920 protein-coding genes, 22 tRNA genes, 3 rRNA genes, 2 other RNA genes and 2 pseudogenes (1 of these 949 cut by a window edge) are annotated in these 886,139 nt (G+C 30.2%); 466 read left to right on the forward strand and 483 right to left on the reverse strand.

All coding sequences use genetic code 11. From position 1 onward, the window contains the following. Positions 1-160 carry the start of a hypothetical protein gene (locus CEE44_00675; GenBank protein ID TKJ17033.1) on the reverse strand. 200 nt of this gene lie to the left of the window's left edge, so only the first 160 of its 360 coding nucleotides appear in the window; the start codon lies at positions 158-160; the stop codon falls past the left edge of the window. A gap of 13 nt (positions 161-173) precedes the next feature. Then, on the reverse strand, positions 174-902 hold the full coding sequence (locus CEE44_00680; GenBank protein ID TKJ17034.1) for a hypothetical protein: 729 nt from the start codon (positions 900-902) through the stop codon (positions 174-176). Positions 903-1,044: 142 nt separating this feature from the next. Here CEE44_00680 and CEE44_00685 point away from each other — a divergent pair, with 142 nt between their 5' ends. Continuing rightward, complete coding sequence (locus CEE44_00685) at positions 1,045-1,995, forward strand: hypothetical protein (protein TKJ17035.1); 951 nt, start codon at positions 1,045-1,047, stop codon at positions 1,993-1,995. Positions 1,996-2,079: 84 nt separating this feature from the next. Here CEE44_00685 and CEE44_00690 read toward each other — a convergent pair whose 3' ends face one another. Continuing rightward, the gene (locus CEE44_00690; GenBank protein TKJ17036.1) at positions 2,080-2,862 is read right to left on the reverse strand and encodes a hypothetical protein; all 783 of its coding nucleotides are present in this window, start codon (positions 2,860-2,862) and stop codon (positions 2,080-2,082) included. Between the two features lie 7 nt (positions 2,863-2,869). After that, positions 2,870-3,583 carry a hypothetical protein gene (locus CEE44_00695; GenBank protein TKJ17037.1) on the reverse strand — a complete coding sequence of 238 codons (714 nt, stop codon included), beginning with the start codon at positions 3,581-3,583 and terminating at the stop codon, positions 2,870-2,872. Between the two features lie 121 nt (positions 3,584-3,704). Here CEE44_00695 and CEE44_00700 point away from each other — a divergent pair, with 121 nt between their 5' ends. Together CEE44_00700 and CEE44_00705 are read left to right on the forward strand one after the other, a co-directional pair. Further along, on the forward strand, positions 3,705-3,974 hold the full coding sequence (locus CEE44_00700; GenBank protein ID TKJ17038.1) for a hypothetical protein: 270 nt from the start codon (positions 3,705-3,707) through the stop codon (positions 3,972-3,974). Positions 3,975-3,976: 2 nt separating this feature from the next. Further along, positions 3,977-5,410, forward strand: a complete 1,434-nt coding sequence (locus CEE44_00705; GenBank protein TKJ17039.1) for a proline--tRNA ligase — start codon at positions 3,977-3,979, stop codon at positions 5,408-5,410. 13 nt (positions 5,411-5,423) lie between these two features. On the opposite strand, the gene CEE44_00710 is transcribed toward CEE44_00705, so the two are convergent. Then, a complete protein-coding gene (locus CEE44_00710) occupies positions 5,424-6,125 on the reverse strand; it encodes a hypothetical protein (GenBank protein TKJ17040.1) in 702 nt (233 codons plus the stop codon). 80 nt (positions 6,126-6,205) lie between these two features. Continuing rightward, positions 6,206-6,796 (reverse strand): hypothetical protein, encoded by a 591-nt coding sequence (locus CEE44_00715; GenBank protein ID TKJ17041.1) that lies wholly within the window; start codon positions 6,794-6,796, stop codon positions 6,206-6,208. Positions 6,797-7,591: 795 nt separating this feature from the next. On the opposite strand from CEE44_00715, the gene CEE44_00720 reads away from it, so the two are divergent. Together CEE44_00720 and CEE44_00725 are read left to right on the forward strand one after the other, a co-directional pair. Next, positions 7,592-8,494: a hypothetical protein gene (locus CEE44_00720; GenBank protein ID TKJ17042.1), complete on the forward strand. Its 903-nt coding sequence runs from the start codon at positions 7,592-7,594 to the stop codon at positions 8,492-8,494. Between the two features lie 194 nt (positions 8,495-8,688). Beyond that, positions 8,689-9,609: a hypothetical protein gene (locus tag CEE44_00725; GenBank protein ID TKJ17043.1), complete on the forward strand. Its 921-nt coding sequence runs from the start codon at positions 8,689-8,691 to the stop codon at positions 9,607-9,609. Positions 9,610-9,618: 9 nt separating this feature from the next. On the opposite strand, the gene CEE44_00730 is transcribed toward CEE44_00725, so the two are convergent. From CEE44_00730 to CEE44_00755, 6 genes are all read right to left on the reverse strand, one after another. Continuing rightward, on the reverse strand, positions 9,619-10,137 hold the full coding sequence (locus CEE44_00730; GenBank protein TKJ17044.1) for a hypothetical protein: 519 nt from the start codon (positions 10,135-10,137) through the stop codon (positions 9,619-9,621). Beyond that, positions 10,113-10,448 carry a cysteine methyltransferase gene (locus CEE44_00735; GenBank protein TKJ17045.1) on the reverse strand — a complete coding sequence of 112 codons (336 nt, stop codon included), beginning with the start codon at positions 10,446-10,448 and terminating at the stop codon, positions 10,113-10,115. Before CEE44_00735 ends, CEE44_00730 begins: the two co-directional genes overlap by 25 nt. 60 nt (positions 10,449-10,508) lie before the next feature. Then, positions 10,509-10,988, reverse strand: a complete 480-nt coding sequence (locus CEE44_00740; protein TKJ17046.1) for a hypothetical protein — start codon at positions 10,986-10,988, stop codon at positions 10,509-10,511. A gap of 86 nt (positions 10,989-11,074) precedes the next feature. Further along, positions 11,075-11,761, reverse strand: coding sequence for a hypothetical protein (locus CEE44_00745; GenBank protein TKJ17047.1), 687 nt, complete (start codon positions 11,759-11,761; stop codon positions 11,075-11,077). Continuing rightward, on the reverse strand, positions 11,755-12,378 hold the full coding sequence (locus CEE44_00750) for a hypothetical protein (protein ID TKJ17048.1): 624 nt from the start codon (positions 12,376-12,378) through the stop codon (positions 11,755-11,757). Before CEE44_00750 ends, CEE44_00745 begins: the two co-directional genes overlap by 7 nt. 32 nt (positions 12,379-12,410) lie before the next feature. Continuing rightward, positions 12,411-12,653 (reverse strand): hypothetical protein, encoded by a 243-nt coding sequence (locus tag CEE44_00755; GenBank protein TKJ17049.1) that lies wholly within the window; start codon positions 12,651-12,653, stop codon positions 12,411-12,413. 235 nt (positions 12,654-12,888) lie between these two features. Between CEE44_00755 and CEE44_00760 the strand changes: the two genes are divergently transcribed. After that, positions 12,889-13,512, forward strand: coding sequence for a hypothetical protein (locus CEE44_00760; GenBank protein TKJ17050.1), 624 nt, complete (start codon positions 12,889-12,891; stop codon positions 13,510-13,512). A gap of 72 nt (positions 13,513-13,584) precedes the next feature. On the opposite strand, the gene CEE44_00765 is transcribed toward CEE44_00760, so the two are convergent. After that, positions 13,585-14,154, reverse strand: coding sequence for a hypothetical protein (locus CEE44_00765; GenBank protein ID TKJ17051.1), 570 nt, complete (start codon positions 14,152-14,154; stop codon positions 13,585-13,587). 79 nt (positions 14,155-14,233) lie between these two features. On the opposite strand from CEE44_00765, the gene pth2 reads away from it, so the two are divergent. Together pth2 and CEE44_00775 are read left to right on the forward strand one after the other, a co-directional pair. Then, the gene (gene pth2 / locus CEE44_00770) at positions 14,234-14,572 is read left to right on the forward strand and encodes an aminoacyl-tRNA hydrolase (GenBank protein ID TKJ17052.1); all 339 of its coding nucleotides are present in this window, start codon (positions 14,234-14,236) and stop codon (positions 14,570-14,572) included. 87 nt (positions 14,573-14,659) lie between these two features. Beyond that, positions 14,660-14,968 carry a hypothetical protein gene (locus tag CEE44_00775; protein TKJ17053.1) on the forward strand — a complete coding sequence of 103 codons (309 nt, stop codon included), beginning with the start codon at positions 14,660-14,662 and terminating at the stop codon, positions 14,966-14,968. 1 nt (position 14,969) lies between these two features. Here CEE44_00775 and CEE44_00780 read toward each other — a convergent pair whose 3' ends face one another. Together CEE44_00780 and CEE44_00785 are read right to left on the reverse strand one after the other, a co-directional pair. After that, complete coding sequence (locus tag CEE44_00780; protein ID TKJ17054.1) at positions 14,970-15,998, reverse strand: hypothetical protein; 1,029 nt, start codon at positions 15,996-15,998, stop codon at positions 14,970-14,972. A 39-nt stretch (positions 15,999-16,037) separates the two neighbouring features. Further along, positions 16,038-16,781: a hypothetical protein gene (locus CEE44_00785; GenBank protein ID TKJ17055.1), complete on the reverse strand. Its 744-nt coding sequence runs from the start codon at positions 16,779-16,781 to the stop codon at positions 16,038-16,040. A 120-nt stretch (positions 16,782-16,901) separates the two neighbouring features. On the opposite strand from CEE44_00785, the gene CEE44_00790 reads away from it, so the two are divergent. Then, complete coding sequence (locus tag CEE44_00790; GenBank protein ID TKJ17056.1) at positions 16,902-17,984, forward strand: hypothetical protein; 1,083 nt, start codon at positions 16,902-16,904, stop codon at positions 17,982-17,984. Between the two features lie 19 nt (positions 17,985-18,003). Further along, positions 18,004-19,035 carry a hypothetical protein gene (locus CEE44_00795; protein ID TKJ17057.1) on the forward strand — a complete coding sequence of 344 codons (1,032 nt, stop codon included), beginning with the start codon at positions 18,004-18,006 and terminating at the stop codon, positions 19,033-19,035. Here the strand turns inward: CEE44_00795 and CEE44_00800 are convergent. Together CEE44_00800 and CEE44_00805 are read right to left on the reverse strand one after the other, a co-directional pair. Then, complete coding sequence (locus CEE44_00800; protein ID TKJ17058.1) at positions 19,032-19,505, reverse strand: hypothetical protein; 474 nt, start codon at positions 19,503-19,505, stop codon at positions 19,032-19,034. The two genes, CEE44_00795 and CEE44_00800, sit on opposite strands and share 4 nt — an antisense overlap. A gap of 45 nt (positions 19,506-19,550) precedes the next feature. Then, positions 19,551-24,326: a hypothetical protein gene (locus CEE44_00805; protein TKJ17059.1), complete on the reverse strand. Its 4,776-nt coding sequence runs from the start codon at positions 24,324-24,326 to the stop codon at positions 19,551-19,553. Between the two features lie 407 nt (positions 24,327-24,733). On the opposite strand from CEE44_00805, the gene CEE44_00810 reads away from it, so the two are divergent. Beyond that, complete coding sequence (locus CEE44_00810) at positions 24,734-25,057, forward strand: hypothetical protein (protein TKJ17060.1); 324 nt, start codon at positions 24,734-24,736, stop codon at positions 25,055-25,057. A 276-nt stretch (positions 25,058-25,333) separates the two neighbouring features. Continuing rightward, a pseudogene (locus CEE44_00815) lies at positions 25,334-25,846 on the forward strand (restriction endonuclease). A 55-nt stretch (positions 25,847-25,901) separates the two neighbouring features. Here CEE44_00815 and CEE44_00820 read toward each other — a convergent pair. From CEE44_00820 to CEE44_00835, 4 genes are read right to left on the reverse strand one after another with little or no spacing between them, the layout of a single operon-like run. Beyond that, positions 25,902-27,263 carry a hypothetical protein gene (locus CEE44_00820; protein ID TKJ17061.1) on the reverse strand — a complete coding sequence of 454 codons (1,362 nt, stop codon included), beginning with the start codon at positions 27,261-27,263 and terminating at the stop codon, positions 25,902-25,904. A 3-nt stretch (positions 27,264-27,266) separates the two neighbouring features. Continuing rightward, a complete protein-coding gene (locus CEE44_00825) occupies positions 27,267-27,518 on the reverse strand; it encodes a hypothetical protein (protein TKJ17062.1) in 252 nt (83 codons plus the stop codon). A gap of 42 nt (positions 27,519-27,560) precedes the next feature. Beyond that, positions 27,561-28,910 (reverse strand): hypothetical protein, encoded by a 1,350-nt coding sequence (locus CEE44_00830; GenBank protein TKJ17063.1) that lies wholly within the window; start codon positions 28,908-28,910, stop codon positions 27,561-27,563. A gap of 4 nt (positions 28,911-28,914) precedes the next feature. Continuing rightward, entirely contained in the window at positions 28,915-29,415 is a 501-nt protein-coding gene (locus CEE44_00835; GenBank protein TKJ17064.1) for a hypothetical protein, read from the reverse strand. A gap of 187 nt (positions 29,416-29,602) precedes the next feature. Between CEE44_00835 and CEE44_00840 the strand changes: the two genes are divergently transcribed. Then, positions 29,603-30,787 (forward strand): hypothetical protein, encoded by a 1,185-nt coding sequence (locus CEE44_00840; GenBank protein TKJ17065.1) that lies wholly within the window; start codon positions 29,603-29,605, stop codon positions 30,785-30,787. A gap of 33 nt (positions 30,788-30,820) precedes the next feature. Here CEE44_00840 and CEE44_00845 read toward each other — a convergent pair whose 3' ends face one another. Genes CEE44_00845 through CEE44_00855 form a run of 3 tightly spaced genes read right to left on the reverse strand, consistent with a single transcriptional unit; the run spans position 30,821 to position 35,426 of the window. After that, entirely contained in the window at positions 30,821-31,654 is an 834-nt protein-coding gene (locus tag CEE44_00845; GenBank protein ID TKJ17066.1) for a hypothetical protein, read from the reverse strand. Continuing rightward, complete coding sequence (locus CEE44_00850; protein ID TKJ17067.1) at positions 31,630-32,055, reverse strand: hypothetical protein; 426 nt, start codon at positions 32,053-32,055, stop codon at positions 31,630-31,632. Before CEE44_00850 ends, CEE44_00845 begins: the two co-directional genes overlap by 25 nt. 11 nt (positions 32,056-32,066) lie before the next feature. After that, positions 32,067-35,426, reverse strand: coding sequence for a hypothetical protein (locus tag CEE44_00855; protein TKJ17068.1), 3,360 nt, complete (start codon positions 35,424-35,426; stop codon positions 32,067-32,069). A gap of 286 nt (positions 35,427-35,712) precedes the next feature. On the opposite strand from CEE44_00855, the gene CEE44_00860 reads away from it, so the two are divergent. Beyond that, entirely contained in the window at positions 35,713-37,470 is a 1,758-nt protein-coding gene (locus CEE44_00860; protein ID TKJ17069.1) for a translation initiation factor IF-2, read from the forward strand. Here the strand turns inward: CEE44_00860 and CEE44_00865 are convergent, their stop codons facing one another. Next, complete coding sequence (locus CEE44_00865; GenBank protein ID TKJ17070.1) at positions 37,471-37,695, reverse strand: hypothetical protein; 225 nt, start codon at positions 37,693-37,695, stop codon at positions 37,471-37,473. 42 nt (positions 37,696-37,737) lie between these two features. Beyond that, positions 37,738-38,901 (reverse strand): GTP-binding protein, encoded by a 1,164-nt coding sequence (locus CEE44_00870; protein TKJ17071.1) that lies wholly within the window; start codon positions 38,899-38,901, stop codon positions 37,738-37,740. A 112-nt stretch (positions 38,902-39,013) separates the two neighbouring features. Between CEE44_00870 and CEE44_00875 the strand changes: the two genes are divergently transcribed. The 3 genes from CEE44_00875 to CEE44_00885 are packed head-to-tail and all read left to right on the forward strand — an operon-like array spanning position 39,014 to position 41,657. Further along, a complete protein-coding gene (locus CEE44_00875) occupies positions 39,014-40,306 on the forward strand; it encodes a hypothetical protein (protein ID TKJ17072.1) in 1,293 nt (430 codons plus the stop codon). Between the two features lie 41 nt (positions 40,307-40,347). Next, positions 40,348-40,905: a hypothetical protein gene (locus CEE44_00880; protein ID TKJ17073.1), complete on the forward strand. Its 558-nt coding sequence runs from the start codon at positions 40,348-40,350 to the stop codon at positions 40,903-40,905. Next, a complete protein-coding gene (locus CEE44_00885) occupies positions 40,902-41,657 on the forward strand; it encodes a hypothetical protein (protein TKJ17074.1) in 756 nt (251 codons plus the stop codon). The genes CEE44_00880 and CEE44_00885 overlap by 4 nt, the downstream gene beginning before the upstream one ends. 2 nt (positions 41,658-41,659) lie before the next feature. Here the strand turns inward: CEE44_00885 and CEE44_00890 are convergent, their stop codons facing one another. Genes CEE44_00890 through CEE44_00905 form a run of 4 tightly spaced genes read right to left on the reverse strand, consistent with a single transcriptional unit; the run spans position 41,660 to position 42,663 of the window. Next, on the reverse strand, positions 41,660-41,905 hold the full coding sequence (locus tag CEE44_00890) for a hypothetical protein (GenBank protein ID TKJ17075.1): 246 nt from the start codon (positions 41,903-41,905) through the stop codon (positions 41,660-41,662). Positions 41,906-41,907: 2 nt separating this feature from the next. Beyond that, positions 41,908-42,231 (reverse strand): prefoldin subunit beta, encoded by a 324-nt coding sequence (locus tag CEE44_00895; protein ID TKJ17076.1) that lies wholly within the window; start codon positions 42,229-42,231, stop codon positions 41,908-41,910. Between the two features lies 1 nt (position 42,232). Then, positions 42,233-42,364, reverse strand: a complete 132-nt coding sequence (locus CEE44_00900; GenBank protein TKJ17077.1) for a DNA-directed RNA polymerase subunit P — start codon at positions 42,362-42,364, stop codon at positions 42,233-42,235. Beyond that, positions 42,361-42,663, reverse strand: coding sequence for a 50S ribosomal protein L37ae (locus CEE44_00905; GenBank protein TKJ17078.1), 303 nt, complete (start codon positions 42,661-42,663; stop codon positions 42,361-42,363). Before CEE44_00905 ends, CEE44_00900 begins: the two co-directional genes overlap by 4 nt. Before the next feature lie 291 nt (positions 42,664-42,954). Here CEE44_00905 and prf1 point away from each other — a divergent pair, with 291 nt between their 5' ends. Both prf1 and CEE44_00915 read left to right on the forward strand, forming a co-directional pair. Continuing rightward, positions 42,955-44,055, forward strand: a complete 1,101-nt coding sequence (prf1, locus tag CEE44_00910; GenBank protein TKJ17079.1) for a peptide chain release factor 1 — start codon at positions 42,955-42,957, stop codon at positions 44,053-44,055. 30 nt (positions 44,056-44,085) lie between these two features. Further along, positions 44,086-44,559, forward strand: a complete 474-nt coding sequence (locus tag CEE44_00915) for a hypothetical protein (protein TKJ17080.1) — start codon at positions 44,086-44,088, stop codon at positions 44,557-44,559. Here the strand turns inward: CEE44_00915 and uppS (CEE44_00920) are convergent. Next, the gene (gene uppS / locus CEE44_00920) at positions 44,556-45,239 is read right to left on the reverse strand and encodes a di-trans,poly-cis-decaprenylcistransferase (GenBank protein ID TKJ17081.1); all 684 of its coding nucleotides are present in this window, start codon (positions 45,237-45,239) and stop codon (positions 44,556-44,558) included. The genes CEE44_00915 and uppS (CEE44_00920) overlap by 4 nt on opposite strands. A 91-nt stretch (positions 45,240-45,330) precedes the next feature. On the opposite strand from uppS (CEE44_00920), the gene CEE44_00925 reads away from it, so the two are divergent. Further along, the gene (locus CEE44_00925) at positions 45,331-45,963 is read left to right on the forward strand and encodes a hypothetical protein (GenBank protein TKJ17082.1); all 633 of its coding nucleotides are present in this window, start codon (positions 45,331-45,333) and stop codon (positions 45,961-45,963) included. On the opposite strand, the gene CEE44_00930 is transcribed toward CEE44_00925, so the two are convergent. After that, positions 45,955-47,472: a hypothetical protein gene (locus CEE44_00930; protein TKJ17083.1), complete on the reverse strand. Its 1,518-nt coding sequence runs from the start codon at positions 47,470-47,472 to the stop codon at positions 45,955-45,957. The two genes, CEE44_00925 and CEE44_00930, sit on opposite strands and share 9 nt — an antisense overlap. A 64-nt stretch (positions 47,473-47,536) precedes the next feature. Here CEE44_00930 and CEE44_00935 point away from each other — a divergent pair, with 64 nt between their 5' ends. From CEE44_00935 to CEE44_00955, 5 genes are read left to right on the forward strand one after another with little or no spacing between them, the layout of a single operon-like run. Next, a complete protein-coding gene (locus CEE44_00935; protein TKJ17084.1) occupies positions 47,537-48,298 on the forward strand; it encodes a 50S ribosomal protein L1 in 762 nt (253 codons plus the stop codon). Beyond that, a complete protein-coding gene (gene rplJ / locus CEE44_00940; protein TKJ17085.1) occupies positions 48,294-49,709 on the forward strand; it encodes a 50S ribosomal protein L10 in 1,416 nt (471 codons plus the stop codon). The genes CEE44_00935 and rplJ overlap by 5 nt, the downstream gene beginning before the upstream one ends. 18 nt (positions 49,710-49,727) lie before the next feature. Further along, complete coding sequence (locus CEE44_00945) at positions 49,728-50,045, forward strand: 50S ribosomal protein P1 (protein TKJ17086.1); 318 nt, start codon at positions 49,728-49,730, stop codon at positions 50,043-50,045. A gap of 46 nt (positions 50,046-50,091) precedes the next feature. After that, a complete protein-coding gene (locus tag CEE44_00950) occupies positions 50,092-50,979 on the forward strand; it encodes a hypothetical protein (GenBank protein ID TKJ17087.1) in 888 nt (295 codons plus the stop codon). A 55-nt stretch (positions 50,980-51,034) separates the two neighbouring features. Continuing rightward, complete coding sequence (locus tag CEE44_00955) at positions 51,035-53,422, forward strand: phosphoenolpyruvate synthase (GenBank protein ID TKJ17929.1); 2,388 nt, start codon at positions 51,035-51,037, stop codon at positions 53,420-53,422. Here CEE44_00955 and CEE44_00960 read toward each other — a convergent pair. From CEE44_00960 to CEE44_00970, 3 genes are read right to left on the reverse strand one after another with little or no spacing between them, the layout of a single operon-like run. Next, positions 53,412-54,110: an anaerobic ribonucleoside-triphosphate reductase activating protein gene (locus CEE44_00960; GenBank protein TKJ17088.1), complete on the reverse strand. Its 699-nt coding sequence runs from the start codon at positions 54,108-54,110 to the stop codon at positions 53,412-53,414. The two genes, CEE44_00955 and CEE44_00960, sit on opposite strands and share 11 nt — an antisense overlap. A gap of 1 nt (position 54,111) precedes the next feature. After that, positions 54,112-54,357 (reverse strand): hypothetical protein, encoded by a 246-nt coding sequence (locus tag CEE44_00965; protein TKJ17089.1) that lies wholly within the window; start codon positions 54,355-54,357, stop codon positions 54,112-54,114. A 1-nt stretch (position 54,358) separates the two neighbouring features. Next, entirely contained in the window at positions 54,359-56,626 is a 2,268-nt protein-coding gene (locus CEE44_00970; GenBank protein TKJ17090.1) for a ribonucleoside triphosphate reductase, read from the reverse strand. Between the two features lie 414 nt (positions 56,627-57,040). On the opposite strand from CEE44_00970, the gene CEE44_00975 reads away from it, so the two are divergent. Both CEE44_00975 and CEE44_00980 read left to right on the forward strand, forming a co-directional pair. Beyond that, on the forward strand, positions 57,041-58,396 hold the full coding sequence (locus CEE44_00975; GenBank protein TKJ17091.1) for a hypothetical protein: 1,356 nt from the start codon (positions 57,041-57,043) through the stop codon (positions 58,394-58,396). Between the two features lie 40 nt (positions 58,397-58,436). Continuing rightward, positions 58,437-58,757, forward strand: coding sequence for a hypothetical protein (locus tag CEE44_00980; protein TKJ17092.1), 321 nt, complete (start codon positions 58,437-58,439; stop codon positions 58,755-58,757). Here the strand turns inward: CEE44_00980 and CEE44_00985 are convergent. From CEE44_00985 to CEE44_01005, 5 genes are read right to left on the reverse strand one after another with little or no spacing between them, the layout of a single operon-like run. Then, positions 58,750-59,409 (reverse strand): RNA methyltransferase, encoded by a 660-nt coding sequence (locus CEE44_00985; protein TKJ17093.1) that lies wholly within the window; start codon positions 59,407-59,409, stop codon positions 58,750-58,752. The genes CEE44_00980 and CEE44_00985 overlap by 8 nt on opposite strands. 4 nt (positions 59,410-59,413) lie before the next feature. After that, positions 59,414-60,595, reverse strand: coding sequence for a hypothetical protein (locus CEE44_00990; protein ID TKJ17094.1), 1,182 nt, complete (start codon positions 60,593-60,595; stop codon positions 59,414-59,416). 5 nt (positions 60,596-60,600) lie between these two features. Next, the gene (locus CEE44_00995) at positions 60,601-60,831 is read right to left on the reverse strand and encodes a hypothetical protein (GenBank protein TKJ17095.1); all 231 of its coding nucleotides are present in this window, start codon (positions 60,829-60,831) and stop codon (positions 60,601-60,603) included. Then, positions 60,824-61,222: a translation initiation factor IF-5A gene (locus tag CEE44_01000; GenBank protein TKJ17096.1), complete on the reverse strand. Its 399-nt coding sequence runs from the start codon at positions 61,220-61,222 to the stop codon at positions 60,824-60,826. The genes CEE44_00995 and CEE44_01000 overlap by 8 nt, the downstream gene beginning before the upstream one ends. Next, entirely contained in the window at positions 61,219-61,431 is a 213-nt protein-coding gene (locus tag CEE44_01005) for a histone (GenBank protein ID TKJ17097.1), read from the reverse strand. The genes CEE44_01000 and CEE44_01005 overlap by 4 nt, the downstream gene beginning before the upstream one ends. 99 nt (positions 61,432-61,530) lie before the next feature. Here CEE44_01005 and cca point away from each other — a divergent pair, with 99 nt between their 5' ends. From cca to CEE44_01020, 3 genes are all read left to right on the forward strand, one after another. After that, positions 61,531-62,754 (forward strand): CCA tRNA nucleotidyltransferase, encoded by a 1,224-nt coding sequence (cca, locus tag CEE44_01010; protein TKJ17098.1) that lies wholly within the window; start codon positions 61,531-61,533, stop codon positions 62,752-62,754. Beyond that, positions 62,751-63,596 (forward strand): DUF368 domain-containing protein, encoded by an 846-nt coding sequence (locus CEE44_01015; protein TKJ17099.1) that lies wholly within the window; start codon positions 62,751-62,753, stop codon positions 63,594-63,596. Before cca ends, CEE44_01015 begins: the two co-directional genes overlap by 4 nt. Before the next feature lie 98 nt (positions 63,597-63,694). After that, positions 63,695-64,054, forward strand: a complete 360-nt coding sequence (locus CEE44_01020; GenBank protein TKJ17100.1) for a hypothetical protein — start codon at positions 63,695-63,697, stop codon at positions 64,052-64,054. 94 nt (positions 64,055-64,148) lie between these two features. On the opposite strand, the gene CEE44_01025 is transcribed toward CEE44_01020, so the two are convergent. Together CEE44_01025 and CEE44_01030 are read right to left on the reverse strand one after the other, a co-directional pair. Next, entirely contained in the window at positions 64,149-64,925 is a 777-nt protein-coding gene (locus CEE44_01025; protein TKJ17101.1) for a 50S ribosomal protein L11, read from the reverse strand. A gap of 287 nt (positions 64,926-65,212) precedes the next feature. Then, the gene (locus tag CEE44_01030) at positions 65,213-65,626 is read right to left on the reverse strand and encodes a hypothetical protein (protein ID TKJ17102.1); all 414 of its coding nucleotides are present in this window, start codon (positions 65,624-65,626) and stop codon (positions 65,213-65,215) included. A 130-nt stretch (positions 65,627-65,756) separates the two neighbouring features. On the opposite strand from CEE44_01030, the gene glpX reads away from it, so the two are divergent. Continuing rightward, on the forward strand, positions 65,757-66,710 hold the full coding sequence (gene glpX, locus CEE44_01035; protein TKJ17103.1) for a fructose-bisphosphatase class II: 954 nt from the start codon (positions 65,757-65,759) through the stop codon (positions 66,708-66,710). Between the two features lie 17 nt (positions 66,711-66,727). Continuing rightward, positions 66,728-67,720, forward strand: coding sequence for a fructose-1,6-bisphosphate aldolase, class II (fba, locus tag CEE44_01040; protein ID TKJ17104.1), 993 nt, complete (start codon positions 66,728-66,730; stop codon positions 67,718-67,720). On the opposite strand, the gene CEE44_01045 is transcribed toward fba, so the two are convergent. Continuing rightward, complete coding sequence (locus tag CEE44_01045; protein TKJ17105.1) at positions 67,717-69,603, reverse strand: hypothetical protein; 1,887 nt, start codon at positions 69,601-69,603, stop codon at positions 67,717-67,719. The two genes, fba and CEE44_01045, sit on opposite strands and share 4 nt — an antisense overlap. A 145-nt stretch (positions 69,604-69,748) precedes the next feature. Between CEE44_01045 and CEE44_01050 the strand changes: the two genes are divergently transcribed. Continuing rightward, positions 69,749-70,021 (forward strand): hypothetical protein, encoded by a 273-nt coding sequence (locus CEE44_01050; protein TKJ17106.1) that lies wholly within the window; start codon positions 69,749-69,751, stop codon positions 70,019-70,021. Positions 70,022-70,026: 5 nt separating this feature from the next. Here the strand turns inward: CEE44_01050 and CEE44_01055 are convergent, their stop codons facing one another. Next, the gene (locus CEE44_01055; GenBank protein ID TKJ17107.1) at positions 70,027-71,448 is read right to left on the reverse strand and encodes a hypothetical protein; all 1,422 of its coding nucleotides are present in this window, start codon (positions 71,446-71,448) and stop codon (positions 70,027-70,029) included. Between the two features lie 9 nt (positions 71,449-71,457). Then, positions 71,458-71,913 (reverse strand): 30S ribosomal protein S15, encoded by a 456-nt coding sequence (locus tag CEE44_01060; GenBank protein ID TKJ17108.1) that lies wholly within the window; start codon positions 71,911-71,913, stop codon positions 71,458-71,460. 274 nt (positions 71,914-72,187) lie between these two features. On the opposite strand from CEE44_01060, the gene CEE44_01065 reads away from it, so the two are divergent. Continuing rightward, on the forward strand, positions 72,188-72,883 hold the full coding sequence (locus CEE44_01065) for a hypothetical protein (protein ID TKJ17109.1): 696 nt from the start codon (positions 72,188-72,190) through the stop codon (positions 72,881-72,883). Between the two features lie 18 nt (positions 72,884-72,901). On the opposite strand, the gene CEE44_01070 is transcribed toward CEE44_01065, so the two are convergent. Both CEE44_01070 and CEE44_01075 read right to left on the reverse strand, forming a co-directional pair. Next, on the reverse strand, positions 72,902-73,882 hold the full coding sequence (locus CEE44_01070; protein ID TKJ17110.1) for a bifunctional phosphoglucose/phosphomannose isomerase: 981 nt from the start codon (positions 73,880-73,882) through the stop codon (positions 72,902-72,904). A 48-nt stretch (positions 73,883-73,930) separates the two neighbouring features. After that, complete coding sequence (locus CEE44_01075; GenBank protein ID TKJ17111.1) at positions 73,931-74,935, reverse strand: hypothetical protein; 1,005 nt, start codon at positions 74,933-74,935, stop codon at positions 73,931-73,933. Positions 74,936-75,090: 155 nt separating this feature from the next. Here CEE44_01075 and CEE44_01080 point away from each other — a divergent pair, with 155 nt between their 5' ends. Together CEE44_01080 and CEE44_01085 are read left to right on the forward strand one after the other, a co-directional pair. Further along, positions 75,091-75,612, forward strand: coding sequence for a 50S ribosomal protein L15e (locus CEE44_01080; protein ID TKJ17112.1), 522 nt, complete (start codon positions 75,091-75,093; stop codon positions 75,610-75,612). A gap of 79 nt (positions 75,613-75,691) precedes the next feature. After that, positions 75,692-75,892: a hypothetical protein gene (locus CEE44_01085; protein TKJ17113.1), complete on the forward strand. Its 201-nt coding sequence runs from the start codon at positions 75,692-75,694 to the stop codon at positions 75,890-75,892. Between the two features lie 20 nt (positions 75,893-75,912). Here the strand turns inward: CEE44_01085 and CEE44_01090 are convergent, their stop codons facing one another. From CEE44_01090 to CEE44_01110, 5 genes are all read right to left on the reverse strand, one after another. After that, the gene (locus tag CEE44_01090) at positions 75,913-76,752 is read right to left on the reverse strand and encodes a metal-dependent enzyme (GenBank protein ID TKJ17114.1); all 840 of its coding nucleotides are present in this window, start codon (positions 76,750-76,752) and stop codon (positions 75,913-75,915) included. A gap of 3 nt (positions 76,753-76,755) precedes the next feature. Next, positions 76,756-77,715, reverse strand: coding sequence for a hypothetical protein (locus CEE44_01095; protein ID TKJ17115.1), 960 nt, complete (start codon positions 77,713-77,715; stop codon positions 76,756-76,758). Between the two features lie 39 nt (positions 77,716-77,754). After that, a complete protein-coding gene (locus tag CEE44_01100; GenBank protein TKJ17116.1) occupies positions 77,755-78,534 on the reverse strand; it encodes a hypothetical protein in 780 nt (259 codons plus the stop codon). A gap of 135 nt (positions 78,535-78,669) precedes the next feature. After that, positions 78,670-78,742: transfer RNA gene (locus CEE44_01105), tRNA-Gln, on the reverse strand. 40 nt (positions 78,743-78,782) lie between these two features. Beyond that, the gene (locus tag CEE44_01110; protein ID TKJ17117.1) at positions 78,783-79,667 is read right to left on the reverse strand and encodes a hypothetical protein; all 885 of its coding nucleotides are present in this window, start codon (positions 79,665-79,667) and stop codon (positions 78,783-78,785) included. Between the two features lie 126 nt (positions 79,668-79,793). Between CEE44_01110 and CEE44_01115 the strand changes: the two genes are divergently transcribed. Continuing rightward, a complete protein-coding gene (locus CEE44_01115) occupies positions 79,794-82,436 on the forward strand; it encodes a leucine--tRNA ligase (GenBank protein TKJ17118.1) in 2,643 nt (880 codons plus the stop codon). Position 82,437: 1 nt separating this feature from the next. Here CEE44_01115 and CEE44_01120 read toward each other — a convergent pair whose 3' ends face one another. Beyond that, positions 82,438-82,773 (reverse strand): hypothetical protein, encoded by a 336-nt coding sequence (locus tag CEE44_01120; protein ID TKJ17119.1) that lies wholly within the window; start codon positions 82,771-82,773, stop codon positions 82,438-82,440. Between the two features lie 73 nt (positions 82,774-82,846). Here CEE44_01120 and CEE44_01125 point away from each other — a divergent pair, with 73 nt between their 5' ends. Continuing rightward, positions 82,847-83,326 carry a hypothetical protein gene (locus CEE44_01125; protein ID TKJ17120.1) on the forward strand — a complete coding sequence of 160 codons (480 nt, stop codon included), beginning with the start codon at positions 82,847-82,849 and terminating at the stop codon, positions 83,324-83,326. A 392-nt stretch (positions 83,327-83,718) separates the two neighbouring features. Here CEE44_01125 and CEE44_01130 read toward each other — a convergent pair whose 3' ends face one another. Continuing rightward, positions 83,719-84,738: an aspartate-semialdehyde dehydrogenase gene (locus tag CEE44_01130; protein ID TKJ17121.1), complete on the reverse strand. Its 1,020-nt coding sequence runs from the start codon at positions 84,736-84,738 to the stop codon at positions 83,719-83,721. A 274-nt stretch (positions 84,739-85,012) separates the two neighbouring features. Between CEE44_01130 and CEE44_01135 the strand changes: the two genes are divergently transcribed. Then, complete coding sequence (locus tag CEE44_01135) at positions 85,013-85,912, forward strand: hypothetical protein (GenBank protein TKJ17122.1); 900 nt, start codon at positions 85,013-85,015, stop codon at positions 85,910-85,912. 183 nt (positions 85,913-86,095) lie between these two features. Continuing rightward, positions 86,096-86,449 (forward strand): hypothetical protein, encoded by a 354-nt coding sequence (locus CEE44_01140; protein TKJ17123.1) that lies wholly within the window; start codon positions 86,096-86,098, stop codon positions 86,447-86,449. A gap of 4 nt (positions 86,450-86,453) precedes the next feature. On the opposite strand, the gene CEE44_01145 is transcribed toward CEE44_01140, so the two are convergent. From CEE44_01145 to CEE44_01160, 4 genes are all read right to left on the reverse strand, one after another. Continuing rightward, positions 86,454-86,885 carry a hypothetical protein gene (locus tag CEE44_01145; protein ID TKJ17124.1) on the reverse strand — a complete coding sequence of 144 codons (432 nt, stop codon included), beginning with the start codon at positions 86,883-86,885 and terminating at the stop codon, positions 86,454-86,456. A 15-nt stretch (positions 86,886-86,900) separates the two neighbouring features. Next, complete coding sequence (locus CEE44_01150; protein ID TKJ17125.1) at positions 86,901-87,275, reverse strand: hypothetical protein; 375 nt, start codon at positions 87,273-87,275, stop codon at positions 86,901-86,903. Positions 87,276-87,314: 39 nt separating this feature from the next. Next, positions 87,315-87,506, reverse strand: coding sequence for a DNA-binding protein (locus CEE44_01155; protein ID TKJ17126.1), 192 nt, complete (start codon positions 87,504-87,506; stop codon positions 87,315-87,317). Positions 87,507-87,975: 469 nt separating this feature from the next. After that, the gene (locus tag CEE44_01160) at positions 87,976-89,724 is read right to left on the reverse strand and encodes a DNA ligase (GenBank protein TKJ17127.1); all 1,749 of its coding nucleotides are present in this window, start codon (positions 89,722-89,724) and stop codon (positions 87,976-87,978) included. 89 nt (positions 89,725-89,813) lie between these two features. Here CEE44_01160 and CEE44_01165 point away from each other — a divergent pair, with 89 nt between their 5' ends. From CEE44_01165 to dph5, 3 genes are all read left to right on the forward strand, one after another. Continuing rightward, positions 89,814-90,452, forward strand: a complete 639-nt coding sequence (locus tag CEE44_01165; GenBank protein TKJ17128.1) for a hypothetical protein — start codon at positions 89,814-89,816, stop codon at positions 90,450-90,452. Between the two features lie 303 nt (positions 90,453-90,755). After that, positions 90,756-91,823 carry a cell division protein FtsZ gene (gene ftsZ, locus CEE44_01170; GenBank protein ID TKJ17129.1) on the forward strand — a complete coding sequence of 356 codons (1,068 nt, stop codon included), beginning with the start codon at positions 90,756-90,758 and terminating at the stop codon, positions 91,821-91,823. Between the two features lie 100 nt (positions 91,824-91,923). Further along, on the forward strand, positions 91,924-92,703 hold the full coding sequence (gene dph5, locus CEE44_01175; protein ID TKJ17130.1) for a diphthine synthase: 780 nt from the start codon (positions 91,924-91,926) through the stop codon (positions 92,701-92,703). Between the two features lie 40 nt (positions 92,704-92,743). On the opposite strand, the gene CEE44_01180 is transcribed toward dph5, so the two are convergent. The 3 genes from CEE44_01180 to CEE44_01190 form a co-directional block, all read right to left on the reverse strand. Beyond that, on the reverse strand, positions 92,744-93,619 hold the full coding sequence (locus CEE44_01180) for a hypothetical protein (GenBank protein ID TKJ17131.1): 876 nt from the start codon (positions 93,617-93,619) through the stop codon (positions 92,744-92,746). 100 nt (positions 93,620-93,719) lie between these two features. Beyond that, on the reverse strand, positions 93,720-94,166 hold the full coding sequence (locus CEE44_01185) for a hypothetical protein (GenBank protein TKJ17132.1): 447 nt from the start codon (positions 94,164-94,166) through the stop codon (positions 93,720-93,722). 76 nt (positions 94,167-94,242) lie between these two features. Continuing rightward, entirely contained in the window at positions 94,243-94,854 is a 612-nt protein-coding gene (locus CEE44_01190) for a phosphohydrolase (protein ID TKJ17133.1), read from the reverse strand. 213 nt (positions 94,855-95,067) lie between these two features. Here CEE44_01190 and CEE44_01195 point away from each other — a divergent pair, with 213 nt between their 5' ends. Further along, entirely contained in the window at positions 95,068-96,066 is a 999-nt protein-coding gene (locus CEE44_01195) for a hypothetical protein (GenBank protein TKJ17134.1), read from the forward strand. A gap of 204 nt (positions 96,067-96,270) precedes the next feature. Here the strand turns inward: CEE44_01195 and CEE44_01200 are convergent, their stop codons facing one another. Further along, complete coding sequence (locus tag CEE44_01200; GenBank protein TKJ17135.1) at positions 96,271-96,603, reverse strand: hypothetical protein; 333 nt, start codon at positions 96,601-96,603, stop codon at positions 96,271-96,273. Positions 96,604-97,022: 419 nt separating this feature from the next. Here CEE44_01200 and CEE44_01205 point away from each other — a divergent pair, with 419 nt between their 5' ends. Next, positions 97,023-97,382 (forward strand): hypothetical protein, encoded by a 360-nt coding sequence (locus CEE44_01205; protein ID TKJ17136.1) that lies wholly within the window; start codon positions 97,023-97,025, stop codon positions 97,380-97,382. Here the strand turns inward: CEE44_01205 and CEE44_01210 are convergent. Next, the gene (locus CEE44_01210; GenBank protein TKJ17137.1) at positions 97,345-97,995 is read right to left on the reverse strand and encodes a ribonuclease HII; all 651 of its coding nucleotides are present in this window, start codon (positions 97,993-97,995) and stop codon (positions 97,345-97,347) included. The two genes, CEE44_01205 and CEE44_01210, sit on opposite strands and share 38 nt — an antisense overlap. An 82-nt stretch (positions 97,996-98,077) precedes the next feature. On the opposite strand from CEE44_01210, the gene CEE44_01215 reads away from it, so the two are divergent. The 3 genes from CEE44_01215 (at position 98,078) to CEE44_01225 (ending at position 100,884) form a co-directional block, all read left to right on the forward strand. Beyond that, the gene (locus CEE44_01215; GenBank protein ID TKJ17138.1) at positions 98,078-98,386 is read left to right on the forward strand and encodes a hypothetical protein; all 309 of its coding nucleotides are present in this window, start codon (positions 98,078-98,080) and stop codon (positions 98,384-98,386) included. 436 nt (positions 98,387-98,822) lie between these two features. Further along, entirely contained in the window at positions 98,823-100,034 is a 1,212-nt protein-coding gene (locus CEE44_01220; protein ID TKJ17139.1) for a hypothetical protein, read from the forward strand. Positions 100,035-100,044: 10 nt separating this feature from the next. After that, the gene (locus CEE44_01225; protein TKJ17140.1) at positions 100,045-100,884 is read left to right on the forward strand and encodes a hypothetical protein; all 840 of its coding nucleotides are present in this window, start codon (positions 100,045-100,047) and stop codon (positions 100,882-100,884) included. Here CEE44_01225 and CEE44_01230 read toward each other — a convergent pair. Further along, entirely contained in the window at positions 100,881-101,948 is a 1,068-nt protein-coding gene (locus tag CEE44_01230; GenBank protein ID TKJ17141.1) for a glycosidase, read from the reverse strand. The genes CEE44_01225 and CEE44_01230 overlap by 4 nt on opposite strands. Before the next feature lie 92 nt (positions 101,949-102,040). Between CEE44_01230 and CEE44_01235 the strand changes: the two genes are divergently transcribed. After that, entirely contained in the window at positions 102,041-103,321 is a 1,281-nt protein-coding gene (locus CEE44_01235) for a serine--tRNA ligase (GenBank protein ID TKJ17142.1), read from the forward strand. Here CEE44_01235 and CEE44_01240 read toward each other — a convergent pair whose 3' ends face one another. Then, positions 103,322-104,089 (reverse strand): hypothetical protein, encoded by a 768-nt coding sequence (locus CEE44_01240; protein ID TKJ17143.1) that lies wholly within the window; start codon positions 104,087-104,089, stop codon positions 103,322-103,324. Positions 104,090-104,200: 111 nt separating this feature from the next. On the opposite strand from CEE44_01240, the gene CEE44_01245 reads away from it, so the two are divergent. From CEE44_01245 to CEE44_01265, 5 genes are all read left to right on the forward strand, one after another. Next, positions 104,201-104,557 carry a hypothetical protein gene (locus CEE44_01245; GenBank protein TKJ17144.1) on the forward strand — a complete coding sequence of 119 codons (357 nt, stop codon included), beginning with the start codon at positions 104,201-104,203 and terminating at the stop codon, positions 104,555-104,557. Continuing rightward, positions 104,544-104,948 (forward strand): hypothetical protein, encoded by a 405-nt coding sequence (locus CEE44_01250; protein TKJ17145.1) that lies wholly within the window; start codon positions 104,544-104,546, stop codon positions 104,946-104,948. The genes CEE44_01245 and CEE44_01250 overlap by 14 nt, the downstream gene beginning before the upstream one ends. A 71-nt stretch (positions 104,949-105,019) precedes the next feature. Continuing rightward, the gene (locus CEE44_01255) at positions 105,020-105,661 is read left to right on the forward strand and encodes a hypothetical protein (protein TKJ17146.1); all 642 of its coding nucleotides are present in this window, start codon (positions 105,020-105,022) and stop codon (positions 105,659-105,661) included. 62 nt (positions 105,662-105,723) lie between these two features. Continuing rightward, positions 105,724-106,797 carry a hypothetical protein gene (locus tag CEE44_01260; GenBank protein TKJ17147.1) on the forward strand — a complete coding sequence of 358 codons (1,074 nt, stop codon included), beginning with the start codon at positions 105,724-105,726 and terminating at the stop codon, positions 106,795-106,797. A 34-nt stretch (positions 106,798-106,831) separates the two neighbouring features. Beyond that, entirely contained in the window at positions 106,832-108,124 is a 1,293-nt protein-coding gene (locus CEE44_01265; protein TKJ17148.1) for a hypothetical protein, read from the forward strand. Positions 108,125-108,281: 157 nt separating this feature from the next. On the opposite strand, the gene CEE44_01270 is transcribed toward CEE44_01265, so the two are convergent. The 5 genes from CEE44_01270 to CEE44_01290 form a co-directional block, all read right to left on the reverse strand. Continuing rightward, positions 108,282-108,659: a hypothetical protein gene (locus CEE44_01270; GenBank protein ID TKJ17149.1), complete on the reverse strand. Its 378-nt coding sequence runs from the start codon at positions 108,657-108,659 to the stop codon at positions 108,282-108,284. Positions 108,660-108,720: 61 nt separating this feature from the next. Continuing rightward, positions 108,721-109,470, reverse strand: a complete 750-nt coding sequence (locus tag CEE44_01275) for a hypothetical protein (GenBank protein ID TKJ17930.1) — start codon at positions 109,468-109,470, stop codon at positions 108,721-108,723. 183 nt (positions 109,471-109,653) lie between these two features. Further along, positions 109,654-109,983 carry a hypothetical protein gene (locus tag CEE44_01280; GenBank protein TKJ17150.1) on the reverse strand — a complete coding sequence of 110 codons (330 nt, stop codon included), beginning with the start codon at positions 109,981-109,983 and terminating at the stop codon, positions 109,654-109,656. Then, the gene (locus CEE44_01285) at positions 109,980-111,077 is read right to left on the reverse strand and encodes a hypothetical protein (protein ID TKJ17151.1); all 1,098 of its coding nucleotides are present in this window, start codon (positions 111,075-111,077) and stop codon (positions 109,980-109,982) included. Before CEE44_01285 ends, CEE44_01280 begins: the two co-directional genes overlap by 4 nt. Beyond that, on the reverse strand, positions 111,061-111,699 hold the full coding sequence (locus CEE44_01290; protein TKJ17152.1) for a hypothetical protein: 639 nt from the start codon (positions 111,697-111,699) through the stop codon (positions 111,061-111,063). Before CEE44_01290 ends, CEE44_01285 begins: the two co-directional genes overlap by 17 nt. Positions 111,700-111,909: 210 nt before the next feature. On the opposite strand from CEE44_01290, the gene CEE44_01295 reads away from it, so the two are divergent. Then, positions 111,910-112,173, forward strand: a complete 264-nt coding sequence (locus CEE44_01295) for a hypothetical protein (GenBank protein TKJ17153.1) — start codon at positions 111,910-111,912, stop codon at positions 112,171-112,173. Positions 112,174-112,182: 9 nt separating this feature from the next. Here the strand turns inward: CEE44_01295 and CEE44_01300 are convergent, their stop codons facing one another. Further along, positions 112,183-112,875 carry a hypothetical protein gene (locus CEE44_01300; GenBank protein TKJ17154.1) on the reverse strand — a complete coding sequence of 231 codons (693 nt, stop codon included), beginning with the start codon at positions 112,873-112,875 and terminating at the stop codon, positions 112,183-112,185. Between the two features lie 88 nt (positions 112,876-112,963). Between CEE44_01300 and CEE44_01305 the strand changes: the two genes are divergently transcribed. Then, the gene (locus tag CEE44_01305) at positions 112,964-113,956 is read left to right on the forward strand and encodes a hypothetical protein (GenBank protein TKJ17155.1); all 993 of its coding nucleotides are present in this window, start codon (positions 112,964-112,966) and stop codon (positions 113,954-113,956) included. Positions 113,957-113,962: 6 nt separating this feature from the next. On the opposite strand, the gene CEE44_01310 is transcribed toward CEE44_01305, so the two are convergent. The 6 genes from CEE44_01310 to CEE44_01335 all read right to left on the reverse strand — a co-directional run bounded on the left by CEE44_01310 (position 113,963) and on the right by CEE44_01335 (position 117,236). Further along, positions 113,963-114,154, reverse strand: coding sequence for a hypothetical protein (locus CEE44_01310; protein TKJ17931.1), 192 nt, complete (start codon positions 114,152-114,154; stop codon positions 113,963-113,965). Positions 114,155-114,173: 19 nt separating this feature from the next. Continuing rightward, the gene (locus CEE44_01315) at positions 114,174-114,692 is read right to left on the reverse strand and encodes an ADP-ribose pyrophosphatase (protein ID TKJ17156.1); all 519 of its coding nucleotides are present in this window, start codon (positions 114,690-114,692) and stop codon (positions 114,174-114,176) included. A gap of 32 nt (positions 114,693-114,724) precedes the next feature. Beyond that, on the reverse strand, positions 114,725-115,009 hold the full coding sequence (locus CEE44_01320) for a hypothetical protein (protein ID TKJ17157.1): 285 nt from the start codon (positions 115,007-115,009) through the stop codon (positions 114,725-114,727). 8 nt (positions 115,010-115,017) lie between these two features. Then, complete coding sequence (locus CEE44_01325; protein ID TKJ17158.1) at positions 115,018-115,539, reverse strand: hypothetical protein; 522 nt, start codon at positions 115,537-115,539, stop codon at positions 115,018-115,020. A gap of 96 nt (positions 115,540-115,635) precedes the next feature. Continuing rightward, positions 115,636-116,433 (reverse strand): hypothetical protein, encoded by a 798-nt coding sequence (locus CEE44_01330; protein ID TKJ17159.1) that lies wholly within the window; start codon positions 116,431-116,433, stop codon positions 115,636-115,638. 125 nt (positions 116,434-116,558) lie between these two features. After that, complete coding sequence (locus CEE44_01335; GenBank protein ID TKJ17160.1) at positions 116,559-117,236, reverse strand: DNA (cytosine-5-)-methyltransferase; 678 nt, start codon at positions 117,234-117,236, stop codon at positions 116,559-116,561. Positions 117,237-117,470: 234 nt separating this feature from the next. On the opposite strand from CEE44_01335, the gene CEE44_01340 reads away from it, so the two are divergent. Further along, the gene (locus CEE44_01340) at positions 117,471-117,653 is read left to right on the forward strand and encodes a hypothetical protein (protein TKJ17161.1); all 183 of its coding nucleotides are present in this window, start codon (positions 117,471-117,473) and stop codon (positions 117,651-117,653) included. 95 nt (positions 117,654-117,748) lie between these two features. Continuing rightward, the gene (locus CEE44_01345) at positions 117,749-118,321 is read left to right on the forward strand and encodes a threonylcarbamoyl-AMP synthase (protein ID TKJ17162.1); all 573 of its coding nucleotides are present in this window, start codon (positions 117,749-117,751) and stop codon (positions 118,319-118,321) included. A 4-nt stretch (positions 118,322-118,325) separates the two neighbouring features. Here CEE44_01345 and CEE44_01350 read toward each other — a convergent pair whose 3' ends face one another. After that, a complete protein-coding gene (locus CEE44_01350) occupies positions 118,326-119,249 on the reverse strand; it encodes a hypothetical protein (protein ID TKJ17163.1) in 924 nt (307 codons plus the stop codon). A gap of 135 nt (positions 119,250-119,384) precedes the next feature. Here CEE44_01350 and CEE44_01355 point away from each other — a divergent pair, with 135 nt between their 5' ends. Next, positions 119,385-120,002, forward strand: coding sequence for a hypothetical protein (locus CEE44_01355; protein ID TKJ17164.1), 618 nt, complete (start codon positions 119,385-119,387; stop codon positions 120,000-120,002). Here CEE44_01355 and CEE44_01360 read toward each other — a convergent pair. The 5 genes from CEE44_01360 to CEE44_01380 all read right to left on the reverse strand — a co-directional run bounded on the left by CEE44_01360 (position 119,999) and on the right by CEE44_01380 (position 123,137). After that, entirely contained in the window at positions 119,999-121,399 is a 1,401-nt protein-coding gene (locus tag CEE44_01360; protein ID TKJ17165.1) for an RNA-splicing ligase RtcB, read from the reverse strand. The two genes, CEE44_01355 and CEE44_01360, sit on opposite strands and share 4 nt — an antisense overlap. 99 nt (positions 121,400-121,498) lie before the next feature. Next, positions 121,499-121,891, reverse strand: a complete 393-nt coding sequence (locus CEE44_01365) for a hypothetical protein (protein ID TKJ17166.1) — start codon at positions 121,889-121,891, stop codon at positions 121,499-121,501. 1 nt (position 121,892) lies between these two features. After that, entirely contained in the window at positions 121,893-122,336 is a 444-nt protein-coding gene (locus CEE44_01370; protein ID TKJ17932.1) for a kinase inhibitor, read from the reverse strand. 58 nt (positions 122,337-122,394) lie between these two features. Then, the gene (locus tag CEE44_01375; protein TKJ17167.1) at positions 122,395-122,808 is read right to left on the reverse strand and encodes an archease; all 414 of its coding nucleotides are present in this window, start codon (positions 122,806-122,808) and stop codon (positions 122,395-122,397) included. Between the two features lie 35 nt (positions 122,809-122,843). Then, positions 122,844-123,137: a hypothetical protein gene (locus CEE44_01380; protein ID TKJ17168.1), complete on the reverse strand. Its 294-nt coding sequence runs from the start codon at positions 123,135-123,137 to the stop codon at positions 122,844-122,846. A 129-nt stretch (positions 123,138-123,266) separates the two neighbouring features. Between CEE44_01380 and CEE44_01385 the strand changes: the two genes are divergently transcribed. Then, positions 123,267-124,250, forward strand: a complete 984-nt coding sequence (locus CEE44_01385; GenBank protein TKJ17169.1) for a hypothetical protein — start codon at positions 123,267-123,269, stop codon at positions 124,248-124,250. Here CEE44_01385 and CEE44_01390 read toward each other — a convergent pair. After that, a complete protein-coding gene (locus CEE44_01390; protein ID TKJ17170.1) occupies positions 124,232-124,993 on the reverse strand; it encodes a hypothetical protein in 762 nt (253 codons plus the stop codon). The two genes, CEE44_01385 and CEE44_01390, sit on opposite strands and share 19 nt — an antisense overlap. Before the next feature lie 116 nt (positions 124,994-125,109). Here CEE44_01390 and CEE44_01395 point away from each other — a divergent pair, with 116 nt between their 5' ends. The 5 genes from CEE44_01395 to CEE44_01415 are packed head-to-tail and all read left to right on the forward strand — an operon-like array spanning position 125,110 to position 130,912. Then, positions 125,110-126,111 carry a deoxyhypusine synthase gene (locus CEE44_01395; GenBank protein TKJ17171.1) on the forward strand — a complete coding sequence of 334 codons (1,002 nt, stop codon included), beginning with the start codon at positions 125,110-125,112 and terminating at the stop codon, positions 126,109-126,111. Next, entirely contained in the window at positions 126,098-127,123 is a 1,026-nt protein-coding gene (locus tag CEE44_01400; protein ID TKJ17172.1) for a decarboxylase, read from the forward strand. Before CEE44_01395 ends, CEE44_01400 begins: the two co-directional genes overlap by 14 nt. Continuing rightward, positions 127,120-127,677: a hypothetical protein gene (locus CEE44_01405; protein ID TKJ17173.1), complete on the forward strand. Its 558-nt coding sequence runs from the start codon at positions 127,120-127,122 to the stop codon at positions 127,675-127,677. Before CEE44_01400 ends, CEE44_01405 begins: the two co-directional genes overlap by 4 nt. Next, positions 127,674-128,471, forward strand: coding sequence for an agmatinase (locus CEE44_01410; GenBank protein ID TKJ17174.1), 798 nt, complete (start codon positions 127,674-127,676; stop codon positions 128,469-128,471). The genes CEE44_01405 and CEE44_01410 overlap by 4 nt, the downstream gene beginning before the upstream one ends. A gap of 17 nt (positions 128,472-128,488) precedes the next feature. Continuing rightward, a complete protein-coding gene (locus CEE44_01415) occupies positions 128,489-130,912 on the forward strand; it encodes a valine--tRNA ligase (GenBank protein TKJ17175.1) in 2,424 nt (807 codons plus the stop codon). Here CEE44_01415 and CEE44_01420 read toward each other — a convergent pair. Further along, entirely contained in the window at positions 130,909-131,967 is a 1,059-nt protein-coding gene (locus CEE44_01420) for an RNA 3'-phosphate cyclase (GenBank protein TKJ17176.1), read from the reverse strand. The two genes, CEE44_01415 and CEE44_01420, sit on opposite strands and share 4 nt — an antisense overlap. Positions 131,968-132,066: 99 nt before the next feature. Here CEE44_01420 and CEE44_01425 point away from each other — a divergent pair, with 99 nt between their 5' ends. Continuing rightward, entirely contained in the window at positions 132,067-132,273 is a 207-nt protein-coding gene (locus CEE44_01425) for a hypothetical protein (protein TKJ17177.1), read from the forward strand. 1 nt (position 132,274) lies between these two features. Here CEE44_01425 and CEE44_01430 read toward each other — a convergent pair whose 3' ends face one another. Beyond that, on the reverse strand, positions 132,275-134,449 hold the full coding sequence (locus tag CEE44_01430; protein TKJ17178.1) for a hypothetical protein: 2,175 nt from the start codon (positions 134,447-134,449) through the stop codon (positions 132,275-132,277). Positions 134,450-134,554: 105 nt separating this feature from the next. Here CEE44_01430 and CEE44_01435 point away from each other — a divergent pair, with 105 nt between their 5' ends. Beyond that, positions 134,555-134,731 carry an RNA-binding protein gene (locus tag CEE44_01435; protein ID TKJ17179.1) on the forward strand — a complete coding sequence of 59 codons (177 nt, stop codon included), beginning with the start codon at positions 134,555-134,557 and terminating at the stop codon, positions 134,729-134,731. Position 134,732: 1 nt separating this feature from the next. Continuing rightward, the gene (locus tag CEE44_01440; GenBank protein TKJ17180.1) at positions 134,733-135,011 is read left to right on the forward strand and encodes an elongation factor 1-beta; all 279 of its coding nucleotides are present in this window, start codon (positions 134,733-134,735) and stop codon (positions 135,009-135,011) included. A 43-nt stretch (positions 135,012-135,054) separates the two neighbouring features. Here the strand turns inward: CEE44_01440 and CEE44_01445 are convergent, their stop codons facing one another. Both CEE44_01445 and CEE44_01450 read right to left on the reverse strand, forming a co-directional pair. Further along, positions 135,055-135,513, reverse strand: coding sequence for a hypothetical protein (locus CEE44_01445; protein ID TKJ17181.1), 459 nt, complete (start codon positions 135,511-135,513; stop codon positions 135,055-135,057). A gap of 64 nt (positions 135,514-135,577) precedes the next feature. After that, entirely contained in the window at positions 135,578-137,035 is a 1,458-nt protein-coding gene (locus tag CEE44_01450; protein TKJ17182.1) for a histidine--tRNA ligase, read from the reverse strand. 151 nt (positions 137,036-137,186) lie between these two features. Here CEE44_01450 and CEE44_01455 point away from each other — a divergent pair, with 151 nt between their 5' ends. Beyond that, positions 137,187-137,468, forward strand: coding sequence for a hypothetical protein (locus CEE44_01455; protein ID TKJ17183.1), 282 nt, complete (start codon positions 137,187-137,189; stop codon positions 137,466-137,468). Between the two features lie 2 nt (positions 137,469-137,470). On the opposite strand, the gene CEE44_01460 is transcribed toward CEE44_01455, so the two are convergent. After that, positions 137,471-138,349, reverse strand: coding sequence for a type II methionyl aminopeptidase (locus CEE44_01460; GenBank protein TKJ17184.1), 879 nt, complete (start codon positions 138,347-138,349; stop codon positions 137,471-137,473). Between the two features lie 33 nt (positions 138,350-138,382). After that, positions 138,383-138,868 (reverse strand): hypothetical protein, encoded by a 486-nt coding sequence (locus CEE44_01465; protein ID TKJ17185.1) that lies wholly within the window; start codon positions 138,866-138,868, stop codon positions 138,383-138,385. A gap of 94 nt (positions 138,869-138,962) precedes the next feature. Between CEE44_01465 and CEE44_01470 the strand changes: the two genes are divergently transcribed. Beyond that, positions 138,963-140,372, forward strand: a complete 1,410-nt coding sequence (locus CEE44_01470; GenBank protein ID TKJ17186.1) for a hypothetical protein — start codon at positions 138,963-138,965, stop codon at positions 140,370-140,372. A gap of 20 nt (positions 140,373-140,392) precedes the next feature. Beyond that, the gene (locus tag CEE44_01475; protein ID TKJ17187.1) at positions 140,393-140,680 is read left to right on the forward strand and encodes a hypothetical protein; all 288 of its coding nucleotides are present in this window, start codon (positions 140,393-140,395) and stop codon (positions 140,678-140,680) included. 54 nt (positions 140,681-140,734) lie between these two features. Here CEE44_01475 and CEE44_01480 read toward each other — a convergent pair whose 3' ends face one another. The 6 genes from CEE44_01480 to CEE44_01505 form a co-directional block, all read right to left on the reverse strand. Then, the gene (locus CEE44_01480; protein ID TKJ17188.1) at positions 140,735-142,630 is read right to left on the reverse strand and encodes a hypothetical protein; all 1,896 of its coding nucleotides are present in this window, start codon (positions 142,628-142,630) and stop codon (positions 140,735-140,737) included. A gap of 40 nt (positions 142,631-142,670) precedes the next feature. Continuing rightward, a complete protein-coding gene (locus CEE44_01485; protein TKJ17189.1) occupies positions 142,671-143,321 on the reverse strand; it encodes a proteasome subunit beta in 651 nt (216 codons plus the stop codon). Between the two features lie 71 nt (positions 143,322-143,392). Further along, on the reverse strand, positions 143,393-144,145 hold the full coding sequence (locus CEE44_01490) for a hypothetical protein (GenBank protein ID TKJ17190.1): 753 nt from the start codon (positions 144,143-144,145) through the stop codon (positions 143,393-143,395). A 7-nt stretch (positions 144,146-144,152) separates the two neighbouring features. Beyond that, entirely contained in the window at positions 144,153-145,343 is a 1,191-nt protein-coding gene (locus CEE44_01495) for a hypothetical protein (protein TKJ17191.1), read from the reverse strand. Next, entirely contained in the window at positions 145,340-146,056 is a 717-nt protein-coding gene (locus CEE44_01500) for a hypothetical protein (protein TKJ17192.1), read from the reverse strand. Before CEE44_01500 ends, CEE44_01495 begins: the two co-directional genes overlap by 4 nt. Then, a complete protein-coding gene (locus tag CEE44_01505; GenBank protein ID TKJ17193.1) occupies positions 146,049-146,570 on the reverse strand; it encodes a hypothetical protein in 522 nt (173 codons plus the stop codon). Before CEE44_01505 ends, CEE44_01500 begins: the two co-directional genes overlap by 8 nt. A gap of 238 nt (positions 146,571-146,808) precedes the next feature. Between CEE44_01505 and CEE44_01510 the strand changes: the two genes are divergently transcribed. Further along, positions 146,809-147,429, forward strand: a complete 621-nt coding sequence (locus CEE44_01510) for a hypothetical protein (protein TKJ17194.1) — start codon at positions 146,809-146,811, stop codon at positions 147,427-147,429. Here the strand turns inward: CEE44_01510 and CEE44_01515 are convergent. The 3 genes from CEE44_01515 to CEE44_01525 are packed head-to-tail and all read right to left on the reverse strand — an operon-like array spanning position 147,419 to position 149,499. After that, entirely contained in the window at positions 147,419-147,928 is a 510-nt protein-coding gene (locus tag CEE44_01515; GenBank protein ID TKJ17195.1) for a hypothetical protein, read from the reverse strand. The two genes, CEE44_01510 and CEE44_01515, sit on opposite strands and share 11 nt — an antisense overlap. After that, positions 147,925-149,079, reverse strand: coding sequence for a hypothetical protein (locus CEE44_01520; protein ID TKJ17196.1), 1,155 nt, complete (start codon positions 149,077-149,079; stop codon positions 147,925-147,927). The genes CEE44_01515 and CEE44_01520 overlap by 4 nt, the downstream gene beginning before the upstream one ends. Positions 149,080-149,124: 45 nt before the next feature. Next, positions 149,125-149,499 (reverse strand): FAD synthase, encoded by a 375-nt coding sequence (locus tag CEE44_01525; GenBank protein ID TKJ17197.1) that lies wholly within the window; start codon positions 149,497-149,499, stop codon positions 149,125-149,127. 248 nt (positions 149,500-149,747) lie between these two features. Between CEE44_01525 and CEE44_01530 the strand changes: the two genes are divergently transcribed. After that, on the forward strand, positions 149,748-150,014 hold the full coding sequence (locus CEE44_01530) for a translation elongation factor-like protein (GenBank protein ID TKJ17198.1): 267 nt from the start codon (positions 149,748-149,750) through the stop codon (positions 150,012-150,014). Between the two features lie 118 nt (positions 150,015-150,132). Here the strand turns inward: CEE44_01530 and CEE44_01535 are convergent, their stop codons facing one another. The 3 genes from CEE44_01535 to CEE44_01545 are packed head-to-tail and all read right to left on the reverse strand — an operon-like array spanning position 150,133 to position 151,662. Further along, positions 150,133-150,762, reverse strand: a complete 630-nt coding sequence (locus CEE44_01535; GenBank protein TKJ17199.1) for a hypothetical protein — start codon at positions 150,760-150,762, stop codon at positions 150,133-150,135. 1 nt (position 150,763) lies between these two features. Then, a complete protein-coding gene (locus CEE44_01540; protein ID TKJ17200.1) occupies positions 150,764-151,180 on the reverse strand; it encodes a 6,7-dimethyl-8-ribityllumazine synthase in 417 nt (138 codons plus the stop codon). 14 nt (positions 151,181-151,194) lie between these two features. Further along, on the reverse strand, positions 151,195-151,662 hold the full coding sequence (locus tag CEE44_01545) for a riboflavin synthase (protein ID TKJ17201.1): 468 nt from the start codon (positions 151,660-151,662) through the stop codon (positions 151,195-151,197). Positions 151,663-151,753: 91 nt separating this feature from the next. On the opposite strand from CEE44_01545, the gene CEE44_01550 reads away from it, so the two are divergent. Continuing rightward, positions 151,754-152,524: a hypothetical protein gene (locus tag CEE44_01550; GenBank protein TKJ17202.1), complete on the forward strand. Its 771-nt coding sequence runs from the start codon at positions 151,754-151,756 to the stop codon at positions 152,522-152,524. Further along, positions 152,517-153,455 (forward strand): EamA family transporter, encoded by a 939-nt coding sequence (locus tag CEE44_01555; GenBank protein TKJ17933.1) that lies wholly within the window; start codon positions 152,517-152,519, stop codon positions 153,453-153,455. The genes CEE44_01550 and CEE44_01555 overlap by 8 nt, the downstream gene beginning before the upstream one ends. Positions 153,456-153,457: 2 nt before the next feature. On the opposite strand, the gene CEE44_01560 is transcribed toward CEE44_01555, so the two are convergent. The 4 genes from CEE44_01560 to CEE44_01575 all read right to left on the reverse strand — a co-directional run bounded on the left by CEE44_01560 (position 153,458) and on the right by CEE44_01575 (position 157,885). Then, a complete protein-coding gene (locus tag CEE44_01560) occupies positions 153,458-155,221 on the reverse strand; it encodes an alanine--tRNA ligase (GenBank protein ID TKJ17203.1) in 1,764 nt (587 codons plus the stop codon). Between the two features lie 46 nt (positions 155,222-155,267). Then, entirely contained in the window at positions 155,268-155,714 is a 447-nt protein-coding gene (locus CEE44_01565) for a hypothetical protein (protein ID TKJ17204.1), read from the reverse strand. A 121-nt stretch (positions 155,715-155,835) separates the two neighbouring features. Beyond that, positions 155,836-156,582, reverse strand: a complete 747-nt coding sequence (locus CEE44_01570; protein TKJ17205.1) for a hypothetical protein — start codon at positions 156,580-156,582, stop codon at positions 155,836-155,838. A gap of 112 nt (positions 156,583-156,694) precedes the next feature. Continuing rightward, positions 156,695-157,885, reverse strand: coding sequence for a hypothetical protein (locus CEE44_01575; protein ID TKJ17206.1), 1,191 nt, complete (start codon positions 157,883-157,885; stop codon positions 156,695-156,697). 106 nt (positions 157,886-157,991) lie between these two features. Between CEE44_01575 and CEE44_01580 the strand changes: the two genes are divergently transcribed. Together CEE44_01580 and CEE44_01585 are read left to right on the forward strand one after the other, a co-directional pair. Then, positions 157,992-159,020 (forward strand): hypothetical protein, encoded by a 1,029-nt coding sequence (locus tag CEE44_01580; protein ID TKJ17207.1) that lies wholly within the window; start codon positions 157,992-157,994, stop codon positions 159,018-159,020. Positions 159,021-159,054: 34 nt separating this feature from the next. Next, positions 159,055-159,126 (forward strand) — tRNA-Gly (locus CEE44_01585). Between the two features lie 12 nt (positions 159,127-159,138). Here CEE44_01585 and CEE44_01590 read toward each other — a convergent pair. Beyond that, entirely contained in the window at positions 159,139-160,281 is a 1,143-nt protein-coding gene (locus CEE44_01590; GenBank protein ID TKJ17208.1) for a hypothetical protein, read from the reverse strand. An 80-nt stretch (positions 160,282-160,361) separates the two neighbouring features. Between CEE44_01590 and CEE44_01595 the strand changes: the two genes are divergently transcribed. The 10 genes from CEE44_01595 (at position 160,362) to CEE44_01640 (ending at position 176,311) form a co-directional block, all read left to right on the forward strand. Then, positions 160,362-161,480: a hypothetical protein gene (locus tag CEE44_01595; protein ID TKJ17209.1), complete on the forward strand. Its 1,119-nt coding sequence runs from the start codon at positions 160,362-160,364 to the stop codon at positions 161,478-161,480. A 43-nt stretch (positions 161,481-161,523) separates the two neighbouring features. After that, the gene (locus tag CEE44_01600; GenBank protein ID TKJ17210.1) at positions 161,524-161,865 is read left to right on the forward strand and encodes a nascent polypeptide-associated complex protein; all 342 of its coding nucleotides are present in this window, start codon (positions 161,524-161,526) and stop codon (positions 161,863-161,865) included. Positions 161,866-161,912: 47 nt separating this feature from the next. Further along, positions 161,913-162,398, forward strand: a complete 486-nt coding sequence (locus CEE44_01605) for a hypothetical protein (protein ID TKJ17211.1) — start codon at positions 161,913-161,915, stop codon at positions 162,396-162,398. Next, positions 162,395-162,859: a hypothetical protein gene (locus CEE44_01610; protein ID TKJ17212.1), complete on the forward strand. Its 465-nt coding sequence runs from the start codon at positions 162,395-162,397 to the stop codon at positions 162,857-162,859. Before CEE44_01605 ends, CEE44_01610 begins: the two co-directional genes overlap by 4 nt. Beyond that, positions 162,852-163,355: a hypothetical protein gene (locus tag CEE44_01615; GenBank protein TKJ17213.1), complete on the forward strand. Its 504-nt coding sequence runs from the start codon at positions 162,852-162,854 to the stop codon at positions 163,353-163,355. Before CEE44_01610 ends, CEE44_01615 begins: the two co-directional genes overlap by 8 nt. Before the next feature lie 55 nt (positions 163,356-163,410). Further along, a tRNA-OTHER gene (locus CEE44_01620) sits at positions 163,411-163,540 on the forward strand. Positions 163,541-163,551: 11 nt separating this feature from the next. Continuing rightward, positions 163,552-163,622: transfer RNA gene (locus CEE44_01625), tRNA-Cys, on the forward strand. Between the two features lie 274 nt (positions 163,623-163,896). Further along, entirely contained in the window at positions 163,897-164,187 is a 291-nt protein-coding gene (locus CEE44_01630; GenBank protein TKJ17214.1) for a hypothetical protein, read from the forward strand. Next, positions 164,184-175,499 carry a hypothetical protein gene (locus CEE44_01635; GenBank protein ID TKJ17215.1) on the forward strand — a complete coding sequence of 3,772 codons (11,316 nt, stop codon included), beginning with the start codon at positions 164,184-164,186 and terminating at the stop codon, positions 175,497-175,499. Before CEE44_01630 ends, CEE44_01635 begins: the two co-directional genes overlap by 4 nt. Positions 175,500-175,534: 35 nt before the next feature. Beyond that, positions 175,535-176,311, forward strand: a complete 777-nt coding sequence (locus CEE44_01640) for an SAM-dependent methyltransferase (GenBank protein ID TKJ17216.1) — start codon at positions 175,535-175,537, stop codon at positions 176,309-176,311. Here the strand turns inward: CEE44_01640 and CEE44_01645 are convergent. From CEE44_01645 to CEE44_01710, 14 genes are read right to left on the reverse strand one after another with little or no spacing between them, the layout of a single operon-like run. Beyond that, positions 176,288-177,718, reverse strand: a complete 1,431-nt coding sequence (locus CEE44_01645; protein TKJ17217.1) for a hypothetical protein — start codon at positions 177,716-177,718, stop codon at positions 176,288-176,290. The two genes, CEE44_01640 and CEE44_01645, sit on opposite strands and share 24 nt — an antisense overlap. Next, on the reverse strand, positions 177,715-178,185 hold the full coding sequence (locus CEE44_01650; protein ID TKJ17218.1) for a hypothetical protein: 471 nt from the start codon (positions 178,183-178,185) through the stop codon (positions 177,715-177,717). The genes CEE44_01645 and CEE44_01650 overlap by 4 nt, the downstream gene beginning before the upstream one ends. Then, positions 178,182-179,999 (reverse strand): glutamine--fructose-6-phosphate transaminase (isomerizing), encoded by a 1,818-nt coding sequence (gene glmS / locus CEE44_01655; protein TKJ17219.1) that lies wholly within the window; start codon positions 179,997-179,999, stop codon positions 178,182-178,184. The genes CEE44_01650 and glmS overlap by 4 nt, the downstream gene beginning before the upstream one ends. A 41-nt stretch (positions 180,000-180,040) precedes the next feature. Further along, positions 180,041-181,792, reverse strand: a complete 1,752-nt coding sequence (locus CEE44_01660) for a ribosome biogenesis/translation initiation ATPase RLI (protein TKJ17220.1) — start codon at positions 181,790-181,792, stop codon at positions 180,041-180,043. A gap of 48 nt (positions 181,793-181,840) precedes the next feature. Further along, positions 181,841-183,697, reverse strand: coding sequence for a GMP synthase (glutamine-hydrolyzing) (locus CEE44_01665; protein ID TKJ17221.1), 1,857 nt, complete (start codon positions 183,695-183,697; stop codon positions 181,841-181,843). Beyond that, positions 183,698-185,527 (reverse strand): bifunctional phosphoribosylaminoimidazolecarboxamide formyltransferase/IMP cyclohydrolase, encoded by a 1,830-nt coding sequence (locus CEE44_01670; GenBank protein ID TKJ17222.1) that lies wholly within the window; start codon positions 185,525-185,527, stop codon positions 183,698-183,700. 22 nt (positions 185,528-185,549) lie between these two features. Next, positions 185,550-187,406 carry a hypothetical protein gene (locus tag CEE44_01675; protein ID TKJ17223.1) on the reverse strand — a complete coding sequence of 619 codons (1,857 nt, stop codon included), beginning with the start codon at positions 187,404-187,406 and terminating at the stop codon, positions 185,550-185,552. A 2-nt stretch (positions 187,407-187,408) separates the two neighbouring features. Beyond that, positions 187,409-188,512 (reverse strand): phosphoribosylaminoimidazolesuccinocarboxamide synthase, encoded by a 1,104-nt coding sequence (gene purC / locus CEE44_01680; protein ID TKJ17224.1) that lies wholly within the window; start codon positions 188,510-188,512, stop codon positions 187,409-187,411. Positions 188,513-188,551: 39 nt separating this feature from the next. After that, positions 188,552-189,922 carry a hypothetical protein gene (locus tag CEE44_01685; protein ID TKJ17225.1) on the reverse strand — a complete coding sequence of 457 codons (1,371 nt, stop codon included), beginning with the start codon at positions 189,920-189,922 and terminating at the stop codon, positions 188,552-188,554. Between the two features lie 10 nt (positions 189,923-189,932). Then, the gene (locus CEE44_01690) at positions 189,933-190,484 is read right to left on the reverse strand and encodes a hypothetical protein (protein ID TKJ17226.1); all 552 of its coding nucleotides are present in this window, start codon (positions 190,482-190,484) and stop codon (positions 189,933-189,935) included. Positions 190,485-190,496: 12 nt separating this feature from the next. Then, the gene (locus tag CEE44_01695) at positions 190,497-191,366 is read right to left on the reverse strand and encodes a hypothetical protein (GenBank protein TKJ17227.1); all 870 of its coding nucleotides are present in this window, start codon (positions 191,364-191,366) and stop codon (positions 190,497-190,499) included. Continuing rightward, positions 191,357-192,673 (reverse strand): phosphoribosylamine--glycine ligase, encoded by a 1,317-nt coding sequence (locus tag CEE44_01700; GenBank protein ID TKJ17228.1) that lies wholly within the window; start codon positions 192,671-192,673, stop codon positions 191,357-191,359. Before CEE44_01700 ends, CEE44_01695 begins: the two co-directional genes overlap by 10 nt. An 11-nt stretch (positions 192,674-192,684) precedes the next feature. Beyond that, complete coding sequence (purQ, locus tag CEE44_01705; GenBank protein TKJ17229.1) at positions 192,685-193,551, reverse strand: phosphoribosylformylglycinamidine synthase I; 867 nt, start codon at positions 193,549-193,551, stop codon at positions 192,685-192,687. A gap of 1 nt (position 193,552) precedes the next feature. After that, complete coding sequence (locus tag CEE44_01710; protein TKJ17230.1) at positions 193,553-196,732, reverse strand: hypothetical protein; 3,180 nt, start codon at positions 196,730-196,732, stop codon at positions 193,553-193,555. Positions 196,733-196,834: 102 nt separating this feature from the next. Between CEE44_01710 and hpt the strand changes: the two genes are divergently transcribed. Then, complete coding sequence (gene hpt / locus CEE44_01715) at positions 196,835-197,368, forward strand: hypoxanthine phosphoribosyltransferase (GenBank protein ID TKJ17231.1); 534 nt, start codon at positions 196,835-196,837, stop codon at positions 197,366-197,368. A gap of 2 nt (positions 197,369-197,370) precedes the next feature. Here hpt and CEE44_01720 read toward each other — a convergent pair whose 3' ends face one another. Beyond that, a complete protein-coding gene (locus CEE44_01720) occupies positions 197,371-198,069 on the reverse strand; it encodes a hypothetical protein (protein ID TKJ17232.1) in 699 nt (232 codons plus the stop codon). 259 nt (positions 198,070-198,328) lie between these two features. On the opposite strand from CEE44_01720, the gene CEE44_01725 reads away from it, so the two are divergent. Then, positions 198,329-198,428, forward strand: a tRNA-Thr gene (locus CEE44_01725). Here the strand turns inward: CEE44_01725 and CEE44_01730 are convergent. The 3 genes from CEE44_01730 to CEE44_01740 form a co-directional block, all read right to left on the reverse strand. After that, on the reverse strand, positions 198,429-199,178 hold the full coding sequence (locus CEE44_01730; GenBank protein TKJ17233.1) for a TIGR02391 family protein: 750 nt from the start codon (positions 199,176-199,178) through the stop codon (positions 198,429-198,431). 81 nt (positions 199,179-199,259) lie between these two features. Further along, entirely contained in the window at positions 199,260-199,910 is a 651-nt protein-coding gene (locus CEE44_01735) for a hypothetical protein (protein TKJ17234.1), read from the reverse strand. Between the two features lie 68 nt (positions 199,911-199,978). Then, on the reverse strand, positions 199,979-200,260 hold the full coding sequence (locus CEE44_01740; GenBank protein TKJ17235.1) for a hypothetical protein: 282 nt from the start codon (positions 200,258-200,260) through the stop codon (positions 199,979-199,981). A gap of 157 nt (positions 200,261-200,417) precedes the next feature. On the opposite strand from CEE44_01740, the gene CEE44_01745 reads away from it, so the two are divergent. Then, positions 200,418-200,978, forward strand: a complete 561-nt coding sequence (locus tag CEE44_01745; protein TKJ17236.1) for a hypothetical protein — start codon at positions 200,418-200,420, stop codon at positions 200,976-200,978. Positions 200,979-201,048: 70 nt separating this feature from the next. Here the strand turns inward: CEE44_01745 and CEE44_01750 are convergent, their stop codons facing one another. Further along, positions 201,049-201,573 carry a hypothetical protein gene (locus CEE44_01750; GenBank protein ID TKJ17237.1) on the reverse strand — a complete coding sequence of 175 codons (525 nt, stop codon included), beginning with the start codon at positions 201,571-201,573 and terminating at the stop codon, positions 201,049-201,051. 112 nt (positions 201,574-201,685) lie between these two features. On the opposite strand from CEE44_01750, the gene CEE44_01755 reads away from it, so the two are divergent. The 3 genes from CEE44_01755 to CEE44_01765 all read left to right on the forward strand — a co-directional run bounded on the left by CEE44_01755 (position 201,686) and on the right by CEE44_01765 (position 204,617). Then, positions 201,686-202,600 (forward strand): radical SAM protein, encoded by a 915-nt coding sequence (locus tag CEE44_01755; protein ID TKJ17238.1) that lies wholly within the window; start codon positions 201,686-201,688, stop codon positions 202,598-202,600. 76 nt (positions 202,601-202,676) lie between these two features. Then, the gene (locus tag CEE44_01760; GenBank protein ID TKJ17239.1) at positions 202,677-203,234 is read left to right on the forward strand and encodes a hypothetical protein; all 558 of its coding nucleotides are present in this window, start codon (positions 202,677-202,679) and stop codon (positions 203,232-203,234) included. A 57-nt stretch (positions 203,235-203,291) separates the two neighbouring features. Then, positions 203,292-204,617 carry a hypothetical protein gene (locus tag CEE44_01765; GenBank protein ID TKJ17240.1) on the forward strand — a complete coding sequence of 442 codons (1,326 nt, stop codon included), beginning with the start codon at positions 203,292-203,294 and terminating at the stop codon, positions 204,615-204,617. Here CEE44_01765 and CEE44_01770 read toward each other — a convergent pair. From CEE44_01770 to ffs, 3 genes are all read right to left on the reverse strand, one after another. Then, positions 204,606-205,352, reverse strand: coding sequence for a ZIP family metal transporter (locus CEE44_01770; GenBank protein ID TKJ17241.1), 747 nt, complete (start codon positions 205,350-205,352; stop codon positions 204,606-204,608). The two genes, CEE44_01765 and CEE44_01770, sit on opposite strands and share 12 nt — an antisense overlap. Then, entirely contained in the window at positions 205,349-206,134 is a 786-nt protein-coding gene (gene lgt, locus CEE44_01775) for a prolipoprotein diacylglyceryl transferase (protein TKJ17242.1), read from the reverse strand. The genes CEE44_01770 and lgt overlap by 4 nt, the downstream gene beginning before the upstream one ends. An 11-nt stretch (positions 206,135-206,145) precedes the next feature. Then, positions 206,146-206,418, reverse strand: an RNA gene (ffs, locus tag CEE44_01780) — signal recognition particle sRNA. A 101-nt stretch (positions 206,419-206,519) separates the two neighbouring features. Here ffs and CEE44_01785 point away from each other — a divergent pair. Then, the gene (locus CEE44_01785; protein ID TKJ17243.1) at positions 206,520-207,359 is read left to right on the forward strand and encodes a hypothetical protein; all 840 of its coding nucleotides are present in this window, start codon (positions 206,520-206,522) and stop codon (positions 207,357-207,359) included. After that, positions 207,356-207,772, forward strand: a complete 417-nt coding sequence (locus CEE44_01790; GenBank protein ID TKJ17244.1) for a hypothetical protein — start codon at positions 207,356-207,358, stop codon at positions 207,770-207,772. The genes CEE44_01785 and CEE44_01790 overlap by 4 nt, the downstream gene beginning before the upstream one ends. On the opposite strand, the gene CEE44_01795 is transcribed toward CEE44_01790, so the two are convergent. The 4 genes from CEE44_01795 to CEE44_01810 all read right to left on the reverse strand — a co-directional run bounded on the left by CEE44_01795 (position 207,761) and on the right by CEE44_01810 (position 212,120). Beyond that, a complete protein-coding gene (locus CEE44_01795) occupies positions 207,761-208,735 on the reverse strand; it encodes an adenosine kinase (protein ID TKJ17245.1) in 975 nt (324 codons plus the stop codon). The genes CEE44_01790 and CEE44_01795 overlap by 12 nt on opposite strands. 51 nt (positions 208,736-208,786) lie before the next feature. Continuing rightward, the gene (locus CEE44_01800; protein ID TKJ17246.1) at positions 208,787-209,752 is read right to left on the reverse strand and encodes a hypothetical protein; all 966 of its coding nucleotides are present in this window, start codon (positions 209,750-209,752) and stop codon (positions 208,787-208,789) included. Next, positions 209,749-210,195 carry a hypothetical protein gene (locus tag CEE44_01805; protein ID TKJ17247.1) on the reverse strand — a complete coding sequence of 149 codons (447 nt, stop codon included), beginning with the start codon at positions 210,193-210,195 and terminating at the stop codon, positions 209,749-209,751. Before CEE44_01805 ends, CEE44_01800 begins: the two co-directional genes overlap by 4 nt. 158 nt (positions 210,196-210,353) lie before the next feature. After that, positions 210,354-212,120, reverse strand: coding sequence for a hypothetical protein (locus CEE44_01810; protein TKJ17248.1), 1,767 nt, complete (start codon positions 212,118-212,120; stop codon positions 210,354-210,356). Positions 212,121-212,502: 382 nt separating this feature from the next. Between CEE44_01810 and CEE44_01815 the strand changes: the two genes are divergently transcribed. Beyond that, complete coding sequence (locus tag CEE44_01815) at positions 212,503-224,706, forward strand: hypothetical protein (protein ID TKJ17249.1); 12,204 nt, start codon at positions 212,503-212,505, stop codon at positions 224,704-224,706. Positions 224,707-224,848: 142 nt separating this feature from the next. Here CEE44_01815 and CEE44_01820 read toward each other — a convergent pair whose 3' ends face one another. Both CEE44_01820 and CEE44_01825 read right to left on the reverse strand, forming a co-directional pair. Continuing rightward, the gene (locus CEE44_01820; GenBank protein TKJ17250.1) at positions 224,849-225,070 is read right to left on the reverse strand and encodes a hypothetical protein; all 222 of its coding nucleotides are present in this window, start codon (positions 225,068-225,070) and stop codon (positions 224,849-224,851) included. Position 225,071: 1 nt separating this feature from the next. Further along, the gene (locus CEE44_01825; protein ID TKJ17251.1) at positions 225,072-225,362 is read right to left on the reverse strand and encodes a hypothetical protein; all 291 of its coding nucleotides are present in this window, start codon (positions 225,360-225,362) and stop codon (positions 225,072-225,074) included. Between the two features lie 130 nt (positions 225,363-225,492). Between CEE44_01825 and CEE44_01830 the strand changes: the two genes are divergently transcribed. Continuing rightward, entirely contained in the window at positions 225,493-225,876 is a 384-nt protein-coding gene (locus tag CEE44_01830) for a hypothetical protein (protein ID TKJ17252.1), read from the forward strand. A gap of 3 nt (positions 225,877-225,879) precedes the next feature. Here the strand turns inward: CEE44_01830 and topA are convergent, their stop codons facing one another. Continuing rightward, positions 225,880-228,111, reverse strand: a complete 2,232-nt coding sequence (gene topA, locus CEE44_01835) for a DNA topoisomerase I (protein TKJ17253.1) — start codon at positions 228,109-228,111, stop codon at positions 225,880-225,882. Between the two features lie 58 nt (positions 228,112-228,169). Here topA and CEE44_01840 point away from each other — a divergent pair, with 58 nt between their 5' ends. Then, on the forward strand, positions 228,170-228,766 hold the full coding sequence (locus CEE44_01840; GenBank protein TKJ17254.1) for a hypothetical protein: 597 nt from the start codon (positions 228,170-228,172) through the stop codon (positions 228,764-228,766). Here the strand turns inward: CEE44_01840 and CEE44_01845 are convergent. Further along, positions 228,756-229,673, reverse strand: coding sequence for a 4-demethylwyosine synthase TYW1 (locus CEE44_01845; GenBank protein TKJ17255.1), 918 nt, complete (start codon positions 229,671-229,673; stop codon positions 228,756-228,758). The two genes, CEE44_01840 and CEE44_01845, sit on opposite strands and share 11 nt — an antisense overlap. Before the next feature lie 49 nt (positions 229,674-229,722). Here CEE44_01845 and CEE44_01850 point away from each other — a divergent pair, with 49 nt between their 5' ends. Beyond that, positions 229,723-230,214, forward strand: coding sequence for a hypothetical protein (locus tag CEE44_01850; protein ID TKJ17256.1), 492 nt, complete (start codon positions 229,723-229,725; stop codon positions 230,212-230,214). 273 nt (positions 230,215-230,487) lie between these two features. Continuing rightward, the gene (locus CEE44_01855; protein TKJ17257.1) at positions 230,488-230,910 is read left to right on the forward strand and encodes a deoxyuridine 5'-triphosphate nucleotidohydrolase; all 423 of its coding nucleotides are present in this window, start codon (positions 230,488-230,490) and stop codon (positions 230,908-230,910) included. On the opposite strand, the gene CEE44_01860 is transcribed toward CEE44_01855, so the two are convergent. Next, a complete protein-coding gene (locus CEE44_01860; protein TKJ17258.1) occupies positions 230,902-231,576 on the reverse strand; it encodes a thymidylate kinase in 675 nt (224 codons plus the stop codon). The two genes, CEE44_01855 and CEE44_01860, sit on opposite strands and share 9 nt — an antisense overlap. A 118-nt stretch (positions 231,577-231,694) precedes the next feature. On the opposite strand from CEE44_01860, the gene CEE44_01865 reads away from it, so the two are divergent. Beyond that, a complete protein-coding gene (locus CEE44_01865) occupies positions 231,695-232,357 on the forward strand; it encodes a transporter (GenBank protein TKJ17259.1) in 663 nt (220 codons plus the stop codon). Here the strand turns inward: CEE44_01865 and CEE44_01870 are convergent. The 7 genes from CEE44_01870 to CEE44_01900 form a co-directional block, all read right to left on the reverse strand. After that, complete coding sequence (locus tag CEE44_01870; protein ID TKJ17260.1) at positions 232,265-233,482, reverse strand: bifunctional folylpolyglutamate synthase/dihydrofolate synthase; 1,218 nt, start codon at positions 233,480-233,482, stop codon at positions 232,265-232,267. The two genes, CEE44_01865 and CEE44_01870, sit on opposite strands and share 93 nt — an antisense overlap. A gap of 1 nt (position 233,483) precedes the next feature. Then, positions 233,484-234,785, reverse strand: a complete 1,302-nt coding sequence (locus CEE44_01875) for a serine hydroxymethyltransferase (GenBank protein TKJ17261.1) — start codon at positions 234,783-234,785, stop codon at positions 233,484-233,486. Position 234,786: 1 nt separating this feature from the next. Then, the gene (locus CEE44_01880) at positions 234,787-235,302 is read right to left on the reverse strand and encodes a diacylglycerol kinase (GenBank protein ID TKJ17262.1); all 516 of its coding nucleotides are present in this window, start codon (positions 235,300-235,302) and stop codon (positions 234,787-234,789) included. Beyond that, on the reverse strand, positions 235,299-236,165 hold the full coding sequence (gene thyA / locus CEE44_01885) for a thymidylate synthase (protein TKJ17263.1): 867 nt from the start codon (positions 236,163-236,165) through the stop codon (positions 235,299-235,301). The genes CEE44_01880 and thyA overlap by 4 nt, the downstream gene beginning before the upstream one ends. 255 nt (positions 236,166-236,420) lie before the next feature. Next, entirely contained in the window at positions 236,421-236,651 is a 231-nt protein-coding gene (locus CEE44_01890) for a hypothetical protein (GenBank protein TKJ17264.1), read from the reverse strand. Further along, positions 236,651-236,971, reverse strand: a complete 321-nt coding sequence (locus CEE44_01895) for a transcription factor S (GenBank protein ID TKJ17265.1) — start codon at positions 236,969-236,971, stop codon at positions 236,651-236,653. Before CEE44_01895 ends, CEE44_01890 begins: the two co-directional genes overlap by 1 nt. Next, complete coding sequence (locus CEE44_01900) at positions 236,971-237,657, reverse strand: signal peptidase I (GenBank protein ID TKJ17266.1); 687 nt, start codon at positions 237,655-237,657, stop codon at positions 236,971-236,973. The genes CEE44_01895 and CEE44_01900 overlap by 1 nt, the downstream gene beginning before the upstream one ends. 93 nt (positions 237,658-237,750) lie before the next feature. Here CEE44_01900 and CEE44_01905 point away from each other — a divergent pair, with 93 nt between their 5' ends. Next, complete coding sequence (locus CEE44_01905; GenBank protein ID TKJ17267.1) at positions 237,751-238,149, forward strand: hypothetical protein; 399 nt, start codon at positions 237,751-237,753, stop codon at positions 238,147-238,149. Positions 238,150-238,170: 21 nt separating this feature from the next. Beyond that, positions 238,171-238,479, forward strand: coding sequence for a hypothetical protein (locus CEE44_01910; GenBank protein ID TKJ17268.1), 309 nt, complete (start codon positions 238,171-238,173; stop codon positions 238,477-238,479). Here the strand turns inward: CEE44_01910 and CEE44_01915 are convergent. After that, positions 238,476-239,870: a cysteine--tRNA ligase gene (locus CEE44_01915; GenBank protein TKJ17269.1), complete on the reverse strand. Its 1,395-nt coding sequence runs from the start codon at positions 239,868-239,870 to the stop codon at positions 238,476-238,478. The two genes, CEE44_01910 and CEE44_01915, sit on opposite strands and share 4 nt — an antisense overlap. Positions 239,871-239,934: 64 nt before the next feature. Next, positions 239,935-241,191: a hypothetical protein gene (locus CEE44_01920; protein TKJ17270.1), complete on the reverse strand. Its 1,257-nt coding sequence runs from the start codon at positions 241,189-241,191 to the stop codon at positions 239,935-239,937. Between the two features lie 543 nt (positions 241,192-241,734). Between CEE44_01920 and CEE44_01925 the strand changes: the two genes are divergently transcribed. From CEE44_01925 to CEE44_01955, 7 genes are all read left to right on the forward strand, one after another. Then, entirely contained in the window at positions 241,735-242,439 is a 705-nt protein-coding gene (locus CEE44_01925; protein TKJ17271.1) for a serine/threonine protein kinase, read from the forward strand. Between the two features lie 45 nt (positions 242,440-242,484). Next, the gene (locus CEE44_01930; protein ID TKJ17272.1) at positions 242,485-243,021 is read left to right on the forward strand and encodes an RNA-processing protein; all 537 of its coding nucleotides are present in this window, start codon (positions 242,485-242,487) and stop codon (positions 243,019-243,021) included. 40 nt (positions 243,022-243,061) lie between these two features. Then, the gene (locus CEE44_01935) at positions 243,062-244,723 is read left to right on the forward strand and encodes a DNA topoisomerase VI subunit B (GenBank protein TKJ17273.1); all 1,662 of its coding nucleotides are present in this window, start codon (positions 243,062-243,064) and stop codon (positions 244,721-244,723) included. Between the two features lies 1 nt (position 244,724). Further along, complete coding sequence (locus tag CEE44_01940; protein ID TKJ17274.1) at positions 244,725-245,474, forward strand: hypothetical protein; 750 nt, start codon at positions 244,725-244,727, stop codon at positions 245,472-245,474. Positions 245,475-245,484: 10 nt separating this feature from the next. Further along, positions 245,485-246,564, forward strand: a complete 1,080-nt coding sequence (locus tag CEE44_01945) for a DNA topoisomerase VI (protein TKJ17275.1) — start codon at positions 245,485-245,487, stop codon at positions 246,562-246,564. A gap of 55 nt (positions 246,565-246,619) precedes the next feature. Next, the gene (trpS, locus tag CEE44_01950) at positions 246,620-247,705 is read left to right on the forward strand and encodes a tryptophan--tRNA ligase (GenBank protein TKJ17276.1); all 1,086 of its coding nucleotides are present in this window, start codon (positions 246,620-246,622) and stop codon (positions 247,703-247,705) included. Positions 247,706-247,813: 108 nt separating this feature from the next. Beyond that, the gene (locus CEE44_01955) at positions 247,814-248,041 is read left to right on the forward strand and encodes a hypothetical protein (protein TKJ17277.1); all 228 of its coding nucleotides are present in this window, start codon (positions 247,814-247,816) and stop codon (positions 248,039-248,041) included. Here CEE44_01955 and CEE44_01960 read toward each other — a convergent pair whose 3' ends face one another. Further along, positions 248,042-249,373 carry a nucleotidyltransferase gene (locus CEE44_01960; protein TKJ17278.1) on the reverse strand — a complete coding sequence of 444 codons (1,332 nt, stop codon included), beginning with the start codon at positions 249,371-249,373 and terminating at the stop codon, positions 248,042-248,044. It lies immediately after the preceding gene. Positions 249,374-249,514: 141 nt separating this feature from the next. Here CEE44_01960 and CEE44_01965 point away from each other — a divergent pair, with 141 nt between their 5' ends. After that, positions 249,515-250,843, forward strand: a complete 1,329-nt coding sequence (locus CEE44_01965) for a hypothetical protein (protein ID TKJ17279.1) — start codon at positions 249,515-249,517, stop codon at positions 250,841-250,843. Positions 250,844-250,847: 4 nt separating this feature from the next. On the opposite strand, the gene CEE44_01970 is transcribed toward CEE44_01965, so the two are convergent. From CEE44_01970 to CEE44_01985, 4 genes are read right to left on the reverse strand one after another with little or no spacing between them, the layout of a single operon-like run. After that, positions 250,848-251,438, reverse strand: a complete 591-nt coding sequence (locus tag CEE44_01970) for a hypothetical protein (GenBank protein ID TKJ17280.1) — start codon at positions 251,436-251,438, stop codon at positions 250,848-250,850. Next, entirely contained in the window at positions 251,398-252,075 is a 678-nt protein-coding gene (locus CEE44_01975; GenBank protein TKJ17281.1) for a fibrillin, read from the reverse strand. Before CEE44_01975 ends, CEE44_01970 begins: the two co-directional genes overlap by 41 nt. Further along, positions 252,075-252,692 carry a hypothetical protein gene (locus CEE44_01980; protein TKJ17282.1) on the reverse strand — a complete coding sequence of 206 codons (618 nt, stop codon included), beginning with the start codon at positions 252,690-252,692 and terminating at the stop codon, positions 252,075-252,077. Before CEE44_01980 ends, CEE44_01975 begins: the two co-directional genes overlap by 1 nt. Next, on the reverse strand, positions 252,689-253,405 hold the full coding sequence (locus CEE44_01985) for a hypothetical protein (protein TKJ17283.1): 717 nt from the start codon (positions 253,403-253,405) through the stop codon (positions 252,689-252,691). The genes CEE44_01980 and CEE44_01985 overlap by 4 nt, the downstream gene beginning before the upstream one ends. Positions 253,406-253,486: 81 nt before the next feature. Between CEE44_01985 and CEE44_01990 the strand changes: the two genes are divergently transcribed. Genes CEE44_01990 through CEE44_02010 form a run of 5 tightly spaced genes read left to right on the forward strand, consistent with a single transcriptional unit; the run spans position 253,487 to position 256,570 of the window. Then, positions 253,487-253,996: a pyruvate ferredoxin oxidoreductase gene (locus CEE44_01990; protein TKJ17284.1), complete on the forward strand. Its 510-nt coding sequence runs from the start codon at positions 253,487-253,489 to the stop codon at positions 253,994-253,996. Continuing rightward, complete coding sequence (locus CEE44_01995; GenBank protein ID TKJ17285.1) at positions 253,980-254,249, forward strand: pyruvate synthase; 270 nt, start codon at positions 253,980-253,982, stop codon at positions 254,247-254,249. The genes CEE44_01990 and CEE44_01995 overlap by 17 nt, the downstream gene beginning before the upstream one ends. Then, the gene (porA, locus tag CEE44_02000) at positions 254,246-255,373 is read left to right on the forward strand and encodes a pyruvate ferredoxin oxidoreductase (protein TKJ17286.1); all 1,128 of its coding nucleotides are present in this window, start codon (positions 254,246-254,248) and stop codon (positions 255,371-255,373) included. The genes CEE44_01995 and porA overlap by 4 nt, the downstream gene beginning before the upstream one ends. Beyond that, positions 255,361-256,260 carry a 2-ketoisovalerate ferredoxin oxidoreductase gene (locus tag CEE44_02005; protein ID TKJ17287.1) on the forward strand — a complete coding sequence of 300 codons (900 nt, stop codon included), beginning with the start codon at positions 255,361-255,363 and terminating at the stop codon, positions 256,258-256,260. The genes porA and CEE44_02005 overlap by 13 nt, the downstream gene beginning before the upstream one ends. 16 nt (positions 256,261-256,276) lie before the next feature. Further along, entirely contained in the window at positions 256,277-256,570 is a 294-nt protein-coding gene (locus CEE44_02010) for a hypothetical protein (GenBank protein ID TKJ17288.1), read from the forward strand. Here CEE44_02010 and CEE44_02015 read toward each other — a convergent pair. Continuing rightward, on the reverse strand, positions 256,554-256,865 hold the full coding sequence (locus tag CEE44_02015; GenBank protein ID TKJ17289.1) for a hypothetical protein: 312 nt from the start codon (positions 256,863-256,865) through the stop codon (positions 256,554-256,556). The genes CEE44_02010 and CEE44_02015 overlap by 17 nt on opposite strands. A 41-nt stretch (positions 256,866-256,906) precedes the next feature. Next, on the reverse strand, positions 256,907-258,565 hold the full coding sequence (locus CEE44_02020) for a hypothetical protein (GenBank protein ID TKJ17290.1): 1,659 nt from the start codon (positions 258,563-258,565) through the stop codon (positions 256,907-256,909). Between the two features lie 80 nt (positions 258,566-258,645). On the opposite strand from CEE44_02020, the gene CEE44_02025 reads away from it, so the two are divergent. Next, positions 258,646-259,590: a hypothetical protein gene (locus CEE44_02025; protein TKJ17291.1), complete on the forward strand. Its 945-nt coding sequence runs from the start codon at positions 258,646-258,648 to the stop codon at positions 259,588-259,590. 48 nt (positions 259,591-259,638) lie between these two features. Here CEE44_02025 and CEE44_02030 read toward each other — a convergent pair whose 3' ends face one another. Then, the gene (locus CEE44_02030) at positions 259,639-260,058 is read right to left on the reverse strand and encodes a hypothetical protein (GenBank protein ID TKJ17292.1); all 420 of its coding nucleotides are present in this window, start codon (positions 260,056-260,058) and stop codon (positions 259,639-259,641) included. Positions 260,059-260,271: 213 nt separating this feature from the next. On the opposite strand from CEE44_02030, the gene CEE44_02035 reads away from it, so the two are divergent. The 4 genes from CEE44_02035 to amrB all read left to right on the forward strand — a co-directional run bounded on the left by CEE44_02035 (position 260,272) and on the right by amrB (position 263,549). Then, entirely contained in the window at positions 260,272-261,693 is a 1,422-nt protein-coding gene (locus CEE44_02035; protein TKJ17293.1) for an adenosylhomocysteinase, read from the forward strand. A gap of 78 nt (positions 261,694-261,771) precedes the next feature. Next, entirely contained in the window at positions 261,772-262,101 is a 330-nt protein-coding gene (locus tag CEE44_02040; GenBank protein ID TKJ17294.1) for a hypothetical protein, read from the forward strand. Between the two features lie 57 nt (positions 262,102-262,158). Next, positions 262,159-262,692, forward strand: coding sequence for a hypothetical protein (locus tag CEE44_02045; protein ID TKJ17295.1), 534 nt, complete (start codon positions 262,159-262,161; stop codon positions 262,690-262,692). After that, entirely contained in the window at positions 262,689-263,549 is an 861-nt protein-coding gene (amrB, locus tag CEE44_02050; protein ID TKJ17296.1) for an AmmeMemoRadiSam system protein B, read from the forward strand. The genes CEE44_02045 and amrB overlap by 4 nt, the downstream gene beginning before the upstream one ends. Positions 263,550-263,552: 3 nt before the next feature. Here the strand turns inward: amrB and CEE44_02055 are convergent, their stop codons facing one another. Further along, entirely contained in the window at positions 263,553-265,031 is a 1,479-nt protein-coding gene (locus CEE44_02055) for a hypothetical protein (protein TKJ17297.1), read from the reverse strand. A 293-nt stretch (positions 265,032-265,324) separates the two neighbouring features. Here CEE44_02055 and CEE44_02060 point away from each other — a divergent pair, with 293 nt between their 5' ends. Beyond that, on the forward strand, positions 265,325-265,702 hold the full coding sequence (locus tag CEE44_02060; protein ID TKJ17298.1) for a hypothetical protein: 378 nt from the start codon (positions 265,325-265,327) through the stop codon (positions 265,700-265,702). Then, a complete protein-coding gene (locus tag CEE44_02065) occupies positions 265,702-266,043 on the forward strand; it encodes a hypothetical protein (protein TKJ17299.1) in 342 nt (113 codons plus the stop codon). Before CEE44_02060 ends, CEE44_02065 begins: the two co-directional genes overlap by 1 nt. 186 nt (positions 266,044-266,229) lie before the next feature. Here the strand turns inward: CEE44_02065 and CEE44_02070 are convergent, their stop codons facing one another. Next, the gene (locus tag CEE44_02070) at positions 266,230-266,967 is read right to left on the reverse strand and encodes a hypothetical protein (protein ID TKJ17300.1); all 738 of its coding nucleotides are present in this window, start codon (positions 266,965-266,967) and stop codon (positions 266,230-266,232) included. A gap of 180 nt (positions 266,968-267,147) precedes the next feature. Between CEE44_02070 and CEE44_02075 the strand changes: the two genes are divergently transcribed. Next, entirely contained in the window at positions 267,148-268,314 is a 1,167-nt protein-coding gene (locus CEE44_02075; protein TKJ17301.1) for a hypothetical protein, read from the forward strand. On the opposite strand, the gene CEE44_02080 is transcribed toward CEE44_02075, so the two are convergent. Both CEE44_02080 and CEE44_02085 read right to left on the reverse strand, forming a co-directional pair. Continuing rightward, positions 268,306-271,617 carry a hypothetical protein gene (locus CEE44_02080; GenBank protein ID TKJ17302.1) on the reverse strand — a complete coding sequence of 1,104 codons (3,312 nt, stop codon included), beginning with the start codon at positions 271,615-271,617 and terminating at the stop codon, positions 268,306-268,308. The genes CEE44_02075 and CEE44_02080 overlap by 9 nt on opposite strands. A 78-nt stretch (positions 271,618-271,695) precedes the next feature. Next, positions 271,696-272,949 (reverse strand): hypothetical protein, encoded by a 1,254-nt coding sequence (locus CEE44_02085; GenBank protein ID TKJ17303.1) that lies wholly within the window; start codon positions 272,947-272,949, stop codon positions 271,696-271,698. 220 nt (positions 272,950-273,169) lie between these two features. Here CEE44_02085 and CEE44_02090 point away from each other — a divergent pair, with 220 nt between their 5' ends. From CEE44_02090 to CEE44_02275, 38 genes are all read left to right on the forward strand, one after another. Further along, positions 273,170-274,240 (forward strand): hypothetical protein, encoded by a 1,071-nt coding sequence (locus CEE44_02090; protein TKJ17304.1) that lies wholly within the window; start codon positions 273,170-273,172, stop codon positions 274,238-274,240. A gap of 34 nt (positions 274,241-274,274) precedes the next feature. After that, entirely contained in the window at positions 274,275-277,277 is a 3,003-nt protein-coding gene (locus CEE44_02095) for a hypothetical protein (protein ID TKJ17305.1), read from the forward strand. Position 277,278: 1 nt separating this feature from the next. Beyond that, positions 277,279-277,941 (forward strand): dolichyl-phosphate mannose synthase, encoded by a 663-nt coding sequence (locus CEE44_02100; GenBank protein TKJ17306.1) that lies wholly within the window; start codon positions 277,279-277,281, stop codon positions 277,939-277,941. Next, entirely contained in the window at positions 277,923-278,276 is a 354-nt protein-coding gene (locus CEE44_02105; GenBank protein ID TKJ17307.1) for a hypothetical protein, read from the forward strand. The genes CEE44_02100 and CEE44_02105 overlap by 19 nt, the downstream gene beginning before the upstream one ends. Then, positions 278,273-279,400: a hypothetical protein gene (locus CEE44_02110; protein ID TKJ17308.1), complete on the forward strand. Its 1,128-nt coding sequence runs from the start codon at positions 278,273-278,275 to the stop codon at positions 279,398-279,400. The genes CEE44_02105 and CEE44_02110 overlap by 4 nt, the downstream gene beginning before the upstream one ends. Positions 279,401-279,495: 95 nt before the next feature. After that, the gene (gene gmd, locus CEE44_02115; protein TKJ17309.1) at positions 279,496-280,542 is read left to right on the forward strand and encodes a GDP-mannose 4,6-dehydratase; all 1,047 of its coding nucleotides are present in this window, start codon (positions 279,496-279,498) and stop codon (positions 280,540-280,542) included. Next, positions 280,529-281,611, forward strand: a complete 1,083-nt coding sequence (locus tag CEE44_02120; GenBank protein ID TKJ17310.1) for an aminotransferase DegT — start codon at positions 280,529-280,531, stop codon at positions 281,609-281,611. The genes gmd and CEE44_02120 overlap by 14 nt, the downstream gene beginning before the upstream one ends. Beyond that, positions 281,608-282,741 (forward strand): hypothetical protein, encoded by a 1,134-nt coding sequence (locus CEE44_02125; GenBank protein TKJ17311.1) that lies wholly within the window; start codon positions 281,608-281,610, stop codon positions 282,739-282,741. Before CEE44_02120 ends, CEE44_02125 begins: the two co-directional genes overlap by 4 nt. Before the next feature lies 1 nt (position 282,742). Beyond that, complete coding sequence (locus CEE44_02130; protein ID TKJ17312.1) at positions 282,743-284,170, forward strand: hypothetical protein; 1,428 nt, start codon at positions 282,743-282,745, stop codon at positions 284,168-284,170. Continuing rightward, a complete protein-coding gene (locus tag CEE44_02135; GenBank protein ID TKJ17313.1) occupies positions 284,148-286,112 on the forward strand; it encodes a hypothetical protein in 1,965 nt (654 codons plus the stop codon). The genes CEE44_02130 and CEE44_02135 overlap by 23 nt, the downstream gene beginning before the upstream one ends. 75 nt (positions 286,113-286,187) lie before the next feature. Continuing rightward, a complete protein-coding gene (locus tag CEE44_02140) occupies positions 286,188-286,664 on the forward strand; it encodes a hypothetical protein (protein TKJ17314.1) in 477 nt (158 codons plus the stop codon). A 23-nt stretch (positions 286,665-286,687) separates the two neighbouring features. After that, a complete protein-coding gene (locus tag CEE44_02145; protein ID TKJ17315.1) occupies positions 286,688-287,020 on the forward strand; it encodes a 4-phosphopantetheinyl transferase in 333 nt (110 codons plus the stop codon). Positions 287,021-287,031: 11 nt separating this feature from the next. Next, positions 287,032-287,658 carry a hypothetical protein gene (locus CEE44_02150; GenBank protein TKJ17316.1) on the forward strand — a complete coding sequence of 209 codons (627 nt, stop codon included), beginning with the start codon at positions 287,032-287,034 and terminating at the stop codon, positions 287,656-287,658. Beyond that, positions 287,651-287,950: a hypothetical protein gene (locus tag CEE44_02155; protein ID TKJ17317.1), complete on the forward strand. Its 300-nt coding sequence runs from the start codon at positions 287,651-287,653 to the stop codon at positions 287,948-287,950. The genes CEE44_02150 and CEE44_02155 overlap by 8 nt, the downstream gene beginning before the upstream one ends. Beyond that, a complete protein-coding gene (locus CEE44_02160; protein ID TKJ17318.1) occupies positions 287,943-289,619 on the forward strand; it encodes an FkbH-like protein in 1,677 nt (558 codons plus the stop codon). The genes CEE44_02155 and CEE44_02160 overlap by 8 nt, the downstream gene beginning before the upstream one ends. A gap of 9 nt (positions 289,620-289,628) precedes the next feature. Then, positions 289,629-291,320 carry a hypothetical protein gene (locus tag CEE44_02165; protein TKJ17319.1) on the forward strand — a complete coding sequence of 564 codons (1,692 nt, stop codon included), beginning with the start codon at positions 289,629-289,631 and terminating at the stop codon, positions 291,318-291,320. 19 nt (positions 291,321-291,339) lie between these two features. Continuing rightward, complete coding sequence (locus tag CEE44_02170; GenBank protein TKJ17320.1) at positions 291,340-292,164, forward strand: aminoglycoside phosphotransferase; 825 nt, start codon at positions 291,340-291,342, stop codon at positions 292,162-292,164. Beyond that, the gene (locus CEE44_02175; GenBank protein ID TKJ17321.1) at positions 292,161-292,895 is read left to right on the forward strand and encodes an acylneuraminate cytidylyltransferase; all 735 of its coding nucleotides are present in this window, start codon (positions 292,161-292,163) and stop codon (positions 292,893-292,895) included. The genes CEE44_02170 and CEE44_02175 overlap by 4 nt, the downstream gene beginning before the upstream one ends. A gap of 1 nt (position 292,896) precedes the next feature. Next, entirely contained in the window at positions 292,897-293,877 is a 981-nt protein-coding gene (rfbB, locus tag CEE44_02180; GenBank protein TKJ17934.1) for a dTDP-glucose 4,6-dehydratase, read from the forward strand. After that, positions 293,874-294,602 (forward strand): spore coat protein, encoded by a 729-nt coding sequence (locus CEE44_02185; protein ID TKJ17935.1) that lies wholly within the window; start codon positions 293,874-293,876, stop codon positions 294,600-294,602. Before rfbB ends, CEE44_02185 begins: the two co-directional genes overlap by 4 nt. Continuing rightward, a complete protein-coding gene (locus tag CEE44_02190; GenBank protein ID TKJ17322.1) occupies positions 294,583-295,356 on the forward strand; it encodes a short-chain dehydrogenase in 774 nt (257 codons plus the stop codon). The genes CEE44_02185 and CEE44_02190 overlap by 20 nt, the downstream gene beginning before the upstream one ends. Next, positions 295,350-296,192, forward strand: coding sequence for an acetylneuraminic acid synthetase (locus CEE44_02195; GenBank protein ID TKJ17323.1), 843 nt, complete (start codon positions 295,350-295,352; stop codon positions 296,190-296,192). The genes CEE44_02190 and CEE44_02195 overlap by 7 nt, the downstream gene beginning before the upstream one ends. Further along, complete coding sequence (locus tag CEE44_02200) at positions 296,152-296,961, forward strand: hypothetical protein (protein ID TKJ17324.1); 810 nt, start codon at positions 296,152-296,154, stop codon at positions 296,959-296,961. The genes CEE44_02195 and CEE44_02200 overlap by 41 nt, the downstream gene beginning before the upstream one ends. Before the next feature lie 21 nt (positions 296,962-296,982). Further along, positions 296,983-297,303 carry a hypothetical protein gene (locus tag CEE44_02205; GenBank protein ID TKJ17325.1) on the forward strand — a complete coding sequence of 107 codons (321 nt, stop codon included), beginning with the start codon at positions 296,983-296,985 and terminating at the stop codon, positions 297,301-297,303. Continuing rightward, complete coding sequence (locus tag CEE44_02210; protein TKJ17326.1) at positions 297,290-298,036, forward strand: hypothetical protein; 747 nt, start codon at positions 297,290-297,292, stop codon at positions 298,034-298,036. The genes CEE44_02205 and CEE44_02210 overlap by 14 nt, the downstream gene beginning before the upstream one ends. Continuing rightward, a complete protein-coding gene (locus CEE44_02215) occupies positions 298,026-298,316 on the forward strand; it encodes a hypothetical protein (GenBank protein TKJ17327.1) in 291 nt (96 codons plus the stop codon). The genes CEE44_02210 and CEE44_02215 overlap by 11 nt, the downstream gene beginning before the upstream one ends. 1 nt (position 298,317) lies before the next feature. Beyond that, entirely contained in the window at positions 298,318-299,193 is an 876-nt protein-coding gene (locus CEE44_02220; GenBank protein ID TKJ17328.1) for a hypothetical protein, read from the forward strand. Beyond that, on the forward strand, positions 299,190-300,383 hold the full coding sequence (locus tag CEE44_02225; GenBank protein ID TKJ17329.1) for a hypothetical protein: 1,194 nt from the start codon (positions 299,190-299,192) through the stop codon (positions 300,381-300,383). Before CEE44_02220 ends, CEE44_02225 begins: the two co-directional genes overlap by 4 nt. A gap of 10 nt (positions 300,384-300,393) precedes the next feature. Next, positions 300,394-301,704 (forward strand): aminotransferase class III, encoded by a 1,311-nt coding sequence (locus tag CEE44_02230; protein TKJ17330.1) that lies wholly within the window; start codon positions 300,394-300,396, stop codon positions 301,702-301,704. 88 nt (positions 301,705-301,792) lie between these two features. After that, the gene (locus tag CEE44_02235; GenBank protein TKJ17331.1) at positions 301,793-303,262 is read left to right on the forward strand and encodes a hypothetical protein; all 1,470 of its coding nucleotides are present in this window, start codon (positions 301,793-301,795) and stop codon (positions 303,260-303,262) included. Between the two features lie 6 nt (positions 303,263-303,268). Further along, on the forward strand, positions 303,269-304,828 hold the full coding sequence (locus CEE44_02240; GenBank protein ID TKJ17332.1) for a hypothetical protein: 1,560 nt from the start codon (positions 303,269-303,271) through the stop codon (positions 304,826-304,828). A 69-nt stretch (positions 304,829-304,897) separates the two neighbouring features. Then, positions 304,898-305,119 carry a CopG family transcriptional regulator gene (locus tag CEE44_02245; GenBank protein TKJ17936.1) on the forward strand — a complete coding sequence of 74 codons (222 nt, stop codon included), beginning with the start codon at positions 304,898-304,900 and terminating at the stop codon, positions 305,117-305,119. Then, positions 305,112-306,281, forward strand: coding sequence for a hypothetical protein (locus tag CEE44_02250; protein TKJ17333.1), 1,170 nt, complete (start codon positions 305,112-305,114; stop codon positions 306,279-306,281). The genes CEE44_02245 and CEE44_02250 overlap by 8 nt, the downstream gene beginning before the upstream one ends. A gap of 10 nt (positions 306,282-306,291) precedes the next feature. Beyond that, positions 306,292-306,762 (forward strand): ADP-heptose synthase, encoded by a 471-nt coding sequence (locus CEE44_02255; GenBank protein ID TKJ17334.1) that lies wholly within the window; start codon positions 306,292-306,294, stop codon positions 306,760-306,762. Between the two features lie 4 nt (positions 306,763-306,766). Beyond that, the gene (gene phnD, locus CEE44_02260) at positions 306,767-307,660 is read left to right on the forward strand and encodes a phosphonate ABC transporter substrate-binding protein (protein TKJ17335.1); all 894 of its coding nucleotides are present in this window, start codon (positions 306,767-306,769) and stop codon (positions 307,658-307,660) included. Between the two features lie 29 nt (positions 307,661-307,689). Beyond that, positions 307,690-308,463 (forward strand): phosphonate ABC transporter ATP-binding protein, encoded by a 774-nt coding sequence (phnC, locus tag CEE44_02265; protein ID TKJ17336.1) that lies wholly within the window; start codon positions 307,690-307,692, stop codon positions 308,461-308,463. 2 nt (positions 308,464-308,465) lie between these two features. Continuing rightward, on the forward strand, positions 308,466-309,257 hold the full coding sequence (gene phnE / locus CEE44_02270) for a phosphonate ABC transporter, permease protein PhnE (GenBank protein TKJ17337.1): 792 nt from the start codon (positions 308,466-308,468) through the stop codon (positions 309,255-309,257). Between the two features lie 34 nt (positions 309,258-309,291). After that, positions 309,292-309,984 (forward strand): hypothetical protein, encoded by a 693-nt coding sequence (locus CEE44_02275; GenBank protein TKJ17338.1) that lies wholly within the window; start codon positions 309,292-309,294, stop codon positions 309,982-309,984. A 3-nt stretch (positions 309,985-309,987) separates the two neighbouring features. Here the strand turns inward: CEE44_02275 and CEE44_02280 are convergent, their stop codons facing one another. Beyond that, positions 309,988-311,478: a hypothetical protein gene (locus CEE44_02280; GenBank protein TKJ17339.1), complete on the reverse strand. Its 1,491-nt coding sequence runs from the start codon at positions 311,476-311,478 to the stop codon at positions 309,988-309,990. 155 nt (positions 311,479-311,633) lie between these two features. Between CEE44_02280 and CEE44_02285 the strand changes: the two genes are divergently transcribed. Together CEE44_02285 and CEE44_02290 are read left to right on the forward strand one after the other, a co-directional pair. Further along, positions 311,634-312,803: a hypothetical protein gene (locus tag CEE44_02285; GenBank protein TKJ17340.1), complete on the forward strand. Its 1,170-nt coding sequence runs from the start codon at positions 311,634-311,636 to the stop codon at positions 312,801-312,803. After that, positions 312,778-313,566 (forward strand): hypothetical protein, encoded by a 789-nt coding sequence (locus CEE44_02290; protein TKJ17341.1) that lies wholly within the window; start codon positions 312,778-312,780, stop codon positions 313,564-313,566. The genes CEE44_02285 and CEE44_02290 overlap by 26 nt, the downstream gene beginning before the upstream one ends. Positions 313,567-313,572: 6 nt before the next feature. On the opposite strand, the gene CEE44_02295 is transcribed toward CEE44_02290, so the two are convergent. Next, positions 313,573-314,325 carry a hypothetical protein gene (locus CEE44_02295; protein ID TKJ17342.1) on the reverse strand — a complete coding sequence of 251 codons (753 nt, stop codon included), beginning with the start codon at positions 314,323-314,325 and terminating at the stop codon, positions 313,573-313,575. An 82-nt stretch (positions 314,326-314,407) separates the two neighbouring features. After that, positions 314,408-315,946 carry a hypothetical protein gene (locus CEE44_02300; GenBank protein TKJ17343.1) on the reverse strand — a complete coding sequence of 513 codons (1,539 nt, stop codon included), beginning with the start codon at positions 315,944-315,946 and terminating at the stop codon, positions 314,408-314,410. Positions 315,947-315,983: 37 nt separating this feature from the next. Here CEE44_02300 and CEE44_02305 point away from each other — a divergent pair, with 37 nt between their 5' ends. The 4 genes from CEE44_02305 to CEE44_02320 all read left to right on the forward strand — a co-directional run bounded on the left by CEE44_02305 (position 315,984) and on the right by CEE44_02320 (position 319,735). Beyond that, positions 315,984-316,223 carry a hypothetical protein gene (locus CEE44_02305; GenBank protein ID TKJ17344.1) on the forward strand — a complete coding sequence of 80 codons (240 nt, stop codon included), beginning with the start codon at positions 315,984-315,986 and terminating at the stop codon, positions 316,221-316,223. Positions 316,224-316,350: 127 nt separating this feature from the next. Further along, positions 316,351-317,232 carry a glycosyl transferase family 2 gene (locus CEE44_02310; GenBank protein TKJ17345.1) on the forward strand — a complete coding sequence of 294 codons (882 nt, stop codon included), beginning with the start codon at positions 316,351-316,353 and terminating at the stop codon, positions 317,230-317,232. Between the two features lie 24 nt (positions 317,233-317,256). Next, entirely contained in the window at positions 317,257-318,225 is a 969-nt protein-coding gene (locus tag CEE44_02315) for a hypothetical protein (GenBank protein TKJ17346.1), read from the forward strand. A gap of 22 nt (positions 318,226-318,247) precedes the next feature. Beyond that, entirely contained in the window at positions 318,248-319,735 is a 1,488-nt protein-coding gene (locus CEE44_02320) for a hypothetical protein (GenBank protein ID TKJ17347.1), read from the forward strand. On the opposite strand, the gene CEE44_02325 is transcribed toward CEE44_02320, so the two are convergent. Further along, complete coding sequence (locus tag CEE44_02325) at positions 319,727-320,722, reverse strand: hypothetical protein (protein ID TKJ17348.1); 996 nt, start codon at positions 320,720-320,722, stop codon at positions 319,727-319,729. The genes CEE44_02320 and CEE44_02325 overlap by 9 nt on opposite strands. Then, positions 320,719-321,858, reverse strand: coding sequence for a glycosyl transferase family 1 (locus CEE44_02330; GenBank protein TKJ17349.1), 1,140 nt, complete (start codon positions 321,856-321,858; stop codon positions 320,719-320,721). Before CEE44_02330 ends, CEE44_02325 begins: the two co-directional genes overlap by 4 nt. Before the next feature lie 139 nt (positions 321,859-321,997). Between CEE44_02330 and CEE44_02335 the strand changes: the two genes are divergently transcribed. Genes CEE44_02335 through CEE44_02345 form a run of 3 tightly spaced genes read left to right on the forward strand, consistent with a single transcriptional unit; the run spans position 321,998 to position 325,210 of the window. Beyond that, positions 321,998-323,131, forward strand: a complete 1,134-nt coding sequence (locus CEE44_02335) for a hypothetical protein (GenBank protein ID TKJ17350.1) — start codon at positions 321,998-322,000, stop codon at positions 323,129-323,131. Positions 323,132-323,179: 48 nt separating this feature from the next. Beyond that, on the forward strand, positions 323,180-324,202 hold the full coding sequence (locus tag CEE44_02340; protein ID TKJ17351.1) for a hypothetical protein: 1,023 nt from the start codon (positions 323,180-323,182) through the stop codon (positions 324,200-324,202). Positions 324,203-324,205: 3 nt separating this feature from the next. Next, entirely contained in the window at positions 324,206-325,210 is a 1,005-nt protein-coding gene (locus CEE44_02345) for a hypothetical protein (GenBank protein ID TKJ17352.1), read from the forward strand. A 4-nt stretch (positions 325,211-325,214) separates the two neighbouring features. Here CEE44_02345 and CEE44_02350 read toward each other — a convergent pair whose 3' ends face one another. Further along, complete coding sequence (locus tag CEE44_02350; GenBank protein TKJ17353.1) at positions 325,215-326,399, reverse strand: radical SAM protein; 1,185 nt, start codon at positions 326,397-326,399, stop codon at positions 325,215-325,217. A gap of 4 nt (positions 326,400-326,403) precedes the next feature. Beyond that, entirely contained in the window at positions 326,404-327,567 is a 1,164-nt protein-coding gene (locus CEE44_02355) for a hypothetical protein (GenBank protein ID TKJ17354.1), read from the reverse strand. Positions 327,568-327,799: 232 nt separating this feature from the next. Between CEE44_02355 and mtnP the strand changes: the two genes are divergently transcribed. Together mtnP and CEE44_02365 are read left to right on the forward strand one after the other, a co-directional pair. After that, a complete protein-coding gene (gene mtnP, locus CEE44_02360; protein ID TKJ17355.1) occupies positions 327,800-328,549 on the forward strand; it encodes an S-methyl-5'-thioadenosine phosphorylase in 750 nt (249 codons plus the stop codon). Then, the gene (locus CEE44_02365; protein ID TKJ17356.1) at positions 328,550-329,083 is read left to right on the forward strand and encodes an adenine phosphoribosyltransferase; all 534 of its coding nucleotides are present in this window, start codon (positions 328,550-328,552) and stop codon (positions 329,081-329,083) included. Between the two features lie 10 nt (positions 329,084-329,093). On the opposite strand, the gene CEE44_02370 is transcribed toward CEE44_02365, so the two are convergent. Further along, entirely contained in the window at positions 329,094-330,392 is a 1,299-nt protein-coding gene (locus CEE44_02370) for a UDP-glucose 6-dehydrogenase (protein TKJ17357.1), read from the reverse strand. Between the two features lie 89 nt (positions 330,393-330,481). Here CEE44_02370 and rrf point away from each other — a divergent pair. After that, positions 330,482-330,595, forward strand: a 5S ribosomal RNA gene (gene rrf / locus CEE44_02375). Between the two features lies 1 nt (position 330,596). Here the strand turns inward: rrf and CEE44_02380 are convergent. Together CEE44_02380 and CEE44_02385 are read right to left on the reverse strand one after the other, a co-directional pair. After that, positions 330,597-331,709 carry a hypothetical protein gene (locus CEE44_02380; protein ID TKJ17358.1) on the reverse strand — a complete coding sequence of 371 codons (1,113 nt, stop codon included), beginning with the start codon at positions 331,707-331,709 and terminating at the stop codon, positions 330,597-330,599. Beyond that, positions 331,706-332,173 (reverse strand): kinase, encoded by a 468-nt coding sequence (locus CEE44_02385; protein ID TKJ17359.1) that lies wholly within the window; start codon positions 332,171-332,173, stop codon positions 331,706-331,708. The genes CEE44_02380 and CEE44_02385 overlap by 4 nt, the downstream gene beginning before the upstream one ends. 73 nt (positions 332,174-332,246) lie before the next feature. Between CEE44_02385 and CEE44_02390 the strand changes: the two genes are divergently transcribed. Together CEE44_02390 and CEE44_02395 are read left to right on the forward strand one after the other, a co-directional pair. Then, positions 332,247-332,645, forward strand: coding sequence for a hypothetical protein (locus CEE44_02390; protein TKJ17360.1), 399 nt, complete (start codon positions 332,247-332,249; stop codon positions 332,643-332,645). Position 332,646: 1 nt separating this feature from the next. Next, positions 332,647-333,102, forward strand: a complete 456-nt coding sequence (locus tag CEE44_02395) for a TIGR00270 family protein (GenBank protein ID TKJ17361.1) — start codon at positions 332,647-332,649, stop codon at positions 333,100-333,102. A 2-nt stretch (positions 333,103-333,104) separates the two neighbouring features. Here CEE44_02395 and CEE44_02400 read toward each other — a convergent pair whose 3' ends face one another. The 4 genes from CEE44_02400 to CEE44_02415 are packed head-to-tail and all read right to left on the reverse strand — an operon-like array spanning position 333,105 to position 337,965. After that, positions 333,105-333,803, reverse strand: a complete 699-nt coding sequence (locus tag CEE44_02400) for a hypothetical protein (GenBank protein ID TKJ17362.1) — start codon at positions 333,801-333,803, stop codon at positions 333,105-333,107. Then, positions 333,797-335,038 (reverse strand): hypothetical protein, encoded by a 1,242-nt coding sequence (locus CEE44_02405; GenBank protein TKJ17363.1) that lies wholly within the window; start codon positions 335,036-335,038, stop codon positions 333,797-333,799. Before CEE44_02405 ends, CEE44_02400 begins: the two co-directional genes overlap by 7 nt. 3 nt (positions 335,039-335,041) lie before the next feature. Further along, positions 335,042-336,496, reverse strand: a complete 1,455-nt coding sequence (locus CEE44_02410; protein ID TKJ17364.1) for a hypothetical protein — start codon at positions 336,494-336,496, stop codon at positions 335,042-335,044. Next, on the reverse strand, positions 336,475-337,965 hold the full coding sequence (locus CEE44_02415; protein ID TKJ17365.1) for a hypothetical protein: 1,491 nt from the start codon (positions 337,963-337,965) through the stop codon (positions 336,475-336,477). The genes CEE44_02410 and CEE44_02415 overlap by 22 nt, the downstream gene beginning before the upstream one ends. An 81-nt stretch (positions 337,966-338,046) precedes the next feature. On the opposite strand from CEE44_02415, the gene radB reads away from it, so the two are divergent. Beyond that, positions 338,047-338,745 carry a DNA repair and recombination protein RadB gene (gene radB / locus CEE44_02420; protein ID TKJ17366.1) on the forward strand — a complete coding sequence of 233 codons (699 nt, stop codon included), beginning with the start codon at positions 338,047-338,049 and terminating at the stop codon, positions 338,743-338,745. Position 338,746: 1 nt separating this feature from the next. Here the strand turns inward: radB and CEE44_02425 are convergent, their stop codons facing one another. The 11 genes from CEE44_02425 to CEE44_02475 all read right to left on the reverse strand — a co-directional run bounded on the left by CEE44_02425 (position 338,747) and on the right by CEE44_02475 (position 346,766). Further along, positions 338,747-339,349, reverse strand: coding sequence for a 30S ribosomal protein S2 (locus CEE44_02425; GenBank protein ID TKJ17367.1), 603 nt, complete (start codon positions 339,347-339,349; stop codon positions 338,747-338,749). Between the two features lie 163 nt (positions 339,350-339,512). Beyond that, positions 339,513-340,460: a DNA repair and recombination protein RadA gene (locus CEE44_02430; protein TKJ17937.1), complete on the reverse strand. Its 948-nt coding sequence runs from the start codon at positions 340,458-340,460 to the stop codon at positions 339,513-339,515. 148 nt (positions 340,461-340,608) lie between these two features. Next, positions 340,609-340,914, reverse strand: coding sequence for a hypothetical protein (locus tag CEE44_02435; GenBank protein TKJ17368.1), 306 nt, complete (start codon positions 340,912-340,914; stop codon positions 340,609-340,611). Between the two features lie 168 nt (positions 340,915-341,082). Then, positions 341,083-341,538 (reverse strand): hypothetical protein, encoded by a 456-nt coding sequence (locus tag CEE44_02440; protein TKJ17369.1) that lies wholly within the window; start codon positions 341,536-341,538, stop codon positions 341,083-341,085. Further along, entirely contained in the window at positions 341,535-342,533 is a 999-nt protein-coding gene (locus CEE44_02445; GenBank protein ID TKJ17370.1) for a hypothetical protein, read from the reverse strand. The genes CEE44_02440 and CEE44_02445 overlap by 4 nt, the downstream gene beginning before the upstream one ends. Positions 342,534-342,602: 69 nt before the next feature. Beyond that, positions 342,603-344,105, reverse strand: a complete 1,503-nt coding sequence (locus CEE44_02450; protein ID TKJ17371.1) for a hypothetical protein — start codon at positions 344,103-344,105, stop codon at positions 342,603-342,605. Then, positions 344,080-344,532, reverse strand: a complete 453-nt coding sequence (locus CEE44_02455) for a hypothetical protein (protein ID TKJ17372.1) — start codon at positions 344,530-344,532, stop codon at positions 344,080-344,082. The genes CEE44_02450 and CEE44_02455 overlap by 26 nt, the downstream gene beginning before the upstream one ends. A gap of 2 nt (positions 344,533-344,534) precedes the next feature. Next, positions 344,535-345,038, reverse strand: coding sequence for a hypothetical protein (locus CEE44_02460; GenBank protein TKJ17373.1), 504 nt, complete (start codon positions 345,036-345,038; stop codon positions 344,535-344,537). Next, positions 345,031-345,864, reverse strand: a complete 834-nt coding sequence (locus tag CEE44_02465; GenBank protein TKJ17374.1) for a hypothetical protein — start codon at positions 345,862-345,864, stop codon at positions 345,031-345,033. Before CEE44_02465 ends, CEE44_02460 begins: the two co-directional genes overlap by 8 nt. 47 nt (positions 345,865-345,911) lie before the next feature. Continuing rightward, complete coding sequence (locus CEE44_02470; protein TKJ17375.1) at positions 345,912-346,430, reverse strand: hypothetical protein; 519 nt, start codon at positions 346,428-346,430, stop codon at positions 345,912-345,914. Positions 346,431-346,469: 39 nt separating this feature from the next. Further along, positions 346,470-346,766, reverse strand: coding sequence for a hypothetical protein (locus CEE44_02475; GenBank protein TKJ17376.1), 297 nt, complete (start codon positions 346,764-346,766; stop codon positions 346,470-346,472). 43 nt (positions 346,767-346,809) lie between these two features. Here CEE44_02475 and CEE44_02480 point away from each other — a divergent pair, with 43 nt between their 5' ends. Then, on the forward strand, positions 346,810-348,078 hold the full coding sequence (locus tag CEE44_02480) for a hypothetical protein (protein TKJ17377.1): 1,269 nt from the start codon (positions 346,810-346,812) through the stop codon (positions 348,076-348,078). 48 nt (positions 348,079-348,126) lie between these two features. Next, entirely contained in the window at positions 348,127-348,780 is a 654-nt protein-coding gene (locus CEE44_02485; protein TKJ17378.1) for a hypothetical protein, read from the forward strand. A gap of 9 nt (positions 348,781-348,789) precedes the next feature. On the opposite strand, the gene CEE44_02490 is transcribed toward CEE44_02485, so the two are convergent. From CEE44_02490 to CEE44_02570, 17 genes are all read right to left on the reverse strand, one after another. Further along, entirely contained in the window at positions 348,790-351,717 is a 2,928-nt protein-coding gene (locus CEE44_02490) for a hypothetical protein (protein ID TKJ17379.1), read from the reverse strand. A 156-nt stretch (positions 351,718-351,873) separates the two neighbouring features. Further along, positions 351,874-352,827 (reverse strand): hypothetical protein, encoded by a 954-nt coding sequence (locus tag CEE44_02495; GenBank protein TKJ17380.1) that lies wholly within the window; start codon positions 352,825-352,827, stop codon positions 351,874-351,876. Positions 352,828-352,987: 160 nt separating this feature from the next. Beyond that, the gene (locus CEE44_02500) at positions 352,988-353,224 is read right to left on the reverse strand and encodes a hypothetical protein (GenBank protein ID TKJ17381.1); all 237 of its coding nucleotides are present in this window, start codon (positions 353,222-353,224) and stop codon (positions 352,988-352,990) included. Further along, complete coding sequence (locus CEE44_02505; protein ID TKJ17382.1) at positions 353,221-353,478, reverse strand: hypothetical protein; 258 nt, start codon at positions 353,476-353,478, stop codon at positions 353,221-353,223. Before CEE44_02505 ends, CEE44_02500 begins: the two co-directional genes overlap by 4 nt. Before the next feature lie 15 nt (positions 353,479-353,493). Further along, the gene (locus CEE44_02510; protein TKJ17383.1) at positions 353,494-353,766 is read right to left on the reverse strand and encodes a hypothetical protein; all 273 of its coding nucleotides are present in this window, start codon (positions 353,764-353,766) and stop codon (positions 353,494-353,496) included. Between the two features lie 75 nt (positions 353,767-353,841). After that, positions 353,842-354,327, reverse strand: coding sequence for a hypothetical protein (locus CEE44_02515; protein ID TKJ17384.1), 486 nt, complete (start codon positions 354,325-354,327; stop codon positions 353,842-353,844). Between the two features lie 103 nt (positions 354,328-354,430). Continuing rightward, positions 354,431-354,901 carry a hypothetical protein gene (locus CEE44_02520; protein TKJ17385.1) on the reverse strand — a complete coding sequence of 157 codons (471 nt, stop codon included), beginning with the start codon at positions 354,899-354,901 and terminating at the stop codon, positions 354,431-354,433. A gap of 2 nt (positions 354,902-354,903) precedes the next feature. Then, positions 354,904-355,908, reverse strand: a complete 1,005-nt coding sequence (locus CEE44_02525; GenBank protein TKJ17386.1) for a hypothetical protein — start codon at positions 355,906-355,908, stop codon at positions 354,904-354,906. Between the two features lie 51 nt (positions 355,909-355,959). Beyond that, the gene (locus CEE44_02530) at positions 355,960-356,460 is read right to left on the reverse strand and encodes a hypothetical protein (GenBank protein ID TKJ17387.1); all 501 of its coding nucleotides are present in this window, start codon (positions 356,458-356,460) and stop codon (positions 355,960-355,962) included. After that, positions 356,457-362,393, reverse strand: a complete 5,937-nt coding sequence (locus CEE44_02535) for a hypothetical protein (protein ID TKJ17388.1) — start codon at positions 362,391-362,393, stop codon at positions 356,457-356,459. The genes CEE44_02530 and CEE44_02535 overlap by 4 nt, the downstream gene beginning before the upstream one ends. Position 362,394: 1 nt before the next feature. Beyond that, the gene (locus tag CEE44_02540; GenBank protein ID TKJ17389.1) at positions 362,395-363,759 is read right to left on the reverse strand and encodes a hypothetical protein; all 1,365 of its coding nucleotides are present in this window, start codon (positions 363,757-363,759) and stop codon (positions 362,395-362,397) included. Further along, positions 363,756-367,112 (reverse strand): hypothetical protein, encoded by a 3,357-nt coding sequence (locus tag CEE44_02545; protein TKJ17390.1) that lies wholly within the window; start codon positions 367,110-367,112, stop codon positions 363,756-363,758. Before CEE44_02545 ends, CEE44_02540 begins: the two co-directional genes overlap by 4 nt. Before the next feature lie 56 nt (positions 367,113-367,168). After that, a complete protein-coding gene (locus tag CEE44_02550; GenBank protein ID TKJ17391.1) occupies positions 367,169-367,702 on the reverse strand; it encodes a hypothetical protein in 534 nt (177 codons plus the stop codon). Between the two features lie 282 nt (positions 367,703-367,984). After that, the gene (locus CEE44_02555; GenBank protein TKJ17392.1) at positions 367,985-368,563 is read right to left on the reverse strand and encodes a hypothetical protein; all 579 of its coding nucleotides are present in this window, start codon (positions 368,561-368,563) and stop codon (positions 367,985-367,987) included. A gap of 41 nt (positions 368,564-368,604) precedes the next feature. After that, a complete protein-coding gene (locus tag CEE44_02560) occupies positions 368,605-369,180 on the reverse strand; it encodes a hypothetical protein (protein ID TKJ17393.1) in 576 nt (191 codons plus the stop codon). A gap of 76 nt (positions 369,181-369,256) precedes the next feature. After that, positions 369,257-370,099: a hypothetical protein gene (locus tag CEE44_02565; protein TKJ17394.1), complete on the reverse strand. Its 843-nt coding sequence runs from the start codon at positions 370,097-370,099 to the stop codon at positions 369,257-369,259. A 21-nt stretch (positions 370,100-370,120) separates the two neighbouring features. Beyond that, the gene (locus CEE44_02570; protein ID TKJ17395.1) at positions 370,121-370,630 is read right to left on the reverse strand and encodes a hypothetical protein; all 510 of its coding nucleotides are present in this window, start codon (positions 370,628-370,630) and stop codon (positions 370,121-370,123) included. 154 nt (positions 370,631-370,784) lie between these two features. Here CEE44_02570 and CEE44_02575 point away from each other — a divergent pair, with 154 nt between their 5' ends. Genes CEE44_02575 through CEE44_02585 form a run of 3 tightly spaced genes read left to right on the forward strand, consistent with a single transcriptional unit; the run spans position 370,785 to position 374,133 of the window. Next, complete coding sequence (locus tag CEE44_02575) at positions 370,785-371,411, forward strand: TATA-box-binding protein (GenBank protein ID TKJ17396.1); 627 nt, start codon at positions 370,785-370,787, stop codon at positions 371,409-371,411. Between the two features lie 32 nt (positions 371,412-371,443). After that, positions 371,444-373,465: an AAA family ATPase gene (locus CEE44_02580; protein TKJ17397.1), complete on the forward strand. Its 2,022-nt coding sequence runs from the start codon at positions 371,444-371,446 to the stop codon at positions 373,463-373,465. A 14-nt stretch (positions 373,466-373,479) separates the two neighbouring features. Further along, complete coding sequence (locus CEE44_02585) at positions 373,480-374,133, forward strand: hypothetical protein (protein TKJ17398.1); 654 nt, start codon at positions 373,480-373,482, stop codon at positions 374,131-374,133. Here the strand turns inward: CEE44_02585 and CEE44_02590 are convergent. Continuing rightward, positions 374,125-374,949 carry a hypothetical protein gene (locus CEE44_02590; protein TKJ17399.1) on the reverse strand — a complete coding sequence of 275 codons (825 nt, stop codon included), beginning with the start codon at positions 374,947-374,949 and terminating at the stop codon, positions 374,125-374,127. The genes CEE44_02585 and CEE44_02590 overlap by 9 nt on opposite strands. An 88-nt stretch (positions 374,950-375,037) precedes the next feature. Between CEE44_02590 and CEE44_02595 the strand changes: the two genes are divergently transcribed. Continuing rightward, positions 375,038-375,448 (forward strand): translation initiation factor IF-2 subunit beta, encoded by a 411-nt coding sequence (locus CEE44_02595; protein ID TKJ17400.1) that lies wholly within the window; start codon positions 375,038-375,040, stop codon positions 375,446-375,448. A 1-nt stretch (position 375,449) separates the two neighbouring features. Next, positions 375,450-375,749, forward strand: a complete 300-nt coding sequence (locus tag CEE44_02600) for a hypothetical protein (protein ID TKJ17401.1) — start codon at positions 375,450-375,452, stop codon at positions 375,747-375,749. On the opposite strand, the gene CEE44_02605 is transcribed toward CEE44_02600, so the two are convergent. Genes CEE44_02605 through CEE44_02615 form a run of 3 tightly spaced genes read right to left on the reverse strand, consistent with a single transcriptional unit; the run spans position 375,746 to position 382,071 of the window. After that, positions 375,746-379,261: a DNA polymerase II large subunit gene (locus tag CEE44_02605; protein ID TKJ17402.1), complete on the reverse strand. Its 3,516-nt coding sequence runs from the start codon at positions 379,259-379,261 to the stop codon at positions 375,746-375,748. The two genes, CEE44_02600 and CEE44_02605, sit on opposite strands and share 4 nt — an antisense overlap. A 4-nt stretch (positions 379,262-379,265) precedes the next feature. Next, positions 379,266-380,834: a hypothetical protein gene (locus CEE44_02610; GenBank protein ID TKJ17403.1), complete on the reverse strand. Its 1,569-nt coding sequence runs from the start codon at positions 380,832-380,834 to the stop codon at positions 379,266-379,268. A gap of 25 nt (positions 380,835-380,859) precedes the next feature. Then, positions 380,860-382,071: a cell division control protein Cdc6 gene (locus tag CEE44_02615; GenBank protein ID TKJ17404.1), complete on the reverse strand. Its 1,212-nt coding sequence runs from the start codon at positions 382,069-382,071 to the stop codon at positions 380,860-380,862. A 532-nt stretch (positions 382,072-382,603) separates the two neighbouring features. On the opposite strand from CEE44_02615, the gene CEE44_02620 reads away from it, so the two are divergent. The 3 genes from CEE44_02620 to CEE44_02630 all read left to right on the forward strand — a co-directional run bounded on the left by CEE44_02620 (position 382,604) and on the right by CEE44_02630 (position 384,699). Continuing rightward, entirely contained in the window at positions 382,604-383,416 is an 813-nt protein-coding gene (locus CEE44_02620) for a hypothetical protein (GenBank protein ID TKJ17405.1), read from the forward strand. A gap of 113 nt (positions 383,417-383,529) precedes the next feature. Beyond that, entirely contained in the window at positions 383,530-383,763 is a 234-nt protein-coding gene (locus CEE44_02625; protein TKJ17406.1) for a hypothetical protein, read from the forward strand. A gap of 30 nt (positions 383,764-383,793) precedes the next feature. Then, positions 383,794-384,699, forward strand: coding sequence for a hypothetical protein (locus CEE44_02630; GenBank protein TKJ17407.1), 906 nt, complete (start codon positions 383,794-383,796; stop codon positions 384,697-384,699). On the opposite strand, the gene CEE44_02635 is transcribed toward CEE44_02630, so the two are convergent. The 4 genes from CEE44_02635 to CEE44_02650 form a co-directional block, all read right to left on the reverse strand. Beyond that, entirely contained in the window at positions 384,692-385,201 is a 510-nt protein-coding gene (locus CEE44_02635; protein ID TKJ17408.1) for a hypothetical protein, read from the reverse strand. The two genes, CEE44_02630 and CEE44_02635, sit on opposite strands and share 8 nt — an antisense overlap. 188 nt (positions 385,202-385,389) lie before the next feature. Next, on the reverse strand, positions 385,390-385,773 hold the full coding sequence (locus CEE44_02640; protein ID TKJ17409.1) for a Holliday junction resolvase: 384 nt from the start codon (positions 385,771-385,773) through the stop codon (positions 385,390-385,392). Then, entirely contained in the window at positions 385,773-386,669 is an 897-nt protein-coding gene (gene rnz, locus CEE44_02645) for a ribonuclease Z (GenBank protein ID TKJ17410.1), read from the reverse strand. Before rnz ends, CEE44_02640 begins: the two co-directional genes overlap by 1 nt. A gap of 41 nt (positions 386,670-386,710) precedes the next feature. Beyond that, positions 386,711-387,823: a hypothetical protein gene (locus CEE44_02650; GenBank protein TKJ17411.1), complete on the reverse strand. Its 1,113-nt coding sequence runs from the start codon at positions 387,821-387,823 to the stop codon at positions 386,711-386,713. Positions 387,824-387,902: 79 nt separating this feature from the next. Here CEE44_02650 and endA point away from each other — a divergent pair, with 79 nt between their 5' ends. The 5 genes from endA to CEE44_02675 are packed head-to-tail and all read left to right on the forward strand — an operon-like array spanning position 387,903 to position 392,910. Further along, a complete protein-coding gene (gene endA / locus CEE44_02655; protein ID TKJ17412.1) occupies positions 387,903-388,487 on the forward strand; it encodes a tRNA-intron lyase in 585 nt (194 codons plus the stop codon). Between the two features lie 51 nt (positions 388,488-388,538). After that, positions 388,539-389,384, forward strand: a complete 846-nt coding sequence (locus CEE44_02660; protein TKJ17413.1) for a hypothetical protein — start codon at positions 388,539-388,541, stop codon at positions 389,382-389,384. Position 389,385: 1 nt separating this feature from the next. Beyond that, positions 389,386-390,411, forward strand: a complete 1,026-nt coding sequence (locus CEE44_02665; GenBank protein TKJ17414.1) for a flap endonuclease-1 — start codon at positions 389,386-389,388, stop codon at positions 390,409-390,411. 19 nt (positions 390,412-390,430) lie between these two features. Then, positions 390,431-391,297, forward strand: coding sequence for a hypothetical protein (locus CEE44_02670; protein TKJ17415.1), 867 nt, complete (start codon positions 390,431-390,433; stop codon positions 391,295-391,297). An 11-nt stretch (positions 391,298-391,308) separates the two neighbouring features. Next, on the forward strand, positions 391,309-392,910 hold the full coding sequence (locus tag CEE44_02675; GenBank protein TKJ17416.1) for a hypothetical protein: 1,602 nt from the start codon (positions 391,309-391,311) through the stop codon (positions 392,908-392,910). Positions 392,911-393,021: 111 nt separating this feature from the next. On the opposite strand, the gene CEE44_02680 is transcribed toward CEE44_02675, so the two are convergent. Further along, positions 393,022-394,806: a hypothetical protein gene (locus CEE44_02680; protein ID TKJ17417.1), complete on the reverse strand. Its 1,785-nt coding sequence runs from the start codon at positions 394,804-394,806 to the stop codon at positions 393,022-393,024. Beyond that, positions 394,803-395,477, reverse strand: coding sequence for a hypothetical protein (locus CEE44_02685; protein ID TKJ17418.1), 675 nt, complete (start codon positions 395,475-395,477; stop codon positions 394,803-394,805). The genes CEE44_02680 and CEE44_02685 overlap by 4 nt, the downstream gene beginning before the upstream one ends. Positions 395,478-395,523: 46 nt before the next feature. Here CEE44_02685 and CEE44_02690 point away from each other — a divergent pair, with 46 nt between their 5' ends. After that, on the forward strand, positions 395,524-396,723 hold the full coding sequence (locus tag CEE44_02690) for a hypothetical protein (protein ID TKJ17419.1): 1,200 nt from the start codon (positions 395,524-395,526) through the stop codon (positions 396,721-396,723). On the opposite strand, the gene CEE44_02695 is transcribed toward CEE44_02690, so the two are convergent. Further along, the gene (locus tag CEE44_02695) at positions 396,720-397,745 is read right to left on the reverse strand and encodes a tyrosine--tRNA ligase (GenBank protein ID TKJ17420.1); all 1,026 of its coding nucleotides are present in this window, start codon (positions 397,743-397,745) and stop codon (positions 396,720-396,722) included. The two genes, CEE44_02690 and CEE44_02695, sit on opposite strands and share 4 nt — an antisense overlap. Before the next feature lie 80 nt (positions 397,746-397,825). Here CEE44_02695 and CEE44_02700 point away from each other — a divergent pair, with 80 nt between their 5' ends. From CEE44_02700 to CEE44_02710, 3 genes are all read left to right on the forward strand, one after another. Continuing rightward, the gene (locus tag CEE44_02700; protein TKJ17421.1) at positions 397,826-398,788 is read left to right on the forward strand and encodes a tRNA dihydrouridine synthase DusB; all 963 of its coding nucleotides are present in this window, start codon (positions 397,826-397,828) and stop codon (positions 398,786-398,788) included. A 95-nt stretch (positions 398,789-398,883) separates the two neighbouring features. Continuing rightward, positions 398,884-399,147: a hypothetical protein gene (locus tag CEE44_02705; protein TKJ17422.1), complete on the forward strand. Its 264-nt coding sequence runs from the start codon at positions 398,884-398,886 to the stop codon at positions 399,145-399,147. 110 nt (positions 399,148-399,257) lie between these two features. Next, positions 399,258-400,220: a Replication factor C small subunit gene (locus CEE44_02710; GenBank protein ID TKJ17423.1), complete on the forward strand. Its 963-nt coding sequence runs from the start codon at positions 399,258-399,260 to the stop codon at positions 400,218-400,220. 16 nt (positions 400,221-400,236) lie between these two features. Here CEE44_02710 and CEE44_02715 read toward each other — a convergent pair whose 3' ends face one another. From CEE44_02715 to CEE44_02735, 5 genes are all read right to left on the reverse strand, one after another. Beyond that, on the reverse strand, positions 400,237-401,172 hold the full coding sequence (locus CEE44_02715; protein TKJ17424.1) for a hypothetical protein: 936 nt from the start codon (positions 401,170-401,172) through the stop codon (positions 400,237-400,239). Positions 401,173-401,234: 62 nt separating this feature from the next. Continuing rightward, on the reverse strand, positions 401,235-402,182 hold the full coding sequence (locus CEE44_02720) for a hypothetical protein (GenBank protein TKJ17425.1): 948 nt from the start codon (positions 402,180-402,182) through the stop codon (positions 401,235-401,237). Between the two features lie 53 nt (positions 402,183-402,235). Continuing rightward, complete coding sequence (locus CEE44_02725; protein TKJ17426.1) at positions 402,236-403,147, reverse strand: hypothetical protein; 912 nt, start codon at positions 403,145-403,147, stop codon at positions 402,236-402,238. Then, positions 403,144-405,435 (reverse strand): hypothetical protein, encoded by a 2,292-nt coding sequence (locus CEE44_02730; protein ID TKJ17427.1) that lies wholly within the window; start codon positions 405,433-405,435, stop codon positions 403,144-403,146. Before CEE44_02730 ends, CEE44_02725 begins: the two co-directional genes overlap by 4 nt. 26 nt (positions 405,436-405,461) lie before the next feature. Then, positions 405,462-406,664: a hypothetical protein gene (locus CEE44_02735; GenBank protein ID TKJ17428.1), complete on the reverse strand. Its 1,203-nt coding sequence runs from the start codon at positions 406,662-406,664 to the stop codon at positions 405,462-405,464. A 61-nt stretch (positions 406,665-406,725) separates the two neighbouring features. On the opposite strand from CEE44_02735, the gene CEE44_02740 reads away from it, so the two are divergent. The 7 genes from CEE44_02740 to CEE44_02770 all read left to right on the forward strand — a co-directional run bounded on the left by CEE44_02740 (position 406,726) and on the right by CEE44_02770 (position 416,476). Then, a complete protein-coding gene (locus tag CEE44_02740) occupies positions 406,726-407,781 on the forward strand; it encodes an mRNA surveillance protein pelota (GenBank protein TKJ17429.1) in 1,056 nt (351 codons plus the stop codon). Between the two features lie 110 nt (positions 407,782-407,891). Then, positions 407,892-409,898 carry a sodium-translocating pyrophosphatase gene (locus CEE44_02745; protein ID TKJ17430.1) on the forward strand — a complete coding sequence of 669 codons (2,007 nt, stop codon included), beginning with the start codon at positions 407,892-407,894 and terminating at the stop codon, positions 409,896-409,898. Between the two features lie 68 nt (positions 409,899-409,966). Continuing rightward, the gene (gene acs / locus CEE44_02750) at positions 409,967-411,922 is read left to right on the forward strand and encodes an acetate--CoA ligase (protein TKJ17431.1); all 1,956 of its coding nucleotides are present in this window, start codon (positions 409,967-409,969) and stop codon (positions 411,920-411,922) included. 198 nt (positions 411,923-412,120) lie between these two features. After that, entirely contained in the window at positions 412,121-412,936 is an 816-nt protein-coding gene (locus CEE44_02755) for a hypothetical protein (protein TKJ17432.1), read from the forward strand. A 106-nt stretch (positions 412,937-413,042) separates the two neighbouring features. Next, the gene (locus CEE44_02760; GenBank protein TKJ17433.1) at positions 413,043-414,569 is read left to right on the forward strand and encodes a phenylalanine--tRNA ligase subunit alpha; all 1,527 of its coding nucleotides are present in this window, start codon (positions 413,043-413,045) and stop codon (positions 414,567-414,569) included. Position 414,570: 1 nt separating this feature from the next. After that, positions 414,571-414,822, forward strand: a complete 252-nt coding sequence (locus CEE44_02765; GenBank protein ID TKJ17434.1) for a hypothetical protein — start codon at positions 414,571-414,573, stop codon at positions 414,820-414,822. Between the two features lies 1 nt (position 414,823). Continuing rightward, a complete protein-coding gene (locus CEE44_02770; GenBank protein ID TKJ17435.1) occupies positions 414,824-416,476 on the forward strand; it encodes a phenylalanine--tRNA ligase subunit beta in 1,653 nt (550 codons plus the stop codon). Positions 416,477-416,482: 6 nt separating this feature from the next. On the opposite strand, the gene CEE44_02775 is transcribed toward CEE44_02770, so the two are convergent. Both CEE44_02775 and CEE44_02780 read right to left on the reverse strand, forming a co-directional pair. Beyond that, positions 416,483-416,845 (reverse strand): 50S ribosomal protein L14e, encoded by a 363-nt coding sequence (locus CEE44_02775; GenBank protein ID TKJ17436.1) that lies wholly within the window; start codon positions 416,843-416,845, stop codon positions 416,483-416,485. Between the two features lie 55 nt (positions 416,846-416,900). Then, positions 416,901-417,167, reverse strand: a complete 267-nt coding sequence (locus tag CEE44_02780) for a 50S ribosomal protein L34e (GenBank protein TKJ17437.1) — start codon at positions 417,165-417,167, stop codon at positions 416,901-416,903. Between the two features lie 85 nt (positions 417,168-417,252). Here CEE44_02780 and CEE44_02785 point away from each other — a divergent pair, with 85 nt between their 5' ends. Continuing rightward, complete coding sequence (locus CEE44_02785) at positions 417,253-417,990, forward strand: hypothetical protein (protein TKJ17438.1); 738 nt, start codon at positions 417,253-417,255, stop codon at positions 417,988-417,990. On the opposite strand, the gene CEE44_02790 is transcribed toward CEE44_02785, so the two are convergent. Next, positions 417,982-418,233, reverse strand: coding sequence for a hypothetical protein (locus tag CEE44_02790; GenBank protein TKJ17439.1), 252 nt, complete (start codon positions 418,231-418,233; stop codon positions 417,982-417,984). The genes CEE44_02785 and CEE44_02790 overlap by 9 nt on opposite strands. A 90-nt stretch (positions 418,234-418,323) precedes the next feature. On the opposite strand from CEE44_02790, the gene CEE44_02795 reads away from it, so the two are divergent. Then, positions 418,324-418,647: a divalent-cation tolerance protein CutA gene (locus CEE44_02795; protein ID TKJ17440.1), complete on the forward strand. Its 324-nt coding sequence runs from the start codon at positions 418,324-418,326 to the stop codon at positions 418,645-418,647. Here CEE44_02795 and CEE44_02800 read toward each other — a convergent pair. The 27 genes from CEE44_02800 to CEE44_02930 form a co-directional block, all read right to left on the reverse strand. Then, positions 418,630-419,391, reverse strand: coding sequence for a hypothetical protein (locus tag CEE44_02800; GenBank protein TKJ17441.1), 762 nt, complete (start codon positions 419,389-419,391; stop codon positions 418,630-418,632). The two genes, CEE44_02795 and CEE44_02800, sit on opposite strands and share 18 nt — an antisense overlap. 17 nt (positions 419,392-419,408) lie before the next feature. Then, a complete protein-coding gene (locus CEE44_02805; GenBank protein ID TKJ17442.1) occupies positions 419,409-420,797 on the reverse strand; it encodes a preprotein translocase subunit SecY in 1,389 nt (462 codons plus the stop codon). Position 420,798: 1 nt separating this feature from the next. Next, on the reverse strand, positions 420,799-421,239 hold the full coding sequence (rpl15p, locus tag CEE44_02810) for a 50S ribosomal protein L15 (protein TKJ17443.1): 441 nt from the start codon (positions 421,237-421,239) through the stop codon (positions 420,799-420,801). Then, positions 421,236-421,637, reverse strand: a complete 402-nt coding sequence (gene rpl30p, locus CEE44_02815) for a 50S ribosomal protein L30 (protein ID TKJ17444.1) — start codon at positions 421,635-421,637, stop codon at positions 421,236-421,238. Before rpl30p ends, rpl15p begins: the two co-directional genes overlap by 4 nt. Continuing rightward, a complete protein-coding gene (locus tag CEE44_02820) occupies positions 421,630-422,424 on the reverse strand; it encodes a 30S ribosomal protein S5 (GenBank protein ID TKJ17938.1) in 795 nt (264 codons plus the stop codon). The genes rpl30p and CEE44_02820 overlap by 8 nt, the downstream gene beginning before the upstream one ends. Before the next feature lies 1 nt (position 422,425). Continuing rightward, positions 422,426-422,986: a 50S ribosomal protein L18 gene (locus tag CEE44_02825; protein ID TKJ17445.1), complete on the reverse strand. Its 561-nt coding sequence runs from the start codon at positions 422,984-422,986 to the stop codon at positions 422,426-422,428. Beyond that, on the reverse strand, positions 422,983-423,438 hold the full coding sequence (locus CEE44_02830) for a 50S ribosomal protein L19e (GenBank protein TKJ17446.1): 456 nt from the start codon (positions 423,436-423,438) through the stop codon (positions 422,983-422,985). Before CEE44_02830 ends, CEE44_02825 begins: the two co-directional genes overlap by 4 nt. After that, positions 423,435-424,010 (reverse strand): hypothetical protein, encoded by a 576-nt coding sequence (locus CEE44_02835; protein TKJ17447.1) that lies wholly within the window; start codon positions 424,008-424,010, stop codon positions 423,435-423,437. Before CEE44_02835 ends, CEE44_02830 begins: the two co-directional genes overlap by 4 nt. A gap of 5 nt (positions 424,011-424,015) precedes the next feature. Next, the gene (locus tag CEE44_02840; GenBank protein TKJ17448.1) at positions 424,016-424,561 is read right to left on the reverse strand and encodes a 50S ribosomal protein L6; all 546 of its coding nucleotides are present in this window, start codon (positions 424,559-424,561) and stop codon (positions 424,016-424,018) included. A gap of 6 nt (positions 424,562-424,567) precedes the next feature. Further along, complete coding sequence (locus CEE44_02845; protein ID TKJ17449.1) at positions 424,568-424,957, reverse strand: 30S ribosomal protein S8; 390 nt, start codon at positions 424,955-424,957, stop codon at positions 424,568-424,570. A 9-nt stretch (positions 424,958-424,966) separates the two neighbouring features. Beyond that, positions 424,967-425,197 (reverse strand): 30S ribosomal protein S14, encoded by a 231-nt coding sequence (locus CEE44_02850; GenBank protein ID TKJ17450.1) that lies wholly within the window; start codon positions 425,195-425,197, stop codon positions 424,967-424,969. Continuing rightward, positions 425,194-425,709 carry a 50S ribosomal protein L5 gene (locus tag CEE44_02855; protein ID TKJ17451.1) on the reverse strand — a complete coding sequence of 172 codons (516 nt, stop codon included), beginning with the start codon at positions 425,707-425,709 and terminating at the stop codon, positions 425,194-425,196. Before CEE44_02855 ends, CEE44_02850 begins: the two co-directional genes overlap by 4 nt. Next, the gene (locus CEE44_02860; protein ID TKJ17452.1) at positions 425,706-426,434 is read right to left on the reverse strand and encodes a 30S ribosomal protein S4e; all 729 of its coding nucleotides are present in this window, start codon (positions 426,432-426,434) and stop codon (positions 425,706-425,708) included. The genes CEE44_02855 and CEE44_02860 overlap by 4 nt, the downstream gene beginning before the upstream one ends. Next, positions 426,385-426,771, reverse strand: a complete 387-nt coding sequence (locus CEE44_02865; GenBank protein TKJ17453.1) for a 50S ribosomal protein L24 — start codon at positions 426,769-426,771, stop codon at positions 426,385-426,387. The genes CEE44_02860 and CEE44_02865 overlap by 50 nt, the downstream gene beginning before the upstream one ends. A gap of 10 nt (positions 426,772-426,781) precedes the next feature. Continuing rightward, positions 426,782-427,183, reverse strand: a complete 402-nt coding sequence (locus CEE44_02870) for a 50S ribosomal protein L14 (protein ID TKJ17454.1) — start codon at positions 427,181-427,183, stop codon at positions 426,782-426,784. Next, the gene (locus CEE44_02875; GenBank protein TKJ17455.1) at positions 427,170-427,625 is read right to left on the reverse strand and encodes a 30S ribosomal protein S17; all 456 of its coding nucleotides are present in this window, start codon (positions 427,623-427,625) and stop codon (positions 427,170-427,172) included. Before CEE44_02875 ends, CEE44_02870 begins: the two co-directional genes overlap by 14 nt. Positions 427,626-427,661: 36 nt before the next feature. Continuing rightward, a complete protein-coding gene (locus tag CEE44_02880; GenBank protein ID TKJ17456.1) occupies positions 427,662-427,979 on the reverse strand; it encodes a stress response translation initiation inhibitor YciH in 318 nt (105 codons plus the stop codon). After that, the gene (rpmC, locus tag CEE44_02885; GenBank protein TKJ17457.1) at positions 427,972-428,187 is read right to left on the reverse strand and encodes a 50S ribosomal protein L29; all 216 of its coding nucleotides are present in this window, start codon (positions 428,185-428,187) and stop codon (positions 427,972-427,974) included. The genes CEE44_02880 and rpmC overlap by 8 nt, the downstream gene beginning before the upstream one ends. A 2-nt stretch (positions 428,188-428,189) precedes the next feature. Next, complete coding sequence (locus CEE44_02890) at positions 428,190-428,897, reverse strand: HD family phosphohydrolase (GenBank protein ID TKJ17939.1); 708 nt, start codon at positions 428,895-428,897, stop codon at positions 428,190-428,192. Positions 428,898-429,438: 541 nt separating this feature from the next. After that, entirely contained in the window at positions 429,439-429,957 is a 519-nt protein-coding gene (rplV, locus tag CEE44_02895) for a 50S ribosomal protein L22 (GenBank protein TKJ17458.1), read from the reverse strand. Continuing rightward, positions 429,954-430,334, reverse strand: a complete 381-nt coding sequence (locus tag CEE44_02900; GenBank protein ID TKJ17459.1) for a 30S ribosomal protein S19 — start codon at positions 430,332-430,334, stop codon at positions 429,954-429,956. The genes rplV and CEE44_02900 overlap by 4 nt, the downstream gene beginning before the upstream one ends. Before the next feature lie 2 nt (positions 430,335-430,336). Next, complete coding sequence (locus CEE44_02905) at positions 430,337-431,050, reverse strand: 50S ribosomal protein L2 (GenBank protein ID TKJ17460.1); 714 nt, start codon at positions 431,048-431,050, stop codon at positions 430,337-430,339. A 112-nt stretch (positions 431,051-431,162) separates the two neighbouring features. After that, positions 431,163-431,465, reverse strand: a complete 303-nt coding sequence (locus tag CEE44_02910; protein TKJ17461.1) for a 50S ribosomal protein L23 — start codon at positions 431,463-431,465, stop codon at positions 431,163-431,165. Further along, on the reverse strand, positions 431,462-432,262 hold the full coding sequence (locus CEE44_02915; GenBank protein ID TKJ17462.1) for a 50S ribosomal protein L4: 801 nt from the start codon (positions 432,260-432,262) through the stop codon (positions 431,462-431,464). The genes CEE44_02910 and CEE44_02915 overlap by 4 nt, the downstream gene beginning before the upstream one ends. Before the next feature lie 43 nt (positions 432,263-432,305). Continuing rightward, entirely contained in the window at positions 432,306-433,253 is a 948-nt protein-coding gene (locus CEE44_02920) for a 50S ribosomal protein L3 (protein TKJ17463.1), read from the reverse strand. A gap of 223 nt (positions 433,254-433,476) precedes the next feature. Further along, a complete protein-coding gene (locus CEE44_02925) occupies positions 433,477-434,256 on the reverse strand; it encodes a hypothetical protein (GenBank protein ID TKJ17464.1) in 780 nt (259 codons plus the stop codon). Positions 434,257-434,291: 35 nt separating this feature from the next. Continuing rightward, positions 434,292-434,549, reverse strand: a complete 258-nt coding sequence (locus tag CEE44_02930) for a hypothetical protein (protein TKJ17465.1) — start codon at positions 434,547-434,549, stop codon at positions 434,292-434,294. Between the two features lie 94 nt (positions 434,550-434,643). Between CEE44_02930 and CEE44_02935 the strand changes: the two genes are divergently transcribed. After that, positions 434,644-435,012, forward strand: a complete 369-nt coding sequence (locus tag CEE44_02935) for a hypothetical protein (GenBank protein TKJ17466.1) — start codon at positions 434,644-434,646, stop codon at positions 435,010-435,012. A 6-nt stretch (positions 435,013-435,018) separates the two neighbouring features. Here the strand turns inward: CEE44_02935 and CEE44_02940 are convergent, their stop codons facing one another. Continuing rightward, positions 435,019-436,341: a hypothetical protein gene (locus tag CEE44_02940; protein ID TKJ17467.1), complete on the reverse strand. Its 1,323-nt coding sequence runs from the start codon at positions 436,339-436,341 to the stop codon at positions 435,019-435,021. Positions 436,342-436,438: 97 nt separating this feature from the next. Between CEE44_02940 and CEE44_02945 the strand changes: the two genes are divergently transcribed. After that, positions 436,439-437,281, forward strand: a complete 843-nt coding sequence (locus CEE44_02945; GenBank protein ID TKJ17940.1) for a protease HtpX — start codon at positions 436,439-436,441, stop codon at positions 437,279-437,281. A gap of 1 nt (position 437,282) precedes the next feature. Here the strand turns inward: CEE44_02945 and CEE44_02950 are convergent, their stop codons facing one another. From CEE44_02950 to pyrB, 9 genes are all read right to left on the reverse strand, one after another. Then, positions 437,283-437,486 (reverse strand): hypothetical protein, encoded by a 204-nt coding sequence (locus CEE44_02950; protein ID TKJ17468.1) that lies wholly within the window; start codon positions 437,484-437,486, stop codon positions 437,283-437,285. After that, on the reverse strand, positions 437,483-437,668 hold the full coding sequence (locus CEE44_02955; protein ID TKJ17941.1) for a hypothetical protein: 186 nt from the start codon (positions 437,666-437,668) through the stop codon (positions 437,483-437,485). The genes CEE44_02950 and CEE44_02955 overlap by 4 nt, the downstream gene beginning before the upstream one ends. A gap of 91 nt (positions 437,669-437,759) precedes the next feature. After that, positions 437,760-439,961, reverse strand: a complete 2,202-nt coding sequence (locus CEE44_02960) for a hypothetical protein (GenBank protein ID TKJ17469.1) — start codon at positions 439,959-439,961, stop codon at positions 437,760-437,762. Between the two features lie 63 nt (positions 439,962-440,024). Then, positions 440,025-440,351: a hypothetical protein gene (locus CEE44_02965; GenBank protein ID TKJ17470.1), complete on the reverse strand. Its 327-nt coding sequence runs from the start codon at positions 440,349-440,351 to the stop codon at positions 440,025-440,027. Then, on the reverse strand, positions 440,348-441,136 hold the full coding sequence (locus CEE44_02970; protein ID TKJ17471.1) for a hypothetical protein: 789 nt from the start codon (positions 441,134-441,136) through the stop codon (positions 440,348-440,350). Before CEE44_02970 ends, CEE44_02965 begins: the two co-directional genes overlap by 4 nt. Before the next feature lie 34 nt (positions 441,137-441,170). Then, positions 441,171-441,881: a hypothetical protein gene (locus tag CEE44_02975; protein TKJ17472.1), complete on the reverse strand. Its 711-nt coding sequence runs from the start codon at positions 441,879-441,881 to the stop codon at positions 441,171-441,173. Between the two features lie 24 nt (positions 441,882-441,905). Continuing rightward, complete coding sequence (locus tag CEE44_02980) at positions 441,906-443,783, reverse strand: hypothetical protein (protein TKJ17473.1); 1,878 nt, start codon at positions 443,781-443,783, stop codon at positions 441,906-441,908. Further along, the gene (amrS, locus tag CEE44_02985; protein ID TKJ17474.1) at positions 443,734-444,741 is read right to left on the reverse strand and encodes an AmmeMemoRadiSam system radical SAM enzyme; all 1,008 of its coding nucleotides are present in this window, start codon (positions 444,739-444,741) and stop codon (positions 443,734-443,736) included. The genes CEE44_02980 and amrS overlap by 50 nt, the downstream gene beginning before the upstream one ends. Positions 444,742-444,783: 42 nt before the next feature. Continuing rightward, complete coding sequence (gene pyrB / locus CEE44_02990) at positions 444,784-446,316, reverse strand: aspartate carbamoyltransferase (protein TKJ17475.1); 1,533 nt, start codon at positions 446,314-446,316, stop codon at positions 444,784-444,786. 308 nt (positions 446,317-446,624) lie between these two features. Here pyrB and CEE44_02995 point away from each other — a divergent pair, with 308 nt between their 5' ends. The 6 genes from CEE44_02995 (at position 446,625) to pcn (ending at position 451,763) form a co-directional block, all read left to right on the forward strand. After that, positions 446,625-448,052: a hypothetical protein gene (locus CEE44_02995; GenBank protein TKJ17476.1), complete on the forward strand. Its 1,428-nt coding sequence runs from the start codon at positions 446,625-446,627 to the stop codon at positions 448,050-448,052. Positions 448,053-448,158: 106 nt separating this feature from the next. Beyond that, positions 448,159-448,755, forward strand: a complete 597-nt coding sequence (locus tag CEE44_03000) for a hypothetical protein (GenBank protein TKJ17477.1) — start codon at positions 448,159-448,161, stop codon at positions 448,753-448,755. Then, positions 448,712-448,981, forward strand: coding sequence for a hypothetical protein (locus CEE44_03005; protein TKJ17478.1), 270 nt, complete (start codon positions 448,712-448,714; stop codon positions 448,979-448,981). The genes CEE44_03000 and CEE44_03005 overlap by 44 nt, the downstream gene beginning before the upstream one ends. A gap of 1 nt (position 448,982) precedes the next feature. Next, complete coding sequence (locus CEE44_03010) at positions 448,983-449,366, forward strand: hypothetical protein (GenBank protein TKJ17479.1); 384 nt, start codon at positions 448,983-448,985, stop codon at positions 449,364-449,366. A 140-nt stretch (positions 449,367-449,506) separates the two neighbouring features. Further along, positions 449,507-450,958, forward strand: a complete 1,452-nt coding sequence (locus CEE44_03015; protein TKJ17480.1) for a ribonuclease J — start codon at positions 449,507-449,509, stop codon at positions 450,956-450,958. A gap of 40 nt (positions 450,959-450,998) precedes the next feature. Next, complete coding sequence (gene pcn / locus CEE44_03020; protein ID TKJ17481.1) at positions 450,999-451,763, forward strand: proliferating cell nuclear antigen (pcna); 765 nt, start codon at positions 450,999-451,001, stop codon at positions 451,761-451,763. Positions 451,764-451,791: 28 nt separating this feature from the next. Here the strand turns inward: pcn and CEE44_03025 are convergent, their stop codons facing one another. Then, positions 451,792-453,195 carry a hypothetical protein gene (locus CEE44_03025; GenBank protein ID TKJ17482.1) on the reverse strand — a complete coding sequence of 468 codons (1,404 nt, stop codon included), beginning with the start codon at positions 453,193-453,195 and terminating at the stop codon, positions 451,792-451,794. Between the two features lie 264 nt (positions 453,196-453,459). Between CEE44_03025 and CEE44_03030 the strand changes: the two genes are divergently transcribed. Further along, the gene (locus CEE44_03030) at positions 453,460-454,011 is read left to right on the forward strand and encodes a hypothetical protein (GenBank protein ID TKJ17483.1); all 552 of its coding nucleotides are present in this window, start codon (positions 453,460-453,462) and stop codon (positions 454,009-454,011) included. Between the two features lie 38 nt (positions 454,012-454,049). Here CEE44_03030 and CEE44_03035 read toward each other — a convergent pair whose 3' ends face one another. Continuing rightward, positions 454,050-454,343: a photosystem reaction center subunit H gene (locus tag CEE44_03035; GenBank protein ID TKJ17484.1), complete on the reverse strand. Its 294-nt coding sequence runs from the start codon at positions 454,341-454,343 to the stop codon at positions 454,050-454,052. A 128-nt stretch (positions 454,344-454,471) separates the two neighbouring features. On the opposite strand from CEE44_03035, the gene CEE44_03040 reads away from it, so the two are divergent. The 20 genes from CEE44_03040 to CEE44_03135 all read left to right on the forward strand — a co-directional run bounded on the left by CEE44_03040 (position 454,472) and on the right by CEE44_03135 (position 473,497). Continuing rightward, positions 454,472-455,089, forward strand: coding sequence for a hypothetical protein (locus tag CEE44_03040; protein TKJ17485.1), 618 nt, complete (start codon positions 454,472-454,474; stop codon positions 455,087-455,089). Beyond that, positions 455,082-456,107 (forward strand): SMC-Scp complex subunit ScpB, encoded by a 1,026-nt coding sequence (gene scpB / locus CEE44_03045; protein TKJ17486.1) that lies wholly within the window; start codon positions 455,082-455,084, stop codon positions 456,105-456,107. The genes CEE44_03040 and scpB overlap by 8 nt, the downstream gene beginning before the upstream one ends. Before the next feature lie 279 nt (positions 456,108-456,386). Continuing rightward, positions 456,387-458,864: a DNA gyrase subunit A gene (locus tag CEE44_03050; protein ID TKJ17487.1), complete on the forward strand. Its 2,478-nt coding sequence runs from the start codon at positions 456,387-456,389 to the stop codon at positions 458,862-458,864. Continuing rightward, positions 458,839-459,936, forward strand: a complete 1,098-nt coding sequence (locus tag CEE44_03055) for a hypothetical protein (protein TKJ17488.1) — start codon at positions 458,839-458,841, stop codon at positions 459,934-459,936. The genes CEE44_03050 and CEE44_03055 overlap by 26 nt, the downstream gene beginning before the upstream one ends. A 1-nt stretch (position 459,937) precedes the next feature. Next, entirely contained in the window at positions 459,938-460,141 is a 204-nt protein-coding gene (locus tag CEE44_03060; GenBank protein TKJ17489.1) for a cytosolic protein, read from the forward strand. A 46-nt stretch (positions 460,142-460,187) separates the two neighbouring features. Further along, positions 460,188-461,936, forward strand: coding sequence for an aspartate--tRNA ligase (locus tag CEE44_03065; GenBank protein ID TKJ17490.1), 1,749 nt, complete (start codon positions 460,188-460,190; stop codon positions 461,934-461,936). A gap of 75 nt (positions 461,937-462,011) precedes the next feature. Next, positions 462,012-462,704: a hypothetical protein gene (locus CEE44_03070; GenBank protein ID TKJ17491.1), complete on the forward strand. Its 693-nt coding sequence runs from the start codon at positions 462,012-462,014 to the stop codon at positions 462,702-462,704. A 2-nt stretch (positions 462,705-462,706) separates the two neighbouring features. Beyond that, on the forward strand, positions 462,707-463,804 hold the full coding sequence (locus CEE44_03075; protein ID TKJ17492.1) for a hypothetical protein: 1,098 nt from the start codon (positions 462,707-462,709) through the stop codon (positions 463,802-463,804). A gap of 54 nt (positions 463,805-463,858) precedes the next feature. Continuing rightward, positions 463,859-464,401: a hypothetical protein gene (locus CEE44_03080; protein TKJ17493.1), complete on the forward strand. Its 543-nt coding sequence runs from the start codon at positions 463,859-463,861 to the stop codon at positions 464,399-464,401. After that, positions 464,401-464,814 (forward strand): hypothetical protein, encoded by a 414-nt coding sequence (locus CEE44_03085; GenBank protein ID TKJ17494.1) that lies wholly within the window; start codon positions 464,401-464,403, stop codon positions 464,812-464,814. Before CEE44_03080 ends, CEE44_03085 begins: the two co-directional genes overlap by 1 nt. A 421-nt stretch (positions 464,815-465,235) precedes the next feature. Further along, positions 465,236-469,339 carry a hypothetical protein gene (locus CEE44_03090; GenBank protein ID TKJ17495.1) on the forward strand — a complete coding sequence of 1,368 codons (4,104 nt, stop codon included), beginning with the start codon at positions 465,236-465,238 and terminating at the stop codon, positions 469,337-469,339. Positions 469,340-469,725: 386 nt separating this feature from the next. After that, positions 469,726-469,938, forward strand: coding sequence for a hypothetical protein (locus CEE44_03095; protein ID TKJ17496.1), 213 nt, complete (start codon positions 469,726-469,728; stop codon positions 469,936-469,938). Beyond that, positions 469,931-470,158 (forward strand): hypothetical protein, encoded by a 228-nt coding sequence (locus tag CEE44_03100; protein TKJ17497.1) that lies wholly within the window; start codon positions 469,931-469,933, stop codon positions 470,156-470,158. Before CEE44_03095 ends, CEE44_03100 begins: the two co-directional genes overlap by 8 nt. A gap of 267 nt (positions 470,159-470,425) precedes the next feature. Further along, positions 470,426-470,629 carry a hypothetical protein gene (locus CEE44_03105; protein ID TKJ17498.1) on the forward strand — a complete coding sequence of 68 codons (204 nt, stop codon included), beginning with the start codon at positions 470,426-470,428 and terminating at the stop codon, positions 470,627-470,629. Next, the gene (locus CEE44_03110) at positions 470,630-470,857 is read left to right on the forward strand and encodes a hypothetical protein (GenBank protein TKJ17499.1); all 228 of its coding nucleotides are present in this window, start codon (positions 470,630-470,632) and stop codon (positions 470,855-470,857) included. It abuts the gene before it with no gap. Positions 470,858-470,982: 125 nt separating this feature from the next. Next, the gene (locus CEE44_03115) at positions 470,983-471,234 is read left to right on the forward strand and encodes a hypothetical protein (protein TKJ17500.1); all 252 of its coding nucleotides are present in this window, start codon (positions 470,983-470,985) and stop codon (positions 471,232-471,234) included. Positions 471,235-471,238: 4 nt separating this feature from the next. After that, the gene (locus tag CEE44_03120) at positions 471,239-471,496 is read left to right on the forward strand and encodes a hypothetical protein (GenBank protein TKJ17501.1); all 258 of its coding nucleotides are present in this window, start codon (positions 471,239-471,241) and stop codon (positions 471,494-471,496) included. A gap of 317 nt (positions 471,497-471,813) precedes the next feature. Continuing rightward, positions 471,814-472,914: a hypothetical protein gene (locus tag CEE44_03125; protein TKJ17502.1), complete on the forward strand. Its 1,101-nt coding sequence runs from the start codon at positions 471,814-471,816 to the stop codon at positions 472,912-472,914. Between the two features lie 45 nt (positions 472,915-472,959). Next, the gene (locus CEE44_03130; protein TKJ17503.1) at positions 472,960-473,151 is read left to right on the forward strand and encodes a hypothetical protein; all 192 of its coding nucleotides are present in this window, start codon (positions 472,960-472,962) and stop codon (positions 473,149-473,151) included. 1 nt (position 473,152) lies between these two features. Continuing rightward, positions 473,153-473,497 (forward strand): hypothetical protein, encoded by a 345-nt coding sequence (locus CEE44_03135; GenBank protein ID TKJ17504.1) that lies wholly within the window; start codon positions 473,153-473,155, stop codon positions 473,495-473,497. Positions 473,498-473,550: 53 nt separating this feature from the next. Here CEE44_03135 and CEE44_03140 read toward each other — a convergent pair whose 3' ends face one another. Beyond that, the gene (locus CEE44_03140) at positions 473,551-473,817 is read right to left on the reverse strand and encodes a hypothetical protein (protein TKJ17505.1); all 267 of its coding nucleotides are present in this window, start codon (positions 473,815-473,817) and stop codon (positions 473,551-473,553) included. Between the two features lie 148 nt (positions 473,818-473,965). Between CEE44_03140 and CEE44_03145 the strand changes: the two genes are divergently transcribed. The 5 genes from CEE44_03145 to CEE44_03165 all read left to right on the forward strand — a co-directional run bounded on the left by CEE44_03145 (position 473,966) and on the right by CEE44_03165 (position 480,042). Further along, the gene (locus tag CEE44_03145) at positions 473,966-475,531 is read left to right on the forward strand and encodes a hypothetical protein (protein ID TKJ17506.1); all 1,566 of its coding nucleotides are present in this window, start codon (positions 473,966-473,968) and stop codon (positions 475,529-475,531) included. Positions 475,532-475,614: 83 nt separating this feature from the next. Next, positions 475,615-476,697, forward strand: coding sequence for a mannosyl transferase (locus tag CEE44_03150; protein TKJ17507.1), 1,083 nt, complete (start codon positions 475,615-475,617; stop codon positions 476,695-476,697). A 1-nt stretch (position 476,698) separates the two neighbouring features. Then, positions 476,699-477,931, forward strand: a complete 1,233-nt coding sequence (locus CEE44_03155) for a hypothetical protein (protein ID TKJ17508.1) — start codon at positions 476,699-476,701, stop codon at positions 477,929-477,931. Between the two features lie 21 nt (positions 477,932-477,952). Beyond that, a complete protein-coding gene (locus tag CEE44_03160) occupies positions 477,953-479,227 on the forward strand; it encodes a hypothetical protein (protein ID TKJ17509.1) in 1,275 nt (424 codons plus the stop codon). Between the two features lie 2 nt (positions 479,228-479,229). Next, the gene (locus CEE44_03165) at positions 479,230-480,042 is read left to right on the forward strand and encodes a hypothetical protein (protein TKJ17510.1); all 813 of its coding nucleotides are present in this window, start codon (positions 479,230-479,232) and stop codon (positions 480,040-480,042) included. Between the two features lie 14 nt (positions 480,043-480,056). On the opposite strand, the gene CEE44_03170 is transcribed toward CEE44_03165, so the two are convergent. The 6 genes from CEE44_03170 to cysC all read right to left on the reverse strand — a co-directional run bounded on the left by CEE44_03170 (position 480,057) and on the right by cysC (position 485,830). Further along, a complete protein-coding gene (locus CEE44_03170) occupies positions 480,057-481,043 on the reverse strand; it encodes a hypothetical protein (protein TKJ17511.1) in 987 nt (328 codons plus the stop codon). After that, positions 481,033-482,085, reverse strand: coding sequence for a hypothetical protein (locus CEE44_03175; protein TKJ17512.1), 1,053 nt, complete (start codon positions 482,083-482,085; stop codon positions 481,033-481,035). Before CEE44_03175 ends, CEE44_03170 begins: the two co-directional genes overlap by 11 nt. A 4-nt stretch (positions 482,086-482,089) precedes the next feature. Next, positions 482,090-482,848, reverse strand: coding sequence for a hypothetical protein (locus CEE44_03180; GenBank protein TKJ17513.1), 759 nt, complete (start codon positions 482,846-482,848; stop codon positions 482,090-482,092). Further along, entirely contained in the window at positions 482,845-483,618 is a 774-nt protein-coding gene (locus CEE44_03185; protein ID TKJ17514.1) for a hypothetical protein, read from the reverse strand. Before CEE44_03185 ends, CEE44_03180 begins: the two co-directional genes overlap by 4 nt. A gap of 140 nt (positions 483,619-483,758) precedes the next feature. After that, on the reverse strand, positions 483,759-484,886 hold the full coding sequence (locus CEE44_03190) for a dolichol-P-glucose synthetase (GenBank protein TKJ17515.1): 1,128 nt from the start codon (positions 484,884-484,886) through the stop codon (positions 483,759-483,761). 65 nt (positions 484,887-484,951) lie between these two features. Continuing rightward, positions 484,952-485,830: an adenylyl-sulfate kinase gene (gene cysC / locus CEE44_03195; protein TKJ17516.1), complete on the reverse strand. Its 879-nt coding sequence runs from the start codon at positions 485,828-485,830 to the stop codon at positions 484,952-484,954. A gap of 571 nt (positions 485,831-486,401) precedes the next feature. Between cysC and CEE44_03200 the strand changes: the two genes are divergently transcribed. From CEE44_03200 to CEE44_03215, 4 genes are all read left to right on the forward strand, one after another. Beyond that, a complete protein-coding gene (locus tag CEE44_03200; protein TKJ17517.1) occupies positions 486,402-486,680 on the forward strand; it encodes a hypothetical protein in 279 nt (92 codons plus the stop codon). A gap of 82 nt (positions 486,681-486,762) precedes the next feature. Continuing rightward, a complete protein-coding gene (locus tag CEE44_03205) occupies positions 486,763-486,996 on the forward strand; it encodes an antitoxin (protein TKJ17518.1) in 234 nt (77 codons plus the stop codon). A 9-nt stretch (positions 486,997-487,005) separates the two neighbouring features. Next, positions 487,006-487,257 (forward strand): hypothetical protein, encoded by a 252-nt coding sequence (locus tag CEE44_03210; GenBank protein ID TKJ17519.1) that lies wholly within the window; start codon positions 487,006-487,008, stop codon positions 487,255-487,257. 61 nt (positions 487,258-487,318) lie between these two features. Beyond that, positions 487,319-488,512 (forward strand): hypothetical protein, encoded by a 1,194-nt coding sequence (locus CEE44_03215; GenBank protein TKJ17520.1) that lies wholly within the window; start codon positions 487,319-487,321, stop codon positions 488,510-488,512. Here CEE44_03215 and CEE44_03220 read toward each other — a convergent pair. The 5 genes from CEE44_03220 to gatC all read right to left on the reverse strand — a co-directional run bounded on the left by CEE44_03220 (position 488,507) and on the right by gatC (position 493,138). After that, a complete protein-coding gene (locus CEE44_03220) occupies positions 488,507-489,436 on the reverse strand; it encodes an NAD-dependent dehydratase (protein TKJ17521.1) in 930 nt (309 codons plus the stop codon). The genes CEE44_03215 and CEE44_03220 overlap by 6 nt on opposite strands. A 75-nt stretch (positions 489,437-489,511) precedes the next feature. After that, complete coding sequence (locus CEE44_03225) at positions 489,512-490,921, reverse strand: Asp-tRNA(Asn)/Glu-tRNA(Gln) amidotransferase GatCAB subunit B (protein ID TKJ17522.1); 1,410 nt, start codon at positions 490,919-490,921, stop codon at positions 489,512-489,514. After that, positions 490,918-492,384, reverse strand: a complete 1,467-nt coding sequence (locus CEE44_03230; GenBank protein TKJ17523.1) for an Asp-tRNA(Asn)/Glu-tRNA(Gln) amidotransferase GatCAB subunit A — start codon at positions 492,382-492,384, stop codon at positions 490,918-490,920. The genes CEE44_03225 and CEE44_03230 overlap by 4 nt, the downstream gene beginning before the upstream one ends. Next, the gene (locus CEE44_03235) at positions 492,314-492,853 is read right to left on the reverse strand and encodes a hypothetical protein (protein TKJ17524.1); all 540 of its coding nucleotides are present in this window, start codon (positions 492,851-492,853) and stop codon (positions 492,314-492,316) included. Before CEE44_03235 ends, CEE44_03230 begins: the two co-directional genes overlap by 71 nt. Further along, entirely contained in the window at positions 492,854-493,138 is a 285-nt protein-coding gene (gatC, locus tag CEE44_03240) for an Asp-tRNA(Asn)/Glu-tRNA(Gln) amidotransferase GatCAB subunit C (protein TKJ17525.1), read from the reverse strand. Between the two features lie 96 nt (positions 493,139-493,234). Here gatC and CEE44_03245 point away from each other — a divergent pair, with 96 nt between their 5' ends. Genes CEE44_03245 through CEE44_03255 form a run of 3 tightly spaced genes read left to right on the forward strand, consistent with a single transcriptional unit; the run spans position 493,235 to position 494,656 of the window. Then, positions 493,235-493,864 carry a GTP-binding protein gene (locus CEE44_03245; GenBank protein ID TKJ17526.1) on the forward strand — a complete coding sequence of 210 codons (630 nt, stop codon included), beginning with the start codon at positions 493,235-493,237 and terminating at the stop codon, positions 493,862-493,864. Positions 493,865-493,867: 3 nt separating this feature from the next. Further along, the gene (locus CEE44_03250) at positions 493,868-494,266 is read left to right on the forward strand and encodes a hypothetical protein (GenBank protein ID TKJ17527.1); all 399 of its coding nucleotides are present in this window, start codon (positions 493,868-493,870) and stop codon (positions 494,264-494,266) included. A 3-nt stretch (positions 494,267-494,269) separates the two neighbouring features. Beyond that, positions 494,270-494,656: a hypothetical protein gene (locus CEE44_03255; protein TKJ17528.1), complete on the forward strand. Its 387-nt coding sequence runs from the start codon at positions 494,270-494,272 to the stop codon at positions 494,654-494,656. A gap of 87 nt (positions 494,657-494,743) precedes the next feature. Here the strand turns inward: CEE44_03255 and CEE44_03260 are convergent, their stop codons facing one another. The 3 genes from CEE44_03260 to CEE44_03270 all read right to left on the reverse strand — a co-directional run bounded on the left by CEE44_03260 (position 494,744) and on the right by CEE44_03270 (position 497,368). Then, a complete protein-coding gene (locus tag CEE44_03260; protein ID TKJ17529.1) occupies positions 494,744-495,403 on the reverse strand; it encodes a hypothetical protein in 660 nt (219 codons plus the stop codon). Between the two features lie 67 nt (positions 495,404-495,470). Further along, a complete protein-coding gene (locus CEE44_03265) occupies positions 495,471-496,121 on the reverse strand; it encodes a hypothetical protein (GenBank protein ID TKJ17530.1) in 651 nt (216 codons plus the stop codon). Positions 496,122-496,168: 47 nt separating this feature from the next. After that, on the reverse strand, positions 496,169-497,368 hold the full coding sequence (locus CEE44_03270; GenBank protein ID TKJ17531.1) for a translation-associated GTPase: 1,200 nt from the start codon (positions 497,366-497,368) through the stop codon (positions 496,169-496,171). 81 nt (positions 497,369-497,449) lie between these two features. Between CEE44_03270 and CEE44_03275 the strand changes: the two genes are divergently transcribed. The 6 genes from CEE44_03275 to CEE44_03300 all read left to right on the forward strand — a co-directional run bounded on the left by CEE44_03275 (position 497,450) and on the right by CEE44_03300 (position 500,742). Beyond that, on the forward strand, positions 497,450-498,058 hold the full coding sequence (locus tag CEE44_03275; protein TKJ17532.1) for a hypothetical protein: 609 nt from the start codon (positions 497,450-497,452) through the stop codon (positions 498,056-498,058). 84 nt (positions 498,059-498,142) lie between these two features. After that, positions 498,143-498,781, forward strand: a complete 639-nt coding sequence (locus CEE44_03280; protein TKJ17533.1) for a hypothetical protein — start codon at positions 498,143-498,145, stop codon at positions 498,779-498,781. A 66-nt stretch (positions 498,782-498,847) separates the two neighbouring features. Next, positions 498,848-499,387 carry a hypothetical protein gene (locus CEE44_03285; GenBank protein ID TKJ17534.1) on the forward strand — a complete coding sequence of 180 codons (540 nt, stop codon included), beginning with the start codon at positions 498,848-498,850 and terminating at the stop codon, positions 499,385-499,387. 13 nt (positions 499,388-499,400) lie between these two features. After that, complete coding sequence (locus tag CEE44_03290) at positions 499,401-499,946, forward strand: hypothetical protein (GenBank protein ID TKJ17535.1); 546 nt, start codon at positions 499,401-499,403, stop codon at positions 499,944-499,946. A 45-nt stretch (positions 499,947-499,991) separates the two neighbouring features. After that, positions 499,992-500,064: transfer RNA gene (locus CEE44_03295), tRNA-Thr, on the forward strand. Positions 500,065-500,088: 24 nt separating this feature from the next. Continuing rightward, the gene (locus tag CEE44_03300) at positions 500,089-500,742 is read left to right on the forward strand and encodes an adenylate kinase (GenBank protein ID TKJ17536.1); all 654 of its coding nucleotides are present in this window, start codon (positions 500,089-500,091) and stop codon (positions 500,740-500,742) included. On the opposite strand, the gene CEE44_03305 is transcribed toward CEE44_03300, so the two are convergent. Further along, complete coding sequence (locus tag CEE44_03305) at positions 500,717-501,604, reverse strand: hypothetical protein (GenBank protein TKJ17537.1); 888 nt, start codon at positions 501,602-501,604, stop codon at positions 500,717-500,719. The genes CEE44_03300 and CEE44_03305 overlap by 26 nt on opposite strands. Before the next feature lie 45 nt (positions 501,605-501,649). Between CEE44_03305 and CEE44_03310 the strand changes: the two genes are divergently transcribed. Continuing rightward, positions 501,650-501,739, forward strand: a tRNA-Arg gene (locus CEE44_03310). Between the two features lie 92 nt (positions 501,740-501,831). Here CEE44_03310 and gatE read toward each other — a convergent pair. Together gatE and CEE44_03320 are read right to left on the reverse strand one after the other, a co-directional pair. Next, positions 501,832-503,229 carry a Glu-tRNA(Gln) amidotransferase GatDE subunit E gene (gatE, locus tag CEE44_03315; GenBank protein ID TKJ17538.1) on the reverse strand — a complete coding sequence of 466 codons (1,398 nt, stop codon included), beginning with the start codon at positions 503,227-503,229 and terminating at the stop codon, positions 501,832-501,834. 3 nt (positions 503,230-503,232) lie between these two features. Then, on the reverse strand, positions 503,233-504,513 hold the full coding sequence (locus CEE44_03320) for a Glu-tRNA(Gln) amidotransferase GatDE subunit D (protein TKJ17539.1): 1,281 nt from the start codon (positions 504,511-504,513) through the stop codon (positions 503,233-503,235). 90 nt (positions 504,514-504,603) lie between these two features. On the opposite strand from CEE44_03320, the gene CEE44_03325 reads away from it, so the two are divergent. After that, entirely contained in the window at positions 504,604-505,113 is a 510-nt protein-coding gene (locus CEE44_03325) for a hypothetical protein (GenBank protein ID TKJ17540.1), read from the forward strand. Here the strand turns inward: CEE44_03325 and CEE44_03330 are convergent. Continuing rightward, a complete protein-coding gene (locus CEE44_03330) occupies positions 505,108-505,860 on the reverse strand; it encodes a Nif3-like dinuclear metal center hexameric protein (GenBank protein TKJ17541.1) in 753 nt (250 codons plus the stop codon). The genes CEE44_03325 and CEE44_03330 overlap by 6 nt on opposite strands. Before the next feature lie 6 nt (positions 505,861-505,866). Between CEE44_03330 and CEE44_03335 the strand changes: the two genes are divergently transcribed. Continuing rightward, on the forward strand, positions 505,867-506,331 hold the full coding sequence (locus CEE44_03335) for a hypothetical protein (GenBank protein ID TKJ17542.1): 465 nt from the start codon (positions 505,867-505,869) through the stop codon (positions 506,329-506,331). On the opposite strand, the gene CEE44_03340 is transcribed toward CEE44_03335, so the two are convergent. The 5 genes from CEE44_03340 to CEE44_03360 form a co-directional block, all read right to left on the reverse strand. Beyond that, entirely contained in the window at positions 506,315-509,143 is a 2,829-nt protein-coding gene (locus CEE44_03340; GenBank protein TKJ17543.1) for an AAA family ATPase, read from the reverse strand. The genes CEE44_03335 and CEE44_03340 overlap by 17 nt on opposite strands. Before the next feature lie 52 nt (positions 509,144-509,195). After that, on the reverse strand, positions 509,196-509,600 hold the full coding sequence (locus CEE44_03345) for a hypothetical protein (GenBank protein ID TKJ17544.1): 405 nt from the start codon (positions 509,598-509,600) through the stop codon (positions 509,196-509,198). Positions 509,601-509,671: 71 nt separating this feature from the next. Then, positions 509,672-510,670, reverse strand: a complete 999-nt coding sequence (locus tag CEE44_03350; GenBank protein ID TKJ17545.1) for a hydroxyacid dehydrogenase — start codon at positions 510,668-510,670, stop codon at positions 509,672-509,674. A 43-nt stretch (positions 510,671-510,713) separates the two neighbouring features. Then, on the reverse strand, positions 510,714-511,880 hold the full coding sequence (locus CEE44_03355; protein TKJ17546.1) for an ATPase: 1,167 nt from the start codon (positions 511,878-511,880) through the stop codon (positions 510,714-510,716). Then, positions 511,858-512,142: a transcriptional regulator gene (locus CEE44_03360; GenBank protein ID TKJ17547.1), complete on the reverse strand. Its 285-nt coding sequence runs from the start codon at positions 512,140-512,142 to the stop codon at positions 511,858-511,860. The genes CEE44_03355 and CEE44_03360 overlap by 23 nt, the downstream gene beginning before the upstream one ends. A gap of 85 nt (positions 512,143-512,227) precedes the next feature. Here CEE44_03360 and CEE44_03365 point away from each other — a divergent pair, with 85 nt between their 5' ends. The 3 genes from CEE44_03365 to thiI all read left to right on the forward strand — a co-directional run bounded on the left by CEE44_03365 (position 512,228) and on the right by thiI (position 514,368). Further along, positions 512,228-512,806 (forward strand): propanediol utilization protein, encoded by a 579-nt coding sequence (locus CEE44_03365; protein ID TKJ17548.1) that lies wholly within the window; start codon positions 512,228-512,230, stop codon positions 512,804-512,806. A gap of 60 nt (positions 512,807-512,866) precedes the next feature. Continuing rightward, on the forward strand, positions 512,867-513,130 hold the full coding sequence (locus CEE44_03370) for a hypothetical protein (protein ID TKJ17549.1): 264 nt from the start codon (positions 512,867-512,869) through the stop codon (positions 513,128-513,130). Between the two features lie 77 nt (positions 513,131-513,207). Further along, on the forward strand, positions 513,208-514,368 hold the full coding sequence (gene thiI / locus CEE44_03375; GenBank protein ID TKJ17550.1) for a tRNA 4-thiouridine(8) synthase ThiI: 1,161 nt from the start codon (positions 513,208-513,210) through the stop codon (positions 514,366-514,368). A 47-nt stretch (positions 514,369-514,415) separates the two neighbouring features. Here thiI and CEE44_03380 read toward each other — a convergent pair whose 3' ends face one another. The 14 genes from CEE44_03380 to CEE44_03445 form a co-directional block, all read right to left on the reverse strand. Next, positions 514,416-514,748 (reverse strand): hypothetical protein, encoded by a 333-nt coding sequence (locus CEE44_03380; GenBank protein ID TKJ17551.1) that lies wholly within the window; start codon positions 514,746-514,748, stop codon positions 514,416-514,418. Between the two features lie 63 nt (positions 514,749-514,811). Continuing rightward, entirely contained in the window at positions 514,812-516,014 is a 1,203-nt protein-coding gene (locus CEE44_03385; protein TKJ17552.1) for a selenocysteine lyase, read from the reverse strand. After that, on the reverse strand, positions 516,011-516,928 hold the full coding sequence (locus tag CEE44_03390) for a hypothetical protein (protein ID TKJ17553.1): 918 nt from the start codon (positions 516,926-516,928) through the stop codon (positions 516,011-516,013). Before CEE44_03390 ends, CEE44_03385 begins: the two co-directional genes overlap by 4 nt. Positions 516,929-516,985: 57 nt before the next feature. Then, positions 516,986-517,471, reverse strand: a complete 486-nt coding sequence (locus CEE44_03395; GenBank protein TKJ17554.1) for a hypothetical protein — start codon at positions 517,469-517,471, stop codon at positions 516,986-516,988. 54 nt (positions 517,472-517,525) lie between these two features. Next, a complete protein-coding gene (locus CEE44_03400) occupies positions 517,526-517,843 on the reverse strand; it encodes a cupin (GenBank protein TKJ17555.1) in 318 nt (105 codons plus the stop codon). A gap of 147 nt (positions 517,844-517,990) precedes the next feature. Then, complete coding sequence (locus CEE44_03405; GenBank protein ID TKJ17556.1) at positions 517,991-518,377, reverse strand: desulfoferrodoxin; 387 nt, start codon at positions 518,375-518,377, stop codon at positions 517,991-517,993. A 12-nt stretch (positions 518,378-518,389) separates the two neighbouring features. Then, positions 518,390-519,295: a thioredoxin-disulfide reductase gene (locus tag CEE44_03410; protein ID TKJ17557.1), complete on the reverse strand. Its 906-nt coding sequence runs from the start codon at positions 519,293-519,295 to the stop codon at positions 518,390-518,392. 1 nt (position 519,296) lies between these two features. Further along, a complete protein-coding gene (locus CEE44_03415) occupies positions 519,297-519,530 on the reverse strand; it encodes an NrdH-redoxin (GenBank protein TKJ17558.1) in 234 nt (77 codons plus the stop codon). A gap of 128 nt (positions 519,531-519,658) precedes the next feature. Next, entirely contained in the window at positions 519,659-520,204 is a 546-nt protein-coding gene (locus CEE44_03420; protein TKJ17559.1) for a rubrerythrin, read from the reverse strand. Positions 520,205-520,410: 206 nt separating this feature from the next. Then, positions 520,411-520,617 carry a hypothetical protein gene (locus tag CEE44_03425; protein TKJ17560.1) on the reverse strand — a complete coding sequence of 69 codons (207 nt, stop codon included), beginning with the start codon at positions 520,615-520,617 and terminating at the stop codon, positions 520,411-520,413. Beyond that, the gene (locus CEE44_03430) at positions 520,599-520,982 is read right to left on the reverse strand and encodes an iron-sulfur cluster assembly scaffold protein (protein ID TKJ17561.1); all 384 of its coding nucleotides are present in this window, start codon (positions 520,980-520,982) and stop codon (positions 520,599-520,601) included. The genes CEE44_03425 and CEE44_03430 overlap by 19 nt, the downstream gene beginning before the upstream one ends. Next, entirely contained in the window at positions 520,982-521,620 is a 639-nt protein-coding gene (locus CEE44_03435) for a phosphohydrolase (protein ID TKJ17562.1), read from the reverse strand. The genes CEE44_03430 and CEE44_03435 overlap by 1 nt, the downstream gene beginning before the upstream one ends. Before the next feature lies 1 nt (position 521,621). Further along, complete coding sequence (locus CEE44_03440) at positions 521,622-522,788, reverse strand: cysteine desulfurase NifS (GenBank protein ID TKJ17942.1); 1,167 nt, start codon at positions 522,786-522,788, stop codon at positions 521,622-521,624. Then, the gene (locus CEE44_03445) at positions 522,785-523,087 is read right to left on the reverse strand and encodes a hypothetical protein (protein ID TKJ17563.1); all 303 of its coding nucleotides are present in this window, start codon (positions 523,085-523,087) and stop codon (positions 522,785-522,787) included. The genes CEE44_03440 and CEE44_03445 overlap by 4 nt, the downstream gene beginning before the upstream one ends. A 16-nt stretch (positions 523,088-523,103) precedes the next feature. On the opposite strand from CEE44_03445, the gene CEE44_03450 reads away from it, so the two are divergent. The 4 genes from CEE44_03450 to CEE44_03465 all read left to right on the forward strand — a co-directional run bounded on the left by CEE44_03450 (position 523,104) and on the right by CEE44_03465 (position 526,409). Beyond that, positions 523,104-524,387, forward strand: a complete 1,284-nt coding sequence (locus tag CEE44_03450) for a hypothetical protein (GenBank protein ID TKJ17564.1) — start codon at positions 523,104-523,106, stop codon at positions 524,385-524,387. 33 nt (positions 524,388-524,420) lie between these two features. Then, complete coding sequence (locus CEE44_03455) at positions 524,421-525,851, forward strand: glycine--tRNA ligase (GenBank protein ID TKJ17565.1); 1,431 nt, start codon at positions 524,421-524,423, stop codon at positions 525,849-525,851. Positions 525,852-525,895: 44 nt separating this feature from the next. Then, positions 525,896-526,279, forward strand: coding sequence for a DNA-binding protein (locus tag CEE44_03460; protein ID TKJ17566.1), 384 nt, complete (start codon positions 525,896-525,898; stop codon positions 526,277-526,279). Positions 526,280-526,335: 56 nt separating this feature from the next. After that, positions 526,336-526,409 (forward strand) — tRNA-Phe (locus CEE44_03465). 3 nt (positions 526,410-526,412) lie between these two features. Here CEE44_03465 and CEE44_03470 read toward each other — a convergent pair. Further along, positions 526,413-528,680, reverse strand: a complete 2,268-nt coding sequence (locus tag CEE44_03470) for a hypothetical protein (protein TKJ17567.1) — start codon at positions 528,678-528,680, stop codon at positions 526,413-526,415. After that, on the reverse strand, positions 528,628-530,919 hold the full coding sequence (locus CEE44_03475; GenBank protein TKJ17568.1) for a hypothetical protein: 2,292 nt from the start codon (positions 530,917-530,919) through the stop codon (positions 528,628-528,630). The genes CEE44_03470 and CEE44_03475 overlap by 53 nt, the downstream gene beginning before the upstream one ends. 430 nt (positions 530,920-531,349) lie before the next feature. Between CEE44_03475 and CEE44_03480 the strand changes: the two genes are divergently transcribed. Both CEE44_03480 and CEE44_03485 read left to right on the forward strand, forming a co-directional pair. Continuing rightward, positions 531,350-531,790, forward strand: a complete 441-nt coding sequence (locus tag CEE44_03480) for a hypothetical protein (GenBank protein ID TKJ17569.1) — start codon at positions 531,350-531,352, stop codon at positions 531,788-531,790. A 55-nt stretch (positions 531,791-531,845) separates the two neighbouring features. After that, positions 531,846-532,559: a hypothetical protein gene (locus tag CEE44_03485; protein ID TKJ17570.1), complete on the forward strand. Its 714-nt coding sequence runs from the start codon at positions 531,846-531,848 to the stop codon at positions 532,557-532,559. A 9-nt stretch (positions 532,560-532,568) separates the two neighbouring features. Here CEE44_03485 and CEE44_03490 read toward each other — a convergent pair whose 3' ends face one another. The 6 genes from CEE44_03490 to CEE44_03515 all read right to left on the reverse strand — a co-directional run bounded on the left by CEE44_03490 (position 532,569) and on the right by CEE44_03515 (position 536,552). After that, positions 532,569-533,117 (reverse strand): hypothetical protein, encoded by a 549-nt coding sequence (locus CEE44_03490; protein TKJ17571.1) that lies wholly within the window; start codon positions 533,115-533,117, stop codon positions 532,569-532,571. 3 nt (positions 533,118-533,120) lie between these two features. Next, positions 533,121-533,699, reverse strand: a complete 579-nt coding sequence (locus tag CEE44_03495) for a hypothetical protein (GenBank protein TKJ17572.1) — start codon at positions 533,697-533,699, stop codon at positions 533,121-533,123. A gap of 15 nt (positions 533,700-533,714) precedes the next feature. Then, a complete protein-coding gene (locus CEE44_03500) occupies positions 533,715-534,308 on the reverse strand; it encodes a hypothetical protein (GenBank protein TKJ17573.1) in 594 nt (197 codons plus the stop codon). Between the two features lie 109 nt (positions 534,309-534,417). After that, positions 534,418-535,071, reverse strand: coding sequence for a hypothetical protein (locus CEE44_03505; GenBank protein TKJ17574.1), 654 nt, complete (start codon positions 535,069-535,071; stop codon positions 534,418-534,420). A 1-nt stretch (position 535,072) separates the two neighbouring features. After that, a complete protein-coding gene (locus CEE44_03510; protein TKJ17575.1) occupies positions 535,073-535,414 on the reverse strand; it encodes a hypothetical protein in 342 nt (113 codons plus the stop codon). A 1-nt stretch (position 535,415) separates the two neighbouring features. After that, on the reverse strand, positions 535,416-536,552 hold the full coding sequence (locus CEE44_03515; GenBank protein TKJ17576.1) for a hypothetical protein: 1,137 nt from the start codon (positions 536,550-536,552) through the stop codon (positions 535,416-535,418). Positions 536,553-536,643: 91 nt separating this feature from the next. On the opposite strand from CEE44_03515, the gene CEE44_03520 reads away from it, so the two are divergent. Next, entirely contained in the window at positions 536,644-537,372 is a 729-nt protein-coding gene (locus CEE44_03520; GenBank protein ID TKJ17577.1) for a hypothetical protein, read from the forward strand. Between the two features lie 49 nt (positions 537,373-537,421). Continuing rightward, on the forward strand, positions 537,422-540,901 hold the full coding sequence (smc, locus tag CEE44_03525; protein ID TKJ17578.1) for a chromosome segregation protein SMC: 3,480 nt from the start codon (positions 537,422-537,424) through the stop codon (positions 540,899-540,901). On the opposite strand, the gene CEE44_03530 is transcribed toward smc, so the two are convergent. Together CEE44_03530 and rnpB are read right to left on the reverse strand one after the other, a co-directional pair. Further along, positions 540,898-541,071, reverse strand: coding sequence for a hypothetical protein (locus CEE44_03530; GenBank protein ID TKJ17579.1), 174 nt, complete (start codon positions 541,069-541,071; stop codon positions 540,898-540,900). The two genes, smc and CEE44_03530, sit on opposite strands and share 4 nt — an antisense overlap. A gap of 14 nt (positions 541,072-541,085) precedes the next feature. Then, positions 541,086-541,428, reverse strand: an RNA gene (gene rnpB, locus CEE44_03535) — RNase P RNA component. Positions 541,429-541,828: 400 nt separating this feature from the next. Between rnpB and CEE44_03540 the strand changes: the two genes are divergently transcribed. The 7 genes from CEE44_03540 to CEE44_03570 all read left to right on the forward strand — a co-directional run bounded on the left by CEE44_03540 (position 541,829) and on the right by CEE44_03570 (position 544,141). Continuing rightward, complete coding sequence (locus CEE44_03540; protein TKJ17580.1) at positions 541,829-542,101, forward strand: hypothetical protein; 273 nt, start codon at positions 541,829-541,831, stop codon at positions 542,099-542,101. Positions 542,102-542,109: 8 nt separating this feature from the next. Continuing rightward, on the forward strand, positions 542,110-542,328 hold the full coding sequence (locus CEE44_03545) for a hypothetical protein (protein ID TKJ17581.1): 219 nt from the start codon (positions 542,110-542,112) through the stop codon (positions 542,326-542,328). Then, the gene (locus tag CEE44_03550; protein TKJ17582.1) at positions 542,325-542,543 is read left to right on the forward strand and encodes a hypothetical protein; all 219 of its coding nucleotides are present in this window, start codon (positions 542,325-542,327) and stop codon (positions 542,541-542,543) included. The genes CEE44_03545 and CEE44_03550 overlap by 4 nt, the downstream gene beginning before the upstream one ends. Next, positions 542,524-543,249: a hypothetical protein gene (locus CEE44_03555; protein TKJ17583.1), complete on the forward strand. Its 726-nt coding sequence runs from the start codon at positions 542,524-542,526 to the stop codon at positions 543,247-543,249. Before CEE44_03550 ends, CEE44_03555 begins: the two co-directional genes overlap by 20 nt. Then, positions 543,242-543,535 carry a hypothetical protein gene (locus CEE44_03560; protein TKJ17584.1) on the forward strand — a complete coding sequence of 98 codons (294 nt, stop codon included), beginning with the start codon at positions 543,242-543,244 and terminating at the stop codon, positions 543,533-543,535. The genes CEE44_03555 and CEE44_03560 overlap by 8 nt, the downstream gene beginning before the upstream one ends. A 64-nt stretch (positions 543,536-543,599) precedes the next feature. Then, entirely contained in the window at positions 543,600-543,818 is a 219-nt protein-coding gene (locus CEE44_03565) for a hypothetical protein (GenBank protein ID TKJ17585.1), read from the forward strand. 8 nt (positions 543,819-543,826) lie between these two features. Continuing rightward, positions 543,827-544,141 (forward strand): hypothetical protein, encoded by a 315-nt coding sequence (locus CEE44_03570; GenBank protein TKJ17586.1) that lies wholly within the window; start codon positions 543,827-543,829, stop codon positions 544,139-544,141. 143 nt (positions 544,142-544,284) lie between these two features. Here CEE44_03570 and CEE44_03575 read toward each other — a convergent pair whose 3' ends face one another. Genes CEE44_03575 through CEE44_03585 form a run of 3 tightly spaced genes read right to left on the reverse strand, consistent with a single transcriptional unit; the run spans position 544,285 to position 547,391 of the window. Further along, positions 544,285-545,781, reverse strand: coding sequence for a hypothetical protein (locus tag CEE44_03575; GenBank protein TKJ17587.1), 1,497 nt, complete (start codon positions 545,779-545,781; stop codon positions 544,285-544,287). A gap of 1 nt (position 545,782) precedes the next feature. Further along, on the reverse strand, positions 545,783-546,601 hold the full coding sequence (locus CEE44_03580) for a hypothetical protein (protein TKJ17588.1): 819 nt from the start codon (positions 546,599-546,601) through the stop codon (positions 545,783-545,785). 1 nt (position 546,602) lies between these two features. Further along, on the reverse strand, positions 546,603-547,391 hold the full coding sequence (locus CEE44_03585; protein TKJ17589.1) for a hypothetical protein: 789 nt from the start codon (positions 547,389-547,391) through the stop codon (positions 546,603-546,605). 478 nt (positions 547,392-547,869) lie between these two features. Here CEE44_03585 and CEE44_03590 point away from each other — a divergent pair, with 478 nt between their 5' ends. The 4 genes from CEE44_03590 (at position 547,870) to CEE44_03605 (ending at position 556,736) form a co-directional block, all read left to right on the forward strand. Then, positions 547,870-548,082, forward strand: a complete 213-nt coding sequence (locus CEE44_03590) for a hypothetical protein (GenBank protein TKJ17590.1) — start codon at positions 547,870-547,872, stop codon at positions 548,080-548,082. Then, entirely contained in the window at positions 548,079-550,031 is a 1,953-nt protein-coding gene (locus CEE44_03595) for a hypothetical protein (GenBank protein TKJ17591.1), read from the forward strand. The genes CEE44_03590 and CEE44_03595 overlap by 4 nt, the downstream gene beginning before the upstream one ends. Beyond that, on the forward strand, positions 550,028-555,802 hold the full coding sequence (locus CEE44_03600) for a hypothetical protein (GenBank protein ID TKJ17592.1): 5,775 nt from the start codon (positions 550,028-550,030) through the stop codon (positions 555,800-555,802). Before CEE44_03595 ends, CEE44_03600 begins: the two co-directional genes overlap by 4 nt. A gap of 139 nt (positions 555,803-555,941) precedes the next feature. Then, positions 555,942-556,736, forward strand: a complete 795-nt coding sequence (locus CEE44_03605; protein TKJ17593.1) for a hypothetical protein — start codon at positions 555,942-555,944, stop codon at positions 556,734-556,736. On the opposite strand, the gene CEE44_03610 is transcribed toward CEE44_03605, so the two are convergent. Continuing rightward, the gene (locus tag CEE44_03610) at positions 556,733-557,401 is read right to left on the reverse strand and encodes a hypothetical protein (protein TKJ17594.1); all 669 of its coding nucleotides are present in this window, start codon (positions 557,399-557,401) and stop codon (positions 556,733-556,735) included. The genes CEE44_03605 and CEE44_03610 overlap by 4 nt on opposite strands. A gap of 65 nt (positions 557,402-557,466) precedes the next feature. Further along, the gene (locus tag CEE44_03615) at positions 557,467-558,075 is read right to left on the reverse strand and encodes a hypothetical protein (protein ID TKJ17595.1); all 609 of its coding nucleotides are present in this window, start codon (positions 558,073-558,075) and stop codon (positions 557,467-557,469) included. A 134-nt stretch (positions 558,076-558,209) separates the two neighbouring features. Here CEE44_03615 and CEE44_03620 point away from each other — a divergent pair, with 134 nt between their 5' ends. Beyond that, complete coding sequence (locus CEE44_03620) at positions 558,210-558,467, forward strand: 50S ribosomal protein L35ae (protein ID TKJ17596.1); 258 nt, start codon at positions 558,210-558,212, stop codon at positions 558,465-558,467. 4 nt (positions 558,468-558,471) lie between these two features. Here CEE44_03620 and CEE44_03625 read toward each other — a convergent pair whose 3' ends face one another. Next, positions 558,472-558,732 (reverse strand): hypothetical protein, encoded by a 261-nt coding sequence (locus CEE44_03625; GenBank protein TKJ17597.1) that lies wholly within the window; start codon positions 558,730-558,732, stop codon positions 558,472-558,474. A gap of 297 nt (positions 558,733-559,029) precedes the next feature. Here CEE44_03625 and CEE44_03630 point away from each other — a divergent pair, with 297 nt between their 5' ends. Continuing rightward, the gene (locus CEE44_03630) at positions 559,030-560,142 is read left to right on the forward strand and encodes a hypothetical protein (GenBank protein ID TKJ17598.1); all 1,113 of its coding nucleotides are present in this window, start codon (positions 559,030-559,032) and stop codon (positions 560,140-560,142) included. 14 nt (positions 560,143-560,156) lie between these two features. Here the strand turns inward: CEE44_03630 and CEE44_03635 are convergent, their stop codons facing one another. Genes CEE44_03635 through CEE44_03650 form a run of 4 tightly spaced genes read right to left on the reverse strand, consistent with a single transcriptional unit; the run spans position 560,157 to position 564,645 of the window. Beyond that, on the reverse strand, positions 560,157-561,377 hold the full coding sequence (locus tag CEE44_03635; protein TKJ17599.1) for a hypothetical protein: 1,221 nt from the start codon (positions 561,375-561,377) through the stop codon (positions 560,157-560,159). After that, the gene (locus tag CEE44_03640) at positions 561,374-562,597 is read right to left on the reverse strand and encodes a hypothetical protein (GenBank protein TKJ17600.1); all 1,224 of its coding nucleotides are present in this window, start codon (positions 562,595-562,597) and stop codon (positions 561,374-561,376) included. Before CEE44_03640 ends, CEE44_03635 begins: the two co-directional genes overlap by 4 nt. Further along, complete coding sequence (locus tag CEE44_03645; protein TKJ17601.1) at positions 562,594-563,955, reverse strand: hypothetical protein; 1,362 nt, start codon at positions 563,953-563,955, stop codon at positions 562,594-562,596. Before CEE44_03645 ends, CEE44_03640 begins: the two co-directional genes overlap by 4 nt. A gap of 6 nt (positions 563,956-563,961) precedes the next feature. Further along, complete coding sequence (locus CEE44_03650; GenBank protein TKJ17602.1) at positions 563,962-564,645, reverse strand: hypothetical protein; 684 nt, start codon at positions 564,643-564,645, stop codon at positions 563,962-563,964. Between the two features lie 276 nt (positions 564,646-564,921). Between CEE44_03650 and CEE44_03655 the strand changes: the two genes are divergently transcribed. Continuing rightward, positions 564,922-565,509, forward strand: coding sequence for a hypothetical protein (locus tag CEE44_03655; GenBank protein TKJ17603.1), 588 nt, complete (start codon positions 564,922-564,924; stop codon positions 565,507-565,509). Further along, positions 565,487-566,179: a hypothetical protein gene (locus CEE44_03660; protein TKJ17604.1), complete on the forward strand. Its 693-nt coding sequence runs from the start codon at positions 565,487-565,489 to the stop codon at positions 566,177-566,179. The genes CEE44_03655 and CEE44_03660 overlap by 23 nt, the downstream gene beginning before the upstream one ends. A 2-nt stretch (positions 566,180-566,181) precedes the next feature. On the opposite strand, the gene CEE44_03665 is transcribed toward CEE44_03660, so the two are convergent. Further along, positions 566,182-566,535 carry a hypothetical protein gene (locus CEE44_03665; protein TKJ17605.1) on the reverse strand — a complete coding sequence of 118 codons (354 nt, stop codon included), beginning with the start codon at positions 566,533-566,535 and terminating at the stop codon, positions 566,182-566,184. Positions 566,536-566,540: 5 nt separating this feature from the next. After that, positions 566,541-567,377: a hypothetical protein gene (locus CEE44_03670; GenBank protein ID TKJ17606.1), complete on the reverse strand. Its 837-nt coding sequence runs from the start codon at positions 567,375-567,377 to the stop codon at positions 566,541-566,543. A gap of 92 nt (positions 567,378-567,469) precedes the next feature. On the opposite strand from CEE44_03670, the gene CEE44_03675 reads away from it, so the two are divergent. Beyond that, positions 567,470-568,459 carry a hypothetical protein gene (locus CEE44_03675; protein ID TKJ17607.1) on the forward strand — a complete coding sequence of 330 codons (990 nt, stop codon included), beginning with the start codon at positions 567,470-567,472 and terminating at the stop codon, positions 568,457-568,459. A gap of 169 nt (positions 568,460-568,628) precedes the next feature. Here CEE44_03675 and CEE44_03680 read toward each other — a convergent pair whose 3' ends face one another. Then, positions 568,629-569,360, reverse strand: a complete 732-nt coding sequence (locus tag CEE44_03680; protein TKJ17608.1) for a hypothetical protein — start codon at positions 569,358-569,360, stop codon at positions 568,629-568,631. Between the two features lie 107 nt (positions 569,361-569,467). Between CEE44_03680 and CEE44_03685 the strand changes: the two genes are divergently transcribed. The 10 genes from CEE44_03685 to CEE44_03730 all read left to right on the forward strand — a co-directional run bounded on the left by CEE44_03685 (position 569,468) and on the right by CEE44_03730 (position 580,894). Further along, positions 569,468-570,241 (forward strand): hypothetical protein, encoded by a 774-nt coding sequence (locus CEE44_03685; GenBank protein TKJ17609.1) that lies wholly within the window; start codon positions 569,468-569,470, stop codon positions 570,239-570,241. Between the two features lie 75 nt (positions 570,242-570,316). Beyond that, a complete protein-coding gene (locus tag CEE44_03690) occupies positions 570,317-570,781 on the forward strand; it encodes a hypothetical protein (protein TKJ17610.1) in 465 nt (154 codons plus the stop codon). A gap of 64 nt (positions 570,782-570,845) precedes the next feature. Next, positions 570,846-571,415, forward strand: a complete 570-nt coding sequence (locus CEE44_03695; GenBank protein ID TKJ17611.1) for a hypothetical protein — start codon at positions 570,846-570,848, stop codon at positions 571,413-571,415. A 91-nt stretch (positions 571,416-571,506) separates the two neighbouring features. Then, positions 571,507-573,123 carry a CTP synthetase gene (gene pyrG / locus CEE44_03700; GenBank protein ID TKJ17612.1) on the forward strand — a complete coding sequence of 539 codons (1,617 nt, stop codon included), beginning with the start codon at positions 571,507-571,509 and terminating at the stop codon, positions 573,121-573,123. Positions 573,124-573,387: 264 nt separating this feature from the next. Continuing rightward, positions 573,388-576,639, forward strand: a complete 3,252-nt coding sequence (locus CEE44_03705; protein ID TKJ17613.1) for a hypothetical protein — start codon at positions 573,388-573,390, stop codon at positions 576,637-576,639. Between the two features lie 256 nt (positions 576,640-576,895). Further along, entirely contained in the window at positions 576,896-578,230 is a 1,335-nt protein-coding gene (locus CEE44_03710; GenBank protein ID TKJ17614.1) for a hypothetical protein, read from the forward strand. Next, positions 578,214-579,938 (forward strand): hypothetical protein, encoded by a 1,725-nt coding sequence (locus CEE44_03715; GenBank protein ID TKJ17615.1) that lies wholly within the window; start codon positions 578,214-578,216, stop codon positions 579,936-579,938. The genes CEE44_03710 and CEE44_03715 overlap by 17 nt, the downstream gene beginning before the upstream one ends. Before the next feature lies 1 nt (position 579,939). Further along, positions 579,940-580,611: a UMP kinase gene (locus CEE44_03720; protein ID TKJ17616.1), complete on the forward strand. Its 672-nt coding sequence runs from the start codon at positions 579,940-579,942 to the stop codon at positions 580,609-580,611. Positions 580,612-580,660: 49 nt separating this feature from the next. Then, positions 580,661-580,734 (forward strand) — tRNA-His (locus CEE44_03725). Between the two features lie 62 nt (positions 580,735-580,796). Further along, a tRNA-Asn gene (locus CEE44_03730) sits at positions 580,797-580,894 on the forward strand. A 9-nt stretch (positions 580,895-580,903) separates the two neighbouring features. Here the strand turns inward: CEE44_03730 and CEE44_03735 are convergent. Continuing rightward, on the reverse strand, positions 580,904-581,686 hold the full coding sequence (locus tag CEE44_03735; protein TKJ17617.1) for a hypothetical protein: 783 nt from the start codon (positions 581,684-581,686) through the stop codon (positions 580,904-580,906). A 196-nt stretch (positions 581,687-581,882) separates the two neighbouring features. Between CEE44_03735 and CEE44_03740 the strand changes: the two genes are divergently transcribed. Next, positions 581,883-581,956: transfer RNA gene (locus tag CEE44_03740), tRNA-Ile, on the forward strand. Positions 581,957-582,067: 111 nt separating this feature from the next. After that, positions 582,068-583,618: a hypothetical protein gene (locus CEE44_03745; GenBank protein ID TKJ17618.1), complete on the forward strand. Its 1,551-nt coding sequence runs from the start codon at positions 582,068-582,070 to the stop codon at positions 583,616-583,618. Here CEE44_03745 and CEE44_03750 read toward each other — a convergent pair. Beyond that, a complete protein-coding gene (locus tag CEE44_03750) occupies positions 583,615-585,477 on the reverse strand; it encodes an ATP-dependent protease LonB (protein TKJ17619.1) in 1,863 nt (620 codons plus the stop codon). The genes CEE44_03745 and CEE44_03750 overlap by 4 nt on opposite strands. A gap of 52 nt (positions 585,478-585,529) precedes the next feature. Here CEE44_03750 and CEE44_03755 point away from each other — a divergent pair, with 52 nt between their 5' ends. The 4 genes from CEE44_03755 (at position 585,530) to CEE44_03770 (ending at position 588,468) form a co-directional block, all read left to right on the forward strand. Then, positions 585,530-585,871 carry a hypothetical protein gene (locus CEE44_03755; protein TKJ17620.1) on the forward strand — a complete coding sequence of 114 codons (342 nt, stop codon included), beginning with the start codon at positions 585,530-585,532 and terminating at the stop codon, positions 585,869-585,871. Positions 585,872-585,902: 31 nt separating this feature from the next. Then, a complete protein-coding gene (locus CEE44_03760) occupies positions 585,903-586,313 on the forward strand; it encodes a hypothetical protein (protein TKJ17621.1) in 411 nt (136 codons plus the stop codon). Continuing rightward, the gene (locus CEE44_03765; GenBank protein TKJ17622.1) at positions 586,314-587,528 is read left to right on the forward strand and encodes a hypothetical protein; all 1,215 of its coding nucleotides are present in this window, start codon (positions 586,314-586,316) and stop codon (positions 587,526-587,528) included. Between the two features lie 127 nt (positions 587,529-587,655). Beyond that, positions 587,656-588,468: a hypothetical protein gene (locus tag CEE44_03770; GenBank protein TKJ17623.1), complete on the forward strand. Its 813-nt coding sequence runs from the start codon at positions 587,656-587,658 to the stop codon at positions 588,466-588,468. 24 nt (positions 588,469-588,492) lie between these two features. Here CEE44_03770 and CEE44_03775 read toward each other — a convergent pair whose 3' ends face one another. Together CEE44_03775 and CEE44_03780 are read right to left on the reverse strand one after the other, a co-directional pair. After that, the gene (locus tag CEE44_03775; protein TKJ17624.1) at positions 588,493-589,869 is read right to left on the reverse strand and encodes an MBL fold hydrolase; all 1,377 of its coding nucleotides are present in this window, start codon (positions 589,867-589,869) and stop codon (positions 588,493-588,495) included. Between the two features lie 35 nt (positions 589,870-589,904). After that, positions 589,905-590,417, reverse strand: coding sequence for a hypothetical protein (locus CEE44_03780; GenBank protein ID TKJ17943.1), 513 nt, complete (start codon positions 590,415-590,417; stop codon positions 589,905-589,907). A gap of 633 nt (positions 590,418-591,050) precedes the next feature. Here CEE44_03780 and CEE44_03785 point away from each other — a divergent pair. The 17 genes from CEE44_03785 to CEE44_03865 all read left to right on the forward strand — a co-directional run bounded on the left by CEE44_03785 (position 591,051) and on the right by CEE44_03865 (position 601,437). Then, a complete protein-coding gene (locus CEE44_03785; GenBank protein TKJ17625.1) occupies positions 591,051-592,271 on the forward strand; it encodes a hypothetical protein in 1,221 nt (406 codons plus the stop codon). After that, complete coding sequence (locus tag CEE44_03790; GenBank protein TKJ17626.1) at positions 592,272-593,258, forward strand: hypothetical protein; 987 nt, start codon at positions 592,272-592,274, stop codon at positions 593,256-593,258. Positions 593,259-593,311: 53 nt separating this feature from the next. Beyond that, complete coding sequence (locus tag CEE44_03795) at positions 593,312-593,764, forward strand: hypothetical protein (protein ID TKJ17627.1); 453 nt, start codon at positions 593,312-593,314, stop codon at positions 593,762-593,764. Between the two features lie 128 nt (positions 593,765-593,892). Further along, the gene (gene rpl7ae, locus CEE44_03800) at positions 593,893-594,237 is read left to right on the forward strand and encodes a 50S ribosomal protein L7ae (protein ID TKJ17628.1); all 345 of its coding nucleotides are present in this window, start codon (positions 593,893-593,895) and stop codon (positions 594,235-594,237) included. A 1-nt stretch (position 594,238) separates the two neighbouring features. Further along, positions 594,239-594,529 carry a 30S ribosomal protein S28e gene (locus tag CEE44_03805; GenBank protein ID TKJ17629.1) on the forward strand — a complete coding sequence of 97 codons (291 nt, stop codon included), beginning with the start codon at positions 594,239-594,241 and terminating at the stop codon, positions 594,527-594,529. 1 nt (position 594,530) lies between these two features. Next, entirely contained in the window at positions 594,531-594,707 is a 177-nt protein-coding gene (locus tag CEE44_03810; protein TKJ17630.1) for a 50S ribosomal protein L24e, read from the forward strand. A 2-nt stretch (positions 594,708-594,709) separates the two neighbouring features. Beyond that, entirely contained in the window at positions 594,710-595,198 is a 489-nt protein-coding gene (locus CEE44_03815; GenBank protein TKJ17631.1) for a nucleoside-diphosphate kinase, read from the forward strand. A gap of 11 nt (positions 595,199-595,209) precedes the next feature. Continuing rightward, on the forward strand, positions 595,210-597,390 hold the full coding sequence (locus CEE44_03820) for an elongation factor EF-2 (protein TKJ17632.1): 2,181 nt from the start codon (positions 595,210-595,212) through the stop codon (positions 597,388-597,390). 100 nt (positions 597,391-597,490) lie between these two features. Further along, entirely contained in the window at positions 597,491-598,039 is a 549-nt protein-coding gene (locus CEE44_03825; protein ID TKJ17633.1) for a 30S ribosomal protein S13, read from the forward strand. A gap of 7 nt (positions 598,040-598,046) precedes the next feature. Next, on the forward strand, positions 598,047-598,763 hold the full coding sequence (locus CEE44_03830) for a 30S ribosomal protein S4 (protein TKJ17634.1): 717 nt from the start codon (positions 598,047-598,049) through the stop codon (positions 598,761-598,763). Continuing rightward, positions 598,750-599,148 carry a 30S ribosomal protein S11 gene (locus CEE44_03835; protein ID TKJ17635.1) on the forward strand — a complete coding sequence of 133 codons (399 nt, stop codon included), beginning with the start codon at positions 598,750-598,752 and terminating at the stop codon, positions 599,146-599,148. Before CEE44_03830 ends, CEE44_03835 begins: the two co-directional genes overlap by 14 nt. Further along, positions 599,084-599,947 carry a DNA-directed RNA polymerase subunit D gene (locus tag CEE44_03840; GenBank protein TKJ17636.1) on the forward strand — a complete coding sequence of 288 codons (864 nt, stop codon included), beginning with the start codon at positions 599,084-599,086 and terminating at the stop codon, positions 599,945-599,947. Before CEE44_03835 ends, CEE44_03840 begins: the two co-directional genes overlap by 65 nt. 13 nt (positions 599,948-599,960) lie before the next feature. After that, positions 599,961-600,044: transfer RNA gene (locus CEE44_03845), tRNA-Leu, on the forward strand. A 16-nt stretch (positions 600,045-600,060) separates the two neighbouring features. Continuing rightward, positions 600,061-600,423 carry a 50S ribosomal protein L18e gene (locus CEE44_03850; protein ID TKJ17637.1) on the forward strand — a complete coding sequence of 121 codons (363 nt, stop codon included), beginning with the start codon at positions 600,061-600,063 and terminating at the stop codon, positions 600,421-600,423. Position 600,424: 1 nt separating this feature from the next. Beyond that, positions 600,425-600,838 carry a 50S ribosomal protein L13 gene (gene rplM, locus CEE44_03855; protein ID TKJ17638.1) on the forward strand — a complete coding sequence of 138 codons (414 nt, stop codon included), beginning with the start codon at positions 600,425-600,427 and terminating at the stop codon, positions 600,836-600,838. Next, complete coding sequence (locus CEE44_03860; protein ID TKJ17639.1) at positions 600,826-601,224, forward strand: 30S ribosomal protein S9; 399 nt, start codon at positions 600,826-600,828, stop codon at positions 601,222-601,224. The genes rplM and CEE44_03860 overlap by 13 nt, the downstream gene beginning before the upstream one ends. Before the next feature lie 9 nt (positions 601,225-601,233). After that, positions 601,234-601,437: a DNA-directed RNA polymerase subunit N gene (locus tag CEE44_03865; GenBank protein TKJ17640.1), complete on the forward strand. Its 204-nt coding sequence runs from the start codon at positions 601,234-601,236 to the stop codon at positions 601,435-601,437. On the opposite strand, the gene CEE44_03870 is transcribed toward CEE44_03865, so the two are convergent. The 3 genes from CEE44_03870 to CEE44_03880 are packed head-to-tail and all read right to left on the reverse strand — an operon-like array spanning position 601,434 to position 604,614. Continuing rightward, positions 601,434-603,107: a ferredoxin gene (locus CEE44_03870; GenBank protein TKJ17641.1), complete on the reverse strand. Its 1,674-nt coding sequence runs from the start codon at positions 603,105-603,107 to the stop codon at positions 601,434-601,436. The genes CEE44_03865 and CEE44_03870 overlap by 4 nt on opposite strands. Further along, entirely contained in the window at positions 603,104-604,216 is a 1,113-nt protein-coding gene (locus tag CEE44_03875) for a hypothetical protein (GenBank protein TKJ17642.1), read from the reverse strand. Before CEE44_03875 ends, CEE44_03870 begins: the two co-directional genes overlap by 4 nt. Further along, the gene (locus CEE44_03880; protein ID TKJ17643.1) at positions 604,204-604,614 is read right to left on the reverse strand and encodes a hypothetical protein; all 411 of its coding nucleotides are present in this window, start codon (positions 604,612-604,614) and stop codon (positions 604,204-604,206) included. Before CEE44_03880 ends, CEE44_03875 begins: the two co-directional genes overlap by 13 nt. A 94-nt stretch (positions 604,615-604,708) precedes the next feature. On the opposite strand from CEE44_03880, the gene CEE44_03885 reads away from it, so the two are divergent. Continuing rightward, entirely contained in the window at positions 604,709-605,251 is a 543-nt protein-coding gene (locus CEE44_03885; GenBank protein ID TKJ17644.1) for a hypothetical protein, read from the forward strand. On the opposite strand, the gene CEE44_03890 is transcribed toward CEE44_03885, so the two are convergent. After that, positions 605,230-606,915 carry a tRNA uridine(34) 5-carboxymethylaminomethyl modification radical SAM/GNAT enzyme Elp3 gene (locus CEE44_03890; protein TKJ17645.1) on the reverse strand — a complete coding sequence of 562 codons (1,686 nt, stop codon included), beginning with the start codon at positions 606,913-606,915 and terminating at the stop codon, positions 605,230-605,232. The genes CEE44_03885 and CEE44_03890 overlap by 22 nt on opposite strands. Before the next feature lie 398 nt (positions 606,916-607,313). On the opposite strand from CEE44_03890, the gene CEE44_03895 reads away from it, so the two are divergent. Beyond that, complete coding sequence (locus CEE44_03895) at positions 607,314-608,285, forward strand: carbohydrate kinase family protein (protein ID TKJ17646.1); 972 nt, start codon at positions 607,314-607,316, stop codon at positions 608,283-608,285. On the opposite strand, the gene CEE44_03900 is transcribed toward CEE44_03895, so the two are convergent. The 9 genes from CEE44_03900 to CEE44_03940 all read right to left on the reverse strand — a co-directional run bounded on the left by CEE44_03900 (position 608,282) and on the right by CEE44_03940 (position 614,362). After that, entirely contained in the window at positions 608,282-609,952 is a 1,671-nt protein-coding gene (locus CEE44_03900) for a hypothetical protein (GenBank protein ID TKJ17647.1), read from the reverse strand. The two genes, CEE44_03895 and CEE44_03900, sit on opposite strands and share 4 nt — an antisense overlap. A 13-nt stretch (positions 609,953-609,965) precedes the next feature. Beyond that, complete coding sequence (pyrF, locus tag CEE44_03905; protein TKJ17648.1) at positions 609,966-610,880, reverse strand: orotidine-5'-phosphate decarboxylase; 915 nt, start codon at positions 610,878-610,880, stop codon at positions 609,966-609,968. Next, the gene (locus tag CEE44_03910; protein TKJ17649.1) at positions 610,877-611,713 is read right to left on the reverse strand and encodes a hypothetical protein; all 837 of its coding nucleotides are present in this window, start codon (positions 611,711-611,713) and stop codon (positions 610,877-610,879) included. Before CEE44_03910 ends, pyrF begins: the two co-directional genes overlap by 4 nt. A 90-nt stretch (positions 611,714-611,803) precedes the next feature. Then, complete coding sequence (locus CEE44_03915) at positions 611,804-612,013, reverse strand: 30S ribosomal protein S27ae (GenBank protein TKJ17650.1); 210 nt, start codon at positions 612,011-612,013, stop codon at positions 611,804-611,806. A gap of 2 nt (positions 612,014-612,015) precedes the next feature. Continuing rightward, positions 612,016-612,411: a hypothetical protein gene (locus tag CEE44_03920; GenBank protein ID TKJ17651.1), complete on the reverse strand. Its 396-nt coding sequence runs from the start codon at positions 612,409-612,411 to the stop codon at positions 612,016-612,018. Beyond that, entirely contained in the window at positions 612,408-612,593 is a 186-nt protein-coding gene (locus CEE44_03925; GenBank protein TKJ17652.1) for a DNA-directed RNA polymerase subunit E'', read from the reverse strand. The genes CEE44_03920 and CEE44_03925 overlap by 4 nt, the downstream gene beginning before the upstream one ends. Beyond that, entirely contained in the window at positions 612,594-613,172 is a 579-nt protein-coding gene (locus tag CEE44_03930) for a DNA-directed RNA polymerase (protein TKJ17653.1), read from the reverse strand. Between the two features lie 25 nt (positions 613,173-613,197). Then, positions 613,198-613,812 (reverse strand): hypothetical protein, encoded by a 615-nt coding sequence (locus CEE44_03935; GenBank protein TKJ17654.1) that lies wholly within the window; start codon positions 613,810-613,812, stop codon positions 613,198-613,200. A gap of 1 nt (position 613,813) precedes the next feature. Next, positions 613,814-614,362 carry a hypothetical protein gene (locus CEE44_03940; GenBank protein ID TKJ17655.1) on the reverse strand — a complete coding sequence of 183 codons (549 nt, stop codon included), beginning with the start codon at positions 614,360-614,362 and terminating at the stop codon, positions 613,814-613,816. Between the two features lie 69 nt (positions 614,363-614,431). Between CEE44_03940 and CEE44_03945 the strand changes: the two genes are divergently transcribed. After that, entirely contained in the window at positions 614,432-615,502 is a 1,071-nt protein-coding gene (locus CEE44_03945) for a hypothetical protein (GenBank protein TKJ17656.1), read from the forward strand. A gap of 21 nt (positions 615,503-615,523) precedes the next feature. Then, positions 615,524-616,237, forward strand: a complete 714-nt coding sequence (locus CEE44_03950; protein ID TKJ17657.1) for a methionine aminopeptidase — start codon at positions 615,524-615,526, stop codon at positions 616,235-616,237. A 406-nt stretch (positions 616,238-616,643) separates the two neighbouring features. Here the strand turns inward: CEE44_03950 and rdgB are convergent, their stop codons facing one another. Genes rdgB through CEE44_03965 form a run of 3 tightly spaced genes read right to left on the reverse strand, consistent with a single transcriptional unit; the run spans position 616,644 to position 618,597 of the window. After that, positions 616,644-617,198, reverse strand: coding sequence for a non-canonical purine NTP pyrophosphatase, RdgB/HAM1 family (gene rdgB / locus CEE44_03955; GenBank protein TKJ17658.1), 555 nt, complete (start codon positions 617,196-617,198; stop codon positions 616,644-616,646). Further along, positions 617,195-618,097 (reverse strand): hypothetical protein, encoded by a 903-nt coding sequence (locus CEE44_03960; protein TKJ17659.1) that lies wholly within the window; start codon positions 618,095-618,097, stop codon positions 617,195-617,197. The genes rdgB and CEE44_03960 overlap by 4 nt, the downstream gene beginning before the upstream one ends. Next, positions 618,094-618,597, reverse strand: a complete 504-nt coding sequence (locus CEE44_03965) for a hypothetical protein (GenBank protein ID TKJ17660.1) — start codon at positions 618,595-618,597, stop codon at positions 618,094-618,096. The genes CEE44_03960 and CEE44_03965 overlap by 4 nt, the downstream gene beginning before the upstream one ends. Positions 618,598-618,779: 182 nt before the next feature. Here CEE44_03965 and CEE44_03970 point away from each other — a divergent pair, with 182 nt between their 5' ends. Beyond that, complete coding sequence (locus CEE44_03970) at positions 618,780-620,030, forward strand: glutamate dehydrogenase (GenBank protein TKJ17661.1); 1,251 nt, start codon at positions 618,780-618,782, stop codon at positions 620,028-620,030. On the opposite strand, the gene CEE44_03975 is transcribed toward CEE44_03970, so the two are convergent. Further along, positions 620,020-620,235 (reverse strand): histone, encoded by a 216-nt coding sequence (locus tag CEE44_03975; GenBank protein TKJ17662.1) that lies wholly within the window; start codon positions 620,233-620,235, stop codon positions 620,020-620,022. The genes CEE44_03970 and CEE44_03975 overlap by 11 nt on opposite strands. 35 nt (positions 620,236-620,270) lie before the next feature. Continuing rightward, positions 620,271-621,011, reverse strand: a complete 741-nt coding sequence (gene uppS / locus CEE44_03980; protein ID TKJ17663.1) for a di-trans,poly-cis-decaprenylcistransferase — start codon at positions 621,009-621,011, stop codon at positions 620,271-620,273. 102 nt (positions 621,012-621,113) lie between these two features. Here uppS (CEE44_03980) and CEE44_03985 point away from each other — a divergent pair, with 102 nt between their 5' ends. Next, positions 621,114-621,992: a hypothetical protein gene (locus CEE44_03985; protein TKJ17664.1), complete on the forward strand. Its 879-nt coding sequence runs from the start codon at positions 621,114-621,116 to the stop codon at positions 621,990-621,992. Here the strand turns inward: CEE44_03985 and CEE44_03990 are convergent. Both CEE44_03990 and CEE44_03995 read right to left on the reverse strand, forming a co-directional pair. Next, positions 621,989-622,510 (reverse strand): hypothetical protein, encoded by a 522-nt coding sequence (locus tag CEE44_03990; GenBank protein ID TKJ17665.1) that lies wholly within the window; start codon positions 622,508-622,510, stop codon positions 621,989-621,991. The two genes, CEE44_03985 and CEE44_03990, sit on opposite strands and share 4 nt — an antisense overlap. Further along, positions 622,507-623,205, reverse strand: coding sequence for a hypothetical protein (locus tag CEE44_03995; GenBank protein TKJ17666.1), 699 nt, complete (start codon positions 623,203-623,205; stop codon positions 622,507-622,509). The genes CEE44_03990 and CEE44_03995 overlap by 4 nt, the downstream gene beginning before the upstream one ends. Positions 623,206-623,276: 71 nt before the next feature. On the opposite strand from CEE44_03995, the gene CEE44_04000 reads away from it, so the two are divergent. From CEE44_04000 to CEE44_04010, 3 genes are read left to right on the forward strand one after another with little or no spacing between them, the layout of a single operon-like run. Further along, complete coding sequence (locus CEE44_04000) at positions 623,277-623,417, forward strand: hypothetical protein (protein TKJ17667.1); 141 nt, start codon at positions 623,277-623,279, stop codon at positions 623,415-623,417. Continuing rightward, entirely contained in the window at positions 623,414-623,890 is a 477-nt protein-coding gene (locus CEE44_04005; protein ID TKJ17668.1) for a hypothetical protein, read from the forward strand. Before CEE44_04000 ends, CEE44_04005 begins: the two co-directional genes overlap by 4 nt. 2 nt (positions 623,891-623,892) lie before the next feature. Next, positions 623,893-624,102: a hypothetical protein gene (locus CEE44_04010; protein ID TKJ17669.1), complete on the forward strand. Its 210-nt coding sequence runs from the start codon at positions 623,893-623,895 to the stop codon at positions 624,100-624,102. Positions 624,103-624,378: 276 nt separating this feature from the next. Here the strand turns inward: CEE44_04010 and CEE44_04015 are convergent. The 4 genes and pseudogenes from CEE44_04015 to CEE44_04030 form a co-directional block, all read right to left on the reverse strand. Further along, positions 624,379-624,606: pseudogene (locus tag CEE44_04015) on the reverse strand (hypothetical protein). Positions 624,607-624,726: 120 nt separating this feature from the next. Continuing rightward, positions 624,727-625,971, reverse strand: coding sequence for a hypothetical protein (locus CEE44_04020; GenBank protein TKJ17670.1), 1,245 nt, complete (start codon positions 625,969-625,971; stop codon positions 624,727-624,729). After that, on the reverse strand, positions 625,956-626,684 hold the full coding sequence (locus CEE44_04025; protein ID TKJ17671.1) for a hypothetical protein: 729 nt from the start codon (positions 626,682-626,684) through the stop codon (positions 625,956-625,958). The genes CEE44_04020 and CEE44_04025 overlap by 16 nt, the downstream gene beginning before the upstream one ends. Next, positions 626,681-627,316, reverse strand: coding sequence for a hypothetical protein (locus CEE44_04030; GenBank protein ID TKJ17672.1), 636 nt, complete (start codon positions 627,314-627,316; stop codon positions 626,681-626,683). Before CEE44_04030 ends, CEE44_04025 begins: the two co-directional genes overlap by 4 nt. 93 nt (positions 627,317-627,409) lie before the next feature. Between CEE44_04030 and CEE44_04035 the strand changes: the two genes are divergently transcribed. From CEE44_04035 to CEE44_04045, 3 genes are read left to right on the forward strand one after another with little or no spacing between them, the layout of a single operon-like run. Continuing rightward, positions 627,410-629,122 carry a threonine--tRNA ligase gene (locus tag CEE44_04035; GenBank protein ID TKJ17673.1) on the forward strand — a complete coding sequence of 571 codons (1,713 nt, stop codon included), beginning with the start codon at positions 627,410-627,412 and terminating at the stop codon, positions 629,120-629,122. 6 nt (positions 629,123-629,128) lie between these two features. After that, a complete protein-coding gene (locus CEE44_04040) occupies positions 629,129-630,178 on the forward strand; it encodes a hypothetical protein (GenBank protein TKJ17674.1) in 1,050 nt (349 codons plus the stop codon). 35 nt (positions 630,179-630,213) lie between these two features. Further along, complete coding sequence (locus CEE44_04045; protein TKJ17675.1) at positions 630,214-630,780, forward strand: hypothetical protein; 567 nt, start codon at positions 630,214-630,216, stop codon at positions 630,778-630,780. Between the two features lie 84 nt (positions 630,781-630,864). On the opposite strand, the gene CEE44_04050 is transcribed toward CEE44_04045, so the two are convergent. From CEE44_04050 to CEE44_04060, 3 genes are read right to left on the reverse strand one after another with little or no spacing between them, the layout of a single operon-like run. Beyond that, a complete protein-coding gene (locus CEE44_04050) occupies positions 630,865-631,929 on the reverse strand; it encodes a hypothetical protein (GenBank protein ID TKJ17676.1) in 1,065 nt (354 codons plus the stop codon). Continuing rightward, on the reverse strand, positions 631,922-632,287 hold the full coding sequence (locus CEE44_04055) for a hypothetical protein (protein TKJ17677.1): 366 nt from the start codon (positions 632,285-632,287) through the stop codon (positions 631,922-631,924). Before CEE44_04055 ends, CEE44_04050 begins: the two co-directional genes overlap by 8 nt. After that, the gene (locus tag CEE44_04060) at positions 632,275-632,625 is read right to left on the reverse strand and encodes a hypothetical protein (protein TKJ17678.1); all 351 of its coding nucleotides are present in this window, start codon (positions 632,623-632,625) and stop codon (positions 632,275-632,277) included. Before CEE44_04060 ends, CEE44_04055 begins: the two co-directional genes overlap by 13 nt. 273 nt (positions 632,626-632,898) lie before the next feature. Here CEE44_04060 and CEE44_04065 point away from each other — a divergent pair, with 273 nt between their 5' ends. From CEE44_04065 to CEE44_04080, 4 genes are all read left to right on the forward strand, one after another. After that, entirely contained in the window at positions 632,899-633,489 is a 591-nt protein-coding gene (locus CEE44_04065; GenBank protein ID TKJ17679.1) for a hypothetical protein, read from the forward strand. After that, positions 633,467-633,934 (forward strand): hypothetical protein, encoded by a 468-nt coding sequence (locus tag CEE44_04070; protein ID TKJ17680.1) that lies wholly within the window; start codon positions 633,467-633,469, stop codon positions 633,932-633,934. Before CEE44_04065 ends, CEE44_04070 begins: the two co-directional genes overlap by 23 nt. A 222-nt stretch (positions 633,935-634,156) precedes the next feature. Then, positions 634,157-634,780, forward strand: coding sequence for a hypothetical protein (locus CEE44_04075; protein ID TKJ17681.1), 624 nt, complete (start codon positions 634,157-634,159; stop codon positions 634,778-634,780). Further along, on the forward strand, positions 634,777-635,439 hold the full coding sequence (locus CEE44_04080; GenBank protein TKJ17682.1) for a hypothetical protein: 663 nt from the start codon (positions 634,777-634,779) through the stop codon (positions 635,437-635,439). Before CEE44_04075 ends, CEE44_04080 begins: the two co-directional genes overlap by 4 nt. A gap of 390 nt (positions 635,440-635,829) precedes the next feature. Here the strand turns inward: CEE44_04080 and CEE44_04085 are convergent, their stop codons facing one another. The 3 genes from CEE44_04085 to CEE44_04095 are packed head-to-tail and all read right to left on the reverse strand — an operon-like array spanning position 635,830 to position 639,083. Further along, entirely contained in the window at positions 635,830-637,182 is a 1,353-nt protein-coding gene (locus tag CEE44_04085) for a hypothetical protein (protein ID TKJ17683.1), read from the reverse strand. Between the two features lie 4 nt (positions 637,183-637,186). Continuing rightward, entirely contained in the window at positions 637,187-638,440 is a 1,254-nt protein-coding gene (locus CEE44_04090; GenBank protein TKJ17684.1) for a hypothetical protein, read from the reverse strand. Next, complete coding sequence (locus CEE44_04095) at positions 638,424-639,083, reverse strand: hypothetical protein (GenBank protein TKJ17685.1); 660 nt, start codon at positions 639,081-639,083, stop codon at positions 638,424-638,426. The genes CEE44_04090 and CEE44_04095 overlap by 17 nt, the downstream gene beginning before the upstream one ends. A 111-nt stretch (positions 639,084-639,194) precedes the next feature. Between CEE44_04095 and CEE44_04100 the strand changes: the two genes are divergently transcribed. From CEE44_04100 to CEE44_04115, 4 genes are read left to right on the forward strand one after another with little or no spacing between them, the layout of a single operon-like run. Next, entirely contained in the window at positions 639,195-640,985 is a 1,791-nt protein-coding gene (locus CEE44_04100) for an alanine--tRNA ligase (protein ID TKJ17686.1), read from the forward strand. A 23-nt stretch (positions 640,986-641,008) separates the two neighbouring features. Then, positions 641,009-642,208, forward strand: coding sequence for a hypothetical protein (locus CEE44_04105; protein TKJ17687.1), 1,200 nt, complete (start codon positions 641,009-641,011; stop codon positions 642,206-642,208). Beyond that, entirely contained in the window at positions 642,201-645,542 is a 3,342-nt protein-coding gene (locus CEE44_04110) for a hypothetical protein (protein ID TKJ17688.1), read from the forward strand. Before CEE44_04105 ends, CEE44_04110 begins: the two co-directional genes overlap by 8 nt. Position 645,543: 1 nt before the next feature. Then, positions 645,544-646,266 carry a hypothetical protein gene (locus CEE44_04115; protein TKJ17689.1) on the forward strand — a complete coding sequence of 241 codons (723 nt, stop codon included), beginning with the start codon at positions 645,544-645,546 and terminating at the stop codon, positions 646,264-646,266. Between the two features lie 199 nt (positions 646,267-646,465). Here CEE44_04115 and CEE44_04120 read toward each other — a convergent pair whose 3' ends face one another. After that, a complete protein-coding gene (locus CEE44_04120) occupies positions 646,466-647,314 on the reverse strand; it encodes a hypothetical protein (GenBank protein ID TKJ17690.1) in 849 nt (282 codons plus the stop codon). A gap of 142 nt (positions 647,315-647,456) precedes the next feature. On the opposite strand from CEE44_04120, the gene CEE44_04125 reads away from it, so the two are divergent. The 9 genes from CEE44_04125 (at position 647,457) to CEE44_04165 (ending at position 666,631) form a co-directional block, all read left to right on the forward strand. Continuing rightward, on the forward strand, positions 647,457-647,735 hold the full coding sequence (locus tag CEE44_04125; GenBank protein ID TKJ17691.1) for a hypothetical protein: 279 nt from the start codon (positions 647,457-647,459) through the stop codon (positions 647,733-647,735). Beyond that, complete coding sequence (locus CEE44_04130; GenBank protein TKJ17692.1) at positions 647,722-650,823, forward strand: hypothetical protein; 3,102 nt, start codon at positions 647,722-647,724, stop codon at positions 650,821-650,823. Before CEE44_04125 ends, CEE44_04130 begins: the two co-directional genes overlap by 14 nt. Continuing rightward, positions 650,804-654,097, forward strand: a complete 3,294-nt coding sequence (locus CEE44_04135) for a hypothetical protein (GenBank protein ID TKJ17693.1) — start codon at positions 650,804-650,806, stop codon at positions 654,095-654,097. Before CEE44_04130 ends, CEE44_04135 begins: the two co-directional genes overlap by 20 nt. Positions 654,098-654,122: 25 nt before the next feature. Beyond that, positions 654,123-655,457 carry a transcriptional regulator gene (locus tag CEE44_04140; protein ID TKJ17694.1) on the forward strand — a complete coding sequence of 445 codons (1,335 nt, stop codon included), beginning with the start codon at positions 654,123-654,125 and terminating at the stop codon, positions 655,455-655,457. Between the two features lie 62 nt (positions 655,458-655,519). After that, a complete protein-coding gene (locus CEE44_04145; GenBank protein TKJ17695.1) occupies positions 655,520-656,695 on the forward strand; it encodes a hypothetical protein in 1,176 nt (391 codons plus the stop codon). A gap of 329 nt (positions 656,696-657,024) precedes the next feature. Further along, positions 657,025-659,367, forward strand: a complete 2,343-nt coding sequence (locus tag CEE44_04150; protein ID TKJ17696.1) for a hypothetical protein — start codon at positions 657,025-657,027, stop codon at positions 659,365-659,367. Next, a complete protein-coding gene (locus CEE44_04155; GenBank protein ID TKJ17697.1) occupies positions 659,360-663,256 on the forward strand; it encodes a hypothetical protein in 3,897 nt (1,298 codons plus the stop codon). Before CEE44_04150 ends, CEE44_04155 begins: the two co-directional genes overlap by 8 nt. Next, positions 663,256-665,862: a hypothetical protein gene (locus CEE44_04160; protein TKJ17698.1), complete on the forward strand. Its 2,607-nt coding sequence runs from the start codon at positions 663,256-663,258 to the stop codon at positions 665,860-665,862. Before CEE44_04155 ends, CEE44_04160 begins: the two co-directional genes overlap by 1 nt. Before the next feature lie 184 nt (positions 665,863-666,046). Then, the gene (locus CEE44_04165) at positions 666,047-666,631 is read left to right on the forward strand and encodes a hypothetical protein (GenBank protein TKJ17699.1); all 585 of its coding nucleotides are present in this window, start codon (positions 666,047-666,049) and stop codon (positions 666,629-666,631) included. Here CEE44_04165 and CEE44_04170 read toward each other — a convergent pair whose 3' ends face one another. The 5 genes from CEE44_04170 to CEE44_04190 all read right to left on the reverse strand — a co-directional run bounded on the left by CEE44_04170 (position 666,632) and on the right by CEE44_04190 (position 671,697). Then, entirely contained in the window at positions 666,632-667,162 is a 531-nt protein-coding gene (locus CEE44_04170; GenBank protein TKJ17700.1) for a hypothetical protein, read from the reverse strand. Then, positions 667,152-667,724, reverse strand: coding sequence for a hypothetical protein (locus tag CEE44_04175; GenBank protein TKJ17701.1), 573 nt, complete (start codon positions 667,722-667,724; stop codon positions 667,152-667,154). Before CEE44_04175 ends, CEE44_04170 begins: the two co-directional genes overlap by 11 nt. A gap of 393 nt (positions 667,725-668,117) precedes the next feature. Further along, on the reverse strand, positions 668,118-668,576 hold the full coding sequence (locus CEE44_04180) for a hypothetical protein (GenBank protein ID TKJ17702.1): 459 nt from the start codon (positions 668,574-668,576) through the stop codon (positions 668,118-668,120). Beyond that, positions 668,569-669,117 (reverse strand): hypothetical protein, encoded by a 549-nt coding sequence (locus tag CEE44_04185; protein ID TKJ17703.1) that lies wholly within the window; start codon positions 669,115-669,117, stop codon positions 668,569-668,571. The genes CEE44_04180 and CEE44_04185 overlap by 8 nt, the downstream gene beginning before the upstream one ends. A gap of 129 nt (positions 669,118-669,246) precedes the next feature. Then, positions 669,247-671,697: a DNA polymerase gene (locus tag CEE44_04190; protein TKJ17704.1), complete on the reverse strand. Its 2,451-nt coding sequence runs from the start codon at positions 671,695-671,697 to the stop codon at positions 669,247-669,249. Between the two features lie 84 nt (positions 671,698-671,781). On the opposite strand from CEE44_04190, the gene CEE44_04195 reads away from it, so the two are divergent. From CEE44_04195 to CEE44_04225, 7 genes are read left to right on the forward strand one after another with little or no spacing between them, the layout of a single operon-like run. After that, positions 671,782-672,681 (forward strand): hypothetical protein, encoded by a 900-nt coding sequence (locus tag CEE44_04195; protein TKJ17705.1) that lies wholly within the window; start codon positions 671,782-671,784, stop codon positions 672,679-672,681. Beyond that, a complete protein-coding gene (locus tag CEE44_04200) occupies positions 672,678-672,857 on the forward strand; it encodes a hypothetical protein (protein ID TKJ17706.1) in 180 nt (59 codons plus the stop codon). Before CEE44_04195 ends, CEE44_04200 begins: the two co-directional genes overlap by 4 nt. 6 nt (positions 672,858-672,863) lie before the next feature. Next, positions 672,864-673,394, forward strand: a complete 531-nt coding sequence (locus CEE44_04205) for a hypothetical protein (GenBank protein TKJ17707.1) — start codon at positions 672,864-672,866, stop codon at positions 673,392-673,394. Positions 673,395-673,434: 40 nt separating this feature from the next. Beyond that, complete coding sequence (locus CEE44_04210; GenBank protein ID TKJ17708.1) at positions 673,435-673,713, forward strand: hypothetical protein; 279 nt, start codon at positions 673,435-673,437, stop codon at positions 673,711-673,713. A gap of 8 nt (positions 673,714-673,721) precedes the next feature. Next, positions 673,722-676,859, forward strand: coding sequence for a hypothetical protein (locus CEE44_04215; protein TKJ17709.1), 3,138 nt, complete (start codon positions 673,722-673,724; stop codon positions 676,857-676,859). 42 nt (positions 676,860-676,901) lie between these two features. Continuing rightward, positions 676,902-677,561, forward strand: a complete 660-nt coding sequence (locus CEE44_04220) for a hypothetical protein (protein ID TKJ17710.1) — start codon at positions 676,902-676,904, stop codon at positions 677,559-677,561. A 33-nt stretch (positions 677,562-677,594) separates the two neighbouring features. After that, complete coding sequence (locus CEE44_04225; GenBank protein ID TKJ17711.1) at positions 677,595-677,981, forward strand: hypothetical protein; 387 nt, start codon at positions 677,595-677,597, stop codon at positions 677,979-677,981. A gap of 1 nt (position 677,982) precedes the next feature. On the opposite strand, the gene CEE44_04230 is transcribed toward CEE44_04225, so the two are convergent. Both CEE44_04230 and CEE44_04235 read right to left on the reverse strand, forming a co-directional pair. Continuing rightward, positions 677,983-678,258 (reverse strand): hypothetical protein, encoded by a 276-nt coding sequence (locus tag CEE44_04230; protein TKJ17712.1) that lies wholly within the window; start codon positions 678,256-678,258, stop codon positions 677,983-677,985. Then, positions 678,255-678,983: a hypothetical protein gene (locus CEE44_04235; protein TKJ17713.1), complete on the reverse strand. Its 729-nt coding sequence runs from the start codon at positions 678,981-678,983 to the stop codon at positions 678,255-678,257. Before CEE44_04235 ends, CEE44_04230 begins: the two co-directional genes overlap by 4 nt. Before the next feature lie 261 nt (positions 678,984-679,244). Here CEE44_04235 and CEE44_04240 point away from each other — a divergent pair, with 261 nt between their 5' ends. Then, positions 679,245-679,880: a hypothetical protein gene (locus CEE44_04240; protein ID TKJ17714.1), complete on the forward strand. Its 636-nt coding sequence runs from the start codon at positions 679,245-679,247 to the stop codon at positions 679,878-679,880. A gap of 15 nt (positions 679,881-679,895) precedes the next feature. Here CEE44_04240 and CEE44_04245 read toward each other — a convergent pair whose 3' ends face one another. Next, positions 679,896-681,977: a hypothetical protein gene (locus CEE44_04245; protein ID TKJ17715.1), complete on the reverse strand. Its 2,082-nt coding sequence runs from the start codon at positions 681,975-681,977 to the stop codon at positions 679,896-679,898. A 135-nt stretch (positions 681,978-682,112) separates the two neighbouring features. Between CEE44_04245 and CEE44_04250 the strand changes: the two genes are divergently transcribed. From CEE44_04250 to CEE44_04270, 5 genes are read left to right on the forward strand one after another with little or no spacing between them, the layout of a single operon-like run. Beyond that, a complete protein-coding gene (locus tag CEE44_04250; GenBank protein TKJ17716.1) occupies positions 682,113-683,621 on the forward strand; it encodes a hypothetical protein in 1,509 nt (502 codons plus the stop codon). 17 nt (positions 683,622-683,638) lie between these two features. After that, positions 683,639-685,402 carry a hypothetical protein gene (locus tag CEE44_04255; GenBank protein TKJ17717.1) on the forward strand — a complete coding sequence of 588 codons (1,764 nt, stop codon included), beginning with the start codon at positions 683,639-683,641 and terminating at the stop codon, positions 685,400-685,402. A gap of 52 nt (positions 685,403-685,454) precedes the next feature. After that, positions 685,455-686,747, forward strand: a complete 1,293-nt coding sequence (locus CEE44_04260; GenBank protein TKJ17718.1) for an aspartate aminotransferase — start codon at positions 685,455-685,457, stop codon at positions 686,745-686,747. Between the two features lies 1 nt (position 686,748). Then, positions 686,749-688,536 (forward strand): phosphoenolpyruvate carboxykinase, encoded by a 1,788-nt coding sequence (locus CEE44_04265; protein TKJ17719.1) that lies wholly within the window; start codon positions 686,749-686,751, stop codon positions 688,534-688,536. Beyond that, positions 688,533-688,868: a hypothetical protein gene (locus CEE44_04270; GenBank protein TKJ17720.1), complete on the forward strand. Its 336-nt coding sequence runs from the start codon at positions 688,533-688,535 to the stop codon at positions 688,866-688,868. Before CEE44_04265 ends, CEE44_04270 begins: the two co-directional genes overlap by 4 nt. Here the strand turns inward: CEE44_04270 and CEE44_04275 are convergent. From CEE44_04275 to CEE44_04290, 4 genes are all read right to left on the reverse strand, one after another. After that, positions 688,861-689,316 (reverse strand): hypothetical protein, encoded by a 456-nt coding sequence (locus CEE44_04275; protein TKJ17721.1) that lies wholly within the window; start codon positions 689,314-689,316, stop codon positions 688,861-688,863. The two genes, CEE44_04270 and CEE44_04275, sit on opposite strands and share 8 nt — an antisense overlap. Further along, positions 689,304-689,543 carry a hypothetical protein gene (locus CEE44_04280; protein ID TKJ17722.1) on the reverse strand — a complete coding sequence of 80 codons (240 nt, stop codon included), beginning with the start codon at positions 689,541-689,543 and terminating at the stop codon, positions 689,304-689,306. The genes CEE44_04275 and CEE44_04280 overlap by 13 nt, the downstream gene beginning before the upstream one ends. Before the next feature lie 46 nt (positions 689,544-689,589). Further along, positions 689,590-690,330 (reverse strand): hypothetical protein, encoded by a 741-nt coding sequence (locus CEE44_04285; GenBank protein TKJ17723.1) that lies wholly within the window; start codon positions 690,328-690,330, stop codon positions 689,590-689,592. A 231-nt stretch (positions 690,331-690,561) separates the two neighbouring features. Beyond that, positions 690,562-690,882 carry a ribonuclease P gene (locus CEE44_04290; protein ID TKJ17724.1) on the reverse strand — a complete coding sequence of 107 codons (321 nt, stop codon included), beginning with the start codon at positions 690,880-690,882 and terminating at the stop codon, positions 690,562-690,564. On the opposite strand from CEE44_04290, the gene CEE44_04295 reads away from it, so the two are divergent. Next, positions 690,866-692,176: a hypothetical protein gene (locus CEE44_04295; protein ID TKJ17725.1), complete on the forward strand. Its 1,311-nt coding sequence runs from the start codon at positions 690,866-690,868 to the stop codon at positions 692,174-692,176. The genes CEE44_04290 and CEE44_04295 overlap by 17 nt on opposite strands. On the opposite strand, the gene pgk is transcribed toward CEE44_04295, so the two are convergent. Together pgk and gap are read right to left on the reverse strand one after the other, a co-directional pair. Further along, a complete protein-coding gene (pgk, locus tag CEE44_04300) occupies positions 692,173-693,285 on the reverse strand; it encodes a phosphoglycerate kinase (protein TKJ17726.1) in 1,113 nt (370 codons plus the stop codon). The two genes, CEE44_04295 and pgk, sit on opposite strands and share 4 nt — an antisense overlap. Before the next feature lies 1 nt (position 693,286). Next, complete coding sequence (gap, locus tag CEE44_04305) at positions 693,287-694,276, reverse strand: type I glyceraldehyde-3-phosphate dehydrogenase (GenBank protein TKJ17727.1); 990 nt, start codon at positions 694,274-694,276, stop codon at positions 693,287-693,289. A gap of 62 nt (positions 694,277-694,338) precedes the next feature. On the opposite strand from gap, the gene CEE44_04310 reads away from it, so the two are divergent. Beyond that, on the forward strand, positions 694,339-694,995 hold the full coding sequence (locus CEE44_04310) for a hypothetical protein (protein ID TKJ17728.1): 657 nt from the start codon (positions 694,339-694,341) through the stop codon (positions 694,993-694,995). Positions 694,996-695,003: 8 nt separating this feature from the next. Here the strand turns inward: CEE44_04310 and CEE44_04315 are convergent, their stop codons facing one another. From CEE44_04315 to CEE44_04325, 3 genes are all read right to left on the reverse strand, one after another. Beyond that, positions 695,004-695,318: a hypothetical protein gene (locus tag CEE44_04315; GenBank protein ID TKJ17729.1), complete on the reverse strand. Its 315-nt coding sequence runs from the start codon at positions 695,316-695,318 to the stop codon at positions 695,004-695,006. A gap of 73 nt (positions 695,319-695,391) precedes the next feature. After that, the gene (locus tag CEE44_04320; protein TKJ17730.1) at positions 695,392-695,820 is read right to left on the reverse strand and encodes a peptidylprolyl isomerase; all 429 of its coding nucleotides are present in this window, start codon (positions 695,818-695,820) and stop codon (positions 695,392-695,394) included. 20 nt (positions 695,821-695,840) lie between these two features. After that, complete coding sequence (locus CEE44_04325; protein TKJ17731.1) at positions 695,841-697,214, reverse strand: signal recognition particle protein; 1,374 nt, start codon at positions 697,212-697,214, stop codon at positions 695,841-695,843. Positions 697,215-697,319: 105 nt separating this feature from the next. Here CEE44_04325 and CEE44_04330 point away from each other — a divergent pair, with 105 nt between their 5' ends. After that, positions 697,320-698,093, forward strand: coding sequence for a hypothetical protein (locus CEE44_04330; GenBank protein TKJ17732.1), 774 nt, complete (start codon positions 697,320-697,322; stop codon positions 698,091-698,093). 1 nt (position 698,094) lies between these two features. After that, positions 698,095-698,841 carry a triose-phosphate isomerase gene (locus tag CEE44_04335; GenBank protein TKJ17733.1) on the forward strand — a complete coding sequence of 249 codons (747 nt, stop codon included), beginning with the start codon at positions 698,095-698,097 and terminating at the stop codon, positions 698,839-698,841. Here the strand turns inward: CEE44_04335 and CEE44_04340 are convergent. From CEE44_04340 to CEE44_04360, 5 genes are read right to left on the reverse strand one after another with little or no spacing between them, the layout of a single operon-like run. Further along, a complete protein-coding gene (locus CEE44_04340; GenBank protein TKJ17734.1) occupies positions 698,834-699,358 on the reverse strand; it encodes a hypothetical protein in 525 nt (174 codons plus the stop codon). The genes CEE44_04335 and CEE44_04340 overlap by 8 nt on opposite strands. Further along, positions 699,355-699,870, reverse strand: coding sequence for a hypothetical protein (locus CEE44_04345; GenBank protein TKJ17735.1), 516 nt, complete (start codon positions 699,868-699,870; stop codon positions 699,355-699,357). Before CEE44_04345 ends, CEE44_04340 begins: the two co-directional genes overlap by 4 nt. A 24-nt stretch (positions 699,871-699,894) precedes the next feature. Beyond that, complete coding sequence (locus tag CEE44_04350) at positions 699,895-700,107, reverse strand: hypothetical protein (protein ID TKJ17736.1); 213 nt, start codon at positions 700,105-700,107, stop codon at positions 699,895-699,897. Positions 700,108-700,123: 16 nt separating this feature from the next. After that, entirely contained in the window at positions 700,124-700,777 is a 654-nt protein-coding gene (locus CEE44_04355; protein TKJ17737.1) for a hypothetical protein, read from the reverse strand. 14 nt (positions 700,778-700,791) lie between these two features. Beyond that, entirely contained in the window at positions 700,792-701,361 is a 570-nt protein-coding gene (locus tag CEE44_04360) for a hypothetical protein (protein TKJ17738.1), read from the reverse strand. Between the two features lie 131 nt (positions 701,362-701,492). Between CEE44_04360 and CEE44_04365 the strand changes: the two genes are divergently transcribed. After that, entirely contained in the window at positions 701,493-703,157 is a 1,665-nt protein-coding gene (locus CEE44_04365) for a glutamate--tRNA ligase (GenBank protein TKJ17739.1), read from the forward strand. 11 nt (positions 703,158-703,168) lie between these two features. Continuing rightward, entirely contained in the window at positions 703,169-703,348 is a 180-nt protein-coding gene (locus CEE44_04370; GenBank protein ID TKJ17740.1) for a DUF1931 domain-containing protein, read from the forward strand. On the opposite strand, the gene CEE44_04375 is transcribed toward CEE44_04370, so the two are convergent. The 3 genes from CEE44_04375 to CEE44_04385 form a co-directional block, all read right to left on the reverse strand. Further along, positions 703,345-703,899: a hypothetical protein gene (locus CEE44_04375; GenBank protein TKJ17741.1), complete on the reverse strand. Its 555-nt coding sequence runs from the start codon at positions 703,897-703,899 to the stop codon at positions 703,345-703,347. The genes CEE44_04370 and CEE44_04375 overlap by 4 nt on opposite strands. A 2-nt stretch (positions 703,900-703,901) precedes the next feature. Further along, complete coding sequence (locus CEE44_04380) at positions 703,902-704,441, reverse strand: hypothetical protein (GenBank protein TKJ17742.1); 540 nt, start codon at positions 704,439-704,441, stop codon at positions 703,902-703,904. A 69-nt stretch (positions 704,442-704,510) separates the two neighbouring features. After that, on the reverse strand, positions 704,511-706,157 hold the full coding sequence (locus tag CEE44_04385; protein TKJ17743.1) for a thermosome subunit: 1,647 nt from the start codon (positions 706,155-706,157) through the stop codon (positions 704,511-704,513). A gap of 107 nt (positions 706,158-706,264) precedes the next feature. Here CEE44_04385 and CEE44_04390 point away from each other — a divergent pair, with 107 nt between their 5' ends. The 9 genes from CEE44_04390 (at position 706,265) to CEE44_04430 (ending at position 711,739) form a co-directional block, all read left to right on the forward strand. Beyond that, positions 706,265-706,798 carry a cytidylate kinase gene (locus CEE44_04390; protein TKJ17744.1) on the forward strand — a complete coding sequence of 178 codons (534 nt, stop codon included), beginning with the start codon at positions 706,265-706,267 and terminating at the stop codon, positions 706,796-706,798. A gap of 53 nt (positions 706,799-706,851) precedes the next feature. Continuing rightward, a complete protein-coding gene (locus CEE44_04395; GenBank protein TKJ17745.1) occupies positions 706,852-707,505 on the forward strand; it encodes a peptidylprolyl isomerase in 654 nt (217 codons plus the stop codon). Positions 707,506-707,594: 89 nt separating this feature from the next. Next, the gene (gene ftsZ / locus CEE44_04400) at positions 707,595-708,722 is read left to right on the forward strand and encodes a cell division protein FtsZ (protein ID TKJ17944.1); all 1,128 of its coding nucleotides are present in this window, start codon (positions 707,595-707,597) and stop codon (positions 708,720-708,722) included. A gap of 78 nt (positions 708,723-708,800) precedes the next feature. Beyond that, a complete protein-coding gene (locus tag CEE44_04405) occupies positions 708,801-709,001 on the forward strand; it encodes a protein translocase SEC61 complex subunit gamma (protein TKJ17746.1) in 201 nt (66 codons plus the stop codon). A gap of 1 nt (position 709,002) precedes the next feature. Further along, on the forward strand, positions 709,003-709,473 hold the full coding sequence (locus CEE44_04410; protein TKJ17747.1) for a transcription elongation factor Spt5: 471 nt from the start codon (positions 709,003-709,005) through the stop codon (positions 709,471-709,473). A 22-nt stretch (positions 709,474-709,495) separates the two neighbouring features. Then, complete coding sequence (locus CEE44_04415) at positions 709,496-709,807, forward strand: hypothetical protein (protein TKJ17748.1); 312 nt, start codon at positions 709,496-709,498, stop codon at positions 709,805-709,807. A gap of 240 nt (positions 709,808-710,047) precedes the next feature. Next, the gene (locus CEE44_04420; protein ID TKJ17749.1) at positions 710,048-710,410 is read left to right on the forward strand and encodes a hypothetical protein; all 363 of its coding nucleotides are present in this window, start codon (positions 710,048-710,050) and stop codon (positions 710,408-710,410) included. Between the two features lie 40 nt (positions 710,411-710,450). Continuing rightward, a complete protein-coding gene (locus tag CEE44_04425) occupies positions 710,451-711,155 on the forward strand; it encodes a hypothetical protein (protein TKJ17750.1) in 705 nt (234 codons plus the stop codon). Further along, positions 711,152-711,739, forward strand: a complete 588-nt coding sequence (locus tag CEE44_04430) for a hypothetical protein (GenBank protein ID TKJ17751.1) — start codon at positions 711,152-711,154, stop codon at positions 711,737-711,739. The genes CEE44_04425 and CEE44_04430 overlap by 4 nt, the downstream gene beginning before the upstream one ends. 144 nt (positions 711,740-711,883) lie before the next feature. Here CEE44_04430 and CEE44_04435 read toward each other — a convergent pair whose 3' ends face one another. Then, a complete protein-coding gene (locus CEE44_04435; GenBank protein TKJ17752.1) occupies positions 711,884-713,611 on the reverse strand; it encodes a hypothetical protein in 1,728 nt (575 codons plus the stop codon). A gap of 96 nt (positions 713,612-713,707) precedes the next feature. Between CEE44_04435 and eif1A the strand changes: the two genes are divergently transcribed. Both eif1A and CEE44_04445 read left to right on the forward strand, forming a co-directional pair. Beyond that, complete coding sequence (gene eif1A, locus CEE44_04440) at positions 713,708-714,052, forward strand: translation initiation factor eIF-1A (protein ID TKJ17753.1); 345 nt, start codon at positions 713,708-713,710, stop codon at positions 714,050-714,052. Positions 714,053-714,106: 54 nt separating this feature from the next. After that, a complete protein-coding gene (locus tag CEE44_04445; GenBank protein TKJ17754.1) occupies positions 714,107-714,742 on the forward strand; it encodes a hypothetical protein in 636 nt (211 codons plus the stop codon). Here the strand turns inward: CEE44_04445 and lspA are convergent, their stop codons facing one another. The 3 genes from lspA to CEE44_04460 form a co-directional block, all read right to left on the reverse strand. Continuing rightward, positions 714,743-715,141 carry a signal peptidase II gene (gene lspA / locus CEE44_04450; GenBank protein ID TKJ17755.1) on the reverse strand — a complete coding sequence of 133 codons (399 nt, stop codon included), beginning with the start codon at positions 715,139-715,141 and terminating at the stop codon, positions 714,743-714,745. After that, positions 715,135-715,569 (reverse strand): hypothetical protein, encoded by a 435-nt coding sequence (locus CEE44_04455; protein TKJ17756.1) that lies wholly within the window; start codon positions 715,567-715,569, stop codon positions 715,135-715,137. Before CEE44_04455 ends, lspA begins: the two co-directional genes overlap by 7 nt. Before the next feature lie 67 nt (positions 715,570-715,636). Beyond that, positions 715,637-716,161 carry a hypothetical protein gene (locus CEE44_04460; GenBank protein ID TKJ17757.1) on the reverse strand — a complete coding sequence of 175 codons (525 nt, stop codon included), beginning with the start codon at positions 716,159-716,161 and terminating at the stop codon, positions 715,637-715,639. Positions 716,162-716,342: 181 nt separating this feature from the next. Between CEE44_04460 and CEE44_04465 the strand changes: the two genes are divergently transcribed. The 3 genes from CEE44_04465 (at position 716,343) to CEE44_04475 (ending at position 718,236) form a co-directional block, all read left to right on the forward strand. Next, the gene (locus CEE44_04465) at positions 716,343-716,675 is read left to right on the forward strand and encodes a hypothetical protein (protein ID TKJ17758.1); all 333 of its coding nucleotides are present in this window, start codon (positions 716,343-716,345) and stop codon (positions 716,673-716,675) included. 14 nt (positions 716,676-716,689) lie between these two features. Then, entirely contained in the window at positions 716,690-717,172 is a 483-nt protein-coding gene (locus CEE44_04470; GenBank protein TKJ17759.1) for a hypothetical protein, read from the forward strand. A 98-nt stretch (positions 717,173-717,270) separates the two neighbouring features. After that, positions 717,271-718,236, forward strand: coding sequence for a hypothetical protein (locus CEE44_04475; GenBank protein ID TKJ17760.1), 966 nt, complete (start codon positions 717,271-717,273; stop codon positions 718,234-718,236). 140 nt (positions 718,237-718,376) lie between these two features. On the opposite strand, the gene CEE44_04480 is transcribed toward CEE44_04475, so the two are convergent. The 3 genes from CEE44_04480 to CEE44_04490 form a co-directional block, all read right to left on the reverse strand. Continuing rightward, positions 718,377-718,787 carry a hypothetical protein gene (locus CEE44_04480; GenBank protein ID TKJ17761.1) on the reverse strand — a complete coding sequence of 137 codons (411 nt, stop codon included), beginning with the start codon at positions 718,785-718,787 and terminating at the stop codon, positions 718,377-718,379. A gap of 67 nt (positions 718,788-718,854) precedes the next feature. Further along, positions 718,855-719,949, reverse strand: coding sequence for a hypothetical protein (locus tag CEE44_04485; GenBank protein TKJ17762.1), 1,095 nt, complete (start codon positions 719,947-719,949; stop codon positions 718,855-718,857). Between the two features lie 39 nt (positions 719,950-719,988). After that, the gene (locus CEE44_04490; GenBank protein TKJ17763.1) at positions 719,989-720,351 is read right to left on the reverse strand and encodes a hypothetical protein; all 363 of its coding nucleotides are present in this window, start codon (positions 720,349-720,351) and stop codon (positions 719,989-719,991) included. A gap of 187 nt (positions 720,352-720,538) precedes the next feature. Between CEE44_04490 and CEE44_04495 the strand changes: the two genes are divergently transcribed. Next, positions 720,539-720,889 (forward strand): hypothetical protein, encoded by a 351-nt coding sequence (locus tag CEE44_04495; GenBank protein TKJ17764.1) that lies wholly within the window; start codon positions 720,539-720,541, stop codon positions 720,887-720,889. 52 nt (positions 720,890-720,941) lie between these two features. On the opposite strand, the gene CEE44_04500 is transcribed toward CEE44_04495, so the two are convergent. Continuing rightward, on the reverse strand, positions 720,942-721,199 hold the full coding sequence (locus CEE44_04500) for a hypothetical protein (protein TKJ17765.1): 258 nt from the start codon (positions 721,197-721,199) through the stop codon (positions 720,942-720,944). A gap of 107 nt (positions 721,200-721,306) precedes the next feature. Here CEE44_04500 and CEE44_04505 point away from each other — a divergent pair, with 107 nt between their 5' ends. Continuing rightward, a complete protein-coding gene (locus tag CEE44_04505) occupies positions 721,307-722,488 on the forward strand; it encodes a hypothetical protein (protein TKJ17766.1) in 1,182 nt (393 codons plus the stop codon). Here the strand turns inward: CEE44_04505 and manB are convergent, their stop codons facing one another. Genes manB through CEE44_04520 form a run of 3 tightly spaced genes read right to left on the reverse strand, consistent with a single transcriptional unit; the run spans position 722,489 to position 725,878 of the window. Then, positions 722,489-723,805: a phosphomannomutase/phosphoglucomutase gene (gene manB, locus CEE44_04510; GenBank protein TKJ17767.1), complete on the reverse strand. Its 1,317-nt coding sequence runs from the start codon at positions 723,803-723,805 to the stop codon at positions 722,489-722,491. Positions 723,806-723,814: 9 nt separating this feature from the next. After that, positions 723,815-724,504: a nucleotidyltransferase gene (locus tag CEE44_04515; protein TKJ17768.1), complete on the reverse strand. Its 690-nt coding sequence runs from the start codon at positions 724,502-724,504 to the stop codon at positions 723,815-723,817. Between the two features lie 45 nt (positions 724,505-724,549). Next, a complete protein-coding gene (locus CEE44_04520) occupies positions 724,550-725,878 on the reverse strand; it encodes a 2-methylthioadenine synthetase (GenBank protein TKJ17769.1) in 1,329 nt (442 codons plus the stop codon). A gap of 24 nt (positions 725,879-725,902) precedes the next feature. Here CEE44_04520 and CEE44_04525 point away from each other — a divergent pair, with 24 nt between their 5' ends. From CEE44_04525 to CEE44_04535, 3 genes are read left to right on the forward strand one after another with little or no spacing between them, the layout of a single operon-like run. Continuing rightward, complete coding sequence (locus CEE44_04525) at positions 725,903-726,367, forward strand: hypothetical protein (GenBank protein ID TKJ17770.1); 465 nt, start codon at positions 725,903-725,905, stop codon at positions 726,365-726,367. A 40-nt stretch (positions 726,368-726,407) separates the two neighbouring features. After that, positions 726,408-727,151, forward strand: a complete 744-nt coding sequence (locus CEE44_04530) for a GTPase (GenBank protein ID TKJ17771.1) — start codon at positions 726,408-726,410, stop codon at positions 727,149-727,151. After that, positions 727,148-727,837, forward strand: coding sequence for an endonuclease (locus CEE44_04535; GenBank protein ID TKJ17772.1), 690 nt, complete (start codon positions 727,148-727,150; stop codon positions 727,835-727,837). Before CEE44_04530 ends, CEE44_04535 begins: the two co-directional genes overlap by 4 nt. On the opposite strand, the gene lysS is transcribed toward CEE44_04535, so the two are convergent. From lysS to CEE44_04565, 6 genes are all read right to left on the reverse strand, one after another. After that, a complete protein-coding gene (lysS, locus tag CEE44_04540) occupies positions 727,834-729,408 on the reverse strand; it encodes a lysine--tRNA ligase (protein TKJ17773.1) in 1,575 nt (524 codons plus the stop codon). The genes CEE44_04535 and lysS overlap by 4 nt on opposite strands. Before the next feature lie 50 nt (positions 729,409-729,458). Further along, entirely contained in the window at positions 729,459-731,375 is a 1,917-nt protein-coding gene (locus tag CEE44_04545; GenBank protein TKJ17774.1) for a hypothetical protein, read from the reverse strand. Further along, entirely contained in the window at positions 731,360-732,703 is a 1,344-nt protein-coding gene (locus tag CEE44_04550) for a hypothetical protein (GenBank protein ID TKJ17775.1), read from the reverse strand. The genes CEE44_04545 and CEE44_04550 overlap by 16 nt, the downstream gene beginning before the upstream one ends. A 45-nt stretch (positions 732,704-732,748) precedes the next feature. Further along, a tRNA-Lys gene (locus CEE44_04555) sits at positions 732,749-732,836 on the reverse strand. Positions 732,837-733,201: 365 nt separating this feature from the next. Beyond that, positions 733,202-733,915 carry a phosphoesterase gene (locus CEE44_04560; GenBank protein ID TKJ17776.1) on the reverse strand — a complete coding sequence of 238 codons (714 nt, stop codon included), beginning with the start codon at positions 733,913-733,915 and terminating at the stop codon, positions 733,202-733,204. A 34-nt stretch (positions 733,916-733,949) separates the two neighbouring features. After that, positions 733,950-734,138, reverse strand: a complete 189-nt coding sequence (locus tag CEE44_04565) for a hypothetical protein (GenBank protein ID TKJ17777.1) — start codon at positions 734,136-734,138, stop codon at positions 733,950-733,952. Between the two features lie 82 nt (positions 734,139-734,220). Here CEE44_04565 and CEE44_04570 point away from each other — a divergent pair, with 82 nt between their 5' ends. Further along, positions 734,221-734,751: an adenylate cyclase gene (locus tag CEE44_04570; GenBank protein TKJ17778.1), complete on the forward strand. Its 531-nt coding sequence runs from the start codon at positions 734,221-734,223 to the stop codon at positions 734,749-734,751. Positions 734,752-734,754: 3 nt separating this feature from the next. Here the strand turns inward: CEE44_04570 and CEE44_04575 are convergent, their stop codons facing one another. The 3 genes from CEE44_04575 to CEE44_04585 all read right to left on the reverse strand — a co-directional run bounded on the left by CEE44_04575 (position 734,755) and on the right by CEE44_04585 (position 736,070). Continuing rightward, the gene (locus CEE44_04575; protein ID TKJ17779.1) at positions 734,755-735,189 is read right to left on the reverse strand and encodes a DNA mismatch repair protein MutT; all 435 of its coding nucleotides are present in this window, start codon (positions 735,187-735,189) and stop codon (positions 734,755-734,757) included. 92 nt (positions 735,190-735,281) lie between these two features. Continuing rightward, a tRNA-Leu gene (locus CEE44_04580) sits at positions 735,282-735,367 on the reverse strand. A gap of 52 nt (positions 735,368-735,419) precedes the next feature. Further along, positions 735,420-736,070, reverse strand: a complete 651-nt coding sequence (locus CEE44_04585) for a hypothetical protein (protein TKJ17780.1) — start codon at positions 736,068-736,070, stop codon at positions 735,420-735,422. Positions 736,071-736,157: 87 nt separating this feature from the next. On the opposite strand from CEE44_04585, the gene CEE44_04590 reads away from it, so the two are divergent. Both CEE44_04590 and CEE44_04595 read left to right on the forward strand, forming a co-directional pair. Continuing rightward, positions 736,158-736,242 (forward strand) — tRNA-Thr (locus CEE44_04590). 49 nt (positions 736,243-736,291) lie between these two features. Further along, positions 736,292-736,364: transfer RNA gene (locus CEE44_04595), tRNA-Val, on the forward strand. Between the two features lie 94 nt (positions 736,365-736,458). On the opposite strand, the gene CEE44_04600 is transcribed toward CEE44_04595, so the two are convergent. Both CEE44_04600 and CEE44_04605 read right to left on the reverse strand, forming a co-directional pair. Beyond that, positions 736,459-737,226, reverse strand: coding sequence for an endonuclease IV (locus CEE44_04600; protein ID TKJ17781.1), 768 nt, complete (start codon positions 737,224-737,226; stop codon positions 736,459-736,461). A gap of 262 nt (positions 737,227-737,488) precedes the next feature. Then, the gene (locus CEE44_04605) at positions 737,489-737,686 is read right to left on the reverse strand and encodes a hypothetical protein (GenBank protein TKJ17782.1); all 198 of its coding nucleotides are present in this window, start codon (positions 737,684-737,686) and stop codon (positions 737,489-737,491) included. A 119-nt stretch (positions 737,687-737,805) separates the two neighbouring features. Here CEE44_04605 and CEE44_04610 point away from each other — a divergent pair, with 119 nt between their 5' ends. Continuing rightward, complete coding sequence (locus tag CEE44_04610) at positions 737,806-738,174, forward strand: hypothetical protein (protein ID TKJ17783.1); 369 nt, start codon at positions 737,806-737,808, stop codon at positions 738,172-738,174. 135 nt (positions 738,175-738,309) lie between these two features. Here CEE44_04610 and CEE44_04615 read toward each other — a convergent pair whose 3' ends face one another. The 3 genes from CEE44_04615 to CEE44_04625 are packed head-to-tail and all read right to left on the reverse strand — an operon-like array spanning position 738,310 to position 739,817. Further along, positions 738,310-738,870 carry an AMMECR1 domain-containing protein gene (locus CEE44_04615; GenBank protein TKJ17784.1) on the reverse strand — a complete coding sequence of 187 codons (561 nt, stop codon included), beginning with the start codon at positions 738,868-738,870 and terminating at the stop codon, positions 738,310-738,312. A gap of 4 nt (positions 738,871-738,874) precedes the next feature. Continuing rightward, positions 738,875-739,150 carry a DNA-directed RNA polymerase subunit L gene (locus CEE44_04620; protein TKJ17785.1) on the reverse strand — a complete coding sequence of 92 codons (276 nt, stop codon included), beginning with the start codon at positions 739,148-739,150 and terminating at the stop codon, positions 738,875-738,877. A 37-nt stretch (positions 739,151-739,187) separates the two neighbouring features. Then, entirely contained in the window at positions 739,188-739,817 is a 630-nt protein-coding gene (locus tag CEE44_04625; GenBank protein TKJ17786.1) for a DNA methylase, read from the reverse strand. A gap of 392 nt (positions 739,818-740,209) precedes the next feature. On the opposite strand from CEE44_04625, the gene CEE44_04630 reads away from it, so the two are divergent. The 3 genes from CEE44_04630 to CEE44_04640 all read left to right on the forward strand — a co-directional run bounded on the left by CEE44_04630 (position 740,210) and on the right by CEE44_04640 (position 742,517). Beyond that, positions 740,210-740,965, forward strand: coding sequence for a hypothetical protein (locus CEE44_04630; GenBank protein TKJ17787.1), 756 nt, complete (start codon positions 740,210-740,212; stop codon positions 740,963-740,965). Positions 740,966-741,019: 54 nt separating this feature from the next. Further along, complete coding sequence (locus CEE44_04635) at positions 741,020-741,598, forward strand: hypothetical protein (protein ID TKJ17788.1); 579 nt, start codon at positions 741,020-741,022, stop codon at positions 741,596-741,598. Positions 741,599-741,863: 265 nt separating this feature from the next. Next, positions 741,864-742,517, forward strand: coding sequence for a hypothetical protein (locus CEE44_04640; protein TKJ17789.1), 654 nt, complete (start codon positions 741,864-741,866; stop codon positions 742,515-742,517). 442 nt (positions 742,518-742,959) lie between these two features. Here the strand turns inward: CEE44_04640 and CEE44_04645 are convergent, their stop codons facing one another. After that, positions 742,960-743,853, reverse strand: a complete 894-nt coding sequence (locus CEE44_04645) for a cell filamentation protein Fic (GenBank protein ID TKJ17790.1) — start codon at positions 743,851-743,853, stop codon at positions 742,960-742,962. Between the two features lie 128 nt (positions 743,854-743,981). Between CEE44_04645 and CEE44_04650 the strand changes: the two genes are divergently transcribed. Beyond that, a complete protein-coding gene (locus CEE44_04650; protein TKJ17791.1) occupies positions 743,982-744,659 on the forward strand; it encodes a hypothetical protein in 678 nt (225 codons plus the stop codon). On the opposite strand, the gene CEE44_04655 is transcribed toward CEE44_04650, so the two are convergent. Further along, positions 744,609-744,977, reverse strand: coding sequence for an ATP-dependent DNA ligase (locus tag CEE44_04655; GenBank protein TKJ17945.1), 369 nt, complete (start codon positions 744,975-744,977; stop codon positions 744,609-744,611). The genes CEE44_04650 and CEE44_04655 overlap by 51 nt on opposite strands. Before the next feature lies 1 nt (position 744,978). Then, positions 744,979-746,553 (reverse strand): hypothetical protein, encoded by a 1,575-nt coding sequence (locus CEE44_04660; protein TKJ17792.1) that lies wholly within the window; start codon positions 746,551-746,553, stop codon positions 744,979-744,981. Positions 746,554-746,681: 128 nt separating this feature from the next. Between CEE44_04660 and CEE44_04665 the strand changes: the two genes are divergently transcribed. Together CEE44_04665 and CEE44_04670 are read left to right on the forward strand one after the other, a co-directional pair. Continuing rightward, positions 746,682-747,311: a hypothetical protein gene (locus CEE44_04665; GenBank protein ID TKJ17793.1), complete on the forward strand. Its 630-nt coding sequence runs from the start codon at positions 746,682-746,684 to the stop codon at positions 747,309-747,311. Positions 747,312-747,313: 2 nt separating this feature from the next. After that, on the forward strand, positions 747,314-748,630 hold the full coding sequence (locus tag CEE44_04670; protein TKJ17794.1) for a hypothetical protein: 1,317 nt from the start codon (positions 747,314-747,316) through the stop codon (positions 748,628-748,630). A 4-nt stretch (positions 748,631-748,634) separates the two neighbouring features. Here the strand turns inward: CEE44_04670 and CEE44_04675 are convergent, their stop codons facing one another. From CEE44_04675 to CEE44_04730, 12 genes are all read right to left on the reverse strand, one after another. After that, positions 748,635-749,348 (reverse strand): hypothetical protein, encoded by a 714-nt coding sequence (locus tag CEE44_04675; protein TKJ17795.1) that lies wholly within the window; start codon positions 749,346-749,348, stop codon positions 748,635-748,637. Positions 749,349-749,413: 65 nt separating this feature from the next. After that, positions 749,414-749,543: transfer RNA gene (locus CEE44_04680), tRNA-Tyr, on the reverse strand. Positions 749,544-749,571: 28 nt separating this feature from the next. Further along, entirely contained in the window at positions 749,572-750,726 is a 1,155-nt protein-coding gene (locus CEE44_04685; GenBank protein ID TKJ17796.1) for an NAD-dependent malic enzyme, read from the reverse strand. Beyond that, entirely contained in the window at positions 750,723-751,667 is a 945-nt protein-coding gene (locus CEE44_04690; GenBank protein ID TKJ17797.1) for a hypothetical protein, read from the reverse strand. The genes CEE44_04685 and CEE44_04690 overlap by 4 nt, the downstream gene beginning before the upstream one ends. A 19-nt stretch (positions 751,668-751,686) precedes the next feature. After that, positions 751,687-752,973: a hypothetical protein gene (locus CEE44_04695; GenBank protein ID TKJ17798.1), complete on the reverse strand. Its 1,287-nt coding sequence runs from the start codon at positions 752,971-752,973 to the stop codon at positions 751,687-751,689. Next, on the reverse strand, positions 752,966-754,258 hold the full coding sequence (locus CEE44_04700) for a hypothetical protein (protein ID TKJ17946.1): 1,293 nt from the start codon (positions 754,256-754,258) through the stop codon (positions 752,966-752,968). Before CEE44_04700 ends, CEE44_04695 begins: the two co-directional genes overlap by 8 nt. A 220-nt stretch (positions 754,259-754,478) precedes the next feature. Beyond that, positions 754,479-755,096 carry a hypothetical protein gene (locus tag CEE44_04705; GenBank protein ID TKJ17799.1) on the reverse strand — a complete coding sequence of 206 codons (618 nt, stop codon included), beginning with the start codon at positions 755,094-755,096 and terminating at the stop codon, positions 754,479-754,481. Between the two features lie 10 nt (positions 755,097-755,106). After that, complete coding sequence (locus CEE44_04710; GenBank protein ID TKJ17800.1) at positions 755,107-755,907, reverse strand: hypothetical protein; 801 nt, start codon at positions 755,905-755,907, stop codon at positions 755,107-755,109. Positions 755,908-755,984: 77 nt separating this feature from the next. Beyond that, a complete protein-coding gene (locus CEE44_04715; protein ID TKJ17801.1) occupies positions 755,985-757,352 on the reverse strand; it encodes a hypothetical protein in 1,368 nt (455 codons plus the stop codon). Next, positions 757,349-758,836, reverse strand: coding sequence for a hypothetical protein (locus tag CEE44_04720; GenBank protein TKJ17802.1), 1,488 nt, complete (start codon positions 758,834-758,836; stop codon positions 757,349-757,351). The genes CEE44_04715 and CEE44_04720 overlap by 4 nt, the downstream gene beginning before the upstream one ends. A gap of 17 nt (positions 758,837-758,853) precedes the next feature. Next, complete coding sequence (eutD, locus tag CEE44_04725; protein ID TKJ17803.1) at positions 758,854-759,837, reverse strand: phosphate acetyltransferase; 984 nt, start codon at positions 759,835-759,837, stop codon at positions 758,854-758,856. Positions 759,838-759,849: 12 nt separating this feature from the next. Beyond that, entirely contained in the window at positions 759,850-761,172 is a 1,323-nt protein-coding gene (locus CEE44_04730; protein ID TKJ17947.1) for a hypothetical protein, read from the reverse strand. Between the two features lie 245 nt (positions 761,173-761,417). On the opposite strand from CEE44_04730, the gene CEE44_04735 reads away from it, so the two are divergent. Both CEE44_04735 and CEE44_04740 read left to right on the forward strand, forming a co-directional pair. Next, positions 761,418-761,951 (forward strand): hypothetical protein, encoded by a 534-nt coding sequence (locus CEE44_04735; protein TKJ17804.1) that lies wholly within the window; start codon positions 761,418-761,420, stop codon positions 761,949-761,951. A gap of 2 nt (positions 761,952-761,953) precedes the next feature. Continuing rightward, positions 761,954-763,510 (forward strand): hypothetical protein, encoded by a 1,557-nt coding sequence (locus tag CEE44_04740; GenBank protein ID TKJ17805.1) that lies wholly within the window; start codon positions 761,954-761,956, stop codon positions 763,508-763,510. A 7-nt stretch (positions 763,511-763,517) separates the two neighbouring features. Here the strand turns inward: CEE44_04740 and CEE44_04745 are convergent, their stop codons facing one another. From CEE44_04745 to CEE44_04765, 5 genes are read right to left on the reverse strand one after another with little or no spacing between them, the layout of a single operon-like run. Next, a complete protein-coding gene (locus tag CEE44_04745) occupies positions 763,518-764,306 on the reverse strand; it encodes a hypothetical protein (protein ID TKJ17806.1) in 789 nt (262 codons plus the stop codon). Continuing rightward, positions 764,303-765,358, reverse strand: coding sequence for a hypothetical protein (locus CEE44_04750; protein TKJ17807.1), 1,056 nt, complete (start codon positions 765,356-765,358; stop codon positions 764,303-764,305). The genes CEE44_04745 and CEE44_04750 overlap by 4 nt, the downstream gene beginning before the upstream one ends. Next, on the reverse strand, positions 765,309-766,406 hold the full coding sequence (locus CEE44_04755) for a hypothetical protein (GenBank protein ID TKJ17808.1): 1,098 nt from the start codon (positions 766,404-766,406) through the stop codon (positions 765,309-765,311). Before CEE44_04755 ends, CEE44_04750 begins: the two co-directional genes overlap by 50 nt. A gap of 36 nt (positions 766,407-766,442) precedes the next feature. Next, positions 766,443-767,885 (reverse strand): hypothetical protein, encoded by a 1,443-nt coding sequence (locus CEE44_04760; GenBank protein ID TKJ17809.1) that lies wholly within the window; start codon positions 767,883-767,885, stop codon positions 766,443-766,445. Beyond that, positions 767,882-768,763: a hypothetical protein gene (locus CEE44_04765; GenBank protein TKJ17810.1), complete on the reverse strand. Its 882-nt coding sequence runs from the start codon at positions 768,761-768,763 to the stop codon at positions 767,882-767,884. The genes CEE44_04760 and CEE44_04765 overlap by 4 nt, the downstream gene beginning before the upstream one ends. Before the next feature lie 92 nt (positions 768,764-768,855). Here CEE44_04765 and CEE44_04770 point away from each other — a divergent pair, with 92 nt between their 5' ends. Continuing rightward, the gene (locus CEE44_04770; GenBank protein TKJ17811.1) at positions 768,856-769,713 is read left to right on the forward strand and encodes a hypothetical protein; all 858 of its coding nucleotides are present in this window, start codon (positions 768,856-768,858) and stop codon (positions 769,711-769,713) included. A 5-nt stretch (positions 769,714-769,718) separates the two neighbouring features. Here the strand turns inward: CEE44_04770 and CEE44_04775 are convergent, their stop codons facing one another. From CEE44_04775 to CEE44_04835, 13 genes are all read right to left on the reverse strand, one after another. Beyond that, the gene (locus tag CEE44_04775) at positions 769,719-770,516 is read right to left on the reverse strand and encodes a hypothetical protein (GenBank protein ID TKJ17812.1); all 798 of its coding nucleotides are present in this window, start codon (positions 770,514-770,516) and stop codon (positions 769,719-769,721) included. Further along, positions 770,513-771,322, reverse strand: coding sequence for a hypothetical protein (locus tag CEE44_04780; protein ID TKJ17813.1), 810 nt, complete (start codon positions 771,320-771,322; stop codon positions 770,513-770,515). The genes CEE44_04775 and CEE44_04780 overlap by 4 nt, the downstream gene beginning before the upstream one ends. 47 nt (positions 771,323-771,369) lie before the next feature. After that, complete coding sequence (locus CEE44_04785; GenBank protein ID TKJ17814.1) at positions 771,370-772,656, reverse strand: hypothetical protein; 1,287 nt, start codon at positions 772,654-772,656, stop codon at positions 771,370-771,372. A 70-nt stretch (positions 772,657-772,726) separates the two neighbouring features. Next, entirely contained in the window at positions 772,727-773,575 is an 849-nt protein-coding gene (locus tag CEE44_04790; GenBank protein ID TKJ17815.1) for a hypothetical protein, read from the reverse strand. Then, a complete protein-coding gene (locus tag CEE44_04795; protein TKJ17948.1) occupies positions 773,572-774,864 on the reverse strand; it encodes a hypothetical protein in 1,293 nt (430 codons plus the stop codon). Before CEE44_04795 ends, CEE44_04790 begins: the two co-directional genes overlap by 4 nt. Positions 774,865-775,067: 203 nt before the next feature. After that, complete coding sequence (locus CEE44_04800) at positions 775,068-776,102, reverse strand: hypothetical protein (GenBank protein TKJ17816.1); 1,035 nt, start codon at positions 776,100-776,102, stop codon at positions 775,068-775,070. Further along, on the reverse strand, positions 776,099-777,274 hold the full coding sequence (locus CEE44_04805) for a hypothetical protein (GenBank protein ID TKJ17949.1): 1,176 nt from the start codon (positions 777,272-777,274) through the stop codon (positions 776,099-776,101). Before CEE44_04805 ends, CEE44_04800 begins: the two co-directional genes overlap by 4 nt. Positions 777,275-777,582: 308 nt before the next feature. After that, positions 777,583-778,890 (reverse strand): hypothetical protein, encoded by a 1,308-nt coding sequence (locus CEE44_04810; GenBank protein ID TKJ17950.1) that lies wholly within the window; start codon positions 778,888-778,890, stop codon positions 777,583-777,585. A gap of 116 nt (positions 778,891-779,006) precedes the next feature. Beyond that, a complete protein-coding gene (locus CEE44_04815) occupies positions 779,007-780,266 on the reverse strand; it encodes a hypothetical protein (protein TKJ17951.1) in 1,260 nt (419 codons plus the stop codon). Between the two features lie 218 nt (positions 780,267-780,484). Beyond that, the gene (locus CEE44_04820) at positions 780,485-781,654 is read right to left on the reverse strand and encodes a hypothetical protein (protein ID TKJ17952.1); all 1,170 of its coding nucleotides are present in this window, start codon (positions 781,652-781,654) and stop codon (positions 780,485-780,487) included. Between the two features lie 251 nt (positions 781,655-781,905). Further along, entirely contained in the window at positions 781,906-782,979 is a 1,074-nt protein-coding gene (locus tag CEE44_04825; protein ID TKJ17817.1) for a hypothetical protein, read from the reverse strand. A gap of 44 nt (positions 782,980-783,023) precedes the next feature. After that, positions 783,024-784,463, reverse strand: coding sequence for a hypothetical protein (locus CEE44_04830; GenBank protein ID TKJ17818.1), 1,440 nt, complete (start codon positions 784,461-784,463; stop codon positions 783,024-783,026). 76 nt (positions 784,464-784,539) lie between these two features. Then, positions 784,540-784,992, reverse strand: coding sequence for a hypothetical protein (locus tag CEE44_04835; protein TKJ17819.1), 453 nt, complete (start codon positions 784,990-784,992; stop codon positions 784,540-784,542). 283 nt (positions 784,993-785,275) lie between these two features. Here CEE44_04835 and CEE44_04840 point away from each other — a divergent pair, with 283 nt between their 5' ends. Further along, positions 785,276-786,112, forward strand: coding sequence for a hypothetical protein (locus CEE44_04840; GenBank protein ID TKJ17820.1), 837 nt, complete (start codon positions 785,276-785,278; stop codon positions 786,110-786,112). Positions 786,113-786,341: 229 nt separating this feature from the next. On the opposite strand, the gene CEE44_04845 is transcribed toward CEE44_04840, so the two are convergent. Next, the gene (locus tag CEE44_04845) at positions 786,342-787,454 is read right to left on the reverse strand and encodes a hypothetical protein (protein ID TKJ17821.1); all 1,113 of its coding nucleotides are present in this window, start codon (positions 787,452-787,454) and stop codon (positions 786,342-786,344) included. 208 nt (positions 787,455-787,662) lie between these two features. Here CEE44_04845 and CEE44_04850 point away from each other — a divergent pair, with 208 nt between their 5' ends. Continuing rightward, positions 787,663-787,923 carry a hypothetical protein gene (locus CEE44_04850; protein ID TKJ17822.1) on the forward strand — a complete coding sequence of 87 codons (261 nt, stop codon included), beginning with the start codon at positions 787,663-787,665 and terminating at the stop codon, positions 787,921-787,923. On the opposite strand, the gene CEE44_04855 is transcribed toward CEE44_04850, so the two are convergent. After that, positions 787,916-788,332, reverse strand: a complete 417-nt coding sequence (locus CEE44_04855) for a hypothetical protein (GenBank protein ID TKJ17823.1) — start codon at positions 788,330-788,332, stop codon at positions 787,916-787,918. The genes CEE44_04850 and CEE44_04855 overlap by 8 nt on opposite strands. Positions 788,333-788,517: 185 nt before the next feature. Here CEE44_04855 and CEE44_04860 point away from each other — a divergent pair, with 185 nt between their 5' ends. The 4 genes from CEE44_04860 (at position 788,518) to CEE44_04875 (ending at position 791,615) form a co-directional block, all read left to right on the forward strand. Next, positions 788,518-789,288: a hypothetical protein gene (locus CEE44_04860; protein ID TKJ17824.1), complete on the forward strand. Its 771-nt coding sequence runs from the start codon at positions 788,518-788,520 to the stop codon at positions 789,286-789,288. Positions 789,289-789,333: 45 nt separating this feature from the next. Beyond that, positions 789,334-789,762, forward strand: a complete 429-nt coding sequence (gene pfdA / locus CEE44_04865) for a prefoldin subunit alpha (GenBank protein ID TKJ17825.1) — start codon at positions 789,334-789,336, stop codon at positions 789,760-789,762. A gap of 124 nt (positions 789,763-789,886) precedes the next feature. Then, the gene (locus CEE44_04870; protein TKJ17953.1) at positions 789,887-790,990 is read left to right on the forward strand and encodes a signal recognition particle-docking protein FtsY; all 1,104 of its coding nucleotides are present in this window, start codon (positions 789,887-789,889) and stop codon (positions 790,988-790,990) included. Between the two features lie 118 nt (positions 790,991-791,108). Next, the gene (locus CEE44_04875) at positions 791,109-791,615 is read left to right on the forward strand and encodes a hypothetical protein (protein ID TKJ17826.1); all 507 of its coding nucleotides are present in this window, start codon (positions 791,109-791,111) and stop codon (positions 791,613-791,615) included. Between the two features lie 115 nt (positions 791,616-791,730). On the opposite strand, the gene CEE44_04880 is transcribed toward CEE44_04875, so the two are convergent. Then, entirely contained in the window at positions 791,731-792,297 is a 567-nt protein-coding gene (locus CEE44_04880) for a nitroreductase (protein TKJ17827.1), read from the reverse strand. A gap of 1 nt (position 792,298) precedes the next feature. Beyond that, entirely contained in the window at positions 792,299-793,561 is a 1,263-nt protein-coding gene (locus tag CEE44_04885) for a DNA helicase UvrD (protein TKJ17828.1), read from the reverse strand. 91 nt (positions 793,562-793,652) lie between these two features. Between CEE44_04885 and CEE44_04890 the strand changes: the two genes are divergently transcribed. Beyond that, positions 793,653-794,114, forward strand: coding sequence for a hypothetical protein (locus CEE44_04890; protein TKJ17829.1), 462 nt, complete (start codon positions 793,653-793,655; stop codon positions 794,112-794,114). Here CEE44_04890 and CEE44_04895 read toward each other — a convergent pair. Beyond that, complete coding sequence (locus CEE44_04895) at positions 794,109-794,498, reverse strand: hypothetical protein (GenBank protein ID TKJ17830.1); 390 nt, start codon at positions 794,496-794,498, stop codon at positions 794,109-794,111. The genes CEE44_04890 and CEE44_04895 overlap by 6 nt on opposite strands. A 75-nt stretch (positions 794,499-794,573) precedes the next feature. Here CEE44_04895 and CEE44_04900 point away from each other — a divergent pair, with 75 nt between their 5' ends. Further along, positions 794,574-795,206 carry a hypothetical protein gene (locus CEE44_04900; protein TKJ17831.1) on the forward strand — a complete coding sequence of 211 codons (633 nt, stop codon included), beginning with the start codon at positions 794,574-794,576 and terminating at the stop codon, positions 795,204-795,206. Between the two features lie 45 nt (positions 795,207-795,251). Next, positions 795,252-795,527, forward strand: coding sequence for a hypothetical protein (locus CEE44_04905; GenBank protein ID TKJ17832.1), 276 nt, complete (start codon positions 795,252-795,254; stop codon positions 795,525-795,527). Here the strand turns inward: CEE44_04905 and CEE44_04910 are convergent, their stop codons facing one another. After that, the gene (locus CEE44_04910; GenBank protein TKJ17833.1) at positions 795,528-795,800 is read right to left on the reverse strand and encodes a hypothetical protein; all 273 of its coding nucleotides are present in this window, start codon (positions 795,798-795,800) and stop codon (positions 795,528-795,530) included. It lies immediately after the preceding gene. A 94-nt stretch (positions 795,801-795,894) separates the two neighbouring features. Here CEE44_04910 and CEE44_04915 point away from each other — a divergent pair, with 94 nt between their 5' ends. The 3 genes from CEE44_04915 (at position 795,895) to CEE44_04925 (ending at position 796,610) form a co-directional block, all read left to right on the forward strand. Next, entirely contained in the window at positions 795,895-796,083 is a 189-nt protein-coding gene (locus tag CEE44_04915) for a 30S ribosomal protein S17e (protein TKJ17834.1), read from the forward strand. A gap of 21 nt (positions 796,084-796,104) precedes the next feature. Then, positions 796,105-796,386, forward strand: coding sequence for a DNA-binding protein Alba (gene albA / locus CEE44_04920; protein ID TKJ17835.1), 282 nt, complete (start codon positions 796,105-796,107; stop codon positions 796,384-796,386). A 149-nt stretch (positions 796,387-796,535) separates the two neighbouring features. Continuing rightward, positions 796,536-796,610: transfer RNA gene (locus CEE44_04925), tRNA-Arg, on the forward strand. A 70-nt stretch (positions 796,611-796,680) separates the two neighbouring features. On the opposite strand, the gene CEE44_04930 is transcribed toward CEE44_04925, so the two are convergent. Further along, complete coding sequence (locus tag CEE44_04930) at positions 796,681-797,376, reverse strand: hypothetical protein (GenBank protein TKJ17836.1); 696 nt, start codon at positions 797,374-797,376, stop codon at positions 796,681-796,683. A 106-nt stretch (positions 797,377-797,482) separates the two neighbouring features. Between CEE44_04930 and CEE44_04935 the strand changes: the two genes are divergently transcribed. Then, entirely contained in the window at positions 797,483-797,869 is a 387-nt protein-coding gene (locus CEE44_04935) for a hypothetical protein (GenBank protein TKJ17837.1), read from the forward strand. 12 nt (positions 797,870-797,881) lie between these two features. Here CEE44_04935 and CEE44_04940 read toward each other — a convergent pair whose 3' ends face one another. The 4 genes from CEE44_04940 to CEE44_04955 form a co-directional block, all read right to left on the reverse strand. Then, complete coding sequence (locus CEE44_04940) at positions 797,882-800,626, reverse strand: hypothetical protein (protein ID TKJ17838.1); 2,745 nt, start codon at positions 800,624-800,626, stop codon at positions 797,882-797,884. Positions 800,627-800,646: 20 nt separating this feature from the next. Beyond that, on the reverse strand, positions 800,647-801,711 hold the full coding sequence (locus CEE44_04945) for a hypothetical protein (GenBank protein TKJ17839.1): 1,065 nt from the start codon (positions 801,709-801,711) through the stop codon (positions 800,647-800,649). A gap of 59 nt (positions 801,712-801,770) precedes the next feature. After that, positions 801,771-802,142 (reverse strand): hypothetical protein, encoded by a 372-nt coding sequence (locus CEE44_04950; protein ID TKJ17840.1) that lies wholly within the window; start codon positions 802,140-802,142, stop codon positions 801,771-801,773. A gap of 75 nt (positions 802,143-802,217) precedes the next feature. After that, positions 802,218-802,778 carry a hypothetical protein gene (locus tag CEE44_04955; protein TKJ17841.1) on the reverse strand — a complete coding sequence of 187 codons (561 nt, stop codon included), beginning with the start codon at positions 802,776-802,778 and terminating at the stop codon, positions 802,218-802,220. 124 nt (positions 802,779-802,902) lie between these two features. Between CEE44_04955 and CEE44_04960 the strand changes: the two genes are divergently transcribed. Both CEE44_04960 and CEE44_04965 read left to right on the forward strand, forming a co-directional pair. Next, a complete protein-coding gene (locus CEE44_04960) occupies positions 802,903-803,292 on the forward strand; it encodes a hypothetical protein (protein TKJ17842.1) in 390 nt (129 codons plus the stop codon). Positions 803,293-803,329: 37 nt separating this feature from the next. Then, positions 803,330-805,249, forward strand: coding sequence for a hypothetical protein (locus CEE44_04965; protein TKJ17843.1), 1,920 nt, complete (start codon positions 803,330-803,332; stop codon positions 805,247-805,249). A 129-nt stretch (positions 805,250-805,378) separates the two neighbouring features. On the opposite strand, the gene CEE44_04970 is transcribed toward CEE44_04965, so the two are convergent. Then, positions 805,379-806,713, reverse strand: coding sequence for a hypothetical protein (locus CEE44_04970; GenBank protein ID TKJ17844.1), 1,335 nt, complete (start codon positions 806,711-806,713; stop codon positions 805,379-805,381). 23 nt (positions 806,714-806,736) lie between these two features. Continuing rightward, positions 806,737-807,969, reverse strand: a complete 1,233-nt coding sequence (locus tag CEE44_04975) for a hypothetical protein (GenBank protein TKJ17845.1) — start codon at positions 807,967-807,969, stop codon at positions 806,737-806,739. 131 nt (positions 807,970-808,100) lie between these two features. Here CEE44_04975 and CEE44_04980 point away from each other — a divergent pair, with 131 nt between their 5' ends. After that, entirely contained in the window at positions 808,101-809,060 is a 960-nt protein-coding gene (locus CEE44_04980; GenBank protein TKJ17846.1) for a hypothetical protein, read from the forward strand. A 121-nt stretch (positions 809,061-809,181) separates the two neighbouring features. Beyond that, positions 809,182-811,833, forward strand: coding sequence for an ATPase (locus CEE44_04985; protein TKJ17847.1), 2,652 nt, complete (start codon positions 809,182-809,184; stop codon positions 811,831-811,833). Position 811,834: 1 nt separating this feature from the next. Here CEE44_04985 and CEE44_04990 read toward each other — a convergent pair whose 3' ends face one another. Together CEE44_04990 and CEE44_04995 are read right to left on the reverse strand one after the other, a co-directional pair. After that, positions 811,835-812,989, reverse strand: a complete 1,155-nt coding sequence (locus CEE44_04990) for a methionine adenosyltransferase (GenBank protein ID TKJ17848.1) — start codon at positions 812,987-812,989, stop codon at positions 811,835-811,837. 28 nt (positions 812,990-813,017) lie between these two features. Then, a complete protein-coding gene (locus CEE44_04995) occupies positions 813,018-813,272 on the reverse strand; it encodes a hypothetical protein (GenBank protein TKJ17849.1) in 255 nt (84 codons plus the stop codon). A 136-nt stretch (positions 813,273-813,408) separates the two neighbouring features. Here CEE44_04995 and CEE44_05000 point away from each other — a divergent pair, with 136 nt between their 5' ends. The 5 genes from CEE44_05000 to CEE44_05020 all read left to right on the forward strand — a co-directional run bounded on the left by CEE44_05000 (position 813,409) and on the right by CEE44_05020 (position 816,436). Beyond that, positions 813,409-813,945, forward strand: coding sequence for a hypothetical protein (locus tag CEE44_05000; GenBank protein TKJ17850.1), 537 nt, complete (start codon positions 813,409-813,411; stop codon positions 813,943-813,945). 137 nt (positions 813,946-814,082) lie between these two features. Further along, complete coding sequence (locus tag CEE44_05005; GenBank protein ID TKJ17851.1) at positions 814,083-814,916, forward strand: hypothetical protein; 834 nt, start codon at positions 814,083-814,085, stop codon at positions 814,914-814,916. A gap of 635 nt (positions 814,917-815,551) precedes the next feature. Next, positions 815,552-815,672, forward strand: a tRNA-Glu gene (locus CEE44_05010). Between the two features lie 31 nt (positions 815,673-815,703). Beyond that, complete coding sequence (locus CEE44_05015; GenBank protein ID TKJ17852.1) at positions 815,704-815,988, forward strand: hypothetical protein; 285 nt, start codon at positions 815,704-815,706, stop codon at positions 815,986-815,988. Positions 815,989-816,073: 85 nt separating this feature from the next. Beyond that, entirely contained in the window at positions 816,074-816,436 is a 363-nt protein-coding gene (locus CEE44_05020) for a hypothetical protein (protein TKJ17853.1), read from the forward strand. A 28-nt stretch (positions 816,437-816,464) separates the two neighbouring features. Here the strand turns inward: CEE44_05020 and CEE44_05025 are convergent, their stop codons facing one another. Next, positions 816,465-817,091 carry a hypothetical protein gene (locus tag CEE44_05025; protein TKJ17854.1) on the reverse strand — a complete coding sequence of 209 codons (627 nt, stop codon included), beginning with the start codon at positions 817,089-817,091 and terminating at the stop codon, positions 816,465-816,467. A 74-nt stretch (positions 817,092-817,165) separates the two neighbouring features. Between CEE44_05025 and CEE44_05030 the strand changes: the two genes are divergently transcribed. The 16 genes from CEE44_05030 (at position 817,166) to CEE44_05105 (ending at position 834,830) form a co-directional block, all read left to right on the forward strand. Continuing rightward, positions 817,166-818,041: a hypothetical protein gene (locus tag CEE44_05030; GenBank protein TKJ17855.1), complete on the forward strand. Its 876-nt coding sequence runs from the start codon at positions 817,166-817,168 to the stop codon at positions 818,039-818,041. Further along, positions 818,041-818,268 carry a hypothetical protein gene (locus CEE44_05035; GenBank protein ID TKJ17856.1) on the forward strand — a complete coding sequence of 76 codons (228 nt, stop codon included), beginning with the start codon at positions 818,041-818,043 and terminating at the stop codon, positions 818,266-818,268. The genes CEE44_05030 and CEE44_05035 overlap by 1 nt, the downstream gene beginning before the upstream one ends. A 164-nt stretch (positions 818,269-818,432) precedes the next feature. Further along, on the forward strand, positions 818,433-818,633 hold the full coding sequence (locus CEE44_05040) for a hypothetical protein (protein ID TKJ17857.1): 201 nt from the start codon (positions 818,433-818,435) through the stop codon (positions 818,631-818,633). After that, complete coding sequence (locus tag CEE44_05045) at positions 818,633-820,390, forward strand: hypothetical protein (GenBank protein ID TKJ17858.1); 1,758 nt, start codon at positions 818,633-818,635, stop codon at positions 820,388-820,390. The genes CEE44_05040 and CEE44_05045 overlap by 1 nt, the downstream gene beginning before the upstream one ends. After that, on the forward strand, positions 820,387-822,780 hold the full coding sequence (locus CEE44_05050; protein TKJ17859.1) for a hypothetical protein: 2,394 nt from the start codon (positions 820,387-820,389) through the stop codon (positions 822,778-822,780). The genes CEE44_05045 and CEE44_05050 overlap by 4 nt, the downstream gene beginning before the upstream one ends. Continuing rightward, the gene (locus tag CEE44_05055; protein TKJ17860.1) at positions 822,777-823,241 is read left to right on the forward strand and encodes a hypothetical protein; all 465 of its coding nucleotides are present in this window, start codon (positions 822,777-822,779) and stop codon (positions 823,239-823,241) included. The genes CEE44_05050 and CEE44_05055 overlap by 4 nt, the downstream gene beginning before the upstream one ends. Before the next feature lie 55 nt (positions 823,242-823,296). After that, on the forward strand, positions 823,297-824,289 hold the full coding sequence (locus tag CEE44_05060; protein TKJ17861.1) for a hypothetical protein: 993 nt from the start codon (positions 823,297-823,299) through the stop codon (positions 824,287-824,289). Further along, on the forward strand, positions 824,290-826,185 hold the full coding sequence (locus tag CEE44_05065; protein TKJ17862.1) for a hypothetical protein: 1,896 nt from the start codon (positions 824,290-824,292) through the stop codon (positions 826,183-826,185). It begins immediately after the preceding gene. A 20-nt stretch (positions 826,186-826,205) separates the two neighbouring features. Beyond that, entirely contained in the window at positions 826,206-827,141 is a 936-nt protein-coding gene (locus tag CEE44_05070) for an AAA family ATPase (protein ID TKJ17863.1), read from the forward strand. A gap of 10 nt (positions 827,142-827,151) precedes the next feature. Then, entirely contained in the window at positions 827,152-828,708 is a 1,557-nt protein-coding gene (locus CEE44_05075) for a hypothetical protein (GenBank protein TKJ17864.1), read from the forward strand. Positions 828,709-828,796: 88 nt separating this feature from the next. Continuing rightward, positions 828,797-829,648, forward strand: coding sequence for a DUF58 domain-containing protein (locus CEE44_05080; protein ID TKJ17865.1), 852 nt, complete (start codon positions 828,797-828,799; stop codon positions 829,646-829,648). After that, positions 829,645-830,439, forward strand: a complete 795-nt coding sequence (locus CEE44_05085; protein ID TKJ17866.1) for an NAD(P)H-hydrate dehydratase — start codon at positions 829,645-829,647, stop codon at positions 830,437-830,439. Before CEE44_05080 ends, CEE44_05085 begins: the two co-directional genes overlap by 4 nt. Before the next feature lie 42 nt (positions 830,440-830,481). Next, complete coding sequence (locus CEE44_05090; protein TKJ17867.1) at positions 830,482-830,739, forward strand: RNA-binding protein; 258 nt, start codon at positions 830,482-830,484, stop codon at positions 830,737-830,739. Between the two features lies 1 nt (position 830,740). Next, the gene (locus CEE44_05095; protein ID TKJ17868.1) at positions 830,741-832,192 is read left to right on the forward strand and encodes a hypothetical protein; all 1,452 of its coding nucleotides are present in this window, start codon (positions 830,741-830,743) and stop codon (positions 832,190-832,192) included. Then, positions 832,186-832,713 (forward strand): hypothetical protein, encoded by a 528-nt coding sequence (locus CEE44_05100; GenBank protein TKJ17869.1) that lies wholly within the window; start codon positions 832,186-832,188, stop codon positions 832,711-832,713. The genes CEE44_05095 and CEE44_05100 overlap by 7 nt, the downstream gene beginning before the upstream one ends. Further along, positions 832,710-834,830, forward strand: a complete 2,121-nt coding sequence (locus CEE44_05105) for a hypothetical protein (GenBank protein ID TKJ17870.1) — start codon at positions 832,710-832,712, stop codon at positions 834,828-834,830. The genes CEE44_05100 and CEE44_05105 overlap by 4 nt, the downstream gene beginning before the upstream one ends. Before the next feature lie 4 nt (positions 834,831-834,834). Here the strand turns inward: CEE44_05105 and CEE44_05110 are convergent, their stop codons facing one another. Beyond that, a complete protein-coding gene (locus CEE44_05110) occupies positions 834,835-835,380 on the reverse strand; it encodes a hypothetical protein (GenBank protein TKJ17871.1) in 546 nt (181 codons plus the stop codon). A gap of 45 nt (positions 835,381-835,425) precedes the next feature. On the opposite strand from CEE44_05110, the gene CEE44_05115 reads away from it, so the two are divergent. Continuing rightward, positions 835,426-835,956: a hypothetical protein gene (locus CEE44_05115; protein TKJ17872.1), complete on the forward strand. Its 531-nt coding sequence runs from the start codon at positions 835,426-835,428 to the stop codon at positions 835,954-835,956. 64 nt (positions 835,957-836,020) lie between these two features. Continuing rightward, complete coding sequence (locus tag CEE44_05120) at positions 836,021-836,836, forward strand: hypothetical protein (protein TKJ17873.1); 816 nt, start codon at positions 836,021-836,023, stop codon at positions 836,834-836,836. A gap of 1 nt (position 836,837) precedes the next feature. On the opposite strand, the gene CEE44_05125 is transcribed toward CEE44_05120, so the two are convergent. Continuing rightward, a complete protein-coding gene (locus tag CEE44_05125; protein TKJ17874.1) occupies positions 836,838-837,866 on the reverse strand; it encodes a hypothetical protein in 1,029 nt (342 codons plus the stop codon). A gap of 84 nt (positions 837,867-837,950) precedes the next feature. Next, entirely contained in the window at positions 837,951-839,210 is a 1,260-nt protein-coding gene (gene rbcL, locus CEE44_05130; GenBank protein TKJ17875.1) for a type III ribulose-bisphosphate carboxylase, read from the reverse strand. A 203-nt stretch (positions 839,211-839,413) separates the two neighbouring features. Here rbcL and CEE44_05135 point away from each other — a divergent pair, with 203 nt between their 5' ends. After that, a complete protein-coding gene (locus CEE44_05135) occupies positions 839,414-839,890 on the forward strand; it encodes a hypothetical protein (protein ID TKJ17876.1) in 477 nt (158 codons plus the stop codon). A 70-nt stretch (positions 839,891-839,960) separates the two neighbouring features. Next, positions 839,961-840,638 (forward strand): pseudouridine synthase, encoded by a 678-nt coding sequence (locus CEE44_05140; protein ID TKJ17877.1) that lies wholly within the window; start codon positions 839,961-839,963, stop codon positions 840,636-840,638. Between the two features lie 28 nt (positions 840,639-840,666). Here the strand turns inward: CEE44_05140 and CEE44_05145 are convergent, their stop codons facing one another. Further along, positions 840,667-842,379: a sodium:proton exchanger gene (locus CEE44_05145; GenBank protein TKJ17878.1), complete on the reverse strand. Its 1,713-nt coding sequence runs from the start codon at positions 842,377-842,379 to the stop codon at positions 840,667-840,669. Positions 842,380-842,663: 284 nt separating this feature from the next. On the opposite strand from CEE44_05145, the gene gyrB reads away from it, so the two are divergent. The 7 genes from gyrB to CEE44_05180 all read left to right on the forward strand — a co-directional run bounded on the left by gyrB (position 842,664) and on the right by CEE44_05180 (position 848,548). Next, the gene (gene gyrB, locus CEE44_05150; protein ID TKJ17879.1) at positions 842,664-844,559 is read left to right on the forward strand and encodes a DNA topoisomerase (ATP-hydrolyzing) subunit B; all 1,896 of its coding nucleotides are present in this window, start codon (positions 842,664-842,666) and stop codon (positions 844,557-844,559) included. A gap of 56 nt (positions 844,560-844,615) precedes the next feature. Next, positions 844,616-845,356 (forward strand): hypothetical protein, encoded by a 741-nt coding sequence (locus tag CEE44_05155; protein ID TKJ17880.1) that lies wholly within the window; start codon positions 844,616-844,618, stop codon positions 845,354-845,356. Continuing rightward, positions 845,337-845,519: a 4Fe-4S ferredoxin gene (locus CEE44_05160; GenBank protein TKJ17881.1), complete on the forward strand. Its 183-nt coding sequence runs from the start codon at positions 845,337-845,339 to the stop codon at positions 845,517-845,519. Before CEE44_05155 ends, CEE44_05160 begins: the two co-directional genes overlap by 20 nt. A gap of 48 nt (positions 845,520-845,567) precedes the next feature. Continuing rightward, positions 845,568-845,640: transfer RNA gene (locus CEE44_05165), tRNA-Gln, on the forward strand. 32 nt (positions 845,641-845,672) lie between these two features. Further along, positions 845,673-846,248, forward strand: coding sequence for a Kae1-associated kinase Bud32 (locus tag CEE44_05170; protein ID TKJ17882.1), 576 nt, complete (start codon positions 845,673-845,675; stop codon positions 846,246-846,248). A 201-nt stretch (positions 846,249-846,449) separates the two neighbouring features. After that, positions 846,450-847,541: a hypothetical protein gene (locus CEE44_05175; protein ID TKJ17883.1), complete on the forward strand. Its 1,092-nt coding sequence runs from the start codon at positions 846,450-846,452 to the stop codon at positions 847,539-847,541. Between the two features lie 2 nt (positions 847,542-847,543). Beyond that, positions 847,544-848,548 (forward strand): hypothetical protein, encoded by a 1,005-nt coding sequence (locus CEE44_05180; protein ID TKJ17884.1) that lies wholly within the window; start codon positions 847,544-847,546, stop codon positions 848,546-848,548. 72 nt (positions 848,549-848,620) lie between these two features. Here CEE44_05180 and CEE44_05185 read toward each other — a convergent pair whose 3' ends face one another. The 7 genes from CEE44_05185 to grpE are packed head-to-tail and all read right to left on the reverse strand — an operon-like array spanning position 848,621 to position 853,898. After that, positions 848,621-849,184: a hypothetical protein gene (locus CEE44_05185; GenBank protein TKJ17885.1), complete on the reverse strand. Its 564-nt coding sequence runs from the start codon at positions 849,182-849,184 to the stop codon at positions 848,621-848,623. Next, positions 849,181-850,266, reverse strand: coding sequence for a molecular chaperone DnaJ (gene dnaJ / locus CEE44_05190; protein TKJ17886.1), 1,086 nt, complete (start codon positions 850,264-850,266; stop codon positions 849,181-849,183). Before dnaJ ends, CEE44_05185 begins: the two co-directional genes overlap by 4 nt. A 22-nt stretch (positions 850,267-850,288) precedes the next feature. After that, the gene (locus CEE44_05195) at positions 850,289-852,190 is read right to left on the reverse strand and encodes a molecular chaperone DnaK (GenBank protein TKJ17887.1); all 1,902 of its coding nucleotides are present in this window, start codon (positions 852,188-852,190) and stop codon (positions 850,289-850,291) included. Next, positions 852,180-852,503, reverse strand: a complete 324-nt coding sequence (locus tag CEE44_05200; GenBank protein ID TKJ17888.1) for a hypothetical protein — start codon at positions 852,501-852,503, stop codon at positions 852,180-852,182. Before CEE44_05200 ends, CEE44_05195 begins: the two co-directional genes overlap by 11 nt. Before the next feature lies 1 nt (position 852,504). Then, positions 852,505-852,858, reverse strand: coding sequence for a hypothetical protein (locus CEE44_05205; GenBank protein TKJ17889.1), 354 nt, complete (start codon positions 852,856-852,858; stop codon positions 852,505-852,507). Positions 852,859-852,871: 13 nt separating this feature from the next. After that, positions 852,872-853,417, reverse strand: a complete 546-nt coding sequence (locus tag CEE44_05210; protein TKJ17890.1) for a hypothetical protein — start codon at positions 853,415-853,417, stop codon at positions 852,872-852,874. Further along, positions 853,383-853,898, reverse strand: a complete 516-nt coding sequence (gene grpE / locus CEE44_05215) for a nucleotide exchange factor GrpE (protein ID TKJ17891.1) — start codon at positions 853,896-853,898, stop codon at positions 853,383-853,385. Before grpE ends, CEE44_05210 begins: the two co-directional genes overlap by 35 nt. Before the next feature lie 31 nt (positions 853,899-853,929). On the opposite strand from grpE, the gene CEE44_05220 reads away from it, so the two are divergent. From CEE44_05220 to CEE44_05230, 3 genes are all read left to right on the forward strand, one after another. After that, the gene (locus CEE44_05220; protein ID TKJ17892.1) at positions 853,930-854,382 is read left to right on the forward strand and encodes a hypothetical protein; all 453 of its coding nucleotides are present in this window, start codon (positions 853,930-853,932) and stop codon (positions 854,380-854,382) included. Between the two features lie 115 nt (positions 854,383-854,497). Continuing rightward, positions 854,498-855,349 carry a hypothetical protein gene (locus CEE44_05225; GenBank protein TKJ17893.1) on the forward strand — a complete coding sequence of 284 codons (852 nt, stop codon included), beginning with the start codon at positions 854,498-854,500 and terminating at the stop codon, positions 855,347-855,349. Positions 855,350-855,390: 41 nt separating this feature from the next. After that, positions 855,391-857,460, forward strand: coding sequence for a methionine--tRNA ligase (locus tag CEE44_05230; protein ID TKJ17894.1), 2,070 nt, complete (start codon positions 855,391-855,393; stop codon positions 857,458-857,460). Here CEE44_05230 and CEE44_05235 read toward each other — a convergent pair. The 5 genes from CEE44_05235 to CEE44_05255 form a co-directional block, all read right to left on the reverse strand. After that, positions 857,447-858,061: a hypothetical protein gene (locus CEE44_05235; GenBank protein TKJ17895.1), complete on the reverse strand. Its 615-nt coding sequence runs from the start codon at positions 858,059-858,061 to the stop codon at positions 857,447-857,449. The two genes, CEE44_05230 and CEE44_05235, sit on opposite strands and share 14 nt — an antisense overlap. 8 nt (positions 858,062-858,069) lie before the next feature. Next, positions 858,070-858,642, reverse strand: a complete 573-nt coding sequence (locus CEE44_05240; protein TKJ17896.1) for a DNA-binding protein — start codon at positions 858,640-858,642, stop codon at positions 858,070-858,072. A gap of 38 nt (positions 858,643-858,680) precedes the next feature. After that, positions 858,681-859,028, reverse strand: a complete 348-nt coding sequence (locus CEE44_05245; GenBank protein ID TKJ17897.1) for a hypothetical protein — start codon at positions 859,026-859,028, stop codon at positions 858,681-858,683. 9 nt (positions 859,029-859,037) lie between these two features. After that, positions 859,038-859,325, reverse strand: coding sequence for a 50S ribosomal protein L21e (locus CEE44_05250; GenBank protein TKJ17898.1), 288 nt, complete (start codon positions 859,323-859,325; stop codon positions 859,038-859,040). Positions 859,326-859,419: 94 nt separating this feature from the next. Continuing rightward, on the reverse strand, positions 859,420-860,838 hold the full coding sequence (locus CEE44_05255; GenBank protein TKJ17899.1) for a hypothetical protein: 1,419 nt from the start codon (positions 860,836-860,838) through the stop codon (positions 859,420-859,422). A 160-nt stretch (positions 860,839-860,998) separates the two neighbouring features. On the opposite strand from CEE44_05255, the gene CEE44_05260 reads away from it, so the two are divergent. Further along, the gene (locus CEE44_05260; GenBank protein TKJ17900.1) at positions 860,999-861,562 is read left to right on the forward strand and encodes a hypothetical protein; all 564 of its coding nucleotides are present in this window, start codon (positions 860,999-861,001) and stop codon (positions 861,560-861,562) included. Here CEE44_05260 and CEE44_05265 read toward each other — a convergent pair. Then, positions 861,559-861,918, reverse strand: a complete 360-nt coding sequence (locus tag CEE44_05265) for a hypothetical protein (GenBank protein TKJ17901.1) — start codon at positions 861,916-861,918, stop codon at positions 861,559-861,561. The genes CEE44_05260 and CEE44_05265 overlap by 4 nt on opposite strands. A 79-nt stretch (positions 861,919-861,997) precedes the next feature. On the opposite strand from CEE44_05265, the gene CEE44_05270 reads away from it, so the two are divergent. After that, positions 861,998-862,312: a hypothetical protein gene (locus tag CEE44_05270; protein ID TKJ17902.1), complete on the forward strand. Its 315-nt coding sequence runs from the start codon at positions 861,998-862,000 to the stop codon at positions 862,310-862,312. 53 nt (positions 862,313-862,365) lie between these two features. On the opposite strand, the gene CEE44_05275 is transcribed toward CEE44_05270, so the two are convergent. Further along, a complete protein-coding gene (locus CEE44_05275) occupies positions 862,366-863,295 on the reverse strand; it encodes a hypothetical protein (protein TKJ17903.1) in 930 nt (309 codons plus the stop codon). 70 nt (positions 863,296-863,365) lie between these two features. Between CEE44_05275 and CEE44_05280 the strand changes: the two genes are divergently transcribed. After that, a complete protein-coding gene (locus CEE44_05280) occupies positions 863,366-864,127 on the forward strand; it encodes a hypothetical protein (GenBank protein TKJ17904.1) in 762 nt (253 codons plus the stop codon). 13 nt (positions 864,128-864,140) lie between these two features. Here the strand turns inward: CEE44_05280 and CEE44_05285 are convergent, their stop codons facing one another. From CEE44_05285 to CEE44_05315, 7 genes are all read right to left on the reverse strand, one after another. After that, positions 864,141-864,455, reverse strand: coding sequence for a hypothetical protein (locus tag CEE44_05285; GenBank protein TKJ17905.1), 315 nt, complete (start codon positions 864,453-864,455; stop codon positions 864,141-864,143). A 19-nt stretch (positions 864,456-864,474) separates the two neighbouring features. Beyond that, positions 864,475-864,825 carry a hypothetical protein gene (locus tag CEE44_05290; protein ID TKJ17906.1) on the reverse strand — a complete coding sequence of 117 codons (351 nt, stop codon included), beginning with the start codon at positions 864,823-864,825 and terminating at the stop codon, positions 864,475-864,477. Positions 864,826-864,834: 9 nt separating this feature from the next. Further along, on the reverse strand, positions 864,835-866,064 hold the full coding sequence (locus CEE44_05295; protein ID TKJ17907.1) for a hypothetical protein: 1,230 nt from the start codon (positions 866,062-866,064) through the stop codon (positions 864,835-864,837). A 173-nt stretch (positions 866,065-866,237) separates the two neighbouring features. Then, positions 866,238-867,359, reverse strand: a complete 1,122-nt coding sequence (gene aroB, locus CEE44_05300; protein ID TKJ17908.1) for a 3-dehydroquinate synthase — start codon at positions 867,357-867,359, stop codon at positions 866,238-866,240. 42 nt (positions 867,360-867,401) lie between these two features. Beyond that, the gene (locus tag CEE44_05305; protein TKJ17909.1) at positions 867,402-868,091 is read right to left on the reverse strand and encodes a hypothetical protein; all 690 of its coding nucleotides are present in this window, start codon (positions 868,089-868,091) and stop codon (positions 867,402-867,404) included. Positions 868,092-868,127: 36 nt separating this feature from the next. Further along, on the reverse strand, positions 868,128-868,583 hold the full coding sequence (locus CEE44_05310) for a hypothetical protein (protein ID TKJ17910.1): 456 nt from the start codon (positions 868,581-868,583) through the stop codon (positions 868,128-868,130). Positions 868,584-868,658: 75 nt separating this feature from the next. Beyond that, positions 868,659-868,741, reverse strand: a tRNA-Ser gene (locus CEE44_05315). A gap of 136 nt (positions 868,742-868,877) precedes the next feature. Between CEE44_05315 and CEE44_05320 the strand changes: the two genes are divergently transcribed. Next, positions 868,878-869,621, forward strand: coding sequence for a hypothetical protein (locus CEE44_05320; protein TKJ17911.1), 744 nt, complete (start codon positions 868,878-868,880; stop codon positions 869,619-869,621). Between the two features lies 1 nt (position 869,622). Here CEE44_05320 and CEE44_05325 read toward each other — a convergent pair whose 3' ends face one another. Next, positions 869,623-869,931 carry a 30S ribosomal protein S10 gene (locus tag CEE44_05325; protein TKJ17912.1) on the reverse strand — a complete coding sequence of 103 codons (309 nt, stop codon included), beginning with the start codon at positions 869,929-869,931 and terminating at the stop codon, positions 869,623-869,625. Between the two features lie 69 nt (positions 869,932-870,000). After that, positions 870,001-871,284, reverse strand: coding sequence for a translation elongation factor EF-1 subunit alpha (tuf, locus tag CEE44_05330; protein ID TKJ17913.1), 1,284 nt, complete (start codon positions 871,282-871,284; stop codon positions 870,001-870,003). Between the two features lie 330 nt (positions 871,285-871,614). Here tuf and CEE44_05335 point away from each other — a divergent pair. From CEE44_05335 to CEE44_05400, 14 genes are all read left to right on the forward strand, one after another. Further along, positions 871,615-873,215 (forward strand): 16S ribosomal RNA (locus tag CEE44_05335). 49 nt (positions 873,216-873,264) lie between these two features. Beyond that, positions 873,265-873,386, forward strand: a tRNA-Ala gene (locus CEE44_05340). A 191-nt stretch (positions 873,387-873,577) separates the two neighbouring features. Continuing rightward, positions 873,578-876,433: ribosomal RNA gene (locus tag CEE44_05345) — 23S ribosomal RNA — on the forward strand. The 16S and 23S rRNA genes sit together here with 1 tRNA gene alongside, the layout of an rRNA operon. A 226-nt stretch (positions 876,434-876,659) precedes the next feature. After that, positions 876,660-878,081, forward strand: a complete 1,422-nt coding sequence (locus tag CEE44_05350) for a ketol-acid reductoisomerase (GenBank protein ID TKJ17914.1) — start codon at positions 876,660-876,662, stop codon at positions 878,079-878,081. A gap of 4 nt (positions 878,082-878,085) precedes the next feature. Next, complete coding sequence (locus CEE44_05355) at positions 878,086-878,532, forward strand: hypothetical protein (GenBank protein TKJ17915.1); 447 nt, start codon at positions 878,086-878,088, stop codon at positions 878,530-878,532. Further along, complete coding sequence (locus tag CEE44_05360) at positions 878,492-879,169, forward strand: hypothetical protein (protein ID TKJ17916.1); 678 nt, start codon at positions 878,492-878,494, stop codon at positions 879,167-879,169. Before CEE44_05355 ends, CEE44_05360 begins: the two co-directional genes overlap by 41 nt. A gap of 63 nt (positions 879,170-879,232) precedes the next feature. Further along, the gene (locus CEE44_05365) at positions 879,233-879,466 is read left to right on the forward strand and encodes an NrdH-redoxin (protein TKJ17917.1); all 234 of its coding nucleotides are present in this window, start codon (positions 879,233-879,235) and stop codon (positions 879,464-879,466) included. Positions 879,467-879,468: 2 nt separating this feature from the next. Then, positions 879,469-880,395 (forward strand): hypothetical protein, encoded by a 927-nt coding sequence (locus tag CEE44_05370; GenBank protein ID TKJ17918.1) that lies wholly within the window; start codon positions 879,469-879,471, stop codon positions 880,393-880,395. Between the two features lie 23 nt (positions 880,396-880,418). Beyond that, positions 880,419-880,691 (forward strand): hypothetical protein, encoded by a 273-nt coding sequence (locus tag CEE44_05375; GenBank protein ID TKJ17919.1) that lies wholly within the window; start codon positions 880,419-880,421, stop codon positions 880,689-880,691. A 103-nt stretch (positions 880,692-880,794) separates the two neighbouring features. Further along, positions 880,795-881,781, forward strand: a complete 987-nt coding sequence (dph2, locus tag CEE44_05380; protein ID TKJ17920.1) for a diphthamide biosynthesis enzyme Dph2 — start codon at positions 880,795-880,797, stop codon at positions 881,779-881,781. Positions 881,782-881,951: 170 nt separating this feature from the next. Further along, a complete protein-coding gene (locus CEE44_05385) occupies positions 881,952-882,158 on the forward strand; it encodes a hypothetical protein (GenBank protein TKJ17921.1) in 207 nt (68 codons plus the stop codon). Then, a complete protein-coding gene (locus CEE44_05390) occupies positions 882,155-882,484 on the forward strand; it encodes a hypothetical protein (protein TKJ17922.1) in 330 nt (109 codons plus the stop codon). The genes CEE44_05385 and CEE44_05390 overlap by 4 nt, the downstream gene beginning before the upstream one ends. Then, a complete protein-coding gene (locus CEE44_05395) occupies positions 882,484-882,924 on the forward strand; it encodes a sulfurtransferase (protein TKJ17923.1) in 441 nt (146 codons plus the stop codon). Before CEE44_05390 ends, CEE44_05395 begins: the two co-directional genes overlap by 1 nt. 19 nt (positions 882,925-882,943) lie before the next feature. Beyond that, complete coding sequence (locus CEE44_05400) at positions 882,944-883,954, forward strand: hypothetical protein (GenBank protein ID TKJ17924.1); 1,011 nt, start codon at positions 882,944-882,946, stop codon at positions 883,952-883,954. 38 nt (positions 883,955-883,992) lie between these two features. Here CEE44_05400 and CEE44_05405 read toward each other — a convergent pair whose 3' ends face one another. Continuing rightward, on the reverse strand, positions 883,993-884,685 hold the full coding sequence (locus tag CEE44_05405) for a hypothetical protein (GenBank protein ID TKJ17925.1): 693 nt from the start codon (positions 884,683-884,685) through the stop codon (positions 883,993-883,995). A 74-nt stretch (positions 884,686-884,759) separates the two neighbouring features. Here CEE44_05405 and CEE44_05410 point away from each other — a divergent pair, with 74 nt between their 5' ends. Next, positions 884,760-885,428, forward strand: coding sequence for a hypothetical protein (locus CEE44_05410; protein ID TKJ17926.1), 669 nt, complete (start codon positions 884,760-884,762; stop codon positions 885,426-885,428). Between the two features lie 110 nt (positions 885,429-885,538). Here CEE44_05410 and CEE44_05415 read toward each other — a convergent pair. Further along, positions 885,539-886,139: hypothetical protein (locus CEE44_05415; GenBank protein TKJ17927.1), on the reverse strand; the 601-nt coding region annotated here is incomplete at its 5' end.

Consider the following 886,139-nt stretch of genomic DNA (forward strand, 5'->3'; position numbering starts at 1 on the left):
CAATTATAATCCAAAAACAAACATATCTAACATAATTAACATCGATATTTTTAATATCTAAGAAGAGCGATAAAATAAAAACAATTCCACTCAAATAAAGGAGGTATTTATAATAATTATTGATTTTAAGATTTTTAAAAAGTTCAGGAAATTCCCCCATTTTAACTTATCTCTTAATTTAAATGTTTGATGTCTGGTTCAACTGGTTTTCCAAATCCATCTTTGAAACATTTACAATTACATAAATAATTTTTACACTCAAATTCTTTTCCTTCATCTGTTCTTAGAGGATAGTTTGTTTTTTCTTTACAAGTTTCTTCACACATAATTTTTAAGCCTTGTGGATTTCTATAACAATCGGATGTTGTTTTACAACCAGCAAAAATAATTATTCCAAAAGAATCAAGTTTCCATTCTCCATTTTCCTTATTAAAATAAATTGAACCAGATGTTTCTTGATAACCATTATAGAATGTCACATCATAATATGCAATAGCTATTTCATCACTTTCCATATCAATCTGTTTTAAAATTACTGACCTATAAGTATCTCTTCCTTTGAATTTAGGATATAAATATATAAATTCATCTCTTGTTTTATATTTTTGATGTCTAGAATGTAACATATCATATATATCACCAAATTTGTCTTGTTCTACAAATCTGCCAAAATCTTCTGCTGTTTCTCTAAATTTCTTTTCTTCGTTTTCATCTAAGGTTGTTTTTTCAGTTAGAATTTCTTCATTAACTTCATCTTCATCACAAATAGAATTATCATTATTATCTAAACAACAAGAAGCACCAACTAAGATATATGGTTTGTTACAAGTAACTTTAACAACTTGTCTTTGTTCACAAGCTATTAAAAATAAAAATAAAATTATAAATATTATTTTTTTCATAATATCGCCCCAATTATTAAAACAAGTCTAATAATATATAAATATTTACATTTTATATCTAAAGGAGGTATATCCTTATATAAAGGAATTCTACTTACAGTTATTATGTTGTAAAATGTTGATAAATTGAAGAGGAATTAAAATGATTAGTAAAAAAGAAAGATTAAATATCTTAAAATTTATTCAAAAAGAGGATACTCCTTCTATAGAAGATATTGTAAATAGTCTTAAATATAATTTAGAAGATGTTAAAGGTGCTTTAAAATATTTAGATGAAAAAAGACTAATCACATGTAAACTAAAATCAGTAGATGGTTTATGGAAAATGATTGATATCACGGCTGATGGAATAGATATGATAGAAGAGGAGCCCCCTGAACAAAAGAAAGAAACTTTCATAGGAAGAAACCTCCGGGTTTTTATTAGTTATTCTGAAGAAGATAAACTTATTGCTAAAGGTATTAAGGACGCTTTAAATCATTATGGTGTTCAAGGGTTTCTTGCTCATGAAGATATTCCAACTGGAGAAGACTGGGTTGAATCTATCAAAAGAGGTATAAAACAAAATGATATTTTTATTGCCATGTTATCAAAGAAGTATAAAGAATCAGACTGGACTGATCAAGAAGTAGGAATTGCAGTAGCAAACGAAAAGCTGATAATTCCTGTTTCAATTGATGGTTGTATGCCTTATGGATTTATGATGAAATATCAAGCTTTTAAAAAATTTAAATATGAAAAAGGCAAACACCATAATGGAAAAGAATTTATCTATTGTTATGGTGATGTTTTTAAAATTATAAAGATGATTGGACAGAAAGAAGAATTCAAAGAAAATTTAAAAGATTGTTTTATATCGAGTTTAAAGAATGCTGGTAGTTTTAGGGGTGCTGAAGAGATAATGGAAACCTTGGTTGGATTGGGTTCTTTTAATAGTGTCCAAATCAATCAAATAATAATTAATTGTTCACTTAATAATCAAGTTTATCAAGCTAATGGTTGTCAACCAATTATTAGAAATCTTATTAAAGAATATGATAAAAAGATTGATGAAGAAAACAAGGAAAAGATTAAAGAAGTAATGGCGTTATGAAGATTTATAGAAAAAAATTTTAATTTTTCAAACACCAGCTTCCAAAGACCTCCAAAGAAACATGGCCCAAAAATACATCAGAATTTAAACAACTACTTCCTGAACAGGCCCATCATAACCAACAGCCTTTTGTAAATTCTTTAATAGCTTTCCTGTCTTTCTTGTTCCTTCAGGCATGTTATCAATAAAATGAGATGCATAATCTCTAACTACTTGAGCTATTTCAGGATCAGGATTTTGCTGATCAATATACAACAATGCTCTAACTCCTTGGAATATATTATCCCTACTATGATTTTTTTGTATATGTTCAAAAATCTCTTGTGATAATTCCAATGGAGTCGAAGCCACAATCTCAGCAGAATCCATCTCAACAACCTTTTCCCAAAATTGGAAAAGATAATCTGAACTATCATAACATCGTTGTGCAATATTTCTCATACTATCATATTCTGTAGTTGAAGTAAATGCTCTATCTATTTGACTATATATAGAATTACCAATAGTTCTCAGTTCATGTAATACATTTTCATGATCAAAATGTTCAGTTGCCCATTTATAATTTGTATAACTTATATATTTTGTATCAGTTCCCATACTCATTAAAGATGTAATATCTGTTCCATTTAGTATATCCTCTAAAATCTGTTTAGTGGTTAGATTATGATGTGCTGTTCTTTGATTATTTCTTATAAATTCCTCAGATAAAGGTTGTGAATGTGTAGTTGGAAATAAGGCATCATAAGCTCCTAAAATACTAGCTGTTGTTTCAATCTCTTCAGCAGAATCAGCTTTTCTTTTTCTAATCTGAGATACAATCTGTGTTACAGCATCTTTATTAATTCCATGCATTATTTCATGAACCATTTTAATTTCAAAAACTATAACTCACACTAAATCCTAAACTATTATTGCTTTTAAAACTTTTTCCAATTGCTTCAAAATGATGAATATCTGAAACAAGAGACAAATTTTCAGTTAGTTTAATTGAATAATCTGCCCTGATTCTAATCCCTGCTATTTCAGTCCCTTCTATAAAGTATTGATTATTACCTAATAAAACCATAGAAACGTGAAAATCACTAATTGAAGTGTTAAATCCTCCTTCTACAACAACACCATCCCCGTCCTCAGTATAATCAACAGTGCATTCAAGTCTAGCATTAAGTGAATTATCTCCTTCTTTATGAATAGAATAGTCTAAAATTAATGAAACTTCTTCTAAGTTTAAATCATCTCTTTTAATATCATATCTTACCCAGGCAAAAGTTCCTTTAAAATCATCAGTTAAGTTTTTAGAAACACTCACTCCAAAATCTGTTTCTTTTTTAAACCCAGGATCTATCTCATAGCTTCCCCAAAACCAACTATTTAATTTATAACCATCTTTCCCAAATTGTATGTAAGCAATTGGTTGTACAGAAGGAGTTGGGCTTGGTACAAAACCACGAAGATTGGCATACTGGTCAGTAACTCTTGTTTCAATACCGCCATTTACTGCTAATTTGTCCTGAGCACTAACTTCTCTTGCTAAACCAAGAGCTAATAATAACGCAGATAAACTTAAGATTGATTTAGTTAGAGTCATTTTTATTAATATTTATCTAAGTAAAGAATTATTTATAAACTTTGCTATTATAACCACTTCAAAATAGTAATATAACCTTTTTCAGTTAAATTTATATACGAATGGTTTATTATATTTGATTATGAAATACGCAACTAAATCTGTGCTTGTGGCCAGACTACCAAGAAAAGGAAATAACGAGTTCAAAACAGCATCAATTAAATTATTTGAAATTAATAATCCGCATAAAACAGATCAATTGCCAACAGAAAACTTAGAATTTGAAAACATAGAAAAAATCAAAATCAAAAACCAGGAATCAGACTATTTCTTAGAAGGAAATGACATTATAATTAACAACCTGGAGTTCATACACATTGACAAAAAAGGCAGCACAATAGAGTTATCCTAAAGATGAAAGAGGAAAAAGGATTAACAGCCAAAAAAGAGGAAGATATAGCTGAGTGGTATGAACAGGTTTGCCTAAAAGCAGAGCTTGCTGAATTCTCAAAAGTTAAAGGTTGTATGATTATAAGGCCAAATGGATACTCAATCTGGGAAGAAATTCAAAACTATTTCAACAAAAACATCGTAGATAAAACAGGAACAAAAAATGCTTATTTTCCTTTATTTGTTCCAGAATCTTTTTTTAAAAAAGAAGCAAAACATGCAAAAGGATTCAGCCCAGAAGTTGCATGGCTGGACAAAGATATAACAAAAGATGGTGAAAGATTAGCAATAAGACCAACTTCTGAAACAATTATGTATGATAGCTATTCAAGATGGGTAAGATCATACAGAGATTTGCCATTAAAAATAAACCAATGGTGCAATGTTGTTAGATGGGAGACAGAAGCAACAAAACTATTCCTAAGATCAAGAGAATTTCTTTGGCAAGAAGGCCATTGCGTCTATGAAACAAAAGAAGAGTGTGACAAAGAAACAAAATTAATTATCAATTTATACAAAAAACTATGTGAAGATCTTCTAGCTCTACCAGTGTTAGTAGGAAACAAAACAGAAAAAGAAAAATTCGCAGGAGCAGAATACACACTATCAATTGAAGCTTTTATGCCCGATGGCAAAGCCTTACAATGTGGAACATCACATCAGTTAGGACAGGGATTTGCAAAATCATTTGGAATTAATTTCCTAGGAAGAGATGAAAAAAAGCATACTCCTTGGCAAAACTCATGGGGATTGTCAACAAGATTGATTGGAGGACTAGTAATGGCCCACTCAGATGACAATGGTTTAGTACTGCCACCAAAAGTTGCAAAAAACAAACTAGTTATCGTACCTATAATTTTCGAAAAAACAAAAGATAAAGTAAATAAAAAAGCAGAAGAAATAAAAAAATCACTAGCTAAATTCAACCCAATTCTAGATGACAGAGAAGATTATAGTCCAGGATGGAAATATAATGAGTGGGAACTAAAAGGGATCCCATTAAGGATTGAAATAGGACCAAAAGATTTAGAAAAAAACCAGGCAGTTGTAGTTAGAAGAGATACTCACGAAAAAGAAAACATAAAAATAACTAACCTAGCTAAAAAAATACCAGAATTATTAGATGATATTCAAGATAATCTATTCAAAAAAGCAAAAAAATTCTTAAATGATAATATTATAGAAATAAAAAACTGGGATGAATTTAAACAAGGAATAAAAAGCAAAAAAATAGTAAAAACAGTCTGGTGCAACAACATAGAATGTGAGGAAGATATTAAAGATAAAACAGGCGCTTCTACAAGATGCATTCCATTTGATGAAAAACAAGTAAAAGGAACCTGCCCGCACTGTAAAAAACAGGCAAAAGTATTGATTTACTTTAGTAAATCATATTAAAAAAAGAAGAAAATTAAATTATAGACACAAATGTTGGTGGTCTATTAACGTCTTCTACTGTTACTTTAACATCTTGATGTTTGTCATTAACACCATCAGAAACAGTAACTCTGACAATATAGTCACCAGCTGAGTTATAATCTAATTCTTTTGTATCTGAAGTCATCCATCCAGAATATGTTATTGTTATTGGTTTACCTTCTGGATCAAGTGCTTTTGGTGATAATGCTACTGTTTCACCTTCCTTAACCACTATATCCTTTATCTTTTCTAAAACTGGATCTTTGTTTACTTCTTCTACAATAATCATTACATCTTGTTTAATTTGTGAAGCTCCATCTGATACAGTTATTGTAACTGTATATTCTCCAGCATCTCCTTCTTCAGTCTGCCATTCTCCTTTAGGATTTAGTGGCTGAGAAAATGTATAAGTTATCTTGTCTCCATCTGGATCAGTTGCTTCAAGATTTGGGAAGCTAACAAGAACCCCTTCATCAACCTTTAAAGTAAGAACTTCTTTTACTTCTTCTACAACTCCTTCTTCAGATGGTTCTTCTTCAACAACATCTTCTGATGTATCTTCTACTAAATCTACTAAATCAATGTAAGTAACCCCTTCTTCTTCAAAAGATTCAGGTGGTACAGGTGAGATATAACTACACCCAACTACAAAAATCATTAATAACACTGCTCCTAAAGAAATTATCTTTTTCATTTATTAAACACCTCATTTAATTGTTATTACTTAGGAATATAAAACCAGTTTATAAACTTTTATGTAGTAAAGAATATAATTTAGTCACCACTCCTCCTCGACAAAAAAACACCAATCAATAAAAAAATAACTCCAAACATCATTGAATTAAGAATTATATTCAAAGTAGCATCATAAAAAAACTGCCTTGGAAACAAACTGATTATTGTTGAATCAATAGGAAATCTCCAATTGCCTTGAGGAAAAAATATTAGATGAAACTTAATAAACAAATTGTAAAAATTAAACATTATAAAAGGCACAGGCAAAACTAAACTAAGAACTCCTGAAGAAATTAATAATTTAGAAAGTTTTTCCTTAGAATAAAAAAGCAACAGCGATAACAAAGTTATATTAAACAACGACAAAAACACAAAAAATCTTTTAAAATTTCTAATAACTTCTTTGACATCTTCTAAATGTGATTTTTCCTTGGAGTTAAAAACACCAGGAACTTCATTTTCATCTCTAAAAAATCCTAATAAAGATTTATGGATATCATCTGCACCATCTACATTACTATAATTCTTATAAAATTCTAAATCAAAAATTAAATTATCAGTAGAAGCAAGATACAAACTTAAGACTAAACTAATAGTTAAGAAGAAAATCAAAAAATTACCTAATTTCATATAATTAAAATATAATCTTATTATATAAATTCTGTGAAATTTTTCCGAAAATTTTAAATACTCCCTAAAAACCCAAATTTAGAATGTCAGAAGAAGAAATATATGATGAAGAAGGAAGAGAAGAGATGGCAGATGACTCTGAAATAAGCCCTGAAGAAGAAGGATTTATGAAGGGTTATGAAGACGCTGATGAAGAAGAACCAAAAGAAGACGAAGAAGATAAAGAAGAATTATAGATCTTTAAGAATTTGGTTTAATAATAGCTTATTCTACTACGATATTTAAGAAAAAATAAAAAAAGTAGTTATCTTCTCTCTACTTTTTTTTCAATAAAATTCAACAATCTATTTGTTCTATCGCTCATATGTAGCACAAGACATTTTGAGTCTTTGCTATCATCATAAGCAACGCATTCTTTTATACAGTCTCTATCCACAAAAGGGCATCTTGCCATATTATTACAAAACTAAATACTGAAAAGGAAAATTAAGCCTTTCCCAGTATTCTACACACAGTTATTGCACAATTTGGGCATTTCCCTTTAGCCATCTTCATGCCTCTTTTATTAACAACTTCTTTTGGATCATTCATCTCTACTTTTTTCTTACACTTTACACAATATCCTTCTACCATTTCAATGCACCTCACGCGTTTAACTATAAATTGCCAATTTTGGTCAATTTATAACATAAAAGAAGCTATTTATATATAAATCTATTGAAAATACAATGCATAACTAAGCATAAAACAAAAGGTTTAAATAATGTATTTATTTAGTATTTTATAGTAGTAAAAATGTCAAAAAAAAGCTTAATTGATATACATACACACGTACTTCCAATTGATAATGAAAGAGTATTGCTTGACTTTCTTAGAATATGCTTTAAAGAAAGGTATGATAATATTAACCAATTTCACACACAAAACACATCTTTTACAGAGCAAGACTTAATAAATCAGCTTAGAAATGGGGAAATAGATAAAGCAGTTGTAATGTCAACTGATCATGAAGGTATGCGCCTAAATGATTTTGTGTTTGAACTAGCACAAAAGTATGATGGCTTGATAATTCCTTCAGTATCTGTAGATCCAACATCAGATAATGCAGTCAAAAAGTTAGAATACCAATTTAATAGATTATGTATGAATTTTGATGAATACAAACCAATCCTAAAATTTTATCCTCATCGTTGGACTACTTCTCCTTCAGATGTTAATCTTGATTATTATAGGGTTGTAAGAGATTTTGAAGGTATTATAATTGCTCATACAGGAGCACATCATACATTATCTACTAAAGACAACAGCAAAACAAATCCTTTGTTCTGGGAGACAGCACTAAATCAAGTGCAAGGTCTTGTGGTTGTAGCATCTCATTGTGGAACACCAAGCCAAGAATATACCAGTTACGAAGAAGAAGCAATAAGGATGGCTGAAGATCATGAAAATTTCTTTATTGATTTTAGCGGTCTTCAAAGTATATTGCCTAGTGGAAATTATTATGAATTAAGCAGAAGGGCTTTTGATCTAGCAATTCAATCTATACAAAGAGGAACAGGACTAGAAAAAAAGATAGTTGGTGGAAGTGATTACCCTATTTGTCCAGACATCAATAGGACAAGATATGAACAGATAGCACTATTAAACAGGATTTTTGATCCTTATGAAAATACAGAAAAACTTATTGCAAGGTCTTAAACAAAAGATTTATAAATCAAAAACTAATTTTTTACGGATTTTTAATGCTCGGACAAAGCCAATTAACCGAAAGATTTATATATAGGTTATATGCTTTGTTTATAAAGTTAATGTCACTATAACACATTATCAAGGGGGTTACAAATAACTAAATATCTATTTATATCCCTACTAAACTTAAGGTGGTTTAAAAAATGACCGATAAAATGATTAAAAAATGCCCTGAATGTGAGAGCATAAACTTATTCTGGAACAGAGAAAAGGGCGAGATTATATGTAAAGATTGTGGATTAGTTATAGAGGATAAAATGGTTGATTTTGGCCAGGAATGGCGTGAAGGAGAAGACTCTACTGAAAGAAAAGGTAGAACAGGAGCTCCTATGACTTATACTCAATATGATCAAGGGTTAGGTACTGAAATAGGTACAAGTTCTGATTTATATGGATTAGGTGGAAAAGACAGAAATAAATTCTTTAGATTAAGAAAATGGCAGTATAGAATATCAACTGCTATTGAAAGAAACCTTAAACTAGCTCTTGCAGAGCTAAAAAGGGTTGCTTCTTTTTTGAAATTACCAAAATCAGTTGAAGAAGAATCAGCTAGGATATATACATTAGCTGTTCAAAGAGGATTAGTAAGAGGAAGAAGCATGGAAAGCGTTGTAGCAGGAGCACTATATGCTGCTTGCAGACGTCATGAAGTTCCTAGAACACTGGATGAGTTATCAGAAGCATCTGGCATTGAGAAGAAGGAAATAGGTAGAACATATAGGTTTGTAACAAGAGAGCTTGGAATTAGTGTTATGCCTTCAAATCCTGCTGATTACATTGCTAGATTTGCTTCAAGCCTAAAATTAAGTCCTGAATCACAAAGCCATGCAGTAGAAATATTGCAAAAAGCTCAAAAAATGGAATTAACTTCTGGAAGAGGACCAACAGGAATAGCTGCAGCAGCTCTATATGTATCTGCATTAATACATGGAGAAAAAAGAACACAGAGAGAAGTAGCAGATGTTGCTGGTGTTACAGAAGTTACAATTAGAAACAGATACAAAGAGCTTTTAGAAGAGCTTGACTTGGAAAAGGACATAAAGAAAGTTAAGAAAAAGAAATAATTTTTATTTCTATTTCTTCTTTTTTAAGAAGTAAAATCTAATTATTGCATCTGATATTACTATAATATAAAAAAATCCTAAACCTAACATTAAACCATTAGGAACAACATTTATCTTTTTGAATAATGGAAACAACCAAATAATTGAAACAATACAAAGTATAATCCAAATTACTACAACTCCTAAAGATATTAATCCTTTATAATTAAATTTTTTTGTAGAATAATTCCAAAGTTCAATATTGAATTTTAATAAAATTAATCCTGTTGTAAATTCTAAAAGTGTTAATATTAGTGTTGAGATGAGAATCATAAGTATTAAATTTATATTTATTAAAAAAATTAAATAAACCAATACTGCTCCAAATCCAAAAATTGGTAGGTAAGGTCCTTTTAGAAATCCTGGATTGAGATTTTTATTTTTACTTATAAAGTTTCTATAAAATAATTCTCCAACCCAACCAGCAATTGAGAAAATTGCGAATAACAATAATAATTTACTTATTAAAAGCTCGCCAAACATAAGCATTTAAATAAGTTGAATCCTATAAAAAGTTTTTGATTAAATTTTTTTATTTTATTATTTTTTATTTCTATTCCTTCTTTCTTAAGCATTTGAACTTTTTTCTTAGTTCCAGAAGCAAAACCACCAACTTCACCATTTGATTTAACAACTCTGTGGCATGGAACTTTAGGAGAGTAAGGATTTTTATTCATTGCATTTCCAACAGCCCTATAAGCTTTTGTGCCTAATTTCTCAGCAACAGCTTTGTAAGTAGTAACTCTACCTCTAGGAACTTTTGATACTATTTTCCAAACCCTTTCATTAAATCCTCCCATATTCTATAATTACAAATAGAACTTTATATATTTTATCTTCTCGTAATGATTTAACTTCGTTTAATAGGTGTTATGTGCAATATTACTCGGTGCTCCAGAAATTATTTTTTCTTCTAAAGATTTTTTTGAACTGAATGGATTTATTTTAGCAACGAGATTTTTTACTTTTTCTGAAGAGGATAATCTTCCTAATAAAAATGCTGTCGCTGAACCTGCCCAAAAAGCTAATATATCTTTTGTATCATAAGTGCCAGGCCATAAATGAGCTTTTTGAAGTAATTCAAATGCAGTCCAAGCGCTTGCATAATATACTGCTCCCAATAATTGTCCTTTAATATCGTTAGGATCTTTATTACTATTGCCCCACGCAGTCATAGCTAAGGTGGCACCATAATCGCCAAGATTTCCTCCAATAAAACCATTATCCATTATACCTTTTCCAACTAGATACTGCGCTGTATAATGGACTGGAAAAGAAGCTACACCTATCACTGCTGTAATATTGTTTACTGTTCTATAAAGTGAGTTTTCTTGATCCATATATCTTAAGTAAAAAATCTCTTTTTATAAATATTTCGTTTTTGTTACCACTTATTAATTAATATAAAAATAATCCACAATTAAACTTATTTTTTATTAATTTCATCTAGTATTTTTTCAAAATGTTCTTTTGTTTGCTCTCTTTTATACAACTTTGCCAAAGCAATAAGCTTGTCCTGATCAATCTTTATATCATATTCTGCTAAAAATTCTCTCAAGCGCATTAAAAAAACAACAAACTGTGTTACATTCTTACCATAATCAACAATATGACATCTTTCAAAATCAAGCAAAGTTACTTTTTGCTTTTTATCAACAATAATGTGTTTTAATGGATGATGCATTTCCTCTTTATCAACATTCATCCCATCCATAACATAACACTGATCTAAAACATTTTGAATAATTTTAAGAATTATTTTTTTACTTTCTTTATTTTTCTTTAAACCCCTATAAAAATTATTTGAATTTTTCTGGGCACCAAAAAACCTTTTAGGTTTTTTTAGTGCTTTAGCATAATCAATAAAAAATTCTCCGTCAACAAAATAATAAAAAAAATAATCTTTTGTTGCTTTGATTAATTTAGGACCAACACCTTTTTTATTTAATCTTTTTATCCACTTTCCTTCATTCTCAATTCTTCCTTCTGCTTTGCTTTCAGGCAATTTTGCTTTAATTACAACCTTTTTACCTTTGTATTCACCAGTATAAAGAATTCCTCTATGACCTTTTGTAAAATACTTAATATTTTTTACATCTTTTACATCTAACATTTTGTAATATAGTAAACATATAAATCTTCAAAAAATATATGTTTTTTCTCTAATTCAATAAATCTTAATTTATTTTTATCAATTAAATCATTTATTTTCTTTTTGTTTGTAAAAGAGCTGAACAAAAGCAATACTCGACCCTCTTTTTTAAGATAATTTGAAACTTCATTAAGAAACCTTTCAATTATTTCATAACCTTTTTTTCCACCCTCTGTTCTAATATCTCTTTTTTTCAATTCTTGAGGTAAATAAGGTGGATTAAAAACAATCAAATCAAATTTTATTTGTTTTTTAACTAATGTTTGAAGTTTTTCTCTGTCCTTAACCTTTTTCTTATCATAAATTTCTAATTTTTTATCAACTTTATCATAAAAAAAGAAATTATCTTCAAATATCTGAAATAAATTGCTCTTAAAAAAATAAATTCCATTAATATTTTTTTTACAATACTTAACAACATTTTTGTTAATATCCAAGCCAATAACCAAATTAGCTTTTAAAGATGCTTCTTTTGCTAAAATTCCAGAACCAGTTCCAACATCTAATACTAATCCTTTAGAATATTTCTTAACAAACTTTTGCAGTAAAAAAGAATCCTCGCTAGGTTCATATATCATAAAGTATAAGAAATAATTTTAATTATATAAATTTAGTGCTTTAACTTCTTTTCTTTTAAAGCTACTAAGTGCATTAACTTTAACAATTTTATTTCCTGTTTTAGATCTTCTATTTCAGATCTTAAATCTGTTACTAACTCATAATTGTGCTGTATATTTCCTGTATTCTCAACAACAGTATCAGGAACATTAGTTAGTTGTTCTACTTTAGAATTCATCTCTCTTACCCAATCATCTGTGTTTTGTCTTAACTCTTCTAATGTAAGTCCTGTCATCAATACACCTCTTTTTATAGACTAGTATACATATATGTATACACTTATATATAAATGTTTTGTTTTAGAGAACCATTAAATTCCTGTTATGCTCTTTGACCACACAAAATATGGTCAAACTTCATCCGAAGAGCTTTTGAGAACGCTGTCTTCAAGGGCGAAGTAAAATCAAACATATGCATTAAGGGGCAAAACCAATAACTTTATATAATTGTTATTACTATTTAGTTACAATATGCCAGAAGTAATAGGAGTTTTGCACTTGGATAGAAATTTAGATAGATTAATTGAAACAATTGATTTAGATTTTGGTGTCCCTAAATCACTTATGCTTGAATTACCGACAGATTGGAGAGATTATAGGGATGGATTAATAACAGATGGATATTTTCATAGATTGGCATCTGAATATGAAAAGAGAGGGACAAGAATAATTGCTGGAGATAATAATCGATATATCATTGAACCCCACCTTTCGGAATGGTTTTTAGATTTTGAAGAAAGAGTGAGAAATGGAGAATGGAATCCAGACACTTTAAAAGATTGGTCAAAGGGAGTGATTGGGTTTATTGGTGAGATGTCAAGATATAACTCTTTATTAAATTGGAACCAATTGTTTCCTTCAAAACATAGAATCAGAAATCATGGATTTCTAGAAGTCTATGATGAATGCAAACCTGAATTGACTGTAGTTGGGTGTGTTCATGGAAAGCATTTGAAGAATCAGAGACCAGATGTTAATTATACCTTTTTTATGACTGATAGTTTAATTGAGCGTATGGCTTTTCCAGTTCACTATTATCTATTGGGTTCAGCAAAAGCAGATTCTTATAAGGTTTTGCCTAGTTCTAGTTCTTAGCATTCTCAAAAATTGAGCATAACATCTATTAAGCGAGATAGATATTTGTTTTTAACACTTTTTGGCTTTGTTTTAGAATCGGTCTGTAATTTTATCTAATCTATATGTTTCACTAAACTTGGCTTGTTTTAACTGCGCACTTTTATTAATTAATTTCTGTAAATAAGAAGCTATTTCATTTGGTTTATCAACGTAATTTAATTTAATTTCTTTTTCTTTTAAACCACTTAACTCAAATACAACACTGCCAAAATTTAGAATACTTTTAAATATTCCATTCTTATTTGGAGTAATTCTTTGAATATTCTGAAAAGGAATAACCATTGGACTAGATACAAAACCCTTCATAATTGTAATATTATCATTATAAACATTATATCTCACACCTCTAAATGAAAGATAATTTGATCCGCCCAATAAAAGAGCTAAGCCTAAAGTACCACCAAAAAAGTAATATACTAAACCAGAAGGTATAGAAACTTCAACATCAAAAGCTTCAAAAGGAATAAGAAACATTTCAAAACCAATAGTATATTTCAAAATAAGAAATAACCCTCCTAAAACAATAGCTATGGAAATAACTTTTAAGAAATTAAGGAAAAAAACCTTTGTAGCGTTTGGCTTTAGAACATTTTCAGACATATTAATTATGAAATTTTGTTATTTAAATACTTATTGAATTTAAGATAAATATAAAAACTAGTTATATTTCTATGATAATATGAAACAAGTTATACTAGTGCGTAAAGATTTAAAATTACCAAAAGGAAAATTAGCAGCTCAAGTTAGCCATGCCTCTGTTGGTGCTTTACTAAAAAGCCATAAAGATGACATCTCTAAATGGAGGAACCAAGGCATGAAAAAAGTTATTCTAAAAGTTGCTGATGAAAAAGAGTTATTTAAGTTTAAACAACTAGCAGAAGACAATGGATTAACAGCAGAATTAATAACTGATGCTGGAAAAACAGTTGTTGAACCAGGAACAATAACCTGTTTAGGAATCGGACCTGATAAAGAAGAAAAAATCGACAAAATAACAGGAAGCCTGAAAATGGTTTAAACATGTTAATTTTAGTAAAGTTTATATATAAAACTTGATATTATTAAAATAATAAGCTTATTGACTAGTTAATGAGGTGAAAAAAGTATGAAAATAGGATATGTAATAATGGCTTTAATAACCCTTCTTTTAATTGTTGGGTGTAAAACCAAAGTTGAAGAGGCACCAGTAGCACCAGTTGTTGAAGAAGTTGTTGAAGAGGCACCTGTAGAACCTGAAAAACCTTCAGACCAATATAATATAGACACAAGCGGTATGAGTGAAGAAAATTTAGCAGAACTTCAAAGATTAAAAGATGCTTGTGATAGGGGAAGTGCAAAACTCTGTACTGTATTAGCAAGAAGGGAAGCAGAACTTGGTGTTCAAGCTGCAGATGTTCTACCAGCTACAGAATAAATTATTTTTTAATTAATTTTATTATTTCTTTTTTATTTATATTTAATCTTAAAGAATTCTCCCTAAAGTGTGTTTCACTAACCTTAAATTTTTTCTTCTTAATCTTATTCATTAAATCATTTTTCTTTGGTAAAACCTTAATTTTATTTCTTTTAGCTAATTTAGTTATATCATAAAAACCAACTTCATCAATCTTTGATTCTTCTTTAATAATCTTTAAAATTTTCTTATTTTCCTCTATTTTATTATTTTTTCCCATCAAAACAACTAACTTTTTATCCCATAATGATCCTAGCCATATAGGTCCAGAATTCTCATAATAACCGTGCAGTTTAATAATCTCATCAACCTTTTTCTTTCCTTTTTCACATCTGAAAAAAATTCTAAAATAATGGTCTTTTGAATAAGAAAAAATTGGTGTTAAAGCCTTATCAAACTGTGTTCCAATCAATTGTATCTTTCTTATCAGAATTCTTAAACCAAACTCATGCATTAACTCATTTTTCAAAGGTTTTGCCCAATACTTTCTTTTACAGGCATTTGTATAAGTCCCAGTCAAAGCAGCAGTATCAGTAGCAGTCACAGCTAATATACCCTCCCTAGATAAGCGCATTATAGAATTATTCAAAAAATGATTAGGACTTCCAAAAGGATCTATATCAATATAATCGAAACCAGAAGAATTCAATAAAAATAAGTTAGCATCTTGATTAAAAACATTCGCTTTAGAAATTTTATTTAGTTTTAGATTTTTTTTAATCAATTTAAATGCATTTTCGCTGTTATCATTAAAGCTTATTGACTTTATTTTTCCCTTTTTTAACTCTTTAATCAATCTTATTCCTCTTATTCCTGTTCCAGATAATGGCAAAGCCATCTGCATATCTTTTTTATTAATACAATTTAACAATAAAACAGAAATATCCCTGTTAAATTTCATAATAGGATTATAAAATACAGGAAGTTTTTTAGAAATTTTTCCTTTTGAAACAATTGCTTTGGCTTTTCCTTCTGTTATTGTTGTATACATCTCTAAAATAAATAAGATTATAAGATATAAATGTTTGGGTCACAATTTAGAATCTTTCCATAAAACATCAAAAAACTGTTTATAGGAATTTGCAACTTCTTTACTTCTTATTAATGTGGCTATTGGTTGATCAGACCACACAATTATAGCAACTTTATCTCCATAAACCCAGGTTGTAGCGGGTGTTTCATACATATTAGAACTAAATTTTATTTTTGTTATTAGAAATTTGGCTTTAGATTTCTTAGATCTAATCTTTTCATTATAGATTATTTTCATAAGGATTTTTGATTTTCCTCTTCTCATATGCCATTGTTCAGCATAATGGGTAAATAATTCAACAAATTTTCCTTCAGCACCAAACACTAAAAGTTCCTTTTTTGTCTTTAGTACATCTTCTGCAACTGATTTCAATCCTTTTTTTCCTTTGTATATTGTTGCTTCTTGAGGTTCTTTACTTAATTGTCTTTTAAGTTCCAACTCAGGGAGTATAGAGTGTATCAATTTCTTTTTTCTTTTCAACTCATTCTCTTTTTCATCAAGATATTTGATTATTCTATCTGGAGTATCTGCTTCAAAATATTTTCTATTAGATTGTATTACATAACTCACTATACCTTTTTCAATTAATCTTTCCAAAGCATCATAAACATTAGTTCTGTTTACGCCTGACTTTTTTGTAATCTCTCCAGCCATTGCAGAACCCAATTCTAACAATGACAAATATACTTTTGCTTCATTTCCAGAAAGCCCTACTTGTTCAAGTGCTATTTTTTCATTCATAACGCATTAAAGAGTTATTAGTATATAAACTTTACTATTGTTGTAATGATATATAACAACACAAATTTAAATAATAACTATTATTACTATCTAGTAATAAAACATTGGAGGTTTATTAAAATGATAGAACAAACAATTAAACAAATTGAAACTGACAATATTTTTTTTGTAGCAGATATGCATGAATTAACTAAACCAAATGCAGATGCAAAAAGAATTTGGGAAAATATGCAAAAAAGAAGTCCCACAAATAGGGATCTAAAAGCCCTTTATGAAAATTCAGTTGACCCTTTAGTTAGTATTATTGAAGATTATGCGAATAATCCTTTCGAAAATTGGTCAATAGGAAACTCTGAAAGAATCTTTGCAGCTTCTGTTGTTTCTCTAGGGGATATGGTTGCAAATAGAATTAATTTTGGTGAAGGAACAGAAAAGTCAGTTATAGGAAAAATGGCAAAAAAAGCTAGAGAATTAGGTGTCCCACAACACGAATATATTGCTGACAATTTTCATGAACAATTGGCAGAAGTTGAGGATTGGGCATATAGAAATAGTTTCTGGACTGAGATGAGATTTGAAGCATTAAAACATTTACTTGGAGATAAATTAAGTTTATCAAGTTTTATACATATTAATGGTAATGCTGATGCCATTTCAAGTTTCGTTACAAGAGATTTGTTAAATGCAGATTTTAAAAGTCCAAATGAGATTTACATAGATCTGAAAAATCAAAATAATTTTCAAGGAGAGATTTACATTGATGAACCAGGGATAATTAGATTTGAAAAAGTAAGATGGTGTCGTGATGCTCCAGATCCAGATTTTGATGAAGATTTTGATTTTAAATTAGTAAAAGATATGGATAGTTATGGTGTAGATATAGCTTTAGCAATCCCTTATACTCTAAATTGGAATAAGCAACTTGGACATTTAGATAAAATTAAGTTAAGTTCTGAAGAAGATATAAGATCTTCAATGTTATTAATACATGAACCACTTGATTATTCTGTATTCAATAGAAAAGAAAATGTAGAAGGAATGGCTACTTATAAGAAAGCAATAAGTCTTATGCCAGAAGATACAAAGATAATTCATGGACATACACATGCACAAGACATAGTTGAATATGGTTTTAATGGAAATAAGGTTTACCAAATACCACCTAATTTAGGGGTTAAACATGAAATCCTAATTGGTATTTAAGACAGTTTAGGAGTACTCAATGAAATGGGAATTAATAGCTCAAAGAGAGAACGAATTACTTAAGAACTGCTTACATTATGAAAGCTTGATAGAAGATTTTGTTAAGGTTTTTAAGTTACCATACTCTGATTTTCTAACTGCAAGGCACGGGATGTCTTATTCAATTTATCATAATAAAGTTTCATCTACAAAAATTGCTTTATTTGTTTTGAAAAAAATAAGAAAAAATCCTGATTTTATGAAAAACATGCATAAAAAAGGTAAAAGATATTTTGATAATCTTATTAATTTTTGTAAAGATCTATCAAACTTAAAAGTTAAAACCAATAAAGAACTATTAAGATTAATAGAAACATATTTCAGACTCTATAAAAAACCCTACCCTTATTTTATGATCACTGTAGAGGCAAGAGCTCTTGAAAAAAACAAAGAAAAGAATGTTAAAGAAGCAGTAAACTTAATGGCCAAATTAAGATTATATGGAAGAACCAGCTTTAATAAAACTCATGAACTTGCACTTCCTTTATTTGAAGAAATTGCAAAGAGATTTAACACAACATCATATGAATTAAAATTTTTAACTCCTCATGAAATAAGAGGATTATTGTTAGGAAAAGAAATAGACATAAAAAATATAATTAAAAATAGGCAGAAATGTTTTTTTATTCATTTCAATGGTGAATTCAGGTTTTTGGAAAATGCTTCTTTAACAATTGAGGAAGAAGTTGAAGATGTTATTAAAGGACAAGGAGCCTTCCATGGAAATTACAAAGGAAAAGTAAAATTAATTAAAGATATTAGCGATGTGAACGCCCTTAAGAAAGGAGATGTTCTAGTTACACAGATGACTACAACAGACTTAATAACAGATAATATAAAAAAAGCAGGTGCTATAATAACAGATGAAGGAGGCATAACCTGTCACGCTGCCATATTAAGCAGAGAATTCAAGATTCCTGCTTTAATTGGAACTAAAATAGCTACTAAAATTCTTAAAGATGGTGATATTGTTCAAATAGATACAAAAAAAGGAATAGCAAATAAAATTTAAGTAAAGCTTCCTACAAACTTTCCTAAATAATTAGTTATTAAAATAACAACAATAGTAATAACTAAATGCTCCAAAACAACTCTAGATGGTTTTAAATTTTGTTCTTTAGCGATATAAATACTAAAAATAGTTATCAGAAAAAGACCCCAAATAACACTAATAATAACAGCAGTAGAAAGACTAAACAACAAAACAGGTATAATAAATGTCAATGCAAAAACAAGTTTAGACAAAAAAGTTGAAATTGTAGATTCCCAAATCTCTTTTTTAGAATGTTTCATTTCAAATTCTTCAGAAATATGTATTCCTAGGGCATCTGAAAGAGCATCTGCAACAGCTATCACAATAATACCACCAATAACTACAATAGCTGAATGAGTACTGGAATTTAAACCAACCATTAAGCCTAGAGTAGTGATAATTCCTGATGTTAATCCAAAACCAAAACCCTTTCTTATAGAGGTTTTCATAAATAATTAAAATGATTAAATCATTTAAATAACTTTAGAAAAAAATTATTTATTTCTTATAATTACTGCACCTACTGCAAATATTACTAATCCAAGGATTAAAACAATTAAAATACTAAGTAATATCATATATTCAAAAGTATCTGTGAATTTTGTTTTTGGGACTGTTGGTTCTGGTTCTGTAACAACTGGTTCTTCTGTTATTGTAACTTCTTCCTGTTCGGGTTCCACAACGCCAGGCATTTTACACTCGGCTTTTGTTAAGTATAATGTTTCAGTTATTTCTTCATCATCATACTCTGCTCTAACATTTATTATATAAGTTCCTTCAGCTAAATTACTTGGAGCAGTAAAAGCTTCACCAATTGTTGCTTTATACTCGTCTCTATCATATGCTTTTAACTCAACAACCTGAGTACTACTTATCTCTAATTCATTACTAGATATAGATAATTCAACATCTTCATCTTTTTTACCAATATCTTTTAAACCAACAACAATATCAAAACTATCATAACATGAGATTGTTGAAGGACTTACTACTGCTGAAGATATAATCACTTCATGACTCTTTCTTTCTATCTCTATTGTTTCTGATTGATGTAATGTGCACTGTTCTACTCCATCATCATCCTTTCCACAAGCCTCTACATAAACAGTATATTCATCTCCGTCTTTTGCATCTGTAGGCATCTTAAATGTGAATGTAAATTCTTCTTCATCTCCTTCATCTAAATCAAAATCTTCGTCATCTTTTAGTTTATCATTATCTTCATCCTTAACAACATCGCCATCTTCATCTAATAGTTTTATTTCAAGCTCAATATCTTCAATATCTAAATCACCATCATTTTCAACTTCAACTACAATTTCTACTATTTCATCTGGTTTTGGATTATCCTCATCTACATCAACATCCTTTATTTGTAAAACTCCTGTTCCAGCAGGTGGTGGAGTTTCTGGTTCACTATCTGTCCTTACCTTGTAAGAGCTAAATCCTGTTACATTAAATACAACTGTTCCTGAACCAGTTGGATAATCTGTAAAACTAATTAATGTGCATGATGTACACTCTGTTATAATCTCATCAGGGTTTGTTGTAAATTCATCACTGAAATAGATTACTGGTTCCTGGTTATATGTCAAACTAGATAATGTTATTGTTGTATTAGGTATATCAAACATATCTAACACACCAGAATCAATTGAAACAATAGTTTTTTCTATTTTAACAAAATCATCAATATTAACAATATCCTTAAGATTGATTACTGCATCTCCAAAATCAATTTTTCCATGACTGTTTTCTATTGTTAAACCTGTGAAGTTTGCAACGTTTTCTTCAGTAACATCTTGGATTGTACCACCAAAAGTTGTTATTGGAACTGTACTAACTTCAATACTCCATGAAGCACTATCAAATATATCTGTTGAATTTTGAACCTCAACTAAAACTTCATAAGTTCCAGCTGTTGTTTCAACAAATGTAAATGAATCTCCAGAGCCTTTTTCAATTGCATTAACAAACCATTTTATAGTTGGGGATATGTTGTCTGGATCAATAACATTAACACTTAAATCTTGGTCAACTCCATCTCCAATTAATAAGCTTCCTTCTGCAGGATTTGTATCATTTATATAAGGTATATCATCAAGTTTTTGATTTACATTTACTGTTATATTTTGTTCAGCATCTGCTTGTCCATCACTAACAACAAAAGTTATTTCTTCAGAACCAAACCAGTCTTGATCAAATGTTGAGATTGTAGCTACATTATCTCCTGAAATTTCTACTTTTATATTTTGGTTATTAGCAACACTCCATGTTAATTCGTCGCCATCAACATCAAATCCATAATTATCTAAGTCAATTGAGTCATCATCTTCACCTTCATCAAATTCTACACCAGGTATTGTAGCATTGATAACAGGTGGATCATTCTTTTCTAAAACTTCAACATTAAATTGTTCAAAAACATCCCCTACACTCATGTTTATAACTGAAATTCCAAATAAATCATCTAATGGAGTTCCACAACTAAATATACCGTTGCTTGTAACATTACAGTTAATTAAACTATCATTCTCTCCAACAATTTCATAAACCACTCCTGTTGTATTTCCAAAAGTATAATTCTTTAAATCAATCGGTGACCATGATGGAGATTCACTCTCATTAACCTTAAGAACACTGTTCAATGTACTAACATCAAGGCAAGCTTCAACATTAACCTCAATAGAATCTTCTATTGTGTATCTTGGAAGGCCTCCCCTATACTTTATTACTATATCATATGTAATATCGGAATCACCAAGAGCAAGTACATCAAAATCAAATTCTTTCTGTTCTGCCCTTATTAGCTCATAATCTGTTTCACCAATCAAAGTCTCTCCGTCATAGACTGAAATAGTTACTTCTTCATCCCAGTCACCAGTATTAGCTAATGTCAATAGTAAGGTTGTATCTCTATCACAAGTCAAATCATCTTTTGACCATTCCATACCAATTAATTCTACTCTATGGAAATCCCTATCAACATTGAAGTTAATTGTTTTCTCACTCCAATAGTCGTTTTCAATAAGGTCTTCTCCTATTACCTCTAAATCAAGAGTAAATGAAGGCTCTAATGTATCGTAAGGTATATCAAAACTAAGAATAATTGTCTCTGTCTCCTGACCCTCAAGGTTAAATTCCTCACTGTCTGATCCAAACCCAAAAGGACTTAATTCAGTAGAAGATATAATCTCAATAATCTCATTATCTACCTCTGCAGGAAATCTATTCAAAATAGTATACTCTACATCAAGAGTATGGCCTGGTTTAATCCCATCAATAGTATCTCCATCTTCAACTGATTGTCCATCAATTGTAATATCAACAATATCAAGAACAGGAAGTACTGTTAAATTAAACTCCCGTGTTGTGAAATTTGATCCTTGGTCTGTTACTTTTATTTCAACTAATTTTAAGCCAAAATGAGTAGCGTTTGGTGTCCATCTAAATTCTCCTGTAGATCTATTAATTGTAGCACCACCAGGGTTAGTAGTAATAAAAAATTCTAAAGCACTTACATTACTATCAATATCATGTGCATCTGCATCATAAACATATTCAATAGCTTCAATTGCTGTTAAGTTTGGTTTTGTGGTAAAATAAGGTGCGTCATTAACATTATTAACAATAACTGTAACATTTACAGTCGAAGAAGCATCTCCTTCATCAGTAGCTGTTAATGTAATATTCCTTTCACCATACCAATCTTCATCAGCTGATATATTTAATACATGAGTTTCGTCATCAATATCAATATTAAGATTTGCTGTATTTCCTCCAACACTCCATGAAATATTTTCATCTGCTGACTCTACATCACCAACAAAAAGGTCTAAATCATAATCATCAAAATATTCTTCTTCATCAAATTCAATATCCCCTATTGGATCAATAACAGGTATATCATTAACAGGATATACTATCAAAGTAAAATTCTGCATATCAAAATCTGTAGCATCTTCTACTTTTACAGATATATTCCAGTAGCCAACTTCAGCATCATCTGGTGTAAAGTTTATAAGCCCTGTAATAGGATCAATAACCATTCCAGGTGCATTTTCAAGTAAAGAATAAGTTAATGTATCATTCTCAACATCTGTTGCTTCAACATCATAAAGATATGTATCTTCTTCATCCACTTCAACAGGAGCAGGTGAAATAATAGTGGGTGCATCATTAACTGGAGTTACTTCAATACCAACCACTTCTTCAATTGACCCATAACCATCATCTATAAGTATAGTACAGTTTGTCATACCATTCCAATTATCTGTAGCATTCATCAAAAGGAATGTCTCATTTACTATCTCACAATCTACTTCATTTTCTTCAAGCACACTATAAGTAATATCATCTCCATCAGGATCAAAAACCTCCTCGCTAAGGTTTCTCTCAACAGAAGAGTCTTCATTTACTAAATAAAAGAACAAACTAAAATCAGCCTCAGGCAACCTATTATTAGTTGCATTGAATGTGCAAGGACCTTTATGGAAATCATCTGAATCTATATTTGTATCAATACCATCATGAATCCTAAATACACATTCATCACTAGGATCAGTTGAATAGCCATCGGGTGCGTTATCTGTTGTATTACCATCATCATAATTTCCATAAGTAACTTGATCAATGATTTCTCCTAAATTATCATAAAGAACTAGCATGCCGTTATTACTCTGTGAACCGCTTGGATTTAAAATAATAAGGTGGTCTCTTGAAGGGATTACTCCTTCTAATAACTCAGTTGCATTAGAGCCATCAATTAAAGATAAATTCCAATTAGTAATATTTATATTATGCATAGTTGGATTGTACAGTTCAAACCATTCATCAGCAACACCAATAGCACTATTATTATCCCAGTCTGTTCGAGGCTTAACAACAAATTCATTAATCACAACCGTAGTATAAGCAGTCAAGTTTAAATGAGTAATACTAGTATCATTATATATTGCTGTTTGATCCGCCTCAACTCCATTAATTTTAAATGTAACAGTATAACCCCCATAAGAAGAATTTCCATTAATAACCATGCCACTATTCCAACCTTCTTGAGTTAGGTTATGGGTGCCATCAGCTACGCTTGGATCATCATCATTTTGAATAAAAGCCTCAATTAATGTCCCAACAGAAGCATTTACACCATTATACATAACAGTCCCAGTTAAAATCATTGGTGGTAGCAGTTGTCCATAAACAACTGAAGCTAAAGAAATAGTGAATAATAATAAAATTAACACAATACTTTTTTTAAAGTTTTTAGTCATCTAATTACCCCCAATTAAACCTTGTCCCATCACCCCTTTTTCTTTTGTAACTACTTGAAAATAGCAATTAGTATTTAAACCTTTTGGTTATTTCGGCTTTGCACATAAATGAAATTTTGCATATTTATTATAGTCTTTTGCACAAAAATCAATTTCCAAAACATTTATATATTTAGTCGTATAATAATAATGCGTTGAAAAGATAGATAAAATAATGTTTAGTGATGAAGATGGTCGTGATTCAGGTTTCCAAGGCGGATAGTGAGAAGGTATTTACAATCCTATCCAATAATGGACGTTTTACAGAATTATCAGATAATAGATTCGGTATAATAGATAATGAAGAAGATGTTCTAAAGAAACTTGACGAGGCAAACGTAAAATATAAAAAAGTGGTATGATTCTATATGAAACTTTACAGCATCTTTCTACCAAAAACCTATAATAATAAAAAACCAATTCCGACCAAAAAAATTAGAAGAATAACTAAGGAAATAAGAGAGAAATTTGGTTCATATTCTGCAGACCCTTATGCCAAATTGCCTATAATTGAAGGCACATGGACATCAAAAACAAAAAAACTATTCAATGAAACTATGACGTGTGTCCAAGTTTTCACTGAAGACACTTATAAAACTCAAAGATGGTTTAAAGCAAAAAAAGAGACTTGGGCACAAGAGCTTGATCAAGAAGTATTATTTATAATCGAACAGCATGCAGAGATATTATAATATATTTCTTCACCTTTAATGAATTTATCTAAAATGAAACTCTCCTATTATTCTTACATAGGCTATGGCTTCCTTGTAGCCACTGTATTTGGTTTGGGTTGGTATGGAATAAAAGATTATAGAGTTCAAGGGTTGTTCATTCTAACTGTTTGTTTTTTATTGGTTGATGTTATAAAGTATTATAGAAATAAGTAATTCTTTATTTATGTGCAATTCATTACATAGTTTTGCACAAAAAAGAGAATCTTTTTAAATATATAAAGAATAAAGACTATTATGTCCACAGATGAAAACATTAATAAAAAATTAACCCCTGTATTAGAAAAATATAGGGAATCTTTCTCTAATAAAGTTATAGAAGAAGGAAAGACTGATTCTGATATATTGATGGAAGTATTTAATATTACTCATGAGGAAAAGATTCAAAATAAGCAATATTGGGGAAGAGAACTTGGTAAGTGTTGGGAACGTTTAGTTCAATCTGTATTTTCTGAACGAAAAGATTATAGTTCAGGTATAAAAGAAGGATCTGATGAAATTTGTGATTGTGTTATTGGTAACATGGCTATTGAAGCAAAATATAGGGTTGGTTCTGGAGATTCTGGTACTTTAAAAAAATTTAAACAATATGCACAAAGATTAAAAGATAAAGGGCTTGATCCGATAATGATTTTTTTGAGAGAAGATAATCTTCCGGCAGCTATAACAGCATGTAGAAATGGAGGTTGGACAATCATAATGGGGGATGAGTGTTTTAAGTTTATTGAAAAAGAATCTAATTTTGATTTAAAGGTAGCATTAAAATCTCTTAAAGGAAAATATGATATAAAAAAGAAAAAACAAATTACTCTTTTTTGAGAACAATCATTCTATCATAATCAATTTTATCGGCAAAAGACACATTTCTGTCAATATTCATACTCCTCTGTTTTAGAATTATTTGAAATTGTTTCTCTTTTTTGAATCCAACAGATTCAGCTATCTTTGATAGAAATAGTGATGTTGGAACAAAAACTTTTCTGATATTATTATCACCAATAACTATACAATATCTTCCACCATTTTTCAAAACTTTATACGCTTCTTCAAAATGTTTTTTCATATCTAAAAAATATTTATAAGTAACCCTCGACCTTAATTTACTTTGCGTATTAGAATCGTATGCATTATATATTTCTTCGATAATTTTATCTGTTTCATCGATTCCTATTTGACCTAGTATAGAATATTCTTTTTTTGGTATCCTCTCTGTACCAATCTCATAATTATATAAATTTAATCTATCTTGATCGCTTTTAACTAAATCTAACCAATGCACCCTTAACCTATTAGCCCAAATATAATCCATTGCATTAATGTATGGTGGAGATGTCACTATTAGATCAACCTTATCAATATCTTCTGGTAAATTTATTTCTCTAGCGTCATTTCCAATTATTTTTGCAAAATTAGATATGTTTTGTTCTTTAGAGAACTCAGAAATATATTCTATATATTTTTCTGAGAAAGACGAAAACAAATCAATAGTATCATTCTCTGAAAGTTGTTTTATATTTCTCCAATCTTTCCTCCTAGCCGTTAACATTTGTCCGGGTGCAATATAAGATGATTTTCTAACAGCCATAGAAAAAGATACTAAGAAAAAGTCTCTAATATCTTTATCTTCTATTTTATTTACATATTTTTTTATCTTAGCTAATCCTCTAATAACATTTTCATTAAACCAAAAATCAACTCCTCTAAAATTAGGTATTGGTAAATCAGAACTAGAATCGTTTTTGATATTATCCATCAATGAGTTATATTTAGATCGTAATTTGTTTTCTTCGATTGATGTTGATTTTACTTTGCTAACTAATCTAGCGTAAGGATTATAATCAATACCTAAACAATTTCTTTTTAACTTCTTTGCTTCTATAAAAGTTGTTCCTCCGCCTATAAAAGGGTCTAAAATAATATCGTTTTCTTTAGAAAAATTTTTAATTGCCCACCTTGGTAACTCAGGTATATATTTACAAGGATATAATGCTATATTATGTACGTCTCTTTTGCTTTCTCTAAAAATACTTAAATAAGCATCATCTTCAATATTCAAAGGAATATCTCCATATATTTTCTTGAGAGTTATTTCTCTTCCATTATCATTATGAACTTCTTGTTTTTGTTTTATATGTGAAGAAAATTCACCTAGATTTTTTTGTTGCATTTTTTAATTTTGTATTTTCATTCCTTTAAATCCTTCTTCAGGATTCTTTAACTTATATAACCTTTTTCTACTATCTTTATCATCAATATTAACTTCCAACCAACCAGCCTTTCTTAAATCTGAAAAGAAAACATTAATACCTGCATCGTCTTTCAAAGCTTTTTTAGCCTGTTCAAAAGTAAACTCTTTATCTTTAAATTTATTCCAGAGAATTGCGTATCGTATTTGGATCCATTTAGGGAGGGGTTTTGTCATAAGTAAATAGCTTATATATTAAGTATTTAAAAGTTTCTGTTTTTAATGATTTGGAATAATTTCCAAATAATGTTTACAGGAACTTTCTGCTAACTTATTAAACGCAGCCCTAACACTATCATTTTCTATTGCTTGTTGTGTTTCTAATACTAGATTATCCATTGTATTAAAATAGTGTGTTCTTGTTAATTTTGATTTTGTTTTCCCAATAAATGTTGAGAAGTCTCTCCCATTATATTCATTACAACAACCATAAGGACAAGGGAATTTTTTCCCATGAGAATCATATATTTTCTTCAATGCTCTCAGTGAAATCATAGAAAGAAAATAATAATAAAAATATTTTCCTTTCAAAAATGAGGGTAAGTCTGTATTTTTATAAGAAACAAACATGTTTTCTACAATCCCATTTGAAGGTGTAGAAAAACCATCAATTCCTGCTTGTAACATAAATAAACCCAAAGAATCAACATTTAATGCAAAAACTGGAATTTTAAACTTCTTACTTACTACCTTTAAACCTTTCAAAAATCTTTTAAGGTTGTCTCTTTGAATTCCAGCATTTCTACTATCTAAACCATAAGAATCAACTATCTTAAAGAAAAAGAATTGAGGTTGCTCTTCATTTATATATTTCAATATTTTATCTAAATAATCATATTCTTCAAGTGTAGACGTCTTTAAAACAAAGTTTGCAGCAGGTATCCATCCTTCGTGAGTTTTACAAATTTTTTCTGTTTCTTTATTTATTTTTATAGCCATATCTAAACTCTCAGATACTTCGGGAATAATCAGATTAGATGGAGCTAATAATATTTTAGAACCCAACCTTTTGCTTCTTTGTAAAAATTTCAAAGTGTGGTTAAATTCTTTTCCATGAAGTTTATGAATATACTCTCTAAATAATTTAATTTTATCAATTCTTTTTTTGTTTCTACTTTCATCACCTTTCTTTTTACCAATACCTATTTTTTTAATTTGTTCAACATATTCTAATGGTAAATTTTCAATATCTATTTGGTCAGGATCAACCAAACTTAAATATGAAGATTCTCCTAAGGGATCGATTATTATAACTTTGTTTTCTATAATTTCTAAAAAACCATTTTCTTTCTTGGTTCCGTCAAGATTTAATTGTACAGACCTTGTTTTTTTTGGTAAGAGTAATTTCTTAACATTATTAAAAGGGATAATAACCCCTTGAAAACAATTTTTTTTAAACTTGTTATTTTCAACCCAATCTGATAAAAAATCAACATCCCAACTTGATTTAGGTTCAACAAAAAAGCAAGGAGTACTGAATATTAAATCTTTTTTTGGTAAGTTTACATGAACTAATCTTCTTCTCACACCACTTGCTTCTTTAATTTCATTAATTTCGACGTTTTTCATTTTCTCACCTTATAATTCTTTTAGTATGTAATATTTTCATTATATCATCAAATCTTTCTTTAAATGTATCTAATTCATCTAATGGAATAATTATACCACCTTTAGATTCTATCTCATTATATATATCTTCTTTCTTTTCTTGGATATATAAAAATTTACCAAGACGATTTGAGATAACATAAATTTCAAAAAACTTATTTTGTAATATTATTTTATTTTTATATATAGGATCTAAAAGATTTCCATTAGAAAAAAGTAATCCATTTCTTGAATCTGGTGGATATTGGTAAATTTCCCCTTTTGTGATTAAGTTTTTGATATGTTTAGATATTGTGTTTCTATGAAAAAAAGTGTTTTCTTCAATCTGTTTCATGTTTATTCCAATATTAGTATTTAATTGGATTATCTCTTTGATTTTAGATTCGGCATACTTCTCTCTTTCTTGAGGAGGTTTTTTTGAATATAAATCATATTCTTCTAGTTCAGGTATCTTTATCGTGTGCATATATATTGTGAATAGAAAGGTATTTAAATACTTTATGGTTTTCTAATATACATATTGTGCATTTACGTTGTGCACACCAAAAAACGAAACATTTATATACTTAAGTGATATACTTATTTAATAAGTAAATAACTTATTAATATAAATAAGGCAAGAAGCCCGAAGGCTTCCTGTCGGAGGAACCAAAATGCACGACGAAGCACAAAATAGTTCTCCAATAGGAGAAAACAATTCAGAGGTTAAAAGCTTTTCTGAATTAAAAGAACAAAATGAAGAGTTGCATAACATTGCTAAAGAAATTATGTCAAGAATGGGAGAAGTCGAACAAGGCACTCATAAGAAATTTATACATGAGGTCATGGAAAAGTACAAAGATGTACAAAAGAAAAAAGATGGTAAATATAGTCAGGATTGGGCTTCATACAATAAAGTTCAGTCAAAAGAAAAACTCCTTTTAATGAACATTCTAGATGAACTTCTTAATTATGTTGAATTTCCTGAAGATAAGAAATGTGTTGGTAGAAAGCCTGTTGATTTAAAAGAGAAAATATTCTACACAATATTACAAGCCTACAATCTTAAAAGCGGTCGTAGGTGTATTTCTGACTTAGAGATAGCACGAAAACTAGGCTATGTAAACAAGACACCACATTTCAATACAGTATTGAATTGTCTTAAAGATCAATCTCTAACTATATATTTAAAACATTTAATTGAAGTTTCTGGTATTCCATTAAAACAAATAGAATCTGACTTTGCAGTTGATGCTTCTGGATTTTCCACATCAGAGTTTGGTAGATGGTTTGATGTTAGAACAGGCTCTAATTCCGATAAAAGAAAGTATAGGAAATGTCATATAACTTGTGGCGTCAGAACTAATATAATTACTGCTGTGAATATAACAAAAGGAACAAGGTCAGATAGTCCAGAGTTTCCTGATCTAATTAAAAAAACAAACAGAATTTATGATATAAAAGAAGTTTCCGCAGATAAAGGGTATACTTCCCGAGAAAACCTCCAAGCTGTTTCTAATATTGGGGCTATACCTTTTATACCTTTCAAAAAGAACATTAAGCCAAATACAAGGAGTAAGAATGTAGACATTTGGAGAAAGATGTATATGTTCTTTACTCATTATCCAGAAGAGTTTGATCATCATTATCATAAAAGAAGTAATGTTGAGACTTGCTTTCATATGATTAAGAGGAAGTTTAACAGCCATTTGAGAAGCAGAACAGAAACAGGACAAGATAATGAAGTATTAGCTAAATGTTTATGCCACAATCTTTGTGTCTTGGCTCAAGAAGCTATGGAACTAGGAATTGAACTTGATTTTAAAAAATGTGCAGACATAGAGGTTGCACATAATTAGGGATAGTTTATGTGCAAAGCTGGTTATTTCAACTTATTTTTTAGTCTTAATTTTTTTATTGAGAAAATACCCTGCAATACCCAGAACTATAACTACTACAAGTACAGACAATCCAAGTCTAAAATTCTCTTTAGCTTTAAACAAACCTATTACTGCTCCAGTTATAGCACTAAGTCCTGTTTTTTCTGGTGTTGTTTCCTCTGTTGTCTCAGCAGGAGCTGTTTCCAGCCCTAAACCTTCATCTGTTTCTTCTTCGGGCTCTTCATTACTTTGAATTTGTACTTGTGGTGGAAGAACATAAGTACAGCTTACCGTTTGTCTGTAAGAACCGTTATTACATTCTGTATCAGCACATAGTTCTGTTTGTTTACCATAAGAAGAACATGGAGAAATTGGCTCACACACATAATTAGGTTTACAGCTGGAGCCACCACCGCCTCCTCCGCCTCCTCCTCCTCCGCCTCCTCCGCCACCTCCAGAGCCATCTTCTGGACTTGAAGGTTGTTCTGGTTGTTCTTGTATTATTACATTTAAATCAAGATTATTTGTAGTGCCCCATCCTCTTGTTGCATTTCCTGCTTCTACATCTTCAATTTTAAAAATGATAATATCATCTATAAAACCAGACGTAACAAATAGTGTATATTTACCAGTTTCATTTAAATTATAAGTACTATCTAATGTTTCATTAACATAAACTTGTATTTCAGTTCCAATAGGAGCAGATTCATTATTAATTTTTACATTCCCATAATATTTATCTGGTAATGGTGGTGTGGATGGAACTGCACTTACTAAACTTAAAGAAAATATTACAATAAATAAAATTAAAATTTTTTTAGTCATTTTTTCTTCTTCTTTCCCCATAATAATATAAAAATTATTAATATTAACAATATAATTGGTATTATAAAAAATAACTTATTTTTATTTGGTGTTTCTTGTGTTATTAATAAATCTATCTGTTCTATTTTTCCAACCCCATATTTAACAGTTTTATCTGTGTTAATTTCATTTACATACAAATTAATAAGCTTTTCTGTTGGTTCTTGAATTAATAAAGTATAATGACCTTTCTTGGAAACTTCAACACTGGTTATTTTTTGTTCATCTATTTTTGCTGTTATTATAGTTCCAACTTTAGCTGGTTTTTCATTTATTAAAACTTCTCCACTAATAATCATAGGTAATTTTGGAGGTTCAGCAGAACTAACAAAATTTAATAAAAGAAAAAATATAAAAAATATAAAAAATATTTTTATTTTCATGGTCTAATATCTTAGTTTGTGTATGTTATCTCTTCAGATGTGTATAACCAATAACCTTCTCCTGGTGTCATTTCTGGGAATGCGTAAGTTCTTGTTTTCAAGTTGTTCACTTTAAAGTTAGTTCCATCATATCTCAACAAAAAGGCTTGGATTACCTTTGGGTTATCTTCAAAAACATAACCTATTGCATCTTCTACAAGTTGTGTCTCAGCATCCATACTCATGTGACCAATTAAGTTCCATCCTGTAAAGAATGTTCTTGTTTCTGATGGTAAACATCCTTCAGCTACTCCGCACTCTTCATAATCCAAAGGAACTTCTTCTCCGTTTGACTCAACCCAATAACCGGTTCCTGGATCTATTGCTGTTGGTTCAACCCAATTACTTCCTTGTGTATCATAAGTCCATACTAAGTTACCGAATGGTGTATTATCCACTAATGTTTTTGGAATTGAGATTAAATTCCAACCATCACTAAGGTGCATTATAAAGTTAACAGTTTTAATAGTATATCCTAAACTTGTTGTGTCTTTCCCTACCACATCTATTGTTGTTATATAATATGTTATTTCTCCAATCTCTCCTAGAGCATTAATATTTACACACCATTTGTCATCAATTACTTCATCTTCTGTCATTGATGATTCTCCTTCAAGATCATAGTATAAGACAGCACTTGCAACATCACTTCCAGCATCTGTTATTGTAGCACAAATTTCTATTGACTCTTCAACTACTGTAATGAGGTCACCAGTTACATCAGTTATTTCAGGAGCTGTTGTATCAAGCACAATTGTATCTGAAGCTTGTCCTGTATTTTCAGCTAAATCTGTTGCAATAACAGTCACAGGGTTTTCACCTTCTACTATTAACTCAATTGTAGCTGAATAAGTATTCTCAACAATATCTGCTCCAACACCATTTACAGTTATTGTGTCTATATTTAATTCTGTAAAAGTTCCTGTAATTTCCTGAGTATTCACATTAGTAGGAGTAATTACAGAATCAATATTTATAGTTGGACTTGTCCAGTCAATGCTAAATGTTCTTTCAACAGTATCTCCTTCATTACCTACCTTGTCAATAGCTAATGCTTCTATTTTACAAGTATCTATTCCTTCGTTTCTACAATCTGCTTCTGGACTAACACTTAATGTTATAGGCTCTGAACATGGTCTTGAACCTAAATTTTTTGTTACTGGCCAAGAATTTCCATCATAACTTCTGATTCTATATTTACATATTTCTAATCCTGAAACACCAGTATCAGGAGCTTGACCAAGTTCGTCAGAATCTATCAAACTAACTTCAAAAGCTTCGTCCTGCAAAGAGCTAGCATCTGGTGAAACGATTTCTGTTTCTGGACCTGTTGTGTCAACATTGAAATCCTCATCATAAGCCCAAGCCCATGGTTCATAAAGAACATTTTCACTTACAGAATCACAAGCATCATCTTCAGGTCCTTTTGAACAGCCCCAATAGTTGGTTTCTGCATTCAATATATATTCTGCATGAACATTGCTGACAGCACCTATGTATGTTTCTCCATCCCATGTCCATTCAGTACCATCGTTGCCGACGAAATTGTTATAGTGAGCTACATTACCCTCTCCCATATCACCACCACCACGTATTGCAAAATCATTGTTCATTATATCATTGTACTGGATGATGTTGTTGGTAGCTCCGGATTCAAGCTTGACACCGGTATGGCAGTCATGAACATCATTATATTTAACTGTTGTGCCAACAGTATTTTTGGCCAAAGCAAAAGCATTCTGGACTAATGAGATTTCATTATAGCTGAATACAATATCAGTTCCAGCATTATAAGTACCAATTCCTGTGCTCCTATATGTCTCTCCAGTATATGATAAGTCTGTTATAGTGTTGTAAGTTGCTGAACCCTTAGCACCTTCAAGGAAGAACATGCCATTAGGAACCCCTACTGAAGAGTTTCCTGGCCCGTTAATACTGTTATTGTTATAGTCAGCTGTCATTGTTCCACCAAGAGCGTATATACCTGCCCTATTATAGACTTCTACAGTGCACTCAGTTACCTCTAAGGTAACAGGATTAGTTATAGCAGCGGCAAATATGCCTGCAGTACGATCAGGTAGAGTTGGGTTTCCAATGACTGTCACAGAATCTATTGTACCACTAGTCTCAAGGTAAACTAGACCAGCAACCCATGTAGTTGATTTACTTGGAATTAGAGAACCATCAATCTTTAGGTCTTTCACTGTAACAATACCTCCTGTGGTTTCAACAGAGACTATTGCCGACATTGAACTGGGGCTACCACCAAGCCAAGGAATACTAGTTGTAGGAGTCAATTCCACTGCAGGAGGCTGAATTATTGTAGTATCTCCAGCACCTTGAAGTGTTAGACTCTTATCAATAATAACTTGTTCATCATATATTCCTTCAGCAACATTAATTGTTTCTCCACCTTCTGCAGCACTAATTGCATTTGTGATTGTATCAAAAATTATAAATTCTTGTGGACTTGAATAATCTATATTTCCAAGAGAATCTTTTGCAGCTGCACAAACCCACTTATGACCAATTACAGGATTTGTATCTGTATATGTATCAAAAGAGCCAGAACAACTTGTAGGATCTGTATCATGAAATTTGAATCTCATTTCAACACAATCTTCTGTAATACAATCAATTGTTGCAGTTGCACCACCCTGTTTTACTAACCAACCTTCAGGAGCTCCTGAAACACTTACAGTTGGTCCAGTTGTATCCAGAATTATTGTGTCTGAAGCTTCTCCTATATTTCCTGCCAAATCTGTTGCAATAACAGTTACAGTATTCTCTCCTTCTACTAATAAATCAATTGTAGCTGAATAAGTATTCCCATCAATATCTGCTACAACACTATTTACTTCAATTTTATCAAGATTTAACTCAGTAAAAGTTCCTGTAATTAATTGTGTATTAACCTTAGTGGGGGTAATTACAGGGTCAATAGTTACAATAGGATTAGTATTATCTAAAGTAAATGATCCAGAAAAACCATTCATTTCAAAATTACTAGAATCTCTAACTAAAATAGTATATTCACCATCATCTATAGAAGTAGTATTCCATTGAAATGGGGAATTACTATATCCTCTAAAAGGTTGAATAACTTCCCATCCTCCATTACCTAAAACTATATCTACAAAATCTCCTTCAAATCCTATCGCTGTCCATTCAATATCATAAACACCTTTTACATCTTCATCAGCGATAGGTGAAGTAACTTGAATTGAACTTATTGCACCCAAAACACTCCCACTCATCATTCCAATCATCAAAACCATCATAGAAATCAAAACTATACTTTTATTTAGAAAAAAACCTTTTTTATTATTCATTTTTAAACCACCCTCATAATTTTTAATAAAAATTAAGTTATTTTCTATTTAAAAGTAGTACTTATATAAAAGCATTTATGAAATCAAAACTATATGACAAAAAAGTAGAAATTTTTTCAGTACTGGGTTGTGACAAAAAAGAAATAATTAAAATCAACCAATTCGGGTATAAAAAAGTTCATTTTCAAAAAATTATAGTCATAAACTTTTCTATTTTGGAATAGCAAATAAATAAAAAACATAAGAATAACAACATTTAAAAGTTATATAAAAATCTATTATTATTATGAAATCAACAAGAAGCCCAATATGTACTGTCATGGGCCATGTCGACCATGGAAAATCAAGTATATTAGATAATATTAGAGGCAGCGCTATTGTTAAATCTGAAGCAGGAGCAATTACCCAGGCAATTGGAGCTTCTATAATACCATTAAATACAATAAAAAATATTTGTGGTGATTTGTTAAAACAGCTAAAGATGGATTTTACAATTCCTGGCTTACTATTTATAGATACTCCAGGCCACGCAGCATTCACAAATCTAAGAAAAAGGGGTGGAAACCTAGCAGACATAGCAATCTTAGTTATTGATGTAAATGAAGGTATAAAACCTCAAACAATGGAAAGTATTGAAATTCTAAAACAATATAAAACCCCTTTTGTTATTGCACTTAATAAAATTGATCTAATTTCTGGCTGGCAAACCAAAAAGATAAATATCCTATCATCAATAACGCAACAATCACAATCAATACAACAAATTTTAGACAAAAAATTATATGAGCTAGTTGGAAAACTATCAGAAATTAAAATCAATTCTGAAAGATTTGACAGAGTTGATGATTATACCAAACAAATAGCAATGATACCTTGCTCTGCAAAAACAGGAGAGGGAATTCCTGAATTATTAATGGTTTTAACAGGATTAGCTCAAAGATTTTTAGAGAAATGTCTTGAATGTGATGTAGATGGAAGTGCAAAAGGAACTATCTTAGAAGTAAAAGAAGAAAAAGGCTTAGGAAAAACAATTGATGTAATTATTTACGACGGGACATTAAAAACAGGTGATACAATTGTTATTGCGGGTCTTGAAAAATCAATAACAACCAAAGTAAAAGCTTTGTTTGAACCAGTACCATTAGCAGAAATCCGTGATAAAAAATCTAATTTTAAATCAGTAAAAAAAGTTAGTGCAGCAACTGGTGTAAAAATATCTGCCTTGGATATAGATGAAGTTGTTTCAGGAATGCCTTTAAGATCCTGCCAGAAAAAAGAGATAGAAAAAACCAAACAAGAGCTACAACAAGAAGTTAAAGAAGTTTTGATTGAAACAGACAAAGAAGGAATTGTCATAAAAGCAGATTCTTTAGGAAGCTTAGAAGCCTTAATAAAACTACTAAAAGAAAATGAGGTATCTATAAGAAGAGCTTCGATTGGCAATATAACAAAAAAAGATATTGCAGAAGCAGAATCCAATTTTGAAAAAGATCCTCTAAAATCAGTAATACTGGCATTTAATATTGAAGAAGGATCTGTAAATGAGAATGTAAAAATTATTTCAAGTGATATAATCTACAAAATAATTGAAGATTATGATAAATGGAAAAAAGACAAACTTCTTGAAATGCAGGAATGCCAGATAGATAAATTGATAAGACCTTGCAAAATAAAAATCATGGCTGGTTATATTTTCAGACAATCTAATCCAGCAATTGTTGGATCAGATATTTTAGCAGGAACTCTTAGAATAGGTATGCCCCTGATGAATTCACAGGGAAAAGAGATTACAGAAGTAAAAAGCATTCAGGCAGATAAAGATAAACTAGAAAAAGCAGAATCAGGAAAACAAGTTGCAGTCTCAATGCCAAATGTAACTGTAGGCAGGCAGATAAATGAAAATGATGAATTATATTCTTCTATTCCGGAGGAAGATTTTAAAAAATTAAAAAATCTAAAAGAATTCTTAACAAAAGAAGAGGTTGAAGTTATAAAAGAGATAGCAGAAATAAAAAGAAAAGAGAATGTAGTTTGGGGTGTATAATCACCTTATAATATCTTCAATTGGTTTTTTCTTTTGTGCTTTAGCACTTTTCGCAGCCTTTTCCAAATCAACACCAAGACCTTTTAAATCTTTAACATGAATCTGCATAAGCTGTTCTACAATTTGCAAAATCTTCAGCATTTCTTCTCTCTCTTTTGCTAAAGTTGTTAAAGCACCTTTATGAAAACCAATTTGTTCGTCTTTTGAAACTTTTTCTTTTGTCATGAGTATCACCAACAATAAAAAATTAGGAGTAGTTTATAAATCTTATCTTATATGCAACTCCAAAACATCCTTATCTTCCAAATTTTTATCCATTTTATTGTATTTTTGACCGTCAAACTTAGCAGATTTCCCCCAAACACGTGCAAATCTAAAATTACTAACAAAATCCTTGTGCAATTTTTCGCAAATATCTCTAATACTACAGGATTTAAACATAATCAAGGGTTCTTCCATATCTGGTTTTTTCCCAACCTCTTTTAAAAAAATTCTTATCAAATCAAGTTTTTGATAAATAGCTTCTCTTAAATCCCCAATACCTTTACCTGTTTCAGCAGAAACCACCACACAAGGTTTAATCTTTTCAGAAATTGATTTGAGAGTTAATTTATTGACCAAATCTATTTTTGTAATAACATTTAATGATTTTGTATATATTTTATTATTCTCCAAAACATCAATAAACTGATCTAAAGTTATATCTTCCCTAAATAAAATGTCAACATTAATCATCTTAAACATTTTCATAATATCTTCAATTGTTTTCTTATTAATTTTAGTTAATTTAACTAAAGAACTCACACTAATTCCTCCTCTTTCTTTTTTTGTGATAACAACGTCTGGTTTTTTTTGATCTAATCTAATATCTGCATCATAAACTTCTTTTAACAATGATTTATATTGGTGAAGATTCTGTGCTTCAACTAAAATCATTACCAAATCCGCATTACGAAGCATTGTTAAAACCTCTTTTCCACGCCCCTTACCAGAAGCAGCTCCACCAACAACACCAGGAACATCAATAATTTGGATCTGAGCATATTTATATTTCATCAAACCAGGAACAGCAGAAAGTGTTGTAAAAGCATACGCTCCAATATCTGATTTAGCATTTGTTAGTTTATTCAATAGAGTTGATTTTCCAACAGAAGGGAATCCTAATAATACAACAGTTCCATCTCCTGTTTTTCTAACACTAAATCTATCATCCCCTCCTTTTCCCTTAGCAGAACGTTTTAAATTTTTGCCTTTTAACAAAGCTAATTTCCCTTTCAAAAGTCCTACAGCACGCTCTGTACTCTTATTAACTTTAGTTTTACTAATCTCTTTTTCAAGCTCTTGGATCTGCTCTGGTAAATTGCTCTTTTTTCTTTCAACTACCTGAACTTCCTTTCTCTTTCCAACCTTAACCTTCTTCTTGCCTCCCATAACGTCTGAAAAGAAAAAGCATCTTTATAAAAATATCTATTCCCTTAAAACTACCACTGTAAAGAGATTACAGATTAGAAAGATTTATAAATCATTTAAAGATTGTTTTTTTATGGCAGTTAACATTCGTTTTGTAGGAACATATCACCCAAGAATTTGTGGTATTGGAACTTTTACACGTGATTCAGTTACTTCTCTATTAGATTATACAGGAGAAGTTTCATCTGTATCTGTTTCAGCAATTGATAAAAATGGAGAACAATATTTCTCTCCAGTAGATATAGTTTTTGATCAATTAAATGAAGAATCATGGATGTTAGGAGGATTAGATAGTGTAAAGAGAGCAAAAGAAAAACCAGATCCAACAGTTGTGATATTAGAACATGAGTTTGGATTAGATGAGGATGGGACAGGTAATAATTATGTTGAACTGGCAAAACTTTACAAAGAAAATGGAATTATGACATTAGTATGGTTACATACAATCCCCTCCCAACCAACTGAATATCAGGAAAGAACACTAAGAGAACTTTCAGAATATTGTGATATGATGATTGCTCCAACCAAAAGCGGAATTGATAGACTTAATGAAGTTTATGGAATCCATTATAAATTAGGGCAAATAGATCATGGAGTCAGAGAACAAGATAAAAGTAGATTAGAAGCTAAAAAAATTTTAGAACTAGAAGATATGATAGTTCTCCTCACACCCGGACTTCGTTCTCTTGACAAAGGATTACAATTTAGTATTCCTGCGTATGGTAAATATTTACGAGAGCATTGTTCAGAAAAAGATAGAGAGAATATTGTTTATTTAATTGTAGGTCAAGTACATCCTGAGTTTATTCTTGCTGATGGAGGGAGATATTACAAAGATTATCAGGAAATTATAAAAAAGGCTATTGAAATTGGAGAGGTTAGATACACTGAAATAAAGGATAAAAAGCATCTAAAAATTGCTGCAAGAGAAAACGATGTTGTTGTCGTTGACGCTTACCAAAGTGTAAAAGATTTGATGGGTTATTATGCTGGGTCAGATATGATACCTTTACCTTATCTTAATATGGAACAAATGCTAAGTGGAATATTAGCAGACGCAATTGGTTCAGGAAGAGTACCTCTCTCTACCCCTTTTGATTATGCAAAAGAGCTTCTTAATCCAGAAAATAAGAGGGGAGAAGGACCGATTATTGACACTCGTCACGGAAGAGGAATCTTAATTGACCCAGGGGAACCTTTTATAGATCAAATGCCAAAAGCAGTGAACTATCTAATTTCAAACCCAATAGAACATAGAGCAATGGAATGGCGTGCTCAAAAAAGAGGGCACAAGATGAAATGGAACAACACAGCTTGGCAAATACTAAAGATTATTAAAAATATAGAAAAAGAAAAGAATAATTAAAAATAATAAAATTTATAAACAACCTCATTCTAACAAATTCCATGAACATTTATGATATTGATTATAGAGAGTTATTGTATTCTCCTCTATTTTCAAAAATAATAGCAACAATAATGATAATTTTTATTGGACTTATTATTGGAAGAACCATTGGAAAAGTTATTTACAGAGTTCTTCATGAGTTGGAAATTAACAAATCTATTAGAAAAACAACAAAAATAAAAATTTCTTTAGAAAAAATTATCTCTAATTTTATCATGTATTTTATCTATTTTATCACACTAATAATGGCCATGACACAGATTGGTTTAACAACAACGGTTCTTAATATAATAATAGGTGCTATAGCTATTGTACTGATTATAGCTCTATTTTTTATTATAAAAGATTTTTTTCCAAATATAATCGCAGGAATATTTATACAACAGAAAAAATATATTAAAAAAGGGGAATTCATAGAAATAGATAATAAAAAAGGAAAAGTAACAAACATAAATCTAATTGAAACAACAATAAAAACAAACAAAGGGGATATTGTATATGTTCCTAATTCATTATTATTAAAAAAAGAAATTACAAAACTAGCGAGGTCGAAATGAAAAAAGTAAAAAAGAGTAGTAAAAAAAAGAAACAAAATTTTTTTAAATCTTATAAATATGTTTTTGCTGTAGGCATAGCAGTATTATTAATATTAGTGGTTCTAATAAATTATGATAAACTGCCAACAAATTGTGAAGGAATACAAGATATTAATCAAAAAGATGATTGTTATGTTGAACAAGCAAAGCAAAAAGGAAGAATATCAATTTGTGATAATATCATAAGTTCTCACTTTAAAGATGAGTGTATAAGGGTTGTAGCAGCAAAGCAAAAAGACCTTGAATTGTGTAATAATATAAAAGATCCAAAATCAGAAGCATATTGTTATGAATCAGTTGCAGAAACAAAAAAAGATGTAAGCATATGCCCAACAATAAATGATGAAACATGGTCACAAACTTGTTATCATAAACTTGCATTAATACTAGAGGATTATACTTTATGCCTAAATCTTGATGAAACAGAAAAAAGGGATAAATGTTATGAAGGTATTGCAGAAACTACACAAAATCCAACAGTTTGCCTAGCTTTATCAGATAAAGACAAAGCAAACAATTGTTTATGGGAGATTGCTAAAGTAACAGAAGACGAAACAATATGTGAAAGTTGGGTTATAAAAGGCGGAGTAGACAAAGTAAACAAAGATTTGTGTTATAAAAACCTAGCAAGACGTAAAGATGATATAAAATTATGTGGCAACATAAATTATGATCAAATAAAGGAAGAATGTATTAAATTATTTACAAATTAGAATTATAATTTTTCCAATAAACTTACAATATTCCAGATTTGTGTTCGCGTATACTGCTGCATATTGTTATCGCTGACTATTTCATCTAACTCATTTAAAGCTTTATTTTTTTTAATAGAATCATCAACATCTTCTTTTAAGATGTCTAGTATACCTGACATTTTTTCTCTTATATTTTTAGGAGTATCATCATCATTATTGATCTCTATGATGAAATCTACTGCATCTTTTAACTTAACATCTGCCATTTTTATTTCATTGCACCTAAAACTTCTTTCTGTAATTTCTGAGATTTATCTCTTATACTTGTCTCTTGTTTTTCTAGGTTTTTTAGTCTTATCTCTAGCATCTCTTTTTTTTGATTTAGATCTTTTTCTAAATCCTCTTTTTTTGCGTCAATCATCACATTAGCTACAATTTTATAAGTCTTATTAGAATCTTTTATATTTTCTAAAGCAGATGTTACTTCGCTTAATTGCATCTGAAATTGTTGCTTTTGTACAAGAAAGGATTGTAAATTTTGTTCTAGTAATTGTAACTGTTCAATTTTTTCTTCTTGTCCTTCTTCGGCCATTTTATCTTGCTTTAACCTTTGTTGTTGTTGTTCTTGGCTTAAACAACATTTTACTTCCACAATAAGGACACCTTATCCTTTTGCCTGTTAAAGATACTTTCTTATTACAATCAAAACATTTATACTTTATCATTTTTTATCCTCTTTACTATCTGATGGTTTTTCTTCTGATTTAATAACTTTTTCTTCTTCTTTAACTGTTCTCTTTTTTCCAATAGAATAAGCTCTTCCTGCAAATTTAACTTTACATGATTTGCAAAACCAGATTCCTGCTGCTTCTCTTCTGACATTTTTTTTGCTACAATAAGGACAGATGTGTCTTCCTCTATGTCCTGACTCTATCTCAGCAACCTTTTCTTTTAAACGTCTACCATACCTAGGACCAAATCTTTTAGTCGATGATTTTTTCCGTTTTTGTTTTTTTGCTGCCATTTTTCTTGATATGGGTGCTCTTAAAATGGGGCTACCCGGACTTTCACCAATGCGAAAGTAGTGATCCGATTTCGCGGTTGTTTTGAACCGGGATCATCTGGTTTTTTTGTGTATCACACCCAAACCAGAAAGGCTAACCAAGTTACCCCATAGCTTAATGTTATATAATTAAAATTATATAATCCCATTCTAGAGGTAACTTTAAATTGTAGATAATCTTTGGTTTTTAAATCTATCGGTAATACATTGTTTTCCGACATATTTATATATTGTTCACATATACAAAAAGATATGACACTAACAGAAAAACAAAAACACGATTTGAAGAAATTTGTAAAAGAACTAGAACAACATAGAGGTCGCCATACAGAACTGGTTAGTGTATATGTTCCTTCTGGTTATGATATAATCAAGATTATACAGCACCTTGAACAAGAAAGAGGTACTGCTTCTAATATAAAATCAGCAGCCACACGTAAAAACGTTATTACTGCTTTAGAAAAAATGATCCAGCATCTAAGATTGTTTAAAAAAACACCAGATAATGGTTTAGCAGTTTTTGCAGGAAATGTATCTGAAAGAGAAGGCCAGGAAGATTTTGAAGTATGGAGTGTAGAACCTCCAGAATTATTAAAAACAAGAATCTATAGATGTGATAAAGAATTTCAATTAGAATTACTAAGAGATATGATGGATGTAAAAGAAGTTTATGGCTTGGTAATACTTGATAGGAGAGATGCTAACATTGCTTATCTAAAAGGAAAAACAATTGTTCCATTAAAATCAACACATTCAGAAGTTCCTGGAAAAACAAAAGCAGGAGGGCAATCTGCTGCTCGTTTTGAAAGATTAAGGGATGGCGCTGCTAAAGAACATTTCAAAAAAGTAGCAGAATATGTTAAAGAACAATTTTTAGATAATAAAAACCTAAAAGGAATTATAGTTGGAGGACCAGGACCAACAAAACACGACTGGGTTGATGGTGGTTATCTAACAGATCAGCTAAAACAAAAGATTATTGCAGTTAAAGATTTAGGTTATACAGGAGATTTTGGTTTACAGGAATTAGTTGACAAAAGCCAGGATGTTTTAGCAAACGAAGAACTTGTTTCTGAGAAAAAAATTATGCAAAGATTTTTGGATTTATTAGCAAAAAAACCAAACATAATTTCTTATGGTGAAAAAGAAGTTATGGAATTTCTAAAAACAGGTGTTGTTGAAATTATATTACTATCAGAAAAACTGGATGATAAAAAAATAGAAGAGTTTGAAGAAGAAGCAAACAAAGTTGGAACAGAGGTAAATATTATTTCAACAGAAACAAGAGAAGGGGTTCAATTAAAAGAGCTCGGTAAAGTAGCAGCTATTCTAAGATACGAACAACACCAGTAAATTTATAAACAGTGGTGCCTAACTTCTTTCATGTTTGTAAGATTAAAAAAAATTAAAGATAAATACTATGCCTATCACGTCCAAAACAAAAGAGTTAGAGGAAAAGTAAAACAAAAAGTAAAGGGTTATATTGGACGAGCATATTTTCCAAAAAAAACTAATGAAAAAGATTTCTTTGAATTTGTAAACGAAAATATAAATAACTACAATAAACCATTTAAAGAAATTATTGAAGATCTAATCAAATGGGAATTTCTAAAACACAATCTAAAAGATATTGAACTAGATAAATTTTTAATAAAAAAAGACAATAATAAAATTATTCTAAAGCTTAATGAAGGTTATTTATACGATAAAACAATAAAAAACATGATAAAATTCCAGCCAGTTGGTGATGATGAATATATTATAGGAAAAGAATTTGCAGAAGTTTTTGTTAAAGCAGGAATAGACATTCCAAAAGAATTGTTTGTAAAATTATTTGAAAAGATTATCAAGAATTAATTACCAAATCTTCTCTGCCTTTTTTCCTTAAATTCTTTTACAATATCAAACAAATCTTGTTTTTCAAAATCAGGCCAATGTTTTTCAAGAAAGAAAAGTTCAGAATAAGTTGAATGCCATGTAAGAAAATTAGATAATCTTTGTTCTCCTGATGTTCTTATTATTAAATCAGGTGAATTTTGGATATAAAGATAATTTGCAAAACTCTCTTCATCTACTTTATCAACACCAGATTTCAAAACTTTATTTACAGCATCAACAATTTCCTCTCTTCCACCATAAGCTACACAAAAGTTTGCAATGTAATTATCATAATCTTTTGTAGCTTCCATAACTTCTTTTGCGGCTTTCTGAACTTTTTCAGGAAGCATATGAAGACGCCCTATAAATCTTATCTTAACCTTATTTTCATGAACCTTTTTGTCTTTTAATAAATCTTCTGCAGCCTTTACAAAAATATTCATAAGAAAATCTACTTCTTTTTTATCTCTTGAAAAATTTTGTGTTGAAAAACAATATAAACTTAATTCTTTAATTTCAGCTTCTTTTGCTGCTTCAAACAATTCTTTTAGTTTATCAAAACCAGCCTTATGACCATCCCAAGGCATTAATCCCTTATTTTTTGCCCATCTACGATTGCCATCTAAAATTATTCCTACGTGTAGTGGCTTTTCTTCCATTTCTCTAAAAGGATACTGATTATTTATAAAACTTATGGATTTTTTACTCTATACTAAAGTTTTATAAACAATATAACTAATAATCAGGGTGATGGAAGAAGAAATAATAGAAGAACCGTGGTACAAAGGCCCAATAAAATGGATTATAAGCCTTTTCTTAATATTATTAATTATTTTATGGTTTATACCTGCTTATGGAGTTAAAATTGATCCAAGGCCATCTTATATTCCAACAATAGATGAAGTTGTTGTTTCAAAAATAGAAGTTGATGAAACTCATCATAACTCAATTTCATTAGAGCTAGTTAAAGGAAGTGACCCTGTTATCAAAGAGATTGCAGATAAAATTGTTGTTAAGGCTTGTCAGAATGGTGGAAGAGTATGCCATTCAAAAGCCCTTTTTTATTTTGTAAGAGATAATTTTAATTATGTCTCTGATCCAACAGAATATGAATATATAAAAACAGCCAAAGAAAGCTTAGTTTCTGGTGGTGGAGACTGTGATGATGCATCAGTACTACTAGCAAATTTATTAGATGCAGTAGGAATTGAAACAAGATTTGTATTTATTCCAAGACATGTTTATTTAGAAGGGTATCTTCCAGAAGCTCTAAATAGATACAAAACACAAAGTTGGGTAGTTTTAGATGCAACATGCAAAAATTGTGGGTTTGGAGAAATGCCATATCAAAATCAGAATAAAAGAAAAACCTATTTAGGATAAAACAACTTCTTTAATAATAAAATCTGCATTATTTTTACTCTCTTCTTTTACTTCATATTTTTTTATATTAATTTTACTCTTAAACAAAGGACAATCTATAACTAAACTTTCAAACTCTCCTCCTTCGCCAGCAACATTTATTCCAATCTTTTTATTTATTTTAACTAATTCATCTATATCTTTATCAGAAATAATCTTGCCTAACCAACTTTTATCTAAACCATCAGCAGCTATTTTTGTAAAAATAATCTTAAACTTATTTGTAATTAATTTCCTCATATAATCTTCTTGATTGATATGCCACAAAGGATTAAAACACTCTAATTTTAATTTTTTACATAACTTCTCAATTCTTATTCGCTGATAATTAGAATACAAAGCACCAGTAATTATTCCTTTAATATTATATTTTTGCTTAGCTAACTTTAAAGCAACTTCCAAATCTTTAAGCTCTTTTTCTTTCTCACCTTTAGATTTAACATACACTAATGGCAAACTCATTGAATCTGCTTGTAATTTAACAGTTTGCTTATCTGGTTTGTGATACATATAAGAAAATTCGTTTTTGGGATCAATATTTATTAAACATTTTACAGGATATCCTTTTTGTTTTATTAAATACATAGCATAAGTCGAATCCTTTCCAGATGAAAATAAACAACCCAAACTTGGTTTTAAAAAACTAGCCAAATAATCCTTTTTAAATTTAAAATTATTTTTTCTTGCTAATCTCAAAATAGCTCTATCAACACGGCTTCCATATTGTGCTGCTCTTTTTTTTCTAAACGCTATCTCTTTATTTAAACCAATTTCATCAGCAATTTGCCTTAAGATTAACTTATTGTTCTGCTTATTTATTTTATTTTTAACAGGAACATTCATTGCTAATGTTATTATTTTCTCTTCTAAAAAAGGTGTTAATAATTTTATTTTAAAATAATTAGACAAAGTAAAATCTCTCTCTAAATCTCTATCATACATCAAACTTAGACCATTCCAACATTCTTTTTGAATGTCTTTAGCTAATTCATGTCTTTGATAACCAGCAAAGATTTCTTCAGATCCTAAACCAGAAAATAAATAATGAACATTATCTTTTTTTGCTTGCCCCATAGCAGCATAAACAACACTACCGACACCAACCTTAGTAACATCACTTGTATTCAACAATTTTGTTGTTTTTCCTATCACCTTTTCTGCTTCATTTAAACTTAAATGGATTACCTTAAGTTTTAACCTCAATTCTTTTGCAATTTTTTTAGCATACAAAACATCTTCAGAATTATCCAATCCAATAACATAACAAATAAAATCTTTTTTTAATTGTTTGCATACCAAAGCTATAAAACTGGAATCAACACCACCTGAAAACAATACTCCAAATTTTTTATTAGGAACAAGATTCTCAATTGTTTTAAACAATTCTTTTTTTAGTATTTCTTGATCTACTTTAACTCTAACATTCTTCACTTTCTTAATATAATTCTTCCATTCTTTTTTATTTATCATAATCAACGAGTAAAACAGTAACCTTTATAAATGCCTTCTTTTTCCTCTAAATTGAATATTTCCCGTGGACTATCTGTTTAGGGATGATAGGAGGGTACAAATGGAAAAGAATGATTTTATCAAAGCATTAAAAAAATCAAAAGACAATTCTCCTAAAAGAAAATTCAAACAAAGTTATGATTTAATTATAAACTTAAGAAATCTGGATCTTAAAAAAACAGAAAATCAAATAGATAATTTTATACAGTTACATTATGATAGGGGCAAAAAGGTAAAAATATGCGCTCTAATTGGATCAGAACTAAAAGCAACAGCCAAAGAAGAGTGTGATATGGCTATTGAGCTTATAGATTTCGATAAATATGCAAAAAACAAAAAATTAACTAAAAAACTAGCTCAAGATTATGATTTCTTTATTGCTCAGGCAAACATTATGCCAAAAGTAGCAGCAGCATTTGGTAAGATATTAGGTACAAAAGGAAAAATGCCTAATCCAAAAGCAGGGTGTATTGTGCCTCCAAATGCAAATCTAAAAGCAGTAGTTGCAAAGCTGCAAAATTCAGTCAGAGTACGTGTAAATATTTCTCCTTTATTCCAATGTAGAATTGGTAAAGAGGATACTCCAGAAGAACATCTTATAGATAATGCTTTTGTAATATACAATTCAATGATTCATTCCCTACCAGGAGAAAAAAATAACATTAGAAGTGTTTATTTAAAATTAACAATGGGCCCTTCTATTAAAATTGGTACAGAAACAGTAGAAGAAGCTCCTAAAGAAAAGAAAAAAGAAGCAAAGGTAGAAGACAAAAAACAAAAAGATTAAAATGGCTCACGTAGCAGACTATAAGAAAAAAGTTGTAGATGGTTTTGTTAAACTAATCAAAGAATATCCTATAGTCGGTGCTATAGATGTGGAAGGTATGCCAACTGCTCAGCTTCAAAAGATGAGGGAAACACTAAGAGAAAACGATGTTGTCTTATTAATGTCAAAAAGAAGGATTATGAAAATAGCTTTGGAAAAAGCCAAAGAAGAAAAAAAAGGTATTGAAGAGTTAGAAAAAAATTTACAAGGAATGCCTGCTTTAATATTTTCAAAAGTAGATTCTTTCAAACTATATAAATTATTAAAACAAAGCAAGAGCGAAGCTCCTGCAAAACCAGGCCAAATAGCTCCAAAAGATATTGTAGTTAATGCTGGCAAAACCAACTTCTTACCTGGTCCAATCATTAGTGAATTAAGTGGTGTTGGAATTAAATCAGGAGTTGAAGACGGAAAAGTGGCTATAAAAGAAGATTGTGTTGTATGTAAAGAAGGCGAAACAATAAACGCACAACTTGCAGGACTTTTAACAAGATTAAACATTAAACCAATGGAAATTGGGTTAAACTTAGTAGCATCTTTTGAAAAAGGGGTTATCTTCAAGAGAGATGTTTTAGATATTGATGAAGAAAAATTCTTATCAGATATAACAAAAGCAGCATCAGAATCATTTAACTTAAGTGTTGAAGCAGGTTATATAACAAAAGAGAATGTTGATGTAATCATAAACAATGTTTTCTATAGTTGTAAAGCGCTTGCAGAAGAAAGCAAGTTTATGGCAGATGTTGTTGTAGAAGATATGTTGGCACAAGCAGAGCAAGGTGCAAAATCACTACAAGCAGAAGCAAAAGTAGAAGTTACTCAAGCCAAAGAAGAACCAAAAGCAGAAGAGAAACCCTCTGCTGTTGAAAAACCTAAAGAGGAAAAACCTCCTGAAGAAGTAGAAACACCAGCAGAGAAAAAGGAAGAAGAGCTTTTAGAAAAAGAAAAAGAGATTATTGAAGAAGAGAAAAAGCTTGAAGAACCTAAAGATGAAGAAAAGCCTGCTGTTGAAAAAGAAGTTGAAGAAGCTGTAAAAGAGGAAGAGGAGAAAAAACTTGAAAAAGAAAGAATTGATACTGAAAAAGAAATCGAGAAAGTAGAGAAAGAAAAAGAACCAACAACAGACGAAAAAATAGCAAAGATGGTTCAATCACAACAAAAACATGCTTCTGGTGAAGATAAAAAAGAAAGTGCAGAAGCACTTATTGAAGAAGTAGAATCCAAAGTCGATAAAGAGAAAAAAGAAATAGAAGAAGTTGAAAATATTGTAGATCAATTAAAAAAAGGTAAGTCTATAAAACCACAAGAAGATGATAAAGTTCCTAGTGCTGCTGAACTAGCAGCTAAAAAACAAAAAGAATCTCAAGATTGAAAATAGGAGGAAAACAAAATGGAATATATATATGCAGCAATGTTGCTTCATAAAGCAGGTCAAAAAATCGAGGAAGCTTCTGTTAAAAAAGTATTAGAATCAGCAGGAGTTAAGCCTGATGAAGCTAGAGTAAAAGCTTTAGTAGCTGCTTTAGACGGAGTTAATATTGATGAAGCCATAAAAAAGGCTGCTGTACCTGTTGCTGCTGCATCTGCTCCTGCAGAAGGAGGAGACAAAAAAGCAGAACAAAGTGCAGAAAAGAAAGAAAAAGCTAAGAAAGAAGAAGAAGCATCATCTGAGCAGGCAGCTGCTGGTTTGGGTGCATTATTCGGATAAACGCTTTTTTTATTTTTTTTAAAAATGCCAGAGAACGTGAGCGGACATGCTATCGAAAGAAGAACAGAAAGAATTATTTAGAAAGAAATCTAAACTAAATGAAGAAATAAAAGGTTTAAGAAAAGAACTTAACCAAATAAATGATAAAAAAGAGTCTGCTTTTGATAAAAAAGAAAAAGTAACTGGTTCTATATCAAATCTGATTAATAGAGTTAAATCTTCTAAAAGTCAGAGGGATAAATTAACTAAGGAAGTTAAAGAAGTCAAGGTAAATAGGCAAAAGTATAATGATAAAATAAAAAAAGAAATATATCAGATAAAAGAATTGAACAAAGAGAAAAAGAGAATACAAAAAAAATACAACATAAAAGAGGATCCTTCTTCTATAAAAAGAGATATTGACGCTTTAGAAAGTAAAATTGAAACAGAAGTTATGAGTTTTGATAAAGAAAAGAAATTTATGAAAAATATAAAAGATTTAAAGAAAAAATATGAAAAAGTAAAAATTGTTTCTGATGTCTTTGATAAAATTCATGAAGTTGATAAAAAAATAAAAGAGTTAAGAAAAGAATCAAATGATAAACACAAAGAAATACAAAAAAAAGCTCAACAATCTCAATCTAAACATGAAGAACTTATTGAAACAAGCAAAGAAATAGATGATCTAAAAGGCAAAGAAGAAGAAACTTATAAGAAATTCTTTGATACAAAGAAAAGATTTACTGAGATAAATGATCAACTAAAAGAAAAACTAACAGAAATTAGCAAAATAAACGAACAGTTAAAAAAATATAATAATGAAGTAGTTAAAACAAAAAAAGATGCTGTAAATAAAAGCCTAAAAGAAAAAGCAGCAGTAGTTGAAGAAAAAATAAAAAACAAGAAAAAGTTAACAACAGAAGACTTACTAATTCTACAAGGCTCTGAAAAATAAATTCAAAAGATTTAAATACGTCCCTGATTGGTTACTAATCAAAAGAGGTGTGAATTTGGCTAAATCAAATAAGATTATTCTATGGTTTAAAGAACTAGGCATAAAAGACGTAAAGTATGTAGGAGGTAAAAACGCATCTCTTGGAGAGATGTATCAAAAACTAACCAAAAAAGGAGTTAATCTTCCAAACGGTTTTGCGGTTACTGCTTATTCTTATCAATACCTTATCAAATATAATAAACTAGACAAAGAAATCAGAAAAACACTAAGAGGTTTAGATACTTCAAATATTAGAGACTTAGCTGAAAGAGGTAAACAAGTTAGAAACTTAATTTTAAATGCAGAATTTCCAGAAAAATTAACAAAAGAAATAGAAAAAGCGTATGATAAATTGTGCAAAGAGTATGGCCAAAACACAGATGTGGCTGTGCGTTCATCAGCTACTGCAGAAGATTTACCAGATGCTTCTTTTGCAGGCCAGCAAGAGACCTATCTCAATATAAGAGGAAAAGAATCCCTGATAAAAGCATGTAAAAAATGTTTTGCTTCTCTATTCACTAACAGAGCCATTTCTTATAGGGTAGATAAAAAATTCAACCACTTTAAAGTCAGCCTAAGTATTGGCGTTCAAAAGATGATTAGAAGCGACAAAGCATCTAGCGGAGTAATGTTTTCAATAGATACTGATTCCGGATTTAAGGATGTAGTTTTAATAAACGCAGCATATGGCTTAGGTGAAAATGTTGTAAAAGGAACTGTTAATCCTGATTCTTATTATGTGTTTAAACCAACTTTGTTAAAAGGTTTTAAACCTATAATCGAGAAAAAAGTTGGTGAAAAAAAATTAAAAATGATTTATACAAATAATCAGAGGAATCCTACTAAAAATATAAAAACTTCTGAAAAAGAAAGAAAATCATTTGTTCTTAATCAAGACGAGTTGTTAAAATTAGCAAACTGGGGGTGTCTAATTGAACAACACTACAAAAAAGCAATGGATATAGAATGGGCAAAAGATGGAATAACAAAAAAATTATACATAGTACAGGCAAGACCTGAAACAGTTCAAAGTCAAAAAAATATTAATGTTTTAGAAGATTATGAAATGATTAAAAAAGGTCCAATTATTACAATAGGACAAAGCGTTGGTTCAAAAGTTGGTTCTGGTAAATCAAATATAATAACAAATGTAAGAGATATTAATAGATTCAAAAAGGGGGAAGTTTTAGTTACAGAAATGACAGATCCTGATTGGGAGCCAATAATGAAGATTGCTTCTGCTATTGTCACAGAAAAAGGGGGCAGAACCTGTCATGCGGCAATTATCTCCCGTGAATTGGGTGTTCCTTGTGTTGTTGGAACAAACAATGCTACTAAAAAAATAAAATCAAAAGAAAATATTACTGTAAGTTGTGCAGAAGGAGAAAAAGGATTTGTCTACAAAGGAATTATTCCTTTTAAAGTAAATAGAATAAATGTAAGAAAACATAAAAGACCTAAAACAAAAATAATGATGAATGTAGGAAACCCAGAACAAGCTTTTGAATTTTCTTTTATACCAAACGACGGTGTAGGATTAGCTAGAGAGGAGTTTATCATAAACGAATACATCAAAATCCATCCAAAAGCGCTTATTAATTTTTCAAAAATCAAAGATAAAAAAACAAAACAAAAAATAGAGAGCATGACTTATGGTTACAAAAACAAAACAGAGTTTTTTGTAAATAAACTAGCCCAAGGGGTTAGTATGATTGGAGCTGCATTCTATCCAAAAGATGTTATTGTTAGATTATCTGATTTTAAATCAAACGAATATGCTAATTTAATTGGCGGAAAAGAATATGAACCAATAGAAGATAATCCAATGCTTGGTTGGAGAGGAGCTTCAAGATATTATTCTGATTATAAAGATGCTTTTGCATTAGAATGTAAAGCAATGAAAAAGGTTCGTGAAGAATTTGGATTAAAAAATGTAAAACTAATGGTTCCTTTTTGCAGAACAGTGGAAGAAGGTAAAAAAGTTCTAGAAGAAATGAAAAAAAATGGATTAACAAGAGGAAAAGACAACCTAGAAATTTATGTAATGTGTGAAATTCCTTCAAATGTTATACTAGCAGATGAATTTTCTGAAATATTTGATGGATTTTCAATTGGTTCAAACGATCTAACACAATTAACCCTAGGTCTAGATAGAGATTCAGAACTAGTTAGCAGTATTTATGATGAAAGGAACATGGCTGTAAAAAAATTAATTGCTTTGGTAATATCTAAAGCAAAAAAGAATAATAAAAAGATAGGAATTTGCGGCCAGGCACCCTCTGATTTCCCTGAATTTGCTCAATTTCTAGTTCATTGTGGTATTGATTCTATAAGTCTAAACCCAGACACAGTTGTCAAAACAACATTAGCAATATTAAAAGAAGAAAAGAGAATTAATTCTTAATTAAAACTTCTTTAAAAAAACCATCAACACTTTTTTTCATATCATCAATTTCTTTTTGTTTGTATGAAGTTATATTCTTAAATCTATTTTCTATCATATCTCTATTTGATCTAAAATTCTGTAAAATATATTTTTTAGAACCCTTTAGCAATTTTCCTATCTTCAAAATATTCTCTTTTGTTATCAACCCAGGAACAACAGTAGTTCTAAACTCATAGTCAATCTCGGATTTTTGGATTAGTTTGATTGATTTTTTTATTTGATTAATATCAACATTAACACCAACAACATTTTCATAATCCTCTAAACTTGTCTTAACATCCATTGCAATATAATCTAATAATTTATTATCAATCAATCTCTTAATCATAGCAGGATTATAACCATCTGTATCTAGTTTAACTAAAAATTCTTTTTCTTTGATTTGAGAAATAAAAGAAGGCAAATCTGTATAAAGAGTAGGCTCCCCACCAGTTATACAAACACCATCAAGCCATTTTTTTCTTTTTTCTAGAAAAGATAATACTTCATCTTCTTTTATTGTTTTAAGATCTTTAGAATGAAGAACTAAATCTGGATTATGGCAAAATCCACATCTAAAATTGCACCCGCCTACAAAAATTGTAGCAACACCATAAGGCTCAAAATCTATCAAAGACATTTTTTGAAGCCCTTTTATGAGGACCATCTTAGACCAAACTCTTGTTTTCAATTACCCTTTTTATTTCGTCAATAGAGCGTGCTTCACTCTTAAACTCTTCGCCTTCAAAAAAAAGAACAGTAGGCACAGAATTTATATTAAATTTTTGTGCTTGTTCTAATCCTTCAGGTTGTGAAGCATCAATCTCTTCTCCTTCCATGTCAACGTTTTTCATAAATTCCTTTACAGTTGGGCAGTTTGGGCACATTGGTGTAAAAAACAATTTATATTTCATCTTAATCTGGATTTTTAATCTTTAAAACAGGTTCAATTTTACTCTTAAAATCTGAATCAAGGCTTTTTTGTTCACAATACTCTTCTCTAAATTTGAATTCTTCTGCTTTGCCTCTGTTCCATTGTTTTATTGGTCTGAAATAACCAACAATCCTGCTATAAACCTCATTTTCGCCTCCACACTCTTTACACTCGTAAACCTCTCCTTTAGTATAACCATGTTTAGAGCATATCGAAAAGGTAGGTGTTATTGTAAAGTAAGGTAGTTTTGTATTATATGCAATTTTTTTGACTAATCTTTTGCATGATTCTCCACTGTTCATCTTTTCTCCTAAAAATGTATGGAAAATTGTACCTCCAGTGTATAGTGACTGTATTTTGTCTTGATGTTCTACTGCTTCAATTGCATCATCTGTATGATCAACAGATAATTGTGTTGAATTAGTCAAGAAAGGTTCATCCTTTCCAGAAGTTATAATCTTATCACCATATAGTTCTTTGTCGAGCCTTGCAAATCTATAAGCTGTACTTTCAGCAGGTGTTGCTTCTAAATTATACAAATTTTTTGTTTCGTTCTGGAATTCTTTTAATTTACCCCTCATAAAGTTCATTACTTCAATTGTAAAGTTTACTCCTTCTTCACTTTCAATACCTTTACCTACGAAGTTTAAACAACATTCATGCATTCCACATATACCAATCGTGCTAAAATGATTGTCAAATGTTCCAAGGTATCTTTTTGTGAAAGGCATTAAACCATTTTCTAAGTTTTTATCAACAACCTTTCTTTTTGTTTCTAAGCTGATCTTTCCTAATTCCATATAATGACTTAATTTGTCAAAGAACTCTTCTTTGGTTTTGTTCTCATAACCAAGTCTGTTCATATTTATTGTTACAACGCCAATTGAACCTGTTGAATCTCCTGGACCCCACATTCCTCCTGGCCTATTCATTAGCTCATTTTGATCCAGATTTAATCTGCAGCACATTGCTCTTATAGACTTAGGATCTAGGTTGCTTCCAATATAGTTTTGGAAATATGGTGTACCATACTTTGCAGTTAAATCAAACAATAAATTTGATGTTTGATCATTCCAATCAAAATCTTTTGTTAGATTATATGTTGGTATTGGGAATGTAAATATTCTGCCGTTTGCATCTCCCTCTAACATTACCTCAATAAATGCCTTATTGATCATATCCATCTCTTTTTGACAGTCTCCATAAGTAAAGTCCTGTTCAACTCCTCCAACAATAGCTTTATCATTTTTCAGATCTTCAGGAGCCTTCCAATCAAAGGTTAGGTTTGAAAAAGGATATTGAGATCCCCATCTAGATGGTATATTCAAACTAAATACTAATTGTTGTATAGCTTGCTTTACCTGTTTATAGGTTAAATTATCAGTCTTAATAAAAGGAGCTAATAGAGTGTCAACAGATGAAAAAGCCTGAGCACCTGCAAACTCCATTTGTAGACATCCAATAAAATTAACCATTTGATGTACAACAGTACTCATGTGCTTTGCTGGTTTACAATCAACTTTATTTGCTACTCCTCCAAAACCTTTTAATAACAAGTTCTTTAAAGACCAACCAGCACAATAACCAATTACACCATGGCTTAAATCATGGATATGCATATCTCCTTTTTTATGTGCTTCTGATACCTGAAGAGAATATAATTCATTCAGATTATAATTTTTCATAACCTCTCCTGCAGTATACAATAATAATCCTGAAAAAGAATAAGATTCATTACTATTCTCTTTTGTATCCCACTTATTCTGATCAAGATATGTACTAATTACTTTTTGAACATTAACAAAAGTAGTTTTACCATCTCTTAGTTTTTTATGTTGATCTCTGTAAAGAATATATGATTTTGCTGTTTTTGAATGTCCTTCCTCAACCAGAACCTTCTCAACAATATCCTGAACTTCTTCTACACTAGGGATATCTTCATTGAATTTTTGTTTGACAGTTTCAATAACTTTCTTACTTAATTTTTTTGATTCATCTTTATCAGAACCACCAACACTTTTAGCAGCCTGAAAAATAGCATTAGTTATTTTATCAGTACTAAAATCAACAACCTTTCCATTTCTTTTTCTTATTTTAGCAATAAGGTGGTCTTCTACAATTTGTTCATATGTTGTAAATCTATTTCCGCAATCATTACACTCTCTTCTTCTTCTATTCTTTAAAGAATCTTCAGAAGATCTCTTATCAATCACTTTTAATTTCTCAGAAGAACATTTTGGACATTTCATTTTATACCTCCTTAAGTGATAAGATGAAACAAAGAAATTTTAATTTCGCATGTTTCATTTTTCATTTCACCTCGTTTTCAGTATCTTTTATCTTAACTAGAATATTTTAGTAGATGTAGCTTATATATAAAACTTTGTAACAACTGTCTGATAAACACAAGATATTGTAGTCTTTTTTATGAAAAACACAATATATTGTGGTACACAATTTATATTAAAAACTAGAAAAAGCCATATTTACTAAAATAAAGCCCATATTTAAAGATTTAGCAATTCAAAAATCGATTATAAAAAACATATAATTAACAATTATTTTCAATATTGTAAATATAAAAAGTTTAATATATTTTGTAACTACTTAATAGTTATTAAAAAATAGAAACATTTAAATATGATAATGACGATGCTGTTTCTATGAATGCTGTACTAAATCCAGTAGATTTGAATATTGCACTACATAGAGCACTAGGTAGTGTTTTTACTAGTAGCGATTACATCATTCGTACATTTGAAGATATCTTAAAAAGTTATCCATTAAAAAGAATTGAATCCATGAAACAAGGAGAACTAGAAAAGGTTCTTTATAGGCTTTCTCAAAGAAAAGGTGTGCAAGAAATGCAGGAAAGCATTAATACAGATATTCAACATGGACAGGAAAAAATTGATTCAGCTGTATATGGAATAATTCTACAAAACCTAGAAAACGCAGGAATTATATCCAAAGATGAATTAAGTAGTGTTAATGATTTTTGTGATCAGGAAATTGTAGCTTATTCATGTCCAACCAGCCAGGATCCTAACAAAGTATTGGCAAGAGGACAATTTCCTCTAGAAATGAGTTTAGATGAAGCAAGATTTACACCAAATAATGTTTTTTATAGTGGTGAAGGCCTAGAATGGAAAATAAGACCTGGAGAAAAACCAAATTTGATTCTTGAGGAAGGTGCTATGTTAAAAGAAGGTGGAAGATTTTTTGTTTTTGAAGAACAAGCAACTACTAAAAGATCTCATCAAATAGTTAGAGAAATTACTCAATACCTGGTAGATCATTACCCTGCAAAAGAAGGTTTAAAAAATAATTACCCAAGCATACAAAAAAAATTAGTTCGTGCATTAAGACCTATGTTTCCTTCTGTAGAGGATGAAGAAGGAAGAATAAACCATCAAAAACTAGTTAAAATATTTAGACAAGCGAAAAGAAGAAATATTGATTTAAATGATTATGTTAAACAAGGAGATAGAATACTTACAGAAACATTGATGAAGAGTATAGAAGAAATTGTTCCAGCACCATATTCTGCTGTAAAAACAAGGGTTAAATCAAGAGAAACAGCTTTTCATAAAATTATAGAATCTATTTATGATCTAAGAAGCGATGGACATAAAGGTGGCGCAAAAGAATTTAAAGATTTGTATGGTATTAGGATCATACTTCCAACAATAGATGATATCTTTGTATATGTTAATCAGCTTAAAAGATCAGCAGGCGTAGAAGTCGTTACAGATAGAGAAGGAAACTCACTAGAAAAAGATCATGTTACATTTCCTAAACCAAACAAATATCAATCTTACCATCTACCAATAAAGTTTGCAGGTACACTTTATGATATACAAATAAGAACTCATGAAATGGATGAAAAAGCAGAAAGAGATATTCAACAAGCGCACCATGTTTACAAAAACATTAAAAAAGATCCACTTGATTCTACTTCCCTAAACGTAAGAAAAGTAATTAGTACTTGTTTAGGATTGCCTCTTCCTTGTGAATAATAAGAAAACATTTATATAAAACTAAATTAGATTAAATTCTATGCCAAAAGGAAGGCCAGTCAAAAGCAAAGTAAGAGACAATATTATTGAGCTGCTCTATTTTCTCAAGCACGCCTATGGTTATGATATTTACAAACGCTACATAGAAATTTTTCCAAGAACAACTATGAGGAATATTTACTATCATCTTAAAAAAGGTCTAGCTCTAAAAGAATTTGCAATAGAAAAAATAGAAAAAGAAAAAGGAGAGTATAGCTGGGGAGGAGAAGCAGAAAAGATCTATTACAAACTAGGGCCTAACGCAAATCCAAGAATGGATAAAAGAATAAAAAACTCTCTTGAAAGGAGAAAAATTATTTGATTTTCTTAAAAAAACCAATCAGACTAAAAGCCTCTCTTTTTGTTAAAAAACTTTTGCCAATAATTCTTTTCCAGACAATCTTTTGGGTTTTTTTCTTATCAGAAGTAGAAAATTTTATCTTACCAAGGGCTTTATTAATATTCTCTAAAAGAATTTCTTTATCTTTCAAAGAAGCCAATTCATTTAATGTATTTTCCTTATTAAACAATTCATAAAACAAAACAGCACAAGAGTGAGAAATATTCAAAGTAGAATATTTCTTTGAAGTTGGAATTGTTACAACAAAATCAGCTGATAAAATTTCTTTATTACTTAAACCAGAACTCTCAGGACCAATCAACAAACCAATCTTCTTATTAACAGGAATAATAGATGATAATTGAGCAGGAGTTAGAGGAGACCTAGGATTATAAGAAGTGCCTCTAATAGCAGTTGTAGCAATTAAGTAATCCATTTTAGGGATTTTCTTAACAACTCTAGCTTTTTTAAGAATTGATTGTGAATGTTTCGCTCTATTCCTAGCTTCCTGACTTAAATGATTACATTTAGGATCAACTAAAATCAAATTTTTTAAATCAAAATTAGCCATTACTCTAGAAACTGCACCAATATTTCCAGGATTTTCAGGTTTAACTAAAATTACATTTAACATAGAATTAGAATAATCCAAATTGCTTTAAATAAGTTGTGACTATGCCAACTAAAATCAAAAATACAAATAAAGAGTTAATAGTTCCCCAAATTTTAATTGCTTTTTTCTTGTCTTTAATTGAATCTTGTAAAGCTATCAACAACATCTTTGCACCATCTGTTATATACACAGGAAGCAAATTAATAAGTCCAATAGATATATTTAACATCCAAAGCCAAATAAATAATCCTTTAAACCATGTAAAAATTTTAAAGATTGTTTCAAAACCTTGTTTAGGTTCTGTTTTATTTCTTATTCTATTAACTCCAATAAAACCTTTACTAGGGTTATCAGGATGAGCAACAGTAACAAGAGAATATGTCTTATTTCCACTTCCTAAATAGACTGTTTCATTAACACTAATACAAACACCCATCTTTTCAAAAAAACTGTTATAGTTTGTAACTTTTTCACCATCAAAAGAGTCTATTAAAGTTCCACTTTCAATAACAGATGCAGGATAACCTTCTTTTGTATCAAAAGTAAAACCAATTGGTTCTGTTATTCTATTTTCTATAGGCACAAAAACGAATATGAGTAACACTAAGAAAATAAAGGCAAACAAGACATTTGAAATAGGTCCTGCTGAAAGAATAGAATACTGAACATGAGATTTTCTTTTAGCCATCTCCTTTTCATTAGGTTCTACAAATGCTGCAGGGATTATTGGCAACAACATACATAAAAAAGCAAATCCGCTTGATTTAACTTTTATATTGTGAGCACGAATAACAACACCATGAGCAAATTCGTGAACAATAGCCAAAACAAGTATTGATATTATAAAATAAAAAAAGGACAAATATCCTACACCAGGAATTGTAGTTCCTGGTAAAACCAATGCCATTCCTGTTTCAGTAACCTTTGGAGCAAGAAAAAATTTAAGCATAGATATTAATATTACTAAAGATATAACAATTAAACCAACAAAACCAAATCCAATACAAACATAACCAAATAACTTCACTAAATTTCTATGTTTTGAAGAAATTCTGTCCATCCATTTTAATCCAAAATTAGTTCTATACAAAACAAAATAAAACAAAGGATAAAGTAATTTCTGAACAGTAATTTGTTTTCTCTTAAAAATCAAAAATATTGTAATAAGAACAACGAACACAATAAATGCAGTATAATCAAAATTCATATTAATTATTTCTTTCTTAAAGTTCTTAAGGCTTTGCTGCCACACCTTTTGCAGCTTACTTTACCCTCTATCACTTTCATCATAGTTGATTTGAGTACTTTTTTACATTTCTTACATGCAAACTTGTTTTTGAATAATCTTGCTTGTGCTTCTGGAAATCTTACCATTTTTATTACCTCAAGAAATAGGTAAGGCTCAAAAATTTTAATTTTTGTTGTCTCACCATACTTAATCACCACCCTTTATATCCTTCATTACTTTATCTCCAAGAACTGTCCAGTACATTACTTGTACGCCTTCAACAACTTTATCTTTTAACTCTTCTGGAATTTCCAAATCAAAGGTTTCATAACTTACATTGTCCATAACATTTGCCTTATTACCATTTACTGACAAAACCTGTGCTGTCATTTTTTCAATAATAGGAGTATCAATATTATCATGACCTGGCATTACAATAACTCTTTTTTTCTGGTCAATTAAACCAACTGCTTCTAATCTAACTTTTGCATGGCCATGTTTTCCAGGCCTAGAAGTCTGAATACTGCTTACTTTACAAGCAGCCCCATCTATTATAACACAATCTCCTTTTTTTACTGTTCCAACTGATTTTGGTTTAATACTCATCTTTGTTTTAATGCTAACTTAACATCTCCTTCCTTTACTGTTTTTCTTCCGGCATGTGAAGCCAGTCTAACAGAATTAACTGCGATTTTTTCAGTAATTTCTTCAACAACATTTTTTAAAGCAACTTTTGCTTTATCAGAAACACGATCTGCACCTGCTTCTTTTAAAACTTTACCCATTGCTGCCAAAGGCAATAATCTTTTTGACATAATATTTACCTCAATTTTCTATCTAGAGAGAAATTAGAACTGTTTATAAAGTTTTCTAAAACCAATAGATTTTTATACAATCAGAATTAAAATAGCCATATGGATGTCTTAAAAGAGGTCTTAAAGGACGTAAAACCCAAGGAAGAAGATGAGATTTTGATAGATAAAAAAATAAAAGATTTTATGTCACGAATAAAAGTAAAAGATGCTAAAATAATTTTAGGGGGAAGCGGTGCAAAATCCACATGGCTAAAAACAGCAAACGATGCTGACATATTTGTACAGTTTAATTACAATCAATACAAAGATAAAAGCGATAAACTTAGTGATATCTTAGAAAAACAACTAAAAAAATCTTTTAAAAAAATAAACAGACTTCATGGAAGCAGAGATTATTTCCAGATAATAGAAAAAGGCTTCACATTTGAAATAATTCCAATAATTGAAATAAAAAAAGCAAACAAAGCATTAAATATAACTGATGTAAGCCCCTTACATGCTATTTTTGTTAAGAAATGTATAAATAAAAAATTAGCAGATGAAATAAGACTAATGAAACAGTTCTGCAAAGCAAATAAAATATACGGCGCAGAATCATACATAAATGGCTTTTCAGGATACATGTGCGAACTATTAGTTATCAACTACAATGGTTTTCTAAAACTACTAAAAGCGGCATCAAAGTGGAAAGATAAAGAAGTTATTGACATAAAAAAATTTTATAAAGGAAAAAATATATTTTTAGAGATGAATAAAAGCAAAACATATTCTCCAATTATAATGGTTGATCCAGTACAAAAAGACAGGAACGCTGCAGCTGCTCTAAGTTTTGAGAAATTTGATATATTCAGAAAAAAAGCAAAAGAATTTCTTAAAAAACCTTCTACTAAATTTTTTCAAGAAAAAGAATTTGACCCAACTAAATTAAAGGATTATATAATTGTAGAGATAAAACCAATAAAAGGCAAACAAGATGTAGTAGGGGCCAAATTACTAAAAACATTTAATTTTCTAAAAAAAGAATTGTCAAAAGAAGGATTTAAAATTCAAAAACAAGGATGGGATTGGGATAAAGGCAAAAAAGCACATTTCTATTTTAAAATCATCAAAGATGTTGACAAACTTAAAATCATAGAAGGACCTTCAACAACTATAAAAGAGCATGTCTTGAATTTTAAAAAGAAACATAAAACTACATTTACCAAAAATAAACAAATTTTTGCTAAAGAAAAAAGAAAGATTACAAAACCAAAAGATTATGTTAAAGAACTACTAAAAAAAGATTATGTTAAAGAGAGGGTTAAAGAAACGAATTTAAAATGAGAAATATTTTAGAAACTTTTTTAGTTATGTTGCGTGGATTTTTTATGGGAATAGCTGACATAATCCCTGGAGTTTCTGGCGGAACAATAGCTCTAATAACAGGTATATATTCGAAACTTATTGACACAGTAAGTAAAATTTCTGATTTTGTTTTATCTTTAATAAAATTAGACAAAAAAAACATAAAGAAAAATTTTAAGAAAATAGATTTTTGGTTTATTCTGCCTCTAATTATTGGAATTGCATTAGCGTTTCTAATATTATCAGGAGTAATAACCTTTATGCTTAAGAGCTACACAGCATCAACCTATTCTTTTTTCTTTGGTTTGATATTAGCATCTTCATACTTTGTCTATAAAAAAATTAAAAAGATAAACACTAAAACAATAACATTTTTTGTAATAGGTCTAATCTTTGCTTTCTTTTTTGTTGATCTTGGTGTTACAGATAAAATAGGCCATTCCTATTCAACTCTATTTTTCTCAGGTGCTCTTGCAATATGCGCAATGATCCTTCCAGGAATTTCAGGAGCGTTTATCTTATTACTATTAGGCCAATATGAATATGTTCTAAACATAATACACAATCTAGAAATTTTAAAAATAATTATTTTTATAATTGGAGCAGGAACAGGATTACTTTTGTTTTCTAAGCTATTAAATTATTTGTTAAAAAAACATAAATCACCTACAATGGCATTCCTAACAGGATTAATGTTAGGTTCCTTAAGATTACCATATCAAAACATAACTCAAAATCTAACTTCACCACTTCCCTCAATAATTATAGTTTTGATCGGATTCTTCTTAGTTATAATTCTAGAAAGTTCTTTTAACAAATAGAGAAATTTGTATACTAAAAATCAAAAAATTTATATAGTCTTATTCTTAAAAGTGCTATAAGGGTGGAAATCCTTAATATTAAATAAGAGGTGTAAACCATGGATAAAAAAGTAGGTGCTTATTCCTTTACGGTTGGCGTGGTCCTAGCAGTAATCTTAGGATTGTTTTCAGCTTACCTTGGAGGGCAGGTCTCTGCAATATTGGTTTCATTACTAGTTCTTTTGGGACTCTTTGTTGGTTTCCTAAATGTAGCTGGAAAAGAAACTAAAGAATTTCTAATAGTAGCAACAGTATTAGTCATCGCTACTAGCCTAGGAGGAGCTACCGCAACTCTTGGAGGAGTTCAATATATTGGCGGATATTTAGTCGGCATCTTTACCCACATTATGGCATTTGTAGTACCAGCCGTAGTAGTTGTTGGATTAAAAGATGTAGTAAGATTAACAAAAACACCATAATTTTACGTATTTTTTTTATTTTTTTATTTTTTTAAAAACACAGAAACACTTAATGATAGATATATTCACAGAATAAATTTATAAAAAAATGGATTTACTTCTCTTCTTTTGGAGCTTCTTCTTTATCTTTAGTTTCTTCTTTTACAGGCACTTCTTCTCCTTCTTTAGGTTTAGCTTCTTCTGATGGCATTAATTCCTTAATAAGCATATCAGGAATCTTTGCTTCTTTTAATTTTGCTTTGATTGCAAAAGCTTCTTTACCAGACATAGAAGATATAATTTCTTTAGCTGTAGTTTCAAACTCTTCTTTTCTCTTTTCAAACTCAGCTGTTAATTTCTTTTTCTCTTCTTCTAATTTCTTTTTATCTTCATCAGATAATTCTGTCTTTTCTTCTTTTATTTTCTGATCAAATTTTCCTTCATTAACTAATTTAATAGCATCTACAGCAGGTTGTCCTTCAACCAATATACCCATAGAATTACATGTTCCTATAATTTCCTTAACCTTTTCCTTAAGTGATTTACCAAGTAAATTTGATTCTTTCATTTTAGAAACCTTAATTATTTGTTCAATAAGAACATCTGCAACTTTGTCTTCTTTAGGATTTCCTGAGCCTTTTTCAATTCCAGCTTCTTTTTTTAACAAAGCAGAAGCCGGTGGAGTACCTACACTTATCTCAAACTCTTTTGTTTCTTTATCTATGGTAACTTCTACAGGAACATTCATTCCTTTGAAATTTGCAGTCTTTTCATTAATAGCAGAAACAACCTGTCCAATATTAAGACCCATTGGTCCTAAAGCAGGTCCTAAAGGAGGTGCTGCTGTTGCTTTTCCCCCTTCTACTAATACTTTTATCGACTCAGTTGCCATAGTAAGAAAAAGGTTTTTGATGTGTTTATAAAAGTATCGGAAAAGAATAAGAATAATGGCTGGCCGCCAAAACCAGCCATAATCTTTAGGGTATATAGCAAATATCCTAAATAATCGAACATGAATTGATATTTGCTATATTTGAAAATCCTAACAATTTGTTCGATTTCTTAGGATTTTCATTATACCTCTTTTTCCCTTGACAACTAAAAAACATAATGGCTCCCTAAATTTGTAAAGTGTGGGGTGGTTTACAAAGAAATATATTATAGGGAGCCTATTAATCATCATTTCTTTGTCTTAAAAGCATGAGCGGGTTTTTGAAATTCTTGCTTCCACATAAGACCTATCTTCAAAATATCATTGTAAAATTTGTCACTTAATTTATAGGTCTTTTTGTACAAGTCATAATCAATTATCCCCATGCTTTTCATTGGAGTTAATATTCTATCGTAAAATTGTCGTTTGTTATAACTCAATTTTACACGCTTTCCTTTGTATGAAGGTTCATCAATCTCTGTTTTAAAATTACCTTCATGTAATTCTGTGGCAAATAAACTCATCTCAGTTTTTGTAATCTCTTTATCATTATCTTTGATATATTCTATAAGTGCTTTTGCTACAATAATCTGTTGCTTAGTAGCAAATATTACCTCAAATATGTCTTCAGGTAAATTAAACCGATCGAATAATATTACCATCAATAGTTATATAATGATACTAGTATATAAATGTTTCTATTTTGTACATTAGTATAGCTTTTCGTATACTCTTTATGTTCTTATAATTAATAAAGTTTAAATAACAATACAATTTTCTAAATAAAATAAGATGGACAAAAATCTGGCTTTAGAATTTGTTAGAATCACAGAAGCAGCAGCTATTTCTTGTGCTCGGTGCATGGGTCAAAATGATAAGATACAAGCAGATAAAATGGCAGTTGATGCTATGAGAAAACGTTTTAATTATGTTGATTTCAAAGGCAAGGTTGTTATTGGTGAAGGTGCAAAAGATGAAGCACCAATGTTATTCGACGGAGAAGAGCTTGGAACAGGTAATGGTCCTGAAATGGATATTGCGGTTGATCCACTAGAATGCACTTCAAATTTATCTAAAGGAAAACCAAACGCCATATCAGTTTTAGCAGCAGGTCCTAAAGGATCATTACTAGATGCTCCTGGAAGTTATATGGATCAATTAACTGTAGGCCCAAAAGCAAAAGGAGTAATTGATATTAAAGCTCCTATAAAAGAGAATCTTAAGAATATTGCTCAGGCACTTGGCAAAGATATTAAAGATCTTACTGTCGTAATTTTAGAAAGAGATCGTCATAAAGAAATGATAAAAGAGATAATTAAAACAGGTTCAAGAGTAAGACTAATAGAACACGGTACAATCTCTGCTGGTGTTGCTCCTGTTGTTCCAGATTCAGGAATAGATGTTATGATGGGAATAGGTGGTGCTCCAGAAGGAGTTATAACTGCAGCAGCTCTAAAATGTATGGGTGGAGACATGCAGGGAATTTTAAAACCCCATAAACCTGAATTTAAACAACAAGCAATTGACAGAGGATTGGATTTGGATAAAGTATATAGTATGGATGATCTAGCTAAAGGGGATAGACTTGTTTTTGCTGCAACAGGTGTGAGCGATGGTCCTTTACTTAAAGGAGTTGTTTTTACTAATTATGGTCAACTAACTCATTCACTTGTTATGAGATCTAAATCAGGTACAATAAGATATCTTGAAACTCATCATCATGAAACAATTCCAGAAAAAAAATAAAATTTAGAGGTATTAAAATGGTAAGCTACAAAGATCTTGGTTTGGTAAACACAAAAGAAATGTTTGATAAAGCTGTGAAAGGCGGTTATGCAGTTCCTGCTTATAATTTCAATAATATGGAACAGCTGCAAGCCATAATAAATGGCTGCGGTAAAAGTAATTCTCCTGTAATTATACAAGTTTCTAGTGGAGCAAGAAAGTATGCAAACCAAACTCTATTAAGATATATGGCAGAAGGTGCTGTCAAAATGGCAAAAGAATTAGGTTATAATATTCCTATTGCACTGCATCTGGACCATGGAGATACTTTTGAACTATGTAAATCATGCATTGACAGCGGTTTTTCATCTGTAATGATTGATGGAAGTGCACATTCATATGATGAAAATGTTAAGCTAACAAAACAAGTCGTTGATTATGCTCATCAACATGATGTAAGTGTTGAAGGTGAATTGGGTGTATTGGCTGGAATAGAAGATGATGTTAAAGCTGAAGAATCCACATACACAAAACCAGAAGATGTTGAAGATTTTGTAAAAAAAACAGGAGTAGATTCACTAGCAATCTCAATTGGAACATCACATGGAGCATATAAGTTTAGACCAGAACAATGTACTAAGAATAAAGAGGGTGTTTTTGTTCCTCCCCCTTTAAGATTTGATATTTTAGAGGAAATCGAAAAACGTATTCCTGGTTTTCCTATTGTTTTGCATGGCTCTAGTTCAGTTCTGCCAAAATATGTTGAAACCATCAATAGCAATGGAGGAAATCTAAAAGCAGCAGTAGGAATACCTGAAGATCAATTAAGGGAAGCTGCTAAATCTGCTGTCTGTAAAGTGAATATTGACTCAGATGGAAGATTGGTTGTTACTGGAATAATCAGAAAAGTTATGGCTGAAAAACCAGAGGTGTTTGATCCAAGAAAATATCTAGGACCAGCACGTGAAGAACTGATGAATATGATTATTGACAAAAATAAAAATGTTTTAGGAAGCGCTGATAAAGCCTAGCTTTTATTATTTTCAAAAAATTCTTTTATTTCTTTTTCATAATTAGTTGTTATTCTAATATCAGTGTCAGCAAAACATTTTTTATAATTAGGCCAGGCATATCTTTCATCTAAAAAAACAATAACTCCTTTATCTTTTTCAGATCTTATACACCTTCCTGCATTCTGCATTGACCTAAGGATAGCAGGATACAAGTAACCATAATCCCATCCATTGCCAAATTTTCCATCATAATATTTGATTAGTTCTTTTGTTTCTAGATCTGGTTTTTGTAATGGAATTCCAACAACAACAACACACTTTAACAAATCTCCTGGCAAATCAACACCCTCTCCAAAACTTCCAGAAGCTACCCCTAATAAAACAGCTCCTTTTTTACTTTCATTTTTAAATTCCTCTAACAAATCGTATTTTCCTTCTTTGCTCAATCTAGGAATCTCTCTTATAATTCTTTTTTTGGAAAATTCTGAAAAATATTTATTTACCTGATCCATCAAAAGATAACTAGGAAGGAATATAGCTGAGTTTCCTTCAACTAAATTTGTTATATTACTGCATATTTTTGCAATTTCCTTAAACTGGTCCTCATTTCTTTGGGTAAACTTTGTTGTTGTTTTAGGAACAATCAAAGTAAGTTTATTTTTTTTAGGAAAAGGATTTTCAAACTCTTTTTGAGAAGTTTTATTTTCAGGAAACCCTAACAAATTTTTATACATCTCTGTTGGGTTTAAAGTTCCTGACATCAAAATTGTTGAGAAAGAGTGTTCCATAACAACAGCAGAAAACAACGAAGGGTCCAAACACCTGTAACTTAATGTAATAATCTTTTTATCTTTATTTTTTATAATATCAATTATTCTCGAAAATCCTTTATCAGGGCCTTGCCAATGACTTAAGAAAGAAGAAATACTTCCAATATAACTTGATCTTTGTTTTTCTCTGATTTCATCTGCTGCAGATTCCATCTCAGATATTAATTCATCATAATCTTCAATTTCTTTAAAGAACTCTTCTTTCTCAACTAATGTTTCTGTTTCATTATTTTTTATTTTTTCTGACAATAGTTTTATTAAATGTTCAATCTCTTTTAGTTTAGGAACTAATTCATGAAACTTGAATTTTTTTGCTTCTTTGATTGCTCTATCTAAAATATATGTGCTTAATTTGTTTGTAAACAAATTTCTTATCCTGTCTGGCAAATTATGACCTTCATCAACAACAATTATAGAATCTTCTAATTTTTTTCCAATCTTATTAAAAAAGTTTTCGCTAATAGTTGGATTAAAAATATAATAGTAATCAGCAATAATCACATTTGCTTCTCTTGCCAAAATTGCTGACATTTCATAAGGACATAACTTTGATTTTCCACAAACATCAATAAGTTGTTCAGAATGTGCAGGTGAAAGTTTCTTTAATTCAGAAATTATCTGTTTAGCTTTAATAGTTGGCTTTCCATCTTTCTTTTTTGTATTTTCATAAAACTCACATTCGTGTTTTTCTTTGACAGATTTACAATATTCATGGAATTCATTTGGATATAAATCCTTAACATGATCCTGAACACACATTGATTGTTTTCCAACCAAATCAACGACATTGAAATTTAGATTATGTGTTTCTTTTATATGCTTTAAAGTGTCTACAGCAAGCTTGTGTTGTGTATGTCTTGATGTTAGAAAGAATATTGTCAAATCTTTTTTGCTTAAAGCAAAACTCAAAGCAGGAGATAATGTTGCTGCAGTTTTTCCTAAGCCAGTTGGAGCATGCACAATCAAATTTTTTTGATTCTTTATTGTATCATAAACTAAATTAACCAATTCAGTCTGGATTGGTCTTACTTTTTCATAAGGAAACAATAATTCCTTGTATTTTTCTTCCATAGACCACTAAAAAAAGGCAAGCTTTAAATAGCTATTTATATTTTGATTGATTAGACTAAAGAAATATATACAAGGTAAAATAACAAAAAGAAACCTTTATATATAACATATATTTTACAGACTATATGATCGGGGGGATACAATAATGGTTGAAAACAAGGCTATTTTCAATGTTTTTTTCAGAGAAAAACCAGCAATGATGTTGGTCAACTTGAAAAATGCCAAAGGATCAATCTATGCTTCATCTTTAGCCAAACAAATCGATTGCACATATTCTCATGTTGTTAAGATTCTTCAAGAAATGGAAAAAAACGAGTTAATAAATTTTGATAAACAAGGAAGATTAAAGCTATTAACTCTAACAAAAAAAGGATCTGATGTTGCAGATCATATTGCTAACATTAAAAACGTTTTATAAGAATTCTACTCAATTTTTTCTTCAATTGAATTAAGCTTTAAGACTCTTTTGGCCTCTTCTATAACATCTCTTTCTTTAGATGTCGGGATAATTGCACCAGCAGCAGCTGCATGGCCTCCAGACTCTGCATTCTCAATATTTTTTGTTATAGTTTCTATAACCTCTTTTAGATTAACATTATTATTATTTCCAGCAATTCTCAAAGAAACCTTTGACGTATCTTCAACTATATTTCTTGCCAAAGACATTATGAAAGTGCCTTTTTTAAGTTCATTTGATTTGGATAATATAGAAGCAACAGTTCCTGCCATAGAGACTAAGATATTTTCTTTTGCATTTATAATAATAAAGCCGTTTTCTGTAATTATATCTTTGCTCTCTCTATTATCATTATACCATCTCATGCCTTTAACAATCTCTCTTTTGTAATTCTCGGCATTTGCAAGTGCTTTTTTCTTGGCTGTTTTATCGTTTAAACAAACACCAATTCCAATAGAAGCCTTGTTTAATCTTCCGCATGAATTTAACAGTGTAGCAAATTCCTTTGCATCTCTTAGTGACGATTCTTCTTTTTCATTATTCAACACATAAATATTTCCAATTACATCTTCAGGATTATCCTCATCAACCCTTCTCATTATAACAGCTCCTATTAGTTTCTTTATCTCTTCATCATTTAGATGGATCATTTTTTTCCATCCTTTTTTATCTTTTGGGTTAATTCCTATCTGCTGCAAAAATTGTATTGCACCAGATTCTGAACCAGACACACCTGGAATAAAAGGATCTGAACAATACTCTAATGTTTTATGTAATGGTTTTGTCTGCATTCCAAAAACCCTTAATCCTTTTTTTACAGTAATATGCCCTTCATCAATTGCCATTTGTAGAATATCATTATTTAGTTTCTGAAATCCTTTATCTTCTTGGATATCTCCAATTGCTCCAATAACAGCGACATAAGCCATATCTTTTTTATTGTTTAATTTGTTTGTAAAAAGAAATGTAACTCCTGAACCAGATATTTCAGTTCCGCCATCAATACCGTGCAAATGAGGATTAACATGAACAATGTTATCATCCAACTCTGCTTCGTTGGGTGTATGATGATCCAACACAAAAACATTTTTTCCTTTTAGATGTTTATTGATTAAGTCTAATTGTCCAGCTCCTAAATCAGTAAAGAAATAATTTTTGTAATCTTCCTTGCTTATATTTTTTAGAACCTGTTCATTTAGTTGCTGAACAATTGAAATAGAATAATTTCTATTGTCATTATTTAATGCCTTAAGCAATATTGCACATGCACATATTCCATCTGCATCTAAGTGGGATATAACTCTTATCCTCTCTTTTTTGTTTAAGGCCTTAAATTTAGCAACAGCTTCTTCTATGTTCTTTTCAAATTGTTTATAATCCTTCTCCATTTACTACCTTTATTCTATGAACAATTTGATTTTATCAGGATCGTATTTCCAATCCATAGAAAGTTTCTTGTTCTGTTTGTAGTATTTTACTAATCTCTTTATCTTTGACTCTGTTAGATTTATACCGCGTTTGGCTGTTTCGTCTTTATGATTTTTTTCTAGATGTTTTCTTAACATTATTGTCCTTTTAATTAAAGCCATAAGGTCTTCTGGAATTTCTTTTGCTAATTTTTTCTCTTTTAATATTTCAGATATGCTTTTGTTTGTTATTTTTTTAACAGAAGGAATTCCATAATTGTCTCTTAAAAACAATCCAATCTCTGATGCTGTTTTTCCTTCTTTAGCAACTTTAGTTACTAATAATTCAACTTCTTTTTCTTTATATCTTAACCAACTTAGATTTGTTTTTCTAGTAGGTTTAACTGATTTACTTTTTCCTTTGTTTCTTGAATACATTCTTGCCATTTTAATTTTCCTCTTAAATTTTGTGAGAAATTAGTGATAATTTCTCCAGTATAGAGCAGCTGTGACATTAAATTGACAAGTCAATTTATGGCATCTTATACCATTCTACCTCTCGATATTAAATCACAAGTAATAGGTAGTTTAAAAAGATTTTGTTTTTCATTAAATCAATAACTTGGAAGCTAGACTAACTACAAAATTGATAATTATAACCACCATAAAGTAGTACTATACCAAAAGTTTTATATATAAGTTAATTCTAAGTGAATATAACATGAAAAGAGTCGACATTTTATATGAAGTCCAGAGAAAATTAATTGCAGACCTTGGATTAATTGTCCAAGAAGTGAGGAAAAATTATCAGGATAGACTTAATAACGCCTGGGTTTTTGATCATTTAGGTGGGTTAATAAAGAAGTTACAGCCCACAAGAGTTGAAACAATTAATTATTCAAGAAAGGATTTAGAGACAACATTAAGTGGTGCTATAGAAGAAAGGATAGGAACTATTCAAAAACACGTTCCTGAAATCAGAACAAGTGATGTTCATCAATTAATTCAAAGAGCAGGTAACTTATATGAGTTAATTTATTCAAGAGCAGAAGCAGAATTATCAAGTTTAGAATCAAAAAGCGATCAATATAACGATCCAAAAGAATTAGTGCAATCAGAATTCTACAATAATCAAGCATTTTCTAAAAAAGACGAACATCAAACATGGGTACAGGATGTTACAGAAAATTTAGGAGCAATTCTAAATTATGTCGAAGTACTAGGACAACAACTTGCAATGAAAAAGGGTTTTGGATGGAAAGCAAAATTAGCTGCAGCAAAGGTCGCTCTAAGTGGAAAACTTGGAATAAGTCTTGATCTCCCTAAATTAGCTCAAGATATTAGTATTGCAAAAGAAGCAATTTTAACAAATTATCAACAATATGAAACAAGACTAATTAAAGGAAGATATACATAATTATTTGTTATTAAAAAATTATAACTTCTTCTTCAAAGTTTCAACCAATTCAACAGGTGTTGGATCAACTTTATTTCTTAAAGCCAAAAAATATGATGTCCAGTCACCCAAATAAATTGTAGAGAAAATCTTTACTAAATCTGATGTGCTAGTTAATTCAAGTTCTAATGCAGGAACTCCGCAAGATTGCATAATCTTTTTAGTTACTTCCATTCTTTTCTTTATTCTCCTGTCATCATAATCATCTTTTATTATTATGATATAATAATCTCCATTGGGTTTTGTATATCCCATCATCTCATTATGATTTAACTCAGGAAAATAATTACAAAAAGCAGGAATCTTTGAATTTTCATTAAAATTAATCTTCCATTTATACGCTACCGCATACAATTTTTCAGAAGAATAAATAACAGGTATTTTGCCTTCTAATTTTTCAGATAGTTCTTCTGCTTTCTTCCTATAAATGTCTTTTCCCAAAACTTCAATTAGTTTTTTAACATCATCATCTTTGTTTTCAACCAAACCGGAATTTTGTAATATTTTTAAGATTGGAAAAAAAGAATAACCATAAGCTAACCTTGGTTGAATTCCAGACGGCATTTTTATCAAAGTTTTGTTTAGCTTCTTTGCTAATTCTGCTAATTTTCCACCAGATGTTATAACGAATATCTGACAACCCTTTCTATTTCCTCTTCTAAAAGATTCTATTGTCTCTTCTGTATTGCCAGAATAACTTGAAATCCACAATAGTGTTTTTGAATTAACATATTCAGGCAAATCATAATTTTTATTTACCTCAATAGGAACCTTAAAATTATTAAACAAATAAGATTTTAGAATTTCGCCAGATAAAGCACTCCCCCCCATACCGCATATGATTATCCTGTCAATATCTGTAAATTTAATATCTCCTGCTAATCTCCAGGCATCTCTTATCTGATTAGGAAACTTCTTCAAAACAGAATACATATCTTCTCTATCAAAGGATCTATCCATATCAAATAATAAATATGTTATTTATTTAAACCTTTCCATAAGAAATAATCATTTCAACAAAGCACTTATTGATTCTCTATTATTCATACTACGAATAACCTTTGCAAAATAACTCGCAACAGAAACTTCTCTAAACCACGGATTTTGTTGTTGAAAATCAGCTCCATGATAGACTGCATCAGTACTAATTACAGCTGTTAAAAACCCATCATCATAAGATTTTGCTATTTTTTCTAATGCATCTCCATTAAACAAAGGCAAACTACAAGAAGCATACACTCTCTGAGCTCCAGCATCTTTAGATGCTCTAACAGCTTCCATTATTGTTCCTGCTGTATCTATCATATCATCTACTATCAAAACATCTCTGTCCTTAACTTCTCCTATAATCTGTATCGATTTAACACTGTTATCTCCATCTCTTTTTTTATAAGAAAATACTGGTTCTACTCCTAGTTGGTTTGCATAAAGTCCTGCTCTTGTTGCTCCTCCTAAATCAGGAGCCATCACAACAATATTTCCAAAATCAAAATCATCTGGATGAGATTTAATATAATCAACAAGAGTTTTATACGCACGCAAATTTTCAAATTTTGCTCTTCTAAAATAACCTTCAATAGCAGGATTATGTATGTCCAAAGTTATAACATGATCAGCATTAGAATCTTCAATCTCTCTTGCAACAGCAGCAGCAGTTATACTTTCCCTCCTTATTTGTTTATCTTGTCTTGCATAAGGAAAAACAGGGACAACAGCAGTTATGTAACTTGCATCACACCTCCAAGCAGTTTCAACAGCTGTCTTCAATGCTCTTAAATTTTCATCAACAGATCCATTTGTAGAATTCTCAACATCCTGAAAAATATAAATATCTGTTCCTCTTATACTCTCCTCTATTATTGTTTTTATTTCACTATTTGCAAATTGTATTTGTTTAGAATCAATAAATCTAACTTCTTTTTCTTTTTCTTTAAAAACTTCTAGAACTTTATTAGCAAAAGGTTCACCAGATTCACATGCTAATATGCTTAAAGTGCCTCTTGTATTTGCCATATTCCCCCAATAAAAAGTAATAAGGTTTAGTTTAAATATTTTTTGTATTACCAAACACAACCTTTATAAATGACTCAGAAAATCACTTATTGAGCAATGTGGGTACTAGCTTACCTGAAGCTCAATAAATAAAAAATAAATGGAAGCGAATTAAGATGGGAATGTACAAACATATAAGAAATCTTTGGAAACAACCAAAGAAAAACATGCCTGAACTATGGCGTGAAAGATTAATAGCTTGGAGAAAAGATCCTGTAACACTAAGGATTGAAAAACCAACAAGAATTGACAGAGCTCGTTCTTTAGGATATAAAGCAAAACAAGGGTATATTGTTGTAAGGCAGAGAGTTATTAGAGGAGGTCATAAAAGACCAAAGATAAGAAAAGGTAGAAGATCAAAAAGATATCATCAAAAAAAGAATCTTGACCTATCATACCAGACAATAGCAGAAAGAAGGGCTAACTCAAAATTTCTTAATTGTGAGGTTCTTAACAGCTACTTTGTTGCACAAGATGGAAGATACTATTGGTATGAGGTAATCCTTATAGATACATCACATCCAGTTATTAAAGCTGATAAGAATATGAAGTGGATAACCAGCAACAAACAAAAAGGAAGAGTCCACAGAGGTTTAACATCCTCAGCTAAAAAATCACGTAGAAAACTAACTATGTGATATTATAACCAAAACTTTATAAAGGATTCAGAAATTATAACAAATATAGCGTTTATTATTAACGTTAGGAGGTATTAAAATGGAAGAAGAACAAACAGAAAAACCTGCTGAAGGTGAAGAAAAAGAAGAACCTCAAGAAGAAACTGCTCCTGAAGAACCATCAGAAGGTGGAGATGAAGGAGGAGATACAAGTGAGAAACCTGCAGAAGAACCTGAAGAACCAGCTGAAGAAGGTGGTGATGAAGAAAAACCTGCAGAAGAAAAACCAAAAGAAGAGTAAATCTTCTTTTTTTCTTTTTTTTATAAAACTTTTTTTAGAGAATCAATCGCAACTTCTATTTGTTTTTTGGTCGGCTCTTTTGTAGTTATTCTTTGTATCCACAAACCAGGCTTATTAATCATACTAAAAAACCAGTTCTCCTTAAACAAATCAGCTAATTTTAATATTTCATAAGATAATCCAACTATCACTGGTAAAAGGATTATTCTAAAGCCAAGTTTATAATACCACCTAGGACTTGTAATAAAAGAAAAAACAAATATTGAAATTATCAAAACAATTATTAAAAAACTTGTTCCACACCTTGGATGATGTGTTGAAAACTTTTTTACGTTTTCTACAGTTAATTTTTTTCCTGATTCATAACAATGGACTGTCTTATGCTCTGCTCCATGATACTGAAAAACTCTCTTTATGTCTTTCATACGTGATATTAAATAAACGTATAACAAAAAAACCAAAATTCTTATAATTCCATCTATAACATCAAACAAGATTCCATCTTGTGAGTAAATAAGTTTTGTTAAGTAAAGTGGAAGAGCAACAAATAATAATATAGCAAAGAAAATTGCCATTAACATAGAAAACATAACTTCTGCCTTGGATATTTTCTCGTTTTCTTCAGTCTGTTGTTCAGCACTCCATATTAAAGATTCAATACCAATCTTTAGCATTGTAAATAAATTTACAATACCTCTTATGAAAAAAAGTTTAGATGCTTTGCTTTTATTTTTAATTCTTCTTCTTTTAGAGATAATTTTGTTTTTCTTCCTCACAGAAGTATTAACTTTGTTCCCACGCATCATCATAACTCCTTCGATAACTGCCTGTCCTCCTGCTGGTTTAATTTTTTCTTTCATTTTTTAGATAACAAGTAGGTTTTTTATATATGATTGAACCATTATGAATAAAACATAAATAATAATTAATATTACCCCTTCTTTCCAATATATCTTTTTTCCTGCTTCAATAAAAATCATAAACAAGAAAGATGCTAATATCATAAAACTTATACTTGTAAAAAATATAACAAGATTTGTTGTTATTGGAAATATCAAAGCAGTTACACCCAAAACCAAAGTTGAGTTAGCTACAACACTTCCCATTATGTTTCCAAGGATAATATCCTCTTGATTTTTCTTCAATGCATGGAACCCTACAACTAATTCTGGTAATGAAGTTCCTAATGCAATTATAAACAATCCAACAAAAATTGGAGGCAATGCTAAATCAATAGAAATCAAAGAAGCATATTTTACAGTAAATTTTGCAGAATAATAAAGGAATAATGCTGAAACAATAAACAAAAAAACATTTCCTACAATTTCACTTCTCCCAATATGGTTATCAATTGGTTTTGTAAATTTTTTCTTTTGTTTTATTAATAATGCAGAATAAAACAAGAAGAATACTATCAAAATTATTCCGTCTAATTTGGACAGGCTTTCTCCTATTGCCATTAAAATTAAAGGTAATAAAGATATTCCAAACATATACAAACTATCCTTCCTCACTGTTTTACTTTTTATAGCAATTCCCCGAGCAAGCAATAAAGGAATTCCTAGAATAATAGTAAGATTAGCGATATTGCTTCCAATAACATTACCTAGTGATATTTCTGGTTGTCCTGCTAAAGCAGAACTTATTCCAACAAACAGTTCTGGCAGAGATGTTGCCATACCAACTATAATAAAACTAACAACAAATTTACTCATCCTAAGAAAAGCAGCAATCTTTGATAAAGATTTAATCAAAAAAGATCCACTTACCAGAAGAACTAAACAACTTAGTGCAAACAATAAAAAATTTATCATAAACGCCATCTCTATCACTCTCTTTTTTGTTATTTAAAAAAGTTGTTATTATTTTTTGATCTTAAATGTTCCTGCAGGCAAAGCCCGGATTATATCATCCAACTCTCCTTTTATTTTGTGTTGGATTATCTTAGCTACTTTGCCTGGTTTTTCTCTACCTTGTTCTAACTCTAAAAATTCTTTGCAATGTTTTTTAACTGCTTCCAATGGACCAGCCATAATATGTCCTTTTAAATTACCAATTGCCAAGTTTACATCATTATCAATATATTCTAATTTTCCTTTTGTAACAAATCCCCCTTTAGGAACATACTCTCCTGCTTTTGCTTCTTTTGTTAGTTGTTCTGGTCTGGCCATAAAAGTTGGTGTTGTAGTTATTCCTAATTTAAAAGCTCTTGAAAATGTTACAGTAGCGTCTGCTGCTTCTTCAATAGTTACTTTTGATGGTTTTTTTCCTTCAGTCTTAATAACAAAAAAAGGACTTCCAATCATATCTGTATGAAAAACAATATCATTTTTTTCAGTATGTTTTTTAATCACAATTTCATTAGAGGTGGCATCTCTTCCTCCAATCACCAAAAAATCTTCAGAACTTAAAAACCATCTAAACTTTTCATACCACTCTTTTTTTAACGGCTCTTTCTTTTTTTGTTTTTTTAATTCTTCTAAAACTTTGTCTTTATCTTTTTGCACTTTCTTTAATTTGATTTTACTCTCTTCTACTATATTTTTAGCTCCTTCTAACTTTTTCTTTAACTTCTTTATCTTATCGTAATAAGCAGAAGCATTTGCTTCAACTGATTTCTTTAAATCAATCTCAACTCTCATCTATTATTTTGATATAATTGATTATATAAAACTTTGGTTAAGAAATATAGCCCAAGGCAGATTCCCACATAAGGGTTTCACCCTTATCAACCTGTGGTCTATTACTCGTTCCACTCGTAATATCCCTGAGAAATATAGCCCCAGGCAGATTCGAACTGCCGTCCTCGGACCCAAAATCCGAGATGATTGACCACTACACCATGGGGCTGTATTATGAACAAACTAAAAATAATTTAAAAAACTATCGGTTATATATTAAGATTTATTCTTAAAGTAGTTGGGAATATTTTATGATTAATCTTTGCTTGAGCAGAAATGATTATATCCACCAATATCATCTTTGCATCTCCAAATATAATCTTTTCATCATCAGCTAAAGAATTCCATTCACCATCTTCATAATTTTGAGAATTAACTAAATCAAATACTAATTCTTCAACACCATGTTTTGTTCTACCATTAGTAAAAACTATTATATAATCAAGTCCTTCAATAAAAGCTCCTAAACTATCATAAGGTACATTTTCACCAGAATATTTTTTTATAATAAAATCAAGAGCAGGCACCCCATTAAGAGTGGAATCTACAAGCACTTCTTTTTCTGTACGAGGATGGTTTCCACCATCATAATTCACAAGAACCCATTTATCATTTATTAGATTGTAAGTAAAAGTTTCATCATCTACTTTTTCTACATAAGTACTATCATCTGGTTTAAAAAATAAGATATCTGTTTTATATCTTACTATTTCACTTAAACCAATATTCCATACATTTTGTAAAAAAGGACCTACCACAGGTAAAGGAATTGGTTTTTCTCTTCGAATCCCAACATCTATTTGCATTTCCAAAGATTTTTCTCCTTTTGTATTTATTACCAAATATCCTGCACTATCTTCATAAGCAGAGATATCATAGTCAAATCTCCCTGTTTCTGCTTGAGTTTGATATAAAGATCTTCCTAATAGAATATTATCAAGTTCTCTTCCTTCGCTTGTATGAGAAGCATAAGAACTAGAAGACAAGGATGGTTGAGTAGGAAGGATAGATTGAGCTTTTGCTTCACTAGGTAAAAAAGACAAAGCACCATATAGTAATGCAGAATATAGAGTTATTTTATTAGTAGCATTCATCATTATCCTTTGTTGTCGTGTTTGTATCACTAACTATATTAGAATAAGTGAATTAATTCTTTATTTAAAAAATATTCGGTTTAATAATCAAAAAACTTTATAAACATCTAAATAAAAACTTTACCTATGGTTGATTTTAATAAAATAGCCATAAAATGGCAAAAGAGATGGGAAGCTTCAAAAATATTTAATGTAAAAGAAGATCCTAAAAAGAAAAAATTTTACGTTCTAGAGATGTATCCATACCCTTCTGGGTCTGGACTACATATGGGCCATGCGAGAAACTACTGTATTGGAGATGCTTTTGCCAGATTCAAAAGAATGCAGGGATTTAATGTTCTATATCCAATGGGATATGACAGCTTTGGGTTGCCTGCAGAAAATGCAGCCATAAAAGAAAAAAGCCATCCAAAAATATTTACTGAAAATGCAATTAAAAATTTCATAAAACAGCAGAAAAGTTTAGGATTAAGTTATGACTGGAATCGAATGGTTGAGACTCATAAGCCGGATTACTACAAATGGGATCAATGGATTTTCTTAAAAATGTTTGAAAAAGGCATGGCCTATAAAAGAAAATCTGCTGTAAACTGGTGTCCTAAATGCCATACTGTTTTAGCTAATGAACAAGTACATAATGGAAAATGCTGGAGACATACTGAAACAGATGTAGAACCGAAAGAACTGGAACAATGGTTTTTCAAGACAACTAAGTACGCGGATGAATTATATGATGATATTAAAAAATTAACTGGCTGGGAAGAAGATGTAAAACTAATGCAGAAGAATTGGATAAACAAGAAAGAGTGGATTGATATAGAATATGATATTGATGGAACAGGTAAAAAGTTAACTGTTTCTACTACAAGACCAGATACAAATTTTGGAGCTACCTTTATTGTAATAGCACCAGAGCACCCATTGCTGTCAAAGGAAACCGGGATTGTTCCAGAGAAATATAAACGTGCTGTTGATGATTATATAGAGAAGGCCAAAAAGAAAACAGATGAAGAAAGAATTGAAGAAGGTGGGAAAAAGCAAGGTGTTTTTACAGGATTATATTGTATAAATCAATTGACAAATAAAAAGATGCCTGTGTGGGTTACTGATTTTGTTTTGATGACTGTCGGAACTGGAGTAGTTGTAGGTGTTCCTGGGCATGATATAAGGGATTTTGAATTTGCTAAAGAATATGATTTAGAAATTATAAGAGTTGTCGTTGGAAAAGACAGAGACAAAACAGAGATTACAAGAAAAGAACAGGTCCAGGAAGAAGAAGGAACAATGATTAACTCTGGATTCTTAAATGGAATGGACATTCATACTGCAACCAAGAAAATTATGGATTATATGGAAGAGAAAGGATATGGTAAAAGAACTATTAGATATAGATTAAGAGATTGGCTAATCTCCCGTCAAAGATTTTGGGGAACACCAATTCCAATAATCTATTGTGATAAATGCGGAGAAGTGCCTGTTCCTGAAAAAGATTTGCCAGTAAAACTTCCTGATAATATTAAATTCTCAAGTACTAAAAATCCTTTAATGGATTACAAACCTTTTACAGATGTTAAATGTCCAAAATGTAAAGGCCCTGCCAAAAGAGAAACAGATACAATGGATACCTTTGTAAATTCTTCATGGTATTTTTTAAGGTATTGTGATCCTAAAAATGATAAAAAAATCTTTGATCCTAAAAAAGCAAACTACTGGATGCCTATTGACCAATACATAGGTGGAAGAGAACATGCATGTATGCATCTCATCTATTTTAGATTCTATACAAAATTCTTAAGAGATTTAGGATTAATCAAATTTGATGAACCTGCTATTAATCTTTTCAACCAAGGAATGCTTCATAAAAATGGAGTTGTAATGTCAAAATCAAAAGGCAATGTTGTTCTGCCAGAAGAAGTTGCAGATAAGTATGGTATTGATACAGCAAGATTGTTCTTATTGTTTGTAGCAGGACCAGACAAAGACATGGAATGGTCTGATGAAAGTGTTGAGGGAAACTTTAGATTCTTAAATAAATTTTACAGTCTTGTTGATAAAAAAATAACTGATAAAAAAGATTCAAAACAAGAGAGCAAGATAAATAAAACAATAAAAGAATGTACATCTTATATTGAGGAGTTTAAATTTAACATGGCCATTATATCTTTAATGGAACTAACTAATTACTTGTATGTTAAAGATGAAATTAATAAAAGCGTTTTAGAAAAATTAGTATTATTAATGGGTATTTTTACTCCTCATATTTGTGAGGAGATGTGGGAAAAACTTGGGAATAAAGAATTTATTTCTACATCTAAATGGCCTAAATTTGATAAATCCAAGATAGATGAAAAATCAGAAGCAGAAGAAGAATCAATCTCTAAATTGATTTTAGATATAAATAAAGTTTTGGAATTAGCTAAAGTTGAAACCCCTAAAAAAATTACCTTGTTTGTATCAGAGAAATGGAAATATGATTTTTTCTCTAAAATAAAAAAATCTTTGGCAAAAACAAGGGATATTGGTACGATTATTAAATCCTGTATGGATTCAGAACATAAAAAAGAAATTTCTCAATTAGTCCCTAAACTAGTAAAAAACGAATCCAGAATTCCTAAGGTTATAATTGAACAATCTTCTGAACTAAAAAATCTTGAACAAAATAAAAAATTAGTTGAAGATAATTTCAAATGTAAAGTTGATATTGTAAAAGCAGATGATTCTCAAGGAGCTAAAGCAATACCTTCTAAACCAGCTATTTTTGTTGAATAATTTAACAAGTTGAATGAATTATAGCATTAACCTTTTTTCCTTCTTGTTTTAGTTTATTATATTTTTGGCATGCTTTTTCGCTATCTTCTATTACAAGATTAATATTTCTTTCTTTGGCCAATTCAATAACGTCTTTGTCTACATGAACATCTCTAGAAGTTCCAATCCCAATAACAACATATTCTGGATCATCTCCGAAAATTTCAACAATATCCTGCTGTGTTACTGTATGATGTATTATATAATGCCATGGTAATACTCTGTCTCCTATTATTTTTATATCTTCATAATTTTCTCCATCTATTACTATTTTCCCAAATGTAAAATTTTCTATCATATAATTTTATTAGTTTTCTGTATATTTATAACTTTTGAAAACTTATTTAAATTAAACAATCTTCTTGACTTTCATGGTTAATCTGTTATTCATGGCAGTAATGTATTCGTCTGAAGATGTTTTTACTACAGCAAAAAAGGATTTAATTGCAAAATATAGTGATATAAAAGCAGAAAGTTCTGCTTATTCTTTTAATTTTACAAAATATTATGAAAAAGAGATGGGTTCAAACCTAAAAAAGAAATTTTTAATATTTAACAAAGAGATTTCAAAAAAAGATTTAATTGAAATTAAACATTTTATAACAAAAATTGAAGAAAAATATTCTGATAACGGGAGAACAGTTAATATTGATCCTGGTTATTTATCTTCTAATGAATTTGTTCTAGCTACATTTAAAGGAAAAGACTTTAAAGAAAAAATAAGTGAAGATGTTTTTGTTCATAAAATCTTAGAGTTTAAAGAAAAGAAAATAATTGAATTTTTTCACACATTTGCTGATTACAAAGTTAAAGAAAATCAGGAATTTTTATTAGCAAATAAGCCCCTGTAGTAGAATGGCAAATGGTTACGCCCATTTGATATGCAATAAGCGACATTCAAAGCTAAAGCTTTGAAATCCCTTCAACTTGCCCCTGTAGTATAATGGATAATATACGACCTTGCGGAGTAATATCAATCTGCACAAAAAGGTTGAGATCGGAGTTCAATTCTCCGCTGGGGCATAAATTTATAAGTAAAGTTAGGAACATAATGTAAGATCAAAAATAAGAATTCTCGAGATATACAAAACTATTGTTTTTATCTATTATTAGTAGATTATCAATAATAAACTATTGATAATCTTATGTTATACGCAATAAATCTGAAGTCCTTTTTTCTTTTAAGGGGCAAACTTATTATCATAATATTTTTGATTGCTAACCAACAATTCTCAGAATAACTTTAATCAAACTTTTCTAAGCTACAAAGTTGCTGTGCGATTAGAGTAGCATTCAGTGCAGCACCTCTCAGGAGTTGGTCTCCACAGACAAACATTCTAACACCATTATCAAAAACTTCTGGCTGTCTGATTCTTCCTACTTCAACTTGATAATTCCCTGAAGTGTTAATAGGCATTGGATAAATATTATTCAATGGATCATCACAAACTTTGAGCATAGGCTCTTTATCTAAAGCAAATCTATATTCATCCAAATTTATAGGTGTATGTGTTTCAACCATAATATCTTCAGCATGAGATCTTTCAACAGGTACTCTCACACAACCACTAGAAATTCTCACAGAATCTTCTAACCCAAGAATTTTTCGAGATTCCCAATCAGTTTTCATCTCTTCTTTTGTATATCCATTCTCTTGAAATCTATCAATATGAGGGATCACATTAAAAGGCAGAGGATATTGAAATTTACTATGTTCAACAGATTCGCCATCAAGATAATTCCTAGATTGTTCTAGCAGTTCATTTCTACCCCCATTTCCTGCGCCACTTGCAGATTGGTAAGTAGAAAAAATTATTCTTTCGATTCCAGCCATCTGATTTAATATGTGTAAAGGTATTGCTGCAATTGCAGTAGTACAATTTGGATTTGCAATTAATCTTGATGGATGCTCTCTTAACAACTCTCCATTGATTTCTGGGATTATTAAAGGAACATTATCATCATATCTAAAAGCTGACGAATTGTCTACAACATAACAACCAGAACCCCTTGCTTTTTCCCAATTCGTTTTTGACCAATCTCCACTAATCGCCCAAAGCGCTAAATCTAAGCTAGAATAATCTGCAGTATCTGCTTTTTGAACAACAATTTTACCAAAGGGAGTTTTTAGACTTTTTCCAGCAGATTTGCCTGCATAAAGATACAGTTCATCTACTGGAAATTCCAATTTGTCAAGAACATTAATAATTTCTTGACCTACTTCTCCTGTTGCACCAAAGATGCCAACCTTTACTTTTCCCATATAATATTGAAATGGAGGTTAGTATTTAAATATTATTATTCTTTAAAGAATAAGTTTGCCCCGGATTTTCTGTCTTAATATATCACTTAGTTCTTTTGAAGGACGGACTTCAGATTTACTGTCGCTCCGTTTCACTCCGCGATTTTTTCTTGCAGAAAAAACGTATAACAGCAATCTCGATGTTATGCGAAATCGAAAGAAAGACCTAAATTAGTTAAATAGAGATGGGGCTTCAGCAATATTTATATACAATCCTTAGATATTTAATTATAGTATGGAAACTTGGATAATTTTTGCATTAATCGCACCTGCACTTTGGGCTATCACAAATTTATTTGATAGTAGGCTAAGAAACTTTCATATTAAAGATGAATTTGTGCTAACTACTTTTGCTGGTTTTGTTGGACTACTAGCATTTCTTTTTATTCCAATATATGGATTTTCATTCCCAGGAATTTGGATTTTCATTGTTTCAATGATTGCAGGAGTTCTATATATTTACACAATGATTCCATACTTCAAAGCATTGTCTTTAGAAGACACCTCTACCGTAATAATGCTTTGGTATATAACTCCAGTTCTTATTCCTTTCTTCGCAAGATTTTTTCTCAATGAAAATCTTTTACTTATTCAATATTTAGGATTCATCCTTATTTTATTAGGAGGTTTACTTATTTCAATAAAAAGAAATGCTCTTAAGAAGATTCATATTAGCAAGGCATTATTTATGATGTTAGCTTCAGGAATAATGCTTGATATTTATTACCTTCTTGAAAAATATATTTATCAAAACCAATCATTTTGGAATGGATTTTTGTGGATTAGATTTGGAAGTTTTGTTGGGGCATTAACTATTTTAGCAATTCCAAAATACAGAAATTCATTCATTCAAATGAAAAACACTTTGAATTTTAAATCTTTTAAATTGATTTTTGGAGGAGAATTGCTAAATCTAATAGCCCTTGTTTCCATTGGATTTGCATTGAGTTTAGGTTCAGTTAGCTTAGTAATATCATTAACAAACTTCCAACCATTATTCTTAATTGTATTTATCATCCTATTGTCAAAATTCTTTCCAAAATTATATAAAGAAAAATTATCCAAGAAAATTATATTTGTTAAAGTAATAGCTGTTGCATTATTGATATTAGGATTGTATCTTATTGTTATGTAAGCCCCAACTCCTTGATTCTTTGTTTTGATGTATCGCATTCGCTCTTTAGATGAACGGTCTTTCTTTCGACTCAAGGGGACGCTGCGCTTTCAGGCTAAAGCCCTTACCCCCATATAACACAAGCTAACGCAACAATGCATCATTTAACATAGCTTTATAAACCAACCAATATTTTAAGTTACTATGAGAGACTTCAAAAAAGGTAGATCTGATAGAAAACCTAGAAGATCTAGTAGAAGGGACGATTCTGACGAAGGAGGAGACTTTAAGAGCTTTAGAGCAAGAAAATCATCCGGAAGATCAGGTAGAAGGGATTCTTCTAGAAGAAGTTCAAGAATAGAAATGCATGAAGTCGTTTGTGACAAATGCGGCGAAAAATGCGAAGTTCCTTTCAAACCAACTTCAAGTAAACCTGTTTATTGTAGTGATTGTTTTACAAAAGAAGATGGAAGATCATCGAGAGGTAAATCTTCAAACGGACTTGATGAAGTAAACAAAAAGCTTGATAAAATTATGAAAGCATTGAAAATCGAATAAAATTCTAATCAAAATAATCCTCATAACAAAAATTTTTACTAAAAGAATTCCCTTCATAAGAACAAACTCCTTTCTCCTCGATAATATTATTATCTAAAAAATCTCTAAATTTGTTGATAAGACTATTACAATCAGAACATCTCTTAAAATGAGTTTCAATCTCAATCCTAAACTCTTTCTCACTCATTTTAATAATTTTAGAAGGAACAGAAGATTTTTCAAGAAAATCCTTATAAATATTATCAACAAATCTGTTATCTGAAATAGCGTCAGAAAGTTTTAAATTAAGCGCACATTTCTTAGGAGACGTAGAACTTACTATTTCACGATTAATAAGCATACAATTACCTTTCTTTAACTTAACTTCCTTCTCTTGTTTTTTCCTTAAAAGATTAGCAGGAAGTTTTAAACTACCATCTTTATTAAATTCAACCATAAAAGAATGATTTAGCTATTGTTTAAAAGAGTTTTTATATTTATTAATATCTTTAATCATTCCTTTAAAATCTTTTTTCTTAGAATTACAAAAAAAAGCCCTGCAAGCTTTAGGTCGAATTGAATGTATTGAACATTTGCCTTTCACAAGGGAATCGGAGATTCCATGTGCCCCAGAAATCTTTGATTTCTGTGGTTTCAAATAAATGCAGCTGCCATTTTCCTGCTGTTTAATTATGTTTGCACCGCACAATTCTGCTTCTTCAAAATCATCAACTAAACCAAACTCTTCAAACTGGGTTTTATAATTACCAGAATTATATTCTTCTTTATTTAAATTTATTAAGAATAATTTGCAACAAATTCCGCATTCAAAACAACTATCTACCATAATAAAAAAAATTTAATTAAAAAGATTATTTAAGCATGATTACTCTTTGTTAACATTTACTGCTTTTGGTCCTCTATCTCCTTCTTCAACGTCAAAAGTAACTTGATCATTTTCATTTAAGTTTAATCCTTCTTTTAATCCTGTTTGATGTACAAAATATTCTTTTCCATCTTCACCAGCAATAAATCCGAATCCTTTTGAATTATTGAAAAATTTTACTGTTCCATTCATATTTTCACCCCCTTTTATTTATTTCTTTATTATACTTTGCTTGACATTTTTTGCAGTAATTAATTTTTGATTCACCTTTATTTACTACAAATCTATCTCTACATAATCGACAAAATTTTATTATTTTATATTCTACCATCTTATTACCAAAGACATTCGTTTTTATTGTCTTTTATCATTTATATTTTTTACAGAAACAGTTTAATTGTTTTATTTTAACTAATATCAAATTGTTCTGAATAATACACTTTAAAACCCTTCTGTCTTTTTAAATGTTTCTATATTATTATAACTTAGAAATCACTCTTTTTTAGGCTTAATTCTAACTTTTTTTGTATGATGAAACTTATTACTAATACATTCAATTTCTTTTACCTGATACTTCTCAGGGTGTTTTATATTATACGCTGTCCATCTTTTGCTTTTTGACATCTTATACTGAGGAATTATAAAGCCTTTAAAAAGCTTACTAATTTCTTTTTTTCTGTTTAAAATAGAAATCCTCAACTTCCTCTAATGTTACTATATCTTCTGCAGATCTCTCCATATTCCTTAATCTTAAAACTCTTGGAAACCTTAGAGCATAACCTGAAGAATAAGTAGGAGACTTCTGAATTTCCTCATAAGCAACCTCAACAACAATCTTTGGTTTAAGTTTCACAACCTTCCCTTTCTGACTTATAACTAAAGGCTCTAATAATTTTGTTAATTGATCAAAGGTAACCCCTTCTGATTTTTCTTTTATTCCAGTACCAACCTTACCAATTCCAACAAAATTTCCATTCTCATCTAAACAAGCTAATCTAAAACTAGAAAACCATTTTGCGCGCTTTCCCTCTCCACACTCTGCCCCTGTTATAACCAAATCCATTGGCTCTTCTGCTTCCTTCATCTTTACCATATTACCAACTCTAGCACCAGGCTTATAGGGAGCATCTAATTTTTTCAGCATCAAACCTTCATTACCTTCTTTTAAAGATTGTTTGTAAAATTTATTAACATCATCTTCATTATTAACAATTTGACATTTAGACAAAACAATTTTTTTAGGAACAGGCTTTACTATCTTCTCAAGCAAGGCCCTTCTATTCTTAAAAGGCTCTTTAATCATATTCTTATCATTGTAATACATACAATCAAAAATATTAAGCTCAACTGGAAATTTTTTTGCTATGTGCTCAATATCATACTTTCTTCTAATTCTCTGAGAAATACTTTGAAAAGGAAGATACTCTCCAGTCTTAGAAGAAAACCCAACAGCTTCTGAATCAAGAATAAAACTATCTCCTTTTACATGCTCTTTAATATATTTAACAACCTCTGGAAACTGTTTTGTTACATTTTCAAGATTTCTTGTAAACAGTAAAATTTTGTCTTTATCTTTATGCACCTGTATTCTAAAACCATCATACTTATACTCTGCTTGTGCAGGAACATCAACCCTTTCCAAAGCAGATTTTGCATCTTTTTCTTTTGGACCAAGCATAACTTTTATTGGAATTCCGACATTTAATCCAATGCTTTTTATTTTTCCTTCCTTAACCATTTTAGCTACTAAGCTAAAATCATTTGACATATCGTATGCTTCCTGAACTAGATTACTATATTTATTATACTCCTCTCTATCCTCAACATCAATACTTTTTTCTTTCTCATTATACTTAACCTTTGCTTCTGGAAAATAAGCCCAGACAATAGAATCCCTTAAAGTTCCTGTAGCTGTTCCAACTCTTAGTTCTTCTAATAATGTCCTTATAATATACTTTGCTTCTAATGGTTTTGCAGAAGTCAATAATTCAGCTATAAGTCCTACTTTCTTATCAACAGTTCCAAGCCCATCTAATGTTGCTAACTTGCTAATATTATCAAAAACCTTTTTTACAGCCAAACTCTTAGAAAACAAAGCAACCTGCTTTTTTTGTTTTATCAGATTTTCAGCAACATTACCTAAATCTCCTATTCTTGCCCATTCTTTCTCAATTTTACTAGCATCTATTCCAGTTGCTTTATTAATAGCCTTTAAGACTAATCTTGAAGCAACACCAATTTTTCTCTCATCCCACTGAGGAAAAACTCGTCCTTGTAATAAAAGAATTGTTGTATGTAATTCTTCTTCATTAATTTTTTTTAAGAATTCTGAAATGATAAATGTCTTTTCTAATCTTTTTGTTGTTGATTCTAATTTTTGATAAACCTCAACTAGCTTAATATATTCCATGTTACTCTATAACATTAATTAATATATAAAGGTTTAGGCCAAAAAATTTATATACTTATCTACTTAAATTTAACATAAAAGAGGCAAATATGGAAACAGAGGACTGTATTATAACCAGAAGAAGTATTCGAAAATTTAAGAATGTCAAAATTGACATGGAAAAGATAGGAAAAATACTAGAAGCTGGAAGAGCAGCTCCTTCTTCAGGAAATCTCCAAAACTGGAGATTTATTATGGTTGATGATGAGGATAAAAAAAAGGCAATAGCAGAAGCCTGTTTTGGACAATATTGGATAGCTACTGCGCCAATCGTCATTGTTATTTGCAGCAAACCTTTGTCAGCTAAAAGGCACTATGGTATAAGGGGGGAAAGATTGTATTCAGTACAAAACTGTGCTGCAGTTGCAGAAAACATGCTTCTAATGGCTCATGATCAAGGGTTAGGTGGGTGTTGGATTGGTGCTTTTGAAGAAGATAAAATTAAACCTTTATTAAAAATAATAGATGAAGCAAGACCCCAAATCATTATCCCTATAGGATATCCTGATGAAGAACCCTTAATTCCATCAAAATTTAGATTGGATAATGTAGCTTACTGGAATGAATGGTGGGGAAGAGTAAAAGATGTTGATGTTTTCCTAGGATTTACCACAAGTGCTCAAATTAAGAGGGGAGTTAATAAAGGCAAGGAAATTCTCGAGAAGGCGAGGAAAAAAATACAAAAATAGTTAATTATATTCTATAAACTATATTTTCAAGTTTAGAAATGTTTAAATATTATAATAGTCAATAATAAGAAATATAATAATAACCTTGTTTTTTTGGCGAAAAACTCGGGTTATTAAGCGTGTATATTTTCTTGGCGAAAAGTTTTGTTAGTCCAAAGTGCGTATGCTTTTAGTACCTGTTGGCGCAGATATTAAAAAACACCTTTTTCTAGAGATAGTAATAAAAAACTCAAATATAAATATTTCGATACTGGAATATATAGGTTTGGGGATATATAAAAAAGAAAAAGGGGTTGATACCAAATGGATTTTATCGTTGAAAATGCAGTAAAGAACTCGGATGAGAAAAAATTTGAAAACTTAGTAGGCCAAGCAAATATAAGGGTTGTCGGAGTAGGAGGAGCAGGCAACAATATGGTAAGTTGGTTGTATAAAAAAGGTATAAAAGGAGCTGAAATAGTGGCTTGTAATACAGACCAACAACACCTAAATATTACTGAAGCTGATAAAAAGTTTGTAATAGGAAAGGAAATCACAAGAGGATTGGGATGTGGAGGTTATCCTGAAAAAGGAGCTGAAGCTGCACAGGAAAGCTTACAAGAGATAAAGGATGCTTTGAAAAGCACAGATATGGCTTTTGTATGTGCTGGTGAAGGTGGAGGAACAGGAACAGGGGGCGCTCCAATTGTAGCTCAAATTGCTAAAGATTCTGGTGCTATTGTCATTGGAACAGTCACAATGCCTTTTAAAATTGAAAGAGCAAGAGTAGATAAAGCAGAATTTGGATTACAGCAATTAAGACAAGCATGTGACACTGTAATTGTAATTGATAATAATAGATTAGTAAATATTGCAGGAAATCTACCTATACAACAAGCATTTGCTGTTGCTAATGAATTGATCTCAACAATGATCAAAGGAATAGTTGAAACAATAGCAGTTCCTTCATTAGTTAACCTTGATTATGCAGATGTTAAATCTATTATGACAAACGGAGGCGTAGCTGCTATAGGTGTAGGAGCATCCGATACCACAAATAAAGTAGAAGAAGCTGTAAAAGGGGCATTAAGCAATCCTTTACTTGATATAGATTATAAAGGTGCAACAGGAGCTTTAATCCATGTACACGGTGGAACAGATATGACTCTTGATGAAGTTAGCAAAGTAGGAGAAATGGTAACTGAAACATTAGATGATGAAGCAAATGTCATCTGGGGAGCAAGAGTTAGTGAAGACATGAAAGGAAAACTAACAGTAATGACAATAATAACTGGTGTAAAAAGTCCATGGATCCTGGGTAAAGTGGATTACTCTCAACCAACCCCTCAGGCTCAAGAAATTAGTGACGAGCTAGGAATAGAAATAATTTGAGTCTTAGGTATTTCTTGCCTATGCTTTACCACCCCCAAGAATTAAGCATAGGCAATTTTTTTACTAATATTTATAAATAGATTAGAGTTTAACTCGTTCTATGACACTAAACATAATAGGCATTGGTCTGGGTGATGAAAAAGATATTACCTTAAAGGGCCTTGAATTAGTTAAAAAATCTGACTTAATCTATTTAGAAAAATATACTTCTAAACTTAATTGTGATTTGTCTAAACTTGAAGAATTATATGGGAAAAAGATTATACTAGCTAATAGAGAGCTAGTTGAATGTCAGGAAACGAAGTTTCCTGAGCATGATCGGAAATCAGGATTTCCGACAAACAAAAATGAAATTATTGAAAACTCTAAAAACAAAGAGGTTGCTTTTTTAGTTATAGGTGATGTTTTTGGAGCAACAACCCATATTGATATTCTGCAAAGAGCTAAAAAAGAAGGGATTAAAGTAAATATTGTTCATAATACTTCTATTTTGAATGCTGTTAGTGAAACAGGATTATCCCTTTATAATTTTGGAAAAGTTACTTCAATCCCTTTTGAAAATAAAGATGTTGTCTCTCCAATAAAAGTTTTAGAAGACAACCAAAAATCAGGCCTTCATACACTGTTTTTGCTTGATCTTAAGCCTGATGAGGAAAAATTTATGTCTGTAAACACAGCAATTGAATATTTAATAAAAAATAAAATTGATGCAAATACTTTATCAATAGCTTGTTGTGGTTTAGGCTCTGAAAAACAAATTATTAAAGCTGGTAAATTAAAAGACTTAAAAGAAAAGAAATTCAATATCTATCCTCAATGCTTAATAATCCCAGGAAAACTACATTTCATTGAAGAAGAATACTTAAAACTATTCATCTAAATACAAAAAAAGAAAAATATTTTTAGTATTTTCAGTTTAATTAACTATAAAGTTCTTGTACTCCTGCAATATCTCCAGCTTCTAAAGTTCTTTTCTTGGTTTCGCCGTAACTTGCATAGCCATACATTGTTTGTTCTGAGCATTCGCTTGTGTATAAATCGCCTAATCCAACACTATGCCCTAGTTCATGTGTGGCTATATTCTCAAAGTCCATCTTGCCTGCTTCTCCTATACCCCAGTCAAAGTCTACATCATCAAATATCATGTCCCACTCAACAAGCTCTCTGAATGGTGGTGGTCCACCGAATATTCCCCAAACAATTGTTATTGCTATTGCATTTTCATAGCCAACATCTGCAAAATACACTTCGTTCTTGTTATCTGGACTTTCTAAATCTGCTCCGTCAACAATTCCTGTGGTTTCATCACCAAGAATTTCAACTCCGGCTGCTGTCTCCCATTTTCCAACATCACTAGCAAAGTTGCTTGTTACAAAAATTCCATCTAATCCTCTTGTATTCACTGGATTAACTATATAAGGTTCGATTGTTCTCCACTTTGTTCCTTTTGCCAGGAAACCATAACAAGAGCTTGTATCTGGTGTTGGTTCTTCTCCTCCGCCTGTGCAGTCAGCACAAGATGCATCTTCCCATCCTTGGCACACACCGTCATTATTACATCCAGTTTGTTTTCCAAATCCTTTTTTGTAATCTATGAAAGCATATCCTTCTACAACTCGTCCGTGGTCTATTGCTTTCCCTAGACTAAAAACTCCAGGAGCAACTTCTACAGCATGTGAAGGTATAGCTATTATTCCCTGTCTGTGTTGTGGTGCGAAATCTGGTTTTACTGCTAACACTAGGGCTACTGAAAACACTAATGCTATAAATCCCACTAATATTAAATGTTTTTTCATTATTACCTCCTATTAATCTTTAAGTAGTAATTGATATATGTATTTAAATATTTCTATATTTAAAGATATTAATAGAAGTAGCTAAATTTTTTGATGAAGATTAGGATTCTAGATTATGGGGAAAGTCCCTTGTTATTTCTTCTAATTTACTTTCATCAATATATATCATATCTGTTTGTTCATGATAAGTGGTAGAAGTTGGATGTTCTGTTTCTGACATAAGTCTTAGTACAGCGTTTATCCTTGACATATCATTATAAGCCTCAATAAGACCAGAAATTTCGCTTTCTAATCCATCAACTTTTTCCAATTTTGGTACTAATAATTGTAGTCTAAGCATAGACTGTGTTAAACAATTAATTATATAGTGATTTACAGCAACAATTGTTTGCTGATATGTAGAAACTACAGCATCTTCTCTTTCTTGTTTCACAGCTTTAGTTATTTCTTCCCTTATATCTTCTGGAAGATTCTCTAAAATTTCTAGAGTGTCATCTGAAATTGAATATAGGCTATCTTTATTTGCATCCTTTTTTGTTCCTGTCATTTTTTAAATAATTAATCATACAGAGATTAAAATCTCTCTTTGTTTTGCTTTTTTTCAAAATTAATAATTTTTGTTTTTATTTATATCCAAGAAGTTCTTTAATTTCCCTGATATGCCTTTTTTTTCCTTCTTGTCTCAATTCCCTTGCTGATTGTGTGAAATAATGATGTCGCTCTAAAAAAACAATAAGACCTTCATACCATTCTTTTGGTGTTTTTTGAATACCATGTTTTGCTAACTCCAGTCTTAATAATTCTGTTTTAATATAGAAATCTTCTCTTCCAAGGTTGTCTAAATCTGCATCGCACATTATTTCTTCTAATTTTGTTTTTGGATTTTGAAGTATTCCTGTTGCCATTATTTCTGTTGCCATTATAATACCAGAAATAACCTCTATGTCTTGCGGACTGTAACCAAAATTTGGCAATGACTTTCTTGCAATCTCTACTCCAATTGGTTCATTATTTTGATATTGTTCCAAAAATCCCATATCATGACATAATCCACCTGTTTTTAGTAAAATAAGTTTTTCCCCTGATACGCCTTCTAATCTAGCATACCTCTCAATTGCTGGCAATACATCATCTCTGGTATGGGGTAAACCATGAAAAAAGAGATCTGGTGAAAGTTCTCTTTCTAATCTTCCAAATACATATTTCTCTGCTGCAGCATAATCTGGTTTTATCATGATATTGTAATTTATAACTACTGATAAATAGTATACTGTATTTAAATCTTACGAAATTATAGAACTTTCTTTAAATGCTTCTCATTAACACTATAACTCTTATTACTTTCATCTTTACTTTAAGTTTAAATATTCTTAATAATTTTATTGCATCCCTATTTTAAAATAATAAAAAACGAAAGGTTTAAATAGAACTTGTTATAATATTTGTCATTGATTAATGGTAACAGTATAGAAAAGGAAAGTAAAATGGTTATGGAAAATACAGAATACAAATTGCACCAATTAGGGCAACTTGTAGCTCAACCAACACAAAGCGGTATAGAACTTTCAAGCCAAGATTTGGAAGACTTAAATACATTACTAGAGGATGGACTAAAACACCCCCTTCTTAGTGTAAATCAGCATGCTTTAGATTTAATAAGTAATGGCATAAAAAATGAAGTATTTGGAGATAGAAGTAATAGAGATCTATGGGGAAATTTAATAACTAGTCTTGAAGAAATAGCCCAGCATTCTCGTCATCTAAAATTAAGGGAAGATACATTAAGATGCCTAGCACTTTTCCCATTAGAAATGCAGCAATACTTAGGCATTGATTTTCCAACTGATTTAAATGGAATGAGTTCTGAAATAATTAATGAAGTTTACAGAAGTAGTTATGAGCCTAATATATTCTATACTGAAAGTGGTGAATTTAGGGAAAAAGCAAAAGAACATACTGAAAAAGAAGGAGGGAGTATTCATGACATTAATAGTAGAGGATGTTTTTATTCAGATGTTTTTAAACAGTGTTTAGTTCATCCTTATATTAACCAATTTTTTAAAGAACAAAGAGATAATACAATATATCCATTTATGAGATTAAGGTATTTTGAATATATATTACATGAAGTAACCCATGGATTAATTGATTCTGTTCAGAAAGATGAAAAAATTTTGTCCCCGGCTTTGGAAGAACATGTCACTTCATTATCTGCACACCAAATAACAGCAGATTATGCATATAAAATAACTAGGGGAAGAATAATCCCAAAATTATATGATGCTTTTGTTAGAAATAGTAGAGTAACTTCTTTACTGCCCAGCCAAGAAGCAAGAATGAGGCATATATTTAGTAGTGAAGACATGGGAACTAGTGAAAAAATAGCAAGATATTTTATATCTAAATTAAATTCAAGGGAAGGAATGAAAGAGCTAACCTTTTTATAATTCACTATTTAGCATGTATGTTAAGGTGAAGTTTCTGTTTCTACAGCCTTTACATATATGGGAGCGTTATAATTGCTAGCTCTTTGGGTTTGTGGAATGCTAATCCAATAATATATTTTTTTATTTATAGTTAATATTTTCAAATAAAAAATTATCTAGTTGACTTAACTACAGAACAATATAAAACATTATTTTAAGTTCATCTTATACCATAATATCGATTGTTTTGCCCTTATCTTCAATTTTGATTTCTTCACCAGTATTCTCACTTGTACTGCATACTACATCAATATTATTACCAAGATTGTTTACATAAGGCAGTGTGCTTTCTGCAAAAATCTGTTCTCTCGTATAAAAAGGCCTTTGTTCTTTTGTTATATCACTATTAAACTCTGACCAATCTGTTTTCATTACCGGCCGAATTTCTGGTGGTGGTGGAGGTGCTTCTTTTCTCAATTTTCCCAGTAGATGCTCAAATAAACCAAATGGATAGCCTGCTTCAAAGCATCTTCTTAATTCATCTGTTGAATATATCATTTTTCAGCTCATTAATGTCATAAAGAAGATTAATAAAATATTGTTTATAAATCTTTTGATAATGTTACTACTATAAAATTAATATTTGTCTCTAAAATCCTACTAATATTAAATATTTTTTCATTTTATATCTCCTTTTATGATTATCTTTCCATCTTTCATACTATGACCTAAGTTAATACAATGTGTTTAGTATTGGTGTTTGTCACTACAATTTTCTTCCATTATAATTGTACCACCACTCATTTCTTCGCCAACACCACGAGCATTTCCTTCTATCTTTACTTCACCACCACTCATATATAATTTTCTAATAAAGACAAAGTATTGCAAAGAGTATTAAAACTTTATTGTTTGATACTACTAATTAAGAGGAACAGAAAAGAAAAGTTTATATATTGGTTATGATTAACTAATTTATGGATATCCCTATAATTCATGGAAAAAAAGAAAAAATAGCTGAATTAACAGGTACTGTCCAACGTCTAATCAAAAGATATAATAGAAACAATGTAGAAACTACAATATTTTTTCTTGGTGGTGATTCTCCTTATACAATACCAGTAGATTTAGAAGATTCTCTGGTTAGGACGCAAATATCAATAACAGAAGAAAGCCAAAGAGAATTTTTATGGCATATAAAAGAATATAGCATCTTAGGAACCTATTGTGATCAGCATCATACTCAAAGAGAATGGAGAAGGGAATATAAACAACAGAGTATAGACAACCCTGCTCCATCTAAAACTCGCTCATCTTCTTCTGGTAACTTCCTTTAACAACATTCTTATAAGAAGCCCAAGTCTTTCTGAAAATATCAGGATATTTATTCCAGTTTTTCTTTAAAAATTCCTGAGTCCTTGGGTCAGAAGGATACCCAGAACCGAAATTAATGTTTATTTTCTTTTTAATCTTCTCAATTTCACTATCTCTTGTAACCTTTGCTAAAATAGAAGCAGCACCAACAATAACATAATTCAAATCAGCTTTATGCTCTACAATTAATTTAACGTCTTTCTTTAAAAGATCTTTAACATAATTTGAATAAGCATTAACATTAGTACTAGGACAATCTAGAATTGCTTTATCTGGCTTTAAATTATTCACAATTTCAGCTGATGTTTTGCCCTCTAATAAATTAAGATTCATGTCCTTTGAATTAAGAACATCATCTACATCTTTAGAACTTAAAACAACTATTTCATAGGATTTGACTATTTTCTTAACTTTATCAAAAAGGGAGTTTCTTTCATTAATTGTTAAAAGCTTTGAATCTTTTACACCAATAGACTCTAGTTTAGAAATATCTTTTTCTTCTATTACAACTCCTGCCATTACTAAAGGGCCTATAACAGGACCTCTTCCAGCTTCATCAATACCGCATAATAACATTATTCTTATTAAAAAACATCATTAACTTTTAAACTTTGTTAAATCACAAAGTATATAAGTTAGCTTTACTATAATTCCAAATGTGATAAAAAATATTCAATTCATCGGATTGAATAAATTAGAAGATTTGGAAAAAGACACATTTCAGACACTAACATCTAAATATTACAATAAGATTAAAAGAATACCAAAAGAGATAACTTCTTTAACAATACACATAAAACAGCACAAAAAAAGCCACCATGTTTCTAGATATTCTTTACATATTAAACTAGTTGTACCTTCAAAGGTTTTTGAAGTCAAAAAAACAGAATGGGGCGTAACAAAGCTTTTGCATAAATCATTTACAGCATTAGAAAACGAACTTCTAAAATATTATAATATAAAATAGCGGGAGGTGGACTTCCAAAAAAGATATATAAATATCCTTTTTTTGAACCACCGACCTTTGCCCAAAAAACATAAAATGTTTTTTTCCGGGTGCCTCAGGGAAATCCCTATGAGCCTTCCGCAGTCATGAGGTCCATGACTTCGACGGGCACTCCTGACTGCCCCATCCCGCTATAGGCCATGTTAATTACAAACTATTTATAAGCTTTTTTATTTAAATAAAAAAATTGGTAATATTTATAAACTACTTATAGATACTTCAAAATAAGCCGCGGTCGCTTAGTCTGGCCATAGCGTCGGATTGCTAGGAACAATATTACCTAGAATCTTAATAAAGTTCACAAAAATCCGATGTCCTTCGGGGCACGTGAGTTCAAATTGGTCAAAAGGTTTCAAAGCCTTTTGCTTTGAAAGTCTCACCCGCGGCGTTTATAAAAATGAGAAAAATAAAACTTGAATCGTTTTTTGACGAAAAAACAATGTCAGTTCACCTTAGAGAGGGCTCTTTTCCTTTTGCTAAAAAAGGTTCACCTGGAAACTGGGATTTTGTTAAAATAAAGAACAAGGAACTAACTCAGACAGAAATAGAGGAAATAAGCAAGGAAATAATTGAAATAGGAGAAGAAGGTGAGGAAGGATTTGTAGAAATAAATAGAACAGGTTCTACAATAGCTCAATTAGGGACGTTTAGAATTGTAATAACAAGACCTCCTTTTTCAGACGGATGGGAAATTACAGCTGTAAGACCTGTAAAACACCTAAAATTAGAAGAGTATAATCTATCATCAAAACTATTGGAAAGATTAGACAAGCAGGCAGAAGGAATTTTAATATCAGGAGCTCCTGGAATGGGAAAATCAACATTTGCTGCTGCTCTAATAGAGCACTATGCAGACAAAGGAAGAATTGTGAAGACAATTGAAGCTCCAAGGGATTTAGTATTGCCAGAGAGCATAACTCAATACGCCATTTCGCATGGTTCTCCTGAAGAAGTTCATGATATCTTATTATTATCAAGACCAGATTATACACTATTTGATGAAATGCGTAATAAAGATGATTTTCATCTATTCTCAGATCTAAGACTATCAGGTATAGGTTTAGCAGGAGTTGTTCATGCAACAAATCCAGTAGATGCTATACAAAGATTTGTAGGTAAAATAGAGCTAGGAGTAATCCCTCATGTAATAGATACTGTAATTTTCATAAAAGATGGAAAAATAGATAAGGTTCTGGGCCTACAAATTGAAGTCAAGGTTCCATCAGGAATGACAGAAGCTGATTTAGCAAGACCCATTGTTACTGTAAAAGATTTTGAAACAAACAAGCTTGAATATGAATTATATTCTTATGGTGAAGAAACTGTTGTAGTGCCTGTTGCAGAACAAACAATAAAAAAAACAGGTGCAAAAAGATTAGCAGCACAAGCAATAAAAGATTATTTCTTAAAATACTCAGACATGGTGGAAGTAGATGTTGTTTCTGAAAACAAAGCAGTTGTTAATGTTCCAGAATATGCTATTTCTGGAATAATTGGAAAAGCAGGAAAACATATTAATGAGATTGAGAAAAATTTAGGAATTAGCATTGATGTAGGAGAAATACAAGGACATTTTACTAATAAGAATAAAAAGAAAAAACGAAGATAAGTGATAATAAATGTTAAAATTGATTATTATAGTGATTATTTTTGCTCTTCTTCAAAAAAAAATAAGATTTTATTTTGTAACAAAAAAGCACAAAAAAACATATCCTATAATGAAAGGTGCTGAACCCTATTTTATTAAAAAAGGAAAAACAGGTGTTTTGCTTCTGCACGGTTTGACTAGTACACCGCAAGAATTAAGATTTCTTGCTAAATATCTTGCTTCAAAAAATTTTTCTGTTTACGCTCCTTTAATAAAAGGACACGGCACTAATGTAATAGACCTTGCAAGAACAAAAGAAAAAGATTGGGAAAATTCTGCTCTAAAAGGATTTGACAAACTATCTAAATCAACTAATAGAGTTTATGTTATAGGAAGCTCTATGGGCGGAAATTTATCTTTTAGAATAGCCACTAAAAGAAATGTTGAAGGAATTGTTGTTATGGGTACTGCAATGTTCTTCAAAAGACAACTTTTTAATAAAATTCTATTTAAATTTATTAAGTTATTCAAGAATTTTGTAAGAAAGGAGTATCCTGATGAAAAGATAAAAAAGTTGGTAAAGAAGAAAACCCAGTATATGGAATTTCCATTAAACTGCATTAGTGATTTAATTAAGCTTATCAGAATATCTGAGAAAGATTTGCCAAAAATAACAGCTCCTTCCTTAATTATGCAGTCTTCAACAGATCATATCCTACCAAAAGAAAATGCACAATGGATTTACAAACATATTGGTTCAGTTAAAAAAAGAATTTTTATGGTTCCAAATTCTTATCATGTTTTCTGTATTGATAAAAACAGAAACATAGCTTTCAAAGAAATATATAGGTTTATTAAAGAAACTAGTTAAGCAAAAGCGAGTGCTCTTTCTAATTTTTGGTTTAACCTATTTCTATTTACAACAGCTAAAGCAGTTACTGTATCTCCAGCACCATAAGAGATTTTTAGATTATAATTTTGAGGTATTGCTCCACAAGGATTTAGATTATCCTTTTGAGGTATTGCTCCACAAGGAAAAACAACATTATTAACAAGACCTATTTTTTCATAATGTGTTTCTGGTTGAAAAATCGGTCCAAGTCTAACTATTTCTTTAGAAGGGTCTTCTAAATTCAACAAAGCAACTCCTACCCTATATACATTATCCTTATCAACACCATGATAATACAGCTCCCATCCTTCTTCTGTTTTTATTGGAGAGAAGCATGCTCCAATCTTCAGTTTTTCCCACCACAATTTTGGTTTCATTATAATTCTATGACCATACCAATTTATTAAATCATCAGAATAAGCCATCCATATATTTACCCCATCTCTCCTATGAAGCATAATGTAACTTCCACCTATCTTTTCAGGAAAAAGAGCAGCATCTTTGTTAGAGACATCTTCATTATCTCTTAAAATTACACCATATCTTTTAAAGTTTCTAAAATCAGTTGTAGATGCTAAAGACACTCTCGCTTCAACACTCTTTTTTCCTTCTATCCTTTTAACAGCAGTATATGGTACATAGAACCTATCATCTATAAAAATAACTCTTGGATCTTCAACTCCGTGTTTTTCATCATCTCCTTCTGGCTTGAATACTGGTTCATCAGATGCTCTTTCAAAATGTAATTCATCTTGACTTGTTGCTAATCCAAAACTTGATGTTCCTTCTCTTCTCCATTTACAAGTCTCATCCTCTCCAAAAGCCCTGTAAAGTAAACCAATAGAATCTTCTAATCTAAAAATAGGGCCATTAATAACAGCTTTGCTTTCCCAAGGTCGTCCATTTGGAGCTAGAACTATACCGTGTCTTGAAACAAGTTCTGGTAAACCCAAACCCATACGTCTTTCTAAATCACCCACAGAATTCTCTTCCCCACTTCCTTCATTACCCATTGCTGGTTCTCCTACCAGCCCCCTTTTCATTATATAGTATTGAATAAATTACTTTATAAACTTTATGATTTTTTTATAAAAACTAGAAACCTTTTTATAATAAAGGGCCTTTAAATAATAAAATGCTTGACATCAAATTTATAAGGGAAAATCCTGAAAAAGTAAAAGAAAATATTAAAAAAAAGTTTCAGAATGAAAAACTGAAAAAAGTAGATGAGTTCTTAGAAAAAGAAAAAAAATACAGAGAACTTTTACAAAAATCTGAAAAACTAAGAGCATCCAGAAACAAAATAACTCATGAAATAAATGAATTGAAAAAACAAGGCAAGAATATATCTAAGGTAGTAAAAGAAGCAAAAGAATTACCAGACAAAATAAGAAAAGTAGAAGAAGGTCTTAATAAAGTAAAAAAAGAGATTGTAGAAATTCTATATGTTATTCCAAACATGGTTCATAAATCAGTTCCTGTTGGCAAAAATGACAAAGATAACGTTGTGAAAGAAGTTATAGGAAAGCCAAAAAAGTTTGATTTCAATGTAAAAAATCATGTGGAGATTGCTGAAAAACTTGGAATAGCTGATTTTGAGACATCTGCAAAAACCTCTGGTAATGGTTTTTATTATCTTAAAGGAGATTTGGCTTTGTTAAATATGGCTCTGATTAATTTTTCCCGTGATTATATGATTGGTAAAGGCTATGAATATGTAGAACCTCCTCTAATGATAAGGGGGGAAATACTAAAAGGTGTTTTTTCTAATGAAGAAATAGAACAAATGTCTTATAAAGTTGAAGATGAAGATTTGTTTTTGATAGCTACTTCAGAACATCCAATGATTGGCATGTTTATCAACAAAATAATAAATAAAGAGGATTTGCCAATAAAACTAACTGGTTTTTCTCAATGCTTTAGAAAAGAAATCGGAAGCCATGGAATTGATCAAAAAGGATTATTCAGAACACACCAATTCAACAAACAGGAAATGATTGTTATTTGTGAACCAGAAGATTCCTATAAATTCTATGATGAAATGCAAAACCATTCTAAAGCTATTTTTAAAAAATTAGGCTTGCCTATTCGTGAATTAGAGATATGTTCAGGAGATTTAGCTGATCTAAAATCAAAATCAGCTGATTTAGAAGTCTGGTCTCCAAGAAAAAAAGAGTATTTTGAAATTACTTCCTGCACAAATATGGAAGCTGCCCAAGCTAGAAGACTTAATATAAGAGTTACAGATGGAAAAGAAAAATGGTTTGCTCATACTCTAAATAATACTGTTATTGCTACCTCACGTGCAATTGTAGCTATCTTAGAAAACTATCAAAATAAAGATGGTTCTATAACAATTCCAAAGGCCTTAGTCCCTTATATGAACAACAAAACAAAGATCTCAGCAAAAGAATAATTATTCTGAACAATTATCCCACATAAATTGAAAGAATTTTCTATAACCATCTGCTAATTTTCTGCTTTTCATGACAAACTGGGTTGGTTCTTCATAAAGTTCTCCTGGTTTAACACCAACAAATGCAACAACATAATCTCCAAAAATATCAACTGCTGTTGGGCTTGAATAAGCCTTTGGCAAAAACTTATAAGGTTTTCCAACTAATTTTAAGATTTCTGGTTTTTGCTCTTTAACTTCATAGTCAAATATATGCATAAACTTAATTCCTAGTTCTTTTCTCTCTCTTTGAAATCTTGGTAAAAAATGTTGCAATCTTTCATCCAACCAAAAAGCCTTTGCACCAATAAAGTAAACTGTTTCTTTTGTTTCCAGAATATCTTGCAAATAATTTTTAAAACCTTCAATACCTTTGTAGAAATAAGCTTCTTCTTTTTGTTCAACTGCTCCGTATTTTGCCTGCATCTCTGGCAAAACTTTGTTTACTTTTTCTTCTTTTTCTTTTATTAAGTCCAATAATCTTCTTGGATTTATAGCTTTGAAATGTTTTTCACCTTTAATAAATACTTCAGAAGCAAGGCCTTTTTCTATTAGTTTGTTTATAGAATCATAAACATTTCTTCTATGTACTTTTGATTTTAGAGAAATTTCTTGAACAGAAGCCTCTCCTGTTTGCAATAATGCTTCATATACTCTTGCTTCATTAGGACTTAATCCAATTTCCCTTAATAACTCTTCATACATAATAACTAAATAACGTTTTTTCATATATAAATCTTTCTTATTTTGGTGGTAATTGCCACCACCAAAGTTTAAATAGTCTCTGTATCTATTAGTAATTACACAACAGTAGTTACAAAAAGAGGGGGGGAAATAAAAATGGAAAATCAAAGTTTATCGTTGAATGAAATGTTACAAATAGCAGAAAAAGTTCCAGAATGGGAAGGTAATGAGGCTAATCAGTTTGATACAAAATTTAAAGGAGTTATTGGTAGCGTAAACATTAGATTAAGTAGAGATTCATCAAAACGTGAAAATAGAGATATATATTACATTCAAGCCTACACAAATGAAAATGATTCAATATTAGGAAGAGAAGAAGGTGGTGAAGAATTAGTTCAATTATATACCAAAGTAAATTCTCACTATCATAATTTTAGTAATCAATTAGGATGGAAAGAAAGTATTCAGAGTGCAAGAAACTTAATAGATAATTTATATAATGGAGGGAAATAAAATGGAAACACAACAAAAAGAAATAATACCACTTGTACCAATAACAGAAAAAATGTATGAGGCAAGATTATGTGGGGCTTACGCAAGAGCTAATCCAACTGATAGCCTAATCTCCGATATAAAGATTAGACTTAAAGGAGAAGATCAAGAAGGAGGTTTAGCATTTCTCGCAAGACACCCTGATGGAGTTGTTAAGGTAGGGGACATCCCTGAATTTACTCAAATAGGTAGTAGATATGGACCAGAAGTTGAAGTAACTCTTTACAAAGTTAGATATGGTTCACCTGAAATATCCAAACCAGGTTTAGATGTTCCATACGATAAATTCGTAGAAGCGAATATGCCAACAAAAATTCAAGTAAAAGATACAAGATTAGTTGAATTAATTTAAACATTAAAAGATTCAGAATATACAAAAAGAGGTTTAATCTCTTTCCTTAAAAAAAGAGAGGGGGAAATAAAATGAAAAAAACAATGAAATATATCACAGGAATGTTTGTGGGATTGTCATTACCTGCTTTAGCCTTGGCTCAAGATTTTTATAATGGTTGCAGAGGTCCAAAAGCTGTTCAGATGGATACATATCTCAATCATTCAGGTGGGCAAACAAGTGGAATGGTTATACCTAAATTATTCACAAAAAATCTAGATACATCTTTAACAGACATTCTTATAGCTGCACCGTTCAGTGTGTCGGGAAATGGAGAGGTAGAGAATAAAGGAATTAACTTAGGTTATCTAACTGAAAGTAAATATGGAAATCTTATAGGGGCACTTGGTTTATTTAAAGGTAGTGAAGGAAAGTATAATGTGCTAAATCCTCAAATATATTTTACACACATGAATGGTCCTTTGACATTTGATTTAGAAGGCAATTTACCAATTAATCTTAGAAGTCTTGAAACAGAAGGATCAGCTTCAGCAACTTTAGGTTATGGGGTTAATGATAGACTAAGAGTTGGAGGATCTATTACAAAAGGAAAAGGAAAGGATTTAGACTACAGAGCAAATGCAAGAATAGAATTAACTAAAGATCACAAATATTGGCTTCAAGGTTATATTGGAAAGGCTCATGCTGGAGCTAGATTAGCTATTAATTTTTAATTTTTTTTTTATAACCCAAAACCTTTTTATATTCTAGTTTTTATCTTATTTTAGGGGTTTAAATGGCGCTATTCAAAGATATTTTACACTCAGACCAAACTTTATTCAAGAATGATTCTGCTCTAGATACAGAGTTTATTCCTAAGAGATTGCCTTTTAGAGAATCTCAACAAAATTATATTGTTTCCTGCATCAAACCTTTACTTCAAGGAAGAACAGGAAAAAATCTGCTTGTCTATGGCTCACCAGGAATAGGTAAAACAGCCACAATTAAGTATATGTTTAGAGAACTAGAAGAAGAATCAGATGATGTTGTTCCAATCTATATTAATTGCTGGCAGAAAAATACAACATTTAAGATAATTGTCGCAATATGCGAAGAACTAGGTTATAATTTAACACATAATAAAAACACAGAAGAATTATTTGGAATTGTTAAAAACATGGTCAATAAAAAATCTGCTGTTTTCTGTTTTGACGAAATAGACAAAATAGAGGATTTTGATTTTTTATATTTCTTAATTGAAAGCGTATACAAAAAAACAATTTTATTAGTTACAAATTACCAGGAATGGTTATCAAAAGTAGACGAAAGAATAAGATCAAGACTAGGTGCAGATAATATTGGTTTTGAGCCATATAATCTAAAAGAGACAAAAGAAATTCTAAAGCAAAGAGCAAATTATGCTTTTTTCCCTTCTGTTGTTGATTCTTCTGCATTAGATATTATTTCTAAAAGAACATTTGAAACACAAGATATTAGAACTGGGTTGCATTTATTAAGAGAAGCCGGTTTGGCAGCTGAAAATGAATCAAACAAAAAGATTTCAGTAGAGCATGCCAATAAAGCTCTTAAAAAAATAGATGATTTTAGCATTAAAAAAAGCACTGATTTAGAATCTCAAACAAAATTATTACTAGATGTTATTAAAGAGCATCCTGGAAAAAAGTCAGGTGAAATTTTTGAGTTGTATCATCAAAAAGGTGGTACAGATCCTTATAGAAGTTTTTATCGTAAACTAAAAACCTTAGAAACAGCCAGATTTATTACCATTAAAAAAATAGAAGGCGGAAAAGAAGGTAAAACATCAATAATTGAATATAATAAACCTTCTAAGAAATTAACTGACTTCTAAAAATTTATAAACCAATCTTCATTCTCATTAATTTATGGGGGATACTATTGATTATCAATATCAAGAAACTGTTTTTGTTTATGGTGACTTGGAAGCATATCTAAAAAGTTTAGAGATGTATTTTAGAGAAAGTATAGGTAATATAGATGAGAGTATTAGTAATATAAATAGAAATCTTGAAACTTTAACTAGAGATATTGAATTCCATGAAACAAAAGATTGGCCTTTTATGTGGCGTCCTGATATGTTTAGACTTCCTTTTGAGGTAGATGAAAACAATTATCATGAAGCTAAAGAGTGGTTTGAAAAATATATAGAATATACATTAGAATTAAGTACATCACAAAAAATCAATAGAGGACGAATTATAGAAATTCTTGATGGTAGAGAAGATATAAATTTGTTGAATCTAACTAATTATGGGTATCCTGATCATATAACAAGAATTCAGTTCTCTGATTCAGATAGAGAAATCATAAGAATGAGAATCTTCTTTGATGAAAACGCATGGGATTCTTATAATAAAGATCGTACTCATAGCTTTGCTCGAGGTGCTTGTTGTATTAAGGGAGTAGGAGCAGAAGTTGTTGATGAAGAGGGTATTAGTGAAAAAATACCTCCTCTAGATTTATTTATTGAAAACAACGAAATTAGAAGAAGCAGACTTAGGGTAAAATCTCCTGTTTTTACAGTAACTCAAGAAGGAGATCAAATAAAATATAGTGTTCAGCTTAGTGCTGCAGAAATAGAAATGTTAAGTCATTTTAGTATTGAGAGATATGATGATGGAAGGATATCTACATCTTTCGAACGTACAGAATGGTTACATTATGCAAGTCAGACTTGGTCTCCTGGTCAGGCAAAAAAAATTCTTAGAAATCTATTAGGAATAATAGGGGTTGAAGATAGAGCTCGTAGACATCAACATTGGTATTCTGGATTTCATATTGATAGTCAAAATTTTGATGCCTATCAAAATGCAATTAATAATGGTGGTGTTTTTGAAAAAACTGTTGATAGAGAAAGTATTCCAGTTCTACACTCAATTCATAACAGAACAACTGAACTAAAAGAAAGATATGGTAAGGGATTCTATCCTAGATTTAGTGTAGAAGAAGTTTCTAAAAGAACAGGTTTAAATAAGGAGGAAACAAGAGAGCATATGAATCATCTTACAGGAATTCTAGCTCCGGTTATTGAGCCATATATGCATGTAAGAGGAGATTATGATCATTTCTATAATGATTTAATACAAAAATGGATTATTCCAAAATCAAGAATAGGTCTAACATACCAAATTTTAGGTTTAAGTGGTATGATAAAATAAATTTCTAAGAAATTAACAGATTTTTGAAACTTTCTTTTTAGGTCTAGACCTAGGCCTTCTTCTTTTAGCTACTTTCTTTGCTTTATCTCTTTCCCTTTTTGAATATAATCTACTACTCATGATTATTAGTGTTTATAATCCCTTTATAAAATTTTGGTTATTGTGATTTTTTTAGTTTATAAACTCCAATAAATAAGAATACAAACCCCACTACAATATTTAGATAGGTTACAGGTGTTTTGCCAATCATAAATAATTGTAAAACATAAACGATCACCATTAAGCTTCCAAGTATGATAAAAACATAAGGTATTGTTTTAGATTTTTTTCTTATTTTAGGTTGATGTTTATACCCCATTATTCCACTTACAACCATTATTGGCACCATAATTGCCAAAGCTATTAACAAAGGTTTTACTGGAATTTTACCATATGCCAAAAACATAAAAATTACAGTAAAAGCAATAGCTCCTACAATCACTTTTAGAACTATCTTTGTAGCTTCTTCTTTTGTTACAGGTTGCTGATTATTCATAAGATATATTTGATTGTCTGTCTTTATAAAATTTTGGTTGTTGATAAAAATTTCATATGTTTTAGTGGGTTAACCATCCACCATCCACAACCAAGGTATGCCCTGTTACAAAATTTGAATCACCTGAAGCCAAAAAGACTGCTGCTTTGCCTATTTCTTCTGGTTGACCAACTCTGCCTAGAGGAGTATTTGCTAACAAACTCTCTTTTGTTTTTTTATCCTTTAACATATCCTCAGTCATCTTTGTAGCAATTATACCAGGAGCTATTGCATTAACATTAATATTGTAAGGAGATAGTTCAATTGCAAGCTCTCTTGTTAAATTTATGATTCCTGCCTTGGAAGCACAATAAGCAGATATATTCATAAATCCTACTTCTCCTGCTATAGAAGCTATTGAGATTATTTTACCACTTTTTTGTTTAATCATCTGTTTTGTGACAGAGTTTGTGCACAGAAATACCCCTTTTAAGTTTATATCCAAAGTAAAATCCCAATCTTTTTCTGTCATTTTGACAAAAGGTTTCATTGAAACAACACCAGCATTATTAACAAGAATATCTATTCTTTTAAATTTTTGTATAGTCTTTCTTATCATAGCGTCTACATCTCTTTTTTTAGAAACATCACATTTTACAGCAATTGCATCTGAACCAATCTTCCTTATTTCCTCACAAACATTTTGACATTCTTTTAAAGCAATATCAGAAATAACTACTTTGGCCCCTTCTTTTGCCAGCTCAAGTGCTATAGCTTTACCAATACCTCTTCTTGAACCTGTAACAATAGCAACCTTGTTTTTTAGTTTCATAATATCACCTCTTCCCATAATTATTTAAATAACTATTTAAATCTAATCCTTTTAGAGTAGGTTCATGAATTGAATTCAACATTTATAAAATTTGGTTGTTGATAAAAATTTCATATGTTCTGTTGGGTCAAGCATCAACAAACAAGATATGCCTTATTACAATATTTAAATATATTTATTATTTCAAGGTTGATTCATTCTTTCTTCAAGAGTTTTTGCAATCTCAAAAGATTCTTTAATGTCTTTTGTGAAAATCTTTCTTTCTTCTTCGTCAAATAAAGAGACTATCTCATACAAACCAGTAGTATTTCCCTTTCCTACATTAGTTTGAAGGATAACACATTTTCCATATGCATTAAGATCATCATCAACTAACAATATTGGTATTCTTAAAGGATAAATTCTCTCAATTGTTTTTGTAAATTCATAAACTACTCCTAATTGGGGATCTTTAGGAAGCCCCTGGCCTTCTCTTATCTTCAAAACATAATCCAGTTCTGTTGGATATCTCATTTTATTGCCTCCGCTATTTTATTCATATCTATTTTGGGAAAATTATTAAAATTTACCTGATTATTTTTAATTTTAGGTCTTTCCACAAAATCATTTTCTTTAGATACATTATTCCAATAAATAACTTCATTCAATTTAGATGTTACTGCTTCATGATTTGCTAAAAGACATGAATAGTATGAAGCTATTAAATAGCCAGCATGTGATCCTATCATCACAGGAAGATCAATTTTTTTGCAGTAATCTAAAATCTTTAATCCTTCGCTTATTCCTGTCCTTGGAACTTTTATATTTACCATTGATATAGTTGTTAAATCAACTTGTTTCTTAAGGTCTTCAAAAGTTTTACAACTATCATCTCCAACAATTTCTATATAAAGCTGATTTTCTTTAACATACTCCATTAATTTTTGCCTGCCTTTTATATTAGAAACATCAATTGGTTCTTCTAAATATAATATGTTTGGGATGGAAGATACATGGTCCACCAACTTGACTGCGTTGTCAAGAGAATACATCTCATTTCCATCTAAATAAAACATGCATCCAGTGAATTTATTCAGAATATCAAAAATATGAAAATCTCTTGAAATATCACCTGTAAGTTTTATTTTAAATCCAAAAATTCCTTGTGCAATTTTATCCTCTAATTGGTCAATATATTCGTTGTCGTTTTCAGGTTTAGGTAAAACATAGCAACTGTCTATTTTATTATTTGGTAAACCTATTAATTCATTTAAAGAAATTCCTTTAATTTTGGAAAGTAAATCGTAAAGTGCACAATTAACTGCTGCTTTTGCTGCTAAATTTTGATTTTTGGAAAATTCTAAATCAGAAAAATTATCAATGTTTTCTTCTGTCAAATCAAAAATTAATTTATTTGTTATTTGTTTGCAATAAGTAATTACACTTTCTTGTGTCTCATGTAATATGGAAGGTCTAGGAACCGCTTCAGCATAACCTACAAAACCCCCTGCTTTTACTTCTACTAACACATGGTCTAAGCTTTGTAATCCTTTTCCTATACCCCATGTTAGTTTATTCTGTATAGGAAGACTAAATGGATATGTGTTTAATTCATCTAGTTTCATCATTAACTCCTAACCTATGTAAAACAAAATCAAGAGTTATTCTTAGGCATTCCTCTGGGTATTTGTCTTTTGTATCTATGTAAATAGCTCTGGATTTTAAGAATCTTAGCATCTCAAAAGTTTCCGCTAAATTGTAATTTTTACTCTCTTTTTCAATAACTGCTTTTGCTTCTAGATATCTTTCTCTCTGGTTTCCTTTTAAACCATCGTAATCAGAATTTCTCCCAAGAAGTCTTTTGATTCTAACTTCATCCGGAGCATCAAGAGCAACAAACAAAGAATCAGGGATATTATCTATTGTATATTTTATTTCTAAAGGTCCTCTTAAGTTATCTACTAACAACAAATTTCCATTATTAATTGAAAGTTCTCTTTCCACTAACTTTGCCAATCCTGGATTTCCTTGGTTTTTATACCATGCAGTTGAATCAAAACGATGTTCCCTATCTCTCTTAAATTCAATACCATTATCCTTTAAATATTGCTCATAAGCAGGAAGAACATATTTATCAACTAAGGAGCGTCTATCAACTAAATAAAAATCAAAACTTTCTCTTAGTCCTTCAACTAAAGTAGACTTTCCTACACCTGTACCCCCTACAAGTATTATGCTTTGATCATTCATAACAGTAAATAACCCCTAAATTTTTTTAAAATAATTAGTGATTTGTTTTATTATCTGTAAATGCTGGTGGGTTGTGTTAAATATAAAAATCTTTTGATTTTGTAATAACTTAGCAAAGGTATGATTAACGAGATTTATGTTTCTTATATATAAAAGTTTGGTTGTTGATAACAGAAAGATTTAAAGATGAGTTATTATATTTATAGGTTTATGAAAAAACAATTTACAGAAGAAGAAGCAAAAGAAATTGGAGAAAAATTAAGAATTACTTGGGACAAATTTGATGTTGACCAGTTTAGAAGAGGCATGGACATAGAATTAGAGCACGGAAGTGTAGATCCAGAAACAAATGTTACAGATGATGATGCACTAATAACTGGAAAGATTGCCTTAGCTCATCTAAACGAATTTCCAGATTACTATGACAGACTGGAAAAAATGGAAAAAGAAGCAGAAGAGTTTTGGGAAAAATAGTTTAATATCTTAATCCAAATTTTTCCATAATAAATCAAACATTATTTTTTGTGTTTCATAGAAATTCTTTTCGTTGATTAAGATCCCTATTGGCTCTTTTTCTTCTAAAGAAACCATTGCTATTTTTCCATTATACAACCAAGTTGCAGTTTTAATTTTCTCTTTAATTAGTTTGTATGGTGCTTTTTTATCAACTGGTTGTGTTTCACTGATTATTCTTACTTTGATTCCTTTCTTTTTTCTTCTCTCTACAAAATGAGGCATGTAATATTGGAATAGTTTTAACAACTGATTCTTGGATGCTATGCAGGAAAAAGATTTTGCTTCAGCAAGAATGTTTTCAAATATTGATTTTAACCCATTTTTGCCAGTATACACTTCAACATTCGGTCTTTTGTCAACACTCTCTGTCAAAAAATTTAACTCAGGAAGTATCTTTTTCACCAACTCTTCTCTTTCTTTTAACATATCAAGGAGTTTGTTTGGTTTTGTTGCCTGATAGAATTTCTTTCCTGACTGTATAGTATAACTAACAAATCCTTTTTTTTCAAGAGATTTTAATAAATCATAAGCAGAAGTTCTGTTTAATTCTGCAAAGTTTGCTATTTCCTGAACTAGATTACTGCCTAACTGAAGATTTGCTAAATAAATTTTAATTTCTTTATCGCTTAATCCTAAGGACTTGAGTATTTCTTCTTTCATACACTATAAAAATATGATGGAATATTTAAATCTGTCGTTTATTTTCCACAACATAATTTCATATAACTAATAGTAACTACTCTATAGTATGGAAAAAGAACTTCAATTGTTTAAAGGATATGATTATTCTATGAGTGTTTATATGGATAATCACCAAAGAGGGGGTTTTACTCAGTTATCCTTAGATTTATCTTCACGATGTAACTATTCTTGTGATTGGTGTTTCAATAAAGACTTAATTGGAAAAGATAACCAAGACTTGCTTAGTCTAGTTGAAAAGAAAGACCTATTAGATGAATCTATAGAAATGGGTGCTAAAACTTTGGTTATACCTGGAACAGGCGAACCAACTTTAGATCCTGATTTTTATCCACTTATCGAACATGCACATAGGTTGGGTTTGACAACAGTTATATACTCAAATTTAACTGGAAATCTTGATAAAGAGAAAATTGACTATTTATTTTCAAGAGATGTTTCAATAGGTATTAAATTGGATGCATTATATTCAGGATATTTTACAAAAAGATATCATGCAAATGAAAATATGTTTAAAAAGTTCTCAGAGAATTTAGGATTAGTTATTTCAACATATAAAGGATCTGAAGAATCTACACATCAAGGAGTAGTTCATAGAATAATAGCAAACATGGTTTTAACACATGATAATAGAGATGAACTTCCAGATATTGCAAGACTCTGCAAAAATAGAGATATACCTTTATTTGTTCGCCCTGTTAAACCAGTAACCTGGGCAGGAAATAATCCAGAACTATGGAAACAAATTGGAAATAGAACAGGAGAATATGTTTTTGATAGTGAATTAGTTAAATTATCTCAGGGATATAATACTTTATTTTCCCCATCTAGTACTTTGGAAAATCACTGTGCACTTTATGCTTTTGGATTAACTATCAAAAATAATGGAGATATTCAATTCTGTCCTGATCACCATGCATCAAGAGGAAATTGGGGTAACATAAGGGATGTTAATTTAAGGGATGTTATGGAAAGATTAAATTCAATAAGAACAATAAAACCTGGTTTTTGTGTGATGTCACCAGAAGTTGAACATGATTAACTAAGTTTATTCAGTAATTTTATCTACAATTTTCTTAACAAATGGCATAAGTACTAAAGCTATTGGAAAACCTATTGGGAAGCTTATAATAAAAGCTCTCGCCCACATTTGAAAAAAATTATTTACAAATCCTAAATTAAGATATGTAACAACTAATGACATAAAAAAACTCATAAATAAACCTGTTATTGCTCCCATCAAAATCCCGCTATACTTTTTAGATATCTTTTTCATAATTACCTTTTCTTGTTTTTTCTAATTTTTTTAGAAATAATAAATCTCTTTTTTGAATAAAAGAACCCTCGTAATTTTCAGGTTTATCATTTTCAACTTTGGAAATTGCATCTTTAAGAGATAGCCATACAATTTTGAAACCTTGACTTAATTCCTTTTCTGTAAAATCAGGTTCTCCCTTGGAAATAATTTTTCCATAATAACAATAGGATATTTGTTTTAAATTCAATTTTGATCTAAATTCAATGATTTTACCAACTTCACCACCAACTTCAATTTCACTACCTACTTCCTCTAGGCATTCTCTAACTAAAGCTTTTTCTTTATCTTCTCCTTCATCAATACCACCACCAGGAAGTTTATGGTAATTAAATTTTGAAACAAATAGTAAAGGTATCAATTCATTTTCGTCAAAAAGAATAGCTCTTGATGCTTCTCTAATTCTCAAAGTTGATTCATCATCTGGAAATTCCTTGTCTTTTATTTCTTTTAATATTTCCATAGATTATAGATGTTTTTGGTTTTATATAAAGTTTACTCACTTTTTCTATCTTCAAGAATTTCAATATCTGAAAGAGCAACTAATTTATGATGAGTTTTTTCTGGAATTTCAATTTTAACTGGTGCTTCTACAGTTTTAGTTTCATCACCTATTGTTAATTCTGCTTCTCCTTTAACTAAATAAAGAATTTCAGGGACATTATGAGAATGATCAGCATTAGTAGTTCCTTTTTTTCTTGAAATAAAATTTAGTTTATCACAATCATACATAAAGCCTCTTTCATCAGATTTTATTATTCTAAGTTTTTCAATATTCATATTATCTATTACTCCATAAACAATTTTAAGTAATTAAATCTTTTTAAATTTTCTTCAATATCTTCATATGATTTTCCGCAAATCATTCCGCCTGCAATAAAAAGCTCTTGTGTTATTTCTTTTAGACAAAAATCAGGCATTTCAAAAGAATCTTTTTCCTCTTTTGAATCAAACTCAAAATCAGCTAGAATTAAACCTTTTAAAGGTCCTTGAAAAACATCAATTTCAGCTTGTCTTCCATTATGATTGTAGTAGTATCTTCTCTTATGTACTTTTTTTCCATCAAAATTCATAAAAGCATCAAATTCAGATTTGCTTAGGATAATTGTTTGTTCTTTTTGTATTGAAGAATCTCCTAAATCTACAGGCTCTTTTTTAGTCATCTCTAGTTTATCTCCGTTTTTTCTAACTCTTAGAGTTGGATGTTCACTAGTTTTAGGAATATAGATGTCTATAACCTCTTTAGATTTGCATTCTTTTAGGCCAGAAGGAATTTCCTTCAAAAGATATGTTTTTTCTAATTCTATCATAATAAGAAAAGAATTGTGGGAAGTTTATAAATTTTGTTGTGTAATAAATATAAGCAAAAAATATTTTAAGAACTAAAATTAATAGGACATATTTAGTTAAATTACATATTCTCCATTATGTAGTTTCTTAGATTCGCCTGAAGTAGCAGTGAATACGTTTGTACCTTTTCTTAATAAAACCTTACCAGAGAAATGATAAACGTCATTTTTATCCCAAGGAGGGACTACGATGAGTAAAATATCTTGACCCATAACTTTTTTTGGTATTAATTTTATTATAGGTGAAGGGTCAATATTATCTTTAACACAATTTTGAAGTGGTTGATCCATCTGTTGACTTGTTTTATCAGTCCCTGATATTGCTCCATCATCATCCACACCATATAATATAATCCCCCCCATTTTAGTATTAAGCATAGCAGCAATTTCTTTTGTAAGTTTTTTAACTTCAGTTCCAGCAGCCTTAAATTCATAGAGTTGGTTTTCTCCTGATTTACATATATCAAGAATACCAGTCTCAAAAGGAACACTTATTGTAGTTATTCTTTTATTTTCTTTTGTAATTTTTTTCTTGAGATGTTGTTTCAACTGTTTTTGTTTTTTAATAGGATTTTCAAAATATGAAATTGAAATTTGTTTAGCTAAAGGTATTTTTTCATAAATAATTGAATTATTCTTCTGCAACTGCTTACCTCCTACATCTTTCTTCGGTTTGATAAGCCCTATATCTTTTATCTTCTGTAAATCATTAAGTGTTGGAACCAAAGGCTTCCCTACTTTTTTTGCAATATCTTTTGCACTCTGTCGTCCATTAATTTGTTTGTATACTTCAAGTCTTTTGGGTGCATTATTGAAAATAAATCTTCCTCTTACAATAATCTCTTGGAGTTCCATTTTATTTAGTTTCTTTCTTTTTGGCCTTATGGTCCCAAGTTTTTAATGTACCTTTAGCAATTCCAGTTAATTCGCTTATTTCTCTATATGTAAAACCAAGAGATTTGAGAATTTTAGCTTGAACTTTATCTTCTTCTCCATTGATATGCTGTATTTCTTTTTTTAACATCTTGTTTTAATCTATCATAAAGAGGTTTACCCTTATAATAATACTTTTCATCAACCTTAATTTTTAAAAGATCTTTAATTTTTTTAGTTAATTTTATTTCTTTTGGAAATGAGAATTTATCAGCGACTTCTTCGTCTAAAAAACCAACAATCAAAATTCTTTCACGATTTTGTGGCAAATCACCATGAATCATGCTATTAACTATTTTTGACTTCACAAAATAACCTGCTTCTTTAAGGGTTTCTTTAATAATTTTGAAAGTTTTTCCATTATCATGGGTCTTAAGATTTTTAACATTTTCTAAAAAAATTACTTTGGGTCTTTTTTGTTCTATAATTTCTACAATACGAAAGAACAAATTACCTCTTCCTTTAGAATCTTTAAAACCTTGTCTATGACCTGCAATACTAAAAGGTTGGCATGGAAATCCCGCTAATAGAATATCAAAATCAGGAATAGAATCAATATCAACTTTGTTAATATCTTCAATTATTAAAGGTGAATTATCAAAGTTTAAATCAAATGTTTCTTTACAAGCAGGCTCAAAATCATTAGAAAATACAGTATTAAATCCAGCATTTTCAAATCCTAATCTTATTCCTCCAATTCCCGCAAATAAATCTATACACCTCATGATATTACTTAATATAATTAATTCATATATAAATCTTACGAGAGAGCATGTCTAATGGCAAGTGGCTAAAAATCTCCCTAAATAAATATCAAACAAAAAAGGAATAATAACTGTTGGCAAATGCCAAACCCGTTCTAACAACCCATTTCTAACATTTCAGGCATTCTAACTATCCCATTTGCCACTTGCCATCCTCGCGTGAGATATATAAACAACCTAGTCCATCTAATATTGTTGGTTATAAACCCCAACAAATTAAAGAAAGCAGTTTTTTTGCTTTCAATAAACGAGGTGATTAAAATCGACTTAAGCAATAAAACAATTAAAAATTTATTTTACAATCAAATTAAAGGATTAACTATAAGATCTATAGAAGATTCATTTGATTTACAGTTTTCTGGCACCAACCCTTTGTAAAACACCTCCCCCTTCTGAATAAGAAGGGGTGCTCTTTCTATATTATATTCTAAACAACATAAAGTTTTTTAAACAAAAAAAACATACATATAGGTATGGAGATAATAAATAGAGATGAATACAACCTAAAAAAGGACCAATTTTTAGAAAGAATAGAACAAGGCGCTGTATTTATCTATCCAACAGACACGATCTATGGTATAGGATCAAGTGCCCTAAACCAAGAAGCAGTAAGAACAATAAGAAAAGCAAAAAACAGAAGGAAAATGCCTTTCTCTATTATTGCGCCTTCTAAAAAATGGATAAGAAAAAACTGTGAAGTAAGTGAAGAAGCAGAAAAATGGATAAGAAAACTCCCAGGACAATTTACATTAATCCTAAAACTAAAAACACCAAATGCAGTTGATAAAGCAGTAAACAAAAGATTAAACACATTGGGTGTTAGAATACCAAAACACTGGACAAGTGAGATTGCAAAAGACTTAGACATACCAATTGTAACAACATCTGCAAATGTCGCAGGAAGAGAATTTATGACATCTATAGATGATTTAGATAATAGAATAAAATCTAAAACAGATTTTATGATTAATGTTGGAGAAATCAAAGGAAAACCTTCTAAACTAATAGACCTGACAAAAAAAGGTTTTGAAATAAAAGAAAGATAATTCTCTATCCATAAACACTTGAAGAGAATAAAGGTTCTCTTAACCTTCTAAATTCTGCACGGCTCATAATCATAAAATGACCTTCAATATCTGAAAAACGGCTATGTCTTGCAGGACCATCTTCTAAATGACCTTCTTTAAAAGGATGGAATTTCATCTTATGTTTAAGAGGAGGCATTTCTGTTGTTGCACATCTTAAACTTCCTCCCCTTCTATTATGTTCTTCTAATGGAACCGGTGTAGGAAGAATTTTATATCCAATTTGTTCTAATATTCCCATGGTTTGTTCTGCTCTGCAGTCAACAACCATATGATCTCCAAGTTCTATAAAACCAATAGCAGCATATTTTGCTTCATCCATAGGAAGAGTTATTAATTCATAACCAAATTCTTTAGCCAATTCTGTACCTATAGGAACTAGTAAAGAAGTATCCCATGTAAACAAAGTTCTTTTAAAATTACCAAGATTATAATAAGGATCTATATGATTAGAATATGAAGCATAATATTCACTATATCCACTTACAGGAATCTCTCCGAATTCCCTAATCCCTGCAAGTATATTTATATATATTGCTCTTTCAACACCCAACACCCGCTGGGTTTCTTTTCTTGCAGAAGGAATCCCATTGTCATCACCAATCATAAATCCATCTCCTATTAAATAAGCCCCTCCATGCCATGCATAATTAGTACAATCTCTCTCTTGTCTAGGGTCTCTACGATTAATTTCAGTAAATGTTTCATCATCATGAAAAAATAACCTGTCTCTTGCCCAAGGTACTTGAGTTAAGATTGTATTTACTCCATTTTCCTGTATCATCTTTGCAAGAGGATAACTTTCTCTTGCCAATCCTGGAGTTGTAAATCCATGAGAAAGGACTAATTCATGATTACAATATTGTATTTTTGATTCTATGTTATCCATTTTAATTTTCTCTCAGAATAAGATTCTGAGGTATCAACACCTCTAAAATTAAGATTTATTAAGAATATTTAAAGTTTTTTATATTATCTTTTAAAGAAAGATAATTTTTTAAACAAGAGCGTCTTTTTCTCTATTATGCCTGAAAAGAAACTAAGGATTTTAGCAGCAGGAGACATTCATGGAGATGTTGACCTAGCTGAAAAACTAGCAAAAAAAGCAAAAAAAGAACATGTTGATTTAGTTGTTTTATGTGGAGATATAACCTATGCAGATCAATCAACAGCTAATTTGATTAAACCTTTCAAAAAACTGCATGAAAAAGTTCTACTAATACCAGGAAATCACGAGCCTGTTGCAACAGCAGATTTCCTAGCTGAATTTTATGAAATAAAAAACATTCATGGCTATTCTGTTAAGTATAAAGACGTAGGAATATTTGGAGCAGGGGGAGCAAACATAGGTTTATTCCAACTAAAAGAAAAAGAAATTTACGATTTACTAAAAAAAGGATTTGACAAGATAAAATATCTAAAAAAGAATATAATGGTAACTCATGTCCATCCTTCTGGAACAAAGATGGAAAAATTTACAAAGATATTTCCAGGATCAGAAGGTGTAAAAAGAGCAGTAGAAAAACTAAAACCAGATATATTACTCTGCAGTCATGTGCATGAAGCAGAAGGCATAGAAGAAAAAATAGGCAAGACAAAAGTTATTAATGTTGGTAGAAGAGGAAAAATAATAGAAATCTAACCTTTACAAACACCCATAGGCTCTAATCTAACAACTTTAGGAGAAATTCCAGACTTATCAACACTTTCTATAACATCTGAAACATTTTTATAAGCTTCAGGGGCTTCTTCAGATAAAATTTTAGGATGAGTTGATTTTGCAATTATACCACGAGAAGCTAATCCTTTACGAATATCTTCTCCATCAAACTTTCTTATTGCGGCATGCCTTGACATAGAACGTCCAGCACCATGACAAGTACTTCCAAATGTCTTTTCCATAGCTTTAGAACTTCCTTTACAAATAAAAGAAGCAGTTCCCATTGAGCCTGCAACTAAAACAGGATTTCCAGGAAAAGCTCTTGTAGCGCCTTTTCTATGAACATAAACCTCTTTTTCAACACCATCAACTAAATGCTTCTCTAATTTAACAACATTATGACATAATCCATAGATAGTATGCATATCCATCTCCTGCCAAGTTCTACCAAATACCTTTTCAAAAGTTTCCCTTATCCATTGCGTCATAACAAGGCGATTTGTAAAAGAATAATTAACAGCGCACTTCATTGCTTTAAAATAATCCTGACCTTCTGAAGAATTTACAGGAGCACAAGCCAATTGTCTATCAGCTAATTTAATCTTATACTTTTGAACAGCTTTTTCCTGAATTCTCAAATAATCTGTAGCAACCTGGTGACCTAAACCTCTAGAACCGCAATGAAGCATAATAACTACTTGATTTTTATCTGTTATTCCTAACTTAGAAGCAAATTCTTTATCATAAATATCACTTACTTTTTGTATTTCCAAGAAATGATTACCAGCACCTAAAGTCCCAAGCTGTGGTTTTCCTCTTTTTTTTGCTAAATCACTGACTTTAGAAGGATCAGCACCAGACATACATCCATTTTCTTCTAATGATGCTAAATCTTCTTTAACACCATAACCATTCTCAACAGCCCATTTACATCCTTTAACCAAAACTTCATCTAATTCAGAATCACTAAGCCTAAGCTTTCCTTTAGAACCAACTCCACAAGGAATAGTTTTGAATAATTCAGTAATAAGTTCTTCCATCTTAGAATTAACTTCATCATAAGTTAAATTCGTACGAATAGAATTTATCCCGCAGTTAATATCAAAACCACATAAGCCAGCGCTTATAACACCGTCGACAGCATCAAAAGCAGCAACACTTCCCATAGGCAATCCATAACCAAAATGAGCATCAGAAAGTGCTACAACAGGATCAATCACACCAGGCATCTGAGTTACATTCATAATCTGTCCAACAGTTCCATCTTCTAATTCATCGATTATAGCTTTATTTCCTATAACTAGCCCATTTACATTCATAGAGCCTTCTCTAGGTAACTGCCATTCAAATTCATTTAATTTTTTTAATTTTTCTTTCATTATAATCTCCTCGTTGTATTATTGTACAAAAATATATTTATTTATATACTTTTCCACTTGCCTTTTTTTCATCTAGATCAAAATCTGTAGATAACAACTTTAACCAACAATTAAGAAAGGTGTTAGGTAATAGCCCATTGTCATACTTATAACTCCAAATAATACTCCTTTAACTATTTCCTTACTTTTAACTTTCAAATAGAATAAGGAGAATATCATAAAAAGCCATAGTAAAGATGCAAAAATCGTGAACAGTATATCTTTGTAAAACAATGAAGTAAAAAAAACCAAAATAAGACCTCGCGCAATATGCTGATTAGAATTTTTGAATATTAAAGATAAAATAACTAAAACAACCAAAGTAATCACTAACTGATAAACAAAAGGAGAATATTTGCCAATTATGGCTCTTATTAAAACAATAAAATAAAATGGAATTCCTCCTAAAGCTAAAAGATCTCTTGCAATTTCTTTTTTCCAGTTTTTAATCATTTCATTTAGTATACGATCCAACTAGGTTTGTTTCAGCAAGTATATGTCCTTTCATTGCAGTTTCTACATCTATTTTTTTAGCACTTGCATCTAAATTTAAAGTTATGCCAAGTGCATATAACTTAAACATATATCTGTGTGTCCCTTGTGGTGGACAAGGTCCTCCATATGAATTCCTTCCAAAATCATTTACACCTTGGACAGCTCCTTCTGGTACACTGTTCTCTTCAATCCTTGAAACGGGTTTTATATTAAAAACTATCCAATGATCCCAGTTTCCCATTGGTGCATCAGGGTCATCTATAATCAAAACCAAACTTCTTGTATACTCTGGAATACCTATAATATCAAAAGGAGGATTTATATCCTCTCCCATACAAGTGTACTTGTCAGGAATATCCCCTTCATTCTCAAAAGCATTACTTCTCAATTTTAATTCACTCATTGGTATCACCTCATCTTGTTTTTCAACACAACCAATAAAAAAAATAACAATAAACAAACTATATATCAAGACTAACTGTAACTTTATAATCATTTTTATTTTTTTCTATTTTATACTTGTGCATTGTAAGTGATTTTACAACTGTTTCACCAATTTCTGGTCTAATTGATTCACCAGAAAGCTTTGCTTTAACATGAGTTTCGTCAACTTCAATAATTTCAAACTTTGAAAAAAACATCTGTTCTGTATCAACAATCGCAATCAAGCCAGATAACCAATTCCATAATGTATCTTCTAACTCGGTTCCTTTTATCTCAAACTCTTCTGTTTTGGAAGCTTTAACCTTGTCAATTTGGCAAATAACTGAAAACAAAGCTTCAGCAGCATTACTAAATAGTTCTTTCAAATCTTTTCCATACGCTTCAAAAAGAACATCTGAAGTCAAAGCATCTATAAACTTATATTTTGCCATAAGGGGCAATAAAGAAAGAAAATATATAAAACTTCCTAATATGGTATAATCTCAGATTCCTGCATATCTTTAAAGCTCTTAGGCTTTTCCTCTTCTATTTCTTCATTAGAAGGAACATCAGGCAAAGGAGGACTATCATCACCAAACATTGCACTAAAAGCATTAGTTCCCTCATCACTACTATCACTTGAATCTAAACTAGGAGGATCATCATTAAATAGGCTTCCTTGATTAGAAAAAGCACTATCACCAACAAAATTCTGCAGCATTTTTATAATTTTTCGAATATCTTCGTGACTATCCTCTTTTGTATCAACAGATATCTTCATAAAAATATTATAAACGTAAGAGAATATAAATTTTACTATTTTTATATTGAAATATTGTTACTGAAAAATAGGAAATTTTTTAAAGAAAAACAACATTCCCTTTGTTTTTGGATATATAAATTATATAAAATGACAGAAGCTTTAATTGATACAGCAAAGAGTGTAGCAGAAGAGATAGCAGGGAAACAGGAAATTGGAGTATATCTAAGTATATTAGACAATGCGGGGGGAACACTGGAAGATTTTGTTTTAGGCACTTGTAAGTTTTGTGTTGAGAAGAGCCCTGTTAAGAACGGACATCAAAAAAAAGTTGATGATAGTGCAAGAGATAGATGTCGTGATTTAGTAGAAAGTGTAATTGATTACGGCACAAACTTGGTTTTTGGATATGATAATCATAATCGTTTTGAGTTATTCTCCACAACATTAAAAGCTTTAGAACCTTTAGATTGTAATGATAAACAAAAATATATTAACCAATTTAATGGATTTATTGAAATAGAAAAACAGATCAATACCCCGCCTATACTGCATCTTATTATTCAGAGAGTATTAGGAGGATTAGTAGGAAAATATCAACCAAAATTTGAAAATTTAGAAGGACACAATATTAAGAGGGATAATTCTTTATATCAGACATTAGTAGAACAATTAAAAACAGACCTGGGAATTTTTGTTCAATATACTTTAGATAAACTTCAACAAAATGCACAATTTAACAATAATGTAGATGGCATAGGATATTGTCATTGCTTCCCAACTCAGGAAGAGTGTGATAAATTAACTCCTGATTATGTTCATGCGTTAATAGAACAAGATGAAAAACCAGAACAATTAATTAGGCCATTAATAGGAGAGGTTGGAGTTCCTCTTGGAATGGGTATGAGAGGTAATAGAAAAACAGACCCAACAACAATAATTATTTACTATGGTCTTCCTGCTAGTCCTCAAAATGTAAGATTAGAGCACTCAAATGGATTAAGTAACACAGACGCAGAATTTTATCTAGCTTTATCATGTCAAATAACTAAGCCTCTTCTCCAATTTAATGAAGAAACAAAAAAAGTTAGAAATTCTTTATCACGTATGTTAGGTTATAGAAAAACCTGCTGATAGTTCATCCAGATGTTTTTCTCAACATCCTCTTTTGTCATATTTTTGATTTCAGCAATCTTTTTAATGGTTTCAACAACAAAAGCTGGTTCATTTTTCTTATCTTTATATGGACTCAAAAAAGGAGCATCTGTCTCAGTCAGTAAATGGTTTATATCAACTAAACTAACCATATCTTGAAATTGCTGTAATCTAACAATATTTGTAGGAACAGAAAAATAATAACCAAGATCATAAGCTCTTTTTACTAAATGTTTTCTTCCACAAAAACAATGCATAACAACCTTTTTCATTGAACAAGATTCAAGAACATCGAGTGCTTCTGATTCGGCTTTACGAGAATGTATTAAAACTGTTTTGTCTAGTTTTTTGGCCATTTCTAAAATCTTAACAAAAGCTTTTTTCTGTGCTTCTAAATCTTTACCACTATGCAAATCAAGACCAATTTCCCCGACACAAACAAATTTATCTTTATTCTGCTCTAAAAACTTAAGCTGTTCATCAATATCTATTTTCTCTTTAAGTAACCCTTCCCTTTCTAAAGCATCTATTGGGTAAATTCCAAAAGAAGGGTGTACAATATCATATTTAGAAGCAAATTCTAAAGCCAATTTGTTAGTCTTAGGATCAACACCAGATGTAATAATAGCCTTAACACCTGCTTTACGAGCATTCTCAATAACAGAATCTAATCTTTCAACTAATCCTGGAAAATCCAAATGACAATGTACATCTACTAACATTCTAGAAATAAAAACAATAATCTTTATAAAGCTTATTCTATTCTAAAACAATATGAACTCAGTTAGAAAATTTGGTTCTTAAGTATTCTTTCTAGTTAGATTGTTATTAAAGTAAAATGTATATTAAAGATTTTATATGGAAAAAAGGAATGCGTGTCAAAGAGTTGGTTAGTGAATACCAGCATCTAGGCTACCAAAGTATTGAACTAAAAAAAGCTTCTGATATTTTTGTAAAGATGAAAAAAAACAATGCAAAAATTTTCCTGACTTTCACATCAAATATGGTTACTTCTGGTTTAAGAGGATTTTTCGCCCAAATAATAAAAAATGGAATGGCAGATATAATAGTAACAACAGTAGGGGGATTAGAAGAAGATATTATGAAAGCATCTGGAGAAAAGTTTAGTATTGGAAATTTTGCAGCAGATGATGTAGAGCTTCATGAAAAAGGAATAAACAGGATAGGGAATATTCTGATAAATAATGAAAGTTATATGCATTTTGAAGATATGATATTAGAAATCCTGGATAAACTATACAAAAAACAAAAAAGATGGGCTGTTTCAGATTTATTAAGAGAGATTGGATTAATGATTAAGGATGAATCATCAATACTCTATCAAGCAGCAAAAAACAATGTGCCAATTTTCTGCCCAGCAATTACAGATGGTGCTTTTGGATTTCACTTATACCTTTTCCAGCAAAAACACAATGATTTTATCGTAGATGTTGTAAAAGATTTTGGAAATATTTTATTTTCAACAAGTCATGATGAAAAAAAAGGGATTATTGCATTAGGTGGAAGCATTTCAAAACACCACGCAATATTAAGCACACTACTAAACGGCGGAGCAGATTATGCTGTCTACATGACCACTGCACATAAAACCTCTGGTTCAATGAGTGGAGCAACAACAGAAGAAGCAAAATCATGGGGAAAAGTAAAAGATGAGTCAGATGTTGCAACGGTTATAGGAGATGTAACAATAACATTCCCATTAGCAATGATAAACGCAATGGAACAACTAGATGATGAAGGATTACTAAAACCAAAAGAACATGAAAAGAATGAAGAGAAAGAAATAACAAAACAAATGAAAAAAGATGCAAAAAGCTAGATTTATTCTATCCAAAAGCAAAGCACTAGAACAATACAATAAAGTAAACCAATTAGCAGATAAAGTTTCTTATAGTTCTAAAACAAATCAAGAAGTAACTAAAATTTTAGAAAAAGAAACAGATTGTTGGTTTAGTGTTCACCTGATCAACGAACTAAAACATATAAAAGACGTGTCAAGAGTTTTATTTCTTGCACAAGCATGGGATCAAAAATTTATAAAAGAACTTATTGACTTAAAAATAAACTCTTTTGTTGTTGATAACGAATCTGATTTAGATGAACTAATAAAATTTCTAAATAATAATGAAGTTAAAATAAACCTTTTCCTAAGGATTAAATTAAAAGAGAACACAATCAAAACAGAAAAGTTTTTTGTGTTTGGTATGAAATCAGACATAGTGAATAAAAGAATAAAAGAACTAAAAAACAATAAAAATATAAAATTAGGAATCCATTTTCACAGAAAAACACAAAATATGTCTGAATGGAATCTTAAATATGAAATATCAAGTATTCTTACTGAAGAAACACTAAACACAATTGAATATATCAATATAGGAGGAGGAATCCCTTCTGATTATGCCAACACAAACAAAGATGTTATTCAATCTATATTCGATAAAATAAAAGAATTCAAAGATTTCCTTAATAAAAGAAATATTAAAATGATTGTTGAGCCAGGAAGATTCTTAGCAGCTCCAGCAGTAAAATTAGAAACAAAGATCATAGGAATCTATGAAAATAATATAATTGTTAACGCTTCTATTTACAATTCAGACATGGACGCTTTGGTTGTGCCTGTAAAACTTTTAGTAGAAGGAGAACAAGAAAAAGGAAAGCCGTATGTAATCAAAGGAGTAACGCCATGTTCAATGGATCTATTTAGATACAGGGTTTATTTAGAAAACCCAAAAGTTGGAGACAAACTAACATTTCTAAACGCAGGAGCATACAACTTTACTTCAGATTTTTGTGATTTAGAAAAGCTTGAAACAGAGGTGATTAAATGAGATTTTTTATTATTCATGGTGCACATGGACACTCAAAAGAGAATTGGTTTCCATGGTTAAAAGAAAAATTAATTCAATTAGGACACGAAGTTATAATTCCAGATTTTCCTACACCAGAAAATCAAACATTAGGAAATTGGATAAATGTATTTAAAGAAAATTTTAATAAAATTGATTCAGATACAGTGTTAATAGGACATAGCCTTGGTGTTGCATTCATTCTTTCAGTACTTGAAAAAATTAATGTAAAAATAAAAGCTTGTTTTTTGGTTGCTGGATTCATTGGAAGTCTTGAAGAACGTTCAGAACTTAATGAAATAAACAAGACCTTCGCACAAAAAGAGTTTAATTTTAATAAAATAAAAGAAAACTGTGATAAATTTTTTCTATTCCATTCTTTGAACGACCCTTATGTTAAAATAGGAAAAGGAGAAGAGCTCAAAGAAAAACTACATAGTGAACTAATCATAATTGAAGATGCAGGCCATTTTGGCACAAAAGCAGGATATAGTGAATTTCCACAGCTATTTGAAAAAATAAAAGAATTAAAATGAATTTCATGAATCTACCAGAGAAATATAGAAAGAACGCATTTTTTCAAATATTGCCAATTGAATATGAAAATAACCCAACATATGGTAAGGGAGCTAAAAAAGGCCCAAAAGAAATAATAAAAGCTTCTAAACATCTAGAATACTATGATGAACAATTTGATAATGAACCATTTGCAAAAGGAATCAAAACTATAAAAAATAAAAAAGAAGTAAATAGTAAATTCACAATAAGTTTAGGTGGAGACCATTCAATAACAATTGGGGTTGTAAAAGATTTAGAAAAAAAATATAAAGATTTCTCTGTAATTATCCTAGACGCCCATCCTGATATGTTCCACTCATGGAACAATTCTCAATACAACCATAGATGTGTTTCACAAAGAATCTCTGAAAACCATAATATTTTACAAATTGGAATAAGATCTATGGATATTGATGAAAAAGAGATAATAGATTCTAAAAAAAACATAAACATAATAAAAGCTTATGATTTCAACAAAGAAAAACTAAAACAAGAACTAAAAAAACTAAAAAATAAAGTTTACATTTCAATTGATGTTGATGTTTTTGATATAAGTTTCATAAGAAACACAGGAACACCAGAACCAGGGGGATTTTCCTGGAATCAAGTTATAGAAATTCTAGAAGAAATATTCAAAAACAAAGAAGTTATCGGAGCAGACATAAATGAATTTGCACCAAGGTATAATTTCAAAGCAGAAGCATTCTCCCTAGCCAAACTAGCATATAAAATAATGGCTTTAAAGATATTAAACAAAAACCTTATAAAATAGCTAAATATTTATTTTCTATGGACATGCCAAAGCATTATGATTCAAAAAAATCAGAAGAAAAATGGAGAAAGTTTTGGGAAAAAAACAAAACATATCATTTTGACTCAAACTCATCTAAAAATATTTATTCTATAGATACTCCTCCGCCAACTGTTTCTGGAAAAATGCATATGGGACATGCGTTTGGCAATAGCCAGCAGGATTTTATTGCAAGATTCAAAAGAATGCAGGGATTCAATGTACTACAGCCATTTGGAACAGATGACAATGGCCTGCCAACTCAAACACTAATTCAAAAATTAAAAAATGTTAGAGCCAGTCAAATGGATAGAAAAGAGTTCAGAAAATTATGCCTAGAAACTCTAGAAAAAGAATTAAAACCAAGATATAGTCAGGATTGGAAAAATCTGGGAATAAGCTGTGATTTTGATGTTACATATTCTACAATTGATAAACACTGTCAAAAAATATCACAAAAATCATTTTTAGATTTATATAAACAAGGAAGAGAATACAGAAAAAAATCACCTGCAATGTTCTGTCCAAAATGTCAGACAGCCATCTCACAAGTTGAATGTGAAGATAAAGACATTCCTTCATTTTTCAATGATGTTGTTTTCAAAGTAAGGGATAAGGAATTAATAATAGCAACAACAAGACCAGAGCTATTACCTTCCTGTGTTGCTGTTTTCTACCATCCAGATGATAAACGCTATCAAAAGCTTAAAGGAAAAACAGCAAAAGTTCCTATATTTGATTTTGAAGTTCCAATTCTGGAAGATGATAGAGCAGACCCGGAAAAAGGAACAGGAATTGTAATGTGCTGCACCTTTGGTGATTCAACAGACGCAGAATGGCAAAAAGCACATAATCTGCCAATCAAAGAATCCATTGGAAAAGATGGTAAGATGACTAAAATTACAGGAAAGTATAAAGGGTTAAAAATAGAAGATGCAAGAAAACAGATAATTAAAGATATGCAAGAAAAGAAATTACTAAAATCCCAAAAACCAATAACTCATCCTATAAATGTTCATGAAAGATGTGGAACTCCTATTGAATTTATTAATTCTAAACAATGGTTTATAAAATATCTTGACCTAAAAGAAGACATGCTTAAATGGGGAAACGAACTAAATTGGTTTCCTAAACATATGAAAAACAGATACGACAATTGGGTTAAAGGTTTGCAATGGGATTGGTGTATCTCAAGACAAATCTATTTTGGAATCCCATTCCCGGTCTGGTATTGTGAAGATTGTGATGAGATTATCCTAGCAAATGAAAAAGATTTACCAGTTGACCCAGTTGAAGACAAACCACCAGTAAAAGAATGCCCAAAATGTAAAAGCAAGAAAATTATAGGAGAAAAAGATATTATAAACACATGGGCAACTTCTTCCTTAACCCCAACACTTGTAAAAGAATTGTTCAAAGGAAAACCCGTTTACAATACTCTAATCAAAAATCCTATAAGTTTAAGGCCTCAAGGCCACGACATAATTTCTTTCTGGTTATTCAATACAGTTGTAAAAAGCAAATTGCATTTCAATATGAAACCATGGAATGACTGTTTCATAAATGGCTGGATGCTTGACCCAAAAGGGAAAAAGATGTCCAAATCAAAAGGAAATATTATTGAACCAGGAGATATGATTGAAAAATATTCAGTAGACGCCCTAAGATTCATGGCTGGAAGCACAAAGCTTGGTGATGATTTATCTTTCCCTGAAAAAGAATTAGTAACAGGACAAAAATTCATAACAAAATTCTGGAATGCCTCTAAATTTGCAATAATGCACTTAGAAGATTATGATCTAAAAAAACCTAAACAACTAGAAGGATTTGACAGATGGATTCTAAGCAAATTAAACAATTTAATCAAAACTTCTACAGAAACCTTTGAAAAATATGAGTTTTCAAAAACAAAAGCAGAAACAGAAAAATTCTTTTGGCAGCTTTTATGCGACAATTACTTAGAAATCGCAAAAGACAGATTATACAACCCAGATACAAGAGGAAAAGAACAAAGAAAATCAGCACAATACTCATTATACACATCAGTACTAGCATGCCTGAAATTAATAGCACCAATAACACCTTTTTTCACAGAAGAAATACATCATCTATACTTTGCAGACAAAGAAAAAACAAAATCTATTCACATTTCTAAATGGCCTGAATACAATAAAAAACTAGAAGATAAAAAAGCAGAAAAAGCAGGAGATGTTGCAATTGAAATCATTGCTGCTGTACGCCAGCATAAAACACAAAAACAAAAATCACTAAAAGAACCTGTAAAAGTTTTAACAATCCAGACAAAAGAAAAACTAGATGATTTTGTAGATGACATAAGAGCAACAATAAAAGCAGAAAAAATAGAATTTGGCAAAGGTAATATAAAAATTGATGAAGATTTAAGTATAAAAATTGAATTTTAGATTGATTTAATGGTATTTCCTTCTACTTTAAATTTTTTCCCAAGAAATTGTTCTACAACATAGATATTTGTTAGAGTATGGTTAGTTATTTTAGAAGTTTTTATTTCACTTCCAGGAATTAAACCCATAAATGGAATTAGATTATCTGCTAAATGCTGATCAACTGGTGCTTTAGAATTTATTTCATCTATTAATTTTTGAGCAGCCTCTTTTCCAACATCTCCAGAAGGTTTTCCTTTTTCTCCAAGAGCATCAGAACCAATTTTAATTGGGTTCAAATAACCTAGTTCTTCTTCTTCCTTTGAAAAAACAGCCCACAAGGTTATTCCAGAGCCAGTTGATAATGTATCTGAATATTGTGCATCAATTGTTATAGGAACTTTTAATTGACTTAAATTTATTTTAGCTGATTTTAATTGTCTTTCTGCTACTTCTATCTCCTGTAAATCATGTGAAGCATGACTTATTCCTTTTATCTGAATTAGGCCTCCTTGTTCTGTTAAATCTATTTTAGGAGAATCTTCAAGATTTTCTAAGTTGTATTTTGGCCTTATTGTCAATATTATTTTTCCTCCTCCTTTTGGATAATAACCCCTTTTCTCTAATTTTAATTCTATTTTTTCTGCATATTTATTTAGCTGAGGTAGAATTATTTCCTTAAGATAATCTATTTGGGGACTATACTTAACATCTGTTCCGCCAACTATTTCTATTTTTTTTGCTTTTTGTGAGAATAAACAAGGCAAAAGCAAAGACTGCAATAATAAAGTTATAGAACCTGCTGTTTCTATATCCACTTTTATTTTTGTAGAACTAATTTTATTTGGAAAATATCTTAATTTTTCAGAACCAAGTTCATCTCCACCAACCTTAGCATTGCATAATTGCTGTAAAGCCTTAATACAATACAAATGCTGATTTTTCAAGCCTGGCTTAGGTCTTCCTTTTCTTATATTTATTATTTCAAATGGTTTTTGAAACAAAGTAGAATAAGCCAAAGCAGTACGTAATATCTGTCCTCCGCCTTCGTTGTAAGATCCATCTATTTGTAGCATAATTAATGAAAAAAACAGTAGTTTATATATTTAGCTCAAAATACCCGAAATCTTTATATACTAGTAATAAGTGTGTATAATATATACTAGTATAAAGGAATGGCAAAGCTAGAAAGAGTTATTGCGGAAACAAAAGAAATTCTTAGAAAAGATACTAGAGGATTGACTATTAGAGAGATTTCTGAAAAAACTAAAGTTTCTAGGATAACTGCTGCAATGGCTTTAATGAAACTAGAAGGAGCTGAATTAATTGATGTAAGAGTTATTGGAAATTGTAAATTACATTATTTGAAATATGGTAAATAAATTACAAAGAAGCTATTTTAAGATCTGTTTCTAATTCTATCAAATCATAATTTATTCCTTTCTTCTCTTTATCTCCAGCTCTAATTTTTCTCTGCATTGATTGTATTTGTTTTATCAAAGAAGTTGCTTCAGCTATCTGATTAGAATTTATTAATTTCCTAGCTTCCTCTATAGATGAATGGATATCTTCATATTTGGTTTTATCTTCTGCTTTTTTAGGAGTTTTAGGAACAGCATCTTTTAATTGTTCAACAAATTCTTTTTCTTCAATTTTAGCTAATTTCTCTTCAATAATTCCTTCTTTGTCCCATAATTTTCTTTCTCTTGATTCAACACCTTTTATTTTATCTTCAGTACGAATCATATCTAATTCTTTCATCACACTTTTTTCTTCTATTGCTTTTAACTCTTCTAAATCCTGTCTCTTTTGTTCACTCAAAAGATTCTCCTCATCATCTAACTCTCTTAAGAATCTGTTTTTATCTTCAATCTTTCTGTTTAATGAATTATAAACATCAGTTAAGATAGCTATCCTGCGGTTTAAATCTTCTGCTTTATCTACTAGCTCTTTAGATCTCCTTATTTTTGCTTCCCTCTCTGATACTATTTTTTCCCTTTTATCAAGATTAGAAACATGACTTTTAACATATTTTTCTTTTTTACTTATTGAATCTTTAGATTTCTCAATCTTTTCTAAAGTTTTATTATATTTATCAGCATTTTTCAAAGAATTATCTAATTCTTTTTTACTATCAATAAATACTTTCTTGCTGTCCTCTAATAAGCCTTCTATAGTATCCCATTCTTCTTTTAAACCGTCTACTTTATTTTCTTTTTCAGCTAATTTAAAATCTATTTCATCTTTTATTTTAAATATAATAGAAGCATTTGCTCTTAACACATCTTTCTTCTTTTTTAACTCTTTTAATCTGGCTGTTACTTGATCTTCTTCATTAAGCAGTAAAGCTCTGTTATCTTCAACTTCTTTTAATTTAGCATTAACATCTTTTTCTCTTTGTGATAAATCCTTTTGTTGATCTTCTAATCCTTTAGTTTTACTCATATTTTGATTTTGTAAAGAACTTATCTCTTTTTTTGCCATTTCTAATTCTTTATTTTTACTAAAATGCTCCTTGCCTAAAACATCAAGTTCCAATTTTTTCTTTTTTATTTCTTCTTCAATTGGTTTTTTACTATCTTTTAATTTTTTTACCTCTTTTTCCCATTTCACCCTGTCTTTAATAATGTTAGAAGCTTGTTTTTCGAGGTCTTTTTGTTTATTTTTCATTAAACTTTCCTGAACACTTACTAACCTCTCTCTTTCAGAAATCTTTTTCAAAACATCTTCACGTTTCTTCATAAGTTCAAGTTTTCTATTAATTTCATCTTCTTTTTTTACAAGGCGAAGTTTTTCAAGAGCTCCTTCTTTGCTTTTACGAACAAATTCATTTCTAATATTCTGAAGTTCTTTTTTCATTCCTAATAAATTTGATTCAATAGATTTTTTCTCGTTTGATAATATTGTTACCTCTTTTCCCAGTTGTAATTTTTTCTTCAAACTCTTGTTTAATGATTCCTCTATTTTCCTCTCTCTATTTTTCATTAAATCTTCTCTGGAATTAATCAATATCTCTCTATCAGAAACCTTTCTTTCTCTTAGATTAATTTCATTTGCCGCTTCTTTTAATTTTTCAAATTCTTTTAAACCAGCTAAAATCTCTTTTTCTTTCTCCAACAATATTTTTTTATCGTCGTTTGTTATTTTTTGTCTTTTTCTAAATTCTTGTTCAACTAATTTTAATTTTTTTCCCTTTTCGGTTAATTGATTGTCAAGTAATCTGTCTTTTTTAGTAAATTCTTTTTCTAAATAATCTTTCTTTCTATTAAGCAAGAATATCTTCCTTTCAAGATATGCTTTATCTTTTTTCCATTTGTGTTGATCACGGCTTAGTTGTTTATGCCCTGCCATAATTTCCATTTCTTGTTCATTAAGTTGTGTTGATTTAACACTAGCATATTTCTCAACTTCAAGCTTTTTTTGTTCAAGTTCTTTTTTTAACCTATTGATTTTGGTAACTTTCCTACTCTTCACTTTTTTCTTAGAAACAGGTTTTGGAGGAGAGGGAGCCTTATCTAACACTTTATTTTTATCCTTCTTGCCAAATCCCAACCCCATACCCAAAAAACGTCACTAGTCCTTTATTAATCTTTATTACCCTTTTGGAATGGTATAAAGAGCTGCAATCGTAATATTTATAAAGGCATCTTTAATCCATAGGTCATGGAAGACCAAAAATTAATATGTTCATCTTGTAAAAAAAGAATAACAAACAAACAAGGAGTAGTTAGATTTATGTGTCCTAACTGCGAAAAACAAGAGATAGTTAGATGTAAATCATGCAGACAAAACGCTGCAAAATACAAATGTCAATCCTGTGATTTTGCTGGTCCTAATTGAAATGACAAACGTAATTATTACACTAAAGATAATGCCTGAATCTCCTGAAGTAGATTTAACTAAACTTAAAGAAGAAACACTAAAACTAATAAAAGAGTTTGCAGGAGAAGGTGAAACAAAAACAGAGGAAAAACCAATTGCATTTGGTTTAAAATCACTGGATATAATCTTTATTATGGATGAATCACAAGGTTCAACAGATTCATTAGAAGAAAGCATAAAATCAATTTCTGGAGTTCAATCAGTAGAAGTTATTGATGTTAGAAGAGCTATTGGTTAATTATTATCTAAAAAATAATTAACACACAAAAAATTGTGAAGTTCTAAACTGGGTATTGCCTATCTTGAATTGGATTAGTATGTTGCGTTGAATGACCTAAATTTGATTCTAAACCTTGAGAATGCTGTAATGCATCTTCAACTACACTTAATAGTTGTGTTAATTCAAATGGTTTATCTAAAACAGCAACAGGATTTAATTCATTTATTCTATCCTTTTGACTATCATCCATTCCACCACTCATAAATATAATAGAAGAGCCATTTATTCCTTCTTCTTCAATTTGTTTATAAAATCCAGGACCGTCTAAATTAGGCATGCAAACATCACTAATATAAAGATCAAAAGGGGTTTCTTCTTCATATGCTTCTCTTACAGCATCCACTCCTTTTAACCCATCTTCTACGGTAACAACATTATAGCCTTTTCCTTGTAGTATCATTAAACAGAAATCTCTACATTGTTTAGTATCATCTAAAACTAAAATTTTTTCTCCAGCCATTTTTTATAATACCTATATTTATTTACTACTTAAAAATAATAACATATATTTAAAACTTTGCATTTTAAACATTAATATCTTCAATTGCTTTTTCTGCTTCTTTTCCTGATTTCATATTTTTGATTTTTATTTTTCCTTTTTTTAATTCATCAGGACCAATTACAATTACATTTTTTGCTTTAATTTTGTTTGCATAATCAAATTGATTGCCTAAATTTCTCTGCATTAGATCAATATCTACTCTATATTTTTTTCTTAGATTAAAAGCAATTTCAAAAGCTTTTTCTTTAACATCTTTATTTACAATTGCAATATAATAATCAACACCAATATCTTCTTTTGGTAATAGTCCCTTTTCTTTTAATAATAATCTTAAGGTAGAATATCCCATCCCAAAACCAGTAGAAGGTGTTTTATCCCCTTTAAATAATTCAATCATGTTGTCATATCTCCCACCACCAGCAATGCTTCTAAATTTTTCTTTTGTGTCGGATATTTCAAAAACAGTTCCTGTATAATATGCTAAACCCCTAACAACACTAAAATCAACTTTTATAAATTTTTTATCTACTAATTTTAAGATTTCTTTTAGTTCTTTTAGGCCTTGTTTTGCTAATTCGTTTTTTGGATTTAGATTATTTATTTTAGAATCAAGAAAAATTTTTATTTTTTTTATCTGATCAAGAGTTATATCTATTTTTTCAAGCTCAGAATTAAATTCATCTTCACTAATCTTTTTTCTTTTGTCAATAATCCTCATCACATCTTCTAATTGTTTTTCTTCAACAATTTCTGATAGCAACCCCTGTATAAGTTTACGATTATTTATTTTAACAAAAAAATCTTTTTCATTTAAACCAAGAGATTTTAATGATTCTATTGATAAATTAATTATTTCTGCATCTGCTTCAGGTTTAGAGCAGCCATAGATTTCAACATTAAACTGAAAAAATTCTCTTTGGCGTCCTGCTTGCGGTTTTTCATATCTAAAAACCCTGTTAATACAAAACCATTTAACTGGTTTTGGTATTGCTTTTTGTTTTGCAATAAACATTCTGGCCAAAGAAGGGGTAAATTCAGCTCTTAAAGCAAGTTCTTCGTCTCCTTTTTTTTCAGTAATAAATATTTGTTTTATGATTTCATCTCCTTGTTTCGCCTTTAATAAATCTAGATCTTCAATTACAGGACTATCTACCTCTAGAAAACCAAATTTTAAAGCATTTTTTCTTAGTACATCAAATACTTTATTTCTAATAGACATCTCTTCAGGGTAATAATCTTCAGTGCCTTTTGGATTTTGAAATTGTTCTTTTACTTCTTTTTGAATTTTTTCCTGTATTGTTTTTATTTCTTCTTCTCTTGCAGGAGGTATCCCCTTAGGGGTTTCTTTAGAAGTAACCAACATTCTGACAGAATCCCTAACAGCCTCAGAAACATTAGGATATATTCCTAAGTCTACTAAAATCTTTATTTCATTGATTAATCCATTAGTTAGCCTTATTTGCATAGTTTGCATTACCATAGTGATGTATTCGTAATGCTTTTTACTATATAAATCTTGCTATTTTGAGCTAAAATATCTTAAAAATAAAGAAAAGAGCAATTAAATACATTATAAACAGGAAATTATTTAAATCATTATTTTCCATAAATTAATATTAAGGAGGTAAAAGATGAAAACAATAAAAAAATTAGGGGTTTTGTCTGTTGCAAAGATACAAGGAGTCATAATGGCTTTTATAGGATTGTTATACGGAATAGTCTACACTATATTTGGTAACCTATCAGATGTCCTTGCAGAAGCAGGTGCAGTTGGTGTTGGTCTAGGTTATGCTGGGATTATCATTCTACCATTTTTTTACGGGATATTTGGATTTATAGGGGGAGCTTTTGTAGCTTTCTTATACAATAACGTTGCTGATAGAGTTGGAGGAATCCAGATAGAATTAAAATAAACTTATATTTTAGTTAAACAAACAACTTTATCATCAATTAAAAAAGAATTTTCAGCTTGACTAACTAATCCTCCTTGTTTCTCAACCAAAGGGGGATACTCATGTAATATTTTCAATAGCTTTAATTGATTTAAAGAATATCTTACTTGAGCTTCTGAAAATTTGTTTGTCAGCCATCTTGTTGTAAAAGGCAAACCATTTAATTTTTCAATCTCTTTTTGTATATTTCTGACAAATCCTACTCTAACAGATTTTTTTCCTGTTAAACCAAAAACAGATGGATCTCCTTTTTCTTCTATCAAACCAATTCCATTTGTTGCAAATGGTTCGATTGCAATTGTCATTCCTTTTGTTAATGTGGTTTCATCTTTATTATCAAAATTAGGAATTGTTGGAATATCATGTATATTCCATTGAGACAATCCATGTCCAGATAGATTTCTTACAGGCTTAAAACCAAAACTCTCAATAGTTTGTTGAATTGTTTTTCCAATATCCTTTAATTTTGTTCCAATCTGTAATATTTTTGTTGCTTCTTTTAGTGCTTCTTCGCTTGCCTTAACTAACTCAGAATTTTGACCAGACAAATCAACAGAACATGCACAATCTCCTATAAACCCATTAATATGAACTCCAATATCTAAACAAACTAATTGATTTTCTAAAACTATTTTATCATCTTTTTCAGGACAGAAATGTGCTGCAATATCATCACAACTTATTTGAGGCGGAAATGCAAAATCACCACCAGAACTTTTAATTTTTTCTTCTACTTTCTCAATAACATCCAATAGATATGAACCTTTTTTTATTAATGATTTTCCATATTCTCTGGCTTCTGCTGCTAATCTTCCTGCTTTAATATAATCTTCTCGTAACATAATACAAAATAAAAGAACTTGTTTATTTAAATCTTAGTATATTATAGCAACAACAACTCTTTTTATATTCTCAAACCTTATCTTATATGGGTCTGTTTTTTTTAAATTATCTCCTTTTGTTATCGCATACCATCCTTCTTCATCAAAACCAACTTCAACAACCCTATGTATAATTGTACCATCTACTTCATCAATTTCATAAGAAATAATATCGCCTGGGTTAATCATTCTATAATTTTTTGGTATGATTTCTATTGTATTAGTATCTTTATCTAATATAGGATCCATTGAATTAGTATCTGTAAATTTGGCCCATTCAGCTCCTTCAATTTCAATTATAACTTTATTCCCATAAACCTTAATTTGGCTTTCCTTTATCCAGTTTGAAGGAGATAATTTGTCTGTAACAGCATTATTCAATAAAGAAGGCTGTTCAATATTATAATCATAGCTATAGCTGGAAAAAACCATTACAAAAAAAACTAAGACTAATAATAATTTTTTAATTTTAACCCCCAAAATAAAAAAAGAATGAATCCTTTATAAATTTTAGTATTTTAAAGTAGTTACAAAAGAAAAGTTTATAAACAGATGGCACATCCATTAACACAAAATGTATAATGGTAAAGTGTGTAAATTCGGAGGCAGTTCACTTGCTGATGCAGATAAAATTAAGCAGGCAGCAGGTATTATTCTAGGAGATGATGACAGGCGAATTGTTGTTGTATCTGCATTTGGAGGGGTAACAAACCAATTAATAGAATTAGTAGAAACACAACATAGGAACCATAGGGTTGATTTCCAGCCCATGCAACATTTAGAGAAAAAATTACTCTCTATTTCTCAGGGATTAGGAATTGATGATAATACAAATAGATTTATGCATGATTTAGATACTAGATTAAGAGAAGAATATTCAAATCCAAAACAACATTCTGACAATGTAAAAGCATGGGGTGAATATGCAACTGGTCTTTTTATGACTGAATATCTTAATAAGATGGGGGCTAATGCAAAATTTATTGATTCTAAAGAAATGATAGTTGTATCTGATGATTTTGGCAATGCAATAATCTTGCCTGAATCTGATGAAAAAATAATAGCTGAATTAGGGAATTTAGAAGAAATCGCAGTTACTTCAGGGTTTTATGGATCTACAAAAAATGGAGTAATCGCAGCACTCCCTAGGGGTGGTTCAGACACAGTAGGTGGCAAAATAGCAGGAGTTTTAAGAGCTGAAATATATGAAAATTTTACAGATGTTGACAACATTAGGAGAGTAAGCTGTATAGAAGATGCTCTTCCAATAGATGTTATGACATATGATGAAGCAATGGGGCTTTCATATCTTGGATTTAGTGTTTTAAAAGTTGATGCAATTAAGCCCTGCCTGGAAGCAGATGTTCCAATCCATGTCAGAAACACATTTAATCCGGATAAAGAGGGCACATGGATTGTAAAGCACAGGAAAAGTGATGATCATGCGATTACTGGAATTGCATTCAAGCCAGGTTATTGCAGTTTGAACATAAGAAAGGTATTGTTTTCAAGAGATCCAAATCATATTTTGGCAACCTACCTCCTTCATACTGAAGTAGGAGTTACTAGTTTTGGTGAATTTCCAATAGAACATGCGCCAACAGATGTCTCAAATATTTCCTTTATAATTCCCCAAGAATATTTTACAAATATGACTGTTAACAGAGTAACCCGTCATCTTGCGGATTATTTTAAAATTCCGAGTGATGATATAACACCAGATTATAATCCAATTTCATTAATATCGGTAGTTGGTCAGGGCATGAAAGAAAAACCAGGTGTCTCAGCAAGAATTGCAGGAGCAATTGCATTAGAAGGAGTTAATATAAAGTTTATAACACAAGGAGCTTCAGAGCTAAGTATCATCTATGGGGTTAATGAAACAAATAATGAGCCAGTAAATGCCAGAAAAGCTGTTGAAGCAATTTATAATGAGTTTTTTGTTGAACCAAAAATAGGTAGGGCATTGAACTTGGTTAAATAAATTATATGGGTGAAGATTAAATGAACAAACAAGCAATGATACAAGAACTCACAGACAAAGTAAATATAGAGTTTGATGACACTAGGCAACCAATAGTAACTGAAGTAGTTCTTGACAGAGTTGCAGCCTTTCTCTTTGAACAGATTGAAAAAGTGCATAAGGCAAAACAAAGATTACCTAACTATTCATTTCTTTATGATGTTATATCTGCGGTTGTTGGCCGGGAACACTTCTCAGAATGCATCCACTACATGAGACAAACTTATCCAGATGAGCTGAAAGAAATGGGATTCCCTGATATGACCTAAAAGAAATGGGATGCAAAGCTTTCGATGATTAATGGGTTTTATTTCTTATGAATATTATTTCAGCCTTAAAGCATCAAGATTTCTGGGTGCAACAGTCTCTACCCTGTTTTGTTTATGTATAGAAGAAGCCAAATCCAAGCACTTTGAACTCTCGCCATGATTTATAATTACTTTTTTAGGTTTAGGGTCACATTTATGAACAAAATTCATTAATTGTTTCCTGCCAGAATGACCTGTCAATCCTTCTATTGTATGAACTTCCATCTTAATAGGGTTTAATTCTTGTTTTTGGCCAAAAATTGTAATAAATTCTGTTGCTCCTCTTTGTATTTTTCTACCTAAAGAACCCTCTCCCTGATAACATACAAACACCAAGCTGTTATTAGGATTATCAGATAAATGTTTCAAGTATTCAACAGAAGGTCCTCCAACTAACATACCAGATGTTGCCAAAATAACACAAGGACCTTTATCCTCAATAACCTCTTTTCTTTCTTTTTGGCTTCCTATCCTCTTAAAATAAGGAGCCAAGAAAGGATTATTATCCTTATGAAAAATTAATTTTTTTATAAAATTGTTGAGGAATTCTGGATATGCTGTGTGTATGGCTGTTATATCCCACACCATTCCATCAATATAAACAGGAACATCTTTTAATTTATTGTTTCTTATAGCATCCTCAATAATCAATAAAACCTCCTGAGCACGACCAGAACCAAGTACAGGAACTAAAACCTTTCCTTTTCTTTCGATTGTTTTCTTTATTAAATTTATTAACTCCTCATCACTATCTTTTTTAGGAGGCAGGATGTTTTCTCTTCCACCATATGTACCTTCCATCATTAAAGTTTCTAATCTTGGGAATGATGTTACAGCAGGCTCTAATAAAGCAGTTTTTCCATATTTCATATCTCCTGTATAAAGAATGTTATGCAGACCATTTCCTACATGTAAATGAACCATAGCGCTTCCAATGATATGACCAGCATTGTACAATGTAATCCTTACATCTGGAGTTATATCAGTAACCTCTTCAAAATCTAAACACACTGTATGCCTAACCATCTCTCTAACATCATCAGATCCAAAAATTGGTTCTTTATCACTATTTGCTTTCATTATTTTAATATAATCTAATAACAACAAAGACATAACATCTCTAGTTGGTTCAGTACAATAAACAGGACCCCTGTAACCATACTTAAATAAATAAGGTATAAACCCGCAATGATCAAGATGAGAATGTGAAACAATTACAGCATCTAACTGATTTATATCAAATTCAGGCGCTTCTAAGATAGGATATGCTTCATTATTGCTTGCAACATTAACACCACAATCAAGCAAAATTTTACTTTCAGGTGTTTGCAACAATATACAACTTCTTCCAACCTGCCTGCCGCTTCCTAAATAACTTATCCTTACCCATTCCTCTTTTTTCTCACGCACCCATGAATCATATATTCTATGGCCTATTTTATCTAAAAATTTTCTTCTATAATCAGAATGTTGATACAAAACAGATCTTACGTTTTCTATAAGCTTTGATCTTATTGCAGGAGTTCTCCTTATCAAAGGTACCCAGAATGTTTTTTCTCTTATTTCTTTTAGAATAGCCCCTTGTTTGCCGATAACCAGCCCTGGTTTTTCAGCTTCAACAACAACAATGCTTCTCTGAGGATCAAATAAGATATTTCCAACAAAAGCTTCTTTTGGCAATAATTTTTTTATTTCTTTTTCAGCCTTTTCCAAATCCATTGTAACACTTGGATCTGGTCTTAACTCTATTCTTTTCTTTATATTATTGACTATCTCTCTTATTAATCCATTATTATTAAGAAAAAAATCTTTATTCTTTGTATATAATACAATATTTGCTCCTTCAAAACAAGCATCAGATATTTTTTCTTTAGGTAATTGCTTCAAAACTTCTTCAATTATATTCGCCATTTTTAATAAAATATCTTAATAAAAAGAACCACCAACAAATTTAAGCACTTATTTGTGTATTAATTTCTTCTTCTAAAACCTTTTTAAACCCTTTTTCAGTTATTGTTATAACATCATAACCAGAACCAGATGCAGAATCCCTTTGCAATGCAGCATTCAAAGCTTTTACAGCTAATTTAATGCCTTCTTCAACAGTTATATCTTTTTTGTATAATGTTTCTAAAACACCATAAGCAGTTATTGAACCAGAACCGCTTGAAACATAATCCTGACATTTTGTTATAGAACCATCAACAAAGATATCATATAAATGAAAACCTTGTGGGTCTTTTCCACCCATTAAAAACTGAGTAATCCCAGGTATCATTGACATCTGTCTTATATTATTATATACAAATCTAGCTGAAAGATTAGCAACTTCTTTAACAAAAATTTCTTTCCTTGTTCTTATATGCTTAAGTCTAATCTCTGATTGAATTAATTTTATCAATAATTGTGCATCAGAAACAGTTCCTGCAATTGTCATAGCAAGAGTATCACTAATTTGGTGTATTTTTTGAGCTCTTTTATCAGCTATGATATTCCCCATAGTCGCTCTTCTATCTGCCGCTAACACAACACCATCTTTACACAACAAACCAATTGTTGTAGTACCTGTTTTCAATACATTGTCTTTAACTTCTGTTTTCATTTTAGAACTAATTCATCCATAAGAATTAATAATTAGAATATGTAGTTTTATATTTAAAGCTTTCGGTTTTACTACTTTAAAGAACTCTTTAGCTCAATTTCATCATAACTATCGCATAAATCTACTTTGTTATCCCATATATCATAAATATCTTCGTGTTCTAATTTTATTTTAGTAATGTTTTTACATTCTTTTCTTAATATAGATACAGTTCCTTTTACTTTTTGTACAAAAACATCATCAAAATACAGATTTCCGGGAATATAAAAAGACCCTGTACTATCTAAAAACTTAAAAACCAAGTAAATAGATGGTTGAACTTGTGTATGGTCTACATAAAAAATAACCTTTTTTGATTTACAATCTATAGGATAAGTCTGCCATTCAAAAGCATCTTTTTCGGATTCTAATCTAACAAAATGAGTCTCATTACAATATTCAATAGGAAAATCCTTAAATTCTATACCATCTGTATCTCCAACAAGATCTCCATCAAAATACACATAACCATATATATTCTTCCTGCTTAAGGTATCAATAAAACTTGCAGTAGGAGGAGGGGGTGAATAAATAAAAGCAACCAAATACCCTATAAGAATTAAAAAAATTAATATTACAATCACACCAATATAATGCTTAAATTTAGATAAAAATTCTTTTGTTTTTCGAGGAAATGCTAAATAAAAAGGTTTTTTTACACCTTTACGTTTAAGTTCAATAAGTTCTTCTTCTTTATATTTCCTAAAAACTCTGTGTACAAGGTGTTTTTTTGGATCTAATTGTTTTAATTCGTCGCTTTCCTCATTTTTCTTATCTTCTTCCATCTTTAAATTAACTTACTAAATCCACTATAACTGCTCTTGAATAAAGCTTTATAAAATTAGAAATACTTCCTTCAGATCTTAAGAAACTCTCTGGAATTAATTGATAACGTGTAGAATAATCTCTAACAAATTGGTAGATATTATCATCCAAAATTATAGAGCCATACGTAACTATAAAAATTTCTTTATCACGAATTAATTCTTCATAGTCTCCACCATTATTATCATCTATAAAAATCAAAGGGGTATTTACATAAGATGCTAACAAAGTACCAACTAAACCAGCATATTCATTATCATAATCAACTAATATTAAACTAGAGTAGTTTATCCAATAATCAAAATAATCAGAAGTTTTTGTTGATTTAGTTTCAATAGTATAACCAGAAGGAGAACCTCCACTATAAGTACTATTAAAAAGATAGGTTTTATTTGTTGAATAATTATCCATCAGAAAAACCATGTCACTAGAATTTATATCTCCATATATATCATTTTTATAAGCTACAGAATAGTTATAAATATAAATGGTTTGATTTTCCTTAAATAAGGTTAGAGAAACTATTTCTAGTATTTCTCTCCAATTTTTGACATCTCCACTCTCATTTTTTTCTTGTATTAAAAATAAAGGGTTATCACTATATAGACTAAAATCTCTATTATTGGTTGGAAACATGCTCCAATTAAAATATATTGTTGTACATCCTGCTCTTCCTTCAAACCAAACATCCAATACATTATTTGGTGTTGATAAACACGAATAAAAAGGATAATAATCAAAACATACATTTCCTACATATAATTCTTCTACAACATTAAAATCATCAATAAAAAATAAATTTTTATTATTTCCTGCACTTAAACTCTCATTTATCATAGGATAGTCTCTAACTAAAGTTGTATTGTATATTATAACACTAGACTTATTCAAATCAACAAAACAAGCAGTATCAACCACTTCTGGAAGATAAAATGTATATTTTTTTATATTTCCATATTTAGATGACAAAAAATCTATACCAGATCTTATATCTGCTTCTAAATCTGCTTTTATTAACTGCCTTGTCTTTTCCTGAATCATATTTCCTGCTTTAATAACAAACACAACTAATGCGAAAATAAAAATAATAAAGAGTATTGTAATTACAAGCTGTTGTGTTAATTCCACCCCTTTTTTGTTTTTTATTAAATTAGTCATATTTTTTTTAACTTATCAAAAACCTCTTTTTTATTTGAACTTTTTAATTTATTTTCAGAAGCGTTTCCAAAAACGCCATGTATCTTGTTTATATCCTCTTTCTTTGCTTTTTTACCATACAATTGAGTAGATTTTTTCAAAACAGATTGTAATTTTTCATCTTCAGTAATATATTTTCTTGAAGAAGTTGGTTTTATCTGTTGTTGATTTGATGGTTGTGGAATCGAAATTTTTTTGTTTTCTTTTGTCCTAGAAAATAATTTTTCAAATTTTTCTTTAAGTATTATATCTAATTTATATTTTTCAAATAAAAAGATAACAAACACCAAAAAAATAATTAGAACAGGTATGTAAATAAGGGGCCATATAATTCTATTTTTCTTTAAAGGGTCTGACCCAAGACTGTTTATCTCCTTAAAATCGTTTATGCCGTCTCCATCAGAATCAGCAGAACTAGGGTCTGTTCCTTGCATAAATTCCTCAAAGTTTGACAAACCATCTCTATCTTTATCATATTTATTATCTACAACATCAAATCTCAAACCATTTCTTATTTCCCAATCGTCTGGCATTCCATCATTATCAAAATCATATGGATAAGAATCTTCTTCATCAACTAGTCCATCTCCATCAGAATCCAAAGAAAAAACAATAGGCAACACTAGTGAAAAAACAACTAATAATATCACCTCTTTTTTTAAAATATTACTCATTTTTTTCTTTAATAATGTCTTTTAATTGTTTTACTCTACTCATCATTTGGTCTATCTCTTTTTTTTTCTTTAATTCTACATCTTTTTCTTCTAAAATAAGTTTTAAGTTAGGAATCAAACAATAATAAGCTTTAGCTTTTTTATTGTTAGTTTTTCTTTTTACAATAAATCCAGCATCTTTTAAATTCTCTAAAACTCTTGTTACAGTTCGGTTTGTTGGTACTTTAATTTTATTCTGTCTAGCAAAGCTTGCTTTTATTTCTAGTGGTTTTTTGTTCTTTGTATTAAGCAAAGATTTTAAATCATCAATTTTCTTTTTCAAAGAAGGGTCTTCATTTATTATTTTATCAATATAATAATCATAAACTTGCGTTGCTGTCAAAGCATCATCACTAAATTTTAGAAGATTAAACACCTTTTTTTCTTCTTTAGAAAGCATACTTAAAATAACGTCTATCTGTTTTTCTTTAAACTCCTCTTTCTTAAAATCAAAAACATCTAAAACATTTCCCAAAATTCCACCTCTTCTAATATTTAATAAAACTAATATTTAAATCTTTTTAATTGTTCTTGGAAATATGAGATTTCCAGAACACCAGAAAATTATTAATCTAGTTTTTTACACGACAAATCTAATTAAAGAACAGTGCATTAAAATCAAGAATTTTTTGAAGTGAAAACCAATGAAACCATATAACAAGAATTTTTTATAATCAGAAAGGTTTAAATAACGTGAAAACCAATAAAACTATATGGATCCGGATTTACATAAACCAATACATGATAAAAAAGAAAGAAAACAAATTCAACCGCATCATCGTCATATAAGCCTGCTTCTAATTATAGTTATTTTTCTTATAATTCTTTTATTAATTATGATTAAACCTGCTTTGTTAGGTTATAAAGTATCATCACAATTTGAAGAAATAGAACTAGAAGTAGCTGAATTTATCAAAGAACTGGAATTAACTAAATCGAATCTGATTATTACACAAACAAATTTAGATAGCTGCAAAAGCTTAAATCAAGAATATTTAGAAAACCTTGCTGAAGAAAAAAACACAGGTTTTCGATGTGGTCAGGAAAAAAACGAATTAGAATCAAAATATAGACAACTTCAAAGCGAATATATATTTAATATAAGTAAAATTAAATCTGAATTTGAACAAAAAAAGAATGAAATACAGATTAACCTAACACAATACCAAACTAAATATAATGAACTTGAAACAATTCATAATCAAATTGTGAGTAACGCAGCTAATAACCTTTGTTGTAAAGCAAAGGTGGATAATAAAGATATTGATTCGTATATCCTATTAAATGGTGTTATTATGTGTTTAGTAGGAGAAGAAAATAAAATTAATTGTTAAGTTTCCTTTTTCTTAGGATTAGTATAAGAACAAAAAGCAAAACTAATCCTATTACACTATAAAACCACAACCATTTATTATATTTCTCATAGCTCAGAGCTATATGAAGGGTCTGTTCATTTAATATTTCATATCCTCTTGGATTAGAGCATACAATATTACTTGATTCAAGAAAATAAGGAGTTATAAAACTAAAATCTGTTTCATTTAAAATTATAACAGCTCCAACTAATTTATGATTATCTATAACATCAGTATACAACTTCATTGGTAATTCAAATCTAAAAGAATAAATATTATTGTTATTTTTATCAACAAGTCTACAATTATAACCTTCCTTAACTTGGATATTTCTATCAGGATAATAACCTTCTTTGATTAATTGTTCTTTTAAAATTATTTCACCATTATTATAATTAAAATTAAAAATAGAAACCTTATCTGCATAAACAGAGCTAATTAAAACTAAAAACATTATAAGATAAATTCCTTTTCTCATTTATATTCCTCTAGTCTTTCTTTAATAATTCCTTCATTTAAAATACCATACTCCTCACTTTTATCATAATTTCTCATAATTGAAACATCTATTGATCTATAAAATTCATTTGTTGAACATCCCCTAATACAGTCAGTATTATCTACAGAAGACCAGGAAGAACATCCTTCATAATCACAATTAGGATAATCTTCTGCATCAAACCAACTTTCATAATAATCATCTGTATATTCATCAGCAAGATTTGCAAAAGAATGTCCAAACTCATGAACTAAAACTAAAGGATTATCTCTCGTATTTATTTTTACCATATTTGACAAAGCACTTGACCTAACATTTATATCTAAAAGTCCTCTATCAACTAAAACAAATATGTAATCATTTGGGCAATTAGAAACCAATTTATTTACACTCAAACTATCGCAAAAAATATAATCAGTTATAGAACAGTCTGGTTCTCCTTTATCTATCATCCATATATTAAATTTGTTTTTGTTGCCTAAAAAAGGTTCTATCTGTAAAAGAGAATCACTTACATACCATTCAATATCTTGTGTAAAAAAAGTTTTATTTTTATAACCAAACCCTAAAAAGACTATATCTATTTTTTCATCAGGATTCCCAACCCCACTTCCTGGAACAATAACGCAGTTTTGAATTATATCATTATCATTAATAGCCTCTACCAAAACTTCATTTGTTAATGTTGTTAATCTTAAATTTAATTTATTATTTGCAACATTCACACATAAAGGATTTTCTGATTCATTTAATTTAACATAATTAATTCTAGCAGGACTAAATTTACCAGATGGAAAAAAGAAAAGATTTTTGTCTTTGTAAATTTCTTTATCTTTTGTTAAATCTAAAAAACTATGTGGGCTAAATTGCTCATTAGAATCTATAAAACATATCTTATCAACATCAGAAGGCAAAGAGAAAGAAACAGTATCGATACCTCCCCTTCCTTTAGTATTTTGATGTTTCAAAGTATTTTCAAGTGTTACAACAAAACTTTGTATTTCTGCTTTTTTTTCACTTTGGCGAAAATCCCTCATTCCTCCAAAAGATAAAAGCAAGGTAAACACTATTATAATAACGATTAATATATAAATAAATACATTTGAAGTAAACTGTGATTTTTTAAACATATAAAATACAAATAGGAGATTTGTATATAAATTTTGTTGTTAAATCTAACTTAATTTAGAACTCTTATATTTATGAGGTTCATATGCTCTTAATCTTTTTATTGAAATCTCAAATTTTTTCAAATCTTTCAAAGAAGCTTCTTGATCATAACCCAGGCATATCAAATCTGGTTTGAATTTTCTAATAACATTATATCTATCCTTGATACAACCCAAAACAGTTTTATCAGCATATTTTCTAACGGTTTCCAGTCTTTTTTTCTCATTATTCATAGGAAGTCTTCCTTTAATTTTTTTAACTGTTTTATCTCTAGCAACAACTAAAATAAGATAATCTCCATACTTTTTGGCCTGTTCAAAAAAATTTAAATGCCCTTTATGTAAAATATCAAATGTTCCAAAAATCATTACTTTTTTCATTTGTTCTTAAACCAAAAAGTTTTTATCTTATTTAAATATATATTTTATATGCAGGAAGAATTTGAAGAAATTGAGTTTAAATGCTCTAATTGTGGTAAAAAAATCAAAATGTTAAAAAGAAAAAATTATTCTATAGAGGGATTACTATGTCAAAGATGTGGTTTAGGAGAAGAAAAGCCTGATCAAGACTAAAATTATAGTAAGATTATTATATAACAAAGATATTTGCAATATAAAGGGTATAAAATATGGTTGAAGAAGAAAAACCTGAAGGAAAAGAAATTGGTAAAGTAACACACTATTTTTCGCATATAAGTGTTGCTGTAATAAAACTAAACAAACCACTAAAAGTAGGAGATACAATACATATAAAAGGAGCGACAACTGACTTTACACAACCAATTGATTCAATGCAAGTAGAGCATAAAAACATTGAAGAAGCCAAAGCAAAGGACGACGTTGGATTAAAAGTCCAAGATAAAGTCAGAGAACATGATATTGTATACAGAGTTTGATTGTTATTATATCCATTGGAATAACTTTCAGAAATAAAAAAAGTATAACTTACCAATAATAAAATTTAAGTAAAGAAACTTATCTTCAAAAATTTTATTTGCATTGTAATTTAAAATTCTATAATTTATGATTAAATTTAATTTTCTTGGTTTTCAAATAATTATGGTTATTAATGTTTGATTTTATTTTAACTGGAATTTTTTGGCTAACTTCTATTCCGTATTTTTTTAGTTGAAATTCTTTATCTGGATTATTTGTTATTAATCTAACTTTGGTAATGCCTAAATCAAACAATATCTTAGAAGCTGGCCAGTAATCTCTCCCATCTGGATTATGCCCAAGTTTAACATTTGCATCATATGTATCAAAACCATCTTCCTGAAGTTTATATGCTTTAATTTTTTCTAATAATCCAATTCCTCTTCCTTCTTGAGGTAGATATATGATAATTCCTTCTTTTTCATCTCTAATCATAGACATTGCTTTGTCTAATTGATATCTACAATCACATTTTTTTGATAAGAAAGTCTCACCTGTAAAGCATTGAGAGTGAACTCTGACTAAAGATTCATTTTTTGGATTACCTTTAACCAATACACTTATCAAACTATTGTCAACAAGATTTGTATATAATAATAATTTAAATTCACCTTTTTGTGTAGGTAATTTTATTGACGTTTCTCTTTTTATCATATTTTTTTGATAAGGGACATTATATAATTTATTTTTTTCAATAATAGTTTCCATTTTATTTTAATCCTTCAATTTCTTTAATCATTTTAAATGCTGCTTCAACAGAACGTTTAGTATATCCAGAGATGCGTTTGACAGCATCTGCATGGGTCATTTTGGGTCCAGATATACCAAGTGATACTGGTTTATCATATTCAAGGCTCAAATCGGTAATCTTTCTGGCGGAATTTCCTGCAACAATTATATCATGATCAGTATTTCCTTCAATAACTGCTCCGAGTGTAACTATAGCATCTACATCTGATTTTAAAATTGTTTTGACTGCTAAAGGCATATCAAACGCACCTGGAACTTTTGCTATCTTTGTAACAGTCCCTCCTAAAAAACTAACATGCTCTTTTGCTATCTCAAACATTGGCAATGTTATGTCTGAATTAAATTCAGTATATACTATTCCTATTTTATAATTCATTTTTTATCCTCCTATTAAGTTAAAGGACCAGCATCATCAAAACCCTGCCTTATTCCTTTTCCTGCAAATTTCTGTAAACTATTTTTTCCTTTCAATAAAGAAAGAGCATTCAAAGAGTGTTTTATAGTTCTATTTTCAAAAACTTTGATTAGTTCTTTTTTATCTTTACATTCATCTTCATGAACAAAGACTTCAAGGATATGCTTATTTGTCAAAAGCTGTACATTTATTATTCCTTGACTTGCTTCATGTGCGCATTGCTTATCAATTGGTTGAGCACCTGGCATTCCCAATGCAATAGCTATGTCACATTTGTCTTCTTCTAATAATTTTTTGCATGCAACTGGTAAATCTTTTATTCCTGGAACTGTATATCTTATAATTTTAGTTTCGGTTGAATTTTCTTTGATTGTACCTATTGCAACATTACTCATGTTATATCTTGCAAACATTGTATCTGCTATCCCTATCACATAACTCATAGTAAACAAGAATAAAGTAGTTACTTATAAATGTTTTGATACTCAAAAAAGAGTAATATTTAAATATAAGTTGTTAATTTTAATATAATGTATGGATAAAAACACCTTATCAAAAAAACTATACAAGACTGACATTATTATGCTAATGTACATTGCTTCTAAATCGGAGTTTTATAATGAATTTAAAACATCTACAATGAATATTGCAGAAGATTTAGGGATATCACAGCAAAGCGCATCAAGGAAACTTTCTGAACTAAAAAGTCAGGATTTATTAGATGTAAAGCCAACTAACAAAGGCTCAATAATTAGGTTAACGCAGGAAGGGGTTTTAATGTTAAAGAATATTAAAAGTGAGTTTTTTGAAGAGCTCAAGCCTAATGTCATATTTAATGGTTCTTTAGTTAAAGGATTTGGTGAAGGAAAATATTATATGGAACAAAAAGGCTATAAACAACAGTTCAACAAAAAATTAAACTATATACCATGGCCAGGTACTTTCAACATTAAATTAAATTCAGGAAAATTAAAAGATATGCTAAGCAATATTAAACCAATAACAATTAAAGGATTTAATGAAAAAAACAGAAACTTTGGAAGCATATATTGTTATCCTTGTACAATAATTGACAATAAACTATTAAACAAAAACCTTTACAATAAGTTAAAACAAAATGGATTCATGGGTTTTGATAATATTCCACCGGATATTGAAAAAGATATTAAGACTAATCTTATAATTCCAAAACGTTCAGGACATTCAGATGATATAATTGAGATCATTGCTCCTGTTTATTTAAGAAAATCATTAAATGTAAAAGAAAATGATGAAATAATTGTTACATTACAACAAAATGATTAAAAAAACAAATAAATGGTGGCCAGCACTTTTAATTATTATTGCTGCAATGATGTGGGGTATAGATGGAAGTGTACTAAGACCAGCACTATACTCTCTTCAGGCAAAAGTTGTTGTATTTACAGAACACGCTATCGCATTCACTATAATGCTTATTTTAATCATAATAACATTAATCACTAATAAAAAATCTTCTTGGCTTCAAAAAGATATTAAAAGTATTAAAAAACTCTCTTTCAAAAGATGGCTTTCTGTCGGATGGGTTGCTTTTTTCGGAGGTATGATCGGAACAATAGCAATAACAAAGGCATTGTTTTATGTTGGATTTGTACCTTTATCAGTCCCTATACTACTACAAAAACTTCAGCCTATTTTCGCAATCTTACTTGCTAGAATTGTTTTAAAAGAAAAACCAAAAAAGAAATTTTACTTTTGGGCTTTCTTAGCTTTAATTGGAAGTTATTTTGTAACTTTTGGTTTGAATAAACCATTTATAAGTTTTGAAAACAAAACATTAATGGCAGCAATACTTGGATTAATAGCTGCATTTTCATGGGGTTCTTCAACAGTTTTTGGTAAGAATATCTTGAAAAGTCTAAGTTTTAGAGCAGCAACATTCTTAAGATTTGGAGTAACATCTATTTTGGTTTTTTTGCTGTTAATACTAACCTCTTCTTTGTCAGGACTAAGTAATATACAACCAACCCATATTATGATATTAATTATTATAGCACTAACAACAGGGGGATTAGCAATATTCATCTACTATAAAGGATTACAAAAAGTAAAAGCCTCTTCAGCAACAATCTATGAACTTGCATTTCCCATTACTGTATTAATTTTAGATTACCTACTTCACGGAAAAATATTATCAATACATCAATTTATAGGAGCAACACTAATCATAATATCATTTATTAAGATTACTAAATAGAATTATTCTAAAACAGCTTTAATTCTTCTAATACCTGCAGCAGAACTCTCTTCTTTTTTTATCTTAAAATGACCTAATTCAGAAATATTTTTTATATGGGGACCCATACAAATCTCTTTTGAATAATCTCCAATAGAATAAACAGTTACTTTCGAAGGATACTTTGCGCCAAACTCTGATTGTGCACCTGATTTCAATGCCTTGTCTAATTTCATTTCCTCACTTGTAACTTTTAATTTTTTCTGAATAACTTTATTCACTTCATCCTCAACAGCTTTCTTCTCTTCTGGTGTTAATTTTCTATCAAAATTAAAATCATATCTAAGTCTTTCAGGAGTTATGTTACTCCCTTTTTGTTTTATATTTGGATTTTTCAAAACTTTTCTTAATGCTTCTCCAAGCAAATGCGTTGCAGTATGAAGCTTAGCAGTTATTTCAGATGATTCACTTAAGCCGCCTTTAAATCTCTTCTCTGCTCCTACCCTCGACAATTCCTGATGTTTCTCAAACTCTTTATCAAAACATTTTACATCAACAGTTTGTTTTCTTTCTTTAGCAAGCTCTTCAGTCATTTCTATTGGAAACCCATAACTTTGGAATAAAAAGAATGCATCTTTTCCAGAAATCTTTCCTTTACTATTAATTTTTTCAAATTGTCTTAAACCTTTTTCTAAAGTATCTCTAAATTTCTCCTCTTCTTTTGATAATTCATCCAAAATAAATTTTTTATTTTTATTAAGCTCTGGATAATCAGTTTTATACATATCAATTACACTCTTTGCAAGAGGTTCGCATAATCCCTTTTCAATTCCTAAAAGTTTTCCATGTCTAATAGCTCTTCTAATAAACCTTCTAAGAATATAACCTTGATCAAGATTACTAGGCACAACTCCCCTCTCATCTCCAAGAATAAATGTTGATGCTTTCACATGATCTGATATAATCATAACACTATTCATTTGTTCTTTATTGAATTTTTTAATATTAGATAATTTTTTTATTTCATCAATAATAGGAATAAAGATTTCTGTTTCATAAACATTGTTTTTGCCTTGTAACATGGCAATTGTTCTTTCAACACCCATTCCAGTATCAACATTTTGTTGTTTTAACTTAACAAATTTATCTTCTCCTACTTTATCATACTCCATAAAAACATCGTTCCATATTTCAAAATATTTCCCGCAGTTACAACCAGGTTTACAATCTGAACCGCATGATTTTTTCCCAGTATCTATAAACATCTCTGTACAAGGACCACAGGGGCCTGTTTTTCCAGCAGGACCCCACCAATTATCTTTCTTAGGCAAAAAAAAGATTCTCTCCTTAGGTATTCCTAATGATTCCCATATTCCAGCAGATTCAATATCTTTAGGAGCATCTTTATCTCCTTTAAAACAAGTGATATATAATTTAGAAACATCAAACATTAAAACTTCTGTCAAAAATTCAAAACTCCATTCAATTGCATCTTTTTTAAAATAATCTCCAAAACTCCAGTTTCCAAGCATCTCAAAAAAAGTTAAATGAGTAGAATCGCCAACTTCATCTATATCCCCTGTTCTAATGCACTTCTGAACATCAACTATCCTTTTTCCTAAAGGATGGGGTTGTCCTGTTAAAAAAGGGACTAAAGGATGCATTCCAGCTGTTGTAAACAACACAGTCGGATCATGCTCTGGAATAAGAGAAGCAGAATCTATTAGAGCATGGTGTTTGCTCTTAAAAAATTCAATATATTTCTTTTTTAGTTCTAAAGCATTCATAGAAATAAGAATAAACTTAATTCTTTTAAAGGTTACTATATTATATTTATCCTTTTCTGATGATTATATTTGCTTGTTTATTTTTTATAGAGATGAGTTCTATATATAATTGTTCATCTCCAAGATATAATGTTTTTGATTTTTGAGGTTGAACACGAATTGGTAAAGGGTTTCCAAAGAAAGATATTGTTCTAACATCAAAGTCTAATGCAAAATATTGCTGAAAATAATCTGTATTAGAAGAAAAAGGGTTAGATTTTAGAGAAAACTTGGCTCTTTTTCTATCTTTGGTTAAATCATAAAGTGAAAGTATATATGATCCTCCATCTGTTATAATATCAACTTTACCATATTCATCAATAGTAATCTGTTCTGTGTTTAATGTTGCAAACGCAACTATTTGATTACTGCTATCAACACTAGGGAAAACTGCTATAAGAGCTATTAATAATACTAAAACAAATCCAAGACTTAATACTTCTTTATTATTCATAATTTCACCTCTAATACCTTATTTATTTTCAAAGTTTAAAAATATTACTATATTAACAAAGATTAGAATAATCTTTCTAGAACATAAGAAAAGCTTTTCGCTTTTCTGGGCTCTAGAAAAACTAGAACAGTTTTTCTAGAATATCTAAGGTATACAAAATCATTGCCTGAGTCTGTTGTTCAGAAGGGCTAAATGCTTCTTTCTTTTTATGCACAGAAAAAACTCTAACCTGATTAACAAGGTGAATCTGATTAGTCAAAGCTGGGTCCAAAGCAACATTTTTTTCTTTTAGTTTTGCAATTAAATTACCTAATCCAATACCAGGGCTTTTCTCTAAAATGTCTTGGCCAGTAACATCATAATACTTTCTATGTAAAGCAGCCTCTAAAACCCTTCCGCATAATATAACAGAACTTCTATAGCATTCATTTTTATAACATTTTTCTAATTCTTTCAAATCCAAAACAACATCCGATCTAATATCAGATGGAATATTCTTTGGAATCTTAATAAAAGATTCTTTCCTTTCAGAAGGAAAAGTTATATATTTTATCAACAAATCAATCTTTTTAATAAATTTCTGTAATTCCTCAATATTTGTTGTATCTAATTGAGGCAGAATTTCCATAAGGTGATTAAGTTTTTCCTGTCCAACAGCACTATCCTGTACAATAGTCTGTAATTGTAATGGGGCATTTTTTACCTTCTTTATGGCCTTTTGTAATGCTTGTTGATAGTATTTTCTTTGATTTAAATCATAATCCAACATTGCCTTATTAGGGTCTATATGTTTGTCTAACTGAACATTATGTTTAACAGCAGTTTCTAATGCGAATTTTAATTGTTGAAAATCTTTTTTGAAACTCATTTTAATACCTCAAGATTTCAACCTTGAAAACTTTAATTTTCATTGGTTGAAAATCTTTTTTAAATCCCATATTTATACCTTAAAATTCAAAACTTTTATAGTTTTCTATCAATTAAGCTAAAAAATACTTTAATTTTCTTTGTGTTTTCAATTTATTCAATATAACACTATTAGATAAAACCTTGTCTAAATCAAATCTAAAATTTTTTTGGACCATTGTCCGCGCATAATCAATCATCTCTTCTTTAGATGAAAATATTATAGGTTTATTTTGCATGGCCTTTCTCGTTGCTTCTCTAACAACCCATACACCTAAAGGAGCATAATACTCATTTGTTATAAATCTTAAACATAATACAGTTGATTTTCTTTTTATATTCTTTAATTTCTTTAAAATAGGCAACCTAGAAGCGTAATAACCACCAGCAGTTTCTCCAGCATAAGATTTTCTGCCATAAACATCTTCATAATCCGTTGCATAAAATTTCTTGTGTTTGCTCCAGGGATTTATTTGTAAAGGAACTCCCATCTCAAATAACTCAAAATTCCAAACATCTGGAAACATCAAAACCAGATAATAATTTCCTAAATACCCTCCAAAAAAAACCATATAATCTGTTTCAGAATAATACTTAATCTCATTAATAATTCTTTTACTTAACATATCATCAGTAGCTGTAATGCTCCACTTTGTTGGAACAAGCTTTCTATTATTCTTAATCCCTATATTTCCAATAGATAGTAATTTACTTAAAAAATTCTCATCAAATCCTTTATCATATAAATAATTTAAAGCTCCTTCTGCTTTCAAATCATAATCATCAACAACTTTTTCAACTTTAGAACTAACAAAAGAGTTAGATGTTATTTTTGCCTGTTTAAGCTGTGCTTTAGGACCAGTGGGTGTCATAATTCTATCAGTATAAAGGCCAAAAACAGGTTTATCCTTAAGATGAATTTCAACATCAACTGGTTTAGAAGCCATACCTACTTCCTGTGCAATTTCTAAAAATTTTGTAGAGTTTTTTACATGAGTTTTGAATCTAGAATTTATTAACGCGCTTCTATAATCTACAATATCAGGAATCTTAAATTGATTATCAGCCCAGTATCTCGGTGCATCATAAATCCACGCCTTTTCTTTAACTTCAACAGGGCTCAATAAGCCAACATTAAGATTAGGATATCCTACATGTCCAACAAAAGGAGCAGGAGAACTTCCCTCAAAATCTCTTTTAGTAAGCTTAGGCTTTACTCTAAACATAGCTTCCTGTGCAATATTACGAGAGAATTTTACATTCATGTTAAGAGTATGTTTTCCTCATATTTAAATCTGCTTCCTGTCCATGGCAAATGGATAATGAAAGCATAAACAAAGATTTAAATATATATTCTAACAATTGAAAAATATGCTGACAGAAGAACAAGTAAAGGACTTAAGAGGAGAATTAGATAATTGTAAAAAGCCCTTAATTTTCTTTCATGATGACCCAGATGGTTTTTGTTCATTTCTGTTATTCTATAAATATATAGGGGATGGACGTGGAATTACTCTAAAAACTTCAGCTGAAATGGGTCCTGGATTTGCAAGAAAAGTAGAGGAATACCAACCAGATAAAGTATTTATCCTAGATAAACCTTCTGTAAGCCAAGAGTTCCTTGATAAAGTTAAACAGCCAGTTATATGGGTTGATCATCATCCTGCAATAAAACGTCATAAAGTAAAATATTTTAATCCAAGAGTAAATAATCCTGATATAAATTTGCCTGCCTCTTATTTGTGTTATCAAGCCACACAACAAAATAAATGGATTTCAATGGTTGGTTGTACAGGAGACTGGGTTATTCCGCCTTTTATAGATGAAATAAAAAAAGAATATCCTGACTTAATAGATAAAAACATCAAAAAACCAGAAGACGCATTATTTAACTCAAAATTTGGAAAACTGGCAAGAATATTCTCATTCTGTCTAAAAGGAAAAATGGATGATGTTATAAAATGCATAAAAATAATGACAAGAATTAAAACACCATATGAGATTCTTAACCAAGAAACAGCTCAAGCAAAATTTATCTATAAAAGATACAGCTCTATTGAAAGAGAATATCAGGATACCTTAAAAAAAGCAATTAAACAAAAAACAGAAGATGAAATCTTATTTTATTTATATGAACAAAATAAGATGAGTTTAAATCAAGATTTAAGCAATGAATTATTATATAAATTCCCAGATAAAGTGATAATTGTAGGTAGAGAGAGGAATGGTGAAGCAAAATTGAGCTTAAGAGCGAATAATTACAATCTTCCACAAATACTCAAAAAGGCGCTTGAGGGTTGTGAAGGTTATGGAGGAGGTCATGAACACGCTTCAGGAGCGAACATAAAAGTAAAAGATTTTGACAAATTTATGCAGCAATTTAAACAACAGATTAAGTAAACTTTATAAAGAACTTTTTTCTCCTTTCTCATACGCGGTGATAGTCTAACGGCTAGGATAGAGGCCTTCCAAGCCTTTGATCCGGGTTCAAATCCCGGTCGCCGCATTCTAACAAGAACTAGCTATTTGAAACACATTCTTCTCTAATATTGGTATCACTTATATATTCACAATAATCATTATTAGAGTTGATTACAGCCATACATAAATTATAATAATCAGTTTTTAAACCACCACATACTGCACCACTATAACTTCTACCCCCTAATGAAACATAAACATCTTTAAAACAATCTACAGTTTTATATTTAACAAAACCAGATTTAGTACAAAGTTCATAATCTCCTTTAGTAACAGCAACATTTCGATAACAATCATCAGGTTCATCATCTGCTTGATCACTTATTTTCTCGCATATTTTCTCATTTTTTAGAGATATTGCAACTGTTTTAACACACCTATCTATCAAAGTGGTGGTATATGTCATAAGTCTTTCTTTTGTTTCATTAATCTCATCACAAACTTCATAATCTTCATATTTAATTGCAGCATCTGTTAAACAAATCTCTATTATATCAAGATGTTCTTCTTTACAATCTGCTACTGCTTCATCTTTTGTCATATCACAATCAACAGAACAAGCACTATAATTCTCTCCTTCTTCACAAACACCATTTCCACAACAAGGATTTATTGGTTTCTTACTACAATTTCCCAAAGAAAAATCATAATAATCTTCTGTACATTTATCATTATCATCACAAGTCGGACAATCTTTAGAAGGATATTCTCCTTTCTCACAAATACCATTGCCTAAACAATTAATTATTTTTATATTTTTACATAAAGAAGTGCTAAAATCATAAATATCTTCAGTACATGCATCATTATCATCACAGTTTGGACAATCTCCAGAAGGGTATTCTCCTTCTTCGCATCTTCCGTCACCTAGGCAAGTTACTCTTGTATATTTACAAGAAGGTATACTATAATCATAATCATCTCTAGTGCATGAATTATTATCATCACAGTTTGGACAGTCTTCGGAAGGATATTCTCCCTCTTCGCATTTTCCATCACCTATACAAGGCACTATTAGTAGATTTATGCACTTAAATTTTGTTTCATCTGCACAAAAATCATCAGTACATTCATCATTATCATCACACGATTTAGGACACTCACGTGAACAACCAATTAAAATAAGAAGTATTAAAATAAATATTACAAAAATTATTTTTTGTATACTAAAATATTTCATTAAATTCATTCTATAGTTTAAACTATAAAAATATTTGTTTTTTAGTAAATTTTATAATAGATAAAAATTTTAAAATTAATATGACAATCAAACAAAAATTATTAATTGTAACAGATTCTTTTTTACCAAGATGGGATGGAATATCTAGGTTTTTATCATATATAATCCCAGTTTTTGTAAATAAATTTGAAGTAACAATTTTATGTCCTAAATATCCTGGAGATTTAAAGTTTAGTGACAAATTAAGAGTAATAAGATTGCCTATTAAAAAACCAAAACAAGAAGAATACAGTAAAGTTGATCTAAAACCAATTACTAAGATAATAAATGATTCTGATATAATTTTTGTACATTCTTTAGGACCAATAGGTGAAACTTCTATAAATATAGCAAAAAAAATAAAAAAACCTTTAATCATGCATATCCACAATCTTTACTGGGAAACTCTCTCTAAAAATAGAACACTGGAACCTTTCATAAAAAGCCTAATTTTGTTAAAATCTAAAAATCTCTATAAAAAATGTTCTTTGCTTATTGTTCCTTCAATACATACAGCAAAAATTCTGGAAAAACAAGGAATAAAAGTGTCTAAAGTCGTTGTTAAGTATGGTGTTGATACAGAAAAATTTATTCCAACAAAAGACAAACAAAACTCAAAAGAAAAAGTTGGTATTGAAAAAAGTAAAAAAGTGATAGGGTTTGTTGGAAGATTAAGTAAAGAAAAAGATTTGATGACACTCTATGAAGCTTTTAAAAAATTAGAAACAAGACACAATAACTTGTTTTTATTAATTGTTGGAAAAGGAAACGAAAAATTGGAAAAATTGTTCAAAAAAGAAGAAAATATAAGATTAATAAAATCCACAAACAATATTGTTCCTTATTTACAAGCAATGGATATATTTGTAATGCCATCTCTAGCAGAAACATCATCTCTTGCAACAATAGAAGCAATGTCTTGTGCGTTGCCTGTTATAACAATAAAAACAGGGGACCTAAAAAAATACATAAAAGACAAAGAAAATGGTGTTTTTTTCTCAAAAAAGAATAGTCTATTGTTAAGTTTGAAAATAGAATGGCTTCTGAAAGAAGAATATGTTCGAAAAGTAATTGGTCTAAACGCTAGGGAAACAGTTCAAAGGATATTTAAACTTGATAAAACACAGAAAAAAATAAAAAGAATTCTAGAGAGTTTTTAAATTCAAAACATTTTTATATTAACAATTATTCTAGATAAACACAATGATACCTGGAATGAACCAGAGAAAAATGCAGCAGATGATGCGAAAGATGGGTATGCAGCAAACAGAAATAGAAGCAAAAGAAGTTGTTATAAGATGTCAGGATAAAGAAATTGTAATTGAAAATCCTCAGGTTTCTAAAGTTAATATGATGGGACAGGAAACATTTCAAATAGTAGGAACTCCTGTAGAAAAAGAATTAACTAAAGAACCAGAAATAAATCAAGACGATATAAAAACAGTAATGGACCAAGCAAACTGTGATGAAGAAACAGCAAAAAAAGCCATTCAAGAAAATAAAGGGGATTTGGCTGCTTCCATAATATCATTAAAAAAAGAATAATTTTTTTTAATGAAAAATTATTTAAACTTCTATATGATTCTTATCATATGGAAAAGTTTCAGGAACTAAGAGAGAATTCTAAAAAAAAGATATTACTAGCAGATCATATTCTAACCCAAACATACCCCCTATTAAAAGATCCAAAACTTCTTTTATCTGTAGTTGAAAACCTTTTTTTAGCATATACTAATTCAATAGGGGCATTATTACACTATGATAGATTGTTTAAAAGAATCCCTCAATTCCAGGATAATTTTGACAGTAAGTTTAAAATGTTCAAAGAAAAATGTGCTGTAAGACATAACATAAAACAAGAAGATATAAATACAATAAAAGAAATTAAACAGATTATTGTCCAACATAGAAAAAGTCCAATGGAATTTGCAAGAGAAGATAGGTTGGTTATATGTTCGGATAAATATAGTATGAAAACAATAAAAGTAGATGGATTAAAAAAAATGATGATAAATGCAAAAGAATTTGTAGATAAAATAAATAATATTACTAGCAAAAATGAGGAAATATTCAGATGAAAGAAGCAATAGAAAAGGCGAAAGAAGAATTAAAAAGAGTTGACCATTTGTTTTATGTTAGTCTAAAATATACAAAAACAGTTGATGTAATTAAAAGTGTTATTGTGCGTTTAATTAATGTCTTTGAATTTTCAATAGATTCTTTGCTTTTGTATATGCAAAACAAGAAAAAAATAAAAGAGATACCTACTAATCCAATAACCAAAAGCATAGAAGTAAGAAAATTGTTTGAAGATGATGCTCAACTTCTTGAAGATATTGATCTTTATCTTTTGTTAAGGAGAATAAACAGAGCAGAATATACAAGTGCAAGAGAATTCAGAAAGCACGTTACAATGACTGCTACAGTAGATGGTAAAAAGATGGATATAACCATAGAAACAATTCAAGAATATTTTGAAAGAGCTAAAAGTTTTGTTGAAAGAACAAACAAATTAATTCACAACATAAAAGATGAATGATTTAAAAAAGAGGCTCAAGAAAAAAGGTTGGACCAACAACGACATAAACAAAGCAGTTGCAATTATTAAACACGGGAAAAATAAAAGATCAAAAAAAATTCTTTTTCTTGATTCTATAACCTATTGGATGATATGGTTTGTTGCTTTAATAGGCAATTTTGTAATTTCAATAATATTCATACCTTTTCTTTTGATTATGCAAGGATTTAAACTCTATGTTATAATATTAGCTGTTGGTCTTGCGTTTGGTGCTTTTTTTAATCTTTTAATAAGGGAAATTGAGAATAAAGATATAATTATTGAAGGTATCTTTTTATTGGTATTAACAGTCATAAATATCATTCTAATAGTCAAATTTTCTAATTATTTGCAGCAAAACATAGGATTAAATAATGTTCAACATAATCCTTTGTTTGTTGGAATTGTCTATTTGTTTGCTTTTCTTCTACCATCTGCTATAAAAAGTTTAATGATATATAAAGAAGAAAATAAGTAATTCTACTCTAATATGTAAAAACATTTATAAATTACTAACTTTCTCTTTACGCTATGGCCCCGTAGCCTAGCCTGGATAAGGCGACAGAAAATAATTAAATTTATTTTTCGCTAGAGCCTTCTAAGCTTTTGCTAAGAAGAAGCCAGGAAAGCTGTAGACCGAGGGTTCAAATCCCTCCGGGGCCATTTTATTAATCGGGAGTATGGCCAAGTAGTAAGGCAAGCGGCTGCAACCCGCTGATCGAGGGTGCAAATCCCTCTACTCCCTTATTTTTCCTAAAGTGGACTTATTATTTAAATTTGAGAAAAATCAATAAAATTGCAATTTTATTAAAAAAATTTAAATTAATGAATTATAAATCTTATGAATTCTAAATATATATTTCTTACTATATTCTACAAAATACAAAGCTTTATATACTATTTTATCTGAATATCAGATAAAATAGTTGAAAGTTCAAATAAAGAGCTAAAATTCATACAAAAACAAGGATATTCCATATATTATACATTCAGATGTTTTATCTGAATATCAGAATAACATGAAAAAGTATCCAAAAATCGTACAATGTGATAAGAGGGGTCAGATAGTAATACCCAAAGATATAAGGAGGGACCTAAAAATTGATGAAGGTACAGGTTTTTGGATGTATTCTGTCACAAACGAAGGAATTCTTCTCAAAAAAATTGATATTCTGCCATTAGACGAAAATGAAGAGATGTTAGATGAAATCGAATCAAAATCAGACAAACTAAAAATCAAAAAATCAAATGTTTCAAACTCAGTTAAAAAATACAAAAAAACAAAAGATGGAAATTTAGAAGTAATATGAAGAAGTCAAACGCTAAAATAAGAATTGTACCGATTTTCCTAATAATTGCAGTTCTTCTATCACTAACTATCTCCTCTGAATTAAATAGAGAAATAACCATAAAACTTGAATTTAGTAATTCAACAAATTATGATTTAGATAATGATGGTATAGAAACAACAAGAGGGGTTGTAGATTTAACAGTTGAAAACACAGAATTTAATTGGAATGTCGATCAAACAAAACTTTTAACAAAATGGACAATTACTAATGAAGATACTTTAACTACCACTGATATTTGCTATGGAAACGAACAAGGATGTGCATTTATTGATTTAGTAAGTTCATCAAAAAAATGGAATGATTTATTCTATGTAAACTATGGTAAAGATGGTGCTGGTTACAATAATATAGTATCAACTAAAATCATTTATTATGATGTTGATATATCTACTAACCTAGTAGAAATCTATAATTCAAAAGAAGTTGAAAAAGATGTTAAATTTTATGAAGATGTTTCTACTTCATTATCTGACTTAAAAGTTATTGTTAAAGATAAACAAAAAAGAAGTATTGGACATCACAAAATCACAAAAAACAAAGGGGATTATGATTTAGTAATATCTAACAAAAAACCATCATTAGGACTAAGAACAGCTTCATCAACACAAGAAACATCTTTAAAACCAGAATCAAAAGTTAAAATAAACAAAATAAGAAAGATAGAAAATGTAGAAGCTATAATAGACGATCCATCTGAAAAAGAGATTACAACAGATATAATAGCAATTAATGCTTATACTTTAGAATTTGAAAATGCAGAAATAACCCTAGCAAAACAAAGTGATGTTAGTGTAATTATGCGTTGTGAAAACTTTGACTTTGAAAATTCTGTTTGTGAAGATTGGCAGCCAACAAACATTCAATTTACAGATGATGGAGATGTAATTAGATTTAATGTTACTGGATTTAGTGCTTATGGTGGAGGAAATATAACAATCTTAAATGTTCATAGCTACCCTCCGTTATATGGAAACTGGACTGTTAGGTTTAACACAACAGGTAAAGCAGACTTAACAATCAGAGCTGTAAACGGAACAACCTGGACCAACATATACGATGTTGGTTCTGGTTATGATCTTAAATTCCTAGAATTCAAATGCGGAGATGAAATATTAAATTATGACTGGGTAAATGATTCAATAGTTATTCAAAATTATTCTTGTCCTGAACTTAGTTATGAAACCCAAAAAGAATTAACAACAGGAGAACATATATTAGAATTTACATATGGCAACCAAAAAGCTTTTGCTTATAATAATGTTTCAGAAGTAAGTTTTACTCCTGCGTCTGATGTTTATATTGGTGAGGCTCTTCAAGTTGATTATCAAGGAGATGATGAGTGTGCAGATGTAACTCTAGATCCTGAAGGAGCGTGTGCTGCCGACCCTGTTAGTGCTTGTACTGTCGCTCTAGTTACAACTCCTGATCTCCTTCCTGGTGTGTGTACTGTTATATATTATGATACAGATGACTCGGGTAGCGAATCAATTAGTATTGGAAGAAGGGTGATGACGCTTACAGCAGGTTCTAATCCTCTTGAATTGGGTTCTTCTACTACTGTAACTACAGCAGATCCTGATGCTTATTGTGTATGGTCAGATTCAAATTGTACTACGCCCACTGTTCTTAGTAATTATCCAACAGATGGTACTTGTACTTGGACCATAACAGCAAACCAAGTTGAATTGGATACTTGCAGTATTAATGTTAGTGATTATTATGATTATGCTGCTAATGATTCTTTCATACTTCAAATTAGAGATACAACATCACCATTAAACGATATGTCAATAAATGCTTATGATACTCCAGGAGATCAATGGGAAGACGGAATAACTATAAATTGGAATTTATCATCTTCTTCTGATGTTTATAATTATATTCTTAGAATATCTAATGGTTCTGCATCAAATGGTATGGAGATTTTAAACACAACAGATACTTCTCAAACTAGTTTTACTAACCTTGTTAATCGTACTAATAGGACTGAAGTAAATTATTATTATAGTATCCAGGCTTGTGATATTTATAGTAATTGTAATACTGAATTATGGACAGGTCCAGTTAATATAAACGCACAACCAATTCAAAACTTAACAAAAATAACAAATATGGCTGGAAATAACACACAAGAAAAAGAAGATAGTATAACAACAGATATAGCAGGGAACACATCAGATACGTGTGATGAGGACGCTTTAACAAAAATAACACAACCTTTATACCAATGGTGCGCTCCAGATGAATATAAGATATGTATAGATGCTTTTAGTAATGTAACAGATAATTATTCAAGAACTATTACATGTAATATAGCTGAAGTTAATACTACAACATCAAATGATCTAAAATGTGTTGGAATAGCTTATGACAGAGATCTTGAAGAAGTAACAATGGATTATAATATTACTATTCTTGAAACTTATGCAAGAGGGAGTACTTCTTTTTTAAGTGGTACAGCTACGGATTGTATTTACCATTCTGAAGATGTGTTTGGATGGCAGAATAGGTATGATTTACCAGCTGGATCTACTTACTGTTTTGTAGATATTCCTTCTAGTGACACGAGTAAAGGAGATAAAATTATTTGTACTATGACCCCTTATGATACAAAAGAATATGGAGATAGTATGCACAGCAATACTACTTATGTAAGAAACACAGCACCATCTTCATATGCAGGAGATATAACACCTTCTGCTCCAAATGAATCTTCTACACTCACTTGTAATTATATCTTTACAGATATTGATACTGATGAAGAAAATGTTTCTGAAGCACAATACGAATGGTGGATACAAAATGAGGGAGATCCACTTAATGACTTTATAAAAATACCTGACCCATATAATGAATCAACTCTATCATCAATATTTGATAAAGATGATATTATAAAGTGTTCAGTAAAAGTAAAAGATATAGATGAGGGTTGGCTTAACAGACCATTATTTGATGACCATTATGTCAATTCATCATCAACAGTCACAATAATAGACAACGCAAAACCACAAATAATAGATTTTAATGATACTTCTAATATAACAATTCCAACAACATTAGGAGAAATTGTACAATTTGATGTAAAATGGGTTGATTATGAAGACCCAGGAGAAAGCGCACAGATGTATGTATGTGATAGTACAATAGATCAACAATCAATGGGTGTTATCGGAACAACTAATTATACAATGATAGGATGGAATAATCTAAATAACAGTATGGCGAATATGACTTATTACGCTAACTCATCAGGAGATTATGTTGAAACAATAGCAATAAGACCAGATAGTTTTACTAACGCTACTGATGGAGACAGGAATGCAAAGGGCTCTACATGGGGAGATACAACAGATTATGTATATGATTTATATGCTTTTGAAGTAGATGAAATAGGAGATAGAATTAATACTAGTGGTCAAGGTGCTTTACAACCAATTGCTGAAGATCATAATAACGCATTTGTAATGGGAAGTTATAATTATATTAAACTACAATATAATTCACAACCATTGCCAAATAAAATAATAGCTATTTTAATGTGTATTGATCCTGATGATACTAACAATTTATATTGTGAGGGGAGTAGTAGTAATTTGCAATCTTTACAGATTAATGCTACTTCAGCGACTACTAGTGATTATTATATAAATGTTAGTAATGGTACAGGTGGGACTGGAAATATAGGTAAGTTATACAAAGAGGCAGATATAAAAATAAATTATAAATCAGTTTCTAATGGAAGTACAAGTAACACTGGTTGTGTAGGTACTGAATATTGTCATACAGATCTTTCAACTGATAATACAGTCTCATGTAATTATACCACGTTAGAAACAGATTCTAATGGATCTAATACTTATTATACAAAAGCATGTGATGATGGGGATGCTTGTTCTGTTTATAGACAAGGAACCTTCTTTGTAAATGAAAAACCTGAAATGAATTGGACAAATTTAACAACAACAGATAACACAGAATACTTTAACTTCACAAATGATGCACATCTTAATTGTTCATATGACTGGGCATATGATGAATGGAAGAAGAATTCGAGGTTTAACTTTACATTTAAATGGTATTTAAATAGAGGAGGAGTCTTTACTCTCTATAATACTCTGTCTAATCAATCAAACTTAACTAGTGGAAACACACAAGAAGGAGATCAGTGGATTTGTGAAGTTACACCAAATGATGGGTTTGTTGATGGAATACCAAAGAATTCTAGTATTAGATCAATTGGAGGAAGTGGTTCTCAAGGAGATGGAACTCCAGAAATATTAAGTGTAATAGATAATTCAAATTTGACTAATCCTACTACTGCTGGAGAGAATATAACATTTGAAATAACATGGACTGATTCAAATTCATCACAGATTTATGTATATATTTGTAATTCAACAGGTGTAAGTGTAACAGGATGTACTGATGCTTTTTATTGGAAAGAGATACATACACTTACTTCAGATAATCCAGTTAATGTAACTTTTGTAGCAAACGAAAGTTGGAGTACAACACCACAACCAAATCAAACAGCAAATATCTATATTTATGATGAGACTTGGTTAGCTTCTCCAGTTTATAAGGAAAACTTTACAATAAATATTAAGCCTGAAATGAATTGGACAAATTTAACACCAGAAGCACGTAATGATTCTGAGTCTATAATTGATAGTGATTATCTCAATTGTACATATGAAAGAGCGTATGATATATGGAATGGGTCAGCATTCACATTTACATATAAATGGTATTATAATAGAACAGGTTCATTTGAATTATTTAATATACCATCAGAAACATCTATAATAGCATCTAACAACACTCAAAATGGTGATCAATGGATTTGTGAAGTTACACCAAATGATGGGTTTGTTGATGGAACATCAATGAATTCTTCAACTAGGTCTATTGGCACTAGTATTGGTAGAACAGATGGAATTCCAGAAATTATAAATATAATAGACAATTCAAATACAAGCTATCCTACTCAAAATGGGTCTAGTATAACATTTGAGATAAATTGGACAGATTCAAATTCATCAACACTTAATGGAGTTTATATATGTAACTCAACAGATGTTAACCCATCAGGATGTCTTGGTTATGAATTTGGAAGAGCAACAAATACTTCAGATAATCCATTATCTATTACATTCACATATAATCAAAGTGTTAATACAACTTATGTTTATATTTATGATAATACAAATATAAACTCCTCAGTTTATACAGAGAATTTTACAATAAACTATCCACCAGAATTAAATTGGGTAAATTTAACAACAACAAACAACACAGGCGGAGGATTCCTTAATTTCACAGATGATGCTAATCTTAATTGTACACATAATGCTTCAAGTGATTCATTGACAAATGGAAGTATTGACTATACTTATAAATGGTATAGAGATAGAACAGGAACTTTTACATTTTTTAGTACTCCATCTACTCAACAAGTGGTAAGTAATGGTGAAACAGAACCAGGAGACCAATGGATTTGTGAAGTTACACCAAATGATGGATTTATTGATGGAACACCAACAAACTCTAGCTCTAGAATTATAGAAGGTAGTACGTCAACAGATGGGATTCCAGATATTACAAATGTTATAGATAATTCAAACTATTCAGATCCAACTACTGAAGGAGCTAGTATAAACTTCCAGATATATTGGACAGATTCAAATTCATCAATCCTTAATAATGTATTTATTTGTAATACATCGGATGTTAATCCAACAGGGTGTCTTGGTTATAAATTTGGAGAAGCAACATCAACTTCATCTAATCCAGTATCTATTACATTTATTGCAAATGAAAGTTGGGAGACAAACCAATCAACTTATATATACCTTTATGATGATACAGGTATAAATTCTTCAGTTTATAAGGAAAACTTTTCAGTAAATCACAGACCTAATGCAACAATTTCAGTAGATTATATAAGTTCAAGTTCATTACAATGTAAAATATCCGCTTTTGTAGATGAGGATGGGGATGATATAAATAATAGTCTTAGTGAATTTAGATGGTGGCTAAATGATACTTTACAAGCTACAACAACTGAAAATCTAACATATGTAGAGATTCCAGAGAATACATTCAAATGTGCTGCTAGAATTTATGATAATCGTAGTTTATCATCATTAGATTATATTGAATCAATTGATTTCTATGGAACAGATATCATAATAGCCCCAATTGTACAAAGTCTTCCAGAAGCAGTTTCATCAATACCAATATACATAACAGGTTATATAAATAAAAGTAATAAAAATTTGAATACAACAGCAATTGCATTACAAGAGTATGGAGCACCTTTTGTTACTACAACAAATAGTTTAACAGGCAATTCAACACTTAATGGAAGTACTATATCTGCTGATAATTTTGCTGCTGGACTTAATTATACAGCTGTTTATGATGGAGAAGAATCTATTTTTAGTGCAAATCACTACATACGATTTGCAAATCATGATAGGCACTCTTTCCTTAGATACAATATAACAAGCAAGGTGGATTTATTTGGAAAATGGAAAATAAATTTAAATGAAAGCTTAACATCATCAGTATCAAAATTTGAAGAAATATATGTATATAATAGTTCAAAACCAACAGGGTGGTTCAATATATCATTAAATTTATTCCAAGGAGACAATGAAATAAAAGTAAAAGGGTATGAAAATGTTTCACAAAATGTTACACTAACAGGTATAGCAACAACATTTAATATATACTTTGATAATCAAACACCTCAAATAAATATATCTCTTATACAATTATCATCAAATGATAACATACATACAATAAATTTCAGAGTAACAGACGACTTTAAAATAAATCTTTCAACATTGCTTCTTAATATAACAAATGGAACATATAATGTGACTCATAGGTATGATTCATTAATATACTATAACGAATCATGGAATTGGGGTAATAATATAAATTGTAGTGGAAACAACACCCTCAAAGACTGTAATGTAACATTAAATCTAGAAGATGGAAATTACACTATGACTCTTTCAGTAAATGACTCAGTAAATAATCAAAATATTACTACAATAACAACATACTTAATTGATTCAACTAAACCAACAGCTCCATCTGTTTATGCAAAGGCAATACAAAATTCAACAAACCTTTCATTAGTTTGGAAAAGTCCATCTAGTAACATGGTATCTGCTCAATACTCTGTTGGAACAGACAAATATCCTAACAGTGGATGGTATTCAGTAATTAATTGGACAAACGTATCAGAAAACACATCTTATAAGATGATTGACTCAAATAATAATAATTATCATGATGATAATGAAACCATTATAATTTCAGCAGATTATAATTTAAGTAGTGATGATATTGTCAATAGAACCGGTTATGCTGCTTTAAATAATTTCTTAAATGGAACTGAAATGTTTAATGATTCAAATAATAATCATCTTTTTGAGAGTAATGATTGGATTGTTTATGACAGTGATAGTGATGGTATCTATAATAACGTAAGTGATACAATTCTTTATGGAAATAATTCTCTTCCAAATGGATCTACTCTTTTAAATTTCACAATTAATATTACATATTCTGATGAGAACCAAGATAGTAATTATAGTGTTGGTGAAGCAATTGTTATGGACAATAACACAAACTTAGAATTAGATGTTGGTCTATTAAATGGTTCAGGAAACGACACAGTTATTGTAAATGGTACAGCAGATATGTTTAATCCATTAAAAACAGTTAATTTGAGTTTAATAAATCATAATTTCTATTATGTAAATGTTCGTTATAAGAATGATGAAAATCTTTTCTATAGTTTAGTTGGATCTTCGCTTATAATTAAATATAAAACAACAACAAGTGGCACAACAGAACAACAAGACAACTACACTGGTCCTTCCGCTGTGATTGTATATGCTACTGCACAATCTGCTACAAGAAACCTAACTGCTAATTGGACAGAAAGCATAGATGATAGATATAATATTTCATACTATCAATATTCTATTGGTACAGCAAAATACCCTTCTTCTGGTTGGAATTCAATAGTTACATGGACAAATAATAGTGTAAACAGAACAGCAACTTACAATAGCAGCGAATATACAGACGGAACATATTATTACTGGAATATTAAAGCCATTAATGAGATTGGCAACGAAAGTAATGTAAATTCTAGTGAAGGTACTCTTTTCCACGATCAAATTCCACCAATTTTAACTTTACTACAGGTAGCAAATGACACAAATGGTTCAGATGGGTGGTTAGATAATTTAAATGATAATTCAACAGAAATAAGAGTACAAGGCGACGAAAATATGACTTGTTTTGTGTCACCATATGATAAATGGTATACTGATTATAACTCTGATGATGATGTGTGGTGTGCGCCAAATTCATCAATCAATATGACTTGTAATATAACAGACGTAAACGTTGCTGAAGTAGATAATTATACTTATCATATTGTATGTAAAGATAATTTAGACCTTCCAAATGGACATAATACATCACAAAACCTAGATGTAACATTTGAAGTAGATTGGCCTACTTCACCAGAAGTAAGAAATCTAACAGTATGGATGTACTATCCAAATATGACTCTAAGAGGAAATGCAAAAAATCTTTCAAATACCACATACACTAATGAGATTTTAAAATGTAATAGTACTTATTATGATCAAGACGGAGATAATTTAACTAATGAAACCTGGGCATGGGCAATCAATGGTACTGTCTATATAGATAATGCAAACACATCTCAATTAAATTTAAGTGTAAATGGTTCAAAAGGGGACAACATAACATGTTTCTATAATGTAACAGATTCTTCTAATATGACCTCAATAACATATAATTATACAGTTTACATAAATAATACTAAACCAACAGTGGATACTCCTTTAATAAACTCTAGTGCTTCAGAAAACAGAAGCAATGAAAGTTTAAATTGTTATGTACAATCAGCATCAGATGATGATAATGACACTCTAAATTACACATATAAATGGTATAAAAACAATATATTAAATACAACAACAGATAACACAAATATATCATATGGTGTTTTGGGTTCTGGAAACACCTCAAAAGGAGAAAATTGGACATGTAGTGTGATACCTTATGATGGAGAAGAAAATGGTACAGCCAAGAACAGCACACAATTAACAATTGTAAATACTGGACCAGAATTTAGCGCAACAATAAGTAATATTTCGTGGTCTAAAAATACAGATTATACAATGGACCTAGATAATTATTTCTCAGATATTGATAGTGAGAATTTAACATATAATTATACTAGTGTTACAAGTATAACTGTAACCATAAATCAAATCACAAACGTTGTTACACTTACACCAGATAATAACTTTGTAGGAATTAAATCTATAAGATTTAATGCTACTGATGGAGAATATTGGACTGGTTACAGTAATCTTGTTACTTTAAACGTAACAAATAGTACTATTAATATTACTCTAAATAGTCCAGTAAATTATTATAATTCATCAGCTGCTTCGATTAATTTCAACTGTTCAGCTAACATTATTAGTGGAGATAATAATTTAACAAATATAACATTAAATATATGGAATTCATCTGGATTATATTATACAGATACAAATACTTCAATTGGTGCAAATTCAGGAAATTCAACTAACAGTACATTTAATGCTACAATATCATCAGATGGAGATTACACATGGAACTGCCAAGCGTGTGACAATGGAAGCGAATGTACATCTGATGAAGAGAGTTATCAATTTACAATGGATACAACATATTCAATAATAACTTTCTCAAGTGGAACAGAAAACAACTTTACAAACGTTTCAAGAACATGGATTTATGCAGATGTAAATGTAACTGAATTAAATGAAAAGAATATAACATTTAGTTTGTATAATGATACATCTGGTTTAATATTGGATAACACAAGTTATACAACAGCGCAAAGATCTATAAATTGGACAGGATTATCAAATGGAAGTTATAGTTATAATGTTACTGTATGTGATTATGTTGATTATTGTAATACAACAGAAACCAGATTAATTATTTTAGATACGACTCCACCAGACGAAATTACAGGATTGGTAAATACAACACCAACTGAATCATCAATAAATTTAAGTTGGGCTGCTGCAACAGATAGTGGTTCTGGTGTTGCAAAATATCTTGTTTATAGGAATGATACAAACATTATTAATACAACTGTAACAACATATAATGATACAACTGTAAATAGTTCAAGTACTTATATATATAACGTATCTGCTATGGATTACGCAGGAAATGAAGGTTTACTAGATAATATAACCGCGAACACATCAGCAGATGTTACAGCACCAGTCATAAGTAATATTGCAAATAGCTCTATAACAACATCTGGAGCAACAATCACTTGGTCAACTGATGATTATGCTAATTCCACTGTTTATTATGGAACCAATAGTTCAAATTTAGATTCAACAAGTGGTAGTTCAACTCTAACAAAATCTCATTCAATAACGTTAGGATTAGACCCAGGTACAACATATTACTACCAAGTTAATTCATCTAATAGAGAAGGTTGGGCAACAAATTCTACAATATATAGCTTTACAACAGCATCTAGTGGAGGATCATCCACAGGAGGGGGAGGTGGGGGAGGAACCACCACTATAATTACTTCTTCAGTCGAAGAAGGAGTAGAAGAACCAAAACCATTAGAAGTAATATATTTACCAAAAACTCCCAAAGAAGAAGAGAAAAAATCTCCACCTAAAAAACCAACACCAAAGCCAAAAGTTAAAGAAGATATCCCTCCAGAAAAAGAAGGAGATTTACTTACATATGCTATATCAGCGTTCATAACAATTGCATTAATTGGTGGATTGTTTATGAAAGAGAGAATGAGAATTAACTACATGAACAACCAACCAGAACTAAAACTGCAAGGTTTCATAAAGAAAGCGAAAACAAAAGGATATAAAATAGATGACATAAGAAAAATCCTTGTTTCAAAAGGATGGCCTTCACACTTAGTTGACACAGCAGCATTACATGATCCAATATCTGGGCTATTGAAAAAAGGACACAACCACACAATGATAAGAGAAGTACTAAAAAGCAAAGGATTTAGTCAGAAAATAATCGATAATGCAATACTACATAACCACATAAACAAGGAACTTAGGAAGAGAAGAAGCGTAAAAAGCATAAGAAATGAATTACTCAAAGCAGGATGGACTAAAAAAATAATAGATAAAAAACTTCCTGCTAAATAGATAGATTTATATTATTTCTTTTTTTATTTTTCCTTATGGCAAAAATATTGTTCAAAAAAGAAAAAAAAGAGTTTGTCAAGGATTTAAACAAAGAGATAACCCTCTCCAGACAAAGATTCTTCTATGTTTTTGATACTGATAAGGAGTTTATAACAGAAGATGGCAAAATAGATAAAAAAGACCTAAAGAAAAAAGATGGAAGCACCATAAAAACTAATAAAGATAAAGAATTTATTATATTCTCAACAACTTTTATAGACGATTTCAAAAGGATTAAAAGAAAAGCTCAAATAATAACACCAAAAGACATTGGAATTATAATAGCTGAAACAGGCATTAACAATAAAAGTAAAGTTGTTGATGCTGGTACTGGCTCTGGGGCTTTAGCTTGTTATTTAGCTCATATATGTAAAGAAGTTACAAGTTATGATATAAGAGATGATTCAATAGAAACAGCTAAAGAGAATAAAAAATTCTTAGACTTAAAAAATTTAAAAATAAAGAAGAAAAGCATCTTTAAAGGAATTGATGAAAAAGAGTTAGACTTAATTGTTCTAGATATACCAGATCCATGGAATGCAATAAAATCTTGTGAAAAATCACTAAAAATTGCAGGATACCTTGTTGTATACCTTCCTTCAGTTTCTCAAATATCTGATTTTGTAAATGAAATAAAAAAATATAATGGTTTTGTCTATCTAAAAACAACTGAATTAATCGAAAGACACTGGAAGATTGATGGAAGAATTTCAAGACCAAAATCAGGAGCACTAGGCCATACAGGATTCTTAAGTTTTGTTAGAAGAATTTAGAAATATTTCTTCTCCTTTTAATAATAAATCTTCAGAAGATTTTTTTGAAGTAGAATCTGCGATTATTCTAAAAATTCCGGCTTCTGTTTTAGACGCCCTATACCAAACCCAGCTATTATCCTTCATTACAATCTTAAAACCGCCTGTTTCATCTCCTGTTTTTCTTATTTCCTTAACATAGGGTTGTTCGTTCCATAGTTCTTCTAATTTTTTCCTTAATTTAATAGATTTTTCAGGATTGCACTCTATTTTTTTTCTTAAAGTATAATAATCAGGAAATTCTGTTAATATATCTGTTATTTTCCCTCTTTTTGCTATTAAATCTAAAATGAGGACTAAAGACAAAGTTCCATCTCTGCATTTTGATGGAGGAAATATTCCACCCGAACTAGACCCCTCTCCTCCAACAATAGCATTTACTTCATCCATCTTTTCAACAACATTTATTTCTCCTACTTCAACTTCAAGAACATCTGCATTGTGTTTTTTTGCAATTTCTGTTACTAAATCAGAAGTTGCATCATTAATTACAACTGTTTTTTCCCCATTATTGTAATCTGTTAAAACTTCTTCTACTAACAAAGCTAAAACCTGTTGACCAGATAAAACTCTTCCGTGTTTTTCTGAAAAAACAGAATATTTTGGAATAACTAACTCAACCCTGTCTCCATCACAATCCCATCCTGCTCCTAAATCTGCATTATTTTCATCTATAGATTCTGCTAAAGAAGCCAATGATTCTTTATTTGGTTCTATCAATCTATTAAAAATCCCTAATTCCATATTTTTACAAACTACATCAACATTTAATTTTTCTAGAATTTGTTTTATTATTGTTGCAGCTGTTCCACCATTTGGATCAACAGCAATCTTCAAATTTGCTTCTTTTATCTTATTCATTCTTTCTTCACCAAGAATATCTAAAACAAAATCAATATAATTTTCCTGTAGTTCTTTTTCTTTATTCTCTTCTGTTCCTTTATTTTCAGATTTTTGAACATCTATACTTCCTCGTGTTTGAATTACCTCTTGAATTTCTTCTGGTTTTAATACAGAACCAGTGTTTCTTAAGAATTTCCATCCATTATATTCTGGTTCATTATGGGAAGCAGTTATAATAATTCCTCCATCTGCTTTAAAATATCTAACACCCTGTTGAATTGCAGGAGTTGTATTAAAACCAACATCAACAACATCTGCTCCTTGCTCTAATAATGTTTTTTTCATTAATTCATTTATAGAATTTGAAGATTCTCTTGTATCCATCCCTAAAACTATTTTTATTGATTGGTTTTTTTTCTTTAAAAAATTTACAAAGCTTTGAGTATAGTTTATTATAACTTCTTCAGTAATATCTTCTTCATACAATCCACGAATTCCTGAGAAAGATTCGATTAACATTTTCATTCAAAAATTATACTAAAAACAAATTCATTTTCATTTTTATAAAAATGTTCTTTTAGTACTGTTTCGTGTTTAAATCCTAATTTTTCATAAAAAGCATGAGATTCTTTATTTGTTGATCTTGTTAACAGAAATACTTTTCTTACATTTGCATCATGTTTTTTATATTCCTCCTCAATATCTTTCATCATTGATTCAAATAATTTTTTTCCTGTTCCTTTTCCTCTTGCTCCTTTTAAAGTTACAATATGGTATAACTCCACTAATCCGTGTTTTGGTCTTCCATGCATAATCCATGATACTAGTCCTATTATTTTTCCGTTTTCTTCTGCGACAATGTAATTATCTCCTTTATTTATTTCTTTTAAAAAAGATTGTTCTGCCTCTTCTATCTTATCAACATTCAATAGTTCTAATAATACTTCTGCAACCTTTTCTTTGTCCTCTGTTGTTGCTTTTCTTAATATCATTCTACTGTAACTGATTTTGCTAAGTTTTTTGGTTTATCTATATCACATTCTCTTAGTTTAGCAATATGATAAGCTAATAATTGTAAAGGAACTACTGTTAAAAAAGGATACAATAATCCAGATGTCTCTGGAACATATAAAACATGATCTGATATTTTCTTTATTTCTTCATCTCCTTCAGTAGCAATAGATATTATTATTCCTCCTCTTGATTTTATCTCTTCCATATTTCCTTTTATTTTAACATAAGATTCATCTTTAACACATATTACTACAACAGGCATTTGATTATCTACCAAAGCAATTGGACCATGTTTCATTTCAGCTGCAGGATACCCCTCTGCATGAAGATAAGAAACCTCTTTTAATTTTAAAGCACCTTCTAAAGCTATTGGAAAGTTTGTTCCTCTTCCAAGATAGATTGCGTTTGTTTTACGATAATAATCTTTAGCACAATCCATTATCTCTTTATCTTTTTTCAACATAGATTCTATTTGTTCTGGGATTCTCTTCAAATAATCTAATCTCTCAATAAGATGTTCTTCAGGCCATGTACCTCTTAATTGAGCAAGATAAACACCCAATAAATATAAAACAGATAATTGTGTTGTAAATGCTTTTGTCGAAGCAACACCAATTTCAATACCTGCTCTTGTATAGATGGTTTCGTCAGCTTCTCTTGGAATAGAACTTCCAATAACATTACAAATAGAAAGAACAGTTGCTCCTTTTGATTTTGCTTCTTTCATAGCTGCTAATGTATCTGCTGTTTCTCCTGATTGGCTTATGGCAATAACTAATGTCTTGTCATCTAAGATTGGATTTCTATACCTAAACTCAGATGCATAATCAACTTCTACTGGAATTTTTCCTAAAGATTCTAATATTAATTTGCCGACTAACCCTGCATGCCAAGATGTCCCACATGCAACAATCATAATTCTATTTATTGATTTTAAATAATCGTCAGTTAATTTAAAATCTTCAAAAAAAACTTTGTTGTCTTTAATCCTAGAAGTTATTGTATTTTCAATTGCAACTGGCTGTTCAAATATTTCCTTTAACATAAAATGTTCAAATTCTCCTTTTTGTGCCTGCTCTGCATCCCAATCTATTTCCACTTGATTCTTTTTAAATTCCTTTCCTGTTTCAATATTTTTTATTTTATATTCATCATTTATAACAACCATTTCGTTATCCTCTAAGAAAATAACTTTTTTTGTATATTCGAGAAAAGCAGGAACATCTGATGCAATAAAAAATTCTTTTTCTCCAATACCTAGAACCAAAGGGGAAGCTTTTCTTGCTGCAATAATCTTATCAGAATCATTATTAATAACAATTATTGCATATGTTCCTTCTAATTTTTTTAATACTAAAGTTACTGCTTCTTCAAACTCATTATTTTTAGCATATTCTTCTATTAAATGAGGAATTACTTCTGTATCTGTTTTAGAATTAAACTCATAACCTTTTTCTATTAGCTCATTTTTTAATTCTTCATAATTTTCAATAATACCATTATGAACAACAGCTATTTTCTTATTTGATGAAATATGTGGATGAGCATTTTTTTCAGTTACTGTTCCATGAGTAGCCCATCTTGTATGCCCCATTGCAATATTTGCGCTTTTTATTTCAGAAAAATCATTATACTCTCCTATCTTCCCAATTTTTTTTATTATTTCTAACCTATCTTTGTATTTGGATGCAATTCCCCATGAATCATAACCTCTGTATTCTAATTGTTTTAGGCCTTTTATGATTATCTTGTTTCCGTCGTTTGGTCCTTTATAACAGATTATCCCGCACATGATATTAAAGAACAAAATAAAGGTATATAAGCATTATGAAACTAGATATAGTAATATTTCTCTTTTGTTTTTTGTTCTCTGTCTTTTACAGAATCCTCTTTATTTGCTCTAGGCCTATTACTCTCTCCATCTCTTCTAAAAGTAATTTTCATATCTTTTAGGAAAATATTCATACCTTCTTCCATCTCAAAAGGTCCTTTTGCTTCTCCTTCAACAGCTGGTTTTCCGTCAAAAACCAATAATTTCTGGGAAAGATAATCTAAAAACAATAAATCATGATCAACTATCAAAGCTGTTTTTCCTTTTATCTCCATTAAATCTCTTATTATTTTTGAGATGATTAATCTTTGTTCTACATCTAAGTAAGCAGAAGGTTCATCTAATAAATACAAATCAGCATCTTTGCCCAAACAAAAAGCTATAGAAACTCTTTGAAGTTCCCCTCCTGATAACTCATTTAATTTTTTATTCAGCAAAGGTTTTATGTTTAATGGATTAATTATTTGATTTTCATACTTCTTAATTACATCTTTAAGCAAGTCCTTTACTATTTTGTTTGATTCAGATTCAAGATATTGTGGTTTATAACTTACTTTTATCTTTTTATCAATCTCTCCTTTATCTGGTTTTATTTCTTCTGCTAAAATTTTAGCAAAACTTGTCTTTCCAATACCATTCTCTCCTAAAATTCCAACAACATCCTTTCTATATACTTCTCCTTTTTGTGCTTTTAGATCAAATTTGCCTAATTTTTTTTCAATATCTTTCCATGATGTTAGCATATTATCTTCCTGGCTCTTTATTGGTGGTCTTTTTTCAAACTTAATCTTATGATCTCTAAATCTCATATTTTCTTCTCTTAAGAATCCCTCTAAGTAAGTATTAATTGCTGTTCTTGTTGCCCTAGGTTGTGCAACAACTCCATAACAATTCTCTTTTCCATACATTATATGAATCAAATCAGTCATATAATCTAGAATGATTAGATCGTGTTCAACTACAAGGATAGCTGTATCTTCATTTGCTAATGATTTTATGAATTTGCTTATATTTATTCTTTGTTTTATATCTAAATAAGATGTTGGTTCATCAAAAATGTATAAATCTGCTTTTTTTAAGACAGCTGCTGCAATAGCAACTCTTTGTAATTCTCCTCCTGAAATCTTTTTAATATCATTGCCTAATATATTTTCAATATCTAACTTTTTTGCTATTTTGTCTAATTGTTTTTTTTCATCAACTTTTTTTAATAAATCTTTTACCTTTCCTTTTTCTGCTTTTGGAATTAAATCAACTTGTTGAGGTTTATAACTAATCTTTATTTTTTTATCTTTAACCTTTTCAAAAAAAGATTGAGCTTCTGTTCCTTTAAAATATTCTATTAACTCTTCATATTTTGCTTCCTTATCTTTTCCTAGGTTTGGTTTAAGTATTCCTGCTAAAATTTTAATTGCAGTAGATTTTCCAATTCCATTTACTCCTAAAACCCCTACTACTTTTCCAAAAATTGGTGTTGGTAAACTGAATAACTCAAATTGATTTTTTCCATATCTGTGAATTGGTCTTTCTTTAAGTTCTTCTGGCAAATTTATTATATGAATTGCTCCAAAAGGGCATCTTTTTGGACAAATTCCACAACCAGTGCATAATTTTTCATCTATCTCTGCTTTATTGTCTACTTTTGTAATACATTCATCTCCTGCTCGGTTAACAGGGCAAAGCCTAATGCAAAGATAGTCTCCACATGCATGCGGATTACATTTTTCCTTTTCAACAATAGCTAATCTTGTCATATTACTTATTTCTCTATAGAGATTTAAATAAGTTTGTGTTTTTAGAATTTATTCCCAACAAGTTGTTGCTGGAGGTTTATCTGTAACATCAATTACAAAGGCACCAACATTATAATCTTGTTTCAATTTATGTCCTATCTCATCTAAACATTCCCAGGACATTCTTTCAGGATCAATTGGAGAAACTGGAGAAACTGTCATAAAATCATCTGTTGTTACAGCTCTTAATACTGCCATTCTCTTATTAGTGTCATATACATCTGCTCCAGATAAAACAAATATTGTTTGAGCAATATTTGGTGTAAATCCATGAGAATAGATTACTTCTCTTCCTACATAATCTATTTCTTTAAGTTGATCTATAGTTTCTCTTGTTACTTGTGTTTGTATAAAATTGTCTAAATATTTTTGATCTATTTGATCATTTCCTATATCATATACAATTCTATTTATTTTATGAATTTCTTTAGGTATTCTTTGTGCAGCTTCTCTTATCTTATTCCAATATCTTCCGCCTCTTAACAATGCTAAGTATGTATAAGTTCTATTATCACCTTGTACACCTACAGTTTTTACAGGCAATACATATCCTTCCAACCCAAACTCAGAAGCAATCTCCTTAACTCTATCATTTGTTCTATAAAATTCTTTATTAACCCAATTTGGGAGGCTATCTACAATTCTGATTCCCAATCCTGGACCAGGATAAGGTTGTCTTTCACTAATATTTAACGGAAGACCAATAGCTCTTGCAGCTTCTCTTATTTCATCTTTAAATATAAGTCTATTTGGTTCAACAATTCTTCCCTCTTCTCTTAAATCTTCAATAAATTTACAACCCACATTATGGTGAGATTTAATATTTGCGGCTTTTTTTCCAACACCTTTCCCACTTTCTATTAGATCTGTGTATAGTGTTCCTTGTGCTAAGAATGTTTTCTTTGAATCAATTCCTTGTTCTTCGCATACTTCCTGCATGAGGGTTCCAAATAAATTTCCAATAGCCTTACGTTTATCTTCAGGATCACTCATTCCCTTAACAGCATCAATAAATCTATCTTCTGCGTATTTAACAATTAAATTTTCAACACCTGCTTGTGTTAAAGCTTTTATCACTTCTTCTGATTCCCCTTTTCTCATTAAAGCATCTATATATACAAAATATTTTTTTCCAGGTATGTCTGTTTGTGCTAATAATGATGCAACATAGGTTGAATCAACTCCCCCAGAAACAAAACATAAAACATCATTATTTCCAACAGTTTCTCTTATGTATTCTTTACTTTGTTCAATATAATTTTCCATTGTCCATTCACTACTACAACCACAAATGTTATGTACAAAATTAGAAATAATTTGTAATCCTTTTTCTGTATGTGTTACTTCAGGATGAAATTGAACTCCATAAATTCTTTTTTCATCATTTGCAATCCCAGCAACATGATATGTTGTCATAGCTATTTGTCTAAAACCTTCTGCAAGGTTTTCTAAATCAACACTATCTCCATGGCTCATCCATCCTCTTATTTTGCTATCTAAATTAGAAAATAAAGGGTGATTAGAATCTAAAGAAACATCTGTTTCTCCATATTCCTTATCAACTGAATCTCCATATAGAGTTCCTCCTTCAAGTAAATGATTTGTTAGTTGCATCCCATAACATATTCCAAGAACAGGTATTCCTAAATTAAACAAATTTGGGTCAACAAGTGGTGCATTTTCTTCATAAACACTCTCAGGACCTCCTGATAAAATAATCCCCTTTGGACTCCTAGTAACAATATCATCTAAGTTAGTATCAAAAGGCAAAATCTCTGAAAAAACATGAGATTTTCTAACAGATTTAGCAATTAGTTGGGTATATTGTCCTCCAAAATCCAATACTAAGATTTCATCCTGCGTCATTTAATGTTTAAAATGTCTCATCCCTGTAAAGACCATTGCTATATCATATTCATTTGCTGCTTCTATAACGCTCGGATCTCCATTTGAACCACCTGGTTGAATAACATTTTTAATTCCAAAACCTGCAACTGCATCTAATCCATCTCTAAATGGAAAAAATGCATCAGAAGCTAAACAACAATCTTTTAATTGAGTTTTAATATACTGTTCTTTTGTTTGTCCAGCAATTACCTTACTAGCCGAATCCATTAATGTATCATATTCACTTGTTAACATTGCTTTTGCATGCTCTGTTGCTTCCTCTAAATTTGCTAGCACTTGATATTCCATTTCAAGATTCTCATGAGCTTTTGTTATTGCTAATTTTCCACCAGCATCTTTTCTGTTAGGTTGACCTGCCCCCATTCCTAAAACTTGGTATTGGCCAGGTGAATATTCTCTACAAATAACTATAGCATTTGATTTTGTATGTTTAGCTGCTTTCATTGCAAAATCATATAACCCTTCTGAATTTTCTTTTGGTTTTGTTTCTGTTACAATTCCAACAGTTAATTCTTTTTGGCTATTTTGACATGTCAATTGATATGGTTCTCTAAATAACTCTTCAACAGTATCTGTTAAATATAATCTACTGTCTCTTTCTTGTTTTAGAATTCCTCCAAGTAGTTCTCTATATTCAATATCTTCAACTACCCCTGCAGCCATATCCCCTACTTCTAATATTCTTAAATTTGATTTTGTTTTTTTGCCTTGAACATACTCTAAAGCTTGTGGACTAACACTAGGAGCAATCATTGCTTCAACAAACCACCCTTTTTTACCAGTTGTATTTGGTCTATCACAAATAACCTTCATAGTATCAAGATCAACTTCTCTATTAAACGCAATTACACTTCCAAATGCACTAACAGGGTCACCCTGCCATGCTCTCTCCAATGCATTTTCTAATGTGTCTGCAGTTGCAATACCACAAGGTTCACTATGTTTAATTACAACAACAGTTGGTTGATCTTTATATTCTTTAACTGTTCGAAGTGCAGCCTCTGCATCTAAAAAGTTATTATAACCTAATGGACCCCCATGAACTTGATTAGCTATAACAGCGTTTGGTTCACTAATGTTTGGGTCAACAAACAACCATGATTTTTGATGCCAATTTTCTCCATATCTTCCAAGTTCTTTTCCATCTACAAATTTTCTCCTTAAGGTTTCTTCTCCTGTAAATCTTCTTGTTAATTCTACTGCGTTAGCAGATCTATAATCAGCAATAGTGTTTATTGCAAATGCTGCTAAGTCTCTCCTAGTCTCTTTTGTTAATACTCCATTATTTAAATCCATTTCTGAAATAATAGTTTCATAAATTGCAGGGTCAGCTAATACTCCTACGTGTTTCCAATTCTTTACAGCAGAGATAGTAGCAGTTGGACCTCCAATATCCATATTTTCAATAATGTCATCTTCAGTTGCACCTGGTTTTGCTGCTGTACTTTCAAAAGGATATAAATTATTTACAACTAAATCAATTGAAACAATATTGTTGTCTTTTGCTTCTTGTACATGTTCAGGATTAGATCTATCAAATAAAATTCCACCTAAGATAGCAGGATGTAATGTTTTAACTCTTCCATCAAATAATTCTGGATAGCCTGTTACATCTGAGACATCAATAACATTAATATCATAACCGTTTTCTTCAATAATTTCTCTAAGTACCCTAGATGTTCCACCAGTTGAAATTATTTCATAATTGTGATGACTTAAACCTTCAGCTAATATATCCAAATTTGTTTTATCAGTTACTGTTATTAATGCTCTATTTTTTTGATCCATTTTCTATTTCCTCCATTAAATTTTAAGATTTATATCTTCTTAATAATTTCTGAGTTTGTCTTGCATTATCTATCATAACTCTTGTATCCTCAATAGCCGTTCCAAAAAGGGGTGTTCTAGCTTCATTTTTATTCGCAGCAGCAATTTCTTCTAATAATTGTTCTTGTTCTTCAGGGTCTGCCATATAAAATCGATCTATAAGTCCATTAGTGTCCATAACACTATGAAGCATATCTTCCACACGTGCTGCAGTTTTCTCATTAATTACTTTATCTTGCACCATCCTATTAACATAATCTGTAATCTCTTGTGGCTGAACTCTTGGTTTCATAACAAGATCTTTTATCCTATCATATGCATCAGGTACGTCTCTCTCTTTTAAGTAGGTATTTATTGCAGAGGAGATTACTTGTGGCCCAGATTGATAAATTTCGTTCTCTAATGTAACAAAATTTGGTTCATATTTTTTTAATTCACCAATCAATCTTTTCGTGCCTATAATTGATAACATAATTGGATGAAATAATTCACGTTTTGTGATAGATCTTCTTAAATCTCCTTGTCCCCTATAAGCCACAATCGCATCTTTTATTGGATTCATCATACTGGTATAAATAGAAACTAGTGCTTCACAACCTTCTGCAAAAAAAGGATTTGTTTTTTGAGGCATAGCAGAAGAACCAGATTCTCCTTTTTGAGTCAGTTTTGCTAAGATTCCTCTAGATGCATAAAGCCAAACATCTGTTGCGGTTTTTTTTACAACAGATCCAACATTAACTAATACATCTAGTGCTTGTGCCAATGAGGCATTGCTACAATCCTGATCATTTCCTTTATCAACATAATTAAGACCAAATATATTTTCTACAATTTTCTTATACATTGGAGTAAAATCTATATCTGGGAATGTTGCTTTCATATCAACATCAGTGCCAATAGCTCCTGAAATTGTACCATCAATTTTGAACATATCTTTTTGTAAAAATGGTTTTGCATGCAGTTTAAGTTGTTCTGCAAGATTAGCATATACATGACCAAAGTTTTTTAATTGTGCCTTCTGCCCATGGGTTTCTGCTGTAAATGATGCATCCATGTATTTTTCTGCTCTTTCTTCTAATTCAGATACAAAATCTGCTAAAACAGAAGTAACTTCTCCTATTGCAGCCATATAAAGTTGTCCTGTAACATTAGTATTAACATCTGCAGAAGTTCTTGCAAAATGAGTTATCTTTTTCATTAAATTATCATCTAATCCTAATTGTTGTGCCCTAATTGTTATCCAAGTATTTGCTGCAACAATATCGTGGTTTGTTCTTCTTTCAATAATTTTAATAGCAAGATAATCTTTTGTACGGAATTCCTTGTATATACTTCTTAATGTTTCTTTTTCTTCTTTAGTAAATGGTCTTTCTACTAAAGGAGTATCTACATCTCCCAATACGTCTACAAGCTCTATAACATATTCAATACCAAATTTCATTCTTCCTTGAACTAAAGCTTGTTCAGAACTTATATCCTTAAATGGACTAACAAATCTATTATATCTTCCTGTTGTAATCTCTTCAGAATCTCCTTTATCTAAAATAAGTTCTATTCTTGATTTTTGTTCTCTTCTTTCTGCAAAACCCTCATCAGGAATTCGCATTACTTCATCTAAAAATGTAAATTCTCCTAATCTAAGATTTTTATCTAAAAGAAAAGAAACACTACCATCTGAAAAATTATATTCTTTTATTAAGGTTCCTGTTGCTTGTTCTAATTCTTTATTATATCTTTGCTGTAATCTTCCTTGTTCAACTGTTTCTAATTCAGATTTAGGAGTATCCAAATGTTGACTCAATTGATTTACTAACTCTTCAAAGGGTAGTTCTTGGTTCATTTTTATGCTGCCATCTCTATTACCCCATAAGGTTTAAGTGCATCTACTATCTCTGCTCTAGCATCTCCTATTTCAGGAACAGGTTCTCCTGTTATTTTTTCTGCTAATCCTTTATATAATGCACTTGTTTCCATAAACACACTATCAGGAACTCTATAAGATTCTGCAAGTTGTGTTCTCTCATCCATTCTACTTTTATTTACTAAAACATCTCTATCAGGTACACTAGCCTGAAGAGCTTCCCTAAACATTTCTTTAGATTCTTCTACTGTTTGACCTCGTTGATATAACTCCTTATCCCAATATCTTGAAGAATCTGGTGTTCCAATTTCATCAATATAAATCAATTGTTGTTGACCATCAACTAAAACATAACCAAACTCAAATTTAGTATCAACAAAAACTTTTCCAACAGCATCAAGTTCTCTATCTATTAAACTAAATCCTTCTGTTAATAATCTCTCATATAATTCTACATCTGCTTGTGATTTAAATCCAAACGCAGTATAGTTATCTAAAATTTGTTGTCTTGTTACATTAACATCATCTACTTCTGGTACACCAGGTATTCCTCTAAGAAGCCCTTTGGTAGAAGGTGTAATTAATAATTGGTCTAATCTTTGATCTTTCTTTAAACCTTCCGGAACAGATATACCACAAATTTCTCTATCTCCTTTTTCATAACCTCTCCACATACTTCCTGTAATATATTGTCTTGCAATCGCTTCAACCATAACTGGTTCTGCTCTTTGAACAATCCAAACTAAAGGATGAGGTGTAGCTACAATATGATTTCCTGCTAATCCTTCTTGTTCAAATCTTTCGAACCAATGTTTTGATATTGCATTCAAAGATGCTCCTTTTCCAGGAATACCTTTTAACCCACTTTCAGTTTCCCATGTAAATTCATAAGCAGATATTCTGTCACTAATAACTAGGGCGCCCAATTCTGGATTAGATCCACTAAAACCAGTTTGTTCTGCTACTCTTTGACTATCTTCTTGACTAAACCAATAAGCAGATCTCACCTTTCCGTCATGTACATCTCCTTGGTGTCTTATTGGTAAATCATTTGTTTTAACAATTGCTAAATTTTCTACAGACATTTTTTACATCCTCCATTTATTTATTTTTTAATGATTAATTTAATTTTTGCTAATTCCACCTATAACTGCAGCTTGTCTATCAACACCTTCAACACTATGTCTAAAATTATCATTAACGTATTTTACTACTTCGTCTGCAATGTCTGGTGATACTGTTATAGTAAATCCAACACCCATATTAAACGCCTCATACATTGCTTCCATATCAGCTCCATGCTTTCTAAAATGTCTAACAATTGGAGGTAAAGGTAATATTTCTCTTTGAACATCTGCCAGTAATCCCTCTGGAATCATTCTTTTTATGTTATCGCTTTGTCCTCCTCCTGTTATATGTGCTGTTGCTTTAATTTGTCCTTGATATTTTGAAAGTATTCCTTCTGACTTCTCATTTCCAAACAATATATCTGTATATGGAATATGTGACTTTGAGAGCTCTCTTGTTATCGCTTCATGTGTAAGATCCCCTACTTCAGGCTCACCTATCATTTCTAAGTATTTTCTTGCAAGACTATATCCATTTGTCATTAAACAGTCGGTTGCAAATCCAATTATTACGTCGTTTGCTTTTACATCTTCTCCAGTAATCATATTTTTTTCATCAATAACCCCAATAACTGTTCCAGCAATATCAACCTGTCCAGAATTATATTCATCAGATTTTACCATAACATAAGGGTCTAATGCTTTTATTCCCAAAGTATCACAAATCTTTTGGGATTTTGCAACAATTTCTTCAAGTGCTCCTTTTTCAACATTTCCTGCAACATATAAAGAAAATGCAACAGGTTTAACACCTATCGCTCCTAAATCATTGCTTCCATGGTAAATTATATCTCTTGGATCTTTCACAATTCTTGTTTTTGTTCCAGTACCATCAGTACTTCCACAAAGAAGTGGCCTATCCATATTTTTTATTAATTTTGCAAGATCTACTGTTGTTCCTTGATTTCCATTAAATAATAAACTAACATAAGCATCTTGTTGTCCTGGTTTATATGTTCCTGGCATTTCAGCACTCTCTCCACCAATCGTAGGAACGTCATGTTCAAGCAGCCCTTCCTTTGCAATTGCTATTGCAAATGATGGAAACCACTCATTCATATCGGGACCAGCACAATAATCTAATAATGCAATTGGGGTAGTTCCTTCTTTTATTTGATTAAATGCAAGCTGTGTTACATTTTGTCCCATTTCTTCCGGAGTTTTTCCTCTAAGAAGAGAAGCACATATAATACCAATTGGAACACTATCTTCTCCTTTAAGGTGACTTATATCTACTGCACCACCAAAAGAACCTTCAGCATTTAATCCAAGATCATTAAGTCCTTGTTTTATTCTAGCATTGACTTTATTTTGAGCTATAAGTGAAACTCCTGCATCTGCATAATCTATATCTGAAATATCTTCCATTTTAATCCTCCTAATCTATTTTAAGCAATCTTCTTTGGTATTTTTGTCTAATAGTGATATCATCTCCTTGAAGTGATTCAACCTTTCTATAATTTCTATCATTTAATAAATCTCTAGCGCCAGGATGAACGCTAGAAAACATTTGCGAAAGAAATTTACCAACATTTTCTGGTCTTGCAATATAAGCATTACTGCTTCCTGGTGGGTTTGTTAAACAAGATTCATTAGGTACATCAGGAGGGCAACTTATAACTGGGTGAAGTGAATGATAAGATACAGTACCTGACAAAGCATCTGTTCCTCCTGCTACTGCAATAATCGCAAGAGGTTGATTAAATTGATTGTATTCTCCTATCATTTCCATTAATTTGTCTGGTTGTTTATGTGCTGAACACACTCTTACATCATAAGGAATAGCGTGAAATTCAAGAGAGTCTGCTATTTTCTCTATATGTGAAGGTTTACCTTCTTGTTTTGGTTTATCATCGCTTCCTGAACCAGCCATAATAACTGCAAAACCATGTCCTTGTTCAATTAATTCTCTTATTTGATCATCTATCATTTTATTTACCTCCTATGCAGCACGTTGAAAACCTTCATAAGGCATTACTTTGTCATCAACATAAACTCCTCTCCATTCATTGTGATGGATGTTTTCTGTACCTAAAGCAATTCTTCCATTTGCTATCATCTCTAAAGCTCCTGTTAAAGCAGGCCAATCACTCCTTACCTTTTGCATACTTTGATGAGCATCTGCATATTCTCTTAAACATTCTTCTCGCTCTGCATCTGTCCCTTGCAAAAATTCATGCCAAACTTCTACTTCTGGACCTTGTGTTAAAATTTCTCCATGATCTACACCTTTATCAACCATTATTACTGAAGATTTTGTTGATGTTTCTCCTGCCTTTACTACATCGTAAACAGCATTGTCCCCTACAAAAACCCTATAAAATTCTGGAATACCATCAACTACCTTTTCATGTTGTTTTACTATAGATAAATCAGCAGGATGAACATTAATTATTTTATCCTTGTATGCTTCTAGTAAAGGCTCCATAACTAGTCTCATATATCCTCCTAAAACAACTAAATCAAAAGGAGCTTCTTGTATTTCTTCATACTTATGTAATAAATCAACAATTGCTTGATTAAACTCTAGACTTCTCTCTTGATATTCTGATTTTAATTGAGAATTTCCTTGTGCTTTTTTCCAGCTTCCACAAGATTTATACCCATTAATAGATTCCTTCATAACTCCTCTTCCCAATGATAATTCTTCCAAATCAAATAAACTAGCACTAGGTCTATCAGAAAATATTAAAGAAGGTGTTATAACTTTAGCACACTCTCTTAGATTAGTTCCACTACCAGAACCAAAACCTGCCCAATGAAAATCTTCTGGTTTTCCTGAATAAATAGGTATTTTTTCTTCTATTTGCATAAAGCCTTTGCTCCAATATCTGTTCTAAAATAAAATGGATGATTATTATTAAGAGCTATTGTGGCAACATTAATCAAATCTACTGCTTCATAAACTCTTTCTTGAGCTTCTTTCAATCCTTTCGGAGAATATGCAGTAACATCTAAGACTCTTCCGCCTGTTGCTATTATGTCCCCTTCTCTATCTACTCTAGTTCCTGCATGGAATATTTTAACTCCTTTTAAATCAGAAGCTTCTTCTAATCCCTCTATTAAATATCCTGTTTTAGGACTTTCAGGATAACCATTAGAAGCCATAACAACACAGCATGAAGCTCCTGGTTTTAAACTAAGGTCTATTTCATCAAGTTTTCCATCCAATGCTAAAGATATAGAATCATATAAACTTCCATCGAGCATCATCATTGCAGGTTGAGCTTCAGGATCTCCAAACCTTGCATTAAACTCTAAAACCTTTGGTCCATCTTCTGTCATTATCATACCAGCATATAAAAATCCCTTATATTCAGATCCTAAACTCTTCATTTGTTGGACTACTGGTGTCATTACTCTATCTGCAACAAATCTTAAAACTTCATCTGAAGCAATAGGAGCAGGACCATAAGCACCCATTCCGCCAGTATTAGGACCTTTATCTCCATCTAATAAAGGTTTATGGTCTTGGAAAGCTGCAGGAATTGTATAAACTCCATTACCATCTGAAAATCCAAAAACAGAAAATTCCTGACCAAATAATCTTTGGGATATTAATACTTCTTCACCATATATTTTAGCATGTTTGGTTATTTGTTCTAGTGCTTGTATTCTTGAATCACAAACATAAACCCCTTTTCCGCCTGTAAGACCATCTGCTTTAATAACAATTCCTTCAGAAGTTGCCATTTTTATAATGGCTTTTTCAGCTTCCTCTACTGAAAAACACATTTCAAAATCTGCTTGTGGTATGTTTGCTCTCTTCATTACTTCTGCTGAAAAAAATTTACTAGATTCTAATTTAGTAGCATCTCCTGTAGGACCAAAAACTCTATCATAACCCTCTCCATTAAGATAATCAACTAATCCTTCTGCTAAAGGCCCTTCAGGTCCAACTATAGTTACACCTATATTTTCTTTTTCAATTATTTTTAATAAATCAGGAAAATTTTCTTTTTTTATACCTGATTCAATATGTCTTACTTTTTCTTCTTGTGCTATTCCTGCATTTTCAGCACCAATTTGAATAACTTCTGAAACATCTTTATCTTGAGCAAGTGTCCAAATTAATGCGTGCTCTCTTCCACCATTTCCTATAACTGCAACATTTTCCATTTTAATTCCTCCTATAATAAATTTTCAACAACATAATCAATTCCATTTCTAAAAATTTGTAATCCTAATCCTTCATGAGGTAAATCTCCTGATCTCTTTAACCTATCAGCCACACATGGATGAGATAAATCTATATAATCCCTACCAAGTATTTCTTGTAAAGAAGCTAAAGGATGATTACGAGGATGATTATATCTTTCTGGATGAGGCATTAAACCAAGTATTCTTCCAGTTTTATCACAGATTCCAGCAATAGAAGAATAAGAACCATTAGGATTATCAGGAAATTTCATTGTAGGATTTCCTTCTTGATCTGCATATTGATATACAACTTGTCCTTGTTCAAATAAATCTTTAATAGTTGATTCATCAGCTACAAACTTACCTTCACCATGTGCTACAGGCATCTCAATATCATTAACCCCTTTTGTCCATATGCATGTATCATTATAACTTTTTAGTCTAACCCATCTGTCTTCAAATCTTTGACTGTCATTATATGTTAATGTAACTGTTTGTTCTTCTGAATTTCCTGGCAAAAACCCAGCTTGTACAAGAACTTGAAATCCATTACAAATACCAATAACTAATTTACCATCATCAATAAATTGTTGAACTTCTTCTCCTAAATATTTTCTTAAATCCTGTGCAAAACTCTTTCCTGCTCTAATATAATCTCCCTTAGAAAATCCTCCAGGAATAGCAAGAATATGATAGTCATCCAAGCTAACCTCTCTTTGTGTGACAGAATCATACTTTTCTCTCAAAGAATTAATATGAACTATTTCACTATTTCCTCCTACTAAATCAAAAGCTCTCTTTGTTTCTCTATCACAATTTGTTCCATCTGTTCTTATTACACAAACTTTTGGTTTCATCTTAATTCTGTATTTCTCCTTTATTTGCTTCTCTTGCTACCTCAACAGTTGTAGAAAAAACTGTTTTACCATTATATTTCACATTCATCTGATTATCTAAACCAACAATTCCTATTTTTCTTATATAATTTCCTTCCATTTGTTTTTCAAATTCTGCTTGCTGTGTTGGATGAATTGTTACAACAGATCTTCCTGTTGTTTCAGAAAATAATATTTTATCTGCTCTACCTAAACCTTCATCAAGTGAACTCAAATCTGCATCAAATCCAATATCCCCAGACATTGCAGAATTTATAAGACCTTCTGCTAATCCTCCTTTAGTTAAATATCTTACAGAATGAACTAATTGAGATTCTGTTGCTTCACTTAAAGAAGAATATCTTGGTTTTATTTCTTCCAAATTAGACTTAGGAACATTTCTTCCTGTTTCTCTTTGCATTAAATAAAATTCACTTCCACCCAACTCATCTCTAGTGTCCCCTACAACATAAATAAGATCTCCAGGAAGTTTAAAATCACTAGTAGTCAATGTTGAATCATCAGGCATAACAGCCATCGCACTCATTAATAATTCTGGTTTTGCTTTTACAGTAACTTTTTTTCCTGTTTTAGTGCTTATATAATCTCTTTGTACTGAGGTGCTGTCTTTACCAGAAATTCTTGGAGTTCCAAATGCTAACTCAGCATCAGCAGAACCTTTTAGCATTCTAATAACTTGAGCAGCTATATGAGGATCTTCTTCAGGTTTAGGACAAGTAATATTTCCATTAAATGTCAGTTTATATGTATCTTTATCAGGAAGTTTTCCTCCTGCTGAAATTACCTTTCCAACAGCATCAACGACATTATTAACACCCATGTGATAAGCATCAATATCCCCCTGCCATGGATTAGACCCCCATGTTTCAATAACAATTTCGCTATGCTCTGGTTCTGGTCTACTAGCAACAACATCATTTTTGCCTTTTCCCAAACCAACCAAAGGTTTTATTCTGCTTCCTCCCTGAACTTCATGATCAAATCTTGTTACAATCCAATCATAAGTTTGTAAATTTGGTCTTCCTATCATTTCTAAAGCAACATCAGTTAAATCCTCTAAAACAGGTAGTTCTGGTTCTTTAAATTCACAAGGCTTCCAATGAGCTTCAATTGTCATTTGAGGTAATTCTGTTCCTATAAACTCAATTGGAAGATAAGCTATTGGAGTGTCTTGATCAAGAACATGGTAATCTCCACTATTATTGAAATCACCCATTACTGTTAAATCAACATTATTCTGTTCGCAAATTTCTATAACTCTATTCATATTTTCTGGTTTAATAACAAGAACCTCTCTTTCCTGAGCTTCTGAAACAAGCTTTTCCCATCCTGTCAATCCTTTATATTTTTCAGGAACATGGGTTAAATCCATTTTTATTCCGCCCTTTCCGTTTGTTTTCGTTGAAAAGATTTCTCCAGATTTGATTTCTGACTTTATTTGGTCAATAAAAAGGGAAGCGATTCTATTTACATCAATAACATCAGAAGCAGCTTTTAGTCTATCGTCATAAGAACTTTCTAAAGTAATTCCTTTTTCTTCAAAAACATTTTGTAATTCATACCTTTTTTGTTCTAAATCGTTTAATAATTCTGTAAGTTCGCCAACAGCAGAATTCCAACCACCTGCTCCACAATCTTGAGTAGCTTCAACTAAATCTAATTGTTGTAATAGATTCATAACCTCAAAAACGCCTTTTTCAACAATTGGATCTCCGATTTGTACTGCCTGACTAACATCCTTTCTTTCTTCTGCATCTGCTTTTATATCAGTTGAAGATGCTGTTGCTCCATGTATTCCATCTTTTCCAACCTTTCCTCCCAAAGACACAGCAACATATCCTGGTCTAATATCTTTTGTATGTGTCTTTCTTCCATTGATTTCAGCTTCAACAGTAGCTAAACCACCTACATAACAAACGCACTTAAGCCAACCTGGATCAACCATAACATTTCCACAACTTGTTGGAATTCCCATCTTATTTCCATAATCTTCAACACCATCAACCATCCCTTCTAATGTTCTTGTAGGAGTTTGTATATCAAGTGGGAGATCGTTATAATAATTAGGATGAGCAACTCTAAATCCATATTGACTTAAACGAACAATCATTCCCTTTCCTACACTTATAAGATCCCTAAGGATTCCTCCAACACCAGTATTTGACCCACCAAAAGCATCTAAAGCAGTAGGAAAATTGTGTGTTTCAACCTTATGAGAAATATTTATCCTATCGTTTAATTTTATAGCACCTGCATTATCTTCAAGTACAGAAACAAGCCAATCGATCCCTTTAGCTATCTTTTGTGTTGTTTCCTGTATCATTGTTTTAAAAACATTATCAACAACAGGGGGTAATTGGGATTCGTCATTTGAATCTTCAGAAGTGTATTTCCAAATTGCTTTTAATTTTTTATGAATGCAATGTTCAGACCAAGATTGTCCAAAAGCCTGTAATTCTGCATCTGTTGGTATTGCCTTTAATCCTGCTTTTTCTCTTCTTGCAATAAAATCAGGATCATAAGAACCATCATATAATCCTTTTATTTTGCTGAATTCTTCTGAATTCAATTCTAACATCATTGCATTGCTTAATTCCCTTAATTTTCCAGAACTTATATTAATATCAACATATTCAAACGCTGGAATTTCTGGTAAATCAACAACAGGGAAATGAAATCCAATACCATTTGAAGTCCATTCGCTACTATCTATTTTAAGAAAATCATTGATAAGAGGATTGCCTATTTGTTTTTGTAAAAGAATATAATCTGTTTCATTTAGTTCTCCTCCCCACAAGTATTGTTCTGAAAATGATACAGGTCCAATTTCTCTATCTAAAACTTTTTGTATTGCGTTTCTTGCTTCTTTTCCTTCAGGATCATTCACACCAGGTCGAGGGGATTTTTCTATAACTGCTTCGTTCCGAGCTGGTTTTAATAAAGGGCTATCAGTTGAAAATACATCAACAACAGGGTCTGCAAGAAGTTCTTCAATAGCTACTATTTCTTCATTTGTAAAGCTATCATCAATATTATATACTTTTATGGGTTGTTGTAGAATTAGGCCATCAGAATCACTAGTAAATTCTTCTCTAGACATCACTTCTATCCTTGTGCCCATATATTCCCCTTTAATAACCATTTTATAAGCTTATTTATATACTTTTTCATAATTTTGTCGTCCTAAACATGGGACAACTAACAAACCAAAAGATTAATAAGAAATAACCAATTTTATTACAAAATGGGTCAATTTGAAGTTCTAATAAGCCAAGAAGAAATAGCAGATTTAGTAAATGGATTGGCTCAGGAAATTGTTAAGAATCATCAAGAGCAATTCCCACTATACCTTGTAACTGTTCTTAATGGGGCAAGGACTTTTTCTGATGATCTCCAAAAAAGGATATTAGGTATTCAAAGTTTTGAAATTGTTGATTATGAAATTAAACTAAGTTCTTATGGCAACTCAACAGAATCAAGTAGAGATGTAGAGATTGTAAAATATATTGAAGAAAATGTTGAAGGATTGGATTTAATCATAGTTGAAGATATTGTTGATACAGGTTTAACATTAGATTTTCTAAAAAATTATTTGTTAAATGAAAAAGGAGCTCATTCTGTAAGAATATGTAGTTTGTTAAGCAAACCATCTAGAAGAGAGACAGATGTACAAATCGATTATCTTGGTAGAGAGATTCCTGATAAGTTTATATTTGGTTATGGGATAGATAAAGGAGAACAATATAGAGGATTGCCAGATATTGTTTTGCAGGAATAAATTTATTTTACATAATAAACTATGTTTATATTTGCTGTGACTGTCACATCTGATGGCATTACAGTTGCTGCTTCATCAACTGCTTTTGCACCAACAGATTCTGCCATTGCATAAATATAAGGTCTGGCATAATAATTACTTTCTGAAACACTCTTTATTTTGCCTAGTGTAACTCCTAAACTATCTGCAATAGTTTCTGCTTTTGACTTGGCATTCTTACTTGCCTCTGATAATGCTTGTTTTTTATACTCCTGTTCTTTTGCTTCGCTTAACTCAAACATTATATTATTGATTTGATTAGCTCCATTATTAACAGTGATATCAACAATAGTTCCAACTTTTCCTAAATCTTCTGTCTTTATATTTAATGTTTGAGTCGCTCTCCATCCAACTGATTCAGATTTGCCATCTCTCCATTCCTTTTGTTCATATAAATTTAATCTTTCTGTCTCAATATTTTCTTCTGAAATTCCTTCAGACTTTAAGCCATTTAAAATGGCATTTATTACTCTGTTTGCTTCTGTTTGTGCTTCATCTGCACTTGACTTTAAGATAGAAATTCCAGCTACAACTTTTGCTTGGTCAGGATCAAATGTAAGTTCAGAATCTCCCTGAACATTTATTGTATTTCCTTCTTGTTGTATACATCCTGTTAATATTGCTAAAGCAAAAACAATCATTAATATATTTTGTATCTTCATAATATCACCTTAATTCAAAATCAAATCAGAATTTATAAAGGTTTGCAAACATTTATTAATAATAAAAGATTTGGTAAAAACATGAAATGTGACATATGCAAAGGTAATGTTGAAGAAACTTTCTTAAAAAAACCTATTGGAACCTATATGAAAGATTCCAAAGGAAAAAAACATTTAGTCTGTAATCAATGTCAAAAGAAGAATAAAAAAGAAGAACTCCTCACGAAGTTTTAAATACTTCATTTTCTTATTAAAATGTGCCTCTGTAGCATAGTAGCTATTGCGGCTGACTCGTAAAAGCAATAATAACAGCATAACAAGAAATCAGCAGGTCGGGAGTGCAAATCTCCCCAGAGGCTTTACTTATTTTTTCTTTCAGCAGATTCAATCATATCTATCAGATAGTCAATATAATTAACTATTTGTAGGGCTCTCTCTTTCTCAATTTCTCCTTCTCTATGACCTTTAGCATTTCTATGAAACATTACAATTCCTCTTAATATATGAAAAAAACCTTCTTCTTCGGCTACTGTTTTACAAGAAGGAATTCTTAAACATCCATTATCTACATGAAATGATTTATTCATTAAAGTTGTACCAGTATCTGTTGCATCTAATCTAGCTTTTTCTCTGATTCTAACTTCTAAATGTCTTGTTGCATTAAATACAAAATTCCAGTAGTCTTCAGATTCAAATGTAGATTTGCATGATTCATATAATTTTTGGTCTTTTAATTTTAAAGATTCATTGTTTAAAGTATTTGAATCAATTTGTTTAATTTCTTCAGATTCTTTTTCTATATCATCTGGTTCTTTATCTTTTAGTACATCAATAATCTCGATTATTTCTTTAACAATTGGATCAGAATTAGAAGCTTGTTTTGGAGAGATATACAATACCCTAGAGTTCCCACTAGACCTATATCTTTGATAAAAAGATTCTACTTTTTTCATTAAAAATTCTAATCCACTTAAATCAATAGGGTTATTATTAACTTCATTATTCAAATTAGTTACAAATGGAACAATTGATTGAAAAAATTTCTTATCTGAATTAACTATATCTAATAAAGAACTGATGTTTATTTTTAATTTTTGGAGGTCATTCATCTTAGTTTTATTAAATTAGATAAAATATATAAACTTTTGTAATTTAAAAATATTGAAACTGAATCTATATTATTAAAAGCTTCAATAAAAAACGTCAATAACATTAAAATTTTCTTTCTTTAATAAATCAACTAAATCTTTATGCCAATTTCCCCTTACTATCATAAAAGAAGCCTTTGGATTTTGATTAGATAGTAATCTAATTTGTCGAACGATAAATCTATCCCTCATATCATTCATTGGTTTTTGAAATTTCTCATTGTCTAAATGGGGTTCTGAAAAATTCCCATTTCTTATATTTTCCATAATCATTTTTGGCATATTTATCCTTAAAAATTTATGACAATCCCTTACAAATTTTTTGTATTCATCAAAAGGAACGTTCTCTAAGACTAATTCTGCTCCCAAATCTAAAAGAAGATTTAGATTTAATTCATGGAATGGAGAAGTAGTGATATTAGGTTGGCTTTTTCTATTCTTGATAAAAAAAATAATATCTTCATTGATAAGCGTTCTTTGCTCATCAAAATATTCTTTAAATTTTTCATCAGAAGATACCACATCTTCAGAGATTGTCCAACTTGGAAGATATGGTGGGCCCCCATATTCAATTATAGATATCAATTTTTCTTTTTTTGATAATTCTTTAGATAATTGACCTACATTAGATTTTAATCTTTCAAAATCGGGTTTGTCTAAATGGGGCCCTAAAAATAAATAAATATCGGTCATAATTTTAATTAACACAACTAAGATATTAAAGTTTTCTATTATTCTTCATCCCAGAACCCATTAGAAGACTATCTTCTCTTCTTGAATTTTTTCTTTTTTTTAGATGTCCAAGAAAAAGTTGATGCATATAATATGATTAATATAATTATTTTAACAAAAATAGGTATCTGTTTGGGTGTCGTACTCGCAGCAATACCTACCAAGACTAAAATTAAAGATATAATATATTTATTTGTAGGATTTAGTCTCCCTTTTGATAATTTTCTAATAAATTTAGTAATGGGGGGTATCAATAACAGGAAGTATATGCCTATAAAAAATAGTACAATAAAATCAATTGGTTGCCACATACTTATATCATTATTATATCTTGTATTTAATTCTTTCTAACTATTAAGCCATTTATTTCTAATTAAATTTGATTTGTATTAATTTATAATGCTGTTTATGATAAAAAAAACTACAAACACAAACCTTTTTATTTAGAAACATTTTATTACAATTAGAATGAATATTGTCAAACTATCAAAAGAATTAATGTTTAAACAAACCAAAAAAAATAAAGCACCAGCTTGGTTACTAACAGAAATTGCAATAAAAAAAGGAAAAGAACTTTCTAAAAAACATAAAGTTGATGAAAAATTAGTCTTAACTTCATTATATCTCTCACATACTATCTTTAACAAAATTTGGAAAGGAAAAATACAACAAAATCATCCAAAACTAAGTTCAAACTTTGCAAAAAAATATTTAAATAAATGGAAAGTTAACAAAAATGACCAAGAAATAATTCTAAACTCTATTGAAGCACATCATAACAAAGTTCCAACAAAATCAAAGACAGCAGAAGTAGTAAAAAATGCAGAATGTTTCAAATTCGTAACAATCGAGGGTTGTTTAATCTTATTACATGAATTAGGTTTAAGAAAAATTCCTTTTGAAGAAGCGATTGATAAAGTAAAACAAAAAATGGAGCAAAAAAAGAGTTTAATCACTCTAACAGATTGTAAAAAAGAAGCAGAAAAAAACTGTAAAGAAATTCTAAAGTTATTGAAAAAGATGTATTAATCTTACTCTGCTGACGAAATTCACCCAAACCTTTTTATTTAGAAACATTTTATTACAATTAGAATGGATGTTATTTATGTTCTTTTGACAAATTCTTGTATTTTTTAACCAATTTTTTTAAATCATGACCTGTATAAATTTTACCATGCTCCAACTCAGACATCCAATTATGAGCATCTGCATCTGCTTGCTGAACAATCTTATAGGAATCATGTTTTTCATCATGACATTCTTCTTTCTTATCGCAGCCTTCACAAATTGAATCCAAATTGGAAATATACTTGAATTTTGTATTTGGATCATCAGAGATTCTTTTTACAGAATCCCTCGCATGAAGGATTAACTCGTCAGAATGAAAATTATATGCATATTCACCTGATTTCTTAATATATTCTTCACTCCGTCCAGATTGTCTTGCGGATTCTTCTGCTTGCTTTCTTTTACCTTCTCTAAAATTGGAAATATATTTTTCATCAGACAAACTATAAAGTTCGGGTTGGGCTTCATGACCAATATAACCTAATACATGATGAGGTCTTAATTCTAAATCAACTTTTTCTTCAGATTTCTTTTTTTGTTTACTTTTCTTTACCATTAATATAATAAAATGATTAAATACTATAAAAAATTACTGCTTCTATCCCTCAATTATTTTAATATGAGGACTAACCCCAAACCTTTTATACATTAATTTACTTTCTAACTGTATGAAAACAATATACTTTGAAAGGGCCATATTCATAAACTGGTTTTGCTCTAAACGTGATTGCACTTTTTGTTATTTAAGCACAACTAACAAAAATCCAAATCCTCTAAAAGACAGAAGAACAAAAGAAAGCATCCTAGCAGAAGCTATGATATGCAAAGCGTGTAATTGGCCTATAGAATTCATTTCAGGTGGATGTAATTGTCAATCAGACAAAGAAATTTTAGATATATTAGAAAACATATACAATATTACAAAACAAAAACAATGGTTAAATCTAGGAATTCTAAATGAAAAACAACTAAAACTCTTCAAACCATATGTTAAAGGGGTTAGTGGAACAGTTGAATGTATAACTCCTAAACTAAGGGATAAAATTTGTCCTTCTAAACCATTATATGAGATTGAAGATATGTTTAAAGTGTGTGACAAATTAAAATTAAAAAAATCAATCACAATTGTCTTAGGAATTGGAGAAACTCTAAACGATATTAAACTTCTAAAACAATTTATAAGAGAATATAAAGTTGACAGAGTCACATTTTATAGACTAAAGCCTCAAAAAGAAACAGTTTTTGAAAAAGCCAAACCAATTACTTCAAATTATTATGTTAAATGGGTTAAAGAAATCAGAAAAGAGTTTCCAAAAATAAAAATCATTACAGGTTCTTGGTTAACTCATTTAGATGAACTACATTTATTATTAAAAGCAGGTTCAGATGGAATTACTAAGTTTCCGTCAATAAAACAGTTTAATTCTAAATATGCAAAACAAATCAAAAAAGAAGTTGAAAAAGCAGGAATGAAATTTGGAAGTAATTTTACAAAACCACCAAAAATAACAGCAGAAGGTAAAATACAAATAAAACTAAACAATTATCTAAAAACAATGAACAAACCATATAAAAATATATAAGATATGTTAAAAGAACACTGTAGTTTATTCAATAATTCAGAAAGATTTATATTTTATTTCAAACCTCTATTTCCTAATGAACAAACCTATAATGCTTGAACAAGTAATGGAGTTGGGAGAACATGTTGTTCAGTTCTCCACAAGTCCGGAAATTTCAAACAAGGTTTTGCAACAATTCTATGATGATGTTACTCATGCTTTAAAAATACTAGATCCTGCAATAAATTACGAAAGTGGAATTGATCATATGCAACCAAAACATAAAATCACTGGAAAGTATAGAAGAATAGAGAAGTATTTGCAAGTTCGGAGAGATCCGAACATAAAAAAATTCGACATCCGTAACGTGATAAGACATAATAAAATTGCTTATGTTGAAGACCCAAGTTCACTTTCTCGAGGGGATTGTGGGTCGGAAATCAATGTGGATAAAAACATGTTCAGAGATATTATGTTATTTGAACCTAATCTAGTTGTAACTTCTACCCACCCCATATATGATGTGATTGATTTATTAAATATAATTAAAGATTTTTCTTATATTGATGTTTCTGATAGATACACAGAACAACATTTTAACCTACGTGAAATTGCAGACAATTTAGGAAATGTAGATAGTCCTGGACTTTCTTAAAATAAACTATCTAAAAACAATGAACAAATTTATAAACAAATAACTCATTCAAAATATATGACAAAAGTTCTTCTTGTCCAACCAGTTGAATACAGAAGGTATTATAATTCTAATCCTGATTACAAAAGATATTTTTCAAGAGAATTAGGATTATTACAATTAGCTTCTTTTCTAGAGCAAAACAATGTAGAATGTAAACTAATTCCAGGACACTACAAAAAAGAAGATTTCTATAAAATCCTTAAAAAAGAAGTAAAAAAATATAATATTATAGCAACAACCTGTCTAACTCCAGAGTACAATATTGCCTGTGACATTCTTAAGTTTGCAAAACAAATAAACCAGAACATCAAAACAGTAATTGGAGGCCATCATGTAACATGGCTTGATAAAGAAGTTTTAAAAAATTCTTTTATTGATATTGTAGTAAAAGGAGAAGGGGAACAAACCTTTCTTGATATTGTAAATAATAAAAAAGACATAAAAGGAATAAGCTACAAAAAAAATAATCAAATAAAAACAACTGAAAATCAAAAATCTTTACACATAATACCAAAACTAAACAACAATATTCTAAAAGAATATAACAAAACCATTAAAAAATCAGACATAAAATTTTTCCAATTTAACTACACATCAACAAGAGGGTGCCCTTACAATTGTTCATTCTGCACAGAACCATTGTATTGGGGAAATAGGGTAAGATACAAAGACATTAATCATGTTAGAGAAGAAATTGACACAATCCTAGACAATAAAAAATGCAAAAGAATATTTTTTATGGACAGTAATTTTACAATTAATCAGAAATATGTAAAACAATTCTGTAAAGAAATAAAAAGTAACACATCTTTCAAATGCTATACAAAAATTAATTATTATCCTAAGGAAATAGCCAATTTACTAAAAAAAGCAGGTTTTGATGTTGTTCATTTTGGTGTAGAACATTTTAACAAAGACATTCAAAAATCAATAAACAAAGTTAATTCATTAAGTGATATTAAAAAAACACTAAAAAACGCAAAAGAAGGAAACCAAAAAACAGGAATCTACATTGTTGTTGGTTTGCCAGGAGATAATGTAGAAAGAGCAAAATATAATTATAAATTAACACAAGAACTAGTAAAAGAAAATCTTCTTGATGAAGTCATACCATTCATATTCATACCCTATCCTGGAACAGATCAGTTCAAAAACCCAAATAAATACAAATTGAATATCTTAACAAAAGATTTTTCCAAATATTCAAGAACCCATCAACCAATAATCAGTTATAAAAACTTTACAAATGATGAAATAGAACTTATGTTTAGATTATTCACAGATTATGCTTATGAACTATCTCTGAAAAACCCGCATACAAGCATGTTCTCAGAACCATAACAAAACAAGCATTAACAGAATTCCAAAAACTAAACTTAATAATTGAGCAAAAGATTTTGAACCACTGCATTCTTTATGCATTTCAGGTATTAAATCAGAACCAGCAATATAAATAAAACCTCCTGCAGCTATTGGCAACAAAATTACAGAAAACTCAATAGCTTTATATCCAATTATCAAAGAAACAATTACTCCAAAAACAGATGTTAAAGCAGATAAAAAATTCAACAATAAAGCTTTTGATTTTTTAAACCCGCCATGTAATAAAACACCAAAATCTCCAATCTCCTGAGGAATCTCATGTAATATAACAGCAATTGTTGTAGTAAATCCCAATGGAATACTAATAAGATAACTTGCTCCAATTATCAAACCATCAATAAAATTATGAAGACCATCTCCAATTAGATTCATTATTGCAAATGGGTGTGGATGCCTTTTAGATGTTGGAATATGACAGTGTCTCCAATGTATAAATTTTTCAAGTATAAGAAAGAATAATATACCAGATAAAATCAATAAAGAAACTATTCTTGTTGAACTAATATTTTCCAAAGCTTCTGGAATTAGATGTAAAAAAGCTCCTCCAAATAAAGCACCTGCAGAAAAACTAACCAATAATAATAATATTTTCTGAAGAAACTTAGCTTTTATTGCTAATGTTACAACACCAATGAATGAAATTAAACTTATAATAATCACGCTCAATAAAGAATATAACCAAACATTATTCATTTGAATTTACTCCTTTGATTAGGCTTATAAAGTTTTTGTTTGATTAAAAAATATAAACCAACAATAACAAAAATTACAGAAAGATATTGCCACACAGTCAATCCAATAATCCTTGCATCTTCCCTAACAAAGTCAGTAATAAACCTTAAAACAGAATAACCAATAACAAATGTTGTGAATATTAAACCATTTCTCAACTTCTTAGTATTTTTAATTTTATTAACAAATAACAAAATACCTAATAAAACTACATGTGAAAAAGAAGCATATATTTGATAAGGGTGTCTGCAAACATAGTCTATTTTCGGGAATATAACACACCAAAAAACATTTGAAGGTGTTCCAATTAATTCACCATTTATAAAATTGGCAATTCGACCTAAAATTAGCCCAATTGTAGCTGCTATAACAATTATATCTGCAAATTTTTTCCAATCTAACTTTATTTTCTTCAAATAAAAAGTAGCTGCTAAAAAACAACCAACCAAAGCTCCAAAAAAAGACATTCCACCTTGCCATATCCTAAAGATCTCTAAAGGATTTCTTACAAAAACCAAAGGATCTGAAAATAAAAAATGAAAAAACCTGGCTCCAAGAAGCAATCCTAAAAAGAGAAATAATATCAAATTATCGACTTGATCTCTTGTTATTTTAAGCTCTTTTCTTTTCTTATAAATAAGCCAATAAACCAATAAAAAACCAAAAGCATAAACAATTCCATAAAACCTCACTTCTAAGAAACTTATTTTCAACAATGTTGGATCTATATTGTGGACAAACATTTTAAATTAAGTGGAAGGCGCGTTTGAAAATTGATATTAGAAATATTCAAAGGCAACCCCAACTCTTCCTCCATCCCGCAACCCATTGAGCATCTATCTAATTAGTTAGAGCTGCTCGGTTCCCCGCCTGACTCGGTTTCTAAAAAAACAGATCCCAAAGGACGGAACTTCAACGTCCAAGTTAAGACCTTTAAATATAACCAACACCTCCTCCCAAACTTCGACTCCGTCTAAAGCGTATTTACGGTTACAGGAGAGCGCTAACCCCCCAGTCTAGCCTTCCATAAGACACTAATATTTATGGCTTTTTAAGGATTATGGTTTTAATAGAAAAAAACATAATTTATTTAAACACAGACTTCTTACTTAACTTGAGGGGGATTATATGGAAAATCAAATACTTTTCTTAGGAACTGGAGGGGATGAAGTTATAGTTAGTAAGCAAATTAGAGCTTCTGGAGGTATAATAATAAATACAGAAGGTTATCAATTCCACATTGATCCTGGCCCAGGTGCATTAGTTCAGGCAAAGAAATATAATGTGAATATAAGAGAAAATACTGCAGTATTAGTAAGTCACGCTCATATTAACCATTGCAATGATGTTAATGCTGTTTTAGCTGCAATGAGTCATAATAAACTTGACATAAAAGGTGTATTAATTGCTAACGATACTCTGGTTAATGGTGATGAAAAAACAAGACCCTACATAACAGAATTCCACAAACAATGTGTAGAAAGAGTCATTGTACCTAGTCCTGGCCAAAGAGTAGGTATAGAAAATATTGAAATAGTAATGTTAAAAGCGAAGCATACAGACCCAAAAACAATCGGTTTTAAGTTTATTACACCAAAGTTTATCTTAGTATATTCTTCAGATACAAGATATAATCCTGAACTAATAAGAGAATATGCAGATGCAGATATACTAATACTTAATGTAGTTGGTCCATTTGATAAAAAAAGAGAATTTAATCTTGGTTCAGATGATGCAATTAATATAATAAAAAGAGTCAATCCAAAACTTGCAATACTAACTCATTTTGGAAAAGATATGATTGAAGCAAATCCAGTCTATCAGGCAAGAGAAATAGGCAGAATGACAGATGCCCACGTTATAGCAGCAGATGATGGAACAACTATAGACCCTTTAGCCTACTCATCTAAAACAAGACAAAAAAGATTAGAATCCTTTGAAGAATCTGAAGTTAAAACAGAAGAATGAATTTTGAAAATTTTTCATTAGCTGCAAAATCTTTTATCATGAATGATAATAAATTGTTGATAATAAAAAGATCAGATGATAATGTTCAAAAACCAGGTATATGGGAAGTACCAGGGGGAAGACTAGGTCTAGAAGAAAACCACATAGAGGGTCTTAAAAGAGAAATAAAAGAAGAAACAGGCCTTAATATTGAAGTTGTAAGACCCTTAACATTAAGAAAATTTACAAGGGATGATAATCAAAGAATAGAATTGACTAATTTTCTATGCAAGCTATCAAATCCATTAGACAAAAATATAAAATTAAGTCAAGAGCATACAAACTCTGAATGGATTGGTTTGGATGATGTTAAAAACAAAATAACCTCTTTTTTCTATAAGGAAATTGATTTAATAAAAAATCTAGAAATTTAGATGTTCTTTTAATTCATAATCCAAACGAGCGCCTGTTTGTTCAATAACTTTTGTGGCAGCATAAGACGCTATTTTTCCAGCATCTTCTAAACTAAGTTTATTAGATATACTATACAAAATTCCAGCAGCATATATATCTCCTGCACCAGTTGTATCGACAACTTTTTTAGGTTTATAAGCTTTAAATCTTAAAACTTTATTTTTAGTTTTAATTATAGAACCACATTCCCCTAATTTTATTATTGCTAATTTAACCATACGAGAAACATCTAAAAGTGCTTCTTCTTCATTTTTACCTGTAAATGATCTTGCTTCGTCTTCATTCAAAAACAGAATATCACAATATTTTTTTACTATTTTCTTAAAATCCTCTAAATTTCTTTCTATTAGAGCTGAATCAGATAAATCAATTGAAATAATTACACCATTTCTCTTAGCTATTTTCATAGCATGTAAAGATGCTTTTCTAAGATTTAAATTTTCAAGCATATATCCTTCTAAATGTAATATTTTGCTTTTCAATAATTCTTTTTTATTAATATCTTTTTTACTAAATTTCACAGCACTTCCAAGATATGTTATAAATGTTCTTTCAGAATCTTTTGTTATTAATGAGATTACATTACCAGTACCAACATCATCTTTTTTCAGATCACAATGAACTCCTTGTCTCATCATAATCATTTCATAGTCAAATCCTAATTTATCGCGTCCTACTTTTCCTGTAAAAAAAGATTTCCCGCCTAAATTAGCTACACCCGCAATAGTGTTTGAAACAGAACCTCCTGCTTGTTTTTTAGAATTTTTGTTTTTTAAAAAATTTGTAACAAAACTAACATGCGCTTCTTCAACTAAGTGCATTGTTCCTTTTTTTAGTTCTAAATCATTAATATCCCTATCGTCAACTTCAACTAAAGTGTCCATTAATGCATTTCCTATTCCAAAAACATCATATTTTTTCATATATTAAAACTAAAAATTAGCACTATTTAAATCTTCCTATTGTAACTACTCTTAAGAAGTTATAAATAAAGAGTCAAACTCTTCTAAATATTTCTGAGCAATCTCTCTATTATGTATTATTAATATATTCTCATCATTTTTTGTATTGGCAGATTTGGTTGGATTATAACTGCCAGTTATAACAGTCTTATTGTCTATTATAAACACCTTATGGTGCATGGTATAAGGGTTTGTATCTTTTTTAACTATTATTCCATTCATAACCAAATTGTTATATTGGTTATATTGCATGTTTGTTCTTTTTGATTCCAGAACCCCTTTTACATCTAAACCTGCTCGTTTTTTTAGAGCTAATAATTCAACAATATCAAAATCTGTAAATGAAAATATCATAAAATATATACTCTGAGTAGCTTTTTCTAAAATATCAAGAACGTGTTGTTTACAATTATCTTCAGGGCAAAAATAATTTTCATATTTTTTATTATTTAAGTAAACAATTGGTTCTACTGTTTTATGACCTTTTCCAAAATTATAATTCCATAATTCATTAAATTCTAATTCATAATTATTAGCTAAGTTTCTAGATTCAATAATAATAACATTATTGTTATTTTTATAAGCTCCATTGTTAGTAGGATTAAAGCTTCCTGTCCATAAAATTTTATTATCAAACACACAAAATTTATTATGAGTTAATTGAGAAGAGGTATCTTTAATAATTCCTCTTCCACTCATCTTTTTGTCAAAATTAGTATTATCAATTACAACTTTAATATCAATCTCTTTGCTTTTTTCAGATAAGGTCTTTAAAACATTCTCTAAATCTATATCGAATAAAGCGCAATGTACACTTTTATCTGAATTATTTATATATCCTATTAACAAATCTTCACAAGGATCATAAGGACAAAAAAACACTAAAGGTTTTTCTACTATTTCTTTTACCACATTACCAGTAATATCATACACACAACCGCTTATAATAAGAATTATTAATAAAAATATTAATTTCATTTCAAAGATTCTATACTTTTTGCTAAGCTAAACCTTGTCTGAGGATATGATTTTTCAAGACTATCAAGAAGCTCTTTTATTTTTTTATTCTTCTTATTAGGACTAAACTTAATATGATTATACCTGGAAAACAACAGCGCCTCTTTGTCTGTTATTGTTCTTAATAATTTAATTTCTTTGACTTGTTTTTTCTTTTTATTATAGAATAATTTTTCAAGAAAATCATTGCATTCATCATCTAAAGTGTATTTTATAACCTTCTTATTGGCCTTTTTTAGATCATTTGTAAATGTCTTTGGCAAAGTGCCTATGATTTTATCTATAAAAAATCTGCTTAATTTATCCTTAACATATATCCTATCATTCTTCTGAAACAGCTTATTTACTCTTATATCTTTTCTTATTCTTTTCTCTATATTTTTAAAAAATTTTGATTTTTCCATAGAGAAATATACAATATATTCAGTATATTAATCATTTGTTACTACTTAGGAATGGAATAAAAACGAAAGATTTATATATAAGTTATACCACTCTATAGTAATATAAATATCACCTCTTTTTCCTAGGACACCTCTTCGGAGGTCTCCTGGGTTTTAAATCATTTCTTAGGCTTTTTCTTTCCTATCCATATACCTATCAATAATCCAGAAATAAAGATTAAAACAAAACTCACAACATTATTATCAAAGTCAATATTAAAATCAATCTTCTTACTTTTTTCTTTAAAATATATATCTAAGTTAGACAACTCCAAACTATATTCAACAAAAAGCATGCTCGAAAAAATATCCCTTTCTTTTAAGTCATTTGCGTATTCATAATAAGAATACCCTATTACAGGGAATACTCCTTCTCGTTGACCCTCTATTATATTATTTTTAATAATATCTAATTTTTGATTAGTTACATCAAGCAATTGTGATTCTTCAACCCCAATTGTATTCAATATTAGATCAGAATTTGCTTTTGCTTTTGATGCCTTAAACAAACACAATTCATAATCTCCATTCTCTAGGTCATTTTTAGCCAAATTAATCTCTTTTTGTGTATCTTCAAAATTATTTAAAGAAAAAGTATTTAGATAATTATAACGCTCTTCTGCTTCATAGATCTTATCCATACATGATTTTTTTATATCTTCTTCATTTATTACAAATTCTTTTTGGCCTTTATCAAAAAAAACAGACCAGGAAATAGCAGAATTTAATCTTTCCATGCCATAGGATAAATAATAGATCTTTTCTGTTGTGTTTTCTACATCTAAAACCTTATCTATGTTTTCTTCAGCCTCAATAATTCTCTCTTTTACAATCATATATGTTTCTAAATCTGTTATTGTTTTAAGTTTTTTCTCATCAATAACCTTATTCATATTAGCTATGTGGCTTTTTATTTCAGTTATTTTTGTTAATATTTCACTATTAGTTAGATCTTCTTGTTTAAGTGTTAAATAAGCAAATTTTGTATTTGCTCCAAAACAATAAGATGCTGCAGAATAATACTTTTCATTTTCTACTGCTTTTTTGTATCTTTTGGTTAAATTAACAGCATTCTCAAAAATTTTTTGATCACTATCCTCAAATTCATTAATGGATAATTCTTTTTGAAAATTAAGTGCTTTTGAACACAAACCATTTGTTACAGATTTCATTGTTTCCATATACTCTTTGTCTATCTCTAATGTTTGATTCAATTTTTTTATTTCTCTTCCAGTTATATAATATAAAACTTCATCTATTGTAGAAACTTCTAAAACATTTACCCCTTTGCTTTTTCCATATTTTATCAAATCAATAATTGATTTATTTTCTATAGATATATTGATTACATAATCTGCTATTGTAATATTTTCAATTTCAGCTGTTCTTTCTCCGTGTGGGATTAATATTGTGATAATTCCAATTTCAGAAGCAGCATCTATCTTTTCTTTTAATCCACCAACAGGACCGATTAATCCTCCAGAATTTATAGTTCCTGTTATTGTTATGTTTTCATTTAATTCTAAATTTTCTAAAGCTGCAATTGTCAATAATGTAATTGCAGCACCTGCAGAAGGCCCGCCAACAATAACAGAATCGGATTTTATAGTATAAATAAAATCATAATTACTGCAATCAAAATCTATTTCTGAACAGGCAATTTCTTTTGCAAATCTTGTAGACATTTGTGTGTCAAGTTTTGTTAGAGGATAAGTATCAAGAAAGATTCTTCCTTTGCCTTTTTGTATCTCTAAATAAAGATCTGCAGTTGAACCTTCAAAACCAGATGTTGTTTCTCTAACAGCCAACAAAGGTATATGATACTCTTTTGCATATACAAAAGGCATTATCAACAAAAACATAAGTAGAATAATTATCTTTTTCATGGGAATAATTTGTTATTAAAGATATATAAAGATTACTAAATTGATCATGATATTTTTATGTTGATTGTATATTCTAAAACAACAATCTTTATATACTATTAGTACTAATTAAGGTATAATTAAGTATTTAATTAATAATATATTAGTACTAATATGGTAAAAGTTGTAGTAAATAATGGACAGTATAAGATAACTATTCCTAAAGAACTAGCTCTAGCTAAAGGCTGGAATAAGAAAACAATTCTAAGATTTGTTGAAGATCAAGATGGAAATATCATATTGAAAGAGGTTAAACTAAAGAAAAACGAATAAGGCAAAAAAAATAACGGAAAATAGAATAATTACAATAGCAGCTCTACTAACAGTTATCTTTGGCTTCTTTATGATAAAGGCCTCTATAACTGGTTTTGTTGTTTTTGAAGGAGATAATATTTATACAGATGAAGTTGATATTAATATTATTTCTGATACTTTCTACACTTGGATACCTAATCAAGAAGGCCCATTAATATCCTTAGGAATTTCAGGATATCTAGAAGGAGATTCTGCTGAAGTTTATTTAGGAGATAAACTAATTTATTCCTCAGGTAAATTAAATAGAACTTCTGTTACGGTTAGTAATGGTTCTGGAGAGATTTTACTTGAATTTAATTATGGTGATAATGAAGGTTATGACAACAATAATGATGGTGTTAGTTATATAGAAAATGTAATTGATTATGAAGTTAAAGGTATATTTGATTTTGATGTTAATTATTCTAAATTATGTACAAAATATGTTGTTAATAACTTAGATGATAATTTAAGCCAACCTGTTTGTTATGGTGATAGTGAATGTTGTAGTTTCCTTAATTTAGAATCTAAGAATGATTTGTGGAATGATAGTTTGTATTTGAATTATGGTAAGTATAGTGCAGGTTACAACAATTCTGTATTAGCTCAAATTATTTATTATGATGTTAGTTTAAACGAATCTGATTTACACTCTTACATATATAATTCTGAACTTAAGAAATTAGATGCTAATTTTGTAGATAGGATTTACTTTAACATAGAATGTGTTGATACTTGTTCATTACCTTCTTATTCAGATGAATTTTATGATTTAGAAGTTAAAGTTGATGGTTTAGTGCATATATCTAATGTTAGTTATAGTTTAGAGAAAGTTGAAAAAGTCGATATTACTACAACAGTTTCTACAAAACAATATGATGCTGTTCTAGGAAAACCAGTTAAATGGCAAAAAAATATTAAAGTAAACATTAAGAAGAATAAAGTATTAAACAACTTAACAATCGATGTTCCTAGCATAGCTGAAAATATTTCTGTCAATAAAATAGATGCTAAAAAAGGAACACAAAGAGAAGTTTCTGTTAAAGAAGATAAAAAATTAGAGAAATTAATTAAAAAAGATAAAAAGCTTATTATCGAAGAAGAAATAAAAAATGAAGATGAAGTTATTGTAGAATACTACACAACTGCTCCTTATTCTGAAGAACAGATTATAGATGATAAAAGTAAAGAAATAATTATAATTGGGCCAGAAGAAGTTCATTATGAAAATGTCTCAGTATCAACTAATCTCCTTATTGAAGTTAGTGATATTAGCAATGTAAAACTCTATTGGATAATTAATGAAAGCAAAGAACTAGTTAGTTTTGAATCTTATGATTTAGATGGAAATGGATTATATGACAATATTGGATGGGTTGTTCCTCACCTATCCAATCAAACTTATGAATTAATAATTGAGATAACTAAAGCAGAGCACTTGGACGAGAATAAAACTTTCATCTCTGATATTTATGAAGAAGTAAAAGAGTTAGATGATGTTTGGAGTGAAACAATTCCTTCAGAAGATTATGTAAGAGTAACTTTTGAGAAAGAATTAGATTCTTCAAGAGATATAACAATTTATCCAAGAATTGTTAGTGGAACCCCAAGAATTGAAGTTTATGAAGTTGATGGAACAGAACTAATTGCTGAATTTACTAATATTAATTCAGAGGAGTATAATAAAGTTTATCTAACCAATCTTCAAGGAAACCAAGATACTTTTGATTTATTAATATTAGATGGAAGTATTGAAATTGATCACATTATTGATCCAACAGAAATATTTTATGAAGATTTTGAGAGTGGGGGATTTGCTACAAATTGGACACAAGATGCTCAAGCAGATTGGTTTGAGGAAGCAGTTATATCACAATGTGGGGCATCAAAATCTGCAGGAGTTCAGTTTTCAACAGACGCATGGTTACAGACTAAAAATAATTTTTCTTTAGACAGTTATGATGATGCAGAATTATCAGCAGCATTATATATTGATGGTTCTTTTATTGCTGGTGAATATCTTTGTATGGATTATTCATGTAATGGTGGAGTTAGTTGGAATAGAAATGCTACGCAGACAGATGGTGGTGTAGGAGGATTATGTCAGGATGCTACTTTTGATCCACTAGATAGTTGGAGAAATGTTACATTAAATATAACTTCTGCATGTGGTGTTTTACCATCAAACTTTAAAGTAAGATTTAGGCACTTTGCTGGTAATAAGGATTATGGATATGTTGATTGTGTAAATATAAGTGCTACAGAAGGAATACAAGATAACAATTACCCAATCTTCTCAAATTACAATGAAAGTCCTGTAAACAACACAGCGTATGTCCAGGGAGCAGACTATAAATTTAATGTTACTATAACTTCTACGAATGGGACAGCTGGTCTAGACTTTAATGGAACAAACTATACAGCAACTAATATATCAAGTGTATTTAATGTTACTATTAATGATTTAGCAGCAGGAGATTATAGTTATTATTGGTGGTCATATGGAAATGGAACAAGCAATAACCCTAATTCATCTGAAACAAGAGGTTATACTGTTGCAAAGGCAACAGGACAAGTTACATTATACGTGAACAATTCGGAAAGTAACGTAACAATATTTGTAGGAGATAGTATATGGTTGAATGCTACTTTAACAACAGGAGATACAGGAAATTTATATTTGTATAATAATGGAACACTAATCAACAATGGAACTTCACCAATCTCAAATGATACACAATTTAATAGTCCTGGATTATATAATATATCTGCTTATTATGTTGGAAGTCAAAATTATACAAGTGATTGGTCTTTAACTTGGTGGGTTAATGTAACTGATAATACTCCGCCATATTTCACAGACAACACTCCACAAAATCAAACTATAACTTATAATACAGCTTTAAGCTATGACATAAATGCAACAGATGGTGTAGCATTTGATTGTTTTGCTGTTAATGATTCAAAATTCAAAATAAATTGTAGTGGTTTTTTGGAAAATAACACATTTTTGTTGGTTAATATTTATTATTTGAACATTACAATCAATGATACATCTAATAATCTAAATTCAACTATTATGTTTGTTAATGTTACTCAGGCAACACCAACCTTAACAAAATACCTTAATGGAACAGATGGTAATTTATCTATAACTTATCCTACTCAAGTAAATGCTTCTGCTTCTACAACAGGAGGAACTGTAAATATTTATAGAAACGGAACAGAAGTTACAGGTCAAAACAATCAAAATGTCCTTCTTGCAGCAGGATATTATGAATATGAGTTTAATGTTACAGGAAACCAGAACTACACAGATTTGAGTAGTGTTTTCTTATATGCAAATATTTCAAAAGCAGCTGGAGAAGTTTTCATGTACATCAATGGTTCAAGAGCAAACTTTACAACTACAAATGCAAGTTCCAAAAATATTTGGTTAAATGCAACTTTAAATTCAGGAACAGGGGATATAGAATTATGGCTTAATGGGACCCTTTACAATAGTGGTCCTTCACATCTTTCAAATAAAACCAATCTATCAATTGGATTTTATAATGCAACTTCTGTTTATTCTGGTAATACTAATTACAGTTCTGATACTGAAGTGTGGTGGATTAATGTAACAGTTGCTGTAGCAGACAGTCCACCAGATGTTAGTATAATTTATCCTCAAAATATAAATTATAATATAAATGTGAGTGACTTGAATTACACAGCTTCCGATGATATAAATGTGAGTGCTTGTTGGTATAATAATGGTACGATAAACTCAACTCCAGATCCAACTTGTTCAAATTTTACAGGTTTAAATTCAAATGAAGGAAATAATACATGGACTGTTTATGTAAATGATACTGAAGGACAGGAAAATTCAGATAGTGTGACTTTTTTTAAAGATACAATTTATCCTTTAATAGAATTTGTATTTCCTACAACTGCTGAAGGAAATTACTCTCAAAATTATATTACTGCAAATGTAACAGCGACAGATGATAATTTAGATACAATTACAGTTTACCTGTATAATTCAACAACCTTAGTAAATTCTTCAGAAAATTCTACATCTCCATTATTTATTAATTTTACAAACTTAAATGATGGAACTTATTACTTGAATGCAACTGTGAACGACACAACGAATAATGAAAACCAAACAGAAAAAAGGACAATAATTTTAGACGCAACTCCTGTAATAATTTCAAACTTCCAATTTATAGCATTAAACTCTTCAAAAGCTCAAATAGGAACTGATGAAACAGCATTCAATTTTTCTAATTTAAAAGACATAGAATATATGAATATAAGTTTTACATTAACTGATGGTTCTGGAATAGAAGGAGATATTAAAATATACTTCACAGCTAATGGAACAAGTGCTTGTTCATTAGGAAATAATCAATCAACTACCTGTTATAATTTTGATTCAGGATCATGGATAGAATTTCAAAATAACACAGATACTTCAACATTCAGAGACATAGGAGGTTCTGCACAAGGAGATTCAATTAATTGTTTGTATACAGGAAGCTCAACCCAAAGAAATTATACTTGCCAAATAGATGAGCATTACAATCCAAATGTATGGAAGCATTATCCTCTTAATTTTTCAGATGCAAAGTGGCAATCATTATCAAGTGAAAGAATAAACAAAGGTAATATTTGGAAAATAGAACTTGATACTTCAAATATTCCTTTGGATGCAGATTTTTGTAAATTAGATTTTAGAGTAAATGCGACTGTAGGAACAACCCCAACACAACAAATTTTGGCTTATATGTGTAACTCAACATATACAACAGGCGACCCATCTGTTTCTTCTTATTGTCAGTTAGTTGCAGGAAAATCACCAACAGATTTACAAGATGATGGCACAAAATTTAGGGGGTTATTTGCAAAAAACCTGGCAAGCTCTTTAGGAGATATAAAATATGTTTTAATAACATCAGATAGCCCAACATCAAAATATTACTCTATGAAAACTTATGGATTTTTAGGTAGTGATTCAGTAAGAACAAGCATAAGCAATAATGGAGGAAGTTCATATACTCCTTTATCTGATGGATATGAAACAGAATTAAATATAAACTGGTTTTATGATTCAACTGATTCAAATTTAACACAAATGGTCTTTAAGATTTATTCTAATGATACTTATGGAAATGATGCAAATTCATCTGAACAAATTATGACTTGGAATGTTGGAGAATTAAATCAACCACCGATTGTAGACACAATTGTGCCAGAAATAGGCTCAAATCACCTAGGAACTATAGAGATAAATTGGACAACAGCAGAGCCAAATGGAGATAGTTATTTAACAAATGTCACTGCAAACAATGGAACAACCATTGAAAACATTGCCTTGAATTTAGCAGATTCAATCTCTAACACAACTTGGGATACAACAACTGTTTCTGATGGTTTGTGGAATCTTACTGTGGAGAGTTGTGAGAATTCAACAAGTGATTTATTTTGTGGAAATGATACTCATCAAATTAGGATTGATAATAATCCACCAGATGTTAGTATAATTTATCCAGAAAGCAAGTCATATGCTGGTGATGTAACTGACTTAAATTATACAGCTTCTGATGATGGTATACTAGATAGTTGTTGGTATAATAATGGTACAATAAATTCAACTCCAGATCCAACTTGTTCAAATTTCACAGGTTTAAATTCAAATGAAGGGTCTAATACATGGACAGTTTATGCTAATGATTCAACAGGGCAGGAAGGTTCAGTTAGTGTAACTTTCATCAAAGATACTACAAATCCTTTAGTAACTGGTTTAACAGAAAACCCTCTTGATTCGCCAACATATGTTCAGGGGGCAACATATGAATTTAATGCAACAGTTATAGATAATATAGATGTTGATACTGTTTTATTAGATTTCAACGGAACAAATTATAATGCAACAAATATTACTGAAAATATTTACAACGTTACTATCATAGATCTTGCAGTAGGAACCTATAATTATGAATGGTATGCAAATGATACTGTTGGAAATATTAATAACACTGAAACTGGAACTTATACAGTTAACAAAGCAATACCAACCGGAACTTTAACAAGCTCAGGTGGTTGGACAATTGATTATGGAACTCAAACAACAATAAACTATTCTGAATCTAATAACGGAGATTCTGGTGTTGTTTATAACATATATAGAGATGGTGTTGATAAAACAGGTGGAGAAACAGTTACACTAGCTGCAGGAAATTATAGTTATGTATTGAACACAACCGGAGGAACTAATTATACATCTAATTCAAGTATGGATAATAAAACATTAATTGTTAGTCAAATAGCTTCACAAACAAATCTAACATTTGATTTAGCCACTCCTCAGACTTATGGCACATCTATTACTCCAATATGTTCTGTTATAACAGGAGTAGGAACATCTGTTTTAAAGGTAAATGGAACAACAATAACATCTGGAAATCCAATAACTCTTGGATCTGGAACATGGAGCTTTAATTGTAGCTTAGCAGAAACACAAAATTATACTTATTCACAAAATACTTCAGACTTTACAATCGACCAAGCAACACCTCCTTTAAATTTAACAATAACACCAAGTGCTTCTGTTAATTACCCAACACAAACCACTGCAAATGGTTCAGGATGTCCATCACAATTAACTTGTAACTTATATAGAAATGATACAGGAAGTGTTGATGAACCAAATGTTGTAACATTGGGTGCAGGAAGTTATAATTATACATATAATACTTCAGGAAATGCAAATTATACAAGCTATAGTGTTTCAGATATTTTGATAGTTAATCAGGCAATACCTACAGGAAATTTAACAAGTTCAGCAGGCTGGACAATAGAAGAAGGAACACAAACAACAATAAATTATTCTGAATCTAATAACGGGGATTCTGATGTTGTTTATAAAATTTATAGAGATAATACAGATATTGGTTCTAATGAAACATGGACACCATCATTAGGGACTTATAGTTATGTCTTAAATACAACAGGAGGAACCAATTATACTTCAAATTCAAGTATGGATGCTAAAACACTAACTGTTCAAGATAATACATATCCTTTAATTTCAATTGTCTATCCTTCAAATAATTCATATTCATCAGATACAGAATTATATATTAACTATAGTTTTACAGAAACAAATCCTGGTTTTTGTTGGTGGACTAATAATTCTGGGGTAAACAACTATTCTTTAGCTACTTGTGGAACAAATATAACAACAGAAACATGGAGTGAAGGCGCACATACTATAATTATTTATATAAATGATACAAGTGGGAATGAAAATTCAAGTTCTGTAACATTTACTATTGATACTTTTAATCCTTTATTAACAATTGTTGAGCCACAAAGCATTACATATACAACTTCATCATTAACTATAAATTACAGTGTTTCTGATGATAATTTAGATAGTTGTTGGTATACAGATGATAATGGAGAAACAAACAACACATTAACAAATTGTCAAAATACAACTTATACACCACCACAAGGTACTACAACACTAAAAATATATGCCAATGATAGTGCAGGAAATATAAATGATACAGAAAATGTAACATTCTTTGTTGATTCAATTGTTCAAATAGAATTTGGAGCAGGAACAAAACCTAACGCATCTTTTGCTAATCAAGAATTTATTTATGTTAATGTAACTGTTATAGAGGATAATTTTTCAAATATTACCTATGAATTATATAATTCAACAAATCTATTAAACAGTACAATTTATTATACCTTAATTACAACTATAAACTGGACAAACCTAAGTAATGATAATGTTGAATACTTCTATAATGTAAGTGCGTTTGATGATTTTGGAAATTTCAATTCAACAGGAACAAGAAAGCTTACTCTTACACAAAATAATCCACCACAGGTTAGTATAATTTATCCAGAAAGCAAGTCATATGCTGGTGATGTAACTGACTTAAATTATACAGCTTCTGATGATGGTATACTAGATAGTTGTTGGTATAATAATGGTACAATAAATTCAACTCCAGATCCAACTTGTTCAAATTTCACAGGTTTAAATTCAAATGAAGGGTCTAATACATGGACAGTTTATGCTAATGATTCAACAGGGCAGGAAGGTTCAGCTAGTGTGACTTTTATCAAAGATACTACTTATCCAACGTTCTCTAGTTATTTAAGAAGTCCAGATCCTCCAAATGAAGATGAGGATATCCAGGTAAATGTAACTGTTACAGAAGAAAATAATGATACAGTTCTTTTAGAATGGAATGGAACAGTAAACTATACTATTACAACAAATAATGGGGATGAGTATTACTTTACAATTGCCCAGGGAAATTATACTGCTCATGATATAATAACTTATTATTGGTATGCTAATGATACTGCTGGAAACCTGAATAAATCAATACAGCAATCATTTAAAGTTGAAAATCGAATACCTTCTGTTTCACAACCTTCATTAAATGATACAACACCTCAAACAAATGATGTTATTTCATGTGATAATGGAACATTCTCTGATGATGATGCAGAAGATGGTTCAGAAGAAGGTAGAGAATTTAAATGGTATAATAATGATAGTGAAGTTAGTGAAGAAACTTCACAAACTCTTGATTTATCAGTATCTAACTTAGATAAAGGAAATGTAATTAAGTGTTCAATAAGAGTGAATGATAGTTATAACTGGAGTTCCTGGGTTAATTCCAGTAATACTGCAACTATTAATAATACAGCTCCTGTAATAACTACCCCTCAACCACCAGTGAACAAAGATGCAGATGGAACATCTTATGATTATGATTATAATGTAACAGATCCTGATGCAGGAGATACTATAACTTGGTATGATAATACTACTCTATTTAACATAAGCTCTTCAACAGGTGTAATCTCACATACTCCTAGTGAAGGTGAAGCAGGTAGTTATTCTATTTTAATAAATGTTTCAGATGGAACAGTTCAGGATACTGATTCTTTTACTTATACTATAAATGATGTTACTTATCCATTGATAGAATGGGTAAATCCTACAAAAAATTCAGGAGTACTTGTCCATAAAGATTACATAGAGATAAATGTAACAGTAATAGAAACTAATTTAGATACAATTACTATAAGACTATATAATTCAACAAACGATTCAATAAAAACAAATACCTCGAACTCGAGTCCATTTTATATTAAATATTCTTCTTTAAATGGAGGTCTTTATTTCTATAATGCTACTGTAAATGACACCGTAGATAATAAAAATTCAACAGAAACAAGAAATATTACATTAGACACAAATCCTCCTACATTAACAATTAACAAACCAAAAAATGAAACTTATTTCGAAAATGTTTCTCTTAAATTAAATATTAGCACTAATGCAGATAACACATGGTATAATATTGATGATGAGAATAACATAACACTTGAACAAGAAACATATTTCAATACAAGCGATGGAACCCATACCATATATGTTTTTGCAAATAATAGTTTTGGAATCACAACAAAAAATGTAACATTTGATGTGGACCTTAATCTATATAACATAAACAATAGTAAATTTAAAGGTTCTGAAAAAGGCAATTCAACCAATTTCAATGAATATTCATTTGAAGAAATACAAAATTTAAGCAATATTATACTCGAAAATACCTCATCCGGAAAAATACAATTTAATGATGTAATTAATTTAACTGATGATGCAAATTCAAGTGATAATGAAACAGATTTAGAAAACAACATATATATTTCTTTTAACAGAATTGAAGTAAACTCTAATGTCTTACCTAACTTTAATAAAAATGCAACTTTAGCTCTTTATAATTTAAATTTCAATAATCCAAGAATATTAAAAGATGGTTCTATTTGTCCATCAGAAATTTGCAAACAAAACAGTTATTCAGTAGGAACAGGAACTCTAAGTTTCAATGTTACTTCATTCACTGTTTACTCTTCAGAAGAAACACCTGAAGGAGGTGCTCTTCCTAGTAAAGGTGGTGGTGGAGGAACCTTAAAAGTAATTAATTTCTCTATAGATAATGAGGTAGTTAGTTTGGGTATAGATACTTACCTACTTAATTTGAAATTAAAGCAAGGTGAAACTAGAAGAGAAAAAATAGTTGTTGAAAATAAAGGAAATAGGGATCAGAAATTTAATTTAAAAATAAAAGATATAGAAAGATTTGTAATTTTAAATGAAAAGACATTCACACTTTCTCCAGAAAATTCAAAAGAAATTTATGTTGATTTTTATGTTAGTGAAAATGAACAAGCAGAGCTTCACACTGGAAAAATAATTGTAAGTTCAGGTCAAGTTACTAAATCAATTAATGTTATTCTAGATATTATAGAGAAAATAGCCATATTTGATATAAGGTCTGAATTAACAGATGTAACTTTAGCAAAAAATCAAAAGATATCATCAAAAATAGATATGAAGAATATTGGAGATTTGAGAAAACGTGTTGATGTTGTTTTAGAATACTTTATTAAAGATTTTGAAGGCAATCAAATAAAACTTGAAGAAGAAACAATTGGTGTGGATGGTAATTTAATAATTGAAAGAAAATTCACTATTCCAGAAAAACTAGAACATGGAGATTATTTATTTTATGTAAAACTTAATTATCTTGATAGTATTGCTACAAGCGCAAATCCATTTACTATAGTCAAAGAGCCAGCATTTATTACTTATATAAAAGCTCACTTTATAGTATTATTAATCAATTTATTATTCATAATAGGGATTACATTTATTGAATTAAGAAGGATGTATAAACTACCTAACTATCAATTTTATTTCTTAAGATTATTTAGATTCTTCAAAGAAAAAAATAAAATTGTACAGATTTCATTAATTGTTTTATTAGTGATATGTGGAATAGCATTTAATCCTTATATAAACCAGGGTTTGTTTAAAGAAAAACCAATCCAACCAATCGTAAAGATAGAAAAGTTGCAGGTAGAACAATTTTCACCAGAACCTCTGCTTAATGTTCTGCCTTTTATTATAGCATTATTAATCATAATAACTGTTGTTTGGATAAAAGAAGATGAAAGATATCTTAGAAAGACTTTAAAGGGATTTGCTGTAATAATCAGGAAATATTTTATCAGGATTAAGGTATTCTTATTAAAGCCGCTCAAACATGTTGAGAAAAAGGTTGATAATGTAGTAGATGTTGGTAAAACAAAAGCAGTTAGCTTAGTAAAAGAAGATGAAAGATATCTTAAAAGGATTTTAAAGGGATTTGCTGTAATAATCAGGAAATACTTTAATAAAATTAAAAGGTTTTTGTTAAAGTTATTCAAAAAGACAAAGAATAAAATAGATAATATTAAAAATATAGACCTTGGTGGAATAACAAACAAATTATTTAAAATAAAACAATATAAGGATAAATTAAAAAAAATATATGGATTAAGTTTAGCTCAACTAAAATCATTTAAATTGAAAGAAGAATATGTTGTTAAACAAAGAATGGAACCAAGCTTAGATAGAAGCAAATTTATAAAAAAAGGAGACATTATGTTTATTTTCAGTATTCTAATCATGTTAATGTGCGGAATAGCATTTAATTCTGAAATAAATCACGGTCTATTCAAAGAAAGCTATATCCAACCAATTGTAAAGACAGAATCAATACACATAGAACAATTTTCACCAGTTCAACTACTTGATTGGGGTCCAATTGTTTTGGCTTTAATCGTAATAATATTAATTGTTTTGATAAAAGAAGACAAAATTAATATTAAAAAAATACAAAGAATTTCAAAAAACTTAAGGAAAATAATAAAGAGGAATTTTAGAAAAATTAAATGGTTTTTAACAAAAAAGGTTCCAAGAAGAATTAATAATATCAAAGGGATAGATGTTGCTAAAATAATAAGAAGGTTAAAAAAAGTAAAACCGCATAAGAAATTAAAAAAACATTACATTACTAACATTCATCCAAAAGTTTCTAGGGAATTGATAAAAACTAATGAATTGTTTGTAAAAGAATATAAAAAAGAGTATACAGATAAATTTATTGCACTTTTATTTATAATGATTGTTGTGGGTATGTCAATCTTTGCATTTACTCCTAAGTTTAATCCGGGGGTAATAGTAGAAGAACAGCCACTTGTTGATATTATGATAATCAAACAACCAGTAGAGTATTTTTCACCAGAACCTATGTTAAATATTTGGCCTTTTATTCTAGCATTATTAATAATAATTATAGTATCTATTATAAAATTTAAAAGAGAAAAAGAAGATTAGGCTTTTTCTTCTAATCTTCTTAAAGTTTCTTCAACTCTTTCTAATTTTTCCATTATTTCGCCATGTGTTGGTTCTTCTTTTAGAGTAGGTCTCCTGTGAAACCTTTCGTGTGGTGGTATTGGCATAATTTTCACCTCCATTCTTATTTTTCAATTTGCACCATGTAACCTATAGTTAATGTTCCTATCCAAATCGGTGCACTAGATGGAACTATAACATTTATTGGAATCTCAAAAAGTTTTAATGTAAATGCAACCAATATTGTGAAAAAGGTTGAAAAGATAAAACTAATAAGAAGAAATTTTATCTTATTTACATTTCTAATTGGTAAAGCGTGTGGAGGGATATGTTCATGTGGTACCATTCTACTCACCTTTTGGTTTTATTTTTTCAATTGATTGTTGTATCAATTCCTCAAGAGGGTCTCCTTGTAATTTTTCTGAGATAACTTGTTGTCCCCATTGATATATTGCTAATTGATCTGTTGGTTTCTTTAGTCTATCTGCATACTTAATTGTCGCTCCTAAAATTTCTACTAACTCTTCTCGTGAGTTTGTTAATTCTATTGCAGTTCTATAATACATAGATACTGCTACATGTGCATTTTCCCCTTTTGCTTGTTCAGCCATATTTACATATTGTTGTGCTTGTTTCATTTTTGTACGCCCCCAGAAAAGCTTTCGGCTTTTCTAGAAATATGGAAAGCATAGAACTATATAAATGTTTCGGTTATTCTAGAAAAATAGAAACATAACATTTATATAGAAAAACCGATATCATTATAATATGCCTCACTTCCCACCACATCTATTTGATGAAATTGTGCATAAAGCACTATCCTCTAATGTAAGGAGAGATCTTCTTTTATCACTAAGCAAAAAACCAAAATATCTTTCTGAAATTGCAGAGGAAGTAAACAAAAAACCACAAACAGTAGATTTTCATTTAAACATTCTATCAGAGATAGGATTAGTTGAAGGAAAATGGATTGAAGGGAAGAAATATTATTCAATTAAAGACAAGAAAATTGTTGAATTTTTAAAAGAAAGAAAATCTATTCCCCCTGAGTTTAGACATAAACCCCCTCACGAGATTGTATTAGATGCGTGTGCTGATTTATCTAAAAAACTTGATAGAATAGAAAAGAAAGTTGATAAACTAAATAAATAGAAATTATTCCTCTTTCTCAATTTTTTCAGTAAACCTGCACTTAGGGTATTTATTACAACCCAAGAACGCACCATAAATAGATTTTCTAACAACTAATTGCCCTTCTTTACATTTAGGACATGGTTTCTCAACGTTTCCATTTTCTATATCATCAATCTCTTTTAGTTGTTCTTTAGTATGATTTTCCATCTTTCCAGAACATTTTGAATTTATACATAATTCTTGCGGCCTTTTTCTTTTCTTAATAATCAAAACCTTTGGCAACCCGCAAGTTTCACAAATATTTTTAGTGGGTTTGATTAAAGCAGCAGGTAATGAAAATATTGTTTTGCAATCAGGATATTTATCACAAGCTATAAAATGGCCAAATTTTCCTCTTCTAATAGATAAACTACCTTCTTTACAATTTGGACAGTTCCCAATATGAGTCATAACATTTATCGTTTCCCTATTAGCTGCTAAAAGTTCTTCTCCAACCTCCTTCTCATCTTTCTTAAATTTCTTTATAATATCTGTAACAATCTTTTTTGCTTCTTCAATAACTTCTTCTTTTGTTTTCTTAGACTCTCTTATCAAACTCATTTCCTCTTCAAAATGTCTTGTTAATTTTTCATTAACTAAAGTTTCGCAATGTTTTGCTAATGTTTCAGAAGTTCTTATTCCTAACTCAGTTGCTTCTATTGCCTTGCCATCAATATACCCCCTCTGAAATAAAGTATCTATAATCTGTGCTCTTGTAGATTTGGTTCCTAAATTCCTTTTTTCTAATTCTTTGATAATTGAACTCTCAGTATATCTTTTAGGAGGCGTTGTTTCCTTGTCCCATTTTGTAATTTTGCTAATATCGATTTTATCTCCTTTCTTCATATCTGGAAGCTCTTCTTCCTTAAACATTGCATACTTTCCATATAAGATATGCCACCCTTGTTCAACTGTTGTTGTACCTTTTGTAATAAATATCTCTTCTTTAACATCAATTTTCGCCTTAATTGTCTGTCTAACTGCAGAATCTCCAAAAGTAGCTAAAAATCTTCTAACAATTAAATCATATAATTTTAATTTTTCTTCTTCAGCTTTAGGAATTATCCCAGTAGGATAAATAGCAGGATGTGCAGGATCTGTTTTCTTACCATTGTTTGGCTTTAATGTTTTTTTCTTTAGTAAAAAATCAACACTTTCTTTATAATTTTTTGATTTTAAAAGTCCATTAAGTATTTTTTTATACTCAATCGATTCTGGTAATTGTTGTGAAGATGTTCTTGGATAAGAAATATTACCTCCAGTGTATAATTCTTGTGCAATTTCTAATGTTTTTTTAGGTGAAATCTTCAAACATTTATGTGCTTCTATTTGTAAAGAAGTTAAATCAAATGGTGTAGGAGGTTCTTGATTAAATTTTTTTGTTTCTGTCTCTTTAATTTTAGCTTGTTTTTCGTCTTTAATTTTATTTAATATTTTTTCTGCGTCTTTTTTATCAAAAATTTTATCTTTTTCATGCCACGCTTCAATATTCTGCTGATTAACTTTTCCATTTAGAGATAACATCCAATATGGGTCTGGAATAAATGCTTTGATTTCTTTTTCTTTATCTACTATCATCTTTAAAGAAGGACCTTGAACACGACCAGTTGACATTAATTTAAAACCGCCAGTAGTGCTTATTGCTTTTGTTAAAGCTTTAGATACGTTTACACCATAAAACCAATCAAGAAAATGTCTTGTTACACCAGCATTTGCCTGGCCCCAATCTAAAGTTGATTGTGCATTTTCATAAGACTTAACTAATTCATCTTTAGTTAATGTAGAGAATTTCATTCTCTTTGCATCATTCTTTTTACAGATAAACTTAACAATATTTAATCCAATTACCTCTCCTTCAATATCATAATCAGTTGCAACAGTAAAAGTATCTGCTTTTTTTGCTAATCTTTTCAAAACAGTTGTATATTTTTTACTAAATGCGCTGCCTTTATTTATATCATAAGTAGGAACCCATTCAATATCAAAAATTGGTAATGGTGCTCTTTTTTCTTTTTGTTTTAATCCATATAAATGACCAACAGCACACCCAACAATAATATCTTTGTCTCCATGAGTGATTTCATAAGATACAACTTTATTTGTTGTGTTTTTTATTGGTTTGCCATCTGCTAAAGCTTCTGCTATTTTATTCGCTGCATTCGGCTTTTCACATATGATTAGTTCTACCATTTTCTGACATAGATTCAAAATCATTTAAAAAGGCTTTGATTTTGGTATATTTTATATATCTCTTATAATTTTTTCAACTAAAATGAGGATACTGACTTTTATTGATTCACACGGGAGTGTAACTGCTCTAAAAAAAATAAAACAAAAAGCAAAACACGCAGATATTATAGTTTGTGGAGGAGATTTCACTATATTTGAGCAGGATATAAAACACATTTTACTAGAATTTAACAAACTAAAAAAAGATTTCTTAATTATTCATGGAAATCATGAAAGTGAAAATATAGTAAGACATTTATGTAATATACATAAAAATTTATTCTACTTGCATAATAAACACTTTATCAAAGATGATGTTTTGTTTATAGGTTGGGGTGGTGGTGGATTTAGCTTTAAGGACAAAGAATTTGAAATAGAAAGTAAAAAATTCAAGAAATTGATCAAAAAACATAAAGATAAAGCTGTTGTTTTGGTTGTACACGCTCCACCTTATAAAACAAAACTTGATAGAATAGACCATGGTCACTATGGTAATAAATCTTTCAGAGATTTTATCAAAGAAAATAAAATTGATTTGGTTTTATGCGGTCATTTCCACGAAAACAACAATAAAAAAGATAAAATAAAGGTTTCAACTATTATTAATCCTGGCCCTTATGGAAGATTAATCAATCTTTAGAAAGCAAAACAACTCTTGATTCTTTTTTTTCATCAATAATTTTATAACCAGTTAATTTAGCTAATTTTTGTGCAAATTTCTTAACTTCATTATGATAAGGCATATTTTGAATTTCTAATCTTTCCCGACTATAACCCACCCACATATAAGATTTGCATTCAATTTTCTTTGGTTTATATTTCTTAATCAATAAAGCATATTCCTCAACCTTATCCATATTAATGTCTTTTGTTAATGTCAATCTAAATATGTTCCTCTTAAATTTGCTAACTAATTCTAAACTTTGAAGTATTTTTTTCCAACCATCCTTTATCAAAGGATTACAAACCCTAACATAAGTTTCTTCATCTGGTGCAGGCAAGGTAATATAAACTTGTGTTGGTTGTGCTTTTTTCTCTATTAATTTCTTTAACATACTAGGATTAGTACCGTTTGTAACTAAAAAAGAATTTATCTTTCTTTTTTTAAGCTCTAAAATAAGCTCAGGAAGTTTTGGGTACATTGTTGGTTCACCTGAAAGAGAAATAGCAAACTGTTGGGGTTTGTTGGTTTCTTTTAATTTCTTTTTATCTACTTTTTTATATCCGTGATAACCCTCTAAACTAGCAATAAATTCTTTAATACATCCATCTACTATAAATTTAGGATCGTCAACTTTCCCGCTCCATCTTGGGTTTGTAAAATCAATATCACGCCAGCACCAAACACACCTATGAGTGCATGTATTCAGAGCAGGCGTCATCTGTACACACAAATGGCATTTTGTATCATAAAATTTTTCTTTATAACAAACATCTTCTCCTCTTAATGATTTTCTAGTCCAACCACAAACTTTAACAGCAGAATGATTACCAACTAACCTATATCCTTGTTTTTTCAAATCCTTCTTCTTTATATCAGATGACATTTTAGGTAAAACACAAACTTATTAAACCTTAAATATCTTTTTATTATTTATGGAAGTGAAAGAAGTTATTAAAAAATTAGAAGAAAGTTCTAAGTTTAAAAAAGATAAAAAAAGTTATCTTGCTCATTTATTTAAAATGGTTGATGACTTAAACAAAGGTGATTGGCAGATTGGTTATTATAATGATGATAATACAATAACTACTTATGTTATTGAAGATGATAAAATCAATGTAATACCTTCACAAGAAGTTTTTCAAAAAACACAGAAGAAAGTAAAAAAACTGAATATGAACAAGGTTAAGATGGATATTGATAAAGCATTAGATATCTCTAAAGAATTTCAACAAAAGAAATTTTCTACAGATCCTCCATTAAAAATAATGGTGATATTACAAAATATAGCTAATAACACTATCTACAATGTGACCTATATAACAAGATCTTTTAAAACTCTTAACATAAAAATAGACGCTGTTAATGGCAAAATTATAAACCATGAACTAACAAACATGTTACAATTCCAGGGAAAAGCATCTTAGTTCTCATTTTGCCATTGCAACAAACATGGCTTATTCTAAATATATATCTTAAAGTTGTTTTTTGAAAACTATATTTTCCAGTTTAGTTTTATTTATATACTAGTTCTTTCTATATAAAATTGGGTTCTGGGAAAAGAGGTGAAGAGATTTGAAGAAAGATGACGTTAAACCAATCAGTTATAATACAATAAGAAAAAACAAGACACTTGGCTCTTTTTTTGGAACACATGAAGAAGACGAAGAAGAATCAAAACAATAAATTAGTTCTTTAAAATGGAAGTAAAAATTCAAAAAATAGAAGATGTAAATTTACCCCATTATGCTAATGAACATGATGCTGGATTAGATATCTATTCTGCTGAAGATTTAATACTAAAAAAAGGCGAAAAAAGGGTTGTTAAAAGTGGTGTTAAAATGGCCATTCCAGAAGGTTTTGTTGGATTGATATGGGATAAAAGCGGATTAGCAGCCAAAAAAGGTATTCATGTTATGGCGGGTGTAATCGATTCAGGATATAGAGGAGAAATAGGTGTTGTATTAAAAAATTTAGGGGAAGAAGATTTCCATGTTGAAAAAAATATGAAGATTGCCCAAATGCTTATACAACCGATTATAACTGCTAAGATTATTGAATCCGATTCCTTGGAAGATTCTGAGCGAGGAGAAGGTGGATTTGGTAGTTCTGGTTTAAAGTAAATCTTTTGCTTTATCCCAAAGAAGTTTTTGAATTTCTTCAATTGTTTTTAATTTATTATCTGGAGCACATTCTATAACTATCCAATTATATTTTTCTATTAAAGTTCTATATGTTTTTGTTGCATCTTTTAGATGTTCTAGATCTTCTTCATGCAAATCTCTTTTACTGCCATTAACATAATCTCTATGGCCTTTTTTATCTACTAATTTTTGACCTATTTCAGGAGGCACATATAAAATAATATTTGCTGTTGGTTTTGGAATTTTAAAAATATTAAACTCTAAATCTTCAAGCCATTCTAAAAATGTATCTCTTTCTTCTTTATCTTCTATTTTTCCTCCTTGGTGAGCCATACTTGATGCAACATATCTATTTGCAATTACTATCTTGCCTTGTTTAAGCCATTCCTTTATTTTCATAGAAGCAACATACCTATCACATGCATAAAAAATAGAAGGCACATAAGGTCCTGTCTCTTTTGCTGAACCAAACTTACCATTTAAATATTCTTCAATTAAAAAAGCACTTTTTTCTCCGTATCTTGGGAAGTCAATGATCTCTACATCATAATTTTCTTTTTTAAGTTTTTCAACAAGAAGTTTTGTCTGAGTGGCTTTGCCACTTCCATCTGTTCCATCAACAACAATTAGCTTGCCTGAACTCATTTTATAATATCTTAAGAAAATCAATAGTTTATATACCTTTTGATATGATAAAATTATTTAAGGTTTACTAAAAAATGATTACAATAACTTTTTATATAAGTTAATATTTTATTAAAAAATGGATAAAGAGTTACTTGAAAAAAAGACAAACTTGCTTCTTGGAATTTTTATAGCAGCACTAATAGCAGCAAATCTTTTAGGAAGCAAAGTTACAACAATTTTTGGTATTGTAACTTCTGTTGGAATTTTTGCCTATCCAATTACATTCTTAATAACTGATATTATCGAAGAGGTGAGAGGTAAAAAAGTTACTAAATCGTTTATCCATGCAGGATTATTTGCATTAATTTTAACATTAATACTTGTAGCAATTGGTATTGTTATGCCTCCTGCTTCATTTTATCAAAGTAATGAAGCTTATAAAACTATATTCCAAAATTCAATGAGAGTTATAATAGCAAGCATAACTGCCTTCCTAATCAGCCAATATCATGATATATGGGCCTTTAATTTTTTGAAAAAGAAGACAAAAAAGAAACACTTATGGTTAAGAAATAATTTATCTACAAGTGTATCTCAGTTAATAGACACAACAATTTTTATCTTTATAGCGTTCTATGCTACAACACCACAATACACAGTAATAAGGATGATTCAAATGATAATTCCTTATTGGACACTAAAGGTCTTATTTGCTGTTGTTGATACTCCTCTTGTTTACCTTGGAGTTAAATGGATCAGGTCTGATAAAAGAAAAAGCCTCACCAACAGTAAAAATTGATCCAGTCAAAACAATAAGATCTTCTTTACTTGCTTTTATTTTGGCATATTCTAAAGCATCTCTAATATCATCAATTATGTCTACCTCTTTTCCTATAAAATCAGCAATTTCTCCAGGATCAGCAGCTCTTGTTACATGTGGTTTTGTTATTATTATTTCTTTTGCAATAGGTTCTAAATTTTTACAAATACCTTTAATATCTTTATCTTTCATTATTCCTACAATAAAATAAATATTTTTGTAATTTAATTTCTTTATCTCTCTAGCAAGAGTTTTTGCCCCACAAGGATTATGTGCACAATCAAAAAGAATATTTCCATTTACAAATTCAAATCTCCCTGGCCATTTAGCATTCATCAACCCATCAACAACAGATTTGTTACTTATTTTATATCCTTTCTCTCTCAAAACATCAACAACACCTAATGCAAGTGAAGCATTTTGATGCTGAAAATTTCCTTTAAGTGAAATTTTAAGTTTTTTGGGTTTTACAAGATGAAGTTTACACTTTTCTAATTTGCACGTTTTTTTTAATACATTTAACCCTTTACAATCGCTCAAAGTAACTAAAGGAATGTTTTGTTTTACTATGCCTGATTTCTCAAATGCGATCTTTTCTAATGTATCTCCCAAATGTTCTGTGTGTTCTAGTCCTATATTTGTTATAACGGAAACTTCAGGAGTTATAACATTTGTTGCATCAAGACGCCCCCCTAAACCAACCTCTACAAGAACAATATCGACCTTTTTCTTTTTAAAATAAAGAAAAGCCAAAGCAGTAACAACTTCAAAAAAAGTGTGATCTTTAACAAAGGGTTTTATTTTTGACAATAAAGATGATATCTCTTTTCTCTCTATTTTTTTCCCATTTATTTTTATTCTCTCTCTAAAACTAACAAGATGGGGGCTTGTGTAAACACCAACTTTATATCCTTCTTTTTCAAGAATTGATGAAAGAAAAGAACAAACAGAGCCTTTCCCATTTGTTCCTGCTACATGTATTGACTTAAAATCATTTTGAGGGTTTCCAAGATGGTCCATTAGATCTCTTATATTTTTTAAACCCAACTTCATACCAAAAAACTTTCTATTAAAAAGATATTTTAAGGATTTTTCATAATTCATATTAATAGAACTTGAAATTATTACAAAGTTCAAGAACTTTCTGTTTTGTTCTAACTCTTAATTCACTATCTGAAAGATTATTGATAATATCTGCCATATATTTACCAACTTCTTCCATCTCTCCTTCTTTCATCCCCCTTGTAGTCAAGATAGGAGTTCCAAGTCTAATTCCAGATGGTTTAAAAGGAGTAGAAGGATCAAAAGGAATTGTATTTGCATTTGTTATAATTCCTGCTTCTTCCAAAGCAATTGCTGCTTCTTTTCCCAAACCAGGTTTGCCAACAGATTTTGTTTTAATTAAATCTATTAAAATTAAATGATTATCTGTTCCGTTTGAAACAATCTTAATTCCTTCTGACATCAATTTTTCAGCCAAAGCCTTAGCATTTTTTACAATTTGTTTAGAATACTCTTTAAATTCTGGTTTCATTGCCTCTCCAAAAGCAACAGCCTTTGCTGCAATAGTATGTTCATGAGGTCCTCCTTGTAATCCTGGAAATACTGCTTTATCTATTTTCAAAGCCATATTTTTTGCCCTTATAGCTTCTTTTTCATCCATTCCTTCTGTATTTACTAACTCATCTTCTTTTTTACATAAGATTAAAGCGCTTCTTGGACCTCTCAGAGTTTTATGTGTTGTTGTTGTAATAATATCTGTAAAAGGTAAGGGAGAAGGGTGTACTCCACCAGCAATCAATCCAGCAATATGAGCTATATCAGCCATACTATAAGCATTAATAGATCTTGCTATATCATGAAATTCCTTAAAATCAATTATTCTTGGATAGGCAGTATACCCACTTATTATTAATTTCGGTTTTTCTGCTTCTGCTATTTTCCTAATTTTATCCATATCAAGCATTTCTGTCTCTTTATCAACACCATATTCTACAAAATTGTAATATTTCCCAGAAAAATTTACTTTAGAGCCATGAGTTAGATGGCCACCATGACTTAAATTCATTCCAAGGATCTTATCGTTTAATTGTAATAAAGCAAAGTAAACAGCCATATTTGCAGGGCTTCCTGAATTTGGCTGAACATTTGCATGTTCTGCATTAAATAATTTTTTTGCTCTTTCGATTGCTAAAGTTTCATTATCGTCTATAAATCTATTGCCTTGATAATATCTTTTTTTAGGATATCCTTCTGCATACTTATTCATCATAATAGAACCAGATGCTTCTAATACTGCCTTACTACAATAATTTTCAGAAGGAATCATATTTAACTCATTTTTCTGTCTCTCAAGTTCGTTTTGAATTATTTGGTATACTTCATTATCTTCTTTTTCTAATTCCATTTTATTTTTTCCTCTTATATGTTAAAAAAGAAAATCTTACTTCTTCATTATTGTTGGTATCTTTTCCCTCGTGATTTTCTTTTTTTACCAATTTCCATTCATCAAAATTTACTTCTGGGAAAAAAACATCTCCATCATAATCTTTATGAACTCTTGTTAGCTCAAATGTATCAGCTATTTCTAAACCAAGTCTATAAATTGTAGCTCCTCCTGTTATGAATGCTTTTTCATAACCTTTTTTCTTGCAGTATTCTATTGCTTCATTAAAATCATGCATTACTGTAACTCCTTCTGGTTTGTATTCTTTATCAAAAGTTAAAACAATATTTTCTCGACCAGGCAATGGCTTTGCATTATCTGGTAAAGATTCATAAGTTTTATCTCCCATTATACAGGGAAATCCCATTGTCAAATCCTTAAAATGTTGAAAATCTTCTTTAATACGCCAAGGAATATCATTATTTTTTCCAATTGTATTATTTTGCGCTACAGCCACGATTATAATAATTTCAGTCATACAGCAACCTCAAATTGTATTTTTGGATGATGTTCATAGTTCTCAACTTTAGAATCTTCATACTTCCAATCAAAAATTGTTTTAAAAGGTTCTGTTTTCAATGTCGGAAGTTTAAATGGTTCTCTTTGCAATTGTTCTTTTAACCCATCCACATGATTAACAAAAAGATGGACATCAGATAAAAAACCAACTAATTTTCCTTCTTTTAAACCAACTTCTTTTGCAAGTAGATGCAACAATAATGCATAACTAGCAATATTAAAAGGTAATCCTAAAGCAACATCAATTGAGCGTTGATTCCATAATAAATTTAATTTACCGTCAATAACAGTAATTTGAAAACAATAGTGGCAAGGTGGCAAAGCCATTCTATGTAAATCTGTTGGATTCCATGCCATCACAATCATTCTTCTATCATGAGGATTAGTTTTAAGGGTTTCAACTACATTCTTTAATTGGTCAATCCCCTTTCCTATTAGTTTTTTATCATAAGAATCATAATTTGCTCCAAAATTTCTCCATTGCCATCCATAAATTGGCCCTAATTCACGTTCTTCCATCATCTTCTTTTTAGTTTCTTCATCATGAGCATAAGGCACTTTATCAGGACTGCACCATTCATCCCAGATGTGATTATTTATATCTCTTAACCAGTTTTTATCAGTTATACCTTTAATAAAAAACTCTAATTCAGAAGCAACTAATCTTAAAGGAACGCTTTTAGTCGTAACAAGAGGAAATCCTTCAGACATATCATGTTCAAACATAGCACCAGCAATTGTATATGCATCAGGTCCTTGTCTTGTTTTTTTAATTATGCCTTGTTCTAAGATTTTTTTAACAACATCGAGATAAGCTTTCATAAGGTTCCCCCAAATTAAAGTATAAATTTTCTGTTTAAAAAGATTATTATACTACAGACACCAATAAGTTTAAATAATTCTTTTAATACATATTATATATGTTAATATGGGAAATTATTGGATTTGCATTGGTCGTAGGTATAATCATGTGGTATTGGCACACCCCAAAATCATTTAAGGTTCATCCAGAAAAGAAATATCCAGATAATTACAGTAAACACCAAGATCCACCAATATACAAGAAATATAGATAAATCAGATAATTTCTATTGTTTTGTCTTTGCTTTTTAATCCTCTAACAATTCTTACTTGTTTCTTTAACAGTTTAGACAAAAATTTAATTATTTCTTTATTAGCTTGCCCTTTTTCAGGTACTGATTTTATATTCAACAAATAAGCTTGTTTTTCTTTATCAAACCCAATTAGCTTATTAGAATTTGATTTTGTTTTGACAATAACTCTAAATTTAGATTCTTTTATTTGCATTAGTTATAATCTCTCCAGATGTGTTTACACTCTTCACATTTTAAGAATTTAGTAGGAGCTTCATCAGCAGCTCTTGTTTGTACTTCCCAGAAATAAGCTTTTTTATGTGCACATTTAGGACATTCTGCATCTGTTAAAGGTAAAGTCTCAAAATCTTCATCAACTGCTCCTTTTTTTACATCATCATCCTTTTTCACTTCTTCTTTGATTGTTGTACTAATCTTATCATCTGATTTATATCCACAATTACATTTAATTACTACCTTAGAACCATTTTTTTTAGGAATTAATATTGAACCACATTTAGGACAAAACATAATTAAACACCTATAAAAATATTTATTAGATTTACAAAACCAATTTTTATCCAGCCTACAAAAGGAACCCTTAATACTGCATTACCTATTAGTTGTTCTTCATCAACAGGTACATCCTCTCTAACATTATGATCTCCCTTTGTTATAAATGTATATTCTTCTTCTGAATTTTCTATTCTAATTACTCTATGAATTATAGGGTATGGTGCTGTTTTTGACATATAAACTATAGTGTTTCCTACTTCTATTTTTTCTGGTTTTTTACCTCTCAAAACCATTATATCTCCTTTATTAAAACCGTTTTTGAACTTAAAATCATCAAAAGATTCTTTTGTTATCTCAGTATTTTCTATATACCACTCTCCACAAGACTCCCAGAAAAAATCTAGGTTTGATTTTTGTCTTGTTTCAAAATTTTTTCCACATATTGTATAAGTTTTTTTATTAAATTTTTCACAATCATTAATTCTGCTATTAAAATCTACACAAGGATGGGTAGCTTTATGTTCCATTGAACCAGAAACAACAGCCACTATTGGGTAAGAGGTCTGCATAGCAAATCCCATTCCAGGATAAATTACAAATTTTATTAATACAAATGCAAGAATAATATTTACAATCCAACTAGCAACACTATCACTCTCCCATATAAAATACCATGTCTTTTTCCAAACCTTCTTCCAATTCATTTGTAAGATGATATTTTTGTTTGCTTAAAAAGCTTTTGATTTGTTTATTAAATCTCCACTAAATTTATAAATAGAGGAATGTTTTAATCACAAATGGATTGGCAAGCCTTTCATCAAGAAATTAAAGAACTCTCGGATAGAATAGATTATCATCCGGACACAATTATTGGGATTACTAGAGGAGGAATTGTTCCAGCAAGAATTCTTTCATCATCTTTAGAAATTAAGAGTATGTATTGTTTAACGGTTCGTAAAGAAAGGGGAGAAAGAAGAGTAGTTACAGAAGTCTTAGACAACTTAGTTGGTAAAAATATTTTACTTGTAGAAGATATGTTGGAGACTGGAAGAAGTCTAATAATTGCAAAAGAATATTTAGAATCTAAAGGAGCAATAGTTAAAACTGCGTGTTTGTATGTTATGTCTTGCTCTGAAATAGAGCCGAATTATTATCTTAGACAAGTTCAAAATACTAAAAAATTTCCATGGGAATAAAATTTTAATATATTTATTAACATGAAACAAGAAAAACCAGATCAATATTATGAAGCTGTCCTACAATTAAGAAATAACCCCCCTGAAGAGTCTGTAAGTTGTGTAGTAAATGCTATTAAAAAAAGAAAAGGTGTTTCTATTGCAAAATTATCTAAAGTTAAAGGAGGTATTGATATTTATATTTCTTCACAAAGATTCACAAGAACATTAGGTAAACTTCTAAAAAAATCATTTAAAGGAGAATTAATAGAATCAAGAAAACTTTATGGAATGGATAGACAAAAGAGCAAAAAGATTTACAGAGGAACTGTCTTATTCAGATTTGACTAAACCTTTTTCCATCTAACTCCCTCTGAAGTGTCTTCAAGAACTATTCCTTTTTTCTTTAAATCATCTCTAATCTTATCAGCTTTAGAATAATCTTTATTTTTCCTTGCTTTCTCTCTTTGTTCAATTAATTCTTTGATTTCTTTGTCGAGCTTTTGTTTTTCCTCTTCAATATCTTTAATATCTAAACCAAAGACTTTGTCAAAATCATAAGCTAACTCAAGTTTTTCTTTACTTCCTAGTTTTTCGTCTCTTAAAACATCCCATAAAACTGATAATGCTTTAGGCATATTAAGATCATCGTCAATATATTCTTTGAATTGTTTTCTATATTTTTCAAATTCTTTAGTTTTATTCGAGTCTTTTTTTGATTTTAAGTCAATAATAATATTTTTTAATCTTTCATATGAGTTTTTAGCACCTTCTAAAATTTCTAATGAGAAATTAAGCTGTTTTCTATATGATGTGTTTAAACAAAAATATCTATAAGCTAAGGCCGTAAATCCATTTTTTTCTAAATCTGAGATTGTGTATAATCCTCCTGTGCTTTTGCTTATTTTTTCACTTTTATGGGTTAAAAAAGCACCATGAAGCCAGTATTTTACCCATGGTTTAACATTAAAAGCTGCTTCGCTTTGCGCAATCTCATTTGTATGATGTACTTGAATATGATCCTCTCCACCTGTATGGATGTCAAATTGTTTTCCTAAGTATTTAGAAGACATTGCAGAACATTCCAAATGCCATCCTGGAAATCCAATGCCCCATTTTGTTTTCCATTCTTGTTGACGTTTTTTTAAAGTATCTGAGAATTTCCATAATGCAAAATCTGTTTTATTGCGTTTTTCACCTAAAGAAACTCTTTTTCCAGCTTCTAAACCTTCTAAATCAATTAATCCAAGTTTTCCATAGTCTTTAAGTTTAGATGTATTAAAATAAACTCCATCTGAAGTTTGATATGTAAAACCTTTTTTTTCCAATAATTTCACCAATGCAATTTGTTCTTTAATATGATCTGTTGCTTTACAAATTATATTTGGTGGAATGATATTTAATTTTTTACAATCCTTTTCAAAAACAGATGCATAGTATTCAGATATTTGTTTAGCTGTTTTGCCTTCTTTTTTAGCAGCCTTTTCAATCTTATCTTCACCTGTATCAGCATCTGATGTTAAATGACCTACATCTGTGTAATTCATGACATGCTTTGTTTTAAAGTTATTATAATTTAAAACCCTTTTTAGAATGTCATTAAATATATAGGTTCTTAGATTTCCAATATGTTGGTACCAATAAACAGTAGGACCGCAACTATACATACCAACATGACCTTTTTTAATTGGCTTAAATAATTCTTTCTTTCTTGTCAAAGTGTTATATAACTTGAGAGCCATATTTACTATCAGAAATTCTATACTTAAATACTTTTCTTATAATTTAAAAAAATAAAAAAAAGAATTATAAATCCTTAATTATTAAAACAGCGATGTTTGTTTCTTCTGGTTTTACTTTAGAGTCCATTGCAACAACAAATTTAACTCCTGCTGTCTCTGCAGTGGTTGCAAGATTTTTATCAACAACACCATCAAACAAAATTGCATAAATGCCGGAACTTAAACTTTTAACAGTTGATCCAAGCTCCATTATAGGTACTTTGCCTAAAATCTCTAGTTTCTGATCTAAAATATAAGCTCCTCTTGTTCCAATTAAATCCTCAAGCATCTTTGAAAATGTTTTTTTCTCAGAATCTGTTGGAACTGCTTTTTTAACACCAAAGTTTCTTTGTGCAGGTCTTTGTTGATATGTTCTCTGTGGTGGTCTTTGAGCTTGTCTATTAAAGAAAGATCTTTTCTCAGGAGCTGCTCCTCCGTTTGCAGATTCTCTTTTTAACTCCATACTCACCTGTTCTGCTGTCATTTTTGATCTTAAAGCCTTATGGATTTCTTTTTGTGTTAATTCTTCAAGTTCTTTTCCAGCAGGAGCCCTAGTTGCAAAATCAATTTCTGCACAACCAAATAAACTTTGGAGTATAAGGTTTCCTCCTCTGTCTCCATCAACAAAAGCGGTAACTGTCTTTTTCTTAGATAACTCAATTATTGTTTCTGGTACTGAGGTTCCATTTGTTGCTATTGCATTCTTAAAACCATATTTAAGTAAATTAACAACATCTGCACGTCCCTCTACAATAATTATCTCATCTGACTCTTCTACCGCAGGTCCAGCAGATAATCTATCCTTTCCATATTCTACTATTTCCATTACTCGAACAGAAGATATTACTTCATTTGCAATTTCCTGAGAATCAGGTAATACGTTGTCCTTAAGCTCTTTTAGTAATTCTTTAGCTCTCTCAATTACAAAAGTTCTTTTACTCACTCTGACATCTTCTATATTCTCGATTTTGATAACAGAATCACATGGACCTATTCTTTTTATGATCTCTAATGCTGCTCCTATAATACTTGTCTCTGCTTTGTCTAAACTTGATGGAATCACTATCTTTCCATTTGATTTTCCGTTTCTTGTTTCTATGTTTACTTCTATTCTTCCTATTCTACCTGATCTTTGTAGTTCTCTTAGTTCTAGGTCAGATCCTAATAAACCTTCTGTTTGGCCAAAAATTGCTCCAATTACATCTGGTTTATCAACAACTCCTTCTGCATTAATATTTGCATGAACTATGTATTTTGAACTTGTTTGTGCTATTTTTCCCATTTTCTTTGAACCTCCAATGAAAAGATTTGAAAATTTCTACGAAATTTTCATTTTTCCTCCATACAAAACAAGCAGAATAAGTACTAAAAATTACTAACATAACCCTTTTACAATGTAAAATGATGTTGTGATGTCAGTGATTTTAATACCCCCTATAGAACAAATAAATGTGCAAATAAAGCTTATTTTAAGCTCTTTAGGCATAATTCGCCTTTTTTTAAGTCAAATACGTGATTTAAATGATAAATGACATTTATTTACTCTATTTCTGCTTCTTTTCTTATTTTTAATGTAAATATGAATTTGTTGCCCGTAACACTAACTCCCAAGCTCATTGCTTGCGTTTAGCGACAGCTCCATTGAGTACTCTCGTGACGGGCTGTTATACACAAGAGTGTCTTTAATTCACCGCCAAAACACGTGTTTCAGCTCATTAAAGGACCGATTTGTGTAAAGAAATCATAATGCTTTGCGCTATTTAAAGCTTGTGATTTGAAATTAGAATAACCAAGATTTAAAAACCCAATAGTGTTTCATATCTATATGTCAAAAATAACTAAGGAAAAATTTAAGACAAAACATAATGTATTTGATGATTTTACTAATAGAACCATCTTCAAATTAATAAGTGAAGGTCATTTTGATGGTTTAGAAGGCCCCATTAGCATAGGCAAAGAATCTAATGTGTTTTTAGCTAAAAAGAGGAACAAAAATATAGTTGTTAAGGTATATAGGGTTAATTCTTGCGATTTCAATAAGATGTTTGATTATATCAAATCAGATCCAAGATACCTTGATCTAAAAGGCAGAAAAAGAAATATCATATTTCATTGGGTTCAAAGAGAATATAGGAACTTGTTAAAAGCAAGAAAAGCTAATATAAGAGTTCCAACACCCATTGTATTCAAAAATCATATTCTTGTTATGGAATTTATTGGACAAAACAACAAAATAGCACCAATGCTAAAAGATAAAACACCAGAAAATCCTAAAAATTTTTTTAATGAAATCATAAAAAACATAAGAAAATTATACAAAGCAGGATTAGTTCATGCTGATTTATCTAGTTTTAATATCTTAAATTTAAATGATAAACCTGTTTTTATTGACTTTTCACAATGCACATCATTACAAGACCAAAGAGCAGAAGAGTATATTATCAGAGACATAAAAAATCTTTGTAATTTTTTTAGAAAACAAGGTTTAAAATTAGATGAAAAAAAGATCCTTCAAAAAATAAAAGCATAATTTTTTAAATCGATGATATTTTTAATAATAAGGTGATCGCCTCCAATGACAGAATACAAATATGATCTAAAAATTCCTAAAGAAAGAGTTGCTGTTCTTATAGGAACAAAAGGAGAAAGTAAAAAACATCTAGAATCTGAAACAAAAACTAAGATAGAAGTCGATAGTAAAGAAGGGGATGTGTCTATTTCTGGAGAAGACGGCTTAAAATTATATGCTGCAAGAGAATTAATAACTGCAATTGGACGTGGTTTTAACCCAAAAATTGCTTTAAAATTACTTAACGTGGATTATTCTTTTGAATTAATAAATCTTGGGGATTTAGCAAGATCAAAAAATGATCTAATAAGATTAAAAGGTCGTGTTATTGGTCAAGAAGGTAAAAGTAGGAAAATAATTGAAGAATTGACAAATTGTGAATTGTGTGTTTATGGGAAAACTATTGGGATTATTGGCCCTGTTGAGTTTACTCCTCTTGCAAGAAGAGCAATAGATATGTTATTAGGAGGGAGCACACACGCTGGTGTTTTTAAATATCTTGAAAAGCAAAGAAGAAATATGAATATACAGAAAATTAACTAAAACAATACATTTTTAAATAAATCCAAAACATTTCATAAAGATGGCAAATTCAAACATAGCTGAAGAGATGGCAAAAAAACAAAGAGATATCTCTGTAGCATCTTTCTTCGAGAAAAATAGACATTTATTGGGTTTTGACAACAAAAGAAAAGCTCTTCTAACAGTTGTTAAAGAGGCTGTTGATAATTCTATTGATGCTTGTGAAGAAGCAGATATTTTACCAGAAATCAGTATTGAATTAATTGATTTAGGAAATGATAAATTTAGAATCATAATAGAAGATAATGGTCCTGGAATTGTAAAAAAACAGATCCCCCCAATATTTGCGAAATTGCTCTATGGAAGCAAATTTCATAATCTGTCTCAAACAAGAGGTCAGCAAGGGATTGGGATAAGTGCAGCAGTAATGTATTCTCAATTAACAACAGGAAAACCAACAAAAATCACATCAAAAGTCAAAAACAACTCAGGGGCACATTATTACGAGCTTCATATTGATATTGCTCAGAATAAACCAGACATAATTAAAGATGAATCTGTTGATTGGAATAAAGATCATGGAGTAAAAATTGAAATGGATTTAGAAGGAAATTACCAAGGTGGAAGTCAAAGTGTTGACCAATACCTTAAAGAAACTGCAATTGTTAATCCGCACATTACTATAATTTATACTAATCCTAAAGCAGAACAAACAATATTTGCAAGAGCCACCGATAACCTTCCTAAAAAACCTGTTGAAATAAAACCCCACCCTTATGGTATTGAATTGGGTATGTTAATGAGGATGGCAAAAGATACAGAATCAAGAACCCTTCAAAGTTTTCTAACAAATGATTTTTCAAGAGTAGGTTCTGGAACAGCAAAACAAATATGTGAAAATGCTGCTTTACTACCAAACACAAAACCCCGTGAACTTGTTCGTGAAATGGCTGAAAAACTTATGGAAGGTATTAAGAAAACAAAAATAATTTCACCTCCAACAGACTGTATAAGCCCGATTAGCTCAGAAGAATTAGAAAAAGGTCTAAAAAAAGAAATAAATGCTGAATTTTACTATTCAATAACAAGACCTCCTTCTGTTTACAGAGGAAATCCATTTATTGTAGAAGCAGGTCTAGCCTATGGTGGTGATCAAAGTTCAGAAGGCTCAATAACTTTAATGAGATTTGCAAACAGAGTTCCCTTGCTTTACCAACAAAGCGCATGTGCTGCTGCTAAATCTGTTGTTCAGACAAATTGGAGAAAATATGGATTAAGCCAAAGTTCAGGAGCTCTGCCTCAAGGACCATTAACAGTTGTTGTTCATATCGCTTCTGTATGGGTTCCATTTACATCTGAATCAAAAGAAGCTATAGCGCATTATCCTGAAATTATTAAAGAAATTAAATTAGCTTTGCAAGAAATTGGTCGTAAACTAGGAAGCTATGTGCATAAGAAAAAGAGGGTTTTAGCAGAGGGGCAAAAAAGAGATTATATTAAAACGTATATTCCTCACGTTGCTGAGGCTTTAAAAGAATTAGTAGGATTTAAAGATGCAGATGAGAAAAAAGTAGAAGAGTACTTAACTTCAATCCTTGAGAAACAAAGAGGAAAACTAGAAAATCTTGAAGTTGTAAATGAAGAATATGATGAAGAATTAGCGAAGATTGGGAAGGATAATAAAGAGGAGCAGAAAACTTTAGGTGAGGAAGAAAAGAAATAAAATGGAACCCTTAATATTTATACTGGCAGCAATAATAACTTTTTTGACAGCAATAATTGCAGGAATGATTGGAGGTTCTTATCTGATATTAATACCTGCCTTGATTTGGTTAGGGATACCAACACACGAAGTAATCGGAATTACTAAGATATTAACTATTGCTGTTGGATTTGTTTCAATTAATTATTGGATGCACGGAAAACTAGATTTGAAATCAACATTTCCATATGCTATATTGGTTGGAATAGGAAGTATAATTGGGAGTTTTATTGTAATTGGAATAAGTGAGAACATATTACAGATTATAATTGGAGTATTGATGATTTTAATAGTATTGATATTGATATTAAACAAGAATTTTGGATTGAATCCAATAAAGATAAAAGTAAAAAAGCATATATTACTACTTTCTGTAGTTTTGTTTTTTATATTAGGTATATATGATGGATTTTATGCAGCAGCATCAAGTATCTTTGCTGTTATGTTATTTACATCTCTATTGAATAAAGATTTTGTAGAATCTGTAGCTAGTGCGCGTTTTATAGAATTTTTTGGAGGGGTAACTGCTGCATTTGTTTTTTTTGCAAATGATTTAATTGATTTTAAAATAGCTTTACCTTTAGCTGCTTTATTTTTTGCTGGAGGGTGGATCGGCTCTCATATAACAATAAAAAAAGGAGCAAATTTTGTAAAGGGAGTAATAATAATTGTTTCGGTTGCATTTATAATAAAACTATTAATATTTAGGTGATATAATCAAAATGAAAGTAGCAAAACAAATAAAGGAACTAGCAAAAGGGATTTATGATTCTATTTTAAAAAAGAAACAACCCAATCTTGAATCTCCTCTAAGATCTTTAAGTAATGTAAAGTACGACGACAAACTTGGTTATTTCGAGTTAATTGGAAAGAAAAAATCAAGAACCTTAACAGTTGGTACTGTTAAAACATTTGCTCAAACTTTGCGTATGATGGCTCTATCTAAAGATTTAGTTGAGAAAGATGATATTGCAACAAAAAGAGAGGCATATTATGTTTCTAAAAATTGGGGGGAAGCGAGGTTCAAAGCTCAACCAGAATCAGACACAGTAATGGATGATGTTGAAGCTATGCTCATGGTCAATCGTGAACAAATGGGTTTTATTCCTGAAGAAAAAGGGGGAGATGTAGCAGGAAAACTTATTGTAGTTGATAAAGACCAAGATACAGGAAAACAACTTAAAATTGACTGTACTAAAATGGGTTCAGGAGCATATTCTATTCCTTCTTCTGTTGAAGATCTAAAATTCGAAACAAATGCTAAATTTATTTTGGCAATAGAAACAGCTGGTATGTTTCAAAGACTTGTAAAACATAATTATTGGAAAAAAGCAGATTGCATTTTAATTTCAATGGGAGGAGTTCCAACAAGAGCGTGTAGAAGATTTATTAGAAAATTATCAGATGCAAAAAAAATACCAGTCTATGTATTTACAGACGGCGATCCTTATGGATATGGTAGTATCTACAGAACTTTAAAAGTTGGTTCTGGTAATGCTGCTCACATAAATAAATATTTTTGTGTTCCACATGCCAAATTTATTGGCATTACTCCTCAAGATATTGTTGATTATAAACTGCCAACCCATCCTCTAAAAGAGGTTGATATTAAAAAGATTAAAGATTTAATGAAAAACGATCCTTTTATCCAACACCACAAAGAATGGCAAAAAGCCTTAAAACAAATGGCCCAGTTAAAAGTTAGAGCAGAGCAACAGGCCTTGGCAAAATGGGGCCTTAACTTTGTTATTTCTGATTATCTGCCAAAAAAGCTTAAGAATGAAAAAAGCTGGTTGCCATAGATTTCTATTATTTTATTTCAAAACCTTTAAATAACTAAACTTACAAGGTAATAATATGACAAAAATAATAGATCCATACGGAAGTGAACTAGTAGAAGATTATTCAAAAGTCATCAAAGACTTTGGATTAGAAGAGTTTAAAGTAGATTTATTTCCAAAACCAAACAGAATTATGCGAAGAAGCGTTGTTTTTGCAGGTAGAGATCTAAAAATAATAAGCAGATGTATAAAAGAAAAAAAACCATTCTATGTTTTATCTGGAATAATGCCTTCTGGAGAAAAAATACATTTTGGAAACAAAATGGTTGTTGAAAACATAAAATATTTCCAAGAACACGGCGCAGAAGCATATATTTTAGTAGCTGATTTAGAATCTTCAGCAGCTAGAAACATTTCATTAAAAGACGCTAAAAAAAGAGCTTTAGAATTTCATATTCCAGCATTTATTGCTTTAGGTTTAGATCCTAAAAAAACAACATTCTACTTCCAATCAGAAAACAAAGATGTTGTACATCTAGCTTATGAGGCAAGCCAAAAAATAACATCTAATGAATTTAAAGGGATTTACGGTAACACAGACCCAAAAAGAATTATGTCAGCAGTAACACAAGTAGGAGACATTCTCTATCCTCAACTTAAAGAAAGAATGCCAGGAATAATTCCAGTTGGTGTTGACCAAGATCCTCACATAAGACTAACAAGAGATGTTGCAAGAAGGTTAAATAAGTATAAATTTTTCCTGCCTTCTGGAATATACCACAAATACACTCCATCACTAAATGGACGATTAAAAATGTCTAAAACACATCAAGAATCATGTATCGAACTTCCAGAAGATAAAAGCATATTCTGCAAAAAAATTATGAGAGCTAAAACAGGTGGCAGAGACACGGTTGACGAACAAAAGAAAAAAGGTGGAGAACCTGAAAAATGTATGATATTTGAATTATACAAACAACATCTAATTGAAGACGACAAAGACCTGAAAAAAATATACAACAATTGTAAAAAAGGAAAACTAACCTGTGGTGACGATAAAAAACATTGTTGTGAATTAATGACTAAATTCATGGATGATTTTAATAAAAAAACAAAAAAAGCAAAGAAAGATATAAGCAAGCTAAAATTCGTTAAGTATTAAAAAACACAAAGTGTTTTTTAAAATGATCAGAAATCTTTGATTTCTGACATTTAAATAAGAAGTTTTATATATTTTACAAATTATATTTATAATAAAGAGGTGATAAATATGACATTCAAAGTAGCACCATTAAACAGTCAGTTTATGTTAACATCTATGCTTGGTTTTTTAATTTCTGTAATATGGGTTAAAAATATCTCACTTTCATGGGGTATAGCATTTGCATTAGTCTTTGCACTAATGTTTATATCGTCTATTGTATCTATGACGCACGGACCTGTTGGAACAGATACAGAAGTTCCAAAATCAAAAAAACCTAAAAAGAAGAAAAAGTAATTAAAATACAATTTTATTTTCTTTTTCCTTAACCTTTCTCATAGCAGTTGGTGCAGAACCACCATGCCATGACAACCGAGGCCTTACTCTTATAGGATACATTCTTTCATTTAAATCATCAAACACAACTCCAGAACCAGCCAAGTCAGGCAAATTATTCAACTGTTTGTCTAGACCCTCTCTCATATAACTCTGCATAATTGTCCCCAAGGCATCTATATCAATCTTAGCTGTTAACCTATGTGATATAACAATATCTGATTGAGTCATAACATCCTCATGTATCTTACCTGGTTGTTGGGATGCTAAAATCAAACTTATTCCAGGTTGTCTTCCTTCTCTTAAAATTGTTATCAACGCATCTGAAGATGTTGTTTTTCCTTCTCTTGGTAAAAATTCATGAGCCTCATCAATAACCAACCACACGAGAGGGTATTCAAGTTTCTCTTTTACCTCCTCTATTAGAGCATAAGCAGAAGCATGGACTGATTCGTGTTCTTCTTTTTTCCTGGCTATCATCCTTTCCAAAAATAATTTTTTAGACACCAACCCAATTACTAAAGCTCTTATTCCTTCAGCGCCAGGCGTAATAGCATAACAACTTACATCTAAAATAGTTACTTGACCTCCAATAATCAAATCAGATAAAGCAGTTCCTTCTCTATCAAATAGCCCCCATGAATTTGCTGCAATAAACCTGTTTGTTGTTGAATCAATTATATATTTATGTGCATCTTTCTCTTTCTGAACAGCATTTATTATATCTTTAATATCATAATTTTCTTCTTGTTCGTTCAGATGAGAAATTATTTTATCAATAAAAGCTCCTTGTTCAGAATTAATGTCAATATCAAATGTCAAACACCAATCTGTCGGGCTTAGTTCTGATGGTTTAATAGAAAAAGAGAAATCTGTTGGAATCCCTTCTTTCTGAAAGGTTTTATGATATCTTTTAGGAGTATATATTTTAATATCTAATGCAGTTGCCTTTAAGCCCCACTCTCCTAATAATTTTTTATCTTTTTGATTGGGATATTTCATTGTCCAATAAATGCCCATTGTATCGAGCATAACAACAGCAATATTTGAAGAAATTTCTGGTGGCAAAGATGACATTCCTTCACATACAACACCCATCGTATATGACTTACCAGAACCTCTTTTTCCACATATAAAAACAACGTGGCTTGTTGTAGTATCCATATAGATTGGGTTAGAAAGAGATGTAATTTGACCCATTTTTACATATTGTTTACCGAGTAATATGGCCCCTTTTGTGCCATATTTCTCTCTATCTGCTTTGGTTCTCCCGATAATTACCTCATATGCCATTCTTTAATAACACCACTCCTTCAATGTTATAAACCTTTTTTTAAACTTCAAAGTAGAAAAAACATAAGCTTTATTAATAACTACTTAGTATTTTGTTAAATATTGCTAAAAATTAAAGATTATACTTAAAAAGGTGATGAAATGGTTGAAGATAATTTTATACAAGAAGAATATACCCCGGTAAAAGATAGTTTTGATGAGTCTGCTAATTTTAATTACGAAGAAAAAATAGAAGAGAAAAAGTTTGTTGATGAAACACCAAAAACAGAGATAAAAAAAGAAAATATTCAATCTAAACTGCCTGTTTCTGAAGATGCACCCAAAGCAGTTGAAACAAAAAAACCAAAAGCTAAACCTATAAAAAAGAAGGAAATTTCTAGACCTAAAAAAACAAAGGAAATTTCAGATGAGAAAAAGCCTAGAATAAATAAGAAGAAGATAAAAACAAATCTAACTGCTTTTAAAAAATACATTCAATTTCCTAAAAATAAGAAGAAGAAAAGTAAAGCCAAATTAAAAAATACTGCAACAATCGGGGCAATAATTGCAATTATAGTTATAGTTGTATTGATTCTAAATATAAACAATATATTCCCAGACCAAGGAACTCCAGTTGCAATCGTCAATAATGAGATAATAACAGATATAGATCTTGAAACAACTGCAAAAACATTACCTCCTGAGTTTCAACTTTCTTTAACAGATGAAGGATTACTAAATCAAACTGTAATGAATGTAGTGTTACTGCAAGAAGCAAAAAAACAAGGACTAGAAACAACAAATGATGAAGTTCAGGAAACCATCAATCAAATAATGTTGACTAATCAAATAACACAAAAAGAATTCAAAGAAAATCTTAAACAACAGGGTTTAACAATGAAGGATATGGAAAAATTCTATAAAGAATATATATCTATAGGAAAACTAGTACAAACAAATGTTTTTTCTAATATTACAATAACTCCGGAAGAAGTTAGGGAATTTTATGATAATTCAGACCTAAATGCAACATTTGAAGAATCAGAACAGGAAATAGTTAATTTTATAGCTCAACAAAAACAAGTAAAAGCTTTAAACAACTATATTGCTGAATTAATGGATAAATCGGACATAAGAATACTTAATAAAGAAGAAATAACAACTCAATCTTTTTCATCAGAAGAAGTTGAAAAATATTCAACATGTGCTGTTGAAAACGGTCTGAAAAAAGACGCAATTGTATTTGTCTATTCTGAATCATGCCCTCATTGTCTAAGAATGAAGCCAATAGTTACAGACTTAGAAGTAGAAGAATATAATTTCAAATGGATTTCTGCATCTGATAATGAAGCAAAAACAATCTTAAGAAACTGTTTTAGTGATGTTTTAGCAGGAGGAGTACCTCAATTTATCTGTGCTAAAAATGGCCAAACAATTGTTGGTGAAACACCAAAAGAAACATTAAGAGCATTTGCTCAAAGTTGTCAATAATTTTTTATTTTAGTTCTTTTAATATATATTTTTCTAATATTTTTTTAGAAGAAATAGTCATTTTAGAAGGAGTTAAAAGTAATTTCTTCAATTCATCAATATTAAAATATCTTATCTCTTCTATTTCTTCTTTATCTATCTTAAATTTTGTTAAAGGTATATCTTTTTTTATTAAGAAAATCTTTGCAAATCTCTTATTTAATCCTTTATGTGATGTTTTTATTTTTATAAATTTCTCTTTTGCAACTTCTTTCAAATCTTGATTATTTAATGTAATTCCAAGTTCTTCTTTGGATTCTCTTAGTGCAGCAACTTCATAGCTCTGATTAATAGGGAAATGGCCTCCAATAGAATGATCCCATAAATGATTATCTTTTCTTTTTTGGAGTAAAACTTCTTTATTAGAATTAATCAAATAAACATATACTTCCCTATGTAAAATCCCTTTTGTGTGAACTTCTTTTCTTGTAGTACTTCCAATAACATTATCAAATTCATCAACAACATCAATAATTTCATTTGGATCATGAGAAATTTTATTCATTTTTACAATTCTATTTTTTCTTACAAACAAAAAACATATGATCTTTTTCAAAAGGATCTAACTTTCTTTCATCAATTATAACTAATTCTTTCTCTATTTCTTGTCTAACCTTTTTGAAAATCTCTCCTGGTTTTTTAGTAACATCAATGCTTCTCGCTTTTACAGCTATTAAAGCGTAACCATCTTTCTTCAAAAACAATCTACAGTTTTCCAAAAATATTCGAGATTGTTGTTTTTGTGCAATATCTTGATAAACAATGTCAACCTCTTTTGTTATTTTGTCTTTATATTTTTCAGGAAGACTTGCATTTTCTAATAAAGGGGCCATATTTTTTCTTAATTCACATAAAAAATATAATTCCCTAACTACTCTTGGAGCAAAATCCAATGCAAAAACAAAACCTTCTTTTCCAACAATATCTGATATATGAGATGGTGTTGTGCCAGTTGAAGCGCCGAGATAAAGAACAACATCTTTTTTTCTTATTCCTATATTAGGGCACCCTTTTAAGATAGCAGCCCCTAATTTTGATTTACGGTGATTCCACTCTCTATATTCTCCATCACTTTGTTTAACTAATCTCTCATCATAAACCTTTTTACCAGGAGTTAAATTTAGTGTATAAAGATATTTCTTTCTACCTTTTTCCTCTTCATAAACTTCAAATATCTTAGATTTCTTTATCATTATAAAACACCAATCTTTTTTAACTTTCTTTTAAGCTTTTTACCGTTTCTAAAATGGATTGCATTAATTCCTAATTCTTTTGAAGGCACTATGTCATCTTTATAATTATCACCTATCATAATTGTTTCAGAAGGCTTAACTTTAAAATAAGATAAAACTGCTCTAAAGTTTTTCTTATCTGGTTTTATTGAACCAAGTTCATATGAAAAAAAGAATTTATCTATATATTTTTTTAAAATAGATTTTTTTATTAAAATTCCATGAAAATGAGTAATATTTGATAAGAGAGCAACTTTATACCTTTTTTTATTTAATGTTCTTAACAAAGGAACAGAATATTTATACAAAGAAGATTCTGATTCTATTTTTCTCCTATATAATGCATTTTTTTTAATAATGATATGATCATGCTTAATCTGGAGTATATCAAACATTTTTTTATAATCTTTTTCAAAACTATCAGATTTGTGCATATGAAATGTTTTTTCAAAAGTTTTTCTTACCTTTCTTAGAGAGTGTTTTCTTGCTAATTTCTCATAAATCCATTCAACAGTGCCTTTTTTATGTCTTTTATACTCTAAAGTGCTCCACAAATCAAATATGATTAACTTTATCATTTAAACTTTTCCTCAATTTCTTTCATTAATTTATCACCAATAAATTTCCCTTTAGCATAATCCACCCTCGAAGCAATACTTATCTTACTAGCCAAAATTCTAGCTGCTTTTCCAACATCTGTTCTTTTAACTTTTGAAATTAAAGGATGTGAATGTAAAACACCATACTTAGGACACTTTGCTCCTGTCTTAATATGTCTAAACAAAGCTTCTTCTGCTCCTAATAACTGAACAGTTGAGGAAGGCATTACCATTAAATTTCTCAGTGAACCAGCATGTTGTATAAGCTTAGCACCAATTAAAGATCCAGAAATTGCTGTTATATTTGGACAAACTTTCTCCATCATTACTTCAATATAATCTTCTTGTTTTTCTTTAAGTTTAAACAATTCATTTATCTGTTCACTCAGCTTCACTAAAGGCTTTAAATCATTTTTACTTAAATCAGCACCAACACTATCTTTTGATTTTTTATCCTTTTTATCTAAAATTGCTTTTATAAAAGACAAATGGTCTTGCATATCGTTTGAAAATTCTGGATTATAATAAGAATACCACTCTCTCAAATCTTTTGAAAGTATATTTATGACTTTATTCAAATCCTCAATATGATTGATAGTTTGGATTATTAATATATCATCTGTTACACTTTCTTTAAGCTTTTTTTTTGTTTCTTTTAAATTTAGTTCTCTAAGCTTATCCAAATTTTTCATAATCCAGATAGATTTAAGAGACTATTTAAATATTACTTAAAATCGTAAACTATATAAACAATCGAAACAGATAAAATTTGCATGATTGAAATAAGAATTCATGGAAGAGGTGGTCAGGGTGCTGTTACAGCAGCACAACTTCTTGCAATCGCTGCTTTTCATGACGGAAAGTATGCTCAGGCTTTTCCAATGTTTGGGGTAGAAAGAAGAGGCGCACCTGCAACAAGCTTTGTTAGAATAGATAATAAACCAATAAACATAAGAGAACAAATATACAACCCAGATTACATTATTGTCTTTGATCCTTCTCTTATTAAAATTGTAGATGCAAAAAAAGGTGTTAAAAAAGAGATAATTGTCAACAGTGATAAAAAAATAGATGGTTGTTATGGCCAAGACCTAACAAGCAAAGCTCTAAAAATATTTGGTAAACCCATTATCAACACATTAATCTTAGGAACATTTGCAGCAAGAACAAAAGTTGTATCATTAGAGAGTCTAAAAAAAGCAATTGATCAGAAATTTAAAGGTGATATTGCCAAAAAAAACAAAATAGCTATTGAGGATGTTTATCATGAATCAAAAAATTAATCCAGGTGCAGTAATAGACACCCCAGGTAGCACTATGCAAACTAAAAAAGTTAGTTTTAGGAATCAAAAACCTGTAACAGATTATTCCAAATGTATTAAATGTGGGAAATGCTGGATAAACTGCCCTGATATGGCTTTTGAGCCTCAAAAAGATGGCACTTTTAAAAATATTGAAAGATATTGCAAAGGGTGTGGGATATGTGCAAATGAATGTCCTGTTAAATGTATTAAAATGGAGGTAGTTCAACAGTGAAAAAAATACAAGAAGCTTCAAGAGCAGTAGCAGAAGCTGTTAAACTATGCAGACCTCAAGTTATTCCTATGTATCCTATCACCCCTCAAACTCATAATGTAGAGGCATTAGCAGAATACATAAACAATGGAGAACTAAAAGCAACACCAATTCTAGCAGAATCAGAACACTCTGTTATGAGTGCTGCAATTGGCTCAAGCGCAGTAGGAGCAAGAACATACACAGCATCTTCTTCACAAGGAATAGCTCTAATGAATGAGATACTTTTCATCGCTGCTGGTATGAGAATGCCAATTGTTATGATGGTTGCAAACAGAGCTCTCTCAGCCCCAATCAATATATGGAATGATCACCAAGATCAAATAAGTGTCAGAGATACAGGATGGATTCAATTTTTTGTTGAAAACACTCAAGAAGCAGTAGATACAATAATTCAATCTTTCAAAATTGCAGAACACAAAGATGTTTTACTTCCTGTTATGATGGGCATGGATGGATTTACACTATCACATGTCTTTGAAAATGTAGAAATCCCTTCTCAAAAAAATGTTGATTTATTCTTACCTAAAAAAACTAAAAGGTTTATATTAGATTCAAAAAAACCAGTTACAATGGGTCCAATAGGTGGACCAGACACTTATATGGAAATAAGAAAAACAAATCAAGATGCAATACTAAATTCTAAAAAAATCATAAAACAAATTCACAATGAATTCAAAAATAAGTTTGGAAGAGGCTATGGTGATGGAACAATAGAGTGTTATAAAACAAAAGACGCGCAAAAAATATTAATATGTATGGGAACAATTGCCGGAACTTCAAAAGTTGTAGTTGATGAACTAAGAGTAAAAGGACAAAAAGTTGGATTAATGAAAGTTAGATTATTTAGGCCTTTCCCAAAAGAAGAAATAATAAAAGCCCTAGAAAAATCAAAAGACATAATTGTTCTAGACAGAAATATTTCCCTTGGTAATAATGGAGCTTTATTTACTGAAATAAGGGATTGTATGTATGGAAGAAAATGTAATATCAAAGGTTATGTTGTTGGATTAGGTGGAAGAGATGTTACAAAAAAGCATATTAAAAAAGCATTTAATATGGTGAATCAAGAATGGCTGATATAAGTGGAATTTCAAGAGAAGAATTTTTAGCACCTGGACACACAGCATGTTTAGGATGTGGAGAAGCTATTGCAATTAGACACATCCTTAAAGTGGCTGGAAAAAATACAATTATAGTCCAGGCAACAGGATGTCCAGAAGTTTATACTACTCTATATCCAAACACAGCATGGAGAATTCCATGGATTCATGTTGCATTTGAAAACGCTGCAGCAGTTGCATCTGGGGTGAGAGAAGGGTTAAACCAAGAAGATAAAAAAGATGTTAATGTTATAGCAATTGCAGGGGATGGTGGAACATTTGATATTGGCCTTCAGGCTCTAAGTGGCATGTTAGAGAGACATCACAAGGTACTATACATATGTTTAGATAATGGTGCATATGAAAACACAGGAGTACAAAGATCAAGTGCTACTCCAAAATATGCATGGACAACAACCTCACCTATTGGAAAAGAAATAAAAGGAAAAAGAGGATGGAAAAAGCCCATGCCTTTAATTGTTGCTGCGCACGAAATTCCTTATGTGGCAACAGCATCTTTATCTGATTTACAAGATCTAATAAGAAAAGTAAGAAAAGCTTTAGCTATCGACGGACCATCATACATACAAATTTTGTGTCCTTGTATTCCTGGATGGAAAATGGAATCAAATAAAACAATTGAATATTCTGATTTAGCTGTAAAAACAAAAATAAATCCCATCTATGAAATTGAAGGGGGTTTAGTCAAAGTTCAGGAAACAAATAATCCATTACCTGTTATCAATTTCCTCAAAGATCAAGGAAGATTTAAACACTTAACATCTAAAGAAATTAAAAATATACAACAACATATTGATGAAAAGTATAAAAAACTAAAAGATTTAGAGAATTCTAAGATAAAACTTTAAAGAGACAAAGACAGAGATGACGCCACACCACCTAATTAATGAGATAGACCAAACACAAATATGTCCTTATTGTAAAAATAACCTTACAGAACACAAATGGGATTCTATGTTTGAGATAAATCACCATTACAAAGAAACATTATGTAGTAAATGTAACAAAAATATAATGATTAAGGTTAATTTTCATGGATCTGGTCATGATTGCTGGGACAGCAAATCCTGTTTTTGTAAATCAATGGGGAGAGCCCCTGTTGATACATTAGAAGAAAAATTAGAAGAAAAATTAAAAAAAGCTACCTTTTTTTCTTAGCTCGTTTCTTAGGCTTTGTTTTTCTAGCAGGTTTGCGCTTAGATTTTTTCTTAGTTGATTTGTTAACATAAGGTTTGGCTTTTTTTGCTTCTTTTTTTAATTCAGCTATTAAAAATCTCTCAATTTTTCTGCCTTCTTTTTGTGTTTCTGCAACAACTTTGCCTGCTATTCTTCTTGCGTCTTTTGTTTGTAACCACCCTTCTCTAACAAGTTTACCCATATGTTTATTCAACTCTTTTTTTGCTAGTGAAGCTAATCCAACACTTAAATAAAATCCTTTTTCTATTTTCTTCATTATATTTTCACCTCGTTTCTAAAAAATTGTTTTTGTTTTATTTAAAATTTTCTTTCTTTTAATATAGATATTACAATAATTAAAACTAATAAGCCAGATATCAAAAAGCCCATAAACGAAAACGCAGACATATCCATTATTTGTATTTCATTATATGGCAACATAATTGTTGAAGCAATAACTAAAGCAGCTATTATCATACCAAAAGTCACCCTATTTGAACTTTTATCCATCTCCATTATCAAATTTCGCATGTCTTTATCAATATACTTTAAACTTACATCAGCTTCTCTAACTTTTTTCAAGAAAAAAGAGGTTTTTTCAGGAATATTTATTGTGAAATCTTTTAGTTTTGTTGTTGCTTCCACAAAATTTTTAGCAGTTTGTTTTGGTCCTATTTTCTTTTTAATAAGTTTTTTAACAAAAGATTTACTTTGAACAGTTAATCTAAACTCTTGATTATATCTTAATGCAATTCCTTCTAAAGTCATTAGCGTTTTTCCAAACAAAACAAAATCAAGAGGTATTCTAAAATTGTGTTTTTGTAATAAACTCAAAACATCCTCCAAAACCTTACTAATAATTACATCTTTTAATTCTGCTCCTTGTAAAACCTTTATTCTATTTTCTAATTCAATTTTAAGAATTTTAAGATTTCCTCCTTCCATCCCCATCTCAGTTAAAGTTTCTATAATCTCATCAACATCATTTTTAATAATACCAACAAAAAGATTTGTAACATCATTCTTCATCTTATCGTCAAATATTCCGACAATACCAAAATCAACAAAAGAGATTTTATTGTTTGGAAGAATTAATATATTTGCAGGATGAGGATCTGCATGAAAAAAACCATCTACAAAAACTTGCTTTAAAATACAATCAAATCCTATCCTAATCATTTTATCAACATCATAATTTCTTTCTTTTACTTCATCTATATTATTTAGTTCAACTCCGTCAATAAAATCCATTGTTATGATTTTTTTAGTAGAATAATCATTATAAAGTTCAGGAATAACTATGTTCTTATCTTTTTTAAAATTGATTCCAAATACTTGAATGTTTGAAGCTTCTTGTTCAAAATCTATTTCTTTTTCCGTCCATCTTTGAAATTCATTAACAATTGCTACAGGATTAACTCCTCTAATCTGATGATCATGGTTTTTCATATAATTTGCTAAGAATAACATTAAATCAATGTCTTTTTCCATTATTTGTTTTATTTTTGGTCTTTGGACTTTTACAGCCACATTCTCACCTGTCCACAACTTTGCTTTATGAACCTGAGCAATAGAAGCAGATGCAATTGGCACTCCATCAAACTTTTTGAAGACATCTTTTAATGGTTTTTTAAACTCGCTTTCAACTATTTGTTTTGCTTCTTCTAAATGGATTGGAGGCACTTTATCTTGTAATTTTTCAAACTCCCTTACATAATCCATTGGTATTAAATCTGGTCTTACACTTAGAAATTGTGCTAACTTTACAAACGCTCCTCCAAGCTCCTCAAAAACCTTTCTCAACATTTCTGGTTGAGTCTTCTTTTCCTTAAACTTACCTTTTTGTAATCTTTGGTGCAAACTTAATCTATCTTTTAATCTTAATTTTTCTATAAAAAAACCAAACTCATATTTAAAAAGAACATTGATTATATGATCAAATCGTCTTATATCCCCGATTTTTTCAATTATTGACATATTAACAAAAAAAAGTTATAGATATATAAAACTTATGTTTGCCCAAACATTTAAATAAGCTTTTTGTTTGTAACATAATTATGAAACATTCATTAAGGGTAACTCTATTGTTAATTCTGTTTTTTCTACTAAGCCAAATTATTGGTTTAGGAATAATCTCAAAATACATAACGATTGAAGAAGTTGAAAAAATTGATTTAATTACAAATGAAACATACGTTGTCAATGAAACAATTGCTCTAGATCTCCCCCATAATATAGAAAGACCTCAATTTAATACTTCTTCAGAATTCATAACCTATTTGGTTATTGCAATATTGTTAGCAACAATCCTATTCTTATTTTTAATAAAAATAAAAACATTTTTCTTATGGAAATTATGGTTTTTCTTTGCAGTATTTCTATGTTTAACAATAGCTTTTAATTCTTTTATACCTAAAGTTATTGCAACATTTCTTGGATTTTTATTAGCTTTATGGAAAGTTATAAAACCAAACATACTAGTTCATAATCTAACTGAATTATTCATTTACGGAGGATTAGCAGCTATTCTGGTTCCAATAGATATTGTTAATGAGTATACAATCTTAATTTTATTATTACTAATTTCTATTTATGATGCTTATTCTGTCTGGAAATCAAAACACATGATTAAGATGGCCAGATTCCAGGCAAAGTCAAAAGTTTTTGCGGGTTTATTAGTTCCTTATAAAAAAGAAACAACTAAAAAAGTTTCTCAAAAAGGAAAAGTTAAATTCAAAGGTATAAAAACAGCAATTTTGGGTGGAGGAGATGTTGCATTTCCTCTATTATTTGCAGGAGCAGTAATGAAATCACAAATTCTAACTAACAGCTTTGCAATTGCGTTTTCAAAAACATTAATTATTCCATTGTTTACTTCTATAGCTTTACTATTGCTTTTCATTAAAGGAAGAGAAGATAGATTCTATCCTGCCCTACCTTTCTTAACTGCGGGTTGTATAATTGGTTATATTGTTTTATTGTTAGTTAATGTTTTAGTTTAAATAAAGAAAATTAAGAGAAAACTATTTAAATATAAAATTAGGAATATATTAAATCTCTTCTTTAATATCTATTGTAGCAATCATAGTTATTGTTTTTTTAATATCCTTATTTTTTCTTAGATTAAGTATAAATTTATTAAATTGTTCTATATTCCCAAATTTTAATTTTAAAACCAAATCATATTCGCCTGTAACCCCAAAAACCTCTTTAATGTGTTTATTATTAAAAAAAGATTGTTCTAAATCTTTAGAAGTAATTAAGAACACAAAAACAATAAAATTTTCACCAACCTCTTTATTATTAAGCTTAACAGTAAACTTTTCTATAATCTTATCTTTTTTTAATTTCTTTATTCTGTCGTGTATTGTGCTTGGCCTCAGCCCTGTTTTTTTAGCAATATCTCTAATAGAAAGTCTAGAATTCTCTTTTAATACATTTAGTATTTGTTTGTCTTTTTCCAGTATCATTTTTTGAAGGCCTCCCAAACATTTAGAATTAAATGTTTACGTTGCTTGGGGGCGTTGTCAAGGGAGGCCTTTCATAAGATAAAAATAAGTTATCCGAACTAATATATAAATATTGTTATTTTGTTCGGTTTAATAAAAAATATCCGGACAAGTTGAATAAAAAATAAAATAAAATATATAAATTATCTTACATTACCTTATTACAGTGATATTATGGATGAAACAGAAAATTACAAAATTAAAGATATTAACTTGGCTGATTTTGGTAGAAAAGAAATCGAAATTGCAGAAAAAGAAATGCCTGGCTTAATCGCTGTTAGAGAAAAATACAGTAAAGATAAACCACTAAAAGGAGCAAGAATTACTGGAAGTTTGCATATGACTATTCAAACAGCTGTACTAATTGAAACTTTAGTTGAATTAGGAGCAGATGTTAGATGGGCTTCTTGTAATATATTTTCAACTCAAGATCATGCCGCTGCTGCAATTGCAAAAGCAAACATACCTGTATTTGCTTGGAAAGGGGAAACACTAAAAGAGTATTGGTGGTGCACAGAAAAAGCACTTGATTTTGGAGATGGAAAAGGTCCAAATTTAATTGTTGATGATGGAGGAGACGCAACTCTAATGATTCATAAGGGTGTTGATATTGAAAAAGATCCATCTACTTTAGAAAAAGATTATAGCAATGAAGGTGAAGATTTTAGAGAGTTAATGGCTAATTTAAAAAAAGGTTATGAAAAAGACAAAGAAAGATGGGCAAGAATTTCTAAAGAAATAAAAGGTGTTTCAGAAGAAACAACTACCGGAGTTCATAGACTATATCAAATGATGGAAGAAAAGAAATTACTATTTCCAGTAATAAATGTGAATGATTCTGTTACAAAATCAAAATTTGACAACATTTATGGATGTAGACATTCTCTTATAGACGGAATAAAAAGAGCAACAGATGTTCTCATATCTGGTAAAACTGCTTTTGTTTGTGGTTATGGTGATGTTGGGAAAGGTTGTGCAGAATCTCTAAGTAATGAGAAGGCAAATGTTTTGGTTTCAGAAATTGATCCAATTTGTGCATTACAGGCGTGTATGACTGGTTATAAAGTTTGTACTATTGAAGATGCCTTGCCTATTGCAAATATATATGTTACAACAACAGGTAACAAAGATATAATTACTGCTGAACACATGAGCAAAATGAAAGATCAAGCAATTGTTTGTAATATAGGTCACTTTGATAATGAAATACAAGTAACAGAACTTGAAAAATGGCCCGGAATTAAAAAAGAAGAGATAAAAGGATCAGAATGTCCTGTTCATAGATACACTTTTCCAGACGGACACTCAATATTCCTTTTAGCAGAAGGGAGACTTGTTAATTTAGGATGTGCAACAGGGCATCCAAGCTTTGTTATGAGTAATTCTTTTACTAATCAAACCCTAGCTCAAATAAGATTATGGGAAAAAGAGCACGAAATTGGAGTTTATATGCTTCCTAAAGAACTAGATGAAGAAGTTGCAAGACTTCATTTAGATCAATTGGGTGCTAAATTGACTAAATTAACAAAAGAACAAGCAGAATATATTGGAATAAAAGTAGAAGGCCCATATAAATCTGAACACTATAGATATTAACATACATTGTAAGTTTATGTTATAAAATTGACTTGATAAAAAGGGTAGTTTTTTAAATATGAATCTCATAATTGGACTATGAACAGAAAACAGTGGTATGTATTGGCGATAGTATCTTTCTTACTTGGGAATTTTTTTATATATTTAGATATAAATAATGGTTTTCTTCCACTACCTTCAATTGGAAACCCTTGTAATTTTGAAGAGAGGTTATTGCTTGAAAAATATAATGCAGGAGAAATTACAATAGAAGAGTATAGAGAAAAAATCAAAGACGGACAATTAGACAAGTATGATGTCACCTGTATCTTGGGAGGGGAAATGTATGAGCCATTTATTTATTTGTTCAATTTATTATGGATTGTTTTCTTAATTTTAGCATGGTTAGAACCTAAGAAGCAACATTAAACTTAACAATGAAATATTAACATAAACTTTATATACTTCTTTTCTCTAAATTAAGTTATGTTTAAAAAGAAGAAAGTACAGAATAAAAAAAGAGGATTTAGTATACAGTTTGATAGACGCATTAAAAAAGCAGAAGAAATTGCTAAAAGAGATATTAATATTGTAAAACAAGATATTAAAAAATTAGAAACTCCTCAATCTATTGATTTCTTTATAACATATGGGTGGGCCATATTAGTTATAATAGTTGGTGTTGTTGGTTTTGTGTGGTGGAATTATTTTAGTATAGGTGCTGAAACATGTGAGTTTATAGAAGGTCATGAATTATTATGTAGAAATTTTGACATCACAAATGAAGAATTAAATATTGAAATAGCAAATTTAAACAACAAATCAATAAAAATAAACCAAATAACACTAAACTCCTGTTTTATTAATCCAGAACAAAACATACCACATAATGATAGAAGAAGTTTTAATATTCCGTGTAATGTGAGTTCAGGTAGATTAAAAGAAAAAGTTGTTGTTGCTTATACTATTGAAGATTTTCAAAAACATGCTGTTGCTAAACTAGAAAAAATAATTCCATGACAAGACAATCTATTGTAGATGGACAATTCTATGAATCTGATTCTGATAAACTAAACAATCAAATTGAATCATGTTTCAAAAATAGATTTGGTCCTGGTTCTTTGCCTTCTAAAACAAGAGATAAAAATATTATAGGTGTTGTATGTCCTCATGCAGGGTACGCTTTTTCAGGACCTTGCCAGGCCTTTTCTTATAAAGAAATTGGAGAATCTAAACTTCCTGATGTATATATTTTGTTTGGGTTAAGTCATTCTGGTTTTAATAGTTGTATAAGTACAAAAGATTGGGAAACACCTTTTGGAATTGTAAAAACAGACAAAGAATTAGGAGAAAAACTTTCAGAAATGTCGGGTTTGCCAATAGACGAAGTCGCGCATCAAAATGAACATTCTATTGAAGTTCAATTACCCTTTTTACAATTTGTAAATAAAAACAATGATTTCAAAATATTGCCTATAATTATCAGTTATGACGCAGACTTAAAAAAAATTGCTCAATACATTAAAGAAACATTAGATCAAACCAAAAAAACATGCATCTTAATTGCTTCATCAGACTTCACACACTATGGCCTAAATTATGGTTTTGTTCCTTTTTCTGATAACATAAAAGAGAACATGTATAAGTTAGACCAAGGAGCTATAGACTTTATAGAAAAATTAAATTCAGATAAGTTTTTAGATTACACAGAAGAAAAACAAGCAACTATTTGTGGTAAACATCCTATTGCTGCTTTAATTGAAACATCAAAACTTTTAGGAGCTAAAAAAGCAGAACTACTAAAATATTATACTTCTGGAGACATATTAAAAGACTATAATAGTGCAGTAGGCTATGCTTCTATTATTATAAAATAAAAATTAGAAAGGTGAAAAAGGGAAAAATTTCTTCTTCTTAATAAAAAAATAAGAAATAAAACTAATAATTATAATCAAAGAGATTATAGATATTATTATTAATTCTTTTATTGATTTTCCTTCTTCTTTTGTGATTAAAGGAGTTGTCTCTTCCATATCTTCATCAAAAGAAACTTCTGGAAGGGTTTCTTCTACAATTTCCTTTTTTGCTTCTTCTTTTTTAGGTAAAGTAATTGTTTGTAGTGCTTGTTTTTTTGGTATTTTCTTAACTATCATATCTACCTTACCACTCATTATAGAAACTAATTCAATATAAAGCAATTCGTCCTCTCCTACATCTATTGTTTGTGGTTTTCCAATAATTAATGTTAAATAGATTGGAGATGATTCAATTACCAGATCAATTTTTGTTCTGTCTGGATAAACTTTTTTAATAGTTAGAGAATGGGGGTTTCTCCCTAATTTAAATTCAAGTTTGCTGTTTCTTTCTAATTTAGTTATTTTATCCCCTATGCTTGTTAAAGATACTGTTCTAGTAAAATCTTTTTTAATTCCATTTCCTCCTCCTCCATTTGAAGATGGTGTTGATGGTGTAGTAACTTTAATTGTTATAGAACTGCTATTCCCTTCATTGCCAGATCCATCTGTACAATTAACATTTACTGTATGAGTTCCATCAGGAACAGTACTTGCTGTAATTGTAGTATCTGTAGCATTAGCTGTTGAAGTGTTGCTTCCATAACTTGTTCCACTAAAGTATAAACTACAATTTACAGTAGCAAATAAGGCATCAGTGTAGTTAAATGTTATTGAAGGTGTATTATCTGTTGTATTAAAAGAAGAGTTAACTAAAGTTACTATTGGAGCAGTATTATCAATAGTGATACTAACTGATTCAGAATTATTAATATTTCCAACTGTGTCATTTGCCCAAACAGTTATAGTGTGTGTTGTCTCTGCTAGTGTTGTTAAGTCAAGAGTTATATTCCAAAAATCTCCTGATTGTGTAGCAGTTCCTGTTGTAAATGGATCAGTTCCATTTGAAATATTGAAAAAAACAGTATCAACAGTTAAAGTTGTATCATTTACTGTCGCATTTAAGACAATAGATGATGTTATACTTGCACTATAATTAGCACCAGTTGAAGGTGCATTTATAGTAACAACATTTGGTTGTGTATTATCAACAGTCACTCCTGTTACACTTATATTGCCAACAATCGTACCACTGGAATTTGTAGCATTAACGGTTAAATTATAAATTCCATCATTTAAAAGGGTTGTTGTAGGAAAAGAAGTGTTTTCAAAAGTGGTTTGGCCACCAGTGGTATTATAAATAGTTGTATTTAGAACATAATTTCCATTAGAATCAATCCACTTAAAAGTTACATTAACTGCTGCTGCATCTGTAGTTGCATTTAAGAGAATATTCCCAGAAACATTCTGTCCAGTAATTGGGGAAATAACAGCAACAGAAGCCAAAGCATAAACAAAGTAAGCAAAAAGAAATATTATTATAGTAAATAATGTAAAATATCTGAATTTAATTTTATTACACCTCCTTTTAAATTCATTAATATCTTCTTATATATAAATGTTTTTTTTTGAATAAAAAAAGAATTTTTTGTATCAAATGCGTCTCACAAAAGTTCCATAGGAAATCAAGGGGTGTCCTCAATCTCCACAAGAAATGATGGGGTGTCTCATACTTGTAATGTCTCAAGACTGTCTCAGAAACAAAACATTTATAAGGAACCAATTTATTTAAATTATTCATGGGGGAAGTTGATAAATTAAAAAAACAAATTAAAGAACTATCTGAAAGAATAGTTTCTCTTGAATCTAATATTCAAAAGAACCAAAAAGATATAATAAAAGAAGCATTGACAGAGTTTACAAATCAAAAAAAGAAAGACAATCTAAAATCTGAATTCTTAAGAAAATTTAACCAAAACAAAAAAACACTAATTAAACAAAAGATTATTGAAATAATAAAAATAAAACCAACTTCTCTAGCAGATCTTAAATATCATATTGTTAATCAATTAAATTATTGTTCAAAAGCATCTTTTTATAGATATATCGCAGAAATGAGGGAAGATATAGAAATAAAAAATAATATAGCTTATCTTAATAAGAAGGTTCTTGTATAATGGACGTTTATATAAAAAACAAAACAATAGTTACAAACGCCAAAATCATAAAATCTCCTTTAAAACAAGCAATTGGCTTAATGTTTTCTAAACAAAAGAACATTATTTTTGAGTTTAAAAAAGAAAAAAAAGAGTTTATTCACATGTTCTTTGTTTTTTATCCTATTGATTTAGTATTTCTCAATAAAAATAAAAAAGTTGTTGAATTGAAACAAAACTTTAAGCCATTTAAAACATATAAATCAAAGAATAAAGCAAAATATATTCTCGAACTTAAAAAGAATACCATAAAAAACAACAAAATAAAAGCGAATGATAATATTTCTTTCAAAAAACAATAGTTTTTATAAATACTTAAAAAAATATAATTATTAAGGGGATGTAGTATAAAGGAAATTTTTCCGTACAACCTGGCTAGCATAGCTGGCTCCAGTCTTTGTGGAGCGATGAGGCAATACGCCGATGATTTACAAAGGGCTTTACCAGCAGATCTGAGTTCGAATCTCAGCATCCCCACTTTTTATTTATTAAACTAATAATTTTTCTGGGAGGTTGCTGATTATATCTTCATCAGATAAAATTGAAATTTTTAATTCATTAATTTGTTTTTTTAAACTATTTTTCCTTTTAGGGAAACTTTCTTTCGGACATATCAATAAACCATCATTTATTTTTAATATTTTCATATAATTTAATAGTTGTTTTAATTCAAACATTGTTATATTATTTTTTCCCCTAAAGTCTTTTATTTCAACAATGTACTTTTTATTATTGTAAATAAATAAACAATCTATAATACTATTTTCAATTCTTATTTTTGGTTTGACATCTCCGAATTTCTTTAATAAGTTAATTACTCTTTTTTCATACTCAATACATCTTTTTACAATAAAAGGATTTCTGACCCCTGAAGTTATGTCTTTCTCATGATATTTTATTCCAGCTTCTTTATAAGCTTTTAAGATACTACCAAACGCCCTTATTACGTTAACTTTAGTTTTATTTTGAATTTCGCTTATGTTAGACGATGGATTTAGTTTAATGAAACCAATAACATCTTCTTTTTGTTCTTCTAAGGTTCTTTTAATCAAGTTTTTAGAAAAAATTATATTAGCATCTTTATATGCTTCTTTCATATTTTTATAATATCTCTCCACTTTCAACTTAGTTGCCCTTTTAATTTCACGATAAGTACAACTTGGATTATTTTGAATGTATCTTTTGATTACTTCTCTTTTTTGTTTAATATCATTTTTAATTTTCATTTTAAATCACAAACCATTTTATATTCTAACTATGTAAATGATTTTTACATTTATATATTTGATGCAACCATGGCAAGTGGCAAATGAAAAATCATAATTTGGTAGTTAGAATAGGTTAAAGAGATTTAAAATAAAGAAAATCTAAATTAATAACATTTATTAACAAGTAACATCACTTAAGTGTTAAGAGGTGTTATGAAAAAAGAATTATTTATTGCGTCTGCAACATTAGTTGGGTTTTGTGTTGGTGCAGGAATACTTGGATTGCCTTATGTATTCTCAAAAGCCGGTTTTTTAACAGGCATACTAAATGTGATTCTAATTGGTTTCGCAGTAACAATTCTTTACCTTATGCTCGGAGAAGTAAGTTTAAGAACAAAAAGAAGTCATCAAATAACAGGATATGCTGGAAAATATTTAGGAAGAAAAGGGAAAAAAACTTTGTTTTATCTCATCTTAATTGGATGGTATGGCGCTATAATTGCCTATACAATAAAAATAGGGGAATTTCTATCTGCTCTAATATCCCCAATAATAAACATAAGTCCAATCTATTACTCAATACTTTTTGCATTAGTTGGATATTTATTTGTGCATAAAGGAATTGCTATTATAGAAAAAAGCGAATTTTGGATGATTCTATTTATTATTATTATTTTCATTCTAATTGGGATTTTTTCCATGCCTTCAATAGATCAACATAATCTCACAAAATTTAACTTAGAGGAATTCTGGTTTCCGTTTGGAATAGTGCTTTTTGCATTTGGAGCAGCAGGAGCAATTCCTGAAATGAGAGAAGAACTAAAGAAAAATGAAAAACTAATGAAGCCCGCTATAATATTAGGTACCTCTCTATCTGCATTAGCTTATATGATATTTCCTTTATTTGTTGTTGGTGTAACAGGCCAATCAACAACAGACGGTGCAATCATTGGTCTAGGTAATGTTTTAGGATACAAGATGTTGTTATTAGGAGGTCTTTTGGGTATACTGACTATGTCAACATCTTTTTTAGCAATAGGTTTAGCAATAAAGGAAATTTTCAAATTTGATTATAGAAAGAATAATCTAAAATCCTCTTTATTGGCTTGCATTTTTCCATTCATAATCGCACTAATCATCATCATATTAAAAATAAACAATGCATTTTATAATGTTCTTAATATAATTGGATCTTTTATCTATCCTCTCTCAGGAATTATGTTTGTATTAATATTCTGGAAAACGAGAAAGAAAGGAGATAGAAAACCAGAATACAGTCTCAAATTCAGCAAAATATTGGGAACAATTATAATTTTGTTATTTTTAGCAGGATTCATAAATGAATTGATATTATTGCTATTTTGAAATATAAGCCCATAATCTGGCAAATATGTTTGTTTCTGGTGTATCTCTAACAGTTAATTTAATAAGATTACTGTCAACCTTTCCTCCTTTCATATCATTTGCAGTAAATATAACAAATTCAGAACCATACCAGTTTCTTTTAGGTATTAAAATAGCATTGCCTTCTTCATAAACAATTCTGATATTTTGTAATTCTGTAGTTGTATAGTATAATTCATCCATATCTGGATCTAAAAAATATTTAGTCAAATTGATAATTTGTTTTGTGTCTTCATCCCATTTTTGATCAGGAATGCCAAAAGATTCTTCAACAATAATCCCCATCTCTTCTTCAACAGCTACAACTGTTTTATTTTCAATTATTTCATCTACAACAATTGTTTCATTATCTCCTCCTTTCTCAAACTCAAAAGCAGACTGTAAATAAACATACCCAGCAGTGATTATTCCAAGAAGAATAACAAACAATAAAACACTAAGGAGGGTCTTCTTTGTTTTTTGACTTATTTTTTTCCTTGCTTTTCCTTTTCTCTTTTTCTTAAGCCATTTCATAGATAAAATATCTATAATTATCAAAAACAATAAAATAATTCCCCCTAAAATATACCATTTATACGAAGTTAAAAAATTAAGAATGTTTTTCCATAAATAATATCCCCAAAGAGCAATGATTACCAGTATTAAGAAAACAATAAGAAACCAAAATATCTTTTTAAATTTATATTTAGTAAATTTGATTTTTTCAGTTGTAATTATTTTCTTTTCAACTTTAACATATTCTGTTTTTCTAGCAACAATAGCAAAATAACTCAAATGTTTTATTATTGATTCATAATAATAATAATTCTTATCTTCGTTTATCTGTTTTGTGTTAACCCCTTCCCATTGGTGATGATATTTTCTAAGTGAAATATTGCTTTGCTTAACATTGTTTTTCTTTAACCAAGATTTTTTAACTCTAAATCTTATTACTATTTCATTTATATCTGAAGTTTCAAGATTGTTTTGTGTAAATTCAAAATATTCATAAACTAAATCTGCTGCTTTAATAAAAGTTGGTTTTTTTAGCTTTTTCAACAATAACTTAACATTTGAAACAGTTTTTCTAAGCTTTATTATTACCTCACCACAAGCAATTCTCTTGTTTGTTAATATAATTTCTCGATTTGCAGAACTTATTTCAAAATATGTCATATTACGCTTTTTTATTTTTTTTGAGAGAATAAATAAAAATAATAAGATAACTAGACCTGCAATAACATAAAGAACATAATTAACATTAATCACAAAAAAATCCCATAAACTGCTAGCAAAAGTTAAAACCACAGAAGGTTCTACTGTTACATTTATTGGTTTTTCAGACAATTTATCAGTTACATTTTCTGTAATGTTCTCTCCAGTATCAACAAGCAAATCTCCTAAAATAAAATAGTAAACAAGAAAACCAAGAACAACTAAAGCTATAAGAATTAATAAAACTTGTAGGATCTCTTTTTTAACTTTTAATTTAATTGGTTTTTTTGCAACTTTAGAAACTTTTTTTGTTTTGGTCTCTCTTTTCTTTAATTTTTTAATGATAAGTAAAAGTATAATTAATAATAACAATATCCCAAAACCTATTGCAAAATAAATCCAATAACTAACTAAAAAATTCTTAATAAATGAGATAACCCATTTTAATTTTAGAATAATAAACAACAATTTATTTCTAAACAACAAAGCAAGAATAGCTAAAATAACTAACAACAAGACCAATATACCAAAAACTATTTTCTTTTTGCTTATTTTAATCTTTTTTATTTTAGTTCTAATCTTTCTCTTATATTTTTTGATAACATGAATGAAGATAGCTAAAATTAATATTAATAAAAAAATACCAACAGCCAGATATAATAAATAAGGAGCAACATAACTATAATAAAACCCATCAAAGAAATTCATTGTAACTAAAGTTATTCCTAATGATTCTTCATAAACAACATTAGTTCCACTAACCTTTATTTGCATATTTGCTTTATAATTCCCTCTAGAAGTGGTATTTGTAGGAACAGAAACCAAATTAATTATTCCTGTCTTGCCAGAAACAACACTTAAAGAAGATGTTTCAAGACTTAACCAGTCTTCAGCATCTAGGGATATATCATACTTTGCTGTTTTACTACCTTTATTCTCAACATTTAAAAGGGTTTTCACACTGTTATAATCTAAAACAAACTCTTTTTTATTATCTAAAGTCGATATATAAGGTTTATAACAATTATCAACACTCAAGGTAATATTTTCTGTTTTTTGTATCTCTCCTAACTCGCTTATAATATTAAGAATAACATTAAAATCTCCTTCTACATTTGATGTATTGATACTGATTTGAACAGTTTTTTCCTGATATTTATTTAATTTAATCTGATTATTTGATAATTTTACCCATCTTGGAGATTTTAGATTTAGATTATATACATTAGCAAAATTTGCATTATTCTTTAATTTCAATGGAATTGTTTCTTCAGAATTTGTACATAAAGAGTATATTTCTCCTTCATCATGTTCTATAAATTTATCTCCAATCTCTCCTAATCTTAAACTATAATCATAAGCTCTATCTATATTTAAATAAGCAAATGTTTTAGCATATAATTTTGTATTTAAAGTCTTAACACTAAAAGGAATAGTATAATTGCCATAAAAATTACAAGGAGGAGTTATATCAATATAAAAAGGAATTTCTTGACTAGACCTTAACACTACATTATTAAAACTTACATTAGCATACAAGCCAAATGGTTTTTCAAATTTTAAACTATATGTTTCATCAAAATCTCCTGTATTCTTTAGATTAAATTGATAAGAAGCTGTGCTACATGGTTTGATTCTTTTACTAAATTCAACAGGTAAAACTTCTATATTTTGTGGTTTTTCAACAACAATTTTTTGTTTTAAAGTTTTTTCTAAGTTTAAAGCAGTATTTATATGAAGTTTTAGATCATAATTCCCTTTTTTACCACAAGGAACACTAAAAGAAGTAATAATATCTTGTGATTGACCAGGTTCAAGCACAAAAGACCAAGGTCCTAAAGACAAAAACTTAACAGCAGAACCTTTTACATTTAATGTATAACTACTGGAAATTTCTCCTGTATTTGTAACCGTTATAGTGCTGCCTTCAGAAACCACACACTCATAAACACTTACAGATTCAGGTTCTGTAAACTGAAAGTTTTCAACAAGACCAAAAGCAAAATTAGAAAACATAAAGAATATAAAAAAAGTCATTAATATTAATGTTATTATTTTATTCTTTATCATTAAAATACCTCTTTATTGCTGTATCCTCCGGTGATTATAAAAAACACAATGTAAAAAGAAAAGAAATATTTAAAAAAGTTAGTAATAGGTTTTTCCTTCTTCTTCCATATCGTCTTCATCGCTATTAAGTTTTCTAAATCCTATTATCAAACCTACAACAACTAAGACAACAACTAAGACGACTAAACCAACTTCTAAAGCTTTTTTAACACTACCAAGACCAGCTGATGTAATAATGTTTGCTGTTAATAATATTTCTTGTGTTGTTGTTCCTAAACCTGAAACTGTTGCACTAAAACTGTGTTGACCTGCTACTGCATCTTTATTAGCAGTTACATAAAGATAAACAGTTTTGGTTTCTCCAGCTCCAAGAACAAAGACATTACTTGGACTTACTCTTACACTTCCAAATACATCAACTCCGTTAACTCCAACTGTAACTGTTTTTGCTGAGTTAGTTGGGTTTGATATTGTTAAAGTATAGATTGCTCCTTCTTTTGTTACTTCTTGTGCACTTGAATCATAAGTAATTGTAGGTTTTACACCTGAATCAGAGACTCCTACTTCGCATGATTCACCAGAGATAACTTTCATTTCTGCCATCTCTATTTCTTTTTCATCAGCATCATCATATGTTACTTCAACTTTAACATCATAAGTACCTTCAGCTGCACAACTTGGAACTCTTAAATAAATTTCTTCACTAGTTGTTGATTCATCTGCTTCTAACTCATCAATATAATCAGAAGCGCTTACTCCTAAGTCAGGTACACTTACCTTAACTTTAATGCCTTCTTCGTCTTTTTCTCCATAATTCTTCAGTCTAACAGAAGCGAGCAAAGCTCTTCCTGCTTTAACAGATCCTTCAGGACTAAATACAACATCTTTTATCACTAAATTATGTCTTCCTGTATCAACTTCTAAATCATAATCATTGTAAGTTGGTTCTCCACCTCTTCCTTCAACTCTAACTCTTAATTTGTATCTGTCTTGATCCATTCTTTGGGGCAAACTTAAAGTGAGTTTTTTAGTATATGTAACATTTGCTTTCATATCAAACACATCAGTTATATCTTCAATTCTGTCATCATGATCATATCCCCTTATATATGCTTCAATTTGTACATCATTTAAGTCTGTATTAGATGTGGCTCTTACTTTTACTTGGTATTCGTCTCCTCTTTCTATACCACTAATCGTGTTTGTACCATCTCCTAGATGGTTACTATCTAATAGAACATCATTTATTGTTATAGTAGCACTAGCTACTCCACAAACAGTAAGAATTCCTATTAAAAATATGGTCAATAAACCACTTAATTTTGTTTTCATTTTGTTTTTGCCCCCAAAAAATTGTTTAATCTCAATTGGATATAAATCATTATTATATTACCCATATATAAACTTTTCGTTTATACACATTGTAGAGTAGTTAATTATAATGACTATCAAAGAGTAATAACTACTTATATATAAAAGTTTCGGAATTATAAAATAATTTATCTAAATTAAAAGTAACACATATAAATACTAAAGATATCACATTTAAGATATGATTAATATAATAGGGGCTGGTCCTGCTGGAAGCTATACAGCTTATCTTCTCTCTAAAAAAGGCAGAGAAGTGAATGTTTTTGAAGAGCACAAAAAAATAGGTTTGCCAATCCAATGTGCAGGAGTAACTACTAGTTTATTAGAGAGTATGATTAAACTAAAAAAAGATGTTGTAGTCAATAAAATAAACAAAGCAAGAATCTTTTCTCCTAACAAAAAGTTTATTGAAGTAAACCTAAAAGAAAAAAATTTAGTTATTGATAGGAATAAATTTGACAACCAAATTGCAGATATGGCAAAAAAACAAGGTGCTAAATTTTTTTTAAATAGTAAGTTTATTACTAACAAAAATAATTATGTTGCAATTAAAAATAATAACAGAATAAAAAAGATAAAATTTGATTATTTAATTGGTGCTGATGGACCATTAAGCCAAGTGGCAAAATCAAACAACTTGTACAAAAAAAGAGAGTTTTGGCAAGGTATCCAAGCAAGAGTAAATCTCAAAAACAATAACATGATTGAATTCTATCCCTATTTTGGGACATATGCGTGGGTTGTTCCTGAAAATAAAGATGTAGCAAGAGTTGGGTTAGTATCACAAAGATACACAAATGTTTTGTTTAAGAATTTTTTATTCAAATTTAAGAAAATCAAACAAAAAGACATAATTGAACACCAAGGAGGCATCATTCCCCAACACAATCCATGGATAAAAACGCAAAAAGATAATATATATTTAGTAGGTGATGCTGCTTGTCAAGTCAAAGCCACAACAGGGGGAGGGATTATACAAAGCCTAATAGCATCAAAAGCTCTTGTTGATTCCATAAAAAATAATAAAAAATATGGAATAGAATGGAGAAAACTGCTTGGAAAAGAACTTTACGCTCACTATAAATCACGAAAGATGATGGACAAATTCAAAGAAAAAGATTGGAATAAATTAGTAAAGGAAATAAATAAAGATGTTTTGGAAAACAATGATAGAGATAATATATCTGTTATGATTACTAAGCTACTTATGAAAAAACCAAGTTTATTATATTTTGCTAAGCATTTGATATGAAATCATAAAGTTTTTAAAACAATCTAAATAACTTATGTATAAGGGGGATATGGAAGAAACCAAAAAGAAAGAGGATAAAGAATATCTAAGTATAGATGTTGATGAATCTCAAGATTCAGATGATGAGATTTCTATTGATTTTTCTAAAGTTAAAAACTTTTTTCAAAAGAAGAAGAAAGACAAAATTGAAGAAGCAGAGGAAAAAGTTGAAGAAATAGAAGAAGGAATTACAGAAACTAAAGAAGAATTAGAAAAGGAATCAAAACAAACTTATGAAGAGGAGAAAGAGGAAAGTGATGACGAAGAGATTAGTATTGATTTTTCAAAAATTAAAGATTTTTTTAAAAGAAAAAAAGAAAAAGTAAAGAAAGGTTCAAAAAAATCAACAGATAAAGAATCTTCTGAAGATGAAATTTCTATTGATTGGAAAAACTTTATAAATTTCTTCAAGAAAAATAAATACATCATTCCAGTATTATTAATTTTAATTGCTGTATTCTTTTCAACTTTTTTTAGAATGTATCCTGTTTATTTACCAGCAACAGATAATTGGGCAACAAGTTCTGTACATAATAGTGTAAAAGCCAATATTAAAAATCAAATTAATCAGCAATATCCTAATTTACCAGATGCAAACAAAAATATGTTAGTTGAATCTCAATTCAAAAAAGTTCTTGAACAAGAGAAACAACAAATAAATGATCAAATAAGAGCTACTTCTGATTATTTTAAAGCAAAAATGCAAGATGATGCTGGACAAACATATTTATTAGCTATTGATCCATATTATTGGTATGCTTCAGCAAGAAATTACATAAATCATGGACAATTTGGAGATAGTTATAATGAAAATGGAGAGAAAATATTTAGTCTCAGAAATGGAAGAGAAGATATGAATCCAACCTCAATAAAATTTCATCCTTTAATTGGTGCTTGGTTATATAAATTCCTACATTTTTTTAATAAAAATGTTTCTTTGATGGGTGTTATATTTATCATGCCAGTTATCTTAATTGGTTTGTCCATTATTCCTGCTTTTTTTATTGGAAAAAGAGTTGGAGGAAATCTGGGTGGGTTTTTTGCAGCAATGATTGTTGCAATTAATTCTTCTTTATTAAGCAGAACACCTGCTGGATTTTCTGATACAGACTCTTATAATATCTTTTTTCCATTATTTATATTATGGATGTTTATTGAAGCTTTTGAAGAAAAAGATTTAAAAAAATCCGTTAAATTTATATCTATTGGAGGGTTATTAACTGGATTGTACAGCACTGCATGGGGTGGTTGGTGGTATGTCTTTGATTTTGTGTTGGTTACAACAGGTATATATTTAATATATCAATTTATTTTAAATATAAAACACATTAAAAATGGATTTGTTAAATATTTAAATATTCCTGTGATTAAAAATTCAATAATTATTGGTGGATCTTTTTTTATTACCTCTGCTATATTTGTATCTTTATTTAAAGGATTCAATTCTTTTGTAATGCCTTTTAGAGGCCCATTAAGTGTTATAAAATTAAAAGAGGTTGCTATAACAACAATTTGGCCTAATGTATTAACAACAGTAGCTGAGTTCAATAAAACAAGATTTGGAGCAATAATATCACAAATGGGTGGACAATTATTATTTTCTATAGCAATAATTGGTATTATCTTAACCGTACTTATAAAAAATAATGAAAATAAGAGGGATGTAAAATATGCAATTTTCTTAACTATATGGTTTATTGGAACTCTTTATGGATTTACAAAAGGAGTAAGGTTTGCAATTTTAATGGTTCCTGCATTTGCAATTGCTTTTGGTGTTTCAATAGGTGTCATATACAATTATTTAAGTAGATGGTTATCTAAGGGTTTGCATGTTAATAAATATATATCACATTTCATTATAATTGCTTCTCTTCTCTTACTATTAATTTCTCCAATACAAGCAGCTCATAGAACTGCTCTTAATGAAATTCCAAGTATGAATGATGAATGGTATGATAGTTTAATAGCAATAAAAGAAAATTCAGAAGATGCTATTATAACTTCGTGGTGGGATTTTGGTCATTGGTTTTACTCAATTAGTGAAAGAAGAGTTACTTTTGATGGAGCAGATCAAGGAGAGAGAATCCATTGGGTTGGAAAGAGTTTATTAACTTCTGATGAGGATGAATCTGTTGGAATTCTTAAGATGTTAAACTGTGGACAAGAAAAAGCACCACATATTTTAGAAAAATATTTTGAAAATAATACTATAAAATCAATTGATATTTTGAATAAAATAATACTCCAAGATAAAAAACAGACTATATTGACATTAAAAAAAGAAAATTTGTCTGATAAAGCTATAGAAGATATTATTAAAGTAACCCATTGTGATGATTTAATTGATCAATATTATATAACTTCAGAGGATATGATTGGAAAAGCTGGTGTTTGGGGACATTTTGGAAGTTGGGATTTTAAAAGAGCTAAAATGTGGAAGACAGTTCACGAATTGGATTATAATGAAGGTATTAAAATTTTAAAAGAAGAGTTTAATCTAAATGAAGACGAAGCAGACAATATTTATTATGAAATACAAAATAATAAAGCGGACAGATGGGTAAGTGGCTGGCCTGGCTATCTTTCTGGTTTAAATTCATGTAATGAAAAAGATAATTTGCTTAAATGTGGAAATGGTTTAGAAGTTAATCTCGTTAATATGGAAGCATATATTTCAACCCAACAAGGAAAGATTTTGTTAAATTCTTTAGCTTTTATTAATAACAAAAAAGAATTTGAAGTAAAGATGTTTGAAGGAGAAACCGCCCGTTACTCTGCAGCATTATTACCTAATGGAAAAAGCATAATAATGGACCCAAAATTGGCAGGAAGCATGTTCACAAGACTATTTTTCTTTGACGGTCATGGGTTAAAACATTTTAAAATTTTATCTGATAAAAGACAGATAACTGGAGGAAGAATACAAGTATGGAAAGTGGGTTGGGAAGAAGGCGAAACAAATATTCTAGAAGAATTAAAAGTAATAGATATATCATAAAATGATTGATAAAAATGTATGGGTAGTTATTCCAGCATATAATGAAAGCAAACACATATTAGATGTAATCAAAAAAACCAAAAAATATTGTTCTAATATTCTTGTAGTTGATGATGGTAGCAAAGATGATACATTTAAAGTTGCCAAAAAAACTAACATTATAGTTTTAAAACATATAATTAATCTTGGAAAAGGTGCTGCTGCCAAAACTGGTTGTGATTTTGCTTTAAAAAAAGGTGCAAAAAAGATTATTTTAATGGATTCTGATGGACAACATGATTCTTCTGAAATTCATAAGTTTTTAAAAGCACTAGAAGAAGTAGATATTGTGTTTGGTTATAGGAAATTTAATAAAAAAATGCCTTTTATTTTAAAATTTGGAAACAACTCTATAAACTTTATAACAAAACTGCTTTATGGAGTAAATCTTAGAGATACACAATGTGGGTATAGGGCCTTGAGAGCAAAAGCCTACAAAAAAGCAAGATGGAGATCTAATGGTTATAGTATGGAATCAGAAATGATTGCTAATATTGGTAAAAGAAATTTAAAATATAAAGAGATTCCAATCCAAACAATATACTCAGATAGATACAAAGGAACAACAATTTTTGATGGTATTAAAATTGTTTTTAATATGTTTTTATGGAGGCTAAAAAAATGATTATTCAAATACAAATTTTTGGAATATTGTTTGCTTTGTTTATGTTTTACATAACTTTTTTGCACCAAAGAAGAAACGAATTTACAACTAAAGAAAGCATATTTTGGTTTGGTGCGTGGGTTGTTTTTTTAACGTTGGTTATTTTTCCAACCTACCTTGATTTTTTTATTAAAGGTATCTTAAATTTTAGTAGAAGGTTAGATTTTTTTATAGTTATGGGATTTATGTTCTTAATTGGAATCATGTTTCATACTTATACAATTGTAAGAAAAAATCAGAACAGAATTGATAAAATTGTGAGAAAGATTGCCATAGAAAAGCAAAATAAAAAATGAATGTTCTTTTTATTTTGGAAAATTATTTGCCCCATATTGGAGGGGTAGAAATTATTTTTCAAAATCTAACTGAAGGATTAGTTAAATTAGGTCATAATGTGTCTATAGTAACACATAGATTAAAAGGAACAAAAAAATTTGAAATAATTAATGGTGTTAAAATTTATAGAGTTAATTGTTTTCATAGTAGATATTGGTTTACTTTTTTTTCCATCCTACAATCTTTTAAATTAGGCAAGAAAACAGATATTATACATACCACAACTTTTAATGGCGCTTTTCCTGCGTGGTTTGTTTCAAAGTTATTAAGAAAGAAATGTATAATAACTATTCATGAAGTTTGGATTAAAAAATGGAATAAATTAACTGAGATTAATTGGTTTAATGCAAAGATTCATGATGTACTTGAAAAGCCCATATATTTATTAAATTTTAATAAATATGTATGTGTTTCTAAATCAACACAAAATCAACTCTTAGGTATTGGAATAAACAAAAATAAAACAAAAGTAATTTACAATGGTATTGATTATAACCATTGGAATCCAAAAAAATATAATAGAAAAAGATTAAGAAAAAAGTTGAGTTTAGAAAAAAATTTTGTTTATATGTTTACCGGAAGACCTGGGATAAGCAAAGGGCTAGAATATCTAATAAAAGCTGTACCTTTGATATCTAAAAAAATACCTAACGCCAAGTTATTAGCTATTATGAGTAAAGATAAGGCGTATTCAAAAAGATATAATGATATATTAAATTTAATTAAAAAATTAAAGATAAAAAACAAAGTTATTATTCATGATCCTGTGAGTTACAAAGAATTGCCAAATTACGTTAAAGCATCTGACTGTGTGGTTGTTCCTAGTTTGGCAGAAGGGTTTGGTTTTGCTGCTGTAGAAGCTTGTGCAATGAGGAAACCAGTGATTATTTCAAATATAGATTCATTACCAGAAGTTATTTCAGGTAAATATATCTTAGTTAAACCTAAAAATCCAGAAAGCATTACAAAAGGGATTGAAAAGATTTATCACAATCAAATTATCAAAAGTGAATTAAAAAGATTTGAACTTAAAGATAATATTCGTAATTATTTAAAAGTTTATAAAGAAATTCTTGAGAACTAAGAAATCATAACTTTTATAAGTTCTTTATTTTGATTATAATAAAGACGTATAGAAAAATATTTAAAGTTCTATAACGAGTTAAAAATATAATCATTATGAAAAAAGCATTAATAACTGGAATAACTGGACAAGATGGAAGTTACTTAGCAGAATTCTTAATTGATAAAGGTTATGAAGTCCATGGATTAATGAGAAGAAGCTCTTCATTCAATACAGGAAGGATAGATCATCTACACACGGTTGAAGAAGATAAAAAAACAAAAATATTTAACCATTATGCTGATCTTAGTGATTCCAGTTCACTATTTAGGTTGATCAATAAAATTAAACCAGACGAAGTATACAATCTTGGTGCACAATCTCATGTAAAAATTTCATTTGATATTCCCGAGTATACTGTTGATGTTGATGCTCTTGGAACTGTTAGACTTCTTGAGGCTATAAGGGCTGTTAATCCAAAAATTAAGGTTTACCAAGCATCATCAAGCGAAATGTTTGGAAAAATTAGGGAAAAAGTTCAAAACGAAGAAACACCATTTTACCCAAGAAGCCCATATGGGTGTGCAAAAGTGTTTTCATATTGGATTATGAAAAACTATCGAGAATCGTATGGTATGTTTACTTGTAATGGAATCTTATTTAACCATGAATCTCCAAGAAGAGGTAGAAATTTTGTTACAAGAAAGATCACAAGAACCCTATGTGAAATCAAACTTGGATTAAAAGAAACTTTGTATTTAGGAAATCTCAATGCAAAACGAGATTGGGGTTATGCTAAAGATTATGTTGAAGCTATGTGGTTAATGATGCAACAAAAAGAACCAAAAGACTATGTGATTGCTACAGGAGAATCTCATTCTGTAAGAGAGTTTGTAGAATTAGTATGTAAAGAGCTTAATTTTGATTTGGAATGGGAAGGAGAAGGGCATAAAGAAATTGGAATTGATAAAAATACTGGAAAAACGATTGTTGCAGTTGATGAAAGATTTCTTAGACCATCTGAAGTAGATACACTACAAGGAGATCCATCTAAAGCTAGGAATGAGTTAAAGTGGAATCCAAAGACGAAGTTTAAAGATCTTGCAAAGATTATGGTAGAAACTGATATGAAAATGTTAAAAGAACACGATGAAAGATTCTAAAATTCCGGTTGCTGAACCTGATTTGAATGGAAATGAATTAGATTATGTGACTGATTGTATAAAAAGCAGTTGGGTTTCATCTAAAGGAGAATATATTAAAAAATTTGAAGATGCTTTCAGTAAATATTGTAATGTAAAACATAGTATTTCTACTTCGAATGGAACTGCCGCTTTACATCTCGCTTTAATTGCTCTCGGAATTAAAGAAGGGGATGAAGTTATTGTTCCTAATTTAACTTTTATCGCTAGTGCAAATACAGTTAAATATTGTAATGCAAAACCTGTTTTTGTTGATGTTGATAAAGAAACGTGGAATATAGATGCTAATAAAATTGAAGAAAAGATTACCAATAAAACAAAAGCAATAATGCCAGTTCACCTTTATGGAAGTCCATGTGATATGGATAAAATAATGGAAATTGCAAAAAAACATAATTTATTTGTTATAGAAGATTGTGCTGAAGCTCATGGTGCAGAATATAAAGGGAAAAAAGTTGGTGGTTTTGGTAATGTTGCTTGTTTTAGTTTTTTTGGAAATAAAATAATCACAACAGGGGAAGGAGGTATGTGTATAACTAATAATAATAAGCTTGCTGAAAAGATGAAAATTTTAAAAGATCATGGAATGAGCAATACTAAAAGATACTGGCATCCTCTTGTAGGTTATAATTATAGAATGACTAACATACAAGCAGCTATAGGTTTAGCTCAGTTAGAAAGAATTGAAGATTTTATTGAAATAAGAAGAAAGAATGCTCAGTTATATGATTCTTTATTAAAAAATGTAAAAGGCATAAGATTATCAATTGAAAAAGAAAACACAAAGAATGTTTATTGGATGTATTCTATCTTATTAGAAAACAGGGAAGAAGTGATGGAAAGACTCAAAGAAGATGGGGTTGACACCAGACCTTTTTTTTATCCTATTAATACTATGCCTCCATATAAAAATGATGAAAAGTTTCCTATTTCAAAAGAATTAAGTAAAAAAGGATTAAATTTACCTTCTTCTACATTATTAGATGAAAAAGATATAAAAAGAATTGTTGAAACAATAAAGAGGGTGTGAGGGGTTTGTCAATGAGAATTGGAATCTATAACCATACATTCATCTATGGAAGTGGGATTGATAATGTTATTAAAGAAATTGCTAATAGACTTTCTAAAAATCATAAAGTTGAAATAAATTCTTTTTTTGATAATAGAAGGGATTGTAAATCAAAAATAAATAAACTTTCTCTATCAAGAAAGAAATCTGTTTTCACTAGTTACAATCCTTTTGTTGCTCTAAGAACTATAAAAAGTGTTAAAAAATATGATGTTGTAATGACTCATATTTATCCTATGAATCTGCTAGTTTCATTAGGAAGTTTAATTTATAAAAAACCACATATTGCTTACTTTTGGGGAGCTCCGCCCAGTTGGATGGTTAAAGGAGTAACTGAAAAATTATATCATAAATATTTACATGTTACTGAAAAGATCATTCCTAAAATTGGTGTTGAAAAATCCTTGGTTCCAAACGAATTCATTAAAAAATGGAATAAAAACAAAAATGCTGAGATATTACCTATGCATGGTGTGGATTTAAAAAGATTTTCTATGCAAAATGTTAATAAAAAGAATTGTGAAAAAATTAGAAGGAAGTTTAAAATTCCAAAAAATGCTAAAATTATTTTTACATTAGGGAGAGTTACACCTTATAAAGGTATTGATCTATTGATTAAGGTTTTAAATATTGTTAAAGAAAAACATCCTAATACTTATCTTGTTGTTGGAGGGAGTTTTTGGAATGAAAAATATCTTAAGTATCTCAAATCAATATCTGATAAAAACACCATACTAGTTGGGCTTGTGCCTGAAAAAGATTTAGTTGATTATTATGGTCTGTGTGACATATATGTTAGTGCTTCAAAATGGGAAGGTCAGCTTTGTGCAGAAGCTCTTGCTATGGGGAAACCGTATATTGCATTCAATACCACTTCTCATAAATATACAATTAAAAATGAGGAAAATGGTTATTTAGTAAAATCCTATAGTGTTAAAGAATTTGCAGATAAAATAATTTATTTGCTTAATAATCCACAGAAAATAAAAAGGATAAACAAAAATAGTCAAAAATGGGCTAATGATAATGCCGATTATGACAAGATTACTAAAAAATTGGAGAGAATATTGATCTCTCAAAAAATAAATTAAAATGAAAAAAGTTTTTTTAATAGTTCCACCAAACGTTGAATGTGATTTGCCCCCTTTAGGGCTTCTCTATATAGCATCAACAATAAAAAAGGAGTGTGATGTTAAGATAATTGATTGTGGAATCTTAAATATAAATTTAAAAAAACTTGAAAAGATTATTTCTGAAGAGAGGCCTAATTTAGTTGGAGTTATTGCAACAAGTCCAAGAATATACTATGCTTTACAAACTTTGGAGATGGTTAAAAGAGTTAGTAAAAAAATAAAAACAGTGATAGGTGGTCCACACGCATCTGCTGTTCCTAGCACTATTAACAATGAATATATAGATTTTCTAATTAAAGGAGAAGGAGAAATAACAATGAAAGAACTTGTTATTAATTTAGATGATCCTAAAACATATTGTCAAATAAAAGGTTTACATTTTAAAGAAAATAATAAAGTGGTTATTAACCCTCCAAGAGAATTAATAAAAGATTTAGATTCTCTACCTCTCCCTGCAAGAGACCTAGTACCAATTGAAAGATACAATGGAAGTATTATGCCAATTAAGCTTCCTGAAGTGAATATGGTTGCGAGTAGAGGGTGCCCTTTTCAATGTAGTTATTGTTTTAAAGGAACTTTTGGTATTGGTTCAAGATTTCGTGATCCAATTAAAGTTGTTGATGAAATTGAATATGTATCTAAAAAATATAATGCAAAGACAATCAATTTTTTTGATGATGAATTCAATATGAATAAAGAATTCTTAAAGGTTTTTACAGATGAAATAATAAAAAGAAAACTTAACCACTTAAAATTCAAAGCTCAATTTAGAGCAAATAAACAATTTATTGATTTTGAAACTTTAAAAAAGCTAAAAAAGGCAGGATTTTACCTTATATCTTATGGGCTAGAATCTGGGAATCAAAAAGTTCTTGACGCTAACAGAAGAAACATAACTCTAGAAGAAATGAGAAGGGCAGTTATCTTAACTCATAAGGCAGGTATTAGAACTCTTGGATTTTTTATGATGGGCATACTTGGAGAAACACTTGAAAGTGCAGAAGACACCATCAAGTTTGCAATATCAATACCTTTAGATTATGCACAAGTAACTATCGCTATGCCTTATCCAGGAACAGAATTTTATGAAATAGCAAAAAAGAACAAATGGCTTAATATAGATTACCAAAATATTAATTTAGCAAAAGCAAAACATCTTAATTATAGAAAAGTTGTATGGAAAAGACCAAATCTTCCAGAAAAAGAGCTAAAAAAGAGATTTAAGAAATTTTATTTAAGATTCTTTTTTAGACCTTCTTATATATTAAAAACGTTTGTAAGAATGTTTTCATCAGTTGATGATTTTAAACTTACATTAAAAGGTATTAGGTGGGTTTTTGATGCATTGAATCTAACAACAAAAATTGATAAAGAAAAATCTAGTTAAAATGAATATTATATTTGTTAATAATAAAAAATATATTAAGAAAATTCTTAAGAAAAAAATAAATAAAGAGTATTTGTTTATTGCATTTAATGATGAAATTGGTAAATTATTAAAAAACAAAGGCCTCCATTGTAAAAAACTTGAGGAATATTCTACAAAAGAAGATTTGAACAAAAAAATTATTGATTGGATTAAAGAATTTCCAAATCAAAGAATTAATAATAAAAACATTAAAGAACATTTTACATATAAGAACATATCTATCTGGTGGTTAGCAGAATTTTTTCTTTTTGGAACAGGCATATATTTTGAAGCGTATCAAGATGTATTATTTAGATTTGAAAATATAAAAAGGATTATTGAATATGAAAAACCAAAAAAGGTTATTTATATTGACGATAAAAGCCTTGAGTCAAAACTGATATATAAAATATGCAATTTATATAATATAAAAATAGTTACCTTAAAAGTAAAACACATTGTCAATAAAAAAGAAGTTATTAGTTATTTAAAAAGAAATGGAATTATCATATATAAATTTTTAAGATATTTACTAAGAAAAGTTTTTTGGCATATCTTATCTTTATTTGATATTAGAAAAAGGGGTAATAATAATATATTAATATTTACGGAAAGTCAATGGGGCAATTTATATGATAATGGAAAGAATATTATTGATGATCTAAGATTCCACAACATCTTAAAAGAGATCAAAAAAAGAAAAGACATGTCTGTTGTTGTAATAGATAATCCTATTGGATCAAAATTAAGATTAGAACATTTTACAAAAAGGATAAATCGTTTTTCAAAAAATCCACCATTAGAATCTTATATAAAGCTTAGTTCATTTATAGGTGCTATTTTTGACAAAAGAAAGATTAAAAAAGAGTATGAACAAGTAAAAAAGGATATACAATACCTTTATGAGGGAATTGATTTTAAGGAATTTTTTAAGCCAAAATTTGATTTCTTTTTTAATAGGTATATTTATGAAACAATTCTTTATCATAATGCAATCGAAAATGCGATAGATAAAGAGAAACCTTCAATATTAGTTGTATCCAGTGAAGCGAACCCCCCTCAAAGAAGTGCAATATCTTTAGGTCATATGAAAGGGATTAGATCTGTTTCTATTCAACATGGTGCAGTAGGAATTCATAGTGAATTTATAAACAACAAAAAAGATATTTGCCCTACAGAATTTAGTTCCCCTCCTTATCTCCCTTTACCAAATTATCTTTGTATTTATGGTAATTTTTATAAAAAATTTTTCCTGAAATCTGGAGGGTATAATAATAAACAATTGATTATAACAGGAAACCAAAAATATGATTGTGTAACTAAAGATATTATGTCATTAAATAAATTTGATTTAAAAAAGAAATTTAATTTAGAAAAGCATAAAAAAATTGTTCTTTTTTTCAGTAAACCATACAGCAATTATGAAGAAGGGAGCAGATTTTTAAATGAAGTGTATGGTGCTTTGAAAAATATTAAAAATATTCAAATAATGGTAAAAATACATCCTAATGAATTTAACATAGGCATTCATAAAAAAATAATGTTAGAGAAAAATATTAAAAATGCTCTAATTTTTAAAAAAGAAGATATTTTTGAGTTAGGATTTTGTTCCGATGTTGTGATTAGTTATGGTTCAACAGTTGTAATGGACATGGCAGTTGTTAAAAAACCCATAGTACTATTTGATCCAATCAAAAAAGATGATACTTATTGTATAGAATATGCAAAGATTAAAGCAGGTGTTATGACACATAACAAACAACAATTACATGAAAAAGTTAAAAACGTTCTTTTTGATGAAAATAGTGCTTTAAAAATGGTGAAAGATCAACAAAGATTTGCTATAAAGGAGTATATGTATAGATTAGACTCTAATGCTTCTCAAAGAATTGTAGAAGGATTATCTAAGCTAATTAAGTAGATTTTCTCTATATTTTATCTATTTATGTCTTAAATTTTCATAAGATTTATAAACTAATCTTAATTTTTAAGATAGATGAGGGGTTTAGATAAAACAGATTGTATAATTTTGGATACATTACAAAAGAATTGTAGATGTTCTTTAACAAATATAGCTAAAGAAGTAAATCTTTCTATAGATTCTGTTAAAAAAAGGATAAAAAAGATGGAAAAAAACAAGATTTTTCATCCAACAATTCAATTAAGACCAAGAAACTTTGGATTTGTTAATATTATCAATACAAGAATTAGGTTAAAAAACCACACAAAAGAAGAAAAAAATAGATTCATAAAACATTTAGAGAAAAATCCTAGAATAACAGAGATATTTAGTATGAGTGGAGAAGAAGATTTGTCAATAGTTGTTGTATCTAAAAATGCAGCTGACTTAGATAATATAATTTCTGAAATAAAAAATAAATTTGGAAATATTATATATTCGTGGAACGATTCAACTACCCTGAAAGTATATAAATTTGAAAGTTATGATATGGGAAAAATGATGGGTTTTTAAGATTAGGGGCAAATAAAACTAAAATGAATATAGTAGGAATTGATATTGAAGACATTTCTAGGTTCAAAAAAATCCCGTTTGATAGGAATAAATCTTTTTACAATAAAATTTTTACAAATAAAGAAATAGAATACTGTAAAAAGAAATCAAATCCTTCTCAACATTTTGCTGTCAGATTTTGTGCAAAAGAAGCTTTTATTAAAGCAATTAATGAAAAAATAAATGATTATAAATTAATTGAAGTTTTGATTAAAGGGAACAAACCATTTATCAAATGGAAAAATGTGAATTCATCATTGTCTCTTAGTCATGATAAAGACAAAGCTATTGCTTGTGTTTTAATTGAAAAAAATTAAAAGGTATACTTATGAAAAATATAAATTCAAAGAAACTCTTGCCCATAAATATGAATAGTATTATTGAAGGTCATATGGTTATTATTAAACCCATCTCAAAAAAAGAAATAAATAAAACTTACCTTTCGTGGTTAAACGATTCACAAATAAACAAATATTTAGAGGTGAGGCATAACAAACAAACAATTAATGGAATATTTGATTATGTTAATAGTCATAGATCTAGGGAAAATAGTGAAGTATTTGCCATTTTCACTAAAAAAGGCATTCATATTGGAAATATAGGGGTCATTTATGATAAAGACAACAAATATGTAGAGTATGGGATTATGATTGGTAACAAAAAAGCACAAATGTTAGGTCTTGGTGGAGAAGCAACCATACTTATGTTTGAATTTCTTTTTAAGAATAAGGGATTTAGAAAGATATTTAATGGAGTCATATCTAAAAATGAATCATCATGGAAGCTGTTTGAATCCATTGGGTCTACACGAGAAGGAATTTTAAGAGGGCAGTGTATCTGTTCTTCAAAAAAACCGTGTGATGTTTATCTTTATGGTATTTTAAGAAAAGAGTGGTTAAATAGTCGTAAAAAATATCTTAACATATTAAAAAACATTAAAATTAAAAATGGATAGAAGTGAAAAAATATTAAAAGCTATATATGATGCAATTGATGAAGTTAATGATCAACTTCCAAAAGAACAAAGGTTATTAAAAAATAAAAATACAACTTTGTTTGGAAAATTAGATTCTCTTGGATTAGTAAACTTTATTATATTAGTAGAACAAAATATAGAAAATTTGTTTAATAAAACAATAAATCTAAATAATGAAAAAACTTTATCAGGAGAACAAAGTCCACTAACAAACGTAAAAGCCCTTTTAGATTATATAAGTTCAGATTTAGAGGAAAAACATAATGACTAAGAAAAAATGTAAGGGTTTGCTTGTATCAGATTTTAATATACAAAATCTAGCAGGATATCTTAAAGGAGAAAATGATTCATTAATAATTGATGTAGAGGTTGCTCCTTATGATCAAGTTATACAAACTTTAATGCAATACAATAATTCAACAGAAAACAAAAAAGATATGATAATAGTATGGACCCAGCCAGAAAGTATCATTACGTCTTTTAAAGAAATTATTGAGTTTGAAAAGGCTTCTTTAAAAAAAATCATTAAAGAAGTTGATGATTATTCTTCTATTTTAATAGAAGCCAGTAAAAAAACAAAAACAATGTTTGTTCCTTTGTGGATTGTTCCTTCTTATAATAGGGGGCATGGTATGATTGATATAAAAAATGAGTTTGGTATATCAAATGTATTGAGGCATATGAATATGAGGCTTATTGAAAATTTAAAAAACAATTCAAATATATTTATTTTAGATAGTCAAAGATGGATAAGTCTTGTGGGAAAGCAAGCATTTAGTTCTAAATTATATTATATGGGTAAAATACCTTTTAATAATGATGTTTTCAAGGAAGCATCAAAAGATATAAAATCTGCTCTTGATGGGATAAATGGATTTGCAAGAAAATTAATAGTTGTTGACTTGGATGATACTTTATGGGGAGGCATAGTGGGTGATGTTGGATGGGAAAATCTTAAATTAGGTGGTCATGATCCTCATGGAGAATCCTTTGTTGATTTCCAAAATGCTTTGAAATCTTTTTCAAAAAGAGGTATAATTCTTGGTATTGTAAGTAAAAACGAAGAAAATATAGCTATTGAAGCTATAAAAAAACATCCAGAGATGGTTTTAAAATTAGATGATTTTGCTGGTTGGAAGATAAATTGGCAAGATAAAGCAAAAAATATTATGGAATTAACTTCTGAACTGAATTTAGGACTTCAATCAGTCGTTTTTATTGATGATAATCCTGTAGAACGAGCTCGTGTTAGAGAGGCTCTTCCTGATGTGTTTGTTCCTGAATGGCCTGAAGACAAGATGTTGTACAAAAGCTTTCTGCTCAATCTTCGTTGTTTTGATGCTCCTCTCTTAAGTGAAGAAGATGTTAAAAGAACAAAAATGTATGTTGCAGAAAGAAAAAGAGAAAACATGAAAGAATCTTTTATATCAATTGATAAATGGCTAAAAAGTATAGATATGCGTATTTCTGTAAATGAGCTAAGTAAAGAAAATATTCAGAGAACTACTCAACTTATTAACAAAACTAATCAAATGAATCTCACTACAAGGAGAATGACCGAATCAGAACTTTCAGATTGGGTAAAACAAGAAAACAACAAACTTTTGACATTTAGTGTATCTGATAAATTTGGTGATTCTGGATTAACAGGTATAATAAGCATTGAAATTGAAAAGGATGTTGGAAAAATAGTAGATTTTGTACTAAGTTGCAGAGTTCTTGGGAGAAAAGTAGAAGAAACTATGTTACATCAATTAATTAAATATGCAAAAGATATGGGTTTAAAAGAAATCAAAGCAAAATACATCCCTACAGAAAAAAATAAACCTTGTTTAGGTTTTTGGAAGAAATCTGGATTTGATTATAATGAAAAAAAGAACACATTTAAATGGAAAATAGATAAAGATTTTCCTTTACCAAATTGTATAAAAATTGTATAAGAGGGAAAAATGAAAAATAATTTACCTAATAATTTTGTTGAAGGAGTAACTAATAGTGTTCAATTTAATATAACCCAAAAGTTAGTTGATAAATTTGTTGAATTAACTGGAGATTCAAGTTCACTTCATACAGACAAGGATTTTGGAGACAAATCAATGTATGATAATAAAGTGGTTCATGGGATGTTACCATTAATTTTTATAGCCGAGTTAGAAAAATTATACCCAAAAGAATATTCTTGTATTTTTAAGGAGATATCTGCAAGATTCTTAAAGCCTATTTTTTTGAATGATAAACTATCATTAGTATCTGAGATATCTGAAATAAATGAAAAAGAAAACCAAATTAGAGTTGAATATATTCTAAAAAAGATTGGATCAGAATCTGTTTTGACAACAGGCTATTTTAAAATTAAATATAAAAAGACTAATGGATCTAAAGAATTGCTTGAAAAAAATATTAAAAAAGATTCTAAAAAAGGATTAGTTCTTGATTCTTTAAAAGAAGAGACCATAACTTTTGAGAACATAGAAAAAGGGGATAAAAAAAGTTTTAATTTTAAAGTTAGTGAAAAAGATTTATTATCTACTTATAATATTCTATTAAAAAATACAAATTATGATACTTGGTCTGGGAAAAATGTTTCAAAAAATTTAATTGTAAGTTGTCTATTTTCTACTTTTGTAGGTATGTGTATTCCAGGAAGACATGCAACATTTACTGATTTTAAAATAAATTTTGAAAACGATGTTGAATTGAATAAAAAATATAAATTTTTAGGTAAAGTTAGTTTTAAATCAAGTTCTACTTCCATCATTGTGGAAAATATTTCAATAAGTCAAAATAATGGAGAAAGAGTAATTGCATCAGGAAAAATAAATGTTAAAGTTAATGACCCTCAAATAGAAATGCTTTCTCTTGAATCTCTTAAAAAAGAAGGATTAGATTTAGAATTAAAAGACAAAGTTGTATTAATAACAGGTGCAAGTTCTGGAATAGGTCAAACAACAGCTAAATTGTTTTCTTTATATGGTACAAAAGTTATTATAAATTACTTTAAAGGAAAAGATTCTGCAGAAAGAATTGTAAAAGAAATTATAAAAAATAAAGGGGATGCAATTGCTATTAAGGCTGATATAAGAGACATAAAACAAGTTAAAAAGATGGTGAATACTGCTTGTAAAAAATATGGTGATATCCATATTTTAGTTAATAATGCAGTAAAAGGATTTTATCCAAAATCATTTACAGATCTTAATTGGGAAGACGTTCAAGGAGAGATGGATGTTACTTTAAAAGGAACATTTAATTGTTGTCAGGAAATAATTCCTTTAATGTTAAAAAATAAAAGTGGAAAAATAATTAATATGTTAACAGTTGCAACAGAATCTCCTCCTGCAAATCAAGCAAAATATGTTATTGCAAAATCGGCTTTAATAGGTCTTACTAGAAGTCTTGCTGTAGATTTAGCTCCTAGCAATATACAGGTTAACATGGTATCTCCAAGTATTGTGAAAACAAATCTAACAAAACACGTTTCAAATATCTTTTTAGATAGATTAAAAAATGAAACACCTATGAAAAGAAATGCTACTCCTGTTGATGTTGCAAAGGCAATCATCTTTTTATCATCTTCACTTGCACCATATACTACAGGTCAAAAAATAATGGTAACAGGAGGTAATCCTCCTTTTCTTTAATTAAATAAAAAATATTAAAATGGTCAAAGATCCAAAATTATATGAATCAAATGGAAAATTAATTTATCGTTCTGATTTTGTCAGAGCATTAAAGAAATTAGGTATTAAAAAAGGGGATGTTGTTTTTGTTCATTCCAGTCTTGGTGTATTTGGAAAACCACCTTCATTTGAGAGGAGTTGGATTTTAGAAAATTTAATTGATGTATTAAAAGAAAGTGTAGGTAAAGAAGGCACTTTAATCGTACCGACATTTAGTTATAGTTTCTGCAAAGGAGAAGTTTATGATAAGGATAAAACATTATCAACCATTGGAATATTACCAGAGTTTTTTAGAAATCTGCCAGATGTAGTTAGAACAAACCACCCAATATTTTCTGTTGGAATCTGGGGCAAAAACAAAGATTATTATTTAGATATAAGTAAAGATTCTTTTGGTAAAAATTCTATATTTGGAAAGCTACATAAAAACAACGCAAAACTAATACTTTTTGGTGCACCTTTTGAAAGCTCAACATTTAATTATTATGTTGAACAAAGTTATGGTATTCCATATAGGTATATGAAAACATTTAAGGGCAAAATAAGAAAGAAAGGCATAGAGTATGAAGATAAATGTACTTATTTTGTTAAATACTTAAACAAAAATGTAGTTGCAGATAAAAAAAGATTTGAAAATCATCTAAGGAAAAAAGGTTTAATCAATGATGTTAAAGTTGGTAATGGGAATATATTAATGGTTGAATTAAAAAAATGGTATGAAGAAGGTTTTAAAGTTTTAAATAAAGATATTTTTTTCTTTTTAAAAGAAAAACCTAATTTAAAAAATATTAAGATTATAAAATGAAAATAGTAGCAATAATACAAGCAAGGATGGGTTCATCGCGGCTTCCTGGAAAAATGATGAAGTTAATAAATAACAAACCCATCATCTGGCATGTAATAAATAATGTTAAAACTGTAAAATCTATTAATAGTATTGTTATAGCAACCAGTACTGAAAAGAATAATGATATTTTGATTGAAGAAGTTAAAAAATATGGAGTTGATGTTTTTGTAGGAAGTGAAAATGATGTTTTAGATAGATATTACCAAGCTGCAAAAACGTTTAAAGCAGATGTCATTGTAAGAATAACTGCTGATTGCCCCTTAATTGATTCTGAAGTTGTTGAAAGAGTCATAGAGGTATTTAAAGAAAATAAATGCGATTATGCCTCAAATACTCTTCCTCCTTCTTATCCTGATGGTCTTGATGTAGAGGTATTTTCTTTTGATACATTAGAAAAAACATGGAAAGAAGCAAAACAAGAATCAGAAAGAGAACATGTAACATCTTATATGAAGGTAGGGAAAAATGAAAGCAAATTCAAAAAAATTAACATAAAAAACAAAGAGGATTTATCACATATCAGACTAACTCTAGATTACGAAGAAGATTTTAATTTAATAAAAGAAATAATTGAGAGAATAAATAAAAACCAAATACATCTAAGTGATATTTTAGAATTAATTAAAAAAGATCCAAGATTATTAAACATAAATAATAAATTTGAAAGAAACAATGGTGAAAAAAGATAAAATGGTCTATACAAAAAAAATATTTATAACTGGTGGTTGTGGGTTCATTGGATCTAATTTTATTAAACTTTTATTAAATGAAACAGAATATCAAATTATTAATTATGATATGTTAACATATGCAGGCAACTTAAATAATTTAAAGGAGGATGAAAAAAATCCAAAATATTTTTTTATAAAAGGGGATATATGTGATAAAGAACGGGTCTTAAAAAGTTTAGAAGGGTGCGATGTTCTTATCAATTTTGCTGCTGAAAGTCATGTAGATAGGTCTATAAAAAATGCGAGCAATTTTATTACCACAAATATTTTAGGAACATCGATACTTCTTGATGCTGCAAAAGAATTAGGAATAAAAAAATTCATTCAAATTAGTACAGATGAAGTGTATGGTTCATTGACGAAAGAGGATTCTTCAAGTAAAGAAGAGGACATACTTAAACCAAGTAGCCCTTATTCAAGTTCAAAAGCATCTGCTGAATTGCTCGCTTTATCATATTACAAAACCCACAAGTTACCAGTGATAATCACAAGGAGCTCAAATAATTATGGACTTTATCAATATCCAGAAAAATTAATCCCTTTATTTATAATCAATCTTATCAACAATAAGAAAGTTTCTTTAATGGGAAAAGGAGAGAATATACGAGACTGGATTCATGTAGAAGATAATTGTCGAGGAATACTTAATATAATTGAAAAAGGGAAAGTTGGTGAAATTTATAATATTGGTGGCGAAAATGAAAAAACAAATATGGAAATAACAAAATGTATTCTAGATGAATTTAATAAAGATGAATCTTGGATAAAAGAAATACCACACAGATTAGGACACGATTTTAGATATTCTTTAGATTGCAGCAAAATAAAACAATTGGGATGGAAACCAAAATATACATTTCAGGAAGGTATGAAAAAAACAATAAAATGGTATAGAGAAAATCCTTCTTGGTGGAAAAAATTAATGGAGGAATCGAAATGAAAGGAGTAATTTTAGCAGGAGGAAATGGATCTAGGTTATTTCCTCTAACGAAAACAACAAATAAGCATCTTTTACCAATCTACAATAAACAGATGATTCTATATCCTTTAGAGACTCTGAAAAAATCAGGTATAACTAATGTTTTGATTATAAGTGGTCCAGGACACGCAGGTCAATTTCTTGAATTATTAGGTTCTGGTTATGATGAGGGTCTTGATATAAAATATGCTATACAAGAAAAAGCACTAGGAATTGCCCACGCAATATGGGTTGCTGCAAGGGATTTTGCAAAAGGAGAAGAAATAGTGGTGATATTAGGGGACAATATCTTAGAAGAAAGTATAGAAGAGGATATTAAATCTTTTAAAGGAGGAGCCAAGATTTTTCTAAAGAAAGTTAAGAACCCAAAAGAGTTCGGGGTTGCTGAAATTGAAGATGGGCGTATAAAAAGTATTGAAGAAAAACCCAAGAATCCGAAAAGCGATCTTGCTGTTGTTGGTGTATATATCTATGATAAACACGTCTATGAATATTCAGAAAAGTTAGCACCTTCTGAAAGAAATGAAGTAGAGGTAACTGATTTAAATAATGTATATTTAGAAAAAGGGCAATTGGATTTTAAAGAATTAAAAGGCAATTGGTTAGATGCAGGAACAATAGAAGGTTTATTTGAAGCTTCTGAAATCGAAAGAGGTTATAAAAAAAATGGTAATAAACAAAAATAAATCCACAACTAAGAAAGTAGTTATTATAACAGGAGGGGCTGGGCAGCTCGGTTCTTCCATATGTTGTCATTTTGATGAATTAAATAATAAAGTTTTTATGGCAGATTTAGATGAGAATATATGTAAAAAAAGAATATCTAAGTTAGGTTTAAAAAACACTTTCCCTCTTGAATTAGATGTTACAAACATAAAATCTATAGAATCTGCATTTAAAAAAATAATTAATAAATTTGGAAGAATTGATATACTAGTAAATAACGCAGGAATATCTGCTTTTACTTCTTTTGAAAAAAGAACTTTTGAAGAATTTGATAAAGTTATGAAAGTTAATCTTTATGGTACTTTTTTTTGTTCTCAAAGAGCATTATATTATATGGAAAAACAAAAAAAAGGTTGTATTGTTAACATAGGTTCTGTTTATGGTGTAAAAAGTCCAGATCCAAGGATTTATGGAAATTCTGGTAGAAACAGTCCTGAAGTGTATGGAGCTAGTAAAGCAGGAGTCATACAAATGACAAGATATCTTGCAGTACATGTAAAATGTAAAAAAATAAGAATAAATTGTGTTAGTCCTGGTGGAATTTTCAACAATCAAGATAAAAAATTTGTTAAGAATTATATCAACAAAACACCAATGAAGAAAATGGCGAATGAAGATGAAATTGCTAAAACAATTGTTTTTCTTTGTTCTGATAACTCTTCATATATAACTGGACAAAATATAATTGCAGACGGGGGATTTACAATATGGTAAAAACAATCTCAATTTGTAATAGAAAGATTGGTAAAGGAGAAAGGACATTTATCATTGCTGAAGCAGGTATAAATCATAATGGGGATATTAACATCGCTAAAAAATTGATTCACGAAGCAAAAAAAGCAGGTGCTGATGCTATAAAGTTTCAAACTTATATTACTGAGAATAGGGTGCCAAAAGATAATCCTGTCTATAGTATACTTAAAAAAAGTGAACTGAATAAAGAACAAATAAATGTATTGAAAGAATTCGCTGAACAAGAAGATATTATATTTTTTTCATCTCCTTTTGATGAAGAAAGTGTTGATGTTCTCTTAGATCTTAAAGTTCCACTTATTAAAATTACATCAATGCACGTAACTCATCTAAGATTATTAAGAAAAGTGGCCAAAACAAAAACACCAGTAATTATGTCAAGGGGAATGGCAAGCGTTAATGATATGGATAAAGCAATAGAAATTTTTGAAAAGTATGGCTGCCCTTACATTTTAATGCATTGTGTGTCATCATATCCTATGAAAGAGGAAGATGCTAATATTTCAATAGTAAGGACAATGATTGAAAGGTATAAATGCCCTATAGGGTATTCTGATCATTCAAAAGGAATAAAAGTGCCTTTAATTGCTATAGCTGGTGGGGCAAATATTATTGAAAAACATTTTACACATGATAAAAAATATGATTGTGCTGATCAGATTTTATCTTCAGATCCCATGGAATTAAAAAAATTAGTAGATGAAGCAAGAAAAATTGAAACAATTCTTGGTAAACCAGATATAAGACTTTTAGATTGTGAAAAAGGCACAGTACAATACAAGTTTAAGAGCAAATAATATGAAAAATATTAAAATAGTCACACCAGTTTCGCATTTATTTAAGAATGATGGTAATAGGAAAATGATTATAGAAAATAGTGATTTGTTGGAATTGAGAGATAGTTCAATTCTTTTGGATTCTAATAATATTAAACTATACCATTCTGATTATAATTTAGTAACATTATTCGATAAAAATACTTTGAAGAGATTTGAAGAGTTTAAAGTTAGATATAATTTTGATGCGATATCATTTCATCTTAGTTCAAAGTATAAAAAAAATAAGATAATAAATAATTCCTTTGTTGGTATTGGAAAACCATTAACAGAAACAGAAATGAAATCGAATATTAAAAAGAATATTCAAACATTAAGAAAAATTTTTGATGATATCCCAATAATGGTGGAGAATAATAATCATTTAAAATCAGATGCATATGATATTATTACTGAACCTAGATTTATTAGTAAGATAGTGAATGAAAATAATATTTATTTTCTTTTTGATATTCCACACGCATTAATTTCCAAGATTAATACAAATCAAGAAAATTATATTTCAAAATTGCCACTCAAACGAACATTGCAAATCCATATTAGCAAACATGGTTTCAAAAAAGGGGAGATAATAGATGCGCATGAAGAACTAAAAGAAGAGGATTGGAATTTTTTGAAGGAAACGATATCAAAAACTTTTAAACTTAAATATATTACAATTGAATATTATAAAAATGGAACAAAATTAATAGAACAACTCAAAAGACTTAATCAAATAATAAAAAACTAATATTATGGAGGCAAGGTTATTATGAAAGTTCATCATATTGGGATTATTGTAAAAGAATTTAAACCACTTCAAGATTTGTTTGTTGGGATGGGTGGTAAAGTTATTTGTAAAGATATAGCCAAAAGATATAATGCTATATGTGTATTTATTGATATGGGTAACGTTATTATTGAATTAGTAAAAAGCAAAAATAAGAATCAACCCAAAGAGGGATTAAATCATATCGCTTTTTATGGGAAAGGTAAATATGATGGTGCTATGCCTAATATGAAAGTTGATTTTAAAATAAAAAATAATATTATAATAGAAGAAGTTGAATTTGAAAAAAATGAAAGAAATTAATCTTATACCCTGGGATTCAAAAATTCTTAATAAAAAGGTTTTTGAAATAAAATATCAGAAAGGTTTACCACTTAAAACATTAGCTAAGCTTGATAAAAGTTGTGAAAAACAAGATGCATATTATGTATTTATTAAGGTGGATAATGATGATATTAAAACCATACATTATCTTGAGACTTTAGGATTCAATTACATAGAATTTCAGTTAAGAATAGAAAAAAGATTAGTAAAACCATATACTCTCCCACATTATAAAAACTTTTATCTAAAAGAAATTTTTAAATCAGATGTAGATGATATTAAAAATATTTGTAAGATCGCAAAAACCACCTTTACAACTGACAGATTTTATATTGATCCTAAAATAAACAAAGATTTTTCAGGAAAAAGATATATGAATTGGATTTTAAATTCTCTTGAAGACAATACATATAAGATATATAAATATTGTTTTAAATCAAATGATGAAATTGCGGCTTTTTTAATGGTGAAAAAAGACAAAGATAAAATTTACATAGCATTGGGTGGAACTAATCCAAAATTTAAAGGAAGTGGTATTTATTTAAGTTTACTTATCGAATATCTTAATCTATCTTATTTGAATAAGAATAAAAATATATATACAACTATAACTGCGCTTAATAAAGACGTTGTTGATTTTTATAATCTCTTAGAATTTAAAATAATTGATAGAAAAGTAGTTTTAAGAAAGGTGTACGAACATGAAAGATGATGAAATTATAAAAGCAATATACAATGCTATTGATGATGTTAATGAGCTACTTCCAAAAGAAGAGAAATTACGCAAAGAACCAAACACACCTATATTTGATGTATTGAGTTCTCTTTTAATATTAAATTTTATTGTAAAACTAGAAGAAAATATAAAAGAAGTTTTTAATGTAACAATAAATTTGGCTGATGAATTAATAGTATTAAAAAAAAATAACCCTCTTAAAAATGTTCAAAATCTTAAAAACCATATCTCTTCAAATTTAAAAAACAACCAATAAAATGAATTTTAAAAAAATTAAAAATAAATTTGGATTTTATCAAATAGAACCCAAACCGACTAAAGAAGAATTAAAAGAGTTTTACCAAAAGAAATACTATCAAGAAAGTAAAGGAAGTTTTGAAGTGAAATATAATAAAGCAGAACAGGTATATTTTAGAAATGAAAGTATAACATTTGAAAGAATATGGGAAATGTTTGGAAAAAGCAAGAATATTAAATTATTAGATGTTGGTTGTGGAGAAGGATATTTTATGAAATATTTTGTAGAACAAGGTTATAAAGCAGAAGGCTTTGATTTTTCTAATTGGGGTATTACCCACCATAATAAAAAGTTGTTAAAATATTTTGAGCAAGGTGATATTTATGAAATTTTAGACAAAAAAATATCCAAAGAAAAGAAATATGATTTGATCAATCTTGGGAATATATTAGAACATGTTTTAGAACCATTAGAATTATTAGATAAATTAAAGAAATTAATGAATAAAGAATCTTTGCTCAGAATTAAAGTACCAAATGATTACTCAGATTTTCAAATGTTATTATTGAAACAAAAAAAGATAAAAGAATCAGCGTGGTTTACTCCTCCAGATCATTTAAGTTATTTTAATTTTAAATCTTTAAGAAAAACATTAAAAGCAAAGGGTTTTAGGGTGTATAAAATGTTAGCAGATTTTCCAAATGAGATTTATCTTTCTAATGAATATTCTAATTATTTCAAAACACGAAGTAAAGGGAAAGAATGTCACAACTCAAGGGTTTTGATTACAAACTTTTTGTTTAATACTGGTGTTGATAAATATATAAAATATATGGAATCGGCCGGAAATTGTGGAATTGGAAGAACTATAACAGCTTATGTGAGTTTAAAATGAAAAAACCAGCAATAGAAGGTGGGAATCCTATTAGAAAAGAATATTTAATATTCGGAAAACCAGATATAGGAAAAGAAGAGATAAATGAAGTAGTTAATACTCTAAAATCAGGATGGTTAAGCACTGGACCTAAAGTAAAACGTTTAGAAGATAGATTTAAAAAATATGTTGGATGCAAACACGCAATAGCTGTAAACTCATGTACTGCTGCTCTTCATTTATCTTTATTATGTAATGGTGTTGGAAAAGATGATGAAGTAATTGTAACTCCTATGACTTTTGCAGCCACTGTTAACGTCATTGAACATGTTGGTGCTAAACCTGTTTTTGTTGATATTGAAAAAGATTCATATAATATTGATGCAGACAAAATAAAAAAAGCAATTACATCAAAAACTAAAGCTATAATCCTTGTTCATTTCGCAGGACTACCTTGTGATATGCTAAAAGTAAACAAAATTGCAAGAGAACACAAGTTAATAGTAATAGAGGATGCTGCTCATGCAATTGGATCGGAATATAATTCTAAAAAAATCGGATCAGAAGGCAATCCAACTTGTTTCAGCTTTTATGCTACTAAAAATTTAACAGCAGGAGAAGGCGGAATGATTGCTTTAAATGATGGTAAATTAGCAGAAAAGATGAGGATATATTCACTTCATGGTTTAAGTAAACATGCTTGGCAAAGATACACTAAAGATTGTAAAAAGACTTATGAGATTGTATACCCTGGTTATAAATACAACATGCAAGATATCAATGCAGCAATAGCAATTCATCAATTGGAAAAGATTGATAAATTTAATTCTATTCGAAAAAAGTATGCAAAATTATATTTCAAAGCATTTAAAAATTATGACCTTATAGAACTTCCTCCAGATAAGAAAGAAAGAAAGAACGCATGGCATTTGTTTCCAATTTTGCTTAAACTTGATAAATTAAAAATATCAAGAAATGATTTTATAAACGCATTGGATAAAGAAAACATAGGATCCGGTATTCATTTTCTTTCAATACATGAACAACCTTATTACAAAAAGAAATATAAATTAAAGAAGAATATTCTAAAAAGAGCAGAGTATGTTTCTAGTAGAACTGCCTCTTTACCCTTACAAACATCTATGAACAAAAAAGATGTTTTGGATGTAGTAAAAGCAGTAAAAAGGATTTTAGATTATTATAAAATATAAAGAGGGAAAAATGAAGAACAAAAAAGGAAAATTAATGTGGAACAAGGCAAAAGAATTAATTCCTGGAGGAACACAGCTACTGAGTAAAAGAGCAGAAAGGTTTTTGCCTGATAACTGGCCATCTTATTATAAAAAAGCAAAAGGTGTTAAAGTTGAAGATTTAGATGGAAATAACTATATTGACATGAGTATAATGGGGATTGGTAGTTGTGTGTTAGGTTATTCTGATGATGATGTTAACAATGCTGTAAAAAAAGTTATTGATGAAGGTTCAATGTGCACTCTAAATTCTATTGAAGAAGTTGAATTAGCGGAATTATTATTAAAAATACATCCCTGGGCTCAACAAGTTAGATATGCTAGAACAGGTGGAGAAGCAATGGCTATTGCTATAAGGATAGCTAGGGCTGCTTCAAAAAAGGAAAAAGTTGCTTTTTGTGGTTATCATGGTTGGCAAGATTGGTACTTATCATCTAATCTAAACAATAAAAAAAATCTGGATGGGCATTTGCTACCTGGGCTAAAACCAACTGGTGTTCCAAGAGGACTTTTAAATACAACTATTCCTTTTGAATATAATAAAATTGAGCAATTAAAAAAAATTGTAAAAAATAATGACATAGGAATAATTGTAATTGAACCTTTTAGACATCAAAACCCAAAGAATGGTTTTATTGAAAAAGTGAGAGAAATTGCGGATAAGAACAATATTGTGCTTATTTTTGACGAAATAAGTTCTGGTTGGAGGAATAATTTAGGAGGCATACACTTAGTTTACGATGTAATTCCTGATATTGTTGTTTATGCTAAAGCAATGAGTAATGGTTATCCAATGGCTACAATTTTAGGTAAGAAAAAAGTAATGGATGTAGCACAAGATAGTTTTATTAGTAGTACATATTGGACAGAACGTATTGGTCCTACAGCAGCAATAGCTACAATTAAAAAAATGAAAGAGAAAAAAGTTTTTGATCATATTAGTAAAATAGGTAACATGATTGGTGAAGGGTGGAAAAAATTAGCTAAAAAACATAATCTTGATATATCAGTTAGAGGTCCAAATTCTTTAATCACTTTTTCATTTAATTATGAAAATGCAAATGAATTAAGAACATTATTCACCCAAGAGATGCTTAGAAATGGTTTTTTGGCTTCGTTGTGTGTTTATGTGTCATACAGTCATAAAAAAGAACATGTAGAAAAATACCTAAATAGTGTAGATGATGTTTTTGGTTTAATTAAATGCGCTTTAGAAAAAAACAATGTAAAAAATATGTTAGAAGGGCCAATAGCGAGCGATGATTTTAAAAGATTAACGTAATAAGACAAACTATTTGAATTTTATATATAATTCTTTAATTGATAAACTTTAAAAAGAGATATAAATTATAATTAAATAAATAGTTAAAATGAATGTATTATTAATAAATCCGCCGGTAAGAGAAGAGGTTCCTCCTGTCATATTTCCACTAGGAGTAGCCTATTTAGTTACATGTTTAAAAAGAGCCAAACATAATCCTGTTGTTGTCGATATAGATGGGAATAGGTTTAATTACAATGAAGCATTAAAGATTATTAAAAAACATTTAGAAAAGAATAATATTGAAGCAATATGTACTGGTGGCCTTGTTACAGTATATAAATACTGTAAGAGATTGACAAACGATATCAGAAAAATAAATCCTAACGTTCCTATAATAATTGGAGGAAGTCTTGCGTCATCAACTCCAGAATTAGTTTTAGAAAAGATTAAACCAAATTATATTGTTTTTGGAGAAGGCGAAATTCCCCTAACAAATTTAATTAATTGTTTAGAAAAAAAGATAGAACCAAAAGATGTTAAAGGTATTGGTTTCAAAGAAAATAATAAGATCACGTTTACACCAAAAGAAGAACCACTAAATGAAGAATTTTTGAATAATCTTTTGCCAGATTGGGATGAATTTCCTATTGAAAAATATATTAAATATCCAAATACAGATTGTGGTACTAAAAAAAGTATGGGTGTAACTTCAATGAGGGGTTGCCCTTTTAGATGTAAATATTGTTATCATATATTTGAAAAAACAAGAATGCGTTCTCCTGAATCATTAGTAAATGAAATAAATATATTAAAGAGAAAATATAGTGTTGAACACATAATCTTTTCAGACGACCTTTTTACAGTTAGTCGTAAAAGAGTAGAAAAGTTATGTGAACTAATAGTAAAACAAAAACTTAATGTTACATGGAGTTGTTGTTCTAGAGTAAATTTAGTAGATTTAGATTTATTAAAGAAGATGAAAAAAGCAGGGTGTATTCTTATTGGATATGGTTTTGAATCTGGGAGTCAAAAAATTTTAGATTTAATGGGTAAAAGAGCAAAAGTGGAAGAAGGAGAAAAAGCTATAGAGATGACAAGAAAAGCAGGAATTTCTATTAGGGGGGCGTTTATGATAGGTTTCCCTGGGGAAACAAAAGAGACATTTGAAGAGACTATCCAATTTTGCTTAAGAAATAACTTGACCACTTATTTTTCATTCACAGATCCTTATCCTGGAACAGAAATATTTTATAGCTGTGAAATTGAAAAAAAGATGGATTTAGAAAAATTTGTAGAGAATATAGGAGAACAAGTTACATTAAGAGTCAATCTCACAGATCTACCCGATAAAGAATTATTAGAAATGTGTGATAAAGGAGAAAAAAAGATAGCTAAGGCAGGTGTAATTCAGAATTTTCCATTAAATATTCTTCTTTTTCCTTTTTTTGTTCTTGGAATTAAAAAATACGCTACTGCAATAACACAATCTAAACAACTTGGTTTTGGTATGTTTCTCAAATTAAACATCTATTATTTGAATTATAAAATCAAAATGGTTTTATCAAAATTCTTTTAAATAAAAATGGATAAAGATAGGATAGTTATGTTTGGATTGGATTGTGCGTCTTATAATATTATTAATCAACTAATTAAAGAAAATAAATTGCCGAATTTTGGAAAGATTATAAATAATGGTTGTTTTGGTATGTTAAAAAGTGTAGAACCAGTATCATCTGCGCCTGCCTGGGTTTCTTTTATGACAGGTAAGAATCAAGGAAAACACGGTATATATGCTTGGTTTAAGACGGATCCTAAACTCTATAACGATAGAGGGAAATTGCTTAATGCGTTTGATATTGATAGTAAAACAATATGGGAGATTTTAGGTAAAAAATCTGGGTGTATAAATATGCCTTTTACTTATCCTTACTTTAAGACCACTAAATTTATGGTGTCTGGTTTTCCAAGACCTTCATTCGAAAAAGCAGTATATCCAAAGAAGCTTTTAAAAGAGTTAAAGGAATATGAAACTGAAGATCTTCCATCTATAAAGAACAAGACAGAATATTTAAAAAAAATTTATAAAAATGATGAAAAAGTTTTTAATCTTTTTTTATACTTTCTGAACAAGAACAAAAATCTTGATTTTTTATGTTGTGTAATTGATAATCTCGATAAAATGAGTCATCATTTTTGGGATGATGAAAAAGTTTTATTTAATTACTACAATCATCTTGATAAGAAAATAGGTATGTTGTTAAACAAACTTGAAAAAAATGATACATTATTCATTCTTTCTGACCATGGTGCTAATGCTACTCCTACAAAAAAGTTTTATTTCAATAAATGGCTCAAAGAAAAAGGATTATTAAAATTAGAAAATAAACAATTTTTTGATTTTGGTTACTGGATGGCAAAACTTCGTATAAGTAAATCAAGCTTAGAGAAAGTTATATATAAATTAGGATTATTACGTTTTGTTGCGAAAAATATATCAAATCAGAATAAAGCAAAAATGGAAAATATGCTCCCTCCTTTTTCATATATAGATTGGAATCAGACTAAAATGTATTACACAAAAACCAATGCACATTCTCCATATGAGGGAATTAATATAAATTCAAAAGGCAAAAAACCAAAAGGAATTGTTGATGAAAAAGAGTATGAAAAATTAAGAGAATCTATGATTGCAGAATTAAAAGAATTAAAAGACCCAAATACTAATAAAAAGATTGTTGAATGGGTTTGTAAAAGAGAGGAATTATATAAAGGAAAACACACTAAAGAAAGACCAGACATAATACTTAAATTAAAAGAAGATTATACTGGCGAAATTGATATTAAAAATAAGTTAGTTGAGAATTTTAAAATAAGTATCCCTGGGGAGCATCATGTTGAAGGAATTTTTATGGCTTATGGAGAAAATATAAAAAAAGAGTTTATAAAAGGAGCTGAGCTTATTGATGTTACCCCAACAATTCTTCACATGCTTAATATTCCAATTCCTTCTGATATAGATGGTAAAGTTTTAAAAATATTTGACAAAGACTCTGATTTTGAAAAAAGAGATGTAAAAATAAATTCTAAGACTGATATAGAAAAAGAGCACATAAACGATATTCTTAAAGATATTAAATTTTGATTACTAATCCATAAGCTTTATATAACAATTATATGTAATTATATGTAATTAATATATATGAGGTGCAAAATGGATAATAAATATACAACCATTACAATACCGACAACACTTGCAGAAAAACTTAAAGAAAGAACAAAAGGAACAGGGTTTAGTTCTTTATCGAGTTATGTAACCTATATCTTAAGGCAGATTGTTTCTAGTACAAAGAAAAAAGAAGATAAAGAAGCTTTTAGTGAAGAAGACGAGAAAAAGGTAAAAGACAGATTGAGAGGTTTAGGATACATTGAATAAAAAACTTAATTTAATCTTTATCACAATAGATGGAGCAAGACAAGATAGACTAGATATTTCTAAGAAGTTTAGATATTTAATAGACAAAGGGGTTTATTTTTCTCAGATGATTACTTGTGCACCTTATACTTTGTCTTCGATGTATGCTATATTTTCTGGAATGTATCCTTCAAAAAATGGTGTTGATTCTTATTACAATATGTTTAAATTTAAAGAAGATACATGCAAAACTTTAACAGAATATTTTAAAGAAGAGGGATATTACACAAAAGGTGATTTTCTAAATGATGCTACAATGCCTAATCAAGGTTTTGATGAAGTCACAATTCATAATGAACATAAAGATGATTTTTTGAAATTACATCAAAAATATTTGAAAAAAGTCCATCAAATTAATAAAAAAGGTAAGAACTTCTTTTTATATTTACATTATAGTAATATACATACTTCAATTGTCAAAAATGTAATTAAAAAATATTCTGATTTTGATGATGTTTATTTTAATAGCACAAATCAAAATATCAAAAAATATAATGGTTATTTAATGACAGCAGGAAATTATGCTAAACAAATGTATGAAACCATTAAACAACTTGGATTACTTAAAAATACATTAGTAGTTTTTGTTTCTGATCATGGTATAAGTAATGGTGAAAAAAAAGGGGAAAGGTGTTATGGTTCTTTTCTATATGATTATACTCTTAAATCTTTTGCTATTTTTATGTTTCCAAATAAGATGAATAAAGAAGTTAAAGAAGTCACTAGAACTGTTGATATCACCCCATCCATACTTGACTTTTTTGGATTCCCTGAGGATGATTCATATGAAAAAATTCAGGGAAAATCTCTTTTTCCTTTAATCAAAAGGAAAGAAAACTCTAAAAGAATAGCTTTTGCTGAAACTGGTGGTTTAAATGGACCTTGGCCCTCTCATAAAAAATCGAATGTTAAATGTGTAAGAAGCGATGAATGGAAATTAATTCATAATGAAACACCAAATACTTGGGAATTATATAATATAAAAAAAGATAAAAACGAAGTTAAAAATGTCATATCAAAATATCCAAAAATAAAAAAGAAAATGGAAGATCAATTAAATAAAATAGTAAATGATTGTAAAACACCTAAAATCGAGATTCCAATTGAATTAATCAAAAAATAAGGGGATTGAAATGAAAATTAACAAAAAGAAAAGCAACAAATCTAAATGTAATAAACCTATAATCGTATATGTATATGTTTGCGGGGATATAATTCATGAAGGTCATTTATTGCAACTGGAAAATGGCAAAGCTTTAGGAGATAAACTAATAGTTGGTGTATTGACGGACGAAGCAGTAATGGAAAAAAAATCAAGACCAATATTACCTTTTAGAGAAAGACTAAGATTAATACAATCTATAAAATGTGTTGATTGTGCTGTTCCTCAACATGAATATTCTCCTATGAATAATTTAATAGCTATACAACCTGATATTCATATGGAAAGTGCTAGCCATTTAGGAAATAAATATCTTAGGGACTTGAAAAAAGTATTTAAGGGTAGAATTGTGATGACCCCCTATTACCCTGAACAATCAAGTACAGATATAAAGAATAGAATAAAACAAAAACATAAAATAAAAATAAATAGAGGGTGTTAATAAAATGAAAAAAACAATGGTAATTAGTGCATTTTTAGGTTTGATGTTGTTTTTAGTAGGATGTCAAACAGAAAACAAAGGTGAAATAGAAGTTATAAAAATGGGTTTAATACCTGCAGATGATTCAGATGAAATGTTAAGAAATTATGAACCTATAAAAGATTATTTATCTAAACAATTAGGTATTCCTGTAGAAATACAAGTAACATCTGATTATACTGCTGCTATTGAGGCTATGAGAGCAAAACATATTGATATGGCTTGGTTTGGACCATTTTCATATGTTATAGCTGCAAATGTTGCAGGAGCAGAAGCCATAGTAAATGGAGTTAAAGAAAGTACAGGAAGTGCAACATATAAATCCTTAATAATTGCAAATAAAGATAGTGGAATAAAAACTTTAGAAGATTTAAAAGGAAAAACATTTGCCTTTGTAGACCCAGCTTCAACTTCAGGTAATCTTATTCCAAGAAAGATGTTAATTGAAAACGAGATAGATCCTGACAACGATTTTAGTACTAGCTATTATGCTGGAACACATAATGCAGTTCAGTATGCAATATCTAATGGTAAAGTGGATGCTGGTGCTAGCGGTGATAATGTTTATTATAGGATGATTGAAGCAGGAGAAATTGATTCTGAAGTAAATGTAATTATTCATGAATCAGAACCAATTCCAGGTTCACCAATTGTTGTTAGAGATGATTTACCTGAAGCACTAAAGAAAGGTATTCAAAATGCTTTGATTAGTATGGACCAACAAACAATCCATAAAGTTGATGGGTGGGGGGGCATAGCAAGTTATCAAGCAGTATCTGACAGTGATTATGATGTAATCAGAGAAACTGCAATACTGTTAGGCATGGATGTAACAAGTGCAGAGGCTGCTAACAAATAAAATAATTTATTTTTTTATTTTTAATTAAAATGATAAAAATAGAGAACTTAAGTCATACTTATAAGAACCGAGAAGAAGAAGCTGTAAAAAACATCAATCTTCATATTGAACAAGGAGAAAGTTTAGTTATAATTGGTTCAAGCGGTTCTGGTAAATCTACCCTACTTAAATGTATTAATAGATTGATAGAACCAACTTCTGGGAAGATTCTTATAAAAAAAGAGGATATAATCAATTGCGACATTAAAAAAGTCAATACAATAAGAAGCAAGATTGGAATGATTTTCCAAAATTTTAATCTTCTTGAAAGAGAAACTGTTCTAAAGAATGTTTTAAATGGAAGATTAAGATATAATACTTCTTTTAATACGATTCTAGGAAGATTTTCTAAAGAAGATTATGAGATAGTAAAAGAAAATCTTAAACGAGTAGGATTAGAAGAGTATAAACATGAAAGAGTTAATAATCTGAGCGGTGGCCAAAAACAAAGGGTTGCAATAGCAAGAGCTTTATCACAGAAACCAGAAGTTATTCTTGCAGATGAACCAGTGTCCAGTTTAGATCCAAAATTAATGAAAGAAATAATGGATTTATTAAAAAGTATATGTGATGAGGACGGTATAACATTAGTTACAAGTTTACATTTCCTTGAATTTGCTAAGAGATATGGTTCAAGAATAGTGGGAATGAAAGATGGTGAAATAGTTTTTAATGGAAAACCAGAAGATCTTACAGAAAAAGATATTGTTGATATTTATGGTAAAACAAAAGAATGGAATCTCTATGGTAAAATTGGTTTTTAAAGATGAAATTAAAAAAATTAAAAAATAAATACAAAGGATTATTTATTGGGTTATTAATAGTTATAATTTATTATTGGGCTATTAATGGAACAAACACCAGTCCTTCTAATTTTGTTAAAGGTATCCCATTTATGATGGATTTTATAGGTAGAATGTTCCCTCCTGATATAAGCAATTTAGGAACTTTTTTACTTAAAGCTCTTGAAACATTACAAATGGCTATTGTTGGTTCAACATTGGGAGCTTTGATTGCTTTGCCTTTATCTTTTTTAGCGGCAAGGAACATTATGTCAAACAAATTTGTGTATCATAGTGTAAGAAGTATTTTTGATGCTTGTAGGGGAATAAATGAAGTTGTATGGGGTCTTATATTTGTTTCAATGGTGGGTTTGGGTCCTTTCCCTGGTGTTTTGGCTCTCACAGTTCATGTTACAGGAGCTTTAGGAAGATATTTCTCAGAATCAATAGAAACAGTTGATCCAGAGGTGATTAAAGCTATCATCTCAACAGGAGCGAATAAAATGCAAGTTATTACTAGAGGGATTTTTCCTCAGGTTAAACCATTATTTATTAATTATGCTCTTTATTATTTAGAAAATAATTTCAGAGCAGCAACAGTCTTAGGACTAGTTGGAGCAGGGGGAATTGGTATGGAATTATTAACCAGCATGAGACTTTTTAGAAATCAAGAAGTTTTGACTATTTTGATTATTATGGTGTTAATGGTTACAGTGATAGATAGATTTAGTGCATATATAAGAAAGAATATTGTGAAAGTAGAAAGTTTAGAATAAAAATTTATAAAGAATAAAAACTAATAAAGATACGATGAAAGCAATTATTTTAGCAGCTGGGAAATCAACAAGATTGTTACCTTTAACTAAAGATATACCCCAATGTTTATTAAAAGTTTACAACAAAACTATTTTAGAAGAACAGATCGAATCTCTAAAAAGCTCAGGTATTAATGATATAGTTGTGATTATTGGTTATCTTTCAGAGAAAGTAGAAGAATTTTGTAAAAAAAAGGGTATTAAAACTTTATTTAATCCTTTTTTTGAAGTTTCTGGAATGGCTATGTCATTGTGGGTAGCAAAAGAAGAGTTGAAAAAAGGTTTTATATTTCTTTATTCGGATGTTTTATTTGATGCAAAAATAATACAAGATTTATTAACAGATAAAACTGATATTTGTTTAGCTATAAAAAAGAACGGTTTAAGAGAAGAAGCAGAAAAAGTTATTGAAAAACAAGGTATAATTAAAAGAATAACTAAATCCAAGTTAGACAAAGAAAATGGGGAATTTATCGGAATTGCAAAATTCTCACCTAATGGAACTACTAAATTAATAAAAGAATTAAATAATTTAGCAAAGAAGGATCTTAATATTTCATTTATATCTGCACTTGACAATCTCATAAACAAAGGAGAGGAAATCAATGCTTGTGATATAAAAGATGCAAAATTTATAGATATCGATTTTCCAGAAGATTTAGAAAAAGCAAAAAAATTATTTGAATAAAATTTAGATAACTCTTTTAACTATTTTTTTTACCTCTTTTATTGTTAATAAATTGAACAAGAATACAAGAACTATATAGATTAATCCCACTATTCCAAAAATAATAATTATTTCAAGATAAACATTCAAAACAAGAGCATATTTAAGATAAGATATTAGTGATATAAAAATTAATCCTATAAATAAACTCTTAGTCCAATATTTAAAAGGGATATGTATTTTTACTAGTTTTTTTAAGTTTGATATGCTTAATCCCATCATTAACAAATAACCAAAGAAAGTTGTAATTGCTGCTCCCATCATGCCATACAATGGGATTAGAATAAAATTTAATATTAAGTTGAATATTGCTCCAATTAATATTATTCTTGCGTTAAGTTTGGGTTTACCAATACCTGAAATAGCGCTAAAATTAATTCTAGTAATTGTCATCAATATAACGCCTAAAGAGAGTATTCTTAAGACATTGCTTGCTTGTATGTATGTATTTCCAAAAAGAATGTTAAGAATTGTCTCTGGAAAAGAAAACATTGTTAATGCTATTGGAAATATTGTAATAAACGAATATTTGTAAAGGGTGTTTATACCTTCTATCAATTGTTTTTTATGGCCTTTTGTCCACAATTCTGAAGACAATGGGAAAAGTACAGTCATCAAGGCTATACTAAAATATCCCAAAACATTTGCCGTTGGCAAAGCTGCATTATACAATCCAACTTGATCTAATCCAGAAAAATAAGTTAGCATTAAAGTGTCTGTGTGGTTGAGTATCATTATACCAACAACCATAAGCATTAAAGGAGCACCAAATAATACGAGCTTTTTCATTAAATTTTTATCAAAAGAGTACTTTAATTTTGAAAACAAGGGGAATGTTTTTTTAAAAAAGAAAAAATAAAAGAAAGGAAGCAAGATTAATGGTGCGAATAAATAAGCTATAGTAGGTACTAAAATATTTTTTCCAAATAAGATGAAACCACCAGATGCAATAATGAATATAAGGAAAGTTCTCAAAAAATCTACAAAAGCAAAATATTTCATCTTTTGGAATCCTTGAAAAATATAAACCAAAAGAGACAAAAAAGAACGGAAAAAGAATATAAAAGCAAAAAGTTTGATTATCAAAGATGCTTGAAGATTGTGAAAATAATTAAGTGCTAAAAAATCTGAAGATGCAAATAATATAATTACTATTATGGTAGAAATAACAAGTTGTATGATACTTACATTAATTATTGAATTTTTTATTAAGTTGAATTTTTTATTGGTTTTAAATTCAGGAATAAATTTTACTAAAGCTTGGCCAGTTCCAAGATTATTAAAAATAATAGAAAAAATTGATAAAGAATATATTGCATAAAACATACCATATTCTGTTTGTGTTAAATTTCTAGCCAAAAGCAATCTAAGGAGATACCCAAAAAAAGCAGAAAGAACACTTATTATAAATACATATCCTGCACCATGTATCGCCTTCTTTGTATAGTTAGTCATTTTATATTATTTAGTAACCATCATTGATGTATATAAAATTATCTTTTGTAAACAATTTTTGATATTTCTTTATCTTTTAAGTCCCGTGTGTATTAATAAAAAAAAAGAAAGAGTAATTCAGAAACTTTTTAAAGAGGGTTCTTTTCAAAATTATTATGAAAATAGCGTTGTTGCCTACAACTTTTTTAAATGAATCTTCAGAATCATCACATATTACGTTGATTTTATTAGCAAGAGAACTAAAGAAAAAAGGGCACGATGTTTGTATAATCAGTGAAGGAGTAAAAAACTTCCCAGAATATGAAATATTTCAAGGAATTAAAATTTATAGGGGACCGACATTTAGCATTCGTCCAGATGGTTCTGAAGTACGTTTTCTGAATGCTTTAAATAGAATAATATCTCCAATCATGGCTATTAAGAAGTTAAGTAAAAGGGGGATAGAGTTTGATATAATTCATAATTTTAGTGCTGCAAGATTTCTAGCTTTGAAGTCCCTCTTTGCTAAAAGGATTATTAAAAATAAAGATGCAAAAATCATACATACTCTTAAAAGTTATTCTCGTTTTAAATTAGGTAATAAATTTACTAGATTGTTAAATTCATCAGATTTAATCACGGTTCCCACTAAAAGATTTGCAAAAGACATTCTTAAAAAAGGGACAACAAAAACCAAAGTAAAAGTAATAAATTCATATATTGATTCTGAAAAATTTAAATCGATTGATAAAAAAATAGCAAAGAAAAAAATAAACATAAAAGAAGATTTTATTCTTTATTATGGTGGATTATTAGAAAACAAAGGTCCTAAAATATTAATCGAAGCTATGAAAAAAGTATTTGAAGAAAATGATAATTTAAAACTTGTTATGATCATAAGACATAAAAAACATAAAATTTTTGAAGAATATAAAAAATTGATGAAATCTCTTAACATTGAGAAAAAAGTTTTATTTATAAAAGGAGAATTACATAATGTAGAGTATTATATTAATTCTGCAGAGATTGTTGTTTTGCCTTATATAAATCTAATAGCTACTGAAGGGAACCCTTCTTGTATTTTAGAAACAATAGCTTGTAAAACCCCCCTCATCACAACAGATTTACCAGAATTAAGAGAGATTGTTGATTATAAAAAAGATGTTTTAATGGCTAAGCCAAATAATGTTGAAGATTTATCAAAAGAAATTAATAAATTATTAAAAGATAAAAAACTTCAAAAAAGATTATCAGAAAATGCCTATAAAAAATCAAAAGAATTTGATTTTAAAAAAATAACAATGAAATTTATAAAATTATATGAAGGTTTGCTTAATGGCAGTTGAACATCCATGGTGGAAGAAAGCAATGTGTTATGTTTTTTGTGAATGGTTTACTAAACCATTATTTGGTAAAAGATTATGTGTTTGCGCTTATGATGTTCTTCATATCAAAAAAAAAGTTAAAAGAAGTTTGAATGGAAAAGACGGTGGATTTAAATTTTTACGAGCTCCAAAATTAATCGTTCTTATTGGACTAGATGGGTCAGGCAAAAGTACACATGCCAAAAATATTATTAAATTTTTAAATAAGAATAATTTTAAAACAAAATATTTACATTTGCCAAGTGTTGTTCCATTAAATATAATTGTGAAGGAGAGGGAATCTCATAAATCAAATAATAAAAATAATTCTAAAAAATCATTATTAATTTCATTTTTAAGGCAAATTGCATTTGTAATTGGTATTTATTATATAATATTTTTTAAAATAATTCCTAACATTTTATTAGGAAGAATTATTGTATCAGATAGATGGTTTTATGATGAATTGGTACATTTAAAATATATCAATATGTGTACTTTTCCACGATTATATAAATTCTTAATTCCACATCCCAGTTTATTAATATCCTTATCTATTAATCCAAAAACAGCTATGAAAAGAAAACCCGATGAAGAAGAAAAATATTATATCAAAAAGAATGATTTGTATAATTCACTTTTAAAAAATTTGAAATATGAAAATATATTATCAAATGAAGTAAATGCTACTAAAAAAAATATTGAAAAAAGATTAAAAGAAAAATTAAAGTATACTCTTTGTTAAATTTAACTATTTCTTAATAATTAAACTTTTCCAAGAGCAAAAGATGCTAGGAAATAATTTGTAAGCATTGCACCAATTTGAAAAACGCACAAATATAAAAACAAATTTATTTGATAACTCTATAGCCTTATTTTTTCCTTTATAAAAAACAAATGGGAATGTTATGATATAAATAATTTGTTTTAAAAAGAAAATAAAATTTAAATTTTTATCAATCTTAATATCAACATCATCTGCTCCAAGATTACTAAATATATTTTTTGTTTCTTTAATATTGATATATCTTATAAAATTATTATTAATAAAAAAAAATTTGAAATAATTTAATAATGTCATACATTCTTCATCAATTAGAATAATGCCTCCTTTTTTCGTAACACGAAAAATTTCTGATATCACTTTTTTTCTATGATTATTATCAATAATATGTTGTAATGTACGCATAATTATTACAATATCAAAAAAATTACTTTGATAAGGGAGTTTTGTTATATATCCAACTTTAAATTGCGCTTTGACTTTTTTGCTTGCATAATTGATTCTACTTTTGGAAATATCTATTCCGTACAATTTATTTGAATAATTTTCGCAAAATTTAAGAGAGTCTCCCATACCACACCCAACATCAAGAATTTTTGGATTATTTTTTTTATATTGGTTAACTATATGTTTAATAAGTTTTTTTTTATATGTCAAAATAATTTTTTGCATAATAGTTTTATTATTATTAAAGTTTTTTTTAATTTTCCATTTTGACATTTAATATACCTCTTTACTTCAAAAAATTTATTTAAATTAAATTATGTAAATAAGTGTTCTTAACAAAACAAATAATCTATCATTATATTACTTTTAAAATTATTACACTCTGTGTTTGATATGAAGATTCAAATCTAGTTGAATTTTGAAGATTTTTGAATAAATTATCAAAAGAGGTTTTTGTTTTATTCTCACCATATTGTCTTCCTAAATGTTTGTAAGACAACCCAGATATAACGATGTATTGGTATTTGTTTGTTTTTAAAAAATTATAAACTTGTGTTAAGTTTTTATCTAAAATGTTTTTTCTAAAGTCAATAACATTACTACACCATTCACAACTATATTTGTCAAACCCAATTATTGGTTTATCTGTTGTAGAATATGTAAAAACTTTCGTATCTATAGGTAAAGTTGTAAGCCAAATATACCCTTGTAGTTCTTCGTTTGATGTCCAAAAAACGCCAGGTGGCCACACAGCATTGTGGTTTTGGTTATATTTTTGATAACCTGCTGTTGAAATCACACCTATTAAAATTATAAATAGTACTAACAAATAAGGTATTTTAAATTTTTTCGTCAGTTTGAATAGAGACCAAAGACCTAATGAAGAGAGTAAAGCTACTGGAACTGCCAATAATAACCAAAATCTAAATGCAAATAAACCTATTGGAAGGTTAAAAGTCATAGAATTTGTTCCAAGAAAAGTAAAAACAAACCATAATAAAGTGATAGTAATCCAAATTCTATCTTTTTTCAATAAATTTTTATATTTTAATAAAGAATATACAATTCCTATTAATAACAAGAAGGTTATAAACACCCCCCACCCAAGATGGATATTAATACCTCCAAAAGGTTTTGTGATAAAAAAGTCATTAAATGTATAAGACCTAGTGGCTGTTCCCATTGTAGGTGAAAAAGCAGATTGTATTTTTGAAAAGAAAGTTGTAGAAGTTGTTATATCTATATCGCTTATTCTTATTTGTGACAAAAACATTGATTTCCATTTTCCTATCCACCAAATAAAAGAAAGCAAAAGCCCTCCTATTTCTGCGATTAAAATTTCTTTTAATAAGTTTTTTTCAATAATCGCCTTTACTAACCAATATACACCAAACATTATACCAATCTTTATAGATTGGGATGGGTGAATCAATAATATAGAAGATATAACAACCATTGAAGGATAAATCCATTTTTTATCTCGTTTTATCATTTCTAAACAATATATTGCTGGAAAAAACAACATAATTGATAAAGAAAGTGCCCAAATAAAATGTGTAAAATAAGATGGTAACGCAGCCAATATAAAGGTTGAAAATAAAGCTTTATTTTTATCTCCAGTAAATATTTTAGCAAAGAAATAGAAAAATAAGATCCCTAAGGAAATTATTAACCCATTAAAGAATTTTAAAGTCCAGTTTAATGAAGGAGCGGTTTGATGTAATATCCCCATTAATAAATCATATCCTGGTGGATATGGGTCAATATATTGAAAATCAAAATTTTGTGGTTCGTATACTGTTTTTTCTAATGATATATATTTAACGCTTAATGCATGATCCCAGGGATCATCATTTTCAAGATAAGGGTATTGGAAAGCTCCCCCCACGTACATTCGAAGGCAAAAAAAGAAGATAATTAAAACGAAAAGTATGTTTAAATTTGATTTTGTTAGTTTAAATTTGGTTTTTGGTTTTTTGAATTCTTTTAATTTTATTTTTTTAAATAGAATGAATAAAGGATATATCAAACTTAACACAAAGAATATTTTCCAATCAAGTGGAATTCTCAAGAGATTGAGAAAAACACCCAGAAAAACAAAAGCTCCAATACCAATACCAATTCTTATTAAATTTCTCTCAAAAAAATTGTTTGAATTTTTTAAAAAATAAGTTATAGTAAATCCTAACCCATATGTGTATACAAAAAATAATAGTACTGTTATTACGCTCATTTGGATCTTCTTATAGTCGTAAAAATTCGAAACCTATTTAAATAGTTTATGGTTTTTAGAGTGTTATGAAGATTGCTATTAGCATCCCTGCATATAATGAGGAAAAAACAATTGGTAATGTAATTGAAGATATAAAAAAAATTATGAGTCATACTAAATATGAATATAAAATTCTTGTTGTTGATGATGGTTCTAAAGACAATACTGTTAAAATTGCAAAAGAAAAAGGTGCAATTACTTATTCTCATCATAAAAATCTTGGTTTAGCAGAAACTTTCAAGACAGAAATAGAAAGATGCTTAGAATTAGGTGTAGATATTATTGTTCACACTGACGCAGATGGACAATATCCTGCTAAAGAAATACCTAAACTGATTACAAACGTTGAAGAAGGTTATGATTTGGTCTTAGGAGCAAGATTTGGAAAAGGAAAATATAATGGCTCTTTTATGAAAAAAATAGGTAATGTTGCTTTCGCTAGGGTTTTTTCTAAATTACTAAGAACAAAGATTACAGATACTACAACAGGATTTAGAGCGTTTACATCAGAAGTTGCTCAACTTCCCTTAATAAATGATTTCACATATACACAAGAACAATTAATTAGAGCTGGAAAAGCTAAGATGAAAATTAAAGAAGTTCCAATAAAAGCCAATAAAACAAGATCAAGTAGGTTATTTAAAAATTCATTAGACTATGCACTGAAAGCTTGGGTAAATATATTTAGAATTTATAGGGATTTTGAGCCTTTGCGATTTTTTGTGAGAATAGGATTAATGTTTGTCTTTGTTGGCTTCTTGCTTGGTTCATTTATCTTATATAGAATTCTCACTATAGGTAGTGCAGGAGGAATTCCAAGAGTAATTCTAAGTATGTTGTTAATATTGGTAGGGATACAAATTGTACTATTTGGGTTTTTAGCAGATATGATGAATAGATTAAAATAAATTAATAAAAAAGTTAAAAGCATAATGGATAGAACAATCAAAAAATATTATGATAAATTTAAGAAGTTTGAAAAACATTTTATTTATTTTCTCTATATTTTTCTTTTTGTAATTTTAGTAATATATTCTATAAAATACTTTTCAATACTATCTGAAAATATAAAGAAAATAGGGTTTTTGATTATCTTTGTTATATTTCTAATTCAAATATTGATAGTATATTTTTGTGATGTTCGTATTTATTATTTGCTGAAACCTTTAAATAAAAAGAAAATAAGGGTTATTGATTTATTTCTTGTATTCAATATATCCAACCTGTTTAAATATGTACCACCTAAAGGGATTAATTACTATATGAGAATCAAATTGTTAAATAAAATAAAGAATCTTCAAGGAAAAATAACTTCAACTTTTGGTGAATTTGTTTCAGAAATTTATATTTCTTCAATTTGTACATTAATCTTAATATATAATATTTTAGAAACTTCTCTCTTCTTGAAATTGAGTATTTTATTGTTTATAGTTCTAGCTACTTATTTCATGTTATTCCCATATTACATTAATAAAATTTTGAATTTATTAAAACTGAAACTAAAAAAAATAAGAAAGTTAATATTTCATTTCACTAAGCTAGTAAGATATAAAGAATACTATTATTCTTTATTTTTAACATTAATAACTGCGATATTGCATGGTTTTTCTTTATATATGATATCAAGTTCTATTGGTTTATCTCAATTCTCAATCTTTGAGATGACCATTGTTTTTTATTCTGCACAATTTTTATCTATTTTATTAATGGCTCCTGCAGGTATTGGTGTAAGAGATATAGGCATAACTAGTTTTTTGGTATTCAACGGAGTAGATATTGGAAATGCCATTTTCATATCGCTTCTTCATAGAGCAATAATGTTCATATCTGAGTTGGTTATAGGTTTGGTTAGTATAATTTGGTTAAAATCAAAAGATTCCTTTTCTTTTAAAAATGTTTGATTAAAAAAACAAGAATTTATATATGTTTATTCTGTTTCTTAAATTTATGAAAATTTTAATAATACACCCCCCTTGGCCAGGTCCAGGATTTGGTCTTAGGAGCCAGAATAGGTGGCCTAGGAAAAGAGGCGATAAAACTAACAGATATCCTATTTATCTTTGTTATACTGCTACATTACTTAAGAATAAAGGGCATAATGTAAAATATATAGATAGTGTTTATCAAAATCTCAACTATAAATCGACTTTAATCGAGATCATCAAATTTAAACCAGATGTGTTATTTTTTGAGACATCTACTCCTACCTTTGATTATGATTGCTCTTTTGTTGATATGGTTAAAAAAAGAATTCCTAATTTAAAAATAGTAGTCGCTGGTACACATGTTACTTTTGACCCTATTGGATCTATCAAAAAAAGTAAGATTGATGTTGTAATTAAAGGGGAACAAGATTTCACAACATTAAATGTTATGAATGCTTTTAAAAATTCCAAATCATTAAAAAATATCAAAGGCATTTGTTATAAGTATAAGAATAAGATTATTAATAATCCTCAAGCACCATTAATAAAAGATCTTGATAGTTTGCCTTTTCCAGATAGAGATCTTATACCGCATCAATGGTACATCGAAGGGCATGTTAAGTACACTCCTTTTACATTTGTTATGGGTTCTAGAGGGTGTCCTAACAAATGTACTTTTTGTTTGTGGCCTCACGTTTATTACAACCACACAGTTAGATTTAGATCCCCTGTCAATATATGTGACGAGCTTGAATGGCTCATAAAAAAATATGGGATTAAAGAAGTTTTTTTTGATGATTCTACATTTAATGTAAACGAAAAGAGGGCTATAGATATTTCAAAAGAAATTATTAAGAGGGATATAAAAATAGTTTGGTCATGTAGTGCCAGAGTCGATAAAGTTAGTAAAGAGATGTTATATTGGATGAAAAAAAGCGGATGCAAATTAATTTGTTATGGGGGCGAGTCTGCAAATCCTGAAACTTTAAAGAAAACAGATAAAAAAATTACTCTAGAACAAATAAGAAAGGCAATTAAACTTACAAAGGAATCTAAAATCATAGCTCATGCTAATTTTATGATTGGTTTTCCTTGGGAAACAAAAAAAGATATGGAAAAAACAATTGAGTTTGGGATTAAAACAGACCCAGATACAATCCAATTTTCACTTGTTTTCCCTCATCCAGGTTCAAAAATGTATAAAGAAGCTGTGGAAAAAGAGTGGTTTTATGAAGAAGTATTTGATCATATGGATATGTTTGATATGACAAAAGGGCCTATACTAAAAACAAAAATACCTAAAAAAGAGTTAATGAAAATAGTAAATAAATCTCATGCAAAATTTTTTTTAAGACCCAATTATATATTAAAAAACATATATAAAATAAGAGATAAAAAAGAATTATTTAGAGTTCTTAAAGGGGCAAAGAGCGTTATAAAAGGCAAGATTTTATTTAATATATTTAAAAAGAATAAACTAAATTAACTTCTTTGTTTTATACCAATCTACCATTTTTCTTATGCCTTCCTCTGGTTTTATTCTAGGATGATAATTCAAATCCTTTTTAGCACTAGAAATATCATATTTATTAGATCTTAAAAAGAAAGCTAATTTTTTTCTGTTGATAAATGGTTCTTTTTTAAGAAAAAAGAATAATATTTCGTTTATTATTGCCATTGTCTTTACAATAAAAACAGGCATATTGATTCTTGGCATTTTCTTCCCAACATTTTTTGAAAGCATGCTTAAAAATTGTTTTTTGTTTATTGGTTCTGGACCAGCAAGATTATATTCACCATTAAATGATTTTTTATTATTTATTGAGTTTATTATTCCTTGTACACAATCTTTTACATAAACTGGTTGCATAAATGTTTTACCTAGTCCAATATTAAAAAATAATTTCTTTTTCATTAATTTGCATATTGGCAAAAAGGAAATATCTCTTTCGCCATATATTCTTGATGGGCGAACTATTGTTAAAGGCACTTTATATTTATTTGTTAATGATTTTATAGCAAGTTCTCCTTTATATTTTGTTACGCCATATATTGTCGTCTGTTTTCTGCATGGGGCGTTTTCAGAAATTGGTTTATTTTCGTCTTCTATTTCCCCATAAACTGTAACACTACTACAATGGATAAATTGTTTTAATTTTTTATTATTTTCATATGATTTTCTAAACACATTTTCAGTTCCTTTGACGTTTATATCGTAATAGAGGCTGTCTGGTACATTTACTGGGTGGATAAGGCTTGCGAGATGTATTACAATTTCTATGTTTTTTGTCGCTTTTTTTAAGGAATCTAAGTTAGTTACGTCTCCATGTAAAATTTCTATGTTTAAATTTTTTAAATATTTGATGTTGCTTGTTTTTCTTACTAAAACTTTAACAGTATGGCCTTTTTTAACAAGTTCTTCTATGAGAAAACCACCCATAAAACCTGTTGCACCAGTAACAAATATTTTCATTTTATATTTGATAACCCCCCTATAGTTTCAACCATTCTATTCCATGAAAATCTTTCTTTTTCTTTTTTTATATTTTGTTTAAATGGTTTTTCTTTTTCTTCCTTATAATATTTTACTATTTTATTTGCTAATTCAATTGAATTTTTTGGTGGAACTACAAATCCAGTCTTGTTGTTTTTTACTATTTCTGGTAATCCGCCCACGTTTGTTGTAATCACTGGTTTTCCAAAACCAAAAGCAATTTGAATTATACCACTATTTGTTGCAGAAAGATATGGTAAAACAACGAGATCTGACGCAGAATAATAATAACCAACCTCATTATCTGGAATATATTTATCTACTACACGGATGTTCTTTTTTGCTCCTGTTTTTTTGATTCTTTCAATATATATTTTTTTATCTTTCCAAAACTCTCCCACAATCAGAAGTGTCAAGTCTACTTCCTTCAAAATATGAGGCATTGCATCAATTAAGTACATCAAACCCTTGTAGTCTCTTACATAACCAAAGAAAAGTATTATTTTTCCAGATATCTTTATTTTTTTTTGAGCTTCTCTCTTACTTATCTCTTTAAATTTAAATTGAACGTCATACGAGGGATGTACTGTACTGATAATTGATTTTGAATTTAAAGAGGGTAATAATTTTTGCAAATTTTGTTTTTCCTTATCTGCATGAACTACAAAAAAATTACCGTCTTTTAAAGCAAATTTTGATAAAATTTTATCAATTGTTGATTTTTCATGAGGAAGCACATTGTGACAAAGATAGATTATTTTAGAGTTTAGTTTCTTTTTAATATTCCATGTTAAGAATTTGTTTAAAAAAGTGAAATAAGGTGTCCACCAATAAAATAAAATAAAATCAGGATTATATTCCTTTATTTTTTTAAAAGTAAAAAGCCAACTAAAAGGATTTAATGAATCTAAAAGTTCAATAATTTCAAAATTAGTTCTATTTTCAGCAGAAAGGTCTTTTTGGGATTTTCCTGGGTATATTAGTTTAGGATATAATCTTTTGAAAGATATGCATTTTAAATCGTGCTTTTTTGAAACAAAATTGCACAACCAGTTATTATAATGAGCAATTCCTCCTTTAAAAGGATATGCAGGACCTACTACACATATTTTCATTTATTGTTTCCTCACGAAGTTTATTATAGTTATAACGAACATATCCTTTTTAAATATTTGTAATTGGGTTTTAAAGGTCATGTTCTTTATTCTCATTTAAAGGAAGGATTTATAAATTATAATAGATACCATAATTAAAATGATTTTTCAAGCAAAAACTATGTTTTCAGTATTAAAAGCATATTTTTTTAAAAAAGATAGCCCATGTATAGCAAATTGGATTATAACGAGTCAATGTAATTGTAAATGTCCTTTCTGTGAATTAGGGATAGAAAATAAATACAACCCTAAAGAAGAACTTTCTACCAAAAGATGTTTTGAAATAATTAAAGAAATGAAAAAAATGGGTATAAAAGTAGTAACTATAAGTGGGGGAGAATCATTTTTAAGAAAAGATATATATTTAATATTAGAAGAACTTAATAAAAACGGTATAAAAATAGGAATAGTAACTAACGGCCTTTTATTAAATTCTCTTACGCAAGAAAAAATAAATTTATTGAAAAAATATTTAGATACCTTGGTTATCTCACTAGATTCTCCTTTAGCTAAAGAACATAATAAGTTTAGAAGAACTCCTAGATTATTTGAACTAATTATGAAAGGGATAGACAAATTACATGACAATGGTTTTTGGAACATAACTTTTGAATCAATAATAATGGGGGAGAACTATAAAAGAATCCCAGAGTTAATAAAATTAACAAAAGAGAAAAAAATCAGGAGAATAATGTTCAGACCTATTAATATAATAAGTAATTTTCCTCAGTTATCTCCTCTAAATAATAAAAATGAATTTGCAAACTATAATGTTGAAGATATTATAAAATACATTAATTTTGGGATTAAAGAAGCTAAAAAACTTAAAGTTAACACAGATCTTATGTTTAACAAAAAATGGATTATAGAATATTTTAAAAATTTAAAAGCAAAAAAAGGTTTTTTTCATGATAAGGTAATGTCAAATTATTTTTGCTTTATTCCTTTCTTATATGTAATCATTAATTACAATGGGGATCTTCTTCCTTGTCTATTATTAGAAGGGAAAGGCAATGTAAGAAACAAAAGTTTGATAGAGGAAAGAAAAAAAGCAAATAATATTAGAAAACATTTAGCAAAAAGGAAATTCTATGGTGTTTGTAACTGTTGTTTTGATCAAGCCAACAACAACGTAAGATTTTCGAGTTTGTGTAGTCCAATAAGAAACTATAAAGCCTTGCCTGCTTTGATGTATGATATAAAATCGGTAGTTAAGAGGTATACTCTAAAATAAAAATCACATTTTATTAATATTTATAAATAAACTTATATATCAAATAAAGTGGGTGGAGTTAGAATGAAGCCAAAGTTAAAAGATTATTTATCTGCTGGTATAGCTGCTTTAAAGGTTAAGTTTAATATAAAAGTTCCCTTAAGGGTTACTTACATCGTAACTAATAGTTGCAACCTTAGATGTAAGTATTGTTATGCTGATTCTTTTAGTAAAAAGAGTGATATGAACACTTGTCAAGTTAAAAATATGATGAAAGAATTTAAAGATCTCGGTACCAAAATATGGAAATTTGGAGGGGGTGAACCACTTATTAGAAATGATATAGAAGATCTTATTGAATATGGAAGAAAATTGGGTTTCATTATTAGCATAGATACTAATGGAACTTTAACTTCTAAAAAAATTCATATACTTAAAAAAGTAGATAATGTTCAGATAAGTATTGATGGTCCTAAGAAGATACATGACGCGATAAGAGGGGAGGGGGTTTTTAACAAATGTATTGAATCAATCAATATTCTAAATAAGATTGGGATTAAACCTATGATAAATTGTGTGATATCTGACAAAAACATTGATTACATAGAAGAGATGGTGCTGTTGGCAAAAAAACATAACGCATATATAAATTTTCAGACAGTAGTTCCTGTAACAAATAGGTCTAAAGAAATGATTTCTAAAAAACTTATAGAAAAAGACGTTTTTAATAAAATTATAGCTTTAAAGAAAAAATATGATTTTATTGCTGTTTCAGATGCAAGTTTGAAGAGATTTCGTGATTACTATTCCGGAAAAATTAAAAAATTTCAAAAGAAATGTCTTGCTGGGAAAATTTATTGTATTGTTTCTCCATCCGGAGAGGTTTCAAGATGTATAAGTGAATTAGGCACAAAGAAAATTTCAGGATTAGAAAAAGGATTTGGTAAGGCTTTTAAGAATTTAAGTAAAGATTATGGTTGTGATTGTACTTTTTGTAATTATTATGATTTATCTAATTTATATTCACTAAATCTTAAAAGAATTATAAGGGCCTACAATAATTTAAGAAAGGGTAGGTGGATATACAACTAAAAAATGAATTATATTGTTTTTGGTGGAACCGGTTTCATTGGAAAGAATTTAGTTAAAGAACTATTGAAAGAAAAAGGGAAAATAACTTGTTTTGTAAGAAAGAGTAGTGATATTTCAGAATTAGAAAAGTTAAAAGTAAATTTGTTTTACGGAAATATAAATGATACTAATTCTATTAAAAAGTCTTTAAAAAATCAAGATGTAGTTTTTTATTTAATAGGTGCTGGTTCAATTTCTGCAACTTCAAAAAAATCTTATAAAGTATATTATAAAACTAATGTTAAAGGCACGAAGAATTTTATTGAAGCATGCAAACGAGTTAAAAGTTTAAAAAGAATCATTTATTTTGGTAGTATTTCTTCTATGGGTGTATTTAAAGGAAAAATTTTAGATGAGAATTCAGAATGCAGACCACCTGCTCCTTATCAAAAAACAAAACTTATTGGAGAGAATTTAATAAGAGAATTTGGAGAAAACAGTAAAATAATTGTTTCTGTTATTAGACCTTCTATGGTTTATGGTCCTGGTTCAATAGAAGGAGGAAATAAAGATATTTTTAGAATTGCTAAGTTTGCTAATAAATGCTTTTTTCCTTTGTTCAACAATGGTAAAAATTATGTACCCGCAATCCATGTAAAAGATGTTGTTAATGCTACAATTCTCGCTTCAAAGAAAGGGAAAAAAGGAGCCATATACCTAGTTAACAATGAAGAGAAAGTTACCATGAAAGACTTAGTAAAAATAGTTTCATCAGAACTCAAAAAGAAAGTTATTTTTCTAAGAATCCCCTTTGTAATAGTTATGATTATGGCTACTTTTTTTGAATTAATTTCTAAAATATTTAATTTTACAATACCCTTAACAAGATATAGATTAAGATCTATGACAACCAGTAGATTATTTGACATAAGTAGTACAAAAAAAGATCTTGGATTTCGGCAAACCATCCCACTTAAAACAGGAATTAAAGAAACAGTTAGATGGTACAAAGAACAAGGTTTTTTATAAAGTATTAATATTTTATGTAATAATAAAGAACTTTAATTAGTTCTATTGGATTCATGATAGTATCTAAAAATGATTGACCTACCAAAGGACAATAACAATGTTTTTCTGAAACCCATTTTCTAATTTCTTTTGCGTTTTTTGAATACCACAATTTTTTAAAATTATAACCATAATCTCTAACGTTGCCCATGCTTTTCTTAAACGCTTGTACATTACATATCCATAAATCTCCCCAGGGGTTTAAATGTGCATTAGATATTCCTGCATAGCATGTAGACATTCTTTTTCTGTTGATCATAGTTTTTGCTGCCCTTTTATAATAAACCAATCTCAAAGCTTGTGTAATCTTACTTAATTTTCTCTTGTTTTTCATATCCTTGATTATTTCATTACAAATATTTTTTACGACTTTATCATACTCGCTACCAGATGGAGTAACTTTCAAATTATTTGTTACTTTTAAAAAACGTTTATCAGTCACGCTATCTTTCTTTTTTAAATCAACATTAAATAATTCCGCTCTTGTGTCTGCAATTTCATGTAAGAAATTATCTAATTTAAGATTTTTTTTAACGTAATCATTAATTTTAGGCAAGTCCTTTATATTATTCAAACTAATTGTTGTTCCTGCATCAAGATATAAATTTTTATAATTATTTCTTAAGTCTACTAAATAATCATGTGTTTTTAGTAATTTCTTAAAATTGCCAAGTACCCCTCTTATTTCATCATGTTTACGTCCAATTCCATCTAGAGATAGTTTAACTGTTAGATGAACTTGAGGTGGGATTTTTTTTAGAATCTCTTCTGTTATTTCTTTAATAGATCTTGGATCCAAACAATTTGTTGGAAAATGAATAACTTCTGGGTGAATGTATTTACATGCTAAATGACAGATATCAGGTAAATCTTTTCTTAATGTGGGTTCTCCTCCACAAATATTAAGAAGAAATATATCATCCATGTCTTGAAAAACTTTTTCTATTTCATTTAGTGTTAATTCTTCTTTTCTTTTTTTGGGATTTTTCTTATAAAGTTGCCAGATATTACAAGTACTGCATCTAGATTGGCACATATTTGTAACACTAAAGTTAAGTAAGATAGGAAGAGGGGGTTTTACAAGACCATATGAAGCTAATTTATACATTATTAATTTTGGAATAATTTTAGACCCATATTTAAGTATCATTGTTTCAAACCCTTATATTTTTCATTATTTCGTAATATTTTGATGTTACTTTATCCCAGCCAAAGGTTGAATTTTTCTTTATAGCATTTTTTGATAATTTATCTTGAAGATTTTTATCTTTTATTAATTTTATGATATTTTCACTTAACAATTTAACATCACCTCCTTGAGAGAATATTGCTTCTTGTCCATCTTTTATAAATTCTCTAATTCCCCCAACAGGAGAAATAATAGTGGGTTTGCCAAATGCTAAAGCAACAAGCAATGGACCACTTATTGTTTGTTCAGTATTATGATAAGGTAAAACGCATATATCTGCAACATCAAAAAATTTGTAAACTTCTTGGTTTGGTATGAATTTTGGGAAAAATTTAACAAAGTTTTCTAATCCATTTAGTTCTTTTTCATAAACTTCCATATTCTGCCATAGTTCCCCTGCTATTATCAACCTTATGTTTTTATCTTCCTTTATCACTTCGTGCATCGATTTTAGAAGATATTTTAAACCTTTGTATTCACGAATATAACCAAAAAACAAAATTATTTTTTCATTTTCGTTTAAATTAAATTCTTTCTTTAATTCTTTTTTATTTTTCTTTCTCCATTTTGTAAAAAAATCAAATGTTCCGTGAGGAACAACATGGATTTTGTTGGGGTTTTTTCTATATTCCTTTATCAATCTAAGTTTATTTTGCTCTGCATGAACAATAAAATGATCTACTAAGGAAAAAACTTTTTTTGTGAAAATTCTATCAAATATTGTTGACTCATGAGGTTCAATATTGTGGCAAGTTAGTATAACTTTTTTTTTTCTAAACACACTATTTAGTTTCAAAATTGTATATTGTAATGGGGCTAATAAAGGAGACACCCAATGCAAAAACATTATGTCTGCTTTTTTCATGATATTATATGTTTTTATCCATGTAAATGGATTGTACCATTTGATAAAATTGGTATATTTAGTTTCAAAATGTAACCCATTACCACTTTTAGAAGGTAGTTTTCCTTTATAAAGAAAGGGAGGATACAGTTTATCGAAACCAACAATATTCAAATTAACTTTATTTTTTAATTGGTTAGCTAACAATACACAGTATTGAACTATTCCTCCTTGAAAAGGGGGATTATGAGTTAACATACATACTTTTATTTTATTTTTGTCCATCTTCGTTATATTGCATATTAATAAATTTAAATAAATAAATTTAGCATTAATTTTAAGTAAAATAAAATTTTAGTTATATGAAATTCAATAAAACTTCGCCCCACAACCTTTACTTTTATTAATTTTAAGTACTAAGTTTAAATATATAAAACTATCTTTTTGCAAAATATGCTTTCCTTTATTTGGTTTTTAAAAACACAAATTATTTAAAACTAAATAATATTCAAAAACAATGGCTAAAATCGGTATTATTGGGGGGAGTGGGTTAGATAACCCAGACATTTTAGAAGATGCAAAAGATATTGAAGTAAATACGTCTTATGGTAAACCAAGTTCTAGTTTAAAGGTTGGTAAAATAAATGGGGTTGATATTGTATTATTGTCGAGACATGGGAGAGAACACACCATCCCTCCGTCTCAAGTAAATTTTAGAGCAAATATTCAAGCATTAAAAGAACAAGGATGTACTCATATATTATCAACAACAGCCTGTGGTTCATTAAAAAAAGATATTGAAAGAGGAGATCTTATTATACTTGATCAGTTTATTGATTTCACAAAGCATAGATTCGCAACTTTCTACGAAAAATTTGAACAAAATAACCCCCAACATATACAAATGGCAGACCCTTTTTCATCGAAACTTAGAGAAAAACTTATTAAAACTTGCAAGGAATTGGGATTAAAACATCATGAAAAAGGAACTGTAATAACTATTGAAGGTCCAAGATTTTCCACTAAAGCGGAGAGTAAGATGTTTCATATGTGGGGTGCAGATATAATAAATATGTCGATTGCACCAGAAGCGATTTTAGCAAAAGAGGCAGGCGTTCCTTATGCTTCTGTTGCTATGAGTACAGACTATGATTGCTTATTTGATGATGTTCCTTCTGTAACATGGGAAGAAGTATTAAAAGTTTTTAAGGAAAACGCACACAAAGTTACAAATTTACTTATTGCAACGATACCGAAGGTGAAATAAATGCCACATATCGTTAAATCAAAAATAAGAACAGTTCCACATTGGCCTAAAAAAGGGGTTATGTTTAGAGATATAACTACATTACTTAAAGATAGCGAAGGGTTTAATCGTATGGTTAATCTTCTTGTTGAAAGATATAAAGATATTGAAATTGAATCAGTTATAGGAATTGAATCAAGAGGATTTATTGTTGGTAGTGTTTTAGCTCATAAATTAAATGTAGGTTTTATTCCAATTAGAAAACCAAATAAATTGCCAGCAGAAACTATTTCAGAAGAATATGAATTAGAATATGGAAAAGATAAAATTGAGATTCATAAAGATGCAATTTCTCAAGGAAATAAAGTTTTACTTGTAGATGATTTGATTGCTACAGGAGGAACAGCATTAGCTGCATGTAACTTAATTAAAAAACTTGGTGGAGAAATAGTTGAATGTTGTTTTATTATTGATTTACCAGATTTGGGTGGCAAGGAAAAATTAGAAAAAGATGGAAATAAGGTGTTTTCTTTAGTTGAATTTGAAGGCGAATAAATAACTTTTATTATCTTCCTACACTTATATAGTTAAATCCCAGATCTGACATTTCTTTAGGATCGTAAATATTCCTACCATCTATAATGTTGGGTTCTTTTAATGAATCCTTTATTTTTTCTTTATCAAGGGATCTAAACTCGTCCCATTCTGTTACTACAACTAAACAAGAACTGCCTTTTAATGCTTCATAAGGTGTTTTAAAATAATTTACTTTATTTAGAATTTTTTTTGTTTTTTCTTGAGCTTCTGGATCAAAAACGTTTATTAGAGCACCTTCTTTTTGTAATTGATCTATAACAACTAATGATGGTGCGCCTCTTATATCATCTGTTTTGGGTTTAAAGGATAAACCCCATATTGTTATTGTTTTGTCTTTTAAATTAGGTGTTAATTTTTTGATTTTTGATAACAATGATTTTTTTTGTTCGCAATTCACTTTGTCTACGGCTTCTAATATGCTAGTTTCACATTTATTTTGTTTTAATGTTTGTATTAAAGCTTGTACATCTTTAGGAAAACAACTACCTCCATATCCGACTCCTGCTTGTAAAAATCTAGGGCCAATTCTTGAATCTAAGCCCATACCCTGAGCAACTTTCTTAATATCTGCTCCAATTTTTTCTGATAAATGGGATAACTCATTCATAAAAGAGATTCTCGTTGCCAACATAGCATTTGAACCATATTTTATTAGTTCCGCACTTTTGATATCTGTATAGAATATGGGTTTTCCTGTTCTCGCCACAGGTTCATAGATTTTACCCATTATACTTTTTGCTTTATCTGAATCAGAGCCTATTACAATTCGATCTGGAACCATAAAATCTTTTATTGAAGTTCCTTCTTTAAGAAATTCGGGATTAGATACAACATCAAATTCAATTTGTTCTTTTTGATTTTTTTTTATAATATTCTTTACTAACTCTCCTGTTCCAACAGGAACTGTACTTTTATTAACTATAACTTTATAATCATTCATATATTTTCCAATATCTTTAGCAACAGATGTAACAAAAATTAGATCAGCTTCATTATTTTTCCCAGTGGGGGTTCCAACAGCCACAAAAATTACTTCAGAGGTTTTTATAGCATGTCGAGAGTCTGTTGTAAAAAAGATCCTCTTTTCATTAAGATTCCTATCAATAATTTCTTTTAAACCGGGTTCATATATTGGAATTTTTCCTTTTTTAAGATTTTCAACTTTGTTTACATCTACATCTACGCAAATTACATCATTTCCTAGATCAGCTAAACAGGATCCAACAACTAACCCCACATATCCTGCCCCAAATACAGAGATTTTCATAATAAATAACAATAAAGAGCTATTTAAATAATTAATGAATTAAATAATCAAAATCATAACCTTTTTAAACCGATTAATAATCATTCTGTTTGGACGGTCATAGCAGCCGGGTTCCACATGGTCTCATTTCGAACCCATAAGTTAAACCGGCTTACGTTCTTAGAAGTACTGCATTACGCGGGAACCTAAGAAAGCTGTCCATCTTTACTTTAATTCTAAAATAATCTTTTTGTCCTTAGAATTAACTTCTTTAATGATTTTATGGTCTTTTAACTTTTCTTTAATTTCCTTCCAAGAGTGTTTTTTTGTTGCATTATTTATAGTTTCTAAAATTTCATTTATCAGTTTATGATTATTATATATTTTTTCTGCTTTTTTCTCGTTTTCTTTTATGTTTTTTTCAACATCGTTTGTTTTTTCTTTTTGTTTTAATATAATCTTCTCTATTTTCCCTATCTTTTTCTCATAAATTTTTGTTTTTTCATCTTTAATTATAGAATTTAATGATTTGCTCATTACAAAATCAAGAGCAGAATTATAATTTTCAAATTTTTTACAATCAAGATTGTGATACAACTCCATAGGAAAAGGGATAATATCTAAAGGTTGTTTATTTTTATATATAATACAAGATTCTATTTTCTTTTCTATTAATTTTTTAATTGATTTTATTATTAAATTTGTTTCTTTATCATCAGGTATCATTTTATTTTTATCAACACCAGATAACAAACAAACTTCTTCTGCATAAACTCCACCCAACCCTATCTCGCTTGCTAATTTTTTAACCAATTGTTTTTTTATATTTAGTATTTCTTTTATTGTGCTTTTATCTAATTCAAAAAAATTAACTTTTTTTGGAGGTAAATTATATTTAACATTTGTCTTTAATTCTCTGTCTCTCCATTTGTGCCTCTTTAATAAACATAGGATCTTATTATCATTATCACACAAGATAATGTTTCCTTTATTAAACAATTCCACTATTAAATAATATTTTTCTTCTTTAGTTTCAAACAAAAACTTAATAATTCTCTCGGAATTAACCTGAGTAATTTGTTTTAATCTTGAATTTATCAAATATTTCCTTAGTGTCATACAAAAACCACTTGGTTTTATGGCAGATTTTTTTTCATTTGTTAAATAAATGAGATTAGGCAAAATTCTCAATATCCTTTTTCCTTTTCCTTGAACAAAAAACCGCATTACTAACTCTTCTTTTTCTGGATTTGTAATAGAATCAACTTTAGAGTCAATTAAACATTGAAATTCCTTAATCAAATATCTTATTTCCAATGAACTTATTTCTTTCTTCATTTTATCCTAATATTTTTCACGTTAACTTTTTTACTAGTATCTACTTTAAGAACTTTATGTTTGTTCTCTTTTGCTTCATTTAAACAAATATCAAATATTTCACAATCCAAATTTTCTCTTATTTTAGATTTATTATATTTTCTCTTTTTTAATCTTTTTTCTAATGTTTTCAAATTACATTTGGTTATTATACATAAATCAACATATTTTTTAGGTAAATAATGGCTCAAATGACTATCTATCACTAAATTTTTCTTAGTTTGAACCAATTTAATTAACAATTTGTTTAATTTTTTAACATCAACAACATAACATCTTTTCTTTCTGTCATATTTTTCGTCTAATTTATTGTCTTTTATTAATTTATTGACATCAATATATTCATAAATGAACTGTTTTGACAATTTTTTAGCTAAAGTTGTCTTACCAGTACAAGGTGTTCCTGAAATGCAAATAACAGTCATAGTTTTACACTTATTTGGAAATTATATAAAACTAACGAAAAAATTATATATCTCTTTTGATTAGTATAAATTTATGCTACAAGAAATTTCTCTATCAACGTCAAAAAAACAAGAATTCGTTGACATAACATTAGATATAAATAATATTGTGAAAAAATCCAAGATTAAGGAGGGAATTTGTGTTGTTTACTGTCCACATACAACCACAGGAATAACAATCAATGAAAATGCAGACCCTTCTGTAAAAAAAGACATGATAAAAAAACTATCTCAACTTGTTCCAGAAAATGATGGTTATTCTCATACCGAAGGTAATTCAGATGCCCATATAAACTCTTCAATATTAGGTAATGAAAAATCAATAATTATTAAGAATAATGAACTAATCCTAGGAACATGGCAAGGAATACTATTTTTTGAAGGAGATGGACCAAGAAAAAGAAGAGTATTAGTAAAAATAATTAAATCTTAAAATGGCTTTATGCGATATGTGTGGAAAAGAAACAAGATTAAGAGCAGCACTAATCGAAGGAACTGAACTAAATGTTTGTGAAAAATGTGGTAAGTTTGGAAAAACAATAAGGAAAAATAATTATATTCATCAAACAAAAAAAACAAGAATAAAAGAGAAAGAAATCGAAGAGGAAGTCATAGAGAGAATTGTTAAAGATTATGGTAATTTGATTAAAGATGCTAGAGAAAAAATAAACCTAAAACAAGAGGATTTTGCTAAAAAAATAAACGAAAAGGTTTCATTAATACACAATATAGAATCAGGACACCATGAACCAAATATTAAATTAGCACAAAAAATAGAGAAATTTCTAAAAATTAAATTAATTGAAGAGGGAAAATTAGAAAAAACAGAATTAAAAACAACCAAATCAGAAACATTAACAATTGGGGACTTGATTAAACTAAAAAAATAGAATTATTTTACACACAGCTCTGGTTTTTCTTTATAATTTTTACATATTTCTTGAATTAAATCATCTTTGCCAATTAATTTGTCAAAAACAGAATCTTCTATAACTACAGAAGGTATTTTCGTAATATTATATGTTTGTTTTAATACCCCTACCATGGGTTCGTTTCTGAAATCAGCATCTAAAGAAAATACCAAAAGCCTATCTTTTAATTTTTCTTTTAAATAGCTTAATACAGTTGATTGAGCACCACACTCCACACATTCTTCATTCGAATAAAAATACAATACAGAGACATGTTCTGCTTGACAATTTTCCTTAATCTTTTGATTTAGTAACCAATACCTTATTTGAGCCAAAAGATATCCTCTTTTAAGCTCTGTATAGCTTTTTTTGCTTGTTTCTTGTATGTAAAAATCAACTTTTGATTGGGCCTTTCCTACATCATTTAAACTTGTTTCAAGAATTTTATTAAAAATATGGCAACTTACATTAGTTGCACTTAAATCTAAATAAAGTGATTGTAATTGTAAGCTTTCATAATCTATTTTTTGTTTATAAGATATTTCTTCTAAGTAGTCTGTTCTCTCTGCTGTTAAAGTGTATCCTACTAAGATGCCTATTAAAAAAATAAAAGAAGTTAATATTAAAGATAAAGCAAATCTCCTTTTGCTTATTACTCTCTCATAAGTCCCTTTTACCATCTTTGTATTTTGCCTCTGATTAAATCAAATATAACTCCAATCCATATAACACCAATCATAAAGGGGTAAAGGATAATATAAAAGAATATTGGTTTTTTATTGTGTCTTACTCTTTCGCCAGCTTTATGATGTGCTAAAACTAAAAATATTAAACCCAAGAATAAGATAACTAAACCATAAAACATGGGGGTAAAATTAAGATTAAGGATCGTATAATCTTTCACCCCTTTAGTAAACAAAGGGATAAAGTCGAAGTTTATATGGCTCAAATCATAAATTTTATCTATCAGGGGTTTTAGTAATTTCCAAAAAACCACTATTAAAAACAAAGTAACAGATATAAAAGCCGATATAAAAACCATAGGCATTTGTAAAACACCAAAATCTCCATAAGATCTGTTAAAAATCAATCTTCTATATTTAAAAATATTTATCAGACTTCCCTTGTACCATCTATTTCTTTGTTTATAAAACTCTAAAAATGTACCGGGTGCTTTTGTAAGGATAGATGTTTCAAGGGTTTGAATAATTTCAAAATTTGCTTTTTGTATCCTAATAGCGATTTCCAAATCCTCTACAAGGTTCTTTTCATCAAATCCCCCTAATCCAACAAGCACATCCTTTCTATAAACAGAAAAAGGTCCTGGTGTAACATGTACACAATTTAAACGACTCATGACTCTTTTATAATAAAAATTAATTAAATATTCACAATGTTGTATTTGTCTCACAAGAGTTGATTTATGTTGTACTTCAATAACAGGCAAAACAGCTGCAATATTTTTTTTATAAAAATGAGGGAGCAAAACCTGGAGCGCTTCTTTTTTAACAATAGAATCGGCATCTAAAGGCACAAAAAACTCTCCTTTAGCTCTTCTTAGAGCATTATTCATAGCAACGCCTTTTCCTTGATTTTTTTGGTTGATTAAAGTAATATTTCTATTTTTGTTTTCTTTAATTAGTTTTTCAACAACTTTTTTGGTGTTGTCCTTGCTTCCATCATTGACAACAATTATTTCTATTTTTTCTCTTGGATAATCCAAATCAATAACAGATTGGATTGTTTCTTTTATATTTGATTCTTCATTATAAGCAGGCACACAAATAGTAACAAAAGGGAATTTCTTTAGTTTTCTTGGAGCCAACCTAATTCCCTTTTCATATAATGTTAACAACCAAAAGATTACAAGATATAAAGAAATAAAATACGCTATAAGTATTATTGCTTTAATCATTTTTTACCAAATGTTTTTCCATATTTCTACTTCGTTTTTGTAATACACACTTTTAAATGTTTGGTTATTTCTAAAAGCATACCATAATCCTTCTTTTTTGTCCCATATTTGACCCTTTTTCATCTTCTTATCAATAAATATGTATTTAACATTATATTTATTCATTAGTTTGCCTATTATTTCTGTATTTCTTGAATATAAGATGGTATTCGAATCTTCTAATTTTTGTTTCGCATTATTATAATTAAATAAACCATCTGTTATAACAGGCCTATCTGCCAAGTATTCAATCCAAAATCCTTTGCTATAATGTGAAAAAACAACATCCTCACTATCAGAATTATCATTTAACCATTCTAATGCTTTTTGTATATCTTCATCAGGTTCAGATACAGAAACTCTTCCAATATAAGAGATAGATGAAAACAATAAACCATAGATTAAAAATAATAAAGTGAGTTTTTTTAAAGGTTTTATTTCCCATTTCCCTTTCACAATATATGCAAAAGCAATTCCTGCAAAAATAGAGAAAATAAAGTTAAGATAAATCATAGCATAATTAAAATGATAGCTAATAAATAATAAAAGCAACATTAAAATATAACTATTTTTCAATTTCTGTTTATGCTTCCATGTAAAAGTTATTCCAACAATACCTAAAATTAATGTGAAAATACTTATCCCAACTTCTCCTCCTAAATCAGAAATAAAATCAGTTATTGTATTCCTTCCAACTAATTCTGTTTTAGAAGCAAAACCTCCATAAAAATAAAGAGGGGCATAATAAATCAATGCTAGAATTAATACAAAGGCCAAAATAATGTGGGCCTCTCTTTTTTTTGGAACTCCTATTTCTAGTAAAAATAAGAATAAAAATATGATTACAATAACATTAAGTAAATTAAAGATTGTTGCAATTAAAAAAACTAACAAAGAATATATAAATAATTTATCAGATTTCAAAAAAAGGTATGTACCTAACAATAATAACATTATAGATATACAAAATTCATTTGAAGTACCAAATGTAAATATAAAAGCAGGAGATAGCAACAATACAACAAAAGTAAAAAATCTTTGATAAAGATTTATTTTCAATTTTTTAAGTATCAAATAAAAAAAGATTACTGAAAATAAACCAGTTATTAGTGATATAGCTATTAATGAATTTTCTGGTGTAAAAAAATAGAACAAAGAAGCCAGAACAATATGATATGGTTTTGCAACATAATCTCTCCCATCAATTACTAGGTTATCTCTAAACTTTAATCCTTCTTCTAAAACTGTTTCAGATATTCTCATATCATAATATGATTTTTCTCCTAAAATAATGGGTCTTTCAGAAAGAACTCTTAGAACAGGAACAACAAGTGATGTCATTAATGTTAACAAAACAATGAATATCCACACATTTCTTGTTATAATATATTTTTTTATCATTTTTCTTCTATAACACATAATGTTTTGTATATTTCCACATCTTTATTGATAAATACTCTTTCAAAACAATTTTCTTCTATATAAAATAATTTATCTATTTTATATTCTTCTTTTGCTCTCTTTGAAAAATAAATATACTTTATGTTATATTCGTTCAACAATCTTATTGCTTGTGTTTCGGAGGTTGTTCGATACATTTTATATACGTTTTCTACTCTTTGGTCTATGTCTTCTACAAACATAAAATTAGAATCAATAAAATTTCTTCTTTTTGCAATTGTTGTTATCAAATGACCTTCACTTATAGTTGATAAGATCACCTCTTTCTCGCCTGTGTTCTCGTTTATCCAATTCAGCGCCTCTATCTCTTGATCAGAATATGATTGTTTTATTTTATTTGCAGCTAAAACCAAGGAAGGTATAACTGAGCTTATTAAGATTAATAAGAACAAAGATAGCGTAATTGTAAGTTTTATTTTTTTGTTTCTTGTAAATTTGTACAAAGAAGGATATATTTTTGCAAATAAAAAAGACATCACAAAACCAACAAATATCAAAGCCAAATTTAATTCTATTAATCTTAACCACATCAAAAAGCTTACAACAATTGCAAAGCTTATTAACAGGTATATTTTTTTGTCTTTTTTTTCAAAGATATATTTATATATAGTATATAATCCAAAAGCAAAAGGTAAAATCCCTATTAAATATATTGCTGTTAATATATTTACATCAATAAAATAGTTTTTTAATAATTCTTTTGGGATATTTTGCCATAAAATAACAAAACCATGATTCAAAAATACATTCTTAAAAGATACAAATAAAGTCCATACTATTAAAAATGTTGAAAATAATATTGATTCTACTTCTATTTTAGAGCTTTTAATTTTTTCTAGGAAAAGGAATAGTAAATATATCAACAAAGCAAAAACAAGAAAAATTACAGAAGGTGTTGTGATTCTCAATATCAATAAAGAAGTTATAAAATAAGCAATATATCTTTTTTCTTTATTTATAATTCTAATCATACAATACAATGCAAAAAACAAAATAGGTAATACGAAAGAATAAATGGATATGCTGTTTAATGTTTCAGCAAAAAATATTGGCATAAACCCCGCGATTAAAGCTGTAAAGAATTTGGTTGTTTTATCTTTTGTCAATTGCTCAGCAATCAAATAAGCAAGAATAACCATCAAAGAAGCAAATAAATTAGGAAAAAATTTTCCTACAAAATCTATTGGAAATATAAAGTTTAGAGCAGCAAGAGTATAATAAAATAAAGGAGGAAGATATAATGTTTTCCCACCATAACTTAAGTCATCTTTGGTCATTGGTAAAAAAGTTTCTTTTATATGTTCTACCTGTCTTATGTTATAATACGCTTCATCAGAACTAAATGTTTGTGTTTGAAATGCAAAAAAAAGTCTTGTTCCTAGAACAATAAAAAAGATGATTCCTAAGATGATATATTCTTTTTTCATTAATAAAAGATTATGTTCAGAATTTAAATATTTACTTGTTTTTTAGCAACTTTTATTAAAATAAACATAATTCTCTCTTTTATGAGGGTACCAACTGGGTCTAAAATACTGGACAAGATGCTTGAAGGGGGGTATGAAAAAGATGTTATTACAACAATCTATGGACCAGCAGGTTCAGGAAAAACAGTTTTAGCTATGCTTTGTAGCATAAATATGGCCAGAACAGGCAAAAAAATAATATATATTGATACAGAAAACTCTTTTTCAATAGAAAGGTTGAAACAAATTGCTCCTGATTATAAAAAAATACTTGATAATATTGTTTTTTTAAAACCAATTTCTTTTGAAGAGCAAAAAAAAGATTTTGAAAAATTAAAAGATTTAGTAAATGATAAGATTGGCTTAATTGTAGTAGATACAATAGCTATGTTATATAGACTAGAATTGGGCCAAAACGAGGAAGTCTATGACGTCAATAGAACATTAGGCAAACAAATCTCTTTTTTATCTGAAATTGCTCGTAAAAAAAACATTCCTATTTTGATTACTAACCAGGTTTATTCAAATTTTGAGGACAAAGGAAAGGTAAATATTGTAGGAGGAGATATATTAAAATATGGAAGCAAATGCTTGATTGAGCTTCAAATAACTCCTCAAAACAATAGAAGAGTTATACTAAAAAAACACAGATCACTTTCTCAAGAAAAGAGTATTTATCTAAAGATTGTTCAAACAGGGATAATAGGAACAAGAGAAGAAAGGGGATTTAAATTATTTTAATTTATTCCTCTGTAAAATCTTCAATCTTTTCTTTCATATCTTCTGGTTTTTTAATTAACCCTTTTTTAGTCAAATAGCCACTTGCTAATATCCAGAAAAACAAACCTAAAGATTTCTTTCCTTTATTATTACATGGAACAACTAAATCAATATTATTTGATTGATTGTTTGTATCACACAAAGCAATAATGGGGATTCCTATTTTTATTGAATCTTCTATTACATTTCTATCTGGCCAAGGGTCAGTTACTAAGACTACTTTTGGTTCAATAAAATTATCTAACATAGTATTAGTCAATACTCCAGGAGGATATCTTCCTGCAAAAAAATTACAACCAATTACTTTCCCAAAGGTTTTTACAGATTTCCATGCATTCTCCCTTCTACTAATAACCAAAATATCTTCTGGCTCAAACTGTGACAATAGATTTATTGCTGTTTTTATTCTCTCATCTATTTTTTGTAGATTTAAAACAGATAATCCATCGGGTCTTGTTTTATATATGAATTTAGACATGTATTTTGTCTTAAATTTTGTACCAATATGTATACCTGCCTTTAGATAAGTATCTTGTGCAACTAAAAATTGTTGTTCTTTTGCCATTCTTATTTAACCTCATTATTTTGTTTACCTTTTTTATAACCTCAGGTAACTATGTATATATCTTTTAGCCAAGATAAATACGTCGGTAATATTCAACATAAATTAAGTTCTATTTAAAAAGCTTTTGGTAAAAAGGTAATATAAAAAATAAAAGAAAAAGATATTATTCAATATCTCTCAGTCCTTGTTCTTCAACAGCAAAATTGCATTCACCATCTGCTAGATTAGGGGCATCAACAAGCTTTGCTACTCTTGTTCCTTTTTTACCTTTTCTCAGATAAATTCTAAATGTAGATGCGTGTGCAACTATATGGCCACCAATAGGTGCTGTAGGGTCACCAAAAAACTGATCAGGTTTAGACATAACTTGGTTTGTTACATAAACGCATAAGTTATTCATATCAGCTAATTTGCTAAGAACATGCATGTGTTTGTTTAATTTTTGTTGTCTCTCTGATAATGTCCCTCTTCCTATAAACTCTGCTCTAAAATGTGCAATTAATGAGTCTATAATAACGACCTTGACATTTAAGCCGTTTTTTTTAATCAAGTCTTCTACTTTTTCTGCCAACAACATTTGATGATCTGAATTATATGCTCTAGCAACTTTGATGTTTTTTAAAACTTGTTCAGGATTAAGCCCTGCTCCTTTTGCTAATTGTATTATTCTTTCTGGTCTAAATGTATTTTCAGTATCAATATAAACTGCTACTGCGCTTGGATCTTCTTTTTGACAATTTACAGCTAATAAGTGTCCTACTTGTGTTTTTCCAGATCCAAATTCGCCAAAACATTCTGTTATAGCTCCAGTTTCAAATCCTCCACCCACCAAAGTATCAAAGACTTTGCTTCCGGTGCTTATCCTTGTAACTGTATTTCTTTTTTCTAAGATATCTGCACCAGATTCAAAGCCCATATCAAGATTTGATCTAGCAGATATAATCATTTTTTTAGCAGAAGCTTCTGAAACACCAGTTGCTTCGACTAATTGCCCTGGTGTTGCTACTGCAATGCTCATTAAATCGTTGTAACCTACTGTTGATAATTTTTCAGCTGTAGCTGCACCTACTCCTGGTAAATCAGTTACAGTCATTTCTTTTGTTTTTTCCATTTTTGTTTCTTTTTTAGTTTTTTTGAGTTCTTTAGTTTCTTCTTGTGATAATTCATTATCTATAATTACTTCTTCTTTTGTGTCTGTCTGTGCATCTATATTAGCATTTGGTTTTGATAATTTAAGTTTTTGCATTTTTATCACCTTTTTACATTACTATTTCTTCAACATCAATTTCCCCAGTAGGGGAAGCATCTTGCTCTTTTATAACAAGATACTCATAAGCTTTGTTTAAGACTAAAGAAGCTTTAGGTAAGTCATTTAATCTTAAAGAATTAGTAGACTTCCAAGTGCCGTCTTTATCAGTATATCTCCTTTGTAGAGTTATGGTTCTAAACTCCACTTGGCTTCCATCCTTTTTGGATGTTCCACTATTTTTCCACACAGTTGCGCTTATAGCACCTGTGCTAAACTTTTTTTCTGGCTTATTGCCAGCCTTTTCTGTATTTTCCATACAAACCACCTCTTGCTTTCGCGTTTTATTTCAAACTTCCCTTAATTATGAGCTAGTCAATGACTGCTCCAGGAAGCGAGGTCTGATGTTATTCAAAACATCTTAACTATAGTAAAGTATAGCTTATTTATATATGTTAGGTGTACATGGCAAATGGCAAGTGGTTTCTTATAAAGTTACTAAGAAATACACATCAGCAATTATCAACACAATAAATAGTATTGTTTCTGTTAAAGAACCAGTTTTAATGAATCCTTTTAATCTCTTTTTTAGAGGCCAAACCAACCGAACTCCTCTGACTGTAAAACAATCCAACAACAAATGGCTTAAATAACCAAAAGAAACAGATATTGCAACGTCTATATTTATCATAAATAACAAAAGATAAAGGATTATTGGTAAAAATATTGAATGCATTATTCCCCTATGACTAAAGAAAAACTTGATTAACAATGCTAAAGGTTTTACTTTTTGTGAAACTTTACTTTTTAATTCATCAATATCTGGTGCAAGACCAAAAATCATAAACAATACAATAAATAATATTTGATTTTGGATATCTAAATATTTGATAAGTAAAACTCCCATTAAGAAAGAAAATGCTAGATGTGTATAATATCTCATTCTACTTTTGCTAATCTTTCGATTTCTTCTTTTGGATCTGGATTTAAATCAACATCATTTGCTACAAATTCTAATCTATCGAACATTGTGTTTTTAGTTACCCTTCCGGTAATCTTTATTTGTTTTCCTAATAAATCGTTCTTCACAACTTCAAATTCCTGTGGGTTTGTTTTATAGTTTAGTAGTTGTTCTTTTGATTGACTAACTAATTTTTCAACCTGGTCTCTAAAAAACACAGCCCTTATTGTTTCTGTTCCATCATCCAAAACAATATTCATTACATAAGAATAATCAGGATTCACATTTTTGTGTTCCTGACAAACAAAATTTCCTTCAAATGGTTTTGCTCTTTTTCCACAATCAGGACAAACCTCAAAAAATTTTGGTTCAAAACTTTGAACAACTGTTCCAAATAAAGTAACATTGCTGCTCTTTTCATCTAAATCAACTATATTTTTTCTTGATGGGTCTGGTCTAGCAGTCTCTACTATAGTTCCAATTGTTTCTCCTTCTGGATTTACAGTAAGTGTACTTTTATCATTCATGTGAATTTCTTTTAAGTTATTGTTTTCTCTCGCATATCCTGATTTTACCCTTATAACGTCTCCATCTTCAAATTGGGACATTTCATCAGCTTTAGAACCCCAACAAACTACCCTTATTGTTCCTGTTTCATCTCCAATGATAAAACTTCCAACCTTTCCTTCTCTTCCATTGGTATTAAACTCTCTTACATCAAATTTTCTTGTAACCTTTCCAACCGTTTCAATATCCCTCATACCAGAAAGGATGTTTTTGATTTGTAATTTTCCAGAAGTCTGTTCAAATAACTTAATTCCTAATTCATTTGCAACAATATAGGCTGCACCCTCTTTGCTCACTAAGCCAGATAATTGATCTAACTTAGTATCAATTTTACTTTTAATCTCTTCCTCAGAAAGGTTTGATTTTTCTTTTATTTTTGCAATTGCATCATCTAAAGGCATTGATATCATTAATAACCACCAATAAAAGAAATTGGGTTTTCATTTATATATATTTAGGTTTTGAAAAATAATAATAAATTAAGTTAATGGTATTTCTCCCTTCTCAAAAACAGAACCAGTGTATAATCTGGCCTCTTCAGTATCCATAGTTGATTTTCCTTCTTCAGTTATATAACTCCACCCATCATGATACGCTCTTATTACTATTAAAACATTATCTGGTTTACCTGAATTTCTTAAATACTCTCTTGTTTTCTTAAAATAGAGGGCTCCTGCATAAATTTGCATATTTATATGTTCTCTTTCTTTGCTAGTAGATATTTCATTGTAAAAATAACTAGTATTATACTCATTAAAAGAAATTTTATATTCTTTTAAAGAAGGATATTTTTTTATTAAATCAGGATAGATATCTTTAACAGCTTCATGAAACATTTGCATTGCTCCATGTGCTCTTCCATCATATGCCTTATTCAAATATATTCCAAAATCAGATTCGGTTCCAAGAAGACCTAGTATAACTTTATAATTAACATCTAGTTCTTTTGCTATATCATAAACATCTTTTAAATATATGTTTCCCTTTATTTCATTATCATTTGGTATTGGTGTTTCTCTTGAAAATCCAAATTTAATTTTTTCAAATGCCTCTTCAGGAATATAATAAGTTGTAATGCTTATATCTTTCCAATCTTTTTCAATAGTATTGGGTAAATCTTCTTCATTTTTCAAGAAATAAGCAAAGTTAATATGTACTTTTCTTTTTAATAATCCTTGAAGAGTATAAATCCACACTTCTTTATTACTTGTAACATCAAATAAAGCAAAATCATTTTCAAATTCTATAGACCATTTCCTAGATAACCCTTTAAAATATATTTGTGCTTCAATACATTCTCTAATGTTTTCTACATCTTTACACCAATTAAATATAGATTTTGCTTCATTAACAGATTCTTGGAAATCATCAAAATTCGCATCTATTGCAAAAGAAGGGACGAACAAATAACTTCCAATTTTATCATTATTTTGGTTTATTATATCTAAAGATATATCTTTTATTGGCTCTCCAATAATCTTGTCCTCTTTTATTGTTAAAAAATAATTATCATCTGAGAAAATATTCTCTTCTGGATAATTTGTAAGATAGTTATTTAACTCTTTTTCAAACAATAATTTAAAGTTTAAGACAAGTTCTGGGTAACACTTTTTATCTTTTGTCTCCCAAATTGAATGTATTTTATATCTTCCGCAACCGGTTTCTTGAAAAAATCCTCCTCGCTGACCAAATAAATAAAGAGACTGATCAACAGAATTTTTAGCTGATTGATCTATGTAAAACAAAATGTTTTCTGATTCCTGGGCAGTTTCTAAAAGTTTTAACTGAGTTAAACCAATATTTTTATTTTCTCCTTTGATTTCATTTAATTGTGAAAACAAGAATAGTAAAGCTAGAGGAACAACAACTAATGCTAACAAAACAGCAAAATCTAATCCTTTTTTATTTGTTTTAAGCTTGTTTAAAATATTAAAAATTCTATATTTCTCTGAATTTTTATTTTTTATAAATTGATAGTTCAACTTCTATTGCCTCCTTGGTATACGATGGAATTAGAGTGGATGCTTCATACTTCTTCTTTCCTTTCAATATTCCTTGAATAAAATTGTAATTTCCGGCTTTTTTGGTATTTTCAATAGAAAGATGCCAAATATAATTCTCTCCATAATAAGCCACTATAAAAATAGTTATATGTTTTTCCAAAGTGTAATATTCATCAGAAAGATAAGATTGTATAATCATATCTGATATTGCTCCGTCTGCTGTTTCTGTTCTTAATAAATTTAATAATAAAATATTATTATCTATGTTTTTTGGAATCTCTTTTACAGCAAAATTAATAGGTTTAAATACTTCACCATAAGCACTATAAAAAACAGTTATCTCTAATGTGATAATAGCTATAGACAATAACAATGTTAAAGCCTTTCCTATCCCTTTTTTATCCATTTTTAATCAGGATACCTCTTTTTATGATATGCTAAATCAATTGTAAGTTTTGCTTGTTTAAATTCTTCTTCTGATTTTACTAAAACATAATATTCATTTACAACTCTATAAAATATTTTAGAAATATCATATCCTTCTTCATTATAATAAATGATTGCGTCTTGTTTTGTTTCATCAAAATAATCTAATTGTATTTTAATTCCAAATTCTTTTCCTATATAATTTTCTCTGTCAAGAGCTGTTTGTAATGTTTGTTCATTAAATTTCAAAGGATCCATAATTCCAGTAAATAATCTTCCATGAATATCATCTCCATAAGATAAGGCATTAATAACTCTCTTTGAATAAGTATAATATTCAAGATTATGTGTAGAAGTTGTTTGGGATAATAGGGTATTTGCAGATGTGGCTATAATAATCACTACAACAGCTGTCAAAGGTAAATAAAAAAACCAGTAAATCAAATCTTCTGATTTCCCTCTCTTATTTTTCAAAAGTTTATTCATTTTCAAAATATTCTATTAAACCTTTATTTATTATATTTACAACGTTTTTTGGATAGTTTCTTGGTAAAATTATGGATAATGATGCTTCTTTTCCTTTAAACTGGAAATAAGATTTATCTATAGGAATTGTATTCACAGATTTGATATTGGTTGCAAAAAGATTTGAAATAGAGCAAGACAATGTCTTACTGGATTTACTGAGAGTATGATAAAATATTTTAAGTTCATCATCATTTTGTGAGGTTTTTAATTCAATTACAATATCAATATTATTTCTTATTTCATCAAAAGTATCAGCAGAAATATAAAAGGAATCATGATTTGGATGCTGTGCTTCTAATGAATCTGTTATTTCCCTTAAAGATTCATCTGAAACCAAAAGGAAAGATGTAGATTCTAGACTTTTTGTTGGTTTCAAACTTGGACAAACAACAATATTTTCATTAAATTCTATATTATCTTTATAATCAACTTCGAATTTATTTCCTTGTTTCAAAAAAGCGATTGAAACAGGAAATTCTCCTAATGTTTTTAATAATAAAGGAGAATTTTTATCATCTATAAAATAACTAGATAAAGGTAATTTGTCTTTTTCATAAACATTTACTACATTATCATTAAATTGGAAGCTGAAATTTTTTGTGTCTTGTGCATATTTTAAAAAAACAGTTCCGGGCATGCTTTGTATAGTGTCAATAATCAAAGAAAGATCTGTTGATAAAAATTGTTTATCAAAATCTGTTTTGTCTTTCATTGTTGATATCATAGAAAAAAGCAGAAGACCCACAACCCCCAAAGCCAATACTGTATGAAAAACAGGATCCATCATAATACTCACCAAATCCCCTTTTTTAGAACGATATAATTTCATTTTTATTTGTTATATTTAGGAGAGATAACTGCAATATTGTTATTTTTTTCTAAATTAACTACACTTACTTTTTCTTGATTCTCTATTTTTGGGTTTGTTGTTTGAAAACAAATGTTTCCCTCAACACATTTGCCTTCTTTTATTTTTCCACCATTTTTAAATTTTTCACACTTGTCTGGATTGGTTCCATAATTATATTCATTTTTTTCTCCATCTATTTTAAATAGGCATAAACAAGTTAAATCGCTGCAACTAATGTTGGATTGAAGAGATTCTTTTTCAAAAGCAACCAGATAATAAAACTGCCCTTTGATAGGCACACCTATAGATTCTTTATCGCTTAAATCATTAATTTCAGCAATAATTCTTTCAAAATCAAAATCTCTCTGGTCTTTTGCTTCAGTAGTATAAGATCTGTAAAACATAGTAAGAATAACTATCATCGAAACGGCTAAAATTAAATGAGGTACAAGTTTAACAACCTCTTCTAATGTAATCTCTCCTCTTTTATCATTAAACATAAAAAGAAACGGAGTTTTGAGGTATATATAGTTTTCTGTTTATTCTTTTTGTTCTTTACAACAAATTTTATCTTTATTAACACATTTTAAACTTGATTCTGTTGTCCAACTATCCCCCAACACACTACAATCAGAACCAGAAATACATCTTGTATCGCTAAACAATGCGCCACATGTATCTCCTTTAACAGCTTTTTCAGATTCATCTGCGATATTAGTATATTTTTCCATAGTATTTCCTATTTGGGTTCTAAAAACAAATATAAGAATAACCAAAACAACTAAAGAAAGTATTGCCATAACTAATGTTTGCATTGCAATGCCTTTTTTATTCATACAAAAATATAGATATTGTTCATATTTAAATATTTCTATATAAATGAACAATTTTAAATATATCATTAATATTCTTTCTTACATTATGGGATTAGGACAATTAACAGAAAAAGTTTTTCAAGAATCAAGAATCGGAAGAAATCTAATGATATTAGGATTGGGTGGATTAAGTTTAATTGTTTCTCAAGCTTTAGCACGCAATACAAAAAAACAAGAAACACAAGATAAAGAAGTAATTGAATGGGTCTTACCTCAAGAAACATATAAAGTTGTTTTTCCTTTTAAAGAACCAGAAACAAAATTTGAAAAAAGGATTTACAATCAATTGGGTGATGATGTCAAATATATGATGTGGAAAAGAAAATCAACTGATTTTAAAATGGCTTTGGCTTTATCAAATGTTATTAATAATCCAGGAATTAGTGCTTTTCAGAATGTAATAGATAAATTGATTGAACAGAGAAATCATACGGAATATGTTCCTCTAGAAGATATGGAAAAATATAACATAACTAAATCTAATTACCAAGGCACAATAGATCCTACTAGAACATTACCCCAGCCAGTTTTTTATCAACAAACCTGGTCTGGAGATATAATTCTTTTAGAAAAGGGAGATTTATTGCTACCTGAAACAAGCATTAGTGTTCCTCCAGGGATGGTTTATGTAAAAGGGGGCATTTTTGATATGGGGGATGTGATGGAAGATAATGAAATTTATGACGAAATACCTCTTCATAAAGAAGAAGTGGGAGATTTTTATATTGACATATATGAAGTGACTCAAGCCGAATTTACAAGAGTGATGGGATATATACCAGGCATAGGAAATAGTGAAGAATTACCAGCGGAAGGAATTCATTGGCCAGATGCAGATGAGTATTGTAGAAGAGTAGGCAAAAGATTACCAACAGAAGCAGAATGGGAATATGCTGCAAGAGAAAGAGGGGAAAAAGTTCGTTTTGGTAATGGTAAAAATATTATTGGTATGGAAGACGCAAATTTTTGTTATGTTGGCCAATTTAGTAGGTTTTATCCTTATTATATCCCTAGTCGACATAGTGACCTGCGTTTTGGAGTAGTACCAGTTGGAAGTTATCCCCCAAATGCACTTGGTCTTTATGATATGACAGGTAATGTAGAGGAATGGGTATCGGATTGGTTTTATAATAGGTTCAATAAAAAAGTTTATGTATTAAAAGGCGGTTCTTATACTGGAAATCCTGCTGAAGTACGTGCAACATCTCATATGAGGGATACCGTAGTGGGAGTTAATTCTGAAGCAGGGTGCCGTTGTGTAAAAGACAGATAATAATATAAAACAATAAAATTTATATAACACTAAACTTCATAATCTTCTATGGTTAATAAAAAAAGAGGTATTGTATTAATTCTTGTTATTTTCGTAATTATAATTGTTGCATTATTAATAACATTACCTAAAAAAATAGTATATAGTAAAGATCCTCAAGATTGGATTGAGGAAGAAGGTATAACAAATATAATTGATGTTAAACATGCTACAGAAGGGAATGGCTATTTTAATACAAACAATCAGCAATATAAATATTTACAAGTTAATACTGCTTTTGGTTATGATGGTTTTTACAAAGGAGCATTCTTCAAAAACAAATATATTGATTCTTCTAATCAATTACATATAGAGATAACGCCTAACTTAAATCCTAACGATGGTATTTTACAAGGAATTATTGTTGAAAAATTTGAAAACGGAAAACCAATATCTTATATATTCCTTGATGAAGATTGGAGAAAACAATTTAATGATAATATAAATATTGTTTGGGGCCAAACCTATCAAAACTTTAAGAAATTTGAGTTTAATCAAATATCAACAGGAGTTTATATGGATAAAGTAGAAGATGATTCTGATAGATTTTTTGAAGACTTTAACATACATGTTGGTGGTGTTTTGGTTGGAGATTTGAAAGTTTTTGGAGAAAACATATCTCAAATTGAAGAAGAAAACGTTACACTAATCGCTATACACTAATCCACTAAATTAGATAATCCTTCTCACAAACTTTTCACCAGGCACATCACTACCAGGCCATTTCTCTAACATTCCTATCATCACATCTACAGCAGCAAAAGCAGAACCAGAAGCCCATCTAACAGGAACTGTGCCTAGAAATCCAGTAAGAGTAGAAAGATAAATATCTGTAGCAACAAAAGTTGCTGAAATTGTTGTTCTAATATAGCCTGCTACTGGGAAATCATCATAACAATAACCTTCTTTTTTATCAATTTCTAGTTCTATACAATCAATACTATAATGTATTTGATGGGGATCTTTAAATCTCCCTGAACTATCACATTTCTTAACAGCATTACTCTCGTCTATTATATTTTGATATTCATTAATATACTCTTTATTCAATTTGATTTGTTTTGAAAATGATTGGAATGATTTGCCTTGATTAACAATAATATAATTAAAAAGACCAACATCTCCATTTTTTCCATCCCCTACTTTATAATCAACATAACTATCTAGATTATCAAATCTTTCTTTTTCGTCTTCTGGAAGTCTTTGCCATCTTCTCTCATATTCTTCAACACGTTCTTCATAATCTTTTAAAGTAATAGTTCCTTTTTCTACATTCATTAAACCGCCACCAAAGTCAAAAATAGAAGCTTCCTTATCATTAGTACAATCACACTTTCTTTTTACAACTCTAAAATCAGTTTTACAAGGGCTCACTAAATACATTACATTAGATGGCCTTTCTTGATTTCTAATAAAGTATTTGGTTGCTTCTTCATTTAAGTTATAAGTAATCTTATCAGCTAATAATTTAGGTTGAGTTAAAGCAATATCATTTACACCAACAGGAGTCAATTTCTCATTTTTTGAATCCATAGAATCTATTAAAACCGATAATAATACTGCAGTTGGAAGTGGGTGATTCTTAACCCATCTAGGAACACCAACAGTAACTGATTTAGCCATTGTTAAAGGGATATATCCTGGTCCTGTTACTGCTGCCCACTTTAATGAAGGGAAAGCTAAAGGTATTTGTTTTTTTCCAAGATCTAGAGCAGTAGCTAAAACAGTTCCTTTTTTCTCATAACCGATAGTTCCTTTTAACAAAATATTTCCTACATTTTGAGCTCCTTTGAGAAGAGATTTTTCAACTAACCTTTCGTCTACTTTTTGTAATGCATTTAATTTTAGAAAAGCTGTTTCGCCAGCTTCTTTAAATAATACATCATCCACTTCAGTTGTTCCTTTTTTAAGTAATCCATTAAAAAATTGCCTATATGTTTGTTTTTTTAATAATGTTTCTTTTGCTTCTTTTGTTAATTCATTTTCAAAAATTTCTTTTACTCCTTTTATAGAACTCTTAATAAATACTCCTTCTTTAAGAGAGTCAATCCCTCCTCCCTTTACAATTTTTTCTGCTAATTCCCTTCTATATTCTTCTAAAGGCTTTTTCGCATCTATAAGATGTTGGGGTCTTCTAATATTATTATTATTTAAAATTATATATATTTCACCAATTAGATCTTTTTCTAAGTTTTTGAATCTTTCAAATACTACTGATCCAGATCTTACTCCAAATTTTTTCGCAACAGCAGTTCCTATTTCTTTTGATGTTTCTCGACCAACACCATAAATCAATATTGTTTCTTCTTCTAATGCTAAACTTTTCATAATATTTTTTGTTGAAGCAAATTTAACTCTTTCAAAAAGATGTTTAGATCCTGATTTAATAGCAGTTTCTGCTGCTTCCTTGGCTAATTTTTCAGCTGCTTCTTCGCCTGCTTCTCCAGCTAATTTTTTAGATGCTTTTTCAGCTGCTTCTTTTGCGAGTTTGCCTTTACCCCCAGCAACATTTAAAGGGCCAGCAAGAGTAATATAAGAAATAGTAAAGAGATTAATCATATCAGACCATTCTTTATGCCAATAAGCTTCTGCTTCCTTAGGAAATTCTTCATAATAAACAAGATATTTTGGGTCTCCTAATGCTTGTAAAAATACTTTGTTGAAAATGGAATCACTAACATCTTGTGGAAGCTCAAAAGACTCCACAAAACAAGAGAACTCATCAACAGGATTATTTTTACTACATTCTTTTATATGAATCTTGTTTTGGAATATTGGTGTTTTATCATAATAAACACATCCTTGTCTATAAAAAGGTATTTCGTCTAATTCAACCTCTCCGAGATAGCGCTTAGCTTCTTTCCACTCCTGTTTCAACTCTATATCGTTTTCTTTATTTATTCTATTATCAAAGTATTTTTTAAGAGTATCTTTAGTAATTGGTGGATTAAACTTAGGTTTAAGAGGTTCCCACTTATTCGGACCCTTTAATTCACTAGCATCAAAACGAGCACAAAGTACATAATGGTCATTTAATACTGTTTTTTTTGATTTTACTAAACAATCTTTAACAGCATATCCTAATATTTCTATTACATTCTCTCTTTCTGTTGGTTCTTCTTCTGATTTATCCTTAAAACTCAAAAACTCAGAAGAAATACCACTGCAACTTACACTAGACTTTCCATATTCAATTGATTTTCTATCTCTCCTAGTAACAAGTTTTGAGAATAATGCAACAACTTTATTTTGTTCATCAGAAGGAACAGTATAACCAGATGGACAAACATCCCTGTTTTCATAATCAAACATACCAACAGCAACACTATTAAGTGAACATTCCATAGCTTTCATAGAATTACTTACAATTCTTTCTTCTTCATTATAATGTTCCTCAGGAACATATGGTTCAAATTCCTCTTGTTCTTTCCATGGAAACATCGATTCAGATGATTCTTCATCAAAAAACTTTTTCTTTGCAAAACCTACTCCTGGACCAATTACACCAATCACAACCGCACCAATCACAACCAAACCAAGAATTACAGAGATTAATGCAGACCAACCAATCATTCCTCTTTTTTGATTAAAAAATTTCATTTTAAAAAATATTTCTTAAAAATTGAACTTTATCTAATAAAAAATCTTTTGATTTAAAAGAAATGTAAATAAGTGCGAGTATAACGAATAAACCTATTATTAATCCAACTATAACAGACCAACCTGGTAATTCTCCTTTCTTAAAAAGATCTTTTCTCATCCTATTATATAAGTGCATTTTTCACTTACCTCGCTATAAGGCATTAAACTTAATACATTTACTGGTTTATGCACTTTGTCTTTGTTTATAATCCCTGTCCATTTCAAAAATGTTTCTCCATAGTTTACTAGCTTTAGAACATTAATACGTGCGTATACAATTGCTAATGGTTCATCAACCTCATACAAATATTCTGGTGCGAATATTCCCTTATTAACATCATCTTTAGTATATTCATAAAAACTTCTTTGTTGTGGATCAATTATAACAGGATGTTTTTGCATCCATTCTGGTAAAGATGTTATTTCTCTTCCACTAAATTTTTCTTTTACTTTATCTTCAAATTTTATACGTGAACATAATAAACAAAAAGCAGGAGGTCCACTTGCTTCATAATTCCAAAATTGAAGACGGCTCAATACTTCTTTAGGAAGTGAACACTCTTTATTCTCAGGACAACCACATTTAAAATCTCCTTCCTTATTAGGTTCACACTCAATTAAACCCCACCACTCTTGAAAAACAGGCATTTGCCCCTTCCAAGCCACATCCCAACAACCCTTAATTTCATTTGCAATAACCCTATTCATTTCAAATTCTAATAATTCTTCTTCACTATTTGAATGAAAACTAACATATTTTGAATCTTTATATTTTTCATTAAATTCATCAATCTCTTTTTGATTAGATTTCTTTTTATCTTCTAATTGTTCCAGAGTTATGTTTTTTCTTGTCATTTGACAATCTGGGGGTATTGTTTCTACACCTAAAACAGGAGACTTAGTAAGTGAACTCAATAAAAGGTTCCATTGACAATTTTTCTTTAGTGCTTCTTCTTCTAATACATTTCCCCATTCAATATAAACAAGAAGCAGCACACCTAATGAAACCACAAGAACAATTAATGTTACGAGTATTGGTGAAAGATCTCCTTGTGCTTTTTTATTCATGCAAACCCCTTCTCAACAACTTTTTTTAATATGTTCCAAAGCATGAGAAATACAACTAAAGCTATTATTAAAAAAATAAGGAAAACTAGTGCTTTTTTTGTACCTCCTTTTTTCATAATAAATATAATTTAAAGAACAAGATATATAAACTTTATGGTGGCTAGCTCCCCGCAGCCTTACCTATAGGAATACAGCAATCATCACATTCTTGTGTTTTTATAGTTGCTCCATAAGAACAAGGAGTTTTACACTCTCCTCCTTTTTCTGTACAACTGTCTAAACTAGTCTTAACGTCTCCAATTTTACCTGAAAACACAAAAAGAATAACAGCCAGAACAATTAAAGCTAAAATTGATATAACAATCGTTTGTAAACTTAGTCCTTGTGCTTTTTTCATTCTTGGTTCATACAGCAGTAGTTTCCACCATCTGCTTTTCCATCTCCATCATCATCACAATTTATTATATATATGGGTGTTTCGTCTTTATTACAATCAGATGCACCACTAACACATTTACCATCACAAGAATCTATTCCTTTCTTAAAACTCCCCATTTTGCCGGATAAAAGAACAATTAGAATAACCAAAACAATAAGGACCAAGGCCGCTATTACTATTGTGTTCAAACTTAGTCCTTGTGCTTTTTTCATCTTAAAAAGAAAAAATTATACAGAGATGCAACAAACCCCATCTACTGCTTGGCCTTCATTAACAGTTGAATCGCCATCTAAATCGCAATCATAAGAAACTTCTCTTGTGTAATCTCCTTCACAACTGGTTCTTGAACAGAATCCACCCATTGTTTCACAATCTCCAGAACCCTCTCTGAATCCGCCCAACCTTCCCATAAATATAACTGCTAATATAACCATAACTAATAATGCTAATGCTGCTATTATTATAACATTAAGACTTAGTCCTTGTGCTTTTTTTCTCATAAGTTTCACCTCTTTGGATTAAACTGATACTATTAATTGTATTGATTTATGTTATATTTAAATCTTACTATTAAATTATCCATAAATATCCAATGTAATAGTCATAACACCAGCGTCTGTTTGTAAAAATTGGGTTTTTCTTTCTCTTTCTCTTACTGTCCTTTCTTTTCCTGCTTCAACAACAACCTTTCCAGGAACACTAGCTTTAAGATAATAATCTTTTACTAAACTTATGTTAAGAATAGTTTCTGTTAAATTATTTATTGTTTGAGTTGCATACCCTTGTGAATCAGAAGGTGAACCAGGACAAGTTATGCTTGGATTATCCTTACTAGCATCACTTAATAATTCACCTATAGATATATCATTACATTCTGTATTAGTATTCAACAAAGTATTTAGCATATTTGCTGCTAATTGGGTTTCTGAATACTCTTTTCTATAAGTTTGTGGTGCTTTAAACAAGGTAAATCTTAATGCAAACATTAAACCAACCATCAATAATACAACTACAATTGCCAACCCCATTATTTCCATCTGCGCTTTTTTGTTTTTTCTCATTTTATCCGAATATTCTGTGAGGATATTTGAAAACACTTGAAAATCATTTGGATTTTCAGTGCACCAAAAATCTTTGATTTTTGTGTGTCTTTGATTTTCATTTTTAGCTTACTGTATAATATTTAATCTCTAACATTCCAAATGAATTAGTTCTTGTTGTAGCATTATAAAGGAGGATAGGAATTGAGGTTTTATAAACAGATCCGCTCCTTGTTCTATTATAGATATTCCATTCCTTGTTTGAAGGATATATCTCCTTAACAGTTATATCGCTATAATAAAAAAAAGGGTAATAGACATTATTTTTGTCTGGTAAAGTCATAAAAGCACTTAATTTATACATATCAAAACAGTTATCTTTTATTATGTTTTTAGATGAACACTGTAGTTCTGGCAAAAAAGAGATTGCTTGACTAACCTTTATTGATTCAAGTTCTTGTATTTTTGCTATTTTCTGTCCCTGACTAAATCCACTTGTTCTTATATAAAAAGTAAAACCAATTACTATAATTACAAAAAAGATAAGCATTATTGCAATTGTTTCCATCATTTGGATTTGTGATTTCTTTTTCATTTTTAATAAACAGCAGGGCACGAATTTGCCAAAGTAATACCATTATTTGTGCTTAAACTATCTGCCCATATTCTAACATTAGGGTAACTTTGTTCAGATGCAGCAGTTGCTATGTCTCCTATGTCATTTAAAGCATTGTCAAGACTATTATAACAAACTCCACTAACATAACCATCTCTTAATGTTGTAGTTCTATCTTCATAAACTTTTGTAATGTTTTGTAATCTGTAAAATGCATTGTTCATCCCGCAATCATAGATTTCTTTATTTTCAGAAAAAACAGCTGCTAAAAGAGATGCCTTACCAACATAATATGTAGATTCTGACACCCAACTTGCCTCATTATAATTAAAAAATTCTAAGCCTCCATTACAATCCATTCTTTCGTCTGCAGGATCACTCACACAACCGGGCGTTATATAAACTGCACTTATGTCTTCCTCTTTTGTGTCTCCAAAAGTGGAACCAGGGTTAAAAGTTACAGGATCACTAAAATATATTACTCTTACTTTATAATTATTTTTATCCCCGCTAACTGATCCTTTTTCTTTACTGATAAAAAGTTTAGATTGGCCATCTTTAACAATATATTTTGGAGGCAATAAATCAAAAAGAGCATTTGCTAAATCAGTCACATCATCATCAATTATATATCTGACTTCTGGGCTTGTTACATATAAAAAATTAGTAACTCTATAAGGTACACTCCAATCATGCGCATAAACAGAAACAGTATTTCTATCAGATTCTATTGAATCTGGAGCAAAAGCATATGGAAATCTTGCTGCAAATTGATTTCCTACTCTAAACCCTTCACAACCAAACTGAATCTTTTTGTTTGGAATCTCAACCACAGAAGAGGTTCCAGTACTTACATATGAACTACTGAATATGGATTGTAAATCTGTTTGAATTGTGCTGGATATGCTGTCTTCAGAAAACTCTTTTTGTTTTTGGACAATTGAAATAAAAAACATCAAGATTATTCCGCCAATTATTAAAATCATTATCCAATTAAACTGAAATGAAATTTGAGATTTCTTAAACATCTTTTTATTTTACGACCATTCAGAAACCCAAACATGATTTCCCATGCTCTCTAATTTTAATGTCACTTTTCCATTTACTACTTCAACACATTCTTCCTGATCTGCTCCATCTTCAACCTTAATATCTCCAACATAGAAACTTACATCCCCTGGTGGAGCTAAAAACATATTTTTATCCTCTGCTCCGTTATTTATATGCCCATTTATCAATGGATATTGTGTTGAGATAGCAGCAGATGGAAAAGAAGGATATGATTCAACAAAACAAATATGATCATAATTTCCAGGAACCGTCAAAACCTTTTTTTTAATGGTTCCTTTTGAATCTGCCTCAATCTTTTCAACTTCGTTTTTTATATCACTTTCTATCTGTAAATAAGATATTTCCTCGCTTCTATCATTAAAATAGTTTATTGCTTTATATCCATACAACAAAGTCATAGAAAACACAACCATTGCAAGAACATACATAAATACCTGACCAGCCATCTGTGATTTTTTGTTTTTCATTTTTTGCCTTTTGGTTTTTTCTTAGTGCCTTCTTTAATCTCTTTTAATGTTTCAAAAACATCTCCACTTGATTTTTTACCTTTGGTTATTCCTTTTAATTGTGATAAAGCGTCTCCTTTTGTTTTTTTCTGAACTTTTGAAAGAGATACCCACTCTTTTGTTGGTTTAGAAGGTTTAACAATTCTTTTTGTCTCTCTTCCCCTTCTTTGTAATCCTCTTCGTCTTTCTTGTGGTTTAGATGTTCCAGTTTCAAAACTTGAAAAGACCCCTCTTCTCTTTTCTTCTCTTTTCTTCTTGCTTTTTGCAATTAAATTTTTCAATTGTTTATCTATTTTGATTGGTTTGATAATAGAAGGGTGTGGTTTTCTAACTGAAGTAATTGTGTGTGTCTGAGTGGGGGTTTTAGGAGGTTTTTTGCCTTGTTTTCTCATATAATCTACATACATTGGATATCCAAAATAAACTCCTACTGAAATCAAGATAATCAAAAATACTATCCAGAAAAAAGTCCACCACACTGAACCAGGTTTTGAGTTAGCATCTAATGGGTCTGTCCCTTTTTCTATTTCTTTTTTATCAACAAAACCATCTCCATCTGTATCTGAATTAAGTGGGCTTGTTCCTGCTCTGTCTTCTTCAAAATTACTTAGACCATCATTATCAGCATCTTCATCACCATCTAAAATACCATCTCCATCGCTATCAGGAGAATAAGGGTCTAAATTATACATTTGTTCAAATTCATTACTTAAACCATCTCCATCAATATCATCATCACAAGCATCACCTAATCCATCACCGTCCATATCTAATTGATCTAAATTTGATTCATATGGGCAATTATCATCTTGGTTTAATATTCCATCTCCATCGCTATCTGATTTACAAATTCCCCCAATACATCTCAAATCACTCAAACAATCATCATCTATATCACAAAAATCCCCTTCTTCACATCCTTCACAAGAACCCCCGCAATCCACTCCTGTTTCTCCGCTATCTAAAATATTATTATGACATTTATCTGGTGGAGAACATTTACCTGTCACAACATTACAATAACCAGACTTACAATTGCTGTCTTTATTCTCACATTCTTCTCCATTCTCGCACTTTGGACAATTGCCTCCACAATCTATGTCTGATTCAATACTATTTTCTACCTTATCATAACAGGTTGGGTCTGCACAATATCCTTCAATACAAAAACCAGATACACAATCCATGTTTTCATTACATTGAGGTTGTTCAATCTGACACATACTAAGATCATATTCACAATCACTATCACAGTCTAACGAACCATTAATAAAATCACTATCATAATCATTACAATCATTAAAATCACCCAAATCCCAACCATCACATGCTTCTCCTGCATTAATTTCATCATTACCACATTCTCCTTCAGTTCCCCCTTTACACTCGTTTTCATCAAAAGTGCAATCATTATTACATGCTAGCTCTCCTTCATAAAATCCCCTGCTAGAACAGGTAGCATTTCTCAAATCACCAATATCACATTCTTCAGTTGAATCTGCTGCACCATCTCCACATTCGCTTCCTTCTCCGCCAGTACATGAACTTGTATCAAATATACAATCATTACAGGTTAATTCTCCTCCTGTAAACTCATCAAAACTAGAACACTCTTTATCTCCTATTTCGTCGCCTTCGCATTGTTCTCCTGTATTAATATCTATTACACCATCACCACAGTAACTTCCTTCTCCGCCTGTACATGAACTTGTATCAAATATACAATCATTATTACAACCTAAAATTCCTCCTGTGAAATCTGCTATATCAAAGCAAGTGGTGTCTCCTTTGTTCTCACCATCGCATTGTTCTCCTGTATTAATTTCTCCATCTCCACAATATCCAGAAGTTCCTCCTTCACATAATATTGTTTTTAATTCGCAGTTATCGCATATTAAAGTTCCTCCTGTGAAATCATCAAAATCTCTACAGTCGGTTTCTCCTTTGTTCTCGCCGTCGCATTGTTCTCCTGCGCTTGCATCTACTATCCCATCACCACAGTAACTTCCTTCTCCACCTGTACACAAACTTATATCAAACACACAATCGCTAGCGCAAGTTAAGATTCCACCTGTAAAATAAAAATCAGAGCATTCATTAAGGTCTTCTGCCCATTCTGCGTCTCCGTCGCATTGTTCTCCTGCATCAATAATATTATTATTACAGTATCCTGAATCAGGACCACAAGGAGCACAACTTCCTCCGCAATCTACTCCTGTTTCGTCTTCATTTTTTATACTATCATCACAATGAGCAGGTTTAGCACTAATATCAATAGTTATACCATCACTTGACATAACATCTCCTTCTAAACCATATGCGTTTTCTGGCTTTACATCAAACTGATATTTTTGTTTATCTGCAAGATTTATATCATCTACAACTATCCACTCATCTTCTGTTGTTTCATCAAGCCAATCAAATACAAAACTATCTGTTGCTCCAAATTCTTTTAATCTATAATAATACTGCGCAATTCTTGTATCAAGATCTTCTCCCAACCATTTAACTCTTAATCTAGTATGTTTCCATGTAATTTCTGGGTTTGGTTCATTGCTTGAATCATCAACATAATTCATTTTAGGAGGAGTTACGTCAACACTAAAACCTATTTCATAAGGGATAGATGGTAACCAACTAATTTGCCTGCTATCATAACACTTTACATAATATCTATAATCTCCATTGCCCGGAACACTAATTGTTGCTTTGTGGTCTAAAGTGGTCTGTTTTGTAAAAGGCAGCCAAGTAGAAATTGGAGAAGATTGATCTGTAGTATATTTACAATTAGTATCTAGGTTAACTTTCGCTCTTAAATCTATTTCATTAGTTGTAAAGTAAGGATTAGTCATACTAACGACAGATAAAGGAGCACTATCACTCACCTTAAAAGATATTGGCATTGTGCTTATGAGTTCTGCCATATTCATACATTCTACCATATAAGTTCTCATAACATTTCCATAAGGCGGGTAAACCTCTTGGCTATGTGTTGTTTCAAATCTTTCACTATCATATCCAGGAAAGGATCCTTCATCTTCATGACCACTATAAGTACATATTGTTTTATCATCTGTAGTAATTTTTAAACTTGTAAAAGGAGGATCAGTAGCAACAAGCGCCGGATCTGCTCCTGTAAAAGGGACATATGTTGGAGGAGATGTATCAACAGATAAATCAAATTCTTTAGATGTGATTGAATTATAATAAACATCTTTACAATTCACATACAAAATATGTTGTATGCCTTCGTATATTCCTGAGATATGTTCGCTATGAACCACACTATTTGTCGTATCAAGTTGTAATGAATGGGCATAATCTGCTGCTTCATTATCTAAAGCATACTTACATATTGCAGTGTTATCTGTTTTTAATTCCAATGTAAAGGATGAAGTTGGTGAAACTCCATATGAAGGTTTAACTAATGTTATATCTAAAGATGTTGAATCAGCATTTACTTCAAAACTTCCATACTCAAGTATGTTATTTTTTGCATAATCACTAGCATCTACTTCTAAATTATATACTCCATCTATAAATTGCATAGAATCTATTTGAAATACTTTGTTGTCTGTTGTTTTAAAATTGGATGTTATGTCTATGCCATCCATCAAAACCTGGTTTAACAAAGAGGGTTCATCAAATACTAAAATTACAGTAGGGGTAGAAGAGTTAACTGTTTCATCATTTGGTTGAATACTAAGACTAGGAGATTTTGTGTCTACAACAAAAGTAAACTGTTTGTTAGAGCTCATCTTCCTTCCAAATCTGTTTTCAGCATTAAATTCATATTTATAGGTGTCATCTGGAAGATAAGACATATCAGTCAGAATATCTCCTATCTTTATTTCATGATTTTGCTGGGAAGATGTCATTAAAGTCAACAAAATTGGATTAGTTGCTCTGTCTTCTAACCGATGATATGAGAGCCTTGCATTATTAGAAAAATTAATTTGTATTATTGGTAATGGATTGTTTGTATAATATACACTATTTATGTAGTTTGAATCTTTAATATAATAAGCATAAGCATTGGGTCTAATGTCTGTTGATGCTGCAAAAGACATATCCTTAACCAAACCTATGTTTTTTGAGGGATCTTCTGAATAATATTTAAGAATAGTATTTCCAGGTATTAAAGTGAGTGAATCTGATTCACAAGAACCTGCACAAAGTTTTAATGTTCCTTCATACTCTCCAACAGCTAAATTTCTATAAGTTGTTATTTTAAAATCTCCTGTCCTAGGCATACAGGCACTTGAAGTATCTACACAATAATATGTTTTATAATCTACTGATCCTTTTGGTACAGCAGATTCTTCTATTTTAATTTTATCAATAATCTCTATGTTAAAGCCGTTTACAACCCCATCATTATCTTTTATTGTAGTAATTGTTGTTTCTGGTCTAAAATAATCTTTTTCACAATCTGGGTCTAAACTTCCTTCACAATCTGGTAATGCAATCCCGTCTGCATCTTTTACACAATTTCCTTCTGTCCATCTACAAACATTGATTCCACAAGAATCTCCGCTAACATCGACAAATTCATTAAGATTGTTTAATGATGCTGGAGAAGAAATAACACTACAATCTAATTGTGTGGTATATACCGGACAGCCCACGCTTCCACAGCTATTGCATGTTCCTCCTGCCTCAAAACAAGGATATTTATCAGTTGATAATGCCATTAACCTTTCTTCTGTAAAAATATCAAAAACAGAATTATATGCGCCATAATTAATATTCTCCATACCATCAGATCCTTCTTGGTAACAGAATTGACAATTATCTGACTCATCATCAACACATACACCAATACCTAGTTCATCATAAATTGGTTCCCACCTGCAGGATGTTGCTGGATCCTGGACAGCCCCAACCATGCAATTGTCTTTTTCGCATGTTTCTTGAGATTTATAATCATAACAACCCATTGCGTCTCCCCCGCAATTATAACAAGCATCGACATTTGTTGAAGACCTATCTAAAAAACAGTATTTATAATTAGATTCTGTTCCTTCACAAAGTTCTCGAGTTAAATAATACATTCCAAATGGATTTCCAAGGTCTTCATTGCAATCTGTCTCTTCAATACAAGTTCCACTTACGCATATATAATTTTCCTGACAAGCTGTTTCGCTATTAAGAGAATTGTGAATACTGCAAGAATATGGTTCATTACCAACACAAAATGTTGAAGGGGTAGTCAATCCTTCGCATTCAGAATCTCCAGAATAAATATTTACAGCTCCACTATCTTTTGAACTTTGGTATTGATAATTTCCTTGAATAACATACCTATATGTTGTTTCCCAGCTTATAGATATATCTGTATATGTTTTCTGGGTTGTTTCGCCTATTATTGAAAATTCAGTACAATCAGATCCGCTACATCTCATTATTGCATAATTAACTGCTGGACAATTATAATTATCCTCCCATGTAAGAGTTATTTGTCTAAATCCTCTATCCTCTCCTCTTATGATGTTGGTTGGTTTTATATTAAGATCAGGATCACTGCATCCCTCCCCTCCTGCCGCTAGAGAGCAAGATCCAACACAACATTGTTGACTTGAAGAGCATGCCCCCCCTTCTGGATTTGAAGAACAAGCTTCATAATCAGAACATGAACCAGGTCTACAAGTATTACAAAGAGATAATCCACATGTTGTTGCGCATTCTTCATCACTACCTGCCGCCCCTTCAACTATTGTTCCACTACTCCACGCACATAGTTGAGCAATCTCTCCATTAGGGATCTGATAAGCTGTTTTTGGTAAACAACAACATGAAGGATAAGAAGCACCTTTAACAAAAAATACACTAAAGAGAAGAGTAGTTAAAAAAATTAATCCTATTATTATTGTTATTTTTAATTTTTTGTTCATTCTAACATCCTGTACCTGTTATAGTAAAATCAATATATTGCCAATCCCTTGATTTGTCAAATCCAGGAACACACGAATATGGTGAATAATGATTATCTGAAACACAAATTTCTACTGTAAACGACCCACCAATCCCATTTCCTACAGGCGGATAAGATTCGCAATATTGGCTTATAATAGTTTTACTAAAAGAAGTGTTTCTTGCTAAACCTAAATCTAAAGAGGTGTAGTATACAGTTATGCTCTTTTCATCAGGGTCAGTAACATTAACCATATCACTAAAATAAGTTTCATTTAAAACTTCTCCAACCCCTATTGTTTTAGGAGAAGTTATATTTTCTAAAACAGGGTATCTGTTTTGTCTTGCAAATTGAAAGATAAAAGGGGTGTTTGAAAAATTATCTTCTATTTTGATGATATTATCCTCAAAAGGGGATATCTCATTACCGCCTTGTCCATGTCTCAAAATAGTAAGAATCATATTGCCATCAATTAATCCCAATGAATCTATTGTAACGTCATAACTTTCATTATTTTTATCAAAATCAAGCAAAGTATTTGCTATTTCATGTAATTTTTTTAATCTAACTTTTGTGTCATAATAAAATTCATCCACTCTTATCTGCTTTTTTGTTGTCGGATCAACAATATTCAAAGGGTAGTTTATTATTGTAATTATTGTTTCTTCGGTTGTATTAACACTAACACTTAAAGTTCCATTTAATTCTATCTTAAACCCTTCATCTTCAAAAATTGATAAGTCAATGCAATTTTCAAACGTGTTGTTGATATAAACCTTTAATTGATTATACATGCTTCCTCCTCCATCTAATTCTGGTAAATAAGTCATATCCCCAAAACACCCTTTTTTTAGTGTACAATTCCTTTCACTAGGCTTTGGAAAACCCATCCAAGGATACTCTCCTCCTTTAAAATTTCCTACTAAAACTTCAGAAATATTGTTTTTGCAAGTTATACCAGATCCACCTAAACAATTATAACTTTCGCTTGATGACCTTTTCAAACCATAACTTACATTAAGTTTTGTATCTCCTTGTACAAGAGTAAGAGAAAAATTAGCAGGTCTAGGAATATCAATGCCTCCTTGATAATCATATATTACTCCCCCTTGGTTTCCTAATAATTTCATTCCGTCTTTTGCAACCTTTCCCAAACACGCTGTTACATAAGATCTTATGCTGGCTATGTCAAAAGTTGTTTCTTGATGTACTAATGCTTCTTTTCTTGTTTTGTGTCCTGTTGTTTGCTTTCCAGCATAAAAAACAAGCCCCATAACAATCAAAAAAACAAAACCAATTAACATAAAGAAGGTTAATTGTCCTTTTTTTGAAAATTTTTCTTTCATTTTATTCTTAATTTGGGTCCTAAATCGTTTAATAGCTCATAATAACCTTGGGTTAAACCGCCAGTAAAAACATAATTAACATTTCCTTGTTTTACACAATCAAAAGGCACTAAAACAGGATTAGCAACTTTATAATTTTCAATCATAACACATAGATTTGTATTAAAATTAGTATATGTTGCAGACATGTATTTTTTATTCTTTATTTCTTCTGTTATGATATAAATTGATTTTTCTCCTTTTTTGTGTAAATATATCTTATTAAAATTACTAGTTTCATTAACAAATCCATAATCATATGAAAGGCGTATATTTTGTAAATAATAAAGTGTTGGCTCAAATAAATTTCTTATATAAGCTGCTTCTCCTCCTGTCAGAACATCACTTATAGATGGCTCGTTTCTAGTATAAATTACTGATTTGATTTTATTATTATAATATACTCCACCACCACAAACTTCAAAAGTACTTGAATCCAATACGCTGCTGCAATCCCTGTTAGTTCCGCCTATTGCTTCTAATATAGAGTAAGAAGATGCGTCTACGTCATGGTTAATAGAAGCTCCAATTATGACTTTATTTTCATCATATTTCAAAACACATAAATTATTAATACAAGGGACTATGTTTCCTTTTCCAATATTACATGTATATCCTCCTGTTTGGAAATAATTTACAGTAGGATACCATTCATTTATAGAATACCCATAAAAGTTTAATACTTTATCATAGCTATCACAAAATAAGCTATATTCGTTTGAACTACTTCCAATATCCATTAATTGTCTTATTAATAAAGCGGTTCTTGATGTCCATTCTCCATTTCTGCAATAATGGTCTCCGATAAATTCTCCATCATTTATGCATCTGACTTCATTAAGAGGGTAATGAGTAACGCTTGTTGCGTCCTCAACAGTTTTATCAAAACTTAGTTCATCTGGGTTTACAAGACATTGGGTATCATCTAAACAATAACCACTATCTGTTTTATCCCATGTATATGCTTCTTTTAAACTTCCTACACATTTCCCTCCTATAACCTTCATCTTCGGTTTACTGCAACAAGCATAAGAAGCATATGCTCCTTTTGTAAAATATTCTTCTGGGTCATCTCCGCAACAAGCTCCATCTCCTGCATCACCTGTTAAACCCCAAGGTGGATGTCCTAAGGCCTCTTCTTCTGAAATATTTACTATCGCCTTACAAACACCAAGATCAGTATCAGATCCATACCATTGCCCCATAGCACACAGGTGAACATCTGGAAATTCTCCATGCAAATCACCACTTGCAACACATTCACCATCTATAACACAATAAAGTTCGTCTGGACAACACGCTCTATTAAAAGGTGGAGTTGTTTGATCAAAAGTTGGATTTGTTTGATATTCGTCTGTACAATCACTCTCTCCGTCATCATTAACTCCGCAGGTTCTATTCCTAATTGGAGATAGATACCCTTCAGGAGAACAATCTAAATCAGAACAATCAATAGTACCATCACAATCATTATCATATCCATCAAAACAAAAATCTTCTTCTATTGGTATTCGGATGTTTATTGGACCTTCATCAATTCCACTTATAACACCATCAAGCCAATCTAATTTAGGAGTATTTGGATCACAATCACAAAAAGGACTTGATGATAAACCTGGATTTATATAATAAGGGTTGAAATTCATAGTGGAATCGATGCTTTCAGATGTGCCATTATCCATACAATCCAAATATGTAGAACCTAGATGACAAGATTCAGCATGATAAAGATTAGAAGGTTGAATACCATATCCATCTTCATCATCATCAATACAAGAAGTAACACATCTTCCTTCTCCATCACAATGTTTTCCATCTCCTTTTTCTTCATTAGGAGTAAACTCATTACAATCCCATATTGCTGTATAATACGGATATTCCTCTCCAGCCACAAGATAAGAATAATCTTCTGCCTCTTCTTCTGAAAAGATCTTGGGATCATCTACAGAATATTCTCCAGCAGGCAAATTTTGAGCGAGACATCCTCCTCTACAAGTATAATGTTGACAAACAGGATCAGGGTCGCAACTTGCTACGTCTTTTTGCCTGGTGGCTTTTTCAACGTCTTCTGGTTCTAATTCTTTTGTTTCATTAATAAAATCTCCATCACAATACATGTCGCCAGCCCACGGGTCTAATGGTTGACAACGTTTTTCTCCTTCTCTATTATATTGAACACAATGTCCTTTGCCATCTCCTTCTGCGTCCCATGCAAAACATTCTTCATCTTCGCTACATTCATCATTAATTGCTAATCCTCCTTTAACAGAGCAACAAACTTCATACTTATAATCAGAATCATCAAAACAACTTGCAAAATGAGCATTATTTACATATTCTCCATCAATCTCTCCTGCTAAAGAAAACATACAAAAATATGAATTCTCCCCGTTTGAATCTTCTAAAGCGTCACATTCCTGGTCTGTATTTGTAACCTGACAATCCAAGTCAACATCTAAATCTGTTGTTAAACAAACTTCATAAGAATAATCCCCTCTCCAATAAGTAGACCCATGTGCATTATCCCTATCTGATAAAGAAATTATATGTCCATCAAGACCACAAGCAGTATAGTCCTCATTCCTGCTTATAGATTCAAAACCAGAAATATTACAACATATATTATTTTTATTGCTCCCAAAATAAGAATCACTACCAGATGCATGAGCATTATAAGGCGGATCTGATAAACTAATAATAAAATGTTCACCAGTTTCACAATTATCTCTTACAACACATCTGCCAGCGGCTTTTGAACCATCTTTAGTATACTCACAACCTTTTCCATTTATCTTATCCACCTCCCCATCACAATCATTATCATATCCATCACAGCTCTTTTCTGACTCTTGATACTTGTCATTGTGTTGATAATAAGTTGAAGAATCACATCCTGGCCACACACCATTAGTACATGTTTCCTGTGCTCCAACACAAACGCCGTTTAAAGCTTTCGAATCAGTCTTACTACAAAGTCTTTGATCTCCAGAAGAACAAACAGAAAGTTTACAGTAAGGCGCTTTTTCGGGACAGACCGCATCAGTTAATTCGTTACAGTATTTTATTTGTATACAGTAAGTAGAGGCTACCTCTTCGCCGAGTGTTGTCTTACAAACCTCAGTATCACTTGACCCACAAAAAAAGGAGGGAGCTGAAGGAGCACAACCATCAGGACAACCACCAGGCTCCATTGTATGATAGGAACAGTAGAGTGGGTAGTCACCTACACAATCTCCAACAACACCCTCACCAACAACCACAAAACTAACCAAAACAACAAAAATCAAAAAGATTGGTTTTAATTTGGGTTTCATTTTTTATTGATTGCTTGTTTTTTGTTTATTGTTCCTTTCTCATTTCCTATAAAAGATTAATCAACACAAGTCGCACCACATTTTATAGCTCCGTCGTAGCCTCCATCATTTTGGGCAAGAGTTTTAAGAGTCCATTCTCCATTAAACTCACCATCAACCTGGCATGAATATTCCTCATTGTTCATATTCTCTACTTCGTCGAGTCCAACATACGATAAAAAACAAAACTTATGAGTTCCTAATTCGTCTGTTGTCTCCTTTGTCACATCTACGGCGAAATCTCCTTTGTATGCAGTTACCCATTCTCCAGTTGTGGATTTTACTGCTCCTCCGAAATCAAGAGTCCCTTCAACATCTAAATCCCCTGCAATATTTAAATTACCCACCAAACCCCCAGTAATCTCTAAATCATCATCTATTTTTACAGAATTTGCATCTGTTCTACTTGTTATTGTGTTTGTATATACTGGATCATGATAAGCACCGCCTGTTGGAAAACCATCAGCTATTACTAACCCAATCAATAATAAACAAACCAAGCCAGTTAAATAATACAAATGCTTTTTCTTAATGTTAATTTCAATTTTCATTTTATACACCTCATTTATTTTCTATTATCTTTTTTGATTTTTTCACCTAAAGCCTCATTAATATATTTGATTAAAGTTTTATTTTGCAGAAGAGCGTTTAATTTGGCTTTTTTATGCAACTCGTTCTCAATTTCAATATTAATTCGAGTCATTTATACCATTACTGATTTTTTACTATTTAAATCATTAGTTAACTAAGTTCATTTAATTATATTAACTAACTAATATAACTTACTTCTAGAATTAATAATATATAAAAGTTGCTATTTCTTAAGAAAAAAACTAAAAATTATCTATTTCAGAAGAAGTTAATTTAAGTGTTGAAAACAAAGCCAACAAATCATTAAAAGCCCTCATTTCATAAGGTTTTGAAGCAAAAGAACCAACAACAACTTTAGTTTTGTACTTTCTGCATAACTTAATATTAGATTCAATTCTGCCTAGCAAAACATTCCTTTGTCTATCATCAGCATTTAACAAAGAACTAAAAGAAAAAGCAATTTTAATGTTGTTTTTGGCTGCTAAAGTACACATAATATGATTTAAACCAGATCTTCTCTGATGAATAAAATCTTTCTTATTATCTAATTCAAAACCAAAGACAATCAAATCTTTGTTTTTCTCTATAACATTTCTGGTATTTTCTCTGCATTTAACCAAAACAAAATCAGATAATTTGTTCTTAGGAACTTTCTTCTCATCAACCAAAACACCATATTTTATATCAAAACCAGAATATTTCTTTTTCTTTGAATTAAAATCTTTTAGAGAATAAACAAAACATAAAGAATTATAACCTAATTTACCAGCCATTTCAATAAATTCTTTTTCGTTCCCATCAGGAAAAACAAAATCTATCATAAGACTAACATAAATTAAGAATTATTTAAATATATTGAAAATTAAACTATTTTTACTTTAATTGTATCAGAACTAATCTTCCCAGAAGGATTCATCACTTCAAAATTTATAGTTTCCTGTAAAGAGCAGCCAGGCAAAAATACACTACGCAAAATTATTTTATCTTTATTTTCTCTAACGTTTATACAAATCTGACCACTATGCTTCCATCTCATCTCACTATAGTCATATTTGCTGTCTCTAAAATATTTGTTCAGATCAATAATTGAATGCCCGTTCTTCTCTATTTTCAAAGGAGAAACCTTAGATAAGCTTAATTTTATATCTCCACTTGTTTTTGGAGAAAAAAACTCTTTATCGCCATCTTTAAAAAAACTAAAATATGCTAAAGAACCAAATACCAATAATAAAACAACACCAATTGTAACATCCTTAAGAATTATCTTTTCTATGCCCTTTGCTTCTTTTTTAGATTTAAAAACACCCGCTTTCTCAATTAACTCGTCTATAATCTCTTGTTGATAACCTGCTTCTGATAAAACCTTCTTTATTCTGCCAGCATCTGCGCCTTTAGAGGCTTGTTTTTTGATATATTTGATTGTTTCTGAATAACCCATATTAGAATACTAATTAAACCCTTATTTTAATCTTTCTATTATTTAGTATCAGGCACAGATACCAAAGTTAAAAAAACTAGTTTAGTTTTTTTATTATATGACATGAACCACACACACCAGAACTAGAGGGTTCTCCACACACTGTACAACTTAACAAACCAGTGTTTATATTGTGTTGTTTTTTTAGTTTGGGTGAAATTTCTAAAAAATTATCAACAATATTCTCTTTAACATCTCGACTATTAGGTAAACCATTTAATAAATCCCTGACTTTATTACGATATGAATTAACAATACAAGGACACCTATCATACAAAACTTCAAACTTAAGAATCTGAGAATATTTTTTAATATCTTCTTCAAAACAAAAATAAAGTGGTTTAACACGGGGAGTAAATTTTTTATCTTTAACATTACCAGACACAGGACCTAAGCGAGATTGTAAAGACATTGTATTACGAAAGAAGTTCATTAAGATGGCTTGTGCTTCATCATCTAAATTGTGTCCTGTAACAATCTTATCAAATCCCAATTCTCGTGATTTTTTATTCAACATAGATCTTCTCAAAACACCGCAAATTGAACAAGAATTAACTTTAGGATCTTTTAACCTCAATATATGTTCAATATTACATTTGTTATAACCAAAATCTTCTCTAAAACTGGTCTCATGAAGTTTTATATTATGAACAGAACAAAATTTTCTTATATTTTCTAAATTTATTTTACTATAGTTGCCAATCTCCAAATCAACAATTAAACCTTCGACATTATAACCAAACTTATTAAGCAAGTATAATGCGACTGTAGAGTCCTTACCACCAGAACACGCCACTAAAATTCTGTCTTTTTTACTGAATAATTTATTATCTTTAATTGTCTTTTTTACTCTATTCTCAAATTCAACAATAAATTTCATTATAAAAAGAACATTATTAATTTATTTAAAATCTTCTAAAACTCTGTCTAAAATTGCTTTATCATTATCCCATGTTAATTTAGATCTAACAGAATCACCATCCGCCCACAAATAAGTGCTGTGTTCTTTATCATCTCCTTGTGGCATGTGTATAGGGATATTCATGTTTGATTCCACCAGGTAAATAGAATGAATATTTAATTTGTCTCCGACCCCCACAAACTCTTTTTTAAGGTTATCTAGTTTTTTTATAATTTTGAATTTTTGCAGGCCTGTTTCTTCTATTATCTCTCTTTTAACAGCATCTTCTTCTGTCTCCCCTTTATTTATCCCTCCTTTAACAAACTCCCACCCTTCCCAATTTTTACTTCTTTTCAGGATTAAAAAATAAGGTGTATGCATCTTATCATAAACAACAGCTGTAACCGCTTTTCTTATTTCCCTATTGTCTTGAGTAGTTTCTTCCATCTTCAATATCCTTAAACTTATTTTTTTAAGGTCTTTTATAAAGCTTTCTTTTAGGAATAACATAACCAAATGAAAGTATTTAAATACTTTTCGTCATTTATAAACTTTATAAATAAAAAGACTTATAAAAAACCAAATAACTCTTAAAACAACACACAAATCATATTTATTGACTAAACTTAAAATATTAATTAAATAAACGGGGGTTAATAATAAAATGGTAAAGAAAAAAACAACTAAATCTGTGAAGAAAACTAAAAAAGCACCAAATAAACAAAAAAAAGATAATAAAGACGTAAAAAAAGAAATAGAGATTGTTAATATCGTTGTAAGTACTTCTCTAGAACATGATATCCCTTTAGAAAAGATGGCGGCAACCCTGCCAAATACAGAATATAATCCAGAGCAGTTTCCCGGGTTAGTTATAAGAATAAAAGATCCAAAAACCTCTGCATTAATATTTAGCTCTGGAAAGGTTGTTTGTACAGGGGCAAGAACAATACCAGATGTGCATGCTTCCTTAAAGAAAATTGTAAAAGCCTTAGAAAAGATTAAAATAAAGATTAAAATAACACCAGAAATAACAATACAAAATATTGTTGCGTCTGGTTCAATAGGAATGGTATTAAATCTAAATGTATTGGCTATGAGGCTTAATAATGTGGAATATGAACCAGAACAATTTCCTGGGTTAGTTTACAAATTAATGAGCCAAGAAATAAAAGCAACTTTCTTGTTATTTAGCAACGGAAAGATTGTTTGTACAGGAACCAAATCAGAAGAAGAAGTTCATAAGGCTTTAGATAAATTAATTGTAAATCTGAAAAAAGTAAAAACCAGATAAATTAAATTTATTAAGTAGTGTGGGGGCAATTGATGAATGTAGAAGAACAAGTTAAAAGATTTCAGAATTTTCTAGAAAAGAATTATAAAGCCCAGTTAGCTGAGAAAACAAGAAAAGGCGAAAGATATCTAGAAATTGATTTTTCTCTTCTGACAAAATTTGATCCTGAAATAGCAGAATTAATTTTAGAAGACCCAGAAGATCTAATAAAAGCCTTTGAACTCGGTGTTGAACAATTTGACATCAACAAAGAAGCAAAGAGTATAAAAATCAGATTAACAAACATCCCAGAATCACAAAGAATCAATATTAATGAAATAAGGAGTAAACATTTAAACAAACTTTTCTTAATTGAAGGAGTAGTACGGCAAAAATCAGATGTACGCCCGCAAGTAACTTCAGCAAAATTCGAATGCCCCCAATGCGGAAACATAATTTCTGTTTTGCAATTAGACAGTGTATTTAAAGAGCCCACAAAATGTGGTTGTGGTAGAAAAGGGAAATTCAGATTGATTAGTAAAGAATTAGTAGATGCACAAGGCCTAACACTAGAAGAACCCCCAGAAAGCCTAGAAGGCCAAGGACAACCAAAAAGAATGAATGTTCTTCTTAAAAATGATTTAGTAAGTCCAATATCTGAAAGAAAAAGTGCTCCTGGTTCAAAAGTTAGGGTTATTGGTTCTATTAAAGAGGTGCCAATTACATCAAAAAGCGGAGGGAAATTAACAAGATTTGATTTATTGATAGAAGCGAATAATGTTGAAGCATCTGAAGAAAGTTTCTATGATTTTCAGATATCAAAAGAAGACGAAGAAGAAATAAAAGAGCTTTCTAAAGACCCCGAACTTTATAAAAAATTAGTTGATTCGATAGCCCCTTCTATATTTGGTTATGATACAATAAAAGAATCATTACTATTGCAGTTAATGGGTGGGGTTAGAAAAGTTCGAAAAGATAAAATTGTTAGTAGAGGGGATGTACATATACTTTTAGTAGGAGACCCGGGAGCTGGAAAATCTGCTCTTGTAAGAAGAATACACGACGTCTCTCCTAAAGGAATCTATGTTGCAGGCAGAGGGGCGAGCGCAGCAGGACTAACAGCATCTGTTGTTAAAGATGAGTTTTTAAGAGGTTTTGCAGTAGAAGCAGGAGCAATGGTGTTGAGTTCTGGAGGAATTTGTTGTATAGATGAAATGGATAAAATTTCAGAGGACGATAGAGCAGCAATGCATGAAGCAATGGAAAATCAAACAGTTAGTATTTCAAAAGCAAATATTCAAGCCACTTTAATAGCCAGAACAACCGTCTTGGCGGCTGCTAATCCTAAATTTGGAAGATTTGACCCTTATGAAATTGTGGCCAAACAAATAGATATGCCCCCCACATTAATAAACAGGTTTGATCTAATATTCCCAATCAAAGATTTACCAGAAGAAATAAAAGACAATAAACTAGCAACACACATGCTCAGATTACATCAAGACCCCCAGGCAATAGAAGAAAAAATTCCTACTCCTATGCTTAAAAAATATATTGCTTATGCACGACAGAAAGTAAGCCCGAAATTAACAGATTCTGCTTTAAATGAAATCAGAGAGTATTATGTAAAGATGAGGATGATGGGTTCTTCGGACGAATCTTCAATAAAAGCTGTTCCAATTTCACCAAGACAATTAGAAGCATTAGTAAGAATGGCAGAAGCAGCGGCAAGAGCGAGACTAGCTGATAAAGTGGTCAAAAAAGATGCAATAAGGGCCATAAGTTTATTGGAATACTGCTTAAATCAGGTTGGGTTTGATAAAGAAACCGGAAAGATTGATATTGATAGAATAACAACAGGAGTAAGTGCTTCTCAAAGAAGCCACATATCCATAGTAAAAGAAATAATTAATGATTTAGAAAACAAAATTGGAAAAACCATTCCAATAGAAGATATAACAGAAGAAGCTGGTAACAAGGGTGTTGATTCTGATAAAGTTGATGAAATAATTGAAAGGTTAAAAAGAGCAGGAGATATTTTCGAACCAAGACATGGTTTTATAAGTAGAATTTGAGAGAAAAAAGTACCATGAATGGGAATACTCAATCACAAAAAAGAAATGTAGCATATAAAGTAATGGTTAAAGATATTCTTAAAAGCAACTATGTTAAAGTAGAAGGATGGACCCCGAATTACCTTGTCTTGGGGGATGGAAAACAAATTTCAAGAGTTAATCTCATTGGAACAATAATTGACAAGCCTTTAACAGAAAACCCAGGATACCAAAACATAGTTATTGATGATGGTTCTGGGAACATTGGTATTAGAACTTTCGAAGAAAAAGGCATTCTTAATAATTTTAATATTGGCGATTCTATTTTAATAATTGGGCGGCCGCGTGAATTTGGAAAAGAAAAGTATGTTATCCCAGAAATAATTAAGAAAATAGAAAACAAAAGATGGATAGAATTAAGAAAATTAGAAATGGGAGTGTCTTTTTCTAAAGAACAAAAAAAGGAACAACCCTCAAAAGTCGATGTTTATGATTTGGAAGAAGATATAGTTGTAGAAGACAGCAATCTTTTTGCATTAATAAAAAAACTAGACAAAGGGGAAGGGGCAGATTTTAATGAAATTGTAGAAAAATCCAATAACCAAGAAGCAGAAAAAATAATTAACAATATGATAAAACAAGGAGAGTTATTTGAGATCAACCCAGGAAAAATTAAAATTTTAGAATAAAATTGGTGTAATAAATACTTCTACAAGTGCCGCAACAAACAACAACAGTATTGCTATTAAAATCATATCAAACGAATTTACCAGAACTTTTCTAAATTGTTTTGTTCCTCCTTCGTGTTTGATTACAGCAATAGAAATTATTCCTCCTGCCAAACCAGCAGCAAAATAAGCGCTTATTTCAAACACACCGTGTGTCATATACCTCAAAACAGCCAAGGGGAAGACGGAAAAATAATTAGTTATTTTTGCTATATTTGTTTTTATTAAGTTTCCTATCGCAACCCCAATCACAGAAGCATTCCATGTTAAGATAAAGATGGCTCCTGCTCCATAAAAAAAAGCAAACAGCAAACAAAACATGAGAACTTTCATGTTATTTGAAAAAATCCTTAAAAACAAATTAAAAGACCCTATTGCTTTCCCAGTCAGGGGATTATTTATTTTCTCAATAGTATCTGTTTGGATATTAAACAAAGTTTGATGTATTGAAGAAGGAAATACAACATACCAAACAGCAACCGACAACATTATTCCTAAAAATAAAAAGATTAAAAAGATTAAAACTTTAGAATGTTCCTTCATAAGGACAAATTCTTTTTTTATTTTGAGGTCTATCTCTTCTTCTATTTTAATTGTTTTATAGATAAAAGGCACACAGGCCATAACAGTCAAGAAAACCATAACAAGACTTGCGTATTCTTCAAATACCCATAAAGAAAGAAATATTGCAATTGAATTATACAAAAAACCTACAAAAAACATTTCCCAAGGGTGTTTTTTAGCAGTAAAAGGGTTTATTAGGCTCTCTAATACCATATTATATTTCTACTAATTGTAGTTTATATAATTTTTGTTTCGAGATTTAGAAATATTTATAAAACCATTTATATTAATTTCTATCCTTATGGATTATCAAAAACTATTGGAAAAGGCAAAAAAAGAAATGCCGGAATCTGTTCATGAAAAAGAGAGGTTTGAAATACCTCCTGTAAAAGGACACATCCAAGGCACAAAAACAATAATTGTTAATCTGCAACAAATATCTCAACACTTGCATAGACCAATAGAACACGTCTTAAAATATTTATTAAAGGAATTGGCTACTCCTGGCGAAATTAAAAAAAATGATTCTGTAATCTTTGGGAGAAAGATATCTTCCTCTGATTTTAATAATAAAATAAAACAATATGCTGATGATTTTGTTTTTTGTAAAGAATGTGGAAAACCAGACACTGAATTTTTAAAAGAAAACAACTTAATGTTTGTAAAATGTATGGTTTGTGGAGCAAAGAACCCTATAAAATTTAAAATTTAAAATGATAGTAAAAACCCACCAAACAGAAGACAAAAGAATTCTTCTAGTGGTTTGTGATAATGAAATTCTTGGAAAGAAATTTGAAGAGGGGAACAAGCAACTAGATCTTACATCTGATTTTTATAAAGGCATAGAAAAAACAGAGTTGGAAGTTTGTGATTTGATGAGAAATTGTGATATGATTAATTTAGTTGGAGAAAAGGTAATAAATCTTGCTATAAAAGAAGGAGTTATTGATTCAGAACATGTAAAAAAAATCTCAGATATCCCTTATGCTCAGGTCGTTATACAAGGACTCTAACCAAACCATTTGCCTAATCCTTCTTGTTTCTCTTTTTCCTTACCAAACATACCTTCTATCCTTCTTTGTAATAAAGTTAAACTCTGTTTTAAATAAACAGGAACATTATATTTTTCAGCTAAACTAATAGAGGGTTCTAAATATTTTATAACGCTTCCTTTTGATATTGTAAAAATAATTTTTCCCCCGCATTTTGAACATTTTCCAATCAAAGGGGGCCTCCTAAACTTTTCATTGCATTTAACACATCTAAATTTCTGCATTGAAAACTTCCTCAAATTTCCTTTAGTATCTTTAATAAAATGCTTTTCGATTACTAGTCTTGCTTCATCAGATTCATCTACTGCAATTATCTTTTCGCCTAAATCCATTTGGCCTTTCAATTTATCTTCCATTGAGGGGATTGTTTTGTAAGCAGAACAAACTACCCCATCATTTATATTTGAAGTATCGTGAGTAAATCCAACATCACCATAACTTATATCATTTTGTATGTTTTTTATAAGTTGTTTGACTTCAACATCCCATGGTTGTTTATATTCTAAACATGCTTCATAAAAATCAAGAGGATACGTCCATGCGATATCTAAATCAAAAACCATATCATCAACTTCTGTTGGAATTAATTTAGACGTTAAAACCAAAGGGGCGTCTTGTGATGATCCCCGATGTGAAGGTAAGTAAGATCTTGAAAAATTAATTAAAGCATCCATTAATAAAATTATACTTGCCTCATCCCCATCACAATCTCTCCGTGTTGCTGCATGTATCAAAGGATGGGCAAAAAAACCTTGCGTCTTTGAAAATCCAATTATCCTTGTGAGTATGGCAGCAGAAGTGTGTGGTGCCAATGCCAAAGCAAGATGCCCAATTAAATTTTTTTTTTTATTAAAATTATAAAAAGATTTTAAACCATACATTCTCTCGAGAGCATCATCAATAAAATTTGCTACATTAAACAAAATTTCATCTGCTCCTTTGTCTGGTGATTCAGGGCAAGCAGGTAAAATAATATCTTGGGGTTTTAGCTCTATTGTTTGTTCATCGTTGGTTAATTCGCTGCCTTTAGTGTCTTTTGTATAACTTAATTCTTTTAGTTTTTCAATGCTTGTTCCAATCTCTTTTGGTTTAAAATGAGTTATGGGCATCTGGGTCATATCATATCTTGTTGTTCCGTCTTTATTAACATAAATATTATGTTTTGCTCTTAAAATTCCTTTCATTAAATTTTCAGGAGTATGATCTTTATTAGAAGTTCCTCTAACGCCTTTTATCAAATCAGGATAGTTTTTCATTTTTAATTTCTTTAAAGATTTGTTAAAGTAATCTTTTATATCAAAATCTTTAGTTACAAAAGGCATGTTTTTTCCGTGTTGGCATTCTTCTTTAGAAGTAACTCCGCATATTTTACAATGATACATTTGTTTTGTTGGTTTTCCACAATCTAAACAAACCTTAGATATTGTTTCTTTATTGCATTTAGAACAAACAAATATAGGAAAATCTGCACGAATGGTCCCTACATCCAAAGCAGACTGAAAACACCGAAGACGCCCGCCTTCTTCTCCTACCGGAAACAAAACTTGAGGGCTCCCTGTTAATTCTCTTATCTTTGCTTTTTCTGGGCGCCCCATTCTCGCCCCAATAAACAAACCAGATTTGTCCCTTATTTTGACTTTTGAAATAATATTAATAATCTCTAAGATTGGTTTGTCTTTGTTTTGATTTATCTTTTGTTTAATCTCTTTGATATCTTCTTTTGAAATTATACCTAAACTAATCATAAATGGTTTAGCGTGGTTTTTCTCAATAACAATAAATTCTTTATTGATAAATAAATGAGGCAACCCTATTTTTTCTAATGTCTCTTTTCCTTTTTCGTCTGATTTTAATATTATTTTCTCTATGTTATTCCCATCTGCCACAATATCTGAAGACTCTATCAAATCCAACAAATATAATAAATCCTCAGCAGATATAGAATCAAAATGGAGTGTAAAAAAAGGGTGTAAAGGAATCTGCAGTTTTTCTGATATAGATATTGCAGCACCAGGTGATATTTTTGTTGTTAGGGGGTTTTTTAATAAAACAGAAAGAGCGTCTTTAGGTATATTGATTAACTCAGATAATTTATCTAAATTAAGACTCCCGAACATATTAACTGTCGCTTTTTCAAGTTCTTGAACCCACCACTCTTCACAATAGCCAGGGGGAGCTAAAACATGGGCCCTATTAAAAAAATCCCCATAACTAATTAGAATGTCTCCTAAAAACAAGATCTTCTTTATTTTGTCTTTAACTTCTTTTAATTGTTGTTTGTTCTCTATTCTCAAAACGCTTCCGTCTTCTACCTTTACAATTGGCCCTTCTATAGTATCACAAGGAGAAACAGTACATCCCTTGCCTGGCCTTTCTACTTTTAATTGGGTTCCCGTAGCAATATAGTCATTCATTACGCCCATTGTGAGGGGATTTATATTACATGCAGAATAACCAGATGTTCTTGATCTCCCATACCTCATCCTCAGGCCCCCTTTCCTCATAGGGTATGTTAAGATAGGTCTTCCTGCTGGAAGGTCTTTTATAAAAGTGAAGTCTGGGTTTATTTTGGTTTCTTCTTTTGTTTCTCCTTTTGATTTTATTCTTTTTTGTAATTTAACAAAATCATTTAGAAAATTCCATTGTTCTAAATCAAACTCTTTTCCCCATTTAGAAAGTTGTTTCCATAGTTTTGGTGCCTTTTGTGCTATCCCTTCTCCTATTACCAAACACACCCCGTTTCTTATTCGATTTGTTTCAACTCTATTCAAATCTTTATAATTTGATACTTCTATTTTTTCAGAAGGGTCTCCTGCAATCTGAACAGGAATATGTTGTGTTAAAAATTTTATCTCCTCTTCAGAAGGAAGATATTGGAGGTTTGTAATACGTTCATGGTAATCATATAATTCAGTTATATATCTTTTAATTTCTTGTTCGGTTGGATCATAAACCTCAAAACCCATCTTTTTTCTTATATAATCTGCTATCAAAACAGAAACAGATGCTCCTGTTCCTCCTGCGCTCCTTATTGGTCCAGAAAAATATAATTTAAAATAATCTTTTCCATCCTTCCTTTTTTCTATTTGTAATTTAGTAAACCCCTCTAAAGGGCTTGCAACCGTTCCAAGAGTATGATAAGCAAAACCAACCCTTATTCCCACTTCCATTGCTTCTGTTTTGTCTTTAAACTTGCAAAATTTCTCTTTTGCTACTTCCTCTGCAATAAGAAGAGAAACTCTCCAATCAAGAACACCATATTTTTTTTCTAATTCTCTTAATCTCTTAGCAACGCCTTTATCAACAATTTGGGGTGCAACAGTGGAAATAATTCCTTCTACCCTCTCTGCCATGTCTTTAGCTACAGGAATCTCTACTTTCGGCTGGGGGTCGTGTCCTTTTTTTCTAGCTTCTGTTGCTGCTTTATACGCTTGTTTTAATTTTTTGTCTATTTCTTCAAAATATTCTTTCATAAAACTAAAACCTCATTATTTTCATATCTCTCGTCTTTAGATTTACAATAGGAACTCTGCAAGGTTCTGGATGATGTCCTACTTTCTCTTGAAAAGGCGTTTTAGACTGCCAACAGCTTCCACAAATTAAAGTAATGTTTTTGTAACTTGAAACAGAAGATTTATGGATATGTCCTGTAACAAAAAAATCAGGAATTTTATCTATAACTAAATTATCTTGGTTGGCGTCTGGAACATATAAAGTGGAAGTGTGGGTTGGCGCAAGATGTCTTCTTTTCAATAAAAATTTCATAATAAGGTCTGCTCTATCATACCCTCCATTCATTCTTATTCCATCTACATTTGCAACATAATAATCAAAACTAAATCCATGATATAACAAAACATCAAAACCAGAAAAATTATCAGAAGAGTGTATATTAACCATTGATGGGTTGCTTACCATATGTATATTTGGTAATTCCCATAACGATTTTGCAAAATCTTGGTATAATTGGGGTTGTGGTTCTGCAATCCTCATTGCATCATGATTGCCGGGACAAACAATTAAATTTATGTTTGAAGGTATTTCTTTTAAGTATTTGGCGCATTCATCATATTGTTTATAAATATCGTTTATAACAAGTTCCTCTTCTTGACCAGGGTATATCCCACATCCGTCAACAAGGTCTCCAACAATAAAAATATATTTTGTTTTTTTAGCAATTTCTTTTTGTTTTTCAGAACCAACCTCTCCTTTAATCCATTTGAGGAATTTCTGCATGTTTTCTTCTAAAAAATTGTCTGAGCCGACATGTAAATCTGACAAAAACAAAGCAAAAACCTCTTCATCTGCATTTTTTATCTCCTTATTTGAAGGTATTTCTGGCCATACAACATTATTTGCAAACACAATATTCTCTCCGTTTACTCCCACAACCCCTATTATTTCATCTGCAACAATGTCTCTTGCTAATTTGAAAAGATCTGGTTTATTTTTATTAATTAAAACATTTATAGAATCTGTCCGATCTTCCACAGTCAGGATTATATTGCCATTCTTAGTAATTTTTTTATCTCCAACAATGGCTATCAAAGATAGATTGTCTTTGTCTTGTTTTTGTTTTATTCTTTTAATAGATAATAAGTTTTGTAATTCCACCCTATTCTTTAATATTTTTTCAATACTATCGAATCTTTTATTAAACAAATATACAAAATCTTGGACTTCTCTTTTTTTAGATTCTTCATCATAAGAAAATATTATTTTAACATCTTTGTTCCCAATTGGTTTTTCTTCTTCGTTTCCATTCATATATTCTGTGAATTTATCATATAGTTTGTCGTTCCCTTTTTTTGCTAAGACTACCGACTTATCATATTCCTTCCAATTGATGTCTTTTCTCGTTGATACTAAAAATTCTTCTAGGTGTTGATCTAATATTAGAAAAGAATCAGAATCAATTTTATTTTTTATATTCTCATAAAATTGGTTTAAATCGACATCATTTTCAGCTAATTTCTCTATAATCTGTTTGCTAATTAGAATACTCTTATCTAAAAAAAACTTTATTATTTCTTTTTTGTCTTTCATTTTTAGGTAAGAAGGTTTGATTAACTTAAGAGATATCCAAACCTTCCTCTAATATTTGTTTTATTTTTTTATTTGTGGTTTCAGGAGTAGATAAAGTGATTTCTCTTGTTCTTCCATATCTTCCTTTACTAATAACCCTTGCATTAATAATACCCATCATATCCATTTCAGCAATCAGATCCCCTATTCGTCTTTGGGTAAGTGGTTTAAGATTTATTTGACTACATAAATTTTTATACGTATCATATATCTGTCCTGTTAAAATAACCTCATTATTTTTTGAATTTATAAGCAACATAGAGTATAAGGTTGCTTGTGATTGTTTTGGTTGTGTTGTGATTATATCAAATACTCTGTCTTTCTCTATCTTTTCTTCTGCCTCATCAATGTGTTTGATATTAACGCTTTTAGATCCTTCTCTTTCTGCAACCTCTCCTGCTACTCTTAATAAATCTAAAGCTCTTCTTGCATCTCCATGTTCCTTTGCAGAATATGCAGCACATTTTTCAACAACCCCTTGTTTTAAAACGTTTTTCTTAAATGCTTTGTTTGATCTTTTTCTTAATATGTCCTGCAATTGAAGAGCGTTATAAGGTGGAAACAATATATCTTCCTCGGATAATCTGCTTTTTACTCTGGGATCAATATTATCAATAAAACGGGAGTTATTAGATATTCCTACAATGGAAATTTGTGAATTTTTAAGTTCTTCATTTATACTTATAAGATTATAAAGAATATCGTCCCCTGTTTTATTAACTAATTGGTCTATTTCATCTAAAACTATCAATAAAAACTTCTCTTTTTTATCAACAGCATCAACAAATATTCTATACACCCCATCTGTGGGGAGGCCAGTATCTGGTATTTTCTTGCCCATCTCCCTACCAAGCTGCGCAATAATTCTATATTCTGTATCTGCAACCCTTTTTAATTTACAATTCACATATATTACTGTTATGGGTTTATCTGCTTTTTCTGCTGCTTCTTTTAATTGATTTGTGATATGTTTTATAGAAACAGTTTTTCCTGTTCCGGTCTTGCCATATATAAAAAGATTAGACGGCCTTTCTAACTTCATTACAGGGGCCAATATGTTTTGTATTTTCTCGATTTGTTCTCCTCTATGTTCAATAGTATCAGGCAAATAAGATATTTGTAATATTTTTTTATTGGTAAATATTTCCTCTTTTTTTAAGAAATTTTCAAAGAAATTTGATGAATTTTGTTTTTTCATAGAATATTGTTGTTTTTATTTCCTATATAAGGATTATTGAACTATAAAATACATACCCCTTTACTTCTATTGGAGATAGTGGTTCAAAAAATGGGTGTTTTGCTTAAATAATCTATTTATTTTATTCATTGTTTTTCTATGTATTTAAACATATATTATAAAAAACATATTTTTTTAAATAACTATTTTAAAATATAAAACGAATAATATATATTTATTCTCTCTTATTATTATTTTCAATATTGAAAACAATATTATATTATAATATACATATAAGATTATAATTATTCAAAATATACTTAATAAAATACATATCAAAAAACCAATAATAGAAAAGATATATACAAAAAACACCAAAAAACCAATTTTTTGATAAAAAATCTTCCACACGCAACAAAGGGGTAACAATCATAGAAAAACCCTTTTTATCACTTTAGAATAACAACAAAATAGAAAGATTTAAATACTGTATACCCATCTTCTTTCTTGAAAAGGGGTTCTGATAATTTAAACAACGTTTGGGGGAATAAAGATGATCGCACAAAAGAATTTTTTATCAAAATTAAGAGATTTTGGCCTAAATACTTATGAAAGTAAGCTTTGGACTGCTTTGTTGTCTAGAGGGGTTTCAACAGCAGGAGAACTATCAAATATAGCAAACGTACCAAGATCTAGAACCTATGATGTACTAGAAAGTTTAGAAAAAAAAGGTTTTATTATATTAAATGTAGGAAAACCAATAAAATATCTTGCAGTTCCTCCTGAAGAGGTTGTCGAAAGAGTAAAAAAGAAAGTAAAAGAAGAATCAGATACAAAAACAATTTTACTCGAAGAACTTAAAAATTCCACAATTCTTGAAGAACTTAATATTATTCACAAACAAGGTTCCTCTGAAATTGAACCATCAGACCTGGTGGGATATTTTAAAGGGAAAAAAACCATTTACAACAATATCGAATTAATGATAAGAGAAGCAAAAACTTCTGTTCTCCTTATGACAAATGAAGAAGGAATTAAAACACAAAAACACATATTATTAGATGTTTTATCAAAAAATAAAGATAAAAAAATTGATGTAAAAATAGCTGCACCAATAACCAAAGAAAACATAAAAGAAGCAAAAGAACTTTCAAGATTCGCAGAAATAAGAAACACAAAAAATAAATCAAGGTTTTGTATTATAGATGGCGAAAAAATTATATTTATGCTTTTAGATGATACAAATCTAGATCCAAACTATGACTGTGCAGTATGGGCAGAATCTAAACCATTCTTAACATCATTAAGAGATTTGTTTGAATCAAACTGGCCAAACCTAGAACCTTTAAACAAAATAAAAATTTAATTTTGATTTATAAACTAATTTTTATTCTTTTTTAATAATCAAAAGAAAACCTTTAAATAATAGTTATTCTATATTAGAGACAACACAATCCAATTATCAAAAAGAGGTGAAAAATGGCATTAAATTTAGAAGGAGTAATTCTTAGTATCATAATCGGTACTTTAGCAGCTATAGTATACAGTTTAAGGGTTCTTGTATTAATGGAGAGAAGAGTATCAAGAATTGAAGGCCATATAGAAACAATTGCTGCAAAAATATTAAGAGAAGAACTTAGAATAGAAAAAGCCCTTAAAATTAGGAAAACAACAACAAAAAAAGCAGCCAAAAGGAAGAAAAAGAAAAAATAATTCTTCTTAATTTTTCATAAATTATATAATATGAAATTTGATAAAATAGTTAGGGATATAAAAGATTTAAAGATTCAATCAGCAGAGAACATAGCAAAACACGCTGTCTTGGCTTTAAAAGATTATTCTAATAACATAGATACAATCACCAAAACAAAATTCATAGATGAATTAGAAAAAGCCAAAACGATATTGTTTCAAACAAGACCTACAGAACCTTGTATGAGAAATGCTTTAAATTTTGTTACTCATGATTTAGATGCTTCTTCTTTGAATAAACTCCAAAAAAAACTCAATTTAAGGATAAAACAAGCACTATTTCATTTAGAATCTACTGAAAACACTATTGCAAAAATTGGTGCCAGGAAAATAAAAAACAAACAAATAATATTTACACATTGCCATTCCTCAACTATTATGGCCATACTAAAAAAAGCAAAAAAACAAAACAAAACTTTTGAAGTACACAACACAGAAACAAGACCAAAATTTCAGGGAAGGATAACAGCTTTAGAATTAAATAAAGAAAAAATACCTATAACACACTATATAGACTCTGCAGCAAGACTAGCAATAAAAAAAGCAGATATAATGATTATAGGATGCGATGCAATAGATTCAGAAGGAAAATGTTACAATAAAATGGGGTCTGAAATGTTTGCCGAAATAGCAGATAAATTTGATGTCCCTCTTTATATTGCCACAGATTCTTGGAAATTTGATCCCAAAACTATTTTTGGATTTAATGAAGAAATAGAAAAAAGAAGCAGAGATGAAGTATGGGTTAATGCCCCTAAAAAAATAAAAATAGAGAATTACGCTTTTGAAAAAATTAAACCAACTTTAATCTCAGGAATTATATCAGAAATAGGTATTTTCAAACCACAATTATTTATTGAAGAACTTAAATCTAAATATAAATTTATGTTTAGTTAGGTGTTTTTAATTCTTTTTCAATTGCCCCTATTTCTTTCTGAATTTCCAATATAATCTTTGTGTTATCCTCTTGATCTAATACAGTACCACACTCAGGGCATTTAAAATTAAAATTTGTAGCATGATCAAAATTAAGTCTTATACATCGGTTTTTACAACCAAAAAAATGAGATCCTTTCTCTCTTTCAACCCTTTCTTTTAATTTTTCTAACTTCTTCTTCTTCAAATCCATCACTAAATATTTTACCCTTTTTTGATTAAATGTCCAATAATAAATATACCACCCTTTTTGCTTGTCTTTTTTCCTCATAAAAGACACTAAATTATTCTCATACAACCTATATAATATGTTTCTGGTAGCATTTACCTCTTTCTTAATAACATCAGCTATCTTAAATTCCGAAACATTCTTATTCTTCTTTAGAAATTTAACTAAGGGAAGCGCATCTTCTCCTACAACTTCCTTAACTACAACATCTATAACATTATTTGAGAGCCTCATTTCTACTCCTAAAGTTACTAAGTCTATCCTTAATACCCCCTTTCAAAAACCAAGCATCTTGATTCTTGCGTAAAACCAGAAATTTAACTTATCTCTGACCCTTCTTATGAGGGAATGCCCTTTATAAATCTTTCGTTTTTTCTGCACATAATTAATGTTTAACTCATTCACCACTAAAGAATAAGAAATTAGATAAAACTCTCAAACAAAACACCAGATTTCTTAGCCAAATCTAAATCAATCATAAAAGATTTGCCCTTCTCTTTTAATCTATCAATATTCAAAAAAAACCACCCCCTTCCTTTGAATTTAACAGCAACATAAGGCTCTGCATTAAAAAACTTTGAAAATTCTTTTAAATCATGGATCTCCTTCTTTTCAAAATATTTATATATATTTTGAGTAACCTTGCACTCTATTGCAATTACCCTCCCTTTTTTGGCTACAAGGATATCTGGAGAAGGATATTTCATAGAACCAGATCCTGCAGATCTTATAGCACCAAAACCATTAGCCCAGAATTTATGAACAAGCTCCCTTTCAGCATTGCTCCCTTTTGTTTTTTGAGACATTATATTTTAACCTTCATAAAATCATAAGAACACTTCACATCTTCAAAAATATCTTTTGCATCATTCTCAACTTCTTTTGCATCTTTATATCTTGCACTTATATGAGTTAAAATAAGTTGTTTTACATCAGATTTGTTTGCTATACTTGCTGCCTGTTTAGCAGTCATATGGAAATATTCTTCACTTTTTTCTTCTAAATCAGAACAATACGTAGATTCACAAATCAATAAATCAGCACCTTTAGCCAAAGTATAGGCATTTTTACAAACTAAAGTATCCGAAACAAAACTTACTTTCCCCCCTTTAACAACATAACTAACGTCATCTGGTTTTATCTTTTTCCCATTAAATGTAATTGTTTTCCCGCTTTGTAATTTACCAAGCAAAGGGCCTTCTTTTAACCCTATTTTCTTTGCTTTTTTTAGATTTATTCTTCTCCTATCTTTTTCAATAAAATTATAACCCAAACAAGGTACACTATGTTCTAAAGGTAAAACTTCTAAAACAAAATCATTATTCTCAAAAAACCTCCCTTTATTTATCTCTTTTATTTCCAAATTAATTTTGTTCTGATCAAACTCAAAAGCCTTAAACATATGTTTAAATTTCTCTTTTGTTCCTTTTGGTCCATAAATCTCTAAAACCCCTTCATAATCACTTGTTGCTAAGGTCTGTATTAAACCAGGCAACCCCAAAACATGATCACCATGCCAATGACTAATCAAAATTTTATTTATTTTAGAAATACCCACCCCAGCGAATTTTAATTGTCTTTGCGTCCCTTCACCACAATCAACAAGAATATTATTACCTTTAAAACTAATCAAAACAGAACTATGGTTCCTTTCCTTGGTTGGTACCATACTCGATGTACCTAAAAATACTAATTCTATCATAGTTTTAATTAATAACACAAGGTATTTAAATTTTTGTCTAATTAACCATCAAGAAAACAAACTTCATCACTAATAGCAGTTATATTATTAGATTTACAAAAATCCAATGTTTTTTGCAACATCTCTCTTTTAACTCTATTATCTATCCTCCCTTCTAATTTATATGCCGCGGTGCCTTCTCTAAGAGTATAAACATATACAATAACCATATCAAACCCTATTTGTTTAATCACATTTAATGTATCTTCTAAATCTTCCTCTGTTTCCGAAGGAAACCCAACCAAGACATGCGTTGAAAGATATAAATTAGAATTGGCTTTTTTCAATTCTAATAAGGTTTTTACAATATCTTCACTTTTATCATAACGATTCATTAACTTTAATATCCTATCACTTCCAGACTGAATAGTGCATCCTAGACATTTTATCTTCCCTTTTTTAACCCATTTAATAAGATCAGATTTATATTCAATAACCCATTTAGGATGTATTTCGTGAATATTCCAATAAACCTTTTGTTTGCCTTCAACACCTTCCATTTTTTCTAATAATACCTGAAGAGAACTTTTTATATCCACCCCATAAGAACCTACATTTTCTGCACATATATTAAATTCTTTATAACCTCTCTCCAAAAGCATTCTATATTCTTCTAAACAAACACCCAAAGGTTTACTCTTTAATGTCCCTGTTGCCTTAGGTATAGCGCAATAAGAACAATTAGATATACACCCCCACCCAATACGCAAAAGACAATCTTTATTTTCTTCCTGAGATAAACCAAACTCTTTATTGCCGTCTGGTAATTCAGAAAATTTAATTTTAAAATCCTTAAAAAAAATATCAATTTCCTCCAATTTCTGAGGAATAATATATTTTCCATTAAATTTTTCCCTAAACTTTGTAGGGGATATTGCTGGCAAACATCCCAAAATAACCAATTCACCCCCATAATTCTGCAATTGTTTAATCAACTTAAAACATTCATCTTCTTTAGATTGTTTATATGCACAAGTAAGCAAAATTATATAATCAGCTTCTTGCGCTTTTTTTACAATATTACATTTATTTAATCTGAAATAATTAACCAATTTTGTAGCATCAAGAGATCTTCTCCTACAACACCCAACAATCTGGACAAATACCTTTTTCATAAGTTTAATAAAACAACCACAACTTAATAAATTTTATTAAAAAGAAAACTTTTTAAGCTTGAACTATTTGATATAGACTATGACAACAAAAAAAAAGAAAACAACAAAAAAACAAGAAACAAACACAATTAAACCAAAAGAACCCATAAAAGCAGTTCTATCCGGAGAAAGAGTTACAACGGAAAATTCTGATCAATCTCGTGAATTATATAATCAAAGCAGATATGGAATACTTCTTAATAACGGGAGGGTCCAATTATCATTAATAGAATCAGCATACCTTCTAGAGAAAGGAGTATTAGAAACAGTATCTGCCTCAAACAGAAAAATAGATTTTGAAAAATTTATAAAAAAAGCAATCAAATTAGAACCAAACTTTTGGACAAGATATTGTGTCTTTAAAGATATAAGAAATAGGGGATATATTATAAAAACCGCGTTAAAATTTGGTGCAGATTTCAGAGTTTATGATAGGGGAGTTAAACCAGGAGAAGATCATGCAAAATGGATAGTCTATCCTGTACAAGAAGCATCTGCTTTAACATGGTATGAATTTTCTGCAAAAAACAGAGTAGCACATTCAACAAAAAAGAAACTTTTAATGGCTGTTTTGGACGCAGAAAACGATGTAACATATTGGGAAATAAAGTGGACAAGACCGTAGTAACATTTCTCTATAATAAACTATATAAACCACAATATTTTCTTTATTAACATGCAAAATGATAAAGACAAAATCATTGATTTAATCAGACAAAAAGGCCCTTGTTTGCCTTCTGATATCTATAGAGACTTAAACACAAACATGTTGTTTGCTTCTGCCATGCTTGGGGAATTAGTATCTAATAATATATTAAAAGTGACATACTTAAAAAGAGCATCCTCTCCTTATTATTACCTTGAAGAACAAAAAGAAAAACTACAAAACATATCCAATTTCCTAAACGAAAAAGACAAAGCATCATACGATTTAATCAAAGAAAAAAAAATTCTAAAAGACACAGAACAATCCCCTTTAACACAAGTGGCCTTAAGAGCAATCAAAGATTATGCTGTCCCTTTACAGATTAATCACCAAAATCAACAAATTCTATTTTGGAAGTGGTATATGTTATCCAACCAAGAGGCAGAGGAACAAATAAAATTAAAAATAGGCATTAAAAAACAAGAATCAAAGAAAAAAGAAATAAAAAAACCAACACAAATTAAAGAAACAAAACCAAAACAACAAATACATTCAACATCACAAACTTCTTTTTTAGAACAAACCGTCAGATATTTTAAAAAAAACAATATCACAATTATCAACCAAGAAATGAAGAACACCAAAAAAACAGAAATTGATTTTGTAATTGAATTACCATCTGCTGTGGGCACATTACAATACTATTGCAAAGCCAAAAACAAGAAAAAGATAAATGATGCAGACATTGCTTCCGCATTTGTCCAAGGCCAACAAAAAAAACTACCAGTTATCTTGTTAATAACAGGAGAAATGACAAAAAAATCAAAAGAAATGTTAAACAAAGAGTTTAAAGGACTTAAAATACACCAAATATAAGATGGGAATAGCATTTAAGGACATCATTCTAGGAAAAGAGATAGACATTAAAACCTTAAAAGGAAAAACCCTGATCATAGATACATTTAATCTATTATACCAATTTCTCAGTAGCATAAGATCAAGAGATGGGTCTTTGCTTACAGATTCTCAGGGAAACGTCACAAGCCACCTAATTGGATTATTTTCTAGAATAACAAATTTACTCCAATATGATTTAAAATTAGTATTTGTTTTTGATGGAGAACCCCCTTCTTTAAAACAAAAAGAAAGAGAAAGAAGAAAACAATCCAAAATACAAGCCCAAAAAAAATACGAAACAGCAAAAGCAAAAGAAGACATAGAATCAATGAAAAAATATGCATCAAGAACAACAGCACTTTCACAAGAAATGATAGAAGACGCCAAAAAATTAATACAATATTTAGGATTGCCAATAGTACAGGCCCCATCAGAAGGAGAAGCCCAGGCAGTTTATATTGCTAAAAAAGAAAACTGTTTTGTAGTAAGTCAAGATTATGATTCCTTGCTGTACGGCATACCCCAACTTATAAGAAATTTATCAATACTAGGCAAAAGAAAACAAACAAATAAACTAAGTTATACAACTGTTAAACCAGAGATAATTGACTTAGCAGATGTTCTTAATAATTTAACAATAGATTTAGACCAGCTAATAGCAATGGCCATGTTAATAGGCACAGACTATAATCCTGGCGGGATTAAAGGGATTGGCCCTAAAAATGCATTAACCTTAGTCAAAAAATACAAAAAAGATTTTGATAGTTTATTTAAAGAAGTGAAATGGAACGAGTTTTTTGATTTTGAATGGAAAGAAGTATATGATTTATTTAAAAAAATGCCGGTTACAGATGATTATGAACTAAAATGGAAAAGTATTAATACAAAAGAAATAAAAGAATTTTTATTAAAGCACGATTTTTCAGAGGAAAGAATAAATTCAACCTTAGAAAAACTTGAAAAAAAAGAAAATTCAAAAAAACAAAAATCACTTTTTGAATTTTAAGACAAAAGAGGAATAAAAAATGTTACCTTGGTGGGTTTTTGCCTTCGCATCTGCAATATTTGCTACGTTTTTTACAATATTTAGAAAAAAAGGAACACGCAAAGAAAACGCACTAGAATTTGAACTCACAAGAACAACCTTTAACGCACTTTTTGGGCTGCTGCTTCTGCCTTTTCTGACATTTAAATATACACTTACTTCAATTCTAATAATCTATTTTACATCTATTCTTGCTTCTATAGGGATTTTATTGGCATCAAAATCTTTAAGACATTCAGAAATATCACAAGTTATCCCATTACATAATCTGACCCCTGGTTTTTTGGCTGTTTTGGCTTTCTTATTTTTAGGAGAAACATTAACTAGAAACCAAATAATTGGATTGGTTTTTTTAATAATTGGAGCATATGTATTAGAAACAGAACACCATAATCCTCTCAAATCTTTTTTAAAACATCTAAAATCTAGATACGTAGATTACGCAATTATCTCAGCTTTTATATTTAGTATTACAGCACTACTAGATAAATATATTATTAATCTTTATACAACCCCTTTTGATTTTTTATTTTTAATCTGGATTTTTATAGCAATTAATTTTATGATAATCTCCTTTATATCACACAATGGAATAAAATCAATAAAAAATTGCATAAAAACAACAAAACACAACGTTGTTTTGACAGCTTTCTTTAGTTTCTTAGCAAACGCTTCTTATTTATATGCACTGTCTCTCACTTATGTCTCTTTAGTAATGCCAATAAGCAAATTATCTATTTTGATGAGTACACTAATCGGAGGAGAAATTTTTCATGAAAAAGGAATTTTAAAAGGAGCAATTTCTTCAGTTATTATGATTATAGGAACCCTCCTTATAATTATTTAAGTTAATCTAAAATGCCCACACTAAAACAAACACTAAAAGGAAAATTAACAAGACAAGAACTGCAGCTAGTCCCCTCATCATTCGATGTAGTTGGTTCTATCCTGATTTTCTCAGAGTTTCCTAAAGAATTAGAAAGAAAAGAAAAAATAATTGCTCAATCTTTAATCAAAGAATTAAAAAACGTAAAAACAATTTGTAAAAAAACAAGAAAATACTCTGGTAAACACAGAACACCAAAACTAAAAATTATGGCTGGAGAAAAAACAAAAGAAACAATACATAAAGAAAACAATATAACACTAAAACTAGATGTTGAAAAGGTTTATTTCTCCTCCCGACTCTCTAACGAAAGATTAAGAATTTCTAAATTAATAAAACCAAAAGAAAATGTTCTTGTTATGTTTTCGGGTTGTGCACCTTATCCTTGTGTAATAGCTAAAAACACTAAAGCGAACTCAATCATAGGAATTGAAATAAATCCTGTTGCTCACAAATATGCCCTTGAAAATATCAAACTAAACAAAATAACCAACACAACATTACATAAAGGCGATGTAAACAACATTTTACCAAAAATAGATTTTGAAGGAATAGCATTAAAATCAAGATGGCATAAAAAATATATTGGACCAAAACTAAAACAAAACCCCCCTTTAATAGAATTTTATCTTCCAGAAGGAGATCTTGAATCTGATAAAAAACGAAAACAGATGGACAAAACAATAAAAAAACTTGCAAAAAAACAAATTAAAGTTATGATCCATTCACCTCACGTTTATAACAAATCTAGGGAAATGTATTTAGCACAACACCCAGCAAAAATAAAGAACATAATAGAATGCATCAAAAAATTAGATTCTGTCCAAAAAAATAATAAAAATGTTGTAGGACACATCTTTCACTCATCAGACGATAGATTAAAAAAAGACCACAAAGAAGAATGGTTGATTAAAAACATAAAAACACTAAAAAAACTAGATTTATTAAAATACCTCTATCTTGAAAATGGAACAACAAAACCATTTGGTACAAAAAAAAGCATATTAAATGTTATTAAAAAAACACAACTAAAAAACATGTGCTTTGATTTTGCCCATTTTATGTATCTAAACAAAAAACTAACACTTGATGATTTCAAACAAATAAATTCTAAAACAAAACTATATAATCATGCAGTTAATCATAAATACAACAGTGGAGAACACTGTTGCAGATTAAGAGAAGGGGATCTTGATTTTAGAAAATTTGCAAAATACATAGATTTCGGTTGTGTAGAAGTATATAGCAAAAGCGAAATAACAGCAAAAGAACAAATCGAAGACTATAAATATTTTTTATCAATAAAACCAACCAAAAAATTTGACAGAATTCTAATGCCCCTCCCAAAATCAGCAGAAGATTATCTTGATTTAGCATTAACAAGAACAAAAAAAGGAACAATAATACATTTTTATGATTTCCTAAATGAAAAAGAATTTGATTTAGCCAAACAAAAAGTGGAAAAAGCATGCAAAAAGGCAGAAAAGAAATTTAAAGTACTGAACCTTGTTAAATGCGGCCAATTCGCACCAAAAACATACAGAATCTGTTTAGATTTCAAGATATTATCATAAAATATTTAAAAACAAAAACATTATTCTATTACGCATGCAATGATGATGTGAACACCAATAGCAAATTGTGCTATACGGAAGTAACTGCTGAGCATGCTTTTTTTAGAAATCTTAAACAACAAACTTCCCTTTCTTTATTATCCAATGGTTTTTGTGTTTACTATCTACTCCATAGACATCCATCTTTTGTCGTGGAGAATTGATTACCATATCCCAATGATACAACGTTTTTCTGTCCGGCTCAAACCCCATCCCCATTGCAACGTGCATCATCCTTGCTATTTTTTCATTAACAATCAAATAATCACATAATTTTGCTTTAGGATTTAGATTTACAGCAAATTCCCCAATATAATTAAAACACCTTCTGTACATTTTAGTCATAGAAACAGGCAAGGCCTTTTTATCCTCTATGTTCCTTATCTTTTCCATAGCATCGTCCTTTGTTGTTTTCATTTTATCTAATATTTTCTTTGGACCACTAACTACTGTATATTTGTTATCTTTTACTTTTATCACCAAAGGCTGTTTTGGATTTAATCTATAGCTTTGGTCAATACTAATTACAACATCTCCAACAATTAATCCTTCTAATTTTTCAGGTGTTACAAAAGCCTCACCAGAAGGAAAATTAGCATACAATCCAGATTTTATTCCGGTTGCTTTATAATACTCTTGATCAATTTTAGTTGTAACATCAGAATCAGAAGCAATAAAATACCTTCTAATTTTTTTATCATCACTAACAAGACAAACAGTAAAATCTGTTTTCAAACCATTTTTTTCTTCACCAATCACCCTTATCCTATCACACTTATCTAAAATTGATTTTATTTTTTTGCTCCTCTTTCTAATTTTTTCATAATCAACATCACAAGTTTCAATAAAAATGTCTATAGGCAAGGTTTCAGTCATTGCATACCTCATTATTGGGTCCCTTGTTTCATATTTTGTTTGAGCTTCATACCTATCTTTTAACATCATCTGACCAGGACTCGTCCATCTTGATTTTTTGTTCAGAGTAGGATACCCAATACTTTCTCCAAAAAACATTTTTCCAGTATATCCTTTCCCATGTATACCAAAACCAGCATCGTTTAACTCAATTTTTTCCGCACCGAGTATAGGGGACAAAATCTTAAATTTCTTAAAGACTTCTTCATCAACTTCTTTATCTAACTCGCATCCAATCAAAGTAGACATTAAATCAATAGTCCTTACACTATTCGCCAAAACAGAAAACTTATTTGTTGATGAACCCAACCCAACATTAGCTTTTAATCTCCTAGCTTCTAACGCCATAGCCATAGCCATACTATAAGAATCCAAATAATCTTTTAAAGGGAGCTCTAAATCTTCTTTTTTTGGGATTGTCTCAAAACTTATTCCTAATCTTTCATTCTTTTTAATATCATAACCTTTTTTTAATAGGGTATTAACAGTACCTACTAATTCATTCCATCTATATTTTTTATACCATGAAAATTTATATTCCAAATCAAGTGTTCCTGTGAATCCTTTTTCTGTAGAATACAATAATAATTCTGGTTTTTTGAAAATATTCTTAAAAACTTTTGTTTTTGTTCTTTTGTTCACTTCATTAATAAAACTTTTTAGTGCTTTGGTTTTCTCAGTCTCTAACCCCTTTCTCATATCATGATAAATATTCCATACTTTCTTTAAAACCAAAAAATTTTCAGATTCTTTATGTTTAACAAGAACATGTAGTTCTCCATCTAAGTTATGAACAGCTCTACTTAAGGGAGCAATTGAAAAAAAGGCCTTTTTATTAGTCAGATCACACACCAAAAACAACAATTTATTATTAACTTTACCTCTCAAAGAATTCTCATAATATTTAACATCGCTCTCAAATTTTTTACTACTATACTTCATATTACCACCATCTCCTTTTTTGTTTTTGTCAAAACATAAGCTTTATCTTTTACCAAAACACTATCTTCAATTCTTATACCTAATTTATTTTTAAAATATAAACCCGGTTCTATTGTGATAATTTGGCCCTCTCTTAATATAGACCTGCTTCTTGGACTCAAAATAGGGGCCTGGTGAACCTTTTTTCCAACCCCATGACCTGTTCCATGAACAAAATTTCTAAAATACACCCATAAAACAGCTCTTGTAATCGCATCAATATCAGCAGAATATACTCCTGGCCGAATATGATTTAAAGCTGTTAACTGAGATTCAAGAACCATATTATATAAATCTTTATCTTTTTTTGATGGTTTTCCAAGATAAAATGTTCTTGAACAATCTGAACAATAATCTTTATACTTCACCCCAAAATCAACAACAAGAAAACCCTTTTTTAGTTTTGTATTATTTGATTTATGATGAATTTCAGAAGCATTTTCCTGCATAGCCACAATTGGTTTAAATGCTAATCTACAATTATTAAGGTGTGTTTCTTTTTTTAAAAAATTATAAACATCCAATTCTGTAAAAAATACTTTTTGTTTAAGTTTTTTAACCAATTTCCTAAAAATTTTATCAGTAATCTCACAAGCTTTCGTTATATTCCTAATTTTGACAAGATCTAACATGGTTTCAGTAACAAATATATACTATTAAAACTTTTCTTTTAAGCAGATGAACAAATTTAAATTAAAAAACAAACTAAAAATAATAGAACTAAAAAGAAAATCAGATATTGTAACAATTCAAATAACAATTTGTGTTGGTTCTAATAACGAAACAAGAAAAATAGAGGGAATTTCTCATTTTGTTGAACATATGGTTTTTGAAGGTACAAAAAAAAGAACATCAGAAGAAATAGCAAATTCTATTGAAAGTTTAGGAGGAGAGATTTCTGCATATACATCAAACGAAACAACATGTTTTTTTATTAAAATAATTAAAAAACATTTTGAAAAGGCCTTAGACACATTATCTGATATTATCATAAATCCAACATTTGATTCAAACCTAATGAAAAAAGAAAGAAAAATTGTACTAAGCGAAATCAAACTTGTAACAGACCAACCAAGAAACTATCAATGGATTTTATTCTTAAAAACATTATTTGAAAAATTTCCAGCAAAAAACCCAATTTACGGAACTGTCAAATCTATCAAATCTTTAACCAATAAAGATTTGAAAAAATATCATAAAAAGTATTATACAGCCCCAAACACAATAGTTACAGTTGTAGGGGATATTCCAAATCTCAAAACAAAAATTAAAAAATATTTTTCAAAAATGAATAATTCCCCTGTAAAAACTTCTTTTAAAGAAGAAAAACAAAACAAAAAAATTAAAAAAATTGAGAAAAGAAAAACAAACCAAAGTTACGCCATACTAGGGTATAAAACTCCAAAAAGAAAAGAATATGATTCATATGTATTAGATGTTATAAAGGCAATCTTGGGAAGAGGATTATCAGGAAAACTATTCAGGGAAATAAGAGTTAAACATGGTTTAGCATATGAAGTAGGAATAAATCATGATCCAAACATAAACTATGGAATCTTTACAGCCTATTTCTCTACAAACAAAAACAACATTCCTAAATGTATAAAAATAACACTTAACGAATTCCAAAAACTCAAAAAAACAACATCTAAAGAACTTTTAGAAGCAAAACAATTTCTTGAAGGCGAAATAATCTTAGAGAACGAAGACAGCCAAACATTAGCAAGCTCAGTTGGAAACTGGGAATTGGCTTCCAAAGCAGAAGATTGCTTAAACTATACTAAAAAAACAAAAAAAGTAACTAAAAAAGACATAATAAGAGTAATAAATCAATACTTAAATGATAAATATACTCTGGCCATTATTGAACAATCTTAAGGATAAGCTTTTTTGACTAATTCTTTCTCTTTTACCAAAGTTTTTCTTATTGGATCTATTAATTTTATAATTTCATCACTAATTCCTTGTTTTAAATCAACACTCGCTAACTCTTTTTTTACAAAAGCTGCTTCTAGCTCTTTATAATTCTTAAAAACAATCTCCCCTCCCCATTTTTCTGGCCTATCAATCACAAAATCCCTCTTTTCGTGCTCTAATGTCTTAAAAATAATAAATCTTGCTATTGCCAACAACCCATTGCCTTCAACCTTTCCATCAACACAAAATGCCTTATTTACCTTCTTCTGAATTTCTTTATCTGTTTCATCAAAATCTATTTTCGAGTTTGGTTCAGAACTTGACATTTTGCCAGATTGAGTTAAACCAGGGATCAAATAATTCATCAGATGAATTCTTTTCTCATATCCTATCTTTGGTAAAAATTCTCGTGCAAACATAAATAATTTTCTTTGATCAACCCCTCCAAACTGAGCATCTACAACCAAATACTGCTCATCTAAGGCCTGTAAAATAGGGTACAACAGCCCAGACATTTTAGGAGTTTCTAACTGCTTTACAACATCAGCTCCTGCTCTTTTAGTATCCCTTGTCGAAGATAGAGCAGATAACCTATACATATCTAAAGAATATTCTTTTTTTAATTGAAAATCAGTTCCTGTAACAAATTTTAATTTATCTAACGAAACCCCGACAGATTTCAAAATTTCCTTTATTAACAATTGATAATATTTTGTTCTGTACTCTAATAAATCCCAGTCTGTTTTCATGTTATCAAGATAAGCATGCATATTCGCAAACAGAATAGTTACCTCACAACCAGCTTTTAGAAAATCAGCTATCTTTAACATCGGAACAAAATAACCCAAATTAGGTTTACCAGTTGGAGCAGTACCCCAATATACTTTTAAATCTCTTTTTTTAAGAATATCTTTTAATTCATTCTCCCCAACAACCTCTTGCAATTCCCTTGCGATTAACTTAAACTTTTCCTCTCCATTCATATAACAAGTATTAATCTTTGTGTTTAAAAATTTTGGGTTTTTTAAATAAATATTTAAACAAACAAAGATATTATTATTTCATGTATAAGATAGGAAACCTAAAACTAAAAAACCAATTAATTTTAGCACCAATGGCCGGTGTTAATTGTGCTGCTTTTAGATTATTATGCAAGGAATATGGGGCAGGACTCGTATCTACTCAAATGTTTCATTGCGATTTAATCTCAACATTATACAAAGAAGACAAAAACAAACTAGAAACATTATTAGGGGTTTCAAAACAAGAACACCCCCTTTCAATCCAAATAGTGGGTTCTAATCCAGAAAACATCAAAAAATCAACCATAATATTAAACAAATACGCAGACATTATTGATTTTAACCTAGGATGTCCGGATAAAAACATTTTAGCAAACAAAGCAGGAGCCTTTTTCTCAAAACATCCAGAACAAATATCAAAAGTTATAAAACCCATAATTGAAAATTCAAAAAAACCAGTTACAGTAAAAATAAGGCTGGGGTGGAATAAAGACAACATAACTATAGAAAAACAATGCAAAATCCTAGAAGATTTTGGGGTTGATGCTATAACGATTCACGCAAGAACAACAAAACAAAAATATCAAGGCACAGCAGATTGGAGTTATATAAAAAAAATAAAAGAAAAATTTAACACAAAAATTATTGGAAACGGAGACATATTTAAACCAGGAACAGCAAAATCAAAACTAGAACAATCTAAAGCAGATTTTTTAATGATAGGTCGAGGAGCTTTAGGAAACCCTTTTATTTTTGAAAGAACAAATTACTTATTAAAACACAACAAAAATAAACCAGAAACAACAAAAAAAGAAAAACAAGAGGCTTTCTTGAAATTTGCAAAATTATACAAACAGCACAAGGAACAATTTAAACTATCAGAATTTAGGCAGCACGCAATGTGGTTTACAAAAAACATAAAAAACGCAAAACAAACAAGAAACCAAATAATGAACATAGAAGATTTTGATGAAATTGTTGAATTAGTCAAAAATAGTTATTAAACACCATTTATAAGACAGAACAAAAAACAAAAACTTTAAATACTAAATAGCTTATTACATCTATATAAATTTTAGAATGAAAAAGGTGCAATAATATGGCCGAAGACGATAAAAAATTCTCAAAACAATTGATTGGAAAGACAGTAGTTTCTAAAACAGGAAAAAGATTTGGAGAAGTAGGAGATATAATCTTTGAAACACGATCAGGAGAATTAATCCATCTTATCCTTAAAAATCCAACACCCTATACAGAAAAACTAGAATTAGAAAAAGACAAGGATAATAACATTCTAATACCTTTTTCCGCAGTTATAGCCATAGGAGATTTTATGGTAATTTCAGAGGAAGACATAATCTAACTCTGAAATTTTGAAAATTTTAATTTTCATTAATATCTGAAGAAGATATAATTTAAAACTTATATTCTATAATGTAAAACCTTTTAAATTAGTGATATTTCTTTACGACAATGGAAGAAGATAAAGCAATATGGACTGAAAAATATAGACCAAGCGAGTTCTCAGACATAAAAGGCCAGGAAGAGATAGTAAAACGTGTAAAATCTTTTATTGAACAAAAAAATATGCCCCACCTTTTATTTGCAGGTCCTGCAGGAGTAGGAAAAACATCATTATCATTGGTTGTTGCAAAAAAATTATTCGGAGAAGAATGGCACCACAACTTCTTAGAACTCAATGCATCAGACGAACGCGGAATAGACGTTGTAAGGGTAAAGGTAAAAAATTTTGCAAGAACAAGATCAATCGGAAATGTTCCTTTTAAAATAATCTATTTGGATGAATGCGACGCCCTAACAAAAGAAGCCCAGCAAGCATTAAGAAGAACAATGGAAAATTACACACAAACATGCAGATTCATACTAAGCTGCAACTATAGTAGCAAAATAATAGACCCAATCCAATCAAGATGCGCTATTTTTAGATTTAAACCAATTCATAAGAAAGATTTGAAAATAATAATAGATAAAATAGCAAAACAAGAAAACCTAAAAATAGATGAAAAAGCAAAAGAAACACTAATAGAAATATCAGAAGGAGATTGTAGAAGATTAGAAAACATTCTTCAAAGTTCAGCTGCTATGAGCAAAAACATCACAGAGGACTTGTTATATGACTTAATTTCCATAGCAAAACCAAAAGAAGTAACAGAAGTACTCAAATTAGCATTAGACAATAAATTTAAGGAATCAAGAGACAAACTATTAGATGTTATGCTTAACCACGGGTTATCAGGTATAGATATTATCAAACAAATTCAAAAAGAACTATTAAATTTAGAATTAGACAATAGAAAGAAAATGGAGTTAATTGATAAATGCGGCGAAACAGAATTTAGAATAACAGAAGGTTCTGACGAATTCCTACAATTAGAAGCATTTCTAGCAAAAGTAAATCTAATAAATTTAAAATAAATAAAAAAAGAAAAAGTTATCCGCTTACAATATGTTTAACCAAAACTTCCCTTTCTTTATGCTGCTTATAATCATATGTTAACAGCACATTGGCCTTTTTCTCAAAGTTTCCTTCCACTCCTGTTAAATCTTGTGTACAGATAATCTTTGATTTTCCATTATATAAGGTTGTATATCCTGTAGTTGGGCTTCCTCCTGTTAAACCAGTACAAGTTACACTTCCTATTCCTGTTTCAACCTCAACCCAAACTTTATTCTTTTTATCCAAACCAGAATCACAACTGCTTCCTAATTCAGATATTAAACCATTACTTCTGTGCACAACATCAAACGAAAGTCTAACTTTCCTTGTACCAGCAACCTCTTCCACCAAATTTTCAACCTGAACAGGCGCGCTTGAAACAGAACCAGTTTTTGGGCCAGATACATCACAAACTTGATCTCCTCCTAAGGGTGTTAAATCTTCCAAAACACAGATATCGACTTGTGCCTTTGTTCCATACTTATAACACACATCTGCTCTTATGATATGTCTGTCAACTCCTGTTGCAGCACCTTCAAAATTAAATCCAGGAAAATTAACATAAGTAATAGTTCCTTTTCGTGCCTCTCCATCTGAATCAACATAAGCTCCTCTCAAATCTTCATCAGGATTTTTTTCAGTAGTTGGATTTGCAAAATCACCAGGATAAAAACCAGATAATTTAATTTTAATATCTTCTTTAGCAACATCATACTCTCCTGCATTCTCAACATTTAATGTTACTTCAAAAGGTTGTTGTCCACCATCAAAAACCTCTGCTGGTGGAGTCTCTTCCATAAAATCAAACTTAATAGAATCTGTTCCTCCTATAAATGCCCTTCCTCCAACCGTTTCTCCATCAGAACCACCTCCTGTACATCCTATTAAAAAAACCATTATTCCAATTAAAGCAAAAATTATTTTTTTCATTGCACTAACCTCCTTATTTACCTATAATATCACTTATATATTTAACTTTTTCTATTAAATACCTATTTAATATTAATTATTTTTATCTGTTTTTCTATTGAATTTGAATAAACATAATCCAGCTCAATATTTAAGTTTGTTGTATATGCAGAATCTGTTGCTGGTTTACTAAACTTACAAAACATATATCCATTACCATTTGTTAATCTTATTGGATCAGAAGCAGTACCTTTTGGGCTGCACTCTGGGCTTGCATCATGAGGTAATTTTACTTTTGCAGTTACTTTATCTAATTCACCAATTTCAACATCAAATGGGCAGTCATTATACGCTCTTGGCAGCATTACACTACCTCCCCCATTATTAGAAACATAAATTCTAAAATATATTTGATCAGAACCAACCTCTTCTTCAACATTTGTAACTGAAATAGGGGCACCTTGTCCCCCGCCTATTTGCACATTGTTAACATTACAAACCTTTCTTTCTTCAACTAAAGCATGCGGATCAGGGTCAATACAAACAACAGGATCAGCCACTGTTGTATATTTATAACACGAATGAACTATTATTCTTGGTTCATAATAATCAGCATCAAAAGGAACATGGACGCCATTTCTATCTCTATAACTCATAACAGCATAACCGCCTTCAATATTATACTGGCTTCTCCCCTCTAAATTGGTAGGGATTCGGTTTCCTCCTTCCCATGTACCAGTTATAGAAGAAGGATCAAAACCACTTATCTCTAATTTTCCCTGAAATGTTTTATCCTGTGGAAAAGCCCCTCTATTCCAGACTTCAACACTTATATCTAAATTATCTCCTTCATAAATCCTATAAGGTGGCGCATTGTTTATAAAATTCATCTCCAAACCCCTAGATCCTTTATGATAATCATCTTCAACCATCTGTTCGCTAGGACCTCTGCCACATCCAACTAAAACTAATAAAAGAATAATCAATACAGATAAAACAATTTTCTTCATTACACTTGCCTCTTTTATCACTTGATAATTAAAATAATTAATATTGCCTTATATAAAGTTTTCTAAAAATAATTTTATATTATTTTCCTTATCTCCACCCTTTTAGATATTGTATCAGTATAACCATAATCTAAATTAACAGTTAATATAGTAGAATAAGATGGAACATCTTTACTAATCCCTTCTTCTAAAACGCATCTCACCACCTTTTCGCGCTCTTGTAATTTTATAGGAGAAGGCCTGCAAACCAAAGGCGTTTCAGACAAAAAAGCCTCAACTTCAATATAATTTAAGTCTTCAGGATTAATTTGTTCATCAGAACAGATTTTTTTAATACTATTTGGATTAGTCACTTCTCCCTGCCCTTTATTTTCTATATATATAACAAACATTGGTTTTATAATCCCATCATCTTCCATCATGTTTGGTTCTATTCTTACTATTGGAACATAAGATCCTTGTCCAGAACCAAAAACCATATCTTGTGCACTACAGGCCTTTTTAGCTTTTTTAAGATTGTAAAAATCAGTATCTACACAAACAGTTTTACTAAAAAAAGTTTTATATCTATAACAAGATGTAGCAATAATATTAGAAGTAATTGTTTCTGTTTCTTTTCCAAGTTCTTTTGCTTTTACAAAAAAACTCACAATCTCCATATCCCCTTTAGGGTTACCAAGTGATTTGCCTTTTAATTTTAAATTTTTAATAATATCTCCTTTTTCTAATTCCATATTGTCTTCTTCTAAATTCAAAAGCAAATATCCCTCTATTATATCAAATGCGCCTTTATTGCTTAATTCAATCCCAACAGGAAAAATATCATTTTCATAAACTTTTACAGGAGGCATATTTTGTCCAAAATTCGCCACTAAACCAATATTACCTTTATACAAATCTTCATTAGTTATAGTTGCAGAAGGGCCTTCACTCTGACTACATCCAACAACAAACAATAAAACCATTATTAATAAAATCTTTTTCATGTTATATCTCCCCACTCTCCTGGTTTACACAACGCTAAAGGATAATATAGATTTTCATCTTCATTGGCATCTGTAGTACATGTCCATTTTTTTTCGAAACAAAAAATCCCATCATGTTGACTAGGGTTACACGCTAATTTACATTCTGTTGTCCAGTCTTCATTTCCCCCGCATCCTTCTACTGCAAACAAATCCTCTTGGACATCTTCTATTTCACCACCATCAACATCTACAGGAGGAGTTGTTGCGACATCCACCTCTCCTCCTTCAATTCCACCACAAGTCATATCTTTATAGATGTGCTGGCCTTTTAATATTTCGCATCCATCAGGACACAAACACCCATCATCATCAATACATACCCTAGTACATTCTCTTTCAGCGAAAACAGTTCTAACCCCATCTCCACCTTTAACTTGTATACCAATTTCTTCATGAATATTATAATCATATTTTGCTACAACTTTTAAATATTTGGTAACTAATGGAACCTCTCCTAACAAATCACTCTGATCTTGTACATATAATCTACACAAAATTGTTTCATAATTTTCAATCTCTCTTATTTCAATAGCATCTGATTCTATTTTAAACACATTATGTATCTTATCATCACATCCTTTTTCTTCCTCACCTATTTCTGAACAAGAAGAACTATCAAATATATAATTTCTTTTTCCTCTACAAGAATAAACTCCTTCTGCATTTTTTTCTAATTCCATTTCGTTTGGTGTAACTATGTAAAAATCTGTAACTTTTTGTATTTCTCCATCCCACCAATTTGTCAAAGTAGTACCTAATCTAAAATCTTTATCAGCACTTAAAGGCGGCTTCCCTACATCTAAACCAATCATTATTGGGCCGTTTGTATATACAGCACGAGGATCTCTATCCACAATCCCATAATTTTCTAGAGGATCTATTCCTTCTCTCATTAAGGCCCTTCTTCGTTCTGGATCCATAAAATAAGTCTTAATATAAGCCATCGTTAAAAAATTAAATTTAGCATTCATACTAATCTCATGATAACCTTCTATTAATAACCCTGGCTCAAAACTACATTCAATACCTTCTTCTTCAAAACTTTCAACATCAAAAACTTCTTTAGGATATATCTCCACACCTTCAATCACTTCTCCATCTACAGTACATCCTATCTCCACCTCAATCGGCTCATCAAGAGTTTTAGCAACTAATGTGGCCCATATATTTACTGGTTGATCTTCATAAAATTCTGTATCTGCTCCCTGAAGGTCTTCAATATAAACACCAAGCCTTTCTCTGGCTTTTCTATCGATATCTCCTGTATAATATTCCCCCAAAGTAGCATTAGCTTGTCCCTCAGCAAAAGAAGTTACAGATGAGGTTACAGACTCTTTTAGATTTTCCCAAGCTTCCGTTACAACTTTTAGTGCTGATGTTTTATCTTCTCCAGTAATTGTGTCCATCTTAACACCACTAATTTCAGCACCACCCAAGGTAAAGTAAGACAAAACATAAAACATAATAACTACAAACCACAAAAAAGATTTCCAACCAGAGTCTCTAGCAAAAAGAAGAGCCACTAAAAACCAAACAGGAACAAGCAATTTAATAGAACTAATAAAAGGAATATTAGAAAACCAGATTTCTAATGCTGAGAAAAGAAAAAAATCACAAAAAAGAAAGAAAACAAACAAATAATTTACATGCACCCGATCTTCTATAGAATAATAAAGAACCCATATTAAGACACAAACCCCAAACACAAGATGCAAAACAGCACCTATATTAAACTCCCTATTCATAGCTAAAATCAACCACATGCCCTCTACAAGAACAAAAAAAGAAAACGCTTCTCGTATATTCCTCTTTTTTAAAAGTATATAACCCAAAATAATTCCTATCACAAAAATATTAGTAAAAAATCCAACATAAGGGGCAAAACCCTCTCTTGAAAAATAGAAAGTGTTTACAAAACTACTATACTCAAAACCCTTGAACCCCGTCACAAAAATATCAATAAAATACAATGCAACAGCCGCAATCACCCACCAAAAACTTCCACCCTGCCTTCTATTAGAAAAAGAATCATAAAAATTTGTGCCTCTTGATGCTTTTGAGGAGGGGTTTTCTTTTTCAGCTTTCTTCCTTTCTTCCGCTTCTTTCTTTGCTTGTGCTCTAGCGTTCTTTCTTCCTTTCTTTGAAGCTTCTAATCTTGCTTTTTGTTCAGCAAGTACAGCTGGATCAACAGGTTCTGGTTCTTCTGCCTTGTTTTTTTTGAAGAATGTAGGTAGCTTAAATTTCATCCTAACCTCGTAAAGAAATAAAAAAATTAATCTTCATCATCATCCTTTTCAATCAATTCAATTTGTATACTAACAATATCAACTGTAGTCTTTGGTATTAATTTAACATAATTCCTACCTTCCTCAACCCAACTATTAATTTGTTTTTCATAAAAAGGCTCTTCTTGATCAACTCTTCTCATATGACCATTTACATTTATATCAAGCTCTTTGTTTTCATCATCATCAACAAATTCTAAAGTTAAATTTGCATCAGATACCCCTCCCATGATGTTCTCCATTTGTTCTTCACTTATCTCAAACCAATATAAAGGAGAACTTAGTTCTTCTAATTCTAAATCAATTTCTATAAGATCAATCAGATAACTACCCTCATTAGTCATAAAGATTACATTATTTATTCCAGCATCTAAAGCTCCAACAGGAACTTCATATCTGTTTAGCATCCCGCAATCAGGAACACCAGAAAATACATTTATATTGTTAACCATAACATCTAATGTTCCAACTTCATTTTGTTTACAATCTGGATGGAATTTTAAAGTTGCTTTTTCTAAATTATTATATTTCCATGGTTCTAATGTGAATATATTCTTTGTTTTTTGTCTGCTAATGTCTGTTACATCCCCTATAATCTTCACACCCTCAAAATTATATTCATTTGTACTCCAAAAAGCAAGACCTACTCCAGAAACACTAAACTTTAAAGTATTGCCCTCATCATTAAAATATTGTTTTCTTAACTTAATAGGTTCAACATTTTGGGTTGTAATTAAACTTTCATAAATATTGTTTCCATTAAGGTCTACTGACAAAACACCAGAATGTTTTCTAACAGAAAAACTTAGAATTATATTATCGCTATTATCTAAATTATCTATAAAAAAACTCTTTTCAACAATTTTTTCATCAAACCAGCCCTTCCTAATAGAAAAGTCATTAAACACTTCAAGCTCTTTAGCATTAGTGGTTTTGTAAAGCTTAAACGATGGAATATCAATCTCAAATTCGTCACCCTTTAGATAATCCAATCTTCCAGGCTCTTCATCCAATAAAACACTTACTTCCTCATCCTCACTATCTACATTCCCATTATTATCTCCTTCCTCACCCAATAAATCTGCCCTTTCAGCAGGCTCTAAAAATAGAATATAAAGAATAATCAAACCAGCAATTATAGCAACTAATCCTGCAGCTCCTCCACCACTTTGCCCTCTTTTTTTAACCATAAACGTCACCTACTCTCAAATAATAAATAACTTTATATATAAATCTTTTTATTTTAACAATATGAAAATAATTAACCAAAATCTCAAAAAAGGAGAAATAAAATTAAAAATAGAAAATCTAGATGATATATGGTATCTAAGCCATATAATAGATAAAAATGATATTATTAAAGGAAAAACCACAAGAAAAGTAAAGATAGGAGAACAGGAACAAAGAAATCAAAAAATAGTAAAAAAACAAGTTTTCATAAAACTTCAAACAGAAAAAACAGAATTTACAAACAATTCCTTAAGAGTTTCTGGAAAAATCATTGAAGCGCCAGAAGACATCCCCTTAGCATCATACCACACATTTAATCTAGAAGAAAACACAACCATAAACATAATAAAAGAAAAATGGTTAAAATTTCAGCTTGATAAATTAAAAGAAGCATCTCAAGAAACAAAATCAAAAATACTTATTGTAGTTTTAGATAGGGAAGAATCAATATTTGCATTAATGAAAAAAAGTGGATATAAATTATTAACAAAGATTAAAGGAAACGTAACCAAAAAAGCAGCCGAAGAAAAAATAAAATCAAATTTTTATTCTGAAATAATCAATAAAGTTAAAGAATATGACAAAAGATACAATTTTAGCAAAATAATAATAGCTTCTCCAATTTTCTGGAAAGAAGAATTAATGAAAGAATTAAAAGATAAAGATTTAAAACAAAAAATAATCCAAGCAACATGTTCTTCTGCAAATGTAGACGGAATTACAGAAGTTCTAAAAAGACCAGAAACCCAGGAAGCACTAAAACAAGATAGAATAACAAAAGAAATAAATCTAGTTGAAGAATTATTAAAAGAAATTTCTAAAAATAATTTAGCAGCATATGGTATAAACCAAACAGAAAAAGCGATCGAAGCAGGAGCAGTAAAAACATTAATTCTAACAGACTCTTTTATTCAAAAACAAAGAGAAAAAGAAAATTATGAAAAGATAGATTTAATGTTAAAAAACACAGAAGAAATAAAAGGCTCAGTCAATATAATTTCTGCAGAACATGAAGGAGGAAAAAAATTAAACGGCTTAGGCGGAATTGGCGCACTACTAAGATACAAATTAATATAATCTTTTCAAATTACTTTAATTCTAAACAAAACTTTTATATATTAAACCAAATGTTCCATCCACATAACTTAAAAAATAAAATTATTATTAAAATTTAAAGGGGAGATAAAATGGACACAACACTAATAACTGTAATCATAATTTCTATTTTGGCATTGGTTTTTGCCTTGGTAAAATATATATCAATATCTCGGAAAGATCAAGGAGACGAAAAAACAAAAGAAATCGCAAAACTTATTCATGACGGCGCAATGGCTTTTTTAAAAAAAGAATACAAACTTCTTTCTATATTTATAATGGTTTTTGGAGTTATTCTCTATTTTATTGATACAACTCCTGTCAACTTCCAAGGAGAAATGACAGTATGCTTCTTAATTGGTGCATTGTTTTCTGCAGCAGCAGGAAACATTGGTATGAGGATAGCAACAAAAGCGAATGTAAGAACTGCAATCGCTTCAAAAAAATCACTTAACGACGGATTAAATATAGCTTTTTCATCTGGAACAGTTATGGGTATGAGTGTTGTAGGATTAGGTCTTCTAGGAGTAACAGGATTATATATGTGGCTTGGAAACCCAAACATAATATTTAGTTTTGGTTTTGGAGCATCTTCAATAGCCCTTTTTGCTAGAGTTGGTGGGGGAATTTACACAAAAGCAGCAGATGTTGGAGCAGATCTTGTTGGAAAAGTTGAAAAAAACATTCCAGAAGATGACCCAAGAAATCCAGCAACAATTGCTGATAATGTAGGGGATAATGTAGGAGATGTAGCTGGAATGGGTGCAGATCTTTTTGAAAGTTATGTTGACTCGATTATTGCAGCAATGGTTCTTGGTATTCTTATCACATCATCAATAAAAAACGCAGTTATACTCCCTCTTGTATTAGCAGGAGTAGGAATAATTTGTTCATTAATTGGGGTTTCATTTGTAAAAACCAAGAGAAAAAGCGGTGCAGCATCAGCTTTAAACAAAGGAATATTTGGTGCAGCAGGACTTATGGCCATATTATCTCCTTTGATTATATTAAAAATGACAGGAAGTCTTAACTTTTATCTAGCAACAATATCTGGCTTAGGCGCAGGTATTGCAATAGGCCTTTCAACAGAATACTATACATCTAATGAAAGAAAACCAGCAAAAACAATTGCAAACGCATCAAAAACAGGACCAGCAACAAATATAATAACTGGAATTTCTACAGGTATGATATCAACAATAATACCTGTTTTAGCAGTTTGTGTTGCAATGGGCCTTGCATTTTATTTTGGGATGGGAGTAACAAATTCAGCAATAGGAGGAATGTATGGTATTGCAATAGCAGCAGTAGGGATGCTTTCTACACTTGGAATAACTTTAGCAACAGATAGTTATGGCCCTGTTGCAGATAATGCAGCAGGAATTGCAGAAATGGCAGGACTAGGAAAAGATGTAAGAAAAAGAACAGAAAGCCTAGACGCAGTAGGAAACACAACAGCAGCAATTGGAAAAGGATTTGCAATAGGATCAGCAGCTTTAACAGCATTAGCTTTATTTGTTACGTTTTCACAAGTTACAGGAATGGAAGTAATAAATTTAATGAACCATAAAGTTGTTATTGGATTATTTATTGGAGGATTACTTCCTTTTGTGTTTTCAGCACTTACTATGAATGCTGTTGGAAAAGCAGCAGAAGACATGGTTATTGAAGTAAGAAGACAGTTTAAAACAATAAAAGGACTTATGCAAGGAAAAGCAAAACCAAACTACAAAAAGTGCATAGACATATCAACAGACGCAGCATTAAAACAAATGATGCTACCTAGTCTAATAGCTATAATAACTCCAATTTTAATAGGGTTATGGAGTCCTGAAGCTGTTGGTGGTCTTATTGCAGGGACTCTTGTTACTGGATTCCTTTTAGCAGTTTTCATGGCAAATGCAGGTGGAGCATGGGACAATGCTAAGAAATATGTAGAAGAAGGAAATTTGGGTGGGAAAGGATCTGAAGTTCACAAAGCAGCAGTTGTTGGAGATACTGTGGGAGATCCATTCAAAGACACAAGTGGTCCATCTCTGAATATATTGATAAAACTTATATCAATAGTTGCTTTAGTATTCCTTCCTTTATTCTTATAATTAAAGCAACTTTTATTTTTATATTTTTAAATCGAAACATTTTTATCTATTAAAAAATAGAGAAGACTATGCCTAAAAATTCTAATACAAAAAATAAATTTTACCCACCAAAGGAATTTCAAAAAAAAGCCCACATAAATAATCTCAAAGAATATCAAAAAATCTACAAAGAATCTATTTCTAATCCTGAAAAATTCTGGGCAGAAAAAGCAGAACAATTAGATTGGTTTAAAAAATGGAACATAATATTCAAATATACTAAAAAACCATTTATGAAATGGTTTGAGGGTGGAAAACTTAATGTTTCTTATAACTGTCTTGATAGACACCTAACAACCAAAAGAAAAAATAAACCAGCAATAATTTGGCAAGGCGAGTCAGAAAAAGACAAAAGAATTATCACTTATCAACAACTCCACAAGGAAGTCTGTAAATTTGCTAATGTTCTCAAGAAAAAAGGAATCAAAAAAGGAGATAGGATAATAATGTATATGCCTATGATTCCAGAACTTGCAATATCTATGTTGGCTTGTACACGTATAGGGGCAATACACAGCGTTGTGTTTTGTGGTTTTAGTGCATCAGCATTACAAAGCAGAATAAAAGATTGTAAAGCAAAAATGCTAATCACTTCTGACGGAAACATAAGAAAAGGCAAAGCCCTAAATGTGAAAGAAACAGTTGATGAAGCTCTCAAAGGAATCAAAACAATTAAATCAGTAATAATATGCAAAAGGGCCAAAAACAAAATAAAAATTAAAAAAGGAAGAGATTTCTGGTGGCATGATGAAATAAATGCTAAAGATATTTCTAATAAATGTGAACCAAGACCAATGAACGCCGAAGATCCTTTGTTTATTTTATACACTTCAGGAACAACAGGAAAACCAAAAGGATTAATCCACACAACAGCAGGATATCTATTATACACTTATCAAACATTTAAATGGATTTTTGATATTAAAGAAAAAGACGTATATTGGTGCACCGCCGACATAGGATGGATAACGGGCCATAGTTATATTGTATATGGGCCATTGGCTAATGGAGCAACAACCGTAATGTATGAAGGGGTTATAACTTATCCAGATCCAGGAAGAGCATGGAAAATTGTTGAAAAATTCAAAGTTAATATTTTCTATACAGCACCAACACTAATCAGATCCTTAACAAGAGAAGGCGACAAATGGCCTAAAAAATATAACCTAAACAGTTTAAGATTATTGGGTTCAGTAGGAGAACCAATAAATCCAGATTCCTGGCTTTGGTATTATAATGTTATTGGAAAGAAAAAATGTCCTATTGTAGATACGTGGTGGCAAACAGAAACAGGCGGAATTTTAATATCCCCTTTACCAGGATTAAATCCATTAAAACCAGGCTCAGCAACAAAACCATTCCCAGGAATACAAGCAGAAATCTACAAAGAAAATGGAAAAAAAGCAAAACCAAACAAAAGCGGGTACTTAATTATAAAAAAACCATGGCCAGGTTTAGCAAGAACAATATGGGGGGATTCTAAAAGATATAAAGAAACTTACTTTTCTAAATTTAAAGAGATATATCTCACAGGAGACGAAGCAAAAAAAGACAAAGAAGGATATTTCTGGATAATGGGTAGGTTAGACGACGTAATAAATGTATCAGGCCATAGACTTGGAACAGCAGAAATTGAAAGCGCAATAGTGACTCATAATAAAGTAGCAGAATCAGCAGTTGTTCCTTTTCCTTGCCCAATAAAAGGACAAGGCATCTATGCTTTTGTAACTCTAAAAAAAGGAGTTAAAAAAAGCAAAGATCTTAAAAAAGAAATAATACAACAAGTTAGAAAAGAAATAGGACCAATAGCAAAACCAGACAAAATTCAATTTGCAGACGCCTTACCAAAAACAAGAAGCGGGAAAATAATGAGAAGAATTCTAAAAGCAATTGCAGAAGGAAAGGAAGATGTCGGAAACACCACGACTTTAGCAGACCCCTCTGTTGTTGAGATTCTAAAACAAGAGAAACAAAACACCCATTAAAGATATTTTACACTATACAAATACTTAAATACTAGTATGTTCTCATAAAATTATTATAAACTCCCGAGTGAAAAGAGTTTGTTGTTATTGTAAAGTAAAATAGAAAAGATTATGTCAAAATAGTAACATTTTAATAGTAGTTCCTTTTATTTACTAACTAGCAACAAAATTTTTTTTAAATAAAAGGGGTGTAATAACATGATAGTAAAAGACGATTTTTTAAGTAAGCTAAGAAGGTATTTTGCACTAAATCTTTATGAGGTTAAAATTTGGACTGCTTTGTTGTCTAGAGGGGTTTCAACAGCAGGAGAACTATCAGATATAGCAAATGTACCAAGATCTAGAAGTTATGATGTACTAGAAAGCCTAGAAAAAAAAGGGTTTGTAGTAATGAAAATAGGCAAACCAATAAAATATCTTGCAGTTGCACCTACAGAAGTAGTAGAAAGAGTAAAGAAAAATATGAGGTCAGATGCAGACCAGAAAATTAATAAATTAGATAGCCTAAAAAAAGGAGACGTTCTCAAAGAATTATCTACCCTCCATACACAAGGCGTAGAATTAATTGAACCAGGAGATCTTGGAGGAAGTTTGCGCGGTAGACATAACCTATATAATCATTTAGAACTAACCATGAAAAACGCCAAAGAATCTGTTGTACTACAAACAACAACACAAGGCCTAATAAGAAAAGTTGATGGTCTAAAACCAGTATTTGAAAAACTAAAAAAACGTGGCGTCAATATAAGAGTAGCAGCACCTTTAACCAAAGAAACAAAAGCAGCTGTGAAAGAACTAAACGGTCTTGCAGAAGTAAGACACACAACAGAAAGAGGAAGATTTTGTATTGTGGATGCTAATGAACTTGTATTTATGTTATTAGATGATGATAAAGTTCATCCAACATATGATACAGGAATATGGGTAAACACCCCTTTCTTTGCTTCAACAATGAATAGCATGTTTAATCAAACCTGGAAATCAATGAAACCAGCCGAAGCAGCTTTAAAATAATTTTCTTTTTTATTCACTTTATTTTAGTTTTTAGTTGAAAAACTCTAAATTTGCCTTTTTTCAAATTAAAAAAATTTATATAAACACTTAGTTTCCCTTTTAAAATATGGACCTAAATAAGACAATAAACAACTTACATCGCTTAGAAAGAGCAGTACTGCCTGTTTTAACTAAATATAAAGATATAAAGGGCATAGAACAAGCCACAGGCCTAAAAGAGGTAGAAATAGTTCGTGCTTTACAATGGCTTCAAAATAAAGATATTGTTAGCTTAAAAGAAGAATTAAGAGAGGTTATTGAGCTGGATAAAAACGGCCAAAAATACATAAAAGAAGAATTACCAGAAAAAAAATTACTAAAAGCCCTTAAAAAAGGTCCAATGACAATGGATCAAATAAAGGAAAAAGCAGGTCTAACAAAAGAAGAACAAAACATCGCATTAGGAATTCTAAGGAAAAAAGCAGCTGTTTTTATAACAAAAGAAGGTAAAAATATTATTCTTAAGATAATGGAACAAGGTAAAAAATTAGTTGAAAAAGGATTAACAGAAGAAAATTTTCTTAAAAAAGAATTTCCAATTTATGTAGATGAGTTATCTCAACAAGAGAAATTTGCTTTTGATGAACTCAAAAAAAGAAAAAACATACTCAAAACAAATATAGAGAAAACAAAGAGAGCAGAATTAACAGAATTAGGAAAAGAAATATCAGAAAGCGATATAGAAATATCAGATACTTTTGACAGATTAACACCAGAAATGCTAAAAAACGGGTCATGGAGACAAAAAAAATTCAGAGGTTATGATATAAAAATAAATGTCCCCAAAATACACGCAGCAAAAAAACAACCATATAGAAGGTTTTTAGATGAATTAAGAAACAAATTCTTGGCATTGGGTTTTGAAGAAATGTTTGGCCCTCTTGTTGAGACAGACTTTTGGGATATGGATGCCTTGTTCATGCCACAATTCCATTCAGCAAGAGATATTCATTCTGCCTTTTACATAAAAGAACCAAGATACGGAAAACTAGACGAAAAACTAGTCAAAAAAGTAAAACAAGCCCATGAAAATGGATTCAACACAACATCAAAAGGATGGAACTATAAATTTGATGAAAAACAAAGCCACAAATTATTATTAAGAACCCAAACAACAGCCTGTTCTGCAAGAAAAATAGCTTCTAAAGACCTAAAAATTCCTGGAAAATACTTTGCAATTGGAAGGTGTTTTAGACCAGATGTCATTGACGCAACACACTCAGCGGATTTTAATCAAGTGGAAGGAATAGTAATCGAGGAAAACCTTAACTTTAGACATCTTAAAGGATTATTAAAAATGTTTGCAGAAGAATTTTGCAATACAAATCAAATAAAAATTGTTCCTGCATATTTTCCTTTTACAGAACCATCTGCAGAACTATTTGCAAAACATCCACAGATGGGCTGGATAGAATTAGGGGGTGCAGGAATACTTAGACCAGAAGTCGTCAAACCTCTATTAGGAAAAGAAATGCCGGTTTTGGCGTGGGGAATAGGTATAGATAGAATTGCAATGTTTAATCTAGAAATAAATGATATAAGAAAATTATTTGCTCATGATTTAAATTTTTTAAGAAACCAAAAGGTAATATAAAATGAATTTAATAGAAATTAATAGGGAAGAAATAGTCAAAAGAGTTAGAGAATTGGCCGATGCAAAGAAAAAATGGCACTTTCATTTTTTAACACCAAATTGTATATTTAACAATAAAGAAAAATTTGCATTAATATTAGAAGATGAAGAAAAAAAAGAGTCGTATGTTTGTTATTTTAACGAACAACCTGAAGAATTGAAGATATTTGAAAATTTACTATATAAAAGACCAGAGGATTTTGATTCATATTAAAATGCCAACAATAAATTTTAGTCTAAAGGATTTGCAAAAACTAATAGGAAAAAAGATTACATTAGATGAATTACAAGACCTATTATCCTACGCTAAAGCAGAACTTGAAGATTACGACAAATCAACAGATGAAGCAACAGCAGATTTTGGAGATACAAATCTCCCTTATTTATGGTCAACCGAAGGAATTGCAAGATTAATAAAAGGGATTTTAGGCAAGGAAAAAGGAATACCAAAACTAACCCTCAATAAATCCCCCAATCATACAATAATTGTTGAAAACTCTGTAACTAAAATAAGACCATATATTGCTACTTTTGTTGCAAAAGGATGTAAGGTTGATGATTATCTTATAAAACAAATAATTCAATTACAGGAAAAATTATGTGAAACTTATGGCAGAAAAAGAAAAAAGATAGCTATAGGTGTTTTCAATTATTCAAAAATAAAATTCCCACTACACTACAAAGCAGTTCAACCAAACAAAATAAAATTTATTCCTTTAGGATATAAAAAAGAGATGGATTTGAACGAAATATTAGAAGAACACCCGAAAGGCCAGGAATATTCATGGATATTAGAAGGGTTTGAGAGATATCCAATATTAATAGACGACGAAAACAAAGTTTTAAGTTTTCCACCAATAATCAATTCAAACGAAACAGGCAAAATAGAAGAAAAAGATTCTGATTTGTTTTTTGATATTACTGGAACAGACCTGGAATCTGTTTTAGTAGTATGCAATATATTTGCACAAGCAATGCATGACAGAGGATTCAAAATTTTCTCAGTAGATACAAAATATCCGAACAAAAAAATTACAACACCTTTTATGTTTAACGATTCTATTAAATTAAAGATAGAGACAGCAAAAGAAGTCCTTGGCTTGGATTTAAAAGAAGCAGAAATTAAAACATTATTAGAAAAACAAAGATATGATTATAAGGCAGGAAAAGTTCTAATACCCAGTTATAGAAAGGATATTTTACATATAAGGGACGTTATAGAGGATATAGGTATTGCTTATGGATATAATAAAATAGAAGAATTGCCTTTAACAAGTTACACCCCTGGATCAACCAGCCAGCATATTACCTTTTTAGATAAAATAAGAGAAATGATAGTTGGATTAGGATTCCAAGAAGTAATGAGCCAAATATTATCTAACAAAAATTTATTATATAACAAAATGGAAATAGAGGATTTTGGAACAGTTGAATTACAAAATCCAACTTCTGAAAATTATTCTGTTCTACGTACATGGATTGTACCAATCTTAATGGAATTTCTATCTAAAAATAAACATGTAGAATATCCTCAGAATATATTCGAACAAGGCACTGTTACAATAAAAAAAGAAGGAAAAATAATAGATTATGAAAGAATAGCTGCTCTTTCTATATCCGAAAAAGCAGATTATACAAAAATTAAACAAACATTAGATTGTTTAATGAGGATGTTGGATATAGAATATAAAATAGAAGAAACAAAACATGATAGTTTTATAGAAGGAAGGGTTGGTAGGATAATTGTTAATGATAAAAAAGTTGGTTATATTGGAGAAATAAACCCAAAAGTAATTTATAATTTTAATCTAGAAATGCCTGTTATAGGTTTTGAAATAAATATTTCTGAATTATTTTCAACTCTATAAATTAAGTTATTTTTTCTGCTTCTTTTCTTTTACTTCCTTTTTAGGTTTAACTTCTTTTTTCTCAGCAGCAGGTTTTTCTTTCTCTCTCCTAACTTTTCTTGGCTTATCTGCTTTCTCTTTACTTTTCTTCTTTTTCTCTTTTACTTCAATTCCTTCTGCTTTTAAGGCCTTAACAACTTCTTCATGGCTGGCCTTTTTAGGAAGTTTAATAACTTTATCTAATGGCTCAATATGAAGAATATTACACTTCCTTCTTCTAACTTGTCCATCAATTAAGATATGACCTTTCTCAAGAATTTCAACAATAACTCCTTTTAAACCAGCATCTCTTCCAGCCAATTTCACAATCAATCTTCCAACTTCAATCATTTTATCTCTCCAATCTCATTTTTTTATAAATGATGTTACCAACCATTTTATGAGATTATTCTTTTATTTTCGCTTTAATAGTTTCCCTCATACATCTGCTGCAAAGATTCCCACCATAGGGTCTTGAAACAGTTTTTTGACTTTTAGGAATATTTTGCATTTTTTTAGGACGTTCCCTGCTTATACCTTTAAGAACATCACCACACTTAGCACATTTAGCCTTTTTTGGTTTTCTAGTTAAATAATGTAATTTTGTTTTTCCACCAGGAGTTTTCTTAAATATTCTCCTAAATGTTCGTGATTTTAACCTTCCTGATACCATAATTAATGTGATTTTGGGGGGCTTTAAAAATCTTTCTTTTTACATCTTTCAGAAATTTTATAAACTCCAAAATTTGACAAATAACATGGAACACATATATTTAATCCTCATTATTAGTGTAATTGGACCAGTTTTAGGATCTTTTATAGGGGTTATTAGAAAACCTTCTAAACTTTTTATGTATAACATGCTTGCTTTTGCAGCAGGAGTAATGATTACAATATCCATCATAGAATTAATACCCAAAAGCATAGAGTTCTCTTCAGTATGGTTGGCTTGTTTAGGTATTATCATAGGAACAGCATCCATGTACCTCCTTGATAAATTAATACCACACATACATCCTGAGTTATGCGAACCAGAACAAGGCCGTAAACTAAAAAGAACATCAGTATACCTTCTTATAGGCATATTCATGCACAATTTTCCAGAAGGAATAGCAATCGCTTCAGGAATTGTAACTAATTTTAAAACAGCTCTAACAATATCATTAGCAATTGCAATACAAAATATCCCAGAAGGAATTTGTACAAGCGCCCCATACTATTATTGCACAAAGAAAAAACTCAAATCATTTTTATTATCATCTTCGACAGCAATACCCATCCTCTTGGGGTTTTATCTAGGGTACCTTGTTTTCCCAAATATACCCCTATATATTGTGGGAATAATTATTGCTGCAACCGCAGGAATAATGATATACATTTCTGCTGATGAATTAATTCCAACTTCTTGCAACAAATGCAATAACTCCTGGAACCATAGCGTTATCTTCTCATTAATAATTGGCGTTTTATTTGTTATAATTCTTACTTCAATCTGAACCAGAAACAGCAGCATAATCAGAATTGAGTTTTAAATCAGGCCTACCAAGCAACCTACGCAAATGTTCATCTATTAATGCATCATTATTTGTTGCCCTTCTTTGTTGATCTTGTAAGGTTTTTTCTAACCCTTGGTTAATCAACCTCTCAGATTCCCTTTTATTTTCAGGCCTATAATAAGGGGGATGAATTGGGTGATGTTTATAAGGAACCCTGTGATTTCTTTTTATTAGTTCAACCATTTGGATATTCATCTAAATAATTAAAATACTATATAAATTTTTTTAATAATCTTCAAAAATTATTTAAACAAAAGACCGTTTTATATCACTATGGGCTTTATAATAATCTACATAACTCATCAAAACATCAAAGAAGCAAAAAAAGTAGTTTCTCATCTACTTAAAAAGAAACTTATTACATGCGCTAATTTCTTACCAATTAAAAGCTCTTACTGGTGGAAAGGGAAGATAAAAAATGATAGTGAAATGGTTACTATAGTTAAAACCAAAAAAGAAAACTGGAAAAAAGTTAAGTCAGAAGTAAAAAAAATACATCCTTATGAAATCCCATGTATTATGAAATTTAACGTAGAATCAAATAAAGAATACGAATCCTGGATTAATTCAAAAATAAAATCAATAAACTTTCAATAATTTTCTTATCAAAATACTAAACATTATTGAAAATAGAATATAAGTTCCTAACCAACCAAAATTATTAATCCAAGGTATTGGGAGGACAGTAAGAGGTTGAACCTTCTTATTACTAACTGTAATTGATTTAACACCATCTTTCTTAATTTTTGTAACTGGAAGTTTATAATTCTTCTCATCACTAATCAAAACAACATTAGAATAAATATCATCATTAAATTTATAATTAAGCTGATACTCTCCCACTTCGCCTTCCAAAACCCATTTTACTTGACCAGCCTGAATAGTTTGTGTTAACCCATTCATAACTTCTAAATCAGGAAGCACTAATTCAACCTCTCCATTAACTCCTTCATTAAAATCCATTGTAACAGAAAATTCTTCTCCAGGCAATAAAGGATAATATCCAAGATGAGCACTCATCCATCCAAAAAATATGATAATAGGCAAAAAAGTAAACAACATCGGTTTAAAACTATGCATCATATATTTGCTATTTGTCTGCATCATCTTTTTCTGAACACCCATGGCCTTTTCTGGTTGATCCTTTAATTCTTTTATCTGTTTTTGAAAAGCCTTTAATTCTGCTTTCAAATCTTTCATCAAACTTTGATTAGTTGTGTATTTATAGATAAGAGTAATAATCATTGTAATAACAAAAACTAAAATCATCAATGTCCAGAAATAGCCTAAAAATTCTAATAAGGGATTTAATACAGGATTCAATAAAGATTCAAAAGCCATTTATACACCTCTTAAATTTATTCCATAAACTTTCGCATCATTGGATGCATATCCATCATATGTTGTTTAGCAATCTCTTCATACAATTTGTAAATAATCATAACAGCCAACAATATCCCGGTTCCACTTGATAAAGCACCAGTTAAATCAGCTAAAGCAGCCAAAAGCCCGATAGTAATGGCCCCCATTATTGTTAAAGACCAAATATATCTATTTAATAATCTTTCTAAAATTCTTTGATCTTTTCTAAATCCAGGAATCTGTAATCCAGAAGACATCATATTCTTTGCCTGACTTCGGGCATCCATCCCAGCAGTCTGCATCCAAAAAACAGAGAAAACCACACAACCCAAAACCATAAAAATCACATAAACCAAAGAATGACCAACATCAGCAAAAGTTAGACTACCTTTGATAACTTTTCCTACAATATTAGGTGAAGATATCCATGACACTAATCCTGTTGCAGGAGAGTTTCCAATAAAGGTTCCTAAAAAAGGATGTCCCCAATTTTGCAATAACCTTGCCCAAAGCTGCATATTAGCAATCAAAGCAGATACAAGTATAACTGGAATAACTCCTGTGTATATAAAAGACAAAGGCCATCTAATTCCGTGACCTCTCACCCTGCCCATACTCAAAGGAATCTCAACCTTCATGGCCTGAGCATAAACTACAATAACAAAAACCAATAAAGTAGAAATAACAGCCGCCAACATTAAACCAGCTGTTATAGGATCTCCAGCAGCTAAACTCTGAAATAAAGCAGGAATAGCACCAGTTGCTATACTGGGATTAGTTGGAGAAGGCAAAGGACTCAATGCTCTTATAAAAATTGTCTGACTAACTCCTGCAGCAATAAACAAACCAGTACCTGAACCAAAACCCCATTTAGAAACAACCTCATCCATAAATAAAATCATCATTCCACCTAAAAATATTTGGAAAACAAGCAAAACCTGCAATTGCGAATATAATATTGTTCCAATTAAATCAGGAGAAGGTGACAACCCACCCATATAAACGTAAATAATAGATTCAAATATTATGAAGAATATTGCTAATAATTTCTGAGTACCTTGAAAATTCCTCTTACCTTCGTGAGAATGTAAATCAAACTTTAAAATACCAGATCCATTTAATAATTGTAATACAATCGAAGAGGTTACAATAGGACCGATTCCAAGACTAATTATACTTCCAAACTTAGCTCCTAATATAATACTTAAGTACTCAAATCTTTGCAAAGCATTTAAACCAAGACCAAACAAAGGAATCATACCCAAAACAAAAAATAATATGAGAATAACACCCGTCCATTTTAATTTCTCTTTAAAAGAAAGTTTTTTCTGAGTAGGTCCAGCCACTTCAGGCAAATTTAATAATATTGTTTTAAAAAAACCCATTTTATTCTTTTGTTGTGTTCTCCACAACCTCTAAAATAACCTCTCCACCCTCTTTTTTAATAGCATCCACAACTTTTTTTGAAGCCTTTGAAACTTTAATCTTCATACCTTTCATAACTTTTCCTTTTCCTAATAATTTATTATACCCCAATTTATCTAAATCATAAATCCCTTTTTCTTCTTTTAGTAAACCAGACGAAATTAATTTCTGAACTTTTGTAGTATTAATAGCTTTAATTTTTATCTTAACTCCTTGTGGTTTAAAACCAACATTACCTGTTTTTTTCTTCCAAACACTCGGCTTTTTCTGATCAGCCCTCTTACCAGTACCAGCATTACCACTCCCTCCTTTATTTCCCTTACCTCGCCTCTTCTTCATACTACCGCAACCATGGGTTTTTGATCCCCTATACCTTCCAGATTTCTTTCTTTTGTTTATCATCCTAACATCCTTTTTAATAAATCATTAATCTTGTCTCCTCTATACCCTAATCCACCACTTTTTGAAAAAGCAACTTTGATACCTTTTCTCCCAAACCCTTTTCTAGGAGGATTTAATCTAAAAAACTTTTTAATAACTTCCTTTCCTTCTTTATTTTTTGTTTTTTCTCCTCTTTTCTTAACAACCAAATCTTCAGTTTCTTTATCTATTTCTCCATAAGTAACATAATCTTTTACCTTCTTAATCATTCCAAAATCTTTTTTATCTATCAAAACACAATAATTTTTACGATAAAGCCCCATCAACTCCATAGTGTGATTTATTTCTTTTTTTACTCTAACTAAACCCCTTATTCTTATTACAGCATATTTAACATTGGGTTTTGATTCTTCACTCATCTTTTTTATCCTCTTCTTCTACTTTTTCTGTCGTTTTCTTAATAGAACCTTCCATCACACCAACATTCTCGCTTCCTTTTTGATTAACTCTTGTATCCATTAATTTTCTTAAAGCCATATCGCAAGCATATATAAGATTGTTCTTACTTTTTGTCTGACCAGATGTCCTTGACCACACATCTTTGATTCCAGCCAAACTTAAAATTTTCTGACTTTCTTTTTCAACCTTTAATCCAGTTCCTTTTGGAGCAGGCATCAACACAACCTTTACAGAACCACACTTCCCTTCTACTCTAAAAGGAATACTATGGGGCTCTTTACACCCGCATTGCCACGATCCACAACCCCTCCTTATTTTTATTAAGTTTAATCTTGCATTTCTAAAGGCCTTTTCTCTAGCAGGCACAGTCTCCTTACTTTTCCCAAAACCAATCCCAACATATCCATCTCTATTACCAACTATAGCACAAGTAGAAAAATGAGGTTTATTGCCTTCTCTTGTTTTCTTTTGGGTTTGTTTAAATACTCTTCTTTGACCCCCGCCAAACTTACCTTTTGCTTGTCCAACCAACAATAATTCTGATTCAATATTAGGTATTAAAACATCTACAATTTCTGATTCTAGAATTCTAATTCCATTATCAAGTACAAAATCAATATTATTTACTTCACCACTCTTAACCTGTTTCCCTAATTTTGTTTTTGGTTTCCAACTCTCTTTATCAAATTCCTTAACAAAACCTTCTTTACGTCTTTCTTTTGGTTTATATTTAGTTTTTTCTTTCATATTAATCAATCTTCTTTTTAGTTTCTTCAAAATATTTAGGTATATCTTCAGCTTTAATACCTTTTTTTACATAAGATGAAAAAATCTTCTCATATTTTCCCTCTTTTATTAATTTTTGAGCATAATTTGCTATATGAACCCCTTTTACCGCATCTTCACTGGGAAATATGTCTTCTGAACATGGAACATTTAATCCAGCATCCAAAACACCTTTTAATGAGGCATACAATCTACCCCCTTTTATACTCTTTCCTAATCCAATATCTAAAATAGCGCATTTAATGCCTTTTTTTGCTGCCTTTTTCCCAACCAAATAACCTGTTAAATATGCTGCTGGTAAATTTGTTCTTCCTGCTTTCCATTCAAACTTTTTTTCAAGTTCTTTAGAATCAGCAGAAACCAATATTTTATCCCCTTTCTCATTGTATTCTATAAGTTGTATAGTCATGTTTTTCAAAGATTTTCTTATTATTAATCTAGGTTTTTCATTTAACAATAAGTTCAACCTTTTTTTATAATCAGTTTTCCCTTCTCTCTTCCTTCTAAATTCAACACGTTTCATTTTTTATTTTTAGCCAAACCATGCTCCTCGATATATAGTTTAATATGCCTTCTACTTCTAAAAAATCCACCTTGAGCTTTTTTATAAAGTTCTCTATAAATTTTTTGATCAACGATCTCTCCATCTTTCAAGTTTCTTAATAATTCTCTTTGAGTTCTTATCTTAATCATCCATTTTTCTTTTTTAGGAAATCTTGCAGTTTTCTTACCTTTTCTAGATCCTTTACCACGCATCTGACCTTTACTCTTTTGTTTTTGGATTTTCCTAGCTCTAACTCTTGAAACTCCCCTTTTAGGAATACAATAGATAGCACTATCTTTTATCAAAGATTTAATATCAGCTTTAGTTATGCTTTCTTTTATCTCATCTAACCTTTCAGTATCAAACCTAACATGTTTTTCTGAACATCCAAAAACATCCGCGGCTAATCTTTTCTGAATTTTTAATTTCATACTTCCCTCTTAGTCAATAACTTATCCTTTTCTTTCTTCTCTTTTTTCTTATCTTCATCATCAACTTTGGCTTCGATACCGTCTTTTTTATCTTCGTCTTTACTCTTCTTTTCGGCAATTTTTTTGCTCTTTTCTTCCTGTTTCTTCTTTTTGCTCTCTTTTTGCTCTTTCAGATTTGTTTCTGAATCACTCAAAAATTTTGCAGGATCTTTTAAAGACATAATCTTTAAATTAAGTTTTAAACACTCTTTTACAATCTCTATTTTCTTTTTAATACCGAAATTTGATAAACAAACAACATCATCTTTATTTAATCCTTTAATATCATTCATATTTTTTATTAAAACTATATTTTGGCCATCTCTGCTCATTCCTCTTGCTTCTACAGGCCCCCTAAATCCAACCTTCACCTTTCTTGGATATCCCTTGCGCCCTATTTTTATCTTTGAATCAGATCCACGAGGTTTTCTCCATTTATTGGCCAGCCTTTTCTTTTTATGACTGCTTTGTTTATTAAAATCTGGTTTCTTTTTCTTCTTCATATTCCTTAAATTAACAATATTATCAACCATCTTAATCAAACCATCTTACCATCTTTTTCTGTAATATAAATACCATCCTGGAAAATTCTTAAATCCTTGCCTTTTATTTTTGTTAAAATTTCAATATCAGCAGCAGTTTGTGCAGCAAGTTCTTTATCAATACCACTAATAGTTACAATATCCCCTTCAATTTTTACATCAGCACCATCCTTTAAATTCAACTCTCTAGGTGTTTTTTCACCTAAAAAATTATTTACAATAAATTTATTCTCTTTCATTGTAACATTCATAGGAAAATGCCCTGAACAAATTTTTAATTTGTAAATATGACCTTCTGTAACACCCTTAAACATATTTTTTATATGCGCTTTAAAAGTCCCGCTCATTGTTTTTTCTCTTTTTGTTCCATTTTTAAAACTTATAACAACATTTTTGTCAACAACACTTAAACTTACTTTTTTATGTTTTAATTGTCTTGACAATTCCTTATCTTTATTTGAAACTGTAATAATACCCTCCTCTATCTTAACTTCTATTCCTTCTGGAATTTCAATTTTCCCTTCATATTCTTTTATTTTCATTCGAACCTAATAACAATATGCTATTAATTTTCCACCAATCTTTTTCTTTCTCGCTTCTTCAATAGTCATAATTCCTTGATTTGTTGAAATAATAATTATACCAAAACCCTTTGCAGGTAAAAATCTTTTCTCAAATTTTTCAAACATATCAATCTTTACAGCATGTCTAGGTTTAATAACACAACAATTATTTATTTTGCCAATTAGATTTACTTTTAGAACATTCCCTCTATTATCTTTTATTTCTACATAATTACCAATATAAAGATTATCTTTCATAACTTCTAACACTTTTTTAACTACTTTTGAGCTAGGTTTTATCAAACATTCAGTCTTTTGTCTCTTTTCAGCATTCAATAATTTTGACAAAGTGTTTGCTAGTATATCATTTAACATTTTTTAACCTCAATTGAACTTTTTAAAACCAATATCGCTTGCGATTTCCCTAAAACATTGCCTACATAAATTAAGCCCATATTTACTTATATGCCCTCTAATCCTTCCACATCTCTTGCATCTTTTTAGACTAACTCCACAATTTCTTTTCTTTGGACTATTGTGCTTAATATATTTCTTAAGTTTCGCAGGCTTCGCTTTCAATTGTTTAAATTCCTTTTTATAATCACTATAACTCATTCTTCTTCACCTACCTTGACATTGAATTCTTTTTTCATGAAATTAACCGCATCCTCTTTTGTTATACTGTGTTTTTTAGGTATCTTCTTTTTCGCTCTTTTTCTCTTTTTTATTCTAAATCCCGGCCTATCCAAAGTTAAACATGCCTCCAAACCCATGATTCCAATTTCAGGATCATATTTAACATCAGGAATGTCAATATATTCTTCTAAACCAAAAGAAATATTACCAGAATCATTAAAACAACTCTCTTCTAATATATCATCTTTTGCTTTTAACAATCTTATAAGCAATTCTTTTGCTTCTTTTTTCCTTAAAGTAATTTTACAACCAACAGCCAAACCAGGCCTTAATCCCCATTCTGGTATTCTTTTTTTAGTATGGGTTTTTACAGGTTCTACTCCTGCAATATGTTTCAAAAGTTTAACAGCCTTGTCCAATTTAGCTTGGTCTTTACCACAACCTATATTTAATGTTAATTTCTCTATCCTTATATTTTGCATAACATTCATTCTTCAACCTTAATAAGGGGCTTTTCTTTACCAATTGTAAAAGCATATTTCTTTAATGTTTCAAAATCCCCTTCTTTAGTACTACATTTCATGACACTATTTTTTATCTCAACAACATTAGCTATCTTTCCAGTGTGTTTTCCACCAATTAAAAAAACCAAAGAACCCCTATCAAGTTTTATAACATCTTTTATGTTTTGTTTTGGAAATTCTATTAATACACCATCTCCCACTTTACAATCTTTTTTATCTGTTAAGATGTTTCTTCCATCTGAAAGATTTATTTGTAAACCTTTATACATTCTTTTACCTTTTATTTTACAGATCTTTAATTTAGATTCCTTTTCATCAATTTTTATATAATCCAATTTTCCCTTTTTATTAAACACAACTCTAAAATATTCTTTTGTAGATGGAATAGAAATTGTATCCATAAAACCAACAACAAATTTATCATCTCTTCTCCTGATTCCATCAATCAATACTTCATTATTATTCATAATATATTTTGCTTCTTTGTTAGTATTCGCAATCTTTAATACATCTCTTAGAAATACTGATAAAGCCACACCATACTTAAAACTATGAGGACCAGGAAGTGGTCTTTTAATATACTTTATTCCTTTCTTTTTAACATCCCATGTTTTTGGAATGTTTAATCTTTTCAAATGTTTTTTAGTCATTCTTTTTCCTCTCAAATATTTTCTTTCTCTTTTTATCTTCAATATCTAATTCAGTTATAATCAAGTTTGAAACAGTAATTGGATAGATAACTTTTGAACCGTCCTTTTTTATTAGTTCTACACCTGTGATTATTGCCTTGCCTTTTTTCAAATCAATTTTATCTACTTTGCCGGTCTTTCCTTTGAATTGGCCTCTTAAAACTTTAACACTATCTCCTTTTTTCAAACCAACATTCCTTTTATTGTGTTTTTCTCTTAATTCTTTTGAAAGATGAACATGAACAAACTTCTGTCTTATATGGAGGGGAGCATTATACTGATACCTCCTTTGTTTTCTTGGCTGTTTGCTTTTTTTCAGTTTTGTTGAAAATTTTTTCATTTTAATTACCTTAAACAATTATCTTAGCTAATTTTGAAATTCCAGGCCACCTTTCACAAGCCTCTTTTGCAATAGCACCTTTAAACAAAGTGCCTTTTGGATTGCCTTTGTCATCTTTCAAAACAACAGCAGCATTGTCCTCGAACTTTATTCTTGTTCCATCCGGTCTTCTGTACTCTTTCCGTTGTCTCACAATAACTGCAAAAACAACCTGTTTTCTTATATCAGGTCTTCCTTTGACTACAGAAGCCAGACATATATCGCCTATTCCTGCAGCAGGAGATCTCCCTTTTCTTGTTTTCAAACCCTTTACTGAAAATATCCTTATAACTTTAGCACCTGAATTATCACAAGTTTCAACTAAACTTCCAACATTCAATCCTCTAGTTACTCTAGCACTAATCGCCTTCATTAGATATTTCCCCCTTAGCTTTTTCAGGAACCTTTTCTTCTATGTTTTTCTTTTTATGAACTTGTTTTGATTCTTGTAATCCTTCTTCAATTTGTTCAAAACCAAATTGTTTTCCTAAATTTTCAATTATAACGAAATTCTTTGTTTTACTTAAAGGCCTGCACTCCATTATATTTACATTATCCCCTTGTTTTGCGTCTATACAAGGCGGATTATGTGCATGTATTTTGGTCTTCTTCTTCTCAAATCTCTCGTATTTTGGAATTTTTATACGTCTACCCCATTCAACAGTCGCACTTCTATGAACATCTCTTGCAACAACTATTCCTGTAAAGATTTTACCCCTAAGGCTTATATCGCCATGAAATGGACATTTCTTATCATTACATTCCTTACTAGGTAATTTTACTTTTACACCTATGTCTCTTGCTTTTTTTACCATTTTTTCTTTCCTTTAACTTTAAGATACAAACAATTGTTAGTATCTTTTTTTGATTTCGATTGTGTTTGATGCAAATCCCATTTGAATTAAAAATTCTTTAACCTTTTTTGTGTGTTCTCCTTGTAACTCAATTTTCCCTTTTTTCACTGTGCCTCCACAAGCGAATTTTGACTTTAGTTGTTTTGTCAAATCCTTAAGGTCTATCTCTTTGTTATCAATACCATCTATTGTTGTTTCTAATTTGCCAAATTTTCTTTTTTCTATGCCAATAACAATTGTTTGGCTTTCTTTGGCTATTGTTTCACAAACACAAAGGTCTTTAGGTAATCCACATCGTGAACAAATTTCACTCATTAGTTTTTTCACCCTCCTTATTATTCAATAATTGAATTATTCTTGCTATTGTTTTTTTCATTTGTTTTATCTGACCAGGGCTTTTTGGAGTTGTTCCAACAGCTATCTGGGCATTTTCTTTAATTAATTCTTTTCTAAGCTCCAAAAGCTTAGCGTTTAAATCTCCTTTATTCATATTCTTCAATTCTTTTTTATTTATAATTGCCATATTTAATTTTTACCTTCTTCGATTTTTACTAAATCAACGTCAGCAGCAATACCTTTAATAGCCTCAATTGCTAATTCAAAAAAATCATTTAATTCTAATCCTAACTTTTCACACTCTTTTATTATATCCCTATTGATGGAAGCCACAAAAGCCTTATCCTTAAATTTCTTTTTCAATCCCTTAACTTCCATCCCTTCCATCGATCCCCTCATCAAAGCATAAGCATGGATTAAACCAGTAATTGTTTCAGAACACGCAAGAGCATGTTCAACCTTTTTAGTCCTTTTTTTATCTTTTAACTCTGCACAATCAAACCCATAACCATGTGAAATAATAGTATTAATAAAATCGTCACTAAATCCTGCTTCTTTTAAAATTTCAGGGGCTTTAGTTAAATGCTCTTTAGTATTATTTTTTGTTAAACCCCAGTCAACATCATGCAATAAACCAAGCATACCCCATTCTTCTTCATTTTTCTCTAATTTTTTAGCCAAAGCCTTCATAATAGCTTCACTCTCAAGATAGTGATTAAGGTCTGATTTTTCCTTGTTATGCTTTTTCAAAAGTTTTAGCGCAGCATCTCGTGTTAATGGAAGACCAGATTTAGATTCTTTTTCCTCTTTCTTTTCTTCGTCTTTTACTTCAGGTTCTTTTGCTTCCTCCTCTCCTTCAAACGTAATCTTATCAGGCAATTCAATATCAGGAGGCATAATCCTAACCTGAATACCAATCACACCTTTCTTAAGATTAGCAGTTTTATAAGCAGTTCTTATACCTGTTATTGAAATGTCTCCACATTTTTTCAGATAACCTTCATAAAATCTCCATCTTTTTGCTCTTGAACCAGGAATCTTTCCTGATATTATAATTTCAACACCTAAAGCACCGGCAGCCATAACATTCTCTATTGTCTTATGACCTACTCCTTTGAATTTAGAAGACCCAAACCTTTCCAAAGATGTTGCAATTCTTTCTGCAACAATATTAGCATCAAGATTTATATCTTCAACCTCATTTATCTCTATTTGGGGATTTTCCAATCCAAAATCTTCTTTCAATAATCTTGTTAACTTTCTTATATTCTCTCCTCCTCTCCCTACAACCAATCCGGGTCTAGACGCAAAAACAATTATTTTCTCACCAAGAGGGGTTTTTTGAAGTTTTATATGACTTTGACCAACATCACCTAACAAATTACCTACATACTCTTGAATTTGAAATTCTTTCAATCTTTCAGCGACAAATTTTCTTTCAATCATTTTTCTTTTTACCTTCTTCTACTTTTTTATTATCTTCTTTTTTTATTTCAATTTTAGGTTTTTCTTCAGAAGGTTTTCTCTTTTCCTGAGTTTTTTCAACCAATATAATATCCATATTAGTTCTTTTCATCTTCCTTCTTCTTTGTCTCCCATAATGCCAAGTATTGCTTCCTTGGTTAGCATTGATATGCCCTATAATCAAATTTGCAGTATTTAATGCCTTAAACTGAGCATTTGCTTCAGCAGATTTTAATAAGCTTAAAATCTCTGTTGAAGCCTTTAAAGGATATCTTCCAGGGCCCATACCTTTTTTGTGCCCCACTCCTTTATTGAATCGAGTAAATGGAACAACTTTTTCCTTTTTAATGACTCCTTCTAAAAAAGTTTTCATTTTCTGAACGTTTTTGCCCCTAATATAATTACTAATTTCAATAGCATGCCTTGTTGAAATAGGTAAAGCTCTTCCAACCGTTCTTGCCATTGTTTCCTTGTTATATTCTTTTACAATCATTTTACTGATATATTAGAGCTTGATTTAGTAGCACCCACTCCTGGTGCACTATGACTAATATTTTTTCTTGTTAAAACAAAATCTCCTAACCTAAACCCAATCATTTCTGGTTCAATCATAACCATGACAAACTCCTTTCCACTATGAACTCTTACTTTTTTACCTATTATTTCTGGTAATATTATTAAGTCCCTGCAATGGGTTTTAACATTATCCTTTTTCTTTAATTCTTCCATCAATTTTTTTTCCTGTTCTGTAAATCCCCTTTTTAAACTTCTCCTCTCTCTAGCAGGTAATAATTTGATAAATTCCTTTAGTTCCATACCCTTTAACTCTTCCAATGATTTTCCCCTATATGCAAATTCTTTTTTTACCATTTTTACCTCTTCTTACCTGTTTTTCTAGGAGCCAAACTTCCTACCTTCCTTCCAGGAGGAGCGTGTCTTGATGATTGAAGCGGCATTTTATTCCTATTGCTTGAACTTCCACCAAATGGATGATCTACAGCATTCATTGAGTTTCCAGACACAGAAGGCCACAATTTGTTTCTTGCCCTCTTTGCCATATATACCTTTCCTGCTTTTACAAAAGGCTTTTCTTTTCTTCCAGCACCAGCTATTACTCCAATATTAGCTCTACAATCTGAACAAAACTTCTTTTCTTTTTTTGATGGTAATATAATTGTAACGTTTTTACCTGTTCTTGTTAATAATCTTCCAAAAGTACCAGATGTTCTACAGAATTTTCCACCATCTCCTGGTTGGGATTCTATATTATATATTAAAGTACCTTCTGGAATATTCTTTAATTTAACAACATCTCCTTGCCCAATATTCTCTTTATTCCCTGCTGTTATCTTGTCTCCTACTTTTATTCCTTCTGGAGCAAAAATTAAACTATCTTCACCATTATCATATTTTACTTTAGCAATAGGAGCATAATGTCCAGCACAATTTACAATATCTATAACATTTCCTTCTACTCTATCTTTTGAATTTTTCAAGTGAATAACTCTACCTACATACCTCTTTGATCTCGCTTTATATCTTGCAGATCCTTTTCCACGTCTTTGCTGAATTAATGGTTTTCCCATAAACTTTTAAGAAAAGTTTAATCAAAACTTAGGTGACATTCCTCGTTTCGCTCGGAAGTCACATCAACTTTTCCACATCCTCCTTGAACTTTTATAATCATCTTACTTAAAATTACATTAACCCCATATTAGTTGCTATATCAATAGCAGGTGTTTCGTTTGAAAATTTAACATAAGCTCTTTTATATCCATCCTGTGTAATAAGAGTATTAATCTTTATAACTTTAGCTTTGAAGATATCTTCAATGGCCTTTTTTATATCATGTTTGTTTGCTTTTTTATCAACAACAAAAATTAATTTATTTTCTGATTCCATCAATCTTAATGATTTTTCAGTTGATAAAGGATGTTTAATAATACCATAACTGTCTTTCTCGATTTTCTTCTCTTTCCCTTTTTTAACTTCTTTTTTCATATGAATAACTTCTTTTCTCCTAATTCTTTGATTGATGATTCTGTAAACAAAGTTAATCTTCCAGGCATTGCTCCAGGAGCCAGTAACTCACAATTTATATTATTTATTTTTACTATTTCAACTCCTAAAATATTAACAGCAGATTTTAATAATTTACAATCTTTACCAACAATAATTAAAGGTCCTTTTTTAACTCTATACTTCCTTCCTCTTAATTTACCTTTGCCAGATCTAATGGTTTTTTTTGAAGTTCTCCCTAATTCTTCTTTAAATCCTAATGTTTCTAAAACCTTTTTAACATCTTTTGTCTTATCTATCTTTTCTATATCATTATTCACAATAAAAGGATACGCACCAGGTATGATGTGTCCTCTTACTTCTACTAACTTTTTGTCTAACGAAGCAGATAAAGCGCATCTTAATGCCTTTTTTCTTTCTTTTGTATTGATAGATTTTGTAAAAATTTTATCTGATTTAGGAGGATGTGCTCTTCTCCCACCAACAGTTCCAGGAGCAATTGCTCCAATCCAATTCATTCTGGTACCTCTTCTTGATACAATCTTTCTTGGAACACGGCTTATACCGTGGCCATAACTGGTTCTGTAATCATGTCTTCTTTTCGATATTCTTCCAGAAGCCCTCATTCCTGCTCCTTCTTTAGCACCATATGGCTGTCTTTTATTAGCTTGAATAACTTCAACAGCCCTTTTTATCAAATCTTTTCTAACTGTTTCTTTGAACTGCGAAGGTAAATCAATATTTCCTTTCTCTTTCCCTTGAATATCTAATATTATCATTGGTTTAATCTCCGATTAACACCTTGAAAAAATTTTATTTTTTTCATTGTACTAATTTAATATTAAGCTCCACTTCTTTCATTTTATTTGGTCTTATTGCATGATTAAATCTTATCAATCTTTTAACAGGACCAGCAATACTCCCTTTGAATATTATATAATTATTTTTTATTATTCCATAATGTTTAAATCCAGATTTAGGGTTTATGCCCTCTTCCTTATCTCCAATTTTCAAGATCTGTTTGTTATATTCTGTTCTTTGGTGATATCCCATCTGTCCTGCATGCGCAATTCTATACATAAAATGAGCATGCCCTTTCCATCCGCCTAAACTTCCAGGACCCCTCTTTGTTTTTTCAGATTTATGTCTCCTTATTCCAATTCCAAACCTTTTAACAGGTCCCTGAAATCCTTTACCTTTTGTAATAGCATGAATATCAACAATTTGTCCAGTATTAAATACATCTTTTAATTGTATTTCTTTTCCCAACAGCTCTTTAGCAGCATTTAATTTCTCTTCTTTTTTCCCGCCTAAAGCCATTTCAAAAATCTCTGGTTTTTTCTTTCCAACAGTTGTTAAACCAGGATTAGTATGAACAATTAATTTTAAATCATCAAAATCTTCTTCTTTAACATCATTAACTGATTTATTTTTGGGAATCTTACACTTTCTCTGAAGATTTTTATCAAACTTTTCAGCAAAAACCTGAGAAACAGAATCATTATTTTTATAAAATTTTATAGAAAATGCAGTTAAAGGCGGACACTCAATAATTGTCACAGGCCATGAAACTGTTTTGCCTTTTGAAGGTGAACGATCTCTTGTATCCTCAAACATGACATGAGCCATACTAACCTTATAGCCTGCAAAACCAATTAAGTTTGCATCTTTTTGATTAGCCCATAATCTAACTCTAGCTACTTCTGACTTGGCCCTTTTTCTTGGCCAAAACTGCATACTTCCGTGTCTAGGACTATGTGCTTTTGGCATTTTCTTATCTAAACAACCTCTTTGTAAAGATTCCTTTTAAGAAACCAATATCCGTGCAAGGGTGTATTGGTAAGGTCCTTTTTTCAGGCTGGTTACAGGCATCTAATCATTACTTCAAATGCCCCTATGAGCAAGAATCAGTAGGGCATTTATAAAGCTATTGGTTACAAGGGGCTTTGTGTAAAAAATGCCTATTTTATTTAAAAAAATAAAATTAGAAATCTTACCTGTTTATTCCTTTAAGTTTCACCTTACCCGAAATTAAATCTTTCAGTTTAACAGAAACTTGTTTGATTGAAGCCTCTCCAGTATTTTCATTTAAAAGTACAGTAGATATCTTTGTTTGTTCATTTGAATCTAAAGTTGAAATAAAATGTTTTCCATAAAACTCCAAAAATTCTGATATATTATTTCCAAGCTCGTGTGCAAAATCTAAATCTATATTAATTTTATCCGTTTTAAATACTTTTTTATTCCTATCGGATTTTATTATATTAAAATATTTAGGTATGTAAATTCCATTTTCATCTTTATCAAATGTAATAAGCCCACTCAAAAAATGAGTTGGCTCACTTCTTATTGTATTTAATTTATCATACCAATCAAGATTTTTAATCAAATAATCACTATATTCTTTACAGACAGGAAGATTTGAATTTTTTTTAAACCAATTACGTTGTTTACGAAAACCTCGTTTTAAATTATACTTAGGAAGAAAAAAAGGCACAGTTATTTTTGCAACATTCTCCATAATAGAGTATACATTATTTAATAATGATTCAAAATAAGCCAACAATATTATATTATTTTTATTACTTAATGAACCCTTCCTATCCCATTCATTAAACTCTTTTTTTACAATTTCAAAATAATTATCCAATTGAGATAAAAAATAATTATGTATATGTAATTTATCGTATAAAGACCAAAATAGTCTAATAAAATCTTGATTATTTGGATCTATTACATGAGCAAACTTAGATAAAATCATAAAGTTTTCCATATTAAATAAATTATATCCTTTCTAGTTTTATTTGATTAATTTAAAATAAAATTTTTAATTTTATCTTTAATATTAATCCCTTGTTCTTCTAAAGCAAAATACAATCCCCTCTTATCAAATTCTTCCTCTTTAATTTCAGTTGGATTTTCTTTCTTCCAGTTGACCACTTTTTCTAAACAATCCTTACATAAATATTCATCTAATGAAGAACGTTTCTTATATTCTTTCTTCATTTCCATTTTAAATGTATTTACTCTTCCTTTGTGCAACCTATTCATACAAAAATCATACATTTTTATCACCCACCAATAAAATTAACAATAATAATATATAATTCTTCCCCTTATTTTCATAACATTTATATATTTATAAGAATAAAAATATTAGATGAGAAAACCAAAATATTACACTGGATTAATTACCTTATCTTTACTTGTTCTGTTTTTAGTGAGTGGGTGTACTGGAACTAATAACAATAATCCAGATATAACTAAAAAAAAATCCTTACAAGCAGAGATAGGTGAACTAGGTGATTCAGGCACATATTTGCGTGTTATAAATCGTAATGATTATGATTGGCATAATGTTAAAATTACTGTAAATGATTATTATTCTTGTTGGAGTAGAGATATTCTAAAACCTGAAGAAGTTATAAGCGTAAATGCTGTTACTTGTAATCAATTTGTTATTAATCAGAACGTAGTATATTCTCTTACAGTGGTGGCTGATGAAGGTCAAACTGATTTTACTAGATAATTATTTTTATTTTTTAGAATTCTCTACATTCCCCTTCTTCTTACCTTTTTCCTTATTCAAATAAAAAGTCTTCCTTCTTGAATAATTAACAGGATTCTTTATCTTCTCACATAATCCATCAGGCTTACAGACATGAAAATCCTGATAATACATCTTATTAGAACAATTTGGAGGTAAAACCTTGCTTTTGTGCGTCTTATGATAGCGTAACTGGCCAACTAAATAAACTTCCCGCAATGGCTCTTTATTCTTTTTATTCCATTCCTTTAATCTTTCCTCTATCTTCTCATAACCCCACCCTACAGACGTTAAAAAATTAACAAGAATAAACAAAGCCCTCTTCTTACCATCATCCAACCCATTTAAAACTAATTTTATACAAGGAGGAAAAAATTGCTCAGGCAAAGCCTCTTTTATTTCATCATACTTAAAACCAGTCTTAACTTTTATTTCCTCTTTTCTCTCCTCATAATCAAAAGCTTCTACAATCAATTTTTTAGCTTCATTATTAACAACCTTTGATCTATCTAAAAAATTAAATTTACTTACCTTAACATTAGAAGGCGTAGCAACTAATTTATTAAACTCTAAAACCTTAAAAGGATTTATAGGAACAGAAACTAATCCAGACTTCTCATTAAAACTATATGGTGTTCTGTATAAATGTCTGGATGATATTAATATTGTATCAACATCTAAAATACTAAAAGGATCAAAATTATTATGTTTAACTAATTCATTAAATTTCTTCCCGGTTCTCTTAACTACTCCATCAATTCCTTTATCAAATTTCAAAATTTCTTTTGCTAAATGCTCTCTTATCATAACCTTAAGATAATCAGCTATTTTTCTTGGGCCTTCTGGAAAAAGATTTTTAGTTAATTTATCATGAACCTCTTCAGGAAAACTTTCAAAACAAACACCAATATGGTAACCATGATTTCCTGAAAATTTGCAGGAAATATTCTCAACACCATGATGTTTTATAGCCTTTATCAATAAATCAGCAGCAATTGCACTATAATCTAAAAACTTACAGTCAATATCTAACACCAAATCCCATCCAAATCTCAACTCATCAAGATCTTTTCTGCTTAGCGTTGGTTCTAATCTTAGGGGATTTTTCCAAATCTCTTCCGAAACATGAAAAGAAGTAGCACCCCCTTTTACCTGCTCTATAACGTCACTCTCATAAGTTAATATGTCTGGTCTTTTCCCAAAACCAACACCAAATTGAGCCACAACCTCTCTATCCTTAACACTACCCAGAATTGCTTTTTGTATATCTTTTCTTTTGTAATAATTCAAAGCTTCACTTAAATTTACCATTTCGCCCCAAAAAACAGATAAACAACTTTATTTATAAAACTTTACGAAACAAATCACTATATTTTTAAATAAAGATTATTATCTTGTTACAATGGTTATCGGAAATCAAATAAAAACAGTATTTTTACTAGGATTACTAACAGCACTATTTTTATGGGTAGGTAACCTTGTTGGAGGACCTAGTGGATTAACCATTGCAATATTCTTTGCTCTTATAATGAACTTTGGATCATATTGGTTTTCCGATAAAATAGTTTTGAAAATGTATAAAGCTAAAGAAGTTAAAGAATCTGATGAGCCAGAACTCTACAAATTAGTAAAAGAAATTATAAACACAGCTAAAATACCTATGCCTAAAATTTATATAATGAATGCACTCTATGCAAATGCATTTGCAACTGGAAGAAATCCCAAACATTCTGCAGTTGCAGTAACAAAGGGAATAATAGACTTATTAAGCAAAGAAGAATTAAAAGGGGTTATTGCTCATGAAATTTCTCATATAAAAAACAGAGACACATTAATACAGGCTGTTGCAGCTACAATTGCAGGAGTAATTTCTTATGTCGCTTTTATGGCCCGTTGGGTAGCAATCTTCGGAGGAAGAGACGATGATAGTTCAGGATTAGAATTTTTAGTTTTAGCTATTCTAACACCAATACTAGCAGCAATCATTCAAATGGCTATTTCAAGATCAAGAGAATTTATTGCAGATTCTTCTGCAGCAAAATTATTACATTCAGGAGAAGGTTTAGCAACAGCATTAGAAAAACTAGAAAACTCAACTAAACATATATCTTTAAGAAAAAATTCACAAACACAAGTCACAGCACATCTATTTATAACAAACCCTTTTCGTGGAGGAAATTTACTTAAATTATTTTCTACACATCCACAAACAAAAGAAAGAATTAGAAGATTAAAAAATATGAATTTCTAAACTATTTCCAATATCTTACCATTGGCCTAATACTTATTAAAATAAACAAAAATATAACTGGGAATAAATTTTGTTCTACAAAACCTCCAAGAGATAAAAAACAAGTTGCTATAATCATCCCTAAAACCAAACTTGACAATTCTATTAAAGCAATATCTAAAGTATCTAATCTTCTCAGCCTTCTTCTAAGCTCGATTAACTTCATTTTTTCTTGCTCTTCTTTTCCCAGGGTTTATGTATCAACAAATAAACAATAGGCAGTATTCCAATAGTATTAAATATTAATATACACACAAACCAAACCTTTTGTTTATCTCTAGCAGAATACCACAATGCAAACCCTTTCCAAAATAGTTCCCATAAACTAAAAATTATAAGAATTGGCATAAAAAAAGCCCATGGAAATCCTCCAAACTGCGCAGTTGCCCAAAACATATTATCACCTAACCTTCTAAACCTTTAAAATATAAAAAAGTATCTATTCATACTCAGAATCTAAAACCTTTCTTATCTCTTCTGCTTTTTTAGGACCTATTTTAGCTACTTTCTCAAGTTTATCTTTTTTAGCATTAACAATTTTTTTAACACTCTTAAACTTCTTAAGCAAAGGTTTCGATAGTGTTGGACCAATGCCAGGAAAACTTGAAACAATATACTCTTGCTGCTCTTTTAATGTTAAAGGCTTTTTCTCACCATGCAAATCAAAATCTTTAGTAGTTGCATCCTGTTCACGCCTGGCAATCGCTTTCAACAAAGAAGCAGTTTCTAAACTACTTTTAGTTTGTATTATTGGAATACCATAACTAATAGCAATTGTTGCCAACATACCATGAATAGCATTTCTATGAACTTTTCTAACACTATAGAGGTCTTCCTCACCTTCAATAATAATCAAAGGCCTGGAAAAGTTATTCTTTAAATCTTTTAACTGATTTAACAACCTACCATCTATAATAGAATTAACAAAATCTTCAACAGTCTTGAATTCAACACCACACCTTGAACTCAAAACATAATCACCACAAACCAGCTTATCCAGTTTTATATCAACATCCAAATCAATTAAACACTTTATAACTCCAGAACTTTTCTCACGATAATCAGCAAATATTTTTACCCCTTTAATAAAAGAAGTTAATTTTTTCTCAGGCACAATACTTAAACTAAAAATCTGTTTTTTAAGACTATCCAAATTTCTATACATCCTCTTTTCCTTATGATAAGAACTCCACTTATAACCTTCATCTCTTGTTTTTTTAGCCATTAATATAACTACGCGCCCTTTTTCCTGCCGTCCAGTACGCCCGCGCCTCTGAATAGTACGTATTGCAGAAGGAATTGGCTCATAAAAAACAACCAAATCAACCTTAGGAATATCAAGACCCTCTTCACCAATAGATGTAGCCACAATAACATTAAATTTTCCTTCACGAAATTTGTCTAAAACCTTTTTCTGCTCTTTTTGACTTAAACCAATCCCTTTTTTCTTAGTTTGTCCAACAAAAAGTTCACTCTTAACACCTTTTATTTTATTAAGATTCTCTTTAATATCAAGAGCATTATCCCTGTACTGATTAAACACAATTACTTTCATATCTTTATTAGATTTAATCTCTTTATCAATTAAATTTTTAAGTTCAGTTAATTTTGGATGCTCAATATTATCAGAAACAAGCTTTTCAGTTTTAAATAAAGCAGATTTAAAATTTTCATCAATCACTAAATTCTTCACAGCCTTAACTTTAGTTTTAAAACTCTCCTCATAAATTCCTTTCAGGTATTTATGTAAAGTTATTACTCCTTGTGTTTCCAAAAGATCAAGAGCATGATAAACCTTCATGACTTCTGCAAGAACACTTATGGAACTCCACATAACAGGGTTTTTCTCACCTCTTGCAATATCTCCATGAATCTTTCCCTGTAAAGCCAATAACTCTCTTTTATTTACATAATTCAAATCAGTCCTTCTTAAAACTCCCCACGATTTTAATTTTTGAAGTCTTTCCTTTAAACAATCACTAAGATACTTATGAATTTCATAAAAAGCAGGAGTTAATTCTACCTTAATCCATTTTTCATCAACCTCTTGAACATACGGCTTAACATCTCCATCTTCATGAGTTCTAACCTCAATATTTTCAATATAAAGATTTTGACAAATCTCTTTTATTTTTTCCATATCACTTCCAGGAGAAGCGGTTAGAGCCAATATCCGAGGGTATTTAGCTATTTTATTATATTGTTTAGCCACAAAAACATAAGCATAATTTCCTACAGCACGATGAGCCTCATCAACACCTAATAAACTAACTTCTTCTAAATTAATTCTCTTAGAAATTATATCATTTTCTAATCCTTGTGGTGTTGAAAAAATTATCTTAGATGTTTTCCAAAGATCAGCCCTTTTGGCAGGACTAACTAATCCAGTAAATATAGATATCTTATCTTCAGGAATTTCAAAATATTTTTTAAAAACCTCAAAATACTGATCAATCAAGGGTTTGGTAGGTCCTATAAATAATATCTTAGAATTAGGATGTATCTTAAGTCTATATGAGGCCAGCATCAAAAAAATATTTGTTTTACCCAACCCAGTAGGCAAAACAACTAATGTATTTTTATTTACAGATGTGTTTAAAATACTCTCCTGATATAATCTTGGTTTAAAATTCTTTATCATCCCATTAAGAGTAAATTAAAGCCATTTAAATACTTTGAGGCAGTATGGCAAATGAAACAAAAATTAGTATTGTAAACTCTTTATAATCTCTCTATCATGTAGATAATAACTTATTGCAATGCCAAACACATAAAACAAAAGAATTATTTTATTACTACCATATCTGCTTCCAAGCATAAAACCAATCAAAAAACCAGTTAATATAATCACCCAGGGAGTTTTAAAACCTTTTTTTACTCTAAACCATATCCTCCCTCCCATTAAACCAGCTAACAACACAAGGGTGTAAGCAATAACCGCAGAACCAGAACCCAAAGCAGAAAAGAAACCAATAACTAATAAAACAAAAGCAAGAACTTCTGGCCAATCCATAAACAAATTTAATTTCATACTGCTTCAACCTTCCACAAGTGTAAAACCCATATTATTACCCCTACAACAAGAGAGAGCAATATTATGAGGAATATATTGAGATTAGATATTATTAAAAAAGTAGCACCAAGAATACTACCAAAAACAAATGCATAAGTTGCTCTTGAATAAAAGAATAATCTTGAACCATTTAAAGGAGGAATTGGCAAAATTGAAAAAAATGCAAACCACAAACTAACAACCATTCCTTTATAAAAAAATAAACTTCCAGGAAAAACAACCAACAATATTTTAAAGAATAAAGCCAAAAAAACAGTTGACAGAGAACCCCACATACAACAAAGACCTGTTTCAATCATATTTACACCATATCTAAACCACCCTAAACGATGAACACTCATATGATGAAAAAATATTCCACCTGGTGCCAAAACCCACAATACAAAAGGATGCCCCACACTTCCTGTTAGAGAAGCAGAAAAAAATGCCAAACCTAAACCAGTCAAAAGACCATACCACCACAATTTAAATTCTGCCCTGTAACCCCAATACAAAGCTATTAATTTTATAACAATAAGATGAGATCCTAAAACAATTCCAACAATAATTATTGATTCAAATAAATTAATCAATCCAACATTAAAATCAAAAGCATCTCCAGCCCCCCACTCACCAAAAGAAACAATAAATGCCAAAACCAAAACAGATATAACACTAGCCTCAATTTCGCTCTTGTTAAACCTAAAATAATGTCTAAATTTACTTATAAAATTCCTAAAACTAAACATTACCATTTCACCCATAATTTAGTCATAAGAATATATAAATATTTGGGTTTTAACTATAAGAATAAGTATAACTATAACTTACCACATCAACCTTTTTCTTCTTTATTAAATTAATTAAATCTTCCTCATGTCCGGCTCCAATAATCCCTAAAACTTTTTTATCATCATTAACACTAATTATTTTAGCTAATTTTGATGCCATAAATTCATTCCTTTCCTCAATCAAAACCTTATACAAACCAGGATATCTTTTCTTAACTTTATTAAGAATCTTATCAATAACCTTTTTATTTGGAACTTTTCTCAAATCAAAATCAATTTCCTTCTTCCTAAACACAACAGCTTTGATTATATCACTTAGTAATCTAAATTTTTCTTTCCAAGTAAACTCCTTAGAAAACCTTTTCAATGTTTTTTCAATATCCTGATCAATAACCATTATTTTTATTTTGTTTTTCTTTGCTAACCCGATTGCTTTTAACATTTCAGAACCAGGAGAAACCCCAACATACTGTCCTAATTTCTTTTCAGCATAAGCGCCAATTATACTAAACAAATAACCTTTTAATCCAACTTTTCTTATATCACTCAAACTAAATTTATTTCCTTTAACATTATGAACAAGAGCATATAACCTTTTTTTATCTAATTCTAAACAAACAATATCCGGCTTTAAATTAATAATGGATTTTTCTACATCATCCATACTTTGTTTAGCAATATGACTTGTTCCAATCAATGTTAAATTTTTATATTTCATATAAAAATAAAGAACAAATACAGTTTAAAAATTATCCTTTTTTATGATTAATACAATACTTAACAAGGTTGTTAATGTAATAATAAAATAAGGTAATGTTTTCTTTATTTTTTCATTTTTTGATTCATAAATTTGTTGTTTATAGTGTATACTTTCTGTGCATAAAAGCCGATTAAAAATATTAAATTCAGCTAAACTTATTGGATTTCCAAAATTAGGGCTATATTCTGCACTAAGACATTTAGTAGAATAAGAACCAGAACCACTAACAGATATCTCTTCTATAATCTCTTTATTTGTCTTCTGATTATCTTTATTAATTACAACTTTTAGTTTATAATCGCCATCTTCTAAACTTGAAACTTTGTTTGTTAAAGTTATGATTTCAGAAGAACCTACATCTATTGTAATATGTTTTTTATTTTGTTGTCTATCACCAGAGTAAGATTTGGATCCTCTATAAACATAACTCCATATGTCTACTTCAGAATCCTGATCATCATCATTTTTTATCTCTACATTAATATTAAATTCTTGTGAAGAACTTATTTTTTTAGGATAATTAATTAAGCTATAATCAAATTTTCTTGAGCTAAGGCTTGTAGAAGAAGTTTTTGTGGAGGATTTTCCGCATAAAGATGTTTTAATGCCTTCTATCTCTATTTTTTCTGAATCAGATTCACCAAGTCCTTCTACAACTACTATATGTTTGCCATCTTTATATTTTTCATCACAGTTTGGTTTTAATTGTATTGGAACAGTTAATGTGTAACCAGTGAATTTATTTTTAAAATGCATTGTACTCTTTTCAGTTGCCTTTTTTCCACTTTTAGTCTCAATATAAGCATAAACAGCATATTTTGAAGTGTCACCTCTATAAACATTTATTTTAGCCTTGACAATATCTCCAAATTCAGCAGAAGAAGGAACATCTGATATTTCTATAGATGACTCTGATTCTTGGTTTTCTTTATCTGTTTCTTCTTCAGAGAAAATAGTATCAACAACATTAAAGATGTATAAGTTACTTTCAACAGAAGAGCCTGAAAATCTTAACTTAGCCTGAATAGTTGCTGTTCCTATGTAGCTTTTATCAGGATCAATTTTCAGATATGCTAGATAATTTCCAGAGCCATTTTCCACTTTAGTAGAATTATAAACATAATAGGTTGTTGATTTCCATTTTTTATCATTTGTGTCATAAATTCTTCCTATTCTGGTTCCATTTTCATCTTTGATATCAATTTTAACATCATACAACCCATCAGAAAAACCTGAAATCTCAATTTTAATTAAAAATATAGTGCCATCATTCAAAACATGCGAAGGATAATTAAGAATAAAAGAGGGTTGGGAAGGACAAAAGTTATCTTTTCCTGGTGTTGGGGTATTTGTGCACCAAGAATTATTAAAAAATTGTAATGAATTTCCATCTCCATCTGCTCCAAAACTTTTATTATAATAAAAACTATCTATTAATGAATCATTAGAAGAATAAAGATTTACAATTTCCTGACCATTATTCAAGCCAAAAGAGACCTCAGCAATAGGGCAAGAAACATTCCAATACCGAGAAAAATTTACTGGTTTTTTTGCGAATATTAAATATCCACCAGCAGGTATATTTGTTTGATTCATAATAATACTTCGATTATATTCTTTAGATAAATCAGATTTCATATCAGAGATTTTCCAGCCGCTTAGATTAACAGAAGATGGACCATTGTTAAATACCTCAATCCATTCACAATAGGTATCTGAACACTGGTTTGGATTATACATTATTTCATTAATTATTATATTAGCAAATATTGTTTTTGAACTTAAGATTAATATTATTAAAAATAAAAATCTAATCCCACACCCCATTAATCTCTTGTTTACAAAATTTACATTTGCCATTAGAAATATTATTTTGGGATATGTTAAATTGCGCTCTTTCTATCAAAAGTTGATTGCATTTAGGACAATAGGTATTTCCTTGATTTTCCAGTTGAAGATTTCCAATATAAACATAATTAAGTTTGTTCCTCTCTGCTATTTTTTTAGCTTCTAATAATATTTCAGCAGAAGTAGGTGGCAAATGTTCCATTTGATAACAAGGATAAAATGCACTAAAATGCAAAGGAACATCATTTCCTAGATTAGAAGAAATCCATTTACACATTTCATCTATTTTTTCCATATTATCATTTAATTTAGGGATAATCAAATTTGTAATTTCAAGCAAAGTGTCTGATTGATGAATCATCTTTAAAGTATTTAGAACTGGTTGAATCCATGCATCACAAATTTCTTTGTAAAATCTGTCTTCAAAAGATTTTAAATCAATATTTGCAGCGTCTAAATAAGGTAATAATTCTTTTAGAGGTTCTTCATTAATAAAACCATTACATACAATAACATTTTTTATCCCTTTTTTCTTAGCTAATTTTGCTGTTTCAAGCACAAATTCATAAAAAATAATTGGTTCATTATAGGTATAAGCAATTATTCCACATCCAGAATCAATTGCTTCTTTTACAACTTGTTTTGGAGTAAATTTTTTTGCTTTAGTATCTGGTTTTATTTGAGAGGTAGTCCAATTTTGGCAGAACTGACAATGCAAATTACATCCTGTTGTGCCAATAGAGAATACTTGTTGACCAGGCATAAAATGAAATAAAGGCTTTTTTTCAATAGGGTCTATTGAAATTGAACATAAATTTCCATAGACCAAAGAATAGAGTCTTCCTTTGATGTTTTGTCGAGCATTACAGTTACCAAATTTGTCCGGCTTTATAATACATTTTTTAGGACATAAATGACACTGTACTATTTTATCTCTTAATTTTTCATAATATAATGCTTCTATTGGCATATTAAAAACAATAATAAACCAAGTTATTAATATTTTGTTATTTTAGTGTTGATGAATTGGTTCTATTGATTTAGGAAGCGAACCCCTAAATGTTGCTAATTCTTGTTCTGATACTTTTGGAGTTTGGATTTCATAAGGTTGTCTGCAATATCTACATCTCATTGTTCCATCATCATAAAATTTAAGGGGGATGTCTTCATTTACAACTCTTGTAACACAATTATCATTTTGACATAAGAGATACACAAATTTCTCAGATACTTCTCCCTCTCTTATAATATTAATTGTTGCTTCTGGTGACATCAAAGCAATTCTTTTCAATTCTCTATTTGTAAGTTCTGGCAAATTTGTTTTTAAGAATGTTTTTTGGTGTTCAGAGAGAGACGCAATAACAGAATCATATCTTCTTTTTTCTAATCCCAACTCATCAGCGATTTGTTTACCAACACCTTCAACCAAATGGTCTATAACCACGCCATCTGAAATTTTATCAATATATAAGACTCCATTTACTCTTTCTTTCCCTGTTCTTTGCAATCTATTATTCCCATGTTCCAGCGCTGAACTTAAACTTCCACTAAATGTCGTGTATCCTTCATATTTTAACATTTCATAAAGCAAAGCCTTTCTCATTAAAACACCATTTTCTGCTTGTGGAAAAAATCCTTGCACAGAACTAAAGAAAACCCTATAATCAATCTCTGCAATTTCACTATTTACAGGAAGAGGATGCATAACTTTAACATCTAATCCGTCAACTTTACTCAAATCAATTCTGGCATCTCCCATAAATCTTATTACATCTTCTTGAGTAACTCCTTCCATTCTTTCAAGTTGAGGTCTAGTCATATAATAGAATTCAGATTGTCTCATAACATCTTTTACAGTTTGCTCTCTAATTACATTAATTCCTCTTGATTCTAACAAACTTGTTAAATCAGTTGGCATAGCTAAGAAATCATCTGCAGACCATCTTATTGTAATATCATCAAAATGAGATAATGCCAAACTTAAAGATCTTATTGTTCTACCATAAGCTAAATCTCCCCCAAGACCCATATTTAAACCATTTAATCGACCATCATTATACATATATAATGTAAATATATCAAGCAAAGCCTGTGTTGGATGCTCATTTGTTCCATCTCCTCCATTAATTACAGGGATATCAGCAACATCAGCAGCCCATTGTAATGAACCATCAAGAGGATGCCTCATAGCAATAACATCAAAATGATTTGCTTCCATCATCTTTATTGTATCCCTTATTGTCTCTTTTTTCGTTACAGATGTTCCTTCTGTTCCTACAAAACCATCTCTTTGACCGCCAAGTTCGCGTATAGCTGTGTTGAAACTTGTTCTTGTTCTTGTACTTGGTTCATAAAACATAGAAGCCAATGCTCTGTTTGTAAGTTGATGAGAAGAATCATATCTTTTGCCATTTTTCTCTAAATCATACATTCTTTGTGCTTGTTGACATAGATAAAGAATTTCTTCTTTTGTAAAGTCAGTTATTGAAATTATATCTTTATCTTGAAAGTCTATTTCCATTTTGTTTACCTCTCCTTTCTCCAATATTTATCTTTTCACCTGATGTTGTCAATTAAAACACCCCTTAAAGAATTCTTTATCGCTTTTAATAATTTGGACCATACTAAAAATATAAGAAATGAACTATTCTTTAAATATTTTATTGTAATCCAGTAGTTATGTCGACGAGAAATTAAAAAGGTTACCCCTATCAAAAACTTAGAATATACCTATTTTAGAATAGTAATAGAATTTAAATATTTTTTGGTGATACAAAAGATATATTTGATTATGTTCTATTTACTGTAACAAATCTTTTAAATAGATGAATGATCTTAATATGGGGGAGTTGAATGTTGGACGATTTAAGACATAATTGTGGAGTTGTAGTAGCCCATACGCTTCATGATGCTTATTCTTTTGGAGAATCTCTTCAACCTAGAGGGAGAGAAGCAGCTGGACTTGGAGCAATAGGCGACGATAGAATAGATGTTGTTAAATGGAAAGGTCCAATTAAAAGATTTAGTATTACGGATTTACATAGAATTTTTCCAGGACATAATTATCATACTTATTTTTTTCATACAAGATATGCAACAAGAGGGAGAAAAGATGAAATTTTAGAAGATGCACATCCTATCACAATAGGTGGACGAACTGAAGGCAACGGAGACCATGTTTTTATATTAGATTGTGAAGCAGCCATTATACATAATGGTCAAGTCAATGGGGGGTTTTTTAAAGATATAGACTCTAATTTAGTAAGAACAGGAGGCGACTCAGAATATTTACTACATTTCTTTAGACAATATAGTGAACGTGAAATTCTAAGAAATATTCCTGGAGCGTATACTTTAGCAATTGCAGATAAAGGAAGAAAAGATGTTGTTGTGTTAAGAGATAGAACAGGTATGAAGCCAGGGGTTTTAGGTTGGAAAGATGGGAAAGTCGTAATGGCTTCAGAAGACGTAGCATTCAACGAGAATGGAGCCACAGTGATAGAAGAATTAACTCCTGGTTCTATTTATTATCTCCACCCACAGGGAGATTATAGAAAAGAGCAAGTTATTGATTCCAAATTAAAATCTTGTTTTTTTGAGTATAATTACATTGCTAATGTGCTTTCAACATTAGGTGGAGTTAGTGTAAGAACAGTAAGATCTTTAATGGGAGAAGCACTTGCAAATGATCCAGATATTTCTAATATCATTGAAAATATTGATATTGTGACTTACATGCCTCGTTGTCCCGAACCAGCAGCAAGAAAATTCGCTGAAAAAATAGGTAAACCATTTGAATTTGTTTTTTATAAGCCAAATGACGAAAGAGCATTTCAAGGATCAACACTTGAAGAGAGAGCAAACTCTATACGTGGAAATTTATTTCTTATACCAGAAATTAAACAAAAAATAAAAGATAAAGTTGTGGCTGTTGTTGACGATAGCTTAGTTAGAGGAAATAATTCAACTCATGCAAGGAATCTGCTTTATAATCAAGCACAAGTAAGAGAAGCACATTTGATAAATTATACTCCTCCAATTGGAATAATTGGAGACGATGGAATCCAAAGAGGGTGTAGTTTTGGTGTAGATATGCCTCAAAATGATAAGTTTGTTGCAAGAGATAGAACATTAGATCAAATAGCAAAACACATTGGTATGCCAGTTCATTATCTCTCTTTAAAAGGTATGTTAGGAGTATTTGCTAAACTAGGTATTAATAAAAAAAACCTATGTTATTTCTGTATTGGTGGGAATGAGCCATTTAAATTAGAAATCTAAGTGAAAACCAATGAAACCTTTTTCTTGTTACCATTAGGAAATACTCCACAAAGTTTTTAATAGACGAGCAGTTTTTATACTATATAACTAATGGGTGGTACTAACAATGCATTTTTTTAAGAAAAAAAAAGGAGACCTAGATTTAGATTTACCTCCACCGCCAAAACCTGGTTCTGAAATGACTAAACCTAAAGAAAAAACAAAAGAATTAGAACCTGCTCCCCATCAATTAAAAAAAAATGAAGCGAAAGACAAGTTTCCTCATATTCATGATATCAAAGATCTTGAAAAAGATCTACCTCCTTTGCCTGATTTAGAAGAATTAGAAAAAGAATTGCCTCCTTTAAGAAAAATGGGCAAAGAAGAACTTCCAAAATTAAAATATCCTGAAATAGAACACGAAAAAGAACCTGAACAAATAAGCGCAGGACCTATTGAAAAACCAGAGTTAACTCAAGACGAAAAACCTATGCTAAAAGGACCTGTTTTTGTAGGTGTTGGTTCATATAAAAATGCACTTAGTGATATTATTCTTATTAGAAGCAAAATAAAAGAAAGTGAAGATTCTTTGAAAAGATTAAACGAAATAAAAAATTCTAAAGATAAATATTTTGAACAGTTCAGATTTAAATTAGAAGATCTTCAAAGAAAAAGTGTGTATGTTGATAAAAATTTATTTGAAGGGGGGATGTCAAATGAATAGTCAGGAAATGCCTATTTTTGTTCGAATCGAGGAATACAAAGAAGTGTTAGATGTTATGGAATTAATAAAAAATAAAATATCACAAGCAAATAGTATTCTTGGTAAAATAAACGAACTAAAAAACGAGGAAGATGCTGAATTAGAAGCATGGAAAACAAATCTCGAAGAAATAGAAAGAAAAGTAGATAACATAGATAGTTCTCTAATTGAACCAGAGTCTGTTTAAAATGACCGAAGAAGATACATTTTATGTTGGAGTTAATGATTCAGCTAATTTACGGAAGGAATTGCTTGGGTGCTCAAAAGAAGCAATATATATTCTAAAAAACTACGATAAAATAAATTCTATAAGAAAAGACAAGATTGAAAAAATAATAGAATTACAAAAAATACTAGGAGAGATAAAAAAATTAAATAATATATTAAGAGAAAGATTACCTTCTGAAAAAGTAAGAGCGAAATCTTTAAAAACAAAAAAAAGAGTTGTGAAAAAAACAACCATTAAAAAAATTATCCCAAACGTTGTTCCAAAAAAACAAGATAATGAAATACAACAGTTAGAAGGGGAATTAAGCGAAATAGAAAATAGATTAAGTAATATTGGTGTTTAGGGAAAGGTTTTTATAATACATTCTGATTCTAAAATTTTGTTTGAGGGGATGCCGGAGTGGCCAAACGGGATAGTGTTTGGTAACATATGGTACTAAACATCCAAACTCAAGTTATTGAGTAATGAGGTCTAACAAGGTCGATGAAATACTCGTATGCGCCATCTATTGGCTTAGTGCCTACTAGGGTTCGAATCCCTATCCCCTCATTTTCTCTTTACAAAGATTTTTATAGTATAAAATTTGATTTGTTAACTATGATAGAAATAACAGCAGTTGGTGGTTATAATGAGGTTGGAAAAAACTGCACCGCTATAAACATTGACGGAGACGTTATTCTTTGTGATTTAGGATTACATCTTGAAAATTATATCAAATACACGGATTCTGAAGAAGAAGACATAAGAAAGATTAGTGGAGCAGCATTAATGAAAGTTAAAGCTGTTCCTGATATAAGCGCCATAGAACATATTAAAAAAAAAGTTAAAGCAATAGTTTCAACGCACGCACATCTAGATCATATTGGGGCAATTCCATATCTAAGCAACAAATTTGATTGCGATATATTTGGAACTCCATTCACAGGAGCAGTTTTGAAAACTATCTTAAAAGACGAAGGAATTAATCTAAAAAACAACATCAAAATATTGAATGTTAATTCTATTTACTCTCTAACAAAAAACATTAAAATTGAGTTTATCAACATGACTCATTCAACCCCTCAGACTGTGATGATAGCTATCCATACAAAATATGGTATTATTGTTTATGCTAATGATTTTAAGCTTGACAGCTACCCTGTTTTAGGAAAAAAAGCAAATTTTGAAAGACTAAGAGAGATAGGAAAAAAAGGAGTACTCGCTCTAATATGTGATTCATTATATTCCCGCGATTCCAGAAAAACTCCTTCTGAAAGTGTTGCAAAAGAAATGTTAAAAGATGTTTTATTAGGAACAGATTCAAAAGACAAGCTTATTGTTGTAACAACATTTGCTAGCCACCTAGCAAGATTGAAAAGTATTGTTGATATTGGTTTGAAATTAAACAGGAGAATAATATTTCTAGGAAGAAGTTTAGCAAAATATACTCAGGCAGGAGAGGATATAAGAATTATAAAATTCTCTGATAAAGTAGAATTAATAAAATATGGTAAAGCAGTTAAAAAACGTTTAAAATTAATAAAAGACAATAAAAGAAGCAAATATATGCTTGTTGTAACAGGGCACCAAGGAGAACCAAAAGCTGTTTTGAGTAAAATAGCCAACAACGAAATTGAATTTAAATTAAAACCAGAAGACCATGTAATATTTTCATGTAAAACCATACCTACAAAAACAAACATTGAACAAAGGGCTTTTCTTGAAAAAAGATTAAGAAAAGTAGGGGTTAGAGTTTTCAAAGATATACATGTTTCAGGTCATGCAGGTAGAGAAGATTTAAGAGATTTATTGAATATATTAAAGCCAAAACACATATTTCCTGCACATGGTAATATGGAAATGATGAGAGGAATGGAAGATTTAGCATTAGAGATGAAATTCAATAAAAATAACATTCATTTGATGAAGAATGGTTCTAAAATAAAGATTACATAGTTAAGAAAGTTTTATATATTGGCACATTTTACTCTATATATTGAGAGGGGGTTATTTAAAGATGAAACTTACACTAGCTGAACCAAAATATCTAAAAGACAGTATTTCAATCATTTCTGAATTAGTTACTGAAGCAAAATTTAAGATTACACCAAACGCAATGGAATTAGTTGCAATGGATCCTGCAAATGTTGCTATGATTATTTTTAAGCTATTGAGTTCTTGTTTTACAGAATACGATGTTAAAAAAGAAACAGAACTATCAATTGATTTAGGAAATTTTAAGCAGATCTTGAGAAGAGCAGGAGCCAACGACATGCTTAGTATGGAAATTGGAGACAACAGATTAAAAGTACAGCTTAAGGGAAGAACAACCAGAACATTTTCATTACCTTTACTTGATAGCGAGGAAAAAGAACAAAAAGTGCCTGAGTTAAATTTCCCTCTTAAAATAACCACAACCACTTCTATATTTAATGATGCTATAGAAGATGTTGATATTGTTGCAGAGAGTGTTACATTTGAAGCGGATAAAAACAATTTTGTTATTGAAGGAGAATCTGATCTATCAAACGCACATATTGAGATAAAATCTAGTGATGATACTAATATAACTTCTGATAGCGATGATAAAATAAGATCAAAGTATAGTGTTGAATATCTAAAAAAAATAACTAGTGCTTCTAAATTATGCGATAATGTTGTAATCCAGTTTAACAAAGATTATCCTTTAAAATTAGACTATGTCATGGTTGATAAAATTCAATTGAGTTTTATATTAGCCCCAAGAGTAGAAAACGACTAAAGTATAGGAGCTATTAGTTTTTATCAATTTATTCTTGAACTTTTAACGTATCAATTGTGATGGGCGTCAAAATTCTTTCCCAACCATTATATTGTAAATGTTCAATATGCGTTTCTTCATTTGGGTTTGTTAACCCCAGTTGTCTTTGCATATCATATATTTCGGCAGCAAGAGTTATGGTGCCAACAACAGAAGGCAAATTCAATCCTAATTGTTGATTTAGTTCACTTGTAATTATTTCTCTTGCTCTGCAATAATGTTCTGCTTGACCTTCAATTTCTTTTTCTTCTGCAATTGATTCTAACCTTATTGCTTCTTTTAGATTAGTATCATATAAATCTCTTGATGGCCATTCCCCTTTAGATCCTAAAAGCATTCTCATAATGTTCTGAGAACTAGCAACAAAAGACACTGTATCTTCTACGACTCCATTAAACCCAGAATCTTTTACATATTGAGAACCAGTAAAATCAGTTATACTTCCTAAACGAATATTTTGTTCATGAATAGGACCTAGATGAGTTATTCCTGCTTTCCACATAATAGCCAAATCTCTTGTTGCACCCCGGATTATATACTCTGCTAAGTCCTCTTTAGACATATTTAATGCTTCTGCAACATCAGGAAGATCCTCATGATAATGAGATACTGAAGGGCTTGATTTAACAGCTCTAACATATGCACCCAAACTTTCTCCATTAAATTGATGTAACTGTGGTATCTCATATGCACAAATTAATATAACACTATCATAACTATTAGCATTTAAGTGATTAAGCATTTCGACAGAATGTTCCATTCTTGTTTTTGTCATCCCACCATTACATTCTCTACCACCCCGAAAACCATTTATTAAATCAAGAGGCATATCTCCATAATTTACCCCTTTTACTTCTAAGAGATATAACTCATCATTAATCAGGATAGGTTGTTCTAAAGTGGCTGTTCTTCCAGTAGTCCATTTCATTCTTTGAACTTCTACTGGAACTTTCTCCCCAGTAGACTCTAATCCAAAATCATTTGGACTATAGAATGCTGCTAAAGAATTAACTCCTAATTGTGATAAAATTTCATCTAAATCGGGATGTGCTTGAACTAAATCAACCCCTTTTAGGATATCAAAATCCTTTGAAATTAATGTATATTCATTTGTTGCATCATCATTGTTTGAACTAGTCTCAAATCCAACCAACCTTTCCCATAATTTATTTTCTTCTTTGTCCCAAATACTACCTATATCGAGTAATGGGCTTTTTGAATCTGAACATATAATCTTTTCTACGCCGTCTTCATTAGGTCGAGGATATGACATAATATTCTTGTATCTTGAAAAATCAAAGACATAACTATTTCTTTCTGGAAGCATTATATCTCTCAATTTGCCATCAATTATGACCCTACCATTTCTTACTTTATTCATTTCTACCCTCATTTTCAAGAAGTTTTCTTATGGCAAATTCAAATATATGGGACTGATTTCTAAAAGAACCATCTCTAAGCTTATCTTTTAATTTAAGCATGATTTCTTCATCTATTGTAATACTAGTCTGATGTTTCATAATATATTATATCAGAATACATCATTCCTTTATAAATGTTTCTACTGATTAGTAGTTATATTATTTAATGGAGATAAAAACGACCAAATTTAGAAAGCAAAAGTTTATAAATATCTAGTTCTAGAAATATTGCAAGAATGGAAGAAGAAAAGAGTGTTGTTGAAGATTACATAAAAAAGGGTTTAGAAAAAGGTTTTAATATAAAATACATAAAAGAAGTTCTTATTAAACACGGCCATTCCTCTAGCAATGTTGAAACTGCAGCAAACAATATAATAGGACTAAGATATCCTGAAAAATTAAAACCACATCTAGATGAAGTTAGAACAGAAAAACAAAAAACTAAGTCTCCTAAATGGTTATATGCTTTAATTATTATATTGATTTTAATCAGCGGATTTTTTGTTGTTAATTATCTCTTAAATAGAAGCGAAGTTGGAAAAGTACAATCACAATTAGACGAAATTGAAAATATTGGAGTAGACATAGATGATTTAAGCACAACAATGAAAACACAAATGGCTTTAATAAAAGAAAAAGACTTAACTATTGATGAAAAAGAGAAGATTATTGAAGATCAAATAAAAACTATTGAAAAAATTAATGATAAAATACAAGAACAAAAAACAAAATTAAACTCTTTGCTTTTAGATATTATGAATAGAATGATTGGAAGAATGAGTGGATAATTCTATAATTTAAATATTAATAAAATAATATAAAGAAATTATTCTTCTTTGTCTTCAGGCTCTGCTTCTGAATCTTCAGGATTATAGGATGGTACTGCTGCTTTGCTTATAATCATTATATCTCCCATTGATTTAACAAGTTGGTGTGGCACAATAACACCTTTTGCAGAACCCAAAACCTTTGATAAAAAAGAACCTTTTGTTGACCTCACCCTCCATCCAGAAACTCTTGTTGATGTGAGGATTGCTTCTTCAACATCCCCAAAATATTCACCATTATCTGTAAAAACACGTACATCATAACTTTCAGTTATTTTTTTCATCTTTAACATTATATATTCACCTTTTATTTTTATGTAGTAGTCAATATAAGAAGGTATTAGTATATAAATTTTTTGATTAATGATATTATCTCAAACCAATCCAAACCTTTTTAAATCGTCATATCCCTCCAAGATGTATGACAGAAAAAATATTATGCAGATCAATAGTTGAAGTAGTCGGCAAGCCAAAAGAACACGTGGAAAAAGCCTTAAATCTTGTTATTGAAAAAGCTCAGGAAATAAAAGGATTAAAAATAGAAAAAAAGGAAATTTCAGAAATAAAATCTCTTAAAGATGAAAAACTCTCAAAAACAGAACACAAAATTCAGCAAAGCACAGGAGAATTATTCACATCATTTGTCGAAATCGAGTTTATGGCAAACAATCTAGATGTAGTTGCCTCTTTCTGTTTTGATTTCCTACCTTCTTCTATCGAAATAGTTGAACCAGAAAAAATGAAAATTAACACACACGACGTATCAAATCTAATGAATGATTTATTATCAAAACTTCACAACGCAGATATGGCTGTTAAAAGGTTAAATTTTGAAAATGCCGCTTTAACAAACAACGCAAAATTATTATTAAGAAACATGATTATGGTATCTCTAAAACTAAAAGAGCAAAAACTAGAAGATTTATCAAGCTCAATAGGAATACCTGTAGATCAATTAAAACCTTTCTTAGAAGCTTTAGTTAATGAAAACTTTGTAAAAGAGGAAGAAGGCCTTTACAAACTAAATAAAGATGGATGATATTAAAAATAAAGTAGAAGCTTTATTATTTTCTTCAGGCAAAGCTCTATCTCATGAAGAAATTAAAAGATTATGCAGATTAAGAGAGGACGAACAACTCAACAAAGCCTTACAAGACCTAAAAGTAGATTATGATAATAGAGATTCTTCATTAATATTAGTAAATGAAGGTGATAGATGGAAAATCACAACAAAAGAAAATTATTTTCATGTTGTAAAAAAAGTAGTTACAGAAACAGAATTATCCAAAACATTAATGGAAACATTAGCAGTTATAGCGTGGAAATATCCAATAAAACAAGCAGACCTCATAAAAATAAGGACAAACAAAGCATATGATCATCTAAGAGAATTAGAAAGTATTGGATATATCACCAGACAAAAACACGGAAGAACAAAATTAATAAAACTAACAGACAAATTTTTCTCATATTTTGATTTACCACCAGACAAACTAAAAGAAAAATTCTCAGATTTTAGCCAAATCGCAAAAGCCATATCAGATAAAGAAATCGAAATCGAAGATATGAAAAAAGAACATCAAAAAAATATAGGAGAGGCCAAAAAAATGCAGGAAGAGGACGAACAAAAACAAAAAAAAGATTTAAAAAAAACAGAAAAAGAAATCGATTTAATTGACGATAAAAACGAAAAAATTAAACTAGATACATACGAAACAACCCAGGAACCAGAAAAACCACAAGAACCAAAAAAAACAGTAGAAACCTATGAATCAGAAGAAACAAAACAAGAACCAGCAGAAAAACCAAAAGAAACCAAAGAAGAACAATCTGCCGAAGAACGACCAAAAGAAGAAGCAAAACCAGAAACACCAAAGGAAGAAGTTGCTAAGCCCGAGGAAAAACCCGCTGAAAAAAAGAAAGAAGAAGAAAAAGAACCAGAGAAGACAGAAGAACAACCAAAAGAAAAACCAAAAACAACTCAAGAAAAATCTATGGATGAAAAAGCAGACGAATTAGTAGAAAAACTATTACATCCAGAAGAAAAAGAAGAATAAATTAAAATGATGTTTCTGCTTAAATGCCCTAAATGCAAACACGATATGAAATATCAAACAGATTCTATGATTTTATCTAAAAAAAGAAAAAAATGCGTTTATTGCAACAAAAGTTTTATAGTAAAAGACAGAATTGTTAAAAGATTAACGTAATTTCCAGACGGCACCAAACCCTTGAAAACAGCCGATACAGGCCTTCTACCCTCTATTTTCAACCAAAAGACTTATAAACAATTAAGTAGTTTTAACTACTAGAGAACTCTTCTCTATCTTATTAAAATGGAAAAATCTAAACCAGAAATAAAGGAGAAAATAGTCGACAGAGTCATCGAAGAAGAAATGAAACAGTCTTATTTAGATTACTCTATGTCAGTCATCATAGGCAGGGCATTGCCAGATGTCAGAGATGGACTAAAACCAGTCCATAGAAGAATTCTTTATGCTATGAATGACATGGGCATGTTGCATAACAAACCTTTCAAAAAATCTGCAAGAATTGTTGGAGAGTGCCTAGGAAAATACCACCCACATGGAGATACTGCTGTTTATGATTCAATGGTCAGAATGGCTCAGGATTGGTCATTGCGTTATCCTTTAGTACAAGGCCAAGGAAATTTTGGAAGTGTTGATGGAGACAGACAGGCCGCAATGCGATATACTGAGGCAAGATTAAACAAAATATCTGAAGAAATGCTAAAAGACATAGACAAACAAACAGTTAAGTTTGTTCCCAACTTTGATAATAGCCTAAAAGAACCTTCTGTTTTACCTAGCAAAATCCCGAATCTATTAATTAATGGTTCATCAGGAATTGCAGTCGGAATGGCCACAAACATTCCACCGCATAACATGATAGAAGTTTGCGAAGCAATAACCACCACAATAAACAATCCAGAAATAACTGTTGATGAATTATTCAAAATAATAAAAGGCCCAGATTTTCCAACAGGAGGAATAATCTGCGGGAATAAACCAATTCTTCAGGCCTATAAAACAGGAAGAGGAAAAGTAATTGTAAGATCTAAAACAGAAGTAATAGAAAAAAAACAAAAACAAGTCATAATCATAAAAGAAATACCTTACATGGTAAACAAAGCAGAGACAATAAAAGAAATAGCCAGATTAGTAAATGATAAAAAAATAAGAAACATTTCAGATATAAGAGATGAATCAGACAGAGAAGGAATGCGTGTTGTCATAGAGTTAACTAAAAACGCAAATCCAGAAATTGTAATTAATCAATTATTCAGACACACAAGATTACAAGTTACTTTTGGAATTATTATGTTGGCTTTGGTCAACAATGAACCAAAAATACTAAACCTAAAACAATTAATCCAGGAATACATAAAACACAGACAAATTATAGTAAGAAGAAGAACAGAATTTGATCTTAAAAAAGCACAGGAAAGGCAGCACATACTATCTGGTCTGATAATTGCTCTAAACAATATCGATTCTATAGTCAAATTAATCAAAGCATCAAAAACAACAGAAGAAGCAAAAAAATCATTGATTGTTGACTATAAACTAACAGAAATACAAGCAAAAGCTGTGCTTGAAATGAGACTACAAAAATTGTCTTCTCTTGAACAACAAAAAATAAAACAAGAATATGATGAACTAACAAAACTTATCGAAAAATTAAACAAAATTTTAGCAGATGAAAACAAAATCCTCAAAATAATCAAGCAAGAACTTGAAGAGGTAAAACAAAATTATGGAGACAAAAGAAAAACATCCATAATTGAAGAAGAATATGAATCATTTGAGGAAGAAGAACTAATCAAACCAGAAGACAACATAATAACAATAAGCCACACAGGCTATATCAAAAGATTACAGGTAAATCTATACAAACAACAAAAACGAGGTGGAAAAGGAGCTAGATCAGCTACAACAAAAGAAGAAGATTTCATAGAAGAAATATTTGTAGCTAATACACACGATTATATCTTATTCTTCACAAACAAAGGAAAATTACATTGGTTAAAAGTATATCAAGTACCAGAAACAGGAAAACAAGCAAAAGGTTCAGCAATATCAAATTTGCTTCATCTACAAGAAGACGAAAAAATAAGCGCCTTTGTACCTATTAAAGATTTTAATAAAGGATATCTGATGATGGCCACAAAAAACGCAATAGTCAAAAAAACAAGCCTAAATGAATTTTCAAAACCAAGACGCGGCGGAATAATCGCAGTTAACCTAAAAAACGACGATGAATTAATAAATGTACTCAATACATCAGGAAATGACCAAATTATGTTGGCAACAAAAAATGGCCAGGCAATAAGATTCAAAGAAACAGATATAAGGCCAACAGGAAGACAGGCAGCAGGAGTTAGAGGAGCTAGGCTAAAAGAAAAAGATAAAATAATCGATATGGTTAAGGCAGACGATACAAGAACCCTATTAACAATAACAGAAAACGGTTATGGAAAAAGAACTTCTGTAAAAGCTTATAGATTAATATCAAGAGGGGGTTCAGGAGTTAGAAACATAATCTGCTCAGAAAGAAACGGCAGGGTTGTTGCAGTAAAATCAATCACAAACAACGACGACATAATGTTCATAAGCAAAAAAGGAATTACAATAAGAACCCCGGCAAAAGACCTAAGAATTATAGGAAGAAATACACAAGGTCTCAGACTTATGAGATTAAATAAAGGAGATAAGGTGGTTGCAGCTGCTAAAATTATTAAAGAAAATAATAATACAGAACAACAAAATGAAAGCACTGGCAATAACCCATAAAGGAATCGAAGACATTACTTCTCTAGAAATCAACGAATTAATCAAAACAAAAACAACAACCAAAGAAACTTGTGTTATATTTGAACCAAAAGCATTTGAAGAAATTGCTCTAATTTGCTATAAAGCCCAATCTGTCAAAAAAATTCTCTATCTTTTAGATTCATTTAAAATAAATTCCTTAGAAGATCTAAAAAATGTTAGTAAAAGCATAAAAGAGATAAGTAAATTCATAACAAAAGACAAAACATTTGCAGTAAGATGTGATCATATTGAAAATGAAAATCTTGAAAGAGATGAAATTTGTATAACAACAGCAAACGCATTAAAACTTAATGCTAAAGTTGACTTAGAAACTCCAGACATAACAATTTTTGTCTATATTTATAAAAACGATTGTTACCTAGGAATAGATTTTTCAGGAGAAGACATAAGCAAAAGGGATTATAGAATTTATACCCATTATGACGCATTAAAAGGAACAATTGCTTATTCATTACTAAGAATTGCAGATTATAAAAAACAAGATATTATACTTGACCCTTTTTGTGGTTCAGGAACAATCCTAATTGAAGCTGCTCTTTTTGCCAATAATTTTTCTCAAAATTTCTATTCAAAAGACAAATTTGCATTTCTTAAATTCAAGGAAATGGACTTAGAAAAGTTTGATTTAAAACAACCTTTTAATGGAAAAATTATTGGTTATGATATTGAACTAAAATATATTATCTCTGCAAAGAAAAACGCAAAAATTGCAGGCATTGAAAAATCTATAACTTTTAGTAGAGTTGAAATAAAAGATTTAGACATAAAACTTAAAGAAAAAAGCATAGATAAAATAATAACAAATCCGCCAAACCAAACCTATAAAAATCAAAGAACAATCGAAAGAGCGTATAATGGTTTTTTCCAACAAGCAAATTTCATACTAAAAAATAACGGAACAATAACAATCATTACAAGAACCTTTGATTTAATCAAGAAATCAGCAAAAAACAACAAATTCAAAATACTAAAACAAAGAAACTTGGATATAGGCAAAGAACAATATGAAATAATTGTCTTTAAGAAATAAAATGGAATGCAAAAAAGAACAAAACCTAAAAAATTGTAATTGCAGTTATCCTGGATGTAGCAGAAAAGGAATGTGCTGTGAATGTCTAAAATATCATCTAGACAAAAGACAACTACCAGCTTGTTGTTTCCCAAGCGATATAGAAAAATCCTATGATAGAAGCTTTGAAAAATTTACTGAATTAATACAAAACAACAAAATATAAAATTATTGGATAAACTTTATAAAGACAATAAAACTACTCTATCTTTATGTTAAGAACTAACACATGCGGAGAATTAGACAAAAAAGACATTAATAATAAGATAGAGTTAGCAGGTTGGATGCACTCAAGAAGAGATCATGGTGGCTTAATATTTATAGATTTAAGGGACAGATATGGTCTAACCCAAATTGTTTTTGATCCTAAACACAACAAAAAAGTTCATTCTGTTGCAGAACACCTTAGAAGAGAGGACATAGTCCATATAAATGGCAAGGTTCGTGCTCGTGGCAAAGGTTTAGAAAACCCAAAATTAAAAACAGGAAAAATAGAAGTTTTAGTCGATTCTGTTGAAGTAATTGCAAAAGCAGCAACCCCTCCAATAGAAGTTGATGACAGGATTGAAGCAGGAGAAGAAATAAGATTAAAATACAGATATTTAGATCTAAGAAGACCAATCATGCAAAACAGATTATTGACAAGGCACAAAATTGCACAATCCACAAGAGAATACTTTGATAAACACAATTTTTTAGAAATTGAAACACCACTTTTAGTAAAATCAACACCAGAAGGGGCAAGAGACTATATTGTTCCTTCAAGAGTTAATCTTGGGAAATTTTACGCACTGCCTCAAAGCCCACAGCTATACAAACAACTACTTATGATTTCTGGATGTGATAGGTACTATCAAATTGCACGTTGTCTAAGAGACGAAGATTTGAGGATAGATAGACAACCAGAACATACTCAAATTGATTTTGAGATGAGCTTTGTAGATTCTAATGATATAAGAGAGTTTATAGAAAACCTCTATAAACACTTATTTAAAGAGGTTCTTAATATAAAATTAGACAAATTCCCTATTCTTTCTTATAAAGAATCAATGGATAGATTTGGAACAGACAAACCAGATTTAAGATTCGGTTTAGAATTAATTGATGTAACAGATATTGTAAAAAAGTCTGATTTTGAAGTATTTCAAAAAGTAGAACAAGTTAAATGTATAAATCCTAAAAAAGATTTCACAAGAAAAGAACTTGACGAATATATAGGTTTCTGCCAGAAAAACGAAGCAAAAGGCATGGCCTGGATGAGAGTTACTGATGAAGGCCTAGAATCTAATATTGTTAAATTCTTTAATCCCTCTCTTCAAAAAAAACTATTAGAAAAAACAAAAGCAAAAAAAGGATCTGTTTTAATGTTTATTGCAGACAAACAAAAAAATGTAGCTGATGTATTAAGCAGATTAAGATTAAAATTAAGAGATGATTTAAAACTAGTTAAAGAAAAAGATTTCAAATTTTGTTGGGTTGTTGATTTCCCATTATTTGCATATAATGAAGATGAAGACAGATGGGAACCAGAACATCATATGTTTTCAATGCCTAAACCAGAATTTGTAAAAGATTTTGAGAAAAAACCCAAAGAAGTTATAGGAGATTTATGGGATATTGTTCTTAATGGAACAGAATTAGGATCTGGATCAATTAGGGTAACTAATCCAAATGTACAGGAAAGAATAATGAAACTTATAGGATTAAATAAACAAGAAGCAGAGAAAAAATTCGGATTTTTACTACATGCTTATACATATGGTGCACCACCTCATGGAGGAATGGGGCTTGGTTTTGATAGATTAGTGGCTCTAATGTGCGGATTACAAGATATAAGGGAGATTATTGCATTTCCAAAGAATAAAGCAGCACAATGTCCAATGGATGGAAGCCCAAGTGATGTTCCAGAAGACCATTTAAAGGAATTACACATTAAATCTGAAGATATTAAGGGAAAATAATTCTTTAAAACGATATATTTATATAAAAACAATTCTATTGTCTAAACAAGTAGTAAATATTTGTTTAGTATTAATATGAAAAGAGGTGTAAAATCAGTTTTTATTACTTTAAGTATTATTCTGACTATTTTTATTACTTTAAGTCTACTTGTAAATGCTGCTATTTTTAATAATAACTTAGATACAGGATTAGTCTCATACTGGTCTTTTAATGGAAGCGCAAACGACGATCAAGGAAGTAATGACGGTTCTGTAAGTGGCGCAACTTTAGTAAACTCTTGTATATCAGGACAAGCATATTCTTTTGATGGTTCTAATGATTATATTAATGCTGGAAAAGATTCTAGTTTACCTTCAACAGGAGTTATTACTGTTTCTGCGTGGATTAATTTTACAGATTCCCAACATGCTGCCATTGCTGGAAGATTTATTGCACAAAACAGCCGCACAGGCAATGATTCATACATAGTCAATAATACAAATCTTTTAGCAGTATTCACAGATACAGGAGATATTGAACTTAAAGGAGATTGCAAAGTTCTAGCTTCTTGTGGTTCAGGAATATTTGAAATTTATAATAGCGGTATTGTTGCATCAATCAACTCAACAGGAGATTTATGCTTAGAAGCAGGAGATTGTACAATAGATGCCAGTTGTTCTGCAGGAAGCTTAAAAATAAAAGATGGAAGCGGAACAGTAGTATCTAGTATTAATAGTTCAGGAAGCCTATGTTATACAGGAAATTTAATTCAAAGAGGTTTTAGATAAAAATGAAAAAAATTACACTAATTATAACATTTTTACTAGTTTTGTTGCCTCTTCAAACATATGCTGCTGGTTATACTTCAGACGATGGCAAAGGATATCTTCTAAGTATTAGTGATGGAACTTTAGGAGGAGCAGGAACTAAAGCAGTATCTATACTGGCTTATAAATATGATTATGCTATTGAAACTACAACTCCTACTTATAATAATGGCAAATGGCATCATGTTATTGGAGTATTTAATATTGACACTGGAACTGTAAAATTCTACATTAATGGATATTATATGGGCTCAACCACAAACACAAGTCTAACAGATTTAGATATATCAAATGCAGATTTTTTAATCGGTAGTCTTTTACATATTAATACATCCGGAGAAAACAATGCAGATTATTTTAAAGGAATGATAGATGAAGTAGCTGTCTGGAATCGGGAATTAGACTCAACAGAAGTTTCTGCGCTTTATAATAATTATACTGATAAATGGCTTTGTGATGAGTGTGGAGATTCTAATATAAGTGGTGGAGAAGAGTGTGAAATTGATTATGACTGCCCAACATATTATGATAAATGTCATAACTCTACCCATATAAACCAAACAGCATCATCTTGCGGCAGTTGTTTATGTAGCTATCAAACAACCACTACTATGTGTGGTTCTAATGAACAATGCATAGTAAATGAATGTGTAGATCTTTCAGAAAGTGAATTTTATTTAGATACATGTGAAACAACATCAGATTGTGATGCTAATTATTGTTGTTATAGACCATATTCAAACATCAATGGAACATGTAGAAGTGCTCTTCCATCAGGAACAACCAATGCTACTATTGAAACAAACTCTTGTCTTTGTTTAATATCCAGATCTGATTTAGGTTATGGCACAACATGTACTAATACAGGAAATTCTCCTTGTTGGGATGTAGATTCAGCACAATGCTGCGGCAACGAACCAACAGAGACATGGAACACAACACAATATTCAAGCGAATTTGTAGAAGATGTACTTATTAAAGGAACATGCACATCAGGGGCATGGAAAACAAGAGAAGAAGCAGCACTTACATATTATGATATATGGTCAGAAGAAGAGTAATTTATTTATAAAAAACGAAACATTTTTATATCAACTGATATAATATTATAACATATGATACAAAAATGTAACACATACAAAGTATTAAAAGTATTTTTAGATGACCCTTTAAAGGGATTTAAGCTAAGGGAAATCTCAAGAATATTAAAATTAGGGTTGCCTTCAGTTTCAAAATATGTTAAAGATTTAGAAAAAACAAAATTAATTATTTCAAAAGAAAAATATGGAAGTAAATTATGGTTTAGTAATAGGGAATCAAGATTATTTAGAATATACAAAAAATTTGAAACAATTAGATCCATAGAAGAAAGCAATTTAATCAAATATTTAGATAAAGAATTAAACTTTCCAACCATTATATTGTATGGATCACATGCACTAGGCGAAGATAGAAAAGAATCAGATATTGATTTGTTTATAATAGCACCAAACAAAAAAAAAATAGAAACCAAACAATTTGAAAAAACACTTAAAAAAAAATTGCATTTATTCATTCACACAGAACACGAAATAAAACAAATGAAAATAAACAATAAAGAACTGCTTAATAATGTTTTAAATGGAGTTGTCTTAACTGGATACTTAAAGGTGTTATAATGAATGACTGGGAAAAATCAATAGAAGATGGAAAAGTTTTGAAAATATCCCTCAACCAAGAAAGAGCAAAATCATTAATGATATCCTCTTTAAAATTACTAAATATTATTGAAAAAATAAAATTAGATAAAGAAAATGGTTTTTTTATTTTAACAAATTACTATGATATTATCTTAGAATCACTGCATGCTTTGTTATACAAAAAAGGATATCAATCTTTAGATCATTTAAGTATTGGGTATTATATAAAAGATGTACTAGATAACCAGGAATTTTTTAACATATTTGATAAATATAGAAAAACACGAAATAAAATTTTGTATTATGGAAGAAACATAGACCCCGAGACAGCACAACAAGGAATAAAAGATCTAAAAAGATTGTATCAATTTGTTAAAAAGTTATTAGAATAAAAATAAAAACTATATAAACCACTAGTTTACATATATAAACTGTTAGTTTAAATGAAAGATGTAACCTACTATTAGTGTCAATTGATACTAATAAATAATATACCTTAGTTTACGATAATATCACTGATTTAGAGAAGAAAGATACCTTAACAAAACAAAAAATTTGAACAATAATTGTAACATAAATGTTACATATGGCACAAAAAGATTACAAACTGGAAATTATGAAACTTTTATCAAAAAAAACAAACGTTTAAATATCCAAATTCATAACAAATAAATGAGAAAGAAAAAAGAGGTGGTTTAAATCGAAATCAAAAAAAGAGGAATATTTACTTTAGTTCTAACTTTTTTATTAATTTTTTGCACAACTTTAACATTAGCAGCAAACGAGTTTGTAATTGACGCCGCAACAGGAAACGTGGGAATCGGAACGAGTAGTCCAAGTGAGAAATTGCATATACAAGATGGGAATCTTATAATTAATAATACACCTTCACAACCAGCTATACAAATTTATCATTCTGACGCTAATCAATTAAGAGCTGCGATTGATGGGTATGGGAGAGCGGTTTTTGGTTACACTTCTGCTCCAGGTACAGGTCTGGCGACAGGTACTACAGTTTATATTCTTGCTGGTGGTGCTTCTACAGTTCCTCTCAAAATAAGTGGCTCTGGAAGCGGTCATACAGGGAATCTATTTCAAGTTTGGAGAGATGGGACTATCCAAAGATTTGTAATACAAGCAGACGGAAACGTAGGAATTGGAACTAGTAGTCCTGGTCAGAAGTTGGATGTAGTAGGGAATATACGTTTAAATAACGGAAATTATCTTCAAATAAATGATAGTTCTGGATATGAGAGGGTAAAGCTTACAAGAGCTGCGTTAGAATTTTATGAATCTGTTGGAACTATCTCAAACACTTTTACTAACAGCCACATGAAACTTGGGAATTTAGGGTATGGCTCTCTTGCTACTTTTTTACAAAGTTCAGATAATGTAGTTAGGATTTGGGCAAATGGAGCGCTTTCTGTTGGGCAGTCTCTTATAAACAATACTTCTCCAGGAACAGGTGACCTTATTGTTGCAGGCAAAGTAGGAATCGGGACAAGTAGTCCTTCTTATCCCTTAGATGTTAATGGAACTATAAAAACAAATGGTGAAATTAGAATGGCAGAGCCTTCTATAATCAGATTAGGAACTGCAGGTTTAATCTGGGAGTCCGGGGCGAATTTGATAATACAAGAAGTAGGCAGGAACTTCTTTCTGGGAACAACAACAGAAAACGAACTGCAATTTAAAACAAACAACACTGCACGAATAAGTATTATGTCTGATGGTAAAGTAGGAATCGGAACAACAACCCCCTCACAAAAATTAACAGTCATCGGAACAGTAAACGCAACAAACTTTGTAGGAGACGGCTCAGGCTTAACAGGAGTAGGAGGCGGAGGAGGCACAGGAATATGGAACCGCTCTGGAACAAACGTATTTCTAAACAATAGTGGCGATAAAGTAGGAATCGGGACGAGTAGTCCTTCAAACTCCTTGCAAATAGGAAACGCAATCTTTTTTAACGCAACGTCTGGAAATGTCGGTCTAGGTGAAGCACCATTATCAAGCATTCGTATAAATGTACAAGGTAATCGAGTAATGAGATTTGAGAATGCAGCATTAGATGGATTTGAACTTGCTCAAATAAATACAAAAACCTGGGGATTTAATCAATTATCTGGTGGACATACTTTTCAAATTCAAGCACATGCAAAGGTAAATAGTGATTTAACTGTTGACACAGACACACTTTTTGTTGATGCGAGCGAAAATGCAGTAGGAATCGGAACGGACTCTCCAGAAAGTGCATTACATATAATTGATAATCCTTCTGCCCCTGGAACAGCAAAATTAATTCTTGATAATACAGGAGGTTCCACAAATGATGAAGATAAAATAGAATTTAGGCACGGCGATTATGAACAAGCATATATCAAGACGATTCTAAATGTAGGATGGCCTACAGACCTTGCTTTTGGCACAGCTACAGGCATGGGAAGTGGTTTAGATGAACGAATGAGAATTAAAAGCACTGGAAATGTAGGAATCAATACAACAACACCATTAACAGCATTAGAAGTAGTAGGAACAATAACAGCAACAAACTTTGTAGGTGACGGCTCTGGCTTAACAGGTGTTGGTGGTAGTGGAGGCACAGGAATATGGAACCGCTCTGGAACAAACGTATTTCTAAACAATACTGGTGATAATGTAGGAATTGGAACAAGTAGTCCAAATGAATTACTTACAGTCAGTAATAGTAATATTCTTCAAGAAGGAGGTGGAGGAATTTATGCTGTTCAAACTGTTGGAGGTTCTGATGTAAGATTTCAATATAACAAAGCAGGAGGAAATGCTTATTTAAGATTGATGGATGTTTCTAATAATACTGATTTTGAGTTTAATACAAATGGTGATTCTTGGTTGAATGGTGGGAATGTAGGAATTGGAACAGATAGTCCAACAGCAGAACTGACAATTAAAAATTCTGCTGATAATACAGATATGTTAAGTTTAGAAAATGCTGCGGGAACAAGAGTGGCTAATTTTGGAACAGATGTAAGTGGAGATGGTGTATTAATTGTGAGGGATTCTTCTGGAAATGTTAAACATTATTTAGATGGTGATACAAGCACAGATACTTATTTTAATGCAGGTAACGTAGGAATTGGGACAAATAGTCCTCTTTCTAAATTACAAATTGGTGATGGTTCTGGTACTGCGTGGACTAGCACTTCTTATCCTGCATTATGGATTTATGGATATGATAACGAAGCAGCTGTTGAAGGGTTTAGAGTTCAAGATGAAAATGATAATATTGATTTCAGATTAAAAAGTGTAGGGGATGGAGGAACAACAGGGGCTACTGCTTATTTTAGGGGAAATGTGGGAATAGGGACGAGTAGTCCTGCAACATTATTACATACAAATTCGTCAGGGCAGAATTATTTGAAAGTTGAGACTACTGGCGCTTCTTCACAAGCTGCCCTACAATTAAAAACAGGCACCGCAAATGCCGACTGGATTACGTATATTCCCGAAAGTTCTACTGATTTGAGATTTTATCGTGGTGCAGATAGAATGGTATTGGATGCCTCAGGAAATCTTCAAATAGATGGTGACCTAACAACAAGCAGCCTAGCAAGTTGTGATACAATTGATACAGATTCAAATGGACTTTTATCTTGTGGAACAGATGCATACTCAGCAAACACATGGAGAGGAATTGATGACTCCCCTGTAAATGGTGTTACTACTGAATCAATATCCTCCAATTGGGCTTATGACCACGATGCAGCTTCAAGTGCACACCATGTAAAAACAGTAAACACAGACACCCAAGACTTGGGCACAAGCGGTACTACAATAACTTTAACAAATAGCCCTGCTGTTACAGCACCATATGCAACCTATTCTGGAAATACAAATTCATGTAATAAAGATGCAACATGTGAAACAGGAAATATCCTAACAGGGGCAAATGGCTATTTGTACTTGGGTGGAACAGATATGTTCTTGCAGGACAACAGCGGTAACCTAGTCGTAAGTTCCTCTAGCACCGCCTCTTATAAATATGATTCTACCAACAATGGTGTTGGATTTTTTCAGATTGCTTCAGGAACTGATACAGTACTGAAGATTGACAATGCTGGAAAAGTCGGCATCGGCACAACAAGCCCAGCATCAAAATTAAGTGTTGGTGGCACTGGTAGTTCTAATTATGCTATATCTGGGCAAGGCGCGTTATATGGCGTTTTTGGCGCAACAGCAACCAATGGTGGAGCTGGTGTTTATGGTTACGCTAGTTCCGCTGCTACTTCTTATGGTCTCAGGGGCCATGCTACCAATGGTTATGGTGTATATGCATCTGGCTCTGTGGGTGCAGGATATATGTCAGGCAATCTTTATGTATCTGGGGTTTGCAGTGGTGGTGATTCTTGCAACCAAGATATTGCAGAAAAATGGGCGTCAGAAAAAGCATTAAAACATATCCATTGTGGTGAAGATAGATTTGATTATACAAATGAAATTATTCCAGATGACATGAAAGAGGATAACCATCAATACAAATGCATATTAGACTCTTCCTTTGAACTAGAATTTGAACAAGGAGATGTTATTTGTTTTGATAAAGCTATTGATTCTGTTACTGTTATAAGATATTGTGATAAATCCTATGACAAAACAGCACTATCAACACTAAGTTATCATGCAACAATGACTATTGGAGCAGATTATTATCCTTATCCGATTGCTTTAACAGGTAATATTCCAGTAAAGGTTATTTGTGACAACCCTATAGAAGTAGGTGACCCTTTAGTAACATCAAACAAACAAGGTTATGCAATGAAATTGGATATTTCAGATATCACAACATTTAAAGAATTTCAGGAAAGAAATAATGCAATCTTTGCAAAAGCCCTGGAACCTTGTGATTCCGGAAAAAAACTAATTAGGGCTTGGATTTAAAAACATCTTTGAAACAAGAACCCTACCAACAAGGCAACTCATACATGTGGTGTGATATATTTAATCAAACTTAAACTAAACAACATACCTTTAATTTAATTAACAAAGCCCCTGAAACCCCCCAATCCACCCATCTCATCCCCAACAACCAAAAATTCTTAGTAAAATCAGGTTGTTAAATTACTAGTAATATTAGATTGTTTTTTTAGTAGAATTATGTTGATAAAACAATTTATAATAGAAAACACAAATAATTGAGCAAAATAGTTGTGTTTTCCAGATATCATAGCGGATTTATTGATAAATTATTTTAGTCTGCTATTATACATTTAAAAAACCAATAATTTTAAATATACTAAAACTATCTAAAGTTATAACAGAACAAGATGAAATTTAGAATAATTATGGAACAAGACGAAGATGGTATTTTTGTAGTTGAATGTCCATCATTACCTGGATGTGTTTCTCAGGGAAAATCAAGAGCAGAAGCCGTAAAAAACATCAAAGATGCTATGAAAGGTTATGTCCAAAGCTTAAAAAAACATAATGAAGCAATACCCCCTTCTATAAGGGAAGATACAATTGAAATAAATGCCTAAACTACCTGTTATTTCTGGATTGAAAGCTGTAAAAGCGCTTTCTAAATTAGGATATAGGATTGACCACCAAACAGGTTCTCATTTAATTCTTAGACACGAAAAAGAACCTCATAGAAGACTAACTATTCCCAATCACAAAGAATTATCCAAAGGAACGTTAAGAGCAATAATAAGACAAGCAGGTTTAACAAGAGAAGAATTTTTAAGATTAGTAAGATAAATTCTATCTACTCAATTCACCCATCTCAGCCAATCAACATACAACTTCTTAGTAAAATCAGGTTGCCAAATTACTAGTAATATTAGATTGTTTTTTTAGTAGAATTATGTTGCTAAAACAAAAACATATAAATATAATGTGCTGAAGATTAGACCAAGATTTCTTTTTAAAAAGAGAAACATAAGAAATGTCAAATATTATTCTATGCTTCGGAAATTTGAAAAATTTCCGAAAGATTTAAATAATTCCAAAGATTAAAAAAGTATCATGACAGGCTTTAATATGATTATAGAAAAAGGAGAAGATGGATATTTGATATCTGAAGTAGTTGAGCTTCCAGGATGTCATACACAAGCAAAAAATATGAATGAACTTCTTGAAAGAACAAAAGAAGCTATTTCTCTTTATTTAACAGAACAGGGAAGCGAATTTAAAGATAAGTTTATTGGTGTACAAAAATTAGAGGTTTAGATGTCAAAACTTCCTTTAATAAGTGCTAACGAATTAATTAAGATTCTTGTAAAAATGGGATTTAAGATTATGAGGCAATCTGGAAGCCATATATTTCTCAAACATATAGATGGAAGAACAACTGTTGTTCCAAATCATCCCGGAGAAAAAATTGATAGAGGATTATTAAATAAAATCCTTAGAAAAGATGTACAGATTTCTCGAGAACAGTTTTTGAAATTATTATAACTTATTTTTAAATTACAAAGAGATAAAACTCGCATTTATTTTTATTACATCAGTGTATTATAAAAATATGTTTTTTGTTCCATCACTATAGAAACATTTATATATAAGTAAGATAATCTTATTTTATGGAAATAACAAAACTGAGCACAAAAGGACAAATTGTAATACCTGAATCTATGAGAAAAGGTTTAGAAGTTGGTAGCGCATTTAAAGTAATTAAAAAAGGAGAACTTATAATTTTAAAAGAAGTAGAAGGACTCACTAAGGAAGAAATGGAAGAAATGAAAGAACTTGATAAGATTTGGAAAGGTATAGATGATGGTAAGGGAGTAACCATGAATAAAAAAGAGTTTCTTAAGGAACTAGAATCTTGGTAAGAGAATGTCTGACGAAATAAAGAAAATAACTCGTTCTCCAAAATTTATCAAACAGACCAAACAACTAGATGAATTCAGTCTCAAAAAGCTAGGGAAACAAATATTAAAAATCTTAGAAAATCCCAATGTTGGAAAACCTTTGAAATATAAAAGAGGTGAACGGTCACTCTATATTAAACCATTCAGATTAGTTTATGCTGTAAGAGAAGATGAGGTTATTTTATTAAAATTTGACCATAGAAAAAGAGTTTATAGAGATTAAGTAATGTGAATAAATTATGTATGAATAATATATACTCCAAAACCAACTTATCAAACAACAACTCTGCTCGCAAGACAACTCATACACGTGGTGTGATATGCTTAATCAAATTTAAGATAAACAACACACCTTTTAGTTTTTTAGTTTAATTAACAAAGGTCCTGAAACCCCCCAATCCACCCATCTCATCCAATCAACATACAAATTCTTAGTAAAATAATGTTGCTAAACTACTAGTAATATTTTGTTGTTTTTTTAGTAGAATTATGTTGCTAAAACAAAAAGATTTAAATAACAAAAAAAAACAAATTTAATATATGCAACCAGAAATTAACAAAATAAATTGTCCTAATTGTTCCTCAAAGAATCTTAAAAAATACGGTGTTCAAAAAAATAAAGCACAAAACTTACAAAAGTACCAGTGTAAAATTTGTAAAAAAATATTTACATTAAAAGACCAGTCCAAAAACAAAACATATCCAATAAACATCATCCTTAATGCATTATCTTATTATAATTTAGGATACTCTCAAAACGATATTAATAAAATTCTTTCTAAGAAGTTTAAGCTAAAGCCCTCTCAAAAAACAATCTCTAACTGGATAAATGAATACAAAAACATCACAATATTTAACAAACTAAGAAAAGAAGCATCAAAACTTTACACAAAAGAAGAAATAATAGAAAAACACACATTCTTACACAACAATTTACCTTATAAATTCCAAATTCACAAAGCAAAACTAGATTTGTTATTCCAAAACAAATACAATAATAAATTCTCAAATCACTCAAAATTCCAAAAACCAATAAAACAATACCTGGAAAAAATTCCAACAAAAAAATTTCCTCACCACATATTCAAAGAACACAAAGAAAAGAAAAGTTCAAATACATCAATTGCTCAAATTGATAATATTAAAAATAGATCAGAACAAAGAGCATCACAATTAAAATTCTCACATCTTAAAATAACACACATCTCAAAAAATAACCTAGCCAACAAATTAGCATCATTGGCTCTCAATCTGGCAAAAAACAATAAACAAAGACATGAAGCAGTACAAACCTTCATGCTAATCAACGATTCAACAACAATAGCAGCAGAAGTCCCTATCTACTTAACAAATGATGACATAACTTATTTTCTAAGCAGAAAATTCACTCTGCCATTAGAAAACCAACAAACCCCAATCACAGGGCACATAGACATATTACAAATTAGAAACAATCTTATCCATATTCTAGATTATAAGCCAGACGCAGCTAAAACAAAACCCATAGAACAACTGACAATATATGCCTTAGCATTAGCATCAAAACTAAAATTAGATCTAAAATCATTTAAATGTGCGTGGTTTGATGAAAAGAACTACTATGAATTCTTTCCTTTGCGTGCTGTTTATGAAAAGCCATAAAAAACCAAAAAGTTTATATACTATAGCCACTATAGTACCTATAGAATGCCATCAACAATTCAATTAAGCAAGTGTACAAAAGAATTAGTTAGTTCCTTCGGTACTAAAGAAGATACTTATGAGGATATAATTAAAAGGATATACAAACTTGCAGTTAAAGAACAGTTAAGAGAATTTCTCATGTCTTCTAAAAATACAGTAACACTGGAAGAAGCAAGAAAAATTATTAACAAGTAAGATGGCTAAGATAGAAATTCTAAAATCTCTTGTGCTTGAAATAAAGAAGAAATTCAGTAAAACAGAAGCAAATAAAATTCTTGATATTATCCATAGTTTAAAAAATAACCCTAGAAAAGGAAAACTTTTAGGAAATGTTGGTGGACTTGTAATTAAAGAACTAAAATACAAAAATTTTCGTTTCTATTTTATCACAGATGGGTTTAAATTAAAATATTTTGATGAAGAAAACCTTGTAGATTTGCTTTTAAGGTTTGTTAGGATGTCTGATAAAAAACATCAACAAGAAACAATAGATAAAATCAAACATATTCTTAAAACAATAGGTACTGAAGAATTTAAATAGAATCACAAAACCAAACAAACTAATATTATAATAAAAAAGAAAATATGAATTTACTATTTTTTTAAATAATATACTAAAAATAACAAACCAGTTACAACCAAAGATGATATCCAGAGGTTTGTCTTATTAAACATTTTTAAAAATCCCAACACCAATCCAATTAATATATTAATAGACAAACTAAAAGCAACAGACAATGCAATTTTCTCCAACAAATCAATCTTTTTAAATAATATTGAAACTAGAAAATAACCAGGAACCACAACCAATAAAACAAGCCCAATTATATCAAATATTATCATTTTTATTACAACACACATATAACATCAAAGTTATTCCATTATATAAACTTGAATATAGTACTCTTTTCTTTTTATTTTATAAACATTGCGCTTATTTGCTAAGACTTTTTGAACACAGCCGTTTTCATCCATTAAATTTATATATTGTAACTTATATTTTTATATTATGAAAAAACTTTCGTCACACCAAATAATTTTGCTTATAGTAGCACTGCTTTTTATATCTATCCTATTATACAAGGTTCATTACAATAATACTATTCATTATATAGATCCAAATGCTCTTTTAATAATAAAACCAACAGAAAAAACAAATTATCCCTTCCCCTATCATAATGACGAATGGAATCATATTGCACAAGCAAAATATTTAATAGAGAATAAAGAACTCCCCTTTGTTAACCCATATTTTATTGATAAAGAAAAACATGAAAACCTAGAAACAGGATTTCATGTTTTTTTAGCAGAACTATTTTTATTCACAAAAATTAACTGGATTGAGAATTTTGGTCTTTTACCTATGTTCCTCATTATAATAAATTCCTTTCTAATTTTTGTTTTTGTGAGACATATAACCAAAAACTTTTATATTGCTTTGTTTTCTTTACTATTCTTCGCTCTTTTAAAAAACAATGTAAATTTTTTAGGCAATTGGTTTTTTATACCTTTAACCTTTTCTTTAATATTTATTTATGCTTTTTTTATTTTATTATTCATGTTTTTAGAAAAACCAGACAAAAAAAGTTTATTGGCTCTATTAGGCACCCTCCTTGTTTCATTTTTTATTTATCCACTCTCAACTATACTCATTTTTTTAATAACATCTTTGTATCTTCTTTTAAATAAAGATTCTTTTAATAAAATTTATTATTTATTTAAAAAATCAAATAAGCACGAAACAAAAACATTCAAAAAGAACACAACAATTTTCATTTTTTTACTTATAGTAGCATCAATAATGCTCTCCCAAAGTTTTATTAAATGGAACCAATTAGTTTTTAATCAATTATGGACCCTTCCAGAAATTACCTATGATATGATGATTTTATATGGTGTTATACCTCTAATTTTTGCTTTAATAGGCATATGGCAAACATATATCAAATATAATAAAATATTTTTATTATGGTTAATCCCTCTTTTAATCAATCTTTATTTATACTTAATATATAAAATTACATTATTCATTCCATATCCAAGAGCAGTTTTTTATATTTTTATAGGAATGGCAACATTATCAGGAATTGGTTTTTATTATATATGCAATATTATTTATAAATGGAGGAATAAACTTGATTTTGAATTTATAAAAGAATTATCAAACGAAACTTTCTTTACATTAGGTCTTTTTGTTTTTTTAATTATGTTCCATGGATATTATAACCAAACTGAAAATACATCGTTATACCATTCATCAGATTTATATGATTACGATTCTATCAATTTTATTGATAATAATTTTGATAATAATAAAATTGTTTTAGCACCACCTTTTATATCAACCACAATCTATCCAATTAGTGGAAATTATGTAATTGCTGCCATGGATGCAAATCTAAATGGGAGAGACAGCGATTTTTATTTGAATTTTATGAAAAAAGATTGTAATAATAAAATAAACTTAATCAAAAAAAATAACATAAGTCTTATTCTAACTAAAACAAAAATCAATTGCGATGAAGTGAAATTGATTTATCAAAACAAAGGAAGTTTTGTTTACCAAAAAACTTAAAAACGAAATATAATACAAAATCATTACTAAAGATTTAGAAAAAAACCAAACTTTAGTTAATAAAGACGTTCACTTAAACAGAAATGAAAATAGCAATATTCCATAATTATATGGATAACATAGGGGGTGCTGAAAAAGTGACCTTGACTCTTGCAGGGGAATTAGATGCTGACATAATCACAACAAATATCAATAGAAAAGCTATAGAAAATATGGGTTTCAAAAACATTAGAATAAAAAGCATTGGAAAAATTCCTATAAATGCTCCATTCAAACAACAGTTTGCGTTGTATAAGTTCAGAAAACTCGATCTAAAAGAAAAATATGATTTTTTTATCATAGATGGGGATTGGGCAATATCTGGAGCAGTCAAGAATAAACCAAATTTATGGTATGTCCATTCACCTATAAGAGAGATATGGGATTTGTATGAATACACTAGACAACACAGTGTCCCTTTAATCCTAAGACCTATTTTTGATATTTGGGTAAAATACAATCGTTACCTTAACAGGAAGTATGTCAAACATGTTGACAAGATAACTTGCAACTCAAAGAACACCCAAAAAAGGGTTAAGAAATATCTGAATAGGGCTGCTGTTGTGATAAACCCGCCAATTGAGACTTCTAAATTTCATTATAAAAAGACAGGAGGTTACTGGTTAAGCGTTAATAGACTCATTACACATAAAAGAGCAGATATGCAAATAAAAGCTTTTGCAAAACTGCTTGATGAAAAACTAATCGTTGTTGGCTGTTATGAAAAATCAAGACATTTTACTGCATATGCAAATTATATAAAAAAAATTAAGCCAAAGAACATTACTTTGCTAAATGGGATTGGTTCTAATCAATTGATAAATCTCTATGCTAATTGTAAGGGTTTTATTACAACATCCAAAGATGAAGATTTTGGAATGGCTCCTGTTGAAGCAATGGCTTCTGGAAAACCAGTTATTGCTCCAAATGAAGGGGGATATAAAGAAACCGTTGTTGATGGAGTTACTGGAAAGTTAATAGACGATATCAGTGTTGATAAATTAATCAAGTCTATCCAAGAAGTAAGCAAAAACCCTAAAAAATATAAAAATACTTGTTTAAAACAGGCAAAGAAATTTGATACAAAAATTTTCATTAAAAAAATAAAAGAACAGATGGCTACATAAAATGAATATCTGCTTTGTCATACACACCGATTTTATTGAATCCTCCTATGGCGGTATAGAGACCTATTTAAAAAATCTGTCGCTTGAGCTTGTTAAAAATGGTCATGAAGTTCACATTATATGCTGCACCGGGAAAAAAATTACTGATTATGTGTATAAGGGCATTCATATTCACAGGGTCTGTTCAGGGGTGGTGTTCTTTCACCCTCTTTTATTAAAAATCTTTCCTCCTTCTAGAATTATTGATAAATACTTTTACCACACCACCGTAAACTTAACCATTGGATGGAGGATTTATCGAAAGTTTAAGAAACTTCACAAAAGAAAACCCTTTGATGTTGTTGAATGCGATGACACAGCTGGTTTAGGTGTGTTCTTTCCCCTGTGTAGTCGCGTCAGGTTTATAACCAGAATGCATACTTCATGGACCATGGTTGCACTACTTAACAAAGAACAGGTTACCTTAGACAAAAAAATTGTGTATTTCCTTGAAAGATTACAAATTAAAAAGAGTGACGCCTTGAATGCAGATAGCTTTTCTCTGAAGAAAAGATCCTCTAATTTCTTTAACATAGATCCTTCAAGAATTGACGTTACTTATTATGGTATTGACATCTCAAAGTATGAATCTATTTCCAAGAAAAGGATAACAAAACAGGATTACATCCTTTACTTTGGAAGGTTAGAGGAAAGAAAAGGTATGCGACTTCTTGCACGTGCTCTGCCAAAGGTTTTTTCAAAGCATCCCAATCTAAAAATGGTATTTGTCGGAAATCACCATGTTGAAACAAAACACAGCCGCCTAATAAAACACTTTGATGCGAAGAGGCATATACGTGGAAAAAACAAGCCGTTTGCAAAGAACATTATGTTCATCAAACACCTTCCTCACAAAAACCTGAATCCTATCATAAAAAATGCAAAATTGGTGGTACTTCCATCTACATGGGAAGCTTTCGGCTTCACCTGTCTGGAATCAATGGCTTTGGGAAAGCCTGTCTTGGCTACGAGCGGAAGCGGTTTTGAAGAGCAAATACTCGAGGATGAAAAATACGGATTTCTGGTAAAGCCCAACAACGCAAAAGCTCTCGCAAATAAAATTCTTATATGTCTGAAGAGAAAAGATTTAGATATAGTAGGAAAAAGGGCTAAAAATAGAGCTAAATTTTTCAGTAATGAAAAAATAACAAAAGAAATGATAGATTATTACAAAAAGGTAAGTATGAAAACATAAAATAAATTTTGGATATAAAAAATGAATAAAAATCCCAAGAAAAATTTAAGAATAGCCATCATACATGATGATTTTTCCTTGTGTGGTGGAGGAGAAAAATTAGTTGCAATACTTGCTAAAGGACTTTCTAAAAAAGGTATAGAAGTGGATATAATAACATATAATTTTACAGAAGAACCCAAAAAAATAATCCCAAAAGGGATTAAAATTAAAACCATTATCAATAAAAAATACCCCTTTCATGACCATAATGTAAGAAAGTATTTATTCTCCAAATTAAATTTAAAAAAAAAATATGATTTGTTTATCTTTAGTGGTTATTTCTGCTTGTATGCATCAAAGATAAACAAACCAAACATTCTTTATTGCCATAATGTTAGAAAACCATATCTGTCAACACAAAAAAGATTTGAAGAAAAACCAAACAAAAGACAAGTCCAAGCAAAATTAGATTTAATAGATAATTCATTCCTTGGAAAGAGTTGGACATTTTTATATAAAATAAAAAATAAATTCATTAAGAAAAAAATCCCAAGAAAAATCTCAGAAAAAATAGAACTTATTCGTTTTTTATTTGCAATCTCCCCTCATCCAATATTAATAAAATACGCCATAAAACCTCTCACAGAAGAAGAGGAAATCAGAAAGGAGATTAATTATATACAAAAAATTATAGTGAACAGCCTTACTATTAAAAAAGATGCTAAAGAGTATTATAAAAGAGAATCCATAATTATACACCCCCCTATTGAAACAAAAAAATTTCATTATAAAAAAAATAAAAATTTTTGGATTTCTATAAATAGAATTGATCCCCATAAAAGAGTAGAATTACAATTAAAAGCATTTTCTAAAATGCCTAATGAAAAACTTTATATTATTGGCCATATACAAAATCAAAAATATTATGAATTTCTTAAAAAAATAAAACCCAATAATGTGAAATTCTTAGGAGTTATTAATGAAGATAAATTAATTAAAAAATTAAGTGAATGCAAGGGAATGGTATTCACAGCAAAAAAAGAGGATTTTGGAATGGCTCCTGTTGAAGCAATGGCTTCTGGTAAGCCAGTGATAGCTCCAAACGAAGGGGGGTGTAAAGAAACAATTATTAATGAAAAAACCGGAATATTAATAAATAATATAAATGAGGATAAAATAATAAGAGCAGTAGAGAAGATAAACAAGAATCCTGAGAAGTATAAAAATGCATGTTTGAGGCAAGCACGAAAATTTGATGTTGAAGTTTTTATTAAAAAAATGACAGAAGAAATAAGGGATTCTCTGGTTCAATAAAAATGAAAAAGACAAGAGGGGTAATTTATATTGCAACAGGAGAAAAATACATTAACGAGGTTTTAGTTTCTGCAGCTAGTCTAAAGAAACACATGCCTGATTTACCTGTAACTTTATTTTCTGATTTAGATGTAAAATCTTCTTATTTTGATAAAATACTGAAAATAAAGAATCCTGTTTTTGGTTTTGAAGATAAAGTAAGATACATGTATAAATCTCCTTATGATTTAACTTTATTTTTAGATACAGATACTTACATTTGTGATGATGTTTCTGAGTTGTTTGATTTGCTCAACAGGTTTGACATTGCAGTTGCACACGTTCCAACGAAAAACAAATCTAGTATTATAGGAACTCCCGAAAGTTTTGTGTTGATAGATACAGGAATAATCTTATTTAAAAAATCCCTAAAAATTAAAAAACTATTTTCCGAGTGGCTGAGATTATATAATCTTGATAAGAAGAGGGGGTATATTAGATTAAAGTCTGGTTTGAAAAGTCTAGAAAATAAAATTAAGTGGAAGGAGAAAGGCATTCCAGACGCATTAAATTTTAATAAAGTTCTTTATAATAGTAAAATAAGATTTGTAACGCTGACAAAAGAATATGATTTTAGAGCAAAATGTGGTTTTGTTAATTGGAAAGTTAAGATACTTCATCGTAGGAATTGGGATTTTGCTTTGGTTGAGAGCATTATCAATTCATATTCTTCTCCCAGGGTTTTTTTTTGGTCTTTTGATCGTTTACATGTTTTCCCTTTAGATAGGAGGTTTGGCTTGTCTACGGGTTTATTTAGGAGGTTTGGTTTTTTATGAGTAGGGATATTCTATTATTTCAACCCTGGTTTTCTTTTTACCCATTTAACAAATTTGGAGTAAGTTATTGAATGCTTCTTGAGATTTGAAGAAAGCCTAAATAATTTCAAATCATAAAATTTTGAAGTAATAAATGAAGGAAAATCCTGTAGTTTCAAATGAAAACAAAAGAATTTTTTAATTCTCATAATAAGCACTATTAAGAAAAAAAATTTATGATTTTTCTTGAATTTTCTATTCTGTTTTAAACAATAATTATAAATCTTTCTGTCAAATTCCAAATCTTTAGAAATTAATATTTTGGCTTTTTCAACCTCTTTTTTTCCCAAATATTTTGTAGACACATTGAAATTTCTCAGGAATCTTCCACTTCCAATCTTATTATAGAAGAATAAGAAGTCCTCAGGATTTTCAGTAATGCCCACAAACCAGAATTTGTCAATAAGATTCTTTATTCTTTCAAGATTTTGTTCATTAATATCTCTATGTTTAAATTTGTCATTAATAAAGAAGAAGAATAAATACCTGAAAATATAATTATTCATTTTCAAATTGTTCTTTCTGTCTTCCTCTATCCAATTATTGAACCACGATGTAAAAGACAAATCCTTTCTTCCTTTGGGAAAAAGTTCAGACCCTCTCCTTTTTGACATCTCACCATTATAATAGCGCATCAAATCCCAGTTGTAATGGGAGATAGTTCTATTGGTGGGTTCTCTAATGAAAGTAACGTACCTGCAATCCCTGTTATGAAAAAGCCTATGAAGGCCGTAAAAAGCTATGTGTCCAAATATTATTCTTATTTTGTTTTTTTGCTCTTCCGTTAAAGAACTAATATATTTATTAATGTTCCCCTTATTCTTTTCAAAGATTGGTTCTTCATTATAATAAAGTAGAAGAAATTCATCCTTATCAAGATTTTCCTTCTTATGAAATCTTATAGTGGTGCCAGCACATTTCATGATATGAAGAAATATGTATAGTGGTTTTTCATTTTTCATTTTTCATTGTTTTAATCAGTTTGTTGTATGTTTTTGATTTTTTCTTTAATTTTGATGATATTTTGAATAGTAGTTGTGTTGTTTGTTGTATTTTTGATAGTGTTTGTGTCTTTATGTTGTATAGTGTTCCCTTTGTTGCCATGATTGTTGTTATCAGTTTGTATTTTGGGTTTTGTTTTTTGTGTTGTTTATTTAGTTTTTTTGCGTGATTGTATAGTTCTAAATCGTACTTGTTCTTTGTTAGTATGAACCTTTCTATTTTTTCTTTGTTTTTTGGATTGAAGTATTTTTTAGAGATATTCTTATTTTCCGAGAATTTGCTGATTCCTAGTAGGAGGTAGAGGTATAGAAAATCTTTAGGATTTTCTGTCAACCCTATAAAGTAGAATTTATTGAGTGTTTTTTTTATTTTTTCTAAGTTTTTTTTATTTATGTCTTTTTTTTGTATTCTCTTGCTTAGTGATAGATAAAACATATGAGTACTAAGTGGTATGTTTAATATATGGATACTAAAGAATTTATATATGAATTCTTCTGTTAGATATGTGTTTGCCAGGAACCATTTTTTGAAGTTTAATACTCTTCCATTTTTTATAAGTTCCTTGTTCTTCTGTCTATGAATATCTAACTTCACTTTTTTAATGATTTTAAACTCTTCAGGATTAAGTTTATTTTTAAGCTTTCTAATATCTTCTTCAATCTTTTGTTTCAAAAATTGCCGGTTGAAGTTGTACTGTGATATTGTTCTGTCTACAGGGTTCCTAAGAAATGTTATGTATCTTGCCTTTCTGTCTGGAAAGAATTTGTGTAAGTTATAGTATGCTCCATGGCCAAATATTATTTTTATTTTGTCCTTCTGTTTTTTGTTTAATGATCTCAAATAGTTCTCGGTGTTTTCTTTGGTCCTTTCAAAGACCGGCTTTCCCCTTATAGTGAGAAGCAAATAGTTGTCTTTTTTCAAGTTAATTTCTATGTGTTTTCTTATTGTAGTTCCGGCACATTTCTGGACATGTATAAATATGTATAATGGCTCTTTTGACATAATGTTAACCCCGTTTAATAAATTTCACATATGCCTCAATAACTTCTTTTGGCTTTCCGTCTTTTATAATCTTGCCTTTGTCAAGCCATATAACCCTATCACAATATTTCTCAATAAGTTTCAGGTTATGACCCACTAAAATAAAAGTTGTTCCTTTTCCCATCAATTCTTCCAGTTTTTTTAAACTTTTATTTTTAAATTCCTCATCTCCTCCTGCAAAAATTTCATCTAATAGAAGAATATCTGGTTTATAATGCTCTATGTAATGTATGATAATAGAAAAGGCAATTCTCTTTCTCATGCCAGAAGAAAATTGATATATTTTTGTATTCACAAAATCCTGAAGACCTGCAAATTCTACAATTGAATTAAATTTTCTTTTAATATCTTTTTGACTAAGACCCAAAATAGAACTAACTAAATAAATATTATCCATTAAAGTTAATCTTGATCTTAATCCTACTCCAGATAATATAACAATATTTCCATTAGTTTTTATTTCTCCTTTATCTAAATTATAAATTCCCATAATAGTTTTAAGAAGGACGGTTTTTCCAGAACCGTTTTTTCCAATAATTCCAATATTTTCTCTTGAGTTTACGCTAAAAGAGATGCCTTTTAATGCCCAAAATTCTTTCTTAGGTTCTATTCCTGAAAAAAAGGAGATAAAATATGATAAAACACTTTGTTCTTTCTTAAAACCAATTCTAAATTTCTTTGATAAATTCTTGATTATTATCTCTTCCATTTTTTGTTTCATCATACTAATTCAGCAAATTTATGTTTATATTTTTCAAAAATAAACATTCCGAAAAAAAATAATATAAAACTAAATAATATTGCTCCAAATATCATCCATAATCTAGGAATTTGATTATAAATTATTATTTTTCTTGCTATCTTTATAAAATAATACATTGGATTTAAGGAATTAAAATTAAATGGTAAATCTAAATTAGCACCATAGAAAATTGGTGTCGCAAACCACAATACTCTTGTAACAACATTCCAAAATCTTGCAAAATCAACGAAATAAGTTCCAATAGTGGATACTACAAATGAAACACCCAAGACAAAAAAAGAAAAAAAGGCAAAAATTAAGGGGTAAAAAATTACATTTATTGGTGAGATATTAAATAAAATTAAAAGAAGTATTAAAAGAAGTATTTCAAAAAAATGAGAAAAAATATTTTTAAAGACAGTTGAAACAACAAAGACTTCATGATTAATATTTACTGATTTTATTAATCCAGCATTACCAATCATAACTCCTGTAGATTCACTAGTGGTTTTTCTAAAAAAGTTAAACATGATTAATCCAAGTAACAAATAAAGAGGGTAATTTTCTATATCTACTCCAACAATATTTCTTATACTTAAAAGAATAACAAACATAAGAAGAGGATCTAACAAATACCATAAAATTCCTAGATAACTTCCTTCATTTCTCAATTTAAAGCCTGCTTTTGCTAATTGTAAACTCAAGCCTAAAATACTTTTTAATTTATGCCAACTTATTCTTATCTTCATCATATCTCCCCATATTATAAATATTTTTTCTGAATAAATAACTTTATTTTAGTATATAAATACAATTCACTGAAATTATAAAAACCAGATACAATATTCTTTTTTGTTATTAAGATCATTAAATTTACTAAAAACATTTTAAATTATTTCTTTTCAATTCCCAAAATACTCAAATAAAACACATTAAAAATTATTTGTATACCTATTATTAAAATAGTTGATGCTAATATAACCCTTCCTGGCTGGAAAAACCCACTAAAACCAGTCAATAACCATCTTATAAAAATATTCCCACTAATCAATAAACCTATTAAAAATATTAAACTACCAAAAAAAAGACCCTTTTCTAATGTTAAATATTGAATAAACCTTTCAATCAAAAGAGATTTTTCTTTTAAAACTGCAAATAAATATATTTTAGCAAATAATGTCAAAAAAATTAATTGAAAACCCAAAATAGCCAATAAACTGCACAAGATTGCAGTATGGATACCTAATCTAAAATTATTGATCATTATATCCCCTGTACTTAAAAAAAGAACCCCTAAAATCCCAACAAAAAATATTAAAAAACCAGGTATAAAAAATAAATAAGAAGGGGTATGTAATAACATGAATCTTAGATGCTTCCACCCATCATTAAAACTACTTAATTTACTTTTTCCTATTCGTTTATAATAATTTATAAGGACCTCTTTAACCTTAATTTTTTGTTTTACTGCCTTCATCAACATTTCAGAAGCAAATTCCATTCCACCAGTATTTAGTTCAAGCTTTTCAAAAGCTGTTTTTTTAATAATCCTAAAACCAGAGTGAACATCCTTAATTTTTGCTTTAAAAAATAATCTAAAGATAAAAGAAAGCAAAGGATTACCAATTGTTCTATGTAACCAAGGCATGGCTTTTTTATGAAAATAAGTTCTTTTTCCAAGAACTAAATCATATTTTTTAGAATATTGGATTAACTTAGGCAATTCATACAAATCATAAGTATTATCACTATCAACCATTATTATTCTATTACCTTTTGTTACAGAAAATCCTTTTAGATATGCATTTCCATAACCTTGTTTTGGTTCAACAACAACTTTAGCGCCAAGTTTTTTAGCAATACTAGCAGAATTATCTTTACAACCATTATCAACAACTATTATTTCATAACTAACCTTTAATTGAGAAAAAACCTTTTTTGCTTTTTCTATACAAATTCCAATAGTTTTTTCTTCATTCAAACAAGGCAAAACCAAGCTAAATTCAATATCAACACCCATAAAAAGAATATTATCAAATTATTATTTAAATTTATGGGATAATCACATTTACCAGAAGGATAAATTTAAAGATTCAATTCATTTAATATCTTTCCTACACATGTTTTAACATCATTATGTTCTGTATCTACAATAACATCTGCTTTCGGCTCTTCAAATAAGTCAGATACTCCTGTAAAATTTTTAATTTCCCCTTTACGCGCCTTTTTATACATTCCTTTTTTGTCTCTTTTTTCGCATGTTTCTAAACTACATTTAACATACACTAAACTAATATTTTCTATTATCCCCTTAACCATACTTCTTAACTCATTAGTGGGAGATATAAAGGAAGAGACCACAAGATTGTCGTTTTCATTAAAAAGCCTTGCAACATGCGCAATCCTTCTTAGATTTTCTCGTCTATCTTTGTATGAAAATCCTAAATCTTCATTAAGCTTTCCACGCACATCATCACCATCAAGGTGAACAGTAGCATAACCTCTGTTGTATAACTCCTCTTTCAATTTTTTTGCGAGAGTGGTCTTACCAGAACAAGGTAACCCTGTAAACCATATTGTTGTCCTTAACGATTTGATATAATCTGTAACTTCCTTTGGAACACGATTTTCTTTTTTGTTCCTCACGTTTGTTCCTGATATCTCAAGTATGGTGCTGGGGGGATCGATTTTGTTTATATCATACCCAACATTTCTTCCAATGTTTATGCTTTCTATATCAGGAATAGATATGACTTTTACTTTGTCTCCGTAAACCCTTCTTATTATCTCAATGCGCTGTTTTACTGTATATGGATTTTTTTGCGAAAGTTCTGTTTGTCGAATTGCAATACATATATCCTTACCATCTGAGATGGCTTTGTCTATTAGGTATTTATGCCCATTATGAAAAGGCTGCCACCTCCCTATGAATAAAGCATATCTTTTATTATCTTTATATTTCATTCTAATTATTCTCTTATCTTTTTTATAAATGCTTTTGTATCAAACTTCTTTGATTCCATCAAACAAGGCAAAACCAAACTAAATTCAATATCCCCCCTCATAAAAAGAACATTATAAAACCATTATTTAAATCTATGTAATCCCTATTATGAACAACAAAACATTTAAATATAATCCAACCACTCTTTATTTAGAGGTGATGGGGGAATAAAAAATGAAAGGATTAGTCCAGATTGTAACAGCATAAGTATACCTATAATTTTTTCTGGTTGTATTAAAGATGTACCTAACAATACATTTGATAATCATATAAAAGAACTAAATGCGGCAGAACAAAAGTATGGCTCATTTGGTTTTAACAAATATCAGGCATTTACTTTGCTCACAGCAGGAACAGATAGCACATTCGTAGCAAGATGTGTTGATTTATATGATCAATATAATATAGCACCAAGCCCAAATGAGATTGTTTCTTTCCAGCAACAAGAGTGGACTTGGGAAAAAATAGAAGAGAGTATTGCAGAAACTGCACAATATATAGAATAAATATTAATTAAAAAGGTGATAAAAAATGAGACAAGAAGAGAAAACAAAAAAAACAATGGTTATTTTAGCAATAGCTTTAGTTATAGCCATTGGTTATATAGTAGTTATAAAATACAATACTGCACAACAACAAAAACAATTTGAAATTTTCCAACAAGGAACCCAACAAGGAGCCCAACAAACAGTAATCCAAATGGCGCAATTAGCTTCAACATGTCAAGAAGTTACTTTAAGATTAGAAAACAATCAAACAATGAATCTAATTGCAGTTGACTGTATACAACAAACCGGAACTAAACAATAAATTATTTTTTCTAGTTTATTTTTAGAAGCATTTATAAAGGAGTATGTATACCATATTAATATGAAGTTAATTTGGTGTTAAAATGGTAAAAGCGATAGTTAATATTGAAGAAAGTGCAAACAGAATCTTAAACATAGTGAAAGCTAAAGAAAATTTAAGAGATAAGAGTGCTGCTATTAATCTGATTTTGAATTTATACGGTAAAGAAATGTTAGAACCAGAACTTAGACCAGAATTTATTAAAGAGCTTTTAGAAGCTCAAAAAGAAGAAACTGCAAAAGTAAAAGATTGGGACAAACATTTTGGTCTAAATTAATTCTAAAAAATGTATAATCTTGAAATAAGAAAAGAGGTTGAAAAAGTTCTTAAAAAACTCTCTAAAAAAGATAAGGTAAGTTCAATTTATATTAGTAAAAAAATAAAGGAGATAAAAGAAAACCCTTATCGTTTTAAACCACTTCAAAATTTTTGGAGAATACATATAGGTAACTATGTTCTTATTTATTCTATAAATGAAAAAACCAAAACAGTTATAATTGAAAAATACAAACACCATAAAGAAGTCTATAAAATTTAAACTTTTTCTAAAAACCAAAATAATATAAACAAAAACACAATACTATCAATAGGGGCGAAAAATGAAATTTGCACATTTAGCAGACTGTCATATTGGAAGCTGGAGAGATCCAAAACTGAATAATGCTTCAACAAAAGCATTCACAAAAGCAATAGACGAATGTATAGAAAAAAAAGTAGATTTTATTGTGATAGCAGGGGATTTATTCAACACATCTTTACCTTCTATAACTCATCTAAAAAAAATAACAAAAAAACTAAAACAATTAAAAGACAAAGACATTCCAGTCTATATTGTTGCAGGCTCTCATGATTTTTCTTCTTCTGGAAAAACAATGCTAGATGTTTTAGAAAATGCAGGACTATTAACAAATGTAGTAAAAGGAGATGTAATTGATAATAAATTAAATCTAAAATTTACAATAGATAAGAAAACAGGAACAAAAATAACAGGATTATTAGGAAGAAAAGGAATGCTGGAAAAATCCTATTATGAATCCTTAAACAAAGAACCTTTGGAAAAAGAAAAAGGTTATAAAATATTTGTTTTCCACTCTTTATTATCAGAATTTAAACCAAAAGATATGGAAAATATAGATGCACAACCCCTGAGTTTATTACCAAGAAATTTCAATTACTATGCAGGGGGCCATCCACACTTTGTCTTTAAAAAACAAGAAGAGAATTACGGTTTAATAACTTATCCTGGACCTTTGTTCCCTAATAATTTTAAAGAATTAGAAAAACTCCAAAAAGGGGGGTTCTATATAATTGAAGATAACAATATAGAATGGATTCCAACCCAAATATACAATGTATACTCAATAAATATTGATGCTAATAATAAATCACCAGAGCACATACAAAAAGAGATAGAAGAACAAACAAAAAATCACGAATTCAACAACACAATAATAACAATAAGAATTCAAGGAACACTAAGCTCAGGAAAAATATCAGATATTAATTTTAAATCAATCTTTAAAAAATTGTATGACAAATCAGCTTATTTCATTCTAAAAAACACATCAAAACTTCAAACAAAAGAATTTGAAGAAATAAAAATACAAGCAACATCAGTAGATGAAATAGAAGACAAATTAATAAAAGAGCATTTAGGCCAGACAAAAATAAGCTTAGATGAAGAAAAACTAACAAAAGATTTAATAAACTTTTTATCAGCAGAAAAACAAGAAGGAGAAAGAGTCATTGACTTTGAGAACAGACTAAAACAAGAAATAAATGAAGTTTTATAAAATATTTTTAAAATAATTTATTGTTTCTTTTAAACCTCTTCCTAATTTTACATTTGGTTTCCATTCTAATTTTTTCTTTGCTAAGCTTATATCTGGCTGTCTTTGTGTTGGGTCATCTTTTGGTAATTCTTTATAGATTATCTTTGATTTGGAATTTGTTAACTTTATTATCTGTTTAGCTAAATCTAAAATGGTAATTTCATTTGGATTTCCAAGATTAACAGGACCAATAAAATCTTTTTGATTCATCATTTTGTACATTCCTTCAATTAAATCAGTCACATAACAAAAACTTCTTGTTTGTGAACCATTCCCATAAATAGTTATTGGTTTGTTTTTTAAAGCCTGAATGATAAAATTAGAAATAACCCTTCCATCATTTATTGCCATATTTGGGCCATATGTATTAAAAATCCTAACAATTCTTATATCAACTTTATTTTCTCTATGATAATCCATCATAAATGTTTCTGCTACTCTTTTACCTTCATCATAACAACTCCTAACCCCAATAGGATTTACATTTCCCCAATAACTCTCTTTTTGAGGATGTTGTTTTGGATCTCCATAAATTTCAGAAGTTGATGCTTGTAAAATTCTTGCTTTAGATATTTTAGCTAATTCTAACATATTATGTATTCCAATAGTGCTAGTCAATATGGTTTTTATTGGATCCAATTGATAATGAATAGGTGATGCAGGGCATGCTAAATTGTATATCTGATCTACCTCTAAATGTATTTTTTGTGTTATATCATGTCTAATTTCTTCAAAATTTAGATTTTTGAGAAATGGTTTTATGTTTGTTTTACTTCCTGTAAAAAAATTGTCCATACAAATAACTTCTTCTCCTTTATCTAACAGGTATTTGCATAGGTGACTCCCGATAAATCCCGCTCCTCCTGTTACTAATACCCTTACCATATAATGATGCACCTTATTTTATATATAAAACTATATATTTTATAAAATTAGTTTATTAGATAAAAGAACTATTTGTCATTTAATTAATTCTCTAACTAGCGTATTAACCAAATCAGGCTTAGCCTTTCCTTTGGTTTTCCTCATAATCTGGCCAATAATAAAATGAATAGCTTTTTCTTCACCATTTTTATACTGTTCAACAGCAGAAGCATTATCTTTGATCACTTCTTTACAAACCTTTTCTACGCCCCTTTCATCAGAAATAATTTCCAAACCTTCTTTTTTAACATAATCTTCAATATCAAAATCTTTTTCAACCAACTTTTCAATTAATCTCCTGCCTGTTTGCTCTGTTATTCTTTTATCCTGAATTAATTTTACAATATCAACAACATGTTTTGGTTTTATTTTAGTATCACCAAGTTTTTTCTTATTATAATTCAAAACTCTTTTCAACTCTAACTCAACCCAATGAGAAGCCAATTTAGGATCTACTTTTTTATCTGAAATAACTTCCTCAAAAAACTTAGCAAGCTTCAAATCTTTAGCAATAACAGCCATAGACTGAACACTTCCATGCTCTTTTTCATATTTCTTTAATTTTTCCTCAGCCAATTCAGGCATATCTTTTTTTATTGAACTAATCCATTTAGAATCTAAATCAATTCTGACCAAATCAGGATCAATAATATAACCATACTCAACCTCTACTTCTTTCTTTCTTAAAGAAAACGTAATCCCTTTGTCAGAATCCCATGCTCTTGTTTCTAGAACAATCTCTTTAATATTTTTCTTTTGCCTCTCAACCTCATAATTAAGAGCCCTTTCAATATCCTTAAATCCAGTTATATTCTTAATCTCAACTCTTGTATAATTAGATTCTTTAATAGAGATATTAACATCAGCTTTAATTATACACCTATTAACATCAAATATCTCTAAATAATTCAAAATTAGAATTAATTGCTTCATAAAATCACGTGCTTCTTCTGGAGAACTTAAATCAGGTTCAGTAACAACCTCTACCAAAGGATCACCAGAACGATTATAATCAACCAAAACATAAGAACTCTTTTGCATTCCAGAAGGATGCACTAATGATGCAGGATCCTCTTCCATATGAACCCTTGTAATTCCAATTGTTTTACCAGAATTTAATCTAAGCTTTCCTTTCTCTCCTAATGGAATCTCATACTGGGTAATCTGATAATTTTTTGACATATCTGGATAAAAATAAGATTTTCTAGAAAAAATTAACTCAGGAGCAACCTTACAATTTAAAGCCAAACCCAGCTTAAGAGCATAATCAACTGCTTTTTTATTTAGAACAGGTTTTGAACCAGGATGCCCTAGACAAACCTCGCAAGTTCTTGAATTAGGTTTATCATCTCCATGAGTTGAACATCCGCAAAACAATTTAGTATCTGTAGCCAATTCTACATGAATCTCAAGCCCAATCACAACATCTGATGTAAACTTCTTCATTTCAAAACCTCAACACCACTTCCCAACTGGATAATCTTTTTCTCCATTAGATGATCACCAATAAGCATCATTCCAACTGGCAATTTTTTCTCAAAACCAACATTAACACTTAAATGAGGCATTCCAGCCAAATTAGGACCAACAGTCAACTCATCTATCATATAATTATCTAAAACACTTAATTTATCAACTTCCTTAAATGTTGGAGGAAGAATTGGAACAGTTGGACTTACTAAAGCATCAAATTTCTTAAACGCTTTTTTATATTCCTGAATTATCTTTGTTCTAATTTGTGCAGCTCTGATATAATAAGCATCCCTATAACCAGCCATCCTAGAAAAAGTACCCAACATAATCCTCCTTTTAGCTTCACTACCAAAATTAGAACTTCTAACTTTTGTAAAATATTCATTAAATCCTCCTTCAAGTTTCTCATGCTTTCCATATCTCATTCCAGAATATTTTGCAAGATTAGTTGAAGCTTCTGATGTTGATAAAAAATAATAAGCAGGAACACCATATTTTATTCCAGTTGGTAAAGAAATCTCTTCATACTTAACACCCTTACTCTCAAGTTTTTTAATTCCATCCCAAACATGTTTTTCAACAGCACCATCACCTTTAAATGCCTCTTTTATAACACCAATCTTCATCCCAGATACATCTTTATTAGCATATTCTAAATATTTATCAACAGGAGAATTTAATGAAGTAGATTCATTCTCATCAAAACCAGAAATCACTTCTAACATTAAAGCAGCATCTGAAGTTGTTTTTCCCATAGGACCAATTTTGTCTAATGAATTCGCAAAATCCAATAACCCATACCTAGAAACACGACCATAAGTAGGACACAAACCAGCAACCCCGCAAAAACTAGCAGGATTTACAATACTCCCCCCTGTTGATTCTCCTAAACTTATATGGGGATAACCTGTTTTTTGAGTTATGCCTCCGCTTCCCCCACTACTTCCACCACAAACACAACCTTTATCAAAAGGATTTAATGGAACTTTAAAGTCTAAACCAACATTAACATTAAATGCACCAAAACCAAATTCATCTTGTGAAACTTTCCCTATAATTATTCCACCCTCTTTTTTAATCTTATTAATTACAGTAGCATCAAATACAGGCTTATAACCTTTTAATATTCTACTCCCAGATGTTGTTTCAACTCCTTTAACACAAATACAATCTTTGACAGAAACAGGCAATCCGGCTAATTTACCTGATGGATTTTTCTTAACTAATTCTGCTTGTTTAACAGCTAATTCATCTGAAATAACATTAAAATAATGATATTCTTTATCTATTTTCTTAGATTCATCAATAACTTTATGAGTATGTTCAACAACATCAATTTCATTATTTTTTATTTTTTTTATAAAATCAATTGCCTGCAAGTTTCTCACCAAGTTTTTTACACTCATCAACAACCATGTCATTTTTTTGCAGATCATTAGGGGCTTCTGCTTTTGCAATAACACTCCCAATCAAATTCATCTTATGCTCTTTTATAAATTCAGAAAATATATCACCACAAAACATTGTATTATCAATAGATTGTCCACCAACACAAACAAAAGCAGCATTTTTACCACCAAGCTTAGAATCTTTTACTATTTCATTTGTTCTATCCATAAAAGTTTTCATCAAACCACTAACATTCTTAAAATAATTAGGGCTTCCAAAAACAATTGCATCTGAATCCAGCATTTTATCCAACACATTTGAAAAATCATCTTTTATATAACAAGGTTTTCCTTCATTAAAACAGATATCACATCCTGTACAATTCTCAATCTTTAATCCCTTTAATAAAAGAAGTTCTGTTTCAACCCCTCTTTCTTTTGCAAAGTCAAGAACAGAATTTAACATAAATTCAGTATTTCCTTTTCTAGGACTTCCACATATACCCAAAATATTCATTTAAACAGCCCTCGGTCCTTTAAAATAACCATCTTTTTTATGTTCGCTATTAGATAAAGCATCCTCCTGACTAAAAGAATCCTCAACTAAATCATCCCTCATAATGTTCTTTATTTCAACAGGCCGAAAACTAGGTTTTAATCCTTTTACATCACATTTATCAATAACAGAAAAACCATTTAAAATCTCTTTGAAATCCTTTACAAAACCCAAAATTTCTTTATCAGTTAACTTTAACCTGGCAAGTTCTGCAACATTTTTAATAATATCTTTATCTACTTTCATGTACAAAGAAAAATATTTTCTTTCTTTATAAAAGTTATCCAAAAACGAAAAGTATATAAAGAAAATAAATCTAATTTTGACCAAGTGGTGATATGATTGATAAAAACATTTAAAAATTTTTTAAATAAATTTGTAAAAGACATCTTTAAGAAGAAAAAAAATCTTAAACTAGGATTATATGGACCCCCTAACGGCGGCAAAACAACTCTGGCAAATAAAATTTGTAAAGATTGGTTAGGGGAAGAAATGGGTTCTGTTTCTAATGTTGCTCACGAAACAAGAGAAATTCAGATAAAAGAGCAAATCGACATTAAAAGCAATGGAAAAGAATTGAGTTTTAACTTAGTAGATACACCAGGTATTGCAACAAAAATTGATTATGAAGATTTCATGAAAACCGGCATGAAAGAAAAAGAAGCAAAAAAAAGATCAAAAGAAGCCACAAAAGGAGTTATAGATGCTATAAAATGGCTTGATGAAATGGAAGTAGTAGTAGTAGTATTAGATTCTACAAAAGACCCTTATGATCAGGTAAATATTACCATAATAGGAAATTTACAAGCAAGAAAAATACCAGTCTTAGTAGTTGCTAATAAAATAGATTTAAAAAAATCAAATATCAAAAAAATAGAATCAGCATTCCCACAATATGGCGTAGTAGGAATAAGTGCTAAATATGGAAATAAAATTGATGATTTTTACAAAGCTTTATTCAAATTGGTCTAAAAAATGTTAACATTACAAGTACTACCTTATAGCGAAATCGGAAATTTGACTTCTGTAGGTAAAATAAGAAAATTACTCAACATTGCAAAGGAAAACAAAATAATCTTATTACAAGGCAGACTATCCAAAGAAGAAGAAGCAGAATTAATTAAGGCAACAATGGAAGAAATCAATAAAGATTTTAAAGGAATTGAATTAGCTGTTCTAGAATCTGAAAAATCTAAAACCAACGCCCTAACGGCATTTAGAGACGGAATTGCTAATGTTTTGCTTGGCAACAAACAAGGTTTAACAATAATAGGTCCAGCAAATATTGTAAAAGAGATAAAAAAAGATCCTAAGAAAATCGAACTTCTAACAAAAGATATAAGAACAACAAAGAAAAAAAATAAAAAAAAATAAAAAATGCCACACCAATGCGTTAGATGCGGAACATTCTATGATGACGGAGCAGCAGAAATATTAAAAGGATGTAAATGTGGTGGTAGACTTTTCTTTTTTATTAAAAAAGAAAAGTTTGAAAAATCTAAAGAAATAGTTTCTAAGGTAAATCTAAGCGAAAAAGAAAAAGATCAAATAGAAGATGATGTATTTGACTTAGTTGGAGTGGACAAGAATAAAGGAGAACCGGTTATTCTCGATTTAGAATCTATAAAAATAAAAAAACCAGGACAATACGAACTTGATTTGGTTCATTTATTTAAAGGAGACCCTTTGATATTTAAATTAGAAGAAGGAAAATATATGATTGATGTAGTAGAATCCTTTAAAAAATTAAGAGCAAGAAAATAAATCTTTATTGTATCTATACATAATCAAATGCAAAATTTATTTTCTTTAATTCTTTCTCGAATTATTTTTTTATCAGATTTAGATTGTCTATTCCACTAACTTTCTTGCTAACTCCTCTAATGCTCTTTCTTCTGCACTCTCAACTTTTCCGCCTATGGTTAATTCAAGATACTCATACGTTGCATTAACTAAATCTCTTATACCTCTTTCATTGAGTGATAATGCATCTTCTTTTCTAAATGAAGAGAAATCTCCGTCTTTATGGTATATCTCAAATTCAAGAGCAATAAAATCCTCAACAGCCCACCCACTATTATTAAGATTAATCTCCTTTATATAAAGGGGTAAATTCTTATTTATCTCCTTTCTCCCTACAATTTCCATTAGTACTTCTTGTCTTAACTTACTTCCAGAATATCTTACAATTTCATCTAAAATCACAACTACTGATGGTTCACTATTAAGATAAAAAAATGCTGGAATTCTAAACCCAATTATCCCCCTCCCTTCATCATATTCAAAAAACGGATCTTTAAACTCAATACCTTTATATCTATCACTACCTATCAGATTTAAATTTATTAAATCCTCGGTTGCTCTTACTTCAGCTATTCTACCAACTCCTCTTAAAGGACTAGTAATGCCTGTATTTATCCTGCTTCTCTTCTCAGCTTCCTCTTTAAGGAACTGCGAATAGCATCCTTCTTTCATCATCTTTAAATGTTTTTGATAGTTCCCCATTTTCATTTATTTAATTACTACTAAGTAGAAACTAAATATTATTTATATTTTTCACCAAACATGTACGGTATTCTTACTTAGAATAAGTAAGCATATTCGGAATTAATTTTTCCTCAGCAACTCTTAAATGTTGCTGGTATGTAGAAAGAGAAACACCCCTAATTTTAGCTAGTTTTCTAAGATCAATTTTTCTAGGATTTTTATAGTAACCTTCTTGTATAGCAAGTTCTATAACTGTTTTTTGTTTTTCTGTTAGATTAGGCATGAATCTTGGAAAAAACACATTATTAATATTCACATTATGGAATTTAATCAATTTAAAATTTTCAGTCTTTCTTTTAACATTTTTAATAAACCTAGAAACTTCCTCTCTTTCCCAAGAACCAATTTCCCATGTTTCATATCCATTTATATCCATCAAAACAGGTTTAACAAAAATTATTTTTGGTATATAACTAGCAACTGCTTTTTTATCTGCTTTCTCTAAAAGAAAAAACATATCTCCTTTTTTCTCTAGTTTTATTACCTTTTTATCTTTCTTCAAATCTTTAACAAATCTTTCAATTTTTTTTGGATCGCCAGACATATAATGCATAGAAGAAGCAATAATTTTTTCTTTTTTCCTAAAAACAGAAAATGCTACTGACTGTAAAGCAACTTTAAATTTCTTGCATCTGTTTCCAAGAATGCAATCATGTTTATATTTTACCTTAGCAATCCACATACAGACATGTACTGTTTTTGATATTTATAAAATTTTCGGAAGATATTTTATTTATCACTAATAATTTCTATAACATCTTTGTTTTTTAACACATGATCTCTACCTACAGTCATTTTTGTTTTTACATCTATAGCACGTATAAATTTATCTCCAAAATCTGAATGAAGCTTATATGCAAAATCTATTGCAGTTGAATTAAAAGGCATTAAAAAACAATCAGGCAGCACATTTCCATCTTGATCTGCTAATTTATTAACTCCTCCTGGAAATATAGCAATATAATTTAATAATTCAAAAACAGCTTTATCTAATATTTCCTGAACCCCTGTTGAACCATATTTATCTAATATATTCACTTTAATAAAATCCAAAGCTGATTTTTGTTTATCATTTAATTTTCCTTCATCTATTGTTTCAAAAGAATTTTCTCCTGGTATATATTTAATTAAATCATCCTTTGCAGCTTCTTTTAATGCCAATTCTGATTCTGCACTGCACGCAATTAACATATGGTCTGGAAACTCATTCTCAATTCTTGTAAAATTTTCCACAGCCCCTTTAATATCAATCTTATTACAAGCAATAATCATAGGTTTTGTTATCTTTCTAAGGTTTTTAGCCAATTCAAACAAATTATCTTCCGACCATCCTACTGGTTTCGAAGGATCAACACCAAGAATCTTAATCTGATCTTTGATCATATCTTCTGTTACACTCAATCCAGATAATTGTTTTGAAAGAGATTTATCAACCTCTTTATGTGTTTGTTGAACTTCTTTTGCAAATTTTTCCCATCCTTTTTTTATTATACTCAAATACCAATAATCAAGCTCTTCTTCTAAAAATTTTATATCTTTTGCAGGATCATATTCTCCAGGTTCTACTACTTCTCCTTTTTCATTTGTTGAACCAGAAATATCCACCACATGCACTAAAACATCCGCTTGCCTTAAATCATCTAAAAATTGATTACCCATCCCTTTCCCTTCATGTGCACCAGGCACCAATCCAGCAACATCTAACATATCCACAGGCACAAATCTTTTATTATCCACACAATATCCAAATCTTGGATTACATTTTACATTAAACTCTTTATCAACACACTCAATTTTCACATAACCAGTTCCATGATTTGGTTTAATTGTTGCAAAAGGATAATTTGCTATTTCAACTTCTGCTAGAGTAACTGCCTTAAAGAATGTAGATTTTCCAACATTCGCTTTTCCTACTATTCCCACCAACATATAAAATAGTTATTATCTATTATTTATATAAATTATGCTTTAATAGAAAATATTAAATAAAATAACTATTATAGGATTATTATGAGAAAAGTAAAAGATTTTATTGCATTTAGACTACATCACAAAAAACCAAAAAAATATCTTATAGAAACTAACAGATATGAAATTCTAATAAAAAGAGATATAAAAAGATTAAAAAATCTTGCAGCAAAATTCGAGCTTAATGTAAGAAAAAGTAAACTTTTCCAGAACAACAAACCATTTCAATATAATATTATTATAAATGGTAAAAGACTAATCAAAGATACAGAAGATCTAGGAATTTGTTTAAAAGATATTATTGATTCAATATTCAATGAAAATGAACAAATTAATCACATTAAAAAATCTGTGAAAAACAACCTCAAAGAAGTATCTAAATATGCTATTGGTATGAAAATTCTTATAGATAAAATTATTGACGATTTAGCCAAAATTTCTGGAACATCCAATCTTGTTAAAGATGCTGATGAAATAAAAGAAACAATACTTTCAAATTTATTGATTATTCCTGAAATGATGAAATCTTCTGATTTCATAGAAGAACAGAAAGGATATGAAAAGTTTATCCAGGAATTTAATGATGAATTGGAGATTCTTAAAGAAACAACAGATCATGAAGAAGATTTAGTTGAAGATATGGCAGCATAAATCTTTAGTTTCTCATAAATTAAAAAATTAAATTATTACAAATTTTAGATAATTTTATAAACAATAAATACTCAAAAATAGATTATGCCAGAGGATTATACAAGAGCAAAACATGTATATACTGATAGAATAACGATTAAAGCTGCTGAAGCAAGAATTAGATATAGAAACGAATTTCATATGAAAAACTTATATATGATGCTTCATGATTGGTTTATTGAAGAAAAATATATTGCAAGAGACGACCCTAAATGGCCAGAACACTTCTATCTTCTTAGAGAGGCACCAATTGGAAAAGAGATGTGGATATGGTGGAGATTCAAAAAAATTCCTAGTGGCAACAACTATTATAGATATGATCTTGATGTTTTTTGGCATGTTGTTGGTGCAAAAGATATTGAAGTAATGCGCCAAGGAAAAAAATTTAAAACACAAAACGCAGATTTAGAACTTATGTTCCAATCATATTTAGAGATGGATTATAATCACGAAAAAGGAAAAGGATGGAGAGACCACCCTTTACTAAAACACATTAATACTGTTTTCCACAAAAGAATCTTCAAAGCAGAGCTAGAAAAACACAGAATGACTCTTTATAGAGATACATATAGAGTACAAGAAATGGTAAAAACTTTCTTAGGAATGAGAACATATATGCCAGAACCAGAAGGAGGGCAATATTGGCATGAAAAAGGGGTTGGAGAAAAAGAAGGAATAGCCTAATTATATTATCTAAATAATGTATAATTTCAAAACTTTTATAAAGATAATTTCCTATGTTTATTAGATATGGGAGATTATGACAAAAAAATCAGTACAAGAAAGCTTGTACTACAAAAAGTAGGTATAATAAATCTAGATGGATTGTACCAAAATATGCAAAGATGGTTCTATGACAATTTATACTATTTTGATGAACCAACATCTAGGATAAGACCAGGTACTGCTGCTGGTATAGAATATGAATTCAAATGGAGTGCTTGGAGAAGAGTCAATGAGTATGTAAAATATAATATAAAAGTTTTTTTCCATATTTTTGATGCTCAAGATATCGAAGTTATAAAAGATGGTAAAAAAGTAAAATTAACTAAATGCAGACTAAAAATAGAAATTGATGGAGATATGGAGATGGATTACACAGGAATGTTTGGAAAATCTAGATTTGGAAAAATGCTGTATAATGTCTATTCTTTATTTATACTAAAAGAAGAAAGAGTAATGTCTGTGTGGTGGGACGAACTTTACTATAGAATCTACAAATTACAAACAATAGCAAAAGAATATCTTGATATGGAAGCAAAAGGCAATGCATATTATGATATGTATTAATATGGTGATTTAAATGGCTGAAAGAGAAGTTGTAATTGACAAGATGCGTTTAAGCTATGAAGGCTTATTCAAAGTTTCAGAATTATATAAATTAGTGGATGGTTGGCTAAGGGAAAAAGGATATGATAAAAGAGAGAGAAGAATGATTGAAAACGTAACTAAAGACGGGAAATTTATTGAATGGGAAATGGAACCATGGAAAAAAATAACAGATTATGCTAATAATGTCATTAAATTAAGGATTATTTTAACAGATATAAAAGAAGTTGATGTTGAAGTTGACAAAGTAAAAGTAAAAATGAATCAAGGAAAAGCTGATTTTATTTTTGATGGTTATGTTGAAACAGACTATGAAAACAGATGGGATACAAAACCTTTATTTTATTTTTTAAGAACATTCTTTAATAAATATATATTCAAACCATATACAGAAGGATATGCAAGCAATGTAATAGGAGATGTAAACGATCTTCACAGCAGAATAAGATCATTCTTAAATCTGTATAGATATAGCGATGTTGCGTGGACTAAACCAGCAACAACATTTCCAACACATTAAGAATTTAGTAAGATTTTTAAATGATATATTAACTCAAATAGATATGCCTCCGTAGCATAGTAGCTATTGCGGCAGACTTGTAATCTGCAGGTCGTGGGTGCAATTCCCATCGGAGGCTTTTTATCTTAAAGGAGGTTGTACAATGAATATAGTTTTTTTAGGACCACCAAGTGTTGGAAAAGGAACATACACAAGCAGAATTAAAGAAAAATACAGAATCCTTCATATTTCTACAGGAGATATTTTTAGGGAAAATATAAAAAACAACACAAACTTAGGCCAAGAAGCTAAAAAATATATGGATCAGGGAAAATTAGTCCCTGATGAAGTCACAATAAATATGGTTAAAGATAGGTTATCTAAAGACGACGTTAAAAAAGGTTATATTCTCGATGGATTTCCAAGAACAACCCCTCAGGCAGAAGCATTAAGCGAATTCTCAAAAATAGATGTTGTAATTAATTTTACTGCAGATGAATCTGTAATAATACAAAGAGTAGGTGGAAGAATAATCTGCAAAAAATGTAGTGCTATCTTTAATATTAACAATATCCCACCAAAAGTAGAAAATGTTTGCGACAAATGTGGTGGTGAATTATACCAAAGAGATGATGATAAACCAGAAGCAGTCAAAAAAAGATTAAAAATTTATGAAGAACAAACAGCACCTTTAATAAAATATTATAAAGAAAAAGGTTTGTTAAAAACAATTGATGCGAATACTGAAGATATAGATAGTATTGTACAAAAAGTAATTAAAATCTTAGATCCTATTCAGGAAAAATCTGCTTTATAGCTTCAGTAGCATAACTCCCTTTAGACAACATAAACTTTAGAATATATCCTTTTTCTATTTTTTCAATTTCTAAATTCTTAATATCTACAAAAACATCTCTTTCATTACCCTCTGAACTTAATTCAGGTATCTGTTTTATAATAAAATCTCTAGTAGTAATTCCCTCCTTATTAAGAATTCCTTTAATGTTTTCTGTAACTTCAGTACCAAAACCAATTATAGGAAGAGTTTTAGTATTGCATTTTGTGACCATCTCATTCCATAAATAAGATTGATAAGAATGAACATACAATTTTAATATTTTTAATGGAATTTTTCTTAAAGCACCAATATAATCAGTTGGTTTTTTTGATAAATATTCTTCAACTAATCTTTCATTATTTTTAATAATAAGATCTACAGCTTTTTTAAAATCCCTTTTTATAATTAATTTGCCAATCTCTTTATTGTTTTTAGAAAACCGCTGCTCTCCAAAATAATTAATCATTTTAGCAATCTTTTTTGGTTTTCTATCTGTTATAACTTTAATAACAAATTCATTTCCTTCTAAATCACCCAAAAGAATTGGATTATCTAAATACCCTTTAAACTCCAAAAAAATATCCGTTAATTCCAATTCTTTTATTCTAGAATTTTTTATAGAAATATACTGAGTTGTTACAGCAATCTTATCCTTATTCCCAGCATAACTAATAAACTTTCTAGGTATTCCTAATTTATTAGCAATTGTCTGAACAGCTCTTTCAGTTGTATAATCCCTTTTCTTAAGCAAAAAAACAGAATAAACCCCTTTATCATTTAATCTAATATTTGTTATTTCATTTACTACAAAATCTTCTGGTTTCTTCTTTATTCTATACATAATAATGAAAAGCTTATTAAAACAATATAAATTTATTCATTATATGCGCCCGTAGCTCAGTCTGGATAGAGCGATTCCCTCCTAATATTATCAGAAGAGAGGAATAGGTCGGGGGTTCAAATCCTCCTGGGCGCGTTTATCTTAATAAGTGAGCTTGACGAGTAAAGCTAGGAAACCCACAAAGTGTCAAGTGATTTTGCACTTGGTTTATATCCTCCTGGGTGCGTTTAAACCAATTTCTTAAGAATATCCATAACTGTTTTGCCATCAACCTTTCCTTTGTATTTGCCCATAACAATTCCCATATAAGCTCCAATACTTAACCCTGGCTTTCCTTCAACAATCTTTTTAATTTCTTTTTCTAAATCACCTTTTGAAGCTGATTTATACTTTTTAACATCAAACTTGCCTTTTGAATGATCAACTATAACTTCTGCAATCATATTTTTTGATATTTGACCTTTATCTACATATAACAACACTTCTAAAACCAGTTTATCAGTCAATTTATCAAAATCAACATTATACTTTTTACTAATATCTTTAAGAGAAGTAAAAATTGACGCGATATAAGAAGGCTTTAAATTTTTAAATCTTTTTACAGCATCTTCAAACACATCTGCGTTGTTTTTTGCAAAATAATTAGCTAAATCTCTATTTAAACCTAATTTTTCAAACCTTTTTGCTTTTTCATGAATCAATTCAGGAGCATCTGCTATATCTTTTACAGAAACCTTTAACGGAATAACATCTGTTTCAGGATACATCCTCGCCCCACCAGGCATAGGCCTTAAATAATTTGTAGTTCCATCAGAATTAACCTTTCTAACTTCAGGAGAAGATTTACTAAGTTTAATTTGCCGATTAACCTCTTTCTCAATTATAATTAGTATTGATCTTAAATCCTGGAAACCTTTCATCTCAACTCTTGATTTGCCCTTAATAGAAACATTCACATCTTGTCGTATGGTTCCAATACCTCTCTTAACTTTTCCAGTACTCCTTAAAATCATGCCAATCTTCTCAGCAACCTCTTTTGCATGTTCATTATCTTTTATATCAGGATCAGTTGCTATCTCTATTAATGGTATCCCTAATCTGTCTAATCTATACTTTGTATATTCTTTAGTTTCCTCTGCTTTTTGAGCAGCCTCTTCTTCCAAACAAATAGTTGGAATTCCAACATTGCCTTTTGAAGTTTCTACAACACCACCATAAGCAACCAAAGCAGTTCTCTGAAAACCAGAAACATTACTCCCATCAATAACCGTCTTCCTCATAACTTGTATTTCATCAACAATTTTGGCTTTTAACATCAAAGCAACCTGTAGTACAACATCAACAGCTTCTTTATTTATTGAGTGTGGTGGCTCTTCATCCATCTCAACTAAACAACAATCTTTAGAATCAGCTTCATAAATGAATTTTTTAGATTTCTCCATCTCATATTTTGCAGTAATATCAATCTCTCCTGTTTCTCCAACAACAGCTCTTAATCTCCTTTCAAAATGAACATCAGGTTTTTCCTTAGAATTAATAGTATGACAATCACAAAACAATTTTTTACCTTCTAATTGTTGATGTATCTCTAATCCACATTTAAATCCTAATTTCTGATAATCCATTTTTTAATATAAGAAGCTTTTTTCATCACTTCTTTCTGTAATCTCTCCAGAAACATTAGTCAACATTAATTCCTTTACCTTGTCTAAATCTTTTGTTTGTGATAGCACAAAACCCAACTTAACATAAGCTACTTCAGGCAACATATCCTCTACAAAAATACATTTTAATTTAATTGAGAGTATTCTTAAAGCAGAATAAACTAATGGATGGACCCTTCCATATAAAGTTTGGGAAGCAATTACAATAGGAATTTTTGCTTTAATCGCTTTTTCTATGTTAGGATATAATTTTTGAGGTGCATGACCTAAAGCAGTTGCACTTAAAACAATTCCTTTAACACCTTTTTTTACATAAAAATCAACTATTTCTGGATCCATTCCAGGATAAACATTGATTAAAGCAACCTTTTCTTCAAACTTATCAATAGCTTTAACCTTAGATTTACCTCTTTTCATAAAATTCTGATTCACTACTTCTATTTTTCCATTTTCAAACACTTTTGCTAATGGTAATTCATTCATAGGCCTAAAAGCATCTCTTTTTGAAGTATGCATTTTACGAACATTTGTACCTCTGATCAATAAACAATAATCATCACTTGTTGTTCCATGCATACAAGTCATAACTTCAGCACCATCAAATTTAGCAGCAGCTGTCACAGCACAAATCAAATTCATAAAAGCATCAGAACTTCCTCTATCAATACTTCTCTGAGCAGCTGTTAATACAACTGGTTTAGATAAATCTTTTAATAAAAATGATAGCGCAGCTGATGTAAAATGCAATGTATCTGTTCCTTGTGTTACAACAACACCATCTGCACCAGAGTTAAGCTCTTTCTCAACCTCTTTTGCAATTAAGACCCAATCTTTTCCATTCATATCCTCAGACATCACAGATAGTATTTTTTTAGCTTTTAAATTAGCAATCTCAACTAATTCAGGGCACATAGAAACAAAATCTTCTGCAGTATAATCAGCATAAACACCACCTGTTTTGTAATCAATTTTTGAGGAAATTGTACCTCCTGTTGACAATATAGTTACATTAGGCAAACCTTTTTTTGGTTTTAATTCTGATTTTGAAGCTTTCTTAGGAGAATATTTTTTTACTAACTCCACCTTTTTTATCTTCTTATTATTAATACCAATATTATATCCATTATCCAGTTTAATAACAGTAATGTCCTTCTCAAGAACATCTGGACGAGGCATTAAAATACCTTCAAACACACCATCTTTTGTTGTAATCTTTACTAAATCGCCTGCTTTTGTATCTGCCATATAAACTAATTAGATTGTTTAGTTATTTAAGTATTTTGGTTCTTTATTAATTCATAACGTTTTTATATTACTGATTTGAATATTGTTCTAATGAATTTCATATCTAAATCAAAAACATTTGATTATAAAACCAAAAAAAGACTGGATTTCATCACAATTACTTCTAATATTGAAGATTTTATTAAAGAATCCAATATTGATTCTGGTTTTGTTGTTATTCAAACACACCACACAACATGCAGCGTGTGGGTTAATGAAAACGAAAAAAAACTAATAGGAGAAAAAGGAGACCTTCAAAAAATTTTAGACAATTTTGCAGATCCTAATGCCGAATATGGTCATAATGATATAAAAGATTCTAATAATCCAAATGGAAAACGCAATACACATTTATGCGAACCAGATTCTTGTGGAATCATTTCTGAATGTAAAAATGGCCATGCACACTCCCAAGGAATGATCTTACCTTGTTCAATAATATTAATCATAAAAGACGGCAAACTTGCTAAAGGAAGATGGCAGGAGATTATGTTAGTAGAACTAGATCATAATAGAGAAAGAAAAGTTACAGTTTTAGTCCAAGGATCAGAAAAATCATAAATCTGCTTTATTATCTATAAATACAGTCTGTACATTAAATCTTTCTTTTATAAAGGGTATCAATAACTTCAAACCAACAGTTTCTGTTGCATAATGCCCTCCAACAATCATACTTAATTTATAATCTCTAGCTCTATTATATTCACCTAAATTAATTTCTCCAACTAAAAAACAATCTAACTTTTCTTTTACATTATCTTCTATTGATGCTGCTCCTGCACCAGAAACAATACCAATTGATTTTATTTTTGTTTTTCCAAAAGAAAAAATTCTACACTTTGTTTTCAATTCTTTGTTTAATATATCTGAAATTTGATTAAGGGTTTTAGGTTTATCAAATATACCTTTATAACCTATCTTAAAACCATGATAAGAACCAAATCTTTTTATTTTACTTAACTCTAAAATTTTAGCTAATCCAATATTATGCCCATATTTATGATTTCTATCTAAAGGCAAATGTGCCCCATATAAAGAAATTTTATTTTTTTTAAGAAAATTTTCTCTATCTTTAGTCAATTTTATATATTTTTGAGGTTTCCACTTAATCCCATGATGAACAATCAATAAATCAACTTTAGCTTTTTTCGCTTTTTCAAAAGTAGACAAACAACCATCAACTGCAAATCCAATTTTTTTAACTTCAGATTTACATTTAACCTGTAAACCATTCCTCGAACTATCTGATATTCTCTTAACTTCTAATTCTCTATCAAGAAATCTCTTTATTTGAGTTAATTTTGCCATAAATAAATGATAGAACAAAACTTTATAAACTTTAACATTTTCACCAGATTTATGGAAAATAAAAAACACATTGTTGCTATTAATGCTTTTATTAAAAGCAAATCAGGAGATAAATTCTTGATAGTTAAAAGGAATAAAGATGAGATTGCTTATCCAGGAAAATGGGTTTTTCCTGGTGGAAAATCTGAAAAAGGTGAAACAATTATGGATGTTCTTAAAAGAGAGGTACTAGAAGAAGTAGGTTTAGAAATAGAGGACAACAAAAGATACATAAAAGATTTTACTTTTGTAAGACCCGATGGTCACAATGTTATTGGTTTTTGCTTTGAAATTAAATCTAAATCAGATGATGTTAAACTTTCAAATGATTTTGAAGACTTCAAATGGATAACACCAGAAGAACTTTCTAATTTTGACCATATTAAAGGCATGGAAAAAGAAGTTGAAATTGTATTTAACCAAAATAACTAGGAGACTCTTCTTCCATCTGTTTAGCTGTTGAAGATTTCAAACTATCTTTAAGCTCTTCATACTTTTTTTCAATATTTTTTGTTACAGAAGGACCAATTTCTTTTAAAGCATTCTCAAAATTTGCCATTGTAACTTCCTTTGAATTCATATCTTTTCTCAAAGCATTTATTGCTGCCTCTCTACATAAAGCTTCTATATCAGAACCAGTATAACCCTCTGTTCTCTCAACTAACTTTTTAATATCAACACCTTCTAAAGGCATCCCTTTTGTATGAACCTTAAATATTTCTTCTCTTGTTTTTTTATCAGGTATTGGAATTAATATCAATCTATCAAATCTTCCTGGCCTTAACAAAGCAGAATCAATTATATCTGGCCGGTTTGTAGCAGCTAAAACAACAACATCATTTAATGTTTCCAATCCATCTAACTCAGTTAAAATCTGATTTACAACAGATTCAATTACATGACTCCCTTGATTAACCCCCCTTCTTGGTGCTAATGCATCAATTTCATCAAAGAAAATAATTGTAGGGGCGGTTTGCCTGGCCTTTTTGAAAATCTCTCTAACAGCTTTTTCTGATTCACCAACCCACTTTGACAATAATTCAGGACCCTTAACAAGTATAAAATTAGCTTTACTCTCTGTTGCAACAGCTTTAGCTAGTAAAGTTTTACCAGTTCCAGGAGCACCATAAAGCAAAATACCTCTTGGAGGAGTTATTCCCATCTTTTTGAAATCTTTTGGATTTTTAAGAGGCCATTCAACAGCTTCTTCTAAACTCTCTTTTGCTTTATCCAATCCACCAATATCCTCCCATTTTACATTTGGTTTTTCTATTAATACCTCCCTCAATGCAGAAGGTCTAACCATCTTTAATGCTTCCCTAAACTCTTTTTGAGTTACTACTAATTTTTCCAAAACATCTTTCGAAAGCGATTGATTATCTTTTAATTTTAAATCAGGAAGAACCTTTCTTAAAACAACCATAGCAGATTCTTTTGCCAATGCTTCTAAATCAGCACCAACAAAACCATATGTTATATCAGCCATATTTTCTAAATCTCTTGGAATTCCATTCTGCCTTATAGATTGATAAAATTCTTTATTTACTACTTTCAATTCTATTAAATCAGTAATAATTAATTGTACTTCTTCTGATACTTTCCATTTCTTTAGTTCAATAAATATATTTCTTTCATCTTTTTCTTTTTCACTCCATATCTCTTTAATATGTTCGATAGATTTTATAGAATCAATACTATCATTAAGGAGACTTTTTTTCTTTTCTAACAATTTCTTAGTTTCATCTATTTTCTTAATACTTCTTTCTAATTTAACCAACTCTTTCTCTAAGTCTTTTTGTTCATTATTCTTAGAATCAATTTTTTTATTAACTTGACTTATCAAATTTAAAGTCTGTCCAACAAGAGATGCATCTCTCCCTTTCTTCATCTCCTCTAACTCTTTTAATTTAGTTTGAAGTTTTTTTATATCAGATTTAGTATCTAAAATTCTATTTTTATTCAACTCAACCTCTTTATTTAATCCATCAAATCTTTCATCTATCTTTTTAATCAATCCTTTTGCAGCAATATCGCTGTAGAAAGATCCTTCCAAAGGCATGTTTCTTGTATGAATTTTTAATATATTCAAACGCCCTTTTTTATTAGGAACATTAATTGAAATTTCCCTATCAAACCTTCCAGGCCTTCTTAAAGCAGGATCTATTGAATTAGGAATATTTGTTGCAGCAATTACAACAACCTTGCCTCTTGATTTCAGACCATCCATTAAAGCAAGCAACTGAGCAACAACCCTTCTCTCAACCTCTCCTTTGCTTTCCTCTCTTTTAGGAGCCAATGAATCAATCTCATCAATAAATATTATAGAAGGCGCATTCTTTTCAGCCTCTTCAAAGAATTTACGTAAATTCTGTTCAGATTCTCCATAAAACTTTGACATAATCTCGGGACCATTTATAACAGCAAAATGAGTATCAGATTCGTTTGCAACAGCTTTAGCTAGCAAAGTCTTACCAGTCCCAGGAGGACCATGCAATAAAACCCCTTTTGGAGGTTCAATCCCCAATTTATCAAATATCTCAGGATATTTTAATGGCAACTCTACCATCTCTCTTATTTTTTTAATCTCATTATTTAATCCACCAATATCTTCATAATTAACATCCGAAACAATTTCTTCTTTGACTTCTACAGCTTCAGGATTAAGAACTATTTCAGTAGATTCAGTTATTATAACAGCATCTTTGGGATTAGTATCAACAACAACAAATTTTAGGTCACCAAAACCAAAACCAACATTAAAGCTATCTTCAAGAAAGCCCTTAAACACATCATCAAAAAAAGGATTATCTGGATTATCAGCCATTGCAGTACGTCTCCTTTTTGTACCACCCATAGATATAATATCTCCTTTAATAACGGCTCTACCGAGTAATCCTTGTTTAAAAGAATTAGAAGATGCCTTTACAATAACCCCTTTTCTAGACGGCGCTATTGTAATTTTCTTTGCTTCTTTTATTTCAGCCTTTTTTATCCCAACCAATTCACCAATACCTGTCTTGGCGTTTTTTCTTATAATTCCATCCATCCGTATTATATTAAGACCAATATCTCCTGGATAAGCTCTATCAGCAACAGCAACAGTCTTTCTATCACCATTTATTTCAATAATATCACCTGGCTTTATTCCAGTCTCTTTCATAAAATTAGAATCAATTCTGACTATACCTTTCTCTACATCATCTGCTACAGCTTCTACAACTTTTAATTTTATTTCTTTGCTCATAAAAGCCCCATCTATTAACCTAATAGAATAATATTAAATAAAACTTTCGTTTTTATTTTGTTGTCTTAACTTTAGGCATGTTCAGGGTTGGTGGTAATCCAACCTCTCTACCGACAATTAATGCTTCTACATTACATTTTGTAAGCAAACTGTTCATTACCTGAGACAAAACATCATCTGGAAGTTTCTTATCTTTTTTCCATTGATTAAGAATTTCTTCTAATTTCTTTTGTTGGTCAACAATTATTGTCTCTCCTTCAATCATTATAGATCCTATATTTGGATTATAATCAGCATTAAATTTAAATTCAATTCTTACAGATTCCTGACCAGATAATTTAAAATCATGTTTTTTAACATCAGTCACAACGATATTGTTATTTATATTAATCTTTCCACTTATTGCAGCTTTTCTTTCAGCATTTATTTTTGTAAAGTTTATTCCTAAAACAGGCATTATTATCACCAAAATCAGAATTTCGTAGGGGTATTTAAAGTTTTTTATTATTCACTAGAATATCTTATATTCTATTTAACAATATTTATTGGTTTTTTACTAGAAAAAGATTTTATATTATCTATTGTTGTATCCAATATCCTCATTAAAGCCTCTCTGCTATTAAATGCATTATGTGGGGTAAACACAACATCCTCCATTCTAAATATCTTATGATTTCTTACAATTGTTCTCCACTTATCGACATTCCCAGTCTCATGAAGCAATTGTTTTTCTTCTTTAATCAACTCTTCACCTTCAATAACATCTAAACCAGCGCCACCTAATATTTTATTTTCTAAAGCAAATAATAAAGCATTTGTATCAATCAACCCCCCTCTGGATGTATTTATTAAAATAGCCCCTTTTTTCATCAACTTAATATTTTTTTTGTTTATCAAATGATGTGTATTTTTATTATATGGCACATGCAATGAAACAATATCAGATTTTTTCAACAATTCATTTAAACTAACATAATAAAAACCAAGCTTCTTAGATAATTTTAAATCTTTATTCACATCATAAACCAGAACATTCATCTCAAAACCATTTGCAATCCTTATAACATGTATACCAATATGACCAGCACCAACAACCCCTATTGTTTTTCCTTTCAAATCAAAACCAGTCATACCTTCAATAGAAAAATCATCTTTCAATGTTCTAACATACAATTTATGTATGTACCTAGACAAAGCCAATATTAACCCAAAAGTATGCTCTGCTACAGTGTTTTCTCCATAAAATGGAACATTACATACTATTATCTTTCTTTTTTTACACTCTTTTACATCAACATGATCAAACCCAGTAGATCTTGTTGTAATTATCTTTAATTTAGGAAGTTTATTCAATATCTTTGAACCAATCTTAGAATAAATAAAAACAGAAATTGATTGACAATCTTCTATCTTGGATATATTTGAATTACCTAATGGTTCTTCAAAAAATTTTAAACTATGCTTACTTAATTTCCTCTTTAAATACTTTTCTTCCCAGGGCTTTACCCCAAAAAACGCTATTTTCATAAATATAATCTATAATTTGAATTATATAAGTTTTATGTTTATTCTATAATAATAAATTAAACAAATAACCCAAGATAAAAATTTGAGGTATAGTTATAACAGGTAACCATAAAGCAGTCTTTTTCCCAATATTACTCCAAATTAATCCAATCTCTGTATAATCTGTAGCAACACCAGCCATTAAGAATGTAAAGCTATTTCCAAAAGCACCAGTCTGATTAAATATCTCAAAAGCCAAGAAAGAGCTTCCTTCTGAACAAACTTCAATAATAGTTGCAAAAATTAGAGTTATAGCTAATCCTATTAATGTTGGTCCCATAAACTTCATAAAGAATTCATGAGGAACATATGTTCTTACAAAAGCAGCTAATATCATTCCAATAAGAATCCACCAAACAACCATTTTAGCCAAAGCCCATGAACCTTTTAATACTCCTGTGATATCTTTTGATGAAAATTTATGATTTTCGAACCTTTTTTTCATATCCTTTTTTATTGAAAATTTTCCATCTGTTTTTACACTATTAGGATTTTTTTCTATCTTACCTTTTCTATCTAATAACTGATAAACAAATCCAGTTATTATACCAATAACTATTGCAGACACAACCAAATATAATGCCTTTAAACCAAAAAATCCAAAAAGCAAGACTGTTATTGGCAGATTAGCCCATGGTGAAGCTAATAAAAAAGCAATTACAGAAGCAGTAGAAGCCCCTTTTTTATATAATTGAATAGCAATAGCAAGTATTCCATGACTACACGCGCTCATTAAAAACCCAAAACCAACAGCATAAAAAATAGACCTTTTCTTATGAGTAGCCAAAAACTTTGATATATATTCTCTTGGAATTAAATGATCAATTATTCCACCAACAAACAACCCAAGAAGGATTGCCCACCAAATCAATTTAAAATAATCTATAAATGAATCATATAATTTACTTAACGCAGGAATTAAATAACTTATTAAAATCAAAGCAATTGTTATTAACCCAACAACATAAAGCCTTTCTTTATACCAGGGCTTATGCCCACCTTTAATATCACAACTCAAACAACGTTTTATCTTGTTTTGCTTTTCATACTTTTCAATACAGCGATGACTACAAAAATAATGGCCATGTGCTTTAATATGGCCTTTCATCCCACAAATTGGATCTGTTTTATCTGGTTTCATCTTATATTTATTTGAAATGTTTAAAAGCATCCTTTAATATACACCAACAAAATTTATCTGATAAATGAAAATATTTTTCTCTCCCTTTTTTTTCATAAACGACAATTCCCAAAAGAGAAAGATGTTTTAATTGATGTGAAATAGCAGACAAAGTTAGTTTTTTATCCCCTACACTTTTATGAATCTCTCCTACTGTTTTATCTTTTTCCATCAAAATTCCTAATATCTTAAGTCTTGTCTCATCAGACAACGCTGAAAAAAAATCTACTACTTTTCTATTAATTTGTTGCATATTATAATTGAATACATGCTCAACTATTTAAATGTTCCTGTTTTATATAGAAAGGCTTATAAAATTCTAAAACATTAAAAATAAAATGACTAAAAAATATATAATACCAATAGAGATATCAAGCAAACATATCCATCTTTCTCAAAAACATTTAAACAAACTATTTGGAAAAGGATACGAACTAACAGAATTAAGATATCTTAGTCAGCCAGGAGAATTTGTTGCAAAAGAAACAGTAGAACTAATAAATGAGAAAAACAAAATAATCCTAAAAATTGTTGGTCCTGTGAGGAAAAAGACACAAGTTGAACTATCTTTTACAGATATGATCAAACTTGGATTAAGAGATTTACAACTAAGACACTCAGGAGATATTATAAAATCTCCAGAATTAAAAATTAAAGGACTAAAAGAAACAATTAAAATAAAAGAAGGAGTAATGATTGCAAGAAGACATTTGCATTGTACTCCAGAAGACGCAAAAGAATTAGGCATTAAAGATAAAGAAGAAGTTAGTATTTCTATAAAAGGAGAAAGACCAGCCATATTCAAAGATATAAGTGTAAGGGTTTCTCCTAAATATAAATTAGCAGTTCACCTAGATAGAGATGAAGGAAACGCGGTTTGGATAGATTCAGTAGGAGAAGGAAGATTAGTGAAATAAAACATACACTAATATGACTACAGAATAGATATCTATGATGGGAGAAAAAGGGTCAGAGTAATGCTTGATGCTAATGAGGATGGAATTCTAGGGCATCATAAAAACGATAGATATTTTGTCTATGTACCAGAAGGAAGAGGACTTAGAACATATGCTGAGGAGTTTGTGATTGATGAATATAGTAAGAAATTTGAAAAATCAGATAAAAAAAATCCTATTGCAACAAGAGCCATCGAAGCTGGAAAAAAACAATTAGCAGAAGGAACACAACTCTTTCAATCAGTAGTAGAAAAGCTGAGTGTGGATTTAGAAGGAAGATTATAATAATTTCTTTTTTTAATTATTTTTATATAAACTAAATTACAGAAAGGTTTAAAAAAAGCTTAGATTATTCTTTATGTATGATTAAAAATAAATTTGATAGTATTGTCATACATTATGATGAAATAGGATTAAAAGGAAAAAATAGAGGCCATTTTGAAAGACTTCTAATTAATAATATTAAGAAAAAAACAGGAAAACTTGTAAAATCAATCAAAAGAGAAGTTGGACAAATCACTTTAACAATTGATGGGGAAAATTATTCAAAACTAAAAGATATTCTTTCAAAAATTCCAGGTATTGCTTATTTTTCTTTTGCAAAAAAAGCAAGTTTAGATTTTAAAAAACTAAAAAAAGAAGTTATTGATTTCCTGAAAGAAACAACTTTCTCAACATTTAAGGTAGACACACACCGCCACGATAAACAATACAAACTAAACTCTATGAAAATAAACGAATTACTAGGAGAAGCAATAATAAATGCTTATAATAAAAAAGTAAAACTAACAAATCCAGATTTAATATTAAAAATAGAAATTTCACATAAAACAACATATATTTCTTATGAATCTATTGAAGGGGTTGGTGGACTTCCAACAAATCCAAATCAAAAAGTTGTTGCATTATTATCAGGAGGGTTTGATAGCCCAGTTGCATCATATCTTATGATGAAAAGGGGTTGCCAAGTAATCTTAGTTCATTTTCAAAACAAAAACCAAGCAACTTCTGCAGTTGAAAATAAAATAATTGAATTATCCAAACAACTATCCAAATTTCAAACAAAAACACTACTTTACATAATTCCTTTTGAAAAACTTCAAAAAGAAATTATTAAAAAAACAAAAGCAGAAACAAGAATGGTCATTTATAGAAGATTTATGTTAAGGATAGCATCTAAAATAGCAGAAGCAAACAAAGCCAAATTTTTAGTTGTTGGAGATAGCTTATCACAAGTAGCTTCACAAACAATAGAAAACCTAAATGCAACATATCATGCATCAAATAAAAACATATTTTCACCATTAATTGGACTGAATAAAAGGGAGATAATAGATATCGCCAAGAAAATTGAAACATATAATATCTCAGCACAACCCTATCCAGATTGCTGCACTTATTTCCTACCAAAACACCCTATACTTAAATCAGATATAAACACTTTAAAAAAAATCGAATCCGGATTTGATATCAAAACATTAGTAGAGAATGCTATTAAGAATGAAGAAATAAAAAAATTCTGAATTATTTCTTGGTTTTATGTTTAAATAAACCCCCCCCAATAATTATATTATTTCTTTTTATGTTTGACTAACCAATTATGAGTCAACCAAAAAATTACTGAAAATATAAATACAGCCACTGCGAAATAAAATAATTTATAAAAACCCCAACTAAACATTCCAGTACTTGCCATTCCACATACCATATTCCCTCCTCCTATTTTATTTTTAAATGAAGAATGGTCCATCATTCCACAACCATCTTTCATCATTTCTCCCATATGCTGGTCATAAGAATTCCCAGTCTCTGTTGTTCCTTCAAACATCCCTTCTCCATGAGCTAAAACCAAACTTAAACTCAACAAAAGAAGAGCAACTAAACTAAATATTGTTTTTTTCATATTACCACCTCTTATTTTTCTTTGTTTAAATAACTTATAATTTCCTAAATGATACAACAAACACTATAAATTTAATATTTTTTTAACCTCATCTATGAATGTTCTAACTTCTTCTTCAGTATTGTATAAATATAAAGATGCTCTTACGCTCCCTTTCATATTATGTTTATTAAACCAACTATGTACACAATGTGCTCCACTTCTTGTCATTATATTCTTTGATTTATCTAACATCCTTGAAATATGGTGCATATCCTTTCCTTTTATATTAAAAGAGAAGATTCCAGACCTTTTTTCAGCTTCTTTTGGTCCAATTAATTCTATCTTTTCATTATCTCCTAACTCTTCTGTAATCATTTTATTCAATTTTGTTTCATGCTCTGCTATTTTTTTTAATCCAATCTTTTTAAGATACCTACAAGCTTCTCCTAATCCAATTATTCCAGCATAATCCTGTAAACCTGCCTCAAATCTCATTGGGAGTTCTTCTTTTTTATAATCCTGATATGTTGAATCAGTTACTGTTTCCCCTCCAACAATAAACTGATCTAATTTTTCTAATAATTCTTTTTTCCCATACAAAACACCGGTTCCTGTAGGCCCAAGCATTTTGTGTCCTGAAAAAGCCATAAAATCAACATCGAGTTTTCTTACATCTAATTCTTTATGTGGCGCACTTTGTGCAGCATCCACTAACAATAAAGCATTATTCTGATGTGTTATTTGAGCAATCTCTTTTATAGGATTTTCAACACCATCTAAATTAGAAACATGAACAACAGATACTAATTTAGTATTTGAAGTAAAACGATTTTTAAAGTTTTCAAGATTAAATGTATTATCTTCATTACTGTCTACTACTACAATTTTTATTCCCTTTTCCTGTAACTTTAACCAGGGAAGCAAATTTGAATTATGTTCTTTGTCACTAATAATTACTTCATCTCCTTGTTTTAATCCAAAAGAATTTGCTACTAAATTCAACCCTTCTGTGGTGTTCCTTGTAAAAATTATTTCTGAATCATATTTAGCATTAATAAAATTCTTTACTTCATTCCGTGATTTAGCCACTTCTTCTTCAACTCTACTAGCCAGTTTATGAGAACTTCTTCCAGCACAACCAGGATATTCATTATAATACTCATTAATTTTAGATATCACTTGCTTTGGTTTTAGAGACATACACGCACTATCAAAATAAATTATTGATTTAGACAAAACTGGAAAATCTTCTCTAATTTTTTCAACATCATATTTGAAAATCATTTTAACTCTTTATTTATTATTTTTTTAAAGGTTTTAAATGGTTTTGGACCAACAATCTTTTGTTCATTTATGAAAAAAGTTGGAGTTCCAACCACACCAGCATGTAAACCCATTAGAGAATCACTATCAATCTCTTGTTTATACCTATCATCATAAACACACTCTTTAAATTGTTCTACCTCTAATTTAAGATTCGTTGCAATTGAAAAAAACGAATAATCATTTTTTATACTATCTTGTAAATCAAACAAAGCATTATGATATTCTACATATTTATCCTGTTCTTGAGCACAATTTACAGCCAAAGCAGCCCTATAACTTAAATTATGATGGGGTATGTAAAATGTTTTGAATTGAAAATTAACTCTACCCATATAATAATCAATAACTTCTTGAACTATTGGTTCTGCTTTTTTTGTATAAGGGCACATATAACATCCAAACTCTATTATAGTCAATTCTGCCATTTCTTCTCCTATTATAGGATCATCATCCTCAAGAGATGGATAAACTATTTCTGATTGAATTGTTATATCACCTTCTGATATCTTGCTGTTTTCACCAGTAAGGTCAAATATACAAAAATCAGTTGATTCTGGCCCATTACAATTCCCATAATTTACGTAATTATACAACCCACTTATACTTACATAAAAACTCCATAAAAATATAATTAAAACAATCCAAGATAAAATTTTATAATGTTTATAGACAAATTTTGCTGTTTTCGGAGAGTATCTAAGTACAGTTCCAGTAACATCAGATTTTATTTTATCATCTAGACCAGATCTACATTTTCTTAATGTTACAGTCCTAAACAAACAATCTAATGCATCTTTAGTTAATTTTCTATACTTAACACTAAATATACCAAGTACCGCAAAAATTGGTAATGCTACTAAACATAAAACCATTTTTATTCATATTAGGTAATATTGAAACCCTTTTTAAAGATAACTGTGAAACTAGTTTCACTTAAGAACTATAATATTAGTCATGCCTCTTCTCTTTCTTTCAAGAACTTTTTTGTTTTCCATCTTGTCAAGAAGCCTGGTTACATTTACTTTTGATAATCCTGTTTCTTTAATAATATCGCTTTGATACATTGAACCTTCTTTTCCTTTTATCATATTATATATATTCTTTTCTTCTTTATTCAATTTTGAAAGATTAACCTTTTTAAATTTAGAATCACTAGCTTCTGTTTTATTAAATACCAAATAAAATCCAACCACAAGAATAACAAAAGCTATACCAAACGCCCCAACAATCAACCACGAAGTATTGTTCTTATGCACAGGACATTCTTTCATATCCATGTCAGGAGTTTCAGAAACCAATTCACAAAGAAGAACTCCTCTTCTATCTATATCTATTTTTACAAATATAAGTACAACCATAAGAATTATAGAAAAACCAACTAAAGACCATCCAATATTCTTTTGATTGAACTCCATTTTCTTCAAAATATCATAATTTTTTTAATATTTAAATACTTCGTTTCTATATATTTAATTCGTCAACAATAACAATATTGCTAAATCTTCTTCTGCTTTTAAGGAATGAGGAGCATCCTTTGGCATAAAGATAAATATGTTTGGCTTCATTTCTATTTCTTTATCAAATAATTTAAATATACCTTTTCCCTTAATAACTTGTACAACCCCATTTTTTGTTGAAGTATGCTCATCTATATTAGTTCCTTTTGAAAGACACATTAAAGTATAATTATAACTATCTGATTTAGCTAAAACTTTACTAAAAATTCCCTCTTTTGGAAACCCCATAACTTCATTTAAATTTTTAAAAAACCCTTTATCTTCTTCCATTTATACCTCTTCTATTTTTATTGCATCAACAGGACAGATTTCTTTAGCTTCCTTATTACATCCAAGTTCTTCAACTTCTTTTTTTAGAATATTATAAATCCTATCAATATCAACTTTTTTCATCTTTAAATCTAGAATGCTTATTCTCTATTTACTTACCCATACTCCATGAAGATTACAAAATATTCTTGCTTTTAATCCATCTGTTTCAACTATACAACAAAAATCTGCTTCAGGTTTATCACCGGGTTTAAGTCTTTTCCCTATAATCACTTCACCATATTTAATTAATTGAACAAGGCCGATATAATGCCCATCTTCCATTGGATGAGGCACTGAACCAATCTTTACTTTTATGCCTTTATCTGTTTTTTCTATTACAGGAACATGTTTTTCCTGTCCTTCATCATTCGTTTTTTCTTCTAATAATATCATTTCCTGACCACAACACACAATAGCAGGATCTTTTGCTTCAATAACAGAAACAACATTTCCACACAACTCACATTTATAAATTCCATTTGCTTTTACCATATTTATCACCTTTTAATCTTTCTTTTTAGCCAAATATCTTGCAGCCTTAATTAGTGCCATACATCCCTGACCAGCAGCAATTACATACTGGTATTCATGGCCAGATGCACAATCTCCTGCTGCAAATATTCCAGGAACATTAGTGTTTGTCTGACAATCTATAGATATATGATTGTGTTCATCTAATTTAATAACATCTTCAAAATTTTCAGTATTTGGTATCCTTCCAATTTCTATAATAACTCCTTGAACATCTATTGTTTTTTCTTCACCATCTTGCTCATACTTAACTCCTGAAACAAAATTGTCACCTAAAATCTCTTTTGTTTCAACATTGAACAAAATTTCAACCTTAGAATTCTCTTTTACTCTTTCCTGAAGATATTCATGAGCTGTAAATTTATCTCCTCTAACTAAAAGATAAATTTTTGACACAATCTCTTTTAAAAAATCTACTGCTTCAAGCGCAGCATCCCCCCCGCCAATAATAACAACATCTTTTCCTGAAAACAAAGGACCATCACAAATAGAGCAATAAGTAACCCCTTTCTTAGCAAACTCTTCTTCTCCAGGAACACCAATTTTCCTAGGCCTAGCACCAGTTGCTATAATCACTGTTCTAGTTTCATACTCTTTTTTATCAGTTATAACCTTGAAATTTGAACCTAATTTTTCTATTTTCTTTACCGACTCTTTTATAATATTAACATTATTAAATTTCATCTGTTCTTCCATTACAGAACTAAACCCTACACCAGTTGTTTTAACTATTCCAGGATAATTCAATATTTCTCCACTTACCATAAACTGACCGCCAATATCAGAAGAAATAATCTCAAACTTCATCCTTTTTCTTGAAGCATAAATTGCTGAACTTAATCCAGCAATCCCTGCTCCAATTATTATTGAGTCATACATATTATTTTGCCAATTCTGCTTCTATTGCTTCTTTGTCAAAACCCACAATCACTTTTCCATTAATCTCTATTTGTGGAACACCCATCTGTCCGGATTTTTCCATCATCTCTTTTGCAGCTTCATGATCGACAGATACATCTATATCTTCATACTCAACTTTCTTCTCGTCTAAAAATTCTTTTATCTTCACGCACCATGGACATGTTGGTGTTGAATAAACTTTTATTTTTGTCATTTTCATTACCCCTAATCAATCTTTGATTTCCATTTCACATTTGCATGAATCTTCATCACATTTGCATACATTGCATACTTTTTTACTACCAAAATCAAAACATTCTTCTTTTTTCATTTTTAAACCTCTTAATTGCAGATTTCACATCCTTCTTTAAAACACATACACTCTGGTTCATAATATTCTCTAGGATGTTTGCATGCAGGACACTTTTCTGGCGGTTCTGTTCCTTCATGAATATAACCACACTTACTGCATTTCCATCTTATTGGTTTCTCTCTTTTAAACAAAGTTCCTTTCTCAACCATCTCTAATAATTTTTTATATCTCTCTTCATGCTCTTTTTCTACCTTTGCAATCTCTCCAAACAAATGCGCAGCTTCTTTATTCCCTTCTTCTTCAGCATCTTTCTTCATATTAGGATACATTTCAGTATTCTCATAATGTTCTCCTTCAATTGCTGCTTTAAGGTTTTCAGCAGTATCTCCAATACCTTTTAGAAGTTTAAACTCTTCTTTTGCGTGTTGTTTTTCATTATCTGCTGTCTCCTCAAATATCTTCGCAATATAATAATACCCTTGTTTCCTTGCAACCTTTGCAAAATATGTGTATTTGTTTCTTGCTTGACTCTCACCAGCAAAAGATGCTTTTAGATTTTCTTCTGTTTTAGACATATATATTACCCCTCCTTAGTTTTTATTTATATAATTTAATTATATAAAAATTGTTGTTATCCTTTACAATAAACACAAGGATCACAACCAGCCCCACATCCTACAGTGCTTTTTGTTGAATAGGACACTTTATTTGATTTGTAATTAAGAGTACTGTACTCTCTGCTTCCTTCATAATGCTGATTTGAATAATAGATAGCCATTTTCTAAAGTTTGTTTAACTCTTTCAATAATTTTTCTGAATCTATTCCATAATTTTTACAAATATCTCCTATTTTCAAAAACCCCATCTCCATATGGACCATAGCACACCCCAAACAAGGAACATTATGTTTAGATAATACTTCATGAGAACCTTCTATCTTCATTACATCACCTAATAAACTATTCTTAGTTATTTTTGTTTTAGACATTTTTCCCTCTTCTTATAATTTTCAATTGCATTTTTCAAAGCTTTTGTCCCTAATATGGAGCAGTGAAATTTTATAGGAGGCACATCTCCTAATTTTTTAACAATATCTTCTGGTTTTATCTTTAAAGCATCTTCTACTTTCTTCCCTTTTGCAATCTCGCACATAGCATCTGAAGAAGCTATTGCAGCAACACAACCATAAGTCTGGAATTTTATATCTTTTATGGTCCCTTTATCTATTTTGAGGAAGATCTTCATAATATCTCCGCATTTTACATTTCCTTCTTGTCCAACTGCATCAGGCTTTTTAATCTCTCCTGAAAATTTTGGATTTCTAAATCTATCTAGTGTTTTTTTATCATACATTATAATTCACCTTTCCACTCCTTTTTAAAATGCTTAATAAAATCTTTTAAATAATCTAATCTTTCTTTACCAAACTCTCTTGCTTTTTCAGTTTTAAAAAATGAAAGTTCCATCAAAGACAACGCATACAACCAATTCAAAACTGTTTTTGGCTCTTTACTTTTATCCCTAAATCTAAATTCTTTTGGCTCTTCCTCATTTTCATCATATAACCTTCTATTGTAAAGATGTGCTGTAGCTCTTAAAATACCAATTGCTCCAAGCAGGTCTAACAAATCAGCATCATGTAAAATTTCTGCTTCTCTTGTTTTTGGTTCTAGAAATTTACCCTTTCTATGAACCATAACACAATGTATAACATCTTCTATTTTTTCTTCTGGAAATTTATGCTTCCTTAATATCTCAGGAGCCATTCTTGCTCCTTCCTCAGCATGGCACTCAACTTCATTTTTCCATTGCTTTAATCTTGCAACATCATGCAGTAATACTGCTGCTTTTAATATATCTAAATCAACTTTTTCATCTTTAGCTAATTCCATAGCTAAATTATAAACTCTTTCAATATGATCAAAACTGTGTCCTCCCCCACTATCAAAATATTTCTGAATATCTTTTATCAATTCCTTAAAATCAAACATATTATCCTTCCTTCCTTATATTCCCTATTGGAGACATTTTTCTTAACTTTTCTATTATTCCTGGTAAAATCTCCAAAACATAATCTATCTCTTTTTCTGTAGTAAACCTACTTAAGGTTAATCTTAATGAACCATTTGCTTCTTGGTGACTTAATCCAATTGATCTTAAAACATAACTTGGTTCTAAAGTGGCTTCTGAACAAGCAGAACCAGTTGAAGAACAAACACCCTCATCATCTAAATATCCTCCAATTGCCTCTCCTTCAACACCATCAAAAGATATATTTACATTATTACACAATCTTTTATCTCCTGTTGCTCCATTAAGTCTAGAATGTGATATTTTTAACATGCCTTTAATTAGTTTATCTCTTAGTTTAGTCATATAATCTACATGTTTTTTATTTAAACCAAGGTTTACAGCTTCTGCAAAACCAACAACACCAGGAATATCCTCAGTACCAGATCTCATATTAAATTCCTGGCCACCACCACCTTGCCAGGGCATTATCTTGGTTCCTTTTCGAATATACAACACACCAACCCCTTTTGGTCCATGTATTTTATGAGCATTTAGTGTCATTAAATCAACAGGTTGTTTTTCCATATCTAATTCTGTTTTTGTATAACTCTGACACGCATCTGTATGAAAATAAACATTATATCTCCTACAAACATCTCCTAACTTCTTTAAATCCTGAATAGTTCCAATCTCATTATTACCATGAATTATAGAAACTAAAATTGTTTTTTCTGTTATTGCTTTTTCCAATTCTTTTGGATATACAAAACCTTCTTTATCTACACTCAAATAAGTAACTTCAAAACCCTGTTTTTCAAGCCATTTACAGCTGTTTATAACACATTTATGCTCTACTTTTGTTATAATTATATGATTTCCTTTATCTTTATTAGCAAAAGAGATACCTTTCAAAGCAAAATTGTTAGATTCAGTCCCGCCAGATGTAAATATTATCTCTTCTGGCTTTGCATTTATTGATTTTGCAATTATTTTTCGTGATTCCTCTAGAGCGTTTTTTGATTCTCCACCCAATGAATGAGTAGACGAAGGATTTCCATACTTTTCATCAAAATAAGGCCGAATAGCTTCAATCACTTTAGAATCCATCATTGTTGTTGCGCCATTATCTAAGTATACTTTTTTCATTTTTCCATCCTGCATTCATCACAACAAAATTTTGTTACGTGTTTTTCAACAAGTTTCATCAAAGGAACCATTGTGTCTTTGTTTAATGAATAAATCCTCTTTTTTCCTTGTTGTTCTACATCTAAAAAATGGCAATCTATAAGGCATTTCAAATTATGACTTATTTTACTCTGCTCCTCTTTTAATGAATTACATATCTCTGTCACAGACATTGGTTTTTCTTGTAATACTTCAATAATATTTAATCTTGTTTTAGATCCAATTGTCTCAAAGAATGTATCATATGAATGACATTTCATATGAACGATAATTCATATGTCATTTATAAATCTTTCGCTTTTTATATGCTATAACACCATAAACTTAATATATCAATCTTATTTTTATCAAATCATGCAACCATATATTCAAAAATATTGTCCTGTAAAATGTTCTGAAATAGTTGGCCAAGACAAAGTTGTAAAAGAGCTAATAAACTTCATTTCCAATTTTAAAAATCAAAAAAAGAAAGCAGCATTTATCTATGGTTCAAGCGGTGTTGGAAAAACCTGTTCTGTTTATTGCGTTGCTAATGAACTAGACTTAGAGGTTTTAGAAATTAATGCATCTGAATTTAGAAATAAAGACCAAGTACACTCTATAGTTGGGGGGGCTATTTCACAACAAAGCCTTTTTTCAAAAGGAAAAATAATTCTAGTAGATGAAGTAGATGGATTATCTGGAAGAAAAGACAGAGGAGGATTACAAGAATTAAAAAGATTAATCCAAAAAACATCTTATCCTATGGTTTTAACTGCTACAAACCCATGGGATAATAAATTTAGTTCTCTAAGAAGCAAAACACAATTAATAAAATTTGAAGAACTAACCCATGAAGATATATTCCCTGTTCTAAATAATATTTGTACTAAAGAAAAAATTAAAGCAGACAAAACCTCTTTGAAAAGCCTTGCAAGAATGACAGGAGGAGATCTAAGAGCAGCAATAAATGATTTACAACAACTAACATCTAATTCAAATAAACTAACAAAAGAAGAATTAGAAACACTAAGCCAGAGAGAACATCAGGAAACAATAATTAATGCTCTAACCAGGATATTCAAAACAACAGACCCTAAAGTATCAATTAATGCTTTTGATATGGTAAATGAAGACCTAGACCAAAGATTACTATGGCTTGATAAAAATCTACCAGAAGAATACACAAATCCTGAAGACCTAGCAAGAGCTTATGATAAATTAAGCAAAGCAGACATCTTTAAAAGAAGAATAAGAAGATGGCAGCACTGGAGATTTCTAGTATATATCAATTCTCTAATAACAGCAGGTATTTCTGTTAGCAAAGATAAAAAATATGAGAATTATGTTGAATACAAGCAATCAGGAAGACTACTAAAAATATACTGGGCAAATATAAGAAACATGAAAAGAAAAGCAATTGCATTAAAAATTGCAGAAAAAACCCACACCTCACAAAAACAAATCTTAAAAAATATGGATTATTATAAAATTATTTTTAAGAAAAACAAAGAAATGGCTTCACAAATTTCCAATGAGCTGGATCTAGATAAAGAAGAGATTATCTATCTTAAAAAGTGAAGTTTTAAATATAATAATCTTTACATATTTACTATGCCAGCTAAAATAACAATAGAAGACATGACTGTATTTTGTAAGAAAAAAGGATTTGTTTATTCTAGTGCTGAAATTTATGGGGGATTGGCAGGATTCTGGGATTTTGGACCATTGGGCGTAGAGCTAAAAAATAATATTAAAGCAGAATGGTGGAAATTCTTTGTTCAAAATAGAGAAGATGTTGTTGGTGTTGATGGCAGTATTATAACTAATCCTAAAGTTTGGGAAGCCTCCGGTCATGTAGACAGTTTTACAGATGTCTATGTTGTTTGTGAAAAGTGCAAAAAACCAAACAAAATTGACAAAGCAGAATTCGGTAAAGTTAAATGCGATTGTGGAGGAAAATACACAAACCAAGGAGACTTTAATTTAATGTTCAAAACCCAGGTAGGGCCGGGAAAAGGAGTTACTTCATATTTAAGACCAGAAACAGCTCAACTAATATTTACTAATTTTAAACTAGTTGCTGAAAACGCAAGAATGAAACTTCCATTTGGTATTGCACAAATTGGAAAAGCATTTAGAAATGAAATTTCTCCAAGAGAATTCTTATTCAGAAGCAGAGAATTCGAACAAATGGAACTGCAATACTTTATTGATCCTGATAAGGTTGATGATTGTCCATTCTATAACAAAATAAAAAATCAAAAAATAAATATTTTAACTTCCAAAGAAAAAGTAATGAGTATTGAAGAAATGCTCAAAAATAAGATATTCAAGAACAAATGGCATGCCTATTGGTTATCTAATTCATATCAGTGGTTCTTAAGTTTAGGTATTGACAAAAATAACTTAAGATTAAGAGAACACAGAAAAGATGAACTATCACATTATGCAAACGCAGCTGTTGATATTGAATATAAGTTTTCAACAGGATGGAAAGAAATATTTGGAAGCCACGATAGAAGCCAATTTGATTTAACACAACACGAAAAAACCTCTAAAAAAGAATTAAAAACATATGATGAAACAACAAACAAAAAAATATTACCCTTGGTAATTGAATCATCTTTTGGTGTTGAAAGAGCAATGTTAGCATTCTTATTTGATGCTTATAATGATGATAAGAAAAGAGGAAATATTGTGTTAAACCTGCACAATAAACTAGCTCCTGTTAAAATAGGTGTGTTTTCTTTAGTAAACAAACTAAACAAAGAAACAAAACAAGTTTATGATATCTTAAAAGAAAAAGCAGCATGTCAATACGACACAGCTGGTTCAGTAGGAAGAAGATATGCAAGAGCAGACGAAATAGGAATTCCTTTCTGTATTACTTTTGATTTTGATAGCCTAAAAGACAAATCAGTAACAATAAGAAACAGAAACGATACAAAACAAGTAAGAGTAAAGATAGCTGAACTTAAAGACACACTAAAATCTTTACTTGATTCTGAAATAAAATTCGAAAAAACAGGTAAGAAAATATAAACTTTTATAAATACTAATCTAATCTCAAAATAAAAGGTGGTTATATGGCAATAAAAGACTTAAAAATAAGAGAAGGAAACGTAGATTTAGTAGTAGAAGTTGTTGATAAAGGCGAAGTAAGGGAATTCCAAAAGTTTGGAAAACCCGGTCGTGTTTGTAATGCTAAAGTAAAGGATGATTCTGGAGAAGTCACACTAACTTTATGGAATGATGAAATTGATAAAGTTAATGTTGGAGACAAACTACATATAAAAAATGGTTATGTGGGAGAATGGCAGGGAGAACCTCAACTAAGCGCAGGAAGGTTTGGTGAATTAGAAGTATTAGAAAGTAATGCTGCTGCACCAACAGAAAAACCTAAAGAAGAAAAACCAGAAGAACCAGCAGAAGAAGAGCCTTTAAACATTGAAGAAGAAAAAATAGAATAATTTTTTCTATAACGATAAATTTATAAATAATTCTAAGCTTTAGTCTATACTATATCGGGAACGTAGCTCAGCCTGGGAGAGCACTACGCTGAAGACGTAGGTGTCGAGGATTCAAATTCCTCCGTTCCCACTCTTAACCTATTGTTGTTAAAAGAACTCTTCCTGCAATTGTATTGAAAAGCAGGATTACAACTAAAGATATAATAATATAAAGAGTTACAGATTTTGTCAAATTTATACCCATTGTATATCTCTCATTTAATTTATCAGAACCGTTTTCAATACCATTAATTACAATAGTCAAAATATAAACTACTTGAACAACATATATTCCTACAACAATCTGAAAATAATAAGCAGGAACACCATCTCCAAACATAGTAGCAACATTTGAAGCACCAGCTATAGCAGATTCTCCCCCTTCTCCTGTTGGAAACATACTACCTAATTTACCAAGAATAGTTGTTATCATAGATGTAATTCCAATTACAATACCAGAAACAACCGGTGTCAACATTCTAATTTGTGACCTCATAGAACCAACAATATCAGCCATTAAATCCTTTAATCTTTCATCTACCCTATGGATCTCTTTAATATATCTGGCAACATTGATTAGCGCCTGAGCAGCTACTTTTGGACCTTTCTTAACACTAACTGTTAAAACTTTCATAGAACTTTCTATGATATTAGAAGGAAAACTCAAAATTGCCCCTGTTTTTTTATTAAATATAGCTTCATGAACAGACATCCCCATCTTTTTTATATTAGCACTAACAAGCCCAAAAAAATTTCCTGAAGCAGTACCTTTCATTGTATCAGAAACCCTTTCAAAAGCCAATTCAGATGGAATTCCATCCCCTAATCTATTCCCTAGTTGAAATAGAGCAGCAGCAAACTCTTTTTCAAGATTTTTTGCATTGTTTCTTATCTCCATAACATTTTTTGATCTTAATTTAAAATACAAACCCGCCCCTACTCCTAATCCTAATGGAATCATAAGACCAAGAATAGTGGCGCCAATACCATAAGGCCCAATAATCTTACCATAATTCGGACCTTCAGTTGCTTTACTCATCTTATACTCTAATAAACAAAAAGTACTACCACAAACACTGGTTTCACTATCTTCACCAAAACCCATATCATAATCAGGAGCTACCATATGAATCCAAATAGGAGAAAAACCAATAAAAAAGAAAATACATATAAAAACCAAACTAATAATCATAGGAGTAGATTTTAATTTTAAGGGGCCAAGCTCCACAACACCACTCTTTTTTTTAAGTTCAGGATTATCTTCATCCGAACTAGAATCACCATAACCTGTTGGTCTTGTTGATAAAATATTTTTAGCCATATAAAAAATACCTAAAGGCAATAAAACATTATACAAAACAGAAAGATGATACCACTTTACCCCTTCCATAAAACTAACAACCAAAGGCAAAATAACTAATCCTAAAATTGGCATAACTACACCGAGCATATGAAGGGTTGTTATAGGAGATTGTAAATCATGGGCAAAATGAAGCATCTTTTCATAAGTTTCCTCCAACATAACATCTAGTGATTTATCTAATAACTCAACACGTCTTTGTTCTGATGATTCATACAAAGAAGATTCAACAAGATGAAAAGCTTCAATAAATTCCAGATTCCATTCTCTCCATGTTTCAAGATAACTATCCAATGCATCTTTTATAGAGCTATACTCTTTTGTTTCAATATCCCAAAGAACCTTTTTCATATCCAAACTTAAAGGTGGAGCTAAATGATCTGATGCAAAACCAATAGCATTCTCCAAATTAGAGGTGTGCCTCATATAAGTAACAATATAGAAAATACATATAACCATTTGATTAGAAGATTTCATTCTCCAATTATTCGCAATTAGTTCAGGAAGCGAGGACAATATCTTAATCAAAACCAAACCAACAAACAATGCAACAGTTATAAAAAAAACACCGCTTCCTAACATCAAACTAAAAAGAATAGAAACAAAAATAAAAATAATAGGACCAATAACAGAAAACGTAACAGCACCAGTTGGAGTTATATCCAAATGGGATATATTAATTAATCTTTGCAGCTTTTCTGCCATCTCTGGCTTAGGTTTTATCTCAACCACACTTTCACTAAAATTACATGCTTTTTCATAAAGAGTTACCTTTTTTGACATAAGCTCCTTTTTAAATTCCTGATACTCTCTTGACAAAATAGGTTTTTTGATTTTCTTAACAGGACGATCAGTCAATTCTTTATTCAATTCACCTTTATATTTACTAAAAAGCCCTTTTAATACATCTTTTGATATGTCAGCCATAATTAAAATTACCTCTAATGATTTATTTTCCTTTTTTGATGTTCTGCTTTTTGATATTTCTTTTAAGCCATTCATTCCATTCAAAAAAGATTCTTTTACTGTCTAAAGAACCAACCTCATCTTTTACCCTGTTAGACACCTTATGAAATTCATCATTACATTGTATAACAAATTCTGCTTCTAGCAAATGAGGCATTTTGACTTTTTTAGCAGTCTTGACTAATGTTTCTTTTAGTTTTGTTCTTAATAATATATTATCCCAGACAACATCCCAATTACCAGCCCATTCTGGCACATTACCTGCTATTAATTTTATAACATCAGAATCACCATTCAACAAATCAGATGACGGTTCTAATTCATCTGTTTGTGGATTATATTTCATTAAATCAACAAAACCCTTTTCTAATAATGGATCCGATTCCCAATGTTTTCTTACCTCTGTAATTTGAGTTACTCTTCTAACTCTATGAAGGCCATCAGCAGATCTAATTGGGTTAGTGATTATAACCAAATCAGTTGCCTTAAAGCTCGTTTTAGGAACACCCAAATCATTTACAACCCTATCATAGACACCATAAGGAGAATCAGCATGAATTGTACCTGCTACAACATTTGCAGAAGCACCAACCCTCATAGCTTCATAAAGTGCTTTAGCTTCAGTGCTTCTAACCTCTCCTATAATCAAAGCAGAATCGCCCATTCTTAATGTTGTTCTTATACCCTCATCAGCAGGAACCTCTGTTGTTGACTTTGATAATGCTGCAGCAACTTTCAATTGTTGGATATTATAATCCATCTTTCTTAATGGACCGACAGGCAGCTCTAATGTATCTTCAATTGTTATAATTCTGTATTTTCTCATTATCTCTACCAATAAAGATCCAAGAAAAGATGATTTTCCAGCACTTCTTGTTCCTGCAACAAGCAAGGCCTTTGACCCATCTATTACAAAAGAAAGAAGACCTGCTGCCAAAGAATTAATCATTCTGTTTTCTATAAACAAAGGCAGCGTCCAAGGTTTGTCCCTGTGCCTTCTAAAAGCATAAGCCAACCCAGAGGGATTTAAAGGGGGCGAAATAACCGCAATTCTAGCTCTCGCCCCAGGGATTGATAATTCTGTATCAAGTATTGGATTAGCCTCATCTAAAGGCCGGCCAGATATCATTCTTAACTTAGATGCCCAAGACTCTGCTTCTGCAACAGTAGGAATTATATTTGTTTTACAATCTCCAAATTCACCATGAATAAGAAACATCGGTGTTCTGCCCATAGGAGAATTAATAGTAATATCCTGAACCTGCTCATCATTCAACAACAATTCAATAAGACCAAAACCAACAGTATACCTAACCAATATATTTGTTAATTCATCAACTTCTTTTGACCTTAATCTTATCCCCTTATGTTCAACCAACTCTTCTATCAAATCATGACCAACCTTATAAAAAACATCCCTCATTCTTTCAGGATCAACAAATTCTGATTTTTTAGGCTTATGCTCAGCCATGACCTTTCTTGCAGTATCCAATATGCCATATTTCTCTTCTGTTAACTTAAACTCAGGAGGGATTATATGATATAAATTCTGAACAGAATTTGGTAGTGAAAAAATTGTTACTTCTGTATTTCCAACAGAATAAGCTCCTATCTCTTCTCCCCCTTCTGGATAAGAAGACATAAGTTTTGTAAACATAAAATCTGGCTTTACAGTCGATAAGATTATCTTCCCATATAATGATCTGTCTCCAACCCTATAACCAATCAAATCCTCTTTTGTCATTGAGATAATCTTTGTTTTTTCCAGTAAACCAAGAACATAGTTTAATATGGAAATATATTTTTCAGTTGCAAGAAGGTCTTTTTTATTAGTTCGTTTTTGTGCTTTTATTTTTTCATGCCTTAAAAGCCTCTTTGTTTCAACATATGCCCCTAACGGATCAGATTTAAGCACCCTAAACAAAACATTTTGCAGATCTGAATATCTTTTTGCAGAATCTGTGCCCCCCATACTAGTTACTTCATAATAGGATAATATCTTTTGTTTTATAAACTGATTATAGAGTTTAGCTATTTCCAGCAGCATTTTTGCTGTTGAATAATCATATTCATACTCTCTTGTCTGTACAAAAACAATCTTTGTTACTGTTCCGGTTGCAGCCAAGATATCTATTGCTTTTGCCATTAAAACAGGGTCATCCTCTAAAGAAGGAGTTCTGGTATAAGTTTCACAATTAATCTTTAAAGTTATATCTTCCCCTTCTCTTATAACATCATAAGCAAATAGTTCTTTTTCTTTATCAAATAAGACCATACTAACCTCTTTTTTTGTTCTCTTGTTTTAATTTATTCAAAGCTATTTCAATTAAATGCGATTTATTTCTATATTTATTAGAATCTTTTAGCTCTTCATCAATCCACTTAGTCAATTTTTCATCAATTGTTGCAGATATTGCTTTTTTCCCCATTTTAAAATTTATTTTTTATCAAATTCATGGAAATCATATAGATTTCCTGACGCAAAAAATCTTTGATTTTTTAGCGTTTTCATAAAAATTTGGCACGATACAGGTTTTCCCATTTAATTTATATTATAATATATATTTTATAATATCATATATTTATAATACTATTTTATATATTTTATAATATAATTAATATATAAATCTTCTGTTTTTTATCAGTTTACCACTTTTGTATGCTAACATAAGTTTATTATAACCTCTTCTTTATTACCCATTATTATGACGAATGAAGCAGGATTCAATCTATTTTCACAGCAAAAAAAAGAAAAAGACCCAAAAGGAGCACAAGAAACTCCGCAACAAGATTATTCTCAGGATTTTATCCAGATTAGCAGAAGGCTCCAGGTAATGGAAGAAGGATTATCCAATCTAAGAAAAAAAATATTAGTTAACGAACAAAACGATTTAAGCAGACATAAAAAAATATTATTAGAAGAAAAAACAACATTAGAAGAAATAAAAGATGTAAAAAAAGAAATTGACGCTATAAAAATAACAATCAAAGAAGTTATTAGTGAACTAAAAAACAGCGCTAGAAAATCAGATGTTGACGTTTTCAAAAGATATATTGATATGTGGAATCCTGTTAATTTTGTAACAGAAAACACAGTCGAAAAAATGATTGATGAAAAACTAGGAAAGACTAATGAAGTAGAATAAAAAAGAAACCTTTTTATATGCAAAATAACAAGTAATACTCAAAAGAGGTGTATCAATGCCATTATTTAAGAAGAAAGAGGAAAAGGTCCCTCCACAACCAGGACAACCCGGAAACATACAACCACCAGGAGAACTCGCTCCACCAGAAGGGATGCCTAGTAACACACCAACAGACGCTGTTCTGAATCTACGTCAACAAGGTCTGACAAATAATCAAATTATACAAGAGCTACAAAGGCAAGGCTATAATTCGCAACAAATATTTGACGCATTAAATATAAATGAACCAACCAATGCACCTGCTGGACCTATTCCAGGCCAACCAGAACAAGCAGGACCTCCACAAGGAATGCCTCCACCAGTGCAAGCCCCAGAAGGCATGGCTCCAGAGGGAATGCCTGCTGAAGAACCTTCTATGGATTTTGATGTCAATAAAGAAAAAATAGAAGAGATGGCCGAAGCCATTATTGACGAAAAGTGGGAAGAGCTTGTAAAAAGCATAAATAAGATTATAGAATGGAAGGAAAAGATGGAAGCAACCATCCACAAAATTGAACAGGAAATAAAAGATATAAAAGACAACTTTAATCAGATTCACGATTCTCTAATTGGTAAAATACACGAATACGATAAAAACATACTAAACGTAGGTACTGAAATAAAAGCAATGGAAAAGGTTTTTGAAAAAGTATTGCCATCCTTCACAGAAAATGTTAGTGAATTAAACAGGATGGTAAAAGGCAAAAGAAGCACTGTTCCTAAAAAATAAGAAGAATTCTTAACGCTGTACACTAAGTTTCTGAATAGTAAATGTTGCTATAAATAATATTAATAACATTCCCAAAACACTAGGGTGCCTTAATGTAGCAAAAAAACCACCCAACCCCCCTTTTCCAGCATCCCCTTCTTTAATCATTGATGCTGAATCTTCTGTATCTTCATCCCACACTCTTACATTTATAATCGAAAGTATAAATATAAGCAAAAAAATACTTCCTAAGGTCCAGGCTATCCAGTTATATTTACCAGCCATTGCTTCGGCTATTTCACTATCAGTCGCTCCAAACATTTTTACAGATATCAAAATAAACACCACAAAAATAAAAATTATTACAAACCAAGGAGCAAACAAATTAATAATCTCTCTTGATGCATCTGAGAACAGAACAACTAAAGCCAATAACAAAGCAACAAGACTATGTACAAACTTATTATCACCTAGAAATTTTGAATAACTCAAAATACCCCAAACAATAACAAGAATAAATAAAAAAGGGAAAATAAGTTCAAATTTATTCAATAAACCCATATCTAAAAAAGTTGCCATGTTCTAATGTTTTTTGAACATATCTCCAAATTTTTGTACAATATTCTCTCCCTCAGATGGTTTGTCGGATTTAGTTATAAACCATATTATAATTCCAAATACTAATATTATAATTATTAGCGACACTGTATCTGATCCAAAAAAGTTATTAAACCAGCCCCATCCATCCCACCATCTTGCTGCTGCACCAAAAATCCATACAACTGCTACTACTGCTAGTATTGCAATCATTGCTGATGGTGAACCACCAACCCATTTTGCTTCTCCCCCCCATAACCCTATTAAAATAAACAGCATAACTACTGCAACAATAAGAAGGGATATTCCAGGAAGGAAAGCGTTTACTATATTTATAGGATCATAATTCATAGGATAGCTTCCTGTTGAATGTGGAATAACAACAGTTAATGACATAACCAATGCTATCACAACATTAAAATTTCTTTTGTCCTCTCCTAAAATTTTTGTTTTTTGCAGAATAGCAAAAATTAAAGTAAAGAATAACAGAAATGGTAGTAAAACATCTGTTAATCCCCACGATTCTAATGCTTGTAAAAAATTCTCAAGTCCATAATATGCCATTTTAAATCCTCCTTTTTATTCTTTTTTAACTTCAGATATTATTTCTTTTTTAACTGTTTTTGGAGGTTTCCCCCCCTCTACTATATAAAACATAAATGCAATAATAACAATAATCAATACAACAGAAGAAACGCCGGTTGAAGACCAATTGTTTGTTAACTGTTCCCATCCCCATTCTAACCAAGGTGTTCCATCTTCTCTTTCAATTGCATGTAAAAATATTCCTAGAATGCCTATAAACATTATCCCCATAAAAAGATATTTCCAACCGCCTTCTAAAAAAGCAGGATCCCCTTCTTTGAAAAAAGATCCAACCAATAATAAAAAGAAGATTGATAATAGTAATAAAACAACAACTTGTGATGAAACCTTTGTTACAATCTCAACTAATTGGGATGAAGCAACAACCAAAAAAGCAATAGTAAAAGCAGCCATTGAATTAAGATTCTTTTTAGTTATGGTTTGGCCTTCTACTTCTTCCGTACCAAAAACTTTTGTTTTTTCTAGAATTGCAAAAACAATTGTAAAAACGAGCAAGAAAGGTAGTATAACATCATAAACACCCAATTTATCTAAAAATTCAATTACATTACCGAATGCAGTCGCCATTTATAGCTACCTCTTTTTAATACTACTTTATTATGGAGAATTGTATATAAATCTTTCGTTTTTCTTTTATTAACACCACCCTCTAGAAAATAAAAACTATTTAAATATATTATTTTGCATTTTCCATCATATAAACAAAATAATTATATCCATCATATTCTTGATGGGATAAAATCTTAATTTGAGAGAAATGTTTATCCATTAGTTCATGAAAATAACCTATATTCCCAATATCTGAAAAGATAATTATTATTTTACCATTATCTTTCAAAAATTGGGGAACATCTCTGAAAAATCTTTTCAAAACACTATTATTATAGCTTGTAACTGTTTTTTCAAGAAGATCTTTTGGCTTTATTGAAAAGAAAGGGGGATTAAACACAATAAGGTCATATTTATTAGTTATATTAGAAAATAAATCACTCTTAACTATCTCTATTTTATCATGTAAATTATAAAGCTCAAAATTTAATTTCGCATTTTCTAAAGCAAACGAATTAATGTCAGTAGTTGTAATTCTCTCAGCTTTTTTAGCAATAAAAAAAGATTGAATTCCACAACCAGTTCCCAATTCTAAAGCATCTTTAACATTCAAATTTATTTTATTAATGGTCTTTGCCAATAATTGAGAATCAAAATAATCTGGATCAAACACTTTTGGAAAAATTATGATTTTTTTACCTAAAACCTTATGAACTTTTAATTTTCTTATAAACTTTAATTTTCTTATCACGTTAGAAAATCTAATTTTCTCAGAATTCATTTTACCTCTCAACTACAGAATAATGAAAATTCTTACTTGCAAATTTTTGTTTTAAGAAATCTAAAACTATTTCATGATCAAAACCCTTACAAGAATATATATCCAAAGCTACAAATTTCTTCTTGGTAAAACTATGAATAGAAATATGAGAAGTATCTATAATTATAAATCCTGTAAGACCGGGGTTATTTTCAACACCTTTTATTACATAAGGAGAAGTTAATCTAATTAATGATAATTTATCTGCTAAACTTTCTAGAAGTTCGTATACAGATGAAATAGAATTAAACATAAGGTTATTGTTACAATCTGCATTTACTATCAAATGTTTTCCATTTTCCATTTTAAACAAGTGTATTTTCGACAATCCCTTTTACATAATTATAGAAAGGGACAAAAAGAGTATGTGTTTTTGCTGATCCACAATCCTGTAAACCATTAGGATAGATGTCTTTGGTTCTTTCATAATCTTCCAATTTTCGATCTAATATTCCATTATGAAATACTGCTTGTCTAAATCCCCATACTCTCTGCAAAATGTTTCCTAAAGAATCTCTTTTTACATTCCCAATTATAATTATCTTTTCAGGAAAACTTTCTCCATCAGGTTCAGTAAAATCACAACTCCCACCATATTGAGTCATCCAAACATTTCCATTATCTGCAATTTGCAAACCACAAACACCAATACAATATGGCGTTGGTTGGGCATTCCAAAAATCAATTCCTGTTTGTTCAGAACACCAATCAACAAATCCAATGATTTTTTCTTTATCTGGAATCCTCAATGCATCCCACACCTTTCCTGTAGCTCTTCCACCTTGTTCTAATCTTGCTATTCCAAAAAAGATGTTGTTATCCCAAGCATATTCCGCCACATTTTTTATCTCTCCAATATTCTGTGTGTTTATAGAAGTCAATGTAGTAACTAAACTCAGTCTAGTGTATAATCTACCATCAATTTCTGTTGGTTGATTATAACCAACTCTTAAAAGATTGTCCAAACCTTGGAATATTTCTTCTGAAGCATGTTTTCTTCCGAGCATTTTATCAAAAATTTCATTATTAAGAGAATCAAAATGTATTCCAAGACAAACTCCATTATCATACAATCTCTGTGCAATTTCTGGAGTAATCAAAGAAGCGTTTGAATACATAAACGTTTTAAGACCAGATTTAGAAGCTTTTTCAATTAATTGTAATGTTGCAGGATCTAGAAGGGGTTCTCCTTCATGACAAATTTGAAGAGATTTTGCTCCTAAATCTACAGCTTCTTCTAATAAAGAAATTTTTTCTTCAGGAGTTAGTTTTTCTTCATTTTCTTCTCCTGCATCATAAATGCAATGGGGACAAGCCATATTACAATCTGGAGATGAAGCTATGGAAACTGCTGGAAGTAAATTTCTACTCCCTTCTTCAGATTGCAAGTATTCCAAAACTCCCCTATCATTAAACCATACAAATTCTTTATTTTTCCCCATCTTATAATAAAGAAACAATGAAAACTTTAAATAATTTTGTCGTAGTTAAAACTACAAAAAATTTATAAACAACAAAACAATTCTTTTATATATGTATGACGAACTAAAAGAAATAGGATTAACAGACAATGAAGTAAAAATTTATATAGCTTTATTAGAGCTGGATACATCAACACCTGCGCAGATATCAAAGAAAATAGGTTTTTCACGTTCTTATGTTTATGACGCTCTTGAAAGACTTCAAGAAAAAGAAATCGCAAACACTATTTTTATCAAAAATAAAAAACACTACCAACCATTAAACCCCAAACTTTTAATTGAACAAACTAAATCCAAATTAGAAAGAATAGAAAAAATAGTTCCAACCTTAATTAATCTAACTAAAAAAAGAAAAGGAAACCTTCATGTTGAATTACATAAAGGGAAATATGTTTATAAAACTCTCTTAAAAGATATTGTAACAAACCTAAAACAAAACCAAGAGGTTCTTATTTTCGGCATAGATGATGGGGTTTTATCTAACCTCGATTCCCACTATCTAACGTATTTAAATATTTATTTTAATAAATTAGAAAAAAAGAAAATTAAAGAAAAGATTATTATAAAAAAAGGATCAAAAAAAATAAAAGAAGCTAAAACAACAGAATATAGAATTTTACCAAAAAAATCAATAGGTAATGTAGCCTATGAAGTTTATGGAGACAAAGTCGCTATTTTTTTATGGGGAAGCCCAAACCACCTCATCTTGATAGAAAATAAAGAAGTAGCTGAGTCTTATAGGAAACAATTTAATATACTATGGAATCATGCTAAAAAATGATTATTTCCAAAAAAGTTTATAAATACATTACACAACTTCAAAATATAAAATGACTAGAATCAATAAAATGGTGATGCATGGCTTCAAAAGCTTTGCAAATAGAACAGAATTGTTGTTTGGAGGAGATTTTAACTGTGTTCTTGGCCCAAACGGCTCAGGTAAATCAAATGTTCTTGATTCATTATGCTTTGTATTAGGAAAGTCAGGGGCAAAAGGCCTAAGAGCAGAAAAATCAGCTAATTTAATTTACAATGGAGGCAAATTAAAAAATCCAGCAAAACAAGGAGAAGTCTCTATCTACTTTGATAATAAAGACAAGACATTTCCTACAGATGATTCTGAAATCAAAATAACAAGAATAATTACTAAATCTGGCCAAAGCAAATACAAAATAAACAATAAGACAAGAACAAGACAGCAAATTCTTGATCTGTTAGCTATAGCAAAAATAAATCCAGACGCTTATAATATTATTTTACAAGGAGATATTGCTCATTTTACACAAATGCCTTCTACTGAAAGAAGAAAATTAATAGAAGATATCTCTGGCATAAGTATATATGAAGAAAAAAAGCATAAAGCATTATTAGAATTAGAAAAAGTTGAAACAAAACTTCAGAATGCCGGCATAATCCTAAAAGAACGTGGAAGCTATCTAAAAGAATTAAGAAAAGATAGAGATGAAGCTTTAAAGTATAAAGATATGAATGATAAGATTAAACAAAACAAAGCTTCTTATTTGAACATACAAATCAATAAAGCAGAAACAAACAAATCTTCTCTGCAAAAAAGCATAGATTCTCAAAAAGAAAAAACAGACAATGTAGATTCTATCATTGGGAAATTACAAAAAAACAATCTAGAAAAAAGAGAAGAATTAGAAAAGTTAAATAAAACAATTGAAGAGGGAAGCGAAACAGGCCAGGTTGAATTAACAAGAGAGATAGAAGATATAAAAATAATCCTTGCAAAGAACCATACTCAAATAGAGCACCATAAAGATGAAATAAACAGAATAAAAAAACAAAGACAAGATTTAGGAAACGAACTTAAACAAGCAGATGAAAAAGTATCTGATTTAGAAAAAAAGAAAGAAGAACTGCTTACTGAAAAAACAAAAAATCTTAATGAAAGAGAAGAACTTGTCAATAAGATAAAAAAATTCAAAAACGATAATAACCCGGATGCTGCTGGTGATATTGAACAGGAAATTGTTTCCATAGATGATAATCTTGAAGAGCTGCAAAAAAAGATACATGAATTAAGAGAAAAACAGCAGAATATTATAAGAAAAAAAGACAATGTTGATTACCAAATCAATACATTTAATGAAAGAATAAAAAAAGTACTTCAAATAGAAAAAGACAACAAAGACCAGGTTAATCAGCTAAAAAAACAAAGAGAAGAATTTATCAAAACAACAGCAGATCTAAACGATTTATTAAATAATGATTCTGAAATCTCTAAAAGATTAGCAGACTACAAACAATCTTTGTTTAATAACGAACAGGAATTATCAAAACTAACAGCCAAAAATATAGCCATACAAGAAAGCATTTACGGAGATATTGCAATAAAAAAGATTCTGGCTCTTAAAAATCCTAAAGTTTATGGAGTTATAGCTGACCTTGGTGATGTTGATTCTAAATATTCTTTGGCATTAGAAACAGCAGCAGGTTTAAGAATCAAAAGTATTGTTGTTGAAGATGACACAACAGCAGCAGAATGCATAAACTATCTCAAAAAAAATAGATTTGGAATTGCTAATTTTCTTCCTTTGAATAAATTAAACATACATAAAAGAGATTTGAAATTTTCTAAAGGGGAAGGATGTCACGGCTTAGCTATTGATTTAGTCAGTTTTGATAACAAATTCAAAAAAGCATTTGAATATGTTTTTTCTGATGTTTTGGTTGTTGACGATATAGAAACTGCTCGTAAAATTGGAATTGGCAGTGCTAAAATGGTCACACTAGATGGCGATTTAACAGATATAAAAGGAGGTATGAAAGGGGGCTATAGAGATAAGAAAAAAGGCCTAGGCTTTAAAGCAGCAGACGTTACAAACCAAATCAAGAAGTTTGAATTAGAAATTTCTGAAATTCAAAATAAAATTTCTAATTCTGAAAAGAAAAGGTCCTCTAATGAAGGAAAGATTGAGGAATTAAGAAAAACCAAAGCAAATCTTGAAGGAGAGATAATTGTAAAAGAAAAAAGCCTGCATTTAGAAGATAGTGATGTTGATATTAACAAAAATCAGATTAATGAACTAAAAAACGAATTAGAAAAACAAGACAAAGAACTTGATGAAGTTATTAATAAAATAAGCTCTGTTAACAAAGAAATTGCTCAGGAAAAAATAAAAAAATCAGATCTTCGTGGAAAAATAAAACAATTGAAAAATCCACTTTTATTAGCCGAGTTAAACACCTTTGAAGATATGAAAACAACGCTTAATGAAGAAATCATAAGACTTGATACAGAGATAAAAAATATTGATGAACAAAGATCTGAAATGCACGATCCTGAGAAGCAAAAAACACACAATGTTTTGAATCAAATTGAAAAAGAATCAACTGAATTTTCTAACAAAATAAAAACACTTGAAGAACAAAATTCTGAAAAAGAAATTGTTCTAAAAGAAAAAGAATCTAAAGCCAATGAATTCTATTCTAAGTTTAAGACAATGTTTGACAAGAAAAAAAGAATAGATGAAGAGGTTAGTGGAAACGAAAAGGTCATTGATTCTAAAAAAGATGAAAAAAGAGATGTTGAAATAAAACTTAATGGTTTAAGCATTAAGATTGCTGAAATAAACGCAAAATTAGCAGAATTAAATCAGGAATTTGAAGAATATCATGGTGTTGATATCTTAACTAATGTATCTGAAGAAGATCTTAAAAAAGAGATTTCTAAATTTGAAAAAATGAGAGAGAACATAGGAAGCGTCAATATGAGATCTTTAGATATTTATGAAGATGTTGAAAAAGAGTATAATATTTTATTAGAGAAAAAGAAAAAACTATCCGAAGAAAACGAAGACGTTGTAAATATGATGAATGAAATTGAAAGCAATAAAAAAGAGATGTTTATGAAAACATATGATGCTATAAGAGAAAAATTCAAGAAGAATTTTGCTACTTTAACTAAAAAAGGAGATGCTGATCTAGAATTAGAAGATGAAGAAACAGTATTTGAAGGGGGTGTAAATATTCGTGTAAAATTAACTGGCACCAAATTTTTAGATATCAGAAGTTTAAGCGGAGGTGAAAAAACCTTAACAGCTTTGGCTTTTATCTTTGCAATACAAGAACATGATCCTGCATCCTTTTATATTTTAGATGAGGTTGATGCTGCATTAGATAAACACAATTCTGAAAGATTAGCTGAATTGATTGAACAATACTCAAAAAAAGCACAGTATATATTAATAAGCCATAATGATTCAATTATTTCTAAAGCTTCTAAATTATATGGCGTGAGTATGACTGAAAATAATGTAAGTAAAATTATTAGCTTAGAAATCTAAACACCTAACCAGCTGTTTCCCCAAGCATGAAGCATAAGCAACACTATAATTACTAAGATGCACATAATTATTATATGGCCTGGTTTAAACTCTATCTTTGACCTGTAATCATCAAAATATCTTACTAATCCCCCCATTCCTGAGGGCATGCTGATTTTATTGTCTACCATTTTAAATTAAAATAGGGTAAGAGTAAGCCACCTTCTGTAGGAACCTTTGTGTTGTAATATTACAACGATGCTCCTTCTTAGCATTTAACTAAGCGTTTAAAACTTGCACCGACCAGGTCTCATCGTTTCATCCTTTCGTTTAAAGACGTCAACAGGTTAACTCGCCCCTGTTACCAGGAGTTTCACCGCATCATCCCATTTTAAACGTGGTTTCGTTTCTGTATGGTTGCCATCCATTACTGAATGAGGTCTTTCACCACTGGCCATATTACTTAATTATATTAAGTAATGGTGGGCGGACTTTCCTCAGCAAATCAATACAGAAGCATCAATTCACCGTCAGCTAAGTTCTTACCCTATGTTATAAAAGAACTATTGGCCTTTTAAAAAGGTTATGGTTTTAACAAAAAATATAAACCATCCTATTTTATTAAATAAATTTTTAAAAGATTATTTTAATTAAAACATTTTTCTATTTCATAACCTGTTTATGATTCAAATTTATTTAAAAAGTTATCGTTTGTGTTTTAGAAAACAACGATCAAAAAGTACATTTAATAGTATTAGTTGCAATATTACTCATGACACATCTAATTTAAAGAAAAAATAGCGAAAAATCCAATATTTATGCATATTCTTAAAGACTTACTTTTAAGGTGAAAATCTATTAGACGATAAAAGTTGAATTTTCACAAAAATCTTAAAGAATCGTAAGATTTATATATAAGATAAACACCCCTAATACAAGGGATTAAATATGCAAGAAAAACTCTTAAAACAGATGATTGAAAGAATGGATATTTTAATCAACTTAGGCATTCCACCTTTTAGCCCTGAAAAATATCCTGTTTCAGGACTTTCCTGCGATATTTTAAAATTGTGTAATGCAGAGAATACTGTGGAAGATATAATCAAAAAAACAGGAAAAAATAGGAACCAGGTTGATGTAAATCTAAGCAAACTAAGAAGATTAGGGCTTATAAAGTCAATCACCAAAGACGGCAAAATATATTATTTAAGAATAAAGTGAGGTACAAAATGGAATCAAATGATATAAAAGCACTCACCAAAAGAATGGATGTAATCATAAACTTAATGATGAGAGATATAAAATTTAATGGAAATAACATAACGGACGCTGAAAAAATCAAATTGCTCAATGATATGGGTCTTAAATATACAGAAATCGCTGATATTATGGGAAAAACCCCTACTAATGTAAGTGTTGTGCTTGCAAAATTGAAGAGAAAAAAATGACTGAAGCAATACTACATGAAATTAGTAAAAAATTGGACAAATTGATAGCTATAAGTGCAATTCAAGGAAAAGATGAAGATAGGCAGATAAAAATCCTAAAATCTCTTAAGTTTACATATAAAGATATTAGTAATCTAATAGGGATACCAGAAGGAACACTAAAAATAAGAGACCATAGAGAGAGGAAAAATTTAAATGCAAAATCTAAATCCTAAAATTATCAAATATTTGGAGAAAAAAACAGGTCAAAAAGAAGCAACGATTAGAACTAACATATCATTGCTTAAAAGAACATTCTCAGGTTCTACATCCAACGCAGTTGCCCATATTTATGCTCAAAAACACGGATATTCTGTTATGAGGATGATGGATCAAGAAGACAAAACGTCCTTACCTAACATCGAAGTCAATAAACCAATAAAAATTAGTCAAAAAAAACCAATAAAAAAAGAAAAAATCGTAAAATTCATTAATTACAATTCCTCTGATTATTTTATAAAATCACATATTTTAGAAGTTAACAGGGCCTATACAAAAGGTTGTTTAACCTCAGTCAATATATTAATAAGAAAAATCATAGAAAATCTAATAATTGACGTATTAAGAAAAAAATTTCCACCAAATGGAACTAATATTGAACTATATTATGATACAAATCGAAAGAGATACAAAGATTTTAGTGTTGTTCTTGATAGTTTATATCAAAAAAGGACGGAGTTTGATGGCACCGATGTGGGAAAAATTATTGAAAGACTAGTGCCTCTAGCAAAAAAAATTAAAGATGACGCTAATGATAAAACCCACTCTTGGTTTTATATAGTAAATTCAAAGAAAGAGTTAGATGATTTGTGCATTAATGATATCATAGAATTGATAAAGAAATTAGAAATGTCAGTAGGAATTCGAAAAGAAGGTGAATAAAACGAACGAAAAAGAATTACTCTCGGAAATTTTAAAATGGGAAAGACTAAAAGGAATTCAAACTTTAAGGCAGATTATACCTGAATTGATAGATACAGAAGAAAAAAGAAAGCTTTATGAAATGACTGATGGAAAAAACGGAATAAAAGAAATTCAATCAAAGGTGACGATCTCCTCTGGAAAAATCTCTTTATTGTGGAATTTTTGGTATTATAATGGTCTTTTAGAAAAAGAAGGGCAAAAATTTAAGAAGATAATCTCATTAAAGGAGTTAGGACTAAGTTGAGGTGATTTAAATAGATAAGAAACTTGAAGACATCAAAAAACAACTAGATATTATCATTTCATTAATGATCCCTCCTTTCTCCAAGGATAAATATAATCTTAAAGAAGGTACTCAAATGGATGTGTTAGAGTTATGTGATTTAAGTTGTACTCAACAAGATATGGCCTCCGAATTAAAAAAGACAAAAAAGGCAATAAGTAGGGCAATAGAAGAACTTAAATCAAAAAATTTGATTAGAGTTGTAAAAAGGAAAGATAGAAATATCTATTTGAGACTGAAGTAGGTGTAATTATGAATAATGATATAATAAAAGAATTAAAGAAGCAGAATAAATGGTTAAGGTTCTTGGCTTTTAACTCTTTGAGAGGCATATTAAGATCTTCTTTAGAAAATAATGAACAAAAGCGAATCTATCAATTATCTGATGGCAAAAATAGTACTAATGAGATTTCTAAGAAACTACAAGAAGAAGGTATTAAAATAAGTCATATGACTGTATATAATTATTGGAAAAGGTGGAATGCCCTAGGAATTGTTGAACCTTCAGAAAAGTATTCAGGAAGATTCAAAAAAATAGTAAATCTTGATAATTTTAATTTAAATTGATTTATTGATAGAGATATTGATAAGAATTTTTATATTAAAAGAATATATTTAAAACACCACCGCCCGGATTCGAACCAGGATATCCTTGCGGAAACCAGCTTACATGCAAATGTTTAAGACTTTACTTATTTTAAAATTAGAATTCACAGTTTTCTTACAATACCTTTATCAGCATCAACTTCAACATAATCTCCGTCTTTGAAAACTTTTGTTCCAACCTGGGTTAAAATAAGACAAGGAATCTTGAATTCTCTGGCCACAATAGAAGTATGTGAAAGTAAAGATCCTTGGTCAGCAACAATAGCAGCCGATTTTTTAATTACTGAAGTCAATTCAGTTGTTGTATCTCTAGTAACCATAATGTTTCCTTGTTCAATTTTCTTAGCTTCATTAACTGAAGTAATAACTTTAACAATGCCCTTAACTTTTCCAGGGTAAGCAACAACTCCCTTAACTTCTTGATAATTATCAACAGATTCTTTCCACATTAACTTATTACCCATCTCTACAGCTTTATCTCCCTGATAAATAGTTATCTCCATGTTCTCTAAAAGGATAGTTCTATGTGCTTTTCTCTCAGCAATGTCCTGCTGATTAGCTTTTGTCCCATCTCGCAGCATCTTTCTGATTTCGTCAGGAGTATTGTAACGTACATCAATCCAGTCTCCAGAATCTGTACGCTTACCAATCTCACTCAGCAATGGTCTGGAAACATAAATCCCTTCAACTAAATCAGCCTTGGTGTAATCTAGAATAATCAAAAATTCCTGCATTGCAAAAACAAGATTTTTAAAGAAATCTGAACAAGTGTGTGTTGCAAAGAATTCAGCCTGAAACTTTTTGGTTAGCTCAAGTCTTTCATTAGGAGACTTTAAATCCTTCCAATCAACATTCCCTGCTTTAAATTCCTCAATTCTCTTCCAGAGATGTTTTTTATAATCTTCTATCTCCCAGGCAGTTCTAATATATTCCTGATGAAATGATCCATAAAGTTTTACTAATTGATTTAATTTTTCCTTAATCTCTTCTTTTTCACAAAATTCATTAAAAACCTCCAATTTCTTCTCACTAACAATATTCTCAAACTCGTTTTGGATTTCAAAAAGTAACTGTTCTTCCTTCTGAACAGTTGTTAGTCTTGTTGGAGTTAACAGAAGTGCAGTAAATTCAATGATTTTACCTTGAGTCTTTTCACCGTCATTAAGAATTTTTAATAACTCTTTCTCAAATAAATCCTGCAAGTCAGAAACATAAATCGCCCACACCATTGGATGAATTGTAGCAAGGTAAAGATAATAGTATTTATTAAAGAACCCTATAAGTTCCTCATTTGTTGATTTTGAAAAGTCGATTCCTCCAAACTCTTTAATCTCCTCCAGAGCATCTTTATAGAATTTATCTAAGTTAGCAAAAAAGTCTGCAGTATATTTCCCTTCCAGCAACTCTTTTTCAGTCAAATTTCTAACTTCTTTTCTGTCATCAATATGATAGCAAGTTCTTGCTGGAGGACCATCTGCAACCAATAATGCTTTTTTGATCATAACATCTGTCCTAGGAATTTTAGTTCTGTATGAATCTACTATTCCATAACCTTCTAAAAAAGTCTGGTTTCTGATACCCACAGTTACATATTTTTTCATCCTATTTTTTCAGATAATTTTTGATCTTAACATTCCCTTCAATTGGACGTAAACTTTCTCTGCCATCACGCAGATCTTCCTTAGTATAACCTAAAACCATAACTTCATCATGGTCTTGTGGGAATATATGTCTTTGTTCACTCCCAAAATTTTTAGACATATTGCAACCAATTGTTCCAAAAGCCGAATATTCCAAATTGAATCCACTTGATGAACATGAAGAAACAACTACAATATTTAAAGGTTTAGAAGCCTTGTCTGCTTTTTCAATAACACTCCCTTGAAAATTACATACTTGCCTTTCTATTTCATCAAAAGAAGCAAGTGTTTGATCTCCAGGAAACACTGCTTGTCGTAAATCCCTGTCAGAATAAGCTCCACTATATAAAGGGTCAAAAGGATAAATTCCCATTTTCACAGGATCAAAACTAATTTCTCTTCCATCTGGCAATTCCACATAATAAAGACCATCCCATCTTGGTTGAAATCTACTTAATTGGTATGTCTGTTCAGTTTCTATAGGTGGTTGTTCAGACATCTGTCCAGATAAGACAGCATTAAGGCTATCATCTGGAATAATAATTCCATTATATCCAACTTCTTCCTTAATTCTTTCTAAAGTCTGATTATGTCTTTTTAACGTACCAGTTAAAATACAATTAAGATTTTCAATACTCTTTACTAATTGAGAAAGATCACTAACAGCTACTCTACCTTCTTTAGTCAATCCAGTATCTCTTTCACCAAAGCCCTGTCTATTTTGAACAGACTCTTGATGTCTTATAAAATACAAAGTTAACAATAAATTATTCTCATCCATTTTAACAATTAAGTGCTTTTTCAATATGACTATATATTTCCTGTAAAAACCCTATATCCTGTGGAGTTAATTTATCTTCTCTTTTAGTTTCTAGATGTGTTCTCCAATTTGGAGCAGAGACTTCTCTTTCATCTAACACAGATTTAACAAAAGGAACATGATAATCTCCAACACACACAACAATTTTTCCATCATGTTTGTTTCTAAAATGTCTTATGTCAGGACCCCACAATTCAAACTCTCTTACATCTCCTAAAAATTTTTCAAAATCATAACTAAAGTGATCTAAGTCTCTTTGGTCTAATTCATTTTCTTCCCAATATTGAAGTAATCTCATATAATTTTTCAAGGTTCTCTCGACATCTAAAAAACTAAATCTTCCTCTATAAACCCCAGCAAAAGCAAGAGTAGATTCAAAAGATATATCTATTCCTTCTTGATAGCAATTTCTAACATGGACACAAGGAACAAATAGTTCAGCAATATGCTCAGGAACATACTTTAAAACAATCTCCCCAATATCTTCATCTACTCTATTCCCTGACAAATATTCAATCAGTACTTGCCCAACAGAAGCTTTAACTAATAATTCGGTTGACATAGGATGAAATTGTGCTTGAAATTCTTCTGGAGTTTCCATCATCAAAGCAGATGTATTTTCTAAAGAGGTAATTAATTCAAGCACAGAATCTTGCGGGATTTGAAATCCATGATCAATAGATCCCACTAAGACGTATCGTCCTTTTGGATCTTTTACAATATTAGGTTTATTAGTGGTTCTTTCTATCATTTTAATAATTAAGCGATTTTAATGTCACTTTATAGTGGTTATTTATTTATAAAACCTTCTATTTTATGTAATATAACTGTATATTAAACTATTATAGAATAATACGCCACCGCCCGGACTTTCGATGCAAAGCATTGAAATTTTCTTCGCTTATTCGAACCAGGATATCCTTGCGGAAACCGGCTAACCTGATATCCTATGTGGATTAACACTCAAGGCTTACGCTTCTAACCCATACGAGCTAGAATCGGCGCAGTACCAGATTGTGCCACGGTGGCATAAAGAACCTTTATTAATATTTATTTATAAATCTATTGTTATGATTTTTCTAAATACAAACCTTTATATCAACCTTAATACAAAGTATAATACCAACATTAATACAAAGAGTAATACAAACCTAAATACCAACCATTATACTATTAGACGGTAGTTATAAACTTTTATATACAACAAAAAAAGGAACTAGTATAGTTATATGGTTACCAGAAAACAGAAACTAGGTAAATCAATAGATCAGGATATTCTTAACGCTCTAAACTCCTCAAAAAACCCAATCTCAACAAGGAATTTATCAATTAAAATAAACAGAGCATGGTATTCTGTCCAAACACACTGTTTAAAATTACAATTAGAGAATAAAATCAACGGATTCAAAGTAACTAATATTAATGTATGGCAATCAAAATGAAAAAAGCTCAAATAACACCATTTATCATAATAGGAGCATTAATCCTATTATCATCTTCTCTATTCATATACTATAGAAATTTCATAGTAGTAGAGCCGGAAATCCTTCCAGAAGATGTTGTACCAATAAAAACCTACATTGAAGCCTGTCTAAAAGACACAGGAAAAGAAGCAGCAATAAAAGCAGGAATGCAGGGAGGATACATAACTCTACCAAACCAAGTAACTCTAAACAGAGCATATGTAGAACTAACACCAGGGAGCTTCATCAAAATACCCTATTGGTCCTACAATGGAATAAGCTTTATTCCTTCTATCGATGTAATGCAAAACCAACTTTCAGATTATATTAAAGACAATATAAAAAAATGCGTAAACCTAGAAGTCTTTGAAAGAGATTACAATTTAGAAGAAGAAGATGAAATTGAAGTTGAAACAATAATAGCAGAAAAGAATCTAGACATAAAGATGGTCTACAATATAATTGTAAAAAATAAAGCAACAGACGAACAAACAAGAATTTCACAATTCCACACAATAGTTAATGTAAGACTCAAAAAAACATACGAATTAGCAAAGCAAATACTGGAAGCTGAGAACTCTCAGACATATTTTGAAGACATGACAATTGATTGGATTGCTATGAACAAAGATATTCCACTAAACGGCTTGGAATTCACATGCAAAGCCAATAAATGGAGAGTAAGGGATGTAAGAAATGAATTACAGGATATGATATATTATAATGTACCTAAGGTAAGAATAAGAAATACAGATTATACAGGATTCTTAGAAGATGAAGAAGTCTATGAAAATTTACAAAAATACACAATGGAAGACATCTATCAAGGAGGAAGACCAAGACAAAAAGCACCAGAAGATGCTTATGATTATTCACACTACTTACTTGATGTAAGAACAAGACCAACAGATCTAAGAGCAGGATTCTTATACAGTCCAACTTGGGGAATGGACATGACAGTCAGACCAAGCGAAGGAGGCATTATGAGGTCAACAAAACAAAGCGCATCTGAACAATTTTTAAGTTTCTTATGCATAAACACACACCATTTTACATACGATGTAACATATCCAATTGAAGTTATGGTAAGAGATGATAAATCATTCAATAACCAAGGTTATGTCTTTAGATTCGCTTTCCCTGTTATGATAAATCATAATGAGCCAGACAAAGCAGGCTTCATAAATCCATTATATGTTATGGCAGGAGGAGACTTTATTGGAGAGTGTGAAGACCTAACAGGACCAACTTATGATATTAGAGCATTAGGATTAGATGAGTATGGGATAAGTAATATGGAATTAAAAGATGTCAACATAAGCTACAACTGCTTTAGATTTACATGCAATCTTGGAACAACAAAAGCAGACCAAGGAGCATATAGACTAAGAACACAACTACCAAGCTCTTGTGCAAATGGTTTTATTAAAGCAGAAAAACCAGGTTACTTAGAAGATCAACAACAAGTTTTAGATTCTACAGATATTGATGTAGATCTAAGAAAACTAAAAACATTCAGATTTGAAGTTGTAAAAAACGATTATAATTATGGAAACATAGGAGATGATGAAATAATAGAAAAACCATACTCAACAATCATTGAACTTCAAAGTTATGATGATCCAGACCTAGTTTTCTACAGAAAATATCCACTAGAAAACAACCCATCAACAATAGATCTAATAGAGCAAAACAGCAAATACAAAGTAGACATAATGCTGTTTGATGAAGAAGATAGAATATTTATTGGTGGATATAAAGGAAACTGGAGTCTAGATTATAGAGACATAGCAGATAACAAAAGAATTGTTTTCCATGTCATAAACTACTTACCTAAGCCGCTAAACAAAGAACAAGAATCAGAAATGATAAAGTTTTTAGAAGAAGATAACACATATAAACAAACACTAAAACCAGAACTAGAATGAAAAAAGAGGTATCACAACTAGCAGCATTGTTTTGTATAGAACTAATACTGTTCTTGCCATTTTATGTTGCAGATGTTTACGCAGATAAACCAGTCTTAAGCAATATCCAAGCCTCAACAACACACAATTCATTAAATGTAACATGGCAGACAGATGTTCTTTCTAACTCAATAGTTGATTATGGAAGAGACAGCTATATTGAATTAACAAAACAAAGCCAACAGACAACAACAAACCATTCAATAATAATATCTCCTTTACGAACAAATCAAGATTATTATTATAGAATTGAATCCTGTACAGGAGATGGTTGTGACGCTTCTACAGTCACTAAAATCAAAACACAACCAGCACCAGCACCAGAAAAAATACAAGATATAACAAGCAAAGATATAACACCAAGAAGCATAGAAATAACATGGCAGCAATCACTATCTCCATATTTCCAAAGCTACTTGATATATAGAAATGGAGAATTTGTAACAAATATATCATCTAAAACACAAGTAACATATTTAGATACAGGATTAGATGGTTCAACAAGATATATGTATGAAGTTAGTGCTATAAATAAAGATTTTGTTGAAGGAGAATTATCAGATAAATTATACGGAACAACACTAACTCCAGACACAACACCGCCCACAATACAAAACGTATCAATATCCTCAATTTCACTAGATTCAGTCACAATAGAATTTATAACAAATGAAGATGCAAACTCAACAATAGTTTATGGAATTGCAAGCTTTGATCAAATAAAATCATCCCAAGATCACACTCAAACACATTCAGTAACACTAACTAACCTGCAAAACGACACAACATACCAATACAAAATAATTGCATGTGATTTAGATGGAAACTGTGCTGAAAAATCAGATAATGATGCTTTTACCCCAACTGAAATTATAGAATTAAACATAGAATTAAATGTTCCTACTATATCTAACAAAGCAGTCATTCCTGTTTCTGGAACAGTAACACCTCATACAAAAGTAAGATTCTTTGCAAATAACATCTACAAAGGTTTAATAGGAATGGTAAGAAACCAGGATGGCGAAATTCAGTTTGATGTACCTGGTTTTTCATCTGGAAACAATACATTAAAAGTTATTATTGAAGATTCTATTGGCAATACAAAAGAACAAACATACAATATATATGTAGACCTAGCACCACCTATATTAGATATACCAGATCTACCAATTCAAACATCAAACCCAACTCTAATCATAGAAGGCTCTTCAAGCGAATTAGTCGATATTGATATCTACATCTCATTATCACAAGCAAAAGACACAACACCTCCTGGAAAAATATCAAACCTCCATGTTGACGAAGCAAAAGAAAACAGCATTTTACTAGCATGGACAGATGTAGAAGATGAAGACTTTAATGAATATATTATCTACAGAGATGATATACCAATCGGAACAACAGTCACATCCCCTTATCTGGATGATTACTTGGTTAGTTCTGGTAAAACATATTCATATTCAATTGTTGCTGTTGATACAAGCTGTAATATTGGACAAAAAGTATACATAAACCAAAAAACAATAGAAGGTGGTCTTGTATACGATGAAGATGTTGAACCAGAAAACATAGAATGTATGACAGGAGAGCAATCACCAGCATACTCTCTTCAGCAACAATATCCTGGTTTTAGAGAAGAAATAACATTAAGGCAGGGTATAAATGAAATAGTTATTGAAGCAATCGATAGAGCAGGAAATTCTATTCAAAAGATTCATAGAATCTACCACGATTCAGAACCACCTGAAATTCTTGATACAAATATTGACAGCATAACTCCAAGTTATGTAAGAGATATTACAATAACAGGAACAGTAAGTGAAGAAACATATGTCTGTATTTATGTTAATAGCGAAATTGATGTTAAAACATATAGGGAAGAAGAGGTAGATGAAAGTGCTGAGGATATTTTTGGAGAATCTAAATACTGTGCAAGCACAGAAAATGGAACTTTTTCTATCGATATAGAATTAAGAAGAGATCCTGATTATGCTTATGACATAGAATCTCCAACATATCAGACACGATCAATGCTGATAAGAACAGGCACAGCATGGAGAAACAACATAAAGATAGTTGCAACAGATAAAGTTGGATTAAGAAATGATCCAGGACAAGGAGATGAAATATTATACTCTTTATGCGGTGGTGGAGGAGATTGGGGAATAATTGTAGATGATGTCATGCCAGCTGAAATAACACCAAGACATCTTTTAGAAGGAATGGCTCAAATAAGCTTTAGTGTTGACTTGATATGGAGAGGTTCAGGACCAAAACCAGCAATAGCAGATATTGACATAAGAGAAGGATATCCTATGGATATGAGTGCAGATCTTGAAAAAACATTTGACGACTGGGTTTCGCAGATATATGATGATGCATGGTCTGATGAATTTGATAAAGGATATGTTTTAATTGATCTTAAAGCACAAGACCCAGATCCTAGCGATGAAATGACAACATATGAAAAAGAGAAAAATTTATCTCAGCATAATCAAGGACAATGCTTCAATGTTCCTTTTACTGATACAAGTTACTTAGAAAAAGCAGGTTGTGTAAGAATCCCTCTGACTTTTATGATAGATTATGAACAAAAAAGAAAAGTAAGAATTAGAGATGAATTTAGAGAAAGACAAGAAACACACACACAAAAAGAATGTATGGATGTAGAAGTCTTAATACAGCCAAGAATTCCTCCTGATATGATTCCAAATGCTTTTTTAGAAAGTTCAGTTGATTTCCTTAATGCAACAATCGAAGGTATTGATGCTGTTTTAGGTCCAGTTGAAACAGCACTTAAACTAACCACTTTAGGTTGTTTTGGTATGTGGGCAGGGTTCTATGTTAAAAAGGCCTCAGAAGGATTTGCTTGTTTAGGAGATGTTAATGTTAAAGACTGTCAATGTACTATTAAAGAAGGTGGATTAACTTGCACTGATGATGTAGATAAAGGAGGAGAAGGAAAATGTAATACATGTTTAACTTCAAAAATAAGTACTAAAACATTTGAACAATATATGCACTGGACATGTGATAGAGTATTATGCCCAGCAGTTCCAAGCTATGAAACTTATATAAAACAAAATAAGGATAATCCTAACTCAAATTGCGAAGGTGTTCCACAAGCAGATTATAAAAAGGATCTACCTGGAGAAGATAAAAGATGTAAAAACGCACCAAAAGGGTTAGTTGGTAAAGATGGAAAACCAATTCAATCAGACTCATTATGTTGTGACAATGAATATATGCAGGAATGGGATGCTGGTGCTATAATGATGAATGAATTAAAAGAATCTGAAAGACTTGTAAATTCAACAAAAGACACATCATTCAGTGAAGCATGGAGGGGTATATCTGATTTTAAACTTTGCAAACCAGGCGAAAACGAACAAAGACAGATAAATTTTGGTAATGATGGATGGTATATCCTTGAACCCAATCCAAAATACGATTCTAAGAAAGATGTAGATCAACAAACAGACTTTAAAACACTTGTTTGGGAAGGAATACCTAAACAGGAACGTAGAGTCTCTTTGACAGATAGTCGTGTTTTAAGTGATAACCTATCTTTAACTAAAGGAATAAGTTTAACTGATGTTCAAAACACAAATAGCATCATAAGGTTTGAAAGATGTAATAAATATAATGTTGATGAAAGTTATAAATACAAACAAGCTTATTGGCCATCTTTTGAAACAGAAGTTTCATTAGAATCATTAACATCTTTCGTACCTGTCCAAACATTAGAAGGGTTTGAAAAAGAAAATTTACCACAAAACTATAAAATAAGTGGAACTTCAAAAACTATTACAAGTAATGGTGAAGAAATAAAAGTTCAAAAAATTCAAGATTCAAGTGGACAAAAGCATTGGTACAAAGAAGATACTTTTAATTATATTGAACCATCAACAATAAAAGAAGAAGATAGGATTCCTATTAAAACACCAAGAACATCTACTAAGTCTAAAAAGATTTTCGTACCAGAACAAATAGTTAGAGAAGCTTGCTCAGGATTTTCAGATGAATATATAATTAATCCACCAGATAGTATTTTCAGAAGTGTACAAAGTGTATGCTTATCTGGAACATATTCTTATCTAAAGATGTACAAGAAAATACTCGGATTAATAAACAATTGTTTCCAGACAATACTAATTACAGGAGATGGTTCTAGTGGGGTCTGTCAAGCCACACTAAGTTATTATGTTTGCGACTTTGTCTATGGTTTATTTTCATGCTTTAAAGGATACTCTGGATTTGGAACAGAGAGAGGAAGCGGCAACCTAGGATTCTTCAAAGGCATTGTAGGAAGTGGTGCAGAAGTTCAACAAACCATCCAAAACCGTTATGGAGATACTAATCTGTTTAATGTTATGTTTGTTGACAAAAAAATCCTACATTCAGCATGTATGGGTTTCTTTGGAGCAGACACAGACATTGACATTATGTCAATGGCAGAACAGGCAATTGAAATGCCTGTCAAAAGCACAGTAGCGCTTATGCCAGCTAACAGAAGATTTGTTGGTTACAACCCAATAGATGGCATCACAAATCATGTCTATCATCTCGGATTAATGATAGTTTCAGGATCAGATGATATGAGATATGAAGTTGATTTAGTATGCTCAACAGACAACTCATGTGACTCAAGATATTTTGAAAATGGAAGATGTGATTGTGCATATAGTGGTGAAGAAATCACAAAAGATGTTACAAACGCTTTCGGCGGAAACGGAAGACTAGATCAATCAGAAATCCTTAATGAAGAAGCATATGTTTCAGTAAGTTATGATATGTATGATTCAAAAGTAAGGTATGACAAAGCAAGAGTTACATACGATTATTTAAATAATAAAGGACAAATTCAACAAGAAACAGTCGAAAGAGAATTAAGCCAGATTGGTGGAGAACCATTTGCACACTGTTCATTCGATATCCTAACTGGAACATACAGATGTAGTGTATTTGAAGAACCAACAACAGCCTGTATTAAAGATAGTCCGGACTTAAAGGTAAATAGTAGAATAATTAAAGAAGGAGAAGAACTACAGTATGATGCAGATAAAGAACTTAAGTTTTCATTTGAAGCAAAGAAAGAAAGCAAATCAGGAAGAGAAGATTCAAGAAACTTCTTTGCAGTCTTAGAAATAAAAGATGGAGATAATGTCATATTTACTGCTGAACAAATAATTGATGATACAACATCAAAAACCTACACTTTTAGACAAATTGAAATAAAAGATAGTTGGTTTAGTGGAGAAAGTTCTTATAATTGTTTTATCGAGCCTAAAGACGTCCAAAGTATTGGCATTGATGTATTAGATTGTGATACTGATGGGAGAATATCATGTAGAGAGGATAATGGACAATATATATTTACAATTGAAGAAGGAACTTATGAAGGTTCTTTTGCTCAAAGCAACCCACCCGTATCATATGATTGTATATTTAGTCAAGAAGGCAAACAAAATTGTGAAAGTTTTTATCTTGAGGTTAAAAATTTAGCTAACATCAAGTGTAATAATCCTATCCATGTTGATAGAAGAATTTCAACAAGCACTACATCAACAGCAACATTAAAAGAACTATATTATACTTTAACAATCTACAGACCTCAAACAGAAAACGAAAGAGCAAAATCAAAAACAGTTGCTAAATGTGATGGTGTAAAACAAATAGAAGAAGGCAGCTTTAAAATCAATAACACAAAAATAGGAGCACAAGACGAATAAAACATAGTTAAGAAGAATGATATTATGGGTTAAACAAGAAATTTCATTCCCTCCAAAAATGATTGTAAGAGGAAATTATATATTCTTTGCTTTTGGTAATGATGGGATGAAACAATTGTAAATTGGCTATCTTAAAAAAATGAACCAAACAAAACTCCAAACAAACAACCTAAAACAATCATTTGAACTACTTACAAAATCTCCTTTTTACTTGGCCATTCCAATCCTACTAGATTTAATATTCTTATTTTTAGTAGGATTTATTGGAAGCATCTTCACGACAAAAGCAATTCCATACCTGCAAAACCTTGCAACAATCCAATCAACACCAGCAGCAGATACTTCTGCTATGATTGCACAACAAACTCAACTAGCATCAGCTCTAACTCATATAGTCTTAATTTTACTGCAGATCGTTTTAGTTGTTTTTATCCTATGGACAATCTTCCAGGGAATAAATTGGTTTTTGGCAACTAAATGTGTTAAAAAGAAAGTAAACATAAAAAAATATTCTCTAAATTTCCTAACACTAAATATAATATGGATAATATTAATAGCTATTCTTGCAAAATTCTTTTTTGAAATAACTCTAAAAAACCTATTAACATCAACTCCAATTGTTAGTCAATCTTTAGTAAACGCAATTGGAATTATAATATCAATAATCCTATTGTATTTCTTATTCATAGGCTACTCAATCTCCTATAAATACAAATTAAAGGAGTTCCTAAAAAATATATTCAAAATAGGGATTAAAGATTTCAAAATAATAATAGCGTATTTAATAATAGTTGTCTCATTTTGGATAGCTAAGTTTATAGTTCAGTTATTCTCACTAAGTTTTGCATCAACAATAATAGCAGGAATAATCATTCTAATGCCTTTGATAACTTTTTATAGAATATATCTTATAAAAACAATAGAAAAAAATTAATCAGCTTTCTTATACTTCTTCTTTGCTTCTTTTTTCTTCAAATGTACTGGTTCAGGTAATCCTTGTGCTTGGTAAAAATTCTTTATGCTTTTATGTGTTAATGCATCTCCTCCTGATTTATAAGCACCATGTAAATATAATATATCTTCTACTCTCATCTTACTAGCATCAACAATATCTTCAATATCCATATGCTTAACAAAATCTGCAGCATCTTCATCTTTTAAATGTGCTCCTGCTGATGTATTAAGCTGTTTTGCAACCTCTTTTACCAATTCATCTCTCATACCCTCGTGACTCTTAACTGTATAATTCTTACCATATGTTTGTAAATTTTTTTCAAGTTGTGTTTTAGTAACACCAGAATAAGCCTTTAATAATTGATCAACTTGCATTCTATCTTCAGGATTAATATTCATACCAAAATATTCATTAGCTCTCTGGATATAATGACCAACCATCTGATCAACAAACTTCTTTTGTATATCACCTTTTTCTAAACGATCATAATGTACAATCCCTTTTTCATCTCTTAATACAGCATCTGCAGCAATAGTATAAGCCTCAGTATGAGATAAGGTAGTTGTATCAAGAATTTCTTTTGCTTTTTTCTTTAAAGCTTCATACTTTTTAACAGATTTAGGAGTATTATCATCTTTAGGCATTTATATCACTTACAAGAGGAAAAACTACTATTCAATATAAATGTTTTGTTTTTAAAAAAGAAAATTTACTTAGCTAATTTAGCATAAGGTTGATTTTCAACGAATTGAGGAGTTACTACTCCTTTATCTCCTAAATATTCCTCTAATAATTTAGACATATCTAAAACATTTGTTAGCATGTTCACATCAATAAGTTCAATAGCAGGAAGATTTACTGGATCTTCTTTTAAATAATTCACAATATTCTGTCCATCATATTCAGTTAAACCATTCATTATTGCACTATTCATTAAACTTTGTTTAATAGGTTTAAATTGCTCATCAACTACCTTTTCAAAAATTTTTAATTCCAAATCGCTTCCTGTCTGCTTCACAAAATTATAGAAACTTGCTGCATCAAATCCACAATACATTTTCCAAAGTTGATCCTGTTTTATCACATCAGTTGTTGTAGCACCATAATCTCTATTGATTGCAGTATTTATCGATTTACCAAAAGCATCTTCAAAAGCATCTCTATTAACCTCTTCTTCTAATATAGAATAATCAACAGAACCATCTGTCCCTCTAATTGAATTTGCAGCAGCAATAAAAGCTTCTCTTACAGCTAACTCTTGCGTATCTACCTTTATTTTTGCACTTTCCCTTAATTCTAAATATTCTTCAACTGGCATAATATTACCTACTATAAACTATGTTACTATTATATAGTAATAAATAATATATAAACCTTTCGGTTTCTAAGAATATACCCAAATAACCTCTTGAAACGATAGCTTTTTAAATACCCCAAATTTCCACTCATATCATGAAAGGAACAATTGTTAATTTCAGACTAAGCAGACATGTACAAAAAAACAATCACATGATTATTAATGTAGAAGGCGTTTCTTCAAGAGAAAAAGCAGAGCCTTTAGTTGGAAAAGAAGTCATATGGAAAAGTCCTGCTGACAAGGAAATCAAAGGAAAAGTAGCAAGCCCCCACGGCAACAAAGGAAATATCAGAGTAATATTTGAAAGAGGAATGCCAGGACAAAGCCTAGCTACTAAAGTAGAAATAAAGTAGAATTCTATTTATTTAGTTTACGAATAGCTATCTGAACACTTCTTTTAGCCTTGTACAAGTTTCCTCTGACATTTCTAACGCCTTCTTGTTTACTAACTTCTCTAGCTTTTTCACCTAAATTACTTAAGTGATTGGAAATCACACCCAAATTAGCAGAAAGATTTTTAGTTAAAGGACCACCTTTAGAAACAACACTTTTTTTAATAGGTTGCTGAGGAGCTAATTCTTTTTTCTTTCTCCGAAATAACCATCCAAAAATTCCCATTTTAACAAACCGGAATCTTAAAAGGTATAATGCCTTTTGTTCCTAAATACACTAAAACCAATGCAATTATAATACCCAATACAAACCCTATAAAGAAAAACTTAAGTTCAATAAAACCTAGTTGTGCTCTTTTATTTTTAAAAAGTTTCATTAGTATCACCTGTTTTTTTTATTAATACTTAAATTAACTCTTTTCTATATAAATATTTCGGAAATTTGTTTTCACTTCACCATAATAGAAATATTTATATAATAAACATAATATTATTAAAGATAATTGAACATAAGGTGCTTTAGATGAAAAAAAAGGGACTATTCATTGTAATTCTTTGCTTATTATCTTTATTCTCTATCACTGCTTGTGATCCAAATGAATCATTAGGTCAAGATGGAGATCTTTTTTTAACCATAAAAAATAGTGATTTAATTCAAGGTTTATTTGGGGCAAGCGATGGAACTACAAGTTTAGCCGATGACATTATAATGATGAGATTGCTATTTGCAATATTAATATTTGCAGCACTATATGGCGCTTCTCAACTTCCTCCTATTGGAAACATGGCAAAAAATCCAAGAATAGTTATTTCTATTGTCATATCAATAATATCTGTTATTGCAATACCAGGGGACTTACTTAAAATAGCAGCTCAAACTTATGGGGGATTTATCTTATTTGTATTATTGGCAGTTCCTATTGGTTTTGGAGCATATTTAATATTAGGAGTATTTACACAACCAACAAAAGCCCATTTTGGAATTAGATTTTTTATCTCTATGCTTTTATGGGGTTTAGTATACAAAATTTCTGATGGAGCAATAATATCCGGTGGAGCTGAAGGTGTTTGGGGTGTTATTGGTTCTATAGCATCCTTTGCTACATGGATTTTTGCTATTATGACATTTTACTTTTTTATCCGTATGTTTTCTGCTGGATCTGCAGTAGAAGGAAAAACATCAGAATTACCAGAAGGCACTAAAGAAACCGGAAGAAAAGTCGCATCATGGTGGAGAAGAAGGGGGGGTCCAGAATTTAATCAAATAACAGGACTAATTGGCAATCTACACAAAGCAGTTTCTACAAAAAACAAAGGAGCACTAGCAACAGCAGTTAAAAAAATCAAAACAATAGAAACAAGAACAAAAAACCTCGAAACCTGGAGTTATAGTAAAGTAAAAGGTCTTGATTCTTCTATAAGAGACGATGCACTTACTAAAATCCAAGAAGCAACAGCAGCCCACAGGGATATAGCTGAAAAATTAAGAGGTATTAAAGCCAAAATTCCTTCTGAGGAAAAGACAGAAATTACAGATGATGTTTGGGATGAAATAGACAAAGCTGTAAAAGATATAGACGATAAATCAAAAGTTGCAAGAGCTAAAGAACTAGAATTTTTAGACCAACTAAAATAATTCTTTTTTTCTTTTTACTCATATCTTAAAGCATCTACAGGTTTTAGTTTCGAAGCCTGTATAGATGGAATTAAACCAGAGCCTGCTCCAACTAAAAATGCAAATAACAAACAGCCAATAATAAGCCACAAAGGAAAAGCCGGTCTTAACATTGAAAGACCATATGAAGCTGCTATAAACCCACCACCTTTAGCAATCAAATAACCAAGGAAAACACCAACAATACCACCAATTAATCCAAGCAAGCCGGATTCTATCACAAATATTAATAATATAAATCTATTACGAGCACCAATTGATTTCATAACACCTATTTCCTGCGTTCTTTCTAAAATTGAAGCATACATTGTATTTGCTATATTAACAGCAGCAACAACTACAGATATTAAAGCAATTAAAACCAAAACACCATTTAGTATACCAATTATATTTGTGAATATTTCCATCATATCTTCAAACGTCTGTACAGTAAAATCTTCTTCCCCTTCCTTTTGACCACGGTGTTTTCTGAACTTTTCCTTTACTATTTCAGCTACGTAAGAAGGATTTTGATCAGGAGAGACCCTTATGTAAACATACTCATAATCCTCTATCTCAAATATTTCTGTAAACCCTTCTTGTGAAATATAGAACTGAGCATCATCTGTCGGGCTTCCTATTTCCTCGTAAAATCCAACAACCTCAACTTTAACATCATTTATTTCAACCTTATCTCCTACAGAAATAGGTTTCTTAAACATCTTGTTCGGAACACTATTGCTATAACCTGCAGTAGCTTTTAAGACATCCCCTTTTTTTAGAATTCTGCCCTCTGTAATTTCTATTCCTCCAAACATTTCTTCTACTAATTTTTTTTCGCTGCTTTCAGTAGATAAACCAATAACAAAAGGATATTTTTCTTTGAAATCTTTGAATTTTATTTTGCCTGAAGTAATCAACATTCCGGTTATTTCATCAACACCTTTTATTTTTCTAAGAAAATCAATATCATCTTCTGTAAATAAGATGTTGCTTGTTCCAGGGGCATTAGTAATGCCTCCGCCAGGCATTAAAAATATTTTATCTGTCCCCATCTCCTCCCCAAATTGATTCATATAACTATTAATTCCCTGGCCAAAACTAATCAAAGCAAAGATTGCTGTAATACCAATTAGAATAGATAAAATTGTAAGAAAACTTCTAAGTTTTCTATGCCATAAGTTTGATATTGAATATTTTAAAATGTCTTCTATCATTTTATATGTCTCAAAGCATCTACTGGATTTAATTTTGAAGCTTGGATAGCTGGAAGTGTTCCAAAAAATGAACCAAGTATAAACGAAAATAAGATAGATCCTATAATAAGTTCAGGAGTGATGTGCGCAGATATAAGGCCGGATCCTAAAAATAATTTACCTACAAACACAAGACCAGTTGCTAATAAAAAACCCAATACAGCGCCAATTACCCCCCCAACTGACCCTAAAAAACCAGATTCAATAAAAAACAACAAAAATACACTTGAATTTCTTGCACCAATTGACTTCATTATGCCTATTTCTTTGGTTCTTTCAACAACAGATGTGTACATAGTGTTCATTATTCCAATACCCCCTACCAACAGAGAGATGCCGGCAATAATATAGATGAATATCTGTATTCCAAGCAATACATTATTCACATTTTCCAGTACAGAGGCAGGACTTTCAACAGAAAAATCTTCTTCACCCTCTTTTACATCTCTTATTTTTCTTAATTTTTTTTCAATATCATTTTGTATTTTTGTAACATCAGCACCCTCATCAAACCTCACCGCCATTATATCATAATCATCCCCTTCTCTATCAACTAATTCCCTGAGATCATCTTCATTTACAAAAACAGCACCATCCAGCTGAATATTTCCTTTTTTTTCTAAAATTCCAATTACTTTAAATTCTATATCCAGCAATTCAACTTTTGATCCAGGTAATATTGGTTTTTCAAATCCATTATCTTCTTCCATAAAATTTGCCCCTAAAAAAACAACACCCTTGTCACCATCTTTTAGGAGCCTTCCTTTTTGAGCTTCCATATTCATTAGATGTTCCATTACTTTTCTTTCTTCTCCATCAGGCATGCTTGCAGCAAACCCAAAACCAACCATATTATTGAAAACCAATTTTCCTGATTCAATAATCCTTCCAGCAGCACCTTCTACTCCTTGTACGCCTTTTATTGCATTTAATTCCTTATCTGTTAATGGATCTACAACTCCTGTCCCAGGTGGGCCAAAACCTCCTGAAGCAGTTACACTTAAGAGATCTGTTCCTAAAAACCCAAATTGAGAATTTATTGCGTGTCTTAATCCCTCCCCTAATCCAATCAAAGATACTAATGAAGCTATTCCTATGAATATTCCGATCATAGTCAACCATGATCTCAGCTTTCTTTTTTTTAAATTATTAATAGAAAAAATAAAAAAATCTTTTATCATCGTTTAAGTTTTTCCTTGACTATTTCTTTAATTCTAGAAACAATCTTTGGATCTTTTTTGCCTTTCTTCTTCCTTCTATAATACCAAACTCCCCCAGCAATCAATAAGAAGAGTATGAATTTACCAAAAAAACCATTACTCTCTTTTAAACCATATTTCTTAGCTTCTGAAGAAGAGTATAGTTTCATATTAAGGATTACATCTTTCTTAAAGACCTTATTATTAGCATCCCTGTAATCTAATCTTAGAGGAAGTTGAACCATTCTATCTCTTGTTCTTTTTACATAAAGGTTAAAATCTACACTTTCATAGTCGTCAGAATCAATATTCCCTACATATACAGCAGCTGGCGAAATAATATCATATTTTTCACTCTGCATCAACTCCACATACAAAAACTTAATATCAGACGAACCCTTATTTGTAAATTTTAAAGATACAACACCAACTTCACCTGCTGAAACTATCTCAGAACTATCTATTGATGTAACCAAATCTGGCCGTTCTCCTATAATAAGGCTTGTATAATAAGTTTTTGTATAATTTGTACCTAACCCATCAGAATATTCTATCACCAAAGGCAATTTATATACTTTTGAGCTTGCATCTGCATCTGCAATAAGCTTAAAACTTATATCTTTTGATTCATGTGCACCAATGTTCTCTATAAATTTCTCATTTGTAGAACCAATTGGAGTAAATGGAAGCTCATCTGTGATTACTGAAGTTGTTGTTGTTGTTTTTGTTAAAATCCCTAAATTAACTCTAACATCTTTTAGCAAAGAATCTGCCATATTCTCTAAGTTAACAGTTAAGGTAATTGTTGACCCTGGCGTAACCTCTTCTGGATCTGATTCAACAGATTCAACATTTAGTACTGCATCATGGGTCTGAATCCTTACATCAAATTCAACCTGCACCCATGTGAAACCACCATCATTAGTATACTTTAATTTTATAGGATTATCCCCTTCCACAGCATCTTTATCAACTCTTAATTTGTAGTACAGCATAAAGGCTTCTTCCCCAACCTGGCTCATATGCATCTCTCCTGCTTTCCTTATAGCAGACATCCCTCTGTCTAATGTAAAAGGATATGTAGGAACTAACTCAAACATAACATCATTAGCATAATCAGCTCCAATATTCTCTACTTTAAACCTCAACTCCACATAACCCCCCGGCTCTGCAGGATCAGGATTCTGATTCACCAAATAATTATCAACTTCATTAATATCCCAATTTGCTGTATGTCTTATCTCTATAGAATCCCCTCTTGGCACAATCTCAACACCAGCTACAAAACTGCTAATTAAAACAAAAATTACAATTAATATCCCAATTTTTTTTATTTCCATTTTTTATCACCTTTTTCTTTTAACAATCTTACCATCTCTTAAAAACTTAATTCTATGGGCTTTTCCAGCCACATTACGATCATGAGTAACCATAATTATTGTTTTACCCTCTTTATTTAAATCAGCTAAAAAATTAATAACACTCAAACCGGTTTTTGTATCAAGATTCCCAGTAGGCTCATCAGCAAGAATAACTTCAGGATCATTGCATAATGACCTTGCTATAGCAACCCTCTGTTGTTGGCCTCCAGACAACTCTGTTGGCTTATGATGAATTCTATCTCCTAATTCCATCATATTAAGTAATTTTTCTGCTTTCTCAATTCTTTTCTTCCTTTCAACATTCTGAAATATCATTGGCAGCATGACATTTTCAAGAGCAGAAAGGGTTGGCAGCAAATTAAACTGTTGAAAAATAAATCCAATCTTTTTGCCTCTTATCCCGGCCAAATTTGATTCACTTAAATGAGAAATATCCTTTCCATCCAAAAATATACGGCCTTTAGTAGGTATATCCAAACAACCAACCATATTCATAGCAGTTGACTTGCCAGAACCAGAAGGACCTTCAATTGCAACAAACTCCCCTCTTTTTATATCTAAATTAATTCCCTGCAATGCATTTACCTTGACATCTCCCATCTCATAAATCTTCCACACATTATCAAGTTTTATTATTATATCTTTCATTTTGATTTTTTGATAATAATCTCTCCTTTGTTATTAATAGAAAATTCTAAACAATCCCCTTTTTTCCAACCCTTAGCCAAAGTAATCCCCATAGGAACAGTTATCATAAATTGTTTCTTGTTTGGAAACTGTAGAATAGATTTGTTTGAAGACATTTTATTATATATTTTATTATATATATTTTTAATATAATTAATAAAAAAATATATATTTACTAGTATATATACCTTTTGGTTTTTCCAAAAAGAATATAAACCATAAAATTTTCACACTAACATGAGAAGACACGAACACAAAAGAGAAAAAAAGAAAAGACTCTATATGAGCCTGTTTATAGTTATGATTATGACACTAAGTGTTTTAGGTTATATGATTGGTAGTGGTTATGAAGACCAAACAAAATTTGAATATAATGATTTTAAATTCAACCAAATAACAAACAGATGGAAAACAAAAATAAATAACTATGATGTTATATTTGATTATTCTCCTTTGCAGGTTGAACATATTAATATAACTCCAAATATTATTGAAAGAATAAAAAACAGCCCGCAAATAGACACAACATCAAATATTAACAGCTCATTCAAAGAAGCAATAGCTCTAGCTCAATACAATCTTGCACAACTTTTAGCACTTAATAACAATTTTTTAAGAGGAGGATTTACAACAGAGAACGAATTCAACACATCTATCATAACATGTGAAGGCGCCACACAATATATTCCTGTTTTATTATTTGAAAAATCAAACCAAACAAAAATCTATGAAGAAAATAATTGTATTATTATTAAAGCAAGATCAGAACAAGATGTTATAGCTCTAAAAGATAGACTAGCATATGGGGTATTTGGAATTATCTAAAATGGAAAAAGAAGAACAAAAAGAAACCAAAAAAAACAAATCATTACTATACTCAATAATCACGATTGTATCATTTGTAGTAATTCTTGGTTTAGTATTAATAGGTATAAAGTTATTTGGTCCAGACGATATTAACGACATTACAGAAGAAATTATTGAAAAAGGCAATACAGAACACGGATATATGTATAATGGATTTGTATTTATCTACCAAGACAATTTATGGCACACAAAATGGCAAAGAGGAGATGTACTATACAATGCACATTTCCATTACGGACCTCTAGATGTAATAGATGTTCCTGTTATAGGGCATTTAAACACAGAGTTAGACACAACCAAATTCTATGTAACTTTCGATCCTCTAGAAAAAAACATAAGTTTAATCGGACTAGGAGCAGCAGAACTAGGATTAAGCCTAGTTAAAGTTATGGGAGTAAAAATAACACCAGCATGTTATAGAAATATAACAAAAGGATGCTATAAAAGACCAATAATAACATGTGATAATACAGATGAAGGAGTAATATTCATCAAAAGCGATGAAATAACAAAAGTAACACTAAAAGATAACTGTATCACACTCCAGGGTAAAGGGGATAATCTTCTTAAAGCTGTTGATAAAGTGTTATTTAATTTATATGGAATTGTAGAACACGAACAGGATTAAAACTAAATCTCTTTTACACCTTGTTTTGTCAAAGCAACCATCCTTATTCCTAATCCAAGCTTTAACAAAGCACACAAAACAGCCATATGCTGTTTTCCATCACCAGAAATCATGTTTAAAGCCACTTCTGTATCATTTATCTGACCATCTAATTTTGATTTTATCTCTTCAACCAATTCAGAAAGAAATTTATTAGGATTAATCAAAATAATCTTAACATTTTTATTATCAAACAAATCCTTAACCTTTTTATCAGTTATCAAAAAAACTTTATCCCACTCTTTCCCTTCTATAATCTTAGCTACATGAAGTACTGTTCCTTTTTCATCTCCAAGACAAGCAACCAATGAAGTCATATTTTCTAAGATTTATGTATTATATAAAAAACTTCGTTTTCCAAATTAAATCTATCAAATTCTAGATTAATCCTATTCAACATTTTTTCTATCCATCCCCTATAAGGATATCTCATTCTCCTGCCTGAAATTGTTTTTGTAGAAAAACTAACAATTATATATTTACAATCTAATGATTTAATAATCTCTTCACTTAATTTATGCCCTTTTTCTTCTAAAGGGTCAAGAAATTTAAACATAAAACAAACATCAGCTTTAGGAAGTTTTCTAAAAGAATTCTTTAAATTACCAACATACACTTTCCCTTTTAATTTAGAATATTGTTTCATTAAAATAAAATATTTATTTAAAAAATCACAATCTTCTCTATCAATATCATAAGCAGAATAACTTAACTCATCTAAACCCATATAAGGATAAGATACAGGATTTAATCCACAACCCAAATCTAATATCTTTTTTGGATTTCCAGTTATCTTAAAAATATCTTTATACAATTTTTTATAATCTTTTAATCTTTCACTAGAAGAAACAGAACCAGACAAAATCTTATCATGAGTTTTATAATCATCTTTACCTTTAATCTCCTTTAGAAAAGCTTTTCTTTTATCTTTTGATTTTGTCTGAAAAGAGCCATAAACCAAATGCAATTTAGCTCTGATAGATTTTACAATTCCTTTAAATTTATCAGATTTCTCATGATCCAAAAACCTAACAGATTTAGGATTAATTCTGAAATACCTTAAAATCTCTTCTCTAATCAATTCTTTAGAAATAAACCCATACTTCTTATTCTTTTTAACAGAACCCACAAGATTTTCTATCTGTTTTTTAGACAACATAATAAAATCTAATACATATTTATTAATAAATCTTCGCTTAATAGTTCAGGCTGTCCTATAATAAAAAACCTGAGATTAACTCAAAAAATAGTATGAATATATGTGCACAAATAACCGAAAGATTTATATATTGTGTGCCCTCACATATATACATGACTTACATAGAAACTATAAAAAGGAACAAAAAAGAATATTATTACCTCACAAAAAATATAAGGTTAAGCCTAACTAAGTGGAAAAAAATACGTATTTTCTTGGGTGATAAAAAACCTTCAAAAGAAAAACTAAAAAAATATGCTCAAGAAATAGAAAAAAAGGCAAAGCCATTTATAAAAAATTATACATATCTTTCAGAACATGATGCCGAAACTTTACAAGATCTAAAAAAAAGTTATAGCGTATGGCTAAAACAAATTCCAAAAAGTGTTAAGGAAAAGCTTAATGAAGATTTTGTAATAAGATTCACTTATCATAGCAACGCTATCGAGGGAAATAGATTGACTTTAAGGCAAACTGCTTTAATTCTAAAGGATAAGGTAATCCCTTCTGGGATAAGGGCAGAGGATTATAATGAAGCAATAAACGGAAAAGAATGTTTAGATTATGTTAAAAAATATGATGGAAACTTAAACACTAAATTTCTAGAAAAAGTCAATGGTATTTTAACAAAAAATACTGGTGTTGTATATGGTGGAAGAATAAGATTTTTTGATGTCCAAATTCAAGGATCAACTCATGTTCCGCCACCACATATAGAAATAAAAAAGCACATGCTCAATTTTTATAAATGGTATAGTGCAAATAAGAATAGGTTGCATCCTTTTGAGTTAGCTGCATTAGTCCATGCAAAACTAACATGGATTCATCCTTTCGAGGATGGAAATGGAAGAACCGCTAGAACTATCATGAATTACATTCTAATGAAAAGGGGATTTCCTATGTTCTTTATACCTTTTGAAAAGAGAGAGCAATATTATCAATCACTAGATATAGCAGATAAAGGAAATTATAAAGAATACATTTCTAGAGTGTTAAGATTAATTATAGATCAAATAAGGAGTTATGGGCACAACAAAAAGTAGAAAATTCCTTATATTGTGCACATACAAATATACACTAAAGACTTTTATTTTTCCTAACATATAATAAGAGTGTATCTACTTGTTTTTTAGACAACATATTAAAATCTAATACATATTTATTAATAAATCTTCGCTTAAACTTTATTCCACAAAATCAACATATAATCAACTAGGTAGTCGCTTTATTCCACAAAATCTCAAACTGTTTTCTATATCCCTCAGCTACTGCTTTGTCCTTTATTAGGACACCATATGGATTTTCTGTAAATATTGCAATTCCTACGTATTCACCTATAATCACTGTTTCTTGTAATTGCGCATATTCTTTTGAAAGAAATCGTATTTTAGTCAAAGGTTTCTTGTTCAATTCATTTCCAAAACCCCTAATAGTTTCATCAAAAACCTGTCTACATGAGATCTTTTTAGATATTCTTTTTACATGTAAATTTTTCCACCAGCTCTCCCCCATAACATCATAGGTAACTTCAGAACCACCTCCAAAAGTATTATATTCTTTTCCACCAGAATTTAACAAAGTTGTATAAAGCTGATTTATACCTCTTTTTCCTTTAAAGACTTCTGCGAAAGATATTGCCTTTGAGATTTGTTGCTTTCTTTTCAGTTCAGGAAGTATTTCATCAAACCTTTTTATTTTATCATTGATGAAATCATGAAAATTCTCAGGATTAGTAGCTTGATAGATTTTTTTCTTTCCCTCCAAAATATAACTTATTAACCCTTTGTCTATTATACTATTTAATGCTCGATGAACTACTGAATTTTGCAGTCCTGATTTTTCTAAAATTGATCCTGCTGAACTACTTCCTAATTCAAGTAAAGCAAGATATACTTTAATTTCCGCATGTGTTAATCCCAAATCTTCTAATATTGAAGTGTCCACACCCTATTATACACCATCTAATTATTTAAATCTTTCTATTTATACTCCTAAAAGAGAGGATAAAAATATAAATACTAGCGTTATGTAACTACTTTTAAGAGATTAAAATGAAAAAAAATACACTAGAAACAAGAGCAAACGGAAATATCACATATAGCTTTGCTACTCCTTATGATCCAAAAGCAAATATTTTGTATGTTAATGTTGTTCCTACATATGATTGTATGAATTCATGTAGGTTCTGTAGTAGAACTGATGCAGTAAAAGGAGAACCAAATATTTATGAACAAAAAGCAGGTGCAAATTTATATCTTCCAACAGCTCCTTCTGTAGAAAAAGTTGTAAATGAAATTGAATCCAAAAGAAAGAAAGGCATACTTAGAAAAACAAGAGAAATTGCTTTTGTTGGACTTGGTGAACCATTACTCCAGTTTGAATTAGTAAGAGATTCCATAAAAGGTATCAGAGAAAGAGGTTACAGAGGAAAAATCAGAATCGACACAAACGGTTTAGTGAAATCTTGGTATCATTCTTTTCCATTTGGGTGTCTTGAAATAATCGAAAGAGATCCTGCGAAAGAATTAAAACAAGTAGGGTTAGATGAAATAAGAATCTCTGTAAATGCAACAACTAAATATGGATATCAAAGACTTTGCAAACCACGGTATGATAACGCTTTTCAAAATCTTTGTGGATTTGTCCGTGATTGTATTGGAGAGGGAATTGAAACAAAAGCAAGTTTTGTTACTGATTTTGATGATGAGGAAATTAAGAGTAAGACTCCTGATGAATACAAAAATTTTGCAATTTCCTTAGGAATAAAACAAAAAAATATAATTCTTAGAAAATATGTTAAACCTATTAAACAAAACAACCACTAACAGTTGTTATGTGCAATATGGCTTGGCAAACAACCTTTAGAAATTTATTTAAAGAATAACTATTTTAAATATAGTATGAATACAGAGGATTTGAAAAAATTAGTAAAAAATATTGTTGAAGAAGCAACAATTCTCAAAAATAAACATATCGACTTTAAAGATATACCTATTAATTATGCTTGCATTTTTTCTCAAAGCGAAAAAGAATATCAAGAATTATTGGAAATTTCACGAAAAATTGGAACTATGATTAAAGAAACGCCTTCTGGTTTTCTATTTCATATCAGTCCTCTGGAGACAATTTCTGGAACTTTGAAATTATTAAAAATCCGTTTCCCTGATTCTACTCGACCAGAACGTGGTGATGCAGATTTTACAATTTCCAATTTTTCTAGATTTGAGAAAAAATATCTATCAAAAAAAGGGTTTAAATTAATAAAAAAAGAAAATTTTTACATGATTGAATTGATGGATCCAAAATTCAATGTGCGTGCATATTTTTCAAATCCTCCTTTAGATTTACAATTAAATATTAAATAACAATTTTCTGATTTTCTGAGATTAAACAGAAAACAATATAAACTATTAACCTCCACTTAACAATATGTTTATAACACCAAGAGAAGTAATAGATATTATCATTATGACCCTTGCAATAGGGTATATTTTCTCAACAATCATTAAAAGAGAACCAACACCTGGTTATGATCCTCTAAAATACTATCAAAAAAATCAGTTATGGGAAAATATAAAATTTGGTGCAATGATTGCAGCACCTGCTGTTGTTTTGCATGAACTAAGCCATAAATTTGTTGCAATGACCTATGGTGCAATAGCAACACTACACGCACCATTAGGTTGGTATCTTATAGTCATTATATTAAGAATCCTTAATTTCCCATTAGTTTTCTTTGTAGGAGGCTATGTAACACATACCCCTTTACCACCATTTGAATCAGCAATGGTGGCCTTAGCAGGCCCATTAATGAATCTAATACTTTATGCAGGATTTACATATGTTGTCAAATACAAAATAATTCCAAAAAAATATTTTAGAATGGCCTTAATATCAGCAAAACTAAACATGTTCCTTTTAATTTTTAACATGATTCCAATACCTGGATTTGATGGAAGCCACGTATTCTCAGGTTTGTTAACATATTTCGGATTATAGATTTTAAACACCAATAATCTTTAAATATAATAATTTTTTTTATTAATTATGCACACTTTTAATTCTTTAAAGAAAGTAGAGGAATCGTATTATGGTTAAATATATCGTCGTAGCAGGAGGTGTAATGAGTGGTGTTGGCAAGGGTGTTACTACAGCTTCTATTGGCAAAATACTGCAAGAGTATGGATATAAAACAACAGCAATAAAAATAGACCCTTATATTAATTGTGACGCTGGAACACTAAGACCAACAGAACACGGAGAAGTATGGGTCACAGATGATGGAGGGGAAATTGACCAGGATTTAGGAAACTATGAAAGGTTTTTAGATATAGATATTCTCAAAAAAAACAATATTACAACCGGTCAGGTCTATCAGGCAATAATAGAAAAAGAAAGAACAGGAAAATACCTAGGGGAAACAGTACAATTTATTCCCCATGTTCCAGAAGAAATAAAGAAAAGAGTAAGAGAAGCTTCTGAAGGATATGATGTTTGTTTAATTGAAATAGGCGGAACAATAGGAGATTTTGAAAACCTCCCCTTCTTATTTGCAATGAAAAGCCTAGAAAGAGATTTAGGTAAAAATAACTTAATCTACATCTTAATAACATATCTTCCTATTATGGGCCATCTAAAAGAAATGAAAACAAAACCAACACAACAAGCTATTAGATTATTAAGCGAAAACGGAATATTTCCTGATTTTATTGTTTGTAGAGCTGTAAACCCTTTAGACGATGTTAGGAAAAAGAAAATAGAAACATACGCTAATATAGCTTCAAAATATGTTATCTCAGAACCAGATGTTAAAACAATATATGAAGTACCTCTTGATTTGGAAAAAGATGATTTAGGCAAAAAAATACTTGAAAAATTAGACCTAACTCCTAAAAAAACACCAGATTTTAAAGAATGGTCTAAGCTAGTTGATGCTATAAGAAATCCCAAAACAAAAAAGAAAATTGCTATAATTGGCAAGTATGTTGATATTGGAGATTATAATCTAATAGATTCTTATTTGTCAATAAACCAGGCATTAATCCATGCCAGCAGTTTATTAGATGTTGGGGTAGATATGGAATGGATTGACAGTAAAAAACTTGAAAATGATGAAAAAGAAGTTGAAAACCTGAAAAATTATGATGGAATAATTGTTCCAGGAGGATTTGGAACAAGTGGAACAGAAGGAAAAATAAAAGCAATTGAATTTACAAGACTAAACAATATACCTTTCTTAGGATTGTGCTTAGGAATGCAATTTGCAGTAATAGAATTTGCAAGAAACGTTTGTAATCTAGAAGGTGCAAATTCAGTAGAGATAAATCCAGACACAAAACATCCTGTTATAGATATGCTAGAAGAACAAAAAGAAATTCTTTATGAAAGCAGATATGGAGCATCTATGAGGCTTGGATCTTATCCAGCAGAACTAAAAAAAGACACAAAAGTATGGGAATTATATGGAAAAAAAGACAAAATACACGAAAGACACAGGCACAGATATGAAGTAAATCCAGAATTCATACAACAATTAGAAGAAAAAGGATTAGTATTTTCAGGTGTTTCTCCTGACAGAAAACTAATGGAATTTTTAGAACTACCTGATCATAAATTCTTTGTAGCAACACAATCTCATCCTGAATTTAAATCAAGATTCGGAAAATCAGCACCTTTATTCTACGGATTTCTTAACTCCATGTTGTAAACTTATTGATTACCCCCTTATTAGAAGATTATCAATAATAAACTATTGATAATCTTATGTTAAGTTCAATTGTGTTTAAGTTCCCTCTTCTTTTAGAAAAAGAAGCAAAATGGGGGAGTTCAGGTACTACGTACATGTTGCATTTTACTTCGTAAAATCTATTTATCTAAAAATAGATATTTCAATCAAAATTTTATTCCAATAATTGATATGAAGAAGGTATTCCAGTAAAGTTTATTAACAAATAAAATAACCAATTCTATTATGACTACAAATTCAAAAGACGAAATAAAAATGTCACCTAAAACATTTTATCGTTCAAGAAGACCGCAATATTTTTCAGATTCTAAAGTAACTATAAAAAATGAACTTCCAAGAGAAATTTTAGCTTATGAATTAGAAAAAATTACTGCAAATCAAAAAGAAAATGAATTTGAAAGTTTATGCAGACGACTGGCTGAAAAATTAATTTGTCCTAACCTAATTCCTCAAGTCGGTCCTACAGGAGGCGGAGATGGTAAAACTGATTCTGAAACCTATCCTGTCTCTCCAAATATTTCTGACAGATGGTTTATTCCAGAAAAAGGATGGGATAATAATCAAAAGTGGGCATTTGCTATAAGTGCAAAAGAAAAATGGAGAGATAAAGTAAAAAGTGATGTTAAAAAAATAGTTGATACCAAAAGAGGATATACTAAAATATTTTTTATGACAAATCAACTTGTATCAAGCAAGAAGAAAAAAGATAAACAAGATGAATTAAAAGATGAACATAAAATTGAAGTTATTATTCTTGATAAAGAATGGATTTTAGAAAAAGTGTATGGTAATCAATTAATTGATATTGTAATAAATAGTTTAAATTTGACTCAATCTTATTCAAATAAAATAGAAGAAATAGGGTCTAATGATTCTTTAAGAAAAGAAGAATTAGAAGAAATTGAAAAAAATATTAATAACCCAAAATATTATGAGATTTATGATTTTCAATTAGTTGAAGACTCAATTAGATCTGCAATTTTATCTAGAGAATTAGAAAAACCAAAAGATGAAATAGAAGGAAAATTTCAAAGAGCTGAACGATTTTGTAAAAAAGTAAATCTAGATAAACAATGGCTAAGAATTTACTATCAAAAAGCGTGGACTTTTTTTTGGTGGTTCGAAGATTATGAAATGTTTATTGAGAATTATAAACTTTTTAAAACATTTTTGAAAGATACAAATCAAATATTAGATGTAGAAAATTATATGAATTTATTTAATCTTCTTAGAGTTTGTTCTTCTAAAGTTGATTTAAAAAAGATCGGTATTGATTTTAAAAAAGAGAAAGAAAACTTATTTGTTTTTATTGACAAAATTGAGAAAGATAAAGAAAGACCGAATTCTCAACTTACTGCCAAATCTTTTAAACTTATTATTGAGCTAACTGATAGTATTACTAGTAAAGGTGATAATTTAGACTTACTGCTTACTGAAATCAAAAATGTGCTAGTAAAAAGTGAAGATTATATTGAATTTCCATTCGAATCAACAAAAAATATTATTCAAGAAATAGGAAATATTATTTCTGATTTGAAGGAATATGATGAATTAATCGATATTTTAGTTAATATTTCTGAAAAACGTAACTCTCAAAGAGCAGCAGGTTTAATTTACTTTGAGAGAGGAAGACAATATTTCTTAAACGAAAAATACAACTCTTGTATTCAATATTTTGGTAAAGCTATTGTTAAATTATCTAAAGAAGAATCAAATGAGGAATTATTATATTTAATTTTTAGAGCTTTAAGTGAGTCATATAAAAATATGGGGCTAATATGGGCTTCATATAGTAGCAATGTTATGGCAACATATTATTCATTGAAACCATTTTTTAATAAACAAAGATTAACTAAAAATGCAATTAATTGTCTTAAAGAAATGTGCTACATTGAATTAAAGATAGGAAGATTACCTTTGCTATTTTCATGGTATGAAGCATATTTTACCCTAGCAAAACAATTTAATATAAGAAATGAAGAAGATATAAGTTTTGGGGATGACTTAACCATAATAGATGGTTGTTTAGGGGTTAGGTTATTAAATTCAAAATGGAATCGTATTAAAACACAATCATTATTACCAGATGTATTGGAAAATTTAAATCTGTGGATGTCAAGAAAAGCATTAATATATTTATTAGGATATGAAGACTTGATCTGTAAGGAAAGTAATGATGACCAATTTGCGAAGGGAGAAAATCTAAATGAGTTTTTTACAAAATGGGCGAACCAACCATTCACCGAAGATATGGTTTATAGTACTGAATTTTATAATGGTGAAGATATTACTTTAAAGTCAAAGGTTCTTGGAATTGAATTAGTTATTAATATTAAAAATGATTCAGATTCCATTCTTTATGCAGAAATGATATTAAGTCATGTTGAATCATTTTTTGCTACTAGTTTAAACAAAATATATCCTAAAAAGGATAAAATTAGTATTAATCTCATATTAGAAGAAAATGATAAATCGGTTTCATTCAAATCAAATAATAATGGTAAATATAATTATGAATTTATAATTGATATTTCAAAAATTAACAAATCTAGTGAAAAAAATACTTTGCCCGATGAATTAAAATCATTCATTATAGATTTATTTTCTAAGCATTTAATAATTGATAATGTTGAAAAATATTTCAAAGACCTATTTGAGCAAGAAGAAGTTCAAGAAAGAATTGCTTTTAGCTACAATCATCCTATAATTATTAAAAATATTTTAGGAGAATCACCTAAATTTCATTTGAAAAACTGGACAGAACTCAGTAAATTAAAAAAATATGATTTAAAGCGTAAAGAACCAATTATATTTACAAATAAAAACGAAGATTCTTCAACATCTAAAAAAATTAATGACTTAAGTAATTTACGCCATGATAATCGAAAAATGGTCTCATTTATTAATATAGATTTATGGGATAAAGCTAAATGGGAGGGAGTAGGTTTAGGTTTTCATCCTAAATTAGGACCTTTTATTGCAATCTGTTTTCAAGACATAGCAATTGGAAAACAAATATTTAAAGAATTAATTGATAAAATTGGAAAGACAGATACAAATGAGAAACTTCGTCTCTCTATAATTAGAGGTACAAATAAAAAACATCCTCATTGGTATAAAGTTCATTTAGGAACAAATTTAAATAAATTTGAGTTTAAAGAAAAAACATACATAACTGCTTCCAGAATTCACGAGATGAATCCTTATAATGATACAAATATTAAAAATTTTATTGAATTATATAGGGAACATAAAGAATATTATTTAATGCCTGGGAAGATGTCGCTAGACAAAAAAGGAGTTGAACCATTTTTCGAATTAGGAATTAAAAAAAAGGAATTAAATATATCCTTTGCTTGGAAGATTGATAGAAATAATCCTGATTTGGTAGTAATTCGAGAAGGTGATGAACCTTATATTCCTGATGATGTTAAGGATGCACCCGTAAACGATTTATTAAAAAAAATCAAAAAATAATTCTTTTTTATACTTGTTCTTAATGTGTCGCTTCGCTCTTTTGAAGGAACTGAACTCCCCCAGTGCTACGCACATATAGTCTTGACTTTGTCAAGAATTTATTGGAACTTAAACACAACTCTGCGGACGCAGTTTTCCCACACTTTGTATTGTAAAAGAACTTAACAAGACCCAATGTTAGACAATATAACTCCTTCTAATGCAGCAACGCATTAATTACGAAACCTTTATAAAATACTTATTTATTTCAGTTGATATGGGGGAAGAAGAACAGAAGAAAGAGGAACATGCTGAAGAAGAGAATTCTATTCATGAAACTATTGAAGAACCTAAATCAGAAGAAGATATCTATAAGAAAGAAGACAGAAAAGAAATGGTGGATGATGCTGAAATAAGTCCTGAAGAAGAAGGATTTATGAAAGGTTATGATAAAGCAGATGAAGAAAAACCAGAAGAAAAAGTTGAAGAACAACCTAAAAAAGAACTAATCGAAGAAAAAAAAGAAAAACAAACAAAAAAAGAAAAACATAAAGAAAAAGTAAAAAAAGAAAAAAAAACTCTAAAACAAACAATAAAACACTTATATGAAAAAAAATACAAAAAATTACTAATCATTCCATTCACTTTACTAATACTTTCTTTAATTCTAATAGGAATTCAAATAGCAACAACTGGAGATTTTATAAGAAAAGACGTAAGCCTAAGTGGCGGAATAACAATAACAATCCAATCAGATAAAGACGTAAATGTTCTTGATATTAAAGATTATTTAAACAATCAATTCCCTGATTCAGAGCTATCTGTTAGAGGCCTAAAACAAACAGGAAGACAAATCGGATTAATAATTGAAGGAACAGAAGATATTGAATCAGAACAAATAATTACTTCTCTAACTTCAAAAATAGGTGAATTAGAAAAAGATCAATACAGCGTTGCTGTAATGGGTTCTAGCCTAGGGGCAAGCTTTTTCAGAGAAACAATCAAAGCAATATACATTTCATTCCTTTTTATGGGCATTGTTATCTTCTTATATTTTAGCAAAGGAACCAAAATAAAAATAATATCAACATTTCTTACTCTTATTGCAGCTATGTTAATGTTTGGTGGAAGCCACTCAACACTAAAAAGTGTAATAGCATATCTTATTGGAATAACTCTACTTGTAATTTATTTTAAAAAAAGCATTCCTAGCTTTGTGGTTATCCTTAATGTTTTCTCAGATGTCATTGTCACACTAGCCATAATAGACTTAATTGGTATGAAACTATCTACAGCAGGAATCGCAGCATTCCTAATGATTATTGGTTATTCTGTTGATACTAACATATTATTATCTACTAAACTTCTCAAAAGAAAAGAAGGAACAGTTTTTGAGAGGCTTATTGGTTCTATGAAAACAGGATTAACAATGACACTAACAACATCAGTAGCAATAATTGTAGCACTTATGTTTACACAATCTAGTGTTATACAGCAAATAATGACCATACTATTTATTGGATTGATAGTAGATATGATATATACATGGCTGCAAAATGCAGGAATCCTAAGATTATACTTAGACAAAAAAAACAATGAAACACAAAGCTAAAAAAATATTCAAGAATTTAAGAGTAATCATAACTTTAGTAGCTATTGTATTAGCAATAGTTGCTATACATCCTTCTACAGCTGATGGGGTCACAATAAGAAGTGTTAAAACAAATAGTTCTGCTTCTATAGCAGGGATTGTAAGTCCAAAACCAACAGCTCCCCCAACAAGCAAGGAAAGAATAATATCTATGAATAATGTTCCTATTAATGATATTTCAGATTATCATGATTTTGTTAAAGATTTACAACCAAATAGAACAGTTCAGGTAAAAACAAATGTAAAATTTTACAGACTAATCACAAAACCAAAACTAAACATAACAATACTCAGTAAATTAGAACCAAAAACAATTCAAGAAACAATTCAGGTTAATGAAACCATCAACGAAACTATAACCTTATTAAATAAAAAAATAAACAAAACAATCTGGGTTAACAAAACAACTAGCGAAGTTATTGGCACAGAAGATCTTGGCTTATCTGTTTATAATTCTCCATCAAATAATATAAGAAAAGGTCTTGACCTACAAGGTGGAACAAGAGTTTTACTAACACCAGAAGAACCAATAGACCAAGACAGTATGGATATTCTACTTGAAAATATGAAGTACAGGCTTAACATATTTGGTCTAAGCGATGTTGTTGTTAGAGAATCAACTGATTTATCAGGAAACCAATATATATTGGTTGAAATAGCAGGAGCAAACGAAGACGAAGTCAAAGAATTAATGGCCAAACAAGGCAAATTCGAAGCAAAAATATCAAATCAAACAGTGTTTAAAGGTGGACAAGACATAACCTATGTTTGTAAATCAGCAGATTGTTCTGGTATTGACCCAAACAGACCATGTGGTCCTTCAGGCGAAGGATGGGTATGTAGATTTAGTTTCTCAATTGCACTAAGTCCAGAAGCTGCAAGAAGACAAGCAGATTTAACATCTAATTTAGAAATTATATCTAATGAAAATAATGATGAATTCTTAAGCGAAAAACTCCAATTATACCTAGACGATTCTTTAGTTGATGAACTAAATATTGGAGAAGATCTAAAAGGACGAGCTGTAACAGACATTCAAATATCCGGTTCTGGGGCAGGCAAAACTCAACAAGAAGGAATTTTTAATACTCTTGCAAATATGAAAAGGCTTCAAACAATACTAGTAACAGGAAGTTTACCTGTTAAACTAAACATAGTAAAAACAGATAACATCTCACCTAGTTTAGGAGAAGAATTCATAAAATCAGCTGTGACAATTGGTTTGTTAGCAATACTATCTGTTTTTATTGTTACAACATTAAGATATAGAAAATTAAAAATTACAATCCCAATCGTATTAACTTCCCTTATAGAAGTAACTCTCTTATTAGGAGTTGCAGCTGTTATTGGATGGAATCTAGACTTAGCAGCTATTGCAGGTATTATAATTGCAGTGGGTACTGGTATTGATCACCAAATTGTTATCACAGATGAAACTATAAAAGGAGAACAAGCTAATATTTATGATTGGAAAAAGAAAATAAAAAACGCATTCTTTATAATAATGGGTGCCTATTTCACTACAGTTGTTGCAATGCTTCCTCTGATATCTGCAGGAGCAGGTTTGTTAAAAGGATTTGCAATAACAACAATAATTGGAGTTAGTATAGGTGTATTTATCACAAGGCCAGCATATGCTGCTGTAATTGAAATATTGCTAAAAGAATAAAATGAAAACAGTTGTTTTATCATTAGGAGGATCATTAATAGCACCAAAAGGTGTTGATTATTCTTTCTTAAAAAAATTCAGAAAACCAATCCTAGATTTTATAAAAAAAGGAAACAGGGTTATAATTGTGTGTGGTGGAGGAAAAACCTGTAGAAAATATATTAATGCAGCTAGCAAAATAACAAAAATATCTAATGAAAATCTAGATAGGTTAGGAATCAAAGCTACTGAATTAAATGCAGAGCTTGTCAGAGTTATTTTTGCTAAATATGCATATTATAAAATTGAACAGGATTATCATAAGAAAAATCTTAAATTTAAAATACTTCTAAGTTGTGGATATTTACCTGGATCTTCATCCGACTATGATGCAGTTATGTGGGCAAAGAACTATAATGCAGATTACTTAGTTAATATGACAAATGTAGATTATGTTTATACAAAAGATCCAAAATATAAAGATGCAAAAAAAATAGAAGCACTTGACTGGAATACTCTACAAAAAATAGTTGGAACTAAATGGAAAGCAGGTTCAAACTTCCCTTTTGACCCTATTGCTACAAAAATAGCAAAAAAAGCCAAACTAAAACTAGCGTTTCTAAATGGAAAAAACATAAAAAACTTTGAAAAATTCCTTAATGGAAAAAAGTTCAAAGGAAGCATAATTTCTTAACTACCAATAAGAAATATTTATAAACACTATTTCTATCCTCCTATTTATGGTGGCCATGGTGTAGTCTGGTTAGCACCGGAGATTGTGGATCTTCGAGGGTGGGTTCAAATCCCACTGGCCACCCTTTCTTATAACTCATTTACTAACGAAACCTTTTTAAACAACTTTTTAATAACAACTATTATGCCTCCATAGCTTAGTAGGTAGAGCGTGCGACTGTTAATCGCAAGGTCGGCAGAAACGATATAAAAGTCGTTGTCGAATTCAAGTCTGCCTGGAGGCGCTTTTTATTTTACACATGAGAATCTATAATTTTTTTACCATCTAATATTGCAATTCTATCTTTTATATTGGTTTTAGGAGGGAGATGACCAAATTTTTTCCAGACTTCTAATTTTGTTAGTTGATTACTATTTGTAAATCCAATTTCATCCATCCATTTTTTTAGTCCTTTTTTACCATTTATTTGAAAATAATATGATTGATATGCCTTATCTCTCCTTTTTTTCATTCTTTCTCCATGATGAACTTTAAATCCCATATCCAACAAGAGTTTTATTATTGAATCATTCACTTTTTTATTTGATGTTTGATGATCTATTACAGGGTAATAATTAAACTTTTTATGTCTATTTTTAAAAACAAGTGAAAAATCTGTATCGGCCATCCCTCTTAAAAATGCCCTTTTAATAGTCATATTAGCATTTTTAATTATGTTAGGGACATCACAATTCTTTTTTGCACCTATTGGTAATTGGCACACACCATTTAAGAAAAAATGTATAGCTTTAGATGAAAATACAATTTGAATTGTATTGTGACCTTTACTTAATTTAACTTCTTTATTGAACAATAATTTAACTAATTTGGTAAGATAAGTGTCATACCATTCATACTCATTAACATAGTGACCATTGTAACACATTCTATAATCTTGTGGTTTTTTATTTAAATGACCATCTCCTAAATGAATCCCTATGAAATGGGCGAGGTGTTCATCTAATTTTTTAGGAATTTTCACACCATTTTTAATATCATTATTATTAAATTTAACTTCAGATAAATTCAAAATCATTTAAATCACCAAAAAATCTTTATTTTAGTTAATAATATGTAAATGATATATTATTTAAGTAGTTGACGTGTCCGTGACAAATGGCAAATGAGAATTCATAATTTGGTCATTCCAATATTTTTTATTTAAATAATTTTTAAACTGAATTTTGGTAAATTTTATAAATGGTTCTCAAATCTTATTCTATACTTTCATTGACCCTGTAGCATAGTCTGGTGGTGCGTTCGACTGATAATCGAAAGGTCCGGAGTTCAAATCTCCGCAGGGTCATTCTTAATTTCAAATTCTTAGAAAAATTATGCTCAAAAAATTCATCATAACCACTTCTAGAACTTCTAAATAAACCACTATCTATTTAAAGATATTAAATATTTTAATTTAATGAATCAAAAAATAAAAACACCAACAAGCGATTCTACAATTAATCTAGTTCTAGATACTCTCGAAAAAAACAAACAAACAATTATTTTTGCTAATACAAAAAGAAGTGCTGAAAAAACAGCAGAAGATATAGCAAATAAAATAAAAAAACAAGATATAGTATTAAATGAACTATCAGAAGATTTTCTTCATTCACTTTCGAGCCCAACAAAACAATGCGAAAGACTAGCCAAATGTATAAAAAAAGGCGTTGCATTTCATCACGCTGGATTAGTTCATAAACAAAAAGAACTTATTGAAGATAATTTTAGAAAAGGAAAAATAAAAATAATTTGCGCAACACCCACTCTAGCATATGGTTTAGACTTGCCAGCTTTTAGAGTAATCTTAAAAGATTTAAGAAGATATGGCCACAGAGGATTACAATTTATTCCTGTTCTAGAATACCTGCAAATGGCAGGCAGAGCTGGCCGTCCAAAATTTGATAATCAAGGTGAAGCAATAATAGTCTGTAATTCAGAAGAGCACAAAAAAACAGTAACAGAAAGATACATCAATGGCTCTCCAGAATCAATTGAATCAAAATTAGCAGTTGAACCAGTACTAAGAACATATCTATTAAGCTTAATAGCAACTAATTTTGTAAACACAAAACAGGAGATTTTCTCTTTTTTTGAAAAAACTTTTTGGGCACATCAATTTGAAGATATGGAAAAATTAAATTTTATAATTGAAAAAATACTTAACATGTTAATAGACTGGAACTTCATAACTACTGAAAATAAAGAAGATTTTCAATCTGCAGATGATTTAGAAACAAACAAATACAAACCAACACTAATTGGCAAAAGAGTAGCTGAACTCTATGTTGATCCACTAACAGCTCATGAAATAATTAAAGCCCTAGATAAAAAAAATACACAACTTAACTCTTTCTCATTCCTCCATCTAGTATCAGGAACATTAGAAATGAGACCTTTACTAAGAGTTAGGGTAAAAGAATACGACGATATCCAATCAGAATTACTAAAATTCTCAGATAACCTGCTCAAATCAGAACCAAACATATATGATTTTGAATATGATGATCATCTAAACAGCGTTAAAACAGCCCTAATGCTGGAAGAATGGATTAATGAAAAATACGAAGAATATCTATTAGAAAAATATGCGATAAGACCAGGCGAATTAAGAGTCAAAATACAAATAGCAGACTGGCTTTTATACACAACAGAAGAACTCTCAAGAATACTAAAACTGCAGCCAATAATAAAAGAAATCAAAAAACTAAGATTTAGATTAAAACACGGAGCAAAAGAAGAACTTATACCATTGTTAAAACTAAAAAACATAGGAAGAGTCAGAGCTAGAAAGATGTTTAACAACAGAATAAAAAATATTGCAGATGTAAAAAAAGTAGATTTAACCAAATTAGCACAACTAATTGGAAAAACAACAGCTTTTAAAATTAAAAAAGAAGTTGGGGAAGAAGTACCAGAAGAAATAAAACCAACAAAAAGAAAAGGCCAATTAAGCCTAAATAAATTCTAACCCTTATTAATTTTCTTTAAAATTCTTTCCTTACCATTCCAAACTAAAGCATGCTTAAGAACTTCCTCAACTTTTTCCACAGGTATTATCTTTATCTTCTTTAATTTATCAGGATCAATTATTATATCTCTTAAATTGCTCTTAGGCACAATAACATTCTTTATTCCAGCTTCTAAAGCAGCTTCAACCTTAGCACTCACTCCTCCAATAGGCAGCACATCTCCCCTAACAGATAATGAACCAGTTAACGCAGTGTCTTGTTTTATAGGTATCTTCTTCAAAGCAGAAATAATAGATATTGCTATGGCAATACTTGCTGAATCTCCTTCAACACCTTCATATGTTTGTAAAAACTGAACATAAATATCATACTTTTCTTTTATATCTTCACCAAAATATTTCTTAATAATAGCAGAAACATTTTTTACAGCCTCTTTTGCTATTTCACCCAACTTTCCTGTTGCAATAATCTCTTTTTCTTTTCCTCCAGGTGTTACCTGAGATTCTATTGGCAGTATGATTCCAGAATAAGTATCTTCACCCCCCATAACAGCTAATCCATTAACCCTTCCAACCCTCTTACCTTCTGTAACAATAACTTCATACTCTTTTTTCCTTTCAATATATTTATCAGCAATCTGCTTTTCTAAACTCCTTGAAAGCTTTTTAGCATCTTCTATGTGATTTTTCTGAACAAGCTTTTTATTATCTTTAACAGCAACATCACCAGCAGCCCTAACAAGCCCACCTAATTCTCTTAACCTTAATGTTAAATGGCCTTTTCTATTAGCCATCTTTTGAGCTTCTCTAATTATCTCTTCAACAGCATCTTTACTAAAATGAGGTATTTTTTTATCCTTTTGAACCTCTTGTGCAACAAATACTCGTAATTTCTTTCTATTCTTTTCATTATCAGGCATAGTGCTTTCCATATAAACTTCATAACCATATCCCCTTATTCTAGATCTTAAAGCAGGATGCATATGCTTTAGTGTTTCATAATTTCCTGCAGCAATTAAAATAAATCCACATGGAACAGGTTCTGTTCTGACCATTGCTCCAGCAGATCTCTCAGATTGACCTGTTATAGAAAATTTACCTTCTTGTAAAGCAGATAACATCTCTTGTTGTGTTGCTGTTTGCAATGTCGCAATCTCATCTATAAATAATACACCCATATGCGCTTTATGGATCATACCAGCTACAACTCTTTCGTGTGCAGGAGTACCCAATCCTCCTGATTGGAATGGATCATGAAGTACATCTCCTAGTAAAGCACCAGCATGAGCACCAGTAGCATCAAAAAAAGGAGATTGTTTTTTATCAAAATTATCAACTATTACTTTAGGAGAGTGTGACTTTCCTTCAGGCATTCTTTTGCTTAAATTAAGATACAAAACAAATATACCCAAAAACATCATACCCCCAATAAAAAAAGCAGCAAACATTACATCTGAATTATACTCTTTTCTAACCCACCAAGGAGTTATCATAGATAATACAACCAATATAAACAACAAAACAGTTTGATTTTTAACAGAACCAAAATTCTGCATCTTTGATTTACTAACTGTCTCACGCCCTTTACCAGCAGGCAAAGTTCTTATCAAAGGAGTATTTTCATCATTGGGATTTGGAAACGCAACAATATCAACCAACTTTTCTTTAGGCAATAATTCAGCTAAACCAATTCCTAACATAGATTTACCAGTACCTGGCTCACCTATCAAAAGAACATGCCTACGTTGTGCTGCAGCTTTTCTAATTATATTCACAGCACTATCCTGCCCAATAACCTGATCAATAATCTTTTTAGGAGTCTTTATCTCAGCTGTTGATTTAAACTTAAATTTAGCCATCTTGTTATATAAACTATAAATGTTTAAAAAGCTTTGTGTTAATCATAAGGTTATGAAAGAAAAAACACTACTTAAAATAGCATTAATAGTATCTCTAATCGGAATATTAATCTTATTATTTATTTCAAGCAAATTAGAAGTTAATGAAAAAACTATTTCTAATATAGATGAAACAGATATTGGTTCAAGTCTAAAAATAGATGGAGTTATTACAAATATAAGAAAAACCAATACAATCACACTAATTGATATTGCTCAACTTGAAGAAATGAAAGTTGTTGTATTTAACAAAGAAATAGAGTTAAATAAAGGAGATTACGTAGAAATCACAGGAAAAATAGAAGAATATAAAGGTTCAACAGAACTAATTGCTGATAAAATTATTCTAAAATAAAAAGTTTTAAATACACTCTAATCCTAAATAAATAAAAAAGAGGTGTATAGTGTTACTTCATAGAGAGCCAGTTCCAAAAACAAAACTTACATTTGGTCAGAGATTATCAGATAAAATATCAAAAGTTGGTGGAAGTTGGGGATTTCTAATATTCTTATCAGCTTTTCTAGCCACTTGGATGATGTTAAATGTAGCTGGTTTTTTTATATGGCATTGGGATCCCTACCCATTTATCCTTCTTAATTTATGTTTATCGTGTTTAGCAACCTATCAAGCACCAATCATCTTGATGGCCCAAAACAGATCTGCTGAAAGAGATCGTCATCAAGCTGAAAGGGACTATGCTGTAAACAGAAAAGCAGAAAGGGAAGTAGAAAAGATGCAAAAAGATCTAGATGAGATAAAACAACTAGTAAAACATCAACAAAGAAAATCAAAATAAATGTTCATATACATCATCTTAGCAACAATTCTAGGAATTCTATGTGGTGTATTCACAGGCCTAATACCTGGTATTCATGTTAACCTAATAAGCCTTTTACTATTAAGCATGTCTGCTTATTTTCTTCAAATAACCAACCCATTAGTTATATCTGTATTTATAATTGCAATGGCAGTAACACATACTTTTCTAGACTCAATTCCTTCAGTATTTCTAGGAGCACCAGATGCAGACATGGCCCTAAGCGTTTTGCCAGGACATAAACTTTTACTAGAAGGAAAAGGCTATGAAGCTGTTAGACTAACTGTTATTGGTTCTTTGTTATCTTTGATAATTGTTTTATCCATTATCCCTTTTATGATACCAATAATTCCAATCATTTATGAATTTATTCAACCACATATGGGTTATATCTTAATTTTTGTTGTCTTCTATATGACGATAATCAAAGAAAACACAATAAATCACAAATTATGGGCATTAGTATTATTTTTATTATCAGGAATTTTGGGTTTAATAACTTTAAACATGCCTAATTTAAAACAACCCTTATTTCCTTTATTATCAGGATTATTTGGAACAAGCGCATTGCTTCTTTCCCTAAATCAAAAAGTTAAAATTCCAAAACAAAGTGTATCAGAAACAATAGATGTTTCTAAAAAAAATAAGATAAAAGCAATTTCAGCAGCTGTTTTTTCAGGAAGCTTAACAGGATTATTTCCTGGATTAGGATCTGCACAAGCAGCCATAATTGGAATGCAATTAGTTGGCGAAATAGGAAATTATGCTTTTATGATTTTAATAGGAGGTATTAACACAGTAAACTTTGTTTTTAGCCTAGTAACTTTGTACACTCTACAAAAAGCAAGAAACGGAGCAGTTGTAGCTGTTTTAGAAATTATAGAATCAATTGATATATTCCAACTAATAACATTATTAGCTGTTGCATTAATTTCAGGAGCAATTGCTGCTTTTTTGGCATTAAAAATATCCAAAGTTTTTGCAAAATATATTGTAAAAGTAAATTACAAAATCCTTTGTATATCTATAATTCTTTTTATTGCAATGATATCTTTTATATTTGGACAATTTATAGGATTATTAATTCTAATTGTATCAACTGCAGTTGGATTAATAGCGCCGTTAATCGGAATTAAAAGAAGCAACGCAATGGGTTGTTTACTTTTACCTGTAATACTATATTTTATTCTTTAATATCTTTAATAATAACCTTTTATAAGTAGTAACAAAACCAAAAGATTTAAATACCACCAAATAACTATATTTTAAGATAATTTAAACATATATCAAATATATAATCAATAAAATAAGAGTGTAAAAAATGACTCAATCAGATAAACCAAAAAAAAACTTAGAAGATCTAGCTGAATTAAAACACAGAATTGCGCAAACACCTGAATGGGAAAAAGTACGTAAGGCTCAAGCACATACCACAAGGTTAAAACAATTATTTGAAAGGAGATTATTTTCAAAAAATGGTTCTAAATTTAGGAAATTTGATTGGTTACAAGATACCTATGATAGAAACATTATCACTCATTTAGATAATGCCGTAACTAATTATAATCAAGCACTGGTTAATCATAGAGCTGAGCATGGTGTATCACCAATTCCAATCTATCAATTACATGGAGTTCAGGATGAGAAGAATCTTGGATGCCGCATTGAGCACCAATATAATGATGAGAGAGGTCGTTCTACATTAGCTTGTGTACCACCAAAAGACTTACCTACAACAAGACCAGAAAATAGAAGAAGTATATTCACTAATGAAAGAACTATTGTGGAGGAAAAAAGGGGTGTTATATCTTTATGTGGGTTTTGTGATACCCCTATACACTATGATTGGAAAGATAGAGAATCTAGTAAACACTTTAGTTATACTTCACCTTCTTTTAAGGGAATTGGTTCTTATATATTTGTTTGTGGAGAAGAATTATGTACTGATATAGCAATTGTAAATTATATTGAAAGCATTAGTTTTTTTAATGAAATTAAGGATATATTCAAAAAAGTAATACAAGGAGACCAAACAGATGTCCAATTCAATTATAACACACATCAAGCTTATGAAAGATTATTAGCAAATTGTACTGGTGGTAGAAGACTTGATACCAATTCATTAAGTGAATAGTTTTATAAACAAATAATTCTATTTTTATAAAACAATCTTCTCGCCCATACTAGGAATATGGGTTTTCATTCCCATCTTCTGAACTTTTTTAGAAAAAGAAATAGTACTTTCCTCATCACCATGAACAACAAAAACCTTTTTTGGTTTAGGTGAAAAATGGTTTAGCCAATTAAGTAAGCCATTATAATCAGCATGTCCTGAAAAACTATCAATAGATTCAATTTTTGATTTTACCATTAATTCTGTTCCTAACAATCTTACACTCTTTTCCCCTTTTTTAATCCAATAACCCAAAGTTCCTTCTACTTGATAACCAACAAACAATAATGTGCTTTTAGAATCCTCAATATTATTTTTTATATGATGTTTTATTCTGCCTCCTGTACACATACCAGAACCAGCAATAATTATACATGTTTTTTTAATAGTATTAATCTTTTTTGAATCATCTACTGTTTTTGAATAAACCAAACCAGGAAAAGTAAATGGATTGTCTCCACTTTTTAAAAGAGCCTTTAACTCCTCATCATAACACTCAGGGTGTTTTTTAAAAACTTCTGTTGTCTTTATTGCCATAGGAGAATCTATAAAAACATTCATAGGAGGCATAAGTTTCTTTTCAACAAACTCATTTAGATTATACAATAATTCCTGGGCTCTCTCAATTGCAAAAGAAGGTATCATAAGTTTGCCTCCTCTTTGATGAGTATCTCTAATAACTTCTAAAAATTTATTTTTTCTCTCTTTAATAGGAGAGTGAAGTCTGTCTCCATATGTTGACTCAATAAATAAATAATCTGCTTTTTTAATAACTTCAGGATTTCTAACAATAGGACTATCAATATGCCCTAAATCTCCTGAAAACACAATAGTTTTTTCTTCTGCTTCTAATTGAATAAAAGACGCACCAAGTATATGACCAGCATCATAAAATTTTGCAGTTACACTCTCATTAATCTTAATAGGTTTATCATATTCTACTAATTTAAACAAAGTCATAGCTTTTTTTACATCTTGCTCAGTATAGATTGGTTCTCTAGGTGGTAATCCATCTCTTGCTCTTCTTCTGTTTTCATGTTCAGTATCATGCAAGGCAATATTAGCAGAATCCATCATCACAATAAAAGCTAAATCTTTTGTAGCAGGAGTTGAATAAATTTTACCCTTAAACCCATGTTTGACTAGTTTAGGAATCCTGCCACAATGGTCTAAATGAGCATGAGTTAAAAGCAAAGCCCCGTATTCTTTTGGGATAAAACCAAAATCATCATAATTTAGTTTTGTCATTTTCTTAGGACCTTGAAACATTCCACAATCAATAAGAATTTTATCTTTCTTTGTAATTAAACTATAACAAGAACCAGTAACTGTTTTAGCTGCTCCAAAAAGTCTTATTTCCATAATCCTCTATAATAAATAATATTATATATATCTTTCTACTTATCTTCTATTAAAAATCTTGGAAAGAAATTCTTTTTATACGCTTGATAAAGAGGAATACCTTCTATTTGTTGTATTAATAATGCAAATTCCTGTCTTATCTTCATCTCTATCTTTCTTAATTCTCTCTCATTATTTGCCTCTATTTCTATCTCTAAATCCCACTCTCCTAAGGTTTTGACAACTCCAACTACATGAGGATGTATTTTTAGATAATCAATTAACTCATCCTCTAATTCAGAAGATATATTATGGTATTTTATTGTTAATAGAGTTGAATAATAACCAACATCCCTTAAATTCAACAGAGGCTTAAACTTTCTTATAATTTTTCTTTGTTGTAAATTTCTTATCCTGTTTATTATTGTTTTAGGTGTAAGATCAAGTTTTCTTCCAATATCAACAGAGTTCTTTCGTGCATCTTCAGCCAATTCATTAAGGAGTTGCATATCAACATCATCTACTATTTCTGGTTTTCTATCTCCTCCCACAATTACCTGAGAAATCATCGCTGGATTTTTGAAAAAATATTTTCTCCCAAAATTTCTTATAACAATAGTTGTTAATACTGTATAATTTTGAATCTGTTCTGGAAATTTTTGCATTATCATTCTTAAAGTTTTATTGAATTGAGATGGATTTTGAGCCAAAAAAGTGCATATCAGATCATACTTTCCACCACATGAATTTATCCAAGAAGTATGTGGTTCTTTTACTAAGTAATCAATCAATTCTTCTAGTTTTTTTTCGTTTAAATAACTTACCTTAAAATAAACTCTAAAGTGTAAAATATCCAGCTTTGAATAGTCTATTAGAGTGTAGAAATTTTGTATAATTCCCCTTTCTTTTAATGAATTTACCGTGTAGCTTATCTGTTGCTGGCTTTTTTTAATGTTTTTTCCAAACCTTGAAAAAGGCATTCTAGAGTTTAACTCTAATCTGCTTAAAATAAGCCTTTCAACATTCTTTATTATACTTCTATTGGCCATTATTTTGTTATATTGTATACATCTTATATAAAATTTACGTTTTAACAAAAAAATAACCAGATAAGGTTATATATTTACTACTACTATAGAATTAAGTAGTATAGATACTAAAAATTCACAAAATATTTTTATTTTCTATAATGAATTTTAAAAATGTCAGAAAAAAATATCGCAATAGTAGTTAATTCAGGAAGAAAATTTGTTAACGATCTAGTTTCAATGCTAACAGAAGACTTAGAAAGGTTTGATCATTTTGATAATTATGAAATTCATCTTATTATTTCATATGATCCTACATTCTACAACCTTAAACCTACTGATTTTAGGATTGAGCAGGAAACAAGTTCAAAATTTGACTCAGTTACATATCTAGGTCCAGAAAGCTATCTTGATTTTTCCTGGGTTAAAACACTTCCAGATGTTACAGATGAAGCATTTAGTATTTTATTTGAACCAAGAGGATATTGTTCACAAAAAAATAGAGCAATATTAGATGCTTTATTAAAAGGCGTTGAACATATTTTATTTCTTGATGATGATGAGTATTTTGTTGCTCCATTTCAAAATGGAGGCATGCTAGACTGGGTTGAACAGGATGTTTTTGGTGCTCATCTTCAACATAACTCTGATGCAGATATTACTAATGGTGCACATACAGGATACTTTTCACCAATACCATCAGATATTGAGTATAGTCTTGAGGAAGAAGTAAGAAGAACACTTGGCGAAATCTTCTCAATTGGAAATGAAGTTATAGACAGAGAAACATTTATCAACATTAGGAAAAGTATAATATATGGTGACGATGTTTTTCTTAGAAATGGTCATCATGAAATACCAGAAAAAAAAGGAGTTCGTACTTTAAGTGGAGGAAATATAACTCTCAATGCTTCATCAATTCGTAGTGGAAAAATTCCACCATATTATAATCCTTATGGCGCAAGAGGAGAAGATGCAATCCTTGGGATGCAAATACCAGATCTATCTATTTTGAAAATACCTGTGTATACATTTCATGATCCTTTTCAAAAATATTGGCAAATAACTCAAAGACAGTATCCTGAAGAAATTGAACCCATTGAAGTAATTCCTGGAACAATTGATCGGTTCTGTAAAGCATGTATTGGCTGGATTAAATATGCTCCTTTTTTGATTCAATTAACATCACAAGATGAACAGGAGTACAGAGAACGTATTGCAGCAATGGAACAACCATTAAAAGAAATTGGTTCAGAAATAAATAGACAACTTAACTGGAAAGAATTCGACCAGATGGCACCAATACTTTTAGCATATGACTCAAGATCAAGACAAGATATTCAGGATCTTAAAATAGCTAAAGGTGCGTGGGCTGAAATTGTTCAACATTGTTAAATGAAAAAAATGGATACACTAACTACAATAACAGACCATCATTCAGATATTGCTGACCATCTCTTAAAAACAGATATTGAAGTAGTTCAAACTCCAGAAGGAAATATATTGCGTAAAAGATATCTTCCTGGAAAAGAAAGATTTTTTGGAGCAGAATTTGATTTTAATAGAACTGTAGAAGCAACAGGATTCTCTAAAAAACCAAAAATAATAGCAGTAAATGAAGAAGAAAGAGAAATATCTATGGAATATTTTTCAGGCATAAATTTAGAGGTGGCTCTTACACAAAGCAAAACAATAAATTTTGATAAACTTATTTCTTTAATGCTCGAAGAAACTTTTTATTTAAGAAAAGCAACGCCTGAAGAAATATCACATTTGAGAGAAATCTCTTCTCAAGTGACATCCAATTTAACAAGAAAGTATAATGGTTCTTTAATCAATAGAGATTACTTCGCTTCAGTAAGAGGGCTTCTCACAACATCTGATAGATTAGTTAGCCCTCAAAGAAAGGAACAAATTGAAACTATGTTAACTAAAGCAGAAGTAGATCCAGTTCTTTTAAGATTTGATCCTGAAATGAGTAACTTCTTATCCTGTGAAGATGGAGAAATAAGACCTGTTGATTATTCAATTCCGTGGGTCGCACATCCAATTCATAACGTTCTTTATTTTCTTTCTCATTTAGATTTGCCAAGGAAAAAAACCTTCTATAATATGAGAAACAATGCAACAAACCGTTTATATTCTGTAGTAAGGAATAGATTAAAAGAATTCTTTAATGGAACACAAGATGTTGAATCAACAATCAAGTGCGCTTACTTAGATCTATTTGCAGCAAATTTCATCTTTGATGGAGCTCCTGAAATTTCTCCTGACCAAAAAATGAATCCTTCCTATCAAGATAGAGTTAATGCTATAATCCAAATAGTGGATTTAAGTGTGGATGAACTTCTTCAAGCAAAAATGGAATTTAGAAGACAATAATATCCAATAATAAAAAATAAACCTTTATAAAACCACACAATATTCCCTTTAAAATGAAAAGAGCAACTTATTCAGGAACACATAATTCTACAATGGTATATGGCCATGTACACATCCCTTCTAAAACATTAAATCAAATTCTATCAAGAGAAGGCACAATACCTGATCATTTTTTAGGCTTTCCTATAAAAGAAGGAGCTTTCCCTTATATATATCTATTACATCCTGATGATTTAAAAGAAAAAAATGGAGAAATTGTCACATTAAGAGGTAAAGATATTTCAGATACAATCTATAGAATTGAAGTTAGAGGATACAAAAGATTAGTAATTCCAAAAGAATTAAGAAAATTTGCTGAATTATACAAAGGAGTATATTTTATAGGTAATCTCGATCATTTTGAAATTTGGAATAGAAAAAACGCAGTCAAAGAAGGAAGAGCAAGTGATATTTTTATCGAAAACCATCCAAGAGATGTTGAAAGACTTCATGAACGAATTTCATAATAAACTTCTAAACCCTATATCGAAAGCTTTTTAAACCACTTATAATTCCTTCAGTTACCTTATGATTTATGAAGGCAAAGCCTGAATGAGGGTATATTCTATGTATATTCCTCGGGGGACAAATAAAAATGGCAGATGAAATTTCAAAAGAAATAGTAGATAAAATTTATGAGGCAATTGAAGTAGCTAAATCTACAGGAAAAATCAAAAAAGGAACAAACGAAGTTACAAAGGCAATAGAAAAAGGAACAGCAAAAATTGTTACATATGCAAAAGATGTTAATCCTCCTGAAATAACAATGCACATACCTTTATTATGTGAAGAAAAAGGAATTAGTTGTGCACCTGTTCCAAGCAAAGAAGAATTAGGAGCTGCTGCTGGAATCGGAGTTTCAACAGTAAGTGTTGCTATAACTGAAGAAGGAGAAGCTACAAAATTAGTCAAAGAAATTAATGAAAAGCTAAAGAAGTAAAATGGAAAACAAAACAGAAGACAAAAAACCTAGAAAAGGTAAACCAGTAGACGCAAAGAAAAGTTCTGCAGTTCATTTTACTAGAGCAGTTCCTGCAAGCGTTGAAGAGATTGTAGGAAGAACAGGTACAAGAGGAGAAGCCATCCAAGTAAGGTGTAAAGTCTTAGAAGGCCGTGACCAAAATAAAGTTTTAAGAAGAAACGTAAAAGGACCTGTAAAAATAGGAGATACATTAATGCTTAGAGAAACCGAAATAGAAGCTCAAAGATTAAATCAAAACAGAGGTCAATAAAATGGTAACATGCGGTTATTGCGGCAAGGAAATCAAACCAGGAACAAATAAACTATTTGTTTTTAAAACTGGTAAAACAATTAATTTTTGTTCTAGAAAATGTGAAAAAAACCAATTAAAATTAAAAAGAACAGCCAGAAATTTTAAATGGACAAAACATTATGAAAAAGGTGCTTAAAAATGATAGAAAAAACATTAGTATTAATCAAACCAGATGGCATACAAAGATCATTAGCTGGTAAAATTATAACAAGGTTTGAAGATGCTGGACTAAAAATAATCGGCATGAAAATGGAATGGGTTGATGAAAAATTTGCTGAGAAACATTATTTTGATATAAAAAAAAGATACGATAAAAGGATATTTGACAATCTGTCACAATACTTAAGAGAAGGGCCGGTTATTGCAATGGTTCTCGAAGGAGTAAATGCAGTTTCTACTGTTAGAAAGATTACAGGAAGCACATATCCTAATGAAGCCCAACCAGGAACAATAAGAGGAGATTTTGCACATATATCTAAAGATTATGCAAACAAACACAAAAAGAAAGTTGGAAATTTAATTCATGCTTCTGCAAATCCTAAAGAAGCTAAATATGAAATTAATTTATGGTTCAAAAAACAAGAACTTCACACTTATAAAACAGTTCATGATGTACATGTTCTATAGGGGAAAATAAAATGACAGAAAAGATGGTTGACAGGGTAGTAAAGATTGCTAATAATTATAAAAATATTAGAAATATCGCTATTTGCGCTCATATTGATCATGGAAAAACAACCTTTTCTGATAATCTATTAGCAGGAGCTGGTATGATGTCAGAAGAATTAGCTGGAAAAGCATGTCTAATGGATTTCCATGACGATGAACAGGAAAGAGGAATAACAATTGACACAGCATCTGTTTCTATGGTTCACACATTTAAAGGAGAAGATTATCTAATAAACCTAATGGATACTCCTGGTCACGTTGATTTTGGAGGAGACGTTACAAGGGCCATGAGAGCAGTTGATGGAGCTGTTGTTTTATGCTGTGCATCAGAAGGAATCATGCCTCAAACAGAAACAGTTCTAAGACAAGCCCTAAAAGAAAGAGTTAAACCGGTTTTATTCATAAATAAAGTTGATAGACTGATTAAAGAGCTGCAACTAACTCCTGAACAAATGCAGGAAAGATTTATTGGCATAATCAATAATGTTAACAGATTAATAAATAAGATTGCAGAAGAAGGATATGGCAAAAAATGGCAAACAGAAGTCCAAAACGGAAGTGTTGCTTTTGGTTCTGCCTACCATAATTGGGCTCTAAGCATACCTTATATGAAGGAAAAAAATATCACATTTAAAGATATTATAGATGCATATAAAGCAGGCGAAGACAAATACAAAGAATTGGCTAAAAAAGCACCACTACATGAAGTTATTCTTAACATGGTTATAAATCATTTACCAGATCCTGTTACTGCTCAGAACTACAGGATAGAAAAAATATGGCATGGAGACATCGAAAGCGAAGATGGACAAGCTTTAAAAAAATGTGATCCAAACGGAAACCTATTTTTCACTACTGTAAAGATTGTTGTTGATCCTCAAGCAGGAGAAATTTCTACAGGAAGATTGTATGCTGGAACTATAACAAAAGGTACAGAAGTTTATCTTAATAAACTAAAACAAGAAGGAAGAATTCAACAAATATTTATTATGAATGGTGCTAAACGTGAAATTGTAGAAAAAATACCGTGTGGTAATATTATAGGTATTAGTGGAATAAAATCATCTGTTGGAGAAACAGTAACAATAGGGGAATCCACCCCATTCGAACAAATTACTCATATATTTGATCCTGTTATAAGTAAATCTATAGAAGCAAAAAATCCTGCAGATTTACCTAAGCTTGTTGAAGTCTTAAAAACAGTTGCAAAAGAAGACCCTACAATACAAATTGAAATAAACGAAGAAACAGGGGAAAACCTTTTACATGGAATGGGTGAACTTCATCTAGAGATCATAGAAAATAGAATAAAAACAGAAAAAGGAGTAGAAGTTAAAACATCTCCTCCAATTGTTGTATATAGGGAAGCAATAACAAAAGAAAGTCCAGAAGCAGAAGGAAAAAGCCCAAATAAACACAACAGATTCTATATTAAAGTTGAACCCCTAGATGATTCAATATATGAAGCAATGAAAAAAGGAGACTTACCTAATAATAAAAGACTCAAGAAAAAAGATAATACAATAAGAGAAGTATTAGTAAACTGTGGAATGGATTCAAAAATAGCAGTTAAAGTAAAAGGATTTTTTAATGGTAATATATTCTTAGATCAAACACGCGGTCAAGTCCATATTGGAGAAGTAATTGAAATGATTCTTGATATGTTTGAAGATGTTATGAAAAAAGGACCTTTGGCTCGTGAACCTTGTATAAAAGTAAAAGTAAGCCTTATGGATATGAAATTACACGAAGACGCAATTCATAGAGGACCTGCTCAAGTCTATCCTGCTGTTAGAGAAAGCATAAGAGGAGCTATGATGCAGGCAAGACCAATCGTATATGAACCTTTACAAACTCTTCATATAGAAGGACCAGCAGATAATATGGGAGATATATCAAAATTAATAGCAAATAAACGTGGTCAGTTATTAGAAATGGACCAAGAAGGAGATTTAGTAGTAGCTAAAGCAAAACTCCCTGTTGGAGAGATGTTCGGATGGAGTTCTGAATTAAGATCAGCAACATCCGGACGTGGAACATCTTCATTAATTGATCAATCATTTGAAAAACTTCCAGAAGAACTTCAGGAAAAGATAATAAATAATATAAAAAACAGAAAAGGATTAACAGACGCCCAGGTTGGTGTTTAAATAAAACCACAACCTTTTTAAACCAAATCCTTTTCCTCTGTTTACAAGCCCGAGTTCACGCGCATTTAGGGTGGTAGTGTGATTTCTCGGCAATATTAAAATGGTAGAACAAAAAAACGAAAATAAAAAAGACTTCAAACATGTCGGAAACAAAGTTTCTGAGAATGCTCAAAAATCGCAAGATGATTTTCGACATTTTGTTAGAATTGCAAATACAGATCTAAATGGAAACCACAAAATAGAAAGAGCTCTAACAAAAATAAAAGGAGTAGGTTTTCAATTTGCTAATGCAGTCTGTTCAACATTAAAAATAGATCCAAACCAACAAACAGGATATCTAAATGATGAAACTATTAAAAGAATACAAGAACTATTAAAAGATCCTCTAAAATTCAATATTCCTCAGTGGCTTTTTAACAGAAGAAAAGATTATGAGACAGGAGAAGACAAGCATATATTAACTTCTGATGTTGATTTTATTCAAGATAATGATCTAAAACGTATGAAAAAAATTAAATGTTATAGGGGGGTAAGGCACATGAGAGGATTACCTGTCAGAGGCCAAAGAACAAAATCAAACTTTAGAAAAAATAAAGGAAAAGGCAGCCTTGGTGTAAAAAAGAAAAAAGGAAAGTCCGGAAAAGTATAAATAAAAAATGGGAGATCCAAGAAAAGCAAGGAAAAAGTATAAAACACCTAGCCATCCATGGCAAAAGGCCAGATTAGAAGAGGAAACAAAGTTAGCAGAAGAATATGGATTGAAAAATAAAGAAGAAATATGGAAGATGGATTCTTTTATAAAAAACTTTACAAACCAAAGTAAAAAATTAGTCACACTTGTATCAAAACAAGCTGAAAAAGAAAAATTAAATTTAATCAAAAAACTAAAAACATTAGGCTTATTAAAACAAAACCAAGGTTTTGAAAATATACTTAATCTAACTATAAGAGATGTTATGGAAAGAAGATTACAAACCCTTGTTCATAGAAAAGGATTAGCAAAAACAATGAAGCAAGCAAGACAATTAATCATTCACTCTCATATAAACATAGGAGATCAGAGAATAACATCCCCTTCTTATCTAATAAATATCGATGAAGAAAAAAAGATAAGCTTTGCTTCAAAAAGCGCTTTCTCAAGTCCAGATCATCCTGAAAGGGTTATTAAAGAACTTAAAGCAAAAAAGAAAACAGAAGAAAAGGAAGAAAAAAAACCAAAAGCTGAGAAAAAAGAAATAAAGAAAGAAACAAAACCAAAAAAAGAGAAAACAGAAGTAAAAGAAGAAAAGAAAGAGTCAAAAAAGAAGAAAAACATATTAAAGAAAAAAAATCAAAAAAAGACGAACCAAAAGATAAAAAATGAGATCAAATAATATAAGATGGGGAATTGTACATATTTATTCTAGTTATAATAATACTATTATTCATATTACAGATATAACAGGAACAGAAACAATAGCCAGAACATCAGGTGGTCAAGTTGTTAAAGCAGACAGAATGGAAAGTTCACCTACTGCCGCTATGATGGCTGCAAAAAGAGCAGCTGAAATAGCAATGGATAAAGGAATTTCAGGAATTCATGTTAAAATAAGAGCACCCGGAGGCCATAATGGACCTTCCAACCCAGGACCTGGCGCTCAGGCAGCTATAAGGGCCTTATCAAGAATGGGTCTTAAGATAGGTATAATAGAAGATGTTACTCCTGTACCTCATGATGGATGCAGAAAAAAAGGAGGTAAAAGAGGAAGAAGAGTTTAAAATGGAAATAAAATTATTAGAAAAAAATCAAGAAGCAAAAAAAAATTCTTTTATTTTAAAAAAGACTAATGTAACCTTTGCTAACCTATTAAGAAGATATGCTGTTGAAAAAGTTCCAACAATGGCAATAGAAGATGTTGAAATAAAAGACAACAGCTCTGTTTTATACGACGAAGTAATCGCACACCGTCTTGGACTTATTCCACTAACAACAGATATAAAAAGTTATTATATAAATAAAAAATGCAAATGTAAGGGAAAAGGATGCAACAGATGTACTCTGAAACTTACACTAAAAGCAGAAGGTCCAGGAATTGTATATGCTTCTGATATCAAAAGCAAAGATCCAAAAGTAAAACCAGTATATCCAAAAACACCAATTGTAAAATTACTAAAAGATCAAAAAATTGAATTACTCGCAACAGCTATTTTAGGCCAAGGCCAAGATCATGTTAAATTTTCTCCTGGTTTTGCATACTATAAATTTAGACCAGAAGTTAAAATAAACAAAAACCCTAAAAATGCCGAAGAAGTAGCTCAAAACTGTCCAGTAGATGTTTTTGATGCTAAAAACAACAATCTGACAATAAACAAAGACAATGTAATGAAATGTCACTTTTGTAATCAATGTGTTGAGGTAGCAGATCCTAATAACACAATAGGCATTGAAAAAAGTTCAGATATAATATTTAATGTTGAAAGCTGGGGCCAATTAAGTTGTAAAGAAACTATTCTGACAGCAATAGATGAATACAACAAAGACCTGGACGAATTTGAAAAACTCCTCAAAAAATCTTAATCCATAATTTTTTGCGGGAGTGGCAGAGCGGTCAAATGCGCAAGGTTGAGGGCCTTGTCCCTTAGTGGGTGCGCGAGTTCAAACCTCGTCTCCCGCATAATCATACTCGAAAAATGAAAAAAACAAAAGCAACAAATGAACATTTGGTAAGCCTAATAAGTGAACTGAAAAAAAAGGCAATTGAAACAGATGTAAAACTCTTCAAAAGAATAGCTATTGATCTTGAAAAGCCTACAAGGTCAAAAAGAGCAGTGAATCTAAGCAGAATCAATAGATTTACATCAGAAAATGAAATAATTGTTGTTCCTGGAAAAGTTCTAGGAACAGGGGAATTAGATCATCCATTAACAATAGCAGCATATAAATTCTCTTCAAGCGCTTTAGATAAAATTAATATATCAAAATCAAAAGCAATAACCCTAAAAGATTTAATTAAGGACGAAGTAAAAGGTAAAAAAATCAGAATAATAGGTTAAAATGATAATAGATGGAAAAAATCTAATAATGGGAAGAGCAGCAGCATTTATAGCTAAACAATCCTTAATGGGAGAAAAAGTAGATGTAGTTAATTGTAATGAAATGTTGATTACAGGAAATAAAAGAGAAATTATTGCAAAATATAAAAGAAAAAAATCAATGGGGGTTCCGTCAAAAGGACCTTTTCAACCAAAGAAACCAGATATGTTTGTCAGAAAAGTAATAAGAGGCATGCTTCCCTATAAACAATTCAAAGGGAGAGAAGCATTTAAAAGAGTAAGATGTCATATTGGTTTTCCAGAAACCCTAAAAGGCGAAGCTCAAACAATAAAAAACGCATCAATTAATAAAGTTCCAAATCTAAAATATATTAAAGTAGAAACTGTTTGTAAGGAGTTAGGATGGCAAAAATAATTCATACAAAAGGAAAGAGAAAAAGAGCAGTAGCAAGAGCTACCCTTAAAGAAGGCAGAGGGATAATAAAGATAAACAGCAAACTCCTGAATGTTATGGAACCAAAACTAGTTAGAATGAAAATAAGAGAACCTGTAATCTTAGCAGGGGACACAATCAATAAAGTAAACATAAGCGTTAATGTTTTTGGCGGGGGAATAATGTCCCAAGCAGACGCTGCAAGATTAGCAATAGCAAAATCCTTAGTTCAGTATAATAAAAAATTAGAAAAAACATTTTTAGATTATGACAGGCAGCTTCTTGTTGCAGATGTCAGAAGAAAAGAAACACACAAGCCTAATAGCCATGGTAAAGCAAGAGCTAAACGGCAAAAATCTTACAGATAAGGTGATAAAATGATAATACCAATAAGATGTTGGAGTTGCGGAAAACCAGTTGCCCATTTATGGGAAGAATATCAACAAAGATTAGAAAAAGAAGGCGAAGAAAACAGAAAAAAAATCCTAGATGATTTAGGATTAGAAAGATATTGCTGCAGAGCAGTCTTCCTAGGCCATGTTGATTTAATAGACACAGTATCTAGATTTAAGAAATTTTAGAACATACTCCTTTTTATATAATGAGTATGTAATAATTTTTCAGATTTTCTACTTAAAGGAGCTCCTAAAAATTCATTATATATATCTTTCACTATTGGATTTTCATGAGATTTTCTAAAAGGTAATTTTCTATCTTCTTTGTAAATTGCCTTCATTCTTTTTTGTATTTTTTCTTCTGAATAAGGCAATGGCTGTCCTCCACCACCTATACAACCGCCAGGGCAAGCCATTATTTCAATAAAATGATAATCATTTTTTCTTTCTAATAATTTTCTTGCATTAGCCAGGCCATTTGCAGCTGCATATTTAATTTTCCCTCCATTTAAACTAATAACACCTTCTTTAATACCACACATACCTCTTAATTGATTAAACTCAACCTTTTTCAGAGTTTTTCCAGTAGCTAATTCATAAACTGTTCTTAATGCAGCTTCCATTACCCCTCCTGTTGCTCCAAACATAACTCCTGCTCCTGTTGAAATTCCTAAAGCAGGATCAAACTTTTCATTAGGCAATGATTTAAAATCAATATTAAAATGCTTTATAAGTTTTGAAAATTCTCTTGTTGTTAAAACATAATCAACACCGCTCTTTAATTCAGGTCTTGTTGATTCAAATTTTTTTGCAGTACAAGGCATAACAGACACAACCACAATATCTTTTGGAGCTATATTTGATTTTTTAGCATAATAAGTCTTAGTTAATACTCCTAACATTTCATGAGGGCTTTTACACGAAGACATGTTTTTCAGTAAATCATGATAAAAATGTTCCATAAACTTTATCCACGCAGGGCAACATGTTGTTATCATAGGAAAAGGACCCCCTTTGCTTAATCTTCTAATAAATTCTGAAGCTTCTTCCATAATAGTCATATCAGCTCCTAAATTTGTATCAAACACTTTATCAAAGCCACATCTTCTTAATGCACTTACCATTTTACCCTTAACCAAAGTTCCGGGTTTCATACCAAACTCTTCTCCTAAAGACGCCCTTATAGAAGGTGCTGTCTGAACTACAACATGCTTTTTCTTATCTTTAAGAACCTTTAAAACATCTTGAAGATGTTCTCTTTCACTAATAGCCCCAACAGGACATGCTGCAATGCACTGCCCGCATTTTATACAAGCCACATCATGAAGGCCGTGCTCAAAATAAGGAGTAACATGTTCATTATGGCCTCTTCCAGCAAAATCAATAGCCCATGTTGCTTGGACATCAGCACAAACCTGCACACACCTACCACAATTAACACATAAATTATTATCTCTTATTACAGATGTTCCTAACTCAACCTTATATTTCCTCGTAGGGTCAAATCTTATATCTTTTAATCCAACATCCTGCACTATTTTACACAAGTCATGCTCTTTATTTTCTATAAAACACTCTTTTGCATGCTCTGATATAAGCAATTCAGCATTAATCATTCTAGCTCTTTTAACCTTTTTAGAATTTGTTACAATCTCCATATCTTTTTCAGGATATTTTGAACAAGATGTTGATAATTTGCCATTAATCTCAACCAAACAAAGCCTGCACCTAGCTTCTGGTTTAAGATTTTCCTGATAGCATAGAGTAGGAATTTCTATTCCTCTATCTCTTAAAATATGAAGTAATGTTTTATTTTGATCACATTCAACAACCTTACCATCAATCTTTATCTTCATTTGACTTTTGCCTCAAACTCTTTTCTAAAATATTTTAAAGCAGTAATTAAATGTTGAGTAGACGTTTGACCCAGTCCACAAAAAGAAGTTTCTTTTATCACTTCAGCAAGTTCTTCTAAAGTATCTAAATCTTTTTTAGTTGCTTCTCCCATTGAAATGTTCTCTAATAAAGCTAATATCCTCATTGTTCCCTCTCTACATGGGGTGCATTTTCCACAGGATTCAAACTCATAGAATTTTGCAATGTTTGTTGCTACATCAACAATAGATTGTTTTTCATCAACAACAATTACACTACAAGCTCCTAAAACACACTCTTTTCCACATATATTTTCAGGAGTTAACTTAATATCACAATAAGGAAGACACCCACCAAAACAACCAAAGTAAACAGCTTTTACTTTGTTTTTAGGCCTGCCCATCTTAATAAGCTCACATAAATTTGTTCCTAGAGGAAGTTCATAAACACCAGGATTAGTAACATTTCCTGATAAACAAAACAACCTCAACATACTGTCCCAATCCTCAAACATTACAGCTAAAGGAACATTTGCTAATGTCTCAACATTATTAATCACAGTCGGCTTTCCAAACAAACCATCTGTTGTTGGAAAAGGAGGTTTATCTCTTGGTTGGCCCCTCTTCCCTTCAATTGATTCTATTATTGCTGTTTCATCACCACAAACATAAGAACCAGCACCTAAAATAATTTCAATCTTAACTTTTGATTTTGTTTTTCTAACAACATTTTTAATTACTTTATTTAATCCTTTTTCTAAATAATCATATTCCCCTCTCAAATAAATAAAAGCCTTCTCTGCTCCAACAGCAAAAGCAGCAATAAGAATCCCTTCAATAACCAACTCTGGATTATAATTTAAAATAAATTTATCCTTAAATGTTCCAGGCTCTCCTTCATCAGCATTACAGATAATATATTTTTCTTTACCAGGAGACTTTAAAGCCATCTCCCATTTTAATCCTGTTAAAAAACTAGCTCCACCCCTACCAGTCAAACCTTTTTCTTTTATTAACTTAATAACCTTTTTCTGTCCTAACATAACAGATTTTGCATAAGCTTTTTGATCAGTCTTTCTTAAAATTTGCATTTATCTAGTATTTCCTCTATCTTTTTCTTTGTTAAATTACCATAAACTCTTTCATTTATCTTCATAGCAGGCGCCTGATCACAACAACCAATACAAGAACAAATATGCAGACTAAATTTTCCATTCTTTGTTGTTTCACCAGACTTTATCTTCAATTTTTTCTCAAGAAATTTAATCAAATCAATAGAACCATTAACATAACAAGAAGGAGAATCACAAATTTCAATAATGTATTTCCCTTGTTTTTTTGTATGCAACATTGAATAGAATGTAGCAGTAGCATATATCTTAGCAATAGGAATACTTGTTTTTTTACTCAACTTCTTCATATCCTTTTCAGAAATATATCTCTTTTTTTTCTGTATATCCTTAAGTAATGGAAGCAACAAGTAATTCATTATTCACCTCTTTAGTATTTTATTGTAATTTACTCTATTTATAATTTATGTTTTCTCCGATAATTATTTAAATATAAAACATTACAACTAAAATATGTACGAATTTATTAACATTAAAAGATATGATTATAGTAACAAATACCAAAACATAGAAATGGTTATTTTTTCTATAGCAGGATTTTTCATCCCATTCTTTATAGGACATCCACAACTTTTGGTTGGAGCTCTAGTAAACGCCTTCTTAATCTCAGCAGGAATTCATCTTAAAGGTTATAGAATTTGGCCAATAATACTAATGCCTTCTCTAGGTGTTTTATCAAGAGGAATAATATTCGGGCCATTTACACCTTATCTTCTTTATCTAATTCCATTTATCTGGATAGGAAACTCATTACTAGTTATTACTTTTAAATATTTTAAAACACATAAGAAAATGAATTATTGGTTAACACTAGCAATTGGAATTATCCTAAAAGCAGGATTTTTATTTACAATAACTTATTTATTATTCAAATTAAGCGTATTACCTGTTATATTCTTAACAGCAATGGGAATTCTACAAGTAATAACAGCATTAATTGGTGGCCTACTTGCTTTTGGCTATGAAAAAATAAATTATAAACTCTTAACCATATAAGGCCCTTCTTTTTTATAACCTAATTTTCTATAATAGTTTCTAACACCTACTCCAGAAATAACAACAACTTTATTTTTATAATATGTTTTAGCAATATTTTCAGCTTTCTTAACCAATAATCTTCCAACACCTTTATGTTGAACCTCTCCCTTTTTACCAACACCAACCATTGAACCATACACATGCAACTCCCTTATTAAAGCAGAATCTTTTGTAATCTCTTTTACTAAACTTTGTGAAGGGAATCTCAATCTGCAAAAACCAACAATATAATCTTTATATTCAGCAGAAATAAAAAATTCATTACCTTTAGAAGCTTTATAATGTTCTGTCTTTATTTTAATTTTCTTATCATCCATCTTTCCTTTAAACCTTCCAATCTCTCTACACCTTATACATCTGCATTTTATTTTCTTCTTTTTCAAAACTTCATCAACATACTGTCTTAAATTAGTCCTATCAACACCAGCTTTTGTCATAAAAGTTGGAATATCTCTCTGAACACGCATCACTCTGACATATTCCGGAATCTTTTTCTTAAATTCTACAATTAAATCAATAGCCTGTTTCGTTGTTATTGGTTTATACTTGCCTTTTTTCCATAAATTATAGAGTTTGGTTCCTCTTAAAACCATACAAGGATATAATTTTAACATATCTGGTTGAAAATTTCCATCTTCAAATAAGATTTTCAGATTTTCTAAATCCTTTTTCTTATTTACACCAGGCAATCCTAACATCATATGATAATTTATCTTAAATCCTAAATCTTTTAGTATTCTAGTTGATTCAATTGAATCCTCAACACTATGCCCTCTTTTTATTTTCTCCAAAACAGGATTAAAAACACTTTGTACTCCTAATTCAACTCTTGTGCATCCTAATCTTAACATATCTTTTCCGTGTTTTAGGCCACCATAATCAGGTCTTGTTTCAATTGTTAGACCAACACACCGTATATTTGAACTTTCATTTAGTTTTTGTTCTTTTTCTAAACTTGTTTTTTGATTTTTTGATTTTAATAACTTAGAAAAGATTCTTTTTCTTCTTTTTTCATCTTCTATATCCCCTGGCAACTCAAAAAATCTTTTGAATTTAACAAAATCCAACTCATTCTTTTTAAAGAACAACCTTGAAAAATCATTCATTGCTTTGAAAGCGTACATAACAAAATCTTCTCTGTATTTTTTATTAAAACTCGGAAAAGTTCCACCCATTACTATTAACTCAACCTTATCAGCTGTATGCCCTTGAACAATATATTGCTCTAATCTGTTCATAACCTGCAAATAAGGATCATACAAATTTCTTATAGCTCTTCTAGTAGCTGGCTCTTTTCCAGTATAACTCTGAGGAACAGAACCAAAAACACTCTTAGGTCCACCAGGACACATAAGACATTTCCCATGAGGACATTTCAAAGGCTTAGTCATTATTGCACAGACAGCAACACCAGAAATAGTTCTTGTCTCTTTACTCAATAGATATTTTTTTACTATTGCCAAATCTTTCCCCCCAACATTCAATAAAACTTCAATATCATTAGGAATTTTTCTTAACTTATATTTGCTACTTAAATGAGTCTTAAACCCAGTTATTTTATGTTTATCTGGCTTTTCCTTTCTAATAAAATCCACTATCTCTTTGATATACTCTTTATTCATGTTAAAAAGATATTATAGAATGTTTATAAAAGTAATGGCAAATCCAGTGTGAACCTAGCTGGATGCTAGGTCCTCAACTGGATGAGTCTTTCGCCAAGCGTGATTTATGATTTACTCTGTTTAATCTCAATATACCATTTATTTTTTTTAGCGTCATACCTAAACAAAACATCATGTTTTTTGGATTTATCAATAGCAAAAAGTAGAGGCATAGGAATAGTAGTTTCAAAACTAGACCCTCTTTTGTATAGTTTTCTCTTGATCTCTGTAGTCATTCTATACTTATTTATTTACTTTAATAACTTCTTAGAAATATACTTATATTTAAATGTTGTTATTGCACAAAACACTAACTTTATATATCTTAAAAAATAAAATAAATCAAAGAGGTGAAATAATTGTATGATGTAATAACAGTGGGCTCTGCAACAGTTGATGCTTTTACTAATACAGGTTCTAAACTATTCCAAGGATCTAGATTTAGAAAATATGTAGCTGTACCCTTTGGAACAAAAATAGTTATTGATGATCTAAAATTTGATATAGGTGGCGGTGGAACAAATACAGCAGTCGCTCTATCAAGACTAGGATTAAAAGTCTCTTATATAGGCGCAATTGGTCGTGGAACAAATAGTAAAAGAGTTATAAATCTGCTACAAAAAGAAAATATTGATACTTCTTTTATTCAAAATGATTTTGGAAGAACAGGATTTAGTGTTATTCTAGATGCAGTTGGCCATGACAGAACAATCTTAACATTTAAGGGAAATAATGATGACTTAAATTTTAATAAAATTAACAAATCTAAATTAAAAACAAAATGGTTTTACTTTTCTTCAATGCTTGAAAAGAGTTTTGAAACACAAAAAAAATTAGCAGATTTTGCTGTTAAAAACAAAATAAAGATTGTTTATAATCCTAGCTCATATCTTGCTAAAAAAGGAGCAAAATATATTCAATATATCCTTAAAAGAACAGATATATTAATTCTAAATAAAGAAGAAGCAGCTTATTTAGTTGGAAAAAGAAAACCAAAAATAACTCTAAATAAACTTCTTAAACTAGGACCAAAATTAGTTGTTGTTACAGATGGGAAAAATCCAATCTATGCAACAGAAGGAAAAGAGATATATTCATTAAAGCCGTCTAGTATTCCTGTTTTAGAATCAACAGGTGCAGGAGATGCCTTTGCCTCAAGCTTTTTAGCAGGCATAATAAAAAAACAAGATATTGAATTTGCTCTAAAACTTAGCTTAGTAAATTCACAATCAGTAATAACTCATTATGGTGCAAAAAACAAGTTAATGAAATACAAAGAAGCATTAACTAAAATAAAAAACATGGATGTTAAAAAAGAAAAAATAAATTAAATAGCAATCTTTTCTCCAGTTTTACCTCTTGTATATTTTCCTGGTCTAAATTCAGCAGCACTAAAAACAGGACCATCAACACAAGATCTTTCTCCATTTGGTGTTGAGCATTTACCACAAATTCCAACACCACAGCTTACCATCCTTTCTACTAGATGATTTATATAATCAGAAGGAGTATTTCTTCTCTCTATTTCATCAACAAGCTTCATTACAATTTCAGGACCACAATTAAAAAAATAAGGTTTTTCAAAATCTCCTTTACTTAATTGTATGTTTAATAAATCTGAAACAAAACCTTGATATCCATACGAACCATCATCTGTTGCAGTATAAACTTCTCCCATATCAGAAAGATTATCTAAATAAACAAGTTCTTCCTTAGTTTTAGCACCAATTACAAATATTTTTCTTCCTTTATGATGTGTTGCAGCATGATGTATAGGTGCAATACCACACCCAGCCCCAACATAAATAACAGTTTTATCATCAGGAAGTCTAAAATCATTACCATAAGGACCTCTAACTCTAACAACACTATTTTCTTTTAAACCAAATATCATAGAAGTAGTTTCACCAACCTTTCTAACTACCAATTCAAGACCATCTTCATCATTTGCTACAGAAAAGGGTTTTGTATTTCTATCACCAACTTTAAGAAAAACATATTGACCAGGACCAGCATCTATATTTTCATTAAATTTTATTAATCTTAATGTTTCACTTAATTCAACAATCTTCTTAACAGTAAAAGGATGATATTGTTTTGCTTCTTTAGATCTAGTCATTCCTAATGCTAGATTACTACCATTTCTTAAATCAACTTCAAGCTGAAGAAAATATTTTTCTATTTGTTCAGAATTTAGTTCAGCTAAAGAAGTACCTATCCCATAAAAGAAATTCTTATCAATTTCATCTAATTTTCTTATATCAGAAGCACTACTTATTCCACCCATAACAATCATTGGAACATCTACAGCTTTTCTTATTCTCCTAATAGTTTTATATGTTGTAGGAAAAATTATAGCACCAGAAAGTCCTCCAAATCCGTTACTTAATTCCTGATTTGGACCTCCTAAAGTATTTATTCCAGATATAGCATTTGCTCCTGCATCAACAGCAGCCCTTGCTATTTGTTCAATATCAGAAACACCAGCATTTAATTTTACAACTAATGGCTTTTTCGTAACTTTTCTAACTTCAGAAACAACAGAATGAACTATTTCAGGATCAGAACCAATCAAAATTCCTCCTCTTTCAGCATGTGGGCATGAAACATTTATTTCAATACCATCAACAACATCTCCTAATTCATCAAATTTATGAGCACAATAAGCAAACCTTCCTTCATCACTTTCACCTATTTGCGGCATTAAAAAAACATCATCAGGAACAGATTCTTTTAGTTCACAAAAACCTTTTATAGTTTCTTCTAAACCAGGATTTGTATACCCAACAGCATTCCACCCTGAATCAGGATTTGGTAAAACAAATATATCTTCTGGATTCCCTTCTCTTGATTCAATTGTTGTGCTTTTTCCAACATAAAAACCAAGCTGCGGAATATTTTGCAACATTAATCTTGCAGTATCAGAATTAGTTGAAATTACTCCTGATGGAAATCCAAAACGCCCTCTTACTTCTTTTCCTAATAAATTATGCATCATATGGAATAAAAAATTAAATTGGACCTATTGCTTCATTAAGAGCATTTAATTCTGCAACACAAACCTTTGCATAATCATCTGGTGCTGCTTGTTTTTGCTTTGCCCATGGGTGTGTTATTCCACTTGAACTATTAATTCTAGCTAGTCTTAAATCATATTCTGCTTCACGCAAAACAGCAACAACTTCATCTGCTTTGCCTCCCTGACCACCCACACCAGGAATCAATAAGGGAATCTGATTTTTATTATAATTAACATCATCATTCATATAAAGATTAACTAAAATACCTAACTCTTCAGGAGAAGTTGCACCAATAACAGCTCCAACCCCTGAGTGATCTGTTGCCCATTCTATAATTTTTTCAGCAACATCTTTATAAAGACGAGACATACTGGCTCTAGTATCCAAACTCTGAAAATCACTTGCTCCTGGATTTGATGTTCTATTTAATATATAAATTCCCTTTCCTTGTTCATCATTACAATAATCTCCAAAAGGCATTATAGAATCTTTCCCCATATAAGGAGAAACTGTTACAGCATCTGCTTGCCATCCTTCAAAACCCTCTACAGCATAATTTGCAGATGATTTAGCAATATCTCCTCTTTTATTATCCAAAATAACAGGAATATCAGGAAAATTCACCCTAATAAATTTCAAAACTCTTGACAAAGCCATTCTTCCAGGAAAAGCCCCTTGTGCACCTTTATCATGTCTTGAATAAAAACCTTCATTTGGTTTAAATGCTCCTGGAAATACCTTTTGATCTATCATCTCTCTAAAAATATTTTCCAAATATCCATCAACATGGTTCACACCATACCTTGAAAATTCTTCAGGCATTGCCTCAATAACAGGATCTAAACCCATACAAACAATACTTCCTCTTTTTTCAGCAGATTCTACTAATTTGTCTAAATAATTCATTTGAATTTCCTCCCCATAATTCTATTGGCTTCATCTATAACTTTTTGTCGTAATGTTTCCCCATCAGCATAACTATATTTTTTTGGATCTTTTTGATAATCACAAATAAGTTCATGTTCTTCTGGAATCATATCATCTTTAAGCCAACCAAGACCATATGTGTTAAATTTAATTAGTGCATGTAAATACATACCCAATTTCTCAGCTTCTTCTGCAGCTCCAACCTCCCTATCCAAAACAACAGCAACATGATCTAAACTTACATCCTCAACACCCCTCCTCCTCAATTCATATTCTACTTTAAGTTTAGCAATTGCTTTACTAGCAAAAGTAGTAACCATATCATCAGTTATACATATAATATCTCCATTATGAAATCTTCCCTCAACTAATTCTTTGCTACCATACCCATATTCTTCATCCATTAATGAAAGAACACTTTTTGCATCTTCAAGATTTGTAGGTTTTGCATATCTTCCAGGAAACGATCTTGTATAAGAATAAGGAATCAATTCACAGCCAGGACCTTGTGCAACAGCCATTGCTGAAACTAAAGGGATACCAGCCATTTCAATTCCTGTAATTTGAGTTACACCAGGAACCTCATCCCTTACCATATGATTCATAAGAAAAGAAATATCTGATACAATCTCTGGGGAAGCTCCAACTGGTCTTAAATTAAAATACCAAGGACTCCATTCACAACTCATTAACAACCACCCTCCTTGTTGATGTCTGGGTTTTTGTGTATTATACAAAGTTTCAATATACCCTTTACGATATAAATCTTTAAGAACTCTTTGTGCACCTTCTTGTCTTTCTTCTATTTGCATTATAAATCCCCCTTAATGTTAGTATAAGACTTATTCAAGAACTAGTTTAAATACTTTTGTATGGTTTTGTCGTCCTAAACTTGGGACAACTTACTTTTTATCTTCAGAACTTTTCATCTCAACATAACCACACTTTCCACAATATAATCTATCTTTATGGTTAGCTAAGAACACACCCATACCACATTTTGGGCATGATTTATTTTTTCTTTTAACAGAATTACCAGAAACTTCATAATTTTCATATCTTTTACTGGTCTTTTTCTTTTTTACTTCCTTGCCTTCTTTCTTATCTGCCATTTTTATTTTTTCTCCTCTTCTTTAGGTTCTTCTTTCTTTTCTTCAGCAGGTTTAGGCTTAACAGCTTCTTCTTTAGGTGCTTCAGGTTTTGCTCCTTCTTTTGGAGCACCCTCCTTTTTACCTTTTGGTTTTTTATTTACTTCTTCAAGTTCTTTTAACTTTTTCTCATCATCATAAGCATAAGCAAGCACATCAGCAGAAGAAGAACCATACTTTGTATAAATATTTTTTACAACAACCAATTTAACATCTTTCCCAATGTTTTTAGCTATCGCTTCTTTAACACTATCACCCGAAGGAGTTGCACTACCTTCAAACTTTAGTTTACCTTCTACTTTTAATCTAGATAACAATTTCTGTTCTTCTTTATTTGTAATATCTAATTTCAAGAATCTCACCTTGCTTTTAGAGCATACTCTCCCTTAACTTCAATATCTATTTCTTTAGCTATCTTTGATTTATTAGCATCCATTACAGCTATTCTTCCTTGCCAGTTTGTTGAAAACTTATTACCTTTACATAAAGGACACTCTGATCCTTGTACAAATACTAAACATTTTTTACAAACTTTTCTTACCATTTACTTTTTCTCCTTTTTAACAGCCTTTTTCTTCTCTTCTTTAGGTTTAAGATCCTCTTCAATCCACTCTAGTTTCCCTAAAGCAGGCTGTCTCATTGTTAAACCCAGTTTTGGGTTTGATATATCTTTAAAACTAACTGCAATTAATCTTGCTTTGCATTTATCACCAACTTTTAATGTTCTTTTGTTCTCTTTACCAACCAAAACTTTATCTTTTGAAAAACTAACAAAATCATCCATTGTTTGTGATATATGAATCATACCTTCTATAGGACCTATTGTCATAAATGCACCAAAATCAGCAATATCTTTTATTTTACCCAATACAACTTCCTGCATTTCAGGCTTAAAAGTAAATAACTCAAACTTTGTTTCATAATAAGATGCACCATCTCCTGGAATTATGATTCCTTCACCAATCTCATTAATCTTATAGAGATGTATAACAACACCCAATTCAGGAGTTATATACCCTTCGTACTTATTTTTAATGCACGTTTCAATGGCTTCCTCCCTTGATAAATGAAACAAGGTTGGAGGAACTCCAATATGATCCTTTACTTCTGTTTTATAGAACATGTCCATTAGAGATTTTAATTGCTTTTTAAAGGTTTCGGAAAATATCCACTATAACATCCTTCTCTTTAGAAACACTGCTTTCAGGATATTTTTTAGATTTTTTTTCTATTAATTTAAGATAATATTGGGCTTTTTCTAAATTATAAACTGATTTATGTCTAATAACAATACCGCTTTTACCTATTTTTCCATTAAAAGACTTAATACAAGGCATTACAGACTCATGAATAGGATAAACAAACTTCACATTTTTATTTTGAAATAACTTACATATACCCTGAACATATTTTTTATTATTAACAACAGTTTCCTGTACAAACCTATATCCTAAATAATCTCTATTTTTAACCAACTCTCTGATTTTCTCTAAATCCTTTTTACTAATAATCTCATCAGGATCTAACCACAATATCCACTCTTTTGTTGCCTTTGAAACAGAAAAATTACGAGCCTTGCTAAAATCATCACACCATTTAAAATCATAAACTTTTGAAGTATATTTCCTAGCTATTTCTTTAGAATTATCACTAGAACCAGTATCAACAACAACAATCTCATCAACATAATGGTTTAAATCTCTAAGAAATTCATCTAAAACCAATCCTTCATCCTTTACAATCATGCACAAGCTTATAGACATTTTATTCCAAAGCCAAAAACTGCTTTTTCTTTAAAAAAATTATTTTAACACCTTTTTTCTTTAACCTTCTCTTAAGCTCTCTATCAGAAGTAGCTACAACAGTGTCTTTGTCAGATTTTTTAACAATTGCATCATCAACATATCTTTTATCACTTTTTATCTTGCCAATTTCCTTTAATTTAATCAACTCTAAACCAATCTTAGCATTCTCTCTGTCCTTTACTTTACTTTTTTTATCTTCAATTATTTTATTTAACTCATCAATTGTTTTATCAATAATAAAAAATTTATATTGAAAATCAACCAAACATCTGATTTCAGTGAATATATCTATCTTAAACTCCCCAGGAATCAACAAAAAGTTAGTATCCAGTATTACTTTTTTCATATTAACATCAAACAAATAAGACTTTTTAAATCTATTGACGCCAGGAGCAGGATTTGAACCTGCATATCCAAAGGAAAGGAGGGTTCGAGCCTCCCGCAATACCAAGTTATGCGATCCTGGCACATAATCAATAAATATGTTTTTATTTATATACTTAACCAAACAACATAAAAAATAAAGCAAAACTATAAAAACTACTTTATTTTTTACTATTCTGGAATTGTAAATTGCATGGGGAATCTAATGAAAAAAGAAAATAAACTCGTAGCTATTGTCGGCCTAACAGGATCAGGTAAAACAATTGCTGCAAACTTCTTTGTAGAAAAAGGTTACAGATATCTAAGATTTGGACAAACAGTATTAGATGAAGTTAAAAAGAAAACAGGTCTTGTATCAAATCCTCAGTTAGAGCAGGAAATAAGAGAACAATTAAGAGAAAAGCATGGAATGGATGCTCTAGCAAAACTAAATAAAAAAAAGATAGACAAACTTCTTAGAAAAGGAAACGTTGTTATTGATAATCTTACATCTTGGTCTGAATATAAATTTCTTAGAAAAACATACAATAATTTTAAAGTTATATCAATCCAGGCTTCTCCTGAAATAAGGTATAAAAGATTAGAAGAGAGAAAAGAGATTGATCAAAAAATGATTAACAGACCTTTTTCAAAACAAGAAACTAAACAAAGAGATTACTCAGAGATTGAAAACACAGAAAAAGCAGGACCAATAGCAATTGCAGACACAACACTAACAAATGAAACAACCAAACAAGATTTCCTGAATAAATTAGAAGATCTTTTCTCAAAAAAGAAAAAACAAAGAATTGGTTGGGATGATTATTTTATGAAAATGGCTTTTTTAGCAGCAGAGAGAAGCACATGCCTAAGACGCCATGTTGGTGCTGTTATTGTGAAAAATAAAAGAGTTGTTGCAACAGGATACAATAGCGCTGTTAAAGGAGCAAAACACTGTATGGAAATTGGTTGTTTAAGAGATAAACTCAAAATCCCTTCTGGAACAGACAAACATATTTGTAGAGCAATACACGCTGAACAAAACGCGATAATACAAGCAGCATTACATGGAACAAACATAGAAGGTTCAACAATCTACATGACTCACGACACCTGTCCTGTATGCGCAAAAATGATAATAAATTCAGGAATAAAAGAAGTAATCAGCTGTAGTCAAAGAAAAGAAAGCGAATTTAAACAATTATTCAAAGAAACAGGCGTTAAATTTATAAAAATAGAAAAACCAAAAGGAATTGAAGATTTTGGTTATAAAGGCTTAAGATAAAATAAAAATATTCAGATTAATATGGATGTCCAAGAATTAGGAAAATATCAAGAAGTTCAAGGGATAGCAAAAAGTACAATAGATTATTTAAGTGGCTTTATCCAAAAAGAAGTAAGTGAATCAGATATTTCTCATGCTGCGAACGAACACATGAAAAGAAAAGGAGCATCTTCCTTTTGGTATCATGGGGTAGGATCCATTATTTTAGTCGGAAAAAGAACAATATTATCTATATCTGGTAGAGAATATGAACCGTCTGATAAAAAAGTTAGTATGGACGACTTAGTTACTGTGGATCTTGGCCCCGAGATAAATTCCTATTGGGGTGATTTCGCAAGATCATTTGTAATTGCAAATGGAGCAGTTGTTAATACAACAGGACCAGATTATTCAGATAAAGTAAAAGAATTATTTGATGGAATAAGTATTGAACAAAAATTACATAAAAGATTACAAGAGGTAGCAATCCCTGAAATGACATTTGAAGAATTATACCACATCATGAATGAAGCAATAACACATTTAGGATTTGTTAATTTAGATTTTAATGGAAATTTAGGACACAGTATTGAAAAAGATAAAGATGAGAGAGAATATCTTGAAAGTGGTTGTAGAACAAGATTAAGAGACAAATTTTTTACATTCGAACCCCACATCAAAAAAGCAAATGGATTATTTGGATATAAGATGGAAGATATATATTACTTCTTAGATGGAAATTTACAAAGAATATAAAGCAATCATAAAAATAAAGAATTAATGCTCCTAAGGGGATTTGAACCCCTGTCTCAGGCTTTTTCTAACAGATTATGCGAGCGTTTAGCGAGCAAGTGTGGCTTTATGCCGCACCTTGCGTGTCAACCGCGCGTAACCAGTTGTTGCGAGAAGCCTACATGCTTGACCGGACTACACTATAGGAGCGCGTAAATCTTTTGTGCAATGCCAAACCCCATAGAATAATTTATTAAAATCAACAATTGTATTTTGTGTCATCATTGCCATCATGTTTATGCCCACACTTTAAACATATATGTATTGTTAAAAAATGTGGATGCATGTGGCTCTCACATTTTGGACATCGCATAGTAATACCTTTTAATTGTTATCATAATAATCATTTATATACTTTTTGCTTTAGAAATCAGTTTTTAATAAACTCACCAAACTTCCTAAATACCTGTGCTCTTTGGGAAAACTGGTTCTTTTCTTCCAAACTCATGTCTGATATTGTTTTGTCCCTTCCTTCTGGAATAAATATTTTATCATAAGGCATAGTTTCTTTATCTTCATTATAAATTTTTGTTGCTATCTTCCCTTTCATAACACCTTCAAATAAATTAGGTTCTTTTCCAGGTTCACAAAAAGCCGCTATTGTTTTAAAATAAGCTTTCCTTGATTCATTTTCTAATAATTTAAAGATTCCTTTGAAACCTATTGTATTAATAACAAATTTAGGCAAGGCCCCTGGAAAATTATTGTAAGCATCAAAAAATAAACCAGTGTCCTCCAAAATGATTGGTTTATTTAATCTATCTGCTAATTTTTTAGCAGCATTTCTTGCTATAATATCAATACTTTCATCATGGTTCTCTTCATATTCTATTTCCAAATGTTCCAATTCAATAGGGTAATCTTTTAGAATATCCTTAACCTCTTCAAATTTATGTTTGTTTGTTGTTACAAAATAAACTTTCATTCTATCAAACCATGAACATATTGTATCTCATCTGGATAAATTATCTTAGAATCTAATCTATCTACAATAGAAGAATAAACCTCTAACCCGATTACAAAATTATTAGCATAACCAGGATCTACTGGATAATTAGCAGCTAAATTTTTAACTCCAATATCTTTCAATCCTTCTTTATACTCCTTATACTTTTGAACAGAAAACTTAATTGGATGTTCTTTTACATCACTCTCTTCAAAATCAGCTCTAGTTAATTCTTTTTGTTTAAGAGTAAATGCCAAAACACCTGTTAAGAATATTGAATCTACTTTTAAATCAGGATGAGAATTAAAAACAGCATCAACTTGTTTTCTAAGAAATTCTTGAGCATTTCCCCACGCTTCTTTATTATTAAAATCATCTTGTTCATAAGATTCTTTTAAGAATTCTTGATTAATTTTATTAACACCTAAAGGCAAAAGAAAATGTTTCATCTCATTATTTTTAAAAACAATTACTTCTGTACTTCCACCTCCAACATTAGCAGCTGCAAAATCTCCATCAACTAACCCAGCATACGCTTTTCCAAGTAATTTACCTTCTTCTTCATGGGTTATAATTCTAATATCAATATCTGTTTCCTCTTTTAATTTATCAATAAAATGACTTGAATTTTCTGCTTTTCTTAATGCATCAGTCCCTATAATCTTTGTTGTTGAAACACCCTCTTTATTATTTATATCCAAACAACCTTTTATATAATCTAAAGCTCTTGTTATCCCTTTTTCATCCAAAAGATTAGTCTTTAATACATCCTCTCCTATCTTAATTGAACTCTCTCTTCTAAAAAATACCTCTTTTTTACCCTCAAAAATATAGTGCTTAATACTTTTTGTACCTATATCTATTATTGATGTCCTCATTTCCCAAACTCTTCTAATCTGTATTCTCCTTCCTCTTCAGTCATCTTTATTTTATGTAAATCCACTTTACTATCTTTTAACAAGAATTCTTTTATCATTGATAAATCACTCGGAATTATTTTTGTATTTTTTAATTCATTAATATCAAACCATTGCAACTCTCCTTCTTTTGTAGCCTGTATATTTGTATGTAATGGCTTTAATTTACAAACATATATCATAAGATGAGCGACCTTATCATCTTTATTATGGATAATTTCAGAAGCAATACCCCTAAACCCTTCAAATTCACAATCTAAATCTGTTTCTTCTTTTATTTCTCTTAAAGCAGTCTGTTCAGGGTGCTCTCCAAACTCTATTTTACCACCAGGCATACTCCAAAATCCAACATAAGGAGGCGTAACCCTTTTTATCAAAAGAATTTTATTATCATTAGTAATCCCACTAATAACTATACTAATAAGCTTATTATAATTTTTTCTTGAAGTTTCTTCCCCCATTTTAAAATGGACCCACCGGGAATTTCGTAATATATATCGAACCCGGAATCTCACCCAAGCCAAGGGCGTATTTTACCATTAAACTATGGGCCCTGTAATTAAATCAATTACACTATCTTTAAAAACATTTCTACTTTATCATAAATTATATAAACCTACAATCTTTACTTTTAATTAGAAAAATGGAAAAAATAAACCCGCACGAAAATGCGAAGAACATTATAAAGAAAGCATCAGAAATAATAAATTTAGAAGAATGGAAAACTAATATTCTATTAAATCCTCAAAGAGAAATAAGTGTTTCATTTCCAGTTAAAATGGATGATGATACAATAAAATTATTTAAAGGTTATAGAGTCCAACACAACAACTCAAGAGGACCATACAAAGGAGGGATAAGATACCATTGGGACGTTGATTTAGATGAAGTTAGGGCTCTTGCAACATGGATGAGCATCAAATGCGCAGTAGTAGACATTCCTTTAGGCGGCGGAAAAGGGGGTGTTGTTTGTAATCCAAAAGAAATGTCAGAAAAAGAATTAGAAAGAATGACAAGGGCATTTACAAGAGCAATTGCATATAATATTGGTCCCGATAAAGATATTCCAGCACCAGATGTTTATACAAATTCTCAAATTATGGATTGGATGGTAGATGAATATGCTAAAACAACAAAAAAACAACCAAAAGATGTTTTAGGAGTTGTTACAGGTAAATCCTTAGAAAATGGAGGATCAATCGGAAGAGACACAGCAACAGCAAGAGGTGCTCAATTTGTATTAAGGGAATCTATTGAAAAAGGTTATACATCATTAAAAGAATTAAAAAATGCAAGTGTTGTTGTCCAAGGATTCGGAAATGCAGGATTTAACTTTGCAAAACTATTACACGAAGATAAATGTAAAATAATTGCTGTTTCTGATTCAAAAGGAGGGATCTTTAACAAAGAAGGATTAAACCCAGAAGAAGTTTTAGAATATAAAAAAAGGAATAAAACAGTTATAGGCTTTCCAAACTCAACTGAATTATCAAATGAAGAAGTCCTAGAACTAGAATGTGATATTCTAGCACCAAGCGCCTTAGGAAATGTTATAACAAAAGAAAACGCAGACAAACTAAACACAAAAATTATAGTTGAATTGGCAAATGGCCCAATTACACAAGAAGCAGATAATACCATCTATAAAAAAAGCATAGTTGTTCTACCAGATATTCTAGCCAATGCAGGAGGTGTAACTGTTTCATCATATGAATGGCAGCAGAATCTAGTAAATGAAAAATGGGATGCTGAAAAAGTTGATACAATGTTAGAAAAAACAATGAGAACAAACGCTTTAACTGTTTTAGAAACAGCAAAAAAACATAATACAAATAACAGAGTTGGAGCCTATATTTTAGCAATAAATAGAATCTCAGAAAAACTTACTTCTTAGCAGCTAGCTTAATATCCCCTTCATGAACAGTTTTTCTTCCAGAATGCTTTGCTATTTCAACAGCTCTTGAAGCTATCTCCAAACTTATATCTTTTACAATATCAGACAGAGCATTAACAGCAGATGCAGATACTCTTCTAGCACCAGAATTCATCATAATTCTTGCAACTGTCGCTTTAGGAATTGTACTTGTTTTTCTTTGCATTTTTCCACCTAATCTAATTTTTATTAAGTATTTATTTAAAGTTTTTGTTTTTCAAAATCAGAAACAGCCTTTTCAAAATCATCCTTCCCAAAATCAGGCCAAAGTTTCTTTGTAAAATATAAACTTGAATTTTTAGAATCCCATAACAATAATCCAACTGATTTTTGCTTTAATCCATTTTTTATTATCAAATCAGGAGGTAAAAAATCCGATGCATAAATATTAGATTTAATATTATCTCTATTTATTGCATCCAAACCAATTTTTTCAGTCTTTGCCTGCATAGCTAAGATCTTACAAGCATCAACAATCTCATCCTGACCATTATAATTAATACAAAAATTTACAAAAAAACCATCATAATCTTTAGTTACATCTAAAAGTTTTTTTATTGGCTCTACAACTCTGCCAGGCAAATCATACCACTTACCAAAAGTAGAAATCTTTATATGATTTTGTTGAATAAATTCAGATTCAGCCAATTCATTAAATAATTCTATCAAAGAATCCACCTTCATAGAAAAATGCTCAAGATTTTTCATATCAGAAGGCAAAACATAGATTGTTAAGATAGGTATTTTAAGCTTTATCTGAGATCTTATAGTGTTTCTTATAATAAGATTGCATTTTTTATAAGCATCATCAAGACTTTTCTTATTATTTTCAGCCCAGGGTATAACTCCTTCTGTTGTTATAGCAACATGATGAGCCCTAACTTTAATACCTTCTTTCTCTTCATTTTTTAATAGTTCTGAAAATTTATCAAGTATAGCCATTTCATTATAAATAAGTAGTTAAAACTTATAAATATTATGCATTTTGTTAAATATAAGTAGTAAAAACAAATCTTTATAAATATCATTTATTGTTGTAAAATTATGTTGCCAATAATCTTAGCATCCATAGCTGTTATTGTTCTAATAATAGCCTCTCTAACAGATATAAAAACAAGAGAGGTTCCTGATTGGATTAATTTCTCAATAATTCCATTAGGACTGGGTATAAGATTAATATGGTCCTTATCAACAAACGATTATAGCTATATAATAGAAGGATTAGTTGGTTTTAGTGCTTTTTTTATTCTGGCTTTACTAATGTTTTATACAGGACAGTGGGGAGGAGGAGACTCAAAAATGCTCATGGGATTAGGAGCATTAATTGGTTTACCATATCAATTCTTGTCATCAAATATTAATTGGTTAATAGAACCTCTACCTTCTTTCTTGATAAACACAATAGTAGTTGGATCTATATATGGTTTTGTGTGGAGCATAATTCTTAGTCTTAAAAACAGAAAAAAATTCCTAAAAGAAATAAAAAAAACAACTCAATCAATTGCAAAGCTCAGCAAAATAATGATGGTGTTGTTTGTAATCCTCCTTTTTTCAACACTATTAATCCAAGATATTGTTATAAAAATTTTAGTAATTTTATTAATAGTCTTTATACATGGCTCATTCTACTTATTTATTTTTATTAAGGCTGTTGAAAAATCCTGTATGTTAAAATACGTAAAACCAACAGAAGTTACAGAAGGAGATTGGATTGCAAAAAAAATATTTGTAAATAAAAAATATATAGCAGGCCCAAAAGATTTAGGCATAGAAAAAAAACAATTAAATCAATTGATTAATTATTATAAAAAAGGAAAGATAAAAAAAGTCTTAATCAAAGTCGGAATACCTTTTGTACCTAGCTTCTTAATTGCCTATTTATTTACATTATGGATAGGCAATATCCTTTTATTATTTATCTAAGGTATCCTTTTCAAATGCTTAACTAAATAATTCGAAGAATCTATATGTTCTTCAGTTTTTTCATCAAGATTAACAGGTTCTGCTTTTTTCTCTTCAAAATAACCTACTGTTTTACTTTGGTCTTTTATCTTCAATTCTATAGTGGACATATCCTCTTCTGTTAACTGTTTTGGCTGCCACTCTAACTTTATTTTATCATCAGGCATCCTTGGTATTACATTAATCAAAAAATGATTATGTTTTTGTCCTGCTGCAACACCATTTTCAACAAATATATTTGTTCCCTGAACCTGCAAAACCTCAAATAGAGAAATAGAAATCTTATTAGCAATCCAGAATAAATGCCCAACCTCAAAATCAGGTATGTGTTCCATTATAGTATAGTGTTTTTTTGGTATAATCCAAACATGACCGTGAGAAACAGGCTCTGGACATAAAACAGCCACAATATCATTATCTTCATAAATCTTTTTTGATTTTCCAGATTTAATTATATCACAAATTTGGCATTCACTCATTTTCCACCTGTTACAAGATTGGCAATATCATCCAAACTTACGCTCTCTTTTTTGGCCTGCTTTTTGGTTTTCTTTGCTTTTGATTTAGAACTTTTCTTAGTTGTTTTTTTCTTAGGTTTATCCTCAAATTCAGCATCAACAACTTTTGGTTTTTCAACTTCTACTACTTCCTCTTCAGTTTCAATACCAAACTCTTGATTTAATTTAGCAACTAATAATCTCCTCAACTCTTCAAGAGCCTCTTCACTACTTTTTTTACCTTTAATATCTAACACAAGACCATCTTTTTCCATCCTTGGAATTATATGAATCATAAAATGCTGAGCCTTTTGTCCTGCAGCCATACCATTAGCAACAAATATATTTATTCCCTGAGCTTTTAGAGCTTTTAACAAAATAGAAGAAAGCTGTTTTGAAATCATAAACATGTGTTTAATAATATCCTCAGGAATCAAAGGCATTATAGCATAATGTTCTTTTGGTAACAATAATATATGACCTGGATTAGATGGATTAATATCAAGTATTGCTAAACACTTCTCATCATCATAAATCTTTTTAGAATTAACTTTTCCTTCAACAATATGACAAAATACACAATTCTTAGCCTGGAATTCTTTTAATTCTTCAGGACTCATATTCTTAATTTTTTCCTGCATCTCTTTTGCTTCTTCTTCAGACGGCATATTAACCATAAATTCGTGTATTTATTTAAATCTTTTCAAAAATCACAATATTTATAAACAATTAACCCAATATAAAAAGCATGGCAGAAGACATAAGAAAAATAAAATCCTGTCCAGAGTGTGGAAGCACAAACATTGCATACAAAGAGAATGAAAATCAGATAATATGCAAAGATTGTGGATTAATATACGAACCCTTGGCAGAAAAAACCAAAAAATGAAAAAATATATTGCTCTAATTTTAATCATAGCGTTGCTTATTTTAGTTGGATGTAAAAAATCAACCATTACACCAACAGGTACTGTAACACTTGATCCACTAGAAGAAGAAATTATAGAAGAAGTTGAACCAGAAGAAACAACTATAGAAGAAAATACAACAGAAACAGAACCAAAAGCAACAATACCAGAAGGAACACACATTGTTGCAATGCAAATGGCTGGAACAAGCATGGTTTTCTTCCCAAAACAACTAACAATTTCTGTAGGGGATACAATAAGATGGGAAAACAGATTAGATTATCTTAACAAAACAGCAGAACTAACTGTTTACTCTTATCAAAGTTTATTTAGAGGATCTAAATTAAAGTATGGTGAATATTTTGAACATACTTTCAGAGAAAAAGGAACATTTAGGTATAATGCATTACCATACATAAAAATATTTAAACCTGGAGAAATAATTGTTAGATAGAGGTGATATTAATGAAAAAATATAAAAAATCAACAAAGAAAAAAACATATAGAAAACCTATTATGAAACAACAAGACAAAAAAACAGTAGGATCTTCTTTAAAGTATATTACATTAATATTCTTATTAGCAGGATTCTTATTTGAAAACAGACCCCTGATGGGAGTAGGATTAATTGTTTTAGTAGTTTTCTTTATGATGGAAAAACACTAAAATTTATTTTTTTAATTTTGGTATTCCTTTGTAAGCAGCTAGGCCAACTAAGATCAATACCATCCAGAAAATCATAATATCTATTTTTCCTAAAACCATTAGAATCAGATTTAAAACAACAATTATAACAAAGAATATCGACAGAATCTTAATTGATTTCATTTATTTAAAAAAGAAAATAAAAAAATAAAAAGGTAAAGCTTATCGCTTTTTCTTCTTTTTAGCAGCCTTTTTCTTCTTAACAACTTTTTTCTTAACTGCCTTCTTTTTCTTTCTCTTTCCGCCTCTCACCATTTTTGCGCAAGAGATATCTCCTTGTTTATCAATGAAATACAAGAATCCAGATTCTTTTTTAACACCAACTTTTGCTACAACTTGGATTTTTGCTTTTCCTTTTTTCTTCCCTCTTGCCATTTTGGCTCTAGCTACGTTTCCTTTTTTATCAACAAAATATAGGTAGCCAGATTCTTTTTTAACACCAACCTTTTTTACTTTTTGTGCCATTTTTTAAACCTCTCTATTTTTTTAAGACAAAAATTGTCCTATGTCGTCTAAACATAAACTAGTATTTAAAGGTTTCTATTTTTTATCGTCGGAAAAATGATTACTTCTCTGTGACAAAAATCAAATAATAACAAAAACTCTGTCATTCTCCCTCACAACCATCTCAAGCTTTACACCAACAAATCCTTTTTTGATTCCATTTACCCTTTTATGATCTTTTTGCATTGACTTAATACTTTGCTCAACAACTCCTGTTTTATTCCCCTGAATCATTATATGATCTCCTATTTTTACACCATGAGATTCTATCTTAATTTCAGCTACCTTAACATTTTTATAAAAATTCTTCACAACCCCTACATAAATCTTCTTTTTTGTTGCTTTACTTCCATAAGTTTTAGACCATTCGTCTATTGGTTTGCCCATATAAAAACCAGAAGAAAAACCCCTATTGTAAACTGTCTTTAATTTTTCTAATAATTTTTTCTTATCTGCTTTAGGATTATCAATAGCCTCTCTATAAATATCTGTAACAACCTTAACATATTCTGGACTTCTGTTTCTGCCTTCTATCTTAAAACAACTAATCCCTGATTTAACTAGTTTGTCTAAAAAAGGCAAAGCGCACAAATCTTTTGGGCTTAAAACATAATCTTCTCCTATTTCTAATTCATGCTTCTCCTCAACATCCCTCAGAAAAAACTTTTCTTTTTTCTGATGGTGCTCAGAAATCTTTGATTTCTGACATTTGATTAAATATTTTCTTCTGCAGGGCTGTAGACACTCCCCCCTATTAGCAGATTTTCCAAATACCTCCTGGCTTAAAAAACACCTTCCAGAAACAGAAACGCACATTGCACCATGCACAAAAGTTTCAATTTTAACATTTATTTTTTCTTTTTTTAATTTCTTTATGATATTATTTATCTGCTCCAAAGATAACTCTCTTGCTAAAATAACCCTTTCAAAATTCTTAAACTTCTTTTTTAAAATTTTTATAGCTTCAAAATTAGAAATTGATGCTTGTGTTGAAATGTGAATTGGCAGATTTAATTTATTAGCATCACTAATAACAGAGAAATCCCAAGCGATTATTGCATCTATCTTTACTTTTTTAGCTTTTTTAAGAATTTCTTTAATCTTATTTAGTTCATCATCATAAACAATTGTGTTAATTGCTAAATAAGCTTTAACATTATTCTTATGACATATTTTAACAACCTTTTCTAACTCTTTTAGACTAAAATTCTTAGCACCAGCCCTCATATTCATTCCTTTAATCCCAAAATAAACAGCATCTGCTCTAGCTTGAATAGCTGCTTCTAAACTTACAAAATCCTGTATAGGGCTTAAGAGTTCAACCATTTTCTCACAAAACTTATCTCTTTTTCATACTCATCAATATCTTTTGCACCTATTTGCGATTCAAGAACAATAGGAAATTTTCCTTTCTTTATAATCTCTAATCCTTTTATATATTCTAATCTTAATGAATGAAGAGGTAAATGCAAATGATTAAAATAACTAGCACTAAGATGAGAATAAATAATATCTTTTCTAAATCTCTTAAAAAGATTATTTATTGTGCCTTCTTCAGAAGAATGGGAAGTATCTAAAACAAGTTTGAAGGATTCATTATCTTTTAAGATTTTAGCATAATCCTTTATTTTAAAACCATGATACTTTTCCATATTCTCTATACTATGTTGATAATCTTTTATATTAAACACTTTAAAATTAGTTATTTGTTGAGGGTGAATATTCAAATTAACAGCATCTATTTTATCATAAATATGATATAATTTATCTAGTATTTTTTTTGTTGCATTATTCTTTGAAAATAACATTTCCTTGCCACCTAAATCAAAAGGGGCATGAACCGTATTAAAATCAAGATCTTTTAGGATTTTTATCGAACTTTTTTTAATCTTGAACTTTAACAGATCTCTTGCATCTCCTACTAAAAATTCAAAACCATCTATATCTAATTTAGAAACTCGTTTTATTGATTTATTAAAATCCTCTTTGAGATAAGGATTATACAAAAGCCCTTTTGACATACAAACTTTTCTTCTCATTTTAAATCTAAAATATTAACAAAACCAAAATCACCTTCTAACCTAGGACATGCAGTGTTAATCCACGAATCAATAAAAGGAAAGTTTTCTAATTGACTAATATCAACATTATCTGTAATAAAGAAATAAAACTTTTTATCTTTGTACTTTTTCTCTAAAAATTCTAAGGTTTTCATAGAATATTTTTGTCCTATTTTAGTTGAAACCAAAACTCCAATATTTTCACTAGATAAAAACTTAATCATAGCGCCTTTTCTTCTTTTATTATAACTTTCAATCTTTTTCTTATCTAATTCACTAATCTTTCCATCAAAAGGATTCAAAATATAAACATCTTTTCCTAATAAACCCAAAGCAATTGGATGAAACTGACCAGTTCCAATATACAAAAAAGCATCAACATCATCTTTAATCTTTTTAGCAGAAGAAACATCACATCCTAAAATCTGGGATTTATATTTTTGCTTTCCTTTACCTAAAAAAACCTTTTTTCCTTTCAACTGTTTTTTAACATCATCTAACTGATCAAGAAACTGTACTGTTGTAGCTAAACCTATTTTCTGAGGAAGTTTACTTATATTCTTAATCTTTATCTTCCCTCTGTATCTCGCTTCAATAAATAATTGTCTCATGTTAAATTAAAAGAAAATCTGTTTTTAAAAATCTGTTGGTTTTTATAATAAATAAGCACAAAATATATAAACAAAACAACCCAAGTAATCAATATGGCAAAAAAAGAAGATATAACAACTTTAAGACATTCTACCTCGCATATTCTAGCTCATGCTGTAAAAAAACTATTTCCAAGAACAAAATTAGGAATAGGACCCGCTATAGAAGGTGGTTTTTATTATGATTTTGATGTTAAAAAATCATTCACTCCTGAAGATACAAAAAAAATAGAATATGAAATGAACAAACTCATAAGGCAAAATCTTGAATTCAAAAAACAAATAATAACCAAACAAAAAGCAAAAACATTATTCAAAGATGAACCATATAAACTAGAATTAATAGATGAACTAGAAGGTTCTAAAGTTACAATATATACTCAAGGAGATTTTACTGATTTATGCAAAGGTCCACACGTTGAAAATTCTAAAGTTTTAAAGGCATTTAAACTAACAAAAACATCAGGAGCCTATTGGAGAGGAGATTCTAAAAATAAAATGCTCCAAAGAGTCTATGGAATCGTTTTCCATGAAAAAGAAGAACTAAAAAAATACATTCAACAACTACAAGAAGCTGAAAAAAGAGATCATAGAAAAATTGGTCAAAAACTAGATCTTTTTTCAATGCATGATGAAGCACCAGGAATGCCTTTTTTCCATGATAAAGGAACTTTTATTTTCAATACATTAATTGATTTTATGAGAAACGAGATGAATAGAAAAGGCTATGAAGAAAACAGAACACCTATAATTCTGAATAAAGAATTATGGTTAAAATCAGGTCATTGGGATCACTATAAAGAAAATATGTATTTTACAAAAATAGATACAACAGATTATGCAGTAAAACCAATGAACTGCCCTGGCAATCTATTAATATACAAAACAAAAGTACATTCTTATAGAGATTTGCCACTAAAAGCAGGAGAATTTGGTTTAGTCCATAGACACGAATTAAGTGGTGTCTTGGCAGGCTTATTCAGGGTTAGAGCATTTACACAAGATGATGCACACGTATTTTGTGAGGAAAACCAATTAAAAGATTCTATAATTGAATTAATTGAACTATGTGATTATACATACAAAACATTTGGATTTACATATGAAGTTGAACTAAGCACAAGACCTGAAAAAGCAATGGGATCAAAAGAAATTTGGGATAAAGCTGAAAAATTCCTAAAACAAGCTTTGAATGCTAAAAAAATAAAATACAAGATTAATGAGGGAGAGGGAGCTTTTTATGGACCCAAAATTGATTTCCATCTAAAAGATTGCATTGGAAGAAAATGGCAGTGCGGAACAATTCAAGTTGATTTTTCCATGCCTGAAAAATTTGACTTAACATATGAAGGAAAAGACGGCAAATCTCATCACCCAGTTATGGTACACAGGGCTATCTATGGATCATTAGAAAGATTCTTAGGAATTCTAATAGAACACTATGGAGGAAATTTTCCATTATGGTTAAGTCCTATCCAAGTAAGAATATTAACTGTTGCAGATAGGTTCAATAGTTATGCTGATAAAGTTTCTAAAGAAATGAAAGATTCCGGATTAAGAGTAGAAGTTGATAAACGCGCTGAATCAATCTCAAAAAAAGTAAGAGAAGCTCAACTCTCTAAAATAAATTATATATTAGTAGTTGGGGAAAAAGAAGTAAAAGATAAAACAATAACAGTTAGAACAAGAGATAATGTTGTTCATGGTGCTCAAAAAGTTGACTCTTTTATTAAAAAATTATTAGAAGAAAATAATAAAAAAAGGTGATTTAAAATAGATATAAATCAAATTACAGCTTATGTAACAGATTACAAATACCTACAATCATTATTAATATTTGTCTTCTTTTTTATTATATCAAAATTAGTAGTATATATTTCAGAAAAACATATACTTAAAATAACTGCGAAAACAAAAACCGAAGTAGATGATCTAATAATCAAAAAAATAAATAAACCAATATCTTTCATACTGTTGTTTGTAGGTATTAGGTTGGCTTTAGTCCCTTTACCAGTAGCTGAAAAAGCATTAGGGCATATTAATCATGCTGTTTCATCTCTTGTGATAATTGCAGTAGGATACATAGTCTTTGATATTCTAAACATACTACTTAATTCATGGAGTACAACCTTTGCTAAAAAAACAAAATCAGAAATTGATGATAACATTGTTTCATTGTTGAATAAAGTTTCTAGGATTGTTGTAGGTTTGTTAGTATTGCTATTTATTCTTGATGTATGGGGTGTTAAGGTTGGTCCTTTACTAGCTAGTCTAGGTATTGCAGGCCTTGCAGTTGCATTTGCTCTACAACCAACCCTGTCTAATATATTTGGGGGAATCTCCATGATACTTGATAAAACAATCAAGATTGGAGATGTAATAAAACTTGATGGAGGAGAGGGCGGAAAAGTTCATGACATTGGTATTAGAAGCACAAAAATTAAAACATGGGATAATGAAATAATCACAATACCAAATGGCAAGCTTGTCGATACTCAAATTAAAAACAAAACACTTCCAGACCCTTCCATAAGGATCAATATAGAATTTGGAGTTGAATATGGTTCTGATGTTGATCAGGTAAAAAAATTAGCTTTGGAAACTGTTAAAAAGATTCCAGAAGTCTTAAAAGATCCAGAACCACAAATATGGTTTACACAAATGGGAGATTTTGCTTTAAACTTCAAAATAATGTTTTGGGTTGATGAATTAAGCAAAAAATGGCCCACTCATCAAAAAGCCATCACAGAACTTTATAATAATCTGAATAAAGCCCAAATTGGAATTCCATTTCCAACCCGTACAGTTTATTTGCACAAATAGAAACATATAAATAGTTTTATTTATAATAGCTTAATATGAAAAAGAGACACGATATTGCTTTAATTCTTATTGTATTATTAGGAATTGCTACTATTGGTTTTTCTTTATATGATTACTTAAATAAAGAAGAAGTTCAAGAAGTTGCTGTTGAAGAAGTTTCTGAAGAACCTGTTGTTGAAGAACCAAAACTACTAGGCCCTAACGAAGTTCTAATTCAAATCTTTAGAAACAAATTTGACAAAACAGAAATTACAATTGAAACAGGAACAAAAGTTATATGGAAAAACATGGACACAAGACGCCATATGATTACTAATAAAAGATTAGGTTTGTTTAGAACAATGAGAAAATCTCTTGAATATGGAGATACTTTTGAGTATACTTTTAATGAACCTGGTATTTATGAAATTCTAGAAGCCAATTTCGGTATTAATGGATATGTTATTGTTGAAGAACCAAAACCAAATCTAATAACTGGTTATGTTGTTTCTAATCTAGAACTAAATGGCCTAAGTTTCCTTCTAATTTCTATAAATCTTTTTGTTATAACCGCATTGGCCTTAGTAATCGGCTTTCACATCTCTAGAAAACAGCAGAAATAATTAATTAATTACTTTGTTTTAATAACCTAACACAATCTTAAAAAATCTCCTCTATTCATAATCTTTTATTGATAAGTGAGAAAACTATTTACTGTAAATTTGTTCAAGAGTTGCTAAAGTTAAAGGTTTATTTCCTAAACCTAATTGTTCTGCATTTTGAAAAAAACCACCAATATACAATATTCTTCTTTTATCAGTTTCAAAAAATAAATTTTGTTTTTCAGCTTCTGTAATATTGTGGTCTATTGCTTTTTGTGTTATACGTTGGGTAGATATTTTCTGTTTTAATTGCTCAAAACTATTTTTATCTCCATAAATTAATCTTCCTGCAAATAAAGGATCAGTAACACCAATGTCTAAATTATCAGATAATTGAGCGAATTCTTCTCTATTAAGTTCATAAATATTAAGATAACCATTAAAAAAATTAGTTGAAGGATTAGAAGAAACAACAAATAAGTCAATGTCACTCTCGGGTTTTTGAGAGCCATAAAGAACAACAAAATCAACATTATCAAAAGCAGAATCATATAATTTTTTAACAACATCTATAACTTTGTTATCATCATAAAACTTTGGAAATCCAAGCTGAGACATAAAACCAAATCTTGTAAGTCTTAATTCAGCATCATGAAAAAATTCAAACAAAGATACATAATCCTCTGGCAATCCATCTTTTTTCAATTGCCATATTCTTACATTATCAGTTTCTTCACAAAGCAACGCTTCAAGCCATACAGCAAACCCTTCATAATTATCAATATTTGTTTTACACAAACCCAGAGATTGTTCTTGTGAATTAACTTCATCAAACAAAAAAGATCCTTCATCGCCATTACTCTGAATGATATCAACTAATTGTTTGCCAATTTGGGAATGTTCACAAAACAAACCATGACCAAAAAACTCATGAAAAACATTTGAAATTAAAACAGGGCTATCAGTTCTAACATAAGCAGAATAAGAAGCAGGAACATACAAACCAACACTATTCACATCAAAACCATTAACTTGACAAAAATGTTGCCAATTTTCTGGAGAATAAGGTTTAAGTTGAGATTGTTGTAATTGTAAGTCGAATTCAGACGAAATGAAAGAAGATGCTTCGAATAGTAGGGAATCTAATGATGACATTTTTAATTTAGTCAAATCCCGAATAATCTGCTATTTTTTTTATTTCATCTATAAGTTCACTTCTGCTAGCTTCGTCGGTTCGAATAATTACTTCAATTGTTTCTGGCAAGAAGATTATGTCCACATCATACTGATTGTTTTCTGTATGTTCCACTCCTGAATATTTTTTATCAATTTTATGCTTCTCACTTCCTATAGACATAATTGGATGTGCTTCCTCATAGAAAAAAGATGTTTTTTGGAGATTTAGTTTTTCTAAAAAAATAGGAAAAATGTAGAAAAATTGTTCTATTTCATTTTTAGAGAACTTGAAATAATTTCTTCTATTTTCATTTCCAAGTCCAATAAGTTTAATTTTTTTTATTTCTCCCATGGTACTCTAACTAGTTCTACTCCTGGAATTTTTATTGAAGTATGTCCTCCGTAAGGATTGTCATACCTATCTATTTTAAAGGTGTCATGGACATCACCACCCAACCCAGTTTGGTTTCCATAAGGAATAACAACAGGGTTTATAGGACTTGATGGTAAACCTGGAATCTGTCCAACGTTTCCAGCCATTTCACTTCCAGCAGGACAGTCACACATTGAGTTCCATATACAGTACAAAGCAGTTGTTCCTGCTGTATACACATCTATTGTTTCATACCTTTTTGCTTGTCCGGTTGTTGGAACAAGTTCCAACATTTGTTCTAAAACTTGACTTTCCATTTTGTTCCCCAAAAGTTTTTCAGTCTATTGATTAATATTTAATGTAAAGCATAGTAACTATAAATAATTTGTGGTGATTCATCTGGAAGATTTAGAAAACAATAATCACTTAACAAATTTTCTTTTTGTTATCACAACAGCCTTAGTAATCACATTTCACATCTCAAGAAAACAACAGAAATAATTAATTCTTGAGAAAAAATTTAACAATCTATTTTTCTAAATATTATTAAAAGAAAGGTTTTATAAAGGATAAGTAATTAATTTTACCAAATGGTAAAAAAAGTTACTAAAACTAAAATTATAGCTCAATATAGTGATGATTACAATAAAAAATATTATTTAAGGGAATTAGCGGTTTTATTAAAAAAACCCCATCAAACAATAAAATCTTATATTAAAGAATTAGTAAAAGAAGGAATATTAACTAAGAACGAAAGAAAAAATATAATTGAGTATAGCCTTAATTTTAAAAATAAACAAATATATGATTATTTGGTTATTGCTGAAAAGGAAATATTAATAGAAAGGTTAAAAGAAGAAACCCTTTTAAAGGTTTTATTTGAAAAACTTTCTTCTTTTTTTACAAATAATACTTTTCTTATTTTTGGATCATCAGTAGAAAAACTTCAGAAAGAATCAGATATTGATTTACTTATTATTGGAAAAGCAAATATTAATAAAAATATAAAAGAGTTTGAGGAAATCTATAATAAAAAAATACACAAAGTTCAAATTAACAATTTAAATAAATTAACTAGTACTTTAACTAAAGAAATATATAAAAAACACCTTATTATCAATAATACTGAGCAGATTATAAGATTTTTTGGAGGATTATATGAACAAAATAAAATGGTGTAAAAAACAAGGAAGAGGGATTAAGCTTCAAGATCCTAATAATAATCTTAGTGAAGAGTATTATGAAAATGCAGAAGAAAGTTTAAGGGTTTTAAGAAACATCACAGAAACAAAATCAAAGATGTGGCTTGCAACTACAAAATATTATATTGAGTATTTTGCTGTTTATTCTGTATTGATGAAAATAGGAATTAAGTGCGAGATTCATGATTGCACTATAGCTTTAGTGAAGTTTTTTGAAGATGAAGATATTATAGAAAAAGGAACAGCTAAAATTCTGGAAAACGATAAGGAATTAAGAATAGACAACCAGTATTACCTTAAAAATAAGCCTGTTAATATTGATTTTGGAAAGTTATCAGATTTTTTAATATCAATAAGAAGATCTTTAGATAAACTAGATAATGATAAGATAGCTAAACTAATAAAGAAAATTAAAGGATTTTAGAAGTTTTTGAAAAACTTAAAATCTTTTTATTATAACAACAATAGCCTTCCACATCAGCCGAAAACAGCAGAAATAATTAATTCTTGAGAAAAATATTCAACTATATATTTCTAGTTCCGACATCCTAAAAATATAGCTCATTTATATACTTTTCGCGCTACATTCAACTTTTTTATAAATAAAATAGAAAAATTTATATACTAGATATATCTACATTTAACTATGAAAAATGAAGAAATTCTCAAAAAACTTGAAGGAATTCAAACCATTGAAACAGTAATGGATTCGTTAAGCGTAAACAAAGAGAAAGCTATCTATTACATTCATAGGTTGCGCAAAATAGGTTATGTCAAAACTAAAAAATTAAGCAACAATAAGAGAGTATACAACATATCATTTGAAAATAGATTAAAAGGAATTAGTTATTATGAAATCATAAATAAGCATTCCCCTATAAAAATATCAACTCCTAAAACATACAGGATTTATGGAAAAGAACCAACCCTTGAAGAAACATTAGTTTATGCAATTAAAACACAAAGCTTTAGGATCATACTTGCAGCTTTAATATTATTTAAGAAAATTGACGACTGGGTTAGTCTATATCAACTAGCAAAGAAAAATCATATTGAGAGACAGGTAGGCGCTCTTTATGATGTTGCTAGAAGAATAATGCTAACAAGAAGAATGACAAATAGATTTAGAAATAATGCCTTGCCAAAAAAAGATTATCAATGGAGATCTGTTATCCCAGAATTAAAATCTGATGATTTCAAAAATATTGAGAAAATGTGGAAAATATATCTCCCCTTTAATAAAAAAGATATGGAGGCTTACAAAAAATGATTTCAATAGAAGCACAACAAAAATTACTTCTTAATATCTCACGAAGATTAAAGAAACCAATAACAGCTTATGCTATTGGGGGAACTGCAATGATGTTCCTTGGATTTAAAGATTCCACTCTTGACATAGACCTTGTATTCGAAAACAAGCAGGATCGTGAAATATTTGAGAAAGCTGTTAAAGAAATTGGCTACAGAGAGATGGATTCAGTAATAGTGTATGGAACAAAGCAAAATCAACCAAAAATGTTTACATTAGGGGATGAAAGATTGGATCTTTTTGTAATGCATGTGATTGATTTTGATTTTTCTAAGAAAATGATGGAACGAGCAGAACAAACTCATCAATTTAATAATAATCTTCTTTTAAAGATTGCGAATCCTCACGACCTTATTTTAATGAAATGTGCTACTGATAGAAAGAAAGATATTGATGATGCAAGAAGAATGATCAATAGTACAAAAATAGATTGGAACATTCTAATTAATGAAGCGAAAACACAGATAAGACTTGGAAGACATACTGCTGCTTTTGATTTAGGAGAATTTTTAGAGAAACTCAAATACAAAATGAAAATAAATATTCCAAAAGAAGTTCTAGATGATTTATTTGAAATAGTTAAAGAACAAGCAGAAGATAAACAAAAGAAACAAACTTAGCCCAGAGTTAATTCAGAATATATAATCTTTACTTAATAATAAACCAAATTTAACAGCAACAGCCTTAGTAATCGGCTTTCACATCTCTAGAAAACAATAGAAATAACCAAGAGAAATATTTAACCACCTATCTTGTCTGAGCACTATGGAAAAGATGACGGTGTCCTCCTTTATTAACGTTTCTATTTTAAGACTGTGCCCAGACTGGATTCTCCTAACATTAACACATGGTCTAAAAAATGATACAAAAGCTATTGAAGAAAACGAATCTATCTAAAAAACAATTCAAAACTTAGAAGAAGAACCAGAACCAAACTTCATAATGTACACACTAACAATTCTTGCAATGTTTGTTTTTGGTTTATTTTGCTTTTAGTAAAAAGAAGTGGATTATTTGACGATTCTTATATTTTTCACATTAGTAAATTGTATAAAACCCATCTTTGAAAAAATAAATCCTAATCCACTTTTTTTCCTTCCACCCCATGGACATTGATCGGAGGAGCCCCCTATTTTATTTATTCCAACAGTAAAATAATCTAATCTTTTGGCAACATCTTTTCCTTTTTTAATATTTTTTGTCCAGACAGATGCTGTTAGACCAGTTTCATAAGAATTAACAATTGATATGACATCATTTATATCATTAAATTCACTAATTGTTATTAAAGGTGCAAGATATTCTTCCCTTAGTGATATCACACGTTTCAAATTTACGGATAAGATAGTGGGTTCTAAAATATTTTTTTTAAACTCCCCACCATACACCAATTTGTAATTCTTATTACTTATTAATTCTTTAACTTTTTTTATTTGTTTTTGGGTCTTTAAAGGACCTATTTTTATATTTGGATTAAGAGGATCACCCATTTCTAGTTTTTTTATTTCTTCTTTTAAGTCATTAATAAAATCATTCCTTATTTTTTTATGAATAAAAACTTTTCTTACATTATTACAGGCTTGTCCAGAATTTTTTGTGAAACCCATGATTAAATTTTTAATCGCGTATTTAGCATCAGCATCTTGCAAAACTAACATCACATCATTACCACCTAATTCAAGAATGAGTTTTCTAATATTTGTTGATGAAACTTGGTATATTTTTTTGCCAACATTATAACTTCCTGTAAATGATATCATATCTATATTACTTTTCGTTATATAATTTCCTTGTTCAGAACCACCCATTACAAGAGAGAATATATTCTCATCGATCCCAGCAGATCTCATAATTTCTTTTATTTTCAGACCACACAAAGGAGATAATTCAGATGGTTTGAACATTACAACATTTCCACAAATAAGAGCAGGTATAATACTCCATAAAGGGATATTTATAGGATAGTTCCAACCAGTTATAACACCAACAGCACCAATTGGTTCAAAAATTATATGATTTGTTGTTTTTTCATCGATTTTTATTTTCTCTTCTTTGAAATATTTTTCAGAATTATTCAAAAAAAAATTTAACCTAGATACAATCATATCTATAGATATTAACGATTCTTTTATCGGCCTACCTATTTCCAAACTAATTAATTTAGCAATTTCCTCTTTTTTTTCTAAAATCTTTCTTGGTACACTTCTAAGTAGTGAGATTCTTTTACTAAGTTCTAACTGTGACCAGTAAACAAATCCCTTTCTTAATTTTTTTATCTTTTTATCAATATCTATTTTAGAATCGCAACCTAATTTCCCAATAATTTTATTATTAAAGGGATTATAACTTTTTATATATTTCATTTCATCAATACACTTTTTTAATAAATTCGTTTATGTTCATACCTTTTTCAATCAATTTCATACCATCATCAACCATTATTATATTAGGTTTTAGATATACAAAATTTTCAGACATACTTAGAGTATATGAACCACAATTCAGTATAACCATGCAATCATTTTCCTTTATTTTATAAGATTGAATATTTCTTGAAATAACTCCAGCAGTAGACCCAATCCCATCCCCTATATTTATAATTTCCTTTCCTTCTGTTTTTGTACATGAGATTGGATAGAATCTATTATGTCTTGTTGGTATAAGTATGTTGGTACCAATATCTACAATAACCCACTTTTTTCCAACACTCTTCTTTTTTGTTATAACATTTGTTAAGGCAGCAAATGCATCATTTACAATGTATCTGCCGGGTTCTAATATCAACTCTCCATCAAAATTATATTTCTTCAATATCTTTGATATCCTAGCAGCAAAAAACTCCATAGAACAATTTTTATTTTTTATTAGGAAATTTGAATTAAACCCACCCCCTATATCAATAAATTTTATATCTATTTCTTTTGATTTAAGGAATTTATAGAATTTACAAAGTTCTTCAGCAACTCTACAGTGCATATTAGGGGAAACTTCGTTTGCTAAAACATGGCAATTTAAGCCAACCAAGTTTAAGTTTTTTAATTTTTTGATATCTTTTACTAATCTAAAGGCTTCTCCAGATTTGATATCTATCCCTAGTTTTTCTCCCCTATTAACAAAAAGACTGTTATCCTTAATGTCTGGATGAACTCTTAAACCAACATTAACAACCTTGTTCATTTTTTTGGCAAGGTAGTTTATTTTATTTATCTCTGATAAAGAATCACAATTTATACACTTGATTTCCTCTTTTATAACTAACTTTAGTTCTTGCTCTGTTTTAGCACAGCCATTGAAAATAATATCTTTCTTATCAAAACCGATTTTTCTGCCATATATGTATTCTATATCTGAGAGGATCTCTATTTTTAATCCTTCCTTTTTTATTTTTTCACATATTTTTCTTAAATAACACGCCTTTAATGCATAATGTATATTAGTATTCTTATAATATTTCCTAAAAGCCTTTTTAATTTCTTTGATATTTCTCAATAAAGTTTTTTCAGAATATAGAATTATGGGGGTATCAAATTTAGATAAAATTCTTTTATAGTTGATGTTATTTATGTGTATCTGATTATCTATATATTTCATCTCTTTTAATGAATTAATTATCTTTTCCATTTTCAAAGAGTTTAGTGGGATTTATTTTTAGCTTTGAAATAATTTTTCCTGAAAAAGTTGGTTTGAAAATAGCATCTTCTGGAATAGTTTCATTAGATTTTATAAAATTTCCATTATTGTTCAACTCAGAATAAGTTATACTTTCTTTATATAATATATCGAAATTATCTTTTTTAACGAATATGATTCCAGGTATTTCATCAGAATGGAAGGGTTCTTTTTTTATCTCTCCAATAAAAATGAATAATAACAAACCCCACTTACCATCTTTATTAGGATCCCCCGGCATTCCTGGAGAGATAAACTCCACAACATAGGCAGGACCATCTTTTATTTTTAATATTCCTTTTTCATTGTTTTCTTTTATGTGTGTTGTGTCTTTTAAGGGCATAATTTTAATTTCTTGTAGGATTTCCTCTTTTACTTCTCTTAAAGCAGCACGCAAAGGGGATTCTTTTTGTTCTATCCTACCTCCCACACAACTAAAACCTATCTGAGTCATATTATTACGCTTTTTCCAGTATTTGGATTTATTTATAGCAAAAATAAAGAAATCTTGAAACTTTACAATAGTTGTAGACCCAGCTATAATAGGTATAGAAGAAAATCTTTTTTTGAAATTTATAAGCAGTTTATTATACATATCACCTAATATCTTCTTTAGATTTATAAATGTTTTTATGTTTAATCATATTTACTACTGGTGAGTAAAATAAAACAAAAGATTTATAAATTCTGATCTTATACTAAACATATGCACCATAAAGAAATTACCAATATTTTCTTGAATTATTTTATAGATAGAGATCATCATTTATTACCAAATCAATCTTTAATACCATCTGAATCTGATTCATCTGGTCTTTTTATAAACTCAGGTATGCACACAATAAAACCTTATTTTTATGGAATAGAAAAACCTCAAAAAAGTAAGCTATGTTCAATACAAAAATGTTTAAGAACAATAGACATTGATAATGTTGGATATAACAGAAGGACTTTAACACTCTTCTCTATGTTAGGCAGTTGGTCAATAAATGATTATTGGAAGGAAGATGCTATTCCACTTGCTTATGAATTATTAGTAGATAGTTTTGGTTTTGATCCAAATAAGTTAAGTGTTACTTATTTTGAAGGAGATGATAAAGTACCTGAAGATTTAGAAACAAAGGCAGAATGGGAAAAAGTTGGAGTCCCAGAAGAAAGGATTATAAAATTGGATGGAAAGAACAATTTTTGGTCTGCAGGACCTACAGGTTTATGTGGGCCTTGTACAGAAATTTATTTTGATAGAGGAGAAGAATATGGTTGCGGAGAAGAAACATGTAAACCTAGTTGTGATTGTGATAGGTATTTGGAAATATGGAATGCAGGGGTATTTATTCAATATGACAGACAAAAAGATGGTAGCTTAAAGACTCTCCAACTTATAAGCGTGGATACGGGTGCAGGTCTTGAAAGAATAGCAACTATCTTACAAGGCAAGGATTCAGTATATGACACCACCATATTTAAACCAATCGTTTCCAATATAATCAGTTCTTGCAGTATAGAAAAAGAAGACTTATCATCAGAAAATAAATATGTTAGAATCATAGCAGACCATTTAAGAGCCTCAACATTCTTACTAGCCGAAAACATTATTCCAAGCAACATTGATAGAGGTTATGTTTTGAGGAGACTTTTGAGGAGATCAATAAATCATGCTTCAAGTTTAGGTATTGAGAAAGATGGTCTAGTTGGTGTTGTTGATAAAATAATCCTCAATGAGGGTGAAGAACATACATATCTTCAAGAGAACAAGGATATAATATTACTTAATTTTGCTAGAGAATATGATGGATTCATCAAAACCCTAAATAAAGGTAAGAAAAAATTAATGCAAGCAATTGAAGGATTATTTCAAGGAAGTGAACTGGAATCACAGATAGCATTTAATCTTTTTGATACTTATGGATTCCCATTTGAATTGACAGAGGAAATTTGTAAACAGAAAGGAATAATAGTTAATCAAAACACATTTAAGGACTTATTACAAGAACACAAAGCCAAATCAAGAGCTGGTTTTCAAAAAAAGTTTAGTTCTGGTTTAATGACCAGTTCATATATCTGTGTGAAATATCATACTGCAACACATTTACTACATCAGGCTTTGAGGGATGTTTTAGGTGAAGAGGTTGAACAAAAAGGGAGCAATGTTACCCCAGAAAGATTAAGATTTGATTTTTCATTCCAAAGACCTTTAACACCTGAAGAAATTTCTAATGTAGAAGAGATAGTAAATCAAAAGATAAAATCTAATTTAAAAATCACAAAAAAAGTAACAAGTTTAGAAGAGGCAATTGCCTCAGGGGCGATAGCATTATTTCAAGATAAGTATGATAAAAAAATTAATGTCTACTCAATAGGGGATTATTCTAAAGAGGTTTGTAAGGGGCCACATATCCAAGAAACCTCTGAATTAGGGAATTTTAAAATTATTAAAGAAAAAAGTTCTTCATCAGGTATTAGGAGAATAAGAGCAGTACTAAAAGAGGAATTTTAATATTAACTAGTTTTGAATACAAAATGAGAATAAAACTTGATAAAACCCCAATAAAAAAATTTCAAAAGGAAAATGGTTTTGTTCTATACAATCCACTGAACCACGAGATAGTGTTTAACAAATCAAATCTCCAACCAGCGGATGATATATTCTTAGATTCTATTACACTAGAAAGACCTAAATTAAAAAAGGCAAGAGTTGAGCTAACTTTAGGGTGTAATGCTGCATGCAAATATTGTGTTGTTTTTAAAAATGATGTATCAAATATTGGAAAAACGATGAATCATGGAACAGCTAGAAATATTGCGGCCTTTTTTAATGAAAATATGATGGGTGGTACACTCATGTTGATAGGGGGCGAACCCTTGGATGCGTGGGACATAACAAAATATCTCTTTGAGTCTTGTGAAGCAGGAGAGAAAGTACTTTTTACTAATGGTACTTTGGTAACTAAAGAGTATGCTAAATTTTTATCTGACCAAAAAGTATTGGTTTTGGTTTCATTAGACGGTATGCATCAACATAACACTCAAAGAGTATATTCAGATGGACGCGAGATTTTCGGTGATACAATAAGGGGTCTTCGAACTTTACAAGATGCAAATTCAAAAATCGCTATATCTGCTGTTGTTACAAACCATAATGTTTATGATCTTGCAGATATAGTAGAGTTCTATCATAAAGAGCTTAGTGTGGATTCAGTGGGTTTAACAACCCCCCATCATATAAATAATTTTGACTTTGCACTAGATATAAAAGAATATACTAATCAAATGTTAAATATATTTTCATATTCACAAGAAAATAATATTTATATAGATCAGATAGCAAAGAGAATTAAAGCTATAGCTCACCAGGATTTTAAAGATAGGGCGTGTAAAATATCGGGAGATCAAATTACTTTTTATCCAGATGGTACAACTAGTCTATGCATAAAAATAGATAAAATACCTAAATTAAAAGACAAAAAGGCAGATTATTATTTCGAAAAATTGCCAATCTTTGACTCTAGTTGCGTGGAGTGTACTGCTATAGGTGTTTGCGGAGGAGGTTGTTATTTAGATGCTTTTTATGATCCTACTGGTAGGGATCAAAGGGATTGTTATTTTTACCCAAAATTAGTTGAGCATATTATATGGGATATGAAAGACTTAGTTGATGAAAAAGGCAAAATATCCAAAGAAAAAAGGATCCTAAAATACAAGGGTATGTTACATGAATAACGTATTAAAAGAGATAGAAAGGATAAAGAGTAGTGAGAAAATCCTATTTAAATTGGATAAAAATAAAAAATATAAAATCACTCTTTGTTATCCAGATACCTATACAACAGGTATGCCAAACTTAGGAATCCAATATTTCTTCAAAGAAATTAACACAAGGAATGATTTTTTTGCTGGCAGGTGTTATTTGCCTAATAAAAAGGTTTGGAAAAAAATAGTAGAGTGTAATCTACCTTTATATGATTGGGATTCTTTGGAAGAATTAAAAAATTCTGATATACTTTCTTTTACAGTTTCTTTTGAAGATGAATTTGTGAATATCGTAAGAATGTTAAAATTTGCAGGAATTAATCCCATCGCTTCAGAAAGGAAAGAAAAAGGTCCTTTGATAATTGCAGGGGGTCCGTGTTCTAGTTATAATCCTGAACCATTTTCAAAATTTATAGATGCTTTTGTTATAGGTGAAGGAGAAACAATGATACATAAATTGCTAGATATTTACAAGAATTCTGAGGATAAAAAAAGTTTTCTTAGAAATATAGATGTTTTAGAATCTGTCTATGTCCCTTCATTCTATGATTTCGAGTTTGAAGGCAAAAGAATAAAAAAAATTATCATAAATGGAAAGGAAAATGTTTATAGAAACTATGTTAAAAATCTCGACAAATCCCCTATTTGTTCTACAATAATAAATAAAAAATCACAATATAAAGAAGAAGTTTTCTCAATAGAAGTTTCAAGAGGATGCAGGATGCATTGCAGGTTTTGTTATATAGGTAACCATTTTAGAAAACAAAGGGTGTTATCTCTCAACAAAATAAAAGAACTCATTAATGAAGGGAAAAAATATACAAAAAACATAAAACTTTTTTACGAGGTTTTACCACCTAAGTATTATTCTGATTTATTCAAAGTTTTATTGGACTTTGTTAAAAAAGATGACATAAAACTTAAATTAGGATCATTTAGAGTAGAATACCTAAACAGTAATATCGTTAATGTTGTTGCCATGGGTAACCAAGACAAGATTATCATTGCTCCAGAAACAAGCGAAGGTAAACTGAGAAATTTCATAAATAAAGGTCAAATGAGCGACGAAAAAGTAAAAAATGCTGTTAAATTATGTCTCGAAAAAAGCATAAAAAATTTTGGTTTATATCTTATGGTTGGAATACCCACAGAAACCAAAAAAGATATAGACTCTTTGATAAATCTTATTATAGATGTTTTTAATATAATAAAGGATAGAAACAAGAAGGGGATTTTAGAAGTCCATATAAATGCATACTTCCCTAAACCACTAACACCTTTGCAGCTGGAAAGAAACATATCTCAAAAAGAAGCAATAGGAAAAATAGAGTATATACAATCTAAGATTAAAATAAGATTAAATAGTGAGGATTTTAAAAGAGTGCATTTTAAAACAATAGTTTATGATGAGATATCTTACAGCCAACCCATCCTAACAAGGGGGGATAGACGTCTAGGGAATGTTTTACTTGATGTATGTAAACTAACTTATCCTTACACAAACAAAACACCAACACCCGAAATATGGGACTATGCATTAAGAAAAAATAGACTAGAAGCAAAATATTACTATCGTGAAAGGGATTCTACTGAAATTATGCCGTGGCATATAATAAAAAATAATACTAGCAAAACCTACTTTATGAGAGAAAGGGAGAGAGCATATAAAGGTCAGCTAACTGATCCTTGTCATCATTCATCATGTGATGTTTGTAAATCTTGTCTAGATGTAAACCAATTAATGAAGATTGTTATAGTTTGTCCACCATTAAAAGCACCTATAAAATCATGGAGATACTGCCCCTATCATAATTGGAAATTTTCTTTTAGTACAGGCGATCATGGTTACTCGGGCGTAAATATGCCTATATGTTTAATTGCTTCTTTTTTGAGGAAAAAAGGCATTAATGTTGATATTCTTGACGCTTTTTTTGAAGATATTTCGATAGAAGATACTATAGAAAAGATATCTAAATATAGCATTATAGGGATAACTGTACATTCTAATGTCAATCTTACCGACATAAAAAAAATAATAAAGAAATTAAGAAGTCTAAGAAAAAATCATAAGATAGTACTTGGAGGTCACTATCCTTCATATTTCCCTGAGAAATGTATAAATGAGCTAGATGCAGATTTTGTTATAAGGGGAGAAGGAGAAGAATCAATGTTTGAATTAATTCAATGTTTACAAGAAGGTTTTGATTTAACTAAAGTAAAAGGGTTGACATTTAAACAAAAGGGTAGAATCTTTAGTAACGAACCAAGGGAAAAAATAAATAACCTGGATAGTTTACCTTTTATGGCGAGAGATTATATACAAAAAGAACTTGAACTTAAATTTGTCCCTGCTATATCTTCGAGTAGAGGTTGTGATTATTCAGGATGTTCTTTTTGTGATATTGCTTCTTTTCAAAAAACATCAATTGGTCCTGTTTGGAGAGGGAGATCTGCTAAGAATATAGTAGATGAGATAGAATACATAACCAAAAAGTGGAAATTTAATAAATTTAAATTTGTTGATCCAAATTTTGTAGGGGGGAAAAATGGGAGAAAAAGAGCTTATAAAATCGCAGACGAAATTATCAAAAGAGGATTAAAAGTTAGATATATGTTTGACACAAGAGTAGATGAGATTAATAAAAAATTGTTTAAAAAGTTATATAAATCTGGTTTAAGGATGGTTTATCTCGGAGTCGAATCCTGTATCCAGAGGCAACTTGATTATTTTAATAAAAATACAACGCTTCAATCAAACAAAAAAGCTATAAAAACTTTAAGAGAGACAGGCATTATACCTCTTTTTGGAATCATAGTATTTGAACCAACAACAACCCTAGAAGAAATTAGAAAAAACTTTGACTACTTTATTTCGAAAGGTGGATTCAATATTTATAGGTTTGTTAGAGGAATTATTCCTAGATTTGGTACACCTATGATGGATATGTTCGAAAAACAAGGCATACTCATAAAATCTTATCCTGACTATAAATACAAATTCGAGAATAAAGAAGTAAGGGTACTTTTTAATAAATCAGATATATATGCACAAAATGTTTTTTTGATTGAAAAAAAGTATAAAGAAAAAATATTGAAAAAAATATCAAAAGAAATTAACAGACCTTTCTTTTTACATTTAGAGAGATTCCTAAAACAAAAAACCATTGAACATTTTGAACTTTTATTAAAGGAGTTTGAAATAAACAAAGATGTTTCTCCTCAACTTATAGATAAAATGATCAAAAATTTTAGTAAAGAAATAGAAACAGAATTTAAAACTAAATTAGAAAATGCCAAGATTTAGTATGAGTGAATGGAAAAAAGAAGGATTTGATATTAGAATATTAGATAAACCCGTCCAATATGCGAATCTAGACAGGATGTGTTTGACACACCCCTGCTATTTTCATTTTAATAATTATCAAGCGAGCAATTTTTATTCATTAGAATCTGTTTTTGATGGAGGACTTAAATTTTTAGTTCTTGCTTTTCCAAAAAATAAAGATTTGAGTAGAAAATCAAAATTTGATGTAGATTCAATAGATGATTATATAGCCTTTTATAAGAGTATAAATGGTAATGATTATGAATTTAATTTTGTTGAACAGATAGAGGGTATAAAAAAAGGGTTTGTAGGGGTTGCTATTTCAGATGAAAAAGGCAATGTTTTGATAGAGTGTTATAAACAACCTTATGAAACAAATGTATATAAATTTACTAGCGGATCATGCGATCCAGTTAACATTTCTTCTTTTTTATTTATGGATTATGGAGATTTAACTTTAGCAGATGTTGGTAAAGCAAAACCTTCTTTGAGAATACTCAAGGATATTGAGCAAAAAGTCGATCTTTTTTTTGGATACTTTGAATTCATTTATGGAAAAACAGAACATCTAGGAGAATGCATCTATTTTACAGATCATCAAACAGACAAGAATTTTTTAAGCAGTCTTTATTCTTCCATGGATGAACTAGGAAATGTAACAAAAAGATTAAATGCTAGTATAATAAAATCTTGTTTAGATTAATGAATCTTTCTTCGTTCTGCCACTAAAGTTTCCATTTTATGTATCTATTATAATTTTTGTTTTATTAAACTGAAAAAATTCTTTAAAACCCATTTAAGAATATTATATTTTGGTTTATATAAATGTATAGTACAATCACAACAACAGCCTTAGTAATCGGCTTCCACATCTCTAGAAAACAACAGAAATAATTATTTATTTATCTTATACTAACTTGTTGTTGCTTTTGTACACATTCCTTTCTGTACATTTTTACTCTTTTTATCAACTGCTTTTCTTCTTTGTCTAATCTTCGCTTTTGTGAATAAAGCTCTAATCCTCTATCAAAAGCCCCTACTGCTTCATCATACTGTTCTAATAACATAAGAGACCTTCCTATTCCAATGTCAAAAAAAGGAAAATTTGAGTCAATACACTTTCCTTTATTAAAATATAATAAAGCTAATTTAGGATTTTCTTTACCTAAATATACATTACCAATACTTTGGTAATTTTCCTTCGCTTTTTTGTCTGAATTAAGAGTTTCTTTAAATGAGTCTAGTGCTTCATCCAATCTCCCTTGGAAATGATATGCAAGTCCAATATTATAGGTTGTTATAGGATGCCCACCACTTAATACATTAGCAGATTTAAAAGCCTCTAATGCTTCATCATATTTTCCTTGATTAAGTAACTTTTTACCTATTGCATTCATATTTCCACCAGCTCTTGATAAATCAGATAAAACAGACCTTCCTTTTAATCCATTATCAACAGCCAAACCAAACTCAGATAAAGATGCATCATAATATTCATCAACATCTTCTTCATATAGTTGACTTAATTCAAAATGTAAATTAGGATCTTTAGGTTTTTCTTCTATTCTTTGTTGTAATTGTGATATTCTTGATTCTAAAGAATTACCTATTTGTTCTTGTACAAAACTTCCATCTAAAGAACCACTTGCTTGTTCTTGTCCAAAAACTTTAGAAAGATAGGAAAAAGCAGAAGCTAATACAACTCCTTTTGCTACATCTTTTCCTAATCCTAAAAACTCTCTTCTATTCATACTCTTCTATTGACAAAACTACTATATAAATCTTTCGTTTTTGTAATAACTTACTAGTGAGGACAAAAACATATATAACAAATTACAGAATATGTAATCCATTACAGAAATCTTTAAAAACAAACAAATATAACACATTACAGTGGGTGGTATTTTGCAAAAAAAAGAGTTGACAGACTATAGTTTATTTCTTTATTCTTTTCCTAGAGATATGGCCCCAAAAGACAAGGTTAAATTTCTAAGAGAATTCTTTGGTTATCACATTTCAAAAAACGGAAAAAGTTATTCTTATGGTGGTTTATTAAAAAAACTAGGAGGAAATAAACTTTCCAATACTTCCTTTCTAATTCCTCCAAGAAATAATAAAATAATTGAAGCTTATCTACAATCAAGAGGTGTTGATTTTGTTGTCAAAGAATAAACCATTCCATACACTAAAATCCCAAGTAACAGCATTTATCTTAGTAGGGATACTAATAATAGCTATTGTATGGGGATCATTATACATCTCTGAATATTTTGCAAAAAAAGACATGGAAAAATTCGCACCAGCAGGACATCAACTAACTCTGGAAAGCGATACAATAAAAGAAAACATAGATACTTGCGTCCAATCTCTAACAGATAAAGGAATGCAACTTATGTCTGACCAAGGTCTACATCTAGATATTCCTGAAAATCATACTTATAACAATTACTCTTATTGGCTTAAAAACACAATAAACATAATGCCAAGCAGTTTTGAAAAAATTGAACAGGACTTAGCATATTACATAAACACAAACCTATATAATTGTGCAAATCTTGACGAATTCAAAGAAAATGGATGGGATATATCACCTTTTAATCCTTCTACAACAGCAAAAATACAAGAACAAGACATTGGAGTAGAAGTTAAATACGCAATAAATGTTAAAAAACAAGATTTTGAAAGAGAATTCTCAAACTCAATTTATAATCCTAAAATAAGATTCAGACAAATGTATAGTAAATCTGTTGATTTTATGAACAATCAATTACTAAAACCAGACTTTGACTTTAACAATCCTCTTGAAGGTTATAATACTACAGGTTACACAATTAACCATGAAAAACTAGATAATCAAACACTATTATTTTCTATAATAGATTCTCAAAGTAAGATTCTTGATGGAAAACCATTTACACTAACATTCGTAGCAGACTTTAGCACAAATAATGTTATAAGAAATTATGATATAAGCAATTACCAAGATTATAGAGCAGTATTTTCACCAGACAGGTTGGCTGTTTTGATACTAGAACCAGAAACAATCCAGAGTAATGACACAATAACAATAACACAATATAAAACAGATTCTGTAACAAGAGAAAATACTCCAGCAGAAAAGATTAAAACAACTATCACACAAACAAAGGATATTGTTTTTAATACAGCTTATCCAATATACAGATTTGGTTCTGCTGAAACAATGTTTAGCAATCCAGTAATTTTAAGGATTTATTTGAATAAAGACCAAAGACACGTCCCAGATGATTTTAGCTTGCTTTATAATGGAAAAAACGGATGGTTACCTTATCCAAATGAGATTAATTCTTCAGCAGGTTATATTGATTCTCTAATATATGGTTTTAGTGAATACACTCCTATTGATTGTAGTGCAATGCCTGTTCAGGAATATCCTGGTCCTAAAGCAGAAGAAGATAGAGGTTTTTGGGGTGCATGGGGCCCTATTATTATAGCAATAGCAGCAATCGTAGCAATAGCTTTAGCAATACACTTTCTACCAGGTCTTTTAAATCCTCTATCCAAGGGAGGAAATATCATCTTTCCTCATGCCGTTTACGAACCACCACAAGAAGAAAACTCTTCTAACTCACAATCTGGTTTAGCATCAACATCAAACATGCTATTAGGAAATAATTTAGCATATGAGTTATTATCAAAATACCCTTCAATAGCAGACTTAAACTCATTAGCCTTAGCAGCATATGAATCATACACATTATGGGGCGAGGCAGCAAACGCAAAAAACACAATGCTCATAACAGCACTATGTGACAATCAAATTATAATAGATCCAAAAGAAAAAGACGGTGATTGTGATTGTTTTGTAACAGATATGGAAACAGGCGAATCAAAAAAATCAAAAAGTTATGATGTAAAAAAAGGAAAAGCATACACAATAACTGCAGCTGTAACCGATTTTGATGCATTTGAGGAAAAAGCTTCATGCCAATGCAATATAAAAGGTTTAGTTGTAACTGTTTCAGATACATCTTATGAAGAAGAAATTCTTCCAGCTCCTGTTTCACCTATTAAAAACACAAAACCATTTCTTAGTTGTTGCATAACAAAAGATAATTATTGCCTTGACAATTATCTCACAGATATATGTGATGGAAAAACAATAGAAAAAACCTGTAATGAAATCAAAGAATGCGCAAAACCACTTCCATTATCTGGTGAGGGCATACTAAGAACAACCAACCAAAACACGAGGTCTAATTTTGGTGCAGAAGGAGAAAATTTCTTAATAACATATTATCTTCCAAGTGCAGACCAAAACACACAGGTAATAGTCCATATCAAAGCAGATAACCAACTAATAGAATCTATAAACTTATATGATAATGGCATGCACAAAGATGGACTTAGAAATGATAAATACTATGCAAGCACATGGAATACTCTAAAAGTACTTCAAAACTCAAATACAAAAAAAGTTACAGCAGATATCGAAGTTATCTATACAGATTCACAAACAACACTTCCTAATGTAGGATCTTTAATGATACTTAATAAAAACATAGACTGTAATCCAATGGGTGTTCTTTCTTTTAATAATGACCTTGATATAAGATTTGCAGCTAATCATTATAATGATTTTAATAAATATTCACAAAATGCAGAAAGGACTGCTTCAAAAATACTTTTGACAACTCCATTTACACAATATTACAGAAACAAAGGTATTAATTTTTACAAGTCTAACAAATTATTTGATACAACAGATACAACACAAATAAACAATTATTTAGATAATCAATGTAGCTATTCTAACTCTCCTAAAAAACTAACAATAAGCCTTAATGATAATGCAGTAGAATGCAATCAAAAAGATTCAGTTGTAGAACTAAATCCATTAATTACATTCAAATCAGAAATATCAAATACAAATATCGATTTAGTATTATCAGATTTTTGCAGTTATGTAAATAATATTATTTTTTTAAACCCACCAAAACCAGAAATAATAACACAAAACACCACAACAATACCAGGAAATGTAGATGTTGAATTTAAAATAATAGACGAAGAATATCCAGTTAATTATGAATTGTTGTGGAATCATATGCATCAAGTACAAGACCAAGTACACGACAACTCTCCAAAAACACACACACTAAACTTACCAAATGGAGAATGGATATTCCAAATAAAAGCAACAGATAAACAAGGCATGATTGGTTACTCAAACACAATCTCTATAACAATAGAAGATAATAATGGAGGAGAAATTGAATAAAAAATTATTCAATACAATAAAAGCACAGGTAACTGCATTTATTCTAGTTGGAATACTAATAATAGCTATTGTATGGGGAGCATTATACATATCTGAATATTTTGCAAAAAAAGATATGGAAAAATTTGCACCAATCGGCCATCAACTAACACTAGAAAGCGATACCATAAAAGAAAACATAGACAATTGTATTCAGTCTCTAACAGATAAAGGAATGCAGCTTATGTCTGATCAAGGACTATACTTAGAGATCCCTGAAGATTACAATTATGATGAAAATTATGCTTATTGGCTCAAAAACACAATCAACATAATGCCAAGCAGTTTTGAAAAGATTGATCAGGATTTAGCATATTACATAAACTCAAATCTTCCAACTTGTGCAAACCTAGATGAATTTAAAGAAAATGGATGGGATATTTCTCAATTTTTACCATTTACAACAATTCAAATAAACAAAGAAGATATGAGCATAGAAGTTAGATATACAATTGATGTTAAAAAACAAGACTTTGAGAGACAATTCTCAAACTCTATCTATAATCCTAAAATAAGGTTTAGACAAATCTATGGTAAATCTGTTGATTTTATAAATACTCAATTACTAAGACCAGATTTTGACTTTAATAACCCTCTTGAAAATTATGATGCTTCTCTCTATAAATTTGAATATGAAAGATTAGATAATCAAACACTATTGTTTTCTATAATAGATTCTCAAAGCAAGATTCTAGACGGAAAACCATTTACTCTAAAATTTGCAGCAGACTTTAGCATAAACAACATCTCAAGAATGTATGATGTTAGTAATAGTCATAAAACCAGAATTTTACTCTCACCAGACAGATTAGCTGTTTTAATTTTACAGCCAGGTATAGTCTCCTCTTCCGATAAAATAACAATTAGTCAGTATAAAAAAGATTTTGTTGTTAGAGAACAAACACCACATATTGTAGTGAATGACAAAGTAACAGAATATGTTGATGCTACTTTCCCAACAAGATACCCCATATATCAATTTAATCCACCTGGTACAAATTTCAGCACACCAGCCATATTAACTATTTTCCTTAACAAAGATCAACAAGACATACCAACAGAATACAGCTTATTGTACAACGGTCAGGATGGTTGGATTCCTTACCCTTATACTTTAGATAGAGATACTGGTGCAATTGGCACCATGGTTTTTGGATTTAGTGATTGGACAGTAATCGCTTGTGAAGATCAAAATTCTGAGTCACATAGTGCAATAGCAGAAGAAGAAAGAAGCACATGGGCTTTTTTGACACCAATCCTAGCTGTAGCAGCAATTATAGTTTTAGCTTTAGTTACATTTGGAGCAGGAGGTATTTTTGGTGCAGGATTATTCGCAGGTGCTCAAACTGCTGGAGCAACATTAACTATTTTAGGTATTAACACAGGGATAGCAGCATCAAGCTTGGCTACTGTAGGATTAACAATTAATGCTGCACTTGCATATGAAGCATATGGTATGGGAACAGAAGAATGGAATTTAGGCGACAACAGATCAATAACCATCAAAGCAAAATGTAACACCAACATCACAGTTTTGTTAGAAGAGGAGGATGGAGAATGTGAATGCTCTGTGTTCGAAACACCTACCCAAACACCAGCATATTCACCTAGTGGAGATATATATACTCTTGAAGGAGGTAAAATGTACACAGTGGCTGCTGTTTTAACAAACTTCACATGGCCCAATACTGAAGCTACATGTAAATGTACTGCAGAAGGATTAATAACAACAAACATGGCTTATAAGCCACCAGAACCCCCACCACCCCCTCCCCCACCACAGCTTGTTTGTTGTATAACTTATGATGGATATTGTCTTGATAACTATTTAGATGAAGAATGTAATGGAAATAAAACACAAAGAACATGCTTAGAACTAACAGAATGTTCTGGTGAACATCCTTTATCAGGAGAAGGCAACCTAAACATACAATCATTAGAAGGAGACCCACAAGGATTTGGAAAAGAAGGAGATTCTTTCTTAATATCTTATTACATTCAAAGCGCATCAGAAAATACACTAGTTATAGCGCACATAAAAAAAGATGAAACAGTAATTGACTCAATAACATTATACGATGACGGAGCTCATGATGATGAAACTGCTAATGATAAATACTACGCCAACACATGGCGTAGTAGAAATACTCTAGGAAATCAAAACTCAGCAGAACTTACATGGGATGTTGAAGTTAGATACGGAAATATAAGAACAGAAATAAACAAAGATGTAGATTCAATAACATTAATTGATGCCAATTCTGATTGTGAATCAATGAATACTTTTTCACCTGAAAATTCATTAGATATAATTTTAGCAGGAAATTATTACAACAATATGGATGAATTTTCCCCAGATCTAGAATCATCAGCATCAAAAATAATTAGAACAAGCGCATTCTCACAATATCATTCAGAACATGGAATAAATTTCTTTAAAATAAAAGAATTATTCTCTACATCTAGTCTATCACAAATAAAATCACAAGCAATTAGCAAATGTGATTATAGTGATTCACCTAAAAAATTAATAATATCATTAAATAATGATGCAACAATATGCAAACAAGAACCCAATATTGTTGAATTAAATCCTTTATTTGCATTTAAATCTGGAATACCAAATGTAAATTCAGTACTACAAGATTTCTGCGGTCAGGTAAATGAATTAAATTTAATGAATCCACCAGAAGCAGAAATAATAACTGAAAATATTGTAACAATACCAGGAGATGTAGAGGTTGAGTTTAAAATAACAGATGAAGAATATCCAGTCAATTATGAATTATTGTGGAATTATATACCTAGAAAAAGTGGCCAAGTACACGACGATTCTCCAAAAACACACACGATATTAAATCTACCAAATGGAGATTGGATAGTGCAAATAAAAGCAATAGATCAAAGAGGAAGTGTTGGTTATTCAGAAGTTTTATCTATAACAATAAATGATACAATGGTAATGGATCTATCATCAATATCTCCTTTAGAAATTCCTTCAGGAGGCTTAGAACCACTAGATCTTAATGATGCTGTCTATGATCCAGCAAACGATCCAATAACAGCATGGACATATTCCCCAGCATTTTCAGAATGTGTTAGCATTAGTGAAAGTGGTGGCCAATTCACAATAACACACATAAAAGATTCAAGCTGTAGCCTGACAGTTACATTTGAAGCAATAGGAACAAACAACAGGAGAGTATCAGACTCAATAGAGATAAGAGCAGGATAAAAAAGAGGTAATACCAAAATCCAAAATGAATAAAAAAGAGCTTGAATTTATTTTACAGGAAGGTGAAGGATATAATATAGAGTTTAAAGAATCTTATTCAGATTCAATAGCCAGGGAAATTTGTGCCTTTGTAAATGCCAATGGCGGCAAAATCTTGCTGGGTGTAAGTGATACAGGCGAAGTAAAGGGTATTCAGATAACGAATAAATTGAAATCACAAATTTATGATTTAACAAGAAATTTTGATCCTAAACTTGACATCTTTTTAGAAGAGATAGACAATATTTTAATAATTAATGTTCCAGAAGGAATAAAAAAGCCTTATTCTACAAAAGGAAAGTTCTTTATAAGATATGGAACAAATTCACAGCAGCTTACAAGAAATGAGATAAGAGAATTCTTCCAGAAAGAAGGGTTAATCTTGTGGGACGAAAAGCTAAATCATGATTTTGATTTGGAAGAGGATTTTGACAAACATAAATTTAAAACTTTTTTGGAAAAATCAAAAATAAGCCAGATAATTGGCAAAAAAGAAATTTTAGAAAACTTATCTCTTGTAAAAGAAGAATATATCAAAAATGCTGGGGTTTTGTTGTTTTGCCATAGAATAACAAAATTCTTTACTAATGCTACAATAACCTGTGTTCTGTATCAGGGAAAAACAAAGTATAAAATCCTTGACAGAAAAGAGTTTAATGCAGATTTGTATTCTAATTTTCAAAATGGTTTTCTTTACCTGCAATCTCATCTGAATACAGAGTTTATAATAAAAGCAGGACCAAGGGAAGAGAGATTAGAATTGCCAGAAGAAGCACTTAGAGAGGCTTTATTAAATGCAATAGCCCATAGGGATTATTTTATTGCTGGGGCTAATATTCTCGTTGAAATCTTTTCTGATAGGGTTGAAATAACCAATCCAGGAGGATTAGTGAAAGGAATCACAAAAAAAGATTTAGGTAAAAAGAGCTTGTCAAGAAATAATCTTTTGTTTGGCTTGCTTCAGAGAATGGGTTTGGTTGAAAAGGTTGGTTCTGGTATTAAAAGAATGGAAAATTCAATGAAAAATTATAAATTAGATTTGAGATTTGAAATTGATGAAAATTGGTTTACTCTTATTTTCAAAAGATTAGAAAAGGTGGGAGAAAAGGTGGGAGAAAAGGTGGGAGAAAAGCTTACAAAAAATCAGGAGATAATCCTAAGGCATATAAAAATTAATAAATATGTATCCATTGCAAAATTATCTAAAAAAGTAGGCATAGCTACAAAGAATATTGAAACCAATATTAAAAAACTCAAAGAAAAAAATGTTCTTAAAAGAGTTGGTCCAGACAAAGGAGGGTACTGGGAAATTATAAAATAAAAGAATATATTAGAGGAGAACCTGATAAAATAAAAGGTTAATGATAAAAAAAGAGGTGAAATATGGTTAATCAACAACTGATTAATTACATAAAAAAACAAATCAAAGCAGGTTACGATGTAAACACCATAAAGTCTTATCTAACTAAACACGGCTATAAACCTCAAAATGTTAATGATGCAATTAATTCAATATATTCTCCAGAAGTTAAGCATGTTGTCCATCATATTTCTAAAACTACAATCCTATCAATAGCAGCACTAAGTATAATCATACTATTAATAGCATCAGGAATATACTTCTACCTAGCAAAACCAACTCAACAAGCACAACTTCTAGACCTAAGAACAAGCCTGCTAAAAGATAATCTAAATCAAGGAGACAAACTTGAATTTAATATTGAATTATCCAATCTAGGAAAAAGCAAAAGATACGACGTAATTCTAAAACACGAAATTGTAAACACAGACATCTACAGCCAAGAAACAATAGCAGTTGAAACATCAACTTCAAAAACAAGCTATATTCAATTACCACCCGAATTAACTCCAAAAAGATACACTCTAAAAACAATAGCTTCATACAGCAATAAAAAAGCATTTTCTACATTTACATTTAATGTTGTTAAAAAAGGAGAACAACCAAAAACAACAAAATGTATAGAAAACTGGGAATGTACACAATGGCAGCCAGAAGAATGCCCTAATAATGAACAACAAACAAGAACATGTAATGATCTAAACAACTGCCAAACAACATTATACAAACCAGAAACAACAAAATCATGTACAAAAATAATTGAACAAGAACCCAAACAACCAACAATAACTAAAAAACCATCAGATTTTTCTGGAAGAACAATATGGGAAAAACTGGATATAATAAAACAACTAGCTGGTTCAGATCCAAACCAGGCACTAAATGACTGCCCAACATTTGAAATAGACAGCCATAAAGACGAATGTTATTTTAACATAGCAGAAGTTACAAAATCAGATGTCATTTGTAAAAGAATAACAAGCGAAAGAACAAAAGATAAATGCTATAGCAATGTAGCAAAGCTAACTAGCGATAACACAATATGTGAAGAAATAATTAAACAAACAAGAAAAGATGCCTGTTATATGAATTTTGTAAATAAAGGAGATTACAGTATTTGTGACAAAATAGACAACTCATATCTAAAAGATGCTTGTGTAGCTCTAAGAGATACACCAGAGGGGATTCTAGTATCATAATTTATGCTAAAAATAGCATAAATAAAGACATTTACATATAAAAAACACAATTTATTGAATATTTATACATTAAAGAGTATAAATAAAGCATACATAAAGTACAAAAATCTACAAAAACAATAGAAAACTTTATATAATTGTACATTAATAAGTACAAATATAGTCAAAATGAGTGTACAGATCAGAATTACAGTAAGTAAAGAGATGGACGAACTTCTTTCACAATTAGCTAAAAAACTCGGCAAGAAAAAATCAATGCTAGCTAGAGAACTAATGGAACAGAAGTTATACGACTTAGAAATTATTCAGAAAAAGCTTACAGAATTAAAATGAAAAACAAAAAAGCTCAAATAACAATGTTTATCATTATTGGTATAGTCATTTTAATAGTGGCTGGAATTTTTATTTCTATTAGGTCTACGCAGCAACCACCCCCTGAAAAAATAATGAAACAATTAGCAGAAATGCCTGTAGAATTTCAGCCACTTAATGATTTTGTTGAATCTTGCATATCCAAAACAGCAAAAGAAGGAATAAAAAAAATAGGTTTCCATGGAGGATATATTGATCCTGCTAAATATGGACTAAGAGCAAATGCAGTTAACCCAACAGAAAGCAATTCCTTCTTATTTAATCCAGAAGATCCGCAAAGCACTATTCCATATTGGTATTACTTTAAAAGTGATAATGAATGTGAAGAAGGGTGTAGTTGTGGTTCTGAACAACCAAGACTCCATAAAAAACAAGGAGACCCTAATATTGAAAAACAATTAGAAGGTTATATTGATGATGCTCTTGATTTCTGTCTAAACAACTTCCAGGAATTCAAATCACAAGGTTTTGAAATAACAACAGGAAAACCAAAAACAACAGTTACAATAAGAGACAACGATGTTTTAGTATATACTAAATATAAATTAGAAGCTCAAAAAGGCACTGCAAGATTTGAAATCAATGAATTTATTAAGATAATCCCACTTGAACTAAAAAAAATATATGAGTTAGCAGAGTCAATAAAAACCCTTGAAACAAATTTAACATATCTAGAAAAGTGGACAATAGAACAATTAGCTAGTTTTGGACTAGGGCTTAATAAAAACAGATTGCCCCCTATAGCAGATTCTGAATTATCTCCAGCAAAAAAACCAGTTTACTGGATAAAACAAAAAGTAAAAGACGATATAACAAATAATATGCTGCCACTATATACCCCTTTTTTAAGCATATTTAATACAAGAAACTATAATTACGATTTGATAGGAACATTTTATGAAAGAGCATCGCTGCCTATCATAAGCCCATCTGGCTATAGCTATAATAACCTAGATGTAACTTTTAACTACTTTAATTGGTGGCCTATATACCTTGACATAACAGGAAGAGGTGTAAGTGGTCAAATTATAGGACCAGAACAAGCATCATCATCATTCTTCAGTTTTATAAACATAAAAAGATATAACTTTTATTATGACTTAAGTTACCCTGTTTTAGTTGATATTTATAGTCCAGAAGCATTTAATGGTGAAGGACTCCACTTTTACATAGGTTTCGAAGCAAATGTAAGAGACAATAATCCTTTAAAATGTGAAGGATCAGGATTAACAGAATATGCACCTGCTTTTGGTTCTCTATTCTGCAATATTAATCAAAGATGCTCTAACATAACAATAGAAACAATAGATGGAAAAACAAATAAACCATTAAGCGATGTTTCTATTTATTATTCTACTGGAACAGAAAGTTGTGATCAAGGATTTACAGAAATTCAAAATAATAAAGCACTACTAAAAACCCAACTACCTCAATGTGTAGGCACCGCCTGTTCACTAAATGCAGTAAAACAAAATTATTGGCACTATCCAAAAACCTATGCAGTTAGATGTGATAAGACAGGAGGAGTATGCCAAAATGAAGATGTTTTATGCAATGGAGAATCTCTAAAAATCAAAATGGAACCCTATAGAAACAATAACATAGTCATTGTGAAAAAGAGAATGATAAAACAAGGTAAAAAAGACTGGATTTTTGACAACAATCCTCAAAAACTATTAGACAATGAATATGCTTTTATAAGTCTTGAAAAAATAAAAGATCATCCAACTGAAGAAGATTTAGTTCTTGCAGGTACTTTCTATGGTAATAAAACATCAATGAAACTATACCCTGGGTTAGTTCCTGGAAATTATAAATTAGACATTCATTTGTTTTATGGGCTTCCTGATTATAAAGGAAGAAAAGAAATACTATTCAGAGAAGTTGAAGAATGTGATGAAGCAACTGTTAGCGATCTTCTAGCAGCCGCAGCAACAGGCGCAGTAACAGGAGCAATAGCTACAGCACCAGCAGGAGGAATAGCAGCACCAGTTGGAGCAGGAATAGGAGCAGCAGTTTCAGTAGTTTCTACACTTGTACTATCAGAAAAAGGATGCGTTACAATACCTTCCTACACATTCAATGACACATTTGTTGAAGGGGGATTTTCAGCCAACATAACTCTGACAAAAGAAATGCTTGATAATGACAATTTAATATTTTATACATTGAGTGTTCCAGATTTTGATTCATCATATAATATATTAGATATATATGATCTGGAAGAATTAGGTAAAATAGATGAATACTCAAAACAATATAAAGTTCCACTAAAACCAACAACAAGCGAAAATGAATAATAAACAACTACAACCAATAGCAATGTTCATGATTTGTCTAATCATAACTCTGCCAATCTATGTAAGTAGTGTTTACGCTGATATAAATAATGTAAGGGCCTATGGAGAAAATGGTATTGATAATTTTATAAAACAACAGTATGATCTAACAATTGAAGCGGGAATTACAGGAGATACAACATCAAATAAAATAAAATTAACACACTCTTCAGGATTAGCAACTAATTTTGATAGTTGTAGTGGAACTGGAAATGATAGTTCATTATGTAGTGTTAATCTTGTTTACGGTCAAAATAGCGCAGTAGAACTATGCCCTTCTTCAACATTCAGCATAGAACAATTTGAATCAGTTCCTGGAAACCTAATTGATTCTAAAACTATCAAAATAAAATGTGATGCAAAACCACCTATCTCAACTATATCGGTCTCACCAGAATCATCAACAGGAGAAGATGTTACATTAACTTATAATATAATAGATCCAAGAGATGCTATAACAGAATGCTCTGGTATTGATAAAATAGAATTTTATCTTAACAACCTAAATAGTCCAGCAACAATAGAAACCAATTCATCAACCTGTACCTATTCAGGTAGCACAACTATAAGTGCCTCTTCTTATAATGATGGAGAAGTTGTTGTTTTCCTAAAAGCATATGACAAACTAGGCCAAAGCAGTGTTACTAATACATCATTCTATGTAGATAAATCAGGACCAGATGGAGAAGCAACAGTAGAATTAACAGATTTGCACGGAACCCCTATAGAATATTTCCAACCTCAAACAGTACTGGCAAATGTTGTTTTAACTATATCTGATTTAACAGGAATATCTACTTATGAGCTGGATTATTCACAATTAACATCAGCATCACCTCATTGCGGATATCAGGGTCGTGATATTGTATGCAGCTGGAGCAGCATCCAGATAAATATGAACGAACCTTCATTTACAAGAACAATTAAACTAGATGCTGATGATGATTTAGGCAATACAGCTTCAAGAGATATACTTGTACAAGGCGTTCTTATTCAAGACTCAACCCCCCCTTTAATCATTATGAGTGATATAACAATAGATACAATAGATGGAAGTACAATAGATTGGTTTAAGCCAGGACAAATGAAAATGAGTTTTAATGCTGAAGTATCAGAGGATATTTCAGGTATTAAATCTATATCACCAGATTTGTCAAACATAGATGTCATAAGAGGAAAAACACCAGTATGTGCAGGAAATGAAAAAAGATATACTTGTTCATGGTCTAGTGTAATATTTAATATGGATACAGCCAGCTTTAGCCAGGAAATAAAAATTATCGCTAAAGATTATGCAGGCAATGAAAAAATAGAATCAAAAACAGCTTCAGCTAATTATAGAGCAGATAATATTCCTCCTTCAATTAGTAATTTTGAGATTGTTGATTCTTATGGAACAGAAATAACAGATTGGATAGGAGATGAACAAGTTCCAGCAAAAATATATGTTGATGTGACTGAAAAAGGTTCAGGATTAAACACAATTAAAGGAAATTTCAGAAGCATAAATCCTGCATATCCAAGACCAATTGAAGGAGATTGTATACAATTATCTGGACCATCTCAACAACAAACCCTTTATCAGGAAGTTGGTGAAGATGGTTTACCTGAATATGAATATCAATGTGAATGGGATGTTATTATGGACTTTGATACAAGCGGCAATCCTCTAACTGCTCAATTCAAATTTAATGCAACAGACAATTCACTAAATCCTTCAACACCATCTTTCACTAAAGACTTTAAAGTTGATATAGATGGTCCTGTTGCAACAAATCTAAGAACAGATAATATATTTGGTGGTGTTTATTATGTCGGAAAAGATTCAAACAAATTCATAAGCAGAATAGCTGATTCTGGAATTGGTTTAGTTAAATCAAAAGTTTATCTGGATCTATCCAGCCTGGGTCTTAGGGGTCTTAAACAAGCTGATAATTGTTCTGGTGATTATTGTTACTGGGAAATTCCAGATACAATATCTACTAGTGAAGGAAGCCATGATATATCTATTAGCACAAAAACAACAGATAATATAGGAAACAGCATAGAAGATAAATTTGAATTAGAAGTAGTAGTAGATACAACACCCCCTGTTGTAGATTATGTAGAAATAACCCCTGCTAAAGCATCAAAAGAAGTATTTAGAGATTTAATACAAATAGGAAATGCTCTTTCTATTGTTGCCAATATAACAGAAGCAAATTCTTTATTTAGTGCAACAGCAGATTTATCAAGCTTTATATCAGATGAAACAGAGGATTTAGCAGATAACTGTGAAAGACAAATAAATGACCAAGGTAGAGAAACGGACAAGTGGATTTGTAAATGGGCAACTGATGAAATAGACATTACTGGATATAAAATAGATGATATATCTTTAACTTTTACAGATGTTGCTGGAAACACTGAAGTTTCCAGTCATGAAATAGAAGTTTTAGAAGAAATAGAAGAAGAAGTTGATTACTGGAAAAATTCAGTTAGAGATGGTTCACCAAACGCAATTGACAAACAAATAATAACTAGGTATCAACCTTCTATGGTATTCCCAGTAGATTTAAATAAAAAAAGAAGCAGTGATGTTATTTGGCCTATAGATGTTTTTGTTGATAATTGTTTAACTACTGTAACAGACTCAGCTGGAACACCAACTATAACTTATTTATCCTCTGATGCTGGAAATTTACCTGTTCTTGTTGACCACAATACAGATTCATCAACAGGTCTCCCTTATAATATATATCTAAACTATATATTAGACCAAGCCTCTCCACCAGACAACTCAATTGACATAACATGCCAATTAAAAATAAGAACACTAGTTGATAAAACCAAAATAAGCCCTTATGAATATGAGAACATTACAGTAACAATTGATTATTATAACAATCCCCTTGGAGAAATGTCATCAGACATCCAAGAAGAGATAGACAGAGTTAAAAGTGGATGGTTAGTTCAACAAAAATATATAGATCCTATAAATAGTGTGATTGACATTTCAAGATCTATTTGCAGAACATTCCAATTAGGGCATAGGGTAGTAACCTTGATAGCTGTTGCAACAGGCAAACTCTCACTAGCTTGTGCTGTAGACCCAACTAGAGCAAGTTGTGAGGCACAACAAGCCGCAGCAAACACAGGAGAGGCAATAAAAAATACAGAAACTGGTTTTTGGGATAAATATGGAAAGAAATTTTGTGCACTTACAGGTTGCACTATGTGGAACACAAACTGGGCTGGTGGCGAAGGAATAATCAACGAGGTAGGAAAGAGTTTAACAAAACTACAAACAAAATCATGGATAGGTATACCATCAACAGTTGAAAACATAAATACTAAAAGAAGAATTGGAATGTGGAATATGGAAAACAGCTTAATTTTAAGCATAGCTTTTATATGTATTCCAGGAATAGCTCATAATCTCCAAAAAGCAAGGGTTATTGACTGCCAATATATAAGATGTTTAGAATCATCAAAAGACACCAGTAGTTTACAAAAATGCGTAAAAGAGAGAGATTATGGATGGTGTAAATATGTATATGGAGAAATATTTAATTTGTTCCCATTTGCAAATATTCTAGGTCAGGTAGGGCAAAACATAAAAAAAGCCTTATCACATCCATTAGAAGCACTAGGAGTTGTTTTCAGTCTTGGTTGTAAAGGCGTATGCAGAACTCCTGGTGCAGGAGGATTATGTCCTGGATGTATAGCCCTAGAAATGTTAGATTGGCTCTATGATCTTTTATGTGATTTCGGGGTTGGTCCTAATTGTGAACCAATCTGGGACGAACTAGCAGTAGAAGATAGTATTTGTAAAGAGGTTTTAAAAGAGGAAGAGCAAGAAGAAGAATAATGAAAACAAGAAAACAAGAACAACCTTCAACAAAAACAGGAATCATGATAGTTGTATTAACAATAGCTCTATTTGCATCTGCCCTTTCATACAACACAGAAGACAAAATCACAGGAAGTATTGTTAAAGTTACAGGGATGGTTACTGGAGATTATACAAAACAGTATAATCGTCTTAGTGGCGATAAAAATATAATGACTACTTTTAGGCTATACGAAGACAGATGGTATTATTTCCAAAAAGGAATGGGTGATTATATGTCGCTTCCTGATCAAAACACCCCAAAGAATGACTTAAAAGCTATGTCTGAATGGGATCAAGGAACTAAATGGACTAGTGAAAAAAAATATGATTTTAGAAGATCCACAATACCTGGTGTCCTTATCTACCCTTTTCAAGGACCAATAAAAGAAGTATATAATTCTGATGGACTTCAATTATCTATAAATAGTCAAGGAAACATTAATGGATATCTTGATGATAATGGTGAATATACTAAGAGTGCATCTGCAGCTCATAGAAGTTATAATGTCGACTCAATGCGAGAAGATAGAAAAAAAGGTGAACTTTCCCCTTACCCTACATTTATACTTTCTGGAGTTGATGAAAACAACCCTACTGGTTATAATATTGGCGAAACCCCTTCTAATGATCTTGTTAACCTTTGGAAAGTTGAAGATTCTACATATGAACCTCCACAAACACCAGAACAACCACCCAATGGTGATATAGATAAACAACCTAGTAACTCACCAACCAAAATACTAAACTTTGAACACATAATAGGAGATAATGCTAATATTAATGATGCACCAGAAACATTATATTTAAATATAGGAAGCGATAGTCCTGTAAAACTTCATCTCACAAAGGATGGTAAGCAGAAAGGGCAGTATTATCAGATGGTTAATAATGAAAGGAGATATTTCCCACTTAATGAAATACATGCAGGTAATACAATACAAACCGGTGAAACATATCTGACATATAAAGTAGCAGAAGGGGACGGGGGAGCAACAACAATTAACCTTCAAACTTTTAATAAAGATTTACCTTATGAATATACTATGGTACAGTATCCTGAGAATGACCCAAGGAATGGTCAAATAGATATAATACAAACACAAGAGGGCAAAATAAAGAAAGATGGAAGAAAAATAACAATAATAAATCTCCCAGAAGATATACTAACTTCAAATAGATGGAAAGGTGATGATGAACAACTTGATACAGGATGGGATAGTCTTATCAACGCATTCCTCCATGACAATGTCCAAGAGTTGAATAATAATGATTATAAGGATGGTATATGGACAATAGGTAAACAACATTATAGAGTATACCCTGGTAATGCAGATACTAATACAGACGGATATACACTAAAATATTCATCATCTGCAAAAACCTATACCAGATATACAAGCGATGGAAGACGAATTGTTTTTCGAGGAACAAAAATTATAGATCCTGAAACAGGAGTGATTAAACTTTCTCCAAAAGGTGAGGTAACAGAAATAGGATATGACCACAATAATAACATGATAAGTATGGCAAATAATGCTGAAGATGGAACCAGAATAACTACTAAATGGGTTCCTGGAGAATATAATTCTAGAATAATAACTATGACTAACAGTCGTGGAACTGTTCTAATAAAACTAGTAGAATCACCAACTGACCCTGGTGTTTTTGAAAGTAATGGAAAACATTATAATAAATGGGGCAATGAAATTAAAGAAGATGAAAAGGGTATTTGGAAAAAAACAGGTAAAGAAAATAAAATGGCTAAAAAAGCAATAGAAGAATCAAATAACCAACAAGGAACAAGGGCCGGTTTTTGGATATCATTAGTAGGGGATCTCGAAAATTTAATAGACATTACATCAGGTTATTCTTTTTTCAGATGGTTATATGATGAATCTGATATAATAGAATATGATGAAAGGATTATTAATCTTCTAAGTGGAACAGAAGGTTTGGCTGCTGAAGCATGTAAGGGTCCTGTTTTAGATGATGGATATGGTTTAGAAGATGGATGGGCATTTTCACTATCAGTGGCAGGTGCTTCTGCGCATATTGAAGGCGAAAAAATACCTATAATGAATTATACAGATCCAAATCAAAAACAATTTTATTATTATAAAATAAGCTTTGAAGTCAATCCAGGTTCAAGAGTTACTGGATGTGATTTAAATTTTGAAACATACTTAAAAGATAATGGAAATTATATTCCTTTAATGATGGAAGATTCAGGATCTGTTTATACATGGGATTTAAAAAGAGGAGAGGGCAGTGTATCCTACAAAGGATCTAATATGCGCATTATACCAAGCAAAAAAGAATATACAAAAGCATGTATAAAATTTAATTCCATAATCCCCAGAACAGGAAGAACATGTTTAATAGGTATAAATGAAGGAGATTACCTATGTAATAAAATAACACTAGGTGCAGAACAGGAATTTAATCCTAAACTTCATGGACCTGGAAGGCATGTTGCATGGTTCTTTGGATTAGGAGGCGAAGGAGAAGAAGGTACTACCTCTACAACTGGAACAGGGACTACTTCTGACCAAGAAGAAGCCAAGGTAAACCCAAAAATCTAAAATGAAAAAACACAACTACTTTAAAAACAGCTGGAATTTATTAATTAAATCATTTAAAGAGTTTGACACAAAAGTAATCTTTATAGTTTTATACGATCTAATATTTCTCTCAATAATTTACCTCTCTTTCATTATATTTACTAAATACATCCAAAACAAATCTCTAAAAATAAATATGCCGCTCATGGAAGAAATGATGCAACTACAACAAACAGAAATATCTCAAATTTCATCACAACTAAGCAATTTTTTATGGTCTATTTTTGTAGGAATAGCAATAGTGGCATTAGTAACATTTATTGCAATGTGCATCTTTAAAGGATTGATATGGTTTAGAATAGCAAATAAAAAATTTAATTTTAATTATTCTAAAAAATTCATACTGCTAAATTTATTATGGTTCTTGATTTGGATAACTCCAGCAATTCTTTTATTTTTTGTTCTAAAAAAAGAAATTATTGCTTATCTTTTAGTTATTATAACAATATTACTTTTACATTTCACTAATTTACTGTATATTTCTTTCACAAAAAATCCAAAATTAAGTTCTATAAAAAAAGCATTTAAAATAGGAATAAAGAAAATCCATTTATTTATCTTACCATATCTAATAGCAATTATTATATTCCTAGTAATATCCCAATTATATTGGTTATACAACTTTATGCCAGGAAACACATCAACAATAATAACAGTTTTAATTCTAATAATCTACCTAGCCTGGTTTAGGATATATCTTTACAATGTAGTAAAAGATATAAAAATCTAATTATTCTTCTTTTTGTAATATTAAGCCAATTTTAGCTACAAAATCAGTTGCATTATTGAATATCTCATCTAGCCTTCTTTCAGTATACATTTTAATTGCAGAGTATCTGGCAATCCGGCTTTCTGTTTTAGCATCTTCAAAGTAATGGACATATTCATCTTCAAATATCTTGTAAGATTGATTTAGTATCTCTAAGTCTTCTTTTTCAATCTCATCTGGAACCAATAAATTGCCCAATGCTATTTGAGCAGCACCATGGTCAGAAACTTCGTATCCTTTTGATAGAATTGCTGCCTTTGCTGCATATAACATTGAATAATAAGAAATCGTAATAGCCCAATAATCCCAAAAAAGCTTTTTAGGTTGATCTTTTGAAGGTTGAATTTCTTTTGTGTGCTTTGCAATCAATAAACTATTTTCTGCTTTTTCAAGAAATAACTTAATCTTAAAAGACTGTTGAGATTTCTTTATTCTCTTTTCTTTTACATATTCTTCAAATATTTGTTTATATTCTTCTTTGTCAAATTGCATTGAATACACAATCCCAAAATCCCTCTGGGTTATTTAAAATGATATGATTCTTTAAAACCTGTTTTCCAACATTTTCTTCTTTATCTTTTATCATCTTTTTAAATTCTTTCTTCGTAACAAAGATTGGATTTATTTTCTTCTTATACAATAATTCATATTTAGAAAAAGATAAAGTTTTCCCCCCATCTTTACTTATAACAAGAATATCAATATCACTTTTCTGGGTTTGCTTCCTTTCTGCATAACTTCCAAAAAGAATAACAACACCTTTGGTTTCTAATTCATTTGTAATTTTTCTGATAATTGGTTCTCTCATAAGGAATTCTTTTTTCTCCTCATCTGAAGATACAATAAGGTATGCTTTTACAATTGGATTCCTAATGTTAAGTTTTAACGTTTTAGATTTACCAACTATTTGAATATTTAGAACATCTTTCATCTTTTGTACTGTTCTATAAAAGCTGGCATATGGGATATTAAGTAGCTTACTTAACTCATTCATTGTATATCTTCTGCTTAAATTCTTTCCAAGATAGTTAATGATTTGATGCTTGTTATCCATTTTTGAATAATATTATCCATATATGATATATAAACTTTTCGTTTTGAGAAGTTTATGAAAATCTTTTACCATAATTGCATAATGTATTCAAAATCAAATTACACATATTATGAAATCACATATAACCAAAAATAAAAATATTTATATATATCAAACATATTAACATTCTAAGGGTGGAACACACACTAATCAATCTAATCTTTTAACTTAAAACAATGGAAACTTCATTAAATATTTTTAACTCAGTTGAATTCCTAGAACCAAGATGCCCTAAATGCAACGTTATTCTAAAGTATGGTACAAACACAAAGTTTGATAAAGAAGACAACCACATATGTGTTAATTGCGGCACAACAGTAGAGTGAACAAAAATTGAATAACTTATTGGATTTTTTATCTTTTTTTGATTTCTTCCTTCAATTTTCTAATATAAAGATTAAATTGAAATTCAACTTCTCTCCAGTCATCAAAACTCACAGGTGTACCATAATAATTAATCCCGTTTCTTTTTGTACGTACTTTTTCAAAAAAATCCCAGTTAAACTCTAATTCAGGGTGTTTTCCACAAAGATATGCAAATAAACATTGGTGGTTATCGATTTTAATCTTTTCAAATCTTAAGAATGACTCAACCAATTCATGTAATGCATCATAATATAATTTGTAAACACTATTCCATTGATTACTTTGTTTAGAAAGATTTTTTTTGAGAATATTTGCAGATTCCACATCACTTTCTGCAATAATAAGTGTGGCTTTAATTTTCTCTTTGTCAACTTCTTCTGTAACAATAAACATCCCATTTTTTTTACATTTCAAAAATGCTTCTTTTTGATTTAAATATTCAGGCATTTGCACCAACTCCAACAAAATCTATATCTCCTTTAACAATATTACCTTTAATAATATTTCTGATTAGACCCTCTCCAAATTTATTTAATTCTTTTTGATTATGGCAGACAAATACTTGTATATCTCTATGAAGTTTCATTTCATACTTTGCCAGTTTTAAATCTTCTAATCCTCCATAAATAAAAATATCTATATCGCTGTTTCTATACCAGTCAGAACGCGCAAAACTGCCAAAAATTATAACTGTTTTTGCCTTTGGTAAAGAGCTTAAATGATTTAAAAAGCCGCTATCATACATTTTATTTAATGCAAATAATTTTTTCTTATTTTTATATGAATAAGATTTATAATTGCTTATATAATAAGGCATTTTACCTTTTTCTTTTATTCTTTTAATCAATTCTTCTTTAATAAATTGTTTAAGCCACTTATTAGCCTTACTTCTAGTAATTTTTGCTTCTTTAAGTATTTCCTCAAAACGCCATTCCTTTGTAGGATTATTAAAAAATAATCCAATTACATTTTCTTCTTTGCTCTCCATAATAGTTTCTATAATGGGAACTAATTTATAAATCTTTCTCTTTTTAAAGGAAAATAATGAATTTAAACTTATTTTTAGAATTAAATTTGACGTATCTATTATCCTAATTGCGGCACAACAGTAGAATAGTTATTTCATAAAAGCACCAAGCTTACTCTGCTTCTTATTTGAAAGCAAATCTTCTTTTGTATAACCAAGAACTTCTAAAATACGATCTACAGCAGGAACAACCTGGTTATTTATATAATACTCAGAATCATACTTATTATCCTTAATCTCTTCAGGAACCTTAGCTCTATCGCCTATGCTGCCTTTACCTTCTGTTACAACAAATTCTATTATCATACCAGGAGCAATATCATGACCTTTACTCTTAAGCTTTTTAGCAACCACAACATGAGGTCCAACAGCAGCATAACTATCAATATCTTTTGTTAGTTGCGTACGAATAATAACTTTATCAAGATCAATCTTACGCTCCCTTAAATCCTGAACAACAGTCTTAACATATCTTAAAGCCTTATCAGGATTATTCTCTTTAAGAACTATATTCAAAATCTTTTTCTGGGTTTCTTTAGCAATTAAACTCCAATTCCTACGAACTGTCTCAAAACCAGTAATCTTGATATTATTATCAGAATCAAGCAAAGCATACTTTTTCTTAGCACCATAAGCACCAGCCTTAGCAGATACGAATATTGCAGCAGGATAAAAACCCTCATACTCTAATTCCATTATCCCAGGCAAAGTTGGATTAATAGATTCTGCAAATTGCTTTGCCTCGGTCTTGCTTTTCCCATCCAAACTCAGAAATATAGAATCAGTATCAGAATATATTACTTTAAATCCCTCTTTTTCAGCAGATTCTATAACCTTATGAATATAATACCTTCCCCATGCAGTTATTGATCTTGCACACTCCAAAGAATACCAACGAGCATTAAAAAAACCAAAATAACCATAAAAAGCATTTGCCAAAACCTTAAGATTTGTCTGACGAGCATCAAGCAAAACATTTTTACTCCTCTTCATCATATCTTTTATTCTCCTCCTCCTCTTAATTAAATCCTCAATCACAGTTGGTAAAAATCCTTTTTTTTGAGTACAAAACCAATATTCATCCTTTTCAAGAGGAGCCTTTTCAGCCTTCTCCCTGCAACACCCGCAATTAAGCATTCCAGGAGATATATTATGAGAACTGATTATTGTTGGATACAAACTGCGAAAATCAAAAATAATAATATCCTTATACAAACCAGGAGTTGGCTCAAACACAAAAGCACCTTTGTATCTGTTCAACATCCTATCTTTTATATCACCATAATGTGGTTTGTTAGGACAAATTTCCTTAAAATTAAAAGCCTGTTTTATCAAATACCACTCAACTAATTGTGAAAAACCCATTCTAGTTATTTCATACATTGGTAAACCAACAATTTTTACCATCTCAATTATATTAGGCATTATCTTTTCAGCCAATTTATACGCCAACCTGGAATCTTGTAAATTATATTCACAATACTTCTCAAGATCATCAGGTTTATTATCCCACACAGAAGATAACTCATCTAAATCAGCATCTGTTTTTTTCTCTCCAATCAGTTCCTCAGAAACAGAACTCAGATCATAATAATCAGTTTTAAGACTTAAACTAAACATCTTTTTAATAACATTCAAAACATCTAAATGAACAATTCCTGATATTTTCGCTTTTGAAACCTTTCTTTTAGACACATTCAAATCAGAAGAATCTAATCCAATATCCAGTTTTATTTTATATTTCTCAGCTCTTTTCTGTATATAAGGCAGATCAAAACCATCTGAAAAATAACCAGCAATTATATCAGGAACATATGTTTCTAAAATCTCCTTGAATTTTTGAATTAAATCTGCTTCACTATCAACAAACTCTATATATTTTTCTTTTGTCTTAAATCTCTTCCATGTAATAACCTTTCTAAAATGATTACCATAAAACGAAATCATTATTATAGGATTCTTTTCAAAATTTATAGATTTTCCATCAGGATTATACGTTTCAATATCAAAAGCCAAGATTCTAGGAGAAGTTAAAGTTTCATCACCAACCTGTTTTATTGATTCAATCTTATAAACAGGAACTTTAGCTTTTCTATTAACACTCTCACCTTCTATCTCATATAACATCATAGGGGTTATTCCTTTATCTATCAAATATCTCCTTATAAAATGTATATCATACTCATTTATTGATTCAATTATCTCCCAATCTTTGATAATATCCCTTATAACCGGAACATCTTTTGGAAATCTTACAAATACTTTTATAGCATCAACATCTTTTCCTAAATAATTCTTTTTTACATTCTCAGTTCTTATAACTTCATGAACATCATCTTTTTGTTCAATCCTAAGCTTCTCTATTTTACTATTCAAACTCTGACCTTTCTTAGGAATAACATAAAAATAAGGCTCAAAACTATCATCTAATATAATAAGGGGCTTACCTTCTGTAGTTCTTCCAAATAGATAAACCTCTAATTTATCATTAACTACTTTATATTTTGCATCTAAAACAAAAAAAGGTATTTTCTCTGCCATACTTACTTCTTATAGAGGAGAATATATAAATTTTGCTATGATTTTATAACAATATTTATATACTACTAGTTTTAAATTAATCTTATGTACGACCTAATAATTATAGGAGGAGGACCAGCAGGTTTAAGTGCAGCCGTCTATGCTGCTAGATTTAATCTAAAAGCAATTGTAATTTCCGAACTTATTGGAGGCTATATGATGGAAAGCCCTCAGATATGTAACTATCCTAGTTATACTATAATAAATGGCGTAGAACTAACAAATAATATGAAAGAACAAGTAAAATCACTAAACATAGAGATGATTGAAGAAGAAGTTGTAAAAGTAGAAAAAACAAAAGAAAAAGAATTTTTAGTAAAAACAAAATCAAATAAAGAATTTAAATCAAAAACAATCTTATTAGCTGTAGGAACAAAAAAAAGAAAACTAAATATCAAAGGCGAAGAGGATTTTGCTGGAAAAGGAATTAGCTATTGTGCAACATGTGATGGTCCTTTATTCAAAGATAAGATAGTTGCAGTTGTAGGAGGATCAAACTCAGCAGCAGTTTCTGCTTTACTACTATCACAATTTGCAAAAGAAGTACACATATTCTACAGAAAACAAAAATTAAGAGCAGATCCTTACTGGACAGAAAAAATAGACAAAGCCAAAAACATCAAAGTTCATTATAATATGGTTCTTGAAGAAATAAAAGGAGAAAAAATAGTAAAAAAAATAAAAACAGATGATGGAAAAGAGATGGAAGTTGGAGGGGTCTTTATTGAAATAGGAAGTATACCTTCAACAGCCCTTCCAAAAAGCCTAGGAGTTAAACTAGACGATAAAGATTGTATAATTGTAGATAAAACTCAAAAAACAAATATTGATGGAATATATGCTGCAGGAGATATAACAACAGGCAGCAATAAAATGAGACAAATAGTAACAGCTTGCGCAGAAGGGGCTGTTGCTGCTGAAAGCACTTACAATAGTCTAAAATGATAGAAGATTTTCAGAAAAAACTAGAAGAAAATCTAAAAAAAGGCTTGGAAATAGAAAAAATAGTTTCTATCATAAAAAGATGCCCTCAATGTCATAATCTAACTTTAGAATTTGATTCACAAAACAACAAAATCATATGCACCAAGTGCGGTTTTACACAAGATATAATGAGGTGATTATTTATGCCAGTAATACATAAAAACCAGAGAGTTGGAGTTTTTGTAGATGTACAAAACCTCTACTATTCTGCAAAAAACCTATACAAATCAAAAGTCAATTATAAAGAAATACTAAAAGAAGCAATTAATACAAGACAACTGATAAGAGCATTTGCATACGTTATAAAGGCAGATGTTAAAGATGAATCTAATTTTTTTGATGCATTATCAAATATAGGATATGAAGTAAGGGCAAAAGATTTACAAATCTTCTATGGAGGACATAAAAAAGGTGACTGGGATGTAGGTATTGCAATGGATATTGTAAAACTTGCACCAAAATTAGATGTAATCGTTATAGTTAGTGGAGATGGAGATTATGTTCCTTTGGTACATTATGCACAATCTGCGGGTTGTAGAGTTGAGGCAATGGCTTTTGGAAAAAGCTCTTCATCAATGCTAAGAGAAGCAGCTGATAATTTCGTTGATCTGGAAAAACAATCAAAACGGTTTTTAATAACAACTAAAACCAAAAAACCAACAACCAAAAAGTAATCTTTATATACTTATTTTTGGTTAATTCACACACAAGGGGGTGATTATAATAAAAAAATCAACAATTATACTATTCATAATAACATTACTGGTTCTAATTGGATGTGATAATCAAGAAATACCTCAGGAATTAAGATGTACAACTAATGCTGAATGTGTACCTTCATCTTGTTGTCATTCAACATCATGCATCAATGAGAAATTTAAACAAGACTGTAACGGGATTAGATGCACAATGGAATGTGCTCCTGGAACAATGGATTGCGGACAAGGAAGTTGTGCTTGTCAAAATAACAAGTGCGAGGCAGTTATTAATTAAAGAATAAAATGATAAAAAAGAGGGTTGTTTTTTTACTAATAATTTTTTTACTAATATCTTTAGTTATAGCTGTTAATGCAGCAAATAACAGAAATGTAAAAATAAGTTCAGAAGTTCAACAAACACTAGAAACTCAAAAAAATGTTAAGGTTTTTATTAAATTAAAAGAACAAAATAATAATTTAAGATCTATTAAAAACGAAATAGAAGACCAAATAGGGGAACAAAATGTTAAACATAAATTTAAAAATAAGATTTCTGCTGTTATCTCAGAAAAAGATCTAGAAAAATTACAAAATAATAACCAAATCGAAAGTATAAGATTAATAGGAACAAGAAATGTTGCTCTTGAAGATTCTCTTCCTTTAATAAAAGCAACAAATACACATTCTTTACAATTTAATAGCATAAATCTTACTGGAAAAGGCCAAACAATCTGTATAATTGACAGCGGTGTTAATTATTCTCATTCAGATTTAGGAGGATGCTACGGCAACAATACAAATTTTTCATGTAAAATCATTGGAGGGATTGATTATTGTTCAGATGATGTTACTTGTAATCCTGGTTTTGAAGATGATAATCCAATGGATGTAAATGGGCATGGAACCCATGTATCTGGAATTGTTGCCGCAAACGGCTCAATAAAAGGCGTTGCCCCAGAAGCAAAAATAATTATGATTAAGGCAAGCAACTCAAGCGGAACTTTTTGGGATGATGATTTAATAGCAGCAATTGAATGGTGTACTGACAATTCATCAACCTTTAATATATCAGTTATAAGTATGAGTTTAGGTGGAGGAGCTGAATCTAGTTATTGTAATGGAGATTCTCTGGCACCTTATATAAATGCAGCTGTTGCAAAAAACATATCAGTTGTAGTAGCAACAGGAAATGAGTATAACACCACACATATAAGTGGTCCTGCTTGTGTTCAAAATGCTACACCAGTTGGCTCAACAACAAAATCAGATACAATGTCATCTTTCTCAAACCGTAATAATATAACACAACTAGTTGCACCAGGAGGAACTTTATCTAATTCTGGAGCATGTTCTCCAGGAACTATGGACTCAAATAGAATATGTTCAACATGGAAGGACGGAAGCTATTTAGCTATTTCAGGAACATCTATGGCAACACCCCATGTAGCAGGAGCAGTAGCTTTACTACAACAATTTTACAAACTACAAAATAAACCACCATTAACAACAGAACAAATTGAAACCACCCTAAATAATACAGGCACAATTATTAATGATTCAGGAGGATCTGGACTTATTTTTAGAAGAATAAACACATATGCTGCAATACAATCTCTTGACGAAACACCACCATCAATAACCTTTGTATCTCCTACACCTATAAACTATACAAACACAACAAACGGATCTATGGAAATAAATGTCTCAATCATAGATCAAATCAATAATATTAGTTCTTGCTGGTTTGAATGGAACTACACAACTAACATAACTATGAATCAATCAAGTAGTGGAACATCTGTAACTTGTTATCTGAATAAATCATTTACAGAACAAGGTGTTTTTGATTATAGAGTATATGCAAACGATTCTCAAAACAATGTAAATGTTTCTGAAACAAGACAAATAAATGTTAGCAATGCTCAACCAAATGTAACCATCAATTCTCCTATTGACAATTATAACTCTTCTTCAAACACAATAATATTTAATTGTACAGCAAGTGATGCTCTTAATCTAACCAATATAACATTGTATCATAATTCAAGCGGATGGACAGCAAACACAACAAACACATCTGGAATAAATACAAACTACTTATTCACTCAAAATTTTACAGAAGGAATTTATATATGGAACTGTTATGCCTGCGATAATTATAATAGTTGCAGTTTTGCAACTTCTAACAGAACATTTACAATTGATACAACTTTCCCTTATTTTAATCCATTACCAACAAACCAGGAAATTAATTACAGCCAACAATTCGGATACGATATAAATGCCACAGATAACAATGCCTTTACCTATTCTGTTAATGATACTACAAACTTTGCAATTAATCAAAGCGGTTATATTACAAACAACACTTTATTAGATGTAATAACATACAGTTTAAATATAACAATAAATGATACAGCAGGAAATGAAAACTCAACTATAATATCAATTACAGTTAAATTAAACAAAACATCTAATATAACAGCAAACACATCAACAGATATTGATTTATCTCAGGCAGATTCAAACATAACATTATTCCTTTCAAATAATGTTACAACAACAATTACAGTATCTAAAAAAGCACCAAACGCTTCAGGAACAACATCTAGCCTAAGTTCATTAAAAGGAATCAACATAACAGTAAACTCAGCCACAAGCGGAAACCTAACTTGGGCACTAATTAAAATTTATTATAATTCTACTGAAATAACCTCTGCAAATATTGACGAATCTACTCTAAAAATATATTATTATAACAGTACAGCAGGAGACTGGCAACTTGAATCAGATCAAGGAGTAGATACAATAAATAATTATGTGTGGGCAAATGTAACTCATTTTAGTTTATTTGGAGCATTTGGAAGCGCACCATCCGACCCACCATGTAGTGGATGTGGTGGAAGTGGAGGAGGTGGTGGAGGAAGCTCTATCACTACTGAAACAATAGTTTTAACTAGATATGGAATAACGCATACAGAATTAAGAAGAAACACACAACTTATTTTTACTTCTAAAGACCAAGAATACACTCTAACTATCAAAAAAGTAGAGAGAGATAAAGTTGAATTTGTATTTACTATAGATCCAATTAAATTTACCTTGAATATAGAAGAAGAAAAAACAATTGATCTTAATTCAGATGAAAAAATCTATATTAAACTAGAAAACATAAAAAACAGAAAAGCAGATATTACACTAAGAAAGATTGTTAAAATACAACTATTACCTATAATAAATCTCACAAAACCTAAAGAAGAAACAAAAACAGAAGAATCACTAATCACAACAGAAGAAATAACAGAACAAATTGTAGAACCAGAAAAATCAGTTAAAAAACAAATAATCGGCATGGCTATAACAACAATTATTGTAGTTATAGGCCTTGCGTCCTTCTTCTTTTTCAAGAAATCTAAGAAAAATAAATTCAGATTACCATAAAAATAAAAAAGCTTTTTAAAACAACTAATCTTCTCTAAAACTATGCTACTTAAAGAAATAAAAAAAGATATTTCTAAAGAAATTTATGAAGTCCTAAAAAAAGATATAAAAGAACTAAGACCTAGCCAATCTAAATCAATCAAAGCAGGCTTATTTCAAAATAAAAACCTATTAGTCTGTACACCAACTGCTTCTGGAAAGACGCTTATAGCAGAATTAGCACTAACCAACAACATAAAAAAAGGAAAAGCAATCTATATTGTACCACTAAAAGCACTGGCAAATGAAAAATTTAAGGATTTTAAAAAGAGATATGATCATTTGTTTAATATTGCTCTATCAATAGGAAACCTGGATTCAGCAGACCCCTACTTAGAAAATTATGATTTAATAATATGCACTGCTGAAAAACTCGATTCATTAATACGGCATCATTGCCCTTGGTTAAATAATGTTAAAACAGTTATTGTTGATGAAGTTCATTTATTAAATGACATAGGAAGAGGACCAACTCTAGAAATCTTATTAACAATATTAAAAAAAATACTATCAGACATACAAATTATTGCACTATCCGCTACAATAGGAAACCCAAAAGAACTTGCAGAATGGCTAGACGCAGAATTAATAATAGATAATTGGAGACCTGTTAAACTAAAAAAAGGAGTATACCACAAAGGAAAAATAGAATTTAAAGAGTAAACTATAAATATATAAATAGCTTTTTAAAATGAAATGGAAGCAGAAGATTACTTTAAAGGAACTAAAGTTTATGTATGGCGTAAGGATTTTGCTATAATTAAATCCAACAAAACTAATCCTAATGCTTTTGCAAATATTGTTGATAAAAAAGAAACAACAGTTATTATTGAAGAAGGCAAATATAATAATGAAGATATTATAGAAATAGAAAAAGGTTGGAAAATACTAACATTTGATATCGAACTTCCATTTTCTCTAACTGATTTTCTAGCAAAAATTTCAAATACTTTAGCACAAGAAAAAATAAGTATATTCGTTGTTTCAACTTATTCTACTGATCATATTTTAATTAAAAAACAAGATTTACAAAAGGCTGAAGAAAAACTTAAAAATCTTGGTTTTATAATAGAAGAAAAATAAGTTACAGTCCGAAACTATCAGAGAACTCTTTAATTCTTTCAAATTCTAATAAGAACTCATAACCTTTATCAGTTATTGCAAATACTTTTTTATCTTTTTTCATCTGCTCTTCAACCATCTCTTTTTCAATTAACTCAGTAAGATAAACTTTCATTTTAGAATGAGATAAATTGGATTTGTACAACAAATGAGTTGGCTTTATTTGGCCGCCTTTATTTTTTATTGAATTAAGCATGTCATTGATGATTTCTAATTTTCCTCTTCTTTTTTCACTCATTTTACAAGCTTAAAATTATTTGGTTTTTTTCTAAGTACAGATATAAAAGGCACAAGCAGAAATAAAAACCCTAATAATTGAATCACCTCAGCTATTACATAAACTATTTCAAAATATATTACAAACACAAAAAAAGCATGGCTTATTAACAAAATAGCAAAAGCAATTGCAACCTTTTTTGCATTTTTAGATTTAACCTCTTTAACATTCTTAAAATAAGACAGAGTAATAAGACTAAGCATAGCAAATGTAGTAACATAAAATAATTGGTAATGAATAACACCCAACCAAGTAGCCACCAAAACAAAATACAGTAACATAGCAATAACTCTTTTATTATCCCATGTAAGCTTTGATACTATGAAAAACAGTATCATAAATCCAAGAAGTGTCAAAAATATATACAATAAGAAAGCAACACCATTTATTTTACTTAAAGTTAAAGCACTAAATGTTGTTTGTACTGCCTGTCCTATTACAGATTCTCTAATTGGAGGAGTATATATAGCAAAAGTACCAGCTACTTTTGCAGCAAACGCCAAAGTTAATGAAAGAAAAGCAGTACTAAAATACAAATATCTATGCTCAGAAGTTAATTTATAACATTTATAGCTGTAATATACCAATAAACCACATACAACTATTCCAATTAACTCAATAATAGAATCAAACCCATAAAACCAGCTTGGGCTGAACACAAAAGATGGTAAACCATAAGGTAACATGTGTAGAATATGTAAAAATCCCTTTATAAATTTTGTGTATTTTTGTTCTTTACTGACCCTTCATAATGGTTAATAAAGACCTATGTTATACTATACATAGAAAACACAACCCTCCGTGTGTTTGCTTTTAATTTTAGATAACAAAGAGCAAGTCAACCCAACACCTCCGGCTTGTTCTTTTAGTTCTTTTTTAAGCTTCTTTTAATTCTAAACTTCTTTTATTTGAAAAAATTTATAAAGCAATTAATATACTTTAAAATTATGGTGGGGGATAATACAGAAAATTTAGAGCAAATTTTTAACTTACTAAATCAAGCTGGGAAATTAAAAACAACATTAAGATTTAGTGAACTAGATGAGAATTCTTTAAGAGATTCTAGTGCTGAACATTCCTGGAGACTCGCTTTAATGGTTTTTGTTGTTGCAGATAAATTGAAATTAGCTATAAATGTTGAGCATGCATTAAAGCTTGCCATAATCCATGATATTGCAGAATCTATAACAGGAGATGTTGATTCAAGGCTTGTGTATGATGGTAAAATTACAAAAGAGGAAAAAAAGAAAGCAGAAGAAAAAGCAATAAAAGAGATTAGTAAACTCTTCTATGGAAAAGAAATCTTTGATTTATGGAAAGAATATGAAGAAAGCTCTACAAAAGAATCAAGGTATATAAAAGCCCTTGATAAAATTGAAACATTAATCCATCTTATTGAAATGGGTATGAAAATAGGCCCAAAAGTTTATGATATTCCTGAAATGATAACTCACTATGCTGATAAATCAGTTAATAACTTTCCAGAACTTACAAGCATGTTAAAAATAGTTAAAAATAAACTAAAGAAAGAATTTCAAAAAAACAACATCCCTTGGAAAGAAGAATATGATAAATTAATTTAAGTCATCCTATATAAACTAATTATCAATAATTTTACTAACCTGATCTTCTTTAACAACTCTTATTATATTATCAACAAACCCTTCTATTTTACTTTCATGACTTACAATAATTGTCTGATTTAGATTTAATTGATCTATTACATCCCTAACCCTGTCTAACTGTTCTGTTGAAAAACCATCAGTAGGCTCATCTAATATGATTAAATCCTTCATTTTAATATTCGTTATTAAGTCATTAATAACTTTATTTAGTCCTAATCTATAAGCCAAAGCCAAGCTTGTTCTTTCCCCACCACTCAAACTATTAAAATCAACATCATGCCCATCCTGATCAATTAAAGGAGTAAAAGAATCATCTAATCTGGCATTTAATATCTCATCCTCAATAAGTAAATTAAACCAATCTTTAAACAATTCATTAAATTCCTGATGAATTATTATCATAACATGCTTTTCTATTGTTGTAACTAAATTAACAAAATGTTTATTAAGCCAGTTATGTTTTTCTTTTAAATTCTTCATTCTATCTTTTACTTCCAATTTTTTATTTATCTCTTCTTCTAAACTCAATAAGAAATTAGACATTGTCTCTTTCTCACTTGTTAACTTCTCTTTCTTCAGTTTAATATCCATCTCAACTCTATTTAACTCATCATACTCTTTTTTAATTATATTATAACTCTCCTCATTATCTTTCAAACCTTCAACTTTTCCCTTTAAATCCTTTATATCATTTTGTACTTCCAATAATCCTTTCTCTATATTTTCATTATCTTTCTTTAATCTCTCAACTGTTTTTGTCTTTTCTTCAGCATGAACCAATTTTAATTTTATCAAAGAAATTTCTGATTCTTTTTTTCTTATCTTTTCCAAACCTTCTTTTAACATACTAATTTCCTTTTCTAATTCATCTTTCTTAGAATTATTATTCTTTATCTTTTGCTCAATATAAATAACATTTTCATCCTCTCTTCCAGATATAAACATCTTATGATCATTACTAACCTCTTGTAAACAAGTAGGGCATTCACTTATTTTGTTTATCTTCTCCTTTAATTTATCAGAAGTTTGCTTTTCAACCTCTAAAGAAACAATATCTTTCTTTATTCCATCTAATCGATTTTCTATAACACTTATATTTTCCTGCCTTTTAGTAATATCCTTTTTCAAAATTTCTACATCTAAAACTTGCTTGTCCTTAACCTCCTCTTTTGTTTTTTTAATCTCTTCCTCTGTTTTAATTATTTCTTCTTTGTTTCTTTTCAACTGATCTTGATTATTGTTTAAATTTACTTCATTCACACTTAACTTTTCTTTTAGACTATTCAAATCCTTAATATTCTTTTCAATAGACTCTATCTCTGATTTTTTTAACTTTAGTTTTTCATTTGCATCATCTAAACTAGGCAGCAACTCTTTGATTTTTTCATCAATCTCTCTTATTTCCTGTTTTCTCTGTTTTCTACCATCTTGCTTTTCATCCAAATCTTCTATTTGACCTTGAAATACGTTTATTTTTTCCTTCAAACCCTTAGAAATTATTAATGTATTTTCTCTTATCCTTTTGTACTTTTCAATCCCAAAAACACGTCTTAAAGTATCTAATCTTGATTCAACATCACTAGCCAATATTTGTTTCATCTGTTCTTGGGGAGTATATACAGTGTATCTATAAATCAAATCCTTGCTTTTAGAAACAAGATCACTTGGATAACCTAATAATTCCAAAATTTGTGTTTTTAATTCAACAGCAGTCGCCTCTTTTTTCACACCATCAACTATTATATAACCTGTATCCTGTTTTACATCATCTTTTCCTCTTTTAAGATTCCTTTTAATTATAACATCTTTATTATCTATCATAAAATTTAATTCAACAGAACCTTGTTTTCTTCCATGTCTTAATAAAACACTTCCACTCAAATCTTTTCTTTTAAGACCAAACAAAGCAAATTCAATTGCAGATAAAACAGTTGACTTACCAGAACCAATATCTCCGCTTAATAAAACACTTTTTTCAGGAAATTCAATAGATTGATTAGTGTAACTTCTTATATTGTCCAATTTTACTGATTTTATTAACATTTTGCCCCTCAATTTAGATATAATTTATCAACATTTTTAAAGATTTATGTACTCTAAACATAAAGTTGTTGTCCCTAACTCACGACGATAAAACCACAGAAAAATATATAAACGCAAATGAAATTGGGTTGTTTAAGGTGTTAATTAATGGATGATAAACAACCTTCAGGACTTTCTGCAGAAGAACTTTTTGAAAGAGGGATTGGTATAACCTATGATGATTTTACAATCCTAGACACTATTTTTACTGATATTGATAGAGAAGATATAACTCTAAAATCAGAACTAGGAAATGGTATATATCTACAAACACCAATAATCGCTTCTCCAATGGATACTGTTACAAATGCAGAATTGTGTATTGCGATTGCATTAGAAGGAGGAATTGGGTGTATACATTATAATTATAAAAACCAAGATGGTTCATCTGATATTGATGAACAAATAAGAGAAATAGAAAGAGTAAAAAGATTCAAAAATGGATTTATAGAACATCCAATCACAGTATCATCTGATCAGACTATTGGTCAGGTAATAGAGCTAATAGCAGAAAACAGAATTGGAAAATCAGGATTTAAGATAGACACTTTTCCTGTTACATATGCTGGTGAACCACATGGGAGATTGGTTGGACTATTAAGAAAACAAGATTACTCTAGAACACAGCATAGAAGTCTCAAAGTTAGAGAGAGAATGCTTCCATTAGAGAAATTAATAAAAGCAGAATGGCCAATAACACTTCAAGAAGCCAACAAAATACTTTGGGATTCACATATTTCCTCTCTTTGTGTTACAGAAGGTGAAAAATTAAAATACTTAGTTACTCGTAGCGATCTTGATAAACATGAAGAGTATCCTCTAGCAACAATTGATGATAACAAAAGATTAAGAGTATTGTTTGCAGTAGGAACAAGACCCGAACAAGGATATGAAATACTTGAAAGAGGTTTTGCAGCAGGAGCAGATGGTTGTATAGTTGATACCTCTCAAGGATTTACTAAACATTCAGCCGGCATGTTAAAATATATTATTAAAAACTATTCTGATAAATTAATAATTGGGGGGAATATATCAACAAAAGAAGCTTATGAATATCTAAACAAACTAGGAACACATGCTGATAGAGATGGTCAAGGGGGTGGTTCTATATGTACAACAGCAGGATCAATAGGTATAGCCAGAGCAGCAGCAGCAGCGGTTTACCATTGTGCAAAACAACAAGGGAATATGAGAACACTTGCAGATGGAGGGATAAAGCATGTTGGAGATATTGTAAAAGCACAATCTAATGGAGCAAGCATCGTAGTGCTTGGTAAAATGCTTGCTGGAACAGAAGAAAGCCCAGGGGAAACAATAGTTGATCCTGAATCAGGATTACTTGTAAAAATTTATAGGGGGATGGGTTCACCAGAAGCAAATGTTGGAGGAATAAGAGGATATAAAAAACTTCCACAAGGCATTACAGGACACGTTCAATATAGAGGATCTATTCATAAATGGATTCCTTTAATAAGAGATGGAATGATTTCAGCATATCACGTTCTTAATTGTAGAGATATAAATGAATTACATAAAAAAGTGTATAATGGCGAAATAAGATTTGAAAGAAGAACAATTGGTTCTTCACAAGAAAGCAAAACTAATGTTTTAAAATAATAAAGAGGAAACAAAAAATGTCAACATTTTTTCAACAAGAACAACAACTATTTGAAGCGTTAAAAAATACACTACCAGTAGAAGCCTTAAGACATCAAACAGGTTTAGATTTTATAGTTCTTTCTAGAGACAAAGTTCTACACCCTTTAGTTGCCAAAAACGATATTATTGTTGTAGCAGGAAGTTATTTTGGTGATGAAGGCAAAGGAAAGATAACAGATGCTGTAGCTCAAGACGAATTAGTCGAAATAATAACAAGAATGAATTCAGGAGAAAACGCAGGCCACACAGTTTGCCACAACGATAAAAAATATGTATTCCATCTCACTCCTTCTGGAATTATGGTTCCTGACAAACAAGTTTTTATAGGTCCTGAATGTGTCATGGATCCTATTAGTTTTGTAGAGAAAGAAGTAAGTAGTTTAACTCAAATTGCTCCAGATTATAAAGAAAGATTCAAAATAGGTAATGTGCATATTGTAGGACCATACCATAAAATAATGGATTTTGCACTAAGTAAATCAAACTCATCAACACTTATGGGTATGTCATATGTTCATGCATCAAAATCCAGAAAAAAATGTTTAAGATTAGATGATTTATTTAATTCTAGAGATTTCCAAGCAAAAACACTTAAAGGAGATTTAGCAACATACCATGCTTTAATCAAACACAGCAAACAATCAGAAGAACAAATTCTGGATAATCTTCGAGAATTCTCAGAAATAAGAAAAATCCCAGATCATCTTTTTGAATTTTTAGAAGTAAGGGATAAAGTAGAATTTATAATAGATTTATACAGAAGAAACGTTGTTGAAAATCCTGATTTCCCAGAAAGAGCAGATGTAAATCATGCCATAAACCAAGGATTAGAACAAGGAAAAAAGGTTCTTATAGAATCTCCTCAATCATTCTGGCTGTCAAATGCTACTGAAAAACATTGGAGATCTGCAACTTCTGCACAAACACACGCTGCAGGAGTATTAGCAAGTACAGAAATAAACACTAGCAAATACACTTATGTAGTCATAAACATTGCAAAAACACCAGGAGATTCAAGAGTAGGCATAGGCGCAAATCCTTCTTCATATGTTCCACAAAATTATTTCTCATCTCACAAACCACCAATAAACAATCTAGATGATTTAGGAGATGCTTGTATTGATTTTGATACAATCCAAAAAAAGTATTTTACTTCAATTCAAAGTAACGGTACATTAAGACCAACAGAATATACAGATAAAACAGGAACATATTCAATATCAGAAGCAATAGCAATTTCATCATCCAGAAAATTTGGAGAAAAAGGAGCAACAACAAAAAAACCAAGAGTTTTAGGTGTTTTTGATTGTGTTGCAGCATATCAAGTAAACAAAGCACAAGGTCCACACCTATCCTTATCAGCAATGGACAGAGGAGATCATCAGGATTTTGTTGGACTAACAGTAGCATATATATATCATAATCCTTCTGAAGAATCAACTGATTCCAATGGAATAACATATAATAATGGAGATATAATCAAAATTGGAGACCCTTTCCCTTTCGATAATGTACTAAAACACTGCTATCCTATTGTAAAAGTCATGCCAGGATGGAAAGATACGCCAATAGCAGCAGATAAAAGAAATCCAGACGACAAATTACCAAGAAATATACAAAACTTTATTGGAACAATAGAATCTTTAACAGGATTTAGTGTATTAGGGATAGGCAATGGGCAAAACACCGATGATATGATATATATTAAAAGAAAAAACAATTCAGAAATAGTAATATAATCCATATATTATTCAGAAACTTTATAAATAACAATCCAATTATTCTTATGGCATGGTTGAAGCAAATCCACAATCTATTGAATTAAACAACACAATAAAGAATAATAGTTCTATCTACGATTTAATATCTAACAGAGGTAAATTAATATTCTTTCCTAGAAAAGAAGTTATGGCCCAATCAGCAGATGCAAAAGGTAAAAAAATAAACGCTACAATGGGCATAGCTTTAGAAGAAGATCTATCTCTAATGCGTCTAAAATCAATAGCTAAATTAATAAAAAAGCTTGATCCAAAAGAAATTTTTACTTATACATCTAGTTTTGGAAAACCAGAACTAAGAGAAAAATGGAAAGAAAAAATATATGAAAAAAATCCATCTTTAGAATTAGAAACAAGTCTGCCTATAACAACAAACGGTATAACTCATGGATTAAGTCTTGCAGGATACCTTTTCATAAACCCCGGAGATAAAATAATCATCCCAGATAAACTTTGGGAAAACTATGAACTTATTTTTACTAATACATATGGTGCAGAACTAGACAAATTTAATACATTTAAAGATAAAAAATTTGATCTAGAAAGTTTCAAAAACAAATTAAATAAAGGAGAAATCGGAAAAAAAATAATTCTCTTAAATTTTCCAAACAACCCAACAGGATATACTTTAACAGCAGGAGAAGCAGAAAAAATAGCTGAAATAGTAAAAGAATCAGCTGAAAAAGGAAATAAAATTCTTGTTATAACAGATGATGCTTATTTTGGTCTAGTCTATAGACAAGGAGTTTACAAAGAATCAATCTTTACAAAACTAGCAAACCTCCATCAAAATATCTTGGCAGTTAAAATCGACGGTGCAACAAAAGAAGATTATGTATGGGGATTTAGGGTTGGATTCATCACCTTTGGAATAAAAGACGCTAACAAAGACCTTTACAAAGCCTTAGAAAACAAAACAGCAGGTGCTGTTCGTTCAACAATATCAACCGCACCACATCTATCACAATCACTAGTATTAAAGGCATTTAACTCTAAAAAATATCAAAAAGAAAAGCAAGAAAAATATGAATTATTGAAATCAAGATATCAAGAAGTTAAAAGAGTTTTACAAGACGAAAAATATTCTGAATTCTTTAAACCACTACCTTTTAATTCAGGATATTTCATGTGCATAGAATTAAACACAGATGCAGAAAAAGTAAGACAAACACTACTGGAAAAATATTCAACAGGAGTAATTGCAATGGGAAATCTCTTAAGAATAGCTTTCTCAGCACTATCAAAAAATCAAATACAAGAATTATTTGATAATATTTATAAAGCTTGTAAAGAACAAGGAAATTAAGATGGAACCCAATAAAACAAACTTTTCTTTTTACAATAAACAAGTAATAATCAAAAGTAATGGCGAAATTTGTAAAAATTCAAGGGATTTAACTAAAACAGAATTATTCAAAAATATAATTCATAGATTTCTAGAGGATCTTAGAGAAAGAGACTCCCCTTTTCTAAATGTGTTTCCAGAAAAAATGTCTAAAAGTGAACAAGAAAAAACCATGATAAATCTTTTACAAAAACTTTCAGAATCACCTAAGGAAAAAATAATTAAAACAGCACCAGAATTTACTGATTTTTTCAAAGATAATTACTTGCTTCACCAGTTTGTTGAAGAGCTATATGACTACTGGCGTAACTTTGAGAGGTTTTTTGTATGTTATTCAACAGACAATAATGAAGAATATACACACAAAAAGCCGTATAGGACATTTAATAAAACAATAGGAACTCTAAACCATCTCGTTCGTAAAGTTTACAGAGACATATGCGAGAATATTACTAATGATCATCCAAGAGTATACCGTCAGATATCTGCAGGATGTCAGGTAGGCCTTATTGTAGCTAAAGAAGACTGGAAATGCCCTTCCTACCTTGATAATCAATTAAGAAATATCAATTTTATCAAACAGGTTCTTATAGAACCACCATTGATCATAGACTCTCCAATGAATAAAAGAACAGGCCAATTTAAAAAAGTTGATACAAATCCACTGAAAAATATAGAGTTAAAATCTGAGGATTGGCTGTGTTATCCTGCAAAAGTTGGAGAACTAGTTATCCATCTTTTTTTCCATAATAATTTTATAGGATTAGGAACCGCTGTTGCAAATTTGTTTGAATTAGTAGATGACAAAGATCTTGAAAAAAAGCCAGATGCTATATTTGCATACGGAGTTCCAAAAAATTCTCTTGATAAATTTGGAAAACTTCCAACAGTCTTTTTTGATGATGAAAAAAATAATATATTTGTAGCCGCAATCCAAAGATCAGATGATTTTGGCTATTTTGGATACATCAAAAAGATGATGTTAACTCTTCATAACATCATAATGATGAAAAAAGGAAGACTGCCAATTCATGGTGCTATGGTAAATATAGCTCTTAAGAATGGAAAATCATCTAATATTGTTATCTTAGGAGACACAGGAACTGGTAAATCAGAATCCTTAGAAGCATTTCGTGTTCTTGGAAAAAAATATATCAGAGACATGACTATAATATTTGATGATATGGGTTCATTAGAACTTAAAAACAATAAAATAAAAGCATATGGAACTGAAACAGGAGCATTTGTCAGATTAGATGATCTTCAGCCAGGATTTGCTTTTGGAAACATTGACAGATCAATAATAATAAGTCCTCAAAAAACTAATGCAAGAGCACTACTGCCAGTCACAACACTTAAAGAAGTTCTCCACGGTTATCCAATTGACTTCTTACTATACGCAAACAATTATGAGGAAGTTGATAAAGAACATCCTTTATTTGATGAATTCGAGTCTGTTGATGACGCACTCGAGGTGTTTAATGAAGGAGCTAGGATGGCAAAAGGAACAACTACTGAAAAAGGCATTGTTCATACCTATTTTGCAAATGTATTTGGACCTGTTCAATATAGGGATATTCATGAAAAATTAGCATTAAAATATTTTAAAGTATTATTTAAATCTGGAGTTAGAATAGCACAGCTAAGAACAAGGCTTGGAATTCCTGGTTTTGAAACAAAAGGACCAGAAAGCGCTGCTGAAGAACTCTTTGAAATTATATCAAAAACTAAAAAAGGGTCTAAAAAATGATAAAAGTATTTATTGCACCTTTAGTTGCATTGTTAATATCTCACTCTATAAAAGTATACTTAAGAATACACAAAAACAAAAAACTGAACAAACACCAACGCCATAAAGGAGGAGGGATGCCTTCTGGACACGCTTCTACTGTATCATCCCTGACACTATCATTATATCTCTACCAAGGTTTTGACACACTGTTTATAGTAACTTTCATATTCTCTTTAGTTATTTTAAGAAGTACAATGATAAGAAAAAAAGATACTAAACATACATTATTAGAATTATTAGTTGGTATTATTATAGGAATGTTAACCAGTCTTGTAATATACCTTATATAAAAAACAGAACCAGACAAACAAAGAATAACAGATTATTCAATAAAATCCTAAAATAATTCTTTTTCTTAAAATTAATTTGTAAAGAACCTATGAAAAAACCATAAAACAAAATCAAACTAGAAACCACTAATAAAAAATTTACATTTTTTGATGAAATATAAAACACAATTCCAAGGAGAAAATAAGTAATATAACTCTTTTTATACAGTTCATTAAAATAAAACAAAACAACAATCAAAACCAAAGGTAAAAAAAGAGCCAAATAAACATTTACCCTAAAAAATTCTAAAACAAAGAACAGTATAAAACCCAAAATAATATTATGCAAAAGAATAAAATATCTTTTTCCATCTTTTAATTCTTCTTTTGCCATAAAAGAAAGTATAATTCCAATTAATAATCCTAAATAAACAACCAAACTTATTAAAAAATAATTTAAAAAATCCATTTACTATGCCCCCACTGTACTAATAAGTCTGCATCAACTTTAGGAGTATCACATGCACCAAAACAAGAATTAAGCCATATAAAACATTTAGCATCTGTCTCATGGTGAATTGTATCAACTATTTCATTTGCTTTTGATTTTAAACCATCTGGCAGTTGAATTAAAACTGTTTTGGCCTTTTTCTCTTTTATTCCCTTTACAACCCTATTTAATTCTAAATCATACATAAATCATTAAAAGAACAAGCATTATAAAAAGATTATGTTAATTTCTTTAGTTTTGTGCTAAAATATCTGGATTTGATTCTATAAAACATCTCACATTATCTTCAGATAATAAAGGAGCATCAAATAAAGGTTGTAAATACGAATCAGTCATACCAACTAAAACACCACAACCATAATAATTTGGTTGAGCACTATCCCTATTCGTTGAAGTATGGCCTATCATATATTCAGAAGCCACAATTGCCATAGCTTCTAATGAAGTACCAAAATCTTCTGGGGTCATATCAGGAAATCTATTATCTCTGTTTTTCAAATATGATAAATATCTTGCAACATACTCTATATTTGTTTCAGGATTAGTCAATCTTTCTTCATATAATTCACGTTGTTCAGGTGTTAATTCACCAGTAATACCATCTAATGAAGCTGCAGTGCTTATTGTCATTTGTCCAGGACCTAATGAAACATCTAAGTTTAACAAATCCCCTACACTATCTTGAAGATCATCACAACGCCTTCTCCCATAATTTTCACTTGCAATAATCGAAGCAAGATATGTATCAGGCACACCATATTTAACAGCATTCCACCTTATTATTGATTGATATTTATTAAGAAAATTATATATATCAACCTCTTTTTTATCAATCCCCTTGCTTTGATCTGGAGCAGTTATAACAGGGTTTTCTACATGTTTTTCTAGATTATTAGAAGGATACATTAAATAGAAAGTACCTAATGTAACAGTTCCTAAAATAGCCCCAATTATCCCTTGTTTAAATAACATTATACATCCTTTATAAGATAGTATTATTCCCATTCACAAAATAGTTCATCCATTTCGTGCTTTCCTAATTTTGACTTATTTAGAGCATCTAGTACTCTCTTCTTACCTTTTCCGCCGGTAACTTCATCATATACAAATTCTTCTTCTTCCATTTTATCATAATTTTATGTTAAAAAATAACAGAAATAACTAGTATATAAAGCTTTCTATTTTATATCTACTGGACAGTAGTTAAATTATCTTTTTAATAGGAAACCTCATATATTTCTTACAATCTAAACAATAATACACTAATTTACCTTCTCTGGTTCTAATCCTCAAATTTTCACTAGGAACAAGATATGAATAACAATGCTTGCAAAACCTCTTTTTAATAGAACTATTAAGCCTTATATTATGCTTCATAGCAAGCCGCCTAGCTTTACGCACGCATCTATTTGATTTAGCCTTATCATCTTTAAACGATTCTTTAGCTAACTTCATGAAATTAGAAATATCAATTCTAGCCTGTTTCTTTAATTTCTCCTTTCTAACCTTGAATTTATTTAACATATATTATATTATAAAACCCAAATCTTTAATAACTTTATCAATTTCTTTGAATGTTATGATTAACTTCATGAAAAAATTCTTAAAAAAAAGAGAAAAAATAGGTTTGCCGCTTGAAAAATTAGAAGAATGGTTCAGTAGAAAAACAGAATCTTCTTATGAAAATGTTAACAACAAATTAGATGAAATCAAACAAAATATTCTAAAAGAAACCTCAAAAACAAGAGAAAATATACAAAATCTTGAAAATGCACAGCTAAAAAACGATAAGATAACTACAAGAGAAATGCAGTTTATGGAAGGCAATAGAGACTTTTATACTAAAAGAATCAACATTTTTATTGAATCTATAAAAATACCAGAAGAAGATATCAATGAGTTTATAGAGCAAATTCATGAAGATATTAACAATCTGGGAAAAAATACACTAAAAGCATATCAAACTCTGCAACATTTTTTTAGTCATGAAACATATGCTATTGCTCAAAACATAAAAGCTATAGATAATCAATTTAAGAATTTAAAAGAAATATTATCAGATAGAAAAATAAAAGACATAAAACAAGTAAAAGACAATATAAAATCATTAAAAGAGAATATTGAAAAAGAAAAGCAATTAAAAAACGAAAAAGAACAAACAAAAAACAAAGTTAATGAACTTGAAAAAGAGAAAAAAAATATTCTATCAGAAATATCAAACAAAGAGCAAAGCCAGGAATTTAAAGAATATCATAGATTAGAAGTAGAAAAATACAAGATAAATGAACAATTAACAGAATTAAAAGATGAAATACTCCACTACTTCTCTGTTTTAGAACATGCACTAAAAAAACACATGAAATTACATCCAGAAGATGAAAAATTCTTAAAAGACTATATCGAAGATCCTATAAAAGCAATAGTAGATGATTATAAATTAGACATAAAAAATGTTTTAGAAAAACTAGAAGAAAATATACACACAAAAAAAATAGAATTAAAAGACAAGAAAAAAGAAAAAACACTGCAAGTTATAAATAAGATAAATAAAGCAAAACTCTCTTCTTTTTTAACAGAATATAATAATCTTATGGTAGAACTAAGAAATCTTACAGAAAGAAACAATAATCATACAGTAATTGATGAAATAGAAAATATAAAATTAAAACTAAAAGACAAAAAACAGGATATTGAAGATATTAAAAACAAAGTTGAACAATTAAATGAAACATTATCTCAAATAGACATTAACCTAATGAAAAAACAACTAAAAGAAAAAATAAATGAAATGTTAGATATTGATTTAGAGATTGATTAAAAACCCAATACTTTCAATCCAATAAGTTTTTTACCTTCTAAAAATTCCAGAGAAGCACCACCACCAGTACTAACATGTGTCATTTTGTTTTGTAAATTAAGTTTTCTAACAGAATCTGCTGTTTCTCCTCCACCAATAATAGTTTTGGCCTTGCTTCTTGCCAAATACTTAATTAATTCATTTGTTGATCTATCAAAAGGTTTCTTTTCAAAACACCCTAAAGGCCCATTCCATACAATTGTTTTAGCATTCTTAAGAATATTTTTCCATTCCAATATTGTTCTAGACCCAACATCAAATATCTTTTTATTTTTAGGTATTGAATTAACATCAACAATCTTCTTATCTTCTAAAACATAATCAACAGGTAAAACAAGTTTATTAGAGAATTTTTTCATTAACTTCCTAGCTATTCTTCTCTCTCCTAAATCAATGTAATGAACATCAATAAAAGCCAAAGCCATTTTACCACCAATAAAAATTTTATCAGCCTTTTTACCAAATTTCCCTATAACTTTTATTTTGCTTTTAATCTTTGATCCACCAAAAACAACATAAAAAGGGGGTTTTAAAATAGGATTTAACATCTTAACCTCTTTTTCCACCAATAAACCAGCACAACGATTCTTGAAATATCTAACAATTGCATTAACAGAAGCATGAGATCTGTGACAAGTCCCAAAAGCATCATTCACATAAACATCACCATGATATGAAAGTTTTTTTGCAAACTGCCTATCATTCTCTTTTTCCCCTTTATGAAATCTTAAATTTTCCAATAAAACTATTTTATCCAAAGGCAATTTAACATCAATACAATCATCAACTTTTACAACCTTTTCCCCAATCAATCTACTTAATTTCTTGGCAGTCTTATCCATTTTTAATCTAGAATCTTTTTTACTAGCAGGATTATTCTTCCACGGATCAAGATGACTCATCAAAACAACCTGCTTTGCTTTTTGTTTAATATATTTTATAGTTGGCAAAGAACATCTTATCTTAAAATCATCTGTAATATTTCCTTTTTTATCTAAAGGCACATTAAAATCAACCCTAAGCAGAACTCTTTTATCTCTTAAATCTATATTTTTTAAGGTTTTTAACATATTACCTTGCCATCAACTTGACAACATCAATCATCCTTTTACTAAAACCCCATTCATTATCATACCAAGCACCTAATTTAACAAGATTACCCTTAACTCTTGTTTGCTTACTATCAAATATACTCGAATGAGGATTCCCAACAATATCTGAACTAACTAGTTCTTCCTCAGAATATTCCAGAATTCCTTTTAATTCTTTTTTTGCAGCTTCTTTCACCACATTATTTATCTTATTTTCACTCATTTCTTTTTTTAGAATTAGAGTAGCATCTGAATAACTTCCATCAGGAGTAGGAACCCTTATTGCCATTCCATCTATTTTTCCTTTTAAAGATGGAATAACCATACCAACAGCTTTTGCTGCCCCAGTTGTTGTTGGAATTATATTAATAGCAGCAGCCCTGCCTCTTCTTAAATCTTTATGAGGTAAATCAAGTATATTTTGGCTGCTTGTATAAGAATGAACAGTTGTAATAAAACCCCTTTCAATACCAAACTTTTCATCTATAACTTTAAGCAAAGGAGCTAAACTATTTGTTGTACAAGAAGCATTTGAAACAAACTTTCTACCTTTTGCATCTTTATCATTTACACCCATAACAACAGTTGTTATATTCCCTTCTTTTGCTGGAGCAGATAACAAAACCTTTTTAGCTCCTGCTTTAATATGATTTTGTAAATCATTCTCTGTTTTAAACCTGCCAGTACTCTCAAACACAACATCAACATTTAATTTCTTCCAAGGAAGTTTAGCAGGTTCTTTTTCAGAGAAAAATTTTATTTTTTTATTATTTATAACTAAAAAACCACCTTTAACATCAACCTTTCCTTTAAACTGATCATGAACACTATCATACTTAAACAAATAAGCCATTGTTTTTAAATCGCTCAAATCATTTATTGCTACAAAATTAATATTCTTATCTTCTAAACCAGCCCTAAGAACTAATCTTCCTATCCTCCCAAACCCATTAATAGCCACATTTACCATAATATCACCTTTTTTAATATTTAAGCAAAACCTATTTATATAGTTTGTTATTATAGTCTTTTATGGACATAATAGAAGAATCATTCAAAAGACTATATCCTGAAAAAGAATTTAATTATGAAACTCAAATAAAGTATAGTGGAAAATTCCAGCCATTTAATGCTAATGTAAGATTTAGTTCTAACAAGATAACATTAAATCTAAGCAAACAATGGAAAACAGTTGACAGCGAAATAAAAATTGGATTAATTCAGGAAATGTTAATAAAATTATTCAAATCAAGAAAACATACAAAAAACATGGATATGTACAACACATTCATAAAAAAATTACATAACTTTGTGCCTAAAACACAATCAGAACCAATCTTAGAAGCAAGCTTTAACAGAGTTAACAACAAATATTTCTCAAATATGATAGAACAACCAAACCTTAAATTTGGCCAAGAATCATTCACAAAAGTAGGGAGCTACAGTTATGCTTCAGACTTAATAACAATAAGCTCTGCACTAAAACACGATTATGAATTAATCGACTATGTAATGTATCATGAATTATTGCATAAAAAACACCAATTCAAAAACAAAAACGGAAGAAACTACCACCATACAACTCTTTTTAGAAAAAAAGAAAAAGAATATGAAAATTCTGAATTAATGGAAGAAAGATTAAAAAGACTAAAAAAACAACAATCAAAAATCTTTACGTTTTTTAATTAGAAAATAATTTAAGCTCTAACATACGATCCACTAGGATCTAAAGCCATATAACTCAATGCAGCATTAAGAGCTTTATCAGGATTATCTGCCATTTTTCTTGAATCCTGTAATCTACCTAAAATCATGTATAATGGATCATTATAATTCTGAACATATCCTTCATAAGCAGACCCAACTTTCTTTTCATTTAGTAAAGGATCTTTAAGAAGATGTGGTGGTAATCCTCCTTTTTTATAAAGGTCTGGCATATTAGGAGGACTAACTAAAGCAGCAGGAGAAACACCTGGATTACTACCTCCCCTATTATATTTAAAATCTGTCACCTTATTATATTGTAATTTTACTAAATTTATAAATCTTTGGGTTTTGTTACTACTAAATAATTAAATTAAAAAATCAAGAAACTATTTCTACAACCTTAATCTTAAAATTAAGATTCTTTCCAGCAAGAGGATGATTTAGATCAATAGTTATCTCCTTATCATTAGCATCTGTTACTCTAACTGGAATCTGTTTTCCATCTGGTGTACCCATTCCTAAAACCATTCCAGGTTTTATCTCCTTATCTTTAGGCAGCTTGTCTCTAGGTACTTTCTTAATTAATTCAGGATTAACATCACCATAAGCTTCAGATGAACTAAGTTTTATCTCTTTCTCCTGCCCTTTTTCCATACCCACAACAGCCTCATCAAAGCCTTTTATTAATTGACCAGCCCCAACTTCAAACTCTATTGGTTGTTTTCCTTCTGAAGTATCAAATACATTACCATCATCAAATGTTCCAGTATAATCAACTTTTATTTTATCTCCTTTCTTTATTGGCATTTTATCAACTCCTATTTATATTATTTAAATTTAACACCTTTGCCCATCATATTGGCCATGTTTCCCATTCCACCCATTTTTTTAACCATCTTATCCATATCTTTTCCGCCTTTCATCATCTTCATCATTTTTTTGCCTTGTTTATATTGTTTAATCAATTCCCTCACATCAGAAGGATTAACACCAGCTCCTTTTGCTATCCTATCAATTCTTGTTGAGCTAATCAAAGAAGGATCTTCTAATTCCTCTTTAGTCATAGAACCCATTGCATGTTTCCACTTTTCTAGTTTGCCTTCCTGAACCTGAAGCATTTCTTTTGGCATTTTAATTTGTGAAAAACCAGGGATCATCTCCATAACTTTGTTTAAAGGCCCCATTTTCTTCATAGCAACCATCTGTTCATACAAATCAATAAGCGTAAAATCACCCTTAAGAAGCCTAGCTCCTAAATCCTGAGCTTCATCCTCTGTAATAGCACCTTTTGCTTTTTCTAACAATGCTGCTATATCTCCCATACCCAATAACCTGCCAACAAAACCCTTTGGATTAAATGATTCTAAATCATTAATTTTTTCACCAACTCCAATAAACTTAATCGGAGCCCCCGAAACAGTACATGCAGATAAAGCACCACCTCCACGTGCAGTTGAATCCATCTTTGTAATAATAATTCCAGTTATATCACAACTTTTATTAAATTGCTCTGCTTGTGTCTGAGCAGCCTGTCCAATATCAGCAGAAATAATAAGCAATCTTTCCTGAGCCTTAATCAAATCATTAATAGACTCAATCTCTTTAATCAAATCATCACTCAAGGCATCTCTTCCTGCAGTATCTATCAAAACAATATCATACTTTTTCTCATGTGCTTCAAAAGATTTCCATATTTTAGTAACATCTTTCTCTTTTTTATCTATATAAACAGGAACATTAGCCTGATGAGCAATCTGCTCAATCTGATCCATTGCAGCAGGCCTATGAACATCTAGACCAACTAAAGCAACCTTATAACCTCTTGTAGTGAAATATCTTGCCAATTTTCCACAATGAGTTGTTTTGCCAGAACCAAACAAACCAACCATCATTATTTTGAAAGGCTTAGAATCAACATTAATCTTAGAAACTTCACCACCCATAAAATTAACTAATTCATCATAAACAATATTAACTAATTGTTCTTTTTTAGTCAAACCAGAAGGAAGATCTTCTTTTAGAGCCCTCTCCTTAATCTTCTTGGTCAACTCAAAAACTAACTTAACATTAACATCAGCCTGTAGTAGTGCCTTTTGTATATCTTTAATTAATTCATTTATTAGTTTTTCATCTACAAAAACAGACTTAGCTATCTTGCTTAAGGTATTTTTCAAATTATTACCTAATTTCTCAAGTACCATTCCAAAATAAAATGAATAACCCTATATAAATATTAAGGTTTATTCCACAACATTTATAAATAAAAGATATTACCATAAAAATATAAAAAACAAGGGTGGTAATATATGAAAAAACATAGTTCTACTAAACACAAAACAACCAAAAAGAAATCTACAAAATTTAAAATAAAAAAATCAGACTTTTGGAAATACACAACATTTATCTGTGTTATATTATTAATCTACGTTCTTGCAGCTGGTACAGGATCAGTCAGTGAAAAAAATGCAGGAAACATTGCTATAAATTATATAAACACCAACCTTCTTCCAGAAGGCAATACAGCTGAACTCAATTCTATAACTGAAACAAACGGTGTTTATGCTGTAGATCTTTCAATTAATGGTCAATCATATACATCTTATGTAACTAAAGATGGAAAAATGTTGTTTACACAAGAAGGAATTGATATGACAAAAGAAGTAGAAGCATCAGTAGAAACAACACCAACTCAACCTCAAGGACCAGAAGACTGGACTGTATTTGAAAATGAACTTTCTGCAGATATTAAATCAAAAATACTATCATTTGAAACAGGATCACCAGAAACATATGAAGGAAGAATATTAGAATTTAAAAGCTTTGAAGAAATTCCAAAAACTTTGATAGTATTTTATTCTCCAGGTTGTGGATGGTGTAAGAAATATTATCCTGTTCTTCTTGAAGCAAAAGAAAAATATCCACAACTTAAGATATATGCACTTGAATTAAATGATTATAGAAATGTTGCAAATAAATATGGAATTACAGGAACACCAGGAAATGTAATTAATGGAAAATATAAAGTTAGTGGATACATGCCAATAGGGGATTTGTCAGACATTTTGAATAAACTAAGTTAATATGAGAAAACCTTTGATAGCAGCTAACTGGAAAATGAACTTAACAGTTAAAGAAGCTGTTAGGTTAGCCACTTCATTAAAACAAAAACTAAAAAAGGTAAAAAACAAAGAAATTCTATTATGCCCTTCTTTTACAGCTTTACAAGAAGTAAATAAAGCTATAAAAAATTCTAACATAAAATTAGGAGCACAAGATGTTTGTTACAAAGATAAAGGAGCGTATACAGGAGAAATCTCTCCTAAAATGCTTAAAGAATTTGGTTGTAAATATGTTATAGTGGGACATTCTGAAAGAAGGCATATCTTTAATGAAACAGATAATATAATAAATCTAAAATTGAAAAATGCCTTAAAAAATAAACTAAATCCAATACTCTGTGTTGGAGAAACTTTAACAGAAAGAAAATCAAACAAAACAAAAAAAGTTATCATAAACCAAATAAAAAAAGGATTAAAAGACGTTAGTAAAAAAGATATGAAAAATGTTGTTATTGCTTATGAACCAGTATGGGCAATTGGAACCGGAAAAACAAGTTCTCCTCAAGATGCTCAAAAATCCCATAACACCATAAGAAACCGAATCAATAAAATATATAGCAAAGGAATAAGCAAAAAAATAAGAATTCTTTATGGAGGAAGCGTCACTCCAGATAACTCAAAAGAATTAATAGCTCAACCAGATATAGATGGTTCTCTAGTTGGTACTAAATCATTAAAAGCACAAGATTTTTCTAGAATAATCAAATAACTTTTACATAAACTATATTTGTACTAGAAGTTCCACCAGTTACACTAATTGTTACAGCATACTTTCCTACTTGTGCATCACCACTAACTCTAATAGGAATATCAAATATTTCTCTTTCATTACTCTCTATAGCTCTTGTTACACTTGTAACTTTTATATCATTAACAGTACAACCACTCATTACAGAACCATCATTATCATAACAAGACGTACCATCCCATGAAGGGGTTATTCCAAAACTAGTTGTATTATCATTTATATTTAATATTCCAATACCAACAATATCACTCTTCCCTTGTCTTACTGTTAGTTGAGATGGATAAACAACAACCTGATCAGCAGAACTCATCATAATTTGTTGTATCTCTTTTTTTGTCTGATCATCAAGATTTTGTTTTATAACATCTGCTTCAACAAAAAACTTTCTAAATAAACTTAAACCCATCCCAAACACAACTAACGCTATTACTAACATTACAATAAAATTAATAGTTAATTGAAGCCCTTTTTTATTCATTTTGTATCTGTAACATCTACAACTACTTCTAACATTTTTGTATTGTTATCAGAGTCTTTTGCCAATAATTCAAATAAACAAGTTCCTTCATAAAGCTTTGGATCTGCTTCTATTACTAAAGGAGGAACCCTATTACTCCTTGGTAACACGGTTATACCTTCTTTATAATCAAAAGAAATTTTACTACAATCTATATCTTTACTAATATTACTATATGTGTGGTTTATATTCCATGCAACAACCTTGCTATCTTCATTTTTCAAAAGCATAAAAAATATTCTCCTTTCTCCAGGTTGAATACTAACTGTTTGAAATTCCAAATCAAATGTTTTTTCAGACATTTTTAACCTATCAATCCTTTGATTAGTTATAGTATCAAAAGCATCTTTTATATCTCCCCCCATTTTTGAATACATATAACGTCCAAAAGTCAAAAATATCCCTAAAAAAACAATAGCAATTATTATTAAAACGATTGTTTCTGTTGTAATATATACAGTAGCTTTTTTCATCTTAATAAAAAAGAAACTATTAACTCATTTTATTATTTCATACTCTTTTACAATTATTATAAGCAATAATATTAATACAATTGCTCCTATTGATATAACTGCAACACCATCAAGAGCCATACCTCTAAATATCAACCATAAACCAAAAACCATTATAAATGTGCCAATCCACAAAAATTTGTCTAGAACAAGCTTCATTACCTCAAATTCTTGTTGGTCTGTTAATCTTTTTTTCATATTAAAAAGAGCAAATTTAACTTACTACATCAACAGTCAATTCAACTATTTTATTATAATCAGGAGTACCTACACTATCTGCATCTGAATCCCCTTTTAATTCAAAAACACAACTACCTACATTTGAACTAGATGTTGTTTTAATATTTATTGGCACTACTACAACAGAACCCTTTGCTACTTTTGTTTTAGTACCTTTAAACTCAAGATATACTTCTACTACATCTGTTGGTTCTGTCCCACTATCTGTTCTTGCACCACATAAACCTGTTGTTGTCCCTTCCATTGAAATAACTCCTGCTGTAGTAACATTAAATACATTTGTCCTATTAGTAGAACCAGTTTCTCCCAATCTACTTGCCTCAACCTGCCTCAACTGAAAATTTTTCCCAACCGTAGCTTTATTTTTAAATCCAATAAAAATCTGAGTATCTTCTCCTGCTTTAAGCTCAACTTTAGGCCTGCTTAAATCAAAAACTTTATCACTCTCTTTCATCTGATCAATCATTTGTTTTTTAACAGTCCCACCAACCTCTTCAAACTCCTTTGTAGCAGAACCAAATATATTTCTCATAAAAGACAAACCAAGCCCAAGCATGGTTATAGCAAGAATCAAAACAACAATAGCATTAATACTGAGATTCAAACCACCTTTTTTATTACGCCTCATTTATCCACCTCTATTTAACTTACAATATCAACAGTCAACTCAATAGTTTCATTCTTATCTAGACTACCTGAAGTAGTACCATGTTCAACAACTATTTCATAAAAACAAGTATCTTGATCTACATCAGAACTGGTTTTAACATTTAAAGGCAAAACAACAACTTCTCCTTTTAATACTTCTGTTTCACCTGTTTTAAACTCTAAATAAATTATTTTATCTCCGGTATTATCTAATATATTACAAGTATCAGCATCACCTAATGTAGTTGATGACGAACCAGTAGTACTTACCTGAAAATATCTTTGAACATTGCCATCATTTTTAAATCCAATAAAAATTTGAGTTTCTTCCCCTGCCTTAAGCTCTACTTTAGGCCTGCTCAAATCAACAGTATTATCACTCTCTTTCATCTGATCAATCATCTGCTTTCTAACAGTTCCTCCAACTTCTTCAAACTCTTGTGTAGCAGAACCAAATATATTTCTCATAAAAGACAAACCAAGCCCAAGCATGGTTATAGCAAGAATCAAAACAACAATAGCATTAATACTAAGATTTAGAGCAGCCCTCTTATTACGCCTCATTCATACACCTCTTTTTCTAAGATAAACATAATTATAAGATATTATTTTTTTCTTAATATATAAAGCTTTCTATAAATTAGTTTTGTTATTTTCACGAAAATCTTATAAACTTGGAATTTATATTAAGAAATATGAATAAAAAAGATATAAGGAATCTTGTTTTACAAAACGCAGTAAAATTTAACGGAAAAGCTAATGTTTCTGCTGTTATCGGCCATCTAATCTCAAACAATCCTAAGGTAAAAGAAAACATAAAAGAGATATCCAAAGAAGTAAACAATATTGTAAAGGAAATTAATAAACTAAGCCTAGAAAAACAACAAAAAGAACTTAAAAAAAAAGCTCCTGGATTATTAAAAGAAAAAAAACAAGAAAAAAAACAAGGTTTAAAGGATCTACCTAATGCTGAAAAAGGAAAAGTTGTTATGCGGCTTGAACCAAGCCCTTCTGGCCCTTTGCATATTGGTCATGCCTATGTTGGAAGCCTGAATCATTCATATTGTGAAAAATATAATGGAAAATTTATAATTAGAATTGGAGATACAAACGCAAACAACATCTATGAACCTGCTTATGAATTAATTAAACAAGATTCTAAATGGTTATGGGGAAATGATATTGAAATTACAACTCAATCAGATAATATCAAAGTTTATTATGAATATGCTGAAAAACTATTTGAAAAAGAAGTATTATATGTTTGTGATTGTGATCCTGAAAAATTTAAAGAGTTAATTATTAGCAAAACAGCCTGTCCTTGTAGACATCTTTCTAAAGATAAACAAATCCAAAGATGGAAAAAAATGTTAGATAAAAAAGGCTACAAAGAAGGAGAAGCTGTTGTAAGATTCAAATCTTCTGTTGATTATAAAAACCCAGCAATGAGAGATTTTCCTTTGTTAAGAATTAATAAAACAAAACACCAAAAAACAGGAAACAAATATAGAGTATGGCCTCTAATGAATTTTTCAGTAGCTATTGATGACCTAACATCAGGAATAACCCATAATATAAGAGGAAAAGACCATGCTGATAATGAAAAACGCCAGAGAATGATTTTTGAAGCCTTGGAAAAACAACCTCCAACAGCCTTGTTTGTCGGAAGAATTAATTTTGAAGGATTTGAAGTAAGCTCTACAAAAACAAAAGAAAAGATTGATAAAAAAGTTTATACCGGGTGGGATGACATAAGAATTCCTTTTATTCCTTCTCTAAAAAGAAGAGGATATCAACCTCAAAGTTTTGTTAAATACGCAATTGATGTTGGTGTTAGTCTAACAGACAAAACAGTTCATATTGAGGATTTTTTTAAATCAATTAATCATTTTAATAAAGAAGATATAGACAAAACATCAAACAGATATTTTTTTGTAGAAAATCCTAAAAAAATAAAGATTCAACACAAAGAAAAAGAAGTTAAATTACTGATACACCCAGATTTTAAAGAAAGAGGGTATAGAATTCTAAAGGCAAAAGATGAATTCTATATACAGGATAAATTAGAAAAAGGAAAGAATTACAGGTTAATGCATTTACTTAATTTTAAAGATAATTCATTCATTTCAGAAGGAATTGATGAAAGCCTAAAAGCCAAGATGATACACTGGCTTCCTGTAACTGATGATTTAGTTGATGTTGAAATCCTAATGAACAATGGAAAAACAATAAAAGGCCTAGCAGAACCAGACCTAAAAAACGAAAAAATTAATAATATAGTGCAATTTGAAAGATTTGGGTTTTGTAAATTAGACAAAATAGAAAATAATAAATATAAATTTTGGTTTACACATAGATGAGGTGAAATAAAATGTCAGAATTGGTTGTTAAAGCAAAAATAAAAGAACTAGCAAAAATAGATGAAAAATCTCTTAACGTTTCAACAGATTTCTATGAAAAAATAAATAAAAAAGTAGAAAGAATAATTCTTGAAGCTTGCGAAAGAGCAAAAGCAAACGGAAGAAATACAATTATGGGAAAAGATGTTTAAATCTTTTCTTTTAACCTATTAATCTTATCTTCAATAACTTTTAATTTAGATTTAGGAATCCCCCTTGATTTTAATTTCTCATATTTTTCTTCTAAATCATACAATATATTCTTTAATTCAATATTTTTGGTATTAGTAACAGGATCTACAATGCCTTTTGCTTTATCTTCTTTCATCTTTGTCTTAATCTTTTTCTCTAACTCTTTTACCTTTTGCTGCCTTCCCTCAATCATCTTAGTATACTTTTCAAATTTTTCCTCTAATTCTATTATTCTATCCTTAACTTCCTGACTAATATCTTTTTCATCTCCTCTAGCCAATATTCCCCTCTCTAGACTAATAACTTCAAGAATTAGCTTTTCTAATCTCTTAAACTCCTGAGTAATTTTTTTCTTAGGTGTTTTTTTATTCAAAGATAATTCTTTTACTTTTTCAACATGTTTGTTTAATCTTTCCTTCGCCTTGTCAGTTTTTTCATATTTATGATAAGCATTAGCTAAACTTTTAAAAAATTCTTTAGAAATATCTTTATTATAAATTTGTTGATCCATTCTTACTTTTTTCTAAATAAACCTTTTTTAACAGGTTTAGAAGGCCTAGGCATTCCTTTTGGAGGAGGGACCCGCATTGGATTCATACCAGGCATACCTGGTTTAGGAAAAGAAGGGATTCCTTGAATTGGAGGTCCTTGAGGTGCTCTAGGCAGAGGTTGAGGACCAGGCATAGGGGGTCTTGGACCTAATCTTGGCATAGGTTGATTAGGAATTGGTCTTGGGGCCATCGGTCTTTGTTGAATTTCTGGTTTTCCTCCTTTTACCAAATCAGCAATAGATAAAAGCCCTTCTGCAATTTTTTGATTTTGATCAAGAAGATTATCTAATTTATCATGTATAGCTTCTAATTTTATCCCATCAGGTTTTTCATTTTTAAGACTTAAGCTAGCCTCTTTAAATAAATCTAACATTTGATTAAGTTTACCCATAACATTATTTGCAGAACCAGAATTTTTCCCTTCTTTTAACTCTTTTATTTCTTGTTTTAATCTTGCAATATCTTTACGTGAAATAATCTCATAATCTACATCATCACTCATAAAACACCTCTTTTTAAATAAAACTAGAGTTTATTCTTTATAAACATTTCTTTTTTAGAATTAAAAAAATCACATCATTCCAGGCATACCTGGAGGCATACCAGGTGGCATTCCCCCACCCATTTCTGGCCCAACCTTTCCACCTTCAATAACATCATCTATTCTTAAAATCATTACAGCAACTTCTGAAGCAGAAGCAATAGCTTGAGTTTTGATCTTTAAAGGCTCTATAACTCCTTCTTTCCAGGCATCCATCGTTTTTCCTGTAAATACATCAATACCTGCCCATTTGTTCTTTTTATCATGAGCAGCTTTTAACTCTGTTAATGAATCTATTGAATCAATTCCAGCATTCTCCGCTAAAGTTCTTGGAATTACTTCCATTGATTTTGCAAAAGCCTCTACAGCTAGTTGTTCTCTTCCTGATAAGGAGTTTGCATACTTCATTAACCCTTTTGATAATTCTAATTCAGGAGAACCAGCTCCAGCTACAACCTTTCCATTTTTTAAAGCAGCAGCAACATCACCTACAGCATCAGTAACAGCTCTTTTTACTTCATCAACAACATGCTCTGTTCCGCCTCTTATTAATAATGTAACAGATTTAGGATTTTTACATTCCTTAATATAAGTCATATTCTCATCTCCAACTTTTACATCTTCAACAAAGCCAGCCTTTCCTAAATCATTTCCATTTAAATCTTCTAAATTAGTAACAATCTTTCCACCTGTTGCTTTTGACAAAGCCACCATATCAGATTGTTTGGATCTTCTAACAGCATAAATTCCATGTTTTGCTAAGAAATGCTGTGCCAAATCATCAATCCCTTTTTGACAGATTAAAACATTTGCACCAGAATCAACAATCTTTTTTACTTTTTGTTTTAACATACCTTCTTCTTGATCTAAAAAAGCCTGCATTTGTGATGGATCAGTAATTTGTATTTTAGCATCCATCTCTGTTGATTTTATCTCAATTGCAGAATCAACCAAAGCTATTTTTGCATTCTCTATTTTTTGAGGCATTCCTGAATGAACCCTTTCTTTATCCAATACAATCCCTTTTATTAATTCAGAATCTTCTACACTTGATCCTACTTTTTTCTCTATCTTTATATTATCTTTATCTATAAGGATTTTATCACCATCTTGTTCTGAAATGGTTATAATTGATTTAACAGTTATGTCTGCTAATTTTTCTTTTGCATTTTCAGCACCTTTACCAGTCATTGCAGTCATTGCAATTTTATTTAGTGTTTGAACATCTTTTATAGAAACATTTTCTGCCATCTCATTTAAGATTTTTTGAGATTTAGACTCAGCCAATCTATATCCTCTTGCTACAACAGTTGGATGAACATCTTGTTCAATTAATCCTTCTGCATTTTTTAATAGTTCACCTGCAATAACAACAGCGGTTGTTGTGCCATCTCCAACTTCTTCTTCTTGAGTTTTAGCTATTTCCACAATCATCTTAGCAGCAGGATGCTCTATCTGCATTTCTTCGAGAATTGTAACTCCATCATTTGTAACAGTTATATCACCCATTCCAGTAATCATCTTGTCCATTCCTTTAGGACCTAATGTAGTTCTAACAGTTTCTGCTACTAATTTAGCAGCCATGATATTCATTCTTTGAGCTTGTCTACCTTGGCTTCTCTGAGTGCCTTCTGGCATTATGAATACAGGTTGTATATTGCTATTATTATCTGCCATTTTTTATAATACCCCCTAAAATTAACAAGTACAAGGAATAAATAATCATTTATAAATTATATGTTTTTTAGAAACATAAATAAATGAGTTAATTCTTAACTATTAATATGATAATAACAATATCAGGAAAACCAGGCTCTGGAAAATCAACAGTATCTAAGATAATTTCTAAAAAACTAAACCTTAAACACTACTCTATGGGCGATTTCCAAAGGCAGATTGCAAAAGAAAAAGGCCTTTCAATAAACGAATTAGGAAAACTAGAAGAACAAAGTGATGAAATCGATAAACTAGTAGAGCAAAAACAAATAGATTTAGGTAAAAAAGAAGATAATTTCATAATTGATTCACGACTAGGTTTCTACTGTATTCCAAACTCAATAAAAATATTTCTTGATGTTAGTTTAGAAGAATCTGCAAAGAGAATTTTCAAAGACAAAAGAGCAGAAGAAAACTTTAAAGATGAAGAATCATTAAAAAAACATCTAATAGATAGAGCAGAATCAGAAAAAAAGAGATATAAAGAATACTATGACATTGATTTTAATGATTTAGACAATTATAATTTGGTTGTAGATACAACAAATATAGACATAGGTGGCGTTGTTAATAAAATACTAAACTTTATAAATAACCAATAATTCTTTTAATCTGTAATTTCTTCTCATTTTTAACATGAGATAAAAGGGGAAAAATGACTAAAATAAAAAAACAAGACTTTGTAGAAATCGAATACACAGGAAAACTAAAAGATGAAGGATATGTGTTTGATACAACTGATGAAAAAATAGCAAAAGAAAACGGATTATTTAATGAAAAACACACATATGGTCCTGTAAAAATAATGGTTGGAAACGCTCAAGTATTGCCGGGTCTAGATAAGTTTATAGAAGGTAAAGAGCCAGGAACATTCAAAGTTGAACTAAAACCAGAACAAGGTTTTGGGAAAAAAAATGCTAAATTACTAAAACTTTTACCTAAATCAATTTTCACAAAACAGGAAATCAATCCAATGCCGGGATTACCAGTTTCAATTGATGATATGGAAGGTATGATCAAAACAGTTTCAGGCGGAAGATGTATTGTTGATTTTAATCATCCTCTATCAGGCAAAGAACTTCAGTATGATCTGAAAATAAACAGAATAGTAACAGATGAAAAAGAAAAAGTTGAAGCAATGATTGAATTACAGCTTGATAAAAAAGATTTTGAAGTAAAATTAGAAGGTGAAAATGTCACTATAACTCTGAATACAGAAGTGAAAAAACCACTGAAAGATTTGCTTGCTGACATGATTAAGAAATTCACTAAACTAAAACAAGTTGAATTCAAAGATAATAAAAAGTAACAAAGTTTAAATATAAGTAGGGTTATGTAAAACCATAAGCTTAAAAAGGTGAGCACGTGGAAGTGGAAAATCAGGAAGAACCCCAACATATTGATTCTAATGAAGATCAATCTCAACACGATAAACTTAGTCAGACATCTGAATCATTAGTTGAAAAAAAACCAGTTGACAATATAGCAGATGCTCAACTAGCTGAAATTCTATCTCAACAAAACGCAAGTATTCGTGTAGTTGGAAGTGGAGGCGGTGGAAACAATACTATTAACAGAATAAGTGAAGTAGGAATTGTTGGTGCTGAAACAATTGCAGTTAACACAGATGCTCAGGATTTACTATATACAAAATCTGATAAAAAAATATTAATCGGAAACGAAGTAACAAAAGGCCTTGGAGCAGGTTCAAATCCTCGTTTAGGGGAAGAAGCTGCCAGAGAATCAGAACACGAAATTAAAAAAGCTCTTCATGGAGCTGACATGGTCTTTATAACCTGTGGATTAGGAGGGGGAACAGGAACAGGTTCTGTACCTGTTATTGCAGAGGTTGGAAAAAAAATAGGTTGTCTAACAGTTGGAATAGTCACACTACCTTTTGCAATGGAAGGAAAAAGAAGATATGAAAACGCTACTCTAGGTTTGGAAAAACTTGAAGCAATGGTTGATACCTTGATTGTAATCCCTAATGATAAATTACTGGAATTAGCACCAGATTTACCATTACATACTGCTTTTAAAGTTGCAGATGAAATATTGACTAACGCTGTAAAAGGAATTTCTGAATTAGTTACTAAAGCGGGTTTAGTTAATTTAGATTTTGCAGATGTAAGAACAGTTATGTCAGATGGTGGAGTTGCTTTAATCGGAGTAGGTGAATCAGATACAGACAACAGAGCAGTAGAAGCTGTTGAAAAAGCAATTAATAATCCTTTATTAGATGTTGATATCACAGGAGCTACAGGCGCATTAATAAATGTAAGCGGTGGCAAAGACATGACTCTTGAAGAAGCTCGAAGAGTTGTTGAAACAATCTCAGATAAGATGGGAGAAGACGCAACTGTTATTTGGGGAGCACAAATATATGATGATTTGGAAAAAACAATCAGAGCAATGTTAATAGTTACAGGAGTACAATCATCTCAAATCTTCGGGCCTGGCAGAACAATAGGGTCAAAGAAAAGAAAAGAGATTGAAAACGAACTTGGCATAGATTTTTTAGAATAAACGAAACTTTTATAAATATGGTATTATCTTTAACAATTACTGCTTCTTAAAAATTAAAAAGAAGTAGTGAGAACTAAAATGGAAGAAGGACAACAAAAACCAACATTAATATTCAAACTAAAAAGATTCTTTGTTGAATGCAAAAGAGTATTAAGAGTTACAAGAAAACCAGACTCAGTTGAATTTAAAACAATTGTAAAAGTATCTGGTTTAGGAATGGCTATTGTTGGATTAATAGGATTTGTAATACAAATAATAAAACAAATGTTTTTTGGTTAAAATGGCAGAAGAAAAAACAGAAAAAATATTCGCTCTAAGAACAACTGCAAACAGAGAAGATCAAGTTATGGATTTTCTTATGAGTAATGTAGAAAAGAAAAAGCTTAATGTTTATACTATTGTAAGATCTCATGGGATGCGTGGTTATATTTTCTTAGGTGCTTCATCAAAAGCAGAAGCAGAACAAGCAGCATTTAATATTCCTTATGCTCGTGGTATTTTACCTAAAGAAGTTAACTTCGAAGAAATAGAACATATGCTCGAAAGGAAGAAAAAAGAAATTAACATGAAAAAAAATGATATTTGTGAAATAATATCCGGTCCTTTCAAAAGAGAAAAAGCAAAAATAACAAGGATAGATCCACAAAAAGAAGAAGTAGTTGTTGAATTATTAGAAGCAGCTGTTCCAATTCCAATCACAACAAAAATAGATTCAGTAAAAGTTATAAGAAGGGAAGAAGAAGAGGATTAAATTTATGGTACCTTTAATAATAATGTTTGTTGTTATGCTACTTTTTACCATATATCTTATTTTTATTTTAATTCCTGATTTTGTAGCTTTAATTGTAAACATTCCAATTCTATGGGTTGTTTTAGTAAGAGCCTATTTTGAAATAAGTAAGCAAAAAAAGATATATAACTATTTAGCAGCACTTGTTATAACTACAATAATATTTATCTTTTTATTCGACAAAATACAAACGCCATTTATGTTCTGGCAGGTTTGGTTTTTAACAGTCCTCTTTATAATTGCAGAGGTTATTAATTTATTATTAATATGCAAAAAAAGACTGGAAACAGCTTGATTCTTCTATAAAATAATACCTTAGTATACTTTTTACACTACCAATAAGCAAAAGATTTATAAAGAGAAATCATCAAAAATATACTAATTCCTGGGGGTGGTTTACAATTTACTTAAACAATCAGTTAGAGAATTCTTTAAAGATAGATGTGTTAAGCTCACAAGGCAAATTCGAGATACACAAGCAAGTAGAGAGAAGAGATGGTCTAACTTTTATGCGAATTAAAAAAAGAAAAGTGTTATGAAAACAACCAAAACGCAAAATTTCATGTTGTTTAGTTTAGGCAAACTCTATGAAATAGCTAACAAAAAGGTGAAAAACAAACCTTTAGAAGTTTTTATTTCTAAAAAAAGCTTTATAGAAATTCTAATGAAATCAGGCATTGCAAAAAAGCAGGAAAGAGCCATCTACAAAAATTTAGAAGTTCTAGAAAAGAAAAAATTAATTCGTTACAAAACAAAAGAGCTTATGCTAACTTCTAAAGGCAAGAAATTATTTAGTACTCTGAAAAAAGAGTACGACCCTTATGTTTTTCTTTGCGAAATACTAAAATCAAAAGGATTAACAAGCTATACAAAAAAAATACAGACAGTTCTTAAGTAATCAAAAGATATAAATATACAAATATTCTTTTAACCATATTATGGAAGAAAAAGAGGACATATTTAGAGATGGATTAAAAGGAGGCCATCATCCACCACCACCTGCTAAGGAAATCCACGCAGATAAAATAATAAAAAAGTACTACAAACCTTTCTTAGTTCTAATTATTATATTTGGTCTTTTCTTTGGAGGCTATTACACAAGAGAGGTTCCTGTTTGTGAAATATGTGAAGAACCATCTCCTTGTCCAGAATTAGACTATTCTAAATGTCCAAAAGAGATTGAAAAAATAACTACAATAAGATACGCCTGTTCAAACGGTCTAATTGTAGACAATTTAGATGAATGTAATCCTCTTAATTATGTAACAATCACATCTCCTTACAAAGAAACAAGCAATACTGTTACACTTTCTATTGATAAAGTAGAATATGAAACAGTAGGGAGCTATAACAAAATAACAGAGATAGATTATACCATTCTGAATATGGGAGAACACGAAATAAAACCAATCATACTAGTAAATATATATTCAATAACAGACGAAAGATCAGAACAGGGATATGTGCATGAGGTTTTTGATGATGAAGAATACATTGATTCAAACGCATGGGCAATAAAAAAGAAAAAAACAAACATAGGTTTTAAAAGTACAGATATTGTAGTTAGATTAGTATTAAAGGATACATTACCTGATCCAGATAAAGAATTAGTTCGTGTTAGTAGACCTTTAAATGTAATATGAAAAAATTAAATTTTTTCCAAAAAATTGAACTAATTATATCAAATCCTCATAAATTTTTTGATAAAATACAAGACAACAAAAACATTTTTGATGTTTTCAAATTCTATTTTACATTTATTTTTGTAAGTATTGTTATTAATACTTTATTTCGCTTGCCAGAACTAACAAAAAGCAATCTTAATATTACAATATCAAAATATTTCCTTTTTATTCTTATTTTAGTCGCTTTTATTTTGATTCTTTCACTCTTAACAGCTGTTTTTTCTTTTGTATTGTATTGGTTTTGTCATATCCTTATTAAAATCTTTAAAGGCAAGGAAAAATATTCAGAAACCTACAAGTTGTTGTATGCAGCAACGCCTTTATTAATAGTTTCACTAATACCATATCATGGTGTGTTTAAGGTTTTGTTTTATCCTTTGTTTATTATAGCTGTTTTAGACACTTTCTATCTTGAATTTATTGGTCTGAAAAAACTACAAAAATTAAACAAGGAAAACGCAATTACAGTAATTGTAATAGGCACAATTATTGCAATATTATTAGTAATGTACTTTGTAAAGATTGGTTTAATAATACCCTAAGAGGAAAAAATTAGCATTAAAAACAAAATAGGATGGATAATATTTATAATTGCATTATTCATTCTTATAATGATGTATAGAAACAATATGAACTTCGAATTGGTTGTTCAGAAAATTCTTGGCTTTTTTGGAAAATAAAAACATTCAATCTTTTTTAATATATTCTCCTACAATTGGAAAAGGTTTTCCATGATCGTGAAGCCATTGAGTGTTAACTGATAAAATTATATTGTCATTATTCCCCTGAAGTGATTTAGTATTTACCCAATCTCCTAATATTCCTTTTGCTTTTTCACCAACAAATATAGGTACAGTTCTAAAATATTGATATGCTCTCTCGCTTGCTGAACCTTTAAAATCAAATGTTTCCCCAGCAATCATATAATGATAACCATCTTCAACTTTTCTTCTTCTTAATGTTGTACTACCTAATAAATTCCAAACATCAGCAGAATTACCTAACTCCCCTGCATCATTTACCTTAGTCCCCCCTCTTATGTCATCCATATACTCCCATCCATCATCTGCATGATATTCTGGATTGGTGCTGGGAGTCCATTCTCTTCCTTTTGTTTGTATAATCAAACCACCCCATTCCTCATCAGAAAGATCAACCTCCATTGGTTTTCCAGAACCATAAAGATAACGTGCCAATGCCTTAAGCCCCCTTCCATAATCACCAGTCATTTTATTTAAAAGAGAAGTAGGAGTAGAAACAATAGAATAATATAATGGTGTAGATATTCCTCTTGGGTTTTCAGATTTTGAATCATCAAATGAATGAATTATATTTGTTTCAAACCCAATAATACTTCCCTTTTCTAACTGCTTCCCTTCTTTAAAATAAAAAACACCATTATTAGACTCCTCTTTTTTTAAAACCAATTTTATTTCACTATCATCCTTTTGATATACTACAAACACATCATAATCACCATCATCAGTTTCTATTTCAATCTTGTCATTACCTATAGCATTCACATAAAATTCATAAATAAGAGATTTACCCTTAAATCTAGAACTATATATTATTGTGCTTATTTCTTCAGAAGGAATATCATCATAATTAGTTCCAACCAACATATCAGAAGAAACTTTTATTTTAGTTCCTTTAGGATTTTCAAATTCTGTTGGATTTTCTTCAGATGCTATTAATAAAATACTATCACCATACACAACTTTAGCAAACCCTTTTACAGATCCTTTTATTTCATTTATTGAATCATCATGTGTTTCTTCTATAATAACCCATTCACCTTGTGTATCAATTATTTGTGAAGATAAATCATAATAAATCATTTCTCCTGATTTTGGTTTATAAACAAAATCATCAATCCCAAGATCTTTTTTACTAATCATTATGCCAGTTGTACTATCATAACTAACATCCTCACCCTTAATAATCCCACCATCTATCTCATTCCAAATAAGATTAACATTATTTAATTGAACAACACCATCAACAACAATAACAGTCCCACCTTTTCTTAATTTAAAAATTCCATTTGTTCCAGTAATTTCTCCACCAGATTCAATCGTTATTGTCCCACTATACTCTTTAACATCTGCAGACCCCCCATCTAAATAAACAAGAATACCAGTATTAGAAGTTAATACAGCTTCACCACTATTAATAAAAGCAAAACCTAAGATTGGGTCAATGGAAATATCATCTGGAGTAACAATAGATCCAAAAAATTTTTCAATAAATTCATCAAAATCCATGCCATAGTTTTCCCTTACAAAATCTCCTTTTACTTGTATATCATCTGATTTTTTTGGTATTAATACAATTTCAAGTGGAGCAACAACAAAAAAAGAAAACACAACTAAAAAAACAATACTAATAACTAAAACATTTACCTTATTCATTGTTTATCTTTAAAATAAGCTTATGATTATATAAAATTATCTTAAAGAAGAAAATAAACAAACATTTTTAAACTAATTCTTATTATTTTTAGCTTAATGAGTCAGAAAAAAGAAGAAAAAGCAAAACAAGAAGCATTTCAACAGGAAATAAGAAGAACAAAACTTCCTCGCGGTAATCAAAGTTTTGGAATTCTTGAACAGCGTTTAGGAGCATCTCGCTTAAGAGTTAAATGCCTTGATGGAAAAAGCAGGGTTTGCAGAATTCCTGGAAAACTAAAAAGAAGATTATGGGTAAGAGAAGGAGATATTGTAATTGTTGAACCCTGGGAATTTGGCGGCGATGAAAAAGGAAATGTTATTTTCAAATATTCTAAATCACAGGTTCAGTTCCTAAAAAACAAAGGTTATCTTAAGAAAATCGAAGAAGTTGATGAATTCTGATTTTACCACTCTAGAATAGAAATCTTTATATATTAGGTTCTTTCTTTTGTTTATATGAATTGGGGGAGATATTTTGCATTACTTATTGTGTTATTTCTAAATCTGTTTACAATACTGGTGCTTGGTTTAAGAATTAATTTCTTAGGCGAGTTATTTGTATTCTTATTATTTTTATTATTCTCTCTCATAATGTTAGTTTCAGTCTATAATAATAAACATAGTGAGCCTTTTATTTCATTATTCTTTTTAGTTTCTTTAATCAACTTATGGTATATCAAAACATCTTTTGTATCTAATCCTCATGTTAATGTAGGTTTAAGAGGTTGGTTCTTGTTTGGTTTGACATTACTCTTAAACGCTATTGGCTTTTTGTTGTTTGCATCTTTGATTACAAAAAAACAACATGAAAGAGAAGAAGTAATTGAAAGGGTTGTTGAACCTTTTGAAGAACCAGAAGAAATTCCACCTGTAGAAGAGTATGGAGAACCTAAAAAAACAGTTTCTAAAAAAACATCTGTTAAGAAAACATTTAAGCCTGGAAAATTCATTGCAAGCAGCAATAGTACTTATTATCATGCTGCTAAATGCGACTGGGCCAAAAAGATTTCTAAAACAAATAGGGTATGGTTTAAATCAAAAGAAGACGCTCGTAAAAAAGGCTTTAAACAACACTCTTGTTTAAAGAAATAATTATTCTTTTATAAAATAAATTATTAATAAGATAATTCCAACACTTAAAGCAGAATCTGCAATATTAAAAGAAGGCCAAATTCTTAAATTAATAAAATCAATAACACCTTGGTATAAAATCCTGTCAATTAGATTTCCAATAGCTCCACCAACAACTAAACCAGAGCCTAGCTTTAATTTCCAATCACCTTTTTGAATTTTATCATAATTAAATAAGAATAATCCTATAATTACAATTGATAACCAGGCTAATATTGAACTAGCTCCTTTGAATAAGCCAAACAAAGACCCAGAATTTGTTATATAACTAATATTTAGAACCTTTACTAAATATTTTGTTAATTGATCAACTACAACTATAATAAAAGCACTTAAAAGAAATATATTTTTCTTTACCATCCTCTTTGCTGCTGTTGTGGGGGCTCTTGTTCACCCTCTGCAATTTGTTCAATTTTTTCAATCTTATGGCTTAGATTGTCTAAAACAGCTTTGATAGTATCAACCTTTGATGAAATTATTTGCACATTTTGTGATAAAGAATTAATATCATTACCTTGAACAGGTTGTTGTTGATTCATTTGTTGAATAGCTCCTGGTTGTTCAGGTGGTGTTTCTTCAACAGGCTCTAGATTTTGAGCAGGATTTACAGCTGCTGCAGATTCTGAAGGTAAGTTCCCACCTGGTTGTTGTCCCATATCTCTTTCCAAACCAGTTGGTGTGTTTAATCCAAGTCTATCTCCTATTGGCTCTCCATGAACACTCGCATTACTCTCAGAACCAGGACCAGGAACATCTTTTTCCTTCTTAAACATACCCAAAATACCCATTATTTCACCTCTTTTAAGTTATATTAAGAATTAGACTATATAAAGATTATTGTTTATTCAAGAATTACTACAATTTACTCTTTTTAGCTTTATCAGAAACAATTGCAGAGTTTCCAGAAGGATCTTCAATAATTATTTTTAATTTATCCTTCCCCCACATAGCCTTTGTTATTTTTTTGAGCATGTTTTTAGCTTTTTTCTTTAGAGCTGGGTCTTCTTCATTATCTCTTGTTGATTCTAATTGCTTTTTAACCCTGTTTAATAAGCCTTCAATGTTTGATATATAACCTTCTGCATTTGTTCCAGGCTCAATTGTCATTATATGTGGAATTTTAACAGTCGCTTCACTGCTTTTAACAATTCTTATTTTCATATCCTTTTCAGAGTCAACATCAATTGTGAATTTAGTTGGTTCGTGCTGTTCTTCTGCTTCAATATCTGCTTTATGGAATTTACAACTGCTGCAGCTCATTGAGAACAAATAAACCTTTCCAAAGTATGGAATTTCCATCCCCTCTTCTATTAATGTTAAGGTTTTCTTTAGGCACATTGGACATTGTTGGCCTTTCACTGTTTGTGGTACTTTTTCCATGCCTAAATAATGAGGGGCCGAATTTAAAAACTTATTGGTATTAGAATCTATATGTTATTTGGGTTGGGTTTTATCCATTTTCTCACTCCCTTTAATAAAAAACAACAATCTAAAATTATCTTTTTATTTTGAGTATATTTAAATACTAGTTTGTCTATTCTTAACTTAAAGAGGTGATATAATGGCTAAAGGAAATGTAGGTAAAGTACAGGATGATAAGCTTTGGGGATTCCTAGCTATATTTTTAGGAATAATTGGTTTTCTTATTGTTTTATTAACCAAAAGAGACAGTGAATATGCAATGTACTATGCAAAACAATCACTTGTGCTATTTATTGCTTGTATATGTGTTGGATTTGTTGCATGGATACCATTTATTGGATGGTTTCTTCTAGGACCCATCTTGTATATAGTGATATTGGTGCTTTGGGTAATAGGGTGGGTGCGTGCATTATCTGGAGAAATGAAACCAATTCCTATAATAGGTAAACTTGCTGAAAAAATAAAATTATAAAGGAGGTAATGTGAATGAAAGCACACTATCTATTGGTAGTATTGTTACTAATAGGAATTTTAATGATAGGTGGATGCGTCAAAACGCCAATAAAGCAACTTGTAAGTGAAGAACTAACTAAGCAGTCAACAGGTGAAGAGCCATCAACAAGCAAAGCAGGAGTACCAACAACAGATGTTTCTGGAAAAGATATTGCAAATGTGCCAAGATATCCAGGCTCAATAAGAAACTATGCTGGAACAGTTATGGGTGGAGATATGATTGCATATCAGACATCGGCAAGCGTTGATACAGTTGCAGTTTTCTATGAAGAACAGCTGCCAACAAAAGGATGGATGATAATAGCTTCTACCATAGACCCAGATTTAAGAGGAATTACAGCAACAACAGACTCAGGAGAGATGGCAATTATTGCAATTGCACCTAGTGAAGAATACTCTGGGTACACCTCTATAAGCATAGTATCTAGAAATGTTTTACCAACTGGTTTAAGGTAGTATCAGTAAATTAGTATATAATCAGATGAGTTAATTATTGGATAACTAGATATGTAAAAAAGAGTTAGTAGTTTAAATTAAGAAAAAGGAGGTAATAAATGAAAGCACACTATTTATTGATAGTTTTATTCTTAATTGTGGTTTTAGTAATTAGTGGATGCGTAAAAACGCCACAAACACCAAGTGTTGAAAACATTCTAGAGAATCCTGACGAGGCAATAACCACCTGTGAAAAGATGTCTGAATCTGATAAGGAGAACTGTTATGATAATGTTAGTTCTGCCTTGTCTGAAGCTGGGCTATTTGATAAGATGATGGAAGTATGTGGCAAAACAGAGTCAGACGATTGCTATTCTGAACTTGCAATTAGTGCACAACTTGTCGATGCCTGCAAAAAGATTTCTAGCAGCACCACGAAAAGGGACTGCTTATTCAGCCTGGCTAGCCAAAATAATACAGCAGCTTGCAAAGAAATGACCAATCAATTTGACAGAAACAGATGTCTTTTTGACATCGCCATGCAGACTGAATCACTGGAAACCTGTGGTGAAATAAATGATGTTTCTATAGAAGAAGACTGCTATATGGCATTGTCCAACCTTTTTAGGAGCACAGACCCTGACAAGGCATTTGAAGCTTGCGAAAAAATGTCAGAAAAGGATGACTGCTATTGGGATATCATACAAAATCTTAAGAAAACAGATCCAAATGTTGCGCTCACTGCATGCTCTAAACTGTCATTTGACATAGATAATTGTTATTTTGATATGGCAAGAGTTCTGCTTCTAACTGACATTGACAAAGCAGTATACGTCTGCGGGAAAATGGAATACACTTTTAATAAAAATGACTGCTACATGATGATTGTCAATACACCAAAAGTTACATTAGCAAACCCTGACAAGGCAATAGATGTTTGCGGAAAGGTGACTATGGATATGACTATGTGCTACGAAAGCATAGCAAAAATCATTACAGAGACTGACAAGGACAAAGCAAAGGAAGTTTGCGGCTACATTACTGAGGATGACTTCCAAATGCACTGTGAACAAATTTACGGCTGATTCTTTTTTTATTTTCTTTACAATACAAAAATTTATCATATTCTAAGAAATAATACATATTAAACAAAAAATTAACAAATAAATATTTTGAGAATTATTTAAATCTTTGCAGTAGTTATAGTTTTTAACCTCTAAGAAATCTACTCCTGAAAGCCTTCTGCTGGGGATTCTTTCACTTCAGTTGTTTCTTTTGTTCTATAAATCTGAGCAAAAGAGGGTGTTACAACAACATAATCTTCACCAAAGCCAGCAATCTCACCTTCAATAGCATCAGTTGTTTTCTTAAGTTTATTTATAGCCCTTTTCAACTCAATCAAATCCTTATCTTTCAAAGGTCTTATATTAACCAAGGCAATTGTCTTACCATCCCTTAAACTATCTAAAATAGGTTTTATGCTTTCAAAATCTTTCATAACAAAAGGACGAACAATAATTTTTGAACGAACATCGCTTGGAGAATCAGTATCAAGTTCAACATAACCTTCTTCAACATCTGCTTCTACTTTCTCATGATCTTCTTTATTTGATTTTAAAAAGTTTAAAAAACCCACTTTGACACCTCGAATGATATTATTAACTTGTTAATAATTAATTTGCAATACATATATTTAAAGGTTTCTATTCTTTTTCCTTACTAGTACTAAATCTTTTTATTAATAAAAATCCTTTTTCAGCTTCTATACAATACTCTTCTTTATCATCAAACTTAGTCATTCCAGTCACAGCAGAAGGAAGAAGTATTCTATTACCACGAAAATCAAGATTAGTTATAATCTCTTTTAATTTATCACCACCTTTTATACCCATATCAACCATTATCTTAGAAGCATCTTTTACTTTTCCTTCTTCTTTAAGCTTTTTAGCATTTTTATGCAGTAATTTAGCAATCTCTTCAGCAACATCAATCTTAGTAGCTTTAGTTATTCCTTGTAATCCTGGTGATAGATTTATTTCAATTATAACAGGACCTTTTGCACTTTCTAATATATCAACAGCACATATATCAGCACCAAGAACCTTTGCAGCTTCTACAGCTATCTTTTTTGTATAGCCATCTAATTCACACGCCTTTCCTTCTCCACCTATATGTATATTTGCTCTCATCTCTTCTCCTTGGGATTCACGATTCATAGAAGCAACAACCCTATCACCAACAACAATAGCTCTTGTATCTATTCCTCCAGTTTCAACAAACTCCTGAATCAAAAAAGGCTGTCTTAAAGCTGATAAAGCATCCATCATAGATGATGCAGAGCCAAAAGAATCCGCAAACATAACTCCTTTTCCCTGAGTTCCAGATGGGAATTTCATAACAATTGGATAATTAACTTTTTCCAAAACCTTTTTAGCAGCATCAACAGAACTAGCTAAGTAAGTTTTAGGCATAGGTATCTTGTTTTTCTGAAGCTCTAATTGAGTCAAAACCTTATCATGACCAATTGTAAATGCCTCAGGAGAAATAGAAACATATGTTTTATGAAAAAGAGCAGTTGAGATAGCTCTCATAATAGGTTGATACCTAAAAGAACCCATGATATGAACACAATCATACTTATCAATCTCCTTTCCTTTATATAAAACCTCTAATTCTCCAACAGTATTTACTTCTATTTCTTTTAAATTAAGATGATCAACTTTAGTAAAATATTTCTCCATAGCTGTAACTATCCATTTTGAGCTTACACTTCCCAAACTTATCAAAGCGCCTTTCATTTTTTCAACGTGTCAGAAATCAAAGATTTCTGAGCACATTCAAACACCTTTGGTTTTTGATGGATCAATTAAAAATCCTTCTTTTAGTACATTCTGACCAATTAAAACCTTAAATTTCATATGACTTCTATCAGCAATTGTAAATTCAGCCTTTAGTTTTTTACTTCTTATCTTTACTTCTGCTTCCATAACAGGTCTCAGTGTTCTGCCATGAGTTGAAACAACTAATTTTCTTCTTATGATTGGACCTAAATGTAATTCAGCTGCTAATTTTGCATCTATCGCACTCTTAACAGCACCAGTATCAATACGAGCTTTTACTTTCTTCTTCTTAGTAGAGTTTCCAAACAAAGTTACGTCTTCTACAAACCCCACAACTGTACGCTTTTTGTACTTATCCATCTGATTAGTACTCTTTATTTTCTTTATAAACTTTACTAAATTAGAGAATATTATAAGAAAATAAATATTACAAGTATACTTAATTACTAAATAGTAGTTACAAAATAGAAAGATTTATATACTAATATTATCAACACCATACAACACAAATAATCAATAAAATATAATAGGAGGAAATAAAATGAAAATGTATAAACCACTTGTGATAGGAGCACTAGCTGTTTTTACTGCTGCTAATGTATATGCAGCTGATCTATCTAATAAATTGATCAAAAAATACAGTTTAAGTCCTAAACAAGTACAAGAGTTTAAACCATTTGAATTTTATAGCAATAAAACACTTGAGAAAGCATTGAGAAACTATACAATCCAGAAAAAAGATGATATGGCTTTTGGAGAGAAACACCAAACAATCAAAGAGTTTCTAGAAGAAGTTGATGCTGCTGATGGTGAAACAGATGGCTATATAACTGATGATGGAGTTGAAAGACAAAAAGAAAGCGATGCTTTTGAAGGCATGGATTCTATGTTTGATTAAATAATATTTTTTTTCTTTTTCTATAATTTTTTCCTTCTAATCTATTACTTTATTATTCAACAAATGTTGCATCAGAACGAGATGGAATATAAAGATTATCCAAAGGCATATGTAAAGAATCAGTTTTTAATTCCAGTTGACTAGGAGCAACTACTTCTTGTTGAACAGGAACATCTTCAAAATCACTATTATAACACTGAACTCCAAGAATACCAAGATAAACAACAGATATAACAATCTGCGTTATTGTACTTATTCTAGAATACATCTTAGTTCGTGGTGTTATCTCAGGTTCATACTCTTGATTCATACAAATCAGAACTAATAATCAGCTTATAAACTTTTTGTAAAACCACCACTACAGAATCCTAAACATCTTTCGAAAGCCTTAAATAAACACCAAAATCCTAAGAAAACATGAAAACAAGAAGAAAAAAACTAGAAGCAAACATATGGAAATTCTATTTATACAGAATATTTGCCAGCATCTTCTTCGCAATGCCAATCTTTGTTCTATACTACCAGGATAATGGATTAAGCATGACACAAGTCATGATTCTACAATCAATTTACACAGCAATAAGCATGGTAACAGTAATATTATTTGGAATCATAGCAGATTATATTGGAAGAAAAAAAGTTTTAGTAGCAAGCACAATCATCTACATACTTACATGGGTCTTGTTTGCAATGAGCCATAATTTCAAACAATTTTTACTGGCAGAAATAGCAGCAGCCTTATCCGCTTCAATGTGGGTAGCAAGTGGAACAGCTTTTTTCTATGATAATCTAAGGGAATTAAAAAGAGAAAAAAAATTCAAAAAACTTTATGGAAATGTAATTAGCATAAACTATCTAATGTGGGGAATTTCAGCTCTAATCGGAGGATATATGGCTGTCAAAAGCCTAAGGTTTCCTTATTGGGCAACCACAATTACAGCATTTATAGCTTTACTGGTTTCATTTACACTAACAGAAACAAAAAAATACAAACACGCAGACACACATTACTTAACACATTTAAAACAAGCTGCACAATTTGCAATAAAACACCCAAAAGTAAGATTATTCATACTCTACTCCTCAATAATTTTCTCAATGGGTTTTATCTGCTACATGTTTTACCAGCCCTATTTCAATCAAATAAAAATAAATCTAGTATATTTTGGATGGATATATCTCTTAATGAATCTGGCAGCAGCATTTGGCTCTAAATCAGCTCATAAAATAGAAAAATACTTAGGAGAAAAAAAGATACTATTAATCATACTTTTAATCATGATTATCTCCTTTTTTGGAATATCAAAAGAATTAATAATCCTGGGAGCAATATTCCCAATACTATTATCTTTTAATTCAGGAATATTTGAACCAGTTATATCAGACTATATGAATAAACACATCGATTCTCATCACAGATCTACTGTTTTATCACTAGGGTTTGTTGTAACCCAGATGATGTCAACAGTCCTGGCACCTTTTTTTGGCTGGATAGTCGATTTCTGGAGTCTAGAAACAGCTTTCCTAACAGCAACAATAATACTAATCATAAACTTAGTAATTCTAATAGGATTATTCATAATTAGCAAAAAGAAATAATTACTTTCTTATAATTTTAAGAACTTCTTTTGTCTTCTTCTTCATCAATCTTTTTGTTTTAGCCTCTAAATTAAGCCTTAACAAAGGTTCTGTATTTGACGGTCTAACATTAAACCACCAATCATCAAACTCAACCATCACACCATCTAACTTAGATATCTTGCCATCTCTATACTTTTTCTCAAGCTCTTCCATTTTTGCCTTTTTATCACTAACCTCTGAATTTATTTCACCGCTCTGAAAATACCTTTGCAATGGCTTAACTAATTCAGACAAAGGCATATGTTCTCTTTCAATTAACTGTGCAATCTTAACCAGAGTAAAAATAGTGCTTTCAGTAAAAAAATGATCTCTGTAATAATAATGACCAGACAATTCACCACCAAAAGCAATATTATCCTGTCTCATACTCCCTTTGATAAAAGAATGACCAACTCTATGTATGACAGGCTTATTCCTGTTCTCAGCAATAGCCTCTTTAACAGCCCATGTTGATCTTAAATCATAAAGAATACTCTCATGATTAAATGTTTTTGATATCAAAGCAGTTATTATATCACCACCAATCACATGACCTTTTGCATCAACAAAACCAATTCTATCACCATCACCATCAAACATAGCACCAAAATCTGCCTTATTCTTTTTAACAGCTTTTACAAGTTGTTTATACATCTCGTGCTTTAAAGGATTTGCTTCATGATTTGGAAAATTCCCATCTAATTCTTTATTAACATAAACAATATCTACATCTAAATTCTCAAAAACCTTTGGAACAGTTAATCCACCCATTCCATTGCTTGTATCCACAACAATTTTTAGTTTAGGCATTTCTTGCACTACATTTAATATAAAATGAATATACTCTTTCATAATATCTCTCTCAATTATCTCGCCAAAACGCAGTGGATTTTCAAACTCATTAGAAATTACAGCCATCTCAATCTGACCAATTCCTTCATTATATGTTAATGGAATAGCTTTCTCTTTAGTAAACTTAAATCCATTATACTCACTAGGATTATGAGAAGCAGTTACCATGACTCCGCCATCTGCCTTAAGAAAATTCACAGCAAAATAAAACATTGGTGTAGAACATAAACCAATATCAATAACATCTCCGCCCTGCTCATTAATTCCTTTAGCAACCGAATCAAATAAAGGATTAGAACTCGAACGCATATCTCTTCCAACAACAATCTTGGGCTTTCCAATAAACTCAACCAACCCTCTGCCTATCTTATAAGCAACATCCTCTGTAAGATCCTTGCCATAGACACCTCTTATGTCATATGCCTTAAAAATATCCTTTAACATCCTCTTTTATTAAAGTTCTTTTTCAGCTTTTTTATATTTTTCTATATCATCTGTTGGAAACCAATATCCTTGATGTGAAAAAGCATAAACACTGCCGTACTTTCCGCAAAATTTCTCAAAACAATCACGCTCAATAGAAGATTTTCCAGAAGGCAAAATTTCTAATGATTCTGGCTCCATTACATAACCACCGGCATTATTAAGATTAGAAGGCGCTTCTTCCTTAGTTGGTTTTTCTATGAAATTTATTATCCTGCTATCATCAAGCTCTGCAATCCCATACCTGGTAACATCTTCAACAGGATACAAGGTCATAGTTATTCTTGCCTCTTTCTTCTTATGAGCTTTCAGAATAGCTGTCCAGTCAAAATCAGCAATATTATCACCATTAATAGCAATAAATGTCTTCTTAATATTTTTAGAGGCCTTTTTTATAGCACCGCCAGTACCTAAAGGATCATCTTCTACACAATAAGATATCTTTACCCCAAACTTGCTTCCATCACCAAAATACTCTTTTATCTTATCAGCTCTATAACCAACAGACAAAACAATATTCTTTATTCCGTGCTTTTTGAAATTTTCAATAGCATGCTGAACAATTGGTTTTCCTTTTACTGAAAGCAAAGGCTTCGGAATATTATCTGTTAAAGGTCTTAATCTTTCTCCTAATCCCCCTGCTAATATTATTGCCTTCATATATACCCTTCACTCACACCACCCTTTTTAAAGTTTGTGAAATAATCAATCCAATACTTCACCAACCAAATAGTGCTTTGTAATATCAATAATTTGAACCCTGACTTTATTACCTAATTTAAATTCACCTTCTATAACAATCGGTTTATATGCAAAATTTCTTCCCATAAAAGTACCTTTCTTGCCCTTTTCATCAATCAACACACTACCCCCCCATTTTGACCATTTCTTATTTACACTAAAACCAACCCAGTCAAACACACTTGTCAATAATCTGCTTCTGTTTTTAATATCTTCTCCAGATAATTGCTCCATTTTAGCAGCATCTGTTCCAGGCCGAGGATTGAATCTTGAAATATTAATAACATCCGGCTTTATCTCTTCAACCAAATTCAAAGAATCCTGAAACTGCTCTTTTGTCTCTGTAGGAAAACCAACAATAATATCAGTTGAGATAGTAATATGCTCAAAACTCTCCCTAAATCTGTTAACAATTTTCTTGAAATCCCCAACAAAATACTTTCTTTTCATTAACTGCAGAATCTCATTATTCCCAGACTGAACAGGGATATGAATAAACTTGAATATTTTTGGATTTTTATAAACCTCAATAAGATCATCTAACATCCTAATAACATGATCAGGATTCATCATTCCAACACGAATCATAAAACCCCTATCAATCTTAACAATCTCTTTTAATAATTCAACCAAACTTGAATTAATATCCTTTCCATAAGCTCCTGTATCCTGAGATGTTAACCAAATCTCTTTGCATCCGTCATTTAAAGCAGTATTAATCTCTTTGATTATCATCTCAATTGGATAAGACTTCAAATCACCTTTGATTAATTTAACAGAACAATAAGAACAATACCCCAAACAACCAGAAGATATAGGAATTATCCCAACAATCTTATTCTTCCTAACTCTAGGAAGATTTATTTTATTATCAGATGATTTTCCCAAAATCTCTACAACATTATCATTTATTGTCTCTTCTATAACAGAAACAATCTCCTTGATATTATGAGTAGAAATCAGACTAGCTTCTGGAACTATCTCTCTTATCTCAGGAATAATACTTTTAGTTATACACCCAGCAACAATAAATTTCTTATTTTTTAATTCACTCAATTTCCTTATTTTCTTTAAAGCATTAGTATTATTTTTTACAGTGCATATGTTGATAATAATAACAAAAGCATCTTCAGGACTATTAACTATCTCAAACTCGTGTTCAGCCAATAAACCCTTCATTATCTCTGATTCTGAAAAGTTTATTGAACATCCTGACGTATCAAAATATACTTTTACCACATTAATAAAAAACAAACACCCATTTAAAAAGGTATTCGTTAAATTTATAAGCAATTCTTTGTTTTTCTCAAATTAGAAATGACAATTTTGTATATTTTATTACACAAACCTCAAACAATTGATGAATTTGTCCAGGAAGTACAAAGAAAAGGATACACATCAGTAGATATAGTCATAGCACAAAACGGAAAAAACAATTTAAAGAGTATACACGGAGATTTCTTTGAAGCACATTATACAGTCAGGCTTGAATCAGGCAAAATAAGATTAAAACTAGCTACATATGATGCAACATCAAATACATTTAATGGTGAGAAAAATGTTGAGGCCATCCACGAAATTAAAGAAAAAGAAGCATTAATAGCATCCCTGATGTATTCTGAAAGTGTTGCATATAGATTACAACAAAAAGATTTAGAAACAACAATTAATGGAAAACCAATAGAAAATGCCAGAAATAGATCTAATCAATGTAGACAACAAATAGAAAAACTAGACAAACTAATAATAAGAAACAAGTATCAAGGAGACCTATTCAAATAAATCAATAATCTTTTAAATAAAAGAAACTATTTCTTCAATTATGTCGCGCTTCGGATGGGTTGTTCACAAAGTTATTGAAAAATCAGATATAGTTCTGGAAGTATTAGATGCAAGATTCATAGACGAAACAAGAAACAAAGAACTTGAATATAAGATTAAGAATAGGAATAAGAAACTGATTCATGTAATAAACAAATGCGATTTTGTAAATAAAAAACACCTCGATAAAATAAAAAAAGACCTAGAAAACTGTGTTTTTATTTCTGCGACAAAACATCTAGGAACTACATTATTAAAACAAAAAATAACACTGCTGGCCAAACAAAAAAAAATAAAAGAACCAATAATCGGTGTAATTGGTTATCCTAATGTTGGAAAAAGTTCTCTAATAAACGCATTAAAAGGAAAACATTCAGCAAGAACATCATCAGAAGCAGGATACACAAAAGGAAAGCAGCTTCTAAGAATAAGTAAAGACATGATGATGATTGATACACCTGGAGTTATTCCAAGAGACAAAAACAAAGACCTAGATTTAGTACTAGTTGGAGCAAAAAACCCAACAACAATAAAAGATCCTGATTTAGCAGTTATAAAACTAATAATAAAAAATCCAAAACTCATAGAATCATACTATGATGTAGTACCAGAAAGAAACATAGAAAAAACAATAGAAAAACTAGCATTAAAACTGAATTTTAAGATAAAAGGAAATCTGCCTGATGTAGAAAGAACCTCAAGGAAAATATTAAGAGACTGGCAGTCAGGCAAAATAAAGAAATGATTCTAAAAATATACAATACATTATTAGAAGAATACAGCTATCAGGGTTGGTGGCCAGTAACTCCTTCAGGAAGTTGCCAAGGTAAACTAGAGCCTATCTATGGATTAAGAGCAAGAACAGACAAACAAAAACTAGAGATTATTTTTGGAGCAATTCTAACTCAAAACACCTCTTGGAAAAACGTAGAAAAAGCAATTATTAATCTAAATGAAAAAAACTTAATTAACATAGATAAGATTCTAGAGATTGAACACGAAAAACTAGCAAAAACAATTAAATCAGCAGGATACTTTAATCAAAAAGCAAAAAAACTAAAGAATGTCTCAAAATTTCTAAAAAAATATCCAATTTCTAAGTTAGAAAAAACAGATTTAGACAACGCAAGACAACTTCTCCTTAATGTTAATGGAATCGGACCTGAAACAGCAGATTCAATCTTATTATATGCTCTAAACAAACCAATTTTTGTTGTAGACGCCTACACAAAAAGAATTTTTACAAATTTAGGCTTAGTAAAATCAGAAGATACTTATGAAGATATCCAAAAACTATTCATGGATCATCTGCCAAGTGATGCAAAACTCTTTAATGAGTATCATGCCCTAATTGTTCAACACGCAAAAAAAGCTTGTAATAAAAAACCAAAATGTGATTTATGCTCTCTAAAGAAAATCTGTAAAAACTAAACCTCTTCTAACAACTTAATAACTCTTTTAACACCTAGCAGCATAATAAATCCAGCTAATTTAGGACCTTTTTCTTTATTTAACAAAACTCTATATGCTCCTCTAAAAAATTCTAAAGGTTTTGTTCCAGCTTCATTACATATGTTCATAAAATCTTCATAAAGTGAATTTTCATCATACTTTTTACTACTAAGCCTATCTTTTAAAATCCCTAAAGCCTTTTTCTGTTCAGAACTTAGAGATTTTTTAACTTCAGAAGAAACTTCTTCTTGTACTTCAAACTTCATATCATCAGGAGCGTGCTTTTCTAACCAATTACCAACGCATTTAGTTCTTAACTTAAGCCTTTCCTCATCCTCTTTGTTCTTTAAATCATAATACTCTTTTATTTTATCAAAATTTCCTTGATAAAGCTGATACATTGTTGTTAGATGCCTGAATAAAGGTTGGAAAGGCATTTTCTTAGAAAGTTCTACAGCACTTAACTCATAAATCCTTTTCTGCTTTTCAAATTCCCTCTTATCTTTAGCTTCCTCTTTTTTATAATAGATTCTCTCGCATCTATCAAAATCTTCATAATACTTTAAAACATCTAAATCAAATGATATTGCAAATTCTGATAAAGGCCTGGAACCAGCAAAAAACCACCTAACCATTGACGGCTCATAAACATCTAAAACATCTTTTAAAGTAACAACCACTCCCCCTGAACTTGAAAATTGGCCTCCTCCTTTAATGCTTATCCAGCCAAAACCATAACCTAATGCTGGCTTAATACCATAAACCTCTTTTGCAAGCTTTGGTGCAATATCAAAAACACCTCCAGAAGCATAATGGTCTTTACCAGCACTCTCAAAATCAACACCCTTATACTGCCAAAAAGCAGGAACCTGAATACGATACTTTAGTTTTATAAAACCCTTTTTTCTAAAATCAAATTTCTGCCAATTTCCATCATTATCTTTATATTCAATCTCATATCCACCAGGATACCTTGTTTCTGTAGCCTCAAAATGAGTCTTTTCATCATAAACAGAAATAGGTAGCCATTCTTCTGCTAAATCTTCTTTTCTATATTCATTAAGAAATTCTTTTATCTTATCTGTCTTCTCCAAAGCTGTTTTTATTTGGTCAGCTAAAACGCACTTCTGATATTGCTCGCTGTTTCTAATAATTTCAGGACTTAACCCAACAATTGGCAAATAATGTTCAAAATCTTCCTCAAAATGAGTTGTATAATTCTTATGTTTTCCGTCAATAACATCAGGAACATCTACTAAAGGTTTTCTTAAACACTTTTTTAAAACACCCTGTTTTGGCATATTTACAGGAACCTTTCTAAAAACATCATAATCATCCCAATAATGGCAGTGAATAGCCTTTTTCCCTTTATGTCTCAGAGCTTTTGCAATAAAATCTCCCATAATAAACTCTCTAAAATTACCGACATGTAGAATACCGCTTGGAGTTGCACCAGTAGCAACAACATACTCTTTTTTATTCCCCCTTTTCTCAATAATAGAATCTGCTGTCTGATCAGCCCAATGAGTTCCTTCTGATTCTTCAGTCATTCTAAAAACAAAAGAAAGGAGTTATATAAAGATTTCCCTATCTTGAATCATTAAGGTGTAGGATTTCTAATTATAGTTGTTCCCATATTCATGTCTTTTAATTCTTCTTGAGTTAAAGGTCTAGTTAAGTCAGGATTTGCTAATAGTCCTAATATTCTTTCTTTTATGATATTTGGTGTATCCATTGTTGATGATGCTTTTGGAAATGTACTAATTCCTGTTCTACCATCTTGATTAACTAACACATCATATTCTGTACTATAACTAAATCCCTCATCTACTGAAACAAACTCATTTCTATATAGTGCACCACCACCATTTGGATCACCCATTATATAATCAGCATGTATATCCATTTTTTCTCCTTGATCGTATTGTCCATTACCATTACTATCAGTAAAAGATCCTTTAATTACTCCTCTTGGCATACCTATTTCTTCTCCATTTACTTCAACACCAAAATGATGCACTTCTTCTCCAAAATGATTACTTACAACACCCATTTCTAAAGCATTACTAGCAAATTCTTTAACAACTTCTGAAACATCAACATCCCCAACAATGTCTTGGAATTCAGGAGGGGGAGGCATCAAATCTAAATAATCACTCAACCTACCATTAAAATCATAAAAATCACCAGCTACGTCCCTAGCTGTTGCCCCAACTTCATCTCCTGTCAACTCTTTTCCATTATAAATCATCCATGGAACACCCTCTCCTTCCCACCTTCCATCAACATACATAATATTTGTTCTCATCCCACTTAAATCACTTTGTGAAATTACACTATCTTCACTAAAAACAAACCTTACTACACTAGAAGCAGGAGATTCTGTTCTTCCATCAGCTAAACGCTCAAATGTAACAACTTCCATATCCACTCTAGAACCCCCTTCAATTTCATTTACAAAAATATTATTAATATCATCTGGCCCAGGTCCAACATTCCAAAACTCTATATCAATTTTATTATCCTCTTTTTCATCATTTGCAGTATCAATAAATAAATCAGAAGTAAAAGGATAAGGATAAGTTCTAGTTTCTGATTCCATTAGTATTATACTATTTCCATCATTTACACAACCTGGTGCTGCAGCTGCTACACCAATACAAGTATCCTTAGATACACCGATAGTTACCTGACTACTTTCATCTCTTTCTTCTTCCTCATTTTTAATAACCATAGTCAAAACAGAACCGCCATCTAGAGTAAGACTATTAAGATAATAATTATCACCAAAACTAACAGCCCCATCTAACAATATCATTTCTTTATTAACAATTTCATTATCTACAATACTTCTATGCATTATACTAACCCATCCATTGTCAACAACAGTTACTTTATTAGTTGCAATATCATAAACAAAAGGTAGATTATCAAACTCAGAATTAATCTCAATATCAAATATCTTAAGATTTTTACTAGTTATTTGTCCAGTTTCACTATCATAGCTAATCCTTTCACCATGAATCATAACATGTCCATGTTCAATAGTTGGATGATTGAATTCAGTACCTTCTTTAAGATCAACATTTTGAAACTGAATAACCCCATTAACAACATCAACACTACCACCTTTACCAAAATTAAACCTACCATTTGCTCCCCAAATCGTTCCACCATCTTGAATCTCTATTGTTCCAGTATAAGGCTCTTGATCAGAAGAAGAAACAAATACAGTACCTCCGTTCAACACAACAGGAAAACCAATATCAGTTAATACAGCATAACCTGTATTAATAAAAACCGTACCTGTGTATGGATCAATAGAAACATCATCTGGAGTAACTGTTGTTCCTTCTCCAAACAGTTCTATTAAAAATTCTTCTTGTTCACCTCTACTCATTTCATTATAAGGTTTTTGTTCATCATCAGAAATAACAACAAAAGAAAACATAACTAAAAAAACAACACTAATTACTAAGATTTTTGATTTATTCATCTTACCTATGGTCTTTCCCATTTTTCAACTTCTACGATAAATGAATCACTATCAGATTCTGTATTTACATCAAATACTAAGACAGTTACAGTATATCTTCCTTCTTGACCAGGTTCTGGTGCAAAACTCATATCACCAGTTGAAGGATTAATATTAAAATTAGGCAAAGAAGTTTCTACAGCAAACCAAATAGCATCTCCATCAGGATCTGTTGCATGTACAGGTGCTCTAACCAAAGCTGAAGAAACGTCATCCCCAACATAAAAATGAAGATCTTGAAGATCTTCAATTACAGGTGGATTATTTTCAGTAACAACCTCTAACTCAAACACAACACTACCTTCATTTCCATTATCATCCTCTGCTTTAATCATAACAGAATGTGTTCCTCTATCTTCTATATTTGGAGTAAATCTAATTACACCAGTATTTTCATCAATATCAAACAAACCAGAAAAATCACTAAATTTAAGATTAGTAGCATTTAATGAAACGACCTGATAAACAAATTCATAATCAGGGAAAGCCTGTTGAGGTGGTATTGATTTTAGTTGAATATCTTCAGCCACTGCTTGTAATTCATACCAACCATATTGGGCTGCAAAATTAAATAATAAAGTTTTCTCATCATCTAATAAATCATTAAAAATCAAAGAATAAACAACAGAATTATTATCACCATAAATTAAATCATAAGTAAAGCCATTATTATAAGCAGCTAATGATAAATGACCAATAGGAACAAAATCAGGATTTTTTTGGTGTTCTACAGCAAAATCTGAAAGAATATTATACAATTTATCAAAATTAAAATTATAATCCAAATAAAAACTCTTTATATCTGTTTTTGATTCCTGTTTTTTAACAGAAATAGGATACTTAACCTTCATATTAAGCATTTTACCCAAAGAAGTATCAACAGAAATACTGCCTGCATTAATCTCATATCCAATTTCCCTAAAAGATTCAAAATCATTAATACATTCTGGCAATTTATCTTCCATATACTTAGAAAATTCTCTTTCAATTACACTCTTCGAAGGAAACTTTGATTCTCCTAAATAAAAATAAAAAGGAATTTCAATAAATTCATAATCATAACCATCAACTACATTATAATAACCACCTTGTAAACTCAGCCATATAACTTCATCTTCAACAATATCCTTGATACAGTTATCAACATAATTTTTTATTGGAATAACATCAGCAGGTATTTTTGAAGTTTCTTCTATCCAAACATCCCCTCTCATTGTTAAGTCTGTTTGCATAGAAAAAAAGATTAAAGATGCGATAATAATAATCCCAATTATTATAAAAATAGTTACTTGGCCTCTTTTATTAAGCATAATCATATAATTTACTCTTTCATATATAAACTTTACTTTTTGAAATGGGCCCAAGGGGATTCGAACCCCCGACCTATCGCTTTCTTTTCTAGATTAAGAGGCGATCGCTCTAACCAGGCTGAGCTATGAGCCCGTAATCTAAAGAAAAAGAGATAGATTATTTATAAAACTAACTAAATTATTTTTTACCTCTAACTTGATTTAGCAACATTACGTTTGCATTTACTGCATCTCCATATCAAATATTCAGTACCAACTACTCTTTTTTTATCTACCTGTTCCATTTCAGAATTACATAAAGTGCATTTTGGATTTGTCATAATTCAGTTGTTATTGCTTTTCTTTTGATCTTGTTTCATAACATTCTTTGCAAAATGTATGTATTGTGTCTCCGTCATGTGAAGTTAATTTGCAATCGCTCGCGCCTTTTATCCATTTCCCACACGCTTCGCATTTATCATACATATTATTAACACAACATATAGAAATATATAAATCTTATGATAACTTTTTCAACTTCCCAAAATTATAAACTTTATCACCTATAACATAAACCTCAAAATTATCTAGCTTTTGTTTCAAAAAAGGAGAAAACTTTTTTACAGATGTTACATCCAAACCATAAACAAGCAAGTTAAAAGAAGGCATAACAATTAAATTCCTTCTCAAATACCTTCCTTTTAAAAAACACTTATACTTTTCAGCTCTTGCAGCATCTCTGATAGTTACAGCAGGATGCTCATGACCAATTATTATTGTTTTAACACTTTTTAATAATTCCTTTTTTACTAAAACATCACCATGAATAAGCAAAATATCATTTACTTTAACATAATTTGTTACCTTTACTTTTCTTTTATTTGCAATCGGACCTAAAATAGTGTCATGATTTCCTTTTACTAAGATAACCTCTTTACAATGATTGGATAAAAAATCCAACAACCTTAAAGTATGCCTCCACTCTGTTTCAGAAATCTTACCAAACTCATGCTTTATATCACCATTAACAATTATTCTATCTAATTTACCTGTTTTGCTTAATATTTTCTCTAATTTCAACACAACTTCTTTAAAACTTATTCTTGGAACAAACACTCCTTGTTTGTTAAGAGCCTCTTCATAACCAATATGAGTGTCTGATATTACCAAAATCTTCTCTTTTTTTAGATATAAAGCCAAATCTATTATTTCAGTATCTTTTAAAATTTCCATAGAACAAGTATTAAACAGGACTTTTTAAAACTAATTATTTTATAAATCCAATTACACTGTATATTTTTTTTGCAACATCCCAATCCATCCTCTCAATATCACACTCTTCATAATCAAAAGAACTACCTTCTAACTTTAAGGTAAACAATTGAACAACAGGTTTACCATCCTTATTAGTATCAACAACCTTTGCTAAATAATTCCGATGATCTTTTTCTTTCATATATACCTATTCCAACAGTACTATAAAAACCTTACTCTTTCAAAACGATAAGTTTATGTATTTCTTCAGATACTCTCAAAACATGGAAACAGAGTTTGAAGTCAAAATCCTAGATATAGATGTTGAACAAATAAAAAACAAGCTAGAAGAAGTAGGAGCTAAAAAACATCTAGAAAGAAGTATGAAAAGATATGTCTATGATGTAGTTTCCACTCATAAACATACATGGATTAGATTAAGGGATCAAGGAGATAAAGTAACACTAACTCTAAAACAAATACAACATGATGGTATTGATGGTACAAAAGAAACAGAAATAGAAGTCAACAACTTTGAAAAAACCAACCTTTTACTTAATAAATTAGGATTTCTTCCTAAAGCGTATCAGGAAAACAAGAGAATCAGTTACAAATTAGGTAATGTAGAAATTGAAATTGATTTCTGGCCTAAAATTCCATCATATCTAGAGATTGAAGCTAAATCTACTGAAGAAATAGAAAAAACAGTAAAATTACTGGGTTTTGACATGAACCAGACTACTTCTATAGGAGTTCAAAAAGTCTATGAAAAATATGGAATAAATATTGATGATTTCAAAGAACTAAAATTTTAGTTTTTATTTAGAATTCATTCTTTGCAAATATGTTATTAAGTTTTCCCTACTTGAGGAAGTCAAAGAATCTTTATCAATACTTTCTATATCAACCCATTTAATATCACTACATTTGCCTGGTTCCAATATTTTTGGAGTTCCAGATTTATATTTTGCAATAAAGGCAGGTGATACCCAATGTTGACCTTCTTCTTGTATTATATGATCCACAACTTCTAATAATTCTAAAATATCTATATCAAAACCAAACTCTTCTTTTATTTCTCTTTTGATGGCTTCTTCACATTTTTCACCAAAATCTACAGAACCACCCGGGAAGTCCCATTTTCCTGCTTCATTTCTCGATTTTGGACCGCGTTTAGCTAAGAATACTTTTCCATCTTCATTAAATATTAGTGCTCCTGTACCAACCCCAATATAATCAATTCCTTTTCTCATTAAAATTTAAGAAATCACATTTATATATAAAATTTACGTTAAGAGTGCCATCAAATCACCTAGAGAATTTAAAACACATTAAATTATAATAATGTGAGGGAGGGGATTCGAACCCCCGAAGGCACTAAGCCACAGGATCTTAAGTCCTGCACATTTGACCAGACTTTGTTACCCTCACATATATTCATAAATTATCCTCATTTATTTATAAATTTAACTAAAGAAAAAGTTTAACATTCAACAGTTGCTTCTAAATCATCAGGAAATGTTATTTCCTTAATCTCTGTATTTGTACCAGCATCTATAAGAACAGCTTTAACCTTTTTAGAATTATCAATTCCAACAAAACGACCTTTGTTTGAGAACCTGCCACTATCAACAGTAAATGTAGTACTCAAAGGAGCACCAGACAGAATCTTTATATTATCAATAAATGCTGACTTATCTTCAATCTCATCTAAAATTCTCCCTTCCCAAAGATAAAATTGTATTTCTCCTTCAAACGTTCTTTTATAACCATTTTTTATATATATACTCACACTATCAAACATTCCTTGATCATTATCCTCATCTTCTACACATAACTTAACGTCTGTTAGTAAAAATTCAACCTCTCCAGAAAGAGATGGAGTTGTATCATCATCAGTAGTTGTTGTAGTAACAGTAGTAGTTGCAGTTGTATCATCAGGAGGAGTAACCTCTTCAGTTGGAGTTGTATCAACAGCACCACATTCTTCTACTTCAGGACACTCTCCTACTTTTAATTTAACAACAGAAAATATAACCAACCCTATTATTATTAAAATATAAATAAGCCTTTCAAGATTTCTAGGAGTTATCTTAATTACAATTTCCCCTTCATGATGACTTCCTTCTTCCATCTAAAAAACATTTCAAAAGAAATATATAAATCTTTCTGTATCAAAAACAACAAATTTTAAATATGTAACAAAAACACAAGAAACTACGCCCTCGTAGCATAGTAGCTATTGCGCCACCTTGGTATAAACTACAAAAAGGTGGAGGTCGCGAGTGCAGATCTCGCCGAGGGCTTTTCTTTTAGCAACTTTTTTATATATCTTAACATTACTAAAATATTCAGGGGCCCATGGTCTAGCGGCTATGACACCACCTCGACATGGTGGGGATCGTGAGTTCAATTCTCACTGGGCCCATTCATATTCTAAAGATAAGTTGAAGGGACTTCAAAGCGTTAGCTTTGAATGTCGCTTATTGCATATCAAATGGGCGTAACCATTTGAAAGAATTCTAAAGCAGCTTTTTCATCTTAACAGCATCACCAAAAGGGTCAGGGCTTTCATTAATTATTGTTACATCTATTTTATACTTTTTCAAATAATTAAACAGATCTTTCATATCTTTTACTTCTGTTAACAAATGCCTTCTTTCACCTTTGTCAGTCCACTCAATACCAGAAAAGTGCGCATGAATATGACCTAATGGTTTTAGCTTTTTCATAACTTCATCATAATCTATTTTTCCTTTATTCCTAGCTCTTAAATGAGCAAAATCAACACACAAATTACAACCTGTTTCTTTCTTTAATCTGATTAATTCATCTAAACTACCAAACTGAGAGGCTTTTCCAGTTGTTTCAGGAGCCAGAACAACCTTCCACTTTTTCTCTTTTATAACTTCCATCATATCCAGAATCTCTTTTTTAATAGTATGATAAATTATTTCAGGGTCTTTCTTTTGATAAAAACCAGCATGAAACACAATATACTTGGCTCCTAAATAATGACCTATTTCACAACTCTTTAAGATTCTTGATTTAGAAGCATGAACTTTTGGCCTTTCAAACGAAGCTAAATTAACAAAATAAGGAGCATGAATACTAAACCTTAATTTTAATTCCTTGTTTAATTTATTAAGTTTTACAGCATCTTCTTTTTTCATCCAAATATTATAAGTAAATTCTACTTCAACTGCATCTAATCCTAATTCTTTAATTCTTCTAAATCCTTCTTCAGAACTCCCGCCTGTCCCAGCAGGCCCAATTAATATCTTCCCCATCTTAAAATCTCTGTATTATTTTATATATTAAGCTTTCTATTGGATTATGGTAAAAGGAAAAGATTTTTAAAGATAAACTTCTTAATAAACTATGTAGCTATAACATTAGTAAATGGGCGAAAATAAATGAAAAAAAAGAGTGGCACACCTAATTCTAAAATTAAAACAATAAACCTTATAAAGAATAATTCATTCTTTTTATTAGAAAGAAATTTATTACTATTTAAAAGGAGTTAAAATGACAGAACCAGAAGAAAAACAATCAGAAGAAGTTCCTAAAGAAGAACCGAAAGAAGAAGTAGAAGAAAAAAATGAAGAGGCTGAAGTAGTTCAACCCTGTTCTGTGAAAGAAAGCCCAACAGAAATTGAAGTAATCAAAAAGATAGCAGAAACCTATATGGAAGATGTGCAAAGTATAAATGAGATAAGAATAATTTACACAAAAAGAATAAATGGTCATTGGAAAGTTCTAGTTAAATATTCAACTACTCAAGACCCAGAAATAGTATCTATGCTAATGATAAATTGGGAAACTAAGAAAGTTGATGCCTTCAAAGAAGGAGTTGTAATGTTTTAAACATGGGGCAAATAAAAAAAGACATAGTTGTGCTTGGTTCTAATAATAAAGGCAAGAAATTAAGGGCACTTTTTGATACTGGTGCAACACGTAATTATATAAATGAAAATTTTATTGAGACTAATGGAACGATTTATGATATAGGTATTAACGAATATCATAAAAAATGTGATGTAATATTTGTTGATGGAACTGAAAGGCAAGGTCAGATTATTAAATTAGAATTATTAAATATTGAAGGATTTCAAATAAAAAAACCGAAATTCTGTTTATTCAATATGACTTCATGTGATGTTATCATAGGTGCTAAATTAATGCAACAACTAAAGATAGTTCTTAATCCTTCTATTAAAAAAATAAGTTTTGGTTAGTTTCTATTTCAAACTCTTTCTTAATTATTACACAAAGCCTTCTATTAGGCACTACAAAATACACTCTTTTTAACATGGTAATAAGCTCTCTAAGGCCCTAAAACAAGCATTTCAGCTAATATACAGAAAACTATACTATTCTTCAAATATCTGAGCCTGGAACTTATATACCTTAGTATTAGCATCTTTCCAAGCATCAGAGCTTAAATTAGCCTTTTGACAAGTCATTTCCAAAGCCTTAATAACATCACAATTATATTCTGCAAATACCTGAGGCAATAATAAACCAGAACCAAACTCAGATCTAATAATCAAACCATCTTCACCAATCTTAATCTTATCTAAATACTCTTTAGAATCCTTAACATCAATCAACTCAGGAACACTTAAAACAGACATCTCAATCTTAACATCTTTAAACTCATCTTTATTCAAAGGATTAAATCTCGGATCTCCAAAAGCAGCTGATTGTGCAGCTTCACTAACAGCCTTATACAAAGGCAAAGTAGGCTCTGGAAAACCAATACAACCTCTTAATTGTTTATTCAAATTCAGAGTCACAAAAACACCCTGTTTAGTCAAAAATCTCTTCTTAATATCTTCACTAATCTTTAAATCTGAATCAGAAAAATAAGAATTAATACTCTGCCTAGCCAACTTAATAAGTTCTTTTCCTTCTCCTTGGTTTAGTACCATAGAATTATTTTAATTCCTTTGATAAATCTTTACGTGTTTTATCTGCAAAGGTCTTTAGCTTTTTTACTGCACTAAGCACAGCATTTCTAGGATTTGCACCATCAGTCTCAACCAAAAACTTAGGAATATTAATAAGAGGATGTTCTACCTTATATGTAGCTGTTTTTACATGGCTGTCCTCTAATAACCTCTCTTTAAGCATATTGCAAAAGCCATGAGAAACATCGTCAATCTCAAAAACAAATTTGTTTTTCCCCTCTTCAATTTTTTTGATTTCCATAATAATACAGAGAAAATGAGCTTATTTAAAAAGGTTTCTAAATCTTCTCAAACACAAAACAACTGACGTTTATCCTCTTTATTCTCCGACGATGAAACCCCATTGTCTGCTTCAGAGGCCATGAAAAATCAATAGTTTCCTTCAAACTAAAGCCATTATCCTTTGAAAAAGATGAAATAAACCCCTTACTCTCACTTTTATGAAAAGAGTATATTGTTTTAGCTATCTGAACAGCCTTTTCAAGAAAGGTTTTATCAGCATGTCTCACTTTTACCCCAAAAGGAGGGTTCATAATGACTGTATCCACCTTTTTATCAAAATCCACTACATCTTGGCATACAAATATAGCCTTTCCCCTTATTAACGAACTCTCACTTTTTATGTGTAAATAGTTGGATTTTGCTATATCTAAACTGCTTTTATCGTTATCTACAAAATATACCTTTTTTGCCCCCAATAATAAAGCCCCAATACCTAATATACCTGTACCACATCCCAAATCAGCCATATTACAACCACTTACTCTTTGCGCATAAAGAGCATGCCAAAGAACATCACTAGCTATTTCAGAATCTACTATATATTGTTCAGCCATCACTTTGGGATCTTCAAATCCTTTTAATTTGCTTAAAATAATCCCCAACCTTGATTTTGATATTTCAACCATTTTATTTTTTAATCTTTATTTTTATTTAAATCTTTTGCCAATCTTTAAATTAATTTTTTTAAAATAAAATTTTTAATCATTTTTTAAAACAAAAATAAATTCAAAACCTATATTTTTAACAAAAAATAAAACAAAAAAGTCATTCCCATTTCATTCCCAACATAGTCCCATTTTAATTCATAACAAAAAAAGTTCTCTGTCGATATTCTTTTCTATTCATTCCCAAGTCATTCCCAGATAGTCCTAAGACATTCCCAAGATAGTCCTGGGAATGACTCTTCTACCGTGTTAAAGTCATTCCCAAAATAGTCCTAGGACCATCCTGGGAACATCCCATATAGTCCCATTAAATAGAAATCTTTATATATGATAATACATACTTTACACTTAACATGAAGCTTTTTTCAACAAAAAAAAGAGATGAAAATCTTCATTATACTTTACAAACTTCTTTCCAAGGAGTTAAAGGAGACATCTCCAAAATATTTGAATGGCTTAACTACCTTTACAACAAAACAATCCAACAGGAAAAAGTTATCCATCATCTTCAAAAACAAATCATGTATGTTCCAAAATCAAGTGAGGAGTTAAGACAGTTAATGGATTCCTACTACTCCATCACACCTTTAGAAAATAAAGTTGATAGACTAAACTCAAAAGTTGATTCTCTCTACCAATCTCAACGTACAGTTCTCTCATTAAAATACCAAATAGAGCATATTCAAGCGAGAATTGAAACACTATCAAAATCATCTTCTGTAAACCATCTAATACCTCAAATAGAGAGGATAAATACTAAAATTGAAGAGTTAAATGAGGAACAAAAAACCATTAAAAACAGCATAGAACAACAACAACTAGAAAAGCCAGATCCTAATGTTCCACCTATCCACTTAAAAGAAAAACTCATTAGAAAAATCGCAAGATCGAGTAAAGAACACATAAAAACCATCATTAGAACATTGATAATGAAATACGGAAAAATCTCAGCTCTACAACTAAGAGACATCCTTGTAGAAGAACAAGCACTCTGCTCAAAAAGCACATTCTACAGGCTTTTAGAAGAACTAGAACAAGATCATGATATATCAGTTATTCACGAGAAAAAAGAGAAAAAATACGTTTATGATACGCTTAAAGTAAAGTAAAAAATATCTATTGTAAAATATAAATATATTTAAAGAATCAATTTCCTAAAAAGCTTGGGTGCAAAAAAGGTGTTGTCAAATTTTAACTTGAAAAAGATTTCTTCTTCGGTAAGGTCCCTTTTTAATTCCAACAAAAAACTAAAAAAAGAGATAGAAATCCTAAAAGAGCAAGTTGAAGATCACCTAAGTTCAATCAACCAAAACACAAACGAGATACAATCAAACTACGAATATTCTCTCAAAGTTGACCCAAGAATAAACAAACTATCAGAAAGAATCGACGAAATGTCAATGGTAATAGGTCTGAATAAACACAAAAAAAACCCTGAAATGCCAAAGCTAACCACAATCGAAAAAGAGATCTTTTTAGCTCTTTATACTCAATGTGAAGAAAGAGAGTACACAACCTACAAAAACATCTCAACAAAAGTTAGGCTATCAGAAACACTTGTAATGAACTATCTAACAATCTTAATTGAAAAAGGAATTCCAATCATAAAGAGCTATTCCGACGACACAACAAAGATCAAATTAAGCTCATATTTCAAAACACTACAAACAAAGAAAAACGTATTGAAAATCAACGCAGATTTCTCTAAACAAAGTGCCCTAGCACATTTCATAGAAGGATAGGATTTTAAAGGCCTTTTTTGCTTAAATTTCTTTCAAAACATAGAAATCATTAATCCAACCACATTTCAAGGCCTAAAATCAAAAATAAAGGCAATTTTATTGAAAATGCAACACTTCTCAGTATTCTGTTTCATTTTTAAGGCATTTTTTGGCCAAAACACAACATTTAAATACAAGTGTTGCATTTTTTAGTGAAATTAAAGCTTTGAAAAAGGTTTATGGCTTTTTAATTTAAAGCTTTGAAAAAGGTTTATGGCTTTTCAAAATGGCAAAAAAATTTAACGAATACTATCTTGGATGGGATGAAATAAACAGCATCATAGCTGCAGCTAAAAATCTAAAAGAAAGCCTAGTTCTAAAGCTGTTAGCAAGAACAGGAATGAGGCGCTTTGAACTAGCTAACCTAAAAGCAAAAGATGTTGATTTTGAGAGGAAAAGACTATTTATTGCTAAGGGAAAAGGAGCAAATGAAAAAGATCCAAAATCAAGATCAGTTCCAATTGACGATGATACCATTCAAGTAATAAAATTCTATTTAGAAGGCCGAAAAACAGGCTTTTTAATCCAAAGCAATAAAAAAACCTCTGATGGCATCTCATTAAGCCAAATAAACCGTATTGTGGCTAACGCAGCCAAAAGAGCGCATGTTAATAACCCAAATCCAAATCTAAAGAACCTAAATCCTCATATCTTTCGTCATAGCTTTTCTCGACTGAGTTTAGCAGCTGGAATACCCTTTAACATGGTCCAAAGAATTGCTGGCCATGCAGACGCTAGGACTACTTTACAAATGTACGGAATTCCTTCAATAACAGACACTCAAGAGCTCTATGAAGAAAAGCTAATAGAGAAATTTAAGCAAAAACCAAAGTCAAAAAACAATACAAAATTGACAAAATTCACAGAAAAATCAAAGTAATCATATAAATAATTTGTGGTTGATTGTCGTCTATTAAATTAACCATTTATATGAATTATTGTCTTTTAAAACAAATATTATAATCTATTTGTTCTATTAAAACTATTACAAAATAAATATTAAATAATATTGTTCTTCATTATAAATATTCTAAAATATATTTTAAAAGATATAATTAAAATTTTTAATCAAAAAGTGAGCGAAAAATACAGTGAGCACTCACTTTTGCTACGGCAAAAGCCTAAAAAAGAGTTCATTAGGCACCACAAATAGCACCCTTTTAGAGCTTTATAGGCCTTATAAGGCTTGATTTCAGACGTTTCAGCCATTTTAGAGACTTCACTAAAACCAATACTCAATATAGATTATAATTAGAACCTTTAGTAAGAAATCAAAAAGTGAGTTTAATTAGGTGACTACAACATAATAAAAATGTAGACACCTATTTGTATTGTTTTCTATACTCTAATATAAAAAACCTTAATGTGGGTTTTATATCATTATCTTTATCAAATTCCTGAAGAACCCTATAATACTTTTCCCTATCTTTTAATCTAATATTTAATGGAGGATAATCAAATTGAAGCAAAATATAATTTAATAGTAATCTTCCAACTCTTCCATTCCCATCTTGGAATGGATGAATATTCTCAAATTGATTATGGACAAGAGCAGCAAGCAATAAAGGAGGGTACTTCTTTTTATGTTCATTAAACCATCTAACTAAATTCTTTAAAAGTTTCTCAACATCTTTTACAGGTGCGCCTTGGTGAATTACTTTACCTATTTTATCTCTAATAATAACTTCAACATCTCTTAGTTCTCCTGCAAAAGATTTGGTTTTATCAAAACATAGCTCATGAAGTTTTCTAATAAAACCAATAGAAAAATCATCCTTAGTTGTTTTTATATATTCAACAGCCTTTGCCACATTAATTGTTTCAATCTCATCATTATTTTTTGGTTCATCTTTTTTTCCAAGAAGATCTTTAACCTCAGAATAATCTACCATTGACCCCTCAATAGCATTTGTATTAAAAACAAATTCTTGTGTGAATCTTTTCCAATTTACTTGAAAATGGTTTATTTCTAATTTATTTTCATATTTTTTATAATATCCAATTTCTTCTTTGCTTAACTCAAATTCAAACAAACTTTTTTCTTTAATCTGTTCAAAAATTATTTTTTCGGATATTTTTTTTAATTTTTCAAGCGTTTTTTTATCTAAATCAGAACCAAGATATCTTGAAATTCTATTAACTTTATCTCCTAACCTATAAGAATGAATTAAATAATATTTTTTCTTTTTACCTTGCTTTCTAATTTCAATAAACATTATTAACATATAAGGTGTCTACATTTATAAAACTTTGCTTTTTTGTAGACACCTATTCTTTATTAAAAAACAATCAAATCAAAAGTTATTGCAAAATTTTATAAAAACAATACTAATTACATCTAATTATGATTGAGGCTGTTTTATTCGATAATGATGGTACTTTAGTAGATTCAGAACCAATGTATTTTCAAGCAGCTAAACAAATCTTTAACCCCCTTTTACCTGATGGTGTCGAGATAAGCAAAGCAGAATACATACAAAGATGGATGCTTGATCAAACAGGGAGTAGAAAATTAATAAAGGATTATAACCTTGATGTTAATGTGGAAGATGTTCTAAGAGCAAAAACAGCATTATGCATCCGACTAATCCAAGAAAGATTACAAATAATGCCTGGTGCTCAACAATTAATAGAAAGGTTTTATGGTGACTATCCTCTTGCATTAGTATCTTCTTCTCAACGAGAAGAAGTAATAGCCAAAATTAGTAAATTCGATCTCTTAAAATATTTTGAAATAGTATTAGGGGAAGAAGACGTCGAAAGAAAAAAACCATATCCAGATCTTTGGTTAAAAGCCTGTGAAGAAATTGGTGTAGATCCACAAAACACAATAGCTATAGAAGATAACCCCTCTGGAGCAATATCTGCTGTTAGAGCAGGTATTGGAAAAGTATTTGTTCATCCAAGTGGATTCATTGAAGAAAAAATGGAATTTCCGAAGAATGCGTTATTGTTGATAGTCTTGATGAAATTACCCCTTAGCTTTGAAAAACAACCAATTCTTTTCTTTAAAATGAACTAGAGTAAATCTTCCTTTTAGTTTTTTACCGTGAATAATAGCAACAATCTTATTCTCCTTAACACTCTCAGGCTCCCAAAAACCTTTATCCCATATCTTAACAGAACCCTTACCATAACCTTCTGTAATTTTACCTTCAAAATCCATATACTCAACAGAATGATCTTCAACTAGAATTGCTAATCTTTTAACACCTTCTTTTGAAGAAGGCTCTTTAGGAATGGCCCAAGATCTAGCAACATTATCTATTTCTAGACGTAAATCATAATGTAAATGAGAAGCATCATGTTTTTGTATAACATATTTTAGTTTTTTTACCATCTTAAAATTTATCCTTTTTCCACAACAATTCAAATTGTTGTTTATACATATTATATAAATTTTTATTATCTATAATTATCACAATTGGTTCTTTTTCCATCCAATTAGTAATCACAACTCTATTACCATAAATCCAGAACACACTTAATTGACTAAACTCTTTTGGTAAAGTATATTTTGTCTTAACAAAAGGAAATGTAGTGATTCTATGGCCCCTAACTTCAGGATCAACAATATTCCTCATCTTAAAACCTTTTTTAATAGCTCTTTTTTCCCATTCATCAATAAATTTAGGTCTTTCATCAACAAAATAACCTCTAGCCCCAATAAAATCTACTTCACCATACTTTAACATCTCTTCAAATATATCCTGTACTGCATCAATTCCTTTCAAAACCCGAGCTTCCTGATTCCATAATGCTTCAAAGTTTTTATTAAAAGACTTTGAAACTTCTTTATTATTAATAGTTATAATGATGGGTTCTTTCTTTTGAATCACTAATAAAGTTCTATTTTTAGATGAGAATGTTGCGACAGGAGAATCAGTTTTGTATGGAAGGAATTTGTATTCTGTATTTTCTCCCTCTATGTATTGCCTATAGGGTGTGTATTTTTTAATGAATTCTTTTGACTCTTGTTGAAACAACATTTTACCCTTAATTCCTTCTTCTAATCTTCTTTTATGAATCTTCCTGAAGAAGTCAGCATATTTTTTATCTTCTCCTTTTTCCCCAAAAGTGGCCCCAAACACCCGATAATCTTCTCCAGGTTCCAATCCACTAATAAAATTATTTACAGCATCACTTAAAGCACCCATACTTTTACTTACTACTGTATCTTGGTTCCACCTCATCTCAAACTGATTTCTAAAAGAATCTGCTACTTCTTTACTTTCAATCATAAAAACAGTAATCTCTTCAGCCATTACATTAATCAAAGTTATATTACCAGCAACATTGACAATTGAAGGGGTTTGTAGTTCATCAGGAACATATTTCACTTTAGTATGAGAAAGTTTTTCTCTAACTTTCCCATCATTTTTATCCTTTTCATTAAATATCATCCTTGATTTTAACCCTTTCTTAGCTCTCCATTCATGAATTTTAGTTAACAAATCAAAATATCTTCTGTTGTTAAAAGATATGACAAAACCTACCCATTCATCATCTTTAGTCATAGAATTGACTAAATATCTAAACGCTGTTTCTCCTCCTTTTAATCCTTTAAAAATTGTTGCTTCTGATTTGTATTTTGAAAGTTTTTGTTTAAGTTTAAGTTCAGGAATAATCTTGTTAATTTCTTTTTTCTGTTGATTGAATTTTTCCTCTTTTTCCATCATGTAATCCATAATCCTTTCAGGAGGAGCAGCTTCAAAGTATTTAACTCCAGACTTAATAATAAAACTAACAAGGCCTTTTTGCATCAATTTATCAAGAATTTCATAAATCTTAGATGAAGAAGCACCAGATTTATCTACTATTTTTCCTGTAGAAGAGCTTCCTAGCTCTAATAATGCCAAATAAACATTGATTTCTGACTTTGTTAAACCAATCTCTTCCAACAGTTCTTTATTCATACATTTACTGAGTTATTATAATATATAAATATATCTATTTCTCCCCCTTTAGGGGTAGGGAGTATTTATATACAATCTACATTACCACTATTAAGTAATAATCAAAATATCTTGGAGGTAAAACAAGAATGAAAGAACCAAACAAAGCAGTAATAACTTTCTTAACTGCAGCTTCAATAGCAAGTGCAGCTAATAAACCAACTGCAAATATTGATTTAACAGAAATAGTCTCAAACGAACAAAAACCAATATCTAGAATAGATGCATTAGTACCTAATCTTACTAATAATTTAAGTCTCATTATGTTTATGCAACATTCAGGAGATGAAGAAGGAGATAAAGACTTCTATAGAGCAATAATTCAATATCTACCTATTAATGGAAAGTATAAGGGTATAGAATATAACTTAGGATTATCAGCACAACATTTTGATGGAACAAGAGTTGATGCTCATCAAGAAGCAGGTTTAGTTTTATCATTAAGTGGAAAACCCACAGAAAATACATTTATGAAAGGCATAGCGAGATATTATCCATCAAAAAACAACATACATTCCTTCATAGTTGCAAGTATAAATGGTGTAAAAGCAGATGTATTATCCTCATTAAGTGTAGGTGGAGAAGGAGATTTTGTTAGATACGCTCTAAACATACCTTTGAAAAGGAATATTGCATTTCGTTTAGAAGGACAACACAATAGAATAAATGGCAATCTAAAAAGCTCTTATGGTGGATTTGGAGTACAAGCTAAGTTTTAGAGATGAAAATCCAATTAATACACCCGCCTATAGATGAAGAATACAAAGGCCACGCAATCAAAGATTGGTTAATGGGCCCCCCAACAGGATTAGAATTAATAGCAAAAGCAACAGAATTGTTTGTTGAAGAAACAAACATAGAAGTGATTGATGGTAATAGACATTCCCTAGATACAATATTAAAAACAATAAGTGCAGACTTTGTTGGTATGAGCTCTCAATATTCTAATTATCATAATGCTCTAAATATCTTAAGACAAGCAAAACTAAAAGGAGCAACTACTGTTATTGGTGGCCCTAACATAAATCATATTGCAAAAAGAACACTTAGAAATAATCCTTTTATTGATTACGCTGTTGTAGGAGATGGAGAAGACTCTTTTAGTATGTTAGTTAAAGGAATTCCTTTTTCAGATATTCCTAATTTAGTATATAGAGAAAATAATAATATAAAAGAAAATCAAAAGATAAGCATTAGATTAGGTATGTTATTTGATTTAGAACATTTAGATTGGAAAGTTTATGATAAAAATGATCAAGTTCCAATCTCCTCAATAAGAGGGTGTATTAAAGCACAGACAGATGGAAGATGTACTTTTTGTTCAATAGACAGTTTATTAAGAGTCATGGCTCCTGAAAAAGTTTGGCAACAAATAGACATACTAAATAGAAAGTATGGTTTTAATTATTTCTTTGAAACAGGAGATTCTTTTGTTGTAGGCAATTTCCCACAAAAACTACTTGAATCAAGACCAAATCATTTAAGTGAAATAAAATTCAGAATATATACTTCTCCAGATCAAATAACACCAGAAATTGTAGAAGTGTTTAGAGAACTTAATGTTAAAAACCTACTTTTAGGAATAGAATCAGCTAATGATACTATTCTAGAGAAATCTGGAAAAGCTTATTCTAGACAAGATATTGATAATGCCTTAAATTTACTTTATGGAGCAGATATGGACCTTATTTTACCATTTATTTATGGATTACCAGGGGAATCTGAAAAAACACTAGAAAATAACTATCAATACGCAAAAGAAGTTGTAAAAAGACATCCTGGTATGTTTGTTTTAGCTAGCAAAGCAATACCTATGGTAGGATCAGAATTATTCACAAATTTAATGAATAATACAACAATAAAATCTCAATATCAAGGGGATTTATTGAGAGACGATATCTTGGATTACCAACAACTAATCAAACTACAAACAAAGCATTTTACATCTGTGACTTATGAAAAAGTCTCAGAATACACTGAAAAAACAAGGAATCTTGTTGGAGAAACAAGAACACCATCATTTGGAGAATGGAAATAATCCATTAACCAACATAACTCAACTTCTTGGCATCAGCCATACCTTTTGCTTCTTCACCTTTCTTTAGAAGTCCTTTTAATTTCTCCTCGAATTTAGCTGCCTGTTCAAGTAAAGGATCTGGATTAACCTTTAATCCTAAATACTGGTCTAATACTTTTATAACCCTTGCAGCAGCTTTGCTATCTGGTAAATCAGTATGTGTCTCTGCAAATATACAGCTTAGAGCAGGTTTCTCAACATTTAACAACAAAGCACCTGTAACACCCATTATAATTCCCTCTTTTAATGGATTTAAACCGATTTTACTTAATTTCTTCTTAGCATTTACATTTTTAGAAAAATAAAATACTCTCTCAGCATCTGGTTTTGTTGCAGGACTTCCTACTCCTTCTAAACTAATAATCTCTTTAGCTCCTAAATCTCTAGCTAATTTTTGGATTATATCTGATAACTTCCACTCTATTCCAGTAGAAGCAGTTACAGCATGAATAATAACTAAATTATATTTTTTATTATAGAAAATTCCTAAAGGTTCAACAACATGGTCTTCATGAATAGCAACAACAGCTGGACTTTCATCCATTGTAATCTTCCCAATCAACTCAACATCTAAATGATCTATAAGAAATTCAGTAGCAATTGTTCCAACCAAACCAAAACCAGGAAAACCTTCTATAATTATAGGATTCTTAGGCTTTTTTAAAAGCTTTATTTCCATCAAATCACCTCTTTAAAATTTAATGATTTTAATACTTTAAATATGTTTTGTTTTAAAAAATTGAATCCCCGCTGCCGGAGTCGAACCAGCGATCCTTCGGTATTTGCTGTCTTATTGTCATCCTAACGCTTAATAGCAAAGTCAATAAGTGAATTTATCTACAGCCGAATGCTCTAGCCACTAAGCTAAGCGGGGCTTAGTCATTAAGAAAAAATCTTCTTATTTAAATATTATTGTTTTCCCAAGCCTCTTTAACAGCTTTAGATACTTTAGGAACAATTTCCTTATTAGTAGCATAAGGCAATATTTCATCTGGTGTTGGATTTTCAATAACAGAAGCCAATGCTTTTGCAGCAGCTAACTTCATATCTTCAGTTATCCTCTTAGCTCTTGCATCTAAAGCTCCTCTAAAAACTCCTGGAAATCCTAAAACATTATTAACCTGGTTTGGAAAATCACTTCTTCCAGTTGCAATAACCTTTGCTCCTGCCTCTTTTGCATCATCAGGCATTATCTCTGGGTCAGGATTTGCCATTGCCATAACAATAGAATCTTTTGCCATTGAAGAAACCATCTCTTTACTAACCAAACCCTTAACAGAAACACCAATAAAAACATCAGATCCTTTAATTGCATCTGCTAAAGAACCTTTTATTTTTTCTTTATTTGTTAATAAAGCAATTTCTTCTTTATGTTTGTTTAAATCCCCTCTTTCTTCATATAAAATTCCTTTAGAATCACACAAAATAATATTAGTAGCACCATAATTCAATAACATCTTAGCTACTGCAATTCCAGCAGCACCAGCACCACTAAAAACAATCTTAACTTCTTCAATTTTCTTATTAACAACTTTCAAAGCATTAATCAATCCAGCCAAAGAAACAATTGCTGTTCCATGCTGATCATCATGCATAACTGGAATTCCTAAATTCTGTAATTGAGCTTCAATTTCAAAACATTCAGGAGCTTTGAAATCCTCTAGATTAATTCCCCCAAAAACAGGAGCAATATTTCTTATTGTCTCTATATTCTTCTGAACATCTTGTGATTCTAAACAAATAGGAAAAGCATCAATATTTCCAAACTCCTTGAATAAAATTGCTTTACCTTCCATAACAGGCAAAGCAGCCTCTGCACCTATATTTCCTAATCCCAAAACAGCACTTCCATCAGAAATAACAGCAACAGAATTTCCTTTAAATGTATATTTGTAAACATCCTCTTTGTTTTTAGCAATATATCTACATGGCTCAGCAACACCAGGCGTATAAGCCAAAGACATATCTTTCTTATTCTTTAAAGGTAATTTAGATTTAATCTCTAATTTGCCTTTTAGTCTCTCATGTATTTCCAAAGATTCTTCTTGTATATTCATTTTAGTGTTGTTATAGGTCTAGATTGAAGAATATAAATCTTATCATCTATAGCCCATTCAATATCCTGTGGATGTTTATAGTGTTGTTCAATCTTTAAACCAATTTTAGTTAATTCTTTTAATTCTTTTTCAGATAAAACCCTTTCAGTAGGATTTTCAATAGATCTTTTTTCAACACCACCCTCTTTTTTCATAAATATTCCCATTGATTTGTTGCTAATATTCTTTTCTTTTAGCTTTTCTGTGTTCTTATCAATTAAATAATAATCAGGAGTTACTTGCCCTGATACAACAGATTCTCCTAATCCAAATGATCCTTCAATTATGATTTCTTCTTTTGAATTTGTAACAACATTTGCAGTAAACAAAACCCCTGCCTTTTTACTGTCAACCATCTTTTGTACAACTACTGCAATCAAAACTTCATCATGCTTGAATTTATTAATATCTCTGTAATAAATTGCTCTTGAAGTAAATAATGATGCCCAGCATTTTTGTACAGAATTAAGCAAATCTTCTTCTTTAACACTAAGATAAGTATCTTGCTGGCCTGCAAAAGAAGCTTCTGGTAAATCCTCTGCTGTTGCAGATGACCTAACAGCTACGAAACCTCTTAGATTTTTGTAATTTTCCATAATATCTTTTTTAATATCTTCAGGCATGTCTTCTACCATTATTATTGATCTTATTTCTTCAGAAGCCTTGTCCAGTTTTTCAGTATCTTCAATATCAACAATATCTAAAATATCCATAATTTTCTTTTTAATTGATTCTAAGAACTTCTCAAAAGCATAAGCACTAACCACAAATCCATCTGGAATTGGTGTAATACTAAATAATTCACCTAAAGAAGCTCCTTTTCCACCTACTAAAGGAATATCAGTTATAGAAACATCCTTAAACCATAAAATGTTTTTTTTATCAAAAGTCCCTTCTTCCATTCATTTGAGAAGATTTTAATCATTTATTAATCTTTCTCACAATCCCTTTGTTTGCATCAACTTCTACAAGATCATTATCTTTGAAAAACCCAGTTGCGTTATTTGCACCAACAATACAAGGAATCTTAAATTCTCTTGCGAAAATTGCTGTGTGACATAACATACCTCCAATCTCAACAACCATTGCTTTTGTTTTACGCAGATAAGGTTCATACTGAACTAATGTTTCTGCTGCAACTAATATATTACCCTCTTTAATTTTCTTGATATCTTCAAAACCCTTTACTACTTTAACTCTTCCTTTAACAATCCCAGGACAAGCAGGTCTCCCTTTTACAATATCTTTTTGCTCTTTTACTAATATAAACTCCCTTTTATATCTTTCAAACTCTTTTATAGTAAGATGCCTTATAACACCATCTTCTTTTATAACTCCTCTATGAGTAAATCTTGAATCTAAATTTTTTGGTATTTTTTTAGAAATCAAAGCATCATCCAATTCAAATGGTAAAAACACATCCCAATATTTTTCAGCTACTTTTATCCTTCTAAATATTTCAGAATAAAGGGGAAACATCCAATAAAAAGCATAATTATAAGCATCAATACGCTCAAATCTGAACCACATCAACTTTTGCATCTCTTTTACATACTCATTCTTACTGACTTTTATGATGATGGTTTTCTTAGCACTTTTCTTAATCTCTTTTAAATCATCTATAGTTAAGGGCTGGCCTCTTGTAAGATTCATATTATACCAAGCATACTCTTTTTCTAATTCTTTTATACTTTTTTTACTTTCTAATAAATCATCATTCATTCTTCCTGCAGAAACTCTTCGTATCGGTCTAATCTCATCAAATTTAATGTTTGGCACCTTTTTAATAATATCTTCTTCAACAATATCCCCAACAAAAAGTAGTGGAAAAAGAAAAGGAATACACACCCTTACTTTCTCTTCAAATTTCTCTTTTTCTTTTAATAATTCTTCATCACTAAGGTTTTTAAAATCATCATTTTTATGTTTATCAGCATACTGTTTTAAATCATTCATTCTTTTTAAACATTTTTTATTAAATTTTTTTAAGAATTTTTGAGGATTTTTTTTAATAAAATTCCCATATTTTTTATTATCTTTAACAGGGAAAAAAGACACATCATTTACTGTAATCAAATCTCTTGATTCATAATCTAACCCCATGGCTTTTTTATGATATTCTTTATCTTCTCCTCTAAAATAAAGCCCATTAAAATATTCTCCATTAGGCCAACAGCCTTTTTTAATAAAATCTTTTGGATTAAACATTTTTTATAACCATAACAACTCCTTTATTTGCATCAACTTCAACATAATCTCCATCTTTCAGAATTTTTGTAGCATTATCTGCACCAACAATACACGGAATCTTAAATTCCCTTGAAATTACTGCTGCATGTGAACAAATTCCACCTTCTACAGTAACAATTGCTCCTGCCTTCTCTATAATTGGCACCATTATTGGAGAGGTCATTGTTGTAACTAAAATTTCTCCTTTTTTAAATTTCTTAGTATCTTTAATAAATTGCTTTAAATCTCTAACATTAACAATCTTGACTTTTCCTTTAACTTTTCCCATATTAGCAACTGTTCCTTTTATTTCTTTGTCTAGTTCTTCTTCATCAAATTTAAGAAGTTTTTCTATGTATTTTTGCCCTTCTTCTCCTGAATAACGATACAACTTTCCATTAATGTTATGAAATATAAGACATTTCTTATGATCTTCAATCTGTTTCTTAGTAAGTTTAGTTTTATTATCCAACAAATTATATATATCTTTGAAAGTATAAACTTTCATGAATTCTTTTAAATCCATATCAACTCTTTTAGCCAAATCTTCTAATAAATGTAAACACATATATTCAGCTCCATTCCAAACATGCTTAAGCCTATATCTATCAAGAGCTACTCTTTGTAATCGCCTTGCTAATTGTTCAAGTTCATCACTCTTAAACAAATTATATATCTCTTGATGTTTTTTAGAAATTGAATCAAGATTCTCTTTTATTCTTCTTATTTCCAAATCTATTTCTTTATCACTTTTTTTATCTTCTATTTTATTTTTTAGAAATTCCATAATCTCTTTAAAATCATAAGTATTAACAAATAACGCAGGGTATTTTCTTGAGTATTCTATTAAATCTACTTCTGAATACTTTCTTTTCATTAATTCTAAGAAATCAATCCTCTCTTTCATTGTTTCATCCATCTCTTCTGGAGTCATTAATGATATGAAAAAATCTTCCAAAATAGATTTGTCTTTGATCTTTTTTCTAAGAATCTCCTTTATCCTTTCTTCTATTGTATGGGTTGAAAATGAAGATGAAACTGCAAAATATAAAAGACCCAATCTAACAAAGTTTTCATATTTCTTTACTATCTGTTTCAATTTAAGATTAGATAATTTAGATAGGTCCTTTTCCCTTATCCCCTCACAAAATATAAAAAAATTCTTTACATGACAATCTATCTGTTTGAATACCATTTGAGAAAATTCTTTATTTATGTATTTTTTACCTAATCCTTCTAAACCTTTGATAGCATCTTCTGGCATATGATGTTCAAATACTCCATCATGTATTATAAACAAGGTTTCACTAACCTCAGAAGGAATCTCATTGCCATTTTCGCCTATAGTACTACATAATTGAGAAAGCATAGATTCAGTAAGCATGACAGATAATTTTCCTCCCCACATAAAAATATACTTTTTCATTAATATAACTAGTTATAACATTCTTATATAAATATTTTGAAAAAATAAAAAAATAGAATTAAACTCCTAAAAGCTCATTAATTTTTTGAGGAACTTTCACTACTATTTCTTCTATACTTCCTTGATATGCTTCTTTGCTTAATCCAAACGCATTAGAAATACCAAGAGGTTCAATAACCTTGGGTCTATACTCAGATTCACCATAGATTCTATCAACTGCTTGATGATTAGAGTCAGCCATTGGGTATACTCCTAATGTATCAGGTCTTGCTATTGTTTGATCTTGTGTTTGTTTAATTTCTCCTTTTATACCTAACAAAGGTAAAATTTCAGAACGATATTGGTGTTCTTCTCTTACAAAAATACCTGAAGCTCTCTCATAAAAACCTTTTAAAGTATCTAACGCACCTTTATCTACATCAGCTATAACATCACTAAGCAACTCATTTTCATCATAAGAATACATGCCTCTATCTTGTGCTATACCAATAACATGAAGCATAAAATCAGTTGAAACCTCCCCTCTATTGATTGCATCTACATGAGAACCGCTTGATATGGCGTTATATTCATCTGCACCAATCTGTTTTAAATAATTACTAGCTATAAGAGCTGCAACAGGTGATCTACCATGATTTGCAGTACATACAAACTCTATTTTATTTTGTTCTACCATTTTTACCTCTTTATGCAGCTATTTTATAAGCAATATCTTTTTCAATTCTTCTTAAATCACTTAAATTATAACCTTTAACTTCTTCTTTAACATTAAGGTCCATTGATGGGTTTTCTGAATCTAAATTATAAATATTTCCTGTAAACATCTCGCCCATTCTTACAGCCTTATAATCATCATCAACTTCTACAATCTCTTTTATTGGATCAATCCCTAAACATTCTAAGGCTATCATTGCTAAACCATCTATATTAGGCGCATGAGTAAAATGTGCTAATAAACTCTGTTCATGGCCTCTGTTTTGTTGAAGATATTCTATTCCATCAGCTATTGATTTTATAAACTGACGTGTCCATTCACCCATAAATGGCAATCCTTCTTCTTGAGGTTTAAAAAAATGATCTCTATAAAGGTTTCTTACAAATTCATCTTGATTCACTTCATAATGCGGAATAATTTTTTGGTGATTCATATTTGCTCCATCATATCCCATCCCAATCTCTTTTCTTTGATCAATCTCTCTACCATTCAATAAATTAGCATCTTCTGTAAAATATAAAGCAGATTGTAATGCCCTTATATAATCAGAAGTCATAAATAAGGCACTATCAAATGGAGTATCTCCTAGAACCTCTCTACCTTTTTCTCTTAATTCTTGTGCACCCTCTGGTGTTATGTATATAAAAGCTTTATCTTCAGGACTAGCTGGAGATGGTCTTGGAATGCCTCCCTCTCCTATATTTAAACCATGTTGTCCACTAAACTTTTTTCCATGCCTTGACACTATAATTTTTCCATCTTGTGAATCCATTTTTTACTCCTTTATATATTTACTACTTAATAGTGATAGTATTTAAACCTTTCGGTTTTTACAACAATCCTAAAGAACTAGTTAATCTTCTTAACAACACCTTTATCAGCATCAACCTCTACTAAATCATTATCTTTTAAAACATTTGTAGCAACTTTTGTGCCTATCACACAAGGAATGTTATATTCTCTACTAACAATTGCAGCATGACTTGTAATACCGCCTTCATCTGTAATAACTGCTGCTGATATTATCATCTTTGGTGTAAAGTTTGGAAAAGTATACTTAGCAACAAATATATCCCCTTTTTTTATCTTTTTCAAATGATCAGAATGAGTTATTATTTTTACCCTTCCTTTTACTTTTCCTTTACACGCAGTCATACCTTCTAATGTTGTAATATTCTTTAGTTCTCCTTGAAGTCTGTCAAGTGTTTTATTAATTTCCCTCATATCATACATCATATCAACCATTCCTTTTTGAAAATAATATAATGCCTTGTTTGCACCCCTCAATTTTAACTCTTTTTTATCAGGGAATTTTCCCTTTTCCAAAACCCCCTTGGTTTCTTTCATTGTCAGATTTGTTACATCTTTTAGTGTTAATCCTTTTTCTAATGTAGTTAAATACCTAAAAAAACCTTTTAGATGGAATGTTGCTCTTTTCCATACATCAATACGTTCTGTTTTCATAAAAGCATAAGTATGAACAATTTCTGTTTTTAATCTCAATTTTTTATCTTTAATAGATTTCAAAAACTCTGAAAATTCTTTTTTAACTTCTTTGAATCTCTTGAATTGCTCTTCAATCTCTTCTTTACTTATATTCTTTCTTTGACGCTCAAAGTATTCTTCTGTATACTCCTTATCATAACCACTATATATCTTAAGCCAACCCCACTTCTTTACAAGCTCTTTTGGAGAAAGTCTATGCAAGGCTCTTTGCATATTAATAAAGTCAATTGGTTTATCAAGCGCCATTACTAATTCTATTTTATCAGGAAAATTTTTCAGAACATCTTTTTCAGTAAAATGAATAACGGCCCACGCACTCCAAATATATTCACTATAATCACAAGATTCATCAACATAATCTAAGTAGTTCTTAAGAATTATTTTTTTATTATTTGTTTTTGTTGATTTAGATAATTTAATTGCTTTTTGAATTAATCTTTTTTTCCTTTTATCATAACTTAAAAAGTGTTTTTTCCAGTTCTTTTCCATATATCTTGCAAGTCTGGAAAGAGTCTCAAGTGATGATTTTTCCTCAATATAATAATCATAGATATTCTTATTTGGCATATCTATAAATCCTTTACAACCACGATTAACCAACCACCAAATCCATGGTTCATCTCTTGAAATACACGTTTCTCTAGCAGCAAATCTAAAATAAGGGCTTTTTATTGCAATTTTTTTAACATTATTAATTTTATATGGTTTCATATTTTCCTAACAACCCCTTTGTTTGCATCAACTTCTACCAAATCACCATCTTTAAAAACCTTGGTAGCTATCTTAGTACCAATTACACATGGCTTTTTCATTTCTCTGGAAACAACAGCCGCATGTGATGTAATACCTCCTTCATCTGTAACAATCGCACCACACTTACTCATAACAATAACTAAATCAGGATTAGTTTCTTTACAAACAAGAACATTTCCTTTATCAACATTATCAATTTCTCTAGCATCAAAAACAATTCTAACCTTTCCTTTCACTTTCCCAGGGTAAGCACACATTCCATTAACTTTATTATAATCTAAAATTTTTTCTTTAGAACATTCCATCTTAATGATTTTTTGTGCTTCTTCTCCTTCATATTGATTATAAGAATTATTTAAAACCAAAATAACAAAACTATCTTTTCTAACTTTACCATTTTCTATAAATAATTTCTTATTTTTAATTAAAGCTTCAGATATTTCAATAGGAGTATAAAATTTAAGTATGGATAATGGTAATCCGACACGCTTTCCAATCTCTTTTAAAAGAGGAAATGCTTCATAAAAAGCCAAACTAAATATATTTGCTCGATACAATCGAACAAAAGCAGTTGCTCCAAGCAAATTAATAAGAATTTTAGTTTCTTCATCAAGTTGATTCATAAGATGTCTTTTCTCTTTTTCTCTTATTTTATGACATTCCTCTAATTCTTCTTTACGCTTGCGATAATCATAAAAATCCTTTAAATAACTTCTAAAAAGATTTAGAAAAAAATCAATATTCCAGACTTCTTTCTCAAAATTAAGAGGGATCCAGCAATATTTTTTAACATGCTTTTGTATTTTATTATGAATTTCAGGGAATTTTTTTAACTCATCTTTAACCACCTTAACATCATTCAAAAAGAGATTCTTATATTTCAATTCAATCTCTTCAATAATCTCTAAGCGTTCTAATTCTTCTTTTGCTTCTAAACTCAATTCATCAGGAGAAGTTAAAATACCTAAATGTTGCGTATCCGTCAATTTTAGGAGTACGCTCTTCTGAATTTCTTCAAGAGGCATAATAATAGTCTCTCCTAACCGCGAATACTCTTTGCAAAACTGTTTAAACAAATCATTAATCTCCTGGTTTGTCAAATTATTATCGACTTTTTTTGAAATAGTCTTAATATTATTAACAACATTATCACATATATTTTTACTTAGTTTTTTATATTGTTCAGCAAAATGTTTATCTTTAAGGCTTTTTCTTTTGACAACTTCACTAAACTCATGTAGTTCAGAATATAAATAATGTATTCCTGTCTCACCTTTATCCCATGTCCAAAGCTGATTATGAACCCCTTTCCATTCTGGAAGTATAAAACTTGGTCCTTTCCGAATTCCTTCAATAACTAAATACTTAAGAAGAACATTGGCATCTCGTGTCAATAATCTTTTCCATTTCATCTTATTTTTCTTACAACACCTTATTAGCATCTACTTCTACTAAATCATCACGAGTTTACCTGCATTGCACAGCTTACAATCATATTTCTAACAGATTCCAAAGGCATTGTTCTTCCAAGTATAACAACCGGCTTTACAAGACCTTTCAGAACTGTAAAATAAAAACTCATATCTGAAAACTGCCCTAAACCATGAGCAAAAATATTAGCAGCCATTAAATTTGGAAATATTAATGTATTTGCTTCTCCTTTTAATGGAGAATCAGGACACTTACTTTTAGCAGCATCACTATTCATAGCAGCATCAACCTGTAATTCACCATCTATAACTAAATCAGGCATTTCTTTTTTAACAATTTCAACTGCTTCTCTTATCGTTTCTAAAGCAGGACTATTTCCTCCACTACCTTTTGTTGAAAAAGACAACAAACCTACTTTAGGTTCTATACCAAACTCATTTACACAACTAACAGCGTTTAATGTTATTTGTGCCAAACCATCAGCATCTGGATCTATATTCATGCTAAAATCACTACCAAAAATAACTCTATCATTTTTAACATCATTCATAATAGAAACTTCAGAAACAATTCTGCCTTTTTCTCTTAATATTTGCAAAGCAGGTCTCATAAGAGCAGCTGTAGATCTAATAGCAGAGCCAGCTACAGCATCTGCATGACCGCAATAGACATACATACACCCAAAATAATTCTCATCTTCAATAAGTTTTTTAGCTTCATCTAATGTCATACCCTTATGTTTTCTAACCTCAACTAATTTTTCAGCTAATTCATCTTTTAATTCAGAATTCTTATAGTCAACTACCTCTGCTTCACTAACATCAACACCAAATTCTTTTACCTTTTCCTCAATCTCTTTAGGATTTCCTAGTAAAACAATTTTAGCCAATTTATTTTTCAAAATATCTGCTGTTGATCTTAAACACCTTTCATCCCACCCTTCACAAATTAAAACCTTAGCAGGCTTTTTCTTTGCAACTTCTTCCATAATCCCTATTACATCAACTTCCATTTTAATCCCTCATTATAATTTTTTTATTACCCCTTTATCAGCATCTACCTCTACTAAGTCACCATCCTTTAAAACTTTTGTGGCTATTTTAGTTCCAATTATACAAGGAATGTTTAATTCTCTTGAAACAATAGCAGCATGACAAGTTACTCCACCTTCATTTGTAACTACAGCTCCTGCTTTTTTCATTAAGGAAGTATACTCTGGCCTAGTCATTGACGCAACTAATATATCACCTTTGTTAAACACCTTAACATTAGAAACATCAGGCACAACCCTAACAATCCCTTTAACTTTGCCTAAAGAAGCAGAAACACCAGGAATTTCTAAAACCTCTGATTTAACATCATCAACCTTATCTATAATATCATAAAATTTAAGAGCCTCATCTCCACCAAAAACTTCATCATAACCAATATCAATTATATTAACACAACACTTTGTTCTTGATTTTAAACCAGAAACCTTTTTACCAGAAAGTATTTTATAAATTTCTTTTAAATTAGTATAACACAATTCTTCAAAACTATATCCTGTTTTTTTAGATATTACTTTAAGAAATTCAAGAACATAATAATCTCCCATCATATTGCTCTTTTTTCTTAAATCCTGCAAAGTAGTTGCTTTATCAATAAGGTGCGCCAAAACTTTTTCTTCTTTTGTAAATTTTTTAGGAAGAATTTTATGTTTTTTCTCTAAGACTTTCTTCTCTTCCTCCAATACCTTAAGTTTGCTCTCAGGATTTTTAGATAAGTCCTCTTTTAATCTATCTAAAAAATAATCAACACCAAGTCTTATTCCATCTCTGTAATTATTTTTTAACCAATGATAATTATCAGCATGCTTTTTTAACTCTTCTTTGAAATCTTTTCCTTCTTTAGCCAATACTGCAATTTTAAGAAGATCTTTTTCCTCTTCTTTTACAAATGATATCTTTATTGGTGTAGAAATATCAATAAAATCCTTAATTCCTTTTTTACCATACTTTTTAATTATTTTAGGAATTACAAAATGCTCAGAATAAGTAGAAATATTATTAGCAGTTAAAGGAATCATCCATTCTTTGTGATATTTTTCAATAAATTCAATATATAATTCCTTAAGTTCAGTCAAAGATAATTTATCTAACTCTAAAGAATCGATTTTTTTACATATTTTATGATATTCTTTCTCATACCCTTTCCATTCATCATACAAGCTATTATAATAACCAGGATTTTCTAATTCTTTTCTAAGAAATCTTTTTCCTAACTCAATCATTCTGTCTTCAGAAAAGATAATGGTTAAATGCTTATTCTTTATCGCAAGACATGTTGTTAACCAGGATAAATCCATCTTATTTAATTCTTCTATTAGAGCTACTCCTGGAATATTGATGGTATGTAGAACAGAAGGCATTCTTTCAACAATTAATGAATGTCCCTTAACTAACTTTTGAATCCTATCAATAGGCGAAATTGTCATCTTAGTCTACCATTAAAACTCTAATAAGGTAATATTTCTTCCCTTATCTATAAATCTTTTTAATTTTTTCTTATATAATATAAATATTTATATATAAGAACGCTAATATTTTTATTATGAAAAAGAAGGAAGTAAAAAGTTTATTTAAAAATTTGCTTAATAGCAATGAAAAAATAATAAGTGTAAAATATGAAGGTAAAAAATCTGCAGCAAGCCAGTGGCATAGGCTAAAAAACGTATGGACTATGCTTTGGAGAGGTGGATCTGCAGAAATAATAAAAAAGCTTCCACCATGTAGATTTAAAAATTTCTTATATAGAAGAATGGGCCTAAAGATAGGAAAAAATGTCTTAATATTCCCAAATATAGATCTAAGCCCTTCTTTAGGAGAATTAATTACATTAGAAGATAATGTTATTTTAGGTGTTGGATGTTCCCTTATTGTAGACGCATTAACACAAGATAAGATAACATTAGGTAAAGTTCATATAAAGAAAAACGCAGTTATTGGAGGAAAGTCTTTTGTTGGACTAGGAGTTACTGTAGGTGAAAATGCTATTGTTGCAAATTGTGCGTGTGTAACAAAAGATGTAGGGGATTATGAAGTGGTGGGGGGTGTGCCTGCAAAATTAATCAGAAAAAGAAAATAAAAATGGAACACAAAACCCCCTGGAACAATATAGGAGATATGATAAAAGACCACGCAAAAAAATTTAAAGACAAACCATACTTAATTTATTGCGAGGATAATTCAAAGATTTCTTTTGCTGAGTTTGATGAAATAACTAATAAAGTCGCAAATACTCTTCTTGACTTAGGTTTGAAAAAAGGAGAAAAAGTTTCAGCTATCTTACCAAACTCACTAGAACTTCTTTACGCAATGTTTGGAGCTTTTAAAATAGGGGCTGTTTTTAGTCCTATGAATATAAATCTATTAGCAGAAGAATATGAATATCTAATAAATGATTCTGGATCAAAAGTCGTGTTTGTTGATAGCAAAAACCTAATAAAAATTGAAAAGATAAGAAAAAACCTTAGTAGCTTAAAAGAAATAATCTCAATAGAAGAAAAAAATAGAACAAAAGGAATAAAATTATTTAAAGATGAAATTGAAAAATATTCATCTGAGTTAAAGTCTCAAAACATAACATTAAGTAGCGAAGCATTAATTATTTATTCATCTGGTACTACTGGCAAACCAAAAGGGGTTATTTTAACACATGAGAATCTGATTACATGTTCTATGAGTGTAGGAAGATTTCTTTCATTAAAAGAAAACACAATCTCTCTAGATTCTTTACCTCTATTTTTCATTGGAGGAATAATGCCAACATTATTTACAACAACTTGTGTGGGTGGCACAGTTGTAATAAACAAAAAGTTTAGTAAAAGTCTCTTTTGGAAAAGAATTGAAGAATACAAGATTAATTATACTTTATTGGTTCCTACCATGCTTTCTATTTTATTAAATCCACCTGAAGATATAAGCAAATATAACTTAAAATCATTAAAGTATATATTATCATCAGCAGCACCATTGCCTGTAGAATTAATGAAAAAGTTTGAAAAAGAGTTTAATTTTAATATTTTTGAAGCATATGGTTTAACAGAAGATACAGCATGGGTAACAATGACCCCAATAGATCTGAAAAAAAGGAAACCAGGTTCAGTAGGAATTGCAATGGACATAAATGAAATAAAGATTGTTGATGATAATGATAAAGAAGTTCCTCTAAACTCAAAAGGAGAAGTTTTGGCAAAAGGGTCACAAATAATGAAATGTTACCATAATAAACCAGACCTAACAAAAGAAACGTTAAAAAATGGTTGGCTTCATACAGGTGATATTGGTTATTTAGATAAAAACAATTACCTCTATATCATAGATAGGAAAAAAGATCTTATAATTAAAGGTGGAGAAAACATTAGTCCTACTGAAATTGATGCAGTTTTATATAAACATCCAAATGTAGTAGATGCTGCTACAATAGGAATCCCTGATGAGATGTATGGAGAAGAGATTAAAGCTTTTGTAGTATTAAAGAAAGGAAAAAAAGCAACAGAAACAGAACTAATCGATTTCTGTCAAAAACATTTAGCTAAACATAAATGTCCAAAAAGCATAAGCTTTATAGATAAAATACCAAAAGGTCCTAGCGGAAAATTATTGAGAAGAGAATTAATAGAAAGGGATAAAGATAAATCTTAGTCTTTTCTTAAAACCTTAATAAAGTTATATCCTTTTTATCTATAAATCTTTTTATTTTTTTCTTATATAATACAAATTTTAAATTTTCTAATTTTAACAAAGAAACATCATCATAATCTTCTATAAACAATCCAACACTTTTTGGCTTAAACTTTTTAATAACTTCATCAGCAACTTTCTTTTTGTCTCTTCCATTCTTTACATTAAGCTCAAAATCACTTATAATTCCATTATCAACAATGAATCTGTTTGACTTAACTAAGTTAATTCCCAAAATTTCTTTTACAGAATCACTATTAACAACAAAGTTTTGTGTTATTGCAACAACCTTCATCTTTGGATTTAATCTTTTCAAAGAATTATAAACACTTAAAACCTTTTTATTAATATTTTTCTCAATTACCTTTTTTGAAAGTTGATATTCTTCAGTTTTTATATGAAGAGAAACAACAGCACTAGCCCAAACCTTAATTATTTTTTCACAACAAATAATATTAAACAATCTATTATTGATTTTTCTTATAAAATTAAGAAAATGTAGATAAAAAGATATTTTAATAAGCTTAAAAAATTTCTTTGAATTACCTTTACTAAATCTAAATCTGAAAAAATTTAAAATTACGACTCTAAACACAATAAAAATAGAATTCCATGTAGTATACAACCTATTATCATTTAATCTTTTACCAAAAAAACCAGAAAGAGTTTCAAGAAAAATCTTATTTCCTATAGCAACAGTACGATGATAAATAAATGTGTCATCAATATCAATGATAAGAAGATCTAATTTTTTCATGCTGCATCTTTATAATATCTTGGTTGACCAGTTACCTCTTTTTTCAACACATTCTCTTTTCTTTTATATCTCCTATATCTTGGTTTGGATTGATTTTTAACCAAATCAACCAAAAGCTCATTTATTCTAGGAGTTGCTCCACTCGTTCCAAAATGAGTTGAATCAGGACCTTCAACTACATAATGTTCTTCTGCATCTTTATCTGCAGCAATTTTTGGTGGAACCAATCCATCTTCTTTTCCAGAAATATTATAAGTAGAAATTTCTGGTTTTGTGCCTGATAGTTCTAAAGCCGTCCTTTGTCCCTTTTCATATCTTATATCTTCTTTACCTATCAAAGGCGCAAGAAGCCTCTGTCCTAAAGTTTGTGGTTTAAAACCAGTTGGAGTTGGTGCTATTGCATATGCTTTTTTAATTCCATATTTTTTTATCCTTTTATCTCTTGCCATATATCTTACTCTATTCCCTCCACTACTATGTCCAATCATAATATCATTTCTATTTGGTATATCTTCCAATTTAGTATATCTATGAAGTTTCCTCATCTTTCTAAAACCCTTTTCAGCACCCTCTTTTTCTGATAAAAAATGATGCCCTTTGTGGAAAACAGGTCGATAACCCTCTTTTCTAAATTCTTTACCTAACTTATACATACTACCTCTAGTCATACCAAAACCAGGTGTAATATGAGCCATGGGCTCTTTGCTTCTTGGATTTTTCTTATAATGACTTTTTGTTTGACTATCTTGACGGTAAACAGAAAGATTGCCATAAGTATTAGCATGTATATTCCTTGCAATATTTTTAACATTTCTAACACCAACCCTCATTCTTTTTCCTAATGGAGACCTTTCAGGCATAGCTCTTTTGTATGGTTCAGTTTCTGCTACTAATTGATCATATTCTCTCTGAACAATCTTATGATCTCCTCTTTTAAGAGAATTATCTTTACCTTTTGTCGCTTTCCTAACCTTAGTCTCAAGACTTAGTAATACAATAAATCTAATCATTTTTTTTAATAAATTTACCTGGAATTCCTCCCCAGACTTCATTAGCAGGAATCTCTTTTTGAAGCATTGTATATGGCTCTGTAACTACATTCTCACCTACTAATGTTCCTGCTGCTAAAAAAGTATCATGTTTTAGATGAGTTCCTTTCTTTACAAGTGTTTTTCCAAATATTGTCTGACTAATAGTATAGCTGTGCCCATCAAAATAGCAATGATCATCTACTCTTATATTATCCTCTAATGTAACATTGTCTCCATAAAGATGATCAAACACAACACCTTTACCAATTCTGCACTTTTTCCCAATTTTAACACCAACCATTCTTAATAAAAATGTTTTAAAAAAAGAATGATGCAATCTTCTTGTTATCTCAACCAATATTCCATTATAAAAAATCCTTAAGACATTTCTTGCCCTCCACCAATCATCTCCAGCATTAAGCCTTTTTCCATTATACTGCATCTTAAAGAACATCTTATCTGGATCTTTAAGAAATTCTTTAACATTTTTCTTAAAAGCTTTGTAATATTCTTTATAATTTCCATCAGACGGCTTGAAAAACTTATCAATCTCTTCATCTGTTAACTTTTTCAATAGTTTTGCAGGCTTTCCAACCCACAACTCTCCTTCTGGAATTGTTGTATCAAGAAATGAATTTATACTTAACATAGAATTTCTGCTAACCTTTCCGCCAGGTAATATGGTAGACAACCCAGCCATCAATGTTCTTTCTTCTAAAACACACTTTCCTATAATAAGTGTATTCCCTTTTATCTGATGAGATTTAACAGTTGATTCTCCTCCTATCAAACTACCTTTTTTCAAATAAATCAATTCAGGAAAGTAAGGATCAAAATAAATATCATGAGGAACACAAACATCATGACCAACATTCATTCCAGCAGTCCTTAAAAAAAAAATCTTTAGATGGCTAGGAACTACCTTTTTCTGAATAGTTAGAATAAATTTGTTATATAACAACCTGCAAAAACATCTTTTATAATCATTTTTAGATTTTAATGGGACCTCTATTTTGTCCTTATCAGACTTTTGAAGCTCTTTAACAGCATTTTTTACATATTTTTTCATTTTTACCCATATATATAAAAGGATATTATATTTATATTATTTGTTGTTTTTTACCTTCTTAACAAATCCATCATCAGCATTTATCTCAATTAAATCTCCATCTTTTAGAATTTTTGTAGCATGATTTGTCCCAACAACACAAGGAATATCTAATTCTCTTGAAATAATAGATGAATGGCTTGTAACACCACCTCTGTCCGTTACAATACCAGAAGCCTTTTTCATAATGCTAACAAAATCAGGAGTTGTATAAGCAGTCACAAGAATTTCTCCTTTCTGAAATTTTGAAAAATCTTTGTTTTCTACAATAACTCTTACTTTTGCCTTAACATGTCCAGGATTTCCACAAACACCATCTAATAAATCACCATCATGTTTCTTATCTAACACTTTCCTAACTTCTTTCTCTTCTTTTTTATCTAAAAACCATACACCAAATCCTTCTGCAAAATAAACAGATTTTTTATATCTGTCATCAAGAATCTTTTTATCAGCTTTATTTTCATTTAAAGCCTTTTCAACCTCATTAGGAGTTAAATAATTAGCCTGTGTTAAACTTAAACCAATCCTTTTACCAATCTCCCTAATTAAAAACTGAACATGATAATGTGCTTTTGAATAAAACTCTTTTTTCAAATCCATCAAAACCATACACTTTTGCGTTTCTAAACAAAGAGAAAAAGTTTCATCATCAATATTATACTCTTTTTTAGCTTTTAATTGATCTTCTTTTAATTTAACACTATTCTCTTCAATTTCCATCAACCTTTTGTTAGGATCAATCCCATACTCCAAGATTACCTTTATTCTTTCTTCAAAATCTTCTAAAGTCCACGCATCTCCATTATAATCAACAGGAACCCAATTATATTTTAAAATATGTTTCTTTAATCTACTCTTAGTATCCTTCTTTTCTTTAGCTAATGCAACAATTTCAAGCAAATCCTTTTCTTCTTTAGTTACAAAAGATTCTTTAGAAGGTATTGTCAATAAACTAAAAATTTTGTTTAACTTTTTCCTATCTTTAACTATACTTAATAATATATTATTTAATTCTGGCTCAAGAAATTCTTTAAGTGTTTCTGCAGGACACTCACCATAAATAAAACTACCAACATACTTCTGGTTATATTTCTTATATAAATCTAACAAATCCTTGTTAGATAATTTTGAATAATCTCTATCCAAACTTTTTGTGAACTTAAGAAACTCTTTTGAAACCTCTCTAAATTTTTTGCTAAACTCATCTATAATCTTTGAATTTTTTTTAAATAATCTAAACATACCCTCTTTGCCTTTGTTCCAATATTTTTCTTCCACAAAAGTATCCCAAACACCATCATCAATAAGAACGTAAATTCCTCTTAAATCTGTTTTAAGATATTTCTTATAGAATCTATCATAAGCAGGCAAAACCAACAAAACAGGATAAGGACAAATATGCTTTTTGTAAACTCCAACAAAATTTTTCAAATTCATCTTTTCCTCATCAAATAAATCTTAAAACTACTCCCTAACCCGTGTTTAGGAATTATTTTCTTCTTTATAACAAAATACTTTTTCAACTCTTTTTCAAATAATTTTGGAGGCATTATTGTCCACTCCTTATATACTGAACTAAAATAGGTTTCTTTACATATATCCATTATTGCTAGAGCAGTTTTACTAACAATGTCTTTTTTATTTTTTCGATTATTATAACCCTTTTGAAATTGTTTGGTAAAATGTCTTAAAGAAGCAACATAATTATTGTTAAGTGCACTAACTCTTAACATAAAATCTCCAACATAACCACAAGCCTCTATAATAGTCTTTTCTCCACTAAGAACTTTCCTAGCCTGTTTTCTAAATTCTTCATCTAAATCAAGTTTTACTGGACATTTTTTTGGAATTGTGTCGTTCCTTGGAATAAATATTGCATTATTTTTCATAACTCTCCTTACTTCACTAAAAAATTCATCCCACTTATCTTTAGGAAGATTTGCTATAGAACTATCTCCCATAACAACATCAACAGAATTAGAATGAATTGGCATTTTAACCCAATCTGATTTGATAAATTTTTCATTCTTATTTGGAAAAGAAACAAGCTGAGACATTGCTTTGTAAATATAATCACTCTGATCAACGCAAAATACTTTTGAACCAAACAAGTTAGTACATAAATAACCCAAATCCCTATATTCAGGAGTACATCCTAAAATAACAATTCTTGTTTCTCCTTTTACTTTAATTAAATGGTCTTTTATATGCTTAAATAATATTAAACATACTTCTCTGTTTGGCCTTCCAGGAGCACCCATCTTTTTCCATGAGTCCATAAATTTTTCCCATTGTTTTTTCTGAACACTTGCCATTATACACTTATCTAATAAGTGAATATATATACTTTTCGGATATTAGTCGGGAAACAAAAAATATTTAAAGTCAACTTAATTAAATTTAGTAAATGAAAGGAAAACTCAAAAAGAATTATACAGATCCATGGAAAGAATATGCAAACAGATATGAAAAATTCTATTGGGAACCTGGCAAACCAACAAAACAGGAAAAAAAGATTTTCTATAAATTTATTAAAGAAGCCTTAAAAAAGCGAAAAAAGACAAGAGCATTAATTCTTGGAGCAACACCATCTATTAGAGATGAATTAGCAAAATTTAATGTGGAAGTTACTCTAATAGACATTAACAAAAATATGATTAATGAAATGTCTAAATTAACTACACACAAAAAGAAAGAGATTATTGTTAAAGGAAATTGGATTAATACCAAATTTCCAGACAACCACTTTGATATTGTAATGGGAGATCTAGTTTTAGGCAACCTTGATGCCAAACATCAACCAAAATTTCTCAAAGAAGTAAAAAGAATACTTAAACAAGAAGGATATTGGATACATAGGATGTTCTTTTTCCCACCTAATTGGAAGTTTGAATCAACAGAACAAGTTCTAAAGAAATTTTCAAAAATGAAGCACAATTATGATAGGAGCACAGAGCTTTTAGTATATCTTGTCTACAATACATACAATAAAAAAACTCATGAAGTATATACAAGAGAAATAAAAAAAACATTAAAGAAATATTGGAAAAAAGACAAGTATATTTATCCAAATGATCCTAAAGTAGAAGAATTAATGAACGAAATGTATACTATGTACAAACCATTGAAAAAAACATGGTATACTGGAACTAAAAAAGAGGTTTTTTCAAGAATTTCTAAATTTTTTAAAATTATTAAAGAAGATTTTGCAAAAGATCATTATTTTGGCAGGAGTTTTATTATTATAGTTTGCAAACCAAAATAAGAAATTTATTTCTTTATTAAAACATATAAAGGCAATTTATTTTTCAAATGCTTTTCATTGCCATAAAATATTTCTTTTGTCTTAAAGAATTTAAAAAATTTCTTTTCAAGATCACTCCTTAAAGGCATAAAAAATAAAAAATCTCTATTAAGAGACAAATTCTCGTAATCTTTTAGTTCTTTGTTACTAATAAGTTTCTTATTATACAAATTCAAAATCACTTTCCACGCATCTTTCAACATTGTATAATCTTTCCTAAAATCATAAGAAGCTAAAATCAGATTTCTTATAGTTCCACTACAAACACCAGATTTTGGATATTCTCTCCTATATTCTTTTATTGAATTATCTCCTGTATACTTTTCTCCTTTGTCTCTAAAATAAGTTCTTGTTATAAAATAACCATCATCTTTCAGCATCTTAGAAACATTTGAAAATAATTTATTGATATCTTTCTTTTTAAACATATTAACAATATTATCTGCTAAAATAATATCGAATTTCTCATCTAATACTGTTTTAAGCCAGTTTCCCTGAACAAATTTCTCTTTAGGCTTATTTTTAACCTCTCTATTTAGATATTGATAGTTTTTTTTGCTAAAATCAATTAAAGTAACAGACAGCTTGAGCTGTCCACACATATTCCTATACTCTGGTGTAGAACCTAAAATCAGAACTTTAGCATTTTTCCCTTTTGATTTTATATTTTTCTTAATAAATCTTAGATCAGAAATAGAAGGCCTTGCAGGGCTTTTGTAATACTTCCAGTGATAAACAAATTCATCGCTCCAGTCTTTTTTCATTTTTTCATAACATAAACAGGCACTTTATTTGTACCAACAGGTTTAGGAGTGATTATTCTAACTAATTTCATATACTTCTTGACTATTTTAGTTAGTTCTTTTTTCATTGGCAAATACAATACCAATGGTGTTGTTTCATAATCAAGCCCTAAAACAGAACTAAACTCTTTTTTAGTTATCTGACCTTTTTCATAAAGTCTTTTCATACCCAAATACTGTCCATTTAATGAACCATTCCCTCTATCATAAAAATTAGAAAGAAGATACTGATTCATATAATTTTTAAAACTTTTACCCTTGTATTTTGTTCTGTATATCCTAATAATCTTATCCATAGGAACAAGACTTTTTGATACTCTTACCCATGTTTTTGCAAGAAACAAACCATCATCTTTGAGTATATTTTTTACATTCCTTAAAATAATAGGTACATCACTTCCTTTAACCATATTTAATGAAGCTTCTGCAAAAACCAAATCAAACTTTTCATTTAATTTAAGTTTTATCCAATCCTGAAGAATTAAAACATCTTTGCCTTTAACTTTTTTTAATAGTTTCAATGCCTCATTATTTTTTTTATTATAATCACAAACATAAACTGTTAATTTCTTTGAATTAACTAAGTCTCTAAACTCTGGTGTAGAACCTAAGATAAGAACCTTAACCTCTTTACCATATTGTTTTATCTTTTTTTCAAGAAATTCATTAAAAACTCTAAGATCGTCTTTAGAAGGCCTTATAGGTGGTCTGTAATTCTTCCACACTTGGGCCATTGTATTGGTCCATTTCTGTTTTTTTGAAGACATCTCTATAAGAACATAAAAATAACTATTTAAAATTATCTAAAAAGAAATTATGCACTTTTTTGATAAACATGATCAAGTGCTTTATTCAAATATTTAATAACTTCACCCGCTTCAGGTTCTCTACCTACAGCAAACCTAACAAAACCAGAACCCTGGTCTTTTTCTCCTATCAATAGATGTTGTCTTTCACCTAAACTAACCTTATTTACTATGGCACCAGGATTATCTTGAATATAATGTTCAAAAGCAGCAACATTTGCTAATCTTTCCTCATCACTATTTCCCTTTAATGTAAAGTTTAGAACAGCACCAGGAGCACCGTATCTTGTATTTAGTAATGTATCAGGTGTATAAGTAGCACTCTCAACATTCGGATGTTGACTTAAGAAATCATAAATTATAATAGCATTATCAACATGTCTTTTCATGTTGTCTGGTAAACTTGGAATTCTATTATAGAATAATTTTGCAAGTTGTGAATTTGGCAATATATCTCCTTCTATTTTTTGTGTTAAACTTTTTATGAACTCAGCAGGACCAATAACTGCTCCACCCATTGTATCCCCTTCCCCACTCATATATTTAGTCATACTATGAATTACAATATCTGCACCCTCTCTTAAAGGTTGAGATAAGAAAGGTGTTAAAAAAGTATTATCAGTAATAATTGGAACACCATACTCTCTTGCAACTTCATGAATCTTTCTAGTATCAGTATACTCTAACAAAGGATTAGTAATAGGTTCATAAAAAATTGCAATTATTTTATCTTTGTTATCTTCAAGAGCAGCCCTTACTTCATCAGGATTTGTAGTATCTATCTCAAGTGCAGGTTCTATTCCCATTTTTTGTGGTATTACTTCTTTAAGTAAAGGACCTGTATGGAAATAAACATCTTTTCCTCGTAAGAATCTTAACCCTGTCCTTGCTTCTTTTGAATAAGGCATTACTAATGCTTCTGCAACATTAGCTATAGCAGACATACCACAAGGAAAAGTAGTTGCTCCAACATGTTCTAATGGATTAATATCATATTCTTCAAGATATCCTGCTTCAGCCATAACTAATCTATGAGCCAAAGCGTCTTTTGCAGCACTACCTGCTCTATCATAATAATAAGGAAATTCTGATGGTTTTGATCCCCTCTCTAACATATCTATTACATCATTTATAGTCTTACCTTGAAGAGGGTAACTTATTCTTGATGTATCAAATGTAGTTTGATCCCTAGAAATCCTTTCCTGAAAAACATTTGGATCAAGATCAAAAGACTCAGGCGTAATTAAATGATCTTCTTGAAATTGTCTCCATGCTTGATTAAACCAATCTACCATTTTATGTATTATTATATAGAGATTTAGTCTTTATAAACCTTTCTATTTTGTAACCACTCAAGAGTTACGATTATTTCTTAACTTTAAGAAAATAGATAGGGAGAATGTCAGAATGATGAACTTTTTTGATCCTATTTGTATCTTTAATCAGAAAATAATCTTTTATCTTACTCTTAAAATGTTTTTCTGATGACATGTAGCTTATCATGCTTTTTGCATGTGTAACTATATTTATGAAATCGGCTTTAGCCTTTCCACTTAACATTTTCCCAACAGGTTCTTCAACTTCAGCTAAAAAACTCCAATCAAATACTTTTGTTTTTTGATTATATTGTCTTTTTGCAAATTTAGTATACATACCAAACTTAAGAACCAATCCAAGAATAGTGCATTTTTTCCGCTTAAATTCTTTCACAAATTCTTCACATGATCTAATCTTTTTAAGAGGATAATCATAAATTATATGTCTTGTTATCAAATATCCATCTTTTTTCAGTAAACGATTAACAATTCTAAAAAGATCTCTCCATTTTTTAACAGGAACATTATTAAATGAAGCATCTCCCATAACAACATCAAAGGAATTTAATTCTAGAGATTTATGCATCTCTAACCAATTACCAAGAACAGATACATTCTTCTTACTATCTTTATAATGCATAACATTCGTTAATAATGAGAGAAGTTTAGGACTACTATCAACACCAATTGTTTCAGAACCATGTTTTATTGCCAAATCTCTTAATTCAGGTGTTGCTCCTAAAACCAATGTTCTAGTGTTTTTCTTATTTCCTATAGCAATCTTAAAGAATTTTTCATAAACTTTAATCTCTTCAGGAGATGGAGCAGAGGTTCCTTCCCCTCTTTTAGCTCTAGTTTTAATTATCTTTATATTTGACCATGTATTTCTAACTTTCATTTTACTATCTTAACCCAACTATGGTTGGCATTAACCTCTACTAAGTCTCCATCCTTTAAAACTTTTGTGGCTATCTTAGTACCAATTATGCATGGGATTCCTAATTCCCTTGAAACAATTGCAGCATGGCATGTAACTCCACCTTCATCTGTAACAATTGCTGATGCTTTTTTCATAGCAGGAATATAATCTGGTCTTGTCATTACAGCCACAATAATATCTCCTTTTTCAACCTTATTTATCTCTGTAGCACTCTTCAAAATCTTAACCTTTCCAGTTGCTTTGCCCATTGAAGCTGTTAAGCCTCTAAAATCATCAACATCAGACAAATCAGTACTTCCTAGTATCTCATTTTTAACATCATCAGCATCTTTACCATGTAAAGCCTCATGACCCTCTTTATCCCAGTAAAAAACACTATTATTTTTTCTTCCCTTTAATTCTTCTCTTGTAGGTTTTTTATTAAATATATTACCAACCTCTCTAGGACTCATATACTTAATTTCATCTAAAGGAATATCAACTCTTTTACCTATCTCATCTAATATCAAACTAAAATAGTGTGTTGTCCAGAATGTTGCTTTTTTCCTTTCATCCTGCCAGTATGTAAAATCTTCAGAAATTTTTATCAAAACCTTTAGTTCATCACTAATATTTAATAAATTCATAAGATCTTCTTTCTTTTTCCTATTTACCTTAGGAGTATCTTTAATTCTTTTTACTTCTTCTTCAATATTAAGATTAAGAGAAAAGATTTTATCTAATTCTTTTTCAAAGTGTTTAACATCCAAAACATAAGAATCAACGTAATTATTTCTTGTCCAAAAGAAATTCTTTTGATGTTCTTCTAAAAGTTTTGTTTTATCTCCACCTTTTTTAACATTTAATGCTACTTCTAAAAGCTCAACCTCTGCATCATTAATAAAAGACAGATGAACAGGAGCTGTTAATGTTGAAAAAACATCTGTAAATCTTTTTTCATCCTTGATTTTAGAACTTTCATAAACCTCTTTTATTTTATCAGCAATCATTTCATCTGTTCCTAGAGCAAAACCATCAATAAGAGAGCTTGAACTGTTTCTATTCAAAGTAATTTGTGAAAATTCATTAGATAATTTTATTAATTCTTCATCACTTAACTTAGTTAGATCTATTTTACTAACTTCAATACACTTTTTATAGAATAAATCATTATCTCTTTCCCATTCTTCAATAAAATATGAACTAATATCCTGAATTTTTTTACTTTCATTAATTATAGAAGTATAGACCTTTTCTATATCATCCATACAAATATACCAATCAGCCTTCCCTTCATCATAAAAACAGTAGTGAACACTAAAATCTCCACCAAGCTTTCTTTTTTCATGAGTTTCTATTTCAGCTTCAGCAATAAAATGCATAAAACAAGGAGAACCATCAAATCTTTGGTGATACCATTTCTTTCCAACCCAATCTTTTACTTTTCCCTTAGCATATCCTTCTATATACTTCATTTTAACTTTCTTACAATACCTTTATTTGCATCAACTTCAATTAAATCGCCGTCTTTTAAAACCTTTGTTGCAATCTTTGTACCTATGATACATGGTTTTTTCATCTCTCTGGAAATTATCGCTGCATGGGTTGTTTGTCCTCCTTCATTGGTTACAATTGCCGAACATCTTCCAAGTATTGGAACATATAACACATTAGTCATGGATGCTACTATGACATCTCCTTTTTTGACCTTTGAAAAATCTTCTTTTGTCAACACTATCTTTGCTTCTCCTTTCGCAAATCCTTTGTTTGCAATAGTCCCTTTTAACTCTTTTGCCTCTGAATATGATTCTTCTTCAAATATCTCTTTCATCTTTGCAAGCGCTTCATCACCTAACAGATATTTCTTTGTTTTCAAAGTGTAGAAATGGGCTTGATGTCTTTTCTTGACAATATCCATGTCTATTTCTTTACACTGCAACAGATTTTTTATTTCTTCTAGAGACATTGATTCTACTAGTTCTTCTTTCAGATATTTTTTGAATTCTTTTGACAAGAACTCCCATAAGTCCACCCAGTAAGATTTACTCTTGTATTTTGTGATGGTGCTTTTATAGTCTGGATGGTGATCTAGGAATTCATCATCCAATGAATAGCCAATAAATGCACATGATATATAATACTTCCAGTATTCAGGCAAAATTTTCTGGATTTTCTCTATTATCGCAATAAGCTCTATTTTATTTGTTGGTTTGCTGCGTATTATACTACTTATTTGTTTGTCAGATTTTCCCACAATCTTGAACAGCGCCAAATATTTTGAAGGATTATTCCTAACTTTTTTCTTGACATTTTTTTTCAACAGATCAAACTCTTCTTTGTTTCTGTAAAGTTCATTCACATTCTTTTTTGTGAAAAAGAATTTATCATCTATATCTTCTCCTAATAGTTCCATTAAGTTGGAGTATCCTACTTCAATGCATTTATCATATACATAAAAAGCTATTTCTCTTGAGATATATTCATAATCATTTAGTTTTCTTTTCATTTAATCTTCCTCACAATACCATGGTTAGCATTTACTTCAATTAAATCGCCATCTTTTAAAATTTTTGTGGCTATTTTAGTACCAATTACACATGGGATTCCTAATTCACGAGAAACAATAGCTGCATGACTAGTAATCCCACCTTCATCTGTTACAATAGCAACAGCCTTTTTCATAGCAGGAACACACTCAGGTCTTGTCATTGTTACAACCAACACCTCTCCTTTTTGAAATTTAGCCAAATCATCTTTTGTTTTACAAATCCTTACTATACCACTAACTTTGCCAGTAGATGCACACATTCCATGGATATCAGATTGAGCAGCTAAACTTTTATGATAACAATCCATAAACTTCTTAAAATCATCTTTTATATAGAATTCAGAAACTAATTTACCATCTTTCCTCTTCATATAAACTGCATAATGTTTTATCCTTTCTTTACTCTCTTCCATATTAAAATTAGTTAACATTTTATAATCAATTTCATCAGGAGAATATCTTTTTAGAATATCTAAGGGAATATCAAACTTTTCACTAATCTCTTTCAATAATATATGCATGTAGTAAACACAACTCAACATATTCTTTTTCCTGTCATCCTGCCAATGAAGAACTTTTATCGAAAGATCAATCAAATCTATAATTTTACTATCAAAATTAAATTTTTGAATCAATTCTTTTCTTTTATTAATATTATTCTTATACCTTTGATTTTCCTCTTTTATCTGCTTATCAACATCAATATTATCTTTAATCATATTTTTTATTTCTTTTAGGTAATCTTCTTCTCTTAAACCATCACCATCAAAATAATTTAATTGGTTATAGAAATATTCCTTTCTATGAAATGATATTAATCCTAAAACATCTTCACCATTTTCCATCATCTTTATAATTTTCATTAAATCCAGATGTTCTTCATTCATAAAAGAAGGTCGTTCAGGTTGTAATAAATCATTAAAAATTTCCCTGAATTTCTTATCATGCCTGTTAAGATTTAGTGATTTTTCCAACATTTCTTTTAACAAAGGCTCAACAACAAAAGGTATTGCTTCTACTAAATGACTCACACTTAGAAGTCTGTGGTAGGTTCCCCAAAATTTCTTATAAATATTAAGTAAATCTTTATTATTAAGATTTTTAATATCTCCTTCATCTATCTCTAACATAATTTTTTGAGAATCTTTTACAAAAACATCATCTTTTTTTAATAAATCCTTTAAATAATTCTTATCTTTTTCATATCTCTTAAGAAAATTATTTCCAACATCTACTAAATCCTGTTCAAGATAACAATATTCTAAATAATCTTTGTTAAAAATAAATAATTTTTCAGTATACCCATAACCAAGAACTTTGTGACAATCAACCATCGATGATACAGGACCATGAAAAATATAATTTAGACAGCTGTTAAATCCCTGTACATACCATTTCTTTTTAGCAATTTCCTGAAACCTTTTAGATAAATCTTCTTTCATTCTATCTTCCTAACAATACCATGATCAGCATCTACTTCTACTAAATCACCATCCTTTAAAACCTTTGTAGCTACTTGAGTTCCAATAATACAAGGCTTACCTAACTCTCTAGAAACAATTGCAGCATGACTAGTAATCCCCCCTTCATTTGTGATTATAGCTGCTGCTTTTTTCATAATAGGAACAAATTCAGGTCTAGTCATATATGATACAAGTATATCTCCTTCTTCCATTTTTGAAAACTCATCTTGTTTCATAATAATCTTTACTCTTCCCTTAACAATTCCTTTATTTGCAATCTGCCCTTTTAGTTCTTTAAACTCCTGTTTAATCCTATCATCATAAACCTTTTTTATTTCTTCAGCTTCATCACCATAAAAATATGCAGGATCATCTTTTCTGGAAAACAATGCACTTACCTTATGACCAATCTTTTTTAATTCTTCCTCAGATATTGTAAATAATTTATCAGATTTGTTTATGAAAGGCAATTGTTCATAAAGTCTCCAATCAATATTCTTTCTTCTTGCTATTTCTTCTACAAACCATCTTAATATAGCATCCCCTTTACAGTTTATTCTCTTCCTTACATCTCTCCTATGACCCAATGAAGACATTAACTTAAAGAATTTCAACACGTTTTTGGGCATATCATGATTTTCATAGATTTCTCTTTTCTTATTTGAAAGGTCTGAAAGCTTTTTTTCTATCTCTTTAAGATTCTTTTCAGGATCTTTTATTTTTTCAAGTTTTTCTTTAAAATGCGATACGGGTTGTGTGTCTGCATGACCATAATTGTTCTTATACCAAAAAAATTTCTTTTGATGCCTCTCAAGACCTTCTTCAGAAAAATTGATTTTAAGCTTTAATAAAGATATTTCTTCTTCCTGTGCAAAAGAAGGAACATCAGGCATTAAAAGAGTCTTCACTTCATCATCTGTAAGCTTATTATTATACTCTTCATTTAGAAGATGGTTTATTATTTCCTCCCAATAAAGATCAAAAGAATCTATAAATATAAATGGTTTCCACGCTTCATCAAAACAATCGCAGAACTCTTCAAATACTTTTTTTAGTTCATCATCTGATAGAGATTTCAAATCAGGAAGACTATCAATAGCTTTATCAAGGTCTTTTTCAAGTTTATCATGGAGCTTTTCAAGTTTGTCTAAGAAAGAATCATCACTATTATTTTTATCTAAAATATATTTATACATCTTTTCAAGAGCGCCTTTATCCAAACCCATACAAAAATTGCCATCCTCTTCTATGATAATTAAATGTTCATATCCTTTTTCATGCATACTGAGGACACTTCTAACTGCTGTATATACAGGAAAAGAAATGTAAAATGGTTTTCCCTCTCCTCCCTGATCATACCATTCAGTTTCTTGAATTATTTTTTTAAAATCTTCTTTATTCATTTTAACTTCCTAACAACACCTTTCTCAGCATCTACTTCTACTAAATCACCATCTTTTAAAACTTTCAGAGCAATATTTGTACCAGTAACACAAGGTTTTCCTAACTCCCTTGAAACAATAGCAGCATGGGATGTAATTCCACCATCGCTTGTAACAATTGCTGCTGCCTTTTTCATTAATCCAACATATTCTGGTCTTGTCATACCAGTAACTAATACATCTCCTTTTTTAAATTTTGAGAATTCTTCAACTGTATTCACAATTCTGACTTTACCAGTAGCTTTACCAGGAGAAGCACAAACACCCTTTATCTCAGAAATTTTATCAGGATCCTTCAAGCTCACAACTTTATCAAAATAATATTTTACTTTTTCTCCGTATATAGCCTCTAATTTATTCAAAGTATGAATAAGCAGAAAAGGTTTTTTTCTCTTTTCAACTTCAATAAGAAATTTTTCCTTATCTTTAACAAATTCTTCAACCTCTTTTATATCAAATAACATAATATCTTTAACATCTAATTCATATCTTCTAGAAAACTCTTTTGCAAATCTTGTTTCATAATAAATAAACTTCAGAGCATTCTCTTTCCTTAATTCCTGCCAATAAGAAACAAATACACTTAAATCTGATAAAGACCTTATTGTATTACTAAATCTATATTTATCCAATAACTCTTTCCTTATTTTTTTATTCTCTTTAGATAATTGTCTTTTCTTTTTCTCTAATTCATCTAAATCTTCTTTTAATAATTCTTTTATACCCTCAATCACCATACCAACAGAGTATCTATAACCATACCCCCAGTTCCCTTTAGCATAAAAATATTTATTAATATGCTTCTTAACAATATCTAATCTAACAAACTCTTCAGGATTATCTAATAAATCACTTCCTTTTATTTTTTTAGCTATATCTATAAGCTCAATCTCAAAAAAATTCAAAAAAGAAGCCTTTTCAGGAGAAGTCAATGTAGAATATATTTTAGAAACATCTTTAATCTTTTCTTTTTTACAATAATCTTCTAATTCTTTAATCATTCTCCTCTCTGAACTAAACATGATAGGGTCCATCATCATAGAAATTCGTCTTGATCTAATCAACTGTTGCCATATCCTATTGTGTTTATCCCATAATTCTTCTTCTGTTAATGATTTTAGATCAATTTTCATTAATTCATTAAACATTTGCTGATATTTAGCAGATTCCTTTTCAAATTCAGAAAACCATCTATCAAACTCTTCTTTATTATTCATATAAACAGATAATATCTCTTCAAATAATCTATCCTGATCCTCAACTAAAGTGCACCACTTTGTTTCCCCATTTTTGTAAAAGTTTAATACAAACTTATATTGGTTTTTTAAAAAAGTAATTCCATCTGCCATGGCATGTGCAGCAAGACATATAAGCAAAGGACTAGCTTCTGCATGTTCTTCATACCACCCCTTATCAAAATTCTCTTCAATTAAACTCATTTTATTTTCCTAACAACTCCTTCATCAGTGTCTACTTCTATTAATTCACCATTCTTTAATGCTTTTGTGGCAATTTTTGTGCCAACAATACAAGGAATTCCTAATTCCCTAGAAACAATAGCAGCATGTGAAGTCATACCACCTTCATCTGTTATTATTGCTGAAGCCTTTCTCATAGCAATAACATAATCAGGAGAAGTCATTGGCGCAACTAATATTTCACCTTTCTCCATTCTATCAATATGTTTAGGACTAAGAAGAATTCTTACCTTTCCTTTAACAACATTCTGTTTACCTTTACTAACAACCAACCCTTTAAACTCTTTTAAATTTTTATCAACATGAACCTCAAGATAAGGTTTAACAAGATCATTTGCTTTTTTACCAGCTAAATAATCTACATTTTTATTTTCATTATAATACATCATAAAACCTTTATAACGTGATTTAGCATCTATCCTCTTATCATTTTCTAACAATTCAATAATTTCATAACCGCAATAATAACAAATTTCTTTAAATGAAATCTTTTTCCTTTTAGAAATCTCTTTCATAAAACAACTTATAATATGATTAGCTATAAAGATAAACTGCTTTCTAAAATCCTGCCACCAGACACAATAAGCAAGCTTTTTTGCTATATGAACAGTTTCATCATTAACATTATATTTTTTGATAATGGCTTTTTTCTTTTGTAATATTTTATCAACATAATTATTGATTTCATTAATTTTATTCTTAGCATCCTGCTTTGAAATTTTATCAAGCTCTTTCTTAAAGAAATTAACATCCAAAACCTTTGTAAAACCATAACTATTTCTTAACCAATAATATTTTTGCTGATGTTCTTTTAATTTCTCTTTATTATCTGATAATTTTATCTTCATAAATGCTAATTCTTCAGTCTGAAAAAAAGAAAGATTTTCAGGAGCACTAAGAGCTTCAAAAATTTCAATAAAATTAAACTTATCAAAATCTAATATCTTATTTTTTAATAATCTCTCTCCTCCCCAGTTGCTTAGCTCAGGCAGAATTCCAGTTAACCAAAAATTAAGATGCCCTTTTTCCCATTCAACAAAAAGATTTCTTAATTCACTATAGCTTAAATCAGAAAGACCTTTATTAACCCTAGCTTCAAATTCTCTAAACTTATCTACACTAACCATCCAATCATCAAAAGCTTTTCTAAGAATTTTATCATCCAGAACATGTTTAACAAATAGTTTTTCTCCACTATCTCTTAGCTTTTCATAGTCTGCAATAAAAACAACCTTATCATGTTTAACAAAACCAAAAATATCTGGCCAAGAAACACCTATAAACTTAGGATATTTAACAAAAGCATCTGTGAAAGGATCAACATAAATTGGTCTTCCATCAATAGGCCCCCATTTTAATAGTTCTTGTTTTGGATCTATCATTTTATCTTCCTAACAATTCCCTTTTCAGCATCTACTTCTACTCTATCTCCATTCTTTAAGGAACTTGTAACACCTAAAGCTCCTACAATACAAGGAATTCCCAATTCTCTTGAAACAATTGCAGCATGAGATAATAAACCGCCCTCATTTGTTACAATTGCCCCTGCTTTTTGGCAAGCAACCATTAACTCTGGTGATGTTGTTTCAGTAACTAATATATCTCCTTTATTCATTTCCTGAGTAAGTTTTCTGACTTTGTAAAATTCATAACCATGATTAAATAACTTAACTCTGCCTATAACTTTTCCTTTATTCGCTATTGTTCCTTTCAAAACCTTTTTGGATTTTATTTTTGGAACCATTAAATCAATAATATTCTTATAAATATCATTCTGTAATAATATAACTTTCCCTTTTCCACCCTTTAAAATATAAAAATCCCTTCTTTTATTAAGAGTTTGTTTATCAACAAATTTGCCATCAAACAAACCAATAACCTCATCAGGATCATACTCCACTAAGTCCTCAAAATCAACTGAAAACTGTTTACTTAATATCCTAAGAACTTTATAAATATAAGAATTTGCATCAAAATATACTCTAATAATCTGCTCTTTTCCTGGGTTTTTTAATTTATTAAAATCATCTAAATTACGCTTTAAAACAGAATTTTTTTTAGCCACTCTAAAGGCCATATCAAGATAAAAAAATTCACATTTAACATAAAGAGAAAGAGTTTTACCAGCATGCTTGAAAAAAGTTTTAACATCATTCTTTTTAATTACCTTCTTTTTAGTAATTTTTTCAAAAAATGGAATTGATTCATCAAAATGTTTTTTATATTCATTTAGAAATAAAAGAAATTTTTTCTTATTAGAATAAAACTCAACACCATCATTAAGAGTTTTTTCAAGCATATCTTTTTTAAGAAATGCTGTCCACATATTGTCTTTCCACGTTATTAAGAAATCAATGGTTCTATAATGATACGCAAACATATAAGAAGTAATATAAGGCATTCCTGGACCGCCAAATACTCTTGTATATTGTTTTGGGTTTACTAATCCCATATTATTATCTTTAAGCCCCCAATAAATATAAACTAAAAGCAAAATCAAGAACCAATAATAACCTTATTTGAATAGCTTCTCTTCACTTCTCCTTTCTCATCCTTAAACTTAGCTATTGTAGAAGGCAAAGGCAATTTACCCAAAATACTTAATCTTGATTTTACACCATACTTAATAACAGTTTCTTCTTCTCTATCAAGGTTATTAATAACCCATTTAGCAATAATTCCTCTTTTAGTATGAACAACTTTCTCAGGCTGTAATGTACCAACCCCTTCTTCTTTATCAAAATCAGCTATATCAGGTATTCTATCAATTATAGAAACATTATCAATAGGTTTTTTAGATCTGTTTTTGATATGCAGAATAACCTTGAAATTAGTTATTCCACCTTCTGTTTTAACTATATTTTGAACAGATTTTGTTATAATTACAGGACTTCTAAACTTAAAATAGTAAAAAAAGAACACACCAAGAACAACCAAAACAATAAACAAAGGAATATAATTAGTTTTAACAACAACATTATAGGTTTCCTGTGAATCTAATTTAACTTTCCACCCAAGATACCTCTTTCCATCTTCAACAAAAGACTCTGCTTTTGGATTTGTTCTTGTAAATAAAGCCTTGTAAAAAGGACTTTCAAGTTTAGCAAAACCATCAAACTTAGTATTTCCATCATTCACAAACATTACTCTGTCATATTTACCTAAAACCCTAAAACTAGGATTATGATTATCCACAACACCACCATACTTTAATACCTCATACCCATATGGCGCACTCTTAAGCTCATAAATCTTTTTACCATCTTTTGCAATAACATGTATTCTTAGATTATCCTTAATAGGTGGCGTCCTTTTATCTAATAAAACATTAAATTTCAGTGTTTTTTTATCACTTCCAGAATCTAAAGGACCTAAAGAACTAATAGTAGATTCCCTTATTGCATCGCTCTTAAGCTCAACAGTTATTTCCTCTAAATTTTTTGCATTTCTATTCTCGAGCCAAACAGTTACTTCAAATGGTTCTCTTGGATCAATCTTCTCAGGAACCTTTCCGCTAATACTAACAGCAGGAATATTACCCAAAGAAACAACATTTACAATAATATCATTCTTAAACAACTCTCCACTATCTTCATGCTTTATATTTATTCTTAGAGCATACCTTCCAATTCCAACACCTATTGGTTTTGCAACAAGCAAAACCTCTCTTATTGATTCAGGATATACTTTTACATTATAATCTGAAACAGGTCTTGTCTTAATAAACCACTCCACATATGGTGCTGCTGGTTTTATAGTAAAGACCTCAATAGAGTTTCTAGGATTAGTAATTTTTATCTTGAATTCAGCATTTTCTGAAAAATCAATTTTATCTTTTATAACACTTAACTCAACTTCAAAAGGGGGTTCTACAACTGTCTCATTCTGAGAATAAACAACACTAGAAAAAATTACTAAAAATGTAAAAATAAGCATTATTCTACTCATATATATCCCCACCTCTATACTTTAACCTATATTAAATAACATCTATATATAAATTTTGCTATAACTAACTAACCCTAATAACTCCATGCATGTATGTAAAAACACCATCATTAAAATAATAAGTGCCTTTTTCATCAAAAGTATAACTAAAATTCTCAAAAGGCTCTATCCGAGAACTATAAAACCTTTTATTAGCAGATCTCTCATAAACCAAATAATTCCTATTAGGATCACTATTAACCCAAAAAACAGTTGTTCCAACAGGAATATCCAATTCACTAGGAGAATATTTAGTATCTTTAATATCAATAATCCTAAAATCCTGTTCTGGTTCTTCTATTAGAGCAGGCATTTCCTCAATAATCTCTTTTGCGTTTCTTCCACTACCCCACATAGCTTCTACATCCACAACCTTTTCCCCATTAATATCTTTTAAACCAATATAAGAACCAAAACCAAAGAACAATAGAACAAACACTACCATAAGCACTACATCAACCTCTTTTTTTATTCGCATTACACATATAACAACAAAACAACTATATAAACTTTATCCAAAACACAAACCCCAATTTGATTTATAGGAATGTTTATATAATATATATTCATTACTATCTATTATGGTAGAAACTATCAAGAAAACATTTGATTCTGTACTTCTTTTTTGTAGTGAACAGCCTACACCAACACCGGCACAGTAAGTGCCATCATTGTTCTGATATCTGAATTTATTCTTTAGAACTGAATATTCTTTAAATCAATGGAGGTAAACAAAATGGAACTAGAAAAACGAATAGAAAATGAATATAAAGGGGGACAAACTCTCGGGAACACCGATGGTTGTATTCCTTGTTAAGACTATAGGCATAATTGGAGCAGGTTGTCTTGGACAAGAAGTAATTGATGCACTTTATAACAAAGGACATAGGAACATTATCGCTACGCGTCGCAACCAGGATAAACTAAGATCATTAGGTGAAAAGTACCAAGGAATCCAGACGAGTTCTGATAATAATTATGCTGCTAAGGAATCTGATGTGCTGATTCTAGCTGTAAAACCCCCATTGATTGATACTGTCTCCAAAGAGATAAGTTACTATACTAGTAACAAGCTTGTTATTTCATTAGCAGCTGCAAGAACCATTGAACAAATAGAATATGCGTTTAGTGATGAGTCTGCACGAGTTGCTCGTGTGATAACAGGACTGTTTGTAGCCGAAGAAGTTGCTGCTTACACACTAAGCAATAGATGCATAAATGAAGATGAAAGTGCAATTAGATACATCTTTGGCCAAGATGCTAGATCTATAGAAGAAAATCTTCTTGCACATCGTACATTTATTGCTTGCGACACAGGTTTGATACCTAAATCTATTGGAGAGAAAATGCAAGAACTAGAAAGATTAGGTATTAGTAAAGAAGAATCTAGATTGTTCTATGCTGCAACACTTCATGCAATAGCTAACCACCTAAGTGAAGGCATAAGTGGAGAAGAAATTTACGAGGCAGTAGGGGGAAAAGGTAGTTTTACTCAAAAACTAGGAAATGAACAAGAAGGAATTTACAGACTACAACAAAAACAAGTTACTGAAACAGTAAATGCTTGTTTAGGGAGGAAAGAAAATGGAAGAGATTAGCTATTGAGAATTTCAGAAAAGTTGAATTAAGAAAAAGAATCAATGTAATGTTGCCACTCATTTAAATACACAAAAGAGGCATACAACTATATAAACTTTATCCAAACAATACCCTTTTTGTTAAACTCCTGTTAGTTGCCTTGAGCCGAAGGAGAAAGCGCAGTAGGGTTGAGGAAAACGAAGTTTTCGTGCCTAAAATTAAAAACTTGCGACCTAGCCGTTGATTTATTCAAACCCTTTCTTGAATAATTAATTTTAGTTCATTAACAATGAGATTTATTAGTTCTTTTGATTTTATCTCATTTATCTTTTTTCTAGGGTTCCAGTCTATTCCAGGATTGGTATTCCCTTCAATAAAATATAAATTTCCATTATTACTTCGCATAAAATCCAAAGCGTACAGAGAATGTTTTAAATTCAATTTTGCTTCTAATTTTTTAATTATTTTTCTGGTCATAGTTAGAACGTCTTTATGTATTGTTTTTATGGACATGTAAACCAAATTTCCACCCTGGTGTTCATTGCATTTAAAATTCCCTTTTCTTGCAATTCTTATATATGTCTGTATAATTTTATTGTTTAGTATTATAACTCTCAAATCAATAAGTCCATGATATTTTCCAATACTAAAACCCTTATTGCAATTAATAAATGGTTGGAGTATGTAAGATAATATTTTTCCACTTTTTTTGTCTAATTCATAGTGTTTCATGATATCTTTAAAGCCAAATTTATCAAAATCTACTTTATATATGTTAAAGCCACCTGCACCTGTTTTATCTTTTATTATATAACTATCATTAAAATCAGCTCTATATCTATACCTTTTTAATAATTTATCCAAATTGGTTTTAGCTAGAATTATTTTTCGTTTTGAAGAGTTAATTATTTCTACTGTAGGTATTGCAAATTCTTTAAAATGTTTATAGGTATTTAATTTATTCTGGAAAATATCTTTTATTTTTTCATTATTAAACGTATAAACAGATTTGGAAGATGTGAGCAATTTTAATTTATTTTTTTGTTTGATAGTAAAAGGAGTGAATTTATCAAAAAGGACTCGGGAATATGCTTTACCATAATTTCTAACCCATTCTTTATCATATGTCCAAAAACTCTGAAAAAGACCAGATCCAATAATATCTTTGGATGTTGCAAAAGCGGCCTTAATGCCCATTTTTTTGCATCTTAATAAAAAATAAAGATAGCTATCATTGTAACCCCCTCGCCTGTCTTTGAATGAAAAAGGGAATTTTTCTCTATATTGCTTATCTCTTGCACTATTTGCAAAAGATTCTGAGTAAATTATAATTGCATCATACTGCTTTATTTTAATATCCATACCTATCCTAACTTATATTATTTCATAACTGTAGATAAATCTTTCGATGTAATTGATATGTAATCACATAAGTCGGAGGGGTCTCCTTATAATATTTGCACGAAAATTGAATATAACACCTATTAACGAAGTAAATTCTTTCCCCAGAGCTAATTATAATACTGTAAAACCGTAATATTTATATAGTCATTGTATATACAATAGCAATATGGTAACCGAAATGATAACTGTCAAGCTGGATGATAAATTTTTAGGAGATATAGATTCAGTTGTAAAAAAGGAAGGCTACCAAAATAGAACAGAGTTTATTAGAAATGCTCTAAGAGAGAAAGTTGAGGAAATCAGGCTTAAAAAAGCCATGATAGAACTAGCTCATATAAAAGGGGCAGCAAAGAAGAAAGTATCTGGTAATGATTACGAAAAAGTAAGAATGAAGGCTTTTGAAGAAATCTCCAAGAAACTTAAATGATGTCTTCAGGTTTATTATGCTCTGAGATATCTTCCAGTTCTCTGAAATGTTTATCTCTAGTTATGAGAATAAAGTTATTATCTCTTGCCAGGATAGCATGAAGTACATCTCCTGGTGGAATATCTCGTTCATTAGATATCTTCTTTGCTTCATCACGTTGCTCAGCTGTTGCAACAACTTTCTCTATAATTTTCTCAAATGGTTTCATCATGCCATTAATCTCTGCAATTGAGTAATTCATCTCTAATTCTCTTATTAGGAGATAAGATATGATTAAATTATGGTTCTTTGCTTTAATTAGAGAGAATAATTTAAGGGCAAAATCTCCAAGAGGTTCATTATTATAGCCTTTTCTATCCTCATAGATATCCATCCAGATTGAAGTATCAATATAATATTTTTCTGCCATTTTAATTATTAAAATATATTACTTTTATATAATTTGCTAATAAATTTAATGGTTAAAAATTAAAAGGGTTGCTTGAGTAATATTTCTTATAACATCTGACCCTGTTACCTATTAAACAAAGCAAATTCTTTTTATAGAAGATTTCTTATCCAAAAATTTAAATACAAAGCTATCAACCTAAACATATGCAGAAAAACACCCAAACAAACGAGCAAATACATGAAATATTGTTTGAAAAAGACGATGTAACATGGCAGTCTATAATCTATGAACTAGTAAAATCAGAAAAGATTGACCCATGGGACATTGACATAAACAAATTAACACAAAAATACATAGAAGTAGTTAAACAATTAAAAGAATTTGATTTTAGTATATCTGGAAAAATTCTATTAGCATCAGCTATTTTACTAAGAATAAAATCAAACAAACTAGTTGGAGAAGATCTAGACGAATTTGACAGAATAATTGCAGGCCAGCAAGATGAAGATTTCTTTGAAGATGATTTTAATGAAGCATTAACTAACAGAGAAGAAGGACCACAAACTTTAATCCCAAGACTACCTCAACCAAGAAAAAGAAAGGTTTCTATATATGACCTAATGGGAGCACTAGAAAAAGCATTAGAAGTAAAACAAAGAAGAGTAGTAAGAGATATACCTTCTTTTGATATTGAACTACCAAAGAAAAAATCAAATATAAGCCTGACAATGCAAAGCCTATACCTAAAAATAAGAAAATTCTTTGTTACAGGAAACAAAGAATTAACATTTTCAAAACTAATTCCTTCTGAAACAAAAGAAGATAAGGTTTTAACACTAATACCATTATTACATCTATCAAACAAAAACCAGGTAAATCTTACACAAAAAGAGCATTTCGGCGAAATACTAATAAATCTTAAGACAAATCAGGACATAAACAAAGAATTAGCAGAAGTAAACACTAACTCTTAAATCCAAAGCTTTTTAAACAGTTTTCATATTCTCTGTTAAGTTAAAATGACTGAAGAAAAGAACAAGGAAAAGGAAGCAAAAGCACAGGAGCTCTATATGCAGTTGAATACAATGAATCAACAAATGGTAGAGTTACAAAAGCAAATACAAACTATGGAAGAAACAATATTCGAAGTAAACGAATCTAAAAAAGGATTAGATGATGTTTCTAAATCAGAAAAAGGCAAAGAAATACTTGTTCCTATTATTTCTGGAATATTTGCAAAAGCAGAACTAAAAGAACCAAAAGAATTCATAGTAAATGTTGGTTCAAATACAGCAGTTGTAAAATCAATCGAAGATGTTCAAAAGATTCTAGACAAACAACTAACAGAAATGCAAAAAACCCAAAATACTTTTGTTGATAGTTTAACTCAATTAACAGTTGAAGCAAAAAAAGCTGAAAAAGGACTTAAAGAGCTTATTGAAAAATAAAATGTTTAATAGTTTAAAAGAAAAATTAAAGAAAGCAATTTCTAGATTTTCTAAAAAAGTTGATGAAATAGAAGAACCTGTAGAAGAAGTTAAAGAAAAGCCAAAGCCAGTTGAGAAAAAACCTATTCAAAAACCTAAAAAAGAGAAAAAAGAAAAAGCAATTAAAAAAAAGAAAGAAGAAGTAAAAGAAGAAAAGCCAAAACCTGTTATTGAAAAACCGAAAGAAGAACCAATTGTTGAAGAACCTAAAAAAGAGAAAAAATCATTCTTTGGATTTAAGAAAAAGAAAGAAAAACCAATCGAAGAAAAGAAAGAAGAACCAATTATTGAAGAACCTAAAGAAGAAAAACCTGTTGAAGAAGAAAAAAAAGGAATCTTCAAAAAAATAACAACAAAGAAAATAGATCAAGAACAATTTGAAAAATTATTCTGGGAACTGGAATTGGCTCTAATGGAAAATAATGTTGCTATAGAAATCATAGATAAAATTAAACAAGATCTAAAACAAAATCTTGTTGATAAACCTCTAACAAGAACAAAAATAGATGAAACAATTAAAAATACTCTGAAAAATTCTATAAAAGAAATATTAGAAGTCGATAAAATAAATTTACTTGAAAAAATAAAAGAAAAAAAACCCTATGTAATCTGTTTTGTTGGTATAAATGGTTCTGGTAAAACAACAACAATCGCAAGAATAGCACATCTTTTACAAAAAAATAATATAAGCAGTGTAATGGCTGCTTCAGATACATTCAGAGCAGCAGCAATCGACCAAATACAACATCACGCAGATAAATTAAATGTCAAATTAATTAAACAAGATTATGGATCAGACCCAGCAGCAGTCGCTTTTGATGCAATTAAACATGCAGAATCAAAAAACATAGATGTTGTTCTAATTGATACAGCAGGAAGAATGCATTCTAATGCTAATTTACTGGATGAAATGAAGAAAATAATTAGAGTTGCAAAACCAGATATGAAAATTTTTGTTGGAGAATCAATAACAGGGAATGATTGTACTGAACAAGCTAAAAAATTCAACCAAGCAATTGAAATTGATGGAATCATACTAACCAAAGCAGATGTTGATGAAAAAGGAGGGGCTGCATTATCTGTTAGTTATATAACCAAAAAACCAATCTTGTACATAGGAACAGGCCAAGGATACAATGATTTAAAAGAATTCTCTTCAGACACTATTCTAGATAATCTAGGACTTTAAATACTTCGTTTAATAGTTGTTAAATACAATTGAGAAAAAGGCCTTATCTGTTTTTAAGTCACTTCATAGTGGTAAAAAATAGCAAGATATATATATTAGTTATTGAATTGATCAGTATATGTTAATAGATACACTCACAGAACCAATGTCAGTAGGAGATAGATGGACTATTGAAACTGACAGGAAAAAATCTAAGGAAATGGCAGACGCCCATAAACTTTTCTATGAAGATTTAGTTAATGAAGGTCTATATCATCCAGATACAAAAATTTCCATTGTTGTAAAAGATTTTGAAAGAGTACAAAAATTTCAAGTATATGCTTTAGAAGCACATATGCCAGATTTGATCCAAATTCCAGACGAAAAAGAAATCCTTGCATTAGATGTTAAAACTGACTTGTATAAATTACTATTTCACATGAATCCTAATGTTGAACTAGATGATTTATTGAATCACCCCGTTTTTGAATGTTTAGATTCGATTAAGTATGATGAAAAAACAGATAAAATGTATCTAACAACTTTATTATTATTCATGAGAGCTTTCCCACATAAATTTATTCTAGAACAACACAAAAAACAAACTGGTGAAGACTTAGTACCTTATCATAGAAGAAGTTTATAATTAGGCCTTTTTCTCAACTTCTCCCTCACTTCGTTCGGTCGACCACGTTGCATTCTCGCCTACGGCTCGGGGGTATTTAACAGGATCCGATGTTATACGAAATCGAAAGAAAGACCTAGAATTTATTTCTATGAATTATTTTATTTAGTCTTCTTTTCTGAACATGCAAAACATCATCCATTCTATAGTAGCCTGGTTCACTATCTGTTTCCTCTAGAACTGGTTTTTCTGCAGCATATCCTAATGAAATAACCAAATCAACAAAATAATCACTTGAAACACCAAGCACATTATGGATATCTTCTTTTTCAACAGCACCCATCATACATACTCCAATATTATTTTCATATGCCACTAAAGCAATATTTTGAGCTGCTATACCCACATCATATTTATAAGATTCTCTAGAACCGGTTTTTACAATAATAATAATTAAAGCAGTTGGCTCAAAACCCTTTTTTGCTTTTTTATCACCTGAAATCTCTCCACCAAAATCAATTAAAGGAAATATTTTTTCCAAAACTGATTTATCATCAATAATAATATACTCTAATGGCTGAGAATTTCTTGCAGAAGAACTTACTCTTGCACAATCAACAAATTTTTCCAACAATTTATAGTCTATTTTATCTTGTTTAAACAACCTTGTTGTTCTTTTATGTCTTATTGATTCCTCAATCATCTTACAAAAAATCACTCAAACCCTTTTGCTGTTTTTTTACTTCTACTTCTTCAACAACTCTATCTTTTTCTGAAAAAACAGGAACACCATACTCACCATCATAACCAGGAAGAACTTCAATTTCACCTTTCCTATTTTTAATAATCATCTCAGCTAGTTTAGCACCAACTACCTTCTCAAGTTCTTCTTCAGGAACATGAAGTAAAACATTTAACTCAGTATTAAATTTACTCATCAGACTATTAAACACATCCCAAACTGTTTTTGTTGCAATTCCTTTATTAACCAACTTTGCAATTATCTCTGATAAAGGAATTAATTTCTTAAATTCTTTTGCACCTTCTGGTTTAAAACCAAGTGGCCTGTCAGCTAACTTTTCAACTCTATGCTCAACACCAATTGTTAATGCCTTGCCGCACTTAGGACACAATTTATTTAATTTTGTAGATTGCTCTGGGCTTAAACATACTTTACAATTTCTATGACCATCATAATGATACTTTCCATAAGCAGGATCAACCTCAATTGTTCCTGTTAAACCCTCTTTTGTTCTTAGAGCCTTAATCAAATTATTATAAGTCAATTCTTTTAAATCAAATAGAGTTGATTCCCTCCCAATACGCCAAGGCCAAAAAGAATGAGAATCTGAAGAACTTACTAGAGCAAACCTATCTAATTGTGACAATCTCCAGTTCATTTCAGGATCTGAACTTAAACCAGTCTCTAAAGCATGAATATTCTTTGTCTGATCTTTAAAAGCATCTTTTATAGAATCAAAACCAGACATACTACCCAACAACCCAAACCAAGGGGTCCATACATGAGCAGGAATTACCTCAATATCTTTACTAATGCTCATCATATTTTCAACTAAATCAGGACACGGAATCTTGAATATAGGTCTTCCATCATAATCTATTCTACCTTTCTTGAGAAAATATTCTGTTATTTGATCAACAACATCAAAATTAGGAGCCAAAATAACATTATGTACACGCCTGCCTTTACCACTATCAGTATAAATTAGTGAAACTTCTGTTTGTAAAATAAAAGGCATCCCTGTTTTCGTTTTAAAAATTCCATTCCCATCATCTGTTAATTTTGATTTTAACTCTTTTATCCATTCAGGATGTGTAAAATCTCCTGTTCCTAACAGATTTAATCCTTTTACTTTAGACCATTTTTCTAAATTATCTATATCAAGCTGTTTAGAAGTAGCTCTTGAATATTTTGAATGTAAATGCAAGTCAGCTATTATTTCCATCTAAAACCCCTACAACAACTAGAACAAAGTTATATAAAAACCTTCTCATTATTAAGAAAGTTATTTAAAATCCATTAATATTACACTAAATATGGAGTATTTAGAATTACATATTAGTGAAAGAAATTTTGAAAGATTGATTTTTATCTTTATAATTCTAATTTTAGTTCTTGTTGCTGTTTTTATTCCTTCTAAAAAATGTTCTGAGCAAACATGTAAACAACCACAAATTACAGGAGAAACAGTTAAAGCTATTGAAACAAAAACAGTTGTTGAAGAACCAGAAGAACAACCAATATATTATGTAGATATACAAAACTTTCATTTTGCTCCACAAGAACTTATTATTAAAAAAGATTCTATAGTAATATTTGCAAATAAGGAAACAACATTAGTTCATAAAATATACGAAGTTAAAGGATTATTTCTAGGACCAAGAATGGAACCAATGGAAACATTTAGTTATACTTTTAATCAAACAGGAAACTTCACCCTATTTAGTGTCATGGGCAAAGACAAAGGAACTAAAATGGAAATAAGAGTTATTTCATAATGTTTTCATACCATTAACATAACCCATTTTCTCCCAAAAACCTTCTGCATCAGCTTCTACGCTAATAAGATCCATCTTAGTCATACCAACTCTCCTACAAAACTTAGTTCTTGCATCCTCAAGTTTTCTACCATACCCATTCCCACTATCTCTAACAAAAAGCGCACCAGTATCCGACACCCTTGTTGCAAAATCTAATACAAAAGAATAGTGCAAACCATGATCTGGTAAAAAATACAAACATTCAACACATCCTACTCCTTGTTGTGCTTTTACAACTATAGACTCATCTTGGATTGGTAATCCTTGTTCTGAAAAAAATTCTAGCATAAGATGCTCTAATTCATCAACATCATATCCACTATCTTCTAATAACCAACCCATTTTATTAATGAAATATCGCTTCTATTTAAATTATTTATGTAAAAATTTATATAATCTGTAAAAATTCCAATAACTATGGTTTACAAAGCAGTTATTTTTGATCTTGATGGAACACTGGTTCATACTAAACCAGAATACAGATACAAGATAATAGGACAAACACTTAAAGAACTGGGTACTTCTTCTTCTGATCATCATATCGACAGATTCTGGTTTGAAACAAGAAGAGATGAAATCATAAAAAATCATTTCAAATTAGATCCTGAATTATTCTGGGAAATTTACAGAAAAAACGAAATACCAGAACTAAGAGAAAAATTTACAGAATTATATAAGGATATTGATTTTATAAGAGAATTAAAACAAAAAGGCTTCAAAATAGGAATAGTTACAGGTGCACCATCTCATATTGCACATGTTGAAATTAATATGTTAGGAAAAGAAAACTTTGATGAGATTATAATAACTAATAGGGAAAACAGAGTAGAATACAAACCCCATCCTCAGGGATTATTAGAATGCTTAAATAAGTTAAAAGTTAAAAAAGAAGAAGCAATCTATGTTGGAAACTCTGATGAAGATGTACTAACAGCAAAAAACGCAGAAGTATTTGACGTTTTATTAAACAGAGGAGAACATATCTTCCCAGAAATAAATCCCACATTAACTATCCAATCTTTATACGAATTAAGAAAACTACTTACTTAAGAAAAGTAAATAACATTTAAATACTAATAGATTGACAATATTCCTATGTTACATAAAAGAAAAATAAGCCTATTTGAAAAAATACTACTACTGGTATGTATTTTAGTAATAATCACCGGATATTTCTTTGTTTATGGAATGGTTGCTAAAAAAGGCCTTAGTTGGGATGCTCTACAAACAACCTTTTTATGGCTGATACTAATTGTAACATTAATTCTGGCAATAATAAACGAAAACACAAAAGAAGAGCTTAAGATTATCAACTCTAATCAAGCAAAAGAAATAAAACTATTAAGAGAAGATTTAGCAAGAAAAAGATAATTACTTGCGATAAGAAATCTTTAAAAAAACCTTTTCAATTTTCTTTCTATATAATATACCAACAAACAAGCTATGCCATATAATATATATAACCAAACTAAAGATTATAGGTAATCCATCCTTTACAGGGCTTAACATAAGACCTTCCTGAGCAACCTCAACTGTTTTACTAGTAAAAGATAGAACAAAAACCATAACCAAAGCCAATAAAGGTGGCAAAGATAAGAAAAAACCATAAACCTTCTTTCTCTTTTGAGCAAGATTCCCTTTCATAAAATACCTTAATATAACTTAATATTTAAGTATTTCTGTGTTAAAACAGTTAAATTTATAAGGGAGGAATTATACTTCAACTACCTGATATAACATGGGAAGAATAAAAACACAGCAAATTAAGAGAGTAACCAAGCAATTAATGAAAGAGCATGGTAACGAATTTAAGAAAGATTTCAGTGAAAACAAGAAACTAGTAAGGGATTTTGTAGACGTAAAATCAAAAAAACTAAGAAACACTATTGCAGGTTATGTTACTAGATTGACAAAGACAAGAGAATAAACAACAGACGGGGTGAAGTAAATGGGAGACGACACCACAATTTTTATTGGGAACAAGTCTTTTATGAACTATGTGACTGGAGTTGTACTACAATTTACAACAAAAGGAGCAAAAGAAGTATCAGTGAAGGCAAGAGGAAAGTTTATTTCCAGAGCAGTAGATGTAGCAGAAGTGGCAGTGAAGAGATTTTTAGTAGACCAGATACAAGTAAAAGACATAAAAATTGATTCAGAAGATTTCAAGAACAAAGAGGGAAAACAAGTAAGAGTGTCTACTATCGATGTAGTTCTTGAAAAGAAATAAAAGGATAAAAAATGCAGAAACTGGAAATGTATAAAGTGGAACAGAGTTACTTACAGAGATTTTGGTACTATGTAAAAGAAAACATACGATTTCTAAAATTTTAATTTTTTACATTAAATTTATATATTCATAAATTTATATTTCTGAATGGGCCTATAGCATAACCTGGATTAGTGCTTCCGGCTTCGGACCGGCGGATGGGGGTTCAAATCCTCCTAGGCCCATTAAAACATCAGAAGGCATCAAAATTGATGGAATTGGAAACATAATAAAAATAGAAAATTTAAATTACCTTTATTCAAAGAGATTCCTTCCACAATTAAACTCTTTCCACCCATCTCTCAAAGCAGCAGCACAGGGCTGTACTGATAAGAATTCTCCTTTACAATACCAATTCTGGTATTTTCTATTCTTAGCTTCTTTTGATGGAAGAAAATGTTTTATTCGAACTGGAGCCTGCATGATTATTTCTAAAGATAAATTAAGACCTTCATCTCCTCCATATATATTTCCTTCATATTCAACTCCTTCAACTTCAAATAATCTGGGGTTCATCATATCATATTCATTTATTAATTGTACCCCATTTGGATAAATAATCCTGAAAGCAAAATCATAACCCCAAACCGGATACGTGACTCTCATATCTTCTTCAATAGATTCAACCATAACTTCATAATCTTCATGAGTTAATAGTTCATCAGCATCTAATACTAAAACTCTTTTAGTTTTAACTTTTGAAAGAGAATAATTTCTAGATTGAGCAAAATTATCCCACTCTCTGTGAAAAACTCCTAAATGAGGATATTCCTTATCTAAACTAGATAATATATCTTTTGTACCATCAATTGATCCTGTATCTACAATTACAGCAGCTTCTACATGAGGAAGAGTAGCTCTTAGAAACCTTTCAATTCCACCTGCCGGATTCATAGCTTCATCTCTAATAATTGCTGCTAATGTAGTTTCAGGTAATATGGCATATTCCATAAGAGAAACAGGCTTATTAATATTTATAAATCTTTTGATTTGTAACTACTATTACATAACAAATATAGAAACATTTATAAAGAACAACTCCTTCTTAATCAAAACAATGGATGCAAAATTAATAGAAGAATTAAGGGAACATCATGTAATGCCTCTTGAATTAGATACAACATTACAGGATTTCTATACAAAATGTGGTGTCGATTGGACTCAAGTAGAAACTCATTTCTCACCAGGAGCACCTAAGGAACAAATAGATTTACATGAACAAACAGAAGATATGGTAAGGGGTTTATATAAGTTAGAATTTGAAGGACAAGAAGGAACTCCAGAATATCAAAGACTTGAAACACAAATTAAAGAACTATTACAAGGATTAAAACGGTCACAAATATGTAGGTACTCAAATAATCTGACTCGTATAATAAACACCCTACCTGCTGAAACAGGAACAGGTGGATATGTAAGAGACTCCAGAGCTATGAACCCATAAGATTTCTAAAATTTATCTAAGAGCTCCTAGAACTTCTCCTAGCTTATCAAAATTAGTGCCAAATCCAATCCAATCCTGTTTATTCATAGAATCAAGTATCTGATCATAATAAATTGAAGCTTCTTTAATCAAATCCTTTTGAGATACACCTTCTACAACAACCTTTTTACTAACTGCTTTGCCAAACAAGGCTTCTAAGGCCAGATCAAAACTCTCTTCCATTACAACTCTTTCACCATCCGAAACTAAAATTCTTTTAAGTTGAGGAAGTTGTCCTTGCTCTGATTGTATATACAAAGGCTCAATATATAGAAGACTATTATCAATTGGAATTACAAGTAAATTCCCTCTTGTAACTTGCGAACCCTGCTGTGACCACAAGGTAATTTGCTGGGATATCTCAGAATCCTGATCAAACTTAGCTTCTATCTGTAAAGGACCATAAATTAACTTATCTTTTGGAAATTTATACAATATCAACTTGCCATAATTTGAACCATCTGAACGTGCAGCCATCCATGCAACCATATTATCTTTTTTAATTGGAGTAAAAGTAGTCATTAAAACAAATTCTTCTTCAGTTTCACCAGGCAATTTCATTATAATATAATAAGGATCTACTTTTACCTGCTGACCAACACCATAAATCTCATGAGGAATCTGCCATGCATCTTCTTTATTATAGAAAACAGATATATCATCCATATGATATGTATTATAAATACTTGATTGTATTCTAAACAAATCCTCTGGATATCTTATATGTTTCTTAAGATCCAAAGGCATTGAATCAATCAATCTAAACTGTTTTGGGAATATCTTAGCATATGTAATAATTAAAGGATCCGAAGTATCAATAATATAATATGTAATATCCCCATTATATGCATCAACAACTATTTTCACAGAATTACGTATGTAATTTATAGAACTCTGCTTCTCTGAATAAGGGAAATTTCCAGATAGAGTATATCCATCTACAATCCAAACCAAACTTCCATTATGCAGAACCAAATAAGGATCATCATCCAACCCTATAAATGGAGTAATCTTAGAAATTCTTTCTATTATGTTTCTTCTGAACATAATTTTACTGTCAGATGTTATATCAGATGATAAAAGAAGTTTAACATCTTTGAATTTAAAAGCCATTAGGAATTTTTTCATAGTAGAATCTAACCCAACTCCTCCTCCACCATCATAATTTATGTACTCATTAGTATTCCCTTTTGGATAATCAAATTCATTGGCTTTAGTATTTACTAAAACAAAACCATTATACTTTTCTCCATAATATATCTGCGGTTTATCAATTTTTATATTTAAATCATCAACAGTATAGATGGGGGGAATATCTTTTATAAAGAAATTAGGCAAACCCTCCTTTGTTACTGAATTTACAGGACTCATTACAACTCCAAATCCATGAGTATAAACCATGTGAATATTAACCCAGGTCTTGGCATTCTGTATAATCTGATTTTGATCTAATTCCCTAGGTGCTAGCATAACTTGTGTATACTTTCCATTAATATCATACCTATCAATATCAATTCCAGAAAGGTCATAGTATAATCTTATTTCCTGAGTTTGTTTATAGGTTTTTACTAATGGCCTCCAATCCAAAATCCTTACATTATCAATTGTTTTAGAAGCCTTAGATAATTTATCAGAAGTTAAATCCATCTCAACAGAAAAATCCTTTTCTTCAACATCAGATAATCCATAAGCCATTCTAGTAAATTTAATATTGTTTTCAATATACGGCCTTTCTAAATTTATTTCATTTGGTGTAACAATAAAAGACTGTACTAATCCAGGAATTATTGTTGGACCAACAAATCCAAATATAAGATAGATCAAAACAACATAACCAAGTATATGTCTTTTCTTAAGCTGTTTTGAGAAAAACAACATCCAACCAACAAAAACTAATGCAACAACTATTGCCAAGATCATTAAAATCCTAATAATTGGAAGATAAGCAACAACATCTGCATAACCTGCTCCTACAACAATGCCTTGTTTAGAATACATAACTGAAAATAATGTAAGATAATGCTTAATAGCAAGTAAAATAAAAATTAAACAACCCAAAACAGTTAAATGAATAGTTGAGTTTGCTTTGAATTTTGATAAAACATCTTTGAAATCAAATGAAGGAGAAGAAGGTACTGGTGCTTCAAAATCATGTTTCCCATCTGTCTGCCTAAAATTTATTGGTTTAGTTCCTAAAATAAATGATTGTAAGTAATCAAACAAAACCAAAAGGGTTGTAATCATAACACAAGCCATAACAAATAACCACAATACTGAAAAAAATGGAAGTGAAAAAATATAAAAAGAGACATCTTTCAAAAATATAGGATCCTTTATTGCAAAAGGAACCTGATTAAGATACTGCAGTAACAAAAACCACTGTGAAGAAACAGTTATACCAACAAAAAAAGATAGGATACTAACAATCTTTAATTTAGTCTTAAAAGAAATAATTTTCTTCTTAGCTTCACTAAATTTCGAAGATATCCATAAATTAAATAGAGCAAAGAAAAAAAACACAAAACCACCAACAAAAAACAAAAATACTTTTGATTTAAGACTTATTAAAAAAATAGAAGAAAAACCCAACATATCAAACCACAAATAATCAGTCAAAAGACCAACCAAACCACTGATAAATAAAAAGAACAGGATTAATACTGTAATTACAACATTTAACACCCAATTTTTTTTATTAGCCACAGAACTAAAATATATGTAATCTTTTTAAACCTTTCCTAAAATTTCAAAGGTTTGCCATCAATCTTTATCAGAGGATTCTTAAAAACCTGATCATAATGAATTATTGTCTTGTTTTTGCCGCCAAACCAATAATTAGAGCCAATAGCAACATGTGCAGTTCCATAAGCCTTCTCATCAACAATAGTAGCTCCAATTATTTTTGCTTTAGGATTTGTACCAATCCCAAACTCAGCCAAATATCTAATTCTTTCAGGATATTTTGCTCTATCCTCTGCCTGTTTTAGACTTTCATCTAATAATTTAGCTTCTTCATCACCTTTTATTGCAACAACTTTATTATCCTCAATTATCAAAATAATTGGTTTTTGTATCAAAACAGCATCTTCTGTATTACGAGAACTTCCGTCGATAACAACCTTTCCATTTATATTATATGGTGCAAAATAAACTTCTCCTGCTGGCAAATTTCCACCCATCCCGAATTTTACATACTTTCCATCAGCACTTCTAACATCAACGTTTTTCAAATCAATTGTTAAATCAGTACCAATACGGGTAGTTACTTTCATAACTTTACCAGAAGCAATCTTATGTTTAAGCAATTTATCATCTTTCTGTACTTTTGAATAATCTACAGATAAAGCAGTTATAACACCTTTAACCATAAAAGTATCTATTGAACTTAAACTGATAGTAGATGCAAACTTATGATTATGAGTAGTACAAAACTTCCTAAAACTTTTACCAACATGATCCATCATACCAATCTTTCCAGACATATTAACAATTATTGTACTGTTTATTGGCATATCAAATAATTTCTTAACAATCTTTGTTTCAGCCTTATCTAACCCTCTTTTAGGTTCTTGTAAAACAAGATCAACATCTAATTTAAGCTCTTTTGCTGCTAAATAATAAGAAGCAGTCAACAAAGGAGCAACCCTTCTTGTAGGATAACCAACATCACCAACCAACAAAACCTTTTCTTTACCAACATTCAAACATTGTTTAAGAACTTTAGCAAAATAACCTGAATATTTTTTAGCTAGGTTAAGAATATCCTCGCGTTCTAACCATTCTAGAAACTCTTTTTCTTCCATAATATAATTTAAATATTATTATTATTAAACTTTTCTTTTTTTTAGAATAATTAAATAAATTATAGCTTCTTTTTGATCTTTCCTGTTAAAGAAAAATCTTTGATTTTCTTAGGTTTATGTAAAAATACATTGTATCCTTTTTCATTGTATCGCGGAATGAGATGCCAATGTACATGACATGTTTCATCCATATATATCAAATATACTTTTTTAATTTTTAATGTTTTTATCAACACATTTCTGATATCATCAACTTTATTCATTAAGTACTTATAATCTTTTTTTGATAATAGATGCAAATCTTTAATTGATTTTTTCCAGACAACCACAGTATGACCTTTTACAATTGGAAAGTTAGCAAGACACACATACAATTTCTTATCTTCATAGATAATGGCATCTTTAAATGGTTTAGGTAAATCAGGTTTCATAAATTTATTATAGAAAAGATGTTTATAAAATTATCTATATATTAAAATTGTTCATAAATTACTTTTAAAACATAATTATTCTAAACTTAAGAAATCCATTGTTGGTTTATATCCTTCTTGCAACCAATATCTTGATCTATCTAACATTATATCTGATTCATCTTTATACTGTTGTTTAACACCATCAACCAACAGACGTAGAAACTGATTAAAATTATTAGCTACAACCATAGTCTCTCTTGAATCATGAGCTGTATTTAAAACACGTCCTTGCATAATTAGATATTCTGAATTAACATCAATCGTAATTGGATCACCATTATCAGATGCTATCTCAACAACATCATCACAACCCTCAATCTCTTTTCCACTTTCTGGATTTGTATCATATAATAAGAGATGTTCTTCCAGTTCACTTATACTATGAAAATATATATCTGAAATCTCAGCTCCATTTGAAAATCTTAAAAAAGCTAGATAATCATCTGATATTTCACTCCCTTTTACGGCATATTCCCTCTTAAGAGATTCTATTTCTTCTTCGCTTGCACCAGTATTAAATTTAATATCTTCTCTTTCTGTTTCAAGTTTTCGAAGCTCTGAAAAAATATCATCAATTGAACTATTTTTTACCATGTTATTAAGTATAAAAAGACTAATATATAAATCTTTCGTTTTGTTATTACTTATTAGTAGATATTAAATTTATAAAAACGAAAAAACAATAAATTTAAATATCCAATAATTAATAAAGAACTATATGGGTATATTCAACATTGTCAAAAAAAAGAGGCCTTTAGAAGAAACAGAAGATTTTGAAAGAGATATTCATTCTATAGTAGACTTCTTAGCTCATGTAGGAAGAGACGTAAAAGATCTTTACGAACTAGTCGCTAAAGTAAAAAAAGCAAGAGCAAAAGAAAGATCAGAAGTTGATGGCAAAAAACAAATCAAACTGTTAGAAGAAGAAATAAAGGCATGGGACAAATTCCTTGAAATGTTTGTTATGTTTGATAGAGACATAGACATAACAGGCGAAAGAGTAAAAAAGATTTCTCAAATTCTAAAAGAAGAAGCAAAAACAATGAAAATAGACCAAGACTTACTAAAAAAAATCAACAAAAAAAGAGAATGGGTCTTTAATTGGTAACCAATAATCTTTTATACTTCTAAACTACTCCCTCATCATGGAAACAAAAGTACCTGCACTAAAAAAATTCCTAGAGGAAGTTAAAAGTTATAATCCAAAAGCAGACTTTAAAATAATTGAAAAAGCATTCAATCTATCAAAAAAAGCCCACAAAGGCCAAAAAAGAGCATCAGGCAAACCCTACTTCTCTCATCCAATTGCAGTTGGAAGAACACTAATGGATCTTAATGTAGATTCTGCCACAATATGCGCATCTCTTTTACATGATGTTATAGAAGATACAAAAATAACATATGAACAACTATCAAAAGAATTCAATAAAGAAATAGCAAATATTGTTGATGGCTTAACTCATATAGAAAAGATAAAATTTCAAAGCAGGGAAGAATATACTAATAAAAATATAAGAAAAGTTTTGCTAGCATCATCTAAAGATATTAGAATAATCTTAATCAAGTTAGCAGACAGGCTCCACAACATGCAAACCCTAAAATACATAAATCAAGGGAATCAAAAAAGGATAGCTAGAATAACTTTAGATATATTTGCACCGATTGCTGAAAAATTAGGATTATGGACTATTAAAGGAGAATTAGAAGACCTTTCATTAAAATTCCTAGAACCAAAAACATACGAATCTCTTAAAAAGAAGATTGGTGAAAAAAGAACAAAAAGAGAACAACAAACAATAGAGATTGTTAACCTAATCCAAAAAGAACTTGAACACAACCATATAAAAGCAAAAACATTTGGAAGAGCAAAATATTTCTACAGCATCTACAAAAAGATGACGAAAAAGGATAAGAGATTTGATGAAATATTCGATTTAATTGGTATCAGAATAATTACTTCTAATGAAAGAGAGTGTTACGCAGCATTAAATTTAGTGCATAATCTATGGCCTCACAAAAAAACACAACTCAAAGATTATATAAAATACCCAAAAGACAACGGCTATCAATCAATGCACACAACCGTCTATGGTCCTTATAATAAAGTACTGGAAATCCAGATAAGAGATCTTAAAATGCATTATGAAGCAGAAGGAGGTATTGCTGCTCATTGGAGATATGCTGGAACAGAAAGAGACAAAGAATTTGACAGGCGTATCCAATGGTTTAAACAAGCAATAGAATGGAGAAGGTTTTCAAAAAACGCAAAAGAGTTTATAGAAAACCTTAAAATGGATTTTTATGAAAACGAAATAATAATATTAACACCAAAAGGAGATCCTATTCCATTAAAAGAAGGCTCAACACCTTTGGATTTTGCTTACGAACTTCACACTTCAATCGGAAATCATTGTTCTGCAGCTATTGTAAATGGAAAAGCAGTTCCATTAGACTATAAATTAAAGAGCGGCCAAGTAGTTAACATAATAACCAAAGAAAAAGCCCACCCCTCTAGCTCATGGCTTAATATTGTCCAGACAAATCGTGCAAAATCCAAAATAAGAAGTTCTCTTGGACTTACAATGAAGAGAAGCAAAATCACAATACCCTCTTTTGAAGAATCAAGCATAGCTCATAAATTACAGCTTAAAGATCCAACAATAAAAGCCAAAATAAAAATTGCAAGGTGCTGTAATCCTAGACTAAACGACCCTGTGATGGGTTACAAATACAACCACAACATAATAATTGTACACAATATAGAATGTCCTCAGATGTCTGTTTTTGATAAAACAAAAAGAGTAAATGTTTTTTGGAAAATTAAGGAAACAGAAATAGATTCTAACACATTTAGAATAAAAGTTACTGACAGGGTTGGATTATTATCAGAAATACTTAATCTTTTCTCACAATATGGTCTTAAATTAGAATCTGTAACAACAAAAATATCCAAGAAAAGAGTTTTTTTTATAATTAAGATAAAGAAAATAAATCCAAAAACTTCAAAAGAAATCTTCACAAGACTTAAAACAATACCAAATGTCTTAGATATCTTCTTTGTCTAGTTTTATCATTATATTCAATAATATAACCTTTAACACATTCTTTCCCGAATAATTCTATGTAGAGATGTTGTGTTGATTTAATTTTTCATCAACTTCTTCATATTTATTCACAACTCAGTTTTTTGCCTTTTAAATACTAAAGTACAAACTTGTTTTCGCTATTCCTGTTTTGATTAATGCATCGTATAGTTTCTGATGTTCTATGTCTCCTATCTGTGTTGCTATCTCTAATGCTTTTTCGTATTTCATTTCTTCCTGAAATGCAGTCATTGCTTGTGGTAAGTATTTGTCTTCTCCGGTTATTTCTAGTGCTTGAAGAAGAAATTCACCCTTATTTCTGTCAGGTTTCGTTTGCCTTTTTTCTTTAGATACGACTACATCAACCGCTTCGATAACTTTACTTTTGTACCCATTGCTAATTAACTTTTCAGCATCTGTTAAGAAACGCTCAGCAAGTGAGTCAGTATACTTCATAAAAATACGTTCTGACAAATGTGTTGCAGAAATTATAAGTTCATACAAGCTATTTTGTACATCATCTTTTTTCCTTTCCTCTACTGTCTGCACATCTATTTCTAACTCTAAATGCTTAAGACAGTGTATCTTATCATAACTGCTTACATCATTGTTTACATTGTCTATTCCTTCTTGTGCTATTTTATTAGCATATTCTGGATGAATATTTTTAGCAAAGAAAATTGCCTTGGTATAAGGGTTAGTATATTGGCCGTCGTTGATTATTTCTTGTGTGTGTTTAATAACTTTTTTTTCAACCCATTTTCTGTTTGTTGGATTTGTTTTGATTCCTATTAGAGCCTCTCTCAAGTGTGCTAAATAAGACTGCCTTTTTGTTGGTTCTGCTATGAGAGATTCGTAAATTTCTTTGAATAAAGTTACTGCTTTTTTATCTGCATTTATTCTTTTGTATCCTTGTGCAACTGTGCTGAGAGAAGCTCTAAAAATTTGTCTTTCATCTTGTGCATCGATTTCGTTTGATAAAGATAAAGTGTTTGCTTTTTCTTTGATGTTTTTAACAACCTTATCAATTGTGTCTTCAGAAGTTGTCCCTCGAAGAACTTTTTCAAAATCATGATCAAACCCATTGATGACTGTGTTGGAAATGTATGTGTACATTTCTTCAGCACGTTTAGGGTCAATGTTCATTATCCGATCCGCTTCTATTTCCGCAAATGTTAAATATTCTCTTTTTGGATTCTCATCTTCAATCATAAGATCAATTATTTCTGAGAACTCAGAGTCTTGCTGGAAGCCTTGTACGTCCATAGATACAGAACTTGTTGTGTGCTTCGTTATTATTTCTCCTGCAAATGCTATCAGAAATCTTTCTCTTTCAGACATATAACCCCACCCTCCACAATCTAGGTTGTGTTGTGTGTTGTCTAATTGTGCTGTTATTTCTGCTAATGTTAATGTTTGTTCTTCTTGTGTTTGATTTGTTTCCATTTTTTATTCACTTTCCATGTTTATTACTCTAGCTTCAAGTACGCATCTATTGACCTGAATATCTGTTTTTGTTTTTTATTTCCAGCTTCTGTTGCAAGTATTGTTAATTCGTCATATTGACCATGTCTTTTGAAAGCGGATATTGCTTTGTCAAGGTAGTTCTCTCCTCCTAGCAATCTATGTACTTGAAGAAAACGTTCTCCTTCTTGTTCGCTAATCTCTGATTGTTTCATTTCTTCTTTATAGGTAATCGCTTCAGTGATAGCGTTTTCTGCTTCTTCAGCAAATCCTTTTTCTACTAGTTTTTCAATTGCATACCAGAAAGATAACTCTTTCGATGCATCTCCTCCCGCAGCGTATTCTTCATCTAAAAACGCGAAAGAGACATCTTCTTTAACTGTTGTCCGGTAATCATCAAGTCTTTGTTTTTCAACATGATTTTTTGTTTGCTCATCAGGTTCCATGTCAAGTATTTTGTATAGAGTGTGTTTTTCAGAATAGTTATTAGAATTTCTTATTCCTTCTTTGGCCATAGTTCTGGCAAGTTGTTGATCATATCCTTTAGCAGCATTAAACGCTTGTAAATATTCTTTATTCTCAAAATGTTCATTAGCTTTTGCTATTGCTAATATTTTCAATTTTTCGTTTGCTTTTTTCGTGCTTGTTCCATTAGCATTTAACTTTACTATTCTTAATAGATCGTCTGTTTCTTCATATAATTCGACTGCTTTTCTTGGATTGCCTAGTTTGTTATATTTGCTGGCTGCAGAACGAAGTATTTTAGTAAATTGTTCTTCCCCTAGCATTTGTTCTTTATCTCTTGCAATGCTAAGCGCTTGTTCGAGTATTCTTTCAGATTTAGTGGACAAAATTACATTGTCTAGATAATTCAATTCTTCGCCTGTGCTTTCTGAGATTTTATCAAGCATAAACTTATACATCTCGCTTACTCGTTCAGGATTGTGTTTCTCTGACTCATATGCTTCAACGTGTGCAACTTCTAGATGGTGCCTGCTTATTCCTTTTTCATGTAGGATAAAATTTATAAGTGAACTTTTCTCATCTTCAGATAATCTTCCTCTTTTATCATGAAGATTAATTAAGAAACTTTCCTTTTCAGTTAAGTCTTCAACAGTCTGATAATGTGACCTAAGAGTTTTTAGAGGTGCTTGAAAACCTCTTGTTTCATTATCTAGTTGTGCTACTATTTCTTTTAGTGTTAATGTTTGTTCTTCTTGTGTTTGATTTGTTTTCATTTTTTATTCACCTTTTAATTTTTATTTACTTATTAGTAGTTAAAGTATTTCAACAATTATATAAAACTTTTCATTGATTTTTTTACTATTTAACCACAAAGTATATAAATACAACCAGATTAGTAGATATTATGCTTATAAAACTAGATAAGAAAGATCGAAGAATACTCTACCATCTAGATTTAAACAGCAGGCAGACCTACAACCAGATAGCAAAGAAAGTAGGACTCAGTAGAGAAGTCATACAATATAGGATAAAGCAACTAGAAAAAAGAGGCGTAATCAGAGGCTACCAGACACTAATTGATGTCACTAAGCTTGGCTATCTTAATTGCAGATTCTTCATAAAGTTCCAGAGAGATTCTCCTGAGCAGGAAAAAGAAATAATAGAGTACTACAAGCAACATCCAAATTTCTGGTGGGTTGACAGCATCGATGGATTCAGGGATCTAGGAATTGCCTGCTGGGTAAAAAACATCTACGAGTTCCATGATATAAAAGAAGATTTAGTCAAAAGATTTGGAAACTTCATTCATGATTTTAACATGGCAATCTACTCGAAGTTTTATATCTACAAAAGAACTTATTTGCTGGATGATAAAATAGAACTTCCTCCTGTAAAAACAATGTTCTCGCAGGAAAAGGCAAAGTTTGACGATAAGGATATCGAACTCTTAAGATTAATAGCTCCAAATGCAAGAATGAGTTCAGTAGATCTTTCACAACAAACAGGAATAAGTGTTACAAACATCAACTACAGAATAAAGAAGTTGATTGAAAGGAAAATAATAGTTGAGTTCAGAGTGATAATTGATCTAAAGAAAATAGGTTATTACTGGTATAAGATAGAGTTCCAACTGGAAGACTTAAACATAAAAAAAGGATTGTTAGAATACTCTCACAAACACAAAAACATTATCTACGCGTATGAAACAATAAGCGAAAACGACATAGAAATAGAGCTTGAAGTGCAGAGTTATGAAGAGTTCAGAGAGATACTTGATGATATCAGAAAAACATTCGGCAAAGACATAAAGAAATATCATCACTTATTATGGTATAAGGAGCACAAGTTCCTGTTTATGCCATAATCCAAAAACTTCAAAAGAAATCTTCACAAGACTTAAAGCAATACCAAATGTCTTAGATATCTTCTTTGTCTAGTTTATAAAAACATTTAAATACATTCTTCTACAGTAGTAGACTAGTAAAATGCCTGATTACCATACTAAATCAATTGAAGAAACTCTGAAAAACCTGGAAACAAAAGATAAAGGGCTGACTCAGGAAGAAGCAAACAAAAGATTGATTAGATATGGCCCTAATGAAATAAAAGACACAGAACAAATATCTCCATTAAATATATTTATTTCACAATTCAAAAGCTTTCTTGTAGCAATCTTATTCATAGCTGTTATAGTTTCATTAATAATAGACCATAAGATTGATGCATTTGTAATAGCAATCATTCTTATCCTAAATGCCATCTTGGGCTTTGTTCAGGAATATAAAGCAGAAAAATCTATTCAAGCATTAAAAAAACTAGCTTCACAACAGTCAGTAGTACTAAGAGATGGAAAAGAAAAAAAGATTAATTCAACAGAACTAGTTCCAGGAGATATCATTATTCTGGAAACAGGAGAAAAGATTCCTGCAGACTCAAGATTAATAGAATCTATAAATCTACACACCCAGGAAGCAAGCTTAACAGGAGAATCAACACCAGTAACAAAAGACATAAAAACCTTAAATAAAAAATCACCAGTAGCAGACAGAAAAAACATAGTTTTCTCAGGAACAATCATAACTGCCGGAAGAGGAAAAGCAGCTGTAATCAGAACAGGAATGGATACTGAAATTGGCAAGATAGCCAAGATGATCCAAAAACAAACAACAAAACTAACACCCTTGCAAATAAAATTAAAAAAATTAGGAGAACTACTTGGATTAGCAACAATAATAATCTGCTTTTTAGTTTTCTTCACAGGAATCCTAGCGGGAATAGATACAATAACAATGTTCATAACAGCAATATCACTGGCAGTTGCAGCAATTCCAGAAGGATTGCCAGCAGTTGTAACAATTTCTTTGGCATTAGGAACCCAAAGAATGGTAAAAAGAAACGCACTAATCAGAAAACTGCCTTCTGTTGAAACACTTGGAAGCACCACTGTAATCTGTACTGATAAAACAGGAACTCTTACATTAAATCAAATGACTGTTAGAAAACTTTTCATAAACGACAAAACAATTACAGTTACAGGGAGAGGATATGAATCAAAAGGAGAATTCTACCATAATAAAGAAAAGATTAACATAAAAGAAATTGAATTACTCTTAACAGCAGGAACTCTATGCAACAACGCAAAATTTGTAAACAGAGATATTATAGGAGATCCAACAGAGGGAAGCTTGGTTGTTAGTGCTGCAAAAGCAGAACTTCTAAAAGAAAAACTTGAAGAACAATACCCAAGAATAGATGAAATAGAATTTACATCTGAAAGAAAAAGAATGAGCACACTACACAACATTAAAGGCACAAAAACAATTTATTCTAAAGGCGCTCCAGATGTTTTACTTAATTACTGCAATAGGGTATACAAAAATGGAAAAATAAAAAAATTAACACAAGAAGAAAAAGAAAAAATTCTACAAATCAATGAAACATTTGCAAAACAAGCCTTAAGAGTTTTAGGATTTGCATTCAAACCATCAAACAAACTCGAAGAAAAAAACTTAATATTTATTGGATTACAAGCAATGATTGATCCGCCAAGAGAAGAAGTAAAAACAGCAATAGAAAAATGCAAGCAGGCAGGAATAAAGGTTGTAATGATTACAGGAGATTTTAAAGTAACAGCAGAAGCAATTGGCCGTGAGTTAGGAATAACAGGCCAGGCAATTGATGGAGCAGAACTAGACAACATCCAAAACCTAAAAGAACACGTTGAAAATATATCTATCTATGCAAGGGTTAATCCATCACACAAAGTAAAAATTCTTGAAGCTCTAAAAGAAAACAAACATATTGTTGCAATGACTGGAGATGGTGTTAATGATGCTCCTGCAATAAAAAAAGCAGATATAGGAATATCAATGGGTATTACTGGAACAGATGTTGCAAAAGAAGCCTCTGATATGATTCTAATTGATGATAATTTTGCTTCAATTGTAAATGCAGTTGAAGAAGGAAGAGGAATTTATGACAACATAAAGAAATTTGTCCAATACCTCTTATCATCAAATATAGGAGAGATTCTAACAATCTTTGTAGCATTAATCATGGCACCATTCTTTGCAAATGCCCTACCTCTAATTGCTCTACAAATCTTATGGATTAACTTAGTTACAGATGGACTACCAGCTCTAGCTCTGGGTGTTGATCCTACTGAACCACATATCATGAGAAAAAAACCAAGAAACCCAAAAGAAAATATAATCAATAAATCAAGAGCAATAAAAATGATTTTTATAGGTATCATAATGATGGTAGGTACTCTAGGAATATTTAAAATATACAATCCAAACATAAATTTAGTATATGCACAAACAATAGCATTTACAACCTTAGTCATGTTCCAAATGTTTAACGTCTTAAACCTAAGATCAGATCAACATTCCTTATTCAAAATTGGTATTTTCTCAAATATGAAACTAATTATAGCAATTATAATATCAATAGCTCTGCAATTACTGGTTGTCTATTCACCATTTATGCAAAACCTATTTAGTACAACAACACTATATCTAAAAGATTGGATATACATACTACTTGTTTCATCATCTGTTTTAATATTTGGAGAAATCATAAAAATATTTAATAAATTAATAAAAAAAAGAAAAAGAATAAGTCCAATACCTTAAACTACTGCTTTAGGACATCAACCTTATCTGTTTTTTCCCATGTAAAGTCAGGATCTTCTCTTCCAAAATGACCATATGAAGCTGTTTTTCTGTATATTGGTCTTCTTAAGTCAAGCTGTTCTATTATATCCTTTGGTTTTAATGGAAAATGTTTTTTTATTAATTCAACTATTTTTTCTTCTGGTATCTTGTTTGTTCCAAAAGTATCCACAAAAACACCAGTAGGTTCTGCCACTCCAATTGCATATGCCAGCTCAACTTCACATCTGTCAGCTAATCCTGCAGCAACAAGATTCTTAGCAATATATCTTGCAGCATAAGTAGCAGATCTATCTACTTTTGAAGGATCTTTTCCAGAAAAACACCCACCACCATGTCTTCCCATACCACCATAAGTATCTACAATTATCTTTCTCCCTGTAACTCCTGTATCTCCTTCTGGTCCGCCTACAACAAACTTTCCTGTTGCATTTATATGGACTTTTGTATTTTCATCAAAATAATCCCCGCAAACAGGTTTAATTACTTTCTCAAGAATTTCCTTTTTTAATTCATCTTCTGAAATAATCTCTAAATGTTGTTGAGCAATAACAACTGCTTCAACTCTTTTTGGCTTTCCATCTTCATATTCAACAGTAACCTGAGATTTGCCATCAGGTCCTAGATCTTTTATTTCGCCATTTTTTCTTACGTCTGCTAGTTTTCTTGTTAATTTATGAGCCAAACTTATTGGCAATGGCATTAATTCCTCTGTTTCATTACACGCATAACCAAACATCATTCCCTGGTCTCCTGCGCCTTGTTCTCCAGATGCTCCCTGACCTTCTGTAACTCCTATAGATATATCAGGTGATTGCTCATGAATAGCAACCCAAACACCAGCATCCTCATAATCAATTCCAAAATCTGGATTAGTATAACCTATATCTTTTAACACCTCTCTGACAACCTTTTGAACATCTGCAAAACCTTTTGTTGTTACTTCACCTGCAACATGCACAGATCCAGTTGTTGTTAAACACTCAATAGCAACTCTTGATTGAGGGTCTTGTTTATACAATTCATCTAAAATCCCATCAGAAATTTGATCACATACTTTATCTGGATGACCTTCTGTTACTGATTCAGATGTAAATAAAAAATTTTTTTGTTCCATTTTAATTCCTCCTTATTTTTTAAAATATTTAAGCAATAGCAACACTAGCAATTGCTACAGCAATTTCAGCATTAAATCTCTCGCGAGCTTGATGAAATCTCGCAACTTCCCCTTCAGTTAAATGTTCACATAAACTCTTCACAGCTCTTATTCCATGTTTTGGAAAGTATTGTACTTTTAATCCTGCCTCTTCTCCAATAAACTTTACTTCAGCACCTATTAAATTATAGCCTGAATCACCAGGCATATTTCCATTATAATCACTTAAATCAATTGTTGTCAATTTTACCCCTCCATTAAATTAATATTAATCTAATTAACACCCCCATTTATAAACCTTATTGACAAAAATATTCCTATAAGAATATTCTCAAGGATTTTTTAGTAATCTTTAAATAGTAGTTAAACTACTTTAATTTATGGCTTTTGAAATATCCGAGATAAAACCAATAAGGAAAAAACTAGGAATAACACAGTCTGAACTAGCTAAACAAGCAAACATTAGTCAAAGCCTTATTGCTAAAATAGAAGCAGGAACCCTAGATCCAACATATTCAAAAGCAAAAAAGATATTCGAAGTACTTAACTCTCTCTCAAAATCTAAAGAACTAAAAGCAAAAAACATTATGAACAAAAAACTAATATCAATTAATCCAGAGACAAAAATTAAAAATGCAATAAAAGAGATGCGTAAACATGGAATTTCTCAAATACCTGTGTTAAAAAACAACAATTGTGTAGGTTTAGTATCTGAAACAATAATTCTAAATTCATTCACAAAAAAAGATATAAGTAAAGTTGAAGATATAATGGGAGATTGCCCCCCTATAATCTCAAAAGACACATCAATAGAAATAGTATCAAATCTTCTAAAATTTTATCCTATTGTTCTTGTATCTGAAAAAGGAGATCTGCAAGGATTAATAACTAAATCAGATATTCTTAAAGCAATATGAGCTAAGCGAATGCAACACATCAGGAACAATAATAAGGACTTTGGCGTTTTTTTGGGTTTGTTTTAAGATTATTTGTCATTTAATAGTGGTTATAAAAGCGAAAGGTTTAAATATTCTATTTAATTATTCTTTTTAAAATGTTGATAACAAAAGTTGAAGATCAAGTGATTAAACAGGCCAAAGAAGCAACGGAAAATCTGTTAAGTTGTTTAGATATAGATAGGTGGAGAATATTGGATGATTTTGATTGGAATCACTTTAGAGTTATTCCTATAAACGATCCTAGGATTGTAAAGAAGCTTGTAAGAAAAAAACCAGGGGAGCATGCAAGAGGAACCCTTGTATTAGAACTTGATAACTTTGGAACCGAGAATGATAGGATTGATTTAGTAGCTAAATTCTGCTATACAGGAGAAGATAATCCTAAGAATCCTAAAAATTATCAATTATGGTCTGGCAGTGGTTCACGTCTTTATCATCACTTAGATAAGACAATTACATTTTTAAAAAAGATGGGAATTACTAATATCCCTTTCTATCAACAATTTAATGTTGATACACTTGATAAAAACATCTATCCTACTTTCTATCATTTAGCTGTGGATTTAAGAGAAAGAGAGAGGTATACCTTATATGATATTGATGAATTTCCATTTGAACAAACATTAAATGGGGAAGACGTCCGAATGGATGTTCAAAGAATTCAAAACACCATCATCTCAGCTGTATGTTCTGGTGAATATTATCTTGATGTGGATGACCATCACGGTGCTGAGAAAATGGATAAAGCACATAAAGCAATTGAAAGAATAATGATTGGAAGAGTAGACAATTATACAAAGAGGGGAGATGTAGTTATTGGAGATTTAGACCATATTGCATTAAGCGATAGTTCAGGTTGGGATGTCGAAAGTAAAAAACACACACTAAAAAAAGTAGGATTACAATATACCGGTCCCCAAGCCAAATAAAAAAACTTTTTCTCGAATAAAATAATATTTTGGGTAACACCCATTAAACAAAGTATCCTTCCTTTAGAGTCTGAAAATCAATCGAAAGTTTTTTAAATAAATTCATTTCATAAATCTAGTTAATTTTCATGCAAAGCCACCAATATGAAAAGATATTTAAACTAACAGGTTTCGTTATTTTTCAAATATAAAGGAGGTAAACAAAATGGGATGTGACGGATGTAGTTCAGATGATGATAAAGATAAAGATTGAGGCATAGAAACTTTTTTAAATAACATAAAAATGCCTTACATAGACTAAATATGATTTAGTCTATAATAATGAGCCCATAGCTCAGTCTGGAGAAATAAGCGATTGGACCCAACTTTTAATATTGTTCCAATAATTGCTTTTCTTTGTTGATGAAAGTGTTCTGCATTTTTATCATGAAATGAGCTTGCTTGTTTCGGGCAATTAGAGCGCCGGTCTTATATGGCCGCTTTCGGTTCAATCTAGGAAAGCCGGAGGTCGGGGATTCAAATCAGCTTAAAAGTCAGCTGGCACCTTTGTGGGTTTCGCAACTTTGTTGCTCAAGCCCACTTAGTCAAGTGCTTGGCTTTTAGCTATGAAAGTTCCCTTGGGCTCATTTTTAAGTGCTCCTATAGTGTAGCCCGGTCAATCACTCTGCCTTTTCGTGTTGGCAATCAAAGATTCCCAAAATTTTTTGATTCCACCAAAAAAAGGCAGGAACAGGGGTTCGAATCCCCTTAGGAGCATTTACTTTTAGTTCATAAAATAGAATTAAAAATGAAAAAAGATAAAGAACTTTTAAAAATAGAATGGGAAAATCATAAAGTGTATACTTTTGGATCACTTTCTGCTAGTCTCATTATTGCTTTTGGAGTATTATCAAATCTAAATCAACTCAAGGAGAATTTAATTTCTTTGTCTCTTCTAGTACTTAGTTTTGTTGTATTTATGATAGCTTTTTTTGTCTCTCTCAAAGCAATGGGATCAACATATAAAGAGTTAAGAAATGTGATAATTAACAGAAAGCCTAAGAAGAACAAACCTAGAAAAAAGAATTTTTAAGAAAAAATGAGCAAAAGAAGATTAAGATGGTAAGTTTGTCAAAATGAAAAAAACAATTTTGTTAATATTGATTTTAAGTATATTTTTGATTAATAGTTGTAACTTAAAAAAAGAAGTTAATAATGTAGATTGTTTATTATTAAATGCCCAAAATTTGGGTATAACTCTTGGTTTTAAAAATCAACATCCTGATTGTAAAACTCCTCAAATATTGGAATGTAAGAAACAAATTGAAAAGAAAATTAAAGATAGTTGTTTTAGTAAATTGTCTCTTGATTACTGGGATAGTAATCTTTGTGATTATATAGATGACAGAGATGAATATTGGTATTGTAAAGCTGTTACAAAGTATGGTAAAGGAGCTTGTAGCAATATTGAAGATATTGAAAAATTAGAATGGTGTTTAAAAGTAAGTGAAGTAGCAGAAATAGAAGGGTTGATAATATGAAAATAAAAAATAAAGACATTATTTCCCACTAAAACAATCCTCTAAAGAAATCTATTATTTTTCTGAAAAAACCTTTTTTTGCTGCTTTCTTTTCTTCTACTATTTTATCTTTAGGTATTTCTACCATCTTTTGCTCTTCTATTATTACTTCTTTAGAAAAAGTAGTTATTCCTCCTGATGCATCTCTTGCAGTAATCACAACATTAAATGTTCCATTTGTCTTATAATCATGTATAACATTAGGTTTATTACTGGCCTTCTCACCATCTCCAAACTCTATTGTATATACAACCATTTCTTTATCCAAATCAGAAACTTCAGCCTTAAACACAACTTCTGTTTTTCCAGGAGTTGTCAAAACAAACAAATCAACTTCAGGAGGCCGATTAACCTCTATTATATCATCTGCTTCTTTACTAAGGCAAACACCATCTTCACACTCTGAACAAATCTTCATCTGAGCTTTACAAAAACCATCATGACAAAAATACTCAATCAATTCACCAGGTCTACAGAAATCTGTACCTTCATTATCATTATTGTCTTTACAAAACCCTTTTTGTTTGTAGTTTATTCCATTATCATCATCAAAACAAGCAGCATATACAGAAGGAATTAACATTATTATCAAAATAAACACAATACCTCTTTTCATAACTACATATTATTTTTGATATATTTAAATTTTTGTACTATATATTTATATATCCAAGATTTCTACAATACTACATGGCCAATATTGATTTCAAAAACAAAATAAAATCTCTACTTAAAGATTTAACACATAAAAAAAATATTATTATTACCAGAAGGGGAAACGCTTCTATTCTTGAAATAATAAAACTAGCTAAAAATCTAAAAAAAGAAAAAGTTCTTATCCAGGACCAAGGTGGTTGGATAACTTATAAACAATATGCAAATAAACTAGGATTAATGTGTATTGAAATAAAAACAGATTATGGATTAACTAATTTAGAAGATCTAGAAAAAAAAGCAGATGGAAAATCAATATTTATTGTAAATTCATTAACAGGATATTATGCAGATGAAAAAATGGATAAAATCTTAAAAATATGTAATAAAAAACACTGTCTATTAATCAACGATGTTTCTGGTTCTATTGGATTAAAACTTGCAAAATATGGAGATATAATGTTAAGCTCTTTTAATCAATGGAAACCAATCAATCTGGGTTTAGGAGGATTTATAGCTTTTGATCAAAAAATACCTTCTAATTATGAACTTGTACCCGAAACACAAAAATTAGTTCAAAAATTCTTTGATATAAAAGAATATTTTAATGAATTTGAGGAATATGAATTTAAAGAAAGAGATTTAAAAAAACTCTATCAAAAAATAAAAGATATTAACAAAAGACACAAGTTTTTCACTAAAAAACATAACCAAATAAAACAAGACCTGAAAAAACACCAAATAATCCACCCTAAGAAAAAAGGAATAAATGTTATAATAAAATACAATAATGAAGAAGAAAAAAACAAAATAATTAAATACTGTGAAGATAATAAACTAGAATATACTGAATGTCCAAGGTATATACGGGTGGATGAACAAGCAATAAGCATTGAGGTAAAGAGGTTATAATGGGGAAAATAATTTTAATTGTCATAATATTCTTAGTAATTGGGGGCTATCTAATAAAAACAAATCTTAACGCAGATTTTGACGAATCTGGGGATAGGGTCAATTTCATAAAAGAATTTGCTAGATGGGTCTTCCAATTAGGGAAATCTACAAAAAATACAGTGGGTTACGCAGTATCTCAGGAATGGCTGCCAGAAACTAATAAAACAAATATTACAGAAAATTAGTTAATTCTTTTATTTTTCATTAAAAAACCGAAATATTTATAAATATTGATTATTAATATTAAGAATATCAATAAAATTATTAATATTAATAATAAGGTGCAAAGAAAATAGCTAAAAGTAAGTTTATAGGAAAAGTAAAGATAACCACACAAGGCCAACTAACTTTGCCTTTAGAAGCAAGAAAAGAACTAGGAATTGACTTAGGAGATGAAGTTTATTGGTACGAAATAGATGGAGTTCTCGTTGTTACAAAAGAATTACTTAGTCAAAAAGATCTAGATAAAACACTAAGAAATTCCGTAGGAATTTCTGGTGCCAAGAAAATTTCTTCAAAATTTTCTAGGGAAATAAGAGGTAGTAAATAATGGGTATTGGAAACATATTAGGACTCTATGGATTCTTGGTTCTTATCCCTTTTATTCTAATCTACTTATTTAAACCAAAACCAATCGATAAAGCAATACCTTCTTTAATGTTTTTTATCAGAGAACAAAAACAAAAAAAAGAATTCTCTTTCCTAAAAAGATTACTAACAAACCTACTATTTTTACTACAGTTATTCGCAATACTCGCTCTAGCTTCATCACTTATAGAACCATTCATAACAGTAACAGAAGATGCAAAATCAGGAAACACAGTTTTAATTATAGATTCATCAGCTTCAATGCAAACTAAAAACAATGGAAATACGAGATTTGAATTAGCACTAAGTGAAGCAAAAAAAAGAATGCATGGAAAGATTAGTATTGTTTTAGCTTCACTAACTCCTACAATCACTCTGGAAAATGGATTACAAAGCGAAGCTTCTAAACATCTCTCAACAGTAATTCCAAAAGAAGCATCTACAAACATCAAAGGATCAATGGATCTAGCAGACGCTTTACTGGAAAAAACAAAAGGTAATGTAGTTGTCTTAAGCGACTTTATAACAACAATGGAAAACGATGATCCAATCATCTCTAAAAGATTATTAAACTCAAGGGGAAATTCTGTTGAATTTGTTAATCTAGCTTCAAAAGCAAACAACCTTGGATTTGTTGATTTAAATATCCAAAAGGATTTTACAGAAGCGTATATAAAGAATTTTAATGAAGAAGAAAAAGCAATAACAATATCCTTAATAAAAAATAAAGAGACAATAACAAAAAAAGATCTAACAATAAATCCAAGATCAAAAGAAAAAATTGTTTTTGAAACTTTACCAGGATTATCAACTCTAAAAATCTCTCCAGATGACGATTTAAAAGTAGACAATATTGTATATCTAAGTTCCCCTTTAAAAGACAACATAAATATCTTATTAATAACTAACACAATACCAAAAGCACTAAAAAATGCCTTAGAAGCAGCCAAATACATAACAGTTGAAATAGCAGAACCACCTATCATCCCGGATATTGATCATGATGTTGTAATTGTAAGCAATGTAAACAAAGACGAACTGCTTCCTGGAACATTTAACGACATCAAAAGATATGTTGAAAAAGGAGGAAACCTAATAATAACATCCCAAGAAGGAATAGCACAACTAGATACATTAGATCTGCTGCCTGTCAACATAATAGGCATGGGTGAACAATCAAACACAATAATCTCATCACAAAACGAAATAACAAAAGATATTGAATTTGGAGTAGTTAAAAGATATATTGTTGCAACACCTTTCAAAGATGCTATGTCTTTCCTAAATACAGAAGATGAGTCAAGCTTAATAGCCTATAAATCATATCAAAACGGAAAAATCATCTACTATGGTTTATTTGATGATGAAAATGATTTTAAATTTAGCCCAGACTACCCCATCTTCTGGAACAACCTAATCAACTTTATGCTTGACACAGAAGATATCAATGATTATAATTTTAAGATTGGAGAAAGAACACTAGTCGATAAAGCAGGATTCTATAAAGAGGATAGCAAACAAGTTGCTTACAATCTTTTAGATGAAGCAGAAAGCGAGGTTAGCAAAGATCCTTTGCTATTTTCAAAAGAGTATTCTGATTTTGTAGAAAAAAATGTTAAAGAAAACATTGACAAAGATCTCACAATGATTTTGTTAATCCTAGCATGTTTAATACTAATATTTGAAGTAGCCTATATAAAATTCAGAGGTGATTTATGAAATTTTTTATTGAATACCCTTTTGTATTGGCTTTAATCATCCCTGTAATCATAGCTTTGATAATCTTAATAAATAGAACATTTATCAAATTTAATAATGAACAGGAAAAAAGAGAATATAACAGAGCCCATAAAGGAAAAAGAATATTCATAACAATAACAAGATCCTTAATAGCTTTATACCTCCTGATTGCTCTATCTTCTCCATACACTCTAAAAGAAGATGTTGTAAAAGGAGATTATTCACTTAAGATATTGGTTGATAATTCAACAAGCATGAGTCTATTTGACAATAGTGTTGTCAATGAGGTATTTAATAGTGTTAAAGAAAAAATACCAGTTACAAAAATGCCTATTGCATCAGGAACATCATCTCCAATAGGAAACGCAATAATAAATAATATGCATGGGGATGATAATATACTTCTCATATCAGATGGCCAGAATAACAAAGGCAAAGAACTGGCAAGTGTTATGTTTTTTGCTAATCTCCTAAACACATCTATAAGCGCTGTTAATGTTAATCCGATAAATGATGATTATTCTGTTGTAATAGAAGGCCCTTCAGAAGCAATAATGGGAACTGAAAATGAATTTTATATTAGAATTAACAAAGCAGGAAACCCTCCTGCTTATGACATCTCTGCAAAAGTTGATGAAAGACCAGTAAATCTAGAAAAAATAGAAAACAATCTATTTAAATTTTCAAAACAATTATCAGAAGGATATCATAAAATAACAGCAACAATAGATACTAATGATTTCTTTAAAGAAAATAATGTTTACTATAAAACACTGCATGTTTTACCTAAACCAAATGTTTTGTATGTAACTGAAAAAGATTCTAAATTCTTAGATATGCTCAAACCAGTATATACAATAAATAAAAAAACATCTCTTCCAAACGATTTAAGTGAATATGCCTCCATTATAATAGATGATATTGAAGCCAGTAAACTAAACTCAAAAACAGAATTACTAAGTGATTATGTAATAGAAGGAGGAGGATTATTTGTTATAGGGGGAGAAAACGCATTTGATAAAGGAGATTACTCAAACTCTTTATTTGAAACAATTCTACCTGTTAAGGTTGGTGAAGCCGGATTTGGTGGTGAATTAGTCACAAGCATAGTAATTGTTCTGGATATCTCAGAAAGCACTGGTCAGGATTTTAGCAGAAGAAATTCTGAAAGCAAAGTTGATGTTGAAAAATCACTTGCTCTAGAAATAATAAAAGGATTAAGCCTATATGATAAAGTAGGAATAGTTGCATTTAATCACGCAGCATACCAAATTTCACCTTTAGGAGTTTTAGGTGAAGTAGAAACAAACATAACAAGCAAGATATCCAAACTACACGATTCAGGAGGAACATATGTATTTTCAGGATTAAAAAAAGCACAGTACATGTTAGAGAGTTCATTAGGCAGCAAAAATATCATTTTAATATCAGATGGAGTTGATAGTATTCCATCTCAATCTCTTGCTCTATCAAAAGAGTTTGCAGAAAAAAACATAAAGCTCTACACAGTAGGGGTTGGAGAGGCCACAAATAGAGCATTTCTGCAAACTCTTGCTATTGAAACAGGAGCAGAATATTTTGAACCAACAGAATCACAAAAACTACATATAATATTTTCAAAACAACAAGATCTTCCACCACAAAAAGTTAAATCATTAGTATTATTCAACAATAATCATTTTATCACAAAAAACCTTGATATAATCGCTGAAGTTAGTGGATTTAACTATGTTGTAAAAAAATCATCATCCCAAATGATTGTTTCAATGGGAGATGGAAAACCCATAATAACAGTATGGAGATATGGTCTAGGAAGGGTTGTTGCACTATCAACAGATGATGGAGAAAAATGGTCTTCAGAATTACTAAGCAAATCAAATTCAAAACTATTAGTAAGATCTCTTAATTGGGCAATAGGAGATCCTCAAAAGAATTTACCATTCTATACAAGAGTTAAAGATACTTATTTAGGAGACACATCACAAATAATTGTTAAAAGTGATAAAAAACCTGTTTCAGAAAAACTTAAATTTGAAAAAACAGATGAAAACAAATACATATCACACTTTACTCCATCTGAAACAGGATATGAAGAATTTTTCAACACAATAATGGCTGTTAACTATCCTCTTGAATACAAAGATATAGGATTTAACAAAGAACTTAGAGATTTAATAGAAATCACTGGTGGAAAAATGTTTGATTCTTCTGATGCAAACGAGATTGTTAAATTTATCAAAAACACAAGCCTAAGAAAAAAATCAACACCACATTATATAAGATGGCCTTTCATCATAGTTGCATTATCAATACTAATACTAGAGATATTTATAAGAAAGATAATTGAATCAAGAAGGAGGGGAAAATGAAACAAAACATAAACTTTGGTTTGTTAATATTAATAATAGCAATCTTAATCTCTTTTAGCGGAGCTGTCGTCTATTATCAAACCACCTTCAAAGACCTATCAACAGAATATAAAACAAAAATGAGCGAACTACAAAAAGTAACATCTACTCTATTGGAGAAAAAGGCAGAATTAGCAGAAACAAGCGCAAAACAAGAAAGCCTTACTGAAAAATATACAGACATAAAAGGGGAAAAAGAAGAATTAGAAGATGATATAGGTGCTCTGGAAAACGAATTATCATCTAAAAAAGCAGAACTGCTTGATACAAAAGAAACATTAAGAACATCTCAAGATCAAGTTTTAAGCCTGCAAGGAGATATTGAAGATTACAAAGATGATATAGCTCGTTATAAAGGCGATGTAAATGATCTATGCGATTATATATATAGCCAGGGGTTATCCCATGCTGAGTGTGATTAAACAATGAAAATCAATGAAAATAAAATTTTCAAGATTTCCATTTTAATAAACTAAAATGAAAAGACCAATAAAATTAGATTTAGGATTTATGAAGATTGAACATCATATAAAACCAACTCAAACTAAACCTAAATTCATTAAAATAGAACATCATAAAGAACCATACAAACCTAATCTCGAATCTAATATAAATATAAATGTTTTACCTAAATCTATGCATCATCTCATAAAGAAGGAAAGAATAATCAAACCAAAACACAAACCAACAAGATTCTCAAAACTAATTAAAGAAATAAAAACACTCTTTGACAACATAATAATATTTAACTCTCTACTTATGTTCATAATATTATTTTTAGCTGGTTTTATTATTTTAATGATTCTTAACCTAAACAAACTATTCGCTCTTGTAATCCCTTTTATTTACCTCATAATAACATTGTTCATAAAACTAAAAGAAAATCAATATCTAAAAGTAGAAAAAAAATTCCCTAATCTCAACGAAAAGATCAGAACAGCTGCCGACAACTTATATGTTGAAAACCCAGTTGTTGATGAATTAAGACATGAAGTATCCCATGACTTAAGGGGTGTGGATTATGCAAGTTTTTTCAAAGGCAAATCAACTTCCTATAAAATATTCTTTATCATCTTACTATGTTTTGGTGTAATTTTCTTAGCTAAATATGATATTGATTTCAAGCTTAATTTTGAAAGGGTATTTGGTTTTATTGAAGGTAGAGGAGAAGGAAACTCAACAGGTATTATTTCAGATATAATAAGTGCCACAACAACCGGCCCTGATGAAGATATATTTGGAGAAGAGTATCTGGCAGAACTAGGAAACGATCAAATAACGATTAGTATGAATAAAGTAGGATATGAAATAAATATGGATGATGTTAGAGATCCATCTCAAACAGAGTTTGAAGATAGTTTATTCCCACCAGACATGGGATTGGAAAAAGCCCAAGTCTATATCCAAAAAGACTTAGAAGAACATAAAGAATTAGTTAAAAATTACTTTAAAAATATGGCCCAAAGTTAAATGAAAACAGAAAATCAAATCAAAATAATAGCATATGTTGCTTTAATAGGAGTTATAACTATTTGGACAGTCATACTTGGCTCTTTGTTTGGATATATAGACAATAGAATTACAGGATTTGCTGTAGGAGATGGTAATGAAAGCAATGAAACAATAGATTGTAACAACAACAGCATATGCGACGGAAATGAAACAATATTAACATGCCCATCTGATTGTAATACCACTAACGAAACTACCTGTAACAATAATAGCATATGTGATGGCAATGAAACAATATTAACATGTCCATCAGATTGTAATACAACCAACACAACAACATGTAATAATAACGGCACATGCGATACCAATGAAACATTTGAAACATGCCCATCAGATTGTGTAGAGACCTGTACACCAGAAGAACAAAGAGATTGTGGAATAGAAGAAGGAATATGTATTACAGGTATTCAAACGTGTTATGAGAATGGAACATGGGGAAGTTGCAATGGTTCAATCGAGCCCATGAATGAAACATGCAATGAATTAGATGATGATTGCGATGGAAAAGTAGATGAAGGATATGACTGGAATAACAATAGCATAATTGATGATAATGAAACATTCGATTATGATGATGACGGATACTTCCCAAGAACAACCATCTATTTTAATCTATCATGCAGTAGTTATTCTGAATATGATTGTAATGATACCAATTCAAGTATACATCCTAATGCACCTGAAATAGAAAATAATGTAGATGATGATTGTGATAGAGAGATAGATGAAATAATATGGAATATAACCACAACCCATAAAATTAATCTAGGATATATAAAAAGAAACGGAACAAAAGCCTATCTGCGTGTAGGAGATTGGGCTGTCTTTAGCTACAAAAAACTTTATGGTACTCTTCTTTATGGAAAAATAGAACTAACAACACTTTCCTCAGCAGGAATTGGAATGACCTTCTCTGTTATCAAAGGAATAAATATTAATGTTCTACCAGAAACAAATATGATAATTGGAGAATCAAAACAATATGATATGGATAACGATGGTAAAAATGATATTTCTATTAAATTAGAAGAAATACAATCTGATTTTAAAGCATACTTGATGATAAAAGATGTTTCAGAATACATCATGCCAACTTGCAATGATAATGGTGTTTGTGATGAAGGAGAAACAGCAGCAAACTGCCCAGTAGATTGTTTAGTAATAAATTACTGCAATGAAAATGGAACTTGTGATGCAAACGAAACAATTGAAAACTGTCCAGAAGATTGCAAAGTAATTGAAGAGAAAAAAGCACCACCACCAGAACCAGTAGAAGAAGAACCTACTCAAGATTGGACATGTAATGATAATAATGTTTGTGAAGCATGGGAAACAAAACAGGACTGTCCATCTGATTGTAAAAAAGGTCCTATGCAATATATCCTTCTTGGTTTAATAACAACAAGTTTAATGCTATTAGTATTAGGAGGAATATTAATTAAAACCAAAAACCCCTATGGAATTAACAAAAAACTACAAAAAAACCTTGTTCAATCTATTAATAAAGGGTATGACTTAAACAATATCAATTACTATCTAACTACCAAAAAACTTAAACAACCAAAGATAAAAAAAGCACTCAAATACGCATCTGATTTCATGGCTCTCAAAAGAGCAGTTATATTCTACCTAAAACAAACTCATGATGAAAAGAAAGTAAAAAAGATGTGTATCAAAAATAAATGGTCTAAAAAACTAACAAATGATGTTTTTGACACTATTAAAATTCAACCAAAACCAGTTGTTCCTCAAAAAAAGATTGTTCCTTTTCAGCAAAAAAAGTTTATCAATCCCCCAAAAGGAAAAACAGCTCCTAAAACTGAAATTCAAAAAACCAAACTAAAAAAACTATAAATAAAAAAGAGGTGAGTATAATGAGAGGATATAAAGATGTTTTTGAAAATTTACATAAGGAAATTGGCAAGGTTGTTGTAGGACAGAGCGAAGCAATTGAGCAGACACTTATAGCAATGCTTTGTAATGGCAACGCTTTATTAGAAGGGTATCCTGGTCTTGCAAAAACACTGGCAGTGAGGACTTTATCTCAGATAATGAGTCTAAAGTTCAGCAGAATACAAAATACACCAGACTTAATGCCTTCTGATATTACAGGAACATACATAATTGAAGAAGTATCTGGAAAAAGAAGCTTTAAGTTTCAACCAGGGCCAGTATTTGCTAATGTTGTTTTAGCAGATGAAATAAACAGAGCAACACCAAAAACACAATCTGCTCTATTAGAAGCAATGCAGGAAAAACAAGTTACAGTTGGCAATGAAACATACAAATTAGATGAACCCTTTTTTGTTCTAGCTACTCAAAACCCAATTGAACAAGAAGGAACATATCCTTTACCAGAAGCGCAATCAGATAGATTTCTACTAAAGATTAATGTTGGCTATCCAACCAAAGATGAAGAATCTAAGATTGTAGACAGGTTTACTTCTGAAGAAAGAAATGTTAAATTAAGGGAATTGCTCAACAAAACTAATATTATCTCAATGCAGCAACATGTAAGACAGGTTCCTATTGCAAATGACATAAAAAAGAGAGTATTAGATATAGTTACATCAACAAGAGAAAATAAAAATCTTATACAATATGGGGCTTCACCAAGAGCATCAATTGGATTAATACTAGCAGCAAAAGCAAGAGCCTTGATTAATGGCAGAAATCACGTTAGTAATGAAGACGTGAATATTATGGCTTACCCTGTTTTAAGGCATAGGATAATCTTAAACTTCGAAGCAGAAAGAAAAGGATTGTCTCCAGATAACGCTATAAAACACATTTTAGATCATGTAAAATAAAAGAGGTAGAATGAAGTATAGTCCTTTAGAGAAAAAAGTAGAGAGAATTACTAAAAAGAATAAAATTCCTATAACTATAGTTACTTTTATCCTTCTTGTTGGACTGTTTATTGTTTATAATTACAAACCCTCTGAAGAAAGTATAGAAAGGGAGTTTCTTGCACCACCAATAACTAATAAAACTTTTATGTTTAAAGAAGGGATCATATCAAATAATCTTTTTATTGAATTTAATATAACTCTTGAAGAAACAGGGATATATAGAATTAATGCAGAATTAAAAGATAATGAAGATAACATATTTTATCCTACTGGATCTAATAAATTTAATCTTAGCTCCGGCGAAAATACAGTCTTTCTTAATTTTAATGCAACTCAACTATACCTAAATAAAATAAATGGGTCTTATGAATTAACAAGATTAGATATTCAAAGAAAAGACTTTAAAATAAAGCTTAAGAATGTTTATAACACATCTGTTTACAATTATACTGATTTTGAATATATAAAAATATCAATTAATCAAACACCAGAAGAATTAATTAACCAAACTCCAGAAGAAACAATCAACCAAACCCCTGAAGAAACCATTAATCAAACACCAGAAGAATTAATTAACCAAACTCCAGAAGAAACAATCAACCAAACCCCTGAAGAAACCATTAATCAAACTCCAGAAGAGGTAATAAATAAAACACCTGAAGAAACCATAAACCAAACTCCAGAAGAAACAATCAATCAAACACAAGATATCATTAACCAAACAAAAGAAATAATCAACCAAACCATAGAAGAAACAATAAATCAGACAGACAATCAAACAATAAACCAAACCCCTGAAGAAACCATTAATCAAACACCAGAAGAAACAATAAACAAAACAATCAATGACACAAACAATGAAATAATTGAAGAAATAAACACTAGAACCATCACCAGCGGTGGAGGAGGAGGGGGAGGTGGAGGAAGCTCTAACACAAAAACATACGCTTTTGGGGAATTAACTTCTCCTATCCAACTAAGCTTAATTAGAAACAATATAGTTACATTTTATTTAAAAGAAGAATATCATAAAATTAACGTTATTAAAATAGGAAAAGATTATGTAGAACTAACAATAAAATCAGATCCTATAACTGTTTTAGTTTATATAGGCCTAACAAAAAGGTTAGACATTAATAATGACAGGGTAGATGATATATATATAAAATTAAATGATATCAAATCAAGAAAAGCTGAAATTACTATAGGCAGAATTAAGCCAAAAATAAAATTAATATTCTGTAATAATAATGGGGTTTGTGATAAAGGAGAGAACTCAGCAAACTGCCCTAAAGATTGTCCTAAAGAAAAAGTTATCTCAGAACCAGTAAAAAAAGCACCAAAATATATTGAAAAGATAATATGCGATTATAATGAAATATGCGATAATGATGAAACCACTATGACATGCCCAACTGATTGTAAAAGAAACTATAAAGACAAGATTATTGTTAGTTTAATAACACTACTTGCAATAATTATGATTTGTTTTATTGTTTTTGAGTATAAACATCATCAGGAATAATGAAATATGCCAATAACTTTAAAAACAACAAATGGTCCATAATGTTAATTAATGATGTTTTAAACAGCTTTAAAAAAAGAGGCAACAAATGATAGACACATCTTTTTTAGATCATCTAAAGAAATTTAGTCTAATTGTAAACAAAAGAGTAACATCTATTTATTCAGGCCAAAAACTATCAACAGCAGCTGGAAGAGGAATAAGCTTTAGAGACCACAGAATCTATTCTTTTGGAGATGACTTTAGATCAATTGATTGGAAAGTCTTTGCACGTACAGACGACCTATACATTAAAAATTATGAAGAAGAAAGAAATCTTAGTGTTCATATCCTTGTTGATTATTCTGCTTCAATGAATTTTGGAAAACCAAGATCAAAATTTGATTACGCTGCAATGATTGGTGTTGGATTTGCATACTTAGCAATGAAAGATAATGAAAAATTCCAATTTGCGACATTCTCAGATAAATTAGACCTATTCCAACCTAGAAGGGGAATGCACCAACTAGCATCAATGGTAGATCACCTAAACAATATAAAAATTGAAGGCAAAACAGACCTATTCAACACTTTATTATCTTATAAAAATTTAATCGGATCAAAATCCCTTATAATAATTATCTCAGATTTGTTATTTGACCCAGAACAGATCAAAGATTCATTAATAATGTTAGGAAAGCACGATATAAAATTAATCCAGGTTTTAGATAAACAAGAAAGAAACATTAATATGGAAGGAGATTTTAGATTAAAAGATTCTGAAACAAAAGACGAACTAAGAACTTTTATAAGCCCAAGACTAGTGCAAAACTATAACAAAATGCTGGATGGACATACTGCAAAAATAAAAGATATATGCAATGGTTTAGGGGTAGAATTTTATCAAGCAACTTCAAGTACTCCAATCTTTGATACATTTTATGAGGTTCTTAAAAGATGATAACAAAAAAAGATATCAAACTTCCAAAACATAAATCAACTTCACATAAAGGACAGAATGGAGAAGTGTTAATCATTGGTGGAAATGAAGATTATATTGGTTGTCTAGCTCTAGCTGGTTTAGCAGCATTAAGAACAGGAATTGACTGGATTACAATAGCAGCTCCGGAAAAAACAGCATGGGCAATAAGCTGCCTATCTTCAGACTTAATAACAAAAAAATGTAAAGGGAAATATTTCACACTAAAAAATTACAAAGAAATAATGGATTTAGTTGAAAAACACGATGCTATCTTAATAGGAAATGGCATTGGACAAAATAAAGAAACAAAATTATTCATTAAAAAGTTGGTAAAAAATATTAAAAAGCCAAAAGTCATAGATGCAGATGGAATAAAAGCAATCAGCCTAAAAGAACTAGATAATTCAATACTATGCCCTCATAAAAAAGAATTTGAATTATTACTAAAAAACACAAAAATTAAAGAAAAAAATCTAAAAAAACACATCAAAAATAATATAATTGTAAGAAAAGGAAAAATAGATCAAATAATAACCAAAACTAAAACATTCCATAATAAAACAGGAAACGAGGCAATGACAAAAGCAGGAACAGGAGATGTTTTAGCTGGTCTAGCAGTTGGTTTTTTAGCTCAGGGATTAACTCCAAAACAATCTGCAATAAACGCAGCATATATAAATGGAAAAATGGGAGATTATTTAAAAAAGAAAAAAGGATACAGCTTTATAGCATCAGATTTAATCCAGGATTATAAAAAATTATTAAAATAAGGAAATTTACTAGACCACCACTATCCAATACATAAGAAATAAATGAAAAACAAAGAACTATTAGAAAAAACAAACATGCTTAAACCTGTTTTAAGAATTGGAAAAAACGGTTTAACAGAAAGCGTAATAAAAGAACTAAAAAATCACCTAAAAAAGAAAAAATTAATTAAGGTAAAACTCTTAAAGTCCTTTATACAGAATAAAGACAGGAAAAAAATAGCAGCAGAATTAGTTGCAAAAACAAATTCAGAAATAATACAACAAGTTGGTTTTGTTGTTGTACTACACAAGGAAAAATAAAATGGCAGATGATTATTTTACAGATATATTAAACTTTGATAAAAAAGCCTATTTTGATAAATATAAAGAAGAAATAATGGAGAAATCCATGAATCAGTATGTATATACTGGTTACCCTGCTGTTAAAACTCCTGAGCATAGACGTAGAAGCGTATATGAAACCTACACAAAACCAATAGAAGAAACATACTTCTGGATACTCGAACACATGACTACAGGAAGAGAAGGATTCCCTCTAATTGAAAAAATAACAGATGTTTTTACTGCTGCAGAACAATCCGCATTTTGGGGTCAATCCTCTACAAGATTAGGAGTTCAACAAGATAAAGTAAGCCAATATTTAGCTACAATAGGCAAGATGGTAAAAGATATGTTTCAGTTGGTGAGGGAATTAAGAATCTTAGATGAAAGAATAGGTTATTATGAAGATAGTAATGATAGAAGTAGCAAAAGCAGAGAAAGCGCAGAAATAACACTAAAAGGAATCTATGTAGATATGGCAGAAGGAGGAAGCAAAAACCCCTCTTCTGTATTTGGTATGGCTCGTGAACTGCAATTTACATCTCTACCAGATCTATTCTTTAGTGTCCATCCTCCTACTTCAAGAGAAGTTGACGAATATGTAAACAAACTGGAATTTAATGAAGCTGTTAAAAGAGTTTTAAAGAGAAAATTAAGAAGCTTTATGCAGTGGAAAGAACATACTAGTAAAGAAATCAAAACAAGAAAAAAATTTACATTAAAATATATGCGCCAGCACTATGATGTTATCCATATGTATCTTTCATGGATAAGACCTTATCTAAGAAATATCGCAAGAATCCTTTCAGAATCAATGGAAAACAAAAAAATAACATCCGCTGATTTAGTTTCAGCATTTGAAGGAAGTTTAATAGAAGTTGAATACATAGTTAGGAGAATGCCAAAAAAAAACAAAGATTACTTTGCATGCGTCCTAGCAACATTCATAATGAGAACAAGACCAGATATGTCCTATCACCAAGAAGGATATCGTCATCAAGGACCATTACATACTGGTAAAATAGAGGTTATAACAAGAAGATATGCATGGACTGAAGAGGATTTTCAAAATTATAAAAAATTAAGAGCAGCAGAAGACTTTGAAATAATAGGGAGAATTGACAGATCTGTAAAAGAAGCAATGGAAGGATTAGGAAACGAATTACAAAAGTATCTTGAAGAAGCAGGAGAGGAAACAATGTTAATGGAAAAGAGAAAAAAAGAACCCAAAAAACAGAAAAAAAAATGGGTTAATAATCTTGTAGGTACATTCATAACTATAAAACCTAAGCAAGAAAAACCAAAAAAGAAAACAAAAAAAGATCTTGTAAGAATAGAAAAAGAGAAAAAAGCAGCTGATAAGGCTGGAGCATTCTGCCAGTGGCTTACATATAAAAATTATAAAAAATCTCATGGATTCTTATCATGGTAAAAAAAGAAAACGTTGAAGATGTTAAAAATCTATCTCCTGAAGAAAGGATAAGAAGATTAAAAAGCATTGAAGAAAAGAACAAACAAGAGATAGAACAAGCTCAAAAATTAATAAAAGAAAGCGAAGAAGAAATCAAGATTGAAGAAAAAATTCAGCAGGTTGAAATACCTGATAATAAAGAAGTTAATGTTACTAATTTATTCCAACAAGAAGAAAGTTTAGAAGAAACAGTTGAAAGAGAAAAACCACAAATTAGTGAAGAAGAACTCAAACAACAACAGGATTATTTGAGAGAACTACCTACCAATCAACTAGAACAAAAAGCAGAATATATCCAGCAAAGAGTTGAAGAAACAGGATATGTAAGTAATGAACAGAGAAACGAAATAACTAATATGTACCAGGAGTTAAAACAAAGAGAAGATGGACTTAAACAAGGCTCTTATAGATCATCATCACAAAATATAGAAGAACAAATAAGCATGACAAAAAAAATCTTAGGAGACATGTATAAAAGATGATATTCCAAACAGCATATCGTTCTCCAATGGATAGAGAATATAGCGGAAATAATATACCTGAAGTTAGTCCTGATGCTAATATAGAAGAACCAATCATACCAATACAAGAACTTGGTCAATCTGTTACAGAAGGAAGACAATTTGGAACTCTGATTCAAACATCAACAGCAGCTATAAGAGCAGGAGCAGGCCAAATAGAACTACAACCAGGAATGGGTGGAGGCGAAGAACCAGTTGGTGCTGAAAATTATGGAAAAGATGCAAGAGAGGCATTAAGAGAATTAGCAAAAGTTAATGAAGTAACATTTAGTTCTGTTCATACCCCCCCTCAAATAGGAAACATGTCAGGATTTAATCCACAGCAAGGAGGATTTAGTGATGAATATCGTAAAAAAGAGATAGAAGAGGTTAGAGCAGCAATACTTTTTGCAGCAGAAACATCACAAGGAGGAGCTGTTGTAATTCATACTGGGGAATTCCAAAGACCAATGTTTGATGCTCCTTGGAATAGAGATGGCTTGTTTAAAAGTTATGAAGAGGAGCCAGAGAGGGCTATAAAACCTCTTGTGGATATAAGAACAGGAAAAACAATCCAGGAAGTTAGAATGAATCAACTTGTTCCAAGAGCTGTCTGGAACAGATATGAAGAAGGAAATGAATTCTGGGAAAAAAATAATGGTAACTCATATCCAGATGACCAAAAAAATATGGTCAAACCAGGAGATTATATTGATTATGAAGGAAATGTTGTTGACAGATTCAATAGGGTACCCGTATATGATGAAAAAAATAATACATTTGTTGTTCATAGGGAAAAATGGGGAAATCTTGTTAAAGAAGCAGAAGAATTGAATAAAGCAAAAAAAAGAGAATTAGGAAGACCTTTAACAAGAGAAGAAACACTAACACCAGAAGAAGCATTTCTTCATGCTACTACAGAAACACAAGAAGCAATTGCAAGAGGATGGGCTGGAAATTATGGTTCACACGCAAGAAATTATTTTAGATCTATCAAAAAATATAAAGAAGCACTTAAATTCTACGAAGAATTAGAAGGAAAAATTCCAGAAGAAGAAATGTGGAAATTAGAAAGACAACATACTGAATTTAATTTACAAGGACTAGGTCTAATACCAATAGAATCAAAAAGACCAACTGAAATCATAAAGGATGCACTTAGAGATGCAAGAGAGGGCTTTGCGTCTGTAAAAGAGATGGTAACTGGTCAGCTTCAATCAGCAGAAGATCAAAAAATACTAAGAGAACACGCTGTTAGCGCTTCCAAATACGCTATGAGACAATCAATGAAAAGCTATGCAGAAGCAGGAATAGAAGCAATGCAACAAACTGATAACAACAAATACGCACAAAGAGATATATTTGTAGCTCCTGAAAACATATTTCCTGACATGGGATTTGGAAGCCACCCCCAAGAGCTAAAAGAATTAGTTCAGAGTGCAAGGAAAAAAATGGTAGAATATCTTACTGAAAAACAAATTGATGATCCTGCTGGAAGCACAAATGGGACAGGAAAAGTTATCAAAGTTGATAATCCTTATTATACTGGAATGAAGAAAACACAAGCAGAAAAAGAAGCAAAAGATCATATTAAAGCAACACTAGATACACAACATTTAGGAATGTGGTTTAATAATTTTAAACCAGATCCAGGAGAAACAAGACAACAAAGAAAAAAACGTTTTGATAAGTGGTATATGGAAGAAATTAATGATTTAAGCAAAGCAGATATCATAGGAAATATACATTTAGTAGATGCTGTTGGAGGAAGCCATCAGCATTTACCAGCCGGCCAAGGAGATTTACCATTAAAAGAAACTTTAGCTTTACTTAAAAAAAATGGTTTTAGAGGTACTATTAATTCAGAAGGGCATGGAGAAGAGAGGTTTGGTCAGGGTAGAATTCTATTAGAAACATGGAGAGAATTTGGAACACCAATAGCTGGTGTAGGTGGTTATGGTATGCCTGGAATGCCAAGTCAAAACTGGGCCAATGTCTATCATGGCTACTTTGGAAGACCTCATCCCCCTTATTTTATACATGGAGCCTATTCTCCTTCAAACGACTGGACTCTGTGGAGCGAAGTTCCTATGGAATAAATTTCTAAGAAAAAGCCATATCATACTTTACTTTTACTAACGCATGATTGAATAATCTATAATATTTGAACATATCTCTGGTAGTTGGGTCTACTAGGGTTGTGACAATCTTTAATTTATCTGCATAAACCTTTTCCTCAATAACCTTATTAACATCATCTACACTTATGGTTTCTTCAGAAACAAACCTTATTCCTTTTTTCTTATCATTTGGATTATCATCTGGATTATACTGACTATAATCCCACTGAATAGCTAATGGTTCTGCTATTTTTCCATACTCTAATTTTGAATAATCCAAACCTTTTTCTTCACCAAGAGCTTCGTACATAATCCTGTCTTCTGCAGAAAAATCAACCCTTTCACCAACTCTCCCTTCCAAAGAAGTTTCTTCTTCTAATACTTCAAGAATAGCATCACTTATCTCTTTTTGACTATCATCCAAAGAACTATCTTCATCTAATTTAGGAGCATCATCTAATAAATCAGTTTGCCCAAATATCACCTCTGGAGAAACACATAAACAATCATCAAAACCCGATATATTCATAAAAATCTAAACATATAAATAATATATAACTTTATTGGTTTAGTAATGCATAAAGATACATTTGAAAACATAAAACAAGAGTATGATACTTTCTATAAATCATTTCTAAAAAAAGGCAAAATCCCCTACTATGAAACAGAAAAAGGAGTATGGGGAATTTCAGTAGCAGAATATCTCTACAAATTCTTTAAAGAAATAAACCTAAAAAAATATAAAAATTTCTTAGACCTAGGCTCAGGTGATGGAAAAGTAGTTTTAATAGCTTCTTTATTCACAAAAGCAACAGGAATAGAATACGATAAAAAACTATCTGAAAAAAGCATAAAGATAAGAGATAAACTAAAATTAAATGCAAATTTCATACAAGGAGATTTTTTAAAAGAGAATTTAAGCAAATACGATATAATATTTATTAACCCAGATAAAGGATTCCATAATGAAACAGAAACCAAACTTCTTGAAGAACTAAAAGGAATTCTAATTGTTTACAATTTTATTTACCATCCAAGATTTCTTCAAAAAGGAAAAACATATCAGTTTGATCAAACACCAATAACAATCTATACTAAAAACTGATACTTTTATCATTATAAAATAGTCAATAAACTTATTAAAGGTTCTTGCTGGATTAGACACTATAATGAAGTTTAAGATAGAAAAAACCAGGCATCATAATATTTCTAAGTATAGGCAAGCAGACCTTCGAATAGCTACTGCATTTGGAAACGAAGTATTGAAAGAAGTTAAAGATTATGTTAAAGCAATAGCACTATTTGGTTCAACAGTTAAAGAAACCAAACCAATTGTAGGTGGAGAAAAAGATATAGATGTTTTAATTATAATTAATGATATCTCAACAAAAATAACACCTGATTTTGTTGAAGCATACAGAATCATTATAAGAAAACTAGCTCTAAAACACTCAAAAAGACTGCATATAACAACCCTTAAATTCACAAATTTTTGGGAATACATGAGAGTAGGAGATCCAATTGGAATAAACATGCTAAGAACATCATACCCTTTGTATGACTCTGGTTTTTTTGAACCTTTACAATCTTTACTAAAAAATGGAAGAATAAGACCAACTCAGGAAAGTGTTTGGACATACTTTGCAAGAGCACCAACAACTCTAAAAAATTCAAGATGGCATCTATTACAAGCTACCTTAGATTTGTATTGGGGGGTCATAGACTCTGCTCACGCTGCCTTAATGGCTGTTGGTGAAATACCACCTTCTCCTGGACACGTTGCAGACCTTATGCATAAAACATTAGTAAAACATAGATTAACCAAAGCAAAATATGTTGAGACCATGAGAAAATTCTATAATTTATCAAAAATGATTACACACAGACAAATCCAGGAAATAAAAGGCCAGGAATTTGAAACTTATTATAGTGAAGCAGAAGAATTTATAGAAGAAATGAGAAAACTAATTGAGAAAAAATTCTAATCTATTTTTTTAAAAGAATAACACTCACTATCATAATCATTCCAATCAGAATAAAAAGTCCGATTATTGGAATAAAATAAGGAGATTTAGTTGAAGTTTCTATGATTACTGTTGGTATTTCATTATCTACTTCTTCATCTGTTGATTCATCAACAACTTCTTCTGTTTCATTTTCAATAACTTCTTCTTCAACAACATCTTCACACTCTTTAATCTCTAAATTAAGTTTTACCTGATCATCCAATTCATCATTATCAAAATATACATTTAATGTTGTCTCATAAACACCTTCAACTGCAAACTGTTCTTCAAAACTTAATTGTATATCTTTTTCATATACAGCATCTTTATCATAATCTTTGCCTAATCTAATATTTGTAAATTTCTCATTTATATTAAGATCACTGTTTCTAACTTCTAAAGCTATCTCATCTTCATTTCTATCACCAAAATTACGCATCTTAATTTGTAACATTGTTTGTGTTGTACCACAACTTAACACAGCAGGCACAAATTCATACTCTACAAACCTTACATCATGTCTTTTCTTTTCAACTTCAATCTGCAAATTCCATAAAATGTTGTATCTTGTATTATTTTCTGCGTTTTTACCTTCAACAGTTAATATTATATCATAAATATCACTCTTAATAATATCAGGAATAGTAATTGATAGTGTTTTTGTCTTTTCATCACCAGCATCAATTGCAAATTTATCTGTTCTTGCTTCAATATCAGCACCATCATCTATATTTTCAACACTTATCTCAATTCTAATAGATTCTATTTCAAATTCCTCATCCGTACTGTTAAACAAATTCTCTAATTTAACTGAAAATTCTACAACATCACCTGGTTTTGCATTCTTATCTATCTTTGAATCATTTTCTAGGTTAGTATCTGTATTTCCACCAACATCAACATCCAAATCAACTATAGCAAGCCCACCTATTTCATTAACAGCAAAAACACTATTGATAGATATAGTAAACAATAAAACAACAAATATTGATAAGATAAATTTTTTCATATTATAATCCCCTAATACCTGTAATAAAGAACTGATATATAAACCTTATTATTAAAGCTACTTTAGAGTAGTATCTTTATTGATTTAACTCCACTTCTCTAAAGCCTTTTTTAATTCTGAATGAGAAATTGCATATTTTTTCAAACTCTTTTTCTTTAATACAGCATCAACAGCCTGTCTTGCTGCTTGTGCACCTTTTAAAGTTCCCAGAGGATGGCCATGAATCCCTCCACCCATCTGAATAATTATATTCTTTCCCATCATCTTAATTAAATCAGGAACCATTCCAGGATGTAATCCACCAGAACAAACAGCAAAAGTTGGTTTTAGATTATACCATCTTTGCTCTAAACAATGAATATTTTTATTTGGCTGTACAATTCTTTCCTCAATCTCAATCTCACATCCCATAACTTCAGCAGAAGAACCTTCCATTTTTCCAACAACAGTTCCTATATGAAGCTGATCAACACCAACTAATCTAGATAATTTAGAAATTGTCAGCATTGAAATACCATGTTTAGGATTTCTGGTTAAAGCAGCATGCATTGCTCTGTGAGCATGAATAACCAATCCTAAATTAAGGTTTCTTATTGTTTGTACAGCACTCCAACCAGCTGTTAAAATATCAATCATAATGTATCTTCCACCAGATTTCTTTACAAACTCTGCTCTTTTTATCATCTCTTGAGTTTCAGCAGTTATATTAGGCATGTAAACCTTTTTTTCACCAGTCATATCCTCTGCCTTGTTTCTTGCATCTATTGTATGAATAACCCTGTCTTCAAATCTGTTAAATGACTGATCTGTTAAATTCTCATCATCTTTTACAACATCACAACCACCAACCCAGGCGTGTTTAGCTACTTGTGCGTGCTCTTTTGCACTTAACCCAACCTTTGGTTTTACAATTGTTCCAACTAAAGGTCTATTTTTAACTCCTACTATCTTCCTAACACCTTGAATCCCAAAAGCAGGCCCTTTATATTTATCAACAATCTTTTTTGGCAGACTTATATCTTCTAATCTCAAATTTTTAAGAAGTTTCATTCCAAAAACATTTCCTGCAACAGCACTTAGTATCTGAGGAATATTATCATATTCAAAAAGTTCAGGAGGATAAGCAATTTTTATGTAACTTCCTTTTATTGAAAATACAGTTGGCTTTAATTTTTTAGCAATCTTTGGACTCATAGTTACAATACTAGTCCATGTTCCAATAGAAGATTCAGCTGCAATCTGTTCAGCAGCTTCACTCACAGAAATCTTATTTGGTTCAACAAAGTATTCCACAATAACATCATCAAGAGAAGGTTTGTATTTAAGATCAATATAATTAAGCATTCTTCACCTCTTTTTTAATTTTAGTGATTTAAGAGCTATATAAATGTTGCTAAATTAAGACTATTAAACACTTATTTATCCTCTTGATAGATGTTATACTAAATTGAAAAAGGACAAATTGGTGAATAGGGCAAGAATCTTTGTTACTCTATAGAAGATACATAATAGAAACATTTATATCTAATTGTAAGATACTAGTTAATATGGCAAATATTAGAGTAACTAAAGATGATATTGAAGCATTGGAAGATAAAGCAGAGTTAGCATATGAAGTTCTTAAACTTGCAGTAAATGATCCAAGACCTTGGAAATATTCTTCTGCTAAATGTCTTTATGAGAATGACCTTGGAAATTGTCTTTCAAATTTAGTTAGACCCACAAGGCATGTTGAGTTGCTAAATAAAGGCGGTAAACGAAGTGAAAAAATTGAAAAATTTATTCTACAATATGTCCTCATGATTTGTACATCATCAGCAAAAGAGGGTGGTTATAAAATAGAAATTACTGAAAATGTTGATGATGGTATGGGCGGTTTAAAAGCCTATATTGATGCTGAGGATGATTTAAGTTCTGGAGAGGGCGAAGTTTACAGATTAATTTCTCATAAAGCTTTTGAATTAAGAGATTCAGGAAAACATGCATTAATATTGAAAGCTATTGAATATGTAAGAGATAAATAATTCTCCTGATAAAACAATTTTGCTTTGCAAATAGAAAATATTTTTAAACTAAACCTTTATCTTTATTCTTATGCAAAGAGTTCAAAAATTACTCAGTAACTATGGGTATTGTAGTAGACGAAAAGCTGAAGAATTAATTATAGCTGGAAAAGTAAAAGTAAATAATAAAACAATAACAATTGGAGACAAAGCATCAGAAGAGGATAAGATTTCAGTTGATGGAAAAACAGTAAATAAAGAAAAAAAAGTATATTTAATGTTGAATAAACCAGTAAAATGCGTAACAGCACTTAATGACCCTAACCATACTACTGTTATGAAATATATTAATGTCAAAGAAAGAGTTTTTCCAATTGGAAGATTGGATTTTTATACTTCTGGATTATTACTTTTAACTAACGATGGAGATTTTGCAAATAATATTATGCATCCACGATATGAAATAAAAAAAACATATCAGGTTGAACTAGACAAACCAATAACTAAAGATTCTCTAATTGAAATTGAGAAAGGAATAGACTTAGAAGATGGAAAAACTTCACCTGCAAAAGTAAAAAAAATAAAAGATAATATTGTTGAAATTACAATTCATGAAGGAAGAAACAGAATCATTAGAAGAATGGTTAAAAAATTAGGATATAGTGTTAAATCTTTAGAAAGAATAAAAATTGGGAATTTAAGTCTAGGAACTCTAGACCAAGGAGAATATAGAGAATTAACAAAACAAGAAAAAAATATTTCGTTCTAGTTTGTGAAGAACAAACCACTTTAGAAATCTAATGCCCTTCATGTTTAGGATGTTCATGTCCTCTCTTTTTCTTAGTTCTTAAATTTTCAATATGAGCAACTTTTTCTTTTAGAAATTTATTAAAACCTAGTCCATACTTTTCAATCAATGTAGAGGCATGACTTCCTCCTAAAAAGTGAGGCATAATTACATAAGTAGCACCTTTATCATATAATTCTAAAGCCTCATCAATCTGATGAGAAACAACAATTATAATCGCTTTTTTATTAGACTCTCTAATTTTATTAATTAATAAAAGATTTGTATCAAAGTCAGGTATTGTTGAATATATCATCTTAGCTTTTGAAAAACTCAATTCATTTAATAATTCTGGATCGCTGGCATCACCATATCTGCAATCAATTTTTTCTTTTGCAAGACCCCTTATTGTTTCTGGGTTATAGTCAATAACCAAAAATTTCTTTTTTATCTTTTTAAAAGATTCTATTAAATCATAACCAATCCGATTGCATCCAAAAAGAATAATATCATAGAGGTCACGCTCGTGGTATTTATGTTCATCTACTTTACTTCCTCTTTTTTCAAAAATCTTCAAATATTTTGACAGATAGGGATATATCTTGTTTGCATAAATTATCATATAACTAGAACCCGCAATAGTTATTAAACCAATGACTGTTACTAATGACAAAATTTCATTTGTTAGATGACCTACTTGAACTCCTAATGCAACAAGGATTAAAGAGAATTCGCTGATTTGAGCCACAGTTAATCCAGCTAAGAAACTATTCCTTCTTGTATACCCAAGTAACCCCATTAATGTCATTACTATTATAGGATTTCCAATCAATATGAATATTGAAAGTGCGAGTATAGCAGGAATATACTGATGCATACTTGTAAAAACCATTTGAGAACCCAATAATATAAAAAACAGAACAATAAAAAAATCACGTAAAGGTCGCATTCTAGAGCTAATTTCATAGCGATAAGGAGATAAAGATAATGTAACTCCTGCTAATAAAGCCCCAATTTCCATTGAAAAATTAAAGTAATGAAAAAGAGAAGCTAATGCCAAACACCAACTAATTGAAAATAATAATAATAATTCTTGGGATTTCGCAAATAATTTGGTTACTTTTGGCAATATATAAACACCAACTAAAAATAATATTAATAACAAGCCAAATCCTTTCAAAATTATTTCAAAAATTAAAGTAGTGAAATCAAATCCAGTAGAAATTGACGAAATAACCATCAAAATGAGCATTACAATTAAGTCTTGAACAATTAAAAAACCTATAGCAATTTTCCCATATAATGTCCCAATATCATCTTTGTCTGATAAAAGCTTCATAATAATTATAGTGCTACTGAATGCTAAAGCAATAGCAACATATATTGACGTTGTCGTAGAGAAACCAAACAATTTACATATAAAAAAACCAATTAAGGAAGTGAATATAACTTGGCCAATTCCAGTAACTGAAGAAACCTTACCTACTTCTTTTATGACCTTAGGACTTAAATTTAAACCAACAATAAAAAGAAGTAAAGCTATGCCCATACGTGAGAATATATCTATAGTTTCAGTTGAACTAATAATATTAAGAAAATAAGGTCCTGCTACTATACCGCTAAGAATATAGCCCACTATTAAAGGTTGTCTTAACAACCTCATCACCCCTGCAATTAGAGTAGTTATTATAATGATTATTCCTATTTCAATTAATATTTCCATCTTTTAACTTTTATTTATTCAATAAGCTTATCAAAAATTAAGTAATAATTAGAATTCATATTATTTAAATGTTTTCATGTCTCACACATAATTTATTAAAATGGTTCCTTAGATTATTTTTCCATGTAATCCAGACGACACCAAAACCCCCAAAACAGCAGATACAGGCCTTCTACCTCTTGTTTTCAACCAAAAGCTTTATAAAGAATGCAACACTATTTTATACTATAATCTTACTAATTTTATACTCAAAAATTAGCCAAATTAGATAAAAAACTCAAAAAATGTCAGAAGAAAAAACAAAAACAGAATATAAAGCAGATTCTATACATGTATTAGCTGGCCTAGAAGCAGTTAGAAAACGTCCAGCAATGTATATAGGAGACATTTCTTTAGCAGGTCTGCATCACCTGGTCTATGAAGCAGTAGACAATTCAGTAGATGAAGCTTTAGCAGGACACTGTACAGAAATAATAGTTAAAATCCATAAAGATAATTCTATAACAGTTATTGATAATGGAAGGGGAATTCCTGTTGATATTCATCCTAAATTCAACAAACCAGCACTAGAAATAGTTATGACAAAGCTTCATGCAGGAGGAAAGTTCGATAAAAAAACATACAAAGTTTCAGGAGGCCTCCATGGTGTGGGTATTTCTGTTGTTAACGCACTATCAAAGCATATAAGAGTAGAAGTAAAAAGAGACAACAAAATTTATATGCAGGAATTTTCTTTAGGAAAACCCTTAGCAGACATGAAAATCATAGGGGATACAGATAAGAGTGGAACAAAAGTCACCTTTACCCCAGACGATTCAATTTTTCAGGAAACAAAATTTCACTTTGATACTTTAGCTTCAAGATTAAGAGAATTAGCATTTCTTAACAAAGGCCTTAAAATAGAATTACACGACGAAAGAACAGATAAAAAAGCAGAATTTTGTTATACTGAAGGGATTATAAGCTTTGTTGAATTTCTAAACAAAAACAAAAACCCATTAAATGGCATTATCTATTTTAAAAAAGAAAAAGAAGACATTGGTGTAGAAGTTGCTCTACAATATAATGAAAGCTACCAGGAAAATGTTTTCGCTTTTGCTAATAACATTAACACGATTGAAGGAGGAACCCATCTTAGTGGTTTTAAAACAGCTCTAACAAGAACAACAAATCAATATCTTGAAAAACAAAAAATAAGAGATATAAAATTAAGTTCAGATGATGTTAGGGAAGGCCTAACAGCAGTTATCTCAATCAAAATAAAAGAGCCGCAATTTGAAGGCCAGACAAAAACAAAACTAGGAAATTCTGAAGTAAAAGGTATTGTGGATAGTGTTGTTCATGATAATTTAACAAATTTCTTAGAAGAAAATCCTGCTATAGCTAAATCAATCATATCAAAAACAATAAATGCAGCAAAAGCAAGAGAAGCTGCTAGAAAAGCAAAAGAACTAACAAGAAGAAAAGGCGCCTTAAACAACAATAGCCTGCCTGGAAAACTATCTGATTGCTCAAATAAAGACCCTTCTTTATGTGAAGTATATATTGTAGAAGGAGATTCAGCAGGAGGATCAGCAAAACAAGGTAGAAACAGAGAGTTCCAAGCTATCCTACCTTTGAGAGGAAAAATTCTTAATGTAGAAAAAGCAAGATTAGATAAAATTTTACACTCAAATGAGATTGTAACAATAATAACAGCATTAGGAGCTGGAATTGGAGATGAGTTTGATGTTTCTAAATTAAGATACCATAAAGTAATCATTATGACAGATGCTGATGTTGATGGGTCCCATATAAGAACACTATTATTAACATTTTTTTACAGATATATGAAACCTTTGATAGAAAACGGAAATATTCACATTGCAATGCCTCCATTATACAAAGTTAAAAAAGGAAAGGAGAATTATTGGATATATTCTGAAGAAAAACTAAAAGAAACAATGCAAAAAATAGGAGATAATTTTTCAGTTCAACGATATAAAGGTCTTGGAGAAATGAATCCAAAGCAATTATGGGACACAACAATGGATCCTGAACACAGAACATTAATGAAGGTTAGTCTAGAAGATGGTGTTGAAGCAGATAGAATATTCACAATTTTAATGGGAGAAGAAGTTTTACCTAGAAGAGAATTTATTGAACAACACGCAAAAGAAGTTGTTAATTTAGATATATAGTTTCCTCGCCAATTCCGAAACCTTTTTAAATACCCCACTTATCCAAAACATATCAAATGGCAGACGTAAAATCAAAAAAGAAAAAATTTGTGCAGATAATAGCACCTAGACAATTTCATGAACAAGTCATAGGAGAAAGTTTAGTGGCTGATCCTAGATTACTTCTTGGAAGAAAAATAAAAGTAAATATGATGAGTCTAACAGACAATCCAAAAAATCAAAACATTCAGATCAAATTCCACATTAATAATCTAAAAGGAGAAAATGTTTCAGCTGAAATAATTGGTTTTACTCTTTTACCAGCTTTTGTAAAAAGACTTGTTAGAAAAGATAAAAAAAGAGTTGATGATTGCTTTAAAGCACAAACAAGCGACAATAAAAAACTTACATTAAAAACTTTCTTATTAACACTAAACAAAACATCTAAATCTGTTTTAAAAGCATTAAGAAAACAGACACAAGAAACTCTAAAAGATAAAGTTAGTAAAATCTCTTATGATGAATTACTTAAGGAACTTTTCTCACATCAATTACAAAACGAAACAAGAAAAAAATTAGGAAAAGTATATCCTTTAAGACAATGTGAAATAAGAGATTTACAAGTTATTTCTGAGAAAAAACATGATGATGAAGAACAAGTCAAAGTAGAAAAACCAGCTCAGAAACAAGAAGAAAAAACTCCTAAAAAAGAAGAAAAGCCAAAGGAAGAAACAAAAGCAGAGAAAAAAGAAGCAAAACCTGAAGAAAAGCCTAAAGAAAAACCAAAAGAGGAAAAAAATGCCAAAACCGACAATTGATTATAAAAAATGCACAAACTGCGGAACATGCATAGAAGTTTGTCCTGTAGATGTTTATGAAAAAAAAGGCGATAAAACAGTTGTAGCAAAACCAGATGATTGTATTGGTTGTAAAGCCTGTGAAGTTCAGTGCCCTGAAAAAGCAATCACTGTTGAAGATTAATTCTTTCTAAATCTTTATAAATAAGATATATTTATTTGACACTACTCCAGTCCCTTAGTGTAGTGGTCAAGCATAAATGGTTCTGGGCCATTTGACGGCAGTTCAAATCTGCCAGGGACTATATTTATAAACTCTTAAAACAATATAAACAATATGAAACTAATAGCGCAGGGAGCAGAAGCAAAATTATATCAGGATAAATCTAATCTAATTAAAGACAGGATTAAAAAGAGTTATAGAATTCAAGAAATTGATAAAAGATTAAGAAAAAGAAGAACAAAAAAAGAAGCAAAACTTCTAGATAAACTAAATTCATTAGGATTTACTCCAAAACTAATAGAAGCAGACGAAAATAAAATAATTATGGAGTTTATTGAAGGCAAAACACTAAGAGATTGCCTAACAGAAAAAAACTACAAACAATTAATGAAAGAATTAGGCCAAAAAATAGCAATTTTACATGAAAATAACATTATTCACGGAGATCTAACAACATCTAATTTTATTTTTAACAAACAAATCTATTTTATAGACTTTGGATTAAGCTTTGAAAGCCATAAAGTAGAAGATAAAGCAGTTGATCTGCATCTATTAAGACAAGCATTAGAATCAAAACACTATAAAATCTGGAAAGAATGTTTTGAAGAAGTATTAAAATCCTATAAAAATAAAGAAGTTATAGAAAGATTAAAACTCGTTGAAACAAGAGGAAGATATAAACATAAATAAAAAACAAAAAATTTATATATTACCTATCCATTAACATATTTGATACAAATGACAAGAGTTGGTTATATTCATTGTTGCTAAAGATTTTTCTAGTTTTAACTATATAGTTCATCATCATCAAAATATTCATTTTCTTATTAAATTTCTAAAAGTCATCTGGACTCTAAACAGGGAGAAATACAAAAATGAAAAGCGAGGGTAATGTACAAGAAAGTACTGATTGTATTCACTGTAATAAGGAAGGCCACATTAGAGAAATCTCTAAACTATCTGGTTTGTCCTTCAGATAAAGCAGATCTTAGATTGAATATTGGTAACTCTGATTTAATATCAGAAGGAGAATTCCAATGTAATGAATGTGGAAGAACATATGAGATTAAAGACGGAGTACCATATTTTTTTGAAAAAGGTAATGGATCTGAATGGAAAGACAATCTGACCGATAACACAATAATAGAAGATATTGCAGAGACTATTTCTGATAAAGACATTACTTGGTCAAAAATAATTGCACTAAGTCCTTTATTCTTAAATAACGTGAAGGATAGAAGAAAAGCAATAGATAAAATATTTGGTATTGTTGGGAAAATAATAAGACTATGCGATGTTAATAGTGAAACAGAAGCGTATCTAACTCAAGCAGCAATTGCAGCAAGATACGATATTGAAGTTTATAAAGGCACTTTTAAACTTCCAGAAGAAGCTCTATCATATCTAAAGAATAACTACCGTAAAAGACAGGGTATTATTGTAGAAGGAGCATGCGCTACAGGAGATTGTTTATTGGAATTAGAGGAAACTCTTGATTCTAGATTCTATATAGGATTAGATATTTCAGGAACAATGGTAAGAAAAGCGCAACAAAACATAAAGGAAAATGTGTTATTTGTGCAAGGAGATGTTACTTCTTTACCTCTAAAAAGAAATTCAGCAGGAATCTATGTTTTGAATAATCTTTTTGATAGAGTTGTTGACCCTCCTAAAACATGTGAGGAAGCCGATCTTATTCTTAGGTCAGCAAAGCAATCTTTCCTTGTGTTAAGTAATTGTGACCCTCTCCAGTTTGGGTACACAACAGAAAAAGGAGATAAAATTATCTTTGTTCCGGAAAATAAGCAGCTTACTCTTGAAGAAGGGTTAGAGAAAGCAGGATTCAATAGGAGAGTCATGGAACAAGGTATGTGGCAAATAGAAACAGCAGCCTATGGGAGAGAAGCCCTGCCTTATAAATGTTTAGTTGGAAGTAGACCCACATTAGATGAGTTTTGCTTAAGAAATATTGGAGGTATTTAAAAATGACAGCTGTACCAATAAATGAAAAAATCCCTGTAATTAATGGATTGAATTTAACAAATGAGGAATTAAAAAAAGCAGAATTAGAAAACAAAATGCTTCTAATAGATATTGAAACAAGCAATAAATGCAATCTCAATTGCAAATATTGTTTCAGAGATGTTTATGGAACAAAAGAAGCATTAAAGAAAGAACTGGATCTTAATAAAAGATTAAACCTGATAAAACAGGCAAGAGAGCTTGGCTGTAAAACTATTAAGATTACAGGTGCAGGAGAACCATTTGCTGACCCTGATGTCTGGCCAATGATAGAATATGCTAATTCATTAGGGATGTGGGTTATGATTTTTACAAACGGTTCTTTGATAGATAAAAACACAGCAAAGAAACTTATAAAGATGGATGTTTCATTAATAGTGAAATGCAATTCTCTTGATGAAAACAAAGAAGACCAGATGGTAGGTGTAAAAGGATACGCTAAAAAAAGAAATAAAGCAATTGAGTATTTAATCAAAGAAGGATTTAACAAAACAAATCCAACAAGATTAGGCAGAGATTTAGTGATTACAAACATAAACAAGGAGGAGATATATGATTCATTAAGATGGTGCAGAAAAAATAAAGTTTTCCCCTTGTTTAGGCCGCTTATGCCAATTGGAGCAGCAAGAAAATTAACTGATTGGATGTTAAGTAAAGAAGAAACAAAAGAAATGTATGAGAAAGCAAGAGAAATTGACAACAAAGAGTTTGGATTGAAATATAATCTGACTTTACCTTACATGGGCGGCGTATGGTGCAGGCAACTCCATTATGCTATTTATGTTAACATATTGGGTGAAGCTTATGCATGCACTGGTTCAAAAAAGATTCTTGGTAACTTCAAACAACAAAGCCTGAAAGAAATATGGAACAGCGAAGAAGCAAAAAGAATTCAGAACACACCTTATGATAGTTGTCCATTAAGAGAATCTTATTGGAGAGGAGAAAAGAATTATGATTGTATTTAACTATTATTAAACAAAGTTTTATGTTCAATTGAAGGAAATTTGTCAAAAACGTAGATACAAACATAAATAAAATTAAATCTCAGAAATAGCTTCTTTAAATAACTCTTCAATCTTTTTATCCTTAAATTTTATTTGCTTAACTAATTCCTTTGCTTTCTCAGATATTCTTTTATACATAAATTGAATTTTCTCTTTTGTTCTTTCCATGCCATATCTTTTAAAATAATGAGGAATATTATAATCAAAATATGCAAGACTATCTGCCTCCATTAAAATAGTTTCTTCTTCATTTCCTCCTTCTTCATGAACTTCGATAAGACGTTTAACTTTCTCAACAGTTTCTTTGTTATAATCATATTTCTTCATTAAATCACTTGTTATTTTTGCAGATCTTATTGCATGTTCTTTTTTAAACTCATGAATTTTTGAATAATCTTTCAAATCTTTTTCAGTTATTCCAGTGATAGCTCTCTCTATATCATGAGCTAAAGCAGCAATTTTTAATGCTTCATCAGAATCTGGTTTTAATTTAAGAACCCATTTTAATGTTAATTCAGAATGTATTGGATCAAAAACAAGAGGAGATTTAACTATTATTTCTTTAATTTCTTTTTTAACTAAATCAAATTTACTCATTTAAAAACCTTCTTAAACAAACTTTTATCCTTATCGGTTTTTTCAAACTCTTTTAACAAATCCTTTTGTTTCTTTGTTAATTTCTCAGGAACCTGAACAATTACTCTTATGTTTTGATCCCCATGACCATGACCATTGAGATGAGGCATTCCTTTTCCTCTCATTCTAAACAAAGTATGTGTCTGAGTTCCAGCAGGAATTTTTAGTTTTGCCCTGCCATCTAAAGTTGGAACTTCTATTTCAGTACCTAACGAAGCCTGAGTAAAGCTTATTGGAACTTCAAGATTTAAATCATCATCCTCTCTTTCAAATATTTTATGTGGTTTTATATTTAATTCAACATAAAGATTTCCAGATGGTCCTCCTCTTCTGCCAGCTTCTCCTTCTCCAGAAATTCTTAATCTTAAACCATCACTAGTGCCTTTAGGAATATCTACATCAATGTTTCTTGTTTTTTTAACTACACCAGTTCCATCACAAACAGAACACTCTTCTTTAATATATTTACCTTCTCCTCCACACTTTCTACAATGAGCTGTTTGAGAAAAATAACCAAAAGGCGTTCTCCTTTCTTGTCTTACATAACCACTTCCATGACAATCAGGACAATTTACAACATCAGATTTAGATTTAGCTCCACTTCCATCACATTTTTCACATTTTTCAAGCCTTGGAATAACTATTGTTTTTGTAGCACCAAAAGCAGCATCTTCTAAATCAATCTCTAATTCATATAAGAGATTGTTTCCGCTTTCAGGTTCACGCCTCCTTCCTCTTGATCTCCCACCACCAAAAAACTGATTCAATATATCTTCAAAACCAAAATTTGCAAAATCACTAGGATTAAAACCACCACCATTAAATCCATTTGCAGCTGTTCCAAACTGATCATACTGTTGACGTTTATTATCATCCCCTAATACAGAAGCAGCCTCATTTAATTCTTTAAATTTTTCAGAAGAACCATCGCTCTTATTTACATCAGGATGATATTTCTTAGCTAGTTTTTTATAGGCACTTTTAATCTCATCTTTTGTAGCACTTTTACTAACTCCTAATATTTTATAATAATCCTTTGTCATTTTAAATTAAAAAGAAAAAAAATTATTTCTTCTTCTTATCTTTTTCTTCTTCTACTTTGTAATCAGCATCAACTACTTTCTCATCTTTCTTGTCATCTTTTCCCTTTTCCTGTTGTTTTGCAGCTTGTTCCTGAGCAACTTTCTGATACATTTCTGTTGACATCTTCTGAACAATCTCATTAACTTCTTCCATTTTCTTTTTTATTACTGCTGAATCTTTCTTCTCAGGTTTAAGAAGTTCTTTTAATTCCATTATTTTCCCTTTGACTTCTTCTAATTCTTTTTTATCAACTTTCCCTTCAAAATCCTTAAACATCTTTTCACTAGAAAATACCAAAGCATCTGCCTGATTAATTACTTCAACTTCTTCTTTTCTTTTCTTGTCTTCTTCTGCATGCTCTTCTGCATCTTTCTTCATCTTTTCAATATCTTCATCATTTAGTTTTTGTGATGCTGTAATTTGGATTTTTTGTTCTTTTCCAGTTCCCATATCTTTTGCAGATACATGTATAATTCCATTTGCATCAATATCAAATGTAACCTCTATTTGAGGTATACCTCTTGGTGCAGGTGGAATTCCTACTAAATCAAATCTACCCAAGCTTTTATTATCTGCAGCCATCGGACGCTCCCCTTGTAAAACATTTATAGTTACTGCTGGCTGATTATCTGCAGCTGTTGAAAATGTCTGGCTTTTTTTAGATGGAATAGTTGTATTCCTTGCAATAAGTTCTGTTCTAACTCCTCCTAAAGTTTCAATACCTAAAGTTAGAGGTGTAACATCTAATAATAAGATATCTTTAACCTCTCCTGCTAGTATTCCTGCCTGGATTGCTGCTCCATTAGCAACACACTCCATAGGATCTACTCCTCTTTCAGCCTTTTTTCCAACAAAATCTTCTACAAATTTCTTTACAATAGGCATTCTTGTAGGACCACCAACTAAGATTATCTTGTCTATATCACTTGAACTTAATTTAGAATCTTTCAAAGCTTGTTCTAAAGGATGTTTGCATTTTTCAACAAGATCTCCAACTAAATTTTCTAATTTAGCTCTTGAAATTTTCATTGTTAAATGTTTAGGTGTTCCATCCTTCTCAGCAACAAAAGGCAGATTAATATCTGTTTCAGTTGTATTTGACAATTCAATTTTTGCTTTTTCAGCAGCCTCTCTAATACGCTGCATAGCAGTTGGATCATCACCTACATCAATACCTTCTTTTTTCTTGAATTCTTCTATAATATGATTCATTAAGGTATTATCCATATCTGTTCCACCTAATTGTGTATCTCCTGAAGTAGATTTAACCTCAAATACACCATCTCCAAACTCCATTACTGTAACATCTAATGTTCCGCCACCAAAATCAAAAACTAATATTTTAATTTCTTTTTCTGACTTATCTAATCCATAAGCCATAGAAGCAGAAGTAGGTTCATTTACTAGTCTAACAACATCTAATCCAGCAATTGTTCCTGCATCTTTTGTTGCCTGTCTTTGATCATCATCAAAATAAGCAGGTACAGTAATAACTGCCTTTTTTATTGGCTCCCCAACAAATTCTTCTGCATCTTTCTTTATCTTTTGTAAAAGAAAAGCAGATATTTGCTGAGGTGTATACTCTTTATCATTAATCTTGTATTTATGTTTTGTACCAATCTTTCTTTTTGCAGCAGTTATTGTTCTTTCAGGATTAGAAACAGCCTGTCTTCTTGCAGGTTCTCCAACCAACTTCTGATTGTCTTCAGTAAAAGCCACAACAGACGGAAATGCTTTTCCATACTGTGTTATTCCTTCTGCAGATGGAATTATTGTAGGTTTCCCTGCTTGCAAAATAGCTGCAGCAGAATTACTTGTCCCTAAATCAATTCCAATTATCTTCTCTTTTTTTGTAGATTTTTCTTTTTTATCATCATTTGTCATTTTCTTTTTCCCCCAAAACCGATTTTCTTAGTATTTTAACATCTTCATCCTTTAAAATTGGTTTTCCTTTTTTCATATTTTGAGCATAACTCACTATTTCAACAACCTCAAAAAGTTTTTTGAGCTTATTTAAGTTAAAATTATCATATTCTTTTATTGAAGCTAACGCCTGATAAACATCATAATCAGATGTAACTAAATCAATCTCACTTGATTTACATGTAATCAAAGTATCTGTTTCATCATCATCTGTAATCAGATACTTCAAAATCTTCTCAGCTTTGATAAAGTATTTCTGTTTTTGTTGTGCCATTTTACCCTAAATAAGATGGAGTTGTCGCTTTTCCACTACCTTTCTTTGGTTTTTTGTTTCTCTTTTCTATGATTTTCAATTGTTTTGGCTTTTCTATCTTACCAAACTCTTTCTCATAATTTTTAATAACTTCTCCTAACAACTCATAAAACTTTTTTGTATGATACACATCAAACATTACAATATTATGCTTTAGATTAATTACAGTGTTTTCTTTTGATCTTGGATCAACTCTCGGTGTTATACACTTAAAATCAAAGATAAACTGCATTGGATTAAAATTAATTGATGCTTCATGTGCAAAAAAATCAGGTGCTAAATCACCTATATTCATATTTATTTTTTGTTTTTCCATTTTTACCCCCAAATTACTTTAATATTTCATAATTTAGTATTTTATTTAATAGTTTTTTATCAGGAACTAATTCCTCTAATCTGCCTCCTGGTATAGTAGGATGTGTTTTTAGATAGGTAGCCCACTGCCTTACACTTTCTGGATCATTTTTATTAACAAAATAATTCAATGTAAACCAAAGATGGATTGCTTCTCCATGTTTGTCACAATTACCAACCTTACAATGCAATGGTTTTACTTCCTGAATTGTACATCCTTGCTTTTCATCATGAAATACACACTCACCATATGGTTTGTCTTTATCTTTTTTTATTAGCTTAGGCCTCATCAGCTTTGTATTAAATTTCTCACCTTCTTCTAAAAATTGTTTTTTTAATTTTTTCTCACGTACTCCCAAAAACTTTGCAATCTTTTTTGCATCGTCTTCAACCAAATAACCAGAACTATATTTGCAGCAATGACTGCACCTTTGACAATTTCCTGTTAAATCTAAAATATCTTTTAAAGGTGTTTTTGCGCTTACTTCAACATTTGGTAGCTCTTTTGTCATGTTTATCATCCCCGCCTTTTGGACTTTTTTTTGAAATTTTAACTTTAGTATGCCTTATAACCTTATCATCTAGCATATATCCTTTCTGGAGCTCTTCTAATATCACTCCATCTTCTTTATTAGATTCCTGGGTTATTAAAACTTCGTGTTTGTATGGATCAAATCTACATCCTTCAATATTTATTTTCCTTAACCCCATATCTTCTAAAGTTTGAAAAAGCTGGGAATATATCAGCTCAACACCCTTTATGAATTCTTCTTTATTGTCTGTATTTTTTAATGATAATTCAAAACTATCTAAAACACTTAGTAATTTAGTTATTAATTCAGCCTTAGCATATTTATTTATTTCACTATTCTGGCTTTCAACTCTTTTTTTATAGTTTTCAAAATCAGCTTGTAATCTTTGAATTGTCTCAGTCAATTCTTTCTTTGTTTCATGTTTTTTTGAATCTTTCATTTTACATCTTGTTGATTTAAAATCAACCATACTAATCTAAGATAGTGCAGGTTATATTTAAATGTTTCGGAAAAGGTTTATAAATACTAAAGTTTATTACTATTTTATGATAATCAGACATCAAAAAATTACTATTGTCAATGTTAGAAAACCAGTTCAGAGAAACATTAACTATGAGCTTCAATGGCTTGGTACTTCATTAGGTTTATTTAATCTAAGAGATAAGGACAAGAGCTGTTTTAGAATATTTCTTGAATTACTAAAAGCCGCAAAATCAAAAAAACCATTGACATCAGACGAAATAGCATCACATCTTCAATTAAGCAGAGGAACAGTAATACATCATATAAACAAGCTGATGGAAGCAGGATTAGTTATTAATGAGAAAAACAAATACATGTTAAGGGTAGATAACCTAAAAATGCTTATTTCTGAAGTAGAAAAAGACATTCAAAGAACATTAGGAGACTTAAAAGAAGTAGCTTCTGATATAGACGAATGGATGGGTTTATAATCTATTTATCCAACCTCTATACAAAAATTTATAAATGATGGTTGCTTTTTCTCCATTTCAAAGAGCAGTAATTTCTCTTTTAATTCAATAAAAAAGGCGATAGGAGATAGAATAAATGCCATCACAAAGACAATTAAGACGAACTTTAGAAGAAGACATAAATGGAATTAGTAATCTCTCTATTAATATTTCAAGAAACCAGCATAAACATCAAACACAATTTCTCAAAGAAATTGTTAATATCCTCATGGATGCAAATCCTGAATTAGACATAGATAAAATAAAAAAAAGCGTACACTTCTCAAATCTACATCATTTTAGAAAATACAGAGACAGCGGGCATCCAGCTGTTAGCCATGATTATCATGTTGGTTATATTCTAGCATATTGGGGTTTAGGGGATGATGCTGTAATAACAGGACTTAGTCATGACCTTATAGAAGATAGTGAAGAGAAAAACATCCCCTATCATCAAAACAAAAAAAGGAGATTAAATATTATAGACCAAATTAATAGAAATTTTGGGAGTAGTGTTCTTCTTGGAGTATTGGCTCTATCAAAACCCCCTGATTCTCGACTTATGGATATTACACAAAAAATAGATGAGATAATTGAACAAACTTACGATATAAAAGCCATTCGTGAAGAATTGAATTCATTAAATCAGACATACTCCAAAATAGAATCAAAAGAAATAGATAGAATATTATATCAACAACTTGAAGAATTTAAAACTATGTACCCAAACATAGATTTTTTTAACCACGCAAGAGTTGCTGATAATATTGCAAATTTATTAACAAAACAATATATGAGACCAAATAATGGAATGACAGCAGAACAACGTCAACAAAGGTTTTGTGAAACCTCTGAACAATATGTGTTGCCATTAGCAAGAGAGATTGATCAAGAAGGAACAATTGAAATGCGTATTGCACCATATATAAGAGAGCTTATAACAAAGTAAATAGAAACCTATTTAAACATAAATCCTAATTCTATACTAAGGTGACTAAATTCAAAAGAACAATTATAACAAGCGCACTACCTTATGTAAATAATGTACCTCATCTAGGTACTACTGTTTGTGTTATTTCTGCAGATGTATTCACCAGATACCTTAAATCAAAAGGAGAAGATGCCATATATGTCTGCGGTACAGATGAACACGGAACAACAGCAGAAGTTAAAGCCTTAGAAGAAGGACTAACACCAAGACAACTAGTTGATAAATATTTTAAGATTCATAAAAACATATATGAATGGTTTAACTGTGATTTTGATTGTTTTGGAAGAACATCATCAGAAGACAACAAAGAAGTTGCAGTTGATATATTCAAAAAATTAGATAAAAATAATTTTATTATTGAAAATGTACTAAAACAACCATTCTGTAAAAAATGCGACAAATTTCTATCAGACAGATATGTAGAAGGAACATGCCCTTTTTGCGATTATGAAGAAGCAAGAGGAGATCAATGTGAAAACTGTGGAAAATTATTAAACGCCACAGAACTAAAAAAACCAAAATGCAAGGTATGCAATCAAAAACCAATTATAAAAGATACAAATCATTTGTTTATTGATCTTCCTAGAATAGAACCAGAACTAAAAAAATGGATTTCTAAAATACAAGACAAATGGTCTGATAATGCAAGAACAATGACAAATGCCTGGTTAAAAGAAGGCCTAAAAGAGAGATGCATAACTCGAGATTTAAAATGGGGAATTAAAGTTCCTAAAAAAGGCTATGAAAATAAAGTTTTTTACTCTTGGTTTGACGCACCAATTGGTTATATCGGAATAACAAAAGAAACAAAAAAAGACTGGCATGATTTATGGCATTCTCCTGATAAAACAAAACTAGTCCAGTTCATGGGCAAAGACAATATACCATTCCATACAATCTTATTTCCTGCCTTTTTGATTGGTGCAAAAGACAACTATACTTTATTGAATGAGATAAATGTTAATGAATATCTTAACTACGAAACAGGAAAATTCTCAAAATCAAGAGGAGAAGGTGTCTTTGGAGATGATGCAATTGAAACAGGAATCTGTGCAGATGCTTTTAGATATTATATCCTAATTAACAGACCAGAAACATCTGATACAATATTTACTTGGGAAGATTTCCAAAGCAAAATAAACAATGAACTAGTCGCAAACATAGGAAATTTAGTTAACAGAACAATCATTTTCATAAACAAATTTTTTAATGGAAAAGTCCCTAAAGGAAAAATTGACAAAAAGCTTGTCTCAAAACTTGAAAAAGAATATTCTCAAATTGGAAAATCTCTTGATAATATTAAACTAAAAGATGGTCTAAAGCAAATAATGAATGTTTCTAAAGTTGGAAATCAATTTTTCCAGGAAAAAGAACCATGGAAAACAAAAGATCAAGACGCTTTATTCACTTTAGCAAATGTTGTTAAAGATTTGGCAATCTTAATACAACCATTCCTACCAAAAACATCTGAATCAATATTTAAACAATTAAATATCAAACCACAAAAATGGAAAGAATTAGGAAAAACAACAATCAAACAAGACCATAAGCTAAATAAAGGAGAGTTATTGTTTAAAAAACTTGAAGATAAAGAAGTAAAAGAATTCAAAGAAAGATTCCAAGGAAAAAATTCTGAACTTCCCCTAGATCTTAAAATTGGAAAAGTTTTAGAAATAGAAGACCATCCAGATGCAGATAAATTATATGTTTTACAAGTAGATTTAGGAAAAGAAAAGCGCCAATTAGTAGCTGGCCTAAAACCATACTACAAAAAAGAGGAATTAAAAGGAAGAAATATAGTTGTAGTTACTAATCTAGAACCAGCAAAACTAAGAGGGGTTGAAAGCAAAGGCATGTTATTAGCAGGAGGAGATGATAATAACAATGTTGTTTTAGTTAATGCTGAAAACTCTTCACCAGGAGACGAAATATCCTCCTGCAAAAAACAAATAAATTTTGACGAATTCTTAAAAATTAAAATAATTGTAAAAAACAAGAAAATTTTAGCTAATAATCAAGTTCTAAAAGAAATTTCATGTGATATAAAAGATGGTTCTAGGGTACGCTAAGTGTTCCTTGTAAACCCATCAATACAAAAGATACAAAAATCATCAAACCATAGACAGTTTTATTCCACTTAAGAATCTTCTTACCATCAAACATTGGGAAAGGCAATAGATTAAATAAAGCCAGCCAGGAATTAACAACAAAACCATAATACGAAATAACACCCACAGCATTTCCAATAGACATAGAATTAATATACAAGAAGATTATTGCCAGAATGATATTTGTTCCAGGACCCCATGCTGATATTTTTCCATTTCTTTTTATTCCAACTGGTCCGGAAATCATTACAGCACCAGGAGCAGCAAAAACAAAACCAAAAAAAGACATAAGTAAAGCAAATCCAAGCATTTTATCAAAACTTCTAAACTCAGCAAAGCAGCCATATTTCTGAGCTACTATTTTATGTCCTAACTCATGAAATATAAAAGCAGTACCTACTGTCAGTAAAGAGACGACCCACGCCAATAAAAAATCAATACTCAAAGAAAACCCTTGAAAAACAATTGCAAAAGCCAGAGATAAAATAATCCATGCTCTACTCAAATCTTTTATTTCTCTCTCAGAAATATTAAAACCAGGTTTTAGTGCTTTTTTTAACATTTTAAGAATTATACTTCTTGATTAGCAACACCAGCAGCAAACAATCTGTGCTTTTCCTGTCCACTAAGCTCAGACACGATCCTCCTGATTATTGCTTTTTCAGGATCAGGCATTAATTTTACTCTTTTCTTTATATCATCAAAACTTTCAAAAGACTTTTCATCTCTTGCATCTATTATTTCCCACATATGTTTTTTCCCAACACCAGGCAATAATTCTAATTGATGCATTCTGGTTGTTAATGGCTGAGCCTTGTTAAAAAATTCTATAAATTTCTCAGGATGTTTATGAACAACATTTTTAATAACGTCTTTTAATACAGATGATCCCGTAGCAGTTAATTTGTCCATATCTAATCTTCCAGTTATATGATGAATCTTGTCTCTTTTACCTTCACCAATATAAACCTCTTCATTTGGTTGTAATGTTACTCCTTTTTTTGGAACTAACTCTAACAAAACCAATTGATTTTTACCCAACACCTGTACAATTGCATTCTTTTTGTACGAAGGAGTTTTGTCAAATGGATAACCATTAGGTAAAAAATCCAGTACAATAGCTACTTCTTCTTTTGGCATCATTTTCAATACAACCCAATTCTGGGCGTAACCACCCTCAATTATTCTTGATATTTTTTAACACATTCTGCAATTTTTTTAAAATTCTCATTAGTGACTGTAACAGTATATCCTTGTAAAATCCCTTTGACTTCTTCAGCTGATCCAGGAACTAAATCAACTATTTTTATGATATGTTCTTCTTTTAATCTTGGAATTTTGAGCTTTTCTAATTTTTCTTTTAATTCCTGTTCTTTTTTTGAGCTTAAGATAGTGAATTGATTTAGGTATTCCTCAGTTTTTTCTGCTCTGAAGTTAAGTTTCCCTTCTTTTTTCTTTATCTTGTTTATTTCTTCTTTTAATTCTGCCATTGAAATTGGCGTATCTTGAATTATTTCTGGTTTTACCATTTTTCCTCCTTAGATCTTCTTTAAATGTATTGGATGAACTATCACAGACTTTTCTTTGTTCTGATCAGTTATTGCAACATAATATGCTCTTCCTTGTTTTGATTTCACAACCCCCATTTTACCATAAAATCTTAAAGGGAACATTCCTCTCTGATAACTTGAATCTGCTACTAGTTGTACTTTATCTCCTTCCTTAAAACTCTGGAAAAATCCTCTAATATTGATCTTTCCCCTTTTTCTTATTTTTCCAGTTAATTTTTGTCTTGATTTTCTTCTAGGTCCGCCTTTTCTATTCATTTAATTCCACCCTCTTATTGTAAATATAACTACTTCAAACTAATATATGTAAAGAACTATTATAAAAAGCTTTTGGTTAATCAAGAACTATTAACTATTTCTTATACGGATTACTTGTTCTCTTTTTCTGAATATATGCTACTGCTTTCTTACCATCACTTTTCATATGAACAGTATCTCCTGTTTCAACTTGATAAAAGAAATGATTTATATCTCTCATATCTCCCTCGACACCCATAGCAGGAATACCTAAATCTCTTGCTACAGTCATTGCATGAGAAGTTTGCATTGCGTCATTACAAGTAATAATTGCTTTTTTATTCTTAGTAAGATTTGCCATACCTGCAAAAGTTTCATCTAATCTGTCACACACAAGGACGTATTCATCAAATAAATCGTTTCCTCTTTTCCATTGATCATTAAAATAATGCATTACAGATTCATCTGTCATCATCTCATAACCAAGCGCAGAGCAAAAAGTCTGATAATCTGGATTTTGTGCAAGCTTACTGTTTTGAAGAAAATCATCTGCTCGTTCATCAATTCTATCTCCAGCTCCAATAATATCAGCGTGTCCTACATGTACTAGTAAGGTTCTTAATCCTGACTTACTTGTTGTAACATATGCGGGCAGAACTGTTTCTCCTGCTATTCCATTGCAAATCTCGCTTTCTATATAAGGAACATCATCAGGTATTTGCATATCTAATTGATAAGCATACGGCTTAACTTTTGGAAGTTGCCTAATTTGAACGAACTTAGGCAACTGCTGAGGAGCCAATAAGAATTCAACCTGAACAACTCCATCAAGACCTAATCCTTCTTTTGCTTTTCTTGCACAATAAACTGCATGATGAGATTCTCCTTCTGAAAGCCAACCTCTTGGTTTGTCTCCAGGTTTAATCTCCAACTTAAAACCTTTTGGAAGAAATTCATCTAAAAAAGCATATTCTGTTTCATTATGTGATGATCTGCCATTAGAATCAATCGCTTCGGTAACTGCTTTGTTCTCTTCAAGTTGAATAACCCCTTTTTCTAAAGCATTTGTTACTTGTTCTTGAACAATAATTGCCATATCTTCAGTTATATCAACTTCCATTTTCTCTGCATAATTAGCAACTTCTATGAGCCATGCAGACTCTATAATATCATAAAGAGCGACTGTCAATGATTTATAGTTATTCAAGTCAGGAATAGATCTAAACATTCCGGCAAAACTAGCTTTTACACCATCTTCTAGAGGAGAAGATGATCTTGCAATAACAGGATTTGTTAACTTGTTATATGCTTGTTCTGCATATTTAAAATCAAAAGTGAGACCTTCATCTGGTTTTCTCTCTGTACCTACTGGAACTATAAAGAAATTAGGAACTTCAAATAAACCTGTTTGTTGTGCAAACTGATATAATCTAAGTAGATTAAATCCTTTTCCTCCTACAACATCTCTAGTAAGAGTTTTAGGATCACTTCCAGCCCAAATTAAACCAGTCATAATAAGATTGTTAAATTTCATCTTTTATAAATGTTCCGATTTATAACCACTAAATAGTGATTAATTTTACTGAAAAGTCCTCTTAATATGAATATGTGTCTTTTTAAAACGCTTTGTAAGGGTAGATTTTATAGCCCAATAAAATAGCAATTTTTATAAATGGTTAAGGTAAATTTTTCTTATGATTAAAGAAATTTCTGATAACATATGGAAATTATCAGTTAACTCAAATATATATCTCTTAAATTTTGAAGAACCAATTCTAGTAGATGCTGGTGATAGATCGTATCATGATGAAGTTCTAAAAGAAATAAGCAAAATTATTTCTCCAGAAAAAATATCTAAGGTTTTATTTACCCATCTTCACTATGATCATACTGGAAATATTGATATGTTTCCCAATGCAGAATTCTTTGCACATGAAAAAGAGATAAAATCTTATAACAAAGACTCATACAAAACAATACTAAATGATGATTTATTTAACAAATTTAAAATTAAATTGAAACCATTACCAGAGAAGATATTAAATCTTAAAGTTATCCATACACCAGGCCATACAAAAGGAAGTGTTTGCTTTTACTTAAAAGAAAAAAACATCATGTTTTCAGGAGATACTTTGTTTCTTAATAATAATCACGGAAGAACAGATCTGCCAAGCTCTATTCCAGAAAAAATGCAGGAATCACTGGATAAAATTTCTAAATATAAGATTAATATTCTATGCCCTGGTCATGATTATTAACAATTCTTATAATAAACAGCTTTGTACGTATTTAATTGGGTAAAGTATGATCTTAAATCCTTTAATGAAGGAAGAAGAGTATTTATTCTCTTTGTAGAAGAAGCTTTGACATTTAATCTTTCTGTTGGTGAAAAATGATCTCCTGTCACTTCCATCAAAACATCATCTAAATTTTGAGGCAAATCTCCTTGAATTCTTTTGTTAGTTTCTTCTAATTCATGATGATTAAAAACATGCCATATTGATCTTATGTATAAAAGACAAGCCTGGCTATTAGATGCTAATTTTATTCCAGCTAATTCCTTAGATGTCAGATGAAGATGATAATAATTCCTCAATGTATCTTTATAATTCATCTCAAGAAAGGATAACGGTTCGTTTATAAGTCTTTCCTTTAAGAAACATTTTTATACTTTAAAATTTTAATATATCCTAATGAGAAAAATAATCTTTATCATACTGAGTTTATTCTTAATAAGTGCATGCAGTTCTATTCAGGAATTAACAACAACACAAATCTCTTCTGTCGCTGAAAAATTTATACAAGATATTGCAGAAGAAAATACAGAAGAAGGAACAGACATAACAACAAAAATAACAGATATAAAAAAAGTAAATACACACTGGGAAGTTGATTATCAGATAAATATTAGCAATAGTTTAAATTACGTTTTATTAGAACGTACTTTAAAGTTAAATAACAAAGGCCAGATTATAGACGATATTTCTAAATCAAAAACAAAAGAATGAACACCACAGACTCTTTGATTGGTTGAGAAGCTGAGAAGTTGCCATGAAGCGCGCTATAAATTATTTTCAAAAATTTTGAGAGTTTTAATCAAAGTAGAAGCGTACTCTTTTGCAATTTCTCTATAACTTTCTCCAGGAAGTTCGTTGTTATAATATAAAATTATCCCTCTGGGTAAACCTTGCTTAAAATCTGCTTTAAATATTCGAATTTTTTCTTTGTCTATGAACTGACCCATCTGTAAAACAATCCAATTTTCAGAACTTCTATCAATTTCGTAATTTGGATATTCTCCGCTTTCTAATTTTGGTCTTCTTTTTATTCTAAAGTATTTTGGTTTTGTGTTTTTGTCATGTTCGGTAAATAGAATTTTTGATTCATATATTACTCCCGATCTTATTCTCTCTAGCTCTTGCTCCAAAAACTTTGGATAGTCGTCCTCATTTACATTATTTGGTATATCAATAGTAGGAAGATAAACTTTAGGGTCATATTCTTTATAAGTATTACTTAAAAGTTCTCCCACTATTTTTTGATCTCTTTCTGATAATTTTTCTATAAACTCTTCTAAAGTTCCAGGATAAACCTTTAAAATTTTAGGAAAACCTAAATCTAAAACAAGACCCTCAAAATTAATTTGCGAAACGCACTCACAAGAATAAAATAAGTCGGACATGATAATCTCATTTTCTTGGTTAAGCCTAGAATATTTTCTTTTAATTTTATCTATATCTATAAATCGTTCAAAAGCAAGTCTCCCTAATTTTTTAGTTACCTTTATTTCTAAATAGCCATGGGGACATCTATCTTTATCATTCATTCTATATCCTAAATCAACTTGAACATGTTTTCTTAAATCTTCTGGAAGGAATTCATTTAGCATAATTCCTCTGCTGCCCTCTCCCGGTCTTGGTTTTTTGAGAAGAATATCTATTATTTTGTCTAAAGGTTTTTGCCGAATAATTTCCTTTTGTTTTTTGACCATTTTGACCACTCAACAATAGAAAACCAAAATCTTTATATATTAATTATGCACCACTACCAATGGTGGTGAAATGGAAGATATAAAATATTTACTTAAGGAATTGGGATTAACAGAATATGAGACAAAAGCTTATTTATCACTCTTGCAATTAGAGAAATCCATAACTGCATACAAACTCAGTAAAATTTGTGGGGTGCCCTTTGGAAGAATTTATGATATTATGGACAATTTAGTTTCTAAAGGAATAGTTATACTTGAACCGGGAAAACCAAAAAGATTTAAGGCAATTGAACCGAAAATAGCAGTTTCTGCTTTGCTAACTAAGAAAGATGTGGAATGGCAACAAACTAAAATCAAAATAAAAGATATAGTAAATAAACTTCAAAGAAAAATCACAAGCGAAGAGCCAGTAACCATGATGAAAGGAAAAGAGGTTCTTCTCTGGAAAATTTTGGAAATTTATAGCAAAGCAAAAAAAGAAGTTTTGATAATTGCTGGAACATTAGGAGCAAAAAGAAAAGGAATAGATCTTGGGAATTGTGCAAGAGAAGGTATCAAAAAAGGAGTAAAATTTAAGATGATTATTCCATCAGTTAAAGAAGTTAAACAACCAATTAAAGAGTTGGTAAAAGTAGGTATAGATATAAGAGAATATCCTATTAAAGGAATTAGATTTAGCATTATCGATGAAAAGTTATGTTTTTTAAGTATAGAAGATCAAAAATTTTCATATAAAACTGCAACTATAATAGTGGAATCTGAAATATTTAGTAAAGCTATGAAAGAATTCTTTAATGGAATTTGGGAAAAGGCCAGAGTAGTGAAAAAATAGAAACTTAGTTAAATTACTCTAATTTTTTTGGTATTTTTATTTTAAACATATTTTTATATGCTTCAACTTCATATGAAATATTTTTATATGCTTTATTATAATTTTTATACTTAAGAATGTTTATTAGTAGCTCAATTAACCATTTAAAATAAAATTGAAAGAAACCCTTTTTTCTTATTTGAATAATATGAATCCATTCATGATGAGTAATTCTTTTCTTAAAAGATATTGGCTCAGAATGCCTTATGAAAATATAAGGATAGAGAGTTATTCCATTTTTTTTAAATAATCTAGGTAGCCAATGATTATACCTAATTTTTATTTTCATATAATAATCACCTAGAAAACTATCTACCTCTCAAATTCCAATACTCTATAAAAACCAAAACCCCAATTATTATAAAAAGCATATACCATTTTATACTTAATATAAGAATAATTAAACCTAAAACACACAAAATCAAAACCAAATAAAAGCATAACAATATTCTTTTTATCCACTCAACATCTAAAAAATTAATATTATCCATAGCAGTTTTATGTAAGCCATTTATTGTTTTCCAAACTAAACTTTCAAATTCCATTCTAATATAACATATAGCACAAAACCCATTTAAATATTTTTCTAAAAAGAAAGCTCCACGGCCCAGACTAGATACTTTTTGTACCCCTAAGATGGCGCCAATTAAAAAATACACTTTTTAAATTTAAGCATTTTCTTCTTTTATTTCTGGATTTCTTGGTACAATAAATCTTGAATAAATAAAACTAAAAATCATTGCAAGAATATTTGTGCTCAAAACCAATAAAAGAACTATTTCTGTTAGTGAAGGAATCACAATTTGCTCTTTTAATGGAATAAATGCTAATACAGTTGCAATAAACCCCCGAGGTATCATTGTAACTATTATGAATGAATAGGGTTTAAGTGTTTTATCTATCTTTACTACTATATTTAGACTAATTAATCTTACAAAGATTATTATCAATAAAACAATTCCTACAATCACCAAGATCAAATTAGTGATATTTTTTAAATTAAATATTGCACCAATCAAGACAAAAAAGAAAACTCTCACTAAGAATGAAATATCTTCCTGAACAGACCTTATAGATTTGATTATCTTTTTTGCAGGATCATAAACAACCTCTTTTGGGCCAATAAATTTTTTATGGATAGCAGGATAGTTTCCAATAAGTAAGCTAAATACAAGAACAGCTATTAAACCCTCACCATTTAAAAGCTCTGTCAAGCCGTATAACAAGAATAATGCTCCAACTGAAGAGATATAATTAAGTCTTGGTAATTCGATCTTTTTGAGTATATTAATCCAAATGTATCCTATAATAAATCCTAAAACAACCGCAATAGAGATACTCGAAAAGATTGATTTCAAAATATGCCCCCCTACAAGCTGTTTGTTTATTAACAGAATAACACTAACACCAAAGATTATTGTAAAATCATTGATTACTGTTTCAAGAAAGATGAGATGTTTTGTATTATAACTTACATTTAATTTATTTATTAGTGTCATTGCAGTGACTGTTGTAGTTCCACTAGCAATCACACCCAAAAGAAGAGCATGTAAAAGTTGCCAATTAAAAAATGAATAAAGTATAAAACCAATAAAAAAAGTGCTTAATACACCTATCATAATTGTAAATAAAAAGGACCTACCCAATCTTTTAAGAACCTTAAAAACATTAAAGTTTAAACCACAATCAAGCAAAACAATCATTAATGCTAGGATAGAAACAAAAGGAACTATTGGTAATAGAACATCTACCTTTATGAACCCAAACACCGGCCCAATCAAAAGACCTATAACAATCAAGAATATTGATTCGGGTACCTTTGTTTTTTGATAGGATATCCTACCAAGATAACCTATGATAATTATCAAACCTATAGTAATGAATATGTTTTGAATCATTTATTTTATCTACTGCTAATCTTATATAAATATATTTCTATTAAGAAAAAATCAGAATTTATAAATCTTTCTATTTTGTTACTACCACTTAGTAAAGAATACGCCACGGTCCAGCTAAGATACTTTTTGTACCCCTAAAATGGCGTCAATTAAAAAAGAAAAAGGGTTTGGCTTTAACGTGTTCGTTGAAGTACATTCATAACAACATCATTATCTACATGAGTTGCATATGTACCATTAAATTCATGCATTTGACCAATAGAAATTGGAAGAACATATCTTGCTTTACCATCTTTTGCTTTCTTATCTCTTGAAGTTACATCGATTATATTTTCATTGGAGATTCCATTTGGAATAGTTATAGGTAAACCAACTGCCACCAATAATGCTTCTTGGGCTTGCAAATCTTTTTGAGAAAAATAACCCAATCGGTTTGCTATTCTTCCAGCAACCATCATACCTATTGCAACGGCTTCACCATGCGATAATTCAAAATTGCTCAATTTTTCCACAGCATGACCAACAGTATGTCCATAATTAAGTATTTTTCTTAATCCCTTTTCATGCGGATCAACTTCAACTACATTTCCTTTTATGCCACAATTATTTTTAGCTATATACAATGAAGATTCTGAAGATCTCTCAAGAACCAAACCAACATTTTCTTGTAAATAGTTAAAGAACTCTGCATCTTGAATTACACCATGTTTTATAGTTTCTGCTAAGCCATTCCTATAATCTTCTTCAGAAAGTGTTTTTAATGTTGCAACATCAATGTAAACTCGTTCAGGTTGCTTGAATGCACCAACTAAATTTTTTCCATATTCAGTATCAACAGCAGTTTTTCCTCCAATTGACGAATCTGCTTGAGCAAGAACAGTAGTTGGAATTTGAATATATGGGATGCCTCTGTTAAATATTGTTGCCATAAACCCCGCCATATCTCCAACAACTCCACCCCCAAGTGCAAGAATTGCAGAGTCTCTCCCGTACGTATGATGAGACATTTCACCCATCATTGTCATGCAAGAATCTATTGTTTTATTTTGTTCTCCTGCTTCAAAAGAAAATATTTGAGTTTCAATTCCTTCACTCCTTAAAGCATCTTCTAAGGATTCTTCATATAATTCTCTAACATTTGAATCTGTAACTATAGCGTATCTAGAACCAATAGGTTTATCTTTTAAATCCGATGCTATTTGAGGAAATAATTCATTTCCAAAAACAAGGTTATAGGACTCATCTATTTCCCTTTTCAGATTTATTCTCATTACATTATCTTTTGATTCAACCATGCTCTTGGCATTCTTAGTATATTTATAAATCTTCACAAATCCTTATTCTTTACCCAGATTAACAGGGTGGTATAGACTAATGTGAGTATTTCCTGGCTCAGAAGTTATTCCTAATGGGGCTTGAAGATATTTTGAAGCAAGTGTTGCAAAATACAATCCAAAACCAGTTCCCCCTTGACGAGACCTTAAAGTTACTCCAAACTCAAGAAAATCTTTTAATGGTTTGTCTTTTGGGAAACCTTCTCCTGTATCATGTACATCAAATTTCATAAAATAACCTCCTTGTTTTGCACCCTTTGGAATAAAAACTGGATTTTTAATAATACCACCAAGATGCTCACTAATTGTAAGAGTAACAGTACCTTCTTCTCGTCCTATAGCATTAAATCCATTCTTAGCCAGATTATAAAGTGCAGAATATAAAATACACGCGTCTCCAACTAATGTTTTTTCATTTGTATTAATATTAACAGATAAATCTTTTTTATCAGCCTTAAAAACTCCTTGCATGGTCTCTAAGTGATTATTAATTCCTAATATGTTGTAATGACAATCCTGTTGTGTTAACTGAGATATGGCCATTATTACACGTCCAACATGAGAATTTCTATAGTGGGCAAAATCTTCCTCTCCTTGAAGAAGAGTCATGCCGTGTTGACTCATGATATCGTGCCCAATTAGTCCTGTTACTGATACTTTCTCTTCCAAAGTTAATGGGTTTTCTACGTTCATTTTAGACTTTAACTCATCATAGTAGAAGTTGGTTTTTTAAATACCAGTTAACATATTTGCAATCCTAACCACTTCAGTATAATGAACTTGCATTAGTTCTTTACCAATAACTTGTTCAGGATCATAAATATGTGCTTGAAGCACTTCTTCAGTGCCTACGACTTGTAAATTTTGTACAAAATTCAATTTGTCCTGTTCAGATAAATTAGCTGTATCTGGTCCTGCGTATTTACCTTTTTTTTCAAATAAAATAAACTGACCGTTTTGAGGCTTAAAATCTAAGCTTTCTATATCAGGATCAACTTGATATAGTTTATTATTTATAGGATCATATCCATCACCATCTTCTCCACACATAAATAAACCAAGGAATCTTCTACTAAAAACATGTGCTTTCTCACCTTGCATTTGTCCAAGAATAAACCGAGTAGCTTCATCCTGACTTTCGGAAAGTTTACCTTGATAAGTTTCAATTATATCTGATAAATCCATATAAATCACTGATTTACTGGAATTTATACTAATTTATAAATCTTTCGGTTCGTAACTACTATTTAGTAAAGAATACGCCACGGCCCAGATTTGAACTGGGATATCCAGAGGAAACAAGATTTCCAATCTTGCGCAGTACCAAGTTGTGCCACCGTGGCTTAGAAAAAAGAGAAGTATAACTATTTATAAAAGTTATGTAAAGAATTTATTTTTCAAAAGATTTTTAAAGATTATACTAGTTATAAACAAGAAGAGGTGGTAAAAACCTCAGATTAGATTTCTGAGTGAATTAATATGAGCGACAATAGTATAATACCCTCTAAGATTTACAAACCCTTTGGTGATATAAAACAATTAGCATATGACAGGTCAAGGACTGTTGTAGATTTAAATCCATTTCTTCAAGATGTTTTTGAAGGAAGAGATAGAGTATTAGGAAAACCAGATTTTAAAAGATTTGAAACAAATGGCGATGTAACTACCTATTTTTTCAGAATGCAAGAGTTCTTTCAAGCTTTCATGCCTAAGTATGGTGTTGATAATGTAAATAATTTTTTTACACAGCATCTTTCAACTGATGAACTTCAATCAGAATCATTTTTAACAATGATAGGAAAATTTAGTGAGGACTATTATAAAGTTCTTTTTGGAGATTCACGTTATACAAAAAAAGGAAATGTGACATTATTCCCTTTAAATCTACCTCGAAAAGAGCTGTCAACTTTATTACGAACTCATAAATTAAGAAGAGATGAAAAACTCTGGATATATGGTGGATATTGTTTATCTAAGTCAAGATTTTTAGAGGAATCAGTAAATTGGTATGTCCCAGATGAACCCAATTGTAATGATCATTATGGAACAGATGTGTCATTAGATAAATTAATCAAAGTTCAATTTGATTTTATATTTGAAGGAAAGGATGTAATATTTATGCCAAGAAGTGGGGAACTAGATGTACCTACTGAATTTGAAATGATTGTACGTTATAAAATTCCTACAGATAATCTAACGATTATAAGAAAACCAAAAGAATAATTTATTCTATCATTTCAATCTCAATATTAAGGCCTTCAGGAATAGGAACTCTCATCACAAGTCTTAAAGCACGCTCATCCATACCCAAATCAATAAGACGCTTATGAATTCTCATCTCATATCTTTCCCAGGAAGCTTTACCTTCACCACAAGGAGATTTACGAGTAGTTACTTTTAATTTTTTAGTAGGAAGAGGTATAGGGCCTCGAATTTCAACACCTGTTTTTTTAGAAATGTCTTTAATGTAGTCACATACTTCATTAATCTTGTATATATCTATACTTGCTAGTTTTATTCTTGCTTTTGACATTTTCTAAGTTATCTTGGTGTTTGCCCCATAATAAACCCAGTTTATCATGACTTCAAAAAAGAAAAAAAATTATTTCTTCTTAACTAAGTCAATACACATTCCAGCAGCAACAGTTGCTCCAGAATCTCTGATAGCAAATCTTGAGAGCTGTGGAATCTCTTTTTGTTTCTCAATGCACATTGGCTGTACAGGCTTTATTTTTATAATTGCCGCATCTCCATTCTTGATGAAATCTGGGTTTTCTTGTAGAGTTTCACCAGTCTTTGGATTCAATTTCTTCTCAATAGCCATTATTTGACAAGCCACTTGAGCAGTATGAATATGGAATACTGGTGTATATCCTACTGTCATAACAGTTGGATGATTTAATACAACTATCTGAGCAGTAAACTCTGAAGCCAATGTAGGTGGATTGTCAACAGGACCTAAAACATCTCCTCTTGCAATATCTTTCTTACCAATTCCCCTAACACTAAATCCAACATTATCTCCTGGTTGTGCTTCCTGCATTTGTTCATGGTGCATCTCAATTGTTTTAACTTCTCCTTGTACACCTTTTCCTTCTCTTCCAGGAACTACAATTACTTTCTGTCCTACTTTCATAACTCCTGTTTCAACTCTTCCAACAGGAACAACACCAATACCAGTTATACTATAGACATCCTGGATAGGTAGTCTTAAAGGTAAATTAGTTGGTTTTTCAGGTACAGTTAATGTATCTAATGTTTTAAGTAATGTTTCTCCAGAATACCATGACATGTTTTCTGATTTTTTAACAACATTATCTCCTACTAAAGAAGCAATAGGAACAAAAGTTATTTTGCTTGGATCATATCCAACACTTTGTAACAATTTTTCAACTTCCCCTTTAACTTCATTAAATCTTTTCTCATCATATTTGACCATATCCATCTTATTAACAGCTACAATTATTTGATTAACACCTAATGTTTTAGCTAAGAAGATATGTTCTTTTGTCTGAGCCATAACTCCGTCGTTAGCAGCCACTACAACAACACCAGCATCTGCTTGTGCAGCACCAGTAATCATATTTTTAATAAAATCTTTATGTCCAGGTGCGTCAATTATTGTAAAATAATATTTAGGAGTCTCAAATTTTTTATGAGCTAAGTCAATTGTAACTCCCCTTTCTCTCTCTTCCTTTAGATTATCCATAACAAAAGCAAATTCAAAACCACCCTTTCCTAACTCCTCTGCTTTCTCTTTTAATTTCCTCATAGTCTGTTCGTCAATATTTCCAGAATCAAATAATAACCTGCCCACACTAGTTGATTTACCATGATCTACATGACCTACAAATACTAAATTCATATGTTCTTTTTTCTCTGCCATTTCTTTTACCCTCCATATACTAAATTATTAATTTAATAGAACTTAGAGTTTTTAGGGTATTTATAAAGGTTTCGGAATTATTACAAAGGAAACGAAAGCTTTAAATACCCCCCATTATTTCTCCATCTCACTATTAAAATTATGCGATAGTAGCCTTAAAATCTTTAAGATTTTAGGTCAAAATTCTTTAATCGTTTGTCAGAAAACGAAAAAAGATGGTGTCAAAAACCAAATCACCACCTGTTATATTTTATTGTGCTTGATAAAGCTATCAAGCATATGTAGAGAGTAAAGTTCCAAATAAGTATTTAAAATTGCGACCAATAATTAATACCCGTTGATCCTGCGGGAAGTTGCTGCTATTTGGGTTCGACTAAGCCATGCAAGCACGGACTTTTTAGAAGTACCGGCATATTGCTCAGTAACACGTCGATAATCTAACCTTAAGTCTAGGATAACCTTGGGAAACTGAGGGTAAGACTGGATAAAGGAAAGGCACTGGAATGTCCTTTCCTTTAAAAGTAATGCTTAAGGATGAGTCGGCGGCGGATTAGGTAGTTGGTGAGGTAAAGGCTCACCAAGCCGAAGATCTGTAGGGGCCTTGAGAGAGGGAGCCCCGAGAAGGGCACTGAGATACTGGCCCTAGCCCTACGGGGTGCAGCAGGCGCGAAACCTTTACAATGCACGAAAGTGTGATAAGGGAACCCAAAGTGCTTAGTTTAACTAGGCTTTTGCCAAGAGTAAATATCTTGGAGAATAAGTGGTGGGCAAGACTGGTGCCAGCCGCCGCGGTAATACCAGCGCCACGAGTGGGAACTATAATTATTGGGCCTAAAGCGTCCGTAGCCGGTTTAATAAATTTCTTGTGAAATTGTTGAGCTTAACTTAACAACGTGCAGGAAAGACTGTTAAACTTGGGATTGGGAGGGGTTAGAAGTATCTTTGGAGTAGCGGTAAAATGTTATAATTCTAAGGAGACTACCAATGGCGAAGGCATCTAACCAGAACAAGTCCGACGGTGAGGGACGAAAGCTAGGGGAGCAAACCGGATTAGATACAAATGAAGCGTCATTTGATAACGCACGCAAGTGCAACATTAGCTACGCTAAGTTGCACGACATATATGTTGTTTGCAAACAAAACTATTAACATATAAATGTGCTAATATATCGTTTCATTAATGCTAAAGACCCGAGTAGTCCTAGCCGTAAACGCTGCGAGCAAGATGTTGCATATTCTTCGTGAATATGCAGTATCGAAGAGAAGTCGTTAAGCTCGCCGCCTGGGAAGTATGGTCGCAAGACTGAAACTTAAAGGAATTGGCGGGGGAGCACTACAAAGGGTGCGGCGTGCGGTTTAATCTAACTCAACGCAGAGAATCTCACCAGAAGCGACGGTAGAATGAAAGTCAGATTAAAGGTCTTACTTGACGAGCCGAGAGGTAGTGCATGGCCGCCGTCAGCTCGTTCCGTAAGGTGTCCTGTTAAGTCAGGCAACGAGCGAGACCTGTACCTATAATTGCCAGCAGCAGAATTTCTGGACTGGGCACATTATGGGGACTGCCCTGGAAACAGGGAGGAAGGTGCAGGCTACGGTAGGTCTGTATGCTCCGAATCTTCTGGGCTACACGCGCGCAACAATGGTAGAGACAATGGGATGCAACTCCGAAAGGAGAAGCTAATCCTCCAAACTCTATCTCAGTTCAGATTGAGGATTGTAACTCATCCTCATGACGCTGGAATCCCTAGTAATCAGGTCTTATCATGGCCCGGTGAATATGTCCCTGCTCCTTGCACACACTGCCCGTCAAATCAACCGAGTTGAGCTTAGATGAGATTTAATTTTTTGATTAAAGCGAATCTGGGCTTAGTGAGGTGGGTTAAGTCGTCACAAGGTCACCGTAGGGGAACCTGCGGTGGGATCACCTCCTTTTTATTTTTATCAAAATAACTGGAACTTTACTCTTTTCATAATCATTATGGGCCCGTAGCTCAGCCGTAGAGCGTCGCCCTTGCATGGGTTTAACCTTTAAGTAAGGCGGAGGTCTCGGGTTCGAAAGGATGGATCTCAAAGGATTTATTCAGAAAGTCCCGACGGGTCCATTCCAAATCACATTTCAATCATTCATAACTCATATTTATTAAATTAAATGCAGTTCAACAATGAATTTTGTTGGATCAAGGGTTGACGTCTTGGAAATCTTAAATTTCCGAGATGCTCAAAAATCTTAGATTTTTGACATTTAAATGAAACCATACATAGGTAAATCCAATTAGATGATTAAACACTATTAGGTGGATGACTAGGCTCTAATGCTGATGAAGAACGTGACAAGCTACGATATGCTCTGGCGAGTGGCACGTACACGTTGAACCAGAGATTTTTGAATAGGACTTCCTTTTAAATCCGCAAGGATGGGGAACCTGGGGAATTGAAACGTCTTAGTACCCAGAGGAAAAGAAATCAATAGAGATATGCTTAGTAAGAGCGACTGAAAGGCATATAAGGCAAACTGAATCCTGTATGGAAATATATAGGAGATGTGGTGTTGTAAGGCTGCTCATTATTCTATCTAGGGAACTTGAAGTTTTCTGGAAAGTTACGCCATAGAGGGTGATAGCCCCGTAAAGGTAACTTAGAAGATGTTTGAGCGTGTTCTTGAGTAGTGCCCACTGAATACTGGGTACGAAATTAGGAGAATCAACTTCTAACCTTAAATACAATTAGAGACCGATAGCAAACCAGTACCGTGAGGGAAAGTTGAAAAGAACCCTTAACAGGGAGTTAAAAGATCCTGAAACCTAATAGTTATAGTGGGGTACGGCTCTTCGGAGTTGTACCGTTCGTTTTGAATAACGAGCCAGGGAGTTTACTTAAGTGGCAAGGTTAGAGTGTTAAAACTCAAGCCATAGCGAAAGCGATTACCCGCAGTTTACGAGGGGTAAGGTGTGAAAGTGCCTTTAAGTCACTTGAGTATGACCCGAAGCCGGACGATCTAAGCGAGGGTAAGGTGAAATGCGAGTTATATCGCATGGAGGCCTGAAGAAGTTCTACGGGCAAGTGTTTTTCTAACCTTCGTTTAGGGGTGAAAAGCCAATCGAGTCCGGCAATAGCTGGTTCCTACCGAAGTTGGCCTTAGTCAAGCGTCGTCAGAGATTGCTGAGAGGGTAGAGATACTAATTGAGGGTTTAGGTTTCGAAAGAGATCGGTCTTCATTTAAACTCCGAATATCTTAGCATCGTAGAAGACGGCAGACGCCGGCAAGGGGTAAGCCTTTGTCGGGAGAGGGGAACAACCCAGACTATAGTTAAGGTCCCAAAAACTAATCAAGTGTTAAAGGGTGAAGGGTGTCTATAACCACAGACAGCGAGGAGGTTGGCTTAGAAGCAGCCATCCTTTAAAAAGTGCGTAACAGCTTACTTGTCAAGGTTATAGGCCCTTAAAATGGACGGGGCTAAATTAGTTACCGATACTATAGGCAACTGAAAAGTTTGCGATAGGTAGGCGTTCTATTTGAGTAGAAGTATCTCTGAGAGGGGGTATGAATCAAATAGAAATGAGAATCCTGGCGAAAGTAGGAGCATAGTAGCTTGAGAATAGCTACCACCGAAAGGGCAAGGGTTCCTTGACAATGTAGTTCAGTCAAGGGTAAGTTGATCCTAACTGATCTCCTAGACGGAGATATATGGAAAGGGAAACAGGTTAATATTCCTGTACTATTTAAGTATGCGTGGCAACACAAGGTTAATTCTTGACGCTTTGGATTAGACCAATTAAGACTGTCGTCTTAATTAACAGAAATAAATCAAGGGAGTATCGTAATGATGAGAACTTGATTAAATTTTGGAATAGCAAGCCTATGGCTTGTTTGGTTGATATCTGGAGCCCGTGAAAAAAGAATTAGCAAAGATCTTAGATAATCATACCCAGAACCAGCACAGGTGCCCCTGGGTGAGAAGCCCAAGGTGTGAAGGTTTAATCTGATTGAGGGAATTCGGCAAAATAGCCCTGTATCTTAGGTATAAAGGGTCCCTGCATTTGTATGTTTTTATATGCGATTGCAAGGTTCAATAACAAAGAGGGTCCGACTGTTTAACAAAAACTTAACTGACTGCTAAGCTGCAAAGCCTTGTATAGTCGGTGACGTCTGCCCAGTGTCCGTACTTGAAACTTGGGTTCAACCAAGCTAAGAGCGGATAAACGGCGGGGGTAACTATAACTCTCTTAAGGTAGCGAAATGCCTTGCCGTTTTATTGACGGCCTGCATGAATGGCGTAACGAGATCCTCACTGTCCCCAATCAGAATCCTCCGAATCCTCTTTACTGGTGCAAAGGCCAGTGATCTCCAGTGGGAAGCGAAGACCCCGTGAAACTTTACTGTAGTTTGTTGTTGTGAAGTTGGTTTTAATGTATAGTGTAAGTGGGAGTCGTTAAAGCTTAGACGCTAGTTTGAGTGTAGACACCAATGTAACACCACTCTTTGAAACTTACTTTGCTTACTTGGAAACAAGGACATCAATAGATGGACAGTTTGGCTGGGGTGGCACACCGTTGAAAATATATCAATGGTGCCCAATGGTTGACTCAGGAAGGTCAGAAATCTTCTGTTGAGTGCAAAGGCAAAAGTCAGCCTGATTGGATTTAAACCAAGAATAATCCAAAGTAGAAATACTGGCTTAGCGAACCTCTGTGCCTTCTTGATGGGGGCCAGAGATGACCGAAAAGTTACTCCGGGGATAACAGAGTTGTCGCGCCCAAGAGTTCAAATTGGATGAAATAATTCATCCATGAATATATCGACGGCGCGGCTTGCTACATCGATGTCGGCTCTTCCTATCCTGGCTGTGCATAAGCAGCCAAGGGTGCGGGTGTTCACCGATTAAAAGGGATCGTGAGCTGGGTTCAGAACGCTGTGAGGCAGTTTGTTTGATATCTACTGGAGATGTTGATGTCTGAAGGGAAGGGACTCATAGTACGAGAGGAACTGAGTCTCGGGGCCACTGGTCTATCTGTTATCTGACAAGGTATGCAGAGCAGCTACGCCCTCCACGGATAAGTGCTGAAAGCATCTAAGCACCAAGCCGTCCTTGAAAATAGACATCTTAGAACACGGATAGAAGATCCGTTTGATGGGATTGATGTGTACGTACCAAGGCAACGAGGTATTCAGCATGCAATTTCCAATAGTTCATTTATTCTAATTGGATATATTTACCTATGTATGGTTTCTTTTTTTACTTTCTAATTTTTTATCTTTAATAGTGAAAACTATAATCTTTTTAATTTAAATATTCTCCATCTGATAATAGTAACAACCAAAACATTTATAAGTGGATTCTCATTAATTGTTTTATATTTTACTAGGAGGCATATAAATGATTGTAGATTTTGGTGGAGAATTGGAAGAAGTAATTACTAGGGAAGAATTCCCTCTAGAGAAAGCAAGAAAAATTTACAAAGATGAAACAATTTCTTTCCTAGGTTATGGTTCACAAGGACCTGCCCAAAGTAAGAACGCAAGAAATCAGGGCTTCAAAGTTATTATTGGTCAAAGAAAATACGATGGGAAAAAAGTTTCAAAAAATTGGAAGAAAGCATTAGAAGATGGTTGGGAGCCTGGGAAAAATTTATTTTCTGATTTGAGAGAAGCTTCATCTAGGGGAGACACTGTGGCTATGTTAACGTCAGATGCTTCTTCATATGAAGTTTGGCAAACCATATCTAATGGATTAGAAGAAGGAAATCTTCTTTATTTTTCACATGGAATGCCATTAATTTTTGGAGGAATAACCCCTCCTAAAAATATTGATGTTGGTATGATTGCCCCTAAAGGTGCAGGTGCAGGCTTACGAGATATGTTCAAGAGGGGAACTGGAACAAACGCAAGTTTTGCATTAGAACAAGATTTCACAGGCAATCTAAGAGATAGAGTATTAGCAATGGGGAGGGCTATTGGAACAGGATACGTTTTCGGAAATACAATGGGTCTAGAAGTTGTCGAAGATCATCATGGTGAGAGAAATACTTTGCTTGCAAGTGCTGGTGCAGTTGCTCAATCAGCGTATATGCGAGCTTGTGCTTCTGGAATGAATAGACGTGATGCATTTATATATACTTCTGAACAATTGACACAAGTTATTTTACCTATTATTGGCGCAGAAGGTGCAAAAGGTATCTATGACAGAGCACAAGCAGCAGGAAAAGCACATATTGTTGCAGAAATGCAAAAAATAATTTCTGGTGCGACCGTAGACATAAATGATAATTTGTATAAATCATGCTCTTCAGGGAATGAAGCTAGAATAGCATTAGAATCAAATAATTTACCAGGATATAGAGATCAATTAAAGGGAGAATTAGATAAGTTAAATACAAAAGATATTTGGAAAACTGGTTTCGATGTTAGGGGAATGAATATTGATAGAACATATGGTTTGAAAATTGAAAATTGGGAATTAACTGGTGCAATGCTTGGTCTAATAGATTCTCAATATGCATGCTTAACTAGTAATGGACATAGATTAAGCGCTTGCTTTAATGAAACTGTAGAAGAATTAACACAATGTTTAAATCCAAAATTCTATCAGGACTCTGGGTGTTCTGGATTGATAGGTGTTTGTTCAACTACTGCACAGAGAGGCGCTTTAGATTGGTTACCCCAATTTGAGAGAGTAATTAGTGCAGCATGGCCTGAGAAAGTTGTTGGTTCAGACGTTCTACAAGGATATTCACCCACAAATGTTTGGACTGTCGGAGAAATTGTCAGAGGATTAAGACCTGAGAACCAGGCAAAATGATAATATGACATTAAATTGGAAAGATAATTCTAAACTCGCTAATGCATTATTATCCTCTATAAAAAAATATTCTTTAGATTTCACTCTTGGGGAAACCCCAAACAATCCTATTTCTCCTAATGAATCTATTAATCTTTTGTATTATGGTAATCCTGCTATATTGTGTGAAGATTCTGGAGGAAGATTAATGTTCTATTCTCAACATGGAGAATCTGTTTTTGGGTATTCTACCGACGAGGCTATTGGGATGCAATCTGTTGATCTTGCTCCTGAGAGATTTAGAAAAGGTAGGGAACAATTATTCAAAGAAATTGTAGAAAAAGATGAAGCAAGAAATATAGAAACTATTAGAATACATAAATCGGGAAGAGAAATAAAAATATCTGCACAAGTTTTTCCTTATGAAGTAGATGGAAAGAAAAGTATTGCGGCAATTGTTGAGAAAATTTAATAAAAAATGTTCTGGTGTTTTTCTCCATCACAAATCTTATAAAGAATCTGCTCACGCTAATCTTATGACAACATTACATGCAATTATTGTGCCTACAGGAGATTTTAATTCAGATGTTAAAAGAGCTAAGCAAGGGGAAAGAGAAAAATCGCATCTAAAAGATAAGGGATATTATGTAATAAGTGGTGCTTTAGAAGAAATTTCTCATATAAGAGAGTCTCAAAGATATTTGATTTATAAGAGATTGAGAAGAGGTGATGTAAAACCTTCCCAAATAAAAATAGAGGGGAAATCCCATGATACCTTGGAAAATGTTCTCTATTCACTCCAATTAATCAAAGAAAAAGGAGGTAGAGAAGTGGGTATTGTTTCTTATCCAGGGCATTTAGATAGATTTGATGATATAATTAAATATGGGCAGAAAAAGGGATGGATTGATCCTTCAGTTAGAATTCATAGAATAGAAACAGATGAAACAAATAAAGACAAGCTCTATGAGATTTTTGCGAATATTCTCAACAAATATAAATTGAAAAAATTAGATCAGGGAAAATCTCCTGAACAAATAAGAAATGAATCTCTTGTTAGGAATATCAAGAAAATTAAAAATCATGTTCTTGGATTTTATAAAACCTAACAATCTTAACCTTTAAAAAAGAGTGAAACAAATAATTATATAATTAAAACAGAAATTAAAAAAATGACTGTAAAAATCTATACAACACCAACATGTCATTGGTGTGTTAAAGTTAAAGAGTTTTTCAAAGAAAACAATGTAGAGTTCACAGAAGTCAATGTTAGTGAAAACCAAGCTGCTGCAAAAGAAATGGTTGAAAAATCCGGGCAGATGGGTGTGCCAGTTATAGATTTAAATGGTGAATTTATTGTTGGTTTTAATGAACCAAAATTAAGAGAACTCTTGAAGATAAAATAAAAATGGAACAATATGATTTTATTATATTAGGTGCAGGGGGAACAGGTTTAGCGTCTGCTATGTATGCTGCTCGGCTTGGATTAAAAACACTTGTGCTTGGAGCAACACATGGATCTGAATTACCTATTGGAGGAGTTATAACAACAACAAATATTGTTGAAAATTATCCTGGCTTCAAAAGTATAGGTGGTGTAGAACTTGCTAAAAAGATTGAAGAACATGCAAGGACGTATGATCTCGTTGAAATAAAAAATGAAAAGGCAATAGAAGTAAAGAAAAAAGACGATGGTTTCAGAATTAAGACTGAAAAATCAGAATATGGAACAAAAACAGTTTTGTTTGCAACAGGAACAAAATGGAAAAAGCTTGAAGTTCCCGGAGCCAAGGAATTTGAAAACAAAGGTGTGAATTATTGTGCACTTTGTGATGGACCATTATTTAGAGATAAGGTCGTGGGGGTTGTTGGAGGTTCGGATTCTGCAGGAAAAGATGCACTTGTATTGGCAGAACATGCTAGAAAAGTTTACATAATTTATAGGGGAAAACAAATACATCCAGAACCTGTTAATCTAGAGAAAATAAATGCAAATAAAAAAATAGAAATAATAAATAATTCAAATGTTAAAGAAGTTAAAGGAGACAAATTTGTTACAAGTGTTATTTTAGATACTGGAAAAGAACTTAAACTGGATGGAGTTTTTGTTGCAATAGGCCATGACATTTTATCAGAACTTGCAAAACCCCTTGAGGTTAAAACAAATGAAAAAGGGGAAATAATAATTAATCACCAAGATTCTTCTACAAATGTGGCTGGAGTTTATGCTGCAGGAGATGTGACAGATAAACAATTTAAACAACTTATAACAGGCGTTGCAGATGGTTGTACTGCTGCTCATTCTACATATGGGTATATTGCCAAAACTTTTTAAACTAACTTCTAAGATTTAATATGATGAAATCGCTTGTTAAAAAACTAGGTCTTGCGGTGCTTGTTACCCTTAGCAGTGCAGGCGTTGTTGGAGGAGTAAGTAATGCATTCCAAGATGTGAAAAATATAGGGGAGATAAGAGCTCAGTCTGCTGAAGAAAAAAGAAAGTCTTTATTTTATTTGGGAATGGGTATGTTCTCTGTAGTCCCTCTTGGGGTCGGTCTTGGAATATATGCTGGAGATCTTGCAGACAAATATTTCAAAGATAAAGGGAATAGAAATAATTATCAAATTTAAAATGAGTTTTAAGAAATATATTAAAAAGCACAGCATCTTTTGATAAATAAGGAGACATAAACTCTAACCAAAACCTTATAACTCCTTTTTCTGATAATTAATAATGGTATTGAATTTTGAAAAAGAAAAACTAGTTACAGAGCTAAAAAAACTAAAACCAAAAAAAGTTTTAGTGCAACTTCCAGAAGGCATAAAGCAAAATGCAAGCGAGATTGCTGAAATTATTGAGAACCTTAATATTGAAGTTGTTTTTTCTGGTGAAACAGCTTGGGGTGGTTGTTGCATATCACCACAAGAAGCTAAAAATGTGGGTGCAGATCTTATAGTTCACTTTGGTCATGCAAAGTTTATTGATATTGATTTTCCAATATTATATATGGAAGTAAAAGATGAATTAAATTTACATCCTCTCTTACAAAAGTCTATTAAACATTTGAAGAACTTCAAAAAGATTGGGATTTCTTATTCAATTCAACATAAACATGATATTGACAAAATAATAAGATTTTATGAAAACGAAGAGAAAAAAGTTATTTTGTCTGGGAAAAAAGGTCGTGTAAAATATGAAGGGCATATTGTTGGTTGTCAATATTCAGGATTAAAAGCTATTGAGAAAGATGTTGATTGTTTTGTTATAATTGGAAACCAATTTCATTCAATGGGTGCTGCAATAAGTGTTGAAAAACCAGTGGTGCTTGTTGATGTATATAATGATAAAATTAGAGATATGGATGGTGTTCGTGAAAAAATTCTAAAGCAAAGAGCCATTTCAATTCAAAAACTAAAAGATGCAAGAAATGTTGGAATAATACAAGAGGAAAAGTTAGGTCAACAATTTGGAACATCAGAGTATCTTGTTGATAAATTAAAAGAACAGGACAAAAATGTTATCTTAATAACAATGAATGAGCTTACTCCTGATAAACTAATGAATTTTTATAATATTGATTGTTTTATAGTGCTTGCATGTCCTAGAATCCCTATTGATGATTTTGCAAAATATGAAAAACCAATGGTAACTTTTAAAGAGGCATTGGTAGCACTTGGTATGAAATCCTGGGACGAAATCTTAAAAATTGGGATTATTTAATTATAGAAATTTAAAAGAAATAGGGAGATATTAAAACAACGCGTCTCCTCGACAAACTTGAGGCAAAACAAATTCTCTAGAGAAAGCGAAGAGGAATGAATAATATTGTTGTGTTGAAGTAGAAAAGTATTTAAATCTATAAGTTTTATAATAATTATAAGTTTTATAAAATGGATCACACAACAATTGCCATAAGAAAAGATTTGAAAGAAAAGATTATGGAATTTGCAACTAAAAAAGAATCTTATTCAAATGTTATTGAGAGGCTACTCAAAAGTGCTGAACAAAGGCTCCTGCACGATGTTTTAATGTCAAAAGACGGGTGTGTAACAATTGAAGAAGCTATTGAAGAAGCAGAGAGAAAATGGCCGAAGTGATAATTACCGATGGTCTTAAGAATGATCTTCTAAAAAAATTCAAAGAAGAATCTAAAAAAATATTTAAGTTAATGTATTCTCTAAAAGAAAATCCCAAGAAGGGAAAAATAGTTGGAGAAGTTAGGGGAATAGTTATAGAAGAATTAAAATATAAAAAGTTCAGATTTTATTTCATAACAAACGGATTTGAAGTAAAATTTTTAGAAATAACAGATTTGCAAAATTTAGTGATTAAATTTGTAAAGATGTCTGACAAAAAAACACAGCAAAAGACGATTAATGAAATTAAAGATATCTTGAGAAAGTTCAGAGAAGAGGGATTTTAGTGGATAACATTTTGATTAAAAAGAGGAAAGAAATGAAAAATAAAAATTTATTTTATTATTTTACAATACTCGTACTTTTCTTAGTTTTAGTTGGAGCGATTTTCATAAAACCAATACATACCCCTTATGGAGAAACAGATGTTAATGGCGCACTTATTTTAATGGAAAATGAAGATCTTTTCGTCATCAATACACATACTCCTTATATTGGTGAAATAGATGGAACAGATTTAATTGCTGAAGACTGGGATAATATGATTTCTTATATAGATCAATTACCAAAAGACAAAGAGACACCTATTCTTGTTTATTGCAGAAGTGGGAGAATGGCTGAAACATCTGCAGAACAACTTGCAGATTTAGGATATAATAATGTATATAGTCTTGATGGTGGAATGAATGCATGGCAGGCAAGTGGAAGAAATCTCGTGCAAAAATAGTTAATTAAAATCATAAAAAATGAAACACAAACATGAAGCACATTGCGATCATTGTGAAACAGGTTCGAAAGTTAAGATAGGAAAAAAACTAAAGCTCTTCGGAAGTTTATTCATACTCGTTTTTGTACTTTCATTCTTGCCGATATTTGAAGCTTTGAATGAAAGTTTATTATCTTATCTAAAGATAATCTGGTGGGCTGTTTTGTTAGGTATATTTATTGGAGGGTTGATTGAATATTTTGTTCCCGAGGAATTTATATTTAAATGGCTTGGACAAAAGAAAAAGCGTTCTATATTTTATGCTGTTATTGCCGGATTTTTAATGTCTGCATGTTCACATGGAATTCTTGCTATTTCAATGCAGCTCTACAAAAAAGGAGCTGGAATTCCACAAGTCATTACATTTTTACTTGCTTCACCATGGGCAAATCTTCCAATAACAATATTATTATTTGGATTTTTTGGAGTTAAAGCATTATTCTTCGTATTTGCCGCAATGTTTATCGCTGTATCCACAGGGTTTGTTTATATGGGACTAGAAAAAGTAGGTTGGATTGAGAAATCCTTGAAAATAAAAATAAATGAGAAATATGAATGGACCAATATTAAGAATTTTAATTTTAAGGAAAGTGTTGGTGGTGTTAGTAGAGGCATGATGAATCTCTCTAATATGGTTTTATGGTGGATATTAATAGGTATTACAATTGCAGCCATCATCGGAGCATATATACCAGAGCATTTATTTATGAGATTCATGGGCCCAACATTTCTTGGATTATTAGCAACTCTGCTTTTTGCAACAATTATAGAAGTTTGCAGTGAAGGAAGTTCACCCATTGCATTTGAGATTTTCCAGAAAGTTGGAACATTTGGTAATCCATTTGTCTTCTTAATGGCGGGTGTTATTACAGATTATACAGAGATAGGATTGATTTGGAGTAATATTGGAAAGAAAGCTGCGATTTGGTTGCCAATAATTACAGTTCCCCTTGTATTAGCTTTTGGTGTGTTGTTTAATATTGTGTTGTAGGGATTTAAGGATTATCGACCACGTGTTAGTGGAGTCAATTAATCTAAACTTTCCCACAAAGAATCGAACATAAATTTCTGGGTTTCATAGAAATTCTTTTCGTCTATCAAAATCCCTATTGGTTCTTCTTTTTCCAAAGAAATCATTGCTATTTTTCCATTGTATAGCCATGTAGCTGTTTTTATGTCTTTTTTGATTAATTTATATGGAACTGTCTTATCAACAGGTTGAGAATCACTTATTATTCTTGCCTTAATTTTATTTTTCTTCCTCCTATTTATAAAATTAGGAAAATAATATTCAAACAATCGAAATATATGTCTTTTTGATACCATCACATCAAAAGATTTAGAATTTTTTAATATATCCTCAAATATTGACTTTAATCCATCTATTCCAGTATAAACTTCTACATTAGGGCGTTTTCCAACACTTTCTGAAAGAGAATTTAATTCAGGCAGGATTTTCTTCATTAAAACTTCCTTTTCCTTTAGCATATCTATTAATTTGTTGGGTGTAGTCGCCTGATAAAACTTTTTTCCTGATCGAATTGTATAACTAACAAATCCTTTTTTCTCCAAAGATTTTAATAAATCATAAGTAGAGGTTCTATTTAATTTGGCAAAATTAGCAATATTTTGAACTAAACTACTTCCTAATTGGAGATTTGCCAAATATACTTTAATTTCTTTATCACCCAATCCCACTGATTTTAATATTTCTTCTTTCATAGCATTTTAAGAAACATTCCTTATATAAATGTGTCGTTTATTTTCCACAACATATATTTATATGTTTATTGTTAATGCGATTATTAGGTAAAAATGTTACGAATATAAAAATGAAACATTTAAAATTGAGTCTATTTGGGGGAAAAGAAAAAGATTTTTCTGGATTAGAATTAGCTTTGAGAACAGATTCAACTGAATTGAAAGGTGTTCAAATTGGAGGAGTAAATTATGTTGAAAAGAAGGTTGAGGGGGTTCAAATTGGAGGTGTAAATGTTGTTGAAGGGGATGCTAATGGTGTTCAAGCAGGAGTTTTTAATTGTGCTGGAGAAGAAGTAAGAGGGGTTCAATCTGGTGTATGGGACTATACTCAATTTATGAAGGGTGTTCAAATTGGAGGAATAAATTATGTTGAGAAGTATGTTAAGGGGGTTCAAGCAGGAGTTTTTAATATTGCTGGAGAAGAAGTAAATGGTGTTCAAGTTTCACAATTTCTTAATTGCGCTGAAAAAGTAAATGGTGTTCAAGTTTCACAATTTCTTAATTTGGCGGGGAAGGTAAATGGTGTTCAAGCAGGAATAATTAATTTAGCTGGTGAAAAAATGCGTGGCGTTCAAATATCTGCATTATATAATATTTGCACAAGAGATAGCAGAGGTGTTCAAATTGGACTACTAAACCATAGTTATGGTGCCCAATGGTATAAAAGATATCTTCCTTTGATTGCAATAAGAACTGGAAAATAGCTAAAAACACTCTCTGAAATCACAAAATACTAATACGCCCCGACCGAAGATATCACCTTCCTGTCCAATTAATAAGAATGCTTATTGAAAATTGTAGGGTCGCTATTTTATTAATGTTGAATTTCAGGCAACATAATACATACTCCTGGTTTAGTAGATCTATATTCAGCTAACTTGCCCATTATCTTTTCTAAGGATTTAGCTCTAATGTTGCCCATTCTACCTCTTGAAATATAGTGGTCTGGACAAATTTGCACATCTCCATTATTCTTAACAGTAAGTCCAAATGCATATAGTGCACATTGATTCTCAGGAGTACTGGATGGGGAGAATAGTGTGTTGTGCTCTTTTTCTGCTAATGTTACTAATTCTTCATCAGGAGTTAATCTTCCTTCTCTATTACCTAACTCTTTCCATAATCCAAATTGGTTTGATGCCCATGTAACTGGTTTAACAGGTCTTACGACAAGAGGGAGATTATGTTTTTTACAATATGTAGATATGTTTCCAAGTTCTCCTTTATTTTCATGAGTAAGAACCATATTCGCTATAACCCTATAAACTTTATTGCCCTCAAACTCTTCTTCTGAATTTCTATAAACTTTAAGAGCAGATCTTAAGTTTTCTTGAAATCTCTCAAAATTTTCTTTTACAGTATGATATCTACTTTTAAAGAACTCAGGATTAAATGAATCTAATTTTATACCTAAT

The sequence above is a fragment of the Candidatus Woesearchaeota archaeon B3_Woes genome (assembly GCA_005222965.1).
Classification (GTDB): domain Archaea; phylum Nanobdellota; class Nanobdellia; order Woesearchaeales; family B3-WOES; genus B3-WOES.

What these genes read in the sequence shown, in the direction of transcription:
- CEE44_00975 (TKJ17091.1), top strand. Translation starts at nt 57,041, where the DNA reads ATGAATGCTGTACTAAATCCAGTAGATTTGAATATTGCACTACATAGA.
- CEE44_02965 (TKJ17470.1), bottom strand. Translation starts at nt 440,351, where the DNA reads ATGAAATTAAATTTGTTTATGGATTGGCCAGAAGTTCTTGCTTTTGTT.
- CEE44_04045 (TKJ17675.1), top strand. Translation starts at nt 630,214, where the DNA reads ATGAAAAAGAGACACGATATTGCTTTAATTCTTATTGTATTATTAGGA.
- CEE44_01200 (TKJ17135.1), bottom strand. Translation starts at nt 96,603, where the DNA reads ATGATATATTCAACAGATGAATTAAGAAGATGCTTTGAAGCAGGCTAT.
- CEE44_04255 (TKJ17717.1), top strand. Translation starts at nt 683,639, where the DNA reads ATGTCAACATTTTTTCAACAAGAACAACAACTATTTGAAGCGTTAAAA.
- CEE44_00725 (TKJ17043.1), top strand. Translation starts at nt 8,689, where the DNA reads ATGACCGATAAAATGATTAAAAAATGCCCTGAATGTGAGAGCATAAAC.
- CEE44_01445 (TKJ17181.1), bottom strand. Translation starts at nt 135,513, where the DNA reads ATGGCTGGAGAAAAAATTTTAGTTTTAGATGATACTAAACAATGTAGA.
- CEE44_01960 (TKJ17278.1), bottom strand. Translation starts at nt 249,373, where the DNA reads ATGGCATATGAGGTAATTATCGGGAGAACCAAAGCAGATAGAGAGAAA.
- CEE44_01470 (TKJ17186.1), top strand. Translation starts at nt 138,963, where the DNA reads ATGTATAATGGTAAAGTGTGTAAATTCGGAGGCAGTTCACTTGCTGAT.
- amrB (TKJ17296.1), top strand. Translation starts at nt 262,689, where the DNA reads ATGACAAGACAATCTATTGTAGATGGACAATTCTATGAATCTGATTCT.
- CEE44_02355 (TKJ17354.1), bottom strand. Translation starts at nt 327,567, where the DNA reads ATGGACAAAAATAAAATAAAAGTATGTATGTTAACTCATAATCCCCCT.
- CEE44_01905 (TKJ17267.1), top strand. Translation starts at nt 237,751, where the DNA reads ATGGATTGGCAAGCCTTTCATCAAGAAATTAAAGAACTCTCGGATAGA.
- CEE44_01135 (TKJ17122.1), top strand. Translation starts at nt 85,013, where the DNA reads ATGGAAACTTGGATAATTTTTGCATTAATCGCACCTGCACTTTGGGCT.
- CEE44_00790 (TKJ17056.1), top strand. Translation starts at nt 16,902, where the DNA reads ATGATAGAACAAACAATTAAACAAATTGAAACTGACAATATTTTTTTT.
- CEE44_00840 (TKJ17065.1), top strand. Translation starts at nt 29,603, where the DNA reads ATGCACGACGAAGCACAAAATAGTTCTCCAATAGGAGAAAACAATTCA.
- CEE44_03005 (TKJ17478.1), top strand. Translation starts at nt 448,712, where the DNA reads ATGTTGATAAAAATTTATTTGAAGGGGGGATGTCAAATGAATAGTCAG.
- CEE44_01180 (TKJ17131.1), bottom strand. Translation starts at nt 93,619, where the DNA reads ATGAAAAAACATTTAATATTAGTGGGATTTATAGCATTAGTGTTTTCA.
- CEE44_03925 (TKJ17652.1), bottom strand. Translation starts at nt 612,593, where the DNA reads ATGGTAAGAAAAGTTTGTAAAAAATGTTTAGTATTTGTACAAGGATCA.
- CEE44_02210 (TKJ17326.1), top strand. Translation starts at nt 297,290, where the DNA reads ATGAAAGAAATTAATCTTATACCCTGGGATTCAAAAATTCTTAATAAA.
- CEE44_01675 (TKJ17223.1), bottom strand. Translation starts at nt 187,406, where the DNA reads ATGAACCAAGAACTACCCTTTGAAGAGTTAGTAAATCAATTGAGTCAA.
- CEE44_01870 (TKJ17260.1), bottom strand. Translation starts at nt 233,482, where the DNA reads ATGAATTATGAAAAATCCTTAAAATATCTTTTTAATAGAAAGTTTTTT.
- CEE44_03410 (TKJ17557.1), bottom strand. Translation starts at nt 519,295, where the DNA reads ATGTATGACTCAATAATAATTGGAGCAGGGATTGCTGGATTAAGTTCA.
- CEE44_03745 (TKJ17618.1), top strand. Translation starts at nt 582,068, where the DNA reads ATGAATCAAAAAATAAAAACACCAACAAGCGATTCTACAATTAATCTA.
- CEE44_04065 (TKJ17679.1), top strand. Translation starts at nt 632,899, where the DNA reads ATGGTAAAAAAAGTTACTAAAACTAAAATTATAGCTCAATATAGTGAT.
- CEE44_00700 (TKJ17038.1), top strand. Translation starts at nt 3,705, where the DNA reads ATGAAATACGCAACTAAATCTGTGCTTGTGGCCAGACTACCAAGAAAA.
- CEE44_01955 (TKJ17277.1), top strand. Translation starts at nt 247,814, where the DNA reads ATGACATTCAAAGTAGCACCATTAAACAGTCAGTTTATGTTAACATCT.
- CEE44_03860 (TKJ17639.1), top strand. Translation starts at nt 600,826, where the DNA reads ATGGCAAAAATAATTCATACAAAAGGAAAGAGAAAAAGAGCAGTAGCA.
- CEE44_02765 (TKJ17434.1), top strand. Translation starts at nt 414,571, where the DNA reads ATGAATTTAATAGAAATTAATAGGGAAGAAATAGTCAAAAGAGTTAGA.
- CEE44_01815 (TKJ17249.1), top strand. Translation starts at nt 212,503, where the DNA reads ATGATAAAGGCCTCTATAACTGGTTTTGTTGTTTTTGAAGGAGATAAT.
- CEE44_04060 (TKJ17678.1), bottom strand. Translation starts at nt 632,625, where the DNA reads ATGGAAAGTCAAGTTTTAGAACAAATGTTGGAACTTGTTCCAACAACC.
- CEE44_02635 (TKJ17408.1), bottom strand. Translation starts at nt 385,201, where the DNA reads ATGAGGCTCTCAAATAATGTTATAGATGTTGTAGTTAAGGAAGTTGTA.
- CEE44_01495 (TKJ17191.1), bottom strand. Translation starts at nt 145,343, where the DNA reads ATGACTAATTTAATAAAAAACAAAAAAGGGGTGGAATTAACACAACAG.
- CEE44_03550 (TKJ17582.1), top strand. Translation starts at nt 542,325, where the DNA reads ATGACTGAAGCAATACTACATGAAATTAGTAAAAAATTGGACAAATTG.
- CEE44_04880 (TKJ17827.1), bottom strand. Translation starts at nt 792,297, where the DNA reads ATGATTGAGGAATCAATAAGACATAAAAGAACAACAAGGTTGTTTAAA.
- CEE44_00735 (TKJ17045.1), bottom strand. Translation starts at nt 10,448, where the DNA reads ATGGGAGGATTTAATGAAAGGGTTTGGAAAATAGTATCAAAAGTTCCT.
- CEE44_05085 (TKJ17866.1), top strand. Translation starts at nt 829,645, where the DNA reads ATGATAACAAAAAAAGATATCAAACTTCCAAAACATAAATCAACTTCA.
- CEE44_04360 (TKJ17738.1), bottom strand. Translation starts at nt 701,361, where the DNA reads ATGAGGCGTAATAAGAGGGCTGCTCTAAATCTTAGTATTAATGCTATT.
- CEE44_03360 (TKJ17547.1), bottom strand. Translation starts at nt 512,142, where the DNA reads ATGCAACAAATTAATAGAAAAGTAGTAGATTTTTTTTCAGCGTTGTCT.
- CEE44_02390 (TKJ17360.1), top strand. Translation starts at nt 332,247, where the DNA reads ATGCTACAAGAAATTTCTCTATCAACGTCAAAAAAACAAGAATTCGTT.
- CEE44_00890 (TKJ17075.1), bottom strand. Translation starts at nt 41,905, where the DNA reads ATGGCAGATGTTAAGTTAAAAGATGCAGTAGATTTCATCATAGAGATC.
- CEE44_04630 (TKJ17787.1), top strand. Translation starts at nt 740,210, where the DNA reads ATGAAGCTTTTTTCAACAAAAAAAAGAGATGAAAATCTTCATTATACT.
- CEE44_01540 (TKJ17200.1), bottom strand. Translation starts at nt 151,180, where the DNA reads ATGAATTATAAAATAGGAATAGTATATACTGAATTTAATTCAGACATA.
- CEE44_04180 (TKJ17702.1), bottom strand. Translation starts at nt 668,576, where the DNA reads ATGCCTGAATATTTAAATCAAAAAGAAGCATTTTTGAAATGTAAAAAA.
- scpB (TKJ17486.1), top strand. Translation starts at nt 455,082, where the DNA reads ATGGATGATATTAAAAATAAAGTAGAAGCTTTATTATTTTCTTCAGGC.
- CEE44_01005 (TKJ17097.1), bottom strand. Translation starts at nt 61,431, where the DNA reads ATGTCAAAAAGATTATTGCCTTTGGCAGCAATGGGTAAAGTTTTAAAA.
- CEE44_03420 (TKJ17559.1), bottom strand. Translation starts at nt 520,204, where the DNA reads ATGTCTAAAACAGAAGAAAATCTAAAAGCATCTTTTGCTGGTGAGAGT.
- CEE44_01600 (TKJ17210.1), top strand. Translation starts at nt 161,524, where the DNA reads ATGATACCTGGAATGAACCAGAGAAAAATGCAGCAGATGATGCGAAAG.
- CEE44_00765 (TKJ17051.1), bottom strand. Translation starts at nt 14,154, where the DNA reads ATGTCTGAAAATGTTCTAAAGCCAAACGCTACAAAGGTTTTTTTCCTT.
- CEE44_00950 (TKJ17087.1), top strand. Translation starts at nt 50,092, where the DNA reads ATGCTATCGAAAGAAGAACAGAAAGAATTATTTAGAAAGAAATCTAAA.
- CEE44_05000 (TKJ17850.1), top strand. Translation starts at nt 813,409, where the DNA reads ATGGCTTTTGAAATATCCGAGATAAAACCAATAAGGAAAAAACTAGGA.
- CEE44_03885 (TKJ17644.1), top strand. Translation starts at nt 604,709, where the DNA reads ATGTACGAATTTATTAACATTAAAAGATATGATTATAGTAACAAATAC.
- CEE44_02740 (TKJ17429.1), top strand. Translation starts at nt 406,726, where the DNA reads ATGAAAATAATTAACCAAAATCTCAAAAAAGGAGAAATAAAATTAAAA.
- CEE44_00860 (TKJ17069.1), top strand. Translation starts at nt 35,713, where the DNA reads ATGAAATCAACAAGAAGCCCAATATGTACTGTCATGGGCCATGTCGAC.
- CEE44_01990 (TKJ17284.1), top strand. Translation starts at nt 253,487, where the DNA reads ATGATTGAAATAAGAATTCATGGAAGAGGTGGTCAGGGTGCTGTTACA.
- rpl7ae (TKJ17628.1), top strand. Translation starts at nt 593,893, where the DNA reads ATGGCAGATGAAATTTCAAAAGAAATAGTAGATAAAATTTATGAGGCA.
- CEE44_02555 (TKJ17392.1), bottom strand. Translation starts at nt 368,563, where the DNA reads ATGATAGATTTTGTTTTTCCTGATGGGAACGAAAAAGAATTTATTGAA.
- CEE44_05285 (TKJ17905.1), bottom strand. Translation starts at nt 864,455, where the DNA reads ATGAAAATAAAAATTAGGTATAATCATTGGCTACCTAGATTATTTAAA.
- CEE44_01295 (TKJ17153.1), top strand. Translation starts at nt 111,910, where the DNA reads ATGAAAAAACAATTTACAGAAGAAGAAGCAAAAGAAATTGGAGAAAAA.
- CEE44_03555 (TKJ17583.1), top strand. Translation starts at nt 542,524, where the DNA reads ATGCAAAATCTAAATCCTAAAATTATCAAATATTTGGAGAAAAAAACA.
- CEE44_03290 (TKJ17535.1), top strand. Translation starts at nt 499,401, where the DNA reads ATGGCTGAAAGAGAAGTTGTAATTGACAAGATGCGTTTAAGCTATGAA.
- CEE44_00965 (TKJ17089.1), bottom strand. Translation starts at nt 54,357, where the DNA reads ATGAAATATAAATTGTTTTTTACACCAATGTGCCCAAACTGCCCAACT.
- CEE44_01270 (TKJ17149.1), bottom strand. Translation starts at nt 108,659, where the DNA reads ATGAATAATCAGCAACCTGTAACAAAAGAAGAAGCTACAAAGATAGTT.
- CEE44_01485 (TKJ17189.1), bottom strand. Translation starts at nt 143,321, where the DNA reads ATGAAAACAGAAGTTAAAGACAATGTATTGAAAACAGGTACTACAACA.
- CEE44_03705 (TKJ17613.1), top strand. Translation starts at nt 573,388, where the DNA reads ATGACTACAAATTCAAAAGACGAAATAAAAATGTCACCTAAAACATTT.
- CEE44_02940 (TKJ17467.1), bottom strand. Translation starts at nt 436,341, where the DNA reads ATGGTAAATTTAAGTGAAGCTTTGAATTATTACAAAAGAAAAGATATA.
- CEE44_02915 (TKJ17462.1), bottom strand. Translation starts at nt 432,262, where the DNA reads ATGATAATATTAGATATTCAAGGGAAAGAGAAAGGAAATATTGATTTA.
- CEE44_04395 (TKJ17745.1), top strand. Translation starts at nt 706,852, where the DNA reads ATGACTAAAATAAAAAAACAAGACTTTGTAGAAATCGAATACACAGGA.
- CEE44_04620 (TKJ17785.1), bottom strand. Translation starts at nt 739,150, where the DNA reads ATGGAAATCAAAAAAATTGAAGAGGGGAAAAACAAATTTGTTTTTGAG.
- CEE44_04030 (TKJ17672.1), bottom strand. Translation starts at nt 627,316, where the DNA reads ATGAGACAATTATTTATTGAAGCGAGATACAGAGGGAAGATAAAGATT.
- CEE44_03500 (TKJ17573.1), bottom strand. Translation starts at nt 534,308, where the DNA reads ATGGCGACTGCATTCGGTAATGTAATTGAATTTTTAGATAAATTGGGT.
- CEE44_01910 (TKJ17268.1), top strand. Translation starts at nt 238,171, where the DNA reads ATGAAACAAGAAAAACCAGATCAATATTATGAAGCTGTCCTACAATTA.
- CEE44_04000 (TKJ17667.1), top strand. Translation starts at nt 623,277, where the DNA reads ATGGCAGAAGACATAAGAAAAATAAAATCCTGTCCAGAGTGTGGAAGC.
- CEE44_03785 (TKJ17625.1), top strand. Translation starts at nt 591,051, where the DNA reads ATGTCAGAAAAAAATATCGCAATAGTAGTTAATTCAGGAAGAAAATTT.
- CEE44_04850 (TKJ17822.1), top strand. Translation starts at nt 787,663, where the DNA reads ATGGTAACCGAAATGATAACTGTCAAGCTGGATGATAAATTTTTAGGA.
- CEE44_01510 (TKJ17194.1), top strand. Translation starts at nt 146,809, where the DNA reads ATGGATCCGGATTTACATAAACCAATACATGATAAAAAAGAAAGAAAA.
- CEE44_04785 (TKJ17814.1), bottom strand. Translation starts at nt 772,656, where the DNA reads ATGGTAGATTGGTTTAATCAAGCATGGAGACAATTTCAAGAAGATCAT.
- CEE44_01440 (TKJ17180.1), top strand. Translation starts at nt 134,733, where the DNA reads ATGACAAACGTAATTATTACACTAAAGATAATGCCTGAATCTCCTGAA.
- CEE44_03565 (TKJ17585.1), top strand. Translation starts at nt 543,600, where the DNA reads ATGATCCCTCCTTTCTCCAAGGATAAATATAATCTTAAAGAAGGTACT.
- CEE44_05265 (TKJ17901.1), bottom strand. Translation starts at nt 861,918, where the DNA reads ATGAATTATAAAGATACATTGAGGAATTATTATCATCTTCATCTGACA.
- mtnP (TKJ17355.1), top strand. Translation starts at nt 327,800, where the DNA reads ATGGCTAAAATCGGTATTATTGGGGGGAGTGGGTTAGATAACCCAGAC.
- CEE44_03825 (TKJ17633.1), top strand. Translation starts at nt 597,491, where the DNA reads ATGGTAGAACAAAAAAACGAAAATAAAAAAGACTTCAAACATGTCGGA.
- CEE44_00985 (TKJ17093.1), bottom strand. Translation starts at nt 59,409, where the DNA reads ATGTTAAATGTAATTTTAGTTAAACCTGAAAATCCTGGAAATATTGGT.
- CEE44_02920 (TKJ17463.1), bottom strand. Translation starts at nt 433,253, where the DNA reads ATGCCAAAAGCACATAGTCCTAGACACGGAAGTATGCAGTTTTGGCCA.
- CEE44_03050 (TKJ17487.1), top strand. Translation starts at nt 456,387, where the DNA reads ATGGAAAAATCTAAACCAGAAATAAAGGAGAAAATAGTCGACAGAGTC.
- CEE44_02545 (TKJ17390.1), bottom strand. Translation starts at nt 367,112, where the DNA reads ATGAAACCCAAATTAAAACCAATCTTTTTGATTTTTGTTGTTTTGGTT.
- topA (TKJ17253.1), bottom strand. Translation starts at nt 228,111, where the DNA reads ATGATTTTGAATCTATGTCAGAAAATGGTAGAACTAATCATATGTGAA.
- CEE44_01615 (TKJ17213.1), top strand. Translation starts at nt 162,852, where the DNA reads ATGAATGATTTAAAAAAGAGGCTCAAGAAAAAAGGTTGGACCAACAAC.
- CEE44_01500 (TKJ17192.1), bottom strand. Translation starts at nt 146,056, where the DNA reads ATGAGTAATATTTTAAAAAAAGAGGTGATATTATTAGTTGTTTTTTCA.
- CEE44_03495 (TKJ17572.1), bottom strand. Translation starts at nt 533,699, where the DNA reads ATGGCATATTATGGACTTGAGAATTTTTTACAAGCATTAGAATCGTGG.
- CEE44_04460 (TKJ17757.1), bottom strand. Translation starts at nt 716,161, where the DNA reads ATGGAAAAAGTACCACAAACAGTGAAAGGCCAACAATGTCCAATGTGC.
- CEE44_02850 (TKJ17450.1), bottom strand. Translation starts at nt 425,197, where the DNA reads ATGAGTTATAGTGATTATAAAAAGGAATTTAAACAATTGAAAGCGAAG.
- cysC (TKJ17516.1), bottom strand. Translation starts at nt 485,830, where the DNA reads ATGAAATATAAAGATAATAAAAGATATGCTTTATTCATAGGGAGGTGG.
- CEE44_02065 (TKJ17299.1), top strand. Translation starts at nt 265,702, where the DNA reads ATGGACGTTTATATAAAAAACAAAACAATAGTTACAAACGCCAAAATC.
- CEE44_02145 (TKJ17315.1), top strand. Translation starts at nt 286,688, where the DNA reads ATGAATATAGTAGGAATTGATATTGAAGACATTTCTAGGTTCAAAAAA.
- CEE44_00855 (TKJ17068.1), bottom strand. Translation starts at nt 35,426, where the DNA reads ATGAATAATAAAAAAGGTTTTTTTCTAAATAAAAGTATAGTTTTGATT.
- CEE44_01735 (TKJ17234.1), bottom strand. Translation starts at nt 199,910, where the DNA reads ATGACCGATATTTATTTATTTTTAGGGCCCCATTTAGACAAACCCGAT.
- gmd (TKJ17309.1), top strand. Translation starts at nt 279,496, where the DNA reads ATGAAAAAAGCATTAATAACTGGAATAACTGGACAAGATGGAAGTTAC.
- CEE44_04235 (TKJ17713.1), bottom strand. Translation starts at nt 678,983, where the DNA reads ATGTTACCTTATGGTTTACCATCTTTTGTGTTCAGCCCAAGCTGGTTT.
- CEE44_03345 (TKJ17544.1), bottom strand. Translation starts at nt 509,600, where the DNA reads ATGCCTGTTTTAGGAATAAACTTTACAAAAATAAATGCTGAAAGAAAA.
- CEE44_02680 (TKJ17417.1), bottom strand. Translation starts at nt 394,806, where the DNA reads ATGAAGTATAGTAGTAAAAAATTTGAGAGCGATGTTAAATATTATGAG.
- CEE44_02195 (TKJ17323.1), top strand. Translation starts at nt 295,350, where the DNA reads ATGGTAAAAACAATCTCAATTTGTAATAGAAAGATTGGTAAAGGAGAA.
- CEE44_00810 (TKJ17060.1), top strand. Translation starts at nt 24,734, where the DNA reads ATGAAACTTTACAGCATCTTTCTACCAAAAACCTATAATAATAAAAAA.
- CEE44_03105 (TKJ17498.1), top strand. Translation starts at nt 470,426, where the DNA reads ATGACAGGCTTTAATATGATTATAGAAAAAGGAGAAGATGGATATTTG.
- CEE44_02530 (TKJ17387.1), bottom strand. Translation starts at nt 356,460, where the DNA reads ATGAAAAACAAAAAATCACAGATGGCTGGTCAGGTATTTATGTATGTT.
- CEE44_05240 (TKJ17896.1), bottom strand. Translation starts at nt 858,642, where the DNA reads ATGATGCCAAAAGAAGAAGTAGCTATTGTACTGGATTTTTTACCTAAT.
- CEE44_04500 (TKJ17765.1), bottom strand. Translation starts at nt 721,199, where the DNA reads ATGAATCAAGAGTATGAACCTGAGATAACACCACGAACTAAGATGTAT.
- CEE44_03790 (TKJ17626.1), top strand. Translation starts at nt 592,272, where the DNA reads ATGAAAAAAATGGATACACTAACTACAATAACAGACCATCATTCAGAT.
- CEE44_04815 (TKJ17951.1), bottom strand. Translation starts at nt 780,266, where the DNA reads ATGAATAATAAAGAAGAGTTTGATAGATGGTTTTCTGAATTTGAAAAG.
- CEE44_01390 (TKJ17170.1), bottom strand. Translation starts at nt 124,993, where the DNA reads ATGTTAGTAGATGTACATTGTCATTTGGATTTTCCAGGATTAGTTGAA.
- CEE44_01985 (TKJ17283.1), bottom strand. Translation starts at nt 253,405, where the DNA reads ATGAAAAATTTGGATAAGCTTAGAGAACTAAATTTAAAAGAAACAAAA.
- cca (TKJ17098.1), top strand. Translation starts at nt 61,531, where the DNA reads ATGGATGTCTTAAAAGAGGTCTTAAAGGACGTAAAACCCAAGGAAGAA.
- CEE44_03250 (TKJ17527.1), top strand. Translation starts at nt 493,868, where the DNA reads ATGTTAACATTACAAGTACTACCTTATAGCGAAATCGGAAATTTGACT.
- CEE44_05270 (TKJ17902.1), top strand. Translation starts at nt 861,998, where the DNA reads ATGAGAAAAATAATCTTTATCATACTGAGTTTATTCTTAATAAGTGCA.
- CEE44_05170 (TKJ17882.1), top strand. Translation starts at nt 845,673, where the DNA reads ATGAAACTAATAGCGCAGGGAGCAGAAGCAAAATTATATCAGGATAAA.
- CEE44_03130 (TKJ17503.1), top strand. Translation starts at nt 472,960, where the DNA reads ATGCCATCAACAATTCAATTAAGCAAGTGTACAAAAGAATTAGTTAGT.
- CEE44_03475 (TKJ17568.1), bottom strand. Translation starts at nt 530,919, where the DNA reads ATGGTCTTATTTGATAAAGAAAAAGAACTATTTGCTTATGATGTTATA.
- CEE44_04900 (TKJ17831.1), top strand. Translation starts at nt 794,574, where the DNA reads ATGGTTTACAAAGCAGTTATTTTTGATCTTGATGGAACACTGGTTCAT.
- CEE44_01330 (TKJ17159.1), bottom strand. Translation starts at nt 116,433, where the DNA reads ATGGAACTCCAAGAGATTATTGTAAGAGGAAGATTTATTTTCAATAAT.
- acs (TKJ17431.1), top strand. Translation starts at nt 409,967, where the DNA reads ATGCCTAAAAATTCTAATACAAAAAATAAATTTTACCCACCAAAGGAA.
- CEE44_01290 (TKJ17152.1), bottom strand. Translation starts at nt 111,699, where the DNA reads ATGAATGATCAAAGCATAATACTTGTAGGGGGTACAGGTGTAGGAAAG.
- CEE44_04575 (TKJ17779.1), bottom strand. Translation starts at nt 735,189, where the DNA reads ATGAGAAAAGGAATTGATTATATTGGGGTTGGTACAGGAGCACTAATA.
- CEE44_04835 (TKJ17819.1), bottom strand. Translation starts at nt 784,992, where the DNA reads ATGCGAATAAAAAAAGAGGTTGATGTAGTGCTTATGGTAGTGTTTGTT.
- CEE44_02045 (TKJ17295.1), top strand. Translation starts at nt 262,159, where the DNA reads ATGTTTAAAAAGAAGAAAGTACAGAATAAAAAAAGAGGATTTAGTATA.
- CEE44_03670 (TKJ17606.1), bottom strand. Translation starts at nt 567,377, where the DNA reads ATGTTGTCTAAAAAACAGATAGAAAATCTTGTGGGTTCTGTTAAAAAG.
- CEE44_04610 (TKJ17783.1), top strand. Translation starts at nt 737,806, where the DNA reads ATGGGGCAAATAAAAAAAGACATAGTTGTGCTTGGTTCTAATAATAAA.
- CEE44_02325 (TKJ17348.1), bottom strand. Translation starts at nt 320,722, where the DNA reads ATGAAAATATTTGTTACTGGTGCAACAGGTTTTATGGGTGGTTTTCTC.
- CEE44_03480 (TKJ17569.1), top strand. Translation starts at nt 531,350, where the DNA reads ATGACGAATGAAGCAGGATTCAATCTATTTTCACAGCAAAAAAAAGAA.
- CEE44_04565 (TKJ17777.1), bottom strand. Translation starts at nt 734,138, where the DNA reads ATGAAAGAAAAAGATCATCGGAATTATTTAGCAAAGGTTGTTGATACT.
- CEE44_05135 (TKJ17876.1), top strand. Translation starts at nt 839,414, where the DNA reads ATGGCAAATATTAGAGTAACTAAAGATGATATTGAAGCATTGGAAGAT.
- CEE44_02300 (TKJ17343.1), bottom strand. Translation starts at nt 315,946, where the DNA reads ATGTACGTGGGGGGAGCTTTCCAATACCCTTATCTTGAAAATGATGAT.
- ftsZ (TKJ17129.1), top strand. Translation starts at nt 90,756, where the DNA reads ATGGATTTTATCGTTGAAAATGCAGTAAAGAACTCGGATGAGAAAAAA.
- CEE44_04930 (TKJ17836.1), bottom strand. Translation starts at nt 797,376, where the DNA reads ATGGAATATGCCATATTACCTGAAACTACATTAGCAGCAATTATTAGA.
- CEE44_05325 (TKJ17912.1), bottom strand. Translation starts at nt 869,931, where the DNA reads ATGTCAAAAGCAAGAATAAAACTAGCAAGTATAGATATATACAAGATT.
- CEE44_03305 (TKJ17537.1), bottom strand. Translation starts at nt 501,604, where the DNA reads ATGTATAGAATAAAGAAGAAACCAGAAGATTTTGTAGTAAATGAAATA.
- CEE44_01095 (TKJ17115.1), bottom strand. Translation starts at nt 77,715, where the DNA reads ATGGCGTTTATGATAAATTTTTTATTGTTTGCACTAAGTTGTTTAGTT.
- CEE44_03675 (TKJ17607.1), top strand. Translation starts at nt 567,470, where the DNA reads ATGAATATATGTGCACAAATAACCGAAAGATTTATATATTGTGTGCCC.
- CEE44_04765 (TKJ17810.1), bottom strand. Translation starts at nt 768,763, where the DNA reads ATGGCAAGTGTTCAGAAAAAACAATGGGAAAAATTTATGGACTCATGG.
- CEE44_01975 (TKJ17281.1), bottom strand. Translation starts at nt 252,075, where the DNA reads ATGATAAAGAAATCTAAGATATTTGAAGTTTATGAAGAGGAAAAAGGT.
- CEE44_03460 (TKJ17566.1), top strand. Translation starts at nt 525,896, where the DNA reads ATGGCAATAAAAGACTTAAAAATAAGAGAAGGAAACGTAGATTTAGTA.
- CEE44_04755 (TKJ17808.1), bottom strand. Translation starts at nt 766,406, where the DNA reads ATGAAAAAATATGTAAAAAATGCTGTTAAAGAGCTTCAAAAGTCTGAT.
- CEE44_03620 (TKJ17596.1), top strand. Translation starts at nt 558,210, where the DNA reads ATGAAAGGAACAATTGTTAATTTCAGACTAAGCAGACATGTACAAAAA.
- CEE44_02650 (TKJ17411.1), bottom strand. Translation starts at nt 387,823, where the DNA reads ATGAAAAAGGTATTTGTCCAGATTGTTGGGTGTTGTAGGAGAAGATCT.
- CEE44_01260 (TKJ17147.1), top strand. Translation starts at nt 105,724, where the DNA reads ATGGCGCTATTCAAAGATATTTTACACTCAGACCAAACTTTATTCAAG.
- CEE44_01085 (TKJ17113.1), top strand. Translation starts at nt 75,692, where the DNA reads ATGGAAGAAGAACAAACAGAAAAACCTGCTGAAGGTGAAGAAAAAGAA.
- CEE44_01550 (TKJ17202.1), top strand. Translation starts at nt 151,754, where the DNA reads ATGGATAAAAACACCTTATCAAAAAAACTATACAAGACTGACATTATT.
- tuf (TKJ17913.1), bottom strand. Translation starts at nt 871,284, where the DNA reads ATGGCAGAGAAAAAAGAACATATGAATTTAGTATTTGTAGGTCATGTA.
- CEE44_03880 (TKJ17643.1), bottom strand. Translation starts at nt 604,614, where the DNA reads ATGAATTACTTGTTGCTTCCATTACTTAAGGATATACAGAAAAAAAAG.
- CEE44_03255 (TKJ17528.1), top strand. Translation starts at nt 494,270, where the DNA reads ATGCCACACCAATGCGTTAGATGCGGAACATTCTATGATGACGGAGCA.
- CEE44_00870 (TKJ17071.1), bottom strand. Translation starts at nt 38,901, where the DNA reads ATGGGAGGCAAGAAGAAGGTTAAGGTTGGAAAGAGAAAGGAAGTTCAG.
- CEE44_00800 (TKJ17058.1), bottom strand. Translation starts at nt 19,505, where the DNA reads ATGAAAACCTCTATAAGAAAGGGTTTTGGTTTTGGATTAACATCAGGA.
- CEE44_02640 (TKJ17409.1), bottom strand. Translation starts at nt 385,773, where the DNA reads ATGTCTCAAAAAACAAAAGGGAGCAATGCTGAAAGGGAGCTTGTTCAT.
- CEE44_05090 (TKJ17867.1), top strand. Translation starts at nt 830,482, where the DNA reads ATGAAAAACAAAGAACTATTAGAAAAAACAAACATGCTTAAACCTGTT.
- CEE44_01595 (TKJ17209.1), top strand. Translation starts at nt 160,362, where the DNA reads ATGACAATCAAACAAAAATTATTAATTGTAACAGATTCTTTTTTACCA.
- CEE44_04780 (TKJ17813.1), bottom strand. Translation starts at nt 771,322, where the DNA reads ATGTCTTCAAAAAAACAGAAATGGACCAATACAATGGCCCAAGTGTGG.
- CEE44_05275 (TKJ17903.1), bottom strand. Translation starts at nt 863,295, where the DNA reads ATGGTCAAAAAACAAAAGGAAATTATTCGGCAAAAACCTTTAGACAAA.
- CEE44_02480 (TKJ17377.1), top strand. Translation starts at nt 346,810, where the DNA reads ATGAACAATTTTAAATATATCATTAATATTCTTTCTTACATTATGGGA.
- CEE44_04265 (TKJ17719.1), top strand. Translation starts at nt 686,749, where the DNA reads ATGGAACCCAATAAAACAAACTTTTCTTTTTACAATAAACAAGTAATA.
- CEE44_01945 (TKJ17275.1), top strand. Translation starts at nt 245,485, where the DNA reads ATGAAAGTAGCAAAACAAATAAAGGAACTAGCAAAAGGGATTTATGAT.
- rplV (TKJ17458.1), bottom strand. Translation starts at nt 429,957, where the DNA reads ATGATTGTAAAAGAATATAACAAGGAAACAATGGCAAGAACGGTTGGA.
- CEE44_03400 (TKJ17555.1), bottom strand. Translation starts at nt 517,843, where the DNA reads ATGGAAGAAGATAAAGGGTTTTTTAAAAATTTAAATGAAGTTATGGGG.
- CEE44_02880 (TKJ17456.1), bottom strand. Translation starts at nt 427,979, where the DNA reads ATGAGTGAAATTTGTTCACGATGTGGATTACCTAAAGACCTTTGTGTT.
- CEE44_02330 (TKJ17349.1), bottom strand. Translation starts at nt 321,858, where the DNA reads ATGAAAATATGTGTAGTAGGTCCTGCATATCCTTTTAAAGGAGGAATT.
- dph2 (TKJ17920.1), top strand. Translation starts at nt 880,795, where the DNA reads ATGGTATTGAATTTTGAAAAAGAAAAACTAGTTACAGAGCTAAAAAAA.
- CEE44_00750 (TKJ17048.1), bottom strand. Translation starts at nt 12,378, where the DNA reads ATGATATATGAACCTAGCGAGGATTCTTTTTTACTGCAAAAGTTTGTT.
- CEE44_02710 (TKJ17423.1), top strand. Translation starts at nt 399,258, where the DNA reads ATGGAAGAAGATAAAGCAATATGGACTGAAAAATATAGACCAAGCGAG.
- CEE44_01730 (TKJ17233.1), bottom strand. Translation starts at nt 199,178, where the DNA reads ATGAATGACCTCCAAAAATTAAAAATAAACATCAGTTCTTTATTAGAT.
- CEE44_00715 (TKJ17041.1), bottom strand. Translation starts at nt 6,796, where the DNA reads ATGAAATTAGGTAATTTTTTGATTTTCTTCTTAACTATTAGTTTAGTC.
- CEE44_02185 (TKJ17935.1), top strand. Translation starts at nt 293,874, where the DNA reads ATGAAAGGAGTAATTTTAGCAGGAGGAAATGGATCTAGGTTATTTCCT.
- CEE44_05360 (TKJ17916.1), top strand. Translation starts at nt 878,492, where the DNA reads ATGGAAAGAAAAGTATTGCGGCAATTGTTGAGAAAATTTAATAAAAAA.
- CEE44_01360 (TKJ17165.1), bottom strand. Translation starts at nt 121,399, where the DNA reads ATGAAAGAAAAATTAAAAAAATTAAATGAATTTGAATGGCAGTTACCT.
- CEE44_04160 (TKJ17698.1), top strand. Translation starts at nt 663,256, where the DNA reads ATGAAAACAAGAAAACAAGAACAACCTTCAACAAAAACAGGAATCATG.
- CEE44_02580 (TKJ17397.1), top strand. Translation starts at nt 371,444, where the DNA reads ATGAATGTAGAAGAACAAGTTAAAAGATTTCAGAATTTTCTAGAAAAG.
- CEE44_02280 (TKJ17339.1), bottom strand. Translation starts at nt 311,478, where the DNA reads ATGACTAACTATACAAAGAAGGCGATACATGGTGCAGGATATGTATTT.
- CEE44_04290 (TKJ17724.1), bottom strand. Translation starts at nt 690,882, where the DNA reads ATGTTAAATAAATTCAAGGTTAGAAAGGAGAAATTAAAGAAACAGGCT.
- CEE44_01525 (TKJ17197.1), bottom strand. Translation starts at nt 149,499, where the DNA reads ATGAAAAAAGTAATGATTTTTGGAACATTTGATATTTTACATAAAGGG.
- CEE44_03655 (TKJ17603.1), top strand. Translation starts at nt 564,922, where the DNA reads ATGAGAAGACACGAACACAAAAGAGAAAAAAAGAAAAGACTCTATATG.
- CEE44_05110 (TKJ17871.1), bottom strand. Translation starts at nt 835,380, where the DNA reads ATGAATATATCGGGTTTTGATGATTGTTTATGTGTTTCTCCAGAGGTG.
- CEE44_03515 (TKJ17576.1), bottom strand. Translation starts at nt 536,552, where the DNA reads ATGGGGAAAAATAAAGAATTTGTATGGTTTAATGATAGGGGAGTTTTG.
- CEE44_02415 (TKJ17365.1), bottom strand. Translation starts at nt 337,965, where the DNA reads ATGAAAAAAGAATATATCATCTTAGGAATCATCTTTTTTATTGTTCTA.
- CEE44_04190 (TKJ17704.1), bottom strand. Translation starts at nt 671,697, where the DNA reads ATGGCAGAGAAAATACCTTTTTTTGTTTTAGATGCAAAATATAAAGTA.
- CEE44_04750 (TKJ17807.1), bottom strand. Translation starts at nt 765,358, where the DNA reads ATGAAGTCTGGGGAGGAATTCCAGGTAAATTTATTAAAAAAAATGATT.
- CEE44_02310 (TKJ17345.1), top strand. Translation starts at nt 316,351, where the DNA reads ATGAAGATTGCTATTAGCATCCCTGCATATAATGAGGAAAAAACAATT.
- CEE44_04215 (TKJ17709.1), top strand. Translation starts at nt 673,722, where the DNA reads ATGATAAAAAAGAGGGTTGTTTTTTTACTAATAATTTTTTTACTAATA.
- CEE44_01080 (TKJ17112.1), top strand. Translation starts at nt 75,091, where the DNA reads ATGGGAATGTACAAACATATAAGAAATCTTTGGAAACAACCAAAGAAA.
- CEE44_02685 (TKJ17418.1), bottom strand. Translation starts at nt 395,477, where the DNA reads ATGTTAGATCTTGTCAAAATTAGGAATATAACGAAAGCTTGTGAGATT.
- CEE44_03435 (TKJ17562.1), bottom strand. Translation starts at nt 521,620, where the DNA reads ATGTTTGATTTTAAGGAATTGATAAAAGATATTCAGAAATATTTTGAT.
- CEE44_05100 (TKJ17869.1), top strand. Translation starts at nt 832,186, where the DNA reads ATGGTAAAAAAAGAAAACGTTGAAGATGTTAAAAATCTATCTCCTGAA.
- CEE44_04270 (TKJ17720.1), top strand. Translation starts at nt 688,533, where the DNA reads ATGATAAAAGTATTTATTGCACCTTTAGTTGCATTGTTAATATCTCAC.
- CEE44_00900 (TKJ17077.1), bottom strand. Translation starts at nt 42,364, where the DNA reads ATGATAAAGTATAAATGTTTTGATTGTAATAAGAAAGTATCTTTAACA.
- CEE44_04390 (TKJ17744.1), top strand. Translation starts at nt 706,265, where the DNA reads ATGATAATAACAATATCAGGAAAACCAGGCTCTGGAAAATCAACAGTA.
- CEE44_02080 (TKJ17302.1), bottom strand. Translation starts at nt 271,617, where the DNA reads ATGATAAAGAATAAAATAATAACATTAATATTAATGACTTTTTTTATA.
- CEE44_03015 (TKJ17480.1), top strand. Translation starts at nt 449,507, where the DNA reads ATGAAATACTCGTATGCGCCATCTATTGGCTTAGTGCCTACTAGGGTT.
- CEE44_04080 (TKJ17682.1), top strand. Translation starts at nt 634,777, where the DNA reads ATGATTTCAATAGAAGCACAACAAAAATTACTTCTTAATATCTCACGA.
- CEE44_00690 (TKJ17036.1), bottom strand. Translation starts at nt 2,862, where the DNA reads ATGGTTCATGAAATAATGCATGGAATTAATAAAGATGCTGTAACACAG.
- CEE44_01250 (TKJ17145.1), top strand. Translation starts at nt 104,544, where the DNA reads ATGGAGGGAAATAAAATGGAAACACAACAAAAAGAAATAATACCACTT.
- CEE44_00845 (TKJ17066.1), bottom strand. Translation starts at nt 31,654, where the DNA reads ATGGGGAAAGAAGAAGAAAAAATGACTAAAAAAATTTTAATTTTATTT.
- manB (TKJ17767.1), bottom strand. Translation starts at nt 723,805, where the DNA reads ATGTTAAAGGATATTTTTAAGGCATATGACATAAGAGGTGTCTATGGC.
- CEE44_03380 (TKJ17551.1), bottom strand. Translation starts at nt 514,748, where the DNA reads ATGAAAAAAACAATATTTAGTTTAGTTGCTCTTCTTTTGTTGAGTTTA.
- CEE44_04170 (TKJ17700.1), bottom strand. Translation starts at nt 667,162, where the DNA reads ATGCAATTTGACAAAGAAGAATATAAACAAATATTTGAAGAATATGTA.
- CEE44_02560 (TKJ17393.1), bottom strand. Translation starts at nt 369,180, where the DNA reads ATGGGTTATTCAGAAACAATCAAATATATCAAAAAACAAGCCTCTAAA.
- CEE44_00880 (TKJ17073.1), top strand. Translation starts at nt 40,348, where the DNA reads ATGAACATTTATGATATTGATTATAGAGAGTTATTGTATTCTCCTCTA.
- CEE44_02435 (TKJ17368.1), bottom strand. Translation starts at nt 340,914, where the DNA reads ATGGAAAATACAGAAAAGGCTGGCAATAAGCCAGAAAAAAAGTTTAGC.
- CEE44_02245 (TKJ17936.1), top strand. Translation starts at nt 304,898, where the DNA reads ATGGATAATAAATATACAACCATTACAATACCGACAACACTTGCAGAA.
- CEE44_01425 (TKJ17177.1), top strand. Translation starts at nt 132,067, where the DNA reads ATGGCAAAGCTAGAAAGAGTTATTGCGGAAACAAAAGAAATTCTTAGA.
- CEE44_02155 (TKJ17317.1), top strand. Translation starts at nt 287,651, where the DNA reads ATGGATAGAAGTGAAAAAATATTAAAAGCTATATATGATGCAATTGAT.
- CEE44_04860 (TKJ17824.1), top strand. Translation starts at nt 788,518, where the DNA reads ATGCAGAAAAACACCCAAACAAACGAGCAAATACATGAAATATTGTTT.
- CEE44_01055 (TKJ17107.1), bottom strand. Translation starts at nt 71,448, where the DNA reads ATGGAGAAGGATTATAAACAATTTGAAAAGAACATAGAAGAAGCTGTT.
- CEE44_03190 (TKJ17515.1), bottom strand. Translation starts at nt 484,886, where the DNA reads ATGGGTGTTGATATTGAATTTAGCTTGGTTTTGCCTTGTTTGAATGAA.
- CEE44_04075 (TKJ17681.1), top strand. Translation starts at nt 634,157, where the DNA reads ATGAAAAATGAAGAAATTCTCAAAAAACTTGAAGGAATTCAAACCATT.
- CEE44_02190 (TKJ17322.1), top strand. Translation starts at nt 294,583, where the DNA reads ATGGTAATAAACAAAAATAAATCCACAACTAAGAAAGTAGTTATTATA.
- CEE44_01490 (TKJ17190.1), bottom strand. Translation starts at nt 144,145, where the DNA reads ATGGAAGAAGATAAGAAAAATGAGGAAAGCGACGAATTAAAACAATTA.
- CEE44_00875 (TKJ17072.1), top strand. Translation starts at nt 39,014, where the DNA reads ATGGCAGTTAACATTCGTTTTGTAGGAACATATCACCCAAGAATTTGT.
- CEE44_03910 (TKJ17649.1), bottom strand. Translation starts at nt 611,713, where the DNA reads ATGCAAATAGAAGAAAGACAAGAAGGTGCACAAAGAGTTCTTAAAGAT.
- CEE44_04175 (TKJ17701.1), bottom strand. Translation starts at nt 667,724, where the DNA reads ATGGATAACAAGCATCAAATCATTAACTATCTTGGAAAGAATTTAAGC.
- CEE44_02510 (TKJ17383.1), bottom strand. Translation starts at nt 353,766, where the DNA reads ATGAGAAAAAAAGCACAAGGACTAAGTCTTAATGTTATAATAATAGCA.
- CEE44_04490 (TKJ17763.1), bottom strand. Translation starts at nt 720,351, where the DNA reads ATGGATAAGTACAAAAAGCGTACAGTTGTGGGGTTTGTAGAAGACGTA.
- CEE44_04825 (TKJ17817.1), bottom strand. Translation starts at nt 782,979, where the DNA reads ATGGGATTAGTAAACCCAAAACAATATACAAGAGTATTTGGCGGTCCA.
- CEE44_02730 (TKJ17427.1), bottom strand. Translation starts at nt 405,435, where the DNA reads ATGAAATTTAAGCTACCTACATTCTTCAAAAAAAACAAGGCAGAAGAA.
- CEE44_05030 (TKJ17855.1), top strand. Translation starts at nt 817,166, where the DNA reads ATGGCCAATATTGATTTCAAAAACAAAATAAAATCTCTACTTAAAGAT.
- CEE44_03355 (TKJ17546.1), bottom strand. Translation starts at nt 511,880, where the DNA reads ATGCTTTTAAACATTTCAAATAAATATAAGATGAAACCAGATAAAACA.
- CEE44_04145 (TKJ17695.1), top strand. Translation starts at nt 655,520, where the DNA reads ATGGTTAATCAACAACTGATTAATTACATAAAAAAACAAATCAAAGCA.
- CEE44_04475 (TKJ17760.1), top strand. Translation starts at nt 717,271, where the DNA reads ATGAAAGCACACTATTTATTGATAGTTTTATTCTTAATTGTGGTTTTA.
- CEE44_04525 (TKJ17770.1), top strand. Translation starts at nt 725,903, where the DNA reads ATGACAATTTTGTATATTTTATTACACAAACCTCAAACAATTGATGAA.
- rbcL (TKJ17875.1), bottom strand. Translation starts at nt 839,210, where the DNA reads ATGCTTAATTATATTGATCTTAAATACAAACCTTCTCTTGATGATGTT.
- CEE44_04230 (TKJ17712.1), bottom strand. Translation starts at nt 678,258, where the DNA reads ATGAGTGAAAAAAGAAGAGGAAAATTAGAAATCATCAATGACATGCTT.
- CEE44_01230 (TKJ17141.1), bottom strand. Translation starts at nt 101,948, where the DNA reads ATGAAAAGGGGGCTGGTAGGAGAACCAGCAATGGGTAATGAAGGAAGT.
- CEE44_02380 (TKJ17358.1), bottom strand. Translation starts at nt 331,709, where the DNA reads ATGAAGAAAGAAATAAGTTCATTGGAAATAAGATATTTGATTAAGGAA.
- CEE44_03235 (TKJ17524.1), bottom strand. Translation starts at nt 492,853, where the DNA reads ATGAATATTTTGGGTATATGTGGAAGTCCTAGAAAAGGAAATACTGAA.
- CEE44_02715 (TKJ17424.1), bottom strand. Translation starts at nt 401,172, where the DNA reads ATGAAAAAAATAATTTTTGCTTTAATTGGAATAATGGTTTTTTTAATA.
- CEE44_03510 (TKJ17575.1), bottom strand. Translation starts at nt 535,414, where the DNA reads ATGGAAAATGGAAAACATTTGATAGTAAATGCAGATTGTAACAATAAC.
- CEE44_03960 (TKJ17659.1), bottom strand. Translation starts at nt 618,097, where the DNA reads ATGAGGACATCAATAATAGATATAGGTACAAAAAGTATTAAGCACTAT.
- CEE44_01515 (TKJ17195.1), bottom strand. Translation starts at nt 147,928, where the DNA reads ATGAGAAAAGGAATTTATCTTATAATGTTTTTAGTTTTAATTAGCTCT.
- CEE44_02615 (TKJ17404.1), bottom strand. Translation starts at nt 382,071, where the DNA reads ATGAAAAAACAAAATTCATCAAATTTCTTTGAAAATTTCTTAAAAAAA.
- CEE44_04035 (TKJ17673.1), top strand. Translation starts at nt 627,410, where the DNA reads ATGGCAAAAAAAGAAGATATAACAACTTTAAGACATTCTACCTCGCAT.
- CEE44_02020 (TKJ17290.1), bottom strand. Translation starts at nt 258,565, where the DNA reads ATGTCAATAATTGAAAAAATCGGGGATATAAGACGATTTGATCATATA.
- CEE44_03900 (TKJ17647.1), bottom strand. Translation starts at nt 609,952, where the DNA reads ATGATGCATAATTTATTAGGAAAAGAAGTAAGAGGGCGTTTTGGATTT.
- CEE44_05160 (TKJ17881.1), top strand. Translation starts at nt 845,337, where the DNA reads ATGCCAAAACCGACAATTGATTATAAAAAATGCACAAACTGCGGAACA.
- CEE44_03915 (TKJ17650.1), bottom strand. Translation starts at nt 612,013, where the DNA reads ATGGCAGATAAGAAAGAAGGCAAGGAAGTAAAAAAGAAAAAGACCAGT.
- CEE44_01575 (TKJ17206.1), bottom strand. Translation starts at nt 157,885, where the DNA reads ATGAATGTAAAATTCTCTCGTAATATTGCACAGGAAGCTATGTTTAGA.
- CEE44_01435 (TKJ17179.1), top strand. Translation starts at nt 134,555, where the DNA reads ATGGAAGACCAAAAATTAATATGTTCATCTTGTAAAAAAAGAATAACA.
- CEE44_05225 (TKJ17893.1), top strand. Translation starts at nt 854,498, where the DNA reads ATGCCATCACAAAGACAATTAAGACGAACTTTAGAAGAAGACATAAAT.
- CEE44_04285 (TKJ17723.1), bottom strand. Translation starts at nt 690,330, where the DNA reads ATGTTATTTAAACAAGGGATAATTGGGGCTATTTTAGGAACTGTTACA.
- CEE44_04975 (TKJ17845.1), bottom strand. Translation starts at nt 807,969, where the DNA reads ATGAAAACAAATCAAACACAAGAAGAACAAACATTAACACTAAAAGAA.
- CEE44_01185 (TKJ17132.1), bottom strand. Translation starts at nt 94,166, where the DNA reads ATGACAGGAACAAAAAAGGATGCAAATAAAGATAGCCTATATTCAATT.
- CEE44_03610 (TKJ17594.1), bottom strand. Translation starts at nt 557,401, where the DNA reads ATGCCTAAAGATGATAATACTCCTAAATCTGTTAAAAAGTATGAAGCT.
- glpX (TKJ17103.1), top strand. Translation starts at nt 65,757, where the DNA reads ATGGACAAAAATCTGGCTTTAGAATTTGTTAGAATCACAGAAGCAGCA.
- CEE44_01795 (TKJ17245.1), bottom strand. Translation starts at nt 208,735, where the DNA reads ATGAAAAAATATGATGTTTTTGGAATAGGAAATGCATTAATGGACACT.
- CEE44_03690 (TKJ17610.1), top strand. Translation starts at nt 570,317, where the DNA reads ATGAATACAGAGGATTTGAAAAAATTAGTAAAAAATATTGTTGAAGAA.
- CEE44_04165 (TKJ17699.1), top strand. Translation starts at nt 666,047, where the DNA reads ATGGAAGAAATGATGCAACTACAACAAACAGAAATATCTCAAATTTCA.
- CEE44_02345 (TKJ17352.1), top strand. Translation starts at nt 324,206, where the DNA reads ATGAATTATATTGTTTTTGGTGGAACCGGTTTCATTGGAAAGAATTTA.
- CEE44_02935 (TKJ17466.1), top strand. Translation starts at nt 434,644, where the DNA reads ATGAGAAAACCAAAATATTACACTGGATTAATTACCTTATCTTTACTT.
- CEE44_01205 (TKJ17136.1), top strand. Translation starts at nt 97,023, where the DNA reads ATGGATATCCCTATAATTCATGGAAAAAAAGAAAAAATAGCTGAATTA.
- CEE44_01545 (TKJ17201.1), bottom strand. Translation starts at nt 151,662, where the DNA reads ATGAGTTATGTGATAGGGATAGCAGATACAATGTTTGCAAGATATAAC.
- CEE44_01415 (TKJ17175.1), top strand. Translation starts at nt 128,489, where the DNA reads ATGGACATGCCAAAGCATTATGATTCAAAAAAATCAGAAGAAAAATGG.
- CEE44_01400 (TKJ17172.1), top strand. Translation starts at nt 126,098, where the DNA reads ATGCAAAAAGCTAGATTTATTCTATCCAAAAGCAAAGCACTAGAACAA.
- CEE44_00740 (TKJ17046.1), bottom strand. Translation starts at nt 10,988, where the DNA reads ATGGATCAAGAAAACTCACTTTATAGAACAGTAAACAATATTACAGCA.
- CEE44_03935 (TKJ17654.1), bottom strand. Translation starts at nt 613,812, where the DNA reads ATGTCTATAAGCTTGTGCATGATTGTAAAGGATGAAGGATTGGTTTTA.
- CEE44_02385 (TKJ17359.1), bottom strand. Translation starts at nt 332,173, where the DNA reads ATGACTGTTATTTGCATTTCAGGAACACCTTGTACTGGTAAGACAACT.
- smc (TKJ17578.1), top strand. Translation starts at nt 537,422, where the DNA reads ATGACTAGAATCAATAAAATGGTGATGCATGGCTTCAAAAGCTTTGCA.
- CEE44_01120 (TKJ17119.1), bottom strand. Translation starts at nt 82,773, where the DNA reads ATGATAGAAAATTTTACATTTGGGAAAATAGTAATAGATGGAGAAAAT.
- CEE44_01385 (TKJ17169.1), top strand. Translation starts at nt 123,267, where the DNA reads ATGACAGAAGCTTTAATTGATACAGCAAAGAGTGTAGCAGAAGAGATA.
- uppS (TKJ17663.1), bottom strand. Translation starts at nt 621,011, where the DNA reads ATGGCTATACTTGATAAATTTTCAGAACTATTAAAAAATGAAGAGAAA.
- CEE44_02800 (TKJ17441.1), bottom strand. Translation starts at nt 419,391, where the DNA reads ATGGCTTTTGAATCTTTATTGAATCCTGTATTAAATCCCTTATTAGAA.
- CEE44_01160 (TKJ17127.1), bottom strand. Translation starts at nt 89,724, where the DNA reads ATGGAATATATTAAGCTAGTTGAGGTTTATCAAAAATTAGAATCAACA.
- CEE44_04840 (TKJ17820.1), top strand. Translation starts at nt 785,276, where the DNA reads ATGAATATAAAGGGGGACAAACTCTCGGGAACACCGATGGTTGTATTC.
- CEE44_00825 (TKJ17062.1), bottom strand. Translation starts at nt 27,518, where the DNA reads ATGACAAAACCCCTCCCTAAATGGATCCAAATACGATACGCAATTCTC.
- CEE44_04385 (TKJ17743.1), bottom strand. Translation starts at nt 706,157, where the DNA reads ATGGCAGATAATAATAGCAATATACAACCTGTATTCATAATGCCAGAA.
- CEE44_04945 (TKJ17839.1), bottom strand. Translation starts at nt 801,711, where the DNA reads ATGGAAGAAAAAGAGTTTCTAGAATGGTTAGAACGCGAGGATATTCTT.
- CEE44_04470 (TKJ17759.1), top strand. Translation starts at nt 716,690, where the DNA reads ATGAAAGCACACTATCTATTGGTAGTATTGTTACTAATAGGAATTTTA.
- CEE44_01720 (TKJ17232.1), bottom strand. Translation starts at nt 198,069, where the DNA reads ATGAAGATACAAAATATATTAATGATTGTTTTTGCTTTAGCAATATTA.
- CEE44_04120 (TKJ17690.1), bottom strand. Translation starts at nt 647,314, where the DNA reads ATGAATAGAAGAGAGTTTTTAGGATTAGGAAAAGATGTAGCAAAAGGA.
- CEE44_02205 (TKJ17325.1), top strand. Translation starts at nt 296,983, where the DNA reads ATGAAAGTTCATCATATTGGGATTATTGTAAAAGAATTTAAACCACTT.
- CEE44_02465 (TKJ17374.1), bottom strand. Translation starts at nt 345,864, where the DNA reads ATGGATCCTGTTTTTCATACAGTATTGGCTTTGGGGGTTGTGGGTCTT.
- CEE44_03135 (TKJ17504.1), top strand. Translation starts at nt 473,153, where the DNA reads ATGGCTAAGATAGAAATTCTAAAATCTCTTGTGCTTGAAATAAAGAAG.
- CEE44_01050 (TKJ17106.1), top strand. Translation starts at nt 69,749, where the DNA reads ATGGTTGAAAACAAGGCTATTTTCAATGTTTTTTTCAGAGAAAAACCA.
- CEE44_03395 (TKJ17554.1), bottom strand. Translation starts at nt 517,471, where the DNA reads ATGGAGTTCAATCAAAAGAATATTGGATGGTCTTTAGTTGGTTTTTCT.
- CEE44_01810 (TKJ17248.1), bottom strand. Translation starts at nt 212,120, where the DNA reads ATGAAAAAGATAATTATTCTACTTATGTTTTTGTTGATAATGCCTTTT.
- CEE44_03095 (TKJ17496.1), top strand. Translation starts at nt 469,726, where the DNA reads ATGAAATTTAGAATAATTATGGAACAAGACGAAGATGGTATTTTTGTA.
- CEE44_03340 (TKJ17543.1), bottom strand. Translation starts at nt 509,143, where the DNA reads ATGAGCAAAGAAATAAAATTAAAAGTTGTAGAAGCTGTAGCAGATGAT.
- aroB (TKJ17908.1), bottom strand. Translation starts at nt 867,359, where the DNA reads ATGGTTGAATCAAAAGATAATGTAATGAGAATAAATCTGAAAAGGGAA.
- CEE44_03850 (TKJ17637.1), top strand. Translation starts at nt 600,061, where the DNA reads ATGAAAAAAACAAAAGCAACAAATGAACATTTGGTAAGCCTAATAAGT.
- CEE44_01650 (TKJ17218.1), bottom strand. Translation starts at nt 178,185, where the DNA reads ATGATATTAAGAAAAGCAACAACAGAGGACAAAGAAAAGGTTGCAGAA.
- CEE44_02035 (TKJ17293.1), top strand. Translation starts at nt 260,272, where the DNA reads ATGGATGAAACAGAAAATTACAAAATTAAAGATATTAACTTGGCTGAT.
- CEE44_03115 (TKJ17500.1), top strand. Translation starts at nt 470,983, where the DNA reads ATGGAAATAACAAAACTGAGCACAAAAGGACAAATTGTAATACCTGAA.
- CEE44_03170 (TKJ17511.1), bottom strand. Translation starts at nt 481,043, where the DNA reads ATGAAAAATGAAAAACCACTATACATATTTCTTCATATCATGAAATGT.
- CEE44_05050 (TKJ17859.1), top strand. Translation starts at nt 820,387, where the DNA reads ATGAAATTTTTTATTGAATACCCTTTTGTATTGGCTTTAATCATCCCT.
- CEE44_01570 (TKJ17205.1), bottom strand. Translation starts at nt 156,582, where the DNA reads ATGAGTTTCAAAAAAGATTTTCAACAATTAAAATTCGCATTAGAAACT.
- CEE44_05005 (TKJ17851.1), top strand. Translation starts at nt 814,083, where the DNA reads ATGTTGATAACAAAAGTTGAAGATCAAGTGATTAAACAGGCCAAAGAA.
- CEE44_05060 (TKJ17861.1), top strand. Translation starts at nt 823,297, where the DNA reads ATGAAAAGACCAATAAAATTAGATTTAGGATTTATGAAGATTGAACAT.
- CEE44_00785 (TKJ17055.1), bottom strand. Translation starts at nt 16,781, where the DNA reads ATGAATGAAAAAATAGCACTTGAACAAGTAGGGCTTTCTGGAAATGAA.
- CEE44_01900 (TKJ17266.1), bottom strand. Translation starts at nt 237,657, where the DNA reads ATGAATTGGAAGAAGGTTTGGAAAAAGACATGGTATTTTATATGGGAG.
- CEE44_02665 (TKJ17414.1), top strand. Translation starts at nt 389,386, where the DNA reads ATGGGAATAGCATTTAAGGACATCATTCTAGGAAAAGAGATAGACATT.
- CEE44_04550 (TKJ17775.1), bottom strand. Translation starts at nt 732,703, where the DNA reads ATGCTTAATAAAAGAGGCCAAGTAACTATTTTTATAATAATTGGGATT.
- thiI (TKJ17550.1), top strand. Translation starts at nt 513,208, where the DNA reads ATGATTAAAAATAAATTTGATAGTATTGTCATACATTATGATGAAATA.
- CEE44_03430 (TKJ17561.1), bottom strand. Translation starts at nt 520,982, where the DNA reads ATGTATGATAAAAAAACACTAGATAGATTTAGAAATCCAAAATTTTCA.
- phnC (TKJ17336.1), top strand. Translation starts at nt 307,690, where the DNA reads ATGATAAAAATAGAGAACTTAAGTCATACTTATAAGAACCGAGAAGAA.
- CEE44_03205 (TKJ17518.1), top strand. Translation starts at nt 486,763, where the DNA reads ATGGTAAAAGCGATAGTTAATATTGAAGAAAGTGCAAACAGAATCTTA.
- CEE44_01065 (TKJ17109.1), top strand. Translation starts at nt 72,188, where the DNA reads ATGAAAAGAGTCGACATTTTATATGAAGTCCAGAGAAAATTAATTGCA.
- CEE44_03075 (TKJ17492.1), top strand. Translation starts at nt 462,707, where the DNA reads ATGAAAAAAATTACACTAATTATAACATTTTTACTAGTTTTGTTGCCT.
- CEE44_03865 (TKJ17640.1), top strand. Translation starts at nt 601,234, where the DNA reads ATGATAATACCAATAAGATGTTGGAGTTGCGGAAAACCAGTTGCCCAT.
- CEE44_01690 (TKJ17226.1), bottom strand. Translation starts at nt 190,484, where the DNA reads ATGATAGATGATCAAATAAGAGAATTAATTGAACAAGGACATGGTTTT.
- CEE44_01770 (TKJ17241.1), bottom strand. Translation starts at nt 205,352, where the DNA reads ATGAATAATGTTTGGTTATATTCTTTATTGAGCGTGATTATTATAAGT.
- CEE44_03965 (TKJ17660.1), bottom strand. Translation starts at nt 618,597, where the DNA reads ATGGGGGAAGAAACTTCAAGAAAAAATTATAATAAGCTTATTAGTATA.
- CEE44_04670 (TKJ17794.1), top strand. Translation starts at nt 747,314, where the DNA reads ATGAAAATCCAATTAATACACCCGCCTATAGATGAAGAATACAAAGGC.
- CEE44_03870 (TKJ17641.1), bottom strand. Translation starts at nt 603,107, where the DNA reads ATGAAGATAAAGATTGATGGTAAGGTTGTTGAATGTGATCAAAATAAA.
- CEE44_02485 (TKJ17378.1), top strand. Translation starts at nt 348,127, where the DNA reads ATGGTTAATAAAAAAAGAGGTATTGTATTAATTCTTGTTATTTTCGTA.
- CEE44_04700 (TKJ17946.1), bottom strand. Translation starts at nt 754,258, where the DNA reads ATGCCAGAAGATGCTATCAAAGGTTTAGAAGGATTAGGTAAAAAATAC.
- lgt (TKJ17242.1), bottom strand. Translation starts at nt 206,134, where the DNA reads ATGTTTGTCCACAATATAGATCCAACATTGTTGAAAATAAGTTTCTTA.
- CEE44_00960 (TKJ17088.1), bottom strand. Translation starts at nt 54,110, where the DNA reads ATGGTCCTCATAAAAGGGCTTCAAAAAATGTCTTTGATAGATTTTGAG.
- CEE44_01660 (TKJ17220.1), bottom strand. Translation starts at nt 181,792, where the DNA reads ATGACAAGATTAGCTATTGTTGAAAAGGAAAAATGTAATCCGCATGCA.
- CEE44_04965 (TKJ17843.1), top strand. Translation starts at nt 803,330, where the DNA reads ATGGAAACAAAAGTACCTGCACTAAAAAAATTCCTAGAGGAAGTTAAA.
- CEE44_01475 (TKJ17187.1), top strand. Translation starts at nt 140,393, where the DNA reads ATGAACAAACAAGCAATGATACAAGAACTCACAGACAAAGTAAATATA.
- CEE44_02150 (TKJ17316.1), top strand. Translation starts at nt 287,032, where the DNA reads ATGAAAAATATAAATTCAAAGAAACTCTTGCCCATAAATATGAATAGT.
- CEE44_03820 (TKJ17632.1), top strand. Translation starts at nt 595,210, where the DNA reads ATGACAGAAAAGATGGTTGACAGGGTAGTAAAGATTGCTAATAATTAT.
- CEE44_04070 (TKJ17680.1), top strand. Translation starts at nt 633,467, where the DNA reads ATGAACAAAATAAAATGGTGTAAAAAACAAGGAAGAGGGATTAAGCTT.
- CEE44_05175 (TKJ17883.1), top strand. Translation starts at nt 846,450, where the DNA reads ATGTACAAGAAAGTACTGATTGTATTCACTGTAATAAGGAAGGCCACA.
- CEE44_01710 (TKJ17230.1), bottom strand. Translation starts at nt 196,732, where the DNA reads ATGGTTATTAAAGGGGAATATATGGGCACAAGGATAGAAGTGATGTCT.
- CEE44_05255 (TKJ17899.1), bottom strand. Translation starts at nt 860,838, where the DNA reads ATGAAATTTAACAATCTTATTATGACTGGTTTAATTTGGGCTGGAAGT.
- CEE44_05120 (TKJ17873.1), top strand. Translation starts at nt 836,021, where the DNA reads ATGAAGTTTAAGATAGAAAAAACCAGGCATCATAATATTTCTAAGTAT.
- CEE44_01555 (TKJ17933.1), top strand. Translation starts at nt 152,517, where the DNA reads ATGATTAAAAAAACAAATAAATGGTGGCCAGCACTTTTAATTATTATT.
- CEE44_03215 (TKJ17520.1), top strand. Translation starts at nt 487,319, where the DNA reads ATGAAATTTGCACATTTAGCAGACTGTCATATTGGAAGCTGGAGAGAT.
- CEE44_04505 (TKJ17766.1), top strand. Translation starts at nt 721,307, where the DNA reads ATGAAAACAAGAAGAAAAAAACTAGAAGCAAACATATGGAAATTCTAT.
- CEE44_01155 (TKJ17126.1), bottom strand. Translation starts at nt 87,506, where the DNA reads ATGAATGGAACAGTAAAATTTTTCAATAATTCAAAAGGATTCGGATTT.
- CEE44_00760 (TKJ17050.1), top strand. Translation starts at nt 12,889, where the DNA reads ATGCCAGAAGTAATAGGAGTTTTGCACTTGGATAGAAATTTAGATAGA.
- CEE44_05365 (TKJ17917.1), top strand. Translation starts at nt 879,233, where the DNA reads ATGACTGTAAAAATCTATACAACACCAACATGTCATTGGTGTGTTAAA.
- CEE44_04955 (TKJ17841.1), bottom strand. Translation starts at nt 802,778, where the DNA reads ATGGTAAAAAATAGTTCAATTGATGATATTTTTTCAGAGCTTCGAAAA.
- CEE44_04140 (TKJ17694.1), top strand. Translation starts at nt 654,123, where the DNA reads ATGAATAAAAAAGAGCTTGAATTTATTTTACAGGAAGGTGAAGGATAT.
- CEE44_02660 (TKJ17413.1), top strand. Translation starts at nt 388,539, where the DNA reads ATGCAAAATGATAAAGACAAAATCATTGATTTAATCAGACAAAAAGGC.
- CEE44_02980 (TKJ17473.1), bottom strand. Translation starts at nt 443,783, where the DNA reads ATGGCAAATGTAAATTTTGTAAACAAGAGATTAATGGGGTGTGGGATT.
- CEE44_03230 (TKJ17523.1), bottom strand. Translation starts at nt 492,384, where the DNA reads ATGATCTGCAAAAAAATGACATGGTTGTTGATGAGTGTAAAAAACTTG.
- CEE44_03365 (TKJ17548.1), top strand. Translation starts at nt 512,228, where the DNA reads ATGACTAAAAAATATATAATACCAATAGAGATATCAAGCAAACATATC.
- CEE44_04115 (TKJ17689.1), top strand. Translation starts at nt 645,544, where the DNA reads ATGAGTGAATGGAAAAAAGAAGGATTTGATATTAGAATATTAGATAAA.
- CEE44_03985 (TKJ17664.1), top strand. Translation starts at nt 621,114, where the DNA reads ATGTTGCCAATAATCTTAGCATCCATAGCTGTTATTGTTCTAATAATA.
- CEE44_00885 (TKJ17074.1), top strand. Translation starts at nt 40,902, where the DNA reads ATGAAAAAAGTAAAAAAGAGTAGTAAAAAAAAGAAACAAAATTTTTTT.
- CEE44_04970 (TKJ17844.1), bottom strand. Translation starts at nt 806,713, where the DNA reads ATGGAAACAAATCAAACACAAGAAGAACAAACATTAACATTAGCAGAA.
- CEE44_01240 (TKJ17143.1), bottom strand. Translation starts at nt 104,089, where the DNA reads ATGAAAAAACGTTATTTAGTTATTATGTATGAAGAGTTATTAAGGGAA.
- CEE44_05260 (TKJ17900.1), top strand. Translation starts at nt 860,999, where the DNA reads ATGATTAAAGAAATTTCTGATAACATATGGAAATTATCAGTTAACTCA.
- CEE44_02160 (TKJ17318.1), top strand. Translation starts at nt 287,943, where the DNA reads ATGACTAAGAAAAAATGTAAGGGTTTGCTTGTATCAGATTTTAATATA.
- CEE44_02100 (TKJ17306.1), top strand. Translation starts at nt 277,279, where the DNA reads ATGATTGATAAAAATGTATGGGTAGTTATTCCAGCATATAATGAAAGC.
- CEE44_03595 (TKJ17591.1), top strand. Translation starts at nt 548,079, where the DNA reads ATGAAAAAAGCTCAAATAACACCATTTATCATAATAGGAGCATTAATC.
- CEE44_01535 (TKJ17199.1), bottom strand. Translation starts at nt 150,762, where the DNA reads ATGGAAACTATTATTGAAAAAAATAAATTATATAATGTCCCTTATCAA.
- CEE44_02805 (TKJ17442.1), bottom strand. Translation starts at nt 420,797, where the DNA reads ATGGGTTTTTTTAAAACAATATTATTAAATTTGCCTGAAGTGGCTGGA.
- hpt (TKJ17231.1), top strand. Translation starts at nt 196,835, where the DNA reads ATGGGTCAATTTGAAGTTCTAATAAGCCAAGAAGAAATAGCAGATTTA.
- CEE44_03815 (TKJ17631.1), top strand. Translation starts at nt 594,710, where the DNA reads ATGATAGAAAAAACATTAGTATTAATCAAACCAGATGGCATACAAAGA.
- CEE44_01790 (TKJ17244.1), top strand. Translation starts at nt 207,356, where the DNA reads ATGAATTTTGAAAATTTTTCATTAGCTGCAAAATCTTTTATCATGAAT.
- CEE44_03665 (TKJ17605.1), bottom strand. Translation starts at nt 566,535, where the DNA reads ATGACTTCATTGGTTGCTTGTCTTGGAGATGAAAAAGGAACAGTACTT.
- CEE44_05075 (TKJ17864.1), top strand. Translation starts at nt 827,152, where the DNA reads ATGAAGTATAGTCCTTTAGAGAAAAAAGTAGAGAGAATTACTAAAAAG.
- fba (TKJ17104.1), top strand. Translation starts at nt 66,728, where the DNA reads ATGGTAAGCTACAAAGATCTTGGTTTGGTAAACACAAAAGAAATGTTT.
- CEE44_04990 (TKJ17848.1), bottom strand. Translation starts at nt 812,989, where the DNA reads ATGGAACAAAAAAATTTTTTATTTACATCTGAATCAGTAACAGAAGGT.
- CEE44_04220 (TKJ17710.1), top strand. Translation starts at nt 676,902, where the DNA reads ATGCTACTTAAAGAAATAAAAAAAGATATTTCTAAAGAAATTTATGAA.
- CEE44_02855 (TKJ17451.1), bottom strand. Translation starts at nt 425,709, where the DNA reads ATGAATGTTATGCAAAATATAAGGATAGAGAAATTAACATTAAATATA.
- CEE44_02835 (TKJ17447.1), bottom strand. Translation starts at nt 424,010, where the DNA reads ATGGTTGATAATATTGTTAATTTAAGGAATATGAAGAAGAAAAAGAAA.
- CEE44_05400 (TKJ17924.1), top strand. Translation starts at nt 882,944, where the DNA reads ATGAAACACAAACATGAAGCACATTGCGATCATTGTGAAACAGGTTCG.
- CEE44_03285 (TKJ17534.1), top strand. Translation starts at nt 498,848, where the DNA reads ATGGGAGATTATGACAAAAAAATCAGTACAAGAAAGCTTGTACTACAA.
- CEE44_05200 (TKJ17888.1), bottom strand. Translation starts at nt 852,503, where the DNA reads ATGGCACAACAAAAACAGAAATACTTTATCAAAGCTGAGAAGATTTTG.
- CEE44_05235 (TKJ17895.1), bottom strand. Translation starts at nt 858,061, where the DNA reads ATGTTAAAAAAAGCACTAAAACCTGGTTTTAATATTTCTGAGAGAGAA.
- CEE44_04760 (TKJ17809.1), bottom strand. Translation starts at nt 767,885, where the DNA reads ATGAATTTGAAAAATTTTGTTGGAGTTTACAAAAAGCATATTTGTCCT.
- CEE44_04845 (TKJ17821.1), bottom strand. Translation starts at nt 787,454, where the DNA reads ATGGATATTAAAATAAAGCAGTATGATGCAATTATAATTTACTCAGAA.
- radB (TKJ17366.1), top strand. Translation starts at nt 338,047, where the DNA reads ATGAGGGTACCAACTGGGTCTAAAATACTGGACAAGATGCTTGAAGGG.
- CEE44_04570 (TKJ17778.1), top strand. Translation starts at nt 734,221, where the DNA reads ATGGAAACAGAGTTTGAAGTCAAAATCCTAGATATAGATGTTGAACAA.
- CEE44_03735 (TKJ17617.1), bottom strand. Translation starts at nt 581,686, where the DNA reads ATGATTTTGAATTTATCTGAAGTTAAATTTAATAATAATGATATTAAA.
- CEE44_04800 (TKJ17816.1), bottom strand. Translation starts at nt 776,102, where the DNA reads ATGAAAAGAAAACTAAATGATTATGAATATATCTCAAGAGAAATAGCT.
- CEE44_01930 (TKJ17272.1), top strand. Translation starts at nt 242,485, where the DNA reads ATGACAGAATACAAATATGATCTAAAAATTCCTAAAGAAAGAGTTGCT.
- CEE44_01645 (TKJ17217.1), bottom strand. Translation starts at nt 177,718, where the DNA reads ATGAAAATGTTAATCGAATCTTTCTCAGGAATTCGTGGATTGTATGAA.
- CEE44_00720 (TKJ17042.1), top strand. Translation starts at nt 7,592, where the DNA reads ATGTCAAAAAAAAGCTTAATTGATATACATACACACGTACTTCCAATT.
- CEE44_04715 (TKJ17801.1), bottom strand. Translation starts at nt 757,352, where the DNA reads ATGAAACCATATAAAATTAATAATGTTAAAAAAATTGCAATAAAAAGC.
- CEE44_03575 (TKJ17587.1), bottom strand. Translation starts at nt 545,781, where the DNA reads ATGAAAAAATATGTAACTGTGGGTATCAGAAACCAGACTTTTTTAGAA.
- CEE44_04375 (TKJ17741.1), bottom strand. Translation starts at nt 703,899, where the DNA reads ATGGATCAACAAATTTATAATAAAGATATTTCTAAAGAATTTTTTAAA.
- CEE44_02405 (TKJ17363.1), bottom strand. Translation starts at nt 335,038, where the DNA reads ATGATTAAAGCAATAATACTTATAGCGTATTTTATTTCTTTATATCTT.
- CEE44_02015 (TKJ17289.1), bottom strand. Translation starts at nt 256,865, where the DNA reads ATGAAGAAAATAGAAAAAGGATTTTATTTAAGTGTTGGATTAGCTTCA.
- CEE44_02700 (TKJ17421.1), top strand. Translation starts at nt 397,826, where the DNA reads ATGTATAAGATAGGAAACCTAAAACTAAAAAACCAATTAATTTTAGCA.
- CEE44_04275 (TKJ17721.1), bottom strand. Translation starts at nt 689,316, where the DNA reads ATGGATTTTTTAAATTATTTTTTAATAAGTTTGGTTGTTTATTTAGGA.
- CEE44_05015 (TKJ17852.1), top strand. Translation starts at nt 815,704, where the DNA reads ATGAAAAAAGATAAAGAACTTTTAAAAATAGAATGGGAAAATCATAAA.
- CEE44_02475 (TKJ17376.1), bottom strand. Translation starts at nt 346,766, where the DNA reads ATGAATAAAAAAGGCATTGCAATGCAAACATTAGTTATGGCAATACTT.
- CEE44_01740 (TKJ17235.1), bottom strand. Translation starts at nt 200,260, where the DNA reads ATGTGGCAACCAATTGATTTTATTGTACTATTTTTTATAGGCATATAC.
- CEE44_01480 (TKJ17188.1), bottom strand. Translation starts at nt 142,630, where the DNA reads ATGGCGAATATAATTGAAGAAGTTTTGAAGCAATTACCTAAAGAAAAA.
- CEE44_03685 (TKJ17609.1), top strand. Translation starts at nt 569,468, where the DNA reads ATGAAAAAAAATACACTAGAAACAAGAGCAAACGGAAATATCACATAT.
- CEE44_02925 (TKJ17464.1), bottom strand. Translation starts at nt 434,256, where the DNA reads ATGGAAAACTTTATGATTTTATCTAAGTTTGCTCATGTAATAGATCCA.
- CEE44_01965 (TKJ17279.1), top strand. Translation starts at nt 249,515, where the DNA reads ATGGTTGAAGATAATTTTATACAAGAAGAATATACCCCGGTAAAAGAT.
- CEE44_05035 (TKJ17856.1), top strand. Translation starts at nt 818,041, where the DNA reads ATGGGGAAAATAATTTTAATTGTCATAATATTCTTAGTAATTGGGGGC.
- CEE44_00685 (TKJ17035.1), top strand. Translation starts at nt 1,045, where the DNA reads ATGATTAGTAAAAAAGAAAGATTAAATATCTTAAAATTTATTCAAAAA.
- CEE44_04445 (TKJ17754.1), top strand. Translation starts at nt 714,107, where the DNA reads ATGAATTGGGGGAGATATTTTGCATTACTTATTGTGTTATTTCTAAAT.
- CEE44_03085 (TKJ17494.1), top strand. Translation starts at nt 464,401, where the DNA reads ATGAATGACTGGGAAAAATCAATAGAAGATGGAAAAGTTTTGAAAATA.
- CEE44_05195 (TKJ17887.1), bottom strand. Translation starts at nt 852,190, where the DNA reads ATGACAAATGATGATAAAAAAGAAAAATCTACAAAAAAAGAGAAGATA.
- CEE44_04640 (TKJ17789.1), top strand. Translation starts at nt 741,864, where the DNA reads ATGGCAAAAAAATTTAACGAATACTATCTTGGATGGGATGAAATAAAC.
- CEE44_00945 (TKJ17086.1), top strand. Translation starts at nt 49,728, where the DNA reads ATGGAATATATATATGCAGCAATGTTGCTTCATAAAGCAGGTCAAAAA.
- CEE44_04770 (TKJ17811.1), top strand. Translation starts at nt 768,856, where the DNA reads ATGAAAGGAAAACTCAAAAAGAATTATACAGATCCATGGAAAGAATAT.
- CEE44_02170 (TKJ17320.1), top strand. Translation starts at nt 291,340, where the DNA reads ATGGTCAAAGATCCAAAATTATATGAATCAAATGGAAAATTAATTTAT.
- CEE44_01560 (TKJ17203.1), bottom strand. Translation starts at nt 155,221, where the DNA reads ATGAATGCTTTAGAACTAAAAAAGAAATATATTGAATTTTTTAAGAGC.
- CEE44_03775 (TKJ17624.1), bottom strand. Translation starts at nt 589,869, where the DNA reads ATGGAAATAAGACTTTTTGGAGCAGCTAAAACAGTTACTGGTTCTTGT.
- CEE44_02505 (TKJ17382.1), bottom strand. Translation starts at nt 353,478, where the DNA reads ATGAAAAAAGCACAAGGACTAAGTTTGAACACAATAGTAATAGCGGCC.
- CEE44_00775 (TKJ17053.1), top strand. Translation starts at nt 14,660, where the DNA reads ATGAAAATAGGATATGTAATAATGGCTTTAATAACCCTTCTTTTAATT.
- CEE44_04740 (TKJ17805.1), top strand. Translation starts at nt 761,954, where the DNA reads ATGGAACACAAAACCCCCTGGAACAATATAGGAGATATGATAAAAGAC.
- CEE44_04655 (TKJ17945.1), bottom strand. Translation starts at nt 744,977, where the DNA reads ATGGTAAAAAAACTAAAATATGTTATACAAAAACATGATGCTTCTCAT.
- CEE44_05355 (TKJ17915.1), top strand. Translation starts at nt 878,086, where the DNA reads ATGACATTAAATTGGAAAGATAATTCTAAACTCGCTAATGCATTATTA.
- CEE44_01075 (TKJ17111.1), bottom strand. Translation starts at nt 74,935, where the DNA reads ATGGCAAATACAAGAGGCACTTTAAGCATATTAGCATGTGAATCTGGT.
- CEE44_02495 (TKJ17380.1), bottom strand. Translation starts at nt 352,827, where the DNA reads ATGAATAAAAAAGCACAAGGAGATCTTTCACCAATACTCGTAACATTA.
- CEE44_02335 (TKJ17350.1), top strand. Translation starts at nt 321,998, where the DNA reads ATGATTTTTCAAGCAAAAACTATGTTTTCAGTATTAAAAGCATATTTT.
- CEE44_04830 (TKJ17818.1), bottom strand. Translation starts at nt 784,463, where the DNA reads ATGCTTATTTTTACATTTTTAGTAATTTTTTCTAGTGTTGTTTATTCT.
- CEE44_04890 (TKJ17829.1), top strand. Translation starts at nt 793,653, where the DNA reads ATGGAGTATTTAGAATTACATATTAGTGAAAGAAATTTTGAAAGATTG.
- CEE44_03440 (TKJ17942.1), bottom strand. Translation starts at nt 522,788, where the DNA reads ATGAAAAAAGTATACTTAGATAATGGCGCAACAACAATGATGGATTCT.
- CEE44_04320 (TKJ17730.1), bottom strand. Translation starts at nt 695,820, where the DNA reads ATGCCAATAAAGAAAGGAGATAAAATAAAAGTTGATTATACTGGAACA.
- CEE44_02900 (TKJ17459.1), bottom strand. Translation starts at nt 430,334, where the DNA reads ATGGTAAAAAAAGAATTTGCATATAGGGGAAAATCATTGGAAGAGTTA.
- rdgB (TKJ17658.1), bottom strand. Translation starts at nt 617,198, where the DNA reads ATGAAAGTTTATTTTGTAACAACAAACAAACATAAATTTGAAGAGGTT.
- rpl30p (TKJ17444.1), bottom strand. Translation starts at nt 421,637, where the DNA reads ATGAGTGAAGAATCAAAACCCAATGTTAAATATGCTGTAATAAGAATA.
- CEE44_01315 (TKJ17156.1), bottom strand. Translation starts at nt 114,692, where the DNA reads ATGGAAATATTAAAAGAAATAAAAGACAAGGAATTTCCAGATGATGAA.
- CEE44_00915 (TKJ17080.1), top strand. Translation starts at nt 44,086, where the DNA reads ATGTTTGTAAGATTAAAAAAAATTAAAGATAAATACTATGCCTATCAC.
- CEE44_03320 (TKJ17539.1), bottom strand. Translation starts at nt 504,513, where the DNA reads ATGGCAGATACAAAAGCAGGCGATTTAGTAAAGATTACAACAAAAGAT.
- CEE44_04545 (TKJ17774.1), bottom strand. Translation starts at nt 731,375, where the DNA reads ATGGGAAAGACCATAGGTAAGATGAATAAATCAAAAATCTTAGTAATT.
- CEE44_04660 (TKJ17792.1), bottom strand. Translation starts at nt 746,553, where the DNA reads ATGAATAAAGAACTGTTGGAAGAGATTGGTTTAACAAAGTCAGAAATC.
- CEE44_04910 (TKJ17833.1), bottom strand. Translation starts at nt 795,800, where the DNA reads ATGAAAGGGAATCTTGCTCAAAAGAGAAAGAAGGTTTATGGTTTTTTC.
- CEE44_02585 (TKJ17398.1), top strand. Translation starts at nt 373,480, where the DNA reads ATGAATGGGAATACTCAATCACAAAAAAGAAATGTAGCATATAAAGTA.
- CEE44_04530 (TKJ17771.1), top strand. Translation starts at nt 726,408, where the DNA reads ATGTCGCGCTTCGGATGGGTTGTTCACAAAGTTATTGAAAAATCAGAT.
- albA (TKJ17835.1), top strand. Translation starts at nt 796,105, where the DNA reads ATGGGAGACGACACCACAATTTTTATTGGGAACAAGTCTTTTATGAAC.
- CEE44_04560 (TKJ17776.1), bottom strand. Translation starts at nt 733,915, where the DNA reads ATGGAAATTTTAAAAGATACTGAAATAATAGATTTGGCTTTATATCTA.
- CEE44_01030 (TKJ17102.1), bottom strand. Translation starts at nt 65,626, where the DNA reads ATGGTAATATTATTCGATCGGTTTAATTTACCTGAAGACATATTTGAG.
- CEE44_03470 (TKJ17567.1), bottom strand. Translation starts at nt 528,680, where the DNA reads ATGAATGGCTTAAAAGAAATATCAAAAAGCAGAACATCAAAAAAGGAA.
- CEE44_01285 (TKJ17151.1), bottom strand. Translation starts at nt 111,077, where the DNA reads ATGATGAAACTAGATGAATTAAACACATATCCATTTAGTCTTCCTATA.
- dph5 (TKJ17130.1), top strand. Translation starts at nt 91,924, where the DNA reads ATGACACTAAACATAATAGGCATTGGTCTGGGTGATGAAAAAGATATT.
- CEE44_05220 (TKJ17892.1), top strand. Translation starts at nt 853,930, where the DNA reads ATGTTTCGGAAAAGGTTTATAAATACTAAAGTTTATTACTATTTTATG.
- CEE44_03770 (TKJ17623.1), top strand. Translation starts at nt 587,656, where the DNA reads ATGACTCAATCAGATAAACCAAAAAAAAACTTAGAAGATCTAGCTGAA.
- CEE44_01750 (TKJ17237.1), bottom strand. Translation starts at nt 201,573, where the DNA reads ATGGTAAAGAAAAGTAAACAAAAAAAGAAATCTGAAGAAAAAGTTGAT.
- CEE44_01520 (TKJ17196.1), bottom strand. Translation starts at nt 149,079, where the DNA reads ATGTTTAAAAAATCACAGTTTACTTCAAATGTATTTATTTATATATTA.
- CEE44_03125 (TKJ17502.1), top strand. Translation starts at nt 471,814, where the DNA reads ATGCAACCAGAAATTAACAAAATAAATTGTCCTAATTGTTCCTCAAAG.
- CEE44_03640 (TKJ17600.1), bottom strand. Translation starts at nt 562,597, where the DNA reads ATGATAAAAGATTTTTTTATTTTTTCTATTAATAATTTAAAAAAAAGA.
- CEE44_01410 (TKJ17174.1), top strand. Translation starts at nt 127,674, where the DNA reads ATGAATTTCATGAATCTACCAGAGAAATATAGAAAGAACGCATTTTTT.
- CEE44_02930 (TKJ17465.1), bottom strand. Translation starts at nt 434,549, where the DNA reads ATGTATGATTTTTGTATGAATAGGTTGCACAAAGGAAGAGTAAATACA.
- CEE44_04665 (TKJ17793.1), top strand. Translation starts at nt 746,682, where the DNA reads ATGAAAGAACCAAACAAAGCAGTAATAACTTTCTTAACTGCAGCTTCA.
- CEE44_02230 (TKJ17330.1), top strand. Translation starts at nt 300,394, where the DNA reads ATGAAGAACAAAAAAGGAAAATTAATGTGGAACAAGGCAAAAGAATTA.
- CEE44_03505 (TKJ17574.1), bottom strand. Translation starts at nt 535,071, where the DNA reads ATGAATTCTGAGAAAATTAGATTTTCTAACGTGATAAGAAAATTAAAG.
- CEE44_05410 (TKJ17926.1), top strand. Translation starts at nt 884,760, where the DNA reads ATGCGATTATTAGGTAAAAATGTTACGAATATAAAAATGAAACATTTA.
- CEE44_02285 (TKJ17340.1), top strand. Translation starts at nt 311,634, where the DNA reads ATGAAAATAGCGTTGTTGCCTACAACTTTTTTAAATGAATCTTCAGAA.
- CEE44_02025 (TKJ17291.1), top strand. Translation starts at nt 258,646, where the DNA reads ATGAAACATTCATTAAGGGTAACTCTATTGTTAATTCTGTTTTTTCTA.
- CEE44_02995 (TKJ17476.1), top strand. Translation starts at nt 446,625, where the DNA reads ATGTTGGACGATTTAAGACATAATTGTGGAGTTGTAGTAGCCCATACG.
- CEE44_03995 (TKJ17666.1), bottom strand. Translation starts at nt 623,205, where the DNA reads ATGGTTAATATGCCGTCTGAAGAAGAAGCAAAAGAGATGCAGGAAAAA.
- CEE44_04425 (TKJ17750.1), top strand. Translation starts at nt 710,451, where the DNA reads ATGGAAGAAAAAGAGGACATATTTAGAGATGGATTAAAAGGAGGCCAT.
- CEE44_01125 (TKJ17120.1), top strand. Translation starts at nt 82,847, where the DNA reads ATGGTTAATCTGTTATTCATGGCAGTAATGTATTCGTCTGAAGATGTT.
- CEE44_03540 (TKJ17580.1), top strand. Translation starts at nt 541,829, where the DNA reads ATGCAAGAAAAACTCTTAAAACAGATGATTGAAAGAATGGATATTTTA.
- CEE44_05185 (TKJ17885.1), bottom strand. Translation starts at nt 849,184, where the DNA reads ATGAGTAAATTTGATTTAGTTAAAAAAGAAATTAAAGAAATAATAGTT.
- CEE44_03805 (TKJ17629.1), top strand. Translation starts at nt 594,239, where the DNA reads ATGGAAAACAAAACAGAAGACAAAAAACCTAGAAAAGGTAAACCAGTA.
- CEE44_01265 (TKJ17148.1), top strand. Translation starts at nt 106,832, where the DNA reads ATGGGGGATACTATTGATTATCAATATCAAGAAACTGTTTTTGTTTAT.
- CEE44_04795 (TKJ17948.1), bottom strand. Translation starts at nt 774,864, where the DNA reads ATGGATGATATAGAAAAGGTCTATACTTCTATAATTAATGAAAGTAAA.
- CEE44_02600 (TKJ17401.1), top strand. Translation starts at nt 375,450, where the DNA reads ATGATAGTAAAAACCCACCAAACAGAAGACAAAAGAATTCTTCTAGTG.
- CEE44_03035 (TKJ17484.1), bottom strand. Translation starts at nt 454,343, where the DNA reads ATGTTAAAGATGAAAAAAATAACTGAAAGTTATGATGTACGTGTTTTT.
- CEE44_02725 (TKJ17426.1), bottom strand. Translation starts at nt 403,147, where the DNA reads ATGAAAAAGATTTTATTAATAATGGTTTTATTGTTTGTTGTTGGATGT.
- pgk (TKJ17726.1), bottom strand. Translation starts at nt 693,285, where the DNA reads ATGTTAAAAACCTTAAAAAATATAGATTTAAGAGATAAAAGAGTTCTG.
- CEE44_02610 (TKJ17403.1), bottom strand. Translation starts at nt 380,834, where the DNA reads ATGAAAGACAAAAAAGAAATAATAAAGTTTTTTTTAGATAAGAGTATT.
- CEE44_01255 (TKJ17146.1), top strand. Translation starts at nt 105,020, where the DNA reads ATGAAAAAAACAATGAAATATATCACAGGAATGTTTGTGGGATTGTCA.
- CEE44_03220 (TKJ17521.1), bottom strand. Translation starts at nt 489,436, where the DNA reads ATGGTAAGGGTATTAGTAACAGGAGGAGCGGGATTTATCGGGAGTCAC.
- CEE44_01460 (TKJ17184.1), bottom strand. Translation starts at nt 138,349, where the DNA reads ATGTTACGAGAAGATTATATTAAAGCAGGAAGATTAGCAGCAGAAGCC.
- CEE44_03025 (TKJ17482.1), bottom strand. Translation starts at nt 453,195, where the DNA reads ATGAGGGTAGAAATGAATAAAGTAAGAAATGGTAGGGTCATAATTGAT.
- CEE44_02785 (TKJ17438.1), top strand. Translation starts at nt 417,253, where the DNA reads ATGGAACACATATATTTAATCCTCATTATTAGTGTAATTGGACCAGTT.
- CEE44_04025 (TKJ17671.1), bottom strand. Translation starts at nt 626,684, where the DNA reads ATGAGAAGAAAAGTTTGTATGTCAAAAGGGCTTTTGTATAATCCTTAT.
- CEE44_03280 (TKJ17533.1), top strand. Translation starts at nt 498,143, where the DNA reads ATGCCAGAGGATTATACAAGAGCAAAACATGTATATACTGATAGAATA.
- CEE44_03080 (TKJ17493.1), top strand. Translation starts at nt 463,859, where the DNA reads ATGATACAAAAATGTAACACATACAAAGTATTAAAAGTATTTTTAGAT.
- pfdA (TKJ17825.1), top strand. Translation starts at nt 789,334, where the DNA reads ATGACTGAAGAAAAGAACAAGGAAAAGGAAGCAAAAGCACAGGAGCTC.
- CEE44_02825 (TKJ17445.1), bottom strand. Translation starts at nt 422,986, where the DNA reads ATGAAACGTGTTGAATTTAGAAGGAAGAGAGAAGGGAAAACTGATTAT.
- CEE44_05245 (TKJ17897.1), bottom strand. Translation starts at nt 859,028, where the DNA reads ATGGTAAAACCAGAAATAATTCAAGATACGCCAATTTCAATGGCAGAA.
- CEE44_01450 (TKJ17182.1), bottom strand. Translation starts at nt 137,035, where the DNA reads ATGGTAATGCAAACTATGCAAATAAGGCTAACTAATGGATTAATCAAT.
- CEE44_01320 (TKJ17157.1), bottom strand. Translation starts at nt 115,009, where the DNA reads ATGAATATTGAAAAACTTAGAATAATAAAATCTGATGAAAGAGGCTTT.
- CEE44_04885 (TKJ17828.1), bottom strand. Translation starts at nt 793,561, where the DNA reads ATGGAAATAATAGCTGACTTGCATTTACATTCAAAATATTCAAGAGCT.
- CEE44_02975 (TKJ17472.1), bottom strand. Translation starts at nt 441,881, where the DNA reads ATGAAATATAAAAATTTAACATTGATTGGAACAAGTCATATTGCTAAA.
- grpE (TKJ17891.1), bottom strand. Translation starts at nt 853,898, where the DNA reads ATGGTTGATTTTAAATCAACAAGATGTAAAATGAAAGATTCAAAAAAA.
- CEE44_05320 (TKJ17911.1), top strand. Translation starts at nt 868,878, where the DNA reads ATGAGCGACAATAGTATAATACCCTCTAAGATTTACAAACCCTTTGGT.
- CEE44_02970 (TKJ17471.1), bottom strand. Translation starts at nt 441,136, where the DNA reads ATGGGTGAAATGGTAATGTTTAGTTTTAGGAATTTTATAAGTAAATTT.
- CEE44_01335 (TKJ17160.1), bottom strand. Translation starts at nt 117,236, where the DNA reads ATGAGGTGTATAGATTTATTTGCGGGAATTGGAGGAATAAGATTAGGA.
- CEE44_01025 (TKJ17101.1), bottom strand. Translation starts at nt 64,925, where the DNA reads ATGGCAACTGAGTCGATAAAAGTATTAGTAGAAGGGGGAAAAGCAACA.
- CEE44_05375 (TKJ17919.1), top strand. Translation starts at nt 880,419, where the DNA reads ATGAAATCGCTTGTTAAAAAACTAGGTCTTGCGGTGCTTGTTACCCTT.
- CEE44_04150 (TKJ17696.1), top strand. Translation starts at nt 657,025, where the DNA reads ATGAAAAACAAAAAAGCTCAAATAACAATGTTTATCATTATTGGTATA.
- CEE44_05045 (TKJ17858.1), top strand. Translation starts at nt 818,633, where the DNA reads ATGGGTATTGGAAACATATTAGGACTCTATGGATTCTTGGTTCTTATC.
- CEE44_01210 (TKJ17137.1), bottom strand. Translation starts at nt 97,995, where the DNA reads ATGTTATTATGCGGTATTGATGAAGCTGGAAGAGGTCCTGTTATAGGC.
- CEE44_02770 (TKJ17435.1), top strand. Translation starts at nt 414,824, where the DNA reads ATGCCAACAATAAATTTTAGTCTAAAGGATTTGCAAAAACTAATAGGA.
- CEE44_05310 (TKJ17910.1), bottom strand. Translation starts at nt 868,583, where the DNA reads ATGGATTTATCAGATATAATTGAAACTTATCAAGGTAAACTTTCCGAA.
- CEE44_03580 (TKJ17588.1), bottom strand. Translation starts at nt 546,601, where the DNA reads ATGGATGAGAATAATTTATTGTTAACTTTGTATTTTATAAGACATCAA.
- CEE44_01765 (TKJ17240.1), top strand. Translation starts at nt 203,292, where the DNA reads ATGACAAAAGTTCTTCTTGTCCAACCAGTTGAATACAGAAGGTATTAT.
- CEE44_02040 (TKJ17294.1), top strand. Translation starts at nt 261,772, where the DNA reads ATGAACAGAAAACAGTGGTATGTATTGGCGATAGTATCTTTCTTACTT.
- CEE44_04735 (TKJ17804.1), top strand. Translation starts at nt 761,418, where the DNA reads ATGAAAAAGAAGGAAGTAAAAAGTTTATTTAAAAATTTGCTTAATAGC.
- CEE44_01745 (TKJ17236.1), top strand. Translation starts at nt 200,418, where the DNA reads ATGAATATTGTCAAACTATCAAAAGAATTAATGTTTAAACAAACCAAA.
- CEE44_03030 (TKJ17483.1), top strand. Translation starts at nt 453,460, where the DNA reads ATGGAAGAAGAAAAGAGTGTTGTTGAAGATTACATAAAAAAGGGTTTA.
- CEE44_04915 (TKJ17834.1), top strand. Translation starts at nt 795,895, where the DNA reads ATGGGAAGAATAAAAACACAGCAAATTAAGAGAGTAACCAAGCAATTA.
- CEE44_05140 (TKJ17877.1), top strand. Translation starts at nt 839,961, where the DNA reads ATGCAAAGAGTTCAAAAATTACTCAGTAACTATGGGTATTGTAGTAGA.
- CEE44_02410 (TKJ17364.1), bottom strand. Translation starts at nt 336,496, where the DNA reads ATGTGTTATAGAAGAAAAATGATAAAAAAATATATTATAACAAGAAAT.
- CEE44_03370 (TKJ17549.1), top strand. Translation starts at nt 512,867, where the DNA reads ATGCTTGATGCTAATGAGGATGGAATTCTAGGGCATCATAAAAACGAT.
- CEE44_05065 (TKJ17862.1), top strand. Translation starts at nt 824,290, where the DNA reads ATGAAAACAGAAAATCAAATCAAAATAATAGCATATGTTGCTTTAATA.
- CEE44_02500 (TKJ17381.1), bottom strand. Translation starts at nt 353,224, where the DNA reads ATGAAAAAAGCACAAGGACTAAGTTTACAAACGATTGTTATATCAATT.
- CEE44_02105 (TKJ17307.1), top strand. Translation starts at nt 277,923, where the DNA reads ATGGAGGCTAAAAAAATGATTATTCAAATACAAATTTTTGGAATATTG.
- CEE44_01995 (TKJ17285.1), top strand. Translation starts at nt 253,980, where the DNA reads ATGAATCAAAAAATTAATCCAGGTGCAGTAATAGACACCCCAGGTAGC.
- CEE44_01530 (TKJ17198.1), top strand. Translation starts at nt 149,748, where the DNA reads ATGGTTGAAGAAGAAAAACCTGAAGGAAAAGAAATTGGTAAAGTAACA.
- CEE44_02760 (TKJ17433.1), top strand. Translation starts at nt 413,043, where the DNA reads ATGGACCTAAATAAGACAATAAACAACTTACATCGCTTAGAAAGAGCA.
- CEE44_03520 (TKJ17577.1), top strand. Translation starts at nt 536,644, where the DNA reads ATGTATGACGAACTAAAAGAAATAGGATTAACAGACAATGAAGTAAAA.
- CEE44_03140 (TKJ17505.1), bottom strand. Translation starts at nt 473,817, where the DNA reads ATGTGTGTTGTAATAAAAATGATAATATTTGATATAATTGGGCTTGTT.
- CEE44_05180 (TKJ17884.1), top strand. Translation starts at nt 847,544, where the DNA reads ATGACAGCTGTACCAATAAATGAAAAAATCCCTGTAATTAATGGATTG.
- CEE44_04250 (TKJ17716.1), top strand. Translation starts at nt 682,113, where the DNA reads ATGGATGATAAACAACCTTCAGGACTTTCTGCAGAAGAACTTTTTGAA.
- CEE44_02890 (TKJ17939.1), bottom strand. Translation starts at nt 428,897, where the DNA reads ATGCCTCCTGATATTGAATTGCCTGATAAGATTACGTTTGAAGGAGAG.
- CEE44_00710 (TKJ17040.1), bottom strand. Translation starts at nt 6,125, where the DNA reads ATGAAAAAGATAATTTCTTTAGGAGCAGTGTTATTAATGATTTTTGTA.
- CEE44_03765 (TKJ17622.1), top strand. Translation starts at nt 586,314, where the DNA reads ATGTTCATATACATCATCTTAGCAACAATTCTAGGAATTCTATGTGGT.
- CEE44_02670 (TKJ17415.1), top strand. Translation starts at nt 390,431, where the DNA reads ATGTTACCTTGGTGGGTTTTTGCCTTCGCATCTGCAATATTTGCTACG.
- CEE44_04650 (TKJ17791.1), top strand. Translation starts at nt 743,982, where the DNA reads ATGATTGAGGCTGTTTTATTCGATAATGATGGTACTTTAGTAGATTCA.
- CEE44_00830 (TKJ17063.1), bottom strand. Translation starts at nt 28,910, where the DNA reads ATGAAAAACGTCGAAATTAATGAAATTAAAGAAGCAAGTGGTGTGAGA.
- CEE44_02690 (TKJ17419.1), top strand. Translation starts at nt 395,524, where the DNA reads ATGAACAAATTTAAATTAAAAAACAAACTAAAAATAATAGAACTAAAA.
- uppS (TKJ17081.1), bottom strand. Translation starts at nt 45,239, where the DNA reads ATGGAAGAAAAGCCACTACACGTAGGAATAATTTTAGATGGCAATCGT.
- eutD (TKJ17803.1), bottom strand. Translation starts at nt 759,837, where the DNA reads ATGGAAGTTGATGTAATAGGGATTATGGAAGAAGTTGCAAAGAAAAAG.
- gap (TKJ17727.1), bottom strand. Translation starts at nt 694,276, where the DNA reads ATGGTAAATGTGGCTATTAATGGGTTTGGGAGGATAGGAAGATTAGTT.
- purQ (TKJ17229.1), bottom strand. Translation starts at nt 193,551, where the DNA reads ATGAAACCAAAAGTTTGTGTAATAAGAACAGATGGAACAAATTGTGAT.
- CEE44_04805 (TKJ17949.1), bottom strand. Translation starts at nt 777,274, where the DNA reads ATGTTAGAGATAGATGAAGGAGATATTAAAAATCTTAATAATAAAGAT.
- rpmC (TKJ17457.1), bottom strand. Translation starts at nt 428,187, where the DNA reads ATGGCAATTATAAATAAAAAAGAATTGAAGAATATGAATAAAGGAGAT.
- CEE44_00795 (TKJ17057.1), top strand. Translation starts at nt 18,004, where the DNA reads ATGAAATGGGAATTAATAGCTCAAAGAGAGAACGAATTACTTAAGAAC.
- CEE44_04135 (TKJ17693.1), top strand. Translation starts at nt 650,804, where the DNA reads ATGGAGGAGAAATTGAATAAAAAATTATTCAATACAATAAAAGCACAG.
- CEE44_02425 (TKJ17367.1), bottom strand. Translation starts at nt 339,349, where the DNA reads ATGGCAAAAGAACAACAATTTTTAGTTGCACAAGATACTTATCTAAAG.
- CEE44_03720 (TKJ17616.1), top strand. Translation starts at nt 579,940, where the DNA reads ATGAAAACAGTTGTTTTATCATTAGGAGGATCATTAATAGCACCAAAA.
- gatE (TKJ17538.1), bottom strand. Translation starts at nt 503,229, where the DNA reads ATGGATTATCAGAAATTAGGATTTAAATGTGGATTAGAGATACATCAA.
- CEE44_01805 (TKJ17247.1), bottom strand. Translation starts at nt 210,195, where the DNA reads ATGGAAAAATCAAAATTTTTTAAAAATATAGAGAAAAGAATAAGAAAA.
- CEE44_04280 (TKJ17722.1), bottom strand. Translation starts at nt 689,543, where the DNA reads ATGTATGATTTAGAATTAAATAGGGTTGTAAAGGGAATAAAAGAGAAA.
- CEE44_01190 (TKJ17133.1), bottom strand. Translation starts at nt 94,854, where the DNA reads ATGATAAAACCAGATTATGCTGCAGCAGAGAAATATGTATTTGGAAGA.
- CEE44_02865 (TKJ17453.1), bottom strand. Translation starts at nt 426,771, where the DNA reads ATGAAAAAATTTTCAACAAAACTGAAAAAAAGCAAACAGCCAAGAAAA.
- CEE44_01380 (TKJ17168.1), bottom strand. Translation starts at nt 123,137, where the DNA reads ATGAAGATATCTGTTGATACAAAAGAGGATAGTCACGAAGATATTCGA.
- CEE44_04260 (TKJ17718.1), top strand. Translation starts at nt 685,455, where the DNA reads ATGGTTGAAGCAAATCCACAATCTATTGAATTAAACAACACAATAAAG.
- CEE44_02745 (TKJ17430.1), top strand. Translation starts at nt 407,892, where the DNA reads ATGGACACAACACTAATAACTGTAATCATAATTTCTATTTTGGCATTG.
- pth2 (TKJ17052.1), top strand. Translation starts at nt 14,234, where the DNA reads ATGAAACAAGTTATACTAGTGCGTAAAGATTTAAAATTACCAAAAGGA.
- CEE44_04420 (TKJ17749.1), top strand. Translation starts at nt 710,048, where the DNA reads ATGAAAACAACCAAAACGCAAAATTTCATGTTGTTTAGTTTAGGCAAA.
- CEE44_03325 (TKJ17540.1), top strand. Translation starts at nt 504,604, where the DNA reads ATGAATTTCATATCTAAATCAAAAACATTTGATTATAAAACCAAAAAA.
- CEE44_01165 (TKJ17128.1), top strand. Translation starts at nt 89,814, where the DNA reads ATGGAAACAGAGGACTGTATTATAACCAGAAGAAGTATTCGAAAATTT.
- CEE44_03490 (TKJ17571.1), bottom strand. Translation starts at nt 533,117, where the DNA reads ATGGCAACTTTTTTAGATATGGGTTTATTGAATAAATTTGAACTTATT.
- CEE44_04855 (TKJ17823.1), bottom strand. Translation starts at nt 788,332, where the DNA reads ATGGCAGAAAAATATTATATTGATACTTCAATCTGGATGGATATCTAT.
- CEE44_03165 (TKJ17510.1), top strand. Translation starts at nt 479,230, where the DNA reads ATGAAAAAGACAAGAGGGGTAATTTATATTGCAACAGGAGAAAAATAC.
- CEE44_02370 (TKJ17357.1), bottom strand. Translation starts at nt 330,392, where the DNA reads ATGAAAATCTCTGTATTTGGGGCAGGATATGTGGGGTTAGTTGTTGGA.
- CEE44_04685 (TKJ17796.1), bottom strand. Translation starts at nt 750,726, where the DNA reads ATGAATATACAAGAAGAATCTTTGGAAATACATGAGAGACTAAAAGGC.
- CEE44_01225 (TKJ17140.1), top strand. Translation starts at nt 100,045, where the DNA reads ATGTTAAAATTGATTATTATAGTGATTATTTTTGCTCTTCTTCAAAAA.
- gatC (TKJ17525.1), bottom strand. Translation starts at nt 493,138, where the DNA reads ATGAAAGTAGATAAAGATATTATTAAAAATGTTGCAGAACTTGCCAGG.
- CEE44_01235 (TKJ17142.1), top strand. Translation starts at nt 102,041, where the DNA reads ATGCTTGACATCAAATTTATAAGGGAAAATCCTGAAAAAGTAAAAGAA.
- CEE44_03455 (TKJ17565.1), top strand. Translation starts at nt 524,421, where the DNA reads ATGCCAGCTAAAATAACAATAGAAGACATGACTGTATTTTGTAAGAAA.
- CEE44_04205 (TKJ17707.1), top strand. Translation starts at nt 672,864, where the DNA reads ATGCCAGTAATACATAAAAACCAGAGAGTTGGAGTTTTTGTAGATGTA.
- CEE44_01395 (TKJ17171.1), top strand. Translation starts at nt 125,110, where the DNA reads ATGTATATTAAAGATTTTATATGGAAAAAAGGAATGCGTGTCAAAGAG.
- CEE44_03715 (TKJ17615.1), top strand. Translation starts at nt 578,214, where the DNA reads ATGAAACACAAAGCTAAAAAAATATTCAAGAATTTAAGAGTAATCATA.
- CEE44_02780 (TKJ17437.1), bottom strand. Translation starts at nt 417,167, where the DNA reads ATGGTATCAGGAAGGTTAAAATCACGAACATTTAGGAGAATATTTAAG.
- glmS (TKJ17219.1), bottom strand. Translation starts at nt 179,999, where the DNA reads ATGTGCGGGATAATCTGTTATAAAGGACCAAACGACGGAAACAAGATA.
- CEE44_00695 (TKJ17037.1), bottom strand. Translation starts at nt 3,583, where the DNA reads ATGACTCTAACTAAATCAATCTTAAGTTTATCTGCGTTATTATTAGCT.
- lspA (TKJ17755.1), bottom strand. Translation starts at nt 715,141, where the DNA reads ATGGTAAAGAAAAATATATTTCTTTTAAGTGCTTTTATTATAGTTGTA.
- CEE44_03055 (TKJ17488.1), top strand. Translation starts at nt 458,839, where the DNA reads ATGAAAGCACTGGCAATAACCCATAAAGGAATCGAAGACATTACTTCT.
- CEE44_01140 (TKJ17123.1), top strand. Translation starts at nt 86,096, where the DNA reads ATGAGAGACTTCAAAAAAGGTAGATCTGATAGAAAACCTAGAAGATCT.
- gyrB (TKJ17879.1), top strand. Translation starts at nt 842,664, where the DNA reads ATGTCAGAAGAAAAAACAAAAACAGAATATAAAGCAGATTCTATACAT.
- CEE44_04745 (TKJ17806.1), bottom strand. Translation starts at nt 764,306, where the DNA reads ATGAAAAAATTAGATCTTCTTATCATTGATATTGATGACACATTTATT.
- endA (TKJ17412.1), top strand. Translation starts at nt 387,903, where the DNA reads ATGACAACAAAAAAAAAGAAAACAACAAAAAAACAAGAAACAAACACA.
- CEE44_04100 (TKJ17686.1), top strand. Translation starts at nt 639,195, where the DNA reads ATGCACCATAAAGAAATTACCAATATTTTCTTGAATTATTTTATAGAT.
- rnz (TKJ17410.1), bottom strand. Translation starts at nt 386,669, where the DNA reads ATGATAGAATTAGTATTTTTAGGTACATCGAGTATGGTACCAACCAAG.
- CEE44_01830 (TKJ17252.1), top strand. Translation starts at nt 225,493, where the DNA reads ATGCCTCACTTCCCACCACATCTATTTGATGAAATTGTGCATAAAGCA.
- CEE44_02060 (TKJ17298.1), top strand. Translation starts at nt 265,325, where the DNA reads ATGGGGGAAGTTGATAAATTAAAAAAACAAATTAAAGAACTATCTGAA.
- CEE44_03180 (TKJ17513.1), bottom strand. Translation starts at nt 482,848, where the DNA reads ATGATGAAACAAAAAATGGAAGAGATAATAATCAAGAATTTATCAAAG.
- CEE44_01350 (TKJ17163.1), bottom strand. Translation starts at nt 119,249, where the DNA reads ATGGATAACATAGAATCAAAAATACAATATTGTAATCATGAATTAGTC.
- CEE44_03755 (TKJ17620.1), top strand. Translation starts at nt 585,530, where the DNA reads ATGAAAGAAAAAACACTACTTAAAATAGCATTAATAGTATCTCTAATC.
- CEE44_03840 (TKJ17636.1), top strand. Translation starts at nt 599,084, where the DNA reads ATGTTACTCCTGTACCTCATGATGGATGCAGAAAAAAAGGAGGTAAAA.
- CEE44_02455 (TKJ17372.1), bottom strand. Translation starts at nt 344,532, where the DNA reads ATGGATAAAAAAGGGATAGGAAAGGCTTTAACATTGTTATTGTCTATA.
- CEE44_04535 (TKJ17772.1), top strand. Translation starts at nt 727,148, where the DNA reads ATGATTCTAAAAATATACAATACATTATTAGAAGAATACAGCTATCAG.
- CEE44_01640 (TKJ17216.1), top strand. Translation starts at nt 175,535, where the DNA reads ATGGCAAAAATATTGTTCAAAAAAGAAAAAAAAGAGTTTGTCAAGGAT.
- CEE44_03445 (TKJ17563.1), bottom strand. Translation starts at nt 523,087, where the DNA reads ATGAAATGTCATTCATATGATACATTCTTTGAGACAATTGGATCTAAA.
- CEE44_00970 (TKJ17090.1), bottom strand. Translation starts at nt 56,626, where the DNA reads ATGAAATGTCCAAAATGTTCTTCTGAGAAATTAAAAGTGATTGATAAG.
- CEE44_02790 (TKJ17439.1), bottom strand. Translation starts at nt 418,233, where the DNA reads ATGGTTGAACTAATAAAAAGAAATCACAGGGTTCCTTATAAACATCAC.
- CEE44_01825 (TKJ17251.1), bottom strand. Translation starts at nt 225,362, where the DNA reads ATGAAACAAGCACAACAATATGTAAATATGGCTGAACAAGCAAAAGGG.
- CEE44_02540 (TKJ17389.1), bottom strand. Translation starts at nt 363,759, where the DNA reads ATGAAAGAAAAATTTTCAAAAAAAGGACAATTAACCTTCTTTATGTTA.
- CEE44_04690 (TKJ17797.1), bottom strand. Translation starts at nt 751,667, where the DNA reads ATGGAAGAAGGGACTTTTGATAAAAAAAACATTTTATGGTTTAAGGAT.
- thyA (TKJ17263.1), bottom strand. Translation starts at nt 236,165, where the DNA reads ATGAAAGCTTATCTCGATGTTGTTAAAAAAATCTTAGAACAAGGCATA.
- CEE44_04985 (TKJ17847.1), top strand. Translation starts at nt 809,182, where the DNA reads ATGCCTGATTACCATACTAAATCAATTGAAGAAACTCTGAAAAACCTG.
- CEE44_03625 (TKJ17597.1), bottom strand. Translation starts at nt 558,732, where the DNA reads ATGGGAATTTTTGGATGGTTATTTCGGAGAAAGAAAAAAGAATTAGCT.
- CEE44_00705 (TKJ17039.1), top strand. Translation starts at nt 3,977, where the DNA reads ATGAAAGAGGAAAAAGGATTAACAGCCAAAAAAGAGGAAGATATAGCT.
- CEE44_02255 (TKJ17334.1), top strand. Translation starts at nt 306,292, where the DNA reads ATGAAAATTAACAAAAAGAAAAGCAACAAATCTAAATGTAATAAACCT.
- CEE44_03385 (TKJ17552.1), bottom strand. Translation starts at nt 516,014, where the DNA reads ATGATTTTCAAATATGATGTTGAAAAAATTAGAGAAGATTTTCCAGTT.
- CEE44_05115 (TKJ17872.1), top strand. Translation starts at nt 835,426, where the DNA reads ATGCATAAAGATACATTTGAAAACATAAAACAAGAGTATGATACTTTC.
- CEE44_02460 (TKJ17373.1), bottom strand. Translation starts at nt 345,038, where the DNA reads ATGAATAAACTTTTGAAAAATAAGAGAGGGAAATCAGAAGATTTGATT.
- lysS (TKJ17773.1), bottom strand. Translation starts at nt 729,408, where the DNA reads ATGACTGAAGAATCAGAAGGAACTCATTGGGCTGATCAGACAGCAGAT.
- CEE44_04355 (TKJ17737.1), bottom strand. Translation starts at nt 700,777, where the DNA reads ATGAGGCGTAATAAAAAAGGTGGTTTGAATCTCAGTATTAATGCTATT.
- CEE44_04085 (TKJ17683.1), bottom strand. Translation starts at nt 637,182, where the DNA reads ATGAAATATATAAAAAGTTATAATCCCTTTAATAATAAAATTATTGGG.
- CEE44_02095 (TKJ17305.1), top strand. Translation starts at nt 274,275, where the DNA reads ATGTATAAGGGGGATATGGAAGAAACCAAAAAGAAAGAGGATAAAGAA.
- CEE44_03605 (TKJ17593.1), top strand. Translation starts at nt 555,942, where the DNA reads ATGAACCAAACAAAACTCCAAACAAACAACCTAAAACAATCATTTGAA.
- CEE44_02870 (TKJ17454.1), bottom strand. Translation starts at nt 427,183, where the DNA reads ATGAAGGCGATTAGTGCTAGAGTAACTAGAGGATTGAATGTTGGAAGT.
- CEE44_01840 (TKJ17254.1), top strand. Translation starts at nt 228,170, where the DNA reads ATGAGGATACTGACTTTTATTGATTCACACGGGAGTGTAACTGCTCTA.
- CEE44_01020 (TKJ17100.1), top strand. Translation starts at nt 63,695, where the DNA reads ATGGATAAAAAAGTAGGTGCTTATTCCTTTACGGTTGGCGTGGTCCTA.
- CEE44_04155 (TKJ17697.1), top strand. Translation starts at nt 659,360, where the DNA reads ATGAATAATAAACAACTACAACCAATAGCAATGTTCATGATTTGTCTA.
- CEE44_02705 (TKJ17422.1), top strand. Translation starts at nt 398,884, where the DNA reads ATGGCCGAAGACGATAAAAAATTCTCAAAACAATTGATTGGAAAGACA.
- CEE44_03590 (TKJ17590.1), top strand. Translation starts at nt 547,870, where the DNA reads ATGGTTACCAGAAAACAGAAACTAGGTAAATCAATAGATCAGGATATT.
- CEE44_01060 (TKJ17108.1), bottom strand. Translation starts at nt 71,913, where the DNA reads ATGGCAAGAATGTATTCAAGAAACAAAGGAAAAAGTAAATCAGTTAAA.
- CEE44_04895 (TKJ17830.1), bottom strand. Translation starts at nt 794,498, where the DNA reads ATGGGTTGGTTATTAGAAGATAGTGGATATGATGTTGATGAATTAGAG.
- CEE44_02605 (TKJ17402.1), bottom strand. Translation starts at nt 379,261, where the DNA reads ATGAAAGAATATTTTGAAGAAATAGACAAAAAATTAAAACAAGCGTAT.
- CEE44_03335 (TKJ17542.1), top strand. Translation starts at nt 505,867, where the DNA reads ATGATAGAACAAAACTTTATAAACTTTAACATTTTCACCAGATTTATG.
- CEE44_02520 (TKJ17385.1), bottom strand. Translation starts at nt 354,901, where the DNA reads ATGAAAAAGAAATCACAAATCCAAATGATGGAAACAATTGCAATAATG.
- pyrF (TKJ17648.1), bottom strand. Translation starts at nt 610,880, where the DNA reads ATGAATTATTTAGACAAATTAGTAGAATCTGCTGAAAAAAGAGGAAGT.
- CEE44_01365 (TKJ17166.1), bottom strand. Translation starts at nt 121,891, where the DNA reads ATGATTAAAAACTGGAAAAAAGAAATTGCAAGAGATCTTTTAGCTTTA.
- CEE44_04195 (TKJ17705.1), top strand. Translation starts at nt 671,782, where the DNA reads ATGTACGACCTAATAATTATAGGAGGAGGACCAGCAGGTTTAAGTGCA.
- eif1A (TKJ17753.1), top strand. Translation starts at nt 713,708, where the DNA reads ATGAGTCAGAAAAAAGAAGAAAAAGCAAAACAAGAAGCATTTCAACAG.
- CEE44_04675 (TKJ17795.1), bottom strand. Translation starts at nt 749,348, where the DNA reads ATGGAAATAAAGCTTTTAAAAAAGCCTAAGAATCCTATAATTATAGAA.
- CEE44_01370 (TKJ17932.1), bottom strand. Translation starts at nt 122,336, where the DNA reads ATGAGTGAATTAAAATTGAGAAGTAATGCTTTTGAGAATGAAGGGGAT.
- CEE44_04485 (TKJ17762.1), bottom strand. Translation starts at nt 719,949, where the DNA reads ATGAAAGGCGCTTTGATAAGTTTGGGAAGTGTAAGCTCAAAATGGATA.
- CEE44_02395 (TKJ17361.1), top strand. Translation starts at nt 332,647, where the DNA reads ATGGCTTTATGCGATATGTGTGGAAAAGAAACAAGATTAAGAGCAGCA.
- CEE44_03155 (TKJ17508.1), top strand. Translation starts at nt 476,699, where the DNA reads ATGAATATCTGCTTTGTCATACACACCGATTTTATTGAATCCTCCTAT.
- CEE44_04810 (TKJ17950.1), bottom strand. Translation starts at nt 778,890, where the DNA reads ATGCATGAAAAAGGATATGAACATTTAATTATCATAGAAGAGGATGGC.
- CEE44_02305 (TKJ17344.1), top strand. Translation starts at nt 315,984, where the DNA reads ATGTTTAAATTTGATTTTGTTAGTTTAAATTTGGTTTTTGGTTTTTTG.
- CEE44_01275 (TKJ17930.1), bottom strand. Translation starts at nt 109,470, where the DNA reads ATGAAACTAAAAAACAAGGTTGCTATTGTTACAGGTTCAAGAAGAGGT.
- CEE44_01890 (TKJ17264.1), bottom strand. Translation starts at nt 236,651, where the DNA reads ATGCAAATAAAAGAATCTAAATTTAGAGTTATTGTCAAAACAAAATCA.
- CEE44_04380 (TKJ17742.1), bottom strand. Translation starts at nt 704,441, where the DNA reads ATGAGTGATGATGTAGATTATGAGATTATTTCACGTAAAGATATTGCA.
- CEE44_02440 (TKJ17369.1), bottom strand. Translation starts at nt 341,538, where the DNA reads ATGAGATATTATACACATCTAGCATTTTCTTTCTTAATGGGAGTTTTA.
- CEE44_01845 (TKJ17255.1), bottom strand. Translation starts at nt 229,673, where the DNA reads ATGTCATCTGATATAAAGAAGAAGGATTTGAAAAAACAAGGATATAGG.
- CEE44_05155 (TKJ17880.1), top strand. Translation starts at nt 844,616, where the DNA reads ATGGCAGACGTAAAATCAAAAAAGAAAAAATTTGTGCAGATAATAGCA.
- CEE44_04240 (TKJ17714.1), top strand. Translation starts at nt 679,245, where the DNA reads ATGGTGGGGGATAATACAGAAAATTTAGAGCAAATTTTTAACTTACTA.
- CEE44_00895 (TKJ17076.1), bottom strand. Translation starts at nt 42,231, where the DNA reads ATGGCCGAAGAAGGACAAGAAGAAAAAATTGAACAGTTACAATTACTA.
- CEE44_03110 (TKJ17499.1), top strand. Translation starts at nt 470,630, where the DNA reads ATGTCAAAACTTCCTTTAATAAGTGCTAACGAATTAATTAAGATTCTT.
- CEE44_03950 (TKJ17657.1), top strand. Translation starts at nt 615,524, where the DNA reads ATGGATGTCCAAGAATTAGGAAAATATCAAGAAGTTCAAGGGATAGCA.
- CEE44_03990 (TKJ17665.1), bottom strand. Translation starts at nt 622,510, where the DNA reads ATGAGTGAATGCCAAATTTGTGATATAATTAAATCTGGAAAATCAAAA.
- CEE44_01580 (TKJ17207.1), top strand. Translation starts at nt 157,992, where the DNA reads ATGCTGACAGAAGAACAAGTAAAGGACTTAAGAGGAGAATTAGATAAT.
- CEE44_02085 (TKJ17303.1), bottom strand. Translation starts at nt 272,949, where the DNA reads ATGAAAACAAAATTAAGTGGTTTATTGACCATATTTTTAATAGGAATT.
- CEE44_05305 (TKJ17909.1), bottom strand. Translation starts at nt 868,091, where the DNA reads ATGAACGTAGAAAACCCATTAACTTTGGAAGAGAAAGTATCAGTAACA.
- CEE44_03150 (TKJ17507.1), top strand. Translation starts at nt 475,615, where the DNA reads ATGAAAATAGCAATATTCCATAATTATATGGATAACATAGGGGGTGCT.
- CEE44_01280 (TKJ17150.1), bottom strand. Translation starts at nt 109,983, where the DNA reads ATGAGATATCCAACAGAACTGGATTATGTTTTGAAGATAAGAGAAGGC.
- pyrG (TKJ17612.1), top strand. Translation starts at nt 571,507, where the DNA reads ATGGTTAAATATATCGTCGTAGCAGGAGGTGTAATGAGTGGTGTTGGC.
- CEE44_02165 (TKJ17319.1), top strand. Translation starts at nt 289,629, where the DNA reads ATGAAAAATAATTTACCTAATAATTTTGTTGAAGGAGTAACTAATAGT.
- CEE44_04110 (TKJ17688.1), top strand. Translation starts at nt 642,201, where the DNA reads ATGAATAACGTATTAAAAGAGATAGAAAGGATAAAGAGTAGTGAGAAA.
- CEE44_01980 (TKJ17282.1), bottom strand. Translation starts at nt 252,692, where the DNA reads ATGATAAAGTTAATCATATTTGATTTGTGGAGCACTTTAGAGTATAAA.
- CEE44_04495 (TKJ17764.1), top strand. Translation starts at nt 720,539, where the DNA reads ATGTATAAACCACTTGTGATAGGAGCACTAGCTGTTTTTACTGCTGCT.
- CEE44_01100 (TKJ17116.1), bottom strand. Translation starts at nt 78,534, where the DNA reads ATGAGAGTTGAGATTGATTTAAAGAAATCAGTTGAAGCAAATGCTTCT.
- CEE44_03945 (TKJ17656.1), top strand. Translation starts at nt 614,432, where the DNA reads ATGGGGAATCTAATGAAAAAAGAAAATAAACTCGTAGCTATTGTCGGC.
- CEE44_01305 (TKJ17155.1), top strand. Translation starts at nt 112,964, where the DNA reads ATGGAAAAAGAACTTCAATTGTTTAAAGGATATGATTATTCTATGAGT.
- CEE44_03810 (TKJ17630.1), top strand. Translation starts at nt 594,531, where the DNA reads ATGGTAACATGCGGTTATTGCGGCAAGGAAATCAAACCAGGAACAAAT.
- CEE44_03780 (TKJ17943.1), bottom strand. Translation starts at nt 590,417, where the DNA reads ATGATTTCTCAGGTAATTGTGGGAGGAGATAGAAAACCAGAAATAGTA.
- CEE44_03260 (TKJ17529.1), bottom strand. Translation starts at nt 495,403, where the DNA reads ATGAAAATGGGGAACTATCAAAAACATTTAAAGATGATGAAAGAAGGA.
- CEE44_00990 (TKJ17094.1), bottom strand. Translation starts at nt 60,595, where the DNA reads ATGAATTTTGATTATACTGCATTTATTGTGTTCGTTGTTCTTATTACA.
- CEE44_02315 (TKJ17346.1), top strand. Translation starts at nt 317,257, where the DNA reads ATGGATAGAACAATCAAAAAATATTATGATAAATTTAAGAAGTTTGAA.
- CEE44_01300 (TKJ17154.1), bottom strand. Translation starts at nt 112,875, where the DNA reads ATGAAAGAAGAAATACTCAAGTCCTTAGGATTAAGCGATAAAGAAATT.
- CEE44_05385 (TKJ17921.1), top strand. Translation starts at nt 881,952, where the DNA reads ATGGATCACACAACAATTGCCATAAGAAAAGATTTGAAAGAAAAGATT.
- CEE44_03185 (TKJ17514.1), bottom strand. Translation starts at nt 483,618, where the DNA reads ATGATGAAGATAAGAATAAGTTGGCATAAATTAAAAAGTATTTTAGGC.
- CEE44_03875 (TKJ17642.1), bottom strand. Translation starts at nt 604,216, where the DNA reads ATGCAAATTTTAAGAAAGACTGATCAAAAAGCTTATGCAAAATCTGTT.
- CEE44_02490 (TKJ17379.1), bottom strand. Translation starts at nt 351,717, where the DNA reads ATGAAATTTTTTAATCAAAAAAGAGGAATGATTGGTTGGTCTGCATTA.
- CEE44_02275 (TKJ17338.1), top strand. Translation starts at nt 309,292, where the DNA reads ATGAAAGCAATTATTTTAGCAGCTGGGAAATCAACAAGATTGTTACCT.
- CEE44_04585 (TKJ17780.1), bottom strand. Translation starts at nt 736,070, where the DNA reads ATGGAAGAAGGAAGTCATCATGAAGGGGAAATTGTAATTAAGATAACT.
- CEE44_05025 (TKJ17854.1), bottom strand. Translation starts at nt 817,091, where the DNA reads ATGAAAAGAGGTATTGTGTTTATTTTGATAATAATGTTAATTCCTTCT.
- CEE44_05405 (TKJ17925.1), bottom strand. Translation starts at nt 884,685, where the DNA reads ATGAAAGAAGAAATATTAAAATCAGTGGGATTGGGTGATAAAGAAATT.
- CEE44_03450 (TKJ17564.1), top strand. Translation starts at nt 523,104, where the DNA reads ATGTCATTTATAAATCTTTCGCTTTTTATATGCTATAACACCATAAAC.
- CEE44_03795 (TKJ17627.1), top strand. Translation starts at nt 593,312, where the DNA reads ATGAAAAGAGCAACTTATTCAGGAACACATAATTCTACAATGGTATAT.
- CEE44_01145 (TKJ17124.1), bottom strand. Translation starts at nt 86,885, where the DNA reads ATGGTTGAATTTAATAAAGATGGTAGTTTAAAACTTCCTGCTAATCTT.
- CEE44_03225 (TKJ17522.1), bottom strand. Translation starts at nt 490,921, where the DNA reads ATGAAGAAGTTTACATCAGATGTTGTGATTGGGCTTGAGATTCATGTA.
- CEE44_01860 (TKJ17258.1), bottom strand. Translation starts at nt 231,576, where the DNA reads ATGAGTTCAGGCAAGCTAATTGTTGTTGATGGAACAGATGGAAGTGGC.
- CEE44_01070 (TKJ17110.1), bottom strand. Translation starts at nt 73,882, where the DNA reads ATGGATAGATCCTTTGATAGAGAAGATATGTATTCTGTTTTGAAGAAG.
- CEE44_02550 (TKJ17391.1), bottom strand. Translation starts at nt 367,702, where the DNA reads ATGAAAATTGAAATTAACATTAAGAAAAAGCATTTGTATTATTTAACT.
- CEE44_02350 (TKJ17353.1), bottom strand. Translation starts at nt 326,399, where the DNA reads ATGATACTTAAATATGGGTCTAAAATTATTCCAAAATTAATAATGTAT.
- CEE44_01940 (TKJ17274.1), top strand. Translation starts at nt 244,725, where the DNA reads ATGGAACCCTTAATATTTATACTGGCAGCAATAATAACTTTTTTGACA.
- CEE44_03300 (TKJ17536.1), top strand. Translation starts at nt 500,089, where the DNA reads ATGAATATAGTTTTTTTAGGACCACCAAGTGTTGGAAAAGGAACATAC.
- CEE44_01630 (TKJ17214.1), top strand. Translation starts at nt 163,897, where the DNA reads ATGAAAAAGTATCCAAAAATCGTACAATGTGATAAGAGGGGTCAGATA.
- amrS (TKJ17474.1), bottom strand. Translation starts at nt 444,741, where the DNA reads ATGCCAATAGAAGCATTATATTATGAAAAATTAAGAGATAAAATAGTA.
- CEE44_02295 (TKJ17342.1), bottom strand. Translation starts at nt 314,325, where the DNA reads ATGTCAAAATGGAAAATTAAAAAAAACTTTAATAATAATAAAACTATT.
- CEE44_05205 (TKJ17889.1), bottom strand. Translation starts at nt 852,858, where the DNA reads ATGGAAAAACAAAAAATAAATATGAATATAGGTGATTTAGCACCTGAT.
- purC (TKJ17224.1), bottom strand. Translation starts at nt 188,512, where the DNA reads ATGTCTGTAGAAAATTTAGCAATTGTTAAAACAAATGATTTACCAATA.
- CEE44_01925 (TKJ17271.1), top strand. Translation starts at nt 241,735, where the DNA reads ATGTCAAAAATAACTAAGGAAAAATTTAAGACAAAACATAATGTATTT.
- CEE44_02400 (TKJ17362.1), bottom strand. Translation starts at nt 333,803, where the DNA reads ATGGTAAAAGGGACTTATGAGAGAGTAATAAGCAAAAGGAGATTTGCT.
- CEE44_01150 (TKJ17125.1), bottom strand. Translation starts at nt 87,275, where the DNA reads ATGGTAGATAGTTGTTTTGAATGCGGAATTTGTTGCAAATTATTCTTA.
- trpS (TKJ17276.1), top strand. Translation starts at nt 246,620, where the DNA reads ATGACAAAAATAATAGATCCATACGGAAGTGAACTAGTAGAAGATTAT.
- CEE44_01880 (TKJ17262.1), bottom strand. Translation starts at nt 235,302, where the DNA reads ATGACTGAAATTATTATAATCGTGGCTGTAGCGCAAAATAATACAATT.
- CEE44_01015 (TKJ17099.1), top strand. Translation starts at nt 62,751, where the DNA reads ATGAGAAATATTTTAGAAACTTTTTTAGTTATGTTGCGTGGATTTTTT.
- CEE44_00865 (TKJ17070.1), bottom strand. Translation starts at nt 37,695, where the DNA reads ATGACAAAAGAAAAAGTTTCAAAAGACGAACAAATTGGTTTTCATAAA.
- CEE44_03270 (TKJ17531.1), bottom strand. Translation starts at nt 497,368, where the DNA reads ATGTTGGTGGGAATAGTAGGAAAAGCGAATGTTGGAAAATCTACATTC.
- CEE44_01345 (TKJ17162.1), top strand. Translation starts at nt 117,749, where the DNA reads ATGGAGATAATAAATAGAGATGAATACAACCTAAAAAAGGACCAATTT.
- CEE44_03350 (TKJ17545.1), bottom strand. Translation starts at nt 510,670, where the DNA reads ATGAAAATAGCGTTTTTTGGGGTAAAGCCCTGGGAAGAAAAGTATTTA.
- CEE44_04615 (TKJ17784.1), bottom strand. Translation starts at nt 738,870, where the DNA reads ATGGTACTAAACCAAGGAGAAGGAAAAGAACTTATTAAGTTGGCTAGG.
- CEE44_01405 (TKJ17173.1), top strand. Translation starts at nt 127,120, where the DNA reads ATGAGATTTTTTATTATTCATGGTGCACATGGACACTCAAAAGAGAAT.
- CEE44_04330 (TKJ17732.1), top strand. Translation starts at nt 697,320, where the DNA reads ATGAAAAAACATAGTTCTACTAAACACAAAACAACCAAAAAGAAATCT.
- CEE44_04095 (TKJ17685.1), bottom strand. Translation starts at nt 639,083, where the DNA reads ATGTATAATAAACTGCTTATAAATTTCAAAAAAAGATTTTCTTCTATA.
- CEE44_03160 (TKJ17509.1), top strand. Translation starts at nt 477,953, where the DNA reads ATGAATAAAAATCCCAAGAAAAATTTAAGAATAGCCATCATACATGAT.
- CEE44_04950 (TKJ17840.1), bottom strand. Translation starts at nt 802,142, where the DNA reads ATGAAACCTGATTTACCTAAACCATTTAAAGATGCCATTATCTATGAA.
- CEE44_03210 (TKJ17519.1), top strand. Translation starts at nt 487,006, where the DNA reads ATGTATAATCTTGAAATAAGAAAAGAGGTTGAAAAAGTTCTTAAAAAA.
- CEE44_01355 (TKJ17164.1), top strand. Translation starts at nt 119,385, where the DNA reads ATGCCTGAAAAGAAACTAAGGATTTTAGCAGCAGGAGACATTCATGGA.
- CEE44_02110 (TKJ17308.1), top strand. Translation starts at nt 278,273, where the DNA reads ATGAATGTTCTTTTTATTTTGGAAAATTATTTGCCCCATATTGGAGGG.
- CEE44_04365 (TKJ17739.1), top strand. Translation starts at nt 701,493, where the DNA reads ATGAATAAAAAAGATATAAGGAATCTTGTTTTACAAAACGCAGTAAAA.
- CEE44_03750 (TKJ17619.1), bottom strand. Translation starts at nt 585,477, where the DNA reads ATGGCTAAATTTAAGTTTAAATCAACAGCTGAGATAAAGACTCCTAAA.
- CEE44_04185 (TKJ17703.1), bottom strand. Translation starts at nt 669,117, where the DNA reads ATGGAGAGCAAAGAAGAAAATGTAATTGGATTATTTTTTAATAATCCT.
- CEE44_04705 (TKJ17799.1), bottom strand. Translation starts at nt 755,096, where the DNA reads ATGGTAGAACAAAATAAAATAGAGTTTGTATGTACTGCAAATCATGGT.
- CEE44_01935 (TKJ17273.1), top strand. Translation starts at nt 243,062, where the DNA reads ATGGCAAATTCAAACATAGCTGAAGAGATGGCAAAAAAACAAAGAGAT.
- CEE44_04645 (TKJ17790.1), bottom strand. Translation starts at nt 743,853, where the DNA reads ATGTTTATTGAAATTAGAAAGCAAGGTAAAAAGAAAAAATATTATTTA.
- CEE44_02130 (TKJ17312.1), top strand. Translation starts at nt 282,743, where the DNA reads ATGAAAAAAGTTTTTTTAATAGTTCCACCAAACGTTGAATGTGATTTG.
- CEE44_02220 (TKJ17328.1), top strand. Translation starts at nt 298,318, where the DNA reads ATGAATTTTAAAAAAATTAAAAATAAATTTGGATTTTATCAAATAGAA.
- CEE44_03415 (TKJ17558.1), bottom strand. Translation starts at nt 519,530, where the DNA reads ATGACAAAAATAAAAGTTTATTCAACACCAACATGTCCATGGTGCGTG.
- CEE44_01590 (TKJ17208.1), bottom strand. Translation starts at nt 160,281, where the DNA reads ATGAAATATTTTAGTATACAAAAAATAATTTTTGTAATATTTATTTTA.
- CEE44_01000 (TKJ17096.1), bottom strand. Translation starts at nt 61,222, where the DNA reads ATGAGTATTAAACCAAAATCAGTTGGAACAGTAAAAAAAGGAGATTGT.
- CEE44_01130 (TKJ17121.1), bottom strand. Translation starts at nt 84,738, where the DNA reads ATGGGAAAAGTAAAGGTTGGCATCTTTGGTGCAACAGGAGAAGTAGGT.
- CEE44_01325 (TKJ17158.1), bottom strand. Translation starts at nt 115,539, where the DNA reads ATGATAGAATTAGAAAAAACATATCTTTTGAAGGAAATTCCTTCTGGC.
- CEE44_05080 (TKJ17865.1), top strand. Translation starts at nt 828,797, where the DNA reads ATGATAGACACATCTTTTTTAGATCATCTAAAGAAATTTAGTCTAATT.
- CEE44_03710 (TKJ17614.1), top strand. Translation starts at nt 576,896, where the DNA reads ATGGGGGAAGAAGAACAGAAGAAAGAGGAACATGCTGAAGAAGAGAAT.
- CEE44_02235 (TKJ17331.1), top strand. Translation starts at nt 301,793, where the DNA reads ATGAATGTATTATTAATAAATCCGCCGGTAAGAGAAGAGGTTCCTCCT.
- CEE44_01610 (TKJ17212.1), top strand. Translation starts at nt 162,395, where the DNA reads ATGAAAGAAGCAATAGAAAAGGCGAAAGAAGAATTAAAAAGAGTTGAC.
- CEE44_03585 (TKJ17589.1), bottom strand. Translation starts at nt 547,391, where the DNA reads ATGATAGAAAGAACCACTAATAAACCTAATATTGTAAAAGATCCAAAA.
- CEE44_05295 (TKJ17907.1), bottom strand. Translation starts at nt 866,064, where the DNA reads ATGATTCAAAACATATTCATTACTATAGGTTTGATAATTATCATAGGT.
- CEE44_05070 (TKJ17863.1), top strand. Translation starts at nt 826,206, where the DNA reads ATGAGAGGATATAAAGATGTTTTTGAAAATTTACATAAGGAAATTGGC.
- CEE44_04435 (TKJ17752.1), bottom strand. Translation starts at nt 713,611, where the DNA reads ATGAATAAGGTAAATGTTTTAGTTATTAGTATTGTTTTTTTAGTTGTG.
- CEE44_01115 (TKJ17118.1), top strand. Translation starts at nt 79,794, where the DNA reads ATGGTTGATTTTAATAAAATAGCCATAAAATGGCAAAAGAGATGGGAA.
- CEE44_01920 (TKJ17270.1), bottom strand. Translation starts at nt 241,191, where the DNA reads ATGGGAAAAATAGCACAAACAAGTTCAAAATACATAGTTCATGCAAAT.
- CEE44_04005 (TKJ17668.1), top strand. Translation starts at nt 623,414, where the DNA reads ATGAAAAAATATATTGCTCTAATTTTAATCATAGCGTTGCTTATTTTA.
- CEE44_04710 (TKJ17800.1), bottom strand. Translation starts at nt 755,907, where the DNA reads ATGGATTCACAAGATGGAAAAATTATAGTGTCAAGGCATGGAAAAAAG.
- CEE44_02875 (TKJ17455.1), bottom strand. Translation starts at nt 427,625, where the DNA reads ATGGTAAAAAAAGCAAGAGACATAGGTGTAAAAGTAAAATTACCTAGT.
- CEE44_02845 (TKJ17449.1), bottom strand. Translation starts at nt 424,957, where the DNA reads ATGTTAAATGATATACTAGCAAACACTTTGTCAAAATTATTGAATGCT.
- CEE44_03265 (TKJ17530.1), bottom strand. Translation starts at nt 496,121, where the DNA reads ATGTGGATTGCTAAGGTAAAATATAAACATGATTGCATTCTTGGAAAC.
- CEE44_05370 (TKJ17918.1), top strand. Translation starts at nt 879,469, where the DNA reads ATGGAACAATATGATTTTATTATATTAGGTGCAGGGGGAACAGGTTTA.
- CEE44_03200 (TKJ17517.1), top strand. Translation starts at nt 486,402, where the DNA reads ATGAGACAAGAAGAGAAAACAAAAAAAACAATGGTTATTTTAGCAATA.
- CEE44_02955 (TKJ17941.1), bottom strand. Translation starts at nt 437,668, where the DNA reads ATGCCAATTCTTATAATTTTTAGTTTATGGGAACTATTTTGGAAAGGG.
- CEE44_04090 (TKJ17684.1), bottom strand. Translation starts at nt 638,440, where the DNA reads ATGGAAAAGATAATTAATTCATTAAAAGAGATGAAATATATAGATAAT.
- CEE44_01455 (TKJ17183.1), top strand. Translation starts at nt 137,187, where the DNA reads ATGAAAACAATAAAAAAATTAGGGGTTTTGTCTGTTGCAAAGATACAA.
- CEE44_03975 (TKJ17662.1), bottom strand. Translation starts at nt 620,235, where the DNA reads ATGCAAAGAAAAACAAGTACAATTCCTAAAGCGACAGTTGCAAGAATT.
- CEE44_03330 (TKJ17541.1), bottom strand. Translation starts at nt 505,860, where the DNA reads ATGGCAAAATTAACTCAAATAAAGAGATTTCTTGATAGAGAATTAGAA.
- CEE44_02070 (TKJ17300.1), bottom strand. Translation starts at nt 266,967, where the DNA reads ATGAAAATTAAAAATGATATTAAACAAAAAAGAGAAGTAATCAAAAGA.
- CEE44_05210 (TKJ17890.1), bottom strand. Translation starts at nt 853,417, where the DNA reads ATGATAAACATGACAAAAGAGCTACCAAATGTTGAAGTAAGCGCAAAA.
- CEE44_02595 (TKJ17400.1), top strand. Translation starts at nt 375,038, where the DNA reads ATGGATTATCAAAAACTATTGGAAAAGGCAAAAAAAGAAATGCCGGAA.
- CEE44_01850 (TKJ17256.1), top strand. Translation starts at nt 229,723, where the DNA reads ATGGAAGTGAAAGAAGTTATTAAAAAATTAGAAGAAAGTTCTAAGTTT.
- CEE44_03275 (TKJ17532.1), top strand. Translation starts at nt 497,450, where the DNA reads ATGAGAAAAGTAAAAGATTTTATTGCATTTAGACTACATCACAAAAAA.
- CEE44_03600 (TKJ17592.1), top strand. Translation starts at nt 550,028, where the DNA reads ATGAAAAAAGAGGTATCACAACTAGCAGCATTGTTTTGTATAGAACTA.
- CEE44_02695 (TKJ17420.1), bottom strand. Translation starts at nt 397,745, where the DNA reads ATGAATGGAGAGGAAAAGTTTAAGTTAATCGCAAGGGAATTGCAAGAG.
- CEE44_01565 (TKJ17204.1), bottom strand. Translation starts at nt 155,714, where the DNA reads ATGAATAATAAAGAAGTATTAAGTCTTGGATTTGTTTTAGTATTATTA.
- CEE44_00850 (TKJ17067.1), bottom strand. Translation starts at nt 32,055, where the DNA reads ATGAAAATAAAAATATTTTTTATATTTTTTATATTTTTTCTTTTATTA.
- CEE44_02840 (TKJ17448.1), bottom strand. Translation starts at nt 424,561, where the DNA reads ATGAAAATAAAAGAATATGAAGGGAAAATTGAAATTCCAGAAGGAATA.
- CEE44_03635 (TKJ17599.1), bottom strand. Translation starts at nt 561,377, where the DNA reads ATGATAGAAGACATTTTAAAATATTCAATATCAAACTTATGGCATAGA.
- CEE44_04200 (TKJ17706.1), top strand. Translation starts at nt 672,678, where the DNA reads ATGATAGAAGATTTTCAGAAAAAACTAGAAGAAAATCTAAAAAAAGGC.
- CEE44_03000 (TKJ17477.1), top strand. Translation starts at nt 448,159, where the DNA reads ATGCATTTTTTTAAGAAAAAAAAAGGAGACCTAGATTTAGATTTACCT.
- dnaJ (TKJ17886.1), bottom strand. Translation starts at nt 850,266, where the DNA reads ATGACAAAGGATTATTATAAAATATTAGGAGTTAGTAAAAGTGCTACA.
- CEE44_04875 (TKJ17826.1), top strand. Translation starts at nt 791,109, where the DNA reads ATGTTAATAGATACACTCACAGAACCAATGTCAGTAGGAGATAGATGG.
- CEE44_04600 (TKJ17781.1), bottom strand. Translation starts at nt 737,226, where the DNA reads ATGGGGAAGATATTAATTGGGCCTGCTGGGACAGGCGGGAGTTCTGAA.
- CEE44_02120 (TKJ17310.1), top strand. Translation starts at nt 280,529, where the DNA reads ATGAAAGATTCTAAAATTCCGGTTGCTGAACCTGATTTGAATGGAAAT.
- CEE44_03120 (TKJ17501.1), top strand. Translation starts at nt 471,239, where the DNA reads ATGTCTGACGAAATAAAGAAAATAACTCGTTCTCCAAAATTTATCAAA.
- CEE44_04225 (TKJ17711.1), top strand. Translation starts at nt 677,595, where the DNA reads ATGGAAGCAGAAGATTACTTTAAAGGAACTAAAGTTTATGTATGGCGT.
- CEE44_04905 (TKJ17832.1), top strand. Translation starts at nt 795,252, where the DNA reads ATGTTACATAAAAGAAAAATAAGCCTATTTGAAAAAATACTACTACTG.
- CEE44_05250 (TKJ17898.1), bottom strand. Translation starts at nt 859,325, where the DNA reads ATGAATAGAAAAGGCGGACCTAGAAGAAAATCAAGACAAAAATTAACT.
- CEE44_05125 (TKJ17874.1), bottom strand. Translation starts at nt 837,866, where the DNA reads ATGAAAAAATTTATCTTATCAATATTTGTTGTTTTATTGTTTACTATA.
- CEE44_02365 (TKJ17356.1), top strand. Translation starts at nt 328,550, where the DNA reads ATGCCACATATCGTTAAATCAAAAATAAGAACAGTTCCACATTGGCCT.
- CEE44_02675 (TKJ17416.1), top strand. Translation starts at nt 391,309, where the DNA reads ATGCCCACACTAAAACAAACACTAAAAGGAAAATTAACAAGACAAGAA.
- rpl15p (TKJ17443.1), bottom strand. Translation starts at nt 421,239, where the DNA reads ATGATAAACAAAAGAAAGAAATCTGGAAGGTATAGGGGATCAAAAACC.
- CEE44_01700 (TKJ17228.1), bottom strand. Translation starts at nt 192,673, where the DNA reads ATGGAAAATGTTGCAGTTATAGGAAATGGTGGAAGAGAGCACGCATTA.
- CEE44_04455 (TKJ17756.1), bottom strand. Translation starts at nt 715,569, where the DNA reads ATGGGTATTTTGGGTATGTTTAAGAAGGAAAAAGATGTTCCTGGTCCT.
- CEE44_02565 (TKJ17394.1), bottom strand. Translation starts at nt 370,099, where the DNA reads ATGAAATTTATTGTTGAATTTGAGAATAGAGTAAAAAAGACAATTAAA.
- phnD (TKJ17335.1), top strand. Translation starts at nt 306,767, where the DNA reads ATGAAAAAAACAATGGTAATTAGTGCATTTTTAGGTTTGATGTTGTTT.
- CEE44_04310 (TKJ17728.1), top strand. Translation starts at nt 694,339, where the DNA reads ATGGACATAATAGAAGAATCATTCAAAAGACTATATCCTGAAAAAGAA.
- CEE44_02090 (TKJ17304.1), top strand. Translation starts at nt 273,170, where the DNA reads ATGATTAATATAATAGGGGCTGGTCCTGCTGGAAGCTATACAGCTTAT.
- CEE44_01430 (TKJ17178.1), bottom strand. Translation starts at nt 134,449, where the DNA reads ATGGGGTTGGGATTTGGCAAGAAGGATAAAAATAAAGTGTTAGATAAG.
- CEE44_01670 (TKJ17222.1), bottom strand. Translation starts at nt 185,527, where the DNA reads ATGGATCAAAAAAATAGAGCATTAATAACAGTAACTGATAAAACAAAT.
- CEE44_03630 (TKJ17598.1), top strand. Translation starts at nt 559,030, where the DNA reads ATGAAAAAAAAGGGACTATTCATTGTAATTCTTTGCTTATTATCTTTA.
- CEE44_05350 (TKJ17914.1), top strand. Translation starts at nt 876,660, where the DNA reads ATGATTGTAGATTTTGGTGGAGAATTGGAAGAAGTAATTACTAGGGAA.
- CEE44_03175 (TKJ17512.1), bottom strand. Translation starts at nt 482,085, where the DNA reads ATGTCAAAAGAGCCATTATACATATTTATACATGTCCAGAAATGTGCC.
- CEE44_02755 (TKJ17432.1), top strand. Translation starts at nt 412,121, where the DNA reads ATGATAGTAAAAGACGATTTTTTAAGTAAGCTAAGAAGGTATTTTGCA.
- CEE44_05095 (TKJ17868.1), top strand. Translation starts at nt 830,741, where the DNA reads ATGGCAGATGATTATTTTACAGATATATTAAACTTTGATAAAAAAGCC.
- CEE44_03830 (TKJ17634.1), top strand. Translation starts at nt 598,047, where the DNA reads ATGGGAGATCCAAGAAAAGCAAGGAAAAAGTATAAAACACCTAGCCAT.
- CEE44_04960 (TKJ17842.1), top strand. Translation starts at nt 802,903, where the DNA reads ATGGGTATATTCAACATTGTCAAAAAAAAGAGGCCTTTAGAAGAAACA.
- CEE44_05280 (TKJ17904.1), top strand. Translation starts at nt 863,366, where the DNA reads ATGGAAGATATAAAATATTTACTTAAGGAATTGGGATTAACAGAATAT.
- CEE44_04465 (TKJ17758.1), top strand. Translation starts at nt 716,343, where the DNA reads ATGGCTAAAGGAAATGTAGGTAAAGTACAGGATGATAAGCTTTGGGGA.
- CEE44_00755 (TKJ17049.1), bottom strand. Translation starts at nt 12,653, where the DNA reads ATGACAGGACTTACATTAGAAGAGTTAAGACAAAACACAGATGATTGG.
- CEE44_05105 (TKJ17870.1), top strand. Translation starts at nt 832,710, where the DNA reads ATGATATTCCAAACAGCATATCGTTCTCCAATGGATAGAGAATATAGC.
- CEE44_00930 (TKJ17083.1), bottom strand. Translation starts at nt 47,472, where the DNA reads ATGATAAATAAAAAAGAATGGAAGAATTATATTAAGAAAGTGAAGAAT.
- CEE44_02575 (TKJ17396.1), top strand. Translation starts at nt 370,785, where the DNA reads ATGGTAAAGAAAAAAACAACTAAATCTGTGAAGAAAACTAAAAAAGCA.
- CEE44_04405 (TKJ17746.1), top strand. Translation starts at nt 708,801, where the DNA reads ATGGAAGAAGGACAACAAAAACCAACATTAATATTCAAACTAAAAAGA.
- CEE44_02735 (TKJ17428.1), bottom strand. Translation starts at nt 406,664, where the DNA reads ATGGTTAAAAAAAGAGGGCAAAGTGGTGGAGGAGCTGCAGGATTAGTT.
- CEE44_03660 (TKJ17604.1), top strand. Translation starts at nt 565,487, where the DNA reads ATGGGGTATTTGGAATTATCTAAAATGGAAAAAGAAGAACAAAAAGAA.
- CEE44_03530 (TKJ17579.1), bottom strand. Translation starts at nt 541,071, where the DNA reads ATGGTAGACAATAAAATCAGCATGCCCTCAGGAATGGGGGGATTAGTA.
- CEE44_03835 (TKJ17635.1), top strand. Translation starts at nt 598,750, where the DNA reads ATGAGATCAAATAATATAAGATGGGGAATTGTACATATTTATTCTAGT.
- CEE44_03040 (TKJ17485.1), top strand. Translation starts at nt 454,472, where the DNA reads ATGACAGAAAAAATATTATGCAGATCAATAGTTGAAGTAGTCGGCAAG.
- CEE44_04020 (TKJ17670.1), bottom strand. Translation starts at nt 625,971, where the DNA reads ATGGTTGAACTCTTAAGCCCTATACAGGATTTTGTAAGTTTAGAAGCA.
- CEE44_03010 (TKJ17479.1), top strand. Translation starts at nt 448,983, where the DNA reads ATGACCGAAGAAGATACATTTTATGTTGGAGTTAATGATTCAGCTAAT.
- CEE44_01695 (TKJ17227.1), bottom strand. Translation starts at nt 191,366, where the DNA reads ATGCAAATAGAAGAAAAAATACCTATTTATTCAGGAAAACCAGAAGAT.
- rfbB (TKJ17934.1), top strand. Translation starts at nt 292,897, where the DNA reads ATGGTCTATACAAAAAAAATATTTATAACTGGTGGTTGTGGGTTCATT.
- CEE44_02175 (TKJ17321.1), top strand. Translation starts at nt 292,161, where the DNA reads ATGAAAATAGTAGCAATAATACAAGCAAGGATGGGTTCATCGCGGCTT.
- CEE44_00905 (TKJ17078.1), bottom strand. Translation starts at nt 42,663, where the DNA reads ATGGCAGCAAAAAAACAAAAACGGAAAAAATCATCGACTAAAAGATTT.
- CEE44_02030 (TKJ17292.1), bottom strand. Translation starts at nt 260,058, where the DNA reads ATGATACTGGAAAAAGACAAACAAATACTAAATGTATTAAAAGAGAAT.
- CEE44_03060 (TKJ17489.1), top strand. Translation starts at nt 459,938, where the DNA reads ATGGAATGCAAAAAAGAACAAAACCTAAAAAATTGTAATTGCAGTTAT.
- CEE44_04605 (TKJ17782.1), bottom strand. Translation starts at nt 737,686, where the DNA reads ATGACCATTTATTCTTTTTGTGTAAATTATTCTTATCTCATTTATACT.
- CEE44_04055 (TKJ17677.1), bottom strand. Translation starts at nt 632,287, where the DNA reads ATGGGAGAAATAAAAAAAATTAAACTTATTGGACTTGGAAATGAAAAT.
- CEE44_04775 (TKJ17812.1), bottom strand. Translation starts at nt 770,516, where the DNA reads ATGAAAAAAGACTGGAGCGATGAATTTGTTTATCACTGGAAGTATTAC.
- CEE44_03390 (TKJ17553.1), bottom strand. Translation starts at nt 516,928, where the DNA reads ATGGTTTTATGTTTAGTAGCATTACCAATTTTTGCGGTACTTGGTATA.
- CEE44_04335 (TKJ17733.1), top strand. Translation starts at nt 698,095, where the DNA reads ATGAGAAAACCTTTGATAGCAGCTAACTGGAAAATGAACTTAACAGTT.
- CEE44_01855 (TKJ17257.1), top strand. Translation starts at nt 230,488, where the DNA reads ATGGAAGTAAAAATTCAAAAAATAGAAGATGTAAATTTACCCCATTAT.
- CEE44_01800 (TKJ17246.1), bottom strand. Translation starts at nt 209,752, where the DNA reads ATGAAATTAATATTTTTATTAATAATTCTTATTATAAGCGGTTGTGTG.
- CEE44_04370 (TKJ17740.1), top strand. Translation starts at nt 703,169, where the DNA reads ATGTCAGAATTGGTTGTTAAAGCAAAAATAAAAGAACTAGCAAAAATA.
- CEE44_03100 (TKJ17497.1), top strand. Translation starts at nt 469,931, where the DNA reads ATGCCTAAACTACCTGTTATTTCTGGATTGAAAGCTGTAAAAGCGCTT.
- CEE44_03650 (TKJ17602.1), bottom strand. Translation starts at nt 564,645, where the DNA reads ATGAAAGATATAATAATAAAACTTGATAATGTGTGGAAGATTTATGAG.
- CEE44_04980 (TKJ17846.1), top strand. Translation starts at nt 808,101, where the DNA reads ATGCTTATAAAACTAGATAAGAAAGATCGAAGAATACTCTACCATCTA.
- CEE44_00680 (TKJ17034.1), bottom strand. Translation starts at nt 902, where the DNA reads ATGAAAAAAATAATATTTATAATTTTATTTTTATTTTTAATAGCTTGT.
- CEE44_02960 (TKJ17469.1), bottom strand. Translation starts at nt 439,961, where the DNA reads ATGATAAAGAATTTTAAACCAAGATTATATCAGGAGAGTATTTTAAAC.
- CEE44_02140 (TKJ17314.1), top strand. Translation starts at nt 286,188, where the DNA reads ATGAGGGGTTTAGATAAAACAGATTGTATAATTTTGGATACATTACAA.
- prf1 (TKJ17079.1), top strand. Translation starts at nt 42,955, where the DNA reads ATGACACTAACAGAAAAACAAAAACACGATTTGAAGAAATTTGTAAAA.
- CEE44_03425 (TKJ17560.1), bottom strand. Translation starts at nt 520,617, where the DNA reads ATGTCTAAAACAAAAATAACTAAGAATAGTTTATTAGGTGATGTAATG.
- CEE44_02240 (TKJ17332.1), top strand. Translation starts at nt 303,269, where the DNA reads ATGGATAAAGATAGGATAGTTATGTTTGGATTGGATTGTGCGTCTTAT.
- CEE44_01375 (TKJ17167.1), bottom strand. Translation starts at nt 122,808, where the DNA reads ATGGCAAAATATAAGTTTATAGATGCTTTGACTTCAGATGTTCTTTTT.
- CEE44_03970 (TKJ17661.1), top strand. Translation starts at nt 618,780, where the DNA reads ATGGAAAAAATAAACCCGCACGAAAATGCGAAGAACATTATAAAGAAA.
- CEE44_02430 (TKJ17937.1), bottom strand. Translation starts at nt 340,460, where the DNA reads ATGGAAAAAACAAAAGAAATGACTGTAACTGATTTACCAGGAGTAGGT.
- CEE44_05055 (TKJ17860.1), top strand. Translation starts at nt 822,777, where the DNA reads ATGAAACAAAACATAAACTTTGGTTTGTTAATATTAATAATAGCAATC.
- CEE44_01110 (TKJ17117.1), bottom strand. Translation starts at nt 79,667, where the DNA reads ATGAATGCTACTAATAAAATAACTCTATATTCTGCATTACTATATGGT.
- CEE44_01820 (TKJ17250.1), bottom strand. Translation starts at nt 225,070, where the DNA reads ATGGTACCACATGAACATATCCCTCCACACGCTTTACCAATTAGAAAT.
- CEE44_01310 (TKJ17931.1), bottom strand. Translation starts at nt 114,154, where the DNA reads ATGGGAGCAATAACAGGTTTATTTATGAGTTTTTTTATGTCATTAGTT.
- CEE44_02950 (TKJ17468.1), bottom strand. Translation starts at nt 437,486, where the DNA reads ATGAAGTTAATCGAGCTTAGAAGAAGGCTGAGAAGATTAGATACTTTA.
- CEE44_01090 (TKJ17114.1), bottom strand. Translation starts at nt 76,752, where the DNA reads ATGAAAGAAAAAATTAAACCAGCAGGAGGACAGGCAGTTATCGAAGGA.
- CEE44_03405 (TKJ17556.1), bottom strand. Translation starts at nt 518,377, where the DNA reads ATGGTAAAAGCAAATGGAATTTATAAATGTGAGTTGTGTGGAAATGTT.
- CEE44_01915 (TKJ17269.1), bottom strand. Translation starts at nt 239,870, where the DNA reads ATGGCTCTCAAGTTATATAACACTTTGACAAGAAAGAAAGAATTATTT.
- CEE44_04935 (TKJ17837.1), top strand. Translation starts at nt 797,483, where the DNA reads ATGGATGCAAAATTAATAGAAGAATTAAGGGAACATCATGTAATGCCT.
- CEE44_02590 (TKJ17399.1), bottom strand. Translation starts at nt 374,949, where the DNA reads ATGGTATTAGAGAGCCTAATAAACCCTTTTACTGCTAAAAAACACCCT.
- CEE44_02225 (TKJ17329.1), top strand. Translation starts at nt 299,190, where the DNA reads ATGAAAAAACCAGCAATAGAAGGTGGGAATCCTATTAGAAAAGAATAT.
- CEE44_02820 (TKJ17938.1), bottom strand. Translation starts at nt 422,424, where the DNA reads ATGAAAGAAAAAACTAAATATAAACCAAAAGAAAGACGTAAAGAAGGT.
- CEE44_04820 (TKJ17952.1), bottom strand. Translation starts at nt 781,654, where the DNA reads ATGGTTAGTGTAGATAAGTTTAGAGAATTTGAAGCTAGGGTTAATAAA.
- CEE44_01045 (TKJ17105.1), bottom strand. Translation starts at nt 69,603, where the DNA reads ATGGAAGAAAAATACAAGGAATTATTGTTTCCTTATGAAAAAGTAAGA.
- CEE44_02445 (TKJ17370.1), bottom strand. Translation starts at nt 342,533, where the DNA reads ATGATATCAATGCCTTTAGATGATGCAATTGCAAAAATAAAAGAAAAA.
- CEE44_02570 (TKJ17395.1), bottom strand. Translation starts at nt 370,630, where the DNA reads ATGTTATTCCTAAAAGAAAGCTTTATAAAAGACCTTAAAAAAATAAGT.
- CEE44_04790 (TKJ17815.1), bottom strand. Translation starts at nt 773,575, where the DNA reads ATGAAAGTTAGAAATACATGGTCAAATATAAAGATAATTAAAACTAGA.
- CEE44_01785 (TKJ17243.1), top strand. Translation starts at nt 206,520, where the DNA reads ATGGAAAATCAAATACTTTTCTTAGGAACTGGAGGGGATGAAGTTATA.
- CEE44_02290 (TKJ17341.1), top strand. Translation starts at nt 312,778, where the DNA reads ATGAAGGTTTGCTTAATGGCAGTTGAACATCCATGGTGGAAGAAAGCA.
- CEE44_04695 (TKJ17798.1), bottom strand. Translation starts at nt 752,973, where the DNA reads ATGTTTAATCCAAAAGATTTTATTAAAAAAGGCTGTTGGCCTAATGGA.
- CEE44_02470 (TKJ17375.1), bottom strand. Translation starts at nt 346,430, where the DNA reads ATGTTTAATGATAAAAGAGGAGAGATTACATTAGAAGAGGTTGTTAAA.
- CEE44_02005 (TKJ17287.1), top strand. Translation starts at nt 255,361, where the DNA reads ATGGCTGATATAAGTGGAATTTCAAGAGAAGAATTTTTAGCACCTGGA.
- CEE44_02775 (TKJ17436.1), bottom strand. Translation starts at nt 416,845, where the DNA reads ATGATTGAAGTTGGAAGATTGATTGTGAAATTGGCTGGAAGAGATGCT.
- CEE44_00980 (TKJ17092.1), top strand. Translation starts at nt 58,437, where the DNA reads ATGCCAAAAGGAAGGCCAGTCAAAAGCAAAGTAAGAGACAATATTATT.
- CEE44_02905 (TKJ17460.1), bottom strand. Translation starts at nt 431,050, where the DNA reads ATGGGAAAACCATTAATTCAGCAAAGACGTGGAAAAGGATCTGCAAGA.
- CEE44_00925 (TKJ17082.1), top strand. Translation starts at nt 45,331, where the DNA reads ATGGAAGAAGAAATAATAGAAGAACCGTGGTACAAAGGCCCAATAAAA.
- CEE44_00835 (TKJ17064.1), bottom strand. Translation starts at nt 29,415, where the DNA reads ATGCACACGATAAAGATACCTGAACTAGAAGAATATGATTTATATTCA.
- CEE44_02525 (TKJ17386.1), bottom strand. Translation starts at nt 355,908, where the DNA reads ATGATTTTAATAATTGGCGGAATAATCTTGATGTTTTTTATTTCAATT.
- CEE44_02010 (TKJ17288.1), top strand. Translation starts at nt 256,277, where the DNA reads ATGACGCCACACCACCTAATTAATGAGATAGACCAAACACAAATATGT.
- CEE44_02910 (TKJ17461.1), bottom strand. Translation starts at nt 431,465, where the DNA reads ATGAAAAAAGAAGTTAAAAAAGGGAAAGAGAAGAAAATCGAGAAAGAC.
- CEE44_01665 (TKJ17221.1), bottom strand. Translation starts at nt 183,697, where the DNA reads ATGACGCAGGATGAAATCTTAGTATTGGATTTTGGAGGACAATATACC.
- CEE44_02795 (TKJ17440.1), top strand. Translation starts at nt 418,324, where the DNA reads ATGGGCTTTATAATAATCTACATAACTCATCAAAACATCAAAGAAGCA.
- CEE44_00730 (TKJ17044.1), bottom strand. Translation starts at nt 10,137, where the DNA reads ATGCTTATGTTTGGCGAGCTTTTAATAAGTAAATTATTATTGTTATTC.
- CEE44_03615 (TKJ17595.1), bottom strand. Translation starts at nt 558,075, where the DNA reads ATGCCAGTTGAAGAATATTTAGAATTAAGGGAAAGTGCAAAAATAAAG.
- CEE44_02625 (TKJ17406.1), top strand. Translation starts at nt 383,530, where the DNA reads ATGGCATTAAATTTAGAAGGAGTAATTCTTAGTATCATAATCGGTACT.
- CEE44_01605 (TKJ17211.1), top strand. Translation starts at nt 161,913, where the DNA reads ATGGAAAAGTTTCAGGAACTAAGAGAGAATTCTAAAAAAAAGATATTA.
- CEE44_01635 (TKJ17215.1), top strand. Translation starts at nt 164,184, where the DNA reads ATGAAGAAGTCAAACGCTAAAATAAGAATTGTACCGATTTTCCTAATA.
- CEE44_02515 (TKJ17384.1), bottom strand. Translation starts at nt 354,327, where the DNA reads ATGAGAAAAAACAAAAAAGCGCAGATGGAAATAATGGGGTTGGCAATT.
- CEE44_03890 (TKJ17645.1), bottom strand. Translation starts at nt 606,915, where the DNA reads ATGAATAAAGAGTATATCAAAGAGATAGTGGATTTTATTAGAAAGGAA.
- CEE44_01245 (TKJ17144.1), top strand. Translation starts at nt 104,201, where the DNA reads ATGGAAAATCAAAGTTTATCGTTGAATGAAATGTTACAAATAGCAGAA.
- CEE44_04730 (TKJ17947.1), bottom strand. Translation starts at nt 761,172, where the DNA reads ATGGATTTATCCTGGTTAACAACATGTCTTGCGATAAAGAATAAGCAT.
- CEE44_03545 (TKJ17581.1), top strand. Translation starts at nt 542,110, where the DNA reads ATGGAATCAAATGATATAAAAGCACTCACCAAAAGAATGGATGTAATC.
- CEE44_01875 (TKJ17261.1), bottom strand. Translation starts at nt 234,785, where the DNA reads ATGGAATTAGAAAAAGAAGATAATGAAGTATACCAAATAATTCAAAAC.
- CEE44_04430 (TKJ17751.1), top strand. Translation starts at nt 711,152, where the DNA reads ATGAAAAAATTAAATTTTTTCCAAAAAATTGAACTAATTATATCAAAT.
- CEE44_02215 (TKJ17327.1), top strand. Translation starts at nt 298,026, where the DNA reads ATGAAAGATGATGAAATTATAAAAGCAATATACAATGCTATTGATGAT.
- CEE44_03570 (TKJ17586.1), top strand. Translation starts at nt 543,827, where the DNA reads ATGAATAATGATATAATAAAAGAATTAAAGAAGCAGAATAAATGGTTA.
- CEE44_03485 (TKJ17570.1), top strand. Translation starts at nt 531,846, where the DNA reads ATGCCATTATTTAAGAAGAAAGAGGAAAAGGTCCCTCCACAACCAGGA.
- CEE44_01865 (TKJ17259.1), top strand. Translation starts at nt 231,695, where the DNA reads ATGGATAAAGAGTTACTTGAAAAAAAGACAAACTTGCTTCTTGGAATT.
- CEE44_00780 (TKJ17054.1), bottom strand. Translation starts at nt 15,998, where the DNA reads ATGTATACAACAATAACAGAAGGAAAAGCCAAAGCAATTGTTTCAAAA.
- CEE44_02630 (TKJ17407.1), top strand. Translation starts at nt 383,794, where the DNA reads ATGAAATTTGATAAAATAGTTAGGGATATAAAAGATTTAAAGATTCAA.
- CEE44_04410 (TKJ17747.1), top strand. Translation starts at nt 709,003, where the DNA reads ATGGCAGAAGAAAAAACAGAAAAAATATTCGCTCTAAGAACAACTGCA.
- CEE44_04625 (TKJ17786.1), bottom strand. Translation starts at nt 739,817, where the DNA reads ATGGTTGAAATATCAAAATCAAGGTTGGGGATTATTTTAAGCAAATTA.
- CEE44_00820 (TKJ17061.1), bottom strand. Translation starts at nt 27,263, where the DNA reads ATGCAACAAAAAAATCTAGGTGAATTTTCTTCACATATAAAACAAAAA.
- CEE44_02830 (TKJ17446.1), bottom strand. Translation starts at nt 423,438, where the DNA reads ATGAAATTAAAAATTCAGAAAAGATTAGCCGCGGATGTTTTTGGATGT.
- CEE44_05145 (TKJ17878.1), bottom strand. Translation starts at nt 842,379, where the DNA reads ATGGAAATATTAATTGAAATAGGAATAATCATTATAATAACTACTCTA.
- CEE44_03145 (TKJ17506.1), top strand. Translation starts at nt 473,966, where the DNA reads ATGAAAAAACTTTCGTCACACCAAATAATTTTGCTTATAGTAGCACTG.
- CEE44_03065 (TKJ17490.1), top strand. Translation starts at nt 460,188, where the DNA reads ATGTTAAGAACTAACACATGCGGAGAATTAGACAAAAAAGACATTAAT.
- CEE44_04325 (TKJ17731.1), bottom strand. Translation starts at nt 697,214, where the DNA reads ATGGTACTTGAGAAATTAGGTAATAATTTGAAAAATACCTTAAGCAAG.
- CEE44_03930 (TKJ17653.1), bottom strand. Translation starts at nt 613,172, where the DNA reads ATGTTCTATAAAACAGAAGTAAAGGATCATATTGGAGTTCCTCCAACC.
- CEE44_03645 (TKJ17601.1), bottom strand. Translation starts at nt 563,955, where the DNA reads ATGGAAATAAAAAAAATTGGGATATTAATTGTAATTTTTGTTTTAATT.
- CEE44_02535 (TKJ17388.1), bottom strand. Translation starts at nt 362,393, where the DNA reads ATGAACAAAAAATTAAAAATAACAATAATAATAGGATTAATTTTTTTA.
- CEE44_03695 (TKJ17611.1), top strand. Translation starts at nt 570,846, where the DNA reads ATGTTTATAACACCAAGAGAAGTAATAGATATTATCATTATGACCCTT.
- CEE44_04415 (TKJ17748.1), top strand. Translation starts at nt 709,496, where the DNA reads ATGTTTGTTGTTATGCTACTTTTTACCATATATCTTATTTTTATTTTA.
- CEE44_00805 (TKJ17059.1), bottom strand. Translation starts at nt 24,326, where the DNA reads ATGACTAAAAACTTTAAAAAAAGTATTGTGTTAATTTTATTATTATTC.
- CEE44_04340 (TKJ17734.1), bottom strand. Translation starts at nt 699,358, where the DNA reads ATGAATAAAAAAGGGCTTCAATTAACTATTAATTTTATTGTAATGTTA.
- CEE44_03070 (TKJ17491.1), top strand. Translation starts at nt 462,012, where the DNA reads ATGAAAAGAGGTGTAAAATCAGTTTTTATTACTTTAAGTATTATTCTG.
- CEE44_01220 (TKJ17139.1), top strand. Translation starts at nt 98,823, where the DNA reads ATGAGAAAAATAAAACTTGAATCGTTTTTTGACGAAAAAACAATGTCA.
- CEE44_01755 (TKJ17238.1), top strand. Translation starts at nt 201,686, where the DNA reads ATGAAAACAATATACTTTGAAAGGGCCATATTCATAAACTGGTTTTGC.
- CEE44_01685 (TKJ17225.1), bottom strand. Translation starts at nt 189,922, where the DNA reads ATGGAAGATATTTCAGATATAGATTATGCAGATGCAGGAGTTTCACTT.
- CEE44_02620 (TKJ17405.1), top strand. Translation starts at nt 382,604, where the DNA reads ATGATCGCACAAAAGAATTTTTTATCAAAATTAAGAGATTTTGGCCTA.
- CEE44_04345 (TKJ17735.1), bottom strand. Translation starts at nt 699,870, where the DNA reads ATGAAAAAAGCTACTGTATATATTACAACAGAAACAATCGTTTTAATA.
- CEE44_04105 (TKJ17687.1), top strand. Translation starts at nt 641,009, where the DNA reads ATGAGAATAAAACTTGATAAAACCCCAATAAAAAAATTTCAAAAGGAA.
- CEE44_04515 (TKJ17768.1), bottom strand. Translation starts at nt 724,504, where the DNA reads ATGAAGGCAATAATATTAGCAGGGGGATTAGGAGAAAGATTAAGACCT.
- CEE44_02320 (TKJ17347.1), top strand. Translation starts at nt 318,248, where the DNA reads ATGTTTATTCTGTTTCTTAAATTTATGAAAATTTTAATAATACACCCC.
- CEE44_01760 (TKJ17239.1), top strand. Translation starts at nt 202,677, where the DNA reads ATGAACAAACCTATAATGCTTGAACAAGTAATGGAGTTGGGAGAACAT.
- CEE44_04350 (TKJ17736.1), bottom strand. Translation starts at nt 700,107, where the DNA reads ATGAAAAAAAGATTAACAGACCAACAAGAATTTGAGGTAATGAAGCTT.
- CEE44_00745 (TKJ17047.1), bottom strand. Translation starts at nt 11,761, where the DNA reads ATGTTAGATGTAAAAGATGTAAAAAATATTAAGTATTTTACAAAAGGT.
- rplM (TKJ17638.1), top strand. Translation starts at nt 600,425, where the DNA reads ATGATAATAGATGGAAAAAATCTAATAATGGGAAGAGCAGCAGCATTT.
- CEE44_04720 (TKJ17802.1), bottom strand. Translation starts at nt 758,836, where the DNA reads ATGCTAATAAGGTGTTGTAAGAAAAATAAGATGAAATGGAAAAGATTA.
- phnE (TKJ17337.1), top strand. Translation starts at nt 308,466, where the DNA reads ATGAAATTAAAAAAATTAAAAAATAAATACAAAGGATTATTTATTGGG.
- CEE44_01420 (TKJ17176.1), bottom strand. Translation starts at nt 131,967, where the DNA reads ATGCTACAAATAGATGGATCTTACAACGAAGGCGGAGGACAGATATTA.